We start from the raw sequence: 922,746 nt of genomic DNA on the forward strand, positions 1-922,746 counted from the left end.
GCCGGAGGGCATGTCTCATCCCTGGTCAGTGCCCCTGGAACGGGTGTACGAGCGGGCTGTCCGAAGCGGGATCGGCGCCATTCATAGCTCCGACGCAAGCATCGTGTTCCCGGATCAGCACACTGATCCAAGCTTTTACAGCCTATTCACCGACACGGCCTTTGCTGTCACGGACACGGGGCACGTCTTCAGCCCTCTCATGACCTTCGACTCAATCAACATCAGCTCGAGTCAGGCGCTGGTCCGCCCCTCGTCCCCTCAACTTCTTGTGGAGCTCCTCACGTCCCTTCCCGACGTGGTGGAACGGGCGCCACGACTCATAAGCCCAATACATGGAGACCGCTCGATCACAGAAGTTCGCCGCCTGGCAACCAGCATCGCCGCCCTGGGAACGGAGACGGTCGCCCGCGGTGTGGAGTCAGAGCCGGAAGCCGCCGACTTACTGAGGGCGGCGGCTATGTTCCTCGCAGACCGCAGTGACGGGATTGAGATCGAGACGATGTGCCGTGACATCGCTCTCGGCATCACCACCCTTCAGGACGTGGAGTCGCCTTGCCACAGCGCCGTAAGGGGGCTTCGGGTCCGTGTTGCGTGGCCCTCAGGTGCGCACCAGGAGGACCACCTCGCGTGCTGGGATGATGCCGTCCGCGCGGGCCGGGCCGGTAGCCGGGCCGCACACTCCCGGCGCGTTCTGGCGGGCCTGCGGACGGTGGCCATCGACGGCACCAGCCTGCACCTACCCGACAGCGAACCGATCGCCTCCCGGCACACCAAACGCAAGCGCAAGGGCGAGGACGTGGAGTTCGGCTACCCGCTGTTGCGACTGCTCACGCTCATCGAGTGCGGCACCCGAGCGGTGCTCGCCGCCGCCTTCGGCCCGGAGACCACAGGCGAGACCAACTACGCCGAGCCCATGCTCGACCGGCTGACCCGCGGAATGCTCGTGCTGCTGGACACCGGCTTCGACGGTTACCCCTCCTGCTCCAGCTCCGCTCCACCGGAGCGGAGTTCCTGTGCCGGTCCGGCTCCCGTCGCATCCCGCTGATCACCAAGCGGCTGCCGGACGGCTCCTACCTGTCGACCTTCGGCATGGGCAAGCTGCCGGTGCGGATCGTCGAGGCGTGGATCACCGTGACCTACCAGGACGGCACGGTCCGTCGTGAGCAGTGGCGCCTGGCCACCAGCCTGACCGACCACACCCGCTACCCCGCCCGTGAGCTGGTCACCCTGTACCACGAGACGTGGCAGGCCGAGACCACCTACTTCTCGATCAAGGCCACGATGCTGGACGGCCGCATCCTGCGCTCGCACCGCCCGGAGGAGGTCGACCAGGAGGTGTATGCCCTGCTGACCGTCTACCAGGCCCTCATACGGATCACTGCCGATGCCACCACCAGCCGACCGAGTCTGGACCCCGACCGGATCAGCTTCACCATCGCGCCGGAGACCGCCCGCGACCAGGTCACCACCGCCGCCGGGATCATCCCCCGTGAGGTCACGCTGGTGGGCACGATCGGCTACGCCATCCTGGACAATCTCCTGCCCGCCCGCCGCAGGCAGCGAACGAAGGCCCGAACCCGAAAGAACCCGACCAGCAAGTACAGCAAGAACTCCCTCCAACACCCCGCCATTGCCCAGTACTACGCCCTCGAAGCCGAGGTCACGGTGATGGAGGAAGGCTTGAAGGCCAGGTCAAAGCACTAAGAACTCCTAACAAAATGATCTTTAAGGTGGTTGGATCACTCCGGGACCGTGATCCGGGGGTGCTGGGTGGCTCGGCCGAAGCAGTGGGAAGTCGACGACGAGCTGTGGGCGGTGATCGAGCCGCTGCTGCCCAAGGTCGAACGTCGGATGCGGCACCCCGGCCGCAAACGGCATCCAGACCGCTTGGTGTTCCAGGGCATCCTGTTCGTCCTGCACACCGGGATCGCCTGGGAACACCTGCCGCAAGAACTCGGCTTCGGCTCGGGCATGACTTGCTGGCGCCGCCTGGCCGAGTGGACCGAAGCCGATGTCTGGCCCCGGCTGCACGAGGTCCTCCTCGCCAAGCTCCGCACTGCGAACGCCCTGGACTTCTCCCGCGCTGCCGTCGACGGCTCCCACATCCGCGCGTTAAAGGGGGTTCCAAGACTGGACGAAGCCCCGTCGACCGGGGCAGGACGGGCAGTAAACACCACCTGATCACCGACGCCACCGGCATCCCCCTCGCCGTCACCCTGACCGGGGGCAACCGCAACGACGTCACTCAGCTCATCCCGCTCCTCCAAGCCGTGCCGTCCGTGCGCGGCAAGCGCGGTCGGCCCAGGCGCCGCCCAGACGTGGTGCTGGCCGACCGCGGATACGACCACGACAAGTACCGCCGGCTGGTCCGGGACCTCGGCGTGAAACCGCTGATAGCCCGCCGCGGCATCGATCACGGTTCCGGACTCGGCACCCAACGCTGGGTCGTGGAGCGCGCGTTCGCTCACCTGCACTGGTTCCGTCGCCTGCGGATCCGCTGGGAGATCCGCGACGACATCCATGAAGCCTTCCTCACCCTCGCATGCGCGCTCATCTGCTGGAGGCGCTTGAAATCAGCGCGATAGGAGTCCCTAGAACTTCAACAAAGTGACAGGCTGATCAGTCGGCTGACCCGAACGAGGCCAGGAATCAGGTTCCAGCGATCGTTCGGCCTGGCATCGGCTCTGCGAGCGCGGCTCGCCAGGGCGGCGCTCCGAAGGGGTCGGCGAAGTACTGTGTTTCGTGCACCACGTGCTGGTCAGCGAATTCCATGATGCTCACCGAGTACGAAGGCACACCGTCGTAGGTGATCACGCATTCGCTCACCCACAGATTGGCGTGGCCGGTGATCCGCTGGACGGTGAAGTGTCGGTCGGCCGGGTGTCCGCCGCGTTGCGCCGAAATCGTCGCGCGGCCCCGGAACCGCTCACCTGACTGCGGGTAGTCCAGGATCGCGTCCGTGGCGTAGATGGCGTGCTCGACATCGGTGTTCCCGCGTTCCGAGGCCCGCCAATGCTCCTCGATCGCGGCCCTGGTCCGGGAGTCCTCATCCATGGCACCGCCCTTCCGTAGCGGTGACAGCCTAGATGATCTATTCCAAGGGGTTAGTGATCGTAGGCGGTCAGGGAACGTAGGACGGTGTGTCCGGTGGCGTCGTTGTGCCAGACCGCTGCGGTCAGGGCGAGGATTCGCTGCATGACGCGGGCGACCACGCCGCCGGGTGTGCGGCCCCGGTGCTGTTCGAGGTCAAGCTGTCCCTTGAACGTCTCGTTGATCGACTCGATGACCTGCCGCAAGGGCTTGAACAGATGCGCGCCCGGCCGCTGCCGTTCGCCCTTGCGGGCGGGCCGCAGTAGTTGGATTCCGTGCTCTGCGAGTTCATGTTCGAAGGCGCGACCGTAGTAGTTCTTGTCGCCGATCAGCGTCTGCCCGGTTCGACCTTGGAGAAGGCCGGGTTCGGCGGCGAGGAGGTCGAGGAGGGTCTCGCGCTCGTCGGCTTTTGCTCCGGTAAGGGCGAAGGCGACTGGCAGGCCCTGGAGGGTGCATATCAGGTGCAGGCGCAGGCCCCAGAAGAATCGGCTGTGGCTGGCGCAGTAGCCGTACTGGGCCCATCCGGCCAGGTCCGAGCGTTTGACGGTTTCGCGGGATCGGCCACATTCCACCGGGGTGGAGTCCACGACCCACACGTCGTCGCTCCACACCGAGGATGTGGTGGCCAGGATCCGGGTGACCCGTCGCAGCAGGCCGGCGGCCTTGCGCAGCCGCTTGTTGTAGCCGGGCTGCTGCGGCAGGTACGGGAAGAGGTGCCGCAGATGGGTACGGGCGTGACGGATCCACCTGGCCTCGGAAGTGAAGCCGAGCAGGGCCTGCATCACGGCGAGGGTGACCAGTTCGGCATCACTCAGGCGGGGTGCGATGCCGACCGGCGGGCGCCATGATGCCAGGTCCGGACGCTCCTTCAGCAGGTCGTCGGTGGTCGCGTAAAGTGCGGTCGCGAGGGTGTCCTGGTTGTTCGTCACACAACGATCTTGGACACCCTCGTTCTCATGCCCGCACACACCCCTTGGAATTGATCATCTAGGCGCCCCGGGCCACAGCCGGCCCCCGGTCGGGCAGACATGGGCTGCCAAGTCCTCCCTTTGGGCGGATCCCAGGCGACAGCCGTCCACCGTGGCAACGGCTTCGAGAGATCGTCACCCGGCTCACCCCACCTTCGATCCATTCTGTTAGGAGTTTTAAGTCAACGGTGTTGACTCCAGCCCGGTTTCGCAATCTTGTCGCGGGCCCGGCTGGGAACGGGTACGGCCACCGCGTGATCATCGGGGGGCGTGTGGACTCCTGAAGATCGCGCGGTGGCCGCAGGCCATAGCGTAGACCCTGCCCGCTGGCGGGCGATGTTCGGCCAGGCCACGGTCCGGATCGCGGGCCGCGTTCCTCCTCAGCCATGTCGTTGCTGCCGAAGGAAACAATCAGCCGATTGCCGGTAGCCGAGAGCCAGATCAGATTCAGCGGGCCATGGGTGGCGGGCGGGACGCCCGGCCAGGCTGTCCTCGTCCTGGCCCACTTCATCACCGCACCGCGGGCCAGCCAACGCCTCGCCCATCGACCGGCACCCGAGCCCGTCGACAGGCCCAAGCCCTCATCAGATAATCGGCCTTATGTTGCTCTTTTCCCCCTCTGTCCGGCTGTGGTTACTCCCCAATGTCCTCCTGCTGGTCGCGCTGTCGACTTGGGGTGCGCTCCGCTACCCACACCTACCGGGGCGGATACCGAAACACATCGGGGCCGATGGAATCGACGCCTGGACGGACAAGACGATCGGCAGCGCGTTCGTGCTGGTCTTCGTGTATGCGGGAGTGACAGTGCTGATGGCCGGCAGTGCGGAGCTGACGCTGCGGCTGACACCGCGCGATGAGTTGTCGAACGTCACCGCCACACCGTTCGCTACGGCACGGGCGACATCATCCCTGCTCAACAGGCCCGGCAGCCGGATCTCGGCACGCCGGATCGCACGTGCCCTATTGCTGCTCAACACCTGCATCGGTACTTCCTTCCTCGCGGGCTGCGGAATGCTCTGGCGTTCCACTCCGAACCCGAGCGTGCCCGCATGGCTCCTCCCGGCGATGACCCTGCCGCTCCTCGCCGGCACTGCGGTGACGGTCACCGCTGCCGTGATCGACCGGAAGCGGTGAGCAGCCACCCGAGCGAACCGTCTTGCGGACGAGCTCAAGGGGACTGCCGCCGCGAACGCCGAACCACCGGGAAAGTCAAACCGAGGATTCCGCCTACGCCACTGCCGAGCACCAGACCGATCACCATGCTGCCGAAGACGGACAGCCCGAGCACGGCCCCAAGCGGAACGCCTACCAGCACGCCCAAAACAAACCCTGCCGCAGGAAACGGCGTCCCGTCCTCGTCATCGTCTGTCACACGCTCATTGTGCCGAACGCCATGAGAAGCGGGTCTGTCACCGTCCCGATACGGCCACCGTCCCGATACGGCCGCCGAAGACGCGTACACAGATGTGTTCGGTGCGTGCTTGTCGACCCAGGCCAGGAATGTGGGACCCGCGGAGACGACAGCGCCTCCGAGGTGGCTCTCCAAACGCTGCGGATCGCCGGCCCGGCGGGCGCGGTTCCAGTCAGGGGTCTGGCCGGGACGATCGCGAAGTCCGCTTTGGGGGTCGCGAAGGACTCGGCCGCCTCGTCGTGCAGTCGGCCGGCCTTCAACGCGGCGCGTAGCCGGGTGTGCTGGAAGCCGATCGCCTCCCGTGCACGCGCCGCGACGCTCGCGCTCAGCACTGGGATCGCCATGACAGTTTGGGCCACCAGGCATCCGTCAGGCAGACCGGGGTCCGCGATGCGCTCCAGGGTGATGTCGAAGAACGCCCGCGCGGCTGCCAGGGGCCGGTCGGCGGCGCGGGCGCGGCCGAGGACGGGGAAGCCGATGCCCATCTGCGCCTCGGACTCCGGGGTGCAGGTCACCGCGGCGCCCGCCGCGGCGGGCAGGGCCAGTTCCTCGTCGGAACTGGTGTTGGCGTGGGAGTACACCTGCCGGGGCCCCAGCAGCCCCCCGCGGTGGAGCAGAACGGCCTCGGGGACGCGCTGGAGTGTGGGTACGGAGTTGAGGTGACCCGTGACCAGGAGGTCCAGTTCCTTGGCGAGGGCGTACGGCGCGGTCGGCTCGCCCGTCAACCCGATCGCCGTGAAGTAAGACGCGGACAGGGAGTCGCCCCCTGGACAAAGCGGCGTTGTCCCGCCGGCGGCACACCCCTGACCAGCGGCGGGCGGCGGGGCGGGCCGAGCCGCGCCGCCGCCCGGACAGCGCCCATGCGGGTCGGCGGCCGGTTCGGCTCAGCCGGTGGCCGGATCCGCGTGGCGGGCCGTACCGCCCGGGGCGAGGTCCGTCCAGGTGCGCTCGATGTGGTCCAGGCACACGTCCCGGGGTGCGGCCGGGTGCGCCTCGTGCCATCCGTCGGGCACCGGGGCGAAGGTGGGCCACAGGGCGTGCTGGTTCTGGTCGTTGACCACGACGAGGAAGGTGCCGTCCGGGTCGTCGAAGGGGTTCACGTCTTCCTGCCGATCTCTGCGGGGTCGGGGCGGAGAATCTCTGCGCGGTCGGGGCGGAGAAGCCGGTCCGGCGGCCGTGGGGCGGCCTGTATGGCTCAGCGTGGCGGGTTCGTCTCCGGTGTGCCGGTGTCGGCGCAGGTGGCGGCGGGGCTCCTGTCCTTGGCGAGGAAGATGGTCTGCGCCATCATCCGGTAGCCCGACATCCCCTCCCGCAGGGTCTCGATGGACTCCTCCGGGTGCACCGAGTCGATGACCGCGTGCGGACCCACCGCGTTGAACTGGTGCGAGACTCCGCGGGGTATCTGCATGTCCACCCAGGAGTTGGGTGGCACGATCACGTTGTGCCGTTCGCGGCGCGCCCCGTCGGGCGTGCCGGGCAGGTCGTCGGCGAAGGACGCCAGCGGTGCGAAGGGTCCCGTCGCAGGGCGGATGGTGATCGGCGACAGGCTGGAGACGCGGATGGTGGTGTCCGGGCCGGTCATCATCCGCACGAACCGCAGCCCGGTGTGCAGGTGCATGCGCGAACAGATGTCTCGCGCGGCGGTGTCGTAGAAGTCCATGAGGTAGCGGTCGGCGAAGAAGCCCGGGAAGGGCGGCTCCAGCATGAAGACGTCGCCCTCCTCGAAGACCTGCGCCCGCTTCGGCTCACCGGGCGGTGCGGGACGCTCCCCCTCCTGCCGGTGCGCGGCCCGGACCAGGCCGGCCAGAGCGTCGATGACGGTCAGAGCGGTCTTGGGGGGCAGTTGCACCACCGGGGTGAGCCGGTTGCGGTCGGGGTCCCGGTGGCCCCGGACGTCGAGGACCTCGTCCTCGTGGTCGGGCGACCGCTTCATCCGGCCGGTGGTCTCGGTGGGCTGCGTCATCCTGTGGCTCCCATGTGCTCGTTCGGACCGGAACCGGGGTGGCGCGCCCAGAGCACACCGCCCGCGTCGTGTCGCCCGGCGCGGAGCACCGAGCAGCCGGTCAGGGCCGTTCCGCCGTTCCGCTGCCGGGACAGCCACTCCCAGCGGTCCGTCCCCCCGCCGCCGGGGACGCCGAGGAAGGACAGCAGCGGGCCCAGTGGCCCCGGCGCCGGCCCGTGCGGGAGGAGGACCAGTGCGCCGCCGTCGAGGCGGGTCTCGACGCCCCACGGCACCGGCCCCTCCTCGGCACCGTGCCGGGCGGCCAGCTCCGCGGCCAGTTCCCCGTGCACCGAGAGCGGCCACGCGGTGAACAGTTGCCCGCGCCACCACGCCTTGGCGCGGGCGAGTCCCGCGTCGTCGGGGGCGTGCCAGTGCTCGCGCAGGAAGTCGTAGGCGGCCAGGACGGTATCGTCCCCGGTCCCGGTGTGCCGGGCAGCGGTGTGTTCGGCGAGGGAGCGCAGGGCCGGGTCGTCGGTCCCGGAGTCCAGGAGGCGGCGTGCGGTGGCCGCGGCGTGGCGCAGCAGCCGGTCGTAGCGTGCGGGCGCCAGGCGGCGGGCGGCCAGCGGCCGGCTCATCGCCCGGCGCCGCGGTTTTCCGGTGACGGTCGCCCGGTACCCGCCGAACTGGATGGCCGCGGGCCGCAGCGGCGATCGCTCGTACAGGGCGCGGACCTCGGCCACCGGCTGTTCCGTCGCGACGAGGGCGATGTCGTCGCCGAGCGCGGGCTCCTCCACCGCGACCGCCGCGAACCGGCCGGTGAGGCCCGCGCCGCGCCAGCGGTGCTCGATGTCGAGGGGGTGGTGCTTCTCCCCGCCCCGGTTGATGCGCTCGCCCGCACGGCCGCGCAGGACGAGGAGCCCGTCCCGGAGTTCGCCCAAGTCGCCGGTGCGCAGCCAGCCGTCGTCGGTGAGGGTGGCGGCGGTGGCGCGCGGGTCCTGCCAGTAGCCGGTCATCAGGTCGGGTGTTCTGATCCAGACCTCGCCGGATTCCAGGTGGAGTTCGGTACCGGGCAGGGGGACGCCCACCGGGGGTGTGCGTTCCAGGTAGTGGGTGCGGAAGTCGGCGTCGTCGAGCAGCGGCATGGTGAAGCTGAAGTTGACCGCCTCCGTCAGGCCGTAGCCCTGGCGCAGTCTGGGGCCGTAGCGGGAGTGGAAGCGGCGGGCCAGGTCGGCGGTGAGCGGGGCCGCGGCGGTGATCAGGTATTCCAGCCCGTCGGGCCAGGGGGGAGCGGCCTCGATCAGATCAGTGAGGAGGGCCGGGACGATGGAGGCCGTCCTGGCGCCGGAGGCGTCCAGCGCGGCGAAGTAGCCGGCCGGGTCGAAGGCGGGGTGCAGCGTGAGCGGCGTGCCGGTGAGGTGAGTGCCCAGCAGTGACATGACCAGGGCGTTGCAGTGGTGCAGCGGCAGGCAGGTGCCGTGCGGGCGGTCCGGGGTGAGGCCGTGCAGGACCGCTGTGCGGCGTGCGTTGCCGAGAACCGCACGGCGGCTGAGCACGACCCCTTTGGGCGCACCGGTGGAGCCGGAAGTGAACATGATGAGCGCGAGGGCTTCGGGTGCCGGGTGAGTATCGGGCAGTGAGGTGCGGCGGACCCCGTGGACGTCCACGACGGCCGCGGCGGCGACCCGGGCGGCGCCGGCAGCGAGGTCCGCGTCCCCGGCCCGCGGGTGCAGCGGGACGGCGACGAGCTCCCGGTCGAAGCAGCCGAGCAGGGTGTCCGCGAGGCGGCGGCCGCCCGGCAGCCTGATCACCACCCGTGCTCCTGCGGGCAGTTCGTCGAGTGCGGCGCTGTCCGCCTCGTACGTCGCGTCCTCGGTGGCGGTCAACGGGTCCTCCCGAGGGCTTCGGTGAGCTGGACGCCGACGGCGTTCACATGCTGGGGCCGCATCATGTGGTGGTGCGGTGCGTCGACGTGTCCGACGGTCAGCTCGCCGCCGGCGTACGGCCGCCACAGCTCGTGCGCGGGCACCGTGCGCCCCGGCTCGCCGGCGGCCTCGATGTAGGTGGTGGCGCCCGCGTAGCGCGGGGGGCGGTAGGCGCGCAGCAGGGCGTCGTTGTGCCGGGAGACGGCGACGACGCGGGCGATGTCGTCCTCGGTGAGGCGGGCGAAGAGGCTGCCCTCGCGGCGCAGCAGTGCCGATACGGTGGCGAAGTCGAGGGTCTGCGGGGTGAGGGAGCCGCCGTCGCACCCGGCGGCCGTCAGCAGCATCCGGTGCACGTGGCCCTCGTCGATGGGCTCGGCGGGCCCGGCCCCGGTGGCGGCGACGGCGTCGACCAGGAACAGCGTTCCTTCCGGCTCGCCGAGTTCCCGCAGCCGGACGGCCATGGCGTGGGCCACCAGTCCGCCGAAGGACCAGCCGACCAGGTGGTACGGGCCGGACGGGCGGACCGTGCGCAGCAGCCGCAGGTAGCGCTCGGCCATCTCCTCGACCGTGCCGGGCAGGTCCGCCACTCCCCCGGCGCCCTCGGCCTGGATGCCGTGGACCGGGTGGCGGCGGCCGACGTGCCGCAGCAGACCGGCGTAACTCCAGCTCATGCCGGTCAGCGGGTGGACGCAGAACACCGGAGCGGCCGCTCCGGTGGCCCGGAAGGGTACGAGGTGGGCGGGGGTGGAGGCGGTCGGCGGCCCCTCGATCAATCGGCTCAGGGCGGCCGGGGTGGGGGCCTCGAAGACGTTCCGGAGGGTGGGGGCGAGGCCGAGGACGGCGTGTACCCGCTCGGTCAGCCGGGCGGCCAGCAGCGAGTGGCCGCCCAGTTCGAAGAAGTTGTCCTCGGGGCCGACCCTCGGTACGCCGAGGACCTCGGCGAACTGGCGGCACATCAGGTCCTCACGGAGGTCGCGCGGCGGCTCGGCGCCGGTGGCGGCCGCCCAGTCGGGCTCGGGCAGCCGGTCGCGCAGCAGCTTTCCGTTGACGCCGAGGGGCAGCCGGTCCAGGGCGAGCAGCCGGGCGGGCACCATGGAATCCGGAAGGTGCCGGGTCAGGTGCGCCCCGACGGCGTCCAGATCCGCGTCATGGGGGGTGACGTAGCCGACGAGCCGGCGGTCGTCGGCGCCGCGGTCGTGCACGGCCACCGCGGCGGCCGTGACCTCCGGGTGCCCGCCGAGCACGGCTTCGACCTCGCCGAGTTCGACCCGGTGCCCGCGGATCTTCACCTGGTCGTCGGTCCGGCCGTGGAAGCGGAGCACCCCGTCGCGGCTCCACGACGCGAGGTCGCCGGTGCGGTACATCCGATGGCCGGCCGGTCCGAAGGGGTCCGGCAGGAAGCGGGCGGCCGTCAGTGCGGGGCGGCCGAGGTAGCCGGTCGCCAGGCCCGCGCCGGCCAGGTACAGCTCGCCTGTCGTGCCCGGGGGGACGGGGCGCAGCCGGTCGTCGAGGACGTAGGCGCGGGTGTTGCGCAGCGGCCGGCCGAGCGGCATGGTGCCGTCGGTCCGCGCGCCGGCCGGGTGGGCGGTGGACCAGACGGTGGTCTCGGTCGGGCCGTAGCAGGCGAGCAGCGACGCGGTGGCGGCGGCCAGTTCCCCGGCGAGTTCCGCGGGGACCGCCTCGCCGCCGACGACGGCGCGTACCTGGCGCAGTTGCCGTGGTCGTCGGGGAAGGAGCGTCCGCCAGAGCGAGGGGGTCGCCTGCATCACGGTGACGCGGTGCCGGTCGAGCAGCGCGCCCAGGCGTTCGGGGTCGCGCAGCGCGTCCTGGTCGGCGAGGACCATGGCGCCGCCGGTGATCAGCGGCAGGTACAGCTCGGGTTTGCACATGTCGAAGCCGACGGGTGCGCAGGCCAGCATCCGGTCGTCGGGGCCGGCCGCGAGCCGCTCGCGCAGGGCGAGCAGCAGGTTCACCAGCGCGGCCTGTGGCACGACGACGCCCTTGGGCCGGCCGGTGGAGCCCGAGGTATAGGTGACGTACGCGGTGTCCGGCGGCACCGGCAGCGGGTCGGCCGCCCCGGTGGTGACAACGGGTCCGGTGGCGGGTCCGGCGGCGTCGCGCACCACGAGGAGGGGCCGGGCGTCGGCCAGGAGCGCCGTGACGCGCTCGGCCGGCAGGGTGGGGTCGACGGGCAGGTAGGCGGCGCCGGTCGCCTGGACGGCGAGGAGGGTGGCGGGCAGGTCGGGGCCTCGGCGCAGTACCACGGCGACCAGGGCGCCGGGGCCCGCGCCGTGCGTGCGGAGTTCCCCGGCGAGGTGTTCCGTCCGCCGGGAGAGGTCCCGGTGGCTGAGCACGGTGTCGCCGTACAGGACGGCGGGTGCCTCGGGGGTGCGGTGCGCCTGGGCCGCGGCGAGCGCCGCCACGGTGGTGTCGGGGGTCTCACGGCCGGTGCCGCTCCCCTGCCGGATCAGCCGTTCGTGTTCGCCTTCGACGAGCACGGGCAGGTCGGCGACGGGGAGCTGGGGATCGGCCAGGGCCGCGCGGAGCAGCCTCTCCAGGCGGGCGAGGATCAGGCGCGCGGACGCGGGGGTGAACAGTTCGGTGTCGTATTCCAGCAGCCCCTCGATCCCGGCCTCACCGCCGCGGTCCGTGGCGGTCTGCCGCATGCTCCACAGCAGGTCCATCCGGGAGGCGCCGCCGTGCACGGCGACCGGTTCCGTCCGCAGGCCCGGCAGGTCGAACTCGGCCGCCGGGGTGTCCTGGAAGGCCAGCATCACCTGGAAGAGGGGGTGGGCGGCGAGGGAGCGCGGCGGGTTGACGGCCTCGACCACCCGCTCGAAGGGGACCTCCTGGTGCGCGAAGGCGTCGAGGTCGGTGGCGCGTACCCGCTGGAGGAGTTCGGCGAACGTCGGCGCGCCGCTCACGTCGGTGCGCAGCACCACGGTGTTGACGAAGCAGCCCACGGTGTCGTGCAGCGCGGCATCATGCCGTCCTGCGACGGGTGTGCCGATGGGGATGTCATCGCCCGCCCCGAGCCGGTGCAGCAGTGCGGCGACCGCGGTGTGCACCACCATGAACAGGCTGGTCCGGGTGGTCGCGGCGAGCCGGTTCAGGCCGGCGTGCAGCGCGGCGTCAAGGGTGAAGGGGACGGTCTCCCCGCGGTGTGCGGAGACCGGCGGGCGCGGGTGGTCCAGCGGCAGCCGCAGCACTTCCGGGGCGCCGTGCAGGATCCGCGTCCAGTGGTCGACGCCGGTGTCCGGGTCACGGTCGAGCAGGCGGAGGGTGTGGTCCGCGTAACTCACGGGTGTACTCGTCCACCGCGGGGCGTGGCCCGCGGCGCGGGCCCGGTAGGCGATGGACAGGTCACGGGCCAGCGGACCGAGCGACCAGCCGTCGGCGGCGATGTGGTGCAGCAGGAGCAGGAGTACGTGGCGCTCGGGGGCCGTCTCGTGGAGCACGGCGCGGACCGGGAGTTCGGTCTCCAGGTCGAACACGTGCGCGGACGCGGCGGCGAGCAGTCCGGGCAGTTCCGCCTCCGAGGTGGCCACCGTCCGAAACGGCGGGCCGTCGGCGTCGCGGATCCGCTGGTACGGCTCGCCGTGGTGGTCCACCACGGTGGTGCGCAGGCTCTCGTGCCGGTCCAGCAGGTCGCCGAGGGCCGCCCGCAGGGCTTCCACCCGCAGCGGCCCGGTGAACCGGACGGCGAAGGACATGTTGTACACGGAGGTGGGACCGGCGAACCGGTCGAAGAACCACAGCCGCCGCTGCGCGGGCGAGAGCGGTACGCGCTCCGGTCGCGGGGCGGCGGACGCCCGGGCGGACGCCACGGCGGCGCCCTGCGGGAGGTGGCGTGCCAGGTCGGCGACGACCGGGGCGTCGAACAGGGTGCGGATGCTCAGCTCGCGGCCGGTCTCCGCGCGCAGCCGGTTGATCAGCCGGGTGGCGAGCAGGGAGTGCCCGCCGAGGTCGAAGAAGTTGTCCTCGGCGCCGACCCCGTCCAGCCCCAGGGTCTCGGCGAACAGGTCGCACAGCAGCCGTTCACGCGGGTTCCGCGGCCCGCGGCTCACCGGCAGCGCGGTCTGCGGGCGCGGCAGGGCGGCGCGGTCCAGCTTGCCGTTCCCGGTCAGCGGGATCTCGTCGACGGGGACGACGAAGGCGGGCACCATGTGCGCGGGCAGCACCGTGCGGGCGTGGGCACGCAGTTCGGCGGCCCACAGCGCCCCGGCCGGTCGGCTGGCCGGGACGGCGTAGCACAGCAGGCGGCCGCCGTCGGTGCCGGTCTCGGCGATCACCACGGCCCGGTCCACGTCCGGGCGCTGTTCGAGGACGCGCTCGATCTCGCCGGGCTCGATCCGGTAACCGCGGATCTTCACCTGCTGGTCGATCCGTCCGAGGTACTCCATCGTGCCGTCCGGCCGCTGCCGTGCGAGGTCCCCGGAGCGGTACATCCGGGTGCCGGGCGCGCCGAACGGGTCGGGCACGAACCGGCTCGCGGTGAGCGCCGGCCGGTCCAGATAGCCGCGGGTCACACCGGGGCCGGACACGTGGATCTCCCCGGGGCAGCCCGGCGGCACCGGTCGCAGCGCGTGGTCCAGCAGCCGCAGGCGCAGGTCGGGCAGCGCGGTGCCGATGACGCTCGCGGTCTCGTCGGGGTCGGTCAGTTCGGTGTACGTCGCGTGGACGGTGGTCTCGGTGATCCCGTACATGTTGACCAGCACGGGCCGGCCCGGACCATGCCAGGAGCGGACGCGGGACGGTTCCAGCGCCTCCCCGGCGCATACGATCATCCGCAGGTCGGGCAGGGCCTCCGCACCGGCCTCCGCCTCGGCCCGCAGGAACTGGTAGAAGGCCGAGGGGGTCTGGTTCAAGACGGTGACCCGCTCCCGGCGCAGCAGCGCCAGGAGGTCCCCGGGCGAGCGGGCCACGTCGTCCGGCACCACCACCAGCCGGCCGCCGCGGCCGAGAGCCGTCCACATCTCCCAGACGGAGACGTCGAAGGCGTAGGAGTGGAACAGGGCGTGGACGTCGGCGCCGAACCGGAACCGCTCGTCGGTCACGGCCAGCAGCCGTACGACATTGCGGTGGCTGACCAGGACGCCCTTGGGCCGGCCGGTGGAACCGGAGGTGTAGATGACGTAGGCGACCGCCTCGGGGTCCACGGGCACGGAGGGTGGGTGCGCCGGGTGGGTGGCGGCCGCGTCGGGGCCGTCGAGGAGGATCTGCGGATGCGGGACCGGCAGCGGGACGCCTGTCACGACGAGCACGGGGCCGGCCTCCGCGAGCACTCCGCGGATGCGCTCCTCGGGGTGGGCCGGATCCAGGGGCAGATAGCCCGCGCCCGACTTCAGCACCGCCAGGATCGCGACGACGAGGTCCGCCGAACGCTCCAGCACCAGGCCGACCAGGCGCTCCGGTCCCGCACCGCGCTCGATCAGGAGGTGGGCGAGGCGGTTGGCGCGCGCGTCGAGTTCCGCGTAGGACAGGGTCGTGCCGCCGTGGGTGAGGGCCGGGGCCGCGGGCCGGTGGCGCACCTGCGCGGCGAACAGGGCGGTCAGGGTGGCCGGCCCGGTGTCCCGGCCGGGGGCGGGGGTTTCGGGGTCGGCGCGCTCGTCGGGCAGCAGCAGGCCGACGCGCCCCAGCGGTGCCGCCGGGTCCTCGGCCATCCGGGCGAGGACGGCGCACAGGCGGTCGAGCAGCCGGGCGGCCGTGTCGCCGTCGAAGAGGTCGGTGTCGTGGTCGAGTCGGAGCCGCAGCCGGTCGCCGGGCACGGCGATTAGGGTCAGCGGGTAGTGGGTACCGTCGCGGCCCTGGACCTCCCGCAGCTTCAGACCGGGTACCAGGGTGGACAGTTCCTCGCCGTGGTCCGGATAGTTCTCGAAGACGACGACGGTGTCGAAGAGTTCGGCGTGGCCGGTGACCGTTTGCAGGGTCGTCAGGTCGGCGTGCTGGTGGTCGAGCATGGACAGGTGCTGGGCCCGCAGGTCTGCCAGGCAGTCGGCGACCGTCCGGTGGGGGTCGAGGTGGACGCGGACCGGCACGGTGTTGATCAGCAGGCCGACGATCCGCGCCGCGCCGGGCAGTTCGGCCGGCCGGCCGGAGACCGTGGCGCCGAACACCACGTCGTCCCGTCCGGTCAGGGCGCCGAGCAGGACCGCCCAGGCCAGTCGCACCACGGTGCTGGTCGTCAGGCCGCCTTCCCGCGCCAGGGCCTCGACGCGGGCGGTGGACTCGGGGTCCAGCTCGGCGGTCGCGCGGCCCCGCGCCCCGGTGGCGCCGCGCCGGCCGGGGCCGGCGACCAGGGTCGGGCCGTCCACGGACGCCAGCAGCGCGCGCCAGGCCGTTTCGTCCGTGCGGGCGTCCCTGGTGGCCAGCCAGTCGAGGAAGTCGCGGTACGGCGGGGCGGGTGGCAGTGGGCGGCCGGCGTAGAGCGAGAACAGTTCGTGGACGAGGATCGGCATGGACCAGCCGTCGACCAGGAGGTGGTGGGTGGTCAGGACGAAGGTGTGCCGGTCGGCGGATCCGCGCAGCAGCGCGGCGCGCATCAGTGGGGGGTCGGCGAGGTCGAAGCGGCGCCGGCGGTCGGCGGCGAGGAAGTCCTCCAGGTCCTCCGGCGCGGGCCCGTCGTGCCATTCCACGGCGGAATCCGGTACCACCATCTGGACGGGCCTGCCCGACGCGCCGGACCGGACACCGGCGGAGAGCTGGGGGTGGCGGAGCAGCAGGCGGTGCAGCGCGTCCCGCAACGCGTCGGCGTCCAGTGTGCCCTCGAGGTCGAAGACGAACTGGACGAGGTAGGGGTCCGTCCCGTCGTGGTCGTAGAGCGAGTGGAAGAGCAGGCCCTGGGCCAGCGGCGGCAGCGGCAGTTCACCGGTGGCGCGGGACCGGGCCCGGTCGGCCAGCGCGCCCAGGACCTCGAACCACCGCTCGGCCAGGTCGGCGACGCGCGCCGTGTCGAGCAGGCCGCCGGGCCAGGACCAGTGGGCGACCAGTTCGGGGCCGTCCGGGCGGTCGGTGATCACCGTGTCCAGCTCGACGGTGTGGCTCATGGCCGGCCCGGGGCCGGTGGTCAGGCCGTCGTCCGCCAGGGTCGGGACGGCGGTCATGTCGGCCGACACCGACCAGGGGCCTTCGCCGCCGACGCCGAAGCGGCCCAGGTAGTTGAAGGCGAACTGCGGCGTGGGGCGGGCGGCGAGGGCGGGAGCGCTCTGCGGGTTGAGATAGCGCAGCAGACCGTGGGTCAGTCCCGCGCGGCCGGAGTCACGGGTGCGGGAGCGCACCTGGGCGACCGCGCCGTCCAGGGCGATCGGATCGGCCCGCGCCGCCGCCCAGGAACAGCCGGGGTCGAGAACCACGGGATGCAAGGTGGTGAACCAGCCGACGGTACGGGACAGGTCGAGGTTGTCCGCGAACTCCTCACGTCCGTGGCCCTCCAGGTCCACGGCGACGGTGTCCGGGCCACCCCGCCAGTCGGCGGCGGCCAGGGCGAACGCGGTGAGCAGCAGGTCCTGCACCGAGCAGTCGTAGGCCGCGGTCGCGTCGCTCAGCAGGCGCGCGGTGAGGGCTCCGGGCAGGGTGGCGGTGTGGCGGCGCCGGGTGTCCTCGGTGTCCGATGCGGGATCCAGGGGGCGCGCGGCGACCGGTGGTTCCACGGGCCGCGGCCGCTGGTGGGGGAACGCGTGCAGCACGGCCGGGTGATGCGCGTACCCCACCAGCGCCTTGGCCCACCGCGCGAAGGACGTCCCGGTCGGTTGCAGCGTCGGGGTCCGGCCGCGGCGCACCGCGTCCCAGGCGGTGGCGAGGTCGTCCCGGAGGATGCGCCAGGAGACGCCGTCGACCCCGAGGTGGTGCACGGTGAGGGTCAGCTCGCCCGCCGCCCCGGGCCCGGGGGCGGACCAGCGCGCGTGCGCCATCCGGCCGCGCTCCGGGTCGGTCGGCGGGCCCGGCCGGTTCAGCTCGACCGGCACCGCGGGCAGCACCTCCAGCGACCAGATCGGGCCCGTGACGGTCAGGGAGAGCCGCAGCATGGGGTGGTGATCGACGAGCGCCTGCACCACCGCGCGGACCTGCTCCTCGGTGATGCCCACCGGGGTGCGCACGGTCAGGGACTGGACGAACCCGTGGAGTGTGCCGCCGCGTTCGCGCAGCCAGTACATGACGGGCGTCAGCGGCACCGCGGAGTCGTCCGCGTCGTCCAGCGCGATCCGGTGCGCGGGGGGCTTGGGCTTGTCGTCCGCGAGGGCGCCGGCGAGTCCGGCGACGGTGGGGGTGCGGAAGACGTCCGGGGTGGTGATCGCCAGACCGGCGCGCTGTGCCGCCGCCGCGAGTTGGATCGCCTGGATGCTGTCCCCGCCGAGCCGGAAGAAGTCCTGGTCGAGGGGGACGTCCGGTACGCCGAGCAGCTCGCTGACCAGCCCGGCGAGCAGCTTCTGGGCGGGCGTGCGCGGGGCGGCGGCCCGTCCGGCGCCGCGGGCGGCGGCCGCGGGCGCGGGCAGCGCGGCCCGGTCCAGCTTGCCGTTGCGGGTCAGGGGCAGCCGGTCCACGGCCACCACCGTGGCCGGCAGCATATAGGCGGGCAGCCGGTCCCGCGCCCGGTCGAGCAGCGCCGCCGTGTCGAGGCCGTCCGCCCCGCCGCCGGACGGCCTCACGTAGGAGATGAGCCGCCGCCCTCCGGGGAGGTCCTGGGCGACGGTCACCGCCTGCCGGACCCGCGGGTCGGCGCACAGGGCGGCGTCGATCTCGCCCGTCTCGATCCGGTGGCCGCGCAGCTTGACCTGTCCGTCGGCACGGCCGGCGAACTCCAGCCGGCCGTCCGCGCTCCACCGGGCCAGGTCACCCGTGCGGTAGACGCGCGCCCCCGGCGGACCCGACGGGTCGGGGACGAAGCGCTCCGCGGTCGCGCCCGCGCGCCCGACGTAGCCGCGCGCCACCCCCGCTCCCCCGAGGTACACCTCCCCCACGACCCCCGGCGGCACGGGCCGCAACGCGTCGTCGAGAAGCAGCACCCGCTTGCCGTCCAGCGGGCCGCCGACGGGAACGGACACGGCGTCCGCGGGCAGTCGCCGGACCGCGTACCGGGTGGCGAAGACGGTGGTCTCGGTGGGCCCGTAGCCGTTGACGACGGTGAGGTGCGGCAGCGCCCGGCGCACCGCGCGGACGGCGTCCGGGGACACCGCGTCTCCTCCGGTCCACACCTGGCGGAGACCGGCCAGGCAGGCCGGGTCCTCGGCGGCGATGGCGTGAAAGAGCCCGGCGGTCAGCCACAGCCCGGTCACCCCGGTCTCCGCCACGGTCCGGGCCAGTTCGGCCGGGCCGAGGTGTCCCGGCGCGGCGACGACCACCTCCCCGCCGGTCAGGAGCGGCACCCACAGCTCCAGGTTGAACGCGTCGAAGGCGTGCGGCGAGTGCAGCAGGACCTTTTCCGCACCGCCCTCGGACCACCAGCGGTCGGCGGCGAGCGAGGCCAGGGCGCCCTGGCTGATGCCGACCCCTTTGGGCCGGCCGGTGGAACCGGAGGTGAACATCACGCAGGCGAGGGAGTCCGGTGACACCCCGGCCCCGGGCGGCGCGTCACCGGCGGCCGCGTCGGAGCCGGCTCGCACGTCCAGCAGGCGCAGACCGCGGTCGCGGGCGTACCTCACGACGGCGTCGTCCCGGGTGTGCCGGTCAGTGACCAGCAGCCGCGTGCCCGCGTCGGACAGGATGGTCTGCTGCCGGGGCGAGGCGTCGTCCCGGTGCAGGGGCAGGTACGCCGCGCCCGCCCGCACCACGGCCACAGCGGCGACGACCAGATCCACCGAACGCTCCAGAAGCAGGGCGACCGTGTGCTCCGGTCCCGCGCCGGCGGCGGCCAGCGCACCGGCCAACACGGCGGTACGCCGGTCCAGTTCGCGGTAGGTCAGCCGCTCACCCGTTCCGGCGCAGCGCACCGCGAAGGCGTCCGGGGCACGGCGTACCCGCTCCGCGAACCGGTCGACGGCGGTGTCGGCGGGTGCGGCCGGGGTGGGCGCGCCCGTGCCCAGGGCGGCGAGCCGGCGGCGCTCCCCCGTGGTGGTGGTTTCCACACGCGCCAGGGGCGTGTCGCGTTCGGCCCGCGCCAGCTGCCTCAGCACGTGCGGGAGGCGGCCGGCGACCCCTCGCAGGAGGTCCTCGTCGTGGTTGGCGGGGTTGGCGTCGAAGTCGAGGCGCAGGTGACCGTCACCGCGGTCGTGCGCGAAGAAGGAGAGGTCCTCGGACGGCGGCGCCTGGAGGTTGCGGACGGTCGCGGTGAGCGAACCGAAGCGCAGCGGCCGGTCGAACCGCTGGATGTTGAGGACCGGTCCGAAGAACCTGCGGCCGTCGTCGGGGCAGTCCATCTCCCGCCGCAGGCGCTCGCCCCGGTAGCGCTGGTGCCGGCGTACCGCCCGCAGTTCCTCGGCCACCTCGTCGAGCAGGCGGCCGACGGACGCGGCCGGGTCGACGTGGAGCCGCAGCGGCAGGACGTTGGCCGTCATCGCCGGGACGCGGCGCACGAGGTCGGCGGGCCGGCCGGCGACCGGCAGGCTCAGCACGACGTCCCGGTCACCGGTCATCGCGTGCGACAGGATCGCGGTGGCCGCGGTGAACAGCCGCGTCCAGCGGTGTCCTAGCCGCCGCGCGCCGTCCCTCAGCTCGGTGAACTCCGCCGCCGGCACGCCCCTGCTGGTGCGCAGTGACCGGTCCGACACCGCCGCCGGCCCCGCTCCGAGGGTCGGGAAGTGCGACCGGCCCGCCAACCGCTTTCTCCACCGGTCGCCGTCCGCGTCGTGCTCGGCGGAACCGCGGTATTCCTTCTCGGCGTCGACCAGCGTCCGAAGCCCGCTCCAGCCGCTTGGCGGCACCTGGCTGCCCTCGGACAGGTGGCCGTAGACCTCGGCGACCCGTTCGGCGAACAGGGCCATGCCCGCGCCGTCGAGGGCGATGTGATGGACTCGGTGGAACAGCAGAGTGCGGTCGTCGCTCACGCGCAGCACCGCGCCGAGGAACAGCGGCCCCGCGTCGCAGCCTCCCGCCCCGGCCATGGCCGCCCGCATCCACGTCAGCGCCGCGGCATCGGGGTCGGGCGCCGTGCGCAGGTCGACCGTTTCGACGACGTGCCCGGCGTCGGTGACCAGCCGCTGCACGGGGGCCTCCGAACCAGCCGCGGTGATCCGGACGTTCACCGCCTCGCAGTCGGCGGCCGTCCTGGCGACCGCCCTCGCCAGCAGGTCGACTGCGACCGGGCCGTCCAGCTCGAGGTACTCCGCCCACTGGTACGCGCCCGGCTCGCCGAATCCTCCGCGTTCGGCGAGCCATACCCCCAGCTGTGCGTCGGTGAGCGGCAGGTCAGCACGGTTGTCGGGCATAGAAGTGAGCGTCCCCATTCATCCTGTCGGTGGTATGCCGACGACCGCCGTCCGATGTGTCCGTGTCGATCAGGAAACGATGCGCACCATCGAAACACGGAAGGCAATAAACAAGTAAAGCGATGGCAATGTGAGAGATCTCACGATTAATCAGAGAACCACAGAGGCGCAGGTGAGAGAGTTGCAGGAGACGTAAGGAGGAATTTCAGCCACGCCTGCGGCTGCTTTACCTTCCCCGACGGCAACTCGGCCAAAAAGTCACTCATCCGGCCGGTCCGCCCCTCTCGCGACGAGGGACACCAGGCTTGACTCTGAAGCTCCTATAGATCGTCAAGTGGCTGGATTTGCCGATGGTTCACTCCTGAAGGCGCTGGTGAGGTGGCGGTAGACCTCGCGCGCAACGAAGTGCTTGAGGCATCTGAAGATGTCCTTCGTCTTGAGCCCTTCGAGGGTGCGTCGTGCGACGTAGTCGCGGGTACGCGGGTCGTGGCGCATGCGGACCAACACGATGGTGTGCAGTGCGCGGTTGGCTTGGCGGTCGCCGCCGCGGTTGAGTCGGTGGCGGTCGGTGCGGCCGGAGGAGGCTGGCACGGGTGCGGCGGCGCACAGGTGAGCGAAGGATGCCTCCGAAGCGAGCCTGTCAGGGTTGTCCCCGGCTGTGACCAGCAGCTGCCCGGCGGTCTCAGTCCCGACGCCTGGTAGCACGAGCAAGCCGGGCGCGGTGTGGGTGATGAGGGCGCGCAGCTCGACGTCCGCGGCCGCGATCTCCTCGCTCAGGTGCTGGTGGCGCTTGGCCAGGCGCTTGAGTGCGGGTTTGACAGCGGCGGCCGGGGCGGTCAGATCGGTGCCGGGACGGTTGGCGGCCAGGCGCCGTATCAACTCGGCGGTGGTCAGCGAGCGCAGTGCTTCGCGTACCGCGGCGGGCGCGGTGATGATCAGTGATTTGATCTGGTTGGTGGTCTGAGTGCGCGCCTTTACGGCGCTGGCGCGGACCACGCGCAGCGCGCCCCGTCGACCTCCTGCCCGATCGAGAAGCATCGAGCCTGTCCGCGTGGCTGTCCCAGCGGCCCGGCGTCGAGGTCGTATGCCGAGATCGGGCACCGTTCTTCGCCGAAGGGGCCGCCTGGGGCGCCGCAGGCCGTCCAGGTCGCCGACAGGTGGCAGTTGTGGCACAACTTCAGCGAAGCCCCTGAGCGGAGCGTTGCTCAGCACCGCCGCTGCCTGCGCGTCCTGGTCCCCGAGGCACCCGAGATTGAGCCCGAATCCGTCCCGGTGGAGGAGACGTCCGGCTCACCATGGCCGACCGGCCACCGGTTCGCCGACCGCACCCGGGCCCGGCACGCCACCGTCCACGCGCTGCTGGAGGCCCGCCACAGCCGGCGCTCGATCCAACGACAGCTCGGCATGACCTACCGCACCGTCAAACGCCTCGCTGACGCCGCAACCCCGCAAGCGCTGTTCATCGGCCAGTGGCAGAACCGGCCCTCTGTCCTCGATGAGTACAAGACCTACCTCGATGACCGCTGGAGCTAGGGCTGCACCAACGCATGGAAGCTGTGGGAGAAGATCGTGCCGCTCGGCTACCGAGGCAGCTACCAGCGCGTTCGTGCCTACCTGCGGGCGCGCGGGCTGCGGCGGGTAGGGACCCACGCCGGGACCGCCGGGGTACGGGGGGTGTCCGGCCCCGGGGTAGGGCTGATGGCCGGGACCTGGGCCCGGCTGTCCACCGGGACCGGGTCCGGGTCCGGGTCCGCCCGTCGGACCCCAGTAACCATTGCCGTTCGTACTCATGCCGTGCTCCCCCGATGTTTCGCTCTGTGCCGTGCGCGGCGCGGCTCGAACCGCCCGCTCAGCGTGCGGCGTGACCCTACCCATCGCGGAGGCCGAGAAGTGCACGTTCCGGGACCGGGCCGGGCACCGGAGGGTAACAACCTGGGGTGCGATAGAGAGCGGCAGCGTTCTTCTGGCAGACCTGATCGCCCTACCCTGTTCGCCATGAATCGGGTAACGCTCTTTGTGCTCCTCTCGGTCGCGGCGTTCTTCAGTTCGGGAGCCCTCATCCAGGTCCAGGGTCGGGGCCAGTAGTGGCGAGTCATGGCAGTTCGCTCCGGCCAGGACCCGGCCCAGCGGGATTCCGTAACCGTCCGTCATTCCAGAGCGTTTGAGATCCGGCCGCTGATCCGCGGTCGGTGGCAGCCCAGTGGGTGGGCCGGATCGTAGACCGGCCGCTGGGGCAGCAGCGCCGCGAATTGGTCCCAGAGGAGTTCGGTCAGCCATGATGGCAGTGCAGGCACAGGTCTCCCGGTGATCACAGAGCGTCGCAACTCCATGATCACTAAGCCCTGTACCTCCTCCACTCCCGAGTGCCCCCCCGCGCCTATCTGCGCAAGCTCTAAGGGGGCGGTTTGTGAGTCTTTGCCTGTTTTTGAGTTGCCAGTGAACCCACGCCAGTCCCACGTCGGAACGCTCCCTCATGAGTGGGGTGGTGGCGCGGGGCGGGTGGCGAGGTGCTCTTGGAGTTCACGATGGCGGAACTGCCATGCCGTCCCAGACACGCGCAGGATGCCGAGTTCGTAGCAGACGTCGAGGAAGCGTCCCAGCCGCCACGGCAGCTTCCTGCGCGTGTGCAGGAGGAGCGCGAAATACCGCAGGGCTGCCGAGCCACCCGCGACCGGGATACTAAATATGAAGCCCCCGACCATTAACCCGCCGAAGAACGCCCCTAAATAGTCCACATCCCAGGTGGTACCGGGTGCAGAAATGGCGTTGAGCCCGAGCAGCCCTACGAGCCCGGTCAAGAGCGCGGCCCCGACCACTACCCCGGGTCCGAACACGACTGCAGCGGTGAGGTCCATGCGGATGAGGTGACGCGGAGCGACTCCCACCTGCTCCTGCTTGATCATGAGTCCGCGTGTGAGACCGATCGCGAGCCCAATCGCAAGCCCAAAAGTTAGGCCGTATACGAGGCTTTCTTGGAGCAGGTCTTCGGCAGGGAGCGCCGTCGCATAGGACAAGCCGAAGAAGATTAGGAAACCGACCGTGAAACCGACCGTGAAACCCAGGGTGAGAGCGCGTCGGCCAGTACGGGTGCGAAGGCGGCCAGGGTCGATCCGCCGTGGCTTCGGCCATGCTGGGCGGTAGAACACCGCGAAACAGAGGAGGAACGCCCACGGCCTTATCGCACCAAAGTCGTCACCAAGCGGCCCGACAAGACTGACCAGAGTGAGTGACGCCGCCACGGCCAGAACGCCTTCGGTCCACCGTGTCCGATGCTTCCCGCCCAGGGGCCACAGTTCGTGGAGGACCAGGTCGGTGCTGCTCAGCGCACGCCCTGCGACGCGGCGGGGTGAGCCGTCTCCAGGGCCGCTGCTGTCGTTTAGGTAGCGGGCGAGGAATGCCAGGCGGCGCCAGGTGGTGTCGGCGTCGAGTCGTGGACGGACGTGGGTGCCCGACGGCAGGGAGATGTCGTCCGCTCCCCGGTGGCGTGCGGCCACCGCGGCACCGATGTACTGGTCCAAAAGGTACTCGTAAAGATGCCCGCCTGCGGCCAGCGCGAGGAGATCGGCGGGATCGCGCAGGTATCGCCCGTCTGCGGTGCGCTCCTCGAGGACGGTCGCGGCCAAGGTTAGTCGCCAGGGCGTGTCCAGCGCCTCGGCCAGCAGGGCGTGTTCCGGCCGAACGGTGTCGGCCGGACCCACCGCCACCGCGTCCAGGGCGGAGAGGACCGGCTGCCAGCGGGCCCGGCCCCGCTCCGTACCGGCGACGCGTTGCGACAGGTAGCTGTGAGCGCGGGCCGCGTCGACGCGGGCCACGGCAATGCGTGCCACGATCCGGGGTTCCGTCCCGGCTTCCACCAGGGCCTGGTAGTAGGCGTGCCGACAGGTCACGACGACCGGGCAGTGTTCTCCACCGTGCTCGAACCGTTCGATGCAGCGGAGGAGGGCGGCGGCGCGTGAGGTGTAGCCAGGGGTCGTGCCCGGGTCCATTTCGTCCATACCGTCGATGACGGGCAGAACGAGATTGGCCTCCACCAGGCGGGCGGCTTCGCGGCGGGGAAGACGGTAGACGTCGGTCAGGTGTGTCCGTAGCCAGTCACGTATGTCGCTGCCGGGCCAGGATGCCGCGGTCAGTCGTACCGGCACCGGCTCATGGGGGGAACGTTCCTTGGCCAGGCCCAGGATCAGGGACAGGGCGAGCACGGTTTTGCCTGTTCCCGCGTCACCGCCAATCTGCCCGTCCCGGCCGGCGGACGGTGTGCCGGTGATGACCATCCGCCCCGGCCGCAGGCCCCGGTAGTAGTCGGCGATCCCCTCCAGCGTTCCGTCGGCGCGCGAACCGCTCATCCCGGTGGCCGTGACCGTGAACGTGAGGTCGATCCGCCCGTCCGGCGCCGCCAGTCCACTGCCCAGCAACTGCCGGTACTGCGCGCCCTCCGCCCGCGCCACCAGTCTGGCGAGTTCCTCCGCAATCATCGGGGCCGTGCGCTGGTCCTGCAGGGCCCGGTTTCCCGCCCACGCTCCCCATCCCCCGAGGACCACACCCACCAGGCTGGGCAGGAGGGCCAGCACCCCGGCCGGGTCGGACTCCCCCTTCGCCCTCGACAGCGCAACCACCGTCCACCACAAGCCGGCCAAGCACACCGCAACGCTGAACACCACTGCCGAGACTTTCCCGGCACGCCCCCGACGCATCATGAGCACATCCTGCCTCAGGGAACAGGCACGAGCCTCTGGATGAAGCGGTTCTTGCGGGTGATCGTGAGGTGCTCCAGGTGCATCTCGGCCTCCCGCAACCGGGTCTGCAGGTTGTCGATCTGTGCGCGGAGGTCTTCGGCCAGGGCCCGGGCGGCGTCTTCCTGGAGGTCCAGGGCATCGAGCAGGGGCCGGATGTTCACGCTGCCCCCGCCTGCGCCGCGCGCCAGGTGGGGGCGTTCGTGCCGGTGAGGCGTCGGGCCATGACGTGGGTCATCGCCCAGTAGACGCGGGAGGCGGAGGAGGAGGAGGGGCGGTGCTCGTAGTCGCGGACCAGGCGCCGGTGCAGTATCAGGATCCCGTAGGTCTGCTCGACCCTCCACCGCTTCGGCTGCGGCACGAACCCCTTGTCCTGCGGGTTGCGTTGGACGATCTCGACGTCGATGCCCAGGCCGGCGCCGTGTGCGACGACCTGGTTCTTGAAGCCCTGGTCGACCAGGGCTTTGCGGACGGTGCCGCCGGTGTGTTCGGCGACCTGGTCCAGCAGGATGATGCCCGCGGCGTTGTCGTGGGTGTTCGCGGCGAGGACGACGACTGCGATGACCAGGCCGAGGACGTCCACGGCCAGGCCGCGTTTGCGGCCGGGCACCCGCTTGGCAGGATCGTGGCCGGTCATGGTGGTGGGAACCCCGGCGGCCGCGTGGACACTCTGGGTGTCCAGGACCACCAGGGTCGGGTCCTCTAATCGGCGGGCGCGTTCACGGACCTGGCAGCGCAGGAGTTCATGGATGACCTGGTCTGTTCCGTCGTCCCGCCAGGCGGCGAAGTAGTAGTACGTCGCGCTCTTCTGCGGCAGGTCGTGCGGGAGGTAGGCCCACTGGCAGCCGGTCCGCCCCTGGTAGAGGATCGCGTTCACGATCTCCCGCATGTCGTAGGCGCCCTGGTGGCCGCTGACCGAGCGGTGCCGGTCCTTCCACGCGGTGATCACCGGCTCGATCAACGACCACTGCTCGTCCGATAAGTCACTCGGATACGGCTTGCGTTCACTCACCCGAACACATCACCAGATCAACAACCGCGGACCGGCAGATTCCGCCCCGCCGCCACACCATCAGGCGACAACAGATCAGCTCAAAGACTCACGAACCGCCCACTCAGAACCTGTCGGCGGCGGGGTGCCGGGCCGCCACGGTCGGCTACGGAAAGAAGGCGGAGCGCCGCCAGAACGCTGTACGACGGCCAGGGTCTCCCCGTCTGCGATGCCGGTGCTGCGAAGTGCGAACTCCGGTACCGGAAGAAGCGCGCTGCAAGGGTCGTAGCGCTCGGTCATGTCCGATCCTTCAGCCTCGTTGACACCTGATTGATCGTGCGACGCGGACGCGATGCGGCCACCCCTTGGACGGTGTAGCTCTTGTGGAACCTGCGCCTGATGAGCGTCTTGATCCGTGACAAGGTCCAGGTCTGTCCGCCCAGCCGTCGCCACCGGGCCCTTTGATGGCTCTTCCCAGACGAGGGGGTAGTTGCGCTCCCAGGCCGGCGGTCTCCAGCAGGGATCGGGCGAGATGGTTGGTCAGTTGCGCAACCCGAGGGCGCTGCCGGACGGCATCGCCGCCACCGGCTTCGGTGCCGCCGACGCCTCCCGGTTAGGCTGCTGCGATGAGCACCGCCGACATGGACGCCGACATCGACTTGGACTTCGTCCGTTCGCTGCCGAAGGCCGAGCTCCACGTACACCTTGAGGGCACCCTCGAGCCCGCCACCGCGTTGGCTTGTGCTCGTCGCAACGGGGTGAGCCTGCCGTGGGGGAGCGAGGAGGAGCTGCGGGCGGCCTACAACTTCGCCGACCTGCCGGCCTTCCTCGAGGTGCTCTTCCGGGTGGCCGGCACGCTGCGGCAGCGGCAGGACTTCTTCGACCTCGCGATGGACTACCTGCGCCATGCGCACGCCGACGGCGTCACCCGGGCGGAGGTCTTCGTGGGATCGCAGACCTTCCTCGACGCCGGCGTGCCGATCGAGGTCATCCTCGACGGCATGCTCGCCGCTGTCCGCGAAGCCGGCGAGGAATGGGGCATCGACGCCCGGCTGATCTGCACCGCGCAGCGCCACCGGGAGGAGTCCACCGCCCTGGAGCTGCTCGACCTGATCGAGCCGTGGCGCGAGCAGGTCATCGGCATCGGGATGGGCTCAGCAGAGCGAGGCAACCCGCCCTCGAAGTTCGCCCGCTTCTTCGCCGAGGCCCAGCGCCGCGGCTACCGGACCACGATCCACGCCGGCGAGGACGCGCCCGCTTCGTACGTCGTCGAAGCGTTGGAGCTCGGGGTGGACCGGATCGATCACGGTGTGGCGGTGGCCGATGACCCGGCGCTCATCCGCCGGGTGGCCGACCTCGGCGTACCGCTGACCATGTGCCCGCTGTCCAACGTGGCGCTCAAGGTGGTGCCGACACTCGCCGCCCACCCGCTCAAGCGCCTGTTCGACGCCGGTGTGGTGGTCACCCTCAACTCCGACGACCCGCCGTTCTTCGGTGGCTACGTCGCCGACAACTACGTGGCGAGCGCCGCCGGCCTGGGCCTGACCCGGGCGGAGCTGACCCGGCTTGCCGAGAACTCACTGGCCTCCTGCTGGGCCCCGTCCTGACCGGATGACTCCTCAGGCCGCCGGTGGCTGCCGTGAGACGGCCGACATCCCGTCGCTTTCGTTGTCGACATCTACTCACCCGTTGAACTCCTGCGCGCGAGGTGACGGCTGCGAACTCACGGACGTGGCAGCATGCGGGCCGTGGCGCTGCGATGATTCGGAGCTTTGTTCGCTGGAGGCGCATTCTCGATGGGCATGGCTCGGTTGAACGCCCGTCATCCGTGGAGCCACAACGACCACTTCCACATTCGGATCGTGGCGAGCCTGCCTCAGCGCGGCCGCGCTGCTCTGGATGTCAACGGCGGTCGATGGAACTGCTGGCGACGCTTTCCCTCGCCTCCAGTCCGCGCACGGCAACGATGCCGACGTCAACCTGTATCCGCATGGCCACGAGGCGGCTCTGCCAAACATGCCACAGCGTCAACGTGCGGCAGCCAGGAGGCGGATGCGTCCAGCGGCATGCCGCGCTCACGCTGCCGCTTCTCGAAAGCTTCTGCGTCTTGAGCAACTCCGCGTCGTACTCCACCCGCGCGATCTTCCGGTATCGCCACAGACCTGTGGCGCGCGATGGGCCTGTGGCGTTGCGCGTCAACTGAGGCTGTCAGAACCACGCGTCGGTCCCGGGATAGGCGTCGAGGTCTTCCGAAGATGGAAGTTCTGACGGCTCACCATCTGGAAGACCTCGACGTGCCCGACGCTACCCCGCCGGCCGGCTTCGGCCGTCCCGACCTGACCACCTTCGCTCGACTCGACCGGGCTCGGTCTTGTCGTGATCGCCCAGCGCCTGGAGCCCGACCGCGCCGTCCTCGCATGCCGGGTCGTCGAGTCCGACCAGTGGTGCAGGCGCTGCGGCGGCGAGGGTCTCGCGCGTGACACCGTGATCCGACGCCTCGCCCACGAGCCGCTGGGCCGGCGGCCCACCACGCTGGAAGTCGCGGTCCGGCGCTACCGGTGCCGCGAGTGCGGTCACGTGTGGCGCCAAGACACCACCGCGGCGGCCGAGCCGCGAGCCAAGCTCTCGCGGACTGGGCTGCGGTGGTCGCTGGAAGGCATCGTGGTCCAACACCTCACCGTCGCCCGGATCGCCAAGGGACTCGGCGTCGCCTGGGACACCGCCAACAACGCCGTCCTGGCCGAAGGCAGACGCGTGCTCATCGAGGATCCCGCCCGGTTCGACGGGGTCGCGGTGATCGGAGTCGACGAGCACGTGTGGCGCCACACCCGCCCCGGCGACAAGTACGTCACCGTCATCATCGACCTCACCCCGGTCCGTGATGGCATCGGCCCAGCACGGCTGCTCGGCATGGTCGAAGGCCGTTCCAAGTCTGCGTTCAAGACCTGGCTCGCCGACCGGTCCGACGCCTGGCGCGACGGTGTCCAGGTGGTCGTGATGGACGGCTTCACCGGCTTCAAGACCGCCGCCGCGGAGGAGGTGCCCGACGCGGTCGCGGTCATGGATCCCTTCCATGTCGTCCGGCTGGCCGGGGATGCACTCGACCGCTGCCGACGCAGGGTCCAGCTCGCGATCCACGGCCACCGCGGGTTCAAGGACGACCCGCTCTACAAGTGCCGTCGCACCCTGGCCACCGGCGCGGACCTGCTCATCGATCGCCAGGCCGACAGACTCCGAGCGCTCTTCGCCGAGGACCACCACGTCGAGGTCGAGGCGGCCTGGGGCATCTACCAGCGGATGATCGCCGCCTACCGGCACCAGGACCGACGCCGTGGCCGCGAGCTGATGTCCAAGCTCATCACTGACCTGGGCACTGGCGTGCCGAAGGCGCTCACCGAGCTGATCACGCTGGGCCGGACCCTGAAGAAGCGAGCCGCCGACGTACTGGCCTACTTCGACCGACCCGGCACCAGCAACGGACCCACCGAGGCCCTCAACGGCCGTCTCGAACACCTCCGCGGCAGCGCACTCGGCTTCCGCAACCTCACCAACTACATCGCCAGAGCCCTGCTGGAGACCGGCGGCTTCAGGCCCCAACTACACCCTCGATTGGGATGAGCCCCTTTGATGGTCGGGTCGCCCGAGGGAATCGCACCCTCGGGCTCCCACAGAGTGAAGTAGGCCACCGACGTGTCCGCGGCTCGGGTCCTTTTCCGACGGCCCCTTCCCCAACGGTACGGGCCAGTTTCCCGGCATACCGCCCTCCAGTGATCATTTCCGAGTAGTGGCTGTTCCCCGTCCCGCGTGGATTTCCTGATGACAGTGTTCGCAGAGCGTGCATGGGTCGTTCGGCAGGGAGGCAACCTTGGGTTCTCCCGCCGGTGTTGTGGCCCGTTCTAGTGTGTCGCGGTGAATAACAACGCTCTCGTCGGTAGTGAGGTTCGCCTCGTCCCGTTATCCACCGACCATGCCGAAGCCCTCTTCCCTGCTGCATCCGATCCCGAGGTATGGCGATGGATGCCGCGGCCACGTCCTGAGTCCGTAACGCAGACGCGCACGATGCTGAGCCAGATGATCGCGGACCCTGCCAGGCGATGCTTCGCGGTGCAGTGTTGTGACGACGGCGCCGTGATCGGTTCGACCAGTCTGTATGACCTCGATCTGGACGAGAGCCGCGCTGAAGTCGGCGCGACCTGGTTCGATCGGTCTTGCTGGGGAGGCCCGTATAACGCTGAGTCCAAGCTGTTGCTGTTCGGTCATGCCTTTGATGACCTGCGACTGGCCAGGCTCGCGCTGCGCACTGACAACCTCAATGTGCGTTCCCAGCATGCCCTGTCCCGTCTGGGCCTGGTCTATGAAGGGACCCTGCGCAGCCATATGCGGCGCCAGGACGGCACCCGCCGTGACTCGCTGTACTACAGCCTGCTCGCAGATGAGTGGCCCACCGTCCGCAACATGCTGCGGGCCAGGATCGCCGCCAAGAGGACAGCGTGATCGGGGATGCCGGGTTCGTTCGTTGATGGCGAAGCCACGAGGCCGCCGACCTGACGGTCGGCGAGCCTCTTGATCAGCCGGTCAGTGGATGGTCATGGAGTCCTTCGCAGTGGAACGATGTCGGGGATGGCTGTGGGGACAGAGGGGCGGGCGGCTTCCGGGGTTGCCAGAAGCGCGACGACGGTGACCGGCTGCTGGCAGTGCGGACAGTTCCCGGTCGCCGTCGGTTCCAACGGGTCGCGTTCCAGGGTTGGTTGGCGTGATGACGCTCGGCTGAACGGTTTGGCGCAAGGCGGACGGACCTGATAACGGCGAAGCGCCCGCGTGAACGTCGAGTACGCACCCTGATAGCCCAGCGCGGTCACCTCATCGAACAACGTCGAAGCCCACAAGTGGGGATCGTCCGCGAGCCGCTGCCTGCAATACGGCAGAAACAGCACGAACGCATCCGGCGCCTGACGCCACTACAGGCCCGCAGTACACGGCGACCCATAACTCCACGGCCTGACTCTGTTGGTGATGTTGTCGGGGTCATGCGGTAGTTGTCGGTGGGCTGGCACAGTGGCAGGGAGGCTGTTCCAGGGGGTGGGCTGCGATGTCGTTGCGACCGAAGAGCTATCAGCGGATCCCGGCGAAGACAGTGCGGACGGCGCGGGCCGCGTGTCCGAAGGGCACACCGGCGATGCTGATCCGGGATCGGTTGGACGTGCTGTTCGAGGACGAGGAGTTCGCTTCTCTGTATCCGGCCGACGGCCGTCCGGGTCTGTCACCGGGGCAGTTGGCGCTGGCGTCGGTGCTGCAGTTCGCCGAGAACCTCTCCGACCGGCAGGCTGCCGACGCGGTCCGCACCCGCATTGACTGGAAATATGCCCTCGGGATGGAGCTGGACGATGCCGGGTTCGACTACTCAGTGCTGTGCGAGTTCCGGGCCCGGCTGGCCGAGGGTGATGCCGCCGACCGGCTGCTGACGGTGATGCTGGAGCGGCTGGTGGAGGCCGGGTTGCTGAAATCCGGAGGTCGTCAGCGCACCGACGCCACTCACGTGATGGCGGCAGTCCGCACGCTCAGCCGGCTGGAACTGGCCGGCGAGACGCTGCGGGCCGCGCTGGAAGAGCTGGCCGAGGCCGACGGGGACTGGCTGCTGCCCTTGATCGAGCCGGAATGGGACAAGCGCTACGGGCGCAAGATCGAGATCGGGAAGGTCCCCGGTGGGAAAGCCGGGGTCACCGCCCTGGCGGAGACCTTCGGCCGGGACGGCCAGAAGATCCTGACCGCCGTGTGGGCACCCGACGCCCCACCCCGACTGCGGGTGTTACCGCAGGTGGAGATCCTGCGGCAGGTCTGGGTCCATCATTACTACTGGGACACCCACGGGCGTCTGCGCTGGCGCGACGGCCACGCACTGCCCCCGGCACACCTGCGGTTCGACTCCCCTTACGACACCGACGCCCACTACTGCGTCAAGCGGGACACCGCCTGGAGCGGCTACCGGGTCCATCTGACCGAGACCTGTGACACCGACCGGCCCGAAGTGGTCATCCACGTGGCCACCACGATCGCCCCGGTCCAGGACGGCGAACTCACCGAACAGATCCACGACGACCTCGCCGACGCCCGCCTGGCCCCGGCCGAACATGTTGTCGATGCCGCCTACATCACCCCGGCCCGGATCGAACGGGCCCGCCGGGTCCATGGCATCACCCTGCTGGGCCCGGTGGTGCCCGACCACAGCCACCAGGCCAAGAGCGGCAGCGGCTTCGACAAGTCCGCCTTCGCCGCGGACTGGGACAACAAGCAGGTCACCTGCCCCCGCGGGCACATCAGCCGGCACTGGGGACCACTGCGCATCAACGGCCACGACTACATCCAGGTCCGTTTCGACAAGGCCACCTGCCTTGCCTGCCCCGACCGCCCTCAGTGCACCACCTCCGCCACCCGTCCGCGTGCACTCGCGCTCCTGCCCACCCGTAAACTCCACGAGATCCAGACCCGCAACCGGCTGGACCAGCAGACCAAGGACTGGCAGCAGCGCTACGCGATCCGTGCCGGCATCGAGGCCACCCTCTCCCAGAACATTCGCACCTGCGGCCTGCGCCGATCCCGCTACCGCGGCCTGGCAAGAACCCACGTCCAGCACGTACTGACCGCACTGGCCTGCAACCTCACCCGCGTCGCCGACTGGATCGCCGAGCCGACCCCCACCCGCCACCGATCAACACGCTTCCACTCTCTCTGCACCACCGCCGCATGACCCCAGAAGATCACCAACAGAGTCACGGCCTTGCACAAAAGGCCCGCACCGGCTGCGCCAAGAAGCTGCGCTGAGGCAATGCGATGCCACTGATCGATCCTCGATCGACGCCCAGCCCGGGATCGGGCTTATTACTGTGCGTCCTGATCGGGTGCCGCCACTCGGTTCTCCTCGAGCGGACCGTCATCGAACCGTGCCAGATCATCGGCGCTCACGGGCCGACGCTCGACAAGCCGGGCCAAGTACCCTTCGAGGGCATCGAGCCGGAGGACCCCGATCTGCGCCGCCCAGCGGTTGCGCACCTCGTCAAAGAGCGCCCCACCGATCGTCATATCATTTCGTGGCCACGGGGTGTCACCTGCACCCGCTTACGGCGTGCGTCATCCGGGTCGACTTCCCGGATCACATATCCGAGCTGCTGTAGCGCGGCGATCGTCTTCGCGGCCGCCTGCTTGGAAACCGACAACCGGCGGCCGAGCTCCGAGGCGGTGCCCGCTCATGAACGTCAGTCCCAGCGGAGCCACCATCCCCGGCGTCGACCACCACCGCGTCAGCGTGAACGGCACCGAGCTGCAGTACGTGGCCGCGGGAGGGGCCGGATCCCCGGTGCTGCTGGTGCACGGCTTCCCGGAGACCTAATGGGTGTTCCACAAGCTGATCCCTCTGCTGAGCGGGCAGCACCGCGTCTTCGCCGTCGACCTTCGCGGTTTTGGTGACTCCGCCACTGCCAAGCCGGAGCACGACAGCGCAACCTCGGCGCAGGACTTGAGCGACCTCATCGTGCGGCTGGGCCTCGGCCCCGTCCATCTGACGGGCCAGGACATCAGCGGCCCCACCACGTTCCGCGTCGCAGCCACACATCCCGAACTCGTCCGAAGCTACGGAGCGATCGAGACCGGCCTCCCCGGATTCGGTCTCGAAACGCTCGCCGACGTCACCCATGGCGGGGCCTGGCACATAGGCGTCCTCGCCGCCCCCGAGATCCCGGAGATGCTTCTCGCCGGACGGGAGCGCGCCTTCATCGCCGAGTACGCGTTCCCCTCCCTGAGCGCTACCTCTGACGCCATCTCCAAGAACGACATCGACGAGTTCACCCGCTCCTGCACGCGGCCGGACGCCTTCACAGGCGCCTCCGGGCTCTACCGCTCGATGCTCACCGAGGGCAACGAGATCCGCGAGCCGGCAACCCACAAACTCAGCATGCCCGTGCTCGCGGTCGGGGGCGGCTCAGGAGCTTTCACGTCCGCGACATTTCGACAGGCCGCCACGGACGTGAGTGCCGTGTGTCACTCGACGGTATCGGGCACTACGCGGCCATCGAGGCACCCGACCGCCTCGCGGACGCCCTCCTCACCTTCTGCAAGAAGATCGACACCCCGGAATAACATCACGGTGCCCCTCCAGCCGGGGTCGCTCGCGGGCATCGTCCCTGCCGCCGCACCGAACCATCCCGGCCGCCTGCGCCACAGAGCCCGTCCCTGAGCCACCGAGAGGGTCCCGCAGGGGGCAAGGTCGCGGACGGCTGGCTGCGCGCCTGCCCGGAACCGTCGCCGAGGTGATGGCCTCCCGCCCCAAGGCCCCACCGAGGTCACCGTCCCCACCCTGCTGCCTGAGCAGCCCCGCGCGTTCACTTTCGGCAAGACCACCGGCGCCAGGGTCTCCGGCTGGGCCCAGAAAGTCGTCGGTGACCGGAAGCTCCGCAAGAAGAAACTGGGCGCCGCCACCCGGCGCCCGGCCCTGCGCACCGCCGCCCATGCCCGCCCCGCCGGGCGCCTCGGACGCCTACTTTGCCGAGCGAAGATGGAATCGGGCGGACGTCATGCGCGTTCTGGCCGAGCTGCTCAAGCACAAACTGATCGATGTGGAGGTTTGGCGGTTCGGCAGCTACAGCGTGACACACGAGGGCTGGACCGAGTACGAGGCAAGTTCATCTGGAATGGCTGCCCGGATCCTTCAGCCTGCGCAGGAGCCGGGGGCACAGCCGGTCGCCCAGCGCGAGGAGACGGCCACCCCCAGTGCCGTGGCGGCGCTGCCTGTGGTCACCGGCGGCACTCGGGCTCCGCCCACTGCCAGGGCGTCGGTACGGGAGCGGCGGCGTCGCCTCCCGTCCCTTCCGCGAGCCCCGCGGCACGTGCGCTTCCGCAAGCCCCGCGGCACGCGCGATGGTGCGAGCCCCGCGGCACGTGCGGTGGTGCGCGCCTGTTCGCCGCGCGGCGAACAGGGAGCCGCCGGCCGCGATCGACACCGCCTGGAAGGGCCCGAGACCTTTCACAGTGCGGAGCAGGTCGGCATACGGGACCATTGGCCCCGGCAGCGACCGCACACAGAAGGAGCACAGTGGAGAGGTGAGGGTGAGCCGCCCGTCCGACGCGCGCCGCGCGGGCAGGAAGGAGCCGTGACGATGACCGCTCAGCACAGCACCGTCGGTGGGGTGATGACACGCGATGTCGTCACCGTCCGACCGGACACGCCGTTCAAGGAGATCACGTCCGTTCTGTCCAGCCACGGCATCAGTGCCGTGCCCGTGGCCGACGAGGGCGGTGCGCCGATGGGGCTGGTATCCGAAGCCGATCTGCTCCGCAAGCAGACCGAACAGCCCGACGCGTACGGTGGGCAGGCGGCGCCGCCCGGGTGGCCACGAGAGAGGGCCAAGGCACGCGCCGAGAACGCCGCCGGGCTGATGACCAGCCCCGTGGCCACCGCTCACGCCGACTGGCCGGTCGCCCAGGCGGCCCGCGAGATGGATCGCCACCACGTCAAGCGACTGGTGGTCGTGGACGAGAGCGACCACATCGTCGGCATCGTCAGCCGGCCGGACCTGCTGCGCGTCTTCCTGCGCCCCGACGAGGAGATCCGCCAGGAGATACGCGACGAAGTCCTGACAGCGATACTGCGGCTGAGCGGACAGGAGGTGAACGCCCAGGTTCACGACGGCGTCGTCACCCTGCGCGGCGAGGTCGACAAGCGCAGCACCGCCCAGATCGCCGAACAGCTCGCCAAGGGTGTGGACGGCGTGGTCACGGTCAGGCCGATGATCGACTACGCCATCGACGACCGGGCTGCCGAGGGCCGGCCGTAGTCGCGTATCGAGTCCGTTCACCCGACGACGCTCGTCGCGGTGACACGGGGGCCCGTGCGCAGGTGGGCGAGGCGCCGCGGGCGGCGCGTGCAGTCCATGGAACTCGCCCATGCACCGGCGGCCCGGGGGTGTGTGCGGTGTGCACCGGCGGGGTGTGTTGGTCCAGCAGCCGCACCCGGGCGGCCCTGAGCCGGTCCGCTATCACCCCGGCCACATAGGAACACAGGACGTGATCAAGCGCCGGGTCCTCCTGGCACAGCTCACGGACCGCCTCCGCATCGAATTCGTAGGCACGGACCGGGCTGCTCGCCTCGGCTCCCAGGTGCCAGCGCCGGGGAGGGACGAACCAGGACCAGCCCAGCATTTTCCGGTACCGAGGGTCTCGACGACCGCCGCACGCCGACCCGGCACGTGAAGATCGAGGGCGACCGTCCCCGTGTGGATGTCCAGAAGCGGTCGGCCTTGCCGCCCTCGTCGAAGACGCGCTCGCCCGCCTCGAAGGACACCTCACGGGCGAGTGACATGAGCTGGTCGCGGTGGTCCTTGGTCAGGGCGCCGAAACGCCCGCCCTTGCACCGGCCATGGCCTTCACCCTTCCCTGGTCTCGAAGGTCGAGGACGGACCTCCTGTCCCGTCGCGGACGCCCCGGCACACGGGACGCGCCGGACTTCGCCGGCGAGACCGAGCAGCCGCTGTTTCCGCTGGACAGCGGGCGGCCGGCGCGTATTAAGCCGAGCCCTCGCCGTAGGGCGTGGTGATGAACTCGGCCAGGACCGTTCCGCCGGGGTCGAGGGTGTAGAGCCCACGACCGCCGTCATTGTGGTTGATCTTGCCCTCACGGGATTTGCCCGGGTCCGGCCAGAAAGGGACGTCGTTCTTCTTCAGGCAGGCCAGGACCGTGTCGAACTCTTCGTCGGTCACGAGGAAGGCGATGTGGCTTTCGTTGATTCGATCGTGGGGGACCAGGTCGTCGGCGAAGTCGATGCCGACGTTGTTCGCCGTGGTGACCTGGGTGAATCGACCCCAGTTCAGGGGGGTGGGGGCGTGCATCAGGTCGGCGAGAAACGCGGCGGACTCTCGCCGGTCGCGGCAATGGACAATGATGTGGTTCAACGCAGGTGCCATTTCGGCTCCTTGAGAGTGTGAGTGGGCCCGCACCGACGGGAGAGAGCGCGCCGTGCCGCCGAGGGCTGTCGGCCCGCCGTGGCTGCGAGGCCGAGTGTGCCGGTCTCCTGTCATTGGCCGAGGGCCTCTGGGGTGCCGGGTCAGCCCGTGCGCACTGGGGGTATCTGGGATGTGAGTTCGTCGCCGAGGAGGTCGGCGAGCAGGTCGATCTGCCGGGGGTTGACGTCGTTGCCCACGAAGACGAGTTCGTCGAGTCCGGCTGCGTCGTAGGCGGCGATGGCTGCGCGGATCTGGTCGGGGGTGGTGGCCGCCGTGTCGATGACGTGCCGGACGTAGTCGGGGCCGGCGAAGGCGTAGTAGTCGCTGACGGCGCGAGCGAGCGACGTGTGGGCGTGGTCGCCGAGGGCGAACATCACCGTGGCTCTGGTACGCGGGCGGCCTTGTCTGCCTGCCTGCGCCCACTGGCCGCGGACGCGGGCGGCGAAGGCGGTGAATTCGTCGATGTCGCCGGTTCCGGCGATCCATCCGGTTCCGTGGGAGGCGATGCGTCGCAGCGTCGCCTGGGAGGTACCCCCGAACCACCATGCCGGCCCCCCGGGGGTGACCGGGGCCGGCCCCACCTCCTGCTCGCCCCGCCAGATGGCGGCGACGCGTTCCACCAGCAGGTCCAAGGCGCGTCCTCGGGCCGTGAAGTCCAGGCCGCTTGCCTGGTAGTCGTCCTCCCTGGCTCCGGGAGCAACGCCCAGATGCAGCCGCCCGGGGCCAGCGATCCGGTCCAAGGTCGCCGCCGCCTTGGCGAACAGCGCGGGGTTGGTGTGCAGCGGGGCGATCAGCACGCTGGTGACCAACCGGATGCGTCCGGTGGCCCCGGCTACCGCGGCCAACGTGATCAGAGGCTCCGGGGTGGTCCAGGCCAGACGGTCACTGGCGATCAGTGAGGCAAATCCCCGTTCCTCGGCCCGCCGCGCCCACGCCACCAAGGTGTGTCCCTCGACCCCTGTGACGTGACCCGGCAGCCCTATCCCGATCTCCACCGTTTCCTCCTTCGAATCGACCTGCATGTGATGCCGCCCACACCTGCTGACAGGCGCGCTTCGTCAGCAGCAGGCGAGGCGGACGATCTGCCCTGGCCGCGGGCGCGGCTCACCGCGCCTCTGGCGTGCACTGCGGGCGCTTTCGGCTCGCGACGGGTCAGCCCTTGACCGTGCCGCCGAACTCCTCCGGAACCAAGTCGGCCTGCTCGTCGCCGCTCCTGATCAGGTCGAGGATCGCGTCGGCAACACCCTCGGGCGACTGCGGTACCAGTCCACTGGAGGCTTCCATCTGCAGCGCGTCCTCGACGCTGCCGCGGACCGTCCCGACGAACTCGCTCTTGGTGATCGACGGGAACATCAACGACACGGCGATGCCGGCGTCGGCGACCTCGGCGCGGGCGATGGCCGAGAGCTTCTGCAGAGCCGCCTTGGACGCGGCATACGCACCGGACCCGGGCAGTGTCGACCAGGTGATGCCAGAGCTCACATTGACGATGGCTCCGCTTTCCCGCTCGCGCATCTGCGGAAGGACCGCCTGCATCAGCACCAGGGGCGCGATGAGGTTGAGCTCAAGGAGAGCCCGGAAGTCGTCGGGGTCGATGGCGTCAACAGTGGCCTGCAGCCCCTGGCCGGCATTGTTCACCAGCACATCGATCCGCCCGAACTTCCCGGTCGCTGCACGTACGGCCGCCTCGACCTGAGTTCGGTCCGTCACATCGCACGGCACGGCCAGGGCCACGTCCTCGCCCAGTTCCTCAGCGAGCTGCCGGATGCGCTCCTCGCGGCGTGCGATGAGCACCACTCGCGCCCCGGCCAGGGAGGCGGCTCGGGCAGTGGCCGCTCCGATGCCCGACGACGCTCCGGTCACCAGCACGACGGCTCCGTTGATGTCCATGAATGGTTCCTCCTCTGTGGACCGGGGAGTTCCCCGGAAGAAGCGATGGCTATGGCGCCAGATCGTTCGGTACACTCACCATTGACGCTATCACGCGATAGCTATCACGCAATAGGAAGGGCGACGTCACGGTATGAGCGATGTCGAAGCCGCCGGCCTCCACGAGCTGGCCGACCTGATCTTCGCCGTGGGGCGACAGCTGCGCCCCCCGACCGATCCCTCGTTCGAGCCGTGCACGCCGATCGAGATCAGCGTCATGCGGTACATCCACCACCACCCCGGCACCTCGGCGCGTGCCGCGGCGGAGGCGGCCCTGCTCCCGTCGAGCAACTTCAGCCGCGTACTGCGCGGCTTGGAGAAAAGGGGCCTGGTGGACCGCGTGGTGGACAGCGGCAACGCGCGAGGCGTGTGCCTGTACCCCACCGAAAAGGCCCACCAGAATCTGCAATACCTCCGCGACAACTGGGAACAGACCCTGGGGGGCATCGTCGACGACCCCGCCACCATCGAGACCGTCAACGCCACACTCCGGCGCATCGAGCACGAACTCATCGCCCGGCGCCGCGGCACAGACCCTCAGGACTCCCGAGCCAGCCAGTAGGACTTCGTTAGGTCTGTCTTGATCTTGGTGTGGTTCTGCTGGGCAGGGGTTGGTGGCAGGTGGTGCAGATGCCGGTCCAGCAGTTCAGCAGGTCCTGGAGGGCGTCGAGGGTCTGGTGGAGGGCGAGTCCGGTGTGTCGGCTTTTGGGGCCAGCCGCTGTTCGGTGAGGAAGGCGTGTGCGGCGGTGACCAGGGTGGCGTGGTGGTGCCAGCCGGTCCAGGAGCGGCCTTCGAAGATTTTTCGCCCTGACGTGGGCGGTGTCGAGGACGACGCGGGTGACGTCGATCAGGCCGGCGTCGTCGAGCCGGTGTAGAACGGCACCGGGCTGCACGTGGCAGCAACTGCCGTCTGCCTCGTTCGGACCGTCGGGAGCCACGGCCCACCGGCGGTTCACGGAGTGGTCGAAGGCCAGCGTGTGGGCAAAGTTCCACCGCCTGGTGGCCTTTTCCAGCATCGCATGCACCCTCATCTGCTACCGCAGACTGACCAATTCGGACGACGGGCCCGCACGGTTCTGAGGGGGGACCTCCGCAGCAATGCGGCGGTCCTACCCGACCAGAGTCCGCAAGGTTGCCGTGTCGGGAACGGGCGCCGTCCTACTTCTTGATCTTGGCCACCACCTGGCGTGCCAACTGGACCCCCACGTTGCACTTCTTGCCGGTGAGCGCCTTGTTCTCCCCGCTGGGGTCGGCGATGTCGACCCGGAACTGGTCGAGGCCGACGTTGACGTCGACGAAGCACTCGGATGTGATCTCGTTGTACTGCGACGCGCCCTCGAAGCCCGAGAAGTCCTGCTTCTCTCCCTTGTCCAGGTCGTTGACCTGAGCGCCCACGCTGACGGTGAGGTTGACGATGGTCTTGTCCTGCATCCACCAGCAGCCGAGGACGTTCGGGTAGTCGGCCGGGAGCTGCCCCTTCGAATCATGGATTCCGGCCGCGGTCAGGGCTGCCGGACCCAACAGGCTGCAGTAGTCGAGTCCCTTCAACGTTGCCGTGGTCGAATCGCTTTCGTCCGCGGAACCCGTCGCCGATGTGGTGGATCCCGAAGACTTGGGCGAGGAGCCCGAACTCCCGCCACACGCTGCAGCCCCCGCCAACACGATCGCCATCGCCGCGGTCGCGGCCACTTGTCGTTTGTGTGTCTGCACGGGCCAAGAGTGTCACAAGTTCCTGTCGTTTCACGCCCTCATGTGGGAACCGATTGTGCAGCGTAGCCCCATTGCGAGCCGAAGAGGGCCGCTCTGGGTTGGCCCATGCTCGAGCTCTGATACGGCCTGGTGAGGGGGCTGACGTAGAACGAACACGGTTCCTGTGGATCATGGAGTTCTCTACACTTCAAGATCCACAAGGTTCCCGTGCTCGTTACTCCATCAACTACCATGCCCTCGGCGCTGTCCGCCGCGCCCCGTCTGGCCGGGGGTCCCATCGCCGGAGTGTGTCCGGTGCCCGAAGGGCTGCTGGACCGTCTGACAGAGGTGTCCGACCCCCGTGATCCACGTGGGGTGCGTTACCGGCTGGCGTCTCTCCTCGCGATAGGCGTGTGCGCGATGACCGCGGCCGGCCACAACTCCCTTTCCGCGATACCGGAGTGGGCCCGCCGGTCCAGCCCCGAGACACTGCGCCGGCTCGGACTGCCTTCCACCCGCTGACCGGCCGCTACCGCTGCCCCAGCGAGCGCACGCTGCGCGACGCCTTCGGGCAAGTGGACGCCTCGGCTCTGGCCCGAGCGGGCTTCGCCCGCCTGGCTGCCCTGGCCGCTGCGGCGCCCAGCCCACGCACTCCCGACGGAGTGAGCGAGCGCGAACAGTGTCGCCGCCACCGGGTGGGCCGCGGTCAGCCGGTCGGTGGCTTTCTTACCGCGGTGGGAGGAGCCGTTGTCCACGACCCAAGCGTTTCGCGCTGGCGTAGGGCTCCTGACTCATGACTTGGGCGACCAGTTTCATGAACTGGTCGATACCGGTGGTGGGCTCGCAGCGGCCGAAGACCTTCGCACGGTGGACGTCATAGGCGGCCAGGTAGGCCAGGGCTCCGCCGCGCCCGTAGGTGTGGTTGACCCGCATCACGCGGGCTTGTCCGGGGGCCAGGGTGGGATGGCAGCGGCAGCGGGCCTGGACCGAGGTCTTCTCATCCGCGCTGATGACGTACTCGTCCACGCCGAGCGGCAGGCCGCCCCAGGTGCGGGCGTACAGATCCAGCACGCGTTCGGCCTTGGGTCGGAAGGCGGGGTCGGTGATGAAGATCCAGGACTGCTGCTGCCAGGGCTTGACCGCCTCCTGCTTCAGCCAGCGGCGCACGGTGGAGGCGGAGATCGTGGGGGCGATGTGGCGGGCGACGACTTCGCGGGCCAGTTCCGGGGCCGACCAGCGTGCCGGCGGCGTGCCGCTCTCGGGGGGCAGTTGGCAGGCCAGGGCCTTGACCTGGGCGGTCTGCAGTGGCGTGAAGCGGGGCGGGCGCCCGGAGCGCTTGCGGTCGGACAGGGCGGGCAGCCGGTGTGCGGCGAAGCGGCCGCGCCAGGTGCGCACGGTGTCCGGTGCAGCCCCATCTCGCGGGCGACACGGGCGTTGGAACGGCCCCGGGCGGCGTGCAGGACGACCTGGGCGCGCTGGCGGATCCGGTGCTCGGTCTTGTGACCGTAGGCCATCTTCTTCAGCCGCTCGCGCTCGTAGGCGGTCAGGGCTATCGGGCAGGCAGGGGCAACGGGCAAGGCGGCGGGCCGATCACGAGAAGTGGATCACGGCAGGCCGCATCCTGTCGCGGTCCGGTGCCCGGCGGCCGGCCGGCTTGCCGCACGGCCCGTCGGCTCGCCAGGGCCGCAGCCTGAGCATCGGACCCGGTGGGCTTTCCAGGACAGCGCCAGCTCACTCGTCAGGCGCGGGCGTGAACACCGATGCCCCCGGAGACGACGAGGTTGTCACCGGTGATGTAGCCGGCTGCGTCCGAGGCGAGGAAGGCCACGGCTTCGGCGATGTCTGCGGGAGCACCGGCGCGGCCGAGCGGGGTGTCCCGAGCCCAGGTGTCGATCATTTCCTGGGAGACGCCCATCTTGCTGTAGGCAGGGGTGTTGATCAGCCCTGGGCTGACGGCGTTGACGCGGATGCGGCGGGGGGCGAGTTCGAGCGCGAGGGACCGCATGAGGGGCAGCAGAGCACCCTTGGCGGCTGTCATGGCGGGTCCGATCCCTTCGCCGGCGCCCACGGTGAACACGACCGAGGCGCCCTCATTGAGGAGCGGGAGCGCCTTTTGCAGGGTGAAGAAGTTGCCTTTGACGGTGACGTCGAACAGGGCGTCGAAGTCGGCTTCGTCGGTTGACTCGATCGGGCCGGGCCGGAAGATGCCCGCGTTGAGGAAGAGCAGGTCGAGGGAGCCGAATTGCCGGCGCGCCTGCTCCATGGCGTGGTCGATGTCCGGCAGGGAGCGTGCGTCGGCCCGGACGACCGTGACCTCTTCGGGAAGTCCGGCGTCAGCGACACTGCCGAGGCCGGTGACCATGACGCGATAGCCGCGGGAGTGCAGTAGTTCGGCGGTGGCCTTGCCGATGCCGCTGGTTCCGCCGGTGATCAAAGCTGTGTGTGCAGGCATGATGCGCTCCTTCGCGTGCTTCTGAGCGGGGGCTGAGTAGCGCCGCCCGTGACTAGCGGGTGGTACCGCGTCCCCACTCCTGGCAGCGTACGACAATTTGGCAGTGACTGCCAAGCTTCATGTGACTGTCGTCCTGACCAGCGCTGGGCTAGCCTGGCCGCATGAAGCAGCAAGCCGACTCAGCGACGGGCGCACCAACCACGCTGTGGGACCGGACGCGGCAGCTGGCTTCCCAGGAGATCCTCGCGACGGCGCTGCGCCTGTTCACCGAGCAGGGCTACGACGAGACGACCATCGCCCAGGTCGCCCGGGAGGCCGGCGTCTCCCAGCGCACCCTCTTCCGCTACTTCGGCACCAAGGAGGACCTGCTCGGCGGCAGTCGGGACCGGTTCGGGCAGATCCTGGCGGACACGATCAGCGAACAGCCCGCCGATGCCGGTGCCTGGGAGGCCCTGCGCGCAGGACTTGCTGCCGTACTGGCCCTGCACGACAGCCGAGAACAGGCCCTGGAGCGGTTCCGCCTCCTGCACAACACCGCCTCGCTGCGCGCCGGTTGGCTCGAAAAGCAACTGCGGTTCCAGGAGAACCTGCTGCCGCTCATCGAGCCCCGAATGGACACAGCCACCGGCAACGAGGGCGCGAAGGCCCGCGCGGTGATCGCGACGGCGCTCGCGTGCCTGGACGCGGCATTGACGACGTGGGTCGCCAACGACGGCAAGGGTGAAATCATGGACCTGTACGACGAGTGCCTGGCTGCGGTGCGCGGCTGACCCGCAGCGGCCAACCAGCCTGTAGTGCCCTGTGAGGTTGGGGACGCGGCTTGCACCAGTTCGCCCGGCCGGTCACGTTCGTAGCGGCGTATGAGGCGGCCGGTGGCGCGGTCCAGGTGGGTCAGGCGGGCCCACACCGTAGCGGATGAGTACGCGGTGGACGGTCGAGGGCACCAGCCCGAGCAGGTAGGCGATACGGGCCGGTCCCCAACGGCGTAGGACACGGACCTTGATGATGCGGCGTTCTGTGCGAGTCGGTGTCCGCGCGGGGCCGAGGTGCGGGCGGCTGGAGCGGTCGCTCATGCCGGCCTCGCCCAGGGCCCGGTATCGGCCTGCCCACCGCTGGGCCGTCGTCGGGGAGACCTGGAAACGCTCCGCGGCCCGGCGCAGGGGCCAGCCGTCCTCAACAACGCAACGGGCAACCCGCAGGCGGCCGGTCTGGGTCAGGGGTGCGGTGAACCACGAGGGCCTTTCTGGTCGGTGTAGACGTCGCAATCCACACCGAACCCGGAAGGCCCTCACCCGTTCAAGATCCCTCAGCCGAGATCTCGCTCACTCGTCCACAACCTTCCAGGACAGAACAGCTAGGCGCGTATCGAGTTGTGATCAATAGGCGGCCGGGGCGCAATCTTTGATCTATGGCATCGAGCCGAGCCGGTGGCGGCCGCCGAGGAGCGGCACGTCGCCCATTCCGCCCGGGGTTCTTCGCTCCCCTCCGTGGGGGAGCGCTGAGCCGGGGCCGAAGGTTCCCTCTTGTCGTGTGTGCGGTGCCCGTAGCGAGCGGTGTGGTGGTGAGCGCTGTGGTTCAGAGCCGGGCGAGCAGGGACAGCAGGGCGACGGTGTCCGACTCGTGGGAAGCGAAGGCGCCGTGGTCGCTGTGCCAGGTGACCGTGTGGGTGGCGCGCTGCGTGAAGCGGCGTTGCAGTTCCGGGTGGATGACCCGGTCGTCGGTGCAGCGGACGTAGGTGCTGGGCCGTGAGCGCCAGGCCGCGGTCACGGCCGCCTGGTGGCCGGCCGCCATGACCTGTGGGACCAACTCGGTGACGTGACGCAATTGCCGGTCCGTATCGAGCCGGCCGTGGAACAGCTCACCGGCCCGGGTCGGGTCGATCGTGGTGGTGCCGGCGATGTCACCGATCATGCATGCGCCCAAGTCGCTCGGCGGTGCCTGGGCGAGCAGCCCGAAGCTGGTCTCGCCGACGTCGGGCATCATCGCGGCCAGGTACACGAGATGCGCCACCTTCCGCGGGGGCAGCCCGCTGATGACGGCGCCGCCGTAGGAGTGGCCGCAGGCGACGACGGGACCGGACTCGGCGATGTCGTCCAGTGCGGCTTCGGCGGCGGCAACGTCCCCCGCCAGTGAGCCTCGGTGCAACTCGGCGACGGCCACGGGAACGCCCTGTGTACGCAGCCCGGCGGCGACGCCGTGCCACGCTCTGCCGCTGTGCCAGGCGCCGTGTACGAGGAGCACTCCTCGGGGCCCGGCCGGGGAGGTGTTCGCGCTCACTCCGACTCACCCAGCCCCTCACGCACGGCGCGGCGGGCGCGGTGCAGCCGGGACTTCATCGCCGGTGTACTCAGCCTGAGCGCCGAGGCGACGGTCTTCCCCGGCAGTCCCTGGATGTCCCGCATGATCAGGACGCGGCGCTGATCGTCCGGCAGGGATGCAATCACGGCGACCAGCCGCTCGATCTGTAGCCGGCCCAGCACGTCGTCCTCGGCCGAGGACACGGTCGGGTCGACGGCCGTTTCCGGGCGATGCGCAAGGCTCCGCGTGCGCCGCAAGCACTCGTTGCGCACGATCCGGAACATCCATGAGGCGAGCGCGGCGGTGGCCCTCAGGGTCCCGATCCTGCGGAACAGGACGATCATCGCCTCCTGCGCCGCGTCTTCGGCGTCCTGACTGCTGGCACACAGCGAGAACGCAAACCGCCGGACATGCGGGTACACGCCGGAGATCAGCACTCCGATCGACGACTCGTCGCCGCGCTGTGCGGCGCTGACGAGTTGGTCACCCGGCCATGAGCTCCTGGTGAACTGGGCCACGGTCCTCCCACCTTCCTCGACTCTTCGGCCGTATGGCCGCTCAACCCCTTACGTTCATAAGAGCCGGTGGCCGGGGCAAAGGATTCAGACGAGTTGGATCGCGGCAAGCGGAACCGTGAAAACGGTCCGCTCACAAGTCCAGCATGGTCGCAACCAGTTCGCGGCGGCTGCGGACACCGGTCTTCGCGAAGACGCTCTTCAGGTGATCCTGCACGGTGGCTGCGGTGATATGCAGTTCCATGGCGATGGCCCGCGAGGGCAGGCCGGCGACGACCCTCGCCAGAACGTCCCGCTCGCGCGGCGTGAGCCCGTACGCGAGCAGCAGCACCTCGGCCACGTCGGCGGCCGGCGCCGGATGCATCGTCACGGCGAGGGGCGCCGGGCACTGGCCACCGCTCAGCGGCGAGGCATGGACCGAGAGCCACCGGCCCGACCGGCCACGGATCCGCCCGTAGGCCGGCAGCGCCGTGCCTCTCCCCCGTGCGGCGACCTCCAGGACCGCGATGGGCAGCTCCGCCCCGGACCAGGCCAGTTCGTCCCGCCAGAGTTAAGACGGCCCGGCGGTCCGCCGGAGGGCCCAGGACTTGTACACCGAGAGCTGGCTCAACGTCCTCGCCCTGGTCCTCGCCTTCGCCATCGCGCTCGCCGTACCCGTCCTGCAGTACTACAGCCTGCTGCTGCTCGCCGTCCTACCGAAGCTGGCGCGTTCCCGACGGCAACGCACCGCCCGCTGACCACGGGAGCGGCCGCCGCCCGGACACTCGCCTGAGCTCTGGGGACAGCCGTTCCGCAGCTCGACATGATCGCTGCTATGGCTCAAGACATCCTGCGTGGGGAGATGCACGAGGACGCGCCGACCGCGACGGGCGGGGTCTGGCCGTGACCGTCCGTGCCGTCTTTCTGCCGATCCGCCGTGAGCCGTTCCCCTCGATGTCGAGGTCGGGCAGCAGCCGGTCCAGCCACTTCGGAAGCCACCAGCCCGCTCGGCCGACGAGCGCGAGGACGGCGGGGACAAGCGTCATCCGGACGAGGAAGGCGTCGATGCAGACCACGGCGAGGGCGAAGGCGATCGGCTTCAGCATCGTGTTGCCGCCGGGGATGAAGCTCTCGAACACCGCGAACAGGATGAGGGCGGCGGCGGTGACCACGTGGGAGGCATGGCGCGAACCGGCCAGGACGGCTTCCAGTGGCGCGGCGCCGTGGACGTGCGCCTCGCGGATGCGGCTGACCATGAACACCTCGTAGTCCATGGCGAGTCCGAACAGCACTGCCATCACCAGGATTGGCAGGATGCTGACCGCCGGACCGGTCTCGGCGACGCCGAGCGCGCTCGCGAGCCAGTCTCACTGGAACACGGCCACGACCGCGCCGAGGGTGGCGGCCACCGACAGCAGGAAGCCCAGACTGGCCTTCAACGGGACGATCACCGAGCGGAAAACCAGGAGCAACAGCAGCAGCGACAGGCCGACGACAACGAGCGCGAAGGGGATCAGAGAGCTCGCCAACCGGTCGGAGACCTGCGGAAACACGTCCTCGTACCGGAACTCTGCGACCGTCCGGAACGACCACTACGGAGGGGGCGGTCCACCAAGCGGGCCCGGTACCAACGCCCCGGCGCACACACAGAAGGGCGCATCCATGCACCGCAGAGAATTCATCCGCCACACGTCAGCAGCCGCGGGCGTCATATCCGCAGGGGCACTGGCTACCATCGCCCTGGACGATGGCGCAGCAGTCGCCTCGACGCGGCGCACAGACGCGCTGCGCGTCCACATCGTGATTTTCGACGGTGTTGAGGAGATGGACTGCATCGGCCCGTACGAGGTCTTCTCCGCCGCAGCCATGCACAGTCCGAACGGCATCGAGGTCCGGTATGTCACGACGGGACAGCCTGGGCTGGTCCGTTGCGGATACGGCACGGGCATAGAGGTGAAGTATCGGTGGTCGCCGGAAGCGGCGGACGTGGTCATCGTGCCCGGCGGCGGCTACGCCCACCGTGAAGGTCCCGGCGTATGGGCCGAAATCGATGGCGCCACTCTCCCCCGTGCCCTCGCTGCCGCTCCCCGTGAAGGGCTGACGATCAGTTCGCTGTGTACGGGAGCGGTGATTCTGTCTGCGGCCGGCCTGACGAAGGGACGCCCGTGCACAACACACCACGGCGCGAAAAACTATCTGAGGGAACAGGGCGGTCTCGTCAAGGACGCTCGCGTGGTCGATGACGGGGATCTTGTGACGGCCGGGGGTATCACCTCGGGTCTCGACCTGGGCTTATGGCTGGTCAACCGCGAACTCGGGCCGGATGTGGCGACGGGCGTGGAGACGATGCTGGAGTACGAGGCGCGCGGAACCGTCTGGCGGAAGAACTGACCGAGGGCGGTCCCGCCGGGGACAGATGAAAGGACTCGGTCGAGGAAGGGTAGCGGACACCGAAGCAGGTTGGCCGCTGGCGGGACCGTCAGAGGTGATAGACGCGATCGTCGCAGCAGAAGTTGCCGACCACGCGCAACCTTGGGCGTCGTTCCACTTGGTGAGTCGGCGGTAGTTGATCAGACTGGCGCCTACGGCGGTGAAGGTGAGGAAGTGCTCGGGTTTGCGCGCGTAGCGTCGGTGCGGGCGACGGCAGCCGGAAAGCCAGGACGTGGTGCGCTCGACCACCCGGCGGTGGCTGGCCAGCGGCTGGGAGGACTCGGTCTCGCGGCGGGCGATGCGGAGTGTAATGCCAGGTGCTCGTAGCCATCGACGCTGGGTCGTAGTCGTAGCCCTTGTCGCCGTGCAGCATCTCGGACGCCGTCGGCGCGGTCGGGTTCGGTCTCGTTACTGAGGTTGAACTCGTGATGTCGTGCTGTGTCAGGTCGCTCTGATCAGCAGGCCGGTCTCGGCGAGGCAGCCGTCTATGAGGTGGCTACGGTACGCCGAGCGATGAGCAACCGTGGAGGACTGCGCTGCTCGGGCCCAGCTTCGTAACTGCCGCGTGGGACAGAGCGCAGATGGCGCTCTGAGCGTCAGCGCCTACATTGCATGGAAGCTGTCGGCGCACTACCAGCTGTCGACTGTACTCCGCGCCGTGTTGGTAGCGGCAACAGCACTCGTCGTCGGTGGGGGCGCCGCGCTGATCTCCGGCCTGGTGGCGCGGCGCGGAACGGAGGACAAGCGGGTCGCACAGCGCTGTGTGTCCGTAGGTGCTGCCCGTCCTCGGTGACAACCCGGAAGCCCGCGCCGTCCCGGGAGATCCGCGTGACCTGCCCCGAAACGACACGACCGCCGTACGAAGCGACCTCCTCGCGCCCGAGCCGCAGTAGCTCCAGAGGAGAGATGCCCTCGCGGCCGAGCACACCATGGGCGCCGGCAGCCGGAGCATTGCGGGGCTCACCCTTGTCGATCACCAGAACCGACCGGCGCACCCGGGCCAGATTCAAAGCCCCGGAAAGGCCGGCGGTCCCACCCCCGACCACCACGACGTCCCAGGTCTGTTCACCATCTCGTATCCACTCGAACTCGCTCATGCCATCAGCGTGCGACGGCGCCACGGATGCCGCAAAGGTTCATGCTGTCCTGGCAAGACGCGCTGGCTCTGGCCGCCGGGGATGGCTCGCCGATCGGCCGACGGCCCCGGACCACGCCGAGCATCTTGCCAGTCCAGCAAGAGGATTCGTCGCCTGCGGATACGTGTGTGCAAGCTGCGTCCAGATGGTTCCGGCCCCCAACTGAAAGCCGCTATCTCCAGGACTCGGTCGTGTTCCCGCATTCGTTGGGAATTCCTCCGGATCGAGCGGCATGCCTACTTGAGGACGCAGCAGATGGAAAATCGCCACGTCGTGATCATTCCGATCGAGATCGATGAGGAGAAGGAAGCCTCTTATCTCGCCGCATGGCAAGATGCTGCGGAGGTGATGGCGGCGCAGCCCGGCTTCATTCGGACGTACATGTTCCGCACGATCGTTCCGGGGAGCAAATTCTCTCTCGTCAACGTGGCGGAATGGGAGTCCACCCGTCACTGGGAAGAGGCAATGAATGTCTGCCCGATGTTGGGACAGCAGATAGCCGTCGTCCATGCCTCGAACTACGAGGCGATCCGGACGGTCCTGCCCACGCAGAGCCTGAGTTCCGGCGACGGTCACATGCCCGCTGACCTGTCTCCTGCTGAGGCGCGTCGCCGCGCCGAGGACGGGCAACTCACACTGGTCGATGTCCGTGAAGACGATGAATGGGCAGCGCGTCACCCGGCCGGCGCCGTCCACGCCGCGCTCAGCACATTGCCAGCGTCGCTGTCGGATCTGCCTGACGGCCCACTGGCCTTCGTCTGCCGCACAGGCAACCGCAGCGCGCAGGGCGGCGTGCAGGCGATCCGCGCGGGCCGGTCTTCCGTCTACAGCGTGGCGGGCGGCCTTGAGGCGTGGGAAGCAGCGGGGCTGCCGGTCGTCCTTCCCGAAAGCGAAAGCGCCGAGAACAACGGCGATCGCGTCGCAGATGCGGTGCGCGAGGGCTGACGAAAGCAAAACCGGCAGATAACCGTCGCATACGTCCGCCGGCATGAGGCCGGCCGGATACGCCGTCCGCCCGCAGTCTCCGGAAAGTTCGCTACCGCCATTCCAGACGGTGACCGTTTGCGCAATGGCCCAGGAAATGAGAACCGCGGATATCGCGAGCGGTTCGGAGTGGCGCAACGGTTCCGGAGCTGCGGCGGCGGCTTCCCGAAACGGAATTACCCGGGTACGCCAGCCCGGAGAGGAGTCACGCCATGTTTTTTGTCGACACCCTGGAGTTCGAGGGACTGGGCAACCGTAGCTATCTGGCAGGGGGTCGGAGAGCTGCGGTCGTGGTCGATCCGCCGCGGGACGTCGATCAGGTGATCGCCCTCGCTGCGCGGCGAGGGGTGCGCATCGCCTACGTGGCGGAGACGCACTTGCACAACGACTACGTCACCGGCGGTCTGGAACTGGCCCGCCTCACCGGCGCCCGCTACCTCGTCCCGGTCGGGGCCCGCGTCTCCTTCCCTCGCACTCCTGTCGCGGACGGGGACGTGTCCGAGGTGGACGAGTACCTGGTGCTGCGCGCGATAGCCACCCCGGGCCACACCCCGCACCACACCTCGTACGTCCTGGAGGAGGAGGGAAGCCCGGTGGCTGCTTTCACGGGCGGCTCGCTGCTGATCGGCTCCGTGGGACGACCGGACCTGGTGGACCCGCGGCTGACCGAGCAACTGGCCCGTGCCCAGCACGCCTCCGTCCACCGGTTGGCGGCGACACTCGACGACGAGGTGCCGGTGCTGCCCACGCACGGTTTCGGCAGCTTCTGCTCCTCCTCCCAAGCCGAGGGCGACGCAAGCACGATCGGCCAGGAACGCGCCGGCAACGACGCATTCACCCTGGATGTCGACGACTTCGTGAAGCGGGTCCTGGCCGGGCTGGAGAACGTGCCCGCCTACTACACGCACATGGGCCCGGCCAACGCCGCCGGACCCGGGCCCGTCGACCTGACCCCGCCCGAGCCCGCCGACGCCGCACAGATCGCCGAACGGCTGGCGGCGGGTGAGTGGGTGGTGGACCTGCGCAGCCGGGTCGCCTTCGCCGACGGCCATGTGGCCGGATCGTTCAACTTCGAGGGCACCGGCAAGCTGGCCACCTATCTGGCCTGGCTGATCCCGTGGGGCAAGCCGGTCACCCTGCTCGGCGACACCCCGGCGCAGATTGCCGAGGCGCAGCGGGAGCTGACCCGGGTCGGTATCGACCGCCCGGCCGCCGCCGCCACCGGTGATCCAGCCGCCTGGGTCCGTCAGGGCGAACGGCTCGCCTTCTTCCCCCGCGCCGGCTTCTCCGATCTCGCCGCTGCACACATGCGCGGCGAGGACGTGGTGGTGCTGGATGTGCGCCGGGATTCCGAACGTGCGAACGGCTTCATCGAGGGCTCCGTGCACATTCCGCTCCACGAACTGCACGGCCGGGTCGGCGACGTGCCGGACGGCACGGTGTGGGTGCACTGCGCCGGCGGGATGCGCGCGGCGATCGCCGCTTCTCTCCTGGACGCGGCCGGACGACAGGTCGTCGCCGTCGATGACAGCTTCGAGGCGGCCGCCGACGCGGGCCTGAGCCTCACCCGGTCATGAATCCCTTGCTCCACCTGCACAGAAGGCACGTGATGTTCCTCTACCGCCAGGCTCTTGGCTGCCTCGGCCCCGTACAGGCCCGCCCCCGCGTCACCGGTACCGCAATGCCGTCGGCCGGCGACAGCAGACACAGTGGGCGAATAGCGTGACCGCCCTGATCCTGGCCCTGATTGCAGGAGCCGTTGTCGGCCTGATGCTCGGCGCCCTCGGCGGCGGCGGCAGCGTCCTGGCGGTGCCCGCCCTGATCTACCTGCTCGGCTTCACCCCCGCCTCAGCCACCACCGCCAGCCTGATCATCGTCACCGCCACGTCTCTGACCGCCCTGTACGCGCACGCCCGGGCCGGGCGGGTGCGGTGGAAGGCCGGAGCGGCATTCGCAGCCGCCGGGATTCTTCCGGCGGCTGTCGCCGGGGCCGCCTCCGCCCACCTGCCTCAAGCCGTCCTCACCCTCGCCTTCGCCGCCATAGCCGCCCTCTCCGCCATCAAAATGCTCCGGCCCGCTGACACCGCCCGCCCCAAAGACGGCGGTGTACGGCCGGGCAAGGCAGCCGGGGCCGGTGCCGCACTCGGCACGCTGACCGGACTGCTCGGTGTGGGCGGCGGCTTTCTCGCCGTCCCCGCCCTGGTCACCGTCCTGGCCTTCGAGATGGATGCCGCAGTCGGCACCAGCCTGCTGATCATCACGGCCAACTCACTGGCCTCCCTGGCCACTCGCTCCGGCACCGCTGCCTCGGTCGACTGGGCGCTGATCGGCCCGTTCATCGGAACCGCGATCCTGGGCGCCTGGGACGGAAAGCGCATAGCCGCGAAGTTCTCCGCGCCCCACTTGCAGCGCATCTTCGCCGTGGTCCTGCTGGCCGTGGCCGCCTTCATGCTCGCCGACGCCGTGACGTGACAGCAGCCCAGACCGGCGACAACTTGTCCAGGCGGGCCCGCATCCGCCCGGTATCCCCGGCCGCCAACCCGCCCTCCTCTCCGGTTGGCCTGGTTTGCCGAGGTATCGCCCGCGCTCTGTACCGTCATGCCGGGCCGCGCGATGGCCAGCCTGATTACAGCCAGGCGATCGAGCGGGAGATCGAGTACGCGGCCATAGCGAGGGGTGTGCACCTGCAGCGGCACACCCATCCAGAAGATCTCCCGGACCAGCAGCCAGCTGCCTGACACCGGGCAGTGTTCGTTCCGTCTTTTCGATGGCACTGTCACAGCTGACGGGCGTCGGTGTGGCGGCTGCTGACCGGGCGGCTGGGGTGGACTCTGCAGCGTCCCCAGCGCCGGGCGGTCGAGCGGGACGAGTCCGAGATCGCCCGATGGGTCACCCATGAGTGGCCACGCATCAAAAGGGGGCGGTGAAGAAACGTGCCTGGATCGTGTTCTCCGACGAGTCGGGCGTGTCGCTGCTCCCACAAGTGCGTCGGGCCTACGCGCCCCGCGGCCGTACCCCCACGCTCCGGCACCGGCTGAACCGGAAACGCGCCTCGATGGCCGCCGCGCTGGGATACCACGCCGCCGACGCTGAGCGCGGTCCGCGATTGTGCTTCCACCTCAAGCCGGGCAGCTACGACACCGCCACGCTGATCGAGGTTCTGGAGCAGGTCAGAGGGTTCTACGCCGGCGAGCCGGTGGTACTGGTGTGGGACGGACTGGCCGCGCACTGGAGCGCCCTGCTCCAACGCGGCCCGCACCTTTTCGACCTGGGCGTCATCAAGCTTGGGCGGCCGCCCCGTGGCCGGAGATCGCCGCAGGGCTGGGGCCCCACCCTGTTCCCACTGGCGCTTCCATCGCCGCACACTCTCGGGACGGACCCCAGCATTCCCGCGATCTGCCCATCGGGGCGTCCCTGCTACCGGAGAACTCCGGAGCCCTGCCCCCGGCTGGCACCGTCACATGACCCTTGCCATGGCCTCCCACGCCTGCCTGACCGTCCTACGAGCCCGAGAGCTGGATAACTGGCAAAGCAGAAACGGATCCTCCCAGCTCATCCACCTCAGCCTCGCCGAAGTCCGACGGCTGATCACCCACCTCACCGACCGCCGACCCAGGCCTGTCGAGCACATCCTGCACTGGTCGACCTGGCGCCGACGACGACAACACCAGTCCCGCACCAGCCACTACAAACGACGCGGACACATCCCCTGACCTGGCTATCCGTCACGGCAAGCACCGTTGTAGTGCTATGGGGTGTCTCTTCGATCACGTGAGATCCATTCGGCGGCTGACGGCAGTGGCCCATCACGGGAGTCGACGGGCCAGGAAAATGCGTCGAACGCGGCGTCGACCTTTGAGAAGGTCGTGAATGACCCGGAACTGCTGCGAAAGGAAGCCCGTGCCGCGTGCCGTCACATTGATTCGCTCTGCCTCCCTGTCCGATGTTGCCGAGTACGCCTACGCGGCCACGGCCCCGGCCGAGTCGCGGCTGATCTTCCTGGCCGGAGCATGCCCACTGAATGAGGACGGCTCCACTGCGGCGATCGGGGACATCGCGGGGCAGGCGGCCAAGGCTGTGGAGAACATGCGGACGGCTCTGACGGACTCCGGCGCGTCACTGCACGATGTCATCAGCACGCGCGTTCTCGTCGCCTCCCACCGGCGGGAGGACCTGGTGACCGCGTGGGAGGTTGTCCGGACCGCGTTCGGCGACCACGACGTGCCCAGCACATTGATGGGTGTCACCGTGCTCGGCTATGACGGCCAGCTCGTAGAGATCGAAGCCATCGCCGCCGTGCTCGATTCCTGAGCCGACGGGCCATCCCTGCCGAGGGACCAACCGCCCCGCCCGGGTTTTGGCTCCGGTCACGATCGGAGCCAAATGAGGAGGGCGGCAGCGGTGACGGTGCCGAGATAGACGTACCCGCGCTTGTCGTAGCGAGTGGCAACGGCTCTGAACTGTTTGAGCTTTCCGATGGCCCGCTCCACCGTGTTGCGATCTTTGTACCGGTCCTTGTTGAAGCCAGGGGGCCGTCCGCCGCATGAACCCCGGCGCAGGCGGGCGGCCTTGTGGTCCTTCTTCTCGGGGATCACGTGCCGGATACCGCGCTTGCGGAGGTAGCCGCGGATCTTGCCATTGCTGTACGCCTTGTCGGCGCTCACGCTGTCCGGGGTGCGGCGGGGGCACCCGAGCCCCGCACGGGGAACGCGGATCTTGTCCATGACCGGCTCGAACTCGGCAGCGACCTGCCTGATCGTCGCCTCGGGCCGTGACTGGTGCAGCACGACCGCGTCCGCCCTGAACTGCGGCGGATGGTTCTGCATGACCACGAGATGTCCGTTCTCAGATCCTGAGGATCGCCCGTCGCCTGCCCGGTGCTATGAGGTCCATCTGATGGCGGGGTTCAGTCGCCCGGTCCAGTTGAAGACGGCCATGTTGTCCCAGCCGTCCCCGCTGTTGTTGATGTCGGCCGGGTCCCAGCCGTTGCCCGGGACCGCGTACCAGGTGGGCTCCCAGTAGAAGACACCGATCGCACCGGCGTTGCGGGCGGTGTTCTGTACGTCGGTGAAGTTGGCGGCCTGGCCCGTCCAGGTGAGTGGATAGCCCGAGCAGCCGGAGGTGACCGAGTTGCCGGTGCTGTCGGCGTTCGCCGTGGTGAAGGGGTACGCGGTCTCGGCGATGACCACGTCCTTGCCGTACCGGGACCTCATGTCGGCGACGACGTCGTACAGGGTGGACAGCGTGCCGTGCCACATGCAGTAGTACGACAGCCCGGTGATGTCCCAGTTGACGCCCTTCGCCTTGATCCCGTCGTAGAACCAGCGCGCATGGGCGTCGCTGTCCGCGTTCGCGGTGTGGATGATCACCTTGGTGCCGCCGTTGCACGCCTTGGTGGCGTCCGCGCCCGCCCTGAGCAGGAGGCTGAGGTTGGTGAAGTCGTTGTTGACCATCTTGCCGTCGTTCCACAGCATGCCGACGTTGATCTCATTGCCGAGCTGCACGCTGTCCGGGGCGGTGCCCTGGGCCTTGAGGCTGGTGCAGACGTCGTAGGTGTAGTTGTAGACGTCGGTCTGCAACGCGCCGATGCCGTGGCTCGCCCAGGCCGCGGGCTTGCGCTGATTTCCCGGGTCGGCCCAGGTGTCCGAGTAGTGGAAGTCGACCAGCAGCTTCAGGCCCTTGGCCTTGACCGCCCGTGCGTAGGCCAGCACCTTGGCCTTGTTGTTGTAGCCGCTGGCGGGGTTGTTCCAAAGCCGCAGGCGCACGTAGTTCACCCCGGCGCCCTTGAGGATGTCGAGCGGGTCCGCGGCATTGCCGTTCGCGTCGTAGTACGTGGCGCCGAGGTCGAGGGCCCGCTGCGCGGTCGACACATCGGCGCCGCGCATGCTGAGCGCGTTCGCGGCGGACGCTTTGGCCGGCACCGTGAGCAGGGCCGCCGCCAGGGCGATCACGGCGAGCAGGGCGACCTCGAGCGTGCGCATGCGCCCGGGTCCGGGTCGGCGCACGGTCATCGCCTCCTCATCCGATACGGCACCGCGGCCGCTCCCGGCGCGTGGCCGACCGGGGCCGCGATATGGGCGGCGGCCACGGTGCCGGGGGCGGTGCAGGGCTTGCCGTTCAGGGTGAAGTCACGTGGCGCCCGGTTGCCGCCGGTGTAGGCGCCGTTGAAGCCGACGGTGGTGGAGGCGCCGGTGGCCAGGGTGGCGTTCCAGCCCGCGTCGTCGACGGTGACCGCGGTGGCGTTCTGGCGCCAGGTGCCGTTCCAGCCGCTTGCCACCTTCTGGTCACCGGTGAAGGAGAAGCCAAGACGCCAGCCGTTGAGGGCGGGGCCCTTGTTGGTGAGCGTGATGGTGGCCGTGAAGCCGGTGCCCCAGTCGTTGCCCACCGCGTAGCCGACCGTGCAGGTGGCCGCCGGGGCCGCGGCGGTGGTCACCTCGACCGGCGTCGATGGCGGGGAGCTGCGGCCCGCGGTGTCCTTGGCCACGACGCGGAAGGTGTAGGCGGTGGCCGGGGACAGTCCCGTGACGGTGGCACTCGTGGCGGGGGCGTCGACCGTGGCGACCGGGGCTCCCGCGGTGTCGCCGGAGTACACCTGGTAGCTCGCCACCGGGGACGATCCGGCGGTGGACGCGCCCCAGGTGAGGGTGGCCCGGTCGGAACCGACGGCGGTGGCGGCCGGGGCGCCGGGCGCGGTGGGCGGCTTCGCCTCGGAGGATCCGGCGGGCAGGACGTACTCCGTGATGGAGTAGGCCGGGAACGTGGTGGTGAAACCGCCGTCGGTCAGCGGCTGATCGGCCAGGTGCTTGATCGCGGTGACGTCGTCCTGACCGTACCGGTAGACCTGCGCCGCGCCGCCCGGCGCGGTACCGCCGGTGACGGACACCGGGGCGGTCAGATCACCGGTGGTCTTGTTGACGACGATCACGGTCAGCGCCTTGTCGCCGCTGCGCTGGGCCGCGTAGACCGCGAGCTTGTCCTGGTCGGAGCTGGCGGCGTGGACCGCGGTGTCACCGAAGGAACCGCCTTCCCCGTCGTAGTTGCGGAACATGCGGAAGGCGAAGGCGCCAGGCTCGGTGGACGCCGGCGGATCCCACAGGGTGGCGAGGTCCAGCCCCTCCCGTCCGAAGATGCCGAGCACATCGGCCTGGGCGAGGGCCCCGTTGATGTGGTCCAGCGCGCCCCAGTTGTACTCGGTGATGGCGAGCTTGGTGCCCGGATAGTTCTCCTCGACCAGGGAGCGCATGCGCGGGATGAACTGGACGGGCTGGTTGATCCAGCTCTCGTCCACGTACGTGGGGTCCCACAGCTGGCGTGTGGAGCGCAGCCTCAGGGCCTGGGTCTGCGGGTCGACGTCGCCGCTGAACACACCCGTCTGCTGTGGGTAGATGTGCTCGTCGAAGTAGTCCAGGATGCGGCGGTCGTGCGTCTGCTCATACGCCTTCATCTGCTGGAGGTACCAGGGGGCGAACAGCTGTCCGCCGTGGGCCGCCCGGTCGGGCGGGTTGGACCAGCAGTCGCCGCCCTTCTCGTTGCAGGTCTTCTGGTCGAGACCGGAGTAGACCAGGGAGTTGAAGCCCCAGCCGACCGGGCCGAGGGTCTTCGCCCCGGGGTCGGCGTCCTTGATGGCGGCGGCGGTGGCGTAGGTGCTGTCGCGCATCTCGTCGTAGCCCGTGCCCTCCGGGTGGACGTCCCGGTGGGTGCTCGACCACAGGTCGGGCTCGTTGTCAAGGTTGTAGAAACGCACGCCGCCGTCATCCGCGGTGCCGTAGGTGCGGTTCAGATACTCCACCCAGCCCTTGGTGAACTCCGGACCGGCGGGGACGCTGGTCTCGGCCGGGTCGTTGCCGGTGACGTTCGTACCGTCGGTCTTCACGCCGTTGCCGCAGTCCGGGCGCCACTGGGCGTCGTTCGCCTTCTGCGGGCCGTATGTGGCGATGCTGAAGCCGCAGGCGGCGTTGCGCGCCGCGGTCGTCCAGCCGCTCATCGGCACGGTCAGCACGGTGTCCGTGCCGGTGCGGCGGTTCTGCTCGACGAACTTGTCGGCCTCCGAGCCGTTCGGCAGGTCCGCGGTGCCGTTCTCGTAGTACAGGTTCTCGAAGTACCAGTCGGCGCCCGCGTTGTACGCGTCGAGCTTGTAGTTGTAGCGGGTGGTGGCGTTGCCGCCCCATCGGCGGACCGGCAGGCGCAGCTCCTTGGCCAGTGCCTCGTCGGCGAAGTTGATCCCGTAGATGTGCGGGTCGATCGCCTTACGGCCGGTGGTGGTGTCGACGCTGAGGGCGGGGCCTTCCGGTGCGGCGGAGGAGGCGGCGGGCCGCGCTCCTCCCCCCGGTAAGGCGCTCGCCTGGTGGGGACCGGCCAGACCGGCGGCGGCCACCAGCAGTACCACGGCCACCGGCGCGGCTCTCGAAGTCATGCGCCACGGTCTCGACGTCATACGCACGAACCTCCTTCTCAACGACCGTGCCGACAGCAGGACAGGACAACCAAGTATGGGAGCGCTCCCATCTAACGCATAGTCAGTGAACCCCCCCGGAAGTGTCAACCACCTCGACCGAACCCGGCCACACCCAACCTCCACCCCCACACCCCGTGCCTCATACATCAGCCGCGGGTGGACCCGGCCCCATGCCTGCCTGGCGGCCTTCCCCTTCCACCGGCCCATACGCTCCAGCCCGTGCGTGAGCAGCCGCGCGACCTCCTCGTATCCCCGCCCCACGAACAAGCACATGACCAGCACGAAATAGACGACCACCCGAGCCTGCGGCAACCACTGCCACCGCTCAGCCCGGCCGCACTCCGCGATCACCTCGTCCGCTGACTCTGGCGGAAACCCCTGAGTCAGCACCCCAGCGCGAACCGATCCCACACCTGCCGGCGACTCCACCTGTCCCGGCCCTGGCACACCCCGCTCAACAACCGCCGATAATCGCGACATCCACGCTCATGCCGGCGGTGTGCGGGAACGCGATGGGGCCGATCGTGACGTTCGGGGCGAGCCGGCTGGCGCCGCCGATCAGACAGGTCCTCTCCGCGGGCGTGGGCCACGAGGACTTCAGGACCCAGGTCGAGATCGCGGGCAAGGCGGATGCCTCCGGATACCTGGCGGGACGGTCGATCTGGCGGGACGCGGTGTCGTACCACGTCCCGGCCGAGCGCGCCGCCGCGATCGAACTCGCGGGCGGGCGACTCGACGAACTCAACAAGGTGACGCGGGCCTACGGGCGCCCAATCCACCCGGCCGCCTCACTTCCCGAGGCGATCGAGGCCATGCCCGACGGCTGGTTCTCCTCCTGGCACCCGGCCACCTGACCCCACAGATCGCGGTGCCCGACGGGGACACCCGGGCCCCTCGGGCACCGCGCCCCGCCGCCCCGCACCCGGCTGCCGGCTCGGCCGCCGCTCCGCGGGCCGGGGGCAGGGCCGGGCCGGGGCCTGCTCGGAGATCCGCGGCTCGCGCGCGTACGCGGAACATCTCCACTTCCCCTCCGCCCCCAACCCCCTTACTTCCACTGGTGGTTGGCTGACTCTCGCGCATATGACCGCGGGAAGGGCCTATCCTGACCGTGCGACTTGGCGATCATGAAAGCGCACCCCCACCTCGGAGCCCGCATGTCTCGCGAACTGCCCAACGCCTTGAACCTGCGCACGGACAAGGCACACTCCGCCCGGATGTACGACTTCTATCTGGGCGGTAAGGACAACTACGAGGCGGACCGGGAGGCCGCCTTCAAGGTCGCGGCCGCGTACCCCGGCATCTTCGTCTGCGCCCGAGAGAACCGCGAGTTCATGCACCGCGCCACGCGCGTGCTCGCCCGGGACTATGGCATCCGGCAGTGGCTCGACATCGGCACCGGCATTCCGACCAAGCCCAACCTGCACGAGGTGGCACAATCGGTGGCACCCGAGGCCCGCATCGTCTACGTGGACAACGACCCGATCGTCCTCGTGCACGCGCAGACCCTGCTCAGCAGCTCCGCGGAGGGCCGCACCGCCTACATCAGGGCAGATGTCAACGAGCCCGACGCCATCCTCCGGTCCCCCGAGCTCATCGAGACACTGGACCTGACCAAGCCCGTGGCCCTCAGCCTCAACGCGCTCATGCACTTCGTCACGGACGCCCAGGACGCGCACGGGATCGTCCGCCGCCTGATGGACGCGCTGCCCTCGGGAAGCGCCCTCGCGCTCAGCCACTGCACACCGGACTTCGATCCCCAGACCTGGCAGAAGGTCACCGACATCTACGACCGGGCCGGAACCCCGGTGCAGTTCCGTGGCAAGGCCGCCGTGGCGGATTTCTTCACCGATCTCGACCTGATCGAGCCCGGTATCGTCGTCGGCCACCGCTGGCGGCCGTCCGCCGGGAGCGGTGGAGATGCCTCCGGAGACGGCCCGGCACCGAGCGATGCCGACGTCAGTCTGTGGGTCGGTGTCGGCCTCAAGTCATAATCCCCTCCCCCCCATCGCCGTTGCCGTGGCCCCGTACCCCGGGTGGTGCCCTGCCGCCGACGGATCCGAGGAGGAGATCGGCAAAGCTGCCCGTTGTGTGGTGATCGTGTCCACGTGGGCGACGGCGGTAGCCCGAATGAGCGGTGAGCGAGGTGTCCGACCGGCCGGGGTGCGCTCCCGTCGGCCGGCCCGGGCAGCCGCGGTGGCCGAGCACGACCGGTGGGACGGCGTCCTGCCCCAGGTGCGGCTGCTGGCCCAATGGCCCGACGGCGAGGGTGCCCCGACCCCGGTTCCGGCTGTCGGACCTGCCCGACGACACCCCGATCCCGGAGCCGCTCCGCCTGGCGGAGACCCGGTGACGCGTCGAGCACGGCTACCGGGAACTCGAGCACGGCCTGGGCCTGGACCGCTTCGGGCGGGAACGGTCAGATCCCCACGGGGTGCCACACGGTCTTCGTCTCCAGGAACGGGGTGATCCTGGACAGTCCCGGTGCGGCCGCCCAGTCGGGGGACGGCCGCGGTCTCAGGACGCGTGTGAGGGTGGCGGCCGCCGCTTCCTCCAGTTCGGCTGCCCGCTCACCGGCTCCCGTCAGGTCCAGCGCGTTGACATCCGCGTGGGACGCCAGAGGCGGGGCCAGTTCCGCGAGGCGGCCGGTGAGGATGTTGACCACACCGCCGGGCAGGTCCGAGGTGGCCAGGGCCTCTGCCAGGGTGACCGCGGGCAGGGGATGCGGCTCGCTCGCCACCACCACCGCCGTATTGCCCGTCGCGATCACCGGCGCGATCACCGAGACCAGGCCCAGCAGCGGGGACTTCTGCGGCGCGAGGACCGCCACCACCCCCGTGGGCTCGGGTACGGAGCGGTTGTCGTACGGCCCAGAGACGGGGTTGGTGCCGCCCAGCACCTGGGCGACCTTGTCGGTCCAGCCCGCGTAGTACACCCAGCGGTCGACGGCCGCCGAGACCGTCTCCTCGGCCCGCGCCGTGTCCAGGCCCTCGGCATCGATGGTCTCCTGGACGAACTGGGCGCGCCGCCCCTCCATCATCTCCGCCACGCGGTAGAGGATCTGTCCGCGGTTGTAGGCGGTACGGGCGGCCCACGGGCCGAACGCGCGGCGGGCCGCGACCACCGCGTCCCGGGCGTCCTTGCGCGAGGCCAGCGCGGCGTGGGCCAGCGGCTCACCCTCGGCTGAGGTCACCGGATAGCTCCTCCCCGACTCGGATCGCGGGAATCCCCCGCCCAGGTACAGTTTGTAGGTCTTGCGCACCGGCACTCGGGCCGCGGCTGACAAGGGGAGCTCAGACATCGAGGTACGCCTCCAGTCCGTGTCGTCCGCCCTCGCGCCCGTACCCCGATTCCCGATAGCCCCCGAACGGGCTGGTGGGGTCGAACTTGTTGAAGGTGTTCGACCACACCACACCGGCGCGCAGCCGGCCGGCGGTCCACAGCATGCGGCTTCCCTTCTCTGTCCACACTCCGGCCGACAGGCCGTAGGGGGTGTTGTTGGCCTTTTCGACCGCCTCGTCCGGGGTGCGGAAGGTGAGGACGGACAGCACCGGTCCGAAGATCTCCTCCCGGGCGATGCGGTGGGCCTGGGTGACCCCGGTGAAGACGGTCGGCGCGAACCAATAGCCGCGTGGGGGCAGTTCGCAGTCGGGGGCCCAGTCCTGGCTGCCCTCGTCCCGGCCGGTCTGGGCGAGGGCGCGGATACGGGCGAGCTGTTCGGCGGAGTTGATGGCGCCGATGTCGGTGTTCTTGTCGAGCGGGTCGCCGAGCCTGAGCCGCGAAACGCGCTCCTTGAGCCGGTGCAGCACCTCCTCGGCGATGGACTCCTGGACCAGCAGCCGGGATCCGGCGCAGCACACATGGCCCTGGTTGAAGAAGATGCCGTTCACGATGCCCTCGACGGCCTGGTCCAGGGGCGCGTCGTCGTAGACGATGTTGGCGCCCTTGCCGCCGAGTTCCAGGGTGAGCTTCTTGGCGGTGCCCGCCACCGTGCGGGCGATCTCCCGGCCGACCTCGGTGGAACCGGTGAAGGCCACCTTGTCGGTGCCGGGGTGGGCGATCAGGGCGCGTCCGGTGTCGGCGGCGCCGGTGACGATGTTGACCACGCCCGGGGGCAGTTCTGCCTGCTGGCAGATCTCGGCGAACAGCAGGGCGGTGAGCGGAGTGGTCTCGGCCGGTTTGAGCACCACCGTATTGCCCGTGGCGAGGGCCGGGGCGATCTTCCAGGCGAGCATCAGCAGGGGGAAGTTCCAGGGGATGACCTGGGCCGCGACGCCCAGTGGCCGGGGTGCGGCGCCGAAGCCCGCGTGGGTGAGCTTGTCGGCCCAGCCGGCGTAGTAGAAGAAGTGCGCGGCAGCCAGCGGGATGTCCACGTCCCGCGACTCCTTGATGGGCTTGCCGTTGTCCAGGGACTCCAGGACCGCCAATTCGCGGGCGCGTTCCTGGATGATGCGGCTGATCCGGAAGAGGTACTTGCCGCGCTCGGCGGGGGGCATCGGCGACCATACGTGCTCGAAGGCCCGCCGGGCGGCGGTCACGGCGCGGTCCACATCGCCCTCGTCGGCGACGGACACCTCCGCCAGCGGTTCCTCGTCGGCCGGGTTGACCGTGGTGATCAGTCGCTCGGTGGGCGGGGTGAATGCGCCGTCGATGAACAGTCCGTAGGCGGGCCGCAGCGAGACGACGGCCCGGGACTCGGGTGCGGGGGCGTACGCGAAGGTGGTGTCGGCCATGCGTCAGTCCAGGGTGTAGTGGTCGGGGCCCGGGTAGGTGCCGGTGGCCAGTCTGGTCCGCTGCATCAGCAGGTCGTTGAGCAGGCTGGAGGCACCGAGCCGGAACCAGGACGGGTCGAGCCAGTCGGGGCCGGTGGTCTCGTTGACCAGTACCAGGTGGCGCAGGGCGTCCTTGGTAGTGCGGATGCCACCGGCGGGTTTGACGCCGACCTGACGGCCGGTGACGGCGCGGAAGTCGCGGACCGCCTCCAGCATGACGAGGGTGACCGGCAGGGTGGCGGCCGGGTTCACCTTGCCCGTGGAGGTCTTGATGAAGTCGGCGCCGGCGAGCATGGCGAGCCAGGAGGCGCGCCGCACGTTGTCGTAGGCGGCCAGTTCGCCGGTCTCCAGGATGACCTTCAGATGGGCCGGTTCGCCGCCGGGCCGGGCGCACGCCTCGCGGACCGCGACGATCTCCTCGTGGACCTTGCGGTAGTCACCGGCGAGGAAGGCGCCCCGGTCGATCACCATGTCGATCTCGTCGGCGCCGTCGGCGACGGCCTGGCGGGTGTCGGCGAGCTTGGCTTCCAGGGGTGCCCGCCCGGCGGGGAAGGCGGTGGCCACCGACGCCACGGCCACCGGGCTGCCGCGCAGGGCGTCCACGGCCACGGGCACGAGATCGGGGTAGACGCAGACGGCGGCCACCTGCGGGACGTCACGGTCCTCCGGGTCGGGCCGACGGGCCTTCGCGGACAGGGCGCGTACCTTCCCGGGGGTGTCGGCACCCTCCAGCGTGGTCAGGTCGACCATCCGGATGGCCAGGTCGATGGCGTATGCCTTGGCGGTGGTCTTGATCGAGCGGGTGGCCAGAGCGGCGGCGCGGGCACGGGCGCCCACCTCGTCGACGCCCGGGAGGCCGTGCAGGAAGGCGCGCAGCGAGGCGTTGTCGGTGGAGCGGGGCAGCCCGGGAGCGGTGTCAGGCACGGACGCCTCGCTTCTCCATCAGCATGTTGAGGATCAGGGCGACGATCAGGATCAGACCGGTGACGACCATCTGGAAGAAGGAGCCCAGGCCCATCAGGTTGCACAGGTTGCGCAGCACCGACAGCAGCAGGACCGCGACGAACGTTCCCATCACTCCGCCGCGGCCGCCGAAGAGATGGGTGCCGCCGAGCACCACCGCGGCGATGGCGTCCAGTTCGAGGCCGTTGAAGGCGGTGGGCTGGCCGATGGTGAGCCGTGAGGTCAGCAGCACGCCGGCCAGTGCGGAGAGGGCTCCGGAGATGGCGAAGACGGCGGTGATGACGCCCCGGACCGGCAGTCCGGACAGCCGCGCGGCCTCCTTGTTGCTGCCGACGGCGTAGATGTATTCGCCGAAGGTGGTGCCGCGCAGGACGAGGCCGGCGGCGATGGTGACGGCCACGAAGATCAGGCCGACGATCGGTATGTAGCCGATGAAGCCCCCGCCGAGCAGCTGGAAGGAGTGGGGCAGGTTGGCGCTGGTCGGCTCGCCGTCGGTGAGCAGGTAGGTCAGTCCGCGGATGGCGGTGAGCCCGGCCAGGGTGGTCATGAACGCGGGCAGGGACAGATAGGCGGAGAGCCCGCCCATGACGGTCCCGAACAGGGCGCCTGCGGCGACGCTGGCGACGATGGCCAGGACGACGTTGACATCGTCGCCGATCAGCAGCGCGACCGTCATCCCGCCGAAGGCGGCGACACTGCCCACCGACAGGTCGATGCCGGCGGTGAGGATGACCAGGGTCATACCGGTGGCGACGATGCCGGTCAGCGCCGACTGCTGGAGGAGGTTGGACAGATTACGGGTGGTGAGGAAGTCGGGTGTCAGCAGGCTCGCCGCGACGCACAGGGCGAGGAAAACCAGCACCAGGTTGAATTTGACGATGAGTTCGGCGCCACGGGGCCGGGCCCGTCGGGTGCCGGTGGCTGCCGCTGTCGGCTCGGCCACTGCGGAGGATGTGGTCATGATGCGGCCTTCGTTGCGGGGGTTTCTCCGGTGATGACGGTGTGGGCGATGGTGGCCTCGTCGGTGGTCCTGGGGTCGTAGCAGGCCACGTTGCGGCCCTCGTGCAGCACCCAGACGCGGTCGGCGTTGGCGGTGAGTTCGTTCAGCTCACTGCTGGCGAGCAGCACCGCGACACCCTGGTCAGCCAGGTGGCGCACCTGGCGGTACAGATCGGCCTTGGCTCCCACGTCCAGGCCCCGGGTGGGCTCGTCGAGCAGCAGCACCCGAAGGCCCCCCTTGGCGATCCACTTGGCGAGTACGACCTTCTGCTGGTTGCCGCCCGACAGCTTCCCCACCGGCTGGTCGGGTGAGGAGTACCGGACGCCAAGACCGGTCAGCGCGGGCGCGGCCCTGCGGCGTCCGGTGGTGTGCGGGGCGAGCCAGGGCGGCCGGCCCAGCGCGGTGACGGCGGCGTTGCGCGCCACCGACAGACCGGGCATCAGCCCCTGTTCCTTACGGTTCTCCGGCACCAGCGCGAATCCGGCGCGCACGGCGGCGGCGGGGCTCGACAGCCGTGGCTCGGCGCCGTCGAGCCGTACCGAGACCGACGCCCCGGTGTCGCCGAACAGCGCCGACAGCAAGGTGGTGCGGCCCGCGCCGCCGAGCCCCGCCAGGCCCGCGACCTCGCCGGGCCGGACCTCGATGTCGCGGACGTCGATCAGTCCGGGGCGGTGCACCCGGCGGATCTCCAGCAGTGCGGGGCCCTCGGGCCGGGGCCGGTCGGTGGGGCGCACCAGCTCACGGGACTCGCCGATCATCGCGGCGACCAGTTCGTCGGGGGTGGTGCGGGCGAGGTCGTGGACGGAGACCGAGCGGCCGTCGCGCATCACGGTGGCGCGGTCGCCGATCTCCATCACCTCGTCCATGCGGTGTGAGATGTAGATGACCGAGCGACCCTCCGCGGTGAGGGAACGGATCACGTCGAACACCTTGCGCAGATCGTTCTCGCCGAGGGTGGCGGAGGGTTCGTCCATGACGATGACCCGCGCCCGCGTGGTGAGCGCCCTGGCGATCGCGGTGAGTTGCTGGGCGGCGATGGGCAGTTCGCGGACGACCGCGTTGACCGGGAAGTCGCCGCCGACCCGGTCGATGGCCTCCCGCGCCAGTTCGGCCCGCCGTCCGCGGCGGATGACCGGGCCCCAGGCCGGGGCGCGGCCGAGCAGCAGGTTCTGGGCGACGGTCAGATCGGGCACCAGATCGAGTTCCTGGTAGATCACCGAGATGCCCGCGGCCATGCCGGCCTGGGGGCTGGTGAGCCGTACGGGCTCACCGTCGAGGCGGATCTCGCCCTCGTCCGGCTGTACGGAGCCGGCCAGGATCTTCATCAGGGTGCTCTTGCCCGCGCCGTTCTCGCCGAGCAGGCAGTGGGCCTCACCGGGCAGGACGGTCAGCTCGGCGTGGTCGTTGGCGAGGGTGCCGGGGAAGCGTTTGACGATTCCGCGCATGCTCAGGCGCGGGCTCAGCTCCGGCGGCCCGCCGGTGCCGGGCGCGTTCATGGCCTCTCCTTCCGGGACAGCCGTTCGCGGGAAGCGGGGTTGAGCAGATGGGAGGCGGTGTGGTCGTCGGTGATCAGGGTGTTGCACAGCCCGCTGGTGACCACGGCCGCGCACACGGTGTGCTTGGCGGTTCCGGAGGCCACCGCAACCGACACCGGGCTGCGGCGCAGGGCCTCCAGGGGCAGACCGAGGGTGCGGTCGTCCAGCGCCTGGTCGATGACCTCTCCCCGGGATCCGATGAAGCGTCCCGCCACATCGCCCACCGCGCCGGCCCTGGCCAGCCGTTCCACGTCTTCGGCGGTGAGGTAGCCCGAGCCGACCAGCACCGAGTCCGCGCCGATCGCACCGGGGCTGAAGAGCACCGTGTCGGCCTCGGCGGCCTGGGTGAGGACGTCGGCGACCGCGCTGTCCCGTTCCAGCACCCGGCGGGTGGTCTCCTGCTCCACGATGGCCGGGGCCGGCAGCACCGTGAGGGTGCCCTCGCCGAGGTGGGCGATCCGGCTGGCCATGTCCTGGGCGGAGCTGGGCCGCCGGGAGCGGCTGAGCCCGCCGTTGATCTGCACCACGTGGACGCCGTGGGTCCAGCCCGGGTTGAGACCGCGGGCCAGCAGATCCATGGTGCGGCCCCAGGAGACGCCGAGCAGCCGGGGGGACGGGCGCAGCCTGGCGAGATAGTCGGCCCCGGCCTCGGCGACCCGTGCCCGCAGCGCCTCCTCGTCGTCGGTCTGGCCGCGGGCGACCACCACGGCGTCCCGCAGCCCGAAGGCGTCCCGCAGCCGCTCCTCCAGGCCCCGCATCCGCGATTTGGGGTGGACCACCTGGATCCGTACGATCCCCGCCTGCCGTGCCTCGGCCAGCAGCCGGCCGACCTTCCAGCGGGTGAAGTGCAGGTCCTCGCCGATCTGCTCCTGGGTGAGGTCCCGCTCGTAGTACATGGAGGCGACCTGGTACAGCAGTGCCTCGTCCTCGGTGCCGCTCATACGGGCACCTCCGATCCCCATGGGGTGGTCAGCCGGTGGGAGATCGCGCGGGTGGCGGCGGTCGCCGCGCGGTAGTCGGCATAGCCTCGCTGGTAGACCTCGCGGTGGGTGCCGTCGGGCTCCACGGTCCGGGTGGGGAGGGCGAAACCGGCCGCGGCCTCGGCGAGCGAACCGGTCTGCCCGGTGCCGGCCGCCGCGATGACCGCGCACGCGCGCAGCGTGAGGTTGTCGCCCTCGACCAGCCGCAGCGGACGGCCGAGCACATCGGCCGTGGTGCGCAGCCACAGCGGGTTGTGACGGATGCCGCCGGAGACGTACACCTCGTCCACCGGCACCCCGCCCTCGACGAAGGACTCCAGGACCTGGCGGGTGCCGTACGCCACGCCCTCCACGGCCGCCCGGTAGATCTCCACCGGGCGGCTGGCGAGGGTCAGGCCGAGCACGGCGCCGCGCAGCCTCGGGTCGCGCAGCGGGGTGCGGTTGCCCATGAAGTAGTCGAGGACCAGCAGGCCGTGCTCGCCGGGCGGCAGGGCCGCGGCGTCGGCGATCAGCCGGGGCAGTTCGGCGCGGGGGCGTCCCAGCAGGGCCTCCCCCGCCCAGGTGAGGACGGAGCCGGAGCTGACCTGGCCGCCTTCGATCAGCCAGCGTCCGGCGTTCAGGGCGTCGGGGTAGGGGCCCCAGATCGTCGGTGGGAAGACCGGGGCGTCGATCTCGGTGATGAAGGCGGTGGAGGTGCCCGAGACCATGGAGACCCGTCCGGTGCGCGGCCCGCCGATGGCGAGCAGCGACAGATGGGCGTCGATGCCGCCCGCGCAGACCAACGCTTCCCCGCGGATGCCGAGCTCCTCGCGGGCGGCGGCGCCGACCGGGGCCACCGGGTCGCCCACCGGGACGATCCGCTCGGGCAGCTTGTCGCGCAGATCGGGGACGCCGAACGTCGCGTACAGGTCGTCGGGGAGCCCGGTGCCGAGTGGGTCGTGGTTCCACTTGCAGACGGCGTTCATCCGCGACCCGGCCCACTCCCCGGTCAGCCGCCAGACGAGATAGTCGACCGCTTCGGTGACGCGGTGCGCCGCGCGATAGGTCTCCGGTTCGTTCCTGGCGAGCCACATGGCCTTCGGTACCAGCCATTCGACGGCGTCCGCGCCGCCCGTGTAGGCCAGTACGGGATGGTCCGCGGCCGCTGTCAGCTCGGACTCCGCGCTGGCCCTGGCGTCCATCCACAGCAGGGCCGGGCGCAGCGGGCGGCCCGCGGCGTCGAGGACGGCGACGGTGGAGGCGGTGGTGGCCACGGCGAGCCCGGCCACGGCGGGCGAACCCGCCTCGGCGAGTGCCGCCCTGACCGCGGAGACCACGGCGCGCCACCAGTCCTCGGGATCCTGCTCGGCCCAGCCGGGGTGCGGGAAGACGGTGGGATAGCCGCTCTCGCCGCGGCCCAGCGTGGCGCCGTCCGCCGCGTAGACGCAGACGCGGGCGCTCTCCGTGCCGAGGTCGATGGCCAGCAGCGCGGTCATGGACGGTCTCCGTTCGGCAGGAAGAGCACCTTGGAGCTGAACATGGACCGCTCCCCCAGCTTGCGTATGGTGTCGCCCAGATCGTCCAGGTCCAGCTCATGGGTGATCATGAACTTCCAGCGCAGCCGGCCGTCCGCCATGGCCTGCGCGGCGAGCCGCCACTCGTCTCCCGGGAAGGGTGCGGAGAAGGAGTTCCACGCGCCGTGCAAGGTGATCTCGCGGCGCAGGAAGGCGCTGAAGGTGGACTTGGGCAGCACCACCGGATCGTGCGGGATGCCGATGAAGACGGCCTGGCCGTGCCGGGCGGCCAGCGACACGGCCTGGTCGGCGGTGGCGGGAACGCCGGCGGACTCGACGATGACGTCGAAGCCGGGCCCGGCCAGCTCCCGGGCCTGCTCGGGTGTGGTGGCGGTCCGGGTGGCACCGGCCTCCAGCGCCATGGCCGCCTTCTCCTCGCTCACATCGATCGAGAGCACCTCGCTGGCGCCCTGGAGCAGCGCCCACTGGATGGCGAACAGCCCGATGGGGCCGGCGCCGACCACGGCCACCCGGTGGCCCGCGCGCAGCTTGGTGCGCCAGATGGCGTGCAGGGCGATGGCGGCGGGGTCGAGCATCGCGGCGGCCCGCGGGTCGAGATCGGCGGGCAGCACCAGCAGATTGTCCTCGGGCACGGCCACGTACTCGGCGTAGGCCCCGGGCCGGCGGCTGCCGAAATAGTCGTAGTCCTCGCAGAGGCTGTACCGCCCCTGGGTGCAGGGGCCGCACCGGCGGCAGGGGATCAGCGGCGGCACGGCCACCAGGTCGCCGGCCCGGACCGTGCCGGAGGCGGCGAGTTCGGAGCCGAGCGCCACCACATGGCCGGAGAACTCGTGGCCGCAGACCAGCGGCAGGTTGTAGGCCACCTCGGGGCGGAGCATCCGGGAGATGTCCGAACCGCAGACGCCACAGGCGGCGACGCGCACCAGCGCCTCGCGGGGGCCGGGCTCCGGTACGGGCAGGCGCTCCACCCGGATGTCGCCCGGGGCGTGCAGCACGGCGGCTCGCATGGTCTCCGGCATGATGGTGTCGTTTCCTTCCACAGGGTGGGTGTCCGGGGAGTGGGTGTCCGGGGAGTGGGTGTCGGGGCCGGATGCGCGGGTCACCGCGCACCCTCGGAGGCGAAGGTCGTCCCGCCGACGTACTTGTGGGCGTTGTCGCGGTCGACCAGCGCGGTGCCGGCGTCGATGGACGCGGCGACCTTCTTGCCGTCGGCGACGTCCTCGGCGGTCTTGACCGCGGTCCGGCCCAGGGAGATCGGGTCGTTGAGGGCGGTGGCGGTGTAGGGGCCGTGCTGGTCGATGGCCTTGACCGCCTCCATCAGACCGTCGACCCCGGCGACCTTCACATCGGAGCGGCCGTTCTCCTTGAGCACCTGGAGGGCACCGAGTGCCATGTCGTCGTTGTGCGCGTAGACGGCCTTGACGTCGGGGTTGGTCTGGAGCAGGTCCTGCATGGCGGTGACGGCCTTGGAGCGAATGTAGTCGCAGTACGGGCCACTGACGATGCGGATCTTCTTGTTGGCGGCGACGGCCTTGTGGAACCCGGCGCTGCGGTCGCGCGCCACGGCACCGCCCGCGTCACCCTTGATCTCGATGATCTTGCCGCCCTTGGGGCCCAGCTCCTTGGCGATCCGCTCGCCGACGAGCTGCCCCATCGCGGTGTTGTCCCGGCCCACATGCGCGGTGGCCCCGGAGGGCACCGGACGGTCGACGGTGACGACGGACACTCCGGCGGACTTCGCGGCGGCCAGTCCCGCCTTGACCCCCTTGGGGTCGACGGGGTTGACCATCAGCACGTCGACACCGCGGGTGATGAGGTCCTGGATGTCGTTGTTCTGCTTGGTCACGTCGCCGCCCGCGTCGGCGAAGTAGAGCTTCGCTCCGGCCTTCTCGGCGGCCTTCCGCGCGCCCTGGCGGAGCTGGACGTAGAACGGCGACTGCTGGGTGGCCTGGCTGAAGCCGATGGTCAGCGCTCCGGATCTCTTGTGTTTACCTGAGTCGCCGGAGCCACCGGGACTGGTCGACACCGAGCAGGCGGCGAGCGCCAGGAGAGAAAATGTTCCGAAAAAGATCCCGAGAATGCGATTGATGCGCATATGGGCCTCCAGATGTGGTCCTGGCGAGGGACAGTAGATCTGGAATTAACCTCACAGCAACGGGCGCGCATTTTTTTGCTCGTATGAGCACGGGGCGGAACGGAGTGCCTCACTTCGGTCACTCAGTGCGATGAAGTCGCGGCCAGGTCGCCGCGGAGTCGACAGAGTGCGACCAGGCGCCGTGACGACCGGGCGCTACGGTCAATGCCCGACGCAGTGATCAAGGAAGGTTCCACCGGCGACTCCTCACCGTCCGTACCCCGGAAACGGGCCGAAGGGTTCGGAGCGCACAGCGCCGCCGCGCACCTGCAGCACGATCGTCGAGGACGGCTCGCCGTAGCTGTCCCGCCAGGAGGGCACCTCGCCGTCCGGCGCCGTGAGGAGTGGCCCATCGCGGAGGCCGACGCACGGAATCAACCAGCACACCTGGCACCTTCGGCAGACAGTCGACACACCTCACCCCAGGGGAGGAGTCACCCCAGGGGAGGAGAATCATGAATGGCCCCGCAAGCGCCCCCCGCGTCTCCGGCAACCCGGTCCGCGACCTGCCGCTGCCCGACCCGGCCGGTTTCACCCACCGTTGGGTCGACGCGGGCCGCGTCCGGCTTCACGCGGTTGAGGGCGGCCAGCCGGAGGTCCGGCTGTCGTGTTGCTCACCGGGTTCCCACAGACCTGGTAGGCATGGCGCAAGGTGATGCCGAACCAGGCCGACCGATTCCACGTCATCGCGATCGACGTGCCGGGCCAGGGCCACTCCGAACGCCCGGACATCAGCTACGACACGCACGCGGTCGCTGCGCACGTCGACGCCGCGGTCAAGGCGCCCGGAGTCTCGACATACTGGCTGGTCGCCCACGACATCGGCGCTTGGGTCGCCTTTCCCTCGCCTTGGCAGGGCACTTCATCCCCGATGAACAGCCCGATGCCGTCGCTGCCGCGCTGACCGGCTTCATCACCGAATCGGATTGGCCGTGGCCGACGTCGACAGGCGTTCGATGACCATCGGCGGTGGCACCGCCAGACGAACGGCAGTGGGCCGGTTCGAAGTCACGCACCACTCTTCGGCCAGGGAGAGCCCAGCGGCGCATGCCCGTCAACGGAGCTGCCACGCCGTTGTTGTCCGGCCGTCAGGGGAACGTGGGCGCGAGCGCGGCAGCCTGTTCCGGAGTCAGGGGGCGCGTGGTGTGGCCTCTGAGCAAGAGGTACAGCTTGGCGGTCTCCTCCAGTTCCTCGATCGCGTCCGCGGCCCGTTCCAGGGTGGCGGCGGCGATCACGGGACCGTGATTGGCGAGGAGGAGTGCGTGATGCGTACGAGCCGTCTGCTCGGCGAGGGCGAGCCGTCTGCTCGGCGAGGGCGAGCCGTCTGCTCGGCGAGGGGTTCCAGAGCACTGTCACCGGGGGCGTGGCAGGGCAGCAGCGGTGGTGACGGCACCGGAGGTCTCGCCGCCCGCGACGATGAGCCGGCGCACCCCGCCCCCGACCAGGCGAAGGGCCAGCACGCCCAGCATTTCCTCGACCTGGGCGGCGGCCTCGTCCACACCCAACTGGGCCAGGGCAGCCCGGCGGCATGGAAGCGGGCGATCTGTTCCAGGGTGCGGGCCGAGCAGCTGCCGGCCAGGACGGCCGCCCGCCCTTCCTGGGGCAACCGCTCGGTGGTGGCCTGACCGGCACCGGGGTAGGCGTGCCCGATGCCTTCGGCCAGGCCCGCGGCTCCGGCGACGAGGGGGAGTTCGAGAGCCGCGGCACCGAGCACGGCGAGATCGTCGCCGGTCAGCGCGTCGGCGATGACGTGCCGGACGCCGGCCTGCTGATGCGCGATGAGGGCGTCGCGGACGGCCGTGGCTCCGCGGCGCATCGTGGCCCAGTCGATCAGGACCAGTGTCCCTGGTAGACGGTACGGCCGTTGGGCGGTGAGGCGGCGCAGTGAAGGGTGACGGCACCGCCGTCGGCGTCCATGAGGGCATCGGCGACCGGGCCGACGTTGCCCTTGGCGGTGGAGTCGAACGTGGAGCAGTACTTGAAGTAGATCGGCGTCGCGCCCCTGTTCCACAACCAGCGCTGGGCCGCCAGGGAATCAGCGACGGCCTCTTCGACGGGCACGGAACGGGACTTCAGCGCGACCACGGCGGCATCGCGGTCGGCGGGCGGCTCGGTGGTGTCGTCCGGGGGCCGAAGACCAGGGCGGTGCGAAGGCCCGCACGCCGGAAGGCCGCGGCGACATCGGTTCCGCCGGTGAAGTCGTCGGCATACAGTCGATACGCAGGGGCATGGTCAGGCTCTCTTCCAGCGGGTGTCCGGTACGGGCGGGTCGGCGCCGACGAGCGAAGATGGCATCGATACTCACGGCGGTGAAGCCGGTGGTCGCGGCGAAGCCACCGAGGGCGCGATCGGGGATGCCGAGAGCCTGGAGCATGCTGGTGCCGGTCACGAGGCTCCCATCCGCGCCATGCCCTGGCCGCATGCCAAAGGCACGCACTACAACGCACATCACCCTCACCGAACCCGGAACCAGCTGCCACCCGGCTCCCACCAACAACCGACTCCGATCCACTCCCCCGTCACCCATCCTGCGCACCCCGTCCTCGGTGGCCTGATCAACAAATACACTCCCACCGCTTGACCGGCATCGATGATGGTTCGAGTCCCACAGGCTCCCCGCCCGGCGGCAATGAGGCACGGCTGCCCGCATCCCGTCAGGGCCCGGGGCTTGGCCGAACGGGTCCCGCAGCACCCTCGTCGGCGCCATCGACGCATCGACCATCCCGCCCCCGATCCTCGGCCCTCGCCCCGCCGGGCGGCTGCCCGCCGCCCCCTAGGGGCCGAAGCCACCCGCGCCCTCCCGGCGTCGCGACTGTTGACGTACCCAGGCCACAGCCGGTAACTGTTTACGAGTCACTTTCAAACCGGTTTAGCAATCGGTGTGCACCAAGCCGAAGCCGTGACCGAATCAGCACCCGGAAGACCTCGTCAACCGACGCACGCCCCCCCACGGCAACGTTGTCAGGATCTGGGTGCGCCCAAAGGAGTCCGCATGACGGAAAATGGAGTGGTTCCCCTGCCCGATCGACGTCGCGTCCTACTCGGGGGCCTCGGGCTCGCCGCCGGTGTCGCCGGACTGACGCTGTCAGTACCGACTCTCGCGCGGGCTGCCGAAGCCAGTGGAAGTCAAGCGGCGACGGATGACATCCAACTCATCATCGAACGCCTGCAACAGCGGTTTCTTGCCCAAGGCGACCAGGTGAGAATCGCCAATGGCATCTTCCTCGCCCGTACGTCCGAGGCCCTGGCCTATGTCGAGTCCCTGCGCGCCGACGGCTCGTGGCCCAATGTGGACTACGGCGACACCACCAGTTCCGCCAACGGCCGGGTCTGGTCGCCTTATCACGCGCTGTACCGCATGATCGCGATGGCTCATGCCTACCGTGACCCGGGTGCCGCGGGCTACGGCAAACCGGAGCTGATCGAGGCCCTGAACCGCGCGCTTCTCTACTGGGACAGTGTCAAACCGACCAGCACGAACTGGTGGGAAGTCGAGATCGGCAAGTCGATGGCCATGGGCCGGGTGTCGATCTTCGTCGGCGACAAACTCAGCACCGAGGCGCGGGAGGTGACGTACGTCCACAACACCGGCCGCCTGGACCCGGCCGGGGCGAACGGCTCCTGGAGGACCGAGAACTACCTCTATGAGGCCGTCGCGAAGCACGCGACCGCCGACATCGAGCAGGGTTACGCCACCATGTCGCAGACGGTCGCCGTCGACGGCAGCGGTAAGGTCACCGAGGCCGTGCAGGTGGACTCGTCCTTCTGGGCGCATGGGGCGCAGCTCTACAGCGAGGGCTACGGCATGGCCCTGTTCACCATCGTCGCGGCCTGGGCCGATGTCGCGCGCGGCACCAGCTTCGCCTTCTCGCCCGAGAACATCGACGCCATCGCCTTCTACATCCTCGACGGGACCCGCTGGCTGATCCGCGGGGAGATCGGGATGATGTACCTCGGGTACCGTCCCCCCAACACCATTGATGGTATTACGAGTTACGCGGCCGACTTCCTCGAGCCGCTCGACCGGATGGTCCGGGCCGATGAGAGTAACTCGGCGGCATATCAGTGGCTTGCCGACAATATCCGCGGGAAGACCCGGGAGAACGGCGTCGTCGGGCATAAGTATTTCTGGCGCTCGGAGTTCTCCTCGCATCTGCGGGACGCGTATGGAATATTCACCAGGGTCAATTCCCCTCGTATGAAGGGCAGTGAGTACCGCTCCACCTTCCGGCCCGAAGTCGGCAACGAGATCGACTGGAACGCGGCGGGAGCCACCTCGATCCAGGTCACGAACCGGGAATACGACGACCTCGTACCCGCATTCGACTGGTTCCACTACCCGGGTGTCACCGCGCCTTACACCAAGGTGACGACGCAGTCGAGTCCCGCCAACCGCGGCAGTTTCACCGGCGGCGTCTCCGACGGGCGTTACGGGGCAAGCGTCTTCACCCTCGACCGGTTCTCGACCACCGGGCGCAAGAGCTACTTCTACTTCGACGATGAGATGGTCGCGCTCGGCGCCGGGATCAGTTCCACCTCGCAGTATGCCGTCCATACGACCGTCAATCAGGGAGCGGCCCGGTCCAATGCCTCCGTCGGCGGCAAGGCCGTACGCCCGGGGACCGATTCAGCTGCCACCGGCGCCTCATGGGCGTACAACGACGAGATCGGCTACGTCTTCCCGGAGGGCGGGCCGCTGAAGGTCTCGAACAAGGAGCAGACCGGGAGCTGGCTCGACCGTGATCCAGTGAAGCGGAATGCCTTCACCCTCTTCTTTGACCACGGAACCAGCCCGGACGGAGCCAAGTACGCCTACGTCCTCCTGCCCGGCGCGACACCCGAAAAGGTCCGCTCCTATGCGGCCAAGCCGGTCGTCAGGATCCTGCGCAACGACGAGCAGGTCCAAGCAGTCCGCCACCCGCGGCTGCGGCTGACGATGGCGACCTTCCATGCCGCGGGCTCCCTCGACCTGGGATCAGGCCGCACGCTGCGAGTCGATCAGCCGGCCATCATCATGCTCAACGAGGACGGTGACTCCGTCGTGGCGAGCGTCGCCAACCCCGACCAGCCCGGCCTGACGGTCTCCGTCACCCTTGCCGCACCCGGCCGCACCCGTCGCGCCAGCTTCCCGCTGGGCGCCGGCCCGAACCTCGGCAAGACGGTGACACAGCCCCTCAGGTGACGCGAAGCACAGACGTAAACCGGCTTGCGGCCGAACGGCGAGAAGCCGTCGGCCGCAAGCCGGTTCAGGTCAGAGGCGTCAGTCCGCGGTCCGCTCCAGGGCGGCTACGCCGATCGCGCTGTCCGCCATCCCGTAGAACACATAGACGGTCCCCGCGATGCGCTCGACCGCCGTCGGGAAGACAACGTTGCCAAGCGTTCCTACCGTCTCCTCGCGGGTCTCCGGAGACAGCCACGGCTCCTGCGAGCGCGCCAGCACCCGCGCCGGATTGTCCGGGTCCAGCAGCATGCCCCCGGCCCGGTAGACGGCGCCATGGCTGAGCTCAAAGCCCCTCGCGACCGGGCCGGTCACCCCGTGGTGGATGAGCAGCCAGCCCTCGGGCACCCGCAGCGGCGGCGGACCCGCACCGATCTTCGCCACCTCGAACGGCATCTCCGGAGCGGCCACCGGAGCGGAGTGCCGCAGCGAGGTCAGCGCCGAAAGATCGCGGCGGGCCGCCTCGGCGTCTACGTACGCGATCCAGATCGACGGGCGGCCGTCGGCCACCCCGGCCGGGGCCGGGGCGCCCTCGCCCGGGCGCAGCCAGTCCAGGTCCCACATCGGCCGGTGCAGCATCGCGAAGCTCGCACGGCCGTCGGGGCCGGGCACGATCTCGGGGAAGAAGACAAGGTCTTTATTGGGGAAGAAGTTCAAGTCGGTGGACAGGTGCGACTGATACGTGAAATGCAGTGGGCCCAGACGGCGCCAGGTGATCGTGTCCGTAGAGACGGCCAACGCGGGCCGCGGGCCGAGCGGCCCGTAGGCGACGTACGTCATGACGTGCACGCCCAGGTCGGGGACGAAGGTGATGCGGGGGTCCTCCACGCCGGCATTGTGTGCGCCCCGCTCGAAGCCTTCGTCCGGGGACAGCACCACGCCCTGGCGCTCGACGCCGACCGGTACGCCGTCTTCGATCACGACACGGGCGCGGCCGATCCGGGAGACATTGCCTGTCGCGACCATGCGGGGGAAAAGATAGAGCTCGCCGTCGGGCCCCCAGGCGGTGGCCGGATTGAGGACGCCCTCGGCCTCCAGGGGGTCGGTGGGGTCGGCGTTCATGAGCACGCCGACCCGCTTGAGTGCGTACGGGAGCGCGGTTTCGGTATTGCGCTGGGTCATACCTAGCCTTTGATCGCGGATCCGAGGTTGGCAGAGGTGAAGTGGCGCTGGAAGAGCAGGAAGAGGACGACGGCCGGCACCGCCAGCACGCAGGCACCGGCGAGCACAGCACCCATGGGGTTGGCCTGGAAGGTGGAATTGGCCTGCGAGAAGTTCGCCAGGCTGACCGCGAGGGGCTGCATCCCCTGGTCCTTGGTCACCAGGAACGGCCAGAGGAACTCGTTCCACGGGCCGATGAAGGTCACCAGCATGGCTGTGAGAATCGCCGGGCGCACCAGTGGCACCGCCACAGAGCGCAGGATGCGCAGCTCACTCGCTCCGTCCATGCGCGCCGCGTCGAAGATCTCGCGCGGGATCTGGAGGAAGTACTGGCGGAAGATGAGCACGGCGACGGAGTTGATGGCGAACGGCAGGATCATTCCGGCGTAGCTGTCGGCGAGGCCGAAGTAACGCACCACCATCACGTACAGCGGGATCATCAGCAACTGGAACGGGATCGCCTGGACCAGCAGGACGAGCGCGAACACCAGGCCGCGGCCGCGGAAGCGCAGGATCGCCAGGGCGTAGCCGGCCAGCAGGCCGAAGACCAGCGTGCAGACCACCACCCCGAGCGTCATGATCAGGGAGTTGGCCAGGGCACCCAACAGGCTGAACGAGTCGTCGATACCTGCGAGGTTGTCCAGGGTCAGGTTGCTCGGCTTCGGCAGCAGGCCGCCGAGGCCGGTGTCGCGCTTCTTCTGCAGCGCCCCGATGAGCATGTAGTAGAACGGCAGCAGCGCGGCGATGGCGCCCAGGCCGAGCGTGGCATAGCGCAGGATGCGGGCGATGCGCGCGATGTAGGCCATATCAGTCCCTCTCCATGACGCGCCGGGCGACGGTCGCGATGATGAGCACGCCGGTGACGAGAATCAGTCCGATGGCTGCCGCGGCATCCGGCTCGCCCTGCTCGATACCCCGCTGGTACACCAGCAGCGCGGGGGTGAGCGAGGCGCCGCTCGGGCCGCCGCCGGTGAGCAGGAACGGCTCGGTGAAGAGCTGCCCGGCAGTGATGATCGACAGCAGGATGACGAGCGAGGTGACGGGCCGGACGGCCGGCAGGGTGACGGCCCGGAACGCCTGCCAGCGCCCGGCTCCGTCGGTCAGTGCCGCCTCGTGCAGCTCCTTGGGCACGTTCTGTAGCGCGGCGAGGTAGAGCAGGATGTAGAACCCGAGCTGCTTCCAGGTGACGTAGACGGCGATGAGCGGCATCACCAGGTGCCTGTTCGCCAGCCAGGACGGGTCCGGGGCCCAGGGACCGAGGACGTTGTTGACGGCACCGGAGCCATTGAACAGAAACAGCCAGACCGCCAGCGTGGCGACCGAGGCCGTCACGTACGGCACGTAGTACGCCACCCGGAAGAATCCGCGCCAGCGAGTCGCGGCATTCAGTGCCGACGCCAGCGCGAGCGCCAGCACCACGGTCAGCGGAATGTTGATCGCCATGAACAACCCGAGGTTGGCGAAGGCGCGCTGGGTCTTCTCCTCGCCGAGGACCTCGGTGAAGTTGTCGAACCCGACGAACGGGTGCGGCACGGAGACGCCGGGCGCGGTGAAGAAGTAGTCGTGGAAGGCCATCCATACGCCGACCCCGAACGGGATGATGAACACGACCAGGACGTAGGCGGTGTACGGCGCGGTCAGGACGAGCCCGAGCGGGCTGTTGCCCAGCCAACGCTGGAGCCGCGAGGCGCCGGGCCGGCGACCCGGGATACGGCGTTCGGTTGCGGCTGCCGGCGGTGCGTGGCGGGGGTGCCGGCCGCGGGGCGAATCACCTGCGGCCTGGGTCCCATCGCGGCTGTCGCGGAGTGATTTCATGGTGTGCCTCGTCAGCCGGCGATCTGGTCGTCGATCTGCTGCGCGGCCTTGTCAAAGGTCGACTTCACATCGCCCTTCCCGGGCAGCACCGCGTCTTCCCAGGCTGTGCGGAACGTCTTCCACACCTCGGTCGAGCCGGCGATGTTCGGCACGTCCACCGCCCGCGGCACCGCGTCGGCGAAGGGCCGGTAGAAGGGATTGTCCTTGAGATAGCCCCCCGTGACGGCGGCCACGTCACTGCGGGTGGGGAACTGCCCCGTCTCTTCCAGCAGTGCCGCGTCGTTCTTCGCGCTCATCGAGAACTTGGTGAATTCCCAGGCGGTCCGCTTGTGCTTGCACGAGGTGAACAGACCGACGTTCTTGGAGTCCGCGAACGTCGATGTCTTGTCTGCCGGTATTCCCTCGGCCGTGGGCAGCGGCACCACGCCGTACTTCACCTTGCCGTCGAACTGTCCCTTGCCCCACGGCCCGGCGATGCCCATGGCGGCCACCCCGTCGGCGAACGGGCCCGCCCACATGTCGCCGCTGTACGCCTCCGGGGACGAGTAGCCGTTGGCGTACATCTGCTGCCAGAAGCCGAGGGTCTGCCGTCCGGCGTCGGAGGTGAAGGTGGCCTTCTTGTCCTTCACCAGTTGCGTGCCGCCGGAGTTGGCCAGGTACAGCGGATAGAAGTCGAACAGCGCATTGGTGTAGTCACTGGTCGCCGGCGGATACAAGGTGAACTTCGCCGCCTTACTGCTCTTGATCTTCTTCGCCGCGGCCAGCACATCGTCGTACGTGCTCAGCTTCGGATTCTCGGCGTCCAGGCCGGCCTTCTTGAAGACGTCCTTGTTGTAATAGAGCATGAACGGGTTGGTTTTCCACGGCACTTGATACAACTTGCCGTCCGGGGAACGGAAGCCGTCCGCGGCACCGCCGGAGCGCTTCTTGATGAAGGACTCGGCATCGCCGAAGGTGTCCGAGAGATTCACCAGGCCGCCCTGCTTCTGGAATGCGGCGACCGCCGCCGGAGCGGTGTTGTAGACGAGGCACGGGGTGTTGCCCGCGGTGATCGCGGCCCCGATGACGTCTTCGGTGGACTTGCCCGACGGAACCGCCTTGGCGGTGACCTTCTCCTTGGTGTGCTCAGCGTTCCAGGCATCCACTGTGGCCTTGGCCCAGACCTGTTCCTGCTTGTTCGTCGAGTACCAGATGTCGATCGGTCCCGAGGTCGGCTTGCCGCCGTCGGCGTCGCCCGAACCGCAGGCGGACAATGGCAGGACAAGCGCTGCGGCGGCGGTCAGCACCGTTACACGCGGAAAACGCCTCATTGTGCCCAACTCCTCTCCATGCGGGTTGTTGAGGGTCCGAAGCGACTCCCCTCTCGTCGCCGCCGGCCCGCCCCGTCAGAATGATCACCGCGGGGTTACGAGCGTCATCAAACCGGTTTAATATCTAAGCGTCAAGGACGGGTGCGAAACGTTTCGGTGACCCGGGTGGCACAGTTCTGCCACCCAGGAGCCGTACGTCCCGAATCACTGGAAGGCGAGGCGGTATGGTGCGGGGCCAGGACAGACCGGGTGGATCGGCGGACGGTTCCCGCCAGGCGACGCCTCCCCGGCCACGCCGGGGAGGGGGCAGTCGGCCCACGATCGGTGATGTCGCCGCGCTGGCCCAGGTCTCCAAGGCGACGGTCTCCTTCGTCATCAACGACCGCCCCGGGGTCAGCCCGCAGGCGCGCCAGCGGGTCCTGGAGGCGATCGACCAGCTGGGCTGGCAGCCCAACGCCGGCGCCAGAGCGCTCTCCACCAAGCGGTCCCAGACCCTCGGCCTGGTGATGCGCCGACCGCCGGAACTGCTGAGTACCGACCCGTTCTTCCCACAGTTCGTCGCCGGCATCGAGACCGGCCTCGCGCCGCTCGGCTACGCGCTCGTGCTGCAGGTCGTCCCCGATGAGGAAACCGAACGGCAAGCGTATGAGCGGCTGGCCCGTGACGGTCGGGTCGACGGCGTGTTCCTCACCGATCTGCGCACCGACGACCCGCGGCCCGCACTCATGACGGAGCTGGGCATCAGCGCACTGATCGTCGGACCAACGCAGCACGGCGGCCGGGTGCCGGCCCTCGGGGTCGACGACGGCAGCGGGGTGCGGCGTGCGGTCAGCCATCTGCGCTCGCTCGGCCACCGGTGGATCGGACACGTCTGCGGCGCCGCGGGGTATGTGCACACCGAGGCCCGGTGCGACGCCTGGCGCGGTGCGCTGGCGGATGCCGGCCTGCCCGAGATCCCACCCGTGGCGGCGGACTTCACCGGTGCGGCCGGCGCCCAGGCCACGCATCAGCTGCTGGACCTGGACCGGCCACCGACCGCCATCGTGTACGCCAACGACCTGATGGCCGTCGCCGGGATCACCGCCGCGACCAGCCGCGGGCTGCGGGTCCCCGAGGACTTGTCGGTGGTGGGCTTCGACGACATCCCGCTGGCCGACTGCATCGCGCCGCCGCTGACGACGGTGCGCCAGGATGTGCTGACCTGGGGACGCACCGCCGCGCAGGCACTGGTTTCGCTCACCGAGGGAGGAGAGTTCCAGGCTGCCGAGCTCCCGCCGGTGGAATTCGTGGTGCGGGCGAGCACCGCGCCGCCGCGGACTTGAGCGTGGAGCCGTGAGCGGGGGCGGGGCGGGCTCTCAGCTTCGGCCGGCCGGTCCCGTCGACGTACGCACTACGAGCCAGGCGGCAAGAACGGTCGCATCGACCGCCACGTTTCGTCCAGCTCCTGCAACGCGTCGGCGGCGGCCCGCCCGCCCTCGTAAGGGAAGCCGGCCGGGTGCACCAGCCCTGGCGGGGTGCCGTACTCCCCGGTCACCAAGGCGGATTCCGGCATCCGCGGCGTCAAGGACCCGCGGGAGAAGACCGTCGCCGTCACCTCCGTGGGCAGCCTGCCGGACATCGAGCTGTGCAAAGCCGCCGCCGACGCGGACATCCCGTACAAGGACCTGAAGGTCATCAACGGCGGGGGCGGCGCGAGCATCGTCGCGGCCATCGGCAAGGGCGCGGCGGCGGGCATGGTCAGCGATCCCCAGCTGACCCAGCTGGTCCGCTCCGGCACGTACCGCATCGTAGGGACCCGGACTTCCACCACGTGTCCCTGGTGGCGCTCGCCAACACACCATGGGTCCGATACGTGCCAGCCGCCGACAACACCGCACGCCCTGGCCGCCTGGTGTGGAGCGTGGCGGCATAAGCGAAGCAGCGGAGGCGGCGGTCTGAGCCACCCCGGCACGCCGTGTGCGGCCTTGCCGGTGCCAGGCCCGCGCGGAGCGTGACGCCGGGTTGATGCCCAGTCAGTATGAATGTTGCCGCACGGTGGGGCCAAATCGGGTAAATCTGGATCAGGTTGTTCCTCGGTACGGGGCCTTCGGGGTCAATCCGATGTGAAGAACTGGCTGCCCACACGTGCACCCAACGTGGATCTCTCCGCCAGTTCGAAACCGATCTCGGACAACGTGAGCAAGCGGTCGAGGCGTTGCACCTCCCAGTTTTCAAGTTCGGTGGCGGGAAGCGGATGCGGCGGTGCCCACCCTCGCAGGGCTGTTGCCAGGCCTGCGGCGTCGCCGAACGCCTTGGATGTCCCCGAAGCTGTGTGGGGCCGGACCGTGCCCGCCGCGTCGCCGATCAAGGCCGCGTGGTCGGCCATCATGCGTCGAGGGGGGAGGTCGAGCACCGGTTGCATGAAGACGTCCGACAGCCGCACCAGTTCAGCGAGGTCCGGTGGGAGCGAGGCGTCTGCCTGGTGGGCGACCTGCTCTGCGGTTTCGGACAGCAACTCGCCTGGCGGCAGGAAGTTCGCGAAGCGCTTTCCGGAGCGGCCGGTGAGGAGTTTCGGCAGATTCGGCTCGGGGACGTTGAGGTACCAGACCCAGTTGACACGCCGCGAGCCCTCTTCCCGCTCGCCGTTGGCCCCGGGAACCAGGTAGCACAGCATTTGCATTCCGCTCGACGTGAAGGACGTGAAGCGGCCCGAGAGAAGGTCCAGGAGATTCCCTGGCATCGCTGATTCGGGTTCCAGACCACGCCAGGCCACATAGCCGGCGTACGCCGGTCGGGAGGCGGGGTCTAGCAGTTGGCGGGTGGCCGACCCGATTCCGTCGGCGCCCACCAGGAAATTGCCGCGCGCGGTGTACCCGTCAGAGAACTCCGCGGTGACGTCGTGGCCGTCCACTTGTACGCGAGTGAGTGTGCTGTCCAGGCGGTAGCACATTCCGGCGAGGGGTTCCCGAAGTGCGCGGTAGAGGGCGTCCCATGCGGTCATGAGTTGCGGAGCCTCGTAGCGCGTGGCTTTGCCGTGCATGTGCAGTTGCTGGCGCTCGTGCAGTTCGACGCTCACCGACTGCGCTGGTACGCCCAGGCGGCTCAGCAGCGCCTCGACCTCTGGCTGCATGACGATACCGGCGCCGCGAGCCGACGTTTTACCCACTGATCTCTCGTAGACAGCTACCTCCGCGCCAACGGCTCGCAGTTCATGTGCCGCCGCCAGGCCGCCGACGGATCCGCCGATGACCAGTGCTGTGAAGGCATTCATCTCTGGAATCACACACCTCGGATGCCTCGCTACTGCGGGCACCTCGGAATCGGTCTCTCCGCGAGCAACCGGGTGCCGAGGAAAGGGAGCGGGGAGCCCTCAGGCAGGCCCTTGGATGCCGAGGAACGCGCGACCGTTCGCTTCGAGCGTCCTGGCGTCGAGGCCATGGTCCAGAAGGAAGCGCACAGGGTCCGGCTGCGCCATGTCGAAGGGATAATCGCTCCCGCACAGGATTCGATCCGCTGTGGCATGGTCCGTCAGAAGCCTGAGCACCTGGGGGTCGTGGGTGATCGTGTCGAAGTACAGCTTGGCGAACGAATCGGTCGGCGGGTCGCTGCTCCCCTGGCGTACGTCTTCTCGTGACCGCCATCCGTGTTCCCACCGGCCGAGCAGTGCCGGTGCGCAGCCTCCGCCGTGGACGAAGCAGATGCGCAGGTCCGGTAGTTCCTCCATGACTCCGCTCAGGATTACCGATGCCACGGCTGTCGTGGTTTCCACCGGGTTGCCGATGAGGTTGACCAGGTAGTAGTTCTTCCACTCCGGCCGTGGCAACTGCATCGGGTGGACGAGGACGGCCAGGTCCGCTTCGGCGGCGGCAGCCAGTACCTCGCGCATGACACCGTCGCCGTAGGACTGCCCCTGGACCAGGGGCGGGACGGCGACACCCGCGATGCCCTCCATGGCTGTGAGGCGCGTGATCTCGCGACGAGCGGCGTCCACGTTGTCCACACGGGTCAGGCCGAGTCCGACGAGGGTGCCGTCAGAGGAGGAGACAGCTTCCGCGAGTCGGTCGTTGTAAGCCGAGACATAGTCGTCCGCCTCCGATGGCGCGTGGACGGGGAAGGCGAAGGGTGGCGCTGAGACGGCGCGGGCGCCCAGGCCGACCTTCAGCGTGTCGGTGACGACCGCGTCGATGTCGGTCATTGCCGTGGTGGGGAAGAACAGCGGGTGGTCGCCCAGGTACAGCTCTCCGTCACGGTCGTTCATGCCGCCCAGAGGGGAGCCCGGCGGGAGGGAGAGCAGTTCCCGGGGCAGCCAGTGCGCGTGGACGTCGATGATTCCGGCGCGGACGCTTCCCGTTACAGCCATGTCTACTCCTCAACGCCGCCGGGCGGCGGGGTTGTCACGAGACGGGTCAGGTCACGGGCTGCTGTTGTTCTTGCGCTGCCCGCATGATCGCGCGTCGGATGGGTTCGTAGCCGGTGCATCGGCAGACGTTGGATCCGACGATGTGCTCCACACGCTCGGGGTGGTCGGCGAGGGTGGGGTCGGCTTCCAATGCCCCGGCGGCCGCCATGAGGAAGCCAGGCGTGCAGAAGCCGCACTGCAGCGCGTGTTCGGCGGAAAACGCGCGCTGCAGGACGCTGGGTTCGCCGTCCGGACCGGCAAGTCCCTCGACGGTGCGGACCGAGCTGCCGTCGCACTGTACGGCGAGCATCAGGCAGGACCGCACCGCCTCACCTTCCACGAGCACGGTGCAGGCCCCGCACACACCGTGCTCGCAGCCCAGGTGGGTGCCGGTGAGCCGGCAGTCCTCCCGCAGCACGTCGGCCAGGATGCGCCGGGGCTCCACGTCGAGCGGGAACTCCTCGCCGTTCACCATGAGGGTGATCTTCATTGGCTGCCTCCCTTGGTCCCGCCGATGCGAGACCGGTGGTCGTTCGCCGCCTGACACAGTGTCCTGGCGGCCACGACTGCGATGGCGTGCCGCCGGTATTCGAGGTCGGCGTACGGCTCCGCCACGGGTGCGGCGTCCTGCTCCGCGGCGATCCGACCCGCGCGGGTGAACGGATGGTCCTCGGGCAGTCGGTACCCGTCCATCGGTGGTCCGATCTCGACGCCGGTCAGAGCCCGCTCCGCGGCGTGCGCTCGCAGCGGCCGGTCGGCGCAGTTGACCAGTCCGATGCGTGCTTCGCTGATCACTCCGTCGTGCACGGTGAGGACGGCCGCGACAGCTACCTGGGCAAAGCAGAAGTGCGTGCGCCGGTGCTCGATGAAGCCGACACCGGTGTGCTCGGCGAGCAGCGGGTACCGCACGGAGGTGATCAGCTCTCCGGGTCGGCGGGCGGTCTTGAGGGGTCCGTGAAAGTAGTCTCGTGCCTCGACGGTACGGGCGCCTTGGGGTCCTTGCAGCTGGATGTCGGCGTCCAGGGCCATGGCGATGGCGCACCACTCGGACGCGGGGTGTCCCCAGCCGAAGCTGCCCACCATGGTTCCCCGGGCCCGGATGGGCGGGTGGGCGATGTTGACGACAGCGAGGGAGAGCAACGAGCCGAGTGGGCCTGGCACGGCCTGTGTGGACTCGAAGACGTGGTGCCTGATCAGGGCGCCGACCTGCAGGGTGTTGTCGATGATCTGCATGTCGTCGAGTTCCGGGATGCGGTTGATGTCGACGACCAGGTCGGGACGGATACGCTCCAGGTGCATCTCCAGGAGCAGGCTCTGGCCGCCGGCCAGGACCTGGGCCTTGCGGCCCCCGTTTCCCAGAGCGTCGACGGCCTCGGACACTGCGCGAGGTACGACATAGTCGAAGGCAGCGGGCTTCACCGGGCCTCCTCCCGCTTCGGGGCTTGGGCCGCTCGCCAGACCACGTCCGGGGTGAGCGGCATCTGCAGCAGGTCGCAGTCGGCCGGCTGGAGTGCGTCGACCACGGCGTTGACGACCGCGGCCGGCAGGCCGATGCAGCCCGACTCGCCGGCGCCCTTGGCGCCCAACGGGGAGCTCGGGCTCGGCGTGCAGGTGTCCTTGACCTCGATGGGTGGCAGCTCGGTGTAGGTCGGCAGCAGGTAGTCCAGCAGGCCGTTGGCCAGCATGGGAACTCCGTCGTCGTCGTAGGGGATGGCCTCGTACAGCGCCTGGCCGATCCCCTGCAGAGCGGACCCGAGGGCCTGTGCACGGACGATGTCGGGGTTGAGCACCACACCGCAGTCGTCGACCGCCACCACCTTCAGCAGCTGCACGGTGCCGAGTTCCGGGTCGACCTCAGCCACCGCCACGTGGGTACCGAAGGGAAACGCCATCCCCGTCTCGAATCGGTCCTCCACGCGCAGGGGCCCGGTCGCCTTGACCAGCTCGCCGATGTCCATGGCGGCCGAGCCGTCGTGGACGGCGTGTACCGTGCCGTCGGACCACTCCACCTGCTCCAGGGGCAGCTCCCACAGGTTCGCGGCCCTCTGCTTGGCCTCCTCGATGACTAGGTAGGAGGCGTGCTGCAGCATCGCACCCGCGACTTGCGCGGTTCGGCTGGCGAAGGAGCCCAAGCCCTGGGGCTGTTCGTCGGTGTCGCCCTCGATCAGCCGGACGCGTTGCTCGTCCACGCCCAAGGTCTTGGCAACCAGGGCGGGGAACACCGTCTCGTGACTCTGGCCGCTGGAAGCGGCGCCGCATCGCGCGGTGATCGTGCCGTCCTGGCTGACCTCGACACTGCCGAACTCGTGCAGGCCGCCCGGCTCTCCGCCGGAGCGCTCGACATAGCAGGACAGGCCAATGCCCAGCGGCTTAGCGGTCGGGTCCGTTCTGCGCCGGGTCTGCTCGGCCCGCCATGTGTCGTACTCGACCGTCTCCAGTGCCAGGTCGAGCGCGCGGGCGTATTCGCCGCCGTCGTAGGTCCGGCCGGTGGGGGTCTGGTACGGGAAGCTCTCGGGCGGGATGAAGTTGCGGCGCCGCAGATCCGCCGGGTCAATATCCAGCCGGCGGGCCATCAGGTCCATGCATCGCTCAAGGGCAATCACCGCCTCCGGCCGCCCGGCACCACGATAGGGGTAGGTGAGTATGGTGTTGGTGAGGATCGAGCGGACGGTCGCATGAACCTGCGGAGTACGGTAGGCACCGGTCGCCATCCACGCGGTCTGCATCGGCAGCCCGACCCCAAGGTGCGGGTAGGCGCCGACATCGGCGTCGATGTGCAGCTCGTAAGCGAGCAGCCGACCCTCGGCGTCAGCGGCCAGCCGCGCATGCTGGTCCTGGCCTCGGCCTCGCGTGGCGACCAACATGGATTCCAGGCGGTCCTCGATCCACCGGACCGGCCGCTGCAGCTTGACCGCCAGGAAGGCGACCACGACGAACTCCGGGAAGGACGCGCTCTTCGAGCCGAACGCGCCGCCGGTGTCCGGGACCACCACACGCACCTGCTCCTGCGACCAGCCCAGCAGCGCCGCCAGCTCGCGCCGCAGCCGGTGGGGCATCTGGTGCCCCGACCAGACCGTCAGCCGGTCGCCCTCCGGGACGGCGAGGATCGTCCTGCACTCCATCGGCGTGGGCATCAGGAGGTTCTGGCGGTACCGGCCCTCCACCACCGCCGCCGCGTCCTGCCACACCTTCTCCTCGATGGGCTTGCCGGTCTCTCCCTGCAAGACGATGTTGCTCAATCCCTCGAAGAGCAGGGTCGAATCTGCGGCAGCCGCGGACGGCGTCACCATTGCGGGCAGCGGGTCCACCTGGAAGGTGACCTCGGCCGCCCCGTCCTCCGCGCGGTACCGATCCTCCCCCACAACGACCGCCACCGCCTCGCCCGCGTACCGCACACGCTCCTTCACCAGCGCCGGCCACTCGCGGCCGACGACCGCCTCATCCGAGGACAGTTTGGCGAGCACAGTGTGCGGAACCGGAGGCAAGTCCTGCAGGTTGGCTGCCGCATGAGCACACGGGGGCACGCCCATGAGGTCTGCGGCGGACCAGGCCCCCACCACACCGGGCACTTCACGGGCCGCACTGCAATCGACCGCGCGCAGCACACCGTGGCCAACCTTACTTCTCACGAACACAGCGTCGAGACAGTCCGGCACTTCGATATCAGCGACATAGCGACCCTTCCCCGTGAGCAGTCTTTCGTCCTCGCGCCGCGTCCATTGATACACAGCTGCACCTCTAGCTGGCTCGAGATACTGCGGGGACCAAACGACGGTCACCCCTGAGAGTGTGGGCGTTCTTTTGCGGCGTCTGCCGCACGCCGCAAGCAGCGACGGCAACAAGGCCCCATATCGCCCAGCTTAGGCACGGCTTAAGACAAAGTGCATGTATGACGCGCAGCGCGCCCGCCATGACGACGAGACGGTCGATCATGGCGGCGGCCACGGTCTCGTCGCCGAAGACCTCTCCCCAGCGTCCGAAGGGCTTGTTGCTGGTGACGATCACGGACGCGCGTTCGTAGCGGTTTGAGATCAGCTGGAAGAACAGGTTCGCGGTCTCCGATCCGAAGGGGATGTAGCCCACCTCGTCGACCACGATCAGGGGGTAGCGGCCCAGGCGGGTGAGCTCGGCAGCGAGGTTCCCGGCCTGGTGGGCGGCGGCGAGCCGGTCGACCCACTCGGCGGCGGTGGCGAAGGCGACGCGGTGGCCGGCCTGGCAGGCCCGCATTCCCAAGCGATAGCCGTTCGCCCTCTCCACCAGCCCTTTCCCCCCGGATCCCGGGGGCGGCACAAATACATCCTGGTGGCGAGCAGGCCCGCGATGGCGGCGAACTCGCTCGTGGGCCGTCCCCGACCGACGCCGGCCTCGTTGTCCCAGACCGGCATCCGGGGAACAGCCCCCACTGCGACAGCAGCCGCCAGCGGCCATCGATCAGGTCCCCGGTACTCCTGGAGGGCAGCATCCGCGTGGCGATCAACCGGGAGTAGCCCGAGACCATCACCAGCACCGGCGGGCGGCCGGTCTGCCCGTAGCCGAGAGGGATGTGGGCCTGGGGAAACCACAGGTCGCACTGGACCAGCTCGCCGGGCCGGTAGGTGGCCGTTACCCGACGGCGTCACCGTGCACCTGGACGCCGGCCACGACTCGGCCAAAACCTGCGCTCTGCTCAGCGGACGTGGCCTTCACGGCCGCATCGCACACAAAGGTGAGAAAGCACCGATCCAGGCCATCCGACGTTGGCACGTCGAGCGCACGCACGCCTGGCAGAACGCCTTCCACCGACTCGCCCGCTGCTACGAACGCAGCGCCACCGTCATCGACGCCTTCTCCGGCCTCGCGGACACGATCATCACCGTCCGCAGCCTGATCCGACGATCATGGACAACCCACCGCTGGGACGGACGCCCGATCCGCCGTGGACTTTCCGCAGGTAGGCGGCAAGCTTGCGCAATGACCAGCGGGTGAAGGGCTGGCCGAGTTTGGTCGGGCGGGTGGTGGCCGTCTGGATGACGAAGTCTTCGTCGTCAGGGCTGAGATCGCGGGGACGGCCTCCCGCCCAGCGAGACATCTCACGATGCCAACGTGTCAAGCGGCTGCGGCCAGTTCGGAGGGGAACGCGATGTGTTCGTCGAACAGTTCGCCGGTCTGGAGGCAGTGGTGGAGCTGGCCGATCATTCGGAGCTGGGTGCGGGTAAGCCGGGCTGCCAGCGTCGGGGTGGGGGCGAGCTTGAGCAGTTCGCGGGCTTCTGGGCGGCACAGGCCGTTGGCCCAGCCGGAGAAAGCGTCCAGGGCGGCAGGGTAGTACTCGCGCAGGAGCGAACGAAGCTGGTTGGCGATCTGCTGCCGGTTCCAGGTCGCGTCCTGCTGGGCCCTGGCGAGGACGGCGATGGCGCGGGAGAGGTCGCTGTTGTTGGGCAGGGACCGGTGGGCGTGCATGTCGGTGCGGAGGATGTTCGCCAGGACGAGGGCGTCGCCGGGGTCGGACTTCTTCCGGCTGACGCTGTGCCGGTCGCGGTAGCGTGAGGCGGCCATCGGGTTGACGGCGAAGATCTGCCTCTTGCCCTGCCGCAGAGCGGCAACCAGCAGGCCGCGGCTCGTCTCGATGGCGACTGGGATCGGCCTGTCCTCGGTGTCGCCGTACTCCGCCAGCAGGTCCAGCAGGAGGCGGTAGCCGGCCACATCGTCACTGATGCGGCGCTTGGCCAGGAGCTGGCCGGTGTCGTCGACGAGGGCGACGTCATGATGGTGCTCGGCCCAGTCGATCCCGCAGTAGATCAAGTTCATTCCTCCCCTTGACACTGTCGTCTGCGCTGGTCACGAGCGCATGCGGGCCACGCGGCTCCCTAATTCCAGGACTCTCGGTCCGACATCTCACAAGCCGTTCGCGGCACCAGCGCACCGCACGGGCCTCGGTCTTGACCGGGGTTCGATGACTCGGGTCGTATGAGAGGTCACCGTGAGGCGGGCTCGTACCACGAGCTCCAACGAGTGATCGCGGCGAGCGGTGTTGATGGCTGCGGAGGTGCCGAAGGGCTCCCCTGTGGGCTGAGGTCTCGGCGGACCCTGTCTGCTTGAGGAATGCCTTCGGCACCCACGCGGCCACCAACACCGGCGTTCCGCGGCTAAGCGAAGTGGAGCCGCCCGCCACTCTCAGTGAAGGCCTCATGGGCCCGGGTCCAGGAAGGCGTGACGGTCCCGCTGTCGAACAGCCCGATCGACTTCGAAAGCCAACCAGCGCTGCTATCAACGAATTAGGGTCCAGCCAGGCCAGGCCGATCTCGTTGAACCGGTGGATCACGTCGCGCACTGTGTCCTCGTCGGCCGCCACGAGTTGGGCGATGACCGGGACCCGGTTCCCGCCGGCCGAGGCCAGGAGCATCATCGCGCGCCGGTAGCGCACCGAGCTTGTACTGCCCCGGCGTACGATCTGCTGCAGCCCGTTGCCCCTCCTGGTCGGTCAGTCCGCGCACACGGACAGGCCCGGCCACCGCGCCCCCAACGGTCGGATCGGACGTCACCCCACATCCAGTCGATCGGCATGCCCGCGGGGCAGCCGAAGGCGGTCGGTCAGCAGTCGTGGAAGGGCAGGCGACCGAGGTCGTCCCCGTGTGCGCTGCGGTCGGGGAACTCGGACTGGGCCGCCTGGCGGAGGTGTTCGGCGAGTGTCGCGGTTGCCGTCGAGGCGGCGCGGTCTGTGACGCCCCAGGCCAGCAGGTGGTGGCGGCGGGCCCAGCGCTCCTGGAGTTCACATACTTCCAGCCTCTGGCGGGGGTCGATGGCCCGGCGCGGGACGACGGCGAGTCCGGCGCCGGCGGCGGCCAGGGCGATGAGGACGCCGAGGTTGGTGACGGTGGTGCGGTGGCGCACCGCGGGGGCGTGGGGTCCCAGGTGCTTTTCGATCCAGCGGCGCAGCGAGGAGTCGGCGTCGAGGCCGACGAGCGGGTGTTCGGCGGCCTCGCGGTAGGTGAGCGCGGTCCGCCCGGCGAGGATTCCTCCGGCCTGCCCGATGACGACGAGGGAGTCGTCGCCGAGGGGCTCCGTGCGCAGTCCGCGGCCGCCGGCCCCGTCGTCCAGGACGACACCCAGGTCTGCCTCGCCGTCGGCGAGTTTCCGCTCGGTCTGCGGGGTGCGACTCTCGGACGCGGTGACGTCGGTGTCTGGGTGGGCGCGGAGGAATGAGATCAGGGCCTGCGGCACGAGCCGGTGCATCGCGGAGCCGCCGCCGAGCAGGATCAGCGGCGCGGACGGGGGCCGGGTGTAGCTCGCGACGGCGCTTTCGAGTCGGGCGGTCCGGTCGAGGACGTCGCGCGCGTGACGGGCCAGGGTCGCCCCCGCCGGGGTGGGCCGTACGCCCCGGCGGCCGCGGATCAGCAGGGCCACGCCGGCGTGGTGTTCCAGCGCGCGCACGCGGGCGCTGGCCGAGGGCAGGCTCAGGTGCATGCGTTGGGCGCCCGCGGTGATCGATCCCTCCGTGACGATGTGGAGGAACAGCCGTAGGTCGTTCAGGTCGTAGCGCATCGGCTCAGGCTAAGGCTCAGCCTGAGCCAGGGTGCAATGATTCCGCATTGTGAAAACATCTTCCCGCGAGTGACGCTCGGTGTGTGATCGAGATGTCCCTTGTCCTGCTGATCGGTGTCGCCGCCGGAGTCCTCGGCCGCCGCCTGTCCCGCGTGGTGAGCCAGGTGCCGGGCCGCTCCGTCGGCATGAGTCCGCGGGCCGTCCTGACCGGTCAGTTCCTCATCGCCGCGTACGGCGGATACTTCGGCGGAGCCATAGGCATTCTGATGATGGCCCTGTGGAGCATCGGCCTCGACACCGCCGTCGGCAACCCGATGCGGATCACCCAACTCGCGGCTGTCTTCCTCATCTCGGGAGTGCTCTTCCTGTTCACCTCGGACGCACTGCGCGCTCCCCTGCTCCTGGCCGCCCTGCTGGTCGGCGCGACCGCTGGGGCTTCCCCGGCGCCCACCTGGCCCGCCGCCTTCCCGCCCGGCTGCTGCGGGGCGTCCTCCTGGCGACCGCCACGGTGACGACCGTCCTGTACTTCCTGCGCGGCTGACCACGCAGGGAAGTCGCGTTTGACCAGCTCCATCGTCGAGAACCAACGGCATTGCCCGGTTGCACGACCTGGCCCTCACCGGATAACTCACACCCCATACGGGACAACCTCTAGACGCATGGACATCACGCAGTTCGACGCCGCGCTCAGCAAATTCCCCCGACGCCGGATCGGGTTCTACCCCACTCCGTTCGACGCCTTGTCCAACCTGTCGGCGGCGTACGGGATCAACTTCTTCATGACGCGTGAGGACCTGGCAGGGCCCAGCGCGATCAGCGGGAGCAAGATGCGCCTGGCCGGGTTCACCCTGGGACGGTCTCTCGAAAAAACGGAGTGACGCACGTCATCACCCAAGGCGCATATCTGACCACCGCGGGGCTACAGTTCGCCGCCGCCCGCCTGAACACAGGAATCACGCCAACCCTGGTTCTGACGCGCAACGTGCCCCGGCACGGCGGGCTCGGCGAGTTCCGCGGCAACTACCTGCTCAACAAGACGATGGGCGTCGAACCCACCTCGTCAACGCCAACGGCAACGAATGGCATTCTCCGAACGAGGCGGCGCGGATCACCGACACCATCGCGGTGCGCACGACCGAACTTGAAGCGCAGCGGCACAAGGTCCTCATTGTCAGGACCGGTGGTGCGCACCCCGACGGTTTCATCGCGCACGCCCTGACGTTCCCGGAGGTGCTCGAACAATACATGGACCAGCGCTTCATCGGCGATGAGTACACCGTCGCGTCCGACGAAAGCACAGCAGCCATCCGCGAGCCGGCCCGAGCAGAGGGCGTCTTCGTCGGCCCCGTCTACACCGGCAAGGAACTCGCGGGATTGCTCGACCACGCCCGCGGCGGTGATCAGCTCAGGCGGGTCGGTCTCGAGACGCCGTTACGAGGTGGCGCCGCGGGTGCGCAGTTCCTCGTTGATGCGCTGGGCTTCCTCGAGTTGGTCTTCGAGGATGATGATGCGGCAGGCGGCTTCGATGGGGGTGCCGGCGTCGACGAGTTCGCGGGCGCGGGCGGCGATGCGCAGCTGGTAACGGGAGTAGCGGCGGTGGCCGCCTTCGGAGCGCAGTGGGGTGATCAGGCGGTGCTCGCCCAGGGCGCGGAGGAAGGCGGGGGTGGTGCCGAGCATCTCGGCGGCCCGGCCCATGGTGTAGGCGGCGTAGTCATCGTCGTCGAACTTGTCGACGGGGCGGGTACTGCGAGGGGGCATAGACCTCTTCTTCCCTAGGGACGCGTCGAGGGGCCCGAGTGCCGTACTGGCACCCGGGCCCCGAGCTTTCAACACCATCTACCGGCTGACTGCGCCGGCCTTCTTGTTCCGCTGGTCCGCCTGGGAGGGCGGAAGTGCGGGGATCGCGGATGCGTGACCGGGGACCACCTTCCAATCCGGGGCCTGCGGTACCCGAGCGGCGTGCTGCCTCGCCCGGGCGATCCTGATGGCGTCTGCTCCTTACCTCATTCGGTTACTCGGTTGTACTGCTGGATATCGCGGGTACTGCATGCGGCCCCTGGGGCCGCTCGGCCCGGCAATCAGTGACGGGACCCACTCTCTTCCGGCCCCGCCACTCCACTGCCGTTCCGCATCCTGCTCAACCTGCTCGCACGGCAGTTCATCTCTGCCGTGCCCTCTTCGACTTCTTGGGTACGAGGAAACACTAACCCCCGCACACGTCCATGTCTACTCTCACCGCGACAGATTTTCTCAACAGCCAGTGATGGGACTTCTACTTCGTACGCGCCCGGAAGAGTGCCATCCGGGGTTGAAGAACCGCCCAGCGGGCACAAGCTCAGCCCGGCGGCACAACCGACTCAGGCGGGGTGTGATCGTGGGTGATGGCGTCCAGCCGGTACGTGGGGCCCTTGTTGATGGCCGCGTAGCGGGCTTTGCGGCTTCTCTTCGCTGCCTTCTGCCGGTTGCGCAGTTCGTCGGCTTCGCAGTTCCGGGCGCGGTCGAGTTCGCGGCGCAGAGCGGGGGTGCCTAGTTGGCCATGACGGCTTGGCCGAGGTCCTGGCCGGTCATCGGTTCGTACAGCTCCACGTAGTGGTCGTGGTGGGGCATGTAGCGCGGGTTGGCCTTCTCGCCGCCCTTGCCGACCATCCAGGGAGCGAGGTGGTCGCGCTTTCTCCATCGCACTCCTTTGCTGGTGATGGGCAGCGGTTTTCCGGCGCGTTCCAGGGTGAAGGCATGGATGTCGCCGGGGGTGACGGTCCTGATGGGGTGGGGTCGGCGGCCAGTGTTCGCGTTTGCCGAAGACGTCGTGGCTGCGGCGGGCGGCTTCTCCTCCGCGCAGGCCTGCCAGCCGTCCGGGGCTGAGCCGGCGTTTCACGGCGCGGTGGAAGGTGGCCCGGGAGGGCACTTTGCGCTTACCCGGTGTTGTCTTCGCTTCCGCGGTCAGCTCCAGGTGGGTGCGGGTGATGTTGCCGTGCCGGCGTGCCAGGACGGTGAGCAGGTGTTCGGTGAACTCGAAGTGCGGTTGTCCGGCGGGGGCGTGGGTGCCGCCGTTGGCGCGGGCGTTTTCGATCCGGCGGTGCACGGTGCGGCCGGCGACGTCGTGGGCTCGGGCGAGGGCGGTGACGCGTCCGGGGGCGATGGAGTTGTGGGCGGCGTCCTCCAGCAGCAGGCGTACGGCCAATGCGCGCAGTTGGGCGGGGTCACAAGCGGGCGTGTGGCCCGCGGTGCGGACCGACCCGGTGACCGCCGGCGCCCTGCGGGCCCTGCACTCGGACCCCGCCGCACCCTGGACCAACGACCGGCCGGCTGCCGAGGTGGGGGTCTCCCGGCCCACCCTTGCCCGCCACTTCACCGCTCTGGTGGGCCGCCCGCCGACGGCGTACCTCACCTGGTGGCGCCTGACCCTCGCGGCCACCCTCCTCCGTGACACGGACGAACCCCTGGCGGTCATCGCCCGTCAGGTCGGCTACGGCACCCCCTACGCCCTCTCGCACGCCTTCGAGCGCGAGTTCGGCTCGGCCCCCGGACGCTTCCGCGTGGACGTCGCGGCCTGGGCGCCACAAGGCCGGTGCCCGCCCGCGTTCGGCACGCGGACGGGCACCGGCGTCGCCGGGTGAGTCACCCGACGGGCCTCACCTCGGAGCGCTGATCCGCAGCCGGAGCGTGCGGGACTCGGGGCGCAGGGCGAAGTCCGGCCGGACGTCCGGCCCGCAGGCACGCGAGCCCAGGCCGTGCTGGGCCGCGTCGATGTGCAGATGGGTCGTGCCGGAGGCGGGGAGCTCGTAGGGGTGGCCGGCTCCGGCGATCTCCTGCGGGGTGTGCCGGCTCAGGACGAAGCCGGGCCGGCGCCCACGGGTGTCGGGGAGTGCCACGACGCGCAGCACCTCGGTGCCGCCGCTCGTCAGGGACAACTCGCGCAGCTCGGAGCGGTGTCCCGTCTCCTGGGGGCGGGCGTAGTCGACCGCGAGGTCGCGGACGGAGGACGAGAAGCGGCCCGTGTACACGGCACGGAGGCTGTCGGGGTAGGACTCCAGCGGGCCGAGGCCGAACCACTCGGCGCCGTCGACGGGCGCCGTGCCGTCGGGCAGGGAGAGCCGGATTCCGACGCGCGGCCACACCGTCCGCCAGCCGCTGGACGGCTCGATCTCCACCCGCAGCTCCAGCTCGCCCCCGTCGAGTGTCCAGACCGACTCCACCATCACGAACAGGGCGGAGTCCGCCGCGGACACCTTGTCGAGGGTCCGCAGCGCGTCCCCGGCCCGCTCGACGCCCACGCGCCGCGACGTCAGCCGGTGCAGTCCGTCGCGCCGCCACAGGTCGGCGTTCGAGACACCCGGCACGGCGGCGTCGCCGTCGTCGACCTCGTCGGAGGCGCCCTCGTCGTTGTCGGTCGGGGCGCGGAACAGTTCCAGCCGAGGGCCCGACACGGCACGTCCGGCCAGCCGGACCAGGGACCCGTCGGCGAACTCGGCCACACCCAGGGTCAGCGTCCCGGTGTCCGCCTGCCAGTCCGGCCGGATCCGCACGGCGGGGACGGGACGGTGAACCGAGCGGTCCAGCTGGGCAGTTGCCACCACGTGCCCCTCAGGCGCCCAGGCGGTCCCCGCGGCCAGCACCGCCTCGACGGTGAGCCACGTCTCGGCGTCCGGGGCGACCGCGACCGGCGGCAACGGAACCCACTCCGACGCACCCGCCGCGACGACGGGTGTCTCCAGTTCGCCGGATTCCACGAGCGTTCCGTCGTGCTCGACTCGCCAGCGGAACCGCAGGTCCGAGGTGTCGGCCGAGTGCCGCAGGTTGGTCACGGCGACCTTGTCGCCCTCGAAGGAGAACGTGACGGGCTGCACGACCGCCTTGAACTCGTGCAGGCTCGGGGTCGGCGTGTCGTCGCTGAGCACCATGCCGTCCATCACGAAGTTGCCGTCGTGCACGACCTCGCCGAAGTCACCGCCGTACGCGTAGTACAGAGTGCCGTCCGGGGCCTTGGCCAGGATGCCGTGGTCGCGCCACTCCCACACGAACCCGCCGTGCAGCCGCGGGTGTTCACGCACCAGCGCCTCGTACTGGTCGAACGCGCCCGGCCCGTTGCCCATCGCGTGGGCGTACTCGCACAGCAGGAACGGCTTGGTGCGCTGCCGCGCGCCCTGCGCGGGAGTGCAGTTGAGCAGCGGCACACGCGAACCGTCAGTGCCGATCGCCTCGGTCTCCGGCACGGACGCGTACATGCGCGAGTAGACGTCGGTGTACTCGCCGGCGTGGTCGCCCTCGTAGTGCACGGGCCGGCCGGTGTCACGGACGTGGACCCAGGAGGACATCGCGGCGAGGTTGCTGCCGGTGCCCGCCTCGTTGCCGAGCGACCAGATCACGATGCTCGGGTGGTTCTTGTCCCGCTCCACGGTGCGCCGGACGCGGTCGAGATATGCCTCGCGCCAGGCCGGGTCGTCGCTGGGGTTGCCCGCCCAGTCGACCTTGTGGAAGCCGTGCGTCTCCAGGTCGCATTCGAGGACCACCCAGAAGCCGAGCTCGTCGGCGAGGTCGAGCAGCCGCGGGTGCGGCGGATAGTGGCTGGTGCGGATGGCGTTGACGTTGAACCGCTTCATGAGGGCGAGGTCCTCGCGCGCGTGCTCCTCGTCGAAGACACGGCCGCGCTCGGGGTGCGTCTCGTGGCGGTTCACGCCGTGGAAGACGACCCGGCGGCCGTTGACCAGGAACTGGTCGCCACGGATCTCCACCGTGCGGAAGCCCACGCGCTGGGTGATGGTCTCCGCCGCGTTGGAGACCGTGGCCTCGTACAGGCGGGGACGCTCGGCCGACCAGGGCGCGACCTCGGCGACGTCCAGGGGAGCCACGTCGGCGGCGGTCGCCCACACCTGCTCGATGCCGAGCTCGGGGATGCGCAGGGTGAGGGGGAACGCCGCCGCGTCGGCGACGACCTCCGGGTCGATGTGCCCGCGGCCGGAGTCGAACCCGGTCCGCAGCCAGAGGTCCTCGATGCCGGCGACCGGGCGGGCGAGCAGGGTGACGTCGCGGAAGATGCCCGGCAGCCACCACTGGTCCTGGTCCTCGACGTAACTGGCGGCCGACCACTGGTGTGCCCGGACGGCGACGACGTTGCCACCCGGGCGCACCATCGGCGTCACGTCGAACTCGTGGGCGAGCCGGCTGCCACTGGCGCTGCCCGCCTCGACCCCGTTCACCCATACCCGGAACAGCGACTCGACGCCGTCGAACCGCAGCACGACCCGCTCCGCGTCCGTCCAGCCGGCGGGCAGCTCGAACCGGCGGCGGTAGTCGCCGGTCGGGTTCTCGCCGGGGACGTACGGCGGGTCTATCGGGAACGGGAACTGGACGTTCGTGTAGATCGGTTGGCCGTAGGCACCGTCACCCTCCAGCACCCAGTGCGAGGGCACCGCCATGTCGTCCCAGCCGCGGTCGTCGAAGTCCTCGGCGGCGAAGTCCTCCGCCGCCGACGCCGTGGGGGACAGCCGGAACCGCCAGGAGCCGTTCAGGGAGAGGGAGGGGGCGTCGGAGTGGAGCCAAGAGCGGGCCGGGCGGAGTGCGCCACGCCCCGGGGTGATGTCCGAAACGAGGTCGGAGAGCTCGGAAGGCAAGAGTCACAACTTTCTGCTGGCAACAGGCGCTCTGGGTGGGGACGTGGCGGTCACCTGAGCACGACGGTCCGGATCTCCCAGGGGCCGAGGGCGAGTTCGAGCCCGTCGCGCACCGGCACCGGCGCGAGGGTCCGGCCGAGCAGGTCGACGGTGGTGGCCTCGGTGAACGGCCCGGTCAGCCGGACGGTGGACGCGGTGTCGCGCAGGGCGGTCAGCCGGATCTCGATACCCGCCCCGAGCTCGTCGTCGAAGACGCGGCGGACGCACGAGACCTCGACGTCCCGGCCGTCGACCTGGATCCCGGTCACGGCGGGCGGCAGCTGTCCTCCGCCGGGCGCGGTCCCGCGGGTGACGAGCACCTCGTTGCGGAACTCCTCGGCGAGGGCGACCAGCCGGGCGTCCTGCCGGCCGGCGGCCGAGGGAACGACGGCGAAGCGGTGCTCGATCCGCATGCCGAGCTCCTGCGCGCCGGGCGCCGGGATCTCGCTCGCCGCGGGTTCGTCACGGAGCGGGTGGATGTTGACGCTGATCGAGCCGATGGCGCGCAGCAGGGTGATGGCGAGGGCGGACCCCTCGTCCACCAGCTCGTACTCGCTGGAGTGATCGAGCAGGACCGTGGCCGCTCCCGCCGTCACGAAGGAGCTCGTGGGAAAGGTCGGCAGGGGGTACTCGCCCCAACCGCCCTCCGCGGTCAGGCCCCGCTCGGTGACCGCGAACTGCCCCGCGGACGCGGAGGTGCCCACGGGCTCGGGCAGCGGCACGTGGAAGCGCGGCCGGTGGTCGGCGGACCGGTTGAGGAACGAGGTGGAGACCCGGATGAACGGCTCGCCCGTGCGCACCTCCACGAGCATCTCCACCGGCGTCGGCACGGTCTGCTCGCCGCGCACGTCGCGGTCGGAGGAGAGCGCGGCGGGCCACTCGTAGACACGCGTGACACGCAGCCGCGCGCGCAGCGGGCCGCTCTCGACGAGGTCGACGGCGACGTGCGCCGGCTCGGACACGAGGACGTCGGCGGCCGGGGGCGCGTAGTTGTAACTGTCGCCCCGGTCGCCGCCGTCGACGAGCCGGCCGACGCCGTACAGGACCGTCCCGTCGGGGCCGGTCACGTCCAGCGTGCCGTCCGTGGCGACCTCGACCTCGACGAGTCCGTTGGACAGGGTGCGCGAGGTGGCAGTGGCGGGGACGGCCGCGGTGTTCGGTGCGGCGGGCGCCTCGCCCGCCTCGACGCGGAAGCTCGTCAGGCCGGAGGCCGGCACGTGCACCGGCACCAGCGCGCTCGCGCGGGCCTCCGTCAGCGTCCGCACCTGCCACTCGCCCGGGTGGGCGGCAGCCGCGGCGGCGACCTCCTGGCGCAGCACCATCAGGTCGAAGGGACCGCTGGTGGGAACCTCGGCGAGGTGGAAGACGAGCGAGTGCGGGGTGAGCTCGTAGTGGTCGATGAGCCGGCCGAACAGCTCGCGGCGGTGGATGCGGCGCAGCACCCGCTCCAGATGGGAGGCGTCCATGCGCTCGTCGCTCAGAACGGTCGGGGCCTCGGAGACCAGCTGCACGGGCTGCACCGACCCGTCGGCGGACCTCGCGACCAGGACGGATCCCTCGGCGGGCGCCACGACGTCCACCTCGACCAGTGCGGTACGGGCGGAGGTCAGCGGGTTGGCGACCAGGTGGCCGTCGCCGGGCACCAGGGCGGCGGGCACGGCGAGCGCCGCGTCCCGCACCGCGCGGGCGGTCTGCGCGGCCTCGGCGAGGCGGGCCGCCACCTGGTCGCAGGTCTCGTCGGTCCCGGAGCCCACCACCGAGTCGTGCGCGGTCGACTCGATGATCTTGTGCCAGGCGAGGGTGAGGAAGGGGGAATCGTCCCGCGTGGAGCACAGGGCGTTCATGCGCTCGGCGTGGTCGACGGTCCGCTCGGCGAGCGCCATCCGCTGCTTCAGGCCGAGCCGCACCGACAGCACGCCGGGCAGGATGTTTCCCCGTACGTGGCTGCGGAGTTCGCCGGTGACGACGGCACTCACCTCGTCACGCACGTGCTCGCGGAGGTACTCGTCGAGCGTCGCGATGGTGATGGCACGGTTTTCGCCGCCGGCCTGCCGCAGCCAGGACGCCAGGCGCGGGTCGGGGGCGTTGTGGTCGGTGCCGGCCATGGCCAGCACCGGGTCGGTGCCCCACCGGTCGGCCGTCATCCCGGCGTACTCGCCCAGCGCGCTGCCGATGCGCTCGGGCACCAGGAGCACGTCGAGGCCGTTGTCGTAGCCGTCGAAGAGGAACTCGGTGCGGACCTCCGATCCGTCGGGGGCCCGCCAGCGGAAGGCGTGACCGTCGACGGTGCCGGGGACACCGCGCCACAGCGCCGCGTGCTCGATGCCGGCCCGCGCCAGGATCTGCGGCATCTGCGCGACGTGGCCGAACATGTCGGGCAGATAGCCGATGGGCATCGCGCCGCCGAGGCGCTCCGCGGCCGCCCAGCCCATCTGCAGGTTGCGCACGATGGTCTCGCCGGAGCAGAGGAACTCGTCGAGCAGGATGAGCCAGGGTCCCACGGCGAGCCGGCCCTCGCGGACCAGCGCCGCGAGCCGGTCGCGGTTCTCGGGACGCATCTCCAGGTAGTCCTCGACGGCGGCCATCTGCCCGTCGACGGTGAACCGGAAGTCGGGGTCGGCCTCGGCCGTCTCCAGGACGGTGTCGAGGGCCTGGACGAGCCGGTGCCGGAAGACCTGGAACGGTTCGTACCACTCCCGGTCCCAGTGGAAGTGGGGCACGAACACGGCGGAGTCAGGCATCGTTCGGGGAACCTTCTTCTGTGCGGATCGGGCGGTGGGGCGTGGCGTCACTTGAGCGATCCGGCGGCGAGTCCCGAACGCCAGAACCGCTGGAGCAGGATGAAGACGATGATCACGGGCACGATCGACACCAGTGAGCCGGTGATCACGGACTCCTGCAGTAGGGGGGCGCGTGCCGTCTGGCCGTTCCACTCGTACAGGCCGAGCGTGATGGGGAAGAGCGACTCCTTCTGCAGCATCACCATCGGCAGGAAGAAGTTGTTCCAGATGGCCACGAACTGGAACAGGAAGATGGTCACCAGCGCCGGCGTCATCAGCTTGAACGCGACGGAGAAGAACGTGCGGAACTCGCCCGCGCCGTCCAGCCGCGCCGACTCGATCAGCTCCTGCGGGACCGCGGCGTTGGTGAAGATGCGCGCGAGGTAGACACCGAACGGGCTGACGATGCTGGGCAGGAAGACCGCGAAGTAGGTGTTGACGAGGCCGGTCGTCGAGAACAGCAGGAACAACGGCAGGGCGAGCGCGGTGGTGGGTACGAGGACACCGCCGAGGATCACCGAGAACAGGAACTCCCGGCCGCGGAAGGCGAACTTGGCGAGGGCGTACCCGCACAGCGCGGAGATCAGCGTCCCCACCGCGGCACCCAGCACCGCGTAGATGACCGTGTTGAGCGCCCAGCGGCCGAAGATGCCGTCGCTGCGGGTGAACAGGATGTGCAGGTTCTCGAACAGGTTGAAGTGCGAGAAGGCGAGCCCGTTGGTGGAGGCGAGGTCGCCCTGCGGCTTGGTCGCCGCGACGACCAGGAAGTAGACCGGCAACAGGAAGTAGACGGTCAGCAGGAGCATCAGCGCCATCACGGCCGTACGGCTGACGCGGCTTTCGCGGATCGTGGATTGCGTGCTCACAGCCCCGCCCTCTTCGAGGTCAGTCGCATGAAGCCGAAGCTCAGGACGAACGTGATGACCGCGATGACCACCGAAATGGCCGCGGCCTGCTGGTAGTTGTTCCCCGACGCCACCGCGTAGGCGAGCATGTTCGGCGTGAACGTGCTGGAGATGTGCGAGGAGATCTGACGCAGCACGGCCGGCTCGGCGTACAGCTGCAGGGTGCCGATGATCGAGAAGACCGTGGTCAGGACGATCGACGGGAAGATGATGGGCACCTTGATCCGCCAGGCGATCGTCCAGTTGGTCGCGCCGTCGATGCGGGCCGCCTCGTACAGCTCCTGCGGGATGGACTGCAGGGCCGAGTACATGATCAGCATGTTGTAGCCGGTCCACAGCCAGGTGGAGACGTTGGCCGTCGACCACAGCACCGCGTCCGGACCGAGGAAGTCGGGCTTGAGGCCGATTTCCTCGAGCAGGTCGACGACCGGGCTCAGCTGCGGCGAGTACAGGTACGACCACATGATCGCGGCGATCACACCGGGCACCGCGTACGGCATGAAGGCGGTGATGCGGAAGAACGCCTTGAGCCGCAGCAGGGGCGTGTCCAGCAGCAGCGCGATGATCAGCGCGGTGAACAGCATGACCGGCACCTGCACGATGCCGAACAGCCCGATGCGGCCGATGCTGGACCAGAACTCGGTGTTCTGGAAGACCTGTCCGTACTGCTCGAAGCCGCCGAAGGTCGTGTACGAGGTGCCGTACTGACCCCCGGTGCGCCGTACGACGCGGAAGCTCTGCCAGAGCGCGTAGCCGACGGGCACCAGGTAGAAGAGCACGAACGGCAGGAAGAACGGCGTGATGAAGGCGAGGACGGTACCGGCCCGGGGGCCGCCGCCGCTGAGACGGCGACGGCCCTTGGGCGACTGCGCCGCGCGGGTCGTGTGGGAGGCGCGGGTGGCGATGTCGGTCATGCTGGGGTCACTTGCCCGCCGTGGCGGGGATGGCCTGGTCCTTCATGGACTTCAGCGCGGTCGCCTGCGCCTTGGCGAGGGCGTCGCCGAGCGTGCCGTCACCGGCGGCCGCCTTGGCCATCGCGTCCTGCAGCGCCAGGTTCACCGTCTTCTGTGTGGGGCCCCAGGCGAAGCTGGTGTCGATCTTCTTGGAGGAGTCGGCGAAGACGTCGAAGATCTTCTCGTTGTTGTAGTACGGAACGCCCTTGGACAGCGCGGGCAGTTGAAGCCCGGCGTTCGCGGCCGGGTAGAGGCCGCCGAGCTCGTTCTCCATGGCGAGCGCCTCGGGGTCGCTGTTGAGCCAGGTGTTGAACTTGACCGACTCGTAGAGGTGCTTGCCGCCCTTCATGAACGCCACGGTTGAGCCGCCCCAGTCGCCCGAGGAGCCGTTCGCGCTCCACGTCGGCATGGGCACGATCGACCACTTGCCCGCCTGCTTGGGGAGGTTGTCGCGGAACATGCTGTAGCCCCAGGCGGCGCCGACGTAGCTGGCTATCTGGTCCTTCTGGTACGCGGCGTACATCTGCGTCGAGCCGTTGGCGAGGTCGGTGCGCACGAGCTTGGCGGAGATCAGCTTCTGCCAGTAGTCGGCGACCTGCTTGCTCTGGTCGGACTCGACGGTGACGTGCCACTTGTCGCCGGAGTAGCTGTACATCTCGGCGCTGTTCTGCCACAGCAGGCCGTTGAACCACTCGGCGTTGTTCGGGTCGAAGAACGTGATGTCCAGCTTGGGGTCCGCCTTGTGCAGCTTCTGCGCGGCGTCCGCGTACTCGTCCCAGGTCTTGGGGATCGTGATGCCGTGCTTCTTGAAGATGTCACTGCGTACGAAGAGGGCCATCGGACCGGTGTCCTGCGGCAACGCGAACACGCCCGTCCCGCCGAAGCTCGTCTGCGACCAGCTCCAGGGCACGAACTTCGACTTGGCGGCGGTGGCGGCCTTGCAGGCGGAGGCGTCCACGAAGGCGCTCTGCGAGCGCAGGTTGGGCAGTTCGTCATAGCCGACCTGCGCCAGGTCGGGCGCCTTGCCCGCCTTGAGGGCGTTGCCGAGGATCCCGTACTGGTCGTTGGAGATGTTCTTCGTCTCGACCTGGATGTCCGGGTTCTTCTTGTTCCACAGCGCGACGACCTTGTCCATACCGGGAACGGTGTTCCAGTACTGGAGGGTGACCTTCGCCTTGGCGGGCGCACACGAGGGCGCGGAGGCCTTGTCCGAGGCGTCGGGCGACGAGGAGCAGCCGGCGATGAGTACGGCGATACCGGTGGCCGCGGCGAGGGCGGCGAGGCGCGTGCGCGTGACTGTGTTGCTCATGTTTTCCGTTCCCAGAGAACGACTGGCGGCGGGTGCCTGGGTGGGTTGGAACAAAGGGCCGTGAGCGGTAACGTGAGCGCTCACGGGAGCAGAACGGTTCGGAGTCTGCGCTTGTGTGCGGACGAGTGTCAAGGCTCTGGATGACACCGAACAGACAGAGGTGAGTGATGGCGTCGTCGGCGAACGGTCCACGCAGGGTGACCATCGACGATGTGGCACGGGCCGCTGGAGTGTCGCGGCAGACCGTGTCACGGGCGCTGAACGACAAGGGCGAGATCGACGCCTCCACCAAGCAGCGCGTCCTCGACACCGCGCACGAGCTGGGCTACCGGCCCAGCCGCTTCGCCCGGGGACTCGTGCGGCAGGACTCCATAAGCGTCGGCCTCATGATCCCCGACCTGCTCAACCCGTTCTTCACCGAGGTCGCCGCCGCGGCCCTGGAGGCCGCCCGCAAGCGTGGCTGGCACGTCGTCGTCTACGACACCGGCGACCGCGTCGAGGAGGAGCGCGGCACGCTGGAGGTCATCGCCTCGCAGGTGGACGCCGTCGTGGGCTACCTGAGCCTGCCCGAGGACGAGATCGACAAGCTGATCCGCGGGCTCCCCGCCGTGCTCATCGACCGCGAGCACCGAGCCGAGCGGTACAACGCGATCAGGATCGACGGCGAGGCGGGCGTCCACGCCGCGATCAGGCACCTGGCCGACGCCGGGCACCACCGCATCGCCATGCTCGACCACGCCGCCCGCTCGGAGCCGAGCATCCGCCACCACTGGTTCGCCACCGCCATGGCCGCCTGCGGCCTCGAACCCGTCGCGGTCAGCCGCGCCGACCAGAGCCTCGAAGGCGGGGAGCACGCCCTGCGCGAACTCCTCGCCGAACACCCCGACGTGACGGCCGTGTTCACGTTCAACGACATCATCGCGATTGGAGCGCTGCGCGCCGCGCGGCGGCTCGGCCGCCGGGTCCCCCGGGACCTGGCGGTGATCGGCTTCGACGGCCTCCAGCTCGGCACCCTCGTCGAGCCCGCGCTCACCACCGTCGCGCTGGACACCCGCGAGCTCGGCGCGCTCACCATCGAACAGGCCGGACGCCTGCTGGCGCGCAGCGGACCGCTCAGCCACGACGAGGCGGCGGTCAAGGCCGAACTACGGCTGCGCGAGTCCGCGTAGTCCGGCCCTTCCGTTCCTCCCGGCTCTCCCGGTCACCGCGGTCAGTCGACCCGGCGCGGTTCAAGCAGCAGTGCCTGTTCCGGGTTGAGGTGGGGCATCGGCGGCCCCGCGACCGTGAGCACCGGATCGGGCAGCACCAGCCCCTCACCGAGCGCCGCCGTCGGCCATGCCGGCCCCCGACGTCTGGTGGAAGGACGGCAGCCCCAGCGCGTCGCGCACCCGCACCCGGTACCGCGCCCCGGGGGCGAGACCCGGCAGCCGCACCCGCCTGGACTGACCTTCGGGCGAGGTGGCCAGCCAAACCCAGCAATACAGCGCGGCCGACCCGTCGTGCGCCACGACGCCGTGCGGGCAGCGTCGCGTCGTCCGCGAGGTCGGCACGGACCGTGCGGCCGCCGTGACAGCAGCGGCCGCAGCTCACGGTGGAGCGCCGTCCAGGCGGTGAGCCGGGCCAGCTCCTCGGGCGAGCAGCAGGTGAGGTTGCTCGATGCCGGCGTGCCCGAACGGGGCGGTGGTCAGCCGCGGCGTGCCGGAGCTGACACGGGCGGCGGTGTGACTGGAGCCGGGGCCGGCATGGGTGCCGACCAGCTCGGGCGGCAGTCCCCGCGCGTAGTCATCACCCCGGGTTGCCTCACGCGCCGACGCCGGGACAGGTGAACCGGCGTCCGCAAACCCATGGCATGGGGTCATGACGGAGCGTCGCACGAGTTGTCGCCGGACCGGACGATCCCATCGGCGCCGTGCGGCCCCGGCGTGTTGAGCCCGTCGTGGCCGCCGGTCATCCGCAGTGTCAAGCACGCCACGGCCGCCCCCGTGAAACACGTGACGGCCGCCCCCACCCCAGCACGGCCGGCACACCGCGGACACCGGTGCGTCCGCAGGCCCGGACTGGGGACGCTGTTATTCGGGCCGGGCCGCACCGCCGACCGTGTGCATGTGCCGCAGCCCCTGCCGGTAGGAGTCGAGCAGCCCGGTCTCGGCGTACGGGAGCTTGAGGTCGCGGCAGTGTTCGCGGACCAGAGGCTGTACGAGCCTGAGGTGGGGCCTGGGCATGTTCGGGAAGAGGTGGTGCTCGATCTGGTAGTTCAGCCCGCCGAGGAGCCAGTCGGTGACCGGCCCGCCCCGGACGTTCCGCGAGGTCAGGACCTGGCGGCGCAGATGGCCCCAGCGCTCCCCCGCCGGGTCGGGCATGTCCATGCCCTTGTGGTTGGGCGCGAACGCCATTCCCAGGTGGAGCCCGAAGAGCGCCTGATGGAGCAGTGCGAACACGACAGCCTTCCCCACCGGCAGGCAGGCCAGCAGCAGCACGCCGTAACCGGCCGCGTGCAGCGCCAGCAGCACGCCCTCCACATCCCGCTCGCGCACCGGCTGCCGCCGCAGGTCCCGGACACTGCTCACCTTCAATGCGATGCCTTCCAGCAGCAGCATCGGGAAGAACAGCCACGCCTGGTGACGAGTGACCCAGCGGGCGAAACCGCGGCGCACAGCCGCCTGCTCCGCAGTCCACACCAGCGCGCCAGCACCGACGTCCGGGTCCTTCTCGACGTGGTTGGGGTTGGCGTGGTGCCGGTTGTGCTTGTCGTTCCACCACGCGTAGCTCATGCCCAGGAGCAGATTGCCGTGCAGGAGCCCGAGGGCACGGTTCGCCCGGCGGCCGACGGCGATCTGGGCATGCCCGGCATCATGGCCGACGTAGGCGGTGCGGGCGGACAGGACAGCCAGCGGCACGGCGAGCAGCAGCGTCCACCACGTGTCCCCGGCCAGGACGAACCCCGTCACCACCGCGGCCAGGGCGAGGAGGTTCACGCTGATCATCCGTGCGTACCAGCCCCTGCGCCGCTCCAGCAGCCCCTGTCCTTTGACTCTCCGCAGCAGGGGGGTGAACTCACTCCCCTGCTGCCCGGTGGCGCCAACGGATGCGGTGGACGGCGGCGCGGTGGTCTGAGACATGGAGGACTCCGGTCGGCGAATCGGCCAGCAACGCTCTGACCTGCTTAAACGTACGGACCGGGGACCATGCCGCGCCATGGCGTCAGCACCCCGGCCACACCGGGGGCCAGCCCCAGCACCCCCAAGGGGGCTGGCGACACCCCTGCCCCGGCTCCAGACGACCACCACACCGGAGAACCCGCGCCACGCCGGCGTCCTGGAAGAACCGCTCCTGCGGCCCGCGCGATGACCGGCCGCCGTGGCAGATCACCGCGGCGGATCACCGTGCGCGACACCCAGGAGAAGGGAAGGTGTTCATGTGCCGAAACGCTCGTATCGGCCGTGCTGAAGTCCCCGCAGCGGGTCCCCGCGTCATTTGCGCCAGAACAGGTGATGCGTCACGCCGCTTGGGCTGGGCACGGTCTCGAGGTGGAACCGGTCGAGCAGTTCATCGGGCGACTCCCACAGGCGGAGGCCGGACCCGAGCTTCACCGGCGAGACCGCCACGTGCATGGTGTCGACGAGACCGGCATCAAGGAACTGCCGGATGGTGGTGACCCCGCCGCCGAGCCGGACGTCCCTGCCCTGCGCTGCCACCCGCGCCCGCTCCAGGACCGTGACCGGGTCACCGTCCACGAAATGGAACGTAGTGTCGCAGAGCGTGATCGAGGGACGCTCGTGGTGGGTCATGACGAACACCGGGGTGTGGAACGGGGGCTCCTCGCCCCACCAGCCGCGCCAGTCATGGTCGCGCCAGGGCCCGCGCTGGGGCCCGAACTTGTTGCGGCCCATGATCTCGGCGCCGACATTGCGTGCGAAGTCCCGCGTGAAGTAGTCATCCAGACCGCGGCTCCCTCCAGGGGCGGTGCGCATGGGCCAGCTCGCCGTGGCACCGGCCCAGGCAAACAGCTTCTCGGGATTGACGTGACCGAACGGGCTCTCCAGGCTCTGGTGCTCACCAGCACCGATTCCCTCACTCGAGACACTGAAGTTCATGACTCTCAGCAGCTGATCCATGTATTCCCTCATCAGTCCTGTCGCGTCCTCGTGCGGCGAGTGCCCCACACCAGAGCGTCGAACAGAAGGTGGCCGGATCGACAGCAACCCCCTAGAAGGCTCGTGAAGATCTTGGGTTCTGGCCCTGCCGTGTCAGCGGCAGGGCCAGACTTGTCTTGTGGCGATGGGTGAGTGGGTCGGCGAGATGGTCGGGCCGGATGTGTGGGAGACCTGCCGGGACCTGATTCCGGCCGGGAGTGTGTTCGCGTTCCTGGCCGAGCATCGTGGCGAGCTGTTCCCGGCTGAGATGTTCGTGGACATGTATCCGTCGGCGAATGGACGGCCGAGCATGCCGCCGCAGATCCTGGCCGCCGCGATCGCGCTACAGGCCCTGCACGGGCTGTCGGACTTCGAGACAGTCCAGGAATTGCGGTGCGACCTGCGGTGGAAGGCCGCATGCGGCCTGGGCCTCAACGACATGGCGTTCGATCCATCGCTGCTGGCCTACTTCCGCCGCCGGCTGGCCCGTTCCGCCCGCCCGAACCGCATCTTCGAGACCGTACGCGAGGTCGTGAAGGCCACCGGTGTCCTCAAGGGCAAGCACCGCCGGGCTCTGGACTCCACTGTGCTGGACGACGCGGTCGCCACCCAGGACACCGTCACCCAGATCATCGCCGCCGTCCGCGCGGTGATCCGCGAAGTCCCCGGCGCCGACACGGCCGCCGCTGCCCAGTGCACCGCCCACGACTACACCGACCCGGGCAAACCGAAGATCGCCTGGAACGACGAGCAGGCCCGCGCCGAGCTGGTCGACGCACTCGTCACGGACGCGCTGCGGCTGCTGGGTCACCTGCCCGAACAGCAACTCGGCGAGAAGGCCGCGAACGCGGTGGGCATCCTGGCCCTGGTCGCCGGTCAGGACGTCGAGCCCGCCGAGGACTCCGACGGCCGCGACGGACGCTGGCGCATCACCCGGGGCACCGTCCCTGGCCGGATGGTCTCCACCATCGATCCGGAAGCCCGGCACATCCACAAGACCCGCAGCCACCAGCAGGACGGTTTCAAGGCCCATCTGGCCATCGAGCCCGAGACCGGCTTATACACCGCCGTCGCCCTGCGGCCCGGCTCCGGGCCCGAGCACCATGAGGCTGCCGTGGGTCTTGAGCTGCTCGCCGACGAGGACACCCCGGTGGACGCCTTCGGTGACACCGCCTACTCCACCGGCGACGCCCGCCAGGCCCTGGACCGGGCCGGGCACCGGCTGTTCCTCAAACCCGCCCCGCTGCGGCCCGCCGTCCCCGGCGGCTTCACCCTCGACGACTTCGCCATCGACACCACCACCGCCATCGTGACCTGCCCGGCCGGACACGCCGTGGGCCTGTCCGACCCCGGCGGGCAGCACCACCAGCGCAAAGCCTCTTTCGGGAACTTATGCACCGGATGCCCCCTGCGCGAGCAGTGCACCAAGGCCAAGGCCGGACGCATCCTGACCATCCGCCCGCACCACGACCTCCAAGCGGCCGCCCGCCACCAGGCCGCCACCGATCCTGACTGGCAGGCCGACTACCGCCGCTGGAGACCACCGGTCGAACGCGCCGTCGCATGGCTCGTCCACCACGGCAACCGCCGACTCCGCTACCGCGGCACCCTCAAGAACGACACCTGGCTCCACACCCGAGCCGCCGCCCTCAACCTCCGCCGACTGATCAACCTCGGACTCACCCGCATCGACGGCGCCTGGCACCTCGCCCCAGCCACCACATAACGAAGAGGGGCCATCCGGCCTCCGGCCGGACAGCCCCTCACCAAGATCTTCATCGGCCTTCTAGAAGTTGTCCCGAGGCATGCCCGGCAGGAGAGGACACATGGCGCCGTTCAGCAGCATCCCGCTGCTGCCCGGCGACACGGCATCCAAGGGAGTCGTCGCCGCAGACTCCTGACCTGCCATGGTCAGGCCCCGTGGTCGACCCAGCCGACGCCGTGGTCGGGCTCACGATCGGCCCGGCGGGGTTCATGGTCAGGGACTGTCGCGTCCCCACTGCTCCCGGGCGGGCGCGAGAGCGGTACGGCACCCGGAGAGCGCCACAACCGGGGCGATCAGTAGAAGTGGCGGACGAAGACGTCCGACTTGCCGTTGGTGTCGCCGGGCACGATGTCGTCGGCCGTGGACTGGAAGACCACGTCGCGCCCACCGGCGCCGACCGCGTCGGTCCCGGCCGAAGCGAGCTGGTTCGAGACGACCTCGTCGGTGCCCGTCTCCAGATCGCGCAGCGTGAGCGACGGTCCGCTCGTGTCGTGTGGGGCGTACAGCAGATAGCGGCCGGTGGGATCGATGGCCACGCCCCGCACGTTCGGCACCAGCTGCTCGGTCCCCGAGCTCTCGTCGTGGACGTAGGTGTCGGAGCCCGAGAGGTAGACGACCTTGCTGCCGTCCTTGCTGAGCTGGACGAGTGTCGCCGCCCTGGACGCGCCCTCGATCGGGCCGGAGGAGGTGCCATCGGTCCGGTCCCACACGAAGACGTCCTCCGCCTGGCCGTCCTGGTAGGCGACAAAACGGCCGTCGCCGCTGATGGACGGCCGGGCCGAGACGGTGTGGCCGAACTCGGCGACGGTCTCCGTGGTGTCGGCGCGCCAGTCCCGTACCTCGATGCGCTGCCGGGACGGCGGTCGATTGAAGGTGGCGGCCTGGGCGATGAAGCGGCCGTCCCCGCTCAGCGACGGCCGGCTGCAGCTGAGGCCCGGGCAGTTGATGCCGATGGTGCTTCCCGAGCTCACCTGGGACAGGAAGGACTTCGTGTCCCTTTGCAACAGCCCCCAAAAAGCAACGTACTGCCCGTCACCGCTGATCACCGGGCCCTGATTCGTTGGGGTGATGCTGCTCATCAGCGTGGTCTGGTTCGTCCGCCGGTCGCGGACGAACACCCGCTCCCATGTCACCGGGTCGGCGGGGGTGAGGTTCTTCGCCAACGACGAGAAGGCGATACGCCGGCCGTCGGTCGTGATCGTGGCGCCGGCGGAGTCGCCGTCGCCCTGGGTGCCGTCGATAGCGACACTGATCCGCTCGACCCCGGCTCCGCTGTCGCCCGCCACGCCCGGCACGGTCATGGGCTCGGCCGAAGCGGCTCCGGGCAGCACCACTGTGACCGCGCAGACCACCACCGCCGCGCTCAGGACCGCCCGCACACGTCTGGTGACACTCCGATTCGCGCTTCCCCTCATTTTCCCCCCAGTCAGGGCACGGTCCGCCCTCCACCTCCCCACTGGAGGCCCGCAAGCATGGAACCGCGATGGCACTGTGGGGGCAATGCGTCACCTGACGTATTGAGAGGCCCGGCTTTCGGTCACCTGAGAGCCCCCTCGGCGCGGCACCGGGTGCCCGAGCGCCAGACGTGGCGTTGGTGCCTCGGGATAGGCGATTGCCTGCAGCCGGCGGCCCGCCGCGGACCGGCTCAACAGGCTGATGCTTCCGTTCCTGTGCCGCCCCGGCCTGTGCCGGGTTTTCGCCCCTGGAGCTTCGGTGAACGCCCTTCGCGGCGGCGGCCTCCGGCCGCTACGAGGAGAAGGACGCCACCTTCAAGCGGCTTGGCCTGGCCGCCGAGGCCGGTGCCCGCACGTCAGGTGCCGCGTACCTCCTCAGACAGCGGGCAGTGAATTCCCCGATTCGGCAGCGCGCCGGTATGCGGCGTTGATGCGCTGGGCTTCTTCGAGTTGGTCTTCGAGGATGATGATGCGGCATGCGGCCTCGATGGGAGTGCCCTGGTCGACGAGTTCTCGGGCACGGGCGGCGATGCGCAGCTGGTAGCGGGAGTAGCGGCGGTGTCCGCCCTCGGACCGGAGCGGGGTGATCAGACGGGCTTCGCCGATGGCGCGGAGGAAGCCCTGGCTGGTGCCGAGCATCTCGGCAGCCCGGCCCATGGTGTAGGCGGGATAGTCGTCGTCGTCGAGACGGCCGAACGAGTCGTCTGCTGTCATAACACCTCTCTGTGGAACGCGTAGAGGGGCCCTGGTGCTGTACCGGCACCAGGGCCCCGAAGGAACTGCTACACCATCAGCCGACCTGGTACTGCGCCGGCCTTCTGTTTCCGCATACCCGACCGAGATGCCGTCGGGGGTGCGGGGATCGCGGTTGCTTGACCGGAGACCACCTCACTATCGATGTCCTGCGGTACCCGGGCTCAAGACTTCCGCCCGGGCGATCCTGATGGCGCCTGGCTCCTCCGTTCTTCCCTCGGTGATCAACTGCTGGGTACTGCGAACTGCACTTTCAGGTACTGCTGCCCGGCAGTTCGTCTCTGCCAGGGCCTGTCTGTCTCTCTGGGCTACGAGAGAAACCATAACCACGCTGCCGCCCAATGTCTACTCCGGCCGACATAGATTTCCGCGCGCTCGACGGTGAGGTAATCGACCTCGATCAGCGATGGGGACAACGCATGGACCGTGGAAGAGGCCGCAACCGGCCCAGCCCGCCAGGGCAAGCAGCCCTCCAACACCGAGAAGGGGGCCTGACATCCGGGTCTCCCAGCGGCCCCAGCACGGGACACGGACGGTGCCCCCGGCGCCCCGGTAGCCCTTGTCCGCCCAGCAGGTGATGCCGGCTTCGGCGAGGGCGCCAATGACGCCGCGCTCGCGGGCGGCCCGGGCGTCGTGGACGGCGCCAGGCAGAGCCGGTGAGGCCCACAGCAGTCGGCCGGACGGATCGGCGAGGAGCTGGACGTTCATCCCGTGCCTCTTGTGTTTGCCGGAGTAGAAGGGGCGGTCGGCAGCGATCCGGTCGATCGGCAGGAGAGTCCCGTCCAGCAGCACGAACGCCTTCGTCGATGCCGTGCGGACCGCCTCGGCGAGGGTAGGGGCGAAGGGGGCCAGGACCTCGACCGCTTCGGTGATGTAGCGGTATCCGGTGGTGGTTCCGATGCCGTACGCGGCGGCGAGTTGAGCGTACGGGTGAGCGTTGCGGAGATGGGCGAGCGCGAGCAGGGCCCGTCGGCCGGCGCTCAGGCGCCGCCAGCGGGTGCTGAGTTCCCGGCGGTGTCGGCGCAGCTTGGCGGACAGGAAGCGAAGGGCAGAGCTGGACACGTCGACGGCGGACGGGTAGACAAGCACACGAAGCCGCTGACGGAGACGGATTTCTTGGAGGGAGACCTCCTGATCGGACATGAGCGATCGGCGATCGGCACGCTGGTCGAGCGCACGACCCGGTAGACGGTGCTTGTCCACCTGCCCCGCCAGGCATGCCTTTCGTTTGGCCCGGGCACGAGGCGCCCGCAGGGCTCTGCCGGTGCGCAGGCAGGACCGAACCAGGTGCTGAGCCGGATACTCGCGAGACTCCGATGTCTCCTACCCGCTGTGCATCGCCCCCGGCGCCCGCCGACGTCGACGCTGCTCTGATCGTCGCCCAGCAGCTCCGCCGCCCGCGCCCAAGACGACTCCCTCCTTCCCGACGCCCGAGACACACCGCTGCGGGCCCGGCCACCGCCGGGCCCGCAGCGCCCAGGTATGAAAGCGGGACGGACGCGCACGCCCCCACCCGACCCCGCTCAGCCCGATCCGGCGGCACAAGATGCGCCGTGGAGAACTGGAGCATCGAGCGGTGGCCCGTCATGCGCTGTGGGTAGAAGAATTGCTCGGCTTCCGCTTCCTGCTGATGCGGCTGAACGAGAGGCTTTGAACACCTCGTGGCCCATGAGCCCAGGGCGATCCAGCCCCCGATATCGAGACGGCTGGTGGCCGGGCAGAGCAGCGGGTGCGATCGTTCACCGGCTGCGCCCCCTGCTCGCGACTGGCGCCCGACTGGCTCTACTACGCCGCCGAGGAGTGGCCCTGTCAGGCTGCCCGGTCCCTGGCACTGTCCTTCGCCGGTGACCCGGAATACCGCGTGGCACAGACCGGGCGGTGGTCACTGTTCTGGAGGAGACTCGCGGCCCCTATCGGGCTTTCCCAGTCCCGTTCGACGAGCCCACGACGGCCAGTCCACACGTACAGCGCAGCCTGCAGCGACGGCTCTACCAGTAGTGTCGACGCCCGCCGATCGCGTGGCCGAGGGCGCCCAAGGCCCACAGGATCGCTCCGATGACGAGGAGGATGATCCCAATGGTCCAGAGAACGCTGATGCCGGTCACAAATCCGACGACGAGGAGAATGATCCCCAAGATGATCATGGAATCCTCCACTCCTTCAGGGATGCCTCACTTCCACTATTGCCCCCGAGCAGCCTCACGGCCAACGGGCCGGGCCCCCACTCCCTCGCCAGCAGGTCATCCCCGAGCCGAAGCCCAGCTCCTGGGGCAGAAACTCCCAGCGGATACCGGTGTACAGCACGAACAGGATCCCGCACAGCCTTGCGGCTATCCAGACGCTTACGACCCGGACGCCACGGATTACTCGGGGCGCCCGGCAACAGCGGCCCGATGCGCACCCACAACTCGTCGTCGATCTACCACGGCCTGGCAGCGGTCTTCCTCGCCTCGACTGGCTCACCAGGGACACGCGTCCCCTGGGGTGGAGGCGCCGGCCTAGCCGGAGCGAGGTCGTCGGCCTCATGTCCGCCCTCCAGGACAGCGTGGGGGCCGCGAACCAGGTCCGCGGCGAGGAAGGCGACGAAGGCGAGGGGCGGGAGATGCTGCCCAAGAAGAAAGCCCCACCAAGAAGGCTTCCTCGAAGAAGCGGCCCACGTCCTGAGCCCGTCCTGTGTCACCCGCCGAAATATGGGCACACGAGGGCGGACCTGAGGGGGGACCCTCTCTAAGGAGCACCGCCGTGATCAAGAAGCTTCACGACATCGGCCTGCGTTCGGAGTACGCCTACACCGCCGCCGTCGCCTCCATCGGCCTGTCGGTCTTCACATGGGCCACGTCCCTCCGCGCCGAACCCGGTAAGGGCCTCGACCGGGCGGACCGGTGGGGCATCTTCGTCGGCGAGTGGGCACCCACCCTCTTCTGCCTCGGCCTCGCCCTGTCCCACTACGAGCAGGAAGAAGGCTCGCTGATGGGCAAGGCGCACACCGACGGCGAGCGGCAGCGGCAGCGGGTGGGCGCCCCGTAGCGCTCCCGGTGGACCGCGGAGGAGGCGAGCGAGGCGAGTCGCGCGGACCGGCCGACAGGTCGTCCCCCAGCCCCTACGTCGTTCCATGCCGCCGCGGCGGCGTTGGAGACGGCGGATCTCGCCGTGCTGACGCACCAGGAGCGCCACCACATCGGGATGCCCCGCTGCTTCAACGGGTTGAACGACATAACGGCTCCTACGGCGACAGCAGACTCACTCCTTGCCGCGCGGATATTCCCGATATGTTCCTTACAGGGATATTCGACCCTATCGCCGTTTCATCGTTTCCGTCGCGCCCGCGGGGTGACCCATGGGGCAAGGAACAAGGAGCGAGGGAAGGACGACGCGATGAGCCAGGCAGACGAGGAACGCCGGGAGGCCGCGCGACTGCCGGAAGGCGACGTGGTGGCGATCCTGCTGGAGCAGCACGCACGCATACGCGACCTCTTCACGGAGGTGAAGAGCACCGAGGGCACACACAAACAGCAGGCGTTCGACGAGTTGCGTGCCCTGCTGGCGGTGCACGAGACGGCGGAGGAGATGATCGTCCGCCCGGTCGCCGAGGACACCATCGGCAAGGACGAGGCCGAGGCCCGTAACCGCGAGGAAGCAGAGGCCAACAAGGTGCTGGCCCGGCTGGAGAAGATGGACCTCACCAGTTCCGACTTCGACGCGCAGCTCGCGGCGTTCGAACAGGCTGTGATCGCCCATGCCGAACACGAAGAGCGCGAGGAGTTCCCCGGTGTGCACGCCGGGCGCAGCGAAGAGCAGCTCAGAAACATGGGCACGCGCCTGCGGGCCGCCGAGAAGGTCGCACCCACTCATCCGCACCCCTCGGCGGCAGGGTCGCCGACGGCTCAGTGGACGGTGGGCCCCTTCGCGTCCCTGGTGGACCGGACGCGCGACGCCATCAACGAGGCCACGCGCCGCTGACCGCGAGCTTCCCTTCGCATGGCGGCGCCCCCTATACGGCGCTGTCAGCGTCACCGCGGACATCACGTTGGTACTGGCCCGGCCAACGACGCGTCTGGACGTCGCGGGACGGGACCAGGGTCGCTGGGAAAACCGGGGCGTGTGCGGGGCCCAGCGGTGGCGTGGACCGCCACCTGCCTCCAGCCGAACGGGCGACGGCGTGGCGCGGCACGCCGCCCAACCCGGACCGAACGCCGAGAAGCCGGTCTCCGGCCTCATCAACGAGCGCTGAACGAACGAACCCGGCGGCAGCCGCGGCATGGCGCCGTCACGAGGGCGGCGCGGGTGTAACGGGCGGCGCGGGCGCGTCGACGAGTCGGTTGGAGGACGACCGACGGTACGGATTCGGCCTGGCGGCAGCCTGCATATGCTGGGCGATCGTCCGTCCGCAACGGTTCGCCTTGCTCGACACCCGCTCGCCTGGCGACGACAGCCGCCCCCAACTCGTTGAGACGCCGGAGGCCACAGCACGCACCGCCCAGACTCATCGCGCCTTGCCCACCTCACCAGTTGGGCCCGCCGCACAGCCGACCTGCCGCGCCCGACGCCGGCCCGACGCGGACCTGGATTTCACCGGCCAGGCCGCTTCCCCGCCCTATACGGCGCGCGGCTGAACTTCGCCCGGCTGTAGCCGGGGACATCGTCCGCGGCTACGACGGTCAGCCCGTCCGGTTCCGCCCGGCCTCCTCAGCAGTCAGGGGCCGGTTTGTTTCTGACGGGCCGGAACCCGCAGAAGAACAGACCCTCTTTGCCTCCGCGGGCCGACGCGGTCCGGTCGAGTGGGAACCGCCGACCGACCGGCAGCGGACGGGATTGGCCTTATGACCGGCCCGTTCGGGAGGCGGCCGTCCTCGGTGACGGCCCCTGCCTTGACACTGCGGCAGCCGCCTGCGTCCTGGCCGGACGCGCGCTTCTCCGGCACGCTTCAGGAGGCTTGGTCGTGGCGTCGGCGGGCGGCCCGGATCTCTTCGCGGTGGGTGTTGGCCCAGGTGTCCAGCGCACTGAGGGGGCCCAGCAGGGTCCGGCCGAGATCGGTCAGCTCGTAGTCGACCCGGGGCGGGACGGTCGCGTGCGGGGTGCGGGTGATGAGGCCGTCGCGGGCCAGCGCGCGCAGGGTCAGGGTGAGCATGCGCTGGCTGATCCCTTCGATGGCGCGGTGCAGCTCGGAGAAGCGGTGTGTGCGTCGGCCGAGGAGGACGACGATCAGCACGCTCCATTTGTCGCCGACCAGGTCGAGCACCTCACGGACGGCGCAGTCGTCGGTCGGCTTGATGGCCTCGGGCACATTCATGTTCGTGACTGACATCAAAGTGCCTCCTTCCAGTTCCTCCCATGCTGCCGCAGACTGGGGTTACGCACAATAAGTAACCCAAGGAGGATCCCGTGAGCACCTCACTGGATGAAGCCCCCGGGCCCGGGGCGCAGTCGGGTCCCGCGCCGTCCGGCGAGGAACCGGCCCCCGCCCCTGCCCTGGTCGTCGTCGGGGCCGACGACGCTCCCCTCTGCTCGGACGGGGTGTGCCCGCTGTGAGCGGGCAGCAGCGGTTGCGGATCGAGGTGTGGTCGGACGTCGTATGCCCGTGGTGCTACATCGGAAAGCACCGGCTGGACAAGGCACTCGACCAGTTCGGGCACGCAGACGAAGTCGAGGTGGTGTGGCGCAGCTTCCAGCTCGACCCCACTCACCGTGAAGGCGTGCGGGAGCCCGTGTACGACGCCCTTGCCAGGAAGACGGGCGGCTCATCGGCGCAGGTCCGTGCGATGACCGGGCAGCTTGTGGAGCTGGGGGCGGCAGAAGGGCTCGCCTACGACTTCGACCGGGCCGTCCTCGTCAACACCTTCGATGCCCACCGCCTGAATCAGCTGGGCCGTGCCCACGGCCTCGGCTCCCAGATGCACGAGCGGCTGATGCGCGCCCACCTGATCGAGGGCGAGGTCGTCGACGACGTCGATACCCTCGTCCGGCTGGGGAAGGAGGTCGGGATCCCGCCCGACGAGGCACGCAAGGTTCTCGCCGGTGACGCCTACGCGGCCGACGTCCTGGAGGACACCCGCGAGGCTCAGGCGCTCGGCGCGAGCGGAGTGCCGTTCTTCGTCCTGAACCGCGCATACGGCCTCTCCGGCGCGCAGCCGGTCGACACGTTCCTGTCCGCGCTGCGGGAGGCCGCTGCCGCGCCCGGCACGGCAACTCGCTGAGCGTCCGCCTGCCCCGGCGGACAGGAGGCGACCGCCCCGCCTCCGCCGGGGCAGCCCCCGGACGCCGCTCATCACCATCGGCACCCGTGGCTCATCACCTCCGGCACCCCGTCACCGGCCGCTTCCCGGCCGGGAAGCCGGCACCACCCTCGTTTTCCTGAGGCAGTCCCTCGCGGCCCGCACCGTCCGCGGGCTCGAGAGCCGTGCGGTCCGCATGCGCACCGCACCGGGCGCCGACGCGCCTGCCCGTCCGTCCTGACACCCACCGAAACCGAAAGAGACCACACGGATATGTCGCATCTTCTCCACATCGATTCCTCGGCCACTCCCGGCGACGGATCCGTCTCCCGCAGGGTCGCCCGGTCCTTCCGCGCCTCCTTCACCGGCCCCGTCATCCACCGCGACCTCGGCCTGGCACCGGTCCCGCACCTCACCGCCGAGAGCATCACCGCCCGCAGCACCGACCCCGCCCAGCACACCCCGGAGCAGGCCAAGGCGCAGGCCCTCCAGGACGAACTCATCGAGGAGTTCCTCGGCGCGAGCGCCTACCTGTTCACCATCCCGCTGTACAACCTGACGATGCCCTCGGTGTTCAAGGCATGGCTGGACCAGATCATGATCTTCGGCCGAACCCTGGCCATCGGAGCCACTCCGCCCACCGCCGGCCGCCCCGCCACCGTGATCACCGCCCGGGGCGGCAGCTTCGGACCCGGCACCCCCAACCACGGCATGGACCACCTCGTACCGTCCCTCGAAGCCATCCTCAACCGGATGCTCGGCCTCGACCTGCGCATCATCCTGCCCGAGCTCACCCACGCCCCCCTCGTCCCCGCGATGGCCGACCTCATCCCCCTCCACGAGAGGGTCCTGGCCACCGCACACGAACAGGCCGCCCAGGAAGGCGAACTCCTCGCCAAGCGCTTCGCCGCCTGAGGTACGCCCGCCCAGTGTGAGGACGTGGGCAGACCATCACCCCGCCCGACGGTGACCCACGCCGGCGCCTCCGTGTCGGCCACCGCGATCAGCTTCGGCACGCTCCACCGCGGCTCGGTGCCGTAGGCCGGGGCGTCGGGGACAACGTCCAAGCGGCCGGTGTCCACTTCGCCGCTCCCGAGCGGCGACCAGGGCCTGCCGTACGAGATCGACGCCGCTCCGCTCCGAGCCGTGTCCTGGTGCTGCCCGAGCCCGTTGGCATGGCGGAGTTTCCGGTCATGTGGCCAGGTCCAGCCATTCCCCGACGGCCAGCACGTGGGCGCGCGGTCCGGCGTGCGTGCGGAACTCGTTCTCCGGGTCGGAGACCTCGACGTAGCCCGCGATCTTGTCCGGCTGCTCCGCCTCGTAGTGCATCGGCACCGCGTACCGGGCGTCGAGGATCTCCGCTGCCGCGGCGGCCTGCCTCGGGTCCATCGCGGCGGGCAGCGGGCTCGGCGGCTGCAGGTGCGGCGCGTCGACCACCGCGCCGTTGGCGGGCAGGAACACCGCGTCGAGGGGGCTGAACCGGCGCGAGATGAGCCACCAGTAGCCGTGGAACATCGTGTCGCCGCCGTGGAAGACCCGCTGCCCGTCGGCCTGCACCACCCAGTTCAGCTGCGGGTCTCCCAGCCCGTCGACGGAGGGGACCGCGGTGACGCGGAACGGCCCGATGTCGCGGGTGGACCAGGCATCCACGGCCTCGGCGGCCAGCCGGTGCAGGACCAGTTCACGCTCGGCCAGCAGCGTCGTCACGTTGTCCACGTCGTCGCCGTGACCGGGCGCCGGTCGCAGCACCGGCGCCCCCGGCGTCAGCGCGTCCGCGAGCGCGGACGCGTCGGTGTGGTCCCGGTGCAGGTGGGTGACCAGTGCGGCGGCGACCTTCCCGCTCGGCACCGCCAGCCCCTCGCCGGGCTTCCACCCCGTGAACAGCGGTGAGAGGTCCCGCACGTAGTCGACCACCAGTCGCTCGCCGCCCGCCTCGATCTCCACTCCGGCCCAGCCCAGTCGTCGCACCCGCATCTCGCACTCCCCTTCGCCCCTGTGGTTGTTGCCCGGAATTTAGCGTACGGCCGTTCACCAAATCAATAGCGAACGCCCGTACGCTATCCTCGTCACATGTCACCACGACGCTCAGCGGCAGAAGCGCAGGCCACCAGGGGCCGGATCCTCGGCCGTGCCGCCGAGATCGCCTCCGAGGAAGGGCTGGACGGCATCACCATCGGCCGGCTCGCCGAGGAGCTGGAGATGAGCAAGTCCGGGGTGCACAAGCACTTCGGCACCAAGGAGACGCTGCAGATCTCCACGCTGGACAAGGCGTTCGTGGACTTCTGGCACCGGGTGGTCGAGCCCGCACTGGCCGAGCCGGCGGGTCTGCGGCGGCTGCGCGCGGTGTGCGCCAACTCCGTGGACTACCTGGAAGCGCCGCTGCTGCCCGGCGGCTGCTTGATGACCGCGGCGCTCAGCGAGTACGACGGCCGCCCCGGCCGGGTCCGCGACGCGGTGGCCGAGGTGTGGTCGCGCTGGCGGGAACAGCTGCGGATGGACCTGACCTCGGCGGTGGAGAACGGCGAGCTACCCGCCGGGTTCGACATCGACCAGGCGCTGTTCGAGATCCTCGCCGCCGGACTGGCGCTGAACGCCGCCATGCAGCTCCACCACGATCGGGCGGCCGCGGGCCGGGCCCGCCGCGCGATCGAACGGGCCCTGGAACAGTCCTGACCCCACGCCACACCGGAGACCGGACACCGGGCACCGGGCACCGGGCACCGGGCACCGGCCGAGCGCGCCAGGCGAGAGGCATACCCAGGAGCCATTGAGCAGGCCCCCGCCGACGTCGCCACCCCGGATACGACCACCTGACCGCATTCCTGCCGGCCGGCCAGCCCGTATCCACCTCAAAGTTCCCGACTACTACGGGGGCTTGGCCCAGTCAGCGTGAAACTTCAAACGTGGTGCCCGTTCAAGATCCTCGACAGCGCCGGCGTGTCAGCGGACCGGCGCCAGGGCCAGGATCGCCATGTCGTCACGCCGCCGGCCCCCGGTCCAGTCGGTGACATCGGCAACGAGCGTGTCCACCACCTCCGACGGTGTGCGCAAATCCCGGCCGGCCAGCCTCGTACAGGGTTCGTAATAGACCCCATGCCGGTCGCGCGCCTCGGTGACACCGTCGGTCACCAGCAGCAAGCAGTCCCCCTGCTGGAAGGGGAAGGTGTCACAGCCGGACACATCCACGCCCTCCGGCATTCCCAGCCCCAGGGGAAGCCCCGGAACCGAGGGCTCCAGCGACATCACCCGGCCCCCGCGGATCAGATACGGCGGCGGATGACCGCGGTGGTGCAACCGCACCCGCCCCTCCTCCTCGCTGACCTCGACCAGTACGGCGGTGGCGAACCGCTCCAGTGCGTCCGGCTGATCACCGACGTCCGCCGCGAACCGGAGCAGGGCCCGCTCCATGTACTCCGCGAGCTCCCACAACGTCACCGCCTGCTCCGCCGCCTCCCGGAAAGCACTGGTCGCCACAGCCATGGTGGACACGGCCGGCAACCCCTTGCCCCGTACGTCCCCGATCAGCGCCCGCACCCCGAACGGCGTACTGCGCACCGCATAGAAATCCCCACCCACCGACGCCTCCGCGTCCGCACACTCATACCGCGTGGCCACCGACACTGCCCCCACTCGCGCAGGCGGCAGCGGCAGAACCGCCCGCTGCGCCACCTCGGCCACAGCTCGCACCGCCGCGAAACGCTGCCCCTGACGCTGGACCACCCACTTCAGCCACAACGCGATCACACTGATCAACGCCACGTCCAGCAGATCCACCACCAGCGCCGTCAGCGGGCGGTTCACCAGCACGTCCACGCACACCGCCAGCACACAGGCAACGGCCGCGGTGATCACCGCGCCCCGGAACTCCAGCACCATGCAGGCCGCGAGCGGGCTCGCGGACAGCAGAGGCAACCCCGCATACGGCACCGGCCCGAAGACGTCCAGCACCACGCCCCCGACCAGCAGCAGCACCGGGACCATGGCGAGCAGCCCGGCCCAACCGCCCCGCACCTCCACCGTCCCGCCCACCACATCCCGGCGCGCACCGGCCCCCCGGCCACCGGCCCTCGCCTCATCCGCCATCCGCCCTCTCCCGGTCCATGTCGGGCCTACGGCGGCGAGAGAATCCTCCACCGCCCATACCGCCATACCCGATGGCACGGACGGAGCGCGGCCTCACGCCATATCACCCCCGATCGATGGCGCGCAGAGGTGTCCGACCCCCGAAAGATCGCGTAAGTCCGTGAGCGGGCCCTGGACGCGGAGATGACCGATCGCGTCGGCTACTCCTGGCCGTCGGGGTGGACGCGGCCGGCCGCAAGGACGTGCTCGGCCTGTGGGCCGGCAACGAGGGCGAAGGCGGCTCGCCTTCGACAACCAGCTGATCGTCCTGGACAGCGCCCAGGCCGCCGAGGCCGCCACGATCCTCGGCGCCCGCCGCGTGGTCCCCGTCCACTACGGAAGCTGGGCCCACTTCACCGAGGGCCGCGACGACCTGACGGCCGCCTTCACCGCCGCCGGGCTGGCCGACCGCCCGGACTGGGGCCGCCAGAACTGACCCGGGACACCTGGAACGCCGACGAAAGCGGCGAGCTCTCCCCCGCGCGGGTCGCCTCACCGGGGGCCCGGCGGGCGGCCGGGCCCCGGCCCGGAGACCGCGTGGAGGTCGGTACGGCCGGGGCCGGGGCCGGTGGCCACGGCGGTTCCGGCCAACCGGCTGCCGACGTACTCCACCGTCGAGCAATTCAGCCTGCCGGCCCTGCGACCGCGCGGGACAGGGCTCAGATGACTACGACCCGGCGCCCGCGCGTGTGACCGGCCTGGCTGTCGATGTGCGCCGCAGCGGCCTCGGCGAGTGTGTACGACTTCTCGACCGGGATGTGGAGCTTCCCCCGCGAGATGAGACCGGCCGCCTCGGCCAGCGCCTCCGGCACACTCCCGGCCACGCCGGAGAACCGGACACCAAACTCCGGTGCACCGAGATCCGCGATGGAGATCACCCTCTGCGGATCCCCGGTCAGCTCGACGAGCTCACGGATCACGCCCGAGCCGGCCAGATCGAGCGCCGCGTCGACATGGCCGAGCCGGCGCACCCGCTCGACCCAGCCCTCGCCGTACGTCGTGGCAACGGCACCCAGGCTCCGCAGATAGTCCTGGTTCGCCGCCCCGGCCGTACCGATCACCGCGATGCCGCGCTCGCGCGCGATCTGCAGCACCGCCGACCCGACTCCCCCGGACGCACCGCTGACCAGCAGCGTCTGTCCGGGCTGCACACCGACCTCGCGGATGATGCGCAGCGCGGTCTCCACCACGGAGGGATACCCGGCCGCCTCCTCGAATGTCAGCCCCCCGGGCATCCGCGCCCAGGCCGACAGCACGGCGAACTCGGCATAGGTGCTCAACCCTTCGCCGAACACGTGGTCACCGACCTCGACCCCTTCGACCCCCTCACCGACCTCGTCCACCACCCCGGAGGCATCCAGGCCGACCCCCGAGGGCAACTCGACCGGATGGGCCCCCAGGATCTGGCCTTCCCGGATCCTCCAGTCGACGGGATTCACACCCGCCGCCCGTACAGCGATGCGTACCTGGCCGGGGCCCGCATGGGGCTCCTCGGCATCCACGAGTTGCAGAACGTCCGGACCGCCGAACTCGGCGAAGCTCACTCTCTTCATGCCACCGACCGTAGCACTAACGGTTAGCTTTAAAAAACGGTTACGGATTCATATCTGATAGTGTCAGGGCATGACCGCGCCGACCGGACGTCGTGAGCGCAAGAAGGCCGCGACCCGACAGAAGATCGCCGACACCGCCCTGCGGCTCTTCCTGGAACACGGATACGACGCGGTGGGCATCCGCGACGTGGCCGCCGAAGCGGACGTCGCCGTCACCACGCTCTTCTCCCACTTCGCCTCGAAAGAGGCGCTGGTATTCGAGCAGGACGAAAACTTCGAGCAACGCCTCACACAGGCGGTCACCGGCCGGGCGCCGCATGAGCCCCTCATCCCCGCACTGCGCCGCGAGATCCAGGCCCTGGTACGACATTGCATGGCGGACAGCGCCGCCCCCACCTGGCACCTGATCGACGCATCACCCGCCTTGCGGGAGTACGAGGGATCGATGAGGCTGCGCCACGCGGAGGCACTGGCAACGGCCATCGCCGCCGATCCCGACCTGTCACGGACCACGACGGCCTGCCGCGCGATCGCGAGGTTCGCGATCGACGCCTTCTCACTGGCCCGCGAAGCCGCCGACCCGCAGGCCGCCGTCGACGAAATCTTCCGCATGATCGAAGCCGCCTGGAATGCCACCAGCCCTACCCCGGGTGCGCCAGGAACTGTTTCCTCCAAGTAGGACAAAGGCCCGGCGACGATAAGGAGTTCCAGCTCGCCGTCGGGACGGCCTTGACGACGGCTCGACCACCAGCAGCAACCCATCACACTCAGCCGGCCTCGCGGCGACCGCACTCCCAGGGCTCACCGGAGACTGGGCGACACGATTCGGGCGCCGCTGACTTCCGGCTCAGTGGACGGTGTATCCGCGCCGCGTGCCCGATGGGGGCGAACCCGGCGGCTGGAACCCGACCGGATCGGATGCGGGCCGGCGGCTTCCGCTCATCGAAACCCCCGACCTCCCACAACCGTCATCTCACATCAGCCCTCTCAGCCCCAACCCACAATCGCTGTGACTCTTCTGCTGGGCGGGGATCAGGCATAGATCCGGTTGTAGAGGTCCTGGATTTCCTCGGTGGTGGGTACGACGGGGTTGTTGGCAGGTGAACCGGAAGCGACGGCCTGCTCGGCCATGAGGGGCGTCAGCCGGCTCCACGCGTCGTGGTCGATGCCGTAGTCATGGGGTGTGGGTACGGCCAGGTCGTGGCACAGGCCGCCGAGCGCGTCGACCAGCTTGTCGGCGGCCACGGTGTCGCTGTCCGCGGTGGTCGCGGCTCCCAGGGCGCGGGCGCAGTCGGCGTACCGGCTCGGCGCCGCGTGTGCGGAGAAGGCGGTCACCGCGGGGAAGAGCATGGCGTTCGACAAGCCGTGGGCGATGTGGAAGTGGGCGCCGATCGGGCGGCTCATGCCGTGCACGAGGGCCACGCTGGAGTTCGAGAACGCGATGCCGGCCTGGGTCGCGGCGAGCATCATGGCCTCGCGGGCCTCGGTGTCGCCGCCGTCGGCGTAGGCGCGGTGGAGATGGCGGCCTATCGTCTGGATCGCGGTGAGTGCGAGGGGGTCGGAAAAGGGATTGGCCTTGCGGCTCACGTACGCCTCAACGGCGTGGGTGAGTGCGTCGATGCCGGTGTCGGCGGTCAGCCGGGGCGGCATCGATATGGTCAGTTCGGCGTCGACGACGGCGGCGAGCGGCAGGAACGCCGGGCCCATGCAGAGCATCTTCTCGTCCGTGGCACTGTCGGTGATGACGGTGATCTGGGTTGCCTCCGAACCGCTGCCGGCGGTGGTGGGGACCGCGATCACCGGGAGTGCAGGGCCGAGGTTCATCCGCGGGGCCTTGTACTGGCGCATATGACCGCCTTGGAGGGCGAGTAGGGCGAGCGCCTTGGCCGTGTCCATCGGGCTGCCGCCGCCGAACCCGATCACCGCGTCCGCCTGGTGGTCGTGCAGCGCTTCCAGCCCCGAGGCCAGGGAGTCGGTCGTGGGGTCGGGCACGGTGCCCGAGAACAGCCGCGGGTGCGGGCCGGCCTTCCGTAGTGTCGCGGTCAGGCGTTCCGCCGCACCCGTCCCGACCAGGAATGCGTCCGTCACGAGGAGGGGGCGGCTCAGTCCCAGGCCCGTGATGACGTCGGCCAACTCGTCGGCGGCACCTCGGCCGACGCGCATGATCCGCGGCAGGGACAGATTGGCAACCATGGAGAACCTCTCGACGGTGGGAGGAGCGCTGGTGGGAGGAAGGCTGTGGAGGGAAGCGGGATGCTCTGCGGTTGTTCGACTGTGACGCCCGCCCTGGTGTGCGTTCAAGCGCCAATGACGCAGACCGGTTCTGCGGAAATGCAGATACGGTGTTCTGATGCATCCCCCTTCCCGGCCGGCCGGCGAGAACCCGGCACCGCGTCCGGAGACCGGCCGCGGCACGGTCGATCCGCGCAGGCTCCGCGCGGACGATCTGCGCTACCTGCTCGCGGTCGCCCGTACAGGGCGTCTGGTGGCCGCCGCCGACGCGCTCGGGGTGGACCACACCACCGTGTCCCGCCGTATCGCCGCGCTGGAGAAAAGCCTCGGCCTCCGGCTGATGGAGCGGGGCACGGAAGGATGGGCCCTGACGGACACCGGGAAGCAGGTCTCGGAGAGCGCACGCGCGATCGAGGACGCGCTTGCCCGGGTCGCCGACGCGGTGTCCGGCCAGGGCGTACGCTCACTCCGCGGCACCGTGCGCGTCAGCGCGCCGGACGGCTTCGGCACCGTCTTCGCCGCTTCCGCCCTGGTCCGGGTGCGACGGCATCATCCCGGGCTTCAGGTTGAACTCATCACGGCTACACGGCAGTTGACTTTGCATCCGTCCGGCTTCGATCTCGCCTTGGCGATCGGCGGATCGCCGGGCGGCCGCCTGGTGACCGAGCACCTCACCGACTACGCGCTGGGGCTGTACGCCAGCGATGAGTACCTCGCCCGGTGCGGGTGCCCCGAGACACTCGCCGACCTTCGGGATCACGCGCTCATCTTCTACATCGAGTCGATGCTCCAGGTCGGCGATCTCGACATCGAACGCCATCTGCCGGGCGCCACCCCGGCGTTTTCCTCCACGAACGTCTTCGCCCAGCTCGAAGCCACCCGACTGGGAGCGGGCATCGGTGTGCTGCCGGCCTTCCTCGCCCGCAGGGAACCGCTGCGGCGGCTGCTGGCCGACGAGGTCGACATCCGGCTCCCGATCACCCTGGCCATGCGGCGGGAAGCGGTCACCCACCCGGCGGTGGGAGCCGTGCGCGACGCCCTGCGGCGGGAGGTCGCCGACCGCACCGCCGAACTGCTCGCGGAGTGAACCCGCCCGGATTCCGGCAGCCGGGGCCCGGCGATCACGCGGCCGCCGCGGCGCATTGATTCCCCGCACACCTGTTGACGTTGCCCCCAGGGCAAGGCTGAGCGTCCAGCCATCGCGCCGATCCACCACCACCCGCGTCCCCCACGGCACGACCGACGACGGCCTGTCCATCGACGTCCAGCCGCACCGGGGCGCAGGGGTGCACCCTTGCGTCGGCCGGGACGCGGCAGCCGGGTCGGGTCAGCGTCCCCGGCCCTGGGGGAACTGCCCGAGGTGAACCGCACGATGGACGACCGCCGCCAGGTCCCGGAGGTCCTCGGTGAAGGCATCGACGCGGATCCGGCGTCCGCTGTGCAGCCGGATCTCGCACGTAGAGCCCATGCCCCGGGCGTCGGCCAGCGGACGGCCGTCACCACCGCTGGTACTCACCTGCGCGACGTCCTGCCAGGGGATCACGGTGGCGGTGCCCGCCACCCGGTGGGTGAATCCCCGCTCGTGAATGTCGAAGCACTGCTCCCGGGTACGGAACGCCTGCACCAGGCGCCAGATCCCCAGCCCCCACCCCACCAGACCGACCCCGAGCAGCAACCCCGCCAGCCCCGGGGCCCCGTCGGTGGTGCCCACCGACGCGATCGCCACCGGCATCCCGAAGGCGGTGCCCACAGCTCCGACCATCAGCCAGATACCAGCCTGCCGCAGGCGCCGCGCGCCGTCGGTGCGATGCTCCCGCACAAATCTCCCCAACTGCTCGGCCGCTTCCGTACGCCTCATCGCGCCCCCTCCCGGGTCGTGGACACCCCAAACTATGCCCCCACCGCCGAGCGATGCACTCTTACCGCGGACCTTGGGGCAGCACAGAGGACGTCACGCGGGCGCGAGGAGTGCTCTCCATGCCCGTCAACTCGCCGAACCTCTCCTTGCCCCTCGTGAGAATCGCGCATGGCCTCGCCGAACCGCCGCATCCCCGAGTCGGCACAGTCCAGCATCTCCAGATCGCTGACCTTCAGGACCTCACAACTCGCCTCGAGTTCTTGACGGCGCATCAAGGCGGCCGCCGGATCGTGCCCGCGGACCGGCTGTTCTCGACGCGGCCGCCTGGCCTTCCCATGCCTCGGCGTGAGAACGCGAACGCGGTACAGGCACGACCCCCATGTCTCAGCGCCACGTCGGACCCGCCCCGCAGGGACGACTCCGCCACCGTGATCACACCAGCCACACCATGATCATTCCACTGCGGCTGATCCCTTCGAGCGGGCGAAGGCGAGTATGTCGGGGACTCCTTCGCGCAGGCTCCCGAAGTGACGGTGCACGCCGCTCACCGCGACCGCGGCGTTGGTTCCCCACACCGTCATGCCGGCCCTCAGCCCTGCCTCGACTCCGGAGGGGGCGTCCTCGATGACCAGGCAGTCCTCGGGTTCGGCACCGAGCTGCTCAGCGGCCAACAGGGAGGGCACGGGCGACGGTTCGCCCGCTCCACCGCGGCGGCAGGGCGATATCGCTCCGCCCACATTTCCCGGACCCGGCGTTGGTTGTCCACGGCGTCGATCAACGTACCGTCGACATCGAACAGGACGTGCTTCGTGGGGCTGGGCCGCACAGGCTCACTGGTCACGTCGCGATCGGGCCAGGCTTTCCGCGACCGAAGCCGCGGGAAGCCCCGAACGGTGGGACAAGCTCAGATGCAGACCACGATCTTCCCTCGCGTGTGTCCGCGCTCGACGTATGCGTGCGCTTCCGCGATCCGTTCGAGCGGGTAGGTCCGCTCGATGCGCGGTGTGTAGCGACCTTGCCGACCGAGTTCGCCTGCTTCGGCGAGGAGCGTGGAGTCGTTCTCCGCGTTGCCCAAATGCACACCCAGTCGATGCGCGTTGGTGTAGTCGGCGATCGTCGACACACGAGCAGGGTCGCCCACGATCGCGATGAGGTCGGCCAGGGACCCGGAGGCCGCAGTGTCGAGCGCGATGTCGACGCCGTCCGGAGCCAGCGTGGCGAGGCGCTCCGCGAGGCCGGTGCCGTAAGTGGTCGGAACGGCTCCGAGGGAGGTGAGGAACTCGTGGTTGCGTTCGCTGGCCGTCCCGATCACGGTGGCGCCCCGAGCCACCGCGATCTCGACCGCGGCACTGCCCACGCCTCCGGCGGCCCCCTCGACGAGAAGGGTGCGCCCCCGCAACGGACCGAGCGCCTTCAGCCCGCCCATCGCGGTCACGGATGCCAGACCGGCGCCGGCGGCCTCCTCGTCGGTCCATGTGGCGGGCGCGGGAGCCCAGGCCGAGAGCACGGCCAGCTCCGCTGTCGCGCCGGTGACGCCACCCAGCCCGAAGACACGGTCGCCGATGCTCACCCCCTGCACGCCCGCACCGATCTCGTCGACCACGCCGACGGCATCACGCCCAGGAATCGCGGGCAGGTCCACGAGGAGCACCTCGCGCACCGCACCGGAACGCACCTTCCAGTCGACGGGATTGACGCCGGCCGCCGCGACACGGACGCGGATCTCGCCGGGCCCGGGATGCGGGTCCGGCACCTGCTCGACCACAAGGGTCTCCACACCGCCGTACTCGTGATAACGGACTGCGCGCATGACGTTCTGCCTTCCCACACGGCCTGAACCGGCCGTTCGTGACATCAATGGGTGATGGGTGAATGTTCGGCGAGCGCCGACGCTCACTACGCTAAAACCTCACGTTGACGTCAGGTGCAAGTCGGACGGCCGCCCGAACAGCGTGGTCCGCCAGGTGCTGCCGTGCGTGGACTCGGGTGAAGCGCCCCCGGCACTCCTGGACCAGCTGGTGGCCGAGCGTGTCCGCATCGACCACCGGATCACCGACCGGCTCGACGACGTGATCGCCATCACGCGGGACCCTGATTCCGACTGCCCCCACGTGGAGTGAAGACTACGACGACCCAGCGGGTGTGACCGGTTGGCCCGGGCTCTCGGCTTCCAGCCGGCAGGGAGCGGCGTGTGCGTGGCGGCCTCCGCGCAGCACGCCGCGGCGCTGCGGCGGGCGGCGGGCGGCGGGCGGCGGCGGAGTTGCGCGCGGCCGGGGTCCCGGTCCAGCAGCAGGCCCTCGGCTCCCAGGCCGTGCTGACCGCGCGACTCGGCCCGCGGGCGTCGGCCGAGAGTGAGCGTCCACCTCGCAGGCAACGCGCGACAGCAGACACGGCAGCCGCCGTCTAGTGCCACCGCAACCCCGTGCAGCATCGCTTCAACCGCTTCCTCGAACTCACCGGCAACGACGTACGCCACCCCGAGACCGCGGCCTTGGTCGCACTGGTCCTGCGGGCCCGCAGCCGCAGAGCCGGGGCTCAGGCCCCGCCCCAGCCGCAGGGCCGTGGCTCAGGTCCCGCCCCGACAGCCGTTGCCTCCCGTGGTGGCGTGCGTGGCAGCCGGGGCCGGGCGCGGGCCGGGCACGCCCGGCCTCCCTGCCCGGACCCACGCTTGGACGGTAGGACCAGCTCAGGCGAAGCTATTCCGGAGCGCTACGGGCGGGGACGGGAAGGCGGCCGCCGAGGAGGCCGCCGGTGCCCGGCACATGCGGGGGCAGGCCGAGTTCGACGAGGATGCGGTACGCCGTGGCGGTGGCCGCGGACAGGACGGGCAGGCCGACCGCGTCCTCGGCCGGTTGGATCGCCGGCAGGGACGGCATCTGGACGCACGCCGACAGTACGAGGGCGTCGGCACGTGACAGGTCCAGGCGCCGCCAGTGGTCGAGCAGATCCGCCGGGTCCAGCCGGGCGACGGCGAGATTGTCCGGTACCTCCAGGCTCAGCGCGTCCACGACCTCGATGCCCGCGTCCTCGATGTAGTTCGCGACCAGCCCCGTGAGCGGCTTCATATAGGGCGTGATGATCGCGACCCGCTTGGCCCCGAGTGCCTTGATGCCGTCGAGAAGGGCACCCGCGCTGGACACCACGGGTGCCTGGGCGCCTTGCGCTCGCAGCACAGTGGCGATCTCGTCCTCCGCCGTGCAGTGGTACCCCGCTCCCTGTGCCATGATCGCGACGAGACAGGCTGTGGCGACGACGTCCGGCCGCGCGTCGGCGAGTTCCAGCGCGGCACGCTCGGTCTGCGCGTTCATGGCGCGCAGCTGCTCGGGGGTCACCTGCTGCATGCGCATCCGGCTGCTGTGGAACACGAACCGGTCCTCGGGGACTGCCGACTCGCGCAGCCGCAGGATCCGGGGCAACTCCTTTTCCATGGTGAGGTTCGAGCTGGGCACGATCAGGCCGACGTGATGATCGGTCACGGAATCCTCCGGTTGTCCGGTGTACGGGACTCGCCGACGACCCGCGGGCCCGTTCCCGTGGCCTGCCGTGCCACGGCGGTTCACCCGTCCTGAGTCAGTTGCTCCCAGTGGTCGGCGAGGGATGCGAGCAGTTGCGTGATGTCGTCGCGCTGCTGTGGTCCGTACGGCTCCAGGAGCTGTTCGTCGAGCAGGCGGGCGCGGCGGTTCGCGTCGTCGAGGGTGTGTTTGCCTTCCTCGGTCAGATAGAGCAGTTTGCGCCGACCGTCGTCGGCGGCCGTTCTGCGGACGATCAGGCCGCGCTTCTCCAGTCGGCGGGCGACGTCCGTCATGGTCGACGTGTCGAGGGCGACCGCTGACGCCAGCGATCGCTGGTCGTGCCCCGGACTCGCGTCCACGACCTGGAGCACCGCGAACTGCGGCCCGGTCAGGAGCGGGTCGACCGCCCTGATCCAGACGGCGAGGTATGCCTGGTACAGGCGCCGGACCTGGTACCCGGGCGCGGTCGTCAGCGCGGCGGGTGGCCGGGGCCGCGCGGACGTCGAAGGTGCGGTTTCGTCAGCCATGGCGCCTACTTAAGCACGCCACGTCATCGCCCCCGCGCGGGGATGGAGGGGCTGGGAATCGAGGAGCCACCGGTCAGGCGAGCATCGGGCGCAGTGCTTCCCGCAGGCTCGCGAGAGCGGCGGGAGGATTGTCCCAGAACAGCATGTGGCCGGCGTCCGGTATCCGGCTCAGCGAGGCCGTGGGGTTCGTCCGCGCCGCCTCTGCCGCGCCCACCTCGGTGACCACGGGGCTGTCCGCGCCGTACAGCAGCACCGTGGGGCCGGGGACCGAGGACCACCAGTCGAAGAAGTCCTCGCTCTCGAAACCGCGGTGGGTGGCCTTGATGGCCTCCTCGCCGCAACTGGCCAGCCACCGGGCCCTCAACTCCAGCTCCCGGTGCGGCCACCGAGGCCACGCCCTGGCCACTTCCGCGGCGGTGGTGCCGCGTACGGCCTGCGCCAGCTGGTCCAGGAAGGCGTCCAGGGGTGTCGGGTAGGGTCCGCGCCCCGGGCCGCTCATGGGCGGGTCGCCCAGAACCGTGCCCCGGAGCGGGACCTTGTTCCGCGCCGCGGTGACCGCGGCGATGCGCGCGCCCATGGAATGCCCGAACAGCACCGGCCGGTCGAGCCCGAGCCGCATGACGACGGCCTCCGTGTCCTCGGCGTACTCCTCCAGCCCATAGCCGCCGCCATCGTCGGACAGCCCGCGCCCACGGACGTCGACGACCACCGGACGTACGAGGTCGGTCAGCTCACGCACGACGAAGTCCATGGTGATCGCGGGACTGGTGATGCCGGGCATGACGAGGAGCGGGACACCAGGGCCGCCGTAGTCGAGGACGTGCAGTCGGGTGGCGCCCGAACACACCCAGCGGCTCGTGGCGGGCACATCGGCGAGATCGGCGAGCGCGCTCTGCGGCAGGCTACGGGCAGCCGGGGACGGGTGCGGGGTCATGCGGCCTCCAACGGCGGGTGGTGCGGGCAGGGCAAGGTCATGGCGCCACGACCGGGAGCGCCGAGAGGTAGGCGATGGCCTCCTCGAGGTCGATCACGTCGCCGTACTTGGCCTGGATGTCGAACAAGTTGGCCTCATGAGGACCCGCCGCGCGGTCGCCGACGCATTCACGCGGCACCAGCACCGAGAGCCCGGACTGCACGGCGTCGACCGCGGTGGCCCGCACGCAGCCGCTGGTCGTCGCGCCGCAGACGAGCACGGTGTCGCGGCCGAGCCCGGTCAGCAAGGAGGCCAGCGCCGTGCCGAAGAACGCGGAAGCGCCCTTCTTGACGATCATGTGGTCCCGTGATCCACGCGGCAGCCGTGGATCGACGGTGACTTCCTCACTGTCCTCGACCAGGGCTCGCATGCCCCGCGCCTTGTGCAGCCAGGTCACCGCGTCTCCGGCCGCCTCGGCCGAGGTGTAGGCAATGGTCGTGAACACGACCGGCACTCCGGCGGGACGGCCTGCCTCGATCAGCGCGGACGTCGCACCGACCACCTCGGTCAGATCGGCCCCCGACGGGAACCGGTCCTCGGTGAACCCGCGCGTCAGATCGACCACGACGATCGCCGGCCGGTCGCCGCGCCGGACAGGCGCGCCGAAGCCCGCCCGGTCGTAGGTGCGTTCCGTGTCCAGTCCGTACGGCGCCTCGCTCACAACGACCTCCGCAGGACGCGCAGTTCGCGTGACTGGGCGCGCATCCGGCCGACGAGCCAGCCCTGGACGAGACCGAGCGCGAACGCCCCGCCGAGCATCCCGTACTTGGCGGCGGCGGGGCCGAACACCATGGACAGGCCGTCGAGTTCGGGCTGCCGAGCGGGAGCGGCCGGCGTGCGGGCGGGGTGTGCGGCGGCGGGAGCGGTGGCTGAAGGGGCAGCGGGCACCGCGGACAGCGGTCCGGGTTGCCCGGCGGCATGGTCCTGATCGAGCAGACCTGCCAGGTTCTGCGCGAACTGCCGCAGGATTCGCTCCGACACGGCGCCGATCGCCCCCTTGCCGAACTGAGCGATCTTGCCCCGGATCACCAGATCCGTGGCGAGCTGGAGCAGCGCGCCCTCGGGTGCGCCCAGCACATCGAGGACGACTTCGGCCTCCGCGTCGCCGCTTCCGTGTGTGTCGGCGCCGCGGGCGTGGACGCGCAGCCGGCGGTGCTCGGAGTCGACTTCCAGGAAGCGGACCGTGCCGGCGTACGAGGCCGTGATCGGCCCCACTTTGACCTTTACGCTGCCCTTCCAGGTGTCCCCGTCCTGCCCTTCGAGCGCGGCGCCCGGCATGCACGAGGCGACCCGTTCGACGTCGTTCATCAAGGTGAAGACGTCATCGGGTGAGGCTTTGACCGGAATGGAGTTGGTCAGCTGCACAGGTCAGTCCTCCTTGCTGGGGCACGCCTGTGCGCAGGCCCGGCGGCGGGCCGTCGCACAGGCGTCGATTGCCTCGACGATGGTCTGGTAGCCGGTGCACCGGCACATGTTGGCGGCGACGACCTCCCGGATCTCCTCCTTGGTCGCCCCGGGCCGCTCGGCGAGGAAGCCCTCGGCGAGCATGAGGAACCCCGGTGTGCAGAAACCGCACTGCAAGGCGTGGTGCTCGCTGAACGCCCGCTGGAGATCGCTCAGCCGGTTGCCGTCGGCCAGGGATTCCACCGTACGGATGCGGGCGCCTTCGGCCTGTGCCGCGAACATCAGGCAGGCACGTACGGGCCGGTCGTCGACGAGTACGGTGCAGGCGCCGCAGATGCCGTGCTCGCACCCGACGTGGGTTCCGGTCAGGCGCAGCTCGTGGCGGAGCACATCGACGAGGGTGCGGCGGGCTTCGGTGATCACCTCGTGCTGCTCGCCGTTGACATGCAACGCGATGAGCTGTGGCTCCCGCGGCGTCATGAGGGGGTCATCGGTCATGGGGCGGGCTCCGGGTTCAGGGCGCGGTGCACGGTCTGTGGCGTGATGGGAGTGTGGTCGAGTTCGGTGCCGGTGGGGCGCAGGGCGTCGTTGACGGCGTTGAGGACGGCGGCAGGCGCCCCGATGGTGCCGCCCTCGCCGGCGCCCTTCGCTCCCGTGGCGGTGAACGCGCAAGGGGTTTCAAGGTGGTGGATCGACACTTCGGGGATCTCTTGGGCCGTGGGCACCTTGTAGTCCATGAAGCTCGTCGCCGACGGCTCGCCGACCGCGTCATAGGTCACCTCCTCGTACAGGGCACCGGCGATGCCCTGCGCGATCCCGCCCCGGCACTGTCCCTCCACGACCTGTGGGTGGATCGCGACGCCGCAGTCCTCGACGCACACGTATCGCAGGATCTCCACCTGCCCGGTGCCCTGGTGAAGCTCGACGACCACACCGTGGGTGGCGTTGGAGAACGTGCCGTCGTTGAAGACGTCGAAGGTGGCGGTCGCGGTCAGCCCCGGTTCGATGTCCTTGGGCAGCAGATCCGCCCGGAGGTAGGCGACGTCGGCGATCTCCTGGTGGGTGAGCACGTCATGGGCACCGTCGCCGCCTCGGCGGCGCACCTGGCCGCCCGCCAGCTCCACCTGCTCCGGCTCGGTGTCCCACAGGGCGGCGGCGATGGCGCGCAGCTTGTCGCCGAGTCGCTCGGCGGCCAGGCGCACCGCACTGCCTCCGACGGTGATGGACCGGCTCGCGAAGGTGCCCCAGCCGTAGGTGACACGGTCGGTGTCGCCCTGGTGGAGCCTGACCCGGGCGATGTCGAGGCCGAGCGCGTCGGCGACGATCTGCGCCATTGTCGTCTCGTGGCTCTGCCCATGGCTCATCGTGCCGGTGGTGACCGTCACCGCGCCGCTGGTGTCCATCCGTACTTCGGAGATGTCGAAGCCCGGCACCACCTGCATCTTGCGCTGTGCGAAGGCCGAGGAGCCGTATCCGGTGCGCTCGCTGAAGCAGGCGTAGCCGATGCCGATGTGCCGTCCTTCGGCCGCCGCCGCGGTCCGCGTGTCGTACCATCCCTCGTCCCTGACGACCCGCTCGCACAGGTTCAGGGACTCCAGGTACGAGCCGGGGTCGTAGGTGATGTCGTTGACGCCCGTGTAGGGGAAGTCGGTGATGACATTGCGGCGGCGGATCTCCACCGGGTCCAGGCCGAGTTCGCGGGCGGCGCGCTCGAAGAGCCGCTCGACGACCATCACGTACTGCGGGCGGCTCACACCCCGGTACGGTGCGGTCGGCGCCTTGTTGGTGGTGATGGCCCGGCCGCGGACCCGGTAGGCGGGCACCTTGTACACCCCGGGCATCTCGGCGGACGCCATCAGCGGCTCGATGCCCGCGGTGAACGGATAGCAGGAGTAGGCGCCCATGTCGCACACCACGTCCGCGTCGAGAGCGAGGATCCGGCCGTCGGTGTCGAAGGCGGCGCGCGCCCGGTAGTGCTGCTCGCGGGCGAGAAAGGACGCGGACAGGGCGTCCTTGCGGTCCTCGATCCATTTCACCGGCCGTCCGAGTCGCAGCGCGGCCGCGGCGGCCGCGATCTCCTCGCGTCCGACCACGCACTTCTGGCCGAAGCCGCCGCCCATGTCGGGGACCACGACCCGCACGGCTCGCTCGTCGAGACGCAGGCAGCGTGAGGCGACCGTTCTCACCTGGTGCGGGACCTGGGTGCAGGTCTGGAGGAGAAGTTGCTCCTCGCGGTCGTCCCAGTGCGCCACGGCGCCGCGGGTCTCCAGCGGCAGCGCGTTCTGACGGCCGGTCGTGACGTCCACCTCGACGACGCGGTGCGCCGCGTCGAAGATGTCGTCGATCCCGTCGGTCGCGAAGAGCGAGACGTCCACGAGGGTGTTGCGGGCGGCCTCGTCGTGGACGAGCACCGCGTCGTCGGCGAGCGCCGTCTCCTCGCCGAGGACAGGTGGCAGCGGGGCGTACTCCACATGCGCCGCCTCCAGGCCGTCCTCCGCGGCGTAGGCGTCGAGGCCCACGACGATCGCGAGGGGCTCCCCGACGTAGCGGACCTTGTCGCGGGCGAGGACCGGCATGGCGGTCGGCACGAACTGCGACCGGGGACGTCCCAACTGAGCCGTGATGTCTGCGATGGCCAGGTCGTCCGCGGCGAACGCCGCCACGACGCCGGGGACGCGGCGTACCGCCGACAGGTCCATGGACATGATCTCGCCGTGCGCGACCGTGCTGCGCACGAACTGCGCGTGCAGCATGCCGGGCAGGGCGATGTCGTCCACGAACCGGCCGCGCCCGGACACCAGCCGCCGGTCCTCCCGGCGCGGGACCGACCGCCCCACCAGCGGCCGCCCTCTTTCCTGACGTGTCATCGGGACATCGCCTCCTCACAGGCGCGCCGGACCAGGGTCCGGACCAGTTCCTTGCGGTAGTGCGAACCGCAGGCCGCGTCGCCCGCGGGGTCGGCGGCCGCCGCCGCGGCGGACGCGCAGGCGTCGAAGGAACCGCCGCCGGTCAGCACCGCCTCCGCCTCCGGAACGCGGATGGCCGCCGCCGCCACACCACCGAGCGCCACCCGGCCACCGCGTACGGCGCCGTCCACGACATCGAGGTCCACGGCCGCCGCCACGATCGCGAAGTCGCCACGTCGCTCGGCGAACTCGGTGAGCGCCGCGTGCGGCGCCGTCCGTGGGAAGACAATCTCCACCAGGAGTTCGTCCGGGGCGAGGGCGGTCGTGTAGTAGCCGAGGAAGAAGTCCCCGGCCGCGATCGAGCGTTCGCCCAGGGGACCGTGGACGACGAACTCGGCGTCCAGGAGCACCGCGAGCAGACACCATTCGGCGGTGGCGTCCGCGTGTGCCATGCTGCCCCCGACCGTGCCGCGGGTACGGATCGGCAGATGCCCGATCCAGGCCATGGCCCGGCGCATCACCTCGAAGCCCTGCGCGAGTGTGCCCGCCGGGTCTCTCTCCACGGTGTGGTGGGTGGTGAGCGCCCCGATCCGCAGCGCCCCGGCGGCATCGCGGTGCATGCGGTCGAGTTCCCGGAGGCCGCCGATGTCGACGAGGTGGTGCGGACGGGCCAACCGGAAGTTCATCATCCCGACCAGGCTCTGTCCGCCCGCGATGGCCTTGGCGTCGTCACCCAGCTCGGCCAGCAGCCGGACGGCGCCGGCTACGTCACGGGCCCGGTGATACTGAAAGGGCGCGGGCTTCATGGGTTTCCTGTCCTCTCTTGCGTGGGGTCGCCTCATGTGCGGTTCCGTGCGTGTTCCGGCGGCCTAGACCACCGTCTGTTCGCGGACCGCGCGAGGTTCCTGAGCCCGGACGTCCGCGGTGTCCCCGTCCAGGGCCCGGCCCTTCGTCTCCGGCGCCGCGATGGCCATCCACACAACGGCGGCCAGCACCGCGACTCCGAGCACGGCGAACGTCACGGCGAGCCCGAGGGCCGGCCACATCACCGACCCGAACAGCAGCGGCGCGAACCCGGTGAGTGCCCGGCTGACCGAGGAGGCCCAGCCGAAGCCGCTGGCCCGCAGAGGCGTGGGGTACAGCTCGGAGACGTAGGCGTACATGGCGGGGATGGCGAGCTGCATCACGAAGCCGAACACGGCGATCGCCACGACGGACCCGGCCGGCGCCCTCATCACCAGCGCGAACACCACCAGCGCGAGGGCAGCGACCGGAGCCGAGACCCCGATGAGCCACTTGCGGCCGACCACGTCCACCAGGGCGGTGGAGACGAGGACACCGAGGATGCCGACGCCGCTCATCACGGTGGTGTTCATGAAGCTGGCGGTGTCCCCCAGGCCCTCCTCCTTGAGGATGGAGGGCATCCAGCTGAGAGCCGCGTAGTACACGAGCATCACGGTGGCGAACAGCGACCAGGCCACGGAGGTGATGCGCGGGCTGTGCGCCCATATGTCGCGCAGCTGCTCCACGGCGGCGGTCACACCGCGTCGGCCGGTACCGGCGACGGGCTCCGGGATGACGTACGGCTCGACTGGAGCGCCGGTACGGGCGACGAGGTCGTCGATGACGGCCCTGGCCTCGGCCTCGCGTCCCTTCTTCGTCAGGTAGACCGGTGACTCGGGGATGCCCCGGCGCACCCAGAACAACAGGAGCGCGGGCAGCACCATGGTCGCCAGCATCCAGCGCCAGTTGCCGTCGAGGGGGACCATCACCGTCGAGACGAGACCGCACAGCGTCACACCCACCGGCCACCACAGGTCGAGCGCGGTGAGCACCCGGCCGCGGTACGCCCGCGGCGAGAACTCACCGACCAGGGCGTAGTCGACGGGGATGCAGCCGCCGAGTCCCACACCCGCGAGGAAACGCAGGGCCAGGAAGAGGGGGTACGTGGGCGATAGGGCGCCCAGCACCGAGAACAGGGCGAAGATCAGCAGTGTGACGCTGAACGCCTTCGTGCGTCCGATGCGGTCCGCGACCGCGCCCCAGGCGATGGCCCCCACGGCCATGCCGACGAGGTTGGCGGTCACCACGAGCCCGCGCCCGCCGAGCGAGAGGTCGAAGTGCGAACCCAGGAGCGGCATGAGGAAACCGTTCAGGGCGATGTCGTAGGCGTCGAAGAGGTAGCCGAGACCTCCGATGATGAAAATGCGTCCCTGGACGCCCCATCTCCAGGGAAGTTCCTGAACGATCTGATCACCGGTTTTCATGTTCGCTCCACGGTGGTCGCGTATCGGGTGCATGCCGCGCCATTGCCGGTGTGGTACGCACGGCTCGGGCGTGCGGGTCGTCAGTGCGCGAGGGCTCTCGCCACTGACAGTGGGCTCAGCGGGCGAACTGGTAGGAGAACGCCCCCAGATCCGGGTCGTTGAGCGGGGTTCCGCTCCACAGCCAGTCGTACGACACGTCCGACTCGCCGTCGAAGTTCGTGAGCTTCTCGTCCCTGGCCCGCTGCTCCGGGCCGTCGGCCAGGTGGTAGAAGGTCTTGTTCGCGAGCGACGCGTCCTGGACCATCCCCGCGTGCTTGGCACGCCGGTCGACGTAGCGGCGCAGCGCCCCTTCTATGCCGGAGGCGGTGACAGCACCCAGTTCCTCGGCGAGTACGGCCGCGTCCTCCATGGCCTGCGAGGCGCCCTGCGCCTGATACGGGAGCATCGCGTGGCAGGCGTCGCCCAGGAGGGCGACGCGGCCGTCCAGCCATACGGGGTCGCGGCGCCGGTAGTAGAGGGCGAAGGCCAGGACGTCCTCCTTCGCCTTGGACAGCATCGCCGGGACACGGTCGTCCCAGCCGGGGAACGCCTCGACGAGGTCCTGCGCGGTGGCGGGAAGCGTCCAGTTCTCGCGGACCGCGTCCGTGCAGGGGACGCACGCCACGACGTTCAGGTAGTCGCCGCCGCGGATCATGTAGTGGACGAGGTGCCGGTCGGGCCCGTACCAGATGGTGCTCTGATAGCGGTCCACGAGCCAGCGGGTGGCCGGGTCGGCCGCGATGAGGTCACCGGGGATCAGGGCCCGGTAGGCCATCTCGCCGGAGAACAGCAGCGTGTCGGGGGCGCCCATGAGGTCGCGCACCCGGGATCGGACGCCGTCGGCGCCGATGATCACATCGGCGCCGTGGCGCCGTCCGTCCTCGGTGACCGCCACGGGCCGCACGGGATCGGTGCGGTCCATTTCGACGACCTTGCTGGAGGTGTGGACCACCACGACGGGCCCGGGGCCCGCGGGGTCCGCACAGGCCTCCAGCAGCATCCGGTGCAGATCGGCCCGGTGGTAGTGCCAGTACGGGGCGTTGAACTCGTCCTTGCAGCGCTGCCCGAGCGAGGTCAGGCCGACGATCCGGCCGTCCGTCCACCGGCGTCGCACCTGATCGAGCGGTTCCGTGCGGATGGCCTCCATCTGCCGGCGCAGTCCGAGACCCATCAGGACGCGGCTGGCGTTGGGCGCGGTCTGGATGCCCGCGCCGACCTCGCCGAGTTCGGCGGCCTGTTCCAGGACGGTGACCCGCAGGCCGCGGTGGCGCAGCGCCAGAGCGGCGGTCAGACCGCCGAGTCCTCCCCCGACGACGGTGACTTCGAATGACTGACTGGACGCCACTCTTCCTCCAATGTGCGGGCGCGTCATGGTCTTGTGTGCGGCGCGGCGGTACGGCGGCCCGCCCGCTCAGCGGTCGGTGAGCGTCCCGGCGGTGACGACCTCGGTGCCGTCCACGGAGACGGTGCAGCCCCGCATGGCGATGTCGAGGTGGGCGTACGACTCGCGGCCCAGGACCGGGTGGGGACCGGTCGACCACAGGAAGTTCCCCGCGAACGCGCGGGCGTCCATGCCCATCAGCTCGTCCTTGCCGTACATCGCCGTGGCGAACCAGTCGGCCGTACGCATCAGGCCCCAGCCCATGTGGGACAGGCTGCGTGCCCAACGGTCCTGTGCGTCGTCGAAGAACGTCGACAGCATCCGGGCCTGGGCTCCGCCGGAGACCTTCTCGATATGGCCGTCGGATACCTGAAGCGTGACGGGGCGGCTGACGTACTCCTTGAAGGGCAGCAGGATGTCGCCCTCATCCAGCACGATCTGCCCGTTGGAGATCTCCGGCCAGCACAGCACCATGGTGCTCGGCCAGTGGTCCCAGCGGCCCGGATCGTCGGCGAAGCCGCACTGGAACTCCGGCTTGGCGCCCGCGAGCTGCACGGTCAGGTCGGTGCCGGCGGCCGAGGTGACCCGCATGACGGACGACCTCTCCAGCAGGTCGACGCCCTCCTGCACCTGCGCCTTGTCGTTTTCCTTGGGCAGATTGCGAATGAGCACGTCGGGCGCGTCGCAGATGAAGATGATGCGGGTGCCGGCCCGGCGGATCTCCTGCTGGACCGGCGCGTGGATGAAGCCCTCGCGGGTCAGGTCGACGACCAGGTCCGCGGATTTCAGCAGGTCCTGGGCGGCGCTGTCGTTGAGGACGGACAGCAGCCCGGGGCCCGCGCCGGTGTGTGTGCTCGGCATCGGCGCGGGGCTGCCCCCGGGAACGGTTGCCGCGATGACGTGTGCACCACATGCTTTGGCCGCGCCGAAGGCCGCCGCCACGTAGTCGCCCCGGCTGCCGGGCTCCGACAGTACGACCACGTGCTCGCCCTCGCGGACCTTGCACAGTCGCAACTCGCGGGTGAAGGCGTCGAGCAGATCGGCGGAAGAGAGATCGAACACGTTTTCCTCCCAGGTCGCTTGCGGTACCGACCGCGGCCTTGTGGTGGCGGCGGGCATGCCGCGGCCAGCCTCTGAGGGCGGCGGTCGAGGGGAATGGCGAAGAGCGGACAGGGCACAGGGCCCCTCGCCGCCCGTGGCGAACAGCGGACTCGGACCGGTTGCGTTGTCCGGCCGATGGAGATAATCCGAACACGTACTATCTCCGCTTGGCAAGGGGTGGTCCCGGAGTTAACACGGATCTTCTCCGGCGACGCCGGGGAGGGCCGTCACCGTCACGGCCCTGACCTGCGATGGAACGTCCGCATCCGATACCACGCCGCCTCGGCCCCCGTGGTAAACGTGGATTCCGCGTCAGCCGGGCAGGCGAATGGACTCTCTCGTATACGGCGCGTGGCCCCGGCGACGCTCTTCCTCAACGGCGGAGTGGACGCGCCACGTCGATCGCCGGGCCGGCGACACCGGGTTCGCGGTCAGCCGCTGGAACCGCGGACCACGAGCTCGGGTTTCAGGACGACATCGCCGCTGCCGCCATCGAGGCAGGCGAGGGACGCCTCGACCATGCGCTCGGCGGTCGAGCCCAGGGTGGTGAGCCCCGGCGCGGCGGTGTCGGAGATGTAGGTACCGTCGAAACTCGTGATCGCGTACTCGGCGGGCACCCGCTTACCGGCGTGCTGAAGCGCCGTCAGCAGGCCGAGCGCGACAGTGTCGGCGGTGCAGATGATCGCGTCTGTGGCGCCGGGGTTCGCGAGCAGGAGCCTGGCCGCCTCGATGCCGCTCGCCACGGTGAAGTTCGGCATTTCCAGAACCCGGTCGTCCGGCCCGGCGAGCGCGCGGAACGCGGTTGTGCGCTCGATGCTCGACGAGGAGTCTTCCTGGGCGTCGACCATCAGGATGCCGCGGCGGCCCCGCGCCCGCAGATGATCCGCGAGCAGGCGGACCCCCGCCGCGTTGTCGAGCCGTACCGACGGCGCTTCGACGCCTCGCGCACGGCGGTCGACCTGCACGACCCGGTTGGACCGCGCGAGTTCCGTGATCGCCGCGCCGCTCCGCTCGAATGCCGCGGGCACCACGAGTACCGCGTCCACCAGCACACGATCCATGGCGCCGAGCTGGCGCTGCTCGGTCTCCGGGCTCTCGCCCGTGTCGATCGTCACCAGCCGCTTGCCCTGAAGATCCAGGCGGCGCGAATACGCCGACACCAGCTCCGCGAAGTACGCGTTCGCGATCGCGGGAACGACAAGCGCCAACGAATCCGTCGACTGGATCCGCAGCGCCCGCGCCGCCGCGTTCACCCTGTAGCCCAGTTCCTCGCATGCGTTCCGTACCCGCAGCGCCAGCTCCGGATCGACATTGCGCTCAACACCGGACAGCACACGACTCGCCGTCGGCACCGACACCCCCGCGCGCGACGCCACGTCCTTCAAGCCGATGCGCGCGCCCATCCTGATCTCCCCTGGCTCCTGCCCGTCGATGCTATCAGGGCGGTTTCGGCGACCCGTTGACGCGGCAGGGGCCAGCGTGCTTAGGTTCGGAAATGGTTTTCCCGACGGGGAGAGTACGGCATGACGGCCCGCCGCGGGCCCTGGGGGCAGCGGGCGAGTGCTTGTCGCCGGACCGGTGAACCTCTGCCTCGGCCGCACACTGCCGCGCCTGCCGCACGGTGCTGAGCGGATGCGCACCACCGGGCGCCCGGAAGCGGGCGGAGGCGAGGGCGCGCACCAGTCCCTCGCCGGTCTTCTGCTCACCCTCGCCCCGGCCGCCCCCGGCGCCGACGACGCGTTCACCGACGCGCCCGCCGCCCCTCTCACCGGCGGATTAGCGGTCCACCCCACCGCTTAGCGGTCCGCCTCACCACCGTTTACGGGTCCGCCGCGGCCGCGGTGGCCGTCACCGCGCACGCCGCACACGGAACCGCGTCGGTCCCGGACGCGGTCGACGCGCTCCTCGAACGCGAACTCACGACTTCCCCGAACTCAACCACCCGCTCCTCCCCCATCGCCATACGTCGAAAGGCGCCCTTCCATGAGCAACGAGGCTCAGCAAGGTCGTAGAGGCACGACCGTCGAATCGAACGGCGTCAATCCCGTTCCGGACGCCGAACGGCGCGGGAAGCCGCGCGGACTGTTCGCCGTGTGGTTCGCCTGGAACATCTCGATCCTCGGCATCAGTTACGGCATCTTCGTCTTCGGCCTCGGCCTGAACGTCTGGCAGACGATCGTCGCCGGGACCGTCGGCTACCTCACCTCGGCCACCCTCGTCGGCATCCTCGCGGTCGGCGGGCCTCGCACGGGACTGCCGACCCTCGCCCAGACGCGCTTCGCGTTCGGCATGAAGGGGAACAGAATCCCCGCGTTCTTCGCCTATCTATCCAATATGGGATGGAAGGTGACGATCATCACCCTTGCCTCGACCACCGGTGCGAACCTGTTCGCGAAACTGTGGCCCTCGATGTTCGCCGACACGGACGGGTCGAGCGCCACGTCCACGATCGTGCTGTGGTTCGTGCTCGTGCTCGCCGTGACGATGGCGGTCTCCGTCCTCGGCCACGAGCTCATCATGAAGGTCGAGGTCTGGATCTCGTGGGTGACCGGGATCATGACGGTCGCGTTCCTCGGATTCATGGTGCCCGAGATCGAGTGGGCACACCTCGGTGACACCCCTGCGGGCGGACCGCTGGTGTTCACCGGCGGCATCATCATGGCGATGACCCTCGTCGGCCTCGGCTTCCTCAACTACGGCGGCGACTTCGCCCGTTACCTCCCGCGTGATACCCCGGCACGCGGCGTGATCAGCTGGACGGTCGCCGGGCTCAGTCTGCCGGTCGTCATCCTCCTCGCCGTCGGCGCGCTTCTCGTCGGCGGGGATTCGAAGCTCGGTGCCGCCGCGGCGTCCGACCCGATCGGGGCGCTCACCACGCTCCTGCCGATGTGGTTCTTCGTCCCGTTCTCCATCGTGATCGTCATCTCGCTCGTTTCGGCCGCCATCACCGGCATGTACAGCTCCGGCCTCGCGCTCATGGCGGTCGGCGTACCGCTGCGCCGCTCCGTGACGACCTCGATCAACGCGATCATCATCGCGGCGGGCGCCTTCTATCTGCTGTTCATCTCCACCTCGTTCCTCGCCACGTTCCAGTCGTTCCTGTCGCTCATCGCCGTGATGATGGGCACCATGGGCGGCATCCAGCTCGTCGACTTCATCCGGCAGCGCCGCATGGGCTGGAACACCGATATGGCGAACCCGCGTGGCTACGGCGGCCGCGACGGGCGCTGGACGGCGATCGTGAGTCTGATCACCGGAACCGTCGTCGGTCTCGGCCTCGTGACCAGCTCCGACCCGAACTTCGGGAAGATCACGGGATTCTTCCTCACCGAGAAGGGCCGCACCGGCGTGTTCGGGTCGAGCGGGCTCGGCATCGTCATCGCCTTGGCGCTCGGCGCCACGCTCTACGCGATCCTCACGTTCGGACTCCGGCTGGATCCGCGGCCCGACTACTCGCTCGTGACCGCGGAAGACACCGCTCGCGGGGAGGGCGGGCTCCAGGTACCGACTCCCGACACGGACGGCAGGCACGCCGCCGACCGCACGGAACACTGACCGACCCGTGGCGGCGAGCCCCGCGCGGGCCTCGCCGCCGATCGAGGAGCTGACACCCTTGTCCGCACATGAGACCGCGCTGCGGCGATTCCGGAACCCGGACCCGTGGCATGCGCCCGCCGCCTACTGGTTCTGGCATCGACTCCCCGACAAGGACACCATCCGTGCCCAGGTGCGGCAGATGTACGACGCCGGGATCCGGAGCTTCCAGGTGCAGGCACGGTTGTCGTACCCGATCGAGGATTACCTGGACGACGACTACCTCGCCGCGTGCCGTGCGGCGGTCGGGACGGCCGCCGAGCTCGGCATGGTCGTCGGCATCTATGACGACTACAACTGGCAGACCGGTCACGCTGCGGGCCGGGCCGTGACCGGGCACGACGGACTGCGCGAACGGCACCTGTTCTGGGTACGGATCCCCGCGGGCGCGGGCGACGGCTCGCTCAGCGGGATCCGCTCGGCGACGGAGAACCTCGGCCCGGCAGCGATGGACTGGCACTACGAGGGCGGCGTCGTCGCCTGGGCCGACTGGCGGCTCGAGTACGCGCTCGTCGTGGCTGGGGAGCAGGGCGCGGCCGCCGAGCGGCCCGAACTCGTCGACCGGGTGGACGGTGCCGCCGACAGGTGCCGTGTCCGCCTCGTCGAGCCCGTGCCCGACGGCGCGGAGGCGATCGTGTTCGTCTCCGCCCGCTGCGCGACCTCCCGGCTGGTGAACCCCGTCGACCCGGTCGCCGTCGATCGCTTCATCGAGGCCGGCTACCAGCCCTTCGCCGACGCCCTGGGCGACTTCTTCGGCTCCACCGTCGCCTACATGTTCTTCGACCAGCCGCACGCCGTGTATTACGACTGGGCGGAGCGCACAGGAGACCTGCGTTCGGCGATGCCGTTCCACGAGAGCCTGGCCGTCTCGATCCGGGAGCGCTGGGGCGGGCGGACCCCCCAGGTGCTCGCCGCCGTGCTCGACGGGGTCGACCCGGAGCGGCTGAGCCTCCGCGCCCAGTTCTACGAGCACTTCAGCGGCTACGCGATGGAAACCTTCCTCGGCAAGCTGCGCGCCTGGAGCCACGCCCACGGCCTGCGTCAGTCCGGCCATGAAGTCCTCGGGCACGTCGGCGGCTGGGCTCTGGACACCGCGTTCGCGAACTGGGACCTGCGCGTGAACTTCGGACTCGACCACTTCGGTGTGGACGGCTACCGCGACCTGACCGCGGTGGACGCGCAGGATGCCCTGGTGCAGCTCAGCCCCGTGCTCGGCGACTCGGTCGCCCGGCACCACGGCCGCGGCGGGACGATGGTCGAGCAGTACTTCGTCACCCCGCCCGAAGGCGGGACCCCGTGGTCCGGCCACTGGGGGCTGACCCTGCAGGAGCTGCGCACCACGGCGATCAACCACCATCTGCAGGGCATGCGACAGATGATCTTCCATGGCTTCTACCAGACACACGGCCATGGAGACGATCACGAATCGCTGCGGAATCCGCGCTTCGACTTCCCCCCGGGCATCAATTTCGAACCGTGGTTCACCGATCATCACCCGCGGTTCGCGCTCGAGAGCGCGCGGCTGAGCGAATTCCTCGAACCGGTGTCACCACAGCACGACGTGGCGGTCCTGTACCCGTTGCGCACGGTGTGGACCGCGGGTCAGCTCGGCGAGCAGGCGTCGGCGATGGGCGAGTGGGCCCGCGCGCTCACCGAAGCCCGGGTGGGCTTCCACCTCGTGGACGAACGCGATCTCGACACGGCCGCTGTGGAGGAGGGCGCGGTGTGCTTCGGGGACCGCCGGTACCGGGTGCTGGTGCTGCCCGCCGTGACAACGCTGCGCTCGGCCGCGTCGCTGCGCCGACTTCGCCGCCTGGCCGAATCGGGGGTACGGGTGCTGGCCGGCGGTGCGACGCCCACCGTCTACCAGGAGGGCCCGCAGACCGCCGCCGAGGACTGGGCGGACCTCGCCCCCGCCGCGGAGGTGTTCGCGGTGGTCCCCGAGGAGGAGGTCCTGCGCGGGCTCGTCGCGCAGCGTGGGCGGGCCGAACCGACTCTGCGCGTCCCCGCCGGCTCGGCGGTGCGCTGGCGCGGCGGCCCGGACGCGGGCGACGGCTTCCGTTTCGCGTGCTTCACCGAGACCGAGGGCACAGTGGAGCTCCTGCTGCCCGACGGGCCCTGGCATATCGAGGAGTGGGAGGCCGCCGACGGTACCGTGCGCGCCCTCGGAGCAGCCGAGAACCCCGTCACGCTGCGGCTGGAGCAGAACGCGTTGCGCCTGTTGCGTGTGTACCGGGGCGCGGAGCCCGCTTCGGGCTGGGCGGATGTCACGGAAGACTCCGAGGCGGCGGCCGGTCACGGCACACCGGAATGGTCGGCGCCGGAGGCGCTTGAGTCCGGCTGGCTGCTCGAGGTCGCCGAGGACGCGTACGAGGAGGCGGGCACCCGCCGTGACATCGCGGTGACGTGCGGCTGGGAGCGCCAGGGCCTTCCGGCGTTCGCGGGTACCGCCGACTATGTGCGGCAGATCGAGCTCGACGCGCCGGTCCCCCTGGAGCTGACGCTCCCGGCTGTCGCCGGCGCTGTGATCGTGTCCGTGAACGGCGTACGTGCGGGGGCGCGCGCCTGGGCGCCGTACCGCGTCACGATCCCCGCCGACGCCCTGCGGCCCGGGGTGAACGAACTCCGCGTCCGGGTCGCGCCGTCGGCGGCCAACCGCTACTACGCCGGGACCGGGCTCCGTGCCGGGCCCGAGCCGTGCGGGCTGCTCGCGCCGCCGCTGCTGCGCCACGCGCTCGCGGCCGCGAACCTCGGTGCGCCCCCGGACGGTTTCGGCTCCGGCCCGCGCTCAACCTCGATCCCGGAAGGCTGATCCGCCTTGCTCAAGGGCTCGGCCCGCTCCTGACCCCGGACCTGCTGTACGCGCTCGCGCGGAGGGGACACGGAGACCCGATCGCCATCGTCGATGCTGCGACAGCGCTCCGCGCGAAGGCTTGGGTGGGGACCCTGGAGACCGCGATGCGGTCGAGCATGTGCCCTGTCCCGCTCGGACCTGCGATTTTGTCTCTGGCCCGCAGCTTCTCCGCGCAGGGCGGCGGCCTGCACAGCGCCCGGGATGATCTGTCCGCTACGAGCCGGCCGGCCGAATCTGGCTCGCCGTCCTTTCCGGCTGGTCCTGCGGGAACGCCGGCGCCACGTATTCGCCGTCACCCCCACCACACTGCTGGCCCGGCACCGGCGACTCATTGCGCGGAAGTGGACTTTCCACCAGTACGGCGCGGGCCGTCTCCACCGCGCCCACCGTCAGACAGCTCATCCCGCGCCCGGCCGAGGTGACACCCGTCGCGTTCATCTCGCCGGCGTCACCGAACGCCCCCCGCCCAAAGCGGACCGTCCACCAGACCAGAAGCCTCATCATGACGCTGCGGTGCCGGATGGGCTCCCTGCGCTTCCTCCTCGCGATGATCGAGCACGCCACCCGCCGCGTGCCGACCGCACTCTCATCTGGCCCCCTACCCGGACCGATCGTCGCCCCCGACCAGCCCGCCGATCGTGGGCAGTCCGCCGGCGGTGACGCGGGCAGACACCAGAATCGCCACTTATGTGAGGTACACCCCGATTGCGGGTAAAACAAGCTCGTGACCACCAAACCGTGGCGCCCGGTCACACTCGCACCGGCCGTGCTCGTCCCTCTGGCAGCGGCACTCCGCACGGCCGGGAGTACCGCTCACGCTGAAACCAGCGTGAACAAGATCGCCCACGCGCTGCGGAGCAGCCTCGTCTACGTGGATCGCGCGTCCGGCGCACTGAGCGCCGGGCACACGCGCGAGCCGGCAGGCACATCCGCGCACGGGCGTGCCGCCCGGACGCCCGCCCCGTCGGCGGCGAACGGCGCTCCTATTGGGACGCCGGTCCGGGCCTACGGGCCTTGGGCGGGTGGGTACTTCGGCGAGTACGGGTCGATGCTGCTGCCCGGGTGGCACACCGCGGACGACGGCGAGACGGGCGTGGACCGCAACTGTTCATTTGACACATGGGTTCTCAAGGCAAGGAGAGCGACATGCTGCTCATAGGCCTCATCATCCTGGCCGCTGCGGCTGTCATCGGCGTGGTAGGCGTGCTGGGCAACCTCGACGGTGGGCACGCGCTCACCAGTGGCTTCTCTGTGTTCGGCTTCAACGGCGCCGGCTACACCGGAACGCTGTTTCTCTCCGGGATCGTGATCGGGGCCGCCGCCCTGCTCGGGCTGAGCCTGATGATGGCCGCCGTGCGCCGCAGGCACGCCGCGCGCCACGGGGTCACACGGCACCGCCGGGAGGCCGCGCCGGTCGACCGGGATCGCGATGAGGTGGCTGCCAGGCACGAGCCCGCGGACGACGAGTCCGCCCGCGGCACTCGGCGCCATGGCCGACCGCACCTCTTCGGGCACCGCACCGCCCATCGATAGGAAGGCAGTGACTGACTCATGAATGTCGGGAAGAAGATGGCCCACACGGCCGAAGCAGTCCGAGGCAGCGCCAAAAAGGCGCTCGGCCGGGTCACCGGTAACCGCCGCATGCAGGCGGAAGGGCACGGCGACAAGGTGAAGGGCAACGCCAAGCAGTCCGGTTCGAAGATCAAGGACGCGTTCCGGCACTGATCCCTGCAGACTGAGCTGGACGTCCATCACTGGTCGCGCCCGGCCTGGTCACGCACCCCGATCGCGCGCCGGGTGAAGGAACAGTCCGGATCCTGGCTAGGCAGGCCGGGCACCTGACCGTCACCGGGAGCGGCTGAGCGCTGGTGCGCCGACAGGCCGTCCTCGGCCGGCGTTCCCTCGGCCCGGATCAGCGAAAGGCCGGTTCGGAGCAGGGGGAGGTCGGTTCGGGGCAGGGGGAGGTCGGTTCGGGGCAGGGGAAAAGATGTTGGCGCCCGCCGTTCGTGGATTCCCGGGCGTGCAGCCAGTGCGGAGCCGTATGCACCTCGAACGGCAGCGGCACGTCCGAGCGGATGCGGGCCGCCAGGCACTTCACGGCCAGTGAGGCGATGGCGGCCTTGTCGGGGGCTACGGATGTGAGGGACGGCGTGCTGTAGAGCGCCTCGTCGGAGCCGTCGACGCTTGCCACGGCGACGTCGTCGGGGATGCGCAACCCCGCTTCGAACAGGGCGCGTTGGGCGCCGACGGCCAGCAGATCACTGAAGCAGAAGACCGCGTCGGGGCGTACGCCGGCCGGCCGGGCGGCCAGGGCGCGCATCGCCAGCAGGCCGTTGCGCCGGTCGAACTCCTTGATGGCGGGCGCGAGCCGGGGGTCGTAGGTCACCCCGGCCTCGTGCAGGGCGAGCTGGAAGCCCTCCAGGCGCTGCCGACTGGTCGCCGACGCCTGCTGGTCCACGCCGATGGCGGCGATCCGGGTACGGCCGAGGCCGACCAGGTGCGCGGTGGCGTCGCGCGCCGCCGCGACGTTGTCGATCAGGACGTGGTCGGCCCCCACCTGGCCGCGCTCGTAGCTGCGCTCGCCGAGCAGAACCAGCGGGAACTCGTTGGCCACGGCGGCGAGTTCGTCGGGCGAGACACGCAGGGGCGACAGGATCACGCCGTCCAGCAGTGACGCTCCGACGCCGGTGGCCAGGCGCAGTTCCTCCGTCGCGTCGCCCAGCGTCTCCTCGATCAGGACGGTCAGGCCCAGCTGTGCGGCCTCGGCCCGAACGTGCTGGGCGAGTTCGGCGAAGTACGGCGTGGCCAGATCCGGGACGGCGAGGCCGATCAGGCCGCTGTGCCCGGTGCGCAGCCGGCGGGCCGACGGGTTCGGCCGGTAGCCGAGCTCGTGCACCGCCTTCAGTACGCGCTTCCGTGTGGCCTCGGATACCCGGGGAGCGTCGCGTACAACGTTGGACACGGTTTTGATCGAGACCCCTGCCCGCTCGGCCACGTCCTTGAGTGTCACCGCGGCCACCGACCGACCTCCTCACCTGTGTTTCTCTACATTATGCAGGGACTTCGGCGGGTTGTCAGCGCCGGTCGGCTCGGAATCCCGTTCCGGACGAGGGGTTGACCGTGGCGAGATTTCGCGGTTACAACGTTGGAACCGATCGATAGCAAGCGGTTGCTACCGGGGGCGTCACGGGGGCAGCCGAGGGCTGTCCGTCGGACGGTCCGGGCTGCCCGCCCGCGCCCACGGCGTCGCGCTCACCGCACATCTCATGAGAGGGTCCGCATGTCTTCGCACCGCTCCACCACCCCACTGCGCACCGCCGTGGTCGGCACCGGGGGCATCGCGCGCTCCAGCCATCTGCCCGCGCTGCGCACGCTCGCCGAAGCGGGCGAGGTGGAGCTCGTCGCCGCCGTCGACGTCGACATGGACGCGGTGCGCGCGTTCGCGGCCGGCGCCGGGATTCCGTACGCCTCGACGGACCTCGACGCGACCCTGGCCGAACGGCACCCCGATCTCGTGGTGTTGTGCACACCGCCCGCCGTGCACCGCGACCAGGCGGTGACCGCGCTGAAGGCGGGGGCCTGGGTGTGGTGCGAGAAGCCGCCCTGCCCGTCCCTCGCCGACTTCGATGCCATCGAGACCGCCGAGGAGCCCGGGGACGCGGGACCGTACGCCTCCATCGTCTTCCAGCACCGGTTCGGCTCCGGCGCGCGCCAGGTACGGCGACTGCTGCGGGAGGGGGCGTTCGGCCGCCCGCTCGTCGCCCACTGCCAGACCACCTGGTACCGGGACGCCGGGTACTACTCCGTTCCGTGGCGCGGGCGGTGGGCGACCGAGGGCGGCGGGCCCGCCATGGGGCATGGCATCCACCAGACGGATCTGCTCCTGGACCTGATGGGGCCCTGGAGCGAGGTGCGGGGGATGGCGGCGCGGCTCGTGCACGACGTCGAGACCGAGGACGTGTCCACGGCGCAGGTGCGGTTCGCGAGCGGCGCCGTGGCCACCGTGGTCAACAGCGTGCTGAGCCCCGACGAGGTGAGCCGGATCCGCATCGACTGCGAGCGCGCCACGATCGAACTGACCCACCTCTACGGCTACCGAAACGCGGACTGGCGCATCACCCCGGCCCCCGGTGTCCCCGAGGAGACCGTGGCCGCCTGGCGCGACTTCGGCACGGACGAGCCGAGCTCGCACCTGGCCCAGCTCCATGCCCTGGTGGCCGACATCAGGGCGGGACGACGCCACGCGACCAGCGGCGCGGGCGGCCGGCAGACGCTCGAGTTCATCACCGCCCTGTACAAGTCCGCGTTCACCGACACCCCGGTCCGCGCCGGGGAGATCGGCCCCGGCGACCCCTACTACACCGAGCTGCACGGCGGCGCCCAGGGATGGGCGCCGGACACCACCCGCACGGAAGAGGCCTCCGCATGACGCTCGCTCTGACCCATGCCCACGGTGACCGCATCACCGTGGCCCACGAGGCGACCGGCACCGAGCTGTTCGCCTACGTGTACCGCCCCGAAGCCCCGTGGGAGGCCCCCAAGCCGTATCTGCACCCGCTCCGGACCCTCTCCGGCGGACTCGTCACCGACTACCGCCCCAACGACCATCGCTGGCACAAGGGGCTCCAGCTGACGGCCTCCCACCTGTCGGGCCAGAACCTGTGGGGCGGGAACACCTACATCCACGGCGAGGGGTATGTCGCGCTGCCCGAGCGGGTCGGCTCGATGGCGCATGTCGCATTCGAGGAGGTCGCCGCCGCGGACGACCGGGCCGTGATCGCGGAGCGTCTGACCTGGCATCCGTACGACGGTGAACTGTGGGCCCAGGAGGAGCGCCGCATCGAGGTGCGCGACGTCGATCCGCGGGCCGGCAGCTGGTCGCTCACATGGACCTCGGCGATCACCAACCGCCGGTCCGAACCGCTGCGCTTCGGCAGCCCCACCACCCACGGCCGCCCGGCCGCCGGATACACCGGCCTGTTCTGGCGGGGTCCGCGCGCCTTCCGCGACGGCCACGTCTTCACCGCCGAGGCGGACAGCGGCGACCTGATGGGCAGCCAGGCGCCCTGGCTGGCGTACGTCGGTGAGCACGACGGGCGCGACGGCCACGCCACGGTCGTCTTCGAACACGCCCCGGCCAACGACCACGCGGGTGACAAGGGGACGCACCCGGCGCACTGGTTCGTGCGCAGCGACCCGTTCGCCGCGGTCGCGCCGTCCTGGGCGTTCCACGAGGAGCTCGTCCTCGCCCCCGGCGACACCCTCTCCCGCGGCTACCGGGTGACCGTCGCCGACGGCGCCTGGGACCGCGAGCAGGTCACCGCCCAGCTGGGCAGGCACACATGGTGAGCGCGCGGTACGACGGCTTCCCCGTGGCGGTCGGCGTGGCCCGGTCGCGCGACAAGGACGGCCGGCTCCCACGTCCGGGCCGCCGGGCTGTCCTGGCCGTCGCCGCCATCGGCCTCAGCACCGCCCTGACCGGCACGCTCTCCGCGTGCTCCGCCGCGAGCGGCGACTCGTCCGGCATCACCCTCCGGTTCTCCTGGTGGGGCAACGACGACCGTGCCGCGCGCACCGAGAAGGCGATCCGCCTCTTCGAGAAGGAACACCCCGGCGTCACCGTGCGCACGTCGAACGGCGACTTCGGCTCGTATCTCCAGAAGCTGGCCACGCAGGCCGCCGGCGGCGGTGTGCCCGACGTGGTCCAGCTCGACTACCGGCAGATCTCCCAGTACGCGGGCGGCAAGGCGATCATGTCGCTGGACGGTGTCATCAAGGACCGGACGATCCGCACGTCCGACATGGACCAGGACTTCCTGCGCACCGGCACCTACCAGGGCAGGCAGTTCGCCCTGCCCATGGGGCGTGGCATCACCGGGTACGCCTACGACTCCGCCGTCTACAAGAAGGCCGGTATCGCCACACCCCAGCCGAGCTGGACCTGGCAGGACTGGGCGAAGGCCAACAAGAAGATCGCCGCCCTGGGCATGAAGTCCCCCGACGGACGCCCCTTCACCGGCGCCAACGACGGCGGTGGCAACGAGGACGTCTTCGAGACCTGGCTGCGCAGCCGCGGCAAGAACCTCTACGCGGACCAGACGAAACTCGGCTTCACCGAGGACGACCTGACCGCCTTCTGGTCGTTCCTCAACACGCTCCGCGAAGAAGGCGCCGTCGCCCAGGCCCGGGACACCGTTCAGGCCAAGAGCACCGAGACCAGCCCGATCGGCCGCCGCCTCGGGGCCGCCGACTTCACCTGGGACGCACCGTTCCCCGGGTACACGGCCCTGCTCGGCGAGAACATCCACTTCGCGCCCGTGCCCACGACCGGCGGCCACCAGGGCGCGTACTTCAAGCCGAGCATGCTCCTCGGCATCGGCTCGCAGAGCAAGCACCCCAAGGAGTCGGCCCAGTTGATCGACTTCCTCCTGAACGACCCACGGGCCGGCGACATCCTCGGCTTCTCCCGGTCCACCCCGCCGAACCGCAAGATCGCCGCCCGGGTCGCCAAGACGCTCGAGGGATCGGAGCGGGAGATCTACGACTACGCGCAGACGATGGAGAAGTACGGTCTGGACATCCCGCCGGCCGCACCGCCGCCCGGCGATCTCGCGATCAACACGGCGTTCAAGCGCATCCACCAGCGCATGATCTACGGGATGGCCACCCCGCGGCAGGCGGCACGTGAACTCATCGACGAGGCGAACCGGGAGCTGGAGTCATGAGCACGGTGTCCACGACAAGGGCGCCCGCGCGTGCCGTCGGCACCACGGATCCGCGCCCGCGCAAGAGCAAGCGGCGCCAGGTGCGTGAGCGGCAGTGGCCCGCCTACGTGTTCCTCACCCCGTGGATGATCGGCGCGGTCGTGCTGACCCTCGTGCCGATGGCCGTATCCCTGTACCTGTCGTTCACGGACTACAACCTGTTCGACCCGCCGCACTGGGTGGGCCTGCGCAACTACCAGGAGATGCTGACCGAGGACCCCCGCTACTGGCGGTCGGTCGGCACCACGATGCTGTACGTCGTCGTGGCCGTCCCGCTGAAGCTGGGCCTGGCCCTCGGCGTGGCGATGCTGCTGAAGAACCTCAGCCGGGGCCGGGGCTTCTACCGCTCCGCGTTCTACGCGCCGTCCCTGCTCGGCGCGAGCATGTCCATCGCACTGGTGTGGAAGGCGCTGTTCAACGACGGCGGCACCGTCGCCAATGTCCTGGACACCGTCGGCATCCACACCGGCGGCTGGGTCGGCAACCCGCATCTCGCGGTGTACGGCGTCGTCCTGCTGACGGTGTGGCAGTTCGGCGCGCCCATGGTGATCTTCCTGGCGGGCCTCCAGCAGATCTCGCCCGACCTCTACGAGGCCGCGGCACTCGACGGCGCGGGCCGCTGGCGGCAGTTCATGTCCATCACCGTGCCGATGCTGTCCCCGGTCGTCTTCTTCAACCTGGTCCTGGAGGTCATCAACTCCTTCCAGGTCTTCACCCCGGCCTTCGCCATCAGCGGCGGCGACGGCGGACCCGCCGACTCCACGATGTTCTACACGCTGTACCTGTACGAGCGCGGCTTCACGGCCTCGCATATGGGATACGCGGCGGCGATGGCCTGGCTGCTGCTGATCGCCATCGGCGCGATCACCCTGATCCTGTTCCGGACCTCCCGGTCCTGGGTGTTCTACGCGGACGAGGAGGGCCGATGAACATCGCCACCAAGCGGTGGCTGCCGCACACGATCTCGGCCGCCGCGCTGCTCGTCCTGCTGTATCCGCTGGCCTGGCTGCTCGCCACTTCGCTCAAGCCGGCGAACGAGGTGATGACGAGCCTCGACCTGTGGCCCAGCCATCTGGAGTGGTCGAACTACACGACCGCCCTGGACGGGGTCTCGGGTGTCACCGTCACCCACCTGCTCGGCAACACGCTGCTGATCGCGGGGGGTGCCGTCCTCGGCAATGTCCTGTCCTGCTCGCTGGCCGCCTACGCCTTCGCCCGGCTGCGCTTCCGGATGAGCAAGGTGATGTTCGCCTTCATGGTGGCGACGCTGATGCTGCCGCACCACGTCGTACTGATCCCGCAGTACATCATCTTCAACCGGCTCGGCCTGGTGGACAGTTACTGGCCGCTGATCCTGCCGAAGTTCCTGGCCACCGAGGCGTTCTTCGTCTTCCTCATCGTCCAGTTCATGCGCGGCCTGCCACGCGAGCTGGAGGAGTCCGCGCGGATCGACGGCTGTGGTCCCTTCCGTACGTACTGGTCGATCACGCTGCCGCTGGCCCGGCCCGCGCTGATCACCACGGCCATCTTCACCTTCATCTGGACGTGGAACGACTTCTTCACGCAGATGATCTATCTCTTCGCGCCGGAGAAGTACACCATCACGCTCGCCCTGAGCAGCTTCGTCGACCAGTCCAGCACCTCCGCGTACGGGCCCATGTTCGCCATGTCGGTGATCTCGGTGCTGCCGATCGTGCTGTTCTTCTTCGTCTTCCAGCGCTACCTGGTGCAGGGCATGGCCACGTCCGGACTGAAGGGGTGAGGCACACCATGTCCCACGCACCGATCGCGCCCCGGCGCGAGCGCCGGGAACCCGGAGAGGTCTTCGGCTCCGGTTTCACCCTCTTCGCGGACATGCTGCTGATCGGCCTGCTCACCAGTCTCGCCTGCCTGCCGGTCGTCACGGCCCCGGCCGCGTTCGCCGCCGCGTCCGCGACGCTCCGGCAGGCCGCGGGCAGCGGCGTCCAGGTCAGGGCGGGTACCTACGGCGCTCAGCTGCGTGCCCAGCTGTCCACGCGGTCCGCGGCCCTCGGTCTGGTGCCGCCGCTGCTCGTGGTGGTCGTCCTGATCGATGCCGCGCTGTTGCGCGCCGCGCTGCCCGGAGCGGCCGTCATGGCGCCCGCTCTCGCGCTGCTCGTCCTGGGCGCCGCGGTCGTGGCGCTGCGGGCGACCGCGCTGGAGACACCGCACGTGCTGTCCGCACGCGAGGCGCTGGTCCGCTCGGCCGCGGACCCGCGCGGCAGTCTTCTGCTGGCCGGTGCCGTGATCCTCAGCGGGCTCCTGGCCTGGTCGATTCCGCTGCTGGTCCCGCTGCTGCCGGGCCCGCTGGCGTTCGCCGCCACGGTCGTGGACCTCCGCTCCCCCGCGGATGCCCAGGAGAACTGAACCGCGGCGCGCCACCTTGCCATCCCCCACCCACGCACCACACACCGGAGTTCACGCATGCCCCACCCGCACCTGGACGCCGCAGGCCATCCGAGGCCGCAGCTGATCCGCGATCCCGACTGGCGCGACCTCGGCGGTCCCTGGCAGTTCGCCCACGACGACGAGGACCGCGGCCGCGCCGACCGCTGGATGGACCCGGCGACCTCCGCACCGTTCACCGGCACCGTCACCGTGCCCTATCCGCCCGAGTCCGCGGCCTCCGGGGTGGCGGACACCGCCTTCCACCCCGTGCTCTGGTACCGACGCACGATCGACGTGGCCCGGCCGGCCGCCGGGCGGCGGCTCCTGCTGCACTTCGGTGCGGTCGACCACCGGGCCGAGGTCTGGCTCAACGGCCGCCCGGTGGGGCGGCACGAGGGCGGACACACCGGCTTCACCTGCGATCTGACCGGCGCCTTCGACCGGGACGGTGAGCAGACCCTGGTCGTCCGCGCCGAGGACCAGCCGCTCGACGCCGCGCAGCCCCGCGGCAAGCAGGACTGGCGCCGGGATCCACACGTCATCTGGTACCACCGCACCTCCGGAATCTGGCAGCCGGTGTGGCTGGAAGAGGTCCCGGCCGAGCACATCACGCTCCTGCACTGGACCCCCGAGGTCGCCCACGCCCGCGTCCGCTGCCGGCTGCGTCTGGGCCACTGGCCGCGGCGCACGCTCACCGTGACGGTCCGCCTCACGCGGGGTGAGCGGGTGCTCGCCGAGCAGCGCACGCTGATCGAGGGCCAGGAGGCGGAGTTCGATGTCGCGGTGCCCGCCCTGCGCCACGGGCAGGACCTCGACGACCTGCTGTGGAGTCCGGAGCGGCCTCACCTCGTCGACGCGGTGGTGGAGTTGCGCGACGCGGGCGAGGACACACCGGTCGACCGTGTGACGTCCTACCTGGGCCTGCGCGACATCGGCTGGGACGACGGAGTCTTCCTCCTCAACCACAAGCCGTACTTCCTCCGGTTCGCGCTCCAGCAGGGCTACTGGCCCGCATCGCATCTGTCGGCCTCGGCCGGCGCATTGCGTCGCGACGTCGAACTGGCGAAGGAGATCGGCCTCAACGGGCTGCGCGTCCACCAGAAGATCGAGGACCCGCGGTTCCTGTACTGGGCCGACCGGCTCGGGCTGCTGCTGTGGGAGGAGATGCCGTCGGCGTACACCTTCGGCGCGCAGACCGTCGAGCGCGTGGTCGCCGAGTGGACCGAAGCGATCTCCCGCGACCTCAGCCACCCCTCGATCGTCGCCTGGGTCCCGGTCAACGAGTCCTGGTCCGTGCCGAACCCGGCGCTCGTCCCCGCGCAGCGCCACTTCATGGACGCCCTGTACCACCTGACCAAGGCCCTGGACCCCTCCCGCCCCGCCGTCTCCAACGACGGCTGGGAGATCTCCGCCGCCGACATCTGGGGCGTTCACGACTACACCCAGCACGGGGACGTACTGCGCGAGCGCTACGGCCACGCCTCGCTGCGGCAGGGCGAGCTCGCCGAGCAGTGGCCCGGCGCCAAACGGCTGACCCTGGACGGCGTCCGCCACCAAGGGCAGCCCGTCGTCCTCAGCGAGTTCGGCGGTGCGACCTTCGAACCGGCCGAGGGTGCCCAGTGGTTCGGCTACGACACCGTGGCCACGAAGGAGGACTTCGCCGAACGCCTCGCCGCCCTGGTGGCCGCCGCGGTGGACTCCGGGCTCGCGGGCTTCTGCTACACCCAGTTCACCGACACGGAACAAGAGACCAACGGCCTGCTCACACCGGACCGTCAACCGAAGATCCCGCCGGCCGAACTGCGCGCGATTCTCACCCGAACCCGCGCATAGCGCGTCTCACCGCCATCTGAGGGCTCGGCGCGATTCCCTTCGTTCTTACGTAGAGGAGAAACCGCAATGGCGCGATCCGAGTACGAGTACAGCCGTCGCCGCGTGCTCCAGGCATCCGCTCTCGCCTTCGCCACCGTGCTGAGCCCGTGGGGCACGGCGGACGGCTTCGCCGCATCGGCGGGCATCCCCGACGAGGACGGCTACGACCTCTGGCTGCGCTACCGCCCCACTGCCGATCCCCGGCGGCTCGCCGAGTACCGGAAGGCCCTGTCCGCTCTGGTGCGTCAGGGCGAGGGCCGGGTCATGGAGAACGCCGAGCGGGAACTGCGGCGGGCCGCCCAGGGCCTCACCGGTACCGCACCGGTCCGGCTTCCCGCCGATCGAGCCTCGGTGGTCATCGGCACGGTGGACGAGTCACCGGTCGTGCGATCCCAGGTGAGTCCCGATCGGCTGGCCCGGATCGGCCGGCAAGGGTTCGTGATCGAGATGACCGGCCCGCCGGGCAGGCGGCGGCTGGTCATCGGGGCCCGCAGTGATCGGGGCGTACTGGCCGGGGTCTTCCATCTCATCCGTCTGCTCCAGCTCGAGCGGCCGCTGCACAAGCTGTCCGTCCTGGAGAAGCCGCGCACCGCGCTGCGCATGATGAATCACTGGGACAACGTCGACGGGTCTATCGAGCGTGGCTACGCGGGCACTTCGCTCTTCGAGTGGGACAAGCTGCCGGACATCTCCGACCGGGTGGTCGACTATGCGCGGTCCATGGCATCGATCGGCATCAACGCTTCGGTGCTCAACAATGTGAACGCCGGCGCCGACTTCATCACCGGCGAGATGCTGACCCGACTCAGACCCCTGGCAGCACTTCTCCACTCGTGGGGCATCTCTGTCTGGCTGTCCGTCAACTACGCCAGCCCGATGATCCTGACCGCGGACGACACCGATCCGATCACGACGGCCGACCCCGCCGATCGACGGGTCCAGCAGTGGTGGCGCGACAAGAGCGCCGAAATCTTCACGAGCCTGCCCGGATTCGGCGGGTTCCTGGTGAAGGCGAACTCGGAGGGGCAGCCCGGCCCACTCGACTACGGACGCACCCATGCCGAGGGCGCGAACATGCTGGCCCGCACGGTGGCACCGCACGGCGGGCAGATCGTCTGGCGCAGCTTCGTGCACGAGGATTTCAGCGACTGGGCGGAGTATCAGTACCGGGTGTTCGCCCCGCTGGACGGCACGTTCGACGACAACGTCATCCTCCAGACCAAGTACGGGCCGATCGACTTCCAGATCCGCGAGCCCGTACATCCCCTGTTCGGCGCGATGCGCCACACCAACCAGCTGCTGGAGCTCCAGCTCACCCAGGAGTACACGGGCCACACGCTCCACACCACCTATCTGGCTCCGCTGTGGCGGGAGGTGCTGACCTTCCCGACGCGGGGGCCCGGCACCGGACCGACCGTCGCCGACATCCTCGCGGACGGCGATGACCGTGTGCCGCGGGCGGGCATCGCCGGGGTCAGCAACTTCGGCAACGCCCGCAACTGGACCGGCTATCCGCTGGGGGCGGCGAACACCTACGCCTTCGGCAGGATGTGCTGGGACCCGGACGCCGATCCCCGGGACCTGGCCGCGGAGTGGGCCGGGCTGACCTTCGGCACCGATGAGGCGGTCACCGAGGTCGTGGCCGATATCCTGACGCGCTCGCGCCGGACGTACGAGGACTACACGTCGCCGCTGGGGATGGGCTATCTCACCGACCCCGGCGGCGACCATCTCGACCCGAGCCCGCTGGGCACCCTCTTCCAGTCACACCACTCCACGACCGAGGGCACCGGCTTCGACCGCACCGAGGCGACCGGCAGCGGCTTCACCGGGCTCTACCCGCGGCCGTGGCAGAAGCACTACGAATCCGTGGCGACCTGTCCCGACGACCTGTTGCTGTTCATGCACTGGGTGCCGTACGACCATCGACTGCGCTCGGGCAAGACGGTCATCCAGCACATCTACGATACGCATTTCACCGGGGTCGACCGCGTCGACCGGTTCCTCGCCGAGTGGCGCGAAGTGTCCGGGGACGTCGACCGGCAGCGCCATGCCGCCATCGAGGCGGGCTTCGAGGCCCAGCGGGAGCACGCGAGGTTCTGGCGCGACACGGTGGTCGGATTCTTCTTCGACAAGAGCCGCATCGTCGATGCGAAGCGGGAATGGCTGCAAGCGGCGCTGAACGGGCCGCGGGTACTGCTCGGCGGACGGCCGAACCTGCTGCCGGTCACCCTCACCAACGCCTCGGCGCGCGGCCGCGACCTGACGGTCGCGCTGCGGACACCGTCGGCGGAGTGGCGCACCGAGCCCGCCGCACAGTCCGCGGCCGGGGCCGCGACCGCGGAGCTGGAGCTGCCGGTCACACCCCCCTTGCTGGGCACCGTCGCCGCCCTGGACCTGGAGGTGGCGCCGAAGCTCACCCGGCTCGACGGCCGGCCGCCGTCCCTGGTCGTCGCCCCCGAGGGCAGGCGCTGCCTCCTCGCCCTCAACGCCGGTCCACGGGATGGCACTTCGATGCCCGGCTACGACGCGCTGACCCCCGAGTCGGCCTGGTCCGCGCCGGCCGGCCACGGCTGGGTCGGCGCCGCCCCGTCGGCCAGGGACCGCGGTGGCGAGCCCCTGCTGCGCGACCACCTGTGGCACAACTCGTCCCGGGTGCTGCGCCTCGCCCTGCCGGCCGGCCGGCACACCGGGTACGTGCTGGTCGGTGACACCGGTGCCACGGCCTCGCCGACCCGGGTCGCGGTGGACGGCGCCACCGTCGCCACCAGTCCGAAGCAGCCGAGCGGAACCTTCACCTGGCTGGAACTCCCCCTCGACGGAGGTGCCACCGGCCGCACCACGGACATCACGTTCACGGGAGTGGGCGGCCCCTGGCGGCTGTCCGCGTTCGCCGTCAGCGACCCCGGCGCCCCGGTGCCATCGCTCGTCGTCATGCGGGCGGCGGCGGATCCGGTGTGGTGGGCGGGCCGGGCCAACCCGGTCACGGTGTTGGTGCGCAACACCGGCACGGCGGACCGCGATGTCACCGTCCGCCTCGTCACCCCCGACGGCTGGTCCAGCACTGAGCGGACCATGACGGTCCCCGCCGGAGCCGAGCGAGAGCTGACCGTCACCGGGACCCCGGTGTCCACTCCGGGATTCGCCACTGTCGAGATCCGACTCACCAGCGGCGACGAGGAGATCGAGCGCGGCCGGTCGGTGGCCGTGGTCACCACGCCCCACCCCGATGACGCGGCCACGGCATTCGACGCCGGCCCGCCGTCCAGCCCGCTGCTGACCGGGTACACCAGGCTGTCGCCCGAGGACGACTACACCGACGACCGCGGCTTCGGCTGGATCGGCGCCCGGCCGAACACCCGTGACCGGGGCAACGCCGATGACCTGCGCCGCGACATCGTCATGCAGAAGGGCGAGCCCAGCGTCCTGCGCGTCCCGGTGCCGGCCGGCCGGCACACGGCGTGGGTGCTGACCGGCGACTCCCTCACCGATTCGGGTGTCACCACCCTCTCCGAGGACGGCACGGTCCTCGGACGCTCCGGCGACGACAGCCTGCCGAGCCGCGCCTTCGTCTGGTTCTCCTTCGAACTCGACGGTGGAGCGGACGGGCGCACCGCCGACCTGGAGATTTCCGGTTCGAAGCTGAACGGCCTGTGGCGCATCGCGGCCCTGGTCATCGTCTGAACCCGCCCCGCGCCCTACATCTGTTCCGCCGGACACGGCCCGCGACCCGGCATCTGCGATATCTCCCGTACATCCAGTATGTCCGGTATCCACAAAGGAGAGCTCCCGACATGGCATCGACGTCAGCACGATACCGCGCGGTCCGGGGCAGACCCGGCACCCTCCTCCTCGCCCTGCTCATGGTCCTGGGCCTCGACAGCGCGCATCCCGGACCGGCCGCGGCCGATCCCGCCGATCCGCCCGGGACGTACCAGAACCCCGTGATGGACAACGTCGCGGACGCCTTCTCCGACCCGTCGATCATCCGGGGCAAGGACGGCTACTGGTACGCCTATGCGACCCAGACCAGCATGCGCCGGGAGAACCAGGGAGGCCCGTGGGAGTCGCAGCACTTCATGCCGATCACGCGCTCGGCCGACCTCGTCAACTGGACCTACGTCGGTGACGTCTTCGGGCCCGACAACCACCCGGAGTGGCGCGACTTCGCGACCACCTACTACTGGGCACCCGACATCCGCTACATCAACGGGAAGTACTACCTCTACTACTCGGTCGCCGGCGGCGACAAGAACACCATCGCGCTGGCCACGTCGGACCGTCCGGCAGGCCCGTGGAAGGACATCGGCCACCCCGTGCTGCCGTACGGGACGACCGTCAATCAGATCGATCCGGCGGTGTTCGTCGACTCCGACGGCCAGAAGTACCTCTACTACGGCTCGTTCCGCGACGGCGGAATCCAGGCGGTGCGCCTGAACGAGGAGGGCACCGCGCCGGTCGGCGATCCGGTGCAGGTGGTCGGTGCCCGGCGCGGCGAAGCCGCATACGTGGTGAAGCGCGACGGCTGGTACTACCTGTTCTACTCCGGCCTGGGCTGCTGCGCCCGGGACAAGGGCGCCTATCCCGTGTTCGTCGGGCGGGCCAAGGACCCGATGGGCCCGTTCAAGGACGCCGAGGGTGTCGGCCTGGCCGACCTGCACGTCGGCGGCACGATCGTCAACGCGCCGAACGGCAACACATGGGTCGCGACCGGCCACTCGGCGAACGTGGTGGACAAGTCCGGCCAGGACTGGATCCTCACCAACGGTTTCGACCGCCACGAGAGCGATCCCCACTGGGGTGGACGTCCGACCATGATGGACCGGCTCGACTGGATCGGCGGCTGGCCGACGGTGCGCGCGGGCGCCTGGACGAGCGAGGAACGGCAGACCGCGCCCACGAGCACCTGGGACGCGGGCAGCACCTTCGACGACGGCCTCGACGGCTTCGACACCTCCGGGCACCGGTCCTGGACCACGGGTTCGGATCCGGACTCGGGGCGGTACGCCCGCAATCGGTCCCGGGCCGCGGTCCCGCGGCTGCTGCTGCCGCGACGGGCCCCGGACGGCGATGTGAGGATCGAGGCCGACGTTCGGCTGCGCGACGGCAAAGGCCGGGTCGGCCTTGTCCTGGCATCCGCAGGCCGGTTCAACCACGCCGTGGCCTGGCTGGACTCCACCGGCACACTCTCCGTCGAGGTCACCCGGGACCGGAAGGTGGTGCGGAAGCGCACCGCGCGCCTGCACGCCAACGCCGACCTGCGGACCTGGCACTCGCTCACGGCCGAGATCCGCGACGGGGAGGCGCGGGTGCACGTCAGCTCGGCCATGCTCGACATGCCGCTGGCCGAACTGACAGTGGAGGTACCCAAGGACTGGCGCCGTGGCGGTGTCGCCTCGACGCGCGGCGCCGGCGAGGTGGACAACGTCGGCGTGACCCGGCTCTACACCCCGGTGACCGTCAAACAGCCGGACCCCGTGATGGGAGCCCGACTGCCGGAGTACGACGAGGACTTCGACGACGACCAACTGGACGGGTGGACGTGGTTCGGCCCCGTCGGCGGAAAGGTCGCCGACGGCCAGTACGTGTGGCCGACGCAGGACGCCGACTTCTCGGGCAAGGGGACCATGGCTTCGGCGCTGCTTCGTGACGCTCCGACCGGCACCTACACGGTCGAGACCAAGCTGCACTTCCCGATCACCGACGCCCCCGACGGGCGCAGCCAGGCCGGGCTGATCGCCTTCCGGAGCCCGGAGGACTCGATCCATCTGGCTCCGACCCGGACCGGCCCATCACGGCAGGCTTTCCTGTGGATCGGCCGGGACCGTGACAGCTGGCCGGAGATGCAACTGGGCCCGTCGGCCGACACCATGTGGCTGCGGCTGCGCCACACCGTCGATCCGACGACCGGCGAGCACAGGTTCCAGTCGGCCACGAGCCGGGACGGGAAGCACTACATCTGGGGTGGGGTCTGGCATCTGCCCGCCGGCCCGGACCCGCGCATCGGCCTCGTCTCCCTGGCCGGTGAGGGAGTGACCGCACGCTTCGACTATGTGCGCTTCTCCTCCTGACACCGCTCCACTCGCCTGCACGGGCTTGTGCTCCACATCGATTGTCAGTGGTGGGTGAGAAGGTAGGAGCATCGAGAAGGAAAAAGGGGGAGCGTCCATGTCCGGAAACCAGAACTACATCAATCACGTTGCTCTTGTGCTGGATGCGAGTTCGTCCATGTCGCACTTGAGCGGCAAGGTCGTCGAAGTCGCCGACCAGCAGATTGCGTATCTGGCCCGACGCTCGAAGGAACTCGACCAGGAAACCCGCGTCACGGTCTACGTCTTCGCGGACAAGGTGGAGTGCGTCATCTACGACAAGGACGTGCTGCGTATGCCGTCCCTGAAGCAGCTTTACCGGGTCGGTGGAATGACGGCTCTGCTGGCGGCCACGCTGAAGTCGCAGCGGGAGCTTGCGCAGACTGCGCAACTGTACGGCGACCACAGCTTCCTGACGTTCGTCCTGACGGACGGCCAGGAGAACGCAAGTCATCGCTGCCCGGATGCCCCTACCAAGAATCCACGCGAGCTCGTGCAGGCCGTGGCCAAGCTGATGCAGACGCAGGAGGACAACTGGACACTGGCCGTCCTTGTGCCGGACCAGATGGGCAAGCGCGAGGCCATGCAGTGCGGTTTCCCGAAGGACAACATCGCCATCTGGGACGCCACAAGCACACAGGGCCTGGAAGAGGCCGGGCAGGTTATCCAGCAGGCCACTGAGAATTTTATGATGGGCCGGGCCCAGGGCATCCGCGGATCGCGGGCGGTGTTCTCCACAGGGGCGGAGGCGGTCAACAAGGACACCATCAAGGCAGCCGGCCTCACCCCGGTGAATCCGTCGGAATACCAGTTGATTCCGGTGGCTCGCGAAGCGGCGATCCGGGAATGGGTCATCGAATGCGGGCACACCTACCGTACCGGTGGCGCCTTCTATCAGCTGAGCAAATCGGAGAAGATCCAGGCACGGAAGCAGATCGCGGTGCTGGAGAAGAAGACGGACCGGGTGTACACCGGGCCGGAGGCCCGATCCCTGCTCGGCCTGCCGGACACGGAAGTTCGCGTCAAGCCGGACCACAACGACGACTTCACCATATTCGTGCAGAGCACCAGCGTGAACCGGAAGCTGGTACCGCACACGCGGCTGCTGCTCATGATCTGAGGCGACGCGAACCGAGGGGCCGCGACCTGGCTGTCCGGGGTCGCGGTCCCTCCGAGTGACTACCGCTGTGCGGCAGCCTGGTGCGCATGGCGGCTCATATCGCCGATCAGGTTGATGCGGACCCGTCGCTCCACGAAGCGCCACTGCCCCTCACGGCGCTCGAAACGGTCGTGGTACCGACCGGCGGCGATCGTTTGCAACGGAAAGTCGGGCAGCGCCTGCAACACGGTGACGTACGAACGCGAGACCGCCGTGCCCTTCTGTTCGTCCACCTCGATGGCAACGTTGGTGGTGACATGCTGGGTGCGCGGCGTGCCGTCGGCGTAGACGATCAGAGTGTCCTGGAACATCTTCTCGATCGCGTCGCGCCCGCTGACCGGCTCGCCCACACCCGTGAAGGTGGCGTCGGCGAGAAGTCTTCCGAGTCCCGCGAAATCACCGTCGTCCACGAGTTCGGCGTAACGTGCGATCAAGTTCTCGATATCCCGGTGGCTCATCGTCGGATCGGCGGGCATGCCGATGGATGTGGACATGGTCCCCTCCAAGCGAACAGCGGATGGCAGACAGCAGTTGATACGCATCAACCCCAGGTAGCCTGATCACACGAGATCGACTTCGCCCCTCCCGACGGGACTGGCCCGTTGTCGTCAACGTATGAAGGTGGCACTGATGTTGGACTACGGCCTTGACATGTCCAGCGTAGAGCACGACCTCGCTCTGCCCGATGTGGCGGCTGAGGGAGATGAACTCGAAGCCCTGGTATCAGCGCACGCTGACTGGACCACCCCCACACCGGCAGCAGGGTGGACGATCGCCCACCAGATCGCTCATCTTGCCTCAGCCGATGCGAACGTTCTCATCGCCATACGGACCCCGGACGCATTCGAGGCCGTACTGAAGCAGGCAGAGGCCGCTGGGAGCCGATACGCCGATCTCGACGCTGCCGCGGGAGCGGCCAAACCGCGATCAGCGCTGCTGGAACAATGGCGCGCCGGCCGAACCGAGGTGGCGGCGGCGCTGCGCGACATTCCACTGGACCATGGGTTTCCGTGGTACGGCTCGCAGCTGACCGCGGCGCTCATGGTGCCGCTGCGGCTCATGGAAACGTGGGCTCATGGGCAGGACATTTTCGATGCGCTGGGTGTCTCACACCGTCCCACGGGTCGGCTCCGGCATGTGGCCGCATTGGGAGTGACAGGGCGAGAGCTGTCGTTCCTTGCTGCCCAGTTGCCTGTTCCGGCAGAGCCGTTCCGTGTCGAGCTGACTGGTCCCGATGGCCAAACCTGGGCATGGGGCCCGGAGGATGCCATGCAGCGGGTTCAGGGCAGTGCCCTCGACTTCTGCCTTCGAGTCACCCAGCGCAGATCCCGAGCCGAGACCGACCTCACGGCAGTCGGCGAGGATGCGCAGAAGTGGCTTGATATTGCTCGCGTTTTCCTCTGAGTTTTCCTCCGCAGGGGCAAGAGCACGTTCCCGGCTGCGCGATCAAGCGCAGGCGGAAGACGCCAGTGCCTCCTTGGCGGATGCCGTGGGACGGGCACCGGCGCGGGTGGCACCGACGCCGGCCACGACCACGAGAACCAGGCCCAGTGTCGCGGCTGCCCCGGGGCGCTGGCCGAGAACGAGCAGACCGACCATGAGGGCGATGGCGGGTTCAAGGCTCATCAGAGTGCCGAACGCGGACGCGGTCAGACGGCGCAGGGCGAGAAACTCGAGAGCGAAGGGGATGACGGGGCTGAGCACCGCCAGGACCAGCATGGTCCACAGCGGCGACCACGTGAGGCGTTCGGTGAGGTCCGGGGCGGCGAGGGTCAGCCCCAGCAGCGCCGCGACCGGCATGGAGACAGCCAGTCCTTTCAGCCCGGTGACGCGATCACCGACCCGTTGGGTCAGCAGAATGTAGGCGGCCCAGCACCCCGCGGCGAGCAACGCGCTCCCCACCCCCACCAGGTCGGCGCCGCCATGCCAGGGTTCGGTCAGCAGCACGACACCCGTCGCCGCCGCGGCCGCCCAGAGGAAGCGTCCCTTCCTCGAGCCGAAGAGGGAGACGGTGAGCGGTCCCAGGAATTCCAGTGCGCTCGCGGTCCCCAGCGGGAGATGGGCGATCGCCAGCATGAAGAAGACCATCATTCCAGCGGTCACGAGACCGAGCACCGTGCAGGCGAGAAGATCCCGGGAGCTGAAGTCACGGGGCCGGGGACGGATGGCGACCAGCAGAATCAGCCCCGCCCAGCCCAGGCGCAGCCCCGCGGTTCCCAGCGGCCCGAGCTGTCCGAACAGCGGAACTGTCAGAGCCGATCCGAGCTGCACGGTAGACATCGAGGTGGCAGCCATGAGCAGACCGGCCGCGGCGCCGGCATGGCGCGAGCGAGGGGAAGGAAGAGCCTCGGGTGGTTCGGGAGCGTACATGGGCTCCAGTACAGGTCCTCGACACCGTTCACGTCCACGTGTCGATCCCGAACGATTCGTTCGGGTTTCATGGACAATGGAGGGATGGAGACACGCCGCCTGCAGATGCTGGCCGAGCTGGCCCGGCGAGGCTCGATGCGCGCCGTGGCCGAGGCCACCGGCACCACCACCTCGACGGTTTCTCAGCAGGTCGCCGCTTTGGCTCAGGACATGGGCACGGCACTGATCGAACCGCATGGACGCAAGGTCAGGCTCACCCCGGCGGGCCGCCGCCTGGCGGAACACGCCGTGACGATCCTCGCGGCAGTCGAGGCCGCACAGCGGGACTTGAGTCCCGACGCCCCGCCGACCGGCACCGTGCGCGTGGCAGGCTTCGCCACGGCCATCCGCGCCCAACTGCTGCCCATCATCAGCGGTTTGTCCACCAGTCATCCTGAGCTCAGCATCCTGGTCCGTGAGCACGAACCCGCCGAAGCCCTCCATCTGCTGGCCAACGACGATGCCGACCTCGCGCTCACCTACGACTACAACCTGGCACCGGCCGAGCCGGACCCCGCGGTCACGATCACCCCACTGTGGACCGCTCCCTGGGGTCTGGGCATTCCTGACCGCGTCGCCCGTCCCTCGGCACCGGGCGCCCCGGAGGTCTTCCGCTGGTTCCGCACGGCGGATTGGATCGGCAACTCGCGCAACACCGGTGACGAGTCCGTCATCCGGACACTCGCCTCCATGGCCGGCTTCACCCCCCGCCTCACCCACCAGGCGGACAACCTCAACCTCGTACAGGGCATGATCGCGGCAGGAATGGGCGTGGGGCTGCTGCCGATGGGCACCACCACGTTGCCCGGTGTCCACCTGATGCCGCTCACCGCACCGGACGTTGTCCTGCGTGCCTTCGCCGTCGCCCGCCGGGGTCGCGACAGCTGGCCTCCGCTGGCCCTGCTGACCGACCTGATCATTCGGCAGTCAGCGCAGGGCGTATAGCCTCGACGTGGTTCTACGGCGACGGTGGCGGCGACGCCTCGGCCCGGACCTTGACTCCCAGCACCAGCGCAGGACGCACTGGACACGACTTCCCAGGAAATGCCATGCAGGTGAGGCTGGCCGCTTGGGAAGGCCGAACGGCCGCGCCGGGAACAGCCGGTCCGGCCGACGATGTTGCATCGTTCAAGGGACCGGCGTCGCACGGGTAGGAACAAGGTCATCCGCCCCGATGGGACCCGGGCCCCGGGATCGCGGAACACCCGCCGCGCACTCGGACCATGGCATATTTCTTCAGGAGGACTTTTTCATGACTGACCGGCCTTTGACGCTTATGGCAGTACACGCCCACCCCGACGACGAAGCCACCGGAACCGGAGGGGTCCTCGCCCGGTACGCGGCGGAAGGCATTCGTACGGTTCTCGTGACGTGTACCGACGGCGGTTGCGGTGACGGAGCGGGAGGCGTCAAGCCGGGCGATCCCGGGCACGATCCGGCGGCCGTCGCCTTGATGCGCCGTCGAGAACTCGAGGCGAGTTGTGAGGTCCTGAAGGTCAGCGATCTGGAGATGCTGGACTATGCCGACTCCGGAATGATCGGCTGGGCGAGCAACGACGCCCCTGGATCCTTCTGGCAGACCCCCGTGGAGGAAGGCGCCGCCCGACTCGCGGAACTCATGCGGCACTACCGCCCCGATGTGGTCGTCACCTATGACGAGAACGGCTTCTACGGCCACCCCGACCACATCCAGGCCCATCGCATCACGATGGCGGCGCTGGAGATGACCGAGCTGACGCCGAAGGTGTACTGGACGACGATGCCCCACTCGGGGATGAAGCGGTTCGGCGAGGCCATGCGCGAGTTCCATGAGGACATGCCGGAGCCGGATCCCGCCGAGGCCGCCGCGATGGCCGAGATCGGCCTCCCCGACGATGAGATCACCACGTGGGTGGACACCACCGCGTTCAGCGGTCAGAAGTTCGACGCGCTGGCCGCGCACGCCAGTCAGGGCGAGAACATCTTCTTTCTCAAGATGGGCAAGGAGAGGTTCGGCGAGTTGATGGGCATGGAGACCTTCCTCCGCGTCCAGGACGCCACCGGCGCGGCCGTACCCGAGAACGATCTCTTCGCCGGACTGCGCTGATCCGACCGGCCGCCCGCGACCACCTGTACGGCTGCCAGGTGGTCGCGGGCTGCCGACTCGGCAGGTACGCGACAGCCCGGGTCACCAGCCCTGCGCCGCGCCGCTCCCCGCAGGGGCTGTGACCGCCGTCACATACATTCTTGTGTCGAGCATGTCGAGAACATCGCGCGGGCTCCGCCCCAGGGGCACGAGCGGACACGGCGGGCCGCAAACCTGCTCGCCGCCCGTCCCCAGGCCGGACGCGACCAGGACACCCGGAACGTGCGCATCATCCAGGCTCTGTTCGCCCGAGGCATCCTCGTCGGGACAGCCCGCACCGCGCAACTTCCGGCCCGCCATGCCGCCACCTCCCCCGACGCCGTGCGTGGCGGGTTCTGTGGGCCGCGCGGACCCGGGCACCCCGGCGGCCGCCCTCCCGGAGAGCAGAAGCTCTACTCGCGTCTTCGCAGCGCCGAGGAGGCCCGGCGCGTCCGGCAGGTCTCCGAAGAACTCACGCGGGTTCCCTTCCTCAGCAGCTGAGCGTTGAGGGCCGCGACGGCCAGGCCCGGCAGCCGGGGACCCGCGCGGTAGCCGCCGCCCTCGGGGCCCTTCACGCGTTCCTGGCCGACCGATCGGGTGTTGACCACCTCCGCCATGTCGCTTAGCTTAACCCAACCGCATTCCATCTGACGGAACGGAGGTGTTGTTCAATGGAACGAATTCATCAGGGGCGCACGGTGGACCGCGGCCGTCCCACCCGGCGCGGCGTCCTGCGGACCGGTGGTCTGCTGCTCGGAGCCCTCAGCGCTCCGGCGCTCCTGAGCGCGTGCGGCACGAACGCCGCCGCGGACGGGGCCGGCAACGTCCTGCGGGTTTCCCAGCCCGGCGACCCCAAGACGCTGGACCCGCAGAAGCAGGGCGACATGGTGTCCATGAACGTCTTGATCAACATGTTCGACACGCTCACCACCCGGGGCCGCGACAACCAGCTGCACCCCAGGCTCGCCCTCTCCTGGAAGGCCACCGACGCGCGGACCTGGCGATTCGCCCTCCGCCCCGGGGTGACCTTCCACAACGGTGAGGCGTGCGACGCGCGGGCCGTCGCATTCAGCATCGAGCGGCTGCTCGACCCCGCCACCAAGTCACCGATCGTCGAACTGCGCTACGTCAAGGGCGTCACCGTGGTCGACCGGCTCACCGTGGACGTGCACACCACCGTGCACGACCCGATCCTGCCCGCCAAGCTCTCCCTGTTCGGCGGAGTGATCCTGCCGCCCCGTCACCTCTCGGAGGCAGGCGACGCCGCGTTCGCCGAACACCCCGTCGGCACCGGCCCCTTCACCTTCGTCAGTTGGCGGCGCGACCACGAACTGCGCATGCGAGCCTACGCCGACCACTGGAACGGACGGCCGAGCGTCGACGGCCTCGTCTTCAGCCCCGCGCCCAACGCCTCGTCCTCCCTCGCCGCCCTCCAGAGCGGAGGCGTCGACCTCGTCGCCGGACTCACCCCGGACGCCGCTCAGCAGCTCGACGGCTACTCCGGTGTCACGCTGGACGGCTATACGGGGATCCGCACGTCGTATCTGTCCCTGAACACCCTGGAGCGGGGCCCGCTCCAGGACCGTCGCGTGCGCCAGGCGCTCAACCACGCGATCGACGTCCCCCTGCTGATCAAGGCCGTGCTCGGCGGCAAGGCCACCGAGACACCCGCCCTGGTGCCGCGCGGCGCCTTCGGCTTCGACCCCACGGTGAAGCCCTTCACCCGCTCCCTGGAGACCGCGCGCACCCTCCTCGCCGAGGCCGGCCACCCGCACGGCTTCTCCACGACCCTCACCGCGTCCAACGTCGACTCCAACGTCGCCGAGGCCCTGTCGGGGCTGCTGGCCAGAGCAGGGGTGCGGGCCCGGGTCAACCTGCTCGACCCCGGTACGTACGCCGCCCGGCTCACCTCCGACAACCGGGGAGCGCTCGGCCCGATCTACCTGGCGGCCAGCACCGTCTGGACGATGGACGGCCAGAGCATCGTCCAGTCCAACGTACGCAGCGACCGGCGCCAGAGCCGCTGGCACTCCAAGGAGGCCGACCGCCTCATCGACATCGAAGAGCTCTCCGAAAGCCCCACGAAGCGCAAACAGGCCTTCTCGGACCTGCAACGGCTGATGCGCCAGGAAGCGCCCTTCGTCTTCCTCTACCAGCTCGACAACATCTTCGCTCGCAACGACCGCCCCCGCTGGACGCCGGGATCCGCAGGCGTCCTCGCCATGGAGAGCGCGGAGGTCTCCTGATGAGCGCCCTCACCCTCGACAAGCCACCCACCCCGGCGGACACCCCGTCGCGCCACCGGGACACGGCACGGCTGCTGCGCACCGTACTCAGGCGCCTGGGCACCGCGCTGTTCGTTCTGCTGTGCACGGCGACCGTCTCGTTCTTCCTGGTACGGCTCTCCGGCGACCCCGTGAAGATCCTGCTGCCGCCCGACGCCACGGCCCACCAGGAGAGCGTGCTCCGCGCGTCCCTCGGGCTCGACCGGCCCCTGTTCACGCAATACCTCGACTACCTCTGGGGACTGCCCCGCCTCGACCTCGGCGACTCCCTGGTCTACGGCCAGCCCGTCAGCGAAATCCTCGCCGACCGGCTGCCCGCCACGATCGAACTGGCCGCCGCCGCCCTGGCGGTGACCCTCGTCATCGCCATCCCGGCGGGCATCTTCGCCGCGATGCGCCGCGGCCGCCGCTCCGACCACACCGTAATGACCGGTGTCCTGCTCGGCCAGTCCACCCCGCCGTTCTGGGTCGGCATCCTCCTCATCCTGGTCTTCGCGGTCTGGCTGCAGGCCCTGCCCGCCTCCGGCTACGGCACCTTCGCCAACCTGGTCCTGCCGGCCGTCACCCTCGCTGTCTACTCCGTGGCCGTCGTCGCGCGGCTGCTGCGCTCCTCGCTGATCGACGTGCTGTCCTCCGACCACATCCGCAGTTCCCGCGCCAAGGGCTTCGGGCCGCTGAAGGTGGTGCTCCGGCACGGGCTGCGCAACGCCTCACTGCCGGTGGTGACCGTCATCGGTCTGGAAGTCGGCAATCTCCTCGGCGGGGCGATCCTCACCGAACGGGTCTTCTCCTGGCCCGGAGTCGGACAGCTGACCGTCGAGGCGATCTCCAATCGCGACTTCCCGCTCGTCCAGGCCACCGTCCTGTTCTTCGCCGCCACCTTCGTCGTGGTGAACCTGCTCGTCGACCTCTCCTACAGCTTCCTCGACCCGAGGGTGAGGACGTCCCGATGACCCTCATGTCACCTGCCGCGACCGGCCATGCCCCGGCGGCGGCACCGGCCGGCGGCTCCCGGTCCGTCGTCCTGCGCGCGCTGCTGCGCAACAAGCTCGCCGTCCTGGCGCTCGCCGTACTCGCCGTACTGCTGATCGCCGCCCTGTTCGCACCGCTCGTCGCCCCCTACGACCCCAACGCGCAGAACCTCCTCCTGCGGCTGCGACCCCCCGCCTGGCAGGACGGCGGCAGCGGCGCCCACCTCCTCGGCACCGACCAGCTGGGCCGCGACATGCTCTCGCGCGTCATCTACGGCGCCCGGGTCTCCCTGCTCGTCGGCGCGGGGGCCGCTCTGCTCGCCGGTGTCATCGGCACCGTCGTGGGACTGGCCTCCGGCTATTTCGGCGGCTGGGCGGACCGGGTGCTCATGCGGCTCGCCGATGTCCAGCTCGCCTTCCCCTCGCTGCTCCTGGCCCTCGCCATCGTCGGCTTCCTCGGCTCGGGTCTGTGGTACGTGATCCTGGTGCTCGGCTTCACCGGCTGGGTCTCCTACGCCCGCGTCGTGCGGTCCGAGGTGATGTCGCTGCGCACGCGCGACTTCATCACCGAGGCCCGGGCGATCGGCGTCACCGACGTCACCATCATGCGCCGCCATCTGCTGCCCAATGTGATGGCACCGCTGGCCACCATCGGAACCCTGCACGTCGCCGCCGCGATCGTGGCCGAGGCGTCCCTGAGCTATCTGGGCCTGGGCGTGCCCAAGGAGACGGTCACCTGGGGTGCCATGCTCTCCGACGGCCAGCTCTATCTGGGCACCTCCTGGTGGGTCGCCGTGTTCCCCGGCATCGCGCTGATGCTGACTTCTCTCGCCATCAACATCACCGGCGACGCCCTGCGGGACGTCGCGGACCCGAAGGCCTACCGCCGATGACCATCGACCGACCGACAACCGACCCGTCCCAGCGGCCGGCGGACGAGCAGCCGCTGCTGGAAATCAACGGCCTCAGCGTCGACTTCAGGCTCGAGACCTCCGTCGTGCACGCGGTCCAGGACGTCTCCCTCCATGTCCGGGCCGGTGAGACGCTCGCCATCGTGGGCGAGTCGGGCAGCGGGAAGACCGCCACCGCACTGTCTGTTCCGCGGCTGAACCCGAGCCCTCCGTGCGTCTACGCGAGCGGCGAGATCCTCTTCGACGGACGTGACCTGCTGACGCTCTCCGAGAAGGAACTCGGCCGGATCCGGGGCCGCGACATCGCCATGGTGTTCCAGGACCCGATGACCTGCCTCGATCCGCTGCAGCGCGTCGGGGCGCAGGTGGCCGAGGTGCTCAGGCACCACACCGGCATCTCCCGCGCCGGGGCCAGGGAAGCGGCGCTGGACGCCCTGGAGGAGGTCGGCATACCCGACCCGGCCCTGCGCTACCGGCAGTACCCGCACGAACTCTCCGGGGGCCTGCGCCAGCGCGTGATGATCGCGACCGCGCTGGTGGGACGGCCCCGCCTGCTCATCGCCGACGAGCCGACCACCGCCCTGGACGTCACCGTGCAGAGCCAGATCCTCGACCTGCTCGTCTCCCTCCAGCACAAGCACGGCATGGCGGTCGTGCTGATCACCCACGACCTCGCGGTCGTGGCGGAGACCGCCGACCGCGTCGTGGTCATGAACCAGGGGAAGGTCGTCGAGACCGGCGATGTGCTCGACGTCTTCGACCGTCCGGCCGACGACTACACCCGCAAACTGCTCGCCGCCACCCCGCGATTGGAGGCGGCATGACCACCGAAGCCGCTGCGCCCGCGCCCCCGGGCGGAAAAGTCCTCCTGGAACTCGTCGGCCTGCGCAAGGAGTTCGGCACCAGGACGGTGAACGTGGCCGTCGACGACGTCTCGCTCGAAGTCCACGAAGGTGAGACGCTCGCCCTGGTCGGCGAGTCCGGCTGTGGCAAGACCACCCTCACCCGGCTGCTGCTCAAGCTCGTCGAACCCACCGCCGGAAACGTGCGCTTCGACGGGCAGGACCTCGCCGCCCTCTCCCCCGCCGGACTGCGTGCCGTACGCCGCCAGATGCAGGTCGTCCTCCAGGACCCGTACTCCAGCATGAACCCGCGGATGCGCATCGCCGACATCGTCGCGGAACCGCTGGTCACCCACGATCCGGAGGCCCGCGGGCGGCGCGCCCGGGCCCGCACCAGGGAACGGGTCGGGGAACTCCTGGAGGCCGTGGGCCTGGACGCCTCCATCCAGGACCGCTACCCGCACGAGTTCTCCGGCGGCCAGCGCCAACGCGTCTCGATCGCGCGGGCCCTGGCGCTCCGGCCCCGCCTGCTCGTGCTCGACGAGCCCACCAGCGCACTGGATGTCTCCGTGCAGGCCACCGTCCTCGACCTGCTGGCGGATCTCCAGAGCCGGCTGGGGCTCACCTATGTCTTCGTCTCGCACAACCTCGCCGTCGTACGGCAGGTGGCCGACCGGGTCGCGGTGATGCGCCGGGGGCGCCTGGTCGAGGTGGGCGAGACGGCCGCCGTACTGCGCACCCCCCAACATCCCTACACGCGGCAACTGCTCGACGCGGTGCCGGTCCTCGACCCGCGCAGGGGCCGCCGTGCCGCGGACCGCCTGTCCCTGACGGGCGAAGAGAGCCGATGACCGCCCGCGCGCTACAGATGCGAGACGACGAGACCGGCGCCGCCGAGCAGCGCGACATCGTCGACGGCGGCCGTGCCGACGAGCACCCGCGGCTGCTCGGCGCCCGAGAAGGCGACGGCGTCCCGCAGCCGCTCCTCCACCACGGTGCGAAAGCGCTCACCGCCCTCGCGCGCCTCACCGTGCAGGATGAAGAGGCCGGGTGCGAAGAGCTGCTGCACGTTCACCAGCCCCAGAGCGAGGTTGTGCGCGTACTCCTCCACCACCTGCCCGGCGAGCGCGTCCCCGCGGTTCACCAGTGCCTCCAGGGACGTCTGGCCCCCGAGTCCCACGGCGCGGGCCCGGGCCCGCAGCCAGCCGGTGGTGGCCACGGTCTTCCAGCAGCCGCGGTTCCCGCAGGTGCACCGCTCGCCGCTGGCCGACACGGTCATGTGGGCGCCGCTGCGCCCGCCGGGCGGGGCCATCACCTCGCCGTCGTAGAGGAGCCCCACGCCGAGCACCTCACCCGTGGAGACCGAGGCGAAGGTGCGCCGTCCACGACCGGCGCCGAACCAGCGGTCGCCGAGCACCTGCAGTCGCGCCCGGTGCTCCACCCGCACGCTCGCCCCGGTGAGCGCGCCGAGCCGCTCCGTGACGGGGTAGCCGTGCAGTCCGGGCGCGTCGTTCACTTCCATGATCAGGCCCGTGACGGGGTCCACGAGCCCGGCGGCGGCCACCCCGATCCCCTGGAGTTCATAGCCGGCGAAGACCCCGGCCGCCGCGGCCAGCGCCATGTCGATGTCCGCGGGGGTGGCGGTGGCCGCGTCGTACGACGACTCGGTGCGGTCCAGGATCCGGCCCGCCATGGACAGTACGGCCGCCCCGACCCGACCGGGGACCAGTTCGACGGCCCCCAGCCGCCGAGGCGCCTGGGGAGCGGCCGGTTGCGGCGCGGCCTCGGGGACCAGTCGCAACGGAGAACGTTTGTGGGCCATGCGCCGACTCTGCCATGGCCCCGTTTCGGAGAGGTAGCACCGTGAGCCAATCGAGACTGACCGAACTCACCTGGCGAGAGGTGCGCGGGGCCGGCGAGGAGGGCATCGCTCTGCTGCCCATCGGTTCGCAGGAGCAGCACGCCGCGCACCTTCCGATGGGCACCGACACCCTCCTGGTCGAGGAGGTGGTGGACCGCGCGCTGGACATGCTCGCCCGGGAGGCCGGGCCGGGCGTGGTGCGGTTGCCGGCGCTGCCCTTCGGGCACAGCCCGCACCACTTGTTCGCGGCCGCCGTCTCGCTCTCCGCGGCGACCCTGGGCGCGGTCCTGGACGACATCCTCGACTCGCTCGTGACCAGCGGATACCGCCGCATCATGGTCGTGAACGGCCATGGCGGCAACGACGAGATCATGCGGCTCGCCGTGAAGCGGTTCGCGCTGCGTTCCCCGGTGACGGTCGCCGCCTGCTCGTACTGGACCCTCACCGCGGGTGAGGACGGAGCGGGTCGGCCGGATGTCACCCCGGGGCATGCCGGATGGTTCGAGACGTCACTCATGCTGGCGGCCCACCCGGACCTGGTGCGGACGCCCGTGCCGGCCCGCGCTCCGGTCGAACCGCCGCCCCTGTTCGACACCCCGCCCTACCCGGGCCTGACCGTGGAACGCCACGGGGAATGGGAGCGGGTCGGCGGTTCCACGGACGACGCCGCCGACGCCGACGCCGCCCGGGGCGACCGGCTGCTGGAGGACCGGGCGCGAGGACTGGCCCGGGCCATCCAGGCCTTCGACGCGGCGAGCCGGTCACCCCGATGATGCGAGGAGCAGCAATGAAGATCACTGACGTCGACGTATGGGTGGTCAACCTCCCCCTCGTCAACCCCTTCACCAGCTCGTTCGAGACCAAGACGGGCGAGACGCGCACGGTGGTGCGCATTCGCACCGACGAGGGTGTCGAGGGCTGGGGCGAGACGATGTGGGGCGCGCCGGTCGCCGCGATCGTCCGGTCGATGGCCCCCGATCTGATCGGGACCAGCCCGTTCGCGCTGGAGAGCTTCCATCGCAAGCAGCACATGGTGCCGTTCTTCTACGGTTACCTCGGCTACGCGGCCATCGCCGCCCTCGATGTCGCCTGCTGGGACGCGATGGGCAAGGCCACCGATCAGTCCGTCACCGACCTGCTGGGGGGCGCCGTCCGCGACGAGGTCCCGATCACCGCGCTCATCACCCGCGCCGACGCTCCGGGTGCGCGGGGCCCGGGCCTGCCCGAGGCGATGGCGGAGCACGCGGTACGCGTCGTGGCGGAGGGCGGCTTCGAGGCCGTCAAGCTCAAGGGCACGAAGGACTGTGCGGGCGATGTCGCCATCCTGCGCGCCGTGCGCGAGGCGCTGCCCGAGGTGAACCTGCGTGTCGACCCGAACGCGGCCTGGTCGGTGCCCGACTCGATACGCGCCGGCATAGCCCTGGAGGAGCTCGACCTGGAGTATCTGGAGGACCCCTGTGTCGGCATCGAGGGCATGAGCCAGGTGAAGGCGAAGGTGCGCATCCCGCTGTGCACCAACATGTGCGTCGTCCGCTTCGAGGAGTTCGCCCCCGCCATGCGGCTGAACGCCGTCGACGTCATCCACGGTGACGTCTACAAGTGGGGCGGGATCGCGGCGACCAAGGCGCTCGCCGCGCACTGCGAGACCTTCGGTCTGGGCATGAACCTGCACAGCGGAGGCGAGCTCGGCATCGCCACGGCGGCGCATCTGGCCGTCGTCTCCAGCACCCCCGTGCTCTCACGCGCCATCGACAGCATGTACTACCTGCACGCCGACGACATCATCGAGCCGCTGCACCTGGAGAACGGCCGGCTGAGGGTGCCGACGGGACCGGGGCTCGGCGTGAGCGTGGACGAGGAAAAGCTCCGGCACTACGCCGCGGCCAACGAGCGGGACGGGGACCTGACGGGATGAGCGAGCGAATGAGCAAGCGGGCCGTGCACACGCCGGGGGCCCCTCGCCCCGCGGGTGCCTACTCCCAGGGCGTGGTGGCGGGCGGGTTCCTGTACACGGCGGGCTTCGGACCGCAGGACCCGGTGACGGGCGGGATTCCGGAAGGCGTCGGGGCACAGACCGCACAGGTACTGCGCAATGTCGCCGCCGTGCTCGCCGAACAGGGGCTGACCCTGCGGGACGTGGTGAAGGTGACGACACATCTGCAGCACCTGAAGCGGGACTTCGCCGCGTACGACGCCGCCTACCGCGAGTTCTTCAGCGAGCCGTGCCCGGTGCGCACCACCGTCGGCTCTGGTCTGATGGACATCCTGGTGGAGATCGACGTGGTGGCCGTCGTACCGGACACGGAGGGTGCGTTCCGATGAATCGTCCATCCGTTCCGGATGATGGAACGGCGATGGGTTAGGCTGAGTGACATGCCGAACCCGGTCAATACCCGCGCGAGCCACCGCGAAGGGCCGCGTGCCACCGCGAAGGGCCCTGTGGACAAGGCACTCGAGGTGCTGGACGCACTGGTCCAGCCCGATGCCCCGCACCGCCTGGCCGACCTCGCCGCCCGCACGGGGCTGCCGAAGCCGACGGTCCACCGTCTGCTGCAGACCTTCGCCGACGCCGGATACGCGGTACCGGGCCCCGGCGGCAACTACCAGGCCGGGCCGCGTCTGCTCGGGCTCGCCGCCACGACGATGGCGTCCAGCCGCGAGCTGCGGCTGGCCCGCCCGGTCCTGGACGATCTGCGGCAGCGCACCGGCCACCTGGCCCACTTCTCGGTACGGGACGGCGCCGTGGCGGTGCATGTGACGCACTCGGAGCCGTCGTCCGCGTACCACATGGCACCGGCCGCGGGCGGCGAAGTCCCGCTGTACTGCTCGGCGGTGGGATGGGCGATGCTGTCGGCCCTTCCCGCGCCGATGGCGGCGGAGCTGCTGGGCAGCGCGCCCCTCCCGGCCCGTACGCCGCGGACGGCGACGGACCCGGAGGCCGTGCTCGCGGCTCTGCCCGCCGTGCGCGAACAGGGCTACGCGGTGGACGACGAATACGCGGAGCAGGACGTCCGCGCCATCGCGGCCCCGGTGCTGGGGCCCGGCGGCCAGGTCGCCGGCGCGGTCGGCATCGTCGGACTGACGTTCACGCTGGACGAGGGGAGCGTGGCGATGCTGGGGCCGATGGTGCGCGCCGCCGCCGGCACGGTATCGGCGGCGCTGCGCGGCGGTGCCGGGACGCTGGGGATCGTGCGAGGGCAGGAGTGAGCGGGGCCGCGGGCGGCCGGACCGCCCTGGGGGCGGAACGGACGGGAACAGCCAGGCCGCACGAGGCAGACGAACCGACGCCGCTCGAAGGACTCCTGGCAGCCGGCCGCCGGACCGGGATCTACTCCGCGGCCGCCTGGTCGCTCGGCACCGCGACCGGGCGGACGGTCCACGGGCACCTGGGCACCCGCAGTCGGGGCGGGGCGGAGCTGAACGGCACCGAACTGTGGGACCTGGCCTCGGTGACGAAGCCGATCGTGGGCCTGGCCGCACTGCGGCTGGCGGAGGCAGGAGCGCTGCGCCTCGACGACACGGTCGGCACGTATCTGCCGGAGTACCGCGGCGTGCCCGGCAAGGCGGACATCACCCTCACCCAGCTGCTCGCCCACACCTCAGGGCTGCCCGGCGGCACCCCACTGTGGCGCGCGCACTCCGACCGGGCCGGGCTGCTGGCCGCCCTCCGCGAGCTGCCGCTGCGCGGGGCGCCGGGCACGGTGGTGGAGTACTCCTCCGCGGGATTCATCCTGCTCGGCCTGATCCTCGAACGGGCCACCGCCACCGGCCTGGACGAGCTGGTCGCACAGCAGGTGTGCGCGCCGCTCGGCATGCTCGAGACGGTGTTCGCGCCCGGCACCGCGGCCCGCGAGCGCGCGGTCTCCACGGAGCTGTGCACCTGGCGCGGCCGTCTGGTGACCGGCCAGGTGCACGACGAGAACGCGGTGGTGCTCGGCGGAGTCTGCGGCCACGCCGGTCTGTTCGCGACGCTGGCCGACGTGGACCGGCTGGGCCGGGCGCTCGCGGCGGGCGGCGACGGTCTGCTGAGCGCGCCCGGCTTCGCCCGGATGACCGCCTGCCATACGGAGGGCCTCCCGCTGCGCCGCTGCCTCGGCTGGCAGGGGCAGGACGCGGTGGGATCCCCGGTCGGTACGGCGATGGGTCCGTCCTCGTACGGCCACACGGGCTTCACGGGGACGAGCCTGTGGGTGGAGCCGGGGGTGAACGGGGCGGATGGCCGCTACTACGTCCTGCTCACCAACCGCGTCCACCCCAGCCGCGAGCCCCGCCGCTTCCCGGCGGTCCGCCGTGCCTTCCACCACCACGCGGCAGCGCTCGCCTGCGCATCGGACACACGCTGACACAGGCTCAGCTTTGTTGGATTTTGATAGGTGACAAGGGCGCCATGTTCCCTTGTGGTTCGTTGTGTTGACACTTGTCGTGATGAGTGTGACGGTTGCGGAGCTTGGTCCTGGCCTGGATGCGCACTGTTCGTTCTTCGACGGAAGTGGGACTCATGAGCTCAGGAATACGGCGCCACAGCCTTCTGTCCGCGGCCGCTCTGGGAAGCACGGCCGCTTCGCTCGGTCTCTCCGTCCCGGCGTCGGCACAGCCGGTCCCCGGCTCGGAACCAGCCGCGGCCACGTTACCCACCGAGGACGGGTACGACCTGTGGCTGCGCTACCGGCGGGTGGAGGAGCCCGGTCAACTGGGGCGGTACCGGGCCGCGTTGGGGACCCTGGTCTGGCAGGGAGGCGGCCCGCTCCAGCAGTCGGCGGTGGAGGAGCTGGTCCGCGGGCTCACCGGGCTGCTCGGTACCCGGGTGGCGCCACGCACCAGCGCCCCCTCACACCCGGCACTTGTGGTGGGCACCGCGAAGAGTTCCGTCCTGATCCGAGAGCTTGTGCCCGCGGCCGACCTGGCCGAGCTCGGCGACGAGGGCTACGTCGTCCGCCGGGTCACCCGGCGCGGCGAACACTTCACCGTGGTGGCGGCCCACGCCGACCGCGGTGTGCTCTACGGTGCGTTCCACCTGCTGCGGCTCGTACAGACCCGACGGCCGCTGGAACACGTCGACCTCACGGAGCGCCCGGCCACCCCGCTGCGCATGGCCAACCACTGGGACAACGACGACGGTTCGATCGAGCGCGGCTATGCGGGCCGGTCCTTCTTCGACTGGAAGAAGCTGCCGCAACTCGACACCCGGTACACGGACTACGCGCGGGTCCTGGCCTCGCTCGGCATCAACGGCGCCGTGATCAATAATGTCAACACGCCGGCGGACTACCTCGCCGAGCCGTTCCTGACCAAGCTGGCCGCCCTGGCCGGGGTACTGCGCCGCTACGGCGTGGCGCTGTACGTCACGGCGAACTTCGCCGCCCCCATCGACCTGGGCGGGCTGGACACCGCCGACCCCTTCGACCCGGGGGTGCGCGGCTGGTGGGCGAAGAAGGCCGAGGAGATCTACGGCAAGATCGAGGACTTCGGCGGCTTCCTGGTGAAGGCCAACTCCGAGGGCCGCCCCGGGCCGCTGGACTACGGTCGCACCCACGCCGACGGGGCCAATCTGCTGGCGGGCGCGCTGAGACCGTACGGCGGGATCGTGATGTGGCGGGCGTTCGTACATGACAGTGACGAGAAGTGGGACCGCCAGGCCTACCTCGACTTCACACCGCTGGACGGGAAGTTCGCGGCCAACGCCGTGGTGCAGATCAAGAACGGGCCGATCGACTTCCAGGTCCGCGAGCCCGCCCACCCGCTCTTCGGTTCGCTGCCGCGTACCAACTCGATGATCGAACTCCAGGTGACACAGGAGTACACGGGGCACGCCGCCCATCTGTGCTATCTGGTTCCGCAGTGGAAGGAGGTCCTGGACTTCGACACGCTCAAGGCCGGCGAGGGCAGCACCGTGGCCCGTGTCGTGACCGGCCGGGTGCACTCCTACACACACTTCGGATTCGCCGGCGTGATGAACTTCGGCGATGCCAGGAACTGGACCGGCTCACATCTGGCCGCCGCCAACACCCACGGCTACGGACGGCTGGCCTGGAACCCGGACCTGGCCGCGCAGGACCTGGCCGCCGAGTGGACCCGGATGACCTTCGGCAACGACCCGCACGTCGTCAAAACGGTCTCCACCCTGCTCCTGGACTCCTGGCACACCTACGAGGACTACACCTCGCCGCTGGGCACGGGATACCTCACCCACCCGCCGGACGCCTCGGTGGCCGGGCACTTCGACCCCAGCCCGACGACGACCACCCAGTTCCACAAGTCGGACCGCGCGGGCATCGGCTACGACCGCACCGCCGCCACCGGCGACGGCTACACCGAGCTGTACGCGCCGGCGACACGGGACGCCTACGAGTCGCTGGAGAACTGCCCCGAGGAGCTGCTCCTCTTCCTCCACCATGTCCCCTATACCCACCGGCTGGACAGCGGCACGACCGTGATCCAGCACATCTACGACACCCACTTCTCTGGCGCGGCGCGGGTGGCGGACATGCGGACGGAGTGGGAGGCGCTGCGCCGTCGTGTCGACCACCGGCGGTTCACCGATGTGCACCGCCGGTTCGGGGAGCAGATCACCGAGGCCGCCAAGTGGCGGGACACCCTGGTCGCCTACTGGTTCGACCTGAGCCGGATCCGCGACGAGCGCCGCGCCTGGCTCCAGGCGATCGTCGCCCCGGCCGACACCGTGCTGCTGGGCGGGGAGCGCAACGAGCTTCCGGTGCAGGTCCTCAACGCGACGGGCTCCGGGCTGCGCACGGTGACCACGCTGGATGTACCCGAGGGCTGGCGGTCCGAGGAGGCGGCCGCCTACGTGGCCTCGCGGGAGGGCCAGACGGTGAAGATGCCCGTCGTGCCGCCGCCGACGCCCGCGCTCGCCACCGTGCACGCGCGCCCGAGGTCGGGCGCGGTGCCGGTGCTCGACGCCTCGCTGCGCAGCCTGGCCAAGGCCGTCGTCGTGCCACCCGCCGCGCGCTGCGTACACGCGCTGGACGCCGGGCCCGACTCGGCGCCGGTGCTCAAGGACTACACCCGGCTCTCGCCGTCGAGCGGCTGGCAGGAGGGCGCCGGTTTCGGCTGGGTCGGCAACACGCCCGACGCCACGGACACCGGACTGTTCGATGTCGTCCGCCGGGACTATGTACGCGACAGCGCCCCGACCGTACTGCGGCTGAAGCTGCCCGCCGGACGCAGCACCGCGCATCTGCTCACCGGCGATCCCAACACCCTCAACAGGTCGCTGATCGTCCGGGTGGACGGGATCGAGAAGGCCCGGAGCGAGCAGCTCGACGGCCGGGAGTTCACCTGGCTCCGGATCCCGCTGGACGGCGGATCCTCCGGATGCGAGGTGGACCTGGAGCTGTCCGCGAAGGAGGACGAGACCTGGCATCTCAGCGCCTGCGTGGTCGTGGCGGAAGGGACGTCCTAGCCCGTGGTGGCGGCCACCGCGACCGGCCGTCGCCAGAGAATTCCTTGGCGGACGGCAGCGTCACTGAAGCAGTCGGCAGACGCGCCTGGCAAGGCCCGTCCGGATCATGACCCAGAACCGGCCGGTAATTTATTGATCGGGACACCGGAACGACGGATGTCCGACCCTCACGTCCATGGGCGGAGTCCGGCGTTGACGATGGGAAGCGGTACGGCGGAATGAGGGTGAATCGGACGTCCCCCCGGTGGTCTCGCTCCCTCATCACTTGCCGTTGGCGAGGTCACCGGACCACGAATGCGCCCGCGCGCGACTGCTTCGCACCGGCGCGGACGGTGCATTGGGGGCGCACGGGTGCGCCATGCAATGACCCGTTCGGACTCCGCGCGCCCTGCCGGTGGCCACGGGCCGCGGCGATGATGAGCCGACCGCGCGTGATCCACGACTCCGCACACCTGCCCTGTGGCGGGTGGACATGCGGTGGAAGGAATGTACGTTGCTGCTTCTCATCTCCCCGGACAGCGTCGATGAAGCCCTCGACTGCGCGAAGGCGGCGGAGCACCTCGACATCGTCGATGTCAAAAAGCCCGACGAGGGCTCGCTCGGCGCGAACTTCCCCTGGATCATCAGGGAGATCCGCGACGCGGTCCCGGCGGACAAGCCGGTGTCCGCCACCGTGGGAGACGTACCGTACAAGCCCGGCACGGTGGCCCAGGCGGCGCTCGGTGCGGCTGTCTCCGGAGCCACGTACATCAAGGTCGGCCTCTATGGATGCACAACCCCCGACCAGGCCATCGATGTCATGCGCGGGGTCGTCCGGGCGGTGAAGGACTACCGGCCGGACGCGTTCGTCGTCGCCTCGGGCTACGCCGACGCCCACCGGATCGGCTGCGTCAACCCACTCGCGCTGCCCGACATCGCCCGCCGCTCCGGTTCCGACGCGGCCATGCTCGACACCGCGATCAAGGACGGGACTCGGCTGTTCGACCATGTTCCGCCCGATGTCTGCGCGGAGTTCGTCCGGCTGGCCCACGAAGCGGATCTGCTCGCCGCCCTCGCGGGCAGCGTCAAGGCAGGAGACCTCGGCGAGTTGACCCGCATCGGCACGGACATCGTGGGGGTGCGCGGGGCGGTCTGCGAGGGAGGCGACCGCAATGCCGGAAGGATTCAGCCGGAGCTGGTGGCCGCCTTCCGGGCGGAGATGGACCGGCATGCCCAGGAGTACGCGGCCACCGTCGCCACCGCGAGCTGACCGCGGGCATGCCGACACATCAGCCCCGTCGCACCCCGGGGCCCCGCGGCGAGCGCTTCGCCGTCCTCGATCCGGCGACGGGCGAGGCCATCGACGAGGCCCCCGACCAGCGGCCGGACGAGTTGGACGCCATCGTCGAACGGGCCCGCGATGCCTGGCGCGACTGGCGGGCCGACCCCGCCGCCCGCACCACCGCGCTGTTCGCGGCGGCCGACGCCGTGGAGGCGGCCGGGGCCGACCTCGCTCCGCTGCTCACCCGTGAACAGGGCAAGCCGCTGGCCGAGTCGTACGCGGAGATCGCCCGTGCGGCGGCCCGCCTGCGCTACTTCGCCGAAATGGACCCGGCGCCCGAGCCGATCGCGGACGGCCGGCCGGTACACACCGAGATCCGCTGGCGACCGCTCGGGCCCGTCGCCGCGATCGTCCCGTGGAACTTTCCCCTCCAGCTCGCGTCGGCGAAGTTCGCGCCCGCGCTCGCCGCGGGGAACACGATGGTGCTCAAGCCCTCCCCGTTCACGCCCCTCGCCACCCGGCTGCTGGGGTCCGTCCTCTCCGCCGCCCTCCCCCAGGACGTACTGACGATCGTCACCGGCCGCGAGCCCCTCGGTGCCCGCCTCGCGTCCCATCCGGGGATCCGCCATGTGACCTTCACCGGTTCGATCGCCACCGGACGGTCCGTCGCCGAGGGCGCGGCGGCCTCGCTCGCCCGGGTCACCCTGGAGCTGGGCGGTAACGACGCCGCCATCCTGCTGGAGGACGTGGAGGTGGAGCGGATCGCGGACCGGTTGTTCTGGGCGGCGTTCCGCAACTGCGGGCAGGTCTGCATGGCGGTCAAACGCGTCTACGCCCCGGCCCGGCTCTACTCCCAGGTGGTCGAGGCCCTCGCGGAGCGCGCGAAGACCGTCGTGGTCGGACCCGGCCTCGACCCGGGCTCACAGCTGGGGCCGGTCAGCAACGCCCCCCAGCTGGCCCGGGTCGAGCGCTGTACGGCCCAGGCCCTGGCGGACGGTGCCAGAGCCGCGGCCGGTGGTCACCGGCTCGAGGGGACGGGCTACTTCTTCGCCCCGACGATCCTGGCCGATGTCCCGTCCGGCAGCCCGGTGGTGACGGAGGAGCAGTTCGGACCGGTCCTGCCGGTACTGCCGTACGGGCGTCTGGACGAAGCCGTCGAGGCGGCCAACGACACCGGCTTCGGACTGGGCGGCTCGGTATGGGGAACCGACCTCGACCGGGCCGAGGCGGTGGCCGGCCGGCTGGAGTGCGGGACGGCGTGGATCAACCACCATGCCGAGCTGTCCCTCGCCCAGCCCTTCGCCGGCATCAAGGACAGCGGCGTCGGCGTCGCGGGCGGGCCGTGGGGGCTCTACGGAAATCTCAGGCCGTTCGTCGTGCACCGTCCGGAGGAAGCGTGACAAAGAGGTTCGCCGCGGCGGTACTGCGCTCGTACGAGAGCCGGTTCACCGTTGAGGAGGTGACCCTGGGCGCGAGGCCGGCCGACGGTGAGATCCTGGTCAGGATCGCGGGCTGCGGGATGTGCCGGACCGATCTCGCGGTCCGGCGTTCGGCGGGCCGCTCACCGCTGCCGGCGGTGCTCGGCCACGAGGGGGCCGGGGTCGTGGTGGAGACGGGCGGCCCGGACACCGGCCTCGGCGTCGGCGACCATGTCGTGCTGAGCTTCGACTCCTGCGGACACTGCCGCAGCTGTCTGGGCGCGGCCCCCGCCTACTGTGACTCCTTCGCCTCGCTCAACCTCTTCGGGGGGCGTAAGGAGAATGCGGCACGGTTCACCGACGCGGCCGGGATCGCTTTGGCTCCCCGGTGGTTCGGCCAGTCCTCGTTCGCCGAGTACGCGATGGTCCCGGCCCGTAACGCCGTCCGGGTCGATCCCTCGCTGCCCATCGAACTGCTCGGACCGCTCGGCTGCGGCTTCCTCACCGGCGCCGGGGCGGTCTTCACCTCCTTCGGTGCCGGCCCCGGCGACTCCATCGCGGTCTTCGGCGCGGGAGCCGTGGGCCTGGCCGCGGTGATGGCGGCCACCGCCGCGGGGGCGCTGACCGTGGCCGTCGACCGGCACCCCGAACGGCTGGCGCTCGCCGAGCGGCTCGGCGCGAGCCCGCTGCACGCCGCATCGGCCGGCCTGCCCGAGCGCATTCGGCGACTGACCGACGGTGGCGCGCAGTACGCGCTGGACACCACGGGCTCCGCCCAGCTGATCAACGACGCGCTCCGGGCGCTGCGCCCGACGGGCCACCTCGGCCTGGTGGCACGGCTCCACACCGCGCTGCCACTCGAACCGGGGACGCTGGACCGGGGCCGGAGGATCTCCCATATCTGCGAGGGGGACGCGGTGCCGGGGCTGCTGATTCCGCGGCTGACCGGGCTGTGGCAGGCCGGGCGGTTTCCCTTCGACCAGCTGATCCGTACCTACCCGCTCGCCGACATCAACGAGGCCGAACGCGACTGCGACGCGGGCCGCGTGGTCAAACCCGTCCTGATTCCGGCGGGGACGGGCCGCTGAGCGTGGCGTTCAACGGCACTGTCCATCCGATCGACCGCCACATCATTCGTACCTCGTATTCCTCGCCGTTCGTAGTCTCTACTCGTCCCAAGGGAGGACACATGGTCGGCACAGCGCATCGGAGCGCCGGTGTGGAAGGCGTGGAAGGGGGTGTGGGCCTGACCGCTCTCATGGTGGCCGCGGCACGGGCGATCGAGACCCACCGCCACGACAGCCTGGCACGGGACGTCTTCGCGGAGCACTTCGTGCTCGCCGCACCGGCCTCCGCGGGCTGGCCGGTCCGCATGCAACAGGTTCCGGCCGGAGACGCGGATCCACTGTGGGGGCGATTCGCGCGCTACTTCGGTCTGCGGACGAGGGTCCTCGACGACTTTCTCCTCCGGTCGGTGCGGGCGGAGACCGGGGGCGCCCGCCAAGTGGTCCTGCTCGGGGCGGGGTTGGATACGCGGGCGTTCCGGCTCGATTGGCCTTCCGGCTGTGTCATCTTCGAGATCGACAGGGAAGGCGTGCTGGCCTTCAAACACCAGGTGCTCGACGGACTGTCGGCCACCCCGAAGGCGGCGCGCGTACCGATCCCGATCGATCTGCGCGCCGACTGGGTCGGAGCGCTGACCGACGCCGGCTTCGACAGGGCCGCACCGAGCGTCTGGCTGGCCGAGGGGCTGCTGTTCTACCTGCCAGGCGCCTCAGAGAGGTACCTCATCGACACGGTGGACCTGCTGAGCACGGGTGGCAGCGCCCTGGCGTTCGAGGTCAAGCTCGAGAAGGACTTGCTGGCATACCGCGACAGCCCGCTCTACACCTCCACAAGAGACCAGATCGGCATCGACCTGCTCAACCTGTTCGATGGCGAACCGCGGCCCGACTCCGCCGGTGATCTGGCGGACAAGGGCTGGTCCGCCTCGGTCCACACCCCCTTCGACTTCACCCGCCGGCACGGGCGCGGCCCGCTGCCCGAGCAGAATGACGCGCTGGAGGGCAACCGGTGGGTGTTCGCGAACAAGCCCCGGCCGTAACACCGCCGTCAGACGGCCTCGCCACGCCCGCGGTCACTCGACCAGGCGCAGCCAGGCCGCCGCGAGCGCGGCGTGACCGGCCGGCGTCGGGTGTACGCCGTCCGCGGCCCAGTACTCCGGCCCGGTCGTCGCGGCGAGCTCGGCGAACATACCGTCGGCGTCGAGCAGCTGCGCGCCGTACTTGAGGGCGAGCTTGCGCACCACCTGGATCTTCGGGTCCAGGTCGGTGCGCCATTCCTTGCGCTCTTCCTCCCCGATGCGCACGACACCGGCACCGGCCTCGACAACGCCGTGGATCGGCAGGAGGAACGGCACGATGAGGATCAGCTTCGTGCCCGCCTCGGCGAGGGGCGCGAGCAGGCGGTCATAACCCGCTTCGAACTCCGCCGCGGTGATCACGTACTCCTTCGGGTCCAGCGTGTGCCGGCTCATGTCGTTGACCCCGACGAGGATCGACACCACGTCCGGGCGCGCGTCGAGTACGTCTGTCTGCCAGCGGGCTTCGAGGTCCATCACCTTGTTGCCCCCGATCCCGGTGTTCAGCCAGGTCACGGGCCGGTCCGGGTGCCGCAGTCCCCACTCGCCCGCGATGCGCAGCGGGTAACCGAACCCGAGACCGTCTTCGCTCTCCAGCCGTTGGCAGTCGGTGATCGAATCGCCGGTGAACATCACGGTGCATCCCGGTCGGACAGTGATCGTCATGTGCGCTCCTTGAACTCGGGCGAGGAGAGGAAACCGCATGGGAACGGCGATATCCCGGCGAAACGATCATCCGGCAGGACCTCTCGAAAGATGTCGGACCTCACCGACATCGGACCGAGAGTCCCCGATAGGCCACCGGCACCACGGCTCCGCCGCCCGGTCCCGAGCCGGGTGAACTCGAAGCAGCGCTTGACAACTACACCACCAGCGGCGTGGCGCTGGGCGCCCGTCAGGCGCCGAAGCGACGACGCGCGTCCTCGATGTGACCGAGGTACTGGTGGGTCCAGCCGCACATTCCGTCGACCGTCGCACGCAGGGCCTGGCCCGGCTCCGTGAGGGTGTACTCGACTCGCGGCGGCACGGTGGGGTGCACCTTCCGCTCGACCAGGCCGTTGCGCTCCAGCATGCGCAGGTTCTGGGTGAGCATCTTATGGCTGACGCCCTCGACGTCATTCCGCAACTCGCTGAAGCGCAGGGTGCGCTCACCGAGCGCCTCGATGATCAGGAACGCCCATTTGTTGGCCACGTCCGAGAAGATCTCCCGCGCCAGAGAGTCCGCGCGCCTCAGATCCGCGTCCTCGGGCAGGCCCTTGAGCAGCTGCTTGGTCACCATCAGGTTCCCCAGTCACCGAAAAGTGCGTTCTTCCAGGTCAGCTATCACTCTCCTACAGTTTCCCAGTAACCACAAGAGAGCAAGACAGAAGGGGCGAACACCATTGGCCACGATCGATGTCTTCAACCACAACGTGCCGGCCGAGAGCGACTTCGGCTACTCGCAGGCGATCAAGTCCGGCCATCTCATCCACGTCTCCGGACAGCTCTCGCTCGACGAGGCGGGCGAGTTCCGCTATGCGGACGACTTCGCCGCCCAGCTCGGGCAGACCTACGTCAACATGGACAAGGTCCTGGGCCACTACGGCGTCACCCGGAACCAGGTCGTCTCGCAGGCCCTGTACGTGGTGAACCTGCGGCAGCACGCCACGGCGACAGCGGAGGGCAACCTGGCGTACTTCGGCGACCACCGCCCAGCCAGCACGGTCCTCGGCGTCACCGAGCTGACCTTCCCCGGCCAGGTCATCGAGATCAGCTTCGTCGTCGACACGAGCCTGCCCGCCTGAGCCCGTCCCTCACGGCCGTCTCAGCCAAAGGCGGTCGACGCCGCCCCGCTCCCGCCTGCTTCAGGCGGGAGCGGATGCCGCTCGGCCCCCGCCACCGCGACGGCCTGTACGACACCCTGGCCACAAGTGGCCCAGGGCCACTTACCGGGGCATGAGCTGGTCCAGCTCCCGCACCTTCGCCCTCAACCGCTGTCCCCAGGTTGTCGCGCAGCCAGTCGACCTTCTCGTCGGTGCCCGCGCTGGCCACTACCCGGTTGCCCGTGAGCCGTGCGATCCGCACGGCCAAGCTGCCCACCGCCCCCGCGGCAGCCGAGACCCAGACGGTTTCCCCACCTCGTAGTGCGTCAACGACGCGCAGACCGGCGTAGGCCGTCAGACATACCGCCCAGCGGGCCGAGATATCACTGCGGCTCACATTCGTCGAGGTCCAAGCATGTCAGGGTGCCGAGTCCGCTGAGCCGCTCGGCACCCGCGTCCACGACGGCGTACTCACGCCAACGAAGGGTGTCAGGGGGCGAGTCCCGAGGCAGCGGCGGCGGCAACCCGACAGCGCGACGAAATGGCCATCCCACCGTCCGCCATCGCGTCCGCGATCGAGCAGCCCGCCGGCGTCGACAGCAGCGAGGTCGTCGTCCGGCCCACCGCGCAGGCCTGACGACCCGTTGCGGGCGGTCGGCGCACGCGCAGCCTCACGCAGCAAGCGTCTGTGCCGCCGCCACCGCGGGCAACGGTGCCACCGGGATGCGCACCGGCGCGACCGGGTCATTGGCGGGCCAGACACGGTATGTGGTCTTACCCGGGTCCACGAGGGGATCACCGAGGGTGATCCGCCCCTGGGAGTACAGCCTGTCGCATACGGGGGTGGGCAGAGCTACGTAGCAGCCTCCCCTGTCGGCGATGTGGTCGTACGGCTGCCAGTAGCCGTACCGGCGCCGTCCACGTGCATGCACGGTGAGAAACACCGGTGTACGGGAGTCGGACATGACACGGAGAACGCCGGCGTCGGCAGCAGCCTCGAACGGGTCATCGGAACGGGAGCGGGACTGGTAGAGGACGGGGGACACCATGGCTGCCTTCCGAGGGCCGGGACTCACGATCAGCTCCCCCAATTAAAGCAGCTATTCGATCTTGATTACAGAACTTCCGCTGGAACAACGGGACTTGACATGAGAGAGGGAGAGGGGGCCGAGAGGGAACGTGAGCACCCCCGCGATGCTCGCTCCCGCCCTGCCCCCGGATCGCCGCCGCCTCACCGACCGACTGGTGTCAGCTTCCCGTGGACCGCACGGTGCTCATGACCTTCTCGATCTCGGCGGCCGTCAGCGCGTTCGGAACCCCTTGGTCCGCGTAGATCACCCAGCCGTGCATGGTGCCGTCGGGGAGCTTCTGCGCGATGCTGCGCACGATCGCCTTCGCCGGGACGCATGAGCTCGGCCGGTTGGTGACGGTGACCTGGGCGGTCGCGGTGTAGCCGTCGATACCCCCCTGCTTCCACGGCTTGGCCTCGCTGACCTTGATCTTGGGCTTGTGGTCCGCACCCCCGTACGCGGCGAAGCCCCAGTTGCCCGCCCAGTTACGAGCGTTTTCCTGGAGGGTGCCGTCCTTGCCGCCGCCTGTGGTGCCGACGGTGGCGAGCTGCCCCTTGCCCGCCTCACCGATGGCCTTGGGATTGGGACTCGAAGCGCAGCCGCCCTCACGGTAGTTGGCGGTCGAGGTCATGACGACGATCGGCTGGCCGTTCTCGTCCGTGTAGGAGAGGGCCGTGTTCTCGTCGAAGACCCTCCACTTCTTGGCCTTGGCCGGCACGTCATAGCGGAAGTGGTGCTTCTGCGCGGTCTGTGTCTGCCACCCCGCGACCGACGGCTGATCGCCCGCAGGGCTCGACGGGGCAGAGGGCTGGGAAGACCCCGCCGAGGGCGCCTTCGACTCCGCGGCGCTGGTGTCCTTGTCCGTGGCCTCGCCGGTGTCGTCATTGCACCCACTCAAAGCGACGGCCATGCCGATACCGATGGCCGCGATCAGGGTCTTCTTCGTTCGCCGGGACGATATACGGGTGGACTGCGGGTGCTGCGCGATGGGCTCGATGATCTTTGAGTGAGACATGATCGGCACTCTAAGCCAGTCGCGTTGCCGCCCGTTCCCTCCGTGGGCGTCCCACTGCGAGATGGATACCGGCTCGTGACACATCACATGAAGCTGATACGCGCGGCTCGGCCGGGCTCGGCTCGGCTCGGCTCGGCTCGGGAAGTACCGCTCAGGTCATCGCTCGGCGGGCGCACTCGCTCGAGATGGCGGCCGCGCTGGCCACGGCGTTCACCGGGGGCCGGATGCTGTGGCCGGACCACCGGGCCTGGGTGGCACTCACGGCGTTCCTCGTCTGCAGCGGTGCGCGAAGCCGCGCGGCTGTGCTGGTGAAGGGGGTGTGGCGAACGATCGGCGCGTCGGCCGGCACGGCGGTGGCGGGGGTGGTCGCCGGATCGTTCGGACCCCGGTCGGACGCCGTGGCGGTGCTGATCTTCGCCGCACTGCCCCTCCCCCCGCACGCTGTCCGTACGACGACGACGACGGCGGCGGCACACCGGGGCGCCGCGTGTCATGGCGGCCTTGCGGCGCTGTGCGGCTGGGCGCGGCACTCGAGGCGGTCAGTCCCGTCCGCCACCGCTCCCCCGACCTCGCCCGCCGCTGATCCCTCGCCCGCGCGCGGCATCGGCCCCGTCAGGCCGCGCCGTCGCGTCTGCACGATCGTCGCCGCCGACCATCCCCTCCCGGTGGGGACAGCGTTTTCGTGGCGGGCAGGGCGGTCACCAGCCGCTGATGCGCTGCCAGACCGCTTGGACGGCGGGTGCGTCCGTCGCCGTCCGGCCGCTGTCGATGACGTGGTAGCCGCGGTGTTGTGCGGCTGTGGCGCAGGCGTGGTTGGGCAGGACGCGCAGACGGGTGCCGACGGGCAGGTCGGGCAGGGTGGCGCCGTCGCGGGCGGTGATGGTGCCGTGTTCCTGGCTCGCGGCGCTCATGACCAGGCCGGGGATCAGATGCCCCGCCAGGTCGGTGACCAGGCCGTATCCCTGGTCCTGCGGCTGAGCCGCCGTGCCGCGGTCGCGGGACATCGCCATCCAGCCGCCGTCGGTGACGATCCAGCCGTACTCGGGACGATGTCCGATGACGGTGACGACGACCGACAGCGCGAGGTCGTCGACTTGACACACTCCGAGACCGGCCATGACCAGGTCGAAGAAGACGTAGTTGCCGGCGCGCAGTTCGGTGACACCGGTGAGGTCTTCGGCGGCGTGCGCGGTGGGCGTCGAGCCGACGCTGACGGTGGTCACGGGCAGGCCGGCGGCGCGCAGATTCTCGGCGGCGGCGACGGCGGTGTCGCGTTCGTTCTTCGCCGCCAGCCGCTGCTCCTCCGCGGAGTAGGCGAAGTAGGACTCGCCCGCGTGGGTGAGCACACCGTCCAGGCATCCGGCGGCGTGCAGGGTGCGAGCGATGTCGACGAGGGTGGGGGTGTCGGCCTTGAGGCCGCCGCGGTGGCCGTCGCAGTCGATCTCGATCTGCGTGGGAATGCTGATGCCCTCCCGACGGGAGGCTTCCGCGACGAAGTCGGCCTGCTCGGTGCTGTCCAGCAGGACGCGGAGGGTGGCACCACGGCGCAACAGGGCAATCACACGGGGGAGTTTGTGGCGGGCGATGCCGACGGCGTAGGTGATGTCGGTGTAGCCACCGTCGGCGAACGCCTCGGCTTCGGCGAGCGTGGAGACGGTGACGGGGTGCGGCGCGCCGCCGTGCATGAGGGCGGCGACGTCAAGGCTCTTGGCCGTCTTGACGTGCGGCCGCAAAGCGACGCCCAAGTGGTCAGCCTTGGCCGCGAGGCGGTCGATGTTGCGCAGCGCCTTGTGTACGTCGACGACCGCGAAGGGGGTGTCGGGGTCGGCGAGCGTCCCGGTAGCGGTGGAGGGGGTGGTGGTCATGGGGTGAAGTCCGTTTTCTCGAAGGTTGATCCAGGTCTCCCGGATCCCTCGCACGCCGTTGCCCTGAGGCATGGCCAGCGTCCCGCGCTCACATCATCAACGAAAATTCCACTTCTAGACAATAGCGCTAGCCAGCACCAGCAAGGAGATCGTCGCCAAACCGACCGCCTCCGCCGACAGCGGCATCGACGTGCCGTTCGCATCGGGCCAGCACGCGCAGGTGCTCGCGGCGCAGGGGCTGCTCGAACCCATCCACCACGATCCGGTCCCGCACCTCAAGAACCTGGACCCGCGCACGCCCGGGCCGGTCGGCCATCCGACGTGGTACGGCCGACCGGCCCAGGGTGCGTTCGCCAGTGGCGGGCTCAGGCGGTGGCGAGGCCGGCCTTGAGGGCGGTGGTGAGGCGCACGATGCGCTCGGCCTGGACCCGGGCGGCCTCACGGGTGGTCTGGTCGACGGGGTTGCCGCCCTGGCCGTCGACGTGGGAGGTGCCGTACGGGTTGCCGTCGGCGAACTTGGCGGGGTCGGTGTAGCCGGGGGCGACGATGATGCCGCCGAAGTGATGGAAGGAGTTGTACAGGGCGAGTAGCGTGGACTCCTGGCCGCCATGGGTGGTGGCGGAGGAGGTGAAGCCGCTGTAGACCTTGTCGGCGAGCTTGCCCTCGCCCCACAGGCCGCCGAGCGTGTCGATGAACTGCTTCAGCTGCGAGGCGACGTTGCCGAAGCGGGTGGGGGAACCGAAGACCACGGCGTCGGCCCATTCGATGTCGTCCGGCGTGGCGTCGGGGATGTCGGCGGTGGCGGCGGCGTTGGCGGCCCAGGCGGGGTTGGAGTCGATCGCGGACTGCGGGGCCAGTTCGGCCGCCTTGAGCAGGCGGACCTCGGCACCGGCCTTCTCCGCTTGCCGGGCTATCTGCTTGCCGATCTCGGCGATCGTGCCAGTGGAGGAGTAGTAGACGACGGCTACCTTGATCGGGGCGCTCACGGTTGCGGTCTCCGTTCCGTTGGAGTCGTTCGTGCGATTGCGGCTGAAGATACCCATGGCGGATTTCATCCTTGTTGGTCCGTGCCCGCCGACTGGGGCACTAGTTGAACCGTAAACCATATGGAGGGCGATCAGCACCCCGGCGGCGACGGAAATGATCCGGCTCGCGATGTTGTATAACGTTCAACTACGTCCCCGGGCCGACACCCCGGCCGCACGGACAGAAAGGACACCACCGTGGCCTCCCTGCTCGACATCCGGCGCGCCAACGAACGTTTCCACACCCGCGCCGGCTGGCTCGACTCCCACCACTCCTTCTCCTTCTCGCGCCACTGGGACCCCAAGAACACCCATTTCGGGCTCCTGCTGGTCTCCAACGACGACGTCGTCGCCCCCGGCACCGGCTTCGAGACCCACCCCCACCGGGACATGGAGATCATCACGTGGGTGCTCGACGGCGGCCTCGTCCACCAGGACTCCGAGGGCCACAACGGGGTGATCTACCCCGGCCTCGCCCAGCGGATGAGCGCCGGCACCGGCATCCTCCACAGCGAGAAGAACGACTCCTGGACCCTTACCGGCCAGCCCCAGCACGACGACCCCGTCCACTTCATCCAGATGTGGACCATCCCCGACGAGTCCGGTATCCGGCCCGGCTACGAGCAGCTCGACATCAACGACGAGCTCGCTCTGGGCGGCTGGGCCACTCTCGCCTCCGGCATGCCCGGGCACAGCAACCAGCGGGCGATCGGCATCCGGCAGAAGCATGCCGCCCTGCACGTCGCCCGCATCCGCCCCGCCGAGACCCTGGAGATCGTCACCGCTCCCTTCGTCCACCTCTTCGTCGCGCGCGGCAGCGCCGAGCTGGAGGGCGCGGGGGCACTGGCCACCGGCGACGCGGTCCGCGTCACCGGCGCGGAGGGCCAGCGCGTCACTGGCGGCCCCGACGGTGCCGAGGTGCTGATGTGGGAGATGAACGCCGCCATCTCCACGGCCTGAGCCCAGCTCCTCGGGCCTCCGTCACCCCGCGAGCCCGCCGCCAGGAGCTGTCCGGGCGATCATGCGACCACCTCATCTGCGGCTGGCGCCCGCGTCGAGCCACCGTCATCCGGCGCCTGGCTCACGCCCACCATGCACCGCGCGGTCCGCGAGGCGCTCCGCGGCGACACCGCGCAGGATCCCCGGGTCCGCGAGGCGCTGGCGGAGGCCCTCGCCGAGGGCCCGCTGCTGCCCGACCGGCTGCTGGCCGAGCCGCTGGTGGAGTCGGCCGACACGCTGGACATGTCGTTCGGGGACGTGGCCGCGCTGCGCCGTGAGGAGGACGGCGGGTTCCGCCTGGCCTTCCAGGACAGGGAGCGCTTCGAGCTTCTCCTCACCCCCGTCAAGGGGGCGGTCCCGCAGTTCGACGCCCAGGGGCGCTATCCGGGGCGGCTTCCGACCGACGCGGACGCGATGACGTCGTACTTCGTGCCCCGGTTGCACGTCCATGGAACCCTGCGTCGTGCGGAAGGCACCCCACAGCGGGTGGAGGGGTACGCCTGGTTCGAGCAGGATTGGGGCAGCACCTACTACGACGTCGAGCGGATCCCGGGAACGCCGGACCACACCTGGGAGTGGGCCGGTATCCAGCTCGGCAGCGGCTGGGAGATCGGCTGCATTCACGCGCGCAACACCGATCCCGCCACGGGTGCCACCACGCCGGCATTCACCCGGGCCACGGTGGTTGCCCCGGACGGCGGTGTCAGCTACCACGACGTGGACTGGCAGCCCGTGCGCCACTGGACCTCACTGGCCACCCTCAACACCTACCCCACCGCGGTACGGGTGCGCGTCCCCGGCCTCGGGCTGGATGTCGAGGTGATCGCTCCGGCGACGGAGGGCGAGGTCCGTACCCTGATCGTCGGACGCGCGTTCTGGGAGAGCCCCGCCACCGTGCGCGGCGCCATGGGAACCACGCCCGTGGTCGGCACGGCATTCCTGCAGACCCTCCCGACCAACACCATCGGCGATATCGAGCACTACATGCGCCGCACCCACGACATCGCCCGTGCGGAAGCCGCCGTGCTCTATTCCACCGATGCCACCGACCAGGCCGCGCTGGGACTGCTCACCGGCACCAGCGGCGGAACGGACCTGGACACCGCCCGGATCCGCCTCCATCAGGCGGTCGCCGCTCCCGTTCTGCACCTGCTGGACAACCCCGGACGCTCCTGGCGCCCCTACGTGGCCGCGGCCGTCCTCTGCCTTCTCGGCGCCGACCCCGAGCGCTACCGGCCGCTGACCGCGGTCACCGAGCTGCTGCATGTCTCGGCGCTGGTCATCGATGACATCCAGGACAACTCGCCCACCCGGCGCGGCCGTCCGAGCGTCCACGAGATCTTCGGCACCGCTCCGGCGATCACCGCCGGCACCCTCGGCTACTACACCTTCGACGCCCTCATCCAGCGCGTCCCGCAGGCCGACGCCGCCACCATGCTGCGCATCTACCGGCTCTATCTGCGGGACCTGCGCGCCGCCCACGCCGGTCAGGCCCTCGACCTCGCCGGGCACCACACCGCGTTCGACCAAGCCGTGGCCACCGGTGACGCCCGCCCCCTCCTCGACCAGATCCGCACCGCCCACCGGCTCAAGACGGGCATGCTCGTCCGCAGCACCGCCGAGGTCTCCGCGATCCTCGGCGGCGCCGACGAGACCCAACTCGACGCGATCTGCGCGTACTTCGAGGCCGTCGGAATCGCCTACCAGATCACCGACGACGTCTTCGACCTGTACGGGCAGTGCACCCCCGACGAACACCAGCAGGGCATCACCACCCGCTCCCCCGCCGAAGACCTGCGCAACGGCGAGGTCACCTACCCCGTGGCCCACGCCACCCGCCTCCTCGACACCACCGACCGCCAGCGCCTGCGCGACGCCCTCCGGCAACGCTCCGGCACCGGTGCGCTCCAGGCGTCGGACCTGCTGATGCGCTGCGGAGCCGTGGACGCGTGCACGGCCGAGGCCCGCGAACTCGTCGACACGACCTGGGACGCCCTCGCCCCCCTGCTCCCGCCGACCCCGCACAAGGCCATGGTGCGCGCACTGGGCTGGTACGCCGCCCAACGCGAAACCGACCACATCCCCCGGACAGCCGCCCTTGGATGAGCGCGGAGCAGACCGCGCACAGGCGGTGCGCTACTCCTCGAGGAGTGCCTGAAGCATGGGTTTGCTCTCCTCGGTCACATACGAGGCGTAGTACTCATAGAGGTCGCAGCACGCGAGCCGGTCGGCCCGGATGAGGTCCGCGTGGCGCACCGCCTCGACAACCTCGGCGTGGTGGGCGACGGACTGGCGCATCAGCGCGACGCTGTCGGGTGCCCGCTGCAGCTTGTCCTCGATGAGCGCGAGGACCGCGCCGCGCACCACCTCACCACAGACCTGGATCAGACTGTTCCCGCCGGCCTGCGCCACCACGTCGTGGAAGGTGACATCCGCGGCGCCGAAGGCCGCGTATCCCTCGTCGATCGCCTCCCGCATCCGCTCCAGCGCGGCCTCGATGGCCGCCACCTGCTCGTCGGTGCGCAGCCGGGCCGCGAGCCGGTTGGCCGAGCCCTCCAGGATCATGCGGAACTGGATCAGTTCGCTGAGCGAAAATACCGTCCCTTCCGGCGAGCCGTTCAAGGGGCTTGCGCAGGTTCTTCGTGGAGTACGGCAGCACTTCGGCGCCGCGCGGATCGCCCGGTCGTGAGCGGATCAGGCCCGCGCTCTCCAGCACCCGCAGCGCCTGGCGCACGGTGGAACGGCTCACCGAGAACTGGCTCATCAGGTCCCGTTCGCTCGGCAGCCGGTCGCCGGGTCGCAGGGCGCCGCGCGCGAGCGTCTCTTCCACCTGCTCGACGACCGCCTCGTAGGCACGGGTCGGACGCACCGGTCGGAAGTACGGCTCTTCTGACACGATCCACCTTTCCGGCGGGTTCGTTCGCTACGGGTAGCCGAAGGTATCGCCACGTGCCGTCCCCGCGGCTCGATGACTCCCTTGACAGCGGTATTCGGACCGAAACACACTCTTCAACTAGCCAGAATATGATGCTGGCCAGACCAGTGACCTCAGGAGACCTTGAGACGGGCGAGCAACGGCGGCCGCGGTTGGAGGAGCGATGTCAGGAGCCTGTTGCGCCCCCACATCAGGGGGCGACCGGGAGATCCCCGAGCCGTCCGCCGTGCGGCTTCAGGTCTCGGATCGGGACCGGGCGCAGGGGCTGCGCGCCATGCTGCGCATCCCCGCCGGGACGTATCTGATGGGAGGCGATGACGCCGACGCGTTTCCCGAGGACGGTGAAGGCCCGGTCCGGGCGGTACGGCTGTCGCCGTTCCTCATCGACGCGACCGCTGTCACCAACAGGCAGTTCGCGACGTTCGTGCGCAGCAGCGGCTACCGGACCGATGCCGAGCGCTACGGCTGGTCCTTCGTGTTCTACGCACTCGTCCACCCCGACGCCCGGCACCTGGTGCGCGACGGCACGGTGGCGCAGGCACCCTGGTGGCTCGCGGTGGACGGGGCGTGCTGGCGGGCGCCCTACGGGCCGGGGTCGTCCTGGACCGATCTGTCGAACCACCCTGTCGTCCATGTCTCCTGGCGTGACGCGTCCGCCTACGCGGCATGGGCGGGCAAGCGCCTGCCCACGGAGGCGGAGTGGGAGATGGCGGCGCGTGGCGGTCTGGAGCGCGCCCGCTACCCGTGGGGGGATGAGCTGCTGCCCCGGGGGCAGCACCGCTGCAATATCTGGCAGGGGAAGTTCCCACAGGTCAACACAGGTGAGGACGGGCATCTGGGAACCGCGCCGGTCAAGTCCTACCGGCCCAACAACCTCGGCGTGTACAACACCTCGGGCAATGTGTGGGAATGGTGCTCCGACTGGTGGAGCACCACCTGGCACGCGGCCGACCGCCCGGAGACCCGCCAGGACCCGGCCGGGCCTCCCACCGGTGAGGCGAAGGTGATCCGCGGCGGGTCCTACCTGTGCCACGCGTCGTACTGCAACCGCTACCGCGTCGCCGCGCGCACCTCCAACACACCCGACAGCAGCACCGGGCACATGGGGTTCCGCTGCGCGGCGGACCTGCCCCCGCCACGCTGACGGACCGCCGGCACAGTGCATCCTGTCCATGCGAAGGAGCGTCCTGGATGACCAACGCCTCTCCGCATCCGCCGTCCGCGAACGGCACTTTCCACGGCCAGATCGGCCCGACCTACGAGGATGGCACCACCACGCTGTGTTCGCCGACCCGAACCTCCCTGCTGACCGGCCGGAACCACCACTCGGTGGGCATGCGGATGCTGTCCAACTTCGACACCGGCTTCAACAGCGGCCGCGGGCGGGTTACCAAGACCTCCGCGATGCTTCCCGAGGTGTTGCGCGACAACGGCTTCAACACCATGGCCGTGAGCAAGTGGCACCTGGCGCCCATGGAGCAGACCACCGCGTCCGGGCCGTACACCCAGTGGCCGCTCTCCCGTGGGTTCGAGCGCTACTACGGATTCCTGGAAGCCGAGACGGACAGCTTCTATCCGTGAGACGGACATGCCGCACGTCCTGCCGCACTTCTTCGGATGGCAGGGCCTCGACGTCGGCCGGCACACCCTGTCGCCCTCCTCGCCCAGCTACGACGGTGAGTTCGCGTTCACCGGCAAGCTCGAGAGGGTCGTCTTCGACGTCGCGCCGGGCGAAGAGGGCACGGGGCCCTTCGAGCGCGTCGACTGACGCGCTCACGCGCGAGGGCCCGCCACCGGAGGGAACGGTGGCGGACCCTCGTAACTTTGCCCGGTCAGCTGGGCGGCGTATAACGTCCGTCGATCGCCGTCCAGCCTCCGTCCACGAAGAGCTGGCTGCCCGTCACGAAGGACGACGCCTCCGACGCCAAATAGACCACGGCGCCCGCCAGTTCGTCGGGCCGGGACCAGCGGCCCAGGGCACTCTTGGACGCGTAGGCCGCCGACCATTCCGGCACGGACCGGATCTGCGCGGTCAGCGGTGTGTCGACGACGCCCGGAGCGACGGCGTTGACCCGCACGCCCGACGGGCCCAGCTCGGCCGCCGCGGTGCGCAGCAACTGGACGAGGCCGGCCTTCGTGGCCGCGTACACGCCCTGGCCCGGCTCGACGGCCACCGAACGGATCGAGCTGAAGCCGATGATGCTCCCGCGGCCGCGTGCGGCCATGCCGCGGCCGAAGGCCCGCACCAGGTCGAAGGAGGCGCGCAGATTGAGCCCCACGACCCGGTCGAACTCGTCCGCGGTGTAGTCGAGCAGATGCTTGCGCACGTTCGTCGCGGCGGTGAAGACGAGGACGTCGACCGCGCCGAGCTCCTCGGCGGCATGCGCGACCGCCTCGCCGTCGAGCACGTCGAGGGCGTACGCCGACATCTCCTCGCCCATCGACGCCGTCTCCTCGGCGGCCTTCAGGTCACGGTCGGCGCACACCACAGTGGCGCCGTGCGCGGCGAGCGCCAGGGCGCTCTCGCGGCCGATACCGCTGCCGGCGCCCACCACGACGGCCTTGCGGCCGTCGAGCCGGAACAGACGGGAGTAGCTGTTCACCGCATCGGCGCGGTCGTTCTCTCGCATGGTCCTCACGGCTTCTTCATCGTCGGGCGGATCACTGCCATACGGGTCACGGTGAGCTCTTCGATGGCGAACCTCGGGCCCTCCCGTCCGGCCCCGGAGTCCTTCACACCGCCGTACGGCATGACATCGGAACGGAACCCGGGAACCTCGTTGACGACCACTCCGCCCACCTCCAGGCGGTCCAGAGCGGCGAACGCGGTGTCCAGGGCACTGGTGTAGACGCTCGCGTGCAGTCCGTAGCGCGAGTCGTTGACCAGGTCGAAGGCGGTCTCCAGATCGGGGACGGACCGTACGGCGACCACGGGGCCGAACACTTCCTCGTCCCAGACGGCGAGGGCGCGGTCCACATCGAGCAGCAGGGCGGGCTCGATCACGCCATCGGTGACCGAGCCTCCGGCCACCAGCGACGCCCCCGCCTCCACCGCCTCGGCCAGCCATGCGCGCACCCGCTCGGTCGACCGCTTGTCGATGAGTGCCGAGACGCGCGTCTGCGGATCGCGGGGGTCGCCCACGGCCACCTGGGCCACTCGCTCCGTCAGGCGGGCCACGAACTCCTTCCGCACGGAGTCCACCACGATGACCCGCTGCACGCTGATGCACGCCTGACCCGACGCGTAGTACCCGCCGCGCACCACCGCATCGGCGGCGGCGTCGAGGTCGGCGTCGGCGGCCACCACCAGGGCGGCGTTGGAGCCGAGTTCGAGCAGCACCTTGGTGGGTGCCGCGTCCCGGGCGATCTGGTGGCCGACGGCGGCGGAACCGGTGAAGGACACCGCTCCGATCCGGCGGTCGGTGGTCAGCGCGATGCCCACCTCGGGGCCCCCGGTCACCAGCTGCACCGCGGCCTGGGGCGCGCCGCCGGCGCGCAGGGCCTCACGGAGGAGGTGCACCAGCCACAGGGTGGCCAGCGGGGTCTGCGGGGCGGGCTTGACGATGATCGGGCAGCCGGCGGCCAGCGAAGGGGCGATCTTGTGCGCGGCGAGCAGCAGCGGATAGTTGAAGCCCGCGATGCCCACCACCACGCCAATCGGCTTGCGGGTCCAGAAGCCGAGCAGCCCCTCCCCCGACGGCAGCAGGTCCAGCGGCACCGTCTCCCCGTGCAGCCGGGCCACTTCCTCGGCCGCCGTGAGCAGGGTCAGCAGGGTGCGGTCCACCTCCACCCGGCAGTCGACCAGCGGCTTGCCGGTCTCCAGGACGAGGAGACGCTCGAAGTCCGCGCGCCGGGAGGCGAGCGCCTGGTGCGTCGCGAGGAGCGCGCCCCTGCGTACGTGCGAGGGGAGCCGGCCGACGCGCTCGCGGACCGCGAGGGCCGCGTCGACCGCGTGGCGAGCGAGGGCGGTGTCCCCGATCGGCGCCCCTGCGACGAGCGTCCCGTCGTAGGGGAAACGGACGTCCTCGGTGGCGGGTGCCTCCACCCAGGTGTCGCCGACGGGAAGACCCTCGGGAAACTCCTTCGCCACGGGGCTTTCGCCGAGGGGTTCGGCATGGGTCGTCACGGTTGGTACTCCCGGTTGAGGTCGGCCGCCGACACCCCGGACAGTGCCTTGCCCAGAGTCGGAACGGCGGAGATCAGCGCGCGTGTGTAGGAATGTTGCGGATCCTCGTACACCTGCTCCGTGACCCCGGTCTCCACGATCTGCCCGTTGTGCATGACCGCGACCCGGTCGCACACATGGCGGACCACGGACAGGTCGTGGGAGACGAAGACCAGCGTGAGGTTCAACTCGTCGACGAGGTCGGCGATGAGGTTGAGCACCTGGGCCCGTACGGACACGTCCAGGGCGCTCACCGGCTCATCGGCCACGATGATCTTCGGGTGGGGGGCCAGAGCGCGTGCGATCGAGATGCGCTGCCGCTGGCCGCCGGAGAACTGGTGCGGATACCGGTCCGCCGCGTCGGCGCGCAGGCCGACGGCCTCGAGCAATTCGGCCACCCGCTCCCGCCGGTTCCCGTGCCCCTGCGCGACGAGTGGCTCGGCCACGATGTCGCCGACCCGCATGCGCGGGTCCAGTGAACTCATCGGGTCCTGGAACACGAGTTGGAGCCGCTCGCGGACGAACCGGAGCTGTCTCTCCCGGAGCCCGGTGATGTCCCGGCCGTCGATCGCGACGCTGCCGCTGGTGGGGCGGTCGAGCCCGGCCAGAATCCGCAGCAGGGTCGACTTGCCGCACCCCGACTCGCCCACGATGCCGAACCGTTGCCCCGCGGGGACGGCGAAGCTGACGCCGCGCAGCGCGTGCACCGGCGGGCTGGGGTGGCGCAGCGAGGTACGAGGCCGCCGGTAGTCGCGGGTGACGTCGCGGACGCTGATGGCATCCGCCGGGCCGGTCCGCCGCCCGGGGGCTTGGGGGTCGCTGGTCGGCTGCTCAGCCATGGCCGGCCTCCTGGTTGGTGGGGGTGCCGGTTCCGGGGGTGCCGCTCTCGGACACCGGGTGGAAGCAGGCGTAGCCGGAGTCCGGCCCGGTCGCGACCCATTCCGGCCGGGTGGCGCACACCTCGGTCGCCTGGGCGCATCTGTTCCTGAAGACGCATCCGGCGGGGAACTGTCCCGCGGGCGGAACCGACCCGCCGATGGTGACCAGCCGGCCGCGGTCGTCGACCACGGTCAGGTCGGAGGCGCCGATCAGGCCCTGGGTGTAGCGGTGCCGGGGGCGGGTGAACACCTCCCGGACCGGGCCGGACTCGACCACCCGCCCGCCGTACATGACCATGACCCGCTCGCAGGCGGTGGCCACCACGGCCAGGTCGTGGGTGATGAAGAGCATGGCCGACCTGCGGTCCTTTACGCCCCGCACGATCAGGTCGAGCACCCGCGCCTGCACCGTGACATCGAGTGCGGTGGTGGGTTCGTCGCAGACCAGGAGTGCGGGATCGTTCGCGAGGGCGATGGCCAGCACCACGCGCTGTCGCTGGCCTCCGGAGAACTGGTGCGGGTAGGCTTCGGCGGCGACCGCGGGATCGGGAAGTCCCACCTGGTCGAGGAGTTCGACGGCGGCGGCGCGAGCGGACGCCCGGTCGGGCCTGGTCCGGTGGATCAGCAGTACCTCGGCGATCTGCCGCCCGATCTTCATCGTGGGGTTCAGAGCGGTCATGGGCTCCTGGAAGACCATGGCGATCTCCTTGCCCCGCACCCGGGACATCCGCGCCTCGTCGGCCCCCACCAGGTCGTGGCCGACTCCGGCGAGCCGCACCGAACCCGTGGCCCGGAGCTCCTCGGGAAGCAGGCCCATCACGCTCAGCGCGGTCAGCGACTTGCCCGACCCCGACTCGCCGATCAGGCCGACCCGTTCGCCCGCCCGGATGGTGAAGTCGACGTCTTCGACGAGCTTGCGGCCGCCCACCACGACGTCCAGATTCCGCACGGTCAGCACATCGTCGGGAGAGCCGGGAGAGTCGGGAGAGCCGGCGGAGCCCGCTGCGGAGGCCGGTGCCGTGTCAGGTGCCGGGGTCATCGGCGATCCTCCATCTTGGGGTCGAAGCGGTCGCGCAAGCCGTCACCGAGCAGATTGAATCCGAGTACCGCCACCGCGATCGCGATGCCCGGGAACACGGCGAGCCGGGGGGCGATCGACAGCATCTCCTGGCTCTCCTGCAGCATCCGGCCCCAGGACGGTGTGGGGGGCGGGGTTCCGAAGCCCAGGAAGGACAGCGCGGCTTCGGCGAGTACGGCGATGGCGAAGCCCACCGACGCCTGCACGATGACCAGACCGCTGACGTTGGGCAGGACATGCCGCACGGCGATCGCGAACGGCCCGCGGCCCGCCGCGCGCGCGGCGACGACGTATTCGGTCCGCATGACCTGCAGCGTGCCGCCGCGGATCAGCCTGGCGAAATGGGGGATGGACGCGATGCCGATGGCGACCATCGCTACCAGCGTGCCGGCGCCGTACACGGCGGAGAACATGATGGTCAGCAGGAGCGCCGGGAAGGCGAGAATCAGATCGTTGCCGCGCATGAGCAGCTCGCCGAACCAGCCGGGCGCCATTCCGGCGACGATGCCGAGGGGCACTCCGACCAGGGCGGCGACTCCCACCGCCACGAAGCCGACGAAGAGTGTGGTGCGCGAGCCCATCATGATCTGGCTGAACACGTCGCGGCCGAATTTGTCCGTGCCGAACCAGTATTCCGACGACGGCGTCTCCAGCCGCGCCGCGGGGTTCACCAGGGTCGGATCGTGCGGGGTCCACACGAAGGACAGCAGCGCCATGCCGAGTACGGCCACGACGATGAGAGCGCCCACCAGGAGGCTGCCCGGCACCGGGCGGCGCCGCCGACGGCCCTCGGGCGCCACGGACACGACCGCGGCTTCGGTGTTCGGAGCACTCATGACGCACCCACCCTCAGCCGCGGGTCGATCAGCAGATAGATGATGTCCACCAGGAAGTTCACGAGCAGCACCGCCGTTGCGATGATCATGACCACGTCCTGCACCAGGATGAGGTCGCGGTTGGAGACGCTGTCCAGCAGCAGACTCCCGAGCCCGGGGATGACGAAGACCCGTTCGATGACGACGGCACCCACCAGCAGCGTGGCGAGTTGCAGCGCCAGGACGGTGACCACCGGCACCGCCGCGTTCCGCAGGCCGTGCCGCAGCAGCGCCTGCGTCGGACGGAGTCCCTTGGCACGAGCGGTGCGCAGATAGTCCTCCCTGAGGACATCGAGCACGGCGCTGCGGACATAGCGGGTGAGCACTGCCCCCTGCACCACGCCGAGGGACAGCGCGGGCAGCACCAGCTGTTTGAGGAACAGGACCGGATCCTCCACCGGAGGTGTCCAGCCGTTCGCCGGCAGCCACCCGAGCCCCACCGCGAACACGGTGATCAGGAGGATGCCCGCGAGGAAGGCCGGGACGGCCACGCCGATCTGGGACAGGGCCGAGAGGATGAGCCCGGACGGCCTGCGGTGCCGCACGGCCATGACCATGCCCATGGGGATCGCCACGATGCAGGCGATCACCATCCCGGTGCCGACGAGCCACAGGGTGACCTGGAGGCGGTCGGAGATCTGCGGGCCGATCGGCGCGTGTGAGATGTAGGAGTTGCCCGGGTCGAAGGTCACCAGTCCGTGGATCCAGCTCAGGTACTGCTCCACGAGCGGCCGGTCGAGCCCGAACTGCTCGCGCAGTTGCGCCACCGCGGTGTCCGAGGCGCTGGTGCCCAGTGCGACGCGGGCCGGGTCCCCCGGCAGAACCGCCATGAACGCGAACACCAGCACGGAGCTCACGGCAAGGCTGGCCAGGAGGATCGCGATCCGCTGCGTCAGACGGACGATCATGGGTTGAGGCCGCCTTTCATGACCGGCCCAGGCCGGTGAGATCCAGTGACTCGGAGACGGTGTTCACCGGCAGGCCGGTGATGTCCTCGTTCGCCACCATCAGGTTCGGGAGCAGGAACAGCCAGTCGGCCGCGGCGTCCTTGGACAGCAGCCGGGCAGCCGCCCGCATGGAGGTGATCTGCTCCTGCTGGGTGCCCTGGTCCGCCTTCTTCAGCAGCGCGCGGAATTCAGGGCTGTCGTAGCGGGTGTAGGAGGTCTTGCTCCCGAACACCGCCTGCATGTCGCGGGGTTCCACATGGCTGATGATGGACATGTCGTAGTCGGCGTTCTTGAACACGGTGGTCAGCCAGGCGGCGGGGAACTCCAGTTGGTCGAGCTTGACCTTGAACCCGGCCTGTTCGAGCTGGCTCTTGACCACGGTGCCGCACGCGGTGGCATAGGGCAGCGTAGGAAGCCGCAGCCGCAGCGTACGGCCGGCCTGGCCGGACTCCTCGAGGAGCTTCTTGGCCTTGCCGCGGTTGTACGGATACGCGTTCGTGAGGTTCTGGTACCACGGGTCGGTCGGCGGGACCATGCTGCCGATGAGCTTGCCGCGGCCCGCCCAGCAGGTGTCCATCAGGGCTTTGTGGTCGATGGCGTAGCGGACTGCCTGGCGTACCTTCGGATTCTTCAGCGGGCCCGAGCCGTTGTTGAGGGAGAGGACCACCTCGCCGTTGGTCGTGCCCTCGATGACCTTGTACTTCGGGTTGTTCGCGAACCGGTACAGGGAATCCGGGGACTGCATCGTGCCGATCACATTGATGGTGCCCGTGAGCAGCGCGTTGTTCATGGCCGTCGGGTCCTTGAAGTACTTGAGGGTGACCGACGCGAAGTGCGGCTTGCGCCCCCGGTAGCCATCACGACGGGCCAGCGTGATGGAGTCGCCGCGGTTCCACTTCTTCACCACATACGGGCCGGTGCCCACCGGCTCGGTGGCCAGCTTGTCCACACCGGTCCTGCTGAACATCGCGCCGACGCGGGTGGTCATCCGGTACAGCCAGTCGTTGCTCGGCCGCTTCAGGGTGACCTTCAGTTCGGTGGGCGACACCGCCCGCGCCGTATCGACGACGTCCATCTGGGCCTTCTGCGCGATCGTCCAGTCGGACTTGACGCGTCCGATGGAGAACGCCGCGTCCTTGGCCGTGAAGGGTGCGCCATTGCTGAACCTGGCGTTCTTCACCAGGTGGAACGTGTACGTCTCGCGGTCCTTGGACAGGGTCCACGACGTGGCCAGTTGCGGCCGTATCTTCCCGGATTGGTCCAGCTTCACCAGGTTCTCGTAGACGTTGTTGAGCAATGCCTGCGAAATGGCGGCACCTTCGGTCTTGGTGAAGTCGAAGTTGGCCGGCTCGGCGGTGAGGCCGATGTTCAGGGCGTTCTTCCCGGTGCCGCCGGATGCCGTGGACCCGGCCGAGCAGCCTGCCAGCAGCAGGCATGCGAGCGTGGCCGCGAGGGTCCCGGTCCCCCGCACCGGCCGCCTGGTATCTCTCATATGCTCTACCCCTGGCTTTCCATGGTGTGCAGGACGGCGGATGGCACCTCCGCCGTGGTGGCGTTGCCGCCGAGGTCGGCCGTGTGGTGCCGGGCGTCGTGCAAGGTGGCCGCCACCGCATCGCGGACGCGGCGAGCCGCACCGACGTCGCCCTCGGTGTTCTCGCGCACGATCACCAGGTCCACGCCATCGGTGTCGCGCACCTTGCTGGGAACGCCGGGGAACGCGCGCACCGGGCGGAGGTTCACGGCGAGGTCGAGCTGCTGCCGCAGGCCGATGATCAGGCCCCGGACCAGTTCGTGCTCCGGCACATCGGGACGTCCGCCGGCGCCGAACAGCACGGCGTCCGCCCTCTTGACGAGGTCGGCCGCATCGGCCGGCATCGCCGCGCCCTCCCGGAGGTACCGCTCGCCTCCCCAGTCGTACGAGGTCACATCCAGCCGGTGGCCTTCGGCCTCCAGCGCGGTCCGGAGCGTGGGCACGGTCGCCGCGACCACCTCGGGGCCGATCCCGTCACCCGGTATGACGGCGAGCCGCACGACCTCGGAGTCCCGCGTCATGGACGACACCTTTCGCTGTGACTGGCCTGACCAGTAAGCTCATTTGCCAGGTACCGTGACGACTGAAACTGCTCTTGTCAAGGGTTCGAATTTCCCAGGTATCGCCAGGGAGGCGCCTCCCAGCGGTAGCTGGGGGAGAAGGAGACTGCGGGTGCTCACGGAACAAGACCTGGCCACCATGCCGGCCGTCGAGATGGTGGCCCGATTCGCTGACCGCACGTTGTCGCCGGTCCAGGTCCACGACGCCGTCCAGTCGGTCATCGAGGCGCGCGAGAGTGTGCTCAACGCGTTCTGGGTGCGGGATCCGGACGAGTCCCGCAAGGCGGCCCAGGCCAGTGAGGCCCGATGGACGGCGGGGGAACCGCTCGGGCCCATCGACGGTGTGCCCGTGACGCTGAAGGAGAACATCGCCCGCAGGGGCGTCCCCATGCCCTCGGGCAACGCGGGGACCGATCCGGTCGTCCCCGAAGCGGACGCGCCCATCACCGCGCGGGTCCTCGAATCCGGCGGGGTGATCCTCGGGTCGACCGTGATGCCTGACTGGGGCATGCTCTCCTCGGGGGTCTCCAGCCGGCACGGCATTTCGCGCAGCCCCTGGAACGCCGCCTGGACCACGGGCGGTTCCAGTTCCGGTGCGGGGGCCGCGGCCGCCGGGGGGTACGGTCCGCTCCACGTGGGCACCGACATCGGGGGATCGATCCGGCTGCCGGGCACCTGGCTGGGGCTCGCCACGCTCAAGCCCAGCTACGGGAGGATCCCGCTGGACGCCCCGTATCTGGGGCGCGCCGCCGGGCCCATGACGCGCACCGTGGCGGACGCGGCCCTGTTCATGGGTGTCCTGAGCAAACCGGATCCCCGGGACTGGACAAGCCTGCCGCCACAGGACATCGACTGGTCGGCACCGACCGGCGAGGTACGCGGACTGCGGGTGGGGGTGCACCTGGACGCCGGCTGCGGAGAGCCGTGCGACGCCGAGATCCTCGCCGCGGTGAACCGCGCGGCCGCGGTCTTCGAGGCGGCGGGAGCCGTCGTGGAGCCCGTCGAGCCGTTTATGCGCCAGGACCTCCTGGACGACCTGGATCTGTTCTGGCGGGTGCGGTCCTGGAACGACTTCCGCGCGCTGGCGCCCGAGGCCGGGCTGCGCGTGCACCCCCACATCATCAGGTGGTGCCAGGGGGGCGCGGACGTACCGGGCACGCGGGTGCTCGAGTGCTACCAGCAGATCATGCGCCTCCAGGCGCGGACCGTGGCGGCGACGGACCCGTACGATCTGGTGCTCTCGCCGGTGGCTCCGGTGGCGGCGTTTCCCGCCGAGCAGCCGATGCCGTTCACGGGGGACGCGAAGACCATGGCCCACATCGGCTTCACCGCGCCGTACAACATGTCGGGGCAGCCCGCGGCGACCGTCAACTGCGGCTTTACGGCGGACCATCGGCCCGTCGGGGTGCAGATCGCAGGCCGCCGCTTCGACGATCTCGGCGTCTTGAGGGCGGCGGCGTGGTACGAACGGAACCGGCCCGCCGACGCGGTCCCGGACTGGCCGGACAGCGCCCCCGGTACGTCCGCCGGGGAGAAGACGACATGTACCACGCTCGAAGGGAAGCGGCCGTGAGTGACGGTGCACAGTTTCGGCAGGTCTCACCGGTACGGCTCTACCAGCGCATCGTCGAGCAGATCGAGCAGGCGATCACGCGAGGGGACCTGAAGCCCGGTCAGCGGCTGCCGAGCGAACGAGAGTTGGTGACGCAGTTCGGGGCGAGCCGGCCCACGGTGCGGGAGGCCCTGCGGGTGCTGGAGAGCAACGGCCTCGTCCGCTCGCGCCCGGGTGATCCGAACGGCCCGGAGATCCTGCCGTTCTCGCCGGCCGGCCTGACCAAGGAGATGACCCGGCTCGTCCAGTTCGACAACGTGTCCATGGCCGAGTTGATCTCGTTCCGCATGATCCTCGACGGGTCGGCGAGCCTGCTGGCGGCTCGGCTGCGGTCCGAGGAGGAGCTGTCCGCCATGGAACGGACGCTCGCCGTCATGTCGGACGCGATCGAGGCGGGCTACGAGGAGTTCAGCAAGGCGGACGTCGCATTCCACGAGGCGGTGGCCGTGGCCAGCCGCAACTCCCTGATCGAGGTCTGCAATCAGGTGGTCCGGGGCGCTGTCCTCTCGCTGATCTCGGGCAAGGTCGCCCACGCGCGCAACAGCACCGCGCTCATGCGGAAGTCGCTCCACCACCACCAGGAAGTGCTCGAGGCGATCCGGGTACGGGACGGCCAGGCGGCAGCACGCATCTCGCGGCGCACACTCTACGACTACTACGCCGGCTACGTCCCCGAGGACGAACAGGGGCCACTGCTCGCGCTCGTGGACGACGAGGAGACGTCAACCACTCTGCCGTAGACGATCGAGAGGGGATCGGTGTGCTCGCCGGTGGCGAGCACCCGTGACCCGTGACCCGTGACCCGTGTGCGGCATGCGGCATGCGGCGGCGAACACCGTGGGAACACAAGGGACGCGTACGGCTGCGCGACGCCGCGACCCTCGCCTTGTCGTTCGACCACCGCCTCGTCGACGGCGAGCTCGGTTCACTCGTCCTGCGCGACATCGCCCGGTTCCTCGAGCGGCCCGAGCTGATGGTTCTCCACCAGTGGCCTTTCAGTTGTCGGGGATGGCTCCGAGGAGTCCGCTTCCGCGCTCGCGCAGGTACGCCTCCAGCTCCGCGGCCCCGGTCAGCATCGCCCGCCCGCGGGCGGACAGCCGACCGTGCCAGTCGCACAGGGTGGCCTGCAGCGGCTCCAGCCCGCCGGCCGCCCGCACCTGGGCGATCAGCGGAGCGATCTGCTCCAACAGGTAGCCGCCGCGCCGGAGTTGGTGGGCCAGCCGGGCGTCCCGTACGGCGGCCTCGTCGTAGACACGGTAGCCGGTCAGCGGGTCGCGGCGCGGGCGCACCAGCCCGGAGCGCTCCCATTTGCGCAGCGTCGCGGGCCCGATGCCGAGCTTTTCCGCCAGCGGCCCGATGAACGTGCCGCCGGGCCCGGACACCACCGCCGCCGACCCGGATCTCACATCGGGTCCGGGAGCCGGGGTGTGCTCCAGGTCGCGGAGAGCGGTCTCCACGGCCTGGAGGGTCCGGCGGTCGTCGAGGAGCTGGGCGTGGCTCTCGTCGATGAGGCGGCACGCCTCCTCGATCGAGCCCTGGTTCACGGCCCGCATGATCGACGTTGCCGTCTGGTGGCCGTGTCCTGGCACCAGGGCGAGGAACGCACGCAGGGCCGCCGCGTGCAGCGAGGTATAGGTGCGGTATCCGTGCGGTGTGCGACCGGCAGCCGGAAGGATGCCAGTCTCCTCGTAGTTCCTGACCGCCTGCGTGGACAGACCGTGTGCGCGCGCCAGATCAACCGGCCTGAGCCGTTCGCCGTTTTGAAGGTTTCGTCCCATGGCCCTGCCGATATCGCGAAGAAGTTTCAACCGAAGGTTCAACGATACCGTTGAAGGCATGGCTACCGACATCAAGAACACCGCCCATGCCGTCGAGGCCACCGCCGTCATGAGGCTGCTTCCGGCCCGGCCGCGACTGCTCGCCCTGGGCGAGCCCACCCACGGCGAGGACACTCTGCTCGACCTGCGCAACGAGCTCTTCCGGCAGCTCGTCGAGCAGGAGGGCTACCGGACGATCGCGATCGAGAGCGACTGCATGATGGGCCTGGTCGTGGACGACTACGTCACCTCGGGCACCGGCACGCTCGACGAGGTCATGGAGCGCGGATTCAGCCACGGCTGGGGCACCTCCGCGGCCAACCGCGAACTCGTGCGCTGGATGCGCGCCTACAACGACGGCAGGCCCGCGTCCGAGCGGCTCCGCTTCGCCGGTTTCGACGGCCCGCTGGAGATCACCGGCGCCGCGAGCCCCCGGCAGGCCCTCACCGCACTCCATGGCTACCTCGCGGGCCGAGTGGACACGGAGGTGCTCCCCTGCACCGGGGAAACGCTCGACCGCCTGCTCGGCGCCGACGACCGGTGGACCAACCCCGCGGCGATGATGGACCCGTCCCAGTCCGTGGGGCGGTCGGCCGGGGCCCGGGAGTTGCGACTGCTCGCCGACGATCTGGTGGCCCTGCTCGACACACAGACACCGCACCTGCTCGTGGCGGGCTCGCGGGACGACTGGGACCGGGCGCGCCGGTACGGGCGCACCGCCACCGGTCTGCTGCGCTACCACCACTGGATGGCCGACACCTCACCGGCCCGCATGACCTGGCTGGTGAGCCTGCGGGACCAGATGATGGCCCACAACCTCCTCGCGCTCGCGGAACGGGGCCCGGCCTTGGTCCACGCCCACAACGGCCATCTCCAGCGGGCGAAGAGCACGATGCGGATGGGCGGGATGCCGCTGGAGTGGTGGAGCGCCGGTGCGCTGGTGAGTGCCCAACTCGGCGCGGAGTACGCCTTCGTGGCCACGTCCCTGGGCACGATCCGGCACCAGGGAGTGGACACTCCGCCGCCCGACACCGTCGAAGGGCTCCTGTACGCGCTCCCGGGGGACCGCTGCGTCATCGATGCCCCGCGGCTGGCCACCGCCCTCGGCGAGAGGCTGCCCGCGCACCGCGTATCCCCCTGGTTCGGCTACTCCCCCCTTGACCCGGCCCAGCTGGCCGACATTGACGGCATCGTGTTCGTCAAGGACGTCGCGCAGAGCTGACCGCTCTACTTCTCCGGGCTGAATGTGGCCCAGGGGCCGAGAGCGAAACCATCGCTCTCGCGTCGGACTTCCAGGGCACCCGCACCGCCGAAGTGTGCCGGGACGAGCAACTCTCGTTCATCGGCTGCCCTCCCGAGAATCCGGCGGCGACTGGCCACCGCTTGTTCCGGAGCCAGGCAGGCGTCGCTGTTGCAGCAGGGCTGGAGAATCTGCACCGGGCTGTGCAGCAGATCTCCGACGAAAACCGCCCGGTCGCTCCCGGAGGCGAGGCGCAGCACGGACGAACCGGGAGTGTGGCCAGGCGCGGACTCCAGGGTGAGGTGTTCGTCAATGCGGTGCAAACCATCCCAGAGCACGGCCTGTCCGGCCCGGTGGATGGGAGCGATGCTGTCTTCGTAGGTCAGGCGGTCGACCTCCTGCCGACAGTTCCCCTGCGCGCGCCGGGGAGGATGTTCGGTCCCATCGACGTCGCCGCGCCGGCCCGGGGTGAGTACCGCCAGGTCTACGACGGCCGCGCCACGACCGCGCATGCCGCATTCATCGACGAGATTTTCAAGTGCTCCACAGCGGCGCTGAACGAGACGCTCGGCTACTCAACGAGCGGATCTACCACCCCGAGAGCGGCGGCGAGCCGATCCGCTGCCCGTTGATCGGGGCCATCACGGCGAGCAATGAACTGCCCAGCGGCGAGGATTCGGCCGCGATCTACGGCCGACGGCTGGTGCGCATCGAGGTCGGGTATCTGGAAGACCCCCTCGAACTTCGCCGCGCTGGTCCGCTCCGCCGTCAGCCGCCCGGCGGCACCGGCCCGGACCACGGTCGAGCTGGCCGCGTTGCGGCACGCCGTGACCGAAGCCGTCCCGGCCGTGGATGTGCCGAGCGTGACGCCGGCCAGCTCCCCGGTGGCGTTCTCCACCTTGCGGGCGCGCTCACCGGCGTCCATGCGGCCGCCGACCTTTTCCGCGTGATCTGACCCGGTCTTGGAATTCACTGCTGACCGAGGTGCTCGCTGAAGAAGCCGGCGAGCTTCTCGATGGCGGGGTCCACATGCTGCTTCTTGTCGTAGAGGTCGACATGGCTCGCGCCGTTGATCCAGTGGACCTCCTTGGGTCCTATCGCCCGCTGGAACGCTTCGACGCTCATCCAGGAGGTGACGGCGCGGGTGCCGACGATCATGAGCAGAGGCCGTTGCCCGATCAGCGGGATCGGGCTGAAGGCATCGAAGGTTGCCATCTTGTCGATGCTGGTCCAGGTGAAGAAGCGCGCCGAGCGGGCATGCCCGGCTCGCGGAGTGCGGTAGTAGTCGAAGCCCTCGGCGCCGTGTTCTCCGCCGAGCGCGCGGGCCTGCTCGGCGGTGTCGGGGAAGAGGGTCAGCACCGGCGGCACCTGACCACGAGCCTCGGTGGTGCGTGCCTGAGCCGCGGCAGCCAGCATGCCCTGGAACACGGACGGGTCCTGGGTTCCGTCCGCTCCCAGGCGGAACTGGCGGGCGATGTCGACGGCGCTGACCGTGGCGACGGCCTTGATGCGGTGATCGCTCGCGGTGGCGGGCAGTACGTAGCCACCAAAGGCGCAGATGCCGAGTGCGCCGATGCGCTCCGCGTCGATGTCGCCGCGGGTGGTGAGGTAGGAGACGGCCGCCTTGAGGTCCTCGACGCGGTGGAGGGGATCCTCCAGCCCGCGCGGTTCACCGCCGCTCTCGCCCTGGTGGGCCGCGTCGAAGGCGAGCGTGGCAAAGCCCCTCTCGGCCAGGCGTCGCGCGTACAGTCCCGCGGCCTGCTCCTTCACACCGCTGCCGGGGTGGCCGACGACGATCGCCGGGCGCGGGCCCGGTGCCGGGGTGTCGGGAAGGTAGAGGTGGCCGGCGAGCGGGATGCGGACACTGTCGAAGGTGACGTTGGTCTTCGCCACGGGATGCTCCCTGAGTGTTGTCTCGACGGGGCCGCACCCCTGCGGTGGGCTCCGCGCCCGGCACGCCGCCGGGCACGTGTCCACCCTCGGCCCGGTTCCGAGCACGCGAAAGGGGCACGTTCTTGGCTGGGCAGAATCCTGCCCCCTCACCACCTGCGTCGCTCACGCGAGAATGGGGAGCATGACTCCGGCCCCCGCCCCCCGCGATCTCGGAGCCTTCCTCAAGGCTCGCCGAGCACAGCTGGCGCCGCAGGACCTGGGCCTGCCCGAGACGGACTCGCATCGCAAGGTCGCAGGACTGCGCCGCCAAGAGGTCGCCCAGCTCGCGGCCATCAGCGTCGACTACTACACACGGCTGGAACAAGGCCGCGTCCGGGCATCCGCATCGGTGCTCGCCACCCTCGCCCGTGCGCTGCGCCTCGACGACGACCAGCAGAAATATCTCTACGAACTGGCCGGCAGGTCTGACGCGCGGCCGCGCCGTCGGCGGGGGCCCGCGCAGCGCGTACGGCCCGCCATGCGGCGCCTGCTCGACCAGCTCACGGGGTCCCCCGCCGTCGTTCTCGGCAGGCGCATGGACATCCTGGCCTGGAATGTTGCTGCCGCGGCCCTGTTCACCGACTTCTCGGTGACGCCACCGGGACGGCGCAACTACGTGCGCCTGCTGTTCACGGACCCGGTCGTCCGCGCCATGCATCGGGAGTGGGAGCACGATGCCCGCGACGCCGTCGCCGCGCTGCGCATGGAGGCCGCGACGGACCCCGATGACCCCGAGCTGGCCCAGCTCGTCGGCGAGCTGTCCGTCCAGGACGCCGACTTCCGCACCTGGTGGGCCGAGCACCGCGTCAACAACCTCAGCTACGGCACCAAGCACTACCGGCATCGGCTGGTCGGTGACCTGACGCTGGACTGCGACGTCTGGAGCAGCCCCGACGGCTCAGGGCAGCGGCTCATGGTCCTCACCGCCGAGCCCGGCAGTCCGTCGCACGATGCCCTGCGCATCCTCACCGCCTGGACGGCCGCGTAACCGGAGAACGCCCCACTCCCCCACCGGGCAACCTCATTCTTTCGGGGTGAGGTAGATGCCGTCCTTTGGGCACTCCAAGCGTGTTCGGTGCCGTCGTCGCGGTAGCGCCATGCGAAGGGCAGGCCGTGGGCGGTTTCGTAGCCGGGTCCGCTCATGAGCTGGAAGCGCAGATGTGGCTCGGAGGAGTTGCCGGAGTTGCCGCACTGGGCCAACCGCCGGCCGAACCTGGCCCGGTCGCCCACGGCTACACGGAGAGATCCGCGCCTGAGGTGCCCGAAGCCCGCGTACACGCCCTGGTCCAGCTTGAGCACGGGGTTGTTGCCCCAATGATGGCGGGGCCACCCAGACTGCGTCTGGAGCCGTCCAGGCAGAGGTGGGCGATGCCGGGCAGCGAGGTGCGGGAGAGGTGATCGCGCCGGCGGTCGGTGGTTGCCACGACCACGCCGTCGCCGGGGGCCAGGACGGGGCTGCCGAAGGCGAGGGTAATGGCGCGGGCGGCGGCCCAGCGGCCAGAGCGGGCGGAATGGTGGCGTGGCTGCTGCCGAGGGGTGATGTGTCAGGTCGATGGCGTAGGTCCGCGCATGGCTGTGCGTGTGGCTGGGCACCTTCGTGCCCGGACCGTTGAGGGCCTGCCGGCGTCCGGTGACGGGCACCTCGACCGGGACCGGTGTCTGTCCCTGCGGCGGGCGCTGTGTACGCCACACGTGCCGGTGCATCAGCCCGCCGAGCACCAGATCGGCGACGACGGCCTGGTGGAGCACCGGATCCTGCACCGGCTGGACATCCGCTGCCCGGAGGGTCTGGCCGGGCTGCGGCAGCGGCTGGCGGAGATCGGTGGCGCCGCCCGCGGGCCGGTCCTGGTGTCGCACGAGGACCACACCCCGGGCCAGGGGCAGTACGCGGACCGCGGCTTCGGCTCGGTCGCGGAGTTCCCCACCACGACGGCGGCCGCGAAGGCCGCACGCGAGCACGGCACGCCGGTCGTGATGGGCGCGCCGAACGTGCTGCGCGGCCACTCGCACAACGGCGACGCGTCCGGCCGTGAGCTGATCGGCCGCGGCCTGGTCACCGCGCTCGCCTCGGACTGCCTGCCGTCGGGGCTGCTCTCGGCGGCACTGCTGCTCGCCGAGGACGGACTGGCCTCGCTGCCCGAGGCGGTCGGCCTGGTCACCGGCGGCGCCGCGGACGTGGGTCTCCCGGACCGCGGCCGGCTCGCGCCGGGTCTGCGGGCCGACCTGGTGCTGGCCGACCGGGGCCGCCCCTGGCCCGTCGTCGCCGCCGTCCTGCGCGCGGCCCCGGGAGGTGACGCGGCATGAGCGGCCGGATCCCCTGGCCGGTGCCCGAACCGCACCTGCCCTCCGGTGCCCACCCGGCGCCGGCCGTGGCGACCCGGGCCGCCACGGACGCGTTCCGCGCCGCGCGCGAGGCGTACGACCGGGCCCAGCTGGCCAAGAAGGTGCGGGTCGGCGCGGACGGTACGCCCACGATGCGGCTGGACATCCTGGTGGACACCGCGATGGCCGAGGTCGTCAACGCCCACCGGATCAATCTGCTCAGCGAGGAGCTGGGCCGTATCGACAACGGCTCCGCCGTCACCCTGGTCACCGACCCGGTGGACGGCACGGCGAACGCCGCCTCCGGTGTCCTGTCCGCGTTCGCGGGCGTCATCGCGGTGGATGGGGTGCCGACGGATGCGCTGGCCAGCTGGCTGGACACCGGGCGCTGCTGGCACACGGTGGCGGGCCGGCCGTCGGCGTACCGCACGAAGGCCGTACGGAGCTGGACGGCGCGGTGGTGAGTCTGCTGCGGCCGCAGGCGCATATCGCCGACGCGTGGTGGCGGGTGGCCACACGGGCGGCCAGGATCCGCATCCTGTCGACGAGTTGTCTGGAAGCGGTGCTGGTGGCCCAGGGGCCTACGGACGCGTTCGGGCAAGCCGTTCGTGAGCACCTCCGGCACGCTGGTCATGCCCCTCGGCCGGGAGACCACCGAGAGGGACGAACCCGACCCGGCCGGGATCGCCGGATTCCGGATCCCGGGCGAGCGAGCGTGCCTGGGCTTCGCCGCCCAGGGAGTACGCACGAGCGTGGTCCGGCTCGCCCCCACCGTCCACGGCCCCGGGGATCACGGCTTCATCGGCATGCTCGTCGCCACCGCGCGAAAGACCGGCATGTCGGCCTACGTCGGCGACGGCGGCGACCGGTGGCCCGCGGTGCATCGGCTCGACGCGGCGAGCCTGTTCCGCCTGGCCTTGGAGAAGGCCCCCGCGGGCAGCGTGCTGCACGGGGTGGCCGAAAACGGCGTCTCTTTCCAGAGCATCGCGGAGACGATCGCCCGAGCCCTCGATCTGCCCGCGGTCTCGCTGACCCCGGACGAGGCCGCCGCGCATGTCGTCAGCCCGTTCATGGCCACCGTCTACGGCGTCGACGCGCCCGTCTCCAGCTCTCGCACCCAGGAACTGCTCGGCTGGTCCGCCCACCCACCCGACACTGCTCGACGACCTGGCGCACGGCGACTACCTCGTCACGCCAGCCTCCTGACCGCCTCCCGCCGGGGCGGACAGGACGTCAGCGGAACCAGACCAGCACGGGGACGCGGATCTCGCGGAGCCCGGGGAGAACGACGTATTCGAAAACGATCGGCTCCCCGCCGATCTGCAGGCTGTAGCGGGCGCCGAGATCGTCCATCGGGTCGCCGGGCGGCGGCCGGTCGCGGTCGATCGCGCCACCGACTTCGAGGGCCAGCGCGCTCAGGAAGTTCACCACCTTCTTGGAAAGGTCCGGTGGCATGTCGAGCAGCGTCTGTGCGGGGATCTCCTCGGTCCACACCGCCCAGCCGCGGCGCGGCTGGGCGGTCATCGGCTGATTCCCTCGAGCTGGTCGGCGAGGTCCTCCACGGAGACCAGGCGGGTGCCGGCGGCGGCGTGGGAACGGCTCTCCGCCGCTCCGGGGGCGCTGTCGAGCATCGCCGCCTTCCACCACTTGCGCATGATGCCGGGAACGGTCTCCTCTTCGGCGGCCAGGACCTCGGCGTAGAAGTGGGCCCGGTTCGCTCCGGTCAGCGCGTCGCCGATGCCGTTGATCGTGTTCGGGATCGCCGGGATCCTGCGGTCGGTGGGGTGTTCGGGCTGTGCGCTCATCTCCGAGTTCCCTTCCCCGCATCGGGTGTCACGTTCTGCGGCCCCAGTCGAGACGCCTTCGCTCGGGCTCGGGGCATTCTCTCGCAGGACGCGTGCCCCATGGGGCGCAGTGGGAGATCAGGGTAGTCGGTGGGGGCGTTCGGGAGCACGGCACCGCTCCCGAACACCGGCGCCACGCGCTGTCAGCGAGCGCTGCCCATGTTCCGGTCGGCCTCGGCGCCCTGCAGCATGAGGGTGGTCTCCTCGATGCGGCGGAAGCGCCCGTCCGGGGCGAACTCGGCGAAGAGGTAGACCTCCGTGCGCACGGTGGAGCCGTCGGTCTTCGCGACGTCGATGACGTGACGGTCCGCGTAGCGGTCGCCCTGCACGACTTCGTCGAGGACCTGGACCGACCCGCCGGCGACGATCGTGCGCAGGTGGGCGATGTGGGCCAGGAACTCACCGCGGTCGTCCCAGCGGCCGTCGGTGCGCTGGCGGTAGTCGGGGGCGAAGTGCCGGTCGGCGGCCTCGGCCAGGTCAAGGCCGGGCGTGAAGAGCAGGTCGGTGAGGGCTGCGGTGATGTTGGTACGAGAGGTGGCGGTGGCCATGACGGTGCCTTTCGGTAGCTGGAAGCATCGAAAACCGCGTGCGCCGAGCACGCATCTGCACCGTACCGCATATTGCGTGCGCAGCGCACGCTAATCTGGGAGTCATGCCGAACGATGTGGGACACGAGATCGCCGACGCGCTGGGCACGCTGCTCAGGCGCAGCACCCGTGAGCAGATCTACCGACGCCTGACCGAGGGCCTGGGCGAGGCCGTGGACGAGGTCACCTACCCCGTGCTCAGCGGGCTCGCCCGCACGGGCCCGCGCAGCGCCGCGGGCCTCGCCGACGAGATCGGCCTGGACCGCTCCGGCGTCACCCGCCGCGCGACCCGCCTGGAGGAAGCCGGGCTGCTACGCCGCGAACCCGACCCCGGCGACCGGCGCGCCACTCTGCTCGCCCTGACCGAAACGGGGCGACAGGCCATCGAGACCACCCGGCGGCGCCTCGCCGCGCATATCGAGGATTCTCTCGCCTCCTGGCCACCCGGCGAGGCGCGGACCTTCGCCCGCCAACTCCACCGCTTCGTCCACTACGGGCCGTTCGCCGAAGAGCGATGAAGCGGATGAAGCCCCCGCTGCCGGAGGTTCAGACCACCCCGGCTCCAGCTCCGCGGAGGAGATGGACGGTGAGCTGTGTTCCGGTGTCACAGGTGTTGACGGCGTGGATGAAGCCGGGGGCTGTGCGGTAGCTCCCCGTGCCTCCGGTGATGGCCAGGGTGATGCCACCGGGACCGGCACCGGTGATGGCGAACACTCCCTGCACGGTGATCTGGCCCTCGGACAGCGAAAGGGTGATCTGACACTGCAGGTCACTCGCGTCCATGGGGTTGGTACGGGTCACCGTGCAGACCTCGTCGAATCGACCCACCGTGACGCTGGCACGCAAGTGGTGTCCACTGACGATGAGTTGGCCCCCGTGGCTGTTCCCGAGAGGGGCCACGTCGACGAAGTTGGCCTGCGTGGGCCTCGCCGCCAGAAGGAAGACTTCCGCACCATGGCGATGGGGCTGCCAGTGACCTCATGCCGCCGGAGGTGCCGATTCCCAGGTCAGCATCTGGTGGGTGGCGCGTCACAGCTACCTCAGCTGGGCATCCAGGTGATCACTGGCCGGCGGTCGCAGGAAACGGCGGGCAGAAAGACCCGGGCCGCCGTTTCGCGAGGCGCAACGGAGGAGGTCAGGGCGGCCGGGATCGCCGCACGGGGGCGGGCCGGCGAGTTCCGGTTGTAGATATATGCGATTGCGTCGCGCGGAACGCGTGCTTCCGCGCTGCCGCCGTGCCACACTGAGGTTGGCCCTCACCGCATCCCCCGTCGGTGAGGGCCACTTTCGTTTCCCGGCCCCTGGGAGACGGTGATGAAGCTTCAATTCCGCTCTGTCCGCAGTGCCGTGAACCCCTTCAGGCCCGGACACAGGTAGGGGCAGCCCCACCTCGCTCCGGGGGCTTGCCGGAGTGAGGGAGGCCGACGCCGCATGATCCCCTGTATGCACGATCATCGTGCGAGAGAAGGCGGATAGGTGAGGGCTCGAATCGGATATTCCGCGTGGGTGGCGGGTGTGGTGCAGTTCTTCGCGGTCCATTGGTTCGTCGAGTCGGCCTGGGCGCGACCGTACAGTTGGGCACGGAACAACATCAGCGACTTGGGAAACACTCACTGCGCTCTTCAGTCCGATCCCGAGCCACGCTATGTCTGCTCACCTGAACACGCCGCGATGAACGCCTCGTTCATCGCACTGGGAACGCTGCTCGTCGTCGGCATCGCCCTGACCGGCGCTCTATGGCGCCGAGGCTCCGCCTCGACCGTGACCCGTTTTCTGTTGGCCGGTGCAGGCGTCGGTTTTGTGCTGGCCGGGCTGGCGCCCGCGGACGTCCACGAGAACCAGCACGTGCTGGGCGCCCTGCTCATCATGGGAACGGGCAACATCGGCCTACTTCTGGCGGGAGCCAGGCTGGCGGAAAATGTTTCCGGTCCCCTGCGCCGGCTGACCACCTTGCTGGGAATCACCGCGCTCACGGCCTTCGGGCTCTTTCTCTCCGGCCACTATCTCGGGCTCGGCATGGGAGGCATGGAGCGAGTCGCGGCCTTTCCTCTCCTGGCGTGGGCACTGGTGGTCGGCAGCCGTGGCCTGCTCCCCCAGAAGACCCGTACGCCGGGCACCACGCCGGAAATGCCTATCGCGCGGACGCCCCAAGGACAATGAGACATCAGGTGTGGCCTGTTCCAACGGCTATTCGGGCAGGGTGCGTTGATATGGTCGTCCTGCCGGAGCGGGAAGAGCGGTCCTTCTGATGCGAAGCCGGCGTCACGGTTCTGGCAGGCACTGACAGCTTCCCCTGCGGCAGGGTCACTTCAGAGATCGAATGGCTGGCACGCGCCGGGCTGTCGGCAGAAGCTGCTCTCGGGGCGGCATCGCGGGGGCTAGAGCTTGGCTGGGGCTGCCCGGACTGGTCGAGGGAGGCCCCGCCGACCTCGTTGCCTATGACACCGATCCGACTCTCGACGCTCGGTTCTGGCCCATCCCAGCCGCATCATTCCGCGCGGCCGGGTCATCGCCTGAGGGGCGAGCTGTCGGAGGTGGGTACGGTGGGCACGACCGGAGCGGCGCCTACCGAAGCGCCGGGACCGTTCGTGACACCCGTAGCTCCGTGAGATACCGCTTGGTGACCCGGCCTCCGTACCGCCTGTCGATCAGCCCGGCGATGCACTCCAGCAGCCCCTCCCTGGCCTGCGGCGGCAGCGCCCGGTGGCCGGAGTAGGTCCGCAGCACTGCCAGGTACTCCGCCGTGGTGTACGTCAGGTCCCACTCGTAGCGCCGGAAGTCGACGGGTCCGAAGCGGCCGCTGCGTGCGACCTCATCCGCGTGGTCCGAGGTGTCGACGTCCGCTGCGGCCGGAAGCCGCAGCCCCGGCGGGGTGGCCGGATCGAAACGCTCGTAACAGTCCTGGGCCTCGACGAAGAATTCCTCGCTACCGCCCGCCACATGCTGCGTGGCGACGACGGCGAGGGCGCCACCGGGTCGCAGCGCGTCGGCGGCTTTTGCCATCCGCACCGCCGGATCGATCCAGTGGAAGGCCGTCGCCGAGACGACCGCGTCGAACGGCTCCTCCGGCAGTGGCCACGTCTCGAAGTCCGCCGTCACAATCTCCACCGCTTCGAACCCGGCCAGGTTGCGCCGGGCGACGGCGGCCATGTCCGCGCCCAGCTCGACGGCCATGATCCGGCAACCGCGCTCGGCGAGCGGCAGGGTCGCCTGGCCGGTGCCTGCCCCTACATCGAGGACACGACAGCCGGGGCCGGTGCCGGCCACCTCGGCGAGGTCGTCGAACAGCTCGGGCGGATACCCGGGCCTGGCCCGGTCGTACAGCTCCGCGTCCTCGTCGAAGATCCGGCTCAGATGGACACGGCGCGTTTCGTCGGGCGTGTCGTCGCGCATGGCAGCACACTAGGCCCTGACCGGCGCGCATCAGGCACGGATTACCTCCACACGAGCGGCTGCTAAGCGTTGTCCCGTAAATGATCTACGGTGTGCTGGTTGACCAGCGTTCTTTCCGGTCACCCGGTCAGGGTGAGGTTGTTTAGGCGGGCGATGCCGAGGATGGCGTGGTGGACGCCGTCGCCTTTGAGGCGGCAGTCGCGGAGGATCTTCCAGGTCTTCATGCGGGCGAAGGCGTGCTCGACGCGGGCGCGGACTTTGCGGTGCGAGCGGTTGTGGTCCTCTTTCCAGTCCGGGAGCGCGGCCTGGCCGGGTTCGCGGCGGTGCGGGATGATCAGGCCGGTGCCGCGGTAGCCGCCGTCCGCGATCACCGTGGTCCGGCCGACGGCGTCCTTCGCGCCTGACAGCTCCCATGCTTTGCAGTCGTTGCGGTTGCCGGGCAGTGGCCGGCCAACGGCGACGACGAGCCGGGTGTCGGCGTCGATGACGACCTGGTGGTTGGTGGAGTACCGGTAGTTCTTCGACTGCTCGGCCACCTGGTGGTCGCGGGTGGGGACGAGCGTGCCGTCGACGATGAGCACGGTGTCCTTGCGGTACCGCTTGCGCTGCTGGAGCGCGAGCACCGGGCCCAGGTGGTCGATGATGCGGTCCGCGGCCGACTTCGACACCCCGAACAGCAGGGCCAGTTGGCGCAGAGTGAGGTTCGTGCGCCAGTACGCGGCGACCAGCAGGACCCGGTCCTCCAGCGGCAGGCTCCAGGGACGGCCCTTGCGTACCGGGTCCGCCCCTTCCCGGCGCAGTGCTGTGATCAGCTTGCCGAACTGCCGCGGGCTCAACCCGGTGAACGGGGCTATCCAGGAGGGCTCCGAGGCCGTGATCACACCAGACACAGCAAGATCATCTCACCCGTGACCAGCAGTTACGGGACACCCCTTAGTGTCCTGCGCCAGTAGTTGATCGTTAGTTACTGCATGACTTCTTCTGCTGCTGGTGCTTCGGTCCCTCGTCGGGGCCCGAAGCTTGAACCGTTGCTGTTCTCCGACGAGGAGAGGGCGGTGTTGCAACGGTGGTCGCGTCGGGCAACGTCGGCTCAGGCGCTGGCCCTGCGGGCGCGGATCGTGCTGGCGTGTGCGGGCCCGGAGGTGCCGCCGATCGTGGTGGTCGCCCGCGAGTTGCGGGTGGCCGCCGACACGGTCCGCAAGTGGCGGCGGCGGTTCCTGGCCGAGCGACTGGACGGCCTGACCGACGAGCCCCGGCCGGGGCGACCGCCCACCATCGGTGTCGAGCAGGTGGAGGCGGTCGTGGTCGCCACGCTGGAGGAGATCCCGAAGAACGCTACGCACTGGTCGCGGAAGTCGATGGCCGAGCACAGCGGTCTGTCCAAGTCCACCGTCGGCCGGATCTGGCGGAAGTTCCAGCTCAAGCCACACCTGACGGACACCTTCAAGCTGTCCACGGACCCGTTCTTCGTGGAGAAGGTCTACGACGTGGTCGGGCTGTACTTCAACCCGCCCGAGGGCGCGGTTGTCCTCTCGGTGGACGAGAAGTCCCAGATCCAGGCACTGGACCGGTCCCAGCCGGTACTGCCGATAATGCCCGGCATGCCCGAGCGGCGCACCCACGACTACGTCCGTAACGGCCTGACCACGCTGTTCGCCGCCTTCGATGTCGCCACCGGCGAGGTCATCAGCTCCCTGCACCGGAGGCACCGGGCGACGGAGTTCAAGAAGTTCCTGGTCAAGATCGACAAGGAGGTGCCCGCGCACCTCCAGATCCACCTCATCTGCGACAACTACGGCACCCACAAGACACCCGCGATCAGGACGTGGCTGTCCAAGCACCCACGCTTCCACATGCACTTCACCCCGACCGGATCCTCCTGGATCAACCAGGTCGAGCGGTGGTTCGGCTTCCTGGCAGACCAGAAGATCCGCCGCGGCGCACACAAGAGCGTCCAGACCCTCGAAGCCGACATCCGCGCCTGGGTCAAGGACTGGAACGCAGACCCCAAGCCGTTCATCTGGACCAAGACCGCCGAGGAGATCCTCGAATCCCTCGCCCAATTCTGCCGACGGATCTCCGGCGCAGGACACTAGCGTCCTGCCGTGTGAACGACAGTGTGTATGTGGGCAATGCGGGCAAGGATGCGGCGCTGGACCGGGGGTGGCTCCTCGGGCACTTCAAGGACGTTGGCGATCCGCGCCACAGCGAGGCCGTAGAGATCAAATGGGGTGTCCACCCGCGTGGCGACGAGCGATCGCAGTGGGTGAAGGGCGAGGAACGCACAGCGCTCCTGGTTCTCATCAGCGGCCGTTTCCGCGTTGAACTCCCCGGCCGCAGCGTTCTTCTGGAGGAGCAGGGTGATTACGTCGTCTGGGGGCGCGGAGTCGACCACTCATGGTTCGCGGAGGAAGAGTCGGTGGTGCTGACTGTTCGATGGCCATCCGTGCCCGGCTACGCGGTGGCGGAGGAGAGCGGGGCGCGGCTGCGAAGCTGAGCACGGGAGAGCGTTGCGGCGGTTGATTCCCGGACCAGGTGTGCGCCCAGCGCCTGTGCGGCCGAGTGTGGGTGCGTGGCCAAGTAGAGGGCGCTCGGCTGCCAGGGCGCGCCGGTGTCCGGGTAGAGCCGGTCCAGCCCTGCGGCCTCGACTGCGAGCGTGGTCACCCTGTGGGTGTGGAGGTGGTCCGGATGGCCGGTCAGCCCACCATAGGCGTCATGGGTGACGACGATGTCCGGGCGGAACGCACGGATGTGCATGACCAGCCGACACACCGACTCATCGAGCGGCGCGTCGCAGAACCGGACGCTGCCCGGGGCCGACTGTGGTGCCCGGGCATCGGCGTAGCCGAGCATCCGTGGCGCACCGGCGCCGAGGATGCGGAGCGCATCGGCGAGCTCCGCCGCGCGTTGGGTGTCCTCTGCCCAGGTTGCCGTGACGACGGCGGTTCGCGCTCCCGCGGCCGCGTGCTGGGCGAGCACGCCACCCGCCGACAGGGACTCGTCGTCAGGGTGCGCGAAAACCGCGAGGAGGCTCGGAACGGGCATCGTCGGGTCACCTTCCAGTGGGAGAGCTGGGATCAGTGGGCTCGGCAACTTCATGCGCCGCTTGCGTCCCGGCGGGGTGGGCCTGCGCTTGGGCGATGGCCTGGGCGATGACCTCCTGCGGGGACAGGCCCGTGTGCTCGACCAGCGAGCCGAGCAGTACGGCTCCGAGCAGGGCGGAGCTCTGCCCCAGATGGGTGGCGAGCGCGGTGCACTCCTCCCAGCCCACGATCATCTGCTCGACATCCCCCGCCTCGGTCGCCCGCGCGAAGGTCGCTTCGGCCGCCTCCAGCACGTCGCGGTAGACCTCGGCCGGCGGCTCCTCGCTGGGCACTCCGCCTCCTGTCGTTCCCCGGTACACGTTGATCATGGCCGTGCCGACTCGGTGATGGAATTCGAGTCGGCGGGCGTCCATGTCACTCAGCGCCTCGCGCTCGTACAACCGCGCCGTGCCGTCGCCACTCGCGGTGGCGAGGAGGGCGCCGTCAGGAGAGAACGCCACCGACCGCACCCAGCCAGTGTGGCCGGTGAGGGGGTCGCCGACCGGCGTGCGGGTACGTGGGTCCCACAACCGCACCGTGTGATCGCCTCCTCCGGTGGCAAGAAGCGTCCCGTCTGGAGAGAACGCCACCGCGTGGACCGCGCCGGTATGGCCCGAGAGTGGCTCACCGACCGGGGTACGGGTGCGCGGGTTCCAGAACCGCACAGTGCGGTCACCGCTTGCGGTGGCGAGGAGGGATCCGTCGTCGCCGAGTCCTTCATAGACGCCTCGGAAGGCTATATAGACGGCATCTGGAAGAACGGCGACCTTCAATGGTCGTCCATGAGCCGCAACCACATGTCACCGCTGAGCGCCGTACAGGGCGGCGTTCTGGCCGCCCACATATTGGGCAGAAAGCGGCATTCATCGCTGTTCCAGCAGGCGGAGACGCTCGCCAGGCAGGCACTCACAAGCCTCGACGCATCGGATTGCGTGTTTCATCCGGAAGCGTTCACGGAGGACTCGGGACTGACCTTCGGTGAGTGCGCCTCCGTCTCCCGGGGGCGCTCTCCCCTCAGGTCAATAAGCTGACATTCGGCGTCGATCTCTTCGACGTCGAAATCAGCCTCGCGCTCGGGGAAGAGGTGATCCGGCCACTGGACAGCGGTGACCCGGATCGCTTCTACGGCTACATCCTTCTCCGTCGCCCGAAGAGGGGCAATCTGACGCAGAGAGATTTCGAACGCCACTTCTCTTTCGATGAGATCCGGTATTCTTCGTCACCTGATACCCCGGCCGGGCCGTATGGCCGCGTGGGACAGGCGATCGTATCCGACGAGGATGAGCTGAAGCTGCAGCGGACGATCGAGGACATCGTGCGATCCAACGAGACCGCCGGCGGATAAGAGGGAAGACCATGGCAGACGAGCAGGCCAAGGCGCCGGACAGCACCGCCGTGCGCGTCGCCCTCTGGCGGGCGATGCATGTCCAGGTCGACCCGCCGCCGCACGTGCTCGACGATGAGATCGGCCTGCGGCTGGCGGCCCCCGACGACGGCTGGCGCCGCCGCCCCGATATGGATCCGCACACCACCAGTGGGTTCCGGGCGGCCATCGTGGCCCGCGCCCGTTTCATCGAGGACCTGGTCGCCGAGCAGGCCGACCGCGGCGTCACCCAGTACGTCGCCCTGGGCGCCGGTCTGGACACCTTCGCCCAGCGCAAGCCGGAGATCGCCTCCCGCCTGCAGCTCTTCGAGGTCGACCAGCCCGGCCCCCAGGAGTGGAAACGCCACCGCCTGGTCGAGCTCGGCTACGGCATCCCCGACTGGCTGCACCTGGTGCCGGTCGACTTCGAGGCGAGCGAGTCCTGGCTGGAGCGGCTGACCGCCGCGGGCTTCGACTCCGGCCGGCCGGCGGTCATCGTCTCCACCGGCGTCACCATGTACCTCACCGAAGAAGCCACCGCCGCCACCCTGCGTCAGATCGCCGGACTCGCACCCGGCTCGACGCTCGCCATGACCTTCCTGCTGCCGACCGAACTCCTCGACGACGCCGACCGCCCTGGCCTCACAGCGAGCAAGGAAGGCGCGCAAGCGGCCGGAACGCCGTTCATCAGCTTCTACACCCCGCAGGACATGCTGACGCTGGCCCGCGAGTCCGGTTTCGAGGACGCCCGGCACGTGCCGGGAGCCTCACTGGCCGAGCGCTATTTCGCCGGTCGCACCGACGGCCTTCGTCCGTCCAGCGGAGAGGACCTGTTGCTGGCCACCACCTGACCACTCGTCAACGCCACCTGCTGCTGCAGGACGACCGTGGGTGGAATCAGCGCGCCGCAACGAGCGTGCGGCGATAGCGCATACCTGCGCGCCCGGCCACGGTGACATCCCCCACGACAGTGAATCCATTACGTTCGAGCACGGTCTTCGAGGCCACGTTGTCGAGGGTGGTGACCGCGGTGAGGGTGGAGAGGCGGTACTCCGTGGCGGCCAGGCGGCACACCTCTTGCACCGCGGCGGTGGCCACCCCACGGCCCGCGGCACGCTCGCCGATCCGGTAGCCGAGTTCGGCGTCGCCTTCCTCGACGTCCACGAGATTGACGCGGCCGACCAACTCCCCCCGGTCGTCCATGACGACATGGAAGTGACACACGCCGTCGTCCTGCTCGGCGAGCCGGGAACGGAGAAGGGAAGCGAACTCCGCGAAGTAGGCATCCCCGCGATCGGAGATCGACCGAGCGAAATACTCGCGGTTCTCGCGCTCGAAGGCCAGTAGGGCAGGTGCGTGGTCCGCCCGGAGCCGTTCCAACGTCAGCATGCCCAAAAGCATACGTTCCGGTGGCCGCACCCAGTGCCGCGGGCCCGGGGCGCGGGGGGGGGTCACGCCACGCGGAAACCGGGCCAGTTCCACCTCTCGGATCCAAGAGCGCGCTGTGCGGATATCGAGCCTCAGGATATTCCGTGGGGAATTCTCCCCGGGTGTCGTGCCCACGGAAAGAAAACCACCATCTGCCTGTGCATCATACCTACCCCTCAAGTATGGAGGCCCAGTAGCCTGTTGTTCCTGACACGACTGTCGTGCTTGAGAGGCTGAGAGCCAGTGATCGTACTCGGTTACAACGGATTCAGCAGAGGTGCGGAACTTTTCGGGCGTCTCTACGGGGCAACTGGTGTCGGCCGTAATCTCTTGGTGGGTCACGACGCCGCGGCGGCTCTGGTGATCGACGGCGAGTTGGTGGCGGCAGTCGAGGAGGAGCGGCTGAGCCGGGTCAAGAAGACCTCCGATTTCCCGGCCGCCGCAATCACCTGGTGTCTGAACTCCGCCGGCGTCGACATCGACCAGGTGGACGTTTTCGCTTTCTCCTGGCGGTTTTCGCCGACCGTGGCCGAGCAGATGATTTCGGAGATATGCGACTCCGACATGCCGGTCACGGCCAAGTTCGACGCTCTGCGCAGCACGGGCGAGCTCTACACGGACATGCTCGGCCGGGACGCGGTGTACAACGACTTCGTCCAGCGCACCGGGCATGAGCTGGATCCCAACAAGCTCACCTTGGTGCCTCATCATCTGGCCCATCTCATGTGCGGCGCCTACCTGGCCGGCGGGGGCGACGCCGCCTTCCTGGTGAGCGACGGCCGGGCGGAGACCCTGTCCGCCGTCATGGGCGAGCTGCGGAACGGTGTGGTCCGCCTGTTCGACGGGAGCGCGGTCCCCATGACCAGCTCACTCGGCGTGGCGTTCGGGAGGATCACCCGCTACCTGGGGTTCGTACCGAACAACGACGAGTACAAGGTGATGGGCTTGGCCGCGTACGGCCCGCCGCCGCCGGGCTGCGCCGCGAGGAGGTCGCGGTGCTCGCCGGCATCAACGCCGACTACTGCACCCGCGTGGAACAGGGCCGGGAGCGCCGCCCCTCCGCGCAGGTGCTCGACGCGCTCAGCCGTGCGCTGCGCCTCGACGACGCCCGGGGCCATCTGCACCGGCCCGCCGGCACGCTGCCCGACGACCCCGCCGACCGCGTGCCCGACCAGGTCAGCCCCGGTCGCGGCAGCTGATGGACGGCTATCCGCACACGTCTGCCCTCGTGCTCAACCGGACCCTGGACATCCTCGCCACCAATGCGCTGGCCGACGCCCTCTACTCACCGTTCCATCCGGCGGACAACCTGGCCCGTATGACCTTCGCGGACCCCGCGGGCCGCACCTTCTGCCAGGACTGGGACCGGGCGGCCCAGGCCACCGTGGCGAATCTGCGCCAGGCGGCGGGCTGCCAGCGGGACGACCCGCGCCCGCACGGGCTCGTGGACACGCTCACCGAGAACAGCGCGGACTTCGCTCGCCTGTGGGGCAGCCACACCGTGCGCGGCAAGACCCAGGAGGCCAAGCGGCTGCACCCCGACGTCGGCCCTCTCACCCTCAGCTACCAGGCGTTCGACGTGAGAGAGGCCCCGGGCCGGCAACTCGTCATCTGCCACGCGGAGCCCGCCAGCAGCAGTGCGGAAGCCCTGCATCTGCTCGGCTCCATCCACGCGACCCGCACCCGGCCCTCCCCGCGCGGCGCGGACCGTACCTGAACACGAGGCCGGGCACCCGCCGCAAGGGTGAGGGGCCGGTCGATGCCGGCCCCTCACGGTCAGTCAGTCCGCTTGGTCAGTCGCGCGCGAGCAGTTCGAGCGTGTCGATGACGCGGTTCGAGAAGCCCCACTCGTTGTCGTACCAGGCCACCACCTTGATGTGCTTGCCCTCGACACGGGTGAGGGCGGCGTCGAAGATCGACGAAGCCGGGCGGCGTGTGATGTCACTGGAGACGAGCGGCTCGTCGGAGTACTCCAGGATGCCCTTGAGCTTGCCGTCGGCGGCGGCACGGTAGGCCGCGAGCACCTCGTCGCGGCTGACCTCCCGTGAGACCGCGGTGTTCAGCTCCACGATCGAGCCCACCGGGACCGGCACCCGGATCGAGTCGCCCGACAGCTTGCCGTCGAGGTTCGGCAGCACCAGACCGATGGCCTTGGCGGCCCCGGTGGTGGTGGGCACGATGTTCACCCCGGCGGCACGGGCGCGGCGCAGGTCGCGGTGCGGGCCGTCCTGGAGGTTCTGCTCCTGGGTGTAGGCGTGCACCGTGGTCATGAAGCCGTGCTCGATACCGGCCAGGTCGTCCAGTACGGACGCCAGCGGAGCCAGTGCGTTCGTGGTGCACGAGGCGTTCGAGACAATCACATGCTCGGCGGGGTCGTAGGCATCGGTGTTCACGCCATAGGCGAGCGTGACATCGGCGCCCGCGGACGGGGCGCTCACCAGCACACGTTGGGCACCGGCCCGCAGGTGTGCACGGGCGGCATCCGCCGCGGTGAAGCGGCCGGTGGATTCGAGGACGATGCCCACGCCGAGCTCGGCCCACGGCAAGTTGGCGGGCTCGCGCTCGGCGAGCACCTTGATGCGGCGGCCGTCGACCACGAGGTCGGTTCCATCGACCTCGACGGAGCGGCCGAGGGGGCCGAGCGCGCTGTCGTACTTGAGCAGATGCGCGAGGGACTCGGGGGCGGTGAGGTCGTTGACGGCGACCACCTCGAGAGCGCTGTCGCGCTCCAGCAGGGCGCGGAGGGTGTTGCGTCCGATGCGGCCGAATCCATTGACGGCGATGCGGGTCATGGAGGTTCCTTTCGTTCCACCCCCATCGTCGGCATCCGGATCCGGGACCGACAGCGGCCTGAACGCCACCGTACGCAAGGATCCCGCCAGCACTCGGGTGCGGGGACGCCATTCGGGAAACTCAGGCCGAAAAGGTGTGGCGGTACTCCGTCGGGGAGGTGCCGAGAATGCGGTGGAAGTGCAGACGCAGATTCGCGCCGGTGCCGAGGCCGACTCGGTCGGCGATCTGCTCCACGCCCAGATCGGTGCGTTCGAGCAGCTCGCGTGCCAGGTCCACCCGCGCCCTGAGCACCCACTGCATCGGTGTGTAGCCGGTGTCCTCCACGAACCGCCGCGAGAAGGTGCGCGCCGACACCCGTGCGTTGCGCGCGAGCGCTTCGAGGGTCAGCGGTTCGGCGAGGTGTGCCAGGGCCCACTCCCGTGTGCTCGCGAACAGGTCGCCCAGCGGCTCGGGCACACTCCGGGGAACGTACTGCGCCTGGCCACCACTGCGGTACGGCGCCGCCACCAGCCGTCTGGCCACGTGGTTGGAGAGCCCGACGCCCTGGTCGCGCCGCACCAGGTGCAGGCACAGGTCGATGCCGGATGCCGCACCCGCCGAGGTGAGCACATCGCCCTCGTCCACGAACAGCACGTTCTCGTCCACCCGCACGAGCGGATGCCTCTCGGCGAGCGCCTTGGTGTAGTGCCAGTGGGTCGTCGCCCGCTTGCCGTCGAGCAGGCCCGTCGCGGCCAGCGCGAACGCTCCCGTCGAGATGGCCGCGAGCCGGGTTCCGCGCTCGTGGGCGGCCATGAGCGCGCTGACGACCGCTGCCGGCGGTTCCGTGGTCGCAGGCTCCCGATAGCCGGGGATGAAGACGGTGTCGGCGTACTCGAACGCCTCGAGCCCCTCGGCCACGTGATACGAGAGGCCGTCGCCGCCGGTCACCAGTCCGGGCGCGGCGCCGCACACCCGCAGCTCGTACGGCATGCTCGGCCGGTTGGAGAACACCTGCGCGGGGATGCCGACGTCGAGTGGTTTGGCTCCTTCGAGCACGAGCACGGCGACATGGTGGTTCTTCCGGCTCATCGGGCTCCTTCGGCTCTCCCGCGATCGAACGGGCCTCCGCTCACACCCGTGACCTCGATGACGACTACCGCAATCATCCTGCCACTGACCGCCCGGGCGTCTCGCCGTCCAGCACCCAGCTCAGGTCGTGCTCCGTGCGTTCCCGCGACCGGGCGCTGAGCTGATCGCTGATCCACATCTTGGTGGGGCGTGGCACCCTCGGATGGGCGACAAGTGCTTCCAGATCGTGGCGGGTTGCCGCGTACGACCGGCGGATCGCGCAGCTCACCAGCCCCAGCGCGTACCGCTCCGGAAGGACCACGTGGTCGGCGTCGTCCTCCGGACCAGGCTCCTTGAGGTGCTCCCACAGTCTCCGGTACACGGCCGGAGAACCGTGGTCGAAGACGCTGTCCATCGCGCCACGGAGCGCCTTCGCGAGGTGGTTCTCCGCGGCGCGGCCCTGCTGGGAGGCCACGGCGGCGCCGATGACCCGGATCAGCAGCTCGGCGGCGGGTGCCGCGCCGTGTGCGGTGCTGAGCCGGCGTACCAGCTGGCCGAGCCCGCTGATCAGCCCGGCGTCGGTCGGTGGCGCGAAAGCCAGGTCGAGGGCCATGGTGAGGGCCGAGGGGGTGAGCGGGCCGGACTCGCAGGCGGCGTGGAACAGGGCCTTGCGGGCGGCGTTCCGGGTACTGGCCGACGCGTCGTCGAGGCGGGGGACGTCTCCCGCGGCGTCGAACACCAGCTCCGAGAGGAAGGTGTGTGCCGTGGCGTACTGGGCGGGTTCGCGCGCGGCGACGGTTCCCACCAGCCCGAGGAAGGCCGCCCGGGTCTTCTGGTCGGAGAAGGTGCCGTACCGCGGCTGGAGTTGGGCCAGGCCGGGCACGGGGAGAGTGCCGACCGACACGGAGCACTCCCAGAGCGTGAGTGCCTGGCGCTGCCGCTTTCCGCTGTTGCCCTCGGCGATTTCATCCGCGATCAGCCCGGTGAGGGCCGGAGCCGAGGCCCGTAGCGCCCCCAGCACCCGCTCGTGGGCGAGGGGCGGCAGCGGGCCGATGCCCTTCTTGGCCCGGCCGGTGGTGAGGGCCTCCAGGAGCACGGTGTCGGCGTCCATGAGCGACAGGTTCACCAGCAGGCCGATGTGGCGCTCGGTGTGCAGACCGGAGTCCGTGACGGCCCGGTGCAGGGAGCGGCGGACGAGGTTCCGGGCGGCCGCGGGGGCGGTCGTCGCCTTCTCGATCCTGCTCACCGCGGTGGGGTGGCCGCCGAGCGCGGCCGGCAGGAGGAGCGTCGCCAGGCCGTCCTGGGACAGCCACAGGTCGGAGTCGGCGTCCCAGCCGGAGTGTTCCAGGACCTGCCGGACACGGTGCGGGGGAACGTCGCGGTGGGCGAGGATCCGGCGGGCGACCAGCGCTCGTCGCTGCGGGGGCGTGACCGGCTGGTTCTCGGGGCAGGGCAGGGCCTTCAGCATGCCCGCGAGCCGGTGTACGAGGCTCTCCGCGGCGGCGCAGTCGGCGCTGAGCAACTGGGGGAAGACCATCCGGTGCTGCAGTGCGTGGAGCGCTCCTTGCCCGGTCATCTCCAGACAGCGGTCGAGGGTGGCCTCGATGGCCCAGTGGCCGTGCGGCAGCGTGGCCAGGACCGCCGCGGCGGCGATGAGTCCGGCGTTGCCCGCGGTGTCGTGGTCGTCCGCTTCGAGCAGCGCCACGGCATGGTCGAGGCGGTGCGTCCAGCGGTGGGTCCCGGGAGCCGGCCCGCCGTCGGGGCCGTGAGCGCCGTCGGCGGCAAGCCCGTGGTCACCGGGAAGTCCGTGGTCGTGGGTCCATGAGGCGGCCAGCACCCTGGCCAGGGCCGATTGGAAGAGCTCGACGTCGTACGACTTCGGGGCGACGCGCACACGCTTCAGACGCTCCTGGACGGCGGCTGCCCACTCCGGCGAGCCCAGTGTCTCCCAGTGCCGGGCCCACAGGGTCATGACGCCTGATGCCAGCTCCGCCAGCCCCCGGGACAGGGCGAAGTCGAGCATCTCCATGAGGCCCTTCCGGGCGGACGCCACATCGACGTGTGACGTCAGCACGAGCAGCCGAGGCAGGACCTCGATACCCGCGCCGCCCGTACGGCGCCCGGTCAGTTCCCGTACGCAGCCCCAGTCGGCCAGGGCGGCATGGACCGTGACCGCGTTCTGGGCGGCCAGCCGTTCCAGCGCTTCGAGCACGGCCTCCCGCAGGCTGGGCTCCCTCCTCTCCCACAGCCCGCGGAGCTGCGGCAGGAGGGCGTCGACGTCCGTGTCGCGTACGGTCGGGGCCAGGACCGCGTACCGCCGGACGACACCGTGCGGCGCCGTCGCGAGCAGCGGCTCGACGGACACGCCCACGGCCGGGTTCCGCGCCGCGACGGCCACGGCGACGGTGTGCAGGATGACGGCGTCCGTGTGCGCCGCCATCCGCGTCAGCGTGTCCCGTACCGGGCCGCGATACCTCTCGGACCCGGCGGCGAGCATGAGGAGCTGTTCGAGGATCGCCCCGACGAAGAAGTCACGGGGATGGCACCCGACCCACTCGCACAGCGACAGCAGCGCTCGTGCCCCACTGAGGTGCAGCAGGCCACGCGCGGCCGCGTACTCGAACATGGTCTGGTGGAAGAAGTGGATATCGTCCGAGGCTCCCCTGGCCAGGACGCCCCGGTCGGTCAGCAGCTCCAGGGACGACCGGACGCGGGCCGGTTCGTACGGCCACGAGGGGCGTGGGCCGCCGTGCGCCGAGGTGAGTCGCTCGACCAGCTCCTCGCGTGACAGCTCGGTCCGGCCGGCCGACATCAGCACGACGGCGATCGCGCCGGTGAGCGAGGAGAGGTCCTCCGGCGCCGTGGCGCTCTGGTTGCCGTGATGGCGGCGGTCGGTGACGACCCGGTGGTCCCAGTAGCGGCGGTAGAGACCGGTGGCGTCGATCTCGGCGCTGGGGAACGCCCCGTCGTCCCGGGCGAGTTCGAACAGCAGCCGCAACTGGAGCGGGCTTCTGCACACCTCGCGCACCGGCAGTCCGCGGGCCACGGGCTCCATCAGCCTCCGTACCCGTGCCTCGTCGTCCCGGGGGACGGCGTCGGGGCAGTAGAGCGCGGCGTGTCCACGGATGGCGTGAGGGATCTCGCTGTCGTCGTACGGACCCAGCGACATCCGGACGAAGCCGGTGCGCAGCCGGTTCGCCTCCTCCGGCCGGGAGGTCAGCACCAGGCGGACACCGGCGGCGGCGAGGTCCTCGCACAGATCGAGCAGCGTCATCTCGTGGTAGTCGTCGTGCAGCAGCAGATCGGCGGTGTCGAGGAGCACGACCGGTGTACGCCCCCGCGTCCGGGCGTGCGTCGCCCCGGACACCACGGTCGCGGGGGTCAGCATGGGGGTTCCGGGGGTGCCGCTCAGGGGGCGCAGCAGCCAGGCGGCGTTCACCAGGAAGACCTCGGCGTCCTCCAGGGCGGTCAGATCCCGGGCGAGGCCCCACAACAAGCTGCTCTTGCCGTTCCCGGCGTCCCCGGTGACCAGGACCGCCTTCGGATCATCGTCGTAGAGGGCCTCCATCACCCGGTCCTGGACGGCGCGCCGCACGTAGAGTCCGCCGCTGAGCTGCGGCGGGGAGCCGGTGCCGCGGTCCGGGCGGGGGGAGTCCACGAGGTCCAGGTCATCCGACAATCTCCGCGCCCAGCGGAGGAGTCGGCGGTGTGCGGCCGGGCCGGCGTCGTCCGGTGTGGTGCCCGCATCCGGATGCGGCGGCGGGGCCGGAGCCGGAGCGGACGGCTCGTCCGGGAACCGTCCGGGTACCGGGCCCATGGGAGCCCCCGGCCCAGGTGGGGCCGGGTCGCCGCCGGGCGGCAGTTCACGGAGGACGGAGAAGGCGAAGGCGGCGGCGTTGCGCGCCGCGCGGGACTGCCAGCCCTCGGCATCGGCGTCGTACTTCTCCCCGTCGGCCCGGTCGCTGATACCGCGGACGATCAGTGCGGGCAGCGCGGCGTTGAGGTGGGCGGCCTGCGCGACGCCCGCGCCCTCCATCTCGATGGCGGCGGCGTCCTGGTAGTTGCGGCGGAGTTGCCGCCTCAGCGGCGAGTCCGCGGAGTTCAGGACGACCTCCCCGGCGGCCACGGGCTTGAGGTGGACGGCCGGACGGGAGGCGCCGGGCGGGCGTTCCGGCAGCAGCCCGGTCCAGGAACCGGACCTGCGGGCGAAGCGAGCGAGCTGGTCGAGTTCCTGACGCACCGGCCAGACCCTCGGGCGGGAGTGGAATGCGCCGTCCTCGTCCTTGCCACCGTGGTACGCGTACACATGGGTGGCCACGACGACGTCCCCGAGCTCGATATCGCCCTTGAGCGCCCCGGCCACCCCCACGAATGCCACCGCGCGCGGACGGAACATGGCGATGGCCCGCTCGGTCAGCACGGCCGCGCCCTGGTTGCCGTCGCCGAGTTCGGCGAGCGCCACTCGCCACGGCGTACCGTCGAGCCGTCCCACCTCGAACAGGGTGCCGCTCTGGTGGAGTTGCGGCCGCGGATCGACCAGGTGTGCCCGAACCGCCTCGTACTCCACGTCCAGTGCGGTCAGCACGACAAGCGAGTCGCTGTGCTGCCCGGTGCTCTCCACGTTTCCCCCCGGCCGCGGTCGACCCTGGTGCGGCCCGCGGGCGAAATGCTACCGTCCGCCGGACTCCGGGGGCCGCGACCAGCGGGAGAGGTGAACCCCGACGGGAGGACGAGTCGCCGGACGCGCCGGTACCGCCGGGCGGCCGCGGATGCTTGGATGCGCGGTATGAATCTGTCCCGTACGGGCGCTTCTGCCCCGAGGCCGACGGCTGTGCCTCCCTTCGACCCTGAACTGAGTGCCGCGCTGGAGTCCTTGGGCAAGGGGCCCAGAGAGCCGGTCACTCCCGCGAATCTCGCGGCCCGGCAAGAGCGGGACGCCGCGACCCGGCCCAGGCCGACGGCCGAGGATCTCCGGGCCGATGGCCGTTTCGAGGTGGCGGAGCTGACCGTTCCGGGGCTGGGGGACGGCCCCGATGTCACGCTGGTGAGTGTGCGGCCCGCCGGGCGGGAAGGGCCGCTGCCGCTGCTGTACTACATGCACGGCGGCGCGATGATCATGGGCAACGCATGGTCGGTGCTGCCGCGGATCCTTCGCGAGTGGGTCCTTCCCCTGGACCTGGCCGTCATCTCGGTCGAGTACCGGCTGGCACCGCGCACGCGGTACCCCGGACCGCTGGAGGACTGCTACGCGGGACTTCTCTGGGCCACCGGGCACGCGGCCGAACTGGGCATCGACGCGGACCGCGTCATCATCGGCGGGAAGAGCGCCGGCGGCGGCCTCGCCGCGGCGCTCGCCCTGCTGGTCCGTGACCGCGGCGGTCCCGGCATACTCGGGCAGTTGCTGCTGTGCCCGATGCTCGACGACCGCGGGCGCACGTTCTCCAGCCACCAGATGTCGGGCCTCGGAATGTGGGATCTCCTCTCCCATGAGACCGCCTGGAAAGCACTGCTGGGTGACCGCTACGGTGCGGCGGACCTGCCGCCCTACGCGGCCCCTGCCCGCGCCACGGACCTTTCGGATCTTCCCCCGGCGTTCATCGACGTCGGCTCGGCGGAGATGTTCCGCGATGAGGACGTGTCGTACGCGAACGCGCTCTGGCGGGCCGGTGGCCAGGCCGAACTGCATGTATGGCCCGGCGCCTACCACGGTTTCGACGGCTTGGCACCGCGGGCGGCCATCAGCAAAGACGCACGCGACGCCCGTACCCGCTGGCTGAGGCGCCTCCTCGATCACTCCAGGAGCACAGAGCCGCTGGTCGGGGGATCCCCGGCCCCCGGGGCAAAAACAGTGGACATCGCGTCCCCCTGCGGTGAATGGTGACGGTATGGACCAAGAGGAGATCTGGGACGTCGACGCCGCCCAGCGCTACGACACGCCCGGCACAGGCATGTTCGCGCCCGAGATCCTGCAGCCGGCCGTGGACCGGCTGGCTCAGCTCGCGGGCGGCGGAGCGGCGCTCGAATTCGCCATCGGCACCGGCCGGGTGGCCGTCCCGCTCGCCGAACGGGGGGTCTCTGTCACCGGGATCGAGCTGTCGCTTCCGATGATCCGTCAACTGCGTACCAGGGCGGACGAAGCGACGATCCCCGTGATCGTGGGCGACATGGCGACTTCCGTGGCTCCCGGCCAGTACACCCTCGTCTATCTCGTCTACAACACCATCTCCAACCTGCTCACCCAAGCCGAGCAGGTGGAGTGCTTCCGCAACGCCGCCCGCCATCTCGGGCCCGGTGGCAGGTTCGTGATCGAACTCTGGGTGCCCGAGCTGCGCAAGCTCCCGCCGGGCCAGACCGGCGCCGTCTGGCTGACCGAGCCCGGCTATATCGGGCTGGACACCTACGACGTTCTGCGCCAGCACGTCGTCTCGCACCACTTCCGGTTCGACGACAGCAAGCAGGCTCGGCTGACCCGCAGTCCGCACCGGTACATCTGGCCGGCCGAACTCGACCTCATGGCTCAGCTGGCCGGATTCGAGCTGGAGTCCAGGCACGCGGACTGGATCGGCGCCGAATTCACCGCCGAGTCGCGCTCTCATGTCTCCGTCTACCGCATCCCGCCGAACTGAGCGTGCGGAGCGGGTGCGGTCGATCGCTTCGCCGGTACGGGAGTTGCGCCCCGAGTCGGCCCGGAGCAGTTACGCCTTCGTGGGCGTGTTCTTCATGGCCGCCGCGCTCGTGCAAGCGGTCAGGGGGGTGGCCCAGCACCAACCGGCCATGGTCATCGGCATTCTCCGGGCGGCCGGTGTGCTCAGCGGTGCGATGGCAGAGCCGAGCCGTCGCGGGGGCGTTGACCTGGTCCAGCACGGCGATCTGGTCTCCGAACATGTCGGAGGTTCCGTCGGTCTTCACCGGGCCGGGTGAGACGGCGTTGACTCGTACCCCGCTGCCACCGAACTCCGTGGCCCAGTAGCGGGTGAGGATCTCGACGCCGGCCTCGGAGGCCCCGTAGGCGGCACCGATCGGCGCGGGTGTCCTGGCAGCACTGGATCCGATCGTGATGACCGCGCCATGTTCCCGCCCGGCCATGGCCGGGGCGAGCGCGCCGACCAGAAGGAACGGGCTCGGGTATTGACCGCGATATGCCGGTCGAAGCCGGCGGCGTCGGTCTGTGCGGTCGGCGCGAAGGCGTAGCGGCCCGCGTTGTTCACCAAGACGTCCACCTCATCCGCGTCCGAGGTGAGCCGCAATGTGTCCTCGGCGCTGGTCAGGTCTGCCTGGTGCGCGATGAGCTGTACGGCAAGGTCCGCGGCCGTCCCGGGGCCCGGTAGGCACGTGACGGTGGCCCGTCAGCGGGCCGGACGAGTTCGGGCCAGGCATGTGCGAGGGCGTGCGCGGTCACCCGCACACCGTCTCGCCGCTCCCCGCCGTCCGTCCGCCGTACCCACTTTTTTGTGGGTACTTGGCAGCGACGGACGACCGGGCGAATCTTGTTGCGGGCGGTCGGAGGGCCGCCGGATCGGATGAGACGGAGGTGGCGTTGCGTCAGGGGCCCGACTGCGCCTCGGCCAACTTCTCCAGGCGGCGGTGGCCCCAATCGGACAGGGGAGCCAGCGCCTCGGAGAGGTCGCGGCCGAACGCGGTCAGGGAGTACACGGTCTTCAGGGGCAGCACATCGTGTACGTCCCGGTGCACCAGCCCGTCCGTCTCCATCTCACGGAGCGCCTGAGTCAGGACCTTCTCGCTGAGGCCCGGCAGCCGTCGGCGCAGCTCGCCGGGGCGATGCGGTCCGGACTCCAGTGCCCAGAGCAGGGCGGTCTTCCACTTGCCGTCGATCACGACGATCGCGGCGGTCACTCCGCAGACATTCGTGTCCTGAGCACGACTGCGTGTCATCTTCGCTCTATTTCCTTTGAGTTATCAGTTCCGCGTATATCCGTATGGGAGTTGAAGTTTCATGTCTACGCACTCCGAACATTCTGCCGTCACCGTGCTCGGTCTCGGGCCGATGGGCCGCGCCCTGGCCGGTGCGTTCCTGGACGCCGGGCTGCGGACCACGGTCTGGAACCGGACGCCGGGCAGGGATGGGGAGCTGATCGAGCGGGGGGCGGTCAGTGCGCGATCGGTGGAAGAGGCCGTCGCCGCAGGTGAGTTGACCGTGGTCTGCGTGGTGAACTACGACGCGTCGGACGCGATCCTGCGGCGCGACGGGGTCACCGACGCGCTCAGGGGACGCACCGTGGTGAACCTGTCCGCGGACACTCCTGACCGGGCCCGGGACACCTCGGACTGGGCGGCCGGGCACGGCATCCGGTACCTCGACGGTGCGATCATGACGCCGATCAACACCATCGGAGCGCCTTCCGCGGTGTTCATCTACAGCGGCCCGGCGGAGCTCTACGAGGAGCACCGGCCCGTGCTGGACACGCTGGGCGGTACCCACACCCATCTCAGTGAGCAGATCGGCCGGGCGGCGGCCTACGACATCGCGCTGCTCGACATCTTCTGGACGGCGATGGCGGGCTATGCGCACGCCCTGGCGGTGGCGCGGGCGGAGGGAATCAGCGCTCGGGAGTTGGCGCCCTTCGCCCAGGGCATCGGCGCGATCCTCCCGCCGCTCTTCCAGGAGACCGCGGAGGAAGTGGACCGCGGCACCTTCTCCGGTGAAGACAACCCGCTCACCTCGGGGGCGTCGACCATGTCCCATATCGTCCACACCTCCGAGAGCCATGGCATCGACGCGGGCGTGATGCGCGCGGCCGAAGGCATGGCCCGCCGCGCCATCGGGCTGGGCCATGGCACGGACGGGTTCATCCGCGTCGCCGAAATGCTGGGCCGCAGCGGTAAGTGAAGGGGGCTGGTGCAGCCACCGCGGGTGCGAGATCCTCGTCAATTCGAGAGGGACTTCACCCAACGGAGGCTACGAACATGGCGGTCTCCAGGGCCGCGGAGCTGTCCTCACCAGCAGCGGGCAGCTACGAAATCGATCCGGCCCGGGCACCCGGGCGCGTCATCCCGCTCCTTACGGGTCGACCTCGATGGAGTCGATGTCGGTGAACTCCACCAGCAGGCCCTGGGCGCGGCGGCCGCGGTCCTTGAAAGTAGATCTCCTGCAGGCCCTCGGCCGCGATGTCGAGCAGTCGCTGTTCGGGGGCGCCCTGTTCCTGGGCGTCGAAGAGACGGGCGGCGCACTGCGGCGGGCGCCTGGGTGAGGTGGCGCAGCCGCTCCTCGTCGGTCAGCCGGGCCGGAGGGCCGAAGGGCACCGCGGCCGCGTCCGTGAGCACCAGAACGGGGGTCGGCGTCCCTGACGTTGCGGTTCAGCCGCGGTGCGCCCAGCCGCGCCTCGGCCAGAGTCCACTCCACCAGGGACGGGAGGAACTTGGCCGGGATGTCCAGGATCAGGCCGCCGGCGCAGTACGCCCAGACCTGGCCGTCCACGACATCCACGACCGCCAGCGGGCCGTGGGCGAAGCGCGGGTCCACGGCATGGTGGGCGTCGGGGTGGCGGCGGTGGTCCCGGCCGCCCCCGCCACCCGTGCCATCGCGTCCGGGCGCCGCGATGCGGATGGTCGGTGCGGACGGGCCCGCCGAGCCGGGGCCGTGGCGAGTCGCTGGGTCGTGTCCTGTGCGGCGGTCGCCCCGGGCCGCTGCGGACTCCGCTCGGGGGAATGGCCCTGGCCCGGGGCGGAGTCCGCGTCGGGGTGGGCTGGGCAGGCGGTGACGGCTCAGGAGCGGTGGGTGCCGAGCCCGCCGCTGGGGCGGGGAAGCGGGCGGCCAGTCCCTTCAGAAGCAGGGCGTACGCGGCACGCTTCGGCTGCCGTGGCTCGGTCTTGCCGGATTCCCAGTCGCCCACCGCTGCCCATCGGATGTCACAGCGCCTTGGCGATCCCGGCCTGGCTCAGCCCCGCGGCCTCGCGCAGCCTCTTGCGCTCCGCGGGTGCCGGCAGTTCGTCCTGGGCGACCTGCTCCAGCAGCGCGTCGACAGCGCTGAACAACTCGTCCTCAGCGGGCACAGGGCTCACCTCCGGGCAAACCCTCTCCCCATCGCTCTCCGCAACGCACACGTCATCGCACGCTCAATCACTCCTGTCGCGAACGCGGTGGGAGTGCGGAGGCTGGGGCCCTTCCGGGCCGGGGAGTTCCAGGCCAGAGGTTTCGGCCCGAAGAGATGGCGGGTCGACCGAAAGGCACGGCCGACCCTGCGATCGAGGCGAAGACGAGCTGATTAATCGTCAACGCACTTGGGGTACTTCGAACCCCGGTTGCAGTCGTGATAGTCGTACTTGCTGACGCGGAACTTCTTCTCGTCGCCGCCCTTGGCCGGATCCACGACCAAGTAGAACTTCTTTCCGTCCTTGACCTTGTCGGAGACCGTCCCATCAGGGCCCCGGTCGAAATCCTGCGCGCAGCCGGCGAGCGAGGCAAAAGCGGTCATTACCAAAAGGGCGGCGGCAAGGCGACGCATAGGGGTGCTCCGATCAACTTGGGGACCGGCACAGTCTAAGAGAGACGCACCATCGCCAGAACCGCCGGGGACACCCTCACCCAGCAACGACAGCCCGTCCAGCAAAAGCACCGAAGAAGCACCCGAAAACACCCTCATCCCCTCCACCAAAACACCACACCACATGCCCGATCTACTCGCGTCAGCAACAGGAGGGGCTGCGGGGAGGTGAACGGACAGCACGCCCGGAACGCCGCTTCAGTGGACACATGTTCCACAGAGTTCGCTATCCCTTCCACTGGTCGCCCGGCGACCGTCAGCCCCTTTTCGGCTGACGTTCCTCGCGCGAGCAGTCCACTCCCGCCCCCGGATTGGCACGGCGCGTAGCCCGTGCCGCCGTTACGCGTGGGTGACAGTGCGGACAGACCCGTAACGGTGCGGGGGGACAACTCACCGGCCGGATGGCGGGTCGTAGTGACCGGGAAATCAACCCGCGGCACTTTACCGACAGCACGGAACACCCTACGAACGGGGAACCAGTGACTCACCCCAAGCGCGCCCTGGCCATCGCGGCAGTGACCGGCGCCGGCGCTGCCGCCCTCATGGCGGCCGCGCCCGGGGCCTCCGCGACCGCCTCCCGCGTTGCGTACAACGGCGCCTGCGGCTCCGGCTATACGGTCGTCAACTCCACCGAGGTCGGGGACAAGGGCACGGCGTATCTCACCTACAGCTCCGCCACGGGCAAGAACTGCCTGGTCGCGATCCGGAACGTGGCCGGCGAGCCGGTGCCGATGACCATCTACCTCTCACGGAGCGACACGGAGATCCACGACATCTACGACAGCGGCGACTACCGCTCCTACGCGGGACCGATCTACGTGAGCGCACGAGGCACCTGCGTGGACTGGTGGGGCTGGATCGACGGTGTGCGTTTCGAGAAGGCCGAGACCAACTGCGGCTGACACGCTGCGGTTGACACCCGACCAACCGGCCCGGTGCCCCGCACGCGACGGCGTGCGGGGCACCGCTCTGCGACCGGGCGGTATGGGCTATGCGGTCACCTTGGCGAGGAACGCGGCCACATTCGCCACGGTCCGCTGGATCTTCTCCTCCAGGGTGAGCGACTCCTGAGGCCGTGAGCCCGCGCCCGCGTCCTTCTTGCCCCGCACATAGAGCGAGCAGGCGAGGTCGCTGCATATGTAGTCGCCGACCGAGTTGCCCTGCTGCCTGGCCTTCCCCGCCTTCGGCGCGACCATCAGGGAGACGCCGCCCGTGTGGGCCGTCAGGCACATCGAGCACATGCTGCGCCGTACCTGCCAGGAGGCAGGGCCGGGGCAGCGCAGCGCGACGGCGATCGGGCGGGCGTCCAGTTCGGTGACCAGGTAGGCACGGTCGGGTGCCTGAGGATCTCGCCAGCCGAGGAAGTCCAGGTCATCCCAGGGCCGGTCGGCCAGGTCGCGCGGGACGGACAGGCGCTTCGCCTCGCCCTTGCTGCAGTTCACGAACGCGGCACGGATCTCTTGCTCAGTCAGCGGCTTCATAGAACGCAGGCTAATTTGCCTAAAGGTGTTAGGCAAATGCATAATCAGTTCTGCCGAAGGAGAGGAAGGGCATGGGACGGGTAGGACTGACCACGGAACGGCTGACCCAGGCGGGAGCGGAGCTGGCCGACGAGCTCGGCTTCGACCAGGTGACCGTCTCTGCGCTGGCCAGACGGTTCGACGTCAAGGTCGCGAGTCTCTACTCGCACCTGAAGAACGGCCACGACCTCAAGACCAGGATCGCCCTGCTCGCCCTGGAGGAGCTTGCCGACCGGGCCGCCGAGGCCCTGGCCGGGCGGGCCGGAAAGGACGCCCTGACCGCCTTCGCCAACGTCTACCGCGACTACGCCCGCGAGCATCCCGGCCGCTACGCCGCGGCCCAGCTCAGGCTCGACCCGGAAGCGGCGGCCGCCAGCGCCGGCGTCCGGCACTCACAGATGACGCGGGCGATCCTGCGCGGCTACGACCTGACCGAGCCGGACCAGACGCACGCGGTCCGGCTGCTGGGCAGCGTCTTCCACGGCTACGTCAGCCTCGAGTTGGCAGGCGGGTTCAGCCACAGCGCCCCCGACAGCGAGGAAAGCTGGTCGCGGACCCTGGACGCCCTCGACGCCCTGCTGCGGAACTGGCCCGCGCCCTGACACGGTGCCACGGCAGCACTCAGGAGCGCGGCAGCGTGCCGGAGGCGGTCAGCCTCGCGGCGCATCGGCACAGCCGATCCATCCGTCCGCCGCCCGTCCGCCCCCACATCCATCCACACATCCGTGATCAACAGGCTGGGACCATGCACACCACCGAACACGACTGGATCACCACGCCCATCACCGCGGACATCCTGCGGGGCGCCCTCGACCTGGAGCACACCGCACACGGGGTGCTGCCGCACCGGCTGCCCGGCTGGGCCCGCGCCCAGTACGCCGACGGACAACTCGCCATGGCGGAGGCCCAGCCCTCCGGCGTACGGCTGGTCTTCCGGACCCGGGCCACCGCCGTCGAACTGGACACGCTGCCCACCAAGCGGGTCTACGCGGGCGCCCCGCCCCGCCCGGACGGCGTGTACGACCTGCTCGTCGACGGTCGCCTGGCCGGGCAGTCCACGGTGACCGGCGGCAACACGCTGGCCATCGACCTGGCCACCGGGACGGCCGAGAGCCGCCCGGGCCCGGTCGGCACCCTCCGCTTCACCGACCTGCCCGGCGGCGTCAAGACCGTCGAGCTCTGGCTGCCGCACAACGAGACCACCGAACTCGTCGCCCTGCGCACGGACGCCCCCATCGAGCCCGTACCGGACCAGGGCCGCAAGGTGTGGCTGCACCACGGCAGTTCGATCAGCCACGGTTCCGACGCCACGAGCCCCACCGCCATCTGGCCCGCGCTCGCCGCCTCCCTCGGCGGTGTGGAACTGGTCAACCTGGGCCTGGGCGGCAGCGCGCTGCTCGACCCGTTCACCGCCCGCACGATGCGGGACACCCCCGCCGACCTGATCAGCATCAAGATCGGCATCAACCTGGTCAACGCCGACCTGATGCGGCTGCGCGCCTTCACCCCGGCGGTGCACGGCTTCCTCGACACGATCCGCGAGGGGCATCCCACCACGCCACTGCTGGTCGTCTCCGCCATCCTGTGCCCCATCCACGAGGACACGCCCGGCCCCGCGGCCTTCGACGTGAGCGCGCTCAGCGCCGGAAAGCTGCGGTTCCGGGCCACCGGCGACCCCGCCGAGCGCGCCGCGGGGAAGCTGACACTGCGCGTCATCCGGGAGGAGCTGTCCCGGATCGTGAAGCAGCGGGCGGCCGACGACCCCCACCTCCACTACCTCGATGGCCTCGACCTCTACGGCGAGGCCGACGCCGACGAGCTGCCGCTGCCCGACGAGCTCCACCCGGACGCCGCCACCCACCGCCGTATCGGGGAACGCTTCGCCGCGCTGGCCTTCGCCGACGGTGGTCCGTTCGCGGACCACAGCGCCTGACGCCGGGCTCCGGCCGGCGTGACGCAGGGCTCCGTCAGGTACGACGCCGGGCTCCGGTCCGTAACGCCGGGCTCCGGCCGGTACAACCGGCGGGTCCGGCCGCTCTGGACGGCCGCCCCGCCCCCTGCGCCACCGGAGCGCCAGGCCCTACCCTGGTGGCCGTGCACATCTGCTTCGTCTGCAGCGGGAACATCTGCCGGTCGCCGTCCGCCGCGCTGGTCTTCGCCGAGCATCTGCGCCGGGCCGGACTCGACGGCGCGGTACGGGTCAGCAGCGCCGGTATCGGCCCCTGGCACGCCGGTGAGCCCATCGATGAACGGGCCGGCGCACTGCTGGCACGGCACGGCTATCCGGTCGGGCATGTCGCGGCCCAGATCGGCGCCGAGCACAGGGACGCCGAGCTGTTCCTGGCGATGGACCGCGGTCACGAGAAGGCGTTGCGCCGGCTGGTCGACGATCCGTCCCGGGTCAGGATGCTGCGGTCCTTCGATCCGGACGCGACCGGTGACCTGGATGTGCCCGACCCGTACTACGGCGGCCCGGAAGGGTTCGACGAGGTGCTGGCCATGATCGAAGCCGCGATGCCCGGCCTGCTGGCCTGGGTGCGCGAGCGCCTCGGCTCATGAGTGCCCGTCCAGCGGCCGAGGCGGGCGAGGACCCCGGTGCCGCGGCGGCCCGCCTCACCGGCCGCCCGGTGACCGGTCGGCGGCCGCTGTCCGCAACGCTCACCGTAGTCACCCTCGACGGCGGGCAGACGGTGATGGTCAAACGGGGCGACGGTCCCGGCGCGGCACCGGCCGAAGCGGCGGGGCTGCGCTGGCTGGCCGACGCGGGCACGGTCCGCGTCCCGGTGGTGCACGGCCACGACCGGGACTGGCTGGTCACCGACCAGGTGCCGGTCGGCAGGCCGGGGACCAGGGCAGCGGCCCGGTTCGGCCGCGACCTGGCCGCCTTGCACGCCGTCGGCGCGCCCGCCTTCGGCGCCCCGCCGCCCGACGGCCCCACGGACGCGTACATCGGGCCGGCCCCGATGCGCAACGTCCCGGGCTCCGACTGGCCGCACTGGTACGCCGAACACCGGGTGCTGCCCTATCTGCGCCGCGCCGTCGACGACGGCACGGTGCGCCACGGCGAGGCCGAGGTGATCGAGCGCGCATGCGAGCGGCTGCCCGAGCTGGCCGGACCCGCCGAGCCACCCGCCCGGCTGCACGGCGACCTGTGGAACGGCAATGTCCTGTGGGGTGCCGACGGACAGGCGTGGCTGATCGATCCGGCCGCGCACGGTGGCCACCGGGAAACCGATCTGGCGATGCTCCACCTGTTCGGCTGCCCGCATCTCGACCAGGTGATGGACGGCTACCAGGATGTGGCACCGCTCGCCGAGGGCTGGGCCGACCGCATCGGGCTGCACCAGCTCTTCCCCCTGCTGGTACACACCGTGCTGTTCGGCCGCGGCTACGCCGGGCGGGCACTCACGGTGTCCCGGGCAGCCCTGGCTCGCTGACCTGCCGCAATTCCTCGTGCAGCCCTTCCAGAGCGGTGTGGTCGTCGTCCGTGCCGGTGTGCGGGGCGGCGAACCAACGCGCGTACTCGGCGATTTCGGAAAGGCGCCAGTCGAGCGCGAACAGCTCGACCATCGCCGGGTCGGGGCGCAGCCGGTCACCCGCTCCGGCCGCGAGCAGATCGGCGTAGTCCCGCTCGCGTGGCGCGAGGGCCAGCGACTCCCAGTCCACGAGCTTCAGCCCGCACGCGCCCATCACCTGGTTGTCGTTGTGCGGCTCGCCGTGGGTTGTCACCCATTGGTCCCGGCGGGAGTGGGCGAGGTCCGCGAGGTGGAGGTAGCGGTCCGTCCAGCGGATGATCGCGGCATCGTGTGCGGCGATCGCGGCCCGCGCCTCCTCCGCCAGCGGGCCGGATGTCCAGGGCCGGGCGGTCCGGGCCCGCAGCTCGCCCGCGAACCCGGGGCCGACCTGGGGAGTCCAGTGCCGCAGACCGGGTGGCGGTGTGGCGCGGTGCAGCGCGGCCAGCGCGGCCTCGACCTCGCGGACGTGCGGGGATCGGCTCGCCTCCTCCTCGGTGGGGCTCCGTCCGTCCAGCCAGGGCGTCACGCTGAGCGCGCCCGCCTCGACGCCGACGGTGAACCGGCCGGACGACCGGGCGGGCAACGGCGCGCACACCACGTCCACACCGGCTGCGGCCAGCGCCGCCGCCCCCGCATAGGCGGCCTCCAGCGTCGCCTCGGTATGCCGCGGCTCCAGCTGGTCCAACGTCACGAACAGGGTCCTGCCGCCACCGGTCACCCGCCAGTGGTGTGCGCCGAAACCCCAGGGCAGATACGCCACCTCGGCGGCTTCCGGCAGCCAATGGGCGGCGATGGCATGCGCGATCGCTTCGTCACTGATGAAGGATGGACGGGAGAGCACAGTGTCCGATCCTAGAGAGCGGGTGGGCCACCGTCACCGGAATATCCGGCGGCCCGTGCCGCCACCCCGTGAGCGGAAACCGATCCGCCTGGTGGCCCGTCTTGGGGGGCGGGATCACGCGGATGGGAAGCCATGGTGGAGCGGGTGGACAGCGGTACGACGGCGCCGGCGCGGGGCGGGGGCGGTCCGGCGGGCCGGGCGCCGGGGGCGCGGTGGGCCCGGTGGGGTGACGCGACGGGGGACGCGCGGGGCCGGTCGCCCTGGACGCGGGGCCGGTCGCCCTGGACGCGGGGCGGGTGCTCGCCGCGCCGGCGGTGCTGACGGCCGAGCTGCCGGCGTTCCACCGGGACGGATGTCAGAACATCCGGAAAGTACGGGTTGGACAGGTCGGGCACGAGCACGCCGATGGCGCCGGCCTCGCCGCGCACCGGGCCCTGGGCAGCGGCATTGGGGCGATAGCCCAGTTGGCGACCGCACTGTGCACCCGGCGCGCCCGTTCGGGGTTCGGCCCCGGGCCGTGCCGTTGAGAACACGGGACACGGTGGAGGTGGGCACCCCTGCCGCCGTGCCGACATCGGTGATCGGCACGCGCCGCCGGCGCGCCCCCTCTTCGCCGCGCGCCGGTGTCGCACAGGCGGTGCGCCGTACCCTCGACGCGGAGCTGCGCGACGGTGTGCGCGCTCCGAGCGCGTTCGCCGAGTCGCCGGGTGAGCAGGCGGCACAAGCTCTGCCGCGTCACCGCCAGTCCGTCATCGAGGAGTTGACGCTACGCATCGTGGCGGCGCCCAGCCGGGAGGTCCTTCTGATGGCGGACGGCGACCCGCAGGCGATGGGCCCCGACAGCGGTCTCGACCTGGGCCACTTCGACGACCGGGCCACCGCCTTCGTCCTCACATGCTGGGATGACGAAGCCCGGGCGGTGGCCCGAATCGAGGAGGCGGTGCGCAGCAGCGCACCGCCGGTCATCGCCAATGTGTCCGTGCTGGAGGAGCACCCCGCCCAGCTCGCCTAACGGGTGGCGCGGCTGCGAGCCGCCGGTGCTCAGCGGATTCTCTCCTACCACGCGGGCCTGGCCTCGCCTGCCCGGCTCCAGGCGCTGCGCGCGGCCAACGCGCGGGGAGAGGTGATAGCCATGACGGGAACCACGGCACAGACAGCAGAGGGAGCAGCATGACCACAGCCACCTTCACCCTCGTCATGGTCCTCCCGCTGCCGGACGGGACACGGTCCTGGCCCGGCAAGCTCATGGAGGCCGTTCCCGGAATCGAGGTCCTCTGCCCCGAAGGCCCCGAGGACGTCGGTGCCGCGCTGGGCCGCGCCGACGCCGCGTACGGCACACGCCTGTTCGCGGCCGTTCGCCGCCGTTGACCGCACCGGCACTCGCCGTCGGCGCCCTGGCCTCGGCGATGGCCGGGCAGATCCACGACGAGACGAGCGAAGTCGCCTCGTTCCGCCTCGAAGGGACCAGCCTCTACGTCGCCTCCTACGAAGTGCGACCTCCAGCTGCCGGCTGGGCGACCGCGTCGAGGGCAAGTTCGTGGCCCACGACGGAAAGGTCGACATCGCCCTGTACGGGGTCACGGCGAAGCACAGCTGAGCACCATGCCGTGCGGCCGCGGTCAGCAGGAGGATGCCGGATTCCTCCTGGCCGTGGCCGCCGTTCCGGCCGTGCACCTGACGCGGGACCCGTCTCACAGGCGGGTCCCGTACGTATGCCTGCCACGCCTCATGCGCCTTCCGGCACCCCTTGCCGCGAGGGCCCGCCGTGCCCTGCCTCGCCACGTCCCATCCGACTCCACCCCATGCCATGTGACGGACGTCACGGTATGCGGGAGCCTTGTCTTCAGGTCATCATATGACCCGATCGCTGCCGAGGCCGGAGGCCGATTGCGCCTTCGGCCGGCACAGCAGGGCGGCGCTCCCCCATAGGCACGGCAAGGACGAGGAGGGGCATGAGCGACCAGGACAGGCCGGCACAGCCACGCGTGGGCGTGGTGGGGCTCGGGGCCATGGGACTCGGTATGGCTCGCAGCCTGCGGAAAGCGGGCTACGAGGTCGGGGTCCACGATCTGCGACCGGAGGTGGCCGAGGGCTTCGCCCGCGACGGCGGGACGGCGTTCGCCTCCCCCGGCGACCTGGCGGCCGCGGTGGACGTCGTGGTCGGTGTCGTGGTCAACGCGGCCCAGGTCGAGTCGGTGCTGTTCGGCGCCGACGGGGCCGCCGCCCGGCTCCGCCCGGGGGCCGTCTTCGTGATGTGCTCCACGGTCGACCCGGGCTGGTCCGCTGAGCTCGGGGGACGGCTGGCCGAGCGGGGTGTGCTCTACCTGGACGCCCCCATCTCCGGTGGTGCCGCGCGCGCCGCGGCCGGAGAGCTGACCATGATGACGTCGGGCTCCGCCGCGGCGTACGCGGTCGCCGACCCGGTGCTCGAGGCCATGAGCGCCACGGTCTACCGCCTGGGTGAGCAGGCCGGCCTCGGTTCCAAGGTCAAGATCGTGAATCAGTTGCTCGCGGGTGTGCACATCGCCGCCGCGGCCGAGGCGATGGCGCTGGGTCTGAAGGCCGGTGTGCCGGCCGAGGCGCTCTACGAGGTCATCACGCACAGCGCCGGCGATTCGTGGATGTTCGAGAACCGGATGGCCCATGTGCTCGCCGGTGACTACACGGCCCTCTCCGCGGTCGACATCTTCGTCAAGGACCTGGGGCTCGTCCTCGATTCCGCACGGACGGAGCGGTTCCCGCTCCCCCTGGCCGCCACGGCTCATCAGATGTTCCTCCAGGCGTCGGCGTCGGGTCTGGGTGCCGAGGACGACAGCGCGGTCATCAAGATCTTCCCCGGGGTCGACCTGCCGCAGCCGGCGGAGGCCTGAGATGGGAATCCGACTCGGCTGCATCGCCGACGACTTCACCGGCGCCACGGACCTGGCCAACAACCTGGTGCGCGCGGGCATGCGCGTGGTCCAGCTGATCGATGTGCCGCCCGGCGGCGCCGAGGAACCGCTGGACGCGGACGCCGTGGTCATCGCGCTCAAGTCGCGGACGGTTCCGGCCGCCGACGCCGTCGAGGCATCGCTGCGGGCCCTCGCCTGGCTGCGGTCCGCGGGCGCCGAGCAGATCTACTTCAAGTACTGCTCCACCTTCGACTCGACACCGGCCGGGAACATCGGGCCGGTCACCGAGGCCCTGATGGACGCGCTCGGCACCGACTTCACGATCGCCACGCCCGCGTTCCCCGACAACGGGCGCACGGTCTTCAAGGGCCATCTCTTCGTCGGCGACGTGCTGCTCAGCGAGAGCGGTATGCGCCATCACCCGCTCACCCCCATGACCGACCCCAATCTCGTCTCGGTCCTGGGTGCGCAGACCACACGGGCGGTCGGCCTGATCGACCACACGGTCGTCGGCCGTGGTGCCGAGGCGGTCCGGGCCCGGACCGACGAGCTGCGCGAGCAGGGCACCGGGATCGCCATTGCCGACGCCGTCTCCAACGAGGACCTGGTGCGTCTCGGCGCGGCGGTCCGGGGGCTGCCCCTGGTGACCGCCGGTTCGGGCCTGGCCATCGGGCTGCCCGCGAACTGGGGCTTCACACCGACCCCCGCCGCCGCACAGCTGCCACCACCCGGCGGCCACCGGGCCGTCATCTCCGGATCGGTCTCCACCGCCACCAACCGCCAGGTCCTGGAGTTCCTGCGCGCCGGCCGGCCCGCGTTCAGCGTGGATCCGCTGCGTATCGCGGCCGGTGAGGACGTGTCCGGTCAGGCCCTCGCCTTCGCCGAGTCCCACCTGTCCGACGGTCCTGTCCTCTTCTACTCCACCGAGACGCCCGAGGCGGTCCGCACTGTCCAGAGCAAGCTCGGCGCCACCGAGGCCGGCGAACTGGTGGAGCGGACCCTGGCCCGCGTGGCCCAGGGCCTCGTGGAGCGCGGTGTCCGACAACTCGTCGTGGCGGGCGGCGAGACCTCGGGAGCGGTCGTCCGGGCGCTCGGCATCACCGGACTGCGGATCGGACCGCAGATCGACCCCGGTGTGCCCTGGTGCGCGACGCCGCTTCCCGGCGGGGACACGCTCCACATCACCCTGAAGTCCGGCAACTTCGGTGGCCCCGCGTTCTTCACCGACTCGTTCGCCCTGCTCGACCGGGAGGTCTCATGACCGAGTTCCTCGACGCCGCCGTGGACGAGGCGTGCGACGAGATCGTCCGGGTGGGCACGAGCCTGTTCAACAGGGGCTATGTGCACGCCAGCGCCGGGAACATCAGCGCCAGGGTGGGCGACCGCCATCTGATCACACCCACCGACGCCGCCCTGGGTTTCCTCGAGCGCGACCGCCTCGCGCTGGTCGACGCCCAGGGTGAGCAGATCGCGGGCGACCGCGCGAGCAAGACCCTGACGCTCCATCGACGCATCTACGCGGCCGACCCCACGGCCCGCTTCGTCATCCACACCCACTCCACCCACCTGGTCGCGCTCACCTTGGCCGGTGTGTGGAGCCAGGACGACGTGCTCCCGCCCATCACGCCCTACTTCGTGATGAAGGTCGGGCACGTTCCGCTCATCCCCTACCACCGCCCCGGCGACCCGCGCGTGGCCGACCTGGTGACCGCCCGGATCGCCGACCACCAGGCGAGCCGCACGCCGATCAGGGCCGTCCTGCTCGACCGGCTCGGCCCCGTGGTCTGGGGCCCGGAGGCGGCCGCCGCCCTCGCCGTCCACTTCTGCTTCGTGATGGGCCAGTACGCCCTGACCTTCGTTCCTGGCCGCGCTCGCTGCGGACGAACGCCGCGAGCGCCACTGGCACCTGGTCATCCCGAGCCTCATGGGCGCCGTCGGATTCTCGCTGTCCGCCGTCTGGAACGGCTCGACCGCGCTGTCCCCGACCGCACTGTCCATCGCCGCGGCCGGGGTGCTGACCTGCGCTCCGCTGTTCTGGTCGCTCCCCACCGCGTTTCTGAGCGGCACCGCCACCGCGGCGGGCCTCGCCATGATCAACTCGGTGGGCAACCTCGTCGGCTTCGTCAGCTCCTACATGACCGGCGCGCTCAAGGACGCCACCGGCTCGGCGTCGATCCCGATGCACGTCCTGGCGTTCAGCCTGGTCGTCGGCGCCGCCGCGGTGCTCACCGCCAAGAAGCACATCGTCAACCGCTGACCGGGACGGTCCCGGCCCGAACGCAGGAGCCAGCATGCCGAGGTTCGCCGCGAACCTGTCCACGATGTACACCGAACACGACTTCCTCGACCGCTTCGCCGCGGCGTCGGCGGACGGCTTCGAGGCCGTCGAGTACCTCTTCCCCTACCCGTACGACGCCACCGAGCTGCGCCGCCGGCTCGACGACCACGGTCTGAGGCAGGTGCTCTTCAACGCGCCTCCCGGCGCGTGGGAGTCCGGCGAGCGCGGGCTCGCGGCGCTGCCCGGCCGCGAGGCGGAGCTGCGCTCCGGGGTCGAGCGGGCACTGGAGTACGCGGCGGAGCTCGGCAGCCCACGGGTGCACATGATGGCCGGGCTGGTGGGGCCCGCACAGGACCCGGCCGAGCACCGCGACACCTACCTGGCCAACCTCGCCCGGGCCGCGGAGCGAGCCGCCGCGGCGGGCGTGGACATCCTGATCGAGCCGATCAACGGCCGCGATATGCCCGGGTACTTCCTGAGCCGGCAGGCCGAAGCGCACACCGTGGTACGGGAGGTGGGGGCCTCGAACCTCAAGGTGCAGCTCGACCTCTACCACTGCCAGATCGTCGAGGGCGACCTCACCACGACCCTGCGCCGCGACCTGCCCACCGGCCGGGTCGGCCATCTGCAGATCGCGGGCGTGCCCGATCGCCATGAGCCCGACCGGGGCGAGCTCGACATCCGCCATCTGTTCGGCGTCATCGACGAGCTGGGCTTCGACGGGTGGATCGGCTGCGAGTACATCCCCCGCGCCGGCACGAGCGAGGGGCTCGGCTGGCGAGACGACTACCGAGGAGAGAACGCATGAGGATCGTCATCACGGGTGGCTTCGGCTTCCTGGGACAGCGGGTCGCCGCCGCACTGCTCAGGACACGGACGTTCCGCGGTGTGCCGATCGACCGGCTGGTGCTCGCCGACCGTGTCGTGCCGTCCGGTTCGGCAGCGGCCGACCCCCTCGTGGACGTCGTACGGGGCGACCTGGTCGACCGGCTCGACGAGGTGTTCGCGGAGCGGGTGGACGTGCTGATCCACCTCGCCTCCGCGGTCTCGGCCGAGTGCGAGGCCGACTTCGACCTCGGTATGAGCGCCAATGTGGACACGACGCGTGCGCTGCTCGAGGCCGCGCGGGCGCAGTCGGCGGCCGGGGGGCCGACGCCGCGGGTGGTGTTCTCCAGCAGCGTCGCCGTCTACGGATCCGACCCCGCGCTGCCGCTGCCACCGGTCGTCAGCGAGTCGACCCTGCCCACACCGCGGTCGAGCTACGGGATCCAGAAACTCGTCTGCGAGCAGCTGATCGCGGACTACACCCGCCGCGGTTTCCTCGACGGGCGCGTCGCCCGCCTGATGACCGTGTCGGTACGGCCGGGCAAGCCGAACGCGGCCGCCTCCGGCTTCCTGTCCGGCATCATCCGCGAGCCGCTCGCGGGCCTCCCGGCGATCTGCCCGGTCCACCCCGAGCTGAAGGTGGCCCTGGCCTCGCCACGGCGCACCGTCGAGGGCATCCTGCGTGTCGCGGAAGCCGAGCGCGGCGCCGGGCCGGGCCGGATCGACGGCGGGGTTCCGGTCAACCTTCCGGCGCTCACGGTCTCGGTCGCCGACATGTTGAGCACGCTGCGGCAGGTGGCCGGGGACGCCGTCGCCGACCTGGTGACGACCGCGCCCGATCCCGGCGTCGAGGCCCTCGTGGGCTCGTGGCCCGCCGCGTTCGACAACGCGCGCGCCGCCGCCCTCGGGCTGGCACCCGACCCGGACTTCGCCTCGGTGGTGCGCGACTACCTCGAAGACCACGCCGAGGCGGTCGTGGACGGTGCGCACTCTTAGCGGCCGGGGCGACCAGGACGGTGCCGATAAACTGAAGACCATGTTCTCCAAGGTGAGCGGTCCCGTGCGGCTCGCGGATCGGGTCGCGGCGATACTCTCGGAAGAGATCGAGTCCGGGCGGCTGGCCGAGGGCGACAAGCTCCCGACCGAGGTGGCGCTGGTCAAGCAGCTGGGCGTCAGCCGCACCGTCGTACGCGAGGCCGTGTCCCGGCTCCGTAACGCGGGCCTGGTCGAACCCCGGCAGGGGCTCGGTGTGTTCGTGATGCCGCGGCGCACCCGGCCGCTCGACCTGGAGGCCGAAACCGCCGAGGACACCGAGTCCAAGGTGCGGCAGATCGTGGAGGTGCGCCGCCCCATCGAGGGCGAGGCGGCGTACCTCGCGGCCACCCGGGCCACTCCGGCCGGCCTCGCCCGGATGCGTCAGGCCCTGGAGGCCATCGACGCGGCGGTGGCGGCCGGAGGCGATGGCGTGGACGAGGATCTCGCCTTCCACCGCTCCATCGCCGAATCGACCGGAAATCCGGTGATGCTCTCGACGCTGCGCTACCTCGGCGAGGTGCTGCGCAGCGGAATCCGCGTCACGCGCGCGAACGAGGCGCGGCGCGGTGACTTCCTCGAAGCGGTCCGGGACGAGCACCATGACATCCTGGCCGCCATCGAGGCCCGCGACGCCGAGGCGGCGCGCGACGCGGCGCTGCTCCACCTGAGGCATGCGGCGTCCCGGCTGCAGGACGCGGACGAGGGGTTCTGGACCGAGGCCGAGAAGCTCGAGGTGGATCTCGACGCCGCTCCCTGAGACGCGCTCCTGAGGCGTCTCCCTGAGGCGACTCGCCGAGACCCAATGTGCGGCGCGGGCCGCTCATCGGCCCGGCGGTGGCGTGGTGGGCTCGGTGGGTCCGCCGGCCGCGGCCTTCGCGTAGCGGCGGGCCAGGTGGGCGAAGGCGTCCTTGAGCTCAGCCGGCCCGATGACCTCGATGTCGGCGTCGAACCTGCCGATACTGGCGGCCAGTCCGGGCCATGACCACGCGCCCAGGACCAGCCGGCAGCGGTCCGGGCCGAGTTCTTCCACGACTCCGTCCCGGGTGTAGGTGGACACGACGGAGGCGGGGAGGTCGAGGACGACCTCCCCGAGGCAGGGCCGGCCGCCGGTGCCGTCGGACCCCTGGAATCTGCCGGCGACGAAGGCGGCCACGTCCCCTCCGGGCAGTTCGCGCGGGGTGAAGCGGGGCCCTGTGGGGGTACGCGGGGTGATCCGGTCGACGCGGAAGGTGCGCCAGTCGTCGCGGTCGAGGTCCCAGGCGAGGAGATACCAGCGCCCGCCCCTGGTGACGAGGTGGTGCGGCTGCACCCGGCGCGGCGCGGTCGCGGCGGGATCGGCGCGGGCGGCGGTTTCCGGTGGGGAGACGGGGTCGTAGTCGAAGCGCAGTACTTCGCGGGCGCGGACGGCCGCGCTGAGGGTCATGAGAACGCCCGGGGCGACCTGCGGATTCGGCCGGGTCCCCGGACCGTCGACGGCGGTGACCTGGAGGGCGTCGACGCGATGGCGCAGCCGTGCGGGCATGACCTGCCGGACGGTTACCAGCGCACGCACCGCCGCCTCCTCGATTCCCGCTCCGGTGACGGCGGCGGTCTGCAGCGCCACGGCGAGGGCCACGGCCTGGTCGTCGTCGAACAGCAGCGGCGGCAGTTCCATGCCGGCGCCGAGCCGGTAGCCCCCGTCGGGGCCCTTGATGGCCGCGATGGGATAGCCGAGCTCGCGCAGGCGGTCGACATCGCGGCGCACGGTGCGCGGGCTGACCTCCAGCCGCTCGGCGAGCAGCTGCCCCGGCCAGTCCCGGCGTGTCTGCAGCAGGGAGAGCAGTGACAGCAGTCGCGCTGATGTCTTCGGCATGACATCCATTCTGCCCCGAGAAGCGGCCACACCCTGTCCTCTACCCCTGCGACCGTTGTCCCTGTCAGACAACGGGAACGACAGAAGGACCCCCTCACTGTGACCACCACCACGCCCCCCACCACGCTCGACGGCGAGCGGGCCGATCTGCTCGCCGAGCTAGCCGCCGCACGATCCGCCCTGACCGCCACGGTGCGCGGGCTCGGCGACGAGCAGGCCGGCCAGCGCCCGACGGCCAGCGCACTGTGCCTGGGCGGGCTGATCAAGCACGTCGCGGCCATCGAGGAAGGATGGCTGCGCTTCGTCCTCGAAGGCCCTTCGGCGCTGCGCTACGACCTGCCCGACGGTGTCACCTGGGCCGACCTCGCGGCCGGTACGGCACGTGAGATCCCGCAGTGGGCGATCGACAACCAGAACAACTTCCAGATGCTGCCCGGTGAGACGCTGGCCGGAATCCTCCAGCGCTATGAGCAGGTCGCCGCCCGGAGCGCGGAGATCATCACCGCCGTCCCCGACCTGTCGGCGGCACACCCGCTGCCGGAGGCGCCCTGGAACGAGCCGGGAGCGGCACACAGCGTGCGCCGGGTGCTGATGCACGTCATCGCCGAGACCGCCCAGCACGCCGGGCACGCGGACATCATCCGCGAGTCGCTCGACGGGCAGAAGTCCAGCTGACCGCTGCCTGATCTCCCCCGGAACCGGGCCGGTGACGGCCGTCACCGGCCCGGTTCCGGAACCCAAGAGCCAAGGAACCGAAGGGAACGGCGCGACCGTGAAGACGCGTGAGCTGGGGCGGACCGGTATTCAGGTCAGCCCCTACTGCCTGGGCACGATGATGTTCGGCCAGGTGGGCAACCCCGATCCCGACGACTGTGTCCGGATCATCCATCGGGCGCTGGACTCGGGCATCAACTTCGTTGACACCGCCGATGTGTACGGACCCCACGGGATGTCCGAGGAGATCGTGGGCAAGGCCCTGAAGGGCCGGCGCGACGACATCGTGCTGGCCACCAAGGTCAACGGCGCGATGGGTGAGGACCCCAACCGTGGCGGCAGTTCCCGGCGTTGGATCACCGCCGAGGTCGAGCACTCGCTGCGCCGCCTGCGGACCGATCACATCGACCTCTACCAGATGCACCATCCCGACCCGCGCACCGACATCGAGGAGACGCTCTCCGCCCTGACCGACCTGGTGCGCAGCGGCAAGGTGCGCGCGATCGGCGCCTCCAACCTCCCTGCCTCGGAGATCGTCGAAGCGCAGTGGGTCGCCGAGCGGCGCGGATTGCAGCGCTTCCGCACCGAGCAGCCCACGTACTCCCTCCTCAACCGCGGCATCGAGCGCGAGATCCTGCCCGTCTGCCAGCGGTACGGCATGGGCACGCTCGTGTGGAGCCCGCTGGCGATGGGCCTGCTCACCGGCCGCTACCGCAAGGGCGGGCCCCCGGCGCGGAACGCGCGGATGAACTGGGTGCCCCGGCATCTGACCGACGAGCGCAAACTCGACGCCGTCGAGCGGCTCATCCCGCTGGCCGAGGAGGCCGGTCTGTCGCTGACCCATCTGGCGATGGCCTTCGCCATCACCCACCCCGCCGTCACTTCGGCCATCATCGGGCCGCGCACCATGGAGCAACTGGAGGATCTCCTGGCCGGGGCCGCGGTCACCCTCGACGACGACGTCCTCGACCGGATCGACCAGATCGTGGCACCCGGAACCGACATCGGCCCGCTCGATGTGTCCTACACCCCGCCGGCCGTCGAACGCGGGGCACTGCGGCGGCGATCGGCCGACGAGCGTGCCGCGGTGACACGATGACCGTTCTCGGCAACCGGGCGCTGGGCCGCGCCACGCTCGCCCGCCAGCTGCTGCTCGATCGCGCCGACGTACCGGTCCTCGACGCCGTCGCGCACCTGTGCGGCATGCAGGCACAGGAGCCGCAGGAGCCGTTCATCGGGCTCTGGTCGCGGCTGCGCGCCTTCGACCCGGCCGTCCTCTCGGACCTGCTGAGCGCGCGCGGCCTGGTACGGACCCACCTCATGCGCCGTACCGTCCACTTGCTCACGGCCGAGGACATCCTGGCCTGGCGGGCCCGCCACGAGACCATGCTGCGCCAGCGGGTGCTCGGGACCTACCGCCGCGAGCTCGAGGGGATAGACCTCGACGAACTGGCCGCCGCGGGCCGGGCGGTGATGGCCGACGGTGAGCCCCGCTCGATGGCCGAGCTGGTGGGGGCGCTCGCCGCGCGCTGGCCCGCCCCGCCACCGCGGGCACTGGGCGAACTGCTGATCGCCGCCCTTGTCCCGGTGGCGCAGACGCCGCCCCGCGGGCTGTGGCGCGCCAAAGCGGGAGTGCGCAACGTCCTGCTCTCCTCCTGGCTGGGGCGACAGCCGGACCCGCCCTCCCCCGATGGTGCCGACCTCGTCGGCCAGGCGCTGGTACGGCGCTATCTGGCCGCCTTCGGCCCCGCGGCCTCAGCCGATCTGCGCGCCTGGTGCGGCCTCGCCGGACTCCCGGCCGCGGTGTCCGGGATACGGGAGGAACTGGTCAGCTTCCGCGATGAACGCGGCCGCGAGCTGTTGGACCTCCCCGGCGCGCCACGTCCGGACCCCGACACACCCGCGCCGGTGCGCTTCTTGCCCGCGTTCGACAACGCGATCCTCGGCTACCACGACCGCGGCCGGATCATCGACGACGCCCATCGGGGTCTTTCGGTCGCCGGGGAGCGCGTGGTGCTGGTGGACGGCCGAGTGACCGCGACCTGGAGCGTCGACACGGGCACCGTGGTCGTCACCCCGCTGGGCCTCCTGTCCCAAGCCGACCGCACCGCCGTCGCCGAGGAGGGGCGGGAAGTGGCGTCGTTCCTCTCCGACGGCGAAAGCGACCGCGTGCGCGTCCCTCCAGGTTGAGCGGTTCCCCGCGTCTCCAGGTTGAGCGGTTCCGTGCACCCGCCGCGTGCGAGTACGCCCCGCGCCCCCGGTCAGGGAGTGGGGTCCTCCTGGGGCATGGATGCGGTCCGGCCGTCGGGCGCGGGGTCCGCGGCCGGCGCGGAACGGGCACGGGGGCGGGCGAAATGGCGCATCATCGGCATCTCGACACCGCGCCACAGCAGCAGCGACACCGCCACACACAGCGCCGACACCACGAGGGACAGCGCCGTGGCGGTCACCGTGTCGAAGGTCCGCTGGTCCAGTCGCACCCGGATCGCGTACAGCACCGGGAAGTGGACCATGTACAGCGCGAACGACGCCTCACCCAGCACCACCAGGCCCCGGCGCCCCAGCCAGTTCCCGCGCCCCTGAACATCACGGGTGGCGATGACCGGGATCAGGGCGGCCACCGGCAGACAGGTGGCCGCTCCCCATACGTACTCCTCCGGCAACTGCGGCCGCGCCGCGAAGACTCCCGCCAGGGCGAGCAGCGGCCAGCGCAGCCGCAGCGTCGGCCAGCGGTCCAGCTGGACCGCCCGGGCGAGCACCACCCCGAGGGTGAACTCCAGCAGCCGTACCGGCGGGAAGAAGTAGATCAGCCACCACCGCTCCGTCGAGAGCGGCGACCAGCTCCCCGGCGCCGCCTCGTCGGTGACGGCCATCGCCACCAGCGGCATCGTCACCACCAGCCCCGCCACCAGGGCGATCACCGGCCAGAGCAGCCGCGCCGGTAGCGCATGCACCGGCCGGATCAACAGGGGGAAGAGGAGGTAGAAGAACGCCTCGCACGAGATGGACCAGGTGACCGGATTGACACTGCTGAAATCGGCCATGTCCGGGACCCAGGCGTGCACCAGCAGCAGATTCCGGACCGCCTCCCCCAACCCCGGATCCGGTACCGGAAGCAAGGCGGCGGTGCCCGTCACCATGAGCAGGCCCAGCATCAGGGTCCAGGTCACCACATGGTTGGGGAAGATCTTCACCAGTCGGCGGCGCCAGAACCGGAGGGCGGTGTCGGTCGGAGACGCGTTCCACGCCAGTACGAAACCACTGAGGAGGAAGAAGGAGGAGACCGCCGCCGCGCTCGCCATGGACGAGGCATCGGCGGCCTCATAGACCCCCTGGTCCTCGAAGAATCTGCCCAGCGTCAGCACATGGCCCGCCAGCACCACCCCGGCCAGCAGAAAGCGAAGACCCGTCAACGACGGCAGCCGATCGCCACGAGGTAACACACCGCCCACAGGAGACCCCTCCCCAAACGACGCAGGCACAGCACCCACGAGCCTGCCCGTCGCACCGCCCCGGCCCCAATACCGCCCCCACGGGAACATCCAGGCGAACACCACCACCCGCAGCAGGACCTTGCCGGTCCTTCACGGTGGACCGGGCTACCCGAGTGATCCGCTGTTCGAGGGATTCGAGCCGCTTGCCCGGGCACATGAGGTCATCTGGTGCACGCATCGAAGCGCGCTCATAGCCACGATCCGTCGACCGGCCTCTGATCGCCGGGTGACTCAGCCGCGTGGGCCCGGCGTGCGCAGGAAGTCCGCGAGCGCCTCCAGCAAGCGGTCCACGTCCTCGGCGCTGTTGTAGGGGGCCAGGCCGATGCGCAGGCCGCCGGTGTCGCCCAGGCCCAGCCTGCGGGATGCCTCTACCGCGTAGAAGGAGCCGGAGGGGGCGTCGACGCCGCGGCTCGCGAGGTGGCGGTAGGCGTCGGTGGTGTCGCGGCCGTCGATGGTCAGCAGCACGGTCGGGGTGCGGTCCGCCGCGCGGGAGTGGATGGTGATCGGGTCGAGGGCGGCCAGGCCCTCGTCGATGCGCCGGCGAAGGGTGGCCTCGTACTGTTCGAGGGCCGTGAACGACGAGGCCAGCCGCTGCCTTCGGCTGCCTTCGGCGCCGGGGGCCAGGGTGGCGAGGAAGTCGACGGCGGCGCGGGTGCCGGCGAGGAACTCATAGGGCAGGGTGCCGAATTCGAAGCGCTCGGGGACGGCGTTCGTCGAGGGGAGCAGCTTGTCCGGGGTCAGGGTCTCCAGGAGTTCGGGCCGGCCGGCCAGGACGCCGAGGTGGGGGCCGAAGAACTTATAGGGGGAGCAGCAGAAGAAGTCCGCTCCGAGCTGCTGGATGTCGACATGGGCGTGGGCGGTGTAGTGCACGCCGTCGACGTAGAGCAGCGCCCCGGCCGCGTGCACCCGCCGGGAGATCTCCGGGATGGCCGGGCGGGTGCCGATCAGGTTGGAGGCGGCGGTGACCGCGACCAGCCGGGTGCGGTCGCCGAGCTGGGCGCTGATGTCGTCGGGGGTCAGTTCGCCGGTCGCGGGGTCGAAGTCGGCCCAGCGGACGGTGGCGCCGACGGCTTCGGCGGCTTGGATCCAGGGGCGGATGTTGGAGTCGTGGTCCAGCCGGGACACCACGACCTCGTCCCCCGGTGACCAGGTCTTGGCGAGGGTGCGGGAGAAGTCGTAGGTGAGCGCGGTGGCGCTGCGCCCGAACACGACCCCGGCCGGGTCGGCGCCGAGCAGATCGGCCATGGCCTGCCGGGCCGACTGGACGAGGGCCTCGGAGTTGCGCTCCCCCGCGGTGAGCCGGCCTCGGTTGGCCAGCGGGTTGGCCAGCGCGTCGGTGATGGCCTCGATGACGGGGAAGGGGGTCTGGGTGCCCCCGGGGCCGTCGAAGTGGGCCGATCCGGCCTTCAGTGCGGGGAACTGTGCGCGGATGGCGCTGATGTCGTATGCCACGAGCGACTCCTTGCCGAGGGGTGACCAGGGCGATCTTATGCAGGCACCGGTGCGGAACGGCAGGGGGCGGGGTGGGGCCGCCGCGCCGGGGAGAGGTGTTCCGGCGCCCGGACAGCCACCCTGATTGAATCTGTACGTATGGGGATGAATCACCCTCCTCTTCCGCCGTGCGGGACCGGGACGCGGAAGGCGGTGGCGCCGACGTGAGCAGCGAGGCTCCTCCCCCGCCCGAGCGACCGAAAGGGCGGGGCAGACGCGCTCGGCGTGGTGTGACCGGCGGCTCTGCGGGGCGTGCCTCGCGGGCGGTGGCGCGCGCCCGCCGCTCCGGCTCCGCGACCCTGGCGGCGGCTGTGCGCCGGGCGGGGGACGAGGGCGGGCGGGTCCATCCCGGGCTGCGTCTGGCCACCGCCTACACATGGCGTCTGATGGTCATCGGGGTGGCCGTCTATCTGGCGTTCTCAGTGCTGGGGCAGTTCGAGTTCGTCGCGGTCGCGGTGTTTCTCGCGCTGGTGGCCACCGCCTTGCTGCGGCCGCTGGCCGATCTGCTGGCGCGGGTGCTTCCGAGACCGCTGGCGGTGGCGCTGGCGGTGTTCGGCACGCTGTTCGTGGTGATGGGGCTGCTGGCGCTGGTGGGGAACGCGGCGGCCGCGGAGGCGGGCCGGCTCGTGGGTGAGCTGCGCGGCGGGATCGGCCGGATCGAGCGGTGGCTGGAGGGGCCACCGTTCCATGTCCGGCGCGGCGTGCTGTCGGGGACCCACGACAAGGTCACCGCATTTGCCTCGCGGCATCGCGCGACGCTGATCAGCAGGGCGCTCAGCAGCGCGGGGCGGGTCGTGGAGGCGGGCACGGCACTGTTCCTGGCCCTGTTCTGTTCGGTCTTCTTCATCCATTCCGGGGACCGGATGTGGCGGTGGTTCCGGGGCCAGCTCCCCGAGCGCGCCCGGTCTCCGTGGGACCGGGCGGCGCGGGCGGCGTGGACCACCTTCGCCGGATACACCCGGGGCATCATCGTCGTGGCGGCCTCCAACGCGGCCCTGGTCGGTATCGTCCTGTCCCTGCTACGGGTGCCACTGGCCCTGCCGCTGACCCTGCTGGTGTTCTTCGCGACGTTCGTTCCGCTGATCGGCTCGCCGATCGCGCTGGCGGTGGCGACGGTGGTGGCTCTGGCCGGGCGGGGTCCGGCCATCGCGGCCGCGGTGCTGCTGCTGATCGTGGCCGTCGGTCAGTTCGAGGGCCATGTACTGCATCCGCTGGTGATGAGCTGGGCGGTACGGCTCCATCCGGTGGTGGTGGCGATTTCGGTCATCGCCGGAAGCATCGTCGCGGGGGTGATCGGGGCGGTCGTGGCGGTGCCCATGGTGTCCGTCGCCTGGTCGGTGACGCGGGCGCTGCGCCGCCGACCGCCCGACGAGGTCTGACCTGCGCGGGGCCGAAACACCCCACGCGCAGGCGACCGTGAACGCACCCACCTAAATGGCATCTGAGATTCGCATTCAGCTAATATGGCGCCATGCGGCTGACGAAGTCAACGGACCTGGCACTCCGCACGATCATGCGGCTGGCGGTCACCGGAGCCGAGCCCTGCACTGCCCGGCAGGTCGCCGGGGAGATGCAGGTGCCCTACAGCCACCTGGCCAAGGTGGCGGCCCGGCTGCAGCACCTGGGCCTGATCGAGACACGGCGCGGTCGGGGCGGTGGGCTGGCGCTCACCGCGACCGGGCGCACCGCCTCGGTCGGCCAGCTGGTCCGGGAGTTCGAAGGGGTCGGCGATGTCGTCGACTGCGAGGGGGATGTGCCGTGTCCACTGCGGCAGGGGTGCCGGCTGCGCATGGCGCTGCGCCGGGCACAGGAGGCGTTCCTCACCTCGCTCGATCCCCTGACGGTGGACGATCTGGTGGCGTCCCCGACCGGCCCGGTGCTGCTGGGGCTGGTCGGGCGCGCACCGGGTGGGTCCCCGTGAGGCCGCCCCGTCCAGGGTGCGCACCCCGGGCCCCGTCCCCCTGAGCCGTGATGCCACGGAGGTCGCCATGCCTGCTTCACTCACGCCACAGAATACGAATCTGAGATACCAGTTAGGCCCGCTCATGCTCTCCCAGAAGTCCGCCGAGACCGTCCGCGCCACGCTTCCCGCCGTCGGTCAGGCCATCGGCACCATCGCCGACCTGTTCTACCGGAGGCTCTTCGCGGCCCACCCCGAACTGCTGCGGAATCTGTTCAACCGGGCCCACCAGGCCGCGGGCACGCAACGGCAGGCTCTCGCGGGCGCGATCGCCGCGTTCGCCACCGCCCTCGTGGAGCGGCCCGGCGTCCGCCCCGACGCCCTGCTGAGCCGGATCGCCCACAAGCACGCCTCGCTCGGGGTGAGCGCCGCACAGTATCCGGTGGTCCACCGTCATCTGTCCGCCGCCATCGCGGAGGTGCTCGGCGACGCGGCCACCGAGGAGGTGGTCGCCGCCTGGGACGAGGTCTACTGGCTGATGGCCAACTCCCTCATCGAGACCGAGCGGCGGCTGTACGCGGAGCAGGGAGTGCTGGCCGGGGGGACCTGGCGGCAGTGGGAGGTGATCGAGCGGACCCGGGAGACGGCGGATGTGGTCACCTTCCGGATACGACCGGCGGACGGCCGCCCCGCCCCGGCGTTCCGAGCGGGCCAGTACGTCTCGGTGCAGGTGGAACTGGCCGACGGTGCGCGGCAGATCCGCCAGTACAGCCTGACCAACGCCCCCGACGCCACGGTGCGCACCTTCTCCGTCAAGCGCGTGGACGCCGGCGAGGACCCGGCCGGTGAGGTCTCCGGCCATCTGCACGACCACGTCCACGAGGGCGATGCGCTCACCGTCTCCGCACCCTACGGCGACATCGTGCTCGACGCCACGGACACGCCACTGCTGCTCGCCTCCGCGGGAATCGGCTGCACCCCGATCGTGGCCATGCTGGAGGAGCTGGCGGCCGGAGGCCATCAGGCCCCGGTCATCGCCGTCCACGCCGACCGCTCCCCCGCCGACCACGCCCTGCGCGCCGACCAGGAGCGGCTGGTCACCAAGCTGGCACAGGGCACCGCCCACGTCTGGTACGAGCGGCCCGAGGGCGACTGGCCGGCCGAGCGCACCGGCCATGTCGACCTGTCCGGGATCGGGATCCCGGACGGCGTCCAGGCGTATCTGTGCGGGCCGCTGCCCTTCATGCGAACGGTGCGGACCCAGCTGCTGGAGCGCGGTGTACACCCCTCCGCGATCCACTACGAGGTCTTTGGACCCGATCTGTGGCTGCCACGGGGCGACGGCGAGGGGCACTGACGCCCGCCCCGCATGATGTTGGCCGGATGAACTCGAATGGCCCAGGGGACGGTCGCTTTCACCCCGGGGAACGTGGGACCGTACGGACACGGGTTCTGTCCGTTCCGTACGCAACCATGCGGAATGTTCCGTCCGGTACCCCCACATCGACGAGGAACCATGGATCGCGAAAAGATCACTCTCAGCGGCGCTCAGGAGACCTTGCTCGCCACGCTGTACGGCAGGGCGGTCGACAGCCGTTCACCGGACTCCATCCTGCACGACCACGCGGCCCGCGAGGCGGTGGAGCGTGTGGCCTACGACTTCGGCAAAACGGGGATGACGGACACGACGGCCGTCGGCATCGCCCTGCGGGCCAAACAGCTCGACGACTGGGCCATGGAGTTCCTGGCCGAGCATCAGAAGGCGACCGTGCTCCATCTCGCCTGCGGTCTCGACACCCGGGTGCAGCGCCTCGACCCGCCCTCGTCGGTGCGCTGGCTCGACATCGACTACCCCGAGGTGATCGATCTGCGCCGGAGGCTGCTTCCCGAGCCGTCGGGGAACTACGAGATGGTCGGCACCTCGGTGACCGATGAGGCGTGGCTGCGCGAGGTCCCCGACGACCGGCCCACCGTGGTCGTCGCCGAGGGGCTGACGATGTATCTGCGCAAGGAGGACGGCAAGCGGCTGATCCAGCGGATCACCGAGCGGTTCCCCAGCGGCCAGCTGCTCTTCGACGTCTACGGGCCGCTGGGCATCCGGCTCCAGAAGATGGTCCCCGCGGTGCGCAACGCGGGCGCCACACTCCACTGGGGTCTGGACGACCCCCATGAGGTCGAGGCCTGGCACCCGGGGCTGACCTGTCTGGACGCGGTGCGCAGCGTGGACATGCCGGGGGTGGAGAAGATGCCCACCTCCGGCCGGATGAGCATGCGGGTGATGGCCCATCTGCCCGGCTTCCGGGATGTGGGCCGGATCCTGCGCTACCGCTTCTAGCGGACCGCTGCGAGAGCCCTTGCCCGGCACCCGGCACCGGGCAAGGGGCTTTCTGGCCGCTCGCACTCCGGTCCGGTTTTGCGATCTTGTCGCGCCACCCGGCTGGAGCAGCCCTGGGCTTCCGCCACCCGCGTGCACAGCAGGGTGGCGATGAACGGCGCCGTGCCGGAAAAGAGGACGGCGGTGGTTTCGCGGGCCAGGTCCAGGCCGGTGCAGCGGACTTCGGCGGGCAGCAGCTCGGAGAAGAACGAGCCCGCCGGGCCGAAGATCATCGAATTGAGCATGCCGGCGAACCCGAGGATCACGGCCATCACGATCAGTGGCGTCGCCTTCGTGCCCGCCAAGAGCCAGAACGGTCCGGCGAACACGGCGATGGCCAGACCGCCGGCGGTGATCAGCGGGCGCCGGCCGAGCCGGTCGCACAGCCGGCCACAGGACGGCACGCCGAAGATGGAGACGGCGGAGGCGACGGTGATGGCGATGACGGCCACGTTGTCCGGCGGCCCGAGTTCCTGGTGGGGGTAGGCGGGCGCGCGTGCTCCTTCGCACGGCAGGTGCCCTGCCAAGGTGTTTCGGCTCAGCCGACCTCCTGGTGAGCGGACCGCACACCAGGTGTGCATATGTTGCACAGCAGTGGGCACGAGGAGGGCCATCCCGGTGACGGACGCAAGGAAGGTCTGATCACCCGATGAGGGCCGGACGGCCATGTGATCGCTATTTGATGCCCACCAGCATGGAGTAGCCGTCCGTCAGCGGTTCGATCCGGCTACTGCGGAATCCCGCCTCCGTCATCCAGGCGCGGCCGTCGGCGGCCGTGTACTCGAAGCCGGACCGGGTCTCGATGAGCATGTTCAGGCTCGCCAGCAGACCGAAGGTGTTCTCCTTGCGGCCGTCGTCGATGATGGCGTCGTAGACGAGGACCGCTCCCCCGTCCGGCAGTGCGTCGTACGCCTTCTTCAGCAGCAGCCGCTTCTCCTCCAGGCCCCACCCGTGCAGGATCTGGCCCAGCACGATGACATCGGCCCCGGGCAGGTCGTCGGTGAAGAAGTCGCCCGCGTGGAAGGTGAGCCGGTCCTCCAGTCCGAAGGACGCCACGTACTTCGCGAAGACGGGCCGCACCCGGGGCAGCTCGAAGACGCCGCCGGTCATGTGCGGGTGACGCTGGGCCACCGCCACCGGAAGGCAGCCCACCGCTCCCCCGACGTCCAGCACCGTCCGGTAGCCGGCCCAGGGGAACCGCTCGGCTATCACCAGCGCCTTGCCCATGCTGAGCCCGGTCATTCCGTGCAGGAATCCCTCGAGGCCCTCCTGGTCCCGGTAGATGGCGTCGAACACGTCGCCGCCGTGCTTGTGCTCGTTCTGCGGTTCGCCGGTTCTCAGGGCCTCGGTGAGCGACCCCCAGAAGGGATACAGCCGGCTGTTGGCCATCTCCAGGATGCCGCCGACATAGGTGGCCTTCTTACGGTCGAGAAAGGTGTCGGCGGACGGGCTGTTGCGGTACACGCCCCCGGAACGCTCCAGGAATCCGAGGGCGACCAGCGCGTCGAGGAAGTCGGCGGCGCCACGCGGATGCAGCCCGAGGGCCCCGGCCAGGTCACCCCCCGTGCGGGGGCCCTCCGCGAGCTGGGAGAAGAGATCCAGTTCCACCGCGGTGAGCAGTGCCTTCGACGCCATGAAACCGAGCCCGACCTGAAGTATGGGCTCGGGGCTGATCTCGTGCCGCATTGGGCTACCTCACTGTTTCCCCGGATGTGCGGTCTCACCGCACCTGACCGTATTTCGACCTCCTTACGCTACCGTGCCGTTGCCCCCTACACGGGTCGCCGCCGGATCGCCGGACGAGAGCCGCGGCCCACCCCATCCCACCGCGCGAGCCCGCCCATGGGACGCCATCCAAGATGGCGAACTCCCCCTTGTCCTGCGTGATTGTCGGGCATGCGCATCCAGACTCTTGACACTGGCCGCGACAGCCCTCCATCCGACGAATGACACCTGGACGACGATCCGTCAGACTCGGCCGGCGGCCGCTCGGCCTTCTCGCGGCCGCCGCCCTCGACGCGGCCACGCCGGTCGCGCGGCTCACCGCTGGTCGGCAACGGCACCGTCGCCCCGGACAACGGCGGCCGTGACTACCGGGGCGCCCCGCTCTACCGCGGCCGCCCCGATATCGGCGCCGTCGAGGGCCCGCCGGGCGGAGCCCGGGCCGGCCACGGCCGCGCTTGACCTTGTCGTAGCGGCAGGGTTTCTACTGGCACCATGCGCATCGGAGAGATCGCCGCGCTGGTCGGAGTCACCTCCCGGACCGTGCGGCATTACCACCACATCGGCCTGCTGCCCGAGCCCCAGCGGCGGGCCAATGGTTACCGTGTCTACGGCCTCAGGGACGCCATCCTGCTGGCCCGGATCCGGCGGCTGACCGAGCTCGGGCTCGCCCTGGACGAGGTGCGGGACGTCCTCGCGGACGACGCCGGGCGCGAACTGACCGAAGTGCTGGGCGAGTTGGATGCCGACCTCGCGCGCCAGGAACACGAGATCCAGCAGCGCCGCAGGGTCCTCAAAACCCTTCTGGAGGACCCGCTCACGCCGGACGCACCGCTCTCCCCCGCGCTCATGGAGCTCCTGAAGGTCGCGCCCGCCACCTCCTCGCCGGCCGCCGCCAAGGACCGCGAGCACCTGATCCTGATGGACGGGATCGTCGGCGGGGACGCGGTGTACGCGGCGCTCCGGCCGCTGGCCGAGGACCCCGCCATACTTCCCCTGTACGAGAGGCTGGACGAGCTGGACGGGGCCGAGGAGGACGATCCGCGGATCGCGGCGCTGGCCGACGACCTCGTCGCCGCCGTACCGGACGAGCTGCTGGAGGCCATCCCGGAGGGCGGCCCCACGGCGACCGGCTTCGAGCAGGCGCTTCTCGCCGACTACTCACCCGCCCAGGCCGCGGTGGTGCGCCGGGTGATGGAGAAGCTGACCGCCCAGCTGCGCGACAGGAGGGCGTCATGAGTTCTCCGATCGCACGGGCGGCGGCGTGGCTGAGGGGCGCGCTGCGCAGCCTGCTCCCGGTGGCCGTGTACCGGCTCCTCGCACACGAGATCCGGTCCCTGCACAGCCTCGCCCTGTGGGTGCTGCGGCGCCGCCACCAGATCCCCGATGGGGCGCTGGCCGTCGCCTACACCGGGCCCCAGACGGCCATGATGTACGGGATGCTGTTCGTCTCGGTCGTCGAGACGGTCGCGCTGGCGATGGTGATCCCATGGCCGGCCGTGCACGCGGTCCTGCTCGTCATCGATGTGTACGGGGTGGTGCTGATCCTCGCCCTGCACGCGGCCTGCGTGGTGCGGCCGCATGTCGTGGGGTCCGACGGCTCGGTGCGCGTACGGTACGGCGCGCTGTTCGACCTGCGGGTCCCGGCCGCCGCCATCGCCACCGCCCGGGTCGACCGGCGCTATCCCGACGGGCGGCTGGTGCGGGTGAGCGCGGACGGGGTGCTCGACCTCGCGGTGGGCAGCCAGACCACGGTGACGGTGGAGCTGACGGAACCGGTGAAGTTCGTGCGACCGCTGGGCGCGGAGGGCTTCGCCCGCACGCTGCGGTTTCACGCGGACGATCCGCGGGAGGCGGTCGCCGCGCTCACCCGGGTTCGGACGGATGCCGACTGAGAGCCGTCAGGCCGATGCGCTGATGAGCTCGTCGGTGACCCACCGTGCGACATCGGCGGGGTAAGGCGCCGCCAGGCCGAGGATGATGTGCTGGAAGCCCGCGTCGATCGCCTCCGTGATCGCGGCCCGGGTGACACCGGGCTGATCGTAGGAGACGGGCAGGACGATCGAGCGGGTGATCGCTGCGGGGTCGCGGCCGATCTCGGCGCAGTAGCGGTCCAGCAGTGCGCTGCGGTTGACGGCGTCGCCGATCTCGCCGCCGGGCATGTTCCACACGTCCGCGTGCTCGGCGACCACGCGCAGCGTGGCGGACGAGCGTCCGCCGATGACGATCGGAGGGTGGGGGCGCTGGACGGGCTTGGGGTTGCCGAACGCACCGGTGAGCTGGTGATAGGTGCCGTGGAAGTCGAACGGCTTCTCCTCGGTCCATAGCCGCCGGATCAGCGTGCAGGCTTCGGCGAGGCTGCCCACGGCGTGCGCGGAGTCGTGGAAGGGCAGGCCGTGTGCCGCGTACTCACGCCGGGCCAGGGGGTGGCCGGGTCGTGAGCCGACGCCGATGCCGAACTCCAGCCGACCGTCGGAGACGACGTCGACGGTCGTGGCGATCTTGGCCAGCATCGCGGGCGGCCGGAACCTGTTGCTGGTCACCAGCAAGCCGAGCCGGAGCCGGCGGGTGTGGGCGGCGAGGGCCGTCAGCAGCGTCCAGCCTTCGTAGGCCGGTCCGTCCGGGTCGCCGCCGATCGGCATGAGGTGGTCGAAGAGCCATGCGTGCTCGATCTCCGGGATCGCGTCCGCCTCGCGCCAGACCCGAAGGACGTCGTGGTAGTCGACCTGCATGGGGGCGGTCATGATCCCGAAACGGGGCGGGGGTGTGTGTGACATGGAGCCGTCGGTCCTTTCGGCACCGGCAGCGGCACCTGGAGCGCGCTGCCGAGGTTCAAGCGGAACAGCTTCTGGCCGGCCAACTTCCGGAAGGATACGGAGGCGTGGTGGCCATGTGCGGCGTGGTCGCCGGGTCCCTGCTCTGACAACACAAGGAAACGGAACGTCGCTCCGGAAACGATACGGAACGCCGTTCCGGTTGGCAAGTCCGGAGGCGGACCGAGCGGCGCGGCGAACGACGGCGACAAGGGCGCGGGGCTCACAACCCGGCCCAGGCGGGCGGACGACCGCGCCCGATTTCTGAGTACCTTCTGAGTATCCGGACGGATGCGCGGACCGCCGCATCCGCCGATCCTTGTCCGCATGAGTGAGACACCGGTCAAGCAGCAGAGCACGGCCGCGTTCTACGGTCAGGCGGTCGCCTCCTTCGCCGTCGCCATGGCCGCCACCGCCATCGGTATCTTCCAGCTGAGCGCCGACGCCTGGGTGCGCGGCTTCCTGGCCATCTCCGTGCTCTACCTGGTGACGTCCGCCTTCACCCTGGCCAAGGTGATCCGGGACCGGCAGGAGGCCGGGCAGATCGTCAGCCGGGTCGACCAGGCACGGGTGGACAAGCTGCTCGCCGCACACGACCCCTTCGAAAAGCTGTGAACGCCTTCGGGCCGCCCGCCACTACGCGTCGACGACAAGCCCTTTGGCCTCCAGCACCTCGGCCGGCCGGCTGGCCTCGATCACGCTCTCACCGACGCGGTAGTCGGCGATATACGCGTCTTCCGCCTCGACACGCGCCCGAGACGTGCGGATGACGTCCGGCACGTCTTCGCGGCGCACGACGACGACACCATCGGCATCCGCGCGCACCACGCCTCCCGGGCGGAGGAGTCGGGCGGCCAGGTCATCACTGTCGCCATGAGGCCCCGGCCCGTCCTCTGGACAGCCGGATCGCCACCCGCCTGGTCCTACGGGACGTCTACGGCCATCGGGGGATGCTCGACCTCCGCGTCCTGGTCGCGGATCCCCTGCTGTGGCATGAGCTGGATCCCGGTGCGCGGCGCTCCCTCGAACGCGGTACGTCGCGGCACGGCACGGAGATCCTGCGGCTGCTGGGCCGGCGCCTCGACAACACGGCCACCCGGGGGATCCTCGGGGCGTCCGGCTTGGAGTAGGCGGGGCGCGCGCGGACCGTACATGACCGGGCCACCGATCGCGCCTATGGCGGCGGCAGATCACCACGCAATGCCCGCAGATGGGCACTGCGGACGTCGGCGGTCTGCCCCTGCACCACCAGAAACAGACCCTCCCGGGCCAGCCGTTGCGCGGGGCTGCCGAGACCGAACGCCCGGCCGCCGCCCGCGACGATCGCCGCCGTGGTGGCGGCGCGCAGCACGTCGTAGGCCCGGGTCTTCACCGCGAGCCGGTCCGCCAGGCACTCCCCCGCCGGAACCTCGTCCACCAGCGCGTACGCCTCCCGGCGCACCTCACGCAGCCGCTCGCCCAGCACCTGCGCCGTCTCCTTCGCCTCCGCGTCCCCGGCGGCCTCCAGCAGGTCCAGGGCCGCGCCGGCCACGCCGAACACGGCCGGGTTGGGGTTGGTGTTCTTCGGCCGGTCCGCGACCGCCCACTCCTCGTAGGGACGGCTCCAGACCACGGCCTCCTCGGGCACCACCAGGCCGTCCAGCTCCAGGCCGACTGTGCGGGTGCCGGTCAGCGCGGCGAGCTGGAGCTGCGGTGTGGGGCGCAGACCGGGCTGCTCACGGGCGTCCGCGAAGGCGAACAACGCCTCGCCGTCGTCGGTGACCCCGGCGAGGAGCATCACGTCGTTCAGGCCCCAGCCGGTGTACCACGGCACCCGGCCGTCGAAGCGCCTGCCGCCCGGGACCCGGGTGACCCGCACCGGCTTGCGTGGGTAGGCCCGCAGATGGGAGAAGGCGATACCGGACAGCAGCGTGCCGTCGCACAGCGGCCGCAGCAGCCGCTCGCGCGCCGGGGAGTCGGCGGCGGAGAGCATCCTGACCGGGCTGTGGTGCTGAGCCTGCACAAAGTAGGTGGAACAGCAGGCCCCGGCGAGGATTTCGGCGATCTCACGGGCGACCGTGTCCGGCGCCTGCACCCCGCCGTACGCCGCCGGCCCGCCCACCCCGAGCACCCCGGATCTCTTGACCTCGGCGATCGTGGCCGGGGAGACGCCCGTGCGGTCGGCGGACTCGGCACCGGGCGCCAGCACCTCGTCGGCGAGGCGCCGGGCCGCCTCGATCAGCGTCGGGGCCGGGGCGGTCATGACCGCTCCTTTCGTTGGCTCGTCGGCGTGTGCGATGTCCTGCGGCGTCGAGCAGCTTACGCGTGAGCGTCGGAGTGGCGGCCGGCCTGGTCGGCGCGGCCGTGGCGCTGTTCGCGCTGCCTGGCCGCGCTACCGGGGCGACGGCGCCCGAGCCGGAGTCCGAGGAAGCGGGACAGCCGGGATCACAGCGGGGCGCGGAGTGAGGACCGGCCCTCCCGCCAGGCGCCCAGAAGCTCCCCGGCGAGGCGGTCTTCCAGGAACACGGTGGCATCGACGCCGAACGCCACGTCCGCGGCCAGTCCCGGTTCGCGCTCCAGGAGCTCGTCGATCACCCCATGGCGTACGACCTGCTCGTGGACGGCGTCGGCCTCCACATGTTCGGTGTAGAAGAACACCGCCGCCTCGCCCGCACCGAACCGTCGCAGTGCCTGGGCCAGCCGGTCGGACGCGGGTGAGGAGGTGATCTCGACCGTCGCGAAGTGTCCCACCAGAGCGCCGCGCAGCGCCCTGTGCAGCCCCAGCAGCGACATCATGTTGACCACTGCCAGCATCCGCGCCGAGGTGGCGTCCAGATAGCGGTTGTACGTGGGATCCAGAGCCAGGTCGGTCATCAGATCGGCGAACAGCTCCGCATGCACCCGGTCGCCGCGCCCGGCCCCGAACTCGTCGTACTCCACCGCCGCCATCGCCGCCTTGGCCTGGCCGCGCAGTCGCGGAATGACCCACACATGCGGGTCGGCCTCCTTGAGCTGGTACAGCGACCGATGCGCGATGTACTCACGCAGCTGCCACAGCTCGCCCTCGTCCCGGAGGTAGTGCGACACTCCCGTTCCGTCGGCCGGCTCCACCAGCAGCTCGGCCACGGCGGTGTCCGGGTCGTCGTGGGTGGTGGCATCGGAGCGCAGCGCAGCCAGAAAGCGGTGCTCCAGTGCCTGCCGTACCCGGAGCAGATCCGGGTCCCACTCCCACGCGTCATCCGCACCGGAAAAGCTCTGGTAGTGGAGTTCGTAGCACACGTACAGCGCGAGCTGCAGATCATCGCCGTAGGGATCGGCCTCTTGGAGCGACGGGCCGATGGGCAGTGTCGCGCCGCCGGGCTCCCGTACCAGGGCGTCGACGAGCGCGCCGGACACCTCTCCCCGCGCCGTGGGCAGGGGCATCAGCCGGGTCGGATTCTCCGGACGGGTTTCGCTCACTGTTCCCTCTGCGTCTGTCGTGGTGACCGTCTCTGTTGTGGTGGGCTGTCTCTGTCGTGGTGGCCATCTCTGTTGTGTGGCCATCTCTGTTGTGGTCGGCCCCGCCTCGAGCCGACCTGCGCCGGTGCCTCAGTCGGCTCCCGTCCCTTCGACCAGGACGCGGATGGTGTTCAGCGTGGGGTCGGCCGCGTCGGGAAGGTTCATCCCAGCCTTCACTCCGGTGCGCAGATAGTCCAGGACCGGCTGCTTCAGCACCTCGCCGGGCAGCACGGCCGGTATACCCGGTGGGTAAGGGGTGACCATCTCGGCCGCCACCCGGCCTGCCGCGCGGGCCACGGGCAGGTCCTCCGCTGAGCCGAAGTAGGCGTCCCGCGGCAGGCAGGACTGCTCCATCCGCAACTCGCCCGGTGCGGGTACGGCCACCTCCGGAGCGGGCCGCAGATCGTCCCCGTGGCCGACCAGGTCGCGCAGCGCGGTGAGCAGCGGGCCGGTCGTCGAGGGGTCGTCGGCGTGGGTGAGCTGGGTGCTGATCCGCCGGTGGTCGGCCAGGTGGGCGTTGATGTCGTGGTGTTCCCGGAGCCAGTCGGCCGCCCGGTAGCCATTGACCGCGAACTCGGTGAGATCGATGACGACCGGGAACGGGTCGAAGTCAACGGCGAGACCCGGGCCCACGTAGTCCGCGCGCCCGTCCACGTGCAGTCCGTCGATGGCCGCGATCTCCTCGCGCACCGCATGCGCCCGGCGCAGCGCGGCGCCGAGCAGTTCTTCGCCGTTCAGCGCCATCTGCCGACGCCACCCGTCCATTCCCGCGTAGAGGAGCACGGACGGACTCGTGGTGCCGAGCAGATCGGCGCGGGACTTCAGGACGGCCGGGTCGATCAGGTCGCCGCGCAGATGGAACACCGAGCCCTGCTCCAGGCCGCTGCCCATCTTGTGGATGCTGGTCACGCAGACGTCGGCACCCGCGTCCATGGCCCAGCTCGGCAGCTCGGAACAGAACGGCAGATGCGCTCCCCACGCCTCGTCGACGATCAGCGGGCGTCCGCGCCGATGGCAGATCTCGGCGATCCCCGCCAGATCGGCGCAGGATCCGTACGGAGTGGGGCTGGTCACCAGGGCGCCCCTGGCCTCCGGATGCGCATCGAACACCCGCTCGAATGACGCGGCGGACGGGGGATGGGCGATGTGGCGGGCACCGTCCCATTCGGGTTCCACCCAGACCGGCCGGACACCGGACATGATCAGACCGGAGATCACCGATTTATGGGCGTCCCGGCCCACCAGCAACGTCTCGTGGGGGCCGGCGACCGCCAGCATCGCCGCCTTGACGGAGAGCGAGCTGCCGCAGGTCGAGAAGAACGTGTGCTCGGCGCGCACCGCGTCCGCCATCAGCTCCTCGGCACGCTCCAGCACGCGGCCCGACCCCAGCCGGTCGTCCAGGCCGCCGAAGGCGAGGAGGTCGGCGCGGAACACCTCCTCACCCAGGACCTTGACGACCTCCGGGTCGGCGCCCCTGCCCTGTTTGTGCCCGGGCGGGGTGAAGGGGAGGGCCCCACGCTCGTGGTAGCGGGCCAGGGCCTCCAGGACGGGAGCCTGCGTATGATCCATGGGCCACGGGTGCCCCGCCACCTGGACGGGAAACCGTGCGCCCGGCCGGGCGTCGCAGCCCACAGCGGACTTCAGGGGCCCGTCAGCGGACCTTCAGTGGCCCGTGTCAGCGGCCCTTCAGCGACCCTCAGCTCTCCCTGCGCGAGCGATGGAAAAGCCAGGCCGCGGGGACGAACCAGCAGAGCACAAACCAGATCAAGGCCGCGGCCGCCAGCCACAACGCGGTGGCGTCGGCCACGACGACACGCAGGATCAGCAGCAGCGCCGATGCCACCGTGCACAGCAGCAGCACCAGCCCGGCCACGGTGAAGCGGGAGGCCCAGGCCACCGTTTCCGGTTTCAGCCGGCGTCCGGTGACGATCCGGTGCAAGGAAACCGGCGCGATCAACGCTCCGGTGGCCGCCGCCCCCAGAAGGACGGTCACCACATAGATGGACCGGTCCACCTGGCCAAGGCTCTGGAAGTGCGGGGTGAAGGCGACCGTGAGCAGGAAGGCGAAGAGAATCTGCACGCCCGTCTGCGTCACCCTCACCTCCTGCAGCAACTCGGCCCACTTGCGGTCGGCCCGCTCCTCCCGGGTCTCCACCCGGCCGGACCGCACTCCACCGTCCTCGTTCCTCGGCGCCTCGTGGTCGTCATGCATCAACGGGCCTCCTCCGCGTCCACCCCCGTGTTCCCAGCCACTCCAAAAGGTGAACATGACCGTGCGAGACCACGAGTCGGTGGAGAGGAAGGAGAGCGACACCTGGCACAAGGCGCTTCGACAGCTCCCGAGTGCCAGGCACGCGGGAGCCGGGCCTCCCTGGTCACCTACAGCACGGCGATCGCGAACGCGACGCAGAAGGCCGCGAACAGCACCACAAACGCCCAAATGATGATCGTGGGGCCCTTCGACCAGCCCTTCGTGGGGTTGTACGTCTCCTGGGGGCCCGCTTCCGAGAGGCCGCCCTCGGCCGGTGGGGTCTCCCCCGGGGGCACGCCCACGCTGGGCCGTAGTCCGGAGTTGCGCTCGGGGTCCGGGACTGGGTTCGTCTGATCCATCTCCGATGCGCTCCTTTCCACCTTCGGGGCGCCGCCTGCCCGGGGCCCGCCACCCCGCACGACCCGTACGAGGCGGTGGCCCCGGTGGAACTCTTTCCACGATACGGCGGAAAGCGCGCCGGGCACGGCGTGGCGTTCGCGGCCCACCGTGAGCGTCACGGTTGCTTCGCGTCTCGTCATGGCCGACGTAGCCGGGTGGGGCGCCGACCAGCCGGCTGACGGTCTGCCGCTCCTGGTACTCGCTCATGTCCAGCCGGACCATCAGGTCCTCGCTGCCGAACAGTGCCTCCGCCAGCGCCCGCGCCCGCGCGAGCTCGGTCTTGCCGACGCCGGTCGGGCCGAGGAAGAGGAAACTGCCGATGGGACGGCCGGGGTCGGCCAGCCCGGCCCGGGAGCGCAGCACCGCCTCGGCGACCGCGCCGACGGCCTCGCCCTGCCCGATGACACGCTCGCGAAGGTGTTCCTCCAGTCCGAGCAGGCGGGCCTTCTCCTCCTGGGTGGGGTTGCTGACCGGTATCCCGGTCTGGCGGGAGACCACCTCGGCGATGTCCTCGGCGGTGACCTCCAGGCTCTGCCCGTCATCGGGCTCCGTGCCGTGGTCGGCCTCCCTTCGGCGGTTCAACTCGCCGATACGGTCGCGCAGTTCGGTGGCCCGCTCGTGCTCTTCCGCGGCCACCGCCTGGTCCTTGTCCCGGGTCAGCCGCTCGACTTCGCGTTCCAGGGTGCGCGTGTCGGCGGGGCCGATGCAGGAGTCGCCGTGGGCACGGGCCAGTTCATGCGCGTCCAGCAGGGCGCGCTTGACCGCGGGGGTGATGGACAGCTGGGTCCGCGGCGGTCCCTCGCCACTCGTCCGGTCGATCTCCGCGGCCAGCGCGTCGGTGTCGGCGCCCGCCCCCGCCAGCAGAGCCCGGGTCGGCTCGGTGGCCAGCGCCGCACGCAGCAGATGCTTGGTGTCCAGAGCGGTGCTGCCGTGTTCGGCGGCGTAGGAGCGTCGGCGACGAGTTGCCGGGCGGGATCGCTCATCAGGCGGCCGATGTCGATGTGGCGGCGGCCGGGGCGCGGCCCGCCGCCGAGGAATCGCGCCATGAATTCCTCGAACGGGCCTGGGCCGGAGTCCCCCGGACCCATGAAACCGCTGCTCATGGCCTTCCGTTCCACGGTCCCGGCCAGGCGTGCGGACCGGGCCCGCTGCCTTGCCAGGCGTGATCCGTTCCGGGCGCGGGTGCCCGGGAGGCGCCCGGCTTGCACCTGCGCTCCCCCGGCCCGTACGGCCGTCACGGACCACGTCGCGGCCGGGCGTCAGCGTGCGCTCGTCACCTGGCTAGGGTGATCCGGCATACCGAGGACATCGCGTGACCAGCAGGAGGTGGCGAGTGGGGCCAGCCGATCCCCTGGCGATTCGGGTCCCGGTCGGGGAAGGCTCCGATCGCTGGGCCAGCCGGGCCACCCCTCGCCGCGTCCTGCTGGTGGTGCACAACGTCACCTCCGCCGGACGCCTGCTGGACGTGCTGCCGCTGTTCCACGACGACTTTCGGGTGCAACTGCTGGCCACGTCGACGGAGTCGTCCGCCTTCCAAGGGGGAATCCGCGAGCTGTTCGCCGAGCTGGGGCTGCCCGTGCTGCCCTGGGAACAGGCGCTGGCAACACCGGTGGACCTGGCGGTTTCCGCGAGCTTCGGTGGTCGACTCGACCGCCTTCACGGCAGGTTAGCCGTACTGTCCCATGGCGTCGGATACACCAAGAAGCTGCTGGTGACGGAAGCCGGAGGCCGCGAGCCGACGTTCGGGCTGTCACCGGAGTGGCTGCTCGCGAACGGCGAACCCTTCGTGGACGGCCTCGTGCTGTCCCACCCGGAGCAGCTGGAGCGGTTGCGGCGCGTATGCCCCGAAGCCGAAGAGGCGGCCGTCCTCGCGGGCGACCCGTGCTTCGACCGCCTGCTGGCCGGCCGCGCCTACCGTGAGCGGTTCCGGCGGGCTCTGGGCGTGCGGCGCGGTCAGCGGCTCGTCGTGCTCAACTCCACCTGGAATCCGGAGGGTCTCTTCGGAAACGGCGGTGGCCATGACATCCTGCCGAGTCTGCTGCCACGGCTCGCCGCCGAGTTGCCGGCCGACGACTACCGGCTGGTGGCCGTGCTGCATCCGAACATCTGGTACGGGCACGGCCCGGGGCAGATCCGGGTGTGGCTGGACCGGGCCCGCCGCAGCGGTCTCACCTTGATCGACCCCGTGCACGCCTGGCGGCAGGCGCTGCTGGCGGCGGATGTCGTGGTGGGGGACTTCGGGGCGGTCTCCTACTACGCCGCGGCGCTGGGCATCCCCGTACTGCTGGCGTCCGCCACACAGGACAGGCTGGATCCCGCGGCGCCACTCGCCACGTTCGTCCGGGAGGCCCCGCGGCTCGATCCGCATGGCCCGCCACGGGATCAGCTGGAGGAACTGCTGGCGTGGCACCGCCCGCTCGCCGGTCCGGCGGAGTTCACCAGCTCGGCCCCGGGTGCCTCGGCGGCGCTGCTGCGGCGGCTCTTCTACGGCCTGATGGATCTCCCCGAGCCCGCGGCCCCCGCGCTGCTGGAGCCGCTGCCCCTGCCGCCGTACGATCCCCCACGGCGCACGGCTCCTCTGAACGTCCGTACCCATGTGCACGGAACCGAGGTCCGGATCGAGCGCACCACGGGGCACCCGTACGACGCGGTCGGCGAAACCCACCTCGCCGTACACGAGGACACCCGCGACCCCGGCGACCTGGCCCTGGCCGACGTGATCGTACGCGAGGGGCAGCCGGACGACCCCCGCCTCGGTGGCCCGGAGGAGTGGAGCGCGGAGGTGCTGGACCGGCATCCGCACTGTGCGCTCGCCGTGTATGTGAGCGGGCCGGACCGGTGCACGGTGCGCGGCCGGGATCACGGCGTGTTCCACCTGAGGGCGGGCCCGGGCGCGGACGCCGACCCGGCCGCGTACGCCTCCTCGCTGCACGCCTGGCTTGCGGGCGGCCGGACCGTGCCGCCCGGTGGGACGACCCTCCGGGTGCACACGGCCGGCGGCGTGCACCCGGTGGCGGTGGTGCCCGCTAGCGCGGGGTTTGGCAGCTCAGCCGCAGACGGGCGAGATGGTTCAGGTGCGGAGTCGCCTTCTCCGGGTTGAGCAGGCGCTCGGCCTCGGCGATCTTCGTCAGCGCCCCGGCGTGGTCGCCGGCGTCGTGCAGCGTCTCGGCGAGGTCGGTGAGGGCGCGGGCCTGGTTGTACGCCTCTCCCCGTTCCGCGAAGAAGTCGCGCGCGGTCTCCAGGAGGACGCGGGATTCCTCCAGCCGGCCCAGACCGCGCAGGGCTCGCCCCTGGTGGCGTTCGGCCAGGGCGAGGGCACGTGGCAGGTCCTCCGCGCCTTCCTGGCCGGGAGCGATCCGCCGGTAGATGCGCTCCGCCTCGACGAACCGCTCGTATGCCGCGTCGTACCGCCAGTCGTTCAGCTTCAGCAGGCCCAGCATCTCGACGGACGACGCCTCGCCCCGTAGGTGTCCCGCGGCGCGTTCACACGCGGCGGCGGTGTGCACCGCGCGGTCGGCCTCGTTCCACAGCCTCAATTCGCCCAGGCAGTGGCCCAGTTGGAAGTGGAGCGCGCCCGCCATGCGGGAATCCGCGTGATGCCGGTCGGCACACCGGGCCGCGATCCGCAGGGCGGGCAGCACCTCGTCCCAGAACCCGGCCTTCAGCTGCACCGGCCACAATGCGCGGGCCATGCGCATCGCCGTGTCGATGTGTTGGTACTCCTCCGCCACGGACACCGCCCGGACCACGTTTCCGGTCTCGGCCAGCAGCGCCGCCATGCCCTCGGCCTCGTCACGGTACGCAGTGCCCTGCGCCGGTGCCGGCTCGGTCCGCCAGCTCTGCGGCAGCGCCGCGTGCGCGGCGTGCAGGGCTCGGTTCAGCAGCCCGTCGAGGGCCCGGGACATCGCCGCGGAGCACTCCGGGATCCCGTGTTCCAGGGCTGCGGTGTCCGCCAGAACGCGACGTACCTCGGGCCGGAAGCGGTAGCGGCCGTCGCCCAGGGCCTCCACCAGTTGGGCGTCGGCCGCTTCGGCGAGCATCCCGGCGGCTTCCTCCTGGCCGACCGCGGCGGTGTCCCCCGCCAGCCGGGCGTCGATCGCGGGCCAGCCGCCCAAAGCGGTCAGCCGGCAGAGCCGTGCCGTCTCCGGCCGAAGGCGGCGGCAGGCGCTGCGCACCATGCCGTGGACCGGATGGCGCGCCGTGGACTCCGCCACGTCCTCCGGCAGTGGCGGCTCCTCGGCCAGCAGACTCATCGCCGCGGCCTTCAGAGCGAAGGCGTTGCCCGCGCAGTGGCCGAGCAGGGACGGCATCCGGGGCTTGGCCAGCGCCACCTTCTCCGGGCCTGCCACCTTGCGCAGCATCTTCACCGCGTCCCGGTCGCTCAGCGGCGGCACCTCGATGCGCTCCGCCTCCAGCGCCAAGGCCGGACCGGAGGCGACCACCAGCAGGAAGACGTCCGGCGTGGCCGGGACAAGGGCGCGGACCTGCGCGGCCGAGGACGCGTGATCGATCACCACGAGCGCCCTGCGGCCGGCCAGCAACCGGCGATAGAGGCCCACGCGCGCCGACTCCGCGGGCGGAATCCCCTCGGGCTCGACACCCATCTGCCCCAGCAGGCGCAGCACGACGGCAGACGGCTCCAGTCCGCTCTCCCCCGCGGCGTCCCGAAGGTCGACGTAGAACTGCCCGTCGGGGTACTGAGCGATCTGCTGGGCACCCCAGTGGAGAGCCACCGCGCTGGTTCCGATCCCGGGTGGCCCGTATAACAGCGCGACGCGTGGCCGCCCCGCCGCGGCGCGGGTCGCCTCGCGCTTCAGCCGCCGCAAGACGGACTGACGGTCAGTGAAATCCCGTGTGGCAGGCGGGAGTCCGGCTCCTGGGACGAGCGCCACGTCGTCGTCTTGCAAGGTCCGCAGCAGAATGGCCCACTCGCCACCGCGCCGCGGATCCCCGCTGAGGCGCGCGTGCATCTCCCGCGCCAGCACCTCCCACCCCTCCGGGGTGGCCGGCAGCGGCGTCTCCCGCCCCAGGGTCCGTCTCACCAGTGCGCCCGTCGACAGCAGCATCTGCTTGCCCATCTCCCCGGCGGCGCCGTTCCCCACCGCGGTGAGGAATGCGGTGAGCGCACTCACCGTCACGACCTCGAACACACCAGCCCCTCCCCTGGTACCCATCCGGACCTTGGCCGGACTGTATCCCCGCAGCCACCACAGGAGACAGCCGAGTCTCGCCAACTCCGCTCGACGGCCGCCCACGCGACCACGATAGGCGACAGACGCGCAACACACCGTCACTTCCCTCGGGATGCGGAAGGGGTGGCAGCCGCGCCGCCGGTGACGGAACCCTCGCGGTGCGACGGTCACATTCTTGCGAGACGCTGGGAAGAGGGGAGCGTGCCCGGGTAGTGGCGACGGGCCGCGGGGTCGCGCCCGGCAGTGGCGCCGCACATCCGGGGTGGCCTCTGCACCGAGTGAGGAAGGCGGGCCGTGATGAGCGCTTCGGATACGGACGCCATGAGGCGGAGCCGGGGCGAGCCGGCCCCCCTCTCGGCGATCACGTTGAACGTCAACGATCAGGTGCGGCGTCTCGAGGTGGATCCGCGGACCTCGCTGCTCGACGCGCTGCGCGAGCAGCTGCGCATGAGCGGGACCAAGAAGGGGTGTGATCACGGGCAGTGCGGTGCGTGCACGGTGCTGATCAACGGCCGGCGCGTCAACTCCTGTCTGACGCTCGCGGTCATGCATGAGGACGACGAGATCGTGACGATCGAGGGCCTGGGCGATCCCGACCACCTGGGCCCCGTCCAACGGGCCTTCGTCGAGCGTGACGGCTTCCAATGCGGCTACTGCACTCCCGGCCAGATCTGTTCGGCCGTCGGCATGCTCGCCGAGGTGGCCGCGGGCTGGCCCAGCCACGCCACCGCCGACGTGTCCGCGCCGCGGATCACCTTGACCGATGACGAGATCCGGGAGCGGATGAGCGGCAACATCTGCCGGTGCGCCGCCTATCCGAACATCGTCGCGGCCATCCGCGACAGCGCGGAGGGAGGCCCGCGATGAGGTCCTTCACCTACGAGCGGGCGACGGACACACAGGACGCCGTCACCGCCGTGGCGCGAGCCGGCGCGAAGTTCATCAGCGGCGGCACCAATCTGCTCGACCTGATGAAGCTCGACATCGAGGATCCCAGCCATCTGGTGGACATCAGCCGGCTTCCGCTGCGGGACATCGAGGAGCTGCCGGACGGCGGGCTGCGCATCGGCGCCCAGACGCGGAATTCCGACGTGGCCGCCGATGCCCGGGTGCGCACGCGCTATCCGGTGCTGTCGGAGGCGCTGGTATCGGGGGCCTCGGGCCAGTTGCGCAACAAGGCGTCCACCGGCGGAAATCTGCTGCAGCGCACGCGCTGTCCCTACTTCTACGACACGGCCGCGGGCTGCAACAAGCGGACCCCCGGATCCGGCTGCGCGGCGATCGGCGGGTTCAACCGGATACACGCGATCCTCGGCGCCAGCGACTCCTGCATCGCCACCCATCCCTCGGACATGGCCGTCGCGATGGCCGCGCTCGACGCGGAGATCGAGCTGCTCCGGGCCGACGGCTCGGTGCGCCGCGTCGCCATCACGGACTTCTACCGGCTGCCGGGCGACACCCCGAACATCGAGACCGTGCTGGCTCCCGATGAGATGATCACGGCCGTGGCGCTGCCCTCGCCCCCGCCGGGCCGGCAGATCTACCGCAAGGTGCGCGACCGGGCGTCGTACGAGTTCGCGCTGGTCTCGGTGGCGGCCATCGTCCCGGCCGATCAGGGAACGATCGGCGAGGCACGCGTGGCATTGGGCGGAGTGGCGCACAAGCCGTGGCGGTCCGTCGAGGCGGAGGACGCGCTGACGGGCCGTCCGGCCACGATGGCCACCTGTCGCGCCGCGGCCGAGGCGGCGATGCGCGACGCGGTCGGGCGGGGTGACAACGACTTCAAGATCGAGCTGGCCAAGCGCACGCTGTGCCGCACGCTGGCGCAAGCGGCCCAGCCGAGCTGAGGAGGCGAGATGATCGGGCAAGCCATGCAGCGTGTCGACGGCCCGCTGAAGGTCACCGGCCGGGCCGCCTACGCCTACGAGCACTGGGAGGCCGGCCAACCGCTCTACGGGTTCATCGTCGGCGCGACGATCGGCAAGGGGCGCATCATCGAGATCGACTCCAAGGACGCCGAAGGCGCACCCGGAGTGCGCATGGTGATGACGCATCGCAACGCCCCCGAGCAGGGCATCCGCGATGAGTCCATTCCGTTCGAATACTGGCGCGCCCAGCCGGTGCTGACCGGCCCGGACATCCACTACTACGGCGAGCCGGTGGCACTGGTCGTCGCCGAGACCTTCGAGCAGGCCCGGGCGGCGGCCGGGCTCATCGAGGTGGAGTACGCCGGCGGACGGGGGCGCTTCGCCTTCGCCGAGCACGAAGGTGAGGCGTACGTCCCGAAAACGGTCAACGCCGGACTGCCCACGGACACGTCGGTGGGCGATTTCGATGCCGGATTCGCCGGCGCGGCGGTCAAGGTCGACCAGCACTACACGACGCCGTACGGGCTCTCCCTGCCCATCGAACCGAACGCGTGCCTGGTGGCGCCGCGTGATGAGGACCTGATCGTCTATGTCAGCTCCCAGATCGTCGACGCGGCGCAGGCATCGATCGCCAACACGCTGCGGATCGACCCGGCGCGGGTTCACGTCTTCACCCCCTTCGTCGGCGGCGGTTTCGGATCCAAGCTGGGCATCCACTCCGAGACGATCCTGGCGGCGCTCGCCGCCCGCGAACTGGACCAGCCGGTCAAGGTCGCGCTGACCCGGCAGCAGGTCTTCCAGCTCGTCGGCATGCGCCCCACATCGAACCAGCGGGTCCGACTGGGCGCGGAGCGCGACGGACGGCTGGCCGCCATCGCCCATGACGTCACGATGCACACCAACCCGGACGTGGAGTACGCCGAGCAGACCGCCGCCACCGGCCGCAGCCTCTATGCCGCGCCCCACCGGCTCACCAGTCACCGGCTCACGCCGCTCGACCTGCCGCGTGGGACGGACGTCCGCGCGCCGGGCGAGGAGCCGGGCCTGCTGGCGGTCGAGTCGGCGATGGACGAGCTGGCCGATACGCTCGGGATGGACCCGGTCGAGCTGCGGATCCGCAATGAGCCCACCCTCGACCCCGAGCGAGGCGTGCCGTACAGCGACCGGCACCTGGTCGAATGTCTGCGCGAAGGCGCGAGCCAGTTCGGCTGGGAGCACCGCCCCGCCACTCCTGCGAGCAGGCGCGAGGGACGGTGGCTGGTCGGCTGCGGGATGGCCGTCGCCATCCGGGTGCATCTCCAAGGGCCGGCCGCGGCACGGGTGCGGTTGGAGGCGGATGGCACCGCCGTCGTCCAGACGGACATGACCGACATCGGCACCGGCACGTACACCATCCTCACTCAGGTCGCGGCCGACGGGCTCGGCCTGCCGCCCGAACGGGTGCGCATCGAACTCGGACGTTCCGACAACCCCACCAGCTGGGGATCCGGTGGCTCGTGGGGCGCCGCGAACTCCAGCACCGCGGTGCACCGGGCGTGCGCGACGCTGCGCGGGAAACTGCTGGCCGAGGCGCACGACGACACCCGCTCCGCGCTGCGGGGCCTGGACCCGGCGGACGCCGTGTTCTCCGAGGGCGACGTCCGTATCGGTGGCGCGTCGGAGCCGCTGAGCGAGCTGGTCGCACGCAACCACCCCGGCGGTGTGGAGGCAGAGGGCGAGACCCGCTTCATGGGCGATGAGCCCAACTACACCAACTACTCGATCCACACCTACGGAGCCCATTTCGCCGAAGTGGGCGTCGACGCGGACACCGCCGAGATCCGGCTGCGGCGGATGCTCGGCGTGTTCTCCGTGGGCCGCCTGCTCAACCCGAAGACGGCCCGCTCGCAGCTGATCGGCGGCATGATCTGGGGCGCCGGCGCCGCCCTCGAGGAAGAGGCCGTCGTCGACCCACGCTCCGGCGCCTTCGTCAACCGGGACCTCGCGCAATACCTGGTGCCCGTCAACGCCGACATCCCCGACGTCGAGGCCGTCGTCCTGGACGGATACGACGACAAGGCCAATGTCCTCGGTGCGAAGGGCATCGGCGAGGTGGGCATCTGCGGGGCCGGTGCGGCGGTGGCGAACGCGGTGTTCAACGCCACCGGTGTGCGTGTGCGCGACTTCCCCGTCACGCTGGAGAAGCTGTTGCCCGGGCTACCACCCATGGAGGACGCCTGAACGCGCGCGACGGCCATGCCGATGTGCCGGCCGGCAGGACGTGCTTCGAGGGGCTGGGCAGCCTGGGTTCTGTCCGGCGGATCATGTGAACGCTGGGCTGCGGCGATGGACCGAGTGAGCGACATGCCCGAGATTCTCGCCCAGCCCACGGATCCGGCCCGAGTGAATGACTACGACAGCTTCGCCGAGGCGTACTCGGCGGAAACCGAGAACAGCCTCGTGAACGCGTACTACGCGCGGCCCGCGGTATTAGCCCTCGCCGGAGACGTGGCCGGTCGCCGGGTGCTGGACGCCGGCTGCGGCTCGGGGCCGCTGTCCGCCGCGCTGCGCGAGCGTGGTGCCGTCTGTTCTTCGTCGTCGAGGTACCGCCGTCGGCTGCCGGCTCGGACGAGTAGACGGCCGGGGCCGCCGCGGCGGCGGCGTCACGCGCCGGAGCCGCCCACGGCCGGCCGCCGGAGGCGGCCGACCAGCGCGGCCATGCTCCGCGCGGTCCTGAAGTTGTCCATCTGGAGATCCGCGCCGCGCACGGCGATGCCGTACGTCCGCTCCAGGTGCACCACCAGTTCCATGGCGAAGAGCGAGGACAGCCCGCCGGAGCCGAAGACGTCCGCGTCGGCGGACCAGGTTTTCCCGGTCCGCAGTTCGAGGTGCCGCAGCAGTTCCGTCTCGATGTCGCCGGGGTCGCCCAGGGGCTCCGGAACCGCCCGGTCTGATGACATGGCCATGCCCTTTTCTCCCTCGTGCTCGTAGAAGCGCCTTCGATCCGCCCCGGGGCCTCGTCGTCCGGCCGTCGCCGGCCGAGGTCGACCGGTGACTCCGCCATCCCGTGCCCGGTCGCCTGCGCTCACTCCTCCGAGCGGCTCACCTCGGAGCGCTCGGGCCGCGAGGGGACCAGATCGCCCGAGGGTTCCGTGTAGAACTGCTGCGCCCACTGCCGGTACCGGCCGATCGGACCGTCGCCCTTGGCGAGCCGGGGGCGCGCGACATGCTCCTGGTGGTGCCACATCAGCAGGTCCGCGCCGGTGTCGACACTGCCCACCCGTTGCAGGACTTCGCTGAGCAGCCGGGCCACGGGCATCACCGCCGGGCGCCCCAGCCAGTCCGGCACCCCCGGGAGTCCGTTCAGCTCCAGCTTCGTGCCGAAGCGGACCTGCATCCGCCCCGGGGCGGTCGGGGTCGCGTGGAGCATCACATAGAGGCTTCCCGCACCCGCGGGCAGGACCGTCCGTGCCGCGATGGTGGCCAGTCCGATCACCGTGAGCGTGTAGGACTGGTGGAACCCCCGCATCATCGTGTTGCGCGCGGTCGCGGTGACCGTGCTGACCGGTTCCCCCGTCACCGGCAGGCCCTCGATGTCGACCTCCTCCAGACCGTGCAGGGCCGGCAGATGGCCCCAGTCGAAAGCGTTCTCGATGACGTCCTGCGGGTGACCGGCGATGTCGAACGTGGCGTGGCTGAACGGCTGCCGGTCGTCCATCGGGAAGAGCGGGACGTCCCACTGCGGGGGCATGCCGAGGGCGTGCCACCACACGTAGACCGCGCCGTTGGCCTCGCATACCGGGTACTGCGTGAGCGACGCCTTCGGCGGCGGCTGGTCATAGCCCGTGCGCACACAGGCACCGGACGGATCGAAGGCGAACCGGTGGAAGGGGCAGACGATGTCCTCGCCCTCGACCGATCCGCCGACACCGAGATGGGCTCCGAGGTGCGGGCACTGGGGCCGGACCGCCCGCAGCACGCCCTTGGCCGTCCGGTAGAGGACGACCTCGGCGCCCGCGAGCCGCCGGGTGGTGAGGGACCCGGCCCGCAGCTCGTCGCTGAAGGCCAGGCAGAACCACCCGTTCGGGTAGGGCCGTGAGGCAGCGTGCAGGGTGTCGGCCGGCTCCGCCGTGTGCAGGCTGATCTCCCGGGAGCCGAGCAACTGCTTCACCAGGGGCTTGAGGTGAGGCCTCATGAGATCACTTCCCGTGCTTCACCGGGCAGGCGGCGGCGCCCGGCTGGGTGGACGGCTGGACGGAGGCGGACAGCGGTGCGGCGGCGCTCCGTTCCGCGTCGCCGGCGCCGGAGGACCGCCGCTCGGTGAGCCGCAGGCGCAGTCCCCGTGAACTCAGGCTGGTCTCCACCTTGGGCTGGAACGGCTGGTCGCCGACCGGGGTCAGCGCCCAGCGGTCGACGATGGCGGTCAGCGCCAGGATGGCCTCGGTGAGGGCGAACTGGTCCCCGATGCATTTGCGGGCACCGGCGCCGAACGGGATGTAGGTGGCCCGGTCGGGCTGGGCGTCGAGCCAGCGGTCCGGGTCGAACCGGTCGGGCTCGTCGTAGAGGTCGGCCCGGCGGTGCAGAAGGTAGGGGCTGAGCACGATGGTGCTGCCGCCCTTGAACCGCACGCCGCCCAGTTCGGCGTCCTCCCGGACGACACGGGTCATCATCCAGGCCGGCGGATACAGCCGCAGGGTCTCGGTCACCACCCGGGAGGCCAGGCCGAGCGAGGGCAGATGCGCGGGGTCGAGCTTCTTGCCCGCCAGGACCCGGTCGGTCTCGGCCTTCAGACGGTGCTGGACGTCCGGGTTCGTCGCGAGCAGGTGCAGCGCCCAGGCCAGGGTGATGGCCGTGGTCTCCATGCCGCCGAGGAAGAACGTGAGTGCCTCGTCGGCGAGTTCGGCGTCGTTCAACTGCCGTCGGCCGTCCTCGCTCTCCTCGTCGACCGCGGCGACCAGCGTGGAGAGCAGATCGGCGTGGTCGGTCGGATCGGCCCGCCGCTCGGCGATGATCTCCGCGATGGTGGCGGCCAGCCGGGTGCGGGCGTCGTCGTAGCGCCGCTTCTGCCGGGTCGGCAGGCGCCGCAGCAGGGCCGGCGTCATCATCCGGCGGAAGAACGCGCTCACGATCACCGCGGTGTCGGCCAGGCACCGTTGCATAGTCTCCGCCGGCAGCGCGCCGCTGAACATCGTCTCCATGGTGGCCCGCGTCGTGAGCGTCATCATCTCCTGGGTGACATCGAGGACGTCGCCGTCCCGCCAGGAGCCCGCCTTGGCCGCGGCCGCCCGCGCGAACACCGCGCCGTAACCGGCGAGGCGGGTCGGGTGGAACGAGGGCTGGCACAGCCGGCGCTGCCGCCGGTGCAGGGGGTAGGCGCAGGTGGACAGGCCGTCGCCGATCACCTCGCGGATCCGGTCGTAGATCGGGCCGCCCTTGTCGAAGGTCCGGTCGTTGAGGAACACCTGCCGGGTCAGGTCGGGGTCGCAGATCATCACGGCGGAGCTCGGGCCGAGCCGGACGCGGACCATCTCCCGGTATCCGGACAGCGACATGATGAACGCCAACGGATCACGGAGCAGCGGCAGCGCGTGGCCCAGCAGCGGCCACGCCCGCGGGGCGAGCGGCACCGACCCGGCCGAGGCGGTACTCGTGTCTGTCATGGGGAACCTCACTTCTTCGTTGAGTGGCCGGCCGGCACCGCGGTGACGGGATCGCGGGTGATCTCCAGCAGCGCGGTGGTCCAGCGGAAGCCGAGCCCGAAACTCACGACGAGGACCCGTTCTCCGGCCCGCAGCGTGCCGGAGCGGAACTCCCGGTCGAGCGCGAGCAGGACGTCGCACGGTCCGCAGTGGCCGAGGTGCCGGCCGAAGGTCCAGCTGGTGTCGGCGGCCCGCAGGCCCAGCGGCGCACCGCCGAGCAGCAGGTCGAGCACCTCCGACCCGATCGCGATGGGCAGCACACGCGCGATGCCCTCCGGGCGGACGCCGGTCTCCTCGAGGACGGTCTCGACACAGCGGCGCGTGGACTGCCGCAGCGCGTCGATGTACGGCATGAATCCGGTCTCCTCGACGAGGAGCGGCAGGCCGCTGCCGTCGGGCGCCGTCCGGGCCCGGGTCAGCACCTCCAGCTGCGGCTGCGCGGCCTGATCGGTCGCCAGCAGCCGTGCGAAGCCCGTCCCCCGGGTGAGGACGGCGGCGGCGCCGGAGTCACCGGCCAGATGCCCCATCTCCGAGACGTGGCCCCACCGCTCGGGCCGGAACCGGACACCGGCGGTCACCAGCGCGGCCCTCGCTACCGGTTTGGCGGTGAGGTGTTCGGCCGCGGTGACCAGCGCGGCTCCCCCGCCGTCGCTGGCGGCGCCCAGCTCGATCGCGTTGGTGTCCGGCCCGCCGAGCACCCGCAGCAGATAGGCGGAGGGCGCGTAGTGGTCCTCGTCCTGGAAGTTGGCGTGCACCAGCAGGCTCAGGTCGGCGCCCCTGACGTCCGCGTGGCGCAGTGCCTTCAGGCCGGCGCGGGCGGCCATCTGTGACGGCGTGCTGTCCGTGGAGACGGCGGCCGAGGTGAATCCGTTGAGCGCGACCAGGGAGGGCGGCCCGTTGTCCACCGGCTTGTCCCACGGCTCGTGTTTCTGCCGGATCGGCGGTATCCAGGAACCGGTCCCGGCGATCGTGATGTCCTGCCACAACACTGCTGTCTCCTCGGCTGTCACGAATCGGCTGTCAGGACCCGGCTGTCAGGAACGGACCGGTCGTGGCGCGTCGCCGCGGGGCCGGACGAGTTCTCCGCTGTGGTCCAGGGCATGTGCGCTGACCCCGGATATCCGGGCCAGCACCTGCCCGTCACCGGTCAGCGCGGTCAGCTCCCCGGTGGCGAAGTCGCAGTGCAGCCGGATGACCGGATGCAGCGCGCTGAGCCGGCAGTCGTCGCCCGGCCCACCCAGGTCGACCTCGTCGAGGCCGGCCATCGGCCCGACCAGCGGTGGAAGGTCACCGCGCGGCGGCAGCAGCAACAGGTGCACCATCGCGTCCAGCAGGATCGCCGGTACGGTCATCCCGGCCAGGACCGGCGCCCAGGCGGCGTGGTCCAGACGGAACCTGGCGCTGTTGCCGTCCGGCCCGCGGGCGTAGTCACCGGTGCCCGCGAATGGTCCGGTGAGCGAGATCGGCGGATCCGGGGAGTACACCGGCATCGCGAAGTCGGGCTCGGGTTCGTGGCCCGAGAAGTCGGGTGGTCCGGCGAGCACCGGGAAACGGTCCGCGAGCAGCACCCGCGTCTCGCACAGCGGGTCGTTGAAGCGCAGTACTTTGCCGTTCTTGCCGATCCGGTGTGCCGTGATCCTCACGGCCACCTCGGCGCGGTCGCCCGCACGGCTCACCACCCGGGCCTCCACCGCGACGCTGCGCATCGGCCCGGCGAGCCGGACCGTGATCGACGACCGGCAGACGAGACCGCGGAACCCGGTGACCCGCAGTCCGGGACAGAGGGTGGCCGCCGCCGCGGCCGCCGCCTCCAGCGTGAACGTGCCCGCGAGCGTGTACTCACCGTTGACCTGGTGATGACGCATCCACCGCCCGTCCCGCTCGGCGAGGGTGCCCGGATCCCAGGTCTTGGTGAAGACGGCCCAGTCGTCGCCCCGGTACAGCACGCCGTCGAGCAGCGGCGTGGTCAACTCCGGGTCCGGCGGGGCCGGATCCGGCGCGTCCGGGGCCTCGATCCGCGGTTCGACGCGGGAGCCGTGGGTGCTGATGCCGCGCCGGGCCAGCAGGACGCGTTCCTCCTCCCGGATGAAGAACGCCACTCCGTTCGCCGGCGGCCGGGTCACCGCGGACAGGAACTGCGCACGTCCCTGCGCGGTGCTGATGTAGGCGTCCATCTTGTTGCGTTTGAGGGTCTCCCGCATGGTGACGCTGCTGGCGACGCCGACCTCGCGCCAGCCGCTCCACAGGACCGCGATCTCGTGGGCGCCGGCCGGCCCGTGCCGCTGTGCCCTGGCGCTCGCGTACGCGAGGTACTCGTTGACGGCGCAGTAGTCGATGTCGCCGGGCGCGGGGGCGAGCGTCGCCAGGGTGCTGAAGTTGCACCAGATCCGGGGCGTGTGTCCGGCCAGGGCCCGCTTCAGGTTGCGGTAGCCGGTCGCCTTGGTGGCCCGCACGGCCCGGAAGTCCGTGAGGGTCTTGGCGTGCAGGGCGCGCGAGCGCAGGTCGAGGACGGTGTTGATGAGCAGGTCGATTCGTCCGTGCCGGTCGAGGATCTCGCCGAGGACGGCGGTGGTGCGTTCGGCGTCGAGGACGTCGCACACGCGGTGGTGGACCCGGTCCGGGCCGCACAGCTCCGCCAGCCGTCGCACCGTACGGCGCACCTCCAGGCGCGCCTCGGCCTTCTCGTAGGCGACGCGCAGCTCGCGCACGGAGGCGTCGGGACGCCGTCGGCGCTCGGCGGCCATGAACTCGGCCTGCGATGGCAGCGAGTCGTCGGCATCCGGCAGCGGGGTGCGGCCGATGACGTACACATAGGGCCGGTCGGTGCTGTTCGCCACCTCGTGCAGCAGCTCGGGAGTGATTCCCCGGGCGCCGCCGAAGGCGACCACGACCGCCCCGGAGGGCAGCGGGACGCCGTCGGACGGGGACACGGGATCGTCGGCCACGGCCAGGGCCAACCAGCCGTCACCGCGGCAGGCCAGCGTGTGGGTCGGCACCTGGGCTGCGCCCGCCCGCGCCAACTGGTCCAGCGCGGCCGCCGCGTCCACCGCGTCGCTGATCAGGGTCAGTCCGCCGCACTGCGGCACCTCGGCCCGCACGGAGCGGACGAGACCGGTGAACAGCCCGCTCAGCGGGGGCGGCAGATCGTCCGGCACCTCTCCGAGCAGCAGCGCGGCGAGCGAGCCCCCGGAGCGCAGCGCGGGCAGCGCCGCCTGGAGCGTGGTGAAGGCGAGGTCCTGGAGGTCCTCCACCCGGGCGGCCCCGGCCTCCTCGCACCCGTCGTCGTCGACGGGCAGCCGGGACAGCACCCGGATGTGGCGCGGGACGAACGGCAGGCCGGTCAGCGCGCCGGGCGCGCCCTCGGGCGGGACATGGGCGGTGCCCGCGATGCCCGGCCGCGGTGACCAGACGGCGGTGTCCGGGCCGGTGACCACGGCGGCGAGGTCCGGGGCGTCGGTGATGACGACGGTGCCCGGCGGGATCGACGGCGTGGCGGGCTCGGCCGGCGGCGGGTCGGTCGGCACGAGGCGGAAGGTCTGACGGCGTCCGGTGAACTCCTCGGTGTGCTCGGCCCCGTCCTGCTCCGACCCGGTGTGCTCCGACCCGGCGTGCTGCGACTGGACGGGGGCCGGGTCGGCGTGCCCGGATCCGGTGTGCGCGGACCCGGTGTGCGCGGACCCGGCGCGTTCTGGGTCGGCGCGTTCGGGTTCGGCCTGTTGCGAGCCGGTGAGCGCCTCCCGCGGGCCCGCGGGCGGGGTGAAACGGATCAGCGGCGAGCCGGTGGCGGCGGGCCGGACCACGGTGTCCGTCTCCGTGACGACGGCCTTGAGAACCGTCAGCAGGGCGTCCAGGGAGAGATAGGTGTGTCCGGTGCCGGCCAGTACGGGAAGGGCGTGCGAGGGCGTGACCGGGTGCCGGGGGTCGTCGAGGGCGACCTCGGTGGAGAGCGTGCCCAGGACGGGAAGTCCGTGCTCCAGCGCGGTCGAGCGCCGGGTGACCGCCAGGACCGCGGCGCCCTCCGCGATGGACCGGCCCTCCGGCACCAGGTGGGCGAGGTGCCGGTCCCAGCCGCTGATCGGCCGCAGACACACGGCGCCGATCAGGGCGAGGTCGCAGGCCCGGTGCCGGAGTTGCCGCAGGGCCAGGTCGACGGCCGTGTGCGCGGAGTCCCGCTGGGAGTAGACGCTGGTCCCCAGGCCCTGGAAGTCGTAGTAGTTGGCGGCCCGGCCCGACAGGATGCAGGAGACCGCGCCGGTGAAGTCGTCCTCGTTCAGATCGCCGGGGATCACTCCCTTGGCCTCCGCCATGCCCTTCGCAAGGTACTCCTTGAGCACCTCGGCCTGCGCCGGGTCGGGCAGCAAGTCGAACGCGGTGGCGCACTCGGCGGCGTGCACCCGCAGCGCCGCCTGGGTGTTGTGCGTGGTCGGCAGGGTCGAGCCCATCACGATCGCCGTGGTGGGCCGTAGGCTCGTGCCCGGCTCGCCGAGCCGCTCCAGCAGCGGGCCCAGCGCCTGGAGCACCATCAGGTGGGCGGCGTCCATATGCCGCATCGTCAGCGGCGGTATGCGCACATCACGCGGCGAGGGCAGGGGGTACGGCGTGCCGAAACCGGGCTCCGGGAGCGGCCCGTCGCCGCGGAGCCAGGCAGGCACCTGATCGGGATCCATGCCGGGAAGATGGGTGTTCCAGCCGACGACGACCAGGTCCTCCCTGTCGTCGCGCACATCGACGCCCCGCCTCCGCGCGGGAACGGACCGTGGTGCGTGGTCGGACAGGACCACATGCGCGTCCGCCCCGCCGAGGCCGAACGACGACACCCCGACGACGCGCGGTCGCGCCCCGTCGGCCGGCCAGGGGGCGTCCTTGACCGGCACGGTCAGCCGCTCGCCGTCGCCCAGCAACGGATGCGGATCGGTGACCACGGGCTGGCCGGGCACCGCTCCGCGTTCGAGGGCGACCAGCGCATGTGCGACCGAGACCAGGCCCGCCAGTACCCCGGTGTGCCCGAAGACCTGCTTGTTCGACGTCAGCAGACACGTCCGCTCGCCCGGCCCGAGCCGGGACAGCAACGAGCGGAGTTCGATCTCGTCGCCGACCGGCGTCCCGGTGCCGTGCGCCACGACCCAGTCCACGTCGTCGGCCTCGACGCCCGCGTCGGCCCAGGCACGGGCGATCGCCAGCTCCTGCCCGCGCGTGGCCGGGGCGTGGATGCCCTTGCCCCGTCCGTCGGCGGCGAGTCCGGTGCCCCGGATGACGCCGAGCACCCGGTCGCCGTCCGCGACGGCCCGCGCGTACGGTTTCAGAACGAGCGCGACGGCGCCCTCGCCGATCAGGGTCCCGTCGGCCGCCCGGTCGAAGGGCCGTACCCGGCCGCTCATCGAGATGCCCTGGGCCCGGCAGAAGAGCGTGAACCCGATCGGCTCGATCACCGAGGTGCCACCGGCCAGCGCCACGTCGCAGGAACCCTCGCGCAGCGCCTTGACCGCCGCGTCCAGGGCGAACAGTCCGCTGGCGCAGGCCGCGTCGAGGGTCAGGTGCTGTGTGTCACCGGGGATCAGCCCGCGTAACGCGTTGCGGACGACGGACGCGGGCAGGTAGGACTGCGGGTCGCCGCCGTCACCGCCGTACCGCACGCTGATCGCGTGGTCGGCGAGTTCCGCCAGCCAGTCACCGTCCCGGTCGGCGGGGATCGCCTCGCGCACCATGCGCCGGTACTCGTCGCCGAGGACGATGCCCTGGGGACCGAGCCCGGTCTGGTCGTGGATGCCGGTGGTCGCGGTGAGCCAGCGGTCCGTCGGACGCCGGCGCACCCCCGCCAGCGCCTGGACGGCACAGTGCCGCAGCCAGCGGGTGGTCCGCGGCCAGCCGGGGTGTCCGATGTTCCCGTCCGGTTCGGCGATCGAGGCAGGGTCCGGCACGAAGTCGTGGAGGTATCCGGCCTCGCGGACGTAGAAGGCGTCGGTCTCCTCGCGGGTGGGAGCCCAGAAGTGCTTCAGGTCGAAGGCTGACGGCTCGCTGGAGAGCAGGACGCCCTCCCGCAGCCGGTCCCAGAACTCTGCCGTGTTGTTGGCCCCGGGCAGTGCCAGGCCGAGTCCGACGACCGCGACGGCGCCGGGATCCGCCTCGGCCGACACCGCGTCCGGCACGGCGTCCGGCACGGCGTCCGGCACCTCGGCCGACACCGGGGGCACCGCTGGTCGAGGTGGTGGGGGCGGTGCGGGTACCGGTGCGGCCGCGGATGGCGCGGGGGCTGACGGCGCGGTGGCCGCCGGTACGGCCGCGGCCGGCGCGGACGGTGACGGCGCCGGCGCCGACACAACCGGGCGGCGCACGGGCTTGCTCACCTGGTCGGCCAGCCTGCTGTGCAATCGCAGGCCCTGCATTCCGCCGATGCTGATACCCCCGTCGGCGACGAGGGTCTGCCCGGTGATGAAACCGGCGTCCTCGTGGAGGAGGTGCACGATCAACCGGGCCGCCTCCGGCGTCGAGAGGGTGCGGTTCATCAGTTCGTCGGCCACGGCCGTGCCGCCGAACGTCGCCGGACCGTCGAGGTTCACAACGATCTCGCTGGCGACGGAGCCCAGCAGCACGGTGTTGACCCGGATGCCCTGGCCGACCAGTTCCAGCGCGAGATAGCGGACCAGCGACTCCAGGGCCGCTTTGGTGACACCACCGGGGCCATAGCCCGGAACCGGCTGGTGCGCCCCGACGCTCGACAGGCAGAGGATGCTCGCGCCCTCGCGTCCCGCCATCAGCTCGGCCGCCCGGCGTGAACAGTGGTAAGCCGCCATCACGTTGGTGGACCACGCCCGCTGCCAGTAGGTGTCGTCGATGTCGAACAGGGGCAGGAACGCGCCGCCCGCGGCGTTGTTGATCAGGATGTCCAGGCCACCGTGGCGCTCCTGGACCAGGTCGAACATCCGGTCGATCTCGCTGGTCTTGGCCACGGAGGCACGGATGAACTCGCAGCTGTGGCCGTCCTGTTCCAGTTCCTCCTGGAGCAGCTTCGCCTGGTCGACCGAGTGGAAGTAGTTCACGATCACATGGGCGCCGCCCCGCGCCAGGCGGCGCACGATGTCCGCGCCGAGACTCTTCGCGGCGCCCGTCACGAGGGCGACCTTGCCCCGCAGGCTGTCGTCCGTCACCCGGCGGCCTCCGCCCGGCCCTGTACGACGCCCTCCGCGATCCGGCGCAGCGTACCGGCGGTCAGCAGCGAGGAGTTCGACCTCAGATCGGGCAGGCCGTACCGCTCGGAGACCCGGCCGAGCAGGGTGACCTGCTTGAGCGACTCCACACCCAGCTCGGACTCCAGACCGTCGTCCTCGCCGAGCAGGTCCGGCGGGTAGCCCAGGAAGTCACCGTAGAGCGTGCGCAGCTCGGCCAGCACCGTTTCGTAGTCCAGCCCGGCGGACGGCGGGGCCACCGCGTCCACCGGAGCGGCCGGTGTGACAGGAGCCGCCGGAGCCTGGGCGGTTGCCGGTGCGGGCGGAGCATAGGAGATGACTGGACCGGCCGGGACGGGCGGAGCCGCGGCGATGACCGGAGTGGGCGCAGGGGTGGGCTCCGTGTAGGCGGCCGGGGCGGCGGGCACGGGCACGGAGACCCGGGCCGGCGCCTCGACGGCGACGGCCGAAGGCGGGCCGGCCGGCTCGGGCGCGCTCACCCACGCGGAGGGCAGGATCCTGTCGCCCGGCGGTGCCGACGGGCGCGAGGAGAACGCGCCGATCGCCGTGGTGTCCTCGGCCAACGCCCGGACGGCACCGACCGGATCGCTCTCGCTGAGCGGTACGACGCACCGCACACCCGGGACCGACGACTCGACGAACTTGGTGACGACGGGCCACTCCCCGCACTCGACGAAGACGTCGGCACCCGCCGCGTGCAGTTCGCGGACCGTCTGCAGCATCCGGACCCGGGCGGTGAGCGCGCCGGCGACCAGGTCGACCGGGTCGTCGTCGCCGACGTCGCGCCCCAGCCAGGGTGAGCGCACGCGCCAGCGCCCGGAACCGTAGGCGACCCTCGGCGCGGTCGTCCGGAGATCCCGCGCGGCCTGCGCCATCGCCGGAGTGTGCGTCGGGTGCGGGACGTCCAGGGGAAGGCTCGGCCAGCCGAGCGCGTCGGCCACCCGCTCCACATGCCGGATCAGTTCCTCGGGCCCGCTGATGACGCTCTGTCGAGGGGCGTTCTCGCAGGCCAGCACCAGGTGGGGATGGTCGATCAGCCCGGCGAGCGACTCCGCCCGGCGACCGTCCACACCGACCGCGAGCATCTTGCCCCGCCAGCTCTGCCGGGTCAGCGCCTGGGACCGGGCCACGGCCAGGCGGGCGGCGTCCTCCACCGGCAGGTGGCCCGCGGCGGCGAGGGCCCATAATTCCCCGATGCTCTGTCCGACGATCGCGATGGGCTCGACGCCTTCGGCGACCAGCATGTGGTGCGTCGCGAGGCTGACGGCGAAGATCTCCAGATACTGGACCTCGGGACCGCGCCGGTCGCTCGCGCCGTCGTCCTCGATCAGCCTGGTGCTGATGTCGGGCAGTCCCAGGCCCCCGGCTGCCTTGTCGATGCGGGACAGCGCGTCACGGACGGTCTCGTAACGGTCGTAGAGGTCGCGAAGGACGCCCCCGCGCGGAGCGGCCACAGTTCCGGGCATGACGAAGACAGCTTCCACCTGTGCATCACCCTCATTTCGGTCCCGGCCTCCGGCGAGGCCTCATCCGCCGACCGGGCTCCGAAACGCCATGACGGCGCGATAAAGCCCTCGGCAATACGTTCACTTACTGCGCTATACCGGAGTGGTGGGTCCAACGAAATGGGCCCCGGGCAGAAATTCGCTTCCCTGCGCATTTCGCGTCGTTCGGGGCCCGCATTTACGGTATCTGGGCCTCTTCCGGAGCGGCAATGATGTTCAGGCAGCTAGTTTCAGCCTAAATCGATCATGCATTTCAATTTGGCCAATCACCCGCAGGCACCCTTGCCGCCACGCGAGGTCGCATGCTAGTCCCAGCCGCCCCGCCGTAAGTACCGCCACCTTATGTCCGCTTGCTCACGATTTACTTTCGGACATTCGTACATGATTCAACCGCACAGCCGGCGTGCTGTGCCGATCCGGCATGACCGGGGCCGGTCGCACGGCCGACGTCGGTCGCGTACTGTGGCCCGCCCGGTCCAGCCCGTCCGATACGTCCACCATTTCGACATTCGGCCAATCAGCCGGCGCATGAGGCGGATCATGTTTACCGGCGACACCGCCGAACCACCACCGGAACGGCGCCTTTTCGGCGGCGGCCCGCAGGCCATGACCGTGGCGCCGCGATGACCTGATTCCGGCGGCAGAGACAAGCCGATGCCCGGCAGGCCGAGGGAAGCGTCGTCGAGGCCGGCGATTCGCCCTGGCGTTCGGGCAGGTGAGCACGCCGACCACGGAACGGAGCGACCACACCCGCCTCGGTCACCGCACCCTCCTCGGCCACGGACGGGTGCGCGGGGCGGCCTCGCCATCGACGCGTACGCGGACGCGCGCGTCCTGCGTACGACAGAGGCAGAAGCCGCTGGGGCAGCGAAACAACGGTTTCGCTCGGCTGAATGGCAGGTCGAGACAGTGGGTCCCGACACGGTCCGAAACGCCGGCCACGAATTGTCACTTACCTTTATCAGAGGGCAACGGATCCGCGACGCCGGGCAGCCGCACGCGCGACGTTCCGCAAGAGGACCGGCCACCGCTCAGCGGGATGTGCGAGCCTCCCCGTCAGGCGTCTCGCCCTTGGGCTTGGGCGGTACGCACAACCATGCGAGACCCGCGGCGGCCAGGTAGGCGAGCGTGCCGATGGCCATGCTGGTGCGCAGCCCCTCGCCGTAGTCGGCAGCCGCGGCCAGCAGGGTGCCACCGAGTGCCACGCCGATGGCGCTGCCGAGTGCGCTGTAGTCGCGCCGGCGCTGGAAGTCCAGGCTGGCGGTGCCAGCCCACGGTGGAGACCAGCAGCCCGCCCAGCAGCGGCCCCGCCGAGGCCGCGACGCCCGCGATGGAGCCCCAGGAGGACATGGTGAACACCGCCACGCCGGTGCGGAAGATCCGGCGGTTTCCCATCCTGTCCCCCAGCGCACCGCCGCTCAACAGGAACCCGGCGAAGACCAGCGTGTACCCGCCGGTGATCCACTGGATGCCGGTGAGCGAAGCCGACAGCTCCCGGCCGATCAACGGCACGGCCACGTCGATGACCGTCACGTCCAGGATCACCATGAAGTACCCGGCACACACGGCCGGCAGCGGGGCCCAGGACCCGCATGCCGGACACCGGGCCGGACTCAGGAGAGGAGGCGGGCTCGCCGCCACCGGCCGACTCCGCGAACGCCACGTCCCCGGCTCCGTCCCGCCCGCGAAGGCTCTACGGCAAAAGGCACGATAAGGGATGAGTGGGGTGCGCAGAGGAGGTCAGCGGCCCGGATCACGCGGTGGATACTGGACACATGGCCCACCCTCTCGAAGATCCGCAGTCTCTCCCCACCGAGCTGCGTCCCTACCTGGAGGAACTCGTCCGGCGCACCCGCACGGTGTGCGGGCCTCATCTGGTGAGTGTCTTCGCGGTCGGTTCCCTGGCGCTGCGGGACTATCGGCACGGGCGCAGCGACGTCGATGTGACGGTCGTCGTGGAGCCGTCACTGCCCGGACCGGCCCTGCACGACCTGGCCGGGGCCCTCGCCCACCCCCACCTGCCCTGCCCGGCGGCGGGCCTGGAACTGGTGGTCTACGGAACGGATTTCCTCAGCCGCCCCTCCGCTGCGGCCGGGTATCTACTGAACCTCAACACCGGCCCGCTGCTGCCGAACCGCGCCGACTTCGACGCGGCACGGTCCCCGGCGTTCTGGTATGCCATCGACCGCTCCGTCGCCCATCGGACCGGGCTCTCGCTGTCCGGCCGCCCCGCACGGGAGGTGATCGCCGCGCCGGAGCACCGGGACCTGCTCGCCGCGATCCGCGCTTCCGTCCGTGAGCACAGCGACGGCGAAGGTCACCTCGCGGACAACCGTGTGCTCAACGGCTGCCGCTCGGTGGTGTTCTGCCGTACGGGTCGCTGGATGGCCAAGCGCGGGGCGGCGCGGGAAGTCGCCCTGGCCGAGGAGGACTTCCGGCCACTCGTCGAGGCCGCGGTACGCAGCTTCGAGCGCCCCCGCTCATCCGCGGTCCCCCTGCCCGCCGCCGCGGTGCGAACCTTCCTGACCTGGGTACAGGAATGCGTCGATCAGACCGCCCGGGAGAGCGGGGCCTGAGCGGGACCTCCAGCGTGAGGGGGCAGGGCGGATACCCCTCTACAGCTCCAGAAACGTCGAAACCGCCTCCGTGAACGCCTTGGGGTCCGCGCTGTGGATCAGGTGCCCGACCGGGATGGTGACCATGCGTCCGCCGGGGATGCGGTGGGCCAGCTCGGCGACGCCGTCCTGGGGCACATGGCTACCCGGGCCACCGGCCACCACCAGAGTGTCGGCGGTGATCCTGGCAAGCCGCTCCCACCACACCGGGTCCGGTGTGTCGATCTGCTTCCTGATGGCCGGCACCATCTCCCAGTCGAAGGCCAGCTCGCCCTCCGGCTTGGCCGGGGTGGTCGGCCGCCGGGGACGCGGAACTCCGACATCCTCCAGGACGAGCCGCGCCACCCGCTGCGGATGGTCCGACGCGATCAGGTAGGCCACGATCCCACCCATCGAGTGGCCTACCAGCTCCACCTGGCCAAGTGCCAGCTCGTCCAGCACGGCGAGCACGTCGGCCCGCATGAGTTCGAGGGAGTAATCCCTCGGCCAGTCACTTTGGCCATGGCCACGAAGGTCGAGGGCGTAGACCCGCCGGCTCCGGGCGAGGACGGGCGCCACCACATCCCAGTCGGTGGCGTCCTCCCCCAGAGCGTGCAACAGCACCAGCGGCGGAGCATCCGGCGGGCCCGACACCTGATAGGCCAGCCGGATCCCTCCCAGCTCCACCGAACAATGATCAGCCATACCCGGAGGCTAGGCGAAAACCCCCACCGGCAGAACGGCCTTCGCCGACAGCAGACCCGGCTCAAGGCCGCAGCAGAATCCGGATCGGGTTGCCCTCCCGGTCGCGCAGCCGGCGGATGGCCTCGTTCACTTCCTCCAGTGGCAGGATCGCGCTGACCGACCCGGAGATGTCCAGACGGCCGCGGGCGGTCAGCTCGACCAGGTCCTCCAGATGCTCCATGCGATACCCGGTGTGTCCGATCACGGTGTGGCGGTTGCGCACGAAGTGGAGTTCCGGGCCCACGGACAGCGGGTCGGGAGAGATGCCGACGAGCACCAGGCGGCCCCGATGGCCGAGGGCGCGCTCTGCCTGGGTGAAGGAGGGCGTGCGCCCGACGCAGTCGAAGGCGACGTCCAGGCCCTTGCCCGCCGTGATCTCCTTCAGCCTGGCCCGGGTGTCATCGTCCGTCGGGTCGAGCGCGAAGTCGGCGCCCAGGGCGAGGGCGCGCTCGCGCGCGGCGGGCAGGGGGTCGAGGGCGACGATCGGGGAGGCACCGCAGATGCGGGTCAACTGCACGAGGTGGGTACCGAGGCCCCCCAGCCCCCAGATGCCCACGGATTCGGCGGACCGCAACCGGGCGGTGTCGATCGCGCCGTACGGGGTGGACACGGCGTCGGCGAGCACCGCAGCGTGCTCCAGGGGTACGGAGTCGGGCACGGCGATGAGCGTGGTGGCGTCGGTCAGTACGTACTCGGCCCAGGCCCCGTCGTAGTGGAAGGCCATGACCTGGAGGTCCTCACAGGTGTTCGTGCCACCGCCGAACCGGCAGGCGGGACACGTACCGCACGCCTTCCCCGCGCCCAGGACCACCCGGTCGCCCGCGTTCCAGTGCCCGGCGCCGGCGCCGACCGCCGCCACCACGCCCGACGCCTCGTGCCCCGGGGTGACCACCGGCAGCCGGGGTGCGATATGGCCGTCGAGCTGGCTCAGGTCCGACTGGCAGATGCCGCACGCGGCCACCTTGACCACGACCTCGCCCGCTTCCGGCCGGGGCACGGGCACATCCTCGACCGTGAGCGTGCCCGCAGCCGCGTCGAACCGCGCCGCGCGCATCGTGGCCGGGAGGACGTCCGCCACCGCGTCTGCCGCCCAGTGCGCGTCGGAGCGTATCGGTCCTGCGTCCAAGGTCATCGGTGGTTCCTTTCAGGTGCTTCGCCGGGCTGAGCGGCCGGTCACCGCGCCGGTACGGGGACGGTGAGTGATCATGATGCCGCACGCAGTCTGCCGCATGCGGCGCATCCGATGGCAAGCCCTGAGACCCCGTCACCGATGTGCGTCGCGCAGCAGAGTGTCGACGGTGCGGTCGACGAAGGTGGTGAGTTCCTGTGCGTCGTGGCGCCCGAAGGTGGAGGTCCACAGGGCGAAGCGGCCGAAGAGGGCGGACCACAGCAGGATCGCGGTCTGCTCGGCACCCTCGGGCCAGCGCAGCCCTTCCTCTTCACATGCGTGGATGGCGTCCAGCCACTGCTGCCACAGCAGGCGGGCCGGGTGGGTCTGGCCGGGCTCGCCGAAGCTGGACGCGTTATGACCGAACATCAGGCGGATGACACCGCGCTCGGTGCGGGCGAAGGTGCAGAAGGCGTTCGCCTGGGCGCGGAGGCGTTCACCGGCGTCGGCACCGTGGCCGGCCGCCTGGGCATCGGCTTCACGCATGGCCGCCACGGCACGTTGGTAGCCGTCCTCGGCGACGGCGCGGGCGAGCTGGTCCTTGTCGGCGAAGTGCAGATACATGCTCTGGGCGGCGATGCCGACTTCGCGTGCGACCTCCCGGAGGGACACCGGCAGTGGGTTTTCCGTGAGTTTCCGGTCAAGGAGCCGTGCCACGGCAGCCAGAATCTCCGCGCGGAGCCGGTCCCCCTGGCCGCGGGGATTGCGCCTGCGTGTGGTGTCGGTGGCGGTGTCCTCGTTCATGCACCTCATTCTGCGATACCCCGTTGGCCTGTCCTTCTGCCGTCAGAGGTCCGCTCGGCTCACCAGGTGACCGGAAGGGAGTTGAGGCCGTAGACGATGGAGTTCTTCTTGAACGGCAGCTCGTCCTCGGCGATGGCGAGCCGCAGCCCGGGGATGCGTTCGAAGAGCCGCGGCCAGGCGACCTGCATCTCCACCCGCGCCAGGTTCTGGCCCAGGCACTGGTGGGAGCCGAATCCGAACGCCACGTGGCGACGGGCGTTGCGTGCGATGTCGAGCGTGTCCGCGGGACACTCGCCCTCGTTGGCGCCGAAGGCGCGGGGGTCCCGGTTTCCGGCGATCAGCGAGACGATGACTCCCTCGCCTCTGCGGACAAGCTGCCCGCCCACCTCGACGTCTTCAAGGGCCACGCGCCGCGGATCGGTGGAGACGATGCTCCAGTAGCGCAGCATCTCCTCCGCGGCGCTCGGGGCCAGCTCGGGGTGGGCCCGCAGCCGGTCGCGCTGGTCAGGGTTGACCAGGAGCGCCACCGTGCCCAGGCTCAGCATGTTGGCGGTGGTCTCGTGCCCGGCGCCGACCAGGATCCCGACCAGAACGGGCATCATCTCGGCCGCGAACCCGTCCGGGCCGGTGTGGTGGGCCAGCAGCCGGCTGATCATGTCGTCCGAGGGCTCACGGCGTTTGCGCTCGACAAGGGCCTCGTAGTAGGCGAACGCCTCCCGCTGTGTACGGGCGCGCTCCTCGTGGCTGACGTCCAGGTCCGTCCCGGCGTTGGCGTGCCGCTCGAAGAGGCCGTGGTCCTCGTAAGGGACGCCGAGGATGAGGCAGATGGCCCGGGAGGGCAGGGGAAGCGCGAAGTCCCGGATGAAGTCGGCCGGGCCGCCCTTGGCGAGCATGGCGTCGATCAACTCGTCCGTGATCCGCAGCAGGTTCTCGCGCATCGCCTGCGTGCGCTTGACGCTGAACTCCTTGGTGAGCATCTGCCGGAGCCGGGCGTGTTCGGGGTCGTCCAGCCGCAGGAACAGGCCGCCCTCGTGTTCGGGCTGGTTGGAGTGGACCAGCGGGAAGTCGGGGTTGCGCACATCGGCGCTGAAGGACGGGCTGGAGAGAACGGCCCGGATGTCCGCGTGCCGGGTGGCCAGCCAATGCGTGGAGCCGTCCCAGATGGTGACCTTGTGGAGACCGCCTGCTTCCCGGAACGCGGTGTGCTGCGGAGGCGCGCTGAACGGACACGTGCGCGGGGCGGGAAAGAACGGTGCTTCCTCGGTGGACGCGGCCTCGGATGCGGTGGTCGTCATCTCGCCTTCCTTGCTGCGGAGTTGATGTCAACCTGACATGCGTCACCTTACGAGTGTCCGGCTAAGCGAGGCAAGGACTGTCCGGCCGTCAGAACATGGCCACGCCGAGAGGCCGACCGCAGATGCACCCCCTGTGGGCCAGTCGCCGCGGCCGCCGCGCCAGCTCGACGGCGGGATCGGCCTCCACGTGGCAATCACACGGATGTACCATCCAGCACCAACGTGGTGTGCGCCCAGATGAGGGAGCTTGTAGTGGATACTCCTGCCGATAACGCCAGCCTGAAATCCCAGTACGCGGCTCAGGTTGCCGCCGATCTGGAACGCAACTCCGCCGAACACGAGCGTCTCAGCTCCGAAATCGCCTCATTGCGACAGCAGTTGGCGGTGCTGGAGGAGAACCGGGCGCTCCTGCTCAGCATGCGAGAGACCCTTGGTGACGACGCCGTTGGTGGCGCACCGGAGAACGGCGGCGTCAGCGACTCCGACGATGGCTCGTCCGCGACACGGGAGTCCGCGGCGCTGCCTGCCACGCGCAAGCCCAGGAAGAAGGCCGACGCGACCGGCGGAAAGCGGAAGGGTACGGAGTCACCCGGCAGCCGCCCGAGCCGCAGGCCGGTGCGCGAAGCGGGCGCGCCCACGCTCCGGGAGCTCGTGCGTGATGACCTCACCCAGCACGGCGAGCCCCGCTCCGCGGCCGAGATCACCGCCACTCTCACCCAGGCTCTTCCGGGACGCGACATCAAGCCCACGGTGGTGCGCAGCACCCTCGAATCACTCGTCGCCAAGGGCCAAGCGCACCGCACCAAGCAGCAGAAGTCCGTCTTCTATTCGACCGCCACCCCGGACGCGGACACCGCTCCGCACTGACGCGCGAGTGTGCCACGTTCAGCGCCGATGACGGGCGTGGCGGCGCTCCCGGAGCAGCACCCGAGCGGTGGCCGGCAGCGGAGGACGGGCGGGCGCACGGAGGACGCCGGGGCCCTTGTCGGCGGCCGCCGTGGCCGTGAGCTGCTCGATCTGGATCATGGCGCGGAACAGCGGGCGGCCCTCGGGCGGCACGAGGCCGACCAGGCTCCGGCTGGTGGACAGGGACTGGCGGGCCTGGCCGAGCAGGTGGGCCAGCAGGCTCCGGGTTCCGGTGGTGTCCCGGGCGTTCTCCAGGTCGACGCGGGCGACACCATGCGCGTCGAGGGTCTCCCGCACCAGGTTCAGGCGCCCGTCGGCGAGGTCTTCGGACAGGTCGTTGACGAAGTCCAGGCGCTGACTGCCGTCGATGTACACGCGGCATGCCTCGCGGTAGCCCACCGGGGTGTCCTCCCCGGCGATCAGGCCCGCGATCAGCATGAACGCCGGCAGCGCATACGTGTCGACGTAACGCTGGTAGTCCGCCTCGGTGGCGAATCCGGTGAACTCCAGCTCCAGTGGGGCCGCGTCGAGGAAGCCCTCGACCCGCTCGCGCAGCCCGGGGTGCGCGGAGACGGTGTGCAGCAGCGGTCGTACGGCAGCATGCTCGCTTTCGCCACCGGCCAGGCCGTCACGCACCCCCTTCGCCCACTCCGCGAAGGCCCCGGCGCGCTCCTCGACGGGGCCACTGTCGAGGAGGGTGTCGGTGCGATGCATGAAGGCGGTCGCCGCGATCAGATGGGGCAGCAACGGCGGGGGCAGCAGCAGGCGCGCGGCGAGGTAGGAGCTGCGCCGGTAGGCCGCCACCAGTTTCCGCTGGTGCGTATAGTCCTCCCGCAGCCGGGGATCGCTGATCCCTGCGGCATCCAGCGCCGTGCCCCACAGACCCATGCCCCACCCTCCCGATGTCTTCATGCGTCCCGGCGGCCGTCCGTGGACTCCGGCGAGCCCCGGCCCCGGCCACCAGAACGCTCCCCCGTACGGCCAACCGGTGGCAATCCGCACCGGCGTGTGAAAGCGCCGTCCCTGCGTGCCGCCGTCCTCGGTAGAGGCTACCGTCGCCGTCCCGCACCACCTGGCAGAAACGGGGCACGCCTCGGTCTCCCCTGCCACGCCGCTGCGACGCACGCCCGAGCGGCGGCTGCGTACGAGCAGTTGGAGAAGGTACGGCGTGCCGATCACGGCGGTCATCAGACCGGCACCGAGCTGAGCCGGGGCGATCACCGTGCGGCCCAGCATGTCCGCGGAGCACACGAGCGTGGTGCCGAGAAGGACCGCGACGGGAACCACCCGGGCGTGCTGACGGCCCACCAGGGCCCGGGCCGCGTGCGGTGCCACGAGGCCCACGAAACCGATCGGTCCGGCGAGGGTGACGGCCGCCGCGGAGAGCAGCGTCGCGAGCACGACGACCGTGACCCGGGTGGCGCGGACCGGATGGCCAGTACCTTCTTGCGTTCCACCAGTGTGAGCCACTGGCGGTGCTCGTCCAACGAAGACTCTGCGGTCGCTCAACGCCGGCATGACGTCCCCCCGTTGATCTCTCATGCGGATTTCGGACGTGGACCCTCGTGGGTCTCGCGTCCGTCCTCTGCCCGGCCCGGCGGACAGAAGGCTTGCCGATCCCTTGCGGAAAACATGCGGGGCCCGCGCGGCGACGGGCGCGGGAGGCGTGGGGGTCGGGCAAGAAAGAAGCCCCAGGCGGTCGGCCTGGGGCTCTGTGGTGGTGACAGGGGTGGGACGCGACGGACGGGGTGAGCGAATGGTTCATCCGCTCACGGTGAGATTCGAGTTCCCACTGCTCTGATATCCCTCGGTCGCGAGGATCATGTAGTACTTGAAGGTGCCCAGGCCCATTCCCGAACGGCCCCATGCGTCGAAGTGATTGCCCGTGGTGATGGTTCCGCCCGTTTTCTTCGACTGCCGGACGCTCCAGTACTGGTTGAACGTTCGGACGCCTTCGACCGAGGGAGCGTTGTACCGCGTCGTCTGATAGATGTCGTACGTGCCGCCGTCGCTGGTGACCGCGCCTTTATAGGTCCCCGTGGGCCGGTAGTTGCCCCAGTTGTCGACGATGTAGTACTCGACGAGCGGGTTCGAGGTCCACCCGTAGAGGGCGAGATATCCATTGCCGGACGGATTGAAGCTGCCCGAGTACTGCACGTTCCTGCGGCCGCCGTTGCTCCAGCCCTTACCGCATACGAAATTCCCACAGTTGGTCCATGACGTCCGGTAACTGCCGCCTGAGGCCAGGGTCATGGAGACCGAGCCACCGCCGTCGGTCCAGAACGAATAGTAGAAGCCGTTATCGGTGCCGGTTTGATTCGTGGTGATGGTCGTGTCGGCGCTTGCGGTTCCGATGCCGGGCAGTGTCAGCCCGGATGTGACCAGTGTCAGGGCGCCGGCACGGCCGAGTAAGTTCCTGCGGCTGATCGGGCGTGCGGGGGTTTCGTCCCGATGCATGCTTCCTCCTTGGCCGGCTGCGGTTCTGTCGGTGCGGACAGTGTTGGACTGGTCCCGTCGGGTGTCAACGGTTTCCGCAAGGATTACGGAAACTTCGCTGTGGTCGGAGATCTCGCGGGGATACATAGCAGCTGTTCATAGGCTCTTCTCGCCGAGTGAATCCGAAATTGATCAATGGGTCCCTGGGGTTGGAGATCCTTTTCGAAGTCGACGTCTTCGAAAATTTTCGGATACCTTCCGGATCGGTGCGAGCCGCAGTCGGCCTCCGACGACTCCGGCTCCCCCGGGATCGCGCATTCGATTCGTGGCGCACCGGTGTGCGCCCCCGCCGGTGACGGCCACCCTGGATGGCGGGGGCGGCGAACGTGCCCCGGACGGGAAGGCGGACGTCACGATGAAGACACCTCCGATCGTTTCGCCGCAGGAGTGGGAGGCCGCGCGCCAGCAGACTGCTCGAGGAGGAGAAGCGGCTGACCCCCACCCGTGACGCCCTGGCCGCCAAGCGCAGGCGGATGCCGTGGCTCGCGGTGGAGAAGGAGCCACGTGGGCGACCTCGCGCATCTCCACGTCCGCGACACCACCACGACGCGGCATACCGCCCCTACGTCGCCCGGATCGGCATCCGCCCGGCGCCCATGGACGCGGACCGCACGACCGGCATCGCGGCGGGCCGCGTCTTCGTCACCGGTGACCCGGTCATGGGCGTGCTGGTCCTGGTGCCCGAGCCCGACCACCTCGTCCTGGAGAGCATCGCCGTACACCCGGACGCCCACCGCCAGGGCATGGGCAAACGCCTGCTCGCTTTCGCCGACGCCCACGCACGCGCCCTCGGCCTACCGGAGATCCGGCTCTACGCCAACGCCCTGATGTGGGAGAACCAGGAGATCTACCCGAGGTACGGCTACGAGGTGACCGAGCGCCGCCGGGACGGCCAGTACGACCGCGTCCACTACCGGAAGCGCATTCCCGAGGCGACGCCCGATGAGCGGTGAGGGCCCCGCACCCGTGCCTCGATCTGCGGCGCGGAGGATCGCCTTGACCTTACCCTCAAGGGCAAGGTTTAGCGTTCTCCGAGGTGAGAGACATGCGGATCGGTGAGCTGGCCCGCCGGGCGGGCGTGACGACCAAAGCGGTGCGCTACTACGAATCGCTGGGGCTGCTGACGCCCGAGCGGCTGGCCAATAGTTACCGGGACTACGACGAGCACGACGTACGGCTCGTACGGGAGATCCGGGCGCTGAGCAGGCTCGGGCTTCCCGTGGAACGCACCCGGCCGTTCCTCGACTGCCTCGCGGTCGGTCATGAGCACGCCGATGACTGCCCGGCCTCACTGGCCGAGTACCGGGCGGCGATCGACGAGCTCTCCCAGCGCATCGCGGGACTCACCGCGCGCCGGGCGGCACTGATCACGCACCTGCGGCAGGCCGCCCACCGCGGCAGCCGTGTCCCAGCGACCGACGAAGGAGATGCTCCGATGACCGATTTCGTGAACCTTCCGGCCGATCTGCCCGTGCCCGAGGACGACGGTGCGGCCGCCCATCTGCCAGGGACGCCGGTGCCGCCCCTGGAACTGCACAGCACCGGCGCTACGACGGTCCGCCTCGACGGCCCAGACGCCCCCGACGCACTCGGCTCGGGCCGGACGGTGATCTACATCTATCCGCTCACCGGCCGCCCGGGCACCGACCTGCCCGAAGGCTGGGACGCGATCCCCGGGGCGCGCGGCTGTACCCCCGAGGCGTGCGGCTTCCGTGACCACTATCAGGAACTGCTCGCGGCCGGCGCGGTCCGGGTGTTCGGCCTGTCCAGCCAGCAAACCGACTATCAGCGCGAAGTCGTCGAGCGGCTCCGCCTGCCGTTCGAGATGCTCTCCGACCCCGCGCGGAGCCTGGCGCGGGCGCTCGGTCTGCCCACGTTCGAGGCGGGCGGGGCGGCCCTCTACAAGCGGCTCACGTTGATCATCCGCGATGGCGTGATCGAGCACGTCTTCTATCCGATCTTCCCGCCGAGCGAACACGCGGAACAGGTTCTGACCTGGCTGCGGGAGAACCCTCTCTAGAGACCCTGTATCGCCATCCGGGAGATGCCCATGTTCACCGGCCTGAGCGCCTTTCCGCTCACCCCGCTCACCGAAACCGGCATCGACGAGACGGCTTTCGCCGCTCTGGTCGGCCGGCTCGCCGCCGCCGGAGTCGACTCGATCGGGGCGCTGGGCTCCACGGGGTCGTACGCCTACCTGACCCGCGAGGAGCGCGCCCGTGCAGCCCGTATCGCCGTGGAACACGGCGAGCGGACCCCGGTCATCGTGGGCATCGGAGCGCTGCGCACCCGGCATGTGCTGGAGGTGGCCGAAGACGCGCAGAACGCGGGGGCATCCGGAGTGCTGCTGGCCCCGATGTCGTACCAGCCGCTGACCGAGGACGACGTGTTCGGGCTCTTCGAGGACGTCACGGCGCACCTCTCGGTGCCGCTGGTGGTCTACGACAACCCTCGTACCACCCACTTCACCTTCACCGATGAGCTGTACGCGCGGGTGGCCGAGCTGCCGCGGGTGTCGTCCGTCAAGATCCCGGGCGTGCCCGCCGACCCGGCGGCCGCGCGGGCCCGCGTCCAACGGCTGCGGCAGATTCTGCCCGAGGCCGTGACGGTGGGCGTCAGCGGGGACGGCTTGGCGGCGACGGGGCTGAACGCCGGGTGTGACGCATGGTTTTCGGTGATTGCCGGTACCTTTCCCGAACCGGCGCTGACGATCACCCGGGCCGCGCAGTCCGGCGATGCCGAGCGGGCGCGGGCGGAGTCGCGGCGGCTCCAGCCGCTGTGGGACCTCTTCGCCCAGTACGGTTCGCTGCGCGTGGTCGCCGAGGCCGCCGCGCACATCGGCCTCACCTCGCCTCACAGCCTCCCGCTCCCGTTGCGCGGGCTCGAAGCCGAGGAGCGCGCACGGGTCGTCGAGGTGCTCGAAGACCTGCGACCACGGGCGTGAATCCGGCGTCGAGCGCGATGCCACCCATTCGTGGGGGGCGTTGAGGACCGCACGCCTTCCGGGCGTATCGGCCTCCGATCCGGGGCCTACGGGGACGCCCTCGGCGCAAGCCCACGCCCGGCCAGACCGTGCCGGCCCGGTATCCGGCCAGCAGCCTCTCGATCCGCTCCGCCTGGCCCTCCGGGGTGAAGAAGTCGGCCGGCTGGTCCGGGCCAGGTCGACCGGTGAGGGACCGACGTGGTCCCCCCCTTTGAGGGCCCGAACGTGCGAGCCGTCCACGGCACAGTGGAAGTGGGGGGAGCGGTTTGCCCCGCTGTACGGTTCGCAGGCCGGATGGTGACCTCACGGACTGCGCCACGGGTGGCGTCACGGACACCCTCGGCTGATCCATCCGCCCCGGTCCAGGTTTCGCTGTGGCTGCGCCGACCGGCTCCCTGACGAGAACTTTACGTGGCGCTTCGGTTACGTTGAGCCAGTGCTGATCGCTGCGGTACCTCGACGACGGGCGTCGGCCTGGCCCTGGTCGATGGTGCTTGCGGTCTTGGTGCACCTGGTGGGCTGCGCCCACGGCCCGTTGCCGTCCAGTGCCGGACGGGTGGATGTCCTGCCGGTGCAAGCGGTGCAGGAGGTCCAGGGGGTCCGAGGGGTCCATCTGGCGCAGGCGATGCAGACGATGCGGGCGGTCCTGCCGGTCCAGGCAGTGCGCGCAGCCCAGGCAGTGCGGGCAGCCCAGGCAGTGCGGCCGGTCAGCGGCTCGCGTACGTCGCCGGGTGCCCCTCAACTGGCCGCCGGCCACGGGGCCTGCGAGCGGCACCACGGTGGGGCGCGGGCGTGTGTGGGGGTGGATGAGCCGGCGGTAAGTCAGATGACGTCGGCCCAGGTCCCGCTGGCGCAGTCCGCCGCGTTGGTGAGTGTGGTGGGTGAGCGGGTGGCGCCGGTGCGCGGTCCGCCGTACGGGGTTACCGCGGGATCCGGTGCGGGTCGGGCGCGGGCGGTGTTGCAGGTGTGGCGGACCTGACGGGGCCTGCCGCCCGGTTCCTTGGCGGAGAGCGCTGCGCGAGGGTTTCTCGTGGAGTGCGCCGCGCGGGGGCCGGTGCGGTCTTCGGCCATGTTCCGTCCGTCACCCGACCCGTACACCGCTCCGGGGCATCGGCTGCTGCCGTGTCCTAGGGCGGTGGGAGAGCCGCCATGATGAACCATCAGGCTTCTGTCATCGATTCCGTTGATTCTGTTCCTTCCTCCCCGGCCCAGTTGCTGGCCGCCGGTGCGCGATCGGCGCCCACCCCCGCGGGGCTGGTGGGCGATACCCCGGTGCTGTGGGTGGGACAGCCGTTCACCGTTGCCGACCGGGGTTTCTGGGCCAAACTGGAGGGCCACAACCCCGGCGGGATCAAGGACCGTACCGCGCTGTACATGGTGCGCGCGGCCCGTGCGCGCGGTCAGTTGCTGCCCGGGGCGCGGATCGTGGAGTCCACCTCCGGCACCCTGGGCCTGGGCCTTGCGCTGGCGGGCGTGGCCTTCGGGCATCCGGTGTCGGTGGTCACCGACCCGGGGATGGAGCCCCAGGTCGCCGGGCTGCTGCGGGCCTACGGCGCCGAGGTGCACACCGTGACCGCGCCGCATCCGGTGGGCGGCTGGCAGCAGGCCCGGCGCGAGCGCGTGGCGGAGCTGCTGGCCACGCATCCGGACGCCTGGTGCCCGGACCAGTACCACAACCCCGACAACGTGGCCGCCTACCGGCCGCTGGCCTACGAACTGGTCGCCCAGTTGGGCCGCGTCGACACCCTGGTCGTCTCGGTGGGCACCGGCGGGCACTCCGCGGGCATCGGCCGGGTGCTGCGCTCCTTCTTCCCGGCCCTGCGGGTGGTGGGGGTGGACACCTGCGCATCGACGATCTTCGGCCAGCCGGCCGGCACCCGCCTGATGCGGGGGCTGGGGTCGAGCATCTACCCGGGCAATGTCGCCTATGAACTGTTCGACGAGGTCCACTGGGTTGCCGCCCCCGAGGCGGTGTGGGCCGCGCGCGCCCTGGCGCGCACCCGCTACGCCACCGGTGGGTGGAGCGTGGGCGCGGTCGCCCTCGTCGCCCGGTGGGTCGCGCGGACGTCCCCGGCCGAGCAGCGGATCGTGGCGGTCTTCCCCGACGGCCCCCACCGCTATGTCGGGACCGTGTTCGACGACGACTGGTGCCGAAGGCACCGGCTGCTGGGACATGTACCGGCGGAGGACCCGCAGGAGATCACCCGTTGCACCGAAACGGTTGTCACGCGCTGGACGCGCTGCGAAAGGGTGGAGCGTCCCGCGCCGGGGGCGGGGGACGGTGGCGGTGGCATGGCGGCGGAGGACGATGGCCGCGGCTCGGCGGCGGGGGACGGCAGCTGTGGCTCGGCGGCGGGAGACGGCAACCGCGGCATGGCGGCAGGAGACGGCAACCGCGGCACAGCGTCGGCGGACGGCAGCCGTGCCACAGCGGCAGGAGACAGCAACCGCGGCATGGCGAGGGTGGCCCGGTGAAGACCCTGCTCGCACAGACCCGGTCGTTTCCCGCGCCCGTACGGCTGCTGATGGTCAACCAGTTCGCCATCAACCTGGCCTTCTACATGCTCATGCCCTACCTGGCCGCCCACCTTTCGGGTGAGCTGGGCCTGGCCGCTTGGACGGTCGGGTTGGTGCTGGGCGTGCGCAACCTCTCCCAGCAGGGCATGTTCCTCATCGGCGGCACGATCGCCGACCGGCTGGGCTACAAGGCCCCGATCATGGCCGGGTGTGTACTGCGCACCCTTGGGTTCGCCCTGCTGGGCTGGGTCGACTCGCTGCCCGCGCTGCTCGTGGCGTCCGCGGCGACCGGGTTCGCCGGTGCTCTGTTCAACCCGGCCGTACGCGCCTACCTCGCCGTCGAGACCGGTGAGCGCCGGGTGGACGCGTTCGCGACGTTCAACGTGTACTACCAGGCCGGGATGCTGCTCGGCCCGCTGGTGGGGCTGGCGCTGCTGGCGGCCGACTTCCGGCTGGTGTGCACGGTATCGGCGGCGATCTTCGCCGCCCTGAGCGTGATGCAGGCCCGCGCCCTGCCCCGGCGGTACGGCGCGGCCGCCGAAGACCGTGCGGAAACCGCCGAAGACGGTGCGGGGACCGAGGAAGGCCATAAGGAGGGGCGTGCCGTGGCCGGGGTGTGGGCGCAGTGGCGCCAGGTGGCGGCGAACCGGCCGTTCCTGCTGTTCTCGGCGGCGATGATCGGCTCATACGTGCTGACCTTCCAGGTCTACCTCGCCCTGCCCCTCGCCGCCGACGCGGCGCTGGGCGCGGACGGTACGAAGGCCACCAGCGGCCTGTTCGTCATCTCCGCCGGTGTCGCGGTGGCCGGGCAACTGCGGCTGACCGGCTGGGCCAAGCGCCGCTTCACCTCCCAGCAGGCTCTCGTCGTCGGGCTCTGCGCGATGGGCGCCGCCTTCCTTCCGCTCGCCCTGGCCCCTTCGTCGTCCGCCCCCGCGGTGCTGGGAGCGCTGGTCGCCGCGGTCGGGCTGCTGGCCGCCGCAGGCGCAGTGGTCTACCCCTTCGAGATGGACACCGTCGTCGCCCTGTCCGGACAGAAGCTGATCGCGACCCACTACGGCCTCTACAACACCGTCTCCGGCCTGGGCATCACGCTGGGGAACCTGGCGTGCGGGGCGCTGTGGGACTACGCCCACGCCCACGGCGCGGCCTGGCTGGTGTGGCTCACCCTGGCGGCGACCGGCGTCGGCTGCGCCGCTGCCGTCGCCGTACTGGCCCGCGCCGGACGGCTCACCGCACCTGGGCAGACGCCCCAGCCGTCCGCGGCCTGAGCCTGTGGCGCCTGCCTCTGTGGCTTGTTGCTCCCGGGCCGGGCTCCCGGCCCGGGAGCAACGTACACGATAATTCAGGGCTTCTTGAATTCAGGTATCCATGTACTCTCAGAGCGTGCTGACTGTTGCATCCGACATCGAGGTGCTGGCCCGATTCGGCCGCGCGCTCGCCGACCCGATCCGCTGCCGCATCCTGCTCGCCCTGCGCGACGCCCCCGCCTACCCCGCCGACCTCGCCGACGCGCTCGGTATCTCCCGCACCCGGTTGTCGAACCACCTGGCGTGCCTGCGCGACTGCGGCCTCGTCGTCGCGATCCCCGACGGCCGCCGCACCCGCTACGAACTGGCCGACGAACGCCTCGGCCACGCGCTGGACGACCTGCGTACCGCCGTGGTGGCCGTCGAGACCGACCGCACCTGCCCGGACGCCGAGGAGAAGGGGTGCTGCTGATGGCCGCCGAGACACCGATGGCCGACGGAACTCGCGGGGGCCACGCAACCCGCGGAGACCACGCACCCCATGGAGGCCACAGAGGCCACGCAGCCCACGGAGTCTTCGGGCTCTCCCCGGCCCGGCGGGACGCGCTCACCCGCCGGGTACGGCTCCTGGTCGCCGCGACCATCACGTACAACGTCATCGAGGCGGTCGCCGCCCTCACCGCCGGCACTCTCGCCTCCTCCACCGCCCTGATCGGCTTCGGCCTGGACTCGGTCATCGAGGTCTCCTCGGCCGCCGCGGTCGCCTGGCAGTTCTCGGCGGCCGACCACGCCGTACGCGAGGCCCGGGAGAAGACCACCCTGCGGATCATCGCGCTGTCCTTCTTCGCCCTCGCCGCGTACGTCACCATCGACGCCGTCCGCGCGCTGACCGGCACCGGCGAGCCCGAACGCTCCATCCCGGGCATCGTCCTCGCCGCCCTCTCCCTCGCGGTGATGCCGTTCCTGTCCGCCGCTCAGCGCCGTGCCGGACGCGAACTCGGCTCCGCCTCCGCGGTCGCCGACTCCAAGCAGACGCTCCTGTGCACCTACCTGTCCGCCGTGCTCCTGGCCGGGTTGCTCCTCAACGCCACCCTCGGCTGGTCCTGGGCCGACCCCATGGCCGCTCTGGTCATCGCCGCGATCGCCGTGAAAGAGGGCCGCGACGCCTGGCAGGGCAAGGGCTGCTGCGCGGCCCCCGCCGCCGCGATTCCCGCCGACCGGCAGGAGAAGGACGCTTGCGGCTGCTGCCCCGGCCGCGACTGCCGCGACTGAGGCCGTCGAACGGCGGCTCGGGCCGGCCGGTCGTCTTCAGTCACGGCTGGCCACTCACGGCCGACGCCTGGAACCCACAACTCCAGCTTGTCGCGGACAACGGATACCGCGCGATTGCCCAGGACCGTCGCGGCGGCGGACGCTCGAGCCAGCCGTGAGGCATCCGCGACGCATTCTGGATGTGGTCGATGCAGGTGGGAATCAAGGGCGCGTACGACTGCGTCAAGGCATTCTCGGAAACCGACCTCACGGAAGATCTGCGAGGTTTCGACGTACCCACTCTGATCGTGCACGGCGACGACGACCAGATCGTCCCGATCGTGGCAGCGGGCAACAAGTCATCGGCCATCGTCAAGGACGCCGACTACAAGGTCTACCCGGGCGCCCCCACGGCCTCGCGATGGTCGCCCCATTCGCCGACACGTTCAACACCGACCTGCTGGCATTCGTCCGAGCCTGACCACACGGCCCACACCCCACGGATGTCCCGCCCCGCGTCCCGCGACCGTCCCACCCGAACCTCCCCGCGAGAGGCGGCTGGCGCGTCCGGTGCGCTACACTCGATCTTGTCGAAAGCGCCCCAACTCCGGGCAGTCGGCCGCGCGTTGGTGGTCCAAGGAAAGACGCCCCGCTTCCTGCGGGGAGATGCAGGTGCAAGGCTTGCCCAGCGCTCAAGAGACGAGCCCCCTCCGCATGCGGAGGGGGCTCGCCGAGTTTTCAGGGCCTTGGCGTCGAGGCCGTCAAACCAGGCCCAGAAGGCGTGGCTTTGGCCGTACCCGGCGTCGGCGACCACCACCGGCGGCGTCAGGCCCCACCGGCCAGCTCGTCCAGGACGTCCAGTGCCAGCCGCCACCTCTCCCGGTGCCGCACGTCCTCCGGCATCGCACGCCTGTCGCCGCTGGGAGTCGGTGTCCCACTCCTTTGGCAAGAACAGCCGCCACTGCGACGGAACGGAGGCGGTGTCGCTGACCGCGTGGACGCTCGCCGCTACCTGGCAGTTCGCCTAGAGCAGGAGCAGCCCTTCGGTGACGGCGGTGACGGCGGTGACGGCGGTGAGGCCGAGGGCCAGGTAGGAGCCCGCGTTCACCGCGAGGGTGTCGGGCGATGGAAGGGCCGTTGCGGCTGACCGCCTGGAGGGCGGAGCCCGCCGTCCCGAGCACGGCCCCGACGAGCAGCACCGCGGCCATTCTGGGGAGCCGGGAGGCGATGACGACGGACGTGTCCGCCGGGTCGGCCCGGCCGGTGAACGCCTTCCAGACCTGGGGCGCCGACTTCGGCCGTGCCCTGGGTGATGTCGATGATCGCGAGGCCGGCGACGAGCAGGAGCAGGGCGGCCGTCACCGCGGCCGCGCCCGTCCGGTACGTGGCCGCGGTGACGGACGGGTGGCGGGAATTGTCGCGGTGACGGCCATGTGTTACTTCGCCAGCGCCTTCACGATCGCGTCGACGTAGGCCCCCATCGACTGCGGACCGCCGAACATCCAGATGCCGTCGGGCAACCGGTGGACCTCGCCCTTCTTGACGAACGGCAGCGACTTCCACACGGAGTCCTCGACCGGGCGCCGTGGAACGGGGTGCTGTTCTCGTCCCCGTCGCTGCCGACGTAGGCGAACCGCACATCACCGAGCTTGGTGAGCCCTTCGACGTCGGTGGTGGCGAGGCCGTAGTCCTAGTCGCCCTTGACCGTCCAGGCGTCCTTCAGGCCGAGCTTCTCGTTGACCGCCCCTCGTGAGTTCTCGCGCCGCGTCGCCCTGCTGACCCAGGGGCGCCCCACGCTCAGCATCGACGCCTTCGTAAGGCACGGTGACACCGGTGGCCGACAGTTCAGGACCCCGTGGGCTCTCGGCCTCGGAGATCTCTTCAGCAGCCCCCACAATTCAAGGTTAGCCTCACCTAATTTCGACTCCCCCAGAGACTCGGGGATCTCACTTGGGGCTCGCACTGGGGAGGGGGTCGCGAGGCCGGTCCGCACGACGGTCGTCGCCCGGACACGTCCCCGGTGGCGTCTTCACATGATCTTGCCTGGTGCCGCGGGGGCCAGTCGTGCTACCGGCGGCAGCGGCGAGTGCTGCGGAGAGGCACGGAATGCCTGGATGACGAGCCCGGCGAAGCGCCGGGAGGCCGCGACCCGGGTGGCCTTCGACGTGGTGTGAATCCCCCTGTTGGCCATGAGCATGAGGATCAGGTCGTCCAGGACGAAGTCGGGGCGCAGATGGCCGGCGTCCTTGGCGCGGTGGGCCAGTTCGGCGATCGACTTCAACGCGTACGCACGCTCCGCGGCGAAGTCCATCGCGTCGGGGAAGGTCGACATGAAGGCTTCGGTGAAGCCTCGACTGCGTGCGTGCAGCTCACAGGTCTTCTCGATCACGAGGCAGAAGCCGCGCCACGGGTCCGGCTCGGCGAGCCCCTCGTCGACGAGGACGTGGCATGCGCGCATCTCGTCCGCGAAGGCTTCGGTGGCCAGCATCTGCTTGGTCGGGAAACGGCGGTACAGGGTGGCGGGGCCGACCCCGGCGTGCCGGGCGATCTCCCGCATCGGCACATTCAGACCTTCGGTGGCGAACAGCGCGCGGGCCGCGTCGAGGATGCGTCCGCGGTTGTCCAGGGCGTCGGAGCGCAGAGGGTGAGGCAAACGGTCGGTCACCACTCTCACTTTAGCCAAACGGACAGGGGCGTCCGTTAGCGTCCGAAGGCATGGAAGTCCGGGGCTTCACCGAGTGCGGCCCCCCGGCGCTGGGACCGGGGTCGGGCGGCCCCGACCGGTCCCGGCCGGTCCCCATCGATTCCAGCCGGTCCCCATCGATTCCAGCCGGTCCCCATCGATCCCGGCCGGTCCCCATCGATCCCGGCCGGTCCCCATCGATCCCGGCCGGTCCCAGAACAAGGAGACGACATTGAAGGCAGTCGCGATCCAGGCGTTCGGACGCCCCGAAGGTCTGGCGGTCATCGACCTCCCCACCCCCGCCCCCGCCGCGGGACAGGTGCTCATCGCCAATGAGGCGATCGGCGTCGGCGGCGTCGACGTCCTGATCCGAAGCGGTGTTCTCGCCTCCTACGGCTTCAAGGAAGGCCATATCCCCGGCAGCGAGGTAGCGGGCATCGTGACCGCGGTCGGCGACGGCGTCGACACGTCATGGGTCGGTCAGCGCGTATGGGCGTTCACCGGCGTGGGTGGCGGCTACGTCGAACAGGCGATCGCCTCGGTCGAGGAGATCCTGCCCCTCCCCGCGAAGCTGTCGCCGGTCGACGCGGTGACGCTCGGGAGCTCCGGAGTGGTGGCCCACTTCGGCCTCGCCCATGCCCACTTCGCTCCTGGCGAGTCCGTGCTGGTGCGCGGCGCGGCCGGCAGCATCGGGATCATGACTGTCCAGCTCGCGGCTCGTGGCGGTGCCGGCGCGGTGGCGGTCACGACGTCGTCGGCCGAGCGTGGTGAACGCCTGCGCAAGCTCGGCGCGACCCATGTGCTCGACCGCTCCGGCGAGGGCGGCGAGGACGCTCCCAAGGGCTACGACGTCATCATTGACATCGTCGCCGGTGCGGACATGCCCTCCTTCTTCGCCAAGCTCAACCCGAACGGTCGCATGGTGGCCGTCGGCATGGTCGGAGGCCAGCCGCCGGCGGACTTCGGCATGACGATGACGGCGGCGTTCCAGAAGTCGATGTCCTTCGCCACCTTCAGCGCCGACACCGTGACCGAAGCCGATCGACGTGCGGTGCGGACCGAGCAGTTCGCCGCCGCAAGCCGTGGCGAGCTGTGGATGGTGGTGCATGAGCTGCTGCCGTTGGAGGACGCCGTGCCGGCACACCGGAAGATGGACGCCGGTGAGGTGTTCGGCAGGATCGTGCTGACACCGTGATCGTGGCGGCCGCGGGGGCGTGACAGGGTACGTACCCCGGGGAAGTTCCCCGGCTCGGTGCAGGGGGACGCGTGGTATCCGTGAGCGGGCAGGGCGACGGCGGCACGTGGCCCTCGGGGCTGGATGAGGCGATACGCGCCACCGCGGCCGACATCGCCACAACGCTGCGCGGCGCACCGGACACCGGGGCTCCGGTGCCCGGGTCACAGTGGACGGTCGGGGAGGCGGCGGCGCATCTGGCGCAGGCCAACGAGCTGATGGCGCACCTCGCGGACGGGAAGACACGCAGCTACGGGGACGGCACGCCGCACGGGCTGGCCGAGGCCAACCAGCTCGCGCTCGCCGCGTTCGCCGAGCGCCGGGCCGAGCCGCTGGCCGCCATGATCGTGGAGCAGGCCGATGCCTTCCTCCGGTCGGCGACCCGGCCCGCGTCACCCGGAGAGCTGGTCACACCGATGGGCCCGATGAGCCTGGACGTACTGGGGTCGTATCTGCTGACCCATATGCTCGGCCACGGCTACGACCTCGCCCGTGCGCTGGGCCGCCCGCACATGATCAACCGAAACCGGGTCGAGCTGACCCTGCCCTTCCTGATCACGGCCATGCCATGGGTGGTCGACACCACGGCCACCGCCGGGCTCACCGCCCGCTTCACCGTCCGCCTCAGGGGTGGCGCCCGCTTCGGCACCGCCTTCACCGACGGGGCGGTGACCGTCACCCCGCACCCGCCGAGCCGCCCGGACTGCACCATCCTCGCCGAGCCCGTCGCCTTCCTTCTGATGGCACTGGGCCGCCTCGGCCCGTGGGGCGCCGCCGCCAGGGGCCACGTCCTCGCCTGGGGCCGGAAGCCCTGGCTCGCCCCACGGTTTCCCACGCTCTTCACCGCGCCCTGATCCGGCCGGGGACCGGATCGGTCCGGTCCGGTCCGGATGGCCTGCCACGGACGCCCCGTGGCTCAGGCGGCGCAGGCCGGATGGCCCCAGCCGTCGGAGTTCTTACTGATCGTCTCGCCCTTGGCGTAGGGCGTGCCGCAGCGGCACCGGCCGGGGAACTTCGCCTTGATGGACGCCTTGGAGCGGGTGCCTGTCCCTCGCTGTGCCGCCGTCGTGCGCGGGCGCGCCGTGCCACCGCGGCCCGCTGAGCGCGTCGCCGTCTGGGCCTCGGGGGGTGGCAGGGCGGAGCCGAGCGAGGTACCCGCGGGCTGCTGGGTACGGGCGGTGTGGCTGGCCGCCCCGTCGGCGGCCGCGTTGAACGGGTCCCCGTCGGCCTGGTGCGCCGGAACGTAGACGAATTCCACCTTGCGGCCGTCCAGGAGCTCGTCGATACGCATCACGAGCTCACGGTTGGCCACCGGCGATCCCGAGGCGGTCTTCCACCCTTTCTTCCGCCACCCGGGCAGCCATGTGGTGACCGCCTTCATCGCGTACTGCGAGTCCATGCGTACCTGCAGCGGCACGGCCGCGTCGGTGGACTCCAACAGCCTTTGCAGTGCGGTGAGCTCGGCCACGTTGTTGGTCGCGGTGCCAAGCGGCCCGGCCTCCCAGCGCTCCACCGCACCGTCGGTGCCCGCGATGACCCATGCCCAGGCCGCTGGCCCGGGGTTGCCCTTCGACGCCCCGTCACACGCGGCGATGATCTGTTCTGCCATACGTCGATACTGCCAGCACTCCTCATGCGAGACGGCGGAGACCTGGTCATCGGCGGTCTGGGGTCTGGGGTCTGGGGTCTGGGGTCTGGGGTCTGGGGTCTGGGGTCTGGGGTCTGGGGTCTGCGCCGATGATGGGCCGAGCCGCCCACTCCCGCTCATCACGCGAGCCGCGGTCGAGGCCGACCGATCCTTCCTCTGGCCACTGGGCGTTCATCGGATCCGCACCGAACGGGCACACTATGTACACGCGTTCGGGCTTCGCGCATGGGAATCTCCCAGAGCTTGTGCCTTGAACATCCGTACTCGCGGCGCCGGTTGGCGGTCCGGGTACTCATCTAGGAGAGGACACCCCCCACATCATGTCCACTCATCGCCCGAGCCGATCACGGCGCCTTCCCCTGCTGGCCGTAGTGGCCGTGGCCGGTATCGCCGCCCCTTCGGTCGCCGCCGCCAACACACCGGCCGCGACCGACACCAACCGGCCCACGGCCGTGCAGGCGCTGGACGACACCTACTACCAGGACGCGATGGGCAAGAGCGGCCCGGAGCTGAAGGCTGCGCTGCACACGATCATCAGCGACCAGACCAAGGTGTCCTACGACGAGGTATGGGACGCGCTGAAGTCCACGGACGAGGACCCGGACAACTCGTCGAACGTCATCCTCCTCTACTCCGGCCGCTCCCAGTCCAAGGACGCGAGCGGCGGCAACTCCGACGACTGGAACCGCGAGCACGTGTGGGCGAAGTCGCACGGCGACTTCGGCACGGCCACCGGACCCGGCACCGACCTGCACCACCTGCGCCCCACCAACGTCACGGTGAACAGCATCCGCGGCAACAAGGACTTCGACAACGGCGGCCAGGACGTGCCCGACGCCCCCGGCAACCGCACCGACGACGACTCCTTCGAACCCCGTGACCAGGTCAAGGGCGATGTCGCGCGGATGATCCTCTACATGGCCGTCCGCTACGACGGAGACGACGGGTTCGCCGACCTCGAGCCCAACGACAACGTCGACAACGGCTCCGCGCCGAATATCGGCCGCCTGTCCGTACTGAAGGAGTGGAGCGCCGAGGACCCGCCCGACGCCTTCGAGAAGAACCGCAACCAGGTCATCTACGACAGCTTCCAGCACAATCGGAACCCGTTCATCGACCACCCCGAATGGGTCGACTCCATCTGGAAGTAACCCGCGGCTCCGCCGATGCCTTTGCCCCGGCGCATGCGCCGGGGCAAAGGCATCGGCCGCGGTGGCCACCACGGCCCCGGCTCCGTCATGCCACCTGGCTCCGGACGGCCGTTCCCCCTGTGGTAGGCAGTCCCCGTGCGTATTCTCTTGCCGCTGCCCGACCGGGACTTCGACGTCACCGAGGTGGCCGTGCCCTGGAAGCTCCTGACCGACCTCGGTCATGAGGTGGTGATCGCCACCGAGCACGGCGACGGCCCGCCGGCCGCCGATCCGCTGCTGATCACCGGAGTGCTCTTCGGGCAACTCGGCGCGGAGTCCGAGCCCAAGGAGTTCTACCGGCAGCTCACCGATGCGTCCGCCTTCCGCCACCCCCTCGCATGGGCGGACCTCGAGCCCGAGGCGTACGACGGGCTGATCCTGCCCGGCGGCCACGCCCCGGGGATGCGCCAGTACCTCGGCTCGGACGTCCTGCGCGAGAAGATCGCGGAATTCTGGCGACTGGACCGCCCGGTCGGCGCCATATGCCACGGCGTCCTCACCCTGGCCCGCACCAACGACCCGGCCACCGGCCGCGGCCTCCTCGCCGACCGGCGCACCACCTGCCTGCCCGCGTACATGGAGCGGACCGCCTACTACCTCACGGCCTGGCGCCGCGGCCGCTATTACCGCACCTATCCGGCCTACGTCCAGGACGAGGTCGTCGCCGCCCTGAACGACCCCGCCCAGTTCGAACGCGGTCCCCTCGAACTGCGGCGCCGCGGCACAGCCACCGACGACGCCCCCGCCTTCGTCGTCCAGGACGGCCGATACCTGTCCGCCCGCTGGCCCGGTGACGCCTACCTCTTCGCGCGGCGCTTCGCCGAGATGCTCACCTGAAGGACCCGACCCCCGCGGCGAACGCAGGAACCGGCACTGCCCCGCCCCTCCCGGGCAGGGCAGAACAGCGCCGGCAAGGGAAATCGGCCCCGACACATGGCCGGAGTGTCAGGGCCGACGGTGAATACGCTCAGGCTCAACAGCCCTTAGTCATCAACGCACTTGGGGTACTTCGAGCCCCGGTTGCAGTCGTGGTAGTCGTACTTGCTGACCCGGAACTTCTTCTCGTCGCCACCCTTGGCCGGATCGACGACCAAGTAGAACTTCTTCCCGTCCTTGACCTTGTCGCTGACTGTCCCATCAGGGCCCCGGTCAAAGTCCTGCGCACACCCGGCGAGTGTGAGGGCTGAACATGCCAGGAGGGCAAGGGCAAGGCGACGCATGTCGTGCTCCGATCAACGTGAGAATTGCGAGACAGTCTAGGGGCCTCCGGAACATGCGCAGGCCAGGGGTGGCATTCACCCGCACTCATGGAAACGCCAGGTGTGCGGCGGCGAGGGAAACGGAAGAAAAGCACACCAAAGACCGTCCGGGCCGCCAGGTGGCGAGGGGGAGGATCACCGGGATCCTTTCGCCGGGGGCGCGGCGTTCGAGGCGGTCAAGTGCGAGACGGACCATGGGCACGGACTTCCCGGTACCGGCCGGGCCGAGTACGACGAGCCGGCCCGACGGCACCCGGTCGAGCACATCGGCGATCTCCTCGAACCGCCCGCCGAGATCGACCGGGCCGCCGCCGGCGACGTTCTCCCAGTGGTCGATCAGATCCTGGGCGGCGCTGGCCCAACGGACCGGGATCGGCGCCGGATCCCGCAGGCGGCGCAGCCGCTCCCCTACGCATCCCCCCGCACATGGCGACGCAGGCGCCGCGCGGATGTACACCCCGGCGGGGCGCCCTTTCGGGCGCGCCACCGGTGGCCGACTCCCCCCTGTGGCTAGGGGCGGATATAGGGCCGGGTGATGATCTCCATGTTGTGACCGCCGGGATCGTCGAAGTACGCGCCGCGGCCACCGAAGAGACGGTTGATCCGTCCGGGGTCGGTGTGGCCAGGGTCGGCGTAGTAGGTGACACCGACCGCTTCCAGGCGGGCAATCATGGCATCGAACCGCTCATCGGGCACAAGGAACGCGTAGTGCTGAGGCTGTATCGGCTCGTCGCGCTTCTCGTAGTAGTCGAGCGTCACGCCGTTGCCGAGATCGATGGGCAGAAACGGGCCGAACGGGGCGCCGACCTCCACCCCCAGAATCGCGGCGATGAACTCGGCGGACAGTTGCCGATCGTGGGCGTAGACGGCGGTGTGATTCAGCTGAACGACGGTGGCCTGGGGCTCGGAGTCGTGTGGGGCCTGCGTTTGACGGGGCATCTGTGCTGTGTCTCCGCATCGTGGAATCCGCTGGAACCGGCGCCAGATACGGGCGCCAGGAGGAATGACACGGAGGAAGGGGCGGGCCTCTGGCCCGCCTCGGACTCACGCCGAGGCCGGGCGCCTCACTCGTGCGTGGCCCATGGCCGACCCGGCAGTCACGTTGCCGACTCTAGCAGCGCGCACGCATCGGGGCTCGGCCCGGGGCCGCCGGGCAACGGCTTGCCGCATATCGATGTAACAGCTACTGTTACGATGAATGCCAAGGAGGTGAGGTCCGACGTGAGCGCCAACAGCAGGCTGACCATCGCAGCGCACGCCCTGACGTGGATAGGGCTGTACCAGCGCCGTGGCCACGACGTCGCCACCTCCGAGCAGATCGCGACGAGCGTCAACACCAATCCGGTGGTGATCCGCCGCCTGCTGTCCGAGCTTCGCCGGGCGGGGCTTGTCGACTCGCGGCGAGGCGCCGGCGCCGGCTGGACGCTTTCACGGGACCTGGCGGCGATCACCCTGCTCGATGTCTACGAGGCGGTCGAGCCGGGGCCGGTCTTCGCTCTGCACCGCTCGACACCCGACCCCGCGTGCGTGGTGGGCCACGGCATCGGACCGGCGCTGAGCGCCGTCTACGGCGAGATCGAGGCCGCCCTTCGCAGCGAGTTGGCGAGAACCACACTGGAGGACGTCCTGCGGGACGTACTCAAGGCCGCCTAGCCCGTCCCCCAGCCGCAGAGGCGGCGCCCTTCAGCGCCCCGTCAATGTAACAAAAATGATTACCTCAAGGATTCGGAGAACCCCATGGGACAGCTGGACAACAAGACCGCCCTGGTGACCGGCGCCTCCACCGGCATCGGTCTGGCCATCGCGCACCGGTTCGCCGCGGAGGGAGCGACGGTCTACCTGACCGGCCGCCGCAAGGCCGAACTGGACGCCGCTGTCGCCCACGTCGGCAGCCGCGGGATCGGTATCCAGGGCGATGTGTCGCAGCTCGACGACCTCGACCGGCTCTTCGCCGAGATCAAGGAGCGCAGCGGCCGCCTCGACATCGTCGTCGCCAATGCCGGCCTCGGGGACTACGGCCCTCTCGGCAAGATCACCGAGGAGGAGTACGAACTCACCACCTCCGTCAACCTCAAGGGCACGATCTTCACCGTCCAAAAGGCCCTGCCCCTGCTGCCGGCCGGCGCCTCGGTGACTCTGCTCTCCTCCAGCGCGGCCCTTCGCGCCGCCCCGGGCCTTGGTGTGTACGCCGCCACCAAGGCCGCGATCCGCAGCCTCGCCCGCACATGGGCCGCCGAACTGGCCGACCGCGGGATCCGGGTCAACGCCCTCACTCCCGGCCCCGTCGAGACTCCCGGCGGTGACGAACTGCGGGCCGCGTTCCCGCAGGGCGATCAGTCCAAGGCGGCCGAGCCCGCCGCACCGACCCCGCTCGGCCGCGCCGGCCGTCCCGACGAGGTCGCTGACACCGCCCTCTACCTGGCCGGCGACCAGAGCTCCTTCACCACCGGTGCGGAGCTGTACGTCGACGGCGGCGCCACCCAGCTCTAGCGGCTTGGGTGAAGTTCGGTGTTGATCGCCGGATCCGCTCGCGTGGCCGGACCATCCCGGTCGACGGCCGCGCCGATGGGCATCGACGCTGGTCCTGCTGCGCGTCGGGGAGTTCTGGTACTTCGCCCGGCGCCGGACCAGCTCGATGTCATTCAACTCCGGGCCGCGCGGCGGCAGGTAGAACAGCTCTCCACCCCGATCCTGGCCACCTGCCCGCGCCGGCCCTTGAACACCCGGGACACGTACGCGGAAGCGTTGTCCTGCACCACCGCGCACGGCCGGGACCGGCACCAGATCTGCGGCCGACTGGGGCCCAGGCCATCGGCGGCCGGGTCCAGGGCGCCGGCCCGCCGGGCAGGCCCGCCAGACGGGCGCGGACGAACTCCAGCAGCACCTGCGCGTCGATCTTCCCGGCGGTGCGCTGCCACAGGGCGGCGGGACCATGTGCAGCCGGTGGAGTTCGCCGACCCCGACGGTCCGGCACTGTCCCGCGCCCTGGACGGACGGAGGGTGCTGATCGAACGACACTGGCGCGACCTCGCCCACGACGACGGGGACGCGGACCACATGGCCGCCCTGCGCAACGGACCGGTCGGCGCCTACCAGGCGCTGGGCCGATCCTCCCTCGCGGGGACCGCCCAGGCACATCACGACCACCGCGACCTGCCCGACGCCATCGTCCTCGGCCCTCTCCGGCACCGGCCCGCGCAGCCCCTCCCCCACACCCACGGGACCGGGAGCGTCATGTCCGATTTCCGCCAGCGCGCTCCCCCTGCCAGGGCGCACAGTGGAGGTGTGATGAGCGACGACAGCAGGTACGAGGCGGTGTGCAGCCGCGACGCGCGATTCGACGGCGAGTTCTTCTTCGGTGTCGCCACGACCGGGATCTACTGCCGGCCGAGCTGCCCGGCGACCACGCCCCGGCGCAAGAACGTCCGGTTCTTCCCGACCTCGGCCGCCGCACAGGGCGCGGGGTTCCGGGCCTGCCGCCGCTGTCGGCCGGACGCCGTGCCCGGCTCCGCCGACTGGAACGCGCGGGCGGACGCCGTCGGCCGTGCCATGCGGATGATCGGGGACGGGGTGGTGGACCGGGAGGGGGTGGCCGGGCTCGCGGCGCGGCTCGGTTACAGCGCCCGGCAGGTGCAGCGGCAGCTGACCGCCGAACTCGGCGCCGGGCCGGTCGCGCTCGCCCGCGCGCAGCGCGCCCACACCGCACGGATCCTGCTGCAGACCACCCCCCTGCGGGCCTCGGAGATCGCCTTCGCGGCCGGGTTCTCCAGCGTCCGGCAGTTCAACGACACGCTGCGCGAGATCTACGCCGCCACCCCCACCGAACTGCGTGCCGCCCGGCCCGCGAAGTCCTCCCTGTCCGGGCCCGCGGTGGCCACCGGCGGGGTGCTGGGGACGAACGGCGGGACGGCCGGGGTGCCGCTGCGGCTCGCCTACCGCGGTCCGTATGACACCGCGCAGGTCTTCGACTATCTCGCCCGGCGTGCCCTCACCGGTCTGGAGGAGATGGTGGGCGCCCCCGGCGCCCGGACCTACCGCCGCACCCTGCGGCTGCCGCACGCCTGCGCCATCGTCGAGATCGACGAACGGCCCGGTGACGGCTGGCTGGAGTGCCGGCTGCGCCTGACCGAGCTGCGCGATCTGACCACCGCCATCCAGCGGATTCGGCGCCTGTTCGACCTGGACGCCGATCCGTACGCGGTCGCCGAGCGCCTCGGCGCCAATGCCGCGCTCGCGCCCCTGGTGGGCGCGCGGCCTGGGCTGCGTTCCCCGGGCACCGCCGACCCCCATGAACTCGCCGTGCGCGCCGTGCTCGGCCAGCAGGTCTCGGTGGCCGCCGGGCGCGTGCTGGGCGATGCGCTGGTGGCCGCGTACGGGAAGCCCCTGGCGCGGCCCGACGGCGGGCTCACGCATCTCTTCCCGCGCGCGGAGGACCTGGCCGAGGCTCCGCTCACCGAGCTCGGCATGCCGGAGAGCCGACGCGCCACGCTGCGCACGCTCGCCACCGCGCTCGCGGACGGCACGGTGCGGCTGGACGCCGGGGCCGACCGCGACCGGGCCGAGAAGGAGCTGCTGGGACTGCGCGGCATCGGCCCCTGGACGGCCGGTTACGTCCGGATGCGGGCGCTGAGCGACCCCGATGTGCTGCTGGAGTCGGATGTCGCCGTACTGGCCGGAGCTCGCGACGCCGGGGCGCGTCTGGAGGACTCCGAGGGCTGGCGGCCCTGGCGCTCGTACGCCATGCATCACCTCTGGAACGTCCCGCGGGCCCGGCCCGAGTGAACGCCCCCCCCGAGCGGACCCGCGCCCACGAAGTGGTCGGTGCGTCGGTGTGGGTGGTGGCGGCGGTGACGTGTGTTCTCAAGGTGCGCGGGCCAGGACGGCGTACCGCATGCGCGCCGTGCCATCAGCCGCCGCCCCCGTCAGCGGGATCAGCCCGCCGCCAGCTCGCGGACCCTGCGCAGCCCGGAGGTGACATCGGCGAGGGTCGCGCAGTCTCCCACCGCCGCCCCCGCGGGCAGGACGAGCTCCGTCGGGGGGCGGCGGGCGGCGACCGCGTCGGCCAGGTCGGACAGCGCGGCCCGCAGCCGGGCCGCGAGGGCGGGCTCGGGCAGTGGGGCGCCCTGATCGAGCCGTACGCCGCAGGCCGTGGCCGCGTCCATGATCTCCTCCAGGGCGAAGACCACCGGTGCCCATGCCGCCAGGTCCCGGCCGAAGGGCGGGTGTTCGGCGCCCGCCACCGCCACCGCGCTGCGCGCGTCGGCGAGGGCGCGGTATGCCTCGCGGCGCAGCCGCAGCCGGGTGGCGTACGGCGCGTCGGCGGTCAGCACCTGGTCCAGGTGGTCGCGGGTGGCGCGGACGGCGAGCGACAGCCGCACCGACACCTGGGCGCGCGGGCCGCCGAGCCCGGGCAGCGCTCCGGCGGCCAGCACCACACCGCAGGCCAGCAGCGTGTCGGTGAGCCGGGTGAACCCGGGGTCGGTGTCGCCGCCGAGGTAGACGAGGGAGAGCAGCAGCGGTGTGAGCACGGCGGTCTGCAGGGCGAAGTGGCGTACCGAGACGGGGATCAGCGCGGAGCAGACCGCCGCGACGACGACCGGCCAGATGGCGGGGGCGCCCGCATCGGGGGTGACGCCCGCGCCGGGACCGAACAGCGTGGCGAGCCCGCCGAAGACGGCCACGCCCACGGCGGTGCCGAGCGCGCGGGAGACGGCCCGGGAGACCAGCGGGCCCATGTCGGGCTTGACCAGGAAGGCGGCGGTGGCGGGGAGCCAGAACCAGTGCTCGCCCGGCAGTTGCTGGGCGAGCACGGTGCTGACGCCCACGCACAGGGCGACCCGGGCGGCGTACTCCCGGCCCGCCGGGCCGAGCGTACGGCGCAGCCGCTGCCGGTGACCGGGGACGACCGCGCCGACGGGGGGCGCCGGTTCGCCGTCGAAGACCCGGGCGGCGAGCAGCACGGCCCGGTGCATGGCCACATTCCCCGCGGTGTCGGGTACGGGGGCGGGCAGCCGGCCCGGTGGCAGTCCGGTCCGTACCGAGCGGGCCAGTTGGGCAGGGGTGCGCGCGATGCGGTCGGGCACCGGCTCGTTCTCCCACAGAAGGGTCAGGACGCCCTCGCTGAGCGCTCCGGCCACCGCCAGCCGGTCGCGCAGCCGCCGCTCCTCCTCGTCGAGGCGGTGGAGGGGGAGCCGGTGGGCGTAGAGGGCTTCGTACGCGGCGTCGTAGGCGGCGGTCAGCCGGCGCCGGGCGGCCTGGCCGCCGTCGGTGCCGACCGCCGTCATCAGGTCGGCCAGGGCGTCGTATACGGCGGCCACCGTCTCCCGTTCATCAAAGGGCGCGGTCTGGCGTGAGGGGGTGACGCGTGGCAGCAGCGCGGCCATCGCGATCACCCATACGGCGCCGATGAGCAGCAGGCCCGCCGTGACCGGCGGGGGCACCGGGACGGGCATGCCCGCGCCGACCACGGCGAGCACCATCAGCTGCACCCCGGCGGCGGAGCTGACCGGCCCGATGGCGCTGATCGCGCCGGAGACCAGGCCGACGGCGGCGAGGGCGAGCGCGATCCATGTCCCGAGGCCCAGCGTGCCCAGCCAGGCCCCGGTCAGCAGGCCGACGGTCCCGGCGAGGGCGGGCAGGCCGATGCGCACGATCCGGGTGGCGCGGGTGGCGGGGCGGTCGTTGACATGGGCGAACATCGCCCCCAGCCCGGCGAGCATCCCGAAGGGCAAATGTCCCGACACCACGCCGACGGCCACCACCGGTCCCACGCCGAGGGCTCCGCGGGCCACCGCCGCCCAGGGGACGGGGGCCCGCAGCGCCCGCTCCCCGCGCAGGGGGTGCGTCAGCCAGTCGGGCGGTGTGGGCAGCGTGCGCAAGGATCCTCCGTGAGGTGGAAATCGTGGGCCTCTTCGAACCGTACGTGAGCAATGCGGATCTTTCGTAACCTGCGTATTTCCGCCATGTGAGGCGCTGATGCCCCACCTCGCGCCACGGCGGTCCGCGACCCGGATACCCGGGTGTGACCTGGTGGTTTGGACAGCCTCCCCGGGTCGGCCGGTCGGCCTGCCCGGGGTGCACATGCCAGGCTCATATGTCTCGCTGCGTGGCCAGCTTCTTGCGGAGCGTGTTGTGCTGGGTACGCAGGAGAACTAGCCTCCCTTCCGCCCGTTACCGAACATTCGTCTGGTAACCGCCTTCCGTTGATCCCCCAGTGCCGGAGAACGCCATGCAGGTGACCTTGCATCAGGACAAATGCGTCGCCTCGGGGCAGTGCGTACTCGCCGCCCAGGACGTGTTCGACCAGCGGGACCTGGACGGTGTCGCCGTCCTCCTCGACGATCGCCCGCCGGCGGAACTGCACGACGACGTGCGTCAAGCGGCCGCCGTCTGCCCCGCCCTGGCCATCGCCCTGGCCGACGCGTGAACACACCGGGGAACGTCGTGGTCGTGGGCGCCTCGGTCGCGGGGCTCACCGCGGCCGTCACGCTGCGCACCCTGGGATACGACGGAAGGCTCACCCTCGTCGGCGACGAGCCCCACACCCCCTACAACCGGCCGCCGTTGTCCAAGCAGATCCTGGCGGGCACCTGGGAGCCGGACCGGATCAAGCTGCGCACCGACGAGGAGCTGTCCGACCTCGACGCACGGCTGCTGTTCGGCAGGTCCGCCACCGGTCTGGACACCGCCGCCCGCCGGGTGGTGCTGGAGGGCGGCGACAGCGTCTCCTACGACGCCCTGGTCATCGCCACCGGCGTCACCCCCAACAGCCTCCCCGGCGCCCACCATCTGGCCGGGGTGCATCTGCTGCGCACCCTCGACGACGCCCTCGCGCTGCGCGCCGATCTGCGCCACAAGCCCGGTGTGAAGGTGGCGGTGGTCGGCGCGGGTTTCCTCGGCTCGGAGGCCGCGGCGGCGGCCCGCAGGATGCAGCTGGACGTCACCATGATCGACCCCCGGCCGGTGCCGATGCGACGGCAGTTCGGCGACCGGATCGCCGGTCTCGTCGGGCGGCTGCACACGAAGAACGGCGTGTCCATGCGCTGCGGCACCGGCGTGCGGCGGTTCTTCGAGTCCGGCGGCCGGGTGACCGGTCTGGAGCTGACCGACGGCACGCTGCTCGACGCCGATGTCGTGGTGGTCGCCATCGGTGCCGCCCCGGCGATCGGCTGGCTGGCCGGATCCGGACTGGAGCTGGGCAACGGTGTCGAATGCGATCCCACCTGCCGCGCCGCGCCCGGTGTCTACGCGGCCGGTGATGTCGCCTCGTGGCACAACGACCACTTCGGCTGCCGGATGCGGCTGGAACACCGGCTGAACGCGACGGAACAGGCCCAGGCCGTCGCCCGCAATGTGCTCGGCGAGGGCCGACCGTTCGCCCCCGTGCCGTACTTCTGGACCGACCAGTACGACGCCCATATCCAGGCGTACGGCATATTCCCCGCCGATGCCGAGCTCGCCGTGCTCCACGGCGAGCTCGAAGGCGGCCACTTCGTCGTGGCCTACGGACACCGGGGCCGGGTGGTCGGGGTGCTCGGCTGGAACAGCCCGTGCGAGCTGCGCAAACTGCGTCAACTCGTGGTCGACCGGGCACCATGGACATCGATCGTGCCCACCCCGCTGGCGGTGTGGCCCGGCCGACACCTCTCGGCCAGTCTCCGGTGACCGCGACGTCAATTTCCGGCCATGCGCTCTCGCGACCCTGGCGGGGTGCTGCGTCGTGTTCTCGTCCAAGGTGTCGCCGTCGCTCCGGGTCACTGCCGGCTTCTCGGCCTCGCTGGGTCAGTGGCCCTGGCGGCGGGCGGGGCGACGGCCGGAGCGCTGCCGGTGGGGGACGCCCTCACCCCTGACTCCGCGAGAGAGGCGCTCGGGCTGATCAGCACCTATTTCGGACTGGTACTGCTGATCGCGGCATGGTGGCTGCTGGGGCGCGAGGTGCGCGGACCGCGGCCGCCCGGCCCCCGCTCCCTGCTGCTCACGCTCGCCACCTGGGCGGCTCCCCTGCTGCCCGGGCCGCCGCTGTTCAGCCGGGATGTGTACAGCTATCTCGCCCAGGGCGCCATGGTGCACGCCCGGATCGACGTCTACACCCACGGCCCCATACGGCTCGGCGGGCCGCTGGCGGAACAGGTGGCGCCGGTGTGGCAGCACACCCCGACGCCGTACGGCCCGGTCTCGCTGGCCTTCGAATCCGCCGTCGCCCACGCCGCGCGCGCCGAGCCGTCCCTCGGGGTGATCGGGCTGCGGCTGATCGCGCTGCTCGGGGTGGCGGTGATGGTTCTGGCGCTGCCCGTTCTGGCCCGCCGCTGCGGCACCGACCCGAGCGCCGCCCTGTGGCTGGGGGCGCTCAACCCTCTCCTGCTGCTGCATCTGGTGGGCGGGGCGCACAATGATGCCGTGATGCTCGGACTGCTCGGGGCCGGGCTGGTGGCCGCGACAGGCCGATGGCCGGCCTGCGGCGCGGTGCTGGTCACGCTCGCCGCCCTGGTCAAGGCTCCGGCCGCGCTGGGGCTGCTGGCGGTGGCCACGCTATGGGTGCGCCGGCTGGAGGGCCGCAGGCGCCGCGTCGGCGCCGTGGCGGCCACCGGGGCGCTGGCCCTGGCCACCACCGGAGTGGCGACGGCCGTCACCGGCACCGGCTACGGCTGGATATCGGCGCTCACCACCCCGGCCTCCCCGGACAACTGGGCGCTCACCAGCACGCTTGGCCGCGCCACCGGCGCCCTGCTGGAGGCCGTCGGCAGCGGTCTGGCTCCGCTGGCCGCGCCCGCGTGGCACGGTCTGGGGCTGCTGGCCACCGCCGTGGCCATTGGGATCGCCTGGCTGCGTCCACCCCGCCCGCGGCCCGTGTACGCGCTGGGGCTGAGCCTGATAGCGGTGGCCGTGCTGGGCCCGGCGATCCGGCCCTGGTACGTGCTGTGGGGGCTGTTCGTGATCGCGGCGGCGGGGCCGGGCGGAACGGTGCGCAAGGCGGTGGTGGCCGGGAGCGGAGTACTCACGCTGACCGTGCTGCCCAACGGGTTCGCGCCGGATTCGCGGCAGCTGACGTTCGCCGTGTGCGGGGGCGTGCTCGCGGTGTGCGCGCTGTGGTGCGCACGGCACGCACCGGGGTTCGCCACCGGCACCCCGCTCTCCACCGTCCACGGCGGCCACCGATCGGAGCGTTCGGCATGACGGGGCCCACCACATCTCGCGGACGGCTGGTACTGGCACTCGCCCTCACCGTGGCGGTGGGGCTCTTCCTGGCCTTCGTCCCGCTGCACCGGGACTGGTTCGACCTGAACGTCTACTACGGCGCCGTGGGCCACTGGCTGCGGGACGGCCGGATCTACGACTTCACCATCCCCGGCGCGGACGGGGCCGACTACGGCTTCACCTATCCGCCCTTCGCCGCGCTGTGCATGCTGCCGATGGCCCTGTTCGACTGGCCTGCCGCGATCACCCTGAGCATGGTGCTCAACGTGGCGGCCTCGGCCACCCTGCTGACCTGGCTGATCGGCCCGATCGTCCGTCGGCACGGCTGGAACAAGTGGTTCGCCTTCGTGGTGGCGGCCTGTCTGTTCGCCCTGCTGGAGCCGGTGCGGGACACCTTCAGCTTCGGGCAGGTCAATCTGCTGCTGCTGGTGCTGGTGTTCTCCGACGCCTGGCTGCTGTCCACGGGGCGTGGCCGGTTCGCCGGCTGCGGTATCGGGCTCGCCGCCGCCATCAAGCTCACCCCGGCGATCTTCATCGGCTACCTGCTGATCACCCGGCGGTGGCGCGCCGCCACCACGGCCACGGCCACCGCCGCGGCCGCCACCCTGCTCGCCCTGGCGGTGGCGCCGGGGGCCTCACGGGTCTACTGGACCGAGGCGCTGTGGGACACCGACCGGATCGGTGTGCTCAGTTACGTCTCCAATCAGTCGTGGGAAGGAGTGCTGGCCCGGCTGGTCGACCCGGTTCCGCCGAGCGGGGTGGTGTGGGGGCTCGGGGTGCTCGCCGTGCTGGCCGTCTGGGCGCGCCGGGTGCGCTGGGCGGCGGCCGTCGGGGACGAGCGGGCCGGATTCGCGCTGACCGGGGTCGCCGCCTGTCTGATCAGCCCGATCACCTGGGTGCACCATCTGGTGTGGCTGATTCCGGCCCTGGCGGTGCTCGTCGACAGCGGGCTGCGCCCGGACGCGCCACCGGCCCGGCGCAGGCTGCTGCTCCGGGTCTGTGCGGTGGTGTACGTGCTCCTCTGCAGCAGCGTGGTGTGGCTGTGGCGGTCCGACTCCACCGGGGTGGACGGCTTCCTCGGCAGCAACGCCTATGTATGGATCTGCCTCGGCCTGCTGATCGCGCTCCCGCTGCGCGGCACGCGTTCCGCGAACATGCTGAACCAAGAGCCCTATCCGGCACGTATCCCATGAACGACAGGAGTGTCCGGACCGATGCCTGACGTGATGCCGTGCCCCGCGGGGCAGCCGCTGGAGCAGCCCCTGGACCAGCCCGTGAAGCGGGCGGGGCGCTGGGCCCTGCTCCGGCGGCTTCCGCTGCGCCGGATCCTGTGCCTGCTGCCGCTGCTCGTCGTCGGCTACTGGGTGGTCCAGCACCGGTCGCTGATCGGCTCCGGCGCCCGTCAGATGTTCACCGCCAATCCGTACTGGCTGCTGACGGCGGTGGCCACGACCGGGCTCGGCTGGGTGGCCGTGTCGTTCGCCCGGCAGGGCACGGTGCTGGAGCGGCTGCCGGCCAGGCGGCTGTTCGCCACTCAGTTCGCCGCGGGGGCGGCCAATCATCTGCTGCCCTCGGGGATCGGCGCGAGCGCGGTGAACATCCGGTTCATGACCGGCTGCGGGCTGCCGCCCGCCCGTTCCTCGGCGGCACTCGCCCTGTACTTCCTGGCGGAGGCCACGACCCGGGTGGGGCTGCTGGTGGTGCTGCTCCTGCTGTTTCCCCAGGCGCTGCGGCTGGGCCCGCTGCTCCCGGAGTCGGTGAGCGGGATGGTGGTGGCCGGCGCGGTGGTGGCGGCCGGGGCACTGGTGGCCGGGGTGGCGCTGATCCGTCCGGTGCGCCGGATCGTGGTGAGGTTTCTCCGCACTGCGATGGCCGACGCCCGGTCGCTGCACCTGCGGCCGTCCAGGGCGCTGGCGCTGTGGGGTGGTTCGCTGGCGTTTCCCCTGCTGCAGGCGGCGGGGCTGGTGGCGGTCGCCCTGGCACTGGAGCTCGAGGTACGGCCGGCGCATGTGATGCTCGCGTATCTGGCCGCCACGGCGGTGGCCGCGGTCGTCCCCTCCCCCGGTGGTATCGGCTCGGTCGACGCGGCGCTGGTCATCGCGCTGGTCGCGGCGGGGGCGCCGGTCGAGGCGGCCACGTCCACGGTGCTGGCGTACCGCTTCATCACGGTGTGGCTGCCGTTGATCCCCGGGGCGCTGGTGCTGGGCGGGCTGGTGCGCTCGAAGATCGTCTGACCCGGCGGGGTCAGGGCGGGCGCAGGGTGAGGACGTCGTCGGGCCGGACGTCGATATGCGAGCCGAGGCCCGACCCGGCCTGGTCGAGGGTCGTGCCCAGCCATACGGCGTCCTCGTGGCCGGTGTGCTCCAGCCGCATCCGCCGTGACCGCAGGGGCACCATGCGCAGGTTGATCAGGCGGCCGGTGTCCGGGTCCACCTCGGGGAAGTAGAGCAGCCGCAGATCGTCGCGGTACCGCTCGTAGCCGCCGATGCCCTCGTAGTCGTCGACCACGTCGCCGCAGCCGTAGAGGATCAGCTTGCCGCGGTACACCTCGAGCGGGCGGGGGTGGTGGGAGGAGTGGCCGTGGACGAGGTCCACACCGCCGTCGATCAGGGCATGGGCGAAGTGGATCTGGTCCGGTGCGACGCCGTATCCCCAGTTGCCGCCCCAGTGGACCGAGGCCACGGCGATGTCGCCGGGGTGGCTGAGCTGCCGTACGCGGTCGGTGATCGCGGCGGCGCGGGCGTCGGACAGATCGGGCAGGAAGTCGACCCCGGGCCGGTCCTCGGCCGCCGCCCACCGGCCCGGAATGCCACTGGAGGCCGCGCCGAACGAGAACACCAGCACCCGGCGGTGGTCACCGGCCGGGACGACGGCGGGGCGCCGCGCGGCTGCCGTGTCACGGCCCGCTCCGGCCACCCGCAGTCCGGCGGCGGCGAGGGTGTCGAGTGTCTCCTCCAGCCCGCGCCGGCCGCCGTCGAGCACATGGTTGTTGGCCAGGACGCAGACGTCGGGCCGGACGGCGGTCAGGCAGGGGAGGTTGTCCGGGCTCATCCGGTAGTGGACATCCTTCCCCGGGGCGAACTCCTCGCTGCGGGTGACGCTCGTCTCCAGGTTGAGCACCCGTACATCGGGCGCCTCCTCGTCCAGTACCGCCAGGGCGTCGCCCCAGGGCCACGAGAAGTCGACCGGGCGCGGGATCGGGCCGTTCGCCTCCTCGGCCAGCTCGACATAGGCCCGGGAGTCGCGGATGAAGGGCTCGTGGAGCTCCGGGTCGCCGGGGTGCGGCAGGATCTGGTCGACACCGCGGGCGAGCATCACATCGCCGCAGAGGAACAGCGTCACCGCTGTGCCGTGCATACCTCAACGATCGCATAGCCCGCCATGAGTGACCGTTGCCCACGGCGGGGACCCGGGGTGTGGACGCACAGGGAGGTGCGGCGGATGAACAGAGCGGAAACGAATGAGAGCCCGCTGCGGCCCCGGGACCTGGAGGAGGCCGCGGCCCGGCTGTCGGAGCGGGCGGGCCGGCTGCGGTCGCAGCTCGCCCGGACGGAGGAGGCCGCGTCCGCGTTGCGCGCGGACTGCGATCTCGACGCGGGGGACTCGGGTGCGAAGGCCATGACGCTCCGGGAGTTGCGCACGCGCGCGGAGGCGGATGAGGCCCTGCTGGAGCGGACCGCCGCGGCGCTCGACCGGCTGCGCGCCGGATCCTTCGGGATCTGCACGCGATGCGGCCGGCCTCAGGGCCGGGAGCGGTCGCTGGCCCTGCCCCACACGGAGCTGTGTGTCGTATGCGCCGAGGAGCGGGAGGCGGGACCGGGCGGATGAGGCGCGCCCCGCACACGGCGTTCCCACTCACAGCGTCCTCGCACACGGCGTTCCCGCTCACAGCGTCCTCGCTCATGGCTTCTGGGCTCGGGGCGGTGGCCGCCGGGGCAGTGGTCACCAGGGGCGCGGTCGCCGGGGACGGGGGCGCTACGCGGCACGCGCGCCGACCTCCTCGCCCAGGCGGGCGCAGGTGCGGCTGAGGAGCCGGGAGACATGCATCTGGGAGATGCCGAGCCGGTCGGCGATCCGGCTCTGGGTCTCGTCGCAGAAGAACCGCAGGTAGAGGATCTCCCGCTCGCGCTCGGGGAGCCTGCGCAGACAGGGCTTGAGGGATTCGCGCTGGACGACCCGCTCGTAGGAGGACTCGGTGGAGCCGAGGGTGTCCACCAGCGCGTAGCCGTCGTCCGCGCCCCGCAGTGCGGCGTCCAGCGACAGCGTACGGAAGCTCTCGAGCGCCTCCATGCCGACGAGGACATCCTCCTCGGCCATGCCGGTGTGCCGTGCGATGTCCTTGACGCTGGGCGAACGGTCGTCCGGTGAGCGGGTCAGCTCCTGGACGGCGGTGCGGACCCGGTTGCGCAGCTCCTGGACCCGGCGCGGCACGTGCAGGCCCCACATATGGTCGCGGAAGTGTCGCTTGACCTCTCCGACGACGGTCGGGACGGCGTAGCTCTCGAAGGCCGAACCCCGGTCCGGCTCGTAGCGCTTGACCGCCTTGACCAGACCGACCATGGCCACCTGCCGCAGATCCTCGGGCGTTTCACCGCGGTTGCGGTACTGCGAGGCGATGCGCTCGGCCATCGGCATCCAGGCCCGGACGACTTCCTCCCGCAGGGCCTCCTTCTGCGAGCCGTCCGGCAGTTCGGCGATCCGGCGGAACGCGCCGGAGGTGTCGGGGGCGTCGTCGTGCGCGTGCTTGGGGTGCGCTCGGGGATGTGCTTGTTCGGCCGTCATGAGCCGGTGCCTCCCTTGGCTGGTGTCGCTGTCACCACAGGAGAACATTCCAGACAACTCGGGCGACCGTGAACACGCCTCGCACAGCCGGGCTGCTCCCGTGGCGTGCCTCCGGTCCGAAGCACACTGGTCGCGTGCCCGTCCTCGGTCCCGCGAAACGGAGTTCGCCCCGGCGGATACCGGCTCATCCGGTGCGTCATGCGTCACAACGGCCCGGGAAGCGCCGGTTGGAGGCGGCGGAGCCATGCGCGCAGGCCGCGGGAGAGTTTCGGCCCGCGATCAAGATTTACGGAGGTTTTCCCGCCGTTTCGCCCATTCGCCGTTGTCCGTACCGCCCCGGCGGAACAGACTGCACCGATTCCGCTGCTTCCCCTCGAACGCCATAGAAAACCGGAGCGCCATGACCTCCTTCGATCGTCGACGATTCATGCAACTGGCCGGGGCCGGTGCGGCTACCTCCCTGCTCTCCGCAAGCATCGCGCGCGCCGCGGAGATACCCGCCAACCGCCGGACCGGAAGCCTGCGGGACATCGAGCACATCGTGGTGCTGATGCAGGAAAACCGTTCCTTCGACCACTACTTCGGCTCCCTGCGCGGGGTGCGGGGATTCGGCGATCCGCGGCCGGTGCGGCTGCCCAACGGCAAGCCGGTATGGCACCAGTCGGACGGCTCCAAGGAGGTCCTGCCGTTCCGGCCCGAGGTGAACGACCTCGGACTGCAGTTCCTGCAGGACCTGCCGCACGGCTGGGGCGACGGCCATGTCGCGTTCAACGGCGGCGCGTACGACAAGTGGATCCCCTCGAAGTCGGCCACCACCATGGCGTATCTGACGCGTGAGGACATCCCCTTCCACTACGCGCTGGCCGACGCCTTCACCATCTGCGACGCCTACCACTGCTCGTTCATCGGCTCCACGGACCCCAACCGCTACTACCTGTGGTCCGGTTACACGGGCAACGACGGCAAGGGCGGCGGCCCGGTGCTGGACAACGCGGAGGCCGGCTACAGCTGGACCACCTACCCCGAGCGCCTGGAGAAGGCCGGGATCTCCTGGAAGATCTACCAGGACATCGGCGACGGACTGGACGCGGACGGCGGCTGGGGCTGGATCGACGACGCCTACCGCGGCAACTACGGCGACAACTCCCTGCTCTACTTCAACCAGTACCGCAACGCCAAGCCCGGCGACCCGCTGTACGACAAGGCCCGCACCGGCACCAACGCCAAGAACGGCGACGGTTTCTTCGACATCCTGCGAGCCGATGTGAAGGCCGGGAAGCTGCCCCAGGTCTCCTGGATCGCGGCGCCCGAAGCCTTCACCGAGCACCCCAACTGGCCCGCCAACTACGGCGCCTGGTACATCGCGCAGGTGCTGGACGCGCTCACCTCCAACCCCGAGGTGTGGAGCAAGACCGCGCTGCTCATCACCTACGACGAGAACGACGGCTTCTTCGACCACGTGATGCCGCCGTACGCGCCCGGCGACAAGCGGGGCGGTTCGACCGTGGACACCACCGGGGAGCTGTTCCCCGGCTCCGCCTCGCAGCCCGCGGGCCCGTACGGGCTGGGGCAGCGGGTGCCGATGCTCGTGGTGTCGCCATGGAGCAAGGGCGGCTGGGTGTGCTCGCAGACGCTGGACCACACCTCGGTCATCCGGCTCATGGAGCGGCGCTTCGGCGTCGAGGAGCCGAACATCTCGCCGTGGCGGCGGGCGGTGTCCGGCGACCTGACCGCGGCCTTCGACTTCTCGCGGACCGACGTGAAGGTCCCGGCCATGCCGGACACCAGCGGCTACCGGCCCAAGGACAACGAGCGGCACCCCGACTACGTACCGGCGCCGCCGGAGCACCCCTCGCTGCCCCGTCAGGAGCCCGGGCTGCGCCCTGCCAGACCGCTGCCGTACGAGCTGTCGGCCGATGCCACCACCGCCGCCGACGGCGGCCTGCGGGTTGACTTCGTCAACCATGGCCGGGGCGCCGGGGCGCACTTCCATGTGACCTCCGCGAGCCATGCGGGCGGGCCGTGGGGCTACACCGTCGAGGCGGGCAAGCGGCTGTCCGGCAGCTGGCAGCGCTCCTCGGCGGACCAGGGCGCCTATGACTTCCAGGTGCACGGTCCGGCCGGTTTCCTGCGCCACTTCACCGGCCACGCCACCGGCACCGGCCCCGAGGTGAGCGCCCGTCACGACCGGACGACCGGGGAGGTCAGGCTGACCCTCGTCAACCAGGGCGACGCGACGGTGCGGCTCACCGTCACGGACGGCTACGAGAAGGAGAAGCCGGGGCACTACCGGCTCCGGCCGGGGGCACGGGTGGTGCACACCGTGCGCACCGGACGCAGCCACCAGTGGTACGACCTGTCGGTGGTCTCCGACCACGACAGCGGGTATCTGCGCCGGCTGGCCGGGCATGTGGAGACCGGCCGTGCGGGGATGAGCGACCCCGCGCTCTCGGCGGACTGAACCACCGCCACCGGTCCCTCGTCGCGCGCCCGTCCGGCGGCTCCCCGCCGGGCGGGCGCGCGGTGCGTCTTCCCGCCGCGTACGGCCGTCGTACACGCCACCCACGGCCGTCCGCACCTCGTACGGACCTCATGCGCCGCGTACGGCCCCCGTGCGGGCGCCGGGCCGTCAGTGCCGGGTGCCCGAGGCACGGACGCGGAAGCCGGCCGGGGTCTCGCCCGCCCGGCGGCGGAAGAACTTGGTGAAGACGGTGGCGTCCGGGAAGCCGAGCCGCTCGCCGATGGCCGTGGCGGACAGATCCGTGTGCACCAGCAGCCGCTTCGCCTCGAGCAGCACCCGGTCGTCGATGAACCGCTTGGCGCCGCATCCGGCGGCGGCACGGGTGGCCCGGGTCAGGGTGCGGACGCTGTAGCCCAGCCGGGCCGCGTAGTCCTCGACCCGGTGGCTGCGGGTGTAGTCGCGCTCCACGGCCTGCTGGAAGCGGCGGAACGCCTCGCTGGCCGCCGTGTCCCCGCTCTGGGCGCCGGGCAGATGGGCGAGCCGCAGTACGAGGACGGCCACGAGGTGGCGCACCACCTCGACATGCGCCTCCAGCGGCCCGGACACCGTCCGGTACTCGCTCTCCAGCAGGTCCAGGACGCCGCGGACGGCCTCGGCGTCGGCGCCTTCGGGAACCACCAGCGGAGACCGCGACGCGGGCCGGTCCAGCCGGGCGACCGCGGCGGTGGCGGTGCCGAGATAGCCGGGCGGGAAGAGCACGGCGGCCCCCTCCGCGGCGCCGAGCGGGGAGCGGAACTGGTGGATCTGCCCGGGGCGCGCCCACATCCAGCCGCCCTCGGTCAGCTCGTGCTCGGTGAAGTCCACCGAGCAGCGCAGCACCCCGGAGCGCACGGTGATCAGCTGGTGGAACGCGAGCCGCATCGGGGCGTGCACATCGAGGCCATGGCTCCGGGCGCGGGCGGCGAGCCCGGGGAAATCCAGGACGGCCGCTCCCGGCGGGGCTCCCACGGAGGGCCGGAACGGAACCTCGGTGACATCACGGTGTCCGTTTCTGTCCATAGCGCGTCCTCAGTGTACGGCTGGTGTGCCCTGGTCCGCATCTAGCGTGGAGTGCGTTGCGATGAACGGGTGACCGAAAGAGTCCCCGGATCACCGCTTTCCCTTCCACCGACCGCAGCCGAGGGAGCACACCACCGTGCGATTGATCGTGGGCATGACAGGAGCAACGGGGGCCGTGTTCGGCGTCCGCCTGCTGGAGACGCTGGCCGAGCTGCCCGGGGTGGAGACCCATCTGGTGCTCAGCCGCTGGGCGCGCACCACGATCGAGCTGGAGACCGGCCGGTCCGCCCGCGAGGTGGCCGAGCTCGCCGAGGTGACGCACTCGCCCGAGGACCAGGGCGCCACCATCTCCTCCGGCTCCTTCCGCACCGACGGCATGATCATCGCACCGTGCTCGATGAAGACCCTCGCCGGAATCCGCGCCGGATACGCCGACGGTCTGGTGGGCCGCGCCGCGGATGTGGTCCTCAAGGAGCGGCGCAGGCTCGTCCTCGTCCCCAGGGAGACCCCGCTCAGCGAGATCCACCTCGAGAACATGCTGGCGCTCTCCCGGATGGGTGTGCGGATGGTCCCGCCCATGCCCGCCTTCTACAACCACCCCCGGTCGGTGGACGACATCGTCGACCACCTCACGGCCCGCCTCCTCGACCAGTTCGACCTGCCCGCACCCGCGGCCAGGCGGTGGGAGGGCATGCGCGCCGCCCGCGGCCCGAAGCCCACCGCCGCCCATTCCCCCGCCGCCTGATGTCCCCCGCCCCCGCCCCACCCCCACTTGGAGTTCCCATGGCCTACGACGACTTCCGTGGCTTTCTCGACACCCTCCGGAAGGAGGGGCAGCTGCTGCACATCGCCGACGAGGTGATGCCGGAGCCGGATATCGCCGCCGCCGCGAACGCCGCCCCGCGCCTGGGCGGCCACGCCCCCGCGCTGTACTTCGACCACGTCAAGGGCTTCACCGACGCGCGGATCGCGCTCAATGTGCACGGCTCCTGGGCCAATCACGCGCTCGCGCTCGACCTGCCCAAGGAGACCGGCACCAAGGAACAGGTCGAGGAGTTCATCCGCCGCTGGGACACCTTCCCGGTCGCCCCCGAGTGGCGCGAGAACCCGCCGTGGGCCGAGAACACCCTGGAGGGCGAGGACGCCGACATCTTCCGGGTGCTTCCGCTGATCCGGCTCAACGACGGCGACGGCGGCTTCTACATCGACAAGGCGGCCGTGGTCTCCAAGGACCCCGCCGACCCCGAGCACAGCGGCAAGCAGAACGTCGGCGTCTACCGCATCGAGGTCAAGGGCAGGCGCGCGCTCGCCATCCAGCCGGTGCCGATGCACGACATCGCCCAGCATCTGCACACCGCCGAGGAGCGCGGCGAGGACCTGCCCGTGGCCATCACGCTCGGCAACGAGCCGGTGATCTCCATCGTGGCGTCCACCCCGATGGAGTACGAGCAGAACGAGTACGAGCTGGCCGGCGCCCTGCGTGGCGCTCCCGCCCCGGTCTCCCGGGCGCCGCTCACCGGGCTGCCCGTGCCGTGGGGCAGCGAGGTGGTCATCGAGGGCGTCATCGAGGGCCGCAAGCGGGAGATCGAGGGGCCGTTCGGCGAGTTCACCGGCCACTACTCCGGCGGCCGGAACATGCCCGTGATCCGCGTCGACCGGATCTCGTACCGCACCGACCCGATCTTCGAACACCTCTACCTCGGCATGCCGTGGACCGAGGTGGACTACCTCATCGCCGCCAACACCTGTGTACCGCTGTACAAGCAGCTGCGCCGCGACTTCCCCGAGGTCCAGGCGGTCAACGCGATGTACACCCACGGGCTGGTGGTCATCGTGTCCACCAAGAAGCGCTACGGCGGGTTCGCCAAGGCCGTCGGCATGCGGGTGCTGACCACTCCGCACGGCCTCGGCTACGCGGCCACCGTGATCGTGGTGGACGAGGACGTCGACCCGTTCAACCTCCCCCAGGTGATGTGGGCGCTGTCCACGAAGATGAACCCGGCCGGCGATCTGGTCCAGATCCCCAATCTGTCGGTGCTGGAGCTGGCCCCGCAGGCCGTCACGCCCGGTATCACCGACAAGCTCATCATCGACGCCACCACCCCCGTCGCCCCCGACCGCCGCGGCACCTACGGCACCCAGGTGCGCGATCTGCCCGAGACGGCCGAGTGGCTGGCCCGGCTGCAGAAGCTCACCGCCGCCCGCTGACCACACCGCCCACCACCCCACATCACGGAAGGACTTCGGATGTCCGACACCATGCCCCTGTGCCCGCGCTGTGCCCACGAGACGATCGAGCACATCACCGGCTCCCCCGTCCCCGGTGTCTGGGAGGTGCTCCAGTGCGGGCGGTGCCTGTACATGTGGCGCACCACCGAGCCCGCGCGGCGCACCCGGCGCGACGCCTACCCCGAAGAGTTCATGCTGACGCCCGAGGACATCGGCACCGCGCCGGAGGTCCCGGCCGTTCCGCCGCTGCGTCTGCCCGGCGCCGGGGCGGCCACCAGGTGACGGGGAGTTCCTGGACCCCGAGATCACCGCGTCGTACGTGAGGGGGATGTCCGCCAGGTCCGTCGCCATCCGCAGGGTGGGGACGCGGCGGAGCAGGGTGGGGTAGACCACCTGGAGTTCCAGCCAGGCCAGGCGATCTCGATGTCCTCCAGTGCCGTCCGGCTCTCCGAGGCGATGCGCACCTCACGTGACGGCAGCCCGTTCTATGTGTGCCGCAACCTGGACGCCAAGGGCACCAGCGTCGACCACAACACCGTCCATGACGCGGACGGCCAGGTCGGCTACTACATCGACAACTCGTCCGGCCACGAGCTGTGGCCGCGCGCGGGCTCTCCCGCCATCGACGCGGGTGAGACCGTGGACGGGGTGACCGGTGAGGTCCGGGGCGACGGGGCGGGCCAGGGCGCGTATGAATACGGGCGCCCATCTGGTCGTCCGGCTGCCGGCTGGCGCGCTGCGCGACCCGGGTCCGCAACGACGGCTGGAAGGCGACCGCCTCGGGTGGCGGCGATGCCTCGGCCGCCGTCGAGGGGGTCCGGACCACCCAGTGGAAGGGAAGTGCCCCCAGTCCCCCGGTCAGTCGCTCACCGTCGATCTGGGCACCGTGAAGACCTTCGGCCGGATGGCGATCGACGCGGGGATGGACGCCACCGGGCACCCCTATGGCTTCACCGTCCCGGTCAGCCGCGACGGTGACCACTGGGGCAGGCCGGTGGCCCGGGTCAGTGGCCGCTCCTTCACCCAGGACGCGGTCTTCCCGCAGCACACCGCCCGCTATCCGCGGATCGAGCTGACAGCGCCGGGCGAGAACCCCTGGGCGGTGAACGAGATCCGGCTCCACGCCGACGGCCCCGACGCGGCCGCCACCTTGCAGGCGGAGCGCGCCGCGGTGCTCCGCGGCGCCGAGCGCGGCGAGGCCGCCACCTCGGTCCTCGGACAGGGGGACGCGATCGGTTTCCGGCGGGTGCGGTTCGGTGCGGGCGCGGACACGCTGACGGTGCGGCTGGCGGCCGGCGGCCGCGGGAACTGCGCCCCGCGGCTGCGCCTGGACTCCCCGGACGGACCGGTGGCGGCCACGCTTCCGGTGCGCGGGACCGGCGGCACGGACAGCTGGCGGAAGCTTTCGGTACGCCTTCCCGTACGGTGACCGGCTCCCATGACGTCTCTCTCGTCGCCACGGGCGGCCGCCGGGTGGCCGCCGTCGACTGGCTGACGCTACGCCAGGCGAGCTGGCGCGCCAGACGTATTAGAGGGGACGAGGTGGGGGCGCGTCCGCTCCCTGCCGCACCGCGCGCCCCACCTCCGTCCGTAGCGCGATGAACTCCGGCAGCCCCCTGGTGGCGATCTGGTCGCGGTCGGCGGGCAGCGCCACCGGCAGATCCGCCCGCACCCGGCCCGGCCCCGAAGCCAGCACCACCACCCGGTCCGCCACATAGACACTTTCGTCGATGTCATGGGTGACCAGCACAGTCGTCATCCCCTGGGCCCGGTGCAACCGCAGCAGCAGATCCTCCAGATCCTCCCGCGTCTGGGCGTCCAGCGCGCCGAACGGCTCGTCCATCAGCAGCAGCGCGGGCCGGGAGGCCAGGGCACGGGCGAGGGCGACGCGCTGTTGCATTCCGCCCGAAAGCTGCCAGGGGTGGCGGCGGGCGGCGTCGGCCAGGCCCACCTGTTCCAGCATGGCCACCGCCGCCGTACGGCGTTCCGCGCGGGACAGTCCGCGCCGCCGCAGCGGAAGGGCCACGTTCTCCCGTACCGAGAGCCAGGGGAAGAGGGAGCGGCTGTAGTCCTGGAAGACGACACCGAGCCGGTCCGGGACGCCGTCCACCACCTCCCCGTCCAGGGTGATCCGCCCGGCGGAGGGGCGGACGAGGCCCGCGACACAGCGCAGCAGGGTGGACTTGCCGCAGCCGGAGGGTCCGACGAGGGTGAGCAACTGTCCTTCGGGGACGGTGAGTTCGACGTCCTGGAGCACATCGGGGCCGTCGCCGTAGCGGTGGCTGAGCTGGTCGATCCGCAGCATCTCCGCCTCACCGGGCCCAGGGCTCGTACGCCGGGGAGTCGTCGGCGGGGACCCGGATCTGGAGCAGCGCCGGGCCGTCGTCACGGCCGAGGGCGAGGGCCCGGTCGAGGGCCTTGGGAAGGTCGTCGGGCCGCTCCACCCGGTCGGCCGGGCAGCCGAAGGACCCGGCGAGGGCGGCGAAGTCGATGCCGCCGATCTCGGTGCCCGGCACGGGGGTGACGCCGATGCGGCGGCCCAGCGCCTTGACCGCGCCGTAGCCGCCGTTGTCGAGCAGGAGGTAGGTCACCGGGGCGCGGTGCCGGGCCGCGGTCCACAGGGCCTGCACCGAGTAGAGCGCCGAGCCGTCGCCGACCACGCACACCACCCGTTCGCCGTCCGCGAGGGCGCGTCCGACCGCGAGCGGCAGCCCCCAGCCCAGCGCGCCGCTGCCGGTGGTGAGGAAGCGGCCCGCGCCGCTGATGGGGAGGCGGGCGTGAAGGGCGTCGCGGTGGCTGGGGGTCTCCTCCACCAGCACGGTGTCCCGGGGCAGCCGCTCGCGGAGCAGGTCCATCACCAACTCGGGGGAGATCTCCTCGGCCGAGGCGGGCAGTGGCTCGGGGGCGGGCCGCATCTCTGGCGCGGGCCGATCGGAGGGCTGGACGAGATCGGTGAGGGTGCGCAGGGCGGGGCGGAGGGTGGTGACGATGCTGGTGCCGACGCGGAGCCACGCGGCCTGCGCGGGGTCGCAGTCGAGGTGGTAGAGCTCGGTGCCGTCGGCGAGCGGCGGGCTTTCGGTGTGCACGTGGTAGGTGAACAGCGGGGCGCCGAGCGCGACCACCACATCGTAAGGGGCCAGCCGCTGCGCCAGCTGGTCGGCGACGGGCGGCAGAAAGCCCTGGAAGAGCGGGTGGCGTTCGTCGAAGCCGGAGCGTCCGGAGAGCGGGCTGATCCATACGGCGGCCCGCAGCCGTTCGGCCAGTTCGGCCACTTCGCGTACGGCGTGCTCGTCGTCCACGCCGGGCCCGGCGACCAGCGCGGGGCGGGCCGCCGCGTCGAGCGCGCGGGCGAGCCCGGCCAGCGCGCCGGGGTCGGCGGTGTAGCCGCCGTGGACGGTGCGCGGGGCGACCGGCTCGGCGGGGCGGTCCCAGTCGTCCTCCGGTACGGAGAGGAAGACCGGGCCCCGGGGGTGGCTCATGGCGATCCGGTGGGCCTCGGCGAGCGCGGCGGGCACATCGGCCGCCCGCTCCGGCTGCCTGCTGAACTTCACGTACGGGCGCGGGAACCGGGCCGGTTCGTCGGCGCCGAGGAAGGGCCGCAGCGGGAGCAGCGCACGGGACTGCTGGCCCGCGATGATCACCACCGGCACCCGGTCCCGGTAGGCGTTGAACACCGCGCCCAGGGAGTGGCCGACTCCCCCGGCTGAGTGCAGGCTGACCAGCGCCGCCCGCCCGGTGCCCAGGGCGTGGCCCGCGGCCATGGCGACGGCGGTCGACTCCTGCAGTCCGAGCACATAGTGGAAGTCCTCGGGCCAGTCGCGGAACATCCGCAGTTCGGTGGAGCCGGGGTTGCCGAAGACGGTCGTCATGCCGGTGGCGCGGCACAGTGCCAGCACCGCGTCGCGGACCGTGCTGGTCGGTGGGTGGGCGGGGGGCGCGGCCATGGGGCCACCTCCTCGGCTGGGTGCGGGGGCGGGTCCTGCCTACGGGTCCTCAGGAGCGGTGCGCGGCACGGTGTCTGCCGAGAGCCATGCGCTCGACGGTGAGCAGCACGCTGTTGAACAGATGGCCGAGCGCACCGAGCAGCACCATCACCGCCCACACCGTCAGCAGATCGGAGCGGGTCTGGGCGTCGGTGAGCTGGAAGCCTATGCCGTCGGCGGTGCCGGGCAGCAGCTCCGAGAACACCATCAGGATCAGCGAGAGCGACAGGCTCAGCCGCAGCCCGGCGAAGATGCGCGGAAGCGCGGCGGGCAGATACAGCAGCACGATCTGCTCGGCGGGCCGCATCCGTACGGTGGCGGCGACGTCCAGCCGCAGCGGGTCGATGCCGCGGACCCCCTCGGCCGTATTGATCAGTACGGGCCAGATGGCGCCGAAGACGATCGAGGCAAGCTGCATCGGCGTGCCGAGGTCGAAGACGACGACGAAGACGGGCACCAGCGCGGGCGGGGGCACGGCGCGGGCGAACTGCAGCACCGGGTCGCACAGCGCGTACACGGTGCGCGAGCGGCCCAGGGCGAGCCCCAGCACGATGCCGAGGACCGCGGCGAGGGCGAATCCGGCGAGCACCCGGCCGAGGCTGGGCAGCAGATCGCGGACCGCCGCGTCGGTGAGGAACGCCCGTCCGGCGGGGCCGGAGAACCACAGGTGATAGCCGTGCTCGACGATCCGGGCGGGGGTCGGGAAGAACACACTGCCGTGGGACCGCGCGGCGAGCTGCCACAGCACCACCGCCGCCACCGGCACGCCGAGGCGCAGCGCGAGCGTCCGGGGCAGCCTCCGGACGGTGCCGAGCGAGGTGGCCTGCGCGGTCATACGCGGCTCCCCCGGTGCTCGGGCGCCCAGGGGAACAACCGCCGTTCGACCGCGGTGAGCGCCAGGTTGACGACGAGGCCGAGCGCTCCCGCCCACACCACACCGGCCAGCACATCGCGGGTGCCGTCGGTGGCCATGCCCGCCTGGGCGATGAAGGTGCCCAGCCCCTCGCCGAACCCGGCGAGGATCTCGCTGGCCACGGCGAGGATCAGGGCGGTGGCCGCCGCGATGCGCACCCCGGCGGCGATGAATGGGGCGGCCGAGGGCAGACCGGCCCTCAGCAGGACGGCGAGCCGCCCGAAGCCGAAGGCGCGCAGCGTGTCCTTGGCCAGCGGATCGGTCTCGCCGAGCCCGTAGACGGTGTTGAACAGCACGGGCCAGACACAGGCGTAGGCGACCAGGGCGATCGTCGTCTCACTGCCGGCGCCGAGCAGCAGTGACACCAGCGGGATCAGGGCCACCGACGGCACCGGGCGCAGGAACTCGATCAGCACCCGCGCGGCCTGCCCGGCCGCCGGCACACTGCCCAGCAGCAGCCCGAGGGGGATCGCGAGGGCGCAGGCCAGGGCGAGCCCGGAGGCCCATGCCTCGAGGGTGGCGCCGACGCCGTTCAGGAAGGCGGTGTCGCCGCCGAGTTCGACGGCCCGTACCAGCACCTCGGAGGCGGGCGGCAGGAACGCGCGCCGCACCATTCCGGAACGGCTGAGGGCCTCGCAGGCGGCGAAGGCCGCGAGCACGCCGACGGCGCCGAGCAGCGCGTCCCTGGCCCGCCCGGTGCGCTTCCGCCTGGCCGTCGCGGGGCTCACCTGGCGGGCTGGTAGAGGACGGCGGCGGGGTCCAGGTCCTTGGTGAGCAGCTTCTGCGCCCGCATCAGGGAGATGAGCCGCTTGAGCTGGGCGGCGCTGGAAGTGGCCGGGTAGTCGGGCAGGCCGATGGCGGCGGCCTCGGCCGGCTTGATCTTCGTATAGCCGGGCAGCGCCTTCTCCACGGCGCCACGGTCCTTGGCGGCGACGACCTGGGCGGCGGTGATGGCGCGCTGGAACGCCGCGGCGGATTTCGGGTACTTCTCGATGAACGTGTCGGTGGTGACATAGCCGCTGAGCGGCAGTCCGGCGGTGGGCGCCGCATTGCCGTCGACCACCGTGCGCGCCTTCAGCTCCCGTTTGAGCGCGGTGAGGAACGGCTCGGCGGCGTGCACCGCGTCCACCTGGCCCCGCTCCAGCACCGAGCCCATCTGCGGGAACGGGACCTGCCGGTACGCGGGCAGCCCGGCCCCGGCCTTGCCGAGGACGGCGTTGAGGGTGAGCGACTGGATGTTGTTGAGGATGTTGACCGCGACCTTCTTGCCCCCGAGGTCCCGCGGCCCCTTGATCTTGGAGTCGGCGGGCACCAGCACATCCATCATGTGCGGGGCGTTGCGCGCGCCCTCGGCCAGCACCCGGGTGGCCAGGGTGCCCTTCTCGCGGGCCTGGAGGAACGTCACGAAGTTGGCGCCGCCGATGACGTCCACCTGTCCGTGGGCGAGCGCGGGCAGTGCCTGGACGCTCTGCTGGACCGGCTGGACGCGGACGTTCAGCCCCTCCTTCTCGAAGAGCCCCCGATCGATGGCGATGTGCAGCGCGGCCACATCGGCGAGCGGCAGTCCGGCGACCGTGATCGTCTTCTTCTCCGGCCCGCCCCGAGCCCCGGACGCCTCCTCGGAGCCGCCGCATCCGGCGAGAAGCACGGCGGTGACCGTGGTGGTCGCGGCCAACTTTGCTGAGCGGAAGCGCAGTTGGACTCTCATGGCATTTCACGATAAGGGTCGTCAGCTGTTCACACCATGGTCGGGAACACCTCGTCGAACAGGTCGAGCATGGCCCGCCAGGCCCGTTCGGCGGAGGCCCGGTGGTAGCCGATGCCCGGGCGGGTCGTGGGATCGGGGTCGAGGTCCGGGTGGGTGAAGCTGTGCAGCGCGCCGCCGTGGATGGTCATGCGCCAGTCCACCCCGGCGGCCCGCATCTCCTCCTCGAAGGCCAGCCGCTGCTCGACCGGGATGATCGGATCCTCCGACCCCACGCAGACCAGGACCTTGCCGGTGATGTCGGCGGCGTCCTCGGGGCGGGTGGTCGTCAGACTGGGGTGGAAGCCGACCACGGCCTTGAGATCCGCGCCCCCGCGGGCGAGTTCGAGGGCCATGGTGCCGCCCAGGCAGTAGCCGATGGCGGCGAGCCGCGAGGTATCGGCCGTGGGCTCGGCGGTCAGCACGGCGAGCCCGGCTCCGGCGAGGGCTCGCATGCGGTCGGGGTCGGCGAGCAGCTCGTCGACCCGGGCGAACATCTCCTCGCGGTCCTCGATGAACCGTCCGCCGCCGTGGTAGTCGAGGGCGAAGGCGACATAACCGAGTTCGGCGAGCCGGTCGGCGCGCTCACGCTGGTGATCGGTGAGGCCGGGGCCCTCGTGGGCGATCAGCACGGCGGGCCGCCGGTCCGTTCCCCCGGGCAGCGCCAGATGGCCCACCATGGCCGTGCCGTCCACGGAGTATTCGATTCGCCTGGTCGTCACCATCGCCGCGCTCCCTTGTCCTCGACCGTGTTCTTGGGGGTTCCTGGGCCCTTGGGGGTTCTTGGGCTCTTGGGCCTTCTTGGGCGCCGAGCCGGATGGGGGAAGCTAACAGCGGCGGCGCGCCGGGCCCGTGTTGCTTCGCCCGTGGCCGATTCGGTCTGCCGACAGCGAAGGCGAACGCGGCGACCAGGCGGTGCGCGACCGCTACTTCCCCCTCGTCCCGCCCGGGTGCATCGCATCCCGGCGAGTCGGCACCCCACCGCCCGCGCCGCGGGGTGAAACCATGGCCGGAAGGTAACCACGAGCGAGGGAGCCGTGAATGAACAGCGCCGATCTGCTGGCCGACGCCTTTGAGCGGGTGCGCGAGGAGGTGCAGGCGGCCGTGGACGGGCTTTCCGAGGACGAGCTGGCCGTACGGCTCGACAGCGGGGCCAATTCGATCGCCTGGCTGGTGTGGCATCTGACCCGGGTCCAGGACGACCACATCGCCGACGCGGCGGGCACCGAGCAGCTGTGGACGTCCGAGGGCTGGGTCGAGCGGTTCGGACTGCCGTTCCCGCCGGACGCCACCGGTTACGGCCACCGGAGCAAGGACGTGGCGGCGGTGCGGGCGGACGCCGAACTGCTCGCCGGGTACTACGACGCCGTCCACGAGAACACGCTGGCCTTCGTGCGCGGCCTCCGCGACTCCGATCTCGACCGGATCGTGGACGAGCGGTGGACCCCGGCGGTGACCCTCGGCGTCCGGCTGGTCAGCGTGATCGGGGACGATCTGGAGCACGCCGGGCAGGCGGCGTTCATCCGCGGCGCGATCCGCAGGCGCTAGCCGCGGAATCACGGAAGACGGGGCCGTCACACCGCCCGCATTGACATGCAGGCAATCGCCTGCATAACGTGCGGTGTGAGTTCAGAGATGGACAAGGTCTTCAAGGCGCTGGCCGACCAGACCCGGCGGTATCTGCTGGACCTGCTGCATGAGCACAACGGCCAGACGCTGGGCGAGCTGTGCCGGCGGCTGGAGATGACCCGCCAGTCCGCGACCCAGCATCTGGCCGTCCTGGAGGCCGCCAATCTGGTCAGCACGGTGCGGCGGGGGCGCGAAAAACTCCATTACCTCAACCCCGTCCCCCTCAATGAGATCCAGGAACGCTGGATCGACAAGTTCGAGCGCCCGCGGCTGCGCGCGCTGAGCCGGGTGAAACAACAAGCCGAGAAAGCCGAGGAAGCGATGGCCGACAAGCCGGCGTTCGTGTACGTCATCTATATCGAGAGCACACCGGAGAAGGTCTGGCACGCGCTGACCGACGCCGACCTCACGGCCGAGTACTGGGGCCACAGCAATGTGTCCGACTGGCAGGTCGGCTCCCCGTGGGAGCATCGGCGGACGGACGGCTCCGGCACCGCCGACGTGGTCGGCACGGTCGTGGAGAGCTCACCGCCCACCCGGCTGGTGACCACCTGGGCCGCGCCCGACGCGGATGCCGCCGCCGAGCCCTCCCGGGTCACCTTCGACATCCAGCCGCACGGCGACATCGTCCGGCTCACCGTGACCCATGAGAATCTGGCCGACGAGGCCGAGCGGACCGCGGCGGCCGGTGGCTGGGCCGCGGTGCTGTCCAACCTGAAGTCGCTGATCGAGACCGGGAGCCCGCTGCCGCAGCAGCCGTGGCTGGTCCCCCGGTGACCGATGTCCTCGGCCACCTCCGGTCGCGACCCGGCGGCCCTGCCGCCCACCTTCCCTGACCGGTGCGGCCGGTGGGGCCAGTGGGAGCGTGGGCCAGTGGGACGCGTGGAGCCAGAGGAACCCGTGGGACCGGTGCGTGGACGTGGGCGCTCAGCGCGCGGCGCCACCGTCCCGCACCGTGATCCCCAAGGCGTCGGCGAGCATCGGCGCAAGCTCCATCAACTGCCCGCTGCCGATGGTGGCGCCGCCCAGCGCGTCAAGACCATCGGCGATCTCCAGCCGAGTGGCCCCCCGCAGATCGACCTTGGCCATCCGCGCCTTGCCGAACCGCACGCTCTCCAGCGCCGACCCCGGAAACGCCACATCCGTCAGCCCCGCGCCGCCGAGGTCGACATCGCGCAGCAGACAGTCCACGAAGGTGACGTTCCGCAGCGTGGCCGTGCGCAGGTTCACCGATTCCAGCTTGCATCGGTGGAAGGTCACCCGGTGCAGCCGCGCGGAGAACATCTCGAGGCCGGCCAGCACACAGCCGCCCAGTTCGCCGTCCAGCCAGTCGGTGTCCGCCAGGTCGGTGCCCACCCATCGCACCCCGTCCAGCCACACCTCATTGAACCGGGCCCCGCGGCCACGGCCCCCGGTGAAGGTCACCGAGGAGAACGCGGACTCGAGGAACCTGGCGTGGTCATATACGGCTCCGTCGAAGGCGTCGCCGCCGTCCAGATGAACGGTGTCGTAGTCGCCTCCTTCCACCAAGTTCCCGTCGAACGGCCGCAGATGGTCCGCGAAGGGCAGATCGGCGAGTTCACGGGGGGACGGCACCATGCGGGGCTCACTTTCCTGGGGGCGGACGGCGTGCGGGGGCGATCCTGCCATCCGGGTCGGACACCACCGCGGGGACCAACTGACACCGGAAGGGATGGCGTACGCCGTGCGGGTCACTCCACGGTGCGCTTACCCAACTATCTCCGGCATTTCTCCGTTAAATCTGATCGTCAGATATCTCGCTCCGCGACCCGACACGGAGGAACCATGCAGATCGTGAAGAAGGCCGCCCTGCTGGCCGCGACCGCCGGCGCCCTTGTGCTGCTGGGCACCGGCACCGCGGCCGCCTACGGCAACGGCGGCAGCTACGACAGGGGCGTCGACACCCCCACCAGCATCGACATCTCCAGCTTCATCTTCCAGAGCAACGAGTGCGACACCGCCAACGGCACTGCCCTCTCCACCGCTGTCGCTGGTCCGACCGGTGAGACGAAGATCGGCAGCACCTGCGTCAACAATATCCGCGGGTAACCTCCGGCGGACCCCGGCGGCCACGATCGCTGAACCAACGCTCCCCTCACCGCTCCGGCGGTGAGGGGAGCGTTCCGCTTTCGAGACCGAATAGTGGGCCAGTCGGGTCACTGTGCGGTGCGCTTACGCGACGTCGTGCCGCTTTTCTCCGTTAAATCTGATCGTCAGATATCTCGCTCCGCGACCCGACACGGAGGAACCATGCAGATCGCGAAGAAGGCCGCCCTGCTGGCCGCGACCGCCGGCACCCTTGTGCTCCTCGGCACCGGCACCGCGGCCGCCGAAGGCTACGGCGGCGGCTCCGACAGAAACACCGGCACCCCCACCAGCATCGACATCTCCAGCTTCATCTTCCAGAAGAACGACTGTGACACCCTCAACGGGGGCGCCTACTCCATCGGCGGGGCCGCCCCGAGCGGTGACGTCACCATCGGCAGCACCTGCCTCAACAACATCGGCGGCTAACCTCCGGCGAAACCCCGACGACCACGATCGCCGAACCAGCGCGTTCCCCTCATCCTCGCAGCGGTGAGGGGAACGCGCTGCTCACCGCCGTACCTGGATCAGCGCATGGGCGCCGCTCGTACGCCAGTGGTCCTCCCGCTCGTCCAACGCGGCCACGGTCCGCTCGTCGAGGCCGACGATGACATCCGACTTCAGGGTGCGCAGCGCGGCCACCGGGCCGGGGAAGTACCCGGTGCGGTCGGCGAAGGAGGTGGTCGGGGGCCACAGCCGGTCGCCGACCAGGCGGCGGTAGTTCAGATCGCCCTTCATGACGGTGAGCGTGGCCTCGGCGAACTCGCTCCGCAGATCGCCGGGCATCTCCTCGTACGGCAGCGGGGCCCGGAAGAAGTCATGCGCCCGCACCGTGAGCCGCCCGTCGCCCATGGCGGCCCACAGCCGTCTGCCGGTCCCGGCCGCGGCGCCCTCCGCCCGCACCAGACGGCGCAGACAGTCCACGACGTCCTCGGTGGTGGCGTCGGAGACGTAGTACGGATAGGGCTTGACCTGCAGCACCACCCGCTCGGCGCGCCCGTGGTGGAGCACATGATCGATGAGGACGAGGTCGGGGAGCAGTTCCCGCCCGGCGTTGTCCGCCACCACGCACAGCGTGGCCGGGGAGCCGGCGGGCAGCTGGGACCACAGCGCCTCGGAGTCGTCCGCGACCAGCGGCGGAGTGTCGGCGCCGCTCGCGTCCGCGGCCGATGCGGAGATGCGGAAGCCCAGGTCCGCGCGGTTGCCCCACAGTGAGCCGTGCACCAGCGCGTCGGCCTGTTCCCCGGCGGGTTCGAGGGTGGCCAGTTCGGCCTCGGCCTCAGGGGTGTGCAGCTCGGCCTGTTTGAAGGGACGGAACGGGTCGATGCCCCGCCAGGGGCCGTCGGCGAAAAAGCCCACAGCCTCCAGGAGCCGGCGGTAGAAGTAGCTCTCCGCCCACAGGAACGGCACATCGAACCAGGACCGGCCAAAGTGCTCCCGGCCCCACTCCGCCCACCGGTCGTGGTCGTACGCGGTGGGCGGGAGCGGGGTGATGGTGCCCTCGGCGGCATTGTCACGCAGCGCGTCGAGGGCACGGTGCTGCTCGGGACCGTACGGAAAGGCGTCGCGCACCTTCTCGATCAGTGCGGGATGGCGTTCGGCAAGCACACTCCGGGCGAACGATCCGGGTTCATCGCTACGGATCACGGGCGCGTCGACGGTGTCGGACATGGCAGTCAGGGTCGCACACCGCACGGTGGCGAGGAGGGGATCACCAGTGCGCGGGGCGGGTGAGGGACGGCGGCAGCCGGGTGGCGGCGTCGCCCTTGGCCGCGGCCAACTGGGCCTGGGTGAGGAAGATCGCGCCCCGGAAGTCGGCCGCGCTCAGGTCGGCGTCGCGGAAGTCGGCCCCGATCAGATCGGCCGCCGTCAGATCGGCGCGGGTGAGATCCGCCGCGATGAGGCAGGCCCCGCGGAGGTTGGCGCCCCGCAGATCGGCTCCGCTCAGGTCGGCGCCGATGAGATCGGCTCCCCTGCGGTTCTTCTTCTTGCCCGGAATCCGGGCCCGTATCAGCTCGCTCGTCCGCAGCAGCAGCTGATTGACGCTGTCGCGGTGGGCCGCCACATCGAGCTCCATCAGCTCGGTGGCGCTCCCGTGGGTGAGGCGCTCCGTCTCCCGCAGCGCCCGGCGCACCGCGCCGTGGACGGGCCGGGCGGCCGGCAGGGTCAGGGCCTCGGTGAGGTACCAGAGCAGCTCATGGAGGTGGCGCATGGTGGGGAGGACGGCGAACATCTCGGAGGCCGTCCCGGGGTGCCGCCGCCAGTCGCGGCCCTCGAAGGTGAGCTGGGAGACCTTCTGCCCGGCGCCGAAGCAGTCGTAGACCGTACAGCCCTTGAAACCCTCTTCCCGCAGCCGGGTGTGGATACCGCAGCGGAAGTCGGACCGGAGGTTACGGCAAGGCTCCCCCGCACCCTTGCCGATGGCGAAGTCCGCGGAGGCGGCGAAGGGCAGGGCGACACAGCACAGCCCGAAGCAGCTGCCGCAGTCGGCACGCAGGGCGGTGCGGTCCGCGGCGGCCGGGCCGGAGGAGGGGGTTTCGGTCGGATGTGACACCGTGCGTGGTCTCCCGCGTGGACAAGAGCACCGCGATGCGGGCGGTGCTCGCTTGCGTTCCATTGTCGCAAGCGGGCTCAGCCGGGAATGATCAGGTCGATTCCATAGGCGGCGATCGCCAGGCAGGCGGCGAAACACACCACCGCCGCGGCCGCCGCCACCGTGTCCGAACGACCGCGGCGCGGTACGCCACCGGCGCGGGTCCAGGCGGCGACGCCGAGGGAGAACATCACGACCACCAGGACGGTGACCCCGAGGCTGACCCCGAAGACCCCGCCGATCGTGCCCCAGGTGGTGCCCATCCGGATCAGCTCCTCAACGAGGGTCGTATCCGGGTCAGACGGTCCGGCCCAGGGTGCGCTCGGCGGGCTCGGTGACGCCGGGCTCGTTCACGTTGTCCGGGTTCACCGGGCGACGGCGCGAGAGGGCGTAGAAGCCCACCGCCGCGGCCACGGCGATGCCCGCCACCAGGGCCACCCCCGCGTTGCCCCGGTCCGCCACCCAGGCCGCGACACCTCCCACGGCCGCCGCCGCGGGCAGGGTCAGCAGCCAGGACACGGCGATCCGCCCCGCGATCCCCCAGCGCACATGGGCCAGCCTGCGGCCGAGCCCGGCCCCCAGGATGCTGCCCGTGCACACCTGGGTGGTGGACAGGGGGAAGCCCAGATGTGACGAGGCCAGGATCACCGCGGTGGCGCTGGTCTCGGCGGCGAACCCCTGCGGGGGCTGGATGTCGGTCAGCCCCTTCCCCATGGTCCGGATGATCCGCCACCCGCCGACATAGGTGCCGAGCGAGATCGCCAGGCCCGCGGCGAGCACCACCCACCACGGGGGCCCGGAGCCGTGGCCGAGCACACCGCCGGCGATGAGGGTGAGCGTGATGACCCCCATCGTCTTCTGCGCGTCGTTGGTGCCGTGGGCGAGGGCCACCAGGGAGGCGGATCCCACCTGGCCCGCGCGGAACCCCTTCCGCGTCGCGGGGGCGGCCGCCCGGTGAGTGATCACATAGGCGAGATAGGTCGCCAGCATGGCCACCGCACAGGCCACTATCGGTGAGGCGACCGCCGGAACCAGGATCTTCTCGATGATCGCGGCGAAGCGCACCGCGGATTCCCCGGCGCCCACCCACACCGCACCGATCAGCCCGCCGAAGAGGGCGTGGGAGGAACTCGACGGCAGCCCGGCGAGCCAAGTGATCAGATTCCACAGGATCGCCCCGATCAGCCCCGCGAAAATCATGACCGGGGAGACCTTGGCGTCGTCGACGATGCCATTGGAGATCGTCTTTGCCACTTCCGTGGAGAGAAACGCCCCGGCCAGATTGAGCACCGCGGCGACGACGACAGCGATCCGGGGCGACAGCGCCCCCGTCGCGATGGACGTGGCCATCGAATTGGCGGTGTCGTGGAAACCGTTGGTGAAGTCGAAGGCCAGTGCCGTGAGGATGACGGCCACCAGGAGGAAGGAGACGGAGTCCATTCCCGACCTCCCGCACCAGGAGTGGTCCGGCACGTCGCCGCGTCGGACCGTCTCGTGAGGACCGCTGTCTGCTGTCCACGCTAAGCGCGGCGTCAGGAGGGCGCCAACGCTGGCGTCCGGCCCAACGACCGGGCCGGGTCGGCGCCATGGACACGCGGTCACCCGGCCGCGCTGCGGCAGCGACCGGCGCGGTGCGCTCCGCCCGCCCCTCCGACCCCCGGCCGGACGGCTCACCGGCAGCTCAGGGAGGCGCGGGCGTTGAGCGTGCGGACGTCGCCTCCCGTGGTGTCGCGGTAGGTGTCGGTGACGCGGGCGAGCTCCTCGGGGGTCCGCGCACCGGCCCGGTTCATGGCCCGGTTCGCCCGGACGACGGCCGCCGTCGCCTCGCGGCGCTCGGTCTCGTAGCGGGCCAGCGCGGTCGGCACATCGCCGGTTCGCGCGAGTTCGCGGGCGAGGACGCGGGCGTCCACGACGGCCTGGGACGCGCCGTTGGCCCCCACCGGATACATCGGATGCGCGGCGTCGCCGAGCAGGGTCACCCGGCCGCTCCCCCACCACGGCAGTGGCTCGCGGTCGACCATCGGGTATTCGAGAATCTCGCCGCAGTTCACCAGCAGACCGGGCACATCGAGCCAGCCGAGCCGCCAGTGGTCGAAGTACGGCAGCACATCGGCGAGCCGGCCCACCCGGTTCCAGGCCGCGTCCCCGGTGAGCGGCCCGGGCTCGGACACCCGCACCTGGCCGACCCAATTCACCCGGCCGCCGCCGATCGGATACGCGACCAGCTCGGCGTCCCCGTCGCGCACGATCACCATTGAGCGTCCGGTGAGGAACGGCTCGGCTCGCGTCGTGCCCCGCCACATCCGGATGCCCGACCACAGCAGCGGACCGTCCTGCGGGTGGAGCGCCGCGCGGACCGCGGAGTGCAGCCCGTCGGCGCCGATCAGCGCCCGCGCCGCACTCTCCTCGACCGTCCCCGTCGCCCGGTCGAGGATGCGTACGCGCACGCCGCCCCGCTTCCCCGGCCCCGTTCTTTCCGCGGAGTCGTCGAATCCCACGACCCGCGCCCCGGTGCGGACCGCCTCCGCGCCCAGGCGCTCGCGGACCGCCGCGAGGAGCAGCCGCTGCAGCTCCCCGCGGTGGACCGAGTACTGCGGCCAGCGGTAGCCCTGGGCCACGCCCCGCGGTTCGGTGAAGACCCGGCGGCCCGAACGGTCGGCGTACACGTTCTCGGCGGTGGCCACGCCGATGGCGGCGAGTTCGTCGCCGAGGCCGAGTTCGATGAGCTCGCGCACGGCGTGCGGCAGCAGATTGATCCCGACGCCGAGTGGCCGGATCTCCCGGGCGCTCTCGACGACCGCCGTCCCGACACCGGCCGCGTGGAGGCTCAGGGCGGCGGCCAGCCCGCCGATCCCGGCCCCGGCGATGAGCACACTCATCACTCGGCTCCGGCCTCGGCGCGGATCTCGGGGCGGTCCATGATGCGCAGCCAGGTGCCGTCCGGCTGACGGCGGGCCACCTGCACCCGGCCGCCGGTGCGGTCGGCGGGGCGGGTCGAGGTGAGGGCCAGATCGCCGTAGCGGACGGTCGGCAGCGCCTCCTCCACCCGGAAGGGGCGCGGGGCGTGCGCCAGCATCCGCTCGCAGACGGCGCGGATCGCCTCCCGGCCGACGGTCGTGGCACCCGGCGGGTAGGCGAGCACCGCGTCGGGCTCGTAGAGCTCGGCCAGCCCCTCGGCGTCACCGGCGTTGGCGCGCTCCACGAACAGCCGGGCCAGATCCTCGGGTGTGGTGGCGCGGGCACGGGTCTCGGTCATGATCGACTCCCTTCGACTGCCTCTCGACCGCCTTGTGGCTGTCTTTCGGCTGTCTCCAACCCTCCGGCGGGCGCGATCAGAAGTCCAAGAGATGGTGAGTCTGGTTGCTAGAATCATAGGTTATGGAGCTACGGCAGCTTGAATACTTCGTGGCGGTGGCCGAGGAGCGGAACTTCACCCGGGCCGCCGAGAAGGTGCATGTGGCCCAGCCCGGGGTCAGCGCACAGATCCGCCGGCTGGAGCGCGAGCTGGGCGAGCAGCTGCTGGACCGCTCGGGCCGCTCGGTGCGGCTGACCGAGGCGGGCGCGGCGGTGCTCCCCTACGCACGGGCCGCGCTCGCGGCGGTGGAGGGCGCCCGGCTCGCGGTCGACGAGCTGACCGGACTGCTGCGCGGCCATGTCGCGGTCGGGACGGTCACCTCGCACGGCGTGGATCTGCCGGGGCTGCTGGCGGAGTTCCACGACGCCCACCCGGCGGTGGAGATCACCCTCACCGAGGCCACCTCGGATGAGCTGCTGGAGGGCCTGCGCACGGGACGGCTCGACGCGGCGATCGTCAGCGTGGGCGCCACGACCCCCGCCGGTGTCGAACTGGAAGTGATCACGGACCAGCCGATCGTGGCCGCGGTCAGCCCCGGCCATGAACTCGCCGTGCACTCGGCCATCTCGCTGGACACCCTGCGGGGCCGTGCGCTGATCAGCCTGCCGCGCGGCACCGGGCTGCGCACCCGGATCGACGAGGCGTGCGCGGCCGCCGGTTTCACTCCGCATATCGCCTTCGAGGCCAGCGATCCGGAGGTGCTGGCGCAGCTCGCCGAGCGGGGGCTGGGCGCGGCGATCCTGCCCGGCGCGTTCGCCGAGGCGCGGTCGGACCGGCTGCGGCCGATCCGCATCGACCGGCCGGCCCTGCGCGGGCGGCTGGCCTTCGCCTGGCGGGCGGACGGTCCGAACGGCCCGGCAGGCCGGGCGCTGGTCGAGCGCGCCCGCACCGCCCTGGCGGGCCGAGCGTCCACCGCGTCGGCCACCTCGGCCCCGTCCGCCACCTCGGCCCCTGACCGCGCCGCCGGGTAAGGAGCCGTCTCCCCGCACACGCATGGCAGGCCCCATTGACAGCCCACCAGGGCAGATTCCAGAATTGCCGCATGATCAGGCACCGGTTCGACTCGACGGGACACCTTCGCGCCCCGGACCGGACCGGGTGTGAGCGCTCGGGCCTCTAATCGGGACTCTCCGCATCCCGCGGCCAACGCCCCCGCGCCCCCGAGGCCACGCCGGTCATTCCTCTGACGATCGCCGGTCATTCCCCTGCCGATCCGGACATCGTGACGACTGACGATCCGGACATCGCGACGATCCGGACGACGTTCCCCCGGTCCCCCTCGGCACGGGGGCATCTCCCCCGCCTGCCCCTGACCGTCGTCACGTATGAGGAGACGCCATGACCGTCGTCGACACCACACCAGCGACCCTGCGCGAGGCTCCCATCCCGCCGGACGGGATGTACGAGGGCCCGCGCATCCTGCGGCGCGTGCCCGAGGAGTGGGAGGAGCGTCCGTACGAGCGGTTCGAGCTCGCGCCCCTCGGACGCGTCATCGGGGCCGAGATCCGCGGTCTGGACCTGTCCCGGCCGTTGGACCCCGCACTGCGCGAGGAGCTGAACCGGGCCCTGCTGGAGTGGAAGGTGCTCTTCTTCCGCGGCCAGCACCTCACTCCGGCGCGGCAGCGCGGATTCGCCCGCCACTGGGGCGAGTTGGAGACCAATCCCCTGCTGGCCGCCGGTACCAGCGAGGATGTCGTCCGCTTCGACAAGGGTTCCGGCGCCACGCCGACCTTCGAGAACATCTGGCACACCGACGTCACCTTCCGCACCCGGCCCGCGCTCGGCGCCGTGCTGCAGTTGCGCGAGGTGCCGCCGGTGGGCGGGGACACCCTGTGGGCGGACATGGCGGCGGCGTACGACAACCTCCCGGCGGAGGTGAAGGACCGCATCGACGGCGCCACCGCCGTCCACGACTTCATCCCCGGCTTCTCCCGCTTCTACGGGCCCGAGCGGCTGGCCCCGTTCCAGGAGATGTTCCCGCCGGTGGAGCACCCGGTCGTGCGCACCCATCCCGAGACCGGCCGGCGGATGCTGTTCGTCAACACCTCCTTCACCACCCGGATCACCGGGATGGAGCGAGCGGAGAGCGACCGGCTGCTGAGCTTCCTGTGCCGGCAGGCGCATGTCCCGGAGTACCAGGTGCGTTTCCACTGGCAGCCGGGCGACATCGCATTCTGGGACAACCGCGCCACGCAGCACTACGCGGTCAACGACTACGCCCCGCATCGCAGGGTCGCCGAACGCGTCGCCATCGAGGGCGACCAGCCGTTCTGACCCTGGCCGACGCGACCGGCCGTGCTGAGCACGGCCGGTCCACGATGGCCCCCGGGGCGGCGATTTTCGGTCATCCGCGCAATCCGTACCCGGCGCGGACTCGCTCCGGCGGATGAAACGATGCGCGGCAGGGGCCACATCGGAGGTATAACCGTTGCGGAATGGTCAGTTGGCGAGCCGAGGGAAGGCGACGGGTGCGATACCGGGTCCTGGGGGCGCTTGAGCTGCGCGACGGCGACGGGTGGACTTCCCTGGGGCCGGCCAAGTGGCGGACACTGCTCGCGGTGCTGCTGTGCCACGCCAACCAGACCGTCTCCACCGAGCGGCTCCTGGACGAGCTCTGGGGCGAGGACCGGGCGCCCCAGAGCGCCACCAAGCTGCTGCAGACCTATGTCTCCCGGCTCCGCCAGACCCTGGGCGACGAGGCCGGGCAGACCCTGATCACCGAGAAGCAGGGCTACAAGGCTCAGGGCTACCGACTGGCCGTGGAGGCCGCCGAGTTCGACGCCCACCGGTTCGAGCAGCTGGTCGAGGAGGGGCGGCGGAGCCTCGACCGGGAGGCGCCCGGGACCGCGGCGGAGCGGCTGCGCGAGGCGCTGGCGATGTGGCGCGGCGCCCCGTTCGCCGATGTGCCCCCGACCCCCGCTGTGGCGACGGAGGCCACTCGGCTCGAGGAGTGCCGGCTGCAGGCCGTGGACGCCCGGATCGACGCGGACCTGCGATGCGGGCGGCATACGGCCGTCCTGGGCGAGCTGGAGGCGCTGACCGCCGGGCATCCGTTCCGTGAGGAGCTGCGCGGCCGGCTCATGCTGGCCCTGTACCGGTCCGGCCGGCAGGCCGACGCCCTGGCCGCCTACCGCGATCTGCACCGGCTGCTGGGCGAGGAACTCGGGGTCGAGCCGACCCCGCCGCTGCGCGGCCTCCACGAGCGGATCCTCAACGCCGACGCCTCCCTGATGGCGCCGCCCGCCCCGGAGGCGGACCGCCCCGCGCCCGCCGCTCCCCGTAAGGCCCCCCGTGGCCCCCGCCAACTGCCGCCCGCCAGTCCCACGTTCACCGGGCGCCATGGCGAGGTCGCGGTGCTCCAGGCGCTGATGGACGCGGCCAAGGACCCCGAGCCGGGCGAGAGCGGGCGGTCCGTGATGCTCGCGGCCATCGACGGCACCGGCGGGGTCGGCAAGTCGACCTTGGCCATTCACGCCGCGCACCAGCTCGCCGACCGCTTCCCCGACGGCCAGCTCTATGTGGATCTGTACGGGGCGACCGCCGGGCAGTCGGCGCTGGATCCCGGCGAGGTGCTCGGCCGGTTCCTGCGCGCCCTCGGCGTGGACGGCTCGAGCGTGCCGGGCGACACCGACGAGGCGTCCGCGCAGTTCCGTTCGCTGGCGGCGGGCCGGCGGCTGCTGGTGATCCTCGACAACGCCGCGAGTGTGGACCAGGTGCGGCCGCTGATCCCCGCTGGGCCGGGCTGCGCCGCGCTGGTCACCAGCCGCGAGATGCTGACCACCCTGGAGGGCGCCACCCATCTGCATCTGGATGTGCTCCCCCAGGACCAGGCGGTGGCACTGCTGGAGCGGGTCGTCGGCGCGGAGCGGGTGCGGGCCGAGCCCGCGGAGGCGGCGGAGATCACCCGGTTGTGCGGCGGGCTGCCGCTGGCACTGCGGATCGCCGGTGCCCGGCTGGCCGCCCGCCCCGCGTGGCCGCTGCGCACCCTCGTGGCCAAGCTGACCGACGCCCGCGGCCGGCTGGACGAGCTGCGGTTCGGCGATCTGGCCGTCCGTATCAGCTTCCAGGTGAGCTACGAGGCGTTCCGGCTCGGCCGGCGCTCCGACGACCTGGACGCGGTCCGCGCCTTCCGACTGCTCAGCGTGGTGCACGGGCACGATGTGAGCCTGCCGGTGGCCGCCGCGCTGCTGGGCCTGCCCGCCGACCGTACCGAGAACGCGCTGGAGCGGCTGGTCGACGCCCAGCTCCTGGAGAGCCGGGACTCCGTCCGCTACCACATGCACGATCTGCTGCGGCTGTTCGCGTCGGAGCAGGCGGAGCAGGAGGAGCCCGAGGCGGAGCGCTCGGCGGCGCTGGAGCGGGCGCTGTCCTGCTATGCGGCCACCGCCCAGCAGGCGGTCACCCTGCTCGACCCGCTCCGCCCCTGGCCCCGGCATCCCGGCGAGGGGCCGGCGGTCCCGCTGACCGGCCAGGACGAGGCCGAGAGCTGGCTGAAGACCGAGCTCCCCAATCTGCTGGCCGCCGTCGCCCACGCGGCCGAGCCCACCCAGCCGGAGGCGATCGCCCGTCTCGGGCTGCGGCTGGCGCGGGCGCTCCAGTGGTTCCTCTTCCCCCGGGCCCACGCCCAGGATCTGCAGACGGTCAACGAGCTGGCCATCGGGACCGCCCGCCGCCTGGGCGACCCGGAGAGCGAGGCATGGGCGCTGGACGGCCTCTCCGCCGCGTACTGGCTGCAGCACAGCTATGACGAGGTGCGGGTCGCGCTGGAGTCGGCGCTGGAGATCTGGCGCGAACTGGGTCACCGGGAGGGCGAGTTGCGCTCCGCCTGTAATCTCGCGGACGCGCTGTGCGAACTGGGCCTGTTCGAGGAGGCCATCACGGTGCAGGAGCGACAGCTGACCGTCGCCCGGGAGGCCGGGGATCTGCCGGCCGAGGTGATCGGCCTGGGCAATCTCGGCCGCGCCCACCGGGGCATGGGCCGTCCCGAGGACGCCCTGACCTGCTTCAAGGAGAGCCTGGAGTACGCCCGCCGCACGGGCAACATCCACCATGAGGGCTTCGCCCTCTACGAGATCGGGATCACGTATATGGAACAGGGCAGGTTCGTCGAGGGCCGGTCCCATATGGACCAGGCCCTGCCCGTGTGGCAGCGCCCCGGTACCTACGAGAGCTGGCGCGGGCACACCTGGAGCGGGCTCTTCCCCGCCTGTATGACCCTGCAGATCGGCCCCGGTCCGCGCTGAACCCGGATCGCGCCGAAAAGATCGGCCCCGGCCCGCGCTGAGGCGGGGTCCGGGGCGGGCGCCGGCACCGGGGGTACGGCGACGTACACTGCGGGTGCGGGGTTACGGCTTGCGGGCCACCCCGCCGTAGGCCCACACCCGGCTCGGGTCGGACTCGGCGCCGATGCCCGGGCGCCAGGAGGGCAGTTGCACCAGGCCGGGGGCGAGCAGGTCGAGGCCGGTGAAGAATTCCATGATCCCGGCACGGTCGCGGGCGACCAGGCTGACGGGGTTGCCGAAGCTGATGATCTCCCATTCCCGGTCGGTGTCGAGGGTGAAGTCACCGGTGGCGTGGGAGAGGACCAGACAGCTGCCCGGCGCGGCCCAGTCCATGAGCCGGCGGACGATGCCGACGGGGTCCTCCAGGTCCTCGATGTAGTCGAGGACGAGCGTCAGCAGGATGGCGACCGGCTGCGCGGGGTCGAGCAGCCGCCGCAGCTCCTCATGGCCCAGAAGGTCGTCGGGCGAGCGGACATCGGCCCTGACCATGGTGGTGCCGGAGACGGACAGACGGGCCTGGCCGTGGCTGGCCACGATGGGGTCGTGGTCGGCGTAGACCACACGGGCCCGGGGATTCACGCCCTGGGCGATCTCGTGCACATTCGGGTTCGCCGGCAATCCCGCGCCGATATCGAGGAATTGGCTGATTCCACTGGCGGCGAGATGACGGACGGCGCGGTGCAGGAATCTCCGATTGGAGAGCGCGGTATCGCGGACTTCGGGTGCGACTCCGAGAAATCGCTGAGCCTGCTCGTAATCGGCGAGGTAATTGTCCTTGCCGCCGACCAGATAGTTGTAGACCCTGGCCGGATTCGCCTCGCTGACCGCGAGACGGCCGTGGTCGGCCGGCCGCCACGCCTTTGTCCTGAGGAGCCCTATCCCGGGTCCGCTGCTCTTCATCGTGATTCCTTACCCATAGCACTGCCTCGCCTCACCGCGGACGGTCCCGGATCACTGCGGATGCGGAGCCGCACCCGGACGCCAGGTGACCGTCTTGCTGGGCCCCGGTTCGGCCCAGGCGACCGGATCCCGCGCCCATAGGTGGAAGGGCAGCCCGACATCGGCGGACACCCGGCTGAGCTGCCCCCAGGAGTACGCCCCGGAATGGGTCGCGGTGGCCTGGAGTGCCGCTTCCAGACAGGTGCGAGCGGTGTGCTCGGCGTGGCAGGTGCCGCTCGGGCCGGACCCCTCCACCCCGCCGCAGAGCTGGAAGGTGCTCCAGGCGTAGAGGGGTTCGTCCTCGGTGCGAGGCTGATGCTGCTGGTCGACGTTCACAGGCCCTCTCCAGACACGTCCCTACCGGGCGGCTGTAGCGATGCGCCCAGCATGCGAGAGGGCGGACCAGCGGCGGTATACCGGCGGTAAAGTGACGGCCGCGGCGGCTCGACCGGGTCCGCCCCGGTCGAGATCCCCGCCGCGGCCGTACCGCGTTCCGGCATGGGAAAGGCCCTGGTCACACGCGATGTGGCAGCAAGGCGTCAGCCCAGGGCCGCCCGGTCACCCGGCGAGCCAGGCCAGGACCTCCCGGTTGATCCGCTCGGGCGCCTCCAGGTGGAGGAAGTGCCCGGTGTCCTCGACCAGTTCCATGCGCGAGCCCGCCGGGAGGTGGTCCTCGGCCCCCTTGACGACATCGGCACCGATGCAGCCGTCGTCGGTGCCGTGCAGATAGAGGATGGGGGTCTCCCCGGTGGCCGTGACGGCCTCCTGCTCGGCCGCGTACGCCGCCACATGGCGCGACGGGTCGAACAGGGCCCGGTAGTAGCCGATCGCGGCGGCGAGATGGGCCGGGTCCCGCAGGCTCTCCTTGACGTGCGCGATGTCCTCGGCGGCGTCCTGGTAGCCGGGCGACCAGTCGCGCCACAGGCCGTCGATCAGGGCCATGTCGTGCGCCGCCGCACCGGCCTCGGCCAGCGGCGTCTGGAAGAGGAAGATGTAGAAGGAGCGCTTGAACTGGCCGTAGTCATAGTTGAAGAAGTCGGCCAGCACCCCGCCCAGCGGGGGCACCGACATCGTGACCGCGCGCCGCCAGCGCTCGGGGGCGCTGCCGGTGGCGCCGTACGTCGCGATGGCGCCCCAGTCGTGGCCGATGAGCACGGCGTCACCGTCCCCGCCGAACGCCTCGTGGAGCGCGTTGGCGTCGGCGGCGATCGCACCCGCCTGGTAGGCGCCGTCGGCCGGTATGCCGGAGGGTGCGTAGCCCCTCAGAAAGGGCGCGACGGCGTGGTAGCCCGCGCCCGCGAGCGCGGGAAGCAGATGACGCCAGGAGTGCGCGGTGTCCGGGAAGCCGTGCAAGCAGAGCGCCAATGGGGCGTCGGCCGGGCCCGCTTCGAAATACCCGAAATCAAGTCCATTTGCGTTGATGTTCTTCAGCTCTGTCACGCCCGAGGATGCTAATGCACCGTCAGGATGTCGTCCATGTATGGCCGGAACGGGCTGCGCGCCGGGCCGGAGAAGTGGCAGACTGCGCTACACCGTCCGGAAATTCGATGACGCACCTGAAGTGTTTTCGCCGGCCGAGCCCCAGGGAGGCCCGATGACCAGCCCGAGCAGCCCCGTCGCGGACCACCGCGATGCCATGATGCATCGCGGATTCCTCTATCGCGACGAGGACGAAGTCGTCGACGTCTGCGTCCCCTTCCTCCGCGAGGGCCTGGAGGCGGACGACGCCGTGGCCGTCGTCGCCGCCTCCTCCAACATCGACACGCTGCGGGACGCGCTCGGGCAGGACGCCAAGGCGGTGCAGTTCGAGGAGGCGCTCAGCTGGTACCAGCACCCGGTCAAGACCATCGCCGCCTACGATTCCTTCGTGAAGGCCGAGAAGCCGCGCCGGGTCCGGGTGATCGCCGAACCGGTGTGGCAGGGCCGCACCCCGCTCGAGGTGGTGGAGTGGGCGCGCTACGAGTCGATCGTCAACGCGGCCTTCGCCCACTCCGGCGCCCGCGCGATCTGCTGTTACGACCGGCGCCTGCTGCACCCCGAGATCCTCGCGTACGCGCGCCAGACCCACCCCGAGATCATCGACGGCCATGGGCCGGAGCGCAGCGATGCCTACAGCGGCCCCGGCCCGTTCAGCGCCACCTGCGACCGGCGTCCCCTGCCGCCCGCCCCGCGCATAGCCGAGTCGGTGTCGATCGTCTCGACCGATCTGGACGCCGTGCGCACCTTCGTCGCCGAGCGGGCGAGCCGGCACGGCATGGGCCATGACGCGCTGCGCAACATGGTCGCGGCCGTGAGCGAGGTGTCCACGACCGCGATCCGGCACGGCGAGGCCCCGGCGCGGCTGAGCACCTGGGTCCATGACGGCGATCTGGTCTGCGAGATCTCCGGGCCCGGCCACTGGTACCCGGACGCGCTGTGGGGCTTCACCCCGCCGGCCGACGCCGAGCCCGGATTCGGGCTGTGGGGCGTGCGCATGCTGTGCGATGTCGTACAGATGCAGGCCGACGCGGACGGCACTCTCATCCGGCTGCGCACCCGCATCTGACGTCGCGTCGCCCGCGGAGGCGCGCGGACGGCCCGCGGGACGGATGGGAAGCCCGCCTTCCCGGCTCCCCACCCGCCGCCCGCTACCACCTCCGCGCCCGTCCCCGTCCCCCGTCCCCCGCGCGACGGCGCCTGACCTGGCAGGCGCCTGCGGCCCCTCCGGTGCCGGATGCGCGCGGGGCGGTGCGGAGCGACACTGGCGGGGAGTGCAACAGCGGTGATGCGGAGTGTGCGTATGGATGGGCTGCCATCCGTCTGGGAGAGCACGCGATGAACACGCCCCACAGGCGTCGGGGCGCCCGAGGCACCCCCAGGGTGCGGGACCTCCCCACCCGCATCGACGCCACGGGCAGCCGGCGTGAGACGGACGCGCTGGGCACCGTGGAGGTCCCCGCCGACCGCTACTGGGGCGCCCGGACCCAGCGTGCCCTGGTCCACTTCGCGATCGGCGACGACCGAATGCCCAAGGCGGTCTACCACGCCTATGGCTACGTCAAGAAGGCCGCCGCGCTGGTCAACGGCCGGGAGGGGCGGCTGGCGGGGTGGCAGGCCGACCTGATCGCGCATGTGGCCGACGAGGTGATCTCCGGTGCGCTGGACGACCACTTCCCGCTGTATGTGTGGCAGGCCGGCTCCGGCGCCCAGACCAACATGAACGTCAACGAGGTCATCAGCAATCGCGCGATCCAGCTGGTCGGCGGCGTCCTCGGCAGCAAGGACCCGGTGCACCCCGACGACCACGTCAACCTGGGCCAGTCCTCCAACGACACCTTCCCCACGGCCATGCACATCGCCGCCGTGCGCATCCTGCACGACCCCCTGCTGCCGCAGGTCAGCCTGCTCCAGGAGGCCATCGCCGCCAAGTCCCGCGCCTGGTACGACGTCGTCAAGACCGGCCGCACCCATCTTCAGGACGCGGTCCCCCTCTCGGTGGGACAGGAGTGGTCCGGCTACGCCGCCCAGCTCTCCGACGCGCTGGAGCGGTTGCGCGCCACCCTGCCGGATCTGTATCAGGTCGCCATCGGCGGCACCGCGGTCGGCACCGGGCTGGGCGCCCCCGAGGGGTTCGGACCGGCCGTGGCCCGGGAGATCGCCGGGGCCACCGGCCATCCGTTCAAGGTGGCGTCCAACTCCTTCGCGGCCCAGAGCGGTGTGGACACCATGGTGGCCGCCTCCGCCGGGCTGCGGGGCCTCGCCGTCCCCCTGATGAAGATCGCCGACGATCTCCGCTGGCTCGCCTCCGGCCCTCGCGGCGGGATCGGGGAGCTCACCCTGCCCGCCAACGAGCCCGGCAGCTCCCTCATGCCCGGCAAGGTCAACCCGACCCAGTGCGAGGCCATGATGATGGTGTGCACCCAGGTGCTCTCCGACGACAGCGCCGTCGCACACGCCGGCACCCGGGGCAACTTCCAGCTCAACGCGGCGCGGCCGCTGGTCATCAGCGGCTTCCTGCACTCCGCCCGCATCCTCGCCGACGCCTGCGAGAAGCTGCGCGAGTACTGCGTCGAGGGCATCGAGCTGAACCGCGAGCGGATCGACGAGCATCTCGCCCGCTCGCTGACGCTGGTCACCGCGCTGTCCCCGGAGATCGGCCACGACAAGGCCGGCGAGATCGCCCACAAGGCCGCCGCCGAGGGGACGACCCTGCGCGAGGCGGCCATCGCCAGCGGCCACATCAGCGCCGAGGACTTCGACCGCATCGTGGACCCCCGGAAGATGGCCCGCCTGCGCGACGGCTGACCTCATCGGCGTATCCCGTGCTCGGCCAGCGGCCCCACCTCCAGACCCGCGGCCCGGCACTCCGCCACCACCACGGGCAGCGCGGCCAGCGTGGCGCGCCAGCAGCCCGTGGCCGCGGCGCGGTCGGTGTCGTGCAGCAGGACGGTGGCACCGCCGCACAGATCGCGCCGTACGGCGGCGAACACCGACCGCGCGGTGGCATCCGCGGACCAGTCCCGCCCCCAGGCCGACCAGAGGACGGGGGTCAGCCCGGCCCGTGCCGCCGCCAGCCAGCGGCCGCCGGTGAGGATGCCGTACGGCGGCCGGTACCACAGCGGTACCTCACCGGTGGCCAGCCGTACCGCGCGGGCGGCACGGTCGACCTCCGTGACGTCCCGGGACACCGTGGGCAGCCAGGGGCGGCTGTGGGTCCAGCCGTGGACGGCCAGCTCATGGCCCCGGCGGACGATCTCCAGCGTGGTGTGCGGGAAACGCGTCACCCCGTCCCCCAGGACGAAGAAGGTGGCCCGGACGCCCAGCTCGTCCAGCACCCGGAGAAAGCGCGGTGTGGTGCGCGGATCGGGTCCGTCGTCGAAGGTGAGGGCCACATGGTCGGACCGTCCGCGGCCCGCCAGGGCGGGGAAGAGGGCGCGGCGGGGTCCGGGCAGCCAGGTGCCGGCCGGGGCGATATGCGCGGCCGCCGCCAGCAGCGCCGCGTTGCGCACCAGGACACCGGAGCGGTGGCGTGCGCTCATGGTGCGCCCTCACCGCCGTCCGGGTTCCTCGGCTGTCCGGAGAGCGGTGTCCCGGGCTGCCGTGGCGGTTCGGGGACGGCCTGGTCCCAGCCGCCGCACATGGCGGGCGAGCGGGTCAGCCCCACGATGCCGGCCGCCATCAGCAGGATGCCGGCCACCTCGGGCACGATGCGCAGCCCCAGCTCGACGCGCTCGCCGAACAGCACCCAGCCCAGCGCGATGCTGACCAGGGCATCGCCGAGGGTGAGCGCGGGCTGCGAGGCGGCCAGGGTGCCCGCGCGCAGGGTGCTCTGCAGCAGCAGGAAGCTCAGCAGCCCGACGGCGCACACCGCGTACAGCGGCCAGTCGGTGAACACCGCCACCACTCCACCGGAGAACCGCCCGGTCAACTCCTTGATCAGCGCCGCCGTGCAGGCGAAACAGGCGGCGGTGGCGCTTCCGAGGGCGACGGCGCGCGCGGGCCCGCGCAGCGCACCGGCCCCGCGATCAGGGCGCCCACGGCGACGGCCACCACCACGCCCACGGGCAGCCACTCGCCGTTCTGCGCCGTGGTCTCGCCATGGGAGGGATCGGCCGCCACCAGGAAGAGCGCGAGCCCGGCGGCGAGCATCACGAACGACAGCCACGTCCGGCCGTCCGGGCGGTGGTGGAAGACCAGACTGCCGACCACCAGGGTGAACAGCAGCTCGCTGACCAGCAGCGGCTGGACCACGGAGAGCCGGCCGACCGCCAGCGCGCCCACCTGCGCCGCCGCCGACACCATCATCGCGGCCAGCCCGGCCAGCCAGTACCGGCGGCGCAGCAGACGCGCCAGTCGCACCAGGTTCCGCTTCGGCCCCGGGGCGCCCCGCTCCTCCCGGGCCTGGTCCATCGCGGCCCGCCGCTGCAGTACCGAGGCCATGCCGTTGCCCAGGGCGGACAGCAGGGCCAGCAACACCGCCAGGACGCTCACCGGGGTCACCCGAAGCGTGCGGCCAACCGGTGATACAGGCCGGGAGCCACCGCGCGGGCCACCGAGGGCAGCCGCAGCCAGGCCGGTACGTACACCTCGTCCCGCCCACGCTCGACAGCGTCCCAGACCGCGTCGGCGACCCGCTCGGGCGGCAGCGGACGGGGCAGCCGGCGGGCGTACGGGGCGCCGCGCCGGGCGAAGAACGGGGTGTCCACCACGCCGGGGACCACATGGGTGACACGCACCCCGGCCCGGCTCAGCTCGTAGCGCAGGGCATCGGCGAACACGCCGAGCGCCGCCTTGGCCGCGGAGTACACCGCCTCGCCGCGCACCCCGACGGTTCCGGCCACCGAGCCGATCAGCACGATGTGTCCCCGCCGCTCGGCCTCCATCCGGGGGACGACCATGCGCACCAGGCGCATCGCGGCGAGCAGATCGACGCGGACCACCTGGTCGATGGTGGCGGGCGGCATGGTGGCGAACGGGCCGGCCCAGCCCACGCCCGCCCCCGCGACCAGCAGATCCACCCGTCCGGCGGCCCGGAGGGCGTCCTGGACGAGCGCCTCCGGGCCCTCCGGCGCGGCCAGGTCGACGGGGAAGGCGAGGGCCGACGTCCGGGCGGCCACGCGGTCGAGCCGTTCCCGGTGGCGGCCGCTGACCAGCAGCCGCCAGCCGCCCTCGGCCGCGATCCGGTCGGCGACGGCGGCGCCGATGCCCGAGGAGGCACCGGTCACCAGCGCGACCCTGGTCCCGGTGGGGTCGGCGTACCCGGTGTCCCGCACGTGGCCGCGATCGAGGGGTGCGTCCGGGAGGGGGCGGATCATGGCATCTCCCTGTCTCGCCGCCGACCGGCCGCTGGCCCTGGGTCACCGGCCGTCGAGCGCTTCGGTTTGACGGCGTGCGGAGCGGATACCTCCAGTGAGCCATGAGGAGCCGCGCCTCGCACCATCGGAGGTGGTCATGCACCAGCCGTCGGCACGTTTTCTGGTGGTGAGCGCCGGGATGGGGGCCGGACACGACGCGGTCGCCGCCGAGCTGGTACGCAGGCTGGAGGACTTGGGCCAGGGGGCCGGCCGGGTGGATGTGCTGGAGTTGCTGCCGCATGGGATCGGGGCGGGGCTGCGTTCGTTCTATCGGACGACCATCCGGCGTGCGCCGGTGGTGTACGAGGGCATCTACCGGGCGTTCTTCCGCCCCGGCAGGGGCCCCCGGCCGGGGAGCGCCCCACTGGCGGCGCTCGCCGAGGACCGGCTGCTGGACCTGGTGGAGCGGGAACGGCCGGACGTCGTCGTCCCGGTGTTCCATCTGGCCGCCCAGCTGACCGGCAGACTCCGGGCGCGCGGGGCCCTGGAGGTGCCCAGCGCGGTCGTGGTGACCGATTTCGCGGTACACCGCCAGTGGCTGCATCCGGGCAACGATCTGCATCTGTGTGTCACCCCGGAGGCCGCGGACACAGTGCGCCGGGCGCTCGGCCGTCCTGCGGTGGCCACCGGGCCCGTCGTGGCACCGCGCTTCTTCGCCCCGGCGCCGGGGGCGGCCCGGTGGCGGCGGCAGGTGAGTGCGCTCGCGCCCGGGAGGCCGCCGGTGCTGCTGTCCGTGGGGGCGTGGGGCGCCGGGACGCGGGTGGTGGACACGGCGCGGCTGGTGTCCGGGGCGGGGTATCTGCCGGTGGTGCTGTGCGGCCGGGACGAACGGCTGCGCGCCGAGCTGTCGCGCCGGCCGGATGTGGCGGCCTTCGGCTGGGAGCGGGACATGCCCGGTCTGCTGGCCGCCGTACGGGCCGTGGTGGACAACGCGGCCGGTCAGACCGCGCTGGAGGCGCTGGCCACCGGGGTGCCCGTGATCGGCTACCGCCCCATCCCGGGCCACGGCCGCGAGGGCGTCCGGCGGATGGCCGCGCTGGGGCTCTCGGACCATGCGCGGGACTCGTGGGAGCTGGTGCGGCTGCTCGATGTGCTCACCGAACCCTCCCCGTGGCGGGAGCGCCGTATCGCGGCGGGCCGTCGGCTGTTCGCCGACGACGCCGCCGTCCGGCTGACCGGGGCGGTCGCGCGGACGGCGGCGTCGGGCTGAACCCGTCGAAGGCTGGGCCACGCGAAGGACCCCACCGGGTTTCGGCCCTCGGGACCCTAACCCGCCTTTTTGACGAACTCGGTGGTGTAGGTCTTCTTCAGGTCCACCGTGGCGTTCTTCAGGTTGGGGTTGAACGCCTTGAGGACGCGCTCGACCGTCGCCGGGCCGTCCGCCGGCATCACCCCGTCCTTGGTGAACATCGGCAGGGTGCTCTTGATGGCCTCCACGTAGAGCTTCGCACCGCCCTGCGCGTAGTCGCTCGGCATCTTGGCGGCGATGTCCTCGGCCGAGTGGGTGGACATCCACTTCAGGGTCTTCACGAAGGCGTTGGCCAGCTTCTGCACCGTGTCCTTGTGGCCGTTCACCCAGTCGGCGTTCATGTACAGCGAGGAGGAGGGGTACAGACCGCCGAGCGCCTGCTTGGATCCCTCGGGTGTACGCATGTCGATCAGGACCTTGCCGATTTTCTGGTCCACGATCTGGGCGACCGTGGGATCGGTCGTCATACCGCCCTGGATGGAGCCCTGCTTGAGGGCCGAGATGAAGGTCTGGCCCGCGCCGACCGCCACCGGGGTGAACTCGCTGGTCTTCACGCCGCTGTCGACCGCGAGGTACTTGGTCAGGAAGTCCGTGGAGGAGCCCAGGCCGGTGACACCGAGCTTCTTGCCCTTGAAGTCCTTGGGGGATGCCATCTCCCCCGCCGCCTTGTTGGACACCACCTCGACCTCACCGGGGGCCTGGGCGAGCTGGACGACGGACTCCACCTGCTTGCCCTTGACCTGCAGATCGAGGGTGTGGTCGTAGAAGCCGACGACACCCTGGACATCGCCGGCGACCAGCGAGGTGGTGGCCTGCACTCCGGCCGGCTCGGTGAGCAGCTGGACCTTGAGGCCCTCCGCCTTGAAGTAGCCGAGCCGCTGGGTGAGCATCGCGGGCATGTAGATGACCTTGTCCAGGCCACCCACCATGATCTTGACGTTGCCGTTCTCGCCGCCGGAGGCGCTGGAGTCACTGCCGCAGGCGGTGAGGGTGGTCAGAGCGAGTGCCGCGGCGACGGCGGCCGCGGAGAACTTGGCACAGCTGGGCATGGGTCACGTCCTTGTGAGCGGTGATGAGCTGGGAGGAAGAAGGCGGGGGCTCAGCGGTCTTCGCCGGGCTGGGCGGGCTTCCAGCGGAAGAGCCGCTTCTCCAGGAAGGTCAGCAGCCCCTCGGCGAGCAGGGCCACCACGGCGAGGATCACCATGGCGGCGTACACACCGGCGGCGTTGAAGGTGCCCTGTGAGGAGGACACCAGCAGGCCGAGCCCCTTGGTGGCGCCGATGTACTCGCCGACGATGGCGCCGATGAGGGCGAAGCCGAAGCTGACATGGAGGCTGGTGAAGATCCACGAGGTGGCGGAGGGAATCACCACCTGGAGGGTGACCTGGCGGTTGCTCGCGCCGAGGATCCGGGAGTTGGCCACCAGGTTGCGGTCGACTTCCCGAGCGCCCTGGAAGGCGTTGAAGAAGACGGGGAAGAAGACCAGGACGACGGCCGAGGCGACCTTCGAGGCCGGGCCGAGGCCGAACCAGATCAGGAAGATGGGCGCGAGGACGATGCGCGGCAGCGCGTTGAGCACCTTGATGTACGGGCCGAGCACATCGGCGAGGAAGGCGACCCGGCCGAACGCGATCCCCAGGACCACACCGGCCACCACGCCGATGCCCCAGCCCAGGAGCGCCTCGTAGAGCGTGTACCAGATCTGCTCCCACAGCGAGCCCTGCGCGGTGCCGTGCAGCGCCCACTGCTCGAGCTGATCCCAGATCTTGGAGGGCATCGAGAAGTTGAACGGGTCGATGACGGCGGCACGGGCCAGCCATTCCCACAGCCCGATGACGCCGAGGAGCACCAGGGCGCGGCTGGTCTGGACGAGGATCGCGCGGTTGCGGGCGGCGCGTGCCCGGGCCTTGGTGCGCGTACCCGGCGTCTCGTCGAGGGCGGGGGCCGCGGTGGCGGAGATGGTCTCAGGCATCGACGGCACCCCTCTCACGGGTGATGCGGACCTCTTCGCCGAGCGAGGACCAGATCTCCCGGTAGATCTCCACGAACCGCGGCTCCAGCCGCACCGACTCGACCTTGCGGGGCCGGGGCAGATCGATCTCGAAGACCTCCTTGACGGTGGCCGGTCCGGCCGTCATCACGACGACCTTGTCGGCCAGGGCGATGGACTCCTCCAGGTCGTGGGTGACGAAGACGACACACGCGCCGGTCCCCGCCCACAGCTCCAGCAGTTCGTCCGACATCAGCGCCCGGGTCTGCACATCGAGCGCCGAGAACGGCTCGTCCATGAGCAGGATCTCGGGGTCGTTGACGAAGGTCGACGCGAGCGCCACGCGCTTGCGCTGGCCGCCCGACAGCTGATGCGGATAGCGGTCCTCGAAGGACGAGAGGCCGACCCGGGCCAGCCACTCACGGGCCCGCTCCTTCGCCTCCGGCTTGGGCACACCGCGAAACCGCGGGCCGGCCATCACATTCGACAGCACGCTGCGCCAGGGGAACACCGCGTCCTGCTGGAAGACGAAGCCGACGTTGGAGGCGATGCCGCGGACCGGCTCACCGGCCACCAGCACCTCGCCCTCGGTGGGCTCCTCCAACCCGCTGACCAGCGTCAGTGTCGTGGACTTTCCGCAACCGGTGGGCCCGACGACGGCGACGAACTCACCGTGCCCAACGGTCAGGTCGAGATCCCTGACCGCGGTGTGGAGGGCCCCGGACGGTGTCCGGAACGCCTTGCTCGTTCCCCGCAGCTCGATGGCGGGGCTGGTGTGGCTGCTCATGGCCGGGAGGTTAAAAGTGACCCCGGCCACAGCGGCAGTCTTCTGGTCACAACCCGTCGTTGCGCTCACAAACCGCGTTCTGCTCGTTTTGCTCGCACCCTGGCAACGAAAACGCCACGGAGACTGGGCATACGCCCCGGGCACCCTTACGGTGCGTTCACAGCACCATAAACGGACGAAGTACTACCGCTCGCACATGGCACCGCACGGGATGAGCGAGACGGGAGACAGGGGGCCCATCATGCGCATCCGAGGGCCTCGGCGTGTCTCCGGCCAGGTGCTAGCGGCGCAGCTGTCCATCACCGCCGGGGTGATGGTGCTGGCGACCGCGCTGTTCCTGGCCCCGCTCAGCTCCGAGATCGACAACCAGGCGATGCATCAGGCGCTCGCCATCGCCCAGACCACCGCGGCCGATCCGGACATCGCGCGGGACCTCGCCGCCACCGAGCCCAGCCCCTCGGGTCCGGTGCAGCGGGCGGCCGAACGGATCCGCCGGGCCACCGGGGCGCTGTACATCGTGGTGATGGACTCCCGGGGGGTGCGCTGGTCGCACACCACCACCGCCCGGATCGGCGAACACGTCTCCACCGATCCGGGCGAGGCGCTCGCGGGCCGGGAGGTGCTGCAGATCGACGTGGGCACGCTCGGCCGCTCGGCCCGCGCCAAGGTGCCGCTGCGCTCGAGGGACGGACGGATCATCGGGGCGGTGTCGGTGGGCATCGGCTACGGCAGTGTGCGCGATCAGCTGCTGGCCGCGGTGCCCCGGCTGCTGCTGTACGCGGGGGCGGCGCTCGGGGCGGGTGTCCTGGCGGCGATCGCCGTCTCGCGCCGACTGCGCCGCCGTACGCACGGTGTCGCGTTCGCCGACATCTCGGCGCTGCTGGACGAGCGGGAGGCGATGCTGCACGGCATCCGCGAAGGCGTGGTGGCCTTCGACCGGCACGGCCGGATCCGCCTGATCAACGACGAGGCCGGGCGGTTGCTCGGGATCCGCCCGGACGCCACCGGTCGCACCCTGGAGGAGTCACTGCCACCGGGCCGTACCACCGATGTGCTGGCGGGACGGGTGGACGGGGCGGATCTGCTGACGGTCAGCGGCGCCCGGGTGCTGGTGGCCAACCGTATGCCGACCGAGGACGGCGGGGCGGTGGCGACCCTGCGCGACCGCACCGAGCTGGAGTTGCTGGGCCGCGAGCTGGACAGCACCCGCGGGCTGCTGGACGCGCTGCGGGCCCAGGACCACGAACACGCCAACCGGCTGCACACCCTGCTGGGGCTCCTGGAGCTGGGACTGCACGAGCGAGCGGCACAGTTCGTGGCCGAGCTCACCAACGCCCGGCGCGCCTCGGCCGAGCAGATCTCCGAACGGGTGCACGATCCGCTGCTGTCGGCGCTGCTGGTCGGCAAGTCGGCCATCGTGGCCGAGCGCGGAGTGGCCCTGCGCATCTCGCCCGCGACCCTGCTGGCCGGGCGGGTGGTCGATCCGCGCGATCTGGTGACCGTGCTCGGCAACCTCATCGACAACGCGCTGGACGCGGTGGCCGCACACCCCTCCCCCACCCCGTTCATCGAGGTCGAGTTGAGGGCCGAGGGCACCACCGCGGTACTGCGGGTGAGCGACACCGGTCCGGGGGTGCCACCGGGGATGCGCGAGCAGATCTTCACCGAGGGCTGGTCCACCAAACGGCCCGCCCGCACCGGCTCCCCGGATGCCGGACCCGATGCACACGAGGGGCCCGCCACGGTGTCGCCGCGCGGCCGGGGCATCGGACTGGCCCTGGTACGGCGGCTGGCCGAGCGGTACGGAGGCATGGCCCGGGTCACCGCCCGGGCGGGCGGCGGGGCGGTGTTCACCGTCGTCCTGCCCGAGGCCCTCACCGGGGACGACACGCCCACTCATGAGTTCACCGCAGCAGGAGAGTCACGATGATTGACGTTCTCGTCGTGGACGACGACTTCCACGTCGCCGAGATCAACGCCGCGTATGTGGCCCAGGTGCCCGGCTACCGGGTCACCGCCCGCGCTCATACCGCCGCCCAGGCCCTCGCGGCCCTCGAACGCACCCCGGTCGACCTCGTCCTGCTCGACCACTATCTGCCGGACGAGACCGGGCTGACCCTGGTGCGGCGGATGCGCCAGCTCGGCCATCACGCCGACGTCATCATGGTGACGGCCGCCTGCGATGTGGCCACCGTCCAGGCCGCCATGCGCCATGGCGCACTGCAGTACCTGGTCAAGCCGTTCAGCTTCGCCGGGCTACGGGCCAAGCTGGACGGCTACGCGGGGTTGCGCCGCACCCTGGAGGGCGTCGGCGGGCGCGGCGAGACCGGCCAGGAGAGGGTGGACCGGATCTTCGGCGCCTTCGCAGCCGCCGACACTTCCGGCCCCGCCCTCCCCAAAGGCCACTCCGCGCCCACCGTCGACCTCATACGGCGGGTCCTGGACCAGGCCGACCAGCCGCTCTCCGCCCACGAAGTGGCGGAGCGCACCGGTATCAGCCGCTCCACGGCCCAGCGCTATCTGAAGTACCTCGAACATGCGGGCCGCATCAGCCTCACCCTCAAGTACGGGGACACCGGCCGTCCCGAACACCGCTACACATGGGTGGCGGTGAACTGACGGCACCCTCAGCTGGTGGCCGAGGCCTCGTACAGGCCACGGCCGGAACGCTGGGCCCGGTCCGAGGAGCGCAGCCGCTCGAGGGTGTTGCGCACCGAGTTCACATTGGTGCGGGTCTCGTCGCGGCCCAGGGCATCGTTGACCTCGGAGGCCCGCATGGGACGGCCGGCCTTGCGCAGCGCGGCCAGCACGCTGTCGGCGAGCCCCGTGGAGCGCTCGGAGGTGGTGGCCGTCTCCTTGGTGGCCTTCTCCGCGGGCTTCTCGGCGGCCTTGGTGGCCCTGGCGGGCTTCGCGGTGGCCTTGGTGGTGGCCTTCACCGTGGCCTTGGTGGCCTTGGGAGCCTTCGCCGCGGCCTTCGCGGCGGTCTTCTTGGCGGCGGCGGTCTTCTTGCCCGCCGTCTTGGTGGCCCGCCCGGTGGCCGGCGCCTTGGCCGCCTTGCCCCTGCTGCGCTGACGGCCGATGGCCGCCTTGCGCGTGGCGGCGGAGGTACGGCCGGTGGAGCCCGTGTCCTCGGCGGTCTCCGGCTCGGTCTCGGCCGTGGCCTCGATGGCCGGCTCCGCGGCCGGCTCGGCCGGGGTGGCCTCGGCCACGGGCTTCGCCACCGCCACCGGGGCGCCGTCCACGACCTGCTCCGACACCGTGGCGATGGAGAGCGTCTGCAGGCTGCTCAGAGCGGTGCTGACCGCCTCCAGCCGCTTGGTGACGGCCTCCAAATCACCCTTGAGTGCCTCCTGTTGCTTCTGCAGTTGGGGGAGTTCGGCCTCCAGTACCTCAATGGTCGAACCCACACTGCTGTCCGCGCTCAACGCGTTCACTTCACTTCGTCCCCTTTCTGGGCGTCTGCGCCCATCGCAGCTGTGATTATGCCTGCTGTTCAGACGGTGCGGTGCCCTGTGTGCCACCACGCAAAACAACCACACGTGTCTCAGCACCCCTTGAGAAGCCAACTTTCGGTGAAAACACACGCCTGTCACACCGCGATCCCACGGCCGATGTCATCCGGAAGGGTGGCGCCGCAAACGCGGTGACGACGTGTCAGGCCCCGGTTTTCCGGGTGGCTTCACACGGGTGGTAGAAACACCGTACCCGTCCGAGGAAACAGAGGTAGTCCCATGAAGCTGCGCTGTGCCGTGCTCGACGACTATCAGGACGTGGCGCTGTCGGCGGCCGATTGGTCCGGTGTGCTCGACGCGGTGGAGGTGGTGCCGTTCCATGAGCACATCGCCGGTGAGGAGGCGGTGGCCGAGGCGATCGGGGACTGCGAGATCGTGGTCATCATGCGGGAGCGCACACCCTTCCCCGCATCGCTGTTCGCCCGGCTGCCACGGCTGAAGCTGCTGGTGACCACGGGGATGCGCAACGCGTCGGTCGACCTGGAGGCCGCCGCCCACCACGGCGTCACCGTGTGCGGCACGGGCGGTGCCCCGGAACCGACCACCGAGCTCACCTGGGCGCTGATCCTGGGGCTCGCCCGCCATGTGGTGCCGGAGAACACGGCGCTGCGGGACGGCGGGCCATGGCAGAGCACCGTCGGCACCGATCTGCACGGTCGCCGTCTGGGGTTGCTGGGGCTGGGGCGGATCGGCACCCAGGTGGCGCGGGTCGGCCGGGCCTTCGGCATGGAGGTGGCCGCCTGGAGCGAGAATCTCACGGCCGAGCGCGCGGAGGCGGAGGGGGTGCGACCGGCCGGCTCCAAGGAGGAGTTGCTGGAGACCAGCGACATCGTCTCGGTGCATCTGGTGCTCAGCGGCCGCACCCGGGGGCTGCTGGGCGCGGCGGAGCTGAGGCGGATGCGTCCCACGGCGCTTCTGGTGAACACCTCCCGCGCGGCGATCGTGGACCAGGCGGCGCTCGCGGAGGCGCTGCGGGACGGCTGGATCGCGGGTGCGGGGGTCGATGTGTTCGAACGGGAGCCGCTGCCGCCGGGCGATCCGTTCCGCACCCTGCCGAATCTGCTGGCCACCCCGCACCTCGGTTATGTCACCCGGGGCAACTACGAGCGGTTCTACGGCGATGTGGTGGAGGACATCCGCGCCTATCTGAACGGGGCGCCCATCCGCCGACTGAGCCCGCCGGCCTGACCGCCGGGATCGGCGTCCTGCGTCAAGGGCACTCATTCCAGGGCGTGTTGGGACCATCGAGGGCCCGGCCGCCCTCGTTCGCCCCTTCCACGCTCAGCCACCGGTCGTCTTCCCGGGCTGAAAGCGACGCATGCCCTCCGCCCGGTGGACACTATTCCGTTTCGCCTTCGTCATACCGGACAGGCTGCCTGGCACGGACAACCCATCGGCCCGCACAACAGACCGGTGCCCGGTCCACCGACCCGGCACCGCGGACGGAGGGAACGTGGCTCACAGCACACCCGGAATGCCGGCAACCGACAGGGCATCGGCCGGACAGGACGCCCTGCGGCACGACGACGGCGGCGGCGGATCGGGGACACCACCACCGACCCGGCGCGGCATGCTCTCGGTGGCCGCGGCGGCCGGGATCGGCCTGCTCGCCGGCTGCGGCGAGGAGTCGGCCGGTTCGCCCTCCGGAGCGGGCCCGCAAGGCTCCGGCAAGGCGGAGCGCTCCCCGTCCGCCACCCCCTCCAAAAGTTCCCCCTCCCCCACCCCGAAGCCGCGGCCCGAGCTGCCCCGGGGCGGCCGGGAGCTGTCCCGCTACCGCCTGGTGGGCTATTGCGGACTGCCCGGGGCCGCCGCGCTCGGTCGGCTCGGCATCGGGGACCTCGACGACCAGGTGCGCCAGATCGAGAAGACCGCCCGCGCCTACGCCGCGGACCGCGAACCGCAGCCGGTACTCGAACTCCTCGCGACCGTCGCCAACAGCAGCGCGGGCCCCGACGGCACCTACCGCTCGCGCACCTCCCCCGACACGATCCGCCGCTTCCACGACGCGGCCAAGCGCCATCGCGCCCTGCTGCTGCTGAACATCCAGCCGGGCCGGGCTTCGGTCCTCGGCGAGGTCAAGGCGTTGCGCGAATGGCTGGTCCACCCCGACGTCGGCATAGCCCTGGACCCGGAATGGGAGATGGGGCCGGGCGAGGTGCCGGGGAACACCTACGGCCACACCAGCGGCAAGGAGCTCACCGATGTGGCCCGCTATCTCTCCGGGATCATCGACGAACACGATCTGCCGCAGAAGCCGCTCGTCTTCCACCAGGTGGCCGTGTCCGTCGTCAGCGACCAGTCCGCGCTGCGCCCACAGCCCGGTGTGGTGGTCATCAAGAGCGCGGACGGCATCGGATCGCCGGGCATGAAGCGGGACACCTGGCGGCAGTTGGTCAGGAACCAGCCCGAGGGCGTGCGCACCGGCTTCAAGCTCTTCTACGAGGAGGACACCGAGGGGAGCCGGCTGATGACCCCGGAAGAGGTGCTGGCCCTGCGGCCACGCCCGGATTACGTCATGTTCGAGTGAGAGCGGCGGCGCGCGCCACCAACACGGCCGCCCCCGGCCGGAAGGCGGCCGGGGGCGGCGGGGAGAGGGGCGCTCAGGGGCGTGGCGCCGTTTGCACGGTGAGTGGCTCATGGCTGGTGACATCGCCGGAGCCGCGGCGGGTGAAGCGCATGGCGACACAGGCACCCGCGTACAGCACCGCCACGACCAGCAGCAGCGCCTGATAGCCCGTGAGCAGGGCCAGATACTCCAGGGTGCCGCCGAACAGGGAGCCCAGCAGGTTGGCGCCGAAGGCCGCCGTGGGGTCGGAGGTCGCCGCCAGCCGGTCGGAGAAGATGAGGTTGGCGCAGAAGATGGGGGCGAAGGCCAGCGCGATCGCGGCGGCCAGCCGGGGGGCGAAGGGCAGCCCCAGCACCAGATGGGACGGGATAAGCCAGGCGATCGCGAGGCTGGCGAAGAGCATCAGCTGCAGCACGAGCTGATTGACCCGGCGCAGCCTGCGCCGCACCTCCACCGCGCACAGCACGGCGACCAGCACCCCCGCGAAGACCATGGCGTTGACCAGCCAGGTGGTGCCGAAGTAGAGGGCGAAGCCGATCACGTTCTTGGTCTCCAGCAGCATGAACGCCGCGCCGAGCAGGAACATGTCCACATAGCGGGCGGTACGCCGCAGCCGGACCCCGGTCAGCCGTACCGACACCAGGGTCACCAGCAGGATCGCTCCCAGGACCCCGATGTAGAGGGTGGGGATGGTGCGGTGCAGCAGATACGGGAACGGATGGTCGTCGCTGGCGGCCGAGGGCACCGGGCCGGAGGGGCGCCAGGCGGAGGCGGTGCAGGACTGGTCGCTGGAGGTGACACCGGCCACCAGGATGGCCGCCTTCTTGCCTCCGTAGTGGGTGATGCAGGGGGCGTGTCCGAAGACGGAGGTGAGCGTGGAGCCGAACCGGTCGATGAGCCAGTTCTGCCGGTAGTAGTTGTACATGGCGAACGCGCCGCCGGGGGCGAGGTGGCGGTGTGCCGCCTCGAATGCCTGCCGGGTGAACAGATAGCTCTCCAGGCGCAGGTTGCTGGCGCCCGACACCAGGGTCAGGGAGTCCGGCAGGGCGAGGACGACCAGGTCGTAGCGGGTCTTGGTACGTTCGAGGAAGGCCCGGCCGTCGTTGATGTGCACGTGCACCCGGGGGTTGGCGTAGGGCCGGGCCGGATGCAGTGACTCACCGATCTCCTGCAGTCGGGGGTCGATCTCCACCGCGTCCACCCGCTGGGCGCCATTGGCCAGCGCCATCGCCACGTCGTTGCCGTTGCCGGCGCCGATGACCAGCACCCGGCGGTGGGAGTTCCCCGGGGTTTCGCGGTAGGGCTGCTCGTACGGGGAGCCGGGGCGCCCGAGCACCTTCAGCGGGGCGATGGACTGATGCGGTACGCCATTGGCGGAGATCTTGTAGTCCCGGCTGCCGGTGGTCGGCCTGGTCACCTCGATCTTGTAGTACGGGGACCAGGAGATGCCGCTGGCCGCCGTCTCCAGCGCCAGGACGGCCACCATCAAGGCGAGCGGGACCGCGTACCGGATGCTGTTGCGGCGGCCGCCGAGGGTCAGCAAGGCCACCGCGGCGAGCACGCCCCACACCACCGACGGTGCGCGCAGCCAGGAGAGCAGCGCGAAGGACACCGAACCGGTGAGCGAGCCCAGCAGGTCGTAGCGGTACGCCTCCAGCGAGGGCAGCCGACGGAACTGATCCGCCGTCATCTTCCCGATCGCCATCATGATCAGCGCGGTCAGTCCGAAGAGCACCGGCAGGGTCACCCACTGGGGCAGACCGGTGGTCTTCACGGCGGTGAAGTAGATGACCTCGCCGCTGGTCTGCCGCACCTGCACGGGGAACTCGCGCACCAGGACGACGAGAACGGCGAGCGGGATGGGCGCCCAGCGGGTGAGCCACTGCCCGCGGCCGGCGGGCATGAGGAATCCCAGGCCGATCCCGAGGAACGAGCCCAAGAGGATGAAGTTCGAGAAATAGCTCAGATGGACGATATTGGCGCCGGTCCACCGGATCAGCGCGAGCTCGACGAAGAGCATGGTGGCGCTGGCCAGCAGCAGCCTCGCGCGCACGTTTTGCGGTCCTGGGCTGTGCTCCATGGCGGCCACGCTGTCATCCGGGACGGGGCAGGTCGAGCACCCACACGGCCCGTGCCGTCGGCCGGATGGCGGGCGTCCAAGGCATCGGGAAGCGGCCCCGGCCACCTGTCTTCCGTCCGCGCGACGCCTCGCCACCTCGCCACCGCCGAGCCCGTTCGTGCAGGTCAGCCGCGCGGCTTGGGGTGCGGTGCACCGGCCGTGCGGCGTGTGGTGGCCGCGCCGCGGCACGCGGCACGGGCCTGCTGCCCGGGTCACCGCCGTACGGCATTCGGGTCACGGCCCGGCCGGTGTCCGTCACCTGCCCGGGCCAACGCCGGACGCCCACGCGGAGGAGGCGGAGCCCGAGTGGGTGGTCGTGTCGTTCGCGGGCCGAGCACACCGCTGCCCGGCGAACGGCTCGGCACACGGACCTGCGCCGAGGCCGGTGCCCTGGCGGGTACGGTCGTCCGCACCACGCCGGGCACCGGCCCCGAACGGCCGGACGGGGATCCGGGGCAGGGAGAACACCGCTCCGGTCAGCGGACGCTCCCCCGGCCGGCTCTCCCGGTGGCGAAGTAGGGCTTGCACACGGTGCCCACGTAGTCCGTGGCGATCTCCAGCAGACGGCTGCCGTCCGCCGAGGGCAGCAGCGCCGAGCTGTAGTTGGGACACCAGTCGACCACCTTGGAGTCCACCCGCACCGGTGCGGGGATCGAACGCCACGCCCCGGTGCCACCGTTGCTGTTGGTCCACACGGTGGCACCGCTTCCGGCGGCGGTGCTGCCGTCGGCGTTGTTCAGCACCTGACCGATGAGGAACAGCTTGCCCCGGGGATTGCCCGCCTCGGGGGCCCAGGCGAGGTTCGGTGTGTGGGTGAAGTACTTGCCGTCGGCGGTTTCTGGACGGTAGCCGAGGTGAGCGGGGTCCCCCCAGTTCCAGCCGTCCTGCGAGGTCCGGTAGTGGACCACACATGAGTACTGCCCCTGGGCGGCACAGATCTCGTACGCCATGAAGTACTGGCCGCCGGGCAGCTTGCGCACGATGGGCATACCGGGCCGGTCGGAGGCGAGGTTGCTGGCGACGGTGGCGTGGTGGCCCTCCCAGGTGATCCCGTCCGCGCTGCGGGCGGCGATCAGCTTCTGGCTGTGGGCGGGGTCGGTCTCGTCCGAGTAGTGGGCCACCAGGCGCCCACTGGAGTCGATGGAGAACTCCGGCTCCCACAGCCCCTTGGTGCTGGGGGCGGTGGCCACGGTGGACAGATAGGACCAGGTGCGGCCCTGGTCATTGCTGCGGAAGACCCGGATGGCCATCCGGCGGTCCGGCTCGTCCTGGCCGATGGAGGCGGACCACAGCAGGGTCCCGGCGGGCATGCCGCCGACGGCCTGCGGCAGTTCGTACAGGGTGGCGCAGCATTCGCCCTGTCCGCCCGACGCCTCGGGGTCGGCCACCTCGCCCACCTGGCGGAAGGTGGCGCCGTCGTCGGTGCTCTCGTAGATGGCGCCGATCCCGTCCGAGCCGCGGAAGGTGACCACCGAAGCGAGGACGCGGCCGTTGGCGGCGCCGTTGTGCGCGAGTCGCAGGGCGCGGGGGTAAAGGCCGGTGCCGTCGCGCAGCAGGGTGCCGGAGGCGGCCGCGGCCGGGGGCGCCTGGACGGTCAGGAGCGAGCCCAGGACGGTCAAGAGGGTCAGCAGAGCGGGCAGGAAGTGTCTTCGGTACGGCGTGGTCATGCACGCTCCCTCGGGAGGAGTGGTGGTAGGGGGAAGAGCGGCCCGGGCCGCGCGTGGCGCAACGTTAAAGAGAATTTCCAACGTTGTAAATCCCTCGCGCACGCTTCCGCGTGAGCCGAGCGGGGACGCACGAGAGCCAAGCCGGGCCGAGGCCGGCACGCGCCCCCGCCCCGTTACGCCGTGGCGAAACGGGGCGGGCGGGGTGGCTGGGGCAGGCGGGTCAGTGCTCCTGGGCGGTGGGGCGCACCATGATCTCGTTGACGGCGGCATGCGCGGGCTGGACGACCATGAAGGCGATCGCGCGGGCGATATCCTCGGGGCGCAGCCAGGACTCGCGCGCCATGCCACGTGCGACGGTGGCCGTCCTGTCGCCGGCCGTCATCTCGGTGACGGTCATGCCCGGCTCGACCAGCCCCACCCGGACACCGCGGGCGGTCACCTCCTGGCGCATCGCCTCACTGAAGGCGCCCACCGCGTGTTTGGTGGCCGAGTAGACGCTGTTGCCGGGCCGCGCCACCCGGCCGCCCACCGAGCTGACGTTCACCAGGTCCGCCACCCCGCGCGGACCCTCGGACGCCGTCCGCAGCAGATGCGGCAGCGCCTGCCGGGAGGTGTGCAGGACGGCCTCGATATTGAGGGCGATCATCCGCTCCCATGCCTCGGGGTCGCTTTCCTCGACCGTGCCGACGGCCACATAACCGGCGTTGTTCACCAGCACATCGAGCCGTCCGCACTGCTCCGCCGCGTCCTCGACGCACTGACGGGCCTGCGCCGCACTCCGCAGATCGGCGGTGAGGACGGCGCAGGAGCGGCCCTCCTTGCGGAGGGTGGCGGCCAGGTCCTCCAGCCGATCGGTGCGGCGGGCCACCAGTGCGAGATCGGCTCCCTCCCGGGCCAGCGCCAGGGCGGTGGCCGCTCCGATGCCGCTGGACGCGCCGGTCACCAGCGCCGCGCAGCCCGACAGCGGGCCATCGGAGGGCGCGGTGCTCCCGGCCTGCCGGTCGTTCCCGGCGTTCATGTCCGTCACCCTGGCTCCCTGGTCTCGCGGGGGTGGGGAGGCCACGGGGCCGCGTGGCCCGGGCCGCGCTTCGGGTACCCGGTGGAGGCCCGCCCATCACCTCGCGTTCCTCCTTTCACGCCTCCTCTCGGACCAGTCAGCGAAAGGCGCCGCTGTAGGCGTTGAGCGCGGGCTGGCCGCCGAGGTGGGCGTAGAGCACGTTGGAGTCCTTGGGTATCTCCCCGTCGCGGACCAGGTCGATGAGCCCGGCCATGGACTTGCCCTCGTAGACCGGGTCGAGGATCACCCCTTCGAGGCTTCCGGTGAGCCGGATCGCGTCGAGGGTGGAGTCGACCGGGACACCGTAGAGGTCCCCGGCCCAGCCCTCCAGCACGGTGATCTCCTCATCGCGCAGTTCCCGGCCGAGGCCGATCAGAGCGGCGGTCTCGCGTGCGATCTTCGCCACCTGGGCATGGGTCTCGGCCACCTTGGCGGAGGCGTCGATGCCCAGGACACGGCGGGGGCGGTCCTGGCCCGCGAAGCCCGCGATCATGCCCGCCTGGGTGGAGCCGGTGACGCTGCACACCACGATGGTGTCGAAGAAGACGCCCAGCTCCCGCTCCTGCGCCTGGACCTCGCGGGCCCAGTTGGCGAAGCCCAGCCCGCCCAGCGGATGGTCGGAGGCCCCGGCGGGGATCGGATACGGCGTGCCGCCCGCGGCGCGGACGTCCTCCAGGGCGCGGGCCCAGCTGTCCTTGAAGCCGATGCCGAACCCGGCGTCGACCAGGTGCACCCGCGCGCCCATGATCCGGGAGAGCAGGATGTTGCCGACCTTGTCGTTGACGGAGTCGGGCCACTCCACCCAGCTCTCCTGCACCAGGACGGCCTTCAGCCCCAGCTTCGCCGCCACCGCGGCGACCTGGCGGGTGTGGTTGGACTGCACACCGCCGATGCTCACCAGGGTGTCCGCGCCCTTCCGGAGCGCGTCGGGGACGAGGTACTCCAGTTTGCGGGTCTTGTTGCCGCCGAAGGCCAGCCCGCTGTTGCAGTCCTCGCGCTTGGCCCAGATACGCGCCCCGCCGAGACGCTCGCTCAGCCGGTCCAGGGGATGGATGGGGCTGGGACCGAACAGCAAGGGGTGGCGCTCGAAGTCATCGAGGGACATGGGTGACTCCTTATGGGTGGTGCCGGATGCCCGCATGAGTGGTGCCGGATGTCCGCCGATCCCTACCCCGCCGCTCCCCGCCGGCACACGGGCCGGAACCTCCCCGGTGCCTCCCCTTCGGCACACGACCGGCGTATGCCTGTAGGCCGTTGGGGTCCCGCTGCTGTCCAGCCTGAGCACCCTGCCGCCGGGTCGCGGAGACGATCTGTTCCTGAGCCCTCATACCGCTGCCGCCGAGACGGCGCTCGACCGCCGAGTCCGCCCCGTCCGCCCCACTCGCCCAGGGAGCCGAGTTCATGCCCCAGTACTTCCGCGACTCGCCCGAGTCCCTCGTTCCCGACGCGCTCGCGGGCTTCGCCGCCGCCCATGCCGATCTCGTCGCCTACCACCCCGACCACGGATACTTCCGCACCCGCCACTGCGCACCCACCCGCCGCGTCGGGCTGGTCTCGGGAGGCGGTTCCGGCCATGAACCCCTGCACTCCGGCTTCCTCGGTACCGGGATGCTGGACGCCTCCTGTCCCGGGCGGGTCTTCGCCTCGCCCCACAACCGGCAGATCTTCGAGGCCAGCCGGGCCGTCGCCCGGCCCGATGGTGTGCTGCACATCGTCAAGAACTACACCGGTGACCGCATCAACTTCAGCATCGCCGCCGAGCGCCTCGCCCATGAGGGCATCCGCTGCGCACGTGTCCTCATCGACGACGACATCGCCAGCGACTCCGATGACATCGCGGTCGGCCGGCGCGGCACCGGCGCCACCCTGATCATCGAGAAGATCCTCGGCGCCGCCGCCGACGAGGGGCGCGGCCTGGAGGACCTGGTCGCCCTCGGCACCGATGTGACCCGGCGGGCCCGCAGCCTCGCCGTCGCCTCGGCAGCCCACAACACACCCGCCTCAGGGACACCGGCCTTCGCCCTTCCCGACAACATCCTGGAGTTCGGGGTCGGCATCCATGGCGAGCGGGCCGAGGGGACCACCCCGCACGCACCGCTCGGCAAGCTGGTCGAGACCATGACGGACCAACTGCTCGCCGCGCTGCCCGACACCGCGGGGACACGAGTGCTCGCCCTGGTCAACGGGCTGGGCTCGATCACCTCGCTGGAGCTGTACGGCATCCGCCACGCCGTCGCCAAGGCCCTCGACGACCGCGGGGTCGGCCTCGACCGGTCCCTGACCGGCACCTTCGTGAGCGCCCTGGACATGCGGGGCTTCTCGCTGACCCTGTTCGCCACCGACGCGGAGGCGCTGCGGCTGTGGGACGCCCCCGCCCGCACCCCCGCCTGGCCGCTGTGACCCCGCCTCTTTGACCCCGCCTTTTTGACCCCGGCCGGCCCCGTTGGCCCCGCCACCGCCCCGAGGAGTTGCCCCGCTCATGTCCGATCAGCCCGGCCCGAAGGGCCTTACGCACGCAGCCGTCATGGACTGGCTCACACGGTTCGCCGCCACCGTACGCTCCGTGGAACCCGAGCTCACCGCGCTCGATCAGAAGGCGGGCGACGGTGACTTCGGCGGCAATCTGGTCACCGGGATGGACGGCGTCCGCCGTGCGCTGGACGCCCTGGCGGCGGGCGCGGGGAACGGCGAGCGAAACCGGAGGGGGCCGGACGTGCCGCTGGACGCCGCCGCACGCGTCTTCCTCGACGATGTCGGCGGCACCAGCGGCCCCCTGTTCGGGCTGCTCTTCCAGGAGCTGGCCGACGCGCTGGGGATGGCCGCCGCCCCGCCCGGGACCGCCGCGCTGGCCCTGGGCACCGCCGCGGGGGCGGCCGCGATCCAGCGGGTCGGCGAGGCCGAGGTGGGCGACAAGACGATGGTGGACGCCCTCGTGCCCGCCGCGCGGGCCCTCGCTTCGTGCGAACCCACCGCCGACCCCGCGTATGCGCTCCATCTGGCCGCGGTGGCGGCCCATCGGGGCGCCCGCTCCACGACCGATCTGCGCGCCCGGCGCGGGCGTGCCAGCTATACCGGCGACCACGCCCGCGGCGTCCCGGATCCGGGCGCCCTGGCCGTCGCCCTGCTGTTCGCGTCCGCACACGCCGAGCTGACCTCGCTGAGCCGGCTCCCCGTGTCCTGAGGAGGAGGCCGAGGTCATGAGCGGCCCCCGGACGTGCCGCCCGCCGGTGAACGCCGCGAGCGGGCGGCACGTACTGGGATCCGAGTCCTGGGCCCGCATGGGACGGGCAGAGCGGGGCAGACGACCAGGATTCGACTGTCGGCTCGATCGAAAGGGTCCGGGAGAAGCTGTGCAGCAGGAGACCTCCACCCGTGTGGCCACAACACCCCCGGCCGTGCCACGACCGCGCGAAGGCGGCGGGTCGGGCGGCCGGACGCGCGACCCGTACTTCGACAATGCGAAGTACCTCACCATCGTGCTGGTGGCGTGTGGCCACGCATGGGAGCCGCTCACCTACGGCAGCCGGGCGGCCACCGCGATCTACCTGCTGGTCTACGCGTTCCACATGCCCGCGTTCGCCCTCATATCGGGCTACTTCTCGCGGAGTTTCGATATGGCGCCGGGCCGGGTGAAACGGCTGCTCACGGGTGTCGTCGTGCCGTATGTGGTCTTCGAGGTCGCGTACACGCTCTTCTACCGCTGGGCACAGGACGATCCGGGCTATCCGATCAGCCTGCTCGACCCCTGGTATGTGATGTGGTTCCTGGCCGCGCTGTTCATCTGGCGGATCACCACCCCATTGTGGCTCGCGCTGCGCCATCCGGTGCCGGTCGCGCTGGCGGTGGCGGCACTGGCTTCCATCTCACCCGAGGCCGGTGGGGATCTGGGCCTGCAGCGGGTGCTGGCGTTCCTCCCGTTCTTCGTGGTCGGACTCACCCTGCGACCGGACCACTTCACCCGGCTGCGGACCCGGCGGACCCGGCTGATCGCCCTTCCGGTGGCGGCCTTCGCTCTGTGCACGGCGTACGCGGTGGCGCCCTGGACGGACGCGGAGTGGTTCTACCACCGCAAGAGCGTGGCGGCGCTGGACGGCGTACCGTCCTGGGCCGGGCTGCTCACCACGCCCGCCCTCTTCGGCCTGGCGCTGGTGCTGACGGCCTGCTTCCTGGCCTGGGTGCCGGGGCGCCGGACCTGGTTCACCGCGCTCGGTTCGGGGACGCTGTACGGCTATCTGCTGCACGGCTTCATCATCAAGTCGTCCCGTTTCTGGGACTGGTACGACCATCCGTGGCTGCACACCCCGCTCGGGGAGTTGGCCGTCACCGCGGCCGCGGTGCTCATGATCACCGTACTGTGCACGGGACCGGTGCGACGGGTCCTGCGCACGCTGCTGGAGCCACGCATGGACTGGGCGTTCCGCCGCACCGGTTCCTGAGGGCGGACCCGAGGACGGACCGGTTCCCCGCGTGGGCTGCAGGGCCGCCGTCAGCGGCGGCGGACCTTGAGGGTGTTGTCGGTGCGAGTGGCCGGCTGTCCGTCGGGAGCGGTCATGTTCTCCACATGCACCTCGCTGACGAGGACGTCCCACTCCCCGTCCGCGAGGTCGAGCCCGGCGAGCACCTCCTCGGGCGTGGGGAAGTGGAACTCCGGACCAGGGTCCGGCGCCCAGGACGGGAATGCGGCGTGTCCGGTGATCAGCAGCACTCCGCCCGGCGCGACGGCCCCCGCCGCGGTGCGCAGGATCTGGTCCCGGGGCAGTTCCAGCCGGGAGTGGAAGAAGTAGGCGGAGACGAGGTCGAACGTGCCGTCCGGGAAGGACTCGGACAGGTCGTGCCGCTGCCACTCGATATGGTCGCCGACACCTTCCGACGCCGCGTGCCCGGCGGCGCGGTCCAACGCCACCTGTGAGATGTCGACGGCGGTGACCCGCCAGCCCTGCCGGGCGAGCCAGATCGCGTCGCCGCCCTCACCGCAGCCGAGGTCCAGCGCACTGCCAGGGGTCAGCCCGGTGGTCTCGCGCACCAGAGCGGCATTGGGCTTGCCGCTCCAGACGCGGTCCTCGGCGCTGTAGAAGGTGTCCCAGAACTCCTCGGGCGAGGTGTCGGACGAGATGGTGTGCGGGTCGGTGGTCATGACAGATGCGCTCCCTTCGTTCCTGGCAGGAGAGTGCACACGGCCGCACCCGCTTGACAAACTTCTTTGCCGGGGTAGCAAATAAAGACTATGGCTGACGAAGACCTCACCGAGGTACTGACCGCCGTAGGACCCCGGCTGCGGGCGTTGCGGCGCACCCGTGGCACCACACTGGCCCAGCTCAGCGAGACGACCGGGATCTCGCTGAGCACCCTGTCGCGGCTGGAGGCGGGGCAGCGCAAGCCGACCCTGGAGCTGCTGCTGCCGCTGGCCAAGGCGTACGGAGTGCAGTTGGACGAGCTGGTGGGGGCACCGGCCACCGGGGATCCCCGGGTCCATCCGCGGCCGTTCACCCGGCAAGGCCAGACGTTCGTGCCGCTGACCCGCTATCTGGGCGGGCTGCACGCCTACAAGCAGATCATGCCGCCCCGGCCGCCGGGCGGGCGCGACGAACCGCTGGAGCAGCGGGTGCACGAGGGCTATGAGTGGCTCTATGTGCTCTCGGGGCGGCTACGGCTGGCGCTGGGCGAGCACGATCTGGTGCTCATGTCCGGTGAGGCAGCCGAATTCGACACCCGTACGCCCCATGGCTTCGCCAACGCCGGGGACCAGCCGGTGGAGTTCCTCTCCCTGTTCGGGGCGCAGGGCGAGCGCGTCCATGTCCGCGCCCGCCCTGCCGGTACCTGACCCGCCCCCGTCCCACGCCGGGGGCGCTCACCCCGAGGGCTCGTCCGGGACGGGCCGCTCGGGATGCACGCTTCCGGTCTGCGGCTTCCCCTGCCGCCCCGTGCCGGACTCATCCGTCTCGGGGACGTCGTCCCCGAGATCCGGCTCCTGGCCGGCGCCCGCCACGTCCAGGTGGTCGGGTCCGTCCTGCGCCTGCTGATCGGGGAGGTCCCTGGGGATCCCGCCCCGGTCCTCGCGCTCCTCGCGTTCCTCCGGTCGCCGGTCGTCGCTCACGATGCCGCTCCTTTCGTCGATTCGTCGTTGGAGGGGGCACAGCAGGGGCGATTACCCGTGAGCGTCGGCGGAATGCATGGTCAGCTCCGATTGGACGCGGTCACCTGTACGCCACGTGTCCGTGCGGGCGGCTATTGCCCCGGCTCCAGCACATACAGCTCCGGCAGGTTGACCACGATGGCCTCCTGGGTGCTGCGGGCGATGACCACCACCGCCTCGTCGTCGGGGTCCGGGTTCTCCTCCCGGTGCGGCACAAACGGCGGAACGAAGATGTAGTCACCCGGGCGGGTGCGCAGCCGGACCTCCTCGACACGTCCGTCCCGCTCCTCGGCGAAGACGAACTCGGGGTGGCCCCGCAGCACGAAGATGGCCGTCTCGGACTCGCCATGGTGGTGGTTTGCGGAGGCGGTGTCCGGCGCCACATGCGTCTGGCCCATCCAGAGCCGCTCGGACCCCACCGACTGACCGCTGATCGCGGCGAACCGCCGCATGCCTTCGGTCTGGGCGGTGCCGGGGTCGACGTCCTCGGTGCGGATGTGGTGCAGCCGCATCCGCAACGGACCGTCGGGGGCGGTGGTCTTCAGATCCTTCAGATGCGGATGGAACGCGTCGTGCTGCTGCGCGGGGTCGCCGCCGGGCGTCGTCATGACACCGACCGTAGAAAGCCCGGGTAATGGATGTCAACAGGTGTCCTTTCTCCCACCAGGCACAACACCGTGAAATCCACGTTGCATAATGGCCGTATGCAGATCTCGGCGAAGGCGGACTACGCGGTCCGGGCGCTGGCGGAGCTGGCCGCGGACGCGGGCAGGCCACTCACCTGTGAGGCGATAGCCACCTCCCAGGACATCCCCTTCCGGTTCCTCAAGGGGGTGTTCCAGGATCTGCGCCAGGCCGGTCTGGTGCGCAGTCAGCGCGGCTGCGAGGGTGGCTACTGGCTGGCTCGCGACCCCGCCGAGGTGACCCTCGCGGACATCGTGCTCGCCGTGGACGGGGCGTTCCTGACGCTGCGCGGCGAGCGGCTGGACGACCTCGGCTACCACGGCCCGGCGGCCGGACTGCCCGGGGTGTGGCGCGGGATGGAGGACCATGTGCGCCAGGTGCTGACCTCCACCGCCCTGAGCGATCTGGTCCGCGAGCGGCTGGCGGCATGACGCCCGCGAGCCCGGATCGGCCCCGGAGCACCGGGGCGGACGGCGGCGGGGCCGTCGAGATCGTGGAGTACACCGATCCGGCCTGCCCGTGGGCCTGGGGTTCCGAGCCCGCGTTCCGCCACCTGCGGGCCCTCACCGCGGGGCGGGCCCGCTGGCGCCGAGTGTTCGGCATCCTCTTCGACGACGGCGACGACCCGGCACCGGATCCCGCGGCCGAGACCGCCTGGTACAGCCGCTATATCGCCGATATCGCCCGCCATACGCGGGCACCCTACGCCCACCGGCTGCGCTGGGTGGCGGCCACCAGCCGGCCGGCCTCGCTCGCCGCGAAGGCGGCCGAGCGGCAGGGCGCGATCGCCGCGGAGCGGGTGCTGCGACGGCTGCGCGAGACCACGTTCGTACTGGGCACTCCCGCCGATACGGCGGAGCGGGTGCTCGATGCCCTGGCGGGGCTCGACGGTGTCGATGTGGGGCGGCTGGGCACGGAGATGGGCGAGCCGTCGGTGGTGGCGGCCGTCCGGCAGGACCACGCCGAGGCCCGCGACCCGATCCCGGAGGCGTATGCCTTCCGCGCCCCGGGGCCGCATGGCACGGGCGTCAAGGAGACCGACGACGGGGTGCGCTACGCGCTGCCCACGCTGGTGTTCTCCGGCCCCGGCGGGCGCGTGGCCGCCCCGGGGTGGCGGAGCATGGCCGAGTACACGGCCGCGCTGCGCACGGTGGCTCCCGGCCATCTCTGGCAGGCGGCCCTCACCGGCCCCGAGGAGGCCCTGGCGGAGCACCGCAGCCTGACCGGGCCCGACCTGTCGCTGCTGACGGGCCGGACCACTCCCCCACCTGCGGCCGTACAGGTGGAGACGGCGGGCGGGCCGCTGTGGCTGCATCCGGACGAGGCCGCCACCCATCCGGTGCTCGCCGCCCGTCAGGGCTGAAATCCCCAGGTCGTAGCCGTCTTACCCGATGAGACACCTAAAGGTGTCCATTGACTTCGCCGACCCTCGCCCCGCACCATGGGCACATGCTGACGACGCACCCCGGTGTGGTGTGCCGATACGTGGACTTCCGGCGCACCGCCAGCGCCATCTGTCGCTGATCGCCCCCTTTGTCGCTGATCGCCCCCTTTCGCCGACGCGATCCGCCGACGCGATCTGCCACGTCCCGAGCGCCTTGTGCCGCTCGTTTCCCTCGCTCTCCTCCCCGGGCCGCACCGCCTCCGGCCTTCATGACCGCTGCCCGTCCGCGTGTCCTCGCTGTCGTGTGCGGACGTGTACGGCCGTGCGCTCATCGCCGTCCGGGGGCAGTTGACACCACGAAAGGCGACGTCCCGTCATGACTTCCGCCGCCCCGCCCTTCCCCGTCCGCCGTCCGCCCGATCCGCCACCGCGCCGCGCCCCGGACCGGCGCTCCGTGCTCGGGCTCGCACTGGGGGCGGGTGGCTCCCTGCTGCTGTCCGCCTGTGGCGGGGTGGCGACGACCGGGGCGGGCGGCGGGGGCGAGACCCTGCGCTGGGGCTGGGATCTGCCCTCCAGCTGGGACCCGGTGTTCTCCTCCAAGGGCTGGGACGTCCATCTGCTGTCGCTCGTCTACTCCGGGCTGACCCAACTCGACGCCGAGGGCGGCGCCAAGCCCGCGCTCGCCTCCTCCTGGCGCTACTCCCACGACGGGCGGCGCCTCACCTTCACCCTCCGCCGTGGCCTGCGGTTCGCCGACGGCACCCCGGTGAACGCCGAGGCCGTCAAGAAGAGCCTCGAGCGCGGCAAGAACCACCCCAAGTCCCTGATCGCCTCCCAACTGACCAGCATCGACACGGTACGGGCCCCCGACGCGCACACCGTGGTCCTGAAACTCACCGAGGCCGACTACCAGTTGCCCGCACTCCTGGCCGGGAAGACCGGCATGGTGGTCAGCCCCACCGCGTTCGGGAAGGACGAAGCGCGGCTGGCCACCGAACCGGTCGGCCACGGCCCGTTCCGGCTGGTGTCCTACACCCAGAACTCGATGGCGAGCCTGCGCCGCGACCCCGGCTACTGGAACGCCGAACACATCGCCGTCGAGCGCTTCGAGGCGTATCCGAAGCCCGATGAGACCACGGCGCTCGCCGCGCTGCGGTCCGGGCGGCTCAATGTGGCCCAGATCCCGTTCAGCCAGGTCGAGGCGGCACGCGAGGCCGGTTTCACGGTGCAGCTCATCCCGTCGATGGTGGTGCGTGTCCTGGATGTGAACACCGCCATGAAGCCCTTCGACGACCCCGCCGTCCTCAGGGCCCTGAAGTACGCCGTGGACCGCCAAGCCCTGCTGGACAGCGAGCAGTTCGGCCATGGCGAGGTGGACCACCAGCCCTTCCCGCCCGGCTATACGGGTTTCGACCCGTCGCTCGGCGCGGTCTACCGGCACGACCCGGAGCGGGCGCGCGCACTGCTGCGGGCGGCCGGGTACCACGACGGCGTCGAGGTGACCATCACCACCGCCCAGCCACAGGGCGCGCCCGAGCAGTTGCAGGCGCAGCTCAACCGGGCCGGGTTCCGGGCCAGGATCGAGGTCATCCCGCAGGCGCGGGCGTCCCAGGTGGTGTACGTCCAGCACTCCCGCGCCCTGTACCTCGACCAGTTCGCCGGACGGGAGTCGCCGGTCCAGGCGATGCAGGTGCTCTTCGGCGCGGAGGGGCTGATGAACCCGTCCCGCCGTACGACGCCCGAACTGGACGCGGCGGTGGCCGCGGTGCGCCGCACCCCGCTGGAGTCGCCGCGCTATCCGCAGGTGCTGCGGGCGGCCACCGCGGTGGCGGTGCGCACGATGCCGAATGTGTTCCTCTACACGGTGCCGCGCGCCCTCGCCCGTACGTCCTCCGTCTCCGCCATCCCCTCGCTCCCGGTAGTGCAGCGGTTCGAGGGGGTGAGGGCCGGATGACCGCGCTCGCTCCGCACGTCGCGGGCACGCGGCGGAAGCCCGTACGGGCGGGCCGTGTCCCGCGCTCGCTCGGCCGTGTCCTCGCCACGGCGGGCACGGTCTTCCTGCTGTCCTCCGCGCTCACCTTCGGTCTCGGCGCACTCTCCGGGGCGAATCCGGCGGCGGCGGTGCTCGGCGAGACGGCGACGCCCGCCGACATCGCCCGGATGGACCACCAGTTCGGCCTCGACCGGCCGCTGTGGGAGCAGTACGTGTCCTGGCTGGGGCATGCCTTCACCGGGGACCTGGGCCGCTCGTGGTTCACCACGGTCCCAGTGGCCGACAGCATCCGGCAGGCGATGCCGGTGGACCTGTCCATCGCGGGGCTCGCGCTGCTGATGGCCGTGGTGCTGGGCGGAGCCGCCGGTGTGGCCGCCGCGCTCCGGGCCGGCGGCCGGCTGGACCGCGCCGTCACCGCGCTGTGCGCCCTGCTGGGCACCTTGCCCGGTTTCGTCGTGGCCATCGCGCTGGTCACGGTGCTCTCGCTGAAGCTGGGGTGGCTGCCGTCCGGCGGCTATGTGCCACTGGACATGGACCCCGCGCAGTGGCTGCGGTACACCGTGATGCCCGCGCTCGCACTGAGCCTGGAGGCCGCTGCCGCCATCGCCCGTCAGCTGCGCACCTCGCTGGTGGGGACGTTGCGGGAGAACTATGTGACGGGCGCGGTGATGCGCGGACTGCCCGCCCGGCGGGTGGTGTTCGGCCATGCCCTGCGCAACGCCGCCGGACCGGCGCTGACGGCGCTCGGGATGAGCGTGCCGATGCTGCTCGGCGGTGCGGTGGTCACCCAGCAGATCTTCGCGCTGCCCGGTCTCGCCCAGCTCACCCTGCAGTCGGCGGAGCAGCACGACATCCCGGTCATCCAGGGGACGCTGCTGGTGACCATCGCGGTGGTCCTGGTCGTCAACGTGGCCGTCAACGCGGCGCTGCTCGCGCTGAATCCGGCCGCCCGGCGCCGGGAGGTGACGCGCCCATGAGGACGTTGCGACGGGCATGGGGACATCCCTCCGCCAAGGTGGCGCTGCTGGTGCTGCTGGCCATCGCGCTGCTGGCGGCGTTCGGCGACCGGCTGGCGCCGCATGACCCGCTGGCCCAGCACCCCCGGAACATGCTGCGCGGCCCCGGTCCCGGCCATCTTCTGGGCACCGACTATCTGGGCCGCGATGTGCTCAGCCGGCTGCTGGAGGGCAGTGGCCGCTCGGTGGCGGGCGCCGTGGAGGCGGTGGCCGCCGCGATGGCGGTGGGGGTGCCGACCGGACTGGCCTCGCTGTGGATGGGGCGGGTGGGCGAGTGGATCGCACAGCGTGCCGTCGACGCGCTGATGACGCTGCCGTTCACCGTGTTCGCCATCGCGGTCGTGGGCGCGCTGGGCAACGGGATGCACCAGGCCATGCTGGCGCTCGGGGTGCTCTACGCCCCGCTGTTCTTCCGGATGACCCGCGCCGCCGCGCTGAGCCTGCGGCATGCCCAGTACGTGGAGTCGGCCGAGCTGTTCGGCGCCTCGGTCGGGCGGGTGCTGCGCACCCACATCTGGAGCAAGGTCCTGCCGACGGTCATCGTCACCGCCGCCCACGCGCTGGCCACCTGTCTGCTGGTGGTCTCCTCGCTGACCTTCCTCGGCGTCGGTGTGCAGCCCCCCGCCGCCACCTGGGGCGGCATGCTCGCCACCGATCTGGGCTTCCTCATCCAGCAGATCTGGGCACCGGTGTTCCCGGCCGCGCTGATCGTCATCACCGCCGGTGCGCTCAACCTGCTGGCCGATGCCGTACGGGACGCCGGGGCGGACGAGTTGCTGCCCGGCGGCGCACCGGATCCGGCCACCGGCTCCCCGGGCGCCACCCCCGACACCCCCGACGCCCCCGACACCACCAAGGAGCAGGCCGATGCCGCACTCCCCGCAGCCTGACCGCGCCACGCCCGGCGGCCCCGGCGCCCTGGGCCAACGGCCCGCCGCGCTGGCGGTCGAGGGGCTCGGCGTCACCGTCGCGTCCGGACGGCTGACGGCCGTACGCGATGTGTCGTTCACCGTGGGCCGCGGTGAGGCCGTCGGCCTGGTCGGCGAGTCCGGCAGCGGCAAAACCCTCATCTGCCGGTCGGTGCTCGGACTGCTGCCGCCGGGCTGCGCGGTGTCCGAGGGCGAGATCGCCCTGTCCGGTGAGGCGCTGACCGGGCTGTCGCGCCGGGAGTGGGACCGCGTACGGGGCACCCGGGTGGGCGCCGTCTTCCAGGACCCCGCCTCGTATCTCAACCCCGCGCTGACCGTGGGGCGTCAGCTGACCGAGGTGCTGAGGGTGAAGCTGGGTCTGGACCGCGCGCGGGCCGCTGAGCGGGCCGTCGAGCTGTTCGCCGCCGTCGGGTTGCACGACCCCGCCGAGGTCGCCCGGCGCCGTCCGCACGAGCTGTCCGGCGGGATGCTGCAGCGTGTGCTGATCGCCGTGGCGGTGGCCTGCGCCCCGGATCTGCTGGTGGCCGACGAGGCGACCACCGCACTGGATGTGGTGGTCCAGGCCGAGGTCCTGGAATTGCTGGCCCGGATGCGCGCCGAGCAGGATCTGGCGCTGCTGCTGGTCAGCCACGATCTGGCGGTGATCGCCGAGGTGTGCGACCGGATCCTGGTGGCGTACGCCGGGGAGCTGGTCGAGGACGGCCCGGCCGAGCGGGTGCTCAACGACCCCCTGCATCCGTACACCGAGGCGCTGTTGCGCGTGGCCACGGTCGGCGACTGGGAGCGGCGGGAACTGGAGGTGATCCCCGGCGCGCCGCCCGAGGTGGGCGCGCGGCTGCCGGGCTGCCGGTTCGCCGACCGCTGCGCGTTCGCCGCGCCCGAGTGCCTCAGCGGCCCGGTGCCGCTGCGGGAGACGGCCGACGGGCGGCGGGTGCGGTGTGTCCGCGGCGAGGAGACCGAACGGTCGCGGGCCGGGGCGCTCGGCACCCGGGAGGTGGCGGTATGAGCGGGCTGCTGGAGCTCTCCGGCCTGACCGTGGCCTTCGGCCGGCGGGACGCGCGGCCGGTGCTGGACGGGGTGGAGCTGTCCGTGGCCGAGGGGGAGATCGTCGGGGTCATCGGGGAGACCGGCTCCGGCAAGACCACGCTGGCCCGTACGGCCGTGGGCCTGGTCCCTCCCCGCTCGGGGCGGGTGGTCTTCGACGGGCGCGAGATCTCCGGGCTGCGGGGGCGCGCGCTGCGGGCGTTCCGCCGTTCGGGGCGGCTGAGTTACGCGTTCCAGGATCCGCTGCGGGCCCTGGACCCGGAGCTGACGGTCCGGCGGGCCGTGGCCGAGCCGCTCGCCGTCGCGGGGGATCTCGGCGATACGGAGATCGCCGCACGGGTGGACGAGGCGCTGGAGACCGTGGGTCTGGACGCGGCGCGCCTCGGCGACCGGCTGCCGGGCGCGATCTCCGGCGGTCAGCGCCAGCGGGTGCTGCTCGCGCGGGCGATCGTCACCCGGCCCCGGCTGCTGATCGCCGATGAGCCGGTGAGCGCCCTGGACGCCTCCAACCGCAACCGGGTGCTGCGGCTGCTGGACCGGCTGCGCACCGAGCGCGGGATGGCCGTCGTCGTCATCTCGCACGACCTCAGCTCGCTGGCGGGCATCGCCGACCGGGTGGCGGTGCTCTATCGCGGCCGGGTGGTGGAACAGGGGCCCGTACGGGAGGTGTTCGGCCGGCCGCTGCATCCGTACACCGCGCTGCTCATCGCCTCCGCGCCGAGCGTACGGGCCGGGGACGGACCGGGCGCGGCGGCGCTGCGCCCGTCGGCCGAACCGCCCGCCTGGACGGCGCGGGAGGGCTGTGTCTTCGGCCACCGCTGCCCGTTCGTCATCGGCTCCTGCCGCACCGCGCCCGCGCCGGCCCCGGTGGGCCAGGGGCGCACCGTCGCCTGCCACCGGGTGCCCCAGTGGCGTGAGCTGGTGGCCGGGGCGACTCCCCCGGTCACCGCGAAAGGGCCGCCGGAGCTGGTGGCGGCCGCCGGAGAAACAGACAAGGAAGCCGGGCGGTGACCATCCCCCCCGGCCACTTCCCGCCCCTCGGAGAAAGGCTGACGATGTCCGTCGAGTTCATCGGAATGATCGGCACCCATGAGGTGTCCGAGATCCACCCCGCCCGTGGCCCCGTCGTGGACGCCGAGTACACCCTGCGGTTCGCCCGCGCCCATGAGGACGCGGGCTTCGACCGGGTGCTGATCGGCTATGGCTCCGCCACCCCGGACGGCGCCCAGGTGGCCGCGTATGTCGCCGCGCGCACCGAGCGGCTCGGGCTGCTGGTGGCCCATCGGCCCGGCTTCGTGGCCCCCACCCTGGCCGCCCGTACGTTCGCCACCCTCGACCAGTTCTCCGGCGGACGGGTGGCCGTGCACATCATCAGCGGCGGGCGCGACGCCGAGCAGCGGCGGGACGGCGACTATCTGGGCAAGGACGACCGTTACGCCCGCACGGATGAGTATCTGGAGATCCTGAAGCGGGCGTGGACGGATGAGGAGCCGTTCGGACACGACGGCCGCTTCTACCGCTTCGAGGACTTCCACGCCGAGGTCCGCCCCCATCAGCGGCCGCGCATCCCCCTGTACTTCGGGGGCTCCTCCGAGGCGGCGTACGCCGTGGGCGGCAGGCACGCGGACACCTTCGCGCTGTGGGGTGAGCCGCTGGCGGAGACGGCGGAGCAGATCGCCTCCGTGCACCGGGCCGCCAAAGCCGCGGGCCGGACCGAGCCGCCCGGTATCAGCGTGTCCTTCCGGCCCATCCTCGGCGCGACCGAGGAGCAGGCGTGGGAGCGGGCGCACCGGATCCTCGACACCATCAGGGCCCATGGCCCGGCGGGCTCCTTCACCTCCTCCCGGTGGGGCCGCGAGGCGCTCGGCTCACCCACGACCGGGGGCACAGACCCGCAGAACGTCGGCTCCCAGCGGCTGCTGGCCGCCGCCGCCCGAGGGGAGCTCCACGACCGGGCGCTGTGGACGGCGACCGCGGCCGCCACCGGGGCCGCCGGGAATTCCACGGCGCTGGTCGGCACCCCGGAGACGGTCGCGAAGGCGCTGCTGGACTATGTGGACATCGGCGTTACGACCCTGCTGATCCGTGGTTACGACCCGCTGGACGACGCCGTCGGCTACGGCCGTGAGCTGCTGCCGCTGGTCCGCCAGGAGCTGGCCCACCGGGCCGGTGGGGGCGCCGCGTAAAGATCTCCTCAATCTCTCTGAACGCAACTCGTGCGCCGCCCGTATCCACTGCCGGGTCGTGCTCGTCGTGGATGAGCGGATCCCGTAACCCCCCAACTGGAGGTCATGAGTTGAGCCATAAACGCGTACCCAAGCGAAAGATCGTGTTCGCGGGGGCCGGGGCCGCCGCCATCGCGGCGGCCGCGATACTGCTGCCCAACGCCAACGCCTCACAGGACGACAAGACCGAGGCCGCCCAGCCCAAGAAGGTGGACGCCGCCTCGGCGGCGGACATCGCGGCGCAGCTCGCGTCACAGCTGGGCGAGGCGTTCGGCGGGGCCTACTACGACAAGGACAAGCAGCAGGTCATCGTCAATGTCGTCGGCGACAACAACCATGTGAACGTCGAGGTCAAGAGCGCCGGCGCGGTGGCCAGAAGCGTCGAGAACAGCGCCAAGGCGCTGCAGACCGCCGCGAAGACGCTCAGGACCGAGGCCACCATCCCGGGCACCGCCTGGTCGGTGGACCCCAAGACCAATGAGCTGCGGGTCACCGCGGACTCCACCGTCACCGGGGCGAAGTGGGACACCCTCGAGTCCACCGTGAAGTCGCTGGGCGACGGCATGGCCACCCTCAAGAAGTCCACGGGCGAGTTCAAGCCCTTCGTCGCGGGCGGCGACGCCATCTTCGGCGGCGGCGCGCGCTGCTCGCTCGGCTTCAACGTCACCACGGACAGCGGCGCCCCGGCGTTCCTCACCGCCGGTCACTGCGGCGTCGCCGCCGAGCAGTGGTCGGACTCCCAGAACGGCGCGCCGATCGGCACCGTGCAGGACGCCACCTTCCCCGGTGACGGCGACTTCGCGCTGGTCACCTACGACGACGCCAGCTCCGAGGCCCCGTCCACGGTGAACACCGGCGACCAGAACGTGGACATCGTCGGGGCCGCCGAGGCCGCGGTGGGCCAGCAGGTGCAGCGCATGGGCAGCACCACCGGGCTCAACGACGGCTCGGTCACCGGCCTGGACGCGACGGTCAACTACCCCGAGGGCACGGTCAGCGGGCTCATCCAGACCGATGTCTGCGCGGAGCCCGGCGACAGTGGCGGCCCGCTGTTCAGCGCGGACGGCAACGCCATCGGCCTGACCTCCGGTGGCAGCGGTGACTGCACCTCCGGCGGTGAGACCTTCTTCCAGCCGGTGACGACCGCGCTGGAGGCGGTCGGTGCGCAGATCGGGGACGGCGGCGCGGCCGGAGACGGCGGCGCGGCGGACGGCGGCGCGGCGGACGGCGGCGCCGATGACGGCGGCGCCGATGACGGCGGGGCGGCCGGAGGCGGCACGGGCGCGGACGGCGCCGGTGGGGCGGCCGAGAACGGCTGACCCCACGCGACCCGGGTGTCCCGCGCCGTCACCGCGGGACACCCGGGAGCCGCGACGGGCCGGGCGCCCGCTCAGTGGGCGGACATCCCCGCGCGCACCCGCTCCAGCGTGATCGGCAGATCGCGCACCCGCACCCCCGTGGCGTGGTACACCGCGTTGGCGACAGCCGCCGCCGTGCCGACGATGCCCAGCTCCCCGACGCCCTTGCTGCCCATCGGGTTGAGCTCGTCGTCGTCCTCGTCGAGCCAGTGCGCCTGGACATCGGGCACATCGGCGTGGGACGCGATGTGATACGTGGCGAGGTCGTGGTTGGCGAAATCACCGAACCGCGGGTCCGTCTCCAGGTTTTCGTACAGCGCCATCGACAGTCCCATGGACATGCCGCCGCGCAGCTGCGAGCCCGCCGTCCGAGGGTTGATGATGCGTCCGGCGGCGAACATCCCCAGCAGCCGGTCGACCCGCACCTGACCGGTGACCGCGTCCACCCGCACCTTTGCGAACTGGGCGCCGTATGCGTGGCGCGAGAACTCCCGGCGTGCCTCGACGTCCTCGGCGGTGTCCGCCCGTTCCTCCAGCCCACCGGGCGGGATCGCGCCGGAGACCTCTTCGAGTCGCTTGGCCAGCGCCCGGCACGCCTTGGACACCGCCCACCCCCAGGAGCTCAGGCCCATCGAGCCGCCCGCCCACGGTGCCTGGCCGTAGGCGCTGCGGCCGATGTCGAGGGTGACCCGGTCGATCTCCACACCGAGTTCGTCCGCCGCCACCTGGGTCAGCGCGGTACGGGCCCCGGTGCCGATGTCGGCCGCGGCGATCCGTACGGTGAAACCTCCGCCGGGCTCGGCGCGGGCGGTCGCGGTGGACGGCGAGGTGAGGGCGGGGTAGTTGCCCGCCGCCACTCCGGTGCCGACCAGCCAGCGCCCCTCCCGGCGGCGCCCCGGTGCGGGGTCGCGGCCCGCCCAGCCGAAGCGCGCCGCGCCTTCCCGCAGACACGCCACCAGGTTGCGGCTGCTGAAGGGGCGACCGGTCTCCGGTTCCACGGACGGCTCGTTGGCCACCCGCAGGTCGATGGGGTCGATGCCCAGTTCCACGGCCAGTTCGTCCATCGCGCTCTCCAGCGCGAACATCCCGGGCGCCTCACCGGGGGCCCGCATCCACGAAGGCGTCGGCACATCCAGCTGCGCCAGCCGATGGGTGGTCCGGCGGTGGCGCGCGGCGTACATGACGCGGGTGGGGGTGACCGTCTGCTCGCAGTACGGGCTGAGTGTGGAACTCTGCTGCAGCGCGTCGTGCCAGATGGCGGTGAGCCGGCCGTCCCGTTCGGCGCCGAGCCGGATGCGCTGCAGGGTGGGTGTGCGGTACGAGACCATGGTGAACATCTGCTGCCGGGTGGCCGCCACTTTGACCGGGCGGCCCACGGCGCGGGCGGCCAGCGCGGCGAGCACCGTGGGCGGGCGGGGAATCGCCTTGGAGCCGAAGCCGCCGCCGGTGTGGTCGGCGACGATCCGGACGGCGCCCTCGGGCAGGCCGAACAGCTCGGCCACCCGGGTGGCCGTCATCCAGGGGCCCTGGTCGCCGTTGTAGAGGGTGAGCGAGTCCCCGTCCCAGACCGCGATGGTGGCATGCGGTTCCATCGGGGCGGTGTGCTCCGGGGGCGTGGTGTACGTGACGTCGAGGACGACCGGCGCCGCGGCGAGGGCGGCCTCCACGTCGCCGGTCTCGGTCCGGCCCGGGTAGCCGCCGTTGACCGTGTCGGGGACGAAGATGCGCGGGTCGCCGTCCTTCAGCTCGGCGTCGTGGTCGTCCACCTCGTACTCGATCCGCACCTCCGCCGCGGCCTGACGGGCCGTCTCGAAGGTGTCCGCCACCACGGCGGCCACGATCTGCCCCCGGTAGGCGATCTCGGGGGACTGCAGCACGGCGAGTTCGGGGGCGTCGGTCGGGCGCAGCCGGAAGACATGGTGGCTGTCGAGCACGGCGATCACCCCGGGCAGGGCCAGCGCCGCGGCGGCGTCGACGGCGCGCACCCTGCCGCGCGGGACGGTGGACTGCACCGCCCACGCGTACAGGGCGTCCGGCACCGGGTACTCATAGGCGTAGAGCGCGGTACCGGTGACCTTCTCACGTCCTTCGACGCGGGTCACCTCCGCGCCCACGGTCCGCTGGAGCGTGGTCATCGATGCTGCCCTCCCACGAGGTCACGCACGGCCGAGGTGATGACATCCACGGCGAGGTCGATCTTGAACGCGTTCTGTGGCAGCGGGCGCGCCGAGGCGAACTCGGCCCGTGCCGCCTCCCGCAGGGTCTCCTCGGTCGGCTGCCGGCCGAGGAGCAGCCGCTCGGTCTCCCGGGCCCGCCAGGGGCGGGTGCCCACGCCGCCGAGCCCCAGCCGGATCTCCCGCAGTGTGCCGTCGGCGTCCGTGGCGGCCACGACGGCCACCGACACCACCGCGAACGCGTAGGACCAGCGGTCGCGGACCTTGCGGTAGGACATGGCGGCGCCCTCGGGGGGCGGTGGCAGCTCGACACCGGTGATCAGATCACCCGGTTGCAGCACCGTCTCGCGGTCCGGTGTGTCACCGGGCAGCAGGTAGAAGTCGTTCAGCGGCACCGCACGGGGACTGCCGTTCACCCGCCGCAGATGGACGACCGCGTCGAGCGCGGCCATCGCCACCGCCATGTCCGAGGGGTGGCTCGCCACGCAGAAGTCGGAGGTGCCGAGCACGGCCAGGTCGCGGTGGAGGCCCTGGATGGCCGAACAGCCGGTTTCCGGCCGCCGCTTGTTGCAGGGTTTGGTGACGTCCTGGAAGTACACACAGCGGGTGCGCTGCAACAGATTGCCGCCGGTGGTGGCCACCGTCCGCAGCTGCCCGGAGGCCCCGGACAGCAGCGATTCCGCCAGCGCCGGGAAGCGCTCGCGGACGCCCGGGTCTCCGGCGAGCCGGCTGCCCCCGACCAGCGCGCCGATGAGCACACCGCCGTCGGGACGGTGCTCGATGGTGTCGTACGGCAGCTGGGTGATGTCGACGAGCATGGCGGGCTCGGTCACCCCGAGCTTCATCAGGTCCACCAGGTTGGTGCCCCCGGCCAGGTACACCGTCTCGGTGGAGTCGGCCACGAGCGTGGCGGCGGCCTGGGGGTCGGTGGCGCGCTCGTAGGCGAACGGCTTCATCGCGCCCCTCCCGCCGCGCCGGCGCGGGCCGGGGCCCCGCCGTCGGCCCCGGCGACCTCGCGGATGGCGGCCACGATGCCGGGGTAGGCCCCGCAACGGCACAGGTTGCCGCTCATCCGCTCCCGGATCTCGTCGGCGTCCAGGTCGCCCGGCGCGCCGACTCCGGCCGCCATGTCCTCGGTGACATGGCTGGGCCAGCCGCGCGCGGCCTCGGTGAGAGCGCCGATGGCGGAACAGATCTGGCCCGGTGTGCAGTAGCCGCACTGGAAGCCGTCGTGTTCCAGGAACGCCCGCTGCAGCGGATGGAGTTCCTCCGGGGCGGCGAGCCCCGCCACGCCCTCGATGGTGGTGATGTCGCGGCCCTGGGCGGCCACGGCGAACACCAGGCAGCTGTTGACCCGCTCCCCGTCGATCAGGACGGTGCAGGCCCCGCACTGTCCGTGGTCGCACCCCTTCTTGACCCCGGTCAGCGCCAGGTGTTCGCGCAGGGCGTCCAGCAGGGTCACCCGGTGGTCGAGGGTGAGGGGGCGATCGGCACCGTTGACACGCAGCGTGAGATCGCTGTGAAACGCGTGAGCTGTCACAATCACTCAGCCTGGCATCGGGGCGGGCACCCCGCATCTTCGGCGTCACTCTCCGTGTTCCGCCTCCGGAGGCAGGGGCTCCGTAGGCAGGGGATCGAAGGCCAGCCGCAGATGCGCCAGGTCCGGGGGGACCGGGGAGCGGGGGTGGTAGAACGGCGGCGCCGCGTCGACGGCGGGCGAGTCGGCCAGCCGGAAGCGGTCCCGCAGCCGGTGGTAGAACCGCGTCGGCGCGAGCCGGACCAGCCGCAGCCGGTTCGGGGCCCGGTAGGCGGCCACCCAGTCACCCGGATCCAGCACCCCGCGCAACTGCCCGTCGAGGCTGACCGCCACCTGCCCCGAGGTGGGCAGGACCCGCACGGCGACGGCCTCGTCCACCGCGGCCACCACGGTGCGGTCGAAGGCGATGTGCGGGGCGACCGGGGTGAAGACCACCGCGTCCATATGCGGGGAGACCACCGGCCCGCCGGCGGCGAAGCTGTAGGCGGTGGAGCCGGTCGGGGTGGCCACGATGATCGCGTCGGCCGCGTACGAGGCGAGCAACTGCCCGGACACATACACGCCGAGCCCCGCCTGGCGGTCACGGGCGAGCTTCTCGAAGACCACGTCGTTGACGGCGATGACATCCAGCGGAATGCCCCAGCCGACCTCCTCAGGGCCCTGGCCGGGGCGGACCTTGGGCGGGGGCGGCGAGGGGCCCCGCCCGTACCGCAGCAGCGCCTCCATGCCCTCGGGCATCTCCAGCGGCCGGGACGCCCGCAGGGTGAGCAACATCCGCTCCTCGATCGTGGCACGGCCGTCGTGGACGGCGTCCAGCGCGTCCTCCACCTGATCGACGGTGATCTCGGTGAGGAAGCCGACCCGCCCCACGTTCACCCCCAGCGCCGCGGCCCCGTTCACGGCGGCGAGCCGGGCGCCGCGCAGAAAGGTGCCGTCGCCGCCGAAGGTGACGATCAGGTCAGGGTGGCCCGCGGCCGCGGCCTCCTCCTTGGCGCTGCGCCGGGGCTGGCCGCCGCGCCAGACGTCCAGTTCGTAGCAGGAGATGTCATGGGCAGCGGCCCATGCGCGGGCGGTGTGCGCCGCCGCGACAGCGGTGGGGCGGGCCTGGTGGACGACCATGCCGAGCCGATTGACAGCCATGGCCCTTCCACCGTAGACCGGCCGGCCCCGAGGCGCCCGCCAGGCCGGCACGCGGTCTTGGCGACCGGCCGGGCGTGGCGAGGGCAGGCACTCTGGAGCTGAACGTCCACGCTGATCTATGGTGTTGATCGGCAGATGGCCTGCGGGGGAACCACCCGGCGTCCATACGGAGCCAGGGATGGGGCGGCAGATGGCGAGCCAGAGACGAACCGAGCTGGTCGAGGGCCTGATGGCGAGCTTCCCCCAGGTGCCCGGGGAAGCCGTGATCAAGGAGGACCTGCTGCGCGGCGGCATGGCCTTCGACGAGTCCGCGCTCAGCGGCAACGAGGACGGCGACGTCAAGCCGAAGTCGTATTTCATCTTCTCGTTCGACCACCGCACCCTTCCGGAACTGGGCGCCGCGGCCCTCAACCGGCCGCCCGAGGAGGTCGTGCTCACCGGCGGGCCGTACGAGCTGCGCCGCACCGTGGTGTCCGTCCGCGTCAACCCCGCGTCGCCGTATGTGGTCCGGGCCGGGGAGGACGGTGCGCTGGGCCTGTATCTGGACGGTGCGCGCATCGCCGATGTGGGGCTGCCCCCGATGCCGGACTACTACCGTCACACCCTGTCGAACGGCAAGTCGGTGATGGAGGTCGCGCCCACCATCCAGTGGGGCTATCTGGTCTATCTGACGGTCTTCCGGGTGTGCCAGTACTTCGGCGCCAAGGAGGAGTGCCAGTACTGCGACATCAACCACAACTGGCGTCAGCACAAGGCGGCGGGCCGTCCGTACACCGGGGTGAAGCCGGTCGAGGAGGTGCTGGAGGCGCTGGAGATCATCGACCGCCATGACACCGCCCGCGCCTCCCAGGCGTACACCCTCACCGGCGGCGCGATCACCTCGCATATCGGCGGCCGGGACGAGGCCGACTTCTACGGCCAGTACGCGAAGGCCATCGAGGAGCGCTTTCCGGGCCGGTGGATCGGCAAGGTGGTGGCGCAGGCGCTGCCCAAGGACGACGTCCAGCGGTTCCACGACTACGGGGTGCGGATCTACCACCCCAATTTCGAGGTGTGGGACCGGCGGCTGTTCGAGCTGTACTGCCCGGGCAAGGAGCGCTACATCGGCCGCGACGAGTGGCACCGCCGGATCCTGGACTCGACCGAGGTGTTCGGCGCCCGGAATGTGATTCCCAACTTCGTCGCGGGCGTGGAGATGGCCGAGCCGTTCGGCTTCTCCTCCGTGGGTGAGGCGATCGACTCCACCGCCGAGGGACTGCGGTTCTTCATGTCGCACGGTGTCGTGCCCCGGTTCACCACATGGTGTCCCGAGCCGACGACACCGCTGGGCAAGGCCAATCCGCAGGGCGCCCCGCTGGAGTACCACATCCGGCTGCTGGAGACCTACCGGGCGACGCTCGAGGACTTCGGGCTGGCCTCGCCGCCCGGATACGGCCCGCCGGGGCCGGGGCGGGCGGTGTTCTCGGTGAGTTCGTTCATGGACAGCCTGCCCGCCGCGGAGCCGGAGCAGGAGCCGGTGGCGCCCTGACGCCGACGGCCGGCTCCGGCTCGGGGGACCTCGTCAGCCGACGTGGACGTGGGGGCGGCGGCCGCGGTCGGGTTCGGCCTCGCGGAGGACCTCACGGGTGACGGGGGCGACCTCTCCCTGGCCGAAGAGGAAGAAGCGCAGGAAGTGGGCCAGCGGATGGCCCTCCGTCCACTCGAAGTAGATGTGCGGGCGCTGCCCGGTGGCGTCCCGCACCCACAGCAGCAGTGCGGCGAGGGCGTTGGGGATGGTGGCGCTCTGCAGGGTCAGCACCCGGTAGCGGCCGTGCACCACCTCCCCGCACACCTGCAGCTCGCTTTCGAACTCGGACGGGTCGGCGACGGTGACCTCGACGAAGATGATGTCGTCCTCGGGCGGGATGTCGTTGTCCGCGCGGATCTGGTGTTGCTTCTCCCGGTATTCGGCCAGGTCGCGGCGTTCCGGCTTATTGGCGATGAAGCGGATCCTGCGGTGGGCGGTGTCGCGCATGAACCGCTCGGCCAGGGGGTCGAACGTCACGCTGGTGACCCGTAGCTCGAAGGCCCTGGCGACCCGGGACAGCAGCGATACGGCCAGGATGCCCGCGATGAAGCAGGCGCCGATCTTGACGCCGTCGGGCCGTTCGATGACGTTGACCGCGGTGGTGTACAGGAAGATCACCGCGATGACACCGAAGCCGATGGTCCAGCCGCGCTGCCGGGCGCGCCGGGCGGCGATGGTGACGGCGATGGCGGCGGAGGTGATGAGCACGAGCACACCGGTGGCATAGGCGCCGCCCTGGGCGTCCACATCCGCTTTGAAGAGCCAGGTCACCAGGAACGCCACGGCGATGAACACCAGCACCATCGGGCGGACCGCGCGCGCCCAGTGGGGTGCCATGCCGTAGCGCGGCAGATAGCGGGGCATCAGGTTGAGGAGTCCGGCCATGGCCGAGGCGCCGGCGAACCAGAGGATGGCGATGGTGGAGGCGTCATAGACGCTGCCGAAGGCCGAGCCCAGGTACTCATGGGCGAGATAGGCCAGGGCGCGCCCATTGGCCTGGCCGCCCGGTGCGAACTCCCGCTGCGGGATCAGCAGGGTCGTGATGAAGCTGGAGGTGATGAGGAAGATGCTCATGATCACAGCGGCGGTGGTCAGCAGCTTCCTGGCGCCCTGGATACGTCCGGCGGGGCGCTCCGGGGTGTCGCCCGGCTTGCCCTCGATATGCGGCATGACGGCCACGCCCGTCTCGAACCCGGACAGGCCCAGGGCCAGCTTCGGGAAGATCACCAGCGCCACGCCGATCATCACCAGGGGACTGCCGCGCTCGGCGACCAGCGCCTGGGACCAGTCGGGGATCACATGCGGCGCGGTGCCGATATGCCAGAGCCCGACCGCCACCACGACCGCGTTGAGCAGCAGATAGGCCGCGACAAGCACCACCGCGATGCCGATGGCCTCGGTGAACCCCTTGAGGAACACCGCGCCGAGCAGTCCCACCAGAATCAGGGTGACGGCCACCTCATGACCGTGCAGGGTCGAGGTGAGATGCGGATTCTGCACCAGGTGGGCGGTGGCATCGGCGGCGGAGAGGGTGATGGTGATGAGGAAGTCGGTGGCCGCGAACCCCAGCAGAGTGAGGACGAACAGCTTGCCCTTCCAGAAGGTCAGCAGCCGCTCCAGCATCGCGATCGAGCCCTGGCCGTGCGGACTCTCCTCGGCCACCCTGCGGTACACCGGCAGCGCGCCCACCAGGGTCACCACCACCAGCACCACGGTGGCCAGCGGGGAGAGCAGCCCGGCCGCCAGGGCGGCGATACCGGGCTGGTAACCGAGGGTGGAGAAGTAGTCCAGACCGGTCAGGCACATGACCCGCCACCACGGCCGGCCGTGGTGTGCGCTTTCCGGCTCGGCGTACGGACCGGGCTGGCGCTTGGCGATGTCGGTCAGGCCCGCCAGCAGCCATCCGCGCAACCGGTGCCGTGCCCCGCCGTCGGAGGCGCCGTCGCCAGAGGTGGAGGAGACCACGGGGCACTCCCGTCGTACGGCGAAAGGGTCCCCGGCCATCGGGTGAGACCCTTCGGTCAGCGTATGCGGGCCGGCCGGCCACCACCCGGCCGGTGCCGCCGGCCGAAGGACATCGCTTTCTCAGTGGGTTTTCATCTTCGGTCCGTACGGTTGCGGCACATGGACACCACCAAGACCGATCAATCGACCGACACCGCAGTACAGCCCGCGGAAGGCGAGGAAGCCACGGCTGAGGGCGCCCCGAACGCTGTTGCGGACCCGCGGGAAGCACCGGACCTCGAGGAAGCGTCCGACGACCTCGGACCCCCTCCCCCGGCCACCACGCCGAGCGTCGTCCCCGGCGCCGCCGCGGTCGTGGGCGCCGGCCTCGGGCTCGCCTCGCTCTCCGGCACCTGGCTCGGCACCATGCTGCAGGAGCGCAAGCAGCTGACCGGCCAGATCAAGGCCCAGTCCGGGGCGGCCGCCGATCAGATCGCCACGGTGTACGGCACTCCGTGGCACACCACGGCCCTCGTCAACGGGCTCTTCGCGCTGGCCGCCGTGGTGATCGCCGGTGTGGTGCTGCTGCGGCGGCAGCGGCCCGTCACGACCGGGGCCCCCTGGGTGGCCGCGGTGGCCTGGGGAGCGGTGGCGCTCGGCGTGATCGGTCTGCTGATCGCGGCCGCCATGGGACTCGACATCTTCAGCGAGCTGCCGAAGGTGCCCGCCTCCCCGAACGCTCCGGCCGGCTGACCCGACCGGCTGACCCGATCAGAGCGCGCCCCGTGGTCCGGATGGCTCCCGCGGGGCGCGCTCCGTCGTCGGGGCGTGTCACGATGTGCACGTCACGATTGAGGTCCCGGCATCGGGACACCCGCGAGAGGGACAGGCCGTCCGGCCGCCCCAGGCGAAGAGCGCCACCAGGACGGCACGGACTTCCGCCTACGGAGTTTCCCGCCGATGAGCCGTTCCTCAACACCTCCCTCCGACCGGCACGAGGCACCGCGCCCGCCGCAGACGCCGGACCGACCGGAGCCCTCGCGCACACCGGACAGCCGGCCTGAGCGGGACGGGCCCCAGGCACAGGGGGGCCAGGACGCCCGGACCGCCGTCACCGTCTTCGTCGCGCTCGGCGCCAATTTGGTCATCGCGTTGGCCAAGGCCGTCGGCGGCGTCTTCGCCGGTTCCCCCGCGCTGCTGTCCGAGGCGGCCCACTCGGTCGCGGACAGCCTCAACGAGGTGTTTCTGCTCGCCTCCCTCAAACGCAGCAAGCGGGCGCCCGACGAACAGCACCCCTTCGGCTACGGCAAGGAGCGCTACTTCTGGGCGCTGCTGGCCGCCGTCGGCATCTTCGTCATGGGCGGCTGCTTCTCCGTCTTCCAGGGCGCCGAGGCGCTGAGCACGGGCAGTTCCGAGGATCACACCGGCTATCTGGTGGGCCTCGGGGTCCTGGGCCTGGCGCTCATCGCCGAGGGCTCCTCGCTGGTCCGGGCGCTGTTCCAGGTCCGCGGGCACGCCCGGGAGGCGGGCCGTGGCATGGCGGCCGAACTGCGCAGGGGTGACGACCCCACGCTGCGCACCGTCCTGGCCGAGGACTCCACGGCCTGTCTCGGTGTGGTGTTCGCCCTGCTCGGCATGTGGCTGCACATGGTCACCGGCGAGGTGGCCTACGAGGCCACGGCCTCCTTCCTGATCGGGGCGCTGCTGGTCTATGTGGCCTACCGGCTGGCCCGGGAGTCGCGCGGGCAGCTCATCGGCGAGGCGATCGACCCGGTCCAGCGCCGGGAGCTCCGCCGGTTCCTCGAGGGACAGCCGGAGATCGACACCGTGACCAGTCTGCTGACGATGCGTCTGGGCAACGATTCGACACTGGTGGCGGCCCGGGTCGACCTCTTCCCCGGTCTCGACAGCGAGGAGGTCGAGGAGGTCCTGGTCCGCGTCAAGACGGCGATGGCGGAGATCTGGCCGCACGCCGACCAGATCTTTCTCGATGTCACCGACGCCTCGGCCAGGGACCGGGCGAAGGCACGCGAGGACCGCCAGGCACTCGACGAGACGGTGGCGGCCGTGGAACGAGAGGACCGCGGGGCATGAGATTGGCACCAGCGGGCCTGGGTACCCGGTGAAGACCAGCCCACAACAGCGAACTCATGTACGGAGGCAGAACTGATGGGCCTCGGCGGTTGCATATTGATGATCGCGGTGGGAGGGATTCTCACCTTCGCCACCGACTGGAACGCCAGCGGCTTCAACGTCCAATTGGTCGGCCTGATCCTGATGGCCGTCGGCATCATCGGTACATCGGCGTATGTGAGTGTGTACAAGCGCCGGCGTGTCGTCGAGCCGACCGCAGTGGCGCCCCCCGTGGTCGAGGAGTCCGACCACCACCGGCACCACCACTACTGATTGCCGGTCAGCCCCTTTCCGACGAGGTGGCCCCCGCCGCGGGCGGGGGCCACCTCGTCGTCGTACGACTCCCCGGGAGCGGACCGGCGTTGAGCCCCCTGCGGGACCCCTTTTCGCCCCCGACCCCGGCCCCGGCGCCCCGGACGATCCACACGCCGACGCGAGCTATTCGGGCGCGCCGACGACCCTGCCGGCGGCCCATGTTGGACGGCGATCCGGCCACCGGCCGGTCCAACGCCTTCCACAAGCCCGCAACCGCGCTGCTGCCCGCCTTCGACGGCGCCCGGAAGGCCGACTGGGTCTCGCTGGCCTGGAGCGGGAGGCGGCGGCTGCGCCGCGTCGAGGTGTCCTTCACCGTCGACGCCACCCACACCCTGCCCGCCTCGATCGAGGTCTCCGCCTGGAACGGCCACGCCTACGTCCCGGTGCGCGGGGCGTCCGTCGAGTGGGCCACCGCCTCCGGCACCCCGACGGTCATCACCTTCGACCCGGTCCGCACCTCCCGGCTCCGGCTGGACCTCACCAGCGGTCATCCGGGCGCGGCCGACGGCGCCCAGCGCATCGTCGCCTTCGAGGCCCGGTGATGGCCGGGTGAGCGGCTGAGTGAGTGGCTGAGTCCAACGGCGCCACGCCGGACGGGTGGAAGCCTCGCGCGGTCGTTTGTCCGCGGTACGAAGAGGGCACCCGACCTCTCCGACGTCGTGCTGGAGGCGAGATGACTCTTTCCCGTATGCCGGTGACCCGTGCATGGCGGCGCTGGCGGCGGCCACGCGATCTGGAGGTGCCGCGCAACGCCGTGGACGTCGAGGACGCCAATCGGCGGTTCCTGATGTACGGGGTGATGCCACTGTGGTTCGTCCCGGCGGTGGCGGACTGGATCATGCACCGGCGGACCAGGATCGAGGAGACCTCGGGCACCAAGGAGTCGGCGATCCACGCCCTGATGATGACGGAGGCGGGCATCCCCGTCGCGATGGGGCTGCTGGCCCGGGTCAATCCGCTGGTGCTGTCGGTGATGGGAGGAGCGGCTCTCGCCCACGGCGCCACCGCGCTGTGGGATGTCAGCCTGGCCACCGGGGAGCGCGAGGTGCACCCGGTGGAGCAGCACATCCACAGCTTCCTGGAGGTCCTGCCGCTGTCGGCGATGGCGTTCACCTCCTGTCTGCACTGGGACCAGGTCCGTGCCGCGCTGCGCGGCGGGGACCGGCCCGAGGACTGGAAGCTGCTGCCCAAGGACAACCCGCTGCCCGCCCGCTATCTGGCGGCCATCGGCCTCGGCATCGGCGCCTTCGTGGCACTGCCCTACGCCGAGGAGATGACGCGGTGCCTCAGGGCCGCCCGGGCCCGTAAGGCGGTGTGAGCCCATGCCGCGGATACGACCCCGGGCCCGGACGGGCGTGGCGGCCGAACCGCTGCCGTATCCGCGGGTGCTGGCGCCGGAGGCGCACGGGCCCGAACATGTCGCCATCGACGCGGACGGCCGGATCCTGACCGGGACCGCGGACGGGGCCATCCGGCGGCTGACGTTGTCCCCGGACCATGCGCTCATCCGCTCCGAGGTGCTCGCGCACACCGGCGGCCGGCCACTGGGCCTCGTCCCCTGCCCCGACGGCGACCTGCTGGTGTGCGACGCGCGGCGCGGACTGCTGCGGGTCGGGCCGGACGACGGGTCCGTACGGGTGGTCGCCGACACGGTGGCCGGGAAGCCGCTGCGGTTCTGCAGCAATGTCGCCACCGCGGCGGACGGCACGGTCTACTTCACCGTGTCCAGCCGCCGCCACGGCTTGGAGAACTGGCTCGGCGACATCGTCGAGAACACCGCCACCGGGCAGCTGCTCCGGCTGCGGCCGGGCGGCCGGGCGGAGGTGGTGCTGGACGGGCTGCGGTTCGCCAACGGGGTCGCGCTCGCCGCCGACGAATCGTACGTCGCCGTGGCCGAGAGCGGCGCCTACCGGATCAGCCGGCTGTGGCTGACCGGCCGCCGGGCGGGGACACGGGACCTTCTCGTCCGCGATCTGCCGGGGTTCCCGGACAATCTCACGCGTGGCCCCGACGGCGTCCTCTGGGTGGCCCTCGCCGCCCCGCGGCAGCCCGCCGTGGATCTGCTGCACCGCGCACCCGCCCCGCTCAGAAGGGCGGCGGTGCCCGTCGTCACCAGGTTCCGGCCCAGCCCGCGGCCCACGGTGCGAGCCCTGGCGATCGGGCCCGACGGCCGGGTCGTCCGCCATCTGGTGCGGCACCGGGCCCCGTACCGGATGGTCACGAGCGCGTGTGTGCTCGGTGGCCTCCTCATCCTGGGCAGCCTCCTGGAACGGGGCATCGCGGTGTGCGCGCTGCCGCCCCGGGACGCCACCGCACCGGCTCATCCCCAGCCGGCGGGATAGCGGCGGTAGCGGCGGCTCCGGGGCCGGATGGCCAGCGTGGACAGCAGACCGGCGAACCCCACCACGATGACCACCAGGCCGGGGCCCAGGCTCTGGGCGTACGCCACGACGTCGTCGAGCGTCGAGACGCCGTCATCGATCCCTGAGGTGCCGGGCGCGGCGCCCGTCTGGCCGCCGGACGCGATGGACGGGTTGGCGCTCTGGGCCTTGGCGCCCGGGATGCTCACCCCGAGCGCGCTCAGCGCCTTGGTCACGGGCTGGAAGAACGTCACTCCGCCCTTGGTGCAGTCGCCGCTGCCGCCGGAGGTGACGCCGAGCGCCACGCCCTGGGCGAAGAGCGGGCCGCCGCTGTCGCCGGGCTCGGCGCACACGGTGGCCTGGACCAGCCCGGTGACCGTGCCCTCGGGGTAGTTGACCGTCGCGTTGAGCCCGGTCACCTTGCCCGAGCGCAGCCCGGTGGTGCTGCCGCTGCGGAACACCTCCTGGCCCACGACGGGGTCGGCCACGCCGGTGACCCGTACCTCCTGGCCGCCACCGACATTGAGCACACTGCTCTGGTCCAGCGAGGTGTTGTCGTACCGCACCAGCGAGAAGTCATTGCCGGGGAAGCTGGTCCGGACCGTGGCGCCGATTCGGGTGCGGCCGGTGCCGTCGGTGAACCAGGGGGTGCCGGGGGGACCGCAGTGCCCCGCCGTCAGGATGAAACCGGTCTGGCCGTTGGTGACGTTGAAACCGGCCGAGCAGCGGCTGCCGTTGGTGAACATCGGGGAGGCGCCGGCGGTTCGGGTGGTGAAGGACTCCGTCGTCCGCCGCGTGCGCACCTCGTCGCCCACCTGCGCGGCGAGGTCCTTCATCCTCGACCAGCGGGCGGTGGAGACGGTGCTGTCGCCGACCAGCACGACCTGGTTGGACTTGGGGTCCACCATCCACGCGGTGCCCGCAACCCGGGGTGCCGAGCGCAGCTTCTCGGTCGCGGAGTCCAGCTCTGCCATGCTGTACCGCACCCGTTTGGCGGTGGCCCCGGCCCGGCTGACCTCGCCCGCCGCCGTGTCGTCCGTCACCGCGACCACCGGACGGCCGTCGGCGCCGATCCAGTTGCCCGCCGTACGGGAGGTGCCGAGCGCGGACACCAGCCGCCCGCCCACATCGTCGGTCTGGCGCGCGGTCAGGGCTCTCGAACCGTCGCTTCCGGTCGTCCCGTGGGCCGCTCCGCCCGGCACGGCCTGCGAGACCATCACCCCGCCACAGACCAGTGCCCCGACAGCCGCGAACCGCACGACCCGGCGCACTCCTCGCCGCATGTGCTTCACCACCCTGTCTCCTTACGTCGATCCAGCCGGGGCCTCGGACGGCGAAGGCCCTGCCCCTCATACGTAAGGAAGCGGCGTCCTGCTCACTCCCCGGACGAAGCGGCGGCCACGGTTCCGCGGCCCGCGGGGGACGGGGATCAGCGCCGGTCGCCGTAGCGCTTGCCGAGAAACCCCCCGACCAGGGCGGCCGTGCCACCGCCGAGGATGGCAGCGCCCTGAGTGGCGGCGTCATGGGCGAGGAAGTACGTGGCCACCCAGATGTACGCCACGACCGTGCCCGCGCCGAGCAGCGAGCCGAATGCCTGCAGCCCCGTGTGGACCCAGTCCATGCGGCGGCGGTGCTCGCGCTCCCGCTGGAGCTCGGTGAGCATCCACTCCACCGTGCCGGGCCGGACCGCCTCCCACTCCTTGGCCTGTTCCACCGGCAGCCGGTCGCCCCAGGGCACCGCCGCCTCCGGGGGGCTGCCCGGGGCGGGGTTCTCACTCGCGTTCTCGGTCACGGCGCCTCCCCCGGACGGTCCGGACGGGATGGGGGATCCGCGGCCGCGGACCGTGGCGGAGGCGGAGGCGGACCGAGGGCGGTGAGGAATTCGGCCATGTCCCGCTCCATCTCTCGCTCCACCGGACGTCGCGCCCGCCGCACCGGGGGCTGAGGGATCGCCAGGGACGCCAGATATCCCTCGCACAGCGCCTGCCAGGGCCCGGCGGGCCGGGCGGCCGCCTCCGCGGCATCCGGGCGCAGGGCGTCGAGCCACCGGGCCCGGCGGTCCCGCTGTCTGGCCGACGCGAAGCCGCGCGCCGCGAGCGCCAGCCACAGCAGGCCGAGACACCCGAGCCCCACCCATCCGGGAACGTCGTCCAGGGAGTCGGAACGCAGCGAGGGCAGGGCCACCGCCCCCGACAGGGCGAGGAGGATCCCCAGCACGACGCCGATCGAGACGAGGGCTCCGACGCTCACAGCACTCACCCGGGGGGCCATCCCCCTCACGGAGGCCGGAGCGGCCCTTGCCCGGGCCGGCGGGTCGGGCAAGGGCCGCTCTCCCCGGGCCACGGTACGCAGCAGCGCCTCGGCCTGCTCGGCCGTCAGCCGCCGTTCCGGGTCCTTGACCAGCAGACCCTCGATCAGCGGCCGCAGCGGACCCGTGTATCTCATGGGCCGCGGCGGATCGTTGAGCACCGCGCTCATCAACTCGCCCACGCTCTCCCCCTGGAACGGCGCGACGCCTTCGACGGCCTCGTACAGGGTCACGCCCAGTGACCACAGATCGGCCTTGAGCATCGCTTCCGCGGCCGCCGGATAGGGCGAGGGCGTGAAGCGCTCGGGCGCCATGTAGGCGGGCGTTCCGACCACCGTGTCCTCGTCCACGAAGGTCAGGCCGAGATGGTCCACGAGCACCGCGGGGCCGTCCGGGCGGAAGAGGATATTGCGCGGTTTGACGTCCCGATGGGCGACCCCCGCCGCGTACAGCGCCCGTAACCCCCGCAGCACCTCCAGGCCGATCCGGGCGATCTCGGGCGCGTACGGCCGTCCGTCCCACTCGCGCATCCGGTCCGCCAGCGAACGCGGGTCGAGTCGCTCCATGACGATCCAGACCCGGCCGTCCCGCTCGCCCAGGTCATAGATGGTGGCCAGATGCTGATTCACCGTCGCGGCGAGGACGCGGACCTCACTGCGCAGCCGTTCGCGCCACCGCCGGTACGCCTCCGGGTCCGGATCGCCGCCCGGGCGCAGCTCCTTGACGACGACGGGGCGACCACGCGCCACGTCGTAGGCGTCCCAGACCAGGCTCATACCGCCCGCGCCCAGGCGCCCGCGCAGCTCGTACCGGCCGCCGAGCACGCTCCCGTGCGGCGAGCCCCGCTCGGAGCCGTGCTCGTCCCGATCGTCGCCGGAGGTTCCCCCGGTCGTCCCCATCCGCCACCCCCTCACCAGCCGACTGACGCCCACAGTAAGGCGTCGGCCGGGCCCGGCGAAGAGGGTCGCGCGCACACGGACACGAGTGCGGTGGCGCACCGCGGCTTCAGGAGGCGCCCTTCTCGTACGGCGCGCTCGTGAACACCACCTTGTCACGGGTACCGTCGGTCACCCAGAACCGTTGCGGCTTCTCCCCGTAGAGCGCGAAGAGCGGGTCCGGCCCCCAGGCCAGCACGGCCTCGTCCTTGCCGTCGTGGTCGAAGTCCCCGGCGCCGAAGAGCTTGACGGCGCGCTGCTTCTTCGGCACCTTGCGGCCGTCCACGCGGGCCGGGACGGTGCGGTCGAGGGTGCGGCGGTGGGCGATCTCGCCGGGGGCGTCCGGGCGGATCGTCAGCAGTTCGGTGCCGCCGGTGCGCAGCGAGACGGCCAGTTCGTCGGTGCCGTCTCCGTCGGTGTCGGCCGCGGCGAGGACATCACCGCCCAGGGCGGGGATTTTGATCGGCGAAGGCGTCGATCCGGCCGCGCGCTTGGTGTACACGCTCACCGACTGGCTGACGTCCGCGGGTTCGGTCTCATAGCCCGGCTCGTCGTTGCGGCTGCCGGTGTCGGCGACCGCGACATCCCGCTTCTCGTCGCCGTCGAAGTCGCCGAAGGCGATCGCGTTGCCCTTGCGGAGAGTGCGGCCGGTGGTGGCGAGGCCGTCCGGGCCCGCCGTGAGGAGCGCGGACTCCATCTGGTCGTCGTCGCCCTGTGCGTGCACCACCAGGTCGGTGGGCCGATCGCCGTCGATGGCGTCGGCGTACAGCTCCGCGATCTGGCCGCCGGGCCCGAGCGGATTGGCGTACGTCTTTGTGCGGGCGGCCCTGCCGTCGCGGCCGAACGGGCCGTACATCACGTGGAAGTCCTTGCCGGCCTGGCGCACGGCGGCCAGATCGTGGTGTCCGTCCCCATTGAAGTCACCCGCCGTCAGGGGCCGTGGGATCTCCAGGCCGTCGTCGGCGTCGGCCAGCCGCACGGGAGTGGCGGGGGCTCCCCGGCGCGGCCCTTCGGGGCCGCCCCAGGTGATGTAGGGGAGGGTCTGGGTGGTGATGTGTACGCGCTCGGTGCCGGCCGGGTCGCGCTGCTTGGTGGCGGTGGCGATGACATCGGCGAAGCCGTCGCCATCGAGGTCCGCGGTGGTGGCGGAGTGCATCTCGCCCGCGTCGCGCTCCTGCCATCCGGCGCCGGTGGGCAGGCCGAGGTCCGCACGGCCGAGCACGGTGCGGACGGCGGGGTCGACGCCCTTCGCCGCACCGTACACATAGGCGATACGGCGCAGGCTGCCGAGTTCCTGGCCGGAGGCGAGCGGGATTCTGAGCTCGGGGCGGCCGTCGCCGTTGAGGTCGTCCGGCAGCGCGCTGCCCTTGCCCCGGGTGACGGGAGCGGTCGCGGTGGGCGTGACGACGGGTGAGGCCGTGCTCTTCCCGGCCCCGTCGCCGCCCTTCTTCGCATCGTCTCCGCCGCCACCGCCGCACGCGGTGAGCAGCGCCAGCGCGGCGGCGCAGAGGGTGGCGGTGACGGGGCGGAGCCTGGTACTGGGGGACGCCATCAGGCCACGACAGCGCATCCGGTGGAGCAGCGCCATCGGAGAGATCATTTCGTTACGGCACAGCCCCATTACGGATCGGGTCCCACTACGGCGCGCCACCCGTCAGCGCAGGCGCCCGCGTTACGGCAGGCACCCCGCCAGAGCGCGTTACGGCACGCTCGCCGCCAGCGGGTGTCCGCAGCGCAGATTCCACCGGCCCGCACGGCCGCTGAGCTCCGTCGCGGTCAGCGGGGCGACGTCCAGCCGCCAGAACGCGGGCGCGGGAAGGCCGAGGGCGTGGACGAGCGCCGCCCGGACCACGGCCGGTTCCACGACGGCGAGCAGCCGCCCCGCGGGGGCGGGCGGTACGCCCGGTGACGGGCTCTCCAGGTGCGTCTCCAGCCAGGCCCCGATCCGCTCCACCAGCTCCAGCAGCGACTCGCCGCCGTGCGGCGCCGCAGCCGGATCGGACAGCCACGCGGCGACCTCCTCCGGCGCCTCCTGCCCCACCTCGTCCAGCGAACGGCCCCGCCAGCGGCCCACGTCGAGATCGCCCAGCTCAGGCACCACGGCGGCGTCGAGCCCCAGGGCCTGGGCGGTACCGCGGCAGCGTGCGGAGGGCGCGGTGAACGCCATGTCGTGGTGGGGCAGCGCCGGGGCCGCCGCCTCGGCCCGGCGCACCCCGGCCGGGTCCGGCGGCGCGTCGTCGAACCGCACCTGCCGCAGCGCCGCGTTGACGGCGGGCGCGACCAACGTGAACCGCATCACCCAACCCCCTCATCCGCACCATTCGCCCGCCTAGAGACGCACATTCCGGGATCCGCGCCGTAGCGGCGGACGACCATCGCGCGCTACGGTCTCATGACAAGACGACGGCGTGACGGAAGCCCGGTGAGATTCCGGCACGGTCGCGCCACTGTGTGTCCGGCGGAGCACCCGTACGCGGGCCGCCCGCCGGGCGAGTCAGACCCAGCGCCGTCGCATGAGTACCAACGACCGGGACGCGTGTTCCCCTGGAGGTTCCGCCATGGCACAGTCCGCCATTCCCGCACCCAGCGCTCAGCCGGTGCCGGAGATCACCCCCATCTCGCTGAAGGCCATCGCCCCGTGGGCGCTCTTCTTCGGCCTCCTCATGCTGATCCTCCTGTATTTCATCGGCGCCGAGCAGGGCGCCACCGCCGTCGTCTCCGGCGAGGGTGTGCACGAATGGGTCCACGACGGACGCCATCTGCTCGGCTTCCCCTGCCACTGACCTTCGACCTCCGCTTTCCGACGCAGGTCTCGTCCCCAGGGGAATCGAAACATTCATGAACTCCATATCCGTCCGGGCGTTGCTCGTCCGGGGCATGCTCGCGGGCCTCGCCGCCGCGCTGCCGGCGCTTGCCGTGGCCTATCTGCTCGGCGAGCCACGCGTGGACTCGGCCATCGCGTTCGAGGAAGCGCACAGCCATGAGCACGGCGGCGCCGAACTCGTCAGCCGCACCATGCAGTCCACCGCGGGGCTGAGCACCGGCGTCCTGGTCTACGGTGTCGCCTTCGGCGGCATCGCGGCCCTCGCGGTCTGTGTGGCCCTCGGCCGCATCGGCCGGTTCGGGCCGCGCGCCACCGCCGCGCTGGTGTCGCTCGGCGCACTGGTGGCCGGCTATCTGGTGCCGTTCTTCAAATACCCCGCCAATCCGCCGGCCGTCGGCGATCCGAGCACTCTCGACCAGCGCACCACGCTGTACTTCCTGATGGTGGTGCTCAGTGTCCTGCTGTCCGTGGGCTCGGTCATCCTCGGCAAGCGGCTCGCGCCGAGGCTGGGCAACTGGAACGCCACGGTGGCCGCTTCGGTCGCCTTCATCGTGGCGGTGGGTCTGGCGTACGCCTTCCTTCCGTCGTTCAACGAGGTGCCCGAGGGGTTCCCGGCGACGGTGCTGTGGCAGTTCCGGCTGGCCGCCCTGACGGTCCAGTGCACTCTGTGGGCGTCGTTCGGCCTGGTCTTCGGGCATCTGGCCGAGCGGCTGCTCGCGCCGCGCCCCACGGCGGCGGATCAGGTGGCGGCCACGGGCGCCACCGGTCTGGCCACGGCGGAACGGCCTTGATCACACCAGCGTGACCCGGGTGGCGGATCCCGCCACCCGGCAAGCGCAGCCGCGGATGCGCATCAGCACGAACCCCCACACGGTGGAGATATCAGACATCACCGACCGGGTTGAGGTGCTGTGGTATGCGCGTGACCGGACTTGGGCATGCTGGGCTGTTCATCGAAACCGCGGCGGGGTCGGTGCTCTGCGATCCATGGGTGAATCCCGCCTTCTTCGGCTCGTGGTTTCCGTTCCCGGACAACACCGATCTGGACTGGGCACACTATGGGCGCGCGGCTGACTATCTGTATGTCTCCCATCTGCACCGCGACCATTTCGACGCGGAGAACCTGCGCCGGAACGTGCGCAAGGACATCACCGTGCTGCTTCCGGCCTTCGCCACCGATGAGCTGGAACGCGAGCTGAGAGCGCTCGGCTTCACGAACTTCCTCCACACCCGCACGGGCACACCGGTCGAGCGCGACGGCCTGCGCATCATGATCACCGCGCTGACCGGCCCCGGGGACGGCCCCATCGGCGACTCGGCACTCTCGCTGGACGACGGCGATACGGTGCTGCTCAACCAGAACGACGCCCATCCGCTGGACATCGCGGCGATCCGGGAGTTCGGCGAGGTGGACGCGTACTTCGTCCAGTTCTCCGGGGCGATCTGGTATCCGATGGTGTACCAGCTGCCGGACTCCGCCAAGAAGGAGTTCGCCGCGCGTAAGCGGCAGGGGCAGTTCGACCGGGCGCTGCGCTATATCGACGCGGTGGACGCCAAGCATGTGTTCCCCAACGCGGGCCCGCCCTGCTTCCTCGACGACGAGCTCTTCGAGCACAACGGCACCGGCCGGGACGGGACGAGCATCTTCGTGGACCAGCTGGAGTTCCTGCGCCAGCTGGGCCGGGCGCGCCCGGGGGTGAGGGCGCGTCTGCTGCTGCCGGGGACGGTGGCGGAGCCGGAGGACACGGCGTGCAAGCTCACCCACCGCTACACCGAGTCGGAGATCGAGCACATCTTCGGCGAGAAGCGCGCGTATCTGCGGGACTTCGCCCGGCGACAGCAGCCCGTGCTCGCCGCCGAGCGCGCCTCGCGGGCCCCGGCGCTGCCGCGCGAGCGGCTGCTGGCAGAGCTGAAGCAGTGGTGGGAACCGCTGTTGACCCGGGCCGACCGGATCTGCGCGGGCGTCGGCGGCCCGGCGCGGCTGGACGTGGGCGAGGTGCCGATCGTGATCGACTTCCCGGCGCGGGAGGTCCGCCTCTGGGACGGTGAGCGCTGCCGCTACACGCTGTCCACCTCGGCCGACCTGGTGGCCACCAACATCGAGCGGCGCGAGGTGGACTGGTCCAACAGCCTGCTGCTGTCGATGCGGTTCACCGCCAGCCGGATCGGGCCCTACAACGAGTTCCTGTATGTGTTCCTCAAGTGCCTGTCCATGGAGCGCATCGAGTACGTGGAGAACTACTACGACTCATGCCAGGACGACGGCCAGGACATCGAGCTGGACGGCTGGCGGGTGCAGCGGCGCTGCCCCCATCTGCGCGCCGACCTCGGCCGGTTCGGGCAGATCGAGGGCGAGGTGCTCACCTGCACCCTGCACGGCTGGCGCTACGACCTGTCCACGGGCCGCTGTCTGACCTCGGACGGACACGACATCCGCGCATCGGCCACGTCCTCCCCCGCCGCCGGATCCTGACCCACGGCCGGAGCGACCGGTCGCGCACCCGCGCTGTCCCGGACAGGACACAGATGCCCAGGCCACGGCCGTGAGGCTGTCCGGGACAGCGCTCAGCACCACCATCGGCCCCCGGGCGCTGGCACATTCGTCTCCGTCGACCTCGCTCACTCGCAACGGAGGCAATGTGATGACAGGCAAACTGCGCCGGCTCTCCCTCGCCGCGGCCGGGGGCATGCTGTCCCTGGGGGCGGTGCTCACCACCGCGGGCCACGTGAACGCCGCGCCCACCGCGACGTACTACGGCACGTACGAGCATCGCGACGGCTGCGTGTATCTGGTGACCTCGAGCGGCACCCCGTACTACCTCCCCGGCTACACCATGGGCGGCAACGGCGGCCTGTACAAGCAGGGTGGCGGCTTCATCGCCTACCCCGGCTGGAACATCAAGGCCAACGGAACCGCCTACACCAGCTCCGGTGGGACCACCCTCTGCACGACATGGGGCACCGACCACCGGATCAAGGCGACGTCGATCTACTCCTACTGAGACCGACCGCCCGAGGGGGGACGGCCGTGGCGGCCACCGCCGCCACGGCCAGGCGTACTGCCTCGTCAGAGCGCTCGGTGTCGGCGCGAGCCGCGCCTTGGTGGCCCGGGCCGTCCCTACGATGGGTGGGGCCAGCGACGATCGGTACGACAGGAGCGATATCCCCATGCCCGAGGCCCCGAAGCCAACCGGCTCCCCCGCCCGTCAAAACGTCACCTTCCCCAGCGCGGACACCACCGCCCACGGCTATCTGGCGCTGCCGCCCTCCGGGCAGGGGGCCGGGGTGATCGTCATTCAGGAGTGGTGGGGCCTGGACCACCACATCGCCGATGTCACCGACCGGCTGGCCCGCGAGGGCTTCGTCGCGCTGGCGCCCGATCTGTACGGGGGCAGCGTCGCCCATGACGCCGAAGAGGCGCACCGGATGATGGCGGATCTGCCGGTGGAGCGCGGCGTCGAGCTGCTCTCCGGGGCGGTCGGCCATCTCCTCGGCCGGCCCGAGGTCACCTCCGCCACCGTGGGGGCGGTCGGGTTCTGCATGGGCGGCGGCTTCGTGCTGTATCTGGCCGCCACCGATGCCCGGGTCGGCGCGGCGGTGCCCTTCTACGGTGTCATTCAGGGCGACCTGCCGGACTTCTCGGGGCTGCGGGCCGACATCCTGGGCCATTTCGGGGAGAACGACAACGCTGTGCCGCTGGACGATCTGGAGCGGATGCGCCTGGCCATCCGGGAGCAGTCGGGGGTGGACCCGGATTTCCGGGTCTATCCCGCCGGTCACGCCTTCTTCAATGACGAGCGGCCGTCCTATCACGCCCAATCCGCCGCGTCGGCCTGGCGGAGCACGGTGGACTTCCTGCACCAGCGGCTGGGCTGAGGAAATCGGCTTACGCCCGAAAGGGCCTTAAGGCTTCATGAAGCCTTAAGGCCCTTTTAAGGTGAGGCCCGGAAGACCTCAGCACCGTTTAACCCTCAATCACATCCGTCAAAAAAAATTCCGCCGGTCATGAGACGACTCCGGCACCCGCCCGTATGGGATGACGGGCAGCTCGAAAAGGAGTCGAAATGACACGCAAAAGGACACTCAGCGGCAAGAAGAAGCTCGGCCTGATGGTCGGTGCGCTGGCGCTGGCGGGCACCGGCGCCGGGGTTCTGGCGGCCACCAGCAACGCCAGCACCGACAACGCGGCGCAGTCCTCCACGGCCTGCACCGGGCTGGACCAGGCGCTTTCCAACAACCAGAAGTTCATCGCGGACCAGCAGGCCAACCCGGACGCACAATCGGAGGCGCGGATAGCCAATCGCCAGGCCGTCATCGAGGAGATCAAGCGAAAGCAGCAGGCGTCGGGGTGCGCCGTCGACGAGGCGGCCGGGCAGGGGGAGGCGGCGGCCCCGTCCGACGGCGGCGCCTCGGCCTCGGCTCCCGCCTCGGCTGCCCCCTCGGACTCCGGCGCCGGTGATTCCGGCGCCTCCGGCGAGGTCGTCTGCGCGGGGTCGACCGTCACCTTGTCCGGTGAGGGTGGCGCCCCGGCCGCCTCCAGCAATCAATTCCCGGTCGGCACCAAACTCAAGGTGACCAATCTGGACAACGACAAGTCGACAACGGTCTCCGTCGCCTCGACCTCGGGCAGCTGCGCCCTGCTCAACAACGCCGCCTTCGAACAGGTTCGCGAGCCGGGCAAATTCCTGATCCGTAACGCGCGCATCGAACGCGTGGGCTGAACCGACGGCACCGAGGGCAGGCCGTGGACGCGTCGCGGATCGCCGACGTCTCCACGGCCTGCCCTCACGCGGGCGTGAACCGCACTCGGGCATGAACCGCCGATCTGACCGCCATGTCCGACTGTGACCGGTATCGCAGGGTGAGTGTGCCGCACCTGGGTACCCGCTGCCCATGAACAGAAATGAGCAGCCACTGCTCACTCCCGATCTGCCGCCGGTCGTCGATGTACCGGACCTGACCTTCCCTGCTCGTGGACGTCAGTCCGATGAGTCGAAGCGCACGGCGGAGCGGAACGGTGACAAGCCAACCCCCAGCTCTGCCTCCACCCCCACTCCCTCCCCAGACCAGCGCCGCATGGCGGCGTAACGGACGTCTTCCCCGTCGCCGCCCCGACGGCCCGAGCCCGTCGGGATGATCTCGCGCACTCCCCGTGTTGCCGGGGTGATCTCGCGCACTCCCCGTGTTGAGGATGAGCACGGGGAGACGTCAGGCGAGTCTTCGCACCAGGGACAACGCAGCAAGGGGACGGACATCATGCCGTTGCAGGGTGAGTACGAGCCGAGCCCGGAGAAGTTCGTACGGGATCAGGTCGAGCTCTACGAGAACTCCGGTGGCACCGAGGGAACGACCATGCTGGGCATGCCCGTGGTCCTCCTGACCACGCGGGGTGCGAAGAGCGGAAAGATCCGCAAGACCCCGCTGATGCGGGTGGAGCACAACGGCACCTACGCCGTCGTCGCCTCACTGGGCGGCTCTGCCAAACATCCGGTCTGGTACTTCAACGTCCTGGGCGACCCGCGGGTCGAGCTGCAGGACGGCCCGGTTCGGCAGGACATGACCGCGCGCGAGGTCACGGGCGAGGAGAAGGCCCTGTGGTGGGAGCGCGCGGTCGAGGCGTTCCCGGACTATGCGGATTACCAGAAGAAGACCGACCGCCAGATCCCGGTCTTCGTCCTGGAGCCGGCGCCCGCCGGGCACTGACCTGCGACGGGGCCCGGCGCCTCGCACCGCGCCGGGCCTCTGTGGATCACCGGGAACCCCTGTGTGATCTACGCCAAAGCATGACTGTTCGATAGACCGGGTATCCGGGGGCTGACCCGGAATCCGTAGCCAAGGAAGTGCGCCACATGACCGCGACCGACAAGCCCGACTTCGTGCCGATCTACGACAGCCTCGTGGCGGAGCACGGCGACGTCCCTGCCGAGGCCCGGGAGGCTGCCGAGGTCATCCAGCGGGAGGCCGCCGAGGCCCTGGACTGGAGCAGGGTGCACGGCGGCGGCTGACGCACTCCGGCCCCACGCCCGGGCACCTATCCGTGTCCCGTGAGCGGCCGTCCGTCATCTGCCCGGAAGGCCGCTCGACACCCCTCATCTTCGATAAACTGCCGATGACGCACGGTGCTTGATGCCGTCGACACTTATCTCATGAGGGGAAACAGTTGACTACAGGGGTCGAGACTTTCGAGTTTCAGGTCGAGGCGCGGCAGCTTCTGCAGTTGATGATCCATTCGATCTACTCGAACAAGGACGTCTTCCTGCGCGAGCTCATCTCCAACGCTTCCGACGCGCTGGACAGACTGCGGCTCGAATCGCTCCGCGACGGAAACCTTCAGGCGGACACCTCTGATCTCCATATCGCCATTGAGGTCGACAAGGAGTCCCGCACGCTGACCGTTCGCGACAATGGCATCGGCATGTCGCATGACGGGGTCGTGGAGCTCATCGGCACGATCGCGAACTCCGGCACCGCCACATTCCTCAAGGAGCTGCGGGAGTCGAAGGACGCGGCCGCTTCGGCGGACCTCATCGGGCAGTTCGGGGTGGGTTTCTACTCCAGCTTCATGGTGGCCGACGAGGTGACCCTGCTGACTCGTCACGCCGGGGAGAGCCAGGGCACCCGCTGGGTTTCCAGCGGTGAGGGCACCTACACCCTCGAACCGGCCGACGACGCGCCCCAGGGCACCTCCGTCACGCTGAAGCTCAAGCCGGAGGACACCGAGGACCATCTCTACGACTACGCCTCGCCCTGGAAGATCCGGGAAATCATCAAGCAGCACTCGGATTTCATCACCTGGCCCATCCGGATGGCCCCCACCCAGGCCCCGGTCACGACGGACGAGGCGGACGAGGCCGAGCAGGGCGAGGAGAAGGCGCCCGAGCTCGAGACCGTCAACTCGATGAAGGCGCTGTGGGCCCGTCCCAAGGACGAGGTCACCGACGAGGAGTACCACGAGTTCTACAAGCACATCAGCCACGACTGGGTCGATCCGCTCGAGACCCTCCGCCTGCAGGCGGAGGGCACCTTCGAATACCAGTCGCTGCTCTTCATTCCGGCCCGCGCACCGCAGGACCTGTATATGCAGGACCGCAAGCGGGGTGTGCAGCTTTATGTCAAGCGCGTCTTCATCATGGACGACTGCGAAGCGCTGATGCCGGAATATCTCCGCTTCGTCAAGGGCGTGGTGGACGCCGCGGATCTCTCGCTGAACGTCTCGCGGGAAACCCTTCAGCAGGACCGCCAGATTCAGCTGATGCGGCGTCGCCTGGTGAAGAAGGTGCTCTCGACGGTGAAGGACATCATGTCCTCCGACGCGGAGCGCTACGCGACCTTCTGGACGGAATTCGGCCGCGTTCTCAAGGAAGGTCTCCTCAGCGACCTGGAGAACCGCGAGGCGATCCTCGAGGTGTGTTCGTTCGCCTCGACTCATGACGCCGAGCAGCCGACCACGCTGCGCGGTTACACCGAGCGCATGAAGGACGGGCAGGAGCACATCTACTACATGACGGGCGAGTCCCGCTCGATCGTGGAGAGCTCGCCCCATATGGAGGCGTTCCGGGACAAGGGCTTCGAGGTGCTCCTCCTCACCGACCCCATCGACGAGCTGTGGGTCGACGCCGTGCCGGAGTTCGAGGGCAAGCAGCTGCGTTCCATCGCCAAGGGGCAGGTCGACCTCGACTCCCAGGACGAGAAGGACGAGGAGGCGGAGGCCGAGCGGGAGCAGCGGCAGAAGGACTTCGCCGAGCTGCTCTCCTGGATGACGACGGCGCTGAGCGAGCAGGTCAAGGAGGTGCGGCTGTCCACGCGGCTGACCACCTCGCCGGCCTGCATCGTGGGTGACACCTTCGATGTCACCCCGGCCCTGGAGAACATCTATCGCTCCATGGGTCAGAACCTGCCCCAGATCAAGCGCATTCTGGAGCTGAACCCCACCCATCCGCTGGTCAGCGGGTTGCGCAAGGCCCATGGTGAGCGCAAGGACGACAGCGGTCTCGCGGAGACGGCCGAGCTGCTCTACAGCATGGCGCTGCTCGCCGAGGGCGGTGAGCTGAGCGACCCGTCGCGATTCATCAAGCTGGTGGCGGAGCGGGTGCAGCAGACGCTGTAACCACACCGCGGCGCGAAGCGGGGCGGGCCCAGTCGGGGCCGCCCCGCGGGCGCTGGTCACCGTCCGGGGCAGGCCGCCGCGGAGGCGTCGATCAGCTGCCGCAGCGCGCCGCGGTAGACCTCGTGGTCGGTCAGCGCGGGCACGACGACGCCGAGGTTACCGGTGAGGGCCGGGAATTCCTCGGGATCCAGGGCGGCGAGCGCCGTGCGCGCGGCGGTGCGCACCCTCTTCGCGTCGCGGTGGTCGACGAAGGCGACGGCGCCGAGGGTGAGCAGATACAGCCGCCGGTAGACCCGGATCGCCGCCTCGGGCGCCATTCCGGCGGCGATGCTGTGCGCCAGCTGCGGCTCCACGAGACGGCTCAGCAGATGCGGGCCCCACCAGGCGCGGCCCGACCGCAGCGCCACCAGCCCGGGATGCTCGATCAGCACCTCGTAGAACGCGCAGAAGCGGGCCTCGGTGGCGGTGGCCCAGTCGAGGTCCTGTCCCACCAGTGGCATCCGCGCGGCCAGCCGGTCCGCGCACGCGTTCACCAGACCGTCGAAGTCGCCGCAGCGGCGGAAGACCGTGGCATGGGAGACGCCCAGCAGCTGCGCCACCCTGCGGAAGCTCAGCGCCTCGGGTCCCTCGTCGTCGACGACGGACAGAGCGGCCTCGGCGATGACCTCCAGGGTGGGCTGATCGGCTCGGTCCCGGCTGCTTCGCATGACACGAGCGTACCAGTGGTTGTTACAGTGTTTCAGTGACTCTTTCCATCGAGGACGTACGAGCCGCGGCCCAACGGGTCGCGGGACATATCCGGCCGGTGGCGCTCGCTCCGGTGGAGCAGGGGGCATGGGGTGCGGCCGAGGGATGGCTGGCCCTGGAGTTCCTGCAGCACACGGGCACCTTCAAGGCGCGCGGCGCGTTCAATTTCATCAGGGGCCACCAGGAGGCGGGCACCCTGCCGGACACGGGTGTCACCATCGCCTCCGGCGGAAACGCCGGGCTCGCGTGCGCGTGGGCGGCGGCGCGGCACTCCGTGCCTGCCACGGTGTTCGTGCCCGAGACCGCGCCCCCGGTGAAGGTGGACCGGCTGCGCCGGCTCGGCGCCGAGGTCCATCAGACCGGCACCGAGTACGACAACGCGCGGGAGGCCGCGCAGAAGCACGCCGCCGAAACCGGTGCGCTGCTGTCGCACGCGTACGACCACCCGCTGATCGCCGCCGGGGCGGGCACCGTGCTGGAGGAGATCCTCCAGACCCGGCCCGACCTGGACACCGTGGTGGTGGCGGTCGGGGGCGGCGGGCTGTTCACCGGTGTCGCGGTATCCGCCCTGGAGCACGGGGTGGGGGTCGTCGCCGTGGAGCCGTACGGGTGCCGGGCCCTGAACGCCGCGCTGGAGGCCGATGCGGTGGTCGATGTCCCGGTGGACTCGGTCGCGGCGGACTCGCTGGGGGCGCGCCATGTGTCCTCGGACGCGCTGGAGTGGGCCCGCAAGGACGGGGTACGGTCCGTCCTGGTGCCCGACGAGGCGATCGTCGCCGCGCGGCGAGCCCTGTGGGACGACCGCAGGATCGCGGTCGAGCACGCGGCGGCGACGGCGCTTTCGGCCCTCACGTCCGGCGGGTACCGGCCGCGGCCCGGGGAGAAGGTCGCCGTGCTCCTCTGCGGCGCCAACACCGACCCCGCGGACCTCACCCACGGCCACCAGTAGGACTGCGCCAAGTCGCTCTGGCTCTGGGGTGTGGGCTGGTGGTGGATGTTCTGGGCAGGGGGCGGTGGCAGGGGGTGCAGGGGCTCACGGACACAGCCCCTGACCTGGCCATCAGTCACGGCAAGCGCCGTTGCAGTACTAAGCGTCCACGGCTGCCAGGAGTTGAAGCTTTTCGTAGCTCGGTGAGCCGGGTACGGCGGAGAAGACCAGCAGTTCCTGGGCCTGGTCGGGGTCCACCAGTCGCTGGCAGTACAGCTCCAGCTCGCCCAGCTCACGATGCCGGTAACGCTTGAGGTCCTCATGGTGGGTGACGTCCACCTCGTGCGACCGCCAGAGCTCGGCGAACTCGGGGCTGGCCTTTAGCAGCGCTGCGACGATCTCCTCGGCCCTGCCCGTGGTGTCCGCCGTGTACGCCATCCGGAGGTCCACGGTGAAGACCCTGCCCCGCAGGGCGTGGTCCTCGACGGGATAGAGGTCACGTTGCGCCGGGTCGGTGAACCAGCGGTACACCAGGTAGCGGGACAGTCCGCTGAACCGGGTGTAATCACCCAGCAGAGCGACCGCCGGGCGGGTCTGCAGCAGCGTCTCACTGAACCGGGACATCACCAACGCGGGCGTATCCGAGAGCCGTTCCACGATGCGCATCATGGTCGGGCTGACGTGATCCTCACGGAGCATCCGTCGTGGCGCGGGATGCCCGCCGAGGTCGAAGAGGTAGTCCCGCTCGCTGAGGCTGAGATGCAGCCCCCGGGCGAGTGCGGCGAGCACCTGCTCGGACGGCACCGGACCACGCTGCTGCTCGATCCGACTGTAGTAATCGACCGACACACCGGCCAGCGCGGCTACCTCCTCGCGCCGCAGCCCACCGGTACGACGCCGGGAGCCACGCGGAAGCCCGACATCCTCCGGCTGCAACGCCTCCCGGCGTGCCCGGAGAAAGTCGGCCAGCAGTACCCGGTCCATCTCAGCCTCCGCGAACAAGACGCATGCCGAAGAACGTCCGGTCGGCGAGATCCACCCTCCGGACGTCTTCGAGGAAGGGCTGGGCGGCGCTGGAGGCGGCGAGGATCGGCTCCCAGAGGACTCTACGGCCTTCGACGTCGTCGCGCGACGGCTGGAATGCGTCGATCCCGCCCAGCTGGGCCAGGACGTCGGCTACTTCGGGTTCGAAGCTGAGCGTCATGATCTCGATCTTTCAGTGAGGGGGCGGCTCAGATCAACTCGAGCACCCGGATGCGGTCGGCGATGGCGCGCCGGGCGACGTCGGAGGTAAAGGCTATCGAGTCGAATTCGTGCGGGCCGCCGGGGTGCAGGTGGAATTCGACCGGCACGCCGGCGCGGCTGAGTTTGGTGACGTAGTCGGTGTCTTCGTCGCGGAACACGTCCAGTTGGCCGACCTCGATGTAGGCCGGCGGAACGGTATACCGCGGCAACCGCGGTGTCACCGGGGTGGGCCGAGCACGGCGTTGCCGGACGGCTCGGCGGCCTCGGCCAGGAGCTGCGGCGGGATCTCGAAGCCTTCCGGGCGTGGCTTACGCGGGTCGCGGCCCGCGTGGCGGAACATCTTCTCCAGCCCGCCGACGTGAAACGGCGGCGCTTCGCCCGCACTGACGTCGAAGCGCCCGACGGTCAGCTGCCCGCCGGTCGCCTCGGCGTCGAGCAGGACGCCGAAGACGCTCCCGCCGATCCACTCGACGCCCGGTTTCTGGACGCGGATCCGCGGCGCCTGGAGGAGGCCGCCGCACCCGCCTGCGCCGAGCCGGGCGCGGCTCCTGATCGATACCTTCGAGCAGTGCCAGCGACTCGAGGCATGGCTGCGCGAGACCTTCCTGCTCCGGCTCCCCGAGGACGCGCTCGTCGTGCTCGCGAGCCGGGTCGCCCCCGATCCCGAGTGGTCGCTGGATCCCGGCTGGGCGCCGCTGTTCGCCGCTGTTCGCCGAGGTGGCGGTGCGGCCGCTCGATGCGACCCAGTCCGACGCCCTGCTGGCCGCCCGCGGCGCGCCCGCCGAACAGCGCGGCCCGTTCATCGCCTTCGCCGGGGGCAGCCCGCTCGCCCTGTCCCTCGCCGCGTCTGTGCCCGCCGCGGCGCCGGGGGCGCCGTGGGAGCCGACCGGCGACCTGCCCAGCGCCGTCCACCGACACGCCCTCGAAGTCGTCGCGCAGGTCTACGTCACCCGCGAACCGCTGTTGCGCGCGGTGTTGGGCGAGACCGACACCGCCACGGTGTTCTCCTGGCTGCGCCAGCAGCCCTGACATCGGGACCACTCCCGAAGGGCTGCACCCGCACGACGCGGTGCGGGCGACGCTCGAGGCCGACCTGCGCTGGGGACCCCGAGCGCTACGACGACATCCGCGTCCGCGTTTCGGTCGCGGACCTGCAGGCGGTGCGCGCCGCCACCGAGGGCGACGCGCTGGTGCGGGTCGGGGAGTGGATGTTCCTCTTCCGCAACCAAAGCGGCCCGGACGACCCGTACGCCTGGCGAGCGCACCCCCACGTCGAGGACAGCCCGCTGCGGCCCGCGGACGTGCCCGACGTCCTGCGCATGGCCGAGGAGGCGGAGGGGCCGGCCTCGGCAGCCGCGGCCGCGCACCGCGTGCGCCGTCAGCCATCTGCCTTCCGCGTCTACGGCTACACCGGCTCTGCCACCCCCACGGGGTTCATGGCGATGGTGCGGTTGGAGACCCCACTGCCCGAGGACCGGGCCGGCGCCCCCGTGGTCGCGGCATTCTGGGACTGCGTCGAGACGGCTGCGCCCCTGGGACCGGGAGAGCACCTGGGCATCCGCCGCTTCGCGGTGCGGCCAGGCCGGCACCAGGGCCCTCTCCCTTGCTGGACCTCATCAGCCGACGCACCACCGCCGAGGAGATGCGGACCACCGGACGCGCGGTGACCGCCACCGTCTTCGAGGACGGCGAGCGGTGGCGGCGCTACATGGCCGGGGCCGGGCTGCAGGAGTCGCGACCGTCGATGTCGGCGGGCGGAAGCAGCACGTCTTCGGCCGGGACTGGCGGCGGCATACCGTGGAACAGCGGGTGCGAACCCATGCGATGCCAGGCCGCCGACCGGATGTCCTGGTTCGCCACGACGTAACTCCAACCGCTCCCGCCCGTCCCGCTACCACCTGGCCGGGCGCGGTCCCGCACCGCACGGTCTGCCAGGGACAACTTGTCCGTGGATAAGTACGGCCTTCATCCGGGTCCTGGTTCACGCGACGCTTGCTCAGTCGAACACGGGAGGCTGAGATGGACCGGGTACTGCTGGCCGACTTTCTCCGGGCACGCCGGGAGGCGTTGCAGCCGGAGGATGTCGGGCTTCCCCGTGGCTCCCGGGGTCGTACCGGTGGGCTGCGGCGCGAGGAGGTAGCCGCGCTGGCCGGTGTGTCGGTCGTCGCAGCGCTGCTGGAGGCCAGCCCCGAGTTCGCCGAGCTCTGGCGGTCGCACGAGGTGGACGTCACCCACCATGAGGACCTCAAGCGTTACCGGCATCGTGAGCTGGGCGAGCTGGAGCTGTACTGCCAGCGACTGGATGACGCTCTGGACCCCGACTGCTGCCGGCGTCGCGGCCGGCATCCGGGCCGGACCGCGCATAGGGCCCGGCGGCTTCCACGTTCTCGGCGGCCCAGTTCCCGAGGCTGCCCTGCCCAGGGCCGCCCTCGCTACCCATCATGCGTGGGTGCACCGCACCCACGCACGCTACGGCGGTGTCATCCTCGGCCCGCCGCGCTGAACCCGAGGGCGGCGCGGGTCCTCGGCCGGCCGGCTCACGTACGGAACCAGCGTGGTCATCCGCCCCGAAAGGCAAGCAGGACCAGCGGATCCGCAATCGCGCCACCGAAGTCGTCCTCGTTGCCGGAGTGGCCCTCTCGGGCAGGCGGCCCGAGGCTCCGCAGACCCAGCCCTTGCACGCACCCATGCAAATACCTGGCCAGCCACGTAACCGATGCCGCGTTTCATGTGGCCAGCCACATGACCAGTGCCACCAGATCAACCCATCCAAGGAGACAGCAGTCATGAAGGCCATCGTTTTCGACACGTTCGGCGGCACCGAGGTCCTGCACGAGGTGGAGACCGAGATCCCCCAGCCCGGCCCCGGCCAGGTTCGTATCCGCGTCCGGGCGGTCGGCGTCAACCCGGTGGACGGCAAGATCCGCTCCGGGAACATGGAGGCCATCTTCCCGACCACGCTGCCCGCCGTTCCCGGCGGAGAGATCGCCGGGGTCGTCGACGCTCTGGGCGAGGGCGTCGACCGGCTGAAGGTGGGCGACGAGGTACTGGGCTGGTCCGACACCGGCTCCTACGCCCAGTACGCGCTGGCCACCGAGGCCGTCCTCGCCCTCAAGCCGGCGGGTCTGGACTGGACGCACGCGGCCGCGCTGCCGGTGGCGAGCGACGGCGCCGAGCGGGTGTTGGACCTGCTCGGCGTCAAGGCCGGCGAGACTTTGCTGATCCACGGGGCGTCCGGCGCGCTCGGCACCGTCGCCGTCCAGCTCGCCGTCGCCCGCGGCGCCCGCGTGATCGGCACCGCCGGCCCGGCCAACCAGGAGTATGTGACCTCGCTCGGCGCCACCGCGCTGATCTACGGCGAGAACCTGGTCGAGCGGGTCCGCGCGGTCGCCCCGCAGGGCGTGGACGCCGTGTTCGACGCCGCGGGCAAGGGCGCGCTGGAGGACTCCATCACCCTGCGCGGCGGCACCGACCGGATCGTCACCACCGCCGACTTCCGGGCCCGCGAACTCGGCGTCGTCTTCGCCGAGGGTCCGCAGCGACGCTCGGCCGCCCGACTGGCGGAACTCGCCGAACAGGCCGCCGCCGGCGCGCTGGTGACCACGGTCGGCGCGACCTATCCGCTCGCCGACGCGGCCAAGGCGCAGCAGGCCAGCGACGCCGGCCACAGCCGCGGAAAGCTCGTCCTCACCGTCGGCTGACTCCCTCTCGCGCGAGCCGGCCCTTGCGTCTGCGGGGGTCGGCCCCGCAGGCCGTCCGCGACCAGCCGGCCGGCCCGTGTCCGCACGCCCCCCGTCGTGCGTCCAGACCGCACCCTCCCGTATCCCTCCCGCACCGGAGGTCCCGCATGACTCCTGAGATGCCTCCCGTTTGTGGTCCTGCGACGTCCAGGCCGAACTCCACGTCTGGGCCGGTGGTTTCCCACCTCTTCGACGCCGCCGCCCCCGCTGCCGCCCTCTCGACAGCGCCCTTACCACCCACTTTGCCTGGGTGCGCCGCACCCAGGGCAGCTGATTCTCCAGGCACCCCCCGGTCCCGGTGTCCGTGACACGCCTACGAGCGGGGGCCGGAGCATTCTTCCGACCGAACTCTGAGAACGGACTTCTCATGACCATGGCCTATCTGGCGCAGCCCGAGCAGCAGCAGAGACTCGAATGGCTCGACGGGGGAACGTTCTCCGTGCTGCTCGGCAAGGAAGCCACCGAGGGCAAACTGACCGTGGGCCGCTTCGACGTCGCCAAGGGCGAAGCGCCCCCGTTCCACCTGCACACCCGCGAGGACGAGGTGTTCATGCTGATCAAGGGCACGGCCCTGGTGTGGTCCGGGGAGGAGGAACACGAACTGCGCGAAGGCGGGATCGTGTACCTGCCCCGCAACGTCCCCCACGCCTACCGCATCACCTCCGACCGCGCCGACCTGCTGATGATCACCACCCCCGGCGGCATCGAGGGCATGTTCCGCCACGCCGGACGCGACCTCACCACCCCGCGTCCCGATGGCTTCGAGATCCCCAAGTCCCTCCTGGCGGAAGCATCCGAACTCTACGGCGGCGTCATCCTCGGCCCGCCGCGCTGAACAGCTCACGGACCCGAGTGCCCGTGCCGGAACCGCCGTCACCCTGGCTACCGACCGGTCTCGAAGGCACTGCCTCCGAGGCGACGGCGGGCCCGTTCCCCTTCCCGCTCCCGGCCACCGCGGCCGGCGCCGCGCGGACGCGACAGGTCACCCTCGTCCCGGCGGTCAGCTCTCCGCCGCCGCGTCCGCCGGCGGTGCCGGCCAAGGCTGTGGCGACCTTGGACCGACTGGCCGGCTCCCGGGTCCAGCTCGGCCTGGGTGCCGGCGCCTTCTGGGAAGCCGTCGAGGCCATGGGCGGCTCCCGTCGCACACCAAAGGAGGCCGTCGACGCACGTGAAGAGGCGACCACCGTCATCCGGGCCATGTGGAGTGTGGCGAGCGCAGTGTGCGGACGCACGGCGCGCACTACTCGCTCGCCGGCGTCCACCCCGGCCCGCGCCGGCCCCCGTCCTGCGGCTGTGGCTGGGCTCGTACGGGTCCCGCATGCCGGCGCTGACCGGCGCAAAGGCGGACGGCTCATGCGCCGCCGGAGTCGTACCCGCGGTCCGCGAAGCCCTCGCACAGAAGACGTGAAAACCACCTCCACGCGACGAAACGCCGCTCCCCGACGGATTCGAGAGCATCACCGTCACAGCGAACGGCACCCGGCTGCATGCCGTGGTCGGCGGGTCCGGCGGGAGAGCGACTTCCTTACCTGGTGGTTCGACTGGTTGTCCGCCGTACCCGGGACTTTCCCGCAGGAAGAGGTCGCCACCGTCGCCTCCTCCTACCGCGGATACGAGGCACTGCGTGCCGGCTTCGCGCACTACCGCACCCTCCTCGAGGACGGCCGCGTCAACCGGGCCTGGCACGAAACCGGAGGAACCCTTCCCATGCCCGTACTCGCCGTCGGCGGCGAGCACAGCACACGCGCCCGACTCGCCGACAGTCTGAACACGGTCGCGCCGCGGCTGACCGGTGCCGTGATTGCGGGCAGTGGCCACTTCGTGCCCGAGGAATGTCCCAATGCCTTCGCCGGCGAGCTTCTCCCCTTCCTATCCGCCCCGCCCCGGCCCGCCGGGCGCGTCTGAGGAGACACATGGCCAGGCCGCCGACCGGTTCGAGGGAAAGGCCGACAGCGGAGGAGCGACGTAACGGAGTCCTACCAGTGGCGCGCTCGCGAGCCGGGTCCGTACGACCGCGGGACGGGCCCGTACGGCAGCCTGACCGCATGCCGTACGGGCCCGCCCCCAGGGCCGCTACGCGCCGTCGTACGCCGCCTGCAGCGCGGCGATGTCGAGCTTGCCCATCTTCATCATCGCGTCGGTGGCCCGCTTGGCCTTCTGCGGGTCCGAGCCGGTCACCATGTCGAGGAACGCGCTGGGGACGACCTGCCAGGACACCCCGAACTTGTCCTTCACCCAGCCGCAGGGGCCCTCCTCGCCGCCCTCGGAGAGCCTGCTCCAGTAGTAGTCCACCTCGTCCTGGTCCGCGCAGTGCACCTGGAAGGAGATGGCCTCGCTGAAGGTGAACTGCGGCCCGCCGTTGAGCCCCACGAACTTCTGTCCGTTGACCTCGAACTCGACGGTCAACACGGATCCCTCAGCGCCGCCGGGCTCGGCCCCGGTGTAGTGCGCGATCCGTCCGAGCCTGGAGTTCTTGAAGATCGAGATGTAGTGCTGCGCCGCCTCTTCGGCGTTGCCGTCGAACCACAGGCATGTGGTGAATCCGTCGGTGGCCATCGATTCCTCCTGTGCTGGGGAGCGTTTACCCCTATCGACCGCTACCGCGCCGAGAACTCATCGGTCCTCGGCCGACCGATTTTCCGTGAGGTAGTGGTGGAGCCGGTAGCCGGCGGGGGTGCGGGCGGCCGGGGGCAGGACGCCCGGGTCGACGTAGTTGCGGATCTGCTGGGTGGAGAGACACCCGCGATCCGGGCCGGATCGACGGGGCGCAGCGCGGCGTCCGCAGGGCTCACGGTTCGTCACCTTCCCGGCAAGGGTTCGCGGGCGAGTTGAAGGTCAGCGCGACGCTGTCCCACCATATCCAGCGGATGTGGGGTGGAAATCCGCGAAAAGTCTCAACCGCTGTTTCAATGAAACACTTGAAGGCATGGATGTCAGCGAAATCAAGGTCCGTGGCGCCAGGGAGAACAATCTCCAGGGCGTGAGTGTGGACATTCCCAAGCGAAGCCTTACGGTCTTCACCGGCGTCTCCGGCTCCGGTAAGTCCTCGCTCGTCTTCGACACGATCGCCGCGGAGTCGAGGCGGCTGATCAATGAGACCTATACGGCGTTCGTCCAGAACTTCATGCCGACGCTCGGCCGTCCGGACGTCGACTCGCTGCGGAATCTGAGCGCGGCGATCATCGTGGACCAGGAGCCGATGGGCTCCAACTCCCGTTCCACGGTGGGCACCGCCACCGACGCCCACACTCTGCTGCGGATCCTGTTCAGCCGGATCGGCAGTCCTTATGTCGGTCCTCCCCTCGCCTTCAGCTTCAACACGGCCGAGGGCATGTGTCCGCGGTGCGAGGGGCTCGGCAGGGTCACCGACATCGATATCGCCCAACTCATCGACAGGGAGAAGTCGTTGAAGGAGGGGGCGATCACCGTCCCCGGATTCGAGGTGGACAGCTGGCACTGGCAGGTTATGGCGGCCTCCGGCCTTTTCGACCCCGATATCAGGCTCCGGGACTACTCCCCCGCCCAGTGGGAGGACTTCCTCCACAAACCGGCCACCAAGATCAAGGCGGGGAAGAACAACCTCACCTACGAGGGGCTGGTGACCAAGGTCCGCCGGCTGTACCTCGCGAAGGACCGGGAGACGATGCAGCCGCGGATGCGCGCGTTCGCCGACCGGGCCATGGCCCTGACCGAGTGCGCAGAGTGTGAGGGCGCCCGGCTGTGCGAGGCCGTCCGGTCCTGCCGGATCGACGGCCGCTCCATCACGGAGTGCTCGGCCCTGCAGATCAGCGATCTGGCGGAGTTCGTGCGCGGGATCCGGCACGATTCCGTCGGACCGGTGCTGGAGAGCCTGCGGGCGCTTCTCGACTCACTGGTCGAGATCGGCCTGGGCTATCTGAGCCTGGACCGGGAGTCCTCCACCCTGTCCGGTGGCGAGGCCCAGCGGGTGCGGATGGTCCGGCATCTGGGCTCCAGTCTGACCGATGTCACCTATGTCTTCGACGAGCCCACGGTGGGCCTGCATCCGCATGACATCGAGCGCATGAACCGTCTGCTGCTCCAGCTGCGGGACAAGGGCAACACGGTGCTGGTCGTGGAACACAAACCGGAGACCATCCGGATCGCGGACCATGTGGTGGATCTGGGGCCCGGCGCGGGGGCGGCGGGCGGGCGGATCTGCTACCAGGGCGATCTGGCCGGGCTGCGCGCCTCCGGCACCCTGACCGGGCGCCATCTGGACCACCGGGTGCGGCTGCGGGAGACGGTGCGGCAGCCCAGTGGGCAGCTGCCGGTCCGGGGCGCGCGGCTGCACAATCTGCGGGATGTGAGCGTCGACATCCCCCTCGGTGTGCTCACCGTCGTCACCGGTGTCGCCGGATCGGGCAAGAGTTCCCTGATCCATGGGTCGCTGTCCGGACGGGAGGAGGTGATCGTCGCCGACCAGTCGGCCATCCGTGGCTCCCGCCGCAGCAACCCGGCCACCTATACGGGGCTCCTCGATCCGATCCGGGCGGCGTTCGCCAAGGCCAACCACGTCAAACCGGGTCTGTTCAGCGCCAATTCCGAGGGTGCCTGCCCCCGGTGCAAGGGCATCGGGCTGATCTACACCGATCTCGCGATGATGGCCGAGGTGGCCTCGGTGTGCGAGGACTGCGAGGGCAAGCGGTTCCGGCCCGAGGTGCTGACGTACCGGCTGCGCGGGCGGAACATCGGCGATGTCCTGGGCATGTCGGTGGCCGAGGCGCGGGAGTTCTTCACTGACGGTCAGGCCCGGCTGATCCTGGACCGGCTGGGCGCGGTGGGGCTGGGCTATCTGGGGCTCGGCCAGCCGCTCACCACGCTCTCCGGGGGTGAGCGCCAGCGGCTGAAGCTGGCCATCCATATGGCGCGGAGCGGCACGACGTACGTCCTGGACGAGCCGACCACCGGACTGCATCTCGCCGATGTGGACCAGCTGCTCGCGCTGCTCGACCGCCTTGTCGACGCGGGCAACACGGTCGTCGTCATCGAGCACCACCAGGCCGTGATGGCCCATGCGGACTGGATCATCGACATGGGTCCGGGGGCGGGCCATGACGGCGGTCAGGTGGTGTTCACCGGCACCCCCGCCGACCTCGTGGACACCGGCGGCTCCCTCACCGCCGTCCACTTGCGCGACTACGTCAAGCGGGCGTGAACCCCCTCGCCCCGGTGGTCCTGTCCCGTCCCGGGCCGAGGGCTCGGGACGGGACCACCGGGGCGCCCTCGCCGCCTCAGGCGGCGGGCGGGGGTGCGGGAGCGCCCGCGGGCGGCGGGATCTTGGCGTACGCGGCCGTGGTGGTACCCGCCTCGGCGGGCGCCGTCACGCTCTCGCGCGGCATCAGGGCGTCGCGCGCCGCGCCCGGGTCCCAGCCGGTGTCGACCACCCGCTTCTGCACCAGGATCGCGCCTCCGAGAACGGCGAGGCCGAGCAGCACGATGATGACGAGTCCGGCGGCGCCACCGGCCTTGCCCGCGTTGCCGATGAGCGCACCGAACCAGCCGAAGTCGGCGTCGCCGAAGGTGGTGTTCTGATCGCCGAACGCGCCGAGCACCTTGAGCAGCAGGGCGGGGAGGAAGGTGATGAGCAGCCCGTTGAGGAACGCCCCCACCGCCGCGCCGCGCCGGCCGCCGGTCGCGTTGCCGTAGACCCCGGCCGCGCCGCCGGTGAAGAAGTGCGGCACCAGACCGGGCAGCACCAGGGCGAGGCCGAAGGCCGGATTGAAGATCCAGGTGAGCAGGGCCAGGCCGATCAGGCCGCCGGTGAAGCTGGAGATGAAGCCGATCAGCACCGCGTTCTGCGCGTACGGGAAGACGATGGGCGCGTCCAGTGCGGGCAGGGCGCCGGGGACGACCTTCTGCCCGATCCCCTGGAAGGCGGGGACGAGCTCGCCGAGGATCGTACGGACACCGAAGAGGATCACCGCGACCGCGATGCCGAACTGCAGCCCCTGCATCACGGACTGCATCAGGTAGTTCCCGGTGCCGGTGGCCACCGTGCCGGTGCCCGTGGCGAAGGCCTTGAAGGCGGTCTTCTGCCCCTCCTTGACGAGCAGGAGGACGGCCATGACCAGGTAGATCAGCAGCATCGACAGGGCGGTGGCCACCATCGAGTCGCGCAGGAACCGCAGCCCCTCGGGGAGCTTCATCTCCTCGGTGGAGCGGCTGCGCTTGCCGACCACCCGTCCGGTCGCGCCCGCCACGATGTATCCGGCCGTGCCGAAGTGGCCGATGGCGACGGTGTCGCTGCCGGTGACGCGCTTGGTCCAGGGGTGGGCGAAGGCTGGCATCGCGACCAGCATGATGCCCAGCAGCACACCGCCGACGGCCACCACGGCGACGGTCGAGCGGCCGCCGCCCGCCAGGACCACGGTGAGCAGCGTGGCCATGAAGAGCATGTGGTGCCCGGTCAGGAAGACATAGCGGAGCGGGGTGAACCGGGCCAGCAGCAGGCTGACCACGAAGCCCAGGATCATCAGCCAGGCGACCCGTGAGCCGAACTGGTCCTGAGCGATGCCGACGATGGCCTCGTTGGTGGGGATGACGCCGTGGGCGCCGGTGACGCCCTGGATCATGGTCCCCAGCGGGTCGAGGGAGGCGGTGACCAGCCCCGCTCCCGCGCCGATCAGCAGAAAGCCGAGGGTCGCCTTGATGGCGCCGCCGATGATCTGCCCGGTGCTCTTCTTCATCGCGATGAGTCCGACGGCGGTGATGATCCCGATCAGATACGCGGGCTCGCTCAGAATCTCATTGACGAGAAACGTGGCAAGGGTGACGAACCAGCCCATGGTGCTTCCTCTGTCCCCGTCGTTCAGACGTCGTACGTGTCCCGGAGCACCGCGTCCACCTCGGCGGTGCTGGTGAAGTCCTGGACGACCTTCACGGGCCGTCCCACATCCCCGAGGGTCCTGGCGATCTCACGTGAGGTGAGCAGGGCCACGGCCTCGGACGCCTTGCCCTTCGCGGAGATGGTGTCCGTGGCCTCCACGGTGACGAACCTGGACCACCCCCAGCGGTCCAGCACCTGCTCCAGGGTGTTCTTGAGGAACAGGCTGGTGCCCACGCCGTTGCCACAGACCGTGAGGATCTTGTGCAGCGAGACCGCACGGGGCTCGGAGGCGGAGGGCGGCTCGGGGGTGGTGGAGGCTTCGGGAGCGGTGGACGCCTCGGGGGCGCCGGTCGGCCCGGACTTCTCGGAGCCGTCCTTCGGCCGCTCTCCCGCCAGCACGGCGTGCAGCGCCTTCGGGGTGGGCGCCTCCGCCAGGGCGGCGGCGGTGGCGGGGTCTCCCAGAAGCCGCGCCAGGCTCCCCATCGCCGAGGTGTGCGCGGCGGAGTCCTTGGCGGCCAGGGCGACGACAAGGGTGACGGGGTCGTTGGACTCATGCCCGAATTCCACGGGCTCGGCGAGCCGGACCCAGGACATCCCGGTCCTGAGCACCGCCGGGGACGGCCGGGAGTGGGCGAACGCCACCCCCGGGGCGATGACGATGTACGGCCCGTTCTCCTCGACGTTGGCGACCATCTCGTCGGTGTACTCGTCGGTGGCGGCGCCGGTTTCCACCATGAGCCGGCCGGCCGCGCCTATCGCCTCACGCCAGTCGGCCGCCCGCACGTCGAGCCGGACGGCTTCGACGGGCAGCAGGTCTTTCAGGTCTTCCATGCAGGTCATCATGCCTGACATGCCTCTGTCACACAGCCCCGGGGGCAGATCCGGAACAACAGCCTCCGTATCGTCCGGCAAGCATACGAACACCAGAGCCGCGAGTGCCTCGCACCCCCCTGCGGCCACCAGGGCGCCCGGCAGCGACCAGGTGGCGAGCGGACCGGCGAAGGCCGCGCCCGCCGCGAAGCCGGTGATCTTGAGGCTGGCGCCGGTGGTGAAGACCTGGCCGCGCAGCCGCTCGGGCGCCTCCCGGTGGCGCACCGCGAACAGGGCCGTGAGCTGGGGGCCCTCGGCGGCCCCGGCGAGCAGCATGGCGGCGATCAGCGCGACCGGGTGGCCGGTGGCCGCGAGCAGGGGCGCGAGGGCGAGGAGCAGGGCTCCGCCGAGGAGTACGGTGTCCGGACGCGGCGGGCGGGGGCGGCGGGCGAGGACCGCGTTGGCCACAAGGGCCGAGGCAGCGGTGGCGGACAGCAGCAGGGCGCCGCGGTCGGCGCCGCCGAGCACGGCCGCGCCGAGGAGCGGACAGCAGATGAGCAGCGCGCCCTGGCCGACACAGGAGACGACAGAGGTGGCGGTGGCCCGGGCCAGGGGCCGGTTGCGGCCGATGGCGCGCACCCCGGCGGTGAGGTCGGCGACGACCGACGTGGCCGGTGGCGGGGCCGGGCCGGGCCGCGGCGGCGCGGGGAGCGCCCAGGCGGCGGGCAGCGCGAGGCCGATCAGGGCGATGGACACCGCCACGGCGGCGGGTGCCCCGGCCGTTCCCGCGACGGTCCCGGCGAGTGCGGGCCCCACCAGCGCGGCGAGGCTGAAGGTCATCGCGTCGAGCGCGTTGGCCCGGGGCAGGGCCCGCGGCGGTGCCACCCGCGGCAGCTGGGAGGTCCATCCGCCGGACAGGGCCGGTCCCAGCAGCCCCGCGCCCACCGCGAGAAGAACCGTGAGGGCGAACGGCAGCCGCCCCAGGCCCAGGAGGATCGCGGCCAGCGCCCCCGCGTAGAGGGCGAGTGCCGCGGCCAGCAGCCGGCCCGGCCGGGCGGAGCGGTCGAGCAGCACCCCGAAGAGCGGTCCGCCGACCGCCGCCGCGACCATGACGCCCGCCAGCAGCGACGAGCCCGAGGAGGCCGAACCGGTGAGCGCCGGTCCGGCCAGCAGTAGCGCGGGCCCGGACATCTCGTCCCCCGCGCGGGCGGCGGCCGCCCCGCCCAGATAGCACTCCATCGCGTAACGCCCTGGCATGCGGATCACGTTACGGAGGTAACGTAAATGTTCGCCAGGTGCGTTACATTGGCGTGGTGTCGCCCCTCTCGAACGACGACCGGTCCACCCGGCTTTCGGTGCGGGACACCGCCCGGCGCACCGCCGCCCTCGTCAACGCCCTGACGGCGGAGCCGAGCCCTGCCCCCCACACGATCGCCGGGATCCTGCTCGACCACGGTGAACCCGGCCCGGTCGAGCTCACCGCCGGCGATGTCGCGGGCATGCGCACCGCCGCGCTGCGGCTGCGCGAGGTGTTCGCCGCCGAGCATGTCGACGAAGCCGCCGAAGTGCTGAACCGGCTGCTGCGGGAGGGCACGGGTCCGCTCCGGCTCAGCTCGCACGACGGCCGTTCGCCCTGGCATCCGCATCTGGACAGCGATGACGAGGCGCCCTGGGGCGAGTGGTTCCTCGCCTCCTCGTGCATGGCGCTGACCGTGCTGATCTGGGACGGTCAGCGCCCGCCCGGCGGCCTGTGCTCCTCCTCCAGCTGCGGCGATGTCTTCCTCACCGTGGGCAGCGGACCGGAGCGCCGCTACTGCTCACGCCGGTGCGCGACCCGTGAGCGGGTGGCCGCCCACCGGCGCGCCAAGGCCGGGCCCCGATCCCCGTAAAAGACCCGGGGCGGCACCGGGCGGGTCAGCCGGTGTGCATCGCGTACGGCAGGTCCCCCCGCGTCGGGTCCTGGGCATGCCGGGCCCGCCGTCCGGTACGGGAGCCGAGCCAGCCGAGCAGAAACCCGGCGGGAATGGTGATCAGGCCCGGGTTGCGGAGCGGGAACCAGTGGAAGTCGCGCTCGGGGAAGACCGCGAGCGGGTTGCCGGAGATCGCCGGGAGAAGGCCATCGTCACGGCGGTGAGGAGGAGTCCGCCGTACAGCGCCCAGCGCAGTCCGTTCACCGTGAAGCCGCGCCACAGGGTGCCGTAGAGCACGATCGGCAGCAGGGCCGAGGCGGCGGCCGCGAAGGTGAAGGAGATCAGGACCTGCCGGTTCCAGCGCTGGGTCACGATGGCGAGGACGACGGCCACGACGCCGACGACCACGATGGCCGTCCGGGCGTCGGCCAGCTCCCGGTTCGCCGAGAGCCTGCCCTTGAAGACGACCTTGGCCAGGACGTCATGGGCGAGGGAGGCCGCGGCGGCCAGGGTGAGTCCGGCGACCGCCGCCAGGGTGGTGGCGACGACCGCGCAGGCCACCACGGAGAAGAGCCGTACTGGCGGCCGGACTGCCAGAAGCCGTCGCCGTAGCCGCTGGCGTCGGCCGCGGCGTCGAAGAGGGTGAACGGGTTCCAGGAGAAGCGCTTCAGCACCAGGGCGGCCAGCAGGACGAACGCGGCGAGCAGCAGCACCGTCTTGAGGATCTGGATGAATCCGGTGCCCTTCATCCCGCCGAGGGCGGCGTAGCAGACCATGAGCGAGCCGATGAAGACGGTGCAGCCGGTGACCGCGCCGCTTCCCGGGATGCCGAGCAGCACGATGGCGTGGGCGGTGCCCTCCGCCGTATGCCAGACCGTACGAAGTCCCGCGCACACCGCGGCGGGATGCGGCGCCCGGGACGAGGCGTCGGTGTCCTCCAGCGCCACGACCGCGTAACGCCCCCGCTCGGGCAGGCCGAGGACCTCCTCCGCCTCGGGGAAGTCGCTCACCCGGGCGGTGCCGTCGAGCAGGGCCGCGACGATGATCCGGTAGCGGTTCTCCCGGTGCCAGGAGAGCTGCCGCTCGACCTCCTGATACGCCGTGGCGACGAGGGTGCAGTGCTCATCGACGAAGTTCCATACGTCGGCGGCGACATGGACCAGCGACTGGTCGCCCAGCGGGTCCTCCTTCGAGGCGGTCTCCAGGAGCTGCTCCCATACGACGGTGCAGCCGATGCGATACGCGTGCAGCAGCGCGTCCAGCGGAAATCCCTGGGCAGCCCGGTCGGTGCCGATCCGCCACGCGCACGACCTGAGCGCCACGGTCTCGGCATCCGCCCGCGACCGGATCGGCGGACGGGCGGCGGGCATCCTGGGCGGCGTCCGCACCCGGTCGGCGGACAGGCGGGGGCCGGGCGGCCCTTGGCGGAGACGGAAGCGCGGGAGCCGGTGACTGGATGCATGAACGTTCCGCCACCTGTGCCGGGCAATGCGCAGCTCGACGCGGCGGCGTGAGGCCACGGCCAGGTTTGATACCAGAGCCTGCCCCGCTATTGCACCATCGGCATACCGGCGGGTCGGTGGCTTCCGCGAATTCTCCTGTGCGCCCGGCCGGCAGTGGCCCGTCGTCGACGAGGGACGGTTCGACATGTCGGTCGCCGGTCCGGGGGTGTGCTCACATCCGTTCGGGCGCCGAGACCCCTAGCAGCCGCAGCCCGTTGCGCAGCACCAGCCTGCTGGCCTCGGTGAGCCACAGCCGGGCCCGGGTGCGGTCGTCCGGCTCCTCACCTGCCCGCGGCAGGACGCGGCAGGCGTCGTAGAAGCGGTGGTACGTGCCGGACAGCGCCTCCAGGTAGTGCGCCACCCGGTGCGGCTCGCGCAGTGTGGCGGCGGTGGCCACAACCTGCGGGAACTCGGCCAGCATGCCCAGCAGACCGGTCTCCCGCTCGTGGGTGAGCTGGGAGGGGGCGAAGTCCTCCGGTGTGCCCTTCCCGATCCCGGCTTCCTCCGCCCTGCGCTGCACGGCGCACAGCCGGGTGTGCGCGTACTGGACGTAGTAGACGGGGTTGTCGTTCGACTGCCGGGTGAGCAGGTCGATATCGAGGTCGATCATCGCGTCCACGCTGGCCCGCGCGAGCGCGTACCGAGCGGCGTCCACGCCGACCGCCTCGACCAGATCGTCCAGGGTGAGGACCGTGCCCGCCCGCTTGCTCATCCGGACCGGCGCCCCGTCCTTGACCAGATTGACCAGCTGACCGATCAGGATCTCCAGATGCGTGTCCGGATCGTCACCGAAGCAGGCCGCCATGGCCCGCATCCGGCCCACATAGCCCGCGTGGTCGGCGCCGAGCATGATGACGACCCGTTCGAAGCCCCGGGACCGCTTGTTCAGGTAGTACGCGCAGTCCGCGGTGAAGTACGTCCAGGAACCGTCGCTCTTCACCAGCACCCGGTCCTTGTCGTCACCGAAGTCCGTGGTGCGCAGCCACATCGCGCCCTCGTGCTCGAAGACATGACCGCCCTCCCGCAGGCGGGCGACGGCGGCGTCCAGGTCGCCCTGGTCGTGCAGGTCCTTCTCGTTGAAGTAGACGTCGAAGCGGGTACCGAACGCGGCGAGCGACGCCTTGATCTCGTCGAACATCAGTGCCGTGCCCACCGCCCGGAATGCGGCGAGGGCCTGGGACTCCGGCAGCGTCAGGACGTCGGGGCGCCGGCGCAGCACCGCGGCGGCGATCTCCGCGATGTACGTGCCGCTGTAGCCGTCCTCGGGTACCGGTGAGCCCTGTGCCGAGGCGAACAGCGAGCGGGCGAACCGGTCGATCTGCACACCGGCGTCGTTGAAGTAGTACTCCCGCGAGACGTCCGCACCCGCTGTCTCGAGCAGCCGGGCAAGCACATCGCCCACGACCGCCCACCGGGCCCCGCCGATGTGCACCGGTCCGGTGGGGTTCGCCGAGACGAACTCCAGATTGAGCCGAAGGCCCCCGAGCCGGTCCGTACGGCCATAGGTGTCACCGGCCAGGACGATGTCGCGTGCCAGGGAGCCGATCGCCGCGCTCTCCAACGTGATGTTCAGGAATCCGGGGCCCGCGACCTCTGCCTTCGCCACTCCGTCGGCCGCGCCCACCAACGGGGCCAGCACCTCGGCGACGGCGCGTGCGGGCAGGCCCGCGGAGGCGGCGAGTTGCATGGCGACATTGGTCGAGTAATCGCCATGGCTTCGGTGGCGCGGGCGCTCCACGTGGATCTCCCGTGGTGCCTCTCCCGGGATACGTCCGGACTGGATGGCCTGGTGCACGCCATCGGAAATGACGGCCGCGAGATCTACTGGAGTCACGCAGGTGACGGTACCGGGACGAACGCCGCGGAAGACAGCGAATATGCGGGCGGTCTGCTGCTCCCTGCGCCGGCCGAAGCCCGCGGATAGCGCCAACAGGTCCATACGACGATCGCGGCGGCCACCTTACGAGAAGGTCGCCGCCGCTCCCCCGTTTGTCCCCCGTCGGCCGTGCCGACGCGCGGCTTTCGGTCCTTACCAGCCCTTGGTCACGCGGTAGGCCTTCAGGGATCCACAGTTCGATCCGTACGTCCAGGTCGACTGGTTCTCGATGCCCCCGGCCCAGTCCACGCACTTACCGCGCCCGTCGCCGTACACCGGGCCCGCGTACGAGGTGTACGCGCCGCCGTCCTCGGCCGACTCGTCGGCGCCCTGAACGTACAGGTAGGCGAACATCGGAACCGCCTTGCCCGTGGTGTTCCGTACGGTGACCACGCAGTTCTTGCCCTTGGCGGAGTTGTAGGTGAGGAAGACGGTGCCCTTGGAACCGATGGGTGCCGAGTTCACCACCTTGTACCCGCTGCCGCACACCCCGTTGTACGCGGCCGTGGCGGCGGCCGATGCCTGCGGCGTCAGGGCCACGGTGCCCGCGATGGCGGTGGCGAGCACCGCGGTGGCGGCCATACGGCGAGAAAGATTCATTTGTCCCCCTTAATGATTCTTCATGGGCGTAGGCGCTGTTTGCGTCTGCCTAGGGAGACATGTTGGGGTCGCGGATGGTTGTACTGCATTGCGCGACTGCTTCCGGCGGCCGTTGAACGCCCGGTCCGGGCTTCCCGTATGCGACGGGACGGGCGGCGCGCCCGTCCCGTCGCACCGAGTCGGAGGGCCGTACCGGATGACCTCGTATCGCACCGCCGCCGTGGGCGCTCTTCTCGGGGCCCTCCCCTGTCTGTTCACGGCGCTGGCCGCGCAGCCCGCCCAGGCGCACGGGGCGCCGACGGACCCGGTGAGCCGGACGTTCGCCTGCTCCCCCGACGGCGGGGGCGCGGCGCGGTCGGCGGCGTGCCGGGCGGCTCGGGCCGCCAATGGCCCGGAGGCGGCGGACTGGGACAACCTGCGTATCGCGGGGGTGGCGGGCGAGGACCGGGAGCGGGTCCCGGACGGGAAGCTGTGCAGCGGGGGTCTGGAGGCGTACCGGGGGCTGGATCTGGCACGCGCCGACTGGCCGTCGACGCGGCTGCCGGCCGGGGCCGAACTCACGCTCACCTACCGGTCGACGATCCCGCACACGGGGACCTTCGAGCTGTATCTCACCAAGGAGGGCTACGCTCCCGCGCGGCCGCTGAAGTGGTCGGACCTGGAGGCGAAGCCGTTCGCCACCGCCAAGGACCCCGCGCTGGTCGACGACGCGTACCGCATCAAGGCCACACTGCCCGCCGACCGGACCGGCCGTCAGCTGCTCTATACGATCTGGCGGAACACCAGCACCCCGGACACCTACTACTCCTGTTCTGATGTGGTGCTGGGCGCTGCGGCCCCCTCGTCGGATGCCCCCTCGTCGGAAGCCGCCAACCCGCCGTCTCGCGCCGCCGCTCCGCCGTCCCGGGACCCCGCGGCGGCCTCCCGCGCCACCTCTGCCAACCCCGCCACGTCCGGCACGTCCGCCACCTCCGAGGAGGACGACGGCGACAGCACTCCGGTACTGCTCGCCGGTGGTGCGTCCGTGCTGGTGCTCGGCGTGGGTGTCGCCGCCACCCTACGGCGGCGACGCCCGAGCCGCTGACGGGCCACTGTCACCGGTAGCCGTGGCGGGCCGTGACGTGGCGCGGGTAGTAACGCTCGTCGGGCGCGGGCCGGTACTCCTTCCAGCGCGGGGTGTCGCCGGTGGGCTGGTCGCCGAGGACGGTCACCCGCTGGCCCCTGCGGGGTTCGGTGTAGTCGTTGACGGCCAGGTGCTGGGTGGCGCGGTTGTCCCACATCGCGACGGCGCCGGGCTGCCAGCGGTAGCGGCAATTGAACCGGGGCGACTCGGAGTGCTCGAAGAGGTACTGCAGCAGGGCGTCGCTCTCCGGGCGGCTGAGCTGCGGGATGTGCGAGGTCCACATGCGGGTGACGTACAGGGAGCGCCTGCCGGTCTCGGGGTGGATCCGCACCACCGGGTGTTCCGCGGAGTGCTCGCCGGTCTGCGGTGTGTTGAGGACATGGACGGCGGTGAGGCCGTCGAGGAGTTCGCGCATCGGCTCGGAGAGCGTCTCGTAGACCAGGTACTGGTTGCTCCACATGGTGTCGCCGCCGGAGACGGGACACACCTGCAGATGGAGGATGGAGGCGACCGGCGGATTGGGCTGGAAGGTCACGTCGATATGCCACTCATCGGCCTTGGCGCCCTGATCCGCGTCCAGGACGACGATCTCGGGATGGCCCTCGACCTTGGGCAGGAACGGATGCACCTCCAGCTCCCCCAGCCGCCGTCCCAGGGCGATATGCGCCTGTGGGGTGAGGTGTTCCTGGTCCGGGAAGAAGACCACGAGGTGCTTGAGCAGCAACTCGTGGATGCGCTCGAAGAGTTCATCGGTGAGCTCGGTCAGATCGACACCGCGGATCTCCGCGCCGAGTGCTCCGGAGACGGGGGTCACCATCAATTCGGAAGTGGACATGCGGTACACCGTCCTCACATGGGTTGCGGTCGGCCGGCCGGGGCGGTCGGCACTCGGTGGGCGCGCGGATCGGGGAGGAGACCGAGTTGCTGCAGCCGGTCCAGCGGGGTCAGCGGGCGCGGGCCGAGGCCCGACATGTTGTGGGTGACGGTGTGCAGCAGCCGGGGGTTGGCGCCGGTGTGACGGACGGCCCGGCGCCCGAGCATCCGGCCGCGCCACGACAGATCGGTGACCATCCGCGCCGCGTTGCCGCTGGTCCTGGCCGCCTGGGTGAGCAGGGGCAGCTGCCGCTCGTGGTAGTCGCGCAGCGCGGCGTCCACCGCCGCGGCCGACATCCCGCCCGTACGCTCCAGATGTCCCGACAGCCGCTCGGCGAGGGCACCGGCGCTGGTGATGGCGGTGTTCATGCCCTGCGCCGCCATCGGATGAACGGCGTACGCGGCCTCGCCGACGAGCGCCAGTCCGCGGCCGGACAGCCGGGGCGACAGCAGCCGTCCGACGGGCAGCGTCTGGCGGCTGTCGAGATGGGCGAGCAGGGACGCGGTCAGCGGCTCCAGGGCGGGCACCTGGGACAGCGCCCGGGCGGCCCAGTCGGCAAGTCCCCCATGTGCCGTGACGCCGCGCAGCTCATCGGGCCCGGCCTGGAGGTAGAGCCGCAACCGGCCGCCCGGCAGCGGATAGAGCAGGCGCAGCCCCCGGTCGGTGACATACGCGGAGAAGTCGTCGGCCCGCGCGGCCGCCTCGGCGTCGCCGATGTCGAAGGAGACCAGCCGGTGCGGATAGTCGGCCCGCTTGGCCTCGATGCCCGCCCAGGACCGCAGCCGTGAGGAGATGCCGTCGGCGGCGACCACGAGTGGCGCCCGCTGCTCGTAGACCCTGCCGCCTTCGGCCAGCCGCAGTCCGGTGATCCGGCCGGAGTCGTCGCGCAGTGGCGCCTCCGCGCGGACACCCCGGCGCAGTTCGACACCCGGCCCGAGGCTCTCGGCCAGAGCGGCGAGGATGGCGGTGTGGTCATGGGCCAGCAACCACTGGTCGGGGGCGGGCAGTTGGCCGTAGTCGAGGGACATCAGCGCGGTGCCCCGCGGATCGCGGACGACCAGCCGTCCGAGCCGGACCGCACCCTGCGCGTCGAGCCGCTTCTCCACGCCCCAGGAGCGCAGCAGGCGCAGCGCACCCGGCTGAAGCACCTCTCCCTTGGCGATCGGACGGACCTTCGGCTGCTTGTCGACCACCAGGACGTCCAGTCCGAGGTCGCCGAGCGCGCGGGCCGCGGCGAGACCGCCGACGCCCGCTCCGCACACGAGCACATCGGGGCTCATTTCCGGCCTCCTTCGCCGGTACCGGGGGCGCCGGTGCCGGGGGCGCCGGTGCCGGGGGCGCCGGTGGTCGGGCCGGTCGTGCCGATGGCTTCCGCCGCTTCCGCGGAGCGGTAGTGGGCGAGGGCCCGCAGCGCCAGGCCCGCCGCGATGCCGTCGTCGGCGTAGCGGGCACAGCCGCGGACGTACTCGTTGACCGGGCCCGGCGTCCAGCCGCCGTCCGCCCGCTGGGCGTCCACGAGCCATCGGGCCGCCGCCGCGGGGGCCGGGTCGGCGGGGCTCAGCCCGGCGGCGAGCAGCCCGCGCAGCGCCCAGGCGGTCTCCTCGACGGTGCCCGGCCGGGTGCCCTCGCCCGTGCTCCACGAGCCGTCGGGGTGCCGGGTGCGCAGCAGCCAGTCCCTGGCCCGGGCCGCCGCGCGGTGGTGTTCCCCGGTGCGGCCCGCCCGGCTGAGCGCCTCCAGCGCAGCGGCGGTGCCGGGGGTGCCGCCGCGGTACCACATGGCCTCGAACGATCCGTCGGGGCGCTGCCGGCCGAGCAGCCAGCGCACGGCCTTGGCGACGCGCGGGTCGTCGGCCCCGGCCCCGGAGTCGAGCAGGGCGCCCACGACCTTGGCGGTCATCTGGGGGCAGGGCCCGAAGCCGCCGGGTTTGCTGTTCCGTACGGCCAGGCTCCAGGACCCGGCCGCGTCCTGGGTGGCGGTCAGCCACGCCAGCCCGGCGCGGACGTGGCGGTCGTCCGCGCCGCCGGGCAGCTTCAGCAGGATGGCACTGGACTCGGCGGTCTCCAGGGCCATCGGCCAGCTACGGGGGCTGGAGAACCCCCAGTAGCCGGCCGGGCAGCCGAGGGCGTCGAACGGCTCGGGCTGCTGGTGGCGGTGGAGCATCTCGCGGGTGCCGATCAGCTGCGGGTCCTCGGCGTGACCGGCCTCGATCAGCGCGGCGGTGGCGAAGTTCGTCCAGGTCACATCGAGCGGCATCAGATCCCAGGAGCCGTCGGGGTTCGCCGCCGAGCGGAGCCAGCGGGCGGCGGCGCGCACCAGGTCGGGCGCCTGGCCGGAGCGGGCGAGGCCCAGGCAGATGAGTCCGGTGAGCCAGGGGTCGGTGCTGAACCCGCCGGTGGCGCCCTCGCGTTCGTACGCGTCATGGATGATCGCCAGGGCCCTCGGCCGGGCCAGCCGGTCCAGAACGCGGCCGGCCGGGCCGCGGCGGCGGTGTGCGGACTGGGCGAGCGCCTGACTCGCGTAGATGGGCAGCCGCAGGCTCAGCAGGCGGCGGCTGAGGCCGGGGAAGAGCAGCAGTTCCAGGGGGAGCCGTCGCTGGGCGCCCTCGTGGGGCAGTCCGGCGAAGGTGTGGAACTGGCGGATGAGGGCGGTCATCGCGGGTTCCGGGACGGCCCCGGAGCCGCCGAGCTCGTCGAACCGGGCCCGTGCGGCGTGTACGGCCGACGCCGCCCGGCGGGGGGCGAGCAGGTGGAGTGCCGCGGCGGCGAGCGCGGTGGTGAGGGGTTCGGTGGGCACCCCGCGCATGGCCCAGCCGCCGTCGTCCCGCTGGGTCTCGCACAGCCAGGTGACACCGCGCTCAATGGCCTCGGCCGAACCCTCCGGATCGGCGAAGTGGAGTGCGGTGAGGGCCCCGGCGGTGTTCAGCGGGGAGGCGTGGTGCGCGCCGAAGACGAAGGCGCCGTCGTCGCGCCGGTGGGCGAGGAGCGCCTCGGTACCGGCGGTGACGGCCGTGCCGACGCTCTCGGTCAAGGCGGAAGCGGGCATGGGAGCGGACCCTTCTGCTGGTGGCGCGCGGTGTTTCAGGGGCGTGGATCGGGGAGGGTGGGCCCGCCGTCGGCCAGGGGGGCGGGAAACTCATGCCGGGACCGCATCCGGCTCTGGGTGATGACGCTGACCGTGAGGAGCGGCGTCAGCAGCGCCAGGGCGAGTGCCGCACCGGCGCCCGCGGCCACCACCGCCGCGGCCAGCACCAGGCGTTCGGCGACCAGGACGGCGTGGGCGCGCAGCGCCAGCGCGGGGGCGAGGTGCCCCGGTGACCGCAGCAGCAGCCCGAAGGCGCCCGCGCCGCACAGCGCCGCGGCGGACAGCAGCACGAGATAGCCGGCCGTGTCCTTGGGCACCAGCCCGGTGGCGGCGCAGGCCACGGCCACGGCGGCCAGATACAGCGCGGCCGCGGTGTGGGTGGCGCGCCGGACGCCCTGGCGGACCGGCACGGTGGCGTAGCCGCCCTCGCGGTCGCCGTCGACGTCGCGGAGCGTGCCGACGAGGTTGGACGCGGTGTCATGGGCCAGGAAGACCAGGGCGAAGGGCAGCGCGCGCCACGGTGGCCACGGCTGGACGGCCATCGCGCCGAAGAGCACGGTGAGCGCGGTCAGCACGCCCCGTATGAGATTGCCCGACAGGCCACGTCCCTTGAGCACCCGGCTGTAGGCCACGATGCCCGCCATGGCGGCGACGGCCACGGCCACGGCGCGCCAGTTGGCCCACACGGCCAGGGCGGCCACGGCGATGGCGCAGCCGATGCCCGTGGCCACGGCGGCTCGTGGGCTCAACCGGCCGGAGGGGATGGGGCGTTGGGGCTTGCTGAGCGCGTCGAGGTCACGGTCGAAGTAGTCGCCGAGATAGTGGCCGGCGAGCCAGCCGAGGGTCGGCGCGGCCCAGGCCACCAGCAACTGCCCCGTGGTGGCGTGCGATCCGGCGAGGGTGGCTCCGGCGAGGCCGACCAGCCCCGGATACCACAGGGTGTACGGGCGCCAGGTCTGCAAATGGGCCAGGAGTGCCGTGCGCGGGGCCGCCACGGCGTCACCGGTCCCGGCTGACCGACAGATCGGCCACCGCCGCGAGCACGGCGGTGGCCCGGGAGCGGGGCAGCTCCGCCAGACAGGACGTGGCCCGGCCGGCCTGGGCGGTGGCCTGGTCCCGCGCGGCGTCGAGCGCGCCGGTCGTCTCCAGCAGTTCGTGCACCGTCCGCAGCGCGTCGGCGGCGGGCAGGGCGCCGCCGAGCGCCGCCTCCAGCCGGGCGCGGCCCCGGGCGCCGGCCATGGCGTGGCAGAGCAGAACGGGGAAGGTGGGCCGGGCGGCCGCGATGTCGCTGAGGGCGGACTTGCCGGTGGTGCGGGGGTCGCTGGTGTACGGCAGCAGGTCGTCGTGCATCTGGAAGGCCAGCCCCAGATGTTCGGCGTACGCGGTGAGCGCGTGCTGCTGGGCGGGCGTTCCGCCGCCCAGGATCGCCCCGCCCCGGCAGGCGGCCCTGAACAGCGCCCCGGTCTTCAGGAAGCTCATGGTGAGATACCGGTCGAGTCCGCAACCGAGGTCGCCGCGGAGTTCACCCTCCATCGCCTGGCCGCGGCACAGGTCGACGCCCGCCCGGGCGAAGACCCGGACGGCGGCGAGGACCCGGCCCGGCGGCAGTCCGCCGGCCTCTTCGGCGCCGTCGGTGAGCACACCGAACATGCCCAGCATCAGGGCGTCCCCGGTGACGATGGCGTCAGCGGTGCCGTAGCGCGCCACGACGGACGGACGGCCGCGCCGCATCGCGTCGCCGTCGATGACGTCGTCGTGGACGAGGGATCCCACATGGAGGTACTCCACGCTCAGCGCGGCCGGGACGACGGCGGGTCCGCCACCGCCCACCGCCTCGGCCGACTCCATGAGCAGCAGTGGGCGCAGCAGCTTCCCGGCCGGGAGCAGGGCGTACCGGGAGATCCGGTGGAGGCGTTCGGCCTCCGGCGGCCAGCGCCGGTCGAGTTCGCGCAGCAGGAGCTCCATGGTCGGCGCGGCCTCCGCCAGCGGGTCGGCCACATCGGTGACCGCGACGTCGGGCGGGGTCATACGGCCGCCTCCCGGTACTTCCCGGCGAGTTCCGCGAACGCCTGGTTGGCGGCGGGCTCGGCGACGGTCACCCGTACCCCTTCGCCCGGTTTGCCGCAGACCACCACGCCGTGGTCCGCGCAGAACTGGGTGAAGCGCTCCACCCCGGAGGTCATCGGCAGCCACAGGAAGTTGCCCTGGCTCGCGGGCGCCTCCCAGCCCTGGTCGAGCAGGGTCCGGTGGAGCCGGTCGCGCTCCTCGGCGGTCTCGGCGCACTGCCGGAGCACCTGCTCCTGGGCACCGAGCGCGGCGATGGCGGCCTCCTGCGCCACGGCGCTCACCCGGTAGTAGGGCAGCACCGAGCGGAGCGGGGCGAGCACGGGCTCATGCGCCACGAGATAGCCGACCCGCAGGCTGAGCAGCCCGTACGACTTGGAGAACGTCCGCACCACACAGACCCGTTCATCGGCGCGGTGCAGGGCGATGCCGTCGGCGACGGCGCCGAGGTCGGGGTCGGCGAAGTCCCGGTACGCCTCGTCGATGACGACGGTGACATGCGCGGGGAGCCGGTCGAGGAAGCGCAGGATCCGCTCCTGGTCCAGCGCGGTGCCGGTGGGGTTGTTGGGGGTGCACAGCAGGACCATGCGGGTGCGGTCGGTGACGGCGTCGGCCATCGCCTTCAGATCGTGGTCGTATCCGGTGAGCGGCACCCGGACGGTGGTGGATCCGGCGTTGGCCGCCATCATCGGGTACGCCTCCCACGAGGGCCAGGCGTGCACCGTGTCCGTATCCGGTCCGGTGAGGGTGGAGAACAGCTGCTGGAGCAGCGCACCGGAACCCGGCCCGGCCAGCACATGTTCCGGGAGCACTCCCAGATGTGCGGCGAGGGCCTGACAGAGCCCGGCGCCGAGGGCATCCAGGGTACGGTGGGCGGTCCGCGCGGTGCGCAGGACGGCGTCCACCACTTCGGGGAGCGGGGGGTGAACGGTTTCGTTGAGCGACATCTGGTGGAAGGGATTGTTCTCCGCGACCACCGGAGTCATGCGATTCCAGCCATCATGCATCGGGCACCATCCATCCATTCCAGCGGGGGATTCGGGCGGAGGGAGGCAAGTCACCGCGCCCGGGCCCCTTTGCCGGTCCGGCCGGATCGGTGGGGAGGAAACCGTCGTGGGCGGGCTGTGACCGTACGGGCAGCCAGTGCGGGTGGGGCCATGTCCGATCGGTCAGTTCAATGAGCGAGTGCGGGCGAAATCCGTCACCATGATTTTGACGGTCTATCGATCACGCGTCCAATTAAAGTCTTACGGGAATTGATAAACGATTTTTATCGTCCTGTAGTGATCGATCTTCGCCAGCTCACCGTACTCGCAGAGGTCTGTCGCGCCGGCTCGTACAGCGCCGCGGCGGACCGCCTCGGTTACACCCAACCGGCCATCAGCTATCACATGCGCGCGCTGGAACGTGCCGTGGGCGTGCCGCTCACGGTCAAGGCGGGACGGGGGGTACGGCTCACGCCCGCGGGCCACAGACTCGCCGAGCGCGCCCAGGACGTGCTGGCCGGGCTGCGGGATGTGGAGAACGAGTTCGAGGCGCTCGCCGCGCGCACCCGTGGCCGGGTGCGGCTGTCCTCGGTGCAGAGCGTCTGTGTCGCCGTGCTGCCGGCGGCGCTGGCCAGACTGGGCGCCTCACGTATCGAGGTGGAGGTGGAGCTGGGCCAGACCGACTCCCATGACGCGCACCGGCTGCTGGACGCGGGCGAGACCGATCTGGCGATCGTCGCCGACGATGAGACGGGAGACGCCTCCGGGACCGCGAACACCCCGCTGTGCCGGGTCCCGCTGCTGGTCGACCGCCGCCATGTGCTGCTGCCGCGGGGCCATGAGCTCGCGGGGCGGCGCAGCGTCCGCCTCGCCGATCTGTCGCGGGAGCGGTGGATTCTGGAGCGGGACCGCGAGCGGCTGCTGCGGCGGTGCGCGGAGGCGGGGTTCGAGCCCCGGGTGGTGACCACGACCGATGACCAGGCCACGACCCTCGGCCTGGTGGGGGACGGGGTGGGCATCGCCCTGATGGACGGCCTCGGTCTGCTCCCTCGCCCGGATCCGCGGGTCGAGCCGCGCCCGCTGGACGACTGGCCCCGGCGCCATGTCTGCGCGCTGCTGCGGCCGGAGGCGGCGCGGGTGCCGGCGGTGGCCGCCTTGCTGGAGGCGCTGCGGGCGGTGGCCGTCGAGCAGTCGGGGGAGGTCGCCGAAGCGGCGACGGCCTGACGCCGGAGCTATCTCATCCGCAGCCGGAGCCGGCCCGCCCGTACACCGGAGCTACCTCATCCGCACGCCGGGGCAGCTAGCTCATCCGGCGCCGGCCAGGCTCAGGGCCAGGGCGCCGGGGGCGCAGCTCTCGCGGAGGGCGGCCAGTTCGGCGGGTGGCAGGGTCGCGGCAGCCGTGCCCCGGCGGTCGCCGTCGAGCAGAGCGCTTCCGGCCGCCAGCCACTCGGGGAGGGGTTCCACGCCGAGGTGGTGGGCCAGCCGGGTGAGCTCGCGCTCGGGCGCGTCGAGCAGGCTCTCGTACGACAGGGACATCCGGATCGCGGCGGGGAGCCGGGACAGATGCGCCAGCCCCTCCACGATCGTGTGCGACCACAACCGGCCGAACTCGGCGACGGGTACGGACCGTTCGTACAGCGGACGCAGATCGGCGTCGTCGTCGCCGAGCAGCGCCTCGAGACCGGCCGGAAGGCTCTGGGTGGTCTCGGCGCGCTCCGCCATGAGCTGGATCAGCCGGAATCCGGGGTGGCGGCTCATGGAGAGGGCGCAGTCGGCGCCGTCCCGGTGCAGGTGGACGAACCGGGCCTCGGGAAAGACCTCACGCAGCCGGGGCACCGACCGCAGCGAGTAGCCGGAACGCTCCACCACGGCCCGCCCGCCGAACCGCTCCCCCAGCAGGCCGAACAGCGCCCGGTAGTGATCGGCCACCGGCGCGGCGGGCCGCCGGGACAGCTCCGGCTCCAGCGCGTCGAACAGCGTGTCGGGGTCGTCGGTGAGATGAGGCAGCGTCATCATGCACAGGGCCGGAATGCCACCGCCCGCCACCGAGAACCGCCCCTTGACATGCGGATACCGGTACTCCGGCAACGGGATGCCATCGCGGATGACACGGTTGGCGAACGACCGCGGGGTGGCGAGAATCCGCCAGAACTCCGCCCCGGTCAGCGGCGCCTCGGGAAACGCGTCCGGCTCCAGCGCGGCGATCAGCTCGCTCACGCTCAGCAGATCCGGGTACAGCCGGAGAACACGCGACAGGGCGGTCGAACCGCAGCGTCCGGTCCCCACGACGAAGGTCAGCGGCCGTAACGTCACCCCAGGTGCCCCTTCCGTCTCGACAGCTACCGCCGTTGTCTACCCATCGCCGCCGCCGCGCATCCGCGGCCACTTCCGTCACGGATGGGGTCCGCCGCCACGGATGGGGGCCGCACACGCTCCTGGGGTCGGCTCTGCGTGACCGTACGTTCCACCGGACGGCCACCGCAGGACACACCCCCCACACCGCCGGGCCCGACACTGGGTCCGTCACCGCACCTTCAAGACCTTGGAGGAGCCATGCCCGCACCTGTGTTCAGCCGCCGTCACGGTATGCGCGTCGCGGCCGCGGCGGCCGCCGCGCTTCCGCTCGCCTCCCAGCCGCAGTACGTGGCCACGGCGGTCACCGCCGCCCCGGTCGCCCCCGCCGACGGTCCGCGGCTGGCGGCCATGACCTTCAATCTGCGCTACGCCGGCGACAGCGAGCCCAACTCCTGGAGCCGGCGCCGCCCGGTCATGCGGGAGCTGCTGCGCCGGGCCCGGCCCCATCTGCTGGGCACTCAGGAGGGGCTGTACGGCCAACTGCGCGATATCGCCCATGACCTCGGACAGCGCTACGCGTGGATCGGCACCGGGCGGATGGGTGGCAGCCGCGACGAATTCATGGCCGTCTTCTACGACACCGGGCGGCTCGAGCCCGTGGAGTACGACCACTTCTGGCTCTCCGACACCCCGAATGTGATCGGCTCCAACACCTGGGGCGGGGCCGTGGTCCGGATGGTCACCTGGGTGCGCTTCCACGACCGGCGGACCGGCAAGGAGTTCTACGCCCTCAACACCCATCTGGACCACCGCAGCCAGAACGCCCGTGAGCGCGCCGCCGCTCTGATCACCGAGCGGCTCGGCGGGCTGGACTCCGCGCTCCCCCGCATCGTGACCGGCGACTTCAATGTGGCGGCCCATGGCAACCCGGTCCACGACGCCATGCTGAACGGCGGCACGCTGGTGGACTCGTGGGACACCGCCGAGCGGCGCGGCCCGCTGTACGGGACGTTCCACGGCTTTGGCCCGCTGGTCCCGGACGGCGACCGGATCGACTGGATCCTGACCTCACCCGGTGTGCGCACCCACCAGGCCGTCATCGACACCTACTCCGGAGACGGCCAGTACCCCAGCGACCATCTGCCGGTACGGACCGTCCTGGAACTGTGACGCGGGGCGGCCTCGCCGGATGCCGTGATGCCGTGATGGCGTCGATCCGCTCCCCGCCGGGGGGGGCGGATCCACGGTCGCCGCGCTGTGCGCCCTCCCCGCCGCGTTCGCAGGGCGTGTTCAGCGGCTGGATGCCGCGGCGGAGATCCCCCGCGGCCACAGCAGGGCTGCCGCGGCCAGCAGGGCCACACAGCCCGTGAAGATGAGCCCGGCGGAGCGCAGCCCGACCGCGAGCGACAGCGCCCCCACGCCGATCACCGGAATCGAGATCGCCAGATACATCAGCACGAACAGGGCGGAGGTGACCTCGGCACGCCGGTCGGCCGGGCTGCGCTCCGTCACCACCCGTACGGCGGCGAGGAACGACAGCCCCTGCCCCGTCCCCGCGATCACTGCGCCCAGCACCAGCAGCGCCAGCGACGCGGTCGCCAGCGAGACCGCGATGGCCGCCATACCGGCCACCAGCACCGCGCACCCACCGGGCAGCGACCGCCCCGGGCCCAGCCGCCGCCCCAGCGCCTGCCCGGCGACGGAGGCGGCGAACACGGAGAACACCACGGCGCCGGCCACCGCGAGATTGCTCTCCCCCTCCACCTCGCTCAGGAACGTGGGCGACACCGAGGTGAACAGGCCCAGCGTGGAGAAGCCCGCGAACCCCGCCATGGCCGCGGCCGCGAATGTCGCGCGCATCTCCTTGGGCACCCGCAGCCGCTGCGGCCTCAGCGGCGGGCGCCCCCGGGGCCGTACGGTCTCCGGGAGAGCGAGCACCACGGCGGCGGCCACCGCCACCAGCACCAGGTCCACCACGAACACCAGCTTCAGCGGCGCCGGGGCGTACTGCGCCAGCACGCCCGCCAGCAACGGGCCGACGCCGAGACCGCCCAGGTTGGCCCCGGTCGCGAGGAGGGTGGCGGCACGGCGCCGGCGCTCGGGGGCCAGCTCGATCACCATCACGGTGGCGGTGCCGGTGGCCAGACCGGCGGACAGCCCTGACAGGGTGCGGCCCGTGAACAGCTCCGGCAGTCCGCCGGCGAGGAGAAAGCACACTGCGCTCAGGCCCGACAGCGCCAGCGCGGCCAGCAGGACGGGCCGTCGCCCGATGAAGTCGGACACGCGTCCGAGCAGCAGCAGCGCGACAATGACCCCCGCCGCGTACACCGCGAAGATCACCGTGACCATGAACGAGGAGAAGCCGAACTCCCGCTGGTAGAGCGAGTAGAGCGGGGTGGGCAGCGTCGTACCGCACATCGTGACCACGAAGGCGTAGGCGGCCGCGAGGAACGGCCATCCCCTGTCCACGTCCTCGCGGCTGTCCATACGACCCGATTCCACCACAGATCACCTGTCCGTCAAACGCGGTGGCGCGCCGCCGCCTTCCTGGCGGGTTACGTGCGGTAGAGGGGCAGTACGTCATTCGACCCTGATCGCATGCGGCAGGATGGCACCTCACGCCGGAGCCGTACACATGTACGCCCGGCGCAGCCCGTACAACCCAGGCACGAACAGGTGACGACGTGATCCCACAGAACTCCAGACCGGGGGCCGCACCGACGACCGCGGGCCGCACGGCCGGTTCTGACGCGCTTTCCGGCATAGCGGACGGTGGCCGATGAACCGGGACCTGACGTTGCACGATGTCATCATCGTCGGGGCGGCGCTGGTCTGCGGCGCGGCCGGTGGTGTGCTGTTGCGCGTGGCGCTGCGCTGGCTGGGTGAGCGGGCCCGCTCCACCCGGTGGAGCGGCGACGACATCATCGTCGACACCCTGCGCACACTGGCACCGTGGGCGTCGATGGCCGCCGGTGTCGCCGCCGCGGCCGCCGCGCTGCCGCTGACCCCCACGGTCGGCCATGACGTCAATCAGACGCTGAAGGCCGTGCTGATCCTGGTCAGCACGGTCACGGCGGCGCGGGTGGTGGCCGGTATGGTGCGCTCGCTCGCGCTGTCCCGCTCCGGGGTGGCGGGAACGGCCACCATCTTCGTCAACATCACGCGGATCGCGGTGCTGGCGATGGGCGTGCTGATCCTGCTGGAGACACTGGGTGTCTCGATCGCGCCGCTGCTCACCGCCCTGGGCGTGGGCGGTCTGGCGGTCGCCCTGGCCCTGCAGGACACCCTGGCCAATCTCTTCGCGGGGGTGCACATCCTGGCCTCCAAGACGGTGCAGCCCGGCCACTACATCCGGCTCAGCAGCGGGGAGGAGGGGTATGTGGTCGACATCAACTGGCGCAACACGGCGGTGCGGCAACTGTCGGACAACCTCGTCATCATCCCGAACGCCAAGCTGGGCAACACCATCATGACCAACTTTCACCAGCCCGAGCAGCAGATGTCGGTCATGGTCCAGGCGAGGGTCGGCTACGGAAGCGATCTGGACCATGTCGAGCGGGTGACCATCGAGGTCGCCGGGAAGGTGATGTCCGGCGTCGAGGGCGGGGTCGTCGACCACGAGACGAGCGTGCGCTTCCACACCTTCGGAGAGTCCGGCATCGACTTCTCGGTGTTTCTGCGGGCCCTGGAGTTCAGCGACCAGTACCTCATCAAGCATGAGTTCATGAAGGAGCTGCACCGCCGGTTCCGCGCCGAGGGCATCGAGATCCCGCTGCCCACGCGTACGCTCGTCCTGCCCGACCAGGACCGGCTGACGCTGCCGGACCGTTCGGCGATCTGACGCCGTCAGGGCAGCAGCCGCCGCTCAGTGGCCACCGCCACCGCGCCGGCCCGGGTCTCGACCCCCAATTTCCCGTAGATCCGACCCAGATGGGTCTTGACCGTGGCCTCGCTGATGAACAGGGCCCGGGCGATCTCCCGGTTGCCCAGGCCGCGGGCCAGTTGCCGGAGGATGTCACGCTCCCGCTCGGACAGCGTGGGGCGCGGGCTGCGCATCCGGGCCAGCACCCGGTCCGCGACCGGGGCGGACAGCGCGGTACGGCCGGAGGCGGCGTTCCGGATCGCCGCGAACAACTCCTCCGGCCGCTCGGCCTTGAGCAGATAGCCGGTGGCCCCGGCCTCGATGGCACGGGTGATGTCGGCATCGGTGTCGAACATGGTGAGCACCAGGACACGGGGCGCGGGCGGGTCACCGGAGACCAGTCGCCGGGTGGCGGTCACCCCGTCCATGCCCTCCCCGAGCTGCAGATCCATCAGCACCACATCGGGCCGGAGCCGGGCGGCCATGGCGAGGGCCTCCTCGCCACTGCCCGCCTCGCCGACCACCTCGATGCCGTCGGTGCTGGCCAGCAGCGCCCGCAGACCGGCCCGCACCACGGCGTGGTCGTCGCAGAGCAGCAACCGGATGACGGGGACGGGCGGGAGCGGGCTCGCGGCCGCATCCGCGCTCGCGGCAGGGCCCGAGGACGGGGACGGGATCGGGCTCATGCCGTGGCCTCCACGGGACGGTCGGGGACGAGGGCGGGAAGGGGCTCGAGGGGGATCGCGGCCGAGACGACGGTCCCCTCGCCCGGTGCGGACTCGACGGTGAGTGTGCCGCCCAGCTGCCGTACGCGGACCCGCATGGCCGGCAGCCCGTGTCCACGCGACCGGTCCGCTCCGGGGGCGGGGACGGCGTCGGTGTCGAAGCCACGGCCGTCATCGGCGATGTCCAGACAGATCTGGTCGCCCATGCAGGTCAGGGTGAGCGCGGCCCGGCTCGCCCCGGCGTGCTCCCGCACGTTGGCCAGCGCGCCCTGGGCGATGCGCAGCAGCGCCGCCTCCACTCGCTCGGGCAGCGGCCCGAGGGGTCCGTCGAGGTGGAAGTCCACCGTCTGCCGCGCGCCGCTCTCCCGCTGGGCGAGCGCGCCGAGCGCCTGGGCTAGGGAGCGCTCGACGAGGTCGGCCGGGGCCAGGTCCTGGACGAACCGGCGGGCCTCGGCGAGGCTGCGGGAAGCGATCTCCGCCGCCTCGCGCATATGGCCTCGGGCCGCCTCCGGGTCCGTCTCCCAGGTGCGGTCGGCGGCCTGGAGCAGCATCCGCTGGCTGGACAGGCCCTGGGCGAGGGTGTCATGGATCTCCGAGGAGAGCCGCTGGCGCTCGGCCAGGATTCCCGCCCGCCGCTCGGTCGCGGCCAGATCGCGGCGGGTGCGGACCAGATCGTCGATCAGCACCCGCTGCCGCGCCGACTGGCGCCGCAGATGGATGAGGACGGCGGCGGCCACGGCGGCGATGGCGGGCGGTGCGATCAGCGCGTTGGGGTCGAAGCCGTCGTGCATGAACCGCAGCTTCGAGGCGACGACGAGCGCGGTGAGCACGGCGGCCAAGGGCACCGCGAACCGGGTGGGCAGCGTGTGCAGACCGGTGAAGAACAGCGGCATGGCGCACCATGCGGCGCTCGGCGCGAGGACCAGCAGCGCGACCCAGGCGGCCAGCACCGTTGTCAGCCAGGCCAGATAGCGGCCGGAGGGCCGGCCGTCGGGGCTCGGCGCGGGCGCCGGCCACCGGCCGGGCAGATAGAGCGCGCCGAAGGCCACGAAGAGGGCGACGACCCAGCCGTTCGGCGGGGTGCCGGTGTCCCGGATCAGATAGCGGACCAGCGAGGCGCCCAGCAGCAGGAAGAACGCGATGTGCAGGACCGCCGTCAGCCACCGCTCATCCGGATCGTCCACCCCGTCGGTCCCGGACCGCCCGGACCATGCCGACCACATGCCCGACCACCGCGCCCACCCTGACCGCCCGACCGCTCTGACCGCCGACCGCACCCCGGCCCCTCCCCGCTCTCCCGGTTTCACTCCGAGCCTCTCCGGTTCGCTCCGGATCTCCGTATGCGTTCCGGACCCTCTCCGGCTCTTCCGGGTTCACTCCCTCAGACAGTCCTAACCCGCGGCACCGGACGCCGCATCATCCGATCGGTTGACACGGCGATCACCCGGACCGCCTCCGGACCGGGACCGCTCCGCTGATCCCCGCCGCCGCCACGGCGCCGAGGCTGGTACCGACAACAGCGACGCGGGAAGGCATGGTGCGCCGCGTCCGTACGACGATCACGAGAGAGTCCACATGTCCACGAAGAAACTCAGCGTCAACCGCTCCGCCCTCGGCCACCGGGTCTCCTACGCGCTGCGCCACCCGCAGCGGGTGCCGCGCCATCTGGTCCGCGCCACCCGGGACGCCTGGCTGCGCTACCGCTACCCGGACCACGTCGCGTACTACCGCGCGGTGATGCGGTCCGACACCCGCACCAGCCCGGAAGCGGCGGTCGGCAGCCGCAGCCATGAGCGGTGGCTGGCGCTGGGCGCGATGCAGTTCGACTATCTGCTCGACCACGGTCTGCGACCGGAACACCGGATGCTGGAGATCGGCTGCGGCAATCTGCGGGCGGGCTGGCGCTTCATCAGCCATCTGGAGCCGGGCCACTACTACGGCGTCGACATCTCGCCCGAGATCCTCGCGGCCGCGCAGGACACGCTGGTGCGCCAGGGGCTGCAGGACCGCCGTCCCACCCTCACCCCGGTGCGCGATCTGACGCTGCGTTTCCTGCCCGACGCCCACTTCGACGTGGTGCACGCGCACAGTGTCTTCTCGCATTCGCCACTGCCCGTCATCGAGGAGTGCCTGGCCCATGTCGGCCGCGTCATGGCACCCGGCGGCTGGTTCGACTTCACCTTCGACCGCACCGAGGGTGTCGAACACCAGGTACTGCGGGAGGACTTCTACTACCGCACCGAGACGCTCATCGCGCTGGCGGAGAAACACGGTCTGGCGGCCCGGTTCATGGCGGACTGGGAGGAGTTGCCGCACGGCCAGTCGAAGATCCGCGTCACCCACCGCGAGGGCGCGCGGACGTCCTGACCCGCCGTTCCTCAGCTGGTGCTCCCGCCGCGGTGGCCGACTATTCGGTGACGCAATACCTCAGGCATATGAGGACGTTCAATCGGGCGTTGAGGTTCCACTGGGATCCTGTGACACACTTCATATCGCGGCACAGAGGACAAAGTCGTTGCCAGGGAGTGCCGTAGACTTTTAGTACGTACTGTTGCGTGGTGGATAGACGAATACATGGAGCACCAAGAGGTCACTCATGCAGCCCTTCGTACTGAAGCACGCAATCCCTGCCGAGCGGTCGTCGGACGGTGTTCCCTACGCCTATAACGCCGCCCTGCAGTTGAATGTCCTCTCCGACGGCCGTCCGGCCATCGCCGACCGGGCGGTGCTGTTGGCCACCGGCACGACCACGTCCACAGCTGGTTCGAAGACGCACTTCGACGACTGACCTGCGCATACGTCGATGACAGTACTCATCCTGACGTGTCGCCAGGATGTCACCGCCGACTTGGTGGTGGCAGAGCTGCGCGAACAAGGCGTCCCTCTGGTGCGTTTCGATCCGGCCGACCTTCCGGATCAGGCCGGGCTGTCGGTCGAATTCGATCGCGGTGACTTCACGGGATATCTGTCGACCGAGGGACGCCTCGTCAGCATCCACGGTGTGCGGTCCATCTGGGTGCGCAGGCCGGGGCGGCCCGCGGCCCACGCGACGAATCCATCGGAGTGGCTGACGGCCGAGTGCGGACAGGCGCTCTACGGGATGCTCTACGCGACAACGGCCCGCTGGATGAACCATCCGGCGGCCGCCGAACCGGCCCGGCACAAACCGTTCCAGTTGCGGGTCGCCCAGCACAGCGGTTTCGCCGTGCCCTCGACTCTGGTCACCACCTATCCGCGCGCGGCGCGTGATTTCGCCGTCCAGTGCACGGACATCGTGGTGAAATCCGCGTCCGGTCCGCCGACCACCGATCCGCCGGTCGCACTGCCTACTACCCGTATCCGACCGGACACGGATTTCTCCGATGTCGCGGCCGGGGCGACCCTTCTTCAGCGGTACATTCCCAAAGCGGCCGACATCCGGCTGTTCTGCGTCGGCAGCGAGTTATTCGCCGCGCGCAAGACCGCCGCCTCGGGGCAGGTGGACGGGCGCTATGGGTGTCATGGACACCACTGGGAAGCCGTGGATGTGCCCGCCAGAGTCGTGCGCGCCGTTCATGAGTACATGGCTCTCACCGGTCTCGCCTACGGGGCCTTCGACTTCGCCGAGGACGCCGATGGTCTTTGGTGGTTCCTGGAGTGCAACCAGGGCGGCCAATTCGGCTTTGTCGAGTTGGAGACCGGTCAGCCCATCGCGGCGGCGGTCGCGTCCTGGCTGGCGGCGCCCGGTGCCGCCCACCGGTGACGACCGGGCCCGGAGCACCGTGCCTCCGGGGGCGGCGCGGGTGATCATCGGGACGGGCGTGCGAGGGCGGTCCCGTCCCCGTTCGCGCCGGCCCGGGACGCCCGCGAGCGCCCCCGCGCACAGACCGTGACGGCCGGCTACGCGAAGGGTCGGCGCTGCGCCGGACCGGCCCGTCGGTCGTATGCTGAAGCGAGAGTCCGCGTTACCCAGGGTTTCCCGCCCCTCCCTCAGCGCGGGAGGTTCCGATGACCGTCGCCGACAGCGTCCGCCGCCCGACGGACGCGTGCCGCTATGCGCAGATCGCCGAACACGGTCTGATCGGCGATCTGCGCACCGCCGCGCTCGTCGATACCAGCGGCACCATCGACTGGTACTGCCCGGTCCGGTTCGACGCGCCCAGTGTGTTCGCGTCGATCCTGGACGCCGACCGCGGTGGTTCGTTCCGGCTCACACCGGAGGTGCCCGCCCGGACGAAGCAGTTCTACTTCCCCGACACCAACATCCTCATCACCCGCTTCTTCGCGGACGACGGGGTCGCCGAGGTCCAGGACTTCATGCCGATCGTGGACAACTCGCGCGAGGCGGAACGGCACCGGCTGATCCGCCGGGTGCTGTGCGTGCGCGGATCGCTGCCCTTCACCGCACGGGTGGCGCCCCGCTTCGACTACGCCCGGCAGTCGCATACGGTGCGCGCCGAGGAGGGGCTCACGATCTTCGAGTCCCCGGAGCTGTCGCTGGCACTGACGTCCAGCGTCACCGTGGAGACCGACGGGGCCGATGTGGTCTCCACGTTCAAGCTGGTCGAGGGCGAGGCCGCGGTCTTCGCGCTCGACCGGATCGGCGGCACGGTGCAGCCGCGGCACTGCCCGCAGGCGGAGGCGGAGGAGCTGTTCGACGCCACCGTGTGCTACTGGCGCCGCTGGCTCTCGCAGTCCCGCTACCGGGGGCGGTGGCGGGAGATGGTGCACCGCTCGGCGCTCACCCTCAAGCTGCTCACCTATGCGCCGACCGGCGCCATCGTGGCGGCCCCGACGACCAGCCTGCCCGAGCAGATCGGCGGCGAGCGCAATTGGGACTACCGCTATGTGTGGGTCCGCGATGCCGCGTTCTGCATCTACGCGCTGCTGAGGCTGGGCTTCACCCAGGAGGCCGAGGCGTTCGTGCGGTTCCTGTCCGAGGACATCAACTTCGATGACGGCCCCGGCGGACCGTTGCAGATCATGTACGGCATCGACGGCCGCAGCGAGATCCCCGAGCAGATGCTCCCCCATCTGGAGGGCCATCAGGGCTCCTCCCCGGTCCGGGTCGGCAACGCGGCGGTCCACCAGCTCCAGCTGGACATCTACGGAGCGCTGGTGGACTCCCTCTATCTCTACGACAAGTGGGGGCAGCCGCTGGCCAGCGACCACTGGGACACCGTCAGCGACGCGGTCTGCTGGGTCTGTGACAACTGGGACCAGCCCGATATGAGCGTCTGGGAGACCCGCTCCGGCCCGCAGTACTTCCTGTACTCGCAGCTGATGTGCTGGGTCGCGATCGAGCGGGGGATGCGCATCGCCCGCCACCGCGGCCTGCCCGCGGACATGGCCCGCTGGTCGAAGGCGCGCGATGACATCTACCGCCGGATCATGCGCTCTGGCTGGTCGCCGCGGCGGCGCGCCTTCGTGCAGCGTGAGGGCGAGGAGGTGCTCGACGCCTCGGTGCTGATGATGCCGCTGTCCAAGTTCATCTCCCCCACCGACCCCAAATGGCTGTCCACGCTGGACGCGCTGGGCGAGGAACTGGTGTCCGATTCGCTGGTCTACCGCTACGACCCCAGGGTCAGCCCGGACGGGCTGCGCGGTGAGGAGGGCACCTTCTCGATCTGCTCGTTCTGGTACGTCGAGGCGCTGTCCCGGGCCGGACGGGTGGACGATGCGCGGCTGGCCTTCGAGAAGATGCTCACCTACGCCAATCATGTCGGGCTGTACGCGGAGGAGATCGGCCGCACCGGTGAGCAGATCGGCAACTTCCCGCAGGCGTTCACCCATCTCGCGCTCATCAGCGCCGCGTTCAACCTGGACCGGGCCCTGGGCTGACCCCTCGCCCACGGCGGACCGCTGGATAGAGTGGTCGGCCATGGGAAACGGGGAGGCCGCCGTGCCGGAACACGGCGTCCAGGGCAGCACACAGACCGCATGGCAGGCGCCGAGCGCGATCGAGCGGGAGCTGTACGAGGCGAAGGCCCGCGGCGACTGGTCGGCGTACTTCGATGTGCTGGCGCGCACCGAACTCTTCGTCGCCGATGCGTACTCCCGTCTCCAGGCGCGCCCCGGGACGGTGCTGTTCACCCCGTACTGGTATCCCCAGGTGCAGGCCAACTGCCTGCCCCTCTTCACCGAGGGTATGCTCCCCGCCCCCCATCCGGAGACCGTCTATCTCTCCTACTCCCTGGGGTGGCTCGCCACGGAGTGGGAGCCCGACGATCCGCCGTGGATCGTGGTCAACCCCGGCAGTCCGTGTGAGACGTTCTTCCCGACCTCCCCGGCGCACCGCGCGCTGTGGAGCGGCCACGCCGAGCACGCCGCCGACGGCGAAGGCCGCGCACACGCCCCCATGAAGCTGCGCGGGCTGTGGGTGGGCGGGCCGACACAGGGCCCGGTGGCCCACGGACTGGCCTGCGGGGCGCTGCTGTTCGTCAAGAACGGCGAGCTGTGGAACGCCATGGCCTACCACGGCGGCGGATACACCCGTGAGCGGAGCCGGCTCAAGGAGTGGTGGGGCATCACCGGCCGGGAGGAGTGGCAGCGCATCCAGGAGCTGCTGCTGGGCGCCGAACTGATCAGCGGCGTCTGGGAGTTCGCGCTCGGGGTGCGCCGAACCCTGGCCCTGGACTTCGCCGGCCCGGTCGGGGTGGACCACTGGCGGACGGTGGCCGAGCGGGTGCTGCGGCGCACCGCGGCCGAGGCCGGCGAGGTCCGGATCACCCCCGACGGGGTCACCAAGGCGGAGCCCCGGGACAGCGCGGAGGTGGAGGCGCAGGTGGCGGGCGTGCAGCGGCTCATCGGCCGGATCGCCCGCTATGAGGCCCGGTTCCGTGCGGACGGCCTGCTCGCCGAGGGGAAGTTCGTCCGCACGGTGGAGGCCTGGGACTACGGACGGGCCTCGGGGATGGCCCGCTGGGGGCTCGCCGCACGTTTCTGCTCGCTCGACGAAGCCGAGCGCGCGGTGCTGCGCGCGGGACGGTCGGCGCAGGCCAACTATCGCTCCTGGGAAGAGTTCTCCGCCGCGTACATCCTCGGGCGGTGCCTCCACTTCGACGACGAGGAGTTCGGTGAGTGGTACGAGGACATGCTCACCGCGCATCGCATCCTCACCACCGATCCGGAGAGCCCCTGGCTCACCCTTCCCTGGAAGTGATCCCGGCGGAACCGGGCGTCAGACCACGCGTCACCGGCCGCCGACGCGGTCCTCGGCCAGCACCCGGGCCATGGTGCGCTCGGCCAGGGCGGTGATGGTGACGAACGGGTTGACGCCGATGGAGCCCGGAATGAGGGATCCGTCGGTCACATAGAGCCCGTCGTAGCCGGTCACCCGGCCGTACGCGTCGGTGGCGCGGCCCAGGACACAGCCGCCCAACGGGTGGTAGCAGAAATCGTCGGCGAAGGCCCGGGTGTCGCCGAAGAGGTCATAGCGGTAGATGGTGGCGTTGGCGGAGTTGACGCGGTCGAACAGCGCCTTGGCCGCGGCGACCGAGGGCGCGCTCTGGGCGCGGGTCCAGTTGAGCACGGTGGTGTCCTTGGCCGCGTCATAGGTGAAGGTGGCGCGCTCGGGGTTCCGGGTGATGGCGAGGTAGAGGCTGACCCAGGTCTCGAGGCCGGCGGGCAGCGGGGCGATCTCGGCGAAGACCGGGTTGGCGGTGTTGGACCAGTCGTCGATCGCCAGCACCGGGATGGTGGACTGGTGGGCGCCGGTCGGGTGCCACACATGGTTGGCGCGGCCGAGCATGACATTGCCGTTGCCGCCCCAGCCCCGGCCGACCTCCGCGCTCAGCTCGGGCAGGGCGCCGGTCTCGCGGGCGCGCAGCAGGAGTTCGGTGGTGCCGAGGCTGCCCGCGCCGAGGAAGAGCGAACCGCAGGTGATCTCGTCGGTGGAGACGACGGTGCCGGTGGTGTCGATGCGCTCCACGGTGAGGACATAGCTGCCGTCGGGTGCCCGGCGCAGGGACCTGACGCGGCTGAGGGTGTGCAGGGTGACCTGGCCGGTGCCGAGCGCGGCCGCGAGATAGGTCTTGTCGAGGCTGCGCTTGCCGAAGTTGTTGCCGTAGATGACCTCCTGGGCGAGCGCGGACTTGGTCGCCGTTCCGTCGGCCTCGCGCCGCATGTAGTCGAAGTCGTAGACGTTGGGCATGAGGACGGTCTTCAGGCCCGCCCTGGCGGCCTGGGCGCGGGCGACGCGGGCGTAGGTGTACCACTCCGTGGCCTCGAACCACGCGGAGGGAACGGTGGTGGCGCCGAGCATGCGGTTGGCCAGCGGGAAGTACGTGTCGTACATCGGGTCCGCTGCCACCTGCGGCAGCATCTGCTGGAAGTACGCGCGCGGCGGGGTGACCGCGATACCGCCGTTGACCAGCGAACCGCCGCCGACCCCGCGCCCCACGTAGACGGATATGCCGGGGAAGCGGACGCGGTCCAGGACGCCGGGGTAGGGGGTGATGTCCTTGTTGATGACATCCAGCCACAGAAAGGTGGACAGGGGCGCCTCGGTTCTGCTCTTGAACCACATGGAGCGCTGATCGGGAGCGGTCATCGAGCAGTGGACCCGGCCGTCGGAGCCCGGGGTGTCCCATAACCGCCCCATCTCCACGACGAGGGTTCTGATACCCGCCTCGCCGAGCCGGAGCGCGGCCACGGCCGCGCCGTAGCCCGAGCCGACGACGACGGCGGGGAAGTGTTCGGCGCTCTCGGCGGCGGTCGCCGGGGCGAGGCCGATGCGGGTGAGTCCGAGGGCCGCCGCGCTCTGCAGGGCGGCCAGACCGAGAAGGTGACGGCGTGTCAGATTGACTGTCATGGCGGCATGATGGGTGGAATCGCCGGAGGTCGCCATGGTGTGGCGCAAGGTCCTTTTCGTCGCCCTTTTCGGCATCGGAGGGCTTGTGCGAGTTATGGTTATTTATGAATTACTGTCACCTTCGCGCTCCTCCAGGGAAGGACACCGCTCGTGAAGATCACTCGTTGGACCACTGACAGATGATGGCCAAGGGGGCTTCTACCGAGGCGGGCCGGCCCTCTCCGGCGCCGTGGCAGGGCTCGACCCGGAGCGGTCGCAGGGCCACTCTCCGTATCCCCGGCGACCATGGATGACGAGGACCGGGCGCCATCCCGTACGCCATCCACGAGAACTCGATCACACCCCGGGCGTCCTGCGTGGCACGCGGCAGTAGTGTTCGCCGACAAGCGTGTGTTGTAGGTACCGGGCAGGTAGAAGGGATCGGGCATGTTCCGCAAGGTGCTGGTCGCCAATCGTGGAGAGATCGCCATTCGCGCCTTCCGCGCCGGCTATGAGCTGGGCGCGAGAACCGTAGCCGTGTTCCCGCATGAGGACCGCAACTCGCTGCATCGGCTCAAGGCCGATGAGGCGTATGAGATCGGTGCGCCGGGCCATCCGGTGCGGGCCTATCTCTCCGTCGAGGAGATCGTCCGCGCGGCGCGCAGTGCGGGCGCGGACGCCGTGTATCCCGGATATGGCTTTCTGTCCGAGAACCCCGATCTCGCACGTGCGTGCGAGGAGGCGGGGATCACGTTCGTGGGGCCCAGCGCGCAGATCCTGGAGCTCACCGGGAACAAGGCGCGCGCGGTGGCCGCCGCCCGCGCGGCCGGGGTGCCGGTGCTCGGCTCCTCCGAACCGTCGACCGATGTGGACGAGCTGGTCCGGGCCGCGGACGAGCTCGGCTTCCCGGTGTTCGTCAAGGCCGTCGCCGGTGGCGGCGGGCGCGGTATGCGCAGGGTCGAGAACCGGGAGACGCTGCGTGAGTCCATCGAGGCGGCGGCGCGAGAGGCCGAGTCCGCCTTCGGCGATGCCACGGTCTTCCTGGAGAAGGCGGTGGTGGAGCCCCGCCATATCGAGGTGCAGATCCTCGCCGACGGGCAGGGCGATGTCATCCATCTGTTCGAGCGCGACTGCTCGGTGCAGCGGCGCCACCAGAAGGTGATCGAACTGGCGCCGGCGCCCAACCTCGATCCGGAGCTGCGGGAGCGGATCTGCGAGGACGCGGTGAAGTTCGCCCGGCAGATCGGCTATCGCAACGCCGGCACGGTGGAGTTCCTGCTCGACCGCGAGGGCCGCCATGTGTTCATCGAGATGAATCCGCGGATCCAGGTCGAGCACACGGTGACCGAGGAGATCACCGATGTCGATCTGGTCCAGTCGCAGCTGCGGATCGCCGCCGGCCAGACGCTGGCCGACCTCGGCCTCGCCCAGGACACCGTGTATGTGCGAGGTGCGGCGCTGCAGTGCCGGATCACCACCGAGGACCCGGCCAACGGCTTCCGCCCGGACACCGGAATGATCAGCGCGTATCGCTCACCGGGCGGCTCGGGCATCCGGCTGGACGGTGGCACCACCCACTCCGGTGCGGAGATCAGCGCCCACTTCGACTCGATGCTGGTCAAGCTGACGTGCCGGGGGCGGGACTTCGCGACCGCGGTCGGCCGCGCCCGGCGTGCGGTGGCCGAGTTCCGCATCCGCGGCGTATCCACGAACATCCCCTTCCTCCAGGCGGTGCTGGACGATCCGGACTTCCGCGCCGGGCAGGTCACCACGTCGTTCATCGAGCAGCGGCCGCATCTGCTGACCGCGCGTCACTCCGCCGACCGCGGTACCAAGCTGCTCACCTATCTGGCCGATGTCACGGTGAACAAGCCGCACGGCGAGCGGCCCCATCTGATCAACGCCACCACCAAACTGCCCCCGGTGCCGGACGCCGAGCCGCCCGCCGGCTCCAAGCAGCGGCTCACCGAGCTGGGTCCGGAGGGTTTCGCGCGGTGGCTGCGCGAGTCGCCCACCATCGGTGTCACCGACACCACCTTCCGGGACGCGCATCAGTCGCTGCTGGCCACCCGGGTCCGCACCAGGGACCTGCTGGCCGTGGCCCCGGTGGTGGCGCGGAGCGTGCCGCAGCTGCTCTCGCTGGAGTGCTGGGGCGGGGCCACCTACGACGTGGCGCTGCGCTTCCTCGCCGAGGACCCGTGGGAGCGGCTGGCCAAGCTGCACGAGGCGGTGCCCAACATCTGTCTGCAGATGCTGCTGCGCGGCCGTAACACCGTGGGCTACACGCCGTATCCGACCGAGGTGACCACCGCCTTCGTGCAGGAGGCCACGGCCACCGGGATCGACATCTTCCGGATCTTCGACGCGCTGAACGACATCGGGCAGATGCGGCCCGCGATCGAGGCGGTACGGGAGACGGGGTCGGCAATCGCCGAGGTGGCGCTCTGCTACACCTCCGATCTGTCCGATCCCTCGGAGCGGCTCTACACCCTCGACTACTATCTGCGGCTCGCCGAGCAGATCGTGGACGCGGGCGCGCATGTGCTGGCCATCAAGGACATGGCGGGGCTGCTGCGCGCCCCGGCCGCGGCCACGCTGGTCTCCGCGCTGCGCAGGGAGTTCGACCTGCCGGTGCACATCCACACCCATGACACCGCCGGCGGTCAGCTCGCCACCTATCTCGCGGCGATCCAGGCCGGTGCGGACGCGGTGGACGGCGCGGTGGCCTCCATGGCGGGCACCACCTCCCAGCCGTCGCTGTCGGCGATCGTGGCCGCCACCGACCACTCCGACCGGCCGACCGGGCTCGACCTCGAGGCGATCGGCGCCTTGGAGCCGTACTGGGAGGCCGTGCGCAAGATCTACGCACCGTTCGAGGCCGGCCTCGCCTCGCCGACCGGGCGGGTGTACCACCATGAGATCCCCGGTGGCCAGCTGTCCAATCTGCGCACCCAGGCCATCGCGCTCGGCCTCGGTGACCGCTTCGAGGACATCGAGGCGATGTACACCGCCGCGGACCGGATGCTGGGCCATCTGGTGAAGGTCACCCCGTCGTCGAAGGTGGTCGGCGATCTCGCGCTGCACCTGGTGGGGGCGGGGGTGTCGCCGGAGGACTTCGAGGCGGATCCGGGCCGATACGACATCCCGGACTCGGTCATCGGGTTCCTCCGCGGCGAGCTGGGCAATCCGCCGGGCGGCTGGCCCGAGCCGTTCCGCAGCAAGGCGCTGGAGGGCCGCGCCGCCGCCAAGCCGACGGCCGCGGAGCTGTCCACGGAGGACCGGGAGCAGCTGGAGAAGGATCCGCGGGCGACGCTGAACCGGCTGCTGTTCCCCGGCCCGACCAAGGAGTTCGAGGCGCATCGGCAGGCCCACGGCGACACCAGCGTGCTGGACAGCAAGGACTTCTTCTACGGGCTGCGCCCGCGGCATGAGTACACGGTGGACCTCGAGCCCGGGGTCCGGCTGCTGATCGAGCTGGAGGCCATCGGCGACGCCGACGAGCGCGGTATGCGCACGGTGATGGCCTCGCTGAACGGGCAGTTGCGCCCGGTCCAGGTGCGGGACAATTCGGCGGCCTCCGACGTACCGGCCACCGAGAAGGCCGACCGGAGCAACCCCGGCCATGTGGCGGCGCCCTTCGCGGGTGTGGTGACGCTGGCGGTGGCCGAGGGCGACCAGGTGGAGGCCGGTGCCACCGTGGCGACGATCGAGGCGATGAAGATGGAGGCCACCATCGCGGCCCCGAAGAGCGGGACCGTGTCGCGCATCGCCATCAGCGCGATCCAGCAGGTGGAAGGCGGCGATCTGCTGGTCGCCCTCAGCTGAGCCGGCAGCGCCGACGAGCCGCCGCCACCGGTCCCCCGGCCCTCGGGTCAGGGGGCTCGGTGGCGGCGGCTTCGTATGCCCGCAGAAAGGTGTCCACCGCGGACCGGGCGACCGTGCGCGTCTCGGCGGCGGAGACCTTGCGGGTGCCCAGCCGGGACCGCACCTCCATGGGGCCGGTGAGCAGCGCGAGCAACTGCTCCGCGGCCCGCGCCGGATCGCCCGGCCGGTCCGCCGGCGCCTCACCGGGCCGGATGGCGGTACGTCCCTGCACGATCTCGATCAGATCGGGGAAGTCGGCCGCCTGGGCGTAGGTGAGCCGCCGCAGGGCCCGGGACCGCTCACCGCAGCACACCTGGAGCATCCGGTACGCCATGTCCTCCAGGGCGGCGCGCAGATCGTCCCCGGGCTCGCGCAACCGCTCGACGACCGCGAGGTTCTCCGCCATCACGGCGTCGGCCGCGGCCTCCATGGCGTGGCGGAACAGGGTTTCCTTGTCGGTGAGGTGGTTGTACACCGTGGGCTTGGCGACACCTGCCCCATTGGCGATGTCCTGGACACACGCCTGTCCGCCCCCAAGCCGCTCAACGTGTTGCGGTTCACCTTCAGGGACGGCACGACCGAGGAGGACAAGGCCAGGGTGCCGGCGGCGATGCGCCGCACGGGCGCACTGGAGTCGGTCGCGTTCTCCACAGCCGGTCAGGCGCTCGACGCGATCTCCGACCTCGGGGGCCCGTCCGGGGCCTCTTCCACCGGCTGACCCCCGGGTGGCCGCGCCGCCGCACGGCCCGGCAGCCTGGTGGCCGGCAGCGCACCGGCCGCGGCCACGGCCGCGAGAACCGTCAGCGCCGGCCCCATCGCCGAGAGGAAGACGTCGGCCGCCCGGCCCGGCCCGTCACCGGGCGGCCGTCCGGTGGCGGCGCCCGGCCCGGCCACGCTCATCAGCGTGGTCGCGGCCGCGACCCCCAGTGCGGGGCCGATGTTCATGGCGGTCTGCTGGAGCCCGCCCGCCACCCCGGCGGTATCCACGGACGCGTCGCGCACCACGACGGTGGTCGCGGTGACCATCACGGTGGCGAAACCCGCGCCCAGCACAAGAAAGCATCCGCCGATCGCCTCGGCGCCCGAGTCCCGGCCGAGACGGGACATCAGCAACACACCGGCCGCCACCAGAACCATCCCCGCGACCGTCGTCCGGCGGGGCCCCTGACGGCGCATCAGCAGCGCCGCCACCGGTGCGCCCAGCACCATCATCACCGCCAGCGGGAGCGCCCTCAGTCCGCTGGCGAGCGGATCCAGCGCGAGCACGTCCTGCAGATAGTAGGTGCCGAGGAAAAGCGCCCCGGACAGCGCGGCCGACGCGGACACCAGCACGCCGAGCGCCGGGCCGGCGGTGGCCGACCGCAGCAGACCCGGCGGCACCAGCGGATGTTCCGTACGGCGCTCATGCCATACGAAGACGCCTCCGGCCGCCACGGCGGCCGTCGGCCCGAGCGCGGTCGCCGCCGTCCAGCCGGTTCCGGGGACGCCGACGAGCGTGTGCACCAGCCCGGCCAGCGCCATCGCGAGCAGAGCGGCACCGGGCAGATCGAGCCGCGGCCGGGCGGTCCCACGGGGCGCCATCGGGGCCCGGACGGCGAGTGCCGTCAGGCCCATGGCCAGGGCGGGCGCGACATTGAGGAAGAACACCGCCCGCCACCCCAGATGGGTGGTCAGCGCCCCGCCGACCAGCGGACCTGCCGCGGCCGCCAGCCCGATGGCGCCGGTGCGCACCGCGAGGGGCCTGCCGAGCCGGTCGGGTGGATACGCGGCGCGCAGCATCCCGAGGGTGGCGGGTTGCAGCAGCGCCCCGAAGACCCCCTGGGCGACCCGCAGCCCGATCACCCAGCCGATGCCGCCCGCGAGCCCGATGCCCGCCGAGGCGGCGCCGAAGCCCAGCATGCCGATGGCGAAGACACGCCGATGGCCGTAGCGGTCACCGAGGCGGCCCGCGAACACCAGCAGACTCGCCACGGCGATCAGATATCCGGTACTGGTCCACTGGACCTGGGCGAACGTGGCATGCAGATCCCGCTGCAGATGGGGCTGGGCGACGGTCAGCACGGTGCCGTCGAGGGCGACGATCACGGCCCCGGTGACGCTGCCGGCCAGGGTGAGGCGTCGTACGCGCGGGGTACTCATCGGGCCTCCGGGCCGAGGTGCGCGTCGAGCGCGGCACGCAGCAGTGGCTCGACGTCATCCACTCCCACCGCGAGCTGAAGGCTGCCCCAGCCCCACAGTTGGGCGATGCCGTGCAGATTCGCCCACAGCGCGGCCGCGACGATCCGTGGCTCCGCACCGGATTCCGGCCGCACTCCGGCCACCAGGTCGACGAGGGTGGCGAAGAGCGGCAGGCTCGTCTCCCGCAGGCCGAGCTGGTTGCTCTCCAGGAGATCGTGGCGGAACATCAGCTCGAACATGCCGCGGTTGGTCAGCGCGAAGTCGAGACAGCTCCGCGCCAGAGCCGTCAACTGCCCCCGTGGGTCGCCCTCATGAGCGGCGATCGCCGCACCGGCCTGGTTGGCCAGGCTCTCGAAGCCGCGTCGCGCGATGGCGGACAGCAGGGCCAGATGCGTCGGGAAGTAGCGCCGGGGCGCCCCGTGGGACACCCCGGCCCGACGGGCGATCTCCCGCAGCGAAAGGGCCTGCGCCCCCTCCGCCTCCACCAGCCCCACTCCGACGTCCACCAATCGGGACCGGAGACCCGAGTCCTGCTCACGCTCAGCCATAGACACTGTCTACCAGAGGGGAGTAGACAGTGTCTACGCGTCAGAATCCCGTGGACACCTTCACGCTCCGGCGGACCCGCGGCGACGGTGGGCGGCGCCGATGAGGGCATGAGGTGATCCGGATCGGGAACCCGGGAGGGCATGCAGACGCTGAACCGATGGGAACGGGCGATAGAGCGCTGGGAGGAATCGCTGCTGGCCAAGGTGGTCCGCAGCGAGCCCGTCGAACTCCTCGGCGCGCTCAAACGTGAATGCGACAGCCACGCCGTGGTGTGCGGACCGACCCGGGTGGTGGTGCCCAACGTCTATGACGTCGAGCTGGCCGACGAGGTCCATGAGGAGCTCACCCGGCGTGGCTGTCAGGTGGGACAGGAGCTGACGGACCAGCTGGTGCGTCATGCGGAGGACAAGGGCTATGAGTGGGCCGGCCCGCTCACCGTGCATGTGTCCCGGTCCGGCCGGGTGCCCAATGGCAGGTACCGGGTGGCGGGCCGGCCCATGGCCCATATCCGCGCGGACACGTTCGCCGACGCGCCGGCCTAGGGCGTCAGCGGGGCAGTCCGCCCGGGTCGGTGGCCCAGGTGGTGTCGGGCCGGTCGGCCAGGTCGAAGGAGAGCGAACCGCCCTGGCGCAGGAACGAGCCGTCGAGCCATGAGGTGGCGTGCGGCCTGCCGTTCACCCGGACCGCGTGCACATAGAGGTGGCTGTCGGAGGCGTCCGGGGCGCCGATGGTCAGGGCGCGCCGCTGCCCTGCCGGGGCGATCACCGCGCGGGGGAAGAGCGGTCCGGTGAGCAGGGCCTCGGCACGCCCCGGGGCCTGGGGATAGATGCCGAGCGCCGCGAACACGTACCACGCGGACATGGTGCCCAGGTCGTCGTTGCCGGGCAGCCCCTTCGGCCCGGTTCCGTACACGGTGGCGACGATTTGGCGCACGGTCTCCTGGGTCTTCCAGGGCTGCCCGAGCGCGTTGTAGAGCCAGGGGGCGTGGATACCCGGTTCGTTGGTGGGGTCGTAACGGAGCGGATCGCCGCCGCGGACCGACCAGGAGCCGTCGGGCTTATGGAAGAAGCCGTCCAGCCGGGCCGCCGCGCGCTCGCGTCCGCCCATGGCCTCGGCGAGGCCCTGGACGTCCTGCGGCACCATCCAGGTGTAGGTGGCCGCGCTGCCCTGGGCGAACCCCCGGTCGGACGCCGGGTCGAAGGGGGTCACCCAGGAGCCGTCCCGGTTTCTGGCCTGGATGTAGCCCGCCGTGCCAGTGGCCTCGGGGTTGAACACATGGCGCCAGTAGCCGCCGCGCGCGCCGAGTGCATCGGCCTCCTTGTCGCGGCCGAGCAGCCGGGCCCAGCGGGCGAGCGCGTCGTCGGCGACGGAGTCCTCCAGGGTCTCCGCGGCGCCGCCCCAGCAGTGGCAGGCGTCCTGCGCCGCGTACCCCGAGTCCAGGTACTGGGCGAGGTTCGGGCGCTGGCCCTCGCACTGGCCCGGGCAGCCCTTGTCGGAGAGCCCGTCGGGGTGCGGGACGGTGGCCTGGCGGTAGAGGGAGTCGAAGGCGCCCTCGGCGTCGAAGTTCCGTACCCCCATGGCGTAGAAGGTGGCGAGCGTGGCGGCGGAGGGGTCGCCCGTCATCACATGGGTGGCGCCGCTGATGTGCACCCAGCGGTCCCACACCCCGCCGTTCTGCCGGGCGAAGTTGAACAGCGACTGGGCGAAGTCCCCGGCGACCCGGGGCTGGAGCAGGGCGAGCAGCTGCACCTGGGCGCGGTACTGGTCCCAGCCGGAGAAGTTGCTGTACTGCGCCGTCTGCCCGCGCTCGACGCGGTGCGGGGTGCCGTCCATGCCCGGGTAGCGGCCGTCGGTGTCGCTGATCAGGTTGGGCTGCTGCAGCGCGTGGTAGAGGGCGGTGTAGAAGGCGGTGCGGCGCGGCTCGCTGCCGCCGCTGATCCGGATGGCGCGCAGCCGGCGGTCCCAGGCGGCCCGTCCGGCCGCCGCCACATCGGCGACGCTCGCCCGGGGCGCTATCTCGGCGCGGAGGTTGGCCTCTGCACCCGCGAGGGAGACGTACGAGATGCCGAGCCGCATCCGGACATCGTTGTCCCGCGTGGTGTCGAAGCCGACGTATCCGCCGGAGCCACGCCCGGCCCGGTCGGCGCCGGTGAGATAGCCCTCGCCGCCGTCGGCGGTGGTGGCGCCGGGTGAGAGCCGGTCGTTCTCCCAGGTGCCCACGGTGGAGAAGGCGCGGTCGAACGAGGCGCTGAAGTAGAGGCGGTAGTACGTCGTGCGGTTGTTCTCACCGCCGTTGGCACGCCGCCCGCAGAACGCACCGGTCAGCACCCAGCCGGTGACCTTGCGCCGCTGGGCGTCGATCTCGATATGGGCGTTCTCGCTGCCGTTGAGGGAGTTGGAGGTGCGGAACAGCAGACGGGCCGGGGCGTCCTGGGGGAAGGAGAAGTCGGCGACACCGGCCCGCTCGCTCACCGCGAGATCGGCGGCGGCGCCCGAGTCGAGCCCCACCCGGTAGCGACCGGGCTCGGCCTTCTCCTGGTCGTGCGAGAAGCCGGCGGCGTACTTCTGGTCCTTGGTGTCGGCGGTGGGCGAGCTGTCGACCTCGCCCACGAACGGCATGATCGGCACATCGCCCGCGGCTCCGGGGTGGCAGCCAGCGCCGTTGACATGGGTGAGGCTGAAGCCCCGGACCCGGGTGGTGTCGTAGGAATAGCCGTTGGCCGCCGCGGTGTTGGTCTGGTCGCCCGTGGTGCTGGTCGGGGACCAGGCGATCATGCCGAACGGCAGATTGGCGCCGGGGTAGGTGTTGCCACCGCCCGCCGAGCCGATCAGCGGGTCCACGTAGTCGACGGGGTGACGTACCTCGTCGGCCCGTGGCGCCGCGCTCGCCGCGGGGGCCTCGACGAGCGGGGCGAGCAGTGCGCCGATCGCCACCGCCACTCCCCCGCCCGCCAGCGCCGATCGGCGCCCGAGTCTCTTTCGCCGTGCTGTGTGCGTCTCCATCGGGGATCACGCCCTTCCGTGTGTGGGTGTGAATCTAGGGGCGTACGGTGACGGTGGGGTGAACCGGAGGGCGGCGAGGGGCGGGTGGCATCGGGACCGGTCCCCGGGATCCGGGTCCACGGTTCCCGCCATGCGGATCACCTGGAGACTCGTCCTCGACTTCCTCGCCGTCTCGGTCCTCGCCCTCCTGGCCGCCCTGGCGCGCCCGTCGTGGCCCCTGGAGCGAGGTACGGACGGCGGATCCGGCGCCGCCGCGCCGAGGATGTCGCCCGCCACCGAGAAGGGGGCCGCGCCCTGCACCCGGCGCGCCGCCACCCCGCGGGAGGCGGCGCGCCGGGCGAGGCCGGGTGACACCGTCTGCTTCGACGGCGATCTGTCCCGCCGGCGGCTGGTCGTCACCAAGGGCGGAAGCCGGAAGCACCCGATCACCTACGCCGGGGGCGGGGACGCCGTGGACGGCATCACCATCGAGGCCGACGATGTGATCGTCGAAGGGTTCCGGTCCGTCCGCCCGGAGGCGCCCGGGATCGAGCTGACCGGCCACCGCGTCACCGTGCGGAACAACACCGTGACCGGCCCGAGCGGCGGGGACGGCGACGGTATCCGGTTCTTCGGCGACGACCTGACGATCGCGCACAACACCGTCCGCGGCACCGACAACAGCCACGGCCGGCCCGCCGACTGCATGCAGACCTTCGCCAGCGACACCCCGCCCAGCCATCGGGTCCGCGTCGAGAACAACCGCTGCGAGAAGGCGGACAACATATGCCTGATGGCCGAGGGCCCGAACGACGGCGAGGGCGACGGCCGGGGCACCAGCGCCGACTTCGGCCCTCCAGCGGCTGGTGACGTCCTCGCCCGGGAGCGCCTGGGGAGCGGCGCCGTGACGCATGAGTCCGGAGGTGGCTGTGAGATAGGCCATACGCGGCCGAAGTAACGGCTCGAAGACGTATAAACAACTGCTGCGCCATTGAGCACAGACCCTTCGCGGTCCGTATTCGCCGATGCAAGCACGGGCAGCCACTGCTCCGCACAACGACCGGCGTCCCCGCCAGGAGGCTCTATGCGATCCCGGTACTTCGTGACAGGTACCTCCCTCCTCATAGGTTCCGTGGTGGTCACGCTCGGCGTGATCATGTCGCCTGCCCTGACGGGTGTGCAGCAGGAGAACCAGACGAACCTGGCGAAGACGAACTCGACGCAGTACGGACCGCTCACCGGGGCCGACAAGGAGTTCGTGGTCAAGGTCCGGCTCGCCGGACTGTGGGAGTACCCCGTCGGTGAGCTGGCCCTCAAGAAGGGCACCACGGCGGCGGTGAAGACAGCCGGTGAACATCTCATCGTGGGGCATGCGCAACTGGACGACGCCTCACGGGACATCGCGCCCAAACTCGGCATCACCCTGCCCAACAAGCCCACGCCGCAGCAGCAGGGCTTCCTGGACACCCTCACGGCCGCCACGGGCAAGGACTTCGACAGCCAGATGGCCCAGATCCTGCGCATCACCCACGGCCAGATCTTCAGCTCCATCGCCAAGATCCGGGCGACCAGCAAGAACACCCTGGTGCGTCAGCTCGCCACCCAGGCCAACAACACGGTGCTGGACCACATCACGCAGATGGAGAACACCGGGATGGTCGACTACGAGCGGCTTCCGGCCCAGATCACCGAAACTCCGACCCAGGGCCCGGACTTCACCAAGCCGGTGATGCCCAAGCCCGGGGAGCCGATGGTGGTCCTGAAGAAGCCGGCCTCGCTCGAGGGCAAGGGCGAACCGCCCACACCCTCCCCGCCCGCCCCGGTCGACGACGCCCCGGGCTCCTCGGCCTCCCCGACCACTCCGGGCGCCGCCGTCTCCCCCTCCGCACCCGCCGTTCGGTAACACACCGTCAGGACACCGCAGACAAGCCGGGCGAAACGCGGGCGGTTTCCGCCACATCGGTACCGTCAAATCTCGCCACTCTGTGCGGCACAGGGGTGCGAAACGACTCGGGGAGAGCCTCGTGGGCACCCCTGTCGGGCACCGCGCCGCGTTCCGGCTCCCCGCGTATGCGTACTCGACCATCGCACCACCGTCTACTGACCCATCCACCACGCCTGCAATGTGACGGTGGAATATGCGCCCGCCCACCTGTGGCCCGGTGGGCCCCGAAGCGCTATGAATCCATACAGAGGATCGGCGACCTTGCCCGACATGGCACCGACAGGGGCTGCCGAGGCGTACGGGGCCCATGGGACGGCGGACCCTACTACACACCCCCCACCATTTCCGAGCATTACCGGATTTAGCCCCCAACTGCTGAACCCTGCGTAACCTCTCCGTCACTGGTGAAGCGCCCCAGTGGGCGCCCGCCACGGGCGACGCAGGGAAGGGGAGGCCGCATGCCCGGAATCGACGAGTGCCTGCTGGAAGCGATGACCGTGAACGGCGCGCGCGGAGCCGCCGTGATCGAGTGGACCAGCGGACTCGCACTCGGCATGGTCGGCGAGGTCCGCGACGAGGACCCCGAGGCCACGGCTGCGGAGACGGCGGAGCTGGCCCGGATGGCCGCCGAGCAGCGGGCGTTCGCCGCGCTGGGCCCCGGCCGCACGAAAAGCGACGCCGAGAGCGGCGCGGACGGGGACGATACGGGCGGGGAGCCCGCCGTCGAGGACATCATCGTCACCACCCGCACCTGCTACCACCTGCTGCGCTTCGTCGACACGGCCTTCGACAACGGCGTCTTCTTCTACCTCTGGCTCGACCGCCGGGAGGGGAATCTGGCGCTCGCCCGGATGCGGCTGCGCGATATGTGCGGGCGTCTGGCGCTGATATGAGCATGCCCCGCAGGGCCGGTGGGCGAGCCGGCCACACGCCCAGCCTCACCGGGCTCGCCGCCGAGCGGGCCAGCGGCGCCCTGCTGTGCGACGCGGGCACCGTCTATCTCCGGGACGGCCAGGTGGTGCACGCCGAAAGCCCCGTGGCCCCCGGGATCGAGGTGCTGCTCACCATCGGTGGGCGGCTGACCGCCGACAGCTGGCGGGAGGCGGTGGGCCGGACGGGCCCGGACGGCGGGGTCGGGCGGTTCCTCGTCGACAGCGGCCGGCTGTCGGACGCGGAGCTGGAGATCTGCCATCTGGGCGCGCTGTTCGACGCGGCGTACTTCGCCCTCGGGCACGGCAGCGGCCCCCGCGGCTTCCAGCGGGGCGCGGCCCACTGGCTCGGACCGGTGCGCGCGGTGGGCGCGGCCGCCGTCGAGCGCGAGACCCGGCGCCGCGGCGAACTGCTGGACTCCCTGTGGCCGTATCCGCAAGTGGACACCGAGCCGGTGGTGCTCCGCCGCCCCGATGGCCGCGCCCCGGCCGTGACCTCCCGTCAGCGCGCGGTGCTGGCGCTGGCCGACGGGGTGCGCACCCCCGCCCGTATCGCGCGGGAGCTGGGCCGTCCCGCCTTCCACACGCTGATCGACATACGGCGGCTGGCGGCGGCGGGGCATGTCGCCACACCACGGACCGCCCGTCCCGGACCTCCGGGCCGCCCCGATCTGTCCGCCCGGTCCGGCGCCTGCGCGCCGCCCGCCCCGGACCGCGGTCCCGCCGCGGCCGCCTTCACCGACCCCGATATCGACCTGCTGCGCCGGCTCCGCGACGCCTTGGAGGCAACACTGTGATTCCCCCGACCGACCCGCCCGCCCCGTGCGCGGCGTCATGAGACGCAGCCTGCGGCAGCGCACGGAGCGGAAGTGGCTGCTGGCCGCCGAGCCCGACGTACTGGAGGAGCTGCACCGGCTGCGGGCCCGGGTGACCCATGTGACCGGCGCCCTCGCCGCCACCAGCGACGGCGTGGTGCTGGCGCATGACACGGCCGTCGAGGCCGAAGGCGTGGCGGCGCTGACCGCCGCGGCTCTCGGGGTGGCGCAGTCGCTGGCGGGCGCCACCGGGCGGGGCACCTTCCGTGAGCTGCTGGTCCGCGGCGAGAACGGCTATGTGGCCACCTATGCCGCGGGTTCCACGGCCGTACTGACCGTGCTGGCCGGTGACCGCACCAACGTCGGCCGTCTCCATATGGAGGCCCGCCGCTCGGGCGCCCGGCTCGCCGATCTGGTGGGCCTCGCCCTCAGCAGGGCCGAGCAGCCGCAGCCCTGACCACCACGACCTTCCCCCGCACGGCGCGTAACCCGCGCCGGCACCCGACCGGACATCAATGACATCGAAAGGAACAGCCACGATCATGGCGAACACTCAGACCGCGCTCAAAGAGGCGATGACGTCCATCGAGGGCGCCCTCGGCGCCGCGCTGGTCGACTACTCCAGCGGGATGGCCCTCGGCACCGTGGGCGGCGGAAAAGAACTCGACCTGACGCTGGCGGCCGCGGGCAACACCGATGTGGTGCGCGCCAAGGTGCGGACCATGGAACAGCTCGGTCTGCAGGACTCCATCGAGGACATCCTCATCACCCTCGGCAGCCAGTACCACCTGATCCGGCTGCTGAAGGGCCGGGACAGCCAGGGCCTCTTCCTCTATCTGGCGCTGGACAAGAACCGGGCCAATCTGGCGATGGCACGGCACCAGCTGCGCAGGATCGAGGCGGAGCTGGAGATCTGAGGTCCGGGCCGTACGGCCCCCGGTACGGGCGCGGCGGGGCCGCTCGACGAGCGGCCCCGCCGTCTGACCGCCCCGGTCGGCGTGCGCGGGGCCACCGAACTCAACGCACCAGGCAGGGACGCTTGTTGTCGAAGGTCCAGCCCGGAATGAGAGAGCGCATGCCGACCGCGTCGTCCCGCGCCCCCAGCGCCTTCTCCTGGTAGAGGGCGTGGGCGGCGAGGAGCCGGTCGCGGTCGAGCCGGATCCCGAGCCCGGGGGCATCCGGGATGGCGATCTCACCACCGGTGATCCGTGGCGGCTCGACGGTGAGCCGCTCCAGTCCCTCCTGCCAGATCCAGTGGGTGTCCAGGGCGTTGTACTCGCCCGGGGCGGCGGCTCCGCAGTGGGCCACCATCGCCAGGGAGATGTCGAAGTGGTTGTTGGAGTGGCATCCCCAGGTCAGGCCCATCTCATGGCAGAGCTGGGCCACCCGTACCGACCCCTGCATGGTCCAGAAGTGGGGGTCGGCCAGCGGAATGGAGACGGACTGCAGCGCCAGTGCGTGGGTCATCTGCCGCCAGTCCGTGGCGATCATGTTGGTGGCGGTGGGCAGTCCGGTGGCGCGCCGGAACTCCGCCAGGATCTCCCGGCCCGAGTAGCCGTCCTCGGCCCCGCAGGGGTCCTCGGCGTAGGCGAGCGTGCCGAGCAGCGGCCGGCACAGCTCGATCGCCTCGCGCAGCGACCAGGCGCCGTTGGGGTCGAGGGTGATGCGGGCGTCGGGGAACCGCTCCTTGAGCGCCCGTACCGCCTTGACCTCCTCGTTTCCCTCCAGGACGCCGCCCTTGAGCTTGAAGTCCTTGAAGCCGTAGAGGTCGTAGGTGGCCTCGGCCTGGCGGACGATCGCCTCGGGGGTCAGCGCCTCCTCGTGGCGGATGCGGTACCACTCCGCCTCGGCGCCGGGTTCGCGGACGTACTCCAGGTCGGTCCGGTCGGGGTCGCCGACGTAGAACAGATAACCCAGGACTCGTACCGCGTCCCGCTGCTGTCCGTCGCCCAGGAGCGCGGCCACGGGCACCTCCAGATGCTGGCCCAACAGGTCCAGCAGGGCCGACTCGACGGCAGTGACGGCGTGCACGGTGGTGCGCAGATCGAAGGTCTGGGTGCCCCGGCCCCCCGCGTCGCGGTCGCCGAACCGCCGTCCGATCTCGCCCAGCACCCGCTTGTAGTCGCCCACCCGCGCCCCGACGACGAGGGATTCGGCGTCGCGCAGCGTCTGGGTGATCTTCTCACCGCCGGGGACCTCGCCCAACCCGGTACGGCCCTCGGAGTCCTCGAGAACGACCACGTTGCGGGTGAAGTAGGGGCCGTGGGCGCCGGAGAGGTTCAACTCCATGCTGTCCCGGCCGGCGACCGGATAGACGGCGAACGAGGTGACGGTCGGCTGGCTCATCGTGGCGTCCTTGGGTCGGTGTCGGAGGGATCGCACAGGGAGGGTTCAGATGTCGCACAGGGAGGGTTCAGACAATGGCCTCGATGGCCAGCACGCCGCCGAGACCGAGGACCGCGAGCACGGTGGTGTAGGTGGTGCGCGCCTTGATGGCGTCGATGACGGAGAGGTTGAAGTACTCCTTGAACATCCAGAAGCCGGGGTCGTTCACATGGCTGAAGGCGATCGATCCGCAGGAGACGGCGAGGACCATCAACTCGGGGTGGACTCCGCTGTTCTCCAGGAGCGGCTGCACCACACCGGCGGCGGTGACCACGGCGACCGTAGCCGATCCGAGCGCCACCCGCAGGACGACGGCGATGAGCCAGGCGAGGATGATCGGCGAGATGGACCAGTCGTCCGTGAGGTCCTTGATGTAGTCGGAGATCCCGCCCTCGACCAGGACCTCCTTGAAGGCGCCGCCGGCCCCGATGACCAGCAGGATCATCGCCATCGCCTGGGCCGCCGAGTTGCAGGAGGCGCTGACCTCGGCCAGGCTCCGGCCGATCCGGGGGCCAAACGCCCACACCGCCAGCAGCAGGGTCAGCAGCAGGGCGATCGGCGCGGAGCCGATGAAGGTGATGATGTGCAGGGCGGCGCTGTCGCCGGACACGGCCATGTCGGTCACCGCGGCACCGGCGATCAGCACCACCGGGACCAGGGCCACCGACAGCGACCAGCCGAGACCCGGCATCTCCTCCTCGGTGAAGGTGCGCTCGCTGACCAGCCCCTTGGGGATCTCGGGGTCCATCCGCCGGACGAACGGAAGCCTCGGCCACACCAGGGCGATCAGCGCACCGGCCGGAACGGCGATGAACAGCCCGTAGAACAGGGTCAGGCCGACGGAGGCGTGGAAGGTCGAGGCCACCGCTGTGGGCCCGGGGTGCGGCGGCAGAAAGCTGTGCATGGTCGACAGGGAGATCGACATCGGAAGCCCGACCCACAGCAGGTTCTTCCGGGTGACCCGGACGATGGTGAACGCCACCGGCACGATGATGACGAAGGCGACCTCGTAGAACATGGTCACGCCGATGAGCATGGCGGTGACCACCATCGCCACCTGGACCCAGCGCAGTCCGAAGGTGTCGATGAGGGTGTTGGCTATCCGCTGGGCCGCGCCGCAGTCGCCCATGACCCGGCCGACCATGGCGCCGAGACCGACGACGAGCATGGTGTCGCCGATCTGGCCCCCGACGCCCTCTCCGAGGACATCGGGGATCTTCTCCACCTCGACCCCCTGCACCAGCGCGACGCCGACGGCCACGAGGAGGAGGGCGATGAAGCCGTTCAGCTTCAGCTTGGTCATGAGGAACAGCAGGATCACCACGCTGATTCCGACGACGACGAGAGGCATGTCTTCAGTTCCCCTTTGAACTGCGGCCGGTGAGCTGGAGGCTCGAGCGGATCGCCACACGGGCCAAGGAGTCCACGTACATGCACTCCGTCTATATATGAAGATGGAGGCTAGAGGGGTGAACACCGCTGGTCAATGGGCGTGCCCGTGGATTCGCGATCGGCGCCGGTGCGAACCGGACTCACTGGGCGCCGAATTCGGCCTTGGCACCCGTCCAGGCGCGGGCCTGCTCGCTGAGGGTGATGCCGAGGCCGGGCCGTGCGGACACCCGCATCCGGCCGTCGCTGATCTGCAGCCGCTCGTTGAACAGCGGCTCCAGCCAGTCGAAATGCTCCACCCATGGCTCATGCGGGTAGGCGGCCGCGAGATGGAGGTGGATCTCCATCGCGAAGTGCGGGGCGAGTTGCAGATGGTGCTGCTCGGCGAGAGTGGCCAGCTTGAGGAACTGGGTGATGCCACCGATGCGCGGTGCGTCGGGCTGAATGATGTCCGCCGCGTTGTGGCGTATCAGTTCCCAGTGTTCGGCGACACTGGCCAGCATCTCCCCGGTGGCCACGGGGGTGTCCAGCGAGGCGGCGAGGGCCGCGTGGCCCGGTGCGTCGTAGGCGTCCAGCGGCTCCTCGATCCAGACCAGGCCGAACTCCTCGAAGGCGCGCCCCATGCGCTGTGCGGTGGGCCGGTCCCACTGCTGATTGGCGTCGACCATCAAGGGCACGTCGTCGCCCAGGTGCTCCCGTACGGCGGTCAGCCGGCGCAGGTCCTCCTTGCCGTCCGGCTGCCCCACCTTGATCTTGATACCGCCGATTCCGCTGGCCAGGGAGGCCGTCGCATTCTCCAGAACCTGCTCGGTCGGCGTGTGCAGAAAGCCGCCCGAGGTGTTGTAGCAGCGGACGGTGTCGCGGTGTGCGCCCAGCAGCTTGGCCAGCGGCAGCCCGGCCCGCTTGGCCTTGAGGTCCCACAGGGCGATGTCGAAGGCCGCCACCGCCTGGGTGGACAGCCCGCTGCGGCCCACGGAGGCACCCGCCCACACCAGCTTGGTCCAGATCTTGCCGATGTCGCTGGGGTCCTCGCCGAGGAGGGTGGGCGCGATCTCCTGGGCGTGGGCGAACTGGCCGGGCCCTCCCGCGCGCTTGGAGTAGCTGAAGCCGATGCCCTGGTGTCCCTCCTCGGTGGCGAGTTCGACGAAGAGGAAGGCCACCTCCGTCATCGGCCTCTGGCGCCCGGTGAGCACCTTGGCGTCGCTGATGGGCGTGGCGAGGGGAAGGACGACCGAGGACACTCGGATCCAGGAGACCCGGTCGAGGGTTGCCTCACCTGCCTGCTGCGCGGTGTGCGTTGCCGTATGCGATGTGGTCACCACGTGTTGTCCCTGTGTGTGGGCCCGTATGCGGGCGGTGGATATCGCCGGATCCGCCCCGGGGCGGCCGGCGAACTCCTTTGCAAGCTAAGGTCGCCAGACGATCTACGTCTAACTTAAAATTGGCATGCGTTGATACCGGGAGAGCATCGTTGTTCACGCTCATGCAACTCATCAGCTTTGTGACGGTCGCCGAGGAGCTGCATTTCACCCGGGCCGCGGAGCGGCTGAAGATGACTCAGCCGCCGCTGAGCCGCCAGATCCAGCTGCTGGAGACCGAGTTACGGGTCCAGCTGCTGGAGCGCACCAACCGCTCGGTGCGGCTCACCCCCGCGGGACGTGCCTTCCTCACCGAGGCCCGCCGTATTCTTCGCCACTCCGAGCACGCCGTCCTCGCCGCGCGGCAGGTGGCGACTGGTGAGGCGGAGTCCATCGCCATCGGCTTCACGGCGGCAGCGCCCACTCCGTACTCGGCACCCTGCTGGAGATCGCCCACGCGGTCATGCCGGGTGCGGAGATCACCCTGCGCGAGATGGTCACCCGGGACCAGCTGGAGGCCGTCACCGAGCAGAGCCTGGACCTGGGCCTGGGCCTGGTACGGCCCTCGGTCACCGGACCGGATCTGCGCTCCCGGCCCGCGGCCCGGGAGCGGCTGCTCGCCGCCCTGCCGACCGGACATCCGCTGGCGGCGGGCGAAGGGCCGCTGAGGGTGGCCGACTTCGACGGGCAGGACCTGCTGATGTACTCGCCCATCGAGGCGCGCTGCTTCAACGAGCTGCTCATCAGCATCTTCCGCGCCGCCCACGCCACCCCGGTCTTCTCCCAGTATCTGAGCCAGGTCCACACCATCCCGGCCCTGGTGAACGGCGGCTGGGGCGTGGCCCTGGTCCCGGAGACCGCCGCCCGGCCGCGCTACCCGAACATCGTCTTCAGAGCGGTGGAGCTGACCACTCCGGAGCCGGTAGAACTCAACCTCGTGTGGCGTAAGAACAACGACAACCCGGCCCTGCACGCACTGCTCCGCCACGCGGCCGCCCTTCTCCCCGACCGAGGAGCCTGACCGCCGTGACCCTCAGAACCTCCGGTGGCCTGCTGCGGCGCCACCGTGACTTCCGGCTGCTGTGGTGCGGTGAGACCGCCGGAAAGTACGGTGCGGCCGTCACCGGAGTGGCGATGCCACTGATCGCGGTCACCACCTTGCACGCGGACACCTTCGAGGTCGGTCTGCTGACCGCCGCGAGCTGGGCCCCTTGGCTGGTCATCGGCCTTCCGGTGGGGGCCTGGGTGGACCGGTGGCGCCGAAGGCCGGTCATGCTGGCCGCGGCCGCGGTTTCGCTGGTGCTGTTCGCGGCTGTCCCGGTGGCCGCCTGGTGCGGCCTGCTGAGCATCGGACTGCTGCTGACCGTCGCCCTGTTGACGGGTACGGCCGCGGTGTTCTTCCAGACCGCCTACAGCGCGTATCTCGCCCGTCTCCTGGTCCCCGAGGACCAGCCCGAGGGCAACGCCAAACTGCACGGCAGCGCGTCCGCGGCGCAGATCGCCGGCCAGGGCTCCGCCGGTCTGATCGCCCAGGTGGCGGGCGCGGTCAACGGGATGTTCGTCAACGCCGCGACCTTTCTGGTCTCCCTTGCCTGCCTGACCGGCATCGGCTTCCGCGAACCGCGCGTCCCGCGGGCCGAGCGTCCGCCCCGGGCGCTGGGCCGCGAGGTGGCCGAGGGGCTGCGGCTGATCGCCCGCGACCGGTGGCTGCGCACCCTGACGCTCTTCGCGGCCGCGTCCAACCTGGCGCTGATGGGATACCAGTCGATCCGGGTGGTCTTCCTGGTCCGGACCGTCGGTCTGTCCCCCGGGCTGGTCGGTGGGCTCATCGCGGCCGCCGGCCTCGGCGGCGTCGCCGGGGCGTTCTGCGCACGCCGTGTGGCCGCCCGGGTCGGCGACGCGCGGGCGACGCTCCTGTTCGAGCTGGGGCTGGCCGTGGGCGCGCTGCTCATGCCGATGACCGCGCAGGGACCGCGGGTCGTGCTGTTCGTGGCCGGCGGTTTCTGCGTCACCGCCGGGGTGGTGGCCGGCAATGTGATCAAGGCGGGCTTCCAGCAGCGCTATTGCCCGCCGGAGCTGCTCGGCCGGCTCACCGCGTCATCGGCGTTCATCAGCTACGGAATGCTGCCCCTCGGAGCGCTGCTCGGCGGTGCGCTCGGCACCGCGCTGGGGCTCCGGGCCGCCATGTGGATCACCTCGGCGGGCATGCCGCTCGCCGGGCTGGTCCTGCTCTTCTCCCCCATCCGGCGCTCCCGGGACCTTCCGGCGTCCGCGCCGGCCCAGCCACGTGCACCGGCCACGTCATGAAGCCCGGCCACCCATGAAAAGGAGCTCTTCCCATGACCACTGCCCCGGCCTCTCCTCGCGCACGACGCGTCGCCCGGGGCCTCGGCGGCCCGTGACGACCTCGCGGACGCCCACGACGCCTCGGCGTTCGCCTCACCGGTCCCGCGGGCCGGGGCCCTGACCGCCGAGCAGTGGGCGCGGGCCGTCTTCGAGGGCGCTCCGGCTCCCCTGCGGCGGTTTCTGGTGCTGGGCCGGACGCTGGGGCTCGGTCTCCGGCCGGGCCCCAGGACCTCGCCGCGCCATGTCCTGGGATGGGCCGTCTCGGACGCGGCGGACCACTCGCTGACCCTGACCGCGGGCTCCCCGCCGGTGGCCGCGCACAACGTCGTGACCGTCGAGGACGCGAGGTTCCGGTGGGCGACCTTCGTACGGTTCGACCGGCCCGTCGGTCACCCGCTGTGGGCCCGGCCGCGCCGGTCCACCACCGGACGGTTCCCCGGCTCCTCCGGCGCGCGGCGCGCGATGCCGCGTCGGCCGGGGAAACCACCCGCGGTGACGGCCGGTTGTCGTAGCCCCCGGTCGCGTCGCCCGGCCCGGCGGCCCGAGCTACGCTCAAAAGGGAGGGACTCGGTTCGCCTTCGAAGGGAACGTTTCCGTGTCCGTCACATCACGCGCGTCGACTCCGGCGCCGCTGCCCAGACATCGCGACTGCCCCTTCGACCCGCCCGGTGCCTACGAGGCGCTGCGCGAGGAGGGCGGCGCCGGCCGACTGGCCTTTCCGGACGGCAAGGTGGGCTGGCTGCTCACCCGGCACAAGGACGTGGCGCAGTTGCTGGAGGACGACCGGTTCAGTTCGGACCGCCGCCGGACCTCCTCGCCGGTGCACGCGTTTGCGGTCCGCCCGGACGATCGCCGCATGCTGGGGTCGTTCATCAGCATGGACCCACCCGAGCACACCCGCTACCGGCGGCTGCTGAGCAAGTGGTTCACCGCCCGGGGGATGCGGCGGCTGCAGCCCCGGATCGAGGAGATCGTCGACGGCCAGCTGGCCGCGATGGAGCGCGCCGGCCCACCGGCCGACCTCGTGACGGCCTTCGCCCAGCCGATCCCGTCGCTGGTGATCTGCGAGCTGCTGGGGGTGCCGTACGAGGACCGGGCCGACTTCCAGCGGTGGGCCACCGTTCTGCTCCGGATCGGCCAGGGCGAGGACGAGGTCTACGCGGCCCGGGACGCGCTGTGGGAGTACATGCGGGAGCTGATCGGCACCAAGCGGCGCCGGCCGGACGAAGCGCTGCTCTCCCGTCTGGTCAACGGCGAGCACGGCGCGCCCGGCGGCTCCGGCACCGCCACGACGGCCGGGCTGACCGACGAGGAGCTGACCGGTGTGGGGCTGCTGCTGCTCATCGCGGGCCATGAGACGACGGCGAACATGCTGGCCCTGGGCACCTACGCCCTGCTGCGCCACCCCGAGCAGTCGCGGCTGGTGCGGGAGCGGCCCGAGGTGATCGACCACGCGGTCGAGGAGCTGCTGCGGTATCTGACCATCGTCCAGTTCGGGACGGTACGGGTGGCCCGGGAGGATCTCGAGATCGCCGGGGCGCGGGTGCGGGCCGGTGAGACGGTCGTCGGGGCGCTCGCCTCGGCCAACCGGGACCCCTCGCGGTTCTCCGACCCCGACACCCTGGACGTCACCCGCGAGGCGGCCGGTCAGATCGCCTTCGGCCACGGCATTCACCAGTGCCTGGGGCAGCATCTGGCGCGGATGGAGATGCGGACGGGCTTTCCCGCCCTGCTGCGGCGCTTTCCCACGCTGCGCCTGGCGGTGCCGCCGGACGAGGTGCCCCTGCGCCACGACATGCTGATCTACGGCGTCCATCGGCTCCCGGTCACCTGGGACCGAGCCGTCGGTTAGGCGACCGGCAGGTCCGCCCACCAGGTGATGCCCTCATGGCAGGAGTGGCTGCCGTGGCGCGTGGACAGCGCGGTGACGATCCCGAGCCCGCGGCCGTGCTCATCGGGCTCGATGTCCTCGTCCGCCCGCTGACCGGCGGGCACCGGGCCGCCGTCGGTGACCTCGATGCGCAGGCCGGCGGAGCCCTCGCACTCGGTCCAGCTCAGCCGCAGCACGGCCGGGGGCAGGGCGTGCAGGATCGCGTTGGTGACCAGTTCCGAGATCACCATGAGCGCCTCGTCGAGGCAGTCGGCCGACAGCTCCCATTCGGTCAGCAGCGTGTGCGCCCGCCGCCGCACGGTGGCGACGGCCTCGTAGATGTGCGGGACCGGGAGGACATGGCCGTCCCCCTCGTCCGCCGGGGGCCGTTCCGGGACCTCGCCGCGTGTCGCCACCGGCGCCAGCAGGGAGTCCGGATCCGGCGTCTGGGAGCCGATGAGACGGGCGCCGGTGAAATCGACGGTCTCCGCGGCCTGCCCGGTGGCGCCGGGCTTCGGGTAGCTCAGTTGTTCCGCCACGTCTCCTCCTCTCCGAGCCGGGTGGGTTGTCTGTGCCGGGCACCCTTCGGGTCACCTTTTGGCATCCTGGTCTTCTTGTCCCGATACGGACGCTATGGCCCCTACCGGCCGGGGTCAACGAATCCGAGTCGGCATTACCGAACGTTTGGCGTTTTCGCCGACAGGCCGTGCCACTGGCCGAAGAGCTACGATCGCGTCATGGCCGGCCCGGTGCAGTCCATCGAGCGGGCGGCGGCGATTCTGCGGCTGCTCGCCCAGGGCTCCGGTCGGCTCAGTCTGGGCGAGGTGGCCGCCTCGCTCGGCCTCGCGAAAGGCACCGCGCACGGCATTCTGCGCACTCTGCAGAGCGTCGACTTCGTCGAGCAGGACAAGGCGACGGGGAAGTACCAGCTCGGCGCGGCGCTGCTGCACCTGGGGACCAGCTATCTCGACATCAACGAGCTGCGGTCCCGCTCCATCAACTGGGCCGACGCCCTGGCCGCCCGCAGCGGTGAGGCGGTCCGTCTCGGAGTGCCCCTGGAGGGCAAGGTCCTCATCGTCCACCACGTCTTCCGGCCCGATGACACCTTCCAGACCCTGGACGTGGGCTCGCTGCTCCCCCTGCACGCCAGCGCGCTGGGCAAGATCCTGCTGGCGTACGGGGCGACCCCTCTGGAGCCGCTCATGGAAACCGAACCGGAGAACTACACCCGTCATACGCTCGTCTCTCCCCAGCAGCTCAGCCGGGCGTTGGGCGAGATCCGCGAGAACGGGTGGGCGGTCGCGACCGAGGAGATGATGGTGGGCGAGGCCGATATCGCCGCGCCGATCCGCGGGCAGGGCGGCCTGGTGGTGGGCGCCGTCGGCGTCTCCGGCGCCGTGGACCGCCTCTGCGACAGCAAGGGCCGCCCTCATCCCTCACTCGTCGGGCTGACGCGCGACGCCGCCCGGGCGATCTCCCGCGATCTCGGCGCGGCCCGCTGGTGACGCCCCATGCCCTGCTCGAACCCGCCCGAAGGCAGGCCAGGCCATGGTTGAACGCTATGTGATGTCCATCGACCAGGGCACCATGTCCACCCGGTGCATCCTCTTCGACCACCAGGGACGGCTGGTCTCGGTCGGCCAGCGAGAGCATGAGCAGTACTTCTCCAAGCCCGGCTGGGCCGAGCACGACCCCGCCGAGATCTGGTCCCATCTGCGCCGTGTGGTCGTGCCCCGGGCGCTGGAGGGCGCCGGGATCCGGCCCGAGCAGATCGTGGCCATCGGCATCGCCAATCAGCGCGAGACCACGGTGGTCTGGGACCGGCGCACCGGCGTTCCCGTATGCCACGCCATCACCTGGCAGGACACCCGTACCAGCGGCTATGTCGAGGAGCTGCGGCGGACCACCGGTGACGACTTCTTCCTCGAACGCTGCGGGCTGTCGCCCACGACCTACTTCTCCGCCCCACGGCTGCGCTGGCTGTTCGACCATATCGACGGCTTGCGCGAGCGCGCGGGGCGTGGGGACGTGCTGTTCGGCACGATGGAGAGCTGGCTGATCTGGAACCTCACCGGCGGGCCCGACGGCGGACTGCACCTCACCGACGCCACCAACGCCAGCCGCACCATGCTGATGAACATCCGCAGCCTGACCTGGGACGATGAGCTGCTGGCCTATTTCGATGTGCCCCGGGCGATGCTGCCGGAGATCCGCCCTTCCGCCGAGTGCTACGGCATGGCCCGCACCCTGCTGCCGCAGGTCCCGATCTGCGCCGCACTCGGCGATCAGCAGGCGGCGCTGTTCGGGCAGACGTGTTTCGCCAGCGGCGAGGCGAAGTGCACCTACGGCACCGGAAGCTTCCTCCTGCTCAACACCGGCACCGAACTCGTACGGTCCCGGCACGGGCTGCTGACCACGGTGGGCTACAAAGTGGGCGACGAGCCGACGGTTTACGCGCTGGAGGGCCCGATCGCCGTCACCGGCTCGCTGGTGCAGTGGTTCCGCGACCGGCTAGGCATGATCCACAGCGCCCCCGAGATCGAGACCCTGGCCCGCAGCGTCGAGGACAACGGCGGCTGCTACATCGTCCCCGCCTTCTCCGGGCTTTTCGCCCCGCACTGGCGCAGCGACGCGCGGGGGGTGATCGTCGGGCTCACCTCGTACATCACCAAGGGACATCTGGCCCGGGCCGTGCTGGAGGCCACCGGGTGGCAGACCCGGGAGGTGGTCGACGCCATGAACGCCGACTCGCCCCAGCCGCTGCGGCAGCTGAAGGTCGACGGCGGGATGACGTCGAACAATCTGCTGATGCAGTTCCTGGCCGATGTCCTGGACCTGCCCGTGGTGCGCCCCATGGTCTCTGAAACGGTCTCCCTCGGGGCCGCCTACGCCGCCGGGCTCGCCTCCGGCTACTGGCCCGATCTGGAGGGGCTGCGCCGCAACTGGCACCGCGCGGCCCAATGGATGCCCACGATGGACACCGCGCGGCGGGAGACGGAGTACGAGAACTGGCAGCGGGCGGTCGAGCGGTCGCTGGGCTGGGCCAGGACGTAGCCCGGGGGCCCTTCCCGGGCGGGCCGGGCCGGGCCCCGTCGGGCCCCCGGGGAAGAATCGAGCGCGAGGGGGACGTGTGAGTTCCATGAGGCGGGGTATTCGAGCCAGCCGCGGCTGTTGAAACCAGTCGCTCTGGGACCCAGAAACCCATGAAGACCCAAAACCCGATCCATGGACGGAATCATGACCAGCCCTTCCGATGAAAACGTCTCCGCCACCCAGCAGGCCCTCGGCGAGCTGGCGGCCGACCGGGCGGACGAGTCGGCGCTGAACACCCTTGCCAACAGTGAGGTCCTCCTCCCCTCCGCCGAGAGCGCAGAGGAGACCGACCCCCAGGCCGTGACCCTGCCCGTGTTCCAGCAGGAGGACGGCGCTCAGCTGGTACCGGTCTTCACCACTCCGGCCCGGATGCACCAGGCCCTGCCCCAGATCGAGCGGTACCACCTGGTGCCGCTGGGCGCACTGGCCCAGGGATGGCCCTCCGAGGAGCTCTCCCTGACCATCGACGCGGGTGCCCCGGAGGCCGTCACCCTCTCGGCCACCGGCGTACGGAGCCTGCTCAGCGGCTCCGGTCCGGCCGCCTGACCTTTTTGGCCGCGGCGGCCCGTGCCCCTCTCTCGGCGAATTCCATGGGCACGGGCCGCGGCGATGCCGGAAACCGCGGCCGCCCCTCCCCCGCGATGGCGACGGAGCGCCGTGGGCCGCCCGTCGATTGGTCACCCTCCCGATCCATCGTCTACCGTCCCGTAGACATTCACTCGTTACGGCAAGACACCGGCGGGACGGATCACGTGAGCGCGATCAACATCGGACAGGCCGTGGTTCTCGGCATCGTCGAGGGGGTCACGGAGTTCCTCCCGGTCTCCTCCACCGGTCACCTCAAGATCACTGAGGGGCTGATGGACATCCCGGTGGACGACAAGTCCGTCGTCGCCTTCACCGCGGTGATCCAGGTCGGTGCCATCGCCGCCGTCCTGCTGTACTTCTTCCGCGACATCCGGCGCTTCGCCACCGCATGGGGACGGGGGCTGGTCAACCGCGAGGAGCGGTACCACCACGACTACAAGTTCGCCTGGTGGGTCATCTACGCCACCATCCCCATCGTGGTCGTGGGCCTGGCGGCCAAACCGCTGATCGAAGGCCCGCTCGCCTCCCTGTGGGTGGTGGCCACCTCACTGATCGTGGGCAGCGGGCTGATGTGGCTGGCCGACCGGATGGGCCGCCACAAGCGCGGGGAGGACGACACCAGCGTCAAGGACGCGATGCTGGTCGGCTCCTCGCAGATCCTCGCACTGCTCTTCCCCGGCTTCTCCCGCTCGGGCGCCACGATGGCCACCGGCCTCATGCTCGGCCTGGACCGCCTGGCCGCCACCCGGCTCTCCTTCTTCCTGGGCATTCCGTCGCTGACCGGCGCCGGTCTCTACGAGCTCAAGGACGCCATGGGCGGTGGCGTGGGCACGGTGCCCCTCGCCGTGGGCACGGTGGTGTCCTTCGCCGTGGCCTATGCCTCCATCGCCTGGCTGCTGAAGTTCGTCGCCAAGCATTCGTTCAACGCCTTCGTGATCTACCGGATCGTCATCGGCCTGGTGCTGTTCGGACTGCTCGGCTCGGGCGCCCTCAACGCCTGACGCCGCCGACGGGCGCTCTCACCCGCCGGACGCCGCCCCCCGGACACTCGCCGGATAGTCGGCATAGCCACCCGCCCCTCCGGTGTAGTACGTGCCCGGGTCGCCCGCCGCCAGCTCGTGGTCCAGGGCGAACCGGGCCACGAGATCGGGATTGGCCACGAAGTGCGTGGCGTAGGAGACGGCGTCCGCGAGCCCCGCCTCGATCACGGCGTTCCCGGTCTCCCGGCCGAAGCCGTGGTTGGCGATCAGCGGGCCGTCGAAGAGGCCCCGGTAGCGGGCGAAGGCGTCGTGGCCGGGTGCGGCACCCGGCGCGGCGGGGGCCGGTCCGCGCAGATGCAGATAGGCCACGGGGCGGTCGCTCAGCTCCGCCACGAGCGCGTCGTAGTCGGCCAGCGTCCGCTCATCGGCGGTGAACCGCTCGGCGGTCCAGTACGGCGACAGGCGGACGCCCACCCGGCGGCCGTCCCAGGCCGCGGCCACCGCGTCGACGATCTCCATCAGCAGTCGCCGCCGTCCGGCCGGGTCGTGGCCGTAGGCGTCGTGGCGGCGGTTCAGCCGCGGATTGAGGAACTGCGGGATCAGGAACGAGCCGAGGGCGTGGATCTCGACTCCGTCGAAACCGGCGCGGCGGGCGTTCGCCGCGGCGGCGCCGTACTCCGCGACCGTGTCCCGGATGTCGGTGATCGTCATCTCCCGCGGGGTGACCGTCTCCTTGGGCCCGCCGGGCGTGTAGGAGCGCTCCCGGGGATCGACCGCCGAGGGTCCGGCCGGAAGGGCTCCCCCGAGGTGGTCGGGGTGCGAGGCGGCGCCGGTGTGCCACAGCTGCAGCACGATTCGGCCACCGTGGGCATGGACGGTGTCGGTGACCCGCCGCCACCCGTCGACCTGCTCCTCGCTGTAGACACCGGGGACGTTCGGGAATCCGATGGCCCGCTCGCTGACCCAGGTCCCCTCGGTGATGATCAGCCCGGCCCCGGCCCGCTGGCCGTAGTAGGCCGCGTGCATACCGTTCGGGACCAGCCCCTCGCCCGTGGCCCGGGCCCGGGTCATAGGGGCCATGACCACCCGGTTGGGCAGCCGGAGGTCCCCCAGCTCCGCGGGGCGCAGCAGCGGCTGGTCCAGGGCGGTCGGACAGGTGGTGCTCATGGTGTCTCTCCTCGTCACCTCGGCCTGGTCACCCCGGCCGCGTGGGATACGTCTGAAGAGGTGACGGAGTGCGGCGAGGAAAGGTGACCGATGGACGGGCGGACGCCGGGGGACGGACAGCACCCGCAGGACGGGCTGGCGGAGCGGTTCGAGACGCACCGCGGTCAGCTGAGGGCGGTCGCCTACCGGATGCTCGGCTCGCTCAGCGAGGCGGACGACGCCGTCCAGGAGACCTGGCTGCGGCTCAGCCGCGCCGATGCCGAGGCGGTCGGGAACCTGTCCGGCTGGCTGCGCACGGTCGTCTCCCGGATCTGCCTGGACATGCTGCGCTCCCGTGCCGCGCGCCGGGAGGAACCGGTCGGGCAGGAGCTGCCCGACCTGCCCCGGGAGAGCGGGGACGGCGGCGATCCCGAGGAGGAGGCGGTGCTGGCCGACTCGGTCGGCCGGGCGCTGCTCGTGGTGCTGGACACGCTGGGCCCCGCCGAGCGGATCGCCTTTGTACTGCACGATGTGTTCGCGGTGCCGTTCGACCGGATCGCGCCCATCGTGGAGCGCTCACCGGTCGCGGCGAAGAAGCTCGCCAGCCGCGCCCGCCAGAAGGTGCGGGGCATCGCGGCGGTGCCCCGCACCGAGCTGGACCGGCAGCGGCGCACGGTCGACGCGTTTCTCGCCGCCGCACGAGGCGGCGACATGGAGGCGCTGCTCGCGGTACTGGACCCGGAGGTCGTACGGCGTGCCGACCGCGCCGCCCTGCCCGAGGGGGTGCCGACAGTGGCCCGCGGTGCGCGGGTGGTGGCGGAGGAGACCGCCGGGTTCGCGCCGAGGTCGCGGTTGGCGGAGCCGGCGCTGGTGAACGGGGCGGTGGGGATCGTCGTGGCCCCGCGCGGCCGGCTGCTCCTCGCCCTGACCCTCACCGTCGAGGACGAGCGGATCACCGCGTACGAGGTGATCGCCGACCCCGGGCGGCTGAGCCGTCTCGCATTGGGTCTCCTCGACGACGTACGGCCTCACGTAACCTCGGCCCATGGGTGATGTGCTGCCGTATCTGATCGTCGCCGGGGCGCTCGCCGCGCTCATGTGCTTCCTCGGCTGGGTGGCGGCCCTCGCCCGTCGTCGCGGCGCGACCGGCGCGGCCCTGCGGGCGGCCCTGGCCTCTCATGACGAAGCGTTCCGGGTGACCGCCCATGACTCCCACCACGAGATCCTGGCGCAGGCGGAGCGCAAGGCGCCGATCCTCTCCCCCGACGGGCAGTGGACGCCGAGCCACGCCCTGGCCGGTCCGGGTGGCCGTCGGCCCTCCGGACCACGGGCTTTCCGGACCCGGCGGGGATCGCCGCGCCGGTGGGGCCGCCGGGTGCGGGGGCGCTGAGGGCCCCGGTGAGTCGGCGGGCCCGGCGCGCGGCCACGGGGTAATCGGCGGGGCTGGGGTCTGTCGTCGAAGGGGCGCCCGGCCGCGAGCAGGGGGCACCTCCCAGCGGTGGCCGGGGGAGTCCGGTGCGGTCGATCGCAAGGCGGAGCGTCGCCCTCGTACTGGGCGTACTCGGGTGACGCGACAACGCAGCGAGCTGCCGTGCCAGGCGTCGGGAGCAGGGCGCTCCCTTTGATGACAGACCCTGGGACGCGGCCACGGGGTAGTCGGCTCCGAGGGTGACATCGCGCCAGGCGGCGAAGCCGGTCCTGAGGGAGTCCAGCCTAGCCTGACGATGTCGTAGGCGGCCTTGCCCAGCAACAGCCGCAGCGGGGGCTCCTCCGCCTCCACCGCGCCGATGATGGCCTCGCTCGCCCGGGCCGGGTCCCCTGGCTGGTGACCGTGGGTGGCGAGGGTGCTGTTGCGCCGTGTGCCCGCGCTCTCGGTGTAGTCATCGAGGGTGACGGCGGACTGCCGCGTGGAGGGGCCGGACCAGTTGGTGCGGAAGGCGGGGGGCCCGACGATCGTCACCTTGATGCCCAGCGGGGCCACCTCGGCGGCGAGCGATTCCGAGAGGCCCTCCACGGCGAACTTGGTGGCGTGGTGATAGCCGGTGGCGCCGAAGGCGGCCAGGCCGCCGAGGGAGGAGATGTTCACGACGTGGCCGGCGCGGCGAGCGCGCATGCCCGGCAGCACCGCCCGGGTGACGTCCACCACGCCGAAGACATTGGTGTCGAACAGGGCCCGGACCTCCTCGTCCTCGCCCTCCTCGAGAGCGACGAGGTAGCCGTAGCCCGCGTGGTTGACCAGGACGTCGATGAGGCCGAAGGCGCTTTCCGCCTTCTTGACGGCCTCCGCCACCCGGTCCTTGTCGGTGACGTCGAGGGCCAGGGCCGGCGCGCGGTCCCCGTGCCCGGCGACGACGTCGGTCGCCGGCCGGGGTCGCGGGCGGTGACACCGCGCGGTGGCCGTGGTCGAGGACGGCGGTGGCGAGTGCCCGGCCCAGACCGGTGGAACAGCCGGTGATGAATCAGACGGGCGAGTCGATCACAGTCATGCGGAAGAGTCCTTCGTCGTGGTGCTCGTGGTGCTCGTGGTGCTCGTGGTGTCGTGAGGTGTCTCCACCGCGTCGGCGGCGAGACTGCCCAGCAGGGACAGCGCCTGTTCGGACGGGCTGCCCGGTTCGGCCTGGTAGACGACGAGCTGCTGGCCGGGGGCGCTGTTCACGGTCAGTGCCTCGTACTCCAGCGTCAGCTCCCCGACCAGCCGGTGCCTGAAGCGCTTGGTCTCATGGGTCTTCTGACGGATGTCATGGCGGGCCCACAGCCGCCGGAACGCCTCGCTCTTGAGCGACAGTTCACCGACGACGGCGATCAGTTCGGGGTCCTCCTCGTCGATTCCGGCCGCCGCGCGGAGCCCGGCGACGGTGTTGACCGCCACCCGCTCCCAGTCGGGATAGAACTCCCGCGCGTCCGGGTCGAGGAAGACCAGCCGCATCAGGTCCCGGCTGTGGGTGTGCCCGTCGAACAGGGCCCTGCCCAGGGTGTTGTGGGCCAGTACGGTCAGACAGCGCCCCAGGACGACGGCCGGTGTCCGCGGCCAGCCCTCCATCATCCGCAGCAGGGCCGGGCTCACCCGTTCCCGCCGCGCGGCCGGGCGGCGCCGGCCGGGGGCCGGACGGGCCAGCCGGTGCAGATGGGCGACCGCGTCCACCTCCAGCACCAGGGCCCGGGCCAGCGCCTCGACCACCTGCGCCGAGGGATGCCGCTCCCGGCCCTGCTCCAGCCGGATGTAGTAGTCGGTGCTGACGCCCGTCAGCAGGGCGACCTCCTCCCGGCGCAGACCCGCCACCCGGCGCCGGCCGGCGGGCAGGATGTCCACGTCCTCGGGCCGCACCAGTTCACGGCGGGCGCGCAGAAAGCGCCCCAGAGGGTTCTCGCTGTCCATGAAATCGAGCCTAGACCTGGGAAAGCGGCATCCGGAGCCCGTAAGGTGGCCGCGCTACTCCTAGTCTGGGCCGGGAGGTGCCCGCCCATGGGCGGCGGATCGCACGACCACGGATCGCACGACGACGGATCACGAGACCATGGACCACCGGGCCATGGACCACCGGGCCACGGAGCGCGGGCATTCGGGGCGCGCAGGGTCGACCGGGGGCCGTACGGAGGCGACTGCCCGGTGCGGCAGGGGCCCGACGGGATCTGGCAGGTGTCCGGCTACGAGGAGGCCCGCGCCGTCCTGCGCAGCACGGCCACCGTGCAGGCCGGGCTCGGCATCGAGACGGTGGAGAAGCTGCCGTCCCGGTTCCGGCGGCCGGTGCTCTACCGGGACGGTCCCGAACACCGTGAGGACCGGCGGCAGACCGCCCGGTTCTTCACCCCGCGCCGGGTCGACGAGCACTATCGCGAGGTCATGGTCCGGGTGGCGGAGGCACAGATCGACACCATCCGGGACACCGGCCGGGGCCTGCTCGCCGATGCGGCCTTCCATCTGGCGATCGAGGTGGCCGGCGCCGTGATCGGCCTGACGGAGAGCCGGCCCGGGATCCGGCGGCGGCTGGAGCGCTTCTTCCCCGAGAAGTTCGGCACCCCCGGGCTGACCAGCCCGCACGGGATCCGCTGGCTGCTGCGGCAGAACGCCAACTGGCTGCGGATCTACTGGGGCGATGTCCGCCCGGCCGTACGCGCCCGGCGGCGACGGCGGCGCGACGATCTGATCTCCCATCTGCTGGACGAGGGGTGTTCGGCCGGCGAGGTCCTGGGCGAGTGCATCACCTTCGCCGCCGCGGGCATGGTCACCACCCGGGAGTTCGTCAACGTGGCCGCGTGGCATCTGTTCGGTGATGCCGCCCTGCTGGCTCGGTACCGGGCCGCCGACGAGCCCGGCCGGATCGCGATCCTGCAGGAGATCCTCCGGCTCGAACCGGTCATCGGCCGGCTCCGCCGTCGTACCACCGCACCGCTCCGGCTGCCCGGCGACGGCCAGGATCCGGGCGCGGAGGTGACGGTGCCGGCCGGGGAGCTGGTCGATGTCCTGCTCCACCAGGCCAATCTCGACGGCCGTACGGTGGGCGAGCGGCCGGAGCTGCTCCGCCCGGGGCGCCCGATGGCCGCGGGCGCCGGTGCGCCGGGGCTGTCCTTCGGGGACGGTGCGCACAAATGCCCCGGAGCCGCCATCGCGCTCCTGGAGACGGACGTCCTCCTCTGCCGGCTGTTCGCCCTGCCCGGCATCCGTATGGCGTCCCCGCCCAGGGTCGGCTTCAAAAACGAGATCGCGAGCTATGAGCTGCGCGGTTGCGAGGTCGTGCTCACGGAGCGGACTTGACCGCCACCGGCCCCGCCGACCCCCCGAGCGTCAGGAGGAACCATATGACCGAGTCCCCGGCACCGATCCAGGGCCACTGCGACCCCCGGTTCACCGGAGTGCGGGCCGCCTTCGAGGCGAACTTCCGCGAACGCGACGAGCTGGGCGCCGCGGTGGCCGTGCGGATCGGCTCGGAGACCGTGGTGGATCTGTGGGGCGGCTGGGCCGACGGCGGGCGCACCCGCCCCTGGGAGCGGGACACCCTGGTCAATGTGTGGTCGACCACCAAGGGGCCGACGGCGCTGTGTGCCCATGTACTGGCGGACCGCGGGCTGTTGGACCTGGACGCGCCGGTGGCCGCGTACTGGCCCGAGTTCGCCGCGGCCGGCAAGGGCTCGCTGCCGGTGCGGTATCTCCTCTCGCACCGGGCGGGGCTGGCCGGGTTGCGGGAGTCGCACAGCGTGGCGGAACTGTACGACTGGGAACTGACCACCGCCCGGCTGGCCGCGGCCGAGCCGTGGTGGGAGCCCGGCAGCCGGAGCGGCTATCACGCGCTCACCTACGGCTTCCTGATCGGTGAGGTGGTCCGGCGAGTCAGCGGGCTGCTGCCCGGCGAGTTCCTGCGGCAGGAGGTCACCGGGCCGCTGGGCATCGACTTCACCATCGGCCTTCCGGAGAAGGAGGCCGGCCGGGCCGCCGAGCTGATCGGTCCGCGGGCCGGGCGGCCGGGCGGTGAACAGGCCGCGGTGGGCCCGCGGTTCACGCCCGTCGCCCTGGCGGCGCTGGGCAATCCGGTGGTCGGCGCGGCCGAGGCCAACAGCCGGGAGTGGCGCGAGGCCGAGCTGCCGGCCCTCAACGGCCATGGCACGGCCCGCGCCATCGCCGAGCTGTACGGCATCCTGGCCCGCCGCGGTGTGGCCGACGACCGCCGGATGCTGTCCGCGGAGGCCGCCGAGCGCGCCCGCGAGGGCCAGGGTGCTTGCCGGGACCTGGTCCTGGGCGAGGCTCTCGGCCGGGACACGGAGGTGGCGCTCGGGGTGTGGCTGAGCGGTGCGCACGGCTCGTACGGCCCCAACCCGCGCGCCGTCGGCCATGACGGCTTCGGCGGCTCCTGCGGGCTCGCGGACCCGGAGGCGGAGGTCTCCCTGGGCTATGTGATGAACCGCATGGGCCCGCATATCGTCGACGACCCCCGGAAGATGGCCCTGGTGGAGGCGGTGTACGCGGCACTGTGACCGGCGGGGCGGCCCGGCCGCGGCTGGGCCGCCCCGCCCCACGGGCCACTCGGCCGTGGCTACGCCTCTCGCGAGCGTTTCAGCAGCGCCAGGGAGCAGATGCGGGACACCGCCACCAGCGCCATCTGGTAGATCACGACCGGCACGATCGAGCCGCCGGTCGAGCGCAGCAGCCACTCGCCGACCAGAGGTGCCGTACCGCCGATGAGCGCCGAACACAGCTGGTAGGAGAGGGAGATACCGGTGTAGCGGAAAACTCAGAAATCTTTACTGGCGCGGTCCGGCGCTCAGTCCGTCCAGGGTGAGGTCGAGGAGGCGGTCGGCCTGCTCCCGCTGCTCAGGCTTCCCCGAGGCGAGGGCGATGCCGGTGAGAGCGGCGAACATGTCGGTCGCACTGATGTCGGACCGGATCACACTGGCCGTGACGGCGGCGCCCATCAGCCGCGAGAGAGCGTCCTGGATCAGCTCGTGACTCTGGGCGTACGGATTGACGCCCGACGCGACGACGCCCCGCAACGCGTCCGCCATGCCCAGCTTGGCATTGGCGTAGTCCATGAAGCGGCCCAGCCACGCGCGCATGGCCTCGCGCGGGGGCAGGGCCGCCAGCAGCTCGGGGGCGGCGTCGCAGAGCCGGGCCAGCTCATTGCGGTAGGCGGCCTCGATCAGCAGCTCGCGGGTCGGAAAGTTCCGGTAGAGGGTGCCGGTGCCCACGCCCGCCTCCTTGGCGATGCGCTCGAGGTGGGCGTCCAGCCCTTCCTCGGCGAACACCCGCACCGCGGCGGAGAGGATCTTCTCCCGGTTGCGCTGTGCGTCGGCCCGCAGTGGGCGCCCTGGATCCCTGGTCATCGGCGACTCTCCTCATTCCCATGTTGCTAAGTGGAGGCGCACCCACTTAGTGTGTGTCGAGCGAACTGGAGGCGACTCCGTTTCCCACCGTAGACCATCGCCGCCTCCCCCTCTTACCTGCAATCTCCCTGGAAGGACTCCCCATGATGTCCGGTATCGAAGGCAAGGTCATCGCCATTACGGGCGCGAGCAGCGGCATCGGCGAGGCCACCGCGCTGTTGCTGGCCGAGCGCGGCGCCAAGGTCGTCCTCGCCGCCCGGCGGTCGGACCGCATCGAGGCACTGGCGGCCCGGATCACCGAGGCGGGCGGCGAGGCCGTCGCCGTCGTCACGGATGTGAAGCGGCGCGCGGATCTGTCCCGCCTGGTCGCGACGGCGCGCGAGCGGTACGGAAGGCTGGACGTCCTGGTCAGCAACGCCGGTATCAGCCCCATCTCCGCCCTCGACGACCTGCGCGTCGAGGACTGGGAGGCGATGGTCGACGTCAACATCAAGGGGGTGCTGTACGGCATCGCCGAGGCCCTGCCCGTCTTCCGTGAGCAGGGCTCCGGGCATTTCGTGCACACCCTCTCCACCGCCGGGCTGAGCATCGTCCCGACGATGTCGGTCTACGCCGGCACCAAGAACGCCGTGCGCGCCATCTCCGAAGGGCTGCGCCAGGAGGCCGGCGAGACGCTGCGGGTGACCACCGTCTCGCCGGGGTTCATCCGGACGGAGCTCGCGGGTTCCATCACCGACCCTGACGCGAGGAACGGGATCCAGGCCAGTATGGACAAGATCGCGATCTCCCCGGACGCCATCGCACGCGCCATCGCGTTCGCCATCGAGCAGCCGGCCGGTGTCGACGTCGGCGAGATCGTGGTCCGTCCCACCGCACAGAGCTGAGCCCCACCGGACAGAACTGAGCCCCACCGCACAGAGCTGAGCCCCGTGCCCGACGGTCAACCGCCGGGCGTACGGCCGGTGTCGAGCAGCGCCGCCTGAACGGCCGCGGTGAGCACCACGGCCGCGAGTGTCCATGAGATCCAGTTACCCGGGTCGGGCAGCCACTGCCGTCCGAGCGCGATCGGATAGACGGCCACCGCGTATCCGGCGGGTACGGTACGCGGCACGATCCCCTTACGGGCGGCGCCGAGGAACAACAGCGGCGCCAGCAGCCCGGCGGAGAACACCACGCCCACCACCCACAGCACCCGGTGCCGCTGACCGCCGTACAGAGCGGGCCGCGCGGATGTTCCAGTGGAATATTCGGTCACGATCGCCTTTCTTTCGGTGCGGAGTGCAGACGATTGAGTGCGTGACGTGCGCTCACGGCGCCGATACCGTCCAGATCACGAAGCTGACGCGCGGAGAAACCGGAGAGTAGTTCGAGATTATCGATACCAGCTCTGAGTAATGCATTGGCCAAACGATGTCCGATTCTGTCGTGTCCAAGGGCATCGAAGAGTTCGCCTCCCTCGCAGGAACCGCAGCGTCGTCCGGACTCGCTCGGCGCCTTTTCCCGGACGCCGCACCCACCGCACATATCGATCACCCGGTCATCCCATCGAGCCCTGGACCAGCTCATTTCGACGATGGCCTCGCGAAGCGCGGCGATGCTGTCGGCCGCGGAGGAGGAATGAGTGGCGCCACAGATGTCACATCGAATGGTGATCGAATGGCTCATGTGAGCATGATGGCAGAGCGGCTTCCAACGGGCCTTCCGCGTCATCGCTTTGCGGCCGTTCGGCCACCCATCGAGACATGCGTTTCTCACAGCCGCTTGATGACAAATGCGACTGTTACGCCGCCCGGAGTGGTGAAAGCGTGAGCCATCAGTGGACAGCGAAGTGTCCGGGGGGTCCGCGCGAGCCGTCGTCAGCGGCTTGAATCCCGTCGGTGCGGACGGGGAACACACCAGCGACAATCCGGGATCCGGCCGAGTGCTGTCACCGCGAGCCCCACCGGGCTCTCCTGACCGACAACGGAAACGGCTGGGTGATGAGAGACAACGCCACTGACAGGGGCGCGGACGATACGAGGGGACGCCGTCACCGGCGATGGCGCGTGTCCGCGGCGCTGGGTGTGACGGCGGTGCTGGCAGGCGGCGGGATCGCCGCCCTCCAGGCGGCCGGATCGCCCGCGTCCGATGCCCCGGAGCCCGCGGCCGTCGTCGCCGCGCACTCCGGCCGGCTGACGCCCGGGGAATCGCGCGAGGCGTCCCGCATCGCCGTCGACGCCGCCACCCGGCCCGGGACCGCGCCCACGCGGGGCGGCAAGGAGGCGAAGAAGGGCACCGCTGGCGGGGAGCGGAACGCCGCGGGCGGTTCCGGCGCCGAGCCGCTGGACACCCACCGTGCGCCCCGGGCCAAGTCGGCCTCCTCCGCCCCGGACAGCCGGGCCGAGGTCCAGCTGTACGACTACGCCTCGGACACCCTCATCACCCGGCTGGTCGATCTGCGCTCCAAGAAGGTCCTCGACTCCGCGCGTCAGCACGGCGTCCAGCCGCCTCCCACCCTGGCCGAGGCCCGTGAGGCGGTGAAGGTCGTCCTGGCCGACCCCCGGCTCGGCCCGGGGATGCGCGACTCCTACACCTCGCAGACCGGGAAGCGGCTGACCTCGCCCTCCCAACTGCGCCTCCAGAGCATGTCGTTCCTCGGCTCCCGTGCCAAGGGGGTGGACGGCGCGCGGAAGGTGTCCCGGTGCGGTGAGCACCGGTGTGTGCAGCTCTTCGTGCGCCTTCCGGGTGGCAAGTGGATCGACACCAGCCGGATCGTCATCGATCTGTCGGCCAGGCGCGCCGCCGTCATCGGCCTGTGAGGGGAGCTTTTTCCGTGTCCAGTCTGTTTCGGCGTGCCCGTGTGCTGGTCGCCGTGGTGGGATTGCTGGCCCTGTGGGTGCCGGGCCCGGCGTCCGCCGTACCCGCGAGGGCCTCGGCGGCCCCGTCCTGCCCCGCCGCGGATCGCATCGACACCACCCTGAAGAACGGTGCCCGGTGGCAGATGTGCTGGGACATCGACCGCAACACCGGTGCGGTGCTCAGTGATGTGATCTACACCCCGAACCGCGGCGCCCCCACCCGTGTGCTCAAGAGCGCCTCGCTCGCCGAGGTGCATGTGCCCTACGACAGCGGTCAGCCGCGCTTCTACGACGTCTCCGCGATCGGCTTCGGCGATCTGGAGCAGGGCACACTCACCCGGCTCAGCGCCGTGGACTGCCCCGACGGGCGGCTGCACGACTTCCAGGACACCCCCGTGCTGTGCGCCGAGGAGCAGCCCCGGCCGTTCGCCTACAAGAGCGCGGTGGAGAAGGGCGTTCTGCACGGCACCGATCTGGTCGTCTTCTCGGTCTCCGAGATCGGCTGGTACGACTACATCACCGAATGGCGCTTCTCGGACGACGGTTCCATCACTCCCCGCTCGGGCGCCACCGGGAGCCTCTCGCCGTTCCAGTTCTCCGACGCGAGCAGCGGCTGGCCGACCGGGGTGGGCTCCACCCGGTTCAGCGAGAACCACTCGCACAACATCTTCTGGCGGCTGGACTTCGACGTCGACGGCCAGTCGGCGAACACCGTGGAGCAGTACGACTACCTGGGCAGCGGTACGGCCGAGCGCACCACCAAGCGCACCGTGCTCTCCCATGAGACCGCGGCGGACCTCGCACCCGCCCGATTCTGGCGGGTGGTGAACCCCACGGCCGAGAACTCCGACGGCCACGCCAAGTCCTGGGAGATCGACAACCACCACAGCGATCAGTACCGCGGCCCGCACGAGACCGAGGAATTCACCCACCACGACATGTACTTCACGCAGTACCGGGAGTGCGAGCGGCTGGCTTACGGCAACACCGCCCCGGATTGCGCCACCTCGGTCGACAAGTACACCGGCGACGAGAAGCTCACCGACCCGGTCGCCTGGGTCAGCGTCGACTTCCACCATGTGCCCAGGGACGAGGACCAGGATCCGATGCCCACCCACTGGCAGGGCTTCACCGTCGTGCCCCGGGATGTCACGGCCACGAGCCAGCTGCCATGACCCGGCCCCTGTCGCCCATCCCGTTCCGTCCCCCGGCAAGGAGTGCACCGTGTTACGTCCGACCCCGGCACCGTCCGTCGAGCGGTCGAAGATACGCCGCGTCCTCGAGGACCGCCTGACCGCCCTGGCCCGCGCCCATCAGGTGCCCGGAGTCCAACTCGCCGTGCACAGCGGCGGGATGACGCTCGCCGTGGAGACCGGCGTCCTGGACGTGGAGACCGGCGAGCCGTTCACCGCCGAGGCGGCCGTGCCCATCGGCTCCGTCACCAAGGCGTACACCGCGACCCTGGTGGCGCTCCTGGTGGCGGACGGCGATGTGGAGCTGGACGACCCGCTCGGCGAGCATGTGCCGGAGCTGCGGCGGGCCGGCCCGCCGTGCACGGTGCGCCAGGTGCTCAGCCACACCGCGGGGCTGCCGTCCGGCCCCGACTCGGACCAGGTGGCCTCGGTGACCTCCGCACGCTATCTGCTGGACCACTGCACCGACCGCAGCCTGGTGATGCCCCCGGGCACGGACTTCTCCTACTCCAACGCGGGCTATGTCGCGGCGGGCCGGCTGATCGAGACGGTCACCGGGATGAGCTGGCAGGAGGCCATGCGGTCGGTGCTGCTCGATCCGCTGGGCACCGTGCCGTCCTTCATCGGCACCGCCGCCGCCCCGCACCGGCCCACCGCGCGCGGCCACTCGGCCAACACGGCCACGGGCAGGACGATACCGGTGCGGCAGAACCTCGCCCCCGCCGAGGCCGCGGCCGGTGCGCTGCGGGCCAGTGCGCTCGATCTGGTGGCGCTGGGCCGGGCCCATCTCGGCGACGGCCCACGGGGGGTGCCGCCCCATGAGTTCGCGGAGGAGATGCGCCGCCCCGTGCCCGGCGCCGACCCCGGTGTGCTGGCCGACGGCTGGGGCCTGGGATGGGCGCTCTTCCGGCACGGCGAGACGCTGTGGTTCGGGCACGACGGCAATGCCCAGGGCACCGCCTGCTCGCTGCGGGCCGATCCCGCCACGGGCGTGGTGGTCGGCTTCACCGCCAACGCGGGCAGCGGCACCGAGCTGTGGAACGAGCTGACCGACGTCCTCGGCGAGGTCATCGGCGTCCGGGTGCCCGCCGGTCCCACCCCACGGCACCTGGCCACCCCCATGGCCGTGACCTCGCAGTGCACCGGGATCTATCTCAACGGCGACATCGAGTACCAGGTGACCATAGGCGACGGCGGTGGCCTCGCCCTGTCCGTGGACGGCGACCTCCCCGCGCCGCTGGTCTGCCATGAGGACCTCACCTGCGATCTGGTGGACCCCTCGTCCGGACGCCGGATCCCCGGCGGGCGCTTCGTCCGCGATCCGCGGACCGGCGCCGTCGACCGGATCCAGCTCTCGGGCCGGATGGCCCGTAAGAGCGCCCTGGTCTGAGGCCCCACCGCCCACCCGCACGGCCGTCTCCCCACAGCTCCCCCGGCCGGGCGCGGGCGCCACGGCTCGGCGCCGGCACGGCCCGAACCGTCACCCATCCGCCCGTTCAACCGCTCTGAAGGGCCACACCCCGCCATGACGGACCACTACGCGACCTCATCGGTGTCCGCACCCCAGGATGTCCCGGACCTCCCTCCCGCGGCGTGGAACGCCACGGACCGTGCCGTCTCCCGTGCGCCGCTCGGCGAGCTCTTCGCCGTATGGGCGAGGCGGACCCCCACGGCGCCGGCCCTGGTGGCGGACGACCACGAGTGGTCCTTCGGCGAGGTGGAGCGCTGGGCGAACCGGCTGGCCCACCACCTCATCGGGCAGGGTGTGGGGCCGGAGCGGGTGGTGGCCCTGGTCCTGCCCCGCTCGGCCGAACTGGTGGTGGCCGAGCTGGCGGTGGCGAAGGCCGGCGGCGCGTACCTCCCGATCGATCCGGCGCATCCCGAGGAGCGCCGGGCCATGATGCTGGCCGACGCCCGGCCGGTGGCCGTGCTCGACGACCCGGCGCGGATCCGGGAGGTGGCGGCCGGGCCGGGCCCCGATCACGCGCCCGGCCGGGCGGACCTGCTCGGCCCGCTGTTCCCCGAGCATCCCGCGTATGTCATCTACACCTCCGGCTCCACGGGGGTGCCCAAGGGCGTGCTGGTGCCGCACGCCGGTCTGGGGAACTTCTCGGCCGCGACGACGGCCCACTACCGGGTCCGGCCGGGCGACCGGGTGCTGCAGTTCTCCTCGCCGAGCTTCGACGCCTCCGTCCTGGAGCTGTGCTCCTCCCTGCTCGCCGGGGCGGCGCTGGTGGTGCCCCCGGAGGGGCCCCTGCTGGGTGCCGAGCTGGCCACCGTGCTGCGGGAGAAGCGGGTGACCCACGCCCTGATCCCCCCGGCGGCGCTCGCGACCGTGCCCCCGGAGGAACTCCACGACGGGCTGCCCGGCTTCCGCACCCTGATCGTGGGCGCGGAGGTCTGCCCCGCCGGTCTGGTGGACCTGTGGGCGCCCGGGCGGCGGCTGGTCAATTCCTACGGCCCGACGGAGGCCACGGTCGTGGCCACCTGGACGGACGCCCTGGTGGCGGGCTCCGGCGCCCCGCCGATCGGCCGTCCGCTTCCCAACACCCGGGTGTTCGTACTGGACGAGATGGCGCGGCAGGTGCCGGTCGGCGCCACGGGAGAGCTCTGCGTCAGCGGCGCGGGCCTGGCCCGCGGCTATCTCGACCGGCCGGGGCTGACCGCCGAGCGCTTCACCGCCTGCCCCTTCGGACCGCCCGGCTCCCGGATGTACCGCACCGGCGATCTGGTCCGCTGGAACGCCGACGGGAACCTGGAATTCCTCGGCCGGGCCGACCACCAGGTCAAGATACGCGGCTTCCGCATCGAACTGGGCGAGGTGGAGGCCGCGTTGGCCCGCCACCCCCAGGTGGGCACGGCCGTGGTCACCGTACGGGAGGACGAGCCCGGGCAGAAGCGGCTGGTCGCCTATGTGGTGCCGCCCAGCGGCGGGACCCCGCCGAAGGCCGCGGAGGTGCGCGCCGCGGCGGCCCGGGTGCTGCCGGCGCATATGGTGCCGTCCGCCTATGTGGTGCTGGACGCGTTTCCCCTCACCCCGCACCGCAAGATCGACCGGCAGGCGCTGCCCGCCCCGCGCTCCGCGCCGGACGGCCACTCCCGCCAGGTCGCCCCGCGCACCCCCGCCGAGGAGGCCCTGGCCCGCATCTGGTCCGAGGTGCTGCCGGTGGACACGGTGGGTGTGGAGGACGACTTCCTCGGCCTGGGCGGCGACTCCATCCTCGGAGTGCGGCTGCTGACCCGCGTCCGGGCCGAACTGGGCGTGGAGCTCTCGCTGCGCGACCTGCTCGACGCCAGGACGGTGGCGCGGCTGGCCGGCCGGCTGCCCGCCGGGCCCGCCTGCGGGCCCGGCGGGCCGGAGGAGCCGATCCCGCCCGCGCCGCGCGACCGTCCGCTGCCGCTGTCCTCCGCCCAGCGGCGGCTGTGGTTCCTGGACGATCTGACCTCCGGCGGCACCGAGTACAACACCGGGGCCGGGCTGCGGCTCGACGGCCCGCTGGACGCGGCCGCGCTGCGCCGGGCGCTGGACCGGCTCGCCGCCCGCCATGACGCCCTGCGCACCACCTTCGCCACCGTGGACGGGCACGGGGTGCAGCAGGTGGCCGCGCACGGGACCGTACCGCTGGACCGGGCCGACCTCGGCGGGCATCCGCCGCGAGAGCGCGCCGAGGCGCTCGACCGCACCCTGACCGGCGAGCTGAACCGCCCCTACGACCTGCGACAGGGGCCGCTGACCAGGGCGCTGCTGATCCGGCTCGCCGACCAGGAGCACATCCTGCTGCTGGCGCAGCATCACATCGTCACCGACGGCTGGTCGGTCGGGGTGCTGGTACGCGAGCTGGCCGCGCTCTACGCCGCCGAGGTGTCCGGAACCGCCGCCGCGCTCCCCGAACCCGCCCTGCAGTACCCGGACTTCGCCGTGTGGGAGCGCGGCCGTCCCGCCTCCCCCCGGGAGGACGCCGATCTGGAGTACTGGCGGGGCCGGCTGGCCGGGATGCAGACGCTGGAGCTGCCCACCGACCGCCCGCGCCCGCCGGTGCGCACCACGGCGGGCGAGGTGCACCGCCGTGAGCTGCCCGCCGAGCTGGTGGCGGGGCTGACCCGGCTCGGCAGAGAGCGGGACACCACGCTGTTCACGCTGCTCGCGTCCGCCGTGGCGGTGCTGTTCTCCCGCTACTCGGGCCAGCGGGACATCGCCTTCGGCACCGTCACCGCCGGACGCCACCGCAAGGAGCTGGAGTCGGTCGCCGGATTCTTCGTCAACACCCTGGTGCTGCGCGCCGATGTCGACGGGGACAGCACGGTCGAGCGGTTCCTGGACGCGATGCGCGAGACGGTGCTGGACGCCTTCGGCCATGACCGGCTGCCGTTCGAGCGGGTCGTCGAGGAGCTGGCCCCGCGCCGCGACCCCAGCCGCAATCCGCTGGTGCAGGCGCTGGTGGTGCAGCAGAGCGCCATGGTGCCCGCCCAGGAGGCGGGGGGTGTGCGGATCAGCGAGCACTCCCTGCCGCGCCCGGCCGCGCGGTTCGATCTGGTGCTGGAGTTCCTGCCCCGCGACGACGGTTCGCTGGGGCTGACCGTCGAGTTCAACTCCGATCTGTTCGACGCGGCCACGATCGAGCGGATGGCCGGGCATCTGCACCGGCTGCTGACCGCCATGGTGGCCGATCCGGGCGCCACCCTGGTCTGCTTGGGGATGCTGGCCGACGCCGAGTGGCATGCGATGCTCGACGCCTGGAACGGGCCGGAGCAGACCGCGATCGAGGCCACGCTGCCCGATCTCTTCGCCGCCCAGGTGGTGCGGCGACCGGCCGCCACCGCCGTGACCTGCCAGGACACCAGCCTCTCCTACGACGAGGTGAACCGGCGCGCCAACCGGCTGGCGCGACTGCTCATCGCCCGGGGCGCCGGTCCCGAACGGCTGGTGGCCCTCGCCCTGCCGCGCTCGGCCGAGCTCGTCGTCGTCCTGCTGGCGGTGCTCAAGGCGGGCGCCGGATATCTGCCGGTGGACCCCGGTTATCCGGCCGAGCGCATCGCGTTCATGCTGGAGGACGCCGCCCCCTCGACCGTCCTCACCACCACCGGGGCGGCCGGCTGCCTGCCCGCGGACGCCGAACCGCTGATGCTGGACGACCCGGCGGTCCGCGCCGAGTGGGACGGGCTCACCGACGGCGACATCACCGACGGGGAGCGGATCCGTCCGCTGGACCCGGCCCATCCCGCGTATGTCATCTACACCTCCGGATCGACCGGCCGGCCCAAGGGCGTGGTGGCCACCCACCGCGGCGTGGCGGAGCTCGCGGCCTGGGCCGAGGCGGAGCTGGGTCGTGAGCGGCTGACCGACGTGGTGGCCTCGACCTCGCTCAACTTCGATGTGTCGGTCTTCGAACTCCTCTGCCCGCTGCTGGCCGGCGGCAGCGTGGAGGTGGTGCGGGATCTGCTCGCACTCACCGATCCGGGCGGGCGGCCGCGTGCGCGGGGGCTGCTCAGCGGGGTGCCCTCGGTGTTCTCCCGGCTTCTGGGCGAGGACTCCCCAGCGGTCCGGGCCCGGACCGTCGTCCTGGCGGGCGAGGCACTGCCCGCCCAGACCGTACGGGACATCCGGGAGGCCATGCCGTCCTGCCGGATCGCCAATCTGTACGGCCCTACCGAGGCCACGGTGTACGCCACCGCCTGGTTCTGCGACGGCCAGGCGCCGTCGCAGGCCCCACCGATCGGCCGCCCGGTCGCGGGCGCCCGCGCGTATGTCCTGGACCCGACGCTCCGGCTGGTGCCGCCCGGGGTGACCGGTGAGCTGTATCTGGGCGGGCAGGGCCTGGCCCGGGGCTATCTGAGGCGGCCCGGGCTGACCGCCCACCGCTTTCTCGCGGACCCCTTCGGGCGACCCGGCAGCCGGATGTACCGCACCGGTGACCTGGTCCGCTGGAACGGCGAGGGCCGGCTGGAGTACCTGGGCCGGGCCGATGACCAGGTGAAGATCCGCGGCTTCCGGATCGAACTGGGCGAGGTGGAGACGGCGCTGCTGCGCCACCCTGACATCGCCGAGGCGGCCGCGGTCGCCCGGGAGGCGGACGGTCATACCCGGCTGATCGCCTATGTGGTGGCCGCGGCGGGCGCCGCACCGGATCCGGCGGGGCTGCGGCGGTTCCTGCGGCGTTCACTGCCCGACTACATGGTGCCCGCCTCGGTCGTCGTCCTGGAGCGGATGCCGCTGAGCCCCAACGGCAAGCTGGACCGCGGCCGGCTCCCCGAGCCGGACTGGGCCGAGGCCGCGGCACCGGGCTATGTGGCGCCCCGCACCGCCACCGAGCGGACCCTGGCGGCGGTCTGGGCCCGCGTCCTGCGGGTGGAGCGCGTGGGGGTGGAGGACAACTTCTTCTCCCTCGGCGGCGATTCGATCCTCAGCATCCAGCTGGTCTCCCAGGCACGGCAGGCCGGGCTCGCCGTCACCTCCCGCGATGTCTACCGCCACCAGACGGTCGCCGCGCTGGCCCTGCATCTGGACACCACCACGGCCCCGGCCGGGCCGCCCGGCTGCGACGGGGACGAGACGGCCACCGGGGAACTCCCGCTGACCCCCATTCAGCACTGGCTGTTCACCACCGACCCCGAGCGGGCCGGCCACTTCAACCAGACCATCTCCCTGGTGCTGCCCGAGGACGTGGACGAGGACGCGCTGCGGCACGCCGTGGACGCGCTGGTGGCACACCATGACGCCCTGCGCTCCCGGTTCCACCGCCGAGACGACGGCTGGCACCAGCGGATCGAGGACGCGGCGGCGGTCCGCGTACCGCTGACGACCGGCGGCGGCGCGCATCTGGGCCGCTTCGACCTGGCCGGGGAGCCGCTGCTGCGCGCGGTGCTCGACCGGGACGCCGGGCCGCGCCCGGTGCTCCATCTCACCGTCCACCACGCCGTCGTGGACGGGGTGTCCTGGCGCGTCCTCCTGGAGGACCTCGACAGCGCCTACCGGCGGGCGGCCCGGGACGAGGGACCCGGACTTCCCGCGAAGTCCTCCCCGCTGCGCCGTTGGGCGCTGCGGCTCACCGCCCATGGGGCCGAGGGCGGGTTCGCCGACGAGGAGGCGTACTGGACCGGCCTGGCAGCGGCCTGCGACCCCTCGCTGCCGATGGACCTTCAGGGGCCGAACACCTACGCCTCGGCCCGGTCGGTCACCTTCCGGCTCGGCCCGGAGGAGACCACCGCACTGCTCCAGACGCTGCCCGAGGTCTACCGGACGCAGGTCAACGATGTGCTGCTGAGCGCGCTGAGCCGGGTGCTGCACCGCTGGACCGGGCGCGCCCGGGTGCCGGTGGACGTGGAGGGCCATGGCCGCGAGGAGCTCTTCGCCGACCTGGATCTGTCCCGTACGGTCGGCTGGTTCACCACCCGCTTCCCGGTGGCGCTCGACCTCCCGGACGGCGGCTGGGGCGCGGTCCTCAAGTCGGTCAAGGAGCAGATGCGGGCCGTGCCACGGCGTGGTCTGGGCTACGGCGTGCGGCGCCATCTGCTCGATGGCGGGGGCCTTCCCGACGGCCCCACCGCCGGGATCAGCTTCAACTACCTCGGCCGGTTCGAGGCGCCGGGCGGTGGCGACGGGCTCTTCCGCGGTCTCCACCGGGAGCTGGCCCTGGACGCCGACCCGGCCTCGCCGCGCCCGCATCCGCTGGAGGTGGTGGGCCGGGCCTGGGGGGACGACCTGGAGTTCACCTGGTTCTACTCCGCGCATCTGCACCGGGAGGAGACGGTCGCCCGGCTCGCCGGGGAGTTCCGCGAGGCGCTGTGCGAGATCGCCCGGCACGGCAGCGCGCCAGGGGCGGGCGGCCGCACCCCGTCCGACTTCCCGCTCGCCGCCCTCGACCAGCCGGCCGTGGACCGGCTGGCGGGGAACGGCGGCACGGTGGAGGACATCTACCCGCTCACCCCCACCCAGGCGGGCATGCTGTTCCACGGCCTGGCCCAGGACGACCGGCGCGCCTACTTCCAGCAGCTCAGCTTCGTCCTCGACGGGGTGCCCGATCCGGCGGCGCTGGCCGTGGCCTGGCAGCAGGTCGCCGACCGTACGCAGGTGTTGCGCGCCCGCGTGGTGTGGGAGGGGGTACCGGAGCCGGTCCAGGTGGTGGAGCGCGGGGTGCGGATTCCGGTGAGCCTGCTCGACTGGCGCCGGCTGCCCGGGCCGGACGAGCGCCGGGAGGAGCTGCGCAGGTTCCTCGCCGAGGACCGGGAGCGCGGTCTCGACCTGGCCGCCGCCCCGCTGACACGGCTGGCGCTGGCCCGGCTGTCGGCCACCGAGGTCCAGGTGGTGTGGACGTTCCACCATCTGATCCTGGACGGCTGGAGCCTCTTCCAGGTGCTCTCCGATGTCTTCCACTGCCATGCGCGGGCGCGTGACGGGGCGTCCGGCACGGCCCTGACCACCGGTCTGCCCGGCCGCCGCCCGTTCAGCGACTATGTGGCGTGGCTGCGGGAGCGCGACGGGGCCCTGGCCGAGGAGCACTGGCGGGCCCGGCTCGGCGACCTCACGGAGTCGACCCCGCTGCCGTACGACAGGGAGCCCACCGAGACCCATCACGCCGAGTCCACCGAGGACATCCGGCTCACCCTGCCCGCCGCCACCACCGGCCGCCTTCAGGAGCTGGCCCGGGGCGAGGGGCTCACCCTGAACACCGTGGTGCAGGGCGCCTGGGCGCTGCTGCTGGCCCGTCAGTCCGGGCGCGAGGACATCGTCTTCGGGACCACGGTGTCCGGACGGCCGCCGGAGCTGCCGGGGGTGGAGACGATGAACGGGCTGTTCATCACCACCGTGCCGACCCGCCTCACGGTGCCGGCCGGCTCCACCCTGCTGTCCTGGCTGAGCGCGGTGCAGGCCGGGCAGACCGAGGACCGGCGGTTCGACTTCGTACCGCTCACCCGGCTGCGGTCCTGGACCGGTCTGCCCGAGCGGGTGAACCTCTTCGACTCCATCGTGGTCTTCGAGAACTATCCGCTCGGCGACGACCTCGCCGCCGCGCACGGACTCGCCCTGCGCGAGCTGAACGGTGTGGAGACCACCAACTACCCGCTGTCCCTGGTGGTCTACCCCGGCGCTGAGCTGGCGCTGCGCCTCGGCTACGACCCGGCGCTGTTCGATACGGCCACCGCCCGGCGGCTGGCGGAGTATCTGACGGTGCTGCTGACGGCCATGGCCGACGGCCCGGACCGGGCGCCCGCGCGCCTTCCGATGCTCACCTCCGTGCGGCGCCACCAGGTGCTCAAGGAGTGGAACGACACCGCGGTCCCGCTGCCCGAGACCACGGTGGCCGGGCTCTTCGCCGACCGGGTGCGCAGTGCGCCGGACGCGACGGCCCTGGACGGCGAGGCGGGCCCGGTGAGCTACCGGGAGCTGGACGCCCGCGCCAACCGGCTGGCCCACCGGCTCACCGGCCACGGCGTCGGGCCGGAGCGTCCGGTGGCCGTCCTCATGGACCGGTCGGTGGAGCTGGTGGTGGCGCTGCTGGCGGTCGTCAAGGCGGGCGGGGTGTACGTACCGCTGGACACCCGCGCCCCCGAGGACCGGCTGCGGAGCGTGCTGGCGGAGGCGGGCGCCGAGCTGCTGCTGACCGACCGCGCCTGGGAGCGCACGGCGGCGGACATCTCGGACACCGGGCGGACCCTGGTCGTGGAGTCCGGCGACGGCGACGACGGCCCGTCCGAGCCGCCGAGCGTGGCACTCTCCCCCGACAACGCCCTGTATCTGATGTTCACTTCGGGCTCCACCGGGCGGCCCAAGGGGGTCGCGGTGCGCCACCGCGATGTGACCGCCCTCGTCGCGGACCGTGCCTTCGCGGGCCACGACCGGGTGCTGGTGCACTCGCCCCAGGCGTTCGACGCCTCGACGTACGAGCTGTGGGTGCCGCTGCTGCGCGGCGGCCGGGCCGTGCTGGCGCCCGCCGGGGACGTGGACGCGGACACGGTGCGCCGGGCCATCGCGGAGCACGGGGTGAGCTGCCTGTGGCTGACCGCCGGGCTGTTCCGGCTGGTGGCGCAGGAGGCGCCGGAGGCGCTGCGCGGCGCCCGGGAGGTGTGGACCGGCGGTGAGGCGGTGCCCCCCGGGGCGGTGCGCCGGGTGCTCGCGGCCTGCCCGGAGCTGACGGTGGTGGACGGCTACGGGCCCACCGAGACCACGACCTTCGCCACCCGGCGTCCCTTTGGCGCCGGGGAGGAGCTGCCGCGCTCGCTGCCCATCGGGCGGCCGCTGGACAACACCCGGACGTACGTTCTCGACAGCGCCCTCCAGCCCCAGCCGCCCGGCATTCCGGGGGAGTTGTACATCGCGGGCGCCGGGGTGGCCCGCGGCTACCACGGCCGTCCCGGCGCCACCGCCGAGCGGTATGTGGCCGATCCGTTCGGGCCGCCCGGCTCCCGGATGTACCGCACCGGGGACGTCGTGGCCTGGACCGACGACGGTGAACTGCGCTTCCAGGGCCGCGCCGACGACCAGCTGAAGGTCCGGGGCTTCCGCATCGAGCCGGGCGAGATCGAGGCCGCGCTGGCCCGCCACGAGGCCGTGGCGCAGGCGGTCGTCGCGCTCGCCGGCGTGGGCGACCGCACGCTGCTGACCGGCTATGCGGTGCCGGTCCACGGGGGCGAGGTGCCCGGCGCCGGGGAGCTGCGGTCCTTCCTGGGCGGCCTGCTGCCCGACTACATGGTGCCGTCGGCTTTCGTCACCCTCGACGCGCTGCCGCTGACCCGCAACGGCAAGGTGGACCGCCGCAGGCTGCCCGCGCCCGACCCGGACGCGGCCGGGACGGCGGGATATGTGGCGCCCCGTACCGACACCGAGCGGACCCTCGCGCAGATCTGGGGCACGCTGCTGGGCCGGGAGCGGGTCGGCGCCGAGGACAACTTCTTCCATCTGGGCGGGGATTCGATCCTCAGCATCCAGGTGGCCTCCCGCGCCCGGCAGGCGGGGCTGGCCCTCACCCCCCGGGAGCTGTTCCGGCACCCCACGATCGCCTCGCTCGCCACCGTCACCACCCCGGCCCTGGCCCCCGCCGCCGACACCGGGCCGGTGACCGGTGAGGTGCCGCTCACCCCGATCCAGTACTGGTTCTTCGGTATGCGGACCGCCCGGCCCGGCCACTTCAACCAGTCCGTGGTCGTCGAACTCCAACGGGATCCGGACCTCCGCGCACTGCGCGCGGCGCTCGACGCGCTACTGGTCCACCATGACGCGCTGCGGACGCGGTTCGAGCCCGGGGCCACTGGAGGGCCCCGGCAGTACTGCCCGCCCCCGGAGCTGACGGGCCCCGCGCTCTTACGGGAGGACGACCTGTCGGGGCTCGGCGCGCCGGAGCGGCGGGCCGCCGAGGACGAGGCGATGGCGGAGGCGCAGGCCGGATTCGACCTGGCCCGGGGTCCACTGCTGGCCGCGCGGCTGTTCCACCACGGAGACGGGCAGCGGCCTACGCTCTTCCTGACCGCCCACCACCTCGTGGTCGACGGCGTCTCCTGGCGGGTGCTGCTGGAGGATCTGAACACCGCGTACCAGCAGCTGCTCACGGGCCGGCGGGCCGACCTCGGCCCGCGCACCACCTCCGTGCGGGACTGGTCCCACAAGCTGACCGAGCACACCGCCACCGGCGGCTTCGACGCCGAACTCCCCCACTGGCGGGCGGTGTCCGCGGAGTGCGCCATCGGGCTGCCCGTGGACGGCGAGGGCGACAACACGGTGGCGTCCATGGCCGAGGTCACCGTCCGGCTGGACCGGGAACGCACCGACGCGCTGCTGCGGCAGGTTCCCGAGGTCTACCGCACCCGCGTGGACGATGTGCTGCTCGCGGCGCTGGGCCGGGTGCTCGGCGACTGGACCGGACGGCGCCGGGTCGCTGTGGACCTGGAGGGCCACGGCCGGGAGGAGCATCTGCTGGACGGGGTGGACCTGTCCCGCACCGTCGGCTGGTTCACCAGCCTGTATCCGGTCGCCCTGGACCTTGCCGAGGGCGGCTGGGGCGAGACGCTCAAGTCCGTCAAGGAGCAGCTGCGGGCCGTCCCGGCACGCGGTATCGGCTATGGCGCGCTGCGCCATCTCGGCCCCGCATCGGGGCTCCGGGGCGCGGCGGAGCCCGGCATCAGCTTCAACTACCTCGGCCAGTTCGACTGGTCGACCACGGCCGAGGACACCGAGGACTCCGGTCTCGTCCGCACCGTACGGGACGGTCTGGGCGGTGACGCCGCGCCCGACACCGTCCGGGCCCATCTGCTGGACGTCGTGGGCCGGGTGGAGCGGCGGTGCCTGGAGATCACCTGGTACTACGGTTCCGGGACGCACACCGAGGAGACGGTGGCCGGGCTGGCGCGGGGGATGCTCCGCGCGCTGGAGGAGATCATCGGCCACTGCGCCGACCCCGCGGCGGGCGGCCGCACCCCGTCCGACTTCCCGCTGGCCCGGCTGGACCAGGCCGCGGTGGACCGCATCGCCGGCGACGGCCGGGCGGTCGAGGACATCTATCCGCTGACGCCGACGCAGGCCGGGATGCTCTTCCACGGACTGATGGATCCGGCGGCGGACACCTATGTCAACCAGGTCCAGCTGACCCTGACCGGGGCGCGCGATCCGCAGGCGCTGGCCACCGCGTGGCGGCACACGGTGGACGCCAATCCGATCCTGCGCACCCATCTGGTGTGGGCGGAAACCCCGGAGCCGCTGCAGGTCGTGACGCGCGGGGCGACGCTCCGGATCGTCCACCACGACTGGACGGAGCGGCCCGGGGAGTGGCGCGAGACCGAGCTGCTCCGCATGCTCGCCGAGGACCGGGCCGAGGGGATCGACCTGGCCACGGCGCCGCTGATGCGGCTGGCGCTGATCCGGCTGTCCGCCGACGAGGTCCGGATCGTCTGGACCTTCCACCATGTGCTGCTCGACGGCTGGAGCGCGGCACAGGTCTTCGACGAGGTCTGCGAGCGGTACGCGGCGCTCACCGCGGGCCGGGCGCCGATGGTGCCCGCCCGCCGGCCGTTCCGCGAGTACCTGGGCTGGCTCGGCGAGCAGGACACGGCGGAGGCCGAGCGGTACTGGCGTACGGCGCTGGCGGGGTTCGCCTCGCCCACCGAACTGCCCCGCGACCGGCCCGCGTCGGAGGCGCACCGCTCCGCCTCGTCGGGCTCGCACCGGGTCGCCCTCGGCGCCGAGGAGTCCGCTCTGCTCCGTAGGACGGCACAGCGGGGCGGGCTGACCATGAACACGGTGGTGCAGGGTGCCTGGGCGCTGCTGCTGTCCCGGTACAGCGGGGCCGACGACCTGTGCTTCGGCACCACCGTCTCGGGGCGGCCGGCCGCGCTGCCGGGGGTCGAGTCCATGGTCGGGGTGTTCATCAACACCATCCCCACCCGGGTCCGGGTGGCGGGGCGGAGCAGGCTGCTGGACTGGCTGCGGGAGCTGCAGTCGGCGCAGTCGGAGGCCCGGCTCTTCGAGTCCGTGTCCCTGGCCCAGCTGGGGAGCTGGAGCGAGGTGCCCGGCGGGGTGAGCCTCTTCGACTCCATCGTGGTCTTCGAGAACTACCCGTTCGACAGCGAGGCCATCGCGGCTCACGGCCTGGGCATCCGGCAGGAGCGGGATGTGGAGCCCACCAACTTCGCGCTCAGCGTCGTGGTGGCGCCCGAGGAGCGCCTGTCGATTTCGCTCGACTACGACCCCGCGGCCTTCGACGCGCCGACGATCGAGCGGCTGGGCAGGTATCTGCGCACACTGCTGGAGGAGATGGCGGCCGATCCGGAGCGCCGGCTGGACGAGCTGCCGCTGATCGGCGAGGGCGAGACCCGCGGAATTCTCGACCGCTTCAGCGGCACCGTCACAGCCGCGCCGCACACGGTGCTGCCCGCGCTCTTCGAGGCACAGGCAGCCCGTACCCCGGACGCGGTGGCGGTGCTGGGCGACGGCGGACGGCTGACCTACCGGGAGCTGAACGAGCGCGCCAACCGGCTCGCCCGGCTGCTGATCGGCTCGGGCGCCGGGCCGGAGCGGTTCGTGGCCCTCGCGCTGCCGCGCACCCCGGAGCTGGTGGTGGCCGTGCTGGCGGTGCTCAAGAGCGGGGCGGCCTATCTCCCGGTCGACCCGGCGTATCCGGCGGAGCGGATCGCCTTCATGCTCGGCGACATCGCCCCGGACACGGTGGTGACCGCCGGGGATGTGGCGGACCGCGTCCCCGCCGGGGCGGGCGGCCGGATCCTGCTGGACGACGCGGAGTTCGGCCGACGGCTGGCCGAGCTGTCCGCACGGGACATCCACGACGCCGAGCGGCGCTGCCCGCTGGACCCCGGCCATCCGGCGTACGCCATCCACACCTCGGGGTCGACCGGTACGCCCAAGGGCGTGGTGGTCACCCATGCGAGCGTGGCCGCACTGGCCGCGTGGGCGCGGGAGGAGTTCGGCGCCCAGGGGCTCTCCCATGTGGTGGCCTCGACCTCCCTCAACTTCGATGTGTCGGTCTTCGAGATCCTCTGCCCGCTGCTGGCCGGCGGCGCCGTCGAGATCGTCCGCGACCTGCTCACCCTGGCCGAGGGGACGGAAGCCTGGACGGCGAGCCTGATCAGCGCCGTGCCCTCGGCGCTCGGGCAAGTGCTCGGCAAGGGGTCGGTCTCGGTGACGGCCGGCACGGTGGTGCTGGCGGGCGAGGGGCTCGCCGCCCGCACCGTCCAGGAGGTCCGCGCGGCCATCCCCGGCTGCCGGGTGGCGAACATCTACGGGCCCACCGAGGCGACCGTCTACGCCACCGCCTGGACCTGCGACCCCGCCGATCCCGACCGCACCCCGCCCATCGGCGCCCCGGTCGCCGCCACCCGGGCCTACGCCCTGGACGCGCGGCTGCGGCCGGTGCCGGTCGGTGTGCCGGGCGAGCTGTATCTGGCGGGGCCGGGCCTGGCCCGGGGGTACTTCGGCCGGCCGGGGCTGACCGCGCAGCGGTTCACGGCCGATCCGTTCGGCCCCGCGGGTGGCCGGATGTACCGCACCGGCGACCTGGTCCGCTGGGACGAGCGGGGGCAGCTGGAGTACCTCGGCAGAACCGACGACCAGGTCAAGGTGCGCGGCTTCCGGATCGAACTGGGCGAGGTCGAGGCCGCGCTGGCGCGCCACCCCGATATCGCCGAGGCGGCCGCGGCCGTCGTCGACACCGGCGGTCACAAGCGCCTGGCCGGCTATGTGGTCCAGGTCCCCGGCGCCCCGCCGATGGACACCGCCGCGATCCGCGCCTTCCTCGTCACGAGCCTGCCGGACCATATGGTCCCCTCGGCCCTGGTCGTCCTGGACCGGCTGCCGCTGGGGTCCAGCGGCAAGCTGGACCGGCGTGCGCTGCCCGCGCCCGTCTGGGCGGCCCGTGCCACCGGCCACGTCGAGCCGCGCACGGAGACCGAGAAGGCCCTCGCCGCCATCTGGGCGGAGGTCCTCGGGGTGGAGCGGATCGGCGTGGAGGACAACTACTTCACCCTCGGCGGCGATTCCATCCTCAGCATCCAGATCGTCTCCGCCGCCCGGCGGGCCGGTATCGAGCTGACCCCGCGCCATCTCTTCGTCCACCAGAGCGTGGCGGAGCTGGCCACGGCCGCGCGGAAGGCCCCGGCCACGACGACCGCCCACGAGCAGGACCCGGTCGTCGGGGAGGTGCCGCTGACCCCGATCCAGCACTGGCTCTTCGAGGAACTGGCCCATACGGCAGGGCACTTCACCCAGTCGGTCTCGGCCGAGCTGACCGCGCCGGTGGACGAGCACGCGCTGCGGACCGCACTGTCCACGGTGGTGACCCACCATGACGCCCTGCGGCTGCGCTTCGAGCGGACCGAGGACGGCGCCGTACGCCAGCACAACGCCCCGCCGGAGGACCAGCCGGTGCTGGACCTCCACGAGCTGTCCTCCGTGGCGCCGGGGCGGCGGGACGCGGTGATGCGGGAGACGGCAGCGCGGATACGGGCCGGGTTCGACCTGGCCCGGGGGCCGCTGCTGCACGCGGCGCTCTTCACCCGGGGCGAGGGGGAACGCCCGGTACTGCTGCTGACGGCCCACCATCTGGTGGTCGACGCCGTCTCCTGGCGCATCGTGCTGGAGGACCTGGACACCGCCTACCGGCGGATCGCCGCGGGCCGGACGGTGGAACCGGGCGCCAAGACCACGTCGTTCCGCACCTGGGCACGGCGCCTGAGCGAGTACACCGCCGCCGGGGGCTTCGACGCCGAGCGCGACCACTGGGCGGCCACCCACGGCTGCACCGACCTGCCCACGGACGGCGACGGCCCCAACACCGCGGCCTCCGAGGAGGAGGTGACCGTCCGGCTCGGCGTCGAGGAGACCCGTCTGCTGCTGCAGGAGGTGCCGGGCGCGTACCGGACCCGGGTCAATGACGTCCTGCTCTGCGCCCTGGGACGGGTGCTGGCCCGCTGGACCGGCCGGGACCGGGTGGCGGTGACCCTGGAGGGGCACGGCCGGGAGGAGATCTTCGAGGACGTCGATCTGTCCCGTACGGTCGGCTGGTTCACCAGCATGTACCCCGTCGCGCTGGAGACACCCGCCGGCTGGGGGCTGGAGCGGACGCTGAAGGCGGTCAAGGAGCGGCTGCGCGCGATCCCCGGAAACGGCCTGGGCTACGGCGCGCTGCGCCATCTGTCCGGCGGGGCCGCCGCCGGCCTCCCCGCCGCCCCGAAGATCAGCTTCAACTACCTCGGGCAGCAGGACTGGGAGCCGCCCGCGGCGGATGGTCTGCTGCACGCCCTGACCGGTGGGCTGGAGGGCGATATGAGCCCCGAGGCGGACCGGCCACATCTCCTTGATGTGATCGGCCGGGTGACGGACCGCCGGCTCGAACTCAGCTGGTCCTACTCCCGGTCGCGGCACCGGCGCGCCACCGTGCGCCGGCTCGCCGAGGAGATGGTGGAGGAGCTGCGGGCCATCGTGCGGCTGTGCACCCGCCCCGATACGGGTGGGCGGACGCCCTCGGACTTCCCGCTGGCCGCGCTGGACCAGGCGACCGTCGACCGGCTGGCGGGCGACGGCCGGGACGTGGCCGATATCCATCCGCTGACCCCGACCCAGTCCGGGCTGCTCTTCCACGCACTGGCCCAGCGGGACCAAGGGCTCTATGTGGAGCAGGCGACGTTCGTCCTGGACGGGGTCGCCGACTCCCGGGTGCTGGCGGCCGCTTGGCAGCATGTCGTGGACCGCACCCCGGTGCTGCGCGGCGAGGTGGTGGTGCACGATGTGGCCGAGCCGCTGATGGTCGTGCGCCGCAGCGCGGTCGTACCGGTCGAGGAGCTGGACTGGACCGGCCTCACGGAGGACGAGCGCACGGCCGCGCTGGAGCGGCTGCTGGATCAGGACCGCGCCCGTGGGGTCCATCTCGCCGCGACCCCGCTGCTCCGCGTCACCCTGGCCCGGCTCTCGCCCGGTGAGGTGCGGGTGCTGTGGACCTTCCACCATGTGCTGCTGGATGGATGGAGCGTCTTCCAGGTGCTCGGCGACGTCTTCGCCGCCCATGCCGCCCTGGCCGCCGGTGAGCAGCCGAGGCTGCAAGCCCGCAGGCCGTTCGCGGACTATGTCGCCTGGCTCGGCCGTCAGGACCACACGCGCGCCGAGGCGCACTGGCGGCGGGCCCTGGAGGGGTTCACCGCTCCCACTCCCCTCCCCTATGACCGCAGGCCGACGCCGGAGATCGCGACCCGGTCCTCGCGCTGGCTGTCGCAGCGACTCGGTGAGCAGGACACCGCGGCCCTCCAGGACTTCGCCCGGCGGCACCGGCTCACCATGAATACGATCGTCCAGGGCGCTTGGGCGTTGCTCGTATCCCGCTTGAGCGGCGAATCGGACGTCTGCTTCGGGACGACGGTCTCCGGGCGGCCGGCGGAGCTGCCCGGTGCGGACGACATCACCGGCATCTTCATCAACACCCTCCCGGTGCGGTGCGCGGTGCCGGGCGCCGCCGGGACCGCGGCCTGGCTGCGGGAGCTCCAGGCCGGGCAGGCGGACGCGCGCGGCTTCGGCCATGTGCCGCTGTCCGAGCTGCGGGGCTGGAGCGAACTCCCGGCCGGGGTGGACCTCTTCGAGAGCCTGGTGGTGTTCGAGAACTACCCCATCAACAGCGCCGCCGCGGCCGAGCACGGACTGCGGGTGCGCGATCTGAACGCCCTGGAATCCACCAACTACGCGCTGACCGTGGTGGTCTCGCCCGGATCCGAACTGTCCGTGGAACTCGGCTACGATCCGCGGCTGTTCGAGGAGGCCACCGCCGAGGCGCTGGCGGACCGGCTCACCCATCTCCTCGGCGCGCTGGCCGCGGCCCCCGACGAGCTGCCGCTGGACCACGTCGATGTCCTCCCGGCCGCCGAGCGCCACCGGCTGCTGGTGGACTGGAACGACACCGCCCGGCACGTGCCCGAGGCGACCTGGGCCGAGCTGTTCGAGGCGGCGGCGGACCGCGGCCCGGACGCGGTGGCGGTGGACTCCCTGCGCCTGCGGCTGACCTACGCGGAGCTGGACGGCCGGGCCAACCGCCTCGCCCACCACCTCATCGGGCAGGGCGTGGGCCCCGGGCGGATCGTCGCGCTGGTGCTGCCCCGGTCGGTGGAGTCCGTCGTCGCCCGGCTCGCGGTGGCCAAGGCCGGGGGCGCCTATCTGCCCATCGATCCCGACTACCCGGCCGAGCGCATCGAGTTGATGCTCAAGGACTCCGCCCCGCATCTCGTGATCGAGCGGGCCGCCGAGGTCCGGGCCCCGGACGGCCCGGCACACCGCCCCACGGACGAGGACCGCCTCGGCGCCGTCCACCCGGACGACCCCGCCTATGTGATCTACACCTCCGGGTCCACCGGAACCCCCAAGGGAGTGATCGTCACCCACCGCGGGATCGCCGGGTTCGCCGCCGCCGAGGCCGAGCACTTCCAGGTGCGGCCGGACGACCGCGTGCTGCAGTTCTCCTCGCCGGGCTTCGACGCCTCCGTGCTGGAGCTGTGCATGGCGCTGCCCTCCGGGGCCGCCCTGGTGGTGCCCGAGCCCGGCCCGCTGCTGGGCGGCCATCTCGCGGAGATCCTGCGGCGGCAGCGGATCACGCACACCCTCGTCCCGCCCGCCGCGCTCGCGACACTGCCCGCCGGCACCGAGCGGGAACTGCCCGACCTGCGGACGCTGATCGTGGGAGGGGACGCCTGCGGGGCGGAACTGGCCGCCCGATGGGCGCCGTATCACCGCATGGTCAACGCGTACGGGCCGACCGAGACCACCGTGGTGGCCACCTGGTCCGAGCCGCTCGACTCCAACGGGGCCCCGCCGCCGATCGGGCGGCCCATCCCCAACACCCGGGTCCGGCTGCTCGACGCGCGGCTGCGCCCGGTGCCGGTGGGTGTACCCGGCGAGCTGTGGATCAGCGGTCCGTCGCTCGCCCGCGGCTATCTGGGCCGCGCCGGGCTGACCGCCTCCCGCTTCCTCGCCGACCCCTTCGGGCCGCCCGGCTCCCGGATGTACCGCACCGGCGACCTCGCCCGCTACGACGCCCAGGGCCGCCTCCACCATCTGGGGCGCGTCGACCACCAGATCAAGCTGCACGGCCATCGCATCGAGGCCGGTGAGGTGGAGACCGCCCTGTGCGGCCACCCCGCCGTCGCGGAGGCCGTGGTGACGGTGCGGGAGGACGAGCCCGGTGTGCGCCGGCTGGTGGCCCATCTGGTCCTCGCGCCCGGGGCCGCCGCCCCGGCCGACACCGAGCTGCGCACCCATTTGGGCCGGACGCTTCCCGGCCCGATGGTCCCGTCGGCGTTCGCCGTGCTGGACCGGCTGCCGCTCACCGAGAACGGCAAGACCGACCGCGCGGCGCTGCCCGCGCCCGGCCCGGCCACCCCCGCCGCACCGGCCGGCCACATCGCCCCGCGCACCCCCACCGAGGAGGTCGTCGCGGAGATCTGGTCGGAGGTGCTGGGGGTGGCGCCGGTCGGCGCGGAGGACGAGTTCTTCGCCCTGGGCGGTGACTCGGTCCGCAGCCTGCTGATCGCCTCCCGGGCCAAGGAGGCGTTCGCCGTCGACCTGACCCCGCGGGACATTCTGACCGCGCGCACCGTCTCCGCCCTCGCCGACTTGGTCGAGGAGCACATTCTGCGCGAACTCGAAGACGCCGCGTCCGGCGGCAGCGACCACGACGACCGGTGAGGAAGGACGACATGACGTCTTCGAGGAACGATCGCGCTTCCGCGCTGCCCGAGGAGCTGCGGGAGGCCCTTCGGCGCCGCCTCGCGGGCAAGGCCGGGCGCGCCGACGCCATCCCCCGCGCGGACCGCGCGCGGCCGCTGCCGCTGTCCTTCGCCCAGGAACGGCTGTGGTTTCTGCACACCCTCCAGCCGGAGGAGGCGGGGTACAACAGCGCGCTGGCGCTGCGGCTGACCGGCGCCCTGGACGTGGCGGCGCTCTCCGGGGCGCTGGATGCCCTGGTGGAGCGCCATGAGGCGCTGCGGACCACGTTCGACGACATCGACGGCCGACCCGCTCAGGTGGTGCGCCCGGCCGCGCCCGTCCCCCTGCCGGTGGCCGACCTCACCGGCGCGAACCGGGAGCCGGGAGCGCTGGACCGGCTGCTGCTGACCGAGTACGCCCGGCCGTTCGATCTGCGGACCGGCCCGCCGCTGCGGGCGCTGCTGATCCGGTTGGCCGAGGACGAGCAGGTGCTGCTGCTCACGGCCCATCACATCGTCACCGACGGCTGGTCGATGGGGGTGCTCCAGGACGAGCTGTGCGCGCTGTACGCCGCGGAGCCGCTGCCCTCGGTGCCGGTGCAGTATCCCGACTTCGCCGTGTGGCAGCGGGAGCGGCTCTCGGGGGCCGCGCTGGACGGGCAGCTCGACTACTGGAAGGGGCGGCTGGAGGGCGTCGTCCCGCTGGAGCTGCCCACCGACCGGCCCCGGCCCCCGGCGCCCACCTCGGCGGGGGCGATCCATGAGTTCACCGTGGACCGCGCCACCGCGGACCGGCTGCGCGCGCTTGCCGCACGGGAGCGGACCACACTGTTCACGGCGCTGGTCGCCGTCTGCCAGGGGCTGTTCGCCCGCTGGTCGGGGCAGGACGACATCGCCATCGGCACCGTCACCTCCGGCCGTGGCCGCACCGAACTGGAGCGCGCCGTCGGCTTCTTCGTCAATACGGTGGTGCTGCGCTCCGCGGTGGACACGGCCCGTTCCTACCGTGAGCTGCTGGCCGATGCCGGGGCCACGGTGCTGGACGCCTTCGCCCATGACGAGACGCCGTACCAGCGGCTGGTGGAGGCCGTGGGGGCGCGCCGGGAGGCGGGCCGCAATCCGCTGTTCGATGTGATGGTGCTGCTGCACAGCGCCCCGCGGAGCGCGCCCCGGCTGTCCGGGCCGGCCGCGGCGAGCGTGGAGGTGCCCCGGCAATCGGCCACCTTCGACCTCAGCGTCGAGTTCGTCGAGGACGGCGAGGAGCTGCGGGGGCTGCTGGAGTACAGCACCGAGCTGTTCGACACGGCGACCGCCGAGCGGATGGCGGGCCATCTGCTGGTGCTGCTCGACGGGGTGAGCGCCGATCCGGACCGGCCGGTGCGGGAGCTGCCGCTGCTCACGGACGCCGAGCGGCGGCGGGGGACCGCCGCCGGGCACGGCCCCGCGCTCCCGGTCCGACCGGCCACGTTCCCGGCGATGTTCGAGGCGCAGGCGGCCCGTACGCCGGAGGCGACGGCGCTGGTGGCCTCCGACGCCACCTATGACTTCGCGGGGCTGAACGCGGCCGCCAACCGGCTGGCGCACCATCTGATCGCCCAGGGCGTGGGACCCGAGCGCGTGGTCGGGGTGAAGCTGCCCCGGACCGCCGACATGGTCGTGGCGATCCTGGGGGTCCTCAAGGCGGGCGGGGTCTATCTGCCCCTCGACCCGGAACTCCCCGCCGAGCGCCTCGCGTTCCTTCTGGAGGACGCCGAGCCCGCGCTGGTGCTCGACCAGGCCGCCCTGCGCGCCGTCCCCGCCACGCTGCCGACGGCCGATCCCACGGACGCGGACCGGACCGCCGCACTCCACCCCGACAGCGCCGCCTACGTCCTCTACACCTCCGGCTCCACCGGCCGCCCCAAGGGGGTGGCCGTGGAGCACCGGTCGATGGTCAATCTGCTGGTGAGCCACCGGCAGGGCTTTGTGGCGGAGGCGGGCGGCGGGCCACTGCGCGCGGCGCTGACCGCGTCGTTCTCCTTCGACACCTCACTGGAGGGGCTGCTCCTGCTGGCGGACGGCCATGAGCTGCACCTCATCGACGAGGCCACCCGGCTCGACCCGGCCGCGCTGGTGGCGCGCATCGCCGAGCACCGTATCGACTTCCTCGACCTCACCCCCTCCTACTTGCGGCAGCTTCTCCCGGCGGGGCTACTGGACCACCCCCGGCACCGCCCGCGGGTGCTGATGCTGGGTGGCGAGGCCCTCGGCCCGTCGCTGTGGCGGCGGCTGGCGGACGCCCCGGCCACGACGGCGTACAACTTCTACGGTCCGACCGAGTGCACCATCGACGCGCTCGCCGCCCGAATCGGCGGCGCCGGGCGTCCGGTGGTGGGCCGGCCACTGGGCAATCTGCGCGCCTATGTGCTCGACTCGCGGCTCCAGCCGGTGCCGGTGGGGGTGGCGGGTGAGCTGTATCTGGCCGGCGCGCAGGTGGCCCGGGGGTACCGGGGCCGTCCGGGGCTGACCGCGTCCCGCTTCGTGGCCGATCCGTACGGGCCCGCCGGGAGCCGGATGTACCGCACCGGAGACCTGGCCCGTTGGACCGCGGACGGGGAACTCGACTGCCTCGGCCGTGCGGACGACCAGGTGAAGATCCGGGGCCACCGGATCGAACCGGGAGAGATCGAGGCGGCGTTGCTCGATCTGCCGGCCGTCGCCGAGGCGGCGGTCGTCGCGGTGACCGACGACCGCGGCCACACCCGGCTGGCCGCCTACTACGTGCCCGCTCCGGGCGGTGAGCCGCCCGCCTCCGCTGAGCTGCGGGCGGCCCTCGGGCGCACCCTGCCCGGCCATATGGTCCCCGGCGCGTTCGTCGCCCTCGACGCCATGCCGCTCAACTCCAGTGGCAAGCTGGACCGCCGGGCGCTGCCCGCACCGCGGCTCGACGCGGACCGGCCGGAGGGGACCGCCACGGCGCCGCGCACCGAAACCGAGCGGGAGCTAGCCCGGATCTGGACCGAGGTGCTGGGTGCCCGGACGGTGGGGGTGAGCGACAACTTCTTCGAGCTGGGCGGCGATTCGATCCTCAGCATCCAGATCGTCTCCCGCGCCCGCCGGGCCGGACTCGCGCTCACCTCGCGGGACGTCTTCCTGCACCAGACCATCGCCGAGCTGGCCACTGCCGTGACGCCGCGCAGCGCGCCCGGAGCCGCCGAGGAGGAGCGGGCGGAGGCGGCGGGTCCGGCGCCGCTCACGCCGATCCAGCACTGGTTCTTCGCCACCCATGGCCCGCTGCGCCACTTCACCATGTCGATGGTCCTCGATCTGCCGCACGATCTGGACGAGGGAGCGCTGGAGGCCGCGCTGGACGCCGTGGTCGCGCATCACCCGGCCCTGCGCACCCGGTTCGTCCAGGGCGACGACGGCGGGTGGCGGCAGCTCGCGGACGGTGCGACGGGCGGGCCGCTGCTGCGCCACCACGATCTGGCAGGGCTCGACGGCGCCGAGGAGACGGCCGCCGCCGAGGCGGCCGCGGAGGCCGCCCGCGCCGAACTCGACCTGACCACGGGGGCGTTGTTGCGGGGCGCCCTGCTCCGGCGCGGGGCGGGGGCCCGGCCGCGGCTGTTCCTCACCGCACACCATCTGGCCGTGGACAGCGTCTCGTGGCGCATTCTGCTGGGCGATCTGGAGAGCGCCTACGGGCAGGCCGCCGCCGGGGAGCCGGTGCGCCCGGAGCCCGTCTCCACCGCCTTCACCACCTGGGCCCACCGGCTGGGCGAGCAGGTGCGGGAGGGGCTGCTGGACGGCGATCTGGCGTACTGGGAGGGTGTACGGGAGGCGGGCGGCGCGGACCTTCCGGTGGACCGCCCGGGCACGGCCACGGCCGGGTCCACCCACACCGTGCGCGTGACGCTCGACCGCGAGGTCACCGACGGGCTGTTGCGCCGGGTGCCCGGGGTGTACCGGACGCAGATCAACGATGTGCTCCTCAGCGCGCTGGGGCGGGTGCTCGCCGGCTGGACGGGCGAGGACCGGGTGCTGGTGGCCATGGAGGGCCATGGCCGGGAGGAGTTGGACGCGGCCGTCGAGCTGTCCCGGACCGTGGGCTGGTTCACCACGCAGTACCCGGTGGCGCTGACGCTGCCCGCAGGCGGCTGGGGCGCGGTGCTGAGGTCGGTGAAGGAACAGCTGCGCGCGCTGCCGCACCGGGGGCTGGGCTATGAGGCGCTGGCGTATCTGAGCGCCCCGGACTCCCCCGCGCGGGCACTCGCCGACGCGCCGCTGCCCGGCATCTGCTTCAACTACCACGGCCAGTGGGGCTCGGGCGGGGGCGGTGGCGCGTTCACGCTCACCGGGGAGAGCCTGGGGCCGGATCTGGCCGCCGACGAGCCCTCGGTGTATCCGCTCGATGTGTCCGCGGTGGTGGCGGACGGTGAGCTGGAGCTGACCTGGCTGTTCTCCGACCGGGTCCATGACGTGGCCACGGTGCGGCGGCTCGCGGACGGCATGCTCACGGCGCTGCGGGAGATCGTGGCGCACTGCGACGGACCGGGCGCGGGCGGCCGGACGCCCTCCGACTTCCCCCTGGCCCGGCTGGACCAGGCCGCCGTCGACCGGCTGGTGGGCGACGGACGGGGGATCGAGGACGTCTATCCGCTGACGCCGCTTCAGGAGGGGATGCTCTTCCACCGGCTGGTCGGTGGCGCGCAGGACGTCTACCTCGACCAGGCCGTGCTGACCCTGGAGGGGGTGCGCGACCCGGAGGCGTTCGCCCGGGCCTGGCAGGAGACGGTGGACCGCACCCCGGTGCTCCGAAGTGGCGTCGTCTGGGAGGGTGTGGAGCGGCCGCTGCAGATCGTCCGCCACCGGGCCGAGGTGCCCGTGACCCATCTGGACTGGCGCGGGCTGTCCGATGAGCGGCGCGATGCCGAGCTGGAGCGGTTCCGCGCCGCGGACCTGGCCCGGGGCATCGATCTGGCCGCGCCGCCGCTGATGCGGCTGGCCCTCGCCCGGCTGACCGACGCCCGGGTGGCGCTGATCTGGACCTCGCACCATCTGGTCCTGGACGGCTGGAGTCTGGCGCAGGTGTTCACCGAGGTGTGCGAGCGGTACACCGCGGCCGCCCGGGGCCATGCCCCGGCGCTCCCCGCCCGCCGGCCGTTCCGCGACTATCTGCAGTGGCTGGACGGGCAGGACGGGCAGGAGGCCGAGCGCCACTGGCGGGACCTTCTCGCGGGCTTCACCGCGCCGACCCCGCTCCCCCGCGACCGCGTGGCCGTGGAGTCCCACCGGGCCCGCTCCTCGGCGACCGTGGCGGTGGCGCTCACCCCCGAGGTGTCGGAGCAGCTGCGCCGTACGGCCCGCGGCGGCGGCCTGACCGTCAACACGATCGTGCAGGGCGCCTGGGCGCTGCTGCTGTCCCGGTACGGCGGTGTGGAGGACGTGGTCTTCGGCACCACCGTCTCGGGCCGTCCGGCGGAACTGGCCGGGGTCGAGTCGATGGTGGGGATGTTCATCAACACCCTGCCGACCCGGGTCCGGGTGGACGCCGCCCGGAACACCGGTGACTGGCTGCGGGAGCTCCAGATGGCGCAGTCCGCGTCCCGGCGCCATGAATCCGTCTCGCTGGCGCAGGTGTCGGGCTGGAGCGAACTGCCGCCCGGGACACCGCTCTTCGACTCCATGGTGGCCTTCGAGAACTACCCCTTCGACGACTCCTCGGCGCGCGAGGCGGGGCTGCGGATCGTCGAGGTGCAGTCCGTCGACGCGACCAACTTCGGTCTGAGTCTGCGGGCGCATCTCTCCGACCGGCTGGGCTTCGACCTCGGCTATGACCCGGGGCTGTTCGACGCCCGGACCGCGGCAGCGCTGGCCGACCGCCTGTGCCTGCTGCTCACGGCGATCGCGGCGGACACCGACCGTCCGCTGCGGGCGCTGCCGTGGACCACCGGCGAGGAGCGCCGGCGGATCCTGGTGGAGTGGGGCGGCGGCGCTGCCCCGGCGACACCGGAGCGGACCGTGGTGGAGCTGTTCGAGGAGCAGGCCGCCCGCACCCCCGGGGCCATCGCCGTCTCCTGCGCCGGGGAATCGCTGTCGTACGCCGAACTCGACGCGCGGGCGGGCCGGTTGGCGCATCGGCTGATCGCCGAGGGTGCCGGGCGGGAGCGGTATGTGGCGCTGGCGCTGCCCCGTTCGCCGGAGATGATCGTGGCGATCGTGGCGGTGCTGAAGACGGGGGCGGCCTATCTGCCGCTCGACCCGGACCAGCCGTCCGGCCGGATCGCCCGGATGCTCGCCGATGCCGAACCGGTCGTCCTGCTGACCACCACGGCCCAACGGGCACTGCTCGGCGAGGGCGACGACGCCGTCACCGGTGTGGCCCGGCTGTGCCTGGACGACCCCGCCCTGATCGCCGATCTGGAGCGCCGGCCCGCCGCCGTCCCGGCCGGTTCGGGGCCGCTGCCGGACAGCCCCGCTTACGCCATCTACACCTCCGGGTCCACGGGCGTGCCCAAGGGGGTGGTGATCCCGCACGCCAATGTGGTCCGGCTGTTCTCCCGTACCCATGCGTGGTTCTCGTTCCATGCGAGCGATGTGTGGACGCTGTTCCACAGTTACGCCTTCGACTTCTCCGTGTGGGAGATCTGGGGGCCGCTGCTGCACGGCGGTCGGCTCGTGGTCGTCCCGTACGCCGTCTCCCGCTCCCCGGAGGAATTCCTGCGGCTGCTGGTGGACGAGCGGGTGACGGTGCTCAGCCAGACGCCGTCGGCCTTCCAGGGGCTGATGCGCGCGGACGAGGAGAACCCCGGGGCCCGGCTCGCCCTGCGCCGGGTGGTGTTCGGCGGTGAGGCGCTCGACGCGCGGCGGCTGGCGGGCTGGTACGCGCGGCATCCGGACACCGCGCCGGTGCTGGTCAACATGTACGGGATCACCGAGACCACCGTGCATGTCACCTATGCCCCGCTCGACCGCGCTGCCGCGTCCGTCGCGGCGGCCACCGGAAGCGCCATCGGCACCGGCATCCCCGATCTGCGGGTGTATGTGCTGGACGAGGGTCTTCGGCCGGTGCCGCCGGGGGCCGTCGGCGAACTGTTTGTGGCGGGGGCCGGGCTCGCCCGGGGCTATCTGCGCCGCCCGGGGCTGACCGCGTCCCGTTTCGTGGCCGATCCGCACGGGCCCGCCGGGAGCCGGATGTACCGCACCGGCGACCGGGCCCGGTGGAGCGCGGACGGGGAGCTGGAGTATCTGGGCCGCGCCGACGACCAGGTGAAGATCCGTGGTTTCCGGATCGAGCCCGGGGAGATCGAGTCCTGCCTGGTCGCCCATCCGCGGATCGGCGACGCGGTGGTGACCGCGCGGGAGGACCAGCCGGGGGTGCGGCGGCTGGTGGCCTATGTGGTGGCCGCCGGCGCGGCCGCGCCACCGGACGCCGCCGAACTGCGGGAGTTCCTCCGGCGGTCGCTGCCCGCACAGATGATTCCGGCGGCGTTCATGTCGCTGGGCGCGCTGCCGCTGACCGTCAACGGCAAGCTGGACCGGGGCGCGCTTCCCGCGCCCGGCCCGGACGGCTTCGCGGCGAGCGCCGAGCGGATCGTCCCGCGCACCGAGGCCGAGCGTACGGTGGCGCGGGTGTGGGCCGAGGTCCTCCCGGTCGAGGAGGCCGGGGCGACCGACGACTTCTTCGCCCTGGGCGGCGATTCGATCCTGGCCATCCGGGTGGCTTCCCGGCTGCGGACGGCCTTCGGCACGGACGTCACCCCGCGCGCGCTGTTCACCCACACCACCGTGGCCGAACTCGCCGCCGCGCTGAGCGCGCCCGCGGAGGGCGGGAGTGCGGACACCATCCCGGCCGTGCCACGGGACGGGGAGCTGCCGCTGTCCTTCGCGCAGGCGCGCCTGTGGTTCCTGGACTCCTTCGACGACGGCGGTACCGAGTATGTGACACCGTTCGCACTGCGGCTGCGCGGCTGTCTGGACACCGTCGCCCTGCACACCGCCCTGGACGGTCTGGTGGCCCGGCACGAGCCGCTGCGCACCACCTTCGCCGAGGTGGACGGCCGTGGGGTGCAGCGGGTGCACGCCCCGTACCCGGTGGCGCTGCCCTCGCACGACCTCACGGACCGTCCCGCGGCCGAGCGCGAGCGGGAGCTGGCGCGGCTGCTGGAGCGGGAGGGCGTCACCCCCTTCGATCTGCGCACCGGGCCGCTGCTGCGGGCGTCCCTGATCCGGCTGGACGACGAGGACCACGTGCTCACCCTGACGATGCACCACATCGTCACGGACGGCTGGTCCACGGCCGTCATCGGCGCCGATCTGAGCGAGCTGTACGGCGCGGCGGCCATGGCACGGCCGCCGGCGCTCGCCCCGCTGCCGCTGGGTTACGCCGACTACGCGGCGTGGCAGCGCGATCCGCTCGGCGGCGCGGCGGCGGTGGAGCCGCAACTGGAGTACTGGCGGGCGCGGCTGGCCGAGGCGGCGCCGCTGGAGCTGCCGACCGACCGCCCGCGGCCGGCCGTGCAGACCAGATGCGGGGCGCTGCTGGAGTTCCACCTGCCCGCCGACCTGGTGGAGCGGCTGCGCGTGTCCGGGCGGCGCGGCGATGCCACCCTCTTCATGACGCTCCTCGCCACCTGCCAGGTGCTGCTCGCCCGCTGGTCGGGCCAGGAGGACATCGCGGTGGGCACCGTGACCTCGGGACGGGAGCGCCCCGAACTGGAGCATCTGGTCGGGATGTTCGTGAACACGCTGGTGCTGCGCACCCGGGTGGACACCGACCAGCCGTTCGAGGAGCTGCTCAGCCAGGTGCGGGGCACCGTGCTGGACGCCTTCGCCCACCAAGACGTGCCGTTCGAGCGGATCGTGGACGCGCTCCAGCCGGAGCGGGACACCAGCCGCACCCCGCTCTTCCAGGTCATGGTGGCGCTGCACAATCTGGGCGCGGAGGTGCCGGATCTGCCGGGTCTCAGCGTGGAGGCCGTCCGGGTCCCGGGCCGGACCGCCGGTTTCGATCTGGGCTTCGACTTCGTGGAGCACCTCGGCGCCCTGACCGGTTTCGTGGAGTACAACACCGATCTGTTCGACGCGGCCACCGTGGAGCGGATGACCCGCCATCTGCGGCTGCTGCTGGAGGCGGTGGCCGCGGATCCGGGGCTGCGGGTGGGCGAACTGCCGCTGCTGACCACCGAGGAGCGGCGGACGGTGCTGGAGGAGTGGAACGACACCGCGCTCGCGGTGGCGGACACCACCTTCCCCCGTCTCTTCGAGGAGCAGGCCGCCCGCACCCCGGGCGCCACCGCGCTGGTGGCCTCCGACACCACCTACGACTTCGCGGGGCTGGGTGCCCGCGCCAACCGGCTGGCCCACCATCTGATCGCCCTCGGCGTGGGCCCGGAGAAGGTGGTCGCGGTCAGGCTCCCGCGCACCGCCGATCTGATGGTGGCCCTGCTCGCCGTCCTCAAGTCGGGCGGTACGCATCTGTACGTGGACCCCGAGCTGCCCGCCGAACGCGCGCGATTCCTGCTGCGGGACGCCGCGCCCGAGGTCGTCCTCACCCCCGAGGTCCTGCGGGACGCGCCCCTGGACGCGCTGCCGGACACCGATCCCACCGATGCGGACCGGCTGTCCCCGCTGCTCCCCGGGCACACCGCGTACATCACCTACACCTCGGGGTCCACCGGCCGCCCCAAGGGTGTCGCGGTCGAGCACCGCCAGTTGGTCAACCTCTGCCTCGACCACGCGACCGAGCTCATCGCACCGCATCAGGCCGAGGCGGGCCGTCCGCTGCGCGCGGCGCTGACCGCCGCGTTCTCCTTCGACACCTCCTGGGAGGGCGCGGTGTTCCTGGCCGCGGGCCAGGAGGTGCATCTGGTCGACGACGCGGTACGGCTCGACCCGGCCGCCCTCGTGGCGCTGATCGACTCCCGTGGCGTGGACTTCGTCGACCTCACCCCGTCGTACCTCCATGAGCTGATGGCGGCCGGGCTGTTCGCCCAGGGGCGCCACCACCCCCGGATCGTCATGGTGGGAGGCGAGGCCCTCGGGACGGCGCTGTGGCGGGAGCTGCGCGCGGTGCCGGGCGTGGCGGTGTACAACTTCTACGGGCCGACCGAATGCACCGTGGACGCGGTCTACGGCGACCTGGCCGGTCTCGGTGGGCGCCCGCTCATCGGACGGCCCGGCCACAATCTGCGGGCGTACGTCCTGGACGGCGCGCTGCGGCCGGTGCCGCCGGGTGTCCCCGGTGAGCTCCATCTGGCGGGGGCCCAGGTCGCCCGCGGCTATCTGCGCCGCCCCGGGCTCACCGCGAGGCATTTCGTCGCCGATCCGTACGGCCCTCCCGGCAGCCGGATGTACCGCACCGGCGACCGGGCGCGCTGGACGGCGGACGGGGCGCTGGAGTTCCTGGGCCGCGCCGACGAGCAGCTCAAGATCCGTGGCTTGCGGATCGAGCCCGGGGAGATCGAGGCCGCGCTGCTGGACCATCCGGCGATCCAGGAGGCGGTGGTCGTGGCCCGCGAGGACACCGGCCACCGGCGGCTGGTGGCCTATCTGGTGGCCGCACATCCCGCCGACTCCCGGGGCCCGGCCGCCGATTCGCCCGCTCCGGCCGCCGGTTTCCCCGATCCGGTGGAGTTGCGCGCCCGGCTCAAGCGCACTCTGCCCGACTACATGATCCCGGCCGTCTTCGTGACGCTGGAGCGGATGCCCCGCACCGACAGCGGCAAGGCCGACCGGCGCGCACTGCCCGCTCCCCCCGACCGGCCGGAGCAGGATGCGCCGTATGTGGCGCCCCGCACTCCTGCCGAGACGGTGCTGGCGGGCGTCTGGGCCGAGGTGCTGGGCGTCCCCCGGGTGGGTGTGGAGGACAACTTCTTCGCCCTGGGCGGCGATTCGATCCTCAGCATCCAGATCGTCTCCCGTGCCCGCCAGGCCGGGCTGACCCTCACCTCCAAGGACGTCTTCCGCCACCAGACCGTCGCCGAGCTCGGGTTGAGCGTCGAGACAGCCCGGCGGCAGCCACTTCCGGAGCCCGCCGGGGCGGTGGCCGGACCGGCGCCGCTGACCCCGATCCAGCACTGGTATCTGGACGGTCGGCGACCCGGCGAGCGGCACCACTTCACCATGAGCCACCGGCTGCAACTCACCGGCGACCTCGACGAGGCCGCCCTGCGGCAGGCGGTGGACGCCCTGGTGGCGCAGCACGCGGCGCTGCGCACCCGCTTCCTGGCCGTCGACGGACAGTGGCGGCAGGAGGTCCTTCCCACCGCCCCCGACGGTGTCCTGGAGCGGCACGACCTGTCCGGCCTGGACGACGCGGCACGCGCCGCCGCCGTACGGGAGGCCACGGTCACGGCCCAGAGGGGGCTGGACATCGCCGAGGGGGCCGTACTGCGGGTGCTGCTGTTCACCTTCGGCCCAGGGCGGCCGCCCGAGCTGCTGCTCACCGCCCACCATCTGGTGGTGGACGGCGTCTCCTGGCGGGTGCTGCTCGGCGACCTGGAGACCGCGTACCGCCGCGCCGCCGCCGGTGGCGCGGCCACGCTGCCCCCGGCGAGCAGTGCCTTCACACGATGGGCCGCCCGGCTGGCGGAACACGTGCGCTCCGGCGGGCTCGACGGCGATCTGGCGTACTGGACGGGCGTGGCCCGCTCCGCGCCCGCCCCGCTCCCCGTCGACCGCGAGGGCCCCAACACCCATGAGACGGCGGCCACGGTGACCACGGTCCTCGGCCGGGCCGAGACCGGGGCGCTGCTGCGCCAGGTCCCGGGTGTCTACCGGACGCGGATCAACGATGTGCTGCTGGGCGCGCTCGGCCGGGCGCTGGCGCGCTGGACCGGTGGGGACACGGTGCTGATCGGCGTGGAGGGACACGGCCGCGAGGATCTCTTCGAGGACCTGGATCTCTCCCGTACGGTCGGCTGGTTCACCTCCGAATACCCGCTCGCGCTGGCCGTCGACGCCGAGGCGGGGTGGCGCGACACCCTCCGGTCCGTCAAGGAGCAGCTGCGCGCCGTCCCGCACCACGGGCTCGGCTACGGAGCGCTGCGCCATCTGGCCCCCGAGGGCTCCCCGGCCGGGGAGCTGCGGGGCGGCCCGTCGCCGCAGATCGTGTTCAACTACCACGGCCGGTGGGAGGTGGCGGCGGACGACGACGGCGCGGCCCCCGGTCTCTATCGCGCCGCCCTCCCCGCGACCGGCCAGGACGCCCCGCCCGGGGAGACCCGCCCATATCTGCTGGAGGTCACCGGCGCGGTCCAGGACGGCCGTCTGGAGCTGGGCTGGAGCTATCCGGCCCGGATGTACGACGAGGCGACCGTGCGGCGGCTCGCGGACGACTGTCTGGCCGCCCTGAAGGAGATCGTGGCGCACTGCGCGGAGCCCGGCGCGGGCGGGCGCACACCGTCCGACTTCCCGCTCGCCCGGCTCGACCAGCGCCAGGTGGACCTGGTCGCCGGTGACGGCGGGGCGGTGGAGGACGTCTATCCGCTGACCCCGCTCCAGGCCGGCATGCTCTTCCATGGCCTCGTGGACAGCGGCGCCACCGGTGGCGCCTACTTCGACCAGATCGCCATCCGGATCGGCGGGATCGCCGACCCGGACGCCTTCGCCGCCGCCTGGCAGCGGGTGGTGGACCGTACGCCGGGCTTACGCAGCTCCGTCCGCTGGGAGGGGCTCGCCGAGCCCGTCCAGCTCGTCCACCGCCGGGCCGAATTGCCCACCACCCGGCTGGACTGGCGGGGGCTGACACCGTCCGCGCGGGAGGAGGCGCTGGGCCGGCTGCTGGCCGAGGACCGCGCCGCCGGGATGGAGCTCACCTCGGCGCCGCTCAGCCGGATCGCGGTTGCCGGGCTTCCCGATGACGAGGTCATGCTGGTGTGGACCTCGCACCATCTGATGCTGGACGGCTGGAGCACCGGGCAGATCTTCGCCGAAGTGTGCGAGACCTACGCCGCCCTCGTCGCCGGGCGCACACCGCGGCCGACCGCGCGCCGGCCCTTCCGGGACTTCCTGCGCTGGCTGCGCGGGCAGGACCAGGAGCGGGCGGAGCGCCACTGGCGCGGGGTGCTCGCGGGGCTGGGCGCCCGCACGCCGCTGCCGTACGACCGGCCGCCCCGGGAGGCGCATCGCACCACCTCGACCGCGCTGACCCGGCTGGAGCTGACCGAGGAGGTGTCCGCCCGGCTGCGGGAGACGGCGCGCGGCGGCGGGCTGACGGTCAACACGGTGGTGCAGGGGGCGTGGGCGCTGCTGCTGTCGCGGTACGGCGGTGAGCGCGACGTGGTGTTCGGCACCACCGTCTCGGGCCGCCCGGAGGGGCTGCCGGGCGTGGAGACGATGGTCGGCATGTTCATCAACACGGTCCCCACCCGGGCCGTGGCCGAGGGTGGCCGTGAGGTGGTGGAGTGGCTGCGGGAGCTTCAGGAGCAGCAGAGCGAGTCCCGCCGCTTCGACTTCGTCGCCCTCCCCCGGATCCAGGCCCTCAGCGCGCTTCCGGCCGGTGAGGCGCTCTTCGACAGCATGGTGGTGTTCGAGAACTACCCCTTCGACGAGGCGTCGGCGGCCGGTGCCGGGATCCGTGTCCGGGAGGTGCGGGCCGAGGACTCCACCAGTTTCCCACTGTGTCTGCGCGCCTATCTCGGCGACCGGCTGGGCTTCGACATCGCCTACGATCCTGCGCTGTTCGACGCGGCCACGGTGGAGCGGGCGGCGGCCCATCTTCGGACGCTGCTGACCGGCATCGCGGACGGCGCCGGACGGTCGCTGGACGAGCTGCCGCTGCTGACGGCGACGGAGCGCCTCCGGGCGATGGGCGAGTGGAACGCCACCGCCCGGCCGCTGCCGGAGGGCTCGCTGGGCGAGCTGTTCGCCGAGCGGGTCCGCCGCGCCCCGGACGCCGTCGCCGTCACCGACGGCGCCACTTCGCTCAGCTATGCCGAACTCGACGACTGGGCGGGCCGGTTGGCGGGTCACCTGGTGCGGTCCGGGGTGCGGCCGGAGGACCGGGTGGCGCTGCTCATGGACCGGTCGGTGGAGCTGGTCGTGGCCCAGCTCGCGGTGGTCAGGGCGGGTGGGGTGTATGTCCCGGTGGACGTCCGCGCCCCGGGCGATCGGCGGCGGACGCTGCTGGGTCAGGCGGGCGCCGCGGTCGTGCTGACGCCGGAGGAGGTGGCCGCCGCGCGGGAGGGCGAGCCGATGGCGCGGGTGGTGCCGGTGCACCGGGACCAGTTGGCGTATGTGATGTTCACCTCCGGGTCGACCGGTGTGCCGAAGGCCGTGGGGGTGCGCCATCGCGATGTGGCGGCGCTCGCCTACGACCGCGCCTTCGCCGGTGGCGGGCATGAGCGGGTGCCGCTGCATTCGCCGGTGGCGTTCGACGCCGCCACCTACGAGATGTGGGTGCCGCTGCTGGGGGGTGGCCGGGTGGTGGTGACACCGGGCGAGCTGGACGCCGCAGCCCTGCGTGGGCTGGTGGCAGCACAGGGGATTACCGGACTCTGGCTGACCGCCGGGCTGTTCCGGCTGCTGGCGCAGGATGCGCCGGACTGCTTCGCGGGGCTGCGCGAGGTGTGGACGGGTGGCGATGTGGTGCCCGCGGCCTCGGTGCGCCGGGTGCTGGAGCGCTGCCCCGGGCTGACCGTGGTGGACGGGTACGGGCCGACCGAGACGACGACCTTCACCACGTTCTTCCCGATGTCCCGCGCCGACGAGGTGCCCGAGGTGGTGCCGATCGGCCGGCCGCTGGACAACATGCGGGTCCATGTCCTGGATTCGCGGCTGCGGATCGTGCCGCCGGGGGTGGTCGGGGAGCTTTTCATCGCCGGGGAAGGGGTGGCGCGTGGCTACCTCGGCCGTCCCGGTCCGACCGCCGCGGCGTTCCTCGCCGATCCGTACGGGCCCGCCGGGGAGCGGATGTACCGCACCGGCGATCTGGCGCGCCGGCGGCCGGACGGCACGGTGGAGTTCCTCGGCCGCGCCGATGACCAGGTCAAGGTCCGTGGCTTCCGGATCGAGCCGGGCGAGGTGGAGGGGGTACTGGCCGGGCATCCGGAGGTGGCGGATGTCGCCGTGGTCGCCCGCAGCGGCGGGCCCGGCGGGAAGCGGCTGGTGGCCTATGTGGTGGCCGTTGTTGGTGTCGGGGCGGTGGACGGTGAGCGGCTGCGGGCGTACGCGGCGCAGCGGCTCCCGGACTACATGGTGCCGTCCGCCGTCGTCCCGCTGGACGCGCTGCCGCTCGGCGCCACCGGGAAGCTGGACCGCGCGGCGCTGCCCGCCCCGGGCCCGGACATCCGCCGCACGCCCTACCGCGCGCCGCGCGAGGGGGCCGAACAGGCCGTGGCGGCGGTGTGGGCCGAGGTGCTGGAGGTGGAACGGGTCGGCGCCGGGGACAACTTCTTCGAGCTGGGCGGCGACTCGATCCTCTCCATCCGGCTCACCTCACGGCTGCGGGAGGTGCTCGGAGTGGAGCCCTCGCCCCGCCTGGTCTTCACCCATCCGACCGTCGCCGCCCTGGCCGAGGCGCTCGGTGGCGCGGACGGCCGCGCCGGGGACCGGCCCGCCCCGATCACCCCGGTGGCCCGGGACGGCGAGCTGCCGCTGTCGTATCCGCAGCAACGTCTGTGGTTCCTGGACTCCTTCGCACCGGACAGCGCCGAGTACATCACCCCGCTGGCGCTGCGGATGCGCGGCGCCCTCGATGTGGACGCGCTCGGCGCGGCGCTGACCGCGCTGGTGGCCCGGCATGAGTCGCTGCGGACCACCTTCGACGCGGTGGACGGCCGCGGCGTGCAGATCGTGCACGACCCCTGGGAGATCCGGCTCGAGCCGTACGATCTGTCCCACCTCCCCGCCGACGGGCGGGAGGCGGAGCTGGCGGAGCTGCTGGCGTACGAACGGGCGCGCCCGTTCGATCTGCGGCGCGGACCGCTGCTGCGGGCCGGGCTGATCCGGCTCGGAGCCCAGGAGCATGTGCTGAGCCTGACGCTGCATCACATCATCACCGACGGCTGGTCCACCGGAGTGCTCACCGGCGATCTCCGGGAGCTGTACCGGGCGGCGCTGAGCGGTGAGCCCGCGGCGCTGCCCCCGCTGCCGGTGCACTACGCGGACTTCGCCGCCTGGCAGCGGGCCGAACTCACCGCGCCCCGCGCGGATGAGGAACTGGCTTACTGGACACGTCAGTTGGCCGGGGTGCCGCCGCTGGAGCTGCCCACCGACCGGCCCCGGCCCGCGGTGCGGACGAAGCACGGCGCGACCGTGGAGTTCACCGTGCCCGCCGAGGTGAGCCTGCGCCTCAAGGAGTTCGGGCACAGGCGGGGAACCACCCTGTTCATGACGCTGGTGGCGGCGTCCCAGATCCTGCTGGCCCGGCTGTCGGGCGGCCGGGACATCGCCGTGGGCACCGTCACCTCGGGTCGGGAGCGCCCCGAGGTGGAGCGGCTGATCGGCTTCTTCGTCAACACGCTGGTGCTGCGCTCCACGGTCGATCCGCAGGCCCGGTTCGGGGACTTCCTGGCCGAGGTGCGCGGCACCGTCCTGGACGCGTTCGCCCATCAGGCGGTGCCGTTCGAGCGAGTGGTGGACGAGGTCCGGCCGGTCCGGGACACCAGCCGGACCCCGCTGTTCCAGGCGATGGTGGTGCTGCAGAACGCCCCGGGCCGGGCGCTGGAGCTGCCCGGTCTGAAGCTGGCGGACGTGGAGCTGGAGACCGACACCGCCGCCTTCGACCTCACCTTCGAGTTCGCCGAGGCCGAGGGAGGCGCGCTGCACGGGCTGATCGGCTACAGCACCGATCTGTTCGACGCCTCGACCGTGGAGCGGATGGGCACGGCCCTGCGGGCGCTGCTCGCCGGAATCGCCGAGGATCCGCGGCGGCCGGTGGGCGCGCTGCCGCTGACCACCCCGGCCGAGCTGCGGCGCACCCTGGTGGAGTGGAACGACACCCGGCGCGAGGTGGACCCGGCCACGCTGCGCGAGCTGTTCGAGCGGCAGGCGGCCGTCTCCCCGGATGCCACGGCCGTACGGTACGGGAAGGGCGATCTCACCTTCGCCGAGCTGGAGACGGCCGCGAACCGGCTGGCGCACCGGCTGATCGGCCAGGGCGTGGGGCCGGAGCGCCTGGTGGCGCTGGTGCTGCCGCGCTCGGTGGAGATGCTGGTGGCACAGCTGGCGGTGGCGAAGGCGGGCGGTGCGTTCCTGCCGGTCGACCCCGGCTATCCCGAGGAGCGGGTGGCGTTCATGCTGCGGGACGCCGCGCCCTCGGTGGTGCTCGACGACGCGGCCTCGGTGTGGGCCGAGGAGGGTCCCGCCGGACCACCGCCCGGCCGTGGCCTGACGCCGGACCATCCGGCGTATGTCATCTACACCTCCGGCTCCACCGGTGTGCCCAAGGCGGTCGTGGTCACCCATGCGGGGCTGGCCAGTTTCTCGGCGGCCGCGGCCGCGCACTACGACGTGCGGGCCGGGGACCGTGTGCTGCAGTTCTCCTCCCCCAGCTTCGACGCCTCCGTCCTGGAGCTGTGCGTCTCGCTGCCCCGTGGCGCGGCGCTGGTGATCGGTGACGAGGGCCCGCTGCTGGGCGAGCGGCTGGCCGAGGTGCTCGGCGGGCAGCGGATCACCCATGCGCTGATCCCCCCGGCGGCGCTGGCCACCGTGCCGGAGGCGGCGTGGCGGGCGGGGCTGCCGGATCTACGGACCCTGATTGTCGGCGGTGACACCTGCTCCGCCGAGCTGGTGGACCGCTGGGCGCCGGGCCGGCGCCTGGTCAACTCCTACGGCCCGACGGAGGCCACGGTGGTGAGCACCTGGTCCGGGCCGCTCGCGGCGGGGTCGGGCGCGCCGCCGATCGGCCGGCCGATCCCGAACGCCCGGGTCTATGTGCTGGACGAGGCGCTGCGCCCGGTGCCGGTGGGCGTGGCCGGGGAGCTGTATGTGGCGGGCGGGGGTCTGGCGCGCGGCTATCTGGGCCGTCCGGGGCTGACCGCCGCACGGTTCGTGGCCGATCCGTTCGGCCCGGCAGGTGGCCGGATGTACCGCACCGGCGATGTGGTGCGGTGGACCGGCGACGGCGAACTGAGGTTCCTGGGCCGGGCCGATGACCAGGTCAAGGTGCGGGGCTTCCGGATCGAACTCGGCGAGGTGGAGAGCGCGCTGCGGCGCGGTCCTCAGGTGCGGGAAGCGGTGGTCGCCGTACGCGAGACCGCCCCGACGCCGGAGCAGCCCTTCGGCGGCAAGCGCCTGGTGGGCTATGTCGTCCCGGCGCCGGGCGCCTCGCCGACCGCCGCCTCGCTGCGCGACGCCCTGGGGCGGACCCTTCCCTCCCATATGGTGCCGTCCGCGTTCGCCACCCTGGACGCGCTTCCGCTCACGGCCCACGGCAAGGTCGACCGCCGGGCCCTGCCCGATCCGGATCCGGTGCCCGTCACCTCCGGTGCGGGCCATGTCGCTCCGCGGACCCCGATGGAGCGCCGGATCGCGGACATCTGGGCGGATGTGCTCGGTCTGGAACGGGTGGGCGTGGAGGACAACTTCTTCGACCTCGGCGGGGACTCCATCCTCAGCATCCAGGTGGTCTCCCGCGCCCGCCAGGCCGGGCTCCGGCTGACCACCAAGGACCTGTTCGCCCATCAGTCGGTGGCCGCGCTCGCCACCGTGGCCACGGCCGAGCGGGACGAGGGCCCCGCGACGCCGGTGACCGGGTCGCTTCCGCTCACCCCGATCCAGCGCTGGTTCTTCGCCACCCACACCGTGAATCCACGCCACTTCAACCAGTCCACCCTGCTGGAGCTGCACCAGGAGCCGGACGAGAAGGCGCTGGAGGGGGCGCTGGCCGCGCTCCTGGTCCACCATGACGCGCTGCGCACCCGGTTCACCGAGGACGGCGGCGAGTGGCGGAGCCACGTCCCCGAACCGGAGGCCGGGGTCGACATCCTGGACCACCACGACCTGTCCGGTCTGCCGGCGCGGGAGGCGGACGCGGCGATGGAGAAGGCGGCCGACGCGCTCCACGCCGGCTTCGACCTCGGCCGGGGGCCGCTGCTGAAGGCCGCGCTGTTCCGCTTCGGCGCGGGCCGGCGGCCGTTCCTCTTCCTGACCGCGCACCATCTGGTCATCGACGGGGTGTCCTGGCGGATCCTGCTGGACGATCTGGACATCGCCTATCAGCAGGGCGCGCGCGGCGAACCGGTGGACCTCGGCTCCAGGACCACCGCCTTCCGCGACTGGGCGAGGGGGCTGGCCGAGCATGTCACGGGCGGCGCCCTGGACCATGAGGCCGACCACTGGTGCGGGACGCTCGACGCCCGGCCACTGCCGGTCGACCACCAGGTGGCCTCGCCGGGGGCCGAGATCCGTACGGTGCCGGTCGAGCTCGGTGAGCGGGACACCGAGGCGCTGCTGCGCTCGGCGCCCACCGCCTATCGCACCCGGATCAACGATGTGCTGCTCGCCGCCCTCGCGCTGGCGCTGTCGCGCTGGACGGGCCAGGAGCGGGTCTCCGTGGAGCTGGAGGGCCATGGGCGCGAGGACATCCTGGACGGGGTCGATCTCTCCCGTACGGTGGGCTGGTTCACCACCATGTACCCGGTCTCCTTCGAGCTGCCGGACATCCCCGCGGGCGGACCGGCCGACTGGCGCGGTCTGGTCAAATCGGTCAGGCGGCGGCTGCGGACCGTCCCCGGCAACGGCTTCGGCTTCGGGGCGCTGCGGGCCTTCGGTCCGCCGGAGCTGCGCGAGCGGCTGTCCCGTCAGGGCGCCGGGCCGCAGATCGTGTTCAACTACCTGGGCCAGTGGGACGCCCGGTCGGCGCGGTCCCAGGGCGGGCTGGTGCACGCCGAGCACGGGTCGTTCGGCCAGGACCACGACCCGCGCGAGGGCGGTTCCCATCTGCTGGAGGTGGTGGGCGCGGTGCAGGACGGCCGGCTCGGCTTCACCTGGCGCTACCGCCCCGATGTGCACGAGAGGGCGACCGTGGAGGCGGTGGCCGGGGACTTCGCGGAGGCGCTGCGCCGGATCGCCGAGGACTGCCGGGGCACCGTATGACCGCGGCCCCGCCGGTGTCCCCGCCGGTACCCCTCTCGCGCAACCGGGACTACCGGCTGCTGTGGGGCAGTCAGGCGCTCTCGGAGTTCGGCTTCCACGCGGCGGTGATCGCGTTTCCGCTGCTGGTCCTCGCGCTCACCGGCTCCGGCGCCGCCTCCGGTCTGGTCATGGGCACCATCGCCGCCGCGCAGATGGTGGTGGGGCTCCCGGCGGGTGTCCTGGTGGACCGCTACGACCGCAAGGCCATCATGCTGGGCTGTGAGGCGGCCCAGGCGGTCTCCGCGATCAGCCTGGTGGTCGCCGTGTGGGCCGGTGCGGCCACCGTCTGGCACATGGTGGCGGTGGCGGCGGTCTTCGGAGCGAGCGCGGCGCTCTTCGAACCGGCGGAGAACGCCTCGCTGCCGGCCCTGGTGGCGGACGACCATCTGCCCACGGCGGTGGCGATGAACACGGCACGTGCCTCGATGGGCCAGCTGGCGGGCACCGCGACCGGCGGATTCCTGTTCGCCGTGGGGCGGTTCGTCCCCTTCCTGGTGGACGCCGTGACGCATACGCTCTCCTTCGTCGCACTGCTCTTCGTCAGGCTGCCCCGGCGCGAGCGGCCCCCCGGCGGGGCGGGCCCGCTGGGCCGTGAGGCGCTGGCCGGGCTGCGGTGGGTGTGGCGGGAGCGCGGGATCCGGGTCACCGTGGCGTGCGCGGTGGTGCTCAACCTGTTCTTCAGCGCCTTCTATCTCGTCGTCATCGTGCTCGCCGAGTCCCGGGGGGTGCCCTCCGGGGAGGTCGGTGTGATGGCGGCCATGCTCGGGGTGGGCGGGGTGGCCGGTGCGCTGGTGGCGCCCGTACTGCACCGGCGACTGGGTTCGTACGGCGCCATCATCGCGGTGTTCTGGGCCCTGGCCGTGTTCGCCCCGGTCACCGTGCTGACGGACAGCGGCTATCTCATCGGGGTGCTGTTCGCCCTGATGGCGCTGTTCCCGCCGACGGCCAACACCGCGATCATGACCGATCAGCTGCTGCGCACCCCGGACGAGCTGCGCGGCAGGCTCACCAGCACGCTCGTGCTGGCCTGCGGTGCCGCGGGCGCGGCCGGTCCCGCGCTGGGCGGATCGCTGGCCCAGATGGTCCCGGGCGACGGGGCGATCCTGCTCTGCGCGGCGGGGATGGCCACCGCGGCCGTCCTGGCCACCGCCAGCCCGACCCTGCGCACCCTGTCCCGGCGCCATGAGGAGGGACAGCCGACCCGAGCCGACTGACCGTCATCCGTCACCTCACCGACCATCCCCCACCTGACCGATCACCGACAGGAGAACGACCATGGACGACAACGCCCGCTACCAGGTGCTGCGCAACGATGAGGACCAGTACTCGCTGTGGCCCGCCGACCTCGAGGTGCCCGAGGGCTGGCGCCCCGTCGGCAAGGAGGGCACCAAGGACGAGTGCTCCGCGTACGTCGACGAGGTGTGGACCGATATGCGGCCGCGCAGCCTGCGCGAACGCATGGCCGACGTGGCCTCCTGACCGGGGCCCCATCGGGCGGTGCGGCCGGCGCGTCATGGCGCCGGCCGCGGCCGGGACCCTCAACTTCCCCGTACCGGCACGCGGTTTACCATCCTGGGAACAGTCGGCCGCGGCGCGAGCGAATCGCGCCCGGATACAGAGGAGAACCACGTGACCGCGCAAGGGGTAGCATCCCAGACCGGAAGCGGGCCGGAGCCCCCCAACACCCCTCTCAACCAGGGGCGACCGCACAGCGCCCGGATGTACGACTACTTCCTGGGCGGCAAGGACAACTACGTCGCCGACCGTGAGGCCGCGGCCAAGGTGCTCACCCTCTGGCCGGGTGTCATGATCGCCGCCCGGACCAACCGGGCCTGGATGCACCGCGCGATCCGCTTCCTCGCCGCCGAGCGGGGCATCCGCCAGTTCCTCGACATCGGCACCGGCATTCCCACCCGCCCCAATCTCCACGAGGTCGCCCAGGGAATCGCCCCGGACGCCCGGGTCGTCTACGTGGACAACGACCCCATCGTCCTCGCCCACGCCCAGGCCCTGCTCAAGAGCAGCCCCGAGGGCCGCACCGCCTATGTGCACGGGGACATCACCGAGCCCGGGAACATCCTCGCCTCGCCCGATCTCACCGAGGTGCTGGACCTGTCCCGGCCCGTCGCGCTGAGCCTGGTCTCGCTGCTGCACTTCGTCCCCGACGAGTGGGGCCCGTACGAGATCGTCCAGCAGCTGGTCGACGCGCTCGCCCCCGGCTCCTTTCTGGTGCTGAGCCACATCACCCCGGACTTCGACCCCGAGGCCACCCAGAAGACCGTGCAGGTCTACCGCAGCGGTGGCATCCCGGGGAAAATCCGCACCAGGGACGAGGTGGAACGCTTCTTCACCGGGCTGGAGCTGGCCGAACCGGGCCTGGAGGTGCCGCACCGGTGGCGCACCGACCTGGCCGAAAGGGACTCCCCGGTGGAAACCGGCGATGTGACCGACGAAGAGGTGTCCTTCTGGGCGGGTGTCGCCCAGAAGCCCTGAAGCGAGGTTCGCGGAGCGGGTTCAAGGACGCGGTCCGACGGTCGTGGCGCCGTCGCGGATGGTGATCGCCAGTGCGGGACAGGAGTCCGCCGCGTCCAGCACCCGCTCCTCCTCCGGGACCTCCTCGTGTCGCGGCCTGGCGTGCTCCTCGTCGAGGACGAACAGGTCGGGGGCGATTCCGGCGCACATACCGGACGCCATGCACCGGCCGGGGTCGATCTCCGCCTTCCAGGTCATCCCGCTCACCACGCGATCGGCATGACACGGGGCCCGCGGACCAGCATCTGGCCCTTCCACTCCACGTCCCCGGCCGCCCGCAGCTCCGGGAAGCGGGTGATCAGCGCGCCGAGCGCCTCCTGGAGCTCCAGACGGGCCAGCGGCGCGCCCAGGCAGTGGTGCACACCGTGGCCGAAGCCGAGGTGCTGGGTGGCGGGGCGGGCGACGTTCAGAACGCCCGGCTCGTCGAAGCGCAGCGCGTCGCGGTTGGCCGAGCCGACGGCGACCAGCACGGGCTCCCCGGCGCGCACCAGGGTGCCGCCCACCTCGACGTCCTCGGTGGCGTAGCGGGCCTGGGAGGCCGCCATGCCCAGCGGGACGAAGCGCAGCAGCTCCTCGACGGCGCCCTTCAGCAGATCGGGGTTCTCGCGCAGCCGCCGCAGCTCCTGCGGGTGCTCCAGCAGCGTCAGTACGAAGTTGGGGATCTGGGTGGCCGTGGTCTCGTGTCCGGCCACCAGGATGGCCACGCACAGATCGACGAGTTCGAGCTCGGACAGCCGGTCGCCCGCGTCCCTCGCCTCGATCAGCGAGGTCATGATGTCGTCCTGGGGGCTGGCGCGATGGGCCTCGATCAGCCCGGCCATATAGGCGCGCAGCTCATCGGTGTTGCGGGCGGACTCCTCGGCGGTCAGCGAGCTGGTGGACAGCGCGGCGTCGCTCCAGATCCGGAACTTCGGCCGGTCCTCCTCCGGGACGCCGAGCATGGCGCAGATGACCCCGACCGGGATGGGCAGGGCATAGCGGTCCACGAGATCGGCCGGTGGCCCCGCCGCCTCCAGGTCGTCGAGCAGGTCATGGGTCAACTGCCGGACCCAGGGGCGGAGTTTCTCCACCTGGTGGACGGTGAACGCCTTGGCGACGAGGGTGCGCAGCCGGGTGTGGTCGGGCGGGTCCATGGTCAGGATGCCGCTGTCGCGCCGGCCCTCGGACTGCCGTGGCTCGTCGTGGTGGAGCGCCTCCGCGCGGCTGAACCGCCGGTCGCCGAGCACCAGCCGGGCGTCGGCGTACCGCGTGGCCAGCCAGGCGGGCTCGCCGTAAGGCAAGCGCACCCGGAGTAATCCTGTGCGGTTCCTGGCCTCTTCGTACGCCTCGCTGAGCGCCAGCCCGTCGGAGGAGTTGAAGGGATACGTGAGGGGTGTCGTCTCCGCTGTGGTCACCGTGGCCTCCTTGCGTAAGCACGTGCTTACAAACGTAGGAGCCGTCGGCTGGTACGGTCAACGGCCCCTTTGCGCCGTTGATCTGACGGTGCGACGGGTACATCGCCGCAAGCTGACGAGAGGGGTGTGTCGTGATGGGGACGACCGTGTCCGAGGGACAGCGGCGGGACGCGCGGAACACACGTCGGCGGCTGATGGAGGCCGCGGCGGCGCTGTTCGCCGAGCGGGGCTATGAACGGGCGACGGTGCGGGACATCGCCGATCGCGCGGGGGTCAACCAGGCGCTGCTGTTCCGCTATTTCGGCTCGAAGAGAGCGCTGTTCGGCGAGGTGATCGCGCACAACGGGGAGGAGCAGCTGCGCACCACCCCACCCCATGAGCTGCCGGAGACCGCCCTGCGCGGGCTGCTGGGCCACGGCGCGAAGGAACCGGGCACCCGCGCGCTGGCGACGCTGCTGCGCTCGGTGGACAGCGGTGACGAGATCGGTACGGCCGTGCGCGCCATCAGCGACGACTACGCGCGGGTGCTGGCCTCCCTGTCCAGCGCCGACAACCACGAGCTGCGGGCGGACCTGGCGCTGTCCTGGTTGCTCGGCATAGGGATGATGCGGGTGCTCGTAGGCAAGGAGCCGCTGGCCGACGCGGACCCGGACGAGGTGTGTGCGCTGGTGACGGGCGCGCTCGGCACCCTGCTGGACGGCCTTCCGGCGGCGGACGGCAGGCCATAGGAGAGCGTGCCACAGGAGGGCGGGGGCCTACTCGCGGAACTCTCCCCGGGGCGTGGTGACGACGCGACGGGCCCGGGCCGGGGTGATCACCTCGCGGAATGCCGGATCGGTGAGGAGGACGACTGGGGCGATGCGGTGCGGGGAGTCGGAGTGCCAGTGGGGCAGGGCGGCCTCGATCACGGCCCAGGACTGATCGATGGCGCCGCGGTCGGCCAGCGCCCTGGCCAGGTCCAGGGCCTGCTGGAAGGTGCGGGATTCGGGCAGGACCGGCGGGACGAAGGCGGCGGCCCTGGCCCCCCAGGCGGCGATGTCGTCGCCCTCAGTGGCGGCGCTGCCCGCGGACACACCGCCCGCGCCCACGACACCGTCCACGCCGTCGGGGAGCCGGGGCAGGATGTCGCCGAGGGCCGAGACATAGCCACCGGGGGTGCCGGTCCATTCCTCGGCCGCACAGCGCAGATAGAGCGGGGCGGCCTCGGCCCGTATCTGTTCCATGCCGATCACTTCGATGACGTGCGGGTCCCCGAGGACGCGGTTGCGGATCCAGTGGTGGGCGACGCTGATGTCGAGGAACGCCCCCAGGATGGTCCCCAGATACGCGCCGGCGCCCGAGCCCTTGACCGCGGCCTGCTCGAAGGTGGCCATCGCCTTGCGCACCTCGCCCCGCAGGGCCTGTGCCCGGCCCTCGGCCACCAGCTCCCCGGCGCTGCCGGGGCGCGCCATGCGGATCTCCAGGGCCGCCTGCTCCTCGAAACCGGTGCGCTCCTCGGCGACCAGCTCGGCGAACGAGGCGTGCCGGTCGCCCAGGGCCGGATACCAGCTCGCCCAGATGTACGCGGCCCACTCCCCGTCCTCGGACACATCGGCGGGGTCCAACAGCCAGTGCTGGGCGTCGCCCTCCTCGGATACCAGCAGCGCCCGGTCCATGAACGCGGTGTCGTCCCAGTCCTCGCCCTCGCCGCCGCGGATGACGGCCCAGGTCTCGGGGTCGGCCTCGCGCAGCCAGCCGACGGTCTTGGCCGCCCGCATCCGCCACATGAACGGGCTGATGTTCAGCCAGCCGTCGGAGGCGCCCAGGAAGGCCCGGTAGCTCGGCGGGAGCCGGGTGCCGAGCCGCTCCTCCAGGGCGAGGACGCTCTCCTCGTCCGCGCCCTCGAACCCGAGCCAGCCGGCCGCCCGCTGATCGTCGCCGACCTCGCTCAGGTCCTCGTCGTCGGCCACCCGCAGAATGGCCGCGCTGTACTCCGCCAGATAGGACCGCCACTGCTCGACGGTCCGCGGCAGCGCCTTCGCCGACTCCGGCTCCGGGGTGGCCGACAGCGAGGTGCCGTGGTATCCCGTCGGTGCCTCGCCGGCCCGCTGGTAGTGGCCGATGAAGCCCCTCGGATGGGGGGCGGAGGTGAAGAACCGGACCTGGGAGAGCTGGACATGGTCCTCCCCCGCGTTCCGGGTGATCTCCAGGCGGTAGTGGCCGTAGGCCGTGTGGGCGGGGAAGGTGAACCCGCGGGGCTGATGGCGATGGGCGAAGCTCTCCTCGACGCGGGTGTCGAGGTCCACCCAGTGCTCGCCGTCGTTCGAACCCTTGAGGGTCCAGTCCCTGGGGTCGCGGCCGGGGACGTCGTTCGCCGAGGTCAGGACGTAGTGGCCGACGGCGATGGGCCGCCGCAGGGTGAACTCCAGCCAAGCGCGGCCGCCATGGCCCAGCCACTTGTGCCATGAGTCGTGCAGCAGGTTCTCGGCGACCTCGCCCGCATCGGTGAACTCGCTGTGCGCCCGGACCCTGGTGACCAGGTCGGTCACCTCGGCCTCCGGACCGGGCTCGGCGGCCAGCAGCGACACCGTGCCCGAGTGTCCGGACGGGTCGCCCCAGATCACCCGCTCGACGGGCGGCCCCCCGTCCTCGATCAGCAGGCGCAGCTCCTGGCTCAGGCGGCGGCCGTCCCCGGCCGCACCGCCCTCCTCCGTACGGAAGCGGTGCATCACCTCTTCCAACGCGCTGTCCCGGAGGGCCGAGCGGCCCTCCAGCGCTCCCCGGTATTCGGTGAGCGTGCCGTCGGCGGCCCGGCGGTGTCCGTAGAACTCCGTCATCGTCGGCTGGAAGCCGATCGAGGCCTCCGCGCCGTCCTGCCCGCGCCAGGCGAGCCGGGCGGGGAGCGAGCCCTCGCCCCGGTCGAGATGGACCAGCAGCCGCGGGGCGGGCCGCCATTCGGCGGAGCCCGGGGCACGCCACTCGGTGCGGTAGACGCACACCGCGGCCTCGGCGGGCTGCTCCTGAGTCATGAGGTGGATGCGGGCGCAGATACGGGAGGGCTCGACGGTGACGCGGTACAGCCAGAGCAGACCGCGCGCCTCGGCGCAGCCGCGGACGCACAGCGTGTTCGTGCCCGCCACCAGCGCCTCACCGGGAACCGCGAAGGCCACCTCCCGGGGGCGCGCGCCGCCGGGCACGGTGAACTGCCCGATCACGGCATGCCCGTTGACGGTGATGTCGATCGGCGCGCATCCTAATGATTCGCCCAGCGGTGAGACCCGTGCGATCAGGGTCAGCGTGAGCTGTTCCGGCAATTCGCCGTCGTCCAGCGCGAAGTCGAGTTCGACCCGTCCGCCCGCGCCGATCGCGAGGCGGTCACGGTCGGGATGGCATCGCTCGTACCGGGCCGTGCCATTGCCGAATCGAGGCGGATCGATGGTGAAATCCGCGAAAGTCGCTCGCACGCTGTGCTCCTGATGGGGCAGTCTGGACGTCCGTTGACGTGTCGTCGGGGCAGGGGTGCGGGTGGCCTCAACACCCGGATGCTGTCGATGCTAGGGCGGTCCACCGGCACCGTCCGGCTGCTACGACGATCACTAGGGGGATGCGGGTCGGCCGTTCCCTCCCCCACGCAGCACGGCTCCCAGGACGGCGGGTCGCATCAGCGCGGTGGGGGCGGCGACCAGCGACATCACCTCGTGCAGGGCCTTGCAGACCCGCGGGTCGACGGTGGCACCCCGGATGACCCGGTCCAGATAGCGGTGCTGAGCCCGCACCGACACTCCGGCCGGGCCGCCCGTGGTGGCGGGGAAGCGCACATCCTCGCTGGAGGACAGCATCCAGGCGGTGTTGGTGGCGGCCGCGATGCCCTTACGGGCGGTGTGCGCCGTACGGTGACCGATGCCGCCCTGGCGCTCGGCGGCGACCCGCAGGGCGCGGGCGCCGAGCGCGGCCACGGTGATGCCCTGGCCATAGACCGGGTTGAAGGTGCACACGGCGTCGCCGATGACGACCAGCCCCCGCGGCGCCCGGCGCTCGTAGTGCCGCCGCACACTGGGGCCGGGCCAGAAGCCGCGGACCGCACCGGCGGGCTCGGCCCCGGCCAGCAGCTCGCGCAGGCTCGGGTCCCGCAGCAGCCGCAGCTGCCGGTCGAAACCGGCCGCACCGGGCTCGGCCTGCGCCCCGCGCATACTGCCGACGCTGGCGATCCATCGCCCGTCCTCCACGGGCAGCACCACGCCGAGCCTCGGCGCGTCAGGGGCCTTGGTCTGCAGATAGAGCGCGGGGAAGCCCGGATCCGGCCCGGCGGGGCGGTGGTAGAGCCGGCTGACGTAGGACACGCCCGCGTCGACGCGCTCCTCGGCGGCGGGCGGGCAGCCCAGCCGGGTCAGCCAGGACGGGAGCGAGGAGGTGCGCCCGGAGGCGTCGACCACCAGCTCCGCGCGCACCTCGCGCACCTGGGCGCGGGCGTCGCCACGCGCCCTGACCTGAACGCCCGTCACCTCGCCCGGTGCACCGAGGAGCCCGACGACGTCCGTGTTCTCCAGCCATCGCACCGTGGGCTCACCGCGCACCCGGCGCAGCACCGTATGGTCGAGCAGCGGTCTGGTGCACGAAAGGAACGCGACCTCGCTCTCGTACGTGGCGAGCCATCCGGCCGCGCTCAGCCAGCGCACGCCCGAGATGGGGACGCGCACCGCGCCGGCGGCCGTCAACTCCTCGCGCACACCGGGCATCAGGGCCTCCAGCGCCCGATGCCCGGCTTCCAGCAGCAGATGTGCGTGGCGCGCCTGCGGAACACCTGAGCGGAACGCGGGCCGCTCAGGATAGCGGTCGCGCTCGACTATGACCATGCGCTCGGCATATCCACGCAACGCCCATGCGGCCAGCATCCCGGCGAGACCTCCGCCGATCACCACCGCGGTCCCTCGCCCCGTACTTTCCCCCTGCACCCCCATACTACGGAGCGTAGTGCACAATCATCCGAGCGTCACCACCTTCGTCGAAATACAACTCATCGGAGGCACAGGCGGTTGGGAGGGCTAGGCTGCTTCGGCCGCCTCGGCGATGAAGGTGTCAAGCACCCCGTCGGCGATGCGCACCGGCCCCTCGGGGCGGGTCTCGCCCGGGATGGTGCGGATCCCCCCGGCGAGCTTCGCGTCCGCCGCCGCTTCGGCGAACCACCGTGCGGCCTCGGCGTCGTGGCCGTCGAGACGGGCGCCCAGCGCGTCCAGGGTGCGCTCGAAGGCACTCCCCCACAGCGACAGCGCGTCCAGCCAGGGTGCGGAGTCCGCCACGAATCCCGGGTCCGCGACACCGGCCCGGATGCGCTCGGGGGCGGTGGCGAGCAGCCGGGCGTACGGCCGCAGACTCCGCAGCGCCGTTCGTTCGTGCCCCGCCTCCCAGGCGGTGCGGAACCGGTCCAGCCGGGCGGCGAGTTCGGGGGCCTGCGACTGCCACGGTTCGGCGCCGAAGGTGGGCGCGAGATGCTGGGTGTCGAAGAAGGCCAGCAATGAGCGAACGGTGGCGGCCGTACGGTCCGCATGCGCGCCTGGGCCGTCCCCGGCGAGGTAGCGGGCGGCGGCCTCCCAGGTGCGGGTGGCGTCGTAGCCGGTGTCGTTCCAGGCGAAGTCCGCCCCGCCGAACAGGGCGACCTTGCTGGCGGCGGCCTGGTTCATCGGGTTGAGGACCAGGCCGGAGAGCTGCCGGTGCAGACCGGGCTCGCGGGCGTCGTAAGGAGCGAGCAGCAGCCGGCCCTCGGCCTGGCCGTAGTCGTTGACCGGGTAGTTGTCCCAGACGAAGACCTTGCGCCCCCATACGGCCGCGACCCGCTCCGCGTCGGCGACGGTGATGTGTGGCGGCACCACATCGGTTCCGGTCCACATCACCTCGACCCGCGCGTCCAGCCGCTCGCGCAGCACGCGCTTGTACGCGGTGTCGGTGACATCCCCGTACTCGGTCGGCACCATCTGGAGCGGCCTGGTGTCCGCCCGCTCGTCCAGGAACTCCTTCTGCACCGCGTTGAGCAGGTCGGACTGCGCCTCGGCCGCCGCCTGCGACGAGGGGTCTCCGTAAGTGGCGCGGTCGGCCTCGCAGTTCCAGCGGGTGTAGCTGATGTCGTCCAGCGGCATGGAGAAGCTGCGCACCCCGAGGTCGTAGACCGCGTCCAGCTTGGCCTCCAGCGCGGCGATGTCGGCGGGGTCGCTGTAGCAGATGGAGTTCCCCGGCGAGACGGCGAAGGTGAACCGCACATGGTGGTCGGTGGCCTGCCGGACGAGCTCGCCCAGCTCGGCGAGTTTGGCGGCCGGATACGGCTCGCGCCACTTCTCCCGGTGGTAGGGGTCGTCCTTCGGCGCGTAGATGTAGGTGTTCATCTTGACGTCCCCGTAGAACGCCAGCTGGTCCATGCGCTCGGCATGGGTCCAGGGGCTTCCGTAGAAGCCCTCGATCACCCCGCGCAGCGGCATCAGCGGGTGGTCCGCGACGGAGACGGACGCGATGGTCCGGTGGCCGGACACCAGCTGACGCAGCGTCTGCGCCGCGTAGTACGTCCCGTCCGAGTCGGCGCCCGCGAGCGCCACCGAGCCGTGTCCCGCGGCCAGTGCGTAGCCCTCGGCGGGAAGCTCTCCGGGCACCCGGCCCCCGGCGGCCCGGAGCGCCCGCACCACCCGGGTGTCGGTGATCCGGCCGACGGTCACGGTCAGCTTCGGCCCCGGGCCGTCCTGGATCCGCGAGGCCCCCGCGTGGCGCAGCACGGAGGTGACGAGTTCACGTGTCGGACGGTCCACACCGTCCGCGACGACGAGGCGGACACGGGCGGGGACATGGACGTCCGCTCCGATGCGGGACATCTCCCGCGGGTGCGGGGTGAGGACCGGCGGCGGCCCGGGGGCGGCGGCAGTGGCCGCGGTGGCGGACGCGGTGGCGGGCAGCAGTAGGGCGAGGAGGGTGAACAACACCGTGACGCCGGCCAGGGTGCTGGAGCGACTGCGCATGGGACATCTTCTCCGTGGCGTTCGGCGGCCTTCGGGGGCGGTGCGGTGCCGTGCGGTGATGCCGGGCGTGTGCGGTGTGCCGTGCGGTACGGGCCCGGTGGGGCCCGGCGTATCCCTACCCAGCGGTGAGCGCGAATGATCGGATCTGTCGCCGGTCGTCGGTTGCCGTGCGGGGCGGGCGGTTTGAGAGCCGGGCACTCGGCGGGAGCGGCGCGCCCCTCAGTCCTTGAGCAGCGCGTCGACCACACGGCCGAAGAGGAGCCGGCCGGACCAGGCCGTGGGCGGGTCGAACAGCCGGGGCAGCCCCCGTAGCCGCGCCTCCTCGCGCCACACCACCTCGGACCCGCCGTCCCGGGGGCGCACCTCGATCTCGGCCCATCCGAGGACCACCGAGCCGCGCTTCTCCAGCCTGCAGACGCCGGGATTGCCACCGGCAGAAGTGTCGTCGGCGGGCGGGTCCCAGCGCACGACCTCCATGGGGTCGTCGAATCCGGCGCGGCCGACGCCGGTGCGCACCACGACCACGGTGCCCACCCGGGTCGGCCCCGCCGGACGGACGGTGACGCCGCTCAGTGGTACCTGGGCGCCATGACGCGGCCAGTCGGTGAGCCGTCGCCAGGTCTCGCCGGCGGGCAGCGGGGTGCGCCGCTCAATACGGAAGTGGGCCACAGCGGGATCGTAGGCGATCGACGGCCGGAGGCCATCGACAGTTCGTACCGGTCCGTTACTTTCCACAGAGGGGAGAGAACCTACCTTTCCTGGCCCGCATCGAGGATGGCGGCCCCAGCAAGGGGATCATTGCAGGTCAAATAGGCCCAGACCTAACAACACGTCGGATCTCCACGGCTCCGCAGGAGAAGGAGAAAGAGAGGTGAAGAGACTCGCCGCAGGCGCGGCGCTCGCACTCGCCGTCGTCTTCGGGTTAGCGCAGGTGCCCCAGGCGACCGCCGCCCCCGCACCCGAGGAGGCCGCCGCCGCGGCCCCGGTGTTCAGCGTGATGGACTACGGCGCGAAGGCCGACGGTTCGAGCAATGACTCCGCCGCCGTCGAGAAGGCCATCACGGCGGCTGCGCACACCCGAGCCCAATCCATGGGAAGTGGCGTGGCCGGTGTGGGCGTACACCGACCCGGAGCGTTTCTCCTCTGTGGCGCTCAAGCCCAACGGCTGGGAGCTGGGCAAACGGGACCCGGCCTATCGGGGCGGGCAGCGGTTCCTGGCCACCGGCACCCGCCCCTTCCGGGTCGGTGACTGGTCGGACGTACGGGTCGAGCAGCGGGGTCCGCGGATGACGGTGTCGGTGGACGACCGTCAGGTGGTGGCTTCACCGACCCGGAACGCCCGTACGCGGCGGGGAGTGTGGGCGCCTACACCGAGGACGCCCGGGCGGAGTTCCGCGACACCACCGTCCCCGCTGAGGCGTCGGCCCCCTCGTGATCGGCCAGCCCGGCCAGGTCGGAGGGGGCCGTCCGCTCGGACGGACCGATCAGCTCGGACAGGTCGGTCAGGTCGCGCAGCCCCTCCGGGAGCGGCCCGGTGTGCACCACGCCGAGCCGCTGGGTGGCCCGGGTGAGCGCCACATAGAGGTCGCTGGTGCCGAACTCCGCGGGTTCGGCCACGATCACCGTGTCGAACTCCAGCCCCTTGGCCTGCCGGGGGTCGAGCAGCACCACCGCGCTGGTCAGGTCCGGGGACCGGCCGGTGGACGCCTCCGGGAGGGCGGCTGACAGCGCGTCAAGGCGATCCCCCGGGGCGATCACCGCGAGACGGCCCTCGGTGCGGGTCTCCCGCGCCACGGCCGCGGCCACCGCACCGGGCAGATCGCCGGTGTGCTCCGCCCAGGGCCGTACCCCCGTGGCGCGGACCGAGCGCGGCGGCTGGAAGGCCGGGACGACGGTGCGGGCCACCCGCGCCGCGATCTCCATGATCTCGGTGGGGGTGCGGTAGTTGACGCCGAGCCGGGTGTGCTCCCAGCGGTCGCCCACGTACGGCTCCAGGATCGAGGACCAGGAGCCGCAGCCGCCCGGTTCCGCGGTCTGCGCGGGGTCGCCGACCAGTGTCATCGAACGGGTCGGGCTGCGCCGCATCAGCAGCCGCCACGCCATCATGGACAGCTCCTGGGCCTCGTCCACGATGATGTGGCCGAAGGCCCAGGTGCGGTCGGCGGCGGCGCGTTCGGCGGCGCTGCGGTGGTCGCGCTCCTCGGAGCGGTCGGCCAGCCGTTCGGCGTCGATGAGGTCATGGGCGGCCAGCACCTCCGACTCCTCGTCGTCGCGGTCCTCGAACTCCAGGGTGCGGGAGCCGTAGGAGAGGTCGAGCACGCCCTGTGCGTAGTCGATGCGCTCCTGGCGCTCGGCCTCCGCGGCGGCGCGGGCCGCCGAGTCGTCATGGCCGAGGAGTTCGGCGGCCTCGTCCAGCAGCGGGACATCGGCGGGGGTCCACTCACCGTCGGTGCGGCGGATCGCCGCGGCGTCGGCGTCGGAGAGGTGGACGGGGTCGCTGAGGAAGTCGGCCACGAGCCGCTGTGGGGTGAGGGCCGGCCACAGCTGCTCGATGGCGGCGTGCACCTCGGGGTTGACCGCGATCGCCTTGCCGAGCTGGGCGACGTCGTCCGCGCCGAGGAGGTTGGGCCCGCCGTAGGGGTCGGCGCCGATCCGGTCGACGAGCTGATCGGTGAGGTCGTCGATGATACGGAAGGCGAAGTGCGGACGGGCGAGGTTGTGCGGCAGCCCGGTCTCCCGGGCCTTGTGGCCGGCCTCGGACGCGATGTCCCGGTCCAGCACCAGTTCGCCGTCGTCGTGCTCGATCACGATCGCGGGGTCGGGCAGCGTCTGCCGGTCCCGTACGAAGCGGGCCAGGACATCCGCCATCTCCGCGCGGCCCTTGACCTCGGCGGCCTCGGGGGTGTCGGTGCCGGTGGCCGTCACCCCGGGGAAGAGCTCACCGAGCGTGGCGAGGAGCACACCCGTCTCGCCGAGCGAGGGCAGCACCTCCCCGATATAGCCGAGGAACGCCGGGTTGGGCCCGACGATCAGCACCGCGCGCCGGGCCAGCGACTCCCGCTGCGCGTAGAGCAGATACGCGGCGCGGTGCAGCGCGACGACGGTCTTCCCGGTGCCGGGGCCGCCCTCGACCACGTGGACGCCGTGGTGCGGGGCGCGGATGATCTGGTCCTGTTCGGCCTGGATGGTCTGCACGATGTCGTGCATCCGGCCGGTGCGCGCGGCATCGAGCGCGGCGAGCAGTACGGCATCCGCGTCGGACCCCTCATGCCCGGTCCGTATGGTGTCCGCGAGATCCAGGATCTCGTCGTGCAACCCGGTGACCTTGGGGCCCTCGGTGGTGATGTGGCGCCTGCGGCGCAGCCCCATGGGGGTGTGTCCAGTGGCGAGATAGAACGGACGTGCCACATCGGCGCGCCAGTCGATGACCAGCGGGGTGCGGTCCTCGTCATCGCGCCGGATGCCGATGCGGCCGATGTGGTGGTCGCGGCCGTCGCGGAACATCAGCCGGCCGAAGCACAGCCCCCGCTCCCCCGACTCGAACGCGGCGAGCAGACCGGACCGCTCGGCCACCAGCACATCGCGCTCCAGCCGGGCCTGGAAGGTGGTGCCCTCCAGGGACAGCGCTTCGGTCACCGACTCCTCGGCTCGTGCCCTGAGCTCGGCGAGGCGCCCGTTGAGCAGATCAAGGAATTCTTGCTCACGGTCCCATTCCTCGTTTGACAATTCGACTCCCGCCGGGATACGATGACTTCATCAGGTTTCCGTATGCCATAAATTCATGAGCACATGGAAATCCCCAATATACGCTGAGAAACGCCCCGGCCGTCAAGGCAGCCGGGGCGTTTCTCTGTTTTATGGCCTCACACCACCTGGATGACGTGTTTGCCGCGCACACCGCCGGCTTCCATCGCGCGGTGGGCCTCTGCCACGCCGGAGAGCGGATGGACGGTGTCGATGACCGGCCGGATGGCCCCCTTCTCCACATACGCGGCAAGGTCCGCGTGAGCTCATGCATGGGATTGCCGGAGAAGGCCCGCACCCGCCGTGAGCCGTGCACGGTGGAGAGGAGGATGAAGCCCAGCCAGGACAGCGGACGGTCTGCGTCGAAGGCGATGGACACCATGCGACCGCCGGGCGACAGCAGCTCTCGGTACGCGCCGAGCCCGGTGCCCACTGTGTCCAGTACGGCGTCGAAGGGGCCAAGGGCGGTAGGCCCGGTGGTCCGGTAGTCATGCGCTTCATCGGCGCCGAGCTCCCGGACGAGGTCGAGCGCCTTCGCTCCGGCGAGCCCGGTGACATGGGCGCCGAACGCGTGTCCGAGCTGCACGGCGACGCTGCCGACGCCGCCGGCCGCCCCGCGCACCAGCAGCCGCTCGCCGCTCCTCAGGCCGATCTTGTCGCGCAGCGCCGTGATGGCCGTGGTGCCGACTCCGGGCAGGGCAGCGGCCCGGATCAGATCGACACCCTCGGGCGCGAGGGAGAGCTGACGTGGCCGGACGGCCACGTACTCGGCGGCCGCCCCGAACGTCCCGCGCGGTGTCGCCCCCCACACCCGGTCGCCCACCGCGAGATGGCTCACGGAGGAACCCACCTCGGCGATCTCCCCGGTGATGTCGATGCCGGTGCCCTGGGGGAACTTCCGCCCGGTCACCAGCTTCAGCTTGCCCGCCCGGCCCAAGAGCTCGCCACCGTTCACGCTCGTGGCGTGCACCCGCACCAGCACCTCCCGCGGACCGGCCACCGGCTTGGGCCGGGTGCCCTCGTACAGCACCTCGGGAGGTCCGTACCGGTCGTACCGCGCCGCGCGCATCTCACTCATCGCCCTCATCGTCCCTTTCGCACATCGGGGTTGTCGCCACGCTAATGCGCGCAAAGGGGGAAACCGCCCGGTCGGCGTAAGGTGAGAAACATGCCTGCTCACGTCTCTCATATAGCGCCCGACACCGGTGTTCGGGACACCGGAAGTCCGGGGTTGCGGTCCGACGCGGCGTCCAATCGCCGGCGCGTCCTCGAGGCGGCCCGGGCGCTGTTCGTCTCGCGTGGGCTCGATGTGCCGATGGCCACCATCGCCCGTCATGCCGGCGTCGGGGTGGCCACGCTCTACCGGCGCTTCCCCACCCGCGAGGCACTGGTCACGGCGGTGTTCTCCGATGAGTTCGCCGCCTGTTCGGCGATCGTCGACGACGCCCTGGCCGACGAGGACGCGTGGCGTGGCTTCCGCCGGACCATCGAGTCGGTGTGTGCCTCGCAGGCACACGACCGGGGGTTCAACGACGCGTTCCTCTCGTCGTTCCCCCACGCGGTCGGCTTCGAGCGGGAGCGGCTGCGTATCGAGGACGGCTTCGCCGAGGTGGTCCGGCGCGCCAAGGCCGCGGGCCGGCTGCGCCTGGACTTCGACGTGTCCGATCTGACCCTCGTCTTCATGGCCAACCGAGGTGTCATCGGCGACGCGGCGACCGCACCGGCCGCGTCCCGGCGGCTGGTGGCCCACCTCCTGCGATCCTTCGAGGCGGGGCGGGGCGAGCCGGCCCATCCCCTGCCGCCACCGGCGGCGCTGGGACTGGGCCGGCCGTACCCGGCTCGGGAGGGATGAACTACCGGGCGGCGCCGAAGTCCTGCGTCCAGTAGTGACCGGGCTGCGCCACGCCGACGCCGATCTCCTTGAAGTCGCAGTTCAGGATGTTGGCCTTGTGGCCGGGGCTGGACATCCAGCCCTCCATGACGCTCTTGGGCGACTCGTAGCCGTAGGCCACGTTCTCGCCGTAGGTGCTCCAGGAGTAGCCCGCGCGCTCGATCCGGTCGCCCGGGGAGGATCCGTCGGAGCCGGTGTGCGACATATCGCCGTGGGCCGCCATGTCCTCGCTGTGTTCCTGGGCGGCCTTGGTCAGCTTCTCGTTCACGGTCAGCGGCTCACAACCGGCCTTGCTGCGCTCGCTGTTGACGAGATCCACCACTTCCTGCTGGTCTGTGGCGGCCGCGGAGGTGCCGGAGGAGGAACCCGCGGTGGCGGACTGTGCCATCGCGGCCGAGGGAATGCCCACGGCGGCCACAGCGAGGGTGGCGATGGCTATCTTGCGGTGCGTTGTGCTGTTGCGGTGCTTGCTCATACGTGACCTCACACTCGGTTGAGGCCCGTCATTCTGGGAGCCGTCACCACGCGGGGCAACACACGTGTTCGTACGACAAGAGTTCGTAGCGAGGGTGGCGCTTGCGATCAGCGGCGAGACATGCTGAGCCGGTTCCGGGAGCGCCCTGGCGGCCCGACTCCCCATCAGAAATCCCGGCCACCAGGCGAGTGGAGGACGCGCCCGGAACACCGAGGATCGGGAGGGCGCGGGACCGTCCATTTCCGACAGAGAAGATAAAACCACTATGTCGGCTAGTCGCTATGCGGCACTACGCCCCCTTTGCGACGGCGCCCGGTGTGAGAGATGTCATGACATGGCGGGGGTGGTCAGCGGCGGTAGAGGGTGATCGAGTGGCCGACCTCGTCGATCGGCTCGCTGCCGTCGATCAGCGCCGCCAGCCGGCCGGTGGCCCGGGCGATCGAGGAGTCCGAGACCACCAGCAGCCCGCGCACCTCCTCCGAGCGGGCCCGGCGCGGGTCGGACGCGTGGATGCCGTAGGCGGACGGCACCCCGCTGCCCTTGTAGACGAGCCAGATCCGCTCGCCCCGGTATCGCTCCCGGAGGCGGTCGGCCAGCCGCCCCAGGTCCTGCCCCCAGTCGACGTTCGAGTCGTGCAGCCGCAGATGGGTCCGGGACGGGCCGCCGAATGCCTCGTTGGAGTACGGCAGATAGTACGGATACGTCCGCAGCGAGCTGACCGCGACGAACAGGACCAGCGCCGGCGTGGCACCGTACGCCCAGCGCCGCCGCACGGCCATCAGCCCGGCCGCCGCCACGGCCAGGAACATCGGCAGGAAGATGGCGTACCGCACCCCGAGGTTGCGGGCCCCGATCAGGGCGGCGAGCAGCAGCACGGCCGCCGGGATCAGCACATACGGCGCGGCGGGCCGCAGCCGGGGCACCACCAGCATCACGGCGGTCCCGGCCGCCCAGAGCGCGAGCATGCCCAGAGGCGTCTTCACCAGCAACGCGACGGGCAGGTAGTACCAGAGCGACCCGAGGTAGCGGTGGCCGAGCAGAAAGCCATGCCAGGTGTCGTGCTCGAAGCCGAACTGGACACGCATCCCGTCGCGGTACGCCTCCGGGAGCGGCAGCAGGTCGACGGCGAGCCCGCGCAGCCCGTGGACGACCGGCACGGGCCCGGTGGGCGTCCAGCGCAGCCGGGGGTCGACCAGGAAGTAGACGGCCCACACCACGGTCACCGCGATCAGCGCCACGGCCACCGCCGCAGCCACCCCGATCCCGAGGGACCGCGCATGGCCGCGCGGTGTGCGGCCATGCGTACCGCGGGCGTACCAGACCGAGAGCACGGCCAGGAGCAGCAGCACCGGAACCGCCGCCAGCATGCTCATCTTCGTGGCCAGGGCCGCGCCGAGCGCCACCCCCGCGAGCGGAAGATACCGCCGTGGCCACCGCCGCGCCCGCCACAGCAGCCAGACCGACGTCAGGAGAGAACCGGCCGCCGGTACGTCGAGGGTGGCGAGGGAACCGTGCGCGACGATGTCCGGCGAGAAGGTGTACAGGGCGAGCGCCACCGCTCCGCCCACGGGGCCGGTCAGCTCACGGGCGAACGCGAACACCACCAGCCCGAACAGCAGCGTCAGCGCGATCATCGGCAGCCGTGCGCACAGCATCAGCCGCCAGGGGTCGTTGCCCGATGCGTAGAGCACCTGCCGTCCGAGTGCCGTCTGGTCACCGGTGAAGGCGGCGTCCAGGTGCGGCCGCGCGAGGGCCGCACCCGCCGCGATGATGAGCTTGCCCAGCGGTGGGTGCTCGGGGTTGTAGCGCACTCGGTGATGGTGCAGGGAGTCCACCGCCGTGCCGACGTACACGGGCTCGTCGATGGTCGGCGTCTGCTCCACCGCCGTGGTGACCATCGCGACCGCCATCTGGACCAGGAGTGCCACGACGACGGCCACCACCAGCCACCGCCGATACCGCCCCGGCCGCGCCGCCCACCGGCCCTTCGGCCCGCCGACGGTCCTGGTCACGCTGTCGATCACGCCCGCCCACCGCATAGCGACAGACGCTAGTGCCGAGGTGCCACCGCGCAGGGCATCCACCGGGAAACCTGAGCGAACTCCGCGATCCGAACCGTGGCATCCGGGGGTCGTGCTCGCCGTCGGAGTGCATCCGCAGCGTGTGCTCGCGCAGGGCTTCGGGGATTTTTGTCCGGTGTGCTCTTCTGATCGGGGCCCGCCTGAGCACCACCGCGCCGAGCGCGTTGAGAAGGAAGTGATCAGCCATGTCCGTATCCGACGCACCGCCGTCCGGCAGTCCCGCCCCGCCGGAGAGCACCCCGAAAGACGTCCGTCTGGCCCTGCTCGGTGTGCTGCTCGCGATGCTGCTGTCGATGCTCGACTCCACGATCGTCGGCACCGCGATGCCGACGGTCGTCGGCGATCTCGGCGGCCTGGAGCACATCTCCTGGGTGGTGACCGCCTACACCCTGGCGACGGCCGCCTCCACACCCGTCTGGGGCAAGTTCGGCGATCTGTACGGCCGCAAGCACATGTATCTGATCGCCGTCGTGGTCTTCGTGCTCGGCTCGGCGCTGACCGGCGCGGCCCATTCGATGACCCAGCTGATCGCCTTCCGGGCGCTGCAGGGCCTGGGCGCGGGCGGGATCGGTGCCGGTGCCTTCGCGCTGATCGCCTCGCTGGCCCCGCCCCGGGAGCGGGGCCGCTACCAGGGCATGACCGCCTCCATCATGGCCATCGGCACCATCGGAGGCCCGCTGCTCGGGGGCTTCGTCACCGGCCATCTCGGCTGGCGCTGGGCCTTCTTCATCAATCTGCCGCTCGGGATCCTCACCCTGGTCTGGTGTCAGCTGATGCTGCGGCTGCCCGCCACCCGCTCCAAGGCCCGTATCGACTGGCCGGGCATCACCATGATGACGGCCACCGTCTGCGCCCTCGCTCTGGCCGCCACCTGGGCCGGTTCCACCTATCCGTGGGCCTCATGGCAGATCCTGGGGCTGTTCGCCCTGGCCGCGGTGGGCGTGGCCGCCTTCGTGGCACGGCAGCGGCGCGCGGCCGAACCGCTCATGCCGCTGCGCATCTTCACCGGACATCGCAACTTCGCCCTGGCCTCCTCGCTGATCCTGGTGGGCGGGGTGGTCATGTTCGGCTGCTCGCTCTATCTGCCGCTGTACCAGCAGACCGTCCAGGGTGTCTCCGCCTCCCGCTCCGGTCTGCTGCTGCTTCCCCTGATGATCCCGGTGGTGATCATGTCGCAGGTCGGCGGCAAGGTCATGTCCGCCACCGGCCGGTACAAGATCTTTCCCATCGTCGGCACCGTCTGTATGGCCGTCGGTCTGTTCCTGCTGGCCACCATGGACACCACGACCTCCCGCACGGCCACCGGGTGCTTCATGGCCCTGGTGGGCACGGGCATGGGCTGTCAGATGCAGATGGTCACCACGATCGCGCAGAACAGTGTGGAGATGCGTGACATGGGGGCCGCCTCCGCGTCGGTGACCCTGTTCCGCACCATCGGCGGCTCACTGGGTGTCGCGGTCTTCGGTTCGCTCTTCACCAGCGCCGTCCAGGGCCACGCGCCCGCCGGGGCCAAGACGGGCGAGGCCCGGCCCGATCCTGCGGCGCTGGCCCGGCTGCCGCAGTCCGCCAGGGACGGCTATCTCCACGCGGTCGCCACCGGCACCCAGCAGATCTTCCTGACCGCGGCCGTCGTCTGCACCGTGGCCTTCGTCGCCGCCCTGTGCGTCCAGGAAGTCCCGCTGCGGGGCCGGTCCGGGCCGGTGGCCCAGCCGCACAAGGCCGAGGAGGAGGTCGCCAGCCCGGCCGCCCCGTAGCATCGCCGGGCCTGACTAGGTCATCTGGCGCCGCACCAGCTCGTGCAGCTTTCCGCCCGGGATGGCCATCAGCTCGGCCGGGGCGCCCTGCTCCACGATCCGGCCGTCCTCCATGACCAGTACGCGGTCGGCGTCCATGACGGTCGACAGCCGGTGCGCGATCACCAGCCGGCTGGCGTGGAGACGGCGGGTGCTGTCGATGACGATGCGCTGGGTCTCGTTGTCCAGGGCGCTGGTGGCCTCGTCGAAGAAGAGGATGCGCGGACGGCGGATCAGGGCCTGGGCGATCATCAGCCGTTGCCGCTGGCCGCCGGAGATGGCGCCGCTTCCGGAGATCATGGTCTGGAGCCCCATGGGCATCTGGCGGATGTCCTCGGCCAGACCCGACAGTTCGGCGGCCTCCATGGCCTCCTCGGGGGTGAACGGCTCGGCGCCGCGGATGCAGTCGAGCACCGTGCCGCCCAGCGGGTGGGCGTTCTGGAGGACCACCCCGCACTGGCGGCGCACGGCCGCCTGGTCGAGGGCGGCGAGGTCCTGGCCGTCGTAGAGCACACTGCCGGACACCGGCCGTTCGAAGCCGATGAGCAACCGCAGCAGGGTCGACTTGCCGCAGCCGCTCGGGCCGACGACGGCCACGAACTCGCCCGGCCGGATCTCCAGTGAGACATCGTCGAGCACCAGCGGCCCGTCGTCGCCATAGCGGAAGGTGAGGTTTCTGGCGCGGAGGTCACCGGAGAGCGTCCCCGGCTGTGCGCTGCCGCCGCGGACCTCGGGCGGCTCGTCCAGGATCGGCTTGACCTGCTCGAACATGGGCAGCACCGCGACCACCGAGACCAGGGCGTTGGTGAGCTGCGTGAGGGAGGTGAGCAGCATGGTCACGGAGGTGTTGAAGGTCAGAAAGGCCCCCGCGGACATGCTGCCCCGCGCCGGACCGGCCAGCAGCATGAACACGGCGAGGGAGACCAGCGGAAGGTAGACGGCGTCCAGCACCTGGGTGAGGTTCTTGATGCGCCCGGTGCGCTGGTGCAGATCGCGGGAGTGGGCGAAGCCGCGGGCCCAGGCCGCGTAGGCGAAGTTCTCGGCCGCGGCGACCCGCAGCTTGGGCAGCCCGCGCAGGGTCTGGAACGCCTGGTTGTTGAGCTTGTTCTCGTTCTCCACCAGCCGTCGCTGCCAGCGCACCTGCCACAGCCCCATCCCGAGGAAGACCCCGGAGACCACCAGCAGTACGGCGATCACCGCGAGCCCCAGGGAGGCGCTGTAGTACAGCAGCAGGGCCAGGTTCATGGCGCCCACGGTGCCGGCCTGGAGGACCGTCGGGGCGACCCCGGACAGCACTCTGCGCATGGTGCTGATGCCCATGGCCGCGCTGGCCAGCTCTCCGGTGGAGCGCTGGGCGAAGAAGGTGGTGGGCAGCCGCAGCAGCCGGTCCCACACCGCGGGCTGGAGGGTGGACTCCAGCCGCCCCTCGAGACGCAGCAGGGTCAGGTTCTGCAGCAGCATGAAGGCGGCCGCGACGACGCTGGAGACGATCAGAGCCAGGGAGATCTGGACGATGGGGCTCTTCTCGGCTCGGGGCACGAAGCCGCCCAGCACCTGGCCGGTGGCGAGCGGCACCAGCGCGCCGAGCGCCACCGTCACCAGCCCGGCGATCAGGAGGTTGCGGACGTCCCCGGCGGCGCCGCGCACGCTGAAGCGCATCAGCCGCCACATCGTCATCGGCCGGTCGGGCAGCGGACGGTAGAACATCACGGCCCGCGGCTCGAACTCCTCCGCGTTGCCCCCGCCGACACGGATCCGCAGGCCGGAGGCGGGGTTGATCGCCTCGTACCGGCCGCGCCGCCACAGCAGCGCCACCGGGGCCCCCGACTTGGCGCGGTAGCCCACCAGCGGTCCGGCGTCCTCCCGCCACCAGCCGCCCTCCAGCCGGACGGCGCGGGTGCGGATCCGGGCGTGGGCGGCGATGCGCTCCACCGGGTCCGTACGGTCGTCGGTGGCGCGGCCTCGCGGCGGCTCGGGCAGGGTGATCCCGGCGGCCTCGGCCACCCGGCGGCACACCGCGTGCACGGCGTCGTCGGTGCTCTCCTCCGACGGCCGCCGCTCCCGCCGCTGCCCTCCGATGGAGGCGATCAGCGCCTGGTCGGCGCGGGTGCGCACGGCCTCACCGGCCCGGATGCCGGCCGCGGTGCGGTCCGCGTGGGCCCGCTCCATGGTCTCGATCCAGCGGTCCACGGCGGTGCCGAGGCGGTACTGCTGATTGACCATCCGCTGCCACAGCGCGCCGTCGATCAGCAGGTCACCGGCGGCCTGGGCGCTGTACTCGGCGCCGTAGCGGACACTTCCGGGCGGCACCGGCAGCCAGAGCAGGTCCTCGTCGGCCGCCTCCGCCTCGGGCGCGGCCCCGCCGTCCAGCGGGGCCTGGAAGAGGACTCCGAGGCTGCGGCTCACCCCGAGCGCCACGGCGTGCTCCAGCGGGGTGGGCGGGGTGTCCTGGAATCCGCCGTCGTAGGTGCCGTATGGGTCGTGGGCCTGACCCGCGCCGTACGTGTCGTACGCCTCCGGGCGGTACAGCTCGCGCAGCGGGATGCGGCGCACCAGGCAGTCCTGCGAGGGCCGGCCCAGCAGGGTGTGGCGTGGTCCCTCGACCGGGCCCGGGAGCGCGGCGCCCGTCTCCAGCCGGCCGAGGAAGTGCCACTGCCCCTCCTCGGCGGCGTCGACCGCGAACAGGTCCAGGGCCCCGCCGACGACGAGCCAGAGCACCTGCGGGCCCTCCAGCGGGAGGCTGCGCAGCCCGGCGCAGTCGACGGGCGTGCCGAGGGCGCCCAGCGCCTGGACCACCGCGTCGCCGCCGTCCGCGGCCACCGCCGCGGCCGGGTGAACGGACGCCATGTCAGTGCTCCTTCATCAGCTCGGCGTACGGGCCTCCGGCGGCGGCGAGGTCCTCGTGGCGTCCGCGTTCGACGACCGTGCCGCGGTTCAGGACGAGGATCTCGTCGCTGTCCCGCACGGTGCTGAGCCGGTGGGCGATCACCACACACGCACAGCCGCGGCGGCGCAGGTTGTCCATCACGATCTGCTCGGTGCGCGCGTCCAGGGCGCTGGTGACCTCGTCCAGGACCAGCACGCTGGGGCGGCGCACCAGGGCGCGGGCGATCTCCAGCCGCTGTCGCTGGCCGCCGGAGAAGTTGCGGCCGTCCTGCTCCACCCGGCAGTGGATCCCCTCGGGGCGCCGGGTGATCACATCGTCGTAGAGCGCGGCGTCCCGCAGGGCCTCGACCACCGCCTCGTCCGGGATCGACGGATCCCACAGCGCCACGTTGTCCCGCACCGTGCCCTCGAACAGGAAGACGTCCTGGTCGACGAAGGATACGGAGGCGGCCAGCGCACCGCGGGGGATGTCCTCCAGGCGCTGTCCGTCGATGCGGATCACCCCCTCCCAGGGGGCATAGAGGCCGGAGACGAGCCGGGAGACGGTGGACTTGCCGCTGCCGGAGGCGCCGACCAGCGCCACCTGGCGGCCGGGGCCGACGGACAGCGAGAAATCGCGCAGCAGCGGTTCGTCCAGCGGGCTGTAGCCGAAGGTGATGTTCTCCAGTGTCACCTGCCCGGTCAGCCGGCGGGTGTCCTCGCGCGGCTCGTCGCGGGTGTAGAGGGAGTCCACCGGGAAGTTCTCCACGTCCTTGAGCCGGGTCACATCGGCGGAGAAGTCCTGGATGCGTCCGGCCACTGAGTTGAGCCGGGTGATGGGCGCGGTGAAGCGGGTCACCAGTGCCTGGAAGGCCACCAGCAGACCGATGGAGATATGGCCCTCGACGGCCCGCAGCCCGCCGATCCAGAGGATGAGGGCGCTGTTGAGCGTGGCGAGGGTGGGCGCGACCACGGCCAGTACGGCGCTCGGGACGCCGAGGCGCTGCTGCTCCTCCAGGGTGATGGCGTGCTGTCCGGCCCAGCGGCGGAAGTAACCGGTCTCCCCGCCGGTGGCCTTCACCGTCTCGATGAGCTGGAGACCGGTGTACGAGGTGGTGGTCAGCCGCGCGGTGTCGGCCCGCAGCTTCTGGGTCCTGGTGGCCCGCAGCCGCACCACCACCCGTATCGCCACCACGTTGAGCAGCGCCAACCCGACGCCGACACCGGTGAGTTGGGGGTCGTAGGTCCACAGCAAAAAGGCGTAGAGCACCACGACGATCCCGTCGACGGCCGCGGCGGCCAGATCGCGGGCGAGGGTTTCGGCGACGGTGTCGTTGGAGCGCAGCCGCTGGACCAGGTCGGCCGGGCTGCGCTGGGCGAAGAAGGTGACGGGCAGCCGCAGCAGATGCCGCAGGAACCGCGCGCTGCTGAGGGTGGAGGAGATGATGCGTCCGCGCAGCAGGTTCGCCTGCTGGACGCCGGTCAGCACGGCGGTGAGCACCACCGCCACGGCCATGGACGCGAACAGCGGCTCCAGCGTCGAGTCCTGGTCGCCGATCAGGAAGGTGTCGATGAAGGTGCGGCTGAGCGCCGGGACCGCGGCCCCCACCGCCACCAGCAGCAGGCTGGCCAGCAGCGAGGCCAGCAGGGTGCCGGTGGTGCCGCGCATGCGCGGCGGCAGGGCGCCCAGCACCCCGGGACGGCGCCCGCCCCGGCGGAAGGACTCCTCGGGTTCGAGGACCAGGACCACACCGGTGAAGCTGGTGTCGAACTCCTCGACGGGGACGAAACGGCGCCCCTTGTCGGGGTCGTTGATGTGGACGCCGCGCTTGCCGAACCGCCGTCCCATGCCGTCGTAGACGACGTAGTGGTTGAACTCCCAGAACAGGATCGCCGGGGCCCGGACCTCCGCGAGGGCCTCGGGCTCCATCTGCATGCCCTTGGCGCGCAGACCATAGCTCCGGGCGGCCTTGAGCAGATTGCTGGCGCGCGATCCGTCCCTGGAGACACCGCAGGCGATCCGCAGCTCTTCCAGCGGCACATGGCGCCCGTAGTGGGCGAGCACCATGGCGAGCGACGCCGCACCGCACTCCAGGGCCTCCATCTGGAGCACGGTGGGGGTGCGCACGGTCCGACGCCGGGTCTTCCTCGGCCCGGCCCCGCCGCGTGGCGCGCGGCGCCGTCCGCGGGTCGGCTGGGGGCGGCGCGCTCCGCTGCTTCCGGCGGGGGCGGGCCGGGGCGGGCCGCCCTGGTTCGTCGCGGTCACGGGAGCAGCCAATCGCTGGGATGTTGGTCGGCCAGGTGGACGGTGCCGCTGGTCAGGGTCATGGAGCCGAGGGCGAACGGCGGGCCCTCGGGGGACGACCAGCGGTAGCCGGAGCGGGTGCCGGAGCTGCGCTCAAGGCGCACCTGGACGGCGACCGGCGGGCCGTGTTTCGAGAACTCCTCGCCGAGTTGCTCGCTGCCGAGGTACGAGCCGATCTGCTGGCTCGACTGGGCGGTCCGGCCGACGGCACGCACTTCACCGCGGAGCACACCGTAGGTCTGCGTCGGCGCGGACTGCACACTGAGGTCGACCGACGCGCCCGGCCGCACCGAGGCCGCCCGGTCCGCGGGGATGTACAGGGTCGCGACCAGGGGATCGTCGGAGTGGCCGACCCGCTCCACGGAGGCGACGTTGGCGCCGGTGTTCAGCACGGAGCCGATCGAGGCGGTGAGAGTGGTGAGCCGGCCGCCCGCGATGGTGCGCACGACCTTGGTGCCACCGGTGGTGCGGACCTTCAGCAGCGGTGCGCCCGCCGGGAGGGTGCTGCCCTCCTGGGCGAGGACGGAGGTCACCTGACCGGCGATCGGGCTCTGCAGCACATAGCTGCCCTGGCCGTGGGTGAGGATCCCGGTGGCATCAAGGGTGTTGGACACGGTGCCGGTGACGGCCCATACGGCGGCACCGGCCATGACCGCCACCGTGACCGCCAGCGCCAGCCATCCCTGGGGTCGGGCGTAGCGCACCGGCAGGTCGATGTCCTCTGCCGACTGCAGCTTGGAGAGAGCCTGCTGGCGGAACTGCACGAAAGTCTTTCCTCAGCCGCGAAGGGAGTGATCAAAGGGGGCCGCGGACCGCCGAGTGCCCCGGACCAGGCAGGCCCGGGGCACAGGGGAGCGGTGAATCAGCCTCAGAGGGTGCCGACGACCCCACCGACGATGCCGGTGGTGTTCAGGCCGGTGAGGCCGTCAACCGTGCCGGTCACGGTGCCGAGGGCGCCGGTCACCGGGCCGGTGACGGAGTCGACGGTGCCGAGGACGTCGCCCACGGGGCTGGCGATCCCGCCCGCCACGTTGTCCAGCTCGGCGTCGGAGATCTCCTGGGTCGCGACCTTGGGCGCGTTGTTCATTGTTGCGTCTCCCTTGGGTGAACGTCTCGTTGAGCTTGCAACGGCGCACGGGAACCGAGGGGAATCAGTTCCCGCGGCATGGACACGGGATGCCCGGAGAACACCGGGCTCCGTGAAATGCCTGAACGCGGAAGGGATGTAACCACGGGGCCCGCCACGCGGCGAATCACCCACGGTCCGGAACCGGGCATTCCGCCACTTTCAGATCACACGGCGGACACACCCGCGCACGTCATCGGCGCCGTTCCCTCACAGAATGGCCACCGACCTCACGTGGCATGGCATTGCTCGGGCGATGCGACGCGCGTCATTTCGGGTCGGACCGCCAGCGCCGGGGCCGAGGTGGCGCATGAAGCGGGTGGCACACATGGCGTCTGTGTAACACGTGTGCCGATCACTTGAAGACCGGGCGAACAAGGCCGCATGCGAGGGCGGGATGGCACGGGAATACGACATGTGCGATTTCAGGCCGCCCGGCCCTCCTCCGGCACCACCTCGCCGTCCGGCACCGGCCCGGGTGCGGTGCCGTCGCCGAACGGGCGCCCGCCCAGCTCCTCACGGTGATGCGGGGTCAGCCAGCCGGAGAGATCGGGACCGAGCGGAACGATGCCGGTGGGGTTGATGTCGGTGTGCACCCGGTAGTAGTGGCGCTTGATGTGGTCGAAGTCGACGGTGTCCCCGAAGCCCGGTGTCTGGAAGAGGTCACGGACGTAGGCCCACAGCACCGGATCCTCGCTGAGCTTGTTGCGGTTGCACTTGAAGTGGCCGTGGTAGACGGCGTCGAAGCGGACCAGCGTGGTGAACAGCCGGATGTCGGCCTCGGTGATGGTGTCGCCGACCAGATAGCGGCGCGTGGACAGCCGCTCGGACAGCTCGTCGAGGCGGACGAAGAGACGTCGGTGCGCATCCTCGTAGGTGTTCTGGTGCTCGGCGAAGCCCGCCCGGTACACACCGTTGTTCACATCGCGGTAGATCCCCTCCGCCACGTCGTCGATCTCGTCGCGGTGCTCCTCGGGGTACAGCTCCGGGGCGCCCTCGCGCTGGAGGGCGGTCCATTCGGTGGCGAGGTCCACGGTGATCCGGTGGAAGTCGTTGGTGACCAGCACTCCACTGGGGACGTCCACGACCGCGGGCACGCTCACCCCGCCCGGATATCCGGTCTCGCGAGCGTCGTACGCCTCACTGAGGAAGGCGATGCCCAGCACCGGGTCCCGGCCCCCCGGGTCCAGGGTGAAGCGCCAGCTGCGCTCGTCCTGGATGGGATCGGTGATGGCCAGCGAGAGGGCCGACTCCAGGCCGAGCAGCCGCCGTGAGATCAGCGCCCGGCTCGCCCACGGGCAGGCCCGGCTGGCCACCAGCCGATAGCGCCCGGCCTCCACCGGCCAGCCGTCCCGGCCGTCGGCGGTGATCCGGTCGGCGAAGTGCGGCCCGGATCGGCGGAATTCCTTGCGCTCGCTGGGTGTCTCCTGGTCAGCGGTGTTCAACGGGACCACCTACCACCTTCCGAAGCGGGAACCGTCGTGAACGGTCCGTGTCACGGTTGCCCTCCGAGGCGTGTGCGCCACGGGTGACACCTACTCGGTTCCACGCCCCGGGAAGGGGTATTCCTCACCGATCGGACAGGGCGGCGCTACGGGGGCGCCGGCGCACCAGCGTTCAAGACCGGAGGCCGGGCCGGGGGCCAGGGTCGGGGCATGCCTGAGAACAAGGGCTGGAAGAGCCCGTATCTCCTGCTCACCATCACCATGCTGCTGTGGGGCAGCGCCTTCTCCAGCTCCAAGTCGGTGGTCGCCCAGATGCCGCACACCGTGGCGGCGCTGCTGCGCTTCGGCGGCGGGGCGGTCGCCCTGCTGACGGCCGTGGCACTCTTCGGCAGACCGGCCGCCCCGGCTTCCGCGCGCGACGGCGGGCGAGCCGCGCTCGCGGGCCTGCTGGGGGTGTTCGCCTACAACGGCTTCTTCTTCTGGGGGCTGTCGCTGGCGCCCTCGCTCGACGCGGGAATCCTCATCCCCGTCCTGAGCCCGGTGCTCACCAGCGCCTTTCTCCTGGTCACCGGCCGTGACCGGCCCTCCGGAGCACGGCTGGCGGGGCTCGTGCTCGGGCTCGCCGGGGCGGTGGTGTTCTTCTTCGGCGCGGGCGGCAGCGCGCACGGCGGCGCCACCCGGCTGTCGGGCGATCTGCTCTATCTGCTCAGCGCGGTGTGCTGGGCCGCGTACACGCTCATCGGGCCCCGGGTGCTGGCCGGTGTCGATCCGCTGCGCGCCACGACCTACGCGACATGTGCGGGGGCGGTGCTGCTGGCGGCGGTCGCCGCACCCGATCTCGGTGAGACGCACTGGAGCGGGCTACCGGCCGGCCTCTGGCTGAACGTGGTGTTCCTCGCCATCGGCCCGGCCGCCGTCGCCAATCTCCTCTACTACCGGGGAGTGGGCGCGGTGGGTCCCGCGTCCGCGTCCTTGATGATGTTCATGGTCCCGGTGATCAACACCGGGTGCGCCATGCTCTTCCTGGGCGAGTCCTTCGGCGGCCTGCAGGCGCTGGGCGCCCTGGTGCTGCTCTCGGGTGCGGTGCTCGCCGTCGCCCGGGGACGTGGACCGGCACGCCCCCGAGTCGGCACCGCGCCCACCGCGGGAAAGAAGCCCTCGGAGCTGTGAGCACCGTACGGCGCCGGCCTGCATCACTCCCCTCGTGGTGATACAGACCGGCGCCACGCTGGGAGGCGGAGCTTCGTTCCCGCGCTGCGCGGCAGGAGTGACGGTAAAGCGGATCACCGGGGCGGGCAACGGTGCACGGTGCGCATCGCGCGCCTGTGATATGTGCACGGTGCGCAGTCAGTCCACCGGTTGGAGCCCGATGATGTGCAGGGCGTGCACCAGGTCGTGGATCCCGGAGCCGGTGGTGAGCAGGTCACGGCTGAGCAGGTGCTCGGCGGCCCGCAGATGGGCCCGGACGGTGTTCCGGCTGCGACCGAGATGGCGGGCGGTCCGCTGGGCGTCGGTGTTCGCGTCGATCCAGGCGCACAGGGTGGCGTACAGATCGCGGCCACGGGTGTCCTGGAGCGGGCGGAGGAATTCCCGCGCCCAGGCGTGTGCGGGCTCGGTGCGGAAGAGCTCGTCCAAAGTGGGCTCCGGCCGCCCGCGCTCGGCGCCGAAACCGCCGTCCGGCTGCCCTCCGGCCAGGCAGAAGGCCAGGTCGAGGGCGGCCCTGGTGCGCACATCGCCCAAGTCCAGGCCGAGGGTAGCCTCCACCCGGCTGAGGTGGTGGGAGACGGTGTTGCGGCTGATGTCCAGCAGCCGGGCCACGGCGGACCGGGGGAAGGTGACGGCGAGCCGGGTGATGTCGAGGGTGGCCCTCGGGGTGGATCCCAGTGGCCGCAGCAGGGCGCGGGCCCAGGTGCCTGCCTCCGTATGGGGCAGCAGCGGCACCAGGGGTGTCCGGCCCAGATAGGCGGCCATCCGCTCGGGCGTATGGCGCGCGGCGGCCAGGGCGTGCAGGGCCTGCCCGTACGCCTCGGCCGTCGCGCCGAGCGGATACGGGCTGCTGATGCCCAGTGCGTACTGCGGGTTGTCCCGCACCAGGCGGCGCAGCACCGTGCCCTGGCCTTGGGTCACTTCGGGGCCGTCGGCAAAGACGCGGCCCGAAACGTCGGCGGCCTCACGGTCCACCTCAGCGGTGGCCTGGTCGGCGGACTCGTCAGCGGACTCGTTGTCGGACCCGTCGGCGGACTCGTCGGCAGACCCGTCGGCTACGAGACAGATGAGGTGTTCCTCGAAGGCCGGGCAGTGCACCATCAGACCCGTGCCGTGGTAGCCCGATCCGTCCTGGTAGGTCTGCGCCAGCCGGTCCCGGTCCTCCGAGGGGCAGTGCAGCAGATAGACACGCAGCCGCTCGGCGTCCAGCAACGCGGGGACCGCGCCGGTGGTCATCCGGCGGGCCAGGGTGAGGTCTCCCGCCAGCAGAGCGCTGAACACGGCGAACCGCAGTTGCCGCGCCTTGTGCTGATAGCCGAGGAAGGTGGTGTCCGCGTCCTGCGCCCGGTCCAGGAGCGCGATGAGGCTCCCGGCGTGCGAGACCAGCGACGCCGCTTCGCGGGTGGGCGCCGAGGTACCGGCCACCACCAGGACGGGGCGTGGCGCGCGGGGGCCGAGCGCCTCCAGACGCACCTGAAAGGCGCCGCTCTCGGTGACCGCCGCGGCCATCTGACCACCGGCCAGCCGGGACAGCGTCGGCTTGAGCGAGGGCAGGATCTGGCGCGGAAAGCGCGCCGTGGCGGTCTCGACCGCACCCGCGCTCCCGACCAGCGCGACATCGGCGTCGATCTGCGGTCCCAGCCAGTCGAGAACCGCCCGCGGATCCGCCCCGGCCCCCCGGCTCATCTGCCGCCGCACCTCGTGCAGCAATTCGTCCAGCCGCCCGGTGTGCGCCCGTGCCTCCACAGCAGTGCTCCTCCCCACCCCCGCGGTGCGCCATACCGCGCGGACCGATCGGCGGTCCGCGCACCCGCCGTACTTTATGACCGGTTCACGGGACCTCGTGAAGTGCTGGGGACATCGGGCCGGTTCCGCGAGGCGGGCGTGGCGGATGGGGAGGTGTCCGCGCAGGCCAGGGCGGTGCGTAGGGGGCGCGGCGGGGCTGTTAGGTTGACGTGCCCAATTGAACGGGGAAAAGGAGATCACGTGCGCAAGGCAGTGCACATGGCGATCACTTCGGTCATCGTCGGTCTTGTCGTCAGCGGCTGCGGAGACAGTGACGACGGGAAGAAGGAATCGAAGCCGAGCGGCGAAGCCACCCAGACCGCCCAGCAGTCGCCGAGCTCGAGCCCGGCGGCCCAGGGCACGATCATCGAGCGTTCGGCCGGGTCCTGGAAGTCCATCGTGGCGGCGAAGTCCGACGACGCCCTGGCGACCCTCACCATCGCGGACGGCAAAGTCACGGCGAAGGGGCCGAAGCTCGACTGCACCGGCACGCTGAAGTCCGGCCAGAAGGGCGCCGAGGACGAGCCTTCCCTGACCCTGTCGTGCAAGGGCGGCAGCGACGGCGGCCGGGGCGAGGGCACCGTGGGGATGAAGGGCGACGACGCCCTGGCGATCAACTGGAAGGGCCCCGAGGGCGGCTTCGGCGGTCCCGTCGACAGCTTCCGCCGGGCGGGCTGACCTTCAGGCACGCACAGGCCACCGCGAGGCGGGCAACGGCCGCCGTGGCCTCCCCATGGCCGCGGTGGCCGAGCGGAGGACGACGCGCGTGACGTGGCCACGGACTCAGTCCACCGAGCGGAACAGGCCCTCCAGCGCGCTCGCCACCTGGTCGGCCGAGAGCGGGTCGTCGACACCGCCCATCGCGTAGATGCCCCGGTCCAGTTTGATGCCGCGTGTCATCGCGCCGAGCAGCGTGGCCAGTTCGGTGCCGCGCAGGGCGGGCCGGTGCCCGGCCCGATCGAACAGCCCGTCCAGCATGGTGCCGATGCGGCGGCTGAACCTCTTCTCGTGTTCCACCAGCGCGGCGGCGGCATCGCCGTCCCGGAGCGCCATCAGCCGGAATTCGAGGTGGATGAAGACCCACCGGGCGTCCAGGTGCTCGCCATTGAAGATCTCGGCGAAGGTCCGGGCGAGCTGGGGGGCCAGATCCCGTCCGGTGTCCATCTCGGCGATCCGCTCCTGGATGTAGTCGGCCGTGCGGTCGCTGTGCCGCCGGAAGACATCGAGGAAGAGCTTCAGCTTGCTGTCGTAATTGGAGTAGAAGGCCCCGGTGGTCCTGCCCGCGCACTGGCAGATGTATCCGATCGAGGCCCCGTGGAAGCCGCGTTCGGAGAACGCCCGCTCCGCCCCGACGATCAGCGCTTCCACGGTCTTTGACCGCTGCGGCGGCATCGGTGTGCCCCTCTCCTCCAGTTGTTCGGAAACCTGGCCAGATCCGTACGGTAGCCGATCCGTCCCCCTGTTCAGTAGGGAACCCTATCGGTAGCGTTCCCTACTGAAAGCCGCGGCCGACGGCTCCGGGACGTTCGCCCCCGGAAAGTTCGAGGAATCACGAAGGAGAGCCATCGTGAACGCTCCGATGCCCACGACCCATGACGACCTCCGAGACCTCCACGACCTCCCTTCGTATCCGAACGAGCGGGACGATTACGTCAACCCGGCGCGTGCGCTGCTCACCGGGCCACCGATCAGCCCGCTGAGGTTCGCCGGCGGCAGCGCAGGCTGGCTGGTGACCGGATATCACGAGGCGCGGGAGGTGCTGCGGGATTCCCGGTTCAGCGCCGAGCGCTGGCGTGGCGACGACACGATGCGGAAGGTCCCCGAGTCGATCCGCCGGGACCGCAGCAGCGGGGCGGGGTCATTCCTGGCCATGGACGCGCCGGAGCACGGCCACTACCGGGGGCAGCTCACGCGCTACTTCACGGTGCGGCGGATGCGCGAGCTGGAAGCGCGCGTCGAAGACATCGTTGCCAACCAGCTGGACGCGCTGGAGGCGGCCGGTAAACCGGCCGATCTGGTGCGGCACTTCGCCCTGCCCATCCCCTCGCTGGTGATCTGCGAGATGCTCGGTGTGCCGTACGAGGAGCGGGAGTTCTTCCAGACCGTCGCCGCGCGGCTGCTCCGCCAGGACCGCACCGATGAGGAGTTCGTCGCCGGGAAGACCGCACTCGACGACTTCCTGCGCACACTGGTCGAGGCCAAGCGCAAGGAGCCGCAGGACGATCTGATCTCCCTGCTGACCGCCGTCGACGAGCTCAATGACATGGAGATCGGCGGTATCGCGGGGCTGCTGCTGATCGCCGGCCACGAGACCACCACCAACATGCTCAGCCTCGGCACCTTCGCCCTGCTGCGCCGGCCCGAGCAGTTCGAGCGGCTGCGGGCCGACGAGTCGCTCCTTCCGACGGCCGTCGAGGAGCTGCTGCGCTACCTCAGCATCGTCAACGCCTTCCCGGTCCGCATCGCGCTGGAGGACGTGGTCGTCGGCGGTGTCACCATCAAGGCGGGCCAGTCCGTGGCCGTCTCGGTCCCGGCGGCCAACCGGGACCCGGCGCTGGTGGACGACCCGGACACGCTCGACGTCGGGCGTCCCCGCAGCAGCCATCTGGCCTTCGGATACGGCATCCATCAGTGTCTCGGGCAGCATCTGGCCAGGATCGAGCTGGTGTCGGGCTACCGCGGACTGATCCGCCGGTTCCCGGGGCTGCGGCTCGCCGTGCCCCCGGAGGAGGTCCGGATGCGCAGCGACATGATCATTTACGGAGCCCATGAGCTGCCCGTCACCTGGTGACAACGCCGGGCGGGATCCGGCCTTCGCACACGGCGCCGGACGGGCCCGGTCTCCGCACAGCCGAAATCATCACATGACCTCCACGCACACGGGGTTCATGTGATGATTCGGTGACTCCGGCTCGTCCGGGCCGGGGGTGTGGAGGGGAAATACACGTGAAGTCAACGACCTTCAGATCCGCCGTGGGGGCCGTGCTGACGGCGGCCCTGTCCGCCGTGGTCCTGCCCGCCTCCGCCGCGAGCGCGGCGGAGAGCCCGGCGGCGGCCGGCACCGTGGACACCGCGACCGCACGGTCCTTCGGGCGCCTGGCCGACGCGGTGCTGACCCAGCGCACGGCGGCGCTGCTGGACACCAAGGAGTCGGTGCGGCGCGCCGCCCCGCTCGCCGAGAAGAACGTCCGCCTGTCGGCCGGCCAGACCCGGACCGAGGACACCGCGCTGTCCGCGCTGCGCACCCGCAAGGCGCGGCTCGCGTCCTTGGGCGAGGCGTACACATCCGCCGACACCCGGGTGGCGGTGGACCGGGTGCGGGTCGAGGCCGGGCGCGCCACCGTCCAGGCCACCGAGACCACGACGCTGGCCTACAAGAAGATACGCGGCGACGAGCCCGCGACGACCGGCTTCCAGGCACACCACCGGCTGAGCTTCGCCGCCACCGCGGACGGGAAGTGGCAGCTGACCGGCCTCACCTCGACCGACCACGGCCCGCTGGCGGTCAACGAGCCCGCCACGGCGCCGGTGGCGGCGGCCAGGACGACGGCCCTGCCCGATGCGACGCCCGCCGCCATCTCGGTGCCGTCCCGGCAGCAGACGAAGCCCGCGGGAAGCTACAACTACGCGGCGATGGCCTCGTACGCCGAGAAGTACTGGCAGAACTACAACCCCGCCTACCGGAAGTTCAACGAGGCCGGTGGCGACTGCACCAACTTCGTCAGCCAGGCTCTGAAGGCGGGCGGCTGGGCCAACACGTCCGGCGACGCCGAGGACTACCGCAGCTGGTGGTACGACACCTCGTACCAGTCGACGTCCTGGGTGGGCGCCAACGAGTGGTCGTGGTTCACGCTGGACGCCAAGCGCGCCACCAACCTGGCGAACGTCTACTACATGGGCGTCGGCGACGTCATGCAGATGGACTTCGACAAGGACGGGTCCAAGGACCACACCATGGTCGTCACCTACCGGAGCTCCAGCGGGGTCCCGTATCTGACCTACCACTCGGTCAACACCTACCGGAAGTCCGTGGCCAGCATCATCGCCTCGTATCCGACCTCGGCGTACTACGCCTACCGCACCTGATCGGGCCTCCCCGTGACCGTGGACCCCGCCCCTCCTGGGCAGGGTCCATCGCATTTGCCCCCGGCCAGGGGCGGTATGTCACAGTGGGCCGTCCCTCCCCTTCTCCTCACCCTTCCGAAAGTGATGCAGTCCACGACGTTCCCTCCCCGCACCGCGGATCTGTTCACCCAGGGCCTGGAGGACCGCCCGGGCTCCGCCCTGCTGCGTTTCGGCGCGGCGCGCCGACGCCCGGCCGACCGGCTCAGCTGGTCCGGTCCCGGGGCCGTGGCCTGGCTCGATGGCTCCCGGGGCCATGTGTGGAGTGTCGGGAAGCCGGTGGCCGCCGCCGGGCTGGTGCTGGGCGCGGCACAGCGCCTTCCCGACGATGTGAAGGAGTTCACGGGTCCCCGCGGCACCGGCGCCCTGGTCGCCCGCCATCTGCCGATCGCCGATGTGGTCGACTGGGTCTTCCGCTGGACACCGGACGAGCCGCCCGTCCATCCGGGTGAGGAGCGGGTGGTCGAGCTCGGCGAACGCCACCATGAGGAGCTGCTGGCCTTCCTCCGGGAGCACAGCCCGGCGCATTCGACCGGCCCCGGCTCCTCCGGTATCAGCCTGTGGGCCGGGATCCGGGGCGAGGACGGGAGGCTGGTGGCCTGCGGCGCCCTGAGCAGCCTGCGGGACAGCGGCGCCCCGCTGATGGCGTCCGTGGCGACCGACGCCCGGCAGCGCGGCCAGGGCCTCGGCGCGGCGCTGACCTCGTGGCTCACCCGGTACGCCGTACGCCGGCACGGCTTCTGCACATTGTGGCAGCTCGCCGACAACGCCCCCGCCGAACGGCTCTACACCCGCCTCGGCTACCGCAACGAGGACCTCTGCGTGGCCGCGCGGATCGCCACGCGCTGAGCCCGACACCTCCGCCACGCGCTGAGCCCGACACCTCGATCCCGAAACCCGGCGCACACCGGCCAGCGGCCGACCCCGTGATGTGATGTCCGCACGGTGTTCACCCGACGGACGCCGAAGCGACGTCAGCACGCCTGCGTACACACACGTCTTCGAGCCGCGAGAGATGGAGTGACGCCATGCCGGGCGCCCTGTCACGACGTTCCGCCCTGTCCTTCCTGGGAGGGGCGATGGCCGTCGCCGCCACCGGTGGGGGCGGCTGGCCGGCGGCCGCGGCCGAGCGCGTTTCCGGCCCCGGAGCCGCGCCCGGTCCCGCGAGTGGTCCCGCCTCCCGGGTGGACACGCTCATCGGCCGGATGACGCTCGAGGAGAAGGTCTCGCTGCTGCACGGCGCGAAGGACCCCCACAGCCTCGGGCAGGCGGGCTACACCCCCGGTGTCCCCCGGCTCGGCATTCCCCCACTGCGGCTCGCCGACGGGCCCGCGGGCGTACGGGTCGCCCGGCGGGCCACCGCGCTGCCCGCGCCGGTGCTGCTCGCCTCCGCCTTCGACCCGGCCCTGGCGCGGGAGTACGGGCGCGCCATCGGGCGCGAGGGCCGCGCACTGGGCCAGGATGTGCTGCTCTCCCCCATGGTCAACCTCATCCGCGCCCCGTACGCCGGGCGCAACTTCGAGACCTTCGGCGAGGACCCCCTGCTCGCCTCCGAGCTGGTGGCCGAGGAAGTGCGTGGCATCCAGGGCGAGGGCCTGATCGCCACCGTCAAACACTTCGCCCTGAACAACCAGGAGCACGAGCGCGAATCGATCGATGTCGTCGTCGACGAGCGGACGATGCGGGAGACGGAGCTGCCCGGCTTCGAGGCGGCCGTACGGGCGGGCGCCGGGGCGGTCATGGGCGCCTACAACAAGGTCAACGGGGCCTTCGCCGGTGAGAGCGAGCCACTGCTGACGGGCGTGCTGCGCGAGGACTGGGGCTTCGACGGCTGGGTGATGACCGACTGGCACGCCGCCCACAGCACCGCGGCGGCCCTCGGCGCCGGGCTCGACATGGAGATGCCCGACAGCAAGTACTTCGGCGCCGCCCTGCTCAGGGCGGTGGCCGACGGGGCCGTACCGGAGGCCGAGGTGGACCGCGCGGCCGGCCGCGTCCTGACCGTCATGGACCGCTTCGGCCTGCTGGACGGCGGCGCCCCGCCGCGGCCCGGCCGGGACCCCGGGGCCGGGGCCCGCACCGCGCTGAAGGTCGCGACGGCGGGCGGCATCCTGCTGCGCAATGAGCACGGAACACTGCCGCTGACCGGGCCCGCCGCCCGGTCGATCGCCGTCGTCGGGCCCGCCGGCTCCATCCCCTTCGTCAGTGGCGGTGGCAGCGCCCATGTGGTCCCCGACCACGCCGCGAGCCCGCTGGAGGCGATGCGCGAGCGCGCCGGGAAGGGGGCCCGGGTGGAGTACGCCCTGGGCGAGGATGTGTTCGGCAAGAAGCTGCCCGCCGCCGCGCTCTCCCCGGCCACCGGGCTGGAGGAGCGGAAAGTGGCGGCGGGGAAGAGCTGGAGCCACGACGGCACCCTCACCGTCGCCGAGGCCGACGAGTGGACGTTCGTCCTGCATTTCAGCGGCCCGCCCGCCGGCCGCCCGAAGGTCCTGCTGGACGGCGAGGAGCTGTTCCCGTTCCGGCCCGGCTTGGGCGAGTACTTCACCGGTGGCTTTCTCAGCGCCGCCCCGGACGGGCTCGCCGTGCGCCGGGCGGCCGTCGCGCTGACGGCGGGGAAGCACCGGCTGAAGGTCACCGCCAAGGGCGGCGGGGAAGGGCTGACCTTCCGGCTGCGCCGCACCACCTCCGCCACTCGCGCCGCCGATGTCGACAAGGCCGTGCGCGCCGCCCGCGCAGCGCACAGTGTGGTGCTCTTCGCCCACGAGGACGCCACCGAGGGCAGGGACCGCACCACCATCGCGCTGCCCGGCCATCAGAACGCGCTGATCGCTGCTGTCACCACGGCAAACCCGCGCACCACCGTGGTCCTGAACACCTCCTCGTGCACGTCGATGCCCTGGCTGGACCGCACCGGCGCGGTCCTCCAGATGTACTACCCGGGGCAGGAGGGCGCCGCCGCCACCACCGCACTGCTCTTCGGCGACGCCAACCCCAGTGGGCGGCTCACCCAGTCCTTCCCCGTTTCCGACGACCGCCATCCGATGGCCAAGGACCCCCGGCGCTACCCCGGGGTGAACGGCCGTGAGGAGTACTCCGAGGGCATCCGGGTCGGCTATCGCTGGTACGACGCCGAGGACGTACGGCCGCTCTTCCCCTTCGGCCACGGCCTGTCGTACACCACCTTCGCCTATGCGGGGCTGCGGCTGCGAAGACGCGGAAGCGGGCTGGAGGCGGTCTTCACCGTGCGCAACACCGGGCGGCGGGCCGGGGCGGAGGTGGCCCAGGTGTATGTGGGGCCCTCCCCCGAGCTGCCGCTCGACCAGGCCGAACGGGCCCTGGCCGGATTCCGGCGGGTCCATCTGCGGCCCGGTGAGGCGCGGCAGGTGACCGTGCGGGTGGCCGCCCGGACGCTGTCCTCCTGGGACACCGAACGCCAGGGCTGGGTGCTGGGCACCGGGCGCCGGACCGTGGAAGTGGGCTCCTCCTCCCGCGATCCGCGGCTGCGAGGACGGATCGAGGTCCGCCACGGGGGCCTAGGCCGGTCGTGGCCGGAAGCCCCGTCAGCCGTGGCCGAAGTCTCGTCCGCCGTGGCCGCCTTCGCAGAGGACGGCTACGCTAGTATGGCGCGCGTGCAACTAATGGCGCACGCAAGCATTGAGGCATCGACGAAGGAGCGCCGTGCAGATCGACCTTTCCGGTAGGACCGCCCTGGTCACCGGCTCCACGCAGGGCATTGGATTCGCCATCGCCGCCGGCCTGGCGCGGGCGGGCGCCCGAGTCGCCGTCAACGGGCGCCGGCAGGAGTCCGTCGAGGCCGCCATCCAGAAGCTGGAGGAGCACACGGAGGGCGGCTCGTTCATTCCCGCCCCCGGCGACATCACGTCCGAGGACGGCGCCCGCGAGGTCACCGGGGCCGTGCCGGACGTCGATGTCCTGGTCAACAACCTCGGCATCTTCGGGACCACTCCGGCGCTGGAGATCAGCGACGACGAGTGGCGGCGCTATTTCGAGGTGAACGTCCTGGCCTCCGTCCGGATGATCCGGAGCCTGCTGCCCGGAATGAAGGACCGCGCATGGGGCCGGATCCTGAACGTGGCCAGTGACTCCGCCGTCGTCATCCCGGCCGAGATGATCCACTACGGGATGTCGAAGACCGCGCTGCTCGCGGTCACCCGCGGCTTCGCCAAGGAGGCCGCCGGTACGGGCGTCACCGTCAACTCGCTGATCGCCGGGCCGACCCACACCGGCGGCGTCGAGGACTTCGTGTACGAGCTGGTGGACCCGGAGTTGCCCTGGGAGGAGGCCCAGCGGGAGTTCATGGCCAAGTACCGGCCGCAGTCGCTGATCCAGCGGCTGATCGAGCCCGAGGAGATCGCCAACATGGCGGTCTACCTCAGCTCGCCGCTCGCCTCGGCCACCACCGGCGGAGCCGTGCGTGCCGACGGCGGCTACGTCGACTCGATCCTCCCCTGACACCCGCCCCAGCGCCTTCCTGACGCCTGCTTCGGAGCCCCCGATCCCTGCTTCCGCGCGCCCTTCCGGTGGGAACCGTTCCGCGTGGACCGGGGGTCCCTAGGGAGCGAAGAAGCAGACAACCTGGGGGGTTCTGTTGAGCAATGACGCACTTGCGCATCCTGACCGCATCAGAGCGAGCCACTGGATCACCGTTCTGAGACGGCAATTCCCCGAGCTGCAATCGGAGTTGGCGCCCTCCCCGCACCGTTCCGGCCTCGGCCGACCGCGGGGAGGCGCCGACCGCCGCGGGCCTTCGGAGCCGTTACGCCTGCGGGTCTCCGACACCGTACGCGACATCACGGACGGCGTCGTGGAACTGGAGGAGGCCGTGCACGACCGGCTCGGGCTGCCGCCCACGGGCAGGGGAACGGTCGAGGTCAGACTGGCCCGTCTCGCGGAGCTGCTGGAACGGGTCGAGGCCGACCCGTCGCTGATGCGCCATCTGCTGGACGAGGTCAGCGGAATGGCGCGGCGCTGCTCGGGCACCCTCGGGGACGCCGAGCCCGTGGTCCGGCTGCGCGGCCGGTGCCCGCTGTGTGCCTCGGTCTCGCTGCGGGCCTTTCCGCGGCGGCGGGCGGTGCTGTGCATCAACCCCGGCTGCCGCTGCCCGCACACCGCGTGCGGCTGCCATGCGGACCGGGCACATCGGCACTCCTGGCCGGAGGGCGAGTGGGCGGAGCTGGCGGTCGGCGGCGCGGTCGTCCTGGAGGAGATCACCGCCGCCCTGAACGGAGGTTCCACCGTCGTGGCGGTGAGCCGATGAGGACCACACAGGCGCCCGAGTATCCGTTGCTGACCGCAGCAGTGGCCGCCGTGGAGGTGGGCGTCACCCCGGCCACCATCCGCAAGTGGGTACAGCTGAAGCATCTGCGGCCCGCGGGGCGTCAGGGCAAGGCGTTTCTCTATCGGCTGGAGGATGTGTTCGCGGCCGAGCGGGCCACACGACGACGTACGTGACCTGCGGGCCCCATGGTCATCTCGGCATAAGTGACGACAAGTGGTTGTCAATGGGCATCCGGTGCATCACACTTGGTGCCAGCGGCGGAGCTGTGCCCCTGGAGGGCCACGGCCCCGCCGCTTTTCGCTGTGCGCAGCCCTGACCACAGCAAGGAGTGCGCGCATGACCGAGCCCTTGGTGATCTTTTCTGACGTCGAACGCCTCGTCGTCGAGCATCTGAAGAACCGCCCCGAACTGGCCGGGGTACTCGTGGACAACCGGACCCCGCCGGATTTCGACGGAACCCAGAAGGCCGTGCTGATCTCGCGGGCCGGTGGCGTCTGGGTCGAGGACATCCATCTGGACCAGCCGCTGGTCGACCTCGAGGTGTACGGCCCGGACAAGCCCACCGCCCACACCGTCGCCACGGCCGCCCGTACGGCGCTGTTCACCGTGCGTGGCACCACGTTCGGCACCGCCTGTGTCACCGATGTCTCCGAGGTGGACGGCCCCCGGTGGCTGCCCGACTACCTGCACGCCGCAGCCAGCCGCTATGTGTCCACGGCCCGGCTCTCCATCCGCCCGGCGTAGGCCACGTCACCGCCGACCGTTCGCCCTCATCATCACGCCACAAGGAGCAATCGCATGCCCGGAATGAACCCCAATGAGATCCGCGTCGCGGGCACCGGCCGCATCCTCACCGCCCCGCTCGGCACCACCGTCCCGGCCGATGTCTCCACGGCGTGGGCGGCGGGCTGGAAGGACCTCGGCTACACCACCACCGACGGCATCAAGTTCAACAAGAAGGACAAGATCGACCCGGTGGACACCTGGCAGTCGGTCAGCCCGGCCCGCTTCGTCTACTCCGACCGCGACCTGACCGTGAAGTTCCAGCTGCTCCAGCTCAACGAGGACACCTTGCCGTTCTTCTTCGGCGGCGCCGTGGTGACGGAGACGGAGGCCGAGTCCAAGGTGTACCGCTACGAACTCGCCGCCGAGCCGAAGAAGGACGAGCGGATGCTGGGCGTGGAGTTCGCCGACGGCGATGTCATCACGTACCGGTTCGTCCTCCGCCGCGGCCAGGTCACCGAGACCGAGGAGCTCCAGCTCACCCGCACCGCCGCGGTCCGGCTCGGGGTCACCTTCACGGCACTGGCCGTGGACAACGACACCCCGCTGGCCACCTGGCTGATGAACGACCCGGCGTTCGCCGGATCCTGACCCCCACCCCGCCACGTCGATCGCGAAGGAGCCGCCGCCATGGCTGCGTTCAACGTCAACGCCGCCCGCGCCCAGCGACTGGAAGCGCTGGGCCTGACCTGGGACTTCGAGGTGGACGGGGAGACGTTCTCCTTGCCCACCGAGATCCCCCGCCGCTCGGCGCACACGCTGGCCGAACTCAAGGACAACGACCTGGACGGGCTGCTCGCCCTCCTCATGGGCGAGGAGGGCTACCAGCGGCTGTGCCAACACGAGGTGAGCGTGCAGGACATCGCCGCGATCCTCGAGGCGTACGGGCAGGACACCGGGCTCGGCGTGGGGGAAGGCTGAGCCTCGGCGCGCTCGTGGAGGAGCACGCCGAGGCGCTGGAGGCCGATCTGCTGCGGTACTACGGCGTCGACCTGCTCGACTGGCACCGCGAGGCGCTGTCCTCGCGACGCCTCGCGGTCCTGGTGCGCCACCTTCCGCCGGACTCGGCATTCGTACGGACGCGGGAGGGCGAGGCCGCGGAATGGGGACTGACGGACCATCTGCTGGCCGCGGTCGTGGACCACTTGGCAATCGCCAACTGGATGTTCGCGTCGGCCAACCGCGACGAGTACGCGGACCCGCCGGAGGCGCCGGTACCGGTCCCGAGGCCGGGGGCCGAGACCGCCGATACGTCCGACGGCCCGGGCGACGGCCACGCGCCGACGGGGGCGGAGTTGGCGCGGTTCTTCGGGTGAAACGGTCCGTTCGAGCCCCTGGGAGGGTGCGTGGGAATCAGTGACGAGGCGACGAAGGTCGCCGAGGCGGTCGTGGCGAGTTGGCTCAACCGCTACTGGACGGGGTTCCAGAAGCAGTTGCACCAGGAGGCGATGACGCTCATCAACTCCGAGGCCAACGCGCTCAAACTCGAGGCCACGGCGTTCAAGGGCGAAGCCAACCTCGCCACCTACTCCTTCAAGCTGGCGGGGACGGATTTCAACCTGCAGGAATTCCTCAAGGACAGACGCGCCGAGCGGGAGGCACGGCAGACCATCGACGGCATCAAGTCGTCCGTCACCGCCGTGAAGCAGCGGGTGGCGGCGACGCGGACCTCACTGGCCCGGACGATCCTCCGCGTCCGCACGGAGATCACCTCCGTCCGCACGATCGCCGAGAAGGCCGAGCGGGACAGCCAGCAAGCCCTGCGAAGGGGCAAGGACGCGCTGCAGAAGGCGGAGGCCGCCCTCCGGCGGCAGCGCACGGCCGCGAGCAACGCCCGCGGCCCCACACCGGCCGGGCGGGTGTCGAACGTGCGGGACATCAATGAGGCGAGCCGGGCCATCAACGAGCTGGAGCGACGCCTGAACGGTCTCGTCAGGGCTCTCGGCTGAGGAGGAGGCCGCCCATGTCACTGGCACAAGCGCTCAACCGGTCCGTCTCCGGCTTCCGCGGTCTGCGGAGCACCGTGGGCCAGACCGATACCAGTGTCTCCCGATTCGCCCGTACCGCGACGCAGGCGGGCTCCGCCGTCGGCCGGATCAAGGGCGATTTCGACAAGTCGGCCAACTCGATGCGCACGCTGCAGCGAGAGGCCAACGCCGCCGAGCGCAGCGTCGCCAAGAGCGGCCGCTCCATGACCGCCGCCGGCCGCGGCGCGGCCACCGGGGGTGGGCTGATGGGGCGGATGAAGACGGGGCTCCAGGGGGTGACAACGGCCCAGAAGGGCCTCAACACCGCCATGAAGTCGAACGTGTTCGGGGCCATCATGGCGCTGCTGATGCCACTGATCATGAAGCTCGTCGACATGGCGATGCAGTCCAAGACGGTCCAGCGCATCGTCCAGGCGGCCTTCAGGATCATCGGCCAGGTCATCGGCTCCACCATGCGCGCGGCGAAACAAGTGGTCCAGACGACCTGGAACGGCATCAAGGCGGCGTTCACGGTCGTGCTGAAGGTCATCTGGACCGTCGTGAAGACGTACTTCACCATCTACAAGACCATCATCACCACGGTCATCCACGCCATCATGGCCGTGGTCCGGCCCCTGCTGTCCTTCTTCTCGGAGCGGATCCCGGGCGCCTTCCGCTCCGCCCGTAACGGTATCCAGCGCGCCTTCAGCGGGCTGGCGGGCATCGTCCGTGGTGCGTTCAGCGCTGTGCTCGGGGCCGTGCGCGGGCCGCTCAACGGGGTGATCGGGCTGGTCAACCGGGCGATCGGCGCGCTGAACCAGGTCAAGGTCTCGGTGCCCTCATGGGTGCCGGGGATCGGCGGCCGGTCGTTCGGGGTGAACATCCCCACCATCCCCACGCTCGCCCAGGGCGGCATCGTGCTGCCGCGCCCGGGTGGCACGCTCGCGCTGCTCGCCGAGGGCGGGCAGGCCGAGGCCGTACTGCCGCTGAACCGGCTGAGCACCCTGCTCACCCGCACCGGGCCCGCGCCCGCCCTGGCGGGATCCGGCGGGCCGGGCGGCGGATTCGTCATCGAGCACTACCACGAAGCCCCGGGCGGCAGCGCCCGGCAGACCGCCGAGGATCTGATGTTCCTGATGAAGGCGAGGGGGTGACATGGCGGACGAGACCAGCGCCACCGAACCAGGGCCGCTCATCACCACCGACGGGCAGGTGCAGTGGGCCGGGCTTCTCATGGGCCCCGGCACCGACTACTGGATAGCCGCCGAAGGACTCACCGGCTGGGAGGAGTTGCCCGCGCTGGACACCTCCGACGCGGACCGCCCGGTGGGTCACGGCGGCTGGCCCGGCTCACAGTGGGCGCAGGCCCGTACCGTCACCGCGCAGGTGTGGTTCGCACCCGATCCGGCCGCCGGGCCGGAGGCCGTGCGGGACGCGCTGCGCACCCTGCGCGCCGCCACCGCCGTACGCGACGAGGAGGAGTGGCTGGCCGTACGCCTGCACGGCGAGACGCTGGCCGTACGGGCCCGGGTCACCCAGCGCGTGGTCCCCACCGACCGGCAGTTCGCCGCGAGCCGGCTCGCCAAGATGACACTCCAGTGGAAGGCGTCCGACCCTCGCCGTTACGAGGCGGTGGGGCGGCGGGACACCGCCGGACTCCCCCAGCCCGAGGCGGGGCTGACCTGGCCGCTCAGCTGGCCGCTGGCCTGGGGCGCCCCCAGCTCCACCGGCGATCTCGCGGTGCGGAACGACGGCAGCGCACCCGCCCATCCGGTGATCGCCTTCACCGGGCCGTGCACCCGGCCACGGCTGGCCAACCGGACCAGCGGCGACTGGCTGGAGTACGCGATCACCCTCGCCCCGGACGACGAACTCGTCGTCGACACCGCCGAGGGGACCGTGATGTTCAACGTCACCGCGTCGCGCCGCCACACCGCCACGCCCGGCAGCGCCCCGGAGGAGTCGTTCACCTTGCCGTCAGGGACCTCTCAGCTGTCCTTCCGCGCGGCGTCGGGAGGGGAGGGCGCCACCGCCACGATCACCTGGCGCCGCGCCGAGTGGTGAGGCGCCGCGCCGCCCCATCGTCCGCTCCGATCCTTGAACCGCGTACGACCACAAGGAGTTCTCCGATGACCGTGGGAGCCGTCTTATGACCGTCCGTTCCGCCTGGCATCTGCCCACCGGCCAGACCCGCGAGGACACCCGGCTGGCTGTCAGCCTCGGCATGGCGTCCGCCGGACCGCTGCTGACCCGAGCGGGATGCGTATTCGGCGGGCTGCAGCTCACCGGCACCGCCGCCACCGGTATGCAGGCCAAGCTCTCCCCGGGCCAGGTGTGGATCCCGGGAACCTCCACCGGATCACAGGGCGGCTATCCGGTCACCGTCGACTCCGACACCCTGCTGACCGTCGCCGATGGGCACTCCAGCCTGGCCCGTGTGGACGCGCTCGTGGTACGGGTCTACGACACCGACTACGACGGCTCCGGCACGTACGAGGCCGCCCTGGAACTCCTTCAGGGCACCCCGGCCGGCTCCCCCACCGCACCCGCCGTGCCCAAGAACGCGGAGCTTCTCTACGAGATCGCCGTCCCCGCCGGGGCGTCCGCGGCCAAGGGCATCACCTGGGCCTCCGCCATCACGGACCGCCGCCGCTACACCGCGGCGCTCGGCGGCATCGTCCCCGCGGCGGGCGGCGCGCCGCACAACGGCGCGTACATCGGCCAGTACCGCGACGCGGGCGGGCGGCTGGAGCGCTGGGACGGCACCCAGTGGGCGAAGTACATTCCGGACAGCGTGCTCCGGCACACGGCGGACTGGGGAGCCACCACCTCCGCCACCTATCAGGAGATGCTCACCGACACCGTCGCCACGCTCACCGCCACCTTCACCGCCCCGGCGTCCCGGTGGGTGTCCCTCACCCTCGGCGCCTTCACGGCTGCCGACGGGGACGCCACCGCGTACATCTCGTTCCGGCTCAGGACGCAGGGCGGCACCGAGGTGCTCGCCCCGTCCGACGACCGGGCGGCGGCCCTCTTCGGTGCCGGGCGGGCCTCGATCTCCACCTGTTTCCCGGTGGGGAACCTCACCCCGGGCGCCGTCTACACCGCGACCGCCGCCTACCGCTCCTCCATCACGGGGACACGGGTGCACTTCGACGATCGCTTCATCCGCGTCGATCCGGTGGCGTGAGGCGCCGTGGACGCCCGCTATCGCGCCGTCTTCACCGATCTGCGCACCGACCAGGCCATCGATGTACTGCCCCTGCGAGAGGTGGAGTACGACGACTACCTCGGCAAGCCGGGCTCCCTGACCGCGACCATTCCGGTGCCCGACACCCGGATGGCCCGGCGGGTCCGGGAGCTGGTGGAGGGGCGTACCGCCGTCTATCTGGAGCGGGGTGACGAGGTCTGCTGGGGTGGCATCGTCTGGACGCTGACCCCGGCCACGGACGACCGGGGCCTCACCACCGTCGGGCTTCAGGCGGCCACCTTCGACTCCTACGCGGGCCGTCGCTACATCCGCGCGAATCTGAGCTTCACCGCGCTCGACCATCTGGAGATCGTCCGCCGGCTGTGGGACTACATGCAGGGGTCCGAGGGCGGCCACATCGGCGTGGAATACGAGCCGACCGCCCCCACAGCGGCCCGTACGGTGGCCTACAGCGACGGTGACGAGACCCTGGTGGAGGAGGCGATCGGGCAACTCGCGGCGATGGAACCGGGTTTCGAGCACCGGATCACGGTGTACCGGGATCCCGTGACCGGGCGGCGGGTGAGACTGCTCCAGCTGGGCTCTCCGACGATCCGGGTGGGCAGCCAGCCGGTGATGCTGGATCTGCCGGGCGATGTGCTGTCGTACTCCTTCCCCCGCGATGCCACGCGCGGCGGGACGACCGCGCGGGCCAGGGGTGGTACCCCGGACGGCGGGGCGGGCGGCCCGGTGATGTCCGGGGAACAGGTGGCCGAGGATCTCCTCGCCGCCGGGTTCCCCCGCCTGGACACCTCGTCCGACCACAGCAATGTCACCGACAAGGCGACGCTCGACGCGTTCGCCCGGTCCGAACTCGCCGCCCTGCGCGGCACGGTGGTCATCCCCTCGGTGCGGATCCGCCTCGGCTCGGGCACCACCCCCGCGCTGCTCGGCACCACCGTGCGGCTGCGCATCAAGGACGTGTGGTTCTCGGAGGGGCTGGACGCCCGCTACCGCGTCGTCGGCATCAAGGTCACCGCCCCGGAGCGGGGACGTCCGGAGACCGCCGATCTGTATCTGGAGGAGGCAGACTGATGGCGAACCTGCCCGAGGACATCGTGGACCGGATCAGGGCCCTGGAACGTCAGGTGCACCGGCTCACCACCTACGTCAACAGCAAACCCGGCGGGACGCCGACGGCCCTGGCCGCCACCGAGCCGTCGTCACCGCCGCAGGCCCAGGATGCCTCCGGGGAGGAGCCGCCCGCGCCCGACGGCACGGCTACGGGCCCCTGACGTCCGACCCCGACGGGGTGGCTCAACCACCGCCCGGGCCGGTCACCATGTCGTGATAGGGGTCCTCGGGCGCGGGGACACGCCGTGCCCCGTCCGCGTGGCCGTGGCCGTCACCATTGCTCTGGTCGAAGTCGTGGCTCTGGTCGCCGCCGTGGCTCTGGTCGCCATCCGTACGGGGGCGGTTGAACGCACGATCGGGTTGATGGCCGGGGCCGACAGCAGGACGGCCGGCGCCGCCGCCGGGGTCACCCCGCGCCGCGGTTGCGCAGAAGCACCCGGGTGACGACCCACGCTGTTACGAACGCGCTGATGGTGGCCGGTATCACCGTGCCCCAGCAGCAGAAACGGCACGCGCTGGATGACAGCCGCGCGCAGCCTCTGGCCCCCTCGGCCTCCTGTCCTGTCGCAGCGCATCTGGCAGATAGCAGCTCGCTGACCTGCGGAGGCGGCAGGTGGTTTGAGAACGTCGACGGTTGGCGTTCTCAAACCACCTGGCTTTCACAGAAATCACGTTCGTGGCCGAAGGAGGGGGCGATCAATGGTGATTCCATACGAGCGTGTAGCGCCAGAACAGCCGACGGCGTAGTCGTGCGCCGGGCAGGATCGAGCGGGCCTCGCGGACGATGTCGGGGAAGCTCATATCCGCTGGCCGGGTCGAGGCTGTCATTGAGACGGGACGAGGTGCCGCGCGGCCTCGGTTCTTGAGCCATCCTGTGGCGGCGTTGAGGGGGCTGGCTGCGGTGCCGAGCAGGTAGTCGCCTGGGGTCGTCGGACGCGACAGCCCCAGAATCACGAGGGTTCCTCCGGGCGCCAGGTGTCGGCGGAAGACGGTGAGAGCATCGCTGAACGGCAGATGGTGGATCGCGGCGACGCACGTGATGACGTCGTAGGAGTCTGCCGGGATCCCGGTTAGCGCGTCTGCGGTCGTGAAGGTGACAGGAGATGTCGGTGGGGTCAGCGCGCGTGCCTGGGCGGTGATCCTCGGGTCGGAGTCGATGCCGTGCACCGTGCTTGCGCGCTTGGCCAAGAGCCTGGCCAGGTCGCCGCTGCCGGAGCCGACGTCCAGGGCGCTGTCGAAGCGTCGGGGGAGGTGCCGCAGAATCCAGGGGTGGTAGTGGGCGTTGTGGTCCCAGGGGTGGGCGGCATTGAACTGTTCAAGAGCCCCGAGGACGCGGTGCGGCAGTGTCGTCATACCGTCACCCCACCAAGATCTTGGTGCCCCCGTCATCTCAATGACCGAACGACAGGGTTCACCGAGTGGATGTCCTGTCGCGGTAGAGACGGAATCGCCGGTAGAGGGGGTCATGGGTTCCGAGGGAGGTGTGGATCCGCGCAAATCGTCGGGCCCGCTACGCGGCGGTCGTGTACGCGGATGTCTGACGGGCAGGTGGAGTCCCCGCGGTGTGCGGCCCGGCGTCGGCTCCCCGGTCAGCCGGCTGCTGTCAATGCCGCACGTGCAGCGGTGAGGATTTCCTCCGAGAGCGGGGAGCCCTTGGTGGCCCGGGCCAGGACCAGTGCGCCCAGCATGGTGCACAGCCGGGTGATGCCGTCCTGGTCCTCGGTGGCGAGCCAGTCGGCGAAGTCGCCCACTCCCTGGGTGTAGGTGCGGCGTGCCTCGTGATCCGCGGACTCGCGCGCCATGTCGGTGGCGAGTGCGGCGACGGGGCACCCGTCCGCCGGGCTGTCGCGGTGTTCGACGGAGAGATAGGTGCCGATCAGCGCCTGCTGGGCGGCGTCGTGCTGTCCGGCGTGCTGGTCCAGTCCGGCGGTGTACAGCCGGGCCAGTTCGCCGAACGCGTGGGCGGTGGCCTCGTCGATGAGTGCTTCCTTCGAGGCGAACTGCTTGTAGAAGCCGCCGTGGGTAAGCCCGGCGGCCTTCATGAGGTCGGCGACGCTGACGTGGGTGCCCTGCTCCCGGAACAGCCGGGACGCGGTCTGAACGACCCGCCGCCGGTTCTCCTCCGCCTGTGCCTGTGATACGCGGCCCATCGCCACCTCCCGATTGGATGCTGACCGACATCTATCCTATACTCGAATTTAGATTTCACCCACAATCTATTTTCGCGGGCTGAGCCCCCTGATATCAGGAGCGCAGATGGAACTGAAGAACGCGGTCGCCGTGGTCACCGGCGCCAACCGGGGGCTCGGGCGGCATCTGGCCGCACAGCTCGTGGAGCGCGGAGCGAAGGTGTACGCGGCAGTCCGCCGCCCCGAGACGGTGGACCTGCCGGGTGTCGTCCCACTGCGACTGGACGTGACCGACGAGGAATCGGTCCGCGCCGCCGCCGGTGTGGCGTCCGACGCGACGCTGCTGGTGAACAACGCGGGTATCTCCACCGCCACCCCGCTCATCGCGGGCTCTTCGGGCGCCGTGCGCCTGGAGATGGAGACGAACTTCTTCGGGCCGCTCGCCGTCACCCGGGCCTTCGCGCCGGTCATCGAGGGCAATGGCGGTGGCGCCGTACTCAATGTCCTGTCCGTGCTGTCCTGGCTGCACCCGGCCGGCATGGGGGCCTACGCGGCGGCGAAGGCTGCGGCATGGGCGCTGACGGACGCGGTCCGGGAGGAACTGGCGCCGCGCGGAATCGCCGTCTCGGCGCTGCACGTCGGCTACATGGACACCGACATGGCCACCGGAGTCCCCGCCGACCAGAAGGTCCACCCCGCCGATGTCGCCGCCCAGGCGCTGCACGGCATCGAGGCGGCCCTGCCCGAGATCCTTGCCGACGAGACCACCCGCTACGTCAAGCAGCTCCTGTCCACGCCGCCGAACGCGGCGTGAGGCACGCCCTGCCGTACCACCTGCCCCATCCCTTCCTTCTTCCTACAGATTTCTGAGTTGAGGACACCTGATGCGTTACACGACCTTTGGACACCGGACGGGACTGCGCGTGTCCGAGTACGCGCTCGGCACGGCGAACTTCGGTACCGGCTGGGGAGCCGGCGCCGAGCCGGACGAGGCGCGCCGGATCTTCGACCGGTTCGCCGAAGCGGGCGGGACCTTCCTGGACACCGCGGACGCCTACCAGTTCGGCCAGTCGGAGGAGCTGACAGGGCAGTTCGTCGCCGCCGACCGGGACCACTTCGTCCTGGCCACCAAGGTCACCCTTGGCGCGTCGCCGCAGCCGGACATCTCCCGGACCGGCAACAGCCGCAAGAACATGGTCGCGTCGGTGGAGGCCAGCCTGAAGCGCCTGGGTACCGACTACATCGACCTGCTCTGGGTGCACTTCCCCGACGAGCTGACCCCGATGGAGGAGATCCTGCGCGGGCTCGACGACCTGGTGAGCGCCGGCAAGATCCATCACGCCGCCCTGTCCAACTTCCCCGCCTGGCGTGTCTCTCGCGCCGTGACACTCGCGGACCTGAGGAACTGGGCGCCCATCGTGGGTGTTCAGTACGAGTACAGCCTCGTCGAGCGGAGCGCCGACCGCGAGCTTCTGCCGATGGCCGAGAGCCTCGGACTCGGCGGCGCCCTGTGGTCACCGCTGGGAGGCGGGCTCCTCACCGGCAAGTACCGCCGCAGTACCGAGGGGCGCCTGAGCGACCTTGGGGCGGTCATCCACACGGAGAGCACCGACCAGAAGACCACCGTCGTCGACGCCGTCCTGGCCGTCGCCGAGGAAACCGGCGTGACGCCGGCCCAGGTGTCGGTGGCCTGGGTACGGGAGCGTGCCGCCCGATCCGTGACCTCGCTCGTCCCGATCATCGGGCCGCGTAACCTCGCCCAGCTCGACAGTTACCTCGACGCTCTCGACGTCCAGCTGGCTCCTGAGCACTTCGACCGCCTGTCGAAGGTCAGCGCGGTGCCTCTCGGCGTTCCTCATGAGGCGATCGCCGGCTCCCTGGGCGGCATCCAGGGAGGCGACTCCAGCCGCGTCCTCGCCCCGGCCGCGCCGGTGGCCTGACCCCTTTCACCGGTGCGGCTGCATTCCGGCAGCGGCGCTCTCCCAGGCCGCGATGCAGCCGCACCGGTGATGACCGCCTGCCACATCGGCCAGGCACCCCGAGGTGCCCGGGCAAACCGAACAACTGTCTCGTACTGGGAGGAGCCCAGGGCGAGCAGAGACCCCGTCCCTGACGGGGAGGGGTAACGGAGACGACGATGAAGACCTTCATGATCGAGCGTTACGGCGACAAGGCCGGCGTGCACGCCGCGGAGATGCCTGACCCGCAGGTGGGCGCCGACGACGTGCTGGTCCAGATCCACGCGGCGGGAATCAACCCGCTGGACCTCAAGATCCGCGACGGGGAGTTCAAGACGTTCCTCCCGTACCGGCTCCCGCTCGTCCTGGGCAACGACTTCGCCGGGGTCGTCGTCCGGGTGGGATCGGCCGTCACCCGGTTCGCGGTGGGCGACGAGGTCTACGCGCGGCCCGGCAAGGACCGCATCGGCACGTTCGCCGAGCTCATCGCCGTCCACCAGGACGACGTGGCGGTCAAACCGGCCAACCTCACCATGGCCGAGGCCGCCTCCCTTCCTCTGGTCGCCCTCACCGCCTGGCAGGCACTGGTCGAGCGGGCACACGTGCAACCAGGCCAGAAGGTCCTGATCCACGCCGGCTCCGGCGGCCTGGGCACCATCGCCATCCAGCTGGCCAAACAGCTCGGCGCGCACGTGGCCACCACCGCGAGCACAGCCAAGACCGACCTGGTGAAGGAACTCGGCGCGGACGTCGTGGTCGACTACAGGAAGCAGGCTTTCGAATCGCTCCTGCGCGACTACGACGTCGTCCTGGACAGCCTCGGCGGCGAGACGCTCGAGAAGTCTTTGCAGGTGCTCAAGCCCGGGGGGATGGCCATCGGCGTCGCAGGCCCCCCCGACCCGGCATTCGCCCGCGACCTGGGAGCGAACGCGATCCTGCGGCTGGTGATGAGCGCGCTGAGCTTCACAACCCGGCGCCTCGCCAAGCGCCGCGGCGTAACGTACTCGTTCCTGTTCATGAAAGCCAGCGGCGACCAACTGCGCCACCTCACACCGCTGATCGAGGCCGGGAAGATCCGTCCCGTCGTCGACCGCGTCTTCCCATTCGATCAGACCCGCCACGCCCTGGAGTACCTCGAGCAGGGCCGCGCGAAGGCCGGCAAGGTCGTCGTCGCCATGACGTGAGCGGCAGACCCCCGATACCTCCTGCGACAACGAGAAGACCTCGCACCATCCCTGACTAGGACACGGCCATCAGTGCGCAGCGGAGCCCCTCCACCCCCACACCGTCGTCATACAAGAACACGCCGACCCGATCGGTGTCCGTGCGCGGCGTCGACTTCGCCCACCGGCAGCTCGGCCCGGAAGGAGACGGCGTACCGCTGATCCTGCTCCACCACCTGACCGCGGTCCTGGACAACTGGGACCCCCGCGTCATCGACGGACTCGCCCCCGGCGCCGGGTGATCGCCTTCGACAACCGCGGAGTCGGCGCGTCCGGCGGATACACCCCCGACACCATCGAGGCGATGGCCCGCGACGCGGTGCTGTTCATCCGCGCCCTGGGCTTCGAACAGGTCGACCTGCCCGGCCTGTCGATGGGCGGCTTCATCGCCCAGGTCATCGCGGCCGAGGAACCGCAGCTGGTGCGCAGAGTCGTCCTCGCGGGCACCGGCCCCGCCGGAAGGCCCCGGCATCGACAAGGTCACCGCACCCACCCTCCAGGACATCGTGAAGGGCCTCCTGCCCCGCAAGGACCCCAAGCGGTTCCTCTTCTTCACCGATACCGAGCACGGCCGACGCGAAGCACCCGCCTTCCTGGAACGGCTGAAGGAGCGCACCGAGCGAGAACACCCTCGACCTCGCCGCACGGCTGCCCCGGGCCGAACTCTTCCCCCTCTACCCGGACGCCGGACACGGAGGCATCTTCCAGTACCACGACGAATTCGTGGCAAAAGCACTCGACTTCCTCGAATCTTGGTCATACCGGAGCTGGACACCGATCCGCACGGCCCCGTGGCGCTCCCCGACGCACGGAAGGCATTGGCGGAGGATCCGAGAACGCAACTCCTCGCATCCCGCCACATCTCGACTTCTCGCGAACGGTCCTTTGCGCGAGCAAGATCAATCACGAGCCGCCTGCCCCCGCCGAGCCCGGATTCGTTCTCAGAACCCGTTCATCGGGAGAACAGGGCCACTTCGCCGTGTATCACCCCTCCCCCGGGCCCCGAGTCGGGTGGACCCGGGGTGCACGTCAGCGGGGGCGCCTCAGCGGGGGCCGGGACGGGCCGGGGCATCGCACCGGGCCACCACCCGATAGGCGTTGGATATTTTCCCCCGGCCCGCCAGCGGCTTGAGCAGCAGCCGGTCCAAGGTGGTCGCGAGGATCAGCACGGGGACGGCCGCGAGCAGCAGCGCACAGCGCAGCAGCCAGCGCGCCCGGCCGGGCGGTCGCGGCAGCGAAGGGGCGTCATCGGGCGGAATGACCGCGTTCACGGACAGCCATACGGCGCCCAGCAGATCGACCGTGTCGGACGGTTCGCGGTGCTCCTCGGCGATGACGGTGAAGCCGAGCGCGTCCAGTTCCTTCCGGAGGTTCGCCACCGGCAGGAAGTGCAGATGCTGGGGCTGGAGCCAGGGCAGCCAGAAGCGGCCGAGGAGCCGGGCGAACCAGCACTCCGGATCGGGTACCTCGATCAGCAGATGGCCACCGGGGCGCAGCGCCCGCCGGGCCGCGCGGAGTTCGTCGCGGGGATCGGTGCTGTGCTCCAGATAGTGGAACATGCTCACCACGTCGTAGCCCCCGGCCAGGCGCTCTTCCGCCAGCTCGGGGAAGCTGCCACGGATGCCCCGGTCTATGCGCCCCGTCCGCTCGGCCAGGTCGACGCCGTCGGTGAAGTCGAGTCCGTCGAAGCGGGTGCCGGGGAAGACGGTACGGGCCACCGCGGGGAAGTGGCCGTGTCCGGTGCCGACATCGAGCCAGGTCTTCGGGGGCTCGGCGGAGGGGTCCTGGAACATCGCGCGCCGCCGGTAGACCTTGTCCCGCCCGGCGAAGAGGTTGCCGAGTTCGATCTCCCCCATCCCGTCGTAGAAGTCGCGGTAGTAGAACTCCAGGCCGTCGCCGTTCAGCCTGGGATTCTGGAACACGTGGCGGCAGTCGGCACACGCGTCGAGCGCGAAGCGGCCCGGCTTGCTCTGGTAGCGGTCCCTGGTGCGCAGCCGCCGCTTCAGCCGCGTCGAACCGCACCACGGACAGTCGGTACGGCGCGGCTCGAAGAACCGCCCGGTGCCCCGCGCCAGATCGGCCTGGTAGCGGGGGCGCAGCGCGGCGACGGTCTCGGCGCGCGACGGCTTCGCGGGCGTACGTGGTGCGTCGGACGTGCGGCTCATCAGTCCCCCTCGGGAGTCGGCGTGGCATGACCACCGGGCTTCGCGGCCAGTGCTTCCAGGTGTCCGGCTGCCGCCACGGCGCCGCCCGCCGCGCGGAAGGAGGCCCGGACGCGCTCGGCGGCGATGCGATACCCCGGCTCGTACAGGACGGTGTCCAGCGCCTCGCCGAGCCCGGCCGCCCTCGCCCGGCCGAATCTGACGCGGACGCCCGCGCCCGCGTCGACCACCTGCGCGGCCACCACCGGCTGGTCGTCCCGGATGGGGGCCACGACGAGCGGAACACCGTGCCACAGGGTTTCGCAGACCGTGTTGTGGCCCGCGTGGCACACCACCGCGCTCACCCGTTCCAGAAGGGGGAGTTGAGGGACGTAGCGGCACACCAGGACGTCCTTGTCGTTTGGGGTGGTGGAGGTCTCCCGGATGCCCTGAGTGTTCGAGGAGTCCGGGGTGTCCGGGGTTTCCGAGAAGTCCGGGGTGAGGACGCCCTCCGGGTCGACGATGACCGTCTGTAAACGACCGGCCCGGGCCCGTACGGCCTCCCGGCACTCGGTGAGGAAGCGCGCCCCGGCATCGGTGTTCGCGGTGCCGAGCGTGACCAGGACGGCGGGGCGCGCGGGGTCCAGCCACTCCCAGGGGAAGTCCGTCGTGGCCGGCCGCCCGGCGATGGACGGGCCCACGTAACGGATGCGATCGCCCGCCCGGGCCGGCCGTCCGGCCAGCTCCTCGGTGGTGAAGGCCAGGACCAGATCAGGTGAGAACCGGGGATCGGCCGCGCTCTCCGGATCGCCGATCCGGCCCCGCACCTCGTTCATCTGCCCGTCCAGCCAGGCATCGATCTTGGGCAGACCGTCCAGCGCGCCCGTGAACTCCGCCGAGGTGGTCGCGGATGTGGCCCAGCACACCCCCAGCCGTTCGGCCACCAGTCCGCCCGCCACGGTCTGCTGGTCGGCGATCACCACATCGGGGCGGAACTCCTCGATGGCCTTGGCGACGCCTGGGGCCATGGCCTCGGCGAGCGGCACCAGGAATCGCTCCCACAGGAACCTCAGCGCGGCCGGGCCGCGTACGTCCGGTGGCCGGCCCGCCCCGCCCTCGCCCAGCACCGGCCCGGCGCAGCGGTAGACCGTCGCCCCCTGCCCGGTCAGCCGCCCGACGACCTCGGGCATCCCGGCCCAGGCCACCTGGTGTCCCCGGGCGGTGAGTTCGGCCGCGACGCCGAGGGTGGGGTTGACGTGGCCGACCAGCGGCGGCACGACGAAGAGAAAGCGGCGGGGTCTGTGAGGTGGGGCTGCCTGCGATCTGCTGGGTTCGCTCATGAGGCATCGGCCTCCCGGGCATCCAGGGCCGCATCCGCCGCCGTGGCGCCGGTGCCCGGTTCGCACCCGTGGATCCAGGACAGCAGCAGTTCGCGGATGCGCGTGGGCGCCTCGGCGAGGACCGAATGCCCCTGTCCCGGCAGGACGACGGTCCGGGTGCCGGGCAGTACCGACTCCAACCACCGGTCCTGGCCGGCGAGTTCGGAATCCGCGCCGTAGACGGCCAGCACCGGGCAGCGCACCGCGCCGACCTGCTCCTCGCTCACCACTCGGCTCTCCGGCACGTCCTCGGCGATGGTGGTCGTACGGACCAGGCGGGCGGCCGACTTGGCCAGCCGTGCGGTGTGGGCGCCCCGGTGGGCGCTGACCCAGGCCAGCGACTCGGCCTCGTGGATGACCAGTTCGGCGACGACGCGCCGGAGGATCCCGCTGATCTCGGTCAGCCAGCTCTCGGTGGCCGGCTTCGCCTCGATCACCGCGATCCCCGCCACCCGCTCCGGATGGCGCATGGCGTAGGCGAACGCCACCGTTCCGCCGAAGCAGTTGCCCACCAGATGGACCGGCCCGGTGATGTCCAGCCGGTCGAGCAGCCGCTCCAGATCGGTGACGAACGTGTCCAGCCGGTAGCCGGAGCCGGGACGCTCGCTGCGGCCGTGTCCCCGCTGGTCGTACATCACCACCTCCAGCCCGGCGGCGGCGAGGTCCGGGGCCACCGTGAAGTACCAGCTGGCGAGGGAGTCGGTGAGCAGACCGTGGATGAGCACGGCGGTGGCGGTGGGCGGACGGCCATCGGGCGGGGACAGCCGCTGGACATGCAGTCGGACGCCGTCCGGCCCGGTATCCGGACCGTCGTGGTCCGTAACGGGGTCCGCGTCGTCGCACGTACCGCTGCCGGTGCCGCCGCCCGCGCCGTCGCAGGTGTCGCGGCTGGTGTCGATCATCGCCATGGGTCAGCTCTCCCCGGCCGCCCTGAGGCACCGCACGACATACTCGACGAGCTGCCCCACCGTGAGGTCGATGATCTCGTCGAGCTCCAGGCCCGCCACGAACTCGGCGAAGTTGACCTGTCTGCCGTATCGGGCCTCCAGGCTGCCGGCCAGCGCCACCAGGTCGATGCTCTCCAGCTCCAGATCCTCGGTGAAGCGGGTCTCCATGGTGACCTCGATATCGTCGAGGCCGTACTCGTCGAGCATCGTCCGGAGCATCCCGGATATCTCCGCGAGCACGGCCGGTGCGTCGGCGGGGGGTGCCGAGACGGTCTGATTGACGGTGGTCACTGGTCGCTCTCCTTGTCCTGTTCCTGGTGGTCCGGGCCGGTCGTCCAGGCCACGGCGTAGTCCCTGTCCGGCAGTCCGGGCGGGTTGGCGATGGTGCTGCAGTGGACCTGGTAGCGGCGCGGGCGCTGCCCGGGGGCGGTGGCCGCCACCTCGACGACGAGCCGGGCCGGTGCCGCGTCGGGGTGATCGGCTCCCGGCAGTGCCTCGGCGATGATGAGGGCATGCGGCCGGTCGTGCAGGGCAGTGCCCTCCGCCGTGGCGACCGCCTCCTTCGCGGCCCGGAAGGTGGTGGCCCAGCGGGCACGCGAATCACCGCCCCCGGCCGTCGCGGTCGCGAGGAGTTCCCGCTCGGCCCGGCCGAAGGCGGCCGCGAGGGCGTGGTCGTCGCGGTGGGCGACCTCTTCGAGGGCGATACCGGGGCCCGGGGCCCCGTGTGCGCGCGGCACCACGAGGGCGACCCCGGCCTCGGCCCGGTGTGCCAGCGAGAGGGCCAGTTCGGGCAGGGTCCGGCCGTGGACGCCGATGGCATACGGACGCCCCTGGGCGTCGTCGCGTATCCCGATCTCGGCGGGGAAGACCGGGCCTTCGCCGTGGTCCCAGAGCCAGCGCCGTACGGCGTCCTTGGCCGCGATCCTGCCCAGCAGCCACTGCCTGCGGCCGCGTGGCGGCTGGTGTTCATATTCCGTGCGCTCGGCGCGGCCCAGGTGGTTACGCATGATCAGATCGCGGGAGGCCAGATCGGGCCAGCGCTCATGGAGCAGGACCCAGCCGCCCGGCTGGGGCCGGGACAGCGTGTTGCGCTGTGGGAAGCGCTCCACGGGGCGGGTGTCGGGGTGGTTGTCGAACCGGCGATCCTGCCAGCCCGACAACTCCGCCCACACCTCGCCGCCGATCAGCAACTGTGCGTCGGCCTCCAGGGCGGTATCGGTCAGCGAGGTGATCCTGATCAGGCACTCCACCGGTGTGCCGGGACTTGGATGCGGGCCGAAGAAGCGCATCAGACGCATGCCGACCGGGAAGACCACGGTCCGTTCGGCGCGGGTCGCCATGATCCAGTAGCCGAGGAGCTGTCCGACGTTGTCCAGCAGCGCTCCCGGCGCGGGGGGTGTGGTGAGCGTGCCGCGTATATGCGACTCGCCGATCGCGGTGAGCGCGGTGAGCCCCTGGAAGGCCAGGCCGTGGAACATCCAGCGCTCGGCGTAGACGAGCTGTGCGGTGTGGTCGGGGGTGCGCTCGGTGGCGGGGTCGGTGGGCCAGGGGGTGGGACGGGTCGTGGGGTGGTGAGGAGCGACTTCCACGGTGGCGCGGGCGCTGCGGCCGAAGGTGACGGTGTAGTGGCCCGCCGAGGTGGGGGTCGCGGTGACGGGTACGGTGCTGGGGGGTGCCGCGGTCACCCACTGGTCGAAGCGGGCACCGTGGACGGCGACGGCCACGGGGCGTCCGGCCGTGTGCTCAGCCGCTGTGTGTTCCGCCGCGTCCATGAGGTGCTGGACGATCGTGGTGGCCGGGACCACGGGCCAGCGGTCCGACTCATCGGGCCAGCCCAGGCGTTGGGGGAAGAAGCAGTGGTCTTGGAGGTAGGGCATGGCCTCGGTCGACACCTGCAGATCGTGGGTGCGCGGGGTCGGTGGGCGGCTTGCCGCGATGACCGCTGTCGCGGTGGTGGCGGTCTCGTCGAGCAGGGCGAGGAGTTCGGCGGTCCACGGGGCGGACGGCGGGTGCGGGGTCGCACCGTGGGCCGCGTTCGCCGTTGCCGGGTGCGGGTGGGGTGGTGCCCACCCGTTCCGCCCAGGGGGCACCTCCCGGCGGTAGCCGGGGGAGGAACGATTGCCCACCACTTTGCGCAGCTCGCTCAGGCGTGGCTCGTTGAGCGAGATCAGCGAGCCGTCCAGGTCCAGCCGTACCGGAGGAAGCGTGGGTGTGGGGCGCGAGGCTTCATGCGACAGCGTGGGGTCCACCTCCGCCCCCTCCGTCCACAGGGCCGTGGCCACGCGGCGGAGCTGGGATACGCCGTCGCGGTGGGGGGAGTTGGCGGCCACCACCAGGTGGTCGCGGCCGTGCAGCGTATCGCCGATGAGCGACCCCAGTTGGCCCGTCCCGACCTGGACGAACGCGCGGAATCCCGCCTCGTACAGGGCCTCGGTCAGCAGCCGGAAGCGCACCGGCTCCAGCAGGTGGCGGATGAACAGCTCGCGCACCTGAGCCTCGGTCGCCGGATACGGTGCGGCGGTCGTTCCGGACCAGACGGGGATTCTCGGCGGCAGGAGCAGCTCGAAGCGTTCCGTCACGGCCCGGATGGGGTCGAGGTAGGGCGCCAGCATCGGGGTGTGGAAACCGGACTGGAAGGGCAGGAGCTGCGCGATCACGCCTTCGGCGCGCATGGCCCGGACGAACTCCTCGACATCGTCGCGCGGCCCGCACACCATCGACTGGCTGGGCGCGTTGTCGTGCGAGAGCACGATCCGGCCGTCCGCCCGCGCCTCCAACTCGGCGAGCACCCGTGGCGCACCGGCGCCGAGGACGGCGAAGGCCAGCCCGGGCACCCGCAGCGCGTCGGGGTCGAAGGAATCGAGGAAGGCGTCGACCTCCTCGCCCGCGTAGAGGCCGCCCACGGCCAGCGCGGTCCACTCCCCCACGCTGTGTCCGGCCACCGCGTCCGGTACGACCCCCATCCGCCGCAGCGCCGCGTCCAGCAGCCGGCCGACGCCGAAGACACCGACGCCATGGCGACCGATGTCGCCCACGCGGGCCGCCTCGCCGAAGTCGTCCCCGGCGGGGCGGGAGAGCCCGAAGTACTCGGCGACGCCGTCCACGCGGGGCACGAACTCGGCTTCGAGGCCGGGGAAGACGAAGGCGAGCTTTCCCGTGGCCGCCTTCCCCGTGACCGCCTTCCCCTTGGCCGCCGGGCCCGCGCCGAGCAGTGGCGCGGGGGTGAACCAGATGTCGTTGCGGCCACGCCAGGGGCGGCCCTTGGCCACCATGCGCCGCGCGAGCGCGAGCCGTTTGCCGGTGGGTTCGACGATGCCCAGCCGGGTACGGGCGTCCCGCCCCGTCACCGTCGTCCGTACGGTCGCGTCGTCCGCCGCCAGCAGCTCGGCCAGTCGCTCCGGGGTGTCCGCGGCCAGCGCCAGCACCCGCTCCGGCTCGATGACGACGGTCGTGGCGCGCGGCGCCACCGGCACCGGCGGCTGCTCCAGCACCACATGGGCGTTGATCCCGCCGAACCCGAAGGCGTTCACGGCGGCGCGCCGTACGGGCGCCTCCCAGGGCTCGGCCGCGCCGAGCACCGAGAAGCGGGTGGCCGCCAGCGATGGATGGGGGTCGTCGCAGTGCAGCGTGGGCAGCAGCCGACCGTGGTGGACCGCGAGGGCGGCCTTCACCAGACCGGCGACACCGGCGGCGGGCATGGTGTGGCCGATCATTGACTTGACCGAGCCGATGACGGCCGTCGCACCCGGCGTGCCACCGGGGCCGAACACCTCGGCCAGCGTGGCCAGTTCGGCCGCGTCCCCGGCGGGCGTCGCGGTGCCGTGTGCCTCCAGCAGCCCGATGGCGCCCGGCTCGCGCGGATCGAGGCCCGCGGCCCGCCACGCCTGTCGTACGGCCCGGGTCTGTCCGCCCGGGTCCGGGTTGACCAGACCGGTGGCGCGGCCGTCGGAGGCCACACCGGTGCCGCGGATCACCGCGTAGACGCGGTCGCCGTCGCGGAGTGCGTCGGCGAGCCGCTTGAGGACGACCACACCGGTGCCCTCGCCGATCAATAGGCCGTCGGCCGCGCGGTGGAAGGGCCGGATCCGCTGGCTCGGCGAGAGCGCACGCAGCTGCGAGAACACGCTCCACAGGGTGATGTCGTGGCAGTGGTGCACCCCGCCCGCGAGCATCACATCGCACCGGCCCGAGGCCAGCTCCCCCACCGCCTGGTCGACGGCGACGAGCGAGGAGGCGCAGGCGGCGTCCACGGTGTACGCGGGGCCGCGCAGATCGAGCCGGTTGGCGATGCGCGAGGCGGCGAGGTTGGGCACCAGGCCGATGGCCGCCTCGGGCCGGTCCGGGCCGAGCCGCTCGGTGAACGCGGCCCGTACGAGGTCGAGTTGGCCGGGTTCGAGGTCGGGCAGCAGCTCGCCGAGGGTCCGTACGAGCTGGTGGGCGGTGCGCACCCGCTGGTCGAGCCGGACCAGCCCGGGGGTGAGATAGCCGCCCCGGCCCAGCACCACGCCCACCCGCTGCCGGTCGGGAAGCCGGTCCTCACCGCCCGCGTCGGCGATGGCCGCCGCCGCGACGCCCAGGGCGATCAACTGGTCGGGTTCGGTGCCGGACACCGAGTTCGGCATGATCCCGAACCGCGCGGCCTCGATCCGGGCGAACTCGTCCACGAACCCGCCCCGCCGGCAGTACACCCGGTCGGGCGCCGCGGGCGTGTCGCCACCGCCGTCCGGGGCATAGAAACCGGCGTCCCACCGCCCGGCCGGGACGTCGCTGATGGCGTCCACGCCGCCGACCAGGTTGCGCCAGTAGGTGTCCAGGTCCGGGGAGCCGGGCAGCAGCACGGACATGCCGACGATGGCCACCGGCGGCTGCTGGTGCGCCTGCTCGTCCGTCACGCTCACCAGCCCGAGGCGGTGTAGACGACGGATCCCGTGGACTCCTCGCCCCAGGCCAGCTCGCGCAGCAGCGCGAGCGTGCCCTCCTCGGGGTCGATGAGCGAGATGCCGCGCCGGGCGTACTCGCGGCCCAGCTCCGGTGTGACCATCCCGCCATGGGCTCCGGTCGGTGCCCATGGCCCCCAGTGCACGGTCAGCGCCCGGCGGCCGGTGCGGTCCCGCCAGCGCGCGCCCAGGGTCTCCAGCGTGTCGTTGGCCGCCGCGTAATCCACCTGGCCGCGGTTGCCGAGGGCGGCGGCGACGCTGCCGAACAACACGGCGAACGCCGGGGGTTCGGGCAGCTCCGCCAGCGCGTCCAGCAGCGTCCGGGCCCCTTCCACCTTGGTCCGGTACACCCGCTGGAAGGACTCGGCGGACTTCTCGGCGATCAGCCGGTCCTCGATCACACCGGCCCCGTAGACGACACCGTCCAGCCGCCCGTGGTCGGCGTGGATCTGCTTCACCGCCTGGAGCACCGCTTCGGCGTCGCGGAAGTCGACCGAGCGATAGCGGACCCGGCCGCCCAGGGCGGTCAGCTCCTCGACCGTCGCGGCGACCTCCCGGCGCGCCAGGATCCGGTCGGCCTCCCGCTGGATGTCGGCGGGCCCCAGCCCGCCCCGGGCCGCGAGCGCCGCGCGCAGGGCCGTCTCGTCGCGGGCCCCGGCGGTGGCCGGGTCCTCGGGGCCGCCGGGCTCCGTCGTACGGCCGAGCAGTTCGATCCGGCAGCGGGCGGCGGACGCGAAGGTGGCGGCACACCGCGCGGTGATCCCCCGCGCCCCGCCGACCAGGACCACCACCGCGTCCCGGTCCAGGCCGAGCGCGGCCACCTCCGCCGCGCCGTCCCCGGCGGGCCCGGCCCCCGAACCGGCGAGCGCGCCCAGCGGGGTCTCCACGAGGTCCAGCCGGTGGCGCCGCCCATCCGCGGTGCGCAGTACGACGGGCGTACGGTCCGGGGCGAGCAACTCGTCGAGCAACCCGTCGGCCACGGCGTCGGCGAACCTGGGCGCTTCGGGAGAGCCGGGCGCTTCGGGAGAGCCAGGCGCGTTTGCGGGCCCGGCTACGGGTTCGGGCCCGGCCACGTCGGCGGACCCGGCCACCTCGGCGGGGAACTCCACCAGCCTGGTGACGATGTCCGGGTACTCCCTGGCCACCGTACGGAAAACCCCGCGCAGCCCGGCCGTGCGCGCGGCGAGCGGGTCAACGTGGCGGAGCGCCAGCAGCCAGTGCGGGGCGCGCCGCAGGGCCGACTGGAGGGCCGTGAACGCCTCCGGCAGCACCGGTGCGCCGGAGGTGGCCAGCGGGTCGAGCAGCAGCACACCGTCCACCCGGCCGTCCTCCTCGGTGAGCTGATGCCCGGCGGCGAGGCGGACGGCCTCGGCACCGCGCTCGCCCAGGCGGGCGGCCACCGCCTCGGCCATCCCGTCGCCTTCCCCGCCGAGCAGGGCGAAGCGCCGACCGATCAGCTCGGGCGGCGCGGTGGCACCGTCCTCGGGTGCGCCGAGGGGCACGGGCACCAGCCGCAGCCGTTTGGGCGCCACACCGGACACGGCCACGGGTTCGGGCGCGACCACGGCCACGGGCTCGGCCACCGGCTCCGGTGCGTCGGGCGGTGTTGCGGAGGCCGCCGGGGCGGGCGGCGCGAGGCGGGCGGTGAGCCAGTCGGTGACGGCGGCGGTGGTACGGGCCTTGGCCAGCTCCTCCAGCTCCTCGTCGCCCAGAGCACCGGTGTCCGCGCCCGCGACACCGAGGCGCCGCGCCAACTCGCCCGCGATTTCGGCCCGTTTGATGGAGTCGATGCTGAGATCGGCTTCGAGATCGAGGTCGGGTTCGATCATGTCGACCGGATAGCCGGTGCGTTCGCTGATGATCTCGGAGACCGCGCGCAGCACATCGCGCCCGGTGGCGGGTGCGGGCGGGGCGGATGCGGGAGACTCTTCGGCAACCGGCGCCGAGGCGCCGGACGTGGCAGCCACCGGCGCGGCGGCCACCGAGCCGAGCTCAGCGGGCAACGGCGCGGCCGCGACGACCGGAGCCGGTGGCGAGGCATGCCGTTCGCCCGGCGCCCCGCCGAAGTAGGTGAGGAGCACATCGCGCTGGGCGGCGATCATCTCCCGGCTGGTCCTCAGGAACTCCGAGATCAGGGCGTCCCTGCCCCCGTACTCGCCGCCACCCGTCCGATCGGTCTGGCTCACGGTCGCCTCCATGACACGTCGGGCCGGTGCCAGCGCACCGGGAAGGAGCTCACCGTCCGCGGTGCGGACCAGGTGCCCGTCGACCGTCCAGCCGGGCCGTTTCGGTGGCGGGGCGGAGCCCGCCGCCACCGCGTCCCGGCCGTGGAACAGCCAGGCCGTACGCACCGGAATACCGGCGACGGCCAGCCGGGCCAGGGTGTCGAGAAACCCCCGCGGTCCGACGGAGCCGGTACGCCGTCCTTCGCAAGCCAGGGCGAGGTGCGGACGGCCGTCGAGGATTTCCCCCACCAGCCGGGTGAGCACCGTCCCCGGACCGGCCTCCACGAAGATTCGCGCGCCCGCCTCGTACATGGCCTCGATCTGCGCCACGAAGCGGACGGGCGCGCCGATCTGGGCGGCGAGCTCGGCGCGGATGGCGTCCGGCTCCGCGCCGTGCGGGGCGGCGGTGCGATTCGCCCAGACGGGGAACTCGGCTACCCGCACCGGATGGCGGGCCAGCGCCTCGGCGAACCGCGCACCGGCCCCGGCCACCAGCGGGCTGTGAAAGGCGCAGGCGACCGGGATCCGTTTGGCCGAGTGCCCGGCCGCCCGCAGCAGCCGCACCGCCTCCTGGATGTCCCGCTCGGGCCCGGAGATCACGGTCTGCCGTGGCGCGTTGTGGTTGGCGGTCACCACACGCTCGGCGAGCTCGGCCGCCCGCAGCACCGACTCGACCTCGCCGGGGGCCGCGGTCACGGCCGCCATGGTGCCGGGCTCCTCCCCGGCGGCCTCGGCGGCACCGAGGATGGCGGCCGCTCGCTCGGCGCTCAACCGCGGCAGCGTACGGAGGTCGAGGGCGCCCGCGGCGCACAGTGCGACCAGTTCGCCGTAGCTGTGTCCGGCCGCCATGTCGGGCCGGACCCCGGCCGAGGTCAGCAAGGTATACGCGGCGAGCCCGACCATGCCCAGTGCGGGCTGGGCCACTCGGGTGTCGGTGATGGCGGTGCGCTGCGCCGCCTGCCCGGCCTCGTCGAAGGCGGCCGGGGGGTACAGCGCGTCGGTGTAGGCGCGTCCGTGGCGCAACTGGTGCTGGAGTTCGGGGAAGGTGACGAAGGCGTCGGCGAACATCCCGGGCCGCTGGCTGCCCTGCCCGGGGAAGAGGAAGGCGACCCTGCCGCGCTCCGGCTCGTCCCCGGCCTCTTGGGCCGTCTCCGGGGCGATGTGCAGCCCGTCCGTTCCGCATGGCCCCGGGCCCGGCGGATCGCCCGCGAGCACCTGGCGTAATCGTGCGGCCAGGTCGTCCAGGTCCGTGGCCACCACGGCCACCCGGACCGGTTCGTGGCCGGCGTCGGCGCGCCGGGAGGCGGTCAGCGCGAGGTCGCGCAGCCGCCATGGCCGTCCGGCCGTGTCATTGGCCATGAGCTGGTCGAGTGTCTCCCGGACCACCCGCAGCGCCGCCGCCCGGTCGGCCCCGCGGAAGAGGAACAGCTCGGCGGGCCAGGCGTCCAGCCCCTGTGCGGGTGGCGCTCCCCGGCCGTGTGCCGCCAGCACCACATGGAAGTTGGTCCCGCCGAAGCCGAACGCGCTCACCCCCGCCACCCGTTCGGCGGGCGCGGCGGCCCATGGGCGGGCCCGGGTGTGGAAGGAGAAGGGGCTGCGGTCCGCGTCCCATGCCGGGTTGGGCCGGGTCAGATGCAGGGTCGGCGGTGTGATGCCGGTGTACAGCGCCATCGCGGCCTTCACCAGCCCGGCGAGCCCCGCGGCGCATTTGGTGTGCCCGATCTGGGACTTCACCGAGCCCAGCGCACACGCCCCCGGTGCGGCCCCGGCGTCGGTGAACATCTCGCTCAGGACGGTGAGTTCGGTGCGGTCGCCGACGACCGTGCCGGTGCCGTGCGCCTCGATCAGGCCGACGTCGGCGGGCGAGAGGTGGGCATTGGCGTACGCGCGCTCCAGCGCGGCCCGCTGTCCCTCGGGACGCGGGGCGGTCAGCCCGAGCGAGCGGCCGTCGCTGGAGGAGCCGACGCCCTTGATGACGCCGTAGACGCGGTCACCGTCCCGTTCGGCGTCGGCCAGCCGTTTCAGGACGACGCAGGCGATGCCCTCGCCGAGCGCGATTCCATCGGCCGAGCTGTCGAAGGTGCGGGAGCGGCCCGTCGGGGAGAGGGCGTGCACCGAGGAGAAGAGCACATAGTCGTTGATGCCGTTGTGCAGATCGGCGCCGCCGCACAGTACGAGGTCGCTGGTGCCGGCGGTCAGCTCCTTGCATGCCACGTCCACGGCGGCCAGCGATGACGCGCATGCCGCGTCCACGGTGTAGTTGGCGCCGCCGAGGTCGAGCCGGTTGGCGATCCGTCCGGAGATGACGTTGGCGAGCATGCCGGGGAAGGAGTCCTCGGTGAGCCGCGGCAGCTGGTCCGCCAGGTCCCGCGGCACCTCGCGGACGTAAGCCGGCAGGACGGCGCGCAGCGTCTGGGCATGGGACAGATCGCTGCCCGCCTCGGCGCCGAACACCACGGAGGTGCGGGAGCGGTCGAAGGTGCGGCCGCCGTCACCGGGGTCGCCGTATCCGGCGTCGTCCAGGGCCCGGCGGGCGGCCTCCAGGGCCAGGAGCTGGACGGGTTCGATGCTGCCGAGCGAGGCCGGGGGGATGCCGTAGCGCAGCGGGTCGAAGGGGATGGGTGGCAGGAAGCCGCCCCATTGGGAGGCGGAGGCGCCGTCCTTGTCGCCCGTGTAGTGGACGGCCGGGTCCCAGCGCTCGGCGGGCACTTCGGTGACGGCGTCCACACCGCCCACCACATTGGCCCAGAACGAGGCGAGGTCGGGCGCCTGCGGAAACATGCACGCCATGCCGACCACGGCCACGTCCAGCGGCGCGGGCGCTTCGGCCGCCGTCGGGGCCGAGGCCACGCCCAGGCGTTCGCACACGGCCTCGGCGCGTGCGGTGAGGAAGTCGGCGGCGCCGGGGCCCACCGCATGGTGCAGGGCGGCGATCGTGGTGGTGGCCGAGCGCATCACGGCGACCTGTCCGGCCATGAACATCCCGCCGCTGAGCTGGTGTTCCTCGTCCACCGAAGTCAACGCGCCATCGGGCCCGCGGTCCATGCCCTTGCTGGCGATCCTCAGTCGTCCCACGTTCAGCCGCTCCAGCCGCTCCCAGACATCCCGGTCCGGCAGGCCCTCGTTCCGCAGCCGCTCCTTGACGGTGTCGAAGCTCTCGGTGAAGGGGCTGGGCACGCAGCGTGTGGCGTGGCCGGGGGCGGTCTCCAGCAGCACGGTGTGCTCGGCGGCCACCACCTGGCGCTGGAAGAGTGGCTGTACGGCGCCGTGTGCCACGGCTTCCTCGGTGAACAGGTACGCGGTGCCCATCAGCGAGCCGACGGCGACGCCGCGCCGGGTGAGCGGGGCGGCGAGCGCGGCCACCATCGCGGCGGAGCGTTCGTCGTGCACTCCCCCGGCGAAGAAGACCTCAATACCCGCGCCGTCGGTGTCGTCGGCCGCTTCGGTGCCGTCGGCGCCTTGGGGGTTCGCCGTGTGACGCGGGTCGTGCGCGGTGTCGTCGAGGAAGTCCTCGACGACGGCGATCTGGGCCTCCCATAACGGAAAGCTGTTGCGCGGCCCCACGTGGCCGCCGCATTCGGAGCCCTCGAAGACAAACCGCCGGGCCCCGGCCTGGAGGAACTGGCGCAGCAGCCCCGGCGAGGGCACATGCAGATAGGTGGCGATGCCGTCCCGCTCCAGCGCCTTCGCCTGGGACGGCCGTCCGCCCGCGATGATGGCATGGCTGGGGCGGATCGCCCGTACGGCCTCGAGCTGGGCGTTCCTGATCTCCTCGGGTGCGAAGCCGAGGACACCGACACCCCAGGGCCGTCCGTCCAGCACGGCCGCGGCCTCCTCCAGCATGGTGCGCGCCTGGTCACGTCCGGCCAGGGCGAGCGCGATGAACGGCAGCGCTCCCCCGGCGGCGACGGCGGAGGCGAACGCGCCCTGGTCGCTGACCCTGGTCATCGGGCCCTGCGCGAGGGGCAGCCGGGTGCCGAGGCGGGTGCTCAATGGGGCGCCGGGGCGCAGCGCCGAGACGGCGGAGCCGTTCCGCACGGCCTCGTGCGCGGCCTCCCGGATGGCGTCGGTGATGCCCCGGACGGTGCGCCCCGCATCCCGCCACCGCTCGGCGAACCGGACCGCCAGAAAACCGTCCTGACCCACCGTCAGATTTGGCTCGATGTACTGCGTGGCGCGCCCCCGGCGCCGCAGGACGCGGTGCCCGTCGAGGACGGTGGTCTCGGAGCCGTCCATGGAGCGGATGGCGGCGGCCCGGTCCTCCGGGAGCCCCGATTCGGCGAGCAGGGCCAGCTGGGTGTCGAGCACGACCCCGGCCGCGCCGCCGAGTACGGACGCCGCGGCGGTGTGTGGGCCGATGCCGCCGCAGGCCCACACCGGTAAGGACACCCGGGGGTCGGCGAGGAGCCGCTGCAGCAGGATGAAGGTGCCCAACGCCCCGATCCGACCGCCGCTCTCGCTGCCCCGGGCGATCAGTCCGTGCGCTCCGGCGCGGACGGCCCCGAGCGCCGCGTCCAGGTCGGTGACCTCGGCCAGCACTCGGCATCGGTCGGATACGGCCTCCACCGGCCAGGGCGAGTCCACCCCGAGCACCACCGTGTGGGGACCGGGCGCGCCACCCTCTGGACCGCTGGCGGCCGGGGTATCCCGCAGGTCCGCGGGGGTGAGGCGGCAGCCCGCCGCGACCCGCACGCCGTACCGCCCGTCGGCCACCCACTCGCCGATGTCCTCCCACGCCTGGAGGGCCTCGCGGCCCGTTGTTCCCAGGTCGAGAACGCCAAGACCGCCCGCGCGGCTGACCGCTGCGGCGAGTCTGGCGTCCGGCTCCCCTAAGGGAGTGATGCCGATGACAAGATCGCCGGCGTCCACGACGGATGACATGTTTTCTCCGAAAATCGCTAGCGCAGCAGGAAAGGGAGATAATTCGGGCAACGCATGTCGAACGTATGGCACGGGAATCTCGCGAAACGGCGCGGGGCTGAAATTAGCCACTTCATTACTGAAGAGTCAACAAGCAGTCGCAAGCCCGTGCCACGACGGGCTGATTCTCGCCAGACGGGACGACATCGGTGGCGTTGCCACCCCCTCAGTTAAATGTTCATATACCTCCGGTGAAAGAGATCGCTGCCGAAGGTATGCCGGGGCGCATGAGTGAACCTTGATTGCGCCTTAACCTGCGCGGACACCGGATCCTGATTTCGCTGTCGCGAATTTCGTGTACAGGCAGGAGAGGCGGAGCGACCCGGGCAGGTGGCCACGCCTCCCTGGTGGCCCGGGCGGCCACCTGGGCCGCCCGCCCGGGCCGGTCTCAGCCGGTCCCCTCCGTCACGGATGACTCCTCGAGCAGATCGCGGACCTCGTCGGCGCCGGTCTCCCGCAACTCCTCGCCGACCAGCAGCCACCGGGTGATGCCGATCGATTCCAGGAACGGCAGATCGTGGCTGGAGACCACGAGCGCGCCCTCGTAGGAGTCCAGCGCGCTCGTCAGCTGCCGCGCACTGGCCATGTCGAGGTTGTTGGTGGGCTCGTCGAGCAGCAGCAGCTGCGGGGCCGGTGCGGCGAGCATGGTGGCCGCGAGGGCGGCCCGGAAACGTTCGCCACCCGAGAGGGTGCCGGCCGGCTGTTCCGCCCGCGCCCCCTTGAACAGGAAGCGCGCGAGCTGGGAGCGGATCTGGTTGTCGGTGATCCCGGGCGCCCGGCGCGCCACGTTCGCCGCCACACTCAGCTCGTCGTCCAGCACATCCAGCCGCTGGGGGAGGAACCGCAGCGGCACAAACGTCCTGGCCTCCCCGGACAGCGGGGCGAGCTGGCCGGTGAGGGTGCGCAGCAGTGTGGTCTTGCCCGCCCCGTTCCGCCCCACCAGCGCGATGCGTTCGGGCCCCTGCACATGGAGGGTGGCGTCGCGCAGGGCGCCATACCGGAGGCCCAGTTCACTCAGGCTGAACACGGTGCGGCCCGCGGGCACGGCGGTGTGCGGCAGGCTCACCCGGATCTCGGCGTCGTCACGAACCGCCTCGGCGGCCTCCTCGCGCCGCTCACGCGCCTCGTGGAGGCGGTCTTCCTGCAGGTCGCGGAGCTTGCCGGCCGACTCCTGGGCGGAGCGCTTGCGGGCACCGGCGACGATTCTCGGGGCCCGCCGCTCGACGTCCATCTTCTTGCTGTTCCGCTGACGGCGAGCCAGTTTGATGTGGGTCTCCTCCAGTTCGCGTTTTTGCCGACGCACATCCGCCTCGGCGACCCGCAGCATTCGCGCGGCCGCCTCCTGCTGAGTGGCCAGCGCCTCGCGGTAGGCGGACCAGCCGCCGCCGTACCAGGTCACCGAACCGGACCGCAGTTCGGCGATCCGGTCCACCCGCTCCAGCAGCTCACGGTCGTGGCTGACCACGACCAGCACACCGGAGCGCCAGGAGTCGACGGCGTCGTAGAGCCGCCGCCGTGCGAACAGGTCGAGGTTGTTGGTGGGTTCGTCGAGCAGCAGGACGTCGGGACGCTCCAGGAGCAGGGCGGCCAGGCGCAGCAGTACGGTCTCCCCGCCGGAGAGATGGCCGACGGTGCGGTCCAGTTCGACATCGCCGAGGCCGAGTGAGCCCAGTGTCGCCAGGGCCCGCTCCTCGACGTCCCAGTCGTCGCCGATGGTCTCGAAGTGAGCCTCGTCGACGTCTCCGGCCTCGATGGCGCTCAGGGCGGCGCGCCGCTCGGCGATGCCCAGGGCCTGGTCGACGCGGAGGGTGGTGTCGAGGGTGATGTTCTGCGGAAGGTAGGCGAGGCTGCCGCCGACGGTCACCGACCCCTGGGCGGGACGCAGCCGGCCCGCGATCAGCCGCAGCAGGGTGGACTTGCCACTGCCGTTGGTGCCGACGAGGCCGGTGCGGCCCCGTCCGATGCCGAGCGAGAGCCCGTCGAAGACGGTGGTGCCGTCCGGCCACTGGAAGGACACGGCCGAGCAGGTCACGGAGGCACTGGGGGTGGGGGATGATGCCATGGTGTTCTCGCATTCGCAAGCACTGTGAAAAGGGGCTACGTATGCGAGCACCACGCGGCGACCAAGCCGGGAAATCGGGTGCGGCCCTCCGAAGGGTGAGGGACGGCTGATGCACCGAGGTCGCATTCACGCGGGTCACGGGCGGCGAGAAGGCCGGCTACGACGTGACGGGCTACGGCTTGTGCCGTACCGCGCGATGATCGCGAACCTCAGATACGCAACGTCCACCTCTATCGGAGACAACAGGACCTCGGAAGTGTAGCGCAGCCGCGGTGTGTGATGTCGTGTGCGCGATCGGGCAGGGCCGCGGTGCCACCTTCCTGCCAACCTCCGCGGAGCCCCCGCTTCCGCGGACGACCGCCGTTACGATCACCGCGTGACCTGGCGGCGCACCGGTATCGAGGTGCGCTGCCCCTTTCGGATCGCATCGGATCAAAGGGCGTGAGAAGTGAAGAGCCGGTTGAGCATCGCGGCCGTGTCGGCCGTCTCCCTGGTGGCGTTCCTGGGTGGTACGACGGTGGCGACGGCCCAGGAGTCCGACCCGGCGCCGAAGTCCTGTGACGGTGTCCGGCTGACCGGCGAGCTTCCCGTTCCGGCGCCCGGCCAGGCCGTCTCGGGGCAGATCACCATCGGCGCGGACTGCAAGCCGGAACCGGCCTCCGTCCAGCACGGCCCGGCATCGGCCCGCTCGGCCCGCACCGCCACCGCCGCCGGACATCAGCTGCGTGGCTGGAACGAGATGTACGACTGCTGCAACATCCGGATGACGGGCCTGTACACCGCCTCCTCGTGGGACACGGCGAACGGCCGCGTCACCACGGCCGGCACCACGGCCACGCAGGAGTGGAACCGCGAGCCGTGGGACGCCGGTTGGTCCCTCACCTCGCAGACCGCGAAGGACGACTGTGTCACCGACTGCGCCGAGGTCAACTCCGAGGCGCACGCCGACTTCGCGTACCAGGGTGTCTTCGATCCGACCGGCGACTGGTACAACAACACCCACCACTCCTACGTCCAGTTGAAGGCCGACGGGACGGCGAGCTGCCGCTTCGATGTGGAGCTGCGGCACACCTTCGTGGGGTGGAACTGGCGGTACGGCTGCGAGTGACCGCACCGGCGGCGCGGTAGCACACCACGACGTAGCCTCCGCCTCGCGCGATGCGGGTGACCGGACCCCGGGCGAACACCGCCGGGGGCCCGGTCAGGCGTCGTGCGGCGTCACGATGCCCCAGCGCACCGCAGCAGTATCCGGGCCAGCTCGCGCGGCTGGGAGAACATCGGCCAATGGCCGGTGTCCATCTCGACCAGCCGCCAGTGCTCGCTCTTCAGCAGCTCGGCCACGTCGTCCGTCGGCTGGGCGCCGTCGAGCAGACACTTGACGTACGTGGCCGGCAGCCCGCCGAGCGGGCGGGCCAGGACGGCCGGCTCGGACAGCGTGGCGCCGGGATGCGGCGTGGCGCCGCCCACGAGCCGCCCGATCTGCTCCTCGGTGAGCCCCTGGCCGTGGCAGTCGGACTCGGTCAGGGGCGCCCAGAAGCCGCCGTTCGCGGCCATCGACGCCTCCACCGTGGACCGCCCACCGGGCCAGGCCGACAGGAACGACCCACCGTCCTCCGGAACGTTGGAGTCCACGAACACCACATGGGCCAGCCGGTCGCCGATGCGCTCGGCGGCCTGACCGACCGGGATGCCCGCATAGCTGTGCCCCACCAGGACCACATCACGCAGATCGAGGCGCTCGACCTCGCCGACGATGTCCTGGACGTGGGTCTGCTGCCCGGCCTGCACACCCTGCTTCTCGGCGAGTCCGGACAGCGTGAGGGCATGGACGCCGTGTCCGGCAGCGCGCAGCTCCGGCACCACCCCGTCCCATGCCCACGACCCCAGCCACGCACCCGCCACCAGTACGAATTCCGTCATGGCGGCAAGGTAGCGCGGGGGTGTGACAACGGAGAGGGAAGGCGGGGTCCAGCGCGATCACCGCGGATGGCGAGGCCGGACGCCGGAGGCCGCGGGAGCGTTCGGCCATGCTCGGTGGATTCCTCAGCCTCTCGGCGCGCACCCGTGATGTGCTGTGGTACAGCATGGTGGACGAGGATCGCGACACGGCGGTGGCCACCTTCGCGGGGCTGGCGCCGCACACCGTCCCCACGCTCCGGGAGACGGCGCGGGGCGCCCTGCGCGAGGCGTGGCCGCGGACCCATCTGGAGCGTGGTGGCGAGCAGACCTGTCAGGGGTTCCGGGGCCTCGTCGAGACGGTGCGGTGCGGCCGGACAACCCCCGGCGCTGCGACGACCTGGACCGCCATCTGTCCAGCTGCCCGTCGTGCGCCGGGGTGTACGGCGACCTGATCCGGATGGACGAGGATCCCCGGACCGTGATCGCCGACGGGCTCCTGGGGCGGGGCGGGACGGCCTATGTCACGGCGGGACCGGTCAGGGGTCTGCCCTCGGTGGGATCGACGACGCCATCGCACGCGGAGCCGCGGCAGCCAAACCCGCCCCTGTTCCCCGCTCCCCCGCCCCCGCATCCCCCCGCCGAGACCGCGGAGGACGCGATGGCCGCGGGGTTCGCGGGAGTCACGGGGGTGGCTGGGGCCGCTGGGGACTCTGGCATCGCGCCGCCGGACGTGCCGAATGCGCCCTCAGACCACGGCGCTCCGTGACACGGCGGAAGAGGGCCGCCCACAGAAACGGCTCCCCGAAGAGCGGGGAGTCGGACGGTTCGTCGTGCATGCGGCGCAGCTCGATCTCGGTCAGCTCGGAGAAGATCCAGCGCAGGGACTCGGGTGTGTAGGCGAGGCCACCGTGGAGCGCGGCCTGGCGGTAGAAGGCCGCGTCGGGGAGTTCGGAGCCCATCGCGCCCGCCGCGAAGCAGCTGAGGGCGAGATGGCCACCGGGGGCCAGGGCACGCTCGAGGAGAGCGAGGTAGCTGACCCGGCGGTGCGGTGGCAGATGGTGGAAACAGCCGGAATCGCAGATCAGGTCGTACGGCCCCGCAAGCTCACCCGCGGTGAGCGCGAAGGCGTCGCCGCAGTGGAACCGGATCCCGGCTCCTGCCTCGCGGGCGCGTTCCGCGGCCCACGCGATGGCCGTGGGCGAGAGGTCGACGGCGTCCACGGTGAAGCCCCGGGAGGCGAGGTGGAGGGCGTTGCGGCCGGGGCCGCACCCCAGGTCGAGCGCCCGGCCCGGGGTGACCAGGCCACGGTCGAGATACGACACCAGATGCTCGTCGGGCTTCGCCACGAAGAACGGCACGGGCTTGGAGCGGTCCGCGTAGAAACCGTCCCACCACGAGGCACCGTCGGCCGTCCAGCGGTCGGTCTCCGGTGCGAAGAGGCCGTCCAGGAGTCTCATGACGTCGTCCACCGTGCGGATGTTCCGATCCACGCGCTCCCCTTCCCGAGAGGGAAAACATAGGTGCGGACCCCGCATACCACCAGCTCGGGCTCCAGACCGCGAGGGCACCGGCGGCCGCCGGAGGGACGGCGAGCGAGGGGGCGGAGGGGGCTCCGCGGCCGTGGGCACCGGACGTCCACGCACCCGCCGAAGGCCGCCAAGGGGTCGGTTTCGCCGGCCCCTTGGCGCCTTTCCCGCCATCGTCCCGGCGGTCAGCAGGTCAGCCGGCGTCCAGGCCGAAGAAGGTGATGGCCCGCGCGGCCATACCGGCGGCCGGGAGGGAGTGGCCCGTGCCCTGAACGCTGATCGCCTCGACAGGGGCCTGGTTGCCCGTGGCGCCGTAGCGGGTGCGGGTCCAGGTGGGCTGCGGACGGTCTGTGAGGGCGGGGGTCTGGCTCACCCCGAGGACGTTGGTCCACTGCTTGATCTCCTCGCCGAAGTTCGGATAGCGCAGGGTGCCGTCCTCGGTGCCGTGCCACAGCTGCATCCTCGGCCGGGCGCCCTGGTATCCGGGGTAGGCCCCGCGCGCGAGGTCGCCCCACGCCTGCGGCGTCTTGGTGATGGTGCCGTTGGCGCAGGCGCTGTTCCAGCCGGATCCGTCGGTGGTGGCGAAGCAGCCGAAGGGCACGCCCGCGAACGCCGCGCCCGCCTTGAACACATCCGGGTAGTCGCCCAGCAGGACGTTGGTCATCATGGCGCCCGATGAGGCGCCGGTGACATAGACCCGGTTGGGGTCGGCGTTGTGGCGCTGCTGGGCGTAACGCACCATCGACACGATGCCCACCGGATCGCTGCCGCCGTCGTGGCGCAGGGCCTGCGGGGAGGAGACGTCGAAGCAGGCGCCGCTTCTGGTGGCGGAGGGGTAGATGACGATGAAGCCGTAACGGTCCGCCAGGGAGGCGAATTCGGTGCCGGAGTAGAACGCGGGCCCCGAGCCCGTGCAGTAGTGCACCGCCACGAGGACGGCGGGCCGTGCCGCGACGTTGTTGGGCACGTACTCGTGCATGCGGAGGTTGCTCGGGTTGGTGCCGAAGCCGGTGACCTCGGTGAGCGAGGCCGCGGCCGCGGGGGTCGGGGCCAGCAGGAACAGTGAGGCGAGCAGCGGCAGTACGCCGCCGAGTAACGCCGCGGCTATCGACCTCGGTGTCCTTCGGCGCCGTCCGGGTATGTGCGTGGTTCCCGCGGACACGGGGGCGTGGTTCATGCGACTGTCCTTCCTGGACTGTGACGGTGGAGGGGGCGGCTCATGCGCCGTATGCGGCTCATGCCGCCCGTGCGGCCGACCCGTTGCCGTACGCCGTGGAACCGGCTGCGGTGGACTCAGCGGGGGCGGACGAGGGGGTGCCGATGCTGCCCGGCACCGACAGCAGCGCCCTCCACCAGACGTCGGCCATCTTGTCGTAGCCACCGGCGTTCGGATGCACACCGTCGGCCAGATCCGCGGGCGTCAATGCCTTGTACATGTCAACCAGATGGACGCGCTTGCCCGCGTTGACCTTGCTCTGCACGATGCCCGGGATCGCCGCGTTGTAGGCCCGCACGGTCGAGTCCAGGAAGCCCAGCGGGGTGATGGTGGCGACGAAGAGTTCCGCGTTCGGCGCCTGGGCGGTGATGTGGTCGATCAGGGTGGAGAGGCGGGCGGGCGCCCCGGCCGGATCGCTGCCGTAGATGTCGTTGGTGCCGATGTGCAGCAGGATGGTGTGCGGGTTCTGAGCCCGCAGCCAGTTGACGACGTTGTCGTCGATCTGCTTGATCGTCCAGCCCGAGTGCCCCTCATGGTCGTGATCACCCAGCCCCGCCGGGCCGTTGAAGAGCGAGCCGACGAAGTCGACCTTGTAGCGACCCGCCGTGAACTTCTGCCACAGGCCGACGCGGTAGCCGCCCGCAACGTTGAACCCGTCGGTGATCGAGTCACCCAGCGGCATGACCTTCACCCCGCCGTTGGACTCGGCGCGGGCCGTGCCGGTGCCGAGCGGGACGAGGACGGCGAAGACGGCGAGGAACACGAGTAAGGGGAGCAGGGCGGCGAGCGGACGTCTGGTGCGTGTCATGGGCTTTCCTTTCGGCGGTCTACGAGATTCGATCCACGAGATTCGGTCCATGAGATTCGGTCCATGAGCCATGGGAGCCGTCGAACCATGGGAGCGCTCCCATATCGGTTTAGGGCACCACTCCCCCACCGTCAACCCCTCCCGTCCGCCCAGCCCTTGCGTTCGCTACGACTGCACGGCGATCCGCCGGTGGAAGCAGACCCGGTGCTGCCCGGGGCCGTCGTAGTCGCTGTGCACGGGAACGCCGCCGACCTCTTGGTCTCCCGGCTCGACGGTAAACCCCATGGCCAGGTGGAAGGCCACGGATCCGGTGTTCGCGGGCGAGGTGATGGCGCGCACCTCCCGGCGGCCCGCCTCGGCGGCGCGCCGGAAGAAGGCCGTGTACAGCCTGGCGCCCACGCCCTGCCCACGCAATTGGGGGTCGACCCCGACGAAGTGGATGTACGCCTCGTCGTCGTTGTCCGCGGCGTGGAAGCCCACGAGGAACGCCTTGATCCCGTCCCCGTCCGCCAGCACCAGGCTGGTGCCGGAGAAGAACTGCAGAAACAGCCTGGGCACCAGCAGCGACAGCTCGCGCGCCTGCTCGGCGGTGCGGGAGTCGCCCCACCAGCTCCGCACGCACTCGACGATGGTCCCGTGGTCGGAGACATGGGCCCGGCGCAGTGTCATCTCGCTCATATCGCACCAGGCTAGTCGGGCCGGCCCCGAGCGGGCCGAACAGGGCTTCCGCGACGGCTCGTGCACAGACGGGTGGTCGGCGCGGGCGGCCGCCTTCCCCTCAGCACCGCGCCGGATCCGTGCGGCGCGGTGCTGAGGGCCGGAAGAGCGGCGGGCCTAGAGGGCCGTCATGACGTGCTTGACGCGGGTGTAGTCCTCGAAGCCGTACGCGGACAGGTCCTTGCCGTAGCCGGACTTCTTGTAGCCGCCGTGCGGCATCTCGGCGGCGAGGATCATATGGGTGTTGATCCAGACGCAGCCGAAGTCCAGGGCCTTGGACATCCGCATCGCGCGGGCGTGGTCCTTGGTCCACACCGACGAGGCCAGCGCGTACTCCACACCGTTGGCGTACGCGACGGCCTGGGCCTCGTCGCGGAAGGGCTGGACGGTGATGACCGGGCCGAACACCTCGTTCTGGATGATCTCGTCGTCCTGCCTGAGCCCGGAGACCACGGTGGGCGCGTAGAAGAAGCCCTTGTCGCCGACCCGGTGGCCGCCCGTCTCGACGGTGGCGTGGGCGGGGAGCCGCTCGATGAAGCCGGAGACCTGGGCGAGTTGGCCCGCGTTGTTCAACGGCCCGTACAGCACCTCCTCGTCGTCGATGCCACCGCCCGTCCTGGTCGAGGCGGCGGCCTTGGCGAGCGCGCTCACGAACGCGTCGTGGACCGACTCGTGGACCAGCACCCGGGTGGCCGCGGTGCAGTCCTGTCCGGCGTTGAAGAATCCGGCGAGGGAGATGCCCTCCACGGCCTCCGCGATATCGGCGTCCTCGAAGACCACCGCCGGAGCCTTGCCGCCCAGTTCCAGATGGACCCGCTTGATGTCCTTCGAGGCCGACGCGGCGACCTGCATGCCCGCGCGCACCGAGCCGGTGATGGCGGCCATCGCCGGGGTGGGGTGCTCGACCATCAGCCGGCCGGTCTCGCGGTCGCCGCACACCACGTTGAAGATGCCGCCCGGAAGGCCCATCTCCTTCAGGATGTCGCCGATGATGCCCGCGAGCAGCACCGTGGAGGCGGGGGTGGTGTCCGATGGCTTGAGGACGACGGTGTTGCCCGCGGCGAGGGCCGGGGCGAACTTCCACACGCCCATCATCAGCGGGTAGTTCCACGGCGCGACCTGCGCGCACACCCCGATCGGCTCGCGCCGGATGATCGAGGTCAGGCCCTCCATGTACTCGCCCGCCGACCGGCCCTCCAGCAGCCGCGCGGCACCGGCGAAGAACCGGATCTGGTCGACGATCGGGGCGATCTCCTCGGTGAGGGTGAGGGCGCGCGGCTTTCCGGTGTTACGGCACTCCGCGTCCGCGATCTCCTCCGCCCGGGCCTCGACCGCGTCCGCGATCCTCAGCAGCAGCTTCTGCCGGGCGGACGGGGTGGCGTCGCGCCAGACGGGGAAGGCCGCCGCGGCGGCGGCCATCGCGGCGTCGACGTCGGCGGCGCCCGACAGGGGCGAGGACGCGTACACCTCGCCCGTGACGGGGTCGGTGACCTCCAGGCGGCGACCGTCGGCCGCGTCGGTGTAGGCGCCGTCGATGTGGTTGCGCAGGACGAGAAGCTCGCTCATCGTTCCGTCTCCATGATCGTGCCGGGTGCTGCGGAGAGATGTTCGTGCACGGCCAGCCAGTGGCCGTGGGTCTGGCGGCGGAAGACGATGGTCTCGCGCTCGCGGGTGGTCTCCTCACCGGCCGTGGTGCTCACCGTGGTCTTCACCAGATGGGTGAACACCGCGGTGTCGCCGAGGAGTTGGACCAGCCGGTCGGTGGAGGCACAGGCCAGGACGCGGAAGCCGTCCTCCGCGACCCAGCGGTCCCACAGCGCCCGGTACTCCGCGGTGGAGTTGAGCCGTTCGGAGGTGTTGTGGAAGACGAACGTGGCGTCCGGCGCGAACGCCGCGAAGTAGTCGTCGAGGCGGCCTTCGCCGAACGCCGCCACCACGGCGTCGGCGGCCTGCAGAACCTCGTCGTTCATGGGGTGGTGCTCCTTGCGTGGGTGGTTCAGCCGACGCGGGCCACGGCCCGCACGGGGGCGCCGTCTGCCGCGGGGAGCCGCAGCGGCAGCAGGGAGACCTCGATGGGCTCTCCTGCCGTCTGCGCGTCGAGCAGGGGGGCGAGGTTGGTGAGGTTCTCGGCGATGACGGCGTGGGCGCCGCACAGGATCCGGTGGGCGGGAAAGTCGTCGGCGGGGGTGGCATCGACGCTCAGCGCGTCGATGCCGACGGTGCGGATCCCGGCGTTCACGAGGAGTTCGGCGGCCTCCGGGGTGAGATACGGATGGGCGAGGTAGTCGTCGTGCCCCCAGTGCCGCGACCAACCGGTGGCCACGAGCACGATGCCTCCGGCCCGCGGCCGGCCCTCGGACAAGGACCCCTCGAACAGGGACGGTCCCAGCGGGGTACGGGGCGCCGCGCCACGGGCGTCCACCACCACGGCCCGGCCCCAGAAGCGCTCCAGCGGCAGCTGATCCAGGGTGGGCAGCGCGTCGTCGATGTGGAACGGGGCGTCGACATGGGTGCCGGACTGCGACCCCATGTCCAGATGCAGCACATTGACCCCGTCGGCGGCGGCGCTCAGCGCCGGGGCGATGGCCACCCGCGGATCGCCGGGGTAGACCGGCATCCCCGTGGCTACGGGTACGGAGAGGTCGATCAGGCGCACGGCTGCCTCACGCCCCTTCCGCCACCGCGGGCACGGGCGCGCCGGCCTCCGTGGTGATCGGCGGCACGGACGCGTCCGAGGCGCGGACCAGCCGCGGCCCCTGGGGTCCGTACACCTCGCGCGGCTCGGGGAAGATCCACAGCATGGTCAGATAGAGGAGCGAGGCGGTGGCGAGGCCCACCGGGAGCGAGATGTCCGCGCCGTCGGCCAGATCGCCGAGCGGCCCGACGAACTGGCCGGGGACGTTGACGAACATCAGGGCGAGCACCGCCGCGGTCAGCCAGGCGCCCATGCCACGCCAGTTCCAGCCGTAGTGGAACCAGTATCGGCCGCCGCGCTGGCGCCGGTTGAACACCTGGAGCGAATCGGGGTCGTACCAGCCGCGCCGGGTCACATAGCCGAGCACCATGATGATCATCCACGGGGCGGTGCAGGTGATGATCAGCGTGGCGAAGGTGGAGATGGACTGGGACAGATTGGCGGCGAACCGGCCCAGGAAGATGAACCCGATCGAGAGCACCCCGACGAACAGCGTGGCCTGCACCCGGCTGAACCGGGTGAACACGCTGGAGAAGTCCAGGCCGGTGCCATAAAGCGAGGTGGTGCCGGTGGACAGGCCGCCGATGAGCGCCAGCAGGCACACCGGCAGGAAGTACCAGCCGGGCGAGATGGCCAGCAGTCCGCCGACGTAGTTCGGCGCGGCCGGGTCCATGTACGGCGCGGCCTTCTTGGCGATGATCGAGGCGGTGGCCAGGCCGAAGAAGAACGGCAGGACGGTGGCGATCTGCGAGGCGAACGCCGCCGTGACGACCTTCCGGCGCGGGGTGTCGGCGGGGATGTAGCGCGCCCAGTCGCCGAGGAAGGCGCCGAAGGACACCGGGTTGGACAGCACGATCAGCGCCGAGCCGATGAACGCGGGCCAGAATCCGGCCGTGGACGCCGAGGGGAACGAGCCCTGGTAGCCGGGGTCGAAGTCCCCCACGAAGGCGAAGAAGCCGAGGATGAACAGCGTCGAGGCCGCCACCACCGCGATCTTGTTGACGAAGAGCATGAACCGGAAGCCGTACACGCACACCGTCAGCACCAGCAGCCCGAAGATGCCGTACGCGAGGGCGAACACGCCGTCGTTCTGCTCCACGCCCATCAGCCGGTGGGCGCCGCCGACCAGGGCGTCTCCGGAGGACCACACCGAGATGGAGAAGAACGCGATGGCGGTGAGCAGCGACAGGAACGAGCCGACGATCCGCCCGTGCACCCCCAGGTGTGCCGAGGAGGAGACCGCGTTGTTGGTGCCGTTGCAGGGGCCGAACACCGCGAGCGGGGCGAGGATCAGGGAGCCGCCCACCACGCCGAGCAGGGTGGCCGCCAGGCCCTGCCAGAAGGAGAGCCCGAAGAGGATCGGAAAGGCGCCGAGCACACAGGTGGCGAAGGTGTTGGCGCCGCCGAACGCGACGCGGAACAGGTCGAAGGGGGTCGCGCTGCGGTCCGCGTCGGGGATGCGCTCGACTCCGTAGCTCTCGACCTCGGTCAGTGCCGGGGAATCACTCATCCGTCGTCTCCCGCTTCCCTTGGAGTGCGAGCAGGCTGATCAGGTCGTAGGCCACATGGGAGGCCGCGACCGAGGTGATCTCGGCGTGGTCGTAGGCGGGCGCCACCTCGACCACATCGGCGCCGACCAGTCGGCAGCCGGCCAGTCCGCGCAGGATCTCCAGGAGTTCGCGCGAGGTCAGGCCGCCCGCCTCGGGGGTGCCGGTGCCGGGGGCGTGGGCTGGGTCGAGGCAGTCGATGTCGATGGAGATGTACAGCGGCCGGTCGCCGATCCGCTGGCGAAGCTGGTCGGCCACCTCGTCGGCGCCGCGCCGGTAGACATCGGCTGAGGTGACGATGCCGAAGCCCAGCTTCTCGTCCTCGGTGAGGTCCTGCTTGCCGTACAGCGGGCCGCGGGTGCCGACGTGCGAGAGGGCGGAGGTGTCGACGACGCCCTCCTCCACGGCCCGGCGGAACGGGGTGCCGTGGGTGTGCTCGGCGCCGAAGTAGGTGTCCCAGGTGTCCAGGTGCGCGTCGAAGTGGAGCACCGCCACCGGGCCGTGCCGCTGTGCGGCGGCGCGCAGCAGCGGGAGCGCGATGGTGTGGTCGCCGCCGATGGTGACCAGGCGGGTGCCGTCGGCCTGCAAGCCGTTCGCCGCGTCCTGGATGGTCTCGATGGCCTCGCCGATGTCGAAGGGGTTGACGGCGATGTCACCGGCGTCGGCCACCTGCTGGGAGGCGAACGGCGACACATCGAGGCCCGGGTGGTAGGGGCGCAGCAGCCGGCTGGCCTCGCGCACCGCGGCGGGCCCGAAGCGGGCGCCGGGACGGTAGGAGACACCGCCGTCGAACGGGACGCCCACCACGGCCACGTCGGCGCCGGACACCTCGTCGAGGCGGGGCAGCCTGGCGAAGGTGGCCGGGCCGGCGAAGCGCGGGACCCGGGAGGAGTCGACGGGTCCTCGGGGTTCGGTCATGGTTCTCGCAGTCCCTTCTTCACGTGCGCCGGTGGGGTCCGGTCGGGCGAGTCTGCACAGCGGAGGAACCGCGCGACAATCGTTGCTGAGACAAAGAGTTAGGCTCAATTTGTGGTGAACAACAAAGAGCAGGGTGTGACGGTCGACGATCTGCTGTCGTATCCGGCCCTCCAGCTACGTCTGATCGCGGGTGGCGCCGGGCTGCACCGCTCGGTGTCGTGGGCCCATGTGAGCGAGCTGGACGACCCCACGCCCTGGCTGCTCGGCTCCGAAATGATCATGACGACGGGGATAGCGATGCCCCGTTCGGCGGCCGGACAGCGCGGCTATCTGGAGCGGCTCGACGACGCCGGGGTGGCCGCCCTGGCCGTCTCCGCCCAGCTGCGGATGCCCCCGCTGCGCCGGGCGTTCTTCGACGCCGCCGAGGAGCGGGGCATGCCGGTCCTGGAGATCCCGCTGGCCGTGCCGTTCATGGCGGTGGCGCAGGAAGTGGCCGCCGCCGTCCAGGAGGACGCCCGCCACCGGCTGGGCGCCCAGCTCCAGGTGTTCGGCGCGCTGCGCTGGCTGACCTCGGAGAATCTGGACACCGCGACGCTCTTCAGCCGGCTGGAGAAGCTGTCCGGTTACGACATCTATCTGTGCACCCCCCAGGGCCGGCCGCTGCTGCCCGGTGTACCCGCGCCCGACACCTCGGTGATCCCCGGCTCGGCGGACGCCCCGCCGACCATCCCCGGCGGCTTCGCCCTCCCGGTCCCCTCCCCCGGTGGCCCGGCGGGTTTCCTCATCGCCTTCGAACGGGAGGGTGCCCGCCCGGCGGGGCTCGCGGTGGTGCAGCACATCGCCACGGTGGCCGCCCTCCAGGTGGCCATGGTCCGCACCGAACGGGAGACGCTGCGCCGCGAGGGCGCGGAGATCCTCGCCGAGCTGCTGCAGGGCGCGCTCGAACCCGCCGTGGCGCGGCGCCATCTGCTGCGCCACTCCATCGAGGGAGAGACCGTACTGGCGGTGGTCCGGGGCGTCACCGAGGACGCCGTGCTGCGGGCGCTGGAGGATCAGCCGTGTCTGCTGCTCAAGCGCGGCGAGGACCGCTATCTGCTCGGCTCGCCCGGCCTGGGCGACGCGGTCGAGTCGCTGCCCGGCGTGGCCGCCGGGATGAGCCGCCCGTTCAGCCCGGGCACACCGCTGCGGATCGCCCAGCGCGAGGCGCTGTGGGCCGCCTCCCACGCCGTCGCCTCCGGCCGGGCCCTCGTACGGTACGGCGACGATGTCACCGGCCGCTGGCTGCCCGACGACCCGGCAGCCCTCACCGACCTGGTCGAGCATGTGCTGGGCGAGGCGCAGCGCTACGACGCGGGCCATGGCTCACGGCTGCTGCCGTCGGTTCGCACCTGGATGGAGCGCGACCGCCGTACGGACGAGGCGGCCGCGGCGCTCCATGTGCACCCCAATACGCTCGCCTACCGGCTGCGCCGCTTCAGCGAGCTGACCGGCCGCGATCTGTCCAGCACCGGCGCGTTCGCCGAGGTGTGGCTGGCGATCCGGGCCGCGGGACAGCTCGGTCTGCTCGACTGAGGGCCCCGGCCCTGCCACCCGCTCAGCGGGGGCGCCGGCCCCAGCAGGTGATGAGCGGGGCGGTGGTGACGTCCATCGCCTCACCGCGCAGATGGTCCAGATGGCGCTCGATCTCCTCCTCGGTGGCCGCAGCGCCCGCCACCAGCCGCTCGCGCAGCTGACGCACGGTGGCCGCCTCCAGCTCCCGGCATGCCGGGGAGGTCAGCGGGAAGCAGCCCTCGGCGCGCACGTCGTGCAGCCCGGCGCCACGCAGCAGGGCGGGCAGGGTGCGGCCGAAGGCGAGGTCCACACCGCGCTCGGCGAGCAGCGCGCGGAACCCGCGGCGGATCCGGTTGGCCAGTTCCTCGGCCGGACCGCGCTCATCGGGGCAGGCGAGGGGCTGGAGCGCCGGGTCGGCGTCCTCCACCACCAGCCAGCCACCCGGCCGCACCGCCTCGGCCATCCGCCGCAGCGCCTCGGCCCGGTCGGGCAGATGCACCAGCACCAGCCGGGCGTGGACGAGGTCGAAGCCGTCACCCGGTGGCTGATCGCGGGCCACGTCATGGCGCCGCACCTCGATCGGGGCGGCGGCCGGGCCGGACAGCTCCGTCAGCCAGGAGGTGTCGATGTCGGTCACCAGCACCTGTCCGCTGGGCCCGGTCCGCTCCGCGAGGGCGGTGGGCACCGAGGGGCCGCCCGCTCCCGCCTCCCAGCAGCGCCAACCGGCGGCCAGGCCGAGCCGGTCGAGGTGGTCGAGGGTCCACGGGTCGAAGAGCTCGGCCAGCGCGTCGAAGCGCCGCCCGGCCTCGCGTTGCCGGTTGTCCAGCAGATAGCCGGTCTCGGATGTCATGCGTCCGATCCTCCCGCGTCGGCCGCCGTCAGCGTGTCCAGGGCGGTGACGGCGACATGGAGCTGAGTGCGCTGCACACCGGACTCCAGGTCGCGGCCGAGCAGCCGTTCGATGGTGTGCAGCCGCTGGTAGAACGCCTGGCGGGAGAGGCCGATCTGTTTGGCGGCGATGGACTTGTTGCCGGCCGCGAGGTAGTGGCGCAGCGTGCTCAGCAGATCGCCCGCATGCCGCTCGTCGTACTCGATCAGCCTGCCCAGCTGGTGCTCGACGTATTTCTGTACGCGGATGTCGTCGCGGAGCGCGTACAGCAGCTCGGGCAGTCCGACGTCGGAGGGCACATGGAACGGCCGGTGCGGGGTGCCGGGGCCGATGGCGTCCACGACCTCCTCGGCCTCCCGAAACGCCCGCGCCACCTGGTCGATCTCCGTCACTCCCGGACCGACCGCCACCACCCCCGGCTCGCCCAGTGTTTCCTCGGTGAGCCGGCTGACCCGCTCCACCGCCGGCTGCCAGGCGCTGGCCCGGGCCAGTGCGAGCAGCACCCCGGTCCGGTCCGGGGAGAGCCGCCCCACCAGGGCCCGGATGCCGGAGTCCCGCAACGTGTCGGCGAGCCGGTCGTCCAGGCCCGTCTCGTCGGCGGTGGCGCCGTGGTGGCCGATGGCGAGGGCGATGAGGCGGTGGCCGATGACGGGTATGCCGAGGGCCTCGATGCGGATACGCGCCTCGGTGCGGCCTCGGTAGCTCCAGCGCAGCAGTTCCAGCAGCGCGCAGGTGTGGGCCTGGCGGTCCCACTGGGTGTGGCCGGTGAGCCGGGCCAGGGTGAGGGCGGTGGCGGCGCGCCTGAGGATCATGGTGTGTTCCGGATCGGCCGCGGGGGCGGCCGCGTCCGGCAGCGCCACCAGCCGCCCCCAGCGCCTGCCGTTGTGCTCGACGGGGGCCACCAGCCAGTCCTCGGGGCCGCTGGCCCCCGCGGTGTCGGGGGTCGGCGTGGCGCGGGAGCGGCGCGGCCACGCCTCCAGGACTTTGCCGGCCGTGCCACCGGCCGTACAGGAGACCACCGCGTGGTGCAGCAGGTTCTCCAGGACCACCGGGCGGCCCATCAGATCGGCGGCGGCGCGGACCAGCTCCTTCGGCTCCGCGTTGCGCAGCGTCAGTCCGGTGAAGATCTCATGGACCTGCTGGGAGCGGCGCAGCAGCTCGCCCTGCGCGTCCAGGATCAGCGCGTGGACGGTCTGGGTCACCTCGATGAAGCGGATGCCGCGGGACAGGACGATCAGCGGTAGGTCCCGTGCGCGGCAGGCGGCCACCAGGTCCGGTGGCACCTGCTGGTAGCGGCGGCCGAGCTCCACCACGAGCCCCGCGGCGCCGATGTCGGCCAGCTGGTCCGCATAGCCGCGCAGCCGGCTGGGGTCGTTGGGCTGGGGCATGCCGGTGGTCAGTACGAGTTCTCCGCCCTCGAGGAACGAGGCGGGGTCGAGCAGCTCGGTGACATGCACCCAGCGGACCGCACGGGCCAGCTGCCCCTCGCCGGCCATGACACGGGGAAGTCCCGCGACGATGACGGGAAGGCGCAGGACCTCGGCAACCGTGAGCAACGGCATCTGGACGGGCTCCCTCCGGATACCGCTCATCATCGCAGAGCCGGTCCACCGCGCCCAGGGCCGTCGAACGGGGCCCGGACGCGGCGGCGGACGGCCTCACGGACGGCGTGCGATGAGGTCGGCGATGGTGGCGATGGGTGAGGTACGGACCCGTCCGCCCGCCTCATGGCGGTCGGCGAGGCGGTAGGCGAGATACAGGCCGCGCACCCCCAGCCAGCGGAACGGCTCGGGCTCCCAGGTGCCCGGGGCATGGCCGGTCCACGGCAGCCGGGTGAGCCGGGTGTCGCGCTCCAGGACCAGATCGGTGAGGGTGCGGGCGGCCAGATTGGTGGAGGTGACTCCGTGGCCGACGTATCCGCCGGCCCAGCCGAGCCCGGTGGACCGGTCCAGGCCGACCGTGGCGGACCAGTCGCGGGGCACGGCCAGCACCCCGCACCAGGCGTGGTCCACCCGGGCCCCGGCCGTCTGCGGCAGCATCCGCTCCAGGGTCCGGACGAGCTCGCCGATCGTACGCTCGCCGACCCGCCCCCGGTGGTCGGTGCGCGAGCCGAAGCGGTAGGGCACCCCGCGGCCGCCGATCGCGATCCGGTCGTCCGCGGTGCGCTGGGCGTACATATGGCCGTGGGCGGTGTCCCCGAGAGTTTCCCGGCCCTCCCATCCGATCTCCCGCCAGATCCGGGCGGGCAACGGCTCGGTGACGATCATGGAGCTGTTCATGGGCAGCCAGGCCCGCCGCAGCCCCTTGAGGGACGCGGTGAACCCCTCGGTGGCCCGGAGGACGACGGGAGCCCGGACGGTGCCGTGCGCGGTGATCGCACGGCCCGGTTCGATGGCGGTGACCGGGGACTTCTCGTGGATGGTGACACCGAGCCGTTCGACGGTGTCGGCGAGGCCGCGGACCAGGGCGGCCGGCTGCAGCCGGGCGCAGTGGGGGGTGAAGGCGGCGGCCGTGACCCCGTCGACGCGGATGCGCCCCGCGGATTCGGCGGGGGTGAGCAGCACCGAGTCGGCCACCCCCCACTCATGGTCCTGTTCGACCTTGTGGCGCAGCCGGGTGGCCTGGGCGGGGGTGCGGGCGACGCGCAGGGTGCCGCCTTTGACGATGCCGGCGTCGATCCCCTCGCGGGCGGCGGCGTCGATCACCTCGTCCACCGCCTCGTTCATGGCCCGCTGCCAGTCCAGGACCGCGGGCCTGCCATACGCCCTGGCCATCCGGTCGCGGGCGCCGGGGATCAGTCCGGAGGCCCAGCCGCCGTTGCGGCCGGAGGCACCGAATCCGGCGAACTCGGCCTCCAGGACGGTGATCCGGAGCCCGGGGTCGGCGTGTTTGAGGTAGTACGCGGTCCACAGCCCGGTCAGTCCGGCGCCGACGACGCACACATCCGCGTCGCGGTCGCCGGGCAACGCCGGGCGCGGGGTGGGGAGTTCGGCGAACCAATGGGCGATGCGGCCGTTGACCGGCGCCGGGCGGCCGGCCGTGGTGGCGGTCATGGATTCCCTTCGCGAGGGTGGGTGGTGGCGGGAGTGGCCGGGGCAGGGGTCAGACCCCGAGCAGTCCGGGCAGCTCGGACAGGTCCTTGATCTCCTCGTACGGCTGGAAGGCGGGCGAGCCGGGGAAGCCGTAGCGGTTCACCCAGATCCGCCGCATGCCCGCGTAACGCTTGGTCGGCATGATGTCGTACTCCCAGCCCTGGGCGGTGTGGATGATGTCCCCGGGGCCGCGGCCGGTGGCCTTCATGAGGTACTCGAACGCCTGCGGCAGCGGCTTGTAGGCGCCGGCCTGCTCGGCGGTGAGCACATGGTCGAAGTCCACGCCCAGCGCCTCGACGGCGTAGGCGATCAGGTCGTCCTCGCTGTTGGAGAGGATCGCGATGTCGTATTCGCCCTTGAGGCGCCGCAGCGCGTCGGGGACCTCGCGGAAGGGGGTGAACTTCTTGATGGCCTCGATCAGCGCCTCGCCGTCCTCGTCCCGGTACTCCAGGCCGTGCAGCGTCATGACATTGCGCAGGGTGCGGCGGACGATTTCCCGGTAGGGCAGGTATGCGTCCAGGACGCCCTGGAAGCGCATCACATACGCGTCGTGGTGGAACTGCTCGGGGTCGACGCCCAGCTCGGCGAGCCGGTCCTTGACGATCTCGTGGGTGGCGGTACGGGTGTCGAAGTTGATGAGCGTGCGGTAGCAGTCGAAGGAGACCAGCTTGCGCATGGGCGCGTCCTTTCCGGGGCGATGGCAGTGGTTTTGACGGGCCGTCAGGCCGACGTGTGCTGGCGTGTCAGGCGCGGCTGCTGGCTTCGGCCAGGCCGAGGTCCTTGGTCTCGGGGGCGAGGAGGGCGGAGACCACCAGGCCGATGAGGGTGATCGCCACCCCGATGGCGAGGGTGCCGCGCACCCCGAAGTCGGCGGTGGCCATCGGGAGCAGGAAGGTGCTGGAGGCGGAACCCACCCGGCTCATGGCGGTGGCGACCCCGACACCGGTGGCCCGCAGATCGGTAGGGAACAGCTCGCTGGGATAGACGAACTGCAGTCCACTGCCCGCGGCTTCGAAGAACTGGAAGGCGGCGAAGAGGGCCACCACCAGGGCCGCGTAGTGCAGTGGCAGCACGGTGAGCGCGATCAGGGAGATGTTGATGCACAGGAAGCTGCCGATGAGCAGCGGCCGCCGGCCGATGCGGTTGACCACCAGCAGTCCGAGGCCCGTTCCGGCGACCGCGATCGTGGTGATCAGCGCGCTGGCGCCGAAGGTGCCGGTCACCCCGAAGGACTCCAGCATCTGCGGCTGGAAGGACCGCACCGCGAAGGCCGGCGCCACCTGGCAGATCCAGAACAGCGAGCAGAACAGCGCGGGCTTCCCATAGCCGCGGCGGAACATCTCGGCGAGATTGCCCAGGCCGGACCCGCCGCGCCGGTCCGGGCGGGACTCGACGAGCAGTTCCTCTGCGCTGACCTCCTGGCCGAGGTGGCGGCGTACGACCTCCCTGGCCTCCTCCACCCGTCCCCGCGAGGCCAGCCAGCGCGGCGACTCGGGAACGCCCGCCCGCAGGAGGAGGAAGAGCACGGCGGGGACCGCGCCGGAGGCGAGCATCCAGCGCCATGCGTCGTCGCCGGTGCCCAGCAGCAGCCACCCGGCCCAGTAGCTGATCCCGTAGCCGACCCACCAGGCCAGGACCAGCCCGGACAGGGCGGGGCCACGCATCCGGCGCGGCACCAGCTCGGTGGTGAGGGCCGAGGCGATCGGATAGTCGGCGCCGATCGCGATGCCGATGAACAGCCGCAGCACCAGCAGCTGCCACGCCTCGGTGACGAAGAACTGCAGCGCGGAGCCGATCACGAACGCGGCCAGGTTGAGCACGTACATCAGATGGCGGCCCGCCCGGTCGGTGATCGGGCCGAACACCGCGCCGCCGAGGAAGACGCCCACGAGGACGGACGCCGCCACGAGGCCGGTCCACAGCGTGTCCAGGGCCAGGGCCGGGGTGATCAGGCTGAGCGCCACCCCCATGATGCCGAGCAGATATCCGTCGCAGAACGGCCCGCCCATCGCGACGAGGACCATCCTGCGGTGGAAGGCGGTGACGGGGGCGTTGTCCAGGGTGGGCGAGGAGTTCTGGAGGGGCTCTCGGGAGGTTCCGGGTAGGGACATGCTTGCTTCTCCTGGGGACGAGGAGGGGCGCTGCGGCGCGGGCCGATGCCGGGGGTGGCGGGGCGGTGGCGGGCATCGTGTGTCAAGCATTCGGTGGGCGCGCACGGCGGTGTACGCGGTCGGGACGCATGCGGCGGGGGAACCGCGCGGTGGGCGGGGTGTGGCCCGGGGACGGGGATGGGCTCCGGAGCGGCCGGTGACGTGTTCCGGCTGGCCATCACCCTGGTTCAGCCGACGGCCACCGTCAACGTCCACCGTGTTCCGTCCCTCGTCGTCGGGTGGACACTCTGTCCGTTGTCCACCGGCGTGGCGGCGGTCACGCTTGAGGCGTCCGCCCGTACCCGTCACGCCCGTGGGAGACCCGTCATGACCGATGCCACCGCCGCGGCGGGTGTTCCAGACGGGCGTGTGCGGTGTCACGCCGGCCGGCCCGTGGGAGCCGGACATGGCTGACCGGCTGGTCGTCCTGTACCGGGACCATCTGCCGCCCAACCGGACGCGGATCGAGTCCCTCGCCGAGACGGTGTACGCCACCGAGGAGGAGCTGCCGCTGTTCCTCCCCGGGGCGGACGCCCTGCTCGCGTGGTGGCCACTGTCCGCCGCGGTGGCCGCCGCCTGGCCCGGCGATCCGGCGAAGGCGCCGCGCTGGGTGCATGTGGCGGCGGCGGGGGTGGACCCGTTTCTCTTCCCCGCGCTGACCGGCAATCCGGAGGTGGTGCTCACCAACGCGCGGGGCGTCTACGACCGGCCCATCGCCGAGTACGTCCTGGGGCTGATCCTCTCCCTGGCCAAGGACTTCCCCGGCACCTGGGAGCATCAGCGCCGCCGGGAGTGGCGGCCCTCGGACAGCGAGCGCATCGGCGACCGTACGGTCCTGGTCTGGGGCACCGGCTCCATCGGACGTGCCGTCGCCCGTCTGCTGCGCGCGGTCGGCATGCGGGTCAGCGGCGCCGGCCGCACACCGCGGACCGGCGACCCGGACTTCGGCGTGGTGCACGGCCCGGCGGCCCTGCCCGAGGCGCTGGGTGAGGCGGACTACGTGGTCCTGGCCGCCCCGCTCACCCCCGCCACCCGTGGCATGGTCGACGCGCCCGTACTGGCGGCGATGAAGCGGGGTGCGCGGCTGGTCAACGTCGGGCGTGGCCCGCTGGTCGACGAGCAGGCCCTCGTCGACGCCCTGGCCCAGGGCAGGCTGGCGGGGGCGGCGCTGGATGTCTTCACGCACGAGCCGCTGCCCGTGGAATCGCCCCTGTGGGAGATGCCGGGCGTCATCGTCTCCCCGCACACCGCGGGCGAGGTGACGGACTGGCGCGGTGACCTGGGCGAGCTGTTCCTCGACAATCTGATCCGGCGGAGCGAGGGCCGTCCGCTGCGCAATGTGGTCGACAAGGCCCTCGGCTATGTGGTGGACGATCCGGCCCGGCCACGGTAGGAGGCCCGACGTGACGGGGCTCCTACCGTGGCCGGGTGTCCGCCCGGTGCCGGGCGGAGATGCGCACCGGCGGCCGGCGCGCCCCCCGCGCGCGCCGGTCGCCGGCTCACCGCTCGGCGCGGACCACCGGGAGGTCCAGCACCGAGGCCCCGTGCACGGTGATGCGCACGGGCGTGAGGGTGGTCGCGTCGAGCGCCGGTTCACCGCTTCCGGTGTTGCGGGCGGAACGGGGGTGGGCGCCGCCGCTGATCTGCAGGCGGACCCGGTGGCCGGGGAGGAAGCGGTGGGCGGTGGAGCTCATCGGCACGGTGATCTCCACGGGCTGCTCCGGCCCGGTCGGCAACCGCACCAGCCCGTCGCACACATTGACCGAACGGCCCTTTTCGTCGACGTCGCACAGGCGGGCGAAGACATCGGCGTAGCCGGTGTCGGTGGAGATCCGCAGCCGCGCGGCGACCGGGCCGAGGACGTCCATGGGCTCGCCCATCGGCTCGCCGGTGAACGTCACCACATCGGGGCGCTTCTCGAGGTCGCCGTTGTCACGGTTTCCGGAGGTGGGCGAGAGCAGCGGCCCGCCGATGGACGGGGTGGGGTCGGCCGGATCGTAGCGGAAGGAGGCCAGTGAGGCGGACGCCTCGGGCGACTGCCGGGTGAGCCGCCCGCCCTCCGCGGGGTACCACGGGGCGGTGTCCGGAGACGGCGGCCAGTCGTCGAGGTCCCGCCAGCGCTCCTGGCCGCCGATGTGCACCCGCACCCGGGCCGGGCGCAGTCCCGAGCGGTCGTCGCACAGATGCGCGCGCAGCCAGGCGAGACTTTCGGCGAAGACCTCCGGCCAGCCCTGCTGGAGCGCGGAGGTGTGTGTCCACGGGCCGATGAGCAGGGAGGTGTCGCAGCCGGACCGGCGCAGCCTGCCGTACTGCTCGAAGGTCTGGTCGACCAGCGCGTCCTGCCAGCCGCTGATCAGTCGGGTGGGGACGTGCAGGCCGTCGGCGGCGCCACCGGTGGACGCGCCGTTCCAGAACGGGTCGTCGGCGTCCGGATGGGACATCGCGGCGTCCAGCCAGGGCAGTTCACCCCCGAGGCCACGCACATACGATCCGCGCAGCGGCAGCGCCCCCGTGATGTGCTTCAGATGGCGCTTGAGGCGCAGCGTGGCCCGTACGAAGGGGCCGAACCCCCGGTGCTGGGAGGTCATGCCGGAGCCGACGAGCAGGGCGTTCTCGAGCTGGAGCGCGCCGCCGCGGTGGAACAGGGCATGAGGGTCGTGCAGCCCGACCTGCACCACCATCGCCCGCAGCTCCGGCGGCGGGTCCAGGGCGAGTGCCCACTGCACATAGCCGAGATAGCTGGGACCGATGGTGCCCAGCGCGCCGTTGAACCAGGGCTGGTCCCGCAGCCAGGCCACGGTGGCCTGGCCATCGGCCGCCTCATTGCGCCACAGGTCGAACTCGCCGCCCGAGCCACCGGTGCCGCGGCAGCTCTGCAGGACGACGTGGAAGCCCTGTTCGGCGAAGAGCATGCCGTACATGGGCGACCAGGGCACTCCCCTGCCGTAGGGCGAGCGCACCAGCAGGGTGGGGAAGTCGCCCTCGGCGCGGGGGAAGTAGTGGTCCGCGCGAAGGGTGCTGCCATCGGCGGCCGGCATCCCGAGGTCCGGCTCCCATCCGGCCTCGTACCGCCTGGCGGGCAGGCCGCGCCAGGCCGCCCTCATCATCCGTGCCGCCAGCGGCGGCCTGCCCGAAGGCGCGACCCAGGCGGCCGCCGACACTTTGCCGGTGGCCCCGGACCCGGCATCACGTGTAGGTGACGTCATTCCGCATTCCCCTCCCCGCATTCCCGTACCACGTACGAGAATAGTAGATGCTTGGATGGATTCCGCAAGTCGCCATGGCGGGAAGGAGCGATCAGGTCGTGGTTCGCGGTGACGGGTCCGGCGCCGGAGGAGTCGACCCCCAGCAGCTGTGGCAGAGCCCCCAGCAGCCCCGCAAGGGGCGTAGACCCGCCTTCAGCCGTGAGGCGATCACCGCCGCGGCCGTCGCCCTGGCGGACGCCGAGGGAATCGACGCGGTCACCATGCGGCGGGTGGCGTCGCAGGTCGGCGCTGGGGTCATGTCGCTGTACAGCTACGCCCCCGACAAGGAGACGCTGCTGCTGCTGATGGTCGACCACGTCAACGGCGAGCTGTCACCACCAGCCCCGCTGACCGGCGACTGGCGCGCCGACCTGAAGGCCATCGCCCATGCCCAGCGCGCCCTGATGCTGCGCCACCCCTGGCTTCCCGCCGCCCTGTTCAACCGCCGCTGGTCCTTCGGGCCCCACACCCTGGACTTCGTGGAATACGCGCTCGCCGCCCTGCGGCCCACCGCGCTGGACGGCAGTGCGAAGCTGGAGGTGTTCAGCCTGATCACGGGTTTCGTCGCCGGACTCGTCGCCGATGAGATCACTCAGGCCGCGCTCGCCGACTCACCCGACCGGGCCGCCGCCGACGCCCGGTACCTCGCCGCGGTGGCCGCCGACGGACACCACCCCGAGCTCGCCGAGGCACTCTCGGCCCCCACTCGCCCGCTCAGCCCCGACGCCACGTTCGCCCGTCTGCTCGACCGCATGGTCGACGGCCTGGACGCCGGATCGCAGGACGGAGCCGCGGGCCGCTAAACCCTGTCCGGTGGATCTCCGCGGGCCCGCGACGCCTGGCACGGCTCCCCCGGCTACCGCTGGGAGGTGCCCCGGCCGCGTTGCCGGGATCGTCCGAGTACGACGCGGTACGAGGACGACCCTCCGCCTCGCGATGCTCCCCCGGCTACCGCTGGGAGGTGCCCCCCGCACCGGACGCCGCGGGCCCCGCGGCGGCAGCCGCCGATGTCACAGGCGCGAAGATCCACCGGACAGGGCCTCTAGGGGTTGGTCCATGCCTCGGGGTCCTCGGCGAGGCCCAGGACGTCGCCGGGCAGCCGGGCCGCGGCCACCTCCGCGAGAGTCACCTCGCCGAGGATCTTGCGCACATTGGCCCGCACCGCGATCCACAGCGGCAGCAGCGACTCCGCCGGTCCGCAGTACGACAGCTCGGGCGGGCGCACTCCGCGTACCGACACCAGGGGTCCGTCGACCACCCGGATCACCTCGGCGATGCTGATGGTGTCCGCCGGGCGAGCCAGCCGGTAGCCGCCGTTGCCCCCGCGCTGGCTGGCCACCAGCCCGCCCCGGCGCAGATCGCCCAGAATCCCTTCGAGGAACTTGTGCGGTATGCCCTGCGCACCGGCAATCGCCTCGGCCTTGACGGAGGTGCCCTCCCCCGCCGCGGCCAGTTCCAACGCCGCCCGCACCGCATAGTCCGCCTTCGCCGAGATCCGCATACCGTGATTATCCGCCACCGGCGCGGTCGGCCGTCAGAAGGGCAGGGTGAACGGGGGGTGCTCGCCGTTGAGGAAGTAGTCCCCGACCTCATGGAGCCGGTGGGCCACGGGGTCGTAGAGCGTATGGGTGCGCGCGTTGCGCCAGAAGCGGTCGAACCCGTAGGCGGAGGAGGCGGAGCGCGCCCCGACGACGTCCAGGGCGCGGGCCGTTGCGTCGTGGGCGGCCCGGGAGGCGGCGGCCTCGGCCGCGGCGGCGAGCACGGTGATCTCGGCGCATTCGTCGTCGGTCAGGTCCTCGCCCCGCGCCAGCCCGCCGTCCAGGGTCTCCAGTGCCTGATCGGCGAGGGCGGCGGCGGAGAACGTGGCGATAGTGAGCTCCCCGTAGGTGGTCAGCGCGTACGGATCGCGCGGGGAGGTGTGCGGCCAGGGCGCGTGCACGGCCCTGGTGTACTCGCGAGCCTCGGCGAGCACCCCCTGCGCGATCCCGAGACAGATCTGCGCCGAGACCAGACGTCCGGTGGGCGCGGCAAGACCGCTGAAGGGCGAGGGGGTGTCCTCGTCCCAGGAGAGCGGGCCGAGCACCGCGTCGTCCTCGACCGGCACCGCGTCGAACTCCACGCTGCCGCCGGCCGACAGCCGCTGCCCGAAGGTGTCCCCGTCGTCGCCGCCGCACACCACACCGGGATCGGCGGTGTCGACGAGCACGGCCAGGGGTTCGCCGGTGTCGGCGTGGGTGGCGCGGACGGCCAGCCGGTCGGCGACCAGGACGCCGGTGGCGTACCCCTGGCGTCCGTTCACCACCCGGCCGTCCCTCCCGGTGACGAGCGTCAGCCGTGGCTCGCGGGTGGCCAGCCCGCCGCCCCAGCACCACTGCCCGGCCGCCGACTCCCGCTCCAGCCGGGCGGCCGGCTCGGCCCCGCCGAAGAAGCGGGCACTGAACGACAGCAGATAGTGGCAGCCGAGCACCTGGCCGATCGCGCCATCGGCCGCGGCGATCTTCCGCACGACGGCGCAGGCCGTGGACCAGCCCGCTCCCCCGCCCCCGTGCTCGACGGGGATCAGCAGCGTCAGCAGTCCCGCCTCGCGCAACCGGGCGATCTCGCCGTACGGCGTCTTGCCGGCCTGGTCGCGGATGACCGCGTCCGTGGCGAGGTCGTCCGCCGCCTCGCCGGCGATCTGCAGCCACCACGCGCGGTCGGGTGCTTCGGCCACCGCATCCATCACCGTCACGCCCGCTCCCCTCCATCCGGCCGGACTTCATCATTCCCTATTTTTCCAGTAGGGAAAATAGGGAACTTGGCCATGAACGCCCAGCGAGTGAGGTCGGGCAGATACCGGTGCTACGTTTGTCCGAAAATGCTCTATTCCATGAGGTGAGGTCCGGGATGGAGGAGCGGCGCGGAACAGACGCGGTGGGGCGCTCCCGCTCATGGGGCGATGAACGCCTTTCCCTGCTTTCGACGGTGGGCGCCGCGCTCAACGAGCGTGAGGCGCTGCAGCACGCCCTGGACCAGGCGGTCTCCGAGCTGGGCGGCCTCGCGGGGCTGCTGCACCGGTCCTGTGGCCCGACCGGCAGCCGTACGCTGCGCCTGGTGCTGGCCAGCGGGCTGCCGCTGCCCGCCCTCGAGGGCTGGGAGGAGATCCGCCAGGACGAGGCCCCGCTCGCCCCCGCCCGGGCCGTGCGGGACGGCCGCTTCGTCTGGCTGCCCGCGGCCGCCCACGAGACCCTCGGGCCCGGGGATACCGGCCGCGCCTCCTCCGGGGCCCTGCCGGCGGGGACCACGGTGGCGTCCGTTCCGCTGACCGGGCCGGACCGGCCGGTGGGCGCGCTGTCCGTCCTCACCGGCCCACGGGAGCCGACCCCGGAACAGGCCGCCTTCCTCGAAGCGGTGGGACGCTGGGCCGAGCGCCGGCTCTCCCGCTCGGCGGGCGGGATCGGCGACTGCGACGAACGGCGGCCGATCCCCCGTTCTCCACCGTGGATCTCCAGGTGCCCGACGGCACTCTGCTGGTGCTGTTCACCGACGGTCTGGTGGACCCGCTACACCGCCGAGGGCAAGTGCATCTGGACGGAACAGCCCATCGCGTACAGCGGCGCGATCTAGAAATTCGCGGCCCGCGTCATCCGATGGCGAGTTCGCCGCCCCGGGCCTCGAGGATGGCGCCGGTGATGTAGCTCGCCCGCGAGGAGACCAGGAACAGAACGGCTTCGGCGATCTCCTCGGGCGCCGCGGGCCGGTCCAGGACCGTGGCCCGCGCCACGGTCCGGAGGGCCTCCTCCCCCATCTCGGAGGTGCCCGGCGTACGGACCGGGCCCGAACGGACGGCGTTGACCCGGACTCCCCGGCCGCCGAACTCATCGGCCCACACCCGGGTCAGCAGCTCCAGCGCGGCCTTCGAGGCGCCGTACGCCCCGGCGTTGCGGGCGGGGGCGCCGGCGGCGATGGTGCTGAGGTTGACGATGACCCCGTGGCCGCGGGCGGCCATACCCGGTGCGAGCCGCCCGACCAGCAGAAGCGGTGCGCGGGCGTTGATGGCCATATGGACGTCGAACATCTCGGGCGAGGTCCCGGCGGTGTCCGCGAACCGGTAGACGCCGGCGTTGTTGACCAGGACGTCCACCTCCCCCGCCTCGTCGGCCAGCCGCCGCACATCGTCGGCCTCGGCGAGATCCGCCGCCACGAACCTGGCCGTGGCCCCCGCCGCGGACACCTCCTCGACCACCTCCGCACCCCGCCGCGCGTCCCGGCCGTGGACGACCACCTCGGCCCCCAGCGCCGCCAGCCGCAGCGCCACGGCACGGCCGATCCCCGCCGTGGCGCCCGTGACCAGGGCCGTGGCTCCGGACAGCTCACCACTCATGCGGACACTCCTCTCCGTGTGCCGGACACCGATCCACACCGCACGCACCGGATGATTACCTCACCCACCCGCCTCGGGCCGGACGGCTCGCCGCCCCTGAGGCTGAACGGGCGCGGCGGCTCGGTGACGGGACGCCATATCCGCCGGTCCGCCCGAAGCCGGACGACGACGGCCCGGCCCAGCCGCTGACACGATCTTCCGCGTGGCGCTCGTCTTTGCTGTACCGCGGAGAGACGGGAAACTTCGTCAACCAGCCATGTCACCCTGGTGACGGGGGCGAACCCCGCACCGAGCATGTGCTCCAGCCGGACCAGGGGCTGGACCTGGACTTCCTGGTCGGCTCCAGCGGACACGAGGCGCCCCGCGAGTCCCACTGACCCTCTCGCGCGGCCACCGCCGACGGCGGTCGGATGTGTCCCGCGGAGGTCTTCGCGCGTCGGCCGTACGCGGGCCGTGCGTACGGCCCGCGCACGGGCCCCGTCAGTGGGCCAGGAGCCTGCGCAGCCACCGTCGCCGCGCCTCCCGTGCGTCCCGCGAGACCGCGGCCTGCGGTGCCATGTCACTGAAGCCGTGGAAAGCACCGGACCAGACGTGCAGTTCGGCCGTTCCCCCGGATCGCCAGATGCGACGGGCGTAGTCCACGTCCTCGTCGCGGAAGGTCTCCGCCGAGCCGACGTCGATGAACGCGGGCGGCAGTCCGGACAGATCCGTGGCACGGGCGGGCGCGGCGTACGGCGAGACGTCGTCGCCCCCGCGTGCGTCGCCGAGCAGCGCGGTCCATCCGGCCTCGTTGGCGGCGCGGTCCCACACCCCGGTCCCGGTCATCTGCAGGGCGGACGGTGTGTCGTTGCGGTCGTCGAGCATGGGACACATCAGCAACTGCCCGAACAGGGCCGGGCCGCCGCGGTCCCGGGCCTGCAGCGCGACGGCCGCGCCGAGGCCGCCACCTGCGCTGCCGCCCACGACCACGATGCGCGCCGGGTCGATGCCCAGCTCTTCGGCGTGTTCGGCGGTCCAGCGCAGCCCGGCGTAGCAGTCCTCGACCGGCCCCGGATGCCGGGTCCCCGGCGCGAGCCGGTATTCGACGGACACCACGGCGAGCCGCAGTTCCTGGGCGAGGTCGAGCAACTCCGGCACACCCAGGCGGTTGTGCCCGACCGTCATGCCACCGCCGTGGATGTGATAGAGCGCCGGTACAGGAGTGGCCGCGTCCGCCAACCGGCAGATCAGCAGCGAGACCTTGGGCGCGTCCGCCGGGCCGGGGACGGACCGCTCCTCGACCAGGAAGGCCCCGTCGCGCTCCAGATCCTCGTTCGTCAGCGTCTCCATGCCGGGTACACCCTGACCGTCCCCCGCCTCCGGATCCGCTCCGGATCCGCCGGGCCGCAGTATCTCGCTGATGGCCGCGAGGGGTGCGATGAGTTCCGGGTCGAACGGCGGCGGCGGCCCGAGCGGCGCCGTGGCCGCCGGGTCGGGGGAGGCATTCGCCATGGCTGGCTCCCAGGATCGTGGTGACGGACATCCCCCGTCGACGACCGCCCACTGCCCGAAGAGCGGCCGCCGCGCGGACGATCTTACCGGCCGGGTGGCGGGACGACGGCCGGTTCGTACCGAGGCACCGAGCGGTCAGCCGTTCCAGCTCTCGTCGTACGGATCGCGCGGAGCCGGGACCGGCCGGGAACTGCTGACTTCGAGGTACGGGATGGCGCCACCGCCCACGGGGTCCGTGGTCCGCTTGCGGGTGTAGGTGCCGATGACCTGGAGCCAGGTGTCGGGTTGCAGCACCGGGGGGATCCGTCCGGTCAGCCCGATCTTGACGGGCTGGGCGTCGGCGGCGCAGCAGTTGAGCGCCATGCGGACGAGGTAGGGGGCGCCGTGGCCGTCGAGGGCGACGAAACCGGTGACCTCGATCCTGCGGTGCTCCAGGGAGCGCCCGTGGTCGTACACCGCGCGGCCGGCGTAATCGGCCACATTGAGTGGCAGCGGGTCACCGGCGGGGAGCGCGGGGAAGCCCCAGGGGCGTTGCAGCGCCGTGCCGGTGTGCATGGCGGTGTACGAGCCCAGCGCGGGCGGCGCCACCAGGATGAGGGCGAACAGCGGGAGGACGAGGAGCCAGGAGACCCGTGGTTCCCGGTGGGCGTGGCCGCCGTCGCCCTCCTCCGCGTACGGGTCGGCATGGGCCCTGCGCGGCCGCTCGTACCAGATGGTGGCGACGGCGGCCGCGATCAGGACGACACCGGCCGCGAGGAGCAACGGGCGCAGCCCCGCCTTCACATAGCGCAGATACAGGCCGGTGAAACCGGCCCGCAGCACCGCCCCGCCGATGAGGAACAGCACGATCGCCTGTGCCTTCCGGTTCACAGCAGCACCGCCCCGACCAGGACCGACATCAGTACGGCGAGGACGAAGGTGGCGGGCGCGAACCGCAGCGCGAACCCGCGGCCGAAGGTGCCGGTCTGCATGGCGAACAGCTTCAGGTCGATCATCGGCCCGACGACCAGGAACGCCAGCCGGGCGGTGAGCGAGAACTGCGACAGGGACGCGGCCACGAAGGCGTCGGCCTCGGAGCAGATCGACAGCAGCACCGCGAGGACGGCCAGGGCGAGGATCGCCACGACCGGGTCATCGGCCGCGCCGCGCAGCCAGTTCGCCGGTACCACGGCCTTGAGGGTGGCCGCGGCCATCGCGCCGACGACGAGGAAGCCGCCGGCGTGCATCACATCGTGGCGTACGGACGCCCAGAACGCGGCGCCCCTGCCGTGGCCGTGGAAGGAGGGGCGGGCCGGTGGGCGCAGCCAGTCGGCCCGCCCCAGCCGCTGCCACAGCCAGCCCATCGCACACGCCACGAGCAGACTCGCCACGAACCGGGCGAGCACCATCTCGGGGTCGCGGGGGAACGCGACGGCGGTGGCGGTCAGCACGATCGGGTTGATCGCCGGGGCGGACAGCAGAAACGCCAGCGCCGCCGCGGGGGTGACGCCCCGGCGCACCAGCGCCCCGGCCACCGGCACCGAGGCGCATTCACAGCCGGGCAGCACCGCCCCGGCCACCCCCGCCACCGGCACCGCGAGGGCGGGCCGCCGCGGCAGCGCGCGGGCGAAGAACGACGGCGGGACGAACACCGCGATGAGCGCCGACAGCACCACCCCGAGCACGAGAAAGGGCAGGGCCTGGAGGACCACCGCGACGAACACGGTCATCCAGCTCTGCGTCACCGGAGCCGACAGCGCCCGGCGGATCGGCCCCTGCGCCGCAACCACCAGGACCAGCAGCATGATCAGGCCGAGGGACGAATCGAACCGCCCGCCCCGCGGATCGCCCGCGGCGCGGCGGCCGGCCCCCGTCGGGGCCGCTTTGGTCGTGGTGCTCACGGGTGAGGTACCTCCGGCGTCGAGGGTGCGTGCGCGGTTGCCCGCCCCCTCCAGTACGCCGGTTCAGCCCCGCGTGCTCACCTCGGCCTGCGCCGCGTTCACCACGGCTCCATACAGGCGGCGAGTGCCGACCAGGACTGGGGAGCGGCGCCCAGACCGGCTCCCGTCTCCGGGTTCCAGTACTCCGCCTCGCCGAAGCCGGCTCGTGCGTCGCGCACCCGTCCACGCGGTACGACGCACACTGCGCGGCTCACGAAGTCCACGAACCGGACACCGGCCCACGGAGAACGATGCGTTACCCCCTCGACCCAGAACTGACGGCGGCCCTGGCGATCCCGCCGACCGTCGGCCTCGGCGACCCGGCGGCGGCGCGAGCCGAGGAGGCCAGGCGGCCGGCCGCGTCGATCGAGGCCACCCATGCCCGTAGCATCCGCCTCTGCCGTGAACTCGGCGCCGTCGTGTCGTCGCGGTGGCCTACCGGCTCGCGCCTGAGCATCCCTACCCCGCACCGTGGCAGGACTTCTACGCGGGGCTGGCGTGGCTCGCCCCCACGCGGCGGACCTGGGCATCGACGCGACGAGGATCGCCGTGCACGGCCAGTCCGCGGGCGGCGGTCTCGCGGCGGCGGTCGCACTGCTCCCACGGGTCGGTGGGCGTCCCGGCCACCGAGGTGTCCCGGCGCGAACTGGCCGAGGAGACAGTGGTCCTCCGCCGCGCCCAGCGGCCGCGCCGAGGAACGTGACGCGGGGCTTCTCCGCGGTGAAGCGGGCGGGCGCCGGCAGAGTTGACGTGGTCGTCCCTCCAGTACACCGGTTCGGCCCCAGTGCTCACCGTGTCCACCATGTGCCGGGTGTCCTCCGCCCCTTCGCTCAGCCGGGGCTCACCCAGGTGCCCCGCTCGGCGGAGCGGGCCATGGCGTCCAGCACGGTGGCGCTGTGCACGGCGTCGTCCAAAGTGGCGCCGTAGGCGGTGCCCTCGGCGATGGAGCGCACGAACTGGTACGCCTCGATCACCTTCAGATCGTCATAGCCCATGCTGTTGGCCGCGCCGGGCTGGAAGGCGGCGTACTCGCCGTGCCCGGGGCCGATGTACACGGTGGAGACGGGCTGGTCCTGATAGGCCGTGCCGTGGCTGACGCCGAGTTCGCCCATGCGCCGGAAGTCCCAGAAGACCGCGCCCTTGGTGCCGTGGATCTCGAAGCCGTAGGTGTTCTGCTCGCCGACCGAGACCCGGCACGCCTCCAGCACCCCGCGGGCGCCGGAGGCGAAGCGCAGCAGACAGGAGACGTAGTCCTCGTTCTCCACCGGGCCCAGCTCGCCGCCGGTGGCCCGGGCGTGGCCGGCGGTGGCGCCGGTGGGGCGGGCCCGCTCGGGCACGAACACGGCGGTGTCGGCGGTCAGGGTGTCGATCTCGCCGAGCAGGAAACGGGCCAGGTCCACCCCGTGCGAGGCGAGGTCGCCCAGCACTCCGCTGCCGCCACGCGCACGTTCGTACCGCCAGGTCAGGGCAGCCTCGGGGTGGGCTGCGTAGTCGCTGAAGAGGCGGACGCGGGCATGGGTGACGGTGCCGATCTCCCCGGCGCCGATCATGGCGCGTGCGGTCTGGACGGCGGGCGCGTTGCGGTAGTTGAAACCGACCGCGCCCTGGACCCCGGCCTCGGCCACGGCGGCGGCGACCGCGCGGGCGTCGTCAGCGGTGAGCCCGACCGGCTTCTCGATCCAGATGTGCTTGCCCGCCCGGGCCATGGCGATGCCGATCTCGCGGTGCAGAAAGTTCGGCGCGGCGATGCTCACGGCCTGGATCCGGGGGTCGGCGGCGACCTCCTGCCAGTCCCGGACTGCGGTGGCGAAGCCATACCGCCCGGCGGCCTCCTCGGCCCGTCCGGGCACCTCGTCGGCGACGGCGACCAGTTCGGGCCGTACGGACAGCTGCGGGAAGTGGTGCGGTAGCCGGACGTACGCCTGGGTGTGCACCCGTCCCATCCAGCCGAATCCCACGACGGCGACCCCGAGCGTGCTCACCATGACTGCCCTTCTTTGGACCGTTCCATAAATCTCCCGGCCCACACTGGGAGCCCTATGCACAGCGTGTCAACCCCTTTGACAACCGCGTCCGCCCTATGGAACGGTCCAGAACATGAGACCACCGACGATCCGCGATGTCGCCGAACGGGCCGGAGTGTCGAAGTCGCTGGTCTCCCTGGTGCTGCGCGGCTCCGAGCAGGTGCGCCCCGAGAAGCGGCAGGCCGTCCTGGCCGCCGTCGAGCAGCTCGGGTACCGGCCCAACGCCGCCGCGCGCAGCCTCAGCGAGCGGCGCACCCGGACCGTCGGGGTGCTCCTCAACGACCTGCGCAACCCCTGGTTCGTGGAGCTGCTCGACGGCCTCAACTCCCAGCTGTACGCGAGCGGTCTGCGGACACTGCTGGCCGACGGCCGGCTCAACCGGCGGCTCGGCGAGGACCTCACCCACACCTTCACCGAGCTGCGGGTCGACGGCCTGATCGCGGTCGGCACGCTCCCGGACCCGGCGGCGGTGCGCACGGCGGCCGCGCGGGTGCCCACGGTGGTCGCGGGCACCCGCGAGCCCGTGCTGCCCGACGTGGACATCGTCGCGGGCGACGACGAACTGGGCGCCCGCCTCGCCACCGAGCACCTCATCGGCCTCGGCCACCGGCGCATCGCCCATATCGCCGGACAGGGAGTGGTGGGCGAGCTGCGCCGCCGTGGCTTCGAGACGGTCATGAGCGAGCACGGTCTGTCCGGGTCGGCGGCCGTGGAGCAGGGCGATCTGACCGAGGAGGGCGGCTACCGGGCCACGGTCCGGCTGCTGAGCACGCCGCACCGGCCCACCGCCGTCTTCGCGTTCAACGACATGGCGGGGGTCGGCGCCCTGTCGGCCGCCGAGGAGCTCGGCCTGCGGGTGCCGGACGACCTCTCCCTCGTCGGCTACGACAACACCTACCTCGCGCGGCTGCGCCATCTGTGGCTCACCACCGTGGACAACGCGAACCACGACATCGGCCGTCGCGCCGCGCGCCGCCTGCTCGACCGGATCGCCGACCCCGCCCGTCCCGGCGAGGTCGCCCTCACCGCTCCGGCCCTCGAGGTCCGCGGTACGACCGCGCCGCCGCGATCGGCTGAAAGCAGGGCCTGATGGTCCAGGCTGCCGAAGCGATCGGCGATGTCCCCTTCGATGAACCAGGACGTCCCGGTCCAGGTGTGCCCGGCGCCACCTCGCTCGCCACGCCGCTGCGCGCCACCGCGCACGGGGACCGCTGGACGGAGTACACCGGGACGCTCACCGCGCTCGCCACCACGTCGGCGACCAGGTCGTGCCGAGCGAGGCGTCCGCCACCCCGTCCCTCCCCTCCGGCCCGATCACCGGCTCCCTCGGCCTGCCCACCTGGGCCACCAGCGCCGCGTACGACGACGTCCGGGTCACCTCGGCGGACGGGGGCCACGCTGCTGAGCGACGACTTCTCGGGCGGCGACGGCAAGCGGTTCCACACTCGACGGTGTGGACACCACCTTCAGTCACACCTTCCCGGCCCACTCCGTCACGTTCATGCGGATCGCGACGCGGAAGTAACGACGCGTCAACCGCGGCCGGTGACCGGGGTGGTCATCGGCCGCGGCTCCGATCGCCGAGCGCACCGCCCGCCGCGCCCACCGCCAGGCCGAGGACGACCATCACCACATAGCTGTAGACCTCATAGCCGCCGGGGACGACGAAGCGGACGAAACCCATGAAGTGGAGCCAGCCCCACCATTCGTGCAGCAGACCACTTCCGCCGCCGACGACGAGGGTGAAGGAGAGCAGATGCGACACGGCGGCGAGCGGGGAGGTGTCCTTGGTGGATGTCATGGCCCGAACCTAGGCGGGCCGACCCGGGCGGCGGATCGGACACAAGGCGGCGAGGCGATGACCGAAGAACACCGGCCGCCACCGGTGAGTCGTACTTAAGTATCCGCTCGCGGCAGCCGCCCCCGCTCCCCCGCCGGGTCCGCGTAGATTGCCGGGACATGCGCCGCATTCACCGCACCCGCCGGGACTGGGCAGCCGATCTGGGGCTGATGCTCTTCGCCGCCTGTTTCGCCGCCGCCAGCTCGGATTCCATACCGATCGAGGCCGGCCTCGATCCGCTGTGGCGGACCGTCGACCAGGTGATCGGCGGGCTGGGGTGTGCGACGGTCCTGCTGCGACGGCGGTGGCCGGTGGCGCTGGCGGTGGCGCTGCTACTGGCGGGGGGCGAGGCGTCGCACTATCTGACCGGTCCGGCGATGGTGGCGGTGTTCACGGTGGCCGCGACCCGGCCGTGGCGGGCCACGGCATGGGTGGCGGCGGTGGCCTTCGTACCGCTTCCCGCCTTCCTGTGGCAGCTGCCGGAGGTGTCCGGGGACCGGAAGAGCTCGGCGCTGACGTACTTCGCGCTGATCGCCGGGGCCATCGGCTGGGGGTTGTTCCGGCGGTCCCGGCAGCAGCTGATCGCCTCACTGCGGGAGCGCGCCGAACTGGCCGAGGCGGACGCGGAGTCGCGGGCCGAGCGGGCCCGCCGGGAGGCGCGGGAGGAGATCGCGCGGGAGATGCATGATGTGCTGGGGCACCGGCTGACGCTGCTGAGCGTGCACGCGGGGGCGCTGGAGTTCCATACGAGCGCGCCCCGGGAGGAGATCGGAAAGGCCGCCGGGGTGATCCGGGAGAGCGCCCGTCTGGCGCTGCGCGATCTGCGCGAGGTGATCGGGGTGCTGCGCGCGGGACCGGCGGAGGACGAGCGGCCCCAGCCCGAACTGGCGGATTTGGCCCGGTTGGTGGCGGAGGCACGGGCGGCGGGCGGCCGGATCGAGCTGACCGGGCCGCCCGACGGACCGGCCCCGCCGCCCATGGTGGGGCGGACGGCGTACCGCATCGTCCAGGAGGCGCTGACCAACGCGCGCAAACACGCGCCCGGCGCCCCGGTCACCGTACGGGTGGCCGGGGGCCCGGCCGAGCGGCTGACCGTGGAGGTCCGCAACGCGCCGGCACCCGGAGCGGCCGCGGACACCGGCGGTGGCGAAGGCGGCGGGCAGGGGCTGATCGGGCTGGCCGAACGGGCCCGGCTGGCCGGTGGCGAGCTGAGCGCGGGTCCGGCCCACGACGGTTTCCGGGTCCGCGCCTGGCTACCCTGGCCCGCGGTGGACCCGGTGTCCGCCGCGGGCCAGGGGTGAGGGAGGACGGCGCGAGTGATCCATGTCCTGCTGGTGGACGACGACGCGATCGTACGGGCCGGGCTGCGCCTGATGCTGGGCGGTGCCCCGGACATCGAGGTCGTCGCGGAGGCCGCCGACGGGGCGGAGGTGCCGGCCCTGGTCGCCGCGCAGCGGCCCGATGTGGTGCTGATGGACATCCGGATGCCGGGTGTGGACGGGCTGACCGCCACCACCGAGCTCCGGGCCCGGCCCGGCGCCCCGGAGGTGCTGGTGCTGACCACTTTCCACACCGACGCGCATGTGCTGCGGGCGCTGCGCGGCGGGGCGGCCGGGTTCCTCCTCAAGGACACCCCGCCACAGGACATCGTCACGGCCATCCGGACGGTGGCCGCCGGGGATCCGGTGCTCTCCCCCGCCGTCACCCGCCGCCTCATCGAGCAGGTGGCGGGCGGCGGGCAGGAGGACCGGGCCACCGCCGCCCGGGCCCGGCTGGCGCTGCTGGGCGAGCGGGAGCGGGAGGTGGCCCGGGCGGTCGGGGGCGGCCGCTCCAACGCGGAGATCGCCCGGGAGCTGCATCTGGCGTTGCCGACGGTGAAGGCCCATGTGTCGCGCATCCTGACCCGGCTGGACCTCAACAACCGCGTCCAGATCGCCCTGTTGGTCCACGACGCCGGCGAGTCGTACGGCGGCTGAACGACGTTCCTCACGCCGTGGGGTCTCAGCGGTGGTGCGCGTGGTTCCGATGGCATCCTGACTTAAATCAGTCGCTTGACTTAAGGCTACCCATGGGGTTGCCTGATCATGTCGATGACCACCCCGAACCGAGGGAGAGCGTCGTGGATCGAGGAAACGGCGAGCGACCGCTCATGCCGGGGAGGAGGTGATCGTGGCCACCAGGACCGTACGGCACGAACGGGCCGACGCCACGCGAGAGGCGATCCTCGCCGCCGCGGAGCGGCTGTTCGCCGAGCGCGGGGTGTACGCGGTCTCCAACCGCCAGGTGAGCGAGGCCGCCGGACAGGGCAACAACGCGGCGGTCGGTTACCACTTCGGCACCAAGGCCGACCTGGTACGGGCGATCGCCGGGCAACACGCCGAGCAGGTCGAGCGGTTGCGCCGGCGGCTGCTGGGGGAGATCGGCGACTCCACCGACGTACGGGACTGGGTGGCCTGTCTGGTGCGCCCGGTCCTCGAGCATCTGGCGGACATGGGCAGTCCCACCTGGTACGCGCGGTTCTGCGCCCAGGTGATGACCGATCCCGCGCTCCACGAGATCATGACCGAGGAGTCGCTGGCCTCCCCGGCGCTGCGGCGCACCATCGAAGGGTTCAACCGGTGCCTCCCCGAGTTGCCGATCGAGGTGCACCGCGAGCGCGGCGCCATGGCGCGCAATCTGATCCTGCACATGTGCGCGGAGCGGGAGCGCGCGCTCGCCGAGAACACCGCCACGCCCCGGTCCAGCTGGCATGACGCCGCCACCGGCCTGATCGACGGCATCGTCGGGCTGTGGCTGGCGCCCGTCACCCGCTGAGCGCGGCTCGCACACCAGCGGTCCGTGAGGGCCGTCGGGGGACAACGGGGGTTTCACCACACGCCTCAAACGAATTGAGGGATCGATGACCAGCACAGTGAACCCGGTGGACGAGCGCGCCGCGCGGCCCCCGGAGTTTCCGATGGCCAGGGCGGCGGGCTGCCCGTTCGACCCGCCCCCGGAGCTGCGGGACATGCGGCAGGAGGGCCCGCTGGCGAAGGTCCGCCTGTGGGACGGCAGCACTCCGTGGCTGGTGACCGGGTACGCCGATCAGCGGATGCTGCTGGGCGACCCGAGGGTCAGCGCCGACATCAACCGGCCCGGCTATCCCCGGCAGGCCCCGATGCCGCCCGGAGGCACCGGGGTCAGCTTCATCCTGAAGGACGACCCCGAGCACGCCCGGCTGCGGCGGATGGTGACGGCGCCGTTCGCCATCAGGCGGGTGGAGGCGATGCGGCCCGGTGTGCAGAAGATCGTGGACGATCTGATCGACGAGCTGCTGGCCGGTCCGAACCCGGTCGACCTGGTGGAGGCGTTCGCCCTGCCCGTGCCCTCGCTGGTGATCTGCCAGCTGCTCGGAGTGCCCTACGCCGACCACGGCTTCTTCCAGGAGAACAGCAAGGTCATCATCAACCGGAACGTCACCCCCGAGCAGCGCTCGGCCGCCCATGGGAACCTGATCGGCTATCTGGACGATCTGATGGGCGAGAAGATCGCCCGTCCCGTCGACGATCTGCTGTCCGGGCTGGCCGGGCGGGTCACCGCGGGCGAGCTGGCCCGCGACGAGGCGGCGCAGATGGGTGTGCTGCTGCTGATCGCGGGACACGAGACCACCGCGAACATGATCGCGCTCGGCACCCTCGCGCTCTTCGAGCACCCCGATCAGCTCGCCCTGCTGCGCGAGACCGACGACCCCAAGCTGATCGCCTCGGCGGTGGAGGAGCTGCTGCGCTATCTGCACATCACCCACGGCGGGCGGCGCCGGGTGGCGGTGGCGGACATCGAGATCGGCGGGGAGGTGATCCGCGCCGGCGAGGGGCTGATCCTGGCCAATGAAATCGCCAACCGGGACCCGGATGTGTTCGCCGAGCCCGACCGGCTGGACCTGCGGCGCGATGCCCGCCGCCATGTGGCCTTCGGCTTCGGGGTGCACCAGTGCCTGGGCCAGCCGCTGGCCCGGATGGAGCTCCAGGTCGTCTACAACACCCTCTACCGCCGCATCCCCACGCTGCGGCCGGCCACCGAGCTGGAGCGGATCCCGTTCAAGCACGACGGATCCGTCTACGGCGTCTACGAACTGCCCGTGACCTGGTGACAAAGGAGAAGCTCATGAAGGTGACCGTCGACCAGGACAAGTGCGTCGCTTCCGGCCAGTGTGTGGTCGCCGCGATGGAGGTCTTCGACCAGCGCGACGAGGACGGCATCGTGGTGCTGCTCACCCCCGAGCCCCCGGCCGAGCAGGCCGAGGACGTCCGGCACGCCGCGGCGGTGTGCCCTGCCCTGGCCATCGAGATCCAGGACTGACGGCCGCACCCGGACACCCGTGATGTCGCGGCGGAGGCGGGCCCACCCGCCTCCGCCGCCCCATGCGGAAGAACACCCACGGTCAGCGCGGCACGGATCGCCGCGTGGAAAGGAACACGTGAGCAGCACCGGACTCGAGGGTCATGGCGTCATCGTCACCGGGGCGGGATCGGGAATCGGCCGGGCCACCGCCCTGGCGCTCGCCCGGGAGGGGGCGCGGGTGCTGGTCGCGGACCTCGACCGGGACGGCGTTGAAAGTGTCGTCGCGGCCATAGGGACACAAGGGGGCACGGCCCGGGCCGTGGTCGGCGACCTGGTCCACCAGCGGGTGGTGGACGAGGTCGTCGCCACGGCCGTGGAGGAGTTCGGCGGCCTGGACGTGCTGGTCAACAACGCCGGCATCATGGACCGCTTCTCGGCGGTCGCGGACACCGACGACGCCGAATGGGATCGTGTACTGCGGGTCAATCTGACGGCCCCGTTCATGCTCACCCGGGCCGCGCTGCCGCACATGCTGGCGGCGGGCCGGGGCTCGATCGTCTTCACCGCCTCGGAGGCGTCGCTGCGCGGCAGTACGGCCGGTGCCGCCTACACCGCCGCCAAGCACGGTGTGGCGGGCCTGGTGAAGTCCCTCGCCGTGATGTACCGGGACCAGGGGATCCGGGCCAACGCGATCGCCCCCGGCGGCACCGCCACCGCCATCCGGGTCGACGCCCGGCCGGGAGCGCATGGTCCGGCCGTCATCGGAGCCCATACCGCGACCGTCGGCAGGATCGCCACGGCCGAGGAGCAGGCCGCCGCCATCCTCTTCCTCGCCTCCGAGGCCGCGAGCAACGTCAACGGTGTCATCCTGCCCGTCGACAACGGCTGGTCGGCCGTCTGACGCGGTGGCCAACCGGTCACGCGGTCATTCGCCACGCCAGACGTTGTCGAAGGCCGCTTCCTCGATGGCCCGCCGCTGCCGTTCGGCTTCCAGCTCCATCACGGCGTCGTTGACGGCGGCGAGCACGGTCACGGCCGCGTCGCCGACCGCGCCCGCGGCGTCTCCCGCAGGCTGCTCGCGGACCCCGATGGCCGCCGCGAGGGACGCGAGGACGGGCTCGTCGGAGGCCCAGCGGTCCATCGCGTGGCGGCGGGCGGCCGAGTCCACCGGCACCGCCTCACCGGAGCGGAGCGGCAGCCAGCCGTGGCGTCGCCGGGTGATCTGTCCCGCGGCCGCCAGTGCGTCCAGATAGGCCGGGGACAGACCGCGGCCTCTGCGCCACAGCCAATCGCCCACCGGCTCGTACGGCGGTCGGCCGACGAACGAGGACGCGGCCTCGTCCAGCAGGCGATCTCCGGTCGGTGGGCACAGGCCCGGCACGATGCGGTCGTCCTCGATCCCGAGCGCTTCGGCGTCGAGGAGGTCGATCAGCTCGGCTCCCGCGAGCGCGAGCGACAGATCACCCCGCTCCAGGGGGCGCATGGGCGCCACGTCCAGGGTGACGATCAACAGGTCCCGCGGTGTGGTCATGAAACGCTCCGCTCGCCGTCCCTCAGCCACGATACGTCGCGAGCGCGGGGCTGTCCGCCGCAGGACACCGGGGCCGTCGTCCCGTACGGTGGCGCGCAGCTCGCCGTCGCCGACCTTCCAGCCCACGTGGACGCGGCGCACCGGATGTGGCGCGCCGTCCTGGCCCGGTCCCTGCTCGTCGAGCATCGCGTGCACCACAGCCCGCCCACCGCGCGGGCCGTATTGGCCACATCGGCGGGGAGCAGCCGGTCCGCGCCCTCCTCCGTACCGGGCGGGTTCGTCGCCCCGGCTGTTCCTTCGGCCGGGTGGAACTGGCCGAAGGAACGGCGGGAAGGGGCATGTCCCGGCCGAGGACGGCGTTGTCGGTACAAACCCGCCCTCTTGACGGGGCCGACGGGAGTGAGCGCTATGAAGGCGATCGTCTACGAGGAGTACGGCGGCCCCGAGGTGCTGCGGCTGAAGGAGACGGAGGAGCCCCATCCGGGTCCCGGGCAGGTGCGGCTGATGGGCGCTGCCCGGGTCTAGGAGGCCGCGTTCATCAGGTCGAGTGCGCTGTGCTGCCGCGCCGCGTCGGTTTTGTCCAGCGGTCCTGACCAGCGCAGTCCGTACTGGTCCAGGGCGTTGCGGTCGGCGGCGTAGGCGCGGTCCGCCTGTCGCTTGAGATACGCCGTGAAGGGGTGGTCGGGCAGGGCCGCGTCCAGCTTGGCCAGCCCCCGCACATGGGCGCCCTTGAAGGACGGGCCATCGGCACCGCAGTCGCCGGTCTCGCAGGGGTCCTTGAGGATGCCGTCGGCCGTGTTGAGCTGGGACGACGTGGTGGCGGCGGTGCCGATGCGGCGGGCCGAGTCCAGCACGGCACCGTCGCCGGTGGCCTTGTACAGCTCGGTGAGGCCGCCGAGCAGAACGCCCTGGTTGTAGGACCAGACCGGTTGGCCGTTGTTCTTGCAGCTGCCCAGGTCGATGCCGTCGTTGACCAGGTTCGAGCCGTTCACCATGCCGGTGCCCTGGAACCAGGACCACTCCGCCTTCGCCCGCTGGAGATAGGCGGTGTCGCCGGGGATCCGGTTGTGCAGGGCGGCGTTCAGCTGGAGGTAGAGGGAGTTGGCGATGGCGTTCTTGTAGGTCTTCGCGGTGCTCCACCACACACCGCCGCCACAGGTGGAGTCCCAGTAGGAGGCCATGTAGTCGGCGTCGGCGCGGGCGGTGGCGAGATAGCGGGAGTCCCCGGTGAGGTCGTAGGCCGCCACCCAGGCCAGGCCCCACCAGCCGGTGTCGTCGATGTAGTCGTTGCGGAACTGCCCGCCCTGCGCACCGAGGTTGAGGTCGTAGGTGCGGGCGATGGTGTATTCATAGCTGTGCATGCCCGTGACGCGGATGTTGTCGATGACGGCCGTCAGGGCGTTGGCCGAGTTCCACCAGCCGGTGGTGGAGAACAGCCCGGTCCCGTAGGAGTAGAACGCCATCTGCGCGGTGGCGGCGGCCGTGCGGCGGTCCCACGCGTTCCAGGTCGTACGGGCCCAGGGCGTACAGGCGATGTCGGGGCGGTCACCGGCCTTGCCGCAGGCCCGCAGCGCGCCGACGCCATGGGCGCCCCAGTCGTCCACGTTGTACATGAGGGTGCGCCGGCCCCGCTGTCCGGACGGGATGGCGGTGTTGCCGAGGCGACTGCCCGAGGACCAGCTCCGGCCGCCGTCGAACGAGCGGTCCAGCCACACCTCGTCACCGGGGCTGCCGTTGTCGATGGAGGCCCAGCCCATCGCGTCGGCGTCGTCGAAGTGCAGGGCGATGGAGCGGGAGAAGAGGGTGGTGGTGACGGGGTTGCGGCTCTGCGGGGCGAGCGCCGGGTCACGGGCGTCGCAGTATGTGTTGCAGATGGTGGCGGACGGCGCCGCCTCGGCCGTGGCCGGGAGGAATTGCGGGGCCAGCAGGGCGAGTGCTCCGGTGGCGAGGGCGGCCAGGCGGGTGCGCAGCGGTCTGGTGCGTCTCATGCCGTGCCTCCTGCCGGTCTAGTTGAAGGGGTCCAGGGTGATGTACGCCTGCTGCGGATTGCCGTCATGGACAAGCGACTCGTGCTGGCCGACGTCGTCGAAGGCGAAGGCGTACGCCTTGCCGTCGGCCATCTGGGCGTGGATCGCCCGGGCGTAGTGGTTGGTCACGGCGTCGGTGTAGAACCCGGCGTCACTGGTGTCGGGCTGGTTGGAGTTGGTGAGCAGGGTCGTGCGGTTGTAGCCGGCGCACAGGGTCCGCGAAATCGGGCCGCGCACCTGGTCGTTGGGTGCGTCCAGGCGCTTGTAGCAACCGAAGACGGAGTCGGAGTCCGGCTTCTGGAAGCTGGTGACCACGGCTCCGGCGCCGTTGGTGAAGTTCATGACGTCGCCGGAGACCCGCCCGAAGTACTTGGTGTTCGGCCGGTCGGCGAAGGGCGTGACCGTCAGGGTGGAGCTGGTGTACTTCTGCCACACCCGGTTGATGTAGTTGTCCATCGCGTTCGCGGGCAGCCCGCCCGCCTCGATGCCGTGCCCGGGCGCGAGGGCCCGCAGGAGGGTGCCGTCCGGGCGGGTCTGGATGAGGCCCGCCCAGCCGCCGGGCTGGGCGCGCAGTGCGTTGAAGACGCCGTTGTAGCCACCGGGCTTGAGGTGGCCGGCGCTCTTCACGCCGCCGTCGGCGCCCTGCACGCCCACCGCGTACGGCGCGGAGAACATGTCGACCTGGGTGCTGTTGATGTACAGGCCGGAGTCGTCGAGGGTGAACTCGCTCCAGTTGAACAGGATGTTCCTGTTGGGATCGGAGGGGTTCTGCACGGCGGGCTGCACCAGGCCGCCGGTGGTGAGCCGGAAGTCCAGCTTCCGGCCGTAGGAGAAGTAGACCCGGCCGGAGAGCTTCGGGATGCGGATCGTCAGCGCCTGGCCGTTGGCCGGACCGGCGATCGACGCGTCGGGGGCCGGGGTCGGCGGGTTGCCACCGGCCGGCCAGGGGTGGAAGGTCCCGGAGGCGTCGGCCCAGCCCTGCCTGCCGGTCGAGAGCAGGGTGCCGATCGTATAGACGTAGATCTGGTCGCCGCGCCCGGAGTTGTTGGTGAACTTCAGCGGGATCGTGCTGGGCACGGCCGTCCGGGCGGACGCCTCGGGGGCCAGCGCGGTCATGCCCAGGGCGAGCAGCAGGGCTGATGCCCAGCAGGGCAGGGTCCGGAATCGGGTGGAGACGCGTCTGGACATACATCACCTCTCGCGCGGCGGGACGGCCGCGTCGGCGGGGGGAATGGGGGGCTCATGGTGCTGAGGGGTGCGGGGCCATCATGGCAGTGAACATGACACTGGTCTAGACATACTCATGTACATACCGACATCACGATCGACATCAGCGCATAGGAGGTCGCCGACCCGGCCGCACTGCACCAACCGGAACATACAGGCGTAAAATCGGCATCGTCCGCACTAGGAGCGGAGGCATCACATGACCGAGCCGGCCCCCTCCCACACCGAACGCGAACGGGAAACCGGCCATCCGGACGTGCCGTGGACGACCCCCTCACAGGCCGAGGGCGAGCGCGATGACGAGCCGGACACCGGCCACCCCGATGTACAGAGGACGACTCCTTCACAGGCCGAAGGGGAACGGTGGGATTAGTCACCGCCCCTCTCGGCGCCCGGGCCCGCCGCCGGTCATGTCCCACCGGTCGGCGGGCCCAGCCGTGCGGGCAGGCGGGGCGGTCATGGGCTGCGGCCATCCTGACCGGGGAGGCGAGATGGCACGCGCGACACAGACCGCCGGGGCGAGCGGCACCGACCGACCGGCACCACGCCACCACGGCAACCGCCGGTGCCGGGAGACCCATCGCGAGACCGTCCAGGAACAGGCCCCCCGCGAGCAGCGCTGCGCTTCCGCGCGGCGCGATGCCCAGCTCACGCAGGTCCGCGTCCAGCTCGGCCAGGGCGGCGGCTCCCTCGGGCGTTGCGGCGCCACCCGCCTCGAGCACGGTGTGCGCCCCCTCCTTGACCCGTCGGAGGCCCGGCGGGCTCGCCCGGTAGAGGGCGAGTTCATGGCCGTCCGGGTCGCTGGTGACATAGAGCGGGCCGATACCGGGCTCGTCCTCGACCCAGCGCCGGGGAGGCCGGCGGCCTCGGCCTCCTTCACTCGGCGGTGGAGGGCTTCCGCACCGGCCGCGCGCGGGGCGGTGCGGCGGATGCCCGAGGCCGGGTGGGCGGTGAGGGTCAGGCTGTGGTGTTCGCAGTCGTCCCAGGTCCGCAGGTGGACCGAGTCGCCGGAGCGGCCGTTCTCGGTCAGGCCGAGGATGGTGGTGAAGAACCAGGGACTGCGGTCGGGGTGAGCAGTTCGACATGCCCGAGGTGGGCGATGTCCCCGAGCAGCGGGGTCATCGGCAACTCCTTTGGAGGGGCGGACGGTTGGGGAATGGAGGCGTGGCGGGGAAGGCATGGTGGGGCCGAAAAGGAAGGGTGGTGTGTGGCACGACCGGGCACCGGTGTGTGGGCGCCACGGAGCGCCGGATCAGGCGGGCCGGGGAAAGACCGTGCCGTCGAAGATCTTCCGCGCGGTGCGCACGACTGCCGTACCCCGTGCCACGGGACTGGCTCCGTTGTCCACGGCCGTGTCGATGTCCAGGAAGCCGGTGGGGTGCTCGATGCGCAGCCGCTCCCCCGTCGCCGGGAGCCGGGCCATGTCCTCGCCGACGTTTCCCTCGACACACAGCCCGGCGGCGACACTGGCGGCTCCCAGGACGCCGATCGCCGTGTGGCAGCGGACCGGGAGGAAGGTGCGGGTCATCACGGTGCCACCGTGGGCGGGCGGGGCCAGCAGGCTGAGCTTGGGCACGGTCGTGGCACGGACATCGCCCAGGCCCATCAATCGGCCTGCCGCCAACCGGATCTCCTGGAGCCGGGCGCCGAGCACCGTGTCCGCCTCCGGCTCGCCGGGGTCCTCGTAGCCGGTGACGTTCAGGGCGGACGCGGCGATCAGTACGGTCGGCATGCCGTTGTCCACTCAGGTCACCGGGGTGCCGTCGATGACGTCACGGGCGCGGCCGGTGGGCAGCAGAGGGCCGCTGCCCTGCTGGAAACCGATCACCAGCGGGGCGGCGGATCCCGGTACGCCCGAGATCTCGGCCGAGCCGGTGTAGTCGACGCGCCGGTCCAGGGTGGGAACGGTCACGGTGGCGTGGTCGCCGCTGTTGACCATCTTGATCCGCACCGGTGTCCGCCCGTCCCGGGCGGCGACCAGGCCCCGTTCGACGGCGAAGGGGCCGACTCCGGCCAGGAGGTTGCCGCAGTTCTGCCGGTCGGAGACCTCGGCCCGGCCCACACCGATCTGCAGAAACAGATAGTCGACATCGGTTTCCGGTGCACTGCCCGCCCACCACCACGGGCACATTGACGGATCCGGCCGTGGCCTTGACGGTGCCCTGCACGCACACGGCCGCCGACCAGACGGGGAAGCCCATCGCGCGCAGTTAGGCGGTGTCGCGCACCCCGGCGTCGATGGCCAGGCCGCGGACGCCGCGGTGGTGGAGCGCGGTGGCGAAGAGCTGGCCGAACATGCCGTCCGTGGACGGCGAGGTGGTGGCGACGACGAGGATGTCGCCCTCGGCGCACTGCTCGACCGCGGCGTGGATCATCAGGTTGTCGCCGGGCCAGCACAGCGCCGTGACCCCGGTGCCCGCGATGCGCACGTCCCGCTGGACGGGGCGCAGACCAGGGCCGAGGCATCCGGTGCGGCCCATGGCCTCGTGCACCGTGGCCACGCCATACCCCCGCAGGGCGTCCACGTGCTCGGCCCCGGCGCGTGGCGGATCGGTGACGATCGCACCGGCCGGCCGTGCGGCAGCGGGCGCGTCGCCCGCGTTACCGTGCGTCATCGCTGATATCTCCTTGCTGAACAAGGTCGGTGACCCACCCCGCGGCGCGAGCCCGCGTCATGTGCTCACGGCGTCGACGCCGGCGCTTCGTTCAAGGCGTCGATCACACTGGCGAGGTGGGCACGGACGGCCGCTTCGGCCGCCTGTGGGTCCCTGGCCCTGATCGCTTCGATCACGGCCAGGTGTTCACCCAGGGACCGCTGGGCACGCCCCGGCCGCAGCGCGAGCTGGAACCGATGGCGCACCAGCTGTGCGTTGAGCCGCTCCAGCAGTTCCACCGCCACCTGCTGACCGGAGATCTCCCGGATGCGGGCGTGCAGTTGGTGGTTGAGGTCGGAGTAGGTCAGCGGTTCGCCGTCGGCGACCGCCTTGGACATCGCCGTGCCCAGGTCGGCCAGCTCGGTCAGCTGCTCCTCACTGGCCTCGACGGCCGCCTTGGCGGCGCACAGCCCTTCCAGGACCATGCGGCATTCGGTGATGGCCACGGCCTCCTCCACGCTCACCACCCGCACCCGTGAACCACGGTTGCGGATCCGCTCGACCAGCCCCTCGGATGCCAGATCGATCAGCGCCGCGCGGATGCTCGCCCGTGTCACGTCGAATTGCTCGGCGAGCTCGTTCTCCACCAGCCGCTGGGCCGGTGCCATCTCCCCGCGCAAAATCGCCTGCCGCAGCCGCTCCATCGCATGCTGCTTGGCCTGCTCTCCGGTGCCTGGACGAGCTTCCTTCGGCATCGCGTGCCCTCCCTGAGTGAGTGCCTGTCGAAGGTAAATCTAGGCCAACAAGATTGTCCACGATTCTGTTGCCTATATTGGCGACATAAACCCGCCCGCAGCCCCCCGATTCCGATCCCGTGACAGGGGAAGCCGGGGTTGCTTGAATGGTGCGGCGGTTCCCCATCGGACCCCGTCGACCGTTGGAGCGTGCCCGTGCCTCTCTCGCGTCGTGCCCTCGTCTCCACGCTCCCGGCCGCCGCTCTGTCGGCCATGGCCCTGCCGCTGCGCGCACGGGCGGCGGGACATCCGGCCACACACGGCGAAACAGCGCCCGGTGAAGCCTCCGGGGCCGCGCATACCCGGCTGATCGACAACACCGTGGCCGTCTTCGCCGGGACGCGCGAAATGGGCGCCCGACCCGAGGTGCGCGCCAGACTCGCGGCCATCGCCGCGACCGCCCGCTCCCGGCTCACCGCGATGGACCGCGCCGGGCAGGGCGAGCTCTTCCAGGGCCTGGCACTGGGCACGAGCGATCCCAACCTGATCACCTCGTTCCAGTACCTCTACGAGATCGCCCTGGCCACCCGCACACCGGAAGGCGGCACACCGTCCGGGCTGCCCGGCGACACCGGTGTCCGGCGGCGCGTCATCGACGGCCTGACATGGCTCCATGAGCACTATTACGGCGACCAGTCGAAGGGCTACTACGGCAACTGGTTCACCTGGGAGATCGGCATCTCCACCCACGTCAGCAAGATCCTGGCGCTGCTCGCGGACGAACTCGCCGCGTACCGGCCCGAGCTGGCCGCCACCTACGTCGCCTCGATGGACGCGTATCTGCGCAATGGCAAGGCCGGTGACGTCGACCTCGACTCACGCTTCCACACCGGCGCCAACCTCGCCGACATCACCACCAACCGCATCCTCCAGGGCGCCGTGCTCGGCGACGACGCCCGGATCGCCAAGGCCATCGCCGACCAGCTGACGATCCTGGCCACGATCGACCCGTACGAGCTGCGGCACGGTGTCACCGACGGCTTCTACGCCGATGGCTCCTTCATCCAGCACGCGTCCGTGGCCTACACGGGCTCCTACGGCAAGGGGCTGCTCACCCGTGTCGTGCAGACCATCAAGATGCTCGACGGCACGGGCTACACCACCGACGACCGGCTGGTCCGCGTCGCCCAGGGGTGGGTGGTGGACGGCTTCGCACCGCTGATCTTCGAGGGCTGGCTGATGGAGATCGTCAAGGGGCGCGGGGTGTCCCGCCCGGCGACGGGGTACGCCGACGCGGCCGAGGTGGTGGAGGCCGTGGTGGGCCTGTCCGCCCATGCCACCGGCGCCGATGCCACGGCGCTGAAGGGCTATGTCTCGTATCTGCGGCAGACCTCGAAGGCCGCGCTCGACCCTTCGGCGTTCGTGTCCCCGGTGAGCATCGCCCGCTACACCGACATCCTCGCCGACTCCTCGATCCCGGTGCGGGACCTCGGGCCCGCCGAACGCCATGTCGCGTTCAACGCGATGGACAGAACCGTCCACCGGCGCCCCGGCTATGCCTTCGCCCTGGCCCGCAGCTCCTCCAGGATCAGCCGGTACGAGTACATGAGCGGCGAGAACTTGATGCCCTGGTTCCAGGGGGACGGCGCGCATCATCTGTATCTCTCCGGCCAGGACCAGACCCAGGCGTTCGGCATCGACTACCTCACCACCGTCCCGCCCCACCGCCTCGCCGGAGTCACCGCCCCCGTGGAGACCCGCCGCGCCGTCCCCGAGCTCTACGGCACGCTCTGGTACGACAACCCCGAACGTGGCTTCACCTCCTCGTCGGAGGCGCAGAACACCTATGTCTACTTCCCCCGCGGCACCCACCCGTTCTCCGGTGGCGCCGCCCTGGGCGCGTACGGAGTGGTGGGGCTCGTCCAGTCCGACGACGTGGCGTACGCCGCGAAACAGGCGGGCGACCTCCCCGACGACTTCGTGGTGTATCGCAACGCCGATGCCACCAAGTCGTGGTTCCTGTTCGACGACGAGATCGTGGTGCTGGCCGCGGGGGTCGGCGACGCCGCCGGCCGCGCGGTGACGACGACCCTCGACACCCGGATCGCCGCCCCCTCGGACACCCTCGCCCTCACCGGGCGGCTCCGTGGCGGTGCGCCCTGGTCCGGCATCGGCACGGCCCCGCTCGCCTGGCTGCGGTACGCCAATGCCACCCGGGCCGCCTCGGTCGGCTATGTCATCCTCGACGGGCCACCGCCCACGGTCACGCTCGACACCGTCACCCGCGGCCGCCGCGCCGTCCGCCTCGCCAACCCCGACCTCCCGGTGACCAAACAGCTCTTCGCCGTCACGGTGGAGCGCTCGGCCGGGGCGCCGCACACCTCGATGGCGTACGCCCTCGTCCCGAACGCCACCGAACGCCAACTGGGCGCCTACGCCCGTCGGCCACTCGCCGTCCTGGCCAACACGGCCCGGCTGCAGGCCGTGGCCCACCGGGGTCTGCGGATCACCGCGCTCAACGCCTTCGCCCCCGGCACCCATCGCGCCGGGCGGCTGTCGGTGCGCGGACCGGGCTCGGTGCTCCTGCGGGAGGCCCGGGACGGCGCCTTGGCCATCGCGGTGTCCGATCCGACCACCGAGCGCGACACGGTCTCGGTCGTCGTCCGCGGCCGCAGGATGCGGGCCGTGGCCGCGGACGACGGGGTCCGGGTGGGCCGGGTGCCCGGCGGTACCCGGATCGTCGTCACCACCCGCCACGCCTACGGCCGGAGCTTCACGGCGACGCTGCGCTGACCTGCGAGGCGCGCAGGTGCCGGGCGCCCGCGCGGACCGCCCACACGAACACGGCGAGGGCGAGGACGCCCACCGCCACGGTGTCGTACGGCGCCGGGAGGCGGGCGGAACCGCCGAAGGTGCCGAGCCACGACAGCACGGTCAGCGCGGCCAGATGGAAGACCAGCCAAGCGCCGCGCCGCAGCTCCTCCCCCAGGGACGCGCCGCCGTCCTCACGACGCTGCAGCAGGAACAACACCGCGCCGACCAGCACGAAGGGCAACGCGAGCCGCAGATCGTGCCAGCCCGACCAGTAGACGAACTCGCTGGCCACCACGAAGCTGACCGGTGCGATCCAGCGCACCCCCGGCACCCGGCCCTCGGCCCGCGTCACTCCCCGCTCGCGGTCGTGTGCCCGGAATGCCGCGACGGCGACCGCCGAGGCCGCGTAGATCAGCAGATACATGTCACCCATCACGCTCACGATGTCCTGCCAGCCGCCGAACGGCAGCATGAAGACGACGATGACCGCCAGGTTGAGCAGCAGTGCCCGGCGCGCCACCCCGGAGCGGGGGTGGATGCGCATGAAGAAGCGGGGCAGCAGCCCGTTCTTGGCCAGGGCGTAGGTGTGGCGAGCGTCGATGGCCACGCCCACGTAGGCCGATCCGCCTGGTGAGATCACCGCGTCGGCGTAGAGCAGCGTGGCCAGCCAGTGGAGGTTGAGCACCAGCGCGAGTTGCCCGAAGGGCGACTCGAAGTTGACGCCCTTCCAGCCGTGGCCCAGCAGCGACTCGGGCACCGTGAACAGGAAGGCAAGCTGGAGCCCGAGGTAGACCAGCACGGCGAGGCCGATGCCGGTGAGCACCGCGGCCGGTACGGTACGGCGCGGGTTGCGGGCCTCCCCGGAGAAGTCGAGCGGGGCCTGGAAGCCGTTGACGGAGTACACGATGCCGCCACCGGCCAGCGCGGTCAGGCAGGCCGCGTAGCCGTACGGCGCGAAACCGCCGTGATCCGTGAGGCGTCCGGAATGGGTGCCGGACAGGAACAGCGCGACGATGGTGAGGACGGGGACGACGACCTTGAACACCGAGATGAGGTTGTTCAGCCGGGCGAATATCCGCACGGCGAACCAGTTGCACACCGTCAGCACGACACTGAGCGCGACGGCCACGCCGAGTCCCGAGACCGTGAGTGTGCCGCCGCTGTAGAGCCCCGGCAGATAGTGCGCGGCGTACTGCATGATCGCGCTGATCTCGGCCGCCGTACCACCCACCGAGAGCAGCACGGACCAGCCGATCATCGTGCCGACCAGCCGTCCGCTGGCGTACAGCGGCCAGCGCACGGTGCCACCGCCCTCCGGGCGGGTGGCGCCGAGCTCCACCATCACCAGGGCGATCAGGGCACACAGCACACCCGCCGCGATCCAGGACAGCAGGGCGGCGGGGCCGGCGGTCTGAGCGGCGTACAGGGCCGCGAACAGCCACCCGGACCCCAGGATGTTGGAGAACCCGATCGCGGTCAGGCCCCAGAATCCGAGGTCCTTATGGAGTCGCCGCTCCTCGGCGAGCACCGCCGGGGCGGCGGTGGGCTCCGGTGGGTGGTTCTGCGGCACGTGGCTCGTCTCCTCGGTGGTGCACGAAATACAAAGGCCCAGCGTGCCATGCGTGCCGATGGGCGCCCCGACGCGCCCCGGACCTCGGTGCGAGCCCATGGCCCTGCCCGGCCCAGAGCTCATGTCCATGCCCGGCGATCGACGGAAAAACACACCTCACCAGCGAGAAATCGCCGCATATCGACCAGGGGCGTGCTCTCATGCTTCAGGTGTCCCCTTTCTCCCGCCGTGATGTCCTGCGGTCCGCGAGCGGTGCCGTGGCGGCCACGGCGTGCGGCGTCGGCTGCGGCCACCACCCCGTGTCCTCGTCGTCCAGACCCGCCGGTGCCACCGGGACGCCCTCCTCCGGTACGGCCACGCCCGCCGGACACGCGCCCCGCGGACCGGTGCGTTTCCCCGGACTGCCGCCCCAGATCACCCACGGGCCGCGCGGCGGAAACACGGTGGCCCTCACCTTCCACGGCCAGGGCGACCCGGAGCTGGCCCGCTCGCTGCTGTCCGAGGCCGAGCGGGCCGGGGCCCGGGTCACCGTCCTCGCCGTCGGCACCTGGCTCGACGAACAGCCGGAGCTGGCCCGGCGGGTCCTGGACGGCGGCCATGAGCTGGGCAACCACACCATGCGGCACCGCGCCGTCTGCGCACTGCCCGCCGACGAGGCGTACGCGGAGATCACCGAATGCGCCGACCGGCTGCGCCGCCTCACCGGGACCATCGGAAGCTGGTTCCGGCCGTCGCGGGCCCGTACCGCCACGGACCTCGTGACCGGTCTGGCGGCCCGCGCCGGGTACCCGCACGTCCTCTCCTACGACGTGGATTCCCAGGACTTCCAGGACCCTGGGCCGGACGCGGTGCGGGACACGATCCTCGGCCGGGTCCGCGCCGGTTCCGTGGTCAGTCTGCACTTCGGTCACCCCGGAACCCTGACCGCGCTGCCCACGGTCCTCGACGGTCTGCGCGGCCGCGGTCTGCGCGCGGTCACCGCGACGGAGCTGATGCACTCCGATGGCGTACCAGCGACAGCGGGCCCCGGGAGGCGTACCGACACTGGGTGAGACGCCGGGCGGCCGCCCATGGTGTGCCCGTACGGGAGCGGAGGAGACCCCATGCACCACCGCAAGGATCTCGGACTGCTGGCACTGCGCCTCGGTGTGGGCGGGGTCCTGGCCGCGCACGGCGCGCAGAAGCTCTTCGGCTGGTGCGGCGGCGATGGCCTGGACGGTACCAGCCAGGCCATGGAGGCGATGGGCTTCCGTCCGGGGCGGGTCAATGCCTTGGCAGCCGGGCTGGGCGAGGCGGGCGGCGGGCTGCTGCTCGCGCTCGGCTTCGCCACGCCCGTGGCCGGGGCGGCGGCCGCGGGGACGATGGCGGGCGCGGTGTCGGTGAACGCGCCGGCCGGCTTCTTCGCCCAGTCCGGTGGCTACGAGTTCCCCGCCCTGCTGGGATGTTCGGCGGCGGCACTCGGGATCGCGGGGCCCGGCCGCTACTCGCTCGATCACCTCACCCGCCATGCACTGGACCAGCCGTGGCTGATCGCGACGGCGTTCACCATGAGCGCGCTCACGGCGGCCGCGGTGATCAGACGCCGGATCGCGGTGACCTCGGAGCGGGAGCTCGCCGAGGAGCGGGGGTCCATCGACGAGCAGGAGCTCGCCGAGTAAGGCGCGCCCCTCCCCCTCACCCGCATGCGTCACCTCTCCGGCAGGTGACGTACGGCGTGCGAGGGTCGCACCGGTGCGCCATGGTGGATGCCAGGGCCCGGGAGTGGTCGCACTGGTGGAGGGTGCGGATGTTCAACAGGCGCAGCTTCGGGAAGATCGTGGGCGCGAGTGCGGTCGGGGCGCCGTTCGCCATCCGGGCCACCGGCTCGGCGGAGGCCGTCAACGGAGCCGACTTCGTCGCCGACGCGCCGCACACGTCCTTCGCCGCCCTGCGGCAGATCAAGGCCGGGGAGCTGAACGTCGGCTACGCCGAGGCCGGTCCGGCGCATGGCCCCGCCGTCGTCCTGCTGCACGGCTGGCCCTATGACATCCACAGCTATGTCGATGTGGCGCCCTTGCTGGCCGCCGAGGGCTATCGGGTGGTGGTCCCGTATCTGCGCGGCTATGGGACGACGCGCTTTCGGTCATCCCGGACGTTCCGCGACGGGCAGCAGTCGGTGTTCGCCCTCGACCTGCTCGCCCTGATGGACGCCCTCGGGATCGAGCGGGCGATCCTCGCCGGATACGACTGGGGCTCGCGGACGGCCGACATCGTCGCGGCGCTGTGGCCCAACCGCTGCAAGGCCCTGGTCTCGGTGACCGGCTATCTGATCACCAACCGGGAGAAGAACAAGCAGCCGCAGCCGCCGAAGGTCGAATGGGCCTGGTGGTATCAGTACTACTTCGCCACGCGGCGGGGCGTGCTCGGGCTGGAGAACCCGGAATACCGGCGTCAACTGGCCCGGCTCGTCTGGCGGTTCAACTCGCCGACATGGCGCTTCGACCAGGCCACCTTCGCGCGCACCGCCGCCGCCTTCCGGAATCCGGACTACGTCCGCATCGTGATCCACAACTATCGCTGGCGGCTGGGGCTCGCGGCGGGTGATCCCCGGTACGACGGTTTGGAGCGGCGCCTCGCCAAGGGTCCCGTCATCGACGTGCCCACGGTCACGCTGGACGGCGGGCGCGATCCCTTCACCCCCGCCGGGGGCGGTGCCTCCTATCGGGACAAGTTCTCGGGTCCGTATGCCCACCGGACGCTGAAGGGCATCGGCCACAATGTGCCCCAGGAGGCTCCCGAAGCCTTCGCCGATGCCGTGGTCGAGGCCGACGGTCTGCGGCGGCGCTGAACACCGCCGCCGGGCCTGGTGCCACCACGTCCGAAGGGGGCAGGGGATGGCGGAGTTCGAGGTGGCCACCGGCGCCGCGGGGGTCCCCGAGGGCGACGACCGGGGCCGCCGGGCCGCGGTGCAGACCGCGTTCGAGGGGCTGCTGCAGATCCGCCGGCTGATGAACGCCGACGCCGCCGACCCCGAAGGTGTGCCCGCCGAGTGGGAGCGGCGGCAGCCGGTGCGGGCCGTGGCCCTCGCTCTCGAGGCCGCCGGTGTTCCGCCGTCGGCCACCGACGCGGAGGGCCGCCGCACGGCGACCGGATACCGCCTCGGCGCGGCGGAGGGGACGGGGGTGGTGCGGGTCGAGTGGCTGGGGCCGCCGGGAAGCGGCGCCGGGTACGCGGCGGAGGACGCGCTGCGCAACTGTGCGGCCGTGCTGCGACGGCTGGGCTGGGAGGCGCTGGAGTACCGGGGGGCGCGCCGCCATCGCTATCTCGAGGTCGAACCGCCGCCGATCGGGCCTTCCCGGAGCTGACCCGGCCCGGTGCGAACCGGCCCGGGAAGCGCGGGCCGTGACGCCACGTCGCCTCCCGGGGCGGTGCCGCTCACGCGTTGGGGTCGAAGGGGATCTCGGACGGCTTGGCCTTCGCGAGGTGCGAGGCGAAGGTGCTGTCCTTGAGGCCCAGGGTGGCGCTGCCGAAGTCGGCCTGGCTCAGCTTGTCGCGCAGCCCGGCGGGGTAGCCGTTCCAGCCGACCAGCGCGGGGTACTGCCAGGTCTGGTGGTGGTTCTCCGGCGGCTCGTCGTTGGAGTTCGCCGGGCGGAAGCAGTGGGTGCTCACACCGTCCTTGTGGTACACGACCTTGGGGTGGGTCCCGTCCCAGCGGATCTGGTCCCGGTTGTAGATGTTGAAGTTGCCGTGGGCCGAGGTGGCGACGTACTTGGCCTCGTTGTCCTGCACCCACACCACGACGTGCTCCCAGTCGTGGCGGTGTCCGCCGAGACCACTGCCGGCCACGGCCTGGTCCTTCTCGAAGTACAGGCCGTAGATGATCGCGCACCACCCGTTGTTGCACTTGGAGCGGGAGTATCCGTTGGTGTTGTCGAGGTCCCAGGAGTCGCGGCACTGGCCGTTGAGGGCACCGCTCGGGTTGAGCCCGCCCGCGATCGTCCCGTCGGGCCCGATGGCGGGGGTGGGGTAGCAACCGTCGGTGTCGTAGTCGAACGCCGGCTGGAACGTCTGCTCCGTGCCGTCCGCGTTGGCGGGCAGAGCCGTGGGCGGGTCCGCGAGCGCACTGCCCGGAAAGGCTACGACGAGCGCGATGGCGCTGCCGAGGATGGCGGATCCCCTACGGATCCGCGAACTCTTCTTCACTGCGTCCTCCTGAACGACCGCGGCGTGGCACCACGAGGGGGGGGTGGTTGGCATGCTCAGGTCAGCATGATCGCATTCCTCGAGCCGCGGCGGGAGATGTCGTCGTGATGAAGAGTCAGCCAACAGCTATAGCAGGTGACGTGGGGTGGCACCCAGGAAGCGGTGGGCGGTGGGCGCGGGACGTGGCGGGTCCGCGAACGGTTTCCGGTGAAATACCCGGCGCGGACCGCGGGCAGCGTTCCCGCAGGGCGGCGCGCCCGCCACCGCCTCGCAGGAGTTTCGCGTGGACCGCGTCCAGGCACGCCGCTGTACGCCGTCGCGCGGCGGTGCGACCGCCCCCGCCCCTGCGGCCACGGCACACACCGGCAGCCACGAGACGGACATGGCGCTACTGCCGGGCGGGACGTTCCTGATGGGCGCCGAGGACGCGGACGGCTTCCCCGCCGATGGCGAGGGGCCGGTCCGTGAAGTGGCCGTGGCCGCGTTCCGCATCGATGTGCACGCGGTGACCAATGAGCGGTTCGCCCGCTTCGTACGGGAGACCGGACATGTCACCGAGGCCGAACGGTTCGGCTGGTCGTATGCGTTCGCCGGGTCCCTGCCCGCGGCGCCGCGCCCCGAGGGGACGCCGTGGTGGTGCGGGGTCGAGGGGGCCTCGTGGCGGGCGCCGGAAGGGCCGGCCGCCGACTGGTGGGCCACCGACCACGCCGACCGGCGGCGCGCCGATCCCGGCGGCCCGGCCACCGGTACGCCAAGGGGATGCGCGGCGGCTCCTATCTGTGCCACCAGTCGTACCGCAACCGCTACCGCGTGGCCGCCCGCACCTCCGACACCCCCCCCGACAGCTCCACCGGCAGCCTCGGCTTCCGTACCGTCGCGACACCTGAGCTTCTTTTATTCCGGGATGTTGACGAAATAGCCTGGCGTGCCCATGCTGTTCGGCATGCACCCCCATCAGGACGGCCCGCTGGCCCGGCTGCGGCGGGGCCACGAAGACTTGGTACTGGAGCTGTTGCGCAAACACGGCCCGCTCAGCCGGGCCGAACTGGGACAGCACAGCGGCCTCTCCCGGACCACCCTCAGCGATATCGTCACCGAGCTGATCGAGAGCGGCGCCGTGGTCGCCACGGCGCCGGAAGCGGCCCCGCGCCGGCGGGGACGGCCGGTGGAGGCGCTGACGCTCAACCCCAGCGCGGGCCAGGCCATCGGTATCGACTTCGCCCGCCGGGCGGTGCATGTCTCCGCGGTCAACGTCGCACACGAGGTGATCGGGTCGGCCAGCGAACCGCACGACCCGGGACTGCCCTGGGAGGAGCGGATCACCCTGGCCGAGCGGCTGGTCGGCACGCTCGCCGACGGCGCCCTGCGGCTGGGCGCGCTGAACGCCATCGGGGTGGGTGTGGTCGGCCCGGTCGGAGATCCCGACTCCGGGCCGCCGGACCCATGCCCCTCCGCCGATCTGACCGCCCTGCTGCGCAAGCGTTTCGAGGCACCGGTGCTGGTGGACAACAACACCCGGCTCGCCGCGCTCGCCGAGGCGACCTGGGGCGCGGCGGCGGGCGGTCAGGACGTGCTGTATCTGCGGCTGTCCCACGGTGTGGGCGGCGGGCTGGTCGTGGGCGGCTCCCTGCACCGGGGGGCGTACGGCCTGTCCGGCGAGTTCGGCCACATCGCGGTCGAGTCGGGCGACGGGCGATGTTCGTGCGGCGCCACCGGCTGCCTGGAGACGGTGGCCTCGGTGGGCGCCATGCTCGCCGCCTACCGCCGCGCGGGCGGACACGCGGACGGCCTGGCCGCGCTCCTCGGGGCGCTGGCGGCCGGCGATCCGGTGGCGCTGCGCACGCTGGAGGCGGCCGCCGTCCACATCGGCACCGTGCTGGCGGCGGTGTGCAACGCGGTCGGCCCCGGGGTGATCGTGCTCGGTGGCGAACTCGCCGCGGCCGGCCCACCGCTCTTCGAGCCGGTCGAACGGGCGCTGCGCGCACACATCATGCCGATCTCACGGGACCGTGTGGACCTGAGGCCGGCGACGCTCGGCGAGGCCGGTGGCGCCCTGGGCGCCATCGCCCTTGTCCTGCATGAATCCCCCCTGCTCAGCCATTACCCGGCCCGCCCGGGCTGAACGGCCCGCCCGGGCTGAACGGCCCGCCCGGGCTGAAGAGGAGGACCCATGAACCCCGCGAGGCGTCCATGACAGTGGTCACCGCGCCCGAGAAGACCCCCACGACACCGGAAGCGCCACGCGGCGCACGACGCACCGTCCACCCCCTCGTGTTCAATCTGATCGCCCTCGTCCTGGGCGTCACCATCTGGGCCCTGACCGCCGCCGCGGGGCTCGCGGACATCCCCGGACCGCTCTCGGTCAGCTCCAGGGCGCGTGAACTGCTCGCCGACGGAACCCTCACCCAGGACGCGCTGGCCAGCCTGCAGCGGGTGCTCCTCGGGTTCGCGCTCGGCACCCTGGTCGCCGTGCCCGTCGGCTTTCTGATGGGCTGGTACCCGGTCGCCCGGGGCCTGTTGGAGCCATACGTCCAGTTCTTCCGTACGATCCCGCCGCTGGCGCTGATCCCCCTGGTGATCGTCCTGATGGGCATCGGCGAGACCCCGAAGATCTTCGTCATCTTCCTGGCCGCGTTCATGTCCTGTGTGGTGGCCGCCTTCCAGGGGGTGACCGGCGTGGACCGGACGCTGATCGACGCGGCGCGGGTGCTCGGCGCCTCGGACCGGACCGTCTTCCTCAAGGTGGTCATCCCGGCGTCCACGCCGTTCATCCTGGTCGGCATGCGCATCGGGCTCGGCGCGGCCTGGGCCACCGTGGTGGCGGCCGAGATGATCGGCGCCCAGAAGGGACTGGGCTTCGAGATGGTCCACGCCCAGACCTACTACGACGTTCCCACGATCTTCGTGGGCCTGATCAGCATCGGCGTCATCGGCCTGGTCATGGACCGGTTGCTGCTGGTGGCCGACCGCCGTCTCACCGCGTGGCAGGAGCGCCGATGAGCCCCAAGATCTCTTTCCGGGACGTGGCCAAGACCTACCCGATGAAGAACACCACGTTCACCGCGCTCGGCCAGGTCTCACTGGACATCGGGGACCGGGAGTTCGTCGCGGTGGTCGGGCCGTCCGGGTGCGGCAAGTCCACCTTGCTGAGCATGGTGGCCGGACTGGTGGAACCCACCTCCGGCACGGTCACGGTGGACGGTGCTCCCGTCTCCGGGCCGGGGCCGGACCGTGGGGTGATCTTCCAGCAGTACGCACTGTTCCCGTGGCTGACGGTGCGCGGCAATGTCGAGTTCGGGCTGAAGCTGGCCCACGTCCCCGCCGCGGAGCGCAGGCGGCGCGCCGAACACGCCATCGAGCTGGTCGGGCTCGCCGACTTCGCGGACGCCCTGCCCAAGACCCTCTCCGGAGGGATGAAACAACGCTGCGCCATCGCCCGGGCCTACGCCGTGGACCCCGAAGTCCTGCTGATGGACGAGCCGTTCGGGGCACTGGACGCGCTGACCCGGGTGCAGTTGCAGGACCAGCTGCTGGACACCTGGACCAAGGAGCGGCGCACCGTCCTGTTCATCACGCATGACGTCGACGAGGCGGTGTATCTGGCCGGGCGGGTGGTGGTGATGGCCGCCCGGCCGGGCCGCGTCCACCGGATCGTCGACGTGGACCTGCCCTATCCGCGGACCGAGGAGATACGGCTGTCCGCGGAGTTCGCCAGGATCCGCAACGACGTCTGGACCCAGGTCTACCACCAGTCGCCGGCCGACTCCGCCGCCTGACCTGCCTCCTCCCTCCACGCCCCTCCACCCCCCTCCACACCCCTCCCCACCCCACTTCCGAAGGGACTCACCCGAGATGAGGATGAGCCGACGCGACTTCATACGCACACTCTCCGCGACCGGTGCGGCACTGTCGGTGGCCGCGTGTTCGTCCTCCGGCGGCGGCGGTTCCGTGGTCAGGTTCGGCTATATCGCCGACTACAACGGCGCGAGCCTGCTGGCCATCGCCGAGGACCGCGGCCTGTGGAAGAAGCACGGTCTGACCGCCGAGCCCAAGGTGTTCGTCAACGGTCCGGTCCAGATCCAGGCCCTGCGCACCGGGAATCTGGACTACGGCTATATCGGGCCGGGCGCCCTGTGGCTGCCCGCCTCCGGCAAGGCCACCATCGTGGCCGTCAATACGCTCACCTACGCCGACCGGGTCATCGCCCGGCCCGGTATCGCCTCGATCCGGGATCTGAGGGGAAAGAAGGTCGGCGTTCCCGAGGGCACATCCGGTGAGATGGCGCTCAATCTCGCGCTCCAGCAGGCCGGGATGACCATGAAGGACATCTCGAAGGTGGTGATGGACGCGCCCACCGTCGTCTCCGCGTTCGCCTCCGGGCAGATCGACGGCGCCGGGATCTGGTACCCCCTCATCGACACCATCAAGGAGAAGGTGCCGGGGATGAAGGAAGTGGCGAGCACCGAGGACATCCCCGGCTCCACCTTCCCCACCGCCTTCGTCTCCGGCGCCAAGGGGAAGCCGGAGCGCGACCGGAAGGTCGTCCAGGTGCTGCAGGAGGCCAACGACTGGCGGTCCGCGCATGCCAAGGAGTCCATCGCGCTGGCGGCGAAGCTGCTCAGGGCCGACGAGGCGAAGGTGGCGGCGGACGCGGAGCATGTGAAGACGATGACGACCGCCGAGCTCGTCGCCAGAACCAAGGACGGCACCGTCGACAAGTGGCTGGACGGCATGAGCCGGTTCTTCGTCCGGACCGGGCAGCTGCAGAAGTCGCCCGCCCCGTCCTCGTTCTACGCCGGTGACCTCTACACGAAGGCGGCCGCCCGATGAACCTGCTCTTTCTGATGACCGATCAGCATCGCGTCGACACCCTCGGCTGTTACGGCAATCCGCATGTGGCCACGCCGAACCTGGACCGGCTGGCGGCGACCGGCACCCGCTTCGACCGCTTCTACACCCCCACCGCCATCTGCACCCCGGCCCGAGCCAGTCTGCTCACCGGCCAGGCGCCGTTCCGCCACCGGCTGCTGGCCAACTACGAACGCAACGTCGGCTATCTGGAGGATCTGCGCGAGGACGCGTTCACCTTCCCCACCGCCCTGGCCGAGCGCGACTACCAGCTCGGCCTGGTCGGCAAGTGGCATGTGGGCACCCACCGCAACGCCGCCTCGTACGGCTTCGACGGGCCCGATCTGCCCGGCTGGCACAACCCCGTGGACCATCCGGACTACGCGGCGTATCTGAAGGAACGGGGCCTGCCGCCGTACCGGATATCCGATCCGATCCGCGGCACCACGCCCAACGGCAATCCGGGCAATCTGCTGGCGGCGCGGCTGCACCAGCCGGTGGAGGCCACTTTCGAGCACTATCTGGCCACCCGGGCCATCGAGCAGCTGGAACGCTACGCCGCGGACGGGCGGCCGTTCTTCCTGGCCACCCACTTCTTCGGGCCGCATCTGCCGTATCTGCTGCCCGACGCGTACTTCGACGCCTACGACCCCGGCCTGGTGGAGCTGCCCGCCTCGATCGCCGAGACCTTCGAGGGAAAGCCACCGGTGCAGCGCAACTACAGCGCACACTGGACGTTCGACACCATCCCGATCGAGGTGACCCGCAAGCTGATCGCGGTCTACTGGGGCTATGTCACACTGATCGACGAGCAGATCGGGCGCATCCTCACCCGCCTCGACGAGCTCGGACTGGCCGATGACACCTCGGTGTTCTTCACGGCCGACCACGGCGAGTTCACCGGCGCCCACCGGCTGCACGACAAGGGCCCGGCGATGTACGAGGACATCTATCGCATCCCCGGCATCATCCGCGTCCCCGGGGCGGCCCCGCAGGTCCGCGAGGAGTTCATCAGCCTCACCGACTGCACGGCCACCATCCTGGACCTCGCGGGCTGCGACACCTCACCGGCCGTGGACAGCCGAAGCCTGGTGCCCCTGGTGCGGGGCGAGCATCCGCGGTGGCCGACCGAGTTGCTCGCCGAGTTCCACGGCCACCACTTCCCGTATCCGCAGCGGATGATCCGCGACGAGCGCCATAAGCTCATCGTCAATCCCGAGTCGGTCAACGAGCTCTACGACCTGGACGCCGACCCGCATGAGCTGACCAACCGCTACGAGCACCCCGAGCTGCTTCCCGTGCGCCGCCGCCTGATGCGCCGCCTGTACGACCTGCTGCGCGAGCGCGGCGACAACTTCTACCACTGGATGACCCCGATGTTCGACATCGGGGACCTTGACTACGACCCGAGCCTGAGCTCCTTCGAGCCGGAAGGGACCGCGTAGATGAGACGCAGTCCTGGCACCCTCGTCGCCACGCTGCTGTGTGCGCTGGTGGCCGGGCTGCTGCCCGCGGCCCGGGCGACGGCCGCCGCGCGCGCGACGGCGGAGGACACCACCACGGCCCGCGAGGCGCCGACGTACCACAACCCCCTGACGGCCGGGGTGGTCGACACCTTCCCCGACCCGGTGATGATCCGGGGCAAGGACGGCCTGTGGTACGCGTACGGCACCCAGAACCCGGTGTTCCGGAGCAAGGGCGAGGACGGTGAGCGGATGCTGCCCATCCTTCGCTCGGCCGACATGGCGCACTGGGAGTACGCCGGAGAGGTCTTCACCCCTGAGACCAAACCCGCCTGGCACAAGGGCGCCCGGCTGTGGGCCCCCGACATCCGCTATGTGAACGGCCACTACAACCTGTACTACTCGGTGTCCTCGGGGAACACCGTCGGAGTGGCGACGGCGCCCACCCCCACCGGACCCTGGACCGACCAGGGGGCCGTGCTGCCCTCGCCGAGCGGCTGCGCCACCGGCAACATCGACCAGGCCCAGTTCACGGACGAGGGCGGGCAGCCCTATCTGTACTGGGGGAGCTACGACACGATCTGCGTGGCGAAGATGAACGCCGCCCGCACCGGTATCGAGGGCGCGGTGGCGGAAGTGGCGCAGGGCCGCCGGATGGAGGGCGGGTTCGTCGTCCGCCGCGGTGGCCACTACTACCTCTTCTACTCCGACGCCGGATGCTGCGACGGCGCCTACAGCGGCTATCAGGTCAAGGTCGGCCGGGCGACCAGCCCGACCGGGCCCTTCGTGGACGACGAGGGCGTTCCGCTGACGGCCGCGACCAGCAAGGGCGGCGTGGTGCTGACCGCGAACGGCAACGGATGGATCGGCCCCGGGCACAACGCCCTGCAGACCGATCTGTCCGGCCAGGACTGGCTCGTCTACCACGCCATCTCCTCCGACGACCCGGATCTGAAACCGGCGGCGGGCGGCACGCTGAAGCTGTCCAAGCGGCCGATGTTGATGGACCGGCTGGACTGGATCGACGGCTGGCCGGTCGTTCGGGCCGGGGCCGACGCCTCCCAGGGCGCGCAGCGGGCCCCGGTGGCCTCCTGGGCCGCGGGCGGCACCTTCAACGACGGCTCGCTGAAGGGGTGGCACGCCGGTGCCGGTGGCGGCACCGACGGCTGGAGTGTCGGACACGAGCAGGACGCCCAGGGCTTCGTCACACCGCGCGCAAATCCCGCCGGCCCCGTCTCGCTGGTCTCGGACCGCTCCGCCCCGGCGGCCCGGCGCGCCGAGGCGGACCTGCGGGTCGGCTCGGCCACCGGCGCGGCCGGACTGCTGGTCCGCTACACCGGCCCGGACGATGTCGTGGTGGCGTGGCTGGACAGGGCGCGCAACGCGTTGGTGACGGACGTGCGGATCGACGGCCGAAGCCGTGGCGCTCGGACGACCCCGCTCCCGGCGGACTTCGCCTGGGACACCTGGCACAACGTGGCCGCGGAGGTCCGCGGCACCCGGATGACCGTGGAGGTGAGCGCGGACCGGCTGCGGGACGCGGTGGCCACCCAGGAGCGGACACTGCCCGCGACGGCGGTCCGCCCCGGCAAGGTCGGCGTCGCCGCCCGCGGCGCCGGAGCGGCCGCCGACAACGTGGGGGCCACGGCGCTCCACACACCGGTCACCACGCGCATCCCCGAGCGGGCGCCGGGCCCGCTGCTGCCCGCCTACAGCGACGAGTTCGACACCGCCACCGTCCCCGGCACCACGGCGGACTCGCCGTGGTCATGGGTGCGCGGACCCGCGTCCGGGGTCACGATGGCCGATGGCGCCCTGTCCTGGCCGACTCAGGGTGGCGAGCTCTGTCTCGGCACCAATACGGCGTCGGTGCTGACCCGCGACGCTCCCCCGGGCGACTACACCGTGGAGACCAGGCTCCGCTTCGCTCCGGGGCGGACCAATCAGCAGGCCGGGCTGGTGCTCTACGGCGATGACGACCGCTATCTGAAGCTGGTGCACTCGGTGCTCCCGGTGAGTCACACCGCCGGAAAGGCCACGCACGTCACGGAGTTCGCGAAGGAGGGCGAGCGTCCCACCACCACACCGCCGACCCCGGTGGCCTACGGGCCGATGTTCGGTGGCCCGCCCGCGGACACGCTGTGGATGCGGCTGTCGTACCACGCCGACACCGCGCGGGACGAGACCGAGGTGCGCGCGGCCACCAGCACGGACGGTGTGCACTGGGTACACACCGGCGTCTGGACCCTGCCGACCGTGAACAAGCTCAAAGTCGGTCTGGTCGCGCAGAACACCGCGGGCGCGGTGGCGCGCTTCGACTACGTGCGCACCTACCGCCACTGACGTTCCGAGCGAGCCCCCGTCCTATGCTGATCACCTTTGTTGATGCGCGACGGGGGCCGCTCGGCGGCCGGAGAAGGTGAGCGAGCGTGGCCAAGCCTGTACGTGCGGCGATCGGGGACGTGTGGATCACATGCGTGTTCTGCAAGGGCGACCTTTTCCGGGACCGCGAGGTGAAGCTCAACAGCACCGGCATGGAGCTGTTCAAGTTCGGCTGGGCCAATGAGTCGGCCACCGGGTTGATCTGCTGGAACTGCGGCTATGTGCACCTTTTCGCCAACACTGACATCGAGCTGTACAAGGTGAAGAAGGGCGAGATCTAGCCACGCCCACCGGCGGCCGGCGGAGGTCGCGGTAAAAGATGGTGCGCGAGATCTTTACAACGATGTAAACGGGTGATGGCATACCCCTGCCCGGCCGAATCCCCGCCCCGTCCCGGAGACCCCATGGCTCACACCGACGCCCCCTCGCCCGACGTGTCGAACGCCGTTCCACGGCCCGAATATCCCCGTCCCAGCTTTGTCCGTGAGAACTGGCTCAATCTCAACGGTGCCTGGCAGTTCACCTTCGACCCCGGTGACAGCGGACTCGAACGCGGTCTGGTGCACCAGGAGCTGGACGGTCGGATCCTGGTCCCGTTCTGCCCCGAGTCCGAGCTGTCGGGGATCGGTGACACCGACTTCCACCCCGCGGTCTGGTACCGGCGCACGGTCCGGATCCCGGCGGACTGGGCCGGCCGGCGGGTGCTGTTGCACTTCGGGGCCGTCGACCACGACGCCACCGTCTGGGCCGACGGCCGCGAAGTGGCCCGGCACAGCGGCGGCTTCACCTCCTTCACGGCCGACCTCGGCGAGGTGGCGGACCCGTCCGGTGAAGGGGCTGAGGTGGTGATCGTGGTACGGGCCCGGGACGCCCGGCACGGCCCGCAGGCGCGCGGCAAGCAGGCCACCGAGTACGCCAACAGCGACTGCCACTACACCCGCACCACCGGCATCTGGCAGACGGTCTGGATGGAGCCGGTGTCCGAGGTCCATCTGCGCAGGCCCCGGATCACCCCCGACCTCGCGTCCGGGGCGTTCCACCTCGAACTGCCGCTCAGCGCCAACCGCCCGGGTCACCGGATCACGGCCCGGATGAGCGACGCGGACGGCGAGACGGTGGCCGAGGCGACCGTGCGCGCCGACCTCGATATGGCACCCCGTATGGTGCTCGCGCTGCCCGAGGACCGGCGCCGGCCGTGGTCTCCGGAGGACCCCCATCTGTACCGGGTGCGATTCGAGTTGCTGGACGCCGACGGCGAAGCCGTGGACCGCGCCGAGTGCACCGCCGGGCTGCGGTCGGTGGCCATCGACGGCAAGCGGCTGCTGCTCAACGGGCGCCCCCTCTTCCAGCGGCTGGTCCTGGACCAGGGCTGGTACCCCGACGGGCTGATGACCGCGCCCGACGACGCCGCCCTCGTCCGGGACATCGAGCTGTCGCTGGCCGCGGGGTTCAACGGGGCCCGGCTGCACCAGAAGGTGTTCGAGGAGCGGTTCCTGCACCACGCGGACCGGCTCGGCTATCTCGTCTGGGGCGAGTTCGGCGACTGGGGAGCCGGCACCGGGCGCACCACCCGGGACAACCAGCAGCCCACCGCCGGATTCATCGCGCAGTGGCTGGAGGCCGTGGAGCGGGACTACTCCCGTCCGTCGATCGTGGGCTGGTGCCCGCTGAACGAGACACACCAGGAGCTCCACGACCGGCAGAGCGTCCTGGACGATGTCACCCGGGGCATGTTCCTGGCCACGAAGGCCGCCGACACCTCCCGTCCGGTCCTGGACGCCTCCGGCTACTCCCACCGCGTGGCCGAGACGGACGTGTACGACTCGCACAGCTATGAACAGGACCCCGAGGAGTTCCGCCGCCAGATGGCCGGGCTGGACAAGGACGAGCCGTTCCTCAACCCCGACAACCGGGGAAACCCCGGCAAGAGGGACACCGACGCGGTGTGGTCGCTGCCGTACCGCGGCCAGCCCTACTTCTGCAGCGAGTTCGGCGGCATCTGGTGGAATCCGGAGGAGGCGGAGGCCGCCGCGGCCGGTGACGACCGCGAGGTGTCCTGGGGCTACGGGGAGCGGCCGCGGACCGAGGAGGAGTTCCACACGCGCTTCGCGGGGTTGACCGCGGCGCTGCTCGACGACCCTCTGATGTTCGGCTACTGCTACACCCAGCTCACCGATGTCTTCCAGGAGCAGAACGGCGTCTACCGCTTCGACCGGAGCAGCAAGCTCGACGTGGCGCGGGTGCGCGCGGCCCAGCAGCGCCCCGCCGCCTTCGAGCGCCCGGCCGGTGAGGAGGGGCGATGAGCGGTCTGTCACGGCGTGGTCTGCTGAGAGGCGCGGTGTACGGGGCGGGCGCCGCCGTGTCGGCGTCCGCGCTCAGCGGCTGCGGTTCGATCGCCGGAAGCGTGGCGAGCGCCGATGAGATCCAGTACTGGACCCTGTTCACCGGCCCCGACGGCGAACTGATGAAGACGATGACCCAGAACGTGGAGAAGCGCGTCCCGGATCTCAAGGTCAGGACGACGGTGCTGGACTGGGGCCCGCCGTACTACACCAAGCTCGCGATGGCCTCGGCCGGCGGCCGCTCGCCGGATGTGGCGATCATGCACCTGACCCGGCTGGCGGGCTACGCCCCCGGCGGTCTGCTCGACCCCTGGGACACGGATCTGCTGGCGGAGTTCGGCCTGAAGCAGGACGACCTCAACAAGACGCTGGTCAAGCGGAGTCTGTACCAGGGCACCCCATATGCCATTCCGCTGGACACCCACCCCTTCGTCGTCTTCTTCGACCGGGACGTCATGGACAAGGCCGGTCTGCTCACGGGCGACGGACAGCTCGTGCCCTTCGAATCGCCGAAGCACGCCCTGGAGCTGATGGACAAGCTCCGCAAGGACACCGGCAAGCTCGGGCCCGTCTTCGGCCATGCGAACGACGCGGCGATGGGCTGGCGGATGTTCTGGACGCTGTTCAGCCAGACCGGCGCCACTTTCGATCTCACGGGCGAGCGGGCCGAGATCGACGAGGACACCGCCGTCGAGGTGGTGCGCTTCATGGCCGACCTGGCGCGCGACAGCCGCACCATGGACGTCCAGACGGCGATCGCCGCCTTCGCCAACGGCCGCTCCCCGATGATCTTCTCGGGCGAGTGGGACATGGCCACCTACAAGACGGCCCTCAAGGACAGGCTGGGCGGTTCCCCCATCCCCACCTTCTACGACCGTCCGGCCGGGGCGTCCGACAGCCATGCGCTGGTGCTGCCGCACCAGGACAACCCGGATCCGGAGCACCGGCGGCGCACCCACCGGTTCGTGGCCGAGCTGGTCAAATCCGGGCTGACGTGGGCGTCGGCGGGCCATATCCCCGCGTACACACCGGCCGTCTCGTCCGCGGGCTACGCCAAGTTGCGTCCGCAGTCCGAGTACGCGGGCGCCGCGAAGCAGCTCGTGCTCGACCCGCCGGTGTGGTTCGCGGGCTCCGGCTCGGACTTCCAGACGCGGATGTGCCAGGCGCTCGATCCCGCGCTCGGTGGCTCGTCGTCCCCGGCGAGTGCGGTGCGCACGATGGTCTCCCAGATCAACACCCTGATGGCTCAGCCGAATCCGGCCTGATCGCGACGGAATCGCAGAAAGGAGCGATGTGATGGCTTCCGTCTCCACGCCCGCGCGGCGGGCCGCGGCCGGATCGCGGCGCGCCGGATCCCGACGGGCCACCGCCACCGACCGGCGACGGTCCCCGGGCGGCGCCGGGTGGCTCTTCGCCACCCCCTTCCTGGTGTTCTTCACGCTCTTCCTCCTCGTGCCGATCGGCATCGGCCTGTGGATGAGCTTCACCGACGCCAGCCTGACCGGACACGGTGACGGTGTCTTCGTCGGCCTGGACAACTACACCGAGGCGTTCGGCGACAGCCAGGTGTGGCAGACCCTCGGCAACACGGTCTGGTTCACCGTCCTGACCACCGTCCCCCTCGTGATCGTCGCCCTGGTGATGGCCCTGCTGGTGTACACGGGGATGCCGGGGCAGTGGCTGTGGCGGCTGGCCTTCTTCGCCTCGCATCTGCTGCCGGTGGCGGTGGTCTACCAGATCTGGAGCATGCTGTTCCAGCCGGACCGGGGGATGCTCAACAGCGTGCTCCAGACGTTCGGGATGGACGGGATCGCCTGGCTGACGGACGAGAAATACGCGATGTGGTCCATCGGGCTGGTGACCCTGTGGTGGACGGTGGGATTCAACTTCCTGCTCTACCTGGCCGCGTTGCAGGCGATCCCCGACCACCTCTACGAGGCGGCCGCGCTCGACGGCGCCGGTGCGTGGCGCCGGCTGTGGTCGGTCACCCTCCCCCAGCTGCGCCGGACCACCGCGCTGATCGCGGTGTTGCAGGTGATGGCGTCGCTGAAGGTGTTCGACCAGATCTATCTGCTGACCAAAGGCGGCCCGAACGGGGCCACCCGGCCGATCCTGGAGTACATCTACGACACCGGCTTCACCAACTACCGGCTCGGCTACGCCTCTGCGGTGTCGTACGTGTTCTTCGGGATCATCATCGTCCTCTCGCTCGCCCAGCTGAAGATCTTCTCGCGCAGGGAGGACTGATCGCGCCATGACCACCGAGACACTCTCCCCCCGTACCCCCGGAAAACCCCGCTCGACCATGCCCCGGGAAGTGGTCCGGCGGCGTCGCTACGGCGGCCATGCCTGGCACCCCACTCTCGGAACGGGCCCCCTCCCCCGTGTACTGACGCTGCTGGCGCTGGCGCTGATGACGGTGATCTGGCTGGTGCCGTTCGGCTGGGGCGTGGACACCTCGTTCAAGACGGAGGTCGACGCGAGCGCGTCGGGCGCCGACTGGATCCCCAAGGCGGGCTTCACCCTCGACGCCTACCGGACCATCCTCGGTCAGGGCAATCTCCCGGTGTGGGCGGTGAACAGCGTCGTGATCGCCGTGTGCGTCACGGCGATCACCGTGACCATCTCGGCGATGGCGGCGTACGCCTTCTCGCGTACGCTCTTCCGCGGCCGCCGGGTTCTCTTCGCCGTCACCATCGCCTCGATCATGGTGCCGCCGCAGATCCTGATCGTGCCGCTCTTCCGGCAGATGCTCGCGTTGAACCTCGTCGACACCTACGCGGCGGTGATCCTGCCGCAGGTGGTGGCGCCCGCGATGGTGTTCATCCTGAAGAAGTTCTTCGACGGCATTCCGCGTGAGCTGGAGGAGGCGGCCCGGATCGATGGGGCGGGCAGCTTCCGGGTGTTCTGGAGTGTGGTGCTGCCGCTCTCCCGGCCGATCCTGGCGGCCGTGGCGATATTCGTCTTCATCAACACCTGGAACAACTTCCTCTGGCCGTTCATCAGCACCAGCGATCCGCAGCTGATGACGCTGCCGGTGGGGCTGTCGACCGTGAAGGACTCCACCGGGCTGCGGAACGCCCAGGAGTCGGCGGCCTCGATCCTCGGCTCCATCCCGCTGCTGATCGTCTTCATGCTGTTCCAGCGTCAGATCGTCAGGTCGGTGGCCACCACGGGTCTGGGAGGTCAGTGAGCGGTCCGGGCGACACCGCCCTCGGTGGACTCGCGGGCGTGGAGCGTATGTCCGACGACGACTTCCCGGGCCGGGCGGTCCGGTGCCTCGATCCGCTCCAGCAGCAGATCGATGGCATGCCGGGCGATGGCGGTCTTGTCCGGTGCCACGCTGCTCAGGCTCGGGGTGCTGTACCGCGCGGCCTCGATGTCGTCGAAGCCCATCACGGCCATGTCGTCCGGCACCCGTAGTCCGCGCTCGTACAGGGTGCGCAGTGCGCCGAGGGCGAGCGCGTCGTTGAAGCAGAACACGGCGTCCGGCGGTTCGGCCTGGTCGAGCAGCGCCGCCATCGCCCGGGCGCCCTCGGCCAGGTGGTAGCGGGGGGTCTCCCGCTCCAGCCGGGGGTCCAGCGGCAGGCCGGCCTCCTCCAACCCCTGGCGGTAGCCGGTCCTGCGCAGCAGCGGTGTGCCGATGTACGGCTCGGGCTGCACCCCGATGGCGGCGATCCGGCGGCGCCCGCCGGCCGCCAGATGGCTCACGGCCTCCTGCGCGGCGGCGACGTTGTCGATCACCACATGGTCGGCGAGGCCGCCGCTGGGGCGCTCGCCGATGAGCACGAGCGGGACCGTGCCGAGGTGGTTCGCCAGCGCGCTGCCGTGCAGCGCGAGCGGGCTCACCACCATGCCGTCCACCACCTGGTCGCCCAGGCCGTGGATCACCGCCGCCTCCCGCTCGCGGTCACCGAGGGTCTGCTCGATCAGCAGGGTGCGGCCGTGCTCCTCTGCCGTGGTGAGGAAGTGGCGTCCCAGCTCGGCGAAGTACGGGACGTCCAGCTCGGGCAGGACCAGACCGATCATGCCGGTGCTGCCGCGGCGGAGGTTGCGGGCCACCCGGTTGGGCCGGTAGCCGAGCTCCCGGATGGCCCGCTGGACCCGCTCCCGGGTCGCCGGGGACACATGCACAAAGCCGTTGATCACATTCGACACGGTCTTCGGGGAGACCCCGGCGAGCGTCGCCACGTCCTTGACGGTGGCGCTCCGGCCGGCACCGTCCGAGCGCTTCCGCCCCGGTGCCGCTTGATCCCTGGTGGTCTGCTGTTTCACGGCGGTCACCGACCGATCCTAGAGCGTGCCGGTGGTGGGCCGCACCGGCGGGCACCACCCGGGCCCCGTCCCGTCGGGAGACGGCCGCCTCCTCGGGAGACGAGTGCCCCTCGGGAGACGGGTGCCCCTCGGGAAACGGGTGACGCGAAGATCGAACCACAAGCGGAATGGAATACTCAATTCAGCTTGAGTACCAAGATTACATAAAGCCGAAAAACTTTTGGCTCGTATCCGTTGTGGCGGAGGTGACGGATGCCTATAGTGCCGTGAGGTGTACATGCGACTCCCCGAGCGGATGCTGGACGTCACGCAACGGAGGAAGTGTAGTGCCGCTGATTTCCTGGGTGTCCGACCCCGTCGAATTCTTTCGAAGATGCAGATGAGCACGGTGCGCTGCTGACCCACAGCGCCTGTCAGTGACAAGATCCCGGCTCGGTGCGATCACGCCCGGTACGCATCTCTCTCAGGAATCTTTGAAACGGGAGACCTTCTCGTCATCGCGCCCTCGGGCGCCCATGAGTGGCCACGCTGTGCGCGTGGCTTGGAAAACTCCGACCGGCGAGCGAATGGAGGTGACTGAGGATGACAGCCGAGGACTTCCTGGCTTCCCGCGAGGCGGGCGAGGCCGCGACGAAGTGGTAATCGTCGCAACCGATAGGTAAAGGGTGCCGGGCGGATCTCCGTATCCGCCCGGCACCCCGTCGGGGCAGTGTGTACGAGGGTGGGTGGGACAATGCTGCACGGACTCTTGAACGAGGAATCGATAAACTCCCTTCAAGGCCAGGAGTATCGTGATCGGATCCAGCGGATAGAAAAGTCGCTGACCGATGCCGCCGACGGCGACCTCTCGCTGAAGGAACTGGCCGAGTGGGCGGTCGGGCACCGGGACTGGAACGTCAGGCGCCTCGCCGTGGAGACCCTCGCCGCCCGGTTCGTCGACGCGCCCGAGGCACGGGCGGCGATCACCGAGGCGATCCACGACGACGTCGACTGGGTGGCGTTCACCGCCATCAAGGTCGCCGGCGAGCACCGGGTCCCGGAGGCGGTGGCCCACATGATCCGCATCTCCGGCTGGCCCAGCAACTTCACCAAGCCCGCCTACGCCCGCAAACCCGTGGGCTGCGGCGCCGCCTTCACCAAGCGCGCCCTGCTCGACTTCTTCGACTCCACCGATCCGGACGAGCTCCGCGAGCTGGAGGACCGCCACTTCGCCCGGCTGCGGGCCACGGTGGACTCCGCCAGACGCGAACCGGACCTGCGCGATGCCGTGCTGATTACGGCCGGGCCCTTCATCGCCGGCGCCCGGGTGAACGACATCGGCCCCTTCCAGATGGACAACACCGACAATCCGCTGCGCGTCGAGGAACTTCCCGCGTATTACATCGACCGGACCACGGTGACCAACGCCCGGTACGCGGAATTCCTGGACGCGGTGGGTGGTTCCAGGGAGTTCGCCCACCCCGATGAGCCCGACGGCAAGGACTACACCCCGGCGCATTGGCACGATCCCCGGTTCAACGGGCCGGGCTTACCGGTGGTCGGGGTCGACTGGTACGACGCCTACGCGTTCGCCCGCTGGGCCGGTGGCAGGCTGCCCTCGGAGAACGAATGGGAGAAGGCCGCCCGCGGAACCGACGGCCGGATCTACCCATGGGGCGACGAATGGAGCAATGACAAGGCACAAAGCGTCTTCACGGCATACGGCCGCGACGACATCCGGAATCTCGCGGAACTGGAGGAGCTGCTCGTCACCACCACCGTCTCCTGGCCCGAGCGCCCGGTGGCAGCGGCCGACTCCCATCCGGCCGGCGCGAGCCCCTACGGCGTCCTCAACATGGCGGGGAACGTCTGGGAGCTCACCCGTACCAATTTCTTCACCCGGGCCGATATGGCCCCCTTCTTCAAGGGGCGTTCGGGGCAGGAATTCATGAACCGTCCCGAGGCTTTCCATGTGCTGCGCGGTGGGACGTGGACCTCGCCTCCGGTCTGCCTGTCGACCTTCTACCGAGGTAAGGACCTGCTCACCGACCGGCACAACGAAGTCGGCTTTCGCTGCGTATACGACGCTTCTGGAAAGTGAGGTTGCACCATGCCGGACCGAGGCGAGCGCGATGTGCTGCGGCAGTCTCTGGTGGAGGGCATCCATCTGCTCGCGGAGCTGGGCTACAGCGAGGGCGTCGCGGGCCATGTGAGCGTGCGCGACCCGGAGGACCCGGATGCCTACTGGGTCAATCCCTTCGGTCTGGACTTCCACCATGTGAGGGTCGACGATCTGCTCCTCGTCGGGGCGCAGGGCACCGTCCTGGAGGGCTCGGGCGAACTCAATCCCTCGGTGGACCCGCTCCATGGTGAACTGCATCGCAACCGGCCGGACCTGGTGGCCTTCGCCCATACCCACGCGATGTACGGCAAGACCTGGTCGTCCCTGGGCCGACTGCTCGATCCGATCACTCAGGACGCCTGCGTCCTCTACCGGCGGCACGGCCTGTACGACCGGTTCACCGGTCTGGTCAACGCGCGCCAGGAGGGCAAGGAGGTCATCGAGGCCATGGGCGACGGCACTGCCGTGATCATGCAGAATCATGGCTTCCTGACCGGGGGCCGCTCCCTGGGCGAGGCGATCTGGCTGTTCATCGTGATGGAACGGGCCGCCGCCTCCCAGCTGATGGCCGAGGCCGTCGGCACGCCGCGGCTGATCCCGCACGAGACGGCCCTGGAGACCGGACGTGCGCTGGCCAAGCTCGAATTCGCCGACCGGCAGTACCGGAATCTGTACGAGACGACTTGCCGCCGCGGGAAGTGACACCATGAAGGTCGGGCTCAACTTCCTTCCCACCGTGGGCCCCGGCGAGATGCCGGCCGAGCGGTTCTACGACGAGATCATCGAGCTCAGCGAGCTGGCCGACCGGCTCTCCTTCAGCCATGTGAAGCTGGTCGAGCACCACTTCCACGAGTGGGGCGGATACAGCCCGGACCCGGTGGCACTGCTGTCGGCCATCGCCCGGCGGACCACCCGGCTACGGCTGGTGACCGGGGCGGTCACCCCCGCGTTCACCCACCCCATCAAGCTGGCCGCCTCACTGTCGGTCCTCGACAACCTCTCCCATGGCCGCCTCGACGCCGGGTTCGGCCGGGCGTTCCTGCCCTCGGAGTTCGAGGCGTTCGGGGTGGACATGGCCGACAGCCGGGCTCTGCTGGAGGAGAACGTCGAGGCCGTCGAGCGGCTGTGGACGGACGAGGGCTTCCGCTGGGAGGGCCGCTTCCACCGCTTCGGCCCGTTGCCCGCGATGCTGCCCCGCCCCGCGCAGCTGCCCCGGCCACCGGTGTTCATCGCCGCCACCACCTCTCCGGAGACCTTCACCTGGGCCGCGTCCAAGGGGTACCACCTCATGATCATCCCGGTGGTGGCCAGCCATGAGAAGCTCACCGGGCTTCTCGATCTGTACCGCGCCACCCGGATCGGACACGGCCACTCCCCCGACTTCCGACTGCATGTCAGCTACCACTGCTATGTGGCGGAGAGCCAGGACGAGGCGGTGGCGCGAGCCGAGGAGCACTACGCCGCGTACCGGGACAAACAGCTCGAGGCTTACGGGAGTTGGCGCGGCATCACCTCGGACCAGTACCAGGGCTATGAGCGCATGGAACAGGCGGCTCGCACGACCACGGTGGCCGGTCTGATGGCCGCGGACAACATCATCGTGGGCGGGGTGGCCGAGACCGCCGCCACCATCCGCCGCATCGGCAAGCTCTACCCCGGTGCCGAGCTGAGCCTGCAGCTGCGGTTCGGGTCCGTCTCGCACACCGAGGCCATGCGGGCGGTGCGGCTGCTCGGGGAGCGCGTGCTGCCCGAGCTCATGGAGGGCGAATGACCGCGTCCGGCGATCCGGTTCCGCTCAGTCCGCAGCAGGAGTGGATCTGGGAGAGCATGCGCTTCATGAACCCGGACGACGCGGCGCTGACCAGGACCAATGTCTGTCTGGCGTTCACATTGCGCGGTCCCCTGGACACCGGGCGGCTCGAACGGGCGCTGGCCGATGTCCGCCGACGGCACGAGGCGCTGCGCACCAGCCTCAGCGACCTGGGCACCGCACCCCACACCCACGTCCAGGACGCGGAGGACTCGCACCCGCCCCTCCTCGCCCTGGTGGATCTCTCCGGCGTGCCACCGGAGGATCAGGACACCTACTGCGAGCTGATGGCCGGAGCCGAGGAGCACCGCCTCTTCGACTACGTCCGGGGCCCGCTGTGGCGGGCGACCCTGGTGCGCCGCTCCCCGACGGAGCATGTGCTGGTCCTGTCCGCCGCCCATCTGGTGCTGGACGCCCCCTCGGTGCAGTTGGTCGTCCGCCACCTGGCCGAGGCGTACGAGGGGATCGCCCCTCCGGCACGGCAGGAGCAGTACCGCGACTTCGTGCGGCGGGCCGCCCGGCCGCCCGCGGACGCCGACCGGCGTCTGGACCACTGGCGCCGGGTGCTCAGCCCCCTGCCCGCCCCGCTCGACGTCCGCACCGACTATCCCGCGGCCCCACCGCCGGTCTTCCTGCGCGAGACGACGCCGTTCCGGGCCGAGGCCGATCCGGAGGCCCTCGCCGGGCTCCGCGGCCGGGCGGGGGTCACCCCGTATCTGATCCATGTCGCGGCCTATGTGGCCGCCCTCGCGGACCTCTGCGGGGCACGGCGCGTCGTGGTCGGATCCACGCTGACCCGGCTGGAGCTCAAACCGGATCCGCATGCGGTCGGGCACTTCGCCGATCTGGTGCTGCTGCCGGTCGAGGTGCGCCCCGAGCACACCTTCGGCGAGCTACTGGAACACGTCAGGGACACCGCGCTCGACGCCTACGACAACCAGTTGCCGTATCTGCGCATCGCCGACGCGATCGACCCGGACTTCACGGCCAGACGGCCCTGGCCGGCGAGGGCGCTGTACCACGTGTGGGTGCGCGGCAGCGTCCTCAACGCGGACCTGGGCCCGCCTGAACGCATCGGCGACGCCGAGGTCCGTCCCTTCGAGTTCACCAGGGAGACCTGCTATCCCATCGAGCTGGACGGCGATCGGTACGCGCATGTCTACGGCCAGAACGTGGTGCCCACCCTCTACGCCGGCCCGACCGGGCTGGAGGGCGAGATGACGTACAACCGCGCGGTCTTCACCCCGAGCAGCGCACAGCGCTACGTCGACCGCCACTGCCAGAATCTGGAACACATGCTCAAGGACCCCCAGACACGGATCGGGGAGGTGTGGCATGACACCGGCCGCTGACCCGTCCGGACACGGCAGTCCGGCCCACACCCACGACCTGGTGCGTGACGCCGCGCTACGGTGGCCGGACCGGCCGGCGCTGATCGAGGGCGCCACCGTCCTCAGCTACGGCCAACTCGACCGGCGCGCGGAAGACTTGGCCCGGGCCCTGGTGGCACGGGGCGCGGCCGGCGACATGACCATCGGGGTCGGCGCGCCACGCTCCGCCGAGCATGTGATCGCCGCGCTCGCCGTGTGGAAGGCCGGTGGCGTCTATGTGCCACTGGCGACGGATCTGCCCCCGGCGCGGATCGCGGACATGCTGGGGATCGCCGGAGTGCGGCTGACGGTGGGTCCGGGGCTGACCATCAGCGAGGTCGCGGATCCCCCCGTGGACCAGCCACTCGCCGGTCTGCCGCCGGCTCCGGAGAGCGAGGACGGCGCTGTCGCCTGCGTCTACTTCACCTCGGGCTCGACCGGCCGTCCCAAGGCGGTGGCCCTCACGCACGCGGGCATCGTGAACGAGGCGCTGTGGTCCCATGACGCCTTCTCTATCCGCCCCGAGGACCGCAGTGGCTGGCTGGCCTCCCCCGGATTCGCCATCTCACGATGGGAGTTGTGGACTCCGCTGACCGCGGGCGCGGCCATCGCCGTCTCCGAGGAAGGCGCCGTCCGCGAGCCGGGGGCGCTCCGTGACTGGCTGCTGGACCAGGGGGTGACCTGGAGCATCGTGGTGACCGGGCTCGCGGAACGGCTCTTCGGCGTCCCCTGGCCGGCCAACTGCCCGCTGCGCCTGCTGGTGACGGGCGGTGAGCAACTGCGGGTCTGGCCCCGCGGGCTGCCCTTCGAGGTCGTCAACTCCTACGGTGTCACCGAGGCGTCCAGCGTCCGCCTCGCGGCCCGACTCGACCCCTTTGAGGGGTCCGCCTTTGAGGGCTCCACCTTTGAGGGGTCCAGGTCCACCGGACCGCTCCCCTCCGTGGGCCGTCCGATCCGCGGTACCCGGGTCCATGTGCTCGACGACGCACTGGCCCCGGTGCCCGACGGGGAGGTCGGAGAGCTGTTCATCGGCGGTGTCGGGCTGGCCCGCGGCTACCTCGGCGACCCGGAACAGACCGCACGGCGCTTCGTACCCGATCCATTCCACGGCGGCGGACGGCGCCTGTACCGCACCGGTGATCTGGTGCGTGTCGATGAGAAGGGGCAGGTGGAATTCGTCCGCCGGCTGAACGACGACCCGAAGGTCAACGGTGTCCGCGTCGATCTCGCGGCCGTCGAGGCCGCGCTGCTGGCCTCGCCCGGGGTCACCGGGGCCGCGGCCGCGATCCGTGTCCACGACGGGGAGCGGCCACGGCTGGTGGGGTATCTGGTCGCGGACGACGACCGGCCGGCCCCCGATGAGGTGATCGACGCGGTCGCCCGGCGGCTGCCCCCTCAGATGGTGCCCGGGGTCCTGGTGCGCCTCCCCTCCCTGCCGCTGCTGTCCAGCGGGAAGGTGGACCGCGGCCGGCTCCCGGAACCCACGGCGGACATCGTGTTCCGCGGTCGTCCGGCCACGGCGCGGGACGAGACCGAGCAGCAGGTCATCGACGTCTTCCGGGAGGTCCTCGGCCGCTCGGACATCGGCGCCCACGACGACTTCTTCGGCTTGGGCGGGGACTCCATGGGCGTCGCGCGGGTGCGGCAGTCCCTCCTGGAACGGCACGGCATCGACGTCCCCTACACCCTCATCTTCCGTCAGCGGACCCCGCGCCGGATCTGTACGGCCGCGAGCGACGGCGGGGAGGAGCCCCGGTGACCTTCACGGACGCGCCCAGCAGGCTTCCGGCTCTGGCGAGCCGTACGGACCAGCTCGCGGACTCCGCCGTCGGCGCCGTGCTCCGGCTGACCGACGGCCACGACGTGATCGCTCTGGCCGCCGGCAGCCCGGCGCCGGAGACCTACTGCCACCAGGAGTTCACCGACGCCACCACCCGCCTGCTGAGCCAGGGCGGCCTGCCGCTGCGGTACGGCGACGCGAGCGGCCTGCCCGAGCTTCGGTCGTGGATCGCGGCCCGGGAGTCCGCCGAGCTCGGCCGTCCGGTCGACGCGGCGCAGGTGCTTCTCACCCACGGCTCACAACAGGGCCTCGACCTGCTGTGCAAGGCGCTGCTCGATCCCGGGGACGTGGTCTTCGTGGACCGGCCCAGCTATGTGGGAGCGCTGCAGGTCTTCCGTCTCTTCCAGGCCCGGGTGGTCGACCTTCCCCTCGGGTCGGACGAGGGTCTCGACCGGCTCGAAGCGGCGCTGTCGGTGGAGGAACGGGCCAAAATCATCTATGTGGTACCCACCTTCGCCAATCCGACCGGCGCCACCCTGGACACCGCGCACCGGCGCCGTCTGGCCGCCCTCGCCCAGCGGTACGGCTGCGTCCTCGTCGAGGACGACCCCTACCGGGATCTCGGCTACGACACCGTCGCGCCCCGGCCGGCCGCCGCGACCTCCACCGTGGCCGGCGCCGTACGGATGGGTACCTTCTCCAAGGTGCTCTTCCCCGCGGCGCGCCTGGGCCATCTGATCCTCCCACCGTTTCTCACCGATGTGCTGATGAAGTTCAAACAGGCGGCGGACCTGGGAAATTCGCTTCTGATGCAGCAAGTGGTGCATCAGCTCGTCCAGGAGCCCGGCTTTCTGGCCACCCGGCTGGAGCACGCCCGTCATCTCTATCGCAAACGCCGCGACGCACTGGTGAGCGCCTTGGCCGGCTCCTTCGAGGGGGCTTTGGAGTTCGAGGTGCCCCACGGCGGCTTCTTCGTCTGGGCGAGGCTTCCGGGGGGCGCCGACGCCACCGCACTGCTGGCCGCCGCGGTCGAGGAAGGTGTCTCCTTCGTACCGGGGACCGATTTCTACGCGACCGGGCCCGACCCGTCCACCCTCCGGCTGTCCTTCTCCTGCACCCGTGCCGAGGACATCGTCGAAGGCGTCGCCCGGCTGGAACGGGCGTGGCAGACCCTGCGCACGGGACCCCGCTCATGAAGCTCACCAGGGACGACGACGGAACCTTCCCGGGTCTCGACAAGGCCCCGTTCGACGTGGACGCGTTCCTGGCCCGGCCCCTGGTGGCCCGGCTGGCCACCGAGGGCCCACGGGTGCGGCCCGTGTGGTTCCTGTGGGAGGACCACGCCTTCTGGGTGCTCACGGGCCCCTGGGCCCGGCTGGAGGAGCGTCTGGACCGCGCCCCGGTCTTCGAACTCGTGGTGGACTCGTGCGACCTCGCGACCGGCACCGTTCACCAGGTCATCGCCCGTGGCCACGGCCGGGTGGTGGACTTCGACACGGACCGGGGCCGCCGCAAGCTCACCCGGTACCTGGGCGAACGGGAGGAGCTGTGGGACGCCCGGTTCAGCCTGCGCGACGACCCGTCCGCCCGGGGCACCCGCTGGGCTCTGCTGGTGCCCGACACCCTGTGGATCGCGGACCTGTCCTTCCACCCGCCCCGCGAAGCGCGAACGGACCGCCCATGAGTACGGACACCACGGACGAGACGGCGGGCGGGGCCGCTGGCCACCGCACCTACCGCCAGGTGCTGACGGGGAACCCGCGCCTGGCCGTACTGCTCGCCGGCTATGTGGTCTCCAGCGTGGGCGATGGCATCCTGCTGATCGCCCTGCCGCTGCTGGCCCTACGCCACCACGGGCAGCTCTCCGCCCCCGTGGCGGTCGGCCTGGTGATGACCGCACCCTATGTGCTGTCGACCGTGCTCGCCCTCAGCATCGGCCTGGGACGGCTGCGACTGCCCACCCGGGCCGTGGTCATCACCGACAGCGCGCTGCGCACCGTCCTCTTCACGGTGGTGGGCCTCGCCGCCATGGCCGACCGGATCGACATCCGGTTCCTGGTGGTGGCGCTGCTCCTCGGGTCCGTCCTGCATCAGACGGCGTCCAGCGGCCGGCGCCTCGTCGCCACCGGTATGGCCGGGAAGGACGAGCTCTTCACCGTCAACGGACTGCTGGGCTTCGCCAACAGCCTGGCGCTCTACGTCGTGGGGCCGGCGGTCGGTGGCGCGGTCACGGTCGCGTTCGGAGCGGACGTGGCCGTCCTCCTCGAAGCGCTCAGCTTCCTCTTGCTGTTCGGGGCCGTCGCGCTCGTCGTGCCGCCACAGCCGAGAGCGCCCCGGGCGGAGCGGTCGACGGAGTCCGGGTGGCGGATCCTGCGGCTGCGTCCGGTGGCCGCCCGCCTGTTCTTCGTGGTCTTCTTCTTCAATCTGTCCTATATGCCGGTGGAAGTGGCGCTTCCCGTGCTGGTCAACGGGGATCTCCACGGGGACGGAAACACCCTGGGCCTCATCTGGACCGCCTTCGGCGCCGGGGCGCTGCTCGGCGGGGCGCTCACCGGGTCCCTGCGGAAACTGCACCAGCAGGCCGTCCTGGTGGCGGTCATCGCGCTGTGGGGCGGTTCGGTGGTACTGCTCGCCCTGGCCCCCTCCGGGCCCGTGGCGATGTGCGCCTTCGCCCTGGGCGGACTCATCTACGCCCCCTTCACACCCATCGCCTACACCTTTGTGCAGTCGGAACTCCCGCCCCATGAGCAGCAGCCGGTGATCACGCTCTGGACCACCGGCTCGACGCTGGCGGCCCCGATCGGCCTGCCGCTCAGCGGCCCGCTGGTGAGTGCGCTCGGTGCGCGCGGCGGACTGCTGCTCTCCGCGGCGCTCACCCTCGTTCTCGTTCCGTTCGCCGCCAAGGGCCTGCTGGGCCCGCGCCGAGTCGCCTAGCCAGAGGAGTGCGCACGTGCAGGGATACGAATCGTCGACCTACGGCGACCACATGACCGACCACGACGCCATCGGCTGGCCGGCCGCGAAGGACGAGGACGCGGCGGTGGGGTTCCTCGTGGACGTGGCCAAGCCCGGCCATGCGCTGGAGCTCGGGGTGGGCACCGGGCGGGTCGCCCTGCCGCTGGCGGAGCGGGGGGTGCGGGTCACCGGCATCGACGCCTCCCCCGTCATGCTCCAGCAGATGGCCGACAAGCCGGGCAGCGCACAGGTGCGGGCCGTCGAGGGCGACTTCGCGGAGGCCGCCGTCGACGGGACCTTCGACCTCGTCTACGCCGTCCAGCACACGTTCTTCCTGCTGCGCGACCAGGAGACCCAGATCCGCTGCTTCCAGAACGTGGCAGCGCGGCTGGCCCCCGGTGGCGCCTTCGTCCTCCAGCTGTTCGTCCCCGATCCGCACCGGCTGATCCAGCCGCAGGCCAGCGACGCCCTTCATGTGGCACTCGACCAGGTGGTCCTGCGGGTCTCGAAGTTCGACCGGGTGACGCAGACGGTCAACCGGCAGTACGTCGCGATCACCGAGGGCGGAACGAAGCTGTACCCCATGATGTTCCGCTACGCGTGGCCCACCGAGCTGGACCTGATGGCACGGCTGGCGGGCCTCCGGCTGGAAGGGCGCTGGGACGGCTGGTCGCGGGCGCCCTTCACCGCGGAGGGCGGGTATGTCGTGGTCTACCGGAAGCCCGCCGAGGCGGTGTGAGGGCCTGCGCCACGGTGTCGCCGACCCGGACGGGTCCGTTGGTGGTGACCGACTGGATGGCCGCGAGCGCGATGGACAGGGCGGCGCGGGCGTCCTGTCCGGTGACGGAGGGGGCGCGTCCGGTGTGCGCACACACTCGGTGAAGTCGCGCCCGGCTGCTGCGCAGCCACCGGTCCCCTCTCCTCGGGGTGCAGTTCAGCCTCCAGCACCCCTTCCACGCCGATCTGCTGGAGGGCGTCTACGCGGTGGCCGAGCCGGCCGGGTACCAGATCGCGCTGAGCGCCGTGGCCGCGGACCGTGGCGAGCAGCGGGCGACCGACACCCTGCTCGCCGACCGCTGCGCGGCCCTGATCCTGCTCGGCCCGCAGGCCCCGGCCGCGCGGCTGACCGAACTCGCCGGACAGCTCCCGGGCGTCTCCGTGGCCCGCCGGCTGCGCGGGACCACCCCGGGCGTGGAGGTGGTGCGGACCGCCGATGACGAGGGCGCCCGCCAGTCCGTGGACCACCTGGTGGCGGTCATCGGCTTCGACGACAGCCATCTGGCGCGCCTGGCCCATGTCAACCTCACCACCGTCGGCCACGACATCCCCCGCATCGCCGAACTCGCCGTCGGCCGGGCCATCGCCCGCCTGGAGGGCGAGCGGACACCCACCGGGGAGGCGGTGGTCGCCCCGCACCTCGTCATCCGGGGCACGACGTCCGGACCCGCCTGATCCGCGACGGCTGGGGCGTTTCGCCATTGCCTCTAGAAGTGCTCGGGTACGTCGGCGGACAGCAGATGCTCGGCTCCGCCTTCGAGGACCTTGGCCATCTCGATGGAGCGGGGGAGCATGGTCTTCTCGTAGACGCGGATGGCGTCATCGACGGTGGCCGCGTCCGCGAGGGCGAGGGCGAGTTCGCTCGCGTCGAGCATGGCGAGGTTGACGCCGACACCGAGCGGGGGCATGAGGTGGGCGGCGTCGCCCAGCAGGGTCACCGTCGGGTTGTGGTCCCAGGTGTGCGGGACCGGGAGGGCGAAGAGCGGGCGGTCGACGTAGGGGCCGTCGTTGGTGGTGATCATCTGGCGCATGCGGGGCGACCAGTGGGCGTACTCCTCGAGGAGCAGGGCGCGGATGCCGTCGGTGTCATCGGTGGTCAGGCCGCTCCTGGCGAGCCAGTCGACCGGGGCTCGCCGGATGACGTAGACGCGGATGTGGTCTCCGCTGTTGCGCTGGGCGAACAGGCCACGGTCGCCGTCGGCCGCGCCGGCGCTGCCCGAGCCGACCAGCTCGGCGAGGTCGGGGTGCCGGTTCTCGACGTCGGAGAACCATGCCTCCAGGAAGCTCACCCCGGTGTACTCGGGAACGGCCGGGGACACGGCCGGGCGTACCCGGGATGAGGCGCCGTCGGCGCCGATGACCAGATCGGTCTCGATGGTCGTGCCGTCGGCGAAGGACAGCTGCCGCGGCCCATCGGCGGGCCCGCTGACCGCATCGAGGGCGCGGCCCCAGTGCACGGTTCCCGGGTGCAGGGAGTCGAGCAGCAGGGTGCGCAGCTGGCCGCGGTCGATTTCCGGCTTGAACAGCTCGTCCGTCTCCGGGACGTGATGGAACGTCACCGTCCCGGACGAGTCCATCTTCCGCATTTCCTGCCCTTCGGGGCGGGCCAGCTTGAAGAACTCGTCGAGAAGGCCGGCTTCGCGCAGGGCGATCTGGCCGTTGTCCGCGTGCAGGTCGAGGGTGCCGCCTTGGTTGCGCGCGCCGGGGCCCGAGTCACGGTCGTAGACGGTGACCGCTATGCCGCGCTGCTGGAGGATGCGGGCGCAGGTCAGGCCGCCGGGCCCGGCACCGATGACGCTGATGCGGGCGTGGGCGGGCTCGGGTGAGGTCATGGTGGTTCCTTTCACCGGCGAAGAGGAGGCATGGGGCGAGCAGTGCCGGGCGTTCCGGCATCACCCTCGGCCTCGGACATGCCGCGCACCGGGCCTTCTCGACGCACAGGACGGCGACCCGCGACGCGGTGCGGACGAGGAGCATGCCGAGGAAGAGGTGCCGCTCGGGTTCTCGCAGACCCCAGAAAAGCAGACTCAATAAAAAAGTGCAACGAGTCCACTTAGCCCTCGATGCAACTATCGGATATGCTCACATCATGACCGAGCCCCCCGTCGGCCGCCGCGAACGCAAGAAGGCGGCCACCCGCCAGGCGATCGCCGACGCCGCGCTGCAGCTCTTCCTGGAACGCGGCTACGATCAGGTGAGCATCCGTGACATCGCCGACGCGGCCGACGTGTCGACCACGACGGTCTTCAAGCACTTCACCGGCAAGGAAGCGCTGGTATTCGACCAGGAGCAGGGCCGGGAATCACAACTGATCGCGGCGGTGCGGCAGCGAGCCGCCGGGCAGAGCATCCTCGATGCCCTCCGACAGCATGTCCTCGACTCCTGGCTGCCGATCACGGCGCATCCGCGGATGGCCGAGTTCACCAACCTGGTGGACTCCACCCCGGCACTGCGCGCCTACGCGGAACGCATGTGGACCCGGCACACCGACAGCCTCAGCGCCGCCATCGCCGACGAACTCGGCGTCGACCACGACAACCTCGCCTGTGTGACGCTTGCCCGATTCGTACTCGAGGTCCCGGCCCTGGCCCGCGGCCAGCAGGACCGCCGGGCCGCCGTCGACGCGATCTTCGACATCCTCACACAAGGCTGGCAACCGCCGACCAAGTCGTCCGCGCCCCGTAGCGCCTAGGTGTCCGCGGGGACGGGAATCACCGCGCGGATGCCGCACTTGCGCGGGTACGCGCGGATGGCTCCCCGGGAGGTTGCGGCGACGCGGCGATAGAGTGCCCGGGAATGTCCCTCGATCACTGGAGAGAGCCCGGTTGAGCGACACAGTAGTGATCTTGACTGCACTGGGCCTGGAGTATGAGGCAGTGCGGGCGTACCTCGGGGAACGGGACTTCGTCCGGCATGAGACCGGCACCGTCTTCGAAGTGGGCACGCTCGCCGGGACCGCGTGGCGGACGGCGCTGGCAGAGGTCGGAGAGGGCAATGACTCGGCCGCTGTCGTCACCGAGCAGGCCCGCCAGCTCTTCTCGCCCAGAGCGCTCCTGTTCGTGGGAGTCGCGGGCGCGCTCAAAGACGACCTGGCACTCGGTGATGTCGTCGTCGCCACTCGGGTGCATTCCGTTCACGGCGGCAAGGACGCCCCCGAAGGATTTCTGGCCCGGCCGGAGGGCTGGGCCGGTTCACACGAGCTGGTGCAATCGGCCAAGCACGCACTGCGTGGCCAGTCATGGCACACGGCGTCGGCACCAGGCGACACCGACGGGCAGCGGCACCCACGCGTACACTTCAAGCCCGTCGCGGCCGGCGACGTTGTGCTCAACTCCGCCACCTCCGTACTGCGCCAGCAGCTGCGGACGCACTACAACGACGCCGTGGCCATCGAGATGGAGAGCGCCGGAATGGCGCATGCCGCCCAGATCGGCCGTATCGAGGCCCTGACCATCCGTGGCATCAGCGACATGGCCGATGGCAATAAGTACGCTGAGGCCGACACCGAGCACCAGCCTCGCGCCGCCGCCCATGCCGCGGCGGCCGCGGTCGCCGTGATACGGCACCTGCCACCGCCCCAAGCGCTGTCTGCCCCACTCAGCCGGGCACCGCTGCCCTCTTCGGACCGGGATGGCCTTCCCGGCTCGCTCCGGAGCGGCAGGCCATTGTCCCTCCGGCATCTGCTGTCATGCTTCGCGGAGGCACCCCTGCCGCTGTATGTGCTCTCGCCCGCGGCGATCTCGGCAGTCGGCATACCGGAGCTCTCCGCTGACCGGGTGGCAGTTGAGCTCAGTGAGTTCACCGTCGAGCCCGTCACGGCATCCGGGGAACCCGGCGAACCCAGGGTGCCCTGTATCCGGGTGGGCGCCGCCGCGCCGGTGGACTCCGCATGCGAAACGCCCGATGAACGTGCCCGCCTGTGCACGTATGCGGGGGCGCTTCTGGACCATGCCGTGGCGGCGCCGCCGAACGACTCCGGCCTGCCCCTCCTGACGCCGCACGTACTGGCCCTGCTATGGCGCCGCGACGGCGATCCGGCCCGGTCCGTCACGGCGGCGCGCCGAGTGCGGGACGCGTACCTGGCGCGCGGCCGCTACGAAGAGGGGCTGCCGCTCGCCGTCCAGCTGTTGATGAGCGGCCAGGGTGACCTCAAGGACGACCTCGCGCTCGGTCAACTTCACAGCGGACGGGGAGACTTCGGCGAAGCCGAAGTGGTGCTCCGCCGGGTCCTCGCCACGGCGGAGAAGGACGCCGCCGAACACGGACTGTCGCTGGTCGGGCGAACCGGTCCCAGCATGAGGGACGTTCTCACCAATGACGCCGAAGGCCCGTTCACCCGGGATCTCTCCCAGACCCAATGCGACGTGCTTGGTTTCGCCGCCAGAGTTCAGCACGCCCTGGGCAACGCTCTCTACGGCCTGCGGCGGTACCCCGAGAGCGAGAGGCTGCTGCAAGCCGCCGTAGGGCTGCTCTGGAGAACCCAGGGGGCGGAGCATCCGGGACGCTTGCTCGCCCAGATGCACCGAGCCCAAGCTGTCGCGCGGCAACATCGGTGGGAAGAGGCACTGGGGCTGGTGCACGATGTGATCCCCTGGGCCGGGCGGCTTCGGCTCGACCAGGACAGCCCGGAGACAGACGCGCTCATCCGTCTGGCGCATGCCGAGGTGACGGCCGAGATCGTCGCCTCTCGGCAGCGAGGCGACAGGCAGCGCACACGAGGCGTCGGGATGTTTCCGGCCCCGGTGGTGAAGTGGCTGGGGCGCACGGTCACGCCCACTCGTCCGGACAGACTCACCTGGACCGACGTGCGAAGTCTGTGCGACGACGCCATCCGAGCCTGTGAGCGCGCCTTCGGCGGCGCACATCCGCGGACAACCGAGGCCAGGGCGGTACGCGGCCGTGCGTCCGAGGGCATGGGCGGCTGAGTTCCAGTAGGGGGGCGCCCCCGCTGTCGACGGCCCGTCCACCGGTGCGGTGGACGGGGACGAGGGATAAGAGGTCAGCCGAGCTTCTTGAGCAGTTCGTCCGCGAGCGGGCCGGAGGAGGCCGGGTTCTGGCCGGTGATCACATTGCGGTCGACCTCCACATGCGGTGCGAAGGGCTCGCCCACCCGCACCGTCAGGCCCGCCTCGGTCAGGCGGTCCTGCAAGAGCCACTTGGCCTTGTCGGCGTTGCCGGCCATCGTCTCCTCCTCGTTGGTGAAGGCGGTGATCCGGTAGCCGGCGTAGGCGTGAGTGCCGTCCTCGGTGACCGCCGCCAGCAGCGCCGCCGGCCCGTGGCAGACCACGCTCACCGGCATACCGCTCCGCACTGCCAGGGTGAGGATCCGGCCCGAGTCGGCGTCGACCGCGAGGTCCTCCATGGGGCCGTGGCCACCGGGGACGTGGACGGCGTCGTACTCGTCCAGCCGCACCTCGCTCAGCGCGATGGGGGCGTGGAATTCGGCGGCGGTCTCGGCAACGCTCCTGATCCTGGCGGCGTTCTCCGGGCCGTCGTTGGCCTCGGGGCTGAGGCTGGCGGCGTCGACGGGCGGGACGACGCCGCCGGGCGTGGCCACGGTGATCTCATGGCCCGCGGTCTTGAACGCCTCATAGGGGGCGACGGCCTCATCGGCCCAGTAGCCGGTGGGGTGCTTGGTACCGTCGGCCAGTGTCCACTGGTCGGCACCGGTCATCACGAACAGGATCTTCGCCATGCTCACTCCTCGATGCGATCACCCGGCGTACGTGTGATCGCTGGGATCTCCTGGGGCGTTGCCGCCCCCCATGTGTCGCCGCCGTCCTGGCGGCGTGCTCGAAGGTAGATCCACTGGGCATCGAAACGCCAATAGGTGAGTCGATCGTCGGCATCGGGATTCCGATGGCAGGAAGAGCCCTGCGTCTCTCTATGCTGGGCGGCATGGAGGACGGGACACACCTGGGCGACGACCTCGTCATCGGCGGCGGACGGACGCCGCCGCATGCCGATCTGAATCTGCTGCGGACCTTTCTGGCCGTCTACCGCTCCGGCTCGTTCACCGCCGCGGCGCCACTGCTCGGACTCTCCCAGCCGACCGTCACCGCCCAGATCCGCACCCTGGAGCAGCAGACCGGGCGGGAGTTGTTCACCCGGCTGCCGCGCGGTGTGGAACCCACCCACCTCGCCCACGATCTGGCCGGGCAGATCGCCGGGCCACTCGACGCCCTCGCCTCCCTCGGCGGCCGGAGCACCGTCCTCACCGGACGCGCCATCCCGGTCCACCTGGCCGGGCCGGCCGAGTTGCTGTGCGCCCGCGCCCTGCCCGCACTCGCCTCGCTGGTCGCCGAGGGGCTGCGGCTGCGGATCACGATGGGGCTGACCGATCCGCTGCTGGACGCGCTGCGCGCGGGACACCACGATCTCGTGATCGCCACCAGGCGCCCCGGCGGCCGCGCGCTGACCTCGCTGCCGCTGGTGGACGAGGACTATGTGCTGGTCGCCTCCCCCGGCTGGGCCGGGCGCATCGGGGAGCGGCTGGCGGCCGACGGGCCGTGTGCCGCGGTCCGTGACGTGCCGCTGATCACCTATGCGGAGGACCTCCCCATCGCCCGCCGGTACTGGCGCGATGTCTTCGGCAAGCGGCTCACCGCCCAGGCCGCGGTGACTGTGCCGGATCTGCGCGGGGCCGTGTCGGCCGTCGTCGCGGGCGCGGGGTACAGCGTGCTCCCGCGCTACCTGTGCCAGGACGAACTCACATCCGGCGGGCTCGTTCTGCTCCATGAGCCCGCTGAGCCGCCGCTCAACACGCTCTTTCTCGTACAGCGGCCGGGGGCCGACGCCAACCCGGACGTGGCCCGGGTCCGCGAGCGGCTTCAGCGCGCCGCCCGCACCTGGTAACGGGCCGACTCCTCAGGGCATGCCGCCGGGCGGATCACCCTCCGCCACTCGGCGAGGACTGGTCCACCATGCCGTGCTCCCAGGCCCAGGCCGCGATCTCGACGCGGTTGCGGGCGGCCAGTTTGCGCTGGACGTTGCCGAGGTGGGTCTTGACCGTGGACAGGGTGACATGGAGATCGACGGCGACTTCCTCATTGGTACGGCCGCGGGCGACCCGCCGGACCACTTCGCGTTCCCGCTGGGTCAGCGGCTCGATCAGATCCTCCGCCCCGCCCCTCCCCCGGCTGGCCGGACGGGTCTCGGAGGGGGCCGACCGGTCGCGGTGGGGTCCCATGTGTGCGAGCAGGCGGACGGTCACCGACGGGGAGATCAGCGAGTTGCCCGAGGCCGCGGCCCGCACCGCTTCGGTGAGCAGGCCGGGCGCGCCGTCCTTGAGCAGAAAGCCGCACGCGCCGTTGCGCAGCGCCCGGTAGACGTACTCATCGAGGTCGAAGGTGGTGGCGATGAGGACGTTGAGGGGGTCCGGCACATCGGGCCCGGCGAGGAGCCGGGTGGCCTCCAGACCGTCCAGCTCGGGCATGCGGATGTCCAGAAGGCAGACGTCGGGCCGCAGCCGGCGGGCCTGCTCGACCGCCTCGACACCGGTCGCCGCCTGGGCGACCACCCGCATGTCCGGCTGGGAGTCGAGAATCATGCGGAAGGCGGCGCGGACCATCTCCTGGTCGTCGGCGATGAGCACCTGGATCGTCATGTCACGCATGATCGCAGGCGCGCGGGCCGTCAGCCGGAGGAGGTCACCTTCGGAGCCGCCTCGCCCAAGGTCGCCGCGTCCGCGCTGTCCACCGTGTTCGCCTTGTCCGCCTTGCCCAGGGGGAGAACGGCCACCACGTGCCAGCCGCCGCCGTCCCGCGGCCCTGTGGTGATACCCCCGTTGACCTTCTCGACCCGCTCCGCCAGGCCGACCAGGCCGTAGCCGCCCCCCTCGACCGACCGCCCGGCGGCCGGCGAGGCGCCACCCTGCCCGTCGTCGACGACCGACACCTCCAGCCGCTCCGGGTCGTCGGGCCGCACACCGATCCGCACCTCGACCCGGCCGACCCCGGTGGCGTGCTTGCGCACATTGGTCAGCGACTCCTGCACCACCCGGTGGACGGTGGTGAGGATGCCGGGCGGCAGTGGCCGGTCGGCGAGTTCCGGGGCGAGGGTCAGCTCGGCGGGCGGCCCCACCTCGGAGAACTCCTCGGTGAGATCGCGCAGACCGCGCAGCCCCGCCGGATCGCCCGTGGGCCGGGTCGCGGCGGAGGCGGTGGTGTGGTCCCGCAGGCTGGAGACCATGGCGCGCATCGACCCCAGCGCCTGGGATCCGGCCCGCTCGATCTGGGCGAGCATCCGGTCCAGGTCTTCCGGGGACTGGGTGTGGCCGGCCGCGGCCGTGAAGCGCGCGGCCTTGGTCTGCGCGACGATCGCCGTGACATGGTGGGCCACGAAGTCGTGCAACTCCCGTGCGTGCTCGAGGCGTTGGCCCTGCCGGATGGCTTCGCGCTCCCGCTCCCGCAGCGTGTCGTACAGACGCAGACACAGCCCCACCACCACCATGAACGGCACGGCGCAGACCGCGATGACGGCGATCAGGTTCAGGAGGTTGTTGTCCCACACGTCGATCCGCAGGGGAAGAACCACGGCGGCGAGTGCGGTTCCCGCGGCCGGCCCGGCCGCTCGCAGGGGCCGGCAGCGCCGCACGGCGCGGGTGATGAGCAGGAGCAGCACGCCCAGCTCCGCCAGGCCCGGGGTGTTCGGGGGGCGCTGGGAGAGCTGCGCTTCCACCACGGTCAGCACACATGAGACGGCCGCCGCGCCGATGGCGTAGCGCGTGAAGAGGCGTTCCGGCACGGCGAACGCGGCCAGGCACAGCACCCCGGACACCATCGTCGCCGCGGCCATCGGCGGAAGCGGCGCGTTCAGCCCCTCCAGGACCACGAGGACGACCAGACTGACGCCGACCACACCCAGCCACAGGTGCCGGAAACGGAATCGGGACCGGAAGCGGGACCGGAACTCGGAGATCATGGCAGGTCACGCTACGGCCAGACCGCCGTCGCCACATCAGACTTTCGGCCGAGGAAGCCGGAGAAGGGGCGCGGATCGCTTCGGCATTCCGGTGGATCCGCCGCGCCGCGCCCTCGCGAAGGATGGCCTCCGGGGCGACCGGCGAGCGCTCGAGCGCGATGCGCCACGCCCCTTCCGACCGTCTCCCCTTCCGAAGGCCATCGATGTTCCGCACCGCCCTGCGCACCCTCCGATCCCATCGGCTCCGTTTCGCGATGCCCGCCCTCGCCGTCGTGCTCGGCGTGGCCTTCGTGACGGGGTCGCTGCTCTACGGGGACTCCGTCCAAGCGGCCGTGAACCGCGCACACTCCAACTCCCAGCCCGATGCGTCCGTCTCGATCACCGCGGACTCCTCTACCGCGGACACCGCCGAAGCACCCGCGCTCGATGACACCCTTCTGCGACGGCTGCGGGCGCTGCCGTCGGCGGGCGCGGCGCGCGGTGTGGTGGAGGGCCGCTCCTTCCTCGTCGGCTCCGACGGCACTCTGGTGGGCGACCTGTATCAGGCCGCGGGCGTCAACTACGTGCCCGACGACGGCGGCAAGGACGTCCGCTATCCGCTTACCGCGGGACACGGCCCCCGCGGCGCCACCGAGATCGCTGTCGACCGGCGGACCGCCGAGCGCGCCGGGTACCCAGTGGGGGCCAGGGTGCGCGTCGTGGTGAACGGCACGGCCCGCGACGCGCGGCTGGTCGGCGTCTTCACCGCCCATGACAGCCGTGTGGACTCCGGCGGTACGCTCACCGCCTTCGACACCGCCACCGCACAACGGCACTTCGCCCCCACGCCGAACGGCTACTCGGCGATCACCCTGACCGCCGCCGACGGCACATCGGATGCCCAACTCGCCGAGCAAGCACAGAAGTTGCTGCCGTCCGGGCTGCGGGCGGTCACCCGCGCGGACCTGGAGTCCGGCGCCGCCTCCGAGGAGGACTCGGACAAGCTCACCACACTGCTGCTGAGCTTCGCCGGTGTCGCCCTGTTCGTCTCCACCTTCCTGGTCGCCAACACCTTCACCATGCTCAGCGCGGCCCGTGCCCGGGAACACGCGCTGCTGCGGGCGGTCGGCGCCACCAGGAACCATGTGATGCGGATGGTCCTGGCCGAGGCCGCCCTGGTCGGCACGGCCGCCTCGGCCATCGGTTACGGGCTGGGCATCGGTGCCGCGAACCTGCTGGGCAGCCTGTTCGACGCCTCCGGTGCGGGGAGCGCCACCGTGCGGGCGTGGTCCACCAAGCCGCTGATCGCGGCCTTCGCCGTCGGCATCGGCGTCACCGTCCTCGCGGCCTACGTCCCGGCCCGCCGGGCGGCGGCCGTACCGCCCGTGGCGGCGCTGCGGACCGTCCAGCCGTCCAGCGCCGCCTCGCTGCGCCGCCGCAACACCATCGGGCTGATCGTCACCGCGTGCGGAGCGCTGCTGGTCGCGGCCGCCGTCGGCGAGCCGGACCTCCTCTTCGGTGCCGTGCCGCTGCTGCTGGTCGGCCTGATCGTCCTCACCCCGCTGCTCGCCCTGGGCATCACCGGGCTGCTGCGCTCCCCGCTGACCCGGCTGGCGGGCATCCGGGGCAAGCTGGCGGTGGAGAACGCCCGCCGCAATCCACGGCGTACGGCGGCCACGGCGACCACTCTGATGGTCGGTCTGGCGATGGTCACCGCCGTCACCGTGGTCGTCACCTCCGTGAACCGTTTCGATGAGCAGGAGGTGGACAGTTCCATGACCTCGGACCTGCGGATCACGGCCGTCGACTTCGGGGAGATCGGCGAGGGCACGGCGGCCCGGGTGCGGCGGCTCGCCGACGCCGAGGCCGTCACACCCGTCATCCACACCTACCTCGACATCCCCCACACGACGTCCCTGGACGTCACCGCGGTCGACCCCGCCGCGGTGGAACGCGCGGCGTCGCTCTCCGTCCGCGAGGGGTCGCTGGACCGCCTCGGCCATGGCATCGCCGTCACCGAGGAGTTGGCCACCGCCCACGGCTGGCGGCTCGGCTCCCGCGTCAGCGGCACCTTCACCGACGCGAGCGCGCATACGCCGGGCACCCGCACCAGCCTGCCCGTCGTGGCCATCTACGACGGCCCGGACGATCTGAGCCCCGCCCTCGTCTCCGACCGCGCCCTGCCGCGTCCGACCGGCGCCGAGGACCGGCCGACCATCAGCTCGGTCCTGGTCAAGGCCGCCCCCGGCCGCACCGCCGCGCTCCGGGAGGAGATCCGGCGCACCCTGGACAACCCGGCGCTGCTCGTCCAGGACCACGCCGACGCGAGGGCCGACGCCACCGCGCGGACCGCGCCGTTCCTCAACATCATGTACGCCATGCTCAGCGTCACCGTGCTGATCGGCGTCCTCGGGGTGGTCAACACGATGGGCATGGCCGTCTTCGAGCGGGTGCGGGAGATCGGACTTCTGCGGGCCATCGGGCTGGACCGCGCCGGCGTGGGATCGGTGCTGCGCCTGGAGTCGGTGACCATCTCCCTCTTCGGCTCCGCGCTCGGTGTCGTCGCCGGTACGGCCATCGGCGCGGCGGCCGTCCTCGGCCAGGAGGTCCTTCCGCTCGTCATCCCGTGGGACCGGGCGGCCCTCTTCTTCGTCGCGAGCGCCGCGATCGGTGTACTCGCCTCGCTCTGGCCGGGACGTCAGGCCGCACGCCTCCCGATGCTGGAGGCCATCGGCGCGGACACCGAATGACCGGCGGGGCGGTGGGCGCCGAGGACGCGGGCGGAACGGTCAGGCGGGTGTCGAGGACGCGGGCCGAGCGGTCAGGCGGCGTCGATCAGGGCCAGGTCCGGCGGGACGAGCGTGGTCGACATCATCAGGGCGCGGATTGAAGACCTCCAGCAGATGATGCCGAAGTGGCGGGTGTTGGTGGGCGGTCTCATTCGGCTTACGGCACGATTTCCTCCGTGACCACGATGTGGCCGGAGTCCGGGTTGAGCACGCCACCGAGCCGGGCGTACGCCCCGTCGGTCAGGTCGAGGCACTTGGGCACCGACGGGGTCCACGCGAAGGTGCCGCGGTCGTTGACGCGCACGACCAGCGACGCGTTGTTCGCGACGTTGGTGACCTTCACCCTGGTTCCGAACGGCAGCTGCGGATCGCGGCTCAGAGAGGTCGCCGCGGTGTCCGCGTTGTTGTCGAAGAGCTCGCCGCTGGCGGTGTAGGCGCCGGGGGGTATGTAGCCGTAGTGGGTCGCCCAGCAGTTCTCACCGGCCGGCGGGGTGTCGCTGGTCGCGGCGGTGCTCGCCGGGGCGGCACCCAGCACGGCGGTCAGTGCGACGGCGGCGGCCGCCACTCGGCCGATCAGCGTTCCCTTGCGCATGATGGAGGACCTCACTTCGGGTGGTCGTGGTGTGGTGTGAGCACGGGTGGGCCGTGCATCAGCCGGCCGCGCGGTAGGCGGCGCCCGCCTGGTTGGGCGTGGCGCCGTTGTAGAGACCGGTGCCGCCGCGATCGGCGGACAGCGTGAACCACGCGTACCGCTCCACGAAGGACAGCCCCTGGAGCATGGCGGTGGACTTCGTCACGAAGGCGGCCTGCTGGTCCGGGGTCGGATACCTCGGCGTACCGGTCGAGAAGTCGATCAGCGCGTATTCGGTGAGCCAGATCGGCTTCTTGTAGCGGTCGTACGTGGCCTGGAGATAGCTCCGCAGCTGATCGGTCGCGCGGGTGGGGTCGAAGTCCGCGCCGTACCAGTGCAGCGGGATGAAGTCGACCGTGTGGCCGCGGTCGGCCGCGCCCTTCATGAAGCGGTCGAGCCAGCCACCGGCGACGTCGCCGCCGTAGGCCACGGCGGGGGCGCCGAGCCGCATACCGGTCGACTGCAGCCGGGGCCACAGGTCGAGGGCCTGCTCCACGGTCATGTCGGCCTGGCCGGCCAGGTCCGGCTCATTGAATCCGAGCAGGGTCGTGCCCTCGCTTTTCGCCCGGTCCAGTTCCGCGTCGGTCACCGAGCCCGGCCCCCAGATCATGGGCACGAACTCGACACCGGCCGGGGCGCCGATCTGTTCCCGGCCGGAGGCCCAGGTGTAGAACCAGCCCACCTCGGCGTCGGACATCGCGGCGGTGACCCCGTCGAAGTTCCAGGCGCTGACGCCCTTCTTCTTCGCCGCGGCGGTGGCCACGCCGGTGGCGCCCGCCTGACTGCCCGCGGCCAGCAGGGTCAGCACCGCCAGCAGTACGGCCAGAGCGCGTATCCCGCGCATCCTGTGCACGTCGTCTCTCCCTTCCTCGTCCGGTCGTGGGGTGAAGTGGCGGACCGGCCGGTCAGACGGCGCTGTGGAAGGTGACGGTGAAACCGCCGCACTGGGCGCATTGCCGGGCGAAGAACGTGCCACGCCAGTGGCCGGGTTCCGCCGTCTCGGGAATCGTCACGGTGCCCGACTGTCCGGGCTCCAGGGTGGGTAACGCGGCGAGTGGCCTGGATCCGTCGTTGTTGACATCACTGCCGATCCATACGGTCTTCCCGGTGTCGTTGGCGAACGTGACCGTGTGATCGACCGCCACGGCGGGTGCGGCGCGGGATGGCAGGCCCCCGCCGGCGCCGGGGGTGGCGGCCGCGCTGGTCCCGGATGGGGGGCTCAGGGCCACCAGGACCGCGACGGCCGCGGCGGCGAGGCCGGTCATGATTTTCCGCATGTTGCCTCTTTCGCTACTGTCGCGATCATGACAATCTGGACACACCAGAAACCCTCCGAGGTCCGGCCTCAGTTGAGGGCATCCACGGGAGGGCATCCACCTGAGGGCACGCTCCGGAGCTGACGGTTCCCCATGACAGCGTCCCGAGCCATATACGTCAATGGTCTGGACCAAAATCAGCCGCGCCCGGACCCCGACTCAGGACAGCGGGTGGCCGTACCGCGCCTGGAGGGACCTGAGGTCGGGCTCGCCGAACCGCACACGGAGGAGCTGGAACCCATCGACCTTGTCGCCGCCGAACCTCCGCACATGGATGGCGTAGGAGTCGGCGGTGAGGAACTTCGGTGGCGAGGTCTTGCTGTGGAACTTGTCCGCGTACATCACCAGTCGCTCCTCGGTGGTGTCGGCCGTGTAATCGGCCGGCGGGAGATCCAGCTTCTGTGCCCGGATGTCGTCCCGGGTAATGCCGACGCCCGTGTGGCGGGAGCAGAAGCGGCACAGGGACTCCGGAAAGCCTTCCTGGCGGAGGATCTCGTGGCCGAGGACTCCGTGGCGGATGTAGTCGGCCTCGTCGAGCCGGCCCGTAGGGCTGTAGAGCCGATACACACCGATGTCGTGCAGCAGCGCCCCCGCGCGGACGAGAGAGGCGTCGAGCCGTAGCCCGGCGCGCGCCATGAGCTGCTCCGCGATGTGGCAGACGATCTCGCAGTGGGTGTACACGAGGTCCAGGGCCTCACGCGTCGGCGCGTACTTCTCGTGCAGCGCACGCACCTCGTCGACGGTCGGCGGAATCACCGCCGCAGCGTAACAACCACGGCGGGGGCGCACGGCGGACGGCCGTGGTCAGGCAGTCGGGGCGCCGGGGGCCGAGGCGGCCGGGTGGCCAGGTGGCCAGGTGGCCGGCAGGCGGCTTCACCTCACGCCGGTGGGGCGGAACTGGATGCTGATCCGTGGACCGGTGGCGCGCGAGGATTTGGGGATCGCGTGTTCCCAGGTCCGCTGGCAGGAGCCGCCCATCACCAGCAGATCGCCGTGGCCGAGTGGCCGTCGTATGGCGCTGCCGCCGCCACGCGGGCGGAGCAGCAGGTCCCGGGGCGCACCCACGGACAGGATGGCGACCATGGTGTCCTCGCTTCTGCCGCGGCCGATGCGGTCGCCGTGCCAGGCCACGCTGTCCTGGCCGTCGCGGTAGTAGCACAGCCCGGCCGTGGTGAAGGGCTCTCCCAGCTCGCCGGCGTAGTACGTGGAGAGCGCCTCCCGGGCCCCGGACAGGACGGGATGCGGCAGCGGGTCCTCGGCGCCGTAGAACGCGAGCAGCCGTGGGACGTCCACCACCTGCTCGTACATGTGCCGCCGCTCGGCCTTCCAGGGGACCTCGGCGACGAGCCGGGAGAACAGGTCGTCCGCCCCCCTCAGCCACCCGGGCAGCAGATCGATCCAGGCCCCGGACCCGAGCTGGGTCCTGCGCATCCCGCGCAGCGAGCCGAGACCGATGTCGTCGGTCTGATCGAAGAGCGAGCCCTGGAGATACGCACCCATATGTGCAGGGTACTCGAGTAATCGAGCAAACGTTCTATAGCGGGAGCACCGGAGTGCGCCCCCCGGCTGCTTCGGTGGTGACACCGCAGGTCAGCGACCGGACGCCGCCGGGCATCGGCCCGCCGCACGACGCCTCCCGACGTCGCCACCATCATCCGAGCCGTCGCGGGACACTGGGACCCCGACGCGTTCCCTTCCGTGTCGGCCGGGGGTCGGCCCATGACCATGCGCCCACCACGACGCACACCGTCCCTCCGGGCCACCGTCTGCCCCCGGAGTCGGTGCTGGCGGGCATGGACATCCGCACCGCGCTCCGGTCCCATGACGGCCTGGCCGCGTTCACCGCGGCCGGCCGGCATGTGGGAGATGTGGAGCTGTGGGTACGCGACGCGGTGCGCGACCGCCGCTGACCGGCGGACCCGGGTGGCGTGGGCGCCCCTCGCAAGGGGTCGCACATCCCCCGCCGGGTCAGATGTCGCGCCGTGCGAGGAAGCCCAGCAGGGTGCGCAGCTCCGCGCTCGCGCGAGGCACGAGCGGCAGACCGTCCAGGCACCGCTCCACGGCGGCGATGTGACGGTCGGCCTCCGCCAGGGCGGCGGAGCGGCCGCCGGCCTGCTCGATCAGATCGGCCGCCCGGCGGGTGGTGGCGTCGTCCGGGGGGCCCGGGGACTCCCCCAGGAGCGTGGCCAGCCGCCCGGCGGCCGAGGTGTCGCGGGCGCTCAGGGCGGCGAGCACGGGGAAGGTCTTCTTGCGCTGCCGCAGATCACGGTGGACGGGTTTGCCGGTGACCGCGGGGTCGCCCCAGATGCCCAGCAGGTCGTCCGCCACCTGGAACGCCACGCCCATATGCCGTCCGGCCCGGTCCAGGGCGGCCGCGGTGCTCTCCGGCGCCCCGGCGAGCGCGGCGCCCAGGGCGGCGGCGCAGCCGAGCAGCGCGCCGGTCTTGTGCTCGGCCATCGTGCGGTACTCCTCCGGCCCCACCGCCGCGGGCCCCGTCCAGGGGCGCGACTCGAAGAGCAGGTCGTCCGCCTGGCCGCGGACGAGGTCGCCCAGGGCCACGCTCAGCCGCCGCACCGCGGCCGCGGCTCCGGCGCCGGGCACGGCGGCCAGCGCCTCCACGGCCAGCGCGAACAGGGCGTCGCCGGCGAGCACGGCCGGGCCGGTCCCGTAGGCCTTCCATACGGTGGGGCGGGTGCGGCGGGTCTGGTCGCCGTCCATGATGTCGTCGTGCAGCAGCGAGAAGGCGTGCACCAGCTCCACCGCCATCGCTCCGGCCACCGCCGCCTCGCCGGATGCCCCGGCCGCCTCGGCGCACAGCACGGCCAGGGCCTGCCGCACCCCCTTGCCGCCGGCGCCCTCGGCGGGCGTACCGCCCACATCGCACCAGCCGAAGGAGTACGCGGCCATCTCGGCGACCCATGGGTGCAGCCGGCCGACCGTCTCGACCAGTGCCGGGCGCACCAACTCCCGGCAGCGGAGCAGGATTTCGCCCGCGGTCGCGGTGGGCTCGTCCGCGGTCGGGGTGGCCTCGTGCGCGGTCGCGGTGGTCTCGTAGGCCCCGAGGAGCACGGGGAACGCCGTCGTCACAGTGCCACCTCCATGACCTCCGTGAGGCCGAACTCCTCCCGGGCACGGTCCACCATCCGGCGGGCGTGCCGCAGTCCGATCCGCTCCAGCACATCGGCCAGTTCGGACAGGTCCTCGTCGGTCCGGGCGCGGTCGCGGCCCAGCCGGGCCAGGGACTTGATGAGCCCGAGCCGGGCGAGACCCTCGCCGCGCGGCTCGCTCATGTCGCGGAACTCGTCCAGGGCCTGCTCGTACATCGCGCGGGCCTCCTCGTAACGGCCCGCGCGGTAGAGCACATTGCCGCGCATCTTGTGGTTGTACGCCAGCGCGCTCACCAGGTTCATCTCGCGGCAGGTCAGTTCGGCTCCCGAGAGCAGCTCCAGTGCCTGCTCCACGTCGCCGTCGCGTACCGAGACGATGTCGGCCATGCCGCGCAGCGCCCATGCGTGTCCGCGCCGGTCATCGGCGCCGGCGGCTATCTCCGCGGCCTCCTGGAACATCGCGTAGGCCGAGTCGTACGACCCGGTGTTGCGGTGCATCTGGGCGATGCCCTCCAGCGCCCATACGGTGTGCCGCGCCTCGCCGCGCTTCCGCGCCTCGGCGAGGAGCCGCTCGTGCAGCGCTCCCACGGCTTCGTAATCGCCCTGGATGCGGCCGGTCTCCGCCATCCCGGCCAGTGAGTAGCCACGGACGACGATGTCCCCGCCGCGTTCGCCGAATTCGGCCGCGAGTCCGAGCAGCCGCCACGCCAGCGCCAGCGCGCCCCGCTGCCGGGCGAGCGTGCCTCCGCTCCACAGCGCCCATGCCATCGCCCCGAGGTCCCCCGCCGTACGGGCCGCCCGGTAACTGGCCTTCCACTCGCGGTCGGCCTCGCCCACCTGACCCAGCCTCCGGTGCGCCTCGGCGACCGCGAGCCCCGCGCGGGCCGCCTCGCCCGGGGAGCCGCCTCGCTCGGCCGCCCGCAACTGCTCGGTGCCTGCCGCCAGCACGTCGACCAGCGAGGAGTTCACGGACAGGGTGGTGAGGGAGCCCTGGTACTCAGGAGCGAATGCTTTGCCGTACATGGATGCCTTTCCGTCTGTTGTTCCCAGGAGCACGCGACTGTCCGCTATACACCGGGTACATACACCGCGTGTATGCACTCTATGTATACATGCTGTGTATAGATGACAGGAAACCGGCCTTGCCAAGGTCACCGGTGCTGTGTGTCCGCTGCCGATCAAGACGCGACCGGGGCCGGGGAGGTTTACCAACCGGCTCCACGAGTGGCAAAAAACTTATGGACCGGGCTCGGCACTCCCTCCCCGATCCGGCACGTCCCCGACAGAAAGGCGGAATTCACCCATGATCAGCCAGTGGCAGCTCCGCGCCGCCTTCGCGGCACGGCTCTCCGACATGTACGGCCGGGAAGTCCCGGCGTACACCACGCTCGTGGACGTCTCGCGCGAGGTCAACGAGGACGTGCTGCGCGCACGGGGCGCCGAAGCCGAGCGCCTGGGGTCCATCGGCCGGGTGACCGCCGAACGCCACGGCGCCATCCGGGTCGGAACACCTCAGGAGCTGGGACAGGTGGCCCGCGTCTTCGGCGCGCTGGGCATGCACCCGGTCGGCTTCTACGATCTGCGCGAGGCCGCCGCCAGCGCGGTCCCCGTGGTCTCGACCGCCTTCCGCCCGGTGGACGGGGAGGAGCTGGCGCGCAACCCCTTCCGCGTCTTCACCTCCCTGCTCACCACCGCCGACCCGCGGTTCTTCGACCCGGAGCTGCGCTCCCGGCTGGAGACCTTCCTGACCGGCCGCGAGCTGTTCCCGCCGGAGCTGCTCGCCCTGGCCGACCGCGCGACGGCCGAGCGCGGGCTGTCCGAGGAGGACGCCGAACGCTTCCTCCACCTCGCCGTGTCCGCCTTCGAGTTGTCACCCGAGCCGGTGGACAAGGTCTGGTACGAGACGCTGGAGAGGATCTCCGCCGTCGCCGCGGACATCGGCGGCGTCCGCAGCACCCACATCAACCACCTCACCCCGCGCGTCCTGGACATCGACGAGCTCTACCGGCGGATGACCGACCGCGGCATCCAGATGATCGACACCATCCAGGGGCCACCGGCCTGGAAGGGCCCCGACGTCCTGCTGCGCCAGACCTCCTTCCGCGCTCTCGACGAACCCCGCGCGATGCGCCTCACGGACGGGAGCGTCACCACCGGCGCCCTGCGGGTGCGCTTCGGCGAGGTCGAGGCCCGCGGTATCGCCCTCACCCACGACGGCCGGGCCCTGTACGACCGGCTGCTCACCCTCGTCGACCATGAAGTGGCCCGCCACCCGGGGGTGGACCGGGGCGAACTGGCCCGCGGCGTATGGGAAGAGCATCTGCCCCGTACCGAACGGGAGCTGGCCGCCCGGGGGTTGGGCTGGTTCACCTACCACGTCGTACCGGACCGTCCACGCGACGGCAGCCGTCCGCCCGCCGCCCTCGGCGAGCTGCTGGAGCGAGGCTGGGTGCGGGCCGAGCCCATCGTCTACGAGGACTTCCTGCCCCGCTCCGCCGCCGGCATCTTCCAGTCCAACCTCAGCGGGGAGGGCGTACGGGACAACGGCCAGGAGGGCACCGCCCACGACGCCGCATGGCTCTCCGGCGCCATCGGCCGCGATGTCCTGGACCCCTTCGCACTCTACGAGCGGCAGCAGAGCGGCTCCCTCGCGCGGGTCGCCCCGCGAACTGGGGCTCGACGGCGTCCCGGGCTGATCCGTCACCGTCCGCCTGCCGCCACCTCGCGTTCGATCCAACGGCAGATCACCCCCACCACGTACGCCCGCTCCGCGCGGCTCAGCTCCCGCCCCTTGGGGATCTGGTGCCAGCGCTCGAGGCAGGTACGGCAGCAGGTGGCGGTCGCATGCTGGGCGACGAACACGGGGTGGCCGCGGTAGGGCGTCTGCTTGCCGTCCTTGTACGGCTCGGCGGGAGCCAGCCGCTTGGCGATCAGGTCATACGCGTGCCAGCGCATCGTCGACGGGCCACTCAGCTCGGCCGTGGCCCGGTCACGACCGCGCAGATGGAACGTCGCGCGGAAGGGGTGGCGCGCGATGGTCTCCAGCCGCAGGTCGAGCGAGTCAGGCATCGGGTCGGACGGGTCGGACATCGAGAGCTCCCGGAGACGACAAAAACCCCTTTCGATCGTAAGACGGCCCGCCCACGACACCGCGGGCAGGGCCGTGGACGGGTGCCGGACCTCGCGGGTCCGCCCGGCCAGGGGCAGTGTGACGGCCGGGCCGTGGTGCGGTGCGTGTGCGCGGTGGAGACGCCGGTGCGGGGCGATCTCGTCTCGGCCACGCACACCTACACCGGCGCGGGCTGGGAGTGGCCCCTGCCGAGCCGCAGCACGCTGCGGTTTCTCGGCCCGGACGCGCCGGCCGGGTTCCTGAGTGAGGCGGGGCTTGCCGTGGCGGAGCAGTTCGGGGGCTGGGGCAGCGGGCCGCTGACCGGCACCGGCCCGGAGATCATCACTGTCGCCCGCCGCCCCCGCGGTGAGCGTGGTTGACGCGCGGTTCAGGACGGCTTGCGGATCGCCCGCCACTCCGGCGCGAGCACCGACCAGATCTCCCTGTCCTGCCACTCGCCCCGGCGCAGATAGCTCTGCCGCAGCACACCGTCCTTCGTCATCCCCAGCCGCCGGGCCACGGCGATGCTGCCCTCGTTCGCCGCGGCGGCGATCCACTCCACGCGGTGGATGCCCCGCTCCTCGACGGCCCAGTCGATGATCACGCGGCAGGCCCGGGTCACCAGCCCCTTGCCCACCGCCGACGGCTCCAGCCAGCAACCCGCCTCCGCGGTGCCCTGGTTGACGTCCATCGTGCGGAAGAGGACTCCGCCGACCAGCTTGCCGTCCGTCCAGATGCCGTAGATCCGCCCGGCGTCGGCCGCCGCCTTGTCCGCGTATCCCTGGAGGAACGCCCGGGCCGACTCCAGGTCGGAGGCGGCGTCCGCCAGCGGGATGTACCGCCCGATGAATTCCCGTCCCCGGTCCATGTGCGTAAGGAACTCCTCGGCCTGCCACGGCTCCAGCGGGCGCAGCTCCGCACCGTCCTCGCCCAGGGATATCGCGTACATCGTCACCTTCCAGCGTCCGGACCAGCCCACACAGTACGTCGGGATCTTCTCACCGAGGGAGCCGTCCGCGCGCTTCAATTTGTACCTACTAGTATGTATGATCGTGCCCATGGACACCCGGGAACGACTCATCGCAAGCACCCGCGAGCTGCTGTGGGAGCGCGGCTACGTGGGCACGAGCCCGAAGGCGATCCAGGAGCGATCCGGGGCGGGCCAGGGCAGCATGTACCACCACTTCCGCGGCAAGCCCGACCTGGCGCTCGCCGCGATCAGTCGCAGCGCCGAGGAGCTGAGGGGCAGGGCGGAGGCCGAGTTCAGCGGTCCCGGCACCACGGTCGAGCGGATCAGCGCCTATCTGCGGCGGGAGCGGGACGCACTGAAGGGCTGCCCGGTCGGCCGCCTCACCCAGGACCCCGATGTGATGGCCGATCCAGACCTGCGCCGACCGGTCGAGGAGACGTTCGCCTGGCTCACCGACCGGCTGGCCGGGCTGCTGGCGGAGGGCCGGGCGAACGGGGAACTCGACACCGGGCTCAACCCGGCGAGCACGGCCACCGCGCTGGTCGCGGTGTTGCAGGGCGGCTATGTGCTGGCCCGTGCCGCCGACTCGGTTGACGTGTATGCCCTGGCCATGAACGGAGCGCTCGGCCTGCTCACCGCACATGTCCGCTGAGCCGGTGTCCGCCGGCCGGTGTCCGCCAGCCCGTGTCCGCTGAGCCCGCGACCTTCCGCCGGCCGACTCGACATCGCGCTCACGATGCGCTCGGGGCGGGCACCGGCACAGAAACAGGCGCTGTGCCGGCGGATCGCCGAGCTCGCCCAGGAGTACGCGGGGACCGAGCCGCGAAACGTCTTCATCACCCTGCCCGAGAACGAGTCGGCCGACTGGTCGTTCGGCCATGGGGTGGCGCAGTACATCGACGGATGACCATGTCCTCCCTCTGGCCACACCGCCGGGCCCCTGGACCGCGCGGGGCCCGGCATGGCGGGAATCCGTTGACTTCTGTCGTTCCAGCCCCTGGGCGATCTTGTCGCGACTGCCTAGCGTGGGGCGAGCACCAGCCGCCCACGCTCGAAAGGAGACGCGGTGCCTGCCACGTTCGAAAGGGAGCCGGACACCACCCGATGACCAAGATCCTGCTCTCCCTGCATGTCCTGGCCGCCATCGTCGCGATCGGCCCCGTCACCGTCGCGGCCAGCATGTTCCCGCCCGCGGCCCGCAACGCCCACGCTGCCGCAGCGGCAGTCGGCGGGGGCGAGGCCGACCTGGGAACGGTCCGGCTTCTGCACCGCATCTGCCGCGTCTACGCCAAGATGGGCCTCGCCGTGCCCGTCTTCGGATTCGCCACGGCCGCCGTGATGGGCGTCCTCAGCAGCGGCTGGCTCACCGCCTCCATCGCCCTGACGGCCGCGGCCGCCGGCGTCCTGGTCGCCTTCGTCCTGCCCCGCCAGGACGAGCTCATCGACAGTCTCGGTGGGGGCAAGGCCCTGGAGCGGACCGATACCGCCCAACTGGCCATGTTCACGGGCGCGTTCAACCTGCTGTGGGCGACGGTGACCATTCTCATGATCGTCCGCCCGGGCTCGACCACGGGAGCCTGACCCCGCCGGATCACCGGTGCCGACCGAAGCCGCCCCGGCGCGGGATAATGATCGAGAGTGACGGGGCGGAAACAGGAGGCGGTACAGGGCATGCACGGTGAGTACAAGGTGCCGGGCGGCAAGCTGGTCGTCGTGGATCTGGATGTCCACGACGGCGTGCTGCGCGGGGTGCGGGTCGCGGGCGACTTCTTCCTGGAACCGGACGAGGCGCTGCACGCCATCGACCAGACTCTGGAGGGCGCGCCCGCCGACGCGGACGCACAGGCGCTCGCCGCACGCATCGAGGCGGGACTGCCCGCCGGCACCGTGATGTTCGGTTTCTCCGCCGAGGCCGTGGGCATCGCGGTGCGGCGGGCGGTGGCCGGTGCCACCGACTGGACCGACTACGACTGGCAGCTGATCCACGAGGGGCCACAGGATCCGGCGCTGCACATGGCCCTGGACGAGGTGCTGACCGGCGAGGTGGCCGCCGGGCGGCGGCCGCCGACGCTGCGGGTGTGGGAGTGGGACCGTCCGGGAGTCATCATCGGCAGCTTCCAGTCGCTGCGCAACGAGGTCGACCAGGCGGGCGCCGAGCGGCACGGGGTGACGGTCGTCCGGCGGATCAGCGGCGGCGGGGCGATGTTCGTCGAACCGGGCAACACCATCACGTACTCGCTGTACGTACCCCAGTCGCTCGTCTCCGGCCTGTCCTTCGCCGACAGCTACGCCTATCTGGACGACTGGGTGCTGGGCGCGCTGGGCGAGATGGGCATCAAGGCGTGGTACCAGCCGCTGAACGACATCGCGACGGAGGCGGGGAAGGTCGGCGGGGCGGCCCAGAAGCGGATCGCGGCACACGGCGGTGCGGTGCTGCACCACATGACCATGTCGTACGACATCGACGCCGCCAAGATGGTGGAGGTGCTGCGCATCGGGCGGGAGAAGCTGTCCGGCAAGGGCATCGCGAGCGCCGTCAAGCGGGTGGACCCGCTGCGCCGCCAGACCGGCCTGCCACGCCCGGCCGTCATCGACCGCATGGTGGCCTCGTTCCGCGGGCGGTACGGGCTCACGGACGGCAAGGTGACGGAGGAGGAGTCGGCGACGGCGCGGCTGCTGGCGGCCGGGAAGTTCGGCTCGCCGGAGTGGACATCGCGGGTGCCGTGACCGGGGCCGCCGCGGGGGTCAGTTGCTGTAGACGCGCTCGGGGTGGACGAAGACCGCGGCGCGGCGCTGCTCGGCCATCACCCGGTCGTAGGCACCCCAGTCGTCGTGCGCGCCGCCCGCGGCGGTGAAGATCTCGCGCAGCAGCAGCCGCAGACGCTCCTGGTCGACTCCGGGGAACGGGTCGTCGGGCCCCGCGATCTCGGTGCGGCCCTCGACGGCGGCCCAGTTCCATCCGGCGCGGACGACCAGGGTGGCCCGTGGTCGTGCCCGCAGATGGGCGAGTTTGGCGCGGCCGTAGGTGACGAAGGCGACCACCTGCTCACCGGAGACCGGATGGTCGATGATCCCGGCATTGACCACTGATGCCTGGACCGAGCCGTCGGCGCGCGTCGTCGTCACGACCGCCAAGTGGTGGTCGGCCGTGGCGATGCGGTCCACGTCCTGAAGATCCGTCATCGGGTGCCTTTCTCGGCGGACCGGTCCGTCCAGCATGGCTTGCTCGGCACGCTACCGCACCCTGATGCGTCCGGGCCGGTGAATCCCGGACCGCGCGGGCGGGCGTGAGCTCGGCGCCGGGCCGGGGGTGTAGCGGGCTCCACCGTCGATGGGGCGGCCCGCTCTCCCGCGTGCGTCCGGCCGGTCTTCTAGCCTCGTCGGCATGGGGAGAACAATGCGGCAGGCGGTGCGGGCCACGGCCCTGCCGGCGTCCGCGCTCGCCTTGGCGTTCGGCTCGTATCTGCGCCGTCGGCGGCCCGGCCCGACGGACAGGGAAACGGCCACGGTCACGGCGCGGCTGGCCGAGCGGGTGGCGGAGCTGGCGGAAACCCGGGCGGGCGCCATCGCCGCGCACGGTGCCGAACTCCACCGCATCGAACGGGAGTTGCACGACGGCACCCAGGCGCGGCTGGTCTCCCTGTCCCTGCGGATCGGCCTGGCGAAGCGGGCGTACGACCGGGATCCGACGGCGGCGCGCAGGATGCTGGACGACGCGCAGGACCTGGCCGAAGAGGCGCTGACCGAGCTGCGCCAGGTGGTGCGTGGCATGCATCCGCCGGTCCTCACCGACCGTGGCCTGGGCGGGGCGGTACGGGCGCTCGCCGCGAGCAGCGGGCTCGATGTCACCGTGCGGTTGGACGGTCTGGAGGACGGGGCACGGGCGCCGGCGGCGGTCGAGGCGGCCGCTTACTTCGTCGTGGCGGAGGCGCTGGCGAACGTGGCGAGGCACAGTGGCGCCGACCGGGCCGAGACCCGGCTGGCCCGCACACCGAGCGGATTGTGGGTCTCGGTGCGGGACAAGGGAGGAGGGGACGCCGAGACGGTGGCGGGCGCGTCCGGCGCCGGGGAGACGGGTGGTGCCGACAGCTCCGAAGGTGGCTCCGGACTGCTCGGGATACGTCGCCGCGTCGCCGCGCTCGATGGAACAGTGACGGTGACCAGCCCGCGGGGCGGGCCAACGGACGTCACGGTCGAGCTGCCCTGCCGGTGGCGATCACCGGGAGCCCGCGTGGCCGCCGCCACTACGACGGGCAGGACGCCTCGATCAGGTCGCGCAGCTGGGAGCGGGCGGTGACGCCGAGTTTGGGGAAGCTGCGGTAGAGATGCGAGCCGACGGTGCGGGGGGAGAGAAAGAGCCGTTCGCCGATCTCACGGTTGCTCAGGCCCTGTGCCGCCAGGCGGATGATGTGCTGCTGCTGCGGGGACAGGGAGGTGAGGGCGTCGGGGCTGGTGGAGGCGGATTCGATCCCGGCGGCGCGCAGTTCGGCCTGGGTCCGGTCGATCCAGGGGCGGGCTCCGAGGCGGCGGAAGGTCTCCAGCGCGGTGTTCAGCTGGTGGCGGGCCTCGGTGATGCGGTGACGGCGGCGCAGCCATTCGGCGTGGTCCAGCAGGAGCTGCGCGCGTTCGAAGGGCCATTGGCCGCCCGCCGGTTCGGCGAGGGCCGCGGCGAAGTGCGGTTCGGCATCTGCCGGTTCGAGCAGCGCTCGGGCGCGGTGGATCAGGATGCGCATCCGGGGCGAGGGGTCCTCGGCGAGCCGGTCGGCGACGCGCTCCACGATGGCGGCGGCCTCGGCACCATGGCCGGTGCGGACGGCCGCCGCGGCCAGTTCGGCGACGGCGGGGAAGGAACACGCGTAGTGGACGGGCCCGCCGTCGGCCGTGAACAGCAGGCGGAACTGTTCGTACGCGCCGATGTGGTCTCCGTCGGCCACCGCGGCCATGCCCAGCGCCCACCGGGCCCGGACGGCGACGGCGCGGCTGCGATGCGGGTCGACGAGGGACAGCGCGGCGGAGCCCGCGGTGCGGGCCTCGTCGGTCCGGCCGGTCAGCGCGAGGGCGGCGGCTTCGAGCGACCGTGCGGCGGCGTCGAGGTGCGGCAGCCCGGCGCCCGCGGAGTTGGTGTTCACGGCGGCGGTGCGGGCCTGGGCCCACAGCCCGTGGTCCAGATACGCCCACCCGGCCGAGCAGCCGAGCCCGATGGGCAGGGTGCCGCCCAGCCGCCAGCGGTGGAGGGCGTCGTCGAAGATCCGTACCGCGAGTGCGGTCTCATCGAGCAGCCAGGCCATGGCGCCGAGCGAGATCAGCCGGGCGGGGTCGCCGTCCGCCCGCTCGACCAGCGCCGGGATCGCCGCCACCCGCTCGGACCGGTGTGCGGTGGGGTCGGTCACCGCGAGCGTCCAGGGGTCGTCCTGTGCCCGGGCCCGTACGGCGAGGCGGTATTCCTCGTCGCCCGAGTAGAACCCCGCCACCGACGCGGAGGCGAGCGCGATCCGGCGCAGCCCGGGATCCTCCGCCGCCCGCAGCAGCAGGGACAGTGCGGTGTCGTGCTCGGTGCTCAGCGTGAGCACCTGGCCCACCCGCAGCGATGCCTCGGCCGACAGCGCCGGGTCGTCGGTGAGCTCCGCGGCACCGGCGGCGAGCCGGCGCACCCAGTGCGGCTGTCCGGTGGACACCGCCGCACCCGCCGCGGCCACCAGGCGGCGGGCGCGGTCGCGGCGCCCGGGGCTCAGCTCGGCGGCACGTTCCAGCGCGGTGGTGGCGGCGGTGTACCCGCCGCGCTCCCGGGCCCTGGCCGCCGACTCCTCCAGGGCGGCGGCGATCTCCTCGTCCGGCGCTTCCGCGGCGGCGGCCAGATGCCAGGCGCGGCGGTCGGGTTCGGCGCTGAGCAGCGCGGCAAGGTCGCGGTGGGCCTGACGGCGGGCGGCCAGCGGTGCGGAGTGGTAGATCGCGGACCTGATCAGCGGATGCCGGAAGCGGGCCCGCCGGCCGTCGTGGCCGCCACCGGTGAGCCGCAGCAGTCCGGCGGCCTCGGCCGGGGCCAGCGCCTCGACCCGGCCCGCCACCGCCCGGTCGTCCGCCGCGACCAGGAGCAGCGCCTGCCGGGTGGCCTCGGGCAGGGGATCGAGGTCGGCGGCGAAGACCCGTATCAGGCGGTCGGTGGGCGGCAGGAGTTCCCCGTCGGCCGAGTCGGCCGAGTCCGCGCCGCAGGCGCCGTTCGCCCGGGCCAGTTCGACCAGTGCCAGCGGGTTCCCGGCGGCCTGGTCGAGGATGCGCAGCCGGCCGCGGCCGGTCGGTGGATACGGCTGCCGGTCCAGCAGAAGGCCCGCGGCGGTCGCGTCCAGCGGGCCCAGCGTGCGCGCGGGAAAGCCGGAGAACGGCGCCGTGGCCCCGCCCCGGGTGCCCTCGCCCGCCAGGTCCCTGGCCGCGGCCAGCACGGCGAGGGGCTCGTCGCCGATACGCCGGGCGACGAAGGCGAGCAGTTCCAGCGAGCCGGCGTCGATCCACTGAAGATCGTCGGCGACCACCAGGACGGGCGATCGCCGGGCGAGTTCGGACAGCAGGGTGAGCAGCGCGACGCCGAGCAGCAGCCGGTCGGGCGGGCCACCGTGGCCGCTGTCGACCCGGCCGGGCTCGGCCTCCGCGGGGCCGGTGTCGTGGGGATTGGTCTCCGCGGGGTTGGTGTCGTGGGGCTCGGCCTCCCCCAGGCCGATGGCGCCGAGCAGGGCCGACCGCTGCCGCGCCGACAGCCCGGCGGTCTCCCCCAGCACCGGCCGCAGCAGCTGGTGGAGCCCCGCGAACGTCAGGTTCGCCTCGCTCTCGCTGCCCGTCATCCGCAGCACCCGGCCCGGGTGGCGATCCGCGGCGAGGCCGAGCAGGGTGCTCTTGCCGGCACCCGGTTCGCCCGTCAGGATCAGCACACCGCTGGTCAGACCGAGTACGGCCGCGCTCTCGCTCTCCCGCCCGACCATGGTCATCCCTCGACTCTAACCCGTGATGCAGTAGCCCGTGGTGCAGTCATATGACGGATACCGCCGACGCCCGCCGACGCACAGGCTGGACTCATGGACACCATCACGCTTGGCAACGTCGAGATCACCCGCGTGGTAGAGGTGGCCCCGAGGGGTCTGCCACGCGACTTCATCTTTCCCGACGTGGCCATGGAGCACTGGCGCACGCACGAGGGCTGGCTGGCGCCCGAATTCCTGGATCCGGCCGCCGATGAGGTACGCACGACGATCCAGAGCTGGCTGCTTCGCAGCGAGGGCCGGACGATCCTGATCGACACCGGCGTCGGCAACGACCGGGAGCGGCCGCATATGCCGTTCTTCCACCATCTGCAGACGGACTACCTCGGGAGACTGGCCGCGACCGGGGTCCGCCCGGCCGATGTGGACCTGGTGATCTGCACCCATGTGCATGGTGACCACGTCGGATGGAACACGTCGTGGACGGAGGGTGAGTGGCGGCCGACCTTCCCCAACGCGGAGTATGTGTTCCCCCGGGCCGACTTCGACTACTGGAACCCGGAGAACGGGCACCGGACCCGCTCCGGGCCCCGGATGGCGAACGTGTTCGAGGACAGCGTCGCCCCCGTCCACCGGGCCGGGCAGACCGTGCTGTGGGAGGGCGACCACTACGACATCGACGCCCAGCTACGCCTCGAGCCCGCCCCCGGCCACACCCCCGGCTCGTGCGTGGTGCGGCTGCGGTCCGGTACGGATCGGGCGATCTTCGCGGGCGATGTGCTGCACAGCCCGCTGCAGATCGTGGAGCCGGACGTCTGCCCCTGCTTCGACGAGGACGAGCCCCGGGCGCGGGTCGCCCGGCGCCGGGTGCTGGGGGAGGCCGCGGACGAGCGCGCGCTGCTGTTCCCCGCGCACTTCCCCGGCGCGGGCGCGGCCGAAGTGCGGCGGGACGGCGAGCGGTTCGCGGTGAGGGAGTGGGCGGCATGGCGGTGAGCGTGTTCCGGAACATCCCGTACGCGGCCGCGCCGACCGGCGCGGCGCGGTTCGCCGCGCCGACCCCCGTGCACGGTGCCCCCGGCGGCGATGAGCCGGGGCCGACGGCCCCGGCGCCCGAGCGACGGTTCGCGGCGGACCTGAGCCCGGCGCTGGGCCAGGGCTGGGTGCGTGGCGAGGACTATCTGACAGTCAACGTCTGGACGCCACGGACCGACGGCAGCGCCCCGGTGATGGTCTTCGTGCACGGCGGCGGCTTTCTCTCCGGTACCGGCCAGGCGCCGCTGTACGACGGGACGTCCTTCGCCCGCGACGGCGTGGTTTTGGTCACCCTCAACTACCGTCTCGGCGTGCCGGGCTGGCTCGACCTGCCGGATGCCCCGCGCAACCGGGGTCTGCTGGACGTGCTCGCGGCGCTGCGCTGGGTGCGCGAGCACATCGCGGGCTACGGCGGGGACCCGGACCGGGTGACGGTGTTCGGGCAGTCGGCGGGAGGGATGATCGTCAGCGCGCTGCTGGTGACGCCCGAGGCCGCCGGGCTGTTCCGGGGTGCGATCAGCCAGAGCGGTGGGCTGCACACCCTGACCGGCGCGGAGGCGGCGGAGACGACCCGGGCCCTGGCCGGCCGGCTGGGCGTTCCGGCCACGGCCGAGGCGCTCGCCGCGATCCCCGACGAGCGCCTGGTGTCCGCGCTCGCCGACCTGCCCGGGGTGGGTCCGCGGCTCTCGCCGCTCGGCGTGGTGCTCGATGAGCCCGACGAGGTGGCCCCGCCGCATCCGGTGGATCTGCTGGTGGGCACGAACACCCAGGAGTCGCTGCTGTACCAGCGGCCGGAACGCAGCGCGGCCATCGACGCCATGTTCCGCGACGCCCGTGAGCGGCTGGTGTCCCGCTACGACAAGGTGTTCACCTACGACTTCGACTGGCGGGGCGGGCCGTTCGGCGCGTGCCACACCGCGGAGGTCCCGTTCGTCTTCGACAACACCGGTCTGCCCGCGCTCCGTACGGCGAACGGACTGCTCGGAGCGGACATCCCACCGTCGCTGGCCACGGAGATGCACGGCGCGTGGGTCCGGTTCGCCATGACAGGGGATCCGGGCTGGTCGGGGACACGCCGGTTCCACTAGAGCCAACGGGTGCGGCAAAGTAGCCATGGGCGGCGGATCCGCCGCGTCGGTCTCGGCCCCCTCGTCGCGCCCTCGTCGCGCCCCCCTCGACGCGCCCCGGACCACCGGCCGCCGGTTCACCAACCACCGTATTCCTGACCGCCGTGGGGCGGGGCCGGACGGCTCGCCGGCGCCTGAACGGGGTCCTCCGGCGGCCGGGGCGGCCAGACCGGCCGAGGTGGTGGCGGGGGCAGGCGCGAGCTGTCCGCCTTCTTTTGGTTCCACTCCCCCTCGCCCAGGACCAGCAGTGGATCGAACATGATGATGGTCCCCGCGACCACCAGAAAGATCACCGGGCCGATCAGCATGGGGAGGATCGGCGAAGTCGGCGCATTACCGCCCACGGAGGCGCCGAGCACATCGTCCCGCCGCACACTGACCGCGGCCATGCCCGTGTAGTGCATCCCGGTCACCGCGACCCCCATCACCATGCTCGATCCCAGGCCGGCGCGGAAGCCCTGGACGGTCACGGCGGCCCACACGGCGACGGTCGCGGCCACGACCGCGATCAGGACGGAGAGCAGCACGGTCGGCACGGAGTACTCCAGATGCCCCCGCATGCGCGTCGCGGACATCCCGATGTAGTGCATGCCCGCGACGCCGAGTCCGGTGAACACACCGGCCGAGAGCAGCACCCCCCGGGAAACGCCCCGGTAGCCGACCATGAAGACGCCGATGCCGACGACGACGATCGCTACCAGAAGGCTGAGAAGGGTGGTCGGTATGTCGAAGCCGACCGGGGTTTCCTTCACATGGAACCCCATCATGGCGATGAAGTGCATCGTCCAGATGCCCGAGCCGATCGACGCGGATCCGAGCGCGAGCCAGCCCGGCTTCCAGGAGCGCTGAGTACGCACCGACCGGGCGGTGCAGCGTAAGCCGAGCGCTCCCCCGAGACAGGCCATGAGGTAGGCCGCCAGCGGGGTGGTGGCCCCGTAGTTGAACCCGTCGATGGTGCCGTACATGTACGTTCCGTCCTTCTCGCCGCGGGGGTTCCGTGCAGAAACGTTGAGTCACCGGCGAGGGTAGGGCGCGGATGAACACATCACCCTCACATTCGGTCACGCATCGATAAAGGTGTCTCACCTGGCGTGACAGGATGTCGCGTCATTCACCTCATGTCCCTTTTCGCCTTGGCCGCGGGGCGGGAGTTCCCGTGCGGCCCCGAACCCGCGTAGCCGACTGGGCGATTGGCGGACGTCTTCCGGGCGGTTTCCGGAAAGAGCGATCAAAGGGGTCCTGTGCTCGCGCGGACGGGCGGATGATGAGTGAGGCATGGCGAAGGGGGACGTTTCATGCACAGCAGGGATCTCGCGGTATTACGTGACCGAGCCGAACACGCCGCGGCCGACGCGCTGGCGTGGATCGCCCCGCCCCCGCCGGACGGCCCGGCGGCCAAGGGCTCGTCCGACGGCATGGATACAGCGGACCCGTCCGGCGGCGCTGGTTCGGACGGCTCGTCCCACAGACCGGCGGCCGGGCGAACGTGCGACGGCATTCGGTCGCCCGCCGACGCCGACCCCGCGTCACTCGACCGTTTCATCGCCGAACTGGACCAGCTGGAGGCCGCGTTGGCGGCGGCCGTGCCGGACGGGGACGCACTGCTGTGCACCGTGCGCGCCCGGCTCGGCGGCCTGTACGCCGAGCGCTACCGGCACCACCCCACGGACGACGACCGGAGTCGGGGCCTGCGGGTGCTGAGGGCGGCGCGCGCCCGTGGGGCGCTCGACCCATCGGACGAGCGGGCCTCCACCCTCCACCTGGTGCGGTTGCTGCTGACACCCGGCATGACGGCCGGATGGGACGGCACGCTGCCCCGCCTCCTCGAATCCTTCGACGTAGGCCGCCAAGTAGTGGTGGGCGAGCCCGGACTCACCGCCGATCTGACCGAGCTGCGCGGGCTGCTGACCGACCTGCTGCCGACGCTGCCCGAGGACGTCGCCGAACCCCTGTCGTGGGCGGCCGAGGCCCTGGAACGGGTGCCCGCCGCCGCGCGCTCCGGGGACTTCGAGCAGATGGCCACCCTGGCCGCACAACTGGCGGAGCGGATGCCGGACGGCTACTCCCCGCTGATACAGGCCCTGTGTGGGATGGCCACCGAGTTCGCCACGACCGCGGCAGGCAGAGGCGATGAGGCCGATCGGCTGGAGGAGCTCAGCGCGGAGGAGGCCGCCCTCACCTTCGCGCAGGCCGCCCTCATGCTGGAGCTCGAAGTGCCCGGCACCATCCGCACCGAGGATCTGGAGGCCCTGGTCAACGAGGTGAGCAAGGGGCCGGCCGGCGAAGAGGCGGAGACCGCGATGCGCGCCGCGATGAGCCGCATGGCACACGGTGTGCGCACGGGTGACGCCGACCGGCTGGCCGAGGCGGCCGAGTTGATCGGCACAGCCGCCGGTACGGGATCCGGACGGGTGGACTGGATGGCCGGGGTCATCTCGCCCGGACTGCTCACCGCCGCCAACATCCTGGGCGGCAATCTCACCGACCGCGACCAGGCGCGTGCCCGCCTGGACGCGCTCTTCGGCCCCGCCTCCGCGGTATTCGAATCCGCACACGCGACCGGCCCCGGGGCGGAGGGGCTACGGCTGTGCTCCCGGAGCATGCACCTCCAACTGCGCCTCAACGAAGCGCTGGACGAGCGGGACGCCGAAACGGTGGAGGAGCTACTGGACGAGCTGCTCGACCTGCTGGAGGAGGCCGGCGAGAACAGCGAGTGGCAGTTCCTGGTGCTCTTCCTGCTCGGCCAGGCGCAGTTGAGCCTGGCCACGCTGGACGGTGGGATCCCCGCGCTGCGGGCCGGCGTTGCCTACTTCGAGGAGGCGGCGAACCACCCGAGGCTCCCGACCTTCGCGCGGCCCCTCATGGACGCGCAGTGTGCACCCCTACTGGCCCTCTTCTCCATGATCGAACCGGATCCCGTACGTGTCTCCGAGGCCGTGACCAGGGCCCGCCGGGCCCTGGACGGCCCCGCCTCGACCCCCGACCAGCGGGTGTGGATCCGGCAAGGCATCGGGATGGCGCTGCTCACCGTCCACAGGTCGACCGGCGACCACTCCGCCCTGGAGGACGCGGTCGGGGAGCTGGAACAGGCCAGGCGGGAACTGACCGAGCGCACCAGCCCGGCCATCCGGCAGAAGCTGCTGTGGGAGCTGGCCGAGGCGTACCGGCTGCGCGACGACCGCGAGCGCGATGACACAAGCGCGGCCGTCGCCGCCGCCCATGCCTCGCTGTGGGTGCTGGCCGAGGACGTGCTGCTGCAACTCGGCGCCGAGCACGGCCTGGAGGTGGCCAGGGCGGGAGCCAGCCGTGGGCTCCTCGCCGCCCACTGGGCCGCCGTGGACGGCCGGATCGAGGAGGCCGTGGCGTCGCTGGAGAACGGGCGTGGCCTGGTGCTGCGGGCCGCGGCCGCGGCCGCCGGTGTCCCCGAGCAGCTGGCCGCCCGGGACGAGGCGGAGCTGGCCGAGCAGTGGCGGACCGCCGTACGGGACCTCCCGCTTCAGGCCGCGCCGACCGGCGGCGGGCTCGCGCCCGGCACCGGCGGCGGTACCCCGGACGAGGTCCGGAGCGCGCTTACGCGGGTCATGTCGGCCGGGTCCGCTCCCGGCGTCGAGATCCCCAGCAGGCTGCGCCGCCGCGCGCTGGACGTGCTGCGGCGGGACAGCGGCGAGGCGCCGCTGCGCGGGCTGCTCGGCGCCCCCGGCATCGGGGAGTTGCGGGAGGGGCTGCGCGCCACCGGCACCGACGCGCTGGTGTATCTGGTGCCCGGGCAGGACACCGCCGACGGCGTGGCCGTCCTGGTGCGGAGCACCGGTGAGCCCACGGCGCTCGCGCTGCCGGGGCTCGGCGCGCCCGGCCGGGAGCCGCTGGAGCGCTATCTGGACGCGGGCGCCCGGCGGTCCGCCGTGTCCGAGCGCGGCATGGACGCCCACGCCGAGGCGCATCGGCACTGGGACGCGGCGCTGGAGGGGCTGTGCGACTGGGCGGGCCCGGCCGTCCTCGCCCCCGTACTGGACGCGCTGGGCGCCCGGGCGGAGGACGGGCGTGAGAAAAGGGAGGACGGGCCAGAGCAGCACGACGCACCGGTCCGGCTGGTCCTCGTGCCGTGCGGCAACCTCGGTGCCGTTCCCTGGCACGCCGCCCGCCTCCCCGGGCCACCGGCCGGTGTGCGGCGTCCGTACGTCTACGCCTGCGAAGACGCGGTCATCTCGTACGCCGCGTCCGGCGGTGAGTTTCTGCGGGCCGCCCGGCGCGCCCGGGTACCGGCGAGTGAGCGCGCGGTGCTGGTGGCCGACCCGAGCGGGGACCTGACGTGGGCACAGGACGAGGTGTCGGCCCTGCGCACCGCGTACTACACCACGGCCCTGCTCTACGGCTGGCACGAGGACGCGCCCGAGAACGCGCTGGGCACCCCCGAGGATGTGCTCTCCCACCTCCCCGGAGACCCGGCCGCGCCCGCCGCCTCACTGCTGCATCTGGTGGTGCACGGCCTGGCGGGGCTGCGGCCCACCGACTCGGCCCTCCACCTGGCCGGCCCAAACCCCGAAGACGTCCCGGACCCCGAAGCCGCCCCGGACCCGGGCAGGCTGACGGTGACGCGCATTCTCGACGTACCCGCGGGGGAACGGGCCGCCACCGGGCCGCTGATCGTGCTCAGTGCCTGCGAGACGGACCTCAGCAGCCGCGACCACGACGAGGCGCTGACCCCGACCACCGCACTGCTGGCGCGTGGCGCCACGGATGTGGTCGGCTCGCGGTGGAAGGTCTCGGACAGCGCGTCCGCCGCGCTGATGGTGGTCTTCCACCACCACCTGACCGTCGCCGGACTGGCCCCGCCGGATGCCCTGCGCGCCGCCCAGCTGTGGATGCTCGACCACGACCGCCATCCCGTCCCCGGGCTGACCGGCCTTCTGCTGGCCGAGACGCAGAGCGATACGGGGGGCCTGGCCCGGGTCGTCTCCTGGGCCGGGTTCATCCACCAGGGCAACCCCGCTCCGCACGCACCCGCGGAAGGACGACAGCCATGACCACCGACGATCTCCTGGAGCTGCTGCGCCGGCATCTGCCGGAGATCCGCGCCTCGCTGACCGCCGCGCTGTTCAGCGGATTCCGGGACAGCGTGCTGCGGCTGCGGGCCGCCGGAGACGACACCAGGGCCGTGCGCGCCGCGCTGCGGGAGATGCGGCTGGCACTGCGGCCCCTCCCCCGCGAGAACGAACTGCGCAGAAAACTGGACCAGTTCCGGTCCGGGGGCGCCGCTCCCTCCGCGGTCCTGCCGGACGCCGACCGGCTGGCCGATCTGATCCGGCTGCTGCAGTCCGTGGACTGGCCGACGCTGGATCCCGCGAGCGCCGAGATCGCCCGGGCCGTACGGGACCGGCTGCTGACCACCCCGGCGCGGGGCCCTGAGCAGCTCACCGGCGCCGCCGCCGAGAATCCTGCCGGGGCCGGGCTCATCCGCCTCTCCGACCCGGAGCGCGGCGATCGCTACCCGGACTTCCAGTTCGACCCGGACACCGGTGAGCCACGGCCGGTGGTGCAGCGGATCAACAGAATGCTGCTGTCGGACCAGGACCCCTGGGGCGCCGCGGACTGGTGGCTCGGCGGCAACACCTGGCTGCGCGACGCGCCGGCCGCCCTGGTGGGGCAGGTGCCGGACGCGCGGCTGACCGAGGCCGCCGCCGCGCTGTTGGGAGACGGCGGATGGTGAGGCAGGCGCCCCCCGAGGGCGCGCGCATGAGTCCCCATCTGTTCGTCCTGAGCGCGGGCACCGAGCTGTGGCGGTGTCATGAAACCGCCTACGCGTGTACCGAGTTCAACCCGAAGCCCGCGCACTCGTTCTTCGGTGGCAACCGGTTCGACGCCACCGCCGAGGACCGGTATCCGTATCTGTACGCGGCCGTGGAGCCGGCCACCACGCTCGCCGAAGTGATGCTGCGGGACATGGAGTTCACCGGGCCGGAGGCACGGCGTCAGGTGCCGTGGGCGCTGGCGGCCACCCGCTCGCTGTCCAAGGTGCGGGTGACCGAGGATCTGGTCCTGGTGCGGCTGATCCGGGAGGAGGACCTGGCCGCGGTGTTCCAGACCTCCTGGCTGCTGGAGACCGACGAGTACGCGCAGACCCGCGCCTGGGCGCGGGAGATCCGGCGCCAGGTGCCGGACGCCCAGGGGCTGGTGTGGCAGTCACGGCGGCACCGCCCGCACCCCGCCCTGGTGCTGTTCGGCGACCGCTGCGGGGAGGAGCCGCTGAAGGCGGTGCCCGGCCAGGCCCACAACCTGGGCACGTTCGAGGGGGCGGGCGAGGCCAACCGGCTGCTGGCGCCGCTGCGGGCGGTCGTCATTCCGCCCGGTACGCGGACATGAGCACGCGGGGCGGCCCGGGGGGTGCCGCCCCGCGACACCGCCCGGCATCGGCTCAGCCGGTGCCGGGCCCCGGTCCGTACAGCCGTACGACGAAGCTGACCCGCAGCCCGAGCCGCAGCTGGTCGCCGTCGCGGACGGGGGTGCGCACGCCGGGCGCGATCCGGGCGCGGTTGAGATACGTGCCATTGCGGGTGCCCGCCTCGGGCTCCTCGACCCAGGCGCTTCCGTCCGGGTCCACGGTGAGCGACGCATGATGCCGGGAGATTTTGTTCCAGTTGGCGAACGCGGCGGCGGTCCGCGGCGCCCAGTCGGGGTGGCGGCCGAGGTGCAGCGGAGGGCCCGGGCCGTGACGGAGCTCCAGACAGGGCTCGGTGCAGACCAGCAGCGCATGGGTGCGCGTACGGTCACAGGACGCGCAGCGGGCGTCCCGGGGGGCCACCGGCGCACGGCAGTTCCAGCAGGGCGCGGACACTTCGACACCGGCTGGGCCCGGCGCGGGCCGGGGTGCGGATTCCGCGATCGGCTCAGGCGCCGGCGCCTCGCCCGGCCTCTCCGCCGTCCCCCCTTCCTCCGGTGCCTCCAGTTCCTCGCCGTCCGGCACGAGATACCACCCAGGGGGAGTGGTCCTCTCGCTCATCGGCCACCACCAGGACCGGGCTCCGCGTCCCCCGTGTGCACCACCCGCAGGTCCAGGGTCACCGTTCCGTCCCCGGCGCGCCGCACACCGGTGACGGTGACCGCCGTGCCCGCCGGCCGTTCCTGGTCGAACAGCGCCCGTGCCAGCGGGTTGATCAGATGCGTCTCCAGCAGCATGCCGATCCCCCGGCCGCCGTTGTCGACATCCGCCGTGCAGTAGGCGGACAGCGCCTGATGCGCCTCGTCGGAGAGGCGCAGATGCACCCCCTGCTCCTCCCGCAGCACCCGTTGGATGTTGCCCACCTGCGAGTCGAAGATCTCGGCGGCCACCTTGGCGTCGATGTAGTCGAAGACCACCACATTGCCGCCGAGCCGGTTCATCAGCTCCGGGCGGCCGATCTCCTCGACGAAGTGTTCCTTCACATTGGCCAGGATGATCTCCTCCAGCTGGTGGTACGGCATCCCGGGCTCGGCCACCCGCCCCTCGTGTCCGCCTCCGCCCTCGCCGGTCCGTTTCCTGACCCCGAGGTTGGAGGTGAAGATCAGCACGCATTCGCTGAAGTACGTGGTGACGCCCTGCCCATCGGTGAGCCGGCCGTCCTCGAGCACCTGGAGGAACTTGTCGAGCACACCCTTGTCGGCCTTGTCGATCTCGTCGAACAGCACCACCCGGAAGGGGTCGTTGCGCACCGCCGTGGTCAGCTCGCCGCCCGCCTCGTAGCCCACATATCCCGGTGGTGCGCCGAGCAGCCGGTCCACCGAATGCGGTGCGGAGAACTCACTCATATCGAAGCGCAGACAGGCGTCCTCGGTGCCGAACAGCAGCTTGGCCACCGACTTGGCCAGCTCGGTCTTGCCGGTGCCGGTCGGCCCGGCGAAGAACAGCACACCGCGCGGCCGGCTGCCGGGGTGGGACGCCTGGGCACCGGACAGACTGAGCGCGGCGCGCTTGAGGATGTCGAGGGTCTTGCCGACCGCCTTCTCCTGGCCCTTCACCCGCGCCCGCAGGTCGGCCTCGCCCTTCTTGATCTGCTTGCGGATGTAGTCCGCCTGCCACGGATTGTCCTTGACGCCGAGCTGGTAGACGCGGACCGCGTCCCGCATCTCGGCGAACGACAGCCCACGGTCGAGCGCCATACGGGCGCTCTCCCGCATCGCGCGCAGGGTCAGCCCGGCGGTGGCCCGCGCGAAGGTGTCGATGTCGTGCTCGTTCAGCGGCCGTCGCTTGTCGAGCCGGACCGGTCCCTCGTCGTCTTCGCCCGCGGACGCGGACGCGGCGGTGTGCTCCTCGGCCAGCAGCTCGGCCATGCGCCGCCTGCTGCCCAGGTCGGGCAGCGGGATGCCGATGGTACGGACCCGTTCGCTGCCCGCGACCAGCCAGGTGGGCAGATCGCGCTCCCCGTCGGCGAGCCAGATCACGGGGTTGAACAGCCGCCGTCCGCTTCCCGGGGAGGTGATCGGCCGCGCGTCCTCGGCCAGCTTCAGGCAGTTGAGGAAGAAGTCCCGCTCCGGATCGCTGAGCCGGGTGACATCGGTGGGAATCCGGGCGGCGTAGTCGATCAACAACACCACCCGGTAGGGCTGTTGGCGCGGTGCCGGGTCCGGGCGGGGCCGGCCGTCCGGTGTCTTCGGCTGCCGCCCCTGCTGCTTCCAGCCGGTGACGATGTCGCGCAGCGTCCGCTCCGCGTCTGCCAGGTGGACGGGGGTGTCGGCGCGCCGGGCGCGTCCGGGCCTGGCGGCGTCCCGCCCGTGCAGCAGCTCGCGGATCTCCTGGGCCGCCGGGCCCACGACGACGGTGAAGCCGTCCGCGATGTCGAAGCGGATCAGCGCCTCGTACCCCTCCTGCCACAGGGCGTTCCACAGGACCTCGGTGAGGGTGTGGTGGGCGTCGTACGTGGCCTCGGGACCGCCCTCGTCAGGGTCCTTGTCGTGCCGGACGAGGTGGATGTCCCGGATGCTGCCGTGCAGTACGTACTGGGACTGGACGCTGAGCGTGCCGACCAGCTCCTCGGCGAAGGCCGGGAGCCTGCGGTCGTCGCGGCCCGGGGACGTCACCGGCTCGGTCATGACTGCCTCTCCTGGTCACGGTGGCGGGCCTTGGGTCCGGTGTGGTCCCGAGCGGGCCGGCCCCCCATGTGCCGGACCGGTCGCGCGGGCAGCTCGCCGAAGTCGAACGGGACACTGAGCCCGGCCCGTTCGGCCAGCTCGCACAGCTTCTCCAGATGCTCGGGGGCCTCGTGGCACCGCTGCCAGTCGAGGTCCAGATCGTCGTCGGTCTCCTCGGCGGGGTCGCGCTCGCGGTGCATGGTGGCGACCCGGGCGGTGCCCCCGGCCTCCACGCTGACGCGGAGCCAGTGCTCCTCCCCCCAGCCCGGCGGGGTCCAGTCGATGATCTGCACCGCCCCGGACGTGGTGCATCCGGCCGTCTCGGGCTGCGACCGCCGGACCGCCGCGCGGATCACCTCCGTGGCGTACATCCGCTGATACGCGTCGACCCGCTCGCCGACGCGGGCCGCCACGCGCACGCGCTCGGCCTCCGCCAGTGTCCCGCCCTGGTACAGAAAGCGCTCCAGGACCGCGATCTCCGCCCTGGCATCGGGCAGCGGAACGGGGGTGCCGGAGTGGCCGTCACCGGGTGTGCCGGGGTGGCCGTCGCGGAGGAAGGCGAGCTGCTGGGCGGCCCACTCCTCGGTCTCCTGCCGCCGCTCGGCGTCGCGCGTCATCCGCTCGGCGAACCCGGCGGCCTCCCGCAGATGGCGCTTGGCCGCGGCGGGCCGCCGGGCGGCGACCTCCGCGGCGACGGTGACCCTCTCCTCCACCAGCCGGTAGTCGGCCGCCGGCACATTCCGCGGAAGCATGGCCAGCAGGTCCGCGCCCAGCCGCAGCACTTCCTCCTCGGTGGGGGCCGCGGTGGCGGCGGGCGGCGGCTGCGGCAGCGAAGCGCGCGCCTCGGCTTCGGTGGCGGCCTGCTGGTACGCCTCCAGCGCCTGGCGGCGGCGGGCGCGCAGGGTGGCGTGCCAGCCGGTGTCCTCGGGATGCGCTCCGGCCACCGGGCGGGCGGCTGCCTCCATCGTGGCCCGTGCGTAGGCGGCCTCCGCGTGGCGCAACCGGCGTTCGGTGTCGGCCAGTTGCCGTAATGCCTCGTCCAGATTCCTGCCTGTCAGGGCCAGCGGCGGTGGCAGGTCGGGCGGTTCCGGGGGCCCGTCGGGGCCGGCCCGCCGTATCCGCGCGCGCAGGGTGTCGATACGGGCGTTGGCCCGGACGGCGGCGAAGGCGGCGTCCCGCCAGCACGCGGCGGCCTGCTGGGCGTCCAACTGTCGCTGACGCAGCTCGGCCTGGTCCTCGGCGGCGCGGATGGCCGCGGCCGCGAGCACCTGCGCCCCGGCCATGGTGGCGCGGCCGACGAGCAGCGCCCCGCTGAGCGAGCCGAGGCCGATCAGGGCGGGCACCATCAGGTCCTGCAGCTGGTCCAGGGCGGCGTTCAGCGCATGGCCGGTGGTGTGCTGTACGGCGTCGGCGAGGTGCTGCCCGGCCTGGGTGCCGATGTGGTCCGACAGCCCGGTGCCATGGATCGCGTTGTGCGGCACTCCGGTGTTCGGGATGGTGTTGGTGACGGTGTCGGGGACGGTGTGCTGGATGGTCGCGGCGACCGGCGGCGGGGGGAAGTACACATCCGGCATCACATCGCCGATGCTGGCAATCGCCTGTCCCGAACTCATGTGAGCCTCCCTGGAGTCGGCGGGGCGGCCGCCCTCGGGCGGCCGGGTCGGTGCCGTTCGTCCCGGCCGCGCAGCTCCGCCATATAGCGGCGCCAGCACCGCAGCCGGTGCCAGGTCCACCAGACGAGGACGGCCACCGTGGCCAGTGGCCACACCCAGGGGGCATAGGCCACGGTGGCCCACAACAGGGCGATGACCGGGAGGATCAGCAGGCCCTGGACCGGGAAGCGGGAGCCGGGGCGGCGGATGAACCGGGCCACGGGCAGCGCACGGTCGATCAGCAGCCCGGCCAGGGACCGGTCCGGGTGGTAGCCGGGGCTGCCGATGCGGTACGCCGTCCACAGCTCCAGGGCCAGAACGGCGGCGGCCGCCGGGACGGCCAGCATCCACGCCGTCACCACCGCGCGCTGGGCGGGCCATCCCACCAGATCGCCCAGGCCGATCACGAAGATCCACGGGAAGACGAAGGCGACGGCTCCGCCGAGGGCCCAGCCGAGGGTGGGCAGCATGTCCTGTCTGCGCACCCACAGCGTGGCCACGTCCAGGTCGCGCTCGTGCCGGAGCAGGGCGCGCTCGCCGTCGAGCCGCCCTTGCGCCTCCGAGGACTCCTGCTCGGCGAAGCCGGCCAGCCACTCGGCCAGTTGCAGCCGCACCAGATCCTCGGGGTCGCGCACCAGCCGGCCGTACCAGGCCACCGGTTGTGGCAGCGCGCCCTGGATGCGGGCGGTTCGCTCCTGGAGCCTGCGCCGGTGCGCGGTGGGGGCGGCGGCGAGCGACAGGAGGGCGGCGAGCCGGGAGCGGTCGAGCCGGGTGGCGGCGCGCACCTCGGCACGGCGGTCGCGCAGCCACGCCGACTCGTGGAGCACCTCGTCGACGGTGTGCTGCCAGCGGGAGCGGGCCGTCAGCCAGCGCTGCTGCACCTCGGCGAGCCCTTCGCCGCCGGGCCGTGAGTCCAGCAGCGGCAGGATGGTGTGGTCCCGCAGGTCCGCCACGACGGAGAGGGCGAACTCATCGCCGCGCCCGGCCTCCCGCAGCAACTCCCCCAGCCCCGCGTGGTCCAGCGGCACCCCGCGGTAGGACGCGTCGAGGGTGGGGCCGAGCCAGGAGATCAGCCGCACCATCGTGACCGGCTTCGGCTCACGCGGCGCGGCCGCGGGGTGGTGCGGCTCCAGGAGGCCGAGCAACGCCGCCAGTTCATCGGCGTCGCGGTCCGGCGCGCCCTCGAACTGCCGTAGCCAGCGGATGAGTTCGCCGCGGCCGCGCCGCCGGGAGATGAGCTGCCGGGCGGGCCGCCAGTTCTCGCTGAACGCCCTGGCCAGCTGCTTCGGCCTGGTGTAGTGCTCATCGAGGAAGGCGAACGGCTCGATGTCCGGGGCGTCTTCCGGGTCCGAGGCGCCGGGTGCCGTGCCCGCCTCCCAGGGGGCGATCGGCGGCGAGCCGCCCACCAGCCACTGCGCCACCTCGTCGGTTCCCCAGCGGTGGTCGGGGTCGCGGGTGAGCAGCCCCATGCACAGCAGCCGCAGCCGGTGGTCGGTGACCAGGGACAGATCCGGGGCGCGGGAGCTGATCTCCTCCCGGACGAAGTCGTTGTCGGTGAACCGGACGGGGTGGCGTCCACCGGCCATCTCGGCGACGATCATGCCGAGCGACCACCAGTCGGCGGGCGGGTGGATCAGCTGGTGGCGCAGCGACGCCTGCGGGGACATGTAGAGGGCGGTGCCGACCCAGCGCTCGTCGCGGGTGTAGCGCTCGTTGGGTTCGTGGGCGGAGACGGCGAAGTCCACGAGCACCAGGTCCGGCGCGGCCGGGTCGAGGCTGCCGAGCACGATATTGGCCGGACTGATGTCCCGGTGGACGATGTTCAGTTCGTGCAGGGTGGTGAGGGCCTCGTGCAGCTGCCGTACGACGCTGTGGATGAGCACGGGGTCGGCCGGACCGGGGTTGTCCCTCAGATATCCGGCCAGGTCGGTCTCGCCGTAGGAGGGCGCCAGGTCGTACGGATGGCCGTCGGCCCCGGTGTCGCCGTTCTCGGTGTCGCCGGTCTCGGTGAAGTGGGTGAGGTGCCGGCGCGGTCGGTCCCGCAGCGCTTCCCACACCCGGCGGTCCGGGGCGTGGCCGCGGTGGTACCACTTGAGGATATGGCTGCCGCGCTCGTCCTCGACGCGGTAGACGGCCGCCTGGTGCGGATGGTCGGGGCGGCGCAGCACGGCCCTCAGTCGGAACCGGTCGCGCAGCGAGACCGGTAGCGCCCCGGTGTCCCCGCGCAGGTCGCGACCCCCGTGCGCGACCTGCGCGGGCGCCGCCGAGGGGATCTCGTCCTCGGTGGGCCCGGCCATCGTGGCGGCCGCCGGCGGGAGCGGCTCCTCGTGTTCGGTGAGCCCGACCGCCGAGGCGCCGACCGATGGGGGCGGCTCCTCGTGCTCAGTGAGCCCGACCGCCGTGGTCGCCGCCGACGGAGGCGGCTCCTCGTATTCCGTGGCCGGCGGCCCGGTGTCGTGCGCGCGCTGCTCTTCGGGCTCCCCTTGGTCCCGGTGGTATCCGTGGTCCCCGTGGGCTGCGTATCGCTCGTCGTCCCCGTCAGCCCCGTAGTCCTCGTAGTCCTCGTAGTCCTCGGATTCCGTGGGGGGCGGCTGCTCGTGCGGATGGGTCACAAAGGTCACCTCGTGAACGGGTGGGCGGTGTCGGATTCAATGACGGCGAGAGCGGCGGCCGGGGGCCGCCGGACCGTGGATCAAGAAAGCGGAACCTTGGAAATCGGAAATCTGTTCCAGCGCGGGGTGAATTACCGGCGGTACAAAGCCCGGCACGGCGAGGCCACCGAGAGAACGATTTCCTCTTTCCCGGCCGGTCGCTAGCCTGGTGACCATGAGTCAGGAGTCATTTGCGTCGAATTCGCCCACATACGATCAACTCCTGGAAGAACTGAAAGGCATACGCAGGCCCGGACTGCCGGATCTGCGCAGGACCGATCGGCCGGCGCTGCGTGCCGCGGCCGTGGCGGGCGGCTTCTGCGATGGCTCCGACGACGCCCCGGCCGGTATCGAGGCGTTGCTCAGGGAGGCGGTGCGGCGCCTCGGCGAGCGGGATCTGCTCGGCCAGGCGGCGGCCCACACCTTCGGACTGCTCCCCGACCGTCGGGGCGCACCCGCCCATGACCGCCGTAAGATGGCCGCCGCCGTATACGGAGTCACCCCCGAGCGGTTCCGCAAGCAGCAGGAACCGCAGGTCATCCAGCAACTCGCCGAGGCCGTGCTGACCATCCTGCGGGAGCCGCCTCCCCTCGCCGGGAGACCGGGCTCGGCGGGACAGAGCCCCGGACCGGGCGCCGGGCCACAGCCCTCCGGCGGACCGAGCGCGACCGGGCAGAGCACCATCGCCCGGAGCGGCCGGGTCGGCCAGGAGCCTCCGCTGCGGGTCGACAGCGTGCCGGTGGACGCGCGGAGCACATTCACCCTGCATGTCTCGCCCATCGAACTGCTGCGGGACATCGAGGTGCTGGTCTCCTCGGAGAACGTCTACCTGGAGATGTCCAAGACCTTCCGCCCCACCGTGTCCGGCGCGCTGCGCCTGGCCGCCGCCGTACGCGACCCGGCCGGGGAGATCGTCGACGATGTGCTGGCCCGTGAACTGGCCGGGTGGCTGCGCGCCCACGGCCGCCCGGGGCTGCCGGTCCGACCGGGCACGGTGGTGCCCACCGCGCCGGGAGCGCTCACCGCGCGCGGCGTCCGGCGGATCTACCACGCCGCGGTCGCCACCCCGCGGGACGATACGTACGAGGTCCGCCCGGAGAGCATCGCCCGCGCGGTCAGCGCGTGCTTCGCGCTCGCCCGGGCGGAGCGCGACCGGTACGAGCCCGCCCTGTCCTCCATCTGCTTTCCGCTGCTCGGCGCAGGCCGGGGCGGTCTGGCACCGGCGGTCAGCGCGACCTGGCTGCGCTGGGCGATCCGGGACGAACTCGCCCGGGACTCCCGCTGGCGGGTACACCTGGTGGTCCGCAGCCGGGAGATAGCCGAGGCCGTCGGCGCGCTGTGACCACCACCGACCGAGACCTTCGGGGCTGCGCGACCACCACCGACCGAAACCGTCGGCCCTCGGCGACCACAGCCGGCCGAGGCCGCGGGCCCATCGCGAGCACGCCCGCCGGGGCCGCCGCGCGCCGTGCCGTCCGGGCGGGCGCTCCCGCTCAGGGGCGCCAGCTCGCACCGGTGAGGGTGATCCCCGCCCGCCGCAACCGACGCTCCAGCGCCGCCAGTTCGCCCCGCCTCGGCACTCCGTAGAGCCGCACATCGCCCTCCCCCTCGACCATCTGCAGACGCGGCCCGCTCTCCGTCCGGGCCAGATGCTCCTGGTAGCGCGCCCACCCCCGCGCCGTACGCGGCCGCAGGCGCTGGTTCGCCGAGCCGCGCCACACCAGGGCGGTGGGCTCGCCCGCCCGGAAGCGCCCGGTCACCAGCACATCGGCGTGGCGGATGGCGGCGGAGTGCGCCGCGTCGCGCTCCACTTCCTCCTGCTCGTATCCCGTGTAGAGGAGGATGTCGATCTCGCGGCCCGCCGCCGGGCCGCCCGGTGCCGTCGCCTCCGCACGGGCCCGCACCGCCCCGGCCAGCAGGGCCTCCAGAGCGGCGGGCTGGTCGAGCGGCTCGCCGCCGCTGACCGTCAGCCCGTCGGCCCCCCGCGCCAGCGCCTCGTGCCAACGCCCGAGCAGGGACGACACCGTATGGGAGGCGCCGCCGAGCGGATCCCAGGTGTGCCGTGACATACAGCCGGCGCAGGCCAGGCCGCAGCCCTGGGCCCAGATGCCCAGGCGCCGCCCCGGGCCCAGGGTCTCCACCGGGAAGTGGGTCTGACTGATCCGGAGCGTGGGCTCCGCGCACTCTGGGACGTTCTCCACCGACCCGTCTCCTATTCCCCCGAGGTCGTGTTTCCGAGATCCATGATCAAAAAGGCGTGGCCCCGGAACCGTTCCAGTATGACCCGGCGTCAGGCATCGACGAGGGCGTTCTCCGGTCGACTTCCGGGCGTTTTCGGGAGCGGGCCCTATGGGGAGCATTCCCGGGTACGACCTCACCGATACGGTATGACAAGGAATCGAATCGACAGCGTCATCGGCATCGACTGCGAGCCGTTTGCGGGAGAAAGCGGAATTCCACTGTCCGCAAATGCGGCCGTCCGGTGCGGGAATTGCGCACCGGGGGAAATCGGGGGATCCATTTCCATGATCACATCTGACAGTGTCAACGGGGTGGTGCGCCGGGGAAGGCTCGGCCGTACCGCCCGCTTCGCGGCCCGCAGGCGGGGCAAGCGCGACGGCGCGCGCGGCGTCCCGCGCATCCCGCTCCCGGAGCCGCCCGAGGAGCAGAAAGGCGAGATACCGCCGCCCATCGAGCCACCGGCGCCCGAGCTGCTCATCACCCCGTATGTGATGGAGGTGCGGACCGGCGTCCGCCGGGCCACCGAGCAGATGCGCTCCGCCCTCATCGGACGGGAGCACGCTCTGCTCAGCCGGGTGCGCGCCGAGTCGGTGCGCGTCGTCACCCAGTACGACGTCCGCGAGGACCCCCGGCCCGCCGCGCTCGCGCGGTACGGCCACTGGGTGGGCCAGTGGCGCACCAGCGTGGACCGCTGCCGGTCGCATGCCCAGGCCGTCGCCGACCAGGCCAATCAGCGACTCGCCTGCTACTGGGACGCGGTGCGCGAGACCCACCCCCAGCTCTCCCGCCTCCCCCGGCGCCCGCCCGGGGACTGGCTGCCGGGCCGGGTGGAGCTGGACCGCTCCTGGCAGCAGCCCGACGTCTGGCTGCTGGCCGACGACGACAGCGCCCGGACGGCCACTTCTCGGGCGCTGCAGATACTCGAACGGCAGAACACCGACCGCGTCGACGGGAGGACCGAGCGATGACCGTCCACAGTCCCGCTCCGGAGCACTCGGGCGCCCCGCGGCGCCGGAATCGGCGGCGTGCGCTGTCCGCCGCGCTGGTGCTCGCCCTGGCGTCCGCCGTCACGGCCTGTGGCTCCGACGAACCGTCACGCTACTCCCGGACGTGTGGCGTCGTGGTCGACGGCTCCGGCTCGGCCGCCGCCTCCCGGACCGGCTTCGACGCGGAGGCCAAGCTCAAGGCGACCCTGCAGAAGTTCTTGTCGGACAACAAGTGCCGCAAGACGTCCTTCGCCCCCATCACCAAGGTTTCCGAGGCGTCCAAGTGCCAGGTCAGTCCGCTCGACCTGGACCCGGACACCTCGAAGACCGCCGACCGCGAGCGGGCCCGCACCACCATGCGCGCGGTCGCCCTCTCCAACGCCCTGAAGCTGCTGCGCTGCGCGCAGAAGGAGGAGCCCGGCTCCGATGTGCTCGGGGGGCTGTCGCGCATCGCGCTGTCCAAGCCGTCCGGCGACGACGTCTCGTTCGACGTCCTCGTGGTGAGCGACTTCGACCAGGGCGACACCGACTTCCGGCTGGGGCGGCAGGATCTGTCCACCGCCGCGAGCCGCCGGACCGTCATCGACGGCTTCCTCACGTCGCACGGCACGCCGAAGCTGTCCGGCGCCGACATCTACCCGGTGGGCTACGGCATGAAGTACCACACCGACACCTCCCACTACGAGCGGTTCAACGCCTTCTGGACGGAGCTGCTGGAAGGGAGGGTGAAGGCACATGTCGACACCACCTATCGCCGGTGACGACCAGGCGCCGCGTCGGCTGAGGCTGCGCCGCCGCAGGGCCGACGCCGACCGCGGGCGCCGGGGAGGACGGGCGGCCGCACGGCGGTTCCCCGACGGCGCGCTGCCCCAGCCCGACCCCGTCGCATCGGATCTCATCCGGGCCGGGGACAGCGCCTGGCTCCTGGACCGGGCACGCAAGCACGGCGCGTCGGCGGCCACCGGGAAGGTCTTCGACCCCTGGGTCCTGGCCACCCCTGACCGGGTGCCCTACTTCGCCGAGCTGGCCAGCCTGCGCGACCGGGTCAGGCACCGGCTGGCCGAGGAGCAGGCACGGGCCGAGGAGGACGGCGCGCTGGACGCGAGCCGGGTCAGGGCGGCCGCCACCGCCGCCGGTGAGCGGCTGGAGCGGGCAGGCCGCCGGCGGGCCGTCCTGGAGCAGCAGCAGATGGTCACCACCGCCCAGTTGGACCGGCTGGCGCGGCGGGCCGACCGGTGGCAGACCTTCCGCGACACGGTACGGGGCGGTTTCGAGCGCCGATGGCTGCGCGCCCGTATGCCCGCCGGCTGGAACGACGGCGCCGGCCCGGGACGGCCGGGCGCCACGCGGCGCGAGGACGAGGCGCAGACCGCGGGCGGCCACACCGGCTGGCAGGCGGTGTCCGATCACGATCCGGTGGCGGAGGCGGACGCCGCCGACCGGGCGCTGTCCACCAGAGCGGCCTGGGAGGGCGCGGCGGCCCGCCCCGGTATGCCGCGCTGGATGAAGCTCGGGGTGCTGGCCGCACTGATCGTGGTGGAACTGCCGGTCTACTACTCGGTGTTCGAGAATCTGCACGGGGTCGGGCGCTTCGCCGATCTGCTCTCCTACAGCCTCATGGTGGCCGTGGCGGTGGCGATGATCCTCGCCCCGCATATCGCGGGCTGGATACTGCGGCGGCGCTCGGCCACCGGTGCGGTCCGGCTGTCGGCCGTGCCCGCCCTCGCCCTGCTGGGCGTGTGGGCGTACGGCGCCTGGGCGTTGGGCGATCTGCGGGCCAAGGTGGCGTTCCGGGAGGAGCCTCCGCTGGAGCTGCCGCCCGATGTGGCCGCGGACGTCGGAGACAGCGTGCGCAATCCGCCGAGCCTCATCGAGTCGCTGCATCTGGACCCGCAGAGCGTGTCCTGGATGTTCGTCGCGCTGCTGCTGCTCTCCGGCGGTATCGCCTTCCTGATCGGACTGGGCGAGGAGCACCCGTATCTCGCCGCGTACCGGACCACGGCCGAGCGGCTGCGGGAGCTGGAGCAGGAGATCGAGACGGATCTGGCCGGCTCCGAGCGCGCCAAGGAGGCCGAGGCCACCCTGGGCGCCCGCGGGGGCGCCCGCCGCGCGGCCCATGAGGCGCGGCTGTACGCGGTCGACGACCTGTACGAAGCCGCGGCTCACGCCTATCTCGACGGGGTGGCCATGGAGTCCGGCGATCCCGCGGTGACCGAGGCCGCCATGCGGCTGTCCCGGCAGTGGCCGCTGCTGCCGCACTGAGCGCGTGCGGCACACCGAAGGCAGCCGGAAACTCACGGGGGTGGCGATGGATCCGACGACACCGGCGCAGTACATACTCATCACGCAGTGTCTGCAGAACGACTTCTTCCTCAACCTGGACTGCCAGTTGTCCCTGCCGGACAGCGCGGTCTCCAAGCTGCTGCTGGACAGCGAGAGCGGTTCGGCCCTCCGCACGGAGGGCCACCGCAGGGTCCTGTCCGATGCGGAGCTGCACCGTTCGCCGCTGGCCCGTTTCCTGGACGCCACCGTCGGCTCCCGGACGCGCGGCCACGGGGACGGGGTCCTGCATCTGATCAACATCCGTGACTGGCATGTCCCGGGAGAGGCGTACGACCTGGAGCGCAGGCAGTACGGGGCACATTGCGAAGCCGGCACCTGGGGAGCGGCGTACGTCGACGGGCTCACGGATCTGCTGGCCCCGGACCGGTGCGCCCCGGCGGACGGCGAGGACGGCTGGGGCGGGAGACTCCGCGTCCACCATGTGCGGTCCAACACCCTCTTCGACTTCCAGCACAGCTCCGGCGGACGGCCCGACCTCGGCGGACCGGCGCCGCTGACGACGCTGCTGGACGGTCTGCTGGGCGACGGACGGCAGGAGACGACCCATGTCGTGGTGATCGGTGTCCTCACCGACATCAAGGTCCAGTTGCTGCTGACCGGTATCCGCTCCCGCTACGACGTCCGGCAGCTCGTGGTCTCCGACGCGCTCACCGCCAGCAGAACCCTGGAGCGCCATCTGACGGCCCTGGACTTCTGCCAGCGGGTGCTGCGCACCGAGGTGATGGCCGGTCTCGCGGAGCTGGCCCGCTTCCTGGGCTCCCGGCCGGACGACGACCGGCGGCTCTCCCGCGGCGGGGACGCCGAGTTCGCGGGCTACTCCTCGTACATCCAGGACAAGCAGGGCATCCTGTCGTACGAGGACGCCAGGCTGCGGGACTACCGCATCCAGACCTCCGAACGCCTCCGGCGGGCGCAGCACACGGTCGGCTTCGCCAGCAAGTTCCTGCTGGGGCTGGGCACGTGTCTGCTGCTCACCGCGCTTGTGCTGTCGCTCGTCGGGGTCTTCCTCCCGGGCCGTATCGGGTGGCAGAGCCCCGCCGTGCTCGGCGCACTCGGTGTGGGGCAGATCGTCACGTTGTTCTTCACCCGGCCGGTCAGATCCGTGCAGGACGCCCTGGCGGAGGAGACCATCTACCGGATGATCCTGGAGAGCCGCAGTCTGAAGGTGGCGCTGGCCCGGTTCCACATCACCACGGCGACCTCACTCCGGCGGCATGACGATGTCGACGGGCAATCCGACGCACTGGCACGCCAGTTGGAGATCCTGGAGAAGATCGACACAACCGACTTCGAACGGCTCGGACAGCTGGGGGTGACCCCGCGCGCCGAACCACCCGGACCCGGCCGGTCCCGTCGAAGAAGCCGCGCACCGGCTCCCTGAGCATCTCGTACCGCCGAGGCGGCCACCTCCCGGGTGGCCGCCTGCCGCGCGAGGGGCCCCGCCGTCCCGCTACGGCCCGGCCGTCAGACCTCGACCACCGGTGTCTGGAGTTCCGTGACCCACTCCTCGCGGTTCTCCGGGCACTCCAGGTTGACCTCCCGGGGGTAGCCGGACGACCGGTACCCGTTGCCGTCGATCCAATGGGCCAGGGCCTGGGCCGTGGGCACCACGGCGTCCATCGGGCCGCGGTGGACGATGGTCGCGGCCCGGTCGACGGATGGCAGATCGAGAATCCGGAGGTCCTCACCGTTCCGGAGCGGGGCGGTGACCTGGACTCCGGCGTGGACGGTGATGGCGCCGCCACCCTCCGGGGCCTCCTCGTAGTACGCGACACCGGGGCCCGTCGGGGTGATGCCCGCCGCGTCGAGGCGCCGGAACAGCTCGTCGTAGAGGGGTGTGATGACCGGGCCGATGTCCCGGGGGTCGAAGCCGTTGGCGGTCGCGGTGAGCTCCGCCACCCGCACGGCCGGGATCTCCTTGATGACGACGTCGTTCGTGGGCATGTGTCCTTCGCTTTCGATCGACCGGAGCCTCGCCTCGACCTGCACCAGCCGTGCCGCCACGGCGGCCACGGTGGCTTCCAGCTCGGCCCGCCGCAACCGCAGCATGCCGCGCAGTTCCTCGGTGCCGACCTTCTCGTCCACGATGTCCCGCACCTGCTGGAGGGTGAAGCCGAGCTCTTTGAGCGCGATGACCCGGTTCAGGCGGCTGAGTTGGGCGGCAGAGTAGTAGCGGTAGCCGGTGGCGGGGTCGACATGGGCCGGGCGCAGCAGTCCGGTGGCGTCGTAGTGGCGCAGCATCCGGACCGATACGCGGCCGTGCCGGGCGAAGTCTCCGATGGTGAACATGATGTCTCCGAGTCCAGCGCCTCACACGGTGTGAGGGTCAACCCCCGATTCAGGCACTACATTCGACGATAGAGAATTCCCGGTCATCGCCCATGGAGGGACGGACAACGCATGACGGCTTCGGCTCATCCGCATACCCGGGTCATGGTGGAACTCGGCGACCGTTCCTATCCCGTCGACATCGGGCCAGGGGTCCGGCACGCGCTGGCCGGGGTCATCGCGGGGCTCGGTGCTCAGCGGGTGGCGATGGTCTCCGCCCGGCCGGACGGCTGGCTGCCCGACCCGGGCGTGCCCTCGGTGGTGCTGCGGGCCCGGGACGGGGAGGCCGACAAGTCGCTGGCCACGGTGGAGGAGCTGTGCCGTGAGTTCGTCCGTTTCGGGCTGACCCGGTCGGATGCGGTCGTCTCCTGTGGTGGCGGGACCACCACCGATGTCGTGGGTCTCGCGGCGGCGCTGTACCACCGGGGTGTGCCCGTGGTGCATCTGCCGACATCGCTGCTGGCGCAGGTGGACGCCAGCGTGGGCGGGAAGACGGCGGTGAACCTCCCCGAGGGGAAGAATCTGGTGGGTGCTTTCTGGCAGCCGTCCGCCGTGTTGTGCGACACCGACTATCTGGAGACGCTGCCCGCGGCGGAAATGCTCAATGGGTATGGGGAGATCGCCCGCTGCCACTTCATCGGCGCCGGTGATCTGCGCGGGCTGCCGCTGCCGGAGCAGATCGCGGCGAGCGTGGCCCTGAAGGCGTCGGTGGTCTCCGCGGATGAGCGGGATTCCGGGCTGCGTCATGTGCTCAATTACGGCCACACCTTGGGCCATGCGCTGGAAATCGTGACCGATTTCCGGCTGCGGCATGGTGAAGGGGTGGCGATCGGCACGGTTTTCGCCGGGCGTCTGGCGCTGGCCCTGGGCCGGATCGACGAGGCGCGGGCGGCCGAGCATCTGGAGGTGGTGCGGAGCTACGGGCTGCCGTTCGCACTGCCCGCCGATGCCGATCCGGGTCGTCTGATCGAGGTGATGCGGCTGGACAAGAAAGCGACGGACGGGCTCACCTTCGTCCTGGACGGTCCCGGCGGTCCCGAGCTGGTCTCCGGCCTCGCGGAGGAGACGGTCGCCGCGGCGCTGGCCGGGATGGACCGGGCCGACTCGTATCACCGCCATTGAAAACGGACTCGTACCACCGCCCGTAGCCCCCCAGGCGGATCAGTCCGGCAGCCCCCTGGCCAGCAGAACGGCGCCGTGCAGTGAGGACAGCCCGCCCAGCTTCGCGGGCCGGACCGGTGGCAGCGGATGCCCCGGGCGCCCCAGCGCGGCCGTTCGCTCGGCCACCATCGCCACGAGCTCCGGCATCCCCGCCGCGAACCCTCCGCCGATCAACACCAGCGTGGGATGGACCAGTTCGCATACGCCGGTCACCGCCGCGGCCAGGGCTCTGCCGCTCTCCCGCAGCGACGCCACGGCCCATGGCTTCCCGTCGGCCACGGCCTGGCGCAGCGCGGCGAAGGTCACCTCCTCGCCCCGCCGTCGCGTCGCCCGGCGCAGGGTCGCCGGGCCCGAGGCCGCCGCCTGGACACAGCCGCGCCGGCCGCAGTCGCACAGCGGTCCGTCGCGGTCCACGACCAGGTGGCCGACTTCGCAGGAGCCGCGGCCCACGCCGGGGACGGGTTTTCCGTTCAGCACGATGCCACCGCCGATCCCGGTGCCGACGCCGAGGTAGAGCAGATCGGGGCAGCCGGCCTCATGCGCTTCGGCGAGGGCGGCCAGATCGCCGTCGTCGGCACAGCGCACCTCGGCGTCGCCGAAGAGCGCGGACAGCGCGCCGCCCAAGTCCACTCCGGCCCAGCCGGGGCGGCCGGGCCAGGCGGCGACCGTGCCGGTGGCGTCGAGAGTGGCGGGCATCGCGACGCCGACGCCGTTGAGCCGCCCGGGGGCACCCGCGCATAACTCCGTGACGTGGTGCGCCAGCAGATCCAGGTCGCGGGCGGGGTCGCCGGACCTCATCGGGTCCGTCCCGTCCGGCTCGGCCCAGCGGAAGGAGGATTCGCCGATGCTCAGGTCGTCGTGTTCGAGGCGCAGCGCCACTTTGGTGCCGCCGACGTCGATTCCCAGATGACTGATGTCGCCTCCCGGCTCGTCGGCCTTGGCGGTGTGGGGTGGCGGCGGGGTGGAGTGACAGCGGCGTGGCCGCTCAGTCCGGCACCTTCTCGAGCAGGGCGCGTGCGGCGAGCCGGTACCCCAAGGCGCCGAGCCCGAAGATGACGCCCGCGGCCAGCGGGCCCGTCACCGACTCATGGCGGAACTGCTCACGGGCCCAGACATTCGACAGATGCACTTCTATCCAGGGCCGCGGATAGTTGGCCAGTGCGTCCCGAAGGCCCCAGCCGGCCATCATGAGCGCGGCCGGATTGATGATGGCGCCGACCGTGTCGTAGTTCCCCTGAATGGTGCGGATGATCTCCGCTTCTCCATCGAACTGGTAGGAATCCACTTTCCAGCCGCGCTCCGCGACCTCTTCTCCGACCCAGCGCTCGATGTCCTGCAGCGTATCCGTGCCGTAGATCTCGGGCTGCCGCTTCCCGAGTATGCCGAGATTCGGTCCGTTCACCAACAACAGCCTGCTCAATGCACACCTCGCCATGTGGGGTCGGCTGAATTACAGCGGCTCATCACGCAAGTGCATTTATAGCACGGTCCCTTGGCCTCGGTCAGAGAGCTTGGTCAGCTCCGTTTTTGAGGGGACTGCAGGGGGGCCTTGAGGGGGAATGACGTTTGCCCCGTCGGCCGGTTAGCGTGCTAATGCGTCCGCCGCGGACCTGCCTCCAGAACGCATTAAGGGAGCAGGGAAATCATGAGCAATGATGTGCGCCCGGGATCCGAGCTGCCCGCATGGCCGCAGTATGGCGACGAGGAGCGCGAGGGCCTGATCCGGGCCCTGGATCAGGGGCAGTGGTGGCACATCGGGGGCGGTGAGGTCGACGCCTTCGAGGCGGAGTTCGCCGCGGCCCATGGCAGCGAGCACGCCCTCGCGGTCAGCAACGGAACGCACGCGCTGGAGCTCGCCCTCGAGGTGCTCGGCGTCGGCGCCGGGACGGAGGTGATCGTTCCCGCGTTCACCTTCATCTCGCCCTCGCAGGCCGGCGAACGTCACGCTCCGGTGGTCGAGCCGGGCCGGACGATCATCAGCACGACGACGATCGCCCAGAGCAGGTTGAAGACTCCGGTGAGCATGGCCAGCCGAGCCGCGACCGGGGAATCCCCCTTGGTGGCCGTGTCCTGGGGCGCGGTGAGCAGACCCCGCTGGGCCGGGAGGATGACCAGCGCGAGGACGACCGCGGCGACCGTGGTCAGGACGATCGACGCGATGAGCCAGACATCGGTGAGGACGCCGAGTTGGGCACCGGTGGCCAGGCCGAATGCCGGCACGGTGATACCCACAAGGGCATAGCCACGGCAGATCCGGTGCAGGAGCGCGGCGACGCCGGCGGCCCGTTGGCCGTCGGGGGCTTCGGGGCGCGGTGCGGCGGCCTGGCGCGCATAGCGCGGGAACAGCGAGGCGGCCACCGCGATCGGCCCGACCGCCAGGATCGCCGCGAGGACGTGTATGGACAGCAGCAGCTTGGTCATGGCAAGCCTTCCGGGCCGATGAACCTATATGTTGGCTACCAATACATAGCATGCCTACACCTCATAGAGGTAGGTTGGCTACCTGTGAGGGCAGACAGAGTGCGAGGACACCTGGACGGGTTGCTGATGGCCGTGCTCGAGCAGGGGCCACTGCACGGGTACGCGATCATCACCGCGGTTCAGCAGCGCAGCGGAGGCGTGCTCGACCTGCGCACGGGCACCATCTACCCGGCGCTCAACAAGCTGGAGCGGCTCGGGCTGCTGACCAGTAGCTGGGAGTCGGTCGGCGAGCGACGACGACGTTGCTACCAGCTCACCGACGCGGGGCGGAGAAGCCTGGCCGAGGAGCGCACCGCATGGCGGGAGTTCACCACGGCGATCGGTTCCGTTCTGACCCCCGGGGCCGAGCCCCGGTCCGCCACATGAGCGCCCACGGCCGACAGTCCGATCCCGTCAAAGGGCACACCGTCGGCGCCCATCCTGCCGAGGCCGATCCCGTCGAGGAGTACATCGCCGACCTGACGGCCCTCCTGCGGGGTCCGGCACGGGCCAAGGCGCGGATGATCGAGGAGATACGCGACGGTCTGACGGAGACGGTGGCGACGCACACCCGTGGCGGAAGCGCACCCGGCCGGGCCGCGGACGACGCCGTGCGGGAGTTCGGCACACCGGAGGAACTCGCGCCCGTCTGCCAGCGGGAACTGACCATCGCACAGGCGCGGCACACCGCGTGGGCCCTAGCCCTCACCGCCCCCTTCCTGGCCGCTTGCTGGTATCTGACCTGGAGCACCGCACACGGCCAGGACGGGCTGGTGCCACGTGCCGCCCAGTTGCTCGTCACGCAGTTGGCCGCCGTCATCGGCGCGATGGCGCTGCTCGCCGCGCCGGCACTGGCCGTCACCGGCGCCCTGGCCCGTCGGCTGCCCACACCGGACCGGCTGCCCCTGGCGATCGCATGGGTCGGCACCACGGCGGGAGTGGCCATGGGGATCGCCACGCTCACCCTCGCCGTCGCTTCCCTGGTGGCCACGGACTGGCCGCTGCTCGCGCTCGCCGGGGCCTTCGCCGCCGTGTCGCACGCCGTGGTGGCCCCTTCGGCCCGGGCCTGCCGCCGGTGCGCCCGGCCGGCGTTCGCCTCCCCACCGTCTCCCGGCGGTGTGGTCGGCCACTGACCAAGGCCCGCTCCCTCGCCCGCCACCGGCCGGGCGGGGGACGGTGGTGACGTACGGGACGCAGCAGGCGGCGGCCGATGGCCCGCCACCCGCCACGTCCCGCATCGTCGTTGGGCTCAGCCCGCCAACCGCACGGGTTCCGCGGCCTTCTCGGCCGCGGCCAGCAGTGCGGTGATGTCCTCACGGGCGCGGGCCACACGGGAGCGCACGGTGCCGATGGGGCAGCCGGTGGCGGTGGCGGCGTCCGCGTACGGCAGACCGAGCACCGTGGTGAGGAGGAACATCTCGCGGCGCGCCGGGGCCAGCGCCGCGAGCAGGTCCAGCAGCGCCACCCCCTCGTCGAATCCGGGGAGCCCGACGGGCTGCGCCCGTTCGGCCACCTCCTGCCAATCGTCCGCGTCCAGGGTGCGGGGGCGGGCGGCGGCCGTTCGGTAGCGGTCGACGACCACCCGGCGGGCGATCGACAGCAGCCACGTCCGGGCCGATGAGCGGCCGGCGAAGCGCGAGAGGCCGGTCAGCGCCCGCAGATACGTCTCCTGGGCGAGGTCCTCACAGCCGTGGGGGTCGGCGGTGAGATGGAGTACGAAGCGGCGTACATCGCGGTAGGTGGCGCGGATGAAGTGGTCGACCGCGTCGCGGTCGCCGTCACGGGCGGCCAGCGCCCATGCGGTGACCTGGCGGTCGTTCGCCGCGGCGGTGAAGCCGTGCACGGCTCTCATCGGTGCGGCGGGCAGCGTGGCGGAAGGCATCGTCACACGTCCTTCGAGTGGCGGTGAACGGCACACCGGCATGCGCCACCGGCCGCGCGGGCGCGCGGCGGGACGGCGAGAGGCCGGCGGTGCCGACGGATGGGGCCGACGCCGGGCAGGCGCCGGTACTCCGCCCGTCAACCGGCGCTCACCCCAGGTCAGGGGCGAGGGAAGGACGGGCGGTTCAGCGGATGGCGAGCCGCCTCGGTGGCCCTCTGCGGAGAATGACGTGCCGTAGCAGGACTTCGCGCGGCCGGCGGGCGAAGGCCGGTGCGGACGTCCATGCGGGCAGCGGAGTGGCGCCCGCACCCAGGATGCGCAGGGCGAGGACGAGGGGGACGAACAGCAGGGCCGCGAGCGCGCGGCCGAGCCGGAAGGCGGCCCGCTCGCCGCGCCACAGCCACAGTCCGCAGACCAGCGCGGCGAGCAGGTGGGCCGTGGTCATGCCTACCCCGCCCGGACCCGCCCAGGGCCACGGCAGATGGCCCATCGACGGCGCGGCGGAGGACATCGCGTCCGCGCCATGGTGCATATGGCCCATGGCGGCGCCGCTCATCGGGGCGGCGCCCATGTCCCGCATACCGGGCATCCCGTCGCCCATGGCGCTTCCCGCGCCGGGAGCGGCGGTCATCTCCGCACATCGGAACGCCATGTGCAGGCCCAGTTGCGCGACTACCGTCGCCCCGGTCACGACCAGTGCTCCGCGCTCGCGTCCGGCGATCCACCACGCGGCGGCCGTCGTCCCGGCGAACGCGGCGGCCACGGCCCACACCGGCAAGGTGTCACCGGACATCAGCATGTGCCCGAGCGCGGTCACCACGACGCACACCGCCGCGAACACGGCGGCTCGCGCGAGACGGAAGGGTGGCCCGGCGGACATGGCAACCATGGTGCCAGCCGTCAACGGTGTGCGTGACGACGGCCCAATCTTCATCACGCCGATGACAAGCGTGGCGTGGGGGTCGCCTCCGCATGGCCCCATGTGAGCCAGATCACAGATGATGCCCGGAACTCGACTGGGTGTGCGGCCGACAACTCAACCGGCGCGGCCCCCTATGCGTCCGCCCGCGCCGTTGCCCCGAACCAGGAGTCGTCCATGTCCGCTGAACCGCTCGCCCCGGCCACGGGCGATTCCCCGGATGACGCCGCCGGCAGGGAGCCACACTCCCCCACCGAGGCCGAGTCCGGCGGCGCCGGAGCCGGGTCCACCTCCGACGGCTCCGGGTCCGGGTCCGGGTCCGGCGGGTCCGTATGGGCGGGCCTGCGGCCGCTGGTGCTGCGGCTGCACTTCTACGCGGGGGTGCTGGTCGCACCGTTCCTGCTGGTCGCGGCAACGACCGGACTGCTGTACGCCGGATCGTTCCAGGCCGAGAAGCTGGTCTACGCCCACGAGCTGCGCGTCCCGGTCGGCGACCGTGAACTGCCGATCTCCCAGCAGGTGGCAGCCGCGCGCAAGGCCCACCCCGAGGGTGAGATCAGCGCCGTACGGCCCTCTCCCGAGGACGGTGCCACCACCCGGGTGCTGCTCTCCGGCGTCAAGGGCGTCGATCCCGACCATACGCTGGCCGTGTTCGTCGACCCGTACACCGCGAAGGTGCGCGGGGCGCTGGAGCAGTACGGCTCCACCGGTGCCCTTCCGCTGCGCACCTGGATCGATGAGTTCCACCGCGATCTGCACCTCGGGCAGACCGGCCGCCTCTACAGCGAACTCGCCGCCAGCTGGCTGTGGGTCATCGCCCTCGGCGGTGTGATGCTCTGGCTCAGCCGCCGCCGTAAGAAGCGCACACTGCGGGCGGTCGCGCTGCCCGACCGCGCCGCCACCGGCCGCAAGCGCACCATGTCCTGCCATGGCGCGCTCGGGCTGTGGGTGGCGCTGGGGCTGCTGTTCCTGTCCGCCACCGGCCTTACCTGGTCCACCTACGCGGGGGCCGGCGTGGAGGACCTGCGTACTGCCCTCGGCCAGACCACCCCGACCGTCTCGGCCACCGTCGGCGGCGGCGAACACGCCGGACACCATATGGGCTCCGATTCCATGCCGGGCATGAACATGGGCGGTACGGGCGAGGCGGCCGGGCACACCGCCGATGTGGGCCTGGACACCGTATGGAAGGCCGCCCGGGCCAAGGACCTGGACAACCCCGTCGAGATCGTCCCGCCCGCCGAGCCGGGCAGTGCGTATGTCGTCAGCCAGATCCAGCGCAGCTGGCCCGAGAAGCAGGACTCGGTGGCCATCGACCCGGCCACGGGTGAGGTGACCGACGTCCAGCGGTTCGCCGACTACCCGGTGCTCGCCAAGCTCAGCCGCTGGGGCATCGACCTCCACACCGGAAACCTCTTCGGCCTCGTCAACCAGATCGCCCTGGCCGCTCTCGCGCTCGCGCTGATCCTCCTGATCGTCTGGGGCTACCGCATGTGGTGGCAGCGCGGCCGTGCCTCCGCGTTCGGCCGCCCGATCCCCCGCGGCGCGTGGCGGCGGGTGCCGCTGTACGTCCTCCTCCCCCTGGCCGCGGCCACCGCTGTGATCGGCTACTACCTGCCCCTCCTCGGTATCCCGCTGGCCGCCTTCCTGGCCGTCGACATCGCCATGGGTGAGATCGCCCGCCGACGCGGCACCACCCCTGCCGCCTGACGCTTTGCTGCCTCGGCAACAAACTTTGCGCCCATGACGGGTGGGCTCGCATGGTGGCCGTGGAGGTGGTCGAAGTGACCGATGAGCTGAAGAACGCCTATGACGTGGTGGTGATCGGCGGTGGCGCCGCGGGGCTGAGTGGGGCGCTGATGCTGACTCGGGCGCGACGGTCGGTGGTGGTGATCGACGCGGGCGCCCCGCGCAACGCCCCGGCCTCGGGGGTGCACGGACTGCTGGCCCGGGAAGGAATCGGACCGGCCGAGCTGGTGGAGCGGGGCCGGGCCGAGGTCCGCGGTTATGGCGGTCAGGTGGTGTCCGGCGAGGTCAGCACCGTCGCCCGGGAGGAGGCCGGGTTCCAGGTGGCCCTGACCGACGGCCGGAGCGTCCATGCGCGCCGGTTGTTGCTGGCCACCGGGCTGGTCGACGAGTTGCCGGACGTCCCGGGGCTGCGGTCCCGGTGGGGCCGGGATGTGGTGCACTGTCCGTACTGCCACGGCTGGGAGATCCGTGACCAGGCCATCGGTGTCCTGGGGAGCGGGCCGCTGTCGGTGCACCAGGCGCTGCTGTTCCGTCAGTGGAGCGACGATGTCACCTTCTTCTCCCACACTCTGCCGTCGCCGGCCGGCGAGGAGGCGGAGCAGCTGGCCGCCCGTGGCATCCGCGTGGTGGACGGCGAGGTGGCGTCCCTGGAGATCGTCGATGACCGCCTTGTCGGCGTGCGGCTGACCGACGGCAGCGTGGTCAAGCGCGAGGCACTGGCCGTCGCGTCGCGGATGGTGGCGCGCACCGGCCTCCTGTCGGCGCTCGGGCTGCGGGCGGTGGAACATCCGAGTGGTGCCGGTGAGCACGTCCCGTCCGACGCGACCGGCCGCACCGAGGTGCCCGGGGTGTGGGCCGCGGGCAATGTCACCGATCTGGCCGCCCAGGTCGGTGGCGCCGCGGCGGCGGGCGCGGCCGCGGCGGCCCAGATCAACGCGGATCTGATCGCCGAGGAGACCCGCCAGGCCGTCGCCGCCCGGGCGCGCGGCGCGGTGCCGTTCTCCGCGGAGATGGAATCGCGGGTCTGCGAAGCGGTGTTGGGCAACCGCCGCCACGGCCTGTGACGGCGGCTCGTCATGGGCCATCGGCTGCCTCCGTCGCCGGGCCGGGACCCTTTGGTGGGCGGTCCCGGCCCGGCGACACGCCACAGGGCCGCCGCGGGCGGCAGACAGTGGCCGGTAGACGGTGACCGGTAGGCAGCGGCCTGCGGACAGGGGTCAGTAGACGGTGAGGCCGTAGGCGCTCAGCACTTCCTGGATCGGCTGGTAGAAGGTGGTGCCACCGGAGGAGCAGTCCCCGGAGCCGCCCGAGAGAATGCCGATGATCTTGTCGCCCGCGTAGAGCGGACCGCCGCTGTCACCCGGCTCGGCGCAGATGTTGGTCTGGATCAGGCCGGCGACGATGTCACCGCCGCCGTAGTTGACGGTCGCGTTGAGCGCGGTGACCTGACCGCAGCGGACACCGGTCGTGGCCCCTCGGCGGCAGACCTGCTGGCCGACGTGGGCGGTGGCGGTCCCGGTGACATCGACCGTTCCCACGGTCCCGGGATGTGGAACGGCCGTGTTGGTGTACCGGACGACGCCGTAGTCATTGCCCGGGAAGCTGGTGCCGACCGTCGGGCCGACCTGGGTCGTCGCACCGGAGTCGGCGTACCAAGTGGGGTTGCCCTCGGTGCAGTGGCCGGCCGTGATGACGTAATACGCGGCGCCGCTCTGCACATTGACCCCCGCGGAGCAGCGGGTCCCCATGGAGGAGTAGATCCCGTCGCCACCCGAGAGAAGGGTCCGCAGCGGACCGTCGAGCCGCTCGACGGTGACGGCACCGCGGAAACGCTCGGCGGTGCGGTCGAGCCTGGCCAGGTCGGCTCCCCGAGCCGTGGAGCCGACGAGAACACGCAGTGTTCCGGTGCGCTCGTCCACGGTCCATGCGGTGCCCGGGACATCCAGGGATTCCACGGCCGAGGCGGCAGCGGACACGGACGTCGACACGGACGGGGACGGGGACGGGGACGGGGATGGGGACGTGGACGGGGTGGTGGACGCGGAGGAAGCGGCCGCACTCGTGCCGACTGTCGCGAGGGCTGCCGTGGCGAACAGACCGGACATCGCGGCGATCAGCCGACCACGTCTCCTGGTACGGCGTGCTGTTCTCACCCGAACCTCCTTGAAAAGGCCGTCAGTTGGTCCAGCCGCCTCATTGTGCCCGCGTCCGGGCGGACGCGTAACCCACCTTCCCGGGTCGTCGAGAACCGCCCTTGATCAGCACATTGATCGATCAAAACGATGCCGCGCTCTCCTTCTCGCCTGCGACGAGGAGAATGTTATAAATGCCGGTATGAGCAGATATGCTCGTGCGACCCGGAGTCGGCTGGGGCCCTGGTCGCTGCTGCGGAGCGTCGCCGGGCAGGCGTTCGTCCTGCAGCTTCTGCTGACCCTGGTTCTGGTGGCCGCCGCGGTGGTGGCCGTCGCGGTGGATGCCCATAAACACAGCACACTCGACGCTCGCCGACGATCCCTCGCGGTGGCCGAGACCCTCGCGCACTCCCCCGGAATGGCCCGGGCCATCAGCGACGACAAACCGACGCCGCAGCTGGAGTCCCATGCGGAGGCGACGCGGAAGGGCTCCGGCGTCGACAGCGTCGTCGTGTTCGACACTCATGGCATCCGCCTCACCCACCCCGAGACGCCCTTGATCGGCAAGCGGATCGTCGGACCGGCCGGGCTGGTGCGGGACGAGCTGAACGGAAAGACGATCACGGAGACCTTCCGTGCCAGCCAGGGCCCGTCCGTCGTCTCGGCGGTCCCCGTCACCAAGGCCGACGGGGTCTTCATCGGCGGAGTGTCGGTCGGGGTCAAGGTGGGGAACGTGAACAGCGCGGTGGACCGCCGGCTGCCGCTGCTGCTCGGCAGCGGCGCCGGGGCGCTGGCCCTGGCCACGGGCGGAACGGCGCTGATGAGCGGGCGGGTGCGGCGGCAGACCCGTGGCCTGGGCACCGTGGAAATGCGGCGGATGTACGAACACCATGACGCGGTGCTGCACTCGGTCCGCGAAGGGGTGCTGGTCCTGGCGGAGGACGGGCGGCTGCTGCTGGTCAATGACGAGGCCCGGGAGCTGCTCCGGCTGGCTCCGGACGCGGAGGGGCGGCACATCGGCGAGCTCGGCCTGGAACCGCACCTGGCCGAGTTGCTGGCGTCGGGACGGCGCGTCACGGACGAGGTGCACTCCTGCGGGGACCGGCTGCTGGTGGTCAACATGCGCTCCACGGACCGTGCGGGCGATCCCACCGGAAGCGTGGTGACGCTGAGGGACACCACCGCGCTGCGGGTGCTGTCCGGCCGGGCCGAGGAGGCCCGCGAGCGGCTGAAGCTGCTGTCCGACGCCGGGGTGCGGATCAGCTCCTCCCTGGAGCTGACGGGCACCGCCGAGCAGCTGGTGGACGTGGCCGTCCCCCGGTTCGCCGACATCGTCACCGTCGAACTGCTGGAACCCGTGCTGCGCGGCGAGGAGCCCGAGCCGCCGTACGAGCCACTGGCACCGCACCGGACCGCCGTGGGCGGGATTCCTCCCGAAGCCCCCGTCTTCCGCGTGGGCGAGCGGGTCGTCTACGCGTCCGCCACACCGCAGAGCCGGGCCGTGAAGGCCGGAGCCGCCGTCCTCCAGACCGATCCGACCAGCACCGCCGAGTGGCCGGCCGGATACGGTGCCGAGGCCCGGTACCTCCTCGGCCGCGGGGTCCACTCGCTGATCACCGTCCCGTTGCGGTTCCGCGGCGTCACCCTCGGCCTGGCCACCTTCTGGCGGACACGGCGCGGCGAGCCGTTCGACGAAGCGGATCTGGCGATCGCCGGGGAGCTGGCCGTGCGCACCGCCGTGTGTGTCGACAACGCCCGCCGCTACGCCCGCGAACACGCCATGGTCGCCGCCCTGCAGCGCACCCTCCTTCCCAGCGGGCTGCCCGATCAGGACGCCGTGGAGGTGGCATCCCGCTATCTGCCCGCGCAGGGGGCGGTGGGCGGAAGCTGGTTCGATGTGATCCCCCTCCCCGGCGCCCGGGTCGCGCTGGTCGCCGGGAAGGTGCCCGGGCACGGTGTGCACGCCGCGGCCACGATGGGCCGACTGCGCACCGCGGTGCAGAACTTCTCGGCCCTGGACGTGTCCCCGGACGAGGTCATCTCCCATCTGGACGAACTGGTCACCCGTCTCGACCTGGAGCATGACCCCGACGCGCACGGCAGCCGGATCACCGGCGCGGGGTGCCTGTACGCGATCCACGACTCGGTGTCGGGCCGGTGCACCATGGCACGGGCCGGCGATCCGGGCATCGTCCTGACCCGCCCGGACGGCACCGTGGACATCCCCGCGATGCCCGCCTCCCCGCCCCTGGGCCACGGCGGAGAGCCCTTCGAGGCGGTCGGCCTCTCACTGCCCGCCGCGAGCCGCCTGGTGCTGTACACCAACGGTCTCCTCCAAGGCCCCGGCCGAACCGCGGGCACCGGCCTGGACCTGCTGCGCCGCGCCCTCGAGGCCGAGCCGGACCTCGGCCCGGACGAGACCTGCCGCAGTCTGTTCGACACCGTCCTTCCGGCCCGTCCGAGCGATGATGTCGCACTGCTGGTGGCCCGCACCCGTCTGCTCGACCCCGAGAACGTGGCCGAGTGGGCTGTTCCGTTCGACTCGGCGGCGGTCGCGCCGATCCGCGCCACCTGCGCCCGGACCCTACGGGCGTGGGGCCTGGAGGACGCCGTGTGCACGGCCGAGCTGGTCATCAGTGAACTGATCACCAATGCCCTGCGGTACGGCACACCTCCCGTGCGCATACGGCTGCTGCGCGGCCGCGACCTGATCTGCGAGGTCTCCGACGGCAGCAGCACCTCGCCCCATCTGCGGCGGGCCGCGACCACCGACGAGGGCGGCCGCGGACTGTTCCTCATCGCCCAGTTCGCCCAGCGCTGGGGCACCCGCTACACCCCGTATGGCAAGGTCATCTGGGCGGAGACGGCCCTGGACGGCCGCTGACGCCGGGAGTCGCACGCCTCGGGCCCCGGCGTTCGGCGCCGGAAACACCATGTCCGAATCCCGCCAGCTTTCCGCTTCCGAAAGCCGCATGCTGGGAGCAGCGCACGACAGAACAGCGAGAAGAAGAAGAAGAGAGGGACCACAGCCATGACGGTCCACACGACGATCGACAGCCCGCTCGGCGAGCTGCTGCTGGTGGGCGAGAGGTCCGCCACCGCGCCCGGGGGCACCGCGCTGGTTTCCCTGTCCGTGCCCGGCCAGAAGGGCGGGGCCGTCGTCCAGGACGGCTGGAGCGAGGATGCCGAGGCATTCACCGAGATCATCTCCCAGCTGCGCGCGTACTTCGATGGCAAGCGCGTCCGGTTCGACATCCAGTGCGTCGAGGGCGGTACGGACTTCCAGCGCAGGGTCTGGCAGGCGCTGGAGACCATTCCGTACGGCACCACGGTCAGCTACGGCGACATCGCCCGGCAGATCGGCGCCCCGCGCACGGCGGTTCGCTCCGTCGGCACCGCGATCGGCCGCAATCCGCTGCTGGTCGTACGGCCCTGCCACCGTGTCATCGGCGCCACCGGCGCCCTCACCGGCTACGCGGGCGGGCTGGAGCGCAAGCAGCGACTCCTCGTCCACGAAGGCGCCCTCCAGACCCTCTGAGCACGGGCCTCGCACCCACCGGTCGAGCCCGCACCGTGCCCTTCCCGGATCCCGGAGAACACCGATGAGCACGACCCCGGAGAAACACCGATGAGCACCACGACCGACACCGCACGTCTCCACCAGCGCGTGGCCGCGGCCGACTGGACACATCTGGCCGAAGAGCTGGACACCCACGGGTGCGCGCTCACTCCACGGCTGCTGACCCCCGCCCAGTGCGCCCGTATCGCCGGGCTCTACGAGCGGGAGGAGCGGTTCAGGAGCACGATCGACATGGCCCGCCACCGCTTCGGCTCCGGTCAGTACCGCTATTTCACCCATGACCTGCCCGAACCGGTCGCCGAGCTGCGCGCGGCGCTCTATCCGCGGCTGCTGACCATCGCCCGCGACTGGGCGGAGCGGCTCGGCCGCCCGGCGCCCTGGCCGGACAGCCTGGAGAAGTGGCTGGCCATGTGCCACGAGGCCGGACAGGACCGCTCCGCGCAGATCCTGCTGCGCTACGGCCCCGGCGACTGGAACGCCCTGCACCGGGACGTGTTCGGCGACATGCTCTTTCCGCTTCAGGTGGTGATCGGGCTGGACGCGTACGGCACGGACTACACGGGCGGGGAGTTCCTGCTGGTCGAGCAGCGGCCCCGGGCCCAGTCCCGGGGCACCACGGCCGTGCTCCAGCAGGGCCACGGGCTGATCTTCACCACCCGTGACCGCCCCGTGGCCACCAAGCGGGGCTGGTCGGCCGGTGTGATGCGGCACGGGGTCAGCACGGTGCGCTCCGGGCGACGCCACGCTCTGGGCCTGGTCTTCCACGACGCGGCCTGACGCCGCGGCCGGAACATCTCCGCCGCCGACATCGCGGCCGAACCCACCGCCTCACCGCGCGGCCCGAACCCACCGCCCCACGTTGCGGCCCGCCATCGCCACCCCACATCGCGGCCCGACACCACCAACCCGCCCGCGGAGAACCCCGTATGAACGCCCTGATCCCCCGCCCACGCCTCGAAGTGGCTCCCGGAGCCGTCCATGTGCCGGGCTGGCTCACCCTCGATCAGCAGCGGGAGCTGGTCATCGCCTGCCGGGACTGGGCCACCGGCCCGGTCCCGATCCGGCACACCAAGCTGCCGCGCGGGGGCGTCATGTCGGTGCGGACGGTGTGCGTCGGCTGGCACTGGCAGCCCTATGCGTACAGCCGCACCGCCGACGATGTGAACGGCGCCCGGGTCGCCGAATTCCCTGACTGGATGGTCGAGTTGGGCCGTCGTGCCCTGGCCGACGCATACGACGACGAGACGGCCGGTGAGGGCTACACCCCCGACACCGCACTCATCAACTTCTACGACGCCCAGGCGAAACTCGGCATGCACCAGGACAAGGACGAGCGGTCATCCGCCCCGGTGGTCTCGCTCACCATCGGCGACAGCTGCGTCTTCCGCTTCGGCAACACCGAGACCCGTACCAAGCCGTACACCGACCTCGAACTCGCCTCCGGGGATCTGTTCGTCTTCGGAGGCCCCTCCCGCTACGCCTACCATGCCGTCCCCAAGATCCTGCCCGGAACCGGCGACCCGGCCACCGGACTGCGGTCCGGACGGCTGAACATCACGATGCGGGTCACCGGCCTGGCCGATCCGGTGTCGTTCAGCGATCACCCCGCGGGCCGCTGAGCCTCGAACTCGGCGGGGAGCGCGGTCAGCGAGCGGATGAACGGGTTCTTGCTATGACTGATCTCGGAGGCGGGAACGCCCAGCCGAAGACCAGGGAACCGCCGGACCAGGCTCTCCAGGGCGATCTGCCCCTCCACCCTGGCCAGTGGCGCACCGATCGGGGGAAGTGCGTACAGGGCCTGCTCGATATCGGGGGCCAGGGTGCTGTCCGACATGGCCGTTCCGCTCCTTGCTCACGGTATGGCAATCGCGTCCGCAGCGTACGCGTAGGCGATGTGCGGCGGATGAGGCTTGGTCAGGTGCGCCAGTGGCGTGGTCTATCGCCGCGCGGATCATGTGTGGCACGCTCTTGGCATGATGCTGGCAGCGCGTCTTTCTGGAAAGCGGGCGTTCTCTTGAGGGCCGCCGTGCTGACGGAGCCCGGTGCGCTGTCCGTGGTGTCCGTGCCGGAGCCGTCCTGCGGCCCCGGGGACGTGCTGATCCGTATGCGGGGCACGGGGCTGTGCGGCTCCGATCTCGCGGTGCACGCGGGACACCGGCGGCCACCGCGTCTGCCCTGGATCCTGGGCCATGAGGGGACGGGGCGGATCGTCGGGCTGGGCAGTGCGGTCAGCGGTCTGCGCACCGGCCAGGACGTGGTCATCGAACCGGACTACTGCTGTCTGACGTGCGCCCCCTGCCGGGCCGGGCGGACGTCGGCCTGCGATGGCCGGGCCGCCGTGGGACTGACCGTCCCCGGCCTGCTGAGTGACTATGTCGTGGCGCCGGCCGCGTTCGTCTGGCCGGTCGCCCCGCGGTTGCCGCTCGAGGACCTGGTCTGTGTGGAACCGGCGACCGTGGCCCGGGCGGCGATGCGGCGCTCGGGCATCGCGCCGGGGCAGAGCTGCCTGGTGATCGGGGCCGGTTCCCAGGGCCTGCTGCTGTGTCAGGCGCTGGTCGACCACGGTGTGACGGTGTTCGTCCAGGAGCCCAACGAGGCCCGGCTCGACCGCGCGTGTTCCCTGGGCGCCACGCCCCTGCCACCGGACACGAACGGGCTCCCCTGTCTCTTCGAGACCTCCGGCGCCCCCGGAGTCATCGAGCAGGGGCTGCGACGGCTCGCCAAACCCGGCACCGCCGTTCTGATCGGGATGAACACCTCCCCTCTCGGGGTCTCCCCCCGCGATCTGGTGGCGGGGCAGATCACCCTCATCGGCAGCATGATCTACGACCATCCGGTGGACTTCGCACAGACCGTCAGTGCCCTGGAGTCGCGGACACCGCCCCGGCTCGGGGCGGTGGTCAGCGACGGCTATGCCCTGGAGGACGTTCAGGAGGCGTTCACCGCGGCGTACACCGCGGCGGGAAAGGTGTGGGTCGGCCTCTCCTGAGCGGCGGCTCCGGTGCAGCCGCCCGGCGGCGAACCTCACTCGGCGGGCCCGGTCAGACGCAGCACACTCCCCTCTCCGTTGGCCGATACGAGGAGGGCGCCATCCGGGGCGACGGCGAGCCCGGCGAACTGGCGCGGGCGGCCGGGGACTCCGGGAATCGGCTCGGGCTCGGTGCGCGTGATCCCGGGCGGCAGGCCGACCGCCAGGTTCTCGGCTTCGACCCTGCTCGCTCCCGTGGCCGGCGAGATCGCCCGCAGCCGCCGGTGCGCGACCTCCACCGTGAACAGCTCGTCACCGCGCACGACCAGGCCCTGCGGTGCGCCGAGCCCGTCCGCGACGACCACCGCCACACCGTCCTCCAGCCGGAGCACCGCGCCGCGCCGGTCGTCGCTGACGTAACAGCGCCCTTCGCGGTCGAAGGCGACGTCCAGGGGGTGGTCGAGTCCCTCGGCGAGCACGCTCACGGTATCGGTGTCGTCGATGCGCAGGATGCGGCCCGCACCGGTCTCGGCCACCACGAGGGAGCCGTCCGGTGCGACGGCGATTCCGGTGGGCTGGTCCAGCCCGGTGGCCCGTACCCGCGTGCTCCCGTCGACGGGGTCGTGGGTGCGCGCATCGCCGAGTTGTGAGGTGAGGTGCAGCAGGCCGTCGTCGGCGGTGACATTGTGCACGGCGTACATCAGCTCGTGGGTGACGACACCGGGCTCGTCTTCGTCCTCGCGGGAGCCGGAGCCCGAAACCTCCGGGCTCGCCAGGCGGAAGTGGTCGGCCGCGTACACCGTGCCACCGAGGTCGACCGTGATGCCGAACGGCCCGTCGAACCCCTGGGGGACCACCATCCGGGTCCTGCCGTCCGTGTGCATTTCCGCGATCCCGCCACTGGCGAAGCTGGAGACGAACATCCGGTTCTCGTGGTCGAACGCGGCGTTGTCCAGCCCCACGATGCCGCTCGCGACGACCGCCCGGGCCCCGGTGTTCAGATCGATCCGGGTCACCAGACCGGCCATGCCACGGGACAGGACGACGAGCACACCGCCCCGGTCGAACCGCACCGCGACCGGGTCGTCCACCTCCTCGGCGACCAGCTCGGGCACCCCTCCGTCGGGCGGGATCCGCCAGACCTCGTTGCGCATCATCTGCGGGTAGTACAGGCAGCCGTCGGGGCCGAGCTGCATCGCGTTGCCCAGGGCCAGTCCGTCGGTCAGCACCGCGGGGTCGCCGCCGCCGGGGAACAGCTCCATCAGGCGGCCGTTCATCTTCATCTCGTTGACGAAGAGGCGGTCGCCGACGCAGGTGATGCCATTGGGCACCGACACCTGGTCGGAGACGAGGGTGTACGCGCCCTCCGGGCCGCGCCGCCACACCCGGCCGGGGGTCAGATCGGCGATGTACATCGAGCCGTCCGCCCCGAAGGCCAGGTCGTCCGGCGCCTCCACCGGGCCGTCGAGCGGCACCACCACCTCGACGTCACCCGAGGCGGGGTCCACGGCGCTGATCTGCCCGGCGAGGAACTGCGCCACGTACAGCCGCCCGTCGGGGCCGAAGGTGACGCCGTTGGAACCCCACAGCCGGTTCGCCCTGGTGAGTCGGCGCACCTCCATGCGGTCGCTGGTGGCCCGGCCGCGTCCGGTGCCGTCGAACCGGCTGGGGTGCATCGTCGCTCCTTGGGAAGTGGCTCCTTGGGAATAGGTGGCATCCATCGGTGTCAGACCACCAGCACGTCGTTCATGCCGCCGTCCGCGCGCCAGCGCCTGAGCAGTTCGTGGAAGGCGATCGGCCCGTCGCCGAACGACTCGCTGCGCTCCCTGGGCATGCCCTCGTTGTTGTAGTAGCCGGGGGTGCACTCGGCCTGGAAGGCATACAGGTCCGCCGCCTTCTCACGGATGGTGGCGCGCCAGGCCGCCTCGGCCTCGGCCGTCGGCTCGACATACCGGGCCCGGCGCTTGCGCGCCTCGGCGAGCACCTCGGCGACGTGGATCGCCTGCTCGTCGAGGATGTGCACATAGTTGACGGCGCTGGCGTTCTGCAGCGGGCCGAGCTGGAAGAGGTTGGGGAAGCCGTGGCTGTAGAAACCGTGGAGTGTCTTCGGACCGTCGCGCCAGGCTTCGGTCAGGGTGACACCGCCGCGGCCGTGCACCGGGAGGAGTCCGGAGGTGACGCCGGAGACGCCGACCTCGAAGCCGGTGGCGAAGATGACGCAGTCGACCTCGTACTCGACCCCGCCGGCCACGACGGCGTTCTCGGTGATGCGCTCGACGCCCCCGTGGTCGGCCGTGTCCACGAGCGTGACGTTGGGCCGGTTGAAGGTGTCCAGATAGGTGTCGCTGAACGTGGGGCGCTTGCACATGTAGCGGTACCAGGGCTTGAGCGCCTCGGCCGTCGCGGTGTTCTCGACGATGGAGTCCACGCGGTCGCGGATCCCGTTCATCTTCTGGAAGTCGGCGATTTCGTAGAGGCGTTCGCGCTCCTGGGGTGGCAGGCCCGCGTAGCTGTCGGTCGGGATGAGCTTCTGCTGCAGCCGCGCGGTGCTCGTCCAGCCGTCGTTCACCAGGTCCTCGGCCGCCTCGCCGCCGGTGACGACGGCGAGGAAATTGTCCCTGCGGCGCCGCTGCCAGCCGGGCGTCAGCGATGCGGCCCACCCCGGATCGGTGGGGCGGTTGCCGCGCACATCGACCGAGGACGGCGTGCGCTGGAACACATACAGATGCTCGGCGTCCCGTCCCAGATGGGGCACGACCTGGATGGCGGTGGCGCCGGTGCCGATGAGGGCCACGCGCTTGTCGGCGAGTCCGTGCAATCCGCCGCTCGCGTCGCCGCCGGTGTAGTCGTAGTCCCAGCGGCTGGTGTGGAACGTATGGCCCTTGAAGGTCTCGATGCCCGGGATGCCGGGGAGTTTCGCCCGGCTGAGTGTTCCGCTGGAGATCACCACATGGCGCGCCCGGATGCGGTCGTCCCGGTCGGTGTGGACGGTCCACTCCAACTCGGCGTCGTCCCAGCGGAGTTCGGTCACCTGGGTCCGGAAGCAGACATCGCGGTAGAGGTCGAAGTGGCGCCCGATCGCCCGTGCGTGCTGTCTGATCTCCTCACCCGGCGCGTAGCGCCACTGGGGTACGTAGCCGATCTCCTCGAGCAGGGGGAGATAGACATAGGACTCGATGTCGCACTGGACACCCGGATAGCGGTTCCAGTACCAGGTGCCGCCGAAGTCCCCGCCCTGTTCGATCATGCGGATATCCCGCACGCCGGCCTGCCGCAGTCGCGCGCCGGCGAGCAGACCGCCGAAGCCGCCCCCGATGATCAGTACGTCGACCCGGTCGTGAAGTGGCTCCCGGGTGAACTCCGGTTCCACGTACGGGTCCTGGGCGTAGGAACCGAAGTCGCCGGCGATGCGCCGGTACTGCTTCCTGCCGTCGGGGCGGATCCGGCGGTCACGCTCGGCCCGGTACTTCGCCCGCAGGGCGTCCGGATCGAATCCCAGCTCGTCGGCGTCCATGGACGTGGCGACGGCGGGCGGATGGTGGGGTGTGGACATAGGGGGTCCTCGTGCCTCTGGCGTCGGAAGGTCTGCGGGGCTCGGGCGCCGCCCGGGGTCCGTTGATCGGCGGCGCGGGCTCAGCCTCACAGAAAACGTTCCCACTGCGCAAGCTTTCCCAGTGGGCAAGAATCAGCCTTATCCCGTATGCTCACCGGCGATGACTATCGGCCTGCGCGAGCGCAAGAAGGCGGCGACCCGCCAGTCGCTGCACGATGCCGCCGTACGCCTCGCCGCCGAGCACGGCGTCGAGCACCTCACAGTGGAGGCCATCGCCGATGCCGCCACCGTCTCCCGGCGCACCTTCTCCAACTACTTCGCCAGCAAGGAACAGGCGCTGCTGCATCACGACAGTGCGCGCACGGTCCGGCTGGTCGAGCTGATCCGCGCCCGCCCGGCGGAGGAATCCCTGATGACGGCGGTGATCCGCGCCGCCGAGCAGCACTCCACCGAGTTCGCCGCCGACCCGGCACAGGAGGAGCACTACCGGGCCCTGCGGCTGCATCCGGCGCTGCTCCCGGAGCTGGTCGCCACCTACGCCGCCGCCGAGCGCGATCTCGCCGAGGCCGCCGAGGAGCGCCTCCCCGCCGGACCGGACACCCCACTGCGGGCCCAGGTCCTCGCCGCGACCCTGCTCGCCGCCTTCCGTGTCGTCGGGCAGACGGCTCTCGAACGCCGTGAGCACGATGTCGTGGACCTGCTCCGGCAGGCCATCGACATCACCCGCGAGGGCTTCCGCTGACCGTTTTCACCCGGCCGGAGGACGGCCGGAGGGACCGCCGACCCAAGCGTGGCCGGATCTGAGCGACCCTCGATAGGCACTGACTATCGAGATGATCAGAATCATATCTTGGCCCTTTCGACCCGCCCGGTTCTACCGTCGTGTTCATGGCATTGACAACGCGGCCGGAGCAGCGTCCGACGCGGGCGGAGCGACGGCCGTCCATGGCGCTCACATTCTGGCAATCGACGCTCGGCAAGAAGATCGTCATGGGCGTGACCGGTCTGATCATGATCGGTTACCTCTGCGCTCACCTGCTCGGGAACATGAAGATCTTCTTCGGTCCCGGGGAGTTCAACGGCTACGGACACTGGCTGCGCGTCATGGGGGCGCCCGTCCTGCACCATCAGTGGGGCCTGTGGATCGCCCGTATCGTCCTGGTCGCCGCGGTGGTCCTGCACGGTGTCTCCGCCTACCAGCTGAGCAAGCGCGACATCAAGGCCCGCCCGCAGAGCTACGTCCACGCCAAGCCACGGATGAGCTATGCCACCCGGACCATGCGCTGGGGTGGGGTGATCCTGGCCCTGTTCATCGTCTGGCACATCCTGGACCTCACCACCGGCACCACGCACAGTGGCGGATTCCAGGAGGGCCACCCGTACCAGAACGTGGTGGACACCTTCTCCACCTGGTACGGGAACGTCATCTACATCGTGGCGATGCTGGCCATGGGCATGCACGTCCAGCACGGCTTCTGGAGCGCCGCGCAGACCCTCGGCGCGGGCAGCCGTACCCGTGACCGTGCCCTCAAGGCCACTGCCAATGGGCTGGCGATTCTTCTCACCGCCGGGTTCATCTCGATACCCGTCGGTGTCATGACCGGAGTGGTGAGCTGACCATGACCTCGTACAGCGAATACACCGAGTACACCGTCGGCGAGCCGATCGAGGACGAGCAGGCCCCCTCCGGGCCGGTGAGCGAGCGCTGGGACACCCGCCGCTTCCAGGCCAAGCTGGTCAACCCCGCCAACCGCCGCAAGCACACCATCATCGTGGTGGGCACCGGCCTGGCCGGTGGCGCCGCCGGCGCCACCCTGGCCGAGCAGGGCTACCACGTGGTGCAGTTCTGCTACCAGGACTCGCCGCGCCGGGCCCACTCCATCGCCGCCCAGGGCGGGATCAACGCGGCGAAGAACTACCGCAACGACGGCGACTCGATCCACCGGCTGTTCTACGACACCGTCAAGGGCGGCGACTTCCGCGCCCGCGAGTCCAATGTCCACCGCCTGGCGCAGATCTCGGTGGAGATCATCGACCAGTGTGTGGCCCAGGGCGTGCCGTTCGCCCGGGAGTACGGCGGTCTGCTGGACACCCGCTCGTTCGGCGGTGTGCAGGTCTCCCGCACCTTCTACGCCCGCGGCCAGACGGGCCAGCAGCTGCTGCTCGGTGCCTACCAGGCGCTGTCCCGCCAGATCGCGGCGGGCAATGTGGAGATGCACGCCCGCACCGAGATGCTGGACCTGATCGTGGTCGACGGGCGGGCGCGTGGCATCGTCGCCCGCGATCTGGTGACCGGCAAGATCTCCACGTACTTCGCCGACGCGGTGGTGCTGGCCAGCGGTGGCTACGGCAACGTGTTCTATCTGTCGACGAACGCCATGAACTCCAACGCGACCGCCATCTGGCGGGCGCACCGGCGCGGCGCGTACTTCGCCAACCCTTGCTTCACTCAGATCCACCCGACCTGCATTCCGCGCTCCGGGGACCACCAGTCCAAGCTGACCCTGATGAGCGAGTCGCTGCGCAACGACGGCCGGATCTGGGTGCCCAAGGCGAAGGGCGACACCCGTCCGGCGGCCGAGATCCCCGAGGACGAGCGCGACTACTACCTGGAGCGGATCTATCCGTCGTTCGGCAATCTGGTGCCGCGCGACATCGCCTCCCGTGCCGCGAAGAACGTCTGCGACGAGGGCCGCGGCGTCGGACCCGGCGGCCAGGGCGTCTATCTGGACTTCGCCGACGCCATCGCCCGGATGGGCCGTAAGGCGGTCGAGGAGAAGTACGGCAACCTCTTCGACATGTACGAGCGGATCACGGCAGAGAACCCGTACGAGGTCCCGATGCGCATCTACCCCGCGATCCACTACACGATGGGCGGGCTGTGGGTCGACTACGACCTGCAGACCACCGTGCCGGGGCTGTTCGCGATCGGCGAGGCCAACTTCTCCGACCACGGTGCCAACCGGCTCGGCGCCTCCGCGCTGATGCAGGGCCTGGCCGACGGCTACTTCGTCCTGCCGTCGACGATCAACGACTATCTGGCCCGCCACCCGCACAAGGAAGAGGTGGATGCCGGGCACCCCGCGGCCGTGGAGGCGGTGCGGGAGACCGAGGACCGGCTGGCCAAGCTGCTGGCCGTCGACGGCGACCGCACCCCCGACTCGTTCCACCGCGAGATCGGCGAGCTGGTGTGGGAGTTCTGCGGCATGGCCCGCACCGACGAGGGGCTGCGCAAGGCGCTGGACCGCATCCCGCAGATCCGCGAGGAGTTCTGGCGCCGGATCAAGGTGCCGGGCACCGGCGAGGAGTTCAACCAGTCGCTGGAGAAGGCCAACCGGGTCGTGGACTATCTGGAGCTGGCCGAGCTGATGTGCCTGGACGCCCTGCACCGGGCCGAGTCCTGCGGTGGCCACTTCCGCGAGGAGTCCCAGACCCCCGATGGTGAGGCCGCCCGCCGGGACGAGGAGTTCACCTATGCCGCGGCTTGGGAGTTCACCGACACCGGCGCCGCCCCCGTGCTCCACAAGGAGCAGCTGACCTTTGAGTACGTCCACCCCACTCAGCGGAGCTACGCATGAAGCTCACCCTGCGCGTCTGGCGCCAGAAGAACGCCGACACCCCCGGTGCCATGGCCACTTACCAGCTCGACGGTGTCTCCCAGGACATGTCCTTCCTGGAGATGCTCGACATCCTCAACGAGGAACTCATCGTCAAGGGTGAGGAGCCGGTGGCCTTCGACCACGACTGCCGTGAGGGCATCTGCGGTGCGTGCAGCCTGGTGATCAACGGTGACGCCCACGGTCCGGAGCGCACGACCACCTGCCAGCTCCATATGCGGTCCTTCCAGGACGGCGACACCATCGACATCGAGCCGTGGCGTGCCTCCGCCTTCCCGGTCATCAAGGACCTGGTGGTGGACCGCTCCGCCTTCGACCGGGTGATCCAGGCCGGTGGCTTCATCACCGCCCCGACCGGGGCCGCGCCGGAGGCACACGCCACTCCGGTGCCCAAGGCGGACGCGGACTTCGCGTTCGAGCACGCCGAGTGCATCGGCTGCGGAGCCTGCGTGGCGGCCTGCCCCAACGGTGCGGCGATGCTGTTCACCTCGGCCAAGGTCAACCACCTCAATGTGCTGCCCCAGGGCTCTCCCGAACGGGAGACCCGGGTGCTGGACATGGTGTCCCAGATGGACGCCGAGGGCTTCGGCGGCTGCACCCTCACCGGTGAGTGCGCCACGGCCTGCCCCAAGGGCATCCCCCTGTTCTCCATCACCGCGATGAACAAGGAGTGGCTGCGGGCGACCCGCAAGGTCAAGCGCTGACCCGCACTCCCCCGAAAACGGCACCCCTCGACAACGCTCCGTGGATGGGGTGTCCCGGCGGCGGAGGTCTCTCCGGACGCAAGACCTCCGCCGCCGTCCAACCCAGCGGCCGGGCGCCGGGCAATCGGCTCATATGCCCGGCGCCCGGCCGCTAGGTTGGACGCATGTATGCCATGCGAGTCTCCCGGCGTGTGAACGCTCCGCGCTCGGCCGTCTACCGGGCGCTTCTCGACGCGAGCGCCGTCGCGGCCTGGCGGGTGCCCGACGGCATGACCTGCCGGGTGCATGAGTTCGACCCCCGCGAAGGGGGCACCTTCCGCATCTCGCTCATCTACGACGACCCGGCGAGCACCGGCAAGTCGGGCGGCCATACGGACACCTATCACGGCCGCTTCGGCCGGCTGGTGCCGGACGAGCAGGTGGTCGAGGTGTCCGAGTTCGAGACCCCGGATCCCGCCCTGCGCACCACGATGACGATCACGACCACGCTCACCGACGCGGCGGGCGGCGGCACGGACGTCCACATCCTGCACGAGGGGCTCCCCGACTCCGTACCGGCCGCCGACAACGAGCTGGGCACCCGTATGAGCCTGGACAAGCTGGCCGAGCTCGTCGAGACGGGCCGGGAGCCCGGCTAGGAGGATCTCCGGCCGGGCGCGTGGCCGCTTACGCGGGCCGATCGTCGCCGCTCAAGCGGGCCCGTCGTCGTCGAAGGAGCCCAGATGGGCGGTGAGGTCGTCGACGAAGCGCGCCAGAAGCCGGCCGAAGACCTCGCGATCGTGCGGGCTCCAGCCCGCGAGGGCGTCGCCGAACCATCCGAGGACGGTCCGCATGTAGCGGTCGGTCGCCGCCGCTCCCTCGGCGGTCGGTTCGATGAGCCGAGCGCGCTGATCGTCCGGATCGGTGACCCGGTGGACCAGTCCGCGCCGCGCCAGCTCGTTCACCTGCCGGGTCACATGGGGCCCGACGACCTGCATCCGTGAGGCGATCTCCCCCACGCGCAGGGGGCCGCCCGCCACACGCAGGGTGAACAGCACCGACATCGCGGGCCGGTCCACGGATACACCGGCGGCCTCCATGGCGCGCTCGGTCAGGCGGCCCCGGTTCACGGCACCGCTGAGCTGCGTCAGGCGGGGCAGCATGGCCAGCAGGTCGTGTTCACCGTCGCCGCCCTGCCCGGCCTCCGATTCCTCGGCGGACATCCCGCCCTCCACATCTACCTAAGTTAGGTATATAGTCATTCCATCGACCCCACGCCTCGGGGCTTTTTCACGCCACCAAAAAGGATACCTGAGTTAGGTATACGCCAGGCCCTCCCCGCAGGAGGGCCGGAGAGGAGTGCCCATGGGCGGCATGAACACCGCGCCGAAGCGCACGATCCTGGTCTCCGGCGCCAGCATCGCCGGCCCCGCGCTGGCCTACTGGCTCCACCGGTACGGCTTCGCGGTCACCGTCGTCGAGAAGGCGGCCGCACTACGCGGTGGCGGCTACCCCATCGACATCCGCGGCACCGCGGTCGAGGCCGTCCGGCGCATGGGGGTGCTCCCCCGGCTCCGGGACGCCCACGTCGGCGTCCGCCGGATCTCCTTCGTCGACGCGGAAGGCCGTCCGATAGCCGACCTCCGGCCCGAAGCCCTCTCCGGCGGCGAGGAAGGCCATGACCTCGAAATCCCCCGCGGAGAGCTGGCCGAGATCCTCTACGGCGCGATCCGCGACGACGTCGAACTCCTCTTCAACGACTCCATCGCCACCCTCCACGACCACGACGGCGGTGTGGACGTGACCTTCCGCGGCGGAGCCCGGCGCACCTTCGACCTGGTCATCGGCGCCGACGGCATCCACTCGCACACCAGGGGCCTGGCCTTCGGCCCCGAGGAGCCCTACCACCGCTATCTCGGCCACAGCTTCGCCGGCTTCACCATGCCCAACCACCTGGGGCTCGCCCACGAGGGTCGCACCTGGAACGTGCCGGGCAGGACCGCCGTCCTCTACGCACCCCGCGACGGCGACCGGGTGCACGCCTTCCTCAGCTTCCTGCGCCCCGACCCGCCCCTCGACGCCTTCCGCGACCCCGCCGCCCAGCGCGACCTCGTGGCCGGGACGTTCGCCGGATACGCATGGGAGATCCCGCGCATGGTCGCCGCCCTGCGCGACAGCGACGACCTCTTCTTCGACGTGGTCAGCCAGATCCATATGCCACGGTGGTCCACCGGCCGGGTCGCCCTGGTCGGCGACGCCGCCTACGCGCCGTCGTTCTTCTCCGGTCAGGGCTCGAGCCTGGCGCTGGTCGGCGCGTACGTCCTCGCGGGCGAGCTGGCCGCGGGCCCCGACCATGCCGATGCCTACGAGAGGTACGAGCGCACCCTGCGGTCGTTCGTGGAGATGAACCAGGCACTCGCCACCGAAGGAAGCGCGAGCCTGTCTCCCCGTACCCCCGAGGACCTGGCCCGGCGCAACGAGGCGCTGCGCGACCCGTCCCCCGTGCTCAACAGCACGGGCCGGCACGCGCACTCGGCGCTGGCCCTCCCCGGCTACGACGCCGCGTAAGGGCAGGTCACGCCGATATCGGTGCTGACCAGGTCAGCCGGTGGTACCGATGGCCCGGGTGGGACCCGAGCCGGAGGTCACGATGGACGGCACCCGGTCGGCGGGGTCGAGGGAGTAGGAGTAATACGCCTTCGGGTCGAACGCGGTGCCGCCGCTCTCGTTGCGGCCGGTGGTGTTGACAAAGAGGTTGCCACGCTGGACCAGGGCGGCGGTGGCGTCCTTGATGACGGGGTTCTCGAAGCCCTGGAAGTAGCTGTTCTCCAGCACCATCTTGGTGTTTCCCCGGGCGTAGTTGCCGTAGGAGGAGTTGATGTCCGTACCGGGGTCGTCCTGCAGGTAGTTGTTGTACAGATGCGCATGGGCGATGTTGTCGGCGGACGGGTTGCGCTGCTCGCTCTCGCGGAACCAGTTGTGGTGGATCGTGATGTCGGCCGTGGTGTTCTCCGTCCAGCCGATCCCGAAGCTCTTGTTGTTCCGCTGCAGCCGGTTCCAGGACACCGTGAGGTAGGTGGTGTCCTTACGGCTGTCGATCAGCCCGTCGGCCATATGCCGCAGTTCGTTGTGATCGATCCACACATGGTGGGCACCGTCCATCTGGATCGCGTCCCAGTCGTGCTCCTTGTCGTTCCATGTGCCCTCGTAGGAGTCACGGATCGTCAGATTCCTGATGATGACGTTGTGCACCCCCTGGCCCAGGAAGAAGCCCCCGCCGATGATCTGGCCCGAGGTGCCCGAGCCCACGATGGTCTTGTCGGAGGCGACCTTGATCTCCTTGCCCTTGGGATCCATCGTGATCGCCGCGGCCACGACGATGACGTACGGCTCGGATGCCGTCGCGTACTTCTCGAGATCGGCGAGTGTCCGCACGGTGACGGTACGGCCGTCGCGGCCCCCGTACGTACCGTTCTGCCCCAGCGCGCTGACGGAGGCGAACCCGTCGGCGACCTCGGCGCTCCAGGGCGTGGCGGCCGGCCCCCGCCCGTCCTCGGCGAACGCGCCCTCCCCCGGCAGGACGACCGCGCCCGCCAGCGTCAGGGTTCCGACGACCGCTGCCAGCCCACGACGCCTGCCGCGCCCCACCGCCCGACGTTCGGCTTCCATGGCCCACCACTCCCACTGCTCGACGACATCTGCCGTGCGACAGTCGCCACCGCGCGCCGGGAGGTTGCCGGGGCCGGGGCCGCCGCCGCTGATCCGGTAGCGGATTCTCGCCGGTCTTGCCCGGGCCATGACGCGCTGACAGACTCCACCGGAGGACAGAAAGCGCTTACCGACAGACAGGCCACCCAACAGGCAATCGCACCACCCAAACAGCCAGACGCACCGCACAACAGGCAGTCGCACCGCCCAACCGACGGACGCACCCCCATGAGTCGCCCCGGAGGGAACAGTGAGCGAACACGGTCGCAGGCAGGTATTACGGAGCGGCCTCGGCGCGGTCGCCGGATCGACGGTGCTCGGCGGAGTCGGCGCCACCACCCCGGCTTCCGGGGCGCCACGGCCAGGCGGACCGATCGAGGCAGGTGGTGTGGTGACGGCAAGTGAAGCGGCCTCGGCCCCAGCACATCTGCCATGGGTGGCCGACCTGGGGGACGGCCGCTATCGGAACCCGGTGCTCAACGCCGACTGGTCCGACCCCGACGTGATCCGGGTGGGCCCGTACTTCTATCTGGTCGCCTCCACCTTCAACCGTGTTCCCGGACTGCCCGTGCTGCGGTCCGTCGACCTGGTCAACTGGAGCGTCATCGGCCACGCCCTGACCGAACTGGAGCCCAAGGACCACTTCAGCGAGCCGAGGCACGGGGAAGGGGTGTGGGCGCCTGCCCTGCGCCATCACGACGGCAAGTTCTGGATCTTCTATCCCGACCCCGACTTCGGGATCTTCATAGTGACCGCCACCGATCCGCGAGGGCCATGGAGCGCACCGCGTCCGGTCAAACCGGGCAAGGGGTTGATCGACCCGTGTCCGTTGTGGGACGACGACGGGCAGGCGTATCTGGTCCACGCATGGGCGAAGAGCCGCAGCGGCATCAACAACCGGCTCACGCTGCACCGTATGAGCCCGGACGGAACCGAGCTGCTCGACGCGGGCCGGACCGTGATCAACGGCGATGACCTCCCCGGCTACACCACACTGGAGGGCCCGAAACTCTACAAGCGGGACGGCTGGTACTGGATCTTCGCGCCCGCCGGAGGTGTCACCAACGGCTGGCAGTCGGCGTTCCGCTCCCGCTCCGTCTGGGGGCCGTACGAGGACCGCATCGTCCTCGCCCAGGGCGACACCCCCGTCAACGGGCCGCACCAGGGCGCGTGGGTGACCACCGAGAGCGGCGAGGACTGGTTTCTGCACTTCCAGGACCGCGATGCCTACGGGCGGGTGGTGCACCTCCAGCCGATGCGGTGGCGCACCGATGGCTGGCCGGTGATGGGCACCGACGACGGCAGCGGCCGGGGTGCGCCGGTGCTGGTGCACACCAAGCCCCGCGTGGTCGGCCGGACGGAGGTCACCGCGCCGGCCAGTAGCGACGACTTCAGCGGGGCGGAGCTGGGCCGGCAGTGGATGTGGCAGGCGAACGCCGACCCGGCGTGGTGGTCGCTGCGCCACTCCCCGGGACGGCTCGCCCTGGTCTGCCAACCGAGCCCGGTCGCCGACGACTTGCGGCTGCTGCCCCCTGTACTGACCCAGCGGTTGCCCGCCGAATCGTTCACCGCGACGACCTCGATGAGCGTGTCCGCCATGACGGCGGGGTCCCGGGCCGGGCTGGTGGTCCTGGGCGAGAGCTACGCCTGGGTGGGCCTGCGCCACGACGGCGACCGGATCGTCCGCGTATGCCGTACCGCGGCCCAGGACGCCGCCGAGGTGGACGTCGTCACGCCGGTGCCGTTGCGGAGGGGGCTCTCTGCCGTACGGCTCCGGGTGACCGTGCGGCCGGGAGCGGTGTGCCAGTTCGCGGCCGAGGTGGACGGGCGGGGGTTCACACCGCTCGGGGCGCCGTTCCCGGCGACCGCGGGCAAGTGGATCGGGGCGACCGTGGGACTCTTCGCCACCGGTCCGGCGACCGGCGGCAGGGGCGGAGTGGCGGAGTTCGACCGGTTCCGGGTCGGACCGATTTCCTCGTAGATGGCCGGGACGGGGCTTCGAAACCAGTCCCCGCCGGTTCGTGGTGCCCCGTCGGCAGAAGGGGCGCCCAGGAGGGCGCCCCCAGCGGTAGCCGGGAGGAACACCATGCACCAGCGCATCGCCGTCACGGCAGCCCTGTCCGCGGCCCTCGTCGCCGTACTCGCCGGCGCGCCCACCGCATCGGCCGAGCCCAGCCCGCCCGACTGCCCCGGGGAACGTCTGCGTGTCCGACAGCGACGTGGGCACCGGCGGGCCGGCCGTGATCAAGAGCACCGGCAACTGGAGGGGCTCCCACCCGACCGGCATCGCCGGCAGCACGATCTTCAACAACGGCACCCGCCAGCCGGGCCACGATCACATTCAGGCCACCTGGGTCTTCAACGGACAGACGTCTGGCAGGTGTCCCCACTTCCACCCCGGCCCCGGCGACTACAAGTCGATCATCGGGGACAAGGCCACCCTGACCAGCCTCACCTGGCGCGGCGAATGTGACGACTGAACGGGCGGACGTCCCCTGCCCGGCCGGGCAGGGGACGTCGCCGAAGGCCCGGTACGGCTCAGATCACGGGGCCGACGGCATGGTGAGCGGGTGCGGAAACCGTCCACGCGAAGGCCGTAGCGGCTCTTCAGATGGCGCCAGAAGTCGCCCAGTCGTCGGCGACCCGCGACGGGGCGGCCGTCGCGGCACCGGGCGCGGCGACGCCGCCTCCGCGTGGGTCGCGCTCACATCGGTCAGTGGCCAAAATAGTCCCGCTCAGACCGGCCGGGTGGCCACCACCAGTCGGCAGCGAGGGCTGCCGTCCGCTCGCCGGCCGAGCTCCTCCAGTGCTCGCAGTTCGACCTCGAACCCGGCCCGGAGCAGCTCTTCCCGCACCTCCGCGAGCCGGAAGGTCCGGTAGTACATCACAAAGCGCGGCCGCCACAGCGCGTTGCGCACCCGCATCGCGGTGTCGAACGCCAGGAGCTCCCAGTAGTGCCGGGATCCCGGACGGGCCGGTGCCCCGATCGGGAAGGCGAACGTGCCGCCCGGGCGGAGCACGGAGTGGACCTGGGCGAAGAGCCCCGGCAGCTCCCGCGGCAGAAAGTGGCCGAACGCCCCGAAGCTCACCGCCAGGTCGAAGACCGGCCCGAACGGGAGGGCGCGTACGTCGGCGCGTACCCAGTCCGTGCGCGGGGCGTCCGGCGCCACCGGCGTACGGGCCCGGCCCTCGGCCAGCATGCCCGCGCTGAAGTCGACGCCGGTGATCCGCTCCCGGCACACCTGCCGCAGCACGCCCATGCCCGCGCCGGTTCCGCAGCACACGTCGAGGCCGCTGCCGAAGGGCCCGAGCCCGCGCAGGGCGCCGGTCACCGAGTCCAGCACCGACGCCGGGGTCCGGTACCCGGTGTGGTCGAACTTCGGGGCCAGCAGGTCGTAGCCGTGCTGGACGGACGACAGCGCCTGGACGGCGAGCTCACGAAAGGTGGGGCCCTGGGATGCCGACATCACCCTCAGCATAGAGCCCCACCCGGGGCAGGACGGTCCTACTCCCGGCTTGGTCACACGCCCGGCTTGCCGTACTCCCGGCCTGTCGTGCTCCCGATCTGTCATGCACCTGGACAGGGCACCGGGGGCGTGCTGTGATGCCCGACAACGATGTCAGGCACGACGTGTCGTCCTTGACCATCCCTCGGCACTTCTTCGGCACTTCCTCGGCACCCCCACCGACAGGAGCCGCACGATGCCCCTCGACCGACGTCGCTTCCTCCGCACCAGTGCCCTCACCCTCGGTACCCCCGCGCTCGCCGCCCGCCTGGCCCCGGCCGCCGTGGCATCCCCGGCCCAGCGGCCGAGGACCCCGCTGGCCGACGCCTTCGACCGGCTCCCGTCCGGGAGTGTCACCCCGCGCGGATGGCTGGCCGAGCAGCTCCGTCTCCAACTCCATGGGCTCTGCGGCCGGTACGAGGAGCGCTCGCACTTCCTCGACGTCAATGTCACCGGCTGGACCCATCCGGACCAGGACGGCTGGGAGGAGGTGCCCTACTGGCTGCGTGGCTACGTCCCGCTGGCCGTGGCCACCCGTGACCAGGCAGCGCTCACGAACTCCCGCAAGTGGATCGACGCCATCCTCGCCACCCAGCAGGGCGACGGCTTCTTCGGACCGCGCTCCCTGCGGACAAAGCTGAACGGCGGCCCCGACTTCTGGCCGTTCCTCCCCCTCCTCATGGCCCTGCGCACCCATGAGGAGTTCACCGGCGACCAGCGCGTCGTCCCCTTCCTGACCCGCTTCCTGAGCTTCATGAACGCGCAGGGGCCGGGCGCCTTCGACTCCAGCTGGGTCTCCTACCGCTGGGGCGACGGGCTCGACACCGCGATGTGGCTGTACCGCCGCACGGGCGAGGCGTTCCTCCTCGACCTCGTCCACAAGATGCATACGTACGGCGCCAATTGGGTCGACAACCTCCCGAGCCCGCACAACGTCAATATCGCCCAGGGTTTCCGCGAGCCCGCCCAGTACGCGCAGGTGACCGGCTCCGCCGAGCTCAGACAGGCGACCTACCGCACCTACGCGTCGGTGCTCGGCACATACGGCCAGTTCCCGGGCGGTGGCATCGCCGGCGACGAGAACTACCGCCCGGGTTTCGCGGACCCCCGGCAGGGGTTCGAGACCTGCGGCATCGTCGAGTTCATGGCCAGCCATGAGCTGCTGACCCGGATCACCGGCGACCCCGTCTGGGCGGACCGCTGCGAAGACCTGGCCTTCAACATGCTGCCCGCCGCCCTCGACCCCCAGGGCACCGGCACCCACTACATCACCAGCGCGAACAGCATCGATCTGAACAACGCGGTGAAGTCCCAGGGGCAGTTCCAGAACGGCTTCGCCATGCAGTCGTACCAGCCGGGCGTCGACCAGTACCGCTGCTGTCCGCACAACTACGGCATGGGCTGGCCGTACTTCGCCGAGGAGCTGTGGCTGGCCACTCCCGACAAGGGACTCGCGGCCTCCCTCTACGCCGCGTGCCAGGTGAGCGCGAAGGTGGCCGGCGGTACGACGGTCACCTTCACCGAGGACACCGACTATCCGTTCGACGAGACCATCCGGCTCACCCTGTCCACCCGCGAGAAGGTGGCTTTCCCGCTCCATCTGCGTGTCCCCGGCTGGTGCGAGAACCCCCGTATCGAGGTCAACGGACGGGCGGTGGCCGCGGGCAGCGGTCCGGCCTTCGTCAAGGTCGACCGGAGCTGGTCGGACGGCGATGTGGTGACGATCCGCCTGCCGCAGCGCACCACCCTGCGGACCTGGTCCGGGCAGCACGACGCGGTCAGCGTCGACCACGGCCCGCTGACGTACTCCCTGCGCATCGGCGAGGACTTCGTGCGCTACGCCGGCACCGACACCTTCCCCGAGTACGCAGTGCACGCCACCACGCCGTGGAACTACGGCCTCGCCCCCGGGGCCCTTCCCGTCCTCACTCGTGACGACGGTCCGCTCGCCGCGAATCCCTTCACCCACGAGGGCACCCCGGTCCGCATGACCGCCCAGGCGCGTCGCATCCCCGAGTGGGTCTCCGACGACGAGCGGGTGGTCACCCCGCTGCAGCAGAGCCCGGCCCGGGCCGACACACCGGCCGAGACGGTCACCCTCATCCCCATGGGCGCGGCCCGGCTGCGCATCACCTGCTTTCCGACGGCCTCGCCGGACGGCCGGGCATGGACCCCGGAGCCGCCCTTCCGCCGCCTGCGGAACAAGCACAGCGGCAAGGTGCTCGCAGTCGACGAGATGTCCACCGCCAACAGCGCCCGCGTGGTGCAGTTCGACAACACTCCCACGGGAGACCACGCCTGGCAGTGGATCGACCGGGGCGACGGCTGGTTTCTGATCCGCAACGGCCACAGCGGCAAGGTCCTGGGCGTCGACCGGATGTCGACCGCCAACAGCGCCATCGTCGTCCAGTACGAGGACAACGGCACGGCCGATCACCTCTGGAGGAAGGTGGACAACGGCGACGGCTGGTTCCGCGTCCTCAACAAGAACAGCCAGAAGGTGCTGGGTGTCGACGGCATGTCCACTGCCAACAGTGCCCAGGTGGTGCAGTACGACGACAACGGAACCGACGACCATCTGTGGCGGCTCGTGTGATCGGGCCCTGAAGATGACGTCGCGGCGGCACTCCGTAGCAAGGTGTCGGCACGGCATCAACGGATGAGGCCCTCGGCGCCGGGCTGTCCGCCCGGCGCCGTGGCATCTCCGCACGCTCCGCTCAGCGCCGGGCGTGCACCGCTTCGGCCGACGGGCGGTCCAGGCCCGCCACGCGGTGTACCAGCCGTCGGGACCGTTCGTACGGACGTCGGGTCCGGCCCAGGCGATGTGGCCCTCGGGGCGGAGCAAGGCGGGGCCGGAGTCGGTGCACTGGGCCTGGGCCATCGCTGTGTCGACGCGCGGCGCACCCTTTTCGCGGATCAGCAGCAAGCCACCGGCCCGCTGGAGTTCGGTCGACCGGCCCTCGGCGAGAGGGACTTCCGTGGCTCGGGTGCCCACCAGTGCGTGCCGACGCCGGTCGCTCGGGTGACGCAGGGTGACGCCGGAGAAGCCTCCGGCGATCGTGCCGGGCCCGGCCGACGCCCGGCACGGCCGGGGCCAGGTGGTCGCGCGGCCACCGCGCCGGCCGCGGCCCGAGGGTGACGGCGCGCATCATGGCACCGTCCGGCGCAGGGCACGGCGGCCGACGGGGTGGCGCTCCCGGTGGTAGGTGTCCAGGATGACCGGGTCGGCTCCGCCGAGGGCGAGGTCGAGCGCCGGTGTTCCGGTGCACCGGGCTCGGGTCCCGGCGGGGGCGGTAAGATCGGCGTCATGAAGTGATGACCCGGCGCACCGACCGCGATCCGCGTGAACGCCGCCCGAGCCCGCGCTCCGGCGTCCGGTCGGTGTGCCCGCAGCCCCCGTCATCCACTTCACACGATCGGATCCGTATGACCGACATGACCGACGACATGTTCCTCGACGAGGTCGCTGAGCGGCTCGCCGCCCTGCCCGCCGTACGCGCCGTCACCCTCGGGGGCTCGCGTGCGCAAGGCACCCACACCCCGGAGAGCGACTGGGACCTGGCCGTGTACTACCGGGGCGGCTTCGACCCGACCGATCTGCGGGCCATCGGCTGGGAGGGCGAGGTCTCCGAGATCGGCGAGTGGGGCGGTGGTGTCTTCAACGGGGGCGCCTGGCTGACGATCGACGGACGGCGCGTGGACGTCCACTACCGCGACCTCGAGGTGGTGGAACACGAACTCGCCGAGTCGCGGCAGGGCCGCTTCCACTGGGAGCCGCTGATGTTCCACCTCGCGGGCATCCCCAGCTATCTCGTGGTCGCCGAACTCGCCCTCAACCAGGTGCTGCGGGGCACCCTGCCCCGCCCCGAGTACCCGCAGGCGCTGCGCGAGGCGGCACCGCCGGTGTGGCGCGGGCGCGCGGCTCTGACACTGCGGTATGCCTCGGCCTCGTACGTCGGACGTGGCCAGGCCACGGAGGTCGCGGGTGCGGTGGCGACCGCCGCCGTGCAGACGGCGCACGCGGTGCTGGCGGCGCGCGGTGAGTGGGCCACCAACGAGAAACGTCTCCTCCAGCGGGCGGGCCTGCGCGGTATCGACACGATCGTGGCAGGGCTGCGGCCGGACCCCGCTGTCCTGGCCGAGGCGGTCGCCGATGCCGAGGCGCTGCTCGAAGCCGCCGGCTGAGCGGTGTCGTCCTGGGCGCGCCTCAACCGAGTCCGTGTCGGTGCGCGTAGGCGATGGCCTGGCCGCGGTCACGGCTGCCGGTCTTGGCGAAGACGCGGTTGACATGGGTTTTGACGGTGGCCTCGCTGACGAACAGCGAGCGGGCGATCTCGCGGTTGGACAGTCCCTTGGCCATGCAGATGAGCACTTCGGCCTCGCGTGCGGTCAGCCCGGCGGGCAGCTCCCGCGATCCAGCGGCGGGCTGCTGCCGGGCGAGCGCGACGAGGCGGGCGTGTACGGCGGGATCCAGGAGGGCCTGCCCGCGGGCGGCCGCCCGCAGTGCCCGATCGACGTCCTCGCGCCCGGCTTCCTTGGTGAGGTAGCCCAGGGCCCCGGCGGTGAGCGCCGCGTTGATCGATTCGTCGTCGATGAAGGTGGTCAGCACGACGACATGCGTCCCGGGATGGTCCATGGCGATGTGCCGCGTGGCCTCGATGCCGTCCATATGCGGCATGCGCAGGTCCATCAGCACCACGTCCGGGGAATGCTCGGCGACCGCGGCCAGGGCCTGCCGACCGTCGCCGACGGCGGCGACCACCTGGACGTCGGGCAGCCGCTCGCAGATGGTGACCAATCCGTCGCGGACGATGGTCTGGTCGTCCACGATGACCACCTTCACGCCGGGACCTCCGCTTCCACACTCCAGCCACCGGCTTTGGGGCCTGCGCCTTCGGGGCCTGCGCCTTCGGGACCTGCGCCTTCGGGACCTGCGCCTTCGGGACCTGCGTCGAGTGTGCCGCCGAGCAGTTCCACGCGCTCGCGCATGCCGGTGAGGCCGAAGCCACCGCCGGTCTCGGCAAGCGCTCCGGCCGGATGGACGCCAGATCGTACCGTCGCCTCATTGGTGACCGTCAGGCGGGTGGACGCTTCGCCGAAGGCCAGGGTGACGGCGACGGCGGCGCCCGGTGCGTGCTTGCGCGTGTTGGTGAGTGCTTCCTGCGCGACTCGCAGCAGGGCCATTCCGGCCGCCGGCGGCAGCGGCCGTACGGACCCGGTGATCCGGAAGTCGGCGCCTTCGTCCGTGGCGAGAGCGGTGAGCTGTTCGTCGAGGGCGACCGGCTCCTCGCGCAGCGCCCGCACCGCCCGGCGGGTCTCGTCCAGGCCCTCCACGACCAGGCGGCGGGACCGGCCGATGGCGGCCCGCACCTCGTCGGTGCCGGCGCCGTCCTCGACGATGGAATCAAGAGCGGTGATCTGCACCGACAGCGCCGACAGCGTGTGGGCCAGCACATCGTGCACCTCCCGGGCGATCCGGTTGCGCTCGGCGAACAGCTCCGCGCGCTCGTGCTCGACGGCGCCGCGTTCCCACGCCACCGCCAGCTCGGCCTCGGACCGCAGCCGGTGCCGGCGCTGGCGGCGTACGACGCCCAGCAGCAAGCCGAACAGCGCGCCCACCCCCACGGCGGCGAGCTTCGCGACATCCTGCCCGTCGATGGCGAGGGCGACGGCGGCGGCCGCGATACCCAGGCCGGCCAGAGCCGTGGCGGGGAGCAGCCCCACCAGCATGAGGGCGCACATCGCGGCCACCCCCACGACCACCGCACCGAATGACGCCCACGCCCCCGCAACCCCGCCGCAAACCCCCACCAGGGCCACCGCGCACACACCGACCGTCGGCCGGTCTCTCCGCAGCCCCACCAGCCAGCCGACCCAGCCCAGGCCCAGGCCCACGGTGACCACCAGCGCGGCGAGGCCGTGGGCGTCGAGGCCGGGATGTGTCGCCTGTACCGCCCCGTAGATCAAGCCGCCCAAGGCGAGCAGGCCCACGGCCCATTCCGCGGTCGGCTCATTGACATCCAGCCGGCCGGACGGTCCGCCGGGTCCCGAGGGGCGATCACCAGTACTCATCCGACCAGCATGCCGCGCCCGTGACCTGCCCGGCCCCAGGGGCCACCGCTCACCCCGTGGCCCGTCGCTCACCGAACACCCAGCCGGCCCCGGTCGGACGACCCCAGGAGCGCCTCCCGTGCACGCCAGGCCACGATGGCCGTGCGGGCGATCACCTCGGCAAGCGCCATCAGGAGAATCGCCGGGGCCCAGGCCGTCGGATCAAGGTGGTAGTCGGTCGAGAAGCGGCCGATCGCCTCGTCGCCACCCTGCGTGGCGAACAGCTGGAAGGCCATACGGAAGCCGCAGCCCACCACCCACAGCACGGCCGCCGTGGCCGTGGCGCGCGCGATGACCTCACCGGCGTCGTTGTGGTACACCCGGGTCAGCAGCCCGGCCCCCGCGCCCAGAGCGAGCCCGATCAGCGTCGTCGCCACGATCAGAAAGAGATCGTTGCCCGACGTCGGGATCTCGTGCAGGTACTTCGTCGCCGCCCATGCGACGAGCGCCACCGGGAGCAGCAGCGTCTTCGCCGTCAACCGTCGGCCACGCAGTTGCAGCAGCACCATGCCCACGAGGGCGATATCGATCAGCCAGTCCTTGATATCCATGCCGTCATGCTCGGCCGGAGCCCCTGCCGCACACGTCAACCCGCAGGTCCACCCCGGGTGGACATGAGCCTCCACCCACACCCGAGCACCGCGCTGTGAGCGGTGGCGTCATGCCCGCCGGGACGGGACCCCGTCAGCCGTGTCGCGCGCCGGCCGTCGGGGGCGGTACGCGGTCCTTCAGCCGCGCCGGGTGAGGATGCTCAGTGTGTTGGCCGCGACGATGGCGCCTATGCTCGTCCACTCCGTCCAGCCCAGGTTCTGCCCCAGGCCGACCCAGCCCACCAGGGCGGCGAGGACGGGGTTGACGCTCATGAAGAGCCCGAACGCCTGGGCGGGCACACGCCGCAGGGTGAACAGGTCCGCGAGGTACGGCACGGCCGAGGAGAGAACGCCCGCGGTGACGGCGTACGCCACGGCACTCGCGGTCGGCGGCTGATGGACGGCGACGGCGATCCCGACCGGCAGGAACATCAGGGCGGAGAGCCCCGCGGCCGCCGCCGACCCCTGAGCGCCGGGGACCCGTCGGCCCACGGTGCGGTTGAGCAGGATGTACGACGCCCAGCACACGGCGGCCAGCAGCCCGAGCCCCATGCCCAGGTAGTCGGCCGAGGGCCGTGGACGCATCAGTGTCACCACGGCGGCCGCCGCGACCAGCGCACAGCAGGCGTCCGCCCGGCGCCGTGAGGTGGCCAGCGCGATGCACAGCGGGCCGAGGAACTCCAGGGTCACCGCCAGCCCGAGGCCGATGCGGTCGATGGCGGTGTACAGGGAGAGGTTCATGGTGCCGAACACCACGGCAAGACCCACCACCGGCCGCCACTGCCACCGGGTGAGGCTCCGCAGCCGGGGCCTGCCGACGGCCAGCAGGACGATCGCGGCCACGTACTGGCGGACGGCGACGACCCCGACCGGGCCGAGGACGGGGAAGGCGTGGGAGCCGATCGCGGCGCCGGTCTGGTTGGACAGACCGCTGCCGATCATCGTGGCCACACCGGCGAACCGCCGCCCGGTCGGCTGCTGCTCCGGGACTGGGTCCGGGCTCGGCCCCGGTCCCAGGTCCACATCCATCCCGGGGCCCGGGCCGGAGTCGGCGGGAGCCGACGGGATCCGGTGTGCGGTTCCCGTCGATCGTGCGGCGGCGATACGTGACGCGGGAGCTGGTCGCATGCGTCGATCGTGCGCCGGGACCACACATGCACATAATGCGTTCGGTGCCTTATCTATACGCTGGAGGTATGGATGTGGAGCTGCGGCAACTGCGCTGCCTCGTGGCGATCGTGGACGAGGGCACCTTCACCGATGCCGCCATCGCGCTCGGCGTCTCCCAGGCCGCCGTGTCCCGGACCCTGGCCTCGCTCGAACGCTCCCTGGGCACACGGCTGTTGCGGCGGACCTCCCGCGAAGTGACCCCGACGGGCACCGGGCTGCGCGTGGTGGCACACGCCCGGCGGGTGCTGGCGGAGGTGGACGGCCTGATCCGGGAGGCCATATCGGGCCACGCCCGTCTGCGGATCGGCTACGCCTGGTCCGCGCTCGGCCGCCACACCCCCGCCTTCCAGCGCCGCTGGGCCCAGGCGTATCCCGAGACGGATCTGCACCTCGTCCGTGTGCATTCCGCGACAGCCGGATTGGCGGAGAGCGTCTGTGATCTGGCCGTCGTGCGCAGACCCCTCGACGAGCGCCGCTTCGATTCCGCCATCGTCGGGCTGGAGCGGCGGCTGTGTGCCGTGGCCGCCGACGACCCCCTCGCCAGGCGCCGCTCGGTCCGGCTGGCCGACCTCAGCGGACGTACCCTGCTGGTCGACCGGCGGACCGGGACCACCACCGCGGAGCTGTGGCCGCCCGACTCCCGTCCGGCCACGGAGGAGACCCACGACGTGGAGGACTGGCTCACGGTGATCTCCGCGGGCCGCTGCGTCGGCATGACGGCGGAGTCCACCGCCAACCAGTACCCGAGGCCCGGAATCGCCTACCGGCCGGTCCGCGACGCCGAACCGATCGCGGTACGCCTCGCCTGGTGGCGGGACGACCCGCACCCCGCCACCCAAACCGCGATCGAGCTGCTCACCACCCTCTACCGCAACGGCTGACCCCGACCGGGTATGGACTGTTCCGGATAATCCAGTACGGATCGAATTGTTACCCTGGGCCACATGACCGCGATGGCGCCCACCCAGAACGAACCGGACCTGTCCTTCCTCCTCGACCACACCAGCCACGTCCTGCGCACCCAGATGTCGGCCGCGCTCGCCGAGATCGGACTGACGGCACGGATGCACTGCGTACTGGTCCACGCCCTGGAGGAGGAGCGCACCCAGGCACAGCTCGCCGAGATCGGCGACATGGACAAGACCACGATGGTGGTGACGGTGGACGCCCTGGAGAAGGCGGGTCTCGCGGAGCGGCGCGCCTCGACCCGGGATCGCCGGGCCCGGATCATCGCGGTGACCGAGGAGGGAGCGCGGATCGCCAAGCAGAGCCAGAACATCGTGGACGGCGTCCACCGGGAGGCGCTGGCGACACTCCCCGAGACCCAACGCGCCGCCCTGCTACGGGCCTTGACCCGGCTGACGGAGGGGCATCTGGCCGCACCCGCCGAAAGTCCCCGCCCGGCCCGGCGGGCGCGCCAGAGCGAGAAGTAGCACCGCCCCAGAGCCGCGTCCTGACCCAGGCCCGGCGCCACCCCTGGAGCCACGAGCAGAGTCGCGAGCAGAGCACGAGTCGAGCCGAAACAAATAGTCTGCAACGAAACCATCTGCTACGGTCATTCCTGTCGCGTCTACCGACAGGAGTGACCGCATGTCCGCCACCGCGTCCGAGTCCGCACCGTCCTCTTCCCGCGTCCGCCCAACACGCCAACTGGCCCTCGGGGTCATCGCCACCGGGATGTTGATGGTCATCCTCGACGGCAGCATCGTGACGGTGGCCATGCCCGCCATCCAGAGCGATCTGGGGTTCTCCCCCGCCGGGCTGAGCTGGGTCGTCAACGCCTATCTGATCGCGTTCGGCGGTCTGCTGCTGCTCGCGGGCCGAATCGGCGATCTCATCGGCCGCAAGCGCATGTTCCTGGCCGGCACCGCGGTGTTCACCGCGGCCTCGCTTCTGGCGGCCGTGGCCACCTCCCCCGCGGCGCTGATCGCCGCCCGGTTTCTGCAGGGGGTCGGCAGCGCGCTGGCGTCCGCGGTCAGCCTGGGCATCCTCGTCACGCTCTTCACCGAATCCGCCGAACGCGCGAAGGCCATCGCCGTGTTCAGCTTCACCGGCGCCGCCGGAGCCTCGATCGGCCAAGTGCTCGGGGGCCTTCTCACCGACGCGCTCAGCTGGCACTGGATCTTCCTGATCAATCTGCCGATCGGACTGCTGACCCTCGCGGCCGCCATATCCGTCCTGCCCGCCGACCGCGGGCCCGGTCTCGCGGCCGGCGCCGACGTCCTCGGCGCCCTGCTCGTCACGGCCGGGCTGATGCTGGGCATCTACACCGTCGTCAAGGTGGCGGACTACGGCTGGACGGCGGCGCACACGCTCGGCATCGGCGCCGTCTCGCTCCTCCTGCTCGCCCTGTTCCTGGTCCGCCAGGCCACCGCCCGCACCCCGCTGATGCCCCTGCGGATCCTGCGGTCGCGCGGCGTCGCGGGGGCCAACCTGGTCCAGGTCCTGATGGTGGCCGCGCTCTTCTCGTTCCAGATCCTCGTCGCCCTCTATCTGCGGAATGTGCTGGGATACGGCGCCACCAGGACCGGTCTGGCCATGCTCCCGGCCGCTCTCGCCATCGGCGCGGTGTCACTCGGCGTCTCCGCGCGGCTCAGCGCCCGCTTCGGCGACCGCGCGGTGCTGCTGGCCGGGCTGGCGCTGCTGGCCGGGGTCCTCGGACTGCTCGTCCGCGTCCCCGTGCACGCCCGGTACCTCCCCGACCTCCTCCCGGTCATGCTGCTCGCCGCCGGTTTCGGGCTGGCCCTCCCCGCGCTGACCAGCCTCGGGATGTCCGGTGCGAAGGAGGACGAGGCCGGGCTCGTCTCCGGGCTGTTCAACACCACTCAGCAGATCGGCATGGCGCTGGGCGTCGCCGTGCTGTCCACCCTGGCGGCCTCCCGCACCGACGCGCTGCTCGCCCGGGGCAAGGGTCGGGCCGAGGCGCTGACCGGCGGCTACCACCTGGCCTTCGCCGTCGGAGCGGGGCTCATCGTGACGGCCTTCGCCGTGGCGCTCACCGTGCTGCGAGGGCCCGCGCCGAAGCGCCCCGCCGCGCCACGGAAGGCCAACCCGCCCGCCGCGCCCGTCACTACCGCCTGACCCTCTCTTCTCCCCTTCCAGCGAAAGGTGTGCCCTCATGGCGACGACCGAGACCACGAGCCCGACGAACGGCGCCGGGACGGCACCAGGGGCCGGACCCGCGCCCCGGGTGCTCACCGAGGACGAGCTGTCCCTGATACTCCGGGACCAGCGGTTCGGGGTGCTCGCGACGGTCAGGCGCAGCGGCCATCCCCATCTGTCGACCGTGATCCACCACTGGAGTCCCGAGGAGCGGGTGCTGCGCATCTCCTCCACCGCCGATCGGCTCAAGGTGCGTCAGCTACGGCGCGATCCCCATGCCGCCGTGCATGTGGGCGCACCGGACGGCTGGTCGTTCGCCGTCGCCGAGGGAGAGGCGGAGGTATCGGAGGTGACGGCCGTCCCCGGGGACGCGGTCGGGCGGGAACTGCTCTCCATGACGCCCGGATTCGCCGATCCGCGCGACGAAGCGGCCTTCCTGGAGCAGTTGGTGGCGGACCGGCGGGTGGTGATCAGGATCCGGGTGTCCCGTCTGTACGGAACGGCCCTCGCCATGGCCACCACCTGACCACCCGCCGGAACCGCACCCTTGCCCAGGCCGGTGGTTTCCCTGCCCGGACACGGTGAACATCGTGTCCGGGCCGTACGTATCGGGAGTGTGGCGCACCTGATGCACGCACCCGGTGCTCGGGTGCGGAGGGCTCGGGTGTCGCTCGGACGGTACGTCGCCCTCGAAGACGGCGACGTCGGACGACGGGTCCCCGTGGCCCGCCGTGGGAGACATCGTCGGCGTCTGCCGGGTCGCCCTGGCCGGAGGTTTCGTGCTGGTGCAGCAGCGGCGCGGCGCGGGCAACGAATGAGCCAGGGGGCGCCCCGCCACGCCGACGGCCCCCGCGCCCCGGGTTTGCTGCCGGGCCGAGTGGTAACGCGGTGGACATGACCGAGAAGAAGAACGCACACACAAGTGTCAGGAGCGCCAACGCTCACGCGAAGGCCACCACCACCAAGGCCAAGGAGACGACGGCAAAGGCCAAGGACACCGCGGGCGAGGCGGAGACCACGGCGAAGACCGCCGCCGCGAGCGCCGCGACGACCGCCGCGCACACCGCTCATATCGCCGCCGACAAGGCTCATGTGGCTGCCGAGAAGGCCGTGGCCACCGGTCGTACCGTGGCGGCCGAGGCCCCCAAGAAGGCGGCCGCGGCGGCCGGTTCGGCCTGGGTCGCGCTCAAGGCACGGAAGGTCCAGGCAGCAGTCGCCGGCGCGGGAGCCGCCGCGGCGGGCGCCACCGCGGTGGTCCTGCGCAGGCGCGCCGCCCGGCGTCGCAGCCCGCTCGCACGTCTGACCGGTGGCCGGCTCGGCGCCTGAGGTCCGCGGTCGGCGTACGCGGCCTCTTTCCCCGCGCGCCCGTCACCGCCGCCCGCCCCTGGCCTTCCGGCCACCGGCTGGGGCTACTCGGCCGCCCAGGTCACCGGCAGCTCGTGGACACCGTAGAACGAGGTGTTCTCCCGGTACCGGATCTCCTCCGGGGCCACCGCCAGACGCAGACCGGGGAACCTGGCGAGCAACCGCTGCAGGAGCACCTTCAGCTCCACCCTCGCCAGCTGCTGGCCCAGGCACTGATGCACACCGTGTCCGAACGCGAGATGGGACGTGTGCGGCCGGTCGAGGGCGAGGCGGTCGGGGTCGGCGAAGCGCTCGGGGTCCCGATTGGCGGTGGACACCAGACCGGCCACCATCTCGCCCTGCGCGATGGGATGCCCATTGATCACGGCGTCCTCGGTGGCGGTCCGCACGGTGCCGAAGTTGTTGACGGGGAAGTAGCGGAGGAACTCCTCCACGGCGTCGTCGAGCAGGTCGGGATTCTCACGCAACCGGGTCAGCTTCTCACGGTCCTCGAACAGCGCCAGCATGCCGAGGCCGATCAGGTTCTCCACGGGTTCATGGCCGGCGAAAATGATGGTCATGGCGATGCCGACCACCTCCTCGTCGGTCAGCGCCCCGCCCTCGACCTCGTCGTGCAGCAGCCTGCTGATCATGTCGTCCGCGGGCTCCGCCCGCTTGGCACGTACGAATCCCCGCATCTCGTCCCACCAAGCGGTCGCCATCGCGCCGACGGCCTGGTCGTCGCCGCCGGTCTCCCTGAGCGTGCGTACCTCGTGGTCGAATTTCTGGTGGTAGGTGTACGGCACGCCGAGAATCTCGGAGATCACCATCGCGGGCACCGGGTTGGCATAGGCAGCGACGAGATCGGCGCTGGTGCCCATCGCCTCCATCGCATCGAGGTGCTGGTCGGCCAGCCGCTCGATCCGGCCGGTCAGTTCGCGTGCACCGCGCACCGAGAACTCGGCGGTGAGTGTGCGGCGGTAGCGGGTGTGGTCCGGTGGGTCCATGGAGAAGAAGAAGCCCGCCGGTATCTCCGGGCTCATCGCCGGGAACGGCACCCTGGCGCCGCTGAACCGGGAGTCCGCCAGCATGGCCCTGATGTCGTCGTGCTTGGTCAGGAACCACATCACCAGGCCGCCGGGCAGCTCCAGTTTGCCCAGCTCACCCGCGTCCCGCAGGCGGCGGTGGTTCTCCGGAGGGTCGTACGGGCAACGCCGTTCGGCCTTCACGGTCCCGGGAAGGGGCAGGGTCTCGCTCACTGTTGACTCCCTCGTATGTGCCTCAGGGGCGGATGGTGCGTCAGGGACGACGCGGTGTGTCCGCTCGTATGCGGTCATGGATGTGTGGTCATGGATGATCCGTCCGCTCGATCCACTTCGCGGACAGATCCTGGAGCAGGGCCGAGATCCGCACCCGTGCCGCGCTTGCCGGGTCGAGGTCGAGGATCGACTCGTCGAGTTTGTTGAGCTCTTCGAGCACGAGAATGGCGGCCGCCGCGTCGTCGGGCAGCATTTCGGTGCGCAGATGGCGGGCGAGCTCGACGGCCGTGGGGTGGTCGAAGGTGAGGCTGGCCGGCAGTTCGAGCCGGGTGGCCCGGGCCAGCTGGTTTCGCAGCTTCACGGCCGCCACCGAGTCGAAGCCCATATCGACGAAACCCCGGTCCGGGTCGACCATGGCGGCCTCCGGATGGCCGAGGACCATCGCGACCTGGTCGCGGACCAGCTCCAGCAGGATCTCCTCCTGCTCCTCCTCCGGCCGCCCGGCCAGCCGCTCCAGCAGCGTGGTCGCGGACGCCTCGGCCGCCGCGGGTTGGTCCACCGGCTGCCGGGCCGGTTCAGTGCGTGCCGGGACCGGTGTCGCGGTGGTGACCCGGACCGCCTCCCCGGGCCCGGCACATGCCGCGTCGAACAGGGCGAGGCCCAGGTCGGTGGAGACGGAGACCGCGGGCAGTCCGAGGGCCCGCCGGTAGGCGGCCAGCGCGTCGGCGTACGCGGGGCCCGGTGTCCCGTCGGCGGAGGTGAGCAGCACAAAGCGGTCCAGCTCCCGGTCCCGGGTGGCCATGTGCACATTCCAGGCCGCCTCCAGCCCCGACCGCAGCCGTGCCCGGAGGGTTTCCGGGGAGAACGTGTGGGCCGGTGTCCGCTCCGGGTCCTCGGCCACGGTGTGCACCACGCTTCGCAGTCGCGGAATCGTCTCCAGCAGCTCTGCCAGCGCCCGACGGTCCGCCGGATCGCACGGGGCGAGCCGGACGGTCGCTCCGAGGGCTTCCAACTCGGCCATGTCGCCGTTCCCGGCCATGTCGCCGTTCCGGGCCGCGCCGCCGTCCCGGGCCGTGTCGCCGTCCCCGGTCAGGACCAAGTCGTTCACGCCTCGCTCGACGATCAGGTGCCGGGCCACGTCCATGGCCGACCCGCCGGTCACCAGCACCGTGCCCGGATCCCAGGCGGGCGGGTTCTGCTCGGTGACCGCCACCGCGGCCAGGTCGGGTAGCAGCACCGCCGACGCCCGGACCGCGCTCCGGCCCTTCCCCACGGCCACCGCGGCGCGCAGCAGGCGCAGATCGTACGCATCGGTGTCGACGAGTGTCATCCGTCCCGCGTGGGCCGCCTGGCCGCCCTCGACCAGCGACCACACCGCGGCCGCGGCCAGGTCCTCGACCTCCTCACCCGAGGCCACGGCGAGCGCGCGCCGGGTCACCAGCACCAGCCGCGAGGGGGTGAAGCGTTCCTCGGACAACCACGTCCGTACGGCAGCGGCGGCGCGGAGGGCCGCCTCGGACGCCGTCGCGCCCTCGGACACGCAGGGGAGGAGCACGACGTCCGGCACGTCCTCAATGGCCGCCAGGTCCGGATAGACCGCGACCGGCGCGCCGAGCGTGTCCGGTTTCCAGCCGTCCGGGTCGCCGACGAACCCCCACCGGACGAGGCCGAGCTCCGGTTCGGCCGGCGCAGGACACACCGTCCACGTCGTCCTGAACAGTGAGGCGTTGGCCTGCCGCAGCCGCTGCCCGGACACCGGGCGCAGCACCAGCGAGTCCACCGACAGCACGGGCGCACCGGCGGCGTCGGCCACCTGGAGCGAGACCGTGTCCGAACCGACGGGGGCGAGGGTGACCCGCAGTCGCGTGGCCCCCTCCGCGTGCAGGGTGACCCCCGTCCAGGAGAACGGCAGATGGGTCCGCTCGGGCTCGGTGACCAGCCCGGCCAGCGCCTCCGCTGACAAGGCCCGGTCGAGCAGGGCGGGATGCAGGGTCCACCGCCCGGCCTCGGCCCCGGACGGCTCGGGCAGCTCGATGTCGAGGAAGACCTCGTCGCCGCGGCGCCACGCCGGTGTCCCGGTGGACTCCAGCGGACGGGCGCCGGTGGGCGGCCAGGTCTCGGTGTGCGGCTCCGGCGAGGGCGGCCGGTCCGCGCCGAGGACGGCAGTGGCGTGGCGGACCCACCGCTGGTCCCGGTGGCAGTAGACGGTGACCGGGCGGCGGCCGGACTCGTCCGCGTCACGGACGGACACCTGCACCTCGGCCCCGCCCCGTTCGGGGAGGACAAGTGGCTCATGGAGGGTGAGTTCGTCCACCGTCCGGCAGTCGAACTGCAGCCCCGCCTGGAGCACCAGCTCCAGGAAGCCGGTCGCCGGGAACAGGGGAACGCCCAGGCCACGCTGATCGGTCGGCCAGGAGTGCGCGTCGGCGGAGATACGGCCGGTGAGGAGGACACCGTCCGCGTCGGGGAGTGGCACCGTAGCACCGACCAGCGGATGGTCCAGCGCACCGAGCCCGAGACCGGCCGCGTCGCCGGGGGTACGGGAGGGCTCCAGCCAGAAGCGGGAGCGCTGGAAGGCGTAGGTCGGCAGCTCGACGCGCCGGGCGCCGGGGAAGACTACCGACCAGTCCAGTTCCACCCCGTGGGTGTGCAGTTGGGCGAGGGCGGTGGTGACCGTGACCGGCTCGGGCCGGTCGGCGCGCAGGGTGGGGATGAACTCGGCGTCGGCCCCGGTGATCTGGGCCTGCGCCAGGGCGGTGAGGGTGCCGTCCGGTCCGAGCTCGAGGAAGGTGCCTGTGCCGAGCTTCCGCAGCCGGTCCAGCCCGTCGGAGAACCGCACCGTCTCACGCACCTGCCGCACCCAGTACGCGGGAGAGCACAGCTCCTCCCCCGCCACCGAACCCGTGAGGTTGGACACCACCGGTATCCGCGTGGTGCGGAAGTCCACGGTGCCGAGCACCTCGGCGAACGCGGTGAGCATCTCGTCCATCAGCGGCGAGTGGAAGGCGTGGCTGACCCGCAGCCACCGCGTCTTCACCCCACGTGCGGCCAGTACGTCGGCCACACCGCTCACCGCGTCCTCGTCCCCGGACACCACGACCGACGACGGTCCGTTCACGGCCGCGAGGGCGACCCGGTCGGTCAGGAACGGCCGCACCTGGTCCTCCGGTACGGCCAGGGCCACCATCGTGCCGCCCGGGGGCAGGGCGCTCATGAGGCGGCCCCGGGCCGCGACCACCTTGGCGGCGTCCTCCAGGGACCAGAGGCCGGCCACATACGCGGCCGCCAGCTCTCCGACGGAGTGCCCCAGCAGATAGTCCGGGCGCACACCCCAGGAGGACACCAGCCGGAACAGCGCCACCTCGAGGGCGAACAGACCCGCCTGGGCATACGCGGTGGCGTCCAGCGCGCCCGTGGCATCGGACACCACCTCGTCGAGCGGACGGTCCAGATACGGGTCGAGCGCGGCGCGGACCTCGTCCCACGCGGCCGCGAAAACCGGGAAGGTCTTGTACAACTCCCGGCCCATACCGGCCCGTTGTGCACCCTGGCCCGCGAACAGCAGGCCCACCCGGCCGGGGCCCGCGGTGCCCAGGACCACGCCCGGCGTGGGCTCGCCGGCGGCCAGCGCGGCCAGTCCGTCCAGCAGCTCCGCCCGGTCCGCCCCGACCACCGCGGCGCGGTGCGAGAGCGCCGAACGGGTGGTGGCCAGCGACCAGCCCACGTCCGCCGGGTCGGGTCCGGAGTGCGCGGCCAGGAAGGACCGCAATCGGGCGGCCTGCGCCCGCAGTCCGTGCTCGCCCCGGCCGGACAGCACCCAGGGCAGCACCGCCGGGGCGGGCTCGGGTGCCGGCTCCGGCTCGGCTCCCGGCTCCGCGGGGGGCTGTTCGAGGATCACATGGGCGTTGGTCCCGCTCACACCGAACGAGGACACACCGGCCCGGCGGGTGCGGGAGGCCGACGGCCACTCCACGGGCTCGGTCAGCAGCTCCACCGCCCCGGTCGACCAGTCCACATGGGTCGACGGCTGGTCCAGGTGAAGGGTCCGGGGCAGCACCTCGTGCCGCATCGCCAGCACCATCTTGATCACACCGGCCACCCCCGCGGCCGACTGGGTGTGCCCGATGTTCGACTTGATCGAGCCCAGCAGCAGCGGGCGTTCGCGCTCCTGCCCGTAGGTGGCCAGCAGCGCCTGTGCCTCGATCGGGTCGCCCAGGCTGGTGCCGGTGCCGTGTGCCTCCACCGCGTCCACGTCCGTGGCGGCCAGCCCGGCACTGGCCAGCGCGGCCCGGATCACTCGCTGCTGCGAGGGTCCGTTCGGCGCGGTCAGGCCGTTCGAGGCGCCGTCCTGGTTGACGGCGGAGCCCCGTACGACCGCCAGGACCCGATGGCCGTTGCGGCGGGCGTCGGACAGCCGTTCCAGCAGCAGCAGGCCCACACCTTCGCCCCAGCCGGTGCCGTCCGCCGCGTCGGCGAACGCCTTGCAGCGTCCGTCGGCGGCCAGTCCGCGCTGCCGGGAGAACTCCACGAAGATGCCCGGGTTCGCCATCACCGTCACCCCGCCGGCGAGGGCGAGGGAGCATTCGCCGGACCGCAGCGCCTGCGCCGCCAGGTGCAGCGCGACCAGCGACGACGAGCAGGCGGTGTCCACGGTGACCGCCGGCCCTTCCAGACCGAAGGTGTACGAGAGCCGGCCGGAGACCACGCTGCCGGCGCCACCGGTCAGGAAATAGCCCTCGGACCCCTCGGCCGCCTGGCCTGCTCCCGTTCCGTAGCCCTGCGATGCGGCGCCGACGAACACCCCGGTCTGGCTTCCCTTCAGCGACGCCGCCGGGATACCCGCCCGCTCCACCGCCTCCCAGGCCACTTCCAGCAGCAGCCGCTGCTGGGGGTCCATCGCGAACGCCTCACGCGGCGAGATCCCGAAGAACCCGGCGTCGAACTCCCCCGCGTCGTAGACAAAGCCACCGGCGCGCACGTACGAGGTGCCCGTGCTGTCCGGATCGGCGCTGTACAGGCCGTCCAGGTCCCAGCCCCGGTCGTCGGGCAGATCCGAGACCGCGTCACGCCCGGTGTCGAGCAGCTCCCACAGCTCCTCGGGCGAGGTCACCCCGCCCGGATAGCGGCAGGCCATCCCGACGATCACGACCGGATCGTGGCCGGTGTCAGCCGGGGCGGCGGGCGTCGGCACGGCCTCGTCGACGGTGCCGCCGTCCAGTTCCCGGAGGAGCTGACCGGCCAGGACCGCTGGTGTCGGGTAGTCGAAGATCGCGGTGGCCGGCAGCCTGACCCCGGTGGCGGTACGCAGCCGGTTGCGCAACTCGACGGCCGTGAGCGAGTCGAATCCGGTCTCCGCGAAGGTACGCGCCGTGTCGACATCGGCGGGGGTGCCATGCCCCAGCACGGTCGCCACATGCGTACGGACCAGGTCGAGCACATGCTGTTCGCGCTCGGCGACCGGCATCCCGGTCATCCGGTCGCGCAGTGACGACACGTCGTCGCCCGAGCCCACGCCGGTCGCGCGGCGAATCGGGGCGCGGACCAGACCGTGGAAGAGCGCGGGCAGCGCACCCGCATCGGCCTGTGCCCGCAGCGCGGAAGCGTCCAGCGGTGTCGCCAGCACGACCGCCTCGGTGGCCGCCCTGGCGCTGTCCAGGAGGCGGAGCCCCTGGTCGGTGGCAAGCGGCGTGGCACCGGCCCTGGCCATCCGGGCGAGATCCCGGTCCGACAGATGGCCCGTCATCCCGCTGCGCTCGGCCCACAGCCCCCATGCCACGGAGACACCCGGCAGCCCGGCGGCCCGGCGATGGGCCATCAGCGCGTCCAGCCAGGCGTTCGCCGCCGCATAGGCGCCCTGTCCCGGGCTGCCCAGAACACCCGCCGCCGAGGAGAACACCACGAATTCCGCCAGCTCACGACCGGCCGTCAGCTCGTGCAGATGCCATGCGGCGTCCACCTTCGGCCGCAGCACCTCGCGCACCCGCTCCGGGGTGAGCGACTCCACCACCCCGTCGTCGAGCACGCCCGCGGTGTGCACCACCATCCGCAGCTCGGGCACGGTGTCCAGCAGCCGGGCCAGCTCGTCCCGATCGGCCACGTCACAGGCGACCACTCGCACCTGGGCACCCGATTCCCGCAGGGCGGCGGTGAGTTCGGCCGCGCCCGGGGCGTCCGGCCCCCGCCGTCCGGCCAGGACGACGTCCCGTACCCCGTGCCGTTCGACCAGGTGACGGGCGACCAGCCCACCCAGGGTGCCGGTGCCGCCCGTGATGAGCACGGTGTCCCGCTCCCGCAGCGGCTGCGGAACGGACAGCACCAGCTTGCCGATATGGCGTGCCTGGGAGAGGAAACGCAGCGCGTCGCCCGTCTGCCGGACATCCCAGGACCGGGTCGGCAGCGCGGTGAAGACCCCCTGCTCGAAGAGCGACACCAGCAACTGGAGCAGCTCGCCGATCCGGTCGGGGCCCGCGTCCATGAGATCGAACGCCTGGTAGCGCACCCCGTGCTCGGCGGCGACGCGCTCACCGTCGCGGATGTCGGTCTTCCCCATCTCCAGGAAACGGCCGCCGTCGGCGAGCAGACCGAGCGACCCGTCCACGTACTCGCCCGCGAGCGAGTTCAGCACCACGTCCACCCGGTCGAAGCGCTCGGCGAACTCCAGGGTGCGGGAGGAGGCGATCCGGTCGTCGGCCAGTCCGCCGGCGCGCAGTGCGTCCCACTTCCCCGGGCTCGCGGTGGCGTACACCTCCGCGCCGAGCCAGCGGGCCACCTGCGTCGCGGCCATGCCCACCCCGCCCGCGGCCGAGTGCACCAGCACCGATTCACCGGACCGGAGACCGGCCAGGTCCATCAGTCCGTACAGGGCGGTCAGGAACACCACCGGCGTGGCCGCCGCGTCGGCGAACGACCAGCCCTCCGGCAGCCGCGCCAGCAGCCGGTGATCGGTCAGCGCCACGGGGCCGAACGCGCCGGAGAACAGGCCCATCACCCGGTCACCGGGCGTCAGGCCGGACACACCGGGCCCGATGTCGAGCACCACCCCGGCGCCCTCGCTGCCGATGACGTCCTGGCCAGGGATCATGCCGAGGGCGACCACGACGTCCCGGAAGTTCACCCCGGCCGCGTGCATCGCCACCCGCACCTGTCCGGCGCCGAGGACACCGGCGGCTTCCGGGCAGGGGACGGCGGCCAGATTCTCCAGGGTGCCCTGGCTGGTGACATCCATCCGCCACGGTGTCCCGTCCCCGGGGGCCGGAGTGGCGGCGGAAGGGGTGAGCGGAGCCAGCCGAGGCGTCAGGGCACGGCCACGGCGCAGCGCGAGATGCGGATGGCCGGCTGCCACCGCGGCGGCGAGCACCGCACCGGAATCCTGGTGGCCGTCGTGGTCGACGAGGAGGAAGCGGTCCGGATGCTCGGCCTGCGCGCTGCGGAGCAGGCCCCAGACCGCCGCCGCGCCGAGGTCCTCGACGTTCTCACCGGGACCCGCCGACACCGCGCCACGTGTCAGCACGGCCAGCCGCGACCGGGCGCAGCGCTCGTCGGCGAGCCACCGCCGTATCACCGTCAGCGCCCGGCCGACGACAGTGGACACCGCGTCACCGGCCGACTCGCAGGGCAGCACGACGACGTCGGGCACGGCGGTGTCCGGTCCCAGGTCGTCTCCCAGGTCATCGAACTCCATCGGCGCCTCGGCGGCCGTGCCGGCCGGCAGCGGCGTCTCGGTCCAGTCCACGCGATACAGCGCGTCCTGGTCCACGCCCCGGGTGTCCGCGATCTGCCGGCCTGACAGCGGACGCAGCGCCAGCGACGCCACGGACAGCACCGGCGCGCCCGCCGGATCGGCCACCTCCAGCGAGACCGCGTCCGGACCGGCCGGGGACAGCACCACGCGGATGGCGGAGGCGCCGACCGCGTGCAATGCCACCTTGCTCCAGGAGAACGGCAGATATGCCTGGCCGGGTTCGGTGAGGAAGCGGCCGAGCCCCACTCCGTGCAGGGCGGCGTCGAGCAGGGCGGGATGCGCACCGCACCGCGCCGCCACCTCCTGTGCCGTCGGCTCCAACGTCACCTCGGCGAATATCTCGTCGCCGCGTGTCCAAGCCGCACGCAGCCCTTGGAAGGCGGGGCCGTATCCATGGCCGCGCTCCGCCATCGCCTCGTACATCCCCGAGACGTCGACGGGCCGCGCGCCCTCGGGCGGCCACACCTCCAGGGACCGGGCCGGCGCGGTGGCGCCCCCGGCTTCTGTGACGCCGAGCGTGCCCGAGGCGTGCAGCAGCCACTCCCCGGCGCGGCACGAGTGCACCGTGACCGGCCTGCGGCCCCACTCGTCCGCCGCGGAGACGGCCACCTGCACCTGGACGCCGCCCTGATCCGGCACCACCAGCGGGGCCTGGAGGGTCAGCTCCTCCACCACCGGGTGGCCGAAGTGCTGACCGGCCTGCAGGGCGAGTTCGACGAAGCCCGTGCCGGGGAAGACCACCGTGCCCCGTAGCCTGTGGTCCGCCAGCCAGGGCTGTCCGGCCAGGGAGAGCAGTCCGGTCAGCACACCGCCCTCGGTCCCGGGCAGCGGCAGCACCGCGCCCAGCAGGGGGTGCTCGATATCGCCGAGCCCCAGACCGGACGCCTGGGTCACCGCCCGCACGGGTTCGAGCCAGAAGCGTTCGCGCTGGAAGGCATAGGTGGGGAGGTCGACCGTCCGGGCACCTGCGAAGAGCGGACGCCAGTCCACGTCGACGCCGTGGGTGTGGAGGTCGGCGAGGGCGGTGAGGAAACGGGCGGGACCGCCGTCGTCGCGGCGCAGCGATCCGGTCACGACGATCTCGGTGTCGACCGCGTCGGCGGTGTCCTGGATGCCGACGGTCAGCACGGGGTGCGGGCTGACCTCGACGAACACGGTGTGGCCCTGAGCCATCAGCGCTTCGAGGGTGCTCTGGAATTCCACCGTGTGCCGAAGGTTGCGGTACCAGTAGTCGGCGTCGAGCGAGCGGGGGTCGGTGAGCCGTCCGGTCACCGTCGAGTGGAACGCGATCTGTCCAACGCCCGGCTGGACCGGCGCCAGCGCCTCCGCCAGCTCCTCCTCGATACGCTCCACCTGTGGGGAGTGCGAGGCGTAGTCCACCGGGATCCGCTTGGCCTTCGGGAACTCCGCGAGCACCGCGTCCAGCACCTCGACCGCACCGGACACCACGGTGGACGCCGGGCCGTTCACCGCCGCCACCGACAGCCCGGGGCGGTCACGGAGCCGGTCGGCGGGCACCGGGACGGACACCATCCCGCCCTGGCCCGACAAGGCGAGCAGCGCCTTGCTGCGCAAGGCCACGACCTGCGCTCCGTCCGCCAGGGACAGAGCGCCCGCCACACACGCCGCCGCGATCTCGCCTTGGGAGTGGCCCACCACCGCCGACGGCACCACACCGTACGAACGCCACAGCTCGGCCAGCGACACCATCACCGCCCACAACACCGGCTGCACCACGTCCACCCGGCCCAGCGCTCGTTCATCCGCCAGCACGTCGAAGAGCGACCACTCGGCGAACGGGGCCAACCTATCCGCACATTCACGCATCCGCTTCGCGAACACCGGCGAGGATGCCATCAGTTCCAACGCCATCCCGGCCCACTGCGACCCCTGCCCCGGGAAGACGAACACCACCTCGCGACCGGGCTGGGCGGCGCCGCCGCTCTCGACGGCGTCCAACCCCTGTCGTAGCTCCGCGAGGTCCGCGCCCACCACCACGGCACGGTGCGACTGAAGCGAACGGCCGGTCACCAGTGTCCATCCGACATCGGCGGGATCCAGCCCCGGATGCGTATCGATGAAGGACGTGAGGCGTTCGACCTGGCCCCTCAGCCCGGCCTCTCCAGCCCCTGACAGCACCCACGGCAGGGGTAGCGCCCTCCGGTGCTGGTCGGACAGTTGCTCGGGGGCCGACTCCGGCAACGGCTCGGGGGCCGACTCCGGCAACGGCCCGGGCAGCGGCTCCGGCAACGGCCCGGGCAGCGGCTCCGGTCCGTGCACCGCATCCGGCCGGGCCGCCACCGGCCCCTGCTCGACGATCACATGGGCGTTGGTGCCGCTGACCCCGAACGAGGACACGCCCGCCCGGCGCGGAGCGCCGTCCTGTGGCCACTCCTTCGCTTCGACGAGCAACGCGACCTGGCCTGCCGTCCAGTCCACATGGGGCGAGGGCTCGTCGACATGCAGGGTCCGCGGCAGCATGCCGTGTCGCATGGCCATGACCATCTTGATCACACCGGCCACACCGGCGGCCGCCTGGGTGTGCCCGATGTTCGACTTCACCGAGCCGAGCCACAGTGGCTTGTCCTCGGGCCGTTCCTGACCGTACGTGGCGAGTAGCGCATGTGCCTCGATCGGGTCGCCCAGGCTGGTACCGGTGCCGTGCGCCTCCACGACGTCGATGTCGGTGGCGGACAGGCGGGCGTTCGCCAGCGCCTGGCGGATCACCCGCTGTTGCGACGGACCGTTCGGCGCCGTCAGGCCGTTGGAGGCACCGTCCTGGTTGACGGCGGAACCACGCACCACCGCCAGTACCCGGTGGCCGTTCCGTTCGGCGTCGGACAGCCGCTCCACCAGGAGCATGCCGGCGCCCTCACCCCAGCCGGTGCCGTCCGCCGCCGCCGCGAAGGCCTTGCAGCGGCCATCGGCCGCCAGTGCGCGCTGGCGGGAGAATTCCAGGAAGGCCGCCGGGGTGGCCATGACGGTCGCGCCACCGGCCAGGGCCAAGGAGCATTCGCCGGAGCGCAGGGCCTGCGCGGCGAGATGGAGCGCGACCAGCGACGACGAACAGGCGGTGTCCACGGTGACCGCAGGGCCCTCGATGCCGAAGGTGTACGCCAGCCGGCCCGAGGCGACACTGGCGGCGCTGCCCGTGCCCAGATAGCCCTCCGCGCTCTGCGGGGCCCCGCTCGCCAGAGCGGCGTAGTCCTGGCCGTTGGTCCCGATGAACACGCCGGTCCGGCTGCCCTTGAGCGCGGCGGGGGACATATGGGCGCGCTCGAACGCCTCCCAGGCGACCTCCAGCAGCAGCCGCTGCTGCGGATCCATAGCGATGGCCTCACGCGGCGAGATCCCGAAGAACCCGGGGTCGAACGCGGCCGCGTCATCGAGGAAGCCGCCCGCCCGGACATAGGAGGAGCCAGGGTGGTCGGGATCCGGGTCGTACAGCTCGGCCAGGTTCCAGCCACGGTCCGCCGGGAACTCCGACACGGCGTCGCGGCCCTCGGCCAGCAGCCCCCACAGGTCCTCGGGCGAGCTCACCCCGCCGGGGAAGCGACAGCTCATCCCGATGATGGCGATCGGCTCGTCGTCCACCGGGCGTGGCGCCACCGGGACCGGTGTCCGGACGGCCAGGCCCAGCGCCTCCCGGCACACATGCTCGGCGAGCGCCGCCGGGGTGGGGTAGTCGTAGATCACGGAAGCCGGGAAGCGTGCCCCGGTGGCCGCGGTGAGCCGATTCCGCAGCTCCACGGCGGTGAGCGAATCGAAACCGATGTCCTGGAAGGGCCGGGCCGGGTCGATCGCCTCGGATGCCGCGTGGCCCAGTACGGCGGCCACATGTGTGCGGACGAGGTCCAGCACGGTGGCCGTCCGTTCCCGCTCGGCCATGGCCTCCAGGCGAGTGGCGAATGCGTCGGCCGCCCCGCTGCCGGTCGGCCCGGTCGGCATGGATACGTCCCTGAGCAACTCCTTCAGCAGCGGGCTCGGTCGTGAGGCGGTGAGCCGCGCCCCGAAGGTCGCCCAGTCGATGTCGGCCACCATCACGGTGGTTTCGTCAGCCGCCAGCACCAGCCCCAGGGCGGAGAGTGCCGACTGTGGATCCATGCCCTGCGACCGCGCCACTCCCGCAGCCATACCGGAATCGGCCCAGGCTCCCCAGGCCACCGATGTGGCCACCCGTCCCTCGGCCCGGCGCCGCTGGGCCAGTCCGTCCAGAACGGCGTTGGCCGCCGCATAGCTCCCCTGGCCCGCGTTGCCCACGGTCCCGGCGGCCGAGGAGAACAATACGAAGGCGTCGAGGACGGTGTCCTGGGTCAACTCGTGAAGATGGCGTGCGCCGTCGGCCTTGACCCGCATCACCTCGCGGATCCGCTCCGGGGTCAGCGATTCGAGCACACCGTCGTCGAGGACACCCGCCGCATGCACCACCGTACGCAGATCCGGAATCGTCCCCAGGAGAGCCGCAAGCGCCTCACGATCAGCGACATCGCACGCCACCACACGCACTCGATCCCCCAGCTCGGCCACCAACTCCGCAACGCCCGGAGCCTCGGCCCCCCGCCGACCCGCCAGCACGACCCGCTCCACACCGCTACCCGCCAACCAACGCGCCACATGGCGACCCAACGCCCCCGTACCACCCGTCACCAGCGCAGCACCACGACCACGCCACGCGGCCGACACCGCAACGGTCCGCTCCGCCCGTACCAGACGGGCGGCCCACATCCCGACGGCACGGATCGCGACCTGATCCTCACCCGTCCCACCGGCGAGGACGGCGGCCAATACCTCCCCCGCCCGATCGTCCATGACCGCCGGCAGATCGATCAGCCCGCCCCAACGATCCGGATGCTCCAAACCCATCACACGGCCGAGACCCCAGACTCCAGCCAGGTCAGGCTCCACCACATCCCCATCGACCGCCGCGACCGCCCCCCGGGTGACACACCACAACGGCGCATCGACCCCGGCCACCAAGAGGCTCTGCAGCAGCGACACCGTCGCCTCGACCGACAGCAACGACACCACACCCACGACCCCCACATCCCCCGGCTCCACCGCCCTCACGACCCGGACATCCGCACCGGCCGACCGCAACGCGACAGCCACCTCGGCACCGTCAGTACCGTCAGTACCGTCAGCACCCGGCTCGCCCACGACCAGCCAGGTCCCCGCCAACACCTGTCCGGATGGCACACCCGTGACCGGCATCCAGCCAAGCCGATACCGCCAGCCTTCGACCACCGACTGTTCCTGCTGTGCCCGCCGCCACGACGCCAAGGCAGGCAGCGCGGCACTCAATGGCTGTTCCTCGTCAACGCCCAGCGCCTGCGCATCCCCGCGCTCAACCGCGTCCCAGAACGCGGCATCCACCGCGCTGGTCGTGGACTGGCCCGAGGACGGCTCCAGCCAGAACCGCTGCCGTTGGAAGGCATAAGTGGGGAGATCGACCCGTCGACCGCCGGGGAACACCGTCGCCCAATCGATCTGGATGCCCCGGACATACAGCCCGCCCAAGGCCTCCATGGCAGTGGTCGGTTCCGGGCGATCCGGGCGGAGCACGGGCAGACCATCGCCACCGGCCAGAGCGGTCAACGTGCCATCGGGACCCAGCTCCAGGAAGGTACTGACGCCCAGCCCACGGAGTGTGTCGAGCCCGTCGGCGAACCGGACGGTCTCCCGCACATGACGCACCCAGTACTCCGGCGAACACAGCTCCTCGCCCGCCACCACACCCGACACATTCGACACCACCGGCACACTCGGGGCCCGGAACTCCACCCCCCGCAGCACCTCACCGAACTCCGCCAGCATCCCGTCCATACGCGACGAATGAAACGCATGACTCACCCGCAACCACCGCGTCCGCACCCCCCGACCGATGAACACCTCCTCGACGGCGCGAACCGCTTGCTCATCACCGGACAACACCACCGACTCGGGACCGTTCACCGCCGCGACAGCCACACCGCCGGTCAGCAGCGGCCGCACCTCATCTTCCGACGCTGCCACAGAAACCATGGCACCGCCCGACGGCAGCGCCTGCATCAAACGACCGCGAGCAGCCACCACACGTGCGGCATCCTCCAACGACCACACACCCGCCACACACGCCGCAGCCAACTCACCAATGGAATGGCCCAGCAGATAATCCGGCTTCACACCCCAGGACGACATCAACGCAAACAACGACACCTCAAGCGCGAACAAACCCGCCTGCGTATACGCCGTCTCCCCCATCAGATCCGCATCATCACCCCACACCACCTCACCCAAAGGCCGCTCCAAATACCGATCCAGCTCCCCACACACCTCATCCCACGCCCCGGCAAACACCGAATACGCCTCATACAACCCACGCCCCATCCCCAACCGCTGCGAACCCTGACCCGCAAACACCACACCCAACCCACCACCGACCGGAACTCCCACAACCACCGAACCCAACCCACCCAACAACTCATCACGATCCACACCCACCACCACCGCACGATGCGACAACGCAGAACGAGCAGCCACCAACGACCACCCCACATCCACCACATCCAGCCCAGCATCACCCGCCACAAACCCACGCAACCGCTCCGCCTGCGCCCGCACCGCCGCCTCACCCACACCCGACACCACCCACGGCACAGCAGGCAGCCCCACACGCTCGCCCCCAGCCGCCTCCACCACCACAGGCGCCTGCTCCACGATCACATGCGCATTCGTCCCACTCACCCCGAACGACGACACACCCGCCCGACGCGGCCGATCCACATCCGGCCACACCACCTCCTCAGTCAGCAACTCCACCCCACCAGCCGACCAATCCACATGCGGCGACGGTTCGTCCAGGTGCAGAGTCCGGGGCAGCACGCCGTGGCGCATCGCCATCACCATCTTGATCACACCGGCCACACCCGCCGCCGCCTGCGTATGACCGATATTCGACTTCACCGAACCCAACCACAACGGCCGACCCGGATCCCGGTCCTGGCCGTAGGCGGCCAGCAGAGCCTGCGCCTCGATCGGATCACCCAGCGTCGTCCCCGTACCGTGCGCCTCCACCGCGTCCACATCCGCCGCCGACAAACGGGCATTCGCCAGCGCCTGCCGGATCACCCGCTGCTGCGACGGACCATTCGGCGCCGTCAACCCATTCGACGCGCCATCCTGATTCACCGCGGAGCCGGAAACAACGGCCAGCACCGGGTGGCCGTTCCGCTCGGCGTCCGACAGCCGCTCGACCAGCAGCATGCCGACGCCCTCGGACCAGCCTGTCCCATCCGCGCCAGCAGCGAAGGACTTGCAGCGGCCATCGGCGGCCAACCCGCGCTGGCGCGAGAACTCCACGAAGGTGGCGGGTGTCGCCATCACCGTCACCCCGCCTGCCAGGGCGAGGGAGCACTCGCCCGACCGCAGGGCCCGCACCGCCCAGTGCAGCGCCACCAGCGAGGAAGAACACGCCGTGTCCACCGTGACCGCTGGGCCTTCCAACCCGAACGTGTAGGCCACCCGACCGGACACCACACTGCTCGCGTTGCCGGTCAGACGATAACCCTCGGAGCCTTCCGGAGCCTGCCCGTCTCCGCCGCCGTAGCCCTGCGCGGACGCGCCCACGAAGACACCGGTCTGGCTGCCCTTGAGCGTCGACGCCGGGATTCCGGCCCGTTCGAATGCCTCCCATGACGCCTCCAGCAGCAGCCGCTGCTGCGGATCCATCGCCAGCGCCTCACGCGGCGAGATCCCGAAGAACCCGGCGTCGAACTCGGCCGCGTCATGGAGGAAGCCACCCGAGCGGACGTACGACCGCCCCGAGCGAGTGGCGTCGGCGTCGTACACACCGGCCAGATCCCAGCCACGGTCGGAGGGGAAGGGCGACACGGCGTCGTCGCCGGCGCTGACCAGCCGCCACAGTGCCTCCGGAGAGTCCACGCCACCCGGGAAACGGCAGCTCATCCCGACGATCACGATCGGATCGTCATCCACGGCACTCGGCGTGTGCGGTATCTGTGTCTCTTCGGCCAGCCCGAGCGCCTCCCCGCACACATGCTCGGCGAGCGCCGCCGGGGTCGGGTAGTCGAAGATCACGGAAGCCGGGAAGCGCAGCTGGGTAGCCGTACTGAGCCGGTCCCGTAGTTCCACGGCAGTCAGCGAGTCGAAGCCCAGCTCCTGGAACGTCCTGCCGGGGTCGATCGCGGTCGGGTTCCGGTGCCCCAACACCTCGGCGGCATGCGTCCGTACGAGCTCCGCGACCGCACGATCCCGCTCCTGCCGCGACAACCCGCGCAGCATGGCGACAAATTCGCCGGCCATCGACGCGATCGGCTCGGGCGTGTCGGCTATCAGCTCGCTCAGCAGGGGACTCGGACGCAGCGCCGTGAACCTCGCCCCGAACCGCTCCCAGTCCACATCCGCCACCACAAGCGCCGTCTCGCCATCACACAACGCCCGCCGCAACGCCACCACCGCCGACCCCGGCGCCATCCCCGACACACCACGCTCAACCAGGAACTCCTCACCCCCAACAGCCATACCACCGCCATCCCACATACCCCACGCCACCGCAGTCGCCACCAACCCCACACCACGACGCCGCCACGCCAACCCATCCAAAAACGCATTCGCCGCCGCATACGCCGACTGACGACCGCTCCCCCACACCCCCGCAACCGACGAGAACAGAACAAAGGCATCCAGATCGGTGTCCGCCAGAAGTGCGTCCAGGTGCGCCGCTCCGGCAACCTTCGATCGCACGCTCTCCTCGAACTCATCGGATGTCAGGCTGTCCACCGCACCCCAACTTGGCACTCCCGCGGCGTGCACGACGACCCGGAGATCCGGAATGCCTGCCAGCAACGCCGCGACCGCGTCCCGATCGGCGACATCACACGCAGCCACAGTCACCTGGACTCCGAGCTCCTCCAGCTCGGTCACCAACTCGGTCGCACCGGGCGCCTCGATCCCCCGTCGGCTCGTCAGCACGATGTGCTCCACGCCGGTCCCGGCCAACCAGCGCGCCACATGACCGCCCAGCGCACCCGTGCCCCCGGTGATCAAGGCGGCTCCCCGGCCGTGCCATCCGGCGGACGTGTCCGCCGCCGGTGTCACCTGGGTCAGCCGGGCACCCCATGCCTCAGCGGCACGGATTGCCACCTGATCCTCCCCGGTGTGCCCGGCGAGAACCCCGGCCAGCAAGGAGCCCGCATGCGCATCCACCTCCGTGGGCAGGTCGATCAGACCGCCCCAACGATCCGGATGCTCCAGCCCGATCACGCGGCCCAGCCCCCAGACCGCCGACGCGTACGGATCCACCACATCCCCGTCCGCCACGGAGACCGCACCCCGGGTCACACACCACAACGGCGCGTCGATCCCAGCGGCCAAGAGGTTCTGCAGCAGCGACACCGTCGCCTCGACCGACAGCAGCGACACCACACCCGCGACCGCCACATCGCCCGGCTCCACCGCCGTCACGACCCGGACCTCGGCCCCGGACGACCGCAGCGCGACGGCCACATCGGCACCGTCAGCGCCGTGCTCGACCACAACGAGCCAGGTCCCCGTCAGCACCTGCCCGGATGGCACACCCGTGACCGGCGTCCAGCCAAGCCGATACCGCCAGCCGTCCACCACCGACTCTTCCCGCCGCGCCCGCCGCCAGGACGCCAAGGCAGGCAGCGCGGCACTCAACGGCTGCTCAGCATCGACCCCCAGAACCTCCGCATCCCCACGCTCGACCGCGTCCCAGAACGCCGCGTCAACGGCACTGGTCACGGGCTCAACCACCGCCGGCTCCAGCCAGAACCGCTCACGCTGGAACGCATACGTCGGCAAATCAACACGCCGAGCCCCCGGAAACACCGCCGCCCAACCGATCTCGATGCCCCGGACATACAGCCCGCCCAAGGCCTCCATGACCGCGATCGGCTCCGGACGCCCCGGACGCAGTACGGGCAGACCATCACCATCAGCCAAAGCGGTCAACGTGCCATCGGGACCCAGCTCCAGGAAGGTACTGACGCCCAGCCCACGGAGTGTGTCGAGCCCGTCGGCGAACCGCACGGTCTCCCGCACATGACGCACCCAGTACTCCGGGGAGCACACCTCCTCGCCCGCCACCACACCCGACACATTCGACACCACCGGCACACTCGGGGCCCGGAACTCCACCCCCCGCAGCACCTCGCCGAACTCCGCCAGCATCCCGTCCATACGCGACGAATGAAACGCATGACTCACCCGCAACCACCTCGTCCGCACCCCCCGACCAGCCAACACACCCGCAACCTCGGCCACCTCATCCGCATCCCCCGAAATCACCACCGACTCGGGACCATTCACCGCCGCAACAGCCACACCACCGGTCAGCAGCGGCCGCACCTCACCCTCCGACACCGCCACAGAAACCATCGCCCCACCCGACGGCAGCGCCTGCATCAAACGACCCCGAGCAGCCACCACCCGAGCCGCATCCTCCAACGACCACACACCCGCCACACACGCCGCAGCCAACTCACCAATGGAATGACCCAGCAGATAATCCGGCTTCACACCCCAGGACGACACCAACGCAAACAACGACACCTCAAGCGCGAACAAACCCGCCTGCGTATACGCCGTCTCCCCCATCAGATCCGCATCATCACCCCACACCACCTCACCCAAAGGCCGCTCCAAATACCGATCCAGCTCCCCACACACCTCATCCCACGCCACAGCAAACACCGGATACGCCTCATACAACCCACGCCCCATCCCCAACCGCTGCGAACCCTGACCCGCAAACACCACACCCAACCCACCACCCACTGCAGCCCCCACAACCACCGAACCCAACCCACCCAACAACTCATCACGATCCACACCCACCACCACCGCCCGATGCGACAACGCAGAACGAGCAGCCACCAACGACCACCCCACGTCAGCCAGATCCCATTCGGGGCTATCTGCCACAGACGCGCGCAACCGCTCCACCTGAGCCCGCACCGCCGCCTCGCTCTGACCGGACACCACCCACGGCACAGCAGGCAGCCCCACACGCTCGCCCCCAGCCGCCTCCACCACCACAGGCCCCTGCTCCACGATCACATGCGCATTCGTCCCACTCACCCCGAACGACGACACACCCGCCCGACGCGGCCGATCCACATCCGGCCACACCACCTCCTCAGTCAGCAACTCCACCCCACCAGCCGACCAATCCACATGCGGCGACGGCTCATCCACATGCAACGTCCGCGGCAACACCCCGTTACGCAGGGCCAGAACCATCTTGATGAGTCCGGCGACACCCGCGGCCGCCTGGGTGTGTCCGATGTTGGACTTCACCGAGCCCAGCCACAGCGGCCGCTCACGATCACGACCCTGACCGTAGGTGGCCAACAACGCCTGCGCCTCGATCGGATCACCCAGCGTGGTGCCCGTACCGTGCGCCTCGACCGCGTCGACCTCCGACGCCGAAAGTCCGGCGCTCGCCAGCGCCTGCCGGATCACCCGCTGCTGCGACGGACCATTCGGCGCCGTCAACCCATTCGACGCACCATCCTGATTCACCGCCGAACCCCGCACCACCGCCAACACCCGATGCCCGTTGCGCTCAGCATCGGACAACCGCTCCACCACCAGCATCCCCACACCCTCGGAGAAACCGGTGCCGTCCGCCGCCCCGGCGAACGCCTTGCACCGACCGTCCGCGGCGAGGCCGCGCTGACGGGAGAACTCCACAAACAGACTCGGCGTCGCCATCACCGTGACACCGCCCGCAAGCGCCAGCGAACACTCACCGTTCCGCAGCGCCTGCACCGCCAGATGCAACGCCACCAGCGACGACGAACACGCCGTATCCACCGTCAGTGCCGGTCCCTCGAGGCCCAGGACATAGGCGATCCGGCCGGACATTACCGACGCCGAATTACCCGTTCCGACATGGCCTTCGAATTCCTGTGGCTGATCTCCGCCCAAAAGGCTGACATAGTCCTGGCCGTTGGTACCAGCGAACACTCCCGTCGTGCTGCCCCGCAGCGACCGGGGATCGATCCCCGCCCGCTCGAACGCCTCCCACGACGCCTCCAGCAGCAACCGCTGCTGCGGATCCATCGCGGTCGCCTCACGGGGGGAGATACCGAAGAACCCGGCGTCGAACGCGGTCGCGTCATGTACGAAGCCACCCGTCCGCGTGTACGAGGTCCCCGGGTGACCGGGGTCGCTGTGGAAGAGCCCGGACAGATCCCAGCCACGGTCCGCGGGGAAGGCCGACATCGCGTCCCCGCCCTCGGTGAGAAGGCGCCACAGGTCCTCCGGCGAACTCACCCCGCCGGGGAAGCGGCAGCTCATTCCGACGATCACGATCGGATCGTCGTCCACGAGGGACCCACTCGGCTTGGTGCGCAGGGGCTCGGCGCCCAGGGGCTCTGCGGCCGTCCCCAGCAGTTCGGAGGACGCGTATTCCGCCAGGGCGAGCGGGGTCGGGTAGTCGAAAACGGCAGTGGCCGGCAGCCGCAGACCGGTCGCGGCACCCAGTCGGTTGCGGAATTCGACCGCTGTCACGGAGTCGAAGCCGAGTTCCTTGAAAGCGCGATGGGACGGCACGCTCTCCGGGTCGGTATGCCCGAGCACCACCGCGACGTTGCGGCGCACCATGTCGAGCAGCAGTCGCCGCTGCTCGGCCCCGTCGAGCCCGGCCAAACGCTCGCCGAGTCCGGACCGGTCAACACCCGTCTTCTCGACGGCGGAAGCGGCCCCCGCGTCGACGAGTCGCCGTACTTCCGGAAGGTCGGCGAGCAGGGGGCTGGGCCTGGTCGCGGTGAAGGCGGCGTAGTGGCGTTCCCACTCGATGTCGGCGACGGTGACCACCGTGTCGCCCTGCTCAATGGCCGTACGGAGAGCGGCCACCGCCAGTTCGGGGGAGAGTGCCGGAACGCCATGCCGCCGGGCCACCTCCCCGGCTTCGCTCTCCCCCATACCGCCACCGGCCCACAGGCCCCAGGCCACGGAGGTCGCCACCAGGCCCTCGGCCCTGCGGCACTCGGCCAGCGCGTCGAGGAAGGCGTTGCCCGGTGCGTAGTTGCCCTGCCCTGGTGTACCGACGGTCCCGGACAAGGAGGAGAAGAGCACGAACGCGGACAGTTCCATGTCGCGGGTCAGCTCATGCAGATGCATCGCACCGTCGGCCTTGACGCGCAGTACCCGGTGCAGTTGCTCGGTGGTCAGGGACTCGACCGTCGCATCATCCAGCAGGGCGGCCGTGTGCACCACAGCCGTCAGCGGACCTACCTCGGCTATCAACGCGGCCAGTTGGGCACGGTCGGCCACATCGCACTCGGCCACCGTCACCGCCGCTCCGGCCACCTCCAGGTCCGCGACGAGCTCGGACGCCCCGGGCGCGGCCGTGCCGCGCCGGCTCGTCAGCACGAGGTGCTCCGCGCCCTGCTGCGCCAGCCACCGCGCGATATGGCCGCCCAGTGCCCCGGTCCCTCCGGTGACCAGTACGGTCCCGCTCGGATTCCAGGACGGCAAGTCCGTCCGCAACGCGGGGGCATGGGCGAGCCTGCGCCCGAAGGTCCCCACCGCCCGGAGCGCGACCTGGTCCTCGCCCGAAGCACCTGACAGAACCCTTGCCAGCTGTGCGCATGCCCTCGCGTTCACGCCGGTCGGCAGGTCGATCAGACCACCCCAGCGCAGTGGCTGCTCGAGCGCGATCACTCGGCCGACGCCCCACACCAGCGCCGATGCCGGTGCGGGCTCGACGAGGGTGTCCCCGGGCCCGGTCGACACGGCTCCTTGGGTCAAGCTCCACAGCGGGGCCTCCACACCCGCGTCGCCCAAAGCCTGAGCCAACAGCACCGTCATCGCGAAACCGACGGGTACGGAGTCGAAGTGCGGGTGCGGCCGCTGGTCCAGGGCGACCAGCGACACCACGCCCCCGACATTCGTCACGCTGCTCGTGCCGGTCGCGCTGCTCCGGCCGGTCGCGCTGCTCGAAGTGGTCATGCTCGTCAGCTGGGCGGACAGCACAGCACGATCCATGTGTCGCTCGTCCACCGGACACACCACTGGCTCGGCCCCGTGCTGAGCGAGGGCCTCGCAGACGCCGGAGACCCACTCGTGCTGAGCGTCCGCCTGGGAAACCACAACCAGCCAAGAGCCCGACAACATCGCGGCCTGGTCGTCGGCGAGCGGCTTCCAGTTGACCTGGTACCGAACCGCCTCCACCGCGGACCTCTCGTGCCGTCGGCGACGCCAGGCCGACAAGGCGGGCAGCAGGCCACCCAGCGACGCGTCATCGACCTGGAGAACGGTCGCCAGCGATACGGCGTCTTCGCGCTCGATGGCTGCCCAGAACTCGCTGTCCGCGCTGGTGTCCCCGTCTCGGACCACGTCCGCGGCAGTGGGCTCGACCCAGAAGCGCTCCCGCTGGAATGGGTAGGTCGGCAAGTCGACATGCCGGGCGCCGGTCCCTCCGAACGCCTGCCGCCAGTCTGCCGTCACCCCTCGTACCGACAGTTCGGACAGCGCGGTGAGGAAGGAGACCAGGCCGCCGTCGTCGCGGCGCAGCGATCCGGTGGTGATGATGGGGGTGTCGGTGGCGTCGGCGGTGTCCTGGATGCCGATGGTCAGCACCGGATGCGGACTGGCCTCCACGAACACCGTGTGACCGAGCTCCAGCAGCCCCTCGATCGTGGACCGGAACTCCACGGTCTCGCGAAGGTTCCGGTACCAGTACCCGGCATCCAGCTCCGCGGTATCCATCAGCCGCCCGGTCACCGTCGAATAGAACGGCACCCGCCCACTACACGGCTCCACCCCCGCCAGAGCCTCCGCCAGCTCCCCCCGGACCTCCTCCACCTGCACCGAATGCGACGCGTAATCCACCGGAATCCGCTTCGCCTCCGGGAACTCCACCAACACCGCATCCAGCACCTCAACCGACCCGGACACCACCGTCGACACCGGACCATTCACCGCCGCCACCGACAACCCGGGACGGTCACGAAGCCAGTCCGCGGACACCGGAACGGACACCATCCCACCCCGACCCGACAAAGCCAGCAACGCCTTACTCCGCAACACCACCACCCGCGCACCATCCTCCAGCGACAAACCACCCGCCACACACGCCGCCGCGATCTCACCCTGCGAATGCCCCACCACCGCCGACGGCACCACACCAAACGAACCCCACAACTCCGCCAACGACACCATCACCGCCCACAACACCGGCTGCACCACATCCACCCGACCCAACGCCACCTCATCACCCAACACATCCCACAACGACCACTCCACCAACGAAGCCAACGCATCCGCACACTCACCCAACCGCCCCGCGAACACCGGCGAGGACTCCGCCAACTCCAACGCCATCCCCACCCACTGCGACCCCTGACCCGGGAAGACGAACACCACTCCGGTGGGCGATCCGGCCTCGCCGGTCACCACTCCTCGGTCGGGAGTACCGTTCGCCACCGCGTCCAGACCACGCAACAGCTCAGCGCGGTCGGCCCCCACGACCACCGCACGGTGAGACAGCATCGCTCGGGTCGATGCCAGCGACCAGCCGACATCGACCGGCTGTACGCCACCATCGGTGCTCACAAAGGACCGAAGCCTGGCGGCATGGGCTCGCAACCCCGCCTCGCTCCGTGCCGACAGCACCCACGGAACGGCTGAGGGTTCGGTCGTCCGCACCGTCTCGGGTTCGGCCGCCGCGGATGCCTGTTCGAGGATGACATGCGCATTGGTGCCACTTACGCCGAACGAGGAGACCCCGGCCCGTCGCGGCACTCCCCTCTGAGGCCAGAGGGATGGTTCCGTGAGCAGTGCGATCCGTCCGGCCGTCCAGTCCACGTGGGGAGTGGGCTCGTCGATGTGGAGGCTCTGTGGCAGCACACCGTGGCGCATCGCCATCACCATCTTGATCACACCGGCCACACCCGCCGCCGCCTGCGTATGACCGATATTCGACTTCACCGAACCCAACCACAGCGGCCGCTCCGGATCCCGGCCCTGACCGTACGTGGCCAACAACGCCTGCGCCTCGATCGGATCACCCAGCGTCGTCCCCGTACCGTGCGCCTCCACCGCATCCACATCCGCCGCCGACAAACGGGCATTCGCCAGCGCCTGCCGGATCACCCGCTGCTGCGACGGACCATTCGGCGCCGTCAACCCATTCGACGCACCGTCTTGGTTGACGGCGGAACCACGCATGACGGCCAGCACCCGGTGGCCGTTCCGCTCGGCATCGGACAGCCGCTCCAGCAAGAGGATGCCCACACCTTCGCCCCAGCCGGTACCGTCCGCCGCCGCCGCGAACGCCTTGCACCGGCCATCGGAAGCCAACGCCCCCTGGCGGGAGAACTCGGCGAACGCGGTGGACGTGGCCATCACCGTCGCGCCGCCCGCGAGCGCCATACCGCATTCGCCTGCGCGCAGCGCCTGCGCGGCCAGGTGCATGGCGACCAGCGACGACGAACACGCCGTGTCCACGGTGACGGCCGGGCCCTCGAGCCCGAAGGTGTAGGACAGCCGACCGGACGCCACGCTCGCCGCGCTACCGGTGGCCAGATGGCCGTCCGCACGCTGTGGCGCGTTACCGACGAGGGCCGCGTAATCCTGACCGTTGGTGCCGACGAACACTCCGGTGGAGCTCCCTCGCAGCGCGTCCACGGCGATCCCGGCCCGCTCGAAGACCTCCCAGGCGACCTCCAGCAACAGCCGCTGCTGCGGATCCATCGCGACGGCCTCACGCGGCGAGATCCCGAAGAAGGCGGGATCGAAGTCGGCAGCCGTGTAGAGGAAACCACCCGCCCCGACGCAGGCGCCATCGGCTTCACCGACCAGATCCCAGCCCCGATCCAGCGGAAAGGCGGATATGGCGTCCGTTCCCGATTCCAGGAGTCGCCACAGCTCTTCGGGCGAGTCGACCCCACCAGGAAACCGGCAGCTCATGCCGATGATCGCAATCGGGTCGTCATCCACCGGAGCCGTGGCGACCGTAGCCGAGAGCGCTGCCGATCCCACCCCTAGCAGCTGCTCCCGCAGGTGGCCGGCGAGGAGTTCCGGCGTGGGGTAGTCGAACACGACCGAGGCAGGTGTCTGTACGCCTGTGGCCGCCATGAGTCGATTGCGGAGTTCGATCGCGGTCAGAGAGTCGAAACCGGCTGACTGGAATGTGGCCGCGGGGTCGATTGCCGCCGGGGTGGCATGCCCCAGAACGGCGGCCACCTGCCCACGTACGAGCTCAAGGACCGCCCGTTCCTTCTCGACCGGGGGGAGGCCCTGCAGTCGGTCGACGAACTCGTCCGCCACGAGCGCGCGGCGAGCGGCGCCACCCAGCAAATCACCAAGCAGCGGGTTGGGCCGCGCCCCGGCGAACCGCGAGCCGAAGTGCTCCCAATCGATGTCCGCGATCAGCAGTGCGGTCTCGTCGTCGTCCAAAGCTCCCTGAAGGGCGGCCAGTGCCAGTGGTGGCGCCATGGCCCGTGCGTGCCCGGCCCCCATGCCGCTGCCGGCCCAGGCACCCCAGGCCACCGATGTGGCTACCAGCCCCTCCGCCCGACGCCGCCAAGCCATCCCGTCCAACACCGCATTGGCCGCCGCATAACTCCCCTGACCCGCATTGCCCACGGTTCCCGCGGCCGAGGAGAACAATACGAAGGCGTCGAGGACGGTGTCCTGGGTCAACTCGTGAAGATGGCGTGCGCCGTCGGCCTTGACCCGCATGACCTCGCGGATCCGCTCCGGGGTCAGCGATTCGAGCACACCGTCGTCGAGGACACCCGCCGCATGCACCACCGTACGCAGATCCGGAATCGTCCCCAGGAGAGCCGCAAGCGCCTCACGATCAGCGACATCGCACGCCACCACACGCACTCGATCCCCCAGCTCGGCCACCAACTCCGCAACGCCCGGAGCCTCGGCCCCCCGCCGACCCGCCAGCACGACCCGCTCCACACCGCTACCCGCCAACCAACGCGCCACATGGCGACCCAACGCCCCCGTACCACCCGTCACCAGCGCAGCACCACGACCACGCCACGCGGCCGACACCGCAACGGTCCGCTCCGCCCGTACCAGACGGGCGGCCCACGTCCCGACGGCACGGATCGCGACCTGATCCTCACCCGTCCCACCGGCGAGGACAGCGGCCAATACCTCCCCCGCCCGATCGTCCATGACCGCCGGCAGATCGATCAGCCCGCCCCAACGATCCGGATGCTCCAGACCCATCACACGGCCGAGACCCCAGACTCCAGCCAGGTCAGGCTCCACCACATCCCCATCGACCGCCGCGACCGCCCCCCGGGTGACACACCACAACGGCGCATCGACCCCGGCCACCAAGAGGCTCTGCAGCAGCGACACCGTCGCCTCGACCGACAGCAACGACACCACACCCGCGACCCCCACATCCCCCGGCTCCACCGCCCTCACGACCCGGACATCCGCACCGGCCGACCGCAACGCGACAGCCACCTCGGCACCGTCAGCGCCCACCACCAACCACGTGCCACGCAGACTCGGCTGCTCAGGAACTTCCCCGATCGGGGACCAGTCGAGGCGGTACCGCCACGATTCGACCAGCGACCTCTCCTGGCGACGGTGGCGCCATGCCGCCAGGGCGGGCAGAGCCGCGCTGAGCGGCTGCTCGGCGTCGACACCGAACGAACCGAAATCCTCACGCTCGACCGCGTCCCAGAACGCCGCATCCACGGCGCTGGTCACGGGCTGGACCGGTGACGGCTCCAGCCAGAACCGCTCACGCTGGAACGCATACGTCGGCAACTCAACCTGCCGAGCCCCCGGAAACACCGCCCGCCAATCCACCTCCACACCCCGGACGAACAGTCCGCCCAAAGCCTCCATGGCAGCGGTCGGCTCCGGACGGCTCGGACGCAGCACCGGCACACCATCGCCACCGGCCAGAGCGGTCAACGTGCCATCGGGACCCAACTCCAGGAAGGAACCGACACCCAGCCCACGAAGCGTCTCCAGCCCGTCAGCGAACCGCACCGTCTCCCGCACATGACGCACCCAATAATCCGGCGAACACAGCTCCTCGCCCGCCACCACACCCGACACATTCGACACCACCGGCACACTCGGGGCCCGGAACTCCACCCCCCGCAGCACCTCGCCGAACTCCGCCAGCATCCCGTCCATACGCGACGAATGAAACGCATGACTCACCCGCAACCACCGCGTCCGCACCCCCCGACCGATGAACACCTCCTCGACGGCACGTACCGCCTCCTCATCACCGGAGATGACGGTCGCCGCCGGGCCGTTGATCGTCGCCACGCTCACCCGGCCCTCGTAACCGGCCAGATGCGGAAGCACCTCGGCCGCAGCGGCCTGGAGAGAGACCATCGCCCCACCCGACGGCAGCGCCTGCATCAAACGACCCCGAGCAGCCACCACCCGAGCCGCATCCTCCAACGACCACACACCCGCCACACACGCCGCAGCCAACTCACCAATGGAATGACCCAGCAGATAATCCGGCTTCACACCCCACGAGACGACCAACCGATACAACGACACCTCAAGCGCGAACAAACCCGCCTGCGTATACGCCGTCCCACCGAGCAACCCAGCATCATCACCCCACACCACCTCACCCAAAGGCCGCTCCAGATACCGATCCAGCTCCCCACACACCTCATCCCACGCCGCAGCAAACACCGGATACGCCTCATACAACCCACGCCCCATCCCCAACCGCTGCGAACCCTGACCCGCAAACACCACACCCAACCCACCACCGACCGGAACTCCCACAACCACCGAACCCAACCCACCCAACAACTCATCACGATCCACACCCACCACCACCGCACGATGCGACAACGCAGAACGAGCAGCCACCAACGACCACCCCACATCCACCACATCCAGCCCAGCATCCCCGGCCACAAACCCACGCAACCGCTCCGCCTGTGCCCGCACCGCCGCCTCACCCACACCCGACACCACCCACGGCACAGCAGGCAGCCCCACACGCTCGCCCCCAGCCGCCTCCACCACCACAGGCGCCTGCTCCACGATCACATGGGCATTCGTCCCGCTCACCCCGAACGCCGACACACCCGCCCGACGCGGCCGGTCGACATCCGGCCACGCCACCTGCTCGGTCAGCAGCTCCACTGCACCGGCCGACCAGTCCACATGGGTCGACGGTTCGTCCAGGTGCAGAGTCCGGGGCAGCACGCCGTGGCGCATCGCCATCACCATCTTGATCACACCGGCCACACCCGCCGCCGCCTGCGTATGACCAATATTCGACTTCACCGAACCCAGCCACAGCGGCCGCTCCCGATCCCGGTCCTGACCGTAGGTGGCCAACAACGCCTGCGCCTCGATCGGATCACCCAGCGTCGTCCCCGTACCGTGCGCCTCCACCGCGTCGACCTCCGACGCCGAAAGTCCGGCGCTCGCCAACGCCTGCCGGATCACCCGCTGCTGCGACGGACCATTCGGCGCCGTCAACCCATTCGACGCACCATCCTGATTCACCGCCGAACCCCGCACCACCGCCAACACCCGATGCCCGTTGCGCTCAGCATCGGACAACCGCTCCACCACCAGCATCCCCACACCCTCCGACCAACCCGTCCCATCCGCACCAGCGGCAAAGGACTTGCACCGGCCATCGGCAGCGAGCCCGCGCTGACGCGAGAACTCCACGAAAGCAGTGGGGGTCGCCATCACCGTCACGCCACCCGCAAGCGCCAGTGAACACTCACCGTTCCGCAGCGCCTGCACCGCCAGATGCAATGCCACCAGCGACGACGAACACGCCGTATCCACCGTCACCGCCGGACCCTCAAGCCCGAGCGTGTACGACACCCGACCCGAAATCACGCTGCCCGAACTGCCGGTGAGGAAGTAGCCTTCCGATGCGTCGGCAGCGCCGTAGCCCTGCGGGGAGGCTCCCACGAACACTCCCGTCCGACTGCCCCGGACCGAGGCGACCGGCACACCCGCCCGTTCTAACGCCTCCCATGCCGCGTGCAGCAGCAGCCGCTGCTGCGGGTCCATCGCCAGCGCCTCACGCGGCGAGATACCGAAGAGGCCGGGATCGAACTCGCCCGCGTCGTGGACGAATCCGCCGACACGCGCATACGACGTGTCCGACTCCCCCGCAGCCGCGTCGAAGAGGCCGGTCAGATCCCATCCACGGTCCGCCGGGAAGGCCGTGATGGCGTCGCCGTCGGAATCGACGAGCCGCCACAAGTCCTCGGGAGATTCGACATCCCCGGGGAAGCGGCAGCTCATGCCGACAATGACGATGGGGTCGTCGTCATCCGGTGCGACCACCTGCAGCGGCGGCACACTCTCCCGCGGCTCGCCGAGCAATTCCACGTTCAGATATTCGGCCAGAGCCACGGGAGTCGGATAGTCGAAGATCATCGTGGCGGGCGGTCGGATGCCGGTGGCTGTGGCAATTCGATCGCGCAGCTCCACCGCGGTCAACGAGTCAAAGCCGATTTCCTGGAACGTCCTGCCGGGGTCGATCGCCTCAGGGCCCGGGTGCCCCAGCACCGTCGCGGCAGAAACACGCACCAGCTCGATGGCCGCGCGCATACGCTCGCCCTCGGACAGGGTGTGGAGACGGGCCGCGAATTCGCCCGCGCCAGTCCCCAAGTCGACGGTGTCGGCTATCAGCTCGCTCAGCAGGGGACTCGGACGCAGCGCCGTGAACCTCGCCCCGAACCGCTCCCAGTCCACATCCGCCACCACAAGCGCCGTCTCGCCATCACACAACGCCCGCCGCAACGCCACCACCGCCGACCCCGGCGCCATCCCCGACACACCACGCTCAACCAGGAACTCCTCACCCCCAACAGCCATACCACCGCCATCCCACATACCCCACGCCACCGCAGTCGCCACCAACCCCACACCACGACGCCGCCACGCCAACCCATCCAAAAACGCATTCGCCGCCGCATACGCCGACTGACGACCGCTCCCCCACACCCCCGCAACCGACGAGAACAGAACAAAAGCATCCAAGGACATGTGGCGCGTCAGCTCATCCAGGTGGATGGCGCCCATGACCTTCGGCCGCATGCCGGCCTCAAGGTCCTCTGCGGTCAGATCGCTCAACGGGCCCCAGCTCGGGACTCCCGCAGCATGGACGACCACGCGCAGATCCGGGATCGCCCCGAGCAGTTCCGCAACCGCATCCCGATCGGCCACATCACACACCACGGTGCGGGCCGACACACCCATGGCCGATAGTTCGGCGACCAGTTCCCGAGCTCCGGGAGCGTCCGAGCCTCGCCGACTCGTCAGCACGATCTCTGCCACGCCGGTACCTGCGAGCCATCGGGCGACATGGCTCCCCAGGGCTCCCGTTCCACCGGTGATCAGCGCGGTCCCCGACGTTTCCCAGGCGGCGGACTGCCCCCGACCCGACGTCGTCACACGGCTCAGACGACAGCCGAAGACCTCGTTGCCCCGGATCGCTGTGTGATCCTCACGCGTGGCGCCTGAAAGCACCGAGCACAACAGACCGGAGGTCCGATCGTCCCATGAGGTGGGCAGGTCGATCAGCCCGCCCCAACGATCCGGATGCTCCAGCCCGATCACGCGGCCCAGCCCCCAGACCGCCGACGCGTACGGATCCACCACATCCCCGTCCGCCACAGAGACCGCACCCCGGGTCACACACCACAACGGCGCATCGACCCGAGCCACCCCGAGTGCCTGCACCAGCGACACCGTCGCCTCGACCGACAGCAGCGACACCACACCCGCGACCGGGCCCACGTCCAGCTCCTCGACCGTGACAACGCGCACCTCGGCTCCGGCGGCACGCAGCGCGGTGACAACGTCCGTCTCCGCTCCGTCGGGCTCGATCACCACCAACCACAGCCCAGAGAGTTGCGCAGGGGGACCCGCAACCGGGGTCCAGGTCACCCGATACCGCCAGCCGTCGACCACCGACTCTTCCCGCCGCGCCCGCCGCCAGGACGCCAAGGCAGGCAGCGCGGCACTCAACGGCTGCTCAGCATCGACCCCCAGAACCTCCGCATCCCCACGCTCGACCGCGTCCCAGAACGCCGCGTCAACGGCACTGGTCACGGGCTCAACCACCGCCGACTCCAGCCAGAACCGCTCACGCTGGAACGCATACGTCGGCAACTCAACCTGCCGAGCCCCCGGAAACACCGCCGCCCAATCCACCTCCACACCCCGGACGTACAGCCCGCCCAGAGCGGCCATCGCGGTAAGGGGCTCCGGGCGATCCGGACGCAGTACGGGCAGACCATCACCATCAGCCAGAGCGGTCAACGTGCCGTCCGGTCCCAGCTCCAGGAAGGAACCGACACCCAGCCCACGAAGCGTCTCCAGCCCATCGGCAAAGCGCACCGTCTCCCGCACATGACGCACCCAGTACTCCGGGGAGCACACCTCCTCGCCCGCCACCACACCGGATACGTTCGACACCACCGACACACTCGGGGCCCGGAACTCCACCCCCCGCAGCACCTCACCGAACTCCGCCAGCATCCCGTCCATACGCGACGAATGAAACGCATGACTCACCCGCAACCACCGCGTCCGCACCCCCCGACCAGCCAACACACCCGCAACCTCGGCCACCTCATCCGCATCCCCCGAAAGCACCACCGACTCGGGACCATTCACCGCCGCAACAGCCACACCGCCGGTCAGCAGCGGCCGCACCTCACCCTCAGACACCGCCACAGAAACCATCGCCCCACCCGACGGCAGCGCCTGCATCAAACGACCCCGAGCAGCCACCACCCGCGCCGCATCCTCCAACGACCACACACCCGCCACACACGCCGCAGCCAACTCACCAATGGAATGACCCAGCAGATAATCCGGCTTCACCCCCCACGAGACGACCAGCCGATACAACGACACCTCAAGCGCGAACAAACCCGCCTGCGTATACGCCGTCCCACCGAGCAACCCAGCATCATCACCCCACACCACCTCACCCAAAGGCCGCTCCAAATACCGATCCAGCTCCCCACACACCTCATCCCACGCCCCGGCAAACACCGGATACGCCTCATACAACCCACGCCCCATCCCCAACCGCTGCGAACCCTGACCCGCAAACACCACACCCAACCCACCACCCACTGCAGCCCCCACAACCACCGAACCCAACCCACCCAACAACTCATCACGATCCACACCCACCACCACCGCACGATGCGACAACGCAGAACGAGCAGCCACCAACGACCACCCCACATCCACCACATCCAGCCCAGCATCACCCGTCACAAACCCACGCAACCGCTCCGCCTGCGCCCGCACCGCCGCCTCACCCACACCCGACACCACCCACGGCACAGCAGGCAGCCCCACACGCTCGCCCCCAGCCGCCTCCACCACCACAGGCCCCTGCTCCACGATCACATGCGCATTCGTCCCACTCACCCCGAACGCCGACACACCCGCCCGACGCGGCCGATCCACATCCGGCCACACCACCTCCTCAGTCAGCAACTCCACCCCACCAGCCGACCAATCCACATGCGGCGACGGCTCATCCACATGCAACGTCCGCGGCAACACCCCATACCGCAACGCCATCACCATCTTGATCACACCGGCCACACCCGCCGCCGCCTGCGTATGACCGATATTCGACTTCACCGAACCCAACCACAACGGCCGACCCGGATCCCGATCCTGGCCATACGTGGCCAACAACGCCTGCGCCTCGATCGGATCACCCAACGCCGTACCCGTACCGTGCGCCTCCACCGCATCCACATCCACCGCCGACAAACGGGCATTCGCCAACGCCTGCCGGATCACCCGCTGCTGCGACGGACCATTCGGCGCCGTCAACCCATTCGACGCACCATCCTGATTCACCGCCGAACCCCGCACCACCGCCAACACCCGATGCCCAAGACGCTCAGCATCGGACAACCGCTCCACCACCAGCATCCCCACACCCTCACCCCAGCCGGTGCCGTCCGCCGCCGCCGCGAACGCCTTGCACCGCCCATCGGCGGCCAGGCCGCGCTGACGGGAGAACTGGACAAAGGTGCCGGGTGTCGCCATCACCGTGACGCCACCCGCAAGCGCTAGCGAACACTCACCGTTCCGCAGCGCCTGCACCGCCAAATGCAAGGCCACCAGCGACGACGAACACGCCGTATCCACCGTCACCGCCGGACCTTCGAGCCCCAGCGTGTACGACACCCGGCCGGACGCGACGCTCGCCGCGCTGCCGATTCCGACGTATCCCTCGAGCTCGTCCGGAACGGCCGACAGCCGCGATACATAGTCGGAGGACATCAGTCCGGCGAACACCCCGGTCCGGCTGCCCTTCAGGGAGTCGGTCGGAATGCCCGCCCGCTCCAGAGCCTCCCAGGATGCCTCCAGCAGCAGCCGCTGCTGCGGATCCATCGCCAGCGCCTCACGTGGCGAGATCCCGAAGAGGCCGGGGTCGAAGTGGCCGGCGTCGGGGAGGAACGCGCCCTCTCGGGCGTACGACCGGCCGGCACGATCCGGATCCGGGTCGTACAGGCCGTCCAGGTCCCAGCCACGGTCGGTGGGGAAGCCGGAGACCGCGTCCACCGCCGACTCCGTCAGCCGCCACAGGTCTTCCGGCGAGCTGACTCCACCCGGAAAACGACAGCTCATGCCAACGATCGCGATCGGCTCGCGGCTCTTGGCCTCGACATCCGCCAGGCGCTGACGCGTCTGGCGCAGATCGGCGGTGAGCTTCTTGAGGTACTCGAGTACCTTTTCGTCGTTCGACATCCCCGTGCCAGTCCCCTCGATCCCCGATCGGACGTTCTCGCTGCTCATGACCCATCGAGTTCCTGGTCGATGATTCCGAACATGTCGTCGAGCGAGGCCGATTCCAGGTCTCCCTCAGCGTTGCTCGACCGCTCCGGACGGTGCAGGTCGGCCCACATCGAAACGATGGTCTCCATCCGCGAGGACAACTGCTCGCGCATGGTGTCGTCCTCCGCCATCACCGAAATCATGGCGGCGACCTTGTCCAGCTCCCTGAGCCGGGCCGCGACCGGGTCGGCGGTCTCCGGCGCAACCTCGGCGAGCACGTGGTCCGCCAGCGCCGCCGGGGTCGGATAATCGAAGATCGCGGTCGCGGCCAGCCTGATTCCGGTGGTGGCACCCAGCCGGTTGCGCAGCTCCACCGCGGTCAGCGAGTCGAAGCCGATCTCCTGGAAGGTCCGCGCCGGATCGATCGCCGACGCGTCCGGGTGCCGCAGCACCGCGGCCACCTGCCCCCGTACCAGCGCCAGTACGGTCTGGCTCCGTTCCGCGTCCGCCATCTCGGCCAGGCTGTGCCGGAGCGCCACCCCACCGTCACCGGCCTCGGCGGCCCGGCGCGGCGGGGTCGGTGCCAGCACGCTCAGCACGGGCGGCACCGTGCCGGTGGCCACCACCGCCCGCAGGTGCAGCGGGGTGGCCACGAGAGTGGCTTCGCCACTCCGGCATGCGGTGTCGAACAGCTCGAGACCACGCTCGTCGGACAGGGGAACGGCGCCCGTGCGGGCCATCCGGGCCACGTCCTCCTCCGACAGGTGTGCGGTCAGGCCACTGCGCTGCTGCCACAGGCCCCACGCCACCGACACCGCGGTGAGTCCCTGGGCCCGTCGGTGGGTGGCCAGGGCATCGAGGAAGGCGTTGGCCGCGGCGTAGTTGCCCTGCCCGGCGCTGCCCAGCACTCCGGTGGCGGAGGAGAACAGCACAAACGCGTCCAGGTCCAGCCGACGTGTCAGCTCATGCAGGTGCCATGCCGCGTTCGCCTTCGGCCGGAGGACGGTCTCCATGCGTTCGGCCGTCATCGAGCCGATGACACCGTCGTCCAGCACCCCGGCGGTGTGAACGACGGCGCGCAGCGCCGGAATAGTGGCAAGCAGCGCGGTCAGCTGGGCCCGATCGGCCACATCACAGGCGGCGATGCGGATCCGGGCACCGAGCGCCTCCAGTTCGGCGGCCAGGTCCGCGGCGCCGGCCGCCGTGGCACCGCCGCGGCTGGCCAACACCAGGTCACTCGCGCCATGGGCGGTCACCAGGTGGCGTGCGACGAGACCGCCGAGGGTCCCCGTCCCGCCGGTGATCAGTACGGTGCCGGTGTCCCAGGCGGGGGCCTTTCCGACCGGTCCGGGCGCCTTGACCAGTCTGGGCACCAGTACCGTCCCGGTCCGAATGGCCGCTTCGGGTTCCCCTATCGCGAGCACCGAGGGCAGAACCCCAAGGTCCGAATCGTCGTGGTCGATCACGACGAGCCGGTCGGGGTTCTCCTGCTGTGCCGTGCGCAGGAGCCCCCGTACGGAGGCTGCCGCCAGATCCTCCACGTCGTCTCCGGTGGATGTGGCCACCGCGCGGCGGGTGAGCACCACCAGACGGGTGTCGGTGAATCGCGCGTCGGCGAGCCAGTCCCGCACCACTCCCAGCACTCGGCGCAGGGCGGACGAGATCGCTTCGGGGGCCGGACCGTCATCCGACTCGGGCAGACACGGCAGGACCAGCACATCTGGCACCTGGCCGACGGAGGCAAGGTCCCGATGGCGTTGCGGTGGCACACCGGCCGTGGTCAGCGCGGCGCTCAGCCGCGGCTCGTCGTGGCCGGCCAGCAGTGCCCAGGACAGAGCCTGCGAGCCGACGGTCCCCGTGGGGAGGGGAAGCTCCTTCCAGTCCAGCCGGAACAGCGCATCGCTCCGGCCGCCACCGGCCACTTCGAGCAGCCGGCTCTCCGCCACCGGCCGCATCGCCAGCGTGTCGACGGACAGCACGGGAGCCCCGGTGGTGTCCGCCATCCGGATGGCCACCGTATCCGGACCCGCCGCACTGATCGACACCCGGACGGTGGTCGCACCCACCGCGTGCAGGGTCACCCCGCTCCAGGAGAAGGGGAGGTGGGCCTGACCCGGCTCGCTCACGAAAGCGCCCAGGCCGATGCCCTGCAGAGCCGCGTCCAGCAACGCGGGATGCACGCCGCATCGGGCGGCGTCGCCCGCCACCTGCTCGGGCAACGCGACGTCCAGGAACACCTCGCCGTCACGGATCCATGCCGCCCGCAGACCGTGGAAGGCGGGGCCGTACTGATAGCCCCGCTCGGCCATCGCCGGGTACAGCTCGGTGACGTCGACCTGTTGGGCATCGGCCGGCGGCCAGACCGACAGGTTCGCGGGCGGATCGCCATGCTCGCCCGCGCGCAGCGTGCCGCCGGCGTGACGTACCCAGTCGCCCTCGCGGCGGGAGAACACCGTAAGGGGGCGGTTTCCGAGGTGGTCCGGGCCGCCGACCGACACCTGAAGCTGCACGGTCTCCTGGTCGGGCACGACGAGCGGCTCATGCAGCGTCAGCTCTTCCAGCGTGTCGCAGCCGAACCGCGCCCCCGCCTGCAATGCGAGCTCCACGAACGCGGTGCCCGGAAGAAGCACCATGCCGAGGACGGCGTGATCGGCCAGCCAGGGCTGCCCGGCCAGCGACAGCACACCGGTCAGCACACAGCCGTCCGCGTCCGGAAGCGGCACCGCCGCGCCCAGCAACGGATGGTCAACAGCTCCCAGGCCCAATCCGGATGCGTCGCCGGTGCGTGTGGATGGCGTCAGCCAGAACCGCTCACGCTGGAAGGCATACGTGGGCAAGTCGACGTGTCGAGCACCGGTGCCGGCGAAAACGGCCTGCCAGTTGACCTCGACGCCGTGGACGGACACCTCGGCCAGTGACGTCAGGAACCGATCCACGCCTCCCTCGTCACGGCGGAGGGAACCGGTGGCCGCGATGGCGGTGCCCGTCGCATCGGCTGTGTCCTGGACGCCGATGGTCAGCACCGGATGCGGGCTCGCCTCGACGAACACCGTGTGACCCTGGCGGACGAGGGTCTCAACGGTGCCCTGGAACTCCACGGTCTCCCGCAGATTCCGGTACCAGTACCCCGCATCCAGCTCCGCGGTATCCATCAGCCGCCCGGTCACCGTCGAATAAAACGGCACCCGCCCACTACACGGCTCCACCCCCGCCAGAGCCTCCGCCAGCTCCCCCCGGACCTCCTCCACCTGCACCGAATGCGACGCGTAATCCACCGGAATCCGCTTCGCCTCCGGGAACTCCACCAACACCGCATCCAGCACCTCAACCGACCCGGACACCACCGTCGAGCCCGGACCATTCACCGCCGCCACAGACAACCCGGGACGGTCACGAAGCCGGTCCGCGGACACCGGAACGGACACCATCCCACCCCGACCCGACAAAGCCAGCAACGCCTTGCTGCGCAAGGCCACCACCCGCGCACCATCCTCCAGCGACAGACCACCCGCCACACACGCCGCCGCGATCTCACCCTGCGAATGCCCCACCACCGCCGACGGCACCACACCAAACGAACCCCACAACTCCGCCAACGACACCATCACCGCCCACAACACCGGCTGCACCACATCGACACGACCCAACGCCGCCTCATCACCCAACACATCCCACAGCGACCACTCAGCGAACGGAGCCAGCGCATCCGCACATTCACGCATCCGCCCCGCGAACACCGGCGAGGACTCCATCAACTCCAACGCCATCCCGGCCCACTGCGACCCCTGACCCGGGAAGACGAACACCACCTCGCGACCGGGCTGGGCAGCTCCGCCGATCTCGATGGCGTCCAGCTCGCGCAGCAGCTCCGCGCGGTCCGCGCCCACGACAACCGCCCGATGCGACAGGGCCGCGCGGGTCGCGACCAGGGACCATCCCACATCCACGGGATCGAGCTCGGGGTTTTGCCGCACGAAGGATGCCAACCGCTGCGCCTGCGCCCGTAGCCCGGCCGCCCCAGCCCCCGACAGCACCCACGGCACCGCGGGCAGCCCCGCCCGGCCGGTGTCCGGCTCACCACTCTCGTCGAGCTCCGGTGCCTGTTCGAGAATCACATGGGCGTTGGTGCCGCTCACTCCGAACGCGGACACCCCGGCGCGGCGTGGACGGTCCTGGTCGTCGGGCCACATGGTCTGCTCGGTCAGCAGTTCCATGGCTCCGGCATTCCAGTCGACGTGCGGGGAGGGCTCATCGACGTGCAGGGTTCGTGGCAGCACACCGTTGCGCAGGGCCAGAACCATTTTGATGAGTCCGGCGGCACCCGCGGCCGCCTGGGTGTGTCCGATGTTGGACTTCACCGAGCCCAGCAGCAGCGGCCGCTCCGGGTCCCGGTCCTGACCGTAAGTGGCCAACAACGCCTGCGCCTCGATCGGATCACCCAGTGTCGTCCCCGTACCGTGCGCCTCCACCGCATCCACATCCGCCGCCGACAAACGGGCATTCGCCAGCGCCTGCCGGATCACCCGCTGCTGCGACGGACCATTCGGCGCCGTCAACCCATTCGACGCACCGTCTTGGTTGACGGCGGAACCACGCACCACCGCCAGCACCCGGTGGCCGTTCCGCTCGGCATCGGACAGCCGCTCCAGGACGAGCACCCCGGCTCCTTCTGCGAATCCGGTGCCGTCGGCGGCGGCGGCGAATGCCTTGCACCGCCCGTCCGGTGCGAGTCCGCGCTGGCGGGAGAACTCGACCAGCAGGTCCGGTGTCGTCATCACGGCCACGCCACCCGCCAGCGCCAGTGTGCTTTCGCCACGGCGCAGGGACTCGCAGGCCCAGTGCACGCTGACCAGCGAGGAGGAGCACGCGGTGTCCACGGTGACGGCGGGGCCCTCGAGGCCGAGGGTGTAGGCAACGCGGCCGGAGATCACGGAGGTGGAGTTCCCGGTGAGCAGGTATCCCTCGGAGCCGTCCGGAGTGGCGGCCTGGCCCGCGCCGTACGTCGTCGAAGCCGCCCCCGCGAACACCCCGGTACGAGTGCCCTTCAGAGTGAGGGGATCGATACCGGCGCGTTCGAAGGCTTCCCAGCACGCCTCGAGCCATAGACGTTGCTGAGGATCGGCGGCCAGCGCCTCTCGGGGGGAGATGGTGAAGAATCCCGCATCGAAGTCCGCCGCGTTCTCGAGGAAGCCTCCGGTCCTGGCGTAGGTCGTGCCGGGCCGACTCCGGTCCTGGTCGTAGAGCGCGTCAAGGTCCCAGCCACGGTCGGCCGGGAGCTCCGATATCGCGTCCGCGCCGCTGTCCAACAGCCGCCACAGCGACTCCGGGGAGTCCACACCGCCCGGGAGCCGACAGCTCATGCCGACGATGGCGATCGGCTCGTCGGCCGGGTGCGCAACCGTAGGTGCCGGTGCGGACACCACCCCATCAGTGGAGCCGAACAGCTCGGCGTCGAGATGGCGGGCGAGCGCGGCCGGAGTGGGATGGTCGAAGATCAAGGTGGCCTGCAACCGTCGTCCGGTCGCCGTGCGCAGCCTGTTGCGCAGTTCCACGGCGGAGAGCGAGTCGAAGCCGAGTTCCTTGAACGGCCGCTGCGGGGTCACCGATTCCGGGCCGCCGTGGCCGAGCACGGCCGCCGCCTGCCGGCGGACCAGGTCGAGCAGAGCGTCGAGGCGTTCGTCCTCCGCCAGCTCCGCGAGACCGTCGTACCCACCGTTGTCCACCCCGTCGCCCGGGCACGGAAGGGCGCGGGCGAGCGGAGTGCGCACGAGGCCGCGCAGCAGGGCGGGCACCGGCTCGGTGGCCGGTGAGGACGGTTCGTACCGCATCGGCACCAGCAGGGTGTCGCCAGTCGCCAGGGCGGCGTCGAAGAGGGCCAGCCCCTCATCGGTGGACAGCGGGCGGACGCCGGATCGGGCGAACCGGTCGGTGGTCAGGTGTTCGGTCAGCCCGCTGCGCTGCTCCCAGAAGCCCCAGGCCAGCGAGGTCGCGGGCAGTCCCTGTGCCCGGCGGTGTGCGGCCAGCGCGTCCAGGAAGGTGTTGGCCGCCGCGTAATTGCCCTGCCCCGGGCCGCCGAGCACCCCGGCCGCCGAGGAGAACAACACGAACTCGGCCAGGTCCCGGTCCCGGGTCAGTTCATGCAGATGCCACGCGGCGTCCGCCTTGGGGCGCAGCACCGTCCGCAGCCGATCGGGGGTGAGTGACCCGATCACAGCATCGTCGAGGACACCGGCCGTGTGCACCACGCCCCGCAGATTCGGTAGCGAGTCGACCAATGCGGCGGTGGCGTCCCGGTCCGACACATCGCATGCGGCCACGCGCACGCGCGTCCCGGCGGCTTCCAGGTCGGCGACCAGCTCCGCCACGTTCGGAGCGGTGTTACCACGACGGGCGGCCAGCACCAGATCCGTCACCCCGTGCTCGCGCACCAGATGGCGAGCCACCAGCCCGCCCAGCGTCCCGGTGCCGCCGGTGATCAGTACGGTGCCGCCGGAGAGCGGTCGGGGGATGGTGAGGGCCAGCTTGCCGATGTGCCGCGCCTGGGAGAGACGGCGGAAGGCATCATCCGCCTGACGTACGTCCTGGACCCGCAGTGGCAACGGGGTGAACACGCCCTGTTGGAACAGGGAGAGCAGTTCGGTGAGCAGCCGGTGGATCCGGTCGGGGCCGGCATCGAGCAGTTCAAAGGCCCGGTACGACACGCCGTGGCGCGCCAGCACCTCCTCGGCGTCCCGGAGATCGGTCCTGCCCATCTCGATCAGCCGCCCGCCGGGGCGCAGCAGTCCGAGTGAGGAGTCGAGGAGTTCGCCGGTCAGCGAGTTGAGTACGACATCCACTCCGCCCGGTGCGCCCGAGCGGAAGTGTTCCGCGAACTCCGTCGAGCGGGAGGACGCGATCCGCTGCGGGGCGACACCGCATGCACGCACCGCATCCCATTTGGCCGGGCTCGCGGTGGCGAACACTTCGGCGCCCAGCCAGTGGGCCACCTGCACTGCCGCCATCCCGACGCCACCGGCCGCCGCGTGCACCAGCACCGACTCACCGCCGCGTACATCGGCCAGATCGACCAACGCGTACATCGCGGTGAGGAAGGCGATCGGGGTGGCGGCGGCCCGCGGAAAGGACCAGTCGGCCGGGACCGGGGCCACCAGCCGGTGATCGGTGATCGCCACCGGCCCGAAGGCCCCGGAGAACAGACCCATCACCCGGTCTCCGGGTGCCATTCCGATCACTCCGGAGCCGATCTCCAGCACCGTTCCGGCGCCTTCGCTGCCCAGTAGACCAGCCTTGTCCGGGTACATCCCCAAGGCCAGGAGGACGTCACGGAAGTTGACTCCGGCCGCGTGCATGGCCACCCGGACCTCGCCCGCGGCCAGTGGCCTGGACACCTCCGCGCAGGGCGCGAGGACCAGCTGCTCCAAGGTGCCCTCGCCGTCGGCCTCCAGCCGCCAGGTGTCCGTTTTCGCCGGGATCGGCAACGCCGGCGAGGTGGCCCGTACCAGCCTGGGGACGAGGGCCTTTCCGGCCCGGATGGCCACCTGCGGTTCGTCGGTGGTGAGCAGTGCCGGAAGCGCGGGCCCTGCGGACAGATCCTCGTCCGCCGTGTCCACGAGCACGAAGCGGCCGGGGTTCTCGGTCTGCGCGGTGCGTATGAGGCCCCAGACCGCGGCGGCGGCGAGGCTCTCCGGATTCTCACCGGCCATGGTCGCCACCGCGCCCCGCGTCACCACGACAAGGCGGGCGTCCGCGAACCGGTCGTCCGCCAGCCACGCCTGCGCGACCTCGAGGACGCGGCTGCTGAGCGCGTACACACCCGCCGGGCCCTCCTCAGTGGCGGAATGCCTGAACACCACCGCCCCTGCTTGGGACTGGACCGTCCCCGGCTCGGCCAGTTGCACCGCGGACTCGATGACGGGGAAGTCCTCCTCGGCCGAGCCGTCGGGCGAGCCGGGCAGGGCCAGTTCGGTCCAGTCCACCCGGAACAGCGCATCGTCGCGGGCATCGCCCAGCCCGCCCTCGGACACCGGGCGCAGGACCAGAGAGTCCGCCGACAGCACCGGTGCCCCCGTGCCGTCCATGACCAGGAGCGAGATGGCGTCCGGGCCGACCGGTGACAGTGCGACCCGCAAGGTGGTGGCACCGACGGCGTGCAGGGTGACACCGGTCCAGGCGAACGGAAGGTGCGGTCGTCCCGGTTCGGTCACGAACGCGCCCAGTCCGGCGCCGTGCAGGGCGGCGTCCAGCAGGGCGGGATGGACACCGAAGCGGCTGGCGTCGCTCGCGGCCGTCTCGTCCAAGGCCACCTCTGCGAACACCTCGTCGCCGCGCCGCCATGCAGTGCGCAGCCCCTGGAAGACGGGTCCGTACGCGTAACCGCGGGTGCTCATCTCCGCGTAGACATCGGTGAGGTCGACCCGTGTGGCGCCCTCCGGCGGCCACACCGTCCGGTCCACGGTGGCCGTATCACCACCGGGGCTGACGCTGCCGGTGGCGTGCCGTATCCAGGCCCGGTCCCGGCCCGGCCTGGAGTACACCGTGACCGACCGGCGACCGCTCTCGTCCGGTCCGCCGACCGCCACCTGGATCTGTACGTCTCGTACGTCTCCGTGCTCGGGCAGCACGAGCGGTGCCTGCAGGGTCAGCTCGTCCAGCATCCGGCAGTCCACGTGCAACCCCGCCTGTACGGCCAGTTCCACGAATGCCGTGCCCGGCAGCAACACCTTGTCCAGCACGGCGTGATCGCGCAGCCAGGGGTGAGTGGCCGTGGAGAGCGAGCCGGTCAGCACGCAGCCGCCGGATTCGGGCAGGGGCACCACCGCGCTCACCAAGGGGTGATCGAGACCGACAAGGCCCGCGCCCCCGACATCGGTCGCGCCGCGCACCGGATCCAGCCAGAACCACTCATGCTGGAAGGCATAGGTCGGGAGATCGATCCTCCGCGCCCCGGCCTCGGTGAACAGCGGCTGCCAGTCCACCCGCACACCCTCGGTGAACAGTCGGCCGACGGTGCTGAGGAAGCGGGCGGGCCCGCCGTCGTCGCGGCGCAGCGATCCGGTGGTGATGATGGGGGTGTCGGTGGCGTCGGCGGTGTCCTGGACGCCGATGGTCAGCACCGGATGCGGACTGGCCTCCACGAACACCGTGTGACCGAGCTCCAGCAGCCCCTCGATCGTGGACCGGAACTCCACGGTCTCGCGCAGATTCCGGTACCAATACCCCGCATCCAACTCCGCGGTATCCATCACCCGCCCGGTCACCGTCGAATAAAACGGCACCCGCCCACTACACGGCTCCACCCCCGCCAGAGCCTCCGCCAGCTCCCCCCGGACCTCCTCCACCTGCACCGAATGCGACGCGTAATCCACCGGAATCCGCTTCGCCTCCGGGAACTCCACCAACACCGCATCCAGCACCTCAACCGACCCGGACACCACCGTCGAGCCCGGACCATTCACCGCCGCCACCGACAACCCGGGACGGTCACGAAGCCGGTCCGCAGACACCGGGACAGACACCATCCCACCCCGACCCGACAAGGCCAGCAACGCCTTACTCCGCAACACCACCACCCGCGCACCATCCTCCAGCGACAGACCACCCGCCACACACGCCGCCGCGATCTCACCCTGCGAATGCCCCACCACCGCCGACGGCACCACACCAAACGAACGCCACAACTCCGCCAACGACACCATCACCGCCCACAACACCGGCTGCACCACATCCACCCGACCCAACGCCACCTCATCACCCAACACATCCCACAACGACCACTCAACGAACGGAGCCAGCGCATCCGCACATTCACGCATCCGCCCCGCGAACACCGGCGAGGACTCCATCAACTCCAACGCCATCCCCACCCACTGCGACCCCTGACCCGGGAAGACGAACACCACTCCGGTGGGCGATCCGGCCTCGCCGATCGCGGCGCTGCCACTGGCCACGGCCGCAAGCTCACGGAGGAGGTCATCGCGGTCGGCGCCGACGGCTACGGCACGGTGTGGCAGGGCGGCGCGGGTCGACGCCAGCGACCAGCCGACATCCACCGGACTCAGGTCCGGCCGGTCGCCGACAAAGGCCATGAGGCGCTCGGCTTGTGCGCGGACACCGGACTCGCTCGCACCCGACACCACCCACGGCACGACCGCCGATCCGTCGCGTTCCGACGAGAGCTCGGGCTCGGCGACCGGTTCGGGAGCCTGCTCCAAAATCACATGCGCGTTCGTGCCACTCACTCCGAAGGCCGACACTCCGGCACGGCGGGGCCGTGCGGTCTCCGGCCACGCAGTCCGCGCGCTCAGGAGTTTCACCGCGCCGGTGGACCAGTCCACATGGGGTGTCGGCTCATCGATGTGGAGGCTCTGTGGCAGCACACCGTGGCGCATCGCCATCACCATCTTGATCACACCGGCCACACCCGCCGCCGCCTGCGTATGACCAATATTCGACTTGATCGAGCCCAGCAGCACCGGCCGCTCCGGATCCCGATCCTGACCGTAGGTGGCCAACAGGGCCTGCGCCTCGATCGGATCACCCAGCGTCGTCCCCGTACCGTGCGCCTCCACCGCATCCACATCCAGCGTGGACAAACGGGCGTTCGCCAGCGCTTGGCGGATCACTCGCTGCTGCGAGGGACCGTTGGGCGCCGTCAGCCCATTTGACGCACCGTCCTGGTTCACCGCCGAACCCCGCACCACCGCGAGGATCGGATGCCCATGGCGCTCGGCATCGGACAGCCGCTCCACCACCAGCATTCCGGCACCCTCACCCCAGCCGGTGCCGTCCGCCGCCGCCGCGAACGCCTTGCAGCGTCCATCGGCCGCCAGTGCGCGCTGGCGGGAGAATTCCACGAAGATGCCGGCGGTCGTCATGACGCTCGCGCCACCCGCCAGGGCCAGCGAGCACTCGCCGGACCGCAGGGCCCGTACCGCCAGGTGCAGGGCCACCAGCGACGACGAACACGCCGTGTCCACGGTCAGCGCGGGACCTTCGAGACCGAGGACGTAGGAGACCCGGCCGGACATGACCGATGCCGAGTTGCCCGTGCCCACCCGGCCCTCGAAGTCGCCCGTCTCGTCCGCCTTCAGCAGGGCCGCGTAGTCCTGGCCGTTCGTCCCTGTGAACACGCCGGTCTCGCTGCCCCTCAGCGTCGTGGGATCGATGCCGGCCCGCTCCAGCGCTTCCCACGACACCTCGAGCAGCAGCCGCTGTTGCGGGTCCATCGCCACCGCTTCACGCGGGGAGATCCCGAAGAATTCGGCGTCGAACGCACCGGCTCCGGCGACGAACGCGGCCGCTCGGGTGGAGGAGGTGCCCCGGTGGTCGGGGTCCGGGTGGAACAGGTTCGCGGTGTCCCAGCCCCGGTTCTCGGGGAACGGGCCGATGGCGTCGCAGCCGTCGGCGAGCAGCCGCCACAAATCCTCGGGAGACATCACATCCCCCGGGAATCGGCAGCTCATCCCCACGATCGCGATGGGCTCGTCGTCCACCGCGCCGATCGCCTGGACCGGGAGGGCTGGGGCCGAGCGGTCCTGGCCACCGTGCAGCAGTTCGCCGCGGAGGTACTCCGCCATCGCCAGCGGGGTGGGCTGGTCGTACGTCAGGGTGGCCGGCAGCCGGAGGCCGGTGGCCCGGTTGAGCCGGTTGCGCAGTTCGACCGCGGTGACCGAGTCGAAGCCGCTCTCCTGGAAGGCCCGGCCGGGGTCGATCGCGTCCGGGCCGGTGTGCCCGAGTACGACCGCGACATGGCGCCGGACCAAGTCCAGCACCGCACGATCCCGGTCGGCATCGGCCATCCCGGCGATCCGCTCCGCGAATTCCGAGCGCTCGTGGCCGGGATCGGTGCTCTCCTGACCGACTCCGGCGTCGATCAGCGCACGCACCTCGGGGAGTTCGGACAGCAGCGGACTGGGGCGCGTCGCGGTGAAGGCGACATAGTGCCGGTCCCAGTCGATCTCGGCCACCGTGACGACGGTGTCGTCCTGCTCGACGGCGCGGGCCATGGCCGCGACCGCCATCTCCGGCACCATCTCCGGTACGCCGTGGCGGCGGGCCACTTCGCCCACCCCGCCCTCGCCCATGCCGTCGCCGGCCCACAGACCCCAGGCGATGGAGGTGGCGACCAGGCCCTCGGCCCGGCGCTGCTCGGCCAGCGTGTCCACGAAGACGTGGCCGGGCGCGTAGTTGCCCTGTCCGGGTGCGCCCAGTGTGCCCGACAGCGAGGAGAAGAGGACGAAGGCGGACAGGTCCATGTCCCGGGTCAGTTCGTGCAGATGCACCGCGCCGTCGGTCTTCACGTGCAGCACTCGCTGGAGTTGCTCGGTGGTGAGCGAGTTCAGGGTGCCGTCATCGAGCACCGCCGCGGTGTGCACCACCGCGGTCAGCGGTCCGACCTCGGCCAGCAGCTCGGCCAGGGCGTCCCGGTCCCCGACGTCACACGCCGCCACCGTCACCCGGGCGCCGAGCGCCTCCAGTTCTCCGGCCAGCCGCTCGGCGCCCGGCGCGGCCATGCCCCGACGGCTGGTCAGCACCACATGTTCGGCGCCCCGGCCGGCCAGCCACCGGGCAACATGGCCGCCCAACGCTCCGGTGCCGCCGGTGACCAGTACGGTGCCGCGAGGTTGCCAGGCCCCGCCGCGCTCGCGGGCCGGCGCATGCGCCAGCCTCCGGCCGAAGAGCCCACTCGGGCGGATCGCCACCTGATCCTCGCCCGAAGTGCCGGCCAGCACACCGGCCAAGTAGTCCTGGGTGCGCGGGTCCACGCCCTCCGGCAGATCGATCAAACCGCCCCAGCGCAGCGGCTGTTCCAGGGCGATCACCTTGCCGAGGCCCCAAGCCAGGGCCTGCTTTCGGCGGACGGCCAGGGCGCCTTCGCCACCGGTTTTGGCATTGCTTTGGGCACCGCTATGGGCATCACTTTGGGCACCGCCATCGACGCCGTAGCCGTAGCCGAGCGAGACGCCACGCTGGGTGAGGCACCACATCGGCGCTTCCAGACCGGCGTCTCCGAGCGCCTGCGATAGCAACAGCGTCATCGCGTACCCCTGGGGGACCGAGGGATACGCGGGGTGCGCGCTTTCGTCCAGCGCGGTCAGCGACACCACACCGCTGATCCGAGGGGTGTCGGCCAGGACGGTGCCCAGCCGGTCGGCCAGCGTGGCACGGTCCAGTTCGGGCTCGCCGAGAACCACCATGAGGGGCTCGGCACCGTGCCGGATCAGCGCACCGGTCACCCCCGCGACCCACTCGTGCTCGGCCTTCGCATGGGAGACCACGACCAGCCAGGTGCCGGCAGGCGACGTGGCAGGTGCGGTGAGCGGCTTCCAGCGGACCTTGTACCGCCATGAGTCGATGGTGGAGACATCACGGCGTTCGCGCCGCCACTGGGACAGGGCAGGCACCACTTCGCGCAGCGACTGCCCGTCGACGCGCAGCGCCCCGGCGAGCGACTCGAGGTCCTCACGCTCGACGGTGTCCCAGAAGTCCGTGTCGACCGTGCCGGCGGAGGTCTCGGGCGGGGTGGCGTCGAGCCAGTAGCGCTCCCGCTGGAAGGCGTATGTCGGCAGGTCCACCCGGCGAGCGCCGGAGAACAGCGGCAGCCAGTCGACCTCGACGCCATGTGCGTACGCCTCGGCCAACGCGCCGAGGAAGCGGACGAGGCCACCGTCGTCCCGGCGCAGTGAGGCCAGGACGAGTCCGCCGTACGCGCCCGCGTCGTCGAGCGTTTCGCGCAGGCCCGTGGTCAGGACCGGGTGGGGGCTGATTTCGATGAACGTGTGGTGGCCGCCCTCCAGCGCCGAACGGGTGACCTGCTCGAGCTCCACGGTCTCGCGCAGATTGCGATACCAGTAGTCCGCGTCCAGTTGCGCGGTGTCGATGGGCCGTCCGGTCACCGTGGAGTGGAAGGAGGTCGTTCCGGTGCGCGGCTCGATGGACGCCAGGACCTTCAGCAGTTCATCACGGATCCCGTCGATCTGGGGCGAGTGGGAGGCGTAGTCCACCGGAATCCGCTTGGCCTCCGGGAATTCCGCCAGCACCGCGTCCAGCACGTCGACCGCACCGGACACCACCGTCGTCGCGGGGCCGTTCACCGCCGCCACCGACAGCCCGGGGCGGTCCCGCAGCCGGTCGGCACGCACCGGGACGGACACCATTCCGCCCCGGCCCGACAAGGCGAGCAGCGCCTTGCTCCGCAGCACCACCACCCGCGCCCCATCGGCCAAGGTCAGACCACCCGCCACACACGCCGCCGCGATCTCGCCCTGCGAATGGCCCACCACCGCCGACGGCACCACACCGTACGAACGCCACAGCTCCGCCAGGGACACCATCACCGCCCACAGCACCGGCTGCACCACATCGACGCGAGCCAGCGCCCGCTCATCCGCCAGCACATCCGACAGCGACCACTCCACCAACGGAGCCAACGCATCGGCGCACTCGCCCATCCGCCCCGCGAACACCGGCGAGGACTCCATCAACTCCAGCGCCATCCCGGCCCACTGCGACCCCTGACCCGGGAAGACGAACACCACCGAGCGTCCCGGCTCGGCCGCGTCCGCTGCCTCCACCACACCCGGTGCCGGTTCGTCGTGTGCCAGGGCCGTCAGCCCGGCCAGCAGTGCGGTGTGATCGCCGCCGAGCACCACCGCTCGATGTTCCAGCACCGCGCGGCTGGTGAACAGCGAGAAACCGATGTCCGCCACGCTCCCGTCAGGGTGGCTCATCAGGTGGGTGCGCAGTCGTTCCGCCTGTGCGCGAATGGCACGCCGGTCCCGGCCCGAGATGATCCACGGGACCGCCGCGCCTGGTCCGGCGTCGTCGGGCGCCTCCGCGTCCGTCGGCATCGGCGCCTGCTCGATGATCAGGTGTGCGTTCGTTCCGCTGATGCCGAACGATGAGACTCCGGCGCGGCGGGGCCGCCCGGCCTCCGGCCACGCCGTCTGCTCGCCCAGGAGCCGCACCGCGCCGGTGGACCAGTCCACATGGGGAGTGGGCTCATCGATGTGGAGGCTCTGCGGCAGCACACCGTGGCGCATCGCCATCACCATCTTGATCACACCGGCCACACCCGCCGCCGCCTGCGTATGACCGATATTCGACTTCACCGAACCCAGCAGCAGCGGCCGCTCCGGGTCCCGGTCCTGACCGTAGGTGGCCAACAGGGCCTGCGCCTCGATCGGATCACCCAGCGTCGTCCCCGTACCGTGCGCCTCCACCGCATCCACATCCGCCGTCGACAAACGGGCATTCGCCAGCGCCTGCCGGATCACCCGCTGCTGCGACGGACCATTCGGCGCCGCCAACCCATTCGACGCACCATCCTGATTCACCGCCGAACCCCGCACCACCGCAAGGATGGGGTGCCCATTGCGCCGCGCGTCCGACAGCCGCTCCACCAGGAGCATGCCGATGCCTTCTGCGAAGCCGGTGCCGTCCGCCGCTCCCGCGAACGCCTTGCAGGTGCCGTCCGGAGCGAGTCCACGCTGACGGGAGAATTCGACGAAGACGGTGGGGGTGGACATCACGGTCACGCCACCGGCCAGCGCGAGCGAGCACTCACCGAGGCGCAGCGCCTGTATGGCGAGGTGCAGTGCCACCAGCGACGACGAGCAGGCCGTGTCCACGGTGACCGCCGGGCCTTCGAGTCCGAAGGTGTAGGCCACGCGGCCCGAGGCGACGCCGGCCGCCGCGCCCGTGCCCAGATATCCCTCGACGCCGTCCGGCGTGGTCGACAGGCGGGTGAGGTAGTCGTGGTGCATCACGCCGGTGAACACACCGATGCGCTCGCCCTGGACAGAGGTGGCGGGGATACCCGCGCGCTCGAACACCTCCCATGATGTCTCCAGGAGCAGCCGCTGCTGTGGGTCCATGGCCGCGGCCTCGCGCGGCGAGATACCGAAGAACACGGCGTCGAACTCGGCCGCGTCGTAGACGAATCCACCGCTGCGGGCATACGACGTACCGGGGCGATCCGGGTCCGGATCGTAGAGCCCGTCCAGGTCCCAGCCGCGGTCGGTCGGCAGGACCGATATCGCGTCGCCGCCCGAGCGCACCAGGTCCCACAGCGCTTCCGGTGAGGTGATCCCGCCGGGGTAGCGGCAGCTCATTCCGACGATCACGATCGGATCATCGGCGACGAGGGCGCCCCCGGCCGGTGTGGCGACGGCGCCGCTGTCCGTGCCGAGGACTTCGGCCAGTAGGTGCTCGGCGAGCGCGCGCGGTGTCGGATAGTCGAACACGGCGGTGGCGGGCAGCCGTACGCCGGTGGCTGCGCTGATCCGGTTGCGCAGTTCCACCGCGGTCAGCGAGTCGAAGCCGATCTCCTGGAAGGTCCGCGCGGTGTCGACCGATTCCGTGGACGCGTGGCGCAGCACCGCCGCGATGTGATTGCGCACGAGGTCGAGTACGGCCTGATCCCACTCGGCGCGGTCCACGGCGGCCAGCCGGTGTCCGAGCGCGGAGGCCGAGTCAGGGGCGTCGACCGCCTGGGCAGCGCGCCGGATCCGCGGGCGGACCAGGTCGCGCAGGACGGCGGGCAGGTTGTCGACACCTGCCCATGCCTGCGGGTCCAGCGGTGCGGCCAGCACCATCGCCTCATCGGCGGCGAGCGCCGCGTCAAACAGTTCCAGTGCCTGAGAGGTGGGCATCGGGACCGCGTGGGAACGGGCCAGATCGTCGACCGACAGGTGCTCGGTCTGCTGGCTGCGTTCTTCCCAGAACCCCCACGCGATGGACACCCCCGGCAGCCCCCGCGCCCGCCGATGCGCAGCCAACGCATCCAAAAACCCATTCGCCGCCGCATAACTCCCCTGACCCGCATTCCCCAACACACCCGCCGCCGACGAAAACAACACAAACGCCGACAGATCCAACCCACACGTCACCTCATGCAAATACCAAGCCCCCAACGCCTTCGGCCCCAACACCCCAACCAACCGCCCCCCATCCAAAGAACCAACCACCCCGTCATCCACCACACCCGCCGCATGCACCACCACCCCCAAACCCTCAATCGACCCCACCAACTCCGCCACCGCACCCCGATCCCCCACATCACACGCCACCACCCGCACCCGCGCACCCAACCCCTCCAACTCCCCAACCAAACCCCCAACACCCGGAGCACCCCAACCCCGACGACTCACCAACACCACCTCACCCACCCCATACACCGACACCAAATGACGCGCCACCAAACCACCCAACAACCCCGTCCCACCCGTCACCAACGCCACACCACCACCCACACCCGCCACCACACCACCACCACCCACACCACCACCACTCACACCCACCAACCGCGGCACCCACACCCGCCCCCCACGCACCGCAACCTCCGACTCCCCCAACCCCACCACATCCGGAACCACACCCCCAACACCACCAACAACCACACCCTCATCAACACCCACATCCACCAGCACAAACCGCCCCGGATGCTCCGACTGCGCCGACCGCACCAACCCCCACACCGCACCACCACCCACATCCTCCACACCCTCACCACCCACCGACACCGCACCCCGCGTCACCACCACCAACCGCGAACCCCCAAACCGCTCATCCCCCACCCACAACCGCAAAACCTCCGACACACCCACCACATCAACCCCCGACAACACCACACACCCCGGCACCACCCCACCCGAAGCAACCTCACCCCACTCCACAAACGACCCCACCCCACACACACCCACATCCACCCACTCCACCCGATACAACGCATCGGTCCCGTTCCCACGCCCGTCGTGCAGCTGCTGAGCGGAGACCGGTCGCAGAGCCAGGGAGCGTGCTGACAGGACCGGCGCACCGGTGACGTCCGTGGCCCGGAGGGCGATCGCGTCGCGGCCGGCCGGGGTCAGGGTGACGCGCAGGACCGTCGCACCGACCGCGTGCAACGTGACACCACTCCAGGAGAACGGCACATAGGCCTGGCCGTCGTCGGTGACGAAGTCGCCGAATCGCACCCCATGGAGCGCGGCATCGAGCAGCGCGGGATGGACCGCGCACCGGGCCGCGTCCCCCCTAGTCTCCTGAGGGACGGCCACCTCGACGAAGACCTCGTCTCCCCGCCGCCAGACCTCCCGCAGCCCCTGGAATACCGGGCCATACGCATACCCCCGCTCCGCCAACGCCCCATAAACCCCCTCGACCCCAACCCGCTCCGCACCCACCGGCGGCCACACCTCCACAGCCGACACCTCAGCATCGGCCACCCCCACCACACCCACCGCATGCCGAACCCACTCACCCTCCCGACACGAAAACACCGACACCGAACGGCGACCCCCCTCACCAGAACCACCCACCGAAACCTGAACCTCCACCTCACCCCGCTCCGGAAGCACCAACGGCCCCTCCAACGTCAACTCCTCAACCACCCCACACCCCAACCGCAACCCCGCCTGCAACACCAACTCCACAAACCCCGTCCCCGGCAGCAACACCACACCGGAGAGGGCGTGATCAGCCAGCCAGGAGTGGGTGGCCAGGGACAGTCGACCGGTGAGCAGGCAGCCGCCGGACTCGGGCAGCGCGACCGTGGCCCCGAGGAGGGGGTGGTCGAGCGCGCCCAGTCCCAGCGCGGAGGCGTCACCGTGGCCGGGCCGGGGCGTCAGCCAGTAACGCTCCCGCTGGAACGGGTAGGTCGGCAGTTCCACCCGTCGCGCCTCACCGAAGGCCGCGGGCCAGTCCACCCGTACGCCGTGCACATGCAGCCGCGCCATGGCCGAGAAGAATTGGGCGAGACCGCCCTGGCCACGGCGCAGCGAGCCGGTGACCACAACGGGCTCACCGGAGGCATCCGCCGTGTCCTGGATGCCCATGGTCAGGGCGGGGTGGGTGCTCGATTCCACGAAGACGCGGTGGCCGTCGGAGAACAGTGCCTGGAGCGCGCCCAGGAAGTCGATGGGCTTGCGGGCGTTCCAGAACCAGTAGTCCGCGTCGAGTTCCGTGGTGTCCAGGAGTCCGCCGGTGACCGTGGAGTAGAACGGAACGGTGGACCGGCGGGGCGCCACGTCGGCCAGCAGGGCGAGCAGCCGTTCGCGCAGCGGTTCCACCTGAGGGCCGTGGGACGCCACGGTGGCGGGCACGACGCGGGCACGTACGCCGTCCGCCTCACATGCAGCCACGAACTCCTGGAGACTGTGCGGGTCGCCGGCCACCGTGGCCGCCGCGGGCCCGTTCACCCCGGCCACCGCGAGGCGTTCGCCCCACGGCTCGATCAGGGTGGCCAGTTGTTCCGCCGGCAGGGCGACCGAGGCGATCGCGCCGTTGCCCACCAGCGTTTCGGCGAACAGGCGGCTGCGCAACACCACGACCTTGGCCGCGTCCTCCAGCGACAGCGCCCCGGCCACACAGGCGGCCGCGATCTCGCCCTGGGAGTGGCCGACCACGGCGGAGGGAGTGATCCCGTAGGAAGCCCACAGCTCGGCGAGGGACACCATCACGGTGAACAGAACCGGCTGGACGACCTCGATGAGGTCGAGGGAGGGCGCACCGGGCGCGGATCGCACCACGTCCTCGATGGACCAGTCGAGATGCGTCTCCAGGGCACGGGCGCACTGGGCGAACCGGCGGGCGAAGGCCGGGGAGGAGTCGAGCAGTTCGACGGCCATACCGGCCCACTGCGAGCCCTGTCCCGGAAAGACGAACACCACGCCGGTGTCGGGACCGGCCACTCCCTCCACCACGTTCGGGGCCGGCTCGCCGGCGGCCACCGCGGCAAGGCCGTTCAGCAGTTCCTGCGGGGTGGATCCGATCACCACCGCGCGGTGTGACAGCGCCGAGCGGGTGGTGGCAAGGGTCCATCCGATGTCGCTGGGGTCCGCTTCGGTGGCCACGGTGGCGAGCCGGGCCGCGAACGCGCGCAGACCGGCCTCGCCCTGGCCCGAGAGCACCCAGGGCACCGCCACCGGTTCGGTCCGCGGCGAATCGGTGCGCTCGGCCTCTGGTGCCTGCTCCAGGATCGCGTGGGCGTTGGTGCCGCTCACGCCGAAGGCGGAGACTCCCGCCCTGCGCGGCCGGTCGTTCTCCGGCCATGCAGTCCGCTCCGTGAGCACTCGCACCGCTCCTGCGGACCAGTCCACATGCGGGGTCGGCTCGTCCACGTGCAGGGTGCGCGGCAGCACACCATGCCGCATGGCGAGCACCATCTTGATGACCCCGGCGACACCCGCGGCGGCCTGGGTGTGGCCCAGGTTCGACTTGACCGATCCGAGCCACAACGGCTGGTCCCGATCCTGACCGTAGGTGTCCAGCAGGGCCTGCGCCTCGATCGGGTCCCCGAGCCGGGTGCCGGTGCCGTGCGCCTCCACCACGTCGACATCGCCCGTGGACAACTGGGCGTCGGACAGTGCCGCGCGGATGACCCGGCGCTGGGAGGGCCCGTTGGGCGCGGTCAGCCCGTTCGACGCGCCGTCCTGGTTGGCGGCGGTGCCACGCACCACCGCCAGCACCGGGTGGCCGTGCCGTTCGGCGTCGGACAGCCGCTCCACCAGCAGCATCCCGGCGCCCTCGCCCCAGCCGGTGCCGTCCGCGCCCGCCGCGAACGCCTTGGACCGGCCGTCCGGCGCCAGCCCGCCCTGTTTGGACAGCTCGACGAACGTGTTCGTCGTCGTCATCACCGTGACGCCGCCCGCCAGCGCCAGTTCGCACTCCCCGTTGCGCAGCGCCCGGACGGCCAGATGCAGGGCGATCAGCGAGGAGGAGCACGCGGTGTCCACGGTGACCGTGGGCCCTTCGAGGCCGAAGGCATAGGCCACCCGTCCCGAGAGGACGCTCGCCGCGCTGCCCGTGCCGAGGTGGCCTTGCACATCGTCCCGCGCCGCGCTGAGCAGCGTCGCGTAGTCCTGGCCGTTGGTGCCGATGAACACCCCGGTCAGGCTGCCCCGCACGGCGTCACGGTTGACACCGGCCCGCTCGAACGCCTCCCAGGAAGTCTCCAGCATCAGCCGCTGCTGCGGGTCCATCGCGATGGCCTCTCGGGGGGATATCCCGAAAAGCCCCGCGTCGAAATCGGCGATGCCGTGGAGGAATCCACCGAAGCGGGTCACCGACTTCCCGGCACCGCCCTCGGGGTCGTAGAGACCCGCTGTGTCCCAGCCACGGTCGACCGGAAATTCCGACACCGCGTCGCCACCGTCACGCACCAGGTCCCACAACGCCTCCGGCGTTGCGATGCCACCGGGGAAACGGCAGCTCATGCCGATGATCGCAATGGGCTCGTGGCGCTTCGCCTCGATGTCCTGCAGGCGCTGGCGGGTCTGCCGCAGATCCTTCGTGACCTCTTTGAGGTAATGACGAAGTTTCTCTTCATTCTCCACAGAACGGCCCTCTCAACGCGGTGCTGGACTCACTCGGAGTCGAACTCGACGGCAGGTTCACGAGATACCGAATTCCTTGCCGAGGAGATCGAACATCTCCTCGTCCGTCGCGGAATCCAGTTCAATGTCACGGTCAGTGGCCGCGCCCCAGTGGGACAGCAGACTCTTGATCTTCGCGGCGACCTCGGCACCGGCCACGTCGCTCGGGGACAGGTCGGACAACACCGCTTCGAGCCGGTTCAGCTCGTCGAGCACGGACGTCGTATCGTCCTCGGTCTCGCCCTGGAGGAGTTGGGCCCGGACATGGTCCGCGAGCGCCGCGGTGGTCGGATAGTCGAAGATGACCGACGCCGGGAACGGTACGCCGGTGGCAGTGGCCAGGCGGTTGCGCAGCTCCACCGCGGTGAGCGAGTCGAAGCCGACCTCCTGGAAAGTCCTCGAGGGGTCGACGGAAGAGGGCTTCGCATGCCCCAGCACGGCCGCCACGTGGGTACGGACCAGTTCCAGCACCGCCCGGTCGCGCTCGATCCGCGACATGCCCCGCAGCCGGGTGGCGAATTCCTCGACCGGTTCCATAGGAGGGGTGGCGATCGTGAGTAGTTCGCTCAGCAGCGGGCTCGGCCGTACGGCGGTGTACCGGGAGCCAAAGCTCGACCACTCCACGTCCGCGATCATCATCGTGGTCTCGTCCGCGACCAGTGACTGCTGAAGCGCGGTGATCGCCAGCTCCGGGGGCATCCCGGGGAGCTGCCGCTGAGCCGCCCCCATGCCGCTGTCCGCCCAGGCACCCCAGGCCACAGACGTGGCCACCAGCCCCTCGGCCCGGCGCCGCTGGGCCAGTCCGTCCAGAACGGCGTTGGCCGCCGCATAGCTCCCCTGACCCGCGTTGCCCAGCGTGCCCGCAGCCGACGAGAACAACACGAAGGCATCCAGATCCCGACCCCGCGTCAACTCATCCAGGTGCCGCGCCCCCGCAACCTTGACCCGCATCACCTCCCGGATCCGCTCAGACGTCAGCGACTCCAACACACCGTCATCCAGCACGCCCGCCGCATGAACCACCACACGCAAATCCGCAATCCCCTCCACCAACGCCGCAGCCTCTCCCCGATCAGCCACATCACACCCCACCACCGACACCACCACACCCGATACCTCCAACCCCGCCACCAACTCCGCGACGCCGGGTGCCTCGGCCCCCCGACGACTCGCCAGCACAATCCGTTCCACGCCGGCCCCCGCCAGCCAACGCGCCACATGGCCGCCCAGCGCGCCCGTACCCCCGGTGACCAAAGCAGCCCCACGACCACGCCACTCGGCGGACGTGTCCGCCGCCCCTGCCACCCGGAGCAACCGGGCACCCCACGCTCCAGCGGCACGGACCGCCACCTGGTCCTCGCCCGTCCCCCCGCTCAGAACCCGACACAGCCAAGCCCCGACACCCTCATCCACCACCGGCGGCAGATCGATCAACCCACCCCAGCGATCGGGATGCTCCAAACCGATCACCCGGCCGAGCCCCCACAGCCCCGCCTGATCCGGATCCACCACATCCCCGTCGGCCGCCGAGACCGCACCCCGAGTAACACACCACAGCGGAGCAACCGTACGAAGCGTCCGCAGCAAGAGGACGGTCTCCTCGACGGGCAGCAGCGACACCACACCCGCCAGGGCAGGGACGGTCTCCGGCGCCGCGAGCTCTGCCACCGTCACCATCCGCACCTCGGCCCCTGCCGCGCGCATCGCACCCATCAGGTCATCGGCGCCGCCGCCCGGCTCGGTCACCAGTAGCCATGTGCCGGTGAGGACGGACTCTTCGAAGACGCCCGGAATCGGCGACCACCCGAGTCGATAGCGCCAGCCGTCGATGACCGATTGCTCCTGCCGCACCCTTCGCCATGCCGCCAGGGCAGGCAGAGCCGCGCTGAGCGACTGCTCGGCGTCGATACCGAACCAACCGAAATCCTCACGCTCGACCGCGTCCCAGAACGCCGCATCCACGGCGCTGGTCACGGGCTGGTCCGAGGTCGGCTCCAGCCAGAACCGCTCACGCTGGAACGCATACGTCGGCAACTCAACCTGCCGAGCCCCCGGAAACACCGCCGCCCAATCGATCTCGATGCCCCGGACGTACAGCCCGCCCAGAGCGGCCATCGCGGTAAGGGGCTCCGGGCGATCCGGACGCAGTACGGGCAGTCCGTCGCCATCGGCCAGAGCGGTCAACGTGCCGTCCGGTCCCAGCTCCAGGAAGGTACTGACGCCCAGCCCACGGAGTGTGTCGAGCCCGTCGGCGAACCGGACGGTCTCCCGCACATGACGCACCCAGTACTCCGGCGAACACAGCTCGTCGCCCGCCACCACACCGGATACGTTCGACACCACCGGCACACTCGGGGCCCGGAACTCCACCCCCCGCAACACCTCACCGAACTCCGCCAGCATCCCGTCCATACACGACGAATGAAACGCATGACTCACCCGCAACCACCGCGTCCGCACCCCCCGACCGATGAACACCTCCTCGACGGCACGTACCGCCTCCTCATCACCGGAGATGACGGTCGCCGCCGGGCCGTTGATCGCCGCCACGCTCACCCGACCCTCGTAACCGGCCAGATGCCGAAGCACCTCGGCCGCAGCGGCCTGGAGAGAGACCATCGCACCGCCCTCGGGCAACGCCTGCATCAAACGACCCCGAGCAGCCACCACCCGCGCCGCATCCTCCAACGACCACACACCCGCCACACACGCCGCAGCCAACTCACCAATGGAATGACCCAGCAGATAATCCGGCTTCACACCCCACGAGACGACCAACCGATACAACGACACCTCAAGCGCGAACAAACCCGCCTGCGTATACGCCGTCCCACCGAGCAACCCAGCATCATCACCCCACACCACCTCACCCAAAGGCCGCTCCAAATACCGATCCAGCTCCCCACACACCTCATCCCACGCCACAGCAAACACCGAATACGCCTCATACAACCCACGCCCCATCCCCAACCGCTGCGAACCCTGACCCGCAAACACCACACCCAACCCACCACCGACCGGAACTCCCACAACAACCGAACCCTCCAAAGCCCCAAGCAACCCCGCCCGATCCACACCCACCACCACCGCACGATGCGACAACGCAGAACGAGCAGCCACCAACGACCACCCCACATCAGCGGAATCCAGATCCGAATTCCGCTCCGCGAAGGCCCGTAGCCGTACGGCCTGCGCCCGCAAACCTGCCTCGTCCCGGGCCGAGAACACCCAGGGAATCGCCGGGAGTTCGATCCGCTCCGGCCCGGGCTCGGGTTCGCCCGTCGTGTCGGGGGCCTGCTCCAGAATCACATGGGCGTTGGTACCGCTCGCCCCGAACGATGAGACTCCGGCGCGGCGGGGCCGACCGGCCTCCGGCCACGCCGTCTGCTCGGTCAGCAGCTCCACTGCACCGGCCGACCAGTCCACATGGGTCGACGGTTCGTCCAGGTGCAGAGTCCGGGGCAGCACGCCGTGGCGCATCGCCATCACCATCTTGATCACACCGGCCACACCCGCCGCCGCCTGCGTATGACCAATATTCGACTTCACCGAACCCAGCCACAGCGGCCGCTCGCGATCCCGGTCCTGACCGTACGTGGCCAACAACGCCTGCGCCTCGATCGGATCACCCAGCGTCGTCCCCGTACCGTGCGCCTCGACCGCGTCGACCTCCGACGCCGAAAGTCCGGCGCTCGCCAGCGCCTGCCGGATCACCCGCTGCTGCGACGGACCATTCGGCGCCGTCAACCCATTCGACGCACCATCCTGATTCACCGCCGAACCCCGCACCACCGCCAACACCCGATGCCCGTTGCGCTCAGCATCGGACAACCGCTCCACCAACAGCAGCCCCACACCCTCCGACCAACCCGTACCATCCGCACCAGCGGCAAAGGACTTGCACCGGCCATCGGCGGCCAGCCCGCCCTGGCGCGTGAACTCCACAAAGACCTGCGGCGTCGCCAGCACGGTGACTCCGCCCGCGAGCGCCAGCGAGCACTCACCGCGCCGCAGCGACTCGCTTGCCAGATGCAGCGCCACCAGCGACGACGAACACGCCGTGTCCACCGTCAGGGCGGGCCCCTCCAAACCGAACGTATAGGCCAGCCGCCCCGACGCCACGCTGCCCGCGATGCCCGTACCTCGATAGCCCTCGATGTCCTCCGGGACATCGGCGAGCCACGACCCGTAGTCGTGGTACATCACGCCCGTGAAGACTCCGGTCCGGCTGCCTTTGAGCGTGTCGGGGGCGATTCCGGCCCGCTCGAACACCTCCCAGGCCGCCTCCAGCAGCAGCCGCTGCTGCGGATCCATCGCCAGCGCCTCACGCGGCGAGATACCGAAGAACCCGGCGTCGAACTCAGCGGCGTCATAGAGGAATCCGCCGTCTCGGGCGTACGAGGCACCGGCGCCGTCCTTGGCTCCGGCCAAGGTCGCCAGGTCCCAACCCCGGTCCGTGGGCAGCGCGGAGACCGCGTCGGTGGCCGAGTCGACCAGGCGCCACAGATCCTCGGGGGACTCGACACCTCCGGGGAAGCGGCAGCTCATGCCCACGATCACAATCGGATCGTCGTCGACGGCCGGCAACGGCGCCGTCGGGGTGGCGGCGGGCAGGGAGCCCCATACCTCCGCCAGCACACGCTCGGCCAGCAGTTGCGGGGTGGGGTGATCGAAGACGGCGGTGGCGGGCAGCCGTACGCCGGTGGCCGCGCTGATCCGGTTGCGCAGTTCCACCGCGGTCAGCGAGTCGAAGCCGATCTCCTGGAAGGTCCGCGCGGTGTCGATGGACTCCGCGGAGACGTGGCCAAGGACACCGGCCACGTGTTCCTGCACCAGGCCCACGACCCGGTGTTCCCTTTCGGCGTCTGTCGCCCCGGCGAGTTCGTGCCGCAGTCCGGCCGGAGTGCCTCCGGTCCCGACTGCTCTACGGACGGGGGCGGTGACCAGACCGCTCAGGATCGACGGCAATGTGCCCGCGGCAGCCTGTTCCCGCAGTGCCGGCATGTTCAGGGGCGTGGCCAGCACCATCGCCTCATCGGCGGCGAGCGCCGCGTCGAAGAGATCGAGTCCTTGTTCGCTGCTGATGCTCGTCCCCACGGACCGGGAGATCCTCGACAGTTGGACCTCGGCCAGATCGGTGGTCAGTTCGCTGCGTTCTTCCCAGAACCCCCACGCGATGGACACCCCCGGCAGCCCCCGCGCCCGCCGATGCGCAGCCAACGCATCCAAAAACCCATTCGCCGCCGCATAACTCCCCTGACCCGCATTCCCCAACACACCCGCCGCCGACGAAAACAACACAAACGCCGACAGATCCAACCCACACGTCACCTCATGCAAATACCAAGCCCCCAACGCCTTCGGCCCCAACACCCCAACCAACCGCCCCCCATCCAAAGAACCAACCACCCCGTCATCCACCACACCCGCCGCATGCACCACCACCCCCAAACCCTCAATCGACCCCACCAACTCCGCCACCGCACCCCGATCCCCCACATCACACGCCACCACCCGCACCCGCGCACCCAACCCCTCCAACTCCCCAACCAAACCCCCAACACCCGGAGCACCCCAACCCCGACGACTCACCAACACCACCTCACCCACCCCATACACCGACACCAAATGACGCGCCACCAAACCACCCAACAACCCCGTCCCACCCGTCACCAACGCCACACCACCACCCACACCCGCCACCACACCACCACCACCCACACCACCACCACTCACACCCACCAACCGCGGCACCCACACCCGCCCCCCACGCACCGCAACCTCCGACTCCCCCAACCCCACCACATCCGGAACCACACCCCCAACACCCCCAACAACCACACCCTCATCAACACCCACATCCACCAGCACAAACCGCCCCGGATGCTCCGACTGCGCCGACCGCACCAACCCCCACACCGCACCACCACCCACATCCTCCACACCCTCACCACCCACCGACACCGCACCCCGCGTCACCACCACCAACCGCGAACCCCCAAACCGCTCATCCCCCACCCACAACCGCAAAACCTCCAACACACCCACCACATCAACCCCCGACAACACCACACACCCCGGCACCACCCCACCCGAAGCAACCTCACCCCACTCCACAAACGACCCCACCCCACACACACCCACATCCACCCACTCCACCCGATACAACGCATCGCGGTTGCCCACCCGGGCGTCAGCGAGCTGTCCCTCCGGGACGGGTCGGAGTACGAGGGACTCCACCGACAGGACCGCCTCACCCGCCTCATCGGTCACCCTCAGCGACACCGCGTCCGGCCCGGCGGGCGTCAGCGCCATCCGGACGGCGGACGCGCCGACCGCGTGCAGCCTGACGCCGCTCCAGGAGAACGGGAGGTACGCCTCGCCGTCGTCGGTGATCAGGCCGCCGAGTCCGACGCCGTGCAGCCCGGCGTCGAGCAGCGCGGGATGTATCGCGCAGCGCGCCGCATCACCTCTCGCCTCCTCCGGTACCGCCGCCTCGACGAAGACCTCGTCTCCCCGCCGCCAGGCCTCCCGCAGCCCCTGGAACACCGGGCCATACGCATACCCCCGCTCCGCCAACACCCCATAAACCCCCTCGACCCCAACCCGCTCCGCACCCACCGGCGGCCACACCTCCACAGCCGACACCTCAGCATCGGCCACCCCCACCACACCCACCGCATGCCGAACCCACTCACCCTCCCGACACGAAAACACCGACACCGAACGGCGACCCCCCTCACCGGGACCACCCACCGAAACCTGAACCTCCACCTCACCCCGCTCCGGAAGCACCAACGGCCCCTCCAACGTCAACTCCTCAACCACCCCACACCCCAACCGCAACCCCGCCTGCAACACCAACTCCACAAACCCCGTCCCCGGGAACAGGACCACACCGGATACCGAGTGTTCGGCCAGCCAGGGCTGACCAGCCAGCGAGAGCACACCGGTGAGCAGAGCACCTCCGGAATCGGGCAAGGGCACCACCGCACCCGCGAGGGGGTGGTCGACCTCGGCCGAGCCGGGTGTCGACCGGAGGGAAGCCGCCCAGAAGCGCCGACGCTGGAAGGCGTAGGTCGGCAGGTCGATGGCGTGCGCGTCCAGCCCGGCGAAGGCCGCCCGCCAGTCCACCGCCACGCCCCGGACATGCAACCGGGCCAGCGTGGTAAGGAAGGAGACCAGGCCGCCGTCGTCGCGGCGCAGCGATCCGGTGGTGATGATGGGGGTGTCGGTGGCGTCGGCTGTGTCCTGGACGCCGATGGTCAGCACCGGATGCGGACTGGCCTCCACGAACACCGTGTGACCTAGCTCCAGCAGCCCCTCGATCGTGGACCGGAACTCCACGGTCTCGCGCAGGTTCCGGTACCAGTACCCCGCATCCAACTCCGCGGTATCCATCACCCGCCCGGTCACCGTCGAATAAAACGGCACCCGCCCACTACACGGCTCCACCCCCGCCAGAGCCTCCGCCAGCTCCCCCCGGACCTCCTCCACCTGCACCGAATGCGACGCGTAATCCACCGGAATCCGCTTCGCCTCCGGAAACTCCACCAACACCGCATCCAGCACCTCAACCGACCCGGACACCACCGTCGACACCGGACCATTCACCGCCGCCACCGACAACCCAGGGCGGTCACGAAGCCGGTCCGCAGACACCGGAACGGACACCATCCCACCCCGACCCGACAAAGCCAGCAACGCCTTACTCCGCAACACCACCACCCGCGCACCATCCTCCAACGACAAACCACCCGCCACACACGCCGCCGCGATCTCACCCTGCGAATGCCCCACCACCGCCGACGGCACCACACCAAACGAACCCCACAACTCCGCCAACGACACCATCACCGCCCACAACACCGGCTGCACCACATCCACCCGACCCAACGCCACCTCATCACCCAACACATCCCACAACGACCACTCCACCAACGAAGCCAACGCATCCGCACACTCACCCAACCGCCCCGCGAACACCGGCGAGGACTCCGCCAACTCCAACGCCATCCCCACCCACTGCGACCCCTGACCCGGGAAGACGAACACCACGCCACGATCCGCCCCGACCGCGCCGGTGACCTCCACCGCGTCCAACCCACGTCGCAGTGTGGCGAGGTCCGTGCCCACGACGACGGTGCGATGGGGCAGCAGCGCACGCGTTGATGCCAGCGACCAGCCCACGTCCACCGGGTCAAGCGCGGGATGGTCGTCGACGAAGGTCCGCAATCGCTCGATCTGCGCCCGCAGACCCGCCTCGTTCGCGGCCGAGAGCACCCAGGGCACCGCCACCGGCGCCACGCGATCCTGTCTGCTCTCGGCCGCCACCTCCGGTGCCTGCTCCAGGATGACGTGGGCGTTGGTGCCGCTCACGCCGAAGGCCGACACCCCGGCTCGTCTCGGTCGGCCTTCCTCCCGCCACTCGGCCGACTCGGTGAGCAACTCCACCGCGCCGGTGGACCAATCCACCTTCGGTGTCGGCTCATCCACATGCAGCGTTCGCGGCAGCACACCGTGGCGTATCGCCATCACCATCTTGATCACACCGGCCACACCCGCCGCCGCCTGCGTATGACCAATGTTCGACTTCAACGACCCCAACCACAGCGGCCGCTCCGGATCCCGGCCCTGACCGTACGTGGCCAACAACGCCTGCGCCTCGATCGGATCACCTAGCGTCGTCCCCGTACCGTGCGCCTCCACCACATCCACATCCGCCGCCGACAAACGGGCATTCGCCAACGCCTGCCGGATCACCCGTTGCTGCGACGGACCATTCGGCGCCGTCAACCCATTCGACGCACCATCCTGATTCACCGCCGAACCCCGCACCACCGCCAACACCCGATGCCCAAGACGCTGAGCGTCCGACAGCCGCTCCACGAGCAGCATGCCCACGCCCTCGCCCCACCCCGTGCCGTCCGCCGCCCCGGCGAACGCCTTGCACCGACCGTCCGGGGCCAGCCCGCGCTGGCGCGAGAACTCCACGAACGTGCTGGGCGTCGCCATCACCGTCACACCGCCCGCGAGTGCCAGCGAACACTCGCCCCGCCGCAGCGCCTCACTCGCCAGATGCAACGCCACCAGCGAGGACGAACATGCCGTGTCCACGGTCAGGGCGGGGCCCTCCAGACCCAGCGCGTAGGCGATACGACCGGACATCACGCTGGTCGCGGCGCCGGTCAGGGCGTACCCCTCGTCCGATGCCGAGGGATAGCCCTGGGCCCAGCCGCCGATGAAGACACCGGTCCTGCTGGATCGCAGGGAGGTCGGCGCCATCCTGGCGCGCTCGAAGACCTGCCACGCCGACTCCAGCAGCAGTCGCTGCTGGGGGTCCATCGCCAGCGCCTCACGCGGGGAGATGCCGAAGAGTTCCGGGTCGAACTCCGCGGCGTCGTCGAGGAATCCGCCCGTACGCGCATAGCTGGTGCCGGGCCGGTCGGGATCCGGGTCGTACAGCGCGTCCGCGTTCCAGCCGCGGTCGTCGGGGAAGTCGCAGAGCACTTCCCGGCCCTCGCTGACGACCCGCCACAACTCCTCGGGGGATTGGATGTCTCCCGGGAAACGGCAGCTCATCGCGATGATGGCGATCGGCTCGTCGAAGACCACCGCGCCGACGGACACAGCCTCCTCGGCGGAGGGCACCGCGAGGGAGCCCGACCGGTCGCCGCCGAGCAGTTCCGAGCGCAGCAGGTCGGCAACGGCCCGGCAGTTCGGGTGGTCGAACAACAAGGTGGCCGGGAGACGCAGTCCCGTACTCGTGTTCAGCCGGGTCCGCAGCTCGACCGCCGTCAGCGAGTCGAAGCCCAGTTGCCGGAAGGGCACCGTCGGGTCGATGGCCACCGGGTCGCGATGGCCCAGGAGTTCGGCCGCATGCTCCCGTACCAGGTCCACCAGCATCCGGTCCTGATCGGCCACGGGCACCCCGGCCAGTCGCCTCCGCAATCCGGTGAGGTCGCCTGCCTCCGCCAGGGCTCCGGAGCTCCTTCGCAGCTGTGGCAGATCGCTCAGCAGGGGGCTGGGCCGACCGGCCATGAAGGCCGGGCCGAATCTTTCCCAGTCGACGTCCGCGATGACCGGGCAGGGCTCGTCCGATCCGACGACGTGGCGCAGTGCGGCGACGGCCGACTCCGGCCGCATCGGGCGCAGGCCGATGCGGCTCAGCCGCTCCTCGTCCCCGGGCGCGAGGCTGCCGCCCCAGGTGCCCCATCCGATCGAGGTGGCAGGTAGGCCGCGTGCCCGGCGCCGCTGTGCCAAACCGTCGAGCAGGGCGTTCGCCGCCGCGTAACCGGCCTGGCCGGCGCCGCCCCAGACCGCCGCTGCCGAGGAGAAGAGGACGAACGCCTCCAGCGGCGCATGGTCGAGCAGCTCGTCCAGGTGCAGGGCGCCGGTGACCTTGGCGTCGAAGACGGCGGCGTACTCGTCGAGATCCGCGTCGATCGCACCGCCGAATCGCACGGTTCCCGCCAGATGGACCACGGCGGTGAGGTCCGGCACCGACGCCAGCACCTCGGCGAGAGCGGTCCGGTCGGTCACATCGCAGGCCGTCATGGTCACTCGTACGCCGAGCGCGGTCAGTTCCTCTTCCAGCGCGGCCGCCCCTGGGGCCTGCGGGCCGCGACGGCCGAGCAGCACCAGGTGCTCCGCGCCGGCCTGTGCCAGCCACCGTGCCACCTGTGCGCCCAGCGCTCCGGTACCTCCGGTGATCAGAACCGTGCCGTGCGGGCGCCATGCATCGGCCGGTCCGGTCGTGGCCGCCGGTTCCAGCCGTCGGCCCAGGGCCGCCGAAGGCCGCACCGCGACCTGGTCCTCGCCGACCGTCTCGGCAAGCACGGCGACGAACCTCCGCGCCACCTGCGCGCCCCACTGTGTGGGCAGGTCGATCAGGCCACCCCAGTGCCCGGATCGCTCCAGCCCGGCCACCCGTCCGAATCCCCATATCGCCGCCTGGGCGGGGCTGGGTTCCGGATCCCCCGGCAGAGCCGCGACGGCCGACCGGGTGACACACCACAGCGGCACCTCGACCTCGGCGGCGGTGAGCGCGCACAGCAGCTCGACGGTGTGCGCCAGCCCCTGGGACAGGGCCCGATGCGTCGGATGCGGACGCTCGTCGAGGGCCAGGAACGAGACGACACCGGAGATGTCATCGGCTCCCACCGCATCCGTCAGCGGCCCGGTCAGGCTCTGACGCTCCGCGTCGTGCGACACCTGGAGGGTACGGACCCGCGCGCCACCCTGCTCGGCCAGAGCCCGGGCACCGGCCATGGCCCACTCGTCCCCTTCGGGGACCACCGCCAGCCATGTGCCCGGCAGGGTCGGGGTGTCCATCCCGGGCAGTGGCTTCCAGGCGATCCGGTATCGCCACGCGACCGCGGCGGACTCGGCAGTGTCCGCTCCAAGCCAGAACCGTTCCCGTTGGAAAGCGTACGTCGGCAGCTCGACGGGCGAGACGCCGACGAAGAGCGGTCGCCAGTCGACCCGGACACCGCGCACATGGAGCTCGGCCAGGTGGCTCAGGAAACGCTGGATCGTGCCGTCGTCGCGGCGCAGCGATCCGGTGGTGATGATCGGGGTGTCGGTGGCGTCGGCGGTGTCCTGGACGCCGATGGTCAGCACCGGATGCGGGCTGGCCTCGACGAACACCGTGTGACCCTGGCGGACGAGGGTCTCAACGGTGCCCTGGAACTCCACGGTCTCCCGCAGATTCCGGTACCAGTACCCCGCATCCAGCTCCGCGGTATCCATCAGCCGCCCGGTCACCGTCGAATAAAACGGCACCCGCCCACTACACGGCTCCACCCCCGCCAGAGCCTCCGCCAGCTCCCCCCGGACCTCCTCCACCTGCGCCGAATGCGACGCGTAATCCACCGGAATCCGCTTGGCCTCCGGGAACTCCACCAACACCGCATCCAGCACCTCAACCGACCCGGACACCACCGTCGAGCCCGGACCATTCACCGCCGCCACAGACAACCCCCGGCGATCCCCCAACCGATCAGCCGCCACCGGAACGGACACCATCCCACCCCGACCCGACAAGGCCAGCAACGCCTTGCTGCGCAAGGCCACCACCCGCGCACCATCCGCCAGCGACAGACCACCCGCCACACACGCCGCCGCGATCTCACCCTGCGAATGCCCCACCACCGCCGACGGCACCACACCAAACGAACCCCACAACTCCGCCAACGACACCATCACCGCCCACAACACCGGCTGCACCACATCCACCCGCCCCAACGCCACCTCATCACCCAACACATCCCACAACGACCACTCAGCGAACGGAGCCAGCGCATCCGCACATTCACGCATCCGCCCCGCGAACACCGGCGAGGACTCCATCAACTCCAACGCCATCCCGACCCACTGCGACCCCTGACCCGGGAAGACGAACACCACGTCTCCGGGTGCTCCGGTGCCCCGTACCACTCCGGGCGCGGGCATCCCGTCGGCCACCGCGTCCAGACCGCCCAGCAACTCGTCGTAGTCAGCCCCCATGACCACCGCGCGGTGCGACAACGTCGTACGTGTCGATGCCAGCGACCATCCCACCTCTGCCGGAGTGGGACGGGGACCGCGCGCCAGGAAGGCGTGGAGCCGCTCGGCCTGCGCCCGTAGCCCCGCCTCGCCCTGACCCGACAACACCCAGGCGACCGCCGCGGCTCCGGGGCCGCCTTCCCCGATGGGATCGGTCGGCTGGGCCGTCCGGGGGGCCTGCTCCAGGATGACGTGCGCGTTGGTGCCGCTCACTCCGAACGACGAGACGCCCGCTCGGCGCAGACCACCGGCCGTGGTCCACGGCATTGCCTCGGTGAGCAGCTCAACCCCGCCGCCGGACCAGTCGACGTGTGGCGACGGCGCATCCACATGCAGCGTTCGCGGCAGCACGCCGTGGCGCATCGCCATCACCATCTTGATCACACCGGCCACACCCGCCGCCGCCTGCGTATGACCGATATTGGACTTCACCGAGCCCAGCAGCAGTGGCCGGTCCGACGCCCGGTCCTGACCGTAGGTGGCCAGCAATGCCTGGGCCTCGATGGGATCACCCAGCGTCGTACCCGTGCCGTGCGCCTCCACGGCATCCACATCCGACGCCACAAGCCCCGCGCCGGCCAGCGCTTGGCGGATGACACGCTGCTGCGACGGACCGTTCGGCGCCGTCAACCCATTCGACGCACCATCCTGATTCACCGCCGAACCCCGCACCACCGCCAACACCCGATGCCCAAGACGCTCGGCATCCGACAGCCGCTCGACCACCAGCATTCCGACGCCTTCGGCCCACCCTGTGCCGTCCGCCGCCGCCGCGAACGCCTTGCACCGCCCGTCCGCGGCCAGCCCCCGCTGACGGGAGAACTCCACGAACATCGCCGGTGTGGCCATCACCGTCACTCCACCCGCCAAGGCCAGCGAGCACTCGCCCGCCCTCAGCGACTGCGCCGCCAGATGCAATGCCACCAGCGACGATGAGCATGCCGTGTCCACGGTGACCGCCGGGCCTTCGAGGCCCAGGGTGTAGGACACCCGGCCCGAGGCCACGCTCGCCGCGGTGCCGGTCAGCCGATAGCCCTCGACCGCCTCTCCGGCATCCGCCGCGTAGCCGGCCGACGAGGCTCCGATGAACACACCTGTGCCACTGCCCTTGAGGTGCCCTGCGGGAATCCCCGCCTGTTCCAACGCCTCCCACGCCGTCTCCAGCAGCAGCCGCTGCTGCGGGTCCATCGCCGCGGCCTCGCGCGGCGAGATGCCGAAGAAACCCGCGTCGAACTCGGCGGCGTCGTAAAGGAATCCGCCGTCGCGCGCGTACGAGGTACCGAGGTGATCGGGGTCGGGGTGGTAGAGGCCATCGAGATCCCAACCCCGGTCGGACGGGAAGCCGGAGATGGCGTCTTCGCCGTCGGCCACGATCCGCCAGAGATCCTCCGGCGAGTGCACCCGGCCGGGGAACCGGCAGCCCATGCCCACGATCACCACCGGATCGCCACTGTCGGGCGTCGGCTCCGGCGCGGACACGGTCCGCTCGTCCACCCCGCCGTGGAGCGTGCGGTGCAGATGCTCGGCGAGCGCGGCGGGCGTCGGATAGTCGAACAACAAGGTGCTGGGTAGCGGGAGGGCGGTCGCCTCGCCGAGCCGTTCGCACAGCTCGACGGCGGTGATCGAGTCGAACCCCAGTTGCTTGAAGGTTCGCTCGGCGCCGATGGCCGCCACCGACTCGTATCCGAGTACGACGGCCGCGTGCGCCCGGACCATGCCGAGCACTCCGCCACCGCTCCGGCCCAGGTCCCAATCCTCAGGTCCGGAAGTGTCCTCAGGTCCGGAAGTGTCCTCAGGCTCGGAGACAATCCCAGGCTCGGAGACAACCCCAGGTGCGGAGGTGATCGCAGGTGCGGAGGTGAGCGCAGGTGCGGGCGTGGCCCCGCCCTCGGGGCCGGACACGGAAAACCAGTACGACTGCCGCTGGAAGGCGTACGTGGGCAGCGGAATCCGCCGCCCCCCGGACACCAGCGGGTCCCATACCACCTGGGCACCCGAGACATACAGCTCGGCCAGCGCGGTGACCAGGGCCAGTGGCTCGGGCCGGTCACGGCGGAGCGTGCCCACCAGCGTTCCGGGCCCGGTCAGGCAGTCGCGGGCCAGGGTGGTGAGCGCCCTGTCCGGGCCCAGCTCCACGATGGTGGTGACGCCCTCGCCTTCCAGCGCGCGAATGCCGTCCAGGAAACGTACGGTCCGGCGGACATGCCGTACCCAGTACTCCGGGGAGCACAGCTCTTCCGCCGTGGCACGGCTGCCGGTCACATTCGATATGAGCGGTATCCGCGGCGGCCGGTACGTGAGGCTCTCGGCGATATGCCGAAGCTCGTCGAGGACGGGGTCCAGATGCGGTGAATGGAAGGCGTGGCTGGTCCGGAGCCGCTTCGTTCTGCGTCCGCGGTGGGTCCATTGCGCCGCGAGGTCGAGTACGGCACGCTCATCCCCCGAGATCACCGTGGCGTTCGGTCCATTGACCGCGGCCACGCAGATCCGGGCGCTGTCGTCCGATGCCTCGCCCGTCATGAGAGTCCGGGTGACCTCGTCCTCGGTCGCTTCGAGCAGGACCATGGCGCCCGGTTCCGTCACGGCCTGCATCAGTCGGCCGCGGGCGGCGACGAAGGCGGCGGCGTCCGCCAGCGACAGCACACCGGCGACATGGGCGGCGCTCACTTCGCCGAGGGAGTGCCCGATCAGCACATCCGGTACGAGCCCGAAGTCCTCGAGCAGCCGGAAGAGCGCCACTTCCACCGCGAAGAGTCCGGCCTGGGCGTACAGCGTCTGGTCGAGCAGCTGGGCGTCGTCGCCGTGGATGACGTCCCGAAGGGGACGATCGAGGTGTGCGTCCAGCGCCGTGCACACGGCGTCGAGCGCTTCGGCGAACGCGGGAAAAGCGGCGCTGAGTTCGCGTCCCATGCCGAGCCGCTGGGACCCCTGGCCGGCGAAGGCGAAGGCAAGCCTGCCCGCCCTCGCCGTGCCGGTCACCAGGCCGGGAGCCGTGCCGCCTTCGGCGAGCGTGTCCAGGCCGGGTGCCGCGTCGGTGGCCTCCCCGGCGATGAGCACCGCACGGTGTTCGAAGGTGGTCCGGGTGGTGGCGAGGGAGAAGGCGAGGTCGGTGAGGTTCGGCGACCGTTCCAGATACGGCCGTAGCCGTACCGCCTGGTCCCGGAGCGCGTCCGCGGTCGACGCCGACAGCGCAAGCGGGACCGGGAGGGGGACAGGGGCAGGGGCCGGAACCGGGCTCGGGAGGACTCCGGGCTCCGGGTCCGCGGAGGCTCGGGAGGGGACCTCGGCGTGTGGTTCGGCAAGCACCACATGGCAGTTGGTGCCGCCCATCCCGAACGAGCTGACGCCGGCGACCAGGCGGTGGTCCGCCTTCGGCCACTCCCCCGGTGCCAGGCGCATTTCCAGGTTGAGCTCGCCCAGGGGAATGCGGGGATTCGGCGTGCGGTGATGAAGACTGGCCGGCAGTTGACGGTGGTGGATGGCCAGTGCCGTCTTCAGCAGTCCGGCGATACCGGCGGCGGCCTCGAGGTGGCCGATGTTGGTCTTCACCGAACCCAGCTGCACCGGCCCCGTCCCGGTCCGGCCGAAGACGGCGCCCAGGGCCGCCGCCTCGACCGGGTCGCCGAGCGCCGTTCCGGTGCCGTGCAGTTCCACGTACTGCACGGCGCCGGGTGAGACCGCGGCCCGCCGTTGGGCCAGCCGGAGCACCTCTTGCTGACCACGGGGGTCGGGGGCGGTGAGCGAGGTGCCGCCGCCGTCGTTGTTGACCGCGCTGCCCTCGATCACGCAGTAGACGGTGTCGCCGTCGGCGAGGGCGTCGGACAGCGGTTTCAGGACGACGATGCCGCCGCCCTCGCCCCGCACATAGCCATTGGCGCGGGCGTCGAAGGTGAAGCAGCGGCCGTCCGGGGAGAGCGCGCCGAACGCGGCGATGTCGGCGGCGGTTTCCGCGGAGAGGTTCAGGTTCACCCCGCCCGCCAGCGCGATCCGTGACTCGCCGCGGCGCAGGCTCTCCACGGCCATATGCACTGCGACCAGGGACGATGCCTGGGCCGCGTCGACGGTCACGCTGGGACCGCTCAGGCCGAGCACATGGGAGAGCCGGTTCGCGATCATGCCGCGCTGGACGCCGGTCAGCGTGTGGTGCGAGCGGCCCCGGGCACTGATCAGCGAGGCGTAGTCGGCGGATCCGGCACCGATGAACGCGCCGACGGTGGCTCCCCGCAGGGTGGCGGGCACGATGCCCGCGTCCTCCAGCCCCTCCCAGCCCAGCTCCAGTATCAGCCGCTGCTGGGGGTCCATCGTCACGGCTTCGCGTGGCGAGATGCCGAAGAACGCGGGGTCGAAACGGTCGACGTCGTCGATGAAGCCGCCGTGGCGGATGGCGGGCGGCATGGACGCGTCGTCGGTCCACCGCCCGGCGGGCACCTCGCTGATCGCCGAGACGCCCTCGCTCAGCAGCCGCCAGAACGCCTTGGGGTCGGGTGCCTGCGGAAAGCGGCAGGACATTCCGACAATGGCGATGGCCTCGTCCGGTTCCATGCTGTTCCTCGGGACGGAATCGTCGTTCACTGATCGCGCCCTCGGACCTGCCAGACCTGCGAGACCGACCGTCGGGGGTCCGCGGCGGCCGTGGAGACCACGGCCACCACGTCGTCGCAGAACCGCTCGATCGTGGCGCGGTCGAAGAGGGACGTGCTGAACAGCACGGTGCCGGCGAGGCCGCCGTCCTCCGCGTTCTCGTACAGGTCGATCTCCATGTCCACGTTGACGGTCACCGGTGGGTGGGTCATCAGGAACGGTTCGGCGGTCAGTCCGGCGAGCATCAGCGGCCGCTGTGGGGTGTTGACGATCTGGAAGATCACCTTTACCGGCGGATCGTCCGACAGCCGCGTTCCGGCATGGCCGCCGGTGGGTTCGTCCGAGTGCTTGAGTACGGAGACGAACGGCAGGTCCTGGTGCGTAAAGGCGTCGGACATCGCATCGCGCACCACCGTCAGCAGTGTGCCGAAGTCGGTGGCGCCGGAAACCTCGGTGCGCAGCGCCAGCATCTTGGAGACGAGGCCCACGACGTTCTCCAGTTCGTCCCGACCACGATTGGCCATGGGCACGCCGACGAGGACGTCCTGGTTGTCCGAGCGGGCGGACATGACCACCTTCAGCGCGGTGAGCAGCGTCATGTACAAGGTGGCACTGGACGATTCGCCCAGCCGCCGGGCCGCCTCCACGGCGTCCTTCGGCAGTCGCCAGTGGTGGATGCCGCTCTCGTATCGGGCCGACGTGGCGCGGGGCCGGTCGGTGGGCAGTTCGGCGGGCGTCATTTTGTCGAAATGCCGCTGCCAGTAGTCGAGTTGTCGTCGCAGCAGATCCCCGCGCAGCCACTCGCGCTCCCAGTTCGCGACATCGGCGTACTGGACGGGCACGGGTGGCAGATCGGGTTCGGCGCCGCGCAGCAGCGCCGAGTACACGACGGACAGATCGCGGACCAGCACACCCTGGGACCAGCCGTCGGTGACCAGATGGTGCAGGGTGAGCACCAGGACATGGTCCAGCTCGGCCAGGCGCAGTACGCGCAGCCTCGCCAGCGGGCCGCTCGTGAGATCGAAGGGCCGTGCCGCCTCCTGTCCGGCCAGTACGGAGGCTTCCGCCTCGTCGTCCGCCTCGGCCACCTCCACCTGGACCGGCACATGCGGCCGGATCACCTGGACGTATCCGTCGGCCTCCTTGACGAAGGAGGTGCGCAGGGCCTCGTGCCGGTCGATCAGCAGGGCCATCGCCCGCCGCAGGCAGTCGAGGTCCAGTTCGCCCGACACCCGCACGGCCATGGGGATGTTCCAGTCCCCGGCGTCGAGGAGATCGCCGAAGAAGAGGTCCGTCTGCTGCTGTGCGAAGGTGAGGGGGACGGGCTGATCGCGCCGGGCGGGGACCAGCGGCGGCAGCTCGGGGTCGGGAACGGACCGGGCCGCGGCGGTGAGCGTGGCCGCCAGTTCCCTGGGCGTGCGCTGCTGGAAAACGGTCTTCAGCGGCACGTCGATGCCAAGGGCGGTCCGTAGCCTGGCGACCACCCGGGTGGCGATGAGGGAATGGCCGCCCAGTGCGAAGAAGTCGTCGTCGATACCGGCCCTGGTGGCGCCGAGCAGTTCCGCGTAGACCCGGCAGACGGCCTCTTCCTCGGGGGTGCGGGGGGCGACGTAGCCGACCTCGAGCACGGTGCGCAGGTCGGGCGCGGGCAGCGCCTTCCGGTCGATCTTGCCGCCGGAGGTCAGGGGCATGGTGTCCAGCAGGACGAAAGCGGAGGGCACCATGTACTCGGGCACCGCGGACTCGACGTGCCGGCGCAGGGTTTCGGTCAGCCGGTCGTGCCGGTCCGCGGCGGTGGCATCGGCCACCACATAGGCCACCAGCCGCTTGTCCCCCGGGGTGTCCTCACGCACCATCACGGCTGTGTGGAGCACGTCCTGGTGCCTGGCGAGGATCGCCTCGATCTCGCCCGGTTCGATCCGGAAGCCACGGATCTTCACCTGGTCGTCGATCCGGCCGAGGTATTCCAGGTTGCCGTCGGGCAGCCAGCGCACCAGGTCGCCGGAGCGGTACATACGCGATCCATCGCCGTGGAACGGGTTCGCCACGAACCGGGAGGCGGTCAGATCCGGGCGGCCGAGATAGCCCCTGGCCAGGCCCGCTCCGGCCACGCACAGCTCACCGGGCACTCCCACGGGGACGGGCCGGAGCCGCCGGTCGACGACATACACCCGGGTATTGCCGATCGGGCGGCCGATGGGGGCGGTGAGCGGCCACTCGGCCACCTCGGCGGGGAGCGAGTACGAGGTCACCACATGGGCTTCGCTGGGCCCGTAGTGGTTGTGCAGCCGCAGCTCGGGGCGGCGGGCGCACAGCTCGCGCAGATCGTGGTGGAGGGAGAGGGGTTCACCGGCCTGTGAGAGATGGCGCAGCGCGGCCAGCTCGGTGCCGTGCGGATCCACCTCCTCCGAGATCGCCCGCAGCATCACATTCGGAACGAAGAGCTGGTCGATCTCGTGGGTGTGGATCCATCGGGCGAACTCGACGGGGTCCATGCGCAGTTCTTCGCCGGGGATGACGATCGTCTCGCCGTACAGCAGCGCCGAGAAGATCTCCTGCAGCGAGATGTCGAAGGTGAGCGTGGCGAACTGGGCCGTCTTGGCGTCGGGGCCGATCGGCAGGGCCTTCTTCTGCCAGGCCACCAGGTTGAGCACACAGGAGGCGGGCATGAGGATGCCCTTGGGGACTCCGGTGGAGCCGGAGGTGTAGATGACATAGGCGAGGTTCTGGGCGCTGGGCCGTGCCATGGGCGGGGTCGGGGGCCGGCTGGTGAGTGATGCGCGCTCGGCGTCGAGCAGGACGAGCCGGATCCCGGGCGTCCCGCCCTCCGTTTCGGCGGGCGTTTCGAGCAGGCTGGTGAAGCGCTGCTGGGTGACGGCGACGGTCACCCCGGCGTCGGCCAGTACGAATTGGATGCGGTCCCGGGGGTGGTTCGGGTCGATCGGCACATAGGCCGCTCCGAGCTTGAGGATCGCGAGGATGGCCACGATCATCTCGGCGCCGCGGTCGACACACAGCCCGACCAGGGTCTCGGGGCCGATCCCCCGGCTCTCCAGGAGGTGGGCGAGCTGGTTCGACCGCTGGTCCAGCTCGGCGTAGGTGATGCGGTCGGCGCCGCTGATCACGGCCACCGCGCCGGGGCGGTGCTCGGCCTGGGCGGTGAAGAGCGCGGGCAGCGATCCGGCCGGTACGGGGCCCGCGGTGTGGTTGAACTCCTCCAGGACCTTCGCCCGCTCGGCGTCGTCGAGCGGGGAGATCTCGGAGAGGCGCCGGTCCGGCTCGGCCAGAACACCTCGCAGGACGACGGTGACATGGTGCAGCAGCCGTTCGACGGTGCTCCTGTCGAACAGGGCCTCGCTGAAGACGATATGACCGAGCACGCCGTCCTCGGTCTCGACGAGATGGACCTCCAGGTCCATGCGCGTGAGGATCCGGCCGTGGTCGTAGGGCTCGGTCTCCGCGCCGGGCAGGGCGAGCCGCTCCGCCGGTACGTTGATCATCTGGAAGAGCACCTGTACCAGCGGGTTCCGGGACAGGTCCCGCTCGGGGTGCACCTGCTCCACCAGATACTCGAAGGGCAGGTCGCCATGGGCGAAGGCACCGGCCGCCATGTCCCGGACCCGTGCCAGCAGCTGGCGGAAGGTGGGGTCGCCGGACAGGTCGGTCCGCAGCACCACGGTATTGACGAAGAACCCGATGAGGCCCTCGACCTCGGCGCGCCCCCGGTTGGCCACGGGGGTGCCCACCGTGATGTCGTCACTGTCCACATAGCGGCCCAGGACCAGCTGGAAGGCGGCCAGCAAGGTCATGTAGAGGGTCGCGTTCTCACCGGCGCCCAGCCGGCGGGCGGCCTGGATCAGTTCGGCGGGCAGCTCCCAGCGCACCGCGTCGCCTTCCTGGCGGGCGACCGAGGGCCTGGGCCGGTCGGTGGGCAGCTCCAGCGCGGGCGCCATACCGTCGAGCCGCTTCGTCCAGTAGTCCAGCTGGCGGCGCAGGGTCGGACCGGACAGCCAGTCGCGCTCCCACTCCGCGTAGTCGGCGTACTGCACGGGCAGCGGCGGCAGTACGGGCTCCCGCCCGGCGTCGAACGCCTCGTACGCGGCGGACAGCTCACCCACGAGAATGCCCTGTGACCAGGCGTCCGTGGCCACATGGTGCACCGTCAGCAGCAGGACGTGGTCGTGTTCCTCCAGCCGCAGCACCTTGGCCCGCAGCAGGGGCCCGGTGCTCAGGTCGAAGGGCTCGGTGATCTCCGCTCCGGCAAGCTGCCGGACCGCGGCAAGCCGCTCCTCCTCCGGGCCGTCGGGCACCGATGCGATCCGCACCGGGACGGGGGCGGGGGGCAGGATCCGCTGCACCGGTTGGCCGCCGGTCTCGGTGAAGGTGGTGCGCAGCGCCTCATGCCGGGCGACCACCAGCGACAGGGCCCGGGAGAGATGAGCGACGTCCAGGCGGCCGCGCACCCGCACCGCGAAGGGGAGGTTGTACGAGGCGTTGCCGGGCTCCAGCTGGTCCAGAAACCACAGTCGCCGCTGCGCGAATGACGCCCTCAGCTCACGGTCCCTGGCGACGGGCACCACACCCGTGGATTCCTTTCGCCTGGTGCGCTCGAAGAGATTGCTCATGGCCGCGCTGAGACCTTGGGATTTGGGCGCGCCTGATTGCCCCACAACACAGCCTTCCCCGACGACTGATGGAAATGGTTTTGCGCGATTATTTCGCTGATACTGCCACTGATGCTTGCCCAGCTATGGCGCGGACGCCGTTTAAAGAGAAGTCAGCACCGGTGCACCATCGCCCCGGCCCGCGCAAGTATTCGACGTGCGGCATACAAGGATCCGGAGTCCGGCGAAGCCCGCCTGTCGGCTGAAACTCACCTGCTGGGCGGCGTCAATATCCGAGGCGAGCATCCGGCGCGCCTCGAACTCCGCGGAGTGGCCGGGCGGTTGAGTGACAGCGCGCGCACCGGCGCCCATCAGGCTCTTGCCGGATTTACGAGGTGGCAGCCATGCGGTGACGTCAGGGCCGGGCAGAGAAATTCCGCGAAATCCGCCACGCTGCGGTGAGATGTCGCTTTTCTCGCGATCCTCGCGATCCAAGACAGCATTTCCTGAGGTCAACCGGTCGGTCATCCGGTCGATCAAGACAGCATGCGTAACCGGTCGCGCGATCCTGGTGATATCGGATGCGCGTAACGCCAAAACACTCACCACAGCCCCCGTTCGCCGTCCAGCGAGTCCCCCTGAGGTGAACCTAGATCGTTGGCTGATCCGCTGTCAACCCGCACCTTTTCGGCGATAAATAAAGGGAGTTGCCGACCTGCGAGAACTCACCGGCCCGCGTGATCCGCCCGTCGTCGGTGACGCGAGGTGATGTCGGTCACCATGCCCATTGGGGTGTCCAGACGTCGGTGTCGCGGTGACCGGGCGGCGCGGAGGCGAGGTGGTCGCGGAGCGCGCTGAGGGCGGGGTGCGGGTTGTCGCGGTGCCAGATCAGCGCATGCGGGTAGACCGGGGTCGGGTGGCGCACCGCGATGCGCCGCAGCCCGTAGTCGGCGGGCCAGACCAGGCGGGTCCGTTCGCCGACGAAGGTCGCCAGCGTCGAGGAGTCGGCGATCGTGTCGAGGAGCGGCTCGGGCCCGAAGTACGGGCCGATCACGTCGATGGTGATCCCGAACGCGGCGGCGAGGTCGTCGTAGTAGGCGGCCCATTCGGTACCGGGCACGATGCCCGGCATCCAGATCCGGTGCCCGGCGAGCTCGGCCGGGGTGACCTCGCGGGCGGCGGCGAGCTGATGGGACGGTCCGGTGAGGAGCTGGATGGGCTCGTCGTGGACCCGGGTGGCCTCGATGCCGCCGGGGAGCCGCCGCGCGGGCACGGTGACCGCCCGGAACGACGCGTCGATCGTACCGGTGCGCACGGCGGCGATGGCCGCGTCGGCGTCGAAGAGGGTCACCACATCGAGTTCGACCCCGGGGTGCGCGCGGTGGAATCCGCGGAGCAGATCGGCCGGTGCGAGCCGCCGCCCGATCACATCGACGCGCAGCGCGCGGCGGCCGGGGCGTACGGAAGCGGCGGCCCGCTCCTCGGCCCGCAGCAGCTCCCGGGCGTGGGGCAGGAACGCCTGCCCGTCGATGGTGAGCCGGGCTCCGCGTGCGGTACGCGTGAAAAGCCGCGCACCGAGCTCCTTCTCCAAGGCTGCGATGCGCTTGGAGACGGCCTGCTGGGTAATGGACAGCTCGGCGGCCGCCTCCTGGAACTGGCCCACGTCCGCGACGGCGACGAAGGTGCGCACGGCCTTGAGGTCCACGTCGGCCACCTTAACCGCACAACTCATGGTTGTGGCATGTCGAGGGCGTTGTTTGAACCGCCCGCCCCGGCTCGCTTGGATATCGCCCGTTCTACATGAGGTTCTTCGGGCGAGATGGCGGGGAGTGCGCTGCACATGGGGGCGAGGCGGAAGCTGGGGCGGCAGTTCGGATGGCTCTGGGCGGCGTACGCGGTCAGCGCGTTCGGCACCTGGCTCGCGTTCGACGCGTTCCCGATGATCGCGATCATGGTGCTCCATGCCGGGGCGGCCCAGGTGTCGCTGCTGGCGGCCGCGGGGCTGGCGGTGGGGGCGGCGGTGGCGGTACCGCTCGGGCCGTGGATGGAGTTCCGCCGCAAGCGGCCGGTGATGATCACGATGGATGCGGTCCGGTTCGCGGCCCTGATGACCGTTCCCGTCCTGTTTCTGCTCGGCCGGCTCACCTTCGTCCAGCTCGTGGTCGTGTCGGTCGTCGTCTCCGCGGCCGACATCGCCTTCACCGCGGCCAGTGGCGCGTATCTGAAGGCGCTGGTGCCACGGGAGGACCTGCTGGTAGCGAACGCGCGGTTCGAGTCCACGTCCTGGACCGCCACCATGCTCGGACCGCAGATCGGCGGGGCCGCGATCGGGCTCTTCGGTCCGGTGATGGCCGTGGCGGCCAACGCGGTCAGCTTTCTGCTCTCCGCGGCGGGGATCCGTGCGATCGGCGGCACGGAGCCACGCCCCGAGCGCGCCGGCCCGCCTCCACGGCTGCGGGCCGGTGGGCTGCTGGAGGGCTGGCGGTGCATTCTGACCCACCCGGCACTGCGCCCGCTGTTCTTCAACCAGGTCCTGGTGGGCGGGCTGATCATGGCGACCGCGCCACTGCTCGCCGTCCTCATGCTCGGCAGCCTGGGGTTCGCGCCCTGGCAGTACGCCATGGCCTTCACACTGCCGTGCGCCGGGGGTCTGATCGGCTCCCGGCTGGCTCCCCGGCTGGCGGCACGGTTCGGGCGGCACCGGGTCATGCTGATCTCGGGAGCGCTGCGGGCGTGCTGGCTGCCGGGGTTGGCCTTCGTCCGCCCCGGTACGGCGGGGCTGGTGCTGGTCATGGCGGTCGAGCTGGGGCTGATCTGCTGCATGGGCGTGTTCACCCCGCTGTACGCCACCTATCGGCTCGACCGGACCCCGGCGGACCGGGTCGCCCGCACCCTCTCCGCGTGGTCGGTCTCCAGCAAGGCCACCATCGCGATCCTGACCGCCCTGTGGGGCCTGCTGGCCGCTGTCACCGGGCCTCGGATCGCGATCGCCACAGCCGGAGTCCTCAGCCTGGCGACTCCGCTCCTCCTCCCCCGGCACGAGCACGACGCGCCCCGCCCCGAGCAGGAACCGGCGGCGAGCCACACCTGATGCGGAGTCTGCACGACCCTTCTGAACGTACGTCCTGAACGATCGTTCTGAACGATCGTTCTGAACGTACGTTCAAGACTGGGGTAGGGTGACCGGCATGGGACATCGGGAACAGTTGATGGCCGGGGCGAAGCGGTGCCTGGAGGAGCGGGGTTTCGCCCGTACGACCTCGCGTGACATCGCCGCCGCCGCCAACGCACCGCTCGGCACGATCAATTACCACTACGGCTCGAAGGAACGGCTGCTCAACGCGGCGCTCCTGGAATCGCTCGACGAGTGGAGCGAGCAGGTGCGGTCCGGGTCGGCGGAGGCCGCCCCGGCACCCGAGGCCGGAGCGCGAGTGGAGTCGATGTGGGCCCGGATCATCGAGTCCGCGACCACGGACCGGCCGCTGCTGGTGGCCAGCGCGGAAGCGCTCGCCCAGGCCGAACGTGCCACCGAGATCCGGCAGCAGCTCGCCGAGGCGTTCGAACGGTCCCGTACGGCGCTTGCGGCCGATCTGCACGGCATCGAGGACACGGAGGAGGGCGAGGTGGCCCGTGCGGTGGGGTCGGTGCACATGGCCCTGATCGCCGGTCTGACCCAGCAGTGGCTGGTCGATCCCGAGCGCGCCCCCTCGGCGCGGGAGGTGGCCACGGGCCTGCGGAGGATCGCCCAGGCCCTCGAGTCCGACGCCTGATCCGGGGGACGGAGTGGCACCGCCTTTCACCCATCTGCATGTGCACACGCAGTACTCGCTCCTGGACGGCGCGGCCCGGCTGAAGGATCTCTTCGCGGCCTGCCAGGAAATGGGCATGTCGCACCTCGCCCTGACCGACCACGGCAATCTGCACGGCGCGTACGACTTCTTCCAGCAGGCCACGGCCGCGGGCGTGACGCCGGTCATCGGGATCGAGGCGTATGTCGCCCCGGAGTCGCGGCGCACCAAGCGCAAGATCCAGTGGGGGCAGCCCCATCAGAAGCGCGACGATGTCTCCGGCTCGGGCGGCTACACCCACAAGACGATCTGGGCGGCGGACGCCACCGGGCTGCACCATCTGTTCCGGCTGTCGTCGGACGCGTATGCGCAGGGCTGGCTGCAGAAGTGGCCGCGGATGGACAAGGAGGTCATCGCCGAACACGCCGAGGGGCTGATCGCCTCGACCGGCTGTCCGTCCGGTGAGCTGCAGACCCGGCTGCGGCTGGGCCAGTTCGACGAGGCGCTGAAGACCGCCTCCGAATACCAGGACATCTTCGGCAAGGACCGGTATTTCCTGGAGCTGATGGACCACGGCATCGAGATCGAGCGCCGGGTCCGGGACGGGCTGCTGGAGATCGGCAGGAAGCTGGGCATCCCGCCGCTGGTGACGAACGACTCGCACTACACCTACGCGGACGAGGCCACCGCCCACGATGCGCTGCTGTGCATCCAGACCGGCAAGAGCCTCTCCGACCTGGACCGCTTCCGCTTCGACGGCACCGGCTACTACCTCAAGTCCGCCGCCGAGATGTACGCCATCGACTCCTCGGGCGCCTGGCAGGAGGGCTGCCGCAACACCCTGCTGGTCGCCGAGCAGATCGACACCACCGGCATGTTCGACAAGCGCGACCTCATGCCCCGGTTCGATGTGCCCGACGGCCACACCGAGGTCACGTGGTTCCGCGAGGAGGTCCGGCGCGGGATGGCCCGGCGCTATCCGGGTGGCGTCCCCGAGGACCGTCAGAAGCTGGCCGAGTACGAGATGGACGTCATCATCCAGATGGGGTTCCCGGGCTACTTCCTCGTGGTCGCCGACTTCATCATGTGGGCCAAGCAGCAGGGCATCGCCGTCGGGCCGGGCCGTGGTTCGGCGGCCGGTTCGATCGTCTCGTACGCGATGGGCATCACCGACCTCGACCCGGTCGAACACGGCCTGATCTTCGAGCGGTTCCTCAACCCCGAGCGGGTGTCCATGCCGGACGTCGACATCGACTTCGACGAGCGCCGGCGGGTCGAGGTGATCCGCTATGTGACGGAGAAGTACGGCGCCGACAAGGTGGCCATGATCGGCACCTACGGCACCATCAAGGCCAAGAACGCCATCAAGGACTCGGCCCGGGTGCTCGGCTATCCGTACGCGATGGGCGACCGCATCACCAAGGCCATGCCCGCCGACGTCGGCGGCAGGGGCATCCCGCTGTCCGGCATCACCGACCCGGAACACCCGCGGTACTCCGAGGCGGGCGAGGTGCGGGCGATGTACGAGAACGAGCCGGATGCGCGGAAGGTCATCGACACCGCCAAGGGTGTCGAGGGCCTGGTGCGGCAGATGGGTGTGCACGCCGCCGGCGTGATCATGTCGAGCGAGCCGATCGTGGACCATGTCCCGGTCTGGGTGCGGCACACCGACGGGGTCACGATCACGCAGTGGGACTACCCCACCTGTGAGTCGCTGGGCCTGCTGAAGATGGACTTCCTGGGCCTGCGCAACCTGACCATCATGGACGACGCCGTCACGATGGTGCGCGCCAACAAGGGCGTCGACCTGAAGTTGCTCGATCTGCCGCTGGACGACCGCAGGACCTTCGAGATGCTCGGAGGTGGCCACACCCTCGGTGTGTTCCAGTTCGACGGCAGCGCGATGCGCTCTCTCCTGCGGCTGATGAAACCGAACCAGTTCGAGGACATCACCGCGGTCACCGCCCTGTACCGGCCGGGCCCGATGGGCATGAACTCGCATATCAACTACGCGCTGCGGAAGAACGGGCAGCAGGAGATCACCCCGATCCACCCCGAGCTGGAGGAGCCGCTCAAGGAGGTCCTCGACATCACCTACGGCCTGGTCGTCTACCAGGAGCAGGTGCAGAAGGCCGCCCAGGCCCTCGCGGGCTACTCACTCGGCCAGGCCGACCTGCTGCGCCGTGCCATGGGCAAGAAGAAGCAGGAGGTCCTGGACAAGGAGTTCCTCCCGTTCCGGGACGGCTGCCGGGAGCGCGGCTACTCCGACGAGGCCGTGCAGGCGGTCTGGGACGTCCTGGTGCCCTTCGCGGGTTACGCCTACAACAAGGCGCACGCGGCCGCCTATGCGCTCGTCTCGTACTGGACCGCGTACCTCAAGGCCAACTACCCCGCCGAGTACATGGCGGCGCTGCTCACCTCGGTACGGGACGACAAGGACAAGTCGGCGGTCTATCTGAACGAGTGCCGTCGCATGGGCATCAAGGTGCTGCCGCCGAACGTCAATGAGTCCGAGGCCAACTTCACCGCTCAGGGTGATGATGTGATCCTCTTCGGTCTCACGGCGGTCCGGAACGTCGGTCAGAACGTGGTGGAGGCGATCATCCGTGGCCGCAAGGCCAAGGGGAAGTACGCCTCGTTCCCGGACTACCTGGACAAGGTCGAGGCGGTGGTGTGCAACAAGCGCACCACGGAATCGCTGATCAAGGCGGGCGCCTTCGACGAGATGGGCCACACCCGTAAGGGGCTCACGGCGCACTACGAAGCGCTGATCGACAATGTGGTCGCGGTCAAGCGCAAGGAGGCCGAGGGGCAGTTCGACCTCTTCGGCGGCATGGCCGGTGAGGGCGGGGACGGCGAGGGGCCGGGCTTCGGCCTCGACGTCGAGTTCTCGGACGAGGAGTGGGACAAGCCGTATCTGCTCGCTCAGGAGCGGGAGATGCTCGGTCTGTACGTCTCCGACCACCCGCTCCTCGGCTTGGAGCAGTTGCTGGCCGGCACGGCGGACGCCACGGTCGCGCAGCTCACCGGCGGCGACTTCGCGGACGGCACGATCGTCACGGTCGGCGGCATCATCTCCGGTCTGCAGCGCAAGATGACCAAACAGGGCAACGCCTGGGCCATCGCCACCGTGGAGGACCTGGCCGGCTCCATCGAGTGCATGGTCTTCCCGGCCACCTATCAGCTGGTGTCGGCCCAGCTCCTCGAGGACGCGGTCGTCTTCGTCAAGGGCCGCCTCGACAAGCGCGAGGACGTGCCCCGGCTGGTCGCCATGGAACTGGCGGTCCCCGACCTCAGCGCCCGCCATGCCCCCCTGCGCCTGGAGATGCTCGAAGCGCACGTGACACCGCACTCCGTCCAGCAGCTCAAGGAGATCCTCCAGGCCCATCCGGGACCGACCGAGGTACATCTGCGGGTGCGCGGCCGGACCGGGACCACCGTCTACCGGCTGGGCTACCGTATCGGCATCCGGCCCGAGTTCTGGGCCGATCTCAAAGCCGCGGTGGCCGTCCCCGGGCCACATGAGCCGGGGTCGCCACCGGGGGTCGCACGATCTACATCCGCATTACGCAAGCGACTTGCAATTCTTGCGCTACGCTTGCGTGCATGACGCGACGACTTGCTGAAGTGGCGAAGAAGGTCGGTGTTAGCGAGGCCACGGTCAGCCGGGTGCTCAATGGCAAGCCCGGGGTCTCCGAAGCCACCCGGCAGGCGGTGCTGTCCGCGCTGGACGTCCTCGGCTACGAGCGGCCCACCCAGCTGCGGGGCGACCGGGCCCGGCTGGTCGGTCTGGTCCTGCCCGAGCTGCAGAACCCCATCTTCCCGGCGCTCGCCGAGGTCATCGGCGGGGCGCTGGCGCAGCTGGGGCTGACTCCGGTGCTGTGCACCCAGACCAAGGGCGGGGTCTCCGAGGCCGATTACGTGGATCTGCTGCTGCAACAGCAGGTCTCCGGCGTGGTGTTCGCGGGCGGGCTGTTCGCACAGGCCGACGCCCCCCACGACCACTACCGGCTGCTCGCCGAGCGCAACATTCCGGTGGTACTGGTCAACGCGGCGATAGAGCATCTCGGATTCCCGGCCGTCTCCTGCGACGACGCCGTGGCCGTGGAGCGGGCGTGGCGGCATCTGGCCTCTCTCGGCCACGAGCGGATCGGGCTTGTGCTGGGGCCGAGTGACCATATGCCCTCGGCGCGCAAGCTGGCCGCCGCGCGCGCGGTCGCCGACCGGCTGCCGGACGAGTTCGTGGCCCGGGCGATCTTCTCGATCGAGGGTGGCCACGCCGCGGCCTCCCGGCTGATCGACCGGGGGGTCACGGGCATCATCTGCGCCAGTGACCCGCTGGCCCTGGGGGCGATACGGGCGGCGCGCCGCAAGGGGTTCGGTGTGCCGTCGCAGGTGTCCGTGGTCGGCTACGACGACTCCGCGTTCATGAACTGCACCGAGCCGCCGCTGACCACCGTCCGCCAGCCCATCGAGGCCATGGGCCGGGCGGCCGTGGAGCTGCTGAACGCGCAGATCGGCGGCGCGGCCGTACCGTCCGAGGAGCTGTTGTTCGAGCCGGAGCTGGTGGTGCGCGGCTCCACCGCGCAGCCGCCGCGGGAGTAGAGCGCGGGGCCCGTCGGGATGCGGTCGACAGGGGGCCGGCAGGCGGTCGGCAGGCGGTCGGCAGGCTCAATCCACCTGATCCACAGTCCAGTTGAATAATTACAGAATCTACGCGACATCTTGCGGCCCGTTGTCGACGGTGCTTGAGTGTGCGGCGCACTCACGGTTGTGTGCGCTCCGCCCGCGGCCGTGGGGCTTCCCTGCTCCTGTACAGAGGGGTCCACCCATGAGAAGCACCGGGTTCCGCCGTACGCTCATCGCGCTCAGCGCCTGCTCCCTCGCCCTCACCGCCTGCGGTGGGTCGAACGACGGCTCGGCAGACGGAAAGACGCGTATCACCGTCAACTGCATGCCGCCCAAGAGCGCCAAGGTCGACCGCCAGTTCTTCGAGGAGGACATCGCCTCCTTCGAGAAGCAGAACCCGGACATCGACGTCGTCGCGCATGACGCCTTCCCCTGCCAGGACCCGAAGACCTTCGACGCCAAGCTGGCCGGCGGCCAGATGGAGAACGTCTTCTACACGTACTTCACCGACGCCCGGCATGTCGTCGACATCAACCAGGCGGCCGATCTCACCCCGTACGTCAAGGAGTTGAAGAGCTACCCCACCCTCCAGAAGCAGCTGCGCGACATCTACACGGTCGACGGCAAGGTCTACGGCATCCCGCGCACCGGCTACTCGATGGGCCTGATCTACAACCGCAAGCTCTTCGAGAAGGCCGGACTCGACCCCGACAAGCCGCCGATGACCTGGGAAGAGGTCCGCGCCGACGCCAAGAAGATCGCCGCGCTGGGCAATGGCACCGTCGGCTACGCGGACTACAGCGCACAGAACCAGGGCGGCTGGCACTTCACGGCGGAGCTCTACGCACAGGGCGGCGACGTGGTCAGCGCCGACGGCAAGAAGGCCACCATCGACACCCCCGAGGCGCGCGCCGTCCTGCGGAATCTGCACGACATGCGCTGGGTGGACGACTCGATGGGCAGCAAGCAGCTCCTCGTCATCAACGACGCCCAGCAGATGATGGGCTCGGGCAAGCTGGGCATGTACCTCGCCGCGCCCGACAACATCCCGATCCTGGTCAAGGAGAAGGGCGGCAACTACAAGGACCTCGCCATCGCCCCCATGCCCGGCGGCAAGGGCACGCTCATCGGCGGCGACGGCTATATGTTCCAGAAGAAGGACACGCCCGCCCAGATCCGGGCCGGGCTCAAGTGGCTCGACCACATGTTCCTGACCCCGGGCAAGGGCTTCCTCGGCGACTACGTCCGCGCCAAGAAGAACGACACCCCGGTGGGCCTGCCCGAGCCGCGGCTGTTCACCGGCGCCGCCGACGCCAAGGACCAGCAGGTCAAGAAGGCCAACGCCAATGTCCCCGTGGACAACTATCAGACCTTCCTGGACGGCAATCAGAAGCTGCGGATGAAGATCGAGCCGCCGCACGCCCAGCAGATCTACTCCGTCCTCGACGGAGCCGTCTCCGCCGTCCTGACCAAGAAGGACGCCGACATCGACCAGCTCGTCGAGGACGCTTCCGGAAAGATCGACAGCATCCTGGCCCGGGGCTGACCCGATGACCAAGACGGCTGCGCGGCCGCCCGCCGAGGCGATCGCCGTCCACCCAGTGCAGGCGCCGCCCCCGGCGGGGGGTCGGGGGCGGCGCCGCCTCGCCGACCAGGCCCGTGCCTACGGCTTCCTCCTCGGCGGTCTCGTCTGCTTCGCGCTGTTCTCCTGGTATCCGGCGATCCGCGCGGTCGTGATCGCCTTCCAGAAGTACACGCCCGGCTCGTCCCCCGAATGGGTCGGCACCGCCAACTTCACCCGGGTCCTGCACGATCCGGAGTTCACCGCGGCGTGGCGGAACACCCTCACCTTCACGCTGCTGGCGCTGGTCATCGGCTTCGCGATCCCGTTCCTGCTCGCCCTCGTCCTCAATGAACTCCGGCACGCCAAGGCGTTCTTCCGGGTCGTGGTGTATCTGCCGGTGATGATCCCGCCGGTGGTCAGCGCCCTGCTGTGGAAGTGGTTCTACGACCCAGGCGCCGGACTGGCCAACGAGGCACTGCGCTTCGCGCATCTGCCCACCTCGAACTGGTCCAACGGCGCCGACACCGCCCTGGTCTCCCTCGTCATCGTCGCCACCTGGGCCAATATGGGCGGCACCGTCCTGATCTATCTGGCGGCCCTGCAGTCCATCCCCGGTGAGCTGTACGAGGCGGCCGAGCTGGACGGTGCGAGCCTGCTGCAACGCGTCCGCCATGTCACGATCCCCCAGACACGGTTCGTCATCCTCATGCTGATGCTGCTGCAGATCATCGCGACGATGCAGGTCTTCACCGAGCCCTTCGTGATCACCGGTGGCGGCCCGGAGAACGCCACGGTCACCGTCCTCTACCTCATCTACAAATACGCCTTCCTCTACAACGACTTCGGTGGCGCCTGTGCGCTGAGCGTCATGCTGCTCGTGCTGCTCGGCGCCTTCTCCGCCCTCTATCTGCGGCTGACCCGCTCCGGGGAGGACGACGTATGAGTACCCGGACCCTCGTCTCCCCCGCCGCCCTGGCCCGCCCCCGCGGCCGGGCCGTCTACTGGACGGTCTTCACGGCCGTGGTGGTGCTCTTCGCTATCGCCTTCCTCTTCCCCGTCTACTGGATGGTGACCGGGGCGATGAAGTCGCCGGACGAGGTGGCGCAGACCCCGCCGACCCTCGTCCCGAAGCAGTGGCACTCCAGTGGCTACACCGACGCCTGGGACCTGATGCAGCTTCCGCAGCATCTGTGGAACACGGTGGTCCAGGCGGCCGGTGCCTGGCTGTTCCAGCTGGTCTTCTGTACGGCCGCCGCCTACGCCCTGTCCAAGCTGAGGCCCGCCTTCGGCAAGGTGATCCTCGGTGGCATCCTGGCCACGCTGATGGTCCCGGCCCAGGCGCTGGTCGTACCGAAGTACCTGACCGTCGCCGATCTGCCGCTGATCCACACCAGCCTGCTCAACGACCCGCTCGCGATCTGGCTGCCGGCCGTGGCCAACGCCTTCAACCTCTATCTCCTCAAGCGGTTCTTCGACCAGATCCCGCGCGACGTGCTGGAGGCCGCCGAGATCGACGGCGCCGGAAAGCTGCGCACCCTGTGGTCGATCGTGCTGCCCATGTCGCGTCCGGTGCTCGGCGTCGTGTCGATCTTCGCGCTGGTCGCGGTGTGGCAGGACTTCCTGTGGCCGTTGATGGTCTTCTCCGACACCGGCAAGCAGCCGATCAGCGTCGCACTCGTCCAGCTGTCGCAGAACATCCAGCTGACCGTGCTCATCGCCGCGATGGTCATCGCCAGCATCCCGATGGTCGCGCTGTTCCTCGTCTTCCAGCGGCACATCATCGCCGGGATCAGCGCGGGCAGCACGAAGGGCTGACTTCGCCCCCTCGACAGAAAGGCATCCACCGTGGCCCAGCCCACCCCTGCCCGGACGCCCCACGACTGGTGGCGCTCCGCCGTCATCTACCAGGTGTATGTGCGCAGCTTCGCCGACGGGGACGGCGATGGCACCGGCGACCTCGCGGGCGTCCGCGCCAGGCTGCCGTATCTCGCCGAACTCGGCGTCGACGCCCTGTGGTTCAGCCCCTGGTACCAGTCGCCCATGAAGGACGGCGGCTATGACGTCGCCGACTACCGCGCCATCGATCCGGCCTTCGGCACCCTGGCCGAGGCGGAGAAGCTCATCGCCGAGGCCCGGGAGCTGGGCATCCGCACGATCGTCGACATCGTGCCGAACCACGTCTCCGACCAGCACCCCTGGTGGCGTGCCGCCCTCGCCGGCGGCCCCGAGCGCGAGCTCTTCCACTTCCGCCCGGGCCGCGGTGACCACGGTGAACTGCCGCCCAACGACTGGAAGTCGGAGTTCGGCGGCCCGGCGTGGACCCGGCTGCCCGACGGCCACTGGTATCTGCATCTGTTCGCCCCCGAGCAGCCGGACCTCAACTGGGCGCACCCGGCCGTACGCCAGGAACACGAGGACGTCCTGCGCTTCTGGTTCGAGCGGGGTGTCGCGGGCGTCCGCATCGACTCGGCCGCCCTCCTGGCCAAGGATCCCCGGCTGCCCGACTTCGTCGAGGGCCGCGATCCGCATCCGTACGTGGACCGCGACGAGCTCCATGACATCTACCGCTCCTGGCGCGGGGTGGCCGACGAACACGGTGGTGTGTTCGTCGGCGAGGTGTGGCTGCCGGACAGCGAGCGCTTCGCCCGCTATCTGCGCCCCGACGAGCTGCACACCGCCTTCAACTTCTCCTTCCTGGCCTGCCCCTGGGAGGCCGGGCGGCTGCGGGCGTCGATCGACGAGACGCTCGCCGAACACGCTCCGGTGGGCGCGCCCGCCACATGGGTGTTGTGCAACCACGACGTGACCCGCACGGTCACCCGCTACGGGCGCGAGGACACCGGTTTCGACTTCGCCACCAAGGTCTTCGACACCCCCACCGACCTCGCCCTCGGCACCCGGCGGGCACGGGCCGCCGCCCTGCTGTCGCTGGCCCTGCCCGGCGCCGTGTACGTCTACCAGGGAGAGGAACTGGGCCTGCCCGAGGCCGACATCCCCCGCGACCGCATCCAGGACCCGATGCACTTCCGCTCCGGCGGCACCGACCCGGGCCGCGACGGCTGCCGGGTGCCGCTGCCGTGGGGGGCCACGGCGCCGTATGCCGGTTTCGGCTCGCGCGAGGAGCCGTGGCTGCCGCAGCCCGCGCACTGGGCGGCGTACGCGGCCGATGCTCAGGAGGCGGACCCCGGGTCGATGCTCGCCCTCTACCGCGAGGCGATCCGCATCCGCCGCGCCACCCCCGGTTTCGGCGACGGGCCGCTGACCTGGCTCCCCTCGGCCGACGGTGTTCTGGCCTTCACCCGTGACAACGGCCTGGTCTGCGTGGTCAACCTCGCGGACACCCCCGCCGAACTGGACGGCACCTCCCGGCTGCTGCTCAGCAGCGGCCCGCTGGACGACCAGGGACGCCTTCCGCGGGACACTGCGGCCTGGCTGCTCGCCTGAGCCACCCCCACCGCACCGCGCTATCCCCACCCCCACCACGAAGGGATCAGCACATGCACAGCAGCAGCATCGCATCGGCATCAGCCAGACGCTTGTCGGCGATCGGCGCGACCGTCGCCCTGGCGGCCGGCATGCTCGTCACCCTGACCCCCACGCCAGCTCACGCGGCGGCGGGCGCCGCCCTGCCCTTCACCTCGGTCGAGGCCGAGTCGGCCACCACCACGGGTACGAAGATCGGCCCCGATTTCACCCAGGGCACGCTCGCCTCCGAGGCGTCCGGGCGCCAGGCCGTCCGTCTCACCGGCGGCCAGCGCGTCGAGTTCACCGCACCGCGCGCCGCCAACGCGGTGACGGTGTCCTACAGCGTGCCCGACGGCCAGTCGGGCACGCTCAACGTCTATGTCAACGGCACCAAGCTGGCCAAGACCCTCACGGTCACGTCCAAGTACTCGTACGTGGACACCGGCTGGATCATGGGCTCGAAGACCCACCACTTCTACGACAACGCCCGGCTGCTACTCGGGCAGAACGTCCAGTCCGGTGACAAGATCGCCTTCGAGGCGGCGAACGCACAGGTCACCGTGGATGTGGCCGATTTCGAGCAGGTCGCGGCGGCGGCGAGCCAGCCCGCCGGATCGGTCTCGGTCACCTCCAAGGGCGCCGACCCCAGCGGGCACGGCGACTCCACCCAGGCGTTCCGGGATGCCATCGCGGCCGCCCAGGGCGGCGTGGTCTGGATCCCGCCGGGCGACTACAAGCTGACCTCCTCCCTGAGCGGTGTCCAGAACGTCACCCTCCAGGGCGCCGGCAGCTGGCACTCCGTCGTGCACACCTCGCGGTTCATCGACCAGACCAGTACCTCCGGCAACGTCCACATCAAGGACTTCGCGGTCATCGGCGAGGTCACCGAGCGCGTCGACTCCAACCCGGACAACTTCGTCAACGGCTCGCTCGGCCCGGGCTCCAGCGTGTCGGGCATGTGGCTCCAGCATCTGAAGGTCGGTCTCTGGCTGACCGGGAACAACGACAACCTCGTGGTCGAGAACAACCGCATCCTCGACACCACCGCCGACGGCCTCAACCTCAACGGCAGCGCCAAGGAGGTACGGGTCCGCAACAACTTCCTGCGCAACCAGGGCGACGACTCGCTCGCCATGTGGTCGCTGAACTCCCCCGATGTGAGCAGCAGCTTCGAGAACAACACCATCTCGCAGCCGAACCTCGCCAATGGCATCGCGATCTACGGCGGCAGGGACATCGCGGTCAGGAACAACCTGATCTCCGACACCAACGCGCTGGGCAGCGGCATCGCCATCTCCAACCAGAAGTTCCTGGACCCGTTCCATCCGCTGGCCGGCACGATCACGGTCGACGGCAACACGCTCGTGCGGGCGGGCGCCATGAACCCCAACTGGAACCACCCGATGGGCGCCCTGCGCGTCGACTCCTACGACAGCGCGATCGACGCCACCGTCAACATCACCGACACGACCATCAAGGACAGCCCGTACAGCGCCTTCGAGTTCGTCTCCGGCGGCGGCCGGGGCTATGCGGTCAAGAACGTCAATGTGACCGGCGCGACCGTGGCCAACCCCGGAACGGTCGTCGTCCAGGCCGAGGCGCAGGGAGCGGCGAAGTTCAGCGATGTCACCGCCTCCAGCGTCGGCGCGGCGGGCGTCTACAACTGCCCGTTCCCCGCCGGTTCGGGCACCTTCGAGGTCGCCGACGGCGGTGGCAACTCCGGCTGGAGCAGCACCTGGTCGGACTGCTCCACCTGGCCCCGGCCGGGCCAGGGCAACCCGGACCCCGACCCGGGCCGCAACCTCGCCGAGGGCCGCCCGGCCACCGCGACCGGCTCCCAGGACGTCTACACCCCCGGCAAGGCGGTCGACGGCGACGCCGGCACCTACTGGGAGTCGACCAACAGTGCCTTTCCGCAAGCGCTGACCGTGGACCTGGGCTCCAGCCAGGCGATCCGCCGGCTGGTGCTGAAGCTGCCGCCCTCCTCGGCGTGGGGTGCCCGTACCCAGACCCTGTCCGTACTGGGCAGCGCCGACGGCTCCGCATACTCGACGGTGGTGGGGTCGAAGGGCTACCGCTTCGACCCGGCGACCGGCAACACGGTCACCGTCGACCTGCCCGGCAGCACGAACGTCCGCTACCTGAAGCTCGATGTCACCGGCAATACGGGCTGGCCGGCGGCCCAGCTCGGTGAGGTGGAGGCGTATCTGACCTCGTGATCCTCGCCCCCGCGCTTCGCCGCCCGGAGCCGCCCGGAGCCACCCGGGCGCCCCGGTTCCCGGCCCGGCGGAGCGCGGGACGAGGCGCTGGATCACGAGCATCACCAGGGGCGCTTGCATGATCATGCATAAGACTGCATACTCCTGCTGTGTCCAAAGTTCTCACCTCCCTCCCTGTCGGCGAACGCGTCGGGATCGCCTTCTCCGGCGGCCTCGACACCTCGGTAGCGGTCGCGTGGATGCGCGACAAGGGCGCGGTGCCCTGCACCTATACCGCCGACATCGGCCAGTACGACGAGCCCGACATCGCCTCGGTCCCCGGGCGCGCCACGACGTACGGCGCGGAGGTCGCCCGGCTGGTCGACTGCCGGGCGGCCCTGGTGGAGGAGGGGCTCGCGGCCCTTGCCTGCGGGGCGTTCCACATCCGCTCCGGCGGCCGCGCCTACTTCAACACCACCCCGCTCGGGCGGGCGGTCACCGGCACTCTGCTGGTGCGCGCCATGCTCGAGGACAATGTGCAGATCTGGGGCGACGGCTCCACCTTCAAGGGCAATGACATCGAGCGGTTCTACCGCTACGGCCTGCTGGCCAACCCCTCCCTGCGAATCTACAAGCCCTGGCTGGACGCCGACTTCGTCAGCGAGCTCGGCGGCCGCAAGGAGATGTCGGAGTGGCTGGTCGCCCACGACCTGCCCTATCGGGACAGCACCGAGAAGGCCTACTCCACCGACGCCAACATCTGGGGCGCGACCCACGAGGCCAAGTCGCTCGAGCACCTCGACACGGGCATCGAGCTCGTCGAGCCGATCATGGGCGTGCGGTTCTGGGACCCGACGGTCGAGATAGCGGCCGAGGACGTCACGATCGGCTTCGAGCAGGGCCGGCCGGTGACGATCAACGGCAAGGAGTTCGCCTCCGCCGTCGATCTGGTGCTGGAGGCCAACGCCATCGGCGGCCGGCACGGCATGGGCATGTCCGACCAGATCGAGAACCGCGTCATCGAGGCCAAGAGCCGGGGCATCTACGAGGCACCGGGCATGGCGCTGCTGCACGCGGCGTACGAGCGGCTGGTCAACGCGATCCACAACGAGGACACCCTCGCCACCTACCACAGCGAGGGACGGCGGCTCGGCCGGCTGATGTACGAGGGCCGCTGGCTGGACCCGCAGGCGCTGATGGTGCGCGAGTCGCTGCAGCGCTGGGTCGGTGCGGCGATCACCGGCGAGGTGACCCTGCGGCTGCGGCGCGGTGAGGACTACTCCATCCTGGACACCTCCGGACCGGCGTTCAGCTACCACCCGGACAAGCTCTCCATGGAGCGGACCGAGGACTCCGCCTTCGGGCCGGTGGACCGGATCGGCCAGCTGACCATGCGCAATCTCGACATCGCCGACTCGCGCGCCAAGCTGGAGCAGTACGCCGAGCTGGGCATGGTCGGCAACGCGCATCCGGCGCTGATCGGCGCCGCGCAGGCGGCCTCGACCGGGCTGATCGGCGCGATGCCGCAGGGCGCCTCCGAGGCAATCGCCTCGGACGGTCATGTGTCCGGGCAGGACACGCTGCTCGACCGCGCCGCGATGGAGTTCGGCGCCGACTGAGTCTTCGCTCCACCGCGCGCGACAACGGCCAGGGCACCCCTCGACGGGGCGTCCTGGCCGTGTGCTTGATGGAGGCCATCGGCAGCCCCGCTCGGGGGTGCCGCGCCGCCGGAGGGGCCGGGCACGGACCGGGTCAGCTCACGGGCTTGCCCGCCGCACCGCCGCCCAGGCCATCGACGTACGAGGCGATCCAGGCCAGCGGGGCGTTCCAGTTGATGGTGATCTCGTTGGTGGAGTACGCCATCAGGCTGTCGGTGTAGCACATCGCCGGGGCGCAGCCCTTCAGCTTCTTCTTGGCGACCACGTCCTGCAGCCCGGAGTTCGGGCCACCGGCCAGCGAACCGGGTGCCGGATGCGGCAGCTTGTGGTCACGCTGGTGCGCCCAGAAGCGGTGGTGCTGGTTGTGCGAGTTCCGCTCGCCGTAGCCGGTGACATAGGACTGGTTGAGCGGATTTCCGCCCAGCACGTAGTCCATGCCACGGAGCACCGCGTCGAGATAGCGGGGCTTGCCCGTCAGATCGTGTGCGGTGGCGAGCACGATCATGTTGTTCAGCACCTGGCTGTTGGAGCCCCACTCGTACTTGCCGTCCTTCGGCGCGTACGGAACGCCGTAGGCCGACTTCGCGGAGTCCGCGGCGTAGCGATCGGCGGCCTTCGTCACCATCGTGCGCACCTCGGCGCGCTGCTTCGAGGTGAGCTTGTTGGGCACGGTGGCCAGGTCGAGCGCGCCGAGGCCCGCGGTCGAGGCCCACGACATGCCGCCGCCGCGCGGGAAGAGCGCCTCGACGTCGCGGTGCAGCGGCGAGCCGAGCACCGCCTTGGCGTAGGTGTGATCGCCGGTGCTCAGGAACAGCTCGGCCGCGGCCCAGTAGAACTCGTCGCCCACGTACCGGTCGCCGTACGCGCCGCCGCCCGTGGAGTCCTTGTCGCTGGCGAAGATCTTCGGATGTGCCTTGGCCGCGTCCCACGCGGTCCGGGCCGCGTGCAGGCAGCGGGCGGCGAACTCCGGGTCGTAGGACTTGAAGACGCGGGCGCTCTGCGCGGCGGAGGCCGCCAGGTTGAGCGTGGCCGCGGTGGACGGCTTGTGCAGCTCACGCTGCTGCTTGTCCTGGTCGGGCCGGGTCGGGAACCCGGTCCACTGCTTGTCGTGCACCTTGTGGAACGCCATCCCGGCGAGCGGCTTGCCCTGGGGCACCTGCATGCGCAGCAGGAATTCCATCTCCCAGCGGGCCTCGTCCAGGATGTCCGGGACGCCGTTGCCGCGCTCGGGCACCCGGAGCCGGCCGTCGCCGAGCGGCCCGGCGTCGACACCCTTGGTGGTGTGGGTGCGCTCGTACGCGGACATCAGCTGGGCCACCGAGATACCGCCGTTGACGACGTACTTGCCCTGGTCACCGGCGTCGTACCAGCCGCCGGAGACATTCCGGCGGTAGTCGCACCCGCCCTTTTGGCACGGGACGTCGGTGTCGCCCCGGTGCGGGGCGGCCTTGTCATGGCCCGCGGGGCGGGCGTACTTCGAGCCCACGAGGTCCGCGTCGATCTTGATGCCGCTGCGGTTGTGGTAGAAGTACGCCAGCGCGTCGCTGCGCAGCGAGCGGTAGAGGTGGTCACCGATGGTGAACGGCTCGCTCTTCTTCCCGTCGATGGTGACGGTGTACCCCTCGCCCGCGTCGGTGACCTTGCTGAAGTCGAAGGTCTGGACGTTCTGCCGGGAGCTCGGGTCGACGCCCGCGGGGTGAGTGGTCCCGCTCGCCCGCTTGGTGCCGTCGGCGGCCCGGAGCGTCCAGGTCAGCGGCTTGGTGGCAGTCGTGACGACGGTGCCCTTCTTGGGGCCGCGGGTCAGATAGCCGACCTGGTTCACCCGCACCGGCGAGCCGGTGTCGGCCTTGGGAGCGGCCGTCCCGGCGCCGTGCCGTGCGTGGTGGTCCACGGCGCCGGCCGCGGGTGCGGCCAGGGCGCCGAGGGCGAGACCGGCCGCGATCACCGCGCCCAGCGTGCGCCGGCGGCGGCGATCGGTCCGATCAGGGGCGGTACGTACGCGAGGAGCAGAAGACAAGTCTCAGCACTTCCGAGGGTTTCGGCGTCTTTTCCGTCCCTCAGAGGCTAAGAAAACGTCCTGGCCCGCAGCTTCGTACGCTTAGCCGAAATCCGGGTACACCAGGTGACCGTGCACGGCCTCCTTCAATCGAGGTATTCCGGCAGGTGAGCCCGGGTGGCGGCGGGCTACCAGCGGGGGCCTACCAGCGGGCGAGGCCGGCCTGGAAGGACGGGTCGAAGCGCCGCATGTACCCGGTGTCGTCGCGGTTGCGCTGTCCGCAGTGGACGTACTGCTCATGCAGCCGCGCCAGGGAGTCGGGGTCCAGCTCCACACCGAGGCCGGGGGCGGTCGGCACGGGCACCGAACCATCGGTGAACGTCAGCGCGCCGTCCACGATCACGTCCTCGGTCTTCCAGGGCCAGTGGGTGTCGCAGGCGTAGGTGAGGTTCGGGGTGGCCGCGGCCAGGTGGGTCATCGCGGCCAGGCTGATCCCCAGATGCGAGTTCGAGTGCATGGACAGACCCATGCCGAAGGTGTCGCAGATACCGGAGAGCAGCTTGGAACGGCGCAGTCCGCCCCAGTAGTGGTGATCGGAGAGGACGACCTGGACGGCGTCGGCGGCCACCGCGGGGGCCAGCTCGTCGAAGGCGACCACGCACATATTGGTGGCCAGTGGCATGGGGACCTCGCGGGCGACCGCGGCCATGCCGTCGATCCCCGGGGTGGGGTCCTCCAGATACTCCAGCACGCCGTCGAGCGCGCGCCCGACCATCACCGACGTCTCGGTCGTCCAGACGGCATTGGGGTCCAGGCGCAGCGGATGGTCGGGGAAGGCGCGGCGCAGCGCCCGTATCGCCTCGATCTCCTCCTCGGGGGGCCTGACGCCGCCCTTCAGCTTGATCGCGGTGAAGCCGTAGTCGTCCACCATCCGCCGGGCCTGCGCCACGATGGCGTCGGGGTCGAGGGCCTCGCCCCAGGAGTCGGGCTCCTGGCCGGGGTGGGCGGCCCACTTGTAGAAGAGGTAGGCGCTGAACGGGACCGCGGACCGCACGGCGCCGCCGAGCAGGTCGCTGACCGGGCGCCCGACGGCCTTGCCCTGGATGTCCAGGAGCGCCACCTCGAACGGGGAGGCGACCCGGTCGACGGTGCTGCTGGTGGTGATCATGCCGGTGAGCCCGGAGCCACCGTCGCCGCCCACGCGCTCGATGACCCGCTGGACGCGCTGGTGCAGCTCCTCGGTGGCGAAGGCGTCGAGCCCGACGATCTCGTGCCCGACGGCCGCGAGGCGCTCCAGGTGGAGCTCGTCCGCGTAGGTCTCGCCGAGTCCGGTCAGGCCCGCGTCGGTGTGGATCTGCACGATCGAGCGGAGCGCGAAGGGCTCGTGGACGCCGACGGAGTTGAGCAGGGCCGGGTCGCGGAAGGCGACGGGGGTGATGGTGACATCCGTGATGCGCAGAGGTGCTCCGTCAAACATCGACGTCCATTCATATAGTTGAACAGTTAGCAGGTGTGTGAACCCTACCGTGGCCCTCATGCTGGTGGTCAACCAGATGGACCGCACCGACGTGGGCTTCGTCCAGGACGACCTCAAGGCCGACATCGGCAGCGGTGATCCTCGTCATGCGCTTCATGTCCGGGGCCACCTCCTTCTATGTGCCGCGGTTCCCGCCGGGCATCGCGGAGGCGGGGTTCTTCCCCGGCGTCATGTACTACCTCACCACCTGGCTGCCGGACTCCGCCCGCCGCCGGGCCGGCGCCCTCTTCCTCGGCGGCTCCGCGACCGCCTACATCGTCACCGGCCCCATCAGCGGCGCGCTGCTGGAAATGCGCGGCCTGGGCGGATTCGCCGGCTGGCGCTGGATGTTCGCACGGGAAGGCGCCCTCTCGATCACCGTGGCCCTCGTCGCCGCCTTCTTCCTCGTCTCACGGATCCAGGACGCCCGCTGACCGACCGGGGAGGAGAAGGCCGCCCTCGGCACGGTCGTCGGCCGGGACCGCGAGGCGCGTAGCCGCGAACCGCAGGTGTCCAGGCCGCGTCTGGTGCTCCGCCCCCAAGTGGCGCTGCTGACCGGTGTGTTCTTCGCCATGGCGCTGACCGGGTACGCGATCACGTTCTGGCTGCCGAGCCTGGTCGACGACATCGGCGGGCTCTCCTCCTTCCAGATCGGGCTGCTCACGGCCATCCCGTGGATCTGCGCGGTCATCGCGATGTACAGGATGAGCCGCTACACCGACCGCATGCCCGACCGGCGGCCCCACCTCGCCCTCGTCCTGGTGCTGTCCGCCAGCGGCCGGGGCGGCGCCGAAGCCGCCGCCCCGTCCCCGCCCGGACCGTCTCCGGGTGACCCGGCGCCCGCCCGGAACCGTGTGTTCCGGGCGGGGACGGGACCGTCGAGCGTCAGCGACGGACGGCCGTGGCCGTCAGCATGCGCTCATCGGCAGGATTCGGTCAGCGAAGCCCTGAGGCCGGCGTGGGCACGGCTCGCGTGACCTGGATCTTCTCCCGGAACATCAGTTCCTCGACCCGGGGGGCGATCTCCTGCTGCCACCGCTCGCTTCCGTAGACCGCCGCGTAGAGCCGCTCCCGCTCCGCCTCGTCGGCGAACCGCCGCATCCACACGTAGCCGTCGGGGTCCTCGTCGTCGATGAACGAGGCGATGACGTTCATCCCCTTCGACTCCTGGAAGGGGATGATCACCTCCTCGATGAAGGCGACCCATTCCTCCCGGCGGCCGGGCCTGATCTGGTAGCGGCGGATCTCGTAGAACATGCGCGTCTCCTTCGGGCTGATCTGATGGGCGGTGCGAGAGGGCCTGGGGCGTCCGCCGTCGCGCGGAGCGGGTCAGGCGCCGACGCGGAGGACCAGCTTGCCGCGGGTGTGGCCGTCCTCTCCCTGGCGGTGGGCGCGAGCGGCCTCCGCCAGCGGGAAGACCTCCTCGACCTCGACCGCGATCTCACCCTTGTCGATGAGTCCGGCGATCGTGGTGAGGGCGGCGCCGTCCGGCTCGACGAGGTAGGCGCTGGTGCGGATCCCACGGGCGTCCGCGGCCTGCCGCACCTCGGGGGCGACGCCACCGGGGACGGCCACCAGCAGTCCCCCCTTCCTGAGCACCTTCAGGGACCGGGTGCCGGTGGCGTCGTGGTCCTCGCCCAGAAGGTCGATCACCACATCGACGTCCTCGACCGCGTCCTCGAAGCGCTGCTCGGTGTAGTCGACCAGCTCCGCCGCTCCGAGCCGGCCGAGCCATGCGTGCCGGCTCTCCCGGGCGGTCCCCACCACCCGGGCCCCCAGGTGCCGTGCGAACTGGACGGCGAAGTGCCCGACGCCACCGGCGGCGGCGTGCACCAGAACCCGCTGCCCGGCGGTCACGTGCGCGGTGTCCACCAGGATCTGCCAGGCCGTCAGCGCCGCCAGCGGCACGGCGGCCGCCTCCTCATGGCTCAAGGTGGCCGGCTTGCGGGCGAACTGGCGGGCCGGAGCCGTGACGTACTCGGCGTAGCCACCGGCCTGTCGGGGGAACCACGGCATGCCGTACACCTCGTCTCCGGGGGCCAGCGTGGTCACCCCGAATCCGACTTCCTCGACCACACCGGAGACATCCCAGCCCAGGGTGAACGGCGGCTCGCCGAGCACACCCGCCATACCGCCGCCCTGACGGGTCTTCCAGTCGACCGGGTTGACACCGGCGGCGCGCACCCGCACCAGCACCTCGGTGGGCAGCGGCTCCGGCCGCGGGACCTCCGCGACGCGCAGCACCTCCGGGCCGCCGAGCGCGTCCTGTACCACCGCACGCATCATGGACCTGGCCACGTGTGCCTCCTGAACTCATCGTTCTCCTCACGCCCGCTCTCCGGGCGCGCTCGCACGCTATCCGCGGGGGCCTGGTTACCCACAAGGGACACTGCTACCTTTTGGGTAGTACCAGCATCCGGAAGGTCCCTCCATGAGCACGCAATGTCACACAGGCCAGCACGACCATCATGATGTGTACGAGGCCCAATGCCCGTGCCGCGCCATGCTGGATCTGCTCGCGAACAAGTGGTCGGCGCTCGCCATCGGGGCTCTGGAGGACGGGCCTCTCCGGTTCGGCGCCCTGCAGCGCCGTCTTCAGGGAATCAGCCCCAAGGTGCTCACCCAGACGCTGCGCCGTCTCGAAGACGCCGGTCTCATCGAGCGGACGGTCTACCCCGCCGTCCCGCTCCACGTGGAGTACGAACTCTCCCCCCTGGGCCACAGCGCGTCCGTCCCGCTCAGGAACCTGCGCCGGTGGGTCGAGGACAACCTGGACCTCACCACCGCGTCCGCCAAGCCCATGTGACGGCGCCGGTCCCCTCCGGCGCCGCCCGCCCCCCCTCAGCACCCTCCTGGCAGCCGGAGGGCACCCTTTCCGGCTCCGGGGCTCCTCAGGCGGCGGGGACGGCGCGGATGGCGGCGATGTCGAACTGGAGGCGGACCTTCTCACTCACCAGCGCGCCGCCCTCGGCCAGTCGGGCGTTGTAGGTCAGGCCCCATTCGGAGCGGTTGATGGTGGTGGTGCCGTCGAAGCCCGCCCGCTGGTAGCCGAAGGGGTCCGTGACGTACCCGATGTAGGTGAGTTCCAGGACGACGGGGCGGGTGATGTCTCTGATCGTGAGGTCCCCGATCATTCGGTAGACGTCCGGGCCCGCGAGTTCCACGGCGGTACTCGCGAACCGGATGTGGGGGTAGGTTCTGGCGTCCAGGAAGTCCCGGCCCATCAAGTGGTCGTCACGCTGCTCGACACCGGTCTGGACACTGGTGGTGGACAGCAGGACCTCGGCCCGGGAACGGCGCGGGTCGCGGCCGTCGAAGTAGAGGCGGCTTTCGAATTCCGTGAAGGCGCCACGTACCGTACTCACCATGGCATGGCGGACGGAGAAACCGATCCGGCTGTGGGCCGGATCGACGATCCACTCTCCGGTGAGCGCTGCGAGGCCGGTATCCGACACAGCGACGGCGCCGGACGTCTCCCGGGCAGGAGGGACCGCCGGTGCGGCGTTCGCGACCGCGCGACGGGAGGTACTGCGGCTGAACAGGTTCATGCCACCTGTTGTTACTTTCAACTTAGGGGGTGACGCAACCCTTGATCAAGAGCAGTTACTCAAGGATCTTGGGTAACTACGGCCGGGTGCCCTCCGAGCGCGCTCATCAGTGGCCCGCACGAGGACACCCGTGCTCGACGCGGGGCGGCGTCCACACGGCTGTATACGTCATCCTGGTCAACGCCCTCTGATCACCACGATGTTCCCGCCCGAGGAGAAGTCCCCGTTGACCACCGACAGCTACTACGAGCCGATCGATGAGCACCGCTACAAGCCCACCGCACACGTCAGCGGCGCCTGGAGCACCGACGAACAGCACTTCAGCCCGCTCGGCGGGCTGATCGTCCACGCCATCGACCGTCACCTCGCCGCCCGGCCGCACACCGGGCTGCTCCTCAGCCGCATCAGCTTCGACATCCTCGGGCGCCTGGCCCTCGACGAGTGCGAGATCCGGGTGGAGACCGTCCGGCCCGGCCGCACCATCGAACTCATCGAGGCCGTCGTGCTCATCGCCGACCGCCCCGTGGTCCGGGCCCGCGCGTGGCTCCTCGCCGCCGTGGACACCGCGGCCGTCGCCGGTGGCGCCGGGGACCGGCTCACCCCTCCCGAGAAGCTCGCTCCCTGGTCGATGGCCTCCCTGTGGCCCGGCGGATACATCGCCTCCCTGGACTCCCGTCCGCTCGCGCCACCCCAGCCGGGCCGCGCGACCGTCTGGGTCTCCACCCCGCTCGCCCTCGTGGCCGGGCAGACCAGCACCCCCCTGGCCTCGTACATCACGCTCGTCGACACCGCCAACGGGATCGCCGTACGACAGCCGCCCACCGCCTGGATGTTCCCCAACGTCGACCTGACCCTCCACCTCCACCGCCAGCCCGAGGGCGGCTGGGCCGGGCTGGACACCACGGTCACCTTCGGTCCCACCGGCCAGGGCATCACCAGCACCGTGCTGCACGACCTGCGCGGCCCGATCGGACACGCCCAGCAGATCCTCACCGTCCGCCCCCTGCCCGGCGCCTGACCTCGTACGAGACCTGCCGCCACCGGCGAGGTGGCGGCTTGGCTGTACGATGACGCGGCAAGCAACGAACCACTCTGCCTGACGCAGAGCTGGCGCGACCGCTCGGCGGCCGCGGTCCTTCTGCCCCCTCATCGGCGCGGACCCGGTATCTACCCCGGTCCAGCGCGAGAGGACAGCTCTCGGCGCACTCCGCCATGCCGGCCCGGGTGCGCTACCAGGCGGCGGAAAGGCGTCGGCCGTGGCATCCGCGGTCTCCAGCACCACCCCTCCTCCCGCACGGCGCGCCGGCTACCGGCACCTGCTGCGCACCCCGGGCGCATGGACCTTCCTGCTGCCCGGCTTCGCCGCCCGGCAGCCGTTCGCGATGCTGACGATCAGCATCGTGCTCCTGCTGCGCCACACCACCGGGTCGTACGGGCTCGCCGGGGCGGTCGCGGCCGTCACCGGCGTGTCCATGGCGCTGTTCGCGCCCCAGAGCGGCAAGCTGGCCGACCGCCACGGGCAGAGCGCGGTCCTGGTGCCGGGTGTGCTGCTCCACGCGGCGGCCGCAGCCCTGCTGACGGCGCTGGCCCTGGCCCACGCGCCACTGTGGGCGCTGATCGCCGCCGCGGTGCCGACGGGCGCTTCCGTCCCGCAGGTCGGGCCCATGGTGCGGGCCCGCTGGGCGGCCGCCCTCGGGGACGGCACTGCCGGGGACGGCACTGCCGGGGACGGCACCCCGGGCGGATCCGGGCCGCGTTCGGGACGCCAGCCGCTGCTGGCGACCGCGGCCGCGTTCGAGTCCGTGACGGACGAGCTGACGTTCGTCATCGGCCCCGTGCTCGCGACCGGTTTGAGCACCGGTGTGCACCCGGCGTCCGGCCTGGTCGCGGAGGCGGTGCTGACGCTGGTGGGCGGACTGCTCTTCGCGGCCCAGCGCCGTACCGCGCCGCCGCTGGGCGCGGCGCGGGCGGACACCCGGGAGCGGCCCGCCTCGGCCCTGTCCATACCGGGGGTGCGGGTCCTGGCCGTGGCCTTCCTGGGCATCGGCTCGGTGTTCGGCGGGATGCAGGTGGCCCTGACGGCCTTCGCGCAGGAACACGGTCAACCGGGCCTGAACGGTGTGCTGTACGGCGTCTTCGCCGCGGGCAACATGCTCGCGGGCGTGGCCTGTGGCGCCATTGCCTGGCGCACCTCCCCCCGGCGGCGGCTGCTGGCTTCCTACGCCGCGCTGACGCTGGTCTGCTCAACGCTGTGGGCGGTGCCCGCGCCGCTGCCGCTGGGCGGGCTGGGGCTGCTGGCGGGCCTGTGCATCGCACCGGCGCTGATCACCGGATACACCCTGGTGGAGGCCCTGGTCCCGGCCACGTCCCGGACGGAGGCGTTCACCTGGCTGACCGGTTCGGTCGCACTGGGGCAGGCCGCGGCGGTGACGGCGGCCGGACAGGTGGCGGACGGATTCGGCGCGAGCGCCGCCTTCACGGTGCCGCTCGTCGGCACGACGCTGGCCCTGCTGACCGTGGTGTCCCTGCGCGCCCGGATCGCACCGCGCGGCGTCTCCACGGCGATACGCCATGAGGGGCGCACCGCCGATACGCACAACGGATCGCTCCAGACGGTGGACACCGCCTGAGCGACGCCCCGGCCGTACGGTCCCGGCACGCGCTTATGCGAACGTCACCTCCGCCGTGGCGTGCCGGGCCTCCCGGTGGGTGGCGATGCGCAGGTCGGCGCCGCCGCCGGAGGGTGTGCCGGACGCCACGAGGCGTTCCCCGGCGAACAGCGGCCGCCGCAGTCGGTAGGAGAGCGAGGCCACCCGCCGCGCCGGGGCGTGGCGGCGGACGAGTTCGAGCATGAGCAGGGCCAGCAGCGGACCGTGGACGACGGGGCCCGGGTAGCCCTCCTCCCCTTGCGCGTACGGCGTGTCGTAGTGGATGCGGTGGGCGTTGGCGGTGAGCGCGCTGAACCGGAACAGCAGGGTCGGATCCGGGTGCAGCGGGAGCTGCCACGTCCCTTCGGGGTCGGGGGCGGCGGACTCGTCGAGGGCGGCCGGGTGGTGGCGCACGGAGCCGCGCCCCGACCGGTAGACGATGTCCTGTTCCTCGACGAGGCAGGTCCGGCCGCGCTGGCGGAGTTCCCGGCGCTCGGTGACGAACAGCAGCTCCCCCGTGCTCCCGTGTTTGGCCGTCACCGTGCCCAGGGTGCTGATGCGCTCGGCCGGCTCGCCGAGATGCAGCGGTTCGGCGATCTCGCATCGTCCTCCGGCGATCATCCGCTGCCGGTGCGGGATGGGCGGCAGGAGGTGTCCGTTCCGGAGGTGTCCGTCGGCTCCGAGCTCCCGCTGGGCGGGCCAGTGCAGGAAGTAGAGCCAGTGCCACAGCGGTGGCAGGGGCTCACCGCCCTTCGCCACGGCCTCGGGCAGGTCGAGGACCGCCGACAGGGCCGCGACGGGGCCGACGGGAAGCGCGTCCTCGGCCGCGACCGGTCCCGGGGCCCATGACGCGACGTACGAGCTGAGCGGGGGCGGGGTGGGTTGCATGGTTCGTCTGTCCCTCCTCATGCGTGAGTAGATGGTCAGACCAGGAAGGGCTCCTCCGCCAGGAACGACGACACGATCGTCGCGGCCGCCGGGCGGCACTCCTGGAAATAGCCGTGCCGCGCGCCCTCGAAGATGTGCGTACGCGCCTGGGGGATGCGCGAGGCGAGCAGCGGTGCGTTGGCCGCCGGGGTGAGCCGGTCGTCCGCGCCGTGCAGGATCAGGGTGGGCACGGTGATCAGCGGGAGGACGTCCCAGGCGTCGTGCCGATTGCTGGCCACCAGGTGGCCTCGCCGGGCGTGCGGAGGCATACCGGGGGCGCCGAGGGTCGTATAGGGCCCGGGGTGTGCGACCCGCCAGGCCGGGGTGTACATCAGGTCGATCAGCGCTTCGTTCGCCGCCCGCGCGTCGGCCTTGGCCAGGGAGCGCCGCACCGCCATGTCGCGCTCCGTCGCGTGGGGCCCGCCGGGCGAGGTGCAGCCGAGGACGAGCCGGCGGATCCGGTGCGGATGGCGGGCGGCGACCCACTGGGCGACCCGCCCGCCCATGGAGGTCCCGTACAGATCGGCGCGCTCGATGCCCAGATGGTCGAGGACGGCGATCACATCGTCGGCGAAGCCCGGCGTCGAGTAGGGCTGGTCGGGCTTTCCGCTCTCCCCCGTGCCACGCCAGTCCATGGTGAGGGTGGTGTGGGTGGCGTGGAAGTCCGCCCGTATGCCGTCCCACCAGTGGTGGTTGTTGGCCTGGCCCGCCAGGAGCATCAGCGGGGGCCGTCCGGTGCCGTGGTGCTGATACGCGAGAAGGGTGCCGTCCAGCGCGCGGGCGTGACCGCTGACCTGCTGATGGACGTCGGTGCTTGCCATGGGTGTTTCTCGCCTTTCGGGCCTCAGGTATCGCTTTCGGGTTGTGGCTTCAGGTGTCGGGTTTCGGCTTCAGGTATCGGGGTTGGGATTCCGGCTTCAGGTGTCGCCGGTGGGTGCGGCCCGCGTGTGCAGCCGGGCGGAGGGCCACCGCTCCTGGTCCACGGCCGAGGTGATCTGGTGGAGCAGCTCCCGGGCGACGGCCTCCACCGCCGGGGGTGTCCGCCCGGCTCTCGACATCCCGAGGACGATCGAGCGCCATACGCCGGGTTCGCACAGCGGTGCCGCGCCGAGTGTGCCATCGGCCGCGTCCTCGGCGATGCCCAGCCCCGGCAGGATGGTCCAGCCGTGCCCGGCCCGGACGAGTTGCTTCTGCACCCGCATGGAGTTGGTCTGCACGGCGATGTCCATCTCGACCGCGGCCCGTCCGGCGGCCCCGTCGATCAGGCTGCGCAGGGCGTGCCCGGCCGCGGGCAAGACCAGCGGATGCTCGGCGGCCCGCGCGAAGGGGACGGGCTGATCGCCACGCAGCCCCGCGGACGGCGGCGCGACCACCCACAGCCGCTCGCGCACCAGGGGGCGAAGGTTCAGCGACGGTGTGTCGGCCAGGTTGTAGAGCAGCGTGAGGTCCAGGTCGCCGTCGTCCAGCCATTGCTGGAGGTGCCCGGAGTACGCCGTCATCAGGCGCAGCTCGATACCGGGATGGTCCCGGGCCAGAGCGGACACCAGCGGCTCCGCCAGCAGATCGGTGGTGCTCTCCAGCAGGCCCACGGTGACGATGCCGGTCACCACGCCCGGGGTCGGCTGGACCTCGGCACGGGCGCGCTCCAGCTCGTTCAGGGCGCGGCGAGCGCGGTCGGCCATGATCGCGCCGGCCTCGGTGGGCCGCATGCCCTGCCGGGTCCGCTCGAAGAGGGGGACGCCCAGCTCCTCCTCCAGGGTGCGGATCTGCCGGGTGACCGCGGGCTGGACCAGATGCAGCAACTCCGCGGCCCGGGTGACGCTGCCGACCTCGGCGACCGTGACGAGTGCCTTGAGTTGTCTGACGTCCAACGCTCGCTCTCCAGCCATCCGCGCCCGCCCGGGATGGACGTATCACGCATTGCTATTTCACTGAGACCTCCATGAGTATCCATGATGCAGCTCGGAAGGCAATCCCGCCTCCCCCGTCTTCCCGTCTCACAGGAGCGTCAGAGCATGAGCACCCTCGACATCGTGTCCGAGGACGAGCGGTTCATCGTCAGGACGGTGCGCGACTTCGTGGACAACGACGTCAAACCGGTCGTCCGGGAGCTGGAGCACAGCAACACCTACCCCGAGGCCCTGATCGAGCGGATGAAACAGCTCGGCGTCTTCGGGCTCGCCATCCCGGAGGAGTACGGCGGCACCCCTGTCTCCACCCCGTGTTATGTCCTGATCACCGAGGAACTCGCCCGTGGCTGGATGAGCCTGGCCGGTGCGATGGGCGGCCATACCGTGGTCTCCACCCTCCTGCTGCGCTTCGGCACCGAGGAGCAGAAGCGCCGCTATCTGCCGAAGATGGCCACCGGCGAGATCCGGGCCACCATGGCGCTGACCGAACCGGGCGGCGGCTCCGACCTCCAGGCGATGCGCACGGTCGCCCGTAAGGACGCGGACGGCTATGTGGTGGACGGCTCCAAGACCTGGATCACCAACTCCCGCCGCTCCGGGCTGATCGCCCTGCTCTGCAAGACCGACCCCGACGCCACCCCCGCGCACCGGGGCATCTCCATCCTGCTGGTCGAGCACGGGCCCGGTCTGACGGTCTCCCGCGATCTGCCCAAGCTGGGCTACAAGGGCGTCGAGAGCTGCGAGTTGTCGTTCGACGGCTACCGGGCCCCGGCCGACGCCGTTCTGGGCGGGGTGGAGGGCAAGGGGTTCGCCCAGATGATGAAGGGGCTGGAAACCGGGCGGCTGCAGGTCGCCTCCCGTGCGCTCGGCGTCGGCCGGGCGGCGCTGGAGGACGCGCTGGCCTACGCCCAGGAACGCGAGTCGTTCGGCAAGCCGATCTGGCAACACCAGTCGATCGGCAACTACCTCGCCGACATGGCCACCGCGCTGACCGCGGCCCGTCAACTCACCCTGTACGCCGCGCGGGAGGCCGACGCGGGGCGGCGCGTGGACATGGAGGCGGGCATGGCGAAGCTCTTCGCCTCCGAGACCGCCATGGAGATCACGCTCAACGCCGTGCGCATCCACGGTGGTTACGGCTATTCCACCGAGTTCGACGTGGAGCGCTACTTCCGCGACGCGCCCCTGATGATCGTCGGTGAGGGCACCAACGAGATCCAGCGCAATGTGATCGCGGCTCAGCTCGTGAAGCGCGGCGGTCTGGAGTGATCCCCGACGGGAGTGAGACGGTTGGAGTGAGGCGGGCCGGAGCGACGTCCGCTCGCCCGCACGCACTCAGCCGCCTGCGATGACCTTGCCCGGGTTGAGAATCCCGTGCGGGTCGAGGGCCGCCTTGACGGCGCGGTGCATCTCCAGAACGGCCGGTGTGAGCTCCCGCTCCAGACCGTCCCGCTTCAGCAGGCCCACCCCGTGTTCGCCGGTGACCGTGCCGCCGAGGTCGATGGCGTCAGCGATGATGTCGTGGAAGGCGGCCTGGGCCCGCTCCTGGGCCGCCGTGTCGCCGGGCTGGGTGATCAGCAGCGGGTGGAGGTTGCCGTCACCGGCGTGGGCGATGTTGGCGATGAGCGTGTCATGGCGGGTTGCGGCGCGCTCGATCCGCGCCAGCATCTCCGGTACGGCCGCCTTGGGCACGCAGACGTCCTCGGTGAGCACCGGGCCCAGCCGCTCCAGCGCCGGATAGGCGAGCCGCCTGGCCGAGAACAGCGCGTCGGCCTCCTCCTGGTCCGTGGACTGCGCGGCCCAGGTCGCCCCCGCCTCCTCGAAACAGGCGAGCATGCGCTCGGCCTCCTGCGCCCCGGCCGGGCCCGGGGCGTCCGTACGGCCGAGGAGCACCACGTCCGCGTCGACGGACAGACCCATGTTCTTCCACTTGTCGACCGCCGCCAGGCAGTGCCGGTCGATCAGCTCCAGCGCGGACGGGGTGAGCCCCGCGGCCCCGATCGCGGCGACCGCGCGTCCCGCCGCCACGACCGAGGAGAAGTATCCGGCGACCGTGCGCTCGGCCTCCCGCCGCGGCCGCAGCCGCACCGTGATCTCGGTGATCACTCCCAGGGTGCCTTCGGAGCCGACCATCAGCCCCGCCAGGTCGTATCCGGCGACCCCCTTGGCGGTCCTGCGGCCGAGCCGCACGAGCTCACCGGTGCCGGTCACCATCTCCAGACCGAGCACATAGTCGCGGGTGACGCCGTACTTCACACAGCACAGGCCGCCCGCGTTGGTCGCCACATTGCCGCCGATGGTGGACCAGGGCGCGCTCGCCGGGTCCGGCGGGTACCAGAGGCCCTGCTCGGCGCAGGCGGCCCGCAGATCGTCGTTGACCACACCCGGTCCGACGACCGCGAGGCGCTCCACGGGGTCGATCTCGTGGATGGTGTCCATGGCCTCGGTGGAGAGCACCACACAGCCCTCGACGGCGTTGGCACCACCGGAGAGGCCGGTGCCCGCGCCCCGGGTGACCAGCGGAACGCCGTGCCGCACACAGGCCCGCACCACGGCACGCACTTCCAGCGCCGTACGTGGCCGCACCACCACGAGTGGCGTGCCGTACGGCGCCCACTCCGCCTCGTCGTGGACGAAACCGGCGGCGACGCCGGGGT

At 71.1% G+C, this 922,746-nt stretch carries 703 protein-coding genes and 64 pseudogenes (2 of these 767 running past the window's edge); 390 read left to right on the forward strand and 377 right to left on the reverse strand.

The features are described 5' to 3' along the window. From AS97_RS48850 to AS97_RS00840, 3 genes are all read left to right on the forward strand, one after another. Nucleotides 1-1,045, forward strand: the 3' end of a protein-coding gene (locus AS97_RS48850; RefSeq protein ID WP_210564150.1) for an NACHT domain-containing protein. 2,153 nt of this gene lie to the left of the window's left edge; the window shows 1,045 of its 3,198 coding nt (coding positions 2,154-3,198); the start codon falls outside the window, past its left edge; the stop codon is at nucleotides 1,043-1,045. 44 nt (nucleotides 1,046-1,089) lie between these two features. Continuing rightward, nucleotides 1,090-1,704 carry a transposase gene (locus AS97_RS00835; RefSeq protein ID WP_210567451.1) on the forward strand — a complete coding sequence of 205 codons (615 nt, stop codon included), beginning with the start codon at nucleotides 1,090-1,092 and terminating at the stop codon, nucleotides 1,702-1,704. 66 nt (nucleotides 1,705-1,770) lie between these two features. Continuing rightward, nucleotides 1,771-2,585 (forward strand): IS5 family transposase gene (locus AS97_RS00840; RefSeq protein WP_210564151.1). Its coding sequence is split into 2 segments (ribosomal slippage): nucleotides 1,771-2,116 and nucleotides 2,116-2,585, totalling 816 coding nucleotides; the frame shifts between segments, so codons are not numbered across the junction. A gap of 64 nt (nucleotides 2,586-2,649) precedes the next feature. Here the strand turns inward: AS97_RS00840 and AS97_RS00845 are convergent. Both AS97_RS00845 and AS97_RS00850 read right to left on the reverse strand, forming a co-directional pair. Beyond that, complete coding sequence (locus tag AS97_RS00845) at nucleotides 2,650-3,054, reverse strand: hypothetical protein (RefSeq protein WP_037652204.1); 405 nt, start codon at nucleotides 3,052-3,054, stop codon at nucleotides 2,650-2,652. Nucleotides 3,055-3,104: 50 nt separating this feature from the next. Further along, nucleotides 3,105-4,019 (reverse strand): IS982 family transposase, encoded by a 915-nt coding sequence (locus tag AS97_RS00850; protein WP_210564085.1) that lies wholly within the window; start codon nucleotides 4,017-4,019, stop codon nucleotides 3,105-3,107. Nucleotides 4,020-4,661: 642 nt separating this feature from the next. Here AS97_RS00850 and AS97_RS00855 point away from each other — a divergent pair. After that, nucleotides 4,662-5,192, forward strand: a complete 531-nt coding sequence (locus AS97_RS00855; RefSeq protein ID WP_125759851.1) for a DUF1648 domain-containing protein — start codon at nucleotides 4,662-4,664, stop codon at nucleotides 5,190-5,192. A gap of 34 nt (nucleotides 5,193-5,226) precedes the next feature. Here the strand turns inward: AS97_RS00855 and AS97_RS00860 are convergent, their stop codons facing one another. The 7 genes from AS97_RS00860 to AS97_RS00890 form a co-directional block, all read right to left on the reverse strand. After that, nucleotides 5,227-5,430, reverse strand: a complete 204-nt coding sequence (locus AS97_RS00860) for a nitrate reductase (protein ID WP_125759850.1) — start codon at nucleotides 5,428-5,430, stop codon at nucleotides 5,227-5,229. After that, complete coding sequence (locus tag AS97_RS46640; RefSeq protein ID WP_247204184.1) at nucleotides 5,427-6,194, reverse strand: hypothetical protein; 768 nt, start codon at nucleotides 6,192-6,194, stop codon at nucleotides 5,427-5,429. The genes AS97_RS00860 and AS97_RS46640 overlap by 4 nt, the downstream gene beginning before the upstream one ends. 159 nt (nucleotides 6,195-6,353) lie before the next feature. After that, nucleotides 6,354-6,569, reverse strand: a complete 216-nt coding sequence (locus tag AS97_RS00870; RefSeq protein WP_099016731.1) for an MbtH family protein — start codon at nucleotides 6,567-6,569, stop codon at nucleotides 6,354-6,356. Nucleotides 6,570-6,664: 95 nt separating this feature from the next. Further along, complete coding sequence (locus AS97_RS00875) at nucleotides 6,665-7,432, reverse strand: hypothetical protein (protein ID WP_247204185.1); 768 nt, start codon at nucleotides 7,430-7,432, stop codon at nucleotides 6,665-6,667. Continuing rightward, nucleotides 7,429-9,294, reverse strand: coding sequence for a class I adenylate-forming enzyme family protein (locus AS97_RS00880; RefSeq protein WP_210564152.1), 1,866 nt, complete (start codon nucleotides 9,292-9,294; stop codon nucleotides 7,429-7,431). The genes AS97_RS00875 and AS97_RS00880 overlap by 4 nt, the downstream gene beginning before the upstream one ends. Continuing rightward, a complete protein-coding gene (locus AS97_RS00885; RefSeq protein ID WP_210564153.1) occupies nucleotides 9,291-20,693 on the reverse strand; it encodes a non-ribosomal peptide synthetase in 11,403 nt (3,800 codons plus the stop codon). The genes AS97_RS00880 and AS97_RS00885 overlap by 4 nt, the downstream gene beginning before the upstream one ends. A 330-nt stretch (nucleotides 20,694-21,023) precedes the next feature. After that, nucleotides 21,024-21,689, reverse strand: a complete 666-nt coding sequence (locus AS97_RS00890) for a transposase (RefSeq protein WP_247204186.1) — start codon at nucleotides 21,687-21,689, stop codon at nucleotides 21,024-21,026. Between the two features lie 168 nt (nucleotides 21,690-21,857). Between AS97_RS00890 and AS97_RS00895 the strand changes: the two genes are divergently transcribed. Beyond that, entirely contained in the window at nucleotides 21,858-22,226 is a 369-nt protein-coding gene (locus tag AS97_RS00895) for a hypothetical protein (protein WP_210567452.1), read from the forward strand. Between the two features lie 531 nt (nucleotides 22,227-22,757). On the opposite strand, the pseudogene AS97_RS00900 reads toward AS97_RS00895, so the two are convergent. The 4 genes and pseudogenes from AS97_RS00900 to AS97_RS00915 all read right to left on the reverse strand — a co-directional run. After that, nucleotides 22,758-22,987 (reverse strand): annotated as a pseudogene (locus AS97_RS00900) (IS5/IS1182 family transposase); the annotation flags it as partial. Between the two features lie 177 nt (nucleotides 22,988-23,164). Beyond that, the gene (locus AS97_RS00905) at nucleotides 23,165-25,351 is read right to left on the reverse strand and encodes an NACHT domain-containing protein (RefSeq protein WP_210564154.1); all 2,187 of its coding nucleotides are present in this window, start codon (nucleotides 25,349-25,351) and stop codon (nucleotides 23,165-23,167) included. Nucleotides 25,352-25,401: 50 nt separating this feature from the next. Continuing rightward, nucleotides 25,402-25,587 carry a hypothetical protein gene (locus AS97_RS00910; protein ID WP_210567453.1) on the reverse strand — a complete coding sequence of 62 codons (186 nt, stop codon included), beginning with the start codon at nucleotides 25,585-25,587 and terminating at the stop codon, nucleotides 25,402-25,404. Beyond that, on the reverse strand, nucleotides 25,584-26,435 hold the full coding sequence (locus AS97_RS00915) for an IS5 family transposase (RefSeq protein ID WP_210564155.1): 852 nt from the start codon (nucleotides 26,433-26,435) through the stop codon (nucleotides 25,584-25,586). The genes AS97_RS00910 and AS97_RS00915 overlap by 4 nt, the downstream gene beginning before the upstream one ends. A gap of 605 nt (nucleotides 26,436-27,040) precedes the next feature. On the opposite strand from AS97_RS00915, the gene add reads away from it, so the two are divergent. Then, entirely contained in the window at nucleotides 27,041-28,021 is a 981-nt protein-coding gene (add, locus tag AS97_RS00925; protein WP_210564156.1) for an adenosine deaminase, read from the forward strand. A gap of 295 nt (nucleotides 28,022-28,316) precedes the next feature. Here add and AS97_RS00930 read toward each other — a convergent pair whose 3' ends face one another. Further along, complete coding sequence (locus tag AS97_RS00930) at nucleotides 28,317-28,547, reverse strand: hypothetical protein (protein ID WP_125760426.1); 231 nt, start codon at nucleotides 28,545-28,547, stop codon at nucleotides 28,317-28,319. A 161-nt stretch (nucleotides 28,548-28,708) separates the two neighbouring features. Here AS97_RS00930 and AS97_RS00935 point away from each other — a divergent pair. The 3 genes and pseudogenes from AS97_RS00935 (at nucleotide 28,709) to AS97_RS00945 (ending at nucleotide 33,159) form a co-directional block, all read left to right on the forward strand. After that, nucleotides 28,709-30,032, forward strand: a pseudogene (locus tag AS97_RS00935) (ISL3 family transposase). A gap of 291 nt (nucleotides 30,033-30,323) precedes the next feature. Beyond that, nucleotides 30,324-30,908: a GNAT family protein gene (locus tag AS97_RS00940; protein ID WP_086707293.1), complete on the forward strand. Its 585-nt coding sequence runs from the start codon at nucleotides 30,324-30,326 to the stop codon at nucleotides 30,906-30,908. A gap of 595 nt (nucleotides 30,909-31,503) precedes the next feature. Further along, complete coding sequence (locus tag AS97_RS00945; protein WP_210564157.1) at nucleotides 31,504-33,159, forward strand: IS1182 family transposase; 1,656 nt, start codon at nucleotides 31,504-31,506, stop codon at nucleotides 33,157-33,159. A gap of 131 nt (nucleotides 33,160-33,290) precedes the next feature. On the opposite strand, the gene AS97_RS46645 is transcribed toward AS97_RS00945, so the two are convergent. Together AS97_RS46645 and AS97_RS46650 are read right to left on the reverse strand one after the other, a co-directional pair. After that, the gene (locus tag AS97_RS46645; RefSeq protein WP_236669722.1) at nucleotides 33,291-33,491 is read right to left on the reverse strand and encodes a hypothetical protein; all 201 of its coding nucleotides are present in this window, start codon (nucleotides 33,489-33,491) and stop codon (nucleotides 33,291-33,293) included. Then, nucleotides 33,488-33,625 (reverse strand): MarR family transcriptional regulator, encoded by a 138-nt coding sequence (locus tag AS97_RS46650; protein ID WP_236669723.1) that lies wholly within the window; start codon nucleotides 33,623-33,625, stop codon nucleotides 33,488-33,490. The genes AS97_RS46645 and AS97_RS46650 overlap by 4 nt, the downstream gene beginning before the upstream one ends. A 32-nt stretch (nucleotides 33,626-33,657) precedes the next feature. On the opposite strand from AS97_RS46650, the gene AS97_RS46655 reads away from it, so the two are divergent. From AS97_RS46655 to AS97_RS00960, 3 genes are all read left to right on the forward strand, one after another. Further along, the gene (locus AS97_RS46655; protein WP_247204187.1) at nucleotides 33,658-33,798 is read left to right on the forward strand and encodes a hypothetical protein; all 141 of its coding nucleotides are present in this window, start codon (nucleotides 33,658-33,660) and stop codon (nucleotides 33,796-33,798) included. Nucleotides 33,799-33,801: 3 nt separating this feature from the next. Then, nucleotides 33,802-34,641 carry an alpha/beta hydrolase gene (locus AS97_RS00955; protein ID WP_247204188.1) on the forward strand — a complete coding sequence of 280 codons (840 nt, stop codon included), beginning with the start codon at nucleotides 33,802-33,804 and terminating at the stop codon, nucleotides 34,639-34,641. Nucleotides 34,642-35,560: 919 nt separating this feature from the next. Then, nucleotides 35,561-36,238 (forward strand): CBS domain-containing protein, encoded by a 678-nt coding sequence (locus AS97_RS00960; protein WP_086707115.1) that lies wholly within the window; start codon nucleotides 35,561-35,563, stop codon nucleotides 36,236-36,238. 148 nt (nucleotides 36,239-36,386) lie between these two features. Here the strand turns inward: AS97_RS00960 and AS97_RS46660 are convergent. From AS97_RS46660 to AS97_RS00975, 4 genes and pseudogenes are all read right to left on the reverse strand, one after another. Continuing rightward, nucleotides 36,387-36,762, reverse strand: a pseudogene (locus AS97_RS46660) (cyclic nucleotide-binding domain-containing protein); the annotation flags it as partial. A gap of 202 nt (nucleotides 36,763-36,964) precedes the next feature. Next, entirely contained in the window at nucleotides 36,965-37,363 is a 399-nt protein-coding gene (locus AS97_RS00965) for a VOC family protein (RefSeq protein ID WP_086707117.1), read from the reverse strand. Nucleotides 37,364-37,503: 140 nt separating this feature from the next. After that, nucleotides 37,504-38,397 (reverse strand): LLM class flavin-dependent oxidoreductase, encoded by an 894-nt coding sequence (locus tag AS97_RS00970; protein ID WP_210564158.1) that lies wholly within the window; start codon nucleotides 38,395-38,397, stop codon nucleotides 37,504-37,506. A 157-nt stretch (nucleotides 38,398-38,554) separates the two neighbouring features. Further along, entirely contained in the window at nucleotides 38,555-39,292 is a 738-nt protein-coding gene (locus tag AS97_RS00975; RefSeq protein WP_086707121.1) for an SDR family NAD(P)-dependent oxidoreductase, read from the reverse strand. A gap of 133 nt (nucleotides 39,293-39,425) precedes the next feature. Between AS97_RS00975 and AS97_RS00980 the strand changes: the two genes are divergently transcribed. After that, a complete protein-coding gene (locus AS97_RS00980; protein ID WP_210564159.1) occupies nucleotides 39,426-39,893 on the forward strand; it encodes a MarR family winged helix-turn-helix transcriptional regulator in 468 nt (155 codons plus the stop codon). 84 nt (nucleotides 39,894-39,977) lie between these two features. Here AS97_RS00980 and AS97_RS00985 read toward each other — a convergent pair. Then, a pseudogene (locus tag AS97_RS00985) lies at nucleotides 39,978-40,127 on the reverse strand (IS701 family transposase); the annotation flags it as partial. Between the two features lie 89 nt (nucleotides 40,128-40,216). On the opposite strand from AS97_RS00985, the pseudogene AS97_RS00990 reads away from it, so the two are divergent. Further along, a pseudogene (locus AS97_RS00990) lies at nucleotides 40,217-40,333 on the forward strand (transposase); the annotation flags it as partial. 156 nt (nucleotides 40,334-40,489) lie between these two features. Here the strand turns inward: AS97_RS00990 and AS97_RS00995 are convergent. The 3 genes from AS97_RS00995 to AS97_RS01010 all read right to left on the reverse strand — a co-directional run bounded on the left by AS97_RS00995 (nucleotide 40,490) and on the right by AS97_RS01010 (nucleotide 43,472). Beyond that, a complete protein-coding gene (locus AS97_RS00995) occupies nucleotides 40,490-41,002 on the reverse strand; it encodes a DUF3558 family protein (protein WP_247204752.1) in 513 nt (170 codons plus the stop codon). Nucleotides 41,003-41,746: 744 nt separating this feature from the next. Continuing rightward, nucleotides 41,747-42,415, reverse strand: a complete 669-nt coding sequence (locus AS97_RS01005) for a helix-turn-helix domain-containing protein (RefSeq protein ID WP_247204189.1) — start codon at nucleotides 42,413-42,415, stop codon at nucleotides 41,747-41,749. A 343-nt stretch (nucleotides 42,416-42,758) separates the two neighbouring features. Then, nucleotides 42,759-43,472 (reverse strand): SDR family oxidoreductase, encoded by a 714-nt coding sequence (locus AS97_RS01010; protein WP_086709041.1) that lies wholly within the window; start codon nucleotides 43,470-43,472, stop codon nucleotides 42,759-42,761. A 161-nt stretch (nucleotides 43,473-43,633) separates the two neighbouring features. On the opposite strand from AS97_RS01010, the gene AS97_RS01015 reads away from it, so the two are divergent. Continuing rightward, entirely contained in the window at nucleotides 43,634-44,242 is a 609-nt protein-coding gene (locus tag AS97_RS01015) for a TetR/AcrR family transcriptional regulator (protein ID WP_210564162.1), read from the forward strand. A 53-nt stretch (nucleotides 44,243-44,295) separates the two neighbouring features. Here the strand turns inward: AS97_RS01015 and AS97_RS01020 are convergent. From AS97_RS01020 to AS97_RS01035, 4 genes and pseudogenes are all read right to left on the reverse strand, one after another. After that, nucleotides 44,296-44,737: pseudogene (locus AS97_RS01020) on the reverse strand (leucine zipper domain-containing protein); the annotation flags it as partial. A gap of 310 nt (nucleotides 44,738-45,047) precedes the next feature. Next, nucleotides 45,048-45,749: an alpha/beta hydrolase gene (locus AS97_RS01025; protein WP_086709039.1), complete on the reverse strand. Its 702-nt coding sequence runs from the start codon at nucleotides 45,747-45,749 to the stop codon at nucleotides 45,048-45,050. Continuing rightward, nucleotides 45,746-46,288 carry an RNA polymerase sigma factor gene (locus AS97_RS01030; protein ID WP_086709038.1) on the reverse strand — a complete coding sequence of 181 codons (543 nt, stop codon included), beginning with the start codon at nucleotides 46,286-46,288 and terminating at the stop codon, nucleotides 45,746-45,748. Before AS97_RS01030 ends, AS97_RS01025 begins: the two co-directional genes overlap by 4 nt. 130 nt (nucleotides 46,289-46,418) lie before the next feature. Further along, nucleotides 46,419-46,649, reverse strand: a complete 231-nt coding sequence (locus AS97_RS01035) for a helix-turn-helix transcriptional regulator (RefSeq protein ID WP_233360325.1) — start codon at nucleotides 46,647-46,649, stop codon at nucleotides 46,419-46,421. A gap of 223 nt (nucleotides 46,650-46,872) precedes the next feature. Between AS97_RS01035 and AS97_RS01040 the strand changes: the two genes are divergently transcribed. Next, complete coding sequence (locus AS97_RS01040; protein ID WP_210564163.1) at nucleotides 46,873-47,022, forward strand: hypothetical protein; 150 nt, start codon at nucleotides 46,873-46,875, stop codon at nucleotides 47,020-47,022. Nucleotides 47,023-47,097: 75 nt separating this feature from the next. On the opposite strand, the pseudogene AS97_RS01045 reads toward AS97_RS01040, so the two are convergent. Then, nucleotides 47,098-47,805: pseudogene (locus AS97_RS01045) on the reverse strand (MMPL family transporter); the annotation flags it as partial. Nucleotides 47,806-47,926: 121 nt separating this feature from the next. Between AS97_RS01045 and AS97_RS01050 the strand changes: the two are divergent. Further along, nucleotides 47,927-48,655 (forward strand): DJ-1/PfpI family protein, encoded by a 729-nt coding sequence (locus AS97_RS01050; RefSeq protein WP_086708717.1) that lies wholly within the window; start codon nucleotides 47,927-47,929, stop codon nucleotides 48,653-48,655. A gap of 261 nt (nucleotides 48,656-48,916) precedes the next feature. Here AS97_RS01050 and AS97_RS46665 read toward each other — a convergent pair. Together AS97_RS46665 and AS97_RS01055 are read right to left on the reverse strand one after the other, a co-directional pair. Then, nucleotides 48,917-49,064: pseudogene (locus AS97_RS46665) on the reverse strand (IS5/IS1182 family transposase); the annotation flags it as partial. A gap of 424 nt (nucleotides 49,065-49,488) precedes the next feature. Beyond that, nucleotides 49,489-49,791, reverse strand: a pseudogene (locus tag AS97_RS01055) (FAD-dependent oxidoreductase); the annotation flags it as partial. Between the two features lie 294 nt (nucleotides 49,792-50,085). Here AS97_RS01055 and AS97_RS01060 point away from each other — a divergent pair. The 6 genes and pseudogenes from AS97_RS01060 to AS97_RS01095 all read left to right on the forward strand — a co-directional run bounded on the left by AS97_RS01060 (nucleotide 50,086) and on the right by AS97_RS01095 (nucleotide 55,125). Continuing rightward, nucleotides 50,086-50,775 (forward strand): rhodanese-like domain-containing protein, encoded by a 690-nt coding sequence (locus tag AS97_RS01060; protein ID WP_210564164.1) that lies wholly within the window; start codon nucleotides 50,086-50,088, stop codon nucleotides 50,773-50,775. A gap of 251 nt (nucleotides 50,776-51,026) precedes the next feature. Beyond that, on the forward strand, nucleotides 51,027-52,391 hold the full coding sequence (locus AS97_RS01065; RefSeq protein WP_210564165.1) for an MBL fold metallo-hydrolase: 1,365 nt from the start codon (nucleotides 51,027-51,029) through the stop codon (nucleotides 52,389-52,391). Between the two features lie 145 nt (nucleotides 52,392-52,536). Continuing rightward, on the forward strand, nucleotides 52,537-53,286 hold the full coding sequence (locus tag AS97_RS01070) for a sulfite exporter TauE/SafE family protein (protein ID WP_059148147.1): 750 nt from the start codon (nucleotides 52,537-52,539) through the stop codon (nucleotides 53,284-53,286). Nucleotides 53,287-53,797: 511 nt separating this feature from the next. Continuing rightward, nucleotides 53,798-54,001 (forward strand): annotated as a pseudogene (locus tag AS97_RS46670) (hypothetical protein); the annotation flags it as partial. A 238-nt stretch (nucleotides 54,002-54,239) separates the two neighbouring features. Then, nucleotides 54,240-54,402, forward strand: a pseudogene (locus tag AS97_RS01090) (IS701 family transposase); the annotation flags it as partial. A gap of 312 nt (nucleotides 54,403-54,714) precedes the next feature. Then, entirely contained in the window at nucleotides 54,715-55,125 is a 411-nt protein-coding gene (locus AS97_RS01095) for a Rid family hydrolase (RefSeq protein ID WP_059148145.1), read from the forward strand. Nucleotides 55,126-55,181: 56 nt separating this feature from the next. On the opposite strand, the pseudogene AS97_RS01100 reads toward AS97_RS01095, so the two are convergent. The 3 genes and pseudogenes from AS97_RS01100 to AS97_RS01110 form a co-directional block, all read right to left on the reverse strand. After that, a pseudogene (locus AS97_RS01100) lies at nucleotides 55,182-55,550 on the reverse strand (transposase); the annotation flags it as partial. 144 nt (nucleotides 55,551-55,694) lie between these two features. Further along, entirely contained in the window at nucleotides 55,695-56,795 is a 1,101-nt protein-coding gene (locus AS97_RS01105; protein WP_247204190.1) for a glycosyl hydrolase 53 family protein, read from the reverse strand. A gap of 26 nt (nucleotides 56,796-56,821) precedes the next feature. Beyond that, the gene (locus AS97_RS01110; RefSeq protein WP_247204191.1) at nucleotides 56,822-59,227 is read right to left on the reverse strand and encodes a glycoside hydrolase family 44 protein; all 2,406 of its coding nucleotides are present in this window, start codon (nucleotides 59,225-59,227) and stop codon (nucleotides 56,822-56,824) included. Between the two features lie 566 nt (nucleotides 59,228-59,793). Here AS97_RS01110 and AS97_RS01115 point away from each other — a divergent pair. From AS97_RS01115 to AS97_RS46675, 3 genes and pseudogenes are all read left to right on the forward strand, one after another. Continuing rightward, complete coding sequence (locus AS97_RS01115; protein ID WP_210564168.1) at nucleotides 59,794-60,123, forward strand: hypothetical protein; 330 nt, start codon at nucleotides 59,794-59,796, stop codon at nucleotides 60,121-60,123. A 300-nt stretch (nucleotides 60,124-60,423) separates the two neighbouring features. Continuing rightward, on the forward strand, nucleotides 60,424-61,260 hold the full coding sequence (locus AS97_RS01120) for an SAM-dependent methyltransferase (RefSeq protein WP_210564169.1): 837 nt from the start codon (nucleotides 60,424-60,426) through the stop codon (nucleotides 61,258-61,260). A 154-nt stretch (nucleotides 61,261-61,414) separates the two neighbouring features. Further along, nucleotides 61,415-61,679, forward strand: a pseudogene (locus tag AS97_RS46675) (IS701 family transposase); the annotation flags it as partial. Nucleotides 61,680-61,685: 6 nt separating this feature from the next. Here the strand turns inward: AS97_RS46675 and AS97_RS01125 are convergent. The 9 genes from AS97_RS01125 to AS97_RS01165 are packed head-to-tail and all read right to left on the reverse strand — an operon-like array spanning nucleotide 61,686 to nucleotide 72,125. Beyond that, nucleotides 61,686-62,567: an aldehyde dehydrogenase family protein gene (locus AS97_RS01125; protein ID WP_059148139.1), complete on the reverse strand. Its 882-nt coding sequence runs from the start codon at nucleotides 62,565-62,567 to the stop codon at nucleotides 61,686-61,688. Then, nucleotides 62,560-63,999, reverse strand: a complete 1,440-nt coding sequence (locus AS97_RS01130) for an aldehyde dehydrogenase family protein (protein ID WP_086707176.1) — start codon at nucleotides 63,997-63,999, stop codon at nucleotides 62,560-62,562. The genes AS97_RS01125 and AS97_RS01130 overlap by 8 nt, the downstream gene beginning before the upstream one ends. A 3-nt stretch (nucleotides 64,000-64,002) precedes the next feature. After that, nucleotides 64,003-64,962 carry a deoxyribose-phosphate aldolase gene (gene deoC, locus AS97_RS01135; RefSeq protein ID WP_059148137.1) on the reverse strand — a complete coding sequence of 320 codons (960 nt, stop codon included), beginning with the start codon at nucleotides 64,960-64,962 and terminating at the stop codon, nucleotides 64,003-64,005. Further along, nucleotides 64,955-65,962, reverse strand: coding sequence for an ABC transporter permease (locus AS97_RS01140; RefSeq protein ID WP_059148136.1), 1,008 nt, complete (start codon nucleotides 65,960-65,962; stop codon nucleotides 64,955-64,957). The genes deoC and AS97_RS01140 overlap by 8 nt, the downstream gene beginning before the upstream one ends. Continuing rightward, entirely contained in the window at nucleotides 65,959-67,497 is a 1,539-nt protein-coding gene (locus AS97_RS01145; RefSeq protein ID WP_210564170.1) for a sugar ABC transporter ATP-binding protein, read from the reverse strand. Before AS97_RS01145 ends, AS97_RS01140 begins: the two co-directional genes overlap by 4 nt. Next, a complete protein-coding gene (locus AS97_RS01150) occupies nucleotides 67,494-68,477 on the reverse strand; it encodes a sugar-binding transcriptional regulator (protein WP_059148134.1) in 984 nt (327 codons plus the stop codon). Before AS97_RS01150 ends, AS97_RS01145 begins: the two co-directional genes overlap by 4 nt. After that, entirely contained in the window at nucleotides 68,474-69,991 is a 1,518-nt protein-coding gene (locus AS97_RS01155) for an FGGY-family carbohydrate kinase (protein WP_059148133.1), read from the reverse strand. The genes AS97_RS01150 and AS97_RS01155 overlap by 4 nt, the downstream gene beginning before the upstream one ends. Then, complete coding sequence (locus AS97_RS01160; RefSeq protein WP_210564171.1) at nucleotides 69,988-71,133, reverse strand: galactitol-1-phosphate 5-dehydrogenase; 1,146 nt, start codon at nucleotides 71,131-71,133, stop codon at nucleotides 69,988-69,990. Before AS97_RS01160 ends, AS97_RS01155 begins: the two co-directional genes overlap by 4 nt. After that, nucleotides 71,130-72,125, reverse strand: a complete 996-nt coding sequence (locus tag AS97_RS01165; RefSeq protein WP_210564172.1) for a substrate-binding domain-containing protein — start codon at nucleotides 72,123-72,125, stop codon at nucleotides 71,130-71,132. The genes AS97_RS01160 and AS97_RS01165 overlap by 4 nt, the downstream gene beginning before the upstream one ends. A 494-nt stretch (nucleotides 72,126-72,619) precedes the next feature. Here AS97_RS01165 and AS97_RS01170 point away from each other — a divergent pair. Continuing rightward, a pseudogene (locus tag AS97_RS01170) lies at nucleotides 72,620-73,005 on the forward strand (alpha/beta fold hydrolase); the annotation flags it as partial. A gap of 247 nt (nucleotides 73,006-73,252) precedes the next feature. On the opposite strand, the gene AS97_RS48855 reads toward AS97_RS01170, so the two are convergent. The 4 genes and pseudogenes from AS97_RS48855 to AS97_RS48860 all read right to left on the reverse strand — a co-directional run bounded on the left by AS97_RS48855 (nucleotide 73,253) and on the right by AS97_RS48860 (nucleotide 74,644). After that, on the reverse strand, nucleotides 73,253-73,399 hold the full coding sequence (locus AS97_RS48855; RefSeq protein ID WP_349017574.1) for a hypothetical protein: 147 nt from the start codon (nucleotides 73,397-73,399) through the stop codon (nucleotides 73,253-73,255). Between the two features lie 117 nt (nucleotides 73,400-73,516). Beyond that, nucleotides 73,517-73,633, reverse strand: a complete 117-nt coding sequence (locus AS97_RS46680; RefSeq protein WP_247204753.1) for a hypothetical protein — start codon at nucleotides 73,631-73,633, stop codon at nucleotides 73,517-73,519. Between the two features lie 242 nt (nucleotides 73,634-73,875). Further along, nucleotides 73,876-74,249: pseudogene (locus AS97_RS48410) on the reverse strand (four-carbon acid sugar kinase family protein); the annotation flags it as partial. Beyond that, the gene (locus AS97_RS48860) at nucleotides 74,237-74,644 is read right to left on the reverse strand and encodes a four-carbon acid sugar kinase family protein (RefSeq protein ID WP_349017575.1); all 408 of its coding nucleotides are present in this window, start codon (nucleotides 74,642-74,644) and stop codon (nucleotides 74,237-74,239) included. The pseudogene AS97_RS48410 and the gene AS97_RS48860, both read right to left, overlap by 13 nt. A gap of 719 nt (nucleotides 74,645-75,363) precedes the next feature. Here AS97_RS48860 and AS97_RS01185 point away from each other — a divergent pair. Next, on the forward strand, nucleotides 75,364-77,346 hold the full coding sequence (locus AS97_RS01185) for a polysaccharide lyase family 8 super-sandwich domain-containing protein (protein ID WP_247204192.1): 1,983 nt from the start codon (nucleotides 75,364-75,366) through the stop codon (nucleotides 77,344-77,346). A 78-nt stretch (nucleotides 77,347-77,424) separates the two neighbouring features. On the opposite strand, the gene AS97_RS01190 is transcribed toward AS97_RS01185, so the two are convergent. Genes AS97_RS01190 through AS97_RS01205 form a run of 4 tightly spaced genes read right to left on the reverse strand, consistent with a single transcriptional unit; the run spans nucleotide 77,425 to nucleotide 81,668 of the window. After that, nucleotides 77,425-78,504: a glycosidase gene (locus AS97_RS01190; protein ID WP_210564174.1), complete on the reverse strand. Its 1,080-nt coding sequence runs from the start codon at nucleotides 78,502-78,504 to the stop codon at nucleotides 77,425-77,427. 2 nt (nucleotides 78,505-78,506) lie between these two features. Next, nucleotides 78,507-79,340 carry a carbohydrate ABC transporter permease gene (locus AS97_RS01195; RefSeq protein WP_086710995.1) on the reverse strand — a complete coding sequence of 278 codons (834 nt, stop codon included), beginning with the start codon at nucleotides 79,338-79,340 and terminating at the stop codon, nucleotides 78,507-78,509. A gap of 10 nt (nucleotides 79,341-79,350) precedes the next feature. Further along, complete coding sequence (locus AS97_RS01200) at nucleotides 79,351-80,358, reverse strand: sugar ABC transporter permease (protein WP_210564175.1); 1,008 nt, start codon at nucleotides 80,356-80,358, stop codon at nucleotides 79,351-79,353. Nucleotides 80,359-80,369: 11 nt separating this feature from the next. Further along, nucleotides 80,370-81,668 (reverse strand): extracellular solute-binding protein, encoded by a 1,299-nt coding sequence (locus tag AS97_RS01205; RefSeq protein WP_210564176.1) that lies wholly within the window; start codon nucleotides 81,666-81,668, stop codon nucleotides 80,370-80,372. A gap of 224 nt (nucleotides 81,669-81,892) precedes the next feature. Here AS97_RS01205 and AS97_RS01210 point away from each other — a divergent pair, with 224 nt between their 5' ends. Next, complete coding sequence (locus AS97_RS01210; protein ID WP_210564177.1) at nucleotides 81,893-82,990, forward strand: LacI family DNA-binding transcriptional regulator; 1,098 nt, start codon at nucleotides 81,893-81,895, stop codon at nucleotides 82,988-82,990. Between the two features lie 192 nt (nucleotides 82,991-83,182). Beyond that, a complete protein-coding gene (locus AS97_RS01215) occupies nucleotides 83,183-83,662 on the forward strand; it encodes a hypothetical protein (RefSeq protein ID WP_210564178.1) in 480 nt (159 codons plus the stop codon). 98 nt (nucleotides 83,663-83,760) lie between these two features. Here the strand turns inward: AS97_RS01215 and AS97_RS01220 are convergent, their stop codons facing one another. From AS97_RS01220 to AS97_RS48415, 6 genes are all read right to left on the reverse strand, one after another. Beyond that, nucleotides 83,761-84,918: an FAD-dependent monooxygenase gene (locus AS97_RS01220; RefSeq protein ID WP_210564179.1), complete on the reverse strand. Its 1,158-nt coding sequence runs from the start codon at nucleotides 84,916-84,918 to the stop codon at nucleotides 83,761-83,763. A gap of 99 nt (nucleotides 84,919-85,017) precedes the next feature. Continuing rightward, on the reverse strand, nucleotides 85,018-86,007 hold the full coding sequence (locus AS97_RS01225) for an amidohydrolase family protein (protein WP_059148122.1): 990 nt from the start codon (nucleotides 86,005-86,007) through the stop codon (nucleotides 85,018-85,020). 46 nt (nucleotides 86,008-86,053) lie between these two features. After that, complete coding sequence (locus tag AS97_RS01230; RefSeq protein ID WP_210564180.1) at nucleotides 86,054-86,536, reverse strand: (2Fe-2S)-binding protein; 483 nt, start codon at nucleotides 86,534-86,536, stop codon at nucleotides 86,054-86,056. Further along, nucleotides 86,533-87,465: an FAD binding domain-containing protein gene (locus tag AS97_RS01235; protein WP_125756646.1), complete on the reverse strand. Its 933-nt coding sequence runs from the start codon at nucleotides 87,463-87,465 to the stop codon at nucleotides 86,533-86,535. The genes AS97_RS01230 and AS97_RS01235 overlap by 4 nt, the downstream gene beginning before the upstream one ends. Beyond that, entirely contained in the window at nucleotides 87,462-89,825 is a 2,364-nt protein-coding gene (locus tag AS97_RS01240) for a xanthine dehydrogenase family protein molybdopterin-binding subunit (protein ID WP_349017632.1), read from the reverse strand. The genes AS97_RS01235 and AS97_RS01240 overlap by 4 nt, the downstream gene beginning before the upstream one ends. Continuing rightward, nucleotides 89,785-90,303 (reverse strand): ATP-binding protein, encoded by a 519-nt coding sequence (locus tag AS97_RS48415; protein ID WP_282615668.1) that lies wholly within the window; start codon nucleotides 90,301-90,303, stop codon nucleotides 89,785-89,787. Before AS97_RS48415 ends, AS97_RS01240 begins: the two co-directional genes overlap by 41 nt. A gap of 342 nt (nucleotides 90,304-90,645) precedes the next feature. On the opposite strand from AS97_RS48415, the pseudogene AS97_RS01255 reads away from it, so the two are divergent. Further along, a pseudogene (locus AS97_RS01255) lies at nucleotides 90,646-91,011 on the forward strand (transposase); the annotation flags it as partial. Between the two features lie 210 nt (nucleotides 91,012-91,221). On the opposite strand, the pseudogene AS97_RS01260 reads toward AS97_RS01255, so the two are convergent. From AS97_RS01260 to AS97_RS01270, 3 genes and pseudogenes are all read right to left on the reverse strand, one after another. Then, nucleotides 91,222-91,830, reverse strand: a pseudogene (locus AS97_RS01260) (IS110 family transposase); the annotation flags it as partial. Between the two features lie 469 nt (nucleotides 91,831-92,299). Continuing rightward, nucleotides 92,300-92,534, reverse strand: a pseudogene (locus AS97_RS01265) (helix-turn-helix domain-containing protein); the annotation flags it as partial. Between the two features lie 79 nt (nucleotides 92,535-92,613). Then, nucleotides 92,614-93,564, reverse strand: a complete 951-nt coding sequence (locus tag AS97_RS01270) for a LysR family transcriptional regulator (protein WP_059144053.1) — start codon at nucleotides 93,562-93,564, stop codon at nucleotides 92,614-92,616. An 83-nt stretch (nucleotides 93,565-93,647) separates the two neighbouring features. Here AS97_RS01270 and AS97_RS01275 point away from each other — a divergent pair, with 83 nt between their 5' ends. Beyond that, a complete protein-coding gene (locus tag AS97_RS01275; RefSeq protein WP_330790807.1) occupies nucleotides 93,648-94,076 on the forward strand; it encodes a hypothetical protein in 429 nt (142 codons plus the stop codon). 147 nt (nucleotides 94,077-94,223) lie between these two features. Continuing rightward, entirely contained in the window at nucleotides 94,224-94,442 is a 219-nt protein-coding gene (locus AS97_RS01280; RefSeq protein ID WP_210564181.1) for a hypothetical protein, read from the forward strand. Between the two features lie 142 nt (nucleotides 94,443-94,584). On the opposite strand, the gene AS97_RS01285 is transcribed toward AS97_RS01280, so the two are convergent. The 3 genes from AS97_RS01285 to AS97_RS01295 all read right to left on the reverse strand — a co-directional run bounded on the left by AS97_RS01285 (nucleotide 94,585) and on the right by AS97_RS01295 (nucleotide 96,246). Continuing rightward, the gene (locus AS97_RS01285; RefSeq protein ID WP_210564182.1) at nucleotides 94,585-94,950 is read right to left on the reverse strand and encodes a hypothetical protein; all 366 of its coding nucleotides are present in this window, start codon (nucleotides 94,948-94,950) and stop codon (nucleotides 94,585-94,587) included. 45 nt (nucleotides 94,951-94,995) lie between these two features. Continuing rightward, nucleotides 94,996-95,322: a MerR family transcriptional regulator gene (locus tag AS97_RS01290; RefSeq protein WP_086706868.1), complete on the reverse strand. Its 327-nt coding sequence runs from the start codon at nucleotides 95,320-95,322 to the stop codon at nucleotides 94,996-94,998. A 768-nt stretch (nucleotides 95,323-96,090) separates the two neighbouring features. Next, nucleotides 96,091-96,246: a hypothetical protein gene (locus tag AS97_RS01295; protein ID WP_161500362.1), complete on the reverse strand. Its 156-nt coding sequence runs from the start codon at nucleotides 96,244-96,246 to the stop codon at nucleotides 96,091-96,093. Between the two features lie 503 nt (nucleotides 96,247-96,749). Here AS97_RS01295 and AS97_RS01300 point away from each other — a divergent pair. Beyond that, nucleotides 96,750-97,181: pseudogene (locus tag AS97_RS01300) on the forward strand (AraC family transcriptional regulator); the annotation flags it as partial. Nucleotides 97,182-97,196: 15 nt separating this feature from the next. Here AS97_RS01300 and AS97_RS01305 read toward each other — a convergent pair. Genes AS97_RS01305 through AS97_RS01325 form a run of 5 tightly spaced genes read right to left on the reverse strand, consistent with a single transcriptional unit; the run spans nucleotide 97,197 to nucleotide 106,161 of the window. Further along, a complete protein-coding gene (locus AS97_RS01305) occupies nucleotides 97,197-100,175 on the reverse strand; it encodes a glycoside hydrolase family 2 TIM barrel-domain containing protein (RefSeq protein WP_210564183.1) in 2,979 nt (992 codons plus the stop codon). 50 nt (nucleotides 100,176-100,225) lie between these two features. Next, on the reverse strand, nucleotides 100,226-102,955 hold the full coding sequence (locus AS97_RS01310) for an alpha-mannosidase (protein WP_210564184.1): 2,730 nt from the start codon (nucleotides 102,953-102,955) through the stop codon (nucleotides 100,226-100,228). Nucleotides 102,956-103,002: 47 nt separating this feature from the next. Further along, the gene (locus AS97_RS01315) at nucleotides 103,003-103,860 is read right to left on the reverse strand and encodes a carbohydrate ABC transporter permease (RefSeq protein WP_059144047.1); all 858 of its coding nucleotides are present in this window, start codon (nucleotides 103,858-103,860) and stop codon (nucleotides 103,003-103,005) included. After that, nucleotides 103,857-104,813 (reverse strand): sugar ABC transporter permease, encoded by a 957-nt coding sequence (locus tag AS97_RS01320; protein ID WP_059144046.1) that lies wholly within the window; start codon nucleotides 104,811-104,813, stop codon nucleotides 103,857-103,859. The genes AS97_RS01315 and AS97_RS01320 overlap by 4 nt, the downstream gene beginning before the upstream one ends. A gap of 7 nt (nucleotides 104,814-104,820) precedes the next feature. Beyond that, entirely contained in the window at nucleotides 104,821-106,161 is a 1,341-nt protein-coding gene (locus AS97_RS01325; RefSeq protein ID WP_210564185.1) for an extracellular solute-binding protein, read from the reverse strand. 167 nt (nucleotides 106,162-106,328) lie between these two features. Between AS97_RS01325 and AS97_RS01330 the strand changes: the two genes are divergently transcribed. Next, nucleotides 106,329-107,330 (forward strand): LacI family DNA-binding transcriptional regulator, encoded by a 1,002-nt coding sequence (locus AS97_RS01330; RefSeq protein WP_059144044.1) that lies wholly within the window; start codon nucleotides 106,329-106,331, stop codon nucleotides 107,328-107,330. A gap of 144 nt (nucleotides 107,331-107,474) precedes the next feature. Here the strand turns inward: AS97_RS01330 and AS97_RS46690 are convergent, their stop codons facing one another. From AS97_RS46690 to AS97_RS01345, 3 genes are all read right to left on the reverse strand, one after another. Further along, a complete protein-coding gene (locus AS97_RS46690; protein WP_247204193.1) occupies nucleotides 107,475-107,669 on the reverse strand; it encodes a GH36 C-terminal domain-containing protein in 195 nt (64 codons plus the stop codon). Nucleotides 107,670-108,230: 561 nt separating this feature from the next. Further along, a complete protein-coding gene (locus AS97_RS01340) occupies nucleotides 108,231-109,280 on the reverse strand; it encodes an acyl-CoA desaturase (RefSeq protein WP_210564186.1) in 1,050 nt (349 codons plus the stop codon). 351 nt (nucleotides 109,281-109,631) lie between these two features. Beyond that, on the reverse strand, nucleotides 109,632-110,276 hold the full coding sequence (locus AS97_RS01345) for a dihydrofolate reductase family protein (protein WP_059144041.1): 645 nt from the start codon (nucleotides 110,274-110,276) through the stop codon (nucleotides 109,632-109,634). Between the two features lie 163 nt (nucleotides 110,277-110,439). On the opposite strand from AS97_RS01345, the gene AS97_RS01350 reads away from it, so the two are divergent. Continuing rightward, complete coding sequence (locus AS97_RS01350; RefSeq protein ID WP_210564187.1) at nucleotides 110,440-112,020, forward strand: IS1182 family transposase; 1,581 nt, start codon at nucleotides 110,440-110,442, stop codon at nucleotides 112,018-112,020. Between the two features lie 332 nt (nucleotides 112,021-112,352). Here the strand turns inward: AS97_RS01350 and AS97_RS01355 are convergent, their stop codons facing one another. The 5 genes and pseudogenes from AS97_RS01355 to AS97_RS46695 form a co-directional block, all read right to left on the reverse strand. Next, the gene (locus AS97_RS01355) at nucleotides 112,353-113,438 is read right to left on the reverse strand and encodes a hypothetical protein (protein WP_247204194.1); all 1,086 of its coding nucleotides are present in this window, start codon (nucleotides 113,436-113,438) and stop codon (nucleotides 112,353-112,355) included. Between the two features lie 450 nt (nucleotides 113,439-113,888). Further along, complete coding sequence (locus tag AS97_RS01360) at nucleotides 113,889-114,227, reverse strand: MerR family transcriptional regulator (RefSeq protein WP_059144039.1); 339 nt, start codon at nucleotides 114,225-114,227, stop codon at nucleotides 113,889-113,891. Nucleotides 114,228-114,755: 528 nt separating this feature from the next. Next, nucleotides 114,756-115,355, reverse strand: a pseudogene (locus AS97_RS01365) (transposase family protein); the annotation flags it as partial. 899 nt (nucleotides 115,356-116,254) lie between these two features. Further along, nucleotides 116,255-116,410: a DUF6131 family protein gene (locus AS97_RS01370; protein ID WP_086706874.1), complete on the reverse strand. Its 156-nt coding sequence runs from the start codon at nucleotides 116,408-116,410 to the stop codon at nucleotides 116,255-116,257. A gap of 85 nt (nucleotides 116,411-116,495) precedes the next feature. Continuing rightward, nucleotides 116,496-116,685 (reverse strand): annotated as a pseudogene (locus AS97_RS46695) (transposase); the annotation flags it as partial. Between the two features lie 323 nt (nucleotides 116,686-117,008). Between AS97_RS46695 and AS97_RS01375 the strand changes: the two are divergent. After that, on the forward strand, nucleotides 117,009-117,293 hold the full coding sequence (locus AS97_RS01375; RefSeq protein ID WP_059144038.1) for a hypothetical protein: 285 nt from the start codon (nucleotides 117,009-117,011) through the stop codon (nucleotides 117,291-117,293). A gap of 348 nt (nucleotides 117,294-117,641) precedes the next feature. Further along, nucleotides 117,642-118,226: a hemerythrin domain-containing protein gene (locus AS97_RS01380; protein ID WP_210564189.1), complete on the forward strand. Its 585-nt coding sequence runs from the start codon at nucleotides 117,642-117,644 to the stop codon at nucleotides 118,224-118,226. Nucleotides 118,227-119,190: 964 nt separating this feature from the next. On the opposite strand, the gene AS97_RS01385 is transcribed toward AS97_RS01380, so the two are convergent. Next, nucleotides 119,191-119,571 carry a helix-turn-helix domain-containing protein gene (locus tag AS97_RS01385; RefSeq protein ID WP_059144036.1) on the reverse strand — a complete coding sequence of 127 codons (381 nt, stop codon included), beginning with the start codon at nucleotides 119,569-119,571 and terminating at the stop codon, nucleotides 119,191-119,193. 77 nt (nucleotides 119,572-119,648) lie between these two features. Here AS97_RS01385 and AS97_RS01390 point away from each other — a divergent pair, with 77 nt between their 5' ends. From AS97_RS01390 to AS97_RS01400, 3 genes are all read left to right on the forward strand, one after another. Next, nucleotides 119,649-119,795, forward strand: a complete 147-nt coding sequence (locus AS97_RS01390; RefSeq protein WP_156107465.1) for a hypothetical protein — start codon at nucleotides 119,649-119,651, stop codon at nucleotides 119,793-119,795. Further along, a complete protein-coding gene (locus AS97_RS01395) occupies nucleotides 119,792-120,460 on the forward strand; it encodes a DsbA family oxidoreductase (RefSeq protein WP_210564190.1) in 669 nt (222 codons plus the stop codon). The genes AS97_RS01390 and AS97_RS01395 overlap by 4 nt, the downstream gene beginning before the upstream one ends. 291 nt (nucleotides 120,461-120,751) lie before the next feature. After that, nucleotides 120,752-121,393, forward strand: a complete 642-nt coding sequence (locus tag AS97_RS01400; protein ID WP_125756626.1) for an NAD(P)H-dependent oxidoreductase — start codon at nucleotides 120,752-120,754, stop codon at nucleotides 121,391-121,393. Between the two features lie 276 nt (nucleotides 121,394-121,669). Here AS97_RS01400 and AS97_RS01405 read toward each other — a convergent pair whose 3' ends face one another. After that, nucleotides 121,670-122,452, reverse strand: coding sequence for an MBL fold metallo-hydrolase (locus AS97_RS01405; protein WP_210564191.1), 783 nt, complete (start codon nucleotides 122,450-122,452; stop codon nucleotides 121,670-121,672). Nucleotides 122,453-122,548: 96 nt separating this feature from the next. Between AS97_RS01405 and AS97_RS01410 the strand changes: the two genes are divergently transcribed. Next, on the forward strand, nucleotides 122,549-123,151 hold the full coding sequence (locus AS97_RS01410) for a TetR/AcrR family transcriptional regulator (protein ID WP_059144034.1): 603 nt from the start codon (nucleotides 122,549-122,551) through the stop codon (nucleotides 123,149-123,151). A gap of 267 nt (nucleotides 123,152-123,418) precedes the next feature. Here the strand turns inward: AS97_RS01410 and AS97_RS01415 are convergent, their stop codons facing one another. Further along, the gene (locus AS97_RS01415) at nucleotides 123,419-124,561 is read right to left on the reverse strand and encodes a PP2C family protein-serine/threonine phosphatase (RefSeq protein WP_210564192.1); all 1,143 of its coding nucleotides are present in this window, start codon (nucleotides 124,559-124,561) and stop codon (nucleotides 123,419-123,421) included. Nucleotides 124,562-124,847: 286 nt separating this feature from the next. On the opposite strand from AS97_RS01415, the pseudogene AS97_RS01420 reads away from it, so the two are divergent. Further along, nucleotides 124,848-125,036, forward strand: a pseudogene (locus AS97_RS01420) (MBL fold metallo-hydrolase); the annotation flags it as partial. A gap of 223 nt (nucleotides 125,037-125,259) precedes the next feature. Here AS97_RS01420 and AS97_RS01425 read toward each other — a convergent pair. Then, nucleotides 125,260-126,153 (reverse strand): NADP-dependent oxidoreductase, encoded by an 894-nt coding sequence (locus tag AS97_RS01425; protein WP_086706880.1) that lies wholly within the window; start codon nucleotides 126,151-126,153, stop codon nucleotides 125,260-125,262. Between the two features lie 70 nt (nucleotides 126,154-126,223). On the opposite strand from AS97_RS01425, the gene AS97_RS01430 reads away from it, so the two are divergent. Then, nucleotides 126,224-126,832: a TetR/AcrR family transcriptional regulator gene (locus tag AS97_RS01430; RefSeq protein WP_059144031.1), complete on the forward strand. Its 609-nt coding sequence runs from the start codon at nucleotides 126,224-126,226 to the stop codon at nucleotides 126,830-126,832. A 353-nt stretch (nucleotides 126,833-127,185) separates the two neighbouring features. Here the strand turns inward: AS97_RS01430 and AS97_RS01435 are convergent, their stop codons facing one another. Next, nucleotides 127,186-128,346, reverse strand: coding sequence for an iron-containing alcohol dehydrogenase (locus tag AS97_RS01435; protein WP_059144030.1), 1,161 nt, complete (start codon nucleotides 128,344-128,346; stop codon nucleotides 127,186-127,188). A 157-nt stretch (nucleotides 128,347-128,503) separates the two neighbouring features. Here AS97_RS01435 and AS97_RS01440 point away from each other — a divergent pair, with 157 nt between their 5' ends. Beyond that, nucleotides 128,504-129,472, forward strand: coding sequence for a LysR family transcriptional regulator (locus tag AS97_RS01440; protein ID WP_210564193.1), 969 nt, complete (start codon nucleotides 128,504-128,506; stop codon nucleotides 129,470-129,472). Between the two features lie 240 nt (nucleotides 129,473-129,712). Here AS97_RS01440 and AS97_RS01445 read toward each other — a convergent pair whose 3' ends face one another. The 4 genes and pseudogenes from AS97_RS01445 to AS97_RS01460 all read right to left on the reverse strand — a co-directional run bounded on the left by AS97_RS01445 (nucleotide 129,713) and on the right by AS97_RS01460 (nucleotide 132,053). Continuing rightward, nucleotides 129,713-130,243, reverse strand: a complete 531-nt coding sequence (locus tag AS97_RS01445) for a hypothetical protein (RefSeq protein WP_210564194.1) — start codon at nucleotides 130,241-130,243, stop codon at nucleotides 129,713-129,715. A gap of 188 nt (nucleotides 130,244-130,431) precedes the next feature. Next, a pseudogene (locus AS97_RS01450) lies at nucleotides 130,432-130,539 on the reverse strand (GlcNAc-PI de-N-acetylase); the annotation flags it as partial. Between the two features lie 156 nt (nucleotides 130,540-130,695). After that, nucleotides 130,696-131,084, reverse strand: a pseudogene (locus AS97_RS01455) (HAD-IA family hydrolase). Between the two features lie 63 nt (nucleotides 131,085-131,147). Further along, nucleotides 131,148-132,053, reverse strand: a complete 906-nt coding sequence (locus tag AS97_RS01460; protein ID WP_210564195.1) for an NADP-dependent oxidoreductase — start codon at nucleotides 132,051-132,053, stop codon at nucleotides 131,148-131,150. 166 nt (nucleotides 132,054-132,219) lie between these two features. On the opposite strand from AS97_RS01460, the gene AS97_RS01465 reads away from it, so the two are divergent. Further along, entirely contained in the window at nucleotides 132,220-132,363 is a 144-nt protein-coding gene (locus tag AS97_RS01465) for a hypothetical protein (RefSeq protein ID WP_201724812.1), read from the forward strand. A gap of 576 nt (nucleotides 132,364-132,939) precedes the next feature. Here the strand turns inward: AS97_RS01465 and AS97_RS01470 are convergent. The 12 genes from AS97_RS01470 to AS97_RS01525 all read right to left on the reverse strand — a co-directional run bounded on the left by AS97_RS01470 (nucleotide 132,940) and on the right by AS97_RS01525 (nucleotide 145,756). Continuing rightward, complete coding sequence (locus AS97_RS01470) at nucleotides 132,940-133,719, reverse strand: aspartate/glutamate racemase family protein (RefSeq protein WP_086706090.1); 780 nt, start codon at nucleotides 133,717-133,719, stop codon at nucleotides 132,940-132,942. 80 nt (nucleotides 133,720-133,799) lie between these two features. Next, complete coding sequence (locus AS97_RS01475; protein ID WP_059144025.1) at nucleotides 133,800-134,282, reverse strand: MarR family transcriptional regulator; 483 nt, start codon at nucleotides 134,280-134,282, stop codon at nucleotides 133,800-133,802. A 73-nt stretch (nucleotides 134,283-134,355) separates the two neighbouring features. Further along, nucleotides 134,356-135,216: an alpha/beta hydrolase gene (locus AS97_RS01480; protein ID WP_059144024.1), complete on the reverse strand. Its 861-nt coding sequence runs from the start codon at nucleotides 135,214-135,216 to the stop codon at nucleotides 134,356-134,358. A 37-nt stretch (nucleotides 135,217-135,253) separates the two neighbouring features. After that, a complete protein-coding gene (locus AS97_RS01485; protein ID WP_210564196.1) occupies nucleotides 135,254-135,916 on the reverse strand; it encodes an isochorismatase family protein in 663 nt (220 codons plus the stop codon). Then, nucleotides 135,913-136,620, reverse strand: a complete 708-nt coding sequence (locus AS97_RS01490) for an SRPBCC family protein (protein ID WP_086706092.1) — start codon at nucleotides 136,618-136,620, stop codon at nucleotides 135,913-135,915. Before AS97_RS01490 ends, AS97_RS01485 begins: the two co-directional genes overlap by 4 nt. Nucleotides 136,621-136,623: 3 nt before the next feature. Further along, on the reverse strand, nucleotides 136,624-137,157 hold the full coding sequence (locus AS97_RS01495; RefSeq protein WP_185929964.1) for a (2Fe-2S)-binding protein: 534 nt from the start codon (nucleotides 137,155-137,157) through the stop codon (nucleotides 136,624-136,626). Further along, the gene (locus tag AS97_RS01500) at nucleotides 137,154-139,526 is read right to left on the reverse strand and encodes a xanthine dehydrogenase family protein molybdopterin-binding subunit (protein ID WP_210564197.1); all 2,373 of its coding nucleotides are present in this window, start codon (nucleotides 139,524-139,526) and stop codon (nucleotides 137,154-137,156) included. Before AS97_RS01500 ends, AS97_RS01495 begins: the two co-directional genes overlap by 4 nt. Then, nucleotides 139,523-140,371 (reverse strand): FAD binding domain-containing protein, encoded by an 849-nt coding sequence (locus AS97_RS01505; protein WP_059144020.1) that lies wholly within the window; start codon nucleotides 140,369-140,371, stop codon nucleotides 139,523-139,525. Before AS97_RS01505 ends, AS97_RS01500 begins: the two co-directional genes overlap by 4 nt. A 63-nt stretch (nucleotides 140,372-140,434) precedes the next feature. Beyond that, nucleotides 140,435-141,832 carry an MFS transporter gene (locus AS97_RS01510; protein WP_210564198.1) on the reverse strand — a complete coding sequence of 466 codons (1,398 nt, stop codon included), beginning with the start codon at nucleotides 141,830-141,832 and terminating at the stop codon, nucleotides 140,435-140,437. A 115-nt stretch (nucleotides 141,833-141,947) separates the two neighbouring features. After that, nucleotides 141,948-143,216: an FAD-dependent monooxygenase gene (locus tag AS97_RS01515; protein WP_086706096.1), complete on the reverse strand. Its 1,269-nt coding sequence runs from the start codon at nucleotides 143,214-143,216 to the stop codon at nucleotides 141,948-141,950. A gap of 66 nt (nucleotides 143,217-143,282) precedes the next feature. Further along, nucleotides 143,283-144,314 (reverse strand): hypothetical protein, encoded by a 1,032-nt coding sequence (locus AS97_RS01520; protein WP_210564199.1) that lies wholly within the window; start codon nucleotides 144,312-144,314, stop codon nucleotides 143,283-143,285. Nucleotides 144,315-144,784: 470 nt separating this feature from the next. Further along, nucleotides 144,785-145,756, reverse strand: a complete 972-nt coding sequence (locus tag AS97_RS01525; protein ID WP_059144016.1) for a LacI family DNA-binding transcriptional regulator — start codon at nucleotides 145,754-145,756, stop codon at nucleotides 144,785-144,787. 229 nt (nucleotides 145,757-145,985) lie between these two features. Between AS97_RS01525 and AS97_RS01530 the strand changes: the two genes are divergently transcribed. From AS97_RS01530 to AS97_RS01550, 5 genes are all read left to right on the forward strand, one after another. Further along, nucleotides 145,986-146,153, forward strand: a complete 168-nt coding sequence (locus AS97_RS01530; RefSeq protein WP_156107464.1) for a hypothetical protein — start codon at nucleotides 145,986-145,988, stop codon at nucleotides 146,151-146,153. Nucleotides 146,154-146,336: 183 nt separating this feature from the next. Continuing rightward, nucleotides 146,337-147,908, forward strand: a complete 1,572-nt coding sequence (locus AS97_RS01535; RefSeq protein WP_086706097.1) for a cytosine permease — start codon at nucleotides 146,337-146,339, stop codon at nucleotides 147,906-147,908. Nucleotides 147,909-147,966: 58 nt separating this feature from the next. Next, nucleotides 147,967-150,759 carry a hypothetical protein gene (locus AS97_RS01540; protein WP_210564200.1) on the forward strand — a complete coding sequence of 931 codons (2,793 nt, stop codon included), beginning with the start codon at nucleotides 147,967-147,969 and terminating at the stop codon, nucleotides 150,757-150,759. Between the two features lie 1,188 nt (nucleotides 150,760-151,947). Then, nucleotides 151,948-152,334, forward strand: coding sequence for a hypothetical protein (locus AS97_RS01545; RefSeq protein ID WP_059144013.1), 387 nt, complete (start codon nucleotides 151,948-151,950; stop codon nucleotides 152,332-152,334). 18 nt (nucleotides 152,335-152,352) lie between these two features. After that, nucleotides 152,353-152,526 (forward strand): CsbD family protein, encoded by a 174-nt coding sequence (locus tag AS97_RS01550; protein WP_079059351.1) that lies wholly within the window; start codon nucleotides 152,353-152,355, stop codon nucleotides 152,524-152,526. A 187-nt stretch (nucleotides 152,527-152,713) separates the two neighbouring features. Here the strand turns inward: AS97_RS01550 and AS97_RS01555 are convergent, their stop codons facing one another. Further along, on the reverse strand, nucleotides 152,714-153,820 hold the full coding sequence (locus tag AS97_RS01555) for a LacI family DNA-binding transcriptional regulator (RefSeq protein WP_210564201.1): 1,107 nt from the start codon (nucleotides 153,818-153,820) through the stop codon (nucleotides 152,714-152,716). Nucleotides 153,821-154,081: 261 nt separating this feature from the next. Between AS97_RS01555 and AS97_RS01560 the strand changes: the two genes are divergently transcribed. The 10 genes from AS97_RS01560 to AS97_RS01605 all read left to right on the forward strand — a co-directional run bounded on the left by AS97_RS01560 (nucleotide 154,082) and on the right by AS97_RS01605 (nucleotide 169,052). Beyond that, nucleotides 154,082-155,230 carry a Gfo/Idh/MocA family oxidoreductase gene (locus AS97_RS01560; protein WP_086706099.1) on the forward strand — a complete coding sequence of 383 codons (1,149 nt, stop codon included), beginning with the start codon at nucleotides 154,082-154,084 and terminating at the stop codon, nucleotides 155,228-155,230. After that, on the forward strand, nucleotides 155,227-156,150 hold the full coding sequence (locus AS97_RS01565; RefSeq protein WP_125757158.1) for a PmoA family protein: 924 nt from the start codon (nucleotides 155,227-155,229) through the stop codon (nucleotides 156,148-156,150). The genes AS97_RS01560 and AS97_RS01565 overlap by 4 nt, the downstream gene beginning before the upstream one ends. Continuing rightward, nucleotides 156,144-157,526, forward strand: coding sequence for an ABC transporter substrate-binding protein (locus AS97_RS01570; protein WP_125757160.1), 1,383 nt, complete (start codon nucleotides 156,144-156,146; stop codon nucleotides 157,524-157,526). The genes AS97_RS01565 and AS97_RS01570 overlap by 7 nt, the downstream gene beginning before the upstream one ends. After that, nucleotides 157,523-158,494, forward strand: coding sequence for a sugar ABC transporter permease (locus AS97_RS01575; RefSeq protein WP_125757162.1), 972 nt, complete (start codon nucleotides 157,523-157,525; stop codon nucleotides 158,492-158,494). The genes AS97_RS01570 and AS97_RS01575 overlap by 4 nt, the downstream gene beginning before the upstream one ends. Then, nucleotides 158,491-159,327, forward strand: a complete 837-nt coding sequence (locus AS97_RS01580; protein WP_059144009.1) for a carbohydrate ABC transporter permease — start codon at nucleotides 158,491-158,493, stop codon at nucleotides 159,325-159,327. Before AS97_RS01575 ends, AS97_RS01580 begins: the two co-directional genes overlap by 4 nt. An 8-nt stretch (nucleotides 159,328-159,335) precedes the next feature. Beyond that, nucleotides 159,336-159,950, forward strand: a complete 615-nt coding sequence (locus tag AS97_RS01585; RefSeq protein WP_059144008.1) for a hypothetical protein — start codon at nucleotides 159,336-159,338, stop codon at nucleotides 159,948-159,950. A 57-nt stretch (nucleotides 159,951-160,007) separates the two neighbouring features. Next, nucleotides 160,008-161,804: a sugar-binding domain-containing protein gene (locus AS97_RS01590; protein WP_210564202.1), complete on the forward strand. Its 1,797-nt coding sequence runs from the start codon at nucleotides 160,008-160,010 to the stop codon at nucleotides 161,802-161,804. Between the two features lie 66 nt (nucleotides 161,805-161,870). Continuing rightward, nucleotides 161,871-165,527: an alpha-glucuronidase family glycosyl hydrolase gene (locus AS97_RS01595; RefSeq protein ID WP_210564203.1), complete on the forward strand. Its 3,657-nt coding sequence runs from the start codon at nucleotides 161,871-161,873 to the stop codon at nucleotides 165,525-165,527. Between the two features lie 110 nt (nucleotides 165,528-165,637). Next, a complete protein-coding gene (locus tag AS97_RS01600; protein WP_210564204.1) occupies nucleotides 165,638-167,914 on the forward strand; it encodes a family 43 glycosylhydrolase in 2,277 nt (758 codons plus the stop codon). A 97-nt stretch (nucleotides 167,915-168,011) separates the two neighbouring features. Further along, nucleotides 168,012-169,052 carry a vWA domain-containing protein gene (locus AS97_RS01605; RefSeq protein ID WP_059144004.1) on the forward strand — a complete coding sequence of 347 codons (1,041 nt, stop codon included), beginning with the start codon at nucleotides 168,012-168,014 and terminating at the stop codon, nucleotides 169,050-169,052. 59 nt (nucleotides 169,053-169,111) lie between these two features. Here AS97_RS01605 and AS97_RS01610 read toward each other — a convergent pair whose 3' ends face one another. After that, on the reverse strand, nucleotides 169,112-169,585 hold the full coding sequence (locus tag AS97_RS01610; RefSeq protein WP_059144003.1) for a nuclear transport factor 2 family protein: 474 nt from the start codon (nucleotides 169,583-169,585) through the stop codon (nucleotides 169,112-169,114). Between the two features lie 136 nt (nucleotides 169,586-169,721). Here AS97_RS01610 and AS97_RS01615 point away from each other — a divergent pair, with 136 nt between their 5' ends. Then, nucleotides 169,722-170,495: a TIGR03084 family metal-binding protein gene (locus tag AS97_RS01615; protein WP_210567112.1), complete on the forward strand. Its 774-nt coding sequence runs from the start codon at nucleotides 169,722-169,724 to the stop codon at nucleotides 170,493-170,495. A 42-nt stretch (nucleotides 170,496-170,537) separates the two neighbouring features. Here the strand turns inward: AS97_RS01615 and AS97_RS01620 are convergent, their stop codons facing one another. Continuing rightward, entirely contained in the window at nucleotides 170,538-171,371 is an 834-nt protein-coding gene (locus tag AS97_RS01620; protein ID WP_247204195.1) for an EamA family transporter, read from the reverse strand. Nucleotides 171,372-171,545: 174 nt separating this feature from the next. Between AS97_RS01620 and AS97_RS01625 the strand changes: the two genes are divergently transcribed. From AS97_RS01625 to AS97_RS46700, 3 genes and pseudogenes are all read left to right on the forward strand, one after another. Beyond that, nucleotides 171,546-172,445, forward strand: a complete 900-nt coding sequence (locus tag AS97_RS01625; protein WP_125757172.1) for a LysR family transcriptional regulator — start codon at nucleotides 171,546-171,548, stop codon at nucleotides 172,443-172,445. A gap of 307 nt (nucleotides 172,446-172,752) precedes the next feature. After that, complete coding sequence (locus tag AS97_RS01630; protein ID WP_059144000.1) at nucleotides 172,753-173,586, forward strand: PIG-L family deacetylase; 834 nt, start codon at nucleotides 172,753-172,755, stop codon at nucleotides 173,584-173,586. A gap of 210 nt (nucleotides 173,587-173,796) precedes the next feature. Beyond that, nucleotides 173,797-174,105 (forward strand): annotated as a pseudogene (locus AS97_RS46700) (short chain dehydrogenase); the annotation flags it as partial. Here AS97_RS46700 and AS97_RS01635 read toward each other — a convergent pair. Then, complete coding sequence (locus AS97_RS01635; RefSeq protein WP_185929788.1) at nucleotides 174,018-174,221, reverse strand: hypothetical protein; 204 nt, start codon at nucleotides 174,219-174,221, stop codon at nucleotides 174,018-174,020. The pseudogene AS97_RS46700 and the gene AS97_RS01635 sit on opposite strands and share 88 nt — an antisense overlap. Before the next feature lie 54 nt (nucleotides 174,222-174,275). On the opposite strand from AS97_RS01635, the gene AS97_RS01640 reads away from it, so the two are divergent. The 5 genes from AS97_RS01640 to AS97_RS01660 are packed head-to-tail and all read left to right on the forward strand — an operon-like array spanning nucleotide 174,276 to nucleotide 179,464. Further along, nucleotides 174,276-175,850 carry an ABC transporter substrate-binding protein gene (locus AS97_RS01640; RefSeq protein WP_059143998.1) on the forward strand — a complete coding sequence of 525 codons (1,575 nt, stop codon included), beginning with the start codon at nucleotides 174,276-174,278 and terminating at the stop codon, nucleotides 175,848-175,850. Beyond that, complete coding sequence (locus tag AS97_RS01645) at nucleotides 175,850-176,842, forward strand: ABC transporter permease (protein WP_059143997.1); 993 nt, start codon at nucleotides 175,850-175,852, stop codon at nucleotides 176,840-176,842. The genes AS97_RS01640 and AS97_RS01645 overlap by 1 nt, the downstream gene beginning before the upstream one ends. Continuing rightward, entirely contained in the window at nucleotides 176,839-177,753 is a 915-nt protein-coding gene (locus tag AS97_RS01650; protein WP_161563055.1) for an ABC transporter permease, read from the forward strand. Before AS97_RS01645 ends, AS97_RS01650 begins: the two co-directional genes overlap by 4 nt. Next, nucleotides 177,750-178,595: an ABC transporter ATP-binding protein gene (locus AS97_RS01655; RefSeq protein ID WP_125757176.1), complete on the forward strand. Its 846-nt coding sequence runs from the start codon at nucleotides 177,750-177,752 to the stop codon at nucleotides 178,593-178,595. The genes AS97_RS01650 and AS97_RS01655 overlap by 4 nt, the downstream gene beginning before the upstream one ends. Continuing rightward, nucleotides 178,592-179,464 (forward strand): ATP-binding cassette domain-containing protein, encoded by an 873-nt coding sequence (locus AS97_RS01660; protein WP_125757178.1) that lies wholly within the window; start codon nucleotides 178,592-178,594, stop codon nucleotides 179,462-179,464. The genes AS97_RS01655 and AS97_RS01660 overlap by 4 nt, the downstream gene beginning before the upstream one ends. An 11-nt stretch (nucleotides 179,465-179,475) precedes the next feature. Here AS97_RS01660 and AS97_RS01665 read toward each other — a convergent pair whose 3' ends face one another. Next, a complete protein-coding gene (locus AS97_RS01665) occupies nucleotides 179,476-180,414 on the reverse strand; it encodes an ROK family protein (protein ID WP_247204754.1) in 939 nt (312 codons plus the stop codon). A 62-nt stretch (nucleotides 180,415-180,476) separates the two neighbouring features. On the opposite strand from AS97_RS01665, the gene AS97_RS01670 reads away from it, so the two are divergent. The 10 genes from AS97_RS01670 to AS97_RS01715 all read left to right on the forward strand — a co-directional run bounded on the left by AS97_RS01670 (nucleotide 180,477) and on the right by AS97_RS01715 (nucleotide 192,677). Continuing rightward, nucleotides 180,477-181,247 (forward strand): creatininase family protein, encoded by a 771-nt coding sequence (locus AS97_RS01670; RefSeq protein WP_210564206.1) that lies wholly within the window; start codon nucleotides 180,477-180,479, stop codon nucleotides 181,245-181,247. Between the two features lie 14 nt (nucleotides 181,248-181,261). Continuing rightward, the gene (locus AS97_RS01675) at nucleotides 181,262-182,389 is read left to right on the forward strand and encodes an enolase C-terminal domain-like protein (protein ID WP_059143991.1); all 1,128 of its coding nucleotides are present in this window, start codon (nucleotides 181,262-181,264) and stop codon (nucleotides 182,387-182,389) included. Continuing rightward, nucleotides 182,386-182,796, forward strand: coding sequence for a RidA family protein (locus AS97_RS01680; RefSeq protein ID WP_125757184.1), 411 nt, complete (start codon nucleotides 182,386-182,388; stop codon nucleotides 182,794-182,796). Before AS97_RS01675 ends, AS97_RS01680 begins: the two co-directional genes overlap by 4 nt. 51 nt (nucleotides 182,797-182,847) lie before the next feature. Continuing rightward, a complete protein-coding gene (locus AS97_RS01685) occupies nucleotides 182,848-183,681 on the forward strand; it encodes an IclR family transcriptional regulator (RefSeq protein WP_125757186.1) in 834 nt (277 codons plus the stop codon). A gap of 95 nt (nucleotides 183,682-183,776) precedes the next feature. Continuing rightward, nucleotides 183,777-184,817 (forward strand): serine hydrolase domain-containing protein, encoded by a 1,041-nt coding sequence (locus tag AS97_RS01690; RefSeq protein ID WP_210567113.1) that lies wholly within the window; start codon nucleotides 183,777-183,779, stop codon nucleotides 184,815-184,817. Between the two features lie 155 nt (nucleotides 184,818-184,972). Further along, nucleotides 184,973-187,894 carry an alpha-glucuronidase family glycosyl hydrolase gene (locus tag AS97_RS01695; RefSeq protein ID WP_210564207.1) on the forward strand — a complete coding sequence of 974 codons (2,922 nt, stop codon included), beginning with the start codon at nucleotides 184,973-184,975 and terminating at the stop codon, nucleotides 187,892-187,894. A 472-nt stretch (nucleotides 187,895-188,366) separates the two neighbouring features. After that, nucleotides 188,367-189,143, forward strand: a complete 777-nt coding sequence (locus tag AS97_RS01700) for a (5-formylfuran-3-yl)methyl phosphate synthase (RefSeq protein ID WP_059144059.1) — start codon at nucleotides 188,367-188,369, stop codon at nucleotides 189,141-189,143. A gap of 8 nt (nucleotides 189,144-189,151) precedes the next feature. Next, nucleotides 189,152-190,555 (forward strand): aldehyde dehydrogenase family protein, encoded by a 1,404-nt coding sequence (locus tag AS97_RS01705; RefSeq protein WP_210564208.1) that lies wholly within the window; start codon nucleotides 189,152-189,154, stop codon nucleotides 190,553-190,555. Continuing rightward, complete coding sequence (locus AS97_RS01710) at nucleotides 190,552-191,661, forward strand: NAD(P)-dependent alcohol dehydrogenase (protein ID WP_059143986.1); 1,110 nt, start codon at nucleotides 190,552-190,554, stop codon at nucleotides 191,659-191,661. Before AS97_RS01705 ends, AS97_RS01710 begins: the two co-directional genes overlap by 4 nt. A 101-nt stretch (nucleotides 191,662-191,762) precedes the next feature. Then, nucleotides 191,763-192,677 (forward strand): class I SAM-dependent methyltransferase, encoded by a 915-nt coding sequence (locus AS97_RS01715; protein ID WP_210567114.1) that lies wholly within the window; start codon nucleotides 191,763-191,765, stop codon nucleotides 192,675-192,677. 33 nt (nucleotides 192,678-192,710) lie between these two features. On the opposite strand, the gene AS97_RS01720 is transcribed toward AS97_RS01715, so the two are convergent. Together AS97_RS01720 and AS97_RS01725 are read right to left on the reverse strand one after the other, a co-directional pair. Further along, the gene (locus AS97_RS01720; RefSeq protein ID WP_247204755.1) at nucleotides 192,711-193,346 is read right to left on the reverse strand and encodes an SGNH/GDSL hydrolase family protein; all 636 of its coding nucleotides are present in this window, start codon (nucleotides 193,344-193,346) and stop codon (nucleotides 192,711-192,713) included. A 262-nt stretch (nucleotides 193,347-193,608) separates the two neighbouring features. Then, nucleotides 193,609-193,992: a helix-turn-helix domain-containing protein gene (locus AS97_RS01725; RefSeq protein WP_059143983.1), complete on the reverse strand. Its 384-nt coding sequence runs from the start codon at nucleotides 193,990-193,992 to the stop codon at nucleotides 193,609-193,611. Between the two features lie 103 nt (nucleotides 193,993-194,095). On the opposite strand from AS97_RS01725, the gene AS97_RS01730 reads away from it, so the two are divergent. Together AS97_RS01730 and AS97_RS01735 are read left to right on the forward strand one after the other, a co-directional pair. Further along, a complete protein-coding gene (locus AS97_RS01730) occupies nucleotides 194,096-194,497 on the forward strand; it encodes a RidA family protein (RefSeq protein WP_210564210.1) in 402 nt (133 codons plus the stop codon). 508 nt (nucleotides 194,498-195,005) lie between these two features. Next, nucleotides 195,006-195,152: pseudogene (locus AS97_RS01735) on the forward strand (oxidoreductase); the annotation flags it as partial. 34 nt (nucleotides 195,153-195,186) lie between these two features. On the opposite strand, the gene AS97_RS01740 reads toward AS97_RS01735, so the two are convergent. The 4 genes from AS97_RS01740 to wrbA form a co-directional block, all read right to left on the reverse strand. Beyond that, nucleotides 195,187-195,564, reverse strand: a complete 378-nt coding sequence (locus tag AS97_RS01740) for a hypothetical protein (RefSeq protein WP_059143981.1) — start codon at nucleotides 195,562-195,564, stop codon at nucleotides 195,187-195,189. Between the two features lie 199 nt (nucleotides 195,565-195,763). Then, complete coding sequence (locus AS97_RS01745; RefSeq protein ID WP_247204196.1) at nucleotides 195,764-196,600, reverse strand: hypothetical protein; 837 nt, start codon at nucleotides 196,598-196,600, stop codon at nucleotides 195,764-195,766. 698 nt (nucleotides 196,601-197,298) lie between these two features. Then, nucleotides 197,299-198,465: a DSD1 family PLP-dependent enzyme gene (locus AS97_RS01750; protein ID WP_125757950.1), complete on the reverse strand. Its 1,167-nt coding sequence runs from the start codon at nucleotides 198,463-198,465 to the stop codon at nucleotides 197,299-197,301. Between the two features lie 365 nt (nucleotides 198,466-198,830). Further along, nucleotides 198,831-199,451, reverse strand: coding sequence for an NAD(P)H:quinone oxidoreductase (wrbA, locus tag AS97_RS01755; RefSeq protein ID WP_210567115.1), 621 nt, complete (start codon nucleotides 199,449-199,451; stop codon nucleotides 198,831-198,833). A gap of 237 nt (nucleotides 199,452-199,688) precedes the next feature. On the opposite strand from wrbA, the gene AS97_RS01760 reads away from it, so the two are divergent. Next, nucleotides 199,689-200,450 (forward strand): pirin-like bicupin family protein, encoded by a 762-nt coding sequence (locus tag AS97_RS01760; protein WP_210564211.1) that lies wholly within the window; start codon nucleotides 199,689-199,691, stop codon nucleotides 200,448-200,450. Nucleotides 200,451-200,582: 132 nt separating this feature from the next. Continuing rightward, nucleotides 200,583-202,595 (forward strand): polyprenyl synthetase family protein, encoded by a 2,013-nt coding sequence (locus AS97_RS01765; protein WP_247204197.1) that lies wholly within the window; start codon nucleotides 200,583-200,585, stop codon nucleotides 202,593-202,595. A gap of 30 nt (nucleotides 202,596-202,625) precedes the next feature. On the opposite strand, the gene AS97_RS46710 is transcribed toward AS97_RS01765, so the two are convergent. Next, on the reverse strand, nucleotides 202,626-203,054 hold the full coding sequence (locus AS97_RS46710; protein WP_247204198.1) for an FCD domain-containing protein: 429 nt from the start codon (nucleotides 203,052-203,054) through the stop codon (nucleotides 202,626-202,628). A gap of 172 nt (nucleotides 203,055-203,226) precedes the next feature. Further along, nucleotides 203,227-203,385: pseudogene (locus AS97_RS48865) on the reverse strand (GntR family transcriptional regulator); the annotation flags it as partial. A 202-nt stretch (nucleotides 203,386-203,587) separates the two neighbouring features. Between AS97_RS48865 and AS97_RS01775 the strand changes: the two are divergent. From AS97_RS01775 to AS97_RS46725, 3 genes are read left to right on the forward strand one after another with little or no spacing between them, the layout of a single operon-like run. Further along, nucleotides 203,588-204,568, forward strand: a complete 981-nt coding sequence (locus AS97_RS01775) for a formylglycine-generating enzyme family protein (RefSeq protein ID WP_210564212.1) — start codon at nucleotides 203,588-203,590, stop codon at nucleotides 204,566-204,568. 47 nt (nucleotides 204,569-204,615) lie between these two features. Then, on the forward strand, nucleotides 204,616-205,005 hold the full coding sequence (locus tag AS97_RS46720; RefSeq protein ID WP_247204199.1) for a sulfatase-like hydrolase/transferase: 390 nt from the start codon (nucleotides 204,616-204,618) through the stop codon (nucleotides 205,003-205,005). A 7-nt stretch (nucleotides 205,006-205,012) separates the two neighbouring features. Next, on the forward strand, nucleotides 205,013-205,192 hold the full coding sequence (locus AS97_RS46725) for a hypothetical protein (protein WP_125757940.1): 180 nt from the start codon (nucleotides 205,013-205,015) through the stop codon (nucleotides 205,190-205,192). Nucleotides 205,193-205,256: 64 nt separating this feature from the next. On the opposite strand, the gene AS97_RS01785 is transcribed toward AS97_RS46725, so the two are convergent. From AS97_RS01785 to AS97_RS01820, 8 genes are all read right to left on the reverse strand, one after another. Then, entirely contained in the window at nucleotides 205,257-206,054 is a 798-nt protein-coding gene (locus AS97_RS01785; RefSeq protein ID WP_125757938.1) for an SDR family oxidoreductase, read from the reverse strand. A gap of 5 nt (nucleotides 206,055-206,059) precedes the next feature. Further along, nucleotides 206,060-207,550, reverse strand: a complete 1,491-nt coding sequence (locus AS97_RS01790) for an aldehyde dehydrogenase family protein (protein WP_185929843.1) — start codon at nucleotides 207,548-207,550, stop codon at nucleotides 206,060-206,062. Further along, nucleotides 207,547-208,428, reverse strand: coding sequence for an ATP-binding cassette domain-containing protein (locus tag AS97_RS01795; protein ID WP_086707845.1), 882 nt, complete (start codon nucleotides 208,426-208,428; stop codon nucleotides 207,547-207,549). The genes AS97_RS01790 and AS97_RS01795 overlap by 4 nt, the downstream gene beginning before the upstream one ends. Further along, nucleotides 208,421-209,506: an ABC transporter ATP-binding protein gene (locus AS97_RS01800; protein ID WP_210564213.1), complete on the reverse strand. Its 1,086-nt coding sequence runs from the start codon at nucleotides 209,504-209,506 to the stop codon at nucleotides 208,421-208,423. Before AS97_RS01800 ends, AS97_RS01795 begins: the two co-directional genes overlap by 8 nt. Continuing rightward, complete coding sequence (locus AS97_RS01805) at nucleotides 209,503-210,261, reverse strand: ABC transporter permease (RefSeq protein ID WP_236669770.1); 759 nt, start codon at nucleotides 210,259-210,261, stop codon at nucleotides 209,503-209,505. Before AS97_RS01805 ends, AS97_RS01800 begins: the two co-directional genes overlap by 4 nt. Nucleotides 210,262-210,377: 116 nt before the next feature. After that, entirely contained in the window at nucleotides 210,378-211,328 is a 951-nt protein-coding gene (locus tag AS97_RS01810) for an ABC transporter permease (protein ID WP_059143971.1), read from the reverse strand. A 16-nt stretch (nucleotides 211,329-211,344) separates the two neighbouring features. Beyond that, complete coding sequence (locus tag AS97_RS01815) at nucleotides 211,345-212,859, reverse strand: ABC transporter substrate-binding protein (protein WP_125757932.1); 1,515 nt, start codon at nucleotides 212,857-212,859, stop codon at nucleotides 211,345-211,347. Nucleotides 212,860-212,864: 5 nt separating this feature from the next. Further along, the gene (locus AS97_RS01820; protein ID WP_210564214.1) at nucleotides 212,865-213,419 is read right to left on the reverse strand and encodes an isocitrate/isopropylmalate family dehydrogenase; all 555 of its coding nucleotides are present in this window, start codon (nucleotides 213,417-213,419) and stop codon (nucleotides 212,865-212,867) included. 151 nt (nucleotides 213,420-213,570) lie between these two features. Here AS97_RS01820 and AS97_RS01825 point away from each other — a divergent pair, with 151 nt between their 5' ends. The 3 genes and pseudogenes from AS97_RS01825 to AS97_RS01835 all read left to right on the forward strand — a co-directional run. Further along, nucleotides 213,571-215,031: an amidase gene (locus tag AS97_RS01825; protein ID WP_210564215.1), complete on the forward strand. Its 1,461-nt coding sequence runs from the start codon at nucleotides 213,571-213,573 to the stop codon at nucleotides 215,029-215,031. Then, nucleotides 215,028-215,810 (forward strand): FadR/GntR family transcriptional regulator, encoded by a 783-nt coding sequence (locus tag AS97_RS01830; protein WP_236669769.1) that lies wholly within the window; start codon nucleotides 215,028-215,030, stop codon nucleotides 215,808-215,810. Before AS97_RS01825 ends, AS97_RS01830 begins: the two co-directional genes overlap by 4 nt. A gap of 50 nt (nucleotides 215,811-215,860) precedes the next feature. Beyond that, nucleotides 215,861-216,049, forward strand: a pseudogene (locus AS97_RS01835) (2-oxo acid dehydrogenase subunit E2); the annotation flags it as partial. 16 nt (nucleotides 216,050-216,065) lie between these two features. Here AS97_RS01835 and AS97_RS01840 read toward each other — a convergent pair. Next, entirely contained in the window at nucleotides 216,066-216,848 is a 783-nt protein-coding gene (locus AS97_RS01840; RefSeq protein ID WP_210564216.1) for a TioE family transcriptional regulator, read from the reverse strand. 58 nt (nucleotides 216,849-216,906) lie between these two features. Here AS97_RS01840 and AS97_RS01845 point away from each other — a divergent pair, with 58 nt between their 5' ends. Continuing rightward, entirely contained in the window at nucleotides 216,907-218,109 is a 1,203-nt protein-coding gene (locus AS97_RS01845; protein ID WP_210564217.1) for an erythromycin esterase family protein, read from the forward strand. Between the two features lie 5 nt (nucleotides 218,110-218,114). On the opposite strand, the pseudogene AS97_RS01850 reads toward AS97_RS01845, so the two are convergent. Then, nucleotides 218,115-218,528, reverse strand: a pseudogene (locus AS97_RS01850) (MBL fold metallo-hydrolase); the annotation flags it as partial. 18 nt (nucleotides 218,529-218,546) lie between these two features. On the opposite strand from AS97_RS01850, the pseudogene AS97_RS46730 reads away from it, so the two are divergent. Beyond that, nucleotides 218,547-218,987: pseudogene (locus AS97_RS46730) on the forward strand (AAA family ATPase); the annotation flags it as partial. Nucleotides 218,988-219,096: 109 nt separating this feature from the next. Here AS97_RS46730 and AS97_RS01860 read toward each other — a convergent pair. Further along, entirely contained in the window at nucleotides 219,097-220,020 is a 924-nt protein-coding gene (locus tag AS97_RS01860; RefSeq protein WP_086707837.1) for an alpha/beta hydrolase, read from the reverse strand. A 181-nt stretch (nucleotides 220,021-220,201) separates the two neighbouring features. Here AS97_RS01860 and AS97_RS01865 point away from each other — a divergent pair, with 181 nt between their 5' ends. From AS97_RS01865 to AS97_RS01875, 3 genes are all read left to right on the forward strand, one after another. Continuing rightward, a complete protein-coding gene (locus AS97_RS01865; RefSeq protein ID WP_210564219.1) occupies nucleotides 220,202-221,047 on the forward strand; it encodes a helix-turn-helix domain-containing protein in 846 nt (281 codons plus the stop codon). A gap of 704 nt (nucleotides 221,048-221,751) precedes the next feature. After that, nucleotides 221,752-222,363: a hypothetical protein gene (locus tag AS97_RS01870; protein WP_210564220.1), complete on the forward strand. Its 612-nt coding sequence runs from the start codon at nucleotides 221,752-221,754 to the stop codon at nucleotides 222,361-222,363. Then, complete coding sequence (locus AS97_RS01875; RefSeq protein WP_210564221.1) at nucleotides 222,360-222,845, forward strand: hypothetical protein; 486 nt, start codon at nucleotides 222,360-222,362, stop codon at nucleotides 222,843-222,845. The genes AS97_RS01870 and AS97_RS01875 overlap by 4 nt, the downstream gene beginning before the upstream one ends. A gap of 769 nt (nucleotides 222,846-223,614) precedes the next feature. On the opposite strand, the gene AS97_RS01880 is transcribed toward AS97_RS01875, so the two are convergent. From AS97_RS01880 to AS97_RS01890, 3 genes are all read right to left on the reverse strand, one after another. After that, nucleotides 223,615-223,905: a hypothetical protein gene (locus AS97_RS01880; protein ID WP_125757920.1), complete on the reverse strand. Its 291-nt coding sequence runs from the start codon at nucleotides 223,903-223,905 to the stop codon at nucleotides 223,615-223,617. Further along, on the reverse strand, nucleotides 223,902-224,186 hold the full coding sequence (locus AS97_RS01885; protein WP_059143960.1) for a hypothetical protein: 285 nt from the start codon (nucleotides 224,184-224,186) through the stop codon (nucleotides 223,902-223,904). The genes AS97_RS01880 and AS97_RS01885 overlap by 4 nt, the downstream gene beginning before the upstream one ends. A gap of 182 nt (nucleotides 224,187-224,368) precedes the next feature. Continuing rightward, nucleotides 224,369-224,773, reverse strand: a complete 405-nt coding sequence (locus AS97_RS01890; RefSeq protein WP_059143959.1) for a nuclear transport factor 2 family protein — start codon at nucleotides 224,771-224,773, stop codon at nucleotides 224,369-224,371. Between the two features lie 104 nt (nucleotides 224,774-224,877). On the opposite strand from AS97_RS01890, the gene AS97_RS01895 reads away from it, so the two are divergent. Further along, on the forward strand, nucleotides 224,878-225,330 hold the full coding sequence (locus AS97_RS01895) for a MarR family transcriptional regulator (RefSeq protein ID WP_059143958.1): 453 nt from the start codon (nucleotides 224,878-224,880) through the stop codon (nucleotides 225,328-225,330). Between the two features lie 28 nt (nucleotides 225,331-225,358). Here the strand turns inward: AS97_RS01895 and AS97_RS01900 are convergent, their stop codons facing one another. Then, nucleotides 225,359-225,658, reverse strand: coding sequence for a hypothetical protein (locus AS97_RS01900; RefSeq protein WP_185929838.1), 300 nt, complete (start codon nucleotides 225,656-225,658; stop codon nucleotides 225,359-225,361). 669 nt (nucleotides 225,659-226,327) lie between these two features. Between AS97_RS01900 and AS97_RS01905 the strand changes: the two genes are divergently transcribed. Beyond that, nucleotides 226,328-226,972 carry a DUF998 domain-containing protein gene (locus AS97_RS01905; protein WP_210564222.1) on the forward strand — a complete coding sequence of 215 codons (645 nt, stop codon included), beginning with the start codon at nucleotides 226,328-226,330 and terminating at the stop codon, nucleotides 226,970-226,972. Nucleotides 226,973-227,377: 405 nt separating this feature from the next. Here the strand turns inward: AS97_RS01905 and AS97_RS01910 are convergent, their stop codons facing one another. Both AS97_RS01910 and AS97_RS01915 read right to left on the reverse strand, forming a co-directional pair. Beyond that, on the reverse strand, nucleotides 227,378-228,205 hold the full coding sequence (locus tag AS97_RS01910; RefSeq protein WP_210564223.1) for a class I SAM-dependent methyltransferase: 828 nt from the start codon (nucleotides 228,203-228,205) through the stop codon (nucleotides 227,378-227,380). Between the two features lie 119 nt (nucleotides 228,206-228,324). Next, nucleotides 228,325-229,095 (reverse strand): transposase, encoded by a 771-nt coding sequence (locus AS97_RS01915; protein WP_210564224.1) that lies wholly within the window; start codon nucleotides 229,093-229,095, stop codon nucleotides 228,325-228,327. A gap of 81 nt (nucleotides 229,096-229,176) precedes the next feature. On the opposite strand from AS97_RS01915, the gene AS97_RS01920 reads away from it, so the two are divergent. After that, nucleotides 229,177-230,301 carry an IS630 family transposase gene (locus AS97_RS01920; RefSeq protein WP_210564225.1) on the forward strand — a complete coding sequence of 375 codons (1,125 nt, stop codon included), beginning with the start codon at nucleotides 229,177-229,179 and terminating at the stop codon, nucleotides 230,299-230,301. A gap of 11 nt (nucleotides 230,302-230,312) precedes the next feature. Further along, on the forward strand, nucleotides 230,313-230,702 hold the full coding sequence (locus AS97_RS01925; protein WP_059149433.1) for a hypothetical protein: 390 nt from the start codon (nucleotides 230,313-230,315) through the stop codon (nucleotides 230,700-230,702). Nucleotides 230,703-230,746: 44 nt separating this feature from the next. Here the strand turns inward: AS97_RS01925 and AS97_RS01930 are convergent. The 3 genes and pseudogenes from AS97_RS01930 to AS97_RS48875 all read right to left on the reverse strand — a co-directional run. Beyond that, a pseudogene (locus AS97_RS01930) lies at nucleotides 230,747-231,250 on the reverse strand (PIG-L family deacetylase); the annotation flags it as partial. 7 nt (nucleotides 231,251-231,257) lie between these two features. Next, a complete protein-coding gene (locus AS97_RS48870) occupies nucleotides 231,258-231,824 on the reverse strand; it encodes a hypothetical protein (protein ID WP_346159937.1) in 567 nt (188 codons plus the stop codon). Between the two features lie 3 nt (nucleotides 231,825-231,827). Further along, nucleotides 231,828-232,085: pseudogene (locus AS97_RS48875) on the reverse strand (hypothetical protein); the annotation flags it as partial. A 185-nt stretch (nucleotides 232,086-232,270) separates the two neighbouring features. Between AS97_RS48875 and AS97_RS48880 the strand changes: the two are divergent. Then, on the forward strand, nucleotides 232,271-232,633 hold the full coding sequence (locus tag AS97_RS48880; RefSeq protein WP_349017576.1) for a hypothetical protein: 363 nt from the start codon (nucleotides 232,271-232,273) through the stop codon (nucleotides 232,631-232,633). Nucleotides 232,634-232,644: 11 nt separating this feature from the next. Next, the gene (locus AS97_RS01945) at nucleotides 232,645-233,502 is read left to right on the forward strand and encodes a class I SAM-dependent methyltransferase (RefSeq protein WP_086707825.1); all 858 of its coding nucleotides are present in this window, start codon (nucleotides 232,645-232,647) and stop codon (nucleotides 233,500-233,502) included. A 46-nt stretch (nucleotides 233,503-233,548) separates the two neighbouring features. Here the strand turns inward: AS97_RS01945 and AS97_RS01950 are convergent, their stop codons facing one another. Next, nucleotides 233,549-234,040: a GNAT family N-acetyltransferase gene (locus AS97_RS01950; protein ID WP_059149436.1), complete on the reverse strand. Its 492-nt coding sequence runs from the start codon at nucleotides 234,038-234,040 to the stop codon at nucleotides 233,549-233,551. 417 nt (nucleotides 234,041-234,457) lie between these two features. On the opposite strand from AS97_RS01950, the pseudogene AS97_RS01955 reads away from it, so the two are divergent. After that, a pseudogene (locus AS97_RS01955) lies at nucleotides 234,458-234,985 on the forward strand (carbamoyltransferase); the annotation flags it as partial. A 68-nt stretch (nucleotides 234,986-235,053) separates the two neighbouring features. After that, nucleotides 235,054-235,796 (forward strand): annotated as a pseudogene (locus AS97_RS01960) (helix-turn-helix domain-containing protein). Nucleotides 235,797-235,872: 76 nt separating this feature from the next. On the opposite strand, the gene gap reads toward AS97_RS01960, so the two are convergent. From gap to AS97_RS48420, 3 genes are all read right to left on the reverse strand, one after another. Beyond that, complete coding sequence (gene gap / locus AS97_RS01965) at nucleotides 235,873-236,871, reverse strand: type I glyceraldehyde-3-phosphate dehydrogenase (protein ID WP_059149437.1); 999 nt, start codon at nucleotides 236,869-236,871, stop codon at nucleotides 235,873-235,875. 121 nt (nucleotides 236,872-236,992) lie between these two features. Next, on the reverse strand, nucleotides 236,993-237,940 hold the full coding sequence (locus tag AS97_RS01970; protein WP_059149438.1) for a DJ-1/PfpI family protein: 948 nt from the start codon (nucleotides 237,938-237,940) through the stop codon (nucleotides 236,993-236,995). Nucleotides 237,941-238,013: 73 nt separating this feature from the next. Next, nucleotides 238,014-242,540, reverse strand: coding sequence for a 5'-methylthioadenosine/S-adenosylhomocysteine nucleosidase (locus AS97_RS48420; protein ID WP_282615669.1), 4,527 nt, complete (start codon nucleotides 242,538-242,540; stop codon nucleotides 238,014-238,016). A 210-nt stretch (nucleotides 242,541-242,750) separates the two neighbouring features. On the opposite strand from AS97_RS48420, the gene AS97_RS01980 reads away from it, so the two are divergent. Together AS97_RS01980 and AS97_RS01985 are read left to right on the forward strand one after the other, a co-directional pair. Continuing rightward, nucleotides 242,751-243,800 carry an alpha/beta hydrolase gene (locus tag AS97_RS01980; protein ID WP_210564227.1) on the forward strand — a complete coding sequence of 350 codons (1,050 nt, stop codon included), beginning with the start codon at nucleotides 242,751-242,753 and terminating at the stop codon, nucleotides 243,798-243,800. Between the two features lie 4 nt (nucleotides 243,801-243,804). Beyond that, on the forward strand, nucleotides 243,805-244,545 hold the full coding sequence (locus AS97_RS01985) for a class I SAM-dependent methyltransferase (RefSeq protein ID WP_210564228.1): 741 nt from the start codon (nucleotides 243,805-243,807) through the stop codon (nucleotides 244,543-244,545). On the opposite strand, the gene AS97_RS46740 is transcribed toward AS97_RS01985, so the two are convergent. From AS97_RS46740 to AS97_RS02000, 3 genes and pseudogenes are all read right to left on the reverse strand, one after another. Beyond that, nucleotides 244,493-245,005, reverse strand: a complete 513-nt coding sequence (locus tag AS97_RS46740; protein WP_247204200.1) for an SDR family oxidoreductase — start codon at nucleotides 245,003-245,005, stop codon at nucleotides 244,493-244,495. The genes AS97_RS01985 and AS97_RS46740 overlap by 53 nt on opposite strands. A gap of 92 nt (nucleotides 245,006-245,097) precedes the next feature. After that, nucleotides 245,098-245,166, reverse strand: a pseudogene (locus AS97_RS46745) (hypothetical protein); the annotation flags it as partial. Nucleotides 245,167-245,461: 295 nt separating this feature from the next. Beyond that, nucleotides 245,462-245,812 (reverse strand): helix-turn-helix domain-containing protein, encoded by a 351-nt coding sequence (locus AS97_RS02000; protein ID WP_059149443.1) that lies wholly within the window; start codon nucleotides 245,810-245,812, stop codon nucleotides 245,462-245,464. Between the two features lie 61 nt (nucleotides 245,813-245,873). Here AS97_RS02000 and AS97_RS02005 point away from each other — a divergent pair, with 61 nt between their 5' ends. Then, complete coding sequence (locus tag AS97_RS02005) at nucleotides 245,874-246,767, forward strand: NAD(P)-binding domain-containing protein (RefSeq protein WP_086707810.1); 894 nt, start codon at nucleotides 245,874-245,876, stop codon at nucleotides 246,765-246,767. A 171-nt stretch (nucleotides 246,768-246,938) separates the two neighbouring features. Here the strand turns inward: AS97_RS02005 and AS97_RS02010 are convergent. From AS97_RS02010 to AS97_RS02020, 3 genes and pseudogenes are all read right to left on the reverse strand, one after another. Continuing rightward, nucleotides 246,939-247,153, reverse strand: a pseudogene (locus AS97_RS02010) (XRE family transcriptional regulator); the annotation flags it as partial. Nucleotides 247,154-247,786: 633 nt separating this feature from the next. Then, nucleotides 247,787-247,930 carry a hypothetical protein gene (locus tag AS97_RS48425; protein ID WP_282615670.1) on the reverse strand — a complete coding sequence of 48 codons (144 nt, stop codon included), beginning with the start codon at nucleotides 247,928-247,930 and terminating at the stop codon, nucleotides 247,787-247,789. Between the two features lie 212 nt (nucleotides 247,931-248,142). Beyond that, nucleotides 248,143-248,352, reverse strand: a complete 210-nt coding sequence (locus tag AS97_RS02020) for a hypothetical protein (RefSeq protein WP_228052485.1) — start codon at nucleotides 248,350-248,352, stop codon at nucleotides 248,143-248,145. A gap of 548 nt (nucleotides 248,353-248,900) precedes the next feature. Between AS97_RS02020 and AS97_RS02025 the strand changes: the two genes are divergently transcribed. Next, nucleotides 248,901-249,323, forward strand: a complete 423-nt coding sequence (locus AS97_RS02025) for a spore-associated protein A (RefSeq protein WP_210564229.1) — start codon at nucleotides 248,901-248,903, stop codon at nucleotides 249,321-249,323. A gap of 87 nt (nucleotides 249,324-249,410) precedes the next feature. Here AS97_RS02025 and AS97_RS02030 read toward each other — a convergent pair whose 3' ends face one another. Then, nucleotides 249,411-249,902: an FBP domain-containing protein gene (locus AS97_RS02030; protein ID WP_086707807.1), complete on the reverse strand. Its 492-nt coding sequence runs from the start codon at nucleotides 249,900-249,902 to the stop codon at nucleotides 249,411-249,413. 71 nt (nucleotides 249,903-249,973) lie between these two features. Between AS97_RS02030 and AS97_RS02035 the strand changes: the two genes are divergently transcribed. From AS97_RS02035 to AS97_RS02050, 4 genes are all read left to right on the forward strand, one after another. Then, nucleotides 249,974-250,543, forward strand: coding sequence for a TetR-like C-terminal domain-containing protein (locus tag AS97_RS02035; RefSeq protein ID WP_059146371.1), 570 nt, complete (start codon nucleotides 249,974-249,976; stop codon nucleotides 250,541-250,543). Nucleotides 250,544-250,686: 143 nt separating this feature from the next. Continuing rightward, the gene (locus tag AS97_RS02040) at nucleotides 250,687-251,874 is read left to right on the forward strand and encodes a GDSL-type esterase/lipase family protein (protein ID WP_210564230.1); all 1,188 of its coding nucleotides are present in this window, start codon (nucleotides 250,687-250,689) and stop codon (nucleotides 251,872-251,874) included. Between the two features lie 161 nt (nucleotides 251,875-252,035). Beyond that, on the forward strand, nucleotides 252,036-252,500 hold the full coding sequence (locus AS97_RS02045) for a low molecular weight protein-tyrosine-phosphatase (RefSeq protein ID WP_059146429.1): 465 nt from the start codon (nucleotides 252,036-252,038) through the stop codon (nucleotides 252,498-252,500). Beyond that, a complete protein-coding gene (locus AS97_RS02050; protein WP_210564231.1) occupies nucleotides 252,497-253,378 on the forward strand; it encodes a fructosamine kinase family protein in 882 nt (293 codons plus the stop codon). Before AS97_RS02045 ends, AS97_RS02050 begins: the two co-directional genes overlap by 4 nt. Here AS97_RS02050 and AS97_RS02055 read toward each other — a convergent pair. After that, the gene (locus AS97_RS02055; RefSeq protein ID WP_210564232.1) at nucleotides 253,347-254,297 is read right to left on the reverse strand and encodes an aminoglycoside phosphotransferase; all 951 of its coding nucleotides are present in this window, start codon (nucleotides 254,295-254,297) and stop codon (nucleotides 253,347-253,349) included. The two genes, AS97_RS02050 and AS97_RS02055, sit on opposite strands and share 32 nt — an antisense overlap. A 517-nt stretch (nucleotides 254,298-254,814) precedes the next feature. On the opposite strand from AS97_RS02055, the gene AS97_RS02065 reads away from it, so the two are divergent. The 9 genes and pseudogenes from AS97_RS02065 (at nucleotide 254,815) to AS97_RS02105 (ending at nucleotide 262,083) form a co-directional block, all read left to right on the forward strand. After that, nucleotides 254,815-255,309, forward strand: a complete 495-nt coding sequence (locus tag AS97_RS02065; protein ID WP_210567455.1) for a hypothetical protein — start codon at nucleotides 254,815-254,817, stop codon at nucleotides 255,307-255,309. Nucleotides 255,310-255,467: 158 nt separating this feature from the next. Beyond that, entirely contained in the window at nucleotides 255,468-255,665 is a 198-nt protein-coding gene (locus AS97_RS02070; RefSeq protein WP_059146376.1) for a hypothetical protein, read from the forward strand. A gap of 584 nt (nucleotides 255,666-256,249) precedes the next feature. After that, on the forward strand, nucleotides 256,250-257,167 hold the full coding sequence (gene ltnD, locus AS97_RS02075) for an L-threonate dehydrogenase (RefSeq protein WP_059146378.1): 918 nt from the start codon (nucleotides 256,250-256,252) through the stop codon (nucleotides 257,165-257,167). A gap of 1 nt (nucleotide 257,168) precedes the next feature. Further along, entirely contained in the window at nucleotides 257,169-258,449 is a 1,281-nt protein-coding gene (gene otnK, locus AS97_RS02080; protein ID WP_059146379.1) for a 3-oxo-tetronate kinase, read from the forward strand. Next, a pseudogene (locus tag AS97_RS02085) lies at nucleotides 258,446-258,949 on the forward strand (class II aldolase/adducin family protein); the annotation flags it as partial. The gene otnK and the pseudogene AS97_RS02085, both read left to right, overlap by 4 nt. A gap of 163 nt (nucleotides 258,950-259,112) precedes the next feature. Beyond that, on the forward strand, nucleotides 259,113-259,445 hold the full coding sequence (locus AS97_RS02090) for a hypothetical protein (RefSeq protein WP_247204888.1): 333 nt from the start codon (nucleotides 259,113-259,115) through the stop codon (nucleotides 259,443-259,445). 34 nt (nucleotides 259,446-259,479) lie between these two features. Next, a complete protein-coding gene (otnI, locus tag AS97_RS02095) occupies nucleotides 259,480-260,274 on the forward strand; it encodes a 2-oxo-tetronate isomerase (protein ID WP_210564234.1) in 795 nt (264 codons plus the stop codon). Continuing rightward, the gene (gene denD / locus AS97_RS02100) at nucleotides 260,271-261,287 is read left to right on the forward strand and encodes a D-erythronate dehydrogenase (RefSeq protein ID WP_125760207.1); all 1,017 of its coding nucleotides are present in this window, start codon (nucleotides 260,271-260,273) and stop codon (nucleotides 261,285-261,287) included. The genes otnI and denD overlap by 4 nt, the downstream gene beginning before the upstream one ends. A 40-nt stretch (nucleotides 261,288-261,327) precedes the next feature. Beyond that, nucleotides 261,328-262,083, forward strand: coding sequence for a FadR/GntR family transcriptional regulator (locus AS97_RS02105; RefSeq protein ID WP_059146383.1), 756 nt, complete (start codon nucleotides 261,328-261,330; stop codon nucleotides 262,081-262,083). A gap of 63 nt (nucleotides 262,084-262,146) precedes the next feature. Here AS97_RS02105 and AS97_RS02110 read toward each other — a convergent pair whose 3' ends face one another. After that, the gene (locus AS97_RS02110) at nucleotides 262,147-263,178 is read right to left on the reverse strand and encodes a WYL domain-containing protein (RefSeq protein WP_185930086.1); all 1,032 of its coding nucleotides are present in this window, start codon (nucleotides 263,176-263,178) and stop codon (nucleotides 262,147-262,149) included. 99 nt (nucleotides 263,179-263,277) lie between these two features. Here AS97_RS02110 and AS97_RS02115 point away from each other — a divergent pair, with 99 nt between their 5' ends. From AS97_RS02115 to AS97_RS02125, 3 genes are all read left to right on the forward strand, one after another. Beyond that, nucleotides 263,278-263,853 carry a DinB family protein gene (locus AS97_RS02115; RefSeq protein ID WP_059146385.1) on the forward strand — a complete coding sequence of 192 codons (576 nt, stop codon included), beginning with the start codon at nucleotides 263,278-263,280 and terminating at the stop codon, nucleotides 263,851-263,853. A gap of 97 nt (nucleotides 263,854-263,950) precedes the next feature. Next, nucleotides 263,951-264,991, forward strand: a complete 1,041-nt coding sequence (locus AS97_RS02120; RefSeq protein WP_210564235.1) for an aldo/keto reductase — start codon at nucleotides 263,951-263,953, stop codon at nucleotides 264,989-264,991. Beyond that, complete coding sequence (locus AS97_RS02125; RefSeq protein WP_210564236.1) at nucleotides 264,988-266,082, forward strand: winged helix DNA-binding domain-containing protein; 1,095 nt, start codon at nucleotides 264,988-264,990, stop codon at nucleotides 266,080-266,082. The genes AS97_RS02120 and AS97_RS02125 overlap by 4 nt, the downstream gene beginning before the upstream one ends. A 71-nt stretch (nucleotides 266,083-266,153) precedes the next feature. Here the strand turns inward: AS97_RS02125 and AS97_RS02130 are convergent, their stop codons facing one another. Further along, entirely contained in the window at nucleotides 266,154-267,305 is a 1,152-nt protein-coding gene (locus AS97_RS02130; RefSeq protein ID WP_210564237.1) for an acyltransferase, read from the reverse strand. A gap of 312 nt (nucleotides 267,306-267,617) precedes the next feature. After that, the gene (locus tag AS97_RS02135; RefSeq protein ID WP_125760204.1) at nucleotides 267,618-268,838 is read right to left on the reverse strand and encodes a cysteine desulfurase-like protein; all 1,221 of its coding nucleotides are present in this window, start codon (nucleotides 268,836-268,838) and stop codon (nucleotides 267,618-267,620) included. Nucleotides 268,839-269,176: 338 nt separating this feature from the next. Here AS97_RS02135 and AS97_RS02140 point away from each other — a divergent pair, with 338 nt between their 5' ends. The 4 genes from AS97_RS02140 (at nucleotide 269,177) to AS97_RS02155 (ending at nucleotide 273,112) form a co-directional block, all read left to right on the forward strand. Continuing rightward, the gene (locus tag AS97_RS02140) at nucleotides 269,177-270,256 is read left to right on the forward strand and encodes an AI-2E family transporter (protein ID WP_247204756.1); all 1,080 of its coding nucleotides are present in this window, start codon (nucleotides 269,177-269,179) and stop codon (nucleotides 270,254-270,256) included. Nucleotides 270,257-270,348: 92 nt separating this feature from the next. Beyond that, complete coding sequence (locus tag AS97_RS02145; RefSeq protein WP_059146389.1) at nucleotides 270,349-270,798, forward strand: Rrf2 family transcriptional regulator; 450 nt, start codon at nucleotides 270,349-270,351, stop codon at nucleotides 270,796-270,798. Nucleotides 270,799-270,922: 124 nt separating this feature from the next. Further along, nucleotides 270,923-272,134 carry a globin domain-containing protein gene (locus AS97_RS02150; protein ID WP_059146390.1) on the forward strand — a complete coding sequence of 404 codons (1,212 nt, stop codon included), beginning with the start codon at nucleotides 270,923-270,925 and terminating at the stop codon, nucleotides 272,132-272,134. A gap of 159 nt (nucleotides 272,135-272,293) precedes the next feature. Continuing rightward, complete coding sequence (locus AS97_RS02155) at nucleotides 272,294-273,112, forward strand: class I SAM-dependent methyltransferase (protein WP_059146391.1); 819 nt, start codon at nucleotides 272,294-272,296, stop codon at nucleotides 273,110-273,112. On the opposite strand, the gene AS97_RS02160 is transcribed toward AS97_RS02155, so the two are convergent. Together AS97_RS02160 and AS97_RS02165 are read right to left on the reverse strand one after the other, a co-directional pair. Beyond that, complete coding sequence (locus AS97_RS02160) at nucleotides 273,109-273,819, reverse strand: MFS transporter (RefSeq protein ID WP_349017577.1); 711 nt, start codon at nucleotides 273,817-273,819, stop codon at nucleotides 273,109-273,111. The two genes, AS97_RS02155 and AS97_RS02160, sit on opposite strands and share 4 nt — an antisense overlap. A 7-nt stretch (nucleotides 273,820-273,826) precedes the next feature. Next, entirely contained in the window at nucleotides 273,827-274,837 is a 1,011-nt protein-coding gene (locus tag AS97_RS02165; protein WP_210564239.1) for a methyltransferase, read from the reverse strand. A gap of 531 nt (nucleotides 274,838-275,368) precedes the next feature. Between AS97_RS02165 and AS97_RS02170 the strand changes: the two genes are divergently transcribed. Together AS97_RS02170 and AS97_RS02175 are read left to right on the forward strand one after the other, a co-directional pair. Next, nucleotides 275,369-276,112 (forward strand): MerR family transcriptional regulator, encoded by a 744-nt coding sequence (locus AS97_RS02170; RefSeq protein ID WP_210564240.1) that lies wholly within the window; start codon nucleotides 275,369-275,371, stop codon nucleotides 276,110-276,112. Further along, the gene (locus AS97_RS02175; RefSeq protein WP_059146395.1) at nucleotides 276,109-276,768 is read left to right on the forward strand and encodes a hypothetical protein; all 660 of its coding nucleotides are present in this window, start codon (nucleotides 276,109-276,111) and stop codon (nucleotides 276,766-276,768) included. Before AS97_RS02170 ends, AS97_RS02175 begins: the two co-directional genes overlap by 4 nt. A 6-nt stretch (nucleotides 276,769-276,774) precedes the next feature. On the opposite strand, the gene AS97_RS02180 is transcribed toward AS97_RS02175, so the two are convergent. Beyond that, nucleotides 276,775-277,650 carry an LLM class flavin-dependent oxidoreductase gene (locus AS97_RS02180; RefSeq protein ID WP_059146396.1) on the reverse strand — a complete coding sequence of 292 codons (876 nt, stop codon included), beginning with the start codon at nucleotides 277,648-277,650 and terminating at the stop codon, nucleotides 276,775-276,777. A 363-nt stretch (nucleotides 277,651-278,013) separates the two neighbouring features. Between AS97_RS02180 and AS97_RS02185 the strand changes: the two genes are divergently transcribed. Further along, nucleotides 278,014-278,301, forward strand: coding sequence for a YiaA/YiaB family inner membrane protein (locus AS97_RS02185; RefSeq protein ID WP_059146397.1), 288 nt, complete (start codon nucleotides 278,014-278,016; stop codon nucleotides 278,299-278,301). A gap of 21 nt (nucleotides 278,302-278,322) precedes the next feature. On the opposite strand, the gene AS97_RS02190 is transcribed toward AS97_RS02185, so the two are convergent. Next, complete coding sequence (locus tag AS97_RS02190; RefSeq protein WP_059146398.1) at nucleotides 278,323-278,511, reverse strand: hypothetical protein; 189 nt, start codon at nucleotides 278,509-278,511, stop codon at nucleotides 278,323-278,325. Nucleotides 278,512-278,636: 125 nt separating this feature from the next. Here AS97_RS02190 and AS97_RS02195 point away from each other — a divergent pair, with 125 nt between their 5' ends. Further along, on the forward strand, nucleotides 278,637-278,816 hold the full coding sequence (locus tag AS97_RS02195) for a hypothetical protein (protein ID WP_201724519.1): 180 nt from the start codon (nucleotides 278,637-278,639) through the stop codon (nucleotides 278,814-278,816). Between the two features lie 44 nt (nucleotides 278,817-278,860). Here the strand turns inward: AS97_RS02195 and AS97_RS02200 are convergent, their stop codons facing one another. Next, nucleotides 278,861-279,928 (reverse strand): acyl-CoA dehydrogenase family protein, encoded by a 1,068-nt coding sequence (locus tag AS97_RS02200; RefSeq protein ID WP_210564241.1) that lies wholly within the window; start codon nucleotides 279,926-279,928, stop codon nucleotides 278,861-278,863. A 62-nt stretch (nucleotides 279,929-279,990) separates the two neighbouring features. On the opposite strand from AS97_RS02200, the gene AS97_RS02205 reads away from it, so the two are divergent. Then, nucleotides 279,991-280,131 (forward strand): hypothetical protein, encoded by a 141-nt coding sequence (locus AS97_RS02205; protein ID WP_185929744.1) that lies wholly within the window; start codon nucleotides 279,991-279,993, stop codon nucleotides 280,129-280,131. Here AS97_RS02205 and AS97_RS02210 read toward each other — a convergent pair. The 5 genes and pseudogenes from AS97_RS02210 to AS97_RS02230 all read right to left on the reverse strand — a co-directional run. Then, the gene (locus AS97_RS02210) at nucleotides 280,111-281,088 is read right to left on the reverse strand and encodes an iron-containing redox enzyme family protein (RefSeq protein WP_210567117.1); all 978 of its coding nucleotides are present in this window, start codon (nucleotides 281,086-281,088) and stop codon (nucleotides 280,111-280,113) included. The two genes, AS97_RS02205 and AS97_RS02210, sit on opposite strands and share 21 nt — an antisense overlap. A 165-nt stretch (nucleotides 281,089-281,253) precedes the next feature. Beyond that, the gene (locus AS97_RS02215; RefSeq protein ID WP_210564242.1) at nucleotides 281,254-282,732 is read right to left on the reverse strand and encodes an ornithine decarboxylase; all 1,479 of its coding nucleotides are present in this window, start codon (nucleotides 282,730-282,732) and stop codon (nucleotides 281,254-281,256) included. 127 nt (nucleotides 282,733-282,859) lie between these two features. Beyond that, a complete protein-coding gene (locus tag AS97_RS02220) occupies nucleotides 282,860-283,375 on the reverse strand; it encodes a DUF6328 family protein (protein ID WP_210567118.1) in 516 nt (171 codons plus the stop codon). 167 nt (nucleotides 283,376-283,542) lie between these two features. After that, the gene (locus AS97_RS02225; RefSeq protein WP_086708359.1) at nucleotides 283,543-283,773 is read right to left on the reverse strand and encodes a DUF6480 family protein; all 231 of its coding nucleotides are present in this window, start codon (nucleotides 283,771-283,773) and stop codon (nucleotides 283,543-283,545) included. Nucleotides 283,774-283,945: 172 nt separating this feature from the next. Further along, nucleotides 283,946-284,916 (reverse strand): annotated as a pseudogene (locus AS97_RS02230) (AAA family ATPase); the annotation flags it as partial. Nucleotides 284,917-285,146: 230 nt separating this feature from the next. On the opposite strand from AS97_RS02230, the gene AS97_RS02235 reads away from it, so the two are divergent. Next, nucleotides 285,147-286,913: a hypothetical protein gene (locus AS97_RS02235; protein WP_210564243.1), complete on the forward strand. Its 1,767-nt coding sequence runs from the start codon at nucleotides 285,147-285,149 to the stop codon at nucleotides 286,911-286,913. Here the strand turns inward: AS97_RS02235 and AS97_RS02240 are convergent. Then, nucleotides 286,840-288,963: an ATP-binding protein gene (locus AS97_RS02240; protein ID WP_210564244.1), complete on the reverse strand. Its 2,124-nt coding sequence runs from the start codon at nucleotides 288,961-288,963 to the stop codon at nucleotides 286,840-286,842. The two genes, AS97_RS02235 and AS97_RS02240, sit on opposite strands and share 74 nt — an antisense overlap. A 339-nt stretch (nucleotides 288,964-289,302) precedes the next feature. Between AS97_RS02240 and AS97_RS02245 the strand changes: the two genes are divergently transcribed. The 4 genes and pseudogenes from AS97_RS02245 to AS97_RS46755 form a co-directional block, all read left to right on the forward strand. Further along, nucleotides 289,303-289,872: a 2Fe-2S iron-sulfur cluster-binding protein gene (locus tag AS97_RS02245; protein ID WP_079059575.1), complete on the forward strand. Its 570-nt coding sequence runs from the start codon at nucleotides 289,303-289,305 to the stop codon at nucleotides 289,870-289,872. Next, entirely contained in the window at nucleotides 289,869-290,852 is a 984-nt protein-coding gene (locus tag AS97_RS02250) for a xanthine dehydrogenase family protein subunit M (protein WP_210564245.1), read from the forward strand. The genes AS97_RS02245 and AS97_RS02250 overlap by 4 nt, the downstream gene beginning before the upstream one ends. A 9-nt stretch (nucleotides 290,853-290,861) precedes the next feature. Next, nucleotides 290,862-293,093: a xanthine dehydrogenase family protein molybdopterin-binding subunit gene (locus AS97_RS02255; RefSeq protein ID WP_210564246.1), complete on the forward strand. Its 2,232-nt coding sequence runs from the start codon at nucleotides 290,862-290,864 to the stop codon at nucleotides 293,091-293,093. 105 nt (nucleotides 293,094-293,198) lie between these two features. After that, nucleotides 293,199-293,438, forward strand: a pseudogene (locus tag AS97_RS46755) (SAM-dependent methyltransferase); the annotation flags it as partial. 77 nt (nucleotides 293,439-293,515) lie between these two features. Here the strand turns inward: AS97_RS46755 and AS97_RS02260 are convergent. The 8 genes and pseudogenes from AS97_RS02260 to AS97_RS46765 all read right to left on the reverse strand — a co-directional run. Next, entirely contained in the window at nucleotides 293,516-293,812 is a 297-nt protein-coding gene (locus AS97_RS02260) for an acyl carrier protein (RefSeq protein WP_125756568.1), read from the reverse strand. 125 nt (nucleotides 293,813-293,937) lie between these two features. Next, nucleotides 293,938-295,047, reverse strand: coding sequence for a Rieske 2Fe-2S domain-containing protein (locus AS97_RS02265; RefSeq protein ID WP_079059576.1), 1,110 nt, complete (start codon nucleotides 295,045-295,047; stop codon nucleotides 293,938-293,940). Nucleotides 295,048-295,051: 4 nt separating this feature from the next. Further along, the gene (locus AS97_RS02270; protein ID WP_086708355.1) at nucleotides 295,052-296,512 is read right to left on the reverse strand and encodes a cytochrome P450; all 1,461 of its coding nucleotides are present in this window, start codon (nucleotides 296,510-296,512) and stop codon (nucleotides 295,052-295,054) included. 8 nt (nucleotides 296,513-296,520) lie between these two features. Beyond that, a complete protein-coding gene (locus AS97_RS02275; RefSeq protein ID WP_210564247.1) occupies nucleotides 296,521-297,540 on the reverse strand; it encodes a 3-oxoacyl-[acyl-carrier-protein] synthase III C-terminal domain-containing protein in 1,020 nt (339 codons plus the stop codon). A 45-nt stretch (nucleotides 297,541-297,585) separates the two neighbouring features. Then, nucleotides 297,586-303,696 carry an SDR family oxidoreductase gene (locus AS97_RS02280; protein WP_125756549.1) on the reverse strand — a complete coding sequence of 2,037 codons (6,111 nt, stop codon included), beginning with the start codon at nucleotides 303,694-303,696 and terminating at the stop codon, nucleotides 297,586-297,588. Continuing rightward, a complete protein-coding gene (locus tag AS97_RS02285) occupies nucleotides 303,693-305,201 on the reverse strand; it encodes an acyltransferase domain-containing protein (RefSeq protein ID WP_125756551.1) in 1,509 nt (502 codons plus the stop codon). Before AS97_RS02285 ends, AS97_RS02280 begins: the two co-directional genes overlap by 4 nt. Before the next feature lie 1,070 nt (nucleotides 305,202-306,271). Next, entirely contained in the window at nucleotides 306,272-306,445 is a 174-nt protein-coding gene (locus tag AS97_RS46760; RefSeq protein WP_247204889.1) for a hypothetical protein, read from the reverse strand. Between the two features lie 199 nt (nucleotides 306,446-306,644). Beyond that, a pseudogene (locus AS97_RS46765) lies at nucleotides 306,645-306,788 on the reverse strand (MFS transporter); the annotation flags it as partial. 227 nt (nucleotides 306,789-307,015) lie between these two features. Between AS97_RS46765 and AS97_RS02295 the strand changes: the two are divergent. Next, nucleotides 307,016-307,816 carry an aminoglycoside adenylyltransferase domain-containing protein gene (locus AS97_RS02295; RefSeq protein ID WP_125756553.1) on the forward strand — a complete coding sequence of 267 codons (801 nt, stop codon included), beginning with the start codon at nucleotides 307,016-307,018 and terminating at the stop codon, nucleotides 307,814-307,816. Nucleotides 307,817-307,855: 39 nt separating this feature from the next. Here the strand turns inward: AS97_RS02295 and AS97_RS02300 are convergent, their stop codons facing one another. The 4 genes from AS97_RS02300 to AS97_RS02315 form a co-directional block, all read right to left on the reverse strand. Next, on the reverse strand, nucleotides 307,856-308,539 hold the full coding sequence (locus AS97_RS02300; protein WP_125756555.1) for an alpha/beta fold hydrolase: 684 nt from the start codon (nucleotides 308,537-308,539) through the stop codon (nucleotides 307,856-307,858). A gap of 61 nt (nucleotides 308,540-308,600) precedes the next feature. Next, nucleotides 308,601-309,710, reverse strand: a complete 1,110-nt coding sequence (locus tag AS97_RS02305; RefSeq protein WP_125756557.1) for a zinc-binding dehydrogenase — start codon at nucleotides 309,708-309,710, stop codon at nucleotides 308,601-308,603. Between the two features lie 132 nt (nucleotides 309,711-309,842). Further along, nucleotides 309,843-310,490: a TetR/AcrR family transcriptional regulator gene (locus AS97_RS02310; protein ID WP_236670392.1), complete on the reverse strand. Its 648-nt coding sequence runs from the start codon at nucleotides 310,488-310,490 to the stop codon at nucleotides 309,843-309,845. 59 nt (nucleotides 310,491-310,549) lie between these two features. Beyond that, complete coding sequence (locus AS97_RS02315; protein WP_059146414.1) at nucleotides 310,550-311,785, reverse strand: cytochrome P450; 1,236 nt, start codon at nucleotides 311,783-311,785, stop codon at nucleotides 310,550-310,552. Between the two features lie 252 nt (nucleotides 311,786-312,037). Here AS97_RS02315 and AS97_RS02320 point away from each other — a divergent pair, with 252 nt between their 5' ends. Next, nucleotides 312,038-312,652 carry a hypothetical protein gene (locus AS97_RS02320; protein ID WP_247204201.1) on the forward strand — a complete coding sequence of 205 codons (615 nt, stop codon included), beginning with the start codon at nucleotides 312,038-312,040 and terminating at the stop codon, nucleotides 312,650-312,652. A gap of 18 nt (nucleotides 312,653-312,670) precedes the next feature. Here AS97_RS02320 and AS97_RS02325 read toward each other — a convergent pair whose 3' ends face one another. The 3 genes and pseudogenes from AS97_RS02325 to AS97_RS02335 form a co-directional block, all read right to left on the reverse strand. Further along, nucleotides 312,671-313,603, reverse strand: coding sequence for a squalene/phytoene synthase family protein (locus AS97_RS02325; RefSeq protein ID WP_349017633.1), 933 nt, complete (start codon nucleotides 313,601-313,603; stop codon nucleotides 312,671-312,673). A gap of 219 nt (nucleotides 313,604-313,822) precedes the next feature. Then, nucleotides 313,823-314,233, reverse strand: a pseudogene (locus AS97_RS02330) (iron chelate uptake ABC transporter family permease subunit); the annotation flags it as partial. A 219-nt stretch (nucleotides 314,234-314,452) separates the two neighbouring features. Next, nucleotides 314,453-315,148 (reverse strand): glycoside hydrolase family 11 protein, encoded by a 696-nt coding sequence (locus AS97_RS02335; protein ID WP_059146418.1) that lies wholly within the window; start codon nucleotides 315,146-315,148, stop codon nucleotides 314,453-314,455. Nucleotides 315,149-315,675: 527 nt separating this feature from the next. Here AS97_RS02335 and AS97_RS02345 point away from each other — a divergent pair. From AS97_RS02345 to AS97_RS02355, 3 genes are all read left to right on the forward strand, one after another. Further along, entirely contained in the window at nucleotides 315,676-316,140 is a 465-nt protein-coding gene (locus AS97_RS02345) for a GNAT family N-acetyltransferase (protein ID WP_247204757.1), read from the forward strand. Between the two features lie 92 nt (nucleotides 316,141-316,232). Next, the gene (locus tag AS97_RS02350) at nucleotides 316,233-317,207 is read left to right on the forward strand and encodes a MerR family transcriptional regulator (protein WP_059146419.1); all 975 of its coding nucleotides are present in this window, start codon (nucleotides 316,233-316,235) and stop codon (nucleotides 317,205-317,207) included. A gap of 30 nt (nucleotides 317,208-317,237) precedes the next feature. Continuing rightward, the gene (locus tag AS97_RS02355) at nucleotides 317,238-318,131 is read left to right on the forward strand and encodes a dihydrodipicolinate synthase family protein (RefSeq protein ID WP_210564249.1); all 894 of its coding nucleotides are present in this window, start codon (nucleotides 317,238-317,240) and stop codon (nucleotides 318,129-318,131) included. A 106-nt stretch (nucleotides 318,132-318,237) separates the two neighbouring features. Here AS97_RS02355 and AS97_RS48885 read toward each other — a convergent pair. Beyond that, nucleotides 318,238-318,351, reverse strand: a pseudogene (locus AS97_RS48885) (N-acetyltransferase); the annotation flags it as partial. Between the two features lie 641 nt (nucleotides 318,352-318,992). After that, nucleotides 318,993-319,241, reverse strand: coding sequence for a hypothetical protein (locus AS97_RS02360; RefSeq protein ID WP_125756564.1), 249 nt, complete (start codon nucleotides 319,239-319,241; stop codon nucleotides 318,993-318,995). Nucleotides 319,242-319,319: 78 nt separating this feature from the next. Between AS97_RS02360 and AS97_RS02365 the strand changes: the two genes are divergently transcribed. The 5 genes and pseudogenes from AS97_RS02365 to AS97_RS46775 all read left to right on the forward strand — a co-directional run bounded on the left by AS97_RS02365 (nucleotide 319,320) and on the right by AS97_RS46775 (nucleotide 323,666). Then, entirely contained in the window at nucleotides 319,320-320,645 is a 1,326-nt protein-coding gene (locus AS97_RS02365; RefSeq protein ID WP_236669876.1) for a PLP-dependent cysteine synthase family protein, read from the forward strand. Then, nucleotides 320,642-321,955, forward strand: a complete 1,314-nt coding sequence (locus AS97_RS02370; RefSeq protein WP_210564250.1) for an MFS transporter — start codon at nucleotides 320,642-320,644, stop codon at nucleotides 321,953-321,955. The genes AS97_RS02365 and AS97_RS02370 overlap by 4 nt, the downstream gene beginning before the upstream one ends. 115 nt (nucleotides 321,956-322,070) lie before the next feature. Then, nucleotides 322,071-322,406, forward strand: a complete 336-nt coding sequence (locus AS97_RS02375) for a metalloregulator ArsR/SmtB family transcription factor (protein ID WP_059146438.1) — start codon at nucleotides 322,071-322,073, stop codon at nucleotides 322,404-322,406. Next, nucleotides 322,397-323,206 (forward strand): cation transporter, encoded by an 810-nt coding sequence (locus tag AS97_RS02380; protein ID WP_247204202.1) that lies wholly within the window; start codon nucleotides 322,397-322,399, stop codon nucleotides 323,204-323,206. Before AS97_RS02375 ends, AS97_RS02380 begins: the two co-directional genes overlap by 10 nt. Continuing rightward, nucleotides 323,170-323,666, forward strand: a pseudogene (locus AS97_RS46775) (alpha/beta hydrolase). Before AS97_RS02380 ends, AS97_RS46775 begins: the two are co-directional and overlap by 37 nt. A gap of 303 nt (nucleotides 323,667-323,969) precedes the next feature. Here AS97_RS46775 and AS97_RS02385 read toward each other — a convergent pair. The 4 genes and pseudogenes from AS97_RS02385 to AS97_RS02400 form a co-directional block, all read right to left on the reverse strand. Next, nucleotides 323,970-324,209, reverse strand: a pseudogene (locus AS97_RS02385) (transposase); the annotation flags it as partial. Nucleotides 324,210-324,239: 30 nt separating this feature from the next. Beyond that, nucleotides 324,240-324,618: pseudogene (locus tag AS97_RS02390) on the reverse strand (iron chelate uptake ABC transporter family permease subunit); the annotation flags it as partial. 3 nt (nucleotides 324,619-324,621) lie between these two features. Continuing rightward, nucleotides 324,622-324,932: pseudogene (locus tag AS97_RS02395) on the reverse strand (iron-siderophore ABC transporter substrate-binding protein); the annotation flags it as partial. 282 nt (nucleotides 324,933-325,214) lie between these two features. Next, nucleotides 325,215-325,850, reverse strand: a complete 636-nt coding sequence (locus AS97_RS02400; RefSeq protein ID WP_174887294.1) for a TetR/AcrR family transcriptional regulator — start codon at nucleotides 325,848-325,850, stop codon at nucleotides 325,215-325,217. Between the two features lie 250 nt (nucleotides 325,851-326,100). Between AS97_RS02400 and AS97_RS02405 the strand changes: the two genes are divergently transcribed. Then, nucleotides 326,101-327,063: a zinc-dependent alcohol dehydrogenase family protein gene (locus AS97_RS02405; RefSeq protein ID WP_210564251.1), complete on the forward strand. Its 963-nt coding sequence runs from the start codon at nucleotides 326,101-326,103 to the stop codon at nucleotides 327,061-327,063. Nucleotides 327,064-327,134: 71 nt separating this feature from the next. After that, entirely contained in the window at nucleotides 327,135-327,956 is an 822-nt protein-coding gene (locus tag AS97_RS02410) for a maleylpyruvate isomerase family mycothiol-dependent enzyme (RefSeq protein WP_210564252.1), read from the forward strand. A 62-nt stretch (nucleotides 327,957-328,018) separates the two neighbouring features. Here AS97_RS02410 and AS97_RS02415 read toward each other — a convergent pair whose 3' ends face one another. Further along, nucleotides 328,019-328,711: a ribonuclease H gene (locus AS97_RS02415; protein ID WP_059146427.1), complete on the reverse strand. Its 693-nt coding sequence runs from the start codon at nucleotides 328,709-328,711 to the stop codon at nucleotides 328,019-328,021. 359 nt (nucleotides 328,712-329,070) lie between these two features. Here AS97_RS02415 and AS97_RS02420 point away from each other — a divergent pair, with 359 nt between their 5' ends. Further along, nucleotides 329,071-329,901, forward strand: coding sequence for an endonuclease (locus AS97_RS02420; RefSeq protein WP_059148688.1), 831 nt, complete (start codon nucleotides 329,071-329,073; stop codon nucleotides 329,899-329,901). A gap of 135 nt (nucleotides 329,902-330,036) precedes the next feature. Further along, nucleotides 330,037-330,777: a type 1 glutamine amidotransferase domain-containing protein gene (locus AS97_RS02425; protein ID WP_086708675.1), complete on the forward strand. Its 741-nt coding sequence runs from the start codon at nucleotides 330,037-330,039 to the stop codon at nucleotides 330,775-330,777. Between the two features lie 468 nt (nucleotides 330,778-331,245). On the opposite strand, the gene AS97_RS02435 is transcribed toward AS97_RS02425, so the two are convergent. Beyond that, nucleotides 331,246-331,686 carry a hypothetical protein gene (locus tag AS97_RS02435; RefSeq protein ID WP_125758552.1) on the reverse strand — a complete coding sequence of 147 codons (441 nt, stop codon included), beginning with the start codon at nucleotides 331,684-331,686 and terminating at the stop codon, nucleotides 331,246-331,248. A 23-nt stretch (nucleotides 331,687-331,709) separates the two neighbouring features. Next, on the reverse strand, nucleotides 331,710-332,138 hold the full coding sequence (locus tag AS97_RS02440; protein ID WP_086708673.1) for a VOC family protein: 429 nt from the start codon (nucleotides 332,136-332,138) through the stop codon (nucleotides 331,710-331,712). A gap of 282 nt (nucleotides 332,139-332,420) precedes the next feature. Here AS97_RS02440 and AS97_RS02445 point away from each other — a divergent pair, with 282 nt between their 5' ends. The 3 genes from AS97_RS02445 (at nucleotide 332,421) to AS97_RS02455 (ending at nucleotide 335,981) form a co-directional block, all read left to right on the forward strand. Continuing rightward, a complete protein-coding gene (locus tag AS97_RS02445; RefSeq protein ID WP_059148693.1) occupies nucleotides 332,421-332,852 on the forward strand; it encodes an Rrf2 family transcriptional regulator in 432 nt (143 codons plus the stop codon). A gap of 84 nt (nucleotides 332,853-332,936) precedes the next feature. After that, complete coding sequence (locus AS97_RS02450; protein ID WP_086708672.1) at nucleotides 332,937-333,689, forward strand: glucose 1-dehydrogenase; 753 nt, start codon at nucleotides 332,937-332,939, stop codon at nucleotides 333,687-333,689. A gap of 798 nt (nucleotides 333,690-334,487) precedes the next feature. Next, nucleotides 334,488-335,981 (forward strand): AlkA N-terminal domain-containing protein, encoded by a 1,494-nt coding sequence (locus tag AS97_RS02455; RefSeq protein WP_125758556.1) that lies wholly within the window; start codon nucleotides 334,488-334,490, stop codon nucleotides 335,979-335,981. Nucleotides 335,982-336,130: 149 nt separating this feature from the next. Here AS97_RS02455 and AS97_RS02460 read toward each other — a convergent pair whose 3' ends face one another. Further along, on the reverse strand, nucleotides 336,131-338,077 hold the full coding sequence (locus AS97_RS02460; protein WP_125758551.1) for an FUSC family protein: 1,947 nt from the start codon (nucleotides 338,075-338,077) through the stop codon (nucleotides 336,131-336,133). A gap of 350 nt (nucleotides 338,078-338,427) precedes the next feature. Here AS97_RS02460 and AS97_RS02465 point away from each other — a divergent pair, with 350 nt between their 5' ends. From AS97_RS02465 to AS97_RS02485, 5 genes are read left to right on the forward strand one after another with little or no spacing between them, the layout of a single operon-like run. Beyond that, nucleotides 338,428-338,625: a ferredoxin gene (locus AS97_RS02465; protein ID WP_059148697.1), complete on the forward strand. Its 198-nt coding sequence runs from the start codon at nucleotides 338,428-338,430 to the stop codon at nucleotides 338,623-338,625. Then, nucleotides 338,622-339,863 carry an FAD-dependent oxidoreductase gene (locus AS97_RS02470; RefSeq protein ID WP_210564253.1) on the forward strand — a complete coding sequence of 414 codons (1,242 nt, stop codon included), beginning with the start codon at nucleotides 338,622-338,624 and terminating at the stop codon, nucleotides 339,861-339,863. Before AS97_RS02465 ends, AS97_RS02470 begins: the two co-directional genes overlap by 4 nt. Nucleotides 339,864-339,911: 48 nt before the next feature. Next, nucleotides 339,912-341,372 carry a polyprenol phosphomannose-dependent alpha 1,6 mannosyltransferase MptB gene (gene mptB, locus AS97_RS02475; RefSeq protein WP_260613226.1) on the forward strand — a complete coding sequence of 487 codons (1,461 nt, stop codon included), beginning with the start codon at nucleotides 339,912-339,914 and terminating at the stop codon, nucleotides 341,370-341,372. Next, nucleotides 341,369-342,586, forward strand: coding sequence for a glycosyltransferase 87 family protein (locus AS97_RS02480; RefSeq protein WP_210564254.1), 1,218 nt, complete (start codon nucleotides 341,369-341,371; stop codon nucleotides 342,584-342,586). Before mptB ends, AS97_RS02480 begins: the two co-directional genes overlap by 4 nt. Nucleotides 342,587-342,607: 21 nt before the next feature. Then, the gene (locus AS97_RS02485; RefSeq protein ID WP_247204203.1) at nucleotides 342,608-343,627 is read left to right on the forward strand and encodes a lysylphosphatidylglycerol synthase transmembrane domain-containing protein; all 1,020 of its coding nucleotides are present in this window, start codon (nucleotides 342,608-342,610) and stop codon (nucleotides 343,625-343,627) included. A gap of 10 nt (nucleotides 343,628-343,637) precedes the next feature. Here AS97_RS02485 and AS97_RS02490 read toward each other — a convergent pair whose 3' ends face one another. Further along, entirely contained in the window at nucleotides 343,638-344,750 is a 1,113-nt protein-coding gene (locus tag AS97_RS02490; protein WP_059148701.1) for a CapA family protein, read from the reverse strand. Nucleotides 344,751-344,834: 84 nt separating this feature from the next. Here AS97_RS02490 and AS97_RS02495 point away from each other — a divergent pair, with 84 nt between their 5' ends. After that, nucleotides 344,835-345,221 carry a TraR/DksA C4-type zinc finger protein gene (locus tag AS97_RS02495; protein WP_059148702.1) on the forward strand — a complete coding sequence of 129 codons (387 nt, stop codon included), beginning with the start codon at nucleotides 344,835-344,837 and terminating at the stop codon, nucleotides 345,219-345,221. Nucleotides 345,222-345,368: 147 nt separating this feature from the next. Here the strand turns inward: AS97_RS02495 and AS97_RS02500 are convergent, their stop codons facing one another. Further along, nucleotides 345,369-346,175, reverse strand: coding sequence for a SigB/SigF/SigG family RNA polymerase sigma factor (locus AS97_RS02500; RefSeq protein WP_125758548.1), 807 nt, complete (start codon nucleotides 346,173-346,175; stop codon nucleotides 345,369-345,371). Between the two features lie 400 nt (nucleotides 346,176-346,575). Here AS97_RS02500 and AS97_RS02505 point away from each other — a divergent pair, with 400 nt between their 5' ends. Further along, a complete protein-coding gene (locus AS97_RS02505; protein WP_210564255.1) occupies nucleotides 346,576-348,636 on the forward strand; it encodes a phospholipase C, phosphocholine-specific in 2,061 nt (686 codons plus the stop codon). A 168-nt stretch (nucleotides 348,637-348,804) separates the two neighbouring features. Here the strand turns inward: AS97_RS02505 and AS97_RS02510 are convergent, their stop codons facing one another. Continuing rightward, nucleotides 348,805-349,695, reverse strand: coding sequence for an AraC family transcriptional regulator (locus tag AS97_RS02510; RefSeq protein WP_059148705.1), 891 nt, complete (start codon nucleotides 349,693-349,695; stop codon nucleotides 348,805-348,807). Between the two features lie 136 nt (nucleotides 349,696-349,831). Between AS97_RS02510 and AS97_RS02515 the strand changes: the two genes are divergently transcribed. From AS97_RS02515 to AS97_RS46785, 4 genes are all read left to right on the forward strand, one after another. Beyond that, nucleotides 349,832-350,440 (forward strand): non-oxidative hydroxyarylic acid decarboxylases subunit B, encoded by a 609-nt coding sequence (locus AS97_RS02515; protein ID WP_059148706.1) that lies wholly within the window; start codon nucleotides 349,832-349,834, stop codon nucleotides 350,438-350,440. A gap of 38 nt (nucleotides 350,441-350,478) precedes the next feature. Beyond that, complete coding sequence (locus tag AS97_RS02520) at nucleotides 350,479-351,903, forward strand: non-oxidative hydroxyarylic acid decarboxylases subunit C (protein ID WP_059148707.1); 1,425 nt, start codon at nucleotides 350,479-350,481, stop codon at nucleotides 351,901-351,903. A 39-nt stretch (nucleotides 351,904-351,942) separates the two neighbouring features. After that, entirely contained in the window at nucleotides 351,943-352,206 is a 264-nt protein-coding gene (locus AS97_RS02525) for a non-oxidative hydroxyarylic acid decarboxylases subunit D (RefSeq protein ID WP_174887295.1), read from the forward strand. Between the two features lie 547 nt (nucleotides 352,207-352,753). Further along, nucleotides 352,754-353,353, forward strand: coding sequence for a carbohydrate-binding protein (locus AS97_RS46785; RefSeq protein ID WP_247204205.1), 600 nt, complete (start codon nucleotides 352,754-352,756; stop codon nucleotides 353,351-353,353). 99 nt (nucleotides 353,354-353,452) lie between these two features. Here AS97_RS46785 and AS97_RS02535 read toward each other — a convergent pair whose 3' ends face one another. The 6 genes from AS97_RS02535 to AS97_RS02560 are packed head-to-tail and all read right to left on the reverse strand — an operon-like array spanning nucleotide 353,453 to nucleotide 359,289. Further along, nucleotides 353,453-354,229, reverse strand: coding sequence for an ABC transporter ATP-binding protein (locus AS97_RS02535; protein ID WP_210564256.1), 777 nt, complete (start codon nucleotides 354,227-354,229; stop codon nucleotides 353,453-353,455). A 7-nt stretch (nucleotides 354,230-354,236) separates the two neighbouring features. Next, nucleotides 354,237-355,868: a benzoylformate decarboxylase gene (mdlC, locus tag AS97_RS02540; RefSeq protein ID WP_210564257.1), complete on the reverse strand. Its 1,632-nt coding sequence runs from the start codon at nucleotides 355,866-355,868 to the stop codon at nucleotides 354,237-354,239. A gap of 49 nt (nucleotides 355,869-355,917) precedes the next feature. Continuing rightward, nucleotides 355,918-356,742 carry an ABC transporter permease gene (locus AS97_RS02545; RefSeq protein ID WP_210564258.1) on the reverse strand — a complete coding sequence of 275 codons (825 nt, stop codon included), beginning with the start codon at nucleotides 356,740-356,742 and terminating at the stop codon, nucleotides 355,918-355,920. After that, nucleotides 356,739-357,548 (reverse strand): ABC transporter permease subunit, encoded by an 810-nt coding sequence (locus AS97_RS02550; RefSeq protein WP_210564259.1) that lies wholly within the window; start codon nucleotides 357,546-357,548, stop codon nucleotides 356,739-356,741. The genes AS97_RS02545 and AS97_RS02550 overlap by 4 nt, the downstream gene beginning before the upstream one ends. Beyond that, on the reverse strand, nucleotides 357,545-358,528 hold the full coding sequence (locus AS97_RS02555) for an ABC transporter substrate-binding protein (protein ID WP_210564260.1): 984 nt from the start codon (nucleotides 358,526-358,528) through the stop codon (nucleotides 357,545-357,547). Before AS97_RS02555 ends, AS97_RS02550 begins: the two co-directional genes overlap by 4 nt. A gap of 29 nt (nucleotides 358,529-358,557) precedes the next feature. Then, on the reverse strand, nucleotides 358,558-359,289 hold the full coding sequence (locus tag AS97_RS02560) for a dienelactone hydrolase family protein (protein WP_210564261.1): 732 nt from the start codon (nucleotides 359,287-359,289) through the stop codon (nucleotides 358,558-358,560). 316 nt (nucleotides 359,290-359,605) lie between these two features. On the opposite strand from AS97_RS02560, the gene AS97_RS02565 reads away from it, so the two are divergent. Both AS97_RS02565 and AS97_RS02570 read left to right on the forward strand, forming a co-directional pair. Next, complete coding sequence (locus AS97_RS02565; protein ID WP_059148715.1) at nucleotides 359,606-360,112, forward strand: DUF664 domain-containing protein; 507 nt, start codon at nucleotides 359,606-359,608, stop codon at nucleotides 360,110-360,112. Between the two features lie 87 nt (nucleotides 360,113-360,199). Then, a complete protein-coding gene (locus tag AS97_RS02570) occupies nucleotides 360,200-360,970 on the forward strand; it encodes a metalloregulator ArsR/SmtB family transcription factor (protein WP_210567121.1) in 771 nt (256 codons plus the stop codon). Nucleotides 360,971-361,120: 150 nt separating this feature from the next. Here AS97_RS02570 and AS97_RS02575 read toward each other — a convergent pair whose 3' ends face one another. Continuing rightward, nucleotides 361,121-361,792: a pentapeptide repeat-containing protein gene (locus AS97_RS02575; RefSeq protein WP_210564262.1), complete on the reverse strand. Its 672-nt coding sequence runs from the start codon at nucleotides 361,790-361,792 to the stop codon at nucleotides 361,121-361,123. Nucleotides 361,793-361,999: 207 nt separating this feature from the next. Between AS97_RS02575 and AS97_RS02580 the strand changes: the two genes are divergently transcribed. Together AS97_RS02580 and AS97_RS02585 are read left to right on the forward strand one after the other, a co-directional pair. Then, entirely contained in the window at nucleotides 362,000-362,263 is a 264-nt protein-coding gene (locus tag AS97_RS02580; protein ID WP_210564263.1) for a hypothetical protein, read from the forward strand. Nucleotides 362,264-362,464: 201 nt separating this feature from the next. Further along, complete coding sequence (locus AS97_RS02585) at nucleotides 362,465-362,728, forward strand: hypothetical protein (RefSeq protein WP_086708040.1); 264 nt, start codon at nucleotides 362,465-362,467, stop codon at nucleotides 362,726-362,728. 81 nt (nucleotides 362,729-362,809) lie between these two features. On the opposite strand, the gene AS97_RS02590 is transcribed toward AS97_RS02585, so the two are convergent. From AS97_RS02590 to AS97_RS02615, 6 genes are all read right to left on the reverse strand, one after another. Next, complete coding sequence (locus AS97_RS02590) at nucleotides 362,810-363,970, reverse strand: damage-control phosphatase ARMT1 family protein (RefSeq protein WP_210564264.1); 1,161 nt, start codon at nucleotides 363,968-363,970, stop codon at nucleotides 362,810-362,812. Between the two features lie 40 nt (nucleotides 363,971-364,010). Next, on the reverse strand, nucleotides 364,011-364,853 hold the full coding sequence (locus tag AS97_RS02595; RefSeq protein WP_210564265.1) for a pentapeptide repeat-containing protein: 843 nt from the start codon (nucleotides 364,851-364,853) through the stop codon (nucleotides 364,011-364,013). Nucleotides 364,854-364,930: 77 nt separating this feature from the next. Beyond that, a complete protein-coding gene (locus AS97_RS02600) occupies nucleotides 364,931-365,155 on the reverse strand; it encodes a hypothetical protein (protein WP_059148233.1) in 225 nt (74 codons plus the stop codon). Between the two features lie 34 nt (nucleotides 365,156-365,189). Next, nucleotides 365,190-366,332, reverse strand: coding sequence for an inorganic phosphate transporter (locus tag AS97_RS02605; RefSeq protein WP_210564266.1), 1,143 nt, complete (start codon nucleotides 366,330-366,332; stop codon nucleotides 365,190-365,192). 230 nt (nucleotides 366,333-366,562) lie between these two features. Then, a complete protein-coding gene (locus AS97_RS02610; RefSeq protein WP_210564267.1) occupies nucleotides 366,563-367,771 on the reverse strand; it encodes an FAD-dependent monooxygenase in 1,209 nt (402 codons plus the stop codon). Beyond that, a complete protein-coding gene (locus AS97_RS02615) occupies nucleotides 367,771-368,148 on the reverse strand; it encodes a nuclear transport factor 2 family protein (protein ID WP_086708031.1) in 378 nt (125 codons plus the stop codon). The genes AS97_RS02610 and AS97_RS02615 overlap by 1 nt, the downstream gene beginning before the upstream one ends. 122 nt (nucleotides 368,149-368,270) lie before the next feature. Here AS97_RS02615 and AS97_RS02620 point away from each other — a divergent pair, with 122 nt between their 5' ends. From AS97_RS02620 to AS97_RS02630, 3 genes are all read left to right on the forward strand, one after another. Further along, a complete protein-coding gene (locus tag AS97_RS02620) occupies nucleotides 368,271-369,218 on the forward strand; it encodes a LysR substrate-binding domain-containing protein (RefSeq protein ID WP_236669785.1) in 948 nt (315 codons plus the stop codon). A gap of 367 nt (nucleotides 369,219-369,585) precedes the next feature. Next, on the forward strand, nucleotides 369,586-370,521 hold the full coding sequence (locus AS97_RS02625) for a TauD/TfdA family dioxygenase (RefSeq protein ID WP_210564268.1): 936 nt from the start codon (nucleotides 369,586-369,588) through the stop codon (nucleotides 370,519-370,521). Nucleotides 370,522-370,715: 194 nt separating this feature from the next. Beyond that, on the forward strand, nucleotides 370,716-373,490 hold the full coding sequence (locus AS97_RS02630) for an AfsR/SARP family transcriptional regulator (protein WP_059148237.1): 2,775 nt from the start codon (nucleotides 370,716-370,718) through the stop codon (nucleotides 373,488-373,490). Nucleotides 373,491-373,592: 102 nt separating this feature from the next. On the opposite strand, the gene AS97_RS02635 is transcribed toward AS97_RS02630, so the two are convergent. The 3 genes from AS97_RS02635 to AS97_RS02645 form a co-directional block, all read right to left on the reverse strand. Next, on the reverse strand, nucleotides 373,593-374,429 hold the full coding sequence (locus tag AS97_RS02635; protein WP_059148238.1) for an SAM-dependent methyltransferase: 837 nt from the start codon (nucleotides 374,427-374,429) through the stop codon (nucleotides 373,593-373,595). Nucleotides 374,430-374,480: 51 nt separating this feature from the next. Continuing rightward, the gene (locus AS97_RS02640; protein ID WP_059148239.1) at nucleotides 374,481-374,804 is read right to left on the reverse strand and encodes a hypothetical protein; all 324 of its coding nucleotides are present in this window, start codon (nucleotides 374,802-374,804) and stop codon (nucleotides 374,481-374,483) included. Nucleotides 374,805-375,026: 222 nt separating this feature from the next. Further along, complete coding sequence (locus AS97_RS02645; protein WP_210564269.1) at nucleotides 375,027-375,908, reverse strand: alpha/beta hydrolase; 882 nt, start codon at nucleotides 375,906-375,908, stop codon at nucleotides 375,027-375,029. A 154-nt stretch (nucleotides 375,909-376,062) separates the two neighbouring features. Between AS97_RS02645 and AS97_RS02650 the strand changes: the two genes are divergently transcribed. Both AS97_RS02650 and AS97_RS02655 read left to right on the forward strand, forming a co-directional pair. Further along, nucleotides 376,063-377,013 carry a sensor histidine kinase gene (locus tag AS97_RS02650; RefSeq protein ID WP_086705670.1) on the forward strand — a complete coding sequence of 317 codons (951 nt, stop codon included), beginning with the start codon at nucleotides 376,063-376,065 and terminating at the stop codon, nucleotides 377,011-377,013. 269 nt (nucleotides 377,014-377,282) lie between these two features. Beyond that, nucleotides 377,283-378,752, forward strand: a complete 1,470-nt coding sequence (locus AS97_RS02655) for a class II fumarate hydratase (RefSeq protein WP_210564270.1) — start codon at nucleotides 377,283-377,285, stop codon at nucleotides 378,750-378,752. 2 nt (nucleotides 378,753-378,754) lie between these two features. Here the strand turns inward: AS97_RS02655 and AS97_RS02660 are convergent, their stop codons facing one another. Genes AS97_RS02660 through AS97_RS02670 form a run of 4 tightly spaced genes read right to left on the reverse strand, consistent with a single transcriptional unit; the run spans nucleotide 378,755 to nucleotide 381,262 of the window. Continuing rightward, nucleotides 378,755-379,486 carry a polysaccharide deacetylase family protein gene (locus AS97_RS02660; protein WP_210564271.1) on the reverse strand — a complete coding sequence of 244 codons (732 nt, stop codon included), beginning with the start codon at nucleotides 379,484-379,486 and terminating at the stop codon, nucleotides 378,755-378,757. After that, entirely contained in the window at nucleotides 379,483-379,875 is a 393-nt protein-coding gene (locus AS97_RS48890) for a hypothetical protein (protein ID WP_349017578.1), read from the reverse strand. Before AS97_RS48890 ends, AS97_RS02660 begins: the two co-directional genes overlap by 4 nt. Nucleotides 379,876-379,883: 8 nt before the next feature. Beyond that, on the reverse strand, nucleotides 379,884-380,438 hold the full coding sequence (locus AS97_RS48895) for a DMT family transporter (protein WP_349017579.1): 555 nt from the start codon (nucleotides 380,436-380,438) through the stop codon (nucleotides 379,884-379,886). A gap of 5 nt (nucleotides 380,439-380,443) precedes the next feature. Beyond that, nucleotides 380,444-381,262 (reverse strand): SDR family NAD(P)-dependent oxidoreductase, encoded by an 819-nt coding sequence (locus AS97_RS02670; RefSeq protein WP_125760289.1) that lies wholly within the window; start codon nucleotides 381,260-381,262, stop codon nucleotides 380,444-380,446. Nucleotides 381,263-381,398: 136 nt separating this feature from the next. On the opposite strand from AS97_RS02670, the gene AS97_RS02675 reads away from it, so the two are divergent. Then, the gene (locus AS97_RS02675) at nucleotides 381,399-382,511 is read left to right on the forward strand and encodes a galactosyldiacylglycerol synthase (protein ID WP_059148406.1); all 1,113 of its coding nucleotides are present in this window, start codon (nucleotides 381,399-381,401) and stop codon (nucleotides 382,509-382,511) included. A gap of 56 nt (nucleotides 382,512-382,567) precedes the next feature. Here the strand turns inward: AS97_RS02675 and AS97_RS02680 are convergent, their stop codons facing one another. The 3 genes from AS97_RS02680 to AS97_RS02690 are packed head-to-tail and all read right to left on the reverse strand — an operon-like array spanning nucleotide 382,568 to nucleotide 385,327. Continuing rightward, entirely contained in the window at nucleotides 382,568-383,599 is a 1,032-nt protein-coding gene (locus AS97_RS02680) for an ABC transporter substrate-binding protein (RefSeq protein ID WP_059148244.1), read from the reverse strand. 50 nt (nucleotides 383,600-383,649) lie between these two features. Then, nucleotides 383,650-384,522: an ABC transporter permease gene (locus tag AS97_RS02685; RefSeq protein WP_210564272.1), complete on the reverse strand. Its 873-nt coding sequence runs from the start codon at nucleotides 384,520-384,522 to the stop codon at nucleotides 383,650-383,652. Further along, on the reverse strand, nucleotides 384,515-385,327 hold the full coding sequence (locus tag AS97_RS02690) for an ABC transporter ATP-binding protein (RefSeq protein ID WP_059148246.1): 813 nt from the start codon (nucleotides 385,325-385,327) through the stop codon (nucleotides 384,515-384,517). The genes AS97_RS02685 and AS97_RS02690 overlap by 8 nt, the downstream gene beginning before the upstream one ends. A gap of 241 nt (nucleotides 385,328-385,568) precedes the next feature. Here AS97_RS02690 and AS97_RS02695 point away from each other — a divergent pair, with 241 nt between their 5' ends. After that, nucleotides 385,569-387,257 carry a sensor histidine kinase gene (locus AS97_RS02695; protein ID WP_086705674.1) on the forward strand — a complete coding sequence of 563 codons (1,689 nt, stop codon included), beginning with the start codon at nucleotides 385,569-385,571 and terminating at the stop codon, nucleotides 387,255-387,257. Continuing rightward, the gene (locus AS97_RS02700; RefSeq protein WP_059148248.1) at nucleotides 387,254-387,946 is read left to right on the forward strand and encodes a response regulator; all 693 of its coding nucleotides are present in this window, start codon (nucleotides 387,254-387,256) and stop codon (nucleotides 387,944-387,946) included. Before AS97_RS02695 ends, AS97_RS02700 begins: the two co-directional genes overlap by 4 nt. An 8-nt stretch (nucleotides 387,947-387,954) precedes the next feature. Here the strand turns inward: AS97_RS02700 and AS97_RS02705 are convergent, their stop codons facing one another. After that, nucleotides 387,955-388,761, reverse strand: a complete 807-nt coding sequence (locus AS97_RS02705) for a prephenate dehydrogenase (RefSeq protein ID WP_086705675.1) — start codon at nucleotides 388,759-388,761, stop codon at nucleotides 387,955-387,957. Between the two features lie 297 nt (nucleotides 388,762-389,058). On the opposite strand from AS97_RS02705, the gene AS97_RS02710 reads away from it, so the two are divergent. Both AS97_RS02710 and AS97_RS02715 read left to right on the forward strand, forming a co-directional pair. Next, the gene (locus tag AS97_RS02710) at nucleotides 389,059-390,027 is read left to right on the forward strand and encodes a D-2-hydroxyacid dehydrogenase family protein (RefSeq protein ID WP_125760286.1); all 969 of its coding nucleotides are present in this window, start codon (nucleotides 389,059-389,061) and stop codon (nucleotides 390,025-390,027) included. A 286-nt stretch (nucleotides 390,028-390,313) separates the two neighbouring features. After that, a complete protein-coding gene (locus AS97_RS02715) occupies nucleotides 390,314-391,366 on the forward strand; it encodes a hypothetical protein (RefSeq protein ID WP_247204206.1) in 1,053 nt (350 codons plus the stop codon). Nucleotides 391,367-391,439: 73 nt separating this feature from the next. On the opposite strand, the gene AS97_RS48430 is transcribed toward AS97_RS02715, so the two are convergent. The 4 genes from AS97_RS48430 to AS97_RS02735 all read right to left on the reverse strand — a co-directional run bounded on the left by AS97_RS48430 (nucleotide 391,440) and on the right by AS97_RS02735 (nucleotide 397,353). Further along, nucleotides 391,440-393,458: a spermidine synthase gene (locus AS97_RS48430; RefSeq protein WP_282615672.1), complete on the reverse strand. Its 2,019-nt coding sequence runs from the start codon at nucleotides 393,456-393,458 to the stop codon at nucleotides 391,440-391,442. A 542-nt stretch (nucleotides 393,459-394,000) separates the two neighbouring features. Next, a complete protein-coding gene (locus tag AS97_RS02725) occupies nucleotides 394,001-395,191 on the reverse strand; it encodes a sialidase family protein (protein ID WP_059148252.1) in 1,191 nt (396 codons plus the stop codon). Nucleotides 395,192-395,411: 220 nt separating this feature from the next. After that, nucleotides 395,412-396,209: an SDR family NAD(P)-dependent oxidoreductase gene (locus AS97_RS02730; protein WP_059148408.1), complete on the reverse strand. Its 798-nt coding sequence runs from the start codon at nucleotides 396,207-396,209 to the stop codon at nucleotides 395,412-395,414. Nucleotides 396,210-396,345: 136 nt separating this feature from the next. Beyond that, complete coding sequence (locus AS97_RS02735) at nucleotides 396,346-397,353, reverse strand: 1-aminocyclopropane-1-carboxylate deaminase (protein WP_086710898.1); 1,008 nt, start codon at nucleotides 397,351-397,353, stop codon at nucleotides 396,346-396,348. A gap of 296 nt (nucleotides 397,354-397,649) precedes the next feature. Between AS97_RS02735 and AS97_RS02740 the strand changes: the two genes are divergently transcribed. The 3 genes from AS97_RS02740 (at nucleotide 397,650) to AS97_RS02750 (ending at nucleotide 400,684) form a co-directional block, all read left to right on the forward strand. Further along, nucleotides 397,650-398,648: a dihydroxyacetone kinase subunit DhaK gene (locus AS97_RS02740; protein WP_059148254.1), complete on the forward strand. Its 999-nt coding sequence runs from the start codon at nucleotides 397,650-397,652 to the stop codon at nucleotides 398,646-398,648. Nucleotides 398,649-398,727: 79 nt separating this feature from the next. Next, nucleotides 398,728-399,429, forward strand: a complete 702-nt coding sequence (locus AS97_RS02745; RefSeq protein WP_059148255.1) for a DAK2 domain-containing protein — start codon at nucleotides 398,728-398,730, stop codon at nucleotides 399,427-399,429. A 193-nt stretch (nucleotides 399,430-399,622) separates the two neighbouring features. Next, a complete protein-coding gene (locus AS97_RS02750) occupies nucleotides 399,623-400,684 on the forward strand; it encodes an acyltransferase family protein (protein ID WP_247204758.1) in 1,062 nt (353 codons plus the stop codon). 50 nt (nucleotides 400,685-400,734) lie between these two features. Here the strand turns inward: AS97_RS02750 and AS97_RS02755 are convergent, their stop codons facing one another. Next, nucleotides 400,735-401,382 carry a class I SAM-dependent methyltransferase gene (locus tag AS97_RS02755; protein ID WP_059148256.1) on the reverse strand — a complete coding sequence of 216 codons (648 nt, stop codon included), beginning with the start codon at nucleotides 401,380-401,382 and terminating at the stop codon, nucleotides 400,735-400,737. A 90-nt stretch (nucleotides 401,383-401,472) separates the two neighbouring features. On the opposite strand from AS97_RS02755, the gene AS97_RS02760 reads away from it, so the two are divergent. Further along, entirely contained in the window at nucleotides 401,473-402,069 is a 597-nt protein-coding gene (locus AS97_RS02760) for an XRE family transcriptional regulator (RefSeq protein WP_210564274.1), read from the forward strand. Between the two features lie 27 nt (nucleotides 402,070-402,096). Here the strand turns inward: AS97_RS02760 and AS97_RS02765 are convergent, their stop codons facing one another. Both AS97_RS02765 and AS97_RS02770 read right to left on the reverse strand, forming a co-directional pair. Continuing rightward, nucleotides 402,097-402,342 (reverse strand): hypothetical protein, encoded by a 246-nt coding sequence (locus tag AS97_RS02765; protein ID WP_137963902.1) that lies wholly within the window; start codon nucleotides 402,340-402,342, stop codon nucleotides 402,097-402,099. A gap of 131 nt (nucleotides 402,343-402,473) precedes the next feature. Continuing rightward, the gene (locus AS97_RS02770) at nucleotides 402,474-402,893 is read right to left on the reverse strand and encodes a cupin domain-containing protein (protein WP_247204759.1); all 420 of its coding nucleotides are present in this window, start codon (nucleotides 402,891-402,893) and stop codon (nucleotides 402,474-402,476) included. Between the two features lie 192 nt (nucleotides 402,894-403,085). Here AS97_RS02770 and AS97_RS02775 point away from each other — a divergent pair, with 192 nt between their 5' ends. The 9 genes from AS97_RS02775 to AS97_RS02815 all read left to right on the forward strand — a co-directional run bounded on the left by AS97_RS02775 (nucleotide 403,086) and on the right by AS97_RS02815 (nucleotide 412,975). Further along, the gene (locus tag AS97_RS02775; RefSeq protein WP_059148260.1) at nucleotides 403,086-403,496 is read left to right on the forward strand and encodes an Rrf2 family transcriptional regulator; all 411 of its coding nucleotides are present in this window, start codon (nucleotides 403,086-403,088) and stop codon (nucleotides 403,494-403,496) included. Beyond that, complete coding sequence (locus tag AS97_RS02780) at nucleotides 403,493-404,428, forward strand: DsbA family protein (protein WP_086710723.1); 936 nt, start codon at nucleotides 403,493-403,495, stop codon at nucleotides 404,426-404,428. The genes AS97_RS02775 and AS97_RS02780 overlap by 4 nt, the downstream gene beginning before the upstream one ends. Nucleotides 404,429-404,825: 397 nt before the next feature. Further along, a complete protein-coding gene (locus AS97_RS02785; RefSeq protein ID WP_079059820.1) occupies nucleotides 404,826-406,403 on the forward strand; it encodes an ABC transporter substrate-binding protein in 1,578 nt (525 codons plus the stop codon). Then, nucleotides 406,400-407,419, forward strand: a complete 1,020-nt coding sequence (locus AS97_RS02790) for an ABC transporter permease (RefSeq protein ID WP_086710595.1) — start codon at nucleotides 406,400-406,402, stop codon at nucleotides 407,417-407,419. The genes AS97_RS02785 and AS97_RS02790 overlap by 4 nt, the downstream gene beginning before the upstream one ends. After that, entirely contained in the window at nucleotides 407,416-408,348 is a 933-nt protein-coding gene (locus AS97_RS02795; protein WP_210564275.1) for an ABC transporter permease, read from the forward strand. The genes AS97_RS02790 and AS97_RS02795 overlap by 4 nt, the downstream gene beginning before the upstream one ends. Further along, entirely contained in the window at nucleotides 408,326-409,393 is a 1,068-nt protein-coding gene (locus AS97_RS02800; RefSeq protein WP_125760085.1) for an ABC transporter ATP-binding protein, read from the forward strand. Before AS97_RS02795 ends, AS97_RS02800 begins: the two co-directional genes overlap by 23 nt. Then, entirely contained in the window at nucleotides 409,390-410,442 is a 1,053-nt protein-coding gene (locus AS97_RS02805; RefSeq protein WP_059148265.1) for an ABC transporter ATP-binding protein, read from the forward strand. Before AS97_RS02800 ends, AS97_RS02805 begins: the two co-directional genes overlap by 4 nt. 44 nt (nucleotides 410,443-410,486) lie before the next feature. Continuing rightward, the gene (locus tag AS97_RS02810) at nucleotides 410,487-411,617 is read left to right on the forward strand and encodes an LLM class flavin-dependent oxidoreductase (RefSeq protein WP_078638447.1); all 1,131 of its coding nucleotides are present in this window, start codon (nucleotides 410,487-410,489) and stop codon (nucleotides 411,615-411,617) included. A 110-nt stretch (nucleotides 411,618-411,727) separates the two neighbouring features. Then, nucleotides 411,728-412,975 (forward strand): S1 family peptidase, encoded by a 1,248-nt coding sequence (locus tag AS97_RS02815; protein ID WP_210564276.1) that lies wholly within the window; start codon nucleotides 411,728-411,730, stop codon nucleotides 412,973-412,975. Between the two features lie 71 nt (nucleotides 412,976-413,046). Here the strand turns inward: AS97_RS02815 and AS97_RS02820 are convergent, their stop codons facing one another. The 4 genes from AS97_RS02820 to AS97_RS02835 are packed head-to-tail and all read right to left on the reverse strand — an operon-like array spanning nucleotide 413,047 to nucleotide 417,865. Next, entirely contained in the window at nucleotides 413,047-415,149 is a 2,103-nt protein-coding gene (locus tag AS97_RS02820; protein ID WP_210564277.1) for a xanthine dehydrogenase family protein molybdopterin-binding subunit, read from the reverse strand. After that, complete coding sequence (locus AS97_RS02825) at nucleotides 415,146-416,144, reverse strand: xanthine dehydrogenase family protein subunit M (RefSeq protein ID WP_059148269.1); 999 nt, start codon at nucleotides 416,142-416,144, stop codon at nucleotides 415,146-415,148. The genes AS97_RS02820 and AS97_RS02825 overlap by 4 nt, the downstream gene beginning before the upstream one ends. Further along, the gene (locus AS97_RS02830) at nucleotides 416,141-416,734 is read right to left on the reverse strand and encodes a 2Fe-2S iron-sulfur cluster-binding protein (protein ID WP_059148270.1); all 594 of its coding nucleotides are present in this window, start codon (nucleotides 416,732-416,734) and stop codon (nucleotides 416,141-416,143) included. Before AS97_RS02830 ends, AS97_RS02825 begins: the two co-directional genes overlap by 4 nt. A gap of 39 nt (nucleotides 416,735-416,773) precedes the next feature. Continuing rightward, complete coding sequence (locus AS97_RS02835) at nucleotides 416,774-417,865, reverse strand: NAD(+)/NADH kinase (RefSeq protein WP_059148271.1); 1,092 nt, start codon at nucleotides 417,863-417,865, stop codon at nucleotides 416,774-416,776. A gap of 190 nt (nucleotides 417,866-418,055) precedes the next feature. Between AS97_RS02835 and AS97_RS02840 the strand changes: the two genes are divergently transcribed. Continuing rightward, nucleotides 418,056-419,393, forward strand: coding sequence for a radical SAM protein (locus AS97_RS02840; RefSeq protein ID WP_059148411.1), 1,338 nt, complete (start codon nucleotides 418,056-418,058; stop codon nucleotides 419,391-419,393). Between the two features lie 33 nt (nucleotides 419,394-419,426). Here the strand turns inward: AS97_RS02840 and AS97_RS02845 are convergent, their stop codons facing one another. Further along, a complete protein-coding gene (locus AS97_RS02845; RefSeq protein WP_247204207.1) occupies nucleotides 419,427-421,436 on the reverse strand; it encodes an amino acid transporter in 2,010 nt (669 codons plus the stop codon). A 120-nt stretch (nucleotides 421,437-421,556) separates the two neighbouring features. Between AS97_RS02845 and AS97_RS02850 the strand changes: the two genes are divergently transcribed. The 6 genes and pseudogenes from AS97_RS02850 (at nucleotide 421,557) to AS97_RS02875 (ending at nucleotide 426,166) form a co-directional block, all read left to right on the forward strand. Next, nucleotides 421,557-422,129, forward strand: a complete 573-nt coding sequence (locus AS97_RS02850; RefSeq protein WP_125760079.1) for a hypothetical protein — start codon at nucleotides 421,557-421,559, stop codon at nucleotides 422,127-422,129. Nucleotides 422,130-422,336: 207 nt separating this feature from the next. Further along, the gene (locus tag AS97_RS02855) at nucleotides 422,337-423,470 is read left to right on the forward strand and encodes a cation diffusion facilitator family transporter (RefSeq protein ID WP_125760078.1); all 1,134 of its coding nucleotides are present in this window, start codon (nucleotides 422,337-422,339) and stop codon (nucleotides 423,468-423,470) included. Nucleotides 423,471-423,545: 75 nt separating this feature from the next. Further along, nucleotides 423,546-423,782 (forward strand): hypothetical protein, encoded by a 237-nt coding sequence (locus AS97_RS02860; protein WP_059148275.1) that lies wholly within the window; start codon nucleotides 423,546-423,548, stop codon nucleotides 423,780-423,782. Between the two features lie 109 nt (nucleotides 423,783-423,891). Continuing rightward, nucleotides 423,892-424,366, forward strand: a pseudogene (locus AS97_RS02865) (beta-galactosidase); the annotation flags it as partial. A 131-nt stretch (nucleotides 424,367-424,497) separates the two neighbouring features. Next, entirely contained in the window at nucleotides 424,498-425,142 is a 645-nt protein-coding gene (locus tag AS97_RS02870; protein WP_059148277.1) for a hypothetical protein, read from the forward strand. 4 nt (nucleotides 425,143-425,146) lie between these two features. Further along, on the forward strand, nucleotides 425,147-426,166 hold the full coding sequence (locus tag AS97_RS02875) for an SMP-30/gluconolactonase/LRE family protein (RefSeq protein WP_125758498.1): 1,020 nt from the start codon (nucleotides 425,147-425,149) through the stop codon (nucleotides 426,164-426,166). On the opposite strand, the gene AS97_RS02880 is transcribed toward AS97_RS02875, so the two are convergent. The 5 genes from AS97_RS02880 to AS97_RS02900 form a co-directional block, all read right to left on the reverse strand. After that, nucleotides 426,145-427,476, reverse strand: coding sequence for a S1 family peptidase (locus AS97_RS02880; RefSeq protein WP_059148412.1), 1,332 nt, complete (start codon nucleotides 427,474-427,476; stop codon nucleotides 426,145-426,147). The genes AS97_RS02875 and AS97_RS02880 overlap by 22 nt on opposite strands. A gap of 137 nt (nucleotides 427,477-427,613) precedes the next feature. Further along, a complete protein-coding gene (locus AS97_RS02885; RefSeq protein WP_059148279.1) occupies nucleotides 427,614-427,976 on the reverse strand; it encodes a hypothetical protein in 363 nt (120 codons plus the stop codon). After that, on the reverse strand, nucleotides 427,973-429,391 hold the full coding sequence (locus AS97_RS02890) for a serine/threonine-protein kinase (protein WP_125758497.1): 1,419 nt from the start codon (nucleotides 429,389-429,391) through the stop codon (nucleotides 427,973-427,975). Before AS97_RS02890 ends, AS97_RS02885 begins: the two co-directional genes overlap by 4 nt. A gap of 106 nt (nucleotides 429,392-429,497) precedes the next feature. Then, nucleotides 429,498-431,015: an FG-GAP repeat protein gene (locus tag AS97_RS02895; protein ID WP_086709412.1), complete on the reverse strand. Its 1,518-nt coding sequence runs from the start codon at nucleotides 431,013-431,015 to the stop codon at nucleotides 429,498-429,500. Nucleotides 431,016-431,126: 111 nt separating this feature from the next. Next, on the reverse strand, nucleotides 431,127-431,723 hold the full coding sequence (locus AS97_RS02900) for a histidine phosphatase family protein (RefSeq protein WP_210564278.1): 597 nt from the start codon (nucleotides 431,721-431,723) through the stop codon (nucleotides 431,127-431,129). A 262-nt stretch (nucleotides 431,724-431,985) separates the two neighbouring features. Between AS97_RS02900 and AS97_RS02905 the strand changes: the two genes are divergently transcribed. The 9 genes from AS97_RS02905 to htpG all read left to right on the forward strand — a co-directional run bounded on the left by AS97_RS02905 (nucleotide 431,986) and on the right by htpG (nucleotide 440,358). After that, nucleotides 431,986-432,210 (forward strand): CbtB-domain containing protein, encoded by a 225-nt coding sequence (locus AS97_RS02905; protein ID WP_059148283.1) that lies wholly within the window; start codon nucleotides 431,986-431,988, stop codon nucleotides 432,208-432,210. Between the two features lie 55 nt (nucleotides 432,211-432,265). Continuing rightward, complete coding sequence (locus AS97_RS02910) at nucleotides 432,266-433,042, forward strand: CbtA family protein (RefSeq protein WP_059148284.1); 777 nt, start codon at nucleotides 432,266-432,268, stop codon at nucleotides 433,040-433,042. Between the two features lie 125 nt (nucleotides 433,043-433,167). Further along, a complete protein-coding gene (locus AS97_RS02915; protein WP_059148285.1) occupies nucleotides 433,168-434,724 on the forward strand; it encodes a Rieske 2Fe-2S domain-containing protein in 1,557 nt (518 codons plus the stop codon). 169 nt (nucleotides 434,725-434,893) lie between these two features. After that, nucleotides 434,894-435,253 (forward strand): hypothetical protein, encoded by a 360-nt coding sequence (locus AS97_RS02920; RefSeq protein ID WP_059148286.1) that lies wholly within the window; start codon nucleotides 434,894-434,896, stop codon nucleotides 435,251-435,253. A 166-nt stretch (nucleotides 435,254-435,419) separates the two neighbouring features. Then, on the forward strand, nucleotides 435,420-436,127 hold the full coding sequence (locus AS97_RS02925) for a dienelactone hydrolase family protein (protein WP_210564279.1): 708 nt from the start codon (nucleotides 435,420-435,422) through the stop codon (nucleotides 436,125-436,127). 188 nt (nucleotides 436,128-436,315) lie between these two features. Beyond that, complete coding sequence (locus AS97_RS02930; protein ID WP_059148288.1) at nucleotides 436,316-436,972, forward strand: hypothetical protein; 657 nt, start codon at nucleotides 436,316-436,318, stop codon at nucleotides 436,970-436,972. A gap of 535 nt (nucleotides 436,973-437,507) precedes the next feature. Next, nucleotides 437,508-437,954, forward strand: coding sequence for a nitroreductase family deazaflavin-dependent oxidoreductase (locus AS97_RS02935; protein ID WP_059148289.1), 447 nt, complete (start codon nucleotides 437,508-437,510; stop codon nucleotides 437,952-437,954). 146 nt (nucleotides 437,955-438,100) lie between these two features. Next, nucleotides 438,101-438,256 carry a hypothetical protein gene (locus AS97_RS02940; protein ID WP_167746535.1) on the forward strand — a complete coding sequence of 52 codons (156 nt, stop codon included), beginning with the start codon at nucleotides 438,101-438,103 and terminating at the stop codon, nucleotides 438,254-438,256. A 155-nt stretch (nucleotides 438,257-438,411) separates the two neighbouring features. Beyond that, nucleotides 438,412-440,358 carry a molecular chaperone HtpG gene (htpG, locus tag AS97_RS02945; RefSeq protein ID WP_210564280.1) on the forward strand — a complete coding sequence of 649 codons (1,947 nt, stop codon included), beginning with the start codon at nucleotides 438,412-438,414 and terminating at the stop codon, nucleotides 440,356-440,358. Between the two features lie 56 nt (nucleotides 440,359-440,414). On the opposite strand, the gene AS97_RS02950 is transcribed toward htpG, so the two are convergent. Then, entirely contained in the window at nucleotides 440,415-441,065 is a 651-nt protein-coding gene (locus AS97_RS02950; protein ID WP_059148291.1) for a TetR/AcrR family transcriptional regulator C-terminal domain-containing protein, read from the reverse strand. Nucleotides 441,066-441,100: 35 nt separating this feature from the next. On the opposite strand from AS97_RS02950, the gene AS97_RS02955 reads away from it, so the two are divergent. Then, nucleotides 441,101-442,054, forward strand: coding sequence for a threonine/serine dehydratase (locus AS97_RS02955; protein WP_086709406.1), 954 nt, complete (start codon nucleotides 441,101-441,103; stop codon nucleotides 442,052-442,054). A 138-nt stretch (nucleotides 442,055-442,192) separates the two neighbouring features. Here AS97_RS02955 and AS97_RS02960 read toward each other — a convergent pair whose 3' ends face one another. Genes AS97_RS02960 through AS97_RS48435 form a run of 4 tightly spaced genes read right to left on the reverse strand, consistent with a single transcriptional unit; the run spans nucleotide 442,193 to nucleotide 443,618 of the window. Continuing rightward, nucleotides 442,193-443,017, reverse strand: coding sequence for a helix-turn-helix transcriptional regulator (locus AS97_RS02960; protein WP_210564281.1), 825 nt, complete (start codon nucleotides 443,015-443,017; stop codon nucleotides 442,193-442,195). A gap of 1 nt (nucleotide 443,018) precedes the next feature. Then, on the reverse strand, nucleotides 443,019-443,237 hold the full coding sequence (locus AS97_RS02965) for a hypothetical protein (protein ID WP_059148293.1): 219 nt from the start codon (nucleotides 443,235-443,237) through the stop codon (nucleotides 443,019-443,021). A 28-nt stretch (nucleotides 443,238-443,265) separates the two neighbouring features. Then, nucleotides 443,266-443,499 carry an alpha/beta hydrolase fold domain-containing protein gene (locus tag AS97_RS02970; protein WP_059148294.1) on the reverse strand — a complete coding sequence of 78 codons (234 nt, stop codon included), beginning with the start codon at nucleotides 443,497-443,499 and terminating at the stop codon, nucleotides 443,266-443,268. Continuing rightward, nucleotides 443,496-443,618, reverse strand: a complete 123-nt coding sequence (locus tag AS97_RS48435) for a hypothetical protein (protein ID WP_260613219.1) — start codon at nucleotides 443,616-443,618, stop codon at nucleotides 443,496-443,498. Before AS97_RS48435 ends, AS97_RS02970 begins: the two co-directional genes overlap by 4 nt. A 383-nt stretch (nucleotides 443,619-444,001) precedes the next feature. On the opposite strand from AS97_RS48435, the gene AS97_RS02980 reads away from it, so the two are divergent. The 8 genes and pseudogenes from AS97_RS02980 (at nucleotide 444,002) to AS97_RS46805 (ending at nucleotide 448,923) form a co-directional block, all read left to right on the forward strand. Beyond that, on the forward strand, nucleotides 444,002-444,307 hold the full coding sequence (locus AS97_RS02980) for a hypothetical protein (protein WP_059148296.1): 306 nt from the start codon (nucleotides 444,002-444,004) through the stop codon (nucleotides 444,305-444,307). Nucleotides 444,308-444,438: 131 nt separating this feature from the next. After that, nucleotides 444,439-444,945: a hypothetical protein gene (locus AS97_RS02985; protein ID WP_210564282.1), complete on the forward strand. Its 507-nt coding sequence runs from the start codon at nucleotides 444,439-444,441 to the stop codon at nucleotides 444,943-444,945. Beyond that, nucleotides 444,921-445,145, forward strand: a complete 225-nt coding sequence (locus tag AS97_RS02990; RefSeq protein WP_059148298.1) for a hypothetical protein — start codon at nucleotides 444,921-444,923, stop codon at nucleotides 445,143-445,145. The genes AS97_RS02985 and AS97_RS02990 overlap by 25 nt, the downstream gene beginning before the upstream one ends. Nucleotides 445,146-445,297: 152 nt before the next feature. After that, nucleotides 445,298-445,438: pseudogene (locus AS97_RS46795) on the forward strand (transcriptional regulator); the annotation flags it as partial. After that, nucleotides 445,433-446,068: a hypothetical protein gene (locus AS97_RS46800; RefSeq protein ID WP_349017634.1), complete on the forward strand. Its 636-nt coding sequence runs from the start codon at nucleotides 445,433-445,435 to the stop codon at nucleotides 446,066-446,068. The pseudogene AS97_RS46795 and the gene AS97_RS46800, both read left to right, overlap by 6 nt. Further along, nucleotides 446,065-446,979, forward strand: coding sequence for an NADP-dependent oxidoreductase (locus AS97_RS03000; RefSeq protein WP_059148300.1), 915 nt, complete (start codon nucleotides 446,065-446,067; stop codon nucleotides 446,977-446,979). The genes AS97_RS46800 and AS97_RS03000 overlap by 4 nt, the downstream gene beginning before the upstream one ends. A gap of 406 nt (nucleotides 446,980-447,385) precedes the next feature. Further along, nucleotides 447,386-447,853, forward strand: a complete 468-nt coding sequence (locus AS97_RS03005; protein ID WP_059148301.1) for a cupin domain-containing protein — start codon at nucleotides 447,386-447,388, stop codon at nucleotides 447,851-447,853. A 710-nt stretch (nucleotides 447,854-448,563) separates the two neighbouring features. Next, on the forward strand, nucleotides 448,564-448,923 hold the full coding sequence (locus AS97_RS46805; protein WP_247204208.1) for an alpha/beta hydrolase: 360 nt from the start codon (nucleotides 448,564-448,566) through the stop codon (nucleotides 448,921-448,923). A gap of 168 nt (nucleotides 448,924-449,091) precedes the next feature. On the opposite strand, the gene AS97_RS03015 is transcribed toward AS97_RS46805, so the two are convergent. Both AS97_RS03015 and AS97_RS46810 read right to left on the reverse strand, forming a co-directional pair. Then, nucleotides 449,092-449,574: a VOC family protein gene (locus tag AS97_RS03015; protein WP_210564284.1), complete on the reverse strand. Its 483-nt coding sequence runs from the start codon at nucleotides 449,572-449,574 to the stop codon at nucleotides 449,092-449,094. Nucleotides 449,575-449,673: 99 nt separating this feature from the next. Further along, nucleotides 449,674-449,810, reverse strand: a pseudogene (locus AS97_RS46810) (MerR family DNA-binding transcriptional regulator); the annotation flags it as partial. Between the two features lie 134 nt (nucleotides 449,811-449,944). Here AS97_RS46810 and AS97_RS03020 point away from each other — a divergent pair. Next, nucleotides 449,945-452,194, forward strand: a complete 2,250-nt coding sequence (locus AS97_RS03020) for an excinuclease ABC subunit UvrA (protein ID WP_059148305.1) — start codon at nucleotides 449,945-449,947, stop codon at nucleotides 452,192-452,194. 76 nt (nucleotides 452,195-452,270) lie between these two features. On the opposite strand, the gene AS97_RS03025 is transcribed toward AS97_RS03020, so the two are convergent. The 3 genes and pseudogenes from AS97_RS03025 to AS97_RS03035 all read right to left on the reverse strand — a co-directional run. Then, entirely contained in the window at nucleotides 452,271-453,824 is a 1,554-nt protein-coding gene (locus tag AS97_RS03025; RefSeq protein ID WP_086708361.1) for a PTS ascorbate transporter subunit IIC, read from the reverse strand. A gap of 23 nt (nucleotides 453,825-453,847) precedes the next feature. Further along, on the reverse strand, nucleotides 453,848-454,696 hold the full coding sequence (locus AS97_RS03030; RefSeq protein WP_210567122.1) for a PTS sugar transporter subunit IIA: 849 nt from the start codon (nucleotides 454,694-454,696) through the stop codon (nucleotides 453,848-453,850). An 87-nt stretch (nucleotides 454,697-454,783) separates the two neighbouring features. Further along, a pseudogene (locus AS97_RS03035) lies at nucleotides 454,784-455,914 on the reverse strand (MFS transporter); the annotation flags it as partial. Between the two features lie 74 nt (nucleotides 455,915-455,988). On the opposite strand from AS97_RS03035, the gene AS97_RS03040 reads away from it, so the two are divergent. Next, a complete protein-coding gene (locus tag AS97_RS03040) occupies nucleotides 455,989-456,564 on the forward strand; it encodes a CGNR zinc finger domain-containing protein (protein ID WP_247204209.1) in 576 nt (191 codons plus the stop codon). A 141-nt stretch (nucleotides 456,565-456,705) separates the two neighbouring features. Here AS97_RS03040 and AS97_RS48900 read toward each other — a convergent pair whose 3' ends face one another. From AS97_RS48900 to AS97_RS03055, 3 genes are all read right to left on the reverse strand, one after another. After that, nucleotides 456,706-457,479 carry a hypothetical protein gene (locus AS97_RS48900; protein WP_312847022.1) on the reverse strand — a complete coding sequence of 258 codons (774 nt, stop codon included), beginning with the start codon at nucleotides 457,477-457,479 and terminating at the stop codon, nucleotides 456,706-456,708. A 780-nt stretch (nucleotides 457,480-458,259) separates the two neighbouring features. Continuing rightward, nucleotides 458,260-459,921, reverse strand: a complete 1,662-nt coding sequence (argS, locus tag AS97_RS03050; protein ID WP_210564286.1) for an arginine--tRNA ligase — start codon at nucleotides 459,919-459,921, stop codon at nucleotides 458,260-458,262. Nucleotides 459,922-460,116: 195 nt separating this feature from the next. Continuing rightward, nucleotides 460,117-460,563, reverse strand: coding sequence for a hypothetical protein (locus tag AS97_RS03055; RefSeq protein ID WP_059148309.1), 447 nt, complete (start codon nucleotides 460,561-460,563; stop codon nucleotides 460,117-460,119). A gap of 196 nt (nucleotides 460,564-460,759) precedes the next feature. On the opposite strand from AS97_RS03055, the gene AS97_RS03060 reads away from it, so the two are divergent. Continuing rightward, nucleotides 460,760-461,647: a lytic polysaccharide monooxygenase gene (locus tag AS97_RS03060; protein ID WP_210564287.1), complete on the forward strand. Its 888-nt coding sequence runs from the start codon at nucleotides 460,760-460,762 to the stop codon at nucleotides 461,645-461,647. 10 nt (nucleotides 461,648-461,657) lie between these two features. On the opposite strand, the gene AS97_RS03065 is transcribed toward AS97_RS03060, so the two are convergent. From AS97_RS03065 to AS97_RS03090, 6 genes are read right to left on the reverse strand one after another with little or no spacing between them, the layout of a single operon-like run. Next, nucleotides 461,658-462,521 (reverse strand): TauD/TfdA family dioxygenase, encoded by an 864-nt coding sequence (locus AS97_RS03065; protein ID WP_059148311.1) that lies wholly within the window; start codon nucleotides 462,519-462,521, stop codon nucleotides 461,658-461,660. 14 nt (nucleotides 462,522-462,535) lie between these two features. Then, nucleotides 462,536-463,840, reverse strand: coding sequence for an NAD(P)/FAD-dependent oxidoreductase (locus tag AS97_RS03070; RefSeq protein WP_059148312.1), 1,305 nt, complete (start codon nucleotides 463,838-463,840; stop codon nucleotides 462,536-462,538). Next, complete coding sequence (locus AS97_RS03075; RefSeq protein ID WP_059148313.1) at nucleotides 463,837-465,603, reverse strand: prenyltransferase/squalene oxidase repeat-containing protein; 1,767 nt, start codon at nucleotides 465,601-465,603, stop codon at nucleotides 463,837-463,839. Before AS97_RS03075 ends, AS97_RS03070 begins: the two co-directional genes overlap by 4 nt. A 35-nt stretch (nucleotides 465,604-465,638) precedes the next feature. Then, entirely contained in the window at nucleotides 465,639-466,637 is a 999-nt protein-coding gene (locus AS97_RS03080) for a UbiA family prenyltransferase (RefSeq protein WP_210564288.1), read from the reverse strand. Nucleotides 466,638-466,641: 4 nt separating this feature from the next. Then, nucleotides 466,642-467,670 carry a polyprenyl synthetase family protein gene (locus AS97_RS03085; protein ID WP_210564289.1) on the reverse strand — a complete coding sequence of 343 codons (1,029 nt, stop codon included), beginning with the start codon at nucleotides 467,668-467,670 and terminating at the stop codon, nucleotides 466,642-466,644. Continuing rightward, the gene (locus tag AS97_RS03090; RefSeq protein WP_247204210.1) at nucleotides 467,667-468,692 is read right to left on the reverse strand and encodes an aminotransferase class I/II-fold pyridoxal phosphate-dependent enzyme; all 1,026 of its coding nucleotides are present in this window, start codon (nucleotides 468,690-468,692) and stop codon (nucleotides 467,667-467,669) included. The genes AS97_RS03085 and AS97_RS03090 overlap by 4 nt, the downstream gene beginning before the upstream one ends. Before the next feature lie 297 nt (nucleotides 468,693-468,989). On the opposite strand from AS97_RS03090, the gene AS97_RS03095 reads away from it, so the two are divergent. Next, nucleotides 468,990-469,916, forward strand: coding sequence for a LysR family transcriptional regulator (locus AS97_RS03095; RefSeq protein WP_059148315.1), 927 nt, complete (start codon nucleotides 468,990-468,992; stop codon nucleotides 469,914-469,916). Between the two features lie 81 nt (nucleotides 469,917-469,997). Here the strand turns inward: AS97_RS03095 and AS97_RS03100 are convergent, their stop codons facing one another. Beyond that, nucleotides 469,998-471,005: a sulfotransferase gene (locus AS97_RS03100; RefSeq protein ID WP_210564291.1), complete on the reverse strand. Its 1,008-nt coding sequence runs from the start codon at nucleotides 471,003-471,005 to the stop codon at nucleotides 469,998-470,000. Nucleotides 471,006-471,245: 240 nt separating this feature from the next. Between AS97_RS03100 and AS97_RS03105 the strand changes: the two genes are divergently transcribed. Beyond that, on the forward strand, nucleotides 471,246-472,157 hold the full coding sequence (locus tag AS97_RS03105; protein ID WP_059148317.1) for an endonuclease/exonuclease/phosphatase family protein: 912 nt from the start codon (nucleotides 471,246-471,248) through the stop codon (nucleotides 472,155-472,157). A gap of 120 nt (nucleotides 472,158-472,277) precedes the next feature. Here the strand turns inward: AS97_RS03105 and AS97_RS03110 are convergent, their stop codons facing one another. Continuing rightward, on the reverse strand, nucleotides 472,278-473,474 hold the full coding sequence (locus AS97_RS03110; RefSeq protein WP_059148318.1) for an MFS transporter: 1,197 nt from the start codon (nucleotides 473,472-473,474) through the stop codon (nucleotides 472,278-472,280). 292 nt (nucleotides 473,475-473,766) lie between these two features. On the opposite strand from AS97_RS03110, the gene AS97_RS03115 reads away from it, so the two are divergent. Beyond that, nucleotides 473,767-474,828 carry a mechanosensitive ion channel family protein gene (locus AS97_RS03115; RefSeq protein ID WP_059148319.1) on the forward strand — a complete coding sequence of 354 codons (1,062 nt, stop codon included), beginning with the start codon at nucleotides 473,767-473,769 and terminating at the stop codon, nucleotides 474,826-474,828. Nucleotides 474,829-474,833: 5 nt separating this feature from the next. On the opposite strand, the gene AS97_RS03120 is transcribed toward AS97_RS03115, so the two are convergent. Together AS97_RS03120 and AS97_RS03125 are read right to left on the reverse strand one after the other, a co-directional pair. Next, the gene (locus tag AS97_RS03120) at nucleotides 474,834-475,535 is read right to left on the reverse strand and encodes a response regulator transcription factor (protein WP_247204211.1); all 702 of its coding nucleotides are present in this window, start codon (nucleotides 475,533-475,535) and stop codon (nucleotides 474,834-474,836) included. Beyond that, complete coding sequence (locus AS97_RS03125) at nucleotides 475,532-476,797, reverse strand: sensor histidine kinase (protein ID WP_059148320.1); 1,266 nt, start codon at nucleotides 476,795-476,797, stop codon at nucleotides 475,532-475,534. The genes AS97_RS03120 and AS97_RS03125 overlap by 4 nt, the downstream gene beginning before the upstream one ends. Before the next feature lie 352 nt (nucleotides 476,798-477,149). Here AS97_RS03125 and AS97_RS03130 point away from each other — a divergent pair, with 352 nt between their 5' ends. The 5 genes from AS97_RS03130 to AS97_RS03150 all read left to right on the forward strand — a co-directional run bounded on the left by AS97_RS03130 (nucleotide 477,150) and on the right by AS97_RS03150 (nucleotide 482,715). After that, the gene (locus AS97_RS03130) at nucleotides 477,150-477,941 is read left to right on the forward strand and encodes a class I SAM-dependent methyltransferase (RefSeq protein ID WP_086709917.1); all 792 of its coding nucleotides are present in this window, start codon (nucleotides 477,150-477,152) and stop codon (nucleotides 477,939-477,941) included. A 229-nt stretch (nucleotides 477,942-478,170) separates the two neighbouring features. Beyond that, entirely contained in the window at nucleotides 478,171-478,362 is a 192-nt protein-coding gene (tgmA, locus tag AS97_RS03135; protein WP_059148322.1) for a putative ATP-grasp-modified RiPP, read from the forward strand. Nucleotides 478,363-478,377: 15 nt separating this feature from the next. After that, the gene (gene tgmB, locus AS97_RS03140; protein ID WP_059148323.1) at nucleotides 478,378-479,316 is read left to right on the forward strand and encodes an ATP-grasp ribosomal peptide maturase; all 939 of its coding nucleotides are present in this window, start codon (nucleotides 478,378-478,380) and stop codon (nucleotides 479,314-479,316) included. Between the two features lie 245 nt (nucleotides 479,317-479,561). After that, nucleotides 479,562-481,394 (forward strand): glycoside hydrolase family 15 protein, encoded by a 1,833-nt coding sequence (locus AS97_RS03145; protein ID WP_059148324.1) that lies wholly within the window; start codon nucleotides 479,562-479,564, stop codon nucleotides 481,392-481,394. 40 nt (nucleotides 481,395-481,434) lie between these two features. Then, complete coding sequence (locus AS97_RS03150) at nucleotides 481,435-482,715, forward strand: DUF1266 domain-containing protein (RefSeq protein WP_086709916.1); 1,281 nt, start codon at nucleotides 481,435-481,437, stop codon at nucleotides 482,713-482,715. Nucleotides 482,716-482,745: 30 nt separating this feature from the next. Here the strand turns inward: AS97_RS03150 and AS97_RS03155 are convergent, their stop codons facing one another. Next, nucleotides 482,746-484,365, reverse strand: coding sequence for a GMC oxidoreductase (locus AS97_RS03155; protein WP_210564292.1), 1,620 nt, complete (start codon nucleotides 484,363-484,365; stop codon nucleotides 482,746-482,748). Between the two features lie 426 nt (nucleotides 484,366-484,791). Between AS97_RS03155 and AS97_RS03160 the strand changes: the two genes are divergently transcribed. Further along, entirely contained in the window at nucleotides 484,792-488,169 is a 3,378-nt protein-coding gene (locus tag AS97_RS03160) for a pyruvate carboxylase (RefSeq protein WP_210564293.1), read from the forward strand. Here AS97_RS03160 and AS97_RS03165 read toward each other — a convergent pair. The 3 genes from AS97_RS03165 to AS97_RS03175 form a co-directional block, all read right to left on the reverse strand. Further along, nucleotides 488,162-488,683, reverse strand: coding sequence for a TetR/AcrR family transcriptional regulator C-terminal domain-containing protein (locus AS97_RS03165; RefSeq protein ID WP_349017580.1), 522 nt, complete (start codon nucleotides 488,681-488,683; stop codon nucleotides 488,162-488,164). The two genes, AS97_RS03160 and AS97_RS03165, sit on opposite strands and share 8 nt — an antisense overlap. 182 nt (nucleotides 488,684-488,865) lie before the next feature. After that, nucleotides 488,866-490,347 carry an MFS transporter gene (locus AS97_RS03170; protein ID WP_210564294.1) on the reverse strand — a complete coding sequence of 494 codons (1,482 nt, stop codon included), beginning with the start codon at nucleotides 490,345-490,347 and terminating at the stop codon, nucleotides 488,866-488,868. Beyond that, nucleotides 490,344-490,934, reverse strand: coding sequence for a TetR/AcrR family transcriptional regulator (locus tag AS97_RS03175; protein WP_059148328.1), 591 nt, complete (start codon nucleotides 490,932-490,934; stop codon nucleotides 490,344-490,346). Before AS97_RS03175 ends, AS97_RS03170 begins: the two co-directional genes overlap by 4 nt. Before the next feature lie 141 nt (nucleotides 490,935-491,075). On the opposite strand from AS97_RS03175, the gene AS97_RS03180 reads away from it, so the two are divergent. After that, a complete protein-coding gene (locus AS97_RS03180) occupies nucleotides 491,076-491,477 on the forward strand; it encodes a DUF3662 domain-containing protein (RefSeq protein WP_210564295.1) in 402 nt (133 codons plus the stop codon). A 4-nt stretch (nucleotides 491,478-491,481) separates the two neighbouring features. On the opposite strand, the gene AS97_RS03185 is transcribed toward AS97_RS03180, so the two are convergent. Continuing rightward, nucleotides 491,482-493,869 (reverse strand): GH92 family glycosyl hydrolase, encoded by a 2,388-nt coding sequence (locus AS97_RS03185; RefSeq protein ID WP_247204212.1) that lies wholly within the window; start codon nucleotides 493,867-493,869, stop codon nucleotides 491,482-491,484. A 199-nt stretch (nucleotides 493,870-494,068) separates the two neighbouring features. Between AS97_RS03185 and AS97_RS03190 the strand changes: the two genes are divergently transcribed. The 6 genes from AS97_RS03190 to AS97_RS03215 all read left to right on the forward strand — a co-directional run bounded on the left by AS97_RS03190 (nucleotide 494,069) and on the right by AS97_RS03215 (nucleotide 498,523). After that, the gene (locus AS97_RS03190) at nucleotides 494,069-494,875 is read left to right on the forward strand and encodes a hypothetical protein (protein WP_210564297.1); all 807 of its coding nucleotides are present in this window, start codon (nucleotides 494,069-494,071) and stop codon (nucleotides 494,873-494,875) included. Between the two features lie 126 nt (nucleotides 494,876-495,001). Beyond that, complete coding sequence (locus AS97_RS03195) at nucleotides 495,002-495,820, forward strand: DUF4142 domain-containing protein (RefSeq protein WP_059148330.1); 819 nt, start codon at nucleotides 495,002-495,004, stop codon at nucleotides 495,818-495,820. A 500-nt stretch (nucleotides 495,821-496,320) separates the two neighbouring features. Next, a complete protein-coding gene (locus AS97_RS03200; RefSeq protein ID WP_059148331.1) occupies nucleotides 496,321-496,755 on the forward strand; it encodes a hypothetical protein in 435 nt (144 codons plus the stop codon). After that, a complete protein-coding gene (locus tag AS97_RS03205; protein WP_059148332.1) occupies nucleotides 496,752-497,588 on the forward strand; it encodes a hypothetical protein in 837 nt (278 codons plus the stop codon). The genes AS97_RS03200 and AS97_RS03205 overlap by 4 nt, the downstream gene beginning before the upstream one ends. A 37-nt stretch (nucleotides 497,589-497,625) precedes the next feature. Continuing rightward, nucleotides 497,626-498,063: a roadblock/LC7 domain-containing protein gene (locus AS97_RS03210; RefSeq protein WP_210564298.1), complete on the forward strand. Its 438-nt coding sequence runs from the start codon at nucleotides 497,626-497,628 to the stop codon at nucleotides 498,061-498,063. Nucleotides 498,064-498,148: 85 nt separating this feature from the next. Beyond that, on the forward strand, nucleotides 498,149-498,523 hold the full coding sequence (locus AS97_RS03215; RefSeq protein ID WP_059148333.1) for a hypothetical protein: 375 nt from the start codon (nucleotides 498,149-498,151) through the stop codon (nucleotides 498,521-498,523). A 100-nt stretch (nucleotides 498,524-498,623) separates the two neighbouring features. Here AS97_RS03215 and AS97_RS03220 read toward each other — a convergent pair whose 3' ends face one another. The 3 genes from AS97_RS03220 to AS97_RS03230 all read right to left on the reverse strand — a co-directional run bounded on the left by AS97_RS03220 (nucleotide 498,624) and on the right by AS97_RS03230 (nucleotide 502,702). Then, complete coding sequence (locus AS97_RS03220) at nucleotides 498,624-499,952, reverse strand: enolase C-terminal domain-like protein (protein WP_210564299.1); 1,329 nt, start codon at nucleotides 499,950-499,952, stop codon at nucleotides 498,624-498,626. Nucleotides 499,953-500,019: 67 nt separating this feature from the next. Further along, on the reverse strand, nucleotides 500,020-501,342 hold the full coding sequence (locus AS97_RS03225) for a gluconate:H+ symporter (protein ID WP_086708226.1): 1,323 nt from the start codon (nucleotides 501,340-501,342) through the stop codon (nucleotides 500,020-500,022). Between the two features lie 181 nt (nucleotides 501,343-501,523). Continuing rightward, nucleotides 501,524-502,702, reverse strand: coding sequence for a mandelate racemase/muconate lactonizing enzyme family protein (locus tag AS97_RS03230; RefSeq protein WP_059148336.1), 1,179 nt, complete (start codon nucleotides 502,700-502,702; stop codon nucleotides 501,524-501,526). Between the two features lie 149 nt (nucleotides 502,703-502,851). Here AS97_RS03230 and AS97_RS03235 point away from each other — a divergent pair. The 3 genes and pseudogenes from AS97_RS03235 (at nucleotide 502,852) to AS97_RS03245 (ending at nucleotide 506,936) form a co-directional block, all read left to right on the forward strand. Next, nucleotides 502,852-503,759, forward strand: a pseudogene (locus tag AS97_RS03235) (LysR substrate-binding domain-containing protein). Nucleotides 503,760-503,764: 5 nt separating this feature from the next. Beyond that, on the forward strand, nucleotides 503,765-505,045 hold the full coding sequence (locus AS97_RS03240; RefSeq protein ID WP_210564300.1) for an MFS transporter: 1,281 nt from the start codon (nucleotides 503,765-503,767) through the stop codon (nucleotides 505,043-505,045). Nucleotides 505,046-505,679: 634 nt separating this feature from the next. Beyond that, nucleotides 505,680-506,936 (forward strand): cytochrome P450, encoded by a 1,257-nt coding sequence (locus AS97_RS03245; RefSeq protein ID WP_210564301.1) that lies wholly within the window; start codon nucleotides 505,680-505,682, stop codon nucleotides 506,934-506,936. Here the strand turns inward: AS97_RS03245 and AS97_RS03250 are convergent. Next, complete coding sequence (locus tag AS97_RS03250; protein WP_236669801.1) at nucleotides 506,933-507,493, reverse strand: ATP-binding protein; 561 nt, start codon at nucleotides 507,491-507,493, stop codon at nucleotides 506,933-506,935. The genes AS97_RS03245 and AS97_RS03250 overlap by 4 nt on opposite strands. Before the next feature lie 198 nt (nucleotides 507,494-507,691). Between AS97_RS03250 and AS97_RS03255 the strand changes: the two genes are divergently transcribed. The 4 genes from AS97_RS03255 to AS97_RS03270 all read left to right on the forward strand — a co-directional run bounded on the left by AS97_RS03255 (nucleotide 507,692) and on the right by AS97_RS03270 (nucleotide 511,636). Continuing rightward, nucleotides 507,692-508,459, forward strand: a complete 768-nt coding sequence (locus AS97_RS03255; protein ID WP_059148339.1) for an IclR family transcriptional regulator — start codon at nucleotides 507,692-507,694, stop codon at nucleotides 508,457-508,459. 43 nt (nucleotides 508,460-508,502) lie between these two features. Beyond that, nucleotides 508,503-510,008 carry a glycerol kinase GlpK gene (gene glpK, locus AS97_RS03260; protein ID WP_210564302.1) on the forward strand — a complete coding sequence of 502 codons (1,506 nt, stop codon included), beginning with the start codon at nucleotides 508,503-508,505 and terminating at the stop codon, nucleotides 510,006-510,008. Nucleotides 510,009-510,191: 183 nt separating this feature from the next. Next, nucleotides 510,192-510,593, forward strand: coding sequence for an SseB family protein (locus AS97_RS03265; RefSeq protein WP_059148422.1), 402 nt, complete (start codon nucleotides 510,192-510,194; stop codon nucleotides 510,591-510,593). Nucleotides 510,594-510,799: 206 nt separating this feature from the next. After that, a complete protein-coding gene (locus AS97_RS03270) occupies nucleotides 510,800-511,636 on the forward strand; it encodes an undecaprenyl-diphosphate phosphatase (protein WP_210564303.1) in 837 nt (278 codons plus the stop codon). Between the two features lie 18 nt (nucleotides 511,637-511,654). On the opposite strand, the gene AS97_RS03275 is transcribed toward AS97_RS03270, so the two are convergent. Continuing rightward, nucleotides 511,655-512,782, reverse strand: coding sequence for an alkene reductase (locus tag AS97_RS03275; protein ID WP_210564304.1), 1,128 nt, complete (start codon nucleotides 512,780-512,782; stop codon nucleotides 511,655-511,657). Between the two features lie 90 nt (nucleotides 512,783-512,872). Between AS97_RS03275 and AS97_RS03280 the strand changes: the two genes are divergently transcribed. Both AS97_RS03280 and AS97_RS03285 read left to right on the forward strand, forming a co-directional pair. Beyond that, nucleotides 512,873-513,814 (forward strand): sigma-70 family RNA polymerase sigma factor, encoded by a 942-nt coding sequence (locus AS97_RS03280; protein WP_125755180.1) that lies wholly within the window; start codon nucleotides 512,873-512,875, stop codon nucleotides 513,812-513,814. Further along, nucleotides 513,807-514,151 carry a hypothetical protein gene (locus AS97_RS03285; protein ID WP_059148344.1) on the forward strand — a complete coding sequence of 115 codons (345 nt, stop codon included), beginning with the start codon at nucleotides 513,807-513,809 and terminating at the stop codon, nucleotides 514,149-514,151. Before AS97_RS03280 ends, AS97_RS03285 begins: the two co-directional genes overlap by 8 nt. 387 nt (nucleotides 514,152-514,538) lie before the next feature. Here AS97_RS03285 and AS97_RS46825 read toward each other — a convergent pair. Together AS97_RS46825 and AS97_RS03295 are read right to left on the reverse strand one after the other, a co-directional pair. After that, nucleotides 514,539-515,081, reverse strand: a pseudogene (locus AS97_RS46825) (SDR family NAD(P)-dependent oxidoreductase); the annotation flags it as partial. Between the two features lie 162 nt (nucleotides 515,082-515,243). Beyond that, nucleotides 515,244-516,137, reverse strand: a complete 894-nt coding sequence (locus AS97_RS03295) for a helix-turn-helix transcriptional regulator (protein WP_086708214.1) — start codon at nucleotides 516,135-516,137, stop codon at nucleotides 515,244-515,246. 231 nt (nucleotides 516,138-516,368) lie between these two features. Between AS97_RS03295 and AS97_RS03300 the strand changes: the two genes are divergently transcribed. Then, on the forward strand, nucleotides 516,369-517,514 hold the full coding sequence (locus AS97_RS03300; protein WP_125755182.1) for a cytochrome P450: 1,146 nt from the start codon (nucleotides 516,369-516,371) through the stop codon (nucleotides 517,512-517,514). Nucleotides 517,515-517,558: 44 nt separating this feature from the next. Beyond that, on the forward strand, nucleotides 517,559-518,728 hold the full coding sequence (locus AS97_RS03305; protein WP_125755184.1) for a serine hydrolase domain-containing protein: 1,170 nt from the start codon (nucleotides 517,559-517,561) through the stop codon (nucleotides 518,726-518,728). A gap of 267 nt (nucleotides 518,729-518,995) precedes the next feature. Here AS97_RS03305 and AS97_RS03310 read toward each other — a convergent pair whose 3' ends face one another. Further along, a complete protein-coding gene (locus tag AS97_RS03310; RefSeq protein ID WP_210564305.1) occupies nucleotides 518,996-519,574 on the reverse strand; it encodes a TetR/AcrR family transcriptional regulator in 579 nt (192 codons plus the stop codon). Nucleotides 519,575-519,720: 146 nt separating this feature from the next. On the opposite strand from AS97_RS03310, the gene AS97_RS03315 reads away from it, so the two are divergent. Next, a complete protein-coding gene (locus AS97_RS03315) occupies nucleotides 519,721-520,458 on the forward strand; it encodes an SDR family oxidoreductase (protein ID WP_086708230.1) in 738 nt (245 codons plus the stop codon). A 56-nt stretch (nucleotides 520,459-520,514) separates the two neighbouring features. On the opposite strand, the gene AS97_RS03320 is transcribed toward AS97_RS03315, so the two are convergent. Further along, complete coding sequence (locus AS97_RS03320; protein ID WP_059148348.1) at nucleotides 520,515-520,829, reverse strand: hypothetical protein; 315 nt, start codon at nucleotides 520,827-520,829, stop codon at nucleotides 520,515-520,517. Then, the gene (locus AS97_RS03325; protein WP_125755186.1) at nucleotides 520,826-521,239 is read right to left on the reverse strand and encodes a hypothetical protein; all 414 of its coding nucleotides are present in this window, start codon (nucleotides 521,237-521,239) and stop codon (nucleotides 520,826-520,828) included. Before AS97_RS03325 ends, AS97_RS03320 begins: the two co-directional genes overlap by 4 nt. Before the next feature lie 380 nt (nucleotides 521,240-521,619). Here AS97_RS03325 and AS97_RS03330 point away from each other — a divergent pair, with 380 nt between their 5' ends. The 8 genes from AS97_RS03330 to AS97_RS03365 all read left to right on the forward strand — a co-directional run bounded on the left by AS97_RS03330 (nucleotide 521,620) and on the right by AS97_RS03365 (nucleotide 566,333). Then, nucleotides 521,620-522,372 carry a hypothetical protein gene (locus AS97_RS03330; protein WP_059148349.1) on the forward strand — a complete coding sequence of 251 codons (753 nt, stop codon included), beginning with the start codon at nucleotides 521,620-521,622 and terminating at the stop codon, nucleotides 522,370-522,372. Nucleotides 522,373-522,386: 14 nt separating this feature from the next. Then, nucleotides 522,387-523,586: a copper amine oxidase gene (locus AS97_RS03335; RefSeq protein WP_210564306.1), complete on the forward strand. Its 1,200-nt coding sequence runs from the start codon at nucleotides 522,387-522,389 to the stop codon at nucleotides 523,584-523,586. 49 nt (nucleotides 523,587-523,635) lie between these two features. Then, complete coding sequence (locus AS97_RS03340) at nucleotides 523,636-524,994, forward strand: serine hydrolase domain-containing protein (RefSeq protein WP_086708205.1); 1,359 nt, start codon at nucleotides 523,636-523,638, stop codon at nucleotides 524,992-524,994. A gap of 135 nt (nucleotides 524,995-525,129) precedes the next feature. Continuing rightward, nucleotides 525,130-543,762 (forward strand): non-ribosomal peptide synthetase, encoded by an 18,633-nt coding sequence (locus tag AS97_RS03345; protein ID WP_210564307.1) that lies wholly within the window; start codon nucleotides 525,130-525,132, stop codon nucleotides 543,760-543,762. Nucleotides 543,763-543,773: 11 nt separating this feature from the next. Then, nucleotides 543,774-563,801 carry a non-ribosomal peptide synthase/polyketide synthase gene (locus AS97_RS03350; RefSeq protein ID WP_210564308.1) on the forward strand — a complete coding sequence of 6,676 codons (20,028 nt, stop codon included), beginning with the start codon at nucleotides 543,774-543,776 and terminating at the stop codon, nucleotides 563,799-563,801. Further along, nucleotides 563,798-565,054 (forward strand): MFS transporter, encoded by a 1,257-nt coding sequence (locus AS97_RS03355; RefSeq protein ID WP_125755197.1) that lies wholly within the window; start codon nucleotides 563,798-563,800, stop codon nucleotides 565,052-565,054. The genes AS97_RS03350 and AS97_RS03355 overlap by 4 nt, the downstream gene beginning before the upstream one ends. A gap of 61 nt (nucleotides 565,055-565,115) precedes the next feature. Further along, nucleotides 565,116-565,319, forward strand: a complete 204-nt coding sequence (locus tag AS97_RS03360) for an MbtH family protein (RefSeq protein ID WP_059148355.1) — start codon at nucleotides 565,116-565,118, stop codon at nucleotides 565,317-565,319. Nucleotides 565,320-565,469: 150 nt separating this feature from the next. Further along, nucleotides 565,470-566,333 carry an SAM-dependent methyltransferase gene (locus AS97_RS03365; RefSeq protein WP_059148356.1) on the forward strand — a complete coding sequence of 288 codons (864 nt, stop codon included), beginning with the start codon at nucleotides 565,470-565,472 and terminating at the stop codon, nucleotides 566,331-566,333. 21 nt (nucleotides 566,334-566,354) lie between these two features. Here AS97_RS03365 and AS97_RS03370 read toward each other — a convergent pair whose 3' ends face one another. Next, nucleotides 566,355-566,570, reverse strand: coding sequence for a ferredoxin (locus AS97_RS03370; protein ID WP_059148357.1), 216 nt, complete (start codon nucleotides 566,568-566,570; stop codon nucleotides 566,355-566,357). Nucleotides 566,571-566,575: 5 nt separating this feature from the next. Next, on the reverse strand, nucleotides 566,576-567,766 hold the full coding sequence (locus AS97_RS03375) for a cytochrome P450 (protein ID WP_210564309.1): 1,191 nt from the start codon (nucleotides 567,764-567,766) through the stop codon (nucleotides 566,576-566,578). Nucleotides 567,767-567,900: 134 nt separating this feature from the next. Here AS97_RS03375 and AS97_RS03380 point away from each other — a divergent pair, with 134 nt between their 5' ends. Next, complete coding sequence (locus tag AS97_RS03380; RefSeq protein ID WP_059148359.1) at nucleotides 567,901-568,494, forward strand: TetR/AcrR family transcriptional regulator; 594 nt, start codon at nucleotides 567,901-567,903, stop codon at nucleotides 568,492-568,494. Between the two features lie 27 nt (nucleotides 568,495-568,521). On the opposite strand, the gene AS97_RS03385 is transcribed toward AS97_RS03380, so the two are convergent. The 6 genes and pseudogenes from AS97_RS03385 to AS97_RS03410 all read right to left on the reverse strand — a co-directional run bounded on the left by AS97_RS03385 (nucleotide 568,522) and on the right by AS97_RS03410 (nucleotide 579,562). Beyond that, nucleotides 568,522-571,209, reverse strand: a complete 2,688-nt coding sequence (locus AS97_RS03385; protein ID WP_125755199.1) for an SMI1/KNR4 family protein — start codon at nucleotides 571,207-571,209, stop codon at nucleotides 568,522-568,524. A 132-nt stretch (nucleotides 571,210-571,341) separates the two neighbouring features. Further along, complete coding sequence (locus AS97_RS03390; RefSeq protein WP_247204213.1) at nucleotides 571,342-572,661, reverse strand: FAD-binding monooxygenase; 1,320 nt, start codon at nucleotides 572,659-572,661, stop codon at nucleotides 571,342-571,344. 126 nt (nucleotides 572,662-572,787) lie between these two features. Next, nucleotides 572,788-574,740 carry a beta-N-acetylglucosaminidase domain-containing protein gene (locus AS97_RS03395; protein WP_210564311.1) on the reverse strand — a complete coding sequence of 651 codons (1,953 nt, stop codon included), beginning with the start codon at nucleotides 574,738-574,740 and terminating at the stop codon, nucleotides 572,788-572,790. 219 nt (nucleotides 574,741-574,959) lie between these two features. After that, on the reverse strand, nucleotides 574,960-575,409 hold the full coding sequence (locus AS97_RS03400; protein ID WP_059148363.1) for an Immediate-early protein 2: 450 nt from the start codon (nucleotides 575,407-575,409) through the stop codon (nucleotides 574,960-574,962). A gap of 696 nt (nucleotides 575,410-576,105) precedes the next feature. Beyond that, nucleotides 576,106-578,466, reverse strand: coding sequence for an ATP-binding domain-containing protein (locus AS97_RS03405; protein ID WP_210564312.1), 2,361 nt, complete (start codon nucleotides 578,464-578,466; stop codon nucleotides 576,106-576,108). 137 nt (nucleotides 578,467-578,603) lie between these two features. After that, a pseudogene (locus AS97_RS03410) lies at nucleotides 578,604-579,562 on the reverse strand (NAD(P)-dependent alcohol dehydrogenase). Between the two features lie 90 nt (nucleotides 579,563-579,652). On the opposite strand from AS97_RS03410, the gene AS97_RS03415 reads away from it, so the two are divergent. Beyond that, on the forward strand, nucleotides 579,653-580,336 hold the full coding sequence (locus AS97_RS03415; RefSeq protein ID WP_210564313.1) for a TetR/AcrR family transcriptional regulator: 684 nt from the start codon (nucleotides 579,653-579,655) through the stop codon (nucleotides 580,334-580,336). A 1-nt stretch (nucleotide 580,337) separates the two neighbouring features. Here AS97_RS03415 and AS97_RS03420 read toward each other — a convergent pair. Continuing rightward, nucleotides 580,338-580,700 (reverse strand): annotated as a pseudogene (locus tag AS97_RS03420) (CAP domain-containing protein); the annotation flags it as partial. A gap of 497 nt (nucleotides 580,701-581,197) precedes the next feature. Next, nucleotides 581,198-582,889 carry a phospholipid carrier-dependent glycosyltransferase gene (locus AS97_RS03425; RefSeq protein ID WP_210564315.1) on the reverse strand — a complete coding sequence of 564 codons (1,692 nt, stop codon included), beginning with the start codon at nucleotides 582,887-582,889 and terminating at the stop codon, nucleotides 581,198-581,200. A 227-nt stretch (nucleotides 582,890-583,116) separates the two neighbouring features. Between AS97_RS03425 and AS97_RS03430 the strand changes: the two genes are divergently transcribed. After that, complete coding sequence (locus tag AS97_RS03430; protein WP_086706604.1) at nucleotides 583,117-584,685, forward strand: MDR family MFS transporter; 1,569 nt, start codon at nucleotides 583,117-583,119, stop codon at nucleotides 584,683-584,685. Between the two features lie 15 nt (nucleotides 584,686-584,700). Here the strand turns inward: AS97_RS03430 and AS97_RS03435 are convergent, their stop codons facing one another. The 5 genes from AS97_RS03435 to AS97_RS03455 all read right to left on the reverse strand — a co-directional run bounded on the left by AS97_RS03435 (nucleotide 584,701) and on the right by AS97_RS03455 (nucleotide 592,465). Then, nucleotides 584,701-587,571: an NHLP bacteriocin export ABC transporter permease/ATPase subunit gene (locus tag AS97_RS03435; protein ID WP_059148370.1), complete on the reverse strand. Its 2,871-nt coding sequence runs from the start codon at nucleotides 587,569-587,571 to the stop codon at nucleotides 584,701-584,703. A gap of 1 nt (nucleotide 587,572) precedes the next feature. Beyond that, on the reverse strand, nucleotides 587,573-589,702 hold the full coding sequence (locus AS97_RS03440) for an NHLP family bacteriocin export ABC transporter peptidase/permease/ATPase subunit (RefSeq protein WP_210567124.1): 2,130 nt from the start codon (nucleotides 589,700-589,702) through the stop codon (nucleotides 587,573-587,575). A gap of 149 nt (nucleotides 589,703-589,851) precedes the next feature. After that, nucleotides 589,852-590,658, reverse strand: a complete 807-nt coding sequence (locus tag AS97_RS03445; RefSeq protein ID WP_059148371.1) for an HlyD family efflux transporter periplasmic adaptor subunit — start codon at nucleotides 590,656-590,658, stop codon at nucleotides 589,852-589,854. 104 nt (nucleotides 590,659-590,762) lie between these two features. Then, on the reverse strand, nucleotides 590,763-590,981 hold the full coding sequence (locus AS97_RS03450) for a hypothetical protein (protein WP_059148372.1): 219 nt from the start codon (nucleotides 590,979-590,981) through the stop codon (nucleotides 590,763-590,765). A 464-nt stretch (nucleotides 590,982-591,445) separates the two neighbouring features. Continuing rightward, nucleotides 591,446-592,465: a glutathione S-transferase C-terminal domain-containing protein gene (locus AS97_RS03455; RefSeq protein WP_210564316.1), complete on the reverse strand. Its 1,020-nt coding sequence runs from the start codon at nucleotides 592,463-592,465 to the stop codon at nucleotides 591,446-591,448. 210 nt (nucleotides 592,466-592,675) lie between these two features. Here AS97_RS03455 and AS97_RS03460 point away from each other — a divergent pair, with 210 nt between their 5' ends. Further along, nucleotides 592,676-593,635, forward strand: coding sequence for a DMT family transporter (locus AS97_RS03460; RefSeq protein ID WP_210564317.1), 960 nt, complete (start codon nucleotides 592,676-592,678; stop codon nucleotides 593,633-593,635). A gap of 177 nt (nucleotides 593,636-593,812) precedes the next feature. Here the strand turns inward: AS97_RS03460 and AS97_RS03465 are convergent, their stop codons facing one another. Beyond that, nucleotides 593,813-595,417 carry a helix-turn-helix domain-containing protein gene (locus tag AS97_RS03465; protein ID WP_210564318.1) on the reverse strand — a complete coding sequence of 535 codons (1,605 nt, stop codon included), beginning with the start codon at nucleotides 595,415-595,417 and terminating at the stop codon, nucleotides 593,813-593,815. 240 nt (nucleotides 595,418-595,657) lie between these two features. On the opposite strand from AS97_RS03465, the gene AS97_RS03470 reads away from it, so the two are divergent. Then, nucleotides 595,658-596,134, forward strand: a complete 477-nt coding sequence (locus tag AS97_RS03470) for a hypothetical protein (protein ID WP_059148375.1) — start codon at nucleotides 595,658-595,660, stop codon at nucleotides 596,132-596,134. Between the two features lie 105 nt (nucleotides 596,135-596,239). On the opposite strand, the gene AS97_RS03475 is transcribed toward AS97_RS03470, so the two are convergent. Beyond that, nucleotides 596,240-596,848, reverse strand: coding sequence for a TetR/AcrR family transcriptional regulator (locus AS97_RS03475; RefSeq protein WP_059148376.1), 609 nt, complete (start codon nucleotides 596,846-596,848; stop codon nucleotides 596,240-596,242). A gap of 175 nt (nucleotides 596,849-597,023) precedes the next feature. Between AS97_RS03475 and AS97_RS03480 the strand changes: the two genes are divergently transcribed. The 17 genes from AS97_RS03480 to AS97_RS03560 all read left to right on the forward strand — a co-directional run bounded on the left by AS97_RS03480 (nucleotide 597,024) and on the right by AS97_RS03560 (nucleotide 612,112). Further along, on the forward strand, nucleotides 597,024-598,247 hold the full coding sequence (locus AS97_RS03480) for a cytochrome P450 (RefSeq protein ID WP_079059828.1): 1,224 nt from the start codon (nucleotides 597,024-597,026) through the stop codon (nucleotides 598,245-598,247). A gap of 155 nt (nucleotides 598,248-598,402) precedes the next feature. After that, nucleotides 598,403-599,542 carry an amidase domain-containing protein gene (locus AS97_RS03485; protein ID WP_210564319.1) on the forward strand — a complete coding sequence of 380 codons (1,140 nt, stop codon included), beginning with the start codon at nucleotides 598,403-598,405 and terminating at the stop codon, nucleotides 599,540-599,542. A 123-nt stretch (nucleotides 599,543-599,665) separates the two neighbouring features. Continuing rightward, nucleotides 599,666-600,427, forward strand: a complete 762-nt coding sequence (locus tag AS97_RS03490) for a GNAT family N-acetyltransferase (protein WP_086710484.1) — start codon at nucleotides 599,666-599,668, stop codon at nucleotides 600,425-600,427. A gap of 179 nt (nucleotides 600,428-600,606) precedes the next feature. Next, nucleotides 600,607-603,279 (forward strand): glycoside hydrolase family 3 N-terminal domain-containing protein, encoded by a 2,673-nt coding sequence (locus AS97_RS03495; RefSeq protein WP_247204214.1) that lies wholly within the window; start codon nucleotides 600,607-600,609, stop codon nucleotides 603,277-603,279. Further along, entirely contained in the window at nucleotides 603,257-604,051 is a 795-nt protein-coding gene (locus AS97_RS03500; protein ID WP_059148381.1) for an SDR family oxidoreductase, read from the forward strand. Before AS97_RS03495 ends, AS97_RS03500 begins: the two co-directional genes overlap by 23 nt. Before the next feature lie 352 nt (nucleotides 604,052-604,403). After that, nucleotides 604,404-604,856: a hypothetical protein gene (locus AS97_RS03505; protein WP_210564320.1), complete on the forward strand. Its 453-nt coding sequence runs from the start codon at nucleotides 604,404-604,406 to the stop codon at nucleotides 604,854-604,856. Next, entirely contained in the window at nucleotides 604,853-605,050 is a 198-nt protein-coding gene (locus tag AS97_RS03510) for a helix-turn-helix domain-containing protein (RefSeq protein WP_037953897.1), read from the forward strand. The genes AS97_RS03505 and AS97_RS03510 overlap by 4 nt, the downstream gene beginning before the upstream one ends. A 163-nt stretch (nucleotides 605,051-605,213) precedes the next feature. Further along, nucleotides 605,214-605,621: a hypothetical protein gene (locus tag AS97_RS03515; RefSeq protein WP_059148382.1), complete on the forward strand. Its 408-nt coding sequence runs from the start codon at nucleotides 605,214-605,216 to the stop codon at nucleotides 605,619-605,621. Between the two features lie 54 nt (nucleotides 605,622-605,675). Continuing rightward, nucleotides 605,676-606,251 carry a hypothetical protein gene (locus AS97_RS03520; RefSeq protein ID WP_059148383.1) on the forward strand — a complete coding sequence of 192 codons (576 nt, stop codon included), beginning with the start codon at nucleotides 605,676-605,678 and terminating at the stop codon, nucleotides 606,249-606,251. Nucleotides 606,252-606,290: 39 nt separating this feature from the next. After that, on the forward strand, nucleotides 606,291-606,581 hold the full coding sequence (locus tag AS97_RS03525; RefSeq protein ID WP_059148384.1) for a hypothetical protein: 291 nt from the start codon (nucleotides 606,291-606,293) through the stop codon (nucleotides 606,579-606,581). 14 nt (nucleotides 606,582-606,595) lie between these two features. Then, the gene (locus AS97_RS03530; protein WP_059148385.1) at nucleotides 606,596-606,976 is read left to right on the forward strand and encodes a hypothetical protein; all 381 of its coding nucleotides are present in this window, start codon (nucleotides 606,596-606,598) and stop codon (nucleotides 606,974-606,976) included. A 30-nt stretch (nucleotides 606,977-607,006) separates the two neighbouring features. After that, nucleotides 607,007-607,609 carry a hypothetical protein gene (locus tag AS97_RS03535; protein ID WP_059148386.1) on the forward strand — a complete coding sequence of 201 codons (603 nt, stop codon included), beginning with the start codon at nucleotides 607,007-607,009 and terminating at the stop codon, nucleotides 607,607-607,609. A gap of 14 nt (nucleotides 607,610-607,623) precedes the next feature. After that, nucleotides 607,624-608,781 carry a hypothetical protein gene (locus tag AS97_RS03540; protein WP_210564321.1) on the forward strand — a complete coding sequence of 386 codons (1,158 nt, stop codon included), beginning with the start codon at nucleotides 607,624-607,626 and terminating at the stop codon, nucleotides 608,779-608,781. Between the two features lies 1 nt (nucleotide 608,782). Continuing rightward, entirely contained in the window at nucleotides 608,783-609,691 is a 909-nt protein-coding gene (locus tag AS97_RS03545) for a phage tail domain-containing protein (RefSeq protein ID WP_059148388.1), read from the forward strand. An 85-nt stretch (nucleotides 609,692-609,776) separates the two neighbouring features. Next, complete coding sequence (locus AS97_RS03550; RefSeq protein WP_210564322.1) at nucleotides 609,777-610,817, forward strand: hypothetical protein; 1,041 nt, start codon at nucleotides 609,777-609,779, stop codon at nucleotides 610,815-610,817. Nucleotides 610,818-610,823: 6 nt separating this feature from the next. Further along, nucleotides 610,824-611,912 (forward strand): hypothetical protein, encoded by a 1,089-nt coding sequence (locus tag AS97_RS03555; RefSeq protein ID WP_059148390.1) that lies wholly within the window; start codon nucleotides 610,824-610,826, stop codon nucleotides 611,910-611,912. Further along, nucleotides 611,912-612,112 (forward strand): hypothetical protein, encoded by a 201-nt coding sequence (locus tag AS97_RS03560; protein ID WP_210564323.1) that lies wholly within the window; start codon nucleotides 611,912-611,914, stop codon nucleotides 612,110-612,112. Before AS97_RS03555 ends, AS97_RS03560 begins: the two co-directional genes overlap by 1 nt. 535 nt (nucleotides 612,113-612,647) lie before the next feature. On the opposite strand, the gene AS97_RS03565 is transcribed toward AS97_RS03560, so the two are convergent. Together AS97_RS03565 and AS97_RS03570 are read right to left on the reverse strand one after the other, a co-directional pair. Continuing rightward, a complete protein-coding gene (locus tag AS97_RS03565) occupies nucleotides 612,648-613,304 on the reverse strand; it encodes a class I SAM-dependent methyltransferase (protein WP_059148393.1) in 657 nt (218 codons plus the stop codon). 236 nt (nucleotides 613,305-613,540) lie between these two features. Then, nucleotides 613,541-614,101: a TetR/AcrR family transcriptional regulator gene (locus AS97_RS03570; protein WP_059148394.1), complete on the reverse strand. Its 561-nt coding sequence runs from the start codon at nucleotides 614,099-614,101 to the stop codon at nucleotides 613,541-613,543. 106 nt (nucleotides 614,102-614,207) lie between these two features. Between AS97_RS03570 and AS97_RS03575 the strand changes: the two genes are divergently transcribed. From AS97_RS03575 to AS97_RS03590, 5 genes are all read left to right on the forward strand, one after another. Further along, nucleotides 614,208-614,894 carry an SDR family oxidoreductase gene (locus AS97_RS03575; protein WP_086710479.1) on the forward strand — a complete coding sequence of 229 codons (687 nt, stop codon included), beginning with the start codon at nucleotides 614,208-614,210 and terminating at the stop codon, nucleotides 614,892-614,894. A gap of 70 nt (nucleotides 614,895-614,964) precedes the next feature. Next, entirely contained in the window at nucleotides 614,965-616,020 is a 1,056-nt protein-coding gene (locus AS97_RS03580) for an aldo/keto reductase (RefSeq protein ID WP_125757910.1), read from the forward strand. 197 nt (nucleotides 616,021-616,217) lie between these two features. Then, nucleotides 616,218-617,222, forward strand: coding sequence for an NADP-dependent oxidoreductase (locus AS97_RS03585; RefSeq protein ID WP_210564324.1), 1,005 nt, complete (start codon nucleotides 616,218-616,220; stop codon nucleotides 617,220-617,222). Nucleotides 617,223-617,362: 140 nt separating this feature from the next. Beyond that, entirely contained in the window at nucleotides 617,363-617,503 is a 141-nt protein-coding gene (locus tag AS97_RS46830) for a hypothetical protein (RefSeq protein WP_247204216.1), read from the forward strand. Then, nucleotides 617,500-618,393, forward strand: coding sequence for an alpha/beta hydrolase (locus AS97_RS03590; RefSeq protein ID WP_247204217.1), 894 nt, complete (start codon nucleotides 617,500-617,502; stop codon nucleotides 618,391-618,393). The genes AS97_RS46830 and AS97_RS03590 overlap by 4 nt, the downstream gene beginning before the upstream one ends. On the opposite strand, the gene AS97_RS03595 is transcribed toward AS97_RS03590, so the two are convergent. The 7 genes from AS97_RS03595 to AS97_RS03625 all read right to left on the reverse strand — a co-directional run bounded on the left by AS97_RS03595 (nucleotide 618,305) and on the right by AS97_RS03625 (nucleotide 635,872). Next, nucleotides 618,305-619,426 (reverse strand): class I SAM-dependent methyltransferase, encoded by a 1,122-nt coding sequence (locus AS97_RS03595; RefSeq protein ID WP_125757912.1) that lies wholly within the window; start codon nucleotides 619,424-619,426, stop codon nucleotides 618,305-618,307. The genes AS97_RS03590 and AS97_RS03595 overlap by 89 nt on opposite strands. Next, entirely contained in the window at nucleotides 619,426-620,742 is a 1,317-nt protein-coding gene (locus tag AS97_RS03600) for a glycosyltransferase (protein WP_125757914.1), read from the reverse strand. The genes AS97_RS03595 and AS97_RS03600 overlap by 1 nt, the downstream gene beginning before the upstream one ends. After that, complete coding sequence (locus tag AS97_RS03605; protein WP_086710482.1) at nucleotides 620,739-621,689, reverse strand: alpha/beta hydrolase; 951 nt, start codon at nucleotides 621,687-621,689, stop codon at nucleotides 620,739-620,741. The genes AS97_RS03600 and AS97_RS03605 overlap by 4 nt, the downstream gene beginning before the upstream one ends. Nucleotides 621,690-621,692: 3 nt before the next feature. Then, nucleotides 621,693-622,019, reverse strand: a complete 327-nt coding sequence (locus AS97_RS03610; protein WP_185929836.1) for an acyl carrier protein — start codon at nucleotides 622,017-622,019, stop codon at nucleotides 621,693-621,695. Then, nucleotides 622,016-626,626: a type I polyketide synthase gene (locus AS97_RS03615; RefSeq protein WP_210564325.1), complete on the reverse strand. Its 4,611-nt coding sequence runs from the start codon at nucleotides 626,624-626,626 to the stop codon at nucleotides 622,016-622,018. The genes AS97_RS03610 and AS97_RS03615 overlap by 4 nt, the downstream gene beginning before the upstream one ends. Further along, nucleotides 626,623-633,771, reverse strand: a complete 7,149-nt coding sequence (locus tag AS97_RS03620) for a type I polyketide synthase (protein WP_210564326.1) — start codon at nucleotides 633,769-633,771, stop codon at nucleotides 626,623-626,625. Before AS97_RS03620 ends, AS97_RS03615 begins: the two co-directional genes overlap by 4 nt. A gap of 427 nt (nucleotides 633,772-634,198) precedes the next feature. Continuing rightward, nucleotides 634,199-635,872 carry an ABC-F family ATP-binding cassette domain-containing protein gene (locus tag AS97_RS03625; protein ID WP_125760148.1) on the reverse strand — a complete coding sequence of 558 codons (1,674 nt, stop codon included), beginning with the start codon at nucleotides 635,870-635,872 and terminating at the stop codon, nucleotides 634,199-634,201. Nucleotides 635,873-636,332: 460 nt separating this feature from the next. On the opposite strand from AS97_RS03625, the gene AS97_RS03630 reads away from it, so the two are divergent. After that, entirely contained in the window at nucleotides 636,333-636,980 is a 648-nt protein-coding gene (locus AS97_RS03630; RefSeq protein WP_247204218.1) for a hypothetical protein, read from the forward strand. 110 nt (nucleotides 636,981-637,090) lie between these two features. Here AS97_RS03630 and AS97_RS03635 read toward each other — a convergent pair whose 3' ends face one another. Then, entirely contained in the window at nucleotides 637,091-637,792 is a 702-nt protein-coding gene (locus AS97_RS03635; RefSeq protein ID WP_125760146.1) for an alpha/beta hydrolase, read from the reverse strand. A gap of 107 nt (nucleotides 637,793-637,899) precedes the next feature. Between AS97_RS03635 and AS97_RS03640 the strand changes: the two genes are divergently transcribed. Beyond that, on the forward strand, nucleotides 637,900-638,223 hold the full coding sequence (locus AS97_RS03640; protein ID WP_125760145.1) for a hypothetical protein: 324 nt from the start codon (nucleotides 637,900-637,902) through the stop codon (nucleotides 638,221-638,223). A 228-nt stretch (nucleotides 638,224-638,451) separates the two neighbouring features. On the opposite strand, the gene AS97_RS03645 is transcribed toward AS97_RS03640, so the two are convergent. The 9 genes from AS97_RS03645 to speB form a co-directional block, all read right to left on the reverse strand. Next, entirely contained in the window at nucleotides 638,452-639,261 is an 810-nt protein-coding gene (locus tag AS97_RS03645; RefSeq protein ID WP_247204219.1) for a class I SAM-dependent methyltransferase, read from the reverse strand. 229 nt (nucleotides 639,262-639,490) lie between these two features. Further along, nucleotides 639,491-640,474, reverse strand: a complete 984-nt coding sequence (locus AS97_RS03650; RefSeq protein ID WP_059142663.1) for a PHB depolymerase family esterase — start codon at nucleotides 640,472-640,474, stop codon at nucleotides 639,491-639,493. A gap of 58 nt (nucleotides 640,475-640,532) precedes the next feature. After that, complete coding sequence (locus AS97_RS03655; RefSeq protein WP_107119176.1) at nucleotides 640,533-641,321, reverse strand: SGNH/GDSL hydrolase family protein; 789 nt, start codon at nucleotides 641,319-641,321, stop codon at nucleotides 640,533-640,535. Between the two features lie 165 nt (nucleotides 641,322-641,486). Then, nucleotides 641,487-641,999, reverse strand: coding sequence for a GNAT family N-acetyltransferase (locus AS97_RS03660; RefSeq protein WP_125761016.1), 513 nt, complete (start codon nucleotides 641,997-641,999; stop codon nucleotides 641,487-641,489). Between the two features lie 156 nt (nucleotides 642,000-642,155). After that, on the reverse strand, nucleotides 642,156-643,604 hold the full coding sequence (locus tag AS97_RS03665; protein ID WP_210564327.1) for a gamma-aminobutyraldehyde dehydrogenase: 1,449 nt from the start codon (nucleotides 643,602-643,604) through the stop codon (nucleotides 642,156-642,158). Then, nucleotides 643,601-644,008 (reverse strand): nuclear transport factor 2 family protein, encoded by a 408-nt coding sequence (locus AS97_RS03670; protein WP_086709759.1) that lies wholly within the window; start codon nucleotides 644,006-644,008, stop codon nucleotides 643,601-643,603. Before AS97_RS03670 ends, AS97_RS03665 begins: the two co-directional genes overlap by 4 nt. Before the next feature lie 26 nt (nucleotides 644,009-644,034). Then, entirely contained in the window at nucleotides 644,035-644,694 is a 660-nt protein-coding gene (locus AS97_RS03675) for a cyclase family protein (RefSeq protein ID WP_210564328.1), read from the reverse strand. Between the two features lie 7 nt (nucleotides 644,695-644,701). Next, on the reverse strand, nucleotides 644,702-646,243 hold the full coding sequence (locus AS97_RS03680; protein WP_210564329.1) for a cytosine permease: 1,542 nt from the start codon (nucleotides 646,241-646,243) through the stop codon (nucleotides 644,702-644,704). Further along, nucleotides 646,236-647,198, reverse strand: a complete 963-nt coding sequence (gene speB, locus AS97_RS03685; protein ID WP_059142658.1) for an agmatinase — start codon at nucleotides 647,196-647,198, stop codon at nucleotides 646,236-646,238. Before speB ends, AS97_RS03680 begins: the two co-directional genes overlap by 8 nt. Nucleotides 647,199-647,309: 111 nt before the next feature. Here speB and AS97_RS03690 point away from each other — a divergent pair, with 111 nt between their 5' ends. Then, the gene (locus tag AS97_RS03690; protein WP_086709762.1) at nucleotides 647,310-648,770 is read left to right on the forward strand and encodes a PucR family transcriptional regulator; all 1,461 of its coding nucleotides are present in this window, start codon (nucleotides 647,310-647,312) and stop codon (nucleotides 648,768-648,770) included. 22 nt (nucleotides 648,771-648,792) lie between these two features. On the opposite strand, the gene AS97_RS03695 is transcribed toward AS97_RS03690, so the two are convergent. The 5 genes from AS97_RS03695 to AS97_RS03715 form a co-directional block, all read right to left on the reverse strand. Continuing rightward, nucleotides 648,793-649,599, reverse strand: coding sequence for a methyltransferase (locus tag AS97_RS03695; RefSeq protein WP_210564330.1), 807 nt, complete (start codon nucleotides 649,597-649,599; stop codon nucleotides 648,793-648,795). Continuing rightward, entirely contained in the window at nucleotides 649,596-651,200 is a 1,605-nt protein-coding gene (locus AS97_RS03700; protein ID WP_086709764.1) for a PucR family transcriptional regulator ligand-binding domain-containing protein, read from the reverse strand. The genes AS97_RS03695 and AS97_RS03700 overlap by 4 nt, the downstream gene beginning before the upstream one ends. A 96-nt stretch (nucleotides 651,201-651,296) precedes the next feature. Further along, complete coding sequence (locus AS97_RS03705; RefSeq protein ID WP_210564331.1) at nucleotides 651,297-652,691, reverse strand: FAD-dependent oxidoreductase; 1,395 nt, start codon at nucleotides 652,689-652,691, stop codon at nucleotides 651,297-651,299. A 49-nt stretch (nucleotides 652,692-652,740) separates the two neighbouring features. Next, nucleotides 652,741-653,406: an HAD-IA family hydrolase gene (locus AS97_RS03710; protein WP_059142654.1), complete on the reverse strand. Its 666-nt coding sequence runs from the start codon at nucleotides 653,404-653,406 to the stop codon at nucleotides 652,741-652,743. A gap of 67 nt (nucleotides 653,407-653,473) precedes the next feature. Next, nucleotides 653,474-654,841, reverse strand: coding sequence for an MFS transporter (locus AS97_RS03715; RefSeq protein ID WP_125761415.1), 1,368 nt, complete (start codon nucleotides 654,839-654,841; stop codon nucleotides 653,474-653,476). A gap of 445 nt (nucleotides 654,842-655,286) precedes the next feature. On the opposite strand from AS97_RS03715, the gene AS97_RS03720 reads away from it, so the two are divergent. Further along, the gene (locus AS97_RS03720) at nucleotides 655,287-656,273 is read left to right on the forward strand and encodes a D-2-hydroxyacid dehydrogenase (protein WP_059142683.1); all 987 of its coding nucleotides are present in this window, start codon (nucleotides 655,287-655,289) and stop codon (nucleotides 656,271-656,273) included. Between the two features lie 106 nt (nucleotides 656,274-656,379). On the opposite strand, the gene AS97_RS03725 is transcribed toward AS97_RS03720, so the two are convergent. Beyond that, nucleotides 656,380-657,984 carry a CocE/NonD family hydrolase gene (locus tag AS97_RS03725; protein WP_185929886.1) on the reverse strand — a complete coding sequence of 535 codons (1,605 nt, stop codon included), beginning with the start codon at nucleotides 657,982-657,984 and terminating at the stop codon, nucleotides 656,380-656,382. 200 nt (nucleotides 657,985-658,184) lie between these two features. Between AS97_RS03725 and AS97_RS03730 the strand changes: the two genes are divergently transcribed. Next, a complete protein-coding gene (locus tag AS97_RS03730; protein ID WP_247204220.1) occupies nucleotides 658,185-658,928 on the forward strand; it encodes a TetR/AcrR family transcriptional regulator C-terminal domain-containing protein in 744 nt (247 codons plus the stop codon). A 239-nt stretch (nucleotides 658,929-659,167) separates the two neighbouring features. On the opposite strand, the gene AS97_RS03735 is transcribed toward AS97_RS03730, so the two are convergent. Then, a complete protein-coding gene (locus AS97_RS03735; RefSeq protein WP_059142650.1) occupies nucleotides 659,168-659,626 on the reverse strand; it encodes an Rrf2 family transcriptional regulator in 459 nt (152 codons plus the stop codon). A 33-nt stretch (nucleotides 659,627-659,659) separates the two neighbouring features. Beyond that, complete coding sequence (locus AS97_RS03740) at nucleotides 659,660-660,847, reverse strand: acyl-CoA dehydrogenase family protein (protein WP_210567125.1); 1,188 nt, start codon at nucleotides 660,845-660,847, stop codon at nucleotides 659,660-659,662. Nucleotides 660,848-661,011: 164 nt separating this feature from the next. Between AS97_RS03740 and AS97_RS03745 the strand changes: the two genes are divergently transcribed. Then, complete coding sequence (locus AS97_RS03745) at nucleotides 661,012-661,731, forward strand: GAF domain-containing protein (RefSeq protein ID WP_210564333.1); 720 nt, start codon at nucleotides 661,012-661,014, stop codon at nucleotides 661,729-661,731. 16 nt (nucleotides 661,732-661,747) lie between these two features. On the opposite strand, the gene AS97_RS03750 is transcribed toward AS97_RS03745, so the two are convergent. Continuing rightward, nucleotides 661,748-662,488, reverse strand: coding sequence for an SDR family oxidoreductase (locus AS97_RS03750; protein ID WP_093469448.1), 741 nt, complete (start codon nucleotides 662,486-662,488; stop codon nucleotides 661,748-661,750). A 215-nt stretch (nucleotides 662,489-662,703) separates the two neighbouring features. Between AS97_RS03750 and AS97_RS03755 the strand changes: the two genes are divergently transcribed. Then, nucleotides 662,704-662,865 (forward strand): hypothetical protein, encoded by a 162-nt coding sequence (locus AS97_RS03755; RefSeq protein ID WP_161500400.1) that lies wholly within the window; start codon nucleotides 662,704-662,706, stop codon nucleotides 662,863-662,865. Nucleotides 662,866-662,968: 103 nt separating this feature from the next. Here the strand turns inward: AS97_RS03755 and AS97_RS03760 are convergent, their stop codons facing one another. From AS97_RS03760 to AS97_RS03770, 3 genes are all read right to left on the reverse strand, one after another. Then, on the reverse strand, nucleotides 662,969-663,979 hold the full coding sequence (locus AS97_RS03760) for an alpha/beta hydrolase fold domain-containing protein (RefSeq protein ID WP_059142647.1): 1,011 nt from the start codon (nucleotides 663,977-663,979) through the stop codon (nucleotides 662,969-662,971). A gap of 135 nt (nucleotides 663,980-664,114) precedes the next feature. Continuing rightward, nucleotides 664,115-664,849 (reverse strand): TIGR03943 family protein, encoded by a 735-nt coding sequence (locus tag AS97_RS03765; RefSeq protein WP_210564334.1) that lies wholly within the window; start codon nucleotides 664,847-664,849, stop codon nucleotides 664,115-664,117. Continuing rightward, nucleotides 664,846-665,859 carry a permease gene (locus tag AS97_RS03770; protein WP_125758417.1) on the reverse strand — a complete coding sequence of 338 codons (1,014 nt, stop codon included), beginning with the start codon at nucleotides 665,857-665,859 and terminating at the stop codon, nucleotides 664,846-664,848. Before AS97_RS03770 ends, AS97_RS03765 begins: the two co-directional genes overlap by 4 nt. 290 nt (nucleotides 665,860-666,149) lie before the next feature. Between AS97_RS03770 and AS97_RS46835 the strand changes: the two are divergent. Further along, nucleotides 666,150-666,504, forward strand: a pseudogene (locus tag AS97_RS46835) (alpha/beta hydrolase fold domain-containing protein); the annotation flags it as partial. Nucleotides 666,505-666,728: 224 nt separating this feature from the next. Here the strand turns inward: AS97_RS46835 and AS97_RS03780 are convergent. Next, on the reverse strand, nucleotides 666,729-667,883 hold the full coding sequence (locus AS97_RS03780; RefSeq protein WP_086708257.1) for a Gfo/Idh/MocA family oxidoreductase: 1,155 nt from the start codon (nucleotides 667,881-667,883) through the stop codon (nucleotides 666,729-666,731). A gap of 112 nt (nucleotides 667,884-667,995) precedes the next feature. Here AS97_RS03780 and AS97_RS03785 point away from each other — a divergent pair, with 112 nt between their 5' ends. Next, nucleotides 667,996-669,012 (forward strand): LacI family DNA-binding transcriptional regulator, encoded by a 1,017-nt coding sequence (locus AS97_RS03785; protein ID WP_210564335.1) that lies wholly within the window; start codon nucleotides 667,996-667,998, stop codon nucleotides 669,010-669,012. Between the two features lie 468 nt (nucleotides 669,013-669,480). Here AS97_RS03785 and AS97_RS03790 read toward each other — a convergent pair whose 3' ends face one another. Then, complete coding sequence (locus tag AS97_RS03790) at nucleotides 669,481-669,723, reverse strand: hypothetical protein (protein ID WP_059142641.1); 243 nt, start codon at nucleotides 669,721-669,723, stop codon at nucleotides 669,481-669,483. A 158-nt stretch (nucleotides 669,724-669,881) separates the two neighbouring features. Between AS97_RS03790 and AS97_RS03795 the strand changes: the two genes are divergently transcribed. From AS97_RS03795 to AS97_RS03820, 6 genes are all read left to right on the forward strand, one after another. Next, entirely contained in the window at nucleotides 669,882-671,063 is a 1,182-nt protein-coding gene (locus AS97_RS03795) for a sensor histidine kinase (RefSeq protein ID WP_059142640.1), read from the forward strand. A gap of 15 nt (nucleotides 671,064-671,078) precedes the next feature. After that, on the forward strand, nucleotides 671,079-671,738 hold the full coding sequence (locus AS97_RS03800) for a response regulator transcription factor (protein WP_086708263.1): 660 nt from the start codon (nucleotides 671,079-671,081) through the stop codon (nucleotides 671,736-671,738). 193 nt (nucleotides 671,739-671,931) lie between these two features. Continuing rightward, complete coding sequence (locus tag AS97_RS03805; protein WP_059142681.1) at nucleotides 671,932-672,576, forward strand: TetR/AcrR family transcriptional regulator; 645 nt, start codon at nucleotides 671,932-671,934, stop codon at nucleotides 672,574-672,576. An 85-nt stretch (nucleotides 672,577-672,661) separates the two neighbouring features. Beyond that, on the forward strand, nucleotides 672,662-673,891 hold the full coding sequence (locus AS97_RS03810) for a cytochrome P450 (RefSeq protein WP_210564336.1): 1,230 nt from the start codon (nucleotides 672,662-672,664) through the stop codon (nucleotides 673,889-673,891). Nucleotides 673,892-673,905: 14 nt separating this feature from the next. After that, nucleotides 673,906-674,100, forward strand: coding sequence for a ferredoxin (locus AS97_RS03815; protein ID WP_086708265.1), 195 nt, complete (start codon nucleotides 673,906-673,908; stop codon nucleotides 674,098-674,100). Between the two features lie 118 nt (nucleotides 674,101-674,218). Next, on the forward strand, nucleotides 674,219-674,983 hold the full coding sequence (locus AS97_RS03820; protein ID WP_210564337.1) for an SDR family NAD(P)-dependent oxidoreductase: 765 nt from the start codon (nucleotides 674,219-674,221) through the stop codon (nucleotides 674,981-674,983). Between the two features lie 24 nt (nucleotides 674,984-675,007). On the opposite strand, the gene AS97_RS03825 is transcribed toward AS97_RS03820, so the two are convergent. Continuing rightward, nucleotides 675,008-675,613 carry a GPP34 family phosphoprotein gene (locus AS97_RS03825; RefSeq protein ID WP_059142680.1) on the reverse strand — a complete coding sequence of 202 codons (606 nt, stop codon included), beginning with the start codon at nucleotides 675,611-675,613 and terminating at the stop codon, nucleotides 675,008-675,010. A gap of 399 nt (nucleotides 675,614-676,012) precedes the next feature. Here AS97_RS03825 and AS97_RS48440 point away from each other — a divergent pair, with 399 nt between their 5' ends. Next, nucleotides 676,013-676,138: a hypothetical protein gene (locus tag AS97_RS48440; RefSeq protein ID WP_260613207.1), complete on the forward strand. Its 126-nt coding sequence runs from the start codon at nucleotides 676,013-676,015 to the stop codon at nucleotides 676,136-676,138. Here the strand turns inward: AS97_RS48440 and AS97_RS03830 are convergent. Continuing rightward, on the reverse strand, nucleotides 676,135-677,601 hold the full coding sequence (locus tag AS97_RS03830) for a glycoside hydrolase family 76 protein (protein WP_210564338.1): 1,467 nt from the start codon (nucleotides 677,599-677,601) through the stop codon (nucleotides 676,135-676,137). The two genes, AS97_RS48440 and AS97_RS03830, sit on opposite strands and share 4 nt — an antisense overlap. 18 nt (nucleotides 677,602-677,619) lie before the next feature. Then, entirely contained in the window at nucleotides 677,620-678,828 is a 1,209-nt protein-coding gene (locus AS97_RS03835; protein WP_059142634.1) for a glycoside hydrolase family 64 protein, read from the reverse strand. 238 nt (nucleotides 678,829-679,066) lie between these two features. Between AS97_RS03835 and AS97_RS03840 the strand changes: the two genes are divergently transcribed. Next, entirely contained in the window at nucleotides 679,067-679,240 is a 174-nt protein-coding gene (locus AS97_RS03840; protein ID WP_156107384.1) for a hypothetical protein, read from the forward strand. Nucleotides 679,241-679,451: 211 nt separating this feature from the next. Here the strand turns inward: AS97_RS03840 and AS97_RS46840 are convergent. From AS97_RS46840 to AS97_RS03865, 4 genes and pseudogenes are all read right to left on the reverse strand, one after another. Continuing rightward, nucleotides 679,452-679,989: pseudogene (locus AS97_RS46840) on the reverse strand (triphosphoribosyl-dephospho-CoA synthase); the annotation flags it as partial. A 130-nt stretch (nucleotides 679,990-680,119) separates the two neighbouring features. Continuing rightward, a pseudogene (locus AS97_RS03855) lies at nucleotides 680,120-680,974 on the reverse strand (PrpF domain-containing protein); the annotation flags it as partial. Continuing rightward, nucleotides 680,973-681,482, reverse strand: a pseudogene (locus AS97_RS03860) (4-carboxy-4-hydroxy-2-oxoadipate aldolase/oxaloacetate decarboxylase); the annotation flags it as partial. The pseudogenes AS97_RS03855 and AS97_RS03860, both read right to left, overlap by 2 nt. 65 nt (nucleotides 681,483-681,547) lie before the next feature. After that, nucleotides 681,548-682,216, reverse strand: a complete 669-nt coding sequence (locus tag AS97_RS03865; protein ID WP_059142631.1) for a GntR family transcriptional regulator — start codon at nucleotides 682,214-682,216, stop codon at nucleotides 681,548-681,550. Between the two features lie 195 nt (nucleotides 682,217-682,411). Between AS97_RS03865 and AS97_RS03870 the strand changes: the two genes are divergently transcribed. Beyond that, nucleotides 682,412-684,988 carry a polysaccharide lyase family 8 super-sandwich domain-containing protein gene (locus AS97_RS03870; RefSeq protein WP_210567126.1) on the forward strand — a complete coding sequence of 859 codons (2,577 nt, stop codon included), beginning with the start codon at nucleotides 682,412-682,414 and terminating at the stop codon, nucleotides 684,986-684,988. Here AS97_RS03870 and AS97_RS03875 read toward each other — a convergent pair. Continuing rightward, entirely contained in the window at nucleotides 684,969-686,579 is a 1,611-nt protein-coding gene (locus tag AS97_RS03875) for an APC family permease (RefSeq protein ID WP_059142629.1), read from the reverse strand. The genes AS97_RS03870 and AS97_RS03875 overlap by 20 nt on opposite strands. A gap of 200 nt (nucleotides 686,580-686,779) precedes the next feature. Between AS97_RS03875 and AS97_RS03880 the strand changes: the two genes are divergently transcribed. The 4 genes from AS97_RS03880 (at nucleotide 686,780) to AS97_RS03895 (ending at nucleotide 689,923) form a co-directional block, all read left to right on the forward strand. After that, nucleotides 686,780-687,631, forward strand: a complete 852-nt coding sequence (locus AS97_RS03880; protein WP_247204221.1) for a polysaccharide deacetylase family protein — start codon at nucleotides 686,780-686,782, stop codon at nucleotides 687,629-687,631. A gap of 51 nt (nucleotides 687,632-687,682) precedes the next feature. Then, nucleotides 687,683-688,237: a DoxX family membrane protein gene (locus tag AS97_RS03885; protein WP_059142628.1), complete on the forward strand. Its 555-nt coding sequence runs from the start codon at nucleotides 687,683-687,685 to the stop codon at nucleotides 688,235-688,237. Nucleotides 688,238-688,365: 128 nt separating this feature from the next. Further along, on the forward strand, nucleotides 688,366-689,406 hold the full coding sequence (locus AS97_RS03890; RefSeq protein ID WP_210564339.1) for an alpha/beta hydrolase: 1,041 nt from the start codon (nucleotides 688,366-688,368) through the stop codon (nucleotides 689,404-689,406). 46 nt (nucleotides 689,407-689,452) lie between these two features. Then, the gene (locus tag AS97_RS03895; RefSeq protein WP_210564340.1) at nucleotides 689,453-689,923 is read left to right on the forward strand and encodes a hypothetical protein; all 471 of its coding nucleotides are present in this window, start codon (nucleotides 689,453-689,455) and stop codon (nucleotides 689,921-689,923) included. A gap of 70 nt (nucleotides 689,924-689,993) precedes the next feature. On the opposite strand, the gene AS97_RS03900 is transcribed toward AS97_RS03895, so the two are convergent. Continuing rightward, on the reverse strand, nucleotides 689,994-690,761 hold the full coding sequence (locus AS97_RS03900) for an NPP1 family protein (RefSeq protein ID WP_059142625.1): 768 nt from the start codon (nucleotides 690,759-690,761) through the stop codon (nucleotides 689,994-689,996). A gap of 382 nt (nucleotides 690,762-691,143) precedes the next feature. Between AS97_RS03900 and AS97_RS03905 the strand changes: the two are divergent. The 12 genes and pseudogenes from AS97_RS03905 to AS97_RS03960 all read left to right on the forward strand — a co-directional run. Beyond that, nucleotides 691,144-691,631, forward strand: a pseudogene (locus AS97_RS03905) (SUMF1/EgtB/PvdO family nonheme iron enzyme); the annotation flags it as partial. A 61-nt stretch (nucleotides 691,632-691,692) separates the two neighbouring features. Then, nucleotides 691,693-692,883: an ROK family transcriptional regulator gene (locus AS97_RS03910; RefSeq protein WP_059142623.1), complete on the forward strand. Its 1,191-nt coding sequence runs from the start codon at nucleotides 691,693-691,695 to the stop codon at nucleotides 692,881-692,883. 68 nt (nucleotides 692,884-692,951) lie between these two features. Continuing rightward, nucleotides 692,952-693,761: an ABC transporter permease gene (locus AS97_RS03915; RefSeq protein WP_210564341.1), complete on the forward strand. Its 810-nt coding sequence runs from the start codon at nucleotides 692,952-692,954 to the stop codon at nucleotides 693,759-693,761. Next, nucleotides 693,758-694,537, forward strand: a complete 780-nt coding sequence (locus AS97_RS03920; RefSeq protein ID WP_125761773.1) for an ABC transporter ATP-binding protein — start codon at nucleotides 693,758-693,760, stop codon at nucleotides 694,535-694,537. The genes AS97_RS03915 and AS97_RS03920 overlap by 4 nt, the downstream gene beginning before the upstream one ends. 76 nt (nucleotides 694,538-694,613) lie before the next feature. Beyond that, nucleotides 694,614-695,591 carry an aliphatic sulfonate ABC transporter substrate-binding protein gene (locus tag AS97_RS03925; protein WP_086706007.1) on the forward strand — a complete coding sequence of 326 codons (978 nt, stop codon included), beginning with the start codon at nucleotides 694,614-694,616 and terminating at the stop codon, nucleotides 695,589-695,591. Continuing rightward, nucleotides 695,588-697,054: a sulfatase-like hydrolase/transferase gene (locus tag AS97_RS03930; RefSeq protein WP_210564342.1), complete on the forward strand. Its 1,467-nt coding sequence runs from the start codon at nucleotides 695,588-695,590 to the stop codon at nucleotides 697,052-697,054. The genes AS97_RS03925 and AS97_RS03930 overlap by 4 nt, the downstream gene beginning before the upstream one ends. Then, the gene (locus tag AS97_RS03935; protein WP_210564343.1) at nucleotides 697,055-699,415 is read left to right on the forward strand and encodes a family 43 glycosylhydrolase; all 2,361 of its coding nucleotides are present in this window, start codon (nucleotides 697,055-697,057) and stop codon (nucleotides 699,413-699,415) included. Nucleotides 699,416-699,501: 86 nt separating this feature from the next. Next, entirely contained in the window at nucleotides 699,502-699,735 is a 234-nt protein-coding gene (locus tag AS97_RS03940) for a hypothetical protein (protein WP_043236480.1), read from the forward strand. A 123-nt stretch (nucleotides 699,736-699,858) separates the two neighbouring features. After that, nucleotides 699,859-701,757 carry a sugar-binding domain-containing protein gene (locus AS97_RS03945; protein WP_210564344.1) on the forward strand — a complete coding sequence of 633 codons (1,899 nt, stop codon included), beginning with the start codon at nucleotides 699,859-699,861 and terminating at the stop codon, nucleotides 701,755-701,757. Beyond that, the gene (locus tag AS97_RS03950; RefSeq protein WP_059142616.1) at nucleotides 701,754-703,061 is read left to right on the forward strand and encodes an extracellular solute-binding protein; all 1,308 of its coding nucleotides are present in this window, start codon (nucleotides 701,754-701,756) and stop codon (nucleotides 703,059-703,061) included. Before AS97_RS03945 ends, AS97_RS03950 begins: the two co-directional genes overlap by 4 nt. 31 nt (nucleotides 703,062-703,092) lie before the next feature. Continuing rightward, entirely contained in the window at nucleotides 703,093-704,043 is a 951-nt protein-coding gene (locus AS97_RS03955; RefSeq protein WP_210564345.1) for a sugar ABC transporter permease, read from the forward strand. A gap of 7 nt (nucleotides 704,044-704,050) precedes the next feature. Beyond that, entirely contained in the window at nucleotides 704,051-704,989 is a 939-nt protein-coding gene (locus AS97_RS03960) for a carbohydrate ABC transporter permease (RefSeq protein WP_059142614.1), read from the forward strand. On the opposite strand, the gene AS97_RS03965 is transcribed toward AS97_RS03960, so the two are convergent. Beyond that, nucleotides 704,983-706,080, reverse strand: coding sequence for a LacI family DNA-binding transcriptional regulator (locus tag AS97_RS03965; RefSeq protein WP_079059198.1), 1,098 nt, complete (start codon nucleotides 706,078-706,080; stop codon nucleotides 704,983-704,985). The two genes, AS97_RS03960 and AS97_RS03965, sit on opposite strands and share 7 nt — an antisense overlap. Nucleotides 706,081-706,804: 724 nt before the next feature. On the opposite strand from AS97_RS03965, the gene AS97_RS03970 reads away from it, so the two are divergent. The 10 genes from AS97_RS03970 (at nucleotide 706,805) to AS97_RS04015 (ending at nucleotide 717,539) form a co-directional block, all read left to right on the forward strand. Further along, nucleotides 706,805-708,151 (forward strand): SUMF1/EgtB/PvdO family nonheme iron enzyme, encoded by a 1,347-nt coding sequence (locus AS97_RS03970; RefSeq protein ID WP_210564346.1) that lies wholly within the window; start codon nucleotides 706,805-706,807, stop codon nucleotides 708,149-708,151. Between the two features lie 9 nt (nucleotides 708,152-708,160). Next, nucleotides 708,161-708,874 carry a class II aldolase/adducin family protein gene (locus tag AS97_RS03975; protein WP_086706002.1) on the forward strand — a complete coding sequence of 238 codons (714 nt, stop codon included), beginning with the start codon at nucleotides 708,161-708,163 and terminating at the stop codon, nucleotides 708,872-708,874. 4 nt (nucleotides 708,875-708,878) lie between these two features. Continuing rightward, entirely contained in the window at nucleotides 708,879-709,943 is a 1,065-nt protein-coding gene (locus AS97_RS03980) for an LLM class flavin-dependent oxidoreductase (RefSeq protein WP_210564347.1), read from the forward strand. Continuing rightward, complete coding sequence (locus AS97_RS03985) at nucleotides 709,940-711,334, forward strand: condensation domain-containing protein (protein ID WP_210564348.1); 1,395 nt, start codon at nucleotides 709,940-709,942, stop codon at nucleotides 711,332-711,334. The genes AS97_RS03980 and AS97_RS03985 overlap by 4 nt, the downstream gene beginning before the upstream one ends. Further along, nucleotides 711,318-713,111 carry a non-ribosomal peptide synthetase gene (locus AS97_RS03990; protein WP_210564349.1) on the forward strand — a complete coding sequence of 598 codons (1,794 nt, stop codon included), beginning with the start codon at nucleotides 711,318-711,320 and terminating at the stop codon, nucleotides 713,109-713,111. The genes AS97_RS03985 and AS97_RS03990 overlap by 17 nt, the downstream gene beginning before the upstream one ends. Further along, nucleotides 713,108-714,328 (forward strand): PLP-dependent aminotransferase family protein, encoded by a 1,221-nt coding sequence (locus tag AS97_RS03995; protein ID WP_059142608.1) that lies wholly within the window; start codon nucleotides 713,108-713,110, stop codon nucleotides 714,326-714,328. Before AS97_RS03990 ends, AS97_RS03995 begins: the two co-directional genes overlap by 4 nt. Continuing rightward, nucleotides 714,325-714,816, forward strand: coding sequence for a pyridoxamine 5'-phosphate oxidase family protein (locus AS97_RS04000; RefSeq protein ID WP_059142607.1), 492 nt, complete (start codon nucleotides 714,325-714,327; stop codon nucleotides 714,814-714,816). Before AS97_RS03995 ends, AS97_RS04000 begins: the two co-directional genes overlap by 4 nt. Further along, complete coding sequence (locus AS97_RS04005) at nucleotides 714,813-716,066, forward strand: MFS transporter (RefSeq protein ID WP_125755962.1); 1,254 nt, start codon at nucleotides 714,813-714,815, stop codon at nucleotides 716,064-716,066. Before AS97_RS04000 ends, AS97_RS04005 begins: the two co-directional genes overlap by 4 nt. Nucleotides 716,067-716,082: 16 nt before the next feature. Next, nucleotides 716,083-716,826 (forward strand): class I SAM-dependent methyltransferase, encoded by a 744-nt coding sequence (locus AS97_RS04010; protein WP_059142605.1) that lies wholly within the window; start codon nucleotides 716,083-716,085, stop codon nucleotides 716,824-716,826. 188 nt (nucleotides 716,827-717,014) lie between these two features. After that, a complete protein-coding gene (locus tag AS97_RS04015; RefSeq protein WP_247204222.1) occupies nucleotides 717,015-717,539 on the forward strand; it encodes a substrate-binding domain-containing protein in 525 nt (174 codons plus the stop codon). A gap of 32 nt (nucleotides 717,540-717,571) precedes the next feature. On the opposite strand, the gene AS97_RS04020 is transcribed toward AS97_RS04015, so the two are convergent. After that, on the reverse strand, nucleotides 717,572-718,696 hold the full coding sequence (locus AS97_RS04020; RefSeq protein WP_059142603.1) for an NAD(P)/FAD-dependent oxidoreductase: 1,125 nt from the start codon (nucleotides 718,694-718,696) through the stop codon (nucleotides 717,572-717,574). A gap of 257 nt (nucleotides 718,697-718,953) precedes the next feature. Here AS97_RS04020 and AS97_RS04025 point away from each other — a divergent pair, with 257 nt between their 5' ends. Both AS97_RS04025 and AS97_RS04030 read left to right on the forward strand, forming a co-directional pair. Further along, entirely contained in the window at nucleotides 718,954-719,556 is a 603-nt protein-coding gene (locus tag AS97_RS04025) for a TetR/AcrR family transcriptional regulator (RefSeq protein WP_086705678.1), read from the forward strand. 154 nt (nucleotides 719,557-719,710) lie between these two features. Continuing rightward, nucleotides 719,711-721,789 carry a tetratricopeptide repeat protein gene (locus AS97_RS04030; protein ID WP_210564350.1) on the forward strand — a complete coding sequence of 693 codons (2,079 nt, stop codon included), beginning with the start codon at nucleotides 719,711-719,713 and terminating at the stop codon, nucleotides 721,787-721,789. A gap of 74 nt (nucleotides 721,790-721,863) precedes the next feature. Here the strand turns inward: AS97_RS04030 and AS97_RS04035 are convergent, their stop codons facing one another. Continuing rightward, entirely contained in the window at nucleotides 721,864-722,559 is a 696-nt protein-coding gene (locus AS97_RS04035; protein ID WP_210564351.1) for a type 1 glutamine amidotransferase domain-containing protein, read from the reverse strand. Nucleotides 722,560-722,762: 203 nt separating this feature from the next. On the opposite strand from AS97_RS04035, the gene AS97_RS04040 reads away from it, so the two are divergent. Further along, the gene (locus tag AS97_RS04040) at nucleotides 722,763-723,719 is read left to right on the forward strand and encodes a LysR family transcriptional regulator (protein ID WP_236669475.1); all 957 of its coding nucleotides are present in this window, start codon (nucleotides 722,763-722,765) and stop codon (nucleotides 723,717-723,719) included. Nucleotides 723,720-723,753: 34 nt separating this feature from the next. Here the strand turns inward: AS97_RS04040 and AS97_RS04045 are convergent, their stop codons facing one another. Both AS97_RS04045 and AS97_RS04050 read right to left on the reverse strand, forming a co-directional pair. Next, on the reverse strand, nucleotides 723,754-724,470 hold the full coding sequence (locus AS97_RS04045; protein ID WP_059142599.1) for a response regulator transcription factor: 717 nt from the start codon (nucleotides 724,468-724,470) through the stop codon (nucleotides 723,754-723,756). A 29-nt stretch (nucleotides 724,471-724,499) separates the two neighbouring features. Then, nucleotides 724,500-725,786 (reverse strand): histidine kinase, encoded by a 1,287-nt coding sequence (locus AS97_RS04050; protein ID WP_210564352.1) that lies wholly within the window; start codon nucleotides 725,784-725,786, stop codon nucleotides 724,500-724,502. Nucleotides 725,787-725,989: 203 nt separating this feature from the next. Between AS97_RS04050 and AS97_RS04055 the strand changes: the two genes are divergently transcribed. Then, nucleotides 725,990-728,515, forward strand: coding sequence for an FtsX family ABC transporter permease (locus AS97_RS04055; RefSeq protein ID WP_210564353.1), 2,526 nt, complete (start codon nucleotides 725,990-725,992; stop codon nucleotides 728,513-728,515). A gap of 196 nt (nucleotides 728,516-728,711) precedes the next feature. Here AS97_RS04055 and AS97_RS04060 read toward each other — a convergent pair whose 3' ends face one another. The 7 genes from AS97_RS04060 to AS97_RS04090 form a co-directional block, all read right to left on the reverse strand. Beyond that, nucleotides 728,712-729,146 carry a septal ring lytic transglycosylase RlpA family protein gene (locus AS97_RS04060; RefSeq protein ID WP_086705683.1) on the reverse strand — a complete coding sequence of 145 codons (435 nt, stop codon included), beginning with the start codon at nucleotides 729,144-729,146 and terminating at the stop codon, nucleotides 728,712-728,714. A 58-nt stretch (nucleotides 729,147-729,204) separates the two neighbouring features. Further along, entirely contained in the window at nucleotides 729,205-730,029 is an 825-nt protein-coding gene (locus AS97_RS04065) for a glycoside hydrolase family protein (RefSeq protein WP_236669478.1), read from the reverse strand. A 61-nt stretch (nucleotides 730,030-730,090) separates the two neighbouring features. After that, nucleotides 730,091-730,462 (reverse strand): hypothetical protein, encoded by a 372-nt coding sequence (locus AS97_RS04070; RefSeq protein ID WP_197049009.1) that lies wholly within the window; start codon nucleotides 730,460-730,462, stop codon nucleotides 730,091-730,093. Nucleotides 730,463-730,660: 198 nt separating this feature from the next. After that, nucleotides 730,661-731,257, reverse strand: a complete 597-nt coding sequence (locus AS97_RS04075) for an HD domain-containing protein (protein ID WP_059142595.1) — start codon at nucleotides 731,255-731,257, stop codon at nucleotides 730,661-730,663. Nucleotides 731,258-731,374: 117 nt separating this feature from the next. Then, the gene (locus tag AS97_RS04080) at nucleotides 731,375-732,001 is read right to left on the reverse strand and encodes an alpha-ketoglutarate-dependent dioxygenase AlkB (protein WP_059142594.1); all 627 of its coding nucleotides are present in this window, start codon (nucleotides 731,999-732,001) and stop codon (nucleotides 731,375-731,377) included. A 468-nt stretch (nucleotides 732,002-732,469) separates the two neighbouring features. After that, nucleotides 732,470-733,486, reverse strand: coding sequence for a polyprenyl synthetase family protein (locus tag AS97_RS04085; RefSeq protein ID WP_210567128.1), 1,017 nt, complete (start codon nucleotides 733,484-733,486; stop codon nucleotides 732,470-732,472). A gap of 98 nt (nucleotides 733,487-733,584) precedes the next feature. Further along, complete coding sequence (locus AS97_RS04090; protein ID WP_059142593.1) at nucleotides 733,585-734,631, reverse strand: tetratricopeptide repeat protein; 1,047 nt, start codon at nucleotides 734,629-734,631, stop codon at nucleotides 733,585-733,587. Between the two features lie 280 nt (nucleotides 734,632-734,911). On the opposite strand from AS97_RS04090, the gene AS97_RS04095 reads away from it, so the two are divergent. Beyond that, nucleotides 734,912-736,486, forward strand: a complete 1,575-nt coding sequence (locus AS97_RS04095; RefSeq protein ID WP_247204223.1) for a DUF1338 family protein — start codon at nucleotides 734,912-734,914, stop codon at nucleotides 736,484-736,486. Here the strand turns inward: AS97_RS04095 and AS97_RS04100 are convergent. Continuing rightward, nucleotides 736,396-736,698 (reverse strand): annotated as a pseudogene (locus tag AS97_RS04100) (DUF4186 family protein); the annotation flags it as partial. The gene AS97_RS04095 and the pseudogene AS97_RS04100 sit on opposite strands and share 91 nt — an antisense overlap. An 81-nt stretch (nucleotides 736,699-736,779) precedes the next feature. Between AS97_RS04100 and AS97_RS04105 the strand changes: the two are divergent. Next, nucleotides 736,780-737,097 (forward strand): hypothetical protein, encoded by a 318-nt coding sequence (locus AS97_RS04105; RefSeq protein WP_210564354.1) that lies wholly within the window; start codon nucleotides 736,780-736,782, stop codon nucleotides 737,095-737,097. Nucleotides 737,098-737,105: 8 nt separating this feature from the next. Here the strand turns inward: AS97_RS04105 and AS97_RS04110 are convergent, their stop codons facing one another. Continuing rightward, on the reverse strand, nucleotides 737,106-737,666 hold the full coding sequence (locus tag AS97_RS04110) for a GNAT family protein (RefSeq protein WP_210567129.1): 561 nt from the start codon (nucleotides 737,664-737,666) through the stop codon (nucleotides 737,106-737,108). A gap of 109 nt (nucleotides 737,667-737,775) precedes the next feature. Between AS97_RS04110 and AS97_RS04115 the strand changes: the two genes are divergently transcribed. The 4 genes and pseudogenes from AS97_RS04115 (at nucleotide 737,776) to AS97_RS04130 (ending at nucleotide 740,414) form a co-directional block, all read left to right on the forward strand. Then, on the forward strand, nucleotides 737,776-738,339 hold the full coding sequence (locus AS97_RS04115) for a TetR/AcrR family transcriptional regulator (RefSeq protein ID WP_125755948.1): 564 nt from the start codon (nucleotides 737,776-737,778) through the stop codon (nucleotides 738,337-738,339). 60 nt (nucleotides 738,340-738,399) lie between these two features. Then, a pseudogene (locus AS97_RS04120) lies at nucleotides 738,400-738,594 on the forward strand (tautomerase family protein); the annotation flags it as partial. Between the two features lie 197 nt (nucleotides 738,595-738,791). Beyond that, nucleotides 738,792-739,268, forward strand: coding sequence for a hypothetical protein (locus AS97_RS04125; RefSeq protein WP_059142588.1), 477 nt, complete (start codon nucleotides 738,792-738,794; stop codon nucleotides 739,266-739,268). A gap of 90 nt (nucleotides 739,269-739,358) precedes the next feature. After that, nucleotides 739,359-740,414 (forward strand): biotin/lipoate A/B protein ligase family protein, encoded by a 1,056-nt coding sequence (locus AS97_RS04130; RefSeq protein ID WP_210567130.1) that lies wholly within the window; start codon nucleotides 739,359-739,361, stop codon nucleotides 740,412-740,414. A gap of 18 nt (nucleotides 740,415-740,432) precedes the next feature. Here the strand turns inward: AS97_RS04130 and AS97_RS04135 are convergent, their stop codons facing one another. Continuing rightward, entirely contained in the window at nucleotides 740,433-740,870 is a 438-nt protein-coding gene (locus AS97_RS04135; RefSeq protein WP_059142586.1) for a TIGR03618 family F420-dependent PPOX class oxidoreductase, read from the reverse strand. A 331-nt stretch (nucleotides 740,871-741,201) separates the two neighbouring features. On the opposite strand from AS97_RS04135, the pseudogene AS97_RS04140 reads away from it, so the two are divergent. Further along, nucleotides 741,202-741,900 (forward strand): annotated as a pseudogene (locus AS97_RS04140) (sensor histidine kinase); the annotation flags it as partial. 31 nt (nucleotides 741,901-741,931) lie between these two features. Here AS97_RS04140 and AS97_RS04145 read toward each other — a convergent pair. Next, nucleotides 741,932-744,664 (reverse strand): AAA family ATPase, encoded by a 2,733-nt coding sequence (locus tag AS97_RS04145; protein ID WP_247204224.1) that lies wholly within the window; start codon nucleotides 744,662-744,664, stop codon nucleotides 741,932-741,934. 87 nt (nucleotides 744,665-744,751) lie between these two features. Here AS97_RS04145 and AS97_RS04150 point away from each other — a divergent pair, with 87 nt between their 5' ends. Continuing rightward, nucleotides 744,752-745,648: an MBL fold metallo-hydrolase gene (locus AS97_RS04150; RefSeq protein WP_059142585.1), complete on the forward strand. Its 897-nt coding sequence runs from the start codon at nucleotides 744,752-744,754 to the stop codon at nucleotides 745,646-745,648. Next, on the forward strand, nucleotides 745,639-746,775 hold the full coding sequence (locus tag AS97_RS04155; protein WP_086705692.1) for a carboxylesterase family protein: 1,137 nt from the start codon (nucleotides 745,639-745,641) through the stop codon (nucleotides 746,773-746,775). Before AS97_RS04150 ends, AS97_RS04155 begins: the two co-directional genes overlap by 10 nt. Before the next feature lie 116 nt (nucleotides 746,776-746,891). Here the strand turns inward: AS97_RS04155 and AS97_RS04160 are convergent, their stop codons facing one another. After that, entirely contained in the window at nucleotides 746,892-747,779 is an 888-nt protein-coding gene (locus AS97_RS04160) for an MHYT domain-containing protein (RefSeq protein WP_210564355.1), read from the reverse strand. A 330-nt stretch (nucleotides 747,780-748,109) separates the two neighbouring features. On the opposite strand from AS97_RS04160, the gene AS97_RS04165 reads away from it, so the two are divergent. From AS97_RS04165 to AS97_RS04175, 3 genes are read left to right on the forward strand one after another with little or no spacing between them, the layout of a single operon-like run. After that, entirely contained in the window at nucleotides 748,110-751,838 is a 3,729-nt protein-coding gene (locus AS97_RS04165) for a CHAT domain-containing protein (protein ID WP_210564356.1), read from the forward strand. Continuing rightward, nucleotides 751,835-752,521: a hypothetical protein gene (locus AS97_RS04170; RefSeq protein WP_059142581.1), complete on the forward strand. Its 687-nt coding sequence runs from the start codon at nucleotides 751,835-751,837 to the stop codon at nucleotides 752,519-752,521. Before AS97_RS04165 ends, AS97_RS04170 begins: the two co-directional genes overlap by 4 nt. Nucleotides 752,522-752,547: 26 nt before the next feature. Further along, a complete protein-coding gene (locus AS97_RS04175) occupies nucleotides 752,548-753,174 on the forward strand; it encodes an RES family NAD+ phosphorylase (protein WP_059142673.1) in 627 nt (208 codons plus the stop codon). A 52-nt stretch (nucleotides 753,175-753,226) separates the two neighbouring features. On the opposite strand, the gene AS97_RS04180 is transcribed toward AS97_RS04175, so the two are convergent. From AS97_RS04180 to AS97_RS04195, 4 genes are all read right to left on the reverse strand, one after another. Continuing rightward, a complete protein-coding gene (locus AS97_RS04180) occupies nucleotides 753,227-753,613 on the reverse strand; it encodes an FHA domain-containing protein (protein WP_059142580.1) in 387 nt (128 codons plus the stop codon). Nucleotides 753,614-753,807: 194 nt separating this feature from the next. Then, nucleotides 753,808-755,877, reverse strand: a complete 2,070-nt coding sequence (locus AS97_RS04185; RefSeq protein ID WP_125755940.1) for an AAA family ATPase — start codon at nucleotides 755,875-755,877, stop codon at nucleotides 753,808-753,810. Further along, nucleotides 755,874-757,529: a hypothetical protein gene (locus AS97_RS04190; protein WP_210564357.1), complete on the reverse strand. Its 1,656-nt coding sequence runs from the start codon at nucleotides 757,527-757,529 to the stop codon at nucleotides 755,874-755,876. Before AS97_RS04190 ends, AS97_RS04185 begins: the two co-directional genes overlap by 4 nt. Next, a complete protein-coding gene (locus AS97_RS04195) occupies nucleotides 757,526-760,180 on the reverse strand; it encodes a protein kinase (RefSeq protein WP_210564358.1) in 2,655 nt (884 codons plus the stop codon). Before AS97_RS04195 ends, AS97_RS04190 begins: the two co-directional genes overlap by 4 nt. 214 nt (nucleotides 760,181-760,394) lie before the next feature. Here AS97_RS04195 and AS97_RS04200 point away from each other — a divergent pair, with 214 nt between their 5' ends. Next, nucleotides 760,395-761,561, forward strand: coding sequence for an Appr-1-p processing protein (locus tag AS97_RS04200; RefSeq protein WP_247204225.1), 1,167 nt, complete (start codon nucleotides 760,395-760,397; stop codon nucleotides 761,559-761,561). A gap of 151 nt (nucleotides 761,562-761,712) precedes the next feature. Here AS97_RS04200 and AS97_RS04205 read toward each other — a convergent pair whose 3' ends face one another. Further along, nucleotides 761,713-762,420: a 4Fe-4S single cluster domain-containing protein gene (locus AS97_RS04205; protein WP_210564359.1), complete on the reverse strand. Its 708-nt coding sequence runs from the start codon at nucleotides 762,418-762,420 to the stop codon at nucleotides 761,713-761,715. 324 nt (nucleotides 762,421-762,744) lie between these two features. Here AS97_RS04205 and AS97_RS04210 point away from each other — a divergent pair, with 324 nt between their 5' ends. The 4 genes from AS97_RS04210 to AS97_RS04225 are packed head-to-tail and all read left to right on the forward strand — an operon-like array spanning nucleotide 762,745 to nucleotide 767,170. Further along, nucleotides 762,745-763,428 carry a hypothetical protein gene (locus AS97_RS04210; protein WP_210564360.1) on the forward strand — a complete coding sequence of 228 codons (684 nt, stop codon included), beginning with the start codon at nucleotides 762,745-762,747 and terminating at the stop codon, nucleotides 763,426-763,428. Continuing rightward, nucleotides 763,425-764,207 carry a hypothetical protein gene (locus AS97_RS04215; protein WP_059142574.1) on the forward strand — a complete coding sequence of 261 codons (783 nt, stop codon included), beginning with the start codon at nucleotides 763,425-763,427 and terminating at the stop codon, nucleotides 764,205-764,207. Before AS97_RS04210 ends, AS97_RS04215 begins: the two co-directional genes overlap by 4 nt. Then, the gene (locus tag AS97_RS04220; RefSeq protein ID WP_059142573.1) at nucleotides 764,182-765,708 is read left to right on the forward strand and encodes a hypothetical protein; all 1,527 of its coding nucleotides are present in this window, start codon (nucleotides 764,182-764,184) and stop codon (nucleotides 765,706-765,708) included. The genes AS97_RS04215 and AS97_RS04220 overlap by 26 nt, the downstream gene beginning before the upstream one ends. A 4-nt stretch (nucleotides 765,709-765,712) precedes the next feature. After that, complete coding sequence (locus tag AS97_RS04225) at nucleotides 765,713-767,170, forward strand: hypothetical protein (protein WP_210564361.1); 1,458 nt, start codon at nucleotides 765,713-765,715, stop codon at nucleotides 767,168-767,170. A gap of 83 nt (nucleotides 767,171-767,253) precedes the next feature. Here AS97_RS04225 and AS97_RS04230 read toward each other — a convergent pair whose 3' ends face one another. After that, nucleotides 767,254-768,078, reverse strand: a complete 825-nt coding sequence (locus AS97_RS04230; RefSeq protein ID WP_059142571.1) for a MerR family transcriptional regulator — start codon at nucleotides 768,076-768,078, stop codon at nucleotides 767,254-767,256. 111 nt (nucleotides 768,079-768,189) lie between these two features. Between AS97_RS04230 and AS97_RS04235 the strand changes: the two genes are divergently transcribed. After that, nucleotides 768,190-769,239 (forward strand): 3-dehydroquinate synthase family protein, encoded by a 1,050-nt coding sequence (locus tag AS97_RS04235; RefSeq protein ID WP_059142570.1) that lies wholly within the window; start codon nucleotides 768,190-768,192, stop codon nucleotides 769,237-769,239. Nucleotides 769,240-769,278: 39 nt separating this feature from the next. Here the strand turns inward: AS97_RS04235 and AS97_RS04240 are convergent, their stop codons facing one another. Both AS97_RS04240 and AS97_RS04245 read right to left on the reverse strand, forming a co-directional pair. Further along, nucleotides 769,279-770,193: an ROK family protein gene (locus tag AS97_RS04240; RefSeq protein ID WP_210567132.1), complete on the reverse strand. Its 915-nt coding sequence runs from the start codon at nucleotides 770,191-770,193 to the stop codon at nucleotides 769,279-769,281. A 70-nt stretch (nucleotides 770,194-770,263) separates the two neighbouring features. Further along, nucleotides 770,264-770,698: a type II 3-dehydroquinate dehydratase gene (locus AS97_RS04245; protein ID WP_043236498.1), complete on the reverse strand. Its 435-nt coding sequence runs from the start codon at nucleotides 770,696-770,698 to the stop codon at nucleotides 770,264-770,266. Between the two features lie 225 nt (nucleotides 770,699-770,923). Between AS97_RS04245 and AS97_RS04250 the strand changes: the two are divergent. Beyond that, nucleotides 770,924-771,220: pseudogene (locus AS97_RS04250) on the forward strand (DegT/DnrJ/EryC1/StrS family aminotransferase); the annotation flags it as partial. Here AS97_RS04250 and AS97_RS04255 read toward each other — a convergent pair. Continuing rightward, nucleotides 771,220-771,699: a hypothetical protein gene (locus AS97_RS04255; protein WP_210564362.1), complete on the reverse strand. Its 480-nt coding sequence runs from the start codon at nucleotides 771,697-771,699 to the stop codon at nucleotides 771,220-771,222. The pseudogene AS97_RS04250 and the gene AS97_RS04255 sit on opposite strands and share 1 nt — an antisense overlap. Nucleotides 771,700-771,783: 84 nt before the next feature. Here AS97_RS04255 and AS97_RS04260 point away from each other — a divergent pair, with 84 nt between their 5' ends. Next, nucleotides 771,784-772,125, forward strand: a complete 342-nt coding sequence (locus tag AS97_RS04260) for a helix-turn-helix transcriptional regulator (RefSeq protein ID WP_174893918.1) — start codon at nucleotides 771,784-771,786, stop codon at nucleotides 772,123-772,125. After that, a complete protein-coding gene (locus AS97_RS04265; protein WP_221890346.1) occupies nucleotides 772,122-772,871 on the forward strand; it encodes a permease prefix domain 1-containing protein in 750 nt (249 codons plus the stop codon). Before AS97_RS04260 ends, AS97_RS04265 begins: the two co-directional genes overlap by 4 nt. A gap of 116 nt (nucleotides 772,872-772,987) precedes the next feature. On the opposite strand, the gene AS97_RS04270 is transcribed toward AS97_RS04265, so the two are convergent. Together AS97_RS04270 and AS97_RS04275 are read right to left on the reverse strand one after the other, a co-directional pair. Continuing rightward, nucleotides 772,988-773,620 (reverse strand): sigma-70 family RNA polymerase sigma factor, encoded by a 633-nt coding sequence (locus AS97_RS04270; RefSeq protein ID WP_059142566.1) that lies wholly within the window; start codon nucleotides 773,618-773,620, stop codon nucleotides 772,988-772,990. A 184-nt stretch (nucleotides 773,621-773,804) separates the two neighbouring features. Continuing rightward, nucleotides 773,805-774,500: a hypothetical protein gene (locus tag AS97_RS04275; protein WP_247204227.1), complete on the reverse strand. Its 696-nt coding sequence runs from the start codon at nucleotides 774,498-774,500 to the stop codon at nucleotides 773,805-773,807. Nucleotides 774,501-774,716: 216 nt separating this feature from the next. On the opposite strand from AS97_RS04275, the gene AS97_RS04280 reads away from it, so the two are divergent. Together AS97_RS04280 and AS97_RS04285 are read left to right on the forward strand one after the other, a co-directional pair. Next, nucleotides 774,717-776,249 carry a PepSY domain-containing protein gene (locus tag AS97_RS04280; protein ID WP_125760158.1) on the forward strand — a complete coding sequence of 511 codons (1,533 nt, stop codon included), beginning with the start codon at nucleotides 774,717-774,719 and terminating at the stop codon, nucleotides 776,247-776,249. A gap of 50 nt (nucleotides 776,250-776,299) precedes the next feature. Continuing rightward, on the forward strand, nucleotides 776,300-777,352 hold the full coding sequence (locus tag AS97_RS04285; protein ID WP_210564363.1) for an NAD(P)/FAD-dependent oxidoreductase: 1,053 nt from the start codon (nucleotides 776,300-776,302) through the stop codon (nucleotides 777,350-777,352). Nucleotides 777,353-777,505: 153 nt separating this feature from the next. Here the strand turns inward: AS97_RS04285 and AS97_RS04290 are convergent, their stop codons facing one another. Further along, a complete protein-coding gene (locus AS97_RS04290) occupies nucleotides 777,506-778,441 on the reverse strand; it encodes a S1 family peptidase (RefSeq protein ID WP_079059191.1) in 936 nt (311 codons plus the stop codon). A gap of 181 nt (nucleotides 778,442-778,622) precedes the next feature. Here AS97_RS04290 and AS97_RS04295 point away from each other — a divergent pair, with 181 nt between their 5' ends. From AS97_RS04295 to AS97_RS04310, 4 genes are all read left to right on the forward strand, one after another. Continuing rightward, nucleotides 778,623-781,304, forward strand: a complete 2,682-nt coding sequence (locus AS97_RS04295) for a SpoIIE family protein phosphatase (protein WP_210564364.1) — start codon at nucleotides 778,623-778,625, stop codon at nucleotides 781,302-781,304. 147 nt (nucleotides 781,305-781,451) lie between these two features. Next, nucleotides 781,452-781,958: a methylated-DNA--[protein]-cysteine S-methyltransferase gene (locus AS97_RS04300; protein ID WP_086709966.1), complete on the forward strand. Its 507-nt coding sequence runs from the start codon at nucleotides 781,452-781,454 to the stop codon at nucleotides 781,956-781,958. Between the two features lie 90 nt (nucleotides 781,959-782,048). After that, on the forward strand, nucleotides 782,049-782,777 hold the full coding sequence (locus AS97_RS04305) for a 2OG-Fe(II) oxygenase (RefSeq protein ID WP_086709965.1): 729 nt from the start codon (nucleotides 782,049-782,051) through the stop codon (nucleotides 782,775-782,777). Nucleotides 782,778-782,926: 149 nt separating this feature from the next. Beyond that, the gene (locus tag AS97_RS04310) at nucleotides 782,927-783,619 is read left to right on the forward strand and encodes an alpha-ketoglutarate-dependent dioxygenase AlkB (RefSeq protein ID WP_210564365.1); all 693 of its coding nucleotides are present in this window, start codon (nucleotides 782,927-782,929) and stop codon (nucleotides 783,617-783,619) included. Here AS97_RS04310 and AS97_RS04315 read toward each other — a convergent pair. Next, the gene (locus tag AS97_RS04315) at nucleotides 783,601-783,834 is read right to left on the reverse strand and encodes a hypothetical protein (protein WP_059142559.1); all 234 of its coding nucleotides are present in this window, start codon (nucleotides 783,832-783,834) and stop codon (nucleotides 783,601-783,603) included. The genes AS97_RS04310 and AS97_RS04315 overlap by 19 nt on opposite strands. Before the next feature lie 192 nt (nucleotides 783,835-784,026). Here AS97_RS04315 and AS97_RS04320 point away from each other — a divergent pair, with 192 nt between their 5' ends. After that, a complete protein-coding gene (locus tag AS97_RS04320) occupies nucleotides 784,027-784,989 on the forward strand; it encodes an alcohol dehydrogenase catalytic domain-containing protein (RefSeq protein ID WP_210564366.1) in 963 nt (320 codons plus the stop codon). Nucleotides 784,990-785,024: 35 nt separating this feature from the next. Here the strand turns inward: AS97_RS04320 and AS97_RS04325 are convergent, their stop codons facing one another. Both AS97_RS04325 and AS97_RS04330 read right to left on the reverse strand, forming a co-directional pair. After that, nucleotides 785,025-786,644 carry a hypothetical protein gene (locus tag AS97_RS04325; RefSeq protein WP_086709962.1) on the reverse strand — a complete coding sequence of 540 codons (1,620 nt, stop codon included), beginning with the start codon at nucleotides 786,642-786,644 and terminating at the stop codon, nucleotides 785,025-785,027. Between the two features lie 50 nt (nucleotides 786,645-786,694). Then, entirely contained in the window at nucleotides 786,695-788,521 is a 1,827-nt protein-coding gene (locus AS97_RS04330) for an NAD(P)/FAD-dependent oxidoreductase (RefSeq protein ID WP_059142556.1), read from the reverse strand. A gap of 160 nt (nucleotides 788,522-788,681) precedes the next feature. On the opposite strand from AS97_RS04330, the gene AS97_RS04335 reads away from it, so the two are divergent. From AS97_RS04335 to AS97_RS04355, 5 genes are all read left to right on the forward strand, one after another. Beyond that, nucleotides 788,682-789,263 (forward strand): TetR/AcrR family transcriptional regulator, encoded by a 582-nt coding sequence (locus AS97_RS04335; protein ID WP_059142555.1) that lies wholly within the window; start codon nucleotides 788,682-788,684, stop codon nucleotides 789,261-789,263. Nucleotides 789,264-789,409: 146 nt separating this feature from the next. Beyond that, entirely contained in the window at nucleotides 789,410-790,138 is a 729-nt protein-coding gene (locus tag AS97_RS04340) for a succinate dehydrogenase (RefSeq protein ID WP_059142668.1), read from the forward strand. Nucleotides 790,139-790,140: 2 nt separating this feature from the next. Next, nucleotides 790,141-792,099: a fumarate reductase/succinate dehydrogenase flavoprotein subunit gene (locus AS97_RS04345; protein WP_059142554.1), complete on the forward strand. Its 1,959-nt coding sequence runs from the start codon at nucleotides 790,141-790,143 to the stop codon at nucleotides 792,097-792,099. Then, nucleotides 792,096-792,842, forward strand: a complete 747-nt coding sequence (locus AS97_RS04350) for a succinate dehydrogenase/fumarate reductase iron-sulfur subunit (RefSeq protein WP_059142553.1) — start codon at nucleotides 792,096-792,098, stop codon at nucleotides 792,840-792,842. The genes AS97_RS04345 and AS97_RS04350 overlap by 4 nt, the downstream gene beginning before the upstream one ends. A 164-nt stretch (nucleotides 792,843-793,006) precedes the next feature. Further along, on the forward strand, nucleotides 793,007-793,480 hold the full coding sequence (locus AS97_RS04355) for an SRPBCC domain-containing protein (protein ID WP_059142552.1): 474 nt from the start codon (nucleotides 793,007-793,009) through the stop codon (nucleotides 793,478-793,480). 51 nt (nucleotides 793,481-793,531) lie between these two features. On the opposite strand, the gene AS97_RS04360 is transcribed toward AS97_RS04355, so the two are convergent. Continuing rightward, nucleotides 793,532-794,044 (reverse strand): MarR family transcriptional regulator, encoded by a 513-nt coding sequence (locus AS97_RS04360; RefSeq protein ID WP_059142551.1) that lies wholly within the window; start codon nucleotides 794,042-794,044, stop codon nucleotides 793,532-793,534. A gap of 151 nt (nucleotides 794,045-794,195) precedes the next feature. Between AS97_RS04360 and AS97_RS04365 the strand changes: the two genes are divergently transcribed. Beyond that, nucleotides 794,196-795,389 (forward strand): FAD-dependent monooxygenase, encoded by a 1,194-nt coding sequence (locus tag AS97_RS04365; protein WP_210567134.1) that lies wholly within the window; start codon nucleotides 794,196-794,198, stop codon nucleotides 795,387-795,389. Nucleotides 795,390-795,422: 33 nt separating this feature from the next. On the opposite strand, the gene AS97_RS04370 is transcribed toward AS97_RS04365, so the two are convergent. Beyond that, entirely contained in the window at nucleotides 795,423-796,619 is a 1,197-nt protein-coding gene (locus AS97_RS04370; protein ID WP_247204228.1) for a pectin esterase, read from the reverse strand. 160 nt (nucleotides 796,620-796,779) lie between these two features. On the opposite strand from AS97_RS04370, the gene AS97_RS04375 reads away from it, so the two are divergent. Next, entirely contained in the window at nucleotides 796,780-798,510 is a 1,731-nt protein-coding gene (locus AS97_RS04375; RefSeq protein WP_247204229.1) for a glycoside hydrolase 43 family protein, read from the forward strand. Between the two features lie 223 nt (nucleotides 798,511-798,733). Continuing rightward, entirely contained in the window at nucleotides 798,734-799,009 is a 276-nt protein-coding gene (locus tag AS97_RS04380; RefSeq protein WP_247204230.1) for a hypothetical protein, read from the forward strand. A 255-nt stretch (nucleotides 799,010-799,264) separates the two neighbouring features. On the opposite strand, the gene AS97_RS04385 is transcribed toward AS97_RS04380, so the two are convergent. Then, nucleotides 799,265-799,996: a class I SAM-dependent methyltransferase gene (locus AS97_RS04385; RefSeq protein WP_210564367.1), complete on the reverse strand. Its 732-nt coding sequence runs from the start codon at nucleotides 799,994-799,996 to the stop codon at nucleotides 799,265-799,267. A gap of 235 nt (nucleotides 799,997-800,231) precedes the next feature. Between AS97_RS04385 and AS97_RS04390 the strand changes: the two genes are divergently transcribed. After that, the gene (locus AS97_RS04390) at nucleotides 800,232-802,631 is read left to right on the forward strand and encodes an RICIN domain-containing protein (RefSeq protein WP_210564368.1); all 2,400 of its coding nucleotides are present in this window, start codon (nucleotides 800,232-800,234) and stop codon (nucleotides 802,629-802,631) included. 830 nt (nucleotides 802,632-803,461) lie between these two features. Beyond that, on the forward strand, nucleotides 803,462-804,220 hold the full coding sequence (locus AS97_RS04395; RefSeq protein WP_210564369.1) for a nucleotidyltransferase domain-containing protein: 759 nt from the start codon (nucleotides 803,462-803,464) through the stop codon (nucleotides 804,218-804,220). A gap of 22 nt (nucleotides 804,221-804,242) precedes the next feature. Here the strand turns inward: AS97_RS04395 and AS97_RS04400 are convergent, their stop codons facing one another. From AS97_RS04400 to AS97_RS04415, 4 genes are all read right to left on the reverse strand, one after another. After that, nucleotides 804,243-804,863, reverse strand: coding sequence for a response regulator transcription factor (locus AS97_RS04400; RefSeq protein WP_247204231.1), 621 nt, complete (start codon nucleotides 804,861-804,863; stop codon nucleotides 804,243-804,245). Nucleotides 804,864-804,874: 11 nt separating this feature from the next. Next, nucleotides 804,875-806,107 carry a histidine kinase gene (locus AS97_RS04405; protein ID WP_210564371.1) on the reverse strand — a complete coding sequence of 411 codons (1,233 nt, stop codon included), beginning with the start codon at nucleotides 806,105-806,107 and terminating at the stop codon, nucleotides 804,875-804,877. 68 nt (nucleotides 806,108-806,175) lie between these two features. Continuing rightward, a complete protein-coding gene (locus tag AS97_RS04410) occupies nucleotides 806,176-806,697 on the reverse strand; it encodes a hypothetical protein (RefSeq protein WP_059142544.1) in 522 nt (173 codons plus the stop codon). 177 nt (nucleotides 806,698-806,874) lie between these two features. Further along, the gene (locus tag AS97_RS04415; protein WP_247204232.1) at nucleotides 806,875-807,864 is read right to left on the reverse strand and encodes an EamA family transporter; all 990 of its coding nucleotides are present in this window, start codon (nucleotides 807,862-807,864) and stop codon (nucleotides 806,875-806,877) included. A 68-nt stretch (nucleotides 807,865-807,932) separates the two neighbouring features. Between AS97_RS04415 and AS97_RS04420 the strand changes: the two genes are divergently transcribed. The 5 genes from AS97_RS04420 to AS97_RS04440 all read left to right on the forward strand — a co-directional run bounded on the left by AS97_RS04420 (nucleotide 807,933) and on the right by AS97_RS04440 (nucleotide 812,334). Continuing rightward, nucleotides 807,933-808,787, forward strand: a complete 855-nt coding sequence (locus AS97_RS04420; protein WP_086708140.1) for a LysR family transcriptional regulator — start codon at nucleotides 807,933-807,935, stop codon at nucleotides 808,785-808,787. A 63-nt stretch (nucleotides 808,788-808,850) separates the two neighbouring features. Further along, nucleotides 808,851-809,339, forward strand: a complete 489-nt coding sequence (locus tag AS97_RS04425) for a MarR family winged helix-turn-helix transcriptional regulator (protein ID WP_086708142.1) — start codon at nucleotides 808,851-808,853, stop codon at nucleotides 809,337-809,339. Nucleotides 809,340-809,496: 157 nt separating this feature from the next. Further along, nucleotides 809,497-810,987: an MFS transporter gene (locus tag AS97_RS04430; protein WP_210564372.1), complete on the forward strand. Its 1,491-nt coding sequence runs from the start codon at nucleotides 809,497-809,499 to the stop codon at nucleotides 810,985-810,987. 37 nt (nucleotides 810,988-811,024) lie between these two features. Next, nucleotides 811,025-811,534, forward strand: coding sequence for a TIGR03618 family F420-dependent PPOX class oxidoreductase (locus AS97_RS04435; RefSeq protein WP_086708146.1), 510 nt, complete (start codon nucleotides 811,025-811,027; stop codon nucleotides 811,532-811,534). Nucleotides 811,535-811,902: 368 nt separating this feature from the next. Beyond that, nucleotides 811,903-812,334, forward strand: a complete 432-nt coding sequence (locus AS97_RS04440) for a hypothetical protein (RefSeq protein ID WP_063804832.1) — start codon at nucleotides 811,903-811,905, stop codon at nucleotides 812,332-812,334. Between the two features lie 83 nt (nucleotides 812,335-812,417). Here AS97_RS04440 and AS97_RS04445 read toward each other — a convergent pair whose 3' ends face one another. The 7 genes from AS97_RS04445 to AS97_RS04575 all read right to left on the reverse strand — a co-directional run bounded on the left by AS97_RS04445 (nucleotide 812,418) and on the right by AS97_RS04575 (nucleotide 891,947). Next, nucleotides 812,418-813,611 carry a cytochrome P450 gene (locus tag AS97_RS04445; protein WP_059142537.1) on the reverse strand — a complete coding sequence of 398 codons (1,194 nt, stop codon included), beginning with the start codon at nucleotides 813,609-813,611 and terminating at the stop codon, nucleotides 812,418-812,420. 88 nt (nucleotides 813,612-813,699) lie between these two features. Next, nucleotides 813,700-847,164 (reverse strand): type I polyketide synthase, encoded by a 33,465-nt coding sequence (locus tag AS97_RS46845; protein ID WP_247204233.1) that lies wholly within the window; start codon nucleotides 847,162-847,164, stop codon nucleotides 813,700-813,702. Next, nucleotides 847,161-868,472, reverse strand: a complete 21,312-nt coding sequence (locus AS97_RS46850; protein ID WP_247204234.1) for a type I polyketide synthase — start codon at nucleotides 868,470-868,472, stop codon at nucleotides 847,161-847,163. The genes AS97_RS46845 and AS97_RS46850 overlap by 4 nt, the downstream gene beginning before the upstream one ends. Nucleotides 868,473-868,529: 57 nt before the next feature. Continuing rightward, entirely contained in the window at nucleotides 868,530-885,599 is a 17,070-nt protein-coding gene (locus AS97_RS48445) for a type I polyketide synthase (RefSeq protein WP_210564373.1), read from the reverse strand. A gap of 26 nt (nucleotides 885,600-885,625) precedes the next feature. Beyond that, nucleotides 885,626-890,263 carry a non-ribosomal peptide synthetase gene (locus tag AS97_RS04565; RefSeq protein WP_210564374.1) on the reverse strand — a complete coding sequence of 1,546 codons (4,638 nt, stop codon included), beginning with the start codon at nucleotides 890,261-890,263 and terminating at the stop codon, nucleotides 885,626-885,628. A gap of 141 nt (nucleotides 890,264-890,404) precedes the next feature. Next, on the reverse strand, nucleotides 890,405-890,782 hold the full coding sequence (locus AS97_RS04570) for a hypothetical protein (RefSeq protein ID WP_156107343.1): 378 nt from the start codon (nucleotides 890,780-890,782) through the stop codon (nucleotides 890,405-890,407). A gap of 235 nt (nucleotides 890,783-891,017) precedes the next feature. Continuing rightward, a complete protein-coding gene (locus AS97_RS04575) occupies nucleotides 891,018-891,947 on the reverse strand; it encodes a LysR family transcriptional regulator (protein ID WP_125761282.1) in 930 nt (309 codons plus the stop codon). A 135-nt stretch (nucleotides 891,948-892,082) separates the two neighbouring features. Here AS97_RS04575 and AS97_RS04580 point away from each other — a divergent pair, with 135 nt between their 5' ends. The 10 genes and pseudogenes from AS97_RS04580 to argG all read left to right on the forward strand — a co-directional run bounded on the left by AS97_RS04580 (nucleotide 892,083) and on the right by argG (nucleotide 907,505). Further along, entirely contained in the window at nucleotides 892,083-893,333 is a 1,251-nt protein-coding gene (locus tag AS97_RS04580; RefSeq protein ID WP_210564375.1) for an MFS transporter, read from the forward strand. A 97-nt stretch (nucleotides 893,334-893,430) separates the two neighbouring features. Beyond that, nucleotides 893,431-894,012 carry a TetR/AcrR family transcriptional regulator gene (locus AS97_RS04585; RefSeq protein ID WP_063804818.1) on the forward strand — a complete coding sequence of 194 codons (582 nt, stop codon included), beginning with the start codon at nucleotides 893,431-893,433 and terminating at the stop codon, nucleotides 894,010-894,012. 13 nt (nucleotides 894,013-894,025) lie between these two features. Beyond that, nucleotides 894,026-897,535, forward strand: a pseudogene (dnaE, locus tag AS97_RS04590) (DNA polymerase III subunit alpha); the annotation flags it as partial. Between the two features lie 101 nt (nucleotides 897,536-897,636). Next, nucleotides 897,637-898,635, forward strand: coding sequence for a LacI family DNA-binding transcriptional regulator (locus AS97_RS04595; RefSeq protein WP_210564377.1), 999 nt, complete (start codon nucleotides 897,637-897,639; stop codon nucleotides 898,633-898,635). Nucleotides 898,636-898,861: 226 nt separating this feature from the next. Further along, a complete protein-coding gene (locus AS97_RS04600) occupies nucleotides 898,862-900,205 on the forward strand; it encodes a sugar ABC transporter substrate-binding protein (RefSeq protein WP_210564378.1) in 1,344 nt (447 codons plus the stop codon). A gap of 4 nt (nucleotides 900,206-900,209) precedes the next feature. Beyond that, nucleotides 900,210-901,166 carry a sugar ABC transporter permease gene (locus tag AS97_RS04605; protein ID WP_059144781.1) on the forward strand — a complete coding sequence of 319 codons (957 nt, stop codon included), beginning with the start codon at nucleotides 900,210-900,212 and terminating at the stop codon, nucleotides 901,164-901,166. After that, nucleotides 901,163-902,038 carry a carbohydrate ABC transporter permease gene (locus tag AS97_RS04610; RefSeq protein WP_059144782.1) on the forward strand — a complete coding sequence of 292 codons (876 nt, stop codon included), beginning with the start codon at nucleotides 901,163-901,165 and terminating at the stop codon, nucleotides 902,036-902,038. Before AS97_RS04605 ends, AS97_RS04610 begins: the two co-directional genes overlap by 4 nt. Nucleotides 902,039-902,068: 30 nt before the next feature. Next, nucleotides 902,069-903,667 (forward strand): glycoside hydrolase family 13 protein, encoded by a 1,599-nt coding sequence (locus AS97_RS04615; RefSeq protein ID WP_059144783.1) that lies wholly within the window; start codon nucleotides 902,069-902,071, stop codon nucleotides 903,665-903,667. A 53-nt stretch (nucleotides 903,668-903,720) separates the two neighbouring features. Further along, nucleotides 903,721-905,907 carry a discoidin domain-containing protein gene (locus tag AS97_RS04620; protein ID WP_125755422.1) on the forward strand — a complete coding sequence of 729 codons (2,187 nt, stop codon included), beginning with the start codon at nucleotides 903,721-903,723 and terminating at the stop codon, nucleotides 905,905-905,907. Nucleotides 905,908-906,056: 149 nt separating this feature from the next. After that, entirely contained in the window at nucleotides 906,057-907,505 is a 1,449-nt protein-coding gene (gene argG / locus AS97_RS04625; RefSeq protein ID WP_059144785.1) for an argininosuccinate synthase, read from the forward strand. Between the two features lie 133 nt (nucleotides 907,506-907,638). Here the strand turns inward: argG and AS97_RS04630 are convergent, their stop codons facing one another. Both AS97_RS04630 and AS97_RS04635 read right to left on the reverse strand, forming a co-directional pair. Then, nucleotides 907,639-909,489: a glycoside hydrolase family 9 protein gene (locus tag AS97_RS04630; RefSeq protein ID WP_247204235.1), complete on the reverse strand. Its 1,851-nt coding sequence runs from the start codon at nucleotides 909,487-909,489 to the stop codon at nucleotides 907,639-907,641. A gap of 253 nt (nucleotides 909,490-909,742) precedes the next feature. Beyond that, a complete protein-coding gene (locus AS97_RS04635; protein ID WP_210564379.1) occupies nucleotides 909,743-911,017 on the reverse strand; it encodes a glucarate dehydratase family protein in 1,275 nt (424 codons plus the stop codon). 146 nt (nucleotides 911,018-911,163) lie between these two features. Here AS97_RS04635 and AS97_RS46875 point away from each other — a divergent pair, with 146 nt between their 5' ends. Beyond that, a complete protein-coding gene (locus AS97_RS46875) occupies nucleotides 911,164-911,490 on the forward strand; it encodes an MFS transporter (protein WP_247204236.1) in 327 nt (108 codons plus the stop codon). A 75-nt stretch (nucleotides 911,491-911,565) separates the two neighbouring features. Next, the gene (locus tag AS97_RS46880) at nucleotides 911,566-912,033 is read left to right on the forward strand and encodes a hypothetical protein (protein WP_247204237.1); all 468 of its coding nucleotides are present in this window, start codon (nucleotides 911,566-911,568) and stop codon (nucleotides 912,031-912,033) included. Here the strand turns inward: AS97_RS46880 and AS97_RS04645 are convergent. After that, on the reverse strand, nucleotides 911,993-912,313 hold the full coding sequence (locus AS97_RS04645) for an NIPSNAP family protein (protein WP_059144787.1): 321 nt from the start codon (nucleotides 912,311-912,313) through the stop codon (nucleotides 911,993-911,995). The genes AS97_RS46880 and AS97_RS04645 overlap by 41 nt on opposite strands. Before the next feature lie 72 nt (nucleotides 912,314-912,385). Further along, nucleotides 912,386-913,339 carry an NADP-dependent oxidoreductase gene (locus tag AS97_RS04650; protein ID WP_210567139.1) on the reverse strand — a complete coding sequence of 318 codons (954 nt, stop codon included), beginning with the start codon at nucleotides 913,337-913,339 and terminating at the stop codon, nucleotides 912,386-912,388. 148 nt (nucleotides 913,340-913,487) lie between these two features. Between AS97_RS04650 and AS97_RS04655 the strand changes: the two genes are divergently transcribed. Further along, nucleotides 913,488-913,862 carry a helix-turn-helix domain-containing protein gene (locus tag AS97_RS04655; protein WP_059144788.1) on the forward strand — a complete coding sequence of 125 codons (375 nt, stop codon included), beginning with the start codon at nucleotides 913,488-913,490 and terminating at the stop codon, nucleotides 913,860-913,862. An 85-nt stretch (nucleotides 913,863-913,947) separates the two neighbouring features. Here AS97_RS04655 and AS97_RS04660 read toward each other — a convergent pair whose 3' ends face one another. Then, nucleotides 913,948-914,604 carry a YceI family protein gene (locus AS97_RS04660; RefSeq protein ID WP_059144789.1) on the reverse strand — a complete coding sequence of 219 codons (657 nt, stop codon included), beginning with the start codon at nucleotides 914,602-914,604 and terminating at the stop codon, nucleotides 913,948-913,950. A 199-nt stretch (nucleotides 914,605-914,803) separates the two neighbouring features. On the opposite strand from AS97_RS04660, the gene AS97_RS04665 reads away from it, so the two are divergent. Together AS97_RS04665 and AS97_RS04670 are read left to right on the forward strand one after the other, a co-directional pair. After that, on the forward strand, nucleotides 914,804-915,622 hold the full coding sequence (locus AS97_RS04665; protein WP_210564380.1) for a thioesterase family protein: 819 nt from the start codon (nucleotides 914,804-914,806) through the stop codon (nucleotides 915,620-915,622). Between the two features lie 238 nt (nucleotides 915,623-915,860). Next, nucleotides 915,861-917,234 carry an MFS transporter gene (locus AS97_RS04670; RefSeq protein WP_210564381.1) on the forward strand — a complete coding sequence of 458 codons (1,374 nt, stop codon included), beginning with the start codon at nucleotides 915,861-915,863 and terminating at the stop codon, nucleotides 917,232-917,234. A 33-nt stretch (nucleotides 917,235-917,267) separates the two neighbouring features. Here AS97_RS04670 and AS97_RS04675 read toward each other — a convergent pair whose 3' ends face one another. The 3 genes from AS97_RS04675 to AS97_RS04685 form a co-directional block, all read right to left on the reverse strand. After that, on the reverse strand, nucleotides 917,268-918,140 hold the full coding sequence (locus tag AS97_RS04675; protein ID WP_125755417.1) for a hypothetical protein: 873 nt from the start codon (nucleotides 918,138-918,140) through the stop codon (nucleotides 917,268-917,270). A gap of 35 nt (nucleotides 918,141-918,175) precedes the next feature. Continuing rightward, on the reverse strand, nucleotides 918,176-919,000 hold the full coding sequence (locus tag AS97_RS04680) for an alpha/beta fold hydrolase (protein ID WP_210564382.1): 825 nt from the start codon (nucleotides 918,998-919,000) through the stop codon (nucleotides 918,176-918,178). A gap of 96 nt (nucleotides 919,001-919,096) precedes the next feature. Further along, complete coding sequence (locus tag AS97_RS04685; RefSeq protein ID WP_059144794.1) at nucleotides 919,097-920,050, reverse strand: LysR family transcriptional regulator; 954 nt, start codon at nucleotides 920,048-920,050, stop codon at nucleotides 919,097-919,099. Nucleotides 920,051-920,194: 144 nt separating this feature from the next. On the opposite strand from AS97_RS04685, the gene AS97_RS04690 reads away from it, so the two are divergent. Further along, nucleotides 920,195-921,358, forward strand: a complete 1,164-nt coding sequence (locus tag AS97_RS04690; RefSeq protein ID WP_125755415.1) for an acyl-CoA dehydrogenase family protein — start codon at nucleotides 920,195-920,197, stop codon at nucleotides 921,356-921,358. 66 nt (nucleotides 921,359-921,424) lie between these two features. Here the strand turns inward: AS97_RS04690 and AS97_RS04695 are convergent, their stop codons facing one another. Continuing rightward, on the reverse strand, nucleotides 921,425-922,746 hold the 3' portion of the coding sequence (locus AS97_RS04695; protein ID WP_247204767.1) for an FAD-linked oxidase C-terminal domain-containing protein. Its footprint extends 10 nt past the window's final position; the window shows 1,322 of its 1,332 coding nt (coding positions 11-1,332); the start codon falls outside the window, past its right edge; its stop codon occupies nucleotides 921,425-921,427.

It is taken from the genome of Streptomyces sp. AgN23, from assembly GCF_001598115.1.
Lineage (GTDB): Bacteria > Actinomycetota > Actinomycetes > Streptomycetales > Streptomycetaceae > Streptomyces > Streptomyces antimycoticus.

Bases quoted from the DNA above. Each gene is read 5' to 3' on its own strand.
- AS97_RS00835 (WP_210567451.1), top strand. From the start codon at position 1,090: ATGGGCAAGCTGCCGGTGCGGATCGTCGAGGCGTGGATCACCGTGACC.
- AS97_RS00845 (WP_037652204.1), bottom strand. From the start codon at position 3,054: ATGGATGAGGACTCCCGGACCAGGGCCGCGATCGAGGAGCATTGGCGG.
- AS97_RS00875 (WP_247204185.1), bottom strand. From the start codon at position 7,432: ATGACGCAGCCCACCGAGACCACCGGCCGGATGAAGCGGTCGCCCGAC.
- AS97_RS00885 (WP_210564153.1), bottom strand. From the start codon at position 20,693: ATGCCCGACAACCGTGCTGACCTGCCGCTCACCGACGCACAGCTGGGG.
- add (WP_210564156.1), top strand. From the start codon at position 27,041: ATGAGCACCGCCGACATGGACGCCGACATCGACTTGGACTTCGTCCGT.
- AS97_RS00945 (WP_210564157.1), top strand. From the start codon at position 31,504: ATGTCGTTGCGACCGAAGAGCTATCAGCGGATCCCGGCGAAGACAGTG.
- AS97_RS46645 (WP_236669722.1), bottom strand. From the start codon at position 33,491: ATGACGATCGGTGGGGCGCTCTTTGACGAGGTGCGCAACCGCTGGGCG.
- AS97_RS46655 (WP_247204187.1), top strand. From the start codon at position 33,658: ATGAACGTCAGTCCCAGCGGAGCCACCATCCCCGGCGTCGACCACCAC.
- AS97_RS00960 (WP_086707115.1), top strand. From the start codon at position 35,561: ATGACCGCTCAGCACAGCACCGTCGGTGGGGTGATGACACGCGATGTC.
- AS97_RS00965 (WP_086707117.1), bottom strand. From the start codon at position 37,363: ATGGCACCTGCGTTGAACCACATCATTGTCCATTGCCGCGACCGGCGA.
- AS97_RS00975 (WP_086707121.1), bottom strand. From the start codon at position 39,292: ATGGACATCAACGGAGCCGTCGTGCTGGTGACCGGAGCGTCGTCGGGC.
- AS97_RS00980 (WP_210564159.1), top strand. From the start codon at position 39,426: ATGAGCGATGTCGAAGCCGCCGGCCTCCACGAGCTGGCCGACCTGATC.
- AS97_RS00995 (WP_247204752.1), bottom strand. From the start codon at position 41,002: ATGGCGATCGTGTTGGCGGGGGCTGCAGCGTGTGGCGGGAGTTCGGGC.
- AS97_RS01010 (WP_086709041.1), bottom strand. From the start codon at position 43,472: ATGCCTGCACACACAGCTTTGATCACCGGCGGAACCAGCGGCATCGGC.
- AS97_RS01015 (WP_210564162.1), top strand. From the start codon at position 43,634: ATGAAGCAGCAAGCCGACTCAGCGACGGGCGCACCAACCACGCTGTGG.
- AS97_RS01035 (WP_233360325.1), bottom strand. From the start codon at position 46,649: ATGCATCCGGCGCCGGCCGCCGACGTGGCCGAGGTGCTGCTGCTCGCG.
- AS97_RS01050 (WP_086708717.1), top strand. From the start codon at position 47,927: ATGCACCGCAGAGAATTCATCCGCCACACGTCAGCAGCCGCGGGCGTC.
- AS97_RS01060 (WP_210564164.1), top strand. From the start codon at position 50,086: ATGGAAAATCGCCACGTCGTGATCATTCCGATCGAGATCGATGAGGAG.
- AS97_RS01065 (WP_210564165.1), top strand. From the start codon at position 51,027: ATGTTTTTTGTCGACACCCTGGAGTTCGAGGGACTGGGCAACCGTAGC.
- AS97_RS01105 (WP_247204190.1), bottom strand. From the start codon at position 56,795: ATGCGCACGCTCGAGGTCGCCCTGCTCGCCGTGATCGCCCTGGCGGCG.
- AS97_RS01110 (WP_247204191.1), bottom strand. From the start codon at position 59,227: ATGACTTCGAGAGCCGCGCCGGTGGCCGTGGTACTGCTGGTGGCCGCC.
- AS97_RS01120 (WP_210564169.1), top strand. From the start codon at position 60,424: ATGTCTCGCGAACTGCCCAACGCCTTGAACCTGCGCACGGACAAGGCA.
- AS97_RS01125 (WP_059148139.1), bottom strand. From the start codon at position 62,567: ATGTCTGAGCTCCCCTTGTCAGCCGCGGCCCGAGTGCCGGTGCGCAAG.
- AS97_RS01130 (WP_086707176.1), bottom strand. From the start codon at position 63,999: ATGGCCGACACCACCTTCGCGTACGCCCCCGCACCCGAGTCCCGGGCC.
- AS97_RS01140 (WP_059148136.1), bottom strand. From the start codon at position 65,962: ATGACCACATCCTCCGCAGTGGCCGAGCCGACAGCGGCAGCCACCGGC.
- AS97_RS01145 (WP_210564170.1), bottom strand. From the start codon at position 67,497: ATGAACGCGCCCGGCACCGGCGGGCCGCCGGAGCTGAGCCCGCGCCTG.
- AS97_RS01150 (WP_059148134.1), bottom strand. From the start codon at position 68,477: ATGAGCGGCACCGAGGACGAGGCACTGCTGTACCAGGTCGCCTCCATG.
- AS97_RS01155 (WP_059148133.1), bottom strand. From the start codon at position 69,991: ATGACCGCGCTGCTGGCCATCGACCTCGGCACGGAGAGCGCCCGCGTC.
- AS97_RS01165 (WP_210564172.1), bottom strand. From the start codon at position 72,125: ATGCGCATCAATCGCATTCTCGGGATCTTTTTCGGAACATTTTCTCTC.
- AS97_RS46680 (WP_247204753.1), bottom strand. From the start codon at position 73,633: ATGCTGGGCGTGCTGGCCCTTCGCCTGGTCGGGGGCGGGGTGCGCCGG.
- AS97_RS01190 (WP_210564174.1), bottom strand. From the start codon at position 78,504: ATGACCCAGCGCAATACCGAAACCGCGCTCCCGTACGCACTCAAGCGG.
- AS97_RS01200 (WP_210564175.1), bottom strand. From the start codon at position 80,358: ATGAAATCACTCCGCGACAGCCGCGATGGGACCCAGGCCGCAGGTGAT.
- AS97_RS01205 (WP_210564176.1), bottom strand. From the start codon at position 81,668: ATGAGGCGTTTTCCGCGTGTAACGGTGCTGACCGCCGCCGCAGCGCTT.
- AS97_RS01210 (WP_210564177.1), top strand. From the start codon at position 81,893: ATGGTGCGGGGCCAGGACAGACCGGGTGGATCGGCGGACGGTTCCCGC.
- AS97_RS01220 (WP_210564179.1), bottom strand. From the start codon at position 84,918: ATGAATGCCTTCACAGCACTGGTCATCGGCGGATCCGTCGGCGGCCTG.
- AS97_RS01225 (WP_059148122.1), bottom strand. From the start codon at position 86,007: ATGGCTGTAACGGGAAGCGTCCGCGCCGGAATCATCGACGTCCACGCG.
- AS97_RS01230 (WP_210564180.1), bottom strand. From the start codon at position 86,536: ATGAAGATCACCCTCATGGTGAACGGCGAGGAGTTCCCGCTCGACGTG.
- AS97_RS01270 (WP_059144053.1), bottom strand. From the start codon at position 93,564: ATGCGCTACGACCTGAACGACCTACGGCTGTTCCTCCACATCGTCACG.
- AS97_RS01280 (WP_210564181.1), top strand. From the start codon at position 94,224: ATGGACATCACGCAGTTCGACGCCGCGCTCAGCAAATTCCCCCGACGC.
- AS97_RS01290 (WP_086706868.1), bottom strand. From the start codon at position 95,322: ATGCCCCCTCGCAGTACCCGCCCCGTCGACAAGTTCGACGACGATGAC.
- AS97_RS01310 (WP_210564184.1), bottom strand. From the start codon at position 102,955: ATGCCTGACTCCGCCGTGTTCGTGCCCCACTTCCACTGGGACCGGGAG.
- AS97_RS01320 (WP_059144046.1), bottom strand. From the start codon at position 104,813: ATGACCGACATCGCCACCCGCGCCTCCCACACGACCCGCGCGGCGCAG.
- AS97_RS01325 (WP_210564185.1), bottom strand. From the start codon at position 106,161: ATGAGCAACACAGTCACGCGCACGCGCCTCGCCGCCCTCGCCGCGGCC.
- AS97_RS01330 (WP_059144044.1), top strand. From the start codon at position 106,329: ATGGCGTCGTCGGCGAACGGTCCACGCAGGGTGACCATCGACGATGTG.
- AS97_RS01340 (WP_210564186.1), bottom strand. From the start codon at position 109,280: ATGTCTCAGACCACCGCGCCGCCGTCCACCGCATCCGTTGGCGCCACC.
- AS97_RS01345 (WP_059144041.1), bottom strand. From the start codon at position 110,276: ATGGATCAGCTGCTGAGAGTCATGAACTTCAGTGTCTCGAGTGAGGGA.
- AS97_RS01350 (WP_210564187.1), top strand. From the start codon at position 110,440: ATGGGTGAGTGGGTCGGCGAGATGGTCGGGCCGGATGTGTGGGAGACC.
- AS97_RS01360 (WP_059144039.1), bottom strand. From the start codon at position 114,227: ATGACAGCAGACGACTCGTTCGGCCGTCTCGACGACGACGACTATCCC.
- AS97_RS01370 (WP_086706874.1), bottom strand. From the start codon at position 116,410: ATGATCATCTTGGGGATCATTCTCCTCGTCGTCGGATTTGTGACCGGC.
- AS97_RS01380 (WP_210564189.1), top strand. From the start codon at position 117,642: ATGAGCCAGGCAGACGAGGAACGCCGGGAGGCCGCGCGACTGCCGGAA.
- AS97_RS01385 (WP_059144036.1), bottom strand. From the start codon at position 119,571: ATGTCAGTCACGAACATGAATGTGCCCGAGGCCATCAAGCCGACCGAC.
- AS97_RS01400 (WP_125756626.1), top strand. From the start codon at position 120,752: ATGTCGCATCTTCTCCACATCGATTCCTCGGCCACTCCCGGCGACGGA.
- AS97_RS01405 (WP_210564191.1), bottom strand. From the start codon at position 122,452: ATGCGGGTGCGACGACTGGGCTGGGCCGGAGTGGAGATCGAGGCGGGC.
- AS97_RS01410 (WP_059144034.1), top strand. From the start codon at position 122,549: ATGTCACCACGACGCTCAGCGGCAGAAGCGCAGGCCACCAGGGGCCGG.
- AS97_RS01415 (WP_210564192.1), bottom strand. From the start codon at position 124,561: ATGGCGGATGAGGCGAGGGCCGGTGGCCGGGGGGCCGGTGCGCGCCGG.
- AS97_RS01425 (WP_086706880.1), bottom strand. From the start codon at position 126,153: ATGAAGAGAGTGAGCTTCGCCGAGTTCGGCGGTCCGGACGTTCTGCAA.
- AS97_RS01430 (WP_059144031.1), top strand. From the start codon at position 126,224: ATGACCGCGCCGACCGGACGTCGTGAGCGCAAGAAGGCCGCGACCCGA.
- AS97_RS01435 (WP_059144030.1), bottom strand. From the start codon at position 128,346: ATGGTTGCCAATCTGTCCCTGCCGCGGATCATGCGCGTCGGCCGAGGT.
- AS97_RS01440 (WP_210564193.1), top strand. From the start codon at position 128,504: ATGCATCCCCCTTCCCGGCCGGCCGGCGAGAACCCGGCACCGCGTCCG.
- AS97_RS01445 (WP_210564194.1), bottom strand. From the start codon at position 130,243: ATGAGGCGTACGGAAGCGGCCGAGCAGTTGGGGAGATTTGTGCGGGAG.
- AS97_RS01460 (WP_210564195.1), bottom strand. From the start codon at position 132,053: ATGCGCGCAGTCCGTTATCACGAGTACGGCGGTGTGGAGACCCTTGTG.
- AS97_RS01475 (WP_059144025.1), bottom strand. From the start codon at position 134,282: ATGGCTGACGAAACCGCACCTTCGACGTCCGCGCGGCCCCGGCCACCC.
- AS97_RS01480 (WP_059144024.1), bottom strand. From the start codon at position 135,216: ATGACCCCGCACCCGTCCCCGGCTGCCCGTAGCCTGCCGCAGAGCGCG.
- AS97_RS01495 (WP_185929964.1), bottom strand. From the start codon at position 137,157: ATGACCGATGACCCCCTCATGACGCCGCGGGAGCCACAGCTCATCGCG.
- AS97_RS01500 (WP_210564197.1), bottom strand. From the start codon at position 139,526: ATGACACGTCAGGAAAGAGGGCGGCCGCTGGTGGGGCGGTCGGTCCCG.
- AS97_RS01505 (WP_059144020.1), bottom strand. From the start codon at position 140,371: ATGAAGCCCGCGCCCTTTCAGTATCACCGGGCCCGTGACGTAGCCGGC.
- AS97_RS01510 (WP_210564198.1), bottom strand. From the start codon at position 141,832: ATGAAAACCGGTGATCAGATCGTTCAGGAACTTCCCTGGAGATGGGGC.
- AS97_RS01525 (WP_059144016.1), bottom strand. From the start codon at position 145,756: ATGGGCGCGCGCATCGGCTTGAAGGACGTGGCGTCGCGCGCGGGGGTG.
- AS97_RS01530 (WP_156107464.1), top strand. From the start codon at position 145,986: ATGCGCACCACCGGGCGCCCGGAAGCGGGCGGAGGCGAGGGCGCGCAC.
- AS97_RS01535 (WP_086706097.1), top strand. From the start codon at position 146,337: ATGAGCAACGAGGCTCAGCAAGGTCGTAGAGGCACGACCGTCGAATCG.
- AS97_RS01545 (WP_059144013.1), top strand. From the start codon at position 151,948: ATGCTGCTCATAGGCCTCATCATCCTGGCCGCTGCGGCTGTCATCGGC.
- AS97_RS01550 (WP_079059351.1), top strand. From the start codon at position 152,353: ATGAATGTCGGGAAGAAGATGGCCCACACGGCCGAAGCAGTCCGAGGC.
- AS97_RS01560 (WP_086706099.1), top strand. From the start codon at position 154,082: ATGTCTTCGCACCGCTCCACCACCCCACTGCGCACCGCCGTGGTCGGC.
- AS97_RS01565 (WP_125757158.1), top strand. From the start codon at position 155,227: ATGACGCTCGCTCTGACCCATGCCCACGGTGACCGCATCACCGTGGCC.
- AS97_RS01570 (WP_125757160.1), top strand. From the start codon at position 156,144: ATGGTGAGCGCGCGGTACGACGGCTTCCCCGTGGCGGTCGGCGTGGCC.
- AS97_RS01575 (WP_125757162.1), top strand. From the start codon at position 157,523: ATGAGCACGGTGTCCACGACAAGGGCGCCCGCGCGTGCCGTCGGCACC.
- AS97_RS01580 (WP_059144009.1), top strand. From the start codon at position 158,491: ATGAACATCGCCACCAAGCGGTGGCTGCCGCACACGATCTCGGCCGCC.
- AS97_RS01585 (WP_059144008.1), top strand. From the start codon at position 159,336: ATGTCCCACGCACCGATCGCGCCCCGGCGCGAGCGCCGGGAACCCGGA.
- AS97_RS01590 (WP_210564202.1), top strand. From the start codon at position 160,008: ATGCCCCACCCGCACCTGGACGCCGCAGGCCATCCGAGGCCGCAGCTG.
- AS97_RS01595 (WP_210564203.1), top strand. From the start codon at position 161,871: ATGGCGCGATCCGAGTACGAGTACAGCCGTCGCCGCGTGCTCCAGGCA.
- AS97_RS01600 (WP_210564204.1), top strand. From the start codon at position 165,638: ATGGCATCGACGTCAGCACGATACCGCGCGGTCCGGGGCAGACCCGGC.
- AS97_RS01605 (WP_059144004.1), top strand. From the start codon at position 168,012: ATGTCCGGAAACCAGAACTACATCAATCACGTTGCTCTTGTGCTGGAT.
- AS97_RS01610 (WP_059144003.1), bottom strand. From the start codon at position 169,585: ATGTCCACATCCATCGGCATGCCCGCCGATCCGACGATGAGCCACCGG.
- AS97_RS01615 (WP_210567112.1), top strand. From the start codon at position 169,722: ATGTTGGACTACGGCCTTGACATGTCCAGCGTAGAGCACGACCTCGCT.
- AS97_RS01620 (WP_247204195.1), bottom strand. From the start codon at position 171,371: ATGTCTACCGTGCAGCTCGGATCGGCTCTGACAGTTCCGCTGTTCGGA.
- AS97_RS01625 (WP_125757172.1), top strand. From the start codon at position 171,546: ATGGAGACACGCCGCCTGCAGATGCTGGCCGAGCTGGCCCGGCGAGGC.
- AS97_RS01630 (WP_059144000.1), top strand. From the start codon at position 172,753: ATGACTGACCGGCCTTTGACGCTTATGGCAGTACACGCCCACCCCGAC.
- AS97_RS01635 (WP_185929788.1), bottom strand. From the start codon at position 174,221: ATGGCGGAGGTGGTCAACACCCGATCGGTCGGCCAGGAACGCGTGAAG.
- AS97_RS01640 (WP_059143998.1), top strand. From the start codon at position 174,276: ATGGAACGAATTCATCAGGGGCGCACGGTGGACCGCGGCCGTCCCACC.
- AS97_RS01645 (WP_059143997.1), top strand. From the start codon at position 175,850: ATGAGCGCCCTCACCCTCGACAAGCCACCCACCCCGGCGGACACCCCG.
- AS97_RS01650 (WP_161563055.1), top strand. From the start codon at position 176,839: ATGACCCTCATGTCACCTGCCGCGACCGGCCATGCCCCGGCGGCGGCA.
- AS97_RS01655 (WP_125757176.1), top strand. From the start codon at position 177,750: ATGACCATCGACCGACCGACAACCGACCCGTCCCAGCGGCCGGCGGAC.
- AS97_RS01660 (WP_125757178.1), top strand. From the start codon at position 178,592: ATGACCACCGAAGCCGCTGCGCCCGCGCCCCCGGGCGGAAAAGTCCTC.
- AS97_RS01675 (WP_059143991.1), top strand. From the start codon at position 181,262: ATGAAGATCACTGACGTCGACGTATGGGTGGTCAACCTCCCCCTCGTC.
- AS97_RS01680 (WP_125757184.1), top strand. From the start codon at position 182,386: ATGAGCGAGCGAATGAGCAAGCGGGCCGTGCACACGCCGGGGGCCCCT.
- AS97_RS01685 (WP_125757186.1), top strand. From the start codon at position 182,848: ATGCCGAACCCGGTCAATACCCGCGCGAGCCACCGCGAAGGGCCGCGT.
- AS97_RS01695 (WP_210564207.1), top strand. From the start codon at position 184,973: ATGAGCTCAGGAATACGGCGCCACAGCCTTCTGTCCGCGGCCGCTCTG.
- AS97_RS01700 (WP_059144059.1), top strand. From the start codon at position 188,367: ATGCGGTGGAAGGAATGTACGTTGCTGCTTCTCATCTCCCCGGACAGC.
- AS97_RS01705 (WP_210564208.1), top strand. From the start codon at position 189,152: ATGCCGACACATCAGCCCCGTCGCACCCCGGGGCCCCGCGGCGAGCGC.
- AS97_RS01715 (WP_210567114.1), top strand. From the start codon at position 191,763: ATGGTCGGCACAGCGCATCGGAGCGCCGGTGTGGAAGGCGTGGAAGGG.
- AS97_RS01720 (WP_247204755.1), bottom strand. From the start codon at position 193,346: ATGTTCACCGGCGATTCGATCACCGACTGCCAACGGCTGGAGAGCGAA.
- AS97_RS01725 (WP_059143983.1), bottom strand. From the start codon at position 193,992: ATGGTGACCAAGCAGCTGCTCAAGGGCCTGCCCGAGGACGCGGATCTG.
- AS97_RS01740 (WP_059143981.1), bottom strand. From the start codon at position 195,564: ATGGTGTCCCCCGTCCTCTACCAGTCCCGCTCCCGTTCCGATGACCCG.
- AS97_RS01745 (WP_247204196.1), bottom strand. From the start codon at position 196,600: ATGTCTCACTCAAAGATCATCGAGCCCATCGCGCAGCACCCGCAGTCC.
- AS97_RS01750 (WP_125757950.1), bottom strand. From the start codon at position 198,465: ATGACCACCACCCCCTCCACCGCTACCGGGACGCTCGCCGACCCCGAC.
- AS97_RS01765 (WP_247204197.1), top strand. From the start codon at position 200,583: ATGCACCGCGCGGTCCGCGAGGCGCTCCGCGGCGACACCGCGCAGGAT.
- AS97_RS46710 (WP_247204198.1), bottom strand. From the start codon at position 203,054: ATGATCCTGGAGGGCTCGGCCAACCGGCTCGCGGCCCGGCTGCGCACC.
- AS97_RS01775 (WP_210564212.1), top strand. From the start codon at position 203,588: ATGTCAGGAGCCTGTTGCGCCCCCACATCAGGGGGCGACCGGGAGATC.
- AS97_RS46720 (WP_247204199.1), top strand. From the start codon at position 204,616: ATGACCAACGCCTCTCCGCATCCGCCGTCCGCGAACGGCACTTTCCAC.
- AS97_RS46725 (WP_125757940.1), top strand. From the start codon at position 205,013: ATGCCGCACGTCCTGCCGCACTTCTTCGGATGGCAGGGCCTCGACGTC.
- AS97_RS01785 (WP_125757938.1), bottom strand. From the start codon at position 206,054: ATGCGAGAGAACGACCGCGCCGATGCGGTGAACAGCTACTCCCGTCTG.
- AS97_RS01795 (WP_086707845.1), bottom strand. From the start codon at position 208,428: ATGGCTGAGCAGCCGACCAGCGACCCCCAAGCCCCCGGGCGGCGGACC.
- AS97_RS01800 (WP_210564213.1), bottom strand. From the start codon at position 209,506: ATGACCCCGGCACCTGACACGGCACCGGCCTCCGCAGCGGGCTCCGCC.
- AS97_RS01805 (WP_236669770.1), bottom strand. From the start codon at position 210,261: ATGGCGCTGCTGTCCTTCGTGTGGACCCCGCACGATCCGACCCTGGTG.
- AS97_RS01810 (WP_059143971.1), bottom strand. From the start codon at position 211,328: ATGATCGTCCGTCTGACGCAGCGGATCGCGATCCTCCTGGCCAGCCTT.
- AS97_RS01815 (WP_125757932.1), bottom strand. From the start codon at position 212,859: ATGAGAGATACCAGGCGGCCGGTGCGGGGGACCGGGACCCTCGCGGCC.
- AS97_RS01820 (WP_210564214.1), bottom strand. From the start codon at position 213,419: ATGACGCGGGACTCCGAGGTCGTGCGGCTCGCCGTCATACCGGGTGAC.
- AS97_RS01840 (WP_210564216.1), bottom strand. From the start codon at position 216,848: ATGGGACGAAACCTTCAAAACGGCGAACGGCTCAGGCCGGTTGATCTG.
- AS97_RS01845 (WP_210564217.1), top strand. From the start codon at position 216,907: ATGGCTACCGACATCAAGAACACCGCCCATGCCGTCGAGGCCACCGCC.
- AS97_RS01865 (WP_210564219.1), top strand. From the start codon at position 220,202: ATGACTCCGGCCCCCGCCCCCCGCGATCTCGGAGCCTTCCTCAAGGCT.
- AS97_RS01875 (WP_210564221.1), top strand. From the start codon at position 222,360: ATGAGCGGCCGGATCCCCTGGCCGGTGCCCGAACCGCACCTGCCCTCC.
- AS97_RS01880 (WP_125757920.1), bottom strand. From the start codon at position 223,905: ATGACCGCCCAGCCGCGCCGCGGCTGGGCGGTGTGGACCGAGGAGATC.
- AS97_RS01885 (WP_059143960.1), bottom strand. From the start codon at position 224,186: ATGAGCGCACAGCCCGAACACCCCACCGACCGCAGGATCCCGGCGATC.
- AS97_RS01890 (WP_059143959.1), bottom strand. From the start codon at position 224,773: ATGGCCACCGCCACCTCTCGTACCAACATCACCGCAGCCCTCACCGAC.
- AS97_RS01895 (WP_059143958.1), top strand. From the start codon at position 224,878: ATGCCGAACGATGTGGGACACGAGATCGCCGACGCGCTGGGCACGCTG.
- AS97_RS01910 (WP_210564223.1), bottom strand. From the start codon at position 228,205: ATGCGCGACGACACGCCCGACGAAACGCGCCGTGTCCATCTGAGCCGG.
- AS97_RS01920 (WP_210564225.1), top strand. From the start codon at position 229,177: ATGACTTCTTCTGCTGCTGGTGCTTCGGTCCCTCGTCGGGGCCCGAAG.
- AS97_RS01945 (WP_086707825.1), top strand. From the start codon at position 232,645: ATGGCAGACGAGCAGGCCAAGGCGCCGGACAGCACCGCCGTGCGCGTC.
- AS97_RS01950 (WP_059149436.1), bottom strand. From the start codon at position 234,040: ATGCTGACGTTGGAACGGCTCCGGGCGGACCACGCACCTGCCCTACTG.
- gap (WP_059149437.1), bottom strand. From the start codon at position 236,871: ATGACCCGCATCGCCGTCAATGGATTCGGCCGCATCGGACGCAACACC.
- AS97_RS01970 (WP_059149438.1), bottom strand. From the start codon at position 237,940: ATGAGCCGGAAGAACCACCATGTCGCCGTGCTCGTGCTCGAAGGAGCC.
- AS97_RS01985 (WP_210564228.1), top strand. From the start codon at position 243,805: ATGGACCAAGAGGAGATCTGGGACGTCGACGCCGCCCAGCGCTACGAC.
- AS97_RS46740 (WP_247204200.1), bottom strand. From the start codon at position 245,005: ATGGCCGGGCGGGAACATGGCGCGGTCATCACGATCGGATCCAGTGCT.
- AS97_RS02000 (WP_059149443.1), bottom strand. From the start codon at position 245,812: ATGACACGCAGTCGTGCTCAGGACACGAATGTCTGCGGAGTGACCGCC.
- AS97_RS02005 (WP_086707810.1), top strand. From the start codon at position 245,874: ATGTCTACGCACTCCGAACATTCTGCCGTCACCGTGCTCGGTCTCGGG.
- AS97_RS02020 (WP_228052485.1), bottom strand. From the start codon at position 248,352: ATGACCGCTTTTGCCTCGCTCGCCGGCTGCGCGCAGGATTTCGACCGG.
- AS97_RS02030 (WP_086707807.1), bottom strand. From the start codon at position 249,902: ATGAAGCCGCTGACTGAGCAAGAGATCCGTGCCGCGTTCGTGAACTGC.
- AS97_RS02035 (WP_059146371.1), top strand. From the start codon at position 249,974: ATGGGACGGGTAGGACTGACCACGGAACGGCTGACCCAGGCGGGAGCG.
- AS97_RS02040 (WP_210564230.1), top strand. From the start codon at position 250,687: ATGCACACCACCGAACACGACTGGATCACCACGCCCATCACCGCGGAC.
- AS97_RS02050 (WP_210564231.1), top strand. From the start codon at position 252,497: ATGAGTGCCCGTCCAGCGGCCGAGGCGGGCGAGGACCCCGGTGCCGCG.
- AS97_RS02070 (WP_059146376.1), top strand. From the start codon at position 255,468: ATGACCACAGCCACCTTCACCCTCGTCATGGTCCTCCCGCTGCCGGAC.
- ltnD (WP_059146378.1), top strand. From the start codon at position 256,250: ATGAGCGACCAGGACAGGCCGGCACAGCCACGCGTGGGCGTGGTGGGG.
- otnK (WP_059146379.1), top strand. From the start codon at position 257,169: ATGGGAATCCGACTCGGCTGCATCGCCGACGACTTCACCGGCGCCACG.
- AS97_RS02090 (WP_247204888.1), top strand. From the start codon at position 259,113: ATGGGCGCCGTCGGATTCTCGCTGTCCGCCGTCTGGAACGGCTCGACC.
- otnI (WP_210564234.1), top strand. From the start codon at position 259,480: ATGCCGAGGTTCGCCGCGAACCTGTCCACGATGTACACCGAACACGAC.
- denD (WP_125760207.1), top strand. From the start codon at position 260,271: ATGAGGATCGTCATCACGGGTGGCTTCGGCTTCCTGGGACAGCGGGTC.
- AS97_RS02105 (WP_059146383.1), top strand. From the start codon at position 261,328: ATGTTCTCCAAGGTGAGCGGTCCCGTGCGGCTCGCGGATCGGGTCGCG.
- AS97_RS02110 (WP_185930086.1), bottom strand. From the start codon at position 263,178: ATGCCGAAGACATCAGCGCGACTGCTGTCACTGCTCTCCCTGCTGCAG.
- AS97_RS02125 (WP_210564236.1), top strand. From the start codon at position 264,988: ATGACCGTTCTCGGCAACCGGGCGCTGGGCCGCGCCACGCTCGCCCGC.
- AS97_RS02145 (WP_059146389.1), top strand. From the start codon at position 270,349: ATGCGGCTGACGAAGTCAACGGACCTGGCACTCCGCACGATCATGCGG.
- AS97_RS02150 (WP_059146390.1), top strand. From the start codon at position 270,923: ATGCTCTCCCAGAAGTCCGCCGAGACCGTCCGCGCCACGCTTCCCGCC.
- AS97_RS02155 (WP_059146391.1), top strand. From the start codon at position 272,294: ATGGATCGCGAAAAGATCACTCTCAGCGGCGCTCAGGAGACCTTGCTC.
- AS97_RS02160 (WP_349017577.1), bottom strand. From the start codon at position 273,819: ATGGCCGTCCGGCCCTCATCGGGTGATCAGACCTTCCTTGCGTCCGTC.
- AS97_RS02165 (WP_210564239.1), bottom strand. From the start codon at position 274,837: ATGCGGCACGAGATCAGCCCCGAGCCCATACTTCAGGTCGGGCTCGGT.
- AS97_RS02170 (WP_210564240.1), top strand. From the start codon at position 275,369: ATGCGCATCGGAGAGATCGCCGCGCTGGTCGGAGTCACCTCCCGGACC.
- AS97_RS02175 (WP_059146395.1), top strand. From the start codon at position 276,109: ATGAGTTCTCCGATCGCACGGGCGGCGGCGTGGCTGAGGGGCGCGCTG.
- AS97_RS02180 (WP_059146396.1), bottom strand. From the start codon at position 277,650: ATGTCACACACACCCCCGCCCCGTTTCGGGATCATGACCGCCCCCATG.
- AS97_RS02185 (WP_059146397.1), top strand. From the start codon at position 278,014: ATGAGTGAGACACCGGTCAAGCAGCAGAGCACGGCCGCGTTCTACGGT.
- AS97_RS02195 (WP_201724519.1), top strand. From the start codon at position 278,637: ATGCTCGACCTCCGCGTCCTGGTCGCGGATCCCCTGCTGTGGCATGAG.
- AS97_RS02200 (WP_210564241.1), bottom strand. From the start codon at position 279,928: ATGACCGCCCCGGCCCCGACGCTGATCGAGGCGGCCCGGCGCCTCGCC.
- AS97_RS02210 (WP_210567117.1), bottom strand. From the start codon at position 281,088: ATGCCCCTGCCCACGGCGCGGGGAGAGGTGTCCGGCGCGCTCGTCGAC.
- AS97_RS02215 (WP_210564242.1), bottom strand. From the start codon at position 282,732: ATGGATCATACGCAGGCTCCCGTCCTGGAGGCCCTGGCCCGCTACCAC.
- AS97_RS02220 (WP_210567118.1), bottom strand. From the start codon at position 283,375: ATGCATGACGACCACGAGGCGCCGAGGAACGAGGACGGTGGAGTGCGG.
- AS97_RS02225 (WP_086708359.1), bottom strand. From the start codon at position 283,773: ATGGATCAGACGAACCCAGTCCCGGACCCCGAGCGCAACTCCGGACTA.
- AS97_RS02245 (WP_079059575.1), top strand. From the start codon at position 289,303: ATGAGCGCTTCGGATACGGACGCCATGAGGCGGAGCCGGGGCGAGCCG.
- AS97_RS02250 (WP_210564245.1), top strand. From the start codon at position 289,869: ATGAGGTCCTTCACCTACGAGCGGGCGACGGACACACAGGACGCCGTC.
- AS97_RS02255 (WP_210564246.1), top strand. From the start codon at position 290,862: ATGATCGGGCAAGCCATGCAGCGTGTCGACGGCCCGCTGAAGGTCACC.
- AS97_RS02260 (WP_125756568.1), bottom strand. From the start codon at position 293,812: ATGTCATCAGACCGGGCGGTTCCGGAGCCCCTGGGCGACCCCGGCGAC.
- AS97_RS02265 (WP_079059576.1), bottom strand. From the start codon at position 295,047: ATGAGGCCTCACCTCAAGCCCCTGGTGAAGCAGTTGCTCGGCTCCCGG.
- AS97_RS02270 (WP_086708355.1), bottom strand. From the start codon at position 296,512: ATGACAGACACGAGTACCGCCTCGGCCGGGTCGGTGCCGCTCGCCCCG.
- AS97_RS02285 (WP_125756551.1), bottom strand. From the start codon at position 305,201: ATGCCCGGAACTGTGGCCGCTCCGCGCGGGGGCGTCCTTCGCGACCTC.
- AS97_RS02295 (WP_125756553.1), top strand. From the start codon at position 307,016: ATGGCCCACCCTCTCGAAGATCCGCAGTCTCTCCCCACCGAGCTGCGT.
- AS97_RS02300 (WP_125756555.1), bottom strand. From the start codon at position 308,539: ATGGCTGATCATTGTTCGGTGGAGCTGGGAGGGATCCGGCTGGCCTAT.
- AS97_RS02305 (WP_125756557.1), bottom strand. From the start codon at position 309,710: ATGACCTTGGACGCAGGACCGATACGCTCCGACGCGCACTGGGCGGCA.
- AS97_RS02310 (WP_236670392.1), bottom strand. From the start codon at position 310,490: ATGAACGAGGACACCGCCACCGACACCACACGCAGGCGCAATCCCCGC.
- AS97_RS02315 (WP_059146414.1), bottom strand. From the start codon at position 311,785: ATGACGACCACCGCATCCGAGGCCGCGTCCACCGAGGAAGCACCGTTC.
- AS97_RS02325 (WP_349017633.1), bottom strand. From the start codon at position 313,603: ATGAAGACATCGGGAGGGTGGGGCATGGGTCTGTGGGGCACGGCGCTG.
- AS97_RS02335 (WP_059146418.1), bottom strand. From the start codon at position 315,148: ATGCATCGGGACGAAACCCCCGCACGCCCGATCAGCCGCAGGAACTTA.
- AS97_RS02350 (WP_059146419.1), top strand. From the start codon at position 316,233: ATGCGGATCGGTGAGCTGGCCCGCCGGGCGGGCGTGACGACCAAAGCG.
- AS97_RS02355 (WP_210564249.1), top strand. From the start codon at position 317,238: ATGTTCACCGGCCTGAGCGCCTTTCCGCTCACCCCGCTCACCGAAACC.
- AS97_RS02360 (WP_125756564.1), bottom strand. From the start codon at position 319,241: ATGGCCGAAGACCGCACCGGCCCCCGCGCGGCGCACTCCACGAGAAAC.
- AS97_RS02365 (WP_236669876.1), top strand. From the start codon at position 319,320: ATGATGAACCATCAGGCTTCTGTCATCGATTCCGTTGATTCTGTTCCT.
- AS97_RS02415 (WP_059146427.1), bottom strand. From the start codon at position 328,711: ATGGCAGAACAGATCATCGCCGCGTGTGACGGGGCGTCGAAGGGCAAC.
- AS97_RS02420 (WP_059148688.1), top strand. From the start codon at position 329,071: ATGTCCACTCATCGCCCGAGCCGATCACGGCGCCTTCCCCTGCTGGCC.
- AS97_RS02440 (WP_086708673.1), bottom strand. From the start codon at position 332,138: ATGCCCCGTCAAACGCAGGCCCCACACGACTCCGAGCCCCAGGCCACC.
- AS97_RS02450 (WP_086708672.1), top strand. From the start codon at position 332,937: ATGGGACAGCTGGACAACAAGACCGCCCTGGTGACCGGCGCCTCCACC.
- AS97_RS02455 (WP_125758556.1), top strand. From the start codon at position 334,488: ATGAGCGACGACAGCAGGTACGAGGCGGTGTGCAGCCGCGACGCGCGA.
- AS97_RS02465 (WP_059148697.1), top strand. From the start codon at position 338,428: ATGCAGGTGACCTTGCATCAGGACAAATGCGTCGCCTCGGGGCAGTGC.
- AS97_RS02480 (WP_210564254.1), top strand. From the start codon at position 341,369: ATGACGGGGCCCACCACATCTCGCGGACGGCTGGTACTGGCACTCGCC.
- AS97_RS02485 (WP_247204203.1), top strand. From the start codon at position 342,608: ATGCCTGACGTGATGCCGTGCCCCGCGGGGCAGCCGCTGGAGCAGCCC.
- AS97_RS02490 (WP_059148701.1), bottom strand. From the start codon at position 344,750: ATGCACGGCACAGCGGTGACGCTGTTCCTCTGCGGCGATGTGATGCTC.
- AS97_RS02495 (WP_059148702.1), top strand. From the start codon at position 344,835: ATGAACAGAGCGGAAACGAATGAGAGCCCGCTGCGGCCCCGGGACCTG.
- AS97_RS02500 (WP_125758548.1), bottom strand. From the start codon at position 346,175: ATGACGGCCGAACAAGCACATCCCCGAGCGCACCCCAAGCACGCGCAC.
- AS97_RS02505 (WP_210564255.1), top strand. From the start codon at position 346,576: ATGACCTCCTTCGATCGTCGACGATTCATGCAACTGGCCGGGGCCGGT.
- AS97_RS02510 (WP_059148705.1), bottom strand. From the start codon at position 349,695: ATGGACAGAAACGGACACCGTGATGTCACCGAGGTTCCGTTCCGGCCC.
- AS97_RS02520 (WP_059148707.1), top strand. From the start codon at position 350,479: ATGGCCTACGACGACTTCCGTGGCTTTCTCGACACCCTCCGGAAGGAG.
- AS97_RS02525 (WP_174887295.1), top strand. From the start codon at position 351,943: ATGTCCGACACCATGCCCCTGTGCCCGCGCTGTGCCCACGAGACGATC.
- AS97_RS02535 (WP_210564256.1), bottom strand. From the start codon at position 354,229: ATGCTGCGGATCGACCAGCTCAGCCACCGCTACGGCGACGGCCCCGAT.
- mdlC (WP_210564257.1), bottom strand. From the start codon at position 355,868: ATGGCCGCGCCCCCCGCCCACCCACCGACCAGCACGGTCCGCGACGCG.
- AS97_RS02545 (WP_210564258.1), bottom strand. From the start codon at position 356,742: ATGACCGCGCAGGCCACCTCGCTCGGCACCGTCCGGAGGCTGCCCCGG.
- AS97_RS02555 (WP_210564260.1), bottom strand. From the start codon at position 358,528: ATGAGAGTCCAACTGCGCTTCCGCTCAGCAAAGTTGGCCGCGACCACC.
- AS97_RS02560 (WP_210564261.1), bottom strand. From the start codon at position 359,289: ATGGTGACGACCAGGCGAATCGAATACTCCGTGGACGGCACGGCCATG.
- AS97_RS02565 (WP_059148715.1), top strand. From the start codon at position 359,606: ATGAACAGCGCCGATCTGCTGGCCGACGCCTTTGAGCGGGTGCGCGAG.
- AS97_RS02570 (WP_210567121.1), top strand. From the start codon at position 360,200: ATGGACAAGGTCTTCAAGGCGCTGGCCGACCAGACCCGGCGGTATCTG.
- AS97_RS02575 (WP_210564262.1), bottom strand. From the start codon at position 361,792: ATGGTGCCGTCCCCCCGTGAACTCGCCGATCTGCCCTTCGCGGACCAT.
- AS97_RS02580 (WP_210564263.1), top strand. From the start codon at position 362,000: ATGCAGATCGTGAAGAAGGCCGCCCTGCTGGCCGCGACCGCCGGCGCC.
- AS97_RS02585 (WP_086708040.1), top strand. From the start codon at position 362,465: ATGCAGATCGCGAAGAAGGCCGCCCTGCTGGCCGCGACCGCCGGCACC.
- AS97_RS02590 (WP_210564264.1), bottom strand. From the start codon at position 363,970: ATGTCCGACACCGTCGACGCGCCCGTGATCCGTAGCGATGAACCCGGA.
- AS97_RS02600 (WP_059148233.1), bottom strand. From the start codon at position 365,155: ATGGGCACCACCTGGGGCACGATCGGCGGGGTCTTCGGGGTCAGCCTC.
- AS97_RS02605 (WP_210564266.1), bottom strand. From the start codon at position 366,332: ATGGACTCCGTCTCCTTCCTCCTGGTGGCCGTCATCCTCACGGCACTG.
- AS97_RS02610 (WP_210564267.1), bottom strand. From the start codon at position 367,771: ATGAGTGTGCTCATCGCCGGGGCCGGGATCGGCGGGCTGGCCGCCGCC.
- AS97_RS02615 (WP_086708031.1), bottom strand. From the start codon at position 368,148: ATGACCGAGACCCGTGCCCGCGCCACCACACCCGAGGATCTGGCCCGG.
- AS97_RS02620 (WP_236669785.1), top strand. From the start codon at position 368,271: ATGGAGCTACGGCAGCTTGAATACTTCGTGGCGGTGGCCGAGGAGCGG.
- AS97_RS02625 (WP_210564268.1), top strand. From the start codon at position 369,586: ATGACCGTCGTCGACACCACACCAGCGACCCTGCGCGAGGCTCCCATC.
- AS97_RS02635 (WP_059148238.1), bottom strand. From the start codon at position 374,429: ATGAAGAGCAGCGGACCCGGGATAGGGCTCCTCAGGACAAAGGCGTGG.
- AS97_RS02650 (WP_086705670.1), top strand. From the start codon at position 376,063: ATGACCAGCCCGAGCAGCCCCGTCGCGGACCACCGCGATGCCATGATG.
- AS97_RS02655 (WP_210564270.1), top strand. From the start codon at position 377,283: ATGAACACGCCCCACAGGCGTCGGGGCGCCCGAGGCACCCCCAGGGTG.
- AS97_RS02660 (WP_210564271.1), bottom strand. From the start codon at position 379,486: ATGAGCGCACGCCACCGCTCCGGTGTCCTGGTGCGCAACGCGGCGCTG.
- AS97_RS02670 (WP_125760289.1), bottom strand. From the start codon at position 381,262: ATGATCCGCCCCCTCCCGGACGCACCCCTCGATCGCGGCCACGTGCGG.
- AS97_RS02675 (WP_059148406.1), top strand. From the start codon at position 381,399: ATGCACCAGCCGTCGGCACGTTTTCTGGTGGTGAGCGCCGGGATGGGG.
- AS97_RS02680 (WP_059148244.1), bottom strand. From the start codon at position 383,599: ATGCCCAGCTGTGCCAAGTTCTCCGCGGCCGCCGTCGCCGCGGCACTC.
- AS97_RS02685 (WP_210564272.1), bottom strand. From the start codon at position 384,522: ATGCCTGAGACCATCTCCGCCACCGCGGCCCCCGCCCTCGACGAGACG.
- AS97_RS02690 (WP_059148246.1), bottom strand. From the start codon at position 385,327: ATGAGCAGCCACACCAGCCCCGCCATCGAGCTGCGGGGAACGAGCAAG.
- AS97_RS02695 (WP_086705674.1), top strand. From the start codon at position 385,569: ATGCGCATCCGAGGGCCTCGGCGTGTCTCCGGCCAGGTGCTAGCGGCG.
- AS97_RS02700 (WP_059148248.1), top strand. From the start codon at position 387,254: ATGATTGACGTTCTCGTCGTGGACGACGACTTCCACGTCGCCGAGATC.
- AS97_RS02710 (WP_125760286.1), top strand. From the start codon at position 389,059: ATGAAGCTGCGCTGTGCCGTGCTCGACGACTATCAGGACGTGGCGCTG.
- AS97_RS02715 (WP_247204206.1), top strand. From the start codon at position 390,314: ATGCCGGCAACCGACAGGGCATCGGCCGGACAGGACGCCCTGCGGCAC.
- AS97_RS02725 (WP_059148252.1), bottom strand. From the start codon at position 395,191: ATGACCACGCCGTACCGAAGACACTTCCTGCCCGCTCTGCTGACCCTC.
- AS97_RS02730 (WP_059148408.1), bottom strand. From the start codon at position 396,209: ATGAACGCCGGGAACGACCGGCAGGCCGGGAGCACCGCGCCCTCCGAT.
- AS97_RS02735 (WP_086710898.1), bottom strand. From the start codon at position 397,353: ATGTCCCTCGATGACTTCGAGCGCCACCCCTTGCTGTTCGGTCCCAGC.
- AS97_RS02740 (WP_059148254.1), top strand. From the start codon at position 397,650: ATGCCCCAGTACTTCCGCGACTCGCCCGAGTCCCTCGTTCCCGACGCG.
- AS97_RS02745 (WP_059148255.1), top strand. From the start codon at position 398,728: ATGTCCGATCAGCCCGGCCCGAAGGGCCTTACGCACGCAGCCGTCATG.
- AS97_RS02755 (WP_059148256.1), bottom strand. From the start codon at position 401,382: ATGACCACCGACCCGCACACCATCTCGTCCGACACCTCGCCCGAGGAG.
- AS97_RS02760 (WP_210564274.1), top strand. From the start codon at position 401,473: ATGGCTGACGAAGACCTCACCGAGGTACTGACCGCCGTAGGACCCCGG.
- AS97_RS02770 (WP_247204759.1), bottom strand. From the start codon at position 402,893: ATGCGGCTGCACCACATCCGCACCGAGGACGTCGACCCCGGCACCGCC.
- AS97_RS02775 (WP_059148260.1), top strand. From the start codon at position 403,086: ATGCAGATCTCGGCGAAGGCGGACTACGCGGTCCGGGCGCTGGCGGAG.
- AS97_RS02780 (WP_086710723.1), top strand. From the start codon at position 403,493: ATGACGCCCGCGAGCCCGGATCGGCCCCGGAGCACCGGGGCGGACGGC.
- AS97_RS02785 (WP_079059820.1), top strand. From the start codon at position 404,826: ATGACTTCCGCCGCCCCGCCCTTCCCCGTCCGCCGTCCGCCCGATCCG.
- AS97_RS02790 (WP_086710595.1), top strand. From the start codon at position 406,400: ATGACCGCGCTCGCTCCGCACGTCGCGGGCACGCGGCGGAAGCCCGTA.
- AS97_RS02795 (WP_210564275.1), top strand. From the start codon at position 407,416: ATGAGGACGTTGCGACGGGCATGGGGACATCCCTCCGCCAAGGTGGCG.
- AS97_RS02800 (WP_125760085.1), top strand. From the start codon at position 408,326: ATGCCGCACTCCCCGCAGCCTGACCGCGCCACGCCCGGCGGCCCCGGC.
- AS97_RS02805 (WP_059148265.1), top strand. From the start codon at position 409,390: ATGAGCGGGCTGCTGGAGCTCTCCGGCCTGACCGTGGCCTTCGGCCGG.
- AS97_RS02810 (WP_078638447.1), top strand. From the start codon at position 410,487: ATGTCCGTCGAGTTCATCGGAATGATCGGCACCCATGAGGTGTCCGAG.
- AS97_RS02820 (WP_210564277.1), bottom strand. From the start codon at position 415,149: ATGACCACGCTCCAGCGGACCGTGGGCGCGGAGGTGACCCGCGTCGAA.
- AS97_RS02825 (WP_059148269.1), bottom strand. From the start codon at position 416,144: ATGAAGCCGTTCGCCTACGAGCGCGCCACCGACCCCCAGGCCGCCGCC.
- AS97_RS02835 (WP_059148271.1), bottom strand. From the start codon at position 417,865: ATGGCTGTCAATCGGCTCGGCATGGTCGTCCACCAGGCCCGCCCCACC.
- AS97_RS02840 (WP_059148411.1), top strand. From the start codon at position 418,056: ATGGCGAGCCAGAGACGAACCGAGCTGGTCGAGGGCCTGATGGCGAGC.
- AS97_RS02845 (WP_247204207.1), bottom strand. From the start codon at position 421,436: ATGGCCGGGGACCCTTTCGCCGTACGACGGGAGTGCCCCGTGGTCTCC.
- AS97_RS02850 (WP_125760079.1), top strand. From the start codon at position 421,557: ATGGACACCACCAAGACCGATCAATCGACCGACACCGCAGTACAGCCC.
- AS97_RS02855 (WP_125760078.1), top strand. From the start codon at position 422,337: ATGAGCCGTTCCTCAACACCTCCCTCCGACCGGCACGAGGCACCGCGC.
- AS97_RS02860 (WP_059148275.1), top strand. From the start codon at position 423,546: ATGGGCCTCGGCGGTTGCATATTGATGATCGCGGTGGGAGGGATTCTC.
- AS97_RS02870 (WP_059148277.1), top strand. From the start codon at position 424,498: ATGACTCTTTCCCGTATGCCGGTGACCCGTGCATGGCGGCGCTGGCGG.
- AS97_RS02875 (WP_125758498.1), top strand. From the start codon at position 425,147: ATGCCGCGGATACGACCCCGGGCCCGGACGGGCGTGGCGGCCGAACCG.
- AS97_RS02890 (WP_125758497.1), bottom strand. From the start codon at position 429,391: ATGGGGACGACCGGGGGAACCTCCGGCGACGATCGGGACGAGCACGGC.
- AS97_RS02895 (WP_086709412.1), bottom strand. From the start codon at position 431,015: ATGGCGCTGCTCCACCGGATGCGCTGTCGTGGCCTGATGGCGTCCCCC.
- AS97_RS02900 (WP_210564278.1), bottom strand. From the start codon at position 431,723: ATGCGGTTCACGTTGGTCGCGCCCGCCGTCAACGCGGCGCTGCGGCAG.
- AS97_RS02905 (WP_059148283.1), top strand. From the start codon at position 431,986: ATGGCACAGTCCGCCATTCCCGCACCCAGCGCTCAGCCGGTGCCGGAG.
- AS97_RS02910 (WP_059148284.1), top strand. From the start codon at position 432,266: ATGAACTCCATATCCGTCCGGGCGTTGCTCGTCCGGGGCATGCTCGCG.
- AS97_RS02915 (WP_059148285.1), top strand. From the start codon at position 433,168: ATGCGCGTGACCGGACTTGGGCATGCTGGGCTGTTCATCGAAACCGCG.
- AS97_RS02920 (WP_059148286.1), top strand. From the start codon at position 434,894: ATGACAGGCAAACTGCGCCGGCTCTCCCTCGCCGCGGCCGGGGGCATG.
- AS97_RS02925 (WP_210564279.1), top strand. From the start codon at position 435,420: ATGCCCGAGGCCCCGAAGCCAACCGGCTCCCCCGCCCGTCAAAACGTC.
- AS97_RS02930 (WP_059148288.1), top strand. From the start codon at position 436,316: ATGACACGCAAAAGGACACTCAGCGGCAAGAAGAAGCTCGGCCTGATG.
- AS97_RS02935 (WP_059148289.1), top strand. From the start codon at position 437,508: ATGCCGTTGCAGGGTGAGTACGAGCCGAGCCCGGAGAAGTTCGTACGG.
- AS97_RS02940 (WP_167746535.1), top strand. From the start codon at position 438,101: ATGACCGCGACCGACAAGCCCGACTTCGTGCCGATCTACGACAGCCTC.
- AS97_RS02950 (WP_059148291.1), bottom strand. From the start codon at position 441,065: ATGCGAAGCAGCCGGGACCGAGCCGATCAGCCCACCCTGGAGGTCATC.
- AS97_RS02960 (WP_210564281.1), bottom strand. From the start codon at position 443,017: ATGGACCGGGTACTGCTGGCCGACTTTCTCCGGGCACGCCGGGAGGCG.
- AS97_RS02965 (WP_059148293.1), bottom strand. From the start codon at position 443,237: ATGACGCTCAGCTTCGAACCCGAAGTAGCCGACGTCCTGGCCCAGCTG.
- AS97_RS48435 (WP_260613219.1), bottom strand. From the start codon at position 443,618: ATGTTCCGCCACGCGGGCCGCGACCCGCGTAAGCCACGCCCGGAAGGC.
- AS97_RS02990 (WP_059148298.1), top strand. From the start codon at position 444,921: ATGCGGACCACCGGACGCGCGGTGACCGCCACCGTCTTCGAGGACGGC.
- AS97_RS03000 (WP_059148300.1), top strand. From the start codon at position 446,065: ATGAAGGCCATCGTTTTCGACACGTTCGGCGGCACCGAGGTCCTGCAC.
- AS97_RS03005 (WP_059148301.1), top strand. From the start codon at position 447,386: ATGACCATGGCCTATCTGGCGCAGCCCGAGCAGCAGCAGAGACTCGAA.
- AS97_RS03015 (WP_210564284.1), bottom strand. From the start codon at position 449,574: ATGGCCACCGACGGATTCACCACATGCCTGTGGTTCGACGGCAACGCC.
- AS97_RS03020 (WP_059148305.1), top strand. From the start codon at position 449,945: ATGGATGTCAGCGAAATCAAGGTCCGTGGCGCCAGGGAGAACAATCTC.
- AS97_RS03025 (WP_086708361.1), bottom strand. From the start codon at position 453,824: ATGGGCTGGTTCGTCACCCTTGCCACGTTTCTCGTCAATGAGATTCTG.
- AS97_RS03030 (WP_210567122.1), bottom strand. From the start codon at position 454,696: ATGGAAGACCTGAAAGACCTGCTGCCCGTCGAAGCCGTCCGGCTCGAC.
- AS97_RS03055 (WP_059148309.1), bottom strand. From the start codon at position 460,563: ATGAATCTTTCTCGCCGTATGGCCGCCACCGCGGTGCTCGCCACCGCC.
- AS97_RS03060 (WP_210564287.1), top strand. From the start codon at position 460,760: ATGACCTCGTATCGCACCGCCGCCGTGGGCGCTCTTCTCGGGGCCCTC.
- AS97_RS03065 (WP_059148311.1), bottom strand. From the start codon at position 462,521: ATGTCCACTTCCGAATTGATGGTGACCCCCGTCTCCGGAGCACTCGGC.
- AS97_RS03070 (WP_059148312.1), bottom strand. From the start codon at position 463,840: ATGAGCCCCGATGTGCTCGTGTGCGGAGCGGGCGTCGGCGGTCTCGCC.
- AS97_RS03075 (WP_059148313.1), bottom strand. From the start codon at position 465,603: ATGCCCGCTTCCGCCTTGACCGAGAGCGTCGGCACGGCCGTCACCGCC.
- AS97_RS03085 (WP_210564289.1), bottom strand. From the start codon at position 467,670: ATGACCCCGCCCGACGTCGCGGTCACCGATGTGGCCGACCCGCTGGCG.
- AS97_RS03090 (WP_247204210.1), bottom strand. From the start codon at position 468,692: ATGACTCCGGTGGTCGCGGAGAACAATCCCTTCCACCAGATGTCGCTC.
- AS97_RS03105 (WP_059148317.1), top strand. From the start codon at position 471,246: ATGCCCGCACCTGTGTTCAGCCGCCGTCACGGTATGCGCGTCGCGGCC.
- AS97_RS03110 (WP_059148318.1), bottom strand. From the start codon at position 473,474: ATGGACAGCCGCGAGGACGTGGACAGGGGATGGCCGTTCCTCGCGGCC.
- AS97_RS03115 (WP_059148319.1), top strand. From the start codon at position 473,767: ATGAACCGGGACCTGACGTTGCACGATGTCATCATCGTCGGGGCGGCG.
- AS97_RS03120 (WP_247204211.1), bottom strand. From the start codon at position 475,535: ATGAGCCCGATCCCGTCCCCGTCCTCGGGCCCTGCCGCGAGCGCGGAT.
- AS97_RS03125 (WP_059148320.1), bottom strand. From the start codon at position 476,797: ATGTGGTCGGCATGGTCCGGGCGGTCCGGGACCGACGGGGTGGACGAT.
- AS97_RS03130 (WP_086709917.1), top strand. From the start codon at position 477,150: ATGTCCACGAAGAAACTCAGCGTCAACCGCTCCGCCCTCGGCCACCGG.
- tgmA (WP_059148322.1), top strand. From the start codon at position 478,171: ATGCAGCCCTTCGTACTGAAGCACGCAATCCCTGCCGAGCGGTCGTCG.
- tgmB (WP_059148323.1), top strand. From the start codon at position 478,378: ATGACAGTACTCATCCTGACGTGTCGCCAGGATGTCACCGCCGACTTG.
- AS97_RS03145 (WP_059148324.1), top strand. From the start codon at position 479,562: ATGACCGTCGCCGACAGCGTCCGCCGCCCGACGGACGCGTGCCGCTAT.
- AS97_RS03150 (WP_086709916.1), top strand. From the start codon at position 481,435: ATGGGAAACGGGGAGGCCGCCGTGCCGGAACACGGCGTCCAGGGCAGC.
- AS97_RS03155 (WP_210564292.1), bottom strand. From the start codon at position 484,365: ATGACAGTCAATCTGACACGCCGTCACCTTCTCGGTCTGGCCGCCCTG.
- AS97_RS03160 (WP_210564293.1), top strand. From the start codon at position 484,792: ATGTTCCGCAAGGTGCTGGTCGCCAATCGTGGAGAGATCGCCATTCGC.
- AS97_RS03170 (WP_210564294.1), bottom strand. From the start codon at position 490,347: ATGAGTACCCCGCGCGTACGACGCCTCACCCTGGCCGGCAGCGTCACC.
- AS97_RS03175 (WP_059148328.1), bottom strand. From the start codon at position 490,934: ATGGCTGAGCGTGAGCAGGACTCGGGTCTCCGGTCCCGATTGGTGGAC.
- AS97_RS03180 (WP_210564295.1), top strand. From the start codon at position 491,076: ATGCAGACGCTGAACCGATGGGAACGGGCGATAGAGCGCTGGGAGGAA.
- AS97_RS03190 (WP_210564297.1), top strand. From the start codon at position 494,069: ATGCGGATCACCTGGAGACTCGTCCTCGACTTCCTCGCCGTCTCGGTC.
- AS97_RS03195 (WP_059148330.1), top strand. From the start codon at position 495,002: ATGCGATCCCGGTACTTCGTGACAGGTACCTCCCTCCTCATAGGTTCC.
- AS97_RS03200 (WP_059148331.1), top strand. From the start codon at position 496,321: ATGCCCGGAATCGACGAGTGCCTGCTGGAAGCGATGACCGTGAACGGC.
- AS97_RS03205 (WP_059148332.1), top strand. From the start codon at position 496,752: ATGAGCATGCCCCGCAGGGCCGGTGGGCGAGCCGGCCACACGCCCAGC.
- AS97_RS03210 (WP_210564298.1), top strand. From the start codon at position 497,626: ATGAGACGCAGCCTGCGGCAGCGCACGGAGCGGAAGTGGCTGCTGGCC.
- AS97_RS03215 (WP_059148333.1), top strand. From the start codon at position 498,149: ATGGCGAACACTCAGACCGCGCTCAAAGAGGCGATGACGTCCATCGAG.
- AS97_RS03220 (WP_210564299.1), bottom strand. From the start codon at position 499,952: ATGAGCCAGCCGACCGTCACCTCGTTCGCCGTCTATCCGGTCGCCGGC.
- AS97_RS03225 (WP_086708226.1), bottom strand. From the start codon at position 501,342: ATGCCTCTCGTCGTCGTCGGAATCAGCGTGGTGATCCTGCTGTTCCTC.
- AS97_RS03255 (WP_059148339.1), top strand. From the start codon at position 507,692: ATGGCCGGCCCGGTGCAGTCCATCGAGCGGGCGGCGGCGATTCTGCGG.
- glpK (WP_210564302.1), top strand. From the start codon at position 508,503: ATGGTTGAACGCTATGTGATGTCCATCGACCAGGGCACCATGTCCACC.
- AS97_RS03265 (WP_059148422.1), top strand. From the start codon at position 510,192: ATGACCAGCCCTTCCGATGAAAACGTCTCCGCCACCCAGCAGGCCCTC.
- AS97_RS03275 (WP_210564304.1), bottom strand. From the start codon at position 512,782: ATGAGCACCACCTGTCCGACCGCCCTGGACCAGCCGCTGCTGCGCCCC.
- AS97_RS03280 (WP_125755180.1), top strand. From the start codon at position 512,873: ATGGACGGGCGGACGCCGGGGGACGGACAGCACCCGCAGGACGGGCTG.
- AS97_RS03285 (WP_059148344.1), top strand. From the start codon at position 513,807: ATGGGTGATGTGCTGCCGTATCTGATCGTCGCCGGGGCGCTCGCCGCG.
- AS97_RS03295 (WP_086708214.1), bottom strand. From the start codon at position 516,137: ATGGACAGCGAGAACCCTCTGGGGCGCTTTCTGCGCGCCCGCCGTGAA.
- AS97_RS03305 (WP_125755184.1), top strand. From the start codon at position 517,559: ATGACCGAGTCCCCGGCACCGATCCAGGGCCACTGCGACCCCCGGTTC.
- AS97_RS03310 (WP_210564305.1), bottom strand. From the start codon at position 519,574: ATGACCAGGGATCCAGGGCGCCCACTGCGGGCCGACGCACAGCGCAAC.
- AS97_RS03315 (WP_086708230.1), top strand. From the start codon at position 519,721: ATGTCCGGTATCGAAGGCAAGGTCATCGCCATTACGGGCGCGAGCAGC.
- AS97_RS03325 (WP_125755186.1), bottom strand. From the start codon at position 521,239: ATGAGCCATTCGATCACCATTCGATGTGACATCTGTGGCGCCACTCAT.
- AS97_RS03345 (WP_210564307.1), top strand. From the start codon at position 525,130: ATGACGGACCACTACGCGACCTCATCGGTGTCCGCACCCCAGGATGTC.
- AS97_RS03350 (WP_210564308.1), top strand. From the start codon at position 543,774: ATGACGTCTTCGAGGAACGATCGCGCTTCCGCGCTGCCCGAGGAGCTG.
- AS97_RS03355 (WP_125755197.1), top strand. From the start codon at position 563,798: ATGACCGCGGCCCCGCCGGTGTCCCCGCCGGTACCCCTCTCGCGCAAC.
- AS97_RS03360 (WP_059148355.1), top strand. From the start codon at position 565,116: ATGGACGACAACGCCCGCTACCAGGTGCTGCGCAACGATGAGGACCAG.
- AS97_RS03370 (WP_059148357.1), bottom strand. From the start codon at position 566,570: ATGACCTGGAAGGCGGAGATCGACCCCGGCCGGTGCATGGCGTCCGGT.
- AS97_RS03380 (WP_059148359.1), top strand. From the start codon at position 567,901: ATGGGGACGACCGTGTCCGAGGGACAGCGGCGGGACGCGCGGAACACA.
- AS97_RS03395 (WP_210564311.1), bottom strand. From the start codon at position 574,740: ATGCGCAGTCGCTCCAGCACCCTGGCCGGCGTCACGGTGTTGTTCACC.
- AS97_RS03415 (WP_210564313.1), top strand. From the start codon at position 579,653: ATGCCTGCTCACGTCTCTCATATAGCGCCCGACACCGGTGTTCGGGAC.
- AS97_RS03425 (WP_210564315.1), bottom strand. From the start codon at position 582,889: ATGCGGTGGGCGGGCGTGATCGACAGCGTGACCAGGACCGTCGGCGGG.
- AS97_RS03430 (WP_086706604.1), top strand. From the start codon at position 583,117: ATGTCCGTATCCGACGCACCGCCGTCCGGCAGTCCCGCCCCGCCGGAG.
- AS97_RS03435 (WP_059148370.1), bottom strand. From the start codon at position 587,571: ATGGCGTCCGTTCACCCGGCCGCGGCGGTGGCCGCGGACGGCGGCGAC.
- AS97_RS03450 (WP_059148372.1), bottom strand. From the start codon at position 590,981: ATGAACAACGCGCCCAAGGTCGCGACCCAGGAGATCTCCGACGCCGAG.
- AS97_RS03460 (WP_210564317.1), top strand. From the start codon at position 592,676: ATGCCTGAGAACAAGGGCTGGAAGAGCCCGTATCTCCTGCTCACCATC.
- AS97_RS03475 (WP_059148376.1), bottom strand. From the start codon at position 596,848: ATGCCGCCGCAGCGGTCAAAGACCGTGGAAGCGCTGATCGTCGGGGCG.
- AS97_RS03490 (WP_086710484.1), top strand. From the start codon at position 599,666: ATGCAGTCCACGACGTTCCCTCCCCGCACCGCGGATCTGTTCACCCAG.
- AS97_RS03495 (WP_247204214.1), top strand. From the start codon at position 600,607: ATGCCGGGCGCCCTGTCACGACGTTCCGCCCTGTCCTTCCTGGGAGGG.
- AS97_RS03510 (WP_037953897.1), top strand. From the start codon at position 604,853: ATGAGGACCACACAGGCGCCCGAGTATCCGTTGCTGACCGCAGCAGTG.
- AS97_RS03515 (WP_059148382.1), top strand. From the start codon at position 605,214: ATGACCGAGCCCTTGGTGATCTTTTCTGACGTCGAACGCCTCGTCGTC.
- AS97_RS03520 (WP_059148383.1), top strand. From the start codon at position 605,676: ATGCCCGGAATGAACCCCAATGAGATCCGCGTCGCGGGCACCGGCCGC.
- AS97_RS03525 (WP_059148384.1), top strand. From the start codon at position 606,291: ATGGCTGCGTTCAACGTCAACGCCGCCCGCGCCCAGCGACTGGAAGCG.
- AS97_RS03540 (WP_210564321.1), top strand. From the start codon at position 607,624: ATGTCACTGGCACAAGCGCTCAACCGGTCCGTCTCCGGCTTCCGCGGT.
- AS97_RS03545 (WP_059148388.1), top strand. From the start codon at position 608,783: ATGGCGGACGAGACCAGCGCCACCGAACCAGGGCCGCTCATCACCACC.
- AS97_RS03550 (WP_210564322.1), top strand. From the start codon at position 609,777: ATGACCGTCCGTTCCGCCTGGCATCTGCCCACCGGCCAGACCCGCGAG.
- AS97_RS03560 (WP_210564323.1), top strand. From the start codon at position 611,912: ATGGCGAACCTGCCCGAGGACATCGTGGACCGGATCAGGGCCCTGGAA.
- AS97_RS03565 (WP_059148393.1), bottom strand. From the start codon at position 613,304: ATGACGACACTGCCGCACCGCGTCCTCGGGGCTCTTGAACAGTTCAAT.
- AS97_RS03570 (WP_059148394.1), bottom strand. From the start codon at position 614,101: ATGGGCCGCGTATCACAGGCACAGGCGGAGGAGAACCGGCGGCGGGTC.
- AS97_RS03575 (WP_086710479.1), top strand. From the start codon at position 614,208: ATGGAACTGAAGAACGCGGTCGCCGTGGTCACCGGCGCCAACCGGGGG.
- AS97_RS03580 (WP_125757910.1), top strand. From the start codon at position 614,965: ATGCGTTACACGACCTTTGGACACCGGACGGGACTGCGCGTGTCCGAG.
- AS97_RS03585 (WP_210564324.1), top strand. From the start codon at position 616,218: ATGAAGACCTTCATGATCGAGCGTTACGGCGACAAGGCCGGCGTGCAC.
- AS97_RS03595 (WP_125757912.1), bottom strand. From the start codon at position 619,426: ATGAGCCGCACGTCCGACGCACCACGTACGCCCGCGAAGCCGTCGCGC.
- AS97_RS03600 (WP_125757914.1), bottom strand. From the start codon at position 620,742: ATGAGCGAACCCAGCAGATCGCAGGCAGCCCCACCTCACAGACCCCGC.
- AS97_RS03605 (WP_086710482.1), bottom strand. From the start codon at position 621,689: ATGGCGATGATCGACACCAGCCGCGACACCTGCGACGGCGCGGGCGGC.
- AS97_RS03620 (WP_210564326.1), bottom strand. From the start codon at position 633,771: ATGTCATCCGTCGTGGACGCCGGCGATCTTGTCATCGGCATCACTCCC.
- AS97_RS03625 (WP_125760148.1), bottom strand. From the start codon at position 635,872: ATGGCATCATCCCCCACCCCCAGTGCCTCCGTGACCTGCTCGGCCGTG.
- AS97_RS03635 (WP_125760146.1), bottom strand. From the start codon at position 637,792: ATGACGGAATTCGTACTGGTGGCGGGTGCGTGGCTGGGGTCGTGGGCA.
- AS97_RS03640 (WP_125760145.1), top strand. From the start codon at position 637,900: ATGCTCGGTGGATTCCTCAGCCTCTCGGCGCGCACCCGTGATGTGCTG.
- AS97_RS03650 (WP_059142663.1), bottom strand. From the start codon at position 640,474: ATGAACCACGCCCCCGTGTCCGCGGGAACCACGCACATACCCGGACGG.
- AS97_RS03655 (WP_107119176.1), bottom strand. From the start codon at position 641,321: ATGACACGCACCAGACGTCCGCTCGCCGCCCTGCTCCCCTTACTCGTG.
- AS97_RS03660 (WP_125761016.1), bottom strand. From the start codon at position 641,999: ATGAGCGAGATGACACTGCGCCGGGCCCATGTCTCCGACCACGGGACC.
- AS97_RS03665 (WP_210564327.1), bottom strand. From the start codon at position 643,604: ATGAGCGAGCTTCTCGTCCTGCGCAACCACATCGACGGCGCCTACACC.
- AS97_RS03670 (WP_086709759.1), bottom strand. From the start codon at position 644,008: ATGAACGACGAGGTTCTGCAGGCCGCCGACGCCGTGGTGGCGGCGTTC.
- AS97_RS03680 (WP_210564329.1), bottom strand. From the start codon at position 646,243: ATGAGTGATTCCCCGGCACTGACCGAGGTCGAGAGCTACGGAGTCGAG.
- speB (WP_059142658.1), bottom strand. From the start codon at position 647,198: ATGACCGAACCCCGAGGACCCGTCGACTCCTCCCGGGTCCCGCGCTTC.
- AS97_RS03695 (WP_210564330.1), bottom strand. From the start codon at position 649,599: ATGACATCCGAGACCGGCTATCTGCTGGACAACCGGCAACGCGAGGCC.
- AS97_RS03700 (WP_086709764.1), bottom strand. From the start codon at position 651,200: ATGCCGTTGCTCACGGTTGCCGAGGTCCTGCGCCTTCCCGTCATCGTC.
- AS97_RS03705 (WP_210564331.1), bottom strand. From the start codon at position 652,691: ATGACCGCCACCACGGCCGGCCGCCCGGCGCCGGTCAACGGCCGCATC.
- AS97_RS03710 (WP_059142654.1), bottom strand. From the start codon at position 653,406: ATGCGCAAGCTGGTCTCCTTCGACTGCTACCGCACGCTCATCAACTTC.
- AS97_RS03715 (WP_125761415.1), bottom strand. From the start codon at position 654,841: ATGTCCCTACCCGGAACCTCCCGAGAGCCCCTCCAGAACTCCTCGCCC.
- AS97_RS03720 (WP_059142683.1), top strand. From the start codon at position 655,287: ATGGCTGACCGGCTGGTCGTCCTGTACCGGGACCATCTGCCGCCCAAC.
- AS97_RS03725 (WP_185929886.1), bottom strand. From the start codon at position 657,984: ATGAGGGCGGCCTGGCGCGGCCTGCCCGCCAGGCGGTACGAGGCCGGA.
- AS97_RS03735 (WP_059142650.1), bottom strand. From the start codon at position 659,626: ATGCGGATCTCGGCGAAGGCGGACTATGCGGTGCGGGCGGCGTTGGAA.
- AS97_RS03740 (WP_210567125.1), bottom strand. From the start codon at position 660,847: ATGGATGCGGTGGCCGAAGCACCCGACCGCGCGTGGTGGCTGCAGATC.
- AS97_RS03745 (WP_210564333.1), top strand. From the start codon at position 661,012: ATGGAGGAGCGGCGCGGAACAGACGCGGTGGGGCGCTCCCGCTCATGG.
- AS97_RS03750 (WP_093469448.1), bottom strand. From the start codon at position 662,488: ATGAGTGGTGAGCTGTCCGGAGCCACGGCCCTGGTCACGGGCGCCACG.
- AS97_RS03760 (WP_059142647.1), bottom strand. From the start codon at position 663,979: ATGGCGAATGCCTCCCCCGACCCGGCGGCCACGGCGCCGCTCGGGCCG.
- AS97_RS03780 (WP_086708257.1), bottom strand. From the start codon at position 667,883: ATGGTGAGCACGCTCGGGGTCGCCGTCGTGGGATTCGGCTGGATGGGA.
- AS97_RS03785 (WP_210564335.1), top strand. From the start codon at position 667,996: ATGAGACCACCGACGATCCGCGATGTCGCCGAACGGGCCGGAGTGTCG.
- AS97_RS03790 (WP_059142641.1), bottom strand. From the start codon at position 669,723: ATGACATCCACCAAGGACACCTCCCCGCTCGCCGCCGTGTCGCATCTG.
- AS97_RS03795 (WP_059142640.1), top strand. From the start codon at position 669,882: ATGCGCCGCATTCACCGCACCCGCCGGGACTGGGCAGCCGATCTGGGG.
- AS97_RS03810 (WP_210564336.1), top strand. From the start codon at position 672,662: ATGACCAGCACAGTGAACCCGGTGGACGAGCGCGCCGCGCGGCCCCCG.
- AS97_RS03815 (WP_086708265.1), top strand. From the start codon at position 673,906: ATGAAGGTGACCGTCGACCAGGACAAGTGCGTCGCTTCCGGCCAGTGT.
- AS97_RS03825 (WP_059142680.1), bottom strand. From the start codon at position 675,613: ATGACCACACCGCGGGACCTGTTGATCGTCACCCTGGACGTGGCGCCC.
- AS97_RS03830 (WP_210564338.1), bottom strand. From the start codon at position 677,601: ATGAGACGCACCAGACCGCTGCGCACCCGCCTGGCCGCCCTCGCCACC.
- AS97_RS03835 (WP_059142634.1), bottom strand. From the start codon at position 678,828: ATGTCCAGACGCGTCTCCACCCGATTCCGGACCCTGCCCTGCTGGGCA.
- AS97_RS03840 (WP_156107384.1), top strand. From the start codon at position 679,067: ATGACCGAGCCGGCCCCCTCCCACACCGAACGCGAACGGGAAACCGGC.
- AS97_RS03865 (WP_059142631.1), bottom strand. From the start codon at position 682,216: ATGCCGAAGGAAGCTCGTCCAGGCACCGGAGAGCAGGCCAAGCAGCAT.
- AS97_RS03880 (WP_247204221.1), top strand. From the start codon at position 686,780: ATGCTTCAGGTGTCCCCTTTCTCCCGCCGTGATGTCCTGCGGTCCGCG.
- AS97_RS03885 (WP_059142628.1), top strand. From the start codon at position 687,683: ATGCACCACCGCAAGGATCTCGGACTGCTGGCACTGCGCCTCGGTGTG.
- AS97_RS03890 (WP_210564339.1), top strand. From the start codon at position 688,366: ATGTTCAACAGGCGCAGCTTCGGGAAGATCGTGGGCGCGAGTGCGGTC.
- AS97_RS03895 (WP_210564340.1), top strand. From the start codon at position 689,453: ATGGCGGAGTTCGAGGTGGCCACCGGCGCCGCGGGGGTCCCCGAGGGC.
- AS97_RS03910 (WP_059142623.1), top strand. From the start codon at position 691,693: ATGCTGTTCGGCATGCACCCCCATCAGGACGGCCCGCTGGCCCGGCTG.
- AS97_RS03915 (WP_210564341.1), top strand. From the start codon at position 692,952: ATGACAGTGGTCACCGCGCCCGAGAAGACCCCCACGACACCGGAAGCG.
- AS97_RS03920 (WP_125761773.1), top strand. From the start codon at position 693,758: ATGAGCCCCAAGATCTCTTTCCGGGACGTGGCCAAGACCTACCCGATG.
- AS97_RS03925 (WP_086706007.1), top strand. From the start codon at position 694,614: ATGAGGATGAGCCGACGCGACTTCATACGCACACTCTCCGCGACCGGT.
- AS97_RS03930 (WP_210564342.1), top strand. From the start codon at position 695,588: ATGAACCTGCTCTTTCTGATGACCGATCAGCATCGCGTCGACACCCTC.
- AS97_RS03935 (WP_210564343.1), top strand. From the start codon at position 697,055: ATGAGACGCAGTCCTGGCACCCTCGTCGCCACGCTGCTGTGTGCGCTG.
- AS97_RS03945 (WP_210564344.1), top strand. From the start codon at position 699,859: ATGGCTCACACCGACGCCCCCTCGCCCGACGTGTCGAACGCCGTTCCA.
- AS97_RS03950 (WP_059142616.1), top strand. From the start codon at position 701,754: ATGAGCGGTCTGTCACGGCGTGGTCTGCTGAGAGGCGCGGTGTACGGG.
- AS97_RS03955 (WP_210564345.1), top strand. From the start codon at position 703,093: ATGGCTTCCGTCTCCACGCCCGCGCGGCGGGCCGCGGCCGGATCGCGG.
- AS97_RS03960 (WP_059142614.1), top strand. From the start codon at position 704,051: ATGACCACCGAGACACTCTCCCCCCGTACCCCCGGAAAACCCCGCTCG.
- AS97_RS03970 (WP_210564346.1), top strand. From the start codon at position 706,805: ATGCTGCACGGACTCTTGAACGAGGAATCGATAAACTCCCTTCAAGGC.
- AS97_RS03975 (WP_086706002.1), top strand. From the start codon at position 708,161: ATGCCGGACCGAGGCGAGCGCGATGTGCTGCGGCAGTCTCTGGTGGAG.
- AS97_RS03980 (WP_210564347.1), top strand. From the start codon at position 708,879: ATGAAGGTCGGGCTCAACTTCCTTCCCACCGTGGGCCCCGGCGAGATG.
- AS97_RS03985 (WP_210564348.1), top strand. From the start codon at position 709,940: ATGACCGCGTCCGGCGATCCGGTTCCGCTCAGTCCGCAGCAGGAGTGG.
- AS97_RS03990 (WP_210564349.1), top strand. From the start codon at position 711,318: ATGACACCGGCCGCTGACCCGTCCGGACACGGCAGTCCGGCCCACACC.
- AS97_RS04000 (WP_059142607.1), top strand. From the start codon at position 714,325: ATGAAGCTCACCAGGGACGACGACGGAACCTTCCCGGGTCTCGACAAG.
- AS97_RS04005 (WP_125755962.1), top strand. From the start codon at position 714,813: ATGAGTACGGACACCACGGACGAGACGGCGGGCGGGGCCGCTGGCCAC.
- AS97_RS04020 (WP_059142603.1), bottom strand. From the start codon at position 718,696: ATGACCTCACCCGAGCCCGCCCACGCCCGCATCAGCGTCATCGGTGCC.
- AS97_RS04025 (WP_086705678.1), top strand. From the start codon at position 718,954: ATGACCGAGCCCCCCGTCGGCCGCCGCGAACGCAAGAAGGCGGCCACC.
- AS97_RS04035 (WP_210564351.1), bottom strand. From the start codon at position 722,559: ATGGCGAAGATCCTGTTCGTGATGACCGGTGCCGACCAGTGGACACTG.
- AS97_RS04040 (WP_236669475.1), top strand. From the start codon at position 722,763: ATGGAGGACGGGACACACCTGGGCGACGACCTCGTCATCGGCGGCGGA.
- AS97_RS04045 (WP_059142599.1), bottom strand. From the start codon at position 724,470: ATGACGATCCAGGTGCTCATCGCCGACGACCAGGAGATGGTCCGCGCC.
- AS97_RS04050 (WP_210564352.1), bottom strand. From the start codon at position 725,786: ATGATCTCCGAGTTCCGGTCCCGCTTCCGGTCCCGATTCCGTTTCCGG.
- AS97_RS04055 (WP_210564353.1), top strand. From the start codon at position 725,990: ATGTTCCGCACCGCCCTGCGCACCCTCCGATCCCATCGGCTCCGTTTC.
- AS97_RS04060 (WP_086705683.1), bottom strand. From the start codon at position 729,146: ATGCGCAAGGGAACGCTGATCGGCCGAGTGGCGGCCGCCGCCGTCGCA.
- AS97_RS04065 (WP_236669478.1), bottom strand. From the start codon at position 730,029: ATGCGCGGGATACGCGCTCTGGCCGTACTGCTGGCGGTGCTGACCCTG.
- AS97_RS04070 (WP_197049009.1), bottom strand. From the start codon at position 730,462: ATGCGGAAAATCATGACCGGCCTCGCCGCCGCGGCCGTCGCGGTCCTG.
- AS97_RS04080 (WP_059142594.1), bottom strand. From the start codon at position 732,001: ATGGGTGCGTATCTCCAGGGCTCGCTCTTCGATCAGACCGACGACATC.
- AS97_RS04090 (WP_059142593.1), bottom strand. From the start codon at position 734,631: ATGTACGGCAAAGCATTCGCTCCTGAGTACCAGGGCTCCCTCACCACC.
- AS97_RS04095 (WP_247204223.1), top strand. From the start codon at position 734,912: ATGATCAGCCAGTGGCAGCTCCGCGCCGCCTTCGCGGCACGGCTCTCC.
- AS97_RS04110 (WP_210567129.1), bottom strand. From the start codon at position 737,666: ATGTACGCGATATCCCTGGGCGAGGACGGTGCGGAGCTGCGCCCGCTG.
- AS97_RS04115 (WP_125755948.1), top strand. From the start codon at position 737,776: ATGGACACCCGGGAACGACTCATCGCAAGCACCCGCGAGCTGCTGTGG.
- AS97_RS04125 (WP_059142588.1), top strand. From the start codon at position 738,792: ATGACCAAGATCCTGCTCTCCCTGCATGTCCTGGCCGCCATCGTCGCG.
- AS97_RS04130 (WP_210567130.1), top strand. From the start codon at position 739,359: ATGCACGGTGAGTACAAGGTGCCGGGCGGCAAGCTGGTCGTCGTGGAT.
- AS97_RS04135 (WP_059142586.1), bottom strand. From the start codon at position 740,870: ATGACGGATCTTCAGGACGTGGACCGCATCGCCACGGCCGACCACCAC.
- AS97_RS04145 (WP_247204224.1), bottom strand. From the start codon at position 744,664: ATGACCATGGTCGGGCGGGAGAGCGAGAGCGCGGCCGTACTCGGTCTG.
- AS97_RS04150 (WP_059142585.1), top strand. From the start codon at position 744,752: ATGGACACCATCACGCTTGGCAACGTCGAGATCACCCGCGTGGTAGAG.
- AS97_RS04155 (WP_086705692.1), top strand. From the start codon at position 745,639: ATGGCGGTGAGCGTGTTCCGGAACATCCCGTACGCGGCCGCGCCGACC.
- AS97_RS04160 (WP_210564355.1), bottom strand. From the start codon at position 747,779: ATGTACGGCACCATCGACGGGTTCAACTACGGGGCCACCACCCCGCTG.
- AS97_RS04165 (WP_210564356.1), top strand. From the start codon at position 748,110: ATGCACAGCAGGGATCTCGCGGTATTACGTGACCGAGCCGAACACGCC.
- AS97_RS04170 (WP_059142581.1), top strand. From the start codon at position 751,835: ATGACCACCGACGATCTCCTGGAGCTGCTGCGCCGGCATCTGCCGGAG.
- AS97_RS04175 (WP_059142673.1), top strand. From the start codon at position 752,548: ATGAGTCCCCATCTGTTCGTCCTGAGCGCGGGCACCGAGCTGTGGCGG.
- AS97_RS04185 (WP_125755940.1), bottom strand. From the start codon at position 755,877: ATGACCGAGCCGGTGACGTCCCCGGGCCGCGACGACCGCAGGCTCCCG.
- AS97_RS04190 (WP_210564357.1), bottom strand. From the start codon at position 757,529: ATGAGTTCGGGACAGGCGATTGCCAGCATCGGCGATGTGATGCCGGAT.
- AS97_RS04200 (WP_247204225.1), top strand. From the start codon at position 760,395: ATGAGTCAGGAGTCATTTGCGTCGAATTCGCCCACATACGATCAACTC.
- AS97_RS04210 (WP_210564360.1), top strand. From the start codon at position 762,745: ATGATCACATCTGACAGTGTCAACGGGGTGGTGCGCCGGGGAAGGCTC.
- AS97_RS04215 (WP_059142574.1), top strand. From the start codon at position 763,425: ATGACCGTCCACAGTCCCGCTCCGGAGCACTCGGGCGCCCCGCGGCGC.
- AS97_RS04220 (WP_059142573.1), top strand. From the start codon at position 764,182: ATGTCGACACCACCTATCGCCGGTGACGACCAGGCGCCGCGTCGGCTG.
- AS97_RS04230 (WP_059142571.1), bottom strand. From the start codon at position 768,078: ATGTTCACCATCGGAGACTTCGCCCGGCACGGCCGCGTATCGGTCCGG.
- AS97_RS04235 (WP_059142570.1), top strand. From the start codon at position 768,190: ATGACGGCTTCGGCTCATCCGCATACCCGGGTCATGGTGGAACTCGGC.
- AS97_RS04255 (WP_210564362.1), bottom strand. From the start codon at position 771,699: ATGACCAAGCTGCTGCTGTCCATACACGTCCTCGCGGCGATCCTGGCG.
- AS97_RS04265 (WP_221890346.1), top strand. From the start codon at position 772,122: ATGAGCGCCCACGGCCGACAGTCCGATCCCGTCAAAGGGCACACCGTC.
- AS97_RS04270 (WP_059142566.1), bottom strand. From the start codon at position 773,620: ATGCCTTCCGCCACGCTGCCCGCCGCACCGATGAGAGCCGTGCACGGC.
- AS97_RS04275 (WP_247204227.1), bottom strand. From the start codon at position 774,500: ATGTCCGCCGGGCCACCCTTCCGTCTCGCGCGAGCCGCCGTGTTCGCG.
- AS97_RS04280 (WP_125760158.1), top strand. From the start codon at position 774,717: ATGTCCGCTGAACCGCTCGCCCCGGCCACGGGCGATTCCCCGGATGAC.
- AS97_RS04285 (WP_210564363.1), top strand. From the start codon at position 776,300: ATGGTGGCCGTGGAGGTGGTCGAAGTGACCGATGAGCTGAAGAACGCC.
- AS97_RS04295 (WP_210564364.1), top strand. From the start codon at position 778,623: ATGAGCAGATATGCTCGTGCGACCCGGAGTCGGCTGGGGCCCTGGTCG.
- AS97_RS04300 (WP_086709966.1), top strand. From the start codon at position 781,452: ATGACGGTCCACACGACGATCGACAGCCCGCTCGGCGAGCTGCTGCTG.
- AS97_RS04305 (WP_086709965.1), top strand. From the start codon at position 782,049: ATGAGCACCACGACCGACACCGCACGTCTCCACCAGCGCGTGGCCGCG.
- AS97_RS04310 (WP_210564365.1), top strand. From the start codon at position 782,927: ATGAACGCCCTGATCCCCCGCCCACGCCTCGAAGTGGCTCCCGGAGCC.
- AS97_RS04315 (WP_059142559.1), bottom strand. From the start codon at position 783,834: ATGTCGGACAGCACCCTGGCCCCCGATATCGAGCAGGCCCTGTACGCA.
- AS97_RS04325 (WP_086709962.1), bottom strand. From the start codon at position 786,644: ATGCACCCCAGCCGGTTCGACGGCACCGGACGCGGCCGGGCCACCAGC.
- AS97_RS04330 (WP_059142556.1), bottom strand. From the start codon at position 788,521: ATGTCCACACCCCACCATCCGCCCGCCGTCGCCACGTCCATGGACGCC.
- AS97_RS04335 (WP_059142555.1), top strand. From the start codon at position 788,682: ATGACTATCGGCCTGCGCGAGCGCAAGAAGGCGGCGACCCGCCAGTCG.
- AS97_RS04340 (WP_059142668.1), top strand. From the start codon at position 789,410: ATGGCATTGACAACGCGGCCGGAGCAGCGTCCGACGCGGGCGGAGCGA.
- AS97_RS04345 (WP_059142554.1), top strand. From the start codon at position 790,141: ATGACCTCGTACAGCGAATACACCGAGTACACCGTCGGCGAGCCGATC.
- AS97_RS04350 (WP_059142553.1), top strand. From the start codon at position 792,096: ATGAAGCTCACCCTGCGCGTCTGGCGCCAGAAGAACGCCGACACCCCC.
- AS97_RS04355 (WP_059142552.1), top strand. From the start codon at position 793,007: ATGTATGCCATGCGAGTCTCCCGGCGTGTGAACGCTCCGCGCTCGGCC.
- AS97_RS04360 (WP_059142551.1), bottom strand. From the start codon at position 794,044: ATGTCCGCCGAGGAATCGGAGGCCGGGCAGGGCGGCGACGGTGAACAC.
- AS97_RS04365 (WP_210567134.1), top strand. From the start codon at position 794,196: ATGAACACCGCGCCGAAGCGCACGATCCTGGTCTCCGGCGCCAGCATC.
- AS97_RS04370 (WP_247204228.1), bottom strand. From the start codon at position 796,619: ATGGCCCGGGCAAGACCGGCGAGAATCCGCTACCGGATCAGCGGCGGC.
- AS97_RS04385 (WP_210564367.1), bottom strand. From the start codon at position 799,996: ATGTCGGCATCCCAGGGCCCCACCTTTCGTGAGCTCGCCGTCCAGGCG.
- AS97_RS04390 (WP_210564368.1), top strand. From the start codon at position 800,232: ATGCCCCTCGACCGACGTCGCTTCCTCCGCACCAGTGCCCTCACCCTC.
- AS97_RS04395 (WP_210564369.1), top strand. From the start codon at position 803,462: ATGACCGACATGACCGACGACATGTTCCTCGACGAGGTCGCTGAGCGG.
- AS97_RS04405 (WP_210564371.1), bottom strand. From the start codon at position 806,107: ATGAGTACTGGTGATCGCCCCTCGGGACCCGGCGGACCGTCCGGCCGG.
- AS97_RS04410 (WP_059142544.1), bottom strand. From the start codon at position 806,697: ATGGATATCAAGGACTGGCTGATCGATATCGCCCTCGTGGGCATGGTG.
- AS97_RS04415 (WP_247204232.1), bottom strand. From the start codon at position 807,864: ATGCGACCAGCTCCCGCGTCACGTATCGCCGCCGCACGATCGACGGGA.
- AS97_RS04420 (WP_086708140.1), top strand. From the start codon at position 807,933: ATGGATGTGGAGCTGCGGCAACTGCGCTGCCTCGTGGCGATCGTGGAC.
- AS97_RS04425 (WP_086708142.1), top strand. From the start codon at position 808,851: ATGACCGCGATGGCGCCCACCCAGAACGAACCGGACCTGTCCTTCCTC.
- AS97_RS04430 (WP_210564372.1), top strand. From the start codon at position 809,497: ATGTCCGCCACCGCGTCCGAGTCCGCACCGTCCTCTTCCCGCGTCCGC.
- AS97_RS04435 (WP_086708146.1), top strand. From the start codon at position 811,025: ATGGCGACGACCGAGACCACGAGCCCGACGAACGGCGCCGGGACGGCA.
- AS97_RS04440 (WP_063804832.1), top strand. From the start codon at position 811,903: ATGACCGAGAAGAAGAACGCACACACAAGTGTCAGGAGCGCCAACGCT.
- AS97_RS46845 (WP_247204233.1), bottom strand. From the start codon at position 847,164: ATGAGCAGCGAGAACGTCCGATCGGGGATCGAGGGGACTGGCACGGGG.
- AS97_RS48445 (WP_210564373.1), bottom strand. From the start codon at position 885,599: ATGGAACCGGACGAGGCCATCGCCATTGTCGGAATGTCCTGCCGCTTT.
- AS97_RS04565 (WP_210564374.1), bottom strand. From the start codon at position 890,263: ATGAGCAATCTCTTCGAGCGCACCAGGCGAAAGGAATCCACGGGTGTG.
- AS97_RS04580 (WP_210564375.1), top strand. From the start codon at position 892,083: ATGGGGGCGAGGCGGAAGCTGGGGCGGCAGTTCGGATGGCTCTGGGCG.
- AS97_RS04585 (WP_063804818.1), top strand. From the start codon at position 893,431: ATGGGACATCGGGAACAGTTGATGGCCGGGGCGAAGCGGTGCCTGGAG.
- AS97_RS04595 (WP_210564377.1), top strand. From the start codon at position 897,637: ATGACGCGACGACTTGCTGAAGTGGCGAAGAAGGTCGGTGTTAGCGAG.
- AS97_RS04600 (WP_210564378.1), top strand. From the start codon at position 898,862: ATGAGAAGCACCGGGTTCCGCCGTACGCTCATCGCGCTCAGCGCCTGC.
- AS97_RS04605 (WP_059144781.1), top strand. From the start codon at position 900,210: ATGACCAAGACGGCTGCGCGGCCGCCCGCCGAGGCGATCGCCGTCCAC.
- AS97_RS04610 (WP_059144782.1), top strand. From the start codon at position 901,163: ATGAGTACCCGGACCCTCGTCTCCCCCGCCGCCCTGGCCCGCCCCCGC.
- AS97_RS04620 (WP_125755422.1), top strand. From the start codon at position 903,721: ATGCACAGCAGCAGCATCGCATCGGCATCAGCCAGACGCTTGTCGGCG.
- AS97_RS04635 (WP_210564379.1), bottom strand. From the start codon at position 911,017: ATGTTTGACGGAGCACCTCTGCGCATCACGGATGTCACCATCACCCCC.
- AS97_RS46875 (WP_247204236.1), top strand. From the start codon at position 911,164: ATGCGCTTCATGTCCGGGGCCACCTCCTTCTATGTGCCGCGGTTCCCG.
- AS97_RS04645 (WP_059144787.1), bottom strand. From the start codon at position 912,313: ATGTTCTACGAGATCCGCCGCTACCAGATCAGGCCCGGCCGCCGGGAG.
- AS97_RS04650 (WP_210567139.1), bottom strand. From the start codon at position 913,339: ATGCGTGCGGTGGTACAGGACGCGCTCGGCGGCCCGGAGGTGCTGCGC.
- AS97_RS04655 (WP_059144788.1), top strand. From the start codon at position 913,488: ATGAGCACGCAATGTCACACAGGCCAGCACGACCATCATGATGTGTAC.
- AS97_RS04660 (WP_059144789.1), bottom strand. From the start codon at position 914,604: ATGAACCTGTTCAGCCGCAGTACCTCCCGTCGCGCGGTCGCGAACGCC.
- AS97_RS04665 (WP_210564380.1), top strand. From the start codon at position 914,804: ATGTTCCCGCCCGAGGAGAAGTCCCCGTTGACCACCGACAGCTACTAC.
- AS97_RS04675 (WP_125755417.1), bottom strand. From the start codon at position 918,140: ATGCAACCCACCCCGCCCCCGCTCAGCTCGTACGTCGCGTCATGGGCC.
- AS97_RS04680 (WP_210564382.1), bottom strand. From the start codon at position 919,000: ATGGCAAGCACCGACGTCCATCAGCAGGTCAGCGGTCACGCCCGCGCG.
- AS97_RS04690 (WP_125755415.1), top strand. From the start codon at position 920,195: ATGAGCACCCTCGACATCGTGTCCGAGGACGAGCGGTTCATCGTCAGG.